Genomic DNA, 908,701 nt, shown 5'->3' with positions numbered 1-908,701 from the left:
CTTGGTGGTGAACCGGAAGTTGCCGATCAGCTCCGCGATCTTGTCCTTCTCCTCGCGGGTGCACATGTTGATGCTCATCAGCGACTGCGCCCGTTCGACCGCCTGGGCCTGGGTGAAGTGCACGATGTACACCGGCGCCTGCCGGGTCTCCAGCAGCTCGGTGATGGTCTCGGTGATCGGCGTGGTGAGGTACTCGTACGACAGCGGGACGGGCCGGGTCGCGGAGCGGACCACCGAGGTGGGACGGCCGGTGCGCCGGGTCAGGTCCTCCTCGAACCGCTTCATGTCGCCGAGGGTCGCCGACATCAGAACGAACTGTGCCTGCGGAAGCTCCAGCAGCGGGATCTGCCAGGCCCAGCCCCGGTCCGGCTCGGCGTAGAAGTGGAACTCGTCCATGACGACCTGGCCGATGTCGGCGTACTTGCCGTCGCGCAGCGCGATGGACGCCAGCACCTCGGCGGTGCAGCAGATGACCGGGGCGTCCGCGTTCACGGATGCGTCACCCGTCAGCATGCCGACGTTCTCGGTGCCGAAGAGCTTGCACAGGTCGAAGAACTTCTCCGACACGAGGGCCTTGATCGGCGCGGTGTAGAAGGTGACCTTGTCCTGGGCCAGCGCGGTGAAGTGCGCGCCGGCCGCCACCAGGCTCTTGCCGGAGCCGGTCGGGGTGGAGAGGACCACGTTCGCCCCGGAGACGACCTCGATCAGCGCCTCCTCCTGCGCCGGGTACAGGGTGATGCCCTGGCCCTCCGCCCACGAGGAGAAGGCCTCGAAGAGGGCATCGGGGTCGGCGTTCGGCGGGAGCTGATCAATGAGGGTCACACCCCCCATCTTGCCTGGCTTCGGACCGGATGAGGGAACCGGCGGGAGGAAAGAAGATCATCGACGGTACGCTGTGCCGTCCACACGGCCCGGACGAAACCGTCGACGGGCTCTGACCATCACAGAACCGGGGCGGGGAAACACCATGATGGGTCCGGCGCACTCACTGTCCGGCGCGGCGGCCTGGCTGGGGGTCGGCGCGGCGGCTGCGGCGGCCGGGTACCCGATGCCCTGGCCCGTCCTCGTCGTCGGCGCGCTCATCTGCGCCGGCGCGGCGCTCGCGCCCGACCTCGACCACAAGTCGGCGACGATCTCGCGCGCCTTCGGGCCCCTCTCCAAGGGCCTGTGCGAGGTGGTCGACAAGATCTCGTACGCCGTCTACAAGGCCACCCGGGCCCCGCGCGACGCCCGGCGCACCGGCGGCCACCGGACGCTGACCCACACCTGGCTCTGGGCGGTCCTGATCGGCGGCGGCTCGTCCGCCCTCGCCGTGACCGCCGATCGCTGGGGCGTCCTCGCGCTGCTCTTCGTCCACCTGGTGCTGGCCGTCGAGGGCCTGCTGTGGCGCGCGGCCCGGATGTCCAGCGACGTCCTCGTGTGGCTCCTGGGCGCCACCAGCGCCTGGATCCTGGCCGGCGTGCTCGACCAGCCGGGCAACGGCGCCGGCTGGCTGTTCACCGAACCCGGCCAGGAGTACCTCTGGCTCGGCCTGCCGATCCTGCTCGGGGCCCTGGTCCACGACATCGGGGACGCGCTGACCGTCTCCGGTTGCCCGATCCTGTGGCCGCTCCCGATCGCCGGCAAGCGTTGGTACCCGATCGGCCCGCCGAAGATGATGCGGTTCCGCGCCGGCAGTTGGGTGGAGCTGAAGGTGCTGATGCCCGTGTTCATGCTGCTCGGTGGAGTGGGCGGCGCGTCCGCCCTGGGCTTCATCTGACCTTCGCGTCCCCTTCGCCACCGGCCCGAACCGAGGCCCTCAGATGCCTGGAATCGGTCTGTTCAGCCCGTCCCCGTACGGACAATCATGTGAGCCGACGAGCCGTCAGGCGCGGCGGCTCACACCAGGACCGTGGGGCACATGGGCGGGGCACGGTGATCCGTCCTGTCGAAGCGGTACGAGCGGCGGAATCCGGGGGACGAGATGAAGCGCGACAGGAACGGCCACAGAAACAGGGACGGGAACGGGACGGGCACCCGGTCGGCGTTGATGGCGGGCACGGTTCTCGCCACGCTGGCGGTGACCGGCGTGGCCGTGCCGGCCCACGCCGCGACCGGGGAGCCGGCCGATGCGGCGCGGCGCTGCACGCCGGGCATCCAGGTGCTGCACTCGCTGCCGGGTCCGGGGGAGTCCTCGTCCCCCTGGTCGACCACCACCGACGTCAAGGGGCTCGGCCCCCTCGGGATGTCCGTCGGCCGCTCGCAGAACCGGCCCGTCTACTGGCTCGGCACCTCCGTCCACCGGGTGCCGCTGCCCGCCGGGTACACGTCGGGCGGCGTGGAGGCGGTCAACCGGTTCGGCGTGATGGTCGGGTGGCTTCGTGGTACGGACAAGCCCCCGGTCGCCTTCCGGTACGTACCCGGGGCGAAGGCGGTCGCCGTCCTGCCCGGCGGAGAGCGGGCGAGCGACATCAACGACAAGGGACACGTCGTCGGCGAGCGGCACACCGACCCCTGGCACGTGGTGGGGGTGGAGTGGGTGGGCACCACCGTCCGCCGCGAGCTGGCCCTGCCCCCGCAGATCACCGGGCTGGCCGAGATCACGGGCATCAACAACGCCGGCCGGATCGTGGGACGCGGCACGGGGGTGATGGACGCGGAGTACTGGTACGAGACCGGACTCGTGTGGGCGGCCGACAAGGCCGCGCCCGCGCAGGAGCTCCGGCCGTTCCACCCGGGTGACACCTACAGCACGTACCTGCCGCAGGACATAGACGAGAAGGGCCGGATCTCCGGCACCTACGAGTTCTCGCGCCTCATCACCTCCAACGGCGTCGTCTGGAAGCCGCCCTACACGGACGTGACCACGGTCGCGAACCTCGGTGAGCGCACCCAGGGCACCTTCGAGGACGTCAGCCCCACCACCGGTGTCAGCGTGGGAATCGCCTCGGACTCGACGATGGTCGGCCCCTTCCCGCCGGAGACCGCCCCGCCGTACCAGGCCACCCTGTGGAAGGGCTCCGGGCCCACCCTCGCCCTGCCCCGCCTCGCCGCGACGGGCCACAGCGGAGCCTTCACCGTCTCCGACGACGACCGGGTCGGCGGGTACGCCGTCGACGCCAGGGACGTGATGCACCCCGTCGTCTGGACCTGCGCGTCGCAGCAGGCCCACGCGCCGGCGCGGTAGCGCCCGACCCGCCGCCCTCACGGCTCGGACCGGCCGGCCCCGAGGGCGATCGACCGGCTCACACGACGTACGCCGTGGTTCCACTGCGGAGCCACGGCGTACGCACGGGTCAGCCGTGCCAGGAGCGCCACAGCGCGGCGTACGCGCCGTCGGCCGCGACCAGCTCGTCGTGCGAACCGAGTTCGCTGATCCGGCCCTCCTCGACCACCGCGATCACATCCGCGTCGTGCGCGGTGTGCAGCCGGTGGGCGATGGCGATGACCGTACGGCCGTCCAGCACCCGGGCCAGCGAACGCTCCAGATGGCGGGCGGCACGCGGGTCCAGCAGCGAGGTCGCCTCGTCCAGCACCAGGGTGTGCGGGTCCGCCAACACCAGCCGGGCCAGCGCGATCTGCTGCGCCTGCGCGGGCGTCAGCGCCGTCGCGCCGGAGCCCACCTCGGTGTCCAGTCCGCACTCCATGGCCCGGGCCCAGCCGTCGGCGTCCACCGCTCCCAGCGCCGCCCACAGTTCCGCGTCGTCCGCGCCCGTCCGTGCCAGTCGCAGATTGTCCCGCAGCGAACCCACGAACACGTGGTGTTCCTGGTTGACCAGCGCCACGTGCTCGCGCACCCGCTCGGCCGGCATCCGCGACAGCCGTGCCCCACCGAGGGTGACCTCCCCCGTCCGTGGTGCGTAGATGCCCGCGAGCAGCCGGCCCAGGGTGGACTTGCCGGCGCCCGAAGGGCCGACCAGCGCCATGCGGGTGCCCGGCGGCACGGCCATCGACACCCGGTGCAGGACGTCCACGCCCTCGCGGTAGCCGAAGTGGACCTCGTCCGCCCGGACGGCCCGGCCTTCCGGGGACACCGCCGAGTCACCCGCGTCCGGCTCGATCTCGCGCACGCCCACCAGACGGGCCAGCGACACCTGCGCCACCTGCAACTCGTCGTACCAGCGCAGGATCAGGCCGATCGGGTCGACCATCATCTGGGCCAGCAGCGCGCCCGTCGTCAGTTGCCCGACCGACATCCAGCCCCGCAGGACGCAGTAGCCGCCGATCATCAGCACGGAGCCGAGGATCGTCACGTAGGTCACGTTGATGACGGGGAAGAGGACCGTCCGCAGGAACAGCGTGTACCGCTCCCACGCCGTCCACTCCTTGATCCGGCGATCCGACATCGTGATCCGACGCTTCCCGAGACGGTGCGCCTCGATGGTCCGGCCCGCGTCCACGGTCTCGGTGAGGGCCGCCGCGACCGCCGCGTACCCGGCCGACTCCGACCGGTACGCCGAAGGTGCCCGCCGGAAGTACCAGCGGCAGCCGATCACCAGGATCGGCAGGGCCACCAACGCCGCCAACGCCAGCGGCGGAGCGGTCACGGCCAGCGCACCGAAGAGCAGCCCCGCCCACACCACGCCGATGGCCAGCTGGGGCACGGCCTCGCGCATCGCGTTGCCCAGCCGGTCGATGTCGGTGGTGATCCGCGACAGCAGGTCACCGGTACCGGCTCGCTCCAGCACGCCCGGCGGCAGACCGACGGAACGGACCAGGAAGTCCTCGCGCAGGTCGGCCAGCATCTCCTCGCCGAGCATCGCCCCGCGCAGCCGGACCTGCCGCACGAAGAGGGTCTGTACGACGAGGGCTCCCGCGAACAGCAGGGCCACGGTGCCCAGACGCAGCTCGCGGACCCCGGCCGCGAGATCGTCCACGACCCGACCGAGCAGGTACGGGCCGACCATGGACGCGATCACCGCGACCGCGTTGACCGTCACCAGGAGCACGAAGGCCCGCCGGTGGCGCCGGAACAGGCCGCGCACATAGTCCCGAACGGTCGTGGACGTGCCCACGGGCAGGGTCGCGGCCGTTTCGGGGGCTGCCGGATCGTAGTCCGGCGGCGCCACGCCGATCATGCGGATTCCTCGATCTCTGTGAGTGATTCTGCGATGCGTGCCAGTTCCAGGTCCGCCGCCCGCTGTTCCTCTTCGGTCTCGCGGGTGACGACGGCCCGGTAGCGCGGTTCGCCGTGCAGCAGTTCGCGGTGCGTGCCGGCCGGCAGGGCCGTGCCCTCGTGCACGAGCACCACCCGGTCGGCGCGGTCCAGCAGCAGGGGCGAGGAGGCCAGGACCACCGTGGTGCGTCCGGCGCGCAGGGCCGCGATGCCGTCCGCGATCCGTGCCTCGGTGTGGGAGTCGACCGCCGAGGTCGGCTCGTCCAACACCAGCACCTCCGGGTCGGTGACCAGGGAGCGGGCCAGGGCCAGGCGCTGACGCTGCCCCCCGGACAGCGAACGGCCGCGCTCGGTGATCCGCGCGTCCATGGCGTCCTCGACCCCGTCGGGCGCCGACTGGAGCAGCGCGTCCAGCACATCGGCGCACTGTGCGGCCGCCAGCGCGGCCGAGGGCGTCACCGCCCCGGACGCCGGCACGTCGAACAGCTCGCGCAGGGTTCCGGACAGCAGCACCGGGTCCTTGTCCTGTACGAGGACCAGCGTGCGGGCGGTGTCCAGCGCGAGTTCGTCCAACGCGACCCCGCCCAACAGCACCGGCGGTCCCTCGGCGGCGGCGTCCATCGGATGGCCGCCGAGCCGTTCCGCGAGCCGACCCGCGAGGTCCGGATCGCCGCACACGACGGCGGTGAACTGCCCGGGCGGGACCAACAGCCCCGTCTCCGGGTCGTACAGCTCCCCACCCGGGGCCGGGGCCTCGGGGGCGGTCCGCGCCTCGGGCTCGTCCGCGTCGGTCCGGGTCAGCTTCAGCACCCGGGCCGCCCGCTTGGCGGAGGGACGCGAGAACGAGTACGCCATGGCGATCTCCTCCACGCTCCGCAGGGGATAGAGCAGCAGGGACACCGCGCTGAAGACCGCGACGAGTTCGCCGACGTCGAGCCGACCGTCCAGGACGAGCGAGGAGCCGTACCAGACCACGGCGATCATCAGCAGGCCCGGCAGGAACACCTGGATCGACGAGATCACCGCCCACATCCGGGCACTGCGCACGGCGGCCTCCCGCACCTCCTGGGAGGCGGCGCGGTAGCGTCCGAGGAAGAGCTCCTCGCCGCCGATCCCGCGCAGGACCCGCAGGCCCGCCACGGTGTCGGAGGCCAACTCGGTCGCCTTGCCCGCCTTCTCGCGCTGGATGTCGGCGCGCCGGGTGGCCCGGGGGAGCAGCGGAAGGGAGGAAAGCGCCAGCAGCGGCATGCCCACGGCCACGACCACGCCGAGGGACGGCGCGTACCAGACGAGTCCGACGCAGACGAGCACGATCGCCACGGCCGCCGCGAGGAAGCGTGAGACCGCCTCGACGAACCAGCCGATCTTCTCGACGTCGCCGGTGGACACCGCGACGACCTCGCCGGCCGCCACCCGCCGGGTCAGGGCGGAGCCCAACTCCGCGGTCTTGCGCGCGAGGAGCTGTTGCACGCGGGCGGCAGCGGTGATCCAGTTGGTGACGGCCGTCCGGTGCAGCATGGCGTCGCCGAGCGAGATCGCGATGCCGAGCACCGCGATCAACGCCCCTACGAGCAGCAGCCGTCGGCCGTCGCGGTCCACGACCGCCTCGACGCCGAATCCCACCGCGAAGGGCAGACCGGCGATGCCGATGTGGTGCAACAGCCCCCAGCACAGGCTTTTGGCCTGTCCGCCGAGTTGGTTGCGTCCCAGCCACACGAGGAAGCGAGGGCCGGAGCGAGCGTCGGGTACCCCTGGGTCCGGATACGGAAGATCGCTGATCTGCATGACGCCCCATGACTGGTCGAGTGGTTCAAACCACACAAGGTTCGTCTTCCGGGCCGCCCCGGGGCAATCCATTTTCCGTCGCCTACGGAGCGCGGCGCCGCGCTCCGCGGACCCGGTGCGGGGAGTCCGGCCTGGTCGGGGGTGGGGATCAGGGGCGCGTGGCGCGCTCCAGTTCGAGCAGGGCCGAGTGGTAGGAGCGGCCGGTGGCCTGATCCATCCCCACCTCGCACATCCGGTTCGCCGACAGGTGGGCGTCGAAGGCGCGCGCCGTCACCTCCGCAGCCTCGCGGGCCGTGGCCGAGGCGGTCAGCTCCGGGTGCAGCATGCCCCGGTCGCCCGCGAAGGCGCAGCAGCCCGCGTCGTCCGGGACCACCACCTCCTCGGCGCACGCCTCGGCGACCGCCCTGAGCGCGCCCGTGTCACCCAGATGCTCCATGGAGCAGGTCGGATGCAACACCGCCGAGCCGATGGTGCGCCGGATCTCCAGTCGCGGCAGCAGCTCCTCGGCCGCCCAGACGACGGAGTCGACGACACGCAGCTCCGCGTGCAGGGCCCGGTTGTCGTCCGTCAGGTGGGGGACCACCTCGTGCGCGATGCCCAGGGTGCAGGAGGAGGCGTCGACCACCAGCGGCAGCCGTCCGCCCGCGGTCCAGCCCCAGGCGGACTCCACCATCCGGTTGGCCATCACCCGGTTGCCGGCGTCGAGGCCCTTGGAGTGCCAGATCGTCGCGCAGCAGGTGCCGTACACGTCGCGGGGGATCCACACCGGCAGTCCGGCCCGCTCCGAGAGGGCCACCAGGGCCTGCGGCAGGGAGGGGCCTGGCTCGCCCTCGGGGCCGCCGAAGATCCGGTTGACGCAGGCCGGGTAGTACACCGCGACGGCCCCCACCCGCCGGGTGTCGGGCAGCGCGCGGGCCGCGGCGCCGGGGATCCGCGGCAGCCACTGCGGCACCAGATCGGGGTTCACGGCCAGGCGCGCCACGCCCGTCACGGCCCGCAGGAACCGGTCGCCGCCCCGGTGCGAGACCGCGTCGGCGGCGGCCACGGCCAGCCGGGCGGCCGACTCGACCGTGCGGAAGTGCCGGGCGGCCGACTCGGCGACCCGCTCCTCGCGCGGACCGTGCCGTCGGTGGCGGAAGTCCTTCATCAGGGCGCCGGTGTCGATGCCGACGGGGCAGGCGATCTTGCAGGTGGAATCCCCCGCGCAGGTGTCGACGGCGTCGTATCCGTAGGCGTCGAGCAGCCCTTCGAGGACGGGGGAGCCGGGAGGCTGGCGCATCATCTCGCGGCGCAGCACGATCCGTTGCCGCGGCGTGGTCGTCACGTCCCCGCTGGGGCAGGTCGGTTCGCAGAAGCCGCACTCGATGCACGGGTCGGCGACCGCCTCCACCCGCGGAATGGTCTTCAGCCCGCGCAGGTGGGCCCGGGGGTCACGGTCGAGGAGGACGCGCGGGGCCAGCACCAGGTCGGGGTCGATGATCCGCTTGGTGCGCCACATCAGTTCGGTGGCCTCGGGGCCCCACTCCAGTTCCAGGAAGGGGGCCATGTTGCGGCCGGTGGAGTGCTCGGCCTTCAGCGAGCCGTCGAAGCGTTCCACGGTCAGCCGGCAGAACGCGTCCATGAAGGCCGCGTACCGTGCCACGTCCGCCGGGAGGCCCGCGTCGAACGCGAGCAGGAAGTGCAGGTTGCCGTGCGCGGCGTGGCCGGCCACGGCGGCGTCGAAGCCGTGTTCGGCCTGGAGGGCGAGGAGGACCTCGCAGGCCTCGGCGAGCCGGCCCGGCGGGACGGCGAAGTCCTCGGTGATCAGGGTGGTCCCGGGCGGGCGGGCCCCGCCGACGGCGGTGACGAAGGCCTTGCGGGCCTTCCAGTACCCGGAGATGGTGCCCGGGTCGCGGGTGAAGGTGTTCGTCACCGAGGCGACCGGGGCGACCAGCTCCAACCGTGCGAGCACGTCGGCCGCGCGCCGCTCGCAGTCGGCCCGGCCCGCCTCGTCCGGGGCGCGGAACTCCACCAGTAGCGCGGTGGTGTCCTTCGGGAGGTCGGCCCAGTCCGCGGGCACCCCCTCGACACTGACCGAGGCCCGGAGGGTGTTGCCGTCCATCACCTCGACGGCGATGGCCCCGGCCTCGCCGAAGAGCGGCACGGCGGCGGCCGCGGCCGGCAGGGAGGGGAAGAACAACAGGGCGCTGGTCGGTTCGCGGTCCAGGGGGAGGGTGTCGAAGACGACCTCCGAGATGAAGCCGAGGGTGCCCTCGGACCCCACCATCAGGCCGCGCAGGACCTCGACGGGGGTGTTGCCGTCGAGGTAGGCGTCGAGCCGGTAGCCGGTGGTGTTCTTGATCTCGTGCTTGGCGCGGATCCGGGCGGCCAGCCCCGGGTTCGCCTCGATCTCCCGCTTGATGCCCATCAGCCCGCGGCACAGGCTCGGTTCGGCGCGCGCCAGTTCCTCGTCCGCGAGCGGGTCGGCGGTGTCCACGACGGTGCCGGTGGGCAGTACCAGGGTCAGGGAGGACAGGGTGCGGTACGAGTTCCTCGTGGTTCCCGCCGTCATGCCGGACGCGTTGTTCGCCACGACCCCGCCCAGGGTGCAGGCGATGGCGCTCGCCGGGTCGGGGCCCAGGACCCTGCCGTGGCGGGCGAGTGCGGCATTGGCCCGCAGCACGGTGGTGCCGGGCCGGATCCGTGCCCGCAGACCACCGTCGAGCACCTCGACGCCGGACCAGTGGCGGCGTACGTCGACCAGGATGTCCTCACCCTGGGCCTGACCGTTGAGCGAGGTCCCGGCGGCGCGGAAGACCACCTCGCGCTGCTTGCCGTGAGCGTACGAGAGCACGGCGGAGACGTCGTCGATGTCCTCGGCGACGACCACGACCTGCGGCACGAACCGGTACGGCGACGCGTCCGAGGCGTACCGGACCAGGTCGGAGACCTTCCACAGCACCTTCTCGGCGCCGAGCAGCTCCGACAGGTCGGCGCGCAGCGCTTCCGGGGTCCCGCCCGCCCGCTGGTCCGACACCCGATCGGGCGAAGGGGCGCCGACATCGCGCGGCCGCAGGGTCCCGGGCCTCGGTTCCAGCAGCGGCATGGCGCGACCCCTCGACTCGGCGGCGATCTCAGCAGGGGGGCTCCGCCGGGGCGTCCGCCAGAGCGTTCAGCAGGCCCCCGAGCACCCTGCGCTGTTCGGCGGTCAATGGAGCAAGGATCTCCTCTGCCGCGTCGGTTCGCGCGTTGCGCAGCCGGCGCAGCGTGGCGCGGCCGGCGTCGGTCAGCTCGATCCGGATCACCCGGCGGTTCGCCGGGTCCGGCGCGCGGCGCACGCACTCGGCCGCCTCCAGCCCGTCGACCAGCGTGGTGACGGCGCGGGGCACCACTTCCAGGCGCGCTGCGAGATCCGCCATGCGGGGCGGTTCCGCTCCGTCGTAATGCGAGACCAGCCGCAGCAGCCTTGACTGGGCGGGAGTGATCCCGAGGGGTTCGAGATGGCGCTTCTGGATGCGGTGCAGCCGGCGGGTCAGGCGGAGCAGTTGCTCGGCGAGTACCCCGTCCGTGCTGTCCGTGCTGTCGGCTTCGGGAGCGGTGCTCATGCTGCGGTCCTCATAATGGCAAGAGTATAGGGACCAGATTCATTGTGAGTATAGGTAACAATGAGCTATGCTCATGCGAGTCTCGTCAGAAGGAGGCCCATGCGCCCCAAAGAGCCCGAGTGGTCCCCATCGAAAGAAGCCCTCGACCCCAACCGACCCGCCCCCGCGGACCAGCCGCGTGAGCTGCGCCGCATCGTTTCCCTCTTCCGGCCCTACCGCGGGCGGCTCGCCGTCGTCGGCGCGCTCGTCGGCGCCTCCTCCCTCGTCGGCGTCGCCTCGCCGTTCCTGCTGAGGGAGATCCTTGACGTCGCGATCCCCCAGGGGCGGACCGGACTGCTGAGCCTGCTGGCGCTCGGCATGATCCTCACCGCGGTCGTCACCAGCGTCTTCGGCGTGCTCCAGACCCTCATATCCACCACCGTCGGCCAGCGCGTCATGCACGACCTGCGCGCCGCCGTGTACGCCCAGCTCCAGCGGATGCCGTTGGCCTTCTTCACCCGCACCCGCACCGGCGAGGTGCAGTCCCGCATCGCCAACGACATCGGCGGCATGCAGGCCACCGTCACCTCCACCGCCACCTCCCTCGTCTCGAACCTCACGGCCGTGATCGCATCGGTCGTGGCCATGCTCGCGCTGGACTGGCGCCTGACGCTCGTCTCGCTCCTGCTGCTCCCCGTCTTCGTGTGGATCAGTCGGCGGGTGGGCCGCGAACGCAAGCGGATCACGATGCAGCGGCAGAAGCAGATGGCCTCCATGGCGGCGACGGTCACGGAGTCGCTCTCGGTCAGCGGCATCCTTCTCGGCCGGACCATGGGGCGCGCCGACTCGTTGACGCGTTCCTTCTCGGAGGAGTCCGAGAAGCTGGTCGGCCTCGAAGTGCGCTCCAGCATGGCCGGGCGCTGGCGGATGTCCACCATCGGCATCGTCATGGCCGCCATGCCCGCGCTCATCTACTGGGCGGCGGGCATCGCCCTGCAGACCGGCTCCCCCTCGCTGTCGGTCGGTACCCTCGTCGCCTTCGTCACCCTTCAGCAGGGCCTGTTCCGGCCCGCCGTGAGCCTGCTGTCGACCGGCGTGCAGATCCAGACCTCGCTCGCCTTGTTCGCCCGGATCTTCGAGTACCTCGACCTGCCGGTGGACATCACCGAGCGCCCGGACCCCGTACGGCTGGAGCGCGCCAAGGGCGAGGTTCGGCTGGAGGGCGTGCACTTCGCGTACGAGGCCAAGAACGGCCCCACCCTGTCGGCGATCGACATCACCGTGCCGGCGGGCGGCTCCCTCGCGGTGGTCGGCCCGACCGGTTCCGGCAAGAGCACCCTGAGCTATCTGGTGCCCCGGCTCTACGACGTGACCGGCGGGCGGGTGGTCCTCGACGGAGTGGACGTGCGTGACCTGGACTTCGACTCGCTGGCCCGGTCCATCGGCGTGGTCTCTCAGGAGACCTACCTCTTCCACGCCTCGGTCGCCGACAACCTGCGCTTCGCCAAACCTGACGCCACCGACGAGGAGATCGTCGAGGCGGCCCGCGCGGCCCAGATCCACGAACACATCGATTCGCTGCCCGACGGATACGACACCCTCGTCGGCGAACGGGGCTACCGCTTCTCGGGCGGCGAGAAGCAGCGCCTGGCCATCGCCCGCACGATCCTGCGCGACCCGCCGGTGCTGATCCTCGACGAGGCGACCAGCGCGCTCGACACCCGTACGGAGCATGCGGTGCAGCAGGCCATCGACAACCTCTCCGCGGGCCGCACCACCATCACCATCGCCCATCGCCTCTCCACCGTTCGCGACGCCGACCAGATCGTCGTGTTGGACGCCGGTCGAATAGCCGAGCGTGGAACGCATGAGGAGCTGCTGAAGGCCGACGGCCGATACGCCGCGCTCGTCCGGCGTGACCGGGATGCCGCGGTGCTGCCGGAAGGTGCCGTGAACGAGAAGGCCGTGAACGACACGGTCAAGGGTGAGACGGTCAAGGCGGCCAAGGGTGAGACGTTCGGCGACGCCGTACCGACCCCGGTAAACGTGTGATCATATGACCGCACTGTGGGTGAGATGACGGAAATGGGGCAGATCGCGGGTTAACGTGCCCGCATGCGTCATGAAGATCTGCCGCCACAGCGCCACCCCCGGCTCACCCGCCGGGGCAGGCTGGCTCTCCTCTTCGGCACGTTGCTCGGGCTCGGGACCGCAGTCCTGATTCCGCTGCTGCCGGGCGAGAAGGCGCCGGAGAAACCACGCCAGTTGCTGATTCCCGAAGGCCGGCGGGCCCCGCAGGTCTACGCCGCCGTGGACAGCGCGCTCAACCTCCCCGCAGGAACCACGAAGTCGGCTGTCGCGACGGCCGGCCTTGCCCTCCCCCCGGAGGCGAAGGGCAACCCGGAGGGCTATCTCTTCCCGGCGACGTACCCGGTGACCTCGAAGTCCACCCCGGCATCGGTGCTCGCGTACATGGTGCGGACGGCGAACGGAAAGTTGGCCACCAAGGCCGTCTCGGACGGTGCCAAGGCCCACGGAATGACCCCGTACCAGACGGCCACCCTCGCCAGCATCATCGAGGCGGAGGCCGACACCCGTGCGGACATGGGCAAGGTGGCGCGGGTGGTCCACAACCGGTTGGCGAAGTCGATGCCGCTCCAGATGGACTCCACCATCAACTACGCGCTGAACCGCAACACGGTGGACACCAGACTGAGCGAGACGAAGATCGACAGTCCCTTCAACACGTACGAACGGCAGGGCCTGCCGCCCACGCCGATCGACAGCCCCGGACTGGAGGCGATGGCGGCGGCCGTCGCCCCGACTCCCGGGAACTGGCTGTTCTTCGTCACGGTCAAGCCGGGGGACACCCGCTTCTCGGCGACGTACGAGGAACACAAGAAGCACGTCGCGGACTTCAACAGGCTGCGCGCGCAGGCGGGGGCCGCCCACGCCGAGGCGGGGCCTCCCGGCCGCCAGGAGACACGACCCCCGGGACGCGACGCCGACCCCGCGCCCTAGGAGCGTTGTCCCGACGGGGCGGGGGGTGTGGCGGGGCGTGTGGGGTCGGACGCGTTGCCGTTCGGGATTCGGGGAAGGGGCACGGGCAGGATCGAGGTCGAGACCGGGTCGGGTATCGTGCCGTTCCCCGTCCGGGTTCGCAGCGTCGGAGCCTGACGCCGGCGGGTTCCGCTCGATCCCGGATGCCGTCCGGACGGTCGTCAGCCAGGGGAAGATGCCTCCCATGACGTGTATCCGAAGGAGCCGTGCCGCGTAGACCACCGGCTTCGCTTCGGTCGCGGGAACGGGGCCGGGGAAGCTCCCGGGTGCGATATCGCGATGTCCCGGGGCTGTCCGGGGCGGCGAACGCCGCCGTTCGCGTGCTCGAACGGGATCGGTTGTCTCCGGGCATCGTGGCAGTCGCGCTGAGCGTGTGGTCCGTGCGCGTCCTCGGCCCCGGACGCCGGTGGAGGCCGTGGGAGACCGAGTTCACCTGCCCGTGCTGCGGTGAGGGCTGGGCCCGGGACAAACTGCACCAGGCCCTGTTCATGCTGCCGCCGAAGGCCGCCGCGGAACTCCGGTCGCGGGTCGAACACCTGGACGCCGTGTTGCTCGCGCGCACGCACCACGAGCCCGCGACCGACCCGGAGTTGGCGTGGTGGCACCGGAGGTGCTGAGGGGACCCCGCCCTTCGTGAGAACGCGCACCGGAACGCGGAGCTCAGGTCAGGGGGCGTTCGGCGGCCATCAGCGAGGTCACCCGTCGCAAGGCCATCGGTGACGAGGGCGCCGGTGACAGGGCCACCGTTGCCGAGCGGCGCCGATCAGGCGCGGCCCGCTTCGGCGGTTTCGCGGGTGAGGAGGCGGCGGATCTCGCGGACCGCCGCGCCGCCGGCCCGGTTCGCCCCGATGGTCGACGCCGACGGCCCGTAGCCGACGAGGTGGATCCGCTCGTCCCGGACCGCCCTGGTGCCCTCCACGCGGATCCCGCCGCCCGGCTCGCGCAGGTGCAGGGGCGCCAGGTGGTCGACGGCGGCCCGGAAGCCGGTGGCCCAGAGGATCACGTCGGCGTCCACGTGTCGCCCGTCCGCCCACGTCACCCCGGTCGGGGTGATCAGGTCGAACATGGGGCGGCGGTCCAGGACCCCGGAGTCGAGCCCCGCCCGGACGGCGTCGGTCAGCGCCAGACCCGTCACGCTGACCACGCTCTGTGGCGGCAGACCCCGCCTGACCCGGTCCTCCACCAGCGCCACCGCCGCCCGACCGGCGGACTCGCCGAAGTCGCGGTCGCGGAACACGGGTGTCCGGCGGGTCACCCATGTGGTCTGAGCCGCCACCTCGGACACCTCCAGGAGGTGTTGTACCGCCGAGGTGCCGCCGCCCACGACGACGACCCGGGCCCCCGCGAACTCCTGCGGCCCCGGGTAGTTCGCGGTGTGCAGCTGACGGCCCCGGAAGGCTTCCTGACCCGGGTAGCGGGGCCAGAACGGTCGGTCCCAGGTGCCGGTGGCGTTGATCAGGGCCCGGGGCGCCCAACTGCCCGCCCCGGATTCCACCAGCAGCCGCCCCGCGGATCCCTCGCGTACGGCGGTCACGTCCACGGGCCGGCGTACGCGTATCCCGAAGCGCTCCTCGTAGGCGGCGAAGTACTCCCCGATGACCTCGGAGGACGGCCGCAGCGGGTCCGCGTCCGTGAGCTCCATGCCGGGCAGCGCGTGCATGCCGTGCACCTTGCCGTACGTGAGGGAGGGCCAGCGGAACTGCCAGGCTCCCCCCGGCCGCGGCGCATGGTCCAGGACCACGTGGTCGATGCCCGCACGGGCCAGGTGGTAGGCGCCGGACAGGCCGGCCTGCCCGGCGCCGACGACCACCACGTCGACCGCTGCCGCTTCCCGCTCCCTGAGTTCGTTCACGCTTCCACCAACCCGTGGGGGCCCGGGGATCTTCCCGACCCGATGCGGGCGGGCCGACCGGGGCGCGGCGGCGGGTCCTCGCCCCTGACCGTACGAGCGCGGACGAGGAGGTCGGCGGTGGGGCCGAGGAAGGCGTACACGACGAGGCGGACGACGATCACGTCCGCGGAAGGACTCGCCGGCCCGTGTCATCAGGAACCCGAGGCCACCCTCAGCAGGTCTAGGTGACCGCGCGGGGCGAGCGGGACCGAACGCCGGTCGGTGGAACGGGCGACTGGATCAGGCGGATGCCTCGATCCAGGAGGCGAGTTGCTCGGGGGTGGTGTTCGGATCGGCGACCAGGGTCGCCAGTTCGTCCTCCCGGAAGGTGGCGGTGGTGATCGCCGGGCAGCGGTGGCAGGCGTCCACCCCCGTCTGCTGCCACCACTGGCACCGGGAGCGAAGGTGGCACCGCGGGACGGCGCGGGAGTCTGCCGCGGGCGGCAGCGCCAGGACCCGCTCGACCAGGGCGCAGTCCGCGCCGCGTCGGTTGACGCAGTTCGAGACGCAGTGCGAGGCGAAACGGAGGACCCGCGTCGGTTCGATTCCCTCGGGGATCGAACCGAGCACCTCCGACGCCGGAACCGGGTCCGCGAGGTAGGTCACCCGGCCTTCCGTCGCCGAGCGGACGCCCAGGACGACGGACTCGGGTGCCCGGGCCTCACCGCTCGGACACCACGTGGACGGTGTCGCCGTCGGCGCGTCCGTTTCCGGCGCGGCCCCTGTCCGGTCGGATCCCACGGTGCTCACCCGCCCCGTCAGCCGTCGATCGCGTCGTGTGATTCCAGTGCCTCGCGGCCGACGGGCCCGCCGAGAGTGCCCTGGAGCCCGAGGGCCTGCTCCTCGGCGACGGCCTGCGCGAGGCTCTCGTGCAGCCCGCTCACGGAGGTGATGCGTTCCGTCGGGGCGGGCGCCGCGTTGGCCGCGCCGACCGCCGTGATCGCGATGCCCGCGGCCAGCACGATCGCGGCGCCGCCGGCCGCCAGCTTCTTGTTCGTCTTCATGGGCCTCTCCCGGTGTGGGGCGGCGGGGATTCCACCGCTGTCCTGTACCGGCACGACCGTAGGGCGGCGCCCCGCCCCGAAGAGGCAGTTCCCGGGGGCAGTTCGCGCGGGTCCGCGAGGACGCCGGAGGACGTGGCCCCTCACCTCGCGGATCCCGCCGGCGCCGCCCCGCCGGCGCCGCCCCGCCGGCGCCGATCGTCCGGCCCCGGCGATCAGGCGGCCCGGTGTTCGCCCAGCCACTCGTAGGCGGTGTCCGCGCTGAATTCGCTCCGGCCGCCCCGAAAGAGCAGCCCGGCCGTCGTGAAGGCCGGGTCCCCGGCGGTGATCGGGACGTAGGGCACGGCCAGGCACTCCATTCCGGCGGCGTGCGCGGCCCGCACGCCCGGCGCCGCGTCCTCGACGACCACGCAGTCGGCCGGTTCCGCGCCGAGCCGGCGGGCCGCCTCCAGGAACACGTCCGGGGCGGGCTTGCCGCGCGGCACCTCCTCGGCGGACACCACCGTCGTCAGCAGCGCGTCCAGCCCGGTACCGGCCAGCACCGTGTCGATGGCCTCCAGAGAGGAGCCGGAGGCGACCGCCATCGGGACGCCCTCGCAGTGCAGCCGCTCCACGAACTTGCGCATCTCGGGGAAGACCTCGGTCCGGGTGCGGGCCAGCTCCAGATAGGCGGCGTTCTGTTCCGCGAGGAGCTGTTCCACCGGGGCCCGCAGCGCGTGGCGCTCCTTGAGGATCTCCAGCGTCTCCATCGTGCCGATGCCGATGAAGCGCGCGTGCTGTTCCCAGGTGAAGTCGGGGATCCCGTGGTGCGCCAGGGTGCGGCGTCCGGACTCGTAGTAGTTCGGCTCGCTGTCCACGAGAGTGCCGTCGAGATCGAATATGACGGAGATCATCCGCTGTGCCCGTCCTGCCGGTCGTGTACGTTTCCCGACCATATTGTCAGGGTTTGCGAGCGGCTCGTCCCACGGCCTCCACCAGCGGCAACACTCGGTGGGCGACCCTTTCACGCAGCGCGACCTCCGTCCGGGTGCGGACCACGCCGGGAAGCCGGATCAGGCGTTGGATGACGTCCTCCAGATGCGCGTTGTCCCGGGCCGCGACCCGGGTCAGCAGATCGCCGCCCCCGGTGATGGAGAAGGCCTCGATGATCTCCGGTACCGCCGACAGGGCGTCCCCGACCTCGTCCAGACGCCCCTGCGTGACCTCGATGTGCACGAAGGCCAGCACCGGATGACCCAGCGCGGCGGGCGACAGCACGGGGCCCGTCCCCGTGATCACCCCGGTGCGCTCCAGCCGGTCCAGCCGGGCCTGGAGGGTGCCGCGCGCCACGCCGAGGAGCCGGGCGTACTCCCGGACGCTGGTGCGCGGCTGCTCGATCAGCAGGCGCAGGATTCGGGTGTCGAGCTCGTCCACCGCCATGCCGTGAGGGTATCCGTCGCGGCTTCCCGCGGGCTCGGACACTCACCCCGTACGACGGGGCGGCCACGGCAGGAAACCGCTGGTCCGGGCCCGATAGGCGGCATACCCCGGACGGTCCGCCATATGGCGTTCCAGGAGGCGTTTGCCGCTGCCCGCGATCAGCAGGTACGACATGACGAGCGGGCCGATCACCGACACGGCGAACGCCGGCCAGGTCCCCCACGCGGTCAGCGACAGGCCCCACCACACACAGAAGTCGCCGAAGTAGTTCGGGTGCCGGGTCCACGACCACAGGCCCCGGTCCATGATCCGGCCCCGGTTCGCCGGATCCGCCTTGAACCGGGCCAGCTGGTGGTCGCCGACCGCCTCGAAGGTGATCCCGCACAGCCACAGCGCGGTGCCCGCCGCCATCGCGAGCGCCCCCGGGCCGTCGGTCGCGTACGGGCCCGCCTGGACCGGCAGGGAGACCAGCCACACCAGCGCCGCCTGCAGCAGGTACACCATGCGCAGCGCGTACAGCTGGGGGTTGCCGGGAGCCTTGGCCAGCATCCGCTCGTACCGCGGGTCCTCCCCGTGCCCGCGTCCCCGCCACGCGATGTGCCCGGCGAGGCGCAGGCCCCACAGGACCGTCAGGGCGGCCGTGAGCGGCTGTCGGCCGTCCGACATCCCGTACGTGGCCACCGCCACGGCGGCGAACGCCAGGCCCCAGGCCACGTCGACCACCCGGTGCATCCCGCGCCGGACGCCCACCGCGAAGGTGATCAGCAGGACGGTGAGCGCCGCGCCCGCCGAGACCGCCAGGTTGACCCCGAAGGCTCCCCAGTTCACGAGGTGCCGCCGTCCGGGGCCGTCAGCAGGATCTGGTGCACGTCCAGGTAGCCCGACGCGAAGCCCGCCTCGCAGTACGCCAGGTAGAACGTCCACATCCGGCGGAACGTCTCGTCGAAGCCCAGCGCCTCGACCCGCTCGGCCCGCTCCGCGAACCGCTCCCGCCACAGCCGCAGGGTCTGCGCGTAGTGCGCCCCGTAGTTCTCGCAGCGCTCCACCCGCAGGCGGGTGTGGCTCCGGGCCATGTCCTCCACCACCCGCACCGACGGCAGCATGCCGCCCGGGAAGATGTACTTGTGGATCCAGGTGTACGTGTCCTTCGTGGCCAGCATCCGCTCGTGCGGCATGGTGATCGCCTGGAGCGCCACCCGCCCGCCCGGGGCCGTCAGCCGGTCCAGCGCGGCGAAGTAGACCGGCCAGTACTCCGCGCCGACCGCCTCGATCATCTCCACGCTGACGATCGCGTCGTAACTGCCCGTGGCCTCGCGGTAGTCGCACAGCCGCACGTCGACGCGGTCCGTCAGCCCGGCCTCCGCGATCCGCTTCATCGCCAACTCGCGCTGCTCCCGGGAGAGGGTGAGCGTCACCACCCGGGCGCCGCGCGCCGCCGCCCGGATCGCGAGTTCGCCCCAGCCGGTGCCGATCTCCAGCAGACGGGTGTCCGGGCCGACGGCCGCCATGTCCAACAGCATGTCGATCTTGCGGTGTTGGGCGTCCGCCAACTGCCCGGGACCGGCGGGCAGGGCCCGGAACACGGCGGACGAGTAGGTCATCGTCGGGTCGAGGAACTCGGCGAACAGCTCGTTCGACAGGTCGTAGTGCCGCCGGATGTTGGTGCGGGAGCCGTCCGGGGTGTTGCGGTCGGTGTCCGGGTGCCGGGCCGCCCACAGGCCCCGCAGCCTCTGCAGCGGCGCCGGGACCAGCCTCGCCACGTGCCCCGCCATCACGGTCAGCACCGCGACCGGATCGCGGGCGTCCCACTCCCCGGCGAGGTACGACTCGCCGAAACCGATCAGGCCCTCAGCGGTGATCCGCCGCTCGAAGGCGGCCGGGTCGTACACGGCCATCGCCGGACCGCCCTTGCCGAGGAGTTCCCCCGGCCCCATCCGGACCTGGAGCGGCAGCCGGTCGAGGGCCCGCCGGATCAGCAGCCGCCCCACGGCCGCCCGCGTCCGGGGCAGCTTCGGCACCGCCGGCAGCGTCATCGTGCTCACTTCACACCCTCCTGGGGTACGTGTCGGGGGCGCGGTCGCACCGGCAGGCCGCGCAGCCACAGCCGGATGCCGTGGAAGCGGATGCCCACCGCCACCGCGGCGGTGGACCAGGGATGGCGCAGCGACGCCCGTACGGTGCCCCACGCGCCGGCGGGCCGGCGCTCCCCCCGCACGGTCGCCGTCAGCCGGGCGCCGTCGGCTCCGCCGGCCAACTGCACCATCAGCGCGAGGTGGCCGTCCGGTTCGGGCAGCCGCATCCGGTAGCCGCCGTCCACGTCGAGGAACGGGGAGACGTAGAACTCCTTCGCCGCCCGGGCCGTGCCCCGCGCGGCCTCCGGGCCGAGCAGGTAGCAGTGCCGCTCCCCGTACGTGTTGTGCACCTCGGCCACCACGTGACGCAGTTCCCCGTCGGGGCCGTGGCACCAGTACACCGAGATCGGGTTGAACACGTACCCGAACACGCGGGCGTGCGCGAGCATCGACACCCGGGAACCGGCGGGCAGCGCCGCGTCCTTCGAGACCAGGAAGCGATCGAGCCCGGCCCGGATCGTCGGCAGCCCGCCGCCGAAGTGGTCCCGCGCGTCGAAGTGGGCCAGATGCCGCAACGGGCCCGGCAGCCGGGGGAGTTCGTCGAGGTCCACCAGCCACAGGTACGAGCGGTGGCGCAGACCGTACGAGCGTTCGCCGGCCCGCACGTGTCGTATGTCGGCCTCGTACAGGCGGGGTTTCACCAGCTCACCCCCAGCGCTGCCGCCGCCTCCACGCCCGAGCGGCAGCCGTCCTCGTGGAACCCCCACCCGTGGTACGCGCCGGCGTAGGCCGTCACCGGCCCCGACAGTGCGGGCAGCAGACGCTGCGCGGCCACCGACTCCGGCGTGTAGACGGGGTGTTCGTAGTCCATCTCGGCCAGCACCAGATCCGGGCGGACCCGGTCGTCGGCGTTGAGCGTCACCACGTACGGCTCCGGCGCGTCCAGTCCCTGGAGCCGGTTCATGTCGTAGCTGACCCGTACGTGGCCGTCCTGGGGGCGGCAACCGGACAGCCGGTAGTTCCAACAGCCCCGGGCCCCGGCCGCGCGCGGCAGCACCGACGCGTCCGTGTGCAGCACGGTCCGGTTGCGGGAGTAGCCGAACGCGCCCAGCGCCTCGCGCTCCGCGTCCGAGGGGTCGGCCAGCAGGCGCAGCGCCTGATCGGCGTGGACGGCGACGACCACCGAGTCGTACCCCGTCGAGGTCCCGTCCGCGGTGGTGATCCGAACGCCCTCCGAGGTGCGCTCCACGGCCCGTACGGGAGTGCCCACCCGGACCGCCCCCGTACCGAGCCGCTCGCGCAGCAGTTCCACGTAGCGCGCCGAACCACCTTCGACCGTACGCCAGTTCGGTGAGCCGCCCACCGACAGCAGCCCGTGATGGGCGAGGAAGCGGAACAGGTAGCGGGCGGGGTAGCGCAGCGCGGTGTCCGGCGGGCAGGACCACACCGAGGCCACCAGCGGGATCGCGAAGTGCCCGGTGAAGTACGCCCCGAACCGGCCCTGCCGCAGGAACCGGGCCAGCGTGATCTCGGGACCGGCCGACGGGGTCGCCAGCAACCGCCGGGCCTGCCGGTGGAAGGCCGGCACCTGCGCCAGCATCCGCAGGTAGGCCAGGTTCGCGGCGGCCCGCGGCTGAGCGAACAGGCCCCGCGGACCACGCGCCCCCGCGTACTCCAGCCCACAGCCCTCGCAGTGCACCGACAGGCTCATCGTCGTCGGTCGGGTGGCCACCCCCAACTCGCCGAAGAGGCGCAGCAGATGGGGGTAGGTGCGGTCGTTGTGGACGATGAACCCGGAATCCACCGACCGGATCTCGCCGTCCGTCCCCTTCAGCTCATGGGTGTGGGCGTGCCCGCCCAGCCGGTCATCTGCCTCGTACAGGGTCACCTCGTGGGAGCGCGCCAGCACGTATGCCGCCGTCAGCCCCGAGACACCCCCGCCGACCACGGCCGTACGCGGTCGTGATCGTCCTCGCTCGCTCATCGTGTTGCCTCCTTGACCGGTACTTCGGAGCCGGAGGGGTGCTCGGATGTGTCTCCGGGCGAACCGGGCCACCAGGATTTCGGTCCGATGTCCCTGACCAGGGCCGGAACCAGCAGCGAACGCACGACGAGGGTGTCCAACAGGACGCCGAAGGCCACGATGAAGGCGATCTGCGCCAGGAAGGCGAGCGGGATCACCCCCAGCGCGGCGAAGGTCGCCGCGAGGACCACGCCCGCCGAGGTGATCACCCCGCCGGTGGAGGTCAGACCGCGCCGGATGCCCTCGCGGTGACCGTGCGCCACCGTCTCCTCGCGGACCCGGGACATCAGGAAGATGTTGTAGTCCACCCCGAGCGCGACCAGGAAGACGAACCCGTACAACGGAACCGAGGCGTCCGTCCCGGTGAACCCGAACACGCCCCGGAAGACGACGGCGGACACGCCGAGCGTGGCGAGGAAGTTCAGCGCCACCGTCGCCACCAGCAACAGCGGCATCACCAGCGAACGCAGCAACCCCGCCAGGATCACCAGGATGATCCCGAGCACCACCGGCACGATCAGGGCGCGGTCGTGGGCCGCCGTCCGCTGGGTGTCGTACTGCTGGGCCGTGTACCCGCCGACCAGCGCGTCCGCGCCCGGAACCGCGTGCACGGCGGTCCGCAACCGGCCCACCGTCTCCTTCGCGGCGTCACTGTCGGCCGCGTCGTCCAGGGTCGCGTCGATCCGGACCCGGCCGCCGGGCCCCGCGTCGCCCACCCGCGCCGCGTCGGCGACGCCCTCGGTGGCCCGCGCGGCCGCCACCACCTCGGAGGCCCGGCCCGCGTCGGCGATCACCACGGCGGGGTTGCCCGCGCCCCCCGGGAAATGCCGCCCCAGCGTCGCCTGCGCCGACACCGACGGGGCGTCGTTCACGAAGATCTCGTCGAGCGGCACCCCCTTGGAGACCAGCATCGGGGAGAGGGCCGCACAGGCCAGCAGCCCGGCGAGGGTCAGGGACCACACCCGGCGCGGCGCCCGGTCCACCAGCGCCGCCACCCGGGTCCAGACGGGATGCGCGGCGTCGGAGGCCTTCGGGCGGGCCGGCCAGTAGGCGGCCCGGCCCGACAGCACCAGCGCGGCGGGCAGGAACGTCAACGCGGCGAGCACCGCGCAACCGATGCCGATCGCCCCCACCGGCCCCAACGCCCGATTGTTGGTCAGGTCGCTCAGCAGGAGCGCCAGCAGGCCCAGGCCCACGGTGGCGGCGCTCGCGACGACCGGGCCCAGCGTGCGCCGCCACGCGGCCCGCATCGCCGTGAACCGGTCGGGCTCCGTCGCGAGTTCCTCCCGGAACCGGGCGGTCAGCAGCAGCGCGTAGTCCGTCGCGGCGCCGATGACCAGGATCGACAGGATGCCCTGCACCTGACCGTCCACCCGGACCAGCCCGCGATCGGCCAGCGCGTACACGATCGCGCAGGCCAGGCCGAGGGCGAGCACCGCGCCGAAGACCACGATCAGGGGCAGCAGCACACTGCGGTAGACCACGAGGAGGATCACCAGGACCGTCGCCAGCGCCACCCCCAGCAGCAGTCCGTCGATGCCCGCGAAGGCGTCCCCGAGGTCCGCCTGGGTGGCGGCCGGACCGGCGATCGACACCGTGGTGCCCGGCACCTTCCCGGCCGCACCCCGCACCCGGTCCAGTACGTCCGTCAATCCGTCGCCGAGGTCCGGCCGCAGCGGCACGACACCCCGCAGGGCCTGCCCGTCCTGCGAGGGAAACGCCGGGGAGGCCGGGCCCGCGAGCCCCCCGCCCCCGGAGAGCGAGGCCAGCGCGGCGCTCGCCGCGCCCTGGACGGCGGGGGCGAGCCGGCCGCCGTCCGAGGCGGTCCACACCACGATCGCGGGCAGCGACTCGGCCTGCCGCAGGGCCCGCTGCGCCTCCACCACCCGGGTGGACTCGGCGCTGCGTGGCAGGAAGGCGGCCTGGTCGTTGGTGGCGACCTGGCCGAGCTTGCCCGCGTACGGGCCGAGCACCCCGCCGACGGCGAGCCAGCCGAGCAACAACAGGATCGGAATCACCAGGCGGGTGATCCGCGGTGACGGGCGCATGGCACTCCCGGACAAGAGGTCAGTCTGTGCTGAGGTGGTGGACGGGCCTTCTGGATCACCTTTCGGCCGGGACACGTCATTCGGATGCGCCGCTCGGGCGAGCGACGCATCCGATCGCACCGACCGGGCCGAATCCCCAGTGAGGTCACGCCCACGAGATCTCCCGGCATCCCACGAGATCTTCCGTACGAGGTCCCCGACCGGGACCACCAGGAGCGGAGACGCGTCATGACAAGCCTGCGATGTCTGGTCACCGGTGCCACCGGCTACATCGGCGGCCGGCTGGTGCCCGAACTCCTCGACGCCGGCCATCAGGTCCGCTGCCTGGCCCGCTCCCCGGAGAAACTGCGCGACCACCCCTGGGCCGGCCGGGCCGAGGTGGTGCGCGGCGACGTCGTCGACCCGCGTTCGGTGGGGGAGGCCCTGCACGACATCGACGTGGCCTACTACCTGGTCCACTCCCTCGGCACCGGTTCCGGCTTCGAGGACCGGGACCGCGCCGCCGCCCGGATCTTCGCCGAGCAGGCCCACGCGGCGGGGGTCCGGCGGATCGTCTACCTGGGCGGGCTCACCCCCACCGGGGTCCCGATCCGGGAACTCTCCACGCACCTGCGCTCCCGCGCCGAGGTCGGGGAGATCTTCCTCGCCTCCGCCGTCCCGGCGACCGTGCTGCGCGCCGCCGTCATCATCGGCTCCGGCTCCGCCTCCTTCGAGATGCTGCGCTACCTCACCGAGCGGCTGCCCGTCATGGTCACCCCGAGCTGGGTCGGCACCCGCTGCCAGCCGATCGCCGTCCGCGACGTCCTGCGCTACCTCGTCGGCAGCGCCACGATGCCGCCCGAGGTCAGCCGGACCTTCGACATCGGCGGCCCGGACGTGGTCACGTACGAGGAGATGATGCGCCGCTACGCCTCCGTGGCGGAGCTTCCCAAACGGCTCATCCTGCGCGTGCCGATGCTCACCCCGCGACTGTCCAGCCACTGGATCGGGCTGGTCACCCCGGTGCCGCGGCGCCTCGCCCGACCGCTCGCCGAATCGCTGCGCCACGAGGTGGTGTGCGAGGAGCACGACATCGCCCGGTACGTCACGGACCCGCCCGGTACGCCGTTCGGCTTCGACCAGGCCCTCGCCCTCGCCCTCCAGCGCGTCCGCGACGCCAACGTGATCACCCGCTGGTCCTCCGCCTCCCTGCCCGGCGCCCCCAGCGACCCGCTGCCCACCGACCCCGACTGGGCCGGCGGCAGCCTGTACGAGGACAACCGGGGACTGGACGTGGACGCCTCTCCGGCCGCGCTGTGGCGGGTGGTGGAGGGCATCGGCGGGGAGAACGGCTGGTACTCCTTCCCGCTCGCCTGGGCGGTACGCGGCTGGCTCGACCGGCTCGTCGGCGGAGTCGGCATCCGGCGCGGCCGGCGCGACGCGTCCCGCCTGCGGGTGGGCGACTCGCTCGACTTCTGGCGGGTGGAGGAGATCGAGCCGGGCCGGCTGCTGCGGTTGCGCGCCGAGATGCGGCTGCCGGGGCTGGCCTGGCTGGAACTGCGCGCGGAACCCGACCCGGACACGTCCGAGGACGCCGCCGCGGCCCACACCGACACCGACCACGCTCCGGGACGGACGGCGACGGCGACCGCCACGACCGCGACGGCGGCTCGTTCCCGCTACCGTCAGCGCGCCCTGTTCCACCCCCACGGGCTGCTCGGGCACATGTACTGGTGGAGCGTCTCCCCCTTCCACGCCGTGGTCTTCGGCGGCATGGCACGCAACATCGCCCGGGCCGCCGAGCGGCAGGCCCCCACCCCGGTCGGACGACCCGAAGGCGCCGGCGCATCCGATCCGGACCGACACGCCGAAGCACCCCACGACAACCGTCCCCCACGAAGCTGACGCGGAGACGAGAACCCATGAACGTCGCGGTGGTCCTCTACACCTCGGACCTGCGCCTGCACGACCACCCACCGCTGCGCGCGGCCATGTCCTCGTCCGACCGGGTCGTGCCCCTGTTCGTCCGCGACCGGGCCATCGAGGCGGCCGGTTTCGCCGCGCCCAACCGGTCGGCTTTCCTCGCCGACTGCCTCGCCGCCCTCGACACCGGACTGCGCGAACGCGGCGGACGTCTGGTGGTGCGTTCCGGCGAGGTCGTCGACCGGGTGTGCGCCGTCGTACGCGAGGCGGACGCCGACGAGGTGCACATGGCGGCCGGGGTCAGCGCGTACGCCCACGCCCGCGAGGAACGGCTGCGCGCCGCCCTGGAGGCCGAGGGGCGGCGGCTGTACGTCCACGACGCGGTGATCACGGCGGTCGCCCCGGGGGCCGTGCGGCCCGCCGGCGGGGACCACTTCGCCGTCTTCACCCCGTACCTGCGCCGCTGGACCGAACTGCCCCCGCGCCCGACGGCACCGGCCCCCCGCACGGTCCGGGTCCCCGACGGCATCGACTCCGAGGCGCTGCCCGAGCGCACCGCCGTCACCGGGACCTCCCCGGGCCTCGTGCCCGGCGGCGAGCGCGAGGCCCGGCGGCTGCTCTCCGGCTGGCTGAACGACGGCATCGCCCACTATGAGGACACCCACGACGACCTCGCCGGCGACGCCACCTCCCGGCTCTCCCCCCACCTGCACTTCGGCACGATCTCGCCCGTCGAGGCCGTCCAACGCTCCCGCGCGGTCGGCGGGCCGGGCGCCGAGGCCTTCGTTCGGCAACTGTGCTGGCGCGACTTCCACCACCAGGTGCTGGCCGCCCGCCCCGCCGCGGCGGCCGAGGACTACCGCGCCCGCCGGGACCACTGGCGCACCGGCGCCGCCGCCGAGGAGGAGATCCAGGCCTGGAAGGAGGGGCGTACCGGCTATCCGGTGGTCGACGCGGCCATGCGCCAGCTCGCCCACGAGGGCTGGATGCACAACCGCGGCCGACTGTTGGCCGCGAGTTTCCTCGCCAAGACCCTGTACGTGGACTGGCGGGCCGGCGCCCGACACTTCCTCGACCTCCTCGTGGACGGGGACCTCGCCAACAACCAGCTCAACTGGCAGTGGGTGGCCGGCACGGGCACCGACACCCGACCCAACCGGGTCCTCAACCCGGTCCGCCAAGGCCTGCGCTACGACCCCGACGGCGCCTACGTGCACCGCTGGGTCCCCGAGCTGGCCGACCTGCCCGCCCCCCGGGTGCACGAGCCCTGGCGGTTGGCCGCCCCGGAACGCGCACGCTTCGACTACCCGGAACCGCTGGTGGAGCTCGCGGACGCGCTCGGCCGCTTCCGGAAAGGGCGCGGAATCGAATGACGGCCGACCCTCATGACCTCGTCGTATCGTGAGCGGGTGGACCCCGTGCCGCCCCACCCGCCCCAGGACCACGCCCCGGAACTGCCCGCGGCGGCGTTGAGCACCGGCGCCGTGGCCCGGCGCCTCGGGGTGTCGCCCACCACCCTGCGGTCCTGGGAGCGCCGGTACGCCATCGGCCCCGCGACCCGCGAGGACGGCCGGCACCGGCGCTGGACCGCCCAGGACATCGCCCGCCTGGAGCTGATGTGCCGGCTGACCGCCCAGGGGGTGCCGCCCTCCGAGGCCGCCCGGGCCGCCGTCGGCGCTGCCCCCGGCGGCGACGCCGCCCCGGAGCCGGCGGCCGTCCCCGAATCCGCGGCGGCGCCGGGCGGCCCCAACGCGCTCCCGCTCGGCGAGGTCCGCCCCGAGTGCAGGGGGCTCGCCCGGGCCGCCGTACGACTCGACGCCCCGGCGGTGGAACAGCTGCTGGAGGCCGCCGTCGCGGAACACGGCCTGGTCACCGCGTGGGAGGAGATCATCGCGCCGACCCTGCACGCGGTGGGCCGCAAGTGGGCCTCGGCCGGGGAACGTTACGTGGAGGTGGAACACCTGCTCTCCTGGCACGTCTCGTGCGCGCTGCGCCGGGTGCGCCCCGCCGCGGAACAACTGCGCTCCTCTCCCGTGCTGTTGGCCTGCGCACCGGGAGAGCAACACACCCTGCCCATGGAGGCGCTGGCCGCCGTGCTCGGCGAACGGGGCCTGCCGGTGAGGATGTTCGGGGCCGCCCTCCCCGCCGAGGCGCTGCACGAGGCGGTCCGGCGCACGGGTCCGCGCGCGGCCGTCCTGTGGTCCCAGTCCCGGAGCACCGCCGACCGGGCCCTGGCGCGTTCGGTCGCCGCCATCGAGTGGGGACTGCGCGGTGCACGCGGACACTCGGCGCTGCTGCTCGCAGGACCCGGCTGGGGCACGGGATCCCCGGACCCGCGCACCGAGCGGCTGTTCGGCCTGCGCTCGGGCCTCGGCGTCATCGAGAACGCCCTGCGCCCCGCGGACCACGCCGAACAGACCACGAGGACGGGCCCGGCGACCGGGACGCGGGCGTAGTCCCTTCCGGCCCTTCCGGCCCTTCCGGCCCATCCGGTCCGCCGCCGCGTCGCGGGACCGCGCGGCCGGCGCGGTCGGCGCGGACCGTCACCCGGCCGCGGCCTCCGGCGTGCGGGGCGACACGGCCGGAGCCACCGACGCGCGCAGGAGGCACAGGGCCCGCCGCATGTGGCTCTTGACCGTGCCCAGCGGCAACCCCGTGCGATCCGCGATCTGGCTCTGGGTCAGGTCTCCGTAGAAGGCGAGCCGCATGACGCGCTGCTGCGCCGCAGGCAGCCGGGCCAGCTCCCCGAGGATCAACATCCGGTCCACCACCTGCTCCGGCTCCGGTCGGTCACAGCCCGCGGGCCACCGGGCGAACTCGTGGAAGGCGCGGGTGGCCGCCGCGACCGCCCGGGCCCGCCGGGTCCTGGCCTCCAGGGCGTCGGCCACCTTGTGGCGGGTGATCCCGGTCAGCCAGGCCCCGAGCCCGCCGGGGCCCGGCCGGTAGCCGCCCCGGCCGCGCCAGGCGGCCAGGAACACCTGCTGGGTCACGTCCTCGGCCTCACGCTCGTCGCCGAGCGAGCGGCGCGCCAGGGAGTGCACCAGCGGCCGCCACCGGCGGTACGCGGCCTCCATGGCGCGCTCGTCGCCCGCCGCGAAGCCGGCCGCGATGCGCGCCTCGTCCGGCGCGTGGTCCTCGTACGCCAGGGTGCCCGGCGCGCCCGATGCGGAATGTCCCCGCGGGTGCGTCCGCCGATCTCGCCGGCACGTCTGGTCGTCCATCCGGTCGTCCATGCCCCGAGCCTCGCGAGCACGACGGCCTCCGGCCAACTCGCACCGTTTCCGCATCGATTTCCGCGCCGCCGATCGACACCCGATCGACGTCCCGCGGCGGCGCCGCCGAGCGACGTCCCGCAGGGGAGAGCGGTACGCGTCAGGTCGCCTCCGCGGCCCGGCCCTCGCCCGCCATGAACCGCCACACCAGCGCGTGCCCCAGCACCACCAGGAGGATCAGCAACAGTGCCTCCGCCTGGATCCCCTTGAGGTTGACCACGTCGGCCATCTCGGGGTGGGAGCCCACCACGGCGATCAGCACGTAGAGCACGGTCACGCCCACCCGGTGCCACAGCAGCCCCGCGCCGACGCCCTCGGCCCGGTCGCGGGCGAGCAGCCGCAGCGTGGACGCGCATCCGATGACCGCGATCACGACGAAGGAGGCTCGCCAGATCCACGGCTGCTCGGTGCCTCCGACCTGGGCGAACAGGCCCATGAGCGCCGGAAGCAGGAAGGACAGGTAGATGCCGCCGACCACCCGCCGCAGGGCGGGGGCGCGCATCCATTCGGAATGGCTCTGCACGACGTTCCACCACAGACCGACCAGGGTGAAACACGTGGCGGAGAACAAGGCGTAGAACGTGCTGACATCCATGAAGCCCGACAGTGACACGCCTGCCCGGCGACTTCGGCGACGACATGCCGGAGCGACTATCGTCCGGAGGATGAGTGACCTGATGCTGGTGAGGCATGGTGAGACGGCGTGGAGCGCCAACGGGAAGCACACCGGGCTGACGGACATCCCGCTGACCGCGCGCGGGGTCGAGGAGGCCATCTCCCTGGCCCCGTTCTTCCTGGAACGGCAGCCCGCCCTGGTGCTGACCAGCCCGCTGCGCCGCGCGGTGGCCACGGCCCAGCTCGCCGGGCTGAGTGACGGCGTCCCCGACCCGGACCTGCACGAATGGGACTACGGCGGCTACGAGGGCGTGACCACCGCCGAGATCCGCACGACCCGTCCGAACTGGTCGCTGTGGACCGACGGGGTCCCGCCCGGGGACGCCGGGCACCCCGGCGAGCAGGCCGAGCAGGTCGGAGCCCGCGCGGACCGCGCGCTGGCCCGGATCGCCGAGGTGCTGCGGGAGGACCGCGGCGACGTGGTGGTGGTCGCCCACGGCCACTTCCTGCGGGTGCTGACGGCCCGCTACCTCGGACTGCCCCCCGCCGAGGGACGACTGTTCCTGCTGCGCACCGGGACGGTCAGCCTCCTGTCGACCGAGCACGAGCTCCCGGTCATCGCCGGCTGGAACACCAGGCCCTGACCCTCCCGGACCTCCCCTCCCGCCCGCCGCGGACCGGCAGGACGACGAGTGACCGGCCATAAACCGCCGTGGGCCACTGTTCTCGCAGTCGCAGTCGCAGTCGCAGTCGCAGGCCGGCAGGGCACACCGTCCGGAGAGGAGCCGTCCATGGAGTCCACCGCGGTGCTCCAGCGGGACCCCGCCGCGCCCGGGGGACCCGCGTTGCGCATCGGGGTCCTCGGCCCGCTCGACGTGCGTCTCGACGGCGAATCCCGCACGCCCACCGCGCCACAGGTCCGACGGGTCCTGGCCGTGCTGTTGCTGCGCGCGGGGCGGCCCGTGCCGCTCGCCGCCCTCATCGAGGAACTGTGGGAGATCGACCCGCCGCGGCTCGCCCGCAAGACCGTCCAGACGTACGTGTACCAGTTGCGCCGCGCCCTGGCCCGGCGGCCGGTCACCGGGCACGGCCCCATCCCCGCACCGCACGCCTCCGATCGGCTGGAGACCCGTACGAACGGCTACCTGCTGCGGGTGCGCCCGGAGGAGGTGGACCTGTGGGACTTCGAACGCCGGATCGGACTGGCCCGCGTGGACCTGGACGCCGGCAACGCCCGCGAGGCCGCCGGGGCGTTGCGGGCGGCCCTCGCCCTGTGGCGCGGGGACGCCTTCGCCGACGTCCCCGCCGGCCCCGAACTCGCCTCCCGGATCAGCCGGATCGAGGCCACCCGGATCAGCGCCCTGGAGATGCGGGTCCAGGCGGACCTGCAACTCGGCCTCCACGGGGCACTGCTCGACGAACTGCGCCGGCTCACCGCCGAACACCCGCTCAACGAGAGGTTCGCCGCCGACCTGGTCCTCGCCGCACACCGCTCCGGCCAACGCGCCACCGCCCTGGACGCGTTCACCCGACTGCGCCGCAACCTCGTCCGGGAGCTGGGCATCGAACCCTCCGACTGGGTCCGCAAGCTCCAGCAGGAGGTGCTGAGCGCCGACCCGCGCCTCGGCGCGCCCGCGCCCGCACACCTGATCCCGCCCGGCCGGCCCGCCCGGGACCTCGCCGCGCCCGCGCCCGCGACCCTGCCCAGGTTGACGCAACTGCCTCCCGACACACCGGATTTCGTCGGCCGACGTCGCGAACTCGACCGGCTGCTCGCCCTGGCCGCCCCCGGAGAGGAAACCGAACGGCGCGCCGCACCCCGGATCGTCACCGTCCTCGGTGGCATCGGCACCGGCAAGAGCGTGCTGGCCGTCCGGGCCGCCCACCTGCTCAGCGGACGCTTCCCCGACGGTCAGTTGTACGCCCGGCTGCACAGCGACCGGGAGACGCCGATCAGCCCCACGCTGATCCTGCGCTCCTTCCTGCGCGACCTGCACCTCGACTCCGTGCCCACCTCGGACGGGGACCCCGCCGGATGGGCCGAGGACGAGCTGGCCCGACGGTTCCGCGACCACACCGCGGGCCGGGCGCTGCTCCTGCTGCTGGAGGACGCCGCATCCGCCCGGCAGATCCTGCCGCTGCTGCCCGGCGGCAGCCGCAGCACCGTCATCACCACCTCCCGGGTCCGCCTGCCGGGACTGCCGGGCGCCGCGCACCTGACGCTCGGGCCGATGAGCACCGAGGACGGCGCCGCGCTGTTCGCCGCGGCCGTCTGCCCCGCGGGCCGGCTCCCGGGTGACGGCACGGCGGCCCGGGGGATCGTCCGGCTGATGGGTCACGTCCCCCTGGGGATCAGGGCGATGGGGGAGACCCTGGCGGCCCGTCCGATGTGGTCCACGGACGATTTCGCCGAACGACTGGCCAACGAGGGGCAACGCCGGGTAGAACTGCGCTCGGGGACCTGGGACGTGCTCGCCCGGGTCGAGCAGTCCTGCGCACGGTTGCCCCGCCCGGCGGGCCGGGCGCTCACCGTACTCAGCCGTTCCGCCCCCGGAGCCTTCGTGGTCCGGGACGCCGCGCAACTCCTCGGGGTGGCCACGAGCACCGCCGAACAGCTCCTGGGCACCCTGCTGGACCACCACGCCGTGGAACTCTCCGGCCGGGTCCCCACCGGAACCCGGGAGATGTCGGTGCCGTCGTTCCGGATACCGGAACTGATCCGGCTCGCCCTCGCCGGGGACCCGGACGCGGATCCGGAACCGCGGCCCCCGACCGCCGAGGGCCGGCCGGCGGCGTACGCCACGATCCGCGCGGGCACGGAGGCGGGGCTTCCCGATCCTTTGCCCCCGCTTGGTCGCCCCGCGTGAAGCTGCGTCTCCGTGGCGGCATGTGCTCAGCACAGCCGCCGCTCGGCAGACACATGCAGGCAGCTGGCCGGGCAACGCCCGGTCGGAGGGGAGACTTCCATGAGGAGCACGATCCTGCGGAGCGGCAGCACGGACCGGAAGCAGCCGGCGGGCGATCAGCACGCCGAGTGCATCGCACGCGAGGGAACGCAACGCCCCGGTGACGAGGAATCGGTGGTCTTCGAATTGTGCTCGGGACTCTTCGCGTCCATGCCGCGGAGCGACCAGCGGATGAAGGCCATCCACTACGTGCGGGGCCTGTTGGGCGCCGAGGGCCGCAAGTCGATCCGCAACATCGCGACGCTGCTCGGAGGGGACGCAGCCGAGCAGAGCCTCCACCACTTCATCTCCAGCTCGACCTGGGACTGGACCCCCGTCCGGCGGGCCCTGGCCCAGCACATCGAACGGGTGTCGCCACCGCAGGCGTACGTGGTACACCCCATGATCATCCCGAAGGCCGGTGAAACCTCCGTGGGGGTCGAGCGGCGCTTCGTGCCGGAGCTGGGTCAGGTCATCAACGCCCAACAGGCCGTGGGCGTCTGGGCCGCCGCCCACGACTGGAGTTCCCCCCTGCACTGGCGGCTCCACCTCACCCACCGCTGGCTGGAGGACGCGAACCGGCGCAGCCAGGCCGCCATCCCCGAGACCACCGTGCAGGAAAGCCTCGCCCAGTGCTCGGTCGAGGCCTATCTGGCGATGATCAGGGACTCCGGTCTCCCGGTCCGCCCCCTGGTGATGGACGCGCGCAACGCCGACGTCCTGAGCACCGTCCACCGACTGCGGGCCGCCGGCACGCCCTGGCTGCTGCGGGTGGACCCCTCCGTACGCCTCACCGTGCTGGAGCCGACCTTCCCCCGCCGCGGTGCCAGCATGACGACCCAACAGATCATGTCCACGGCCTGGCACATGCGTCAGTTGGAACCACGCCGGGGACCCGGAGCGGAGGCACAGCTGCGCGGTGTCAGGCGCCCGGGTTCGCTCGTGGCCGTCAGCGCCACCCTGACCGCCGACACCCGACGCCCCGGCGGCCGACCCGGCGTGGCCGAGGAACTTCTGCTCCTCGGGATCTCCGACGGCGGGCAACTCCCGGCCGAACTGTGGCTCACCGACCTGACGGGGGTGCGACCCGCGGAGTTGACCCAGTTGATCCGGCTCACCCACCGGGTGGACCGGGACCTCGCCGAGGTGGCCGACCAGGTCGGCATCCGGGACTTCTCCGGCCGCTCCTTCAACGGCTGGCACCGGCACGCGACGCTCGCCTCCGCCGCGCACGCCATCGCCCTGCTCAGCGGCCGGCCGAACACCCGGCGGGCCACGGCGGAGGTGACGGACCTGACCGATCCGATGCGCCGCGAACGGCACGGTCGGGGCTACCTGACGGACCTGGGAGGGCGACCTGACCTAGCGAGCTGAGCAGTTGACGGATAGCCCGGACGGCCATTGGCCGTGGCCGCCGGGTCCCACAGGATCGGGACATTCCAACCGATCGAAGCGAGGGACCCCGGACATGACCAAGGTCGCCGTCATCTACTACTCCTCCCAGGGAAACGTCCACCAGCTCGCCGTGGCCGCCGCGGCCGCCGCCGAGAAGGCGGGCGCGGAGGTGCGGTTGCGCAGGACCGCCGAACTCACCACCGAGACGGTAGTACCCGGCAACGACACCTGGAACGCGGCGTGGGAGGAGCACCTCGCCGCCGTGGCGGACATCCCCGAGGCCACGCTCGACGACCTCGAATGGGCCGACGCGGTGCTGTGGGGGACCCCGGGCCGCTACGGCCTGCCCGCCGCCTCGCTCAAGCAGTTCATCGACCAGACCCTCCCCCTGCACTCCAAGCGCGGACTGCTGAACAAGGTGATGTCCTCGTTCACCTCCACCGCGACCCTGCACGGCGGTCAGGAGAGCACCCTCCTGGCACTCAACAACGCCTTCTACCACTGGGGCGCGATCATCGTGCCGCCCGGTGTGGCCGACCCGATCCAGCTGGCCCCGACCAACGGCAACCCGTACGGCGTCAGCAGCGTCTCGCGCAACGAGGCGGGCAACGTCACCGAGGACAACCTCGCCGCCATCGAGTACCAGGCCCGCCGCACCGTCGAGATCACCGCCGCGCTCCGCAAGGGCCTCGCCTAGGTCCTGGTCGTCGGGGCCCGCCCCGCCCGCGGCGCCCGGTCGCGCGCCCCGCCGCGCGGTCGGGGCACCCGAGTACGTCCCGTACACGGGGCGCCCCGCCGCCGCCTGCCCGCCCCTCGCAGGATCGGGGCCCCATGCCGTGCCCATGCCGCGCCCCCGGTCGGGGCCGGGCCCGTCCACCCGGCCCCGGCCCGCCCCGGCCGCGCGGCGTTCCCGGGGCGATCGGCCCTCGCGCGTCCGACCCCGTACACCCGACACCCGCGGCCCCCGCCTCCGGCGCGGTCCCGCGCGTCCCGCCCGCCCCTTCGGGCACTCCCGCACCACCCACCCCCGCATTTCGCCCGCGCGCCCCGCTCCCGCGACCCCACACCGCGCGGCAGAGCGGGCACCGCGCCCTCGCTCGTCTACTCGGAGGCACCCCGTGGAAAACGCCGATATCGGCATCCGGCTGAAACCCGCGCTGCAACAGCCGGACTGGGACGACCCCGCGCAGTTGCGTCGGGTCAGGGAGGAACTCCTGGCCCGCCCCTCACTGGTGGCCGCGGACGACGTCCGGACCCTGCGCGGGCTGTTGGCCCGGGTGGCGGCCGGTCAGGCCCACGTGGTCCAGGTCGGCGACTGCGCCGAGGACCCGGCCGAATGCACGCCCGACCACGTCGCCCGCAAGGCCGCCGTCCTGGACCTGCTCGCCGGGTCGCTGCGGCTGATCACCGGCAAGCCGGTGCTGCGCGTCGGCCGGATCGCCGGCCAGTACGCCAAGCCCCGCTCGCGCCCCACCGAGGTCGTCGACGGGGTCGACATGCCCGTCTTCCGCGGCCACATGGTCAACGGTCCCGAACCCGACGTCGACGCCAGACGCCCCGATCCGCTGCGGCTGCTCACCGGCTACATGGCCGCCGACGACGTGATGCGGGGCCTCGGCTGGCGCCCCGGCAGTCCCGGCGCCGACATCGACCCCATGGTGTGGACCAGCCACGAGGCCCTGCTCCTCGACTACGAGGTGTCGATGCTCCGCGGGGACGAGGCCGGCGGGCTGATGTTGGCCTCCACCCACTGGCCCTGGATCGGCGAACGCACCCGGCAGGTCGACGGCGCCCACGTCGAGCTGCTGTCCCGGGTGAGCAATCCGGTCGCCTGCAAGGTCGGCCCGAACATGAGCCCGGCCGAGCTCCTCGCCCTGTGCGAACGGCTCGACCCGGACCGCGAACCCGGCCGCCTCACCCTGATCGCCCGGATGGGCGCCGACGCCGTCCCCGACGCGCTGCCCCCGCTCGTGACCGCCGTCCGCGAGGCCGGACACCCGGTGATCTGGCTGACCGACCCCATGCACGGCAACACCGTCAGCACCCCCGACGGGTACAAGACCCGCTACGTCGAAACCGTCGAACGCGAGGCCGTGGCCTTCCACTTCGCCGTCACCGAGGCCGGAGGCGTCGCCGGCGGCTTCCACCTGGAGACCACCCCGGACGCCGTCACCGAATGCGTCTCCGACCCGTCCGCGATCGATCGGGTCGGCGAGTTCTACACCAGTCACTGTGACCCGCGGCTCAACCCCGGACAGGCCATATCCGTCGTATCCAGCTGGAGTTTCTGATGGACGGCACCACAGCACTCGTCACGGGAGCCGCCGGCGGGATAGGCCACGCGGTCGCCCTCACCCTCGGGGCGCGCGGCGTCCGCATCGCCGCCGTGGACCGCGATCCGGTGGCCCTGCGGCGGGCGGTCGAGGAGTGGGCCGACCAGGGCGTCAAGGCCGTCGCCTTCCCCACCGACGTCACCAGCAGCGCCGACGTCGAGCGGACCGTCGCCGCGGCGGAGAGCGAACTCGGCCCCATCGAGCACCTCGTCAACGCCGCCGGCATCCTGCGCCTGGGCCAGGCCCGCGCGTTCACCGACGAGGACTGGAACGCCACCTTCGCCGTCAACGCCACCGGCGTCTTCCACGTCTCCCGGGCCGTGGTCAACCGGATGGCGGAGCGCGCCAGGGGCTCCCTCGTCACCGTCGCCTCCAACGCCGCCGGCACCCCCCGCACGGACATGGCCGCCTACGCCGCCTCCAAGGCCGCGGCCACCATGTTCACCAAGTCCCTCGGCCTGGAAGTGGCCCGCCACGGCATCCGCTGCAACATCGTCGCCCCCGGCTCCACCGACACCCCGATGCTGCGGTCCATGTGGCACGACGAGTCGGGCCCGCGCGGCTCCATCGAGGGACACGGGGACTCGTACCGCGTCGGCATCCCGCTCGGCCGACTCGCACAGCCCCGACACATCGCCGACGCCGTGGCCTTCCTGCTCTCCGACGAGGCCGCGCACATCACCCTGCACACGCTCACGGTCGACGGCGGCGCCACCCTCGGCGTCTGACGCCGCGCCCGCGACCCACCGCCGTCCCGCACCACCCTCACCCGCACCCCTCCACCACGTCAGAGCCACGAGAGGAAGCCATGGCCGGCATCCCGACCATCGAGGCCTACCCGATGCCGACATCGGGGGACCTGCCCCTCAACACCGCCGCCTGGTCCGTCGACCCGGCCCGCGCCGTCCTGCTGGTACACGACATGCAGCACTACTTCCTGAAACCCCTGCCCGACACACTGCGTACCGAACTCGTCCGCAACGCAGCCCAGTTGCGAGACCGTTGCGTCGAACTCGGCGTCCCCGTCGCCTACACGGCCCAGCCGGGCGGCATGACCGAACGCCAGCGCGGACTGCTGCGGGACTTCTGGGGGCCCGGCATGAAGCCCTCGCGCGCCGACCGGGAGATCGCCGAAGAACTGGGGCCCGGCCCCGAGGACTGGGTGTTCACCAAGTGGCGCTACAGCGCCTTCCACCACACCGACCTGCTGGCCCGGATGCGGGAGGCGGGACGCGACCAACTCGTCGTCTGCGGGGTGTACGCCCACGTCGGCGTACTGGCCACGGCGGTCGACTCGTTCAGCCACGACCTGGAGACCTTCCTCGTCGCGGACGCCCTGGCCGACTTCACCGAGGAGGACCACCACCGGACCCTCGACTACGCCGCCCGGCGCTGCGCCGTGGTCACCACCGTGAAGGAGACCCTGGCATGACCGCCGCCCGGGAACCGGCGGACCGCGACCTTCTCGACCGGATCCTCGCCCCCGTACCCCCGCCGTTCGCCCTGCTGCACCGGCCCGGAGCCACCGGTCCGGGTCTGGTCGAGGTCCTCGTCGGCGACGTGTCCCACCCCGAGACCCTGGCGTCCGTACCCCTGCCCGAGCGGGGCGCCGCCGAGCCCGGCCGGCACGAGGCGCTGGTCCTCGTACCCTTCCGGCAGGTCCGCGAACGCGGCTTCGAGGCCGCCGACGACGGCTCCCCGCTCATCACCCTCGCCGTCACCGGTCAGGAGAAGGTCCCCCTCACGGAGGCCGTCGCCCGCATCGGCGACCGGCCCATCCGGCTCACCGGCGGCGACTTCGACATCGACGACGCCGGCTACGCGGACATCGTCCGTCGCGTCATCGCCGACGAGATCGGCACCGGCGAGGGAGCGAACTTCGTCATCAAACGCTCCTTCACCGCGGAGATCACCGACTACACCCCGCGCAGCGCCCTGACCCTCTTCCGCCGGCTCCTGGAGCAGGAATCGGGCGGCTACTGGACCTTCGTCGTCCACACCGGCGACCGCACCTTCGTCGGCGCCACCCCCGAACGCCACATCAGCGTGCACCGCGGCACCGCCGTGATGAACCCCATCAGCGGCACCTACCGCTACCCCGCCGGCGGACCCACCCTGCCCCAGGTCATGGACTTCCTCGCGGACCGCAAGGAGACCGACGAGCTGTACATGGTCGTCGACGAGGAACTCAAGATGATGGCGCGGGTCTGCGAGGGAGGCGGCCGGGTCGTCGGCCCCTACCTCAAGGAAATGGCGCGCCTCGCGCACACCGAGTACCTCATCGAAGGGCGCACCACCCGCGACCCGCGCGAGATCCTGCGCGAGACGATGTTCGCCCCCACCGTCACCGGCAGCCCGCTGGAGAGCGCCTGCCGCGTCATCAGCAGGTACGAACCCCGGGGCCGCGGCTACTACAGCGGGGTCGTCGCCCTCATCGGCACCGACGAGACGGGCGAGCGGGAACTCGACTCGTCGATCCTCATCCGCACCGCCGACATCGACGCCGCCGGCCGGGTCTCCATCGGCGTGGGAGCCACCCTGGTCCGCCACTCCGATCCCGAGTCCGAGGTCGCGGAGACCAAGGCGAAGGCCGCCGGCCTGCTCGCCGCACTGGAATCGGACGGCGCCACCCGGTTCTCCGCCCACCCCGACGTCCGGGCCGCCCTGGCCCGGCGCAACGACTCCATCGCCGGCTACTGGCTCGCCGAGGAAGGCGAACGGGCGCTGCCACAAGCCTCGTTGGTCGGACGCTCGGTCCTCGTCGTGGACGCGGAGGACACCTTCACCTCGATGATCGCCCACCAACTCCGCTCGATGGGCCTGCGGGTGACCGTGAGCCGCTTCGACGAGCCGTACTCCCTCGACGCCCACGACCTGGTCGTCATGGGACCGGGCCCCGGCGACCCGCGCGACGCCGGCCACCCGAAGATCGCCCGACTGTCCTCCGACGTCCGCGCGTTGCTCGCCAAGCGCAGACCCTTCCTCGCCGTGTGCCTCAGCCACCAGGTCCTCTCCCGGGAACTGGGGCTCGACCTGGTCCGCCGCGACCACCCCAACCAGGGCGTACAGCGACAGATCCAACTGTTCGGCGCGACCGAGCGGGTCGGCTTCTACAACACGTTCGCCGCCCGCGGCGCCGAGGACAAGGCCGAGGCCGAGGGCGTCGGCGTGTTCGAGGTCAGCCGCGACCCGGAGACCGACGAGGTGCACGCCCTGCGCGGACCGCACTTCGCCTCCATGCAGTTCCACCCCGAATCCGTGCTCACCCGGGACGGCGTCCGCATCGTCGAGTCCCTGCTCACCGGCCTGGTCTGACCGGCCCACCACCCACCCGCACCCCTCCCGCGAAGGAGTTCCGCCATGCTTCCCGTCAACGGCAGTGACAAGGGCCTGTACATGGGCCTCGTGGCCGAACGGGCCGCCCAGGCCCACGGCGACCAGCTGATCATCCTCGACCACGACCTGGACCTCTTCCCCGAGGCCGGGCGACGCCTGACGTTCGCCGAACTGGCCGGGCACATCGACGACACCGCGGCCCGCCTGTACGCGGCCGGAGTGCGCCGCAGCGACCACGTCGCCCTCCACAAGTCCAACGGCTTCGACATCAACATCCTGTCCTGCGCCGTCGCCCGCCTCGGAGCCGTCCCCGTCCAACTCTCCCCGTACCTCGACGCCGACAGCGTCCTCGCGCTGCTGCGCCGGCTCGGCTCCCCCCACCTGGTCACCGACACCGACAAGCTCGACGGACCGTTCGCGGGCACCCCCCTCGCGGAGATCGCCGGCCAGGTGATCATCGTGGCCGGGTCCCGTCCGGGCACGGTCTCCCTCGCGGACCTGGCCGGCTCCCCGCGGCAGGACCCCGTCGTCCCCCACCTCGACCTGCCCGCGCTGATGACGCACACCTCCGGCACCACCGGCCTGCCCAAGCTGGTCGTGCACTCGGCCCGCACCCTGCACGGCCGCTACCGCCCGCAGGCCAAGCTCTTCGACATGATCCGCGAGCACGAGACCGTCGCCCTGCACGTCAGCTACGTCCACTCGCGGATGCCCCTGGCCCTGGCCGTCCTGCTGCCCCGCGGCAACCCGATGGTCATCATGAGCGACGCCGAGCCCGAGCACGCGGCGCGCCTGTGGGCCGAGACCCGCCCCGGCTTCATCGAATCGCACCCCAACTCCTTCATGGAGTGGGAGGAGTTGGTCGACCACCCGCTGCGCCCGCTGTCGAACGTGAAGTACTTCAGCACCACCTTCGACGCCATCCACCCCAGCACCATGCACAAGCTGCTGCACGCCACCGACCGCAGCTCGCCGCTCTTCTACCAGATCTACGGACAGAGCGAGACGGGCCCGCTCGTCGGCCGCGGCTTCACCCGCGCCACCGCCCTCGGCGCGGACGGTCGCTGCCAGGGCCACGCCTTCCCCTCCGACACCAAGTTCCGCCTCGTCAGCCGCAACGGCAAGGAGGTCACCCGCGACAACCCCGGCTACATCGACGTACAGGCCGCCGGCCGGGCGCTGGGCTACTTCGGCGAGCGCGAGCGCTACGACACCCAGGTGCACGGCGGCTGGTGGCGCGGCATGGACCTCGGGTACCGCACCGACGAGGGCTGCCTCCACCTCCTGGACCGCGAGGTCGACGCCATCCCCGGCATCCACTCCACCCTGGAGATCGAGGACACCGTCCTCGGCCGGCTCGACGAACTGACCGAACTCGTCGTCGTCCCCGGACCCGACGGCGCGGGCGTCCCCGTGCTCTGCACCCGCGACGACCTGCCGCTGGACCCGGCCCGCTGGCGCTCCGCCGCCGCCGCGTGGCCGCAGCTCGCCGAGCCGGTGCAGATGAAGCTCTCCGAGCTGCCGCGCACGGCCACGATGAAGGTCCAGCGCCTCGAACTCACCGCACGGCTGCGGCGGTTGTCCGCCCCGCAGTCGTCCTGACCACCATCCGGCGACAGGCAGGAGAACACCCGTGAACGCCACCAGCGATGCCGACGTGCTGATCGTCGGAGCCGGTCCCACCGGCCTGCTCGCCGCCTGCGAACTGCTGCGGCGCGGAGTGGGCGTACGGATCGTCGACCGGGCCCACGAAGCCGCCCGGGTGCCCAAGGCGCTGTCGCTGTGGCCCCGGGTCCGCGACATCCTCACCGACCTCGGCGTCGGTGAGGCCGTACAGGAGGCCTCCGTACCCGTACGCGCCTTCCGCTACTTCTCCGACCGCAAGCCGGTCGCCTCGCTCACCTTCACCGAGGAACTGGCCGCCCGTCAGCTCCCCCAACCCGAGACGGAACGCATCCTCACCGAACGGCTGCACGCCCTCGGCGGGAAGATCGAGCGCGGCGTCCGGCTGTTGTGCCTCGACGACGTCGACTACTCGGGCCGGATCGAACCGGGCGGCACGGTCACCGCCGTACTGGAACACGGCGACGGCCCGGTCGAGCGGTTCACCGCCCCCTTCGTCATCGGCGCCGACGGGGCGGGCAGCGACGTCCGCCGGCAACTCGGCATCGGCTTCGAGGGATCCACCTACGAGATGGCCTTCGCCCTCCTCGACACCCGGATCGAGGGGAACCTGCCGCCCGACGAGATCTCGTACTACCAGAGCACCTCGGGCACCCTGTGCGTCGTCCCGCAGCCCGACGGGGTCTTCCGCTTCCTGTCGGTGATGCCCGAGGGCACCACCCTGACCCGTGACGACATGCAGCGCCTCATCGACACCCGGGGCCCCCACGGCGTACGGATCACCGAACCGGTCTGGGAGACCGTCTTCCGGGTCCACGCCCGGCGGGCCACCGACTTCCAGCGCGGCCGCGTCTTCCTGGCCGGGGACTCGGCACACGTGCACAGCCCCGCCGGCGGCCAGGGGATGAACAACGGCCTCCAGGACGCCCACAACCTCGCCTGGAAACTCGCCGCCGTCCTCGCCGGCGAGGCCCCGGCCACGCTCCTGGAGAGCTACGGCAGGGAACGCGTCGAGGCGACCGGCCGCATCGTCCGCGACACCGACCTGCACACCCGCGCGCTGACCGCCCGCACCCGGCGCCGGGTCGCCGCCCGCGACACCGCGTTCCGGCTGCTGGACCGCACCGGCGCCGCCGCCCGGCTCTACGCCCCCGTGATGGCGGGCCGCCGGCTCGCCTACACCCCGGACCGCGACACCCGGCAGCCGTCGACCGGCGCCTGTCGGGTACGCGACCGGCTGCCCGGCGGCATCAGGGCCGGCTCGGTCTTCCCCCGGGCCGCCGCCGTCGCACTGGGCCTGGCCGGACCGGGACGGGCCCCGGCGGGCTGGACGCTGCTGCTGCGCCCGCCCGCCCGGGACACCGCCTGGACCGCCCGGGTCGAGCACACCGTCGGCCCCTGGCCGGGGCTCCGCGTCCTGCGGGCCACCCCCGACCTGCCCGGCCGGGGCGGACTGTGCACCCGCCCCGGGTACTACCTGATCCGCCCCGACGGGCACGTGGCGGCCCACGGGCACACCGACGACCTGCACCGGCTGGAGGCCGAACTCCGGCACGCCCTGACCCCGACGCCCGGCCACTGACCCCCACGCCCCACCGAGCACCGCGTCCCGCACCACCGAGCACCCCCGCGAGCGCCGCCGTCCGGCCCAGGCCGGACGACGGCGCTCGCGCGCGTTCACGGGAGGTCGGGGGTCTACGGGGCCTCGGAGCCGCCCCGGCGGCGCGGAGGGTCCTCCCCGCGCGCCCCCACCCGCCCGTCGTCCTCCTGCGGCGGGTCGGGCAACGCCAGACACAGGGCGTCCAGGGCCGCCGCGAAAGCGTGGTCGGGCGGGGTGCCGTAGCCGAGCACCAGCCCGTCCCGCGGGGTCATGGAGCTCTCGGGGTGCAGGTAGGGCCGCAATCCGTCCAGCGCCAGACCCTGCCGGCGGGCCGCCCGCAACGCCGCCTCCTCGGTGTCCCTCGGCAGCTCCAGCACCGCGTGCAGCCCGGCCGCCACCCCGCTGACCTTGATGTGCGGGGCCTCCTGCGCCAGCCGGGCCGCCAGCTGGTCCCGGCGGCGCCGGTAGATCAGGCGCATCCGGCGCAGATGACGGTCGTAGGCGCCCGAGCCGATGAACTCCGCCAGGGTCAGCTGGTCCGTGACCCCCGACCACATCTCGCGCGGCCCCTTCACGGCGAGCACGTCGTCCACCAACCAGCCGGGCAGCACCATCCAGCCCAGCCGCAGCGCGGGCGACAGGCTCTTGCTGGCGGAGCCGATGTAGACGATCCGGTCCGGATCCAGGCCCTGGACGGCGCCGACCGGCTGGCGGTCGTAACGGAACTCGCCGTCGTAGTCGTCCTCGATCAGCACTCCACCGTTCGCCCGCGCCCAGTCCACCACCGCGGCCCGCCGCTCGGGGTGCAGGGGCCCGCCCGTCGGGAACTGGTGGGCCGGGGTGAGCAGCACCGCCCTGGCACCCGTCCCGGGGAGCTCCTCGACCCGGGCGCCCCCGCCGTCCACCGTCAGCGGCACCGTGGCCAGCCCCGACGCCACCAGGATGTCCCGGTGGAAGGACAGCCCGTACGACTCCACCGCGACCGGGCCGGCGAGCACCTTGCCGAGCAGCTCCAGCCCGTGGGCGAAGCCGGAACAGACGATGATCCGGTCCGGGGCCGTCCGTACGCCGCGCACCCGCGCGAGGTACTCGGTCAGGGTGCGGCGCAGCTCGATCCGGCCGCGCGGGTCACCGACCCCGAAGGCATCGTTCGGAGCGGCGGCCAGCGCCCGCCGTGCGGCGCCGATCCAGGCGGTACGGGGGAAGGCGGAGGCGTCGGGGGAGCTGGGCAGCAGGTCGTGCACGGTCCGGCGGTGCGTCGGACGGGCGGGGCCGCGCGGCCGGTCGGGCTGGAGCGGGGCCGCCCGTCTGGCCACGCGGGTGCCGGAGCCCTGGCGCGCCGACAGCCAGCCCTCCTCCACCAGCTCGGCGTACGCGTCGGCGACGGTGTTGCGGGCGATCCCCAGGTCCGCGGAGAGGGCCCGGTAGGGCGGCAGCCGGGTGCCGGGGGCGAGCCGGCCGGAGTCGATCGCCGTGCGTAACGCCTGCATCAGCTGGTTGCGCAGGCTGCCCTCGCCACTCAGTTCCAGGTGCAGATCGCTCCCGGTACCGGTCGGCTCGGGATCGGACGCGCCCTCGGAATTGACCCATGATCTCTGCATGGGAATGCACCCTACTGCGGGCCGATTGCGCTCCTACAGTTTTCACATGACCACTTTTCAGGTTCCTGAGCGCATGAACTTCGCCGCCGTCGCCCCCAAGATCTTCAAGTCCGTCCTGGCCCTCGACGGGGCCGCTCGACAGGGACTCGACCCGGTCCTCCTGGAGCTCGTCCAGATCCGCACCTCGCAGATCAACCGCTGTGCCTACTGCATCGATTACCACACCAGCGATGCCCGCAAGGGCGGCGAGTCGGAAGAGCGGATCTACCAGCTCACCGCCTGGCAGGAGTCGAGCCTCTTCACCGTCAAGGAGCGCGCGGCCCTCGCCCTCACCGAGGAGGTCACCCTCCTCCCCGGCGGAGTCACCGACGCCGTCTACGACGAGGCCGCCCGCCACTTCGGCGAGGAGGAGCTCGCGCACCTGATCGCGCTCATCTTCACCGCCAACGTGTGGAACCGGATGAACGTCGCCACCCGCAAGACCCCCGGAACCGAGTAGTCCGGCCGCTCCACGACCCCCTCAGACCCCATAACGACGCACCAGGGCGGTGGCCACCGCCGGACAGGCCAGGCCACCGCCCCACGCATGCCCCCACCCCCGTCTCCCGGCACCAGAGGGGGACCGCTGACGAAGGAATGACATCGTGACCACCCTCGATTCATCCGCACCGCGCACCGCGGGCAAGGAACCCTCCGCGGTCAAGGGCTGGCTGGCCGTCCTGGCCGTCACCCTCGGCATCTTCTCGCTCATGACCTCCGAGCTGCTGCCCGTCGGCCTGCTCACCCCCGTCGGGGACGCGCTGAAGGTCTCCGAGGGCACGGCGGCCCTCATGGTCACCATCCCCGGCCTGGTCGCGGCGATCTCCGCCCCGCTGGTGACCGTCGCCACCGGAAAGTTCGACCGGCGGCTCGTCCTGGTCATCCTGATCGCCATCGTCGGCCTGGCGAACCTCGCCTCCGCCTTCGCCACCAGCTTCGCCGTGGTCCTGGTCGCCCGCTTCCTCATCGGCATCAGCGTCGGCGGTTTCTGGTCCATCGCCGGCGGCATCGCCCTGCGCCTGGTGCCCGAACGACACGTCGCCCGCGCCACCGCCGTCATCTTCGGCGGCGTGGAAACGGCCTCCGTGCTCGGCGTGCCCACCGGCACCTTCCTCGGAGACCTCTCCGGCTGGCGCACCGCCTTCGCCGCGGTCGGCATCCTCGGCCTCGTCGCACTCGCCGCCATGCTCTTCCTGATGCCGAAGGTCCCCGCCGAGCGCACCATCGCCTTCGGTGACCTGCCCCGCGTGTGGAAGTCCAACGCGGGCGTCCGCATCGGCATCGCGATGACCTTCCTCGTCATCACCGGACACTTCCTCGCCTACACCTTCGTCCGTCCGCTCCTCCAGGACGACGGCGTCGGCGACAGCATGATCGGTGTCCTGTTGCTGACCTTCGGCATCGCCGGCATCACCGGCAACTTCATCGCCGGCGCCCTGATCGCCAAGCGACTGCGCCAGGTCGTCATCGGCATCGCGATCGTCCTCGCCATCGCCATGCTGCTCCTCGCCACCGTCGGCAACACCACGCTCACCGCGGCCGTCATCCTCGTCCTGTGGGGCCTGGGCTACGGCGCCGTGCCGGTGACCTTCCAGACCTGGATCCTCGACGCCGCCCCCGACGCGACCGAGGCCGCCTCCTCGCTGTACGTCTCCACCTTCAACCTGTCGATCGCCCTCGGCGCCCTCTTCGGCGGCATCGCCGTGGACAACCTGGCCACCGCCAGCGTCCTGTACATCGGCGCCGGCCTCGCGATCCTCACCCTCCTCGTCGTCGGCCGGCGCTCCGGCCGCCCGACCGACTCCGCTCCGGCCGCCGAACCGGCGACCGACCCGGCCACCGCGGCCGCCCACTGATCGTCTGCCCCGCGACCAACCGTCCCCCGCGGGCGGGACAGACAGCCGGGCGCGGCTCCCTCGACGAGCCGCGCCCGGCGCTTTCGCGTGCGCGGGCGCTTCCGGTGGGGCCCACTCCGGCGAAGCCGATCCGGGTGGGGCGGGACCTCTGCCGGGGCCGGGCTTCAGCGCTTCGGCTCCCGCGCCTCGGGTCGACGCGCCGCGCCCGGCCGCCCGCCGCCGGGCAGGACATCGGTACGAGGGCCACCTGCTCCGCCGATCGCCGATCGCCGATCGCCGATCGCCGATCGCCGATCGCCGACCGCGGCACGGCGCGGCGTGCTCTCGGCGAGTCGACCGATCCGACCGGCAAGGCGTGCGGAAGGCTCCGGCCGGCGCTCCGGAGAGGCGTCGGCGTCGCCGACCTCGATCAGGGCGCGGCTCCGGTCCCGGCACGAACACCGACACCGGTACGAACACCGAGACCGGCACGGCACCGGCACGAACACCGGCACGGACACGGACACCGGCACCGGCACCGGCACCGGCACTGACACGGACACCCCCGCGACGGCCACGTCGCCTCCCGGGCGGGCAGCGCCTTCGGCGCACGCGGGCAGTGGGTGGCCACCGCACGCGGCGAGAGTGCCCGCACCCGTCCTCGCCGGGGCCGGTACCGGCCCCGTCACGGAAGGCGCGGCGCGGCCCGGTGGGCGGGCACGGCAAAAGGGGGCGGGGCGGTGCCACGGCACCGCCCCGCCCCCTTTTGCCCTCGGCCACCGCGATCCGCGGTCCGCGTCTCAGACGAGGAGCCGCTCCGGGGGCCCGGTCAGTTCGCGGCCCAGCATCGAGCGCAGCTCCCCGTAGGCGCGCGTGTCACCGGCCAGGACGCCACCGAGGAGGGTGCGGCCGTCCGGTCCGAGCACCAACTTGGCGTAGGTGGCGGCCGTGTGGTCCTCCCGTACGAAGGACAGCGCGCCCTCGACCCGGGCGTGGACGTCGCCGAACCCGGCCACGTCCACGCCGAACACCTTCAGCTTCGCCGAGGTGTCGGCGCCCGGGAAGGGCTCCGCCGGCCGGCCGGTCAGTTGCGCGGCCACGCTCTCGGCCATCAGGTAGCCGGGGGCGACCAGGCCGTGGCAGCGGCCCAGCACGGCCGCGCACTCGCCGACCGCCCAGATCCGGGGATCCTCGGTACGGCAGAGGGCGTCCACCAGGAACCCGCCCCGCTCCCCGCGCGGCAGCCCGGCCGGCTCGGCCAGCTCGTCCCGCGGGCGCACTCCCGCCGAGAACACCACGCAACGGGCGGGCAGCTCGTCGCCGTCGGCCGGCGTGACCCCGCGGACCCACCCGTCGGGGCCCGCGTCCACGGACGTGACACCGCGGCCACAGTGGACACTCATGCCGAGCCGGCCCACCAGGCGGGCCAGCACCGCGCCGCCGCCCTCGTCGAGTTGGAGCGGCATCAGGTGCGGGGCCACCTCCACCACATGGGGTCGCATTCCCAGCGAACGCAGGGCCTGCGCCGCCTCCAGCCCCAGCAGGCCACCGCCGATCACCACGCCGGCGGCGCCCGGTTCGGCTGCCGCGCGCAGGGCGTCGAGGTCCGCGAGGGTCCGGTACGTGAAGCAGCCCGGCAGGGTGTGACCGGGGATCGGCGGCACGAACGGCTTCGACCCGGTGGCCAGCACGAGTGCGTCGTACCGCACGTCCGAGCCGTCCGCGAAGGCCACCGTACGGGTCGTCCGGTCGATCGCGACGACCGGAGCGCCGAGCCGCAGTTCGACCCGGGGGTCCTCCAGCACCTCGGGGCCGGTCAGTGTCAGGTCCCGGGCGCTTCTGCCGTCCAGGTACGAGGAGAGCGCCACCCGGTCGTAGGCGGCGCGGGGTTCCTCGGCCGCGACGACGATCCGCCACGACGCGAACCGCTCGTCCGCCCGCAGGAGTTCGAGGAGTCGGTGGCCGACCATGCCGTAGCCGGCGAGGACCAGGGTCCCGCTCACGGGCGGTTCCCCCCTTCGGTGGATCGGGCGAGTTCGGCGCACAGCCGGCCCACCGCCGGGACACAGGTCCCGCAGCCCGTGGTGGCCCGGGTCGCGGCGGCGAGCGCGGGCAGGGCGCGGGCACCGCCGTCCCAGGCCTGCCGAAGGGCCTTGCGGGTCACGTTGTTGCACTGGCAGACCACGGCCGTGTCCGGCAGCGCGCCCGAGGCCGCGTACCCCCCGGCGGAACCGATCAGCAGGGCCAGCCGGTCGCTCGGCACCGGGAGGTCCCGCGCGTACAGCCGGCCCACGGCGGCGACGGCCTGCGGGAACCCGGCGACGATCCCGGACCGGATCCGGCCGTCGCGCAGCCGCAGGCGGGCGTGGCGTCCGCCTCCCGGATCGGACAGCGACACGGTCTCCTCGCCGGGGGCCGGGTCGTCACCCGGGGCCGGTTCCCCGTCCGGGGCGGGTTCTTCGACCGGGCCGACGACCGTCAGTTCCAGTCCCCGGATCCCGGGGCGCAGCACGCGGCGCGTCGGCCGGTACGGACTGTCCGAGCCGGTCAGGATGCCCGCGAGGGCGTCCGCCTGTTCCCATGCCGACGTCAGGGAGTCCCCGGCGGCGCCCGCGTGTTCGGCGCAGTCCCCGATGGCGTGGATCCGCGGATCGCCGGTGCGCAGTCGGTCGTCCACGACGATCCCGCGCCGCACCTCCAGCCCCGCCGCCCGGGCCACCGCGGTCTCCGGGACGCTGCCCGCGCACGCCAGCACCGTGGCCGCCGCGAGCAGCCGGCCGTCGTCCAGCACGGCCTTGCCGTGTTCCGCGCCGGCCACCCGGCGGTCGAGTTCCAAGGCCACGCCGGCCTCCTCCAGGGTCCGCGCCAGTACCGCCGAGGCCGGCCCGTCGAGGTCGCGGTGGGCGAGCCGCGGCCCGGAGTGCACCAACGTCACCTCGTGCCCCGCCCGGCCGAGCGCGGCGGCGGCGCCCGCCCCGCGCAGCCCGCCCCCGACGATCACCACCGGCCCCTCCGGCGGCGGTTCGGCGTCGGCGAGGGTGCCCAGTCGGCGCACGGCGGGGGAGTCGAAGCCGGGGGAACGCGGGCGCGCTCCGGTGGCCAGCACCAGGACCTCGTACCCGTACACGGTCCCGTCGGCGGTACGGACCTCGCGTCGGGCACGGTCGACGCCGGTCACGACGGCCGCCCGGCGCACCCGTGCGTTCCCGGGCGGCGCGGCCAGCTCCAGGGCCTGCGCGGGCAGGGTCCCGTCCAGGACCGACGGCAACAGGGCCCGGTTGTAGGCGGCGTGGGGCTCGGCTCCCAGGACGGTCACCGGACTCCGGTGCCCCAGCCGGTGCAGCGAGGCGCAGAGACGGTGGGCGGCCGGGCCGTGGCCGACGACGACGATCCCGTTCACGAGGGCTCCGACCAGGGTTCGACGCGGACGGCGGCCAGCTTGAACTCCGGCATGCCGCTGACCGGGTCCAGGGCGGGCCCGGTGATCAGGTTGGCCCGGCCCGCGCCGGGAAAGTGGAACGGCACGAACACGGTGTCGGCGCGCAGGCTCTCCACCAGCCGTACCCGGGCCACCACCGCCCCGTGCGCGGAGACGACCCGGGCGTGACCGCCGTCGGTCAGTCCGAAGCGCCCCGCCGTGTCGGGGTGGACCTCGACGAACACCTCCGGTGCGACGGCCATCAGTTCGGGCACCCGGCGGGTCTGCGCCCCCGACTGGTAGTGGGCGAGGACCCGGCCCGTCGTCGCGAGGAGCGGGCGCTCGGCGTCCGGGATCTCCGCGGAGTCCCGGTCCTCCACCGGGGCGAACCGGGCCCGCCCGTCCGGGTGCGCGAAGCGGTCCAGGAACATCCGGGGCGTACCGGGATGCCGTCCGTCGCCGTCGTCCGCGGGGCACGGCCAGTACAACTCCTCGCCGGCGTCGAGCCGTTCCCAGCTGATCCCCGCGTAGTCGGCGCGGCCCCCGGCGGAGGCCCGGCGCAGTTCCTCGAAGACCGTGCGCGGCGCCGTCGGGAACCGTTCGGGAGGCTGACCCAGGCGCGTCGCGAGCCCGTGCAGCACGTCGAGGTCGGTCCGTACCCCGGGTGGCGGGGCCAGGACCGGGCGGCGGCGCACCACCCGCCCTTCCAGACTGGTCAGGGTGCCCTCTTCCTCGGCCCACTGGGTGACGGGCAGCACCACGTCGGCCAGGGCAGCCGTCTCGGACGGCACGAAGTCGGCGACGACCAGCAGGTCCAGGGCGGCCAGCCGGCGCGACACGTGCGCCGCGTTCGGGGCGGACACCGCCGGATTGGAGCCGAACACCAGCAGGGCCTTGGGCCCGGCGGGCGTGCCGAGGGAGTCGAGCAGCTGGTAGGCGCCGGTGCCCGGGCCCGGCAGGGTGTCGGGGTCCACGCCCCAGACGCCCGCCACGTGGTCGCGCGCCGCCGGGTCGGTGATCATCCGGTACCCGGGGAGCTGGTCGGCCTTCTGGCCGTGCTCGCGTCCGCCCTGCCCGTTGCCCTGGCCGGTCAGGCAGCCGTACCCGTTGCCCGGGCGGCCCGGCAGGCCCAGCGCGAGCGACAGGTTGACGAACGCGGACACCGTGTCGGTGCCCTTGCTGTGCTGTTCGGCGCCGCGCCCGGTGAGCACGTACCGGCGGTCCGCCCCGGCGAGCATCCGCACGGCCTCACGCATGTCCGCGACCGGTACGCCGGTGATCCCCTCCACCCGCTCGGGCCACCAGGCCACGGCCCGCCGCCAGGCCTCGTCGAAGCCGGTGGTGCGCTCCGCCACGTACGCCTTGTCGAGCAGGCCCTCCGTGACGGCGAGGTGGAACAACCCCAGTGCCAGCGCCAGATCGGTGCCCGGCACGGGCTGGAGGTGCAGCGCGGCCAGTTCCGCCGTACGGGTGCGACGCGGGTCGATCACGACGAGGCGCGCCCGGTTCAGGTGCCGCATCAACGGCGGCATCGTCTCGGCGGGGTTGGCGCCGGCCAGCAGGATGACCTCCGCCCGCCCCAGGTCCGCCACGGGGAACGGCAGTCCCCGGTCGAGTCCGAAGGCCGCGTTCCCGGCGGCGGCGGCTGACGACATGCAGAAGCGGCCGTTGTAGTCGATCCTGCTGGTGCCGAGCGCCACCCGGGCGAACTTGCCGAGCAGGTAGGCCTTCTCGTTGGTCAGCCCGCCGCTGCCGAACACCCCGACGGCGTCCGCGCCGTGTTCCCCGCGCAGCCGTGCGAGGCGACCGGCGACCAGGTCGAGCGCGGAGTCCCAGTCGGTGGGGGCCAGTCGTCCGTCGGGGCCGCGCACCAGCGGGGTCCGCAGCCGGTCGGGTGCGCGGAGCACCGCGGGGGCCGTCCAGCCCTTCTGGCACAGGCCGCCCCCGGCGGGGTCGGCCGGGCGGACGGCGACCGCGTCGCCCTCGTCGCGCAGCACGGTCGGGCACTGGAGGGCGCAGTACGCGCAGTGCGTGGCGGCTTCGGGCGCCGCGACCGGGTCAGCGGACACGGGCCGGCCTCGGCTCGCGCGCCGGGGCGGGTCCCTGGGCGACCCGCCGCCCGGGACGCAGGTACACCGCCCAGGTGAGCAGCACGCAGAGCGCGTAGTAGCCGAGGAAGCAGGCGAACGCGGTGGTGCCGCTGCCCTGGGGCCCCTGGTAGGAGGCGCGGAACGCCAGGTTGATGGCGACCCCGCCCAGCGCGCCGACGGCGCCCGCGATCCCGATGGCGGCGCCCGAGATCCGACGGGCCCGGGCGAAGGCCTGCCGGGCCTCGCCGCCCGAGGTGATGGTGACCTCCGCCTCGGCGGCTGCCGCGGCCGGGATCAGTTTGTACGTGGAGCCGTTGCCGAGTCCGCTGAGCACGAAGACCAGGGTGAAGGCCGCGACGAACGCCCCGAAGGACCCGGCCCGCGAGGCCAGCAGCAGCCCCGCGGTTCCCAGGGCCAGCGCGAGGAACGCCCACAGGGTGACGCGCGCCCCGCCCCAGCGGTCGGCGAGCTTCCCGCCGAGCGGCCGGGACACCGAGCCGAGCAGCGGGCCGACGAACGTGTACGACGCCGCCTCGAGCGGGGTCGAGCCGAACTCGTTCTGCAACACCAGCCCGAAGGCGAACCCGTAGCCGATGAAGGATCCGAACGTGCCGATGTACAGGAAGGAGATGAACCAGGTGTGGCGGCTCGCGGCGGCCTCGCGCAGCGCCCCGGGGCGGGCCCGGACCGCGTCGACGTTGTCCATCTTCAGGGCCGCGAGCAGCGCGGAGAGCACGATCAGCGGGAGATAGACGGCGGCCACGTACGACGGGTGGGTGTCACCGGCCGTGGCGATCACCAGCAGGCCCAGCAACTGCACCACGGCCACGCCCAGGTTGCCGCCGCCGGCGTTCACCCCCAGGGCCCAGCCCTGGCGGTTCTGCGGGAAGAAGGTGGTGATGTTGGTCATCGAGGAGGCGAAGTTGGCGCCGCCCACCCCGGCCGTGGCGCCGATGATCAGGAACACCCACAGCGGGGTCCCCGGGCGCTGCACGAAGACGAACGCGAGCAGCGCCGGCACCAGCAGCACGGCCGAGGCGAACACCGTCCAGTTGCGACCGCCGAACCGGGTCACCGCCCAGCTGTACGGCAGCCGCAACACGGCGCCCACCAGGGTCGGCACGACGACGAGCAGGAACTTCTCGCCGGGTGTGAACCCGAGGCCGATCTCCGGCGACATGAACAGCACGAGCACCGACCACATGCTCCACACCGAGAACCCGATGTGCTCGGACAGCACGGACAGCAGCAGATTGCGGCGCGCGATCCGCTTCCCGGTGCGCTCCCAGTACTCCTCGTCCTCCGGGTTCCAGCCTTCGATCCACCGCCCGGCGGCGGGTCTGGTCTTCATGTCTCTCCTCTCTGGGGGCCCGGTCCGCCTTTCGGCGCACCGGGCCCGACGGGGTGCCGCCTCAGGGCGCTCGGGGCAACTCGGGTCAGCCAGGCGCAGCTCAGGGCCGTTTGGGGGCGCGTTCCACCAGGGCGCGTTCCACCAGGGCGCGGGCCGCGCCCGTGTACCCGGCCGGATCGCACAGGCCCGCCAGCGCCGCCGGACCCAGGACGCCCGCCAGCTCGGGGGCCTCCGCGAGGACGTCCGCGAGCGGGCGCCCCTCGGCGCCGGCCGTCGCCGTGGCCTCGTCCAACAGCGTTCGGGCCGCGGCCTTCCCGAGCCGCGGGGCGAGCACGGCCACGATCCGCTCCGAGACCACCCCGCTGCCGGTGAGGTCCAGGTTGGCGCGCATCCGCTCCGACCTGACCTCCAGTCCCTCGGCCAGTTCCACGGCCGTGTGCGAGGCGCCGCCCACCAGCCGCAGGCACTCCCGCAGCAGCAACCACTCGGCGTGCCAGGCGCCCGCGGACCGCTCGTCCTCCGACACCAGACAGGCCGTCAGCGCTCCGGCCAGGGCCGGGACCTGGAGGGCCGCGCTGCGGATCAGCGTGGACAGCACCGGATTGCGCTTGTGGGGCATCGCGGAGGAGCTTCCCCGCCCGGCGCCGCCGGGCTCGGCGAGTTCGCCGACCTCGGTCCGGGCCATGCCCTGCACGTCCACGGCGATCTTCCCGAGCGCCCCCGCCGTGAAGGCGAGCGCCGCCGCCAGGTCGGCGAGCGGCGTGCGCAGGCTGTGCCACGGCAACGCCGGCCGGGCCAGGCCCGTCTCGGCGGCGTACGCGGCGACCAGCCGGTCGTGGAAGACCCCCGGGTCCAGCACGTCCTCGGAGCCCTCGGGGCCGTCGAGGCCCGCGTACTCGACGTAGCCGGCCAGGGTCCCCGCCGCGCCGCCCAGCGAGACGGGCAGCCCCTCCTCATGGACCCGCGTCAGCCGCTCCCGGGCCTCGCGCACCAGCTGGAGCCAGCCCGCAGCCTTCAACCCGAACGTCGTCGGCACGGCGTGCAGCGCCATCGTCCGACCGGCGATCAGCGTGTCCCGGTGCTCCCCGGCCAGGGCGGCCAGGGCCGTCGCGGTACGCGTCAGGTCCTCCCGTACGAGCGTCAGCGCGCGGTGCGCCACCAGCATCGCCCCGGTGTCGAAGATGTCCTGGCTGGTGGAGCCGCGGTGGACGTACTCGGCGGCCTCCGGGGAGTCCGCCGCGACCACCGCCGTCAGCGCCCGCACCAGGCCGACGACCGGGTTGGCCGTCTCCCGGGCCGCCACGGCCAGCTCGCGCAGGTCCAACCGCTCCGCCCGGGCCGCGTCGGTGATGGCGTCGGCGGCCTGCCAGGGCAGGGTGCCCAGCCGGGCCTGGGCCCGGGCCAGCGCCGCCTCGGCGTCCAACATGGCCTGGAGCCAGGCGGGGTCCCCGGTCGCCGCCTCGACGGGGGTGCCGGCGCGGACCGGTGAGAGCAGGCCCGCGTCGGGCGCCGTCGCGGGGGCCGGCCCGACCTCGACATCGGCCGCCGGCGGGGGCGCGGCCGGGTCGACCAGGCGCAGACCGCCCGGCATCAGACGATCACTCCGGTGAGGTCGGTGCCCGCGTCCACCGGGCCCAGCCCGGCCGGCACGTGCGCCACCGCGGGCAGGTCCAGTACCGCGCGGGCGATGGCGTCGGAGTCCCCGAGCGTCACCGAGTCCACGCCCGGACGGATGCCCGCGGCGGTCACCCAGTGCACCGACTCGGTGGGCACCCCGTACGCGAACCGCCGCGGATGCGCCCGGCCCCGCGCGTCGAGCATGTGGAACGGCCGCTCGGTCACCGCCAGTCCGCCCGTCTCGTACGTGGTGCCCTGCGCGGCGTCGATGCGGTAGGTGGCTGCCTGGTCGGTGTCCAGGAGGTGGCGCAGCAACGGGTCCGCCGTGCGCCGCAGATCGGGCTCCGGCAGGCGGGCCTCGATCAGCGCGGTCGCGCGGATCGCCGGCCCGGGGACCACCGAGGACTCGGCCACGTACAACTGCGCGGTCGTGTCGATGCGGACCTGCACCCCGGGGCCGAGGATGGTCAGGACCCCCGCCTCGATCAGGGCGCCCATCTCCTCGATGCGGGAGGCCGGCGGGCCGATGGACAGGAACGCGTTCAGCGGCGTGTACCAGCCCTCCAGGTCGTCGCGGTGCGAGGTGCCCTCCAGCCCGCCGTGATCGACCGCCAGCCGGATCTCGTTGCGCAGGTCGCGCAGCAGGTCCAGGGCCGCCTTCACGGGACCGCTGACGTTCCCCTGCTTCGCCGCGACCACGTCGCGGGCCAGGTACTCCAGCAGCCAGGCGGTGAAGTCGGCGCGGCCGGTGAACACCCGGTCGCCGTAGGGCCGGGAGAGGCCCTCCCAGTCCCACCGGTCGGCCTCCTCGATGCCGTGCGCCGTCAGCAGCGGCGCGGGGTCCGCGTCCGGCTCCAACGCCAGGTACTGCTCCACGAACGGCTCGCGCTCGGCGTCCCGGCCGCGCCGCGTGAGCAGGGTGGCGTAGTAGACGCTCTCCACCTCGCGGGAGATCAGCGGCCACAGGTCGGCGCTGAAACTGACCGGCCGACCGTCCCGCGCGTCCTCCTTGAGCGCCGCGATGAACTCGGCGGTCAGCAGCCGCGGATGATAACGCCCGTGCGCGCCCTTCTCGTTCTCGCCCCGCGCGTGGTACGGGATGCCGCGCCGCGAGAACGCGTACAGCCGGGGCTCCTGTCCGGACGGGCGGTACACGAGCTTCTCGCCGTCCCGCTCGAAGACCCCGCCGCGGCCCGCCGTCAGCAGCGCCATGTGGTCGAAGAAGTTCAGGCCCAGACCGCGCAGCAGCACGTTCTGGCCGGCCTCGATGCCGCTGAGGTCCAGGTCCGCCGGGTTCGAGGGCGTGAGGTAGGTGAGGTGGTGGATCCGGGCCAGGCTGGCCGTCCGGGCCTCCCGGCTGGTGAGCCGGGCCGGTACGTGCCCCTGGGCCATCACGATGGCGTCGAGCGCGTTCAGCCGGACGCCGTTCTCCAGCCGCACGCCCTGCGGTCCGCCGGGCACCCCGTGGGTGTCGGCCATGGCCACCGCCCGCGTCCGGTGCACGTGCACCGTGACGTGGCCGGGCGCGCTCTCGACGACCCGGCGGAAGCAGTCGCCCAGGTAGGTGCCGTAGAAGGCGCGCGTGGGGTACGTGTTCGGGCCCATCCGGCGGGCCTCGGCCAGCGTGGCCTCGTCGTGGCTGTCACGGTCCCCGAGCAGGGCCAGGCCCTGCGCCCACTCGTACAGGCTCGGGCCCGGCTCGATGGGCCCGTCGATGCGGACGCTGTGGTCCGTGAAGACGGTGATCTGCGAGGCGACGGTGTTCATCAGCAGGTGCCGGGACTGCGCCGCGCGCCACACCGTTCCGGCTCCGGGCGCGGAGGGGTCCACGACGTGCACCACGACGCCCTCGCGCGACGGTGCGGTCCGCTCTGCGGCGATCAGCCGCTCCAGGACGGACAGGCCGCGCGGTCCGGCGCCGATGACGGCGAGCTCTACTCGGCTCTTCTTCATTGCGGAACTCCCATTCCCACGGTGCGGGACGATCAGTTGGTGGTGCTCGTGGACTCGCCGGCGCCGAGCAGCCGGGCCAGCTCCAAGCGCTTGATCTTGGTGGTCGCGGTCTGGGGAAGGTCCTCCAGCCGCCACTGCACGGGCTCCGCCAGCGGCGGCAGCCCGACCACGGCCGACTGCCAGGCGGCCAGGTCCAGCGGCTTGTCGTCCCGGGTGCTGACCACGGGGACGGCGGTGCCGTCGGGGCCGGGGATGATGATGACCTCGACGAGCTCGGGGACGCGGGTGAACAGCTTGTCCTCGATCTCCAGGGTGCTCTTGACGCCCGGGATCTCGTCCACCTCGCGGTCCAGCAGGTGCAGACAGCCCCACTTGGTGCGGTAGCCGACGTCGCCCATGCGCCACCAGCCGTCGTTGACCTGCTTCTCCCAGCGCTGGTGCTCGCCGAGGTAGCTGATGATCCGTCCGTCGCTGCGGACCTCGATCCAGCCCGGGTTGTCCTTGTCCGGCGGGTTGCCGTCGCGGCTGACCACCCGCACGCCCGTCATCCCGGGGAACGGCACGCCCACACACCGGCCGTTGAAGTCGGCGCCGTCCTTGAGGGAGTACGTGCGAGCCGCGATCGGACCGACCTCGCTCTGGCCGTAGGCCTGCGCGAACCTGCGGTTCTTCCGCCCGGAGGCCTGGAGCAGCCGGTTCACCGTCCGGGGGTGGATCGCGTCGAAGGTGCTGGAGAAGTACTTCACGTTGGCCAGCGGCCGGCGCGGGTCCTCGGCCAACACCTCCCAGCGCAGGAAGGTGTTGGGGTGGGCCTCGATGAACCCGGGCGGCACCTGGCTGAACAGGTCTCCCACCGTCTCCGGGTCGTCGTCGCGCAACACGATCAGCGGATGGCCCTGGAGCACGGCGATGGGCATCGCGGTGAACATCCGTGAGTGGACGAACGAGACGTGCACGGCGATCGGTTCGCTGCGCCGCACGGCCGTCGACACCACGGTGGCCTGCGGCCGGTAGCGCGCCTGGAAGCTGGTGCCGGTGTGCACCGCGAGCTTCGGCGTGCCGGTCGTGCCCGAGGTGTGCGTGATCAGGGTGGGATGGTCGGCGGGCATGGCGACCGCCGGCACCCGGGGTGCCCCGGCGAGCGCGGCGAACGCGGTCGCGCCCTCGTACGTCCCGGAGGCGAGCAGCACCTCCCGGGAAAGGGCCATGACCTCGGCGGGCAGCGAGTGCTCCAGCTTCTCCTGGTCGGTGACCAGGAACGGCCGGCCCACGCGTCGCAGCAGCTCGGCGACGGTCGCCCCGTCCAACTTCGGCGACAGCAACACCGGGACGGCCCCGATGCGGGCGATGGCGCAGGCCAGCAGGGTGATGTCGAACCCGTCGCCCTTGTGCACCACCACGTGGTCACCGGGTCGGACCTGGACCGACCACAACCGGGAGGCCAGCTCGGCCACCAGTTCGGCGACCTCCGTCAGGGTGGCCCTGCGGCTCAGTTCGGGGGCGATGTCGAGATCGTGGTCGAGGATCACGAAATTGCCGGGGTGTCGGGCGGCCGCTCGATCGAACAGCGTGCCGAGCCGAATTCCCTTGTTGTTTATGCGCTGGAGGAACATGCGTCACTCTCTCGTCCGTGAATTGCCGATGCCGGTCTGAATTCAGGCCTTCTCGATGACGTCCTTGATGCGGGAGAGAGTGGCGTCGAGATCCTGCACCAGCTTCGCCGTCCAGTCGTCGACGAACTTCCGGCGCCCCGCCTCGTCCAGATCCGCGACGATCTTGTGGATTCCGGCGGTCGCCTTCCCCATCCGGAAATGGTGGGTGAGCACGGAACCCGATCCGTCGGCCGCCACGTCGAAGCCCCAGACGCTCTCCTGGTCCTCCTGGGCGTGCGTGAGCATCATCCAGCGGAACGTCCGGCCCGGCTCGGCGGCGGTGACCCGGGCCTCGGTGTACCAGGTGCCGCGGACCAGCGGAGCCCAGGCGACGACCTGCTCGCTGCGCAGGTTCTCGCCCCGGAAGATCGAACCGACCGCGGAGGGCGCTCCCGAGATCCATTCGCCGCCCATGCATTCCGGGCTCCATTCGGCACTGCGCGGCAGATCGCTGACCACCGCGTACACCTCCTCGGGCGTGGCGTTCACCGAAATGTCGGCGCGGAGTTCAAACAGCGGGGAGGTCTCGATGATGTTCGTCATGGTTGAAATCCTGTCTTTGTCGGGACGGCCGGTCAACGGCCGAAATCGCTATCCGTCAGGTCGGTGGCGGCGTGCGTCCATGAATTCGGGAATGCGTCAGGAGACGCGCAGGACGAGCTTTCCGCGGACCTTTCCCTCGTCGAGCCGACGGTGCGCCGTACCCGCCTCGCTCAGCGGCAGCACCTCGGTCGCGTGCGGCTTCAGCAGCCCGTCGGCCAGCAACCGGTTGATGTTCGCGGCGGCGTCCGCCAGTTCGTGCGTACGGGCGTGGGAGATGGCGAAGCCGAGCACCGAGCGGTCCTGGAGGTACAGGGCGCCGGCCGGCAGCACCGGACGCGTCCGCAGCCCGGCGAGGACGACGACCCGGCCCCGGGAGGCGAGCAACTCCAGCGCCGTCTCCAGGTCGTTGCGGCCCGAGGTGTCCACGTACAGGTCCACGCCGTCCGGGGCCGCCGCCCGGATCAGGGCCGTCGCGTCCTCCTCGCCGTAGTCGACGAAGTGCCGGGCGCCCAACGAGCGGACGTACGCGGCGTCGCGCCCGGCGGCCACGGCCACCACCCGGGCACCCGCCTGGGCGGCCATCACCACCGCCGCGCTCCCCACGTTCCCGGCGGCGCCGAGGACGAGGACCGTCTCGCCGGCCCGGACCCGACCGTGCGTGAACAGGGCGAGGTGCGCCGTCGCCGCCGGGTGGGCCAGCGCCACCGCGTGCACCGGATCCACGCCCGCCGGCAGGTGGTACAGCCGGTCCGCGGGCACGGCCACCTGCTCGGCCGCGGCGCCCTGCCGGCCCGCGTGACCGAGGCTGTTGCACCACACCCGGTCACCCGCCGCGAAGCCGGGCGCGCCGGGACCGGCGGAGACCACCGTCCCCACGAGGTCCCGTCCCACGACGAAGGGGAACGGCACCGGGGTTCGCCAGGCACCCGAACGCACGAAGGTGTCCACGTGGTTGACGGCGGTGACCTCGACGTCGACCAGCACGTCACCCGAACCGGGAACGGGCGGCGGCAGTTCGCCGTGACGGATGGAGTCGGGGGGACCGAGTTCTTCTATGTAGGCAGCACGCATGGCCCGGATTCTTCTGCTGTTCCGGGGCTTCCGGGCCGCCGGAGGCGATCACGGCCCGAGGTCCGTCACCTCCCCGGCCCCGGTGTGTCACCTCGGTGTCCCCGGACGGCGCATCGCACCACCGAGGTCCGTCAAGTCCCCGTCCCGCACGTCAAGTCCGGACCCGGCACGTCACGTTCCCGTCCCGCACGTCACGTCGGACGAGGTCGCCGCTCCATCGGTCGCCCGGCCGCCGGTCCTACGATGCCGGTCATGACCACGACCCCGCCGCGCACCGCGGCGCTCCACGAGGTGCCGATCGGCGATCCGCGCGTCACCACCGACATCGGCCCGCTCGTCCGGGCCCTGAGACCCGCGCTCGACGAGCGGGCGTTCGAGGCCTTCGCCACCGAAGCCCAGTCGCAGGGGCTGGTGTTCACCGCTGCCTACGACGAGACCGGCCACTGCCTCGGGGTGGCGGCCCACCGCGTCCTCGCCACCAGCCGCGGTCGCATCCTGTTCGTCGACGACCTGGTCACCGATCCGGACCGGCGCTCGGGCGGGATCGGCGCGCTGCTGCTGACCGCCCTGAAGTCCCGGGCCCGGGAAGAGGGATGTGTCCGCGTGGAACTGGACTCCGGGGTGACCAACCAGGGCGCCCACCGCTTCTACCACCGCCACGGCCTGACCATCGGCGCCCTGCACTTCGCCGGCGAGGTCTGAGACCCGCCGCCGCGCCGGACCGCGGCCTCTCGACGACGGGGCCACGCCCGCGCCTTGCCGGTTCTTGGCCACGCCCTGTCCGGCGGCCGGGACGCTGGCGACATGACCACGCACGCCCTCCCTTCGACCCGCCCCGTCCTCCCGGAGCGGGCCGCCCTCACCCGTGTCCGCACCCTGCTGGCAACCCTGAGCCGGGACCACGCGAGCGCCCGGTGGGCGCCGACCGCGCTGGAGGCCCGCGTCGGCGAACTCCTGCTCACCGCCTCGGCGGGCGACGGCGCCCTCACCGCGCCCCGCCTGCGGGCAGCCCTCGCGGAAGGATCGATGAGCTTCCTCGCGGACAACGGGGGCCGGCTCGCCCTGCTCCTCGGCGCCGTGCTGGAACTGCTGATCTCCCCGGGGCCGACCGACCCCGGAGCGGCCCGCCCCGCCGCGCCCGAGGACCCGTACGACGCGGAGCACACCCGAGAGACGGCGGCACGCGAGCGTGAGGCGGCCGGACACGCCCGCGAGGCGGCCGACGCCGTGGACGCGGTACACGCCATCCTCGACCGCATCACCCGGGACCCGGGCCTTCGGGCCGACGGCGCGAAGGGCTAGCGCGATGCCGGACATCCTCGTCGTCGGCGGCGGTTTCGCCGGGGTCTGGGCGGCCGCGTCCGCCGTCCGTGCCCTCCGGGAGGCGGGCGCCCCCCACCACTCGGTCACCCTGGTCACCCCGGGGAACGACCTGGTGCTCAGGCCCCGGCTCTACGAGGCCGACCCGCACACCATGAGGGTCCCGCTCGACCGCGTCCTGGGCCCGGTCGGGGTGGGGCGCGTCGCCGCGACCGTGACGGGAATCGACACCGTCGGACGACGTGTCACCACCGCGGACGCGACCGGCCGGGAACTCGTCCTGCCCTACCGCCGGTTGATCCTGGCGTGCGGAAGCCGTCTGGTGCGGCCCGAGCTGCCCGGCGCCGACCTGCTGTTCGACGTCGACGACATCGACTCCGCCACCGCCCTGGACACCCACCTGCGCGGGCTGCCGGGCGAGCCCGTCACCCCGGGCCGCTTCACCGCCCTCGTCGTCGGCTCGGGCTTCACCGGCCTGGAGACCGCGACCGAACTCGTCGGCAGGCTCCGCACGATCGTCGCACCCCACGGCGCCGCCGCCGAGGTGCAGGTGGTGCTGGTGGAACGGGCCCCGGAACTCGCCCCCGGCCTCGGCCCCGGCCCCCGACCGGTGATCGTCGCGGCGCTGGAGCGGCTCGGCGTCGAAACCCGCCCGGCCACCACCCTGGAACGGGTGACCCCCGCCGGCGCCACCCTCTCGGACGGCGCCGTGCTGTCCACACGCACCGTCGTGTGGACCGGCGGGGTCGTCGCGGCCCCGCTCACCGCGCTGGTGCCCGGCGCCCGCGACCCGATCGGACGCCTGGAGGTGGACGAGTTCCTCCGGGTCCCCGGCGCTCCCGGGGTGTACGCGGCGGGGGACACCGCCGCCGCCCGGGCCGACCCGGACCACCTCGTGACACCGAGCTGCCAGTACGCCATCCCGCTCGGCAAACACGCGGGGCACAACGCCGCCGCGAGCCTGACCGGCCGGGCGCCCGCACCGTTCCGCCCCGCCCCCCACGTCACCACCCTCGACCTGGGCGAGGCGGGTGCGGTGTCCACCACGGGTTGGGAGCGGACCGTACGGATGACCGGCGCGGAGGCCAAGACCCTCAAGCGGACCCTCACCGCGCAGTGGATCCGCCCCCCGCTGGACGACGCCGACGAACTGCTGCGCCAGGCGGACCCCGCCTTCCGCACCCGCCGCACCTCACCCGTCTGACCCCGCACCGCACCTCACCCGTCTGACCGCACCTCACCCACCCGACCCACACCCACCCGACCCACCACACCCACCTCACCGTGCCCACCGGGGGAGCCATCCACATGATCAGCAGACGCACACTCATGAGAGCCGGCGCCGCGACCGGCGCCGCCGGCCTCCTCGCCTCCGGCACCGCCTTCGGGACCGCGGCCCTCGCCAGCGACCGCGGCGCCCCGTTCGCCCGCCTGCGCGAACGGCTGACCGGCCGACTGGTCCTGCCCCAGGACCCCACGTACGACCTGGCCAAGCAGCTCCAGATGGCCCGCTACGACACGATCCGACCCCAGGCCGTCGCCTACTGCGCCAACAGCGCCGACGTGGCCCACTGCGTCCGCTTCGCCCGGGACCACGGGCTCCACGCCGCCGTCCGCAGCGGCGGCCACAGCCAGGCCGGCTACTCGACCACCACCGGACTCGTCATCGACGTCTCCCGGCTCAACAGCATCCGCCCCGGCCGCGACACCGTCCGCCTCGGCCCCGGCAGCCAGGGCGTCGACATCCTCAACACCCTGGCCCCCCTCGGCATCCAACTCGGCTCCGGCACCTGCCCCACCGTGGCCATCGGCGGCTGGGTGCAGGGCGGCGGCCTCGGACTGACCGCGCGCGCCTTCGGCATGGGCAGCGACCGGCTCGTCTCCGCACGCGTCGTCCTCGCCGACGGCTCGGTGGTCGACACCTCCGCCGCCGAGCACCCGGACCTGTACTGGGCCCTGCGCGGCGGCGGCGGAGGCAACTTCGGAGTCGTCACCGACCTGGAACTGCGCCCCGTCGACGCGCCCTCGATGACCGTCTACACCCTCACCTACGACGGGGCCCACGCCGCCGACGTCCTGCTCGCCTGGCAGGACTGGATCGCCGACGCACCGCGCGAACTCGCCTCCGAGCTGTTCGTCATCCTGCCCGCGGACTCACCCGAGGGCACCGCCCCCACCGTCGTCGTCTCCGGCGCCCACGTCGGCGCCCTGGCCGCCGCCAACCGACACCTCGACCGGCTGATCGCCTCGGCGGGCCGCCCGACCACGAGCCGGGAGGCCGCGCAGCTCCCGTACCGGCAGGCCATGATGAAGGTGTACGGCTGCGCCGACGCCACCGTCGAGGAATGCCACCGGATCGGCTACTCCCCGCGGGCCGCGCTGCCCCGGGAGAGCCACGCCACCTACCGCAACGTGTACTTCGACCGGCGCTGGACCCCGGCGACCGCCGAGGCCGCCCTCGCCGTCCTCCGGACCGATCCGCGGCCGGGCCAGTTCCGCTTCCTGGGCCTGTTCTCGTACGGCGGCCGGATCAACGAGGTCGCCCCCGGCGCCACCGCGTTCGTCCACCGCGACGTGCTCTTCGAGGCGGGATTCCAGGTCGGCCTCCCCGTCGGCGACCCCGCCGCGGAGGACCGCGAACGCGCCCAGGCCTGGGTCGACGGCGGCTACGCCACGCTGTACCCGCACTCCAGCCGCCGTTCGTACCAGAACTACATGGACCCGGCGCTCGTGAACTGGCGGGAGGCCTACTACGGCCGCAACTACGCCCGGCTGCGAAGCGTCAAGCGCGCCTACGACCCGCACCGCTTCTTCCGCTTCGCCCAGGCCGTCGACTGACGCCACCCCACTGCGGCCCATCCCACCCCGGCCGCCCATCCCACCCCGGCCCGACCGGCCCACCGGCACCGCCGTCCGCCTCGCGCGGCGGTGCCGGGTGCGTGAGGATGCGTACATGGCCCAGGACGGCACGGCCGGCGGACCGGCGAGCGACATCCCGGAGGCGGGGCTCAAAGCCGACGCGATCGGCTTCCTCGACGCGCTCGTCATCGGCCTCAACTCGACCTCGCCCGCCTACTCGCTGGCCGCCGTCATCGGGCCGATCGTGGCGCTGGCGGGGATCTACGCACCCGGCGTGATGCTGGCGTCCTTCGTCCCGATGCTGCTGATCGCCGCCGCCTTCTACTACCTCAACAAGGTCGACCAGGACTGCGGGACCACCTTCTCCTGGGTCACCCGGGCCATGGGCCCGTGGGCCGGCTGGCTGGGCGGCTGGGCCATCGCCATGACCGGCGTGTTGGTCATCGGCTCCCTCGCCGACGTGGCCGTCCACTTCGGTCTGCTCGCCGCCGGCCTCGACGACTGGGCGACCGACCCCGTGATCCGGCAGACCCTCACCGTCGTGGTGATCCTCGCCATGACGGCCGTCTGCGTCATCGGAACGGAGATGTCGGCGCGGCTCCAGGACGTGCTGATCATCGCCCAGGTCTTCTTCCTGCTGACCTTCGCGGTGGTCGCCCTCTACCGCGTCTACGCCGGCACCGGCACCCTCGACTCGATCAAACCGAGCATCGACTGGCTCAACCCCTTCGGCGCGGGAGGCGCCGCCCTCACCGGCGGACTGCTGCTCGGCGTCTTCATCTACTGGGGTTGGGAATCCGCGGTGAACCTCACCGAGGAGGTCGAGAACTCCGCCACCGCGCCCGGCAAGGCGGGCATCTGGTCCACCGTGGTGCTGCTGGTGACCTACCTGTCCGTCGGCTTCGCCGTCGTCGCCTACGCCGGAACCGCCTTCCTCGCCGAGAACGCGGGGGAGGAGGAGGCCGTCTTCGCGGTCCTCGCCCACGAGGTGATGGGCGGCTGGGACTGGGTGGTGCTCCTCGCCGTCTGCACCTCGGCCCTCGCCTCCACCCAGACCACGATCATCCCCGCCTCCCGCACCGCCCTGTCCATGGCCCGCCGCCACGCGCTGCCCCCGGGGCTCGCCCACATCCACCCGCGGTTCCGCACCCCGGACGTCAGCACCTGGTGGGTCGCCGGCATCGCCATCGCCTGGTACCTCGTCGTCAACCAGATCAGCGAGAACGCCCTGCTGGACTCGCTGACGGCGCTTTCCCTGCTCATCGCCTTCTACTACGCGCTCACCGGCCTGGCCTGCGTGATCTACTACCGGCGCCACCTGACGGAGAGCCTGCACAACTTCCTGCTCATCGGTCTGGGCCCGCTGGTCGGCGCCGCCCTGCTGTCCTGGCTGCTCGTGGAGTCGATCGGCGACATGGCGAACCCGGCCAACTCGGCCGGCGGCGTCTCCTGGTTCGGACTGGGACCGCCGCTGGTCATCGGGATCGGGATCGCCGTCGTCGGCGTCCTCGTCATGTGCTTCTGGCGGCTCCGGGACGGCCGGTTCTGGCAGGAGCGACGCGGCGTCGCCGATCCCGCGCTCGTCCACGCCAAGCAGCCCTGAGGCCGGAACAGCCCCGAACCCGGAACAGCCCTGACCCCAAGCAGTCCTGAGCCCGAACAGTCCTGAGCCCGAACAGCCCTGAAGCGGAAGGCCTCCCATGTCCGTGGTCCTCGGGTACGACGAATCACCCGGCGCCGAACGTGCCCTGCGGGTGGCCCTGGAGGTGGCCACCGCCTTCGGCGAACCCCTGGTGCTGGTCTACGGGGCGAACGCGCCCGGCGCCACCGGGGAGGAGTACCGGGCCCACCGCGAAGCCGTCCGCCAGGCGGGCCGCAGCGCCCTCGCGCACGCCGTGGAGGCCGCCGACGAGGCCGGTGTCCCCTCGACGGTGGAGGTGGTCGACGACAAGCCCGCCCAGGCCCTGCTCGAAGCCGCCGAGCGGCACGGGGCCCGGGTGATCATCGTCGGCACCTGGGGGGACAGCCCGATCCGCGGCGCCCTGCTCGGCTCCACACCGCACAAGCTGCTGCACCTGTCGCCGGTCCCCGTGCTGTGTGTCCCGACGGAGCAGTGACGCCTCCGAATGTCCGGCCGGCGCCGGCCGTGCGACGCTGAAACCGTGCGAGCCCTGGAGGAACTCCGGACGGGCACCGGCGCCGTGCCGGCGGCCGCGCGCCGGTCCGTCCGGGTCACCCTCGCCGCCTGCCTCGCCTTCTACGGGCTGCTGTACGGCCTGGACCGGCCCGCCGGCGCCACCTACGCCCTCTTCGCCGCCGTCGCCCTGGCGGGCCTGTCCCGGATCCCCGGCACCGGCCGGCAGCGGGCCGTCGTCATCGTGCGGGTCCTGCCCGTGACCTGCGTGCTGGTGGTGATCGGCACCTTCCTCGCCGTGCGGACCTGGACCGCTGTCGCCGGCATGCTCGTCATCGGCTTCTGCCTGGCGTTCGCCGCCGCGGGCGGGCCCCGCCCGGCCGGCGCGGCCCCCGGGCTCCAGCTGATGTACATCCTGCCGAGCTTCCCGCCGTACGCCCCGGACGACCTCGGGGAGCGGCTGGTCGGCACCCTCGTGGGACTGCTCCTGCTGGTCCTCGCCGAGTGGTACGTCCTGCCCGACCCGCGCGTGCCCGGCTACCGGGACCGGGCCGCCGACGCCGCCGACGAGGCGGCCCGCTGTGCGACCGACCTGGAACGCCCGCCCCACACCCTGCCCGCCGCCGAGGCCGGACGGTCCAAGGCCGTCGCCGAGACCCTGCGCCCCTCGCTGGTCCCGGAGGCGGAACGGCCCGCCGGCCCCGGCGTACGGGAGCGCGCGCTCGCCCACACCGGACTCGCGGCCCGCACCCTGCTGGCCCGGCTCCGCAACCTGCCCGCGCCGGTGGCGGGGGCGCCCGCCCGAATGCCCGGCCTGCGCGTCGTACGGGCCGTGCGCGAGTCGGCCGAAGGCACCGCCGTCCTGCTGCGCGAGCAGAGCCCGCCCCCGACCGACTCCGTGCCCCTGTGGAGGCTGCGGGCCGAACTCGCCGACACCCCGATCTCGGAGCCGGGCTCCGGCCCCCGGCACGCCGCGCTGCTGGAGGTCGCCGACGCCGCGCTCGTGCTGCGCACGGCGGCGGAACTCGCCGTGCACGGACGGGCGGCCGTGCGGGAAGGCGACCCGGCGGACCGCTTCTGGTACGCCCGACAGAGCACGGCCCGACTGTGGTGGCACCGGATCGCCGGGCACAGCGGTCCGAGGTCCGTGCACTTCCAGAACGCCGTCCGGCTCGCCGTGGCCCTCGCCGTCGCCCGCACCGTGGCCGGGGTCGACTCGCTCCCGCACGGCTTCTGGGCGATGCTCGCGGTGGTCAGCCTGACCCGCACCACCGCCGTGGCCACCCGCGGCACCGTACGGACCGCCCTGATCGGCACCAGCCTGGGCGCGCTCGCCGCCGGTACCGTGCTCGCACTCGCGGGCGAGGCGACCACCGTCTACGAGGTCATGCTGCCGCCGCTGATGCTGGTCACGTTCATCGTCGGTCCGGTCAAAGGCGTCGGCTGGGCGCAGGCGATGTTCACCCTGGTCGTCGCCATGGTCTTCGCCCAACTGTCGCCCGTGACCTGGCAACTGGCCGAGGTCCGCTTCCTGGACGTGCTCATCGGCAGCGTGATCGGCATCGTCTGCGGCGTGTTGGCCTGGCCGCGCGGTGCCCACGACGAACTCCAGCGCGCGGTCGCCGAGTTGTTGCGGACGGCGGCGGACGACGTCGAGGTGACCACCCGTGACACGGGGGCGCCGCCCGGTCCCGAGGACATGCGGGTGCGGCACGCACTGACCATGGCCGAGACGGCGTTCGCCCAGTACCAGACCGAACGCCAACGGCCGGCCGCGCCCCACCAGGACTGGCAGGCCGCGCTGATGGTCGGCCACCACGTGCTCTGGGGCTCCCGGCGGGTCCTCGACAGCCCCGACGGCCTGCCGCTCGGGCCGGTCGAGGCGGCCGGGGTCCGGGAGTACGGAACCTGGGTGGCGGCCGGATTGCGGGAGGCGGCCGACCGCGCCGGGGCCCCCAGGCCCGCGTCGGCGCCGCCGGAGCGGGCCCTGCGCCGTCCCGAACCGGCCACGGCGGCACCGGTGTTCTTCGCGGCCATGGCCTGGCTCGACAACCTCACCGCCGACCTCGCGCTCTTGGACACGGACCCGTCCTCGCGGATCGCCGCCGCCCGCTGACTGCCCGTGGCGCGCCGTCCCGCTCGTCCCCGGTCCCGCCGGCCCGGTTCGATCGCCGGCCCGGTTCAGTCGAGGGCCGGGTGGGCCTCCGGATGAGCGTCCCACCAGGCCCGGTGGAAGGGGTGGTTGTCGATGTTGGCGAGGTACGAGCCCGCCGCCGCGCGGTACAGGACGTCCGCCTGGAGCGCGGAGACCGAGGAGCGGTTCCAGGCCAGCCGGATGCGTCCGATGATCGGGGTGCCGACCAGCGGGCGCATGACCGTGCCGTCCACGACGGGGGCCGTGGGCTGACTCAGCGCGATGGCGCGGCCCGCGGCGATCAGGTCGTGGCGCATCTGGCGGTCGATGATCCGGTAGCGCAGTGACGGGACGAAGCCCGCCTTCGCGCAGGCCTCGATCAGCGCCTCGGGGCCGCCGTCGTCGTCCTCCACGAGCGTCATCCACTGCTCGTCGGCCAGATCGGCGAGTTCGAGCTCGTCGCGCCGGGCCAGCGGGTGCCGGGCGGACATCCGGATGCAGAAGGGCTCCCGGGGGACCAGGGTCCGGACCACGGCCCCGGCGGGCAGCGGCACCACGTGGTCGTTGACCTCGCCGTACACGATGACGTCGTAGCGGCCGGCGCCCAGCATGCGCACCAGGGCCGTGACCGAGTCCTCCAGGTCCACGGTGATCTCCCGCCCGGACAGGGCCAGATCGGTGCGCGCGAGCAGGCCGTCGAGCAGGACGAGCATGATGCAACCGAGCCGCAGCGGGTCGTCGGTCGACATGGCCCGGGCGTCCGCGCCGAGCGCGTCCATCTCGTGGAGGACCCGGCGGGCCTTGGCCAGCACGAACTCGCCCAGCGGGGTCGGTTCCACGCCGTGTCGGCCCCGGACGAAGAGTTCGCCGCCGGTGACCCGTTCGATCCTGCGCAACTGGGCCGAGAGCGCCGGCTGTGAGATCCCCAGTCGCCGCGCCGCGCCCCCCAGGCTGCCGGCCTCCGCTATCTCGCAGACGGCTTGCAGGTGCCTCAACTCCAGCTGCATCCGGGCAGCTTACGCAGGGTGACCCCACCGCACCATAACGCGGGTCTTATGCCGGCAGGGATGTCCCAATCTCGCCATGTCCACGCCCATACTCGGCGCAGCCAGACCCCCCACACACACGATCGGAGTGGACTCTTGCAGCCCACCAGATGGATGGCGTCCGTGGCCGCCATGGCGCTGACCGCGAGCCTCGCCGGCGCGCTGGCCGGCACCGCCTCGGCCACGCCCCAGCAGCAGGGACAACCCCCGAGATCCGCCGCCCGGGCCGTCGCCGCCGCCGACGCGGCGGTCCGCAGCGGACTCGACACCCTCGTCAACTCTCCCCAACAGCAGTACGACCGGCGCCTGGTCACCCCCTGGGTGCAGGACCTGTACTCCGTCGCCTACGAACGCAGCTACCGCGGCCTGCCGGTCGTCGGTGGTGACGCGGTCGTCCTCGCCGACGGCGAAGGCCGGGTCCGCGCCCTCCAGTCGGCCTCCACGACCGTGATCGACGTGGCGACCACCCCGACCGTCCCCGCCCGCGCGGCCGAGGCCACCTCCCGCGCGGAACTCGCCTCGGTGGACAAGGTCCTCGACAGCCGGCTGGTCGTCCGACTCAAGGACGACAAGCCGGTCCTGGCCTGGGAGACCGTCCTCTCCGGCCGCACGAAGACCGCCCCGAGCAAGCTGCACGTGTTCGTGGACGCCCGCACCGGCAAGATCGTCGATCGCCACGACGAGGTCGTCGCCGGCACGGGCACCAGCAAGTGGAACGGTCCCAGCCCGCTCACGATCGACACCACCGCCTCCGGCGGCACCTACTCCCTGCGCGACCCGAACCGCACCGGCCTGAGCTGCGCCGACTACAGCACCGGCACCGTCTTCTCGAAGTCGTCCGACTCCTGGGGCAGCACCAGCGCCACCTCCAAGGAGACCGGCTGTACCGACCTCATGTTCGCCGCCCAGAAGCAGTGGGACATGCTCGGCCAGTGGCTCGGCCGCAACGGTGTCAGCGGGAACGGCCGCAGCTTCCCCGGCAAGGTCGGCCTGAGCGACCTCAACGCCTACTGGGACGGCAGCTCCGTCACCATCGGCCGCAACACCGCCAACGAGTGGATCGCCGGCGTGGACGTGGTCGCCCACGAGTACGGGCACGCCATCGACTCCAACACCCCGGGCGGCACCAGCGGCCAGGAGGCCGGGCTCGGCGAGGGCACCGGTGACATCTTCGGCGCGCTCACCGAGGCGTACATCAACGAGCCGTCCCCGTACGACACGCCGGACTACACCGTCGGCGAGATGATCAACCTCCAGGGCCGCGGACCGATCCGGAACATGTACAACCCGCCGGCCGTCAACAACGACCCGGCCTGCTACAGCTCCGCGATACCCGGCACCGAGGTGCACGCGGCGGCCGGCCCGCTCAACCACTGGTTCTACCTGCTCGCCGAGGGCACCAGCCCGGGTGGCGGCAAGCCCAACAGCAGCACCTGCAACTCCAGCACCCTGACCGGCGTCGGCGTCCAGAACGCCGGCAAGATCTTCTACGGCGGCATGCTGCTCAAGACCAGCAGCATGTCGTACAAGAAGTACCGGACGGCGACCCTCAGCGCCGCCAAGTCGCTCGATCCGAACACCTGCAACCTGTTCAACAAGACCAAGGCGGCCTGGGACGCCATCAGCGTGCCCGCCCAGAGCGGCGACACGACCTGCACCCCGAGCGGACAGAACGACGACTTCTCGCTCGCCCTGAACCCGGCCGCCGGCACCGTCCAGCAGGGTGGCTCCGTGACCACCTCGGTGGCCACCAACACCACCACGGGTTCGGCCCAGCAGATCACCCTCAGCGCCACCGGCCTCCCCGCCGGCGTCACCGCAAGCTTCAACCCGGCCACCGTGCAGTCCGGCCAGTCCTCGACGCTGACCCTCTCCGCCAACTCCAGCGCGGCCCCCGGCGCCTCCACCATCGTGGTCAAGGGCCAGGGTCCGAGCCTCACGCACACCGTCGACTACACGCTCAACGTCGGCGGCACCCAGCCCGGCAACGACCCGCCGAACATCAGCGTCACCAACGTCCAGGCGCACCTGACCCAGTTCAACACCATCGCCTCGCAGAACGGCGGCAACCGCCGCGCCGGCAGCGCCGGTTACACCCAGTCCCTGGCCTATGTGAAGGGCAAGCTCCAGGCCGCCGGCTTCACCGTCACCGAACAGAACTGCACCTCCTGCACCTACCCGTCGAACAACCTGATCGCCGACTGGCCCGGCGGCCCCGCCGACCAGACCGTGATGTTCGGCTCCCACCTCGACAGCGTCTCGGCCGGCCCCGGCATCAACGACAACGGCTCCGGCTCCGCCACCCTGCTGGAGAACGCGCTGGTCCTGGCCCAGAAGAACCCCACCATGACCAAGCACGTCCGCTTCGCCTGGTGGACCGACGAGGAACAGGGCCTCAACGGCTCGGAGTTCTACGTGGGCCGGCTCAGCAGCGCGGATCGCACCGCCATCAAGGCCTACTACAACTTCGACATGGTGGGCTCCACCAACGGCGGCTACTTCATCAACAACGTCAACTCCGCCGCCGCCGCACCCCTCAAGGCCTACTGGACCTCGCTGAACCTCGCCCCCGAGGAGAACGTCGAGGGCCAGGGCCGCAGCGACGACTACTCCTTCCAGCAGGGCGGCATCGCCACCTCCGGCTACGCGGCCGGCGCCAGCGCCCGCAAGACCTCCGCCCAGGCCACCAAGTGGGGCGGCACCGCGAACTCCGCGTACGACTCCTGCTACCACAGCGCCTGTGACACCACGAACAACATCAGCGCCACGGTCCTCGACCGCAGCGCCGACGGCGTCGCCTACGCGATCTGGAAGCAGGCCGTGGGCGGCGAGACCCCCGCCCAGGACTTCTCCCTCGCCACCTCACCGGCGGCCGGCTCCGCCAACCCGGGCGGCAGCGTCACCTCCACAGTCAACACCACCACCGTCAGCGGCGCGGCCCAGACCGTCGCCCTGTCCGTGTCCGGCGCGCCCTCCGGCGTCAGCGCCACCCTCAGCCCGACCTCCGTCCAGTCCGGCCAGTCCTCGACGCTCTCCGTACAGGTCGGCGCGGGCACCGCGCAGGGCACGTACACGCTGACCGTCACCGGTACCGGCACCACCAGCCACAGCACCACCTACACCCTGACCGTCGGGGGCGGCGGCGGCACCTGCACCCCGCGCCAGGTCGTGGTCAACGGCGGCTTCGAGAACGGATCCAGCCCCTGGACCGCCTCCTCGGGCGTCATCACCAACCAGGCCGGCCAGACCCCGCACGGCGGCTCGTACAAGGCATGGCTGAACGGCTGGGGCACCAGCCGCACGGACAGCGCCTCCCAGTCGCTGAGCATCCCGGCGGGCTGCTCCGTCCACCAACTGTCCTTCTACCTCCACATCGACACCGACGAGAACGAGAACGTCGTCTACGACACCTTCAAGGTCTCGGTGGGCGGCCAGACGCTGGAGACGCTGTCCAACGTGGACGCGAACTCCGGCTACGCCCTGAAGACCTACGACGTCTCCCGGTTCGCCGGCCAGACCGTCACCCTGCAGTTCCAGGGGGTCGAGGACCAGTCCCTCCAGACCTCCTTCGTGGTGGACGACGTCACCCTCCAGGTGAGCTGACGCCCGCCCGGGCACCCGCCCCCGAGCGGCACGCCCCCCGACCCGCGGGTCGGGGGGCGTGCCGCTCCGCGGCGTCCGCGCCACAGCGCGGGAGGAACACGGGCGGTGTAAGCAGGAGACATGGACCCTCGGCCGCCGCCCCCGCGCCCCCGCCGGCACGGGGAACCGCGCCCGGCGCTCCTGGCGGTCCCGTTCGCCCTGATCGCGATCGTCACCCTGGTGGACGTCCTGGCGCCCCCCGAGGTCCATCTCGGCCCCTTCCTCGTCGCCGCCCCGGCGCTCACGGCCTCCTTCGCCGGGCCCCGGGCGACCGGCATCGTGGGCGCGGTGGCCGTGCTCGCCCAGGTGGTGGTCGCGGTCAGCCGGACCACCCTCACGGACCTCAACCACACCTTCCAGATCATCGCCCTGATCCTGATCTCGGCCTTCGTGACCTTCTTCGCCCACTTGCGGGAGGCCCACGAGGCCCAGCTCACGCAGCTGCGTTCGGTCGCCGAGGCCGCCCAGGAGGTCGTCCTGCGACCCCTGCGCGAACGGATGGGGCCGCTGCGCGTGGCGTCCGTCTACCTGGCCGCCGAGGCCGAGGCCCTGATCGGCGGCGACCTGTACGCGGCCGCCCGCACCGCCCACGGCACCCGTCTGCTCATCGGGGACGTCCGGGGCAAGGGCCTGGACGCCGTCGGGGAGGCGGCCGTCGTGCTCGGCGCGTTCCGGGCCGCCGCCCACCTGGACGCCGGGCTGCCCGATCTGGTCGCCCGACTGGACGCCGCCGTCGCCGCCGACAGGGACGAGGAGGACGGCGCGCCGGGCCGGCCGGCCGGAGAGGGGTTCACCACCGCCGCCGTGGTCCACGTCCCGGACCGGGGCACGACCGTGGAGATCGTCAGCTGCGGGCACCCGCCACCGCTGCTGCTGCGCGGCGACCGGGTCGTCGCGCTGGAGGTGGCGCACCCGGCGCCGCCGCTGGGTCTCGCGGAACTCGTGGACTCCGGATACACCGCGCAGTCCTTCGCCTTCGAACCGGGGGACGTCCTGCTGCTCTACACGGACGGCGTCATCGAGGCCCGCGACGCGTCCGGCGCCTTCTACCCGCTCCAGGACCGGGCCGCCACCGCCCGCCCCGGCGCGGCAGGCCCGGAAGCCCTGCTGCGCCGGCTGTGTGCGGACCTGCTCCGGCACTCGCCCGGGGGCCGGCTGGGCGACGACGCGGCGATGGTCGCCGTGGAACGCCTGGCCCCCGGGGTCGAGCCGGACAGGGCCTAGTTCGACTCGGCCAGCACGGCCGCGACGCCCTGCGCGAGGCAGGGCACCCGGTGCGAGGGGATGCCCGCGATGTTGATCCGGCCCGAGGTGGTCCCGTACACGGCGAATCCGCTGCGCAACCGCAGCATCTGGCGCGGGTCGAGCGGCAGCATCGAGAACATGCCCTTCTGGCGTGCCAGCACGTCGGCCTGCGGGCCCCAGCCGAGCGCCGCCAGGCGCGCGACCAGATCCCGCCGGTTGTCCGTGATCCGGCCGCGCATGGCGTTCAACTCCGCCCGCCAGGTCGCCCGCAGTCCCTCGTCCTCCAGGACCGCCGTCACGATGGCGGCCCCGTGCTCCGGCGGCATCGAGTACAGCGTGCGCGCGGCGTTCTGGAGGGCCGTCTCCACGTGCCGCAGCGAGGCGCGGGAGGAACCGATGACGACGGCGCAACCGGTGCGGTCGCTGTAGAGGCCGAAGTTCTTCGAGCAGCTGATCGCGACGAGCATCTCCGGCACCCGCTCGGCGAGCATGCGCGTCGGGGCCAGATCGGCCTCCAGGCCGTCGCCGAGCCCGTGGTACGCCAGATCGACGAACGGAACCCAGCCGGCACGCTCCGCGAGCGCGGCCAGTTCCTCCCAGTCCCGGAGGGACGGGTCCACGCCACTGGGATTGTGGCAGCAGCCCTGGATCAGCACGACGTCGTCGCGGCGCGCCCCCGCCAGGTCCGCCAGCATCCCGGCCCTGTCGTGGCGACCCTCGGCGTCCACCCAGGCGTACGTCCGCACGTTCAGCCCGGCCGCCTCCAGGATGGGCCGGTGGTTGACGTAGGCGGGATCGCTGATCCACACGGTGGTGCCCGGACGGGTCCGGCAGATCAGGTCGGCCAGCAGGCGCAGGGCCCCGCTGCCCGCGACGGTCTGCACCGCGACGGCCCGCTCGACCGGTGCCTCGGCCGCGCCCGAACCGGGCCCCAGCACCAGCGACAGCATCGCGCGGTTGAAGGCGGTGTTGCCGGACAGACCGCGGTACTCCTTGGAGGCGGAACGTTCCGCCAGGAGTATCTCGGCCTCGCGTACGGCCGCCATCACGGGCGTGCCGCCCGTCTCGTCCCGGTACACCCCGAGGACGAGGTTCAGCCGCTCGGGACGTGCGTCGGCCCAGAACGCCTCGGTCAGGTCCCAGAGCGGATCGACGGGCGGCGGGAGGAGGAGCTCAAGCATCTGCGGGGACCTCGGGCTGGGATCGGGGGCGCGAGCGCCGATTGGCGAGGACGACGCCGGCGGTGATGAGGGGGACGCCGACGAGCACGGCGAGCGTCGGCGACTCGTCGAGCAGGGGTATGGCGAGCAGGACCACCGCGACCGGGCTCAGGCTCCCGACGACGGAGCTGCGCTCCGCGCCCAGCGCCCGGATGGCGTAGGCGTACAGCAGGCCGGCGCACAACCCGACCCCGAGCCCCTGCACCACGAGGAACAGCAGGATGTCGCCGCCCGCCGCCGAGGCCATCGCGGTGGGGAGCACGCCCGTGAGGACCAGCAGACCGATCACCGTGAACGAGGGAAGGCACAGCAGACCGATCGATCCGACCGGGTCGAGGTCGACCTCCTTGAGGCCCACCGTGTACAGGGCCCACAGCCCGCTCGCCACCAGCAGCAACCCCGAGCCGGCCAGCACGTCCGTGTTGACCGGGACGACGTGGCGCCAGACGAGGGCCCCGACCCCGGCGGCGATCAGCGCCAGTCCGGCCGCCTGGGTCCCTCGGGGCATCCCGCGCCCGCCGGCGACCATCAGCCCGGACACGAACAGCGGGACCATGCCGGGGACGATCGACCCGACGAACGCCGCCGAGGTCAGCGAGCCGCCCTGCATGGCGGCGAGGAAGAACGGGACGCCCGCCCCGCAGACGATCTTCGCGGCGGCGGCCGGGTGCACGGCCGCGATCCGGGCGCGCCGCCGCCACAACGCGGGCGCCAGGACCAGGACCGGGACGCCGAACCGCAGCAGGGCCGCGTCGGCGGGCAGCAGGGACGAGGTGCTCAGGGCCCGGGCGCTGAGGGCGAAGGCGGCCCAGATCAGCACGGTCACCACCAGCGCCGCCGTGCCCCGCGCCTGTGGCGAGAGCCGGCGCGCGACGGACGGGTGCGGGGGAGCCGTCGCGGACGGGATGCTCTGCGTGGCCAAGGGGGTTCCTCCAGCATGAGGGGGCCGGAATCGACCACCAGGCAACGCTAGAGCCTGAGCCGGGGCAGCCGATTGCCAGTTCTGCCTCTCAGACATAGCTTTGAGGCAGAATCTGCCAAGGAGGGCCGATGGACGCAGTCGATCTGCTGATCATTCGCGCATTGCAGGCCGACGGCCGCCTGTCCAACCAGGACCTGGCCGACCGCGTTCGACTGTCCCCCTCGCCGTGTCTGCGCCGGGTCCGCCGACTGGAGGAGGCCGATCTCATCCGCGGCTACACGGCGATGGTCGACCAGGTCGGCTTCGGACTCCCCATCACCGTCTTCGTCCGGATCCGGCTGGAACGCCACACGAGCGAGGCCGTCAGGATCTTCGAGGGACACGTCGCGGGCATCGAGCACATCCAGGACTGCTACCTGATGGCGGGCAGCAGCGACTACCTGCTCAGGGTCGTGATCGAGAGCCTCCAGGCGTACGAGGCCCTGGTCCGCGACCGGATCCATGCCATCCCCGGCATCGCCTCCATCGAGTCGAGCTTCGCGTACGGCAGCGTGAAACAGTCCCGCATCTACCCCCGCCCCGCCTGAACCCCGCACCGGTCGCGTCGGGCCACGACTCCGAGCCGGGCCTTTGGTCCGCGCCGGCCCGTTCCACGCGCCCCGAACAGGGCCAATGGCCCAGTGTTCCGAGCCCGAGTTGAGCCAGTGGGCCCCGGGGTGGTTATCTGTGTCCTATCCATGTACTTACGGCGCCACGCAGCGCCGGACGGCGACGAGGCCGCTCCGGACCGTGGCGCCTTCGCCGTGCCCGCACACCGCCCACCACCCCCGGGCGGCGGCAGGCCCGGCGTGCGTCGTATCGAGGGGGGCGGCACACCGCCGTGAAGAGGATGTTCGTGGCTCCGGACCCGGGGCGAATGAGACTGAGGAACGCGCTCCGCGCCGTGATCGGCATCGGCCTGGCCGTCGCCTCGGCCGAACTGGCCGGACTGTCCCTGACCGCCTCCATCACCGGTGGACTGGCGGCCCTGCTGGCCCTGTTCACCGTCCTCGACGCCACCGTGCGCGCCCAGCGGGTGACCACGGCCCTGCTGCCCCTGGCGGGCTTCCCCGTACTGGCCCTCGCCACGACCCTGCACGGCATCACGCTCGCCCGCGACGCTGCGTTCCTCGTCGTCGTCCTCGCCGGGGTCTACGCCCGCCGCTGGGGTCCGCGCGGACACGCACTCGGGGTCTTCGCCTTCATGAGCTTCTTCACCACCCAGTTCCTGCACGCGGTCCCCGCGCAACTGCCCGAACTGTTCGCCGCCGTCGGCCTGGCGCTGCTCTCCGCCGCCGCCGTGCGCTTCGTCCTGTGGCCGATCGAGCGCCGGACACCGCCGCCCCCGACCCCGCCCGGCCTGCCCGGCACCGGCTTCGCGCGGACCACCACCCGACAGGCCCTCCAGGCCACCGCCGCCTGCGCCGTCGCGCTCAGCGTGGGTCAGGTACTGTCCGAGGACCGCTGGTACTGGGCCGTCGGCACCGTCTGGTGGATCTTCGTGAACACGGCCTCGCGCGGCGAGACCCTGGTGCGCGGCTTCCGCCGGGTCCTCGGCACGGTCATCGGGATCGGCGTCGGCCTGCTCGTCGCCATCCCGCTGGACGGGGCGCCCGCGCCGACCGCCGCGCTGGTCGCCGTCTGCGTCTTCGGGATCTTCTACACCGCCCCCGTCTCGTACAGCTGGATGATGTTCGCCGTGACGGTCATGGCCGGCCTGCTCTACGGCCTCCTCGGCGTCCTGGACCCGGGCCTGCTGGTGCTCCGCTTCCAGGAGACGGCCGTGGGCGCGGTCTGCGCGGCACTCGCCGTGATCCTCGTCCTGCCCGTCACCACGCACGCCACGAACGACGCCTGGATCCAGCGCGCCCTGCTCTGCGTCCGCACCTGCACGGCCGAGGCCGCCGCCCGACTGGCCGGTTCACCGGCCGCCGACCCGGCCCCGCACGCCGCCGAGCTGGAACTGCTGCTGGGCCGGGTACGGCTCTCCCTCGCCCCGCTCGTCCACCCGCTCAGCCCGTACGCGGCCCGCAAGGCACGGGCGCGCCACGTGCTGTCCCTCCTCGACGAGTGCGCCGCGGAGGTGCGGGGTCTGGTCACCGTGGCCGCCGACCCGGACGCCGGCCACGACGCCCGGCTCGCGGCGGCCTGCCGGCGCGTGGAGACCGCCGTCGAGGCGCTGACCTCGCCCGGCACACCTGCCGGCGCCGACGGCCGACCGGCCGCGGGACTGATCCCCGAGCAGCGCGCCGGCGAGCACGCGCTGGCCCACCTGCACGGCCTGGAGCGGCTCCTCACCCAGCTCGACGCCCCGTTGCGCACGCCCGCGCGCGGCCCCCTGGTCAGCGCCTGAGCGAGACCGGTCGGGCCGCCGCTCAGGCGCGCCCGGCCGGATCCTGGTCCTGCTCCGGCACGTTCTCGGACACGCCCTCCGGCGACTTCGCCGGAGAGGGCACCGCGGCCAACAGCGGCCGCGGCCGGGCCCGCCGCCCGGTCAGGTACACCGCCAACGGCTCGGTGTAGCGGGCGGTCAGCGGTCCCACGATCACCAGGATCAGCACGTACGCGGTCGCCAGCGGCCCGAGGCCCGGCTCGATGCCCGCGGTGACCGCCAGCCCGGCGATCACGATGGAGAACTCCCCGCGCGCCACCAGGGTGCCGCCCGCCCGCCAACGCCCCTTGACGCCGACCCCGGCCCGCCGCGCGGCCCAGTGGCCGGTGGCGACCTTCGTGCAGGCGGTGACGAGCGCGAGCGCGAGGGCGGGCAGGATCACCGGCGGAATGCTGGCCGGGTCCGTGTGCAGGCCGAAGAAGACGAAGAACACCGCGGCGAACAGGTCCCGCAGCGGACTCAGCAGCGTGTGCGTGCCCTCGGCGACCTCCCCGGACAGCGCGATGCCGACGAGGAACGCGCCGACGGCAGCCGAGACCTGGAGCTGCTGGGCGAGGCCCGCGACGAGCAGGGTCAGTCCGAGGACCACCAGGAGCAGCTTCTCCGGGTCGTCGCTGGAGACGAAGCGGGAGATCACCCGCCCGTACCGGACGGCGACGAACAGGACCGCCCCGGCGACACCGAGCGCGATGGCCAGGGTCAGGCTGCCCGCCGCGAGGCTCACCCCCGCCAACAGTGCCGTGACGATCGGCAGGTACACGGCCATGGCCAGGTCCTCCAGCACCAGGATGCTGAGGATGACCGGCGTCTCCCGGTTGCCGAGCCGCCCGAGATCGCCCATCACCTTGGCGATGACGCCCGAGGAGGAGATCCAGGTGACCCCGGCCAGGACGACGGCCGCGACCGGCCCCCACCCCATGAGCAGCGCCGCGACCGCGCCGGGCACCGCGTTGAGGCCGAAGTCGACCAGCCCCGCCGGGTACTGGGTCTTGAGGTTGGAGACGAGATCGCTGGCGGTGTACTCCAGGCCCAGCATCAACAGGAGCAGGATGACGCCGATCTCGGCGCCGATCGCCACGAACTCCTCGCTCGCGCCGAGGGGCAGCAGCCCGCCGTTGCCGAACGCGAGCCCCGCCAGCAGATAGAGGGGGATGGGGGAGAACTTGAGGCGCCCCGCGACCCGGCCGAGCAGGCCCAGGCCGAGGATGATCGCGCCGAATTCGATGAGGAAGACAGCGGAGTGCACGGCCTCACTCCCGTCCGAGTATCGCGGCGGCCGCCTCGACGCCCTCGCGGGTGCCGATGACGATGAGCGTGTCCCCGCCGGCCAGGCGGAAGTCCGGCGCGGGGGAGGGACGCGCCTCGGCGCGGCGCAGTACGGCGACCACCGAGACGCCGGTCTCGGTCCGCATCCGGGTCTCGCCCAGCACCCGGCCGTTCCAGTGGGAGTGCGCCGACAGCTCGATCCGTTCGGCCACCAGCCCCAGATCGGTGGTGTGCAGGACGTTGGGACTGTGGTGCGCCGGCATGAGCGCGTCGATCAGCGACGCCGTCTCCGGCCCGGTCAGGTGCAGCGACTGGGCGCACGCGTCGGGATCGTCGGCCCGGTAGACGTTCACCGTGCGGGTGCCGTCCCGGTGCGCGATCACCGACAGGTGGCGGTGTTCGCGCGTGGTGAGGTCGTACTGGACGCCGATGCCGGGCAGCGGTGTCGTACTCATCCGTGGAGCAGGCACAGCCCGTCCCCCCTTGATCCATCCGTGGTTGCCGTACGGCGCCGTAGGCGTGTTCGGGCAGGTCACGGGCCTCGGCGCGGGCCCATGCTGCCACTTTCCGAAGGCGCGTGAAATGGGTGTCGGCACGGATGGACAGGACGGCTCCGCAGCGGTGAGGGTGGGGCGGGGAAGTGGATCCCGCCACGGGTCGGGCGCCGAGACAGGGCAGGCCGGGGACGGATCCGGGTCGGCGGGCCGATGCGGGCGGTGGGGCGGGGGACGGCGATAGTGGGACGGACGTTCGACGAGAGAGGCGCGGTCCCATGTCGCTGTACTGGCGGATCTTCCTGTTGAACGCCGCCGTGCTCGTCGTGGCCGTGCTGCTGTTCTTCGGTCCGGTCACCGTCTCGACCCCGGTGCTCTTCGGGGAAGCGCTCGTCCTGCTCTGCGGACTGGCGGCCATGCTCGTCGCCAACGCCGTCCTCCTGCGGATCGGACTCGCCCCGCTGCAACGTCTCACCCGGGCCATGGCCACGGCGGACCTGCTGCGTCCCGGTCGGCGTCCCCGGGTCACCGGTCGCGGCGAGATCGCCGAGCTGACCGAGACCTTCAACAGCATGCTGGACCGGCTGGAGGCCGAACGGGCCACCAGCAGCGGCCGTGTCCTGTCGGCCCTGGAGGCGGAGCGCCACCGCATCGCGCGCGAGCTCCACGACGAGGTCGGCCAGACCCTCACCGCCGTGCTCCTCCAGCTCAAGCACGCCGCCGACCGGGTCCCCGAACCCGTGCGCGCCGACCTGCGCCAGGCCCAGGAGACCACCCGCGCCGGCCTCGACGAGATCAGGCGCATCGCCCGCCGCCTGCGCCCCGGCGTCCTGGAGGAACTGGGCCTGCACAGCGCGCTCCGGTCGCTGGTCGCCGAGTTCACCACCCCGCGCCTCGGCGTGAGCGCGCACATCACCCCGGGGCTGCCCGCCCTGGCGCCCGCCACCGAACTCGTCCTGTACCGCGTCGCCCAGGAGGGCCTGACGAACGCCGCGCGGCACGCGGGTGCCACCCGCGTCGCACTGCACCTGCGCCCGCGGCCCGGCGGTGGCGTGGTGCTGCTGGTCCACGACGACGGCCGGGGCGTCGGCGCCGCGCCGGAGGGCGCCGGCATCCAGGGCATGCGCGAGCGCGCCCTGCTGATCGGCGCCGACCTGTCGGTCGCCCCCGCGGCCACCGGCGGCACCGACGTGCGCCTGACGGTCGCCGCCGCCGACACGGCCACCGACACCGCCGCCCACACCGACACCGCCGCCCACACCGACACCGACACCGGGGAGAACGCCCGATGACCGCACCGGCCCGGATCCTGCTCGCCGACGACCACGCCCTCGTGCGGGGCGGCGTACGGCTCATCCTGGACGCCGAACCCGACCTCACCGTCGTGGCCGAGGCGGCCGACGGGGCCGAGGCCGTCGCCCTGGCCCGCACCACCGACGTGGACCTGGCCATCCTCGACATCGCCATGCCCCGACAGACGGGACTACAGGCCGCCCGGGAACTCGCCCGCCTCCGACCGGGGCTGCGGATCCTGATGCTCACCATGTACGACAACGAGCAGTACTTCTTCGAAGCCCTGCGGGCCGGCGCGGGCGGGTACGTCCTGAAGTCCGTCGCCGACCGCGACCTCGTGGAAGCCTGCCGGGCCGTCCTGCGTGACGAACCGTTCATCTATCCCGGCGCCGAGACCGCCCTCATCCGCAGCTACCTCGACCGTGCCCGTCAGGGCGATCCCCTCCCGGCCCGGCCCATCACCGAACGCGAGGAGGAGATCCTCAAGCTCGTCGCGGAGGGCCACACCTCGAAGGAGATCGGGGACCTGCTCGTCATCAGCGCCAAGACCGTGGAGCGGCACCGGGCCAACCTCCTCCAGAAGCTGGGCCTGCGCGACCGCCTCGAACTCACCCGCTACGCCATCCGCGTCGGCCTCATCGAGCCCTGACCCCTGACACCGAACCCGCACAACTCGGCGAACTGCGGCGGATGTTACTCCCCACCCGTGGCTTCTCGGCGCTCCTCCCGCGAAGACCACTCGGACGAGTGTTCCCCTGGCAAGGGTCGCCTGCCGCTGACCTGCGGCATGTACAACGGGTGATCGGTGAATGCACGTTCATCCGGCACGTACCGGGTGGATCTGGTCGAACGGGGGGTAACGGCCCGGAATGGAAATTCTTCACCAGCGCTCCGACACCGCTCAGGTGTGGGAAGCAGCCGAGGAGTTCATCCGACTCTTCCACCGGGAGAATCCGGAAGCCGGTGATCCGCGTGTTCGACTCGCCGCCGTACGGGCCGAACTCGCGGGCACCGGAACCTACCGACACACCCCGGAGGAACTGGTGCACGGCGCCCGCGTCGCCTGGCGCAACAGCAATCGCTGCATAGGCAGGCTCTACTGGAACTCGCTGCGGGTCCGCGACCGCCGCGAACTGACCGAGGCCGACGACGTCGCCGAGGAGTGCTTCGCCCACCTGCGCGAGGCCACCAACGGCGGCCGGGTCCGGCCCACCATCACCGTCTTCGCCCCGGACGCCCCGGGCCGCCCGGGCCCGCTGATCTGGAGCGAGCAACTGGTCCGGTACGCCGGGTACGGAGACCATCCCTCCGTCACCGTCGGCGACGCCCGCAACGCCCCGCTCACCGGTGCCCTGCTGGGCCTCGGGTGGCCCGGCGGGCCCGGCACCCCCTTCGACCTCCTCCCGCTCGTGGTCCAGGGCGTGGACGACAAGCCGCGCTGGTTCGAGACCCCCGCGGACGCGGTGCTGGAGGTCCCGATCCGCCACCCCGACGCCGCCGACGGCTGGGCGGACTGGGGTCTTCGCTGGCACGCGGTCCCGGCCATCTCCAACATGTGCCTGGAGGTCGGTGGCATCCACTACCCGGCGGCCCCGTTCAACGGCTGGTACATGGGCACCGAGATAGGGGCCCGCAACCTGGCCGACACCGACCGGTACAACCTCCTCCCCGCGGTCGCCCGCCGGCTGGGCCTCGACCTCTCCACCGACCGTTCCCTCTGGAAGGACCGGGCCCTGGTCGAGCTCAATCGGGCCGTACTGGACTCCTTCGACCGGGCCGGGGTGACCATCGCCGATCACCACACCGAGTCCCGGCGCTTCCTGTCCCACCTGGAACGGGAGGAGCGCAAGGGGCGTGCGGTCGGGGCGGACTGGTCCTGGATCGTGCCGCCGATCTCCGGTTCCGCGACCCCGGTGTTCCACCGCACGTACGAGGACCGGGCCAGCGCGACGGCCTACGTTCACCATCGCGGCGCGCAAGAAAGGGCCCAAGGACGGGATTTGGTCTAGACCTTCTGTTACCGTCGGCTCCGAACGGATCCGGAACGGCGGAATTGAGGTACCTGTGGACGACGCGCACAGCACGGACCAAGCGGACGGACACCGGGCCTACATCGGCTCGTTCACCTCGGGGGGCGGTCGCGGTGTCACCACCGCGGCCGTGGATCCGGCCACCGGGGCGCTGACCCCGCTCTCCGCCACCGCCGCCCTCGTGGACCCCTCGTACCTCGCCCTCGCGCGGGACACCGGGGTGCTCTACGCGGTCAGCGAGACCGAGCAGGGCGGGGTCGGCGCCTTCCGTGCCACGGCCGGGGGGCTCGAACCGCTCGGCGGCCCCGTCCGGGTCGGCGGGTCCGGTCCCACCCATCTCTGCGTCGTGGGTCGGCGCCTGTTCGCCGCCAACTACACCTCCGGCAGTGTCAGCAGCCTCCCGCTCGCCGCCGACGGGCGGATCCTCGGGCCCGCCGCCGTCCTCGCCCATCGCGGCTCCGGCCTCGACTCCGACCGGCAGGCGTCCCCGCACGCCCACCAGGTGGTGCCCGACCCCACCGGCCGCCGACTGCTCGCCGTGGACCTGGGCACCGACTCGGTGCTGGTCCACGCCCTCGACCCGGCCACCGGTGAGCCGCGGCCGCACGGCGAGACCGCGCTGCGGGCCGGGACGGGACCGCGCCACCTCGCCTTTCACCCGGACGGCGAGGTGGTCTACGTCCTGCACGAACTGGAGGCCCAGCTGACCGTCTGCCGGTGGACCGCGACCTCCGGGCGGCTGGAACCGGTCGCCGAGGTTCCGATCGCCGCGGGCGGGTCCTCAGGGCCCGTACGTGACCACCCCTCGGCCGTGGTCGTCTCACCCGACGGGCGCTTCGTCTGGGCCGCCGTGCGCGGCGCCGACACCCTCGTCACCTTCTCGCTCGCCGGCGGGCCCGAGAAGCCGCAGCTCACCGCCATCGTCTCCTGCGGTGGGCACTGGCCGCGCGACCTCGCCCTCGACCCCTCGGGCCGCCGGCTGTACGCGGCGAACGAGAGGTCCGGGGACGTCACCTGGTTCGACGTGGACCGGCTGACCGGCCGGCCGCGCCGGGCCGGTTCGGTCGCCGTGCCCGCCGCCACGTGCGTGGTCTTCGGCTGAGTCGCCCGGGCGACGGGCCCGCGCCCGCACGCACGAGGGCCCGCGCTCCGGTCGTGGAGCGCGGGCCCTCGCGTACGGGTGTCGAGCGGGTGGTTCAGTGGGCCGCGGCGCCCAGGGTGATCCCCAGTGCCGCGCTGTACTGCGTGACGGCCAGCTTGCCGAGCGCCGGGTAGGCCCCCAGCACCTCCGCGGTGGCGCAGTCGGCCTCCTTGCAGGCCGTGTCCAGCAGCCCCTCGGCGGCCTCCGGGCCGATCAGGTACGGGGCCAGCGCCAACTGCGTCGACCCCTCGGCGCGCAGTTGCTCGGCGATCGTCGCCACCGAGCCCTCCTGGTCCAGGGCGGCGGCCTTGACCGGCACCGCGAGACGGGCGGCCAGCAGCATGCCGGTGATCCCGGCGGCCCGGACGGCCTCCTCGCCACCGGTGGTCGCCAGGATGATGCCGTCGGCGGCGGTGGTCACGGTGAACAGGCGCGCCCGGTCGGCGCGGGCCAGACCGGCCTCGGAGAGCCGTACGTGCAGGCCCTCGGCGAGCAGCGGGTGCGGGCCGAGCACGTCGGCCAGCTCGGCGGCGGCCGAGGAGTCCATCAACGCCTGGCGGACGCGGCGCAGCAGGTCGCCGTCGGGGCCGGCCAGCAGGGGCACGACCACGGCGTCCGGGCCGCCGGCCGGGGGCACCTCGTGCCCGGCGGCGCGGGAGAACTCCGCGCGCGCGGCACGTTCGTGCGCGATGGCGGTCAGTACGCCGGAGAGCGACGGGAACTCGGAACCCTCGGCGTCATCGCCGTCGAGGTATCCGATCCGGCCGTCGAGGCCCGGCAGCTCGGAGCGGCCGATGCTGATGATCTCTTCCGCGAGTCCGCGCGAGGCGGCGGAGGGGGCACCGGGCACGGCGAGCACCAGCGCGGGCGCGCCCTCGGGCGCCACCGCGGGCTCGGGTCGGCGGTGCCGTCCGGCAGGGCGGGGTCGCGGCATTCGTACGGGCAGGCCATTGTCGGGCCCAGTGGGGGAGCTCATGGCGCCGCATGCTACTGGCTTATCGGAAGAGAGTGTTCGGGCAGGGCCTCTTCCGGCGGCTTCTGTCCGTATTTATCCGTTGAATGTCGTATAAGTTTCAACTGTACGGTCAACTGGCGTTCGGCAGGCGCCAGTCAACCGGCTGTGCTCCCTGTCCCACCAGCAACTCGTTCGTCCTGCTGAACGGCCTGGAACCGAAGAACCCGTTGGTCGCGGACATGGGGGAGGGGTGCACGGACTCCACGGCCGGCAAGTCGCCCAGCAGGGGCCTCAGGTTGCGTGCGTCACGCCCCCACAGCACGGACACCAGCGGCTTGCCGCGCGCGGCGAGCGCGCGGATGGCCTGCTCGGTGACGGCCTCCCAGCCCTTGCCGCGGTGACCGCCGGTCTTGCGCGGGGCGGTGGTGAGCGAGCGGTTCAGCAGGAGTACGCCCTGCCGGGTCCACGGGGTCAGATCGCCGTTGAGCGGCCGGCCCGTCCCGATGTCCGCGTGCATCTCGCGGAAGATGTTGTCCAGGCTCGGCGGCCAGGGACTCACCTCGGGCGCCACCGAGAAGGACAGGCCCATCGCGTGCCCCGGGGTGGGGTAGGGGTCCTGTCCGACGATGAGCACCTTCACCTCGTCGAAGGGTTGCTGGAACGCGCGCAGGACGTTGGCCCCCGAGGGGACGTAGGTCCTTCCCGCCGCGATCTCGCCGCGCAGGAAGTCGCCCATCGCGGCGATCTGCGCGGCCACCGGCTCCAGAGCCCGGGCCCAGCCCGGCTCGACGATCTCGTTCAACGGTCGTGCTGCCACGGTCGATCACTCTACTGGCTCAATCCGTCACGGGAGAACGGCGGCCCTCACGCAGAGCACGTCCGGCAGGTGTTCGGCCAGGAGTTGCCAGCTGTCACCGTCGTCGTGACTGCCGTACAACTCCCCGTTGCGGTTGCCGAAGTAGATCCCGGCCGGGTTTCCGTCGTCGGTGCAGAGTGCGTCCCGCAGGACGGTCCCGTAGTGGTCCCCGTCCGGCAACCCCCGCTCCAGGGGCTCCCAGCGGGCCCCCGCGTCCCGTGTGCGGAACACCCGGCAGCGGTGTTCGGCCGGGACGCGGTCGGAGTCGGCGTTGAGCGGGAAGACGTACGCGGTGTCCGGCCGGTGCGGGTGGGCGGCCACCGCGAAGCCGAAGTCGGAGGGCAGTCCGGCGCCGATGTCGGTCCAGTCCGTGCCCGCGTCGTCGCTGCGATAGACCCCCCAGTGGTTCTGCAGGTACAGCCGGTCGGCGTTCCCGGCGTCCTGGGCGATCTTGTGGACGCACTGGCCGAACTCCGGGTTCGGGTCCGGCAGGAACACCGCCGAGACCCCGTGGTTCGACGGGGTCCAGCTCGCCCCGCCGTCCCGGGTCCGGAACACGCCGGCCGTGGAGACCGCGACGGTCACGGCGTCCGGGTCGCCCGGGTACGTGATCACGGTGTGCAGGCCCTCGCCGCCACCGCCCGGTACCCAACTCCCGCGGCTCGGGTGTTCCCACAGCGGTCGGACCAGCTCGAAGGACTCGCCCCGGTCGGTCGAGCGGAACAGGGCGGCCGGTTCGGTGCCCGCGTAGACCACGTCCGGGGCCTCCGGCCCGGCGGGGTGCAACTGCCACACCCGTTCCAGCGATGCGCCCGTGTCCCGGGGGAACCGGACGGCCGCCGCGGCGGGCTCCCGCCAGGTCGCGCCCAGGTCGTCGGAGCTGAAGACGGACGGGCCCCAGTGCGCGCTGTCCCCGCCGACCAGCAGGCGGGGGGCCGGGTCCCGGGTGTCGATCGCGACCGCGGACACGGCCTGGGCGTTGAAGTGCGGCCCGTCGAACCGCCAGGGCCCGGCGTCCGTCCGGCGGCCGATGAAGAGTCCTTTGCGGGTACCCGCGAGCAGCAGAACGTCGGACATGGCCGACACCTCCGGACTTCCTTGTCCTTCACGACAGCAGCTTCGAGCCAGTCTGCACCCGGCCGCCGACAACGGCTCGCAGCGACGTTCCCGGTTCCGGGGCCGGCCCCCGCTGCTGCGCGAACGCCGGTTGTACGAGAACTCTCGTAGTACGGTGAAATTCGTAGTACGGTAGATCTCGTACTTAGCCGCCGAGCCCGGCGCGCCCGCCGACACCCGGAGAGCCCGATGAGTGCTGCCCCCGCTGCGTTTGCCGCCCTTTTCCAGCCCCGTACGATCCGTTCGGTGACCATCCCGAACCGCGTGTGGATGGCTCCCATGTGCCAGTACAGCGCCGAGGCCACCGGCCCCGCGGTCGGCGCGGCGGGCGCATGGCACTTCGCGCACTACGCCGCCCGCGCCGTCGGCGGCACCGGCCTGATCATCCAGGAGGCCACCGCGATCTCGCCGGAGGGCCGCATCTCCCCGTACGACCTCGGCATCTGGAACGACACCCAGGTCGAGGCGCTGCGCCCGATCACCGCCTTCCTCAAGTCGCAGGGAACCATTTCGGGCATCCAGCTTGCGCACGCCGGCCGAAAGGCGTCCACCGAGCGCCCCTGGAAGGGCGGCCGGTCGGTCGGGCCCGAGGGGCACGGCTGGCTGCCCGACGCCCCGAGCGCACTGCCCTTCCACGAGGGCGACCCGATCCCGAACGAACTGACGGTCGACCAGATCCACGAGATCACCGCGCAGTTCGCGGACGCCGCCCGCCGCTCCCGCGAAGCCGGCTTCGAGATCGTCGAGATCCACGGCGCGCACGGCTACCTCATCGGGCAGTTCCTGTCCCCGCGCAGCAATCACCGCACCGACGAGTACGGCGGCTCCTTCGACAACCGCACCCGCTTCGCCCTCGAAGTCGTCGACGCCGTACGGGCGGTGTGGCCCGAGGAACTCCCCGTGTTCTTCAGGATCTCCGCCACCGACTGGCTGGAAGAGGACGGCTGGACCGGCGACGAGACCGTCCGGTTGGCCGCTCTCCTGCACCGGCACGGCGTGGACTTCCTCGACGTCTCCACCGGCGGACTCGCCCCGGACGCCAAGATCCCGGTGGCTCCCGGTTTCCAGGTGCCCTTCGCGGCCCGGGTCAAGGCCGAGACCTCGCTGCCCGTCGCCGCCGTCGGCCTGATCACCGAACCGGCCCAGGCCGAGAAGATCCTCTCCAACGGGGAGGCCGACGCGGTCCTGCTCGGCCGGGAACTGCTCCGCGACCCCTACTGGGCCCGCCGTGCGGCGGCCGAGCTGGGCGCGGAGCCGCGTACGCCCTCCCCGTACCACCGGGCCTGGTGAACCGGGTCGGCCCGGGCCCCCACGCCCGGGCCGACCCATCGCCGGGAATCGACCCTGCCGCGAGACGGCCCTCCGTGCGGGCCGTCTCGTACGGGCCGTCTCGTACGGCATTCCTCGTACAATGACGGCACGAGCGATGACGGCACGCGTCACACCGAGCGAGTGGAGCAGGACATGGCGGAACGTGAGACCACCCGCGCACTCGCCCACCCCGACCGCGCCGAGATCCGCCTGGAAGGCGTGCTGCACGCGCTCTCCGACCCGCTGCGACTGTCCATCGTCCGGGACCTGGCCTCCTCGGACACCGAACTCGCCTGTTCACACTTCGCGTTGCCGGTCACCAAGTCCACGACCACGCACCACTTCCGGGTGCTGCGCGAGAGCGGCGTCGTACGGCAGGCCTACGCGGGCACCACCAAGCTGAACGGCCTGCGCGACGCCGACCTGGAGGCCCTCTTCCCCGGCCTGCTGGACAGCGTCCTGCAGGCGGCGAGCGCCCAGGAGGCCCGCCTCACGACTCCGATCACGGCGTAGGGGGCGCAGAGCCCGCCGCGCCCAGCAGGCCCGACCAGTCGGGGATCTTGACGGAGCGGCGTCCCAGCGAACGTCCCAGGTCGGCCTCCGCGACCTCGATGGCCAGCCAGCCCGGCCACTCCACCGGCCTCAGGCCCGCCGCCCGCAGGGCGTCCAGCGGGTCGCCCGGAAGCTCGCGCCGGGCCAGCCTCCCCGCGTCCTGGAGCAGCGAGGACGCCGTCTCCTTGGCGCACGGCCGGTTGGTGCCGATCACCCCGGTCGGGCCGCGCTTGATCCAGCCCGCCACGTACTCCCCGACCGAGGCCCGGCCCGCGCGCAGCACCCGACCCGCCGCGTGCGGGATCGTGCCGCGCACCGCGTCGAACGGCAGACCGGGCAGGGGCACGCCCTGGTACCCCACCGACCGCAGGATCAGCTCCGCCGGGACGTCCTCGTACACGCCCGTGCCGGTCAGCCCGCCCGCGCCGTCCTGCGCGGTCCGCTCGAACCGCATGCCGACGACCCGCCCGTCCGCCCCGCCCAGCACCATCGCCGGACGCAACCGGAACCGCAGGGCGATGGTCCGGTCCTGCTCCTCGGCCGCCTCGCCGTCCGCCTCGGCCCAGCCCCGCAGCACCTCCAGGTTCCGCCGGGCCACGGCGGGCAGCGCGGCCGCCGCGTCCGGGTCGCGGTAGGTCGGGTCCAGGGCCAGTTCGGCGGGGTCCACCCGCACCGCGACCCCCGGCAGGGTGCCCAGTTCGCGCAGTTCCTTCGTGGTGAACCGGCCCTGGGAGGGGCCGCGCCGGGCGACCATCGACACCGTCCGCAGACCACTGCCCGCCAGCACCCCCAGAGCCGGGTGCGGCATGTCGGTCGCCGTCAGCTCGGGCGCGCCCCGGGCCAGGATGCGGGTCACGTCCACCGCGACGTTGCCCGCCCCGACCACCACCGCCGAGCGCACCCCGCGCAGGTCGAAGGCCGCCGCGTCCGGGTGCCCGCTGTACCAGGCCACGAAGGCCGTCGCGGAGTGCACCCCGGCCAGTTCCTCGCCCGGGATGCCCAGCAGCCGGTCCCGGGCGGCGCCGACGCAGTACACGACCGCGTGGTACAGCTCCAACAGTCGGTCGGTGGTCAGGGTCGGACCGCCCACCTCCACGTTCCCGAGGAAGCGGATCCGCTCGTCCTCCAGCACCGCGCGCAGACTTCCGGTCAGCGACTTGATCTTCTCGTGGTCGGGGGCCACCCCGTACCGCACGAGCCCGTACGGCGCCGGCAGCCGGTCCAGCACGTCGACCCGTACACCCGGCACCTCGCGCTGTTGCGCCAGGATCTGCGCGGCGTAGACCCCGCTCGGGCCCGAACCGACGACGGCGACACGAAGCACGGCGGAACTCCTCCCGCAGGTGTCTCCAGCATGACACCGGGTCTCCCGGCCGTCAGCCCATCGCGCGCATACGGTGGATCTCGGCGCTCTGGGTGGCCACCACCTCCGTCGCCATCTCCTCGACCGCCACGTTGTTGCCGCCGGCCAGCGCCTCGCCCGCCATCTTCACGGCGCCCTCGTGGTGGGCGATCATCAGCGTGAGGAAGAGCCGGTCGAAGTCCGCGCCCTTCGCCGCGGCGAGGTCGGCGAGCTGCCGCTCCGTGGCCATGCCCGGCATGGTGCCGTGGTCGTGGGATCCGGCGTCGGTGGAGGGCGCCGGGTGCCGGGCCCGCCACTTCTCCATGGCCCCGATCTCGGGTCGCTGCGCGGCGGCTATGCGTTCCGCGACCCGCTTGACCCCGTCGGCCGAGGCCCGGGTCGGGGCGAGGGCGCTCATCGTCAGCGCCTGTCCGTGGTGCTCGATCATGTGACGCACGTACGTCTGGTCGGCGGCGTTGGGGCTGTCGTCCGGACGCTCCCTGGCCGCCTGTTCGGGGGAGAGGGTCCGTGCCCTCTCGCCCGGTCTGCCGGGGGCCACGACCACCGGCGCGCCGTCGCGGGCGTCGTCCGCCGCCCCGTCCTGCCGGCAGCCGGCGAGGGTGAACAGGAGACCGGCGGTCAGCGCCGCTCCCAGGATTCGGCCGAGTAAGACGTTTGCCATGTCCATGGAAAGGACGATACTGCCGGGGTCCAGGTTCCGTTCCCAGGAAGAGCGGAACGCACGGGCCCCCACGGGAGGCACAGTGACCTCGCACACCGTCAGAGCGCCACGCAGAAGTCCGGCGGTGGCCCTCGTGGCCGCCGGGCTGCTCTCCACGCTCCTGGCCGCCGCCGGACCGGCGGTCGCCAGCCCCGACCCGGGCGACGCGTTACCCGGCGTCGGATCCGCGCGCGACGCCGCACCCGCCCAAGGCCGCGAACTCGCCCCCGGGGAGATCCCCGGTCAGGACGAGATCGTGCACAGCCGGAACATCAAGCCCCTCGCCAACATCCCCAGCGCCAACCCCGACGGCATCAACTCGGACCTGGCCTTCCAGGGCAGATACGCCTACGCGGGCAGTTACGACGGCTTCACCATCTACGACATCGGCAACCCCAAGGCGCCCAAGACCGTCACCACGGTCCTGTGCCCCGGCGGGCAGAACGACGTGTCGGTCTCCGGCGACCTGCTGTTCCTCTCCACCGACTCCTCGCGCAGCGACGACTCCTGCAACAGCGTCTCGCAGCCCGCCACGGAGAAGTCCTCGTGGGAGGGCATCAAGATCTTCGACATCAAGGACAAGAAGAACCCCAAGTACATCAAGTCGGTGGAGACCGCGTGCGGTTCGCACACCCACACCCTGGTGCCGGGCGGCCGTGACATCTACCTCTACGTCTCCTCGTACTCGCCGAACGAGGCCTTCCCCGACTGCAAGCCGCCGCACGACGGCATCTCCGTGGTCAAGGTCCCGAAGAAGGCCCCGACGAACGCCTCGGTCGTCGCCTTCCCCGTCCTCTTCCCGGACGGCGGGAACCCGGGAGCGCCCGCCAACCCCGGCGTCTCCAAGACCACCGGCTGCCACGACATCACCGTGCTCCCCTCGAAGAACCTCGCCGCCGGCGCCTGCATGGGCGACGGCATCCTCTTCGACATCAGCAAGCCCGAGCAACCGCGGGTCATCGACCGGGTCCAGGACAACGTGAACTTCGCGTTCTGGCACTCCGCGACCTTCAACGAACGCGCGAACAAGGTCGTGTTCACCGACGAGTTGGGCGGCGGCAGCGGCGCCACCTGCAACGAGGCCACCGGCCCGGACCGGGGCGCGGACGGGATCTACGACATCACCGGTCGCGGGGACCAGCGCAAGCTCGTCTTCAAGAGCTACTTCAAGATCCCGCGGCTCCAGGCCGACACCGAGAACTGCGTGGCCCACAACGGCTCGCTGATCCCGGTCGGCGGCGGTCGCGACGTCATGGTGCAGGCCTGGTACCAGGGCGGGATCTCGGTGTGGGACTTCACCGACTCCACCCGGCCCAGGGAGATCGCGTACTTCGAGCGCGGCCCCCTGACCACCGACGCGCTCGGCCTCGGCGGTTCCTGGTCGGCGTACTACTACAACGGGCACATCTACTCGAACGACATCGTGAAGGGCCTCGACGTGCTGAGGCTCGACGACTGGCGCACCGAGAGCGCCAAGTGGGTGCGGATGGACGGCCTCAACGTGCAGACGCAACCCGAATACCACTGACCCCGCCCGACGACAGGGCGCTCACCGTGCCGAGGGGAACGATCCGCCGGGCGGCCCGCCGTCCGGCGGGTCGCCCATCTCCCAGTCCAACGCGTACCGCTGGAACAGCTCGGCCCGCAGCCGGGTCTGCGGCATCGGCGCTCCCGGCAGCAGCACCGCCACCACCGCACCCATCAGCAGGGCCCGCAGCAGCGGATAGTCGGTGTCCACGTCCGCCGACCCGTAGCGGGTGACCGTGTCCCGCAGCAACTGCGCGAGCCGTTGTTGCTCGACGCACTGGACGAACCCCTCCGCCTGGAGGATGCCCGCCATGTGGGTCCGCATCAGCCGCGGCCGGTCCCGGGCCAGTCCCAGGATCGCGTCGATCGCCCGGGCCATCCGCTCGCGGCCGTCATCCGTCGGGGGATCCCGTTCCAGGGCCGCTTCCAAGGTCAGGTGCATCAGCCGGTGCACGGCCGACTGGAGCAACTGTCGCTTGCCGGGGAAGTAGTACGAGACCAGGCCGCGGGCGGCGCCCGCCCGGTCCGCGATGTCGCCGAGGGTCGTGGCCTCGTAGCCGCGTTCGGCGACGAGATCGACCGTGGCTTGCAGCAACCGCTCCCGGGAACGTCTGCGCAATTCTTCATTGACCGATGCGCTGCGCGGGGACATGCTTACTCCTGCGTTGACTGGCTGCGAGCCAATATACTCAGCGCACGAGATCGTCTGCTCTGGGCGACGCGGGGGATCGCCCAGAGCAGGCAGGATCCAGCGGTCTGGTGAAACGATTCAGCCCGGTACCTGGCGATCAGTCGAGCCGGCCGGTTCCTCTTGTCGGCGCAGCAGCCGGGTGGTCCAACCGCCGACGACGATCAGGCCGACGCCGAGCCACCACGTGTTGTCGAAGATCAGCACCGCGATCCCCACCGGGATCAGCAGCCCGGCCAGCGGGAGCAGCAGTCTGGAGACGGGCGGCGCGGGCAGGCCGCGGGCCTTGGCGCGCGCGACGTCCGGGTACCACTCGGTGAAGCGCAGGGCCGCCACGATCGCCAGGATCTGGATGATCCAGCCCGTCCAGATGTTGTTCGGGTTGTGCAGCACCAGATCGCCGAAGGCGCCCGCCACGGCTGCCGCCAGGAAGGCGAGCCCCCAGACCCCGGTGATCGCGTAGTTCGTCCGCAGGAAGGCGGGCGTCTTCCAGAGCGAGGGGTCCACGCGCTCACGGGCGTACTGGAGGGTGAAGGGCATCCGCACGGCCATGGAGCCGAACGCGATGATCACCAGGGCGATGTTGGAGACCTCGCCCGCGTACGTTTCCAGCCACCGTAGGGTCCCCGGACTCGCCGTGAGGCCCACGATGCTGAGGACCCCGAAGAACAGCAGGTCGGACAGTTCCAGAAGCTTCCACGACGAGCCGCGGGCGACCAGTCGGCCTCCCACCACGAGGGTCAGGGAGATCACCAGGGCCAGCGCCACCGCCCACTCGAACCGCCCCGGCCCCACCAGCAGGGAGAACGCGATCCAGGGGGAGATGCCGACGAAGGGACTGTTCAGGAAGCCGGCCACCTTGCCGGTGACGGGGGAATGGGTCGCTCTTGCCATGGGCTCCGGCCTTCCTGCCGCCCGCACCCTGCCTCACGTTCCTGCCTCACGTTCCAACGTACGCCGGACCGTCGCGTTCGACGCGGGGAGCCGGAGGGGTCCGGACGCGAGCCGGCCCGATCAGGCCGACCCGGTCAAACCGGCCCGATCAGGAACGCGGCAGCAGGAAGTGCGTGCCGACTCCGGCCCCGTCCACGTGCACGACGTGCGCACCCACCCGGACCGTCTGGGTGTCGCCGACGCGCCACGACCCGTCGTCGCCCCGCGTCCCCCCGACCGCCCCGGCGCCGCCGCCATCCTCGTCGGTCCCGTCGACCAGGGGGATCCAGACCTCCAGGAAGGTGCTGCCGTCGAGGTTCACACCGGTCTCCACCAGGCCCGCGCCCTCCCGGCGCAGGGTTCCCACGTCGTAACCCGGGACGCCCACCTCGTGGTGGAAGGTGACCTGCCCGCCCTCGTGGGAGGTGGTGCCGGCGAAACCGCGACTGTCCGCGTAGAACCGGCCGCTCTGGAGCCACACGACGGTGTCGGTCTCCCGCAGCGGTCCGCCGTCACGGCTGATTCCGGCGCGCGACCAGGCGCCGCGCGAGGGTGCGTCCATGATCAGAGCCTGCCACAGGGCCGTCGGGCCCCGACCGGCGCGGCACGCCGGACGCGCGCATCCTGGGCACAGGAGCCGTCACCCGATCCGGACGAGGAGACGATCGTGGACGGAAGACTGAAGGGGACGGTGGCCCTGGTCACCGGAGCGTCGAGCGGCATCGGAGAGGCCACGGCGACGACCCTCGCCCGGGAGGGCGCGGCCGTGGCCGTCACCGCGCGCAGGGGCGACCGGTTGGCCGAGCTGTGCGACCGGATCCGCGCCGGGGGCGGCACCGCCCTGGCGCTCACCGCGGACATGACGGACGAGGCGCAGGTCCGCGAGGCGGTCGAGCGGACCGTGGCGGAACTCGGCCGGCTCGACACCCTCGTCAACAACGCGGGCCTGATGATCCTCGGCCCGGCCGCCGGAGCCACCACCCAGGAGTGGCGCCGCATGGTCGACATCAACCTCACCGGGCTCATGAACACCACGCACGTCGCGCTGCCGCACCTCGTGAGCGCCGCCGCCGACAGCCCCCGCGGGGTCGCCGACATCGTCAACGTCTCCTCCGTCGCGGGCCGGATCGCCTTCGCGGGCAGCTCCGCGTACTGCGCCACCAAGTACGGGGTCGTCGCCTTCAGCGAGGCTCTGCGCCAGGAGACGGCGGCCCACCACGTCCGGGTCTCCCTCATCGAGCCGGGCAGCGTGGACACCGAGCTGCGCGACCACAACAGCCCCGCGGTACAGGAGGCCCTCACGCGGCGGTTCGGCGGGATCGACCGGCTCCAGTCGCAGGACATCGCGGACGCGATCGGCTACGTCGTGGGCCGGCCGCGGCACGTCGCCGTGGCCGAGATGCTGGTCCGACCCACCCAACAGGTCTGACCCCGCCGAACGGGACCGCCGCCCACGAACGGGTCGCGATCCCTCAGGCGGGGCCGGGTGCTCCGGGCGACGCGGGGGGTCGCCCGGAGCGGGGCCGCCACAGTGTCACGAGCGCGACCAGGGCCACGCCCAGCAGCCAGCCGGCGAGGACGTCGGAGAACCAGTGGACGCCGAGGTAGAGCCGGGTGAGGCCGACCCCGACGACCGAGACGACGGCGAGGGTCCACGCGGCGGCCGCCTTCGACCTCGGGGTCTTCTCGGGCAGCAGCCAGAGCAGCGTTCCGCACACCACGGTCGCCGTCATCGCGTGCCCGGACGGATACGCGGCGAAGTGGGCCGAATCCACCGGGTCCGGCCACTCCGGCCGCTCCCGACCCACCAGCGCCTTCAACCCCTGCTGCACCACCGAGGCCACGAGGGCGGCGACCGCGACCCGCATCGCTCGGTTGCGATCACCCCGCCACCACAACAACAGGAGGAAGGCGGCCGCGGCCATGGCGCGCATGGTCCACGGGTCCCAGACCCAGTCGGAGAGCACCCGCGCCAGATGGGTGACCCCGGGGTGGGTGACGGCGTGCGCGTGCAGGTCCCGGGCGACCCCGTCGTCGAAGGAGATCAGCGGGTCCCACCGTCTCACCACGAGCACCGTCAGAACGGCGGCGAGCAGCGCGCAGGTGATCCCGGCGATCCGTACGAGGTCATTCCGCATACGGAGATCCTCGCACCGCGCACGACCGGGCCCTACGCCAGCGCGCTGAGGCCCGGTACGAACGCGACCAGCAGCGGCACCGCCGGCACCAGGGTCGCCAGGGCCGTCAGACGCAGCCGACGGACCGGTGACAGGCGGGGCGCCGCCGACAGCAGGCGCCGCACCCGCTGCGGTACGTGGGCCTGCGGGGTCGGGCAGGGGCCGAAGACACCGCGGTCCTCGTTGAGTCCCACCAGGGCGAGCGCGATCGTCAGCCGCCCGAAGCGCCGCGAGGCCACGTCGTCGGCGGCGAGCTCCACCAACCGGTGCATCTCGGCCTCGAACGCCGCGAACACCGGGATCTGCGGGAACCCCTGGGCGAGCGCCCGCGAGCAGTGCAACAACCAGTCGTGTCGGGCCGCCACGTGACCCTGCTCGTGCGCCAGCACCGCGTCCAGCTGGCTGCCCTTGAGCCGACCCAACGCCGCGGTGCTGACCACCAGGCGCGGGACCGCCCCCGGCTGCCACCACGCCTCGGGCCGAGGGCCCTCCAGGACGACGAGCCGCGCCGCCGCGGGGTCCTCACCGGGCAACAGCGGGGCCCGGTCGCGGAGTTCGGCCGCCCCCACGCGCCGTCGGGCCCGTGCCCGCAGCACCTCGCGCGTCAGCATCGCGCCCGTCCACAGTCCGCCGCCCGCGAGGGCCAGCGCGGTGCCGATGGCCCAGGGGCCGCCCGCCGTACCCAGCGCGTACGCGTCGGCCACCCCGTGCGGGGCGGAAGCGAAGAGCCGGCCCCGGACCGCCAGCCAGGCGGCCGCCGCGCTCAGGACCATCGACAGCGCCAGGCACAGGAGCACCGCGCCCACCACGCACTGCCACACCCACAGCGCGACGACCGGCTCACGGTCGGGCCACCGGGCCCGGGCCAGCAGACGGGGGGCGAGCACAGCGGTCAGTGCGCCGAGCAGCAGAAGGGCGGCGGGGACCATCATGGTCGCCAGCCTATGAGCGCGAGACCTCCCCCGGGTATCGCCCCGGCCCATTGGTGACGCAGGACACGTGTCGGTGCGGTCCGCCCGGGACCTCACATGACCGGCAGCATCGCCAACATGCCGATGCCCATGGCGAGTCGACAGGCCCGGGTCAGTTCGCCGGTCCCGCCGACGACGGAGGCGAGGGACTGCCCGCCCGCCGCGGACCCCAGGGGCCGCCCGCCCCCGCCGGCCATCAGCCGGGCCCCGGCGAGCAGCACGTACCCCGTGAAGTAGACGAGCAGCACCCCGGTCACCAGCGGCACCCCCCGCGCCGCGCCGTGCCCGTGTCCGGCGGTCATCGCCAGGCCCTGGTAGGCCATGTAGGCCATCGCCAGGGAGCCCACCAGATGGTGCGCGTGGTGGGCGCCGTCGCGCAGCAGCCACAGCGCGTGCACGGCGGCGGCGCAGAACGCGCCCAGCAGGATCCGCGCGCCCCAAGCCCCGGTCCCCGGCGGTACGGCCATCACGGCCATCCCGAGTCCCATCACGGCCTCGCCCGCCGCGGGCCCGCGGCCCTCCCCGCCGGATCTGCTCGCGCGCAGCAGACAGTAGGTCCCGCTCACGGCGCACAGCAGCACGAGCAGCCAGGAAGAAAAGACGGAGGAGATGGAGGACATCGCGGATCCGTGCACGGCGGAACCCCCCGGTTCGTCGGCTTCACCGGAAGAGATGCCCCTGTCCGCAGGTCCGCACGCCGACCCGGGTTAGGCTCTCCATACCGTGCCGGGCGCGGCACGTGCCCAGAGGAAGAACGGAGCCGTCGATGTCGACCGCCCACCCCACCGAACTGAGTTATCGCAGCGCCGTCGAGGCCGACGTGCCGGAACTGGTGGTGCTCGTCGAGTCGGCCTACCGCGGGGACGCCAGCCGCGGCGGCTGGACCACGGAGGCGGACCACCTCGACGGACAGCGCACCGACGAGAACGGTGTCCGCCAGGTCATCGGCGGCCCGGACAGCGTGCTCCTCGTCGTCGAACGCGCGGGTGAGATCGTCGCCTGCTGTCACCTCGCGCACCGGGGCGACCACGCCTACTTCGGGATGTTCGCCGTCCGCCCGGGCCTCCAGGGCGGCGGCCTCGGCAAGGAGATCCTGGCCGAGGCGGAGCGTCGCGCCCGCGAGCAGTGGGGCGTCAAGGAGATGCGGATGACGGTGATCAACGTACGGGAGGAGCTCATCGCCTACTACGTGCGCCGCGGCTACGCGCGCACCGGCGAGCTGAGCCCCTTCCCGTACGGCGACGAGCGCTTCGGCAAGCCGCGCCGCGAGGACCTGGCCTTCGAGCTGCTGGTCAAGTCGCTGTAGCGCGCACTGCGGGTGGCCGGGCCACGGCGCTCGGCGCGAGCGGTCAGGCGGTGAAGCGGCCCGTGCTGCGGATCTCCGGGAAGTCCGTGATCACGCCGTCCAGTTGGAGGGCGCGCGCCAGCCGCAGGTGCTCCAGGGTGTTGACGGTCCGACCGATCACCCGCAGCCCCTGCGAGTGGAGCGACTCCACGATCGCCAGGTCGAGTCGGTGGATGTCCAGGGCGACGGTCCCGGCACCCGCTGCCGGCGCCCGGTCCTCGATGACCCTGCGCCCCGCCTCGTGACGGTCGGCGTAGAGGCAGCCGCGCACGCCGGGCACCAGCCGGGTCACCTCTTCCAGCACCTCGTCACGGAACGAGGCGACCTCGACCCGCGAGGTCAGGTCGCGGCGCACGATCCACCGGGCGAGCGCCTCGGCGGTGGTCGGGTCCTGGACGCAGACCTGGAGCGGTACCTCCACCGCGTCCGCCACCTGGTCCAGGACCGGCACCCGTTCACCCTGCCCGGCGTCCAGCGCGCGCAGTTCGGCCAGGGTGAGTTCGGCGACGGGGCCGGCTCCGTCGGTGGTGCGGTCCACCTCCTCGTCGTGCAGTACGACGAGGGCGCCGTCCTTGCTCAGGCGCACGTCCAGGGCGATGACGTCCATGCCGGATCGCTGCGCGCGGGCGAACGACCGCAGCGTGTTCTCCGGTTCGACGCCCATGACCCCGCGATGACCGATGGTGAGGAAAGTCAAGGTTCTCTCGCTTCCGTCGACGGCGGCTCCCCGCGCGGTCGCGGTGTCCCGACCGGCCGCGCGCGGTGAGGCGCATGCTAGTGCGCCGGCGGTGCGTTGGGACCGCCCGTGCGGGGGGTGCGGGAGCGTGCCGGCCTTTTCCCGCCGGGCTCGTGCGGCCCGCCGGGCCCTCGTCGTGTCACCCGGGCGTGGGCGCGTCCCCATCGGCTTGACGGACGTACGCCGGCGTCCGTGACTCAGGCCCCGGCGCCGGGTCCGCCTTCGGTCCCGGCGGTGCCCGCTCCGGCGCCGGCAGAGGTCGCGGCCTCCGGGGCGGTGGCCGCCTCGACCTCGGCCAGGTCGGTCAGCAGGGCCTCGGCCAGCTCCAGCTCGGCCAGGTGCTGCCGCTCGCTCCAACGCAGCGCGAGGGTGGGGAAGGCCCACTCGCCCACCCCGCCCGCGTGTTCCACGGCCTCCCGAACGGCGGCCAGTTCGCCCCGGGTCCGCTCGAGGTGGTCCTCCACCATCGCGCGCAGCAGCGCCGGCTCGGCCAGGTGTCCGAGCCAGATCCGCAGCAGCAGCCCGTGCTTGAGGACCGGGGGCCCGGCCTCGGCGGTGTCCGCGGCCCAGCCGGCCAGGGCCGTGCGGCCCGCGTCGGTGATGGCGTAGCGCCGCTTGGTCCGCACCTCCTCGGGGCCCGAGCGGACGGAGGCCGCGTACCCCAGTTCCTCCAGGCGGCGCAGTTCTGCGTAGATCTGGCTGATCGCCGGCGACCAGTAGAAGAACCGCAGTGAGGAGTCCGCCCACTTCTTCAGCTCGTAGCCCGTGCGCTCCCCGGGGAACGACAACAGGCCGAGAACCGCCCACGCGGTCGGCGGAAGGACCTGCGGGAGGTCTTGCTTCCTCGACTTATTACTACTAGTCATATTCCGAATCGAAGCAAGGTCGGGCACGGGACGCAACTCTGGAGGCATCGTGAAATTCTCCGTGATCTTCGAAGCTCAGCTGGCCGACCCGACCGCGGAACGGGAGCACCAGGTCATCCGCGACTGCGTCGAGCAGGCCGTACTCGCCGAACGCATGGGATTCGACCGGATCTGGGCCGTCGAGCACCACTCGTTGAAGTGGTACGCGCACATGTCGGCCCCGGAGATCTTCCTCACCTGGGTCGCGGCCCGGACGGACACCATACGCATCGGGCACGGCGTCGTGTGCATGCCCTTCAACTTCAACCATCCGGTCCGGGTGGCGGAGCGCGCCGCCATGCTCGACCTGCTTTCCGGCGGCCGGCTCGACCTGGGAGCCGGGCGGGGCGGCACCACCCAGGAGACCTCCCTGTGCGGGGTGGACAAGGACCGGACCACCGCCGAGGTGGAGGAGGCGCTGCGGATCATCGGCAGGGCCTGGCAGGAGGAGGAGCTGGAGTACCACGGCGAGCTGCTGGACATCGGCCCGCACCCGATCCTGCCCCGGCCGACCCAGACCCCGCACCCGCCGCTCTTCCTGGCGTGCAGTCGCGCGGAGACCCTCGTACAGGCCGCCGAGCTGGGGATCGGGGCGCTGGTGATGGGCTTCGCGGGTCCGGAGTCGATCGCGCGGATGCGCGCCGTGTACGACGGGGCGATCGGCCGGCGGGACGGGGCGCGCTTCGTGTCGACCGAGGTCAACGACCACTTCTCGGTGCTCTGTCCGACGATCGTGCTCGACGACCCGGCCGAGGCGCGCCGGATCGGCGTCCGGGGGCAGCGCTTCTTCGCCCAGTCCATCGGCCACTGGTACGGCGGGGCGGGCGTCCCGGACGAGGCGGTGGTGGCGGGGGCCGACGAGCCGGCCGAGATGCGCAGGGCCGCCGAGCAGGTCGTGGCCCGGCTGCACGAGCAGGACATCCCGGTGCGGCCCACCGCCACGGCCACCTTCAACGCCGATCACGCCTACGGGAGCGCCGAGGACGCCATCGCCCACGTGGAGCGACTGCGGGCGGCCGGCGCGGACGAGGTGATGTGCCTGATCCAGATGGGCACGGTGCCCCAGGAGGCCTGCCTGGAGACGCTGCGCCAGTGGGGAGAGCGCGTCATCCCGCACTTCCGCGGCGCCGAGTGAGCAGGATCACGGGAGGTCGGAAGCGGGCCCGCCGACCTCGGTCCTCGACGTCCCGAGCCGGCGCGCCTTCGGTGCCCGGAGCGGTCCCGGCCGCGTTCTCGCAGGTCCGCGCGGTGCCGGGCCGGAAGACCGGAGGCTTGGCTTCCGCCGCGAAGGACGGGAAGAATTTCGGCGAAGCGGGGGGTGCGGCAGGATAATTTCCCGACTTCTCTCTTGAGTGGGAGAGCCTCACATGCATACGCTGTCTTGACGTGAGGTTCTCCTGTGGAGGAAGTGACATGACGGAAACTCTTGTGCCGGGCGTCGGCGGTGCCGTGACAACCGCGGAAACGCGGGTAGTGGACCAGCCCGCGTGGCTCGCGCTCAAGGCCGCCGTGGAGGAGATCCGCCCCTGGCAGTCGACCGACGGCTCGATCGACTTCGAGGCCGAGGGAGCCCCCGCGCGCGTCGAGGTCGAGGCCGTCGTGGAGCGCGTCGCGGACGCGGTGCTCACGCTGTCCCCGCTGCTCCCGCACGCCACCGAGTACCACGCCGCGCTCGTCGCGGACCTGCGCAAGTGGGTCGCGGACGACTTCCGCGTGCCGGACTTCCTCGACTCGCTGCTGGCCTTCCACCCCGCCTCCGGGCGCGCCGACGGCCTCCAGCACCTCGTCGTCTTCCCGATGTACACGCAGAACGGCAACCTGGACCGCAACTTCGAGGCCGTCGTGCTGAAGATGGTGTGGCCCGAGTGGCTCGCCGAACTGGAGCGCACCCGGTACGACAACCCGCTCTTCCTCGGCATCACCTTCGAGGACTTCACCCCGGGCTACGACACCCACTCCGCCGTGCTCTTCCCGGAGACCATCGCCGTGCGCGAGGCCCCCGAGCGCTTCACCTGGGGCGGCATCTTCTGCGACCGCGAGGCCGCGCGCTACCGCCGGGTCACCGAGGCGGCCGTGGACATCCTGGGCATCGAGCTGCCCGAGGACATCGCCGCCATGGTCGAGGACCAGCACCGCTGCGAGAAGGCCTTCGTGCTGTGGGACATGGTCCACGACCGCACCCACAGCCACGGCGACCTGCCGTTCGACCCCTTCATGATCAAGCAGCGCCAGCCGTTCTGGATGTACGGCCTCGAGGAGCTGCGGTGCGACCTCACCGCCTTCAAGGAGGCCGTGAAGCTGGAGTCCGAGGGCAACGAGCACGGCCGCGACGTGCAGTACGCCGTCCTCTTCGACCGGATGTTCCGCTTCCCGGTCTCCGGCGACCGCAACCGCAACTACGACGGTCTCGGCGGCCAGCTGCTCTTCGCGTACCTCCACAAGCACGACGTCGTGCGCTGGACGGACAACAAACTGAAGATCGACTGGATGCGTGCGCCGCAGGTCACCAACCAGCTCTGCGCCGAGATCGAGGACCTCTACCGGGCCGGCATCGACCGCCCGAAGCTCGTCCACTGGTTCAAGGCCTACGAACTGGTCTCCACCTACCTCGCCCCGCACCCGGGATCCAAGTGGGCGAAGGGCCCCGACGCCCTCGACCTCACCCTGCCGCCGCGCAAGCTCGTCGACGACGTGCTTCCGGACGAGTTTCCCCTGAGCATGTTCTATGAGGCCCTCGCCAAGAAGCTCAAGGGTGTGATCGCCTCCACCAAGGGCATCACCGCCCTGAACGCCGAGACGGCCGAGCAGGCCGCCGCGTGAGCACTCGCCCACAGGAGGCTGCACAGATGAACGGCTCCGGTACCACCGGCAACGGTGACGGGAAGCTGCACGGAGCGGTGATCGCGGTGGCCGGGGCCGGTGGCCCCGCCGGCCAGGCAGCCCTGCTCCGCCTCGCCGAGGCGGGCGCGGTGGTCGTCGCGGCCGACGCCGACCCGACGCGCCTCGCGGAGGCCGTGGACGCGGCCCGCTACGCCCACGGCGGTGCCACCGTCGTCGGTGACACCGTCGACCTGCTCGACCTGGAGGCCACCAAGGCCTGGGCCGAGCGGACCGAGAAGGAGTTCGGCCGGGTCGACGGACTCGTCCACCTCGTCGGCGGCTGGCGCGGCAGCAAGACCTTCACCGACGCCGACCTCGCGGACTGGACCTTCCTGGAGAAGCTCCTCGTCCGCACCGTCCAGCACACCTCGCTCGCCTTCCACGACGGCCTGCTGCGCAGCGATCGGGGGCGCTACGTCCTGATCAGCCAGTCCGGCGCGCACAAGCCGGTCGCCAACAACGCCGCGTACAACGCGGGCAAGGCGGCGGCCGAGGCCTGGACGCTCGCCATGGCGGACTCCTTCCGCAAGGCGGGGGGCGAGGACGGCCCGAACGCCGCGGCTGCGATCCTGGTCATCAAGGCACTGGTGCACGACGCGATGCGCGCCGAGCGTCCCACTGCGAAGTTCGCGGGCTTCACCGACGTCAAGGAGCTGGCCGAGGCCATCGCCGGCGTCTGGGAGCGGCCCGCACCCGATGTGAACGGACAGCGTCTGTGGCTCACTCCGCAACCGTGAGAACCGCGAGCGGGAAGACCGATGCGCACCGCCACCACGATCCGGCGGTGCGCGGATTCGCCAGCGACAACTACGCGGGGGTGCATCCGGAGATCCTGGAGGCCATCGCGTTGGCCAACGGGGGCCACCAGGTCTCCTACGGCGACGACGAGTACACCGAACACCTGCAGAAGATCTTCCGCAGCCACTTCGGCCCGTACGCGCAGGCCTACCCGGTCTTCAACGGCACCGGTGCGAACGTCACGGCCCTCCAGGCCCTGACCGACCGCTGGGGCGCCGTGGTCTGCGCAGAGTCGGCGCACATCAACGTGGACGAGGGCGGCGCGCCCGAGCGGATGGCCGGGCTCAAGCTGCTCACCGTCCCCACTCCGGACGGCAAGCTCACCCCCGAGCTGATCGACCGGCAGGCCTGGGGCTGGGAGGACGAGCACCGTGCGATGCCGCAGGTCGTCTCGATCACCCAGAACACGGAACTCGGCACCGTCTACACGGTCGACGAGATCCGGGCCATCTGCGAGCACGCGCACGGCATGGGCATGAAGGTGCACCTCGACGGCGCGCGGATAGCGAACGCCGCCGCCTCGCTCGACGTGCCGATGCGCGCCTTCACCAACGCGGTCGGCGTGGACGTCCTGTCGTACGGCGGAACCAAGAACGGGATGATGTTCGGCGAGGCGGTCGTCGTGCTGAATCCCGACGCGGTCCGGCAGATGAAGCACATCCGCAAGATGTCGATGCAACTCGCGTCCAAGATGCGCTTCGTGTCGGTGCAGTTGGAGGCCCTGCTCGCCAAGGACCTGTGGTTGCGCAACGCCCGGCACGCCAACGCGATGGCGCAGCGGCTGGCGGCCGGTGTCCGGGAGACCGACGGGGTCGAGATCCTCTACCCGGTGCAGGCCAACGCGGTGTTCGCGCGACTGCCGCACGCGGTGACGCGCCGGCTCCAGGAGCGGTTCCGCTTCTACTTCTGGGACGAGATCGCCGGTGACGTGCGCTGGATGTGCAGCTACGACACCCAGGAGGAGGACGTCGACGTCTTCCTCCAGGCGCTGAAGGAGGAGCTGGCCCGGTAGGGGCCCGCCCGTCCGGCGCCCGGTGCGGGCGCCGGCCCGACGCCGATAATTCGATAGGCATGTCAAAGTGTGCATAGGTATGCTCCTGGATCATGGAAATGATCCAGGAGCAGCCCGATCCCGCCTATCTCGCGGCCGACGACGCGGTGGACCACGGCCATCCCCTCGTCGCCGAGACCGCCGACGCGCTCTGGACCGCCACGGGCGGCGACCAGCACGCCTACGCCGCCGTGGCCTACGAGTTCGTCCGCGACACCGTCACGCACTCCGCCGACGCCGGCGACGACCGCGTGACCTGGCGCGCCTCCGACGTGCTCGCCGCGCGGACCGGCATCTGTCACGCCAAGTCCCACGCCCTCGCCGCGCTGCTGCGCGCCCGGGGCATCCCGGCCGCCCTCTGCTACCAGCGCCTGACCGAGGACGACGGCTCCGACCCGCTGGTCCACGGCCTCGTCGCCCTGCGCCTGCCCGGCAGTGACCACTGGGCCCGGGTGGACCCGCGCGGCAACAAGCCCGGTGTGGACGCCCGGTTCACCCTCGACCACGAGCGGCTCGCCTTCACCGTCCGCCCCGAACTCGGCGAAGTGGACTACCCCGAGCTGTACGCGGCCCCCCACCCCGCCCCGCTCACGGCCCTCAGGGAGTCGGCGGACCGGTCGGAGCTGTGGCGGAGGCTGCCGACGGCTCTGTGACGGCCTCCGGCGGTACGGGGCCGCGCACCAGCGCCGCGTACAGCAGCGCGGCGGCCGCCTGGAGCCCGGCGATCCCCAGCAGCAGTGTCCACGGCGGCGCATCGGCGGCGAACCCCACCAGGGCGGCGCCCGCCGACGCGGCCGTCAGCTTGAGCCCCGCCCCGAGCGTGAACACCTGGGTCCGGACCCCGTCGGGCGCGTGGTCCGAGCGGATCCGCAGCGTGGCCGTCAGCAGGGGACCGTCACACACCCCGGCCACCGCGAACGCCACCGCCGCCCAGGTGACGGACGGGGCGAACGCGGCACCCGCCAACGCCAGTCCCGTCCCCGCCAACGCCCCGCAGGCGAGCCGGCCCGGAGCCAGGGCCGTGATCCGACCCAGCGTCAGGGAGCCGCCCAGCGCCCCCACAGCGAAGGCGGTCATCAGCACCCCGCCCGCTCCCGGGTTCCCCAGATCGGCCGCGAACAGCACCGAGGTGGTGGTCAGCGAGCCGATGCCGACGAACGCCAGGGTGGTCGCCGAGGTGATGGCCCGCAGCTCCCGGACCCGCCAGAGCGCCGCCAGGCCGCCGCCCACCCCGACCCGGGGTCCGCCCGGGGGCCGGCCCGCGCCCGGGGTCCCGTACGGAAGCGTCGCGGCCAGCACCGTCGCCAGCGCGCCGGCCGCCGCCGGCAGTGCCATCGCGGAGGCCGCCGAACCCGTCGCCGCGACCAGGCTGATCACCGCCGGGGCGGTCACCCCGGCCGCGTTGTACGTGGAGGCGTCCCAGCCGTACGCGCGGTCGCGGCCCGGGCCGGGCGGCCACAACCCCGCGACCAGGCTGGACAGTCCGCCCGTCACCATCGGGCCGCAGGCGCCACCGAGCGCCGCCACCGCGAACACCGCCGGCGCCGGCGCGCGGCCCAACAGCAGGGCCAGGGCGGCCACGGCGGTCGTGAACCCCGCCAGGCAGCCCACATGGAACAGGCGGGGGCTGCGCGCCCGCGCGGCGGCGGCCCCGGCGAGCGGAGCCGCCAGCACGTGCGGGGCCAACCAGGCGGTCAGCACGAAGGCGCCGAACGCCGCGTCCCCGGTGCGCTCCAGAGCCAACAGCACCACGGCCATGCCCATGCCCTCGGAGGCGAACCGTGCGGCGAGCGCCGCAGCCAGGTACCGCCCGAACCCGCTCATGCGAAGGCCCCCTCCGGATCGCGTAACGTGATAACGCGTCAAGACGTTACCGTTCAGGGGTGCAGGACGAAAGGATGCCGACGATGGCCGACCGGACGGGCCCCGCGAGGACGGATGCCCCGAGGGCTGACCCGCCGACGGCGCGGCCGGCGAACGGCTTCTCGGCGGCCGGCCGGCTGATCGACCTCGCCGAGGCCGTCCGCGTCGACCCCGAACTGCCGCGCGCGGAACTGGCGGCGCTGCTCGCCCGGCACGGGGAACACCCCCGGGACCTCACCGAGGAGGCCTTCGACGAGGCGGCCGCCACCGAACTGCGGTCCGCCGCACGGAGAATGGCCCGGGTCCTCGCCGAGACCGACGCGGACCGGGCCGCCGAGGCCATCGACGCGCTGTTCGCCGAGCACGCCACCCGGCCCCGACTGACCCGCCACGACGGTCACCCCTGGCACCTGCACGTGGACCGGGGCGACGCGGCGGGCTGGGACGGCTGGTTCCTCGCCTCCGGCGCGCTGGCGCTCGCCCACCTGCTCACCGCGTACGGGCGCGTCGCCTGGGGGGCCTGCCCCGCCGAGGGCTGCGGCCGGCTCTTCCTCGGCACCGGCCCGGGCAGCGCCCGCCGGTACTGCTGCGCCACCTGCGCCACCCGGGCCCGGGTGGCGGCGCACCGACGCCGCAAACGAGACGAGGCGGGGCACTGAACACGCCCGTCCCGGGCCCGCCCTCAAGGGCGCCTCTCCACCGATCGCGCCGGTTCACCCGACGGTCGGGCCGCCACCGTCCGTACGCGAAGCGGGAGCGCTCGGCGGGCCGCCCGGCCGCGTACCGCGCCGAGCGTGGCCGGCGGCGGTGGGGGCGGGGAGGCGCCGATCCGGCACCCCCCGGGTCGGCCACCCCGCCCGCTCACGCCGACCATCCGTTCGGACGGACGGCTCAGCCGGCTTCCTTGACCTGTGCCGGGGTGGGTGCCGTGCCGCCCAGGTGGGCCGGCAGCCACCAGGAGTCCTCCGAGCCCTTCGGCTTGGCCGGGTAGGCGCGCTGCGCCGCGTCCAGCAGCTCCTGCACACGCTCGCGCAGCCGGCGCGTGATCGCCCCGGCGTACTGGTCCGAGGGCGCGTCCATCGGCTCGCCGACCCGCATCGTCACCGGGATGTGGCTGCGCTTGAGGTCCTTCGGGCGGCCCTTGGTCCACAGTCGCTGGGTGCCCCACAGCGCCACCGGGATCAGCGGGACCCCGGCCTCCTGCGCCATGCGCGCCGCACCCGACTTGAACGTCTTGAGGGTGAAGGACTGGGAGATCGTGGCCTCGGGGAAGACCCCGATGATCTCGCCCGCGCGCAGCGAGTCGAGCGCGTGCTGGTACGCCGCCTCGCCCTGCGCCCGGTCCACCGGGATGTGCTTCATCGCCCGCATCAGCGGACCGGACACCTTGTGCCGGAACACCGACTCCTTGGCCATGAAGCGCACCAGGCGCTTCTGGGGCCGGGCCGTCAGGCCGGCGAAGATGAAGTCCAGGTAACCGATGTGGTTGGACACCAGGACCGCCCCGCCCTTGCGTGGGATGTTCTCGGTGCCCTTCATGTCGATACGGACGTCCAGCGCGCGGAACAGCGTGTGCGCCGCGCCGATCACGGGAGGGTAGACGAGCTCAGCCATGGTGGGGAGACCCCGCCTTTCTGCCTGGGGAGGTGCTCCCGGCCGGAAGTTACGGAAGCGTAGGTACGCTGACCATGGGGATCGTGCCCCATACGAGGGCTGCTGGCCAGCCCAGACGCTTGTGCCCGGGGAGATTCTCGTCACGCCGGGAAGCGGTGGGGAATGCGGCGCACCCGCGGGGCGCTCGGATCAGCGTACGAACGGAAGCGGGCGGGTGTCGATGGGAGTCGAGGTGCGCGGACACGCGAACGGGGCGGGGCTGGGCGTCGCGGAGCTCGGCGCGGAGCCGGGGGAGCGGGCCAGCCTGGTCCAGTTCTCCAGCGCGTTCTGTCAGCCGTGCCGGGCGACGCGGCGGATCCTCGCCGAGGTGGCGGCCATGGTCGACGGGGTCGCGCACATCGAGGTCGACGCCGAGCGGAACCTGGAACTGGTGCGCGCGCTCGGCATCGACAGCACGCCCACGGTGCTGGTGCTGGACTCGGCCGGGCGGATCGTGCGGCGGGCGGCCGGAATGCCCCGCAAGGCGGACGTGATCGCGGCCCTGGGAGCCGCCGTGTGAGGCCTCGTGCGCGAGGCCGCGGGGTCACCCGGACGGCCGGGCGCGCGGCGGGGCCGAACACGAGCGCGCCGGTGCGCGCGCCCGTACGCAGAGTGACGCGCCCGACATCTGGCCGCTGCGGCTTGACTGTGTACACGGGTGATCGTCAGGCTGACGACATGCGGTACGAACTCCTGCTTTACGGACGGACACATGTGGACCTCGTCCGGTACGCGAGCGCGCGCTGTCGGGATCGCTGAGCGCCCCCGGCTGCCCGATCCCCACCGTGCCCGCGACCGCGCGGCAGAAGGAGTCCTTCCATGACAGCCCCGACGGCTGAGTTCCCCTCTTCGACCTCCGGCCGACCCGGCTCACCCGATCTGCTGCGCTCCGTCTTCCGGCAACACGCCGCGGGAGTCGCCGTGATCACCGCCGCCGACCCGGCCGGCCGGCCGGTCGGCTTCACCGCGACCTCGCTCAACTCGGTCTCCGCCGAGCCGCCACTGCTGTCCTTCACCCTCGGAACGGGATCCTCCAGCTGGCCCGTGATACGGGACTCCGAGTATCTCGGCGTGCACATACTCGGCGAGCACCAGCGGGAGTTGGCGGGACTGTTCGCGCGCGGCGGAGCCGACCGCTTCGGTCCGGACACGCAGCGGGTCAAGGGTCCGCACGGCGTCCCGGTGCTCTCGGGAGTGCTCGCGTGGCTGGTGTGCCGGGTGGTCGCGCGGGTGCCCGCCGGGGAGCACCGGGTGATCATCGCGGAGGCGGTGGCGGGGGATCCGGCCTCGGGACCGGCGGGCGAGGCGCGCCCCCTGCTGTATCACCAGGGTCGCTTCAACGCGTTGCGCGACTGAATCGTCCCTGCCGGCGCCCGTTCGTGCGGCGTTGGGCACATCACAGTTCGGTGGCCTTGCCACCAGGGAAGACCAACTGTGTACTGACGAGTAACATTCCTGTCGGGGCGCGGGCCGCCCCGATCGGGATCCGCCCGACAAGGCGCCTATGCTGCCTGCACAAGGCGGTATCAGAAATAGACGATGCGGTAGGAGAGCCGGCGTGAGCCTGAGGATCGTTGTCTGTGTGAAGTACGTACCCGACGCCACTGGCGACCGGCACTTCGCCGATGACCTGACCGTCGACCGCGACGACGTCGACGGTCTGCTGTCGGAGCTCGACGAGTACGCCGTCGAGCAGGCGCTGCAGATCGCCGACGAGGCGGACGACGCGGAGATCACCGTCCTGACCGTGGGTCCCGAGGACGCCAAGGACGCGCTGCGCAAGGCGCTCTCGATGGGTGCCGACAAGGCCATCCACGTCGAGGACGACGACCTGCACGGCACCGACGTCATGGGTACCTCGCTGGTGCTCGCCAAGGCGATCGAGAAGGCCGGCTACGACCTGGTCATCACCGGCATGGCGTCCACCGACGCGGCCATGGGTGTCCTCCCGGCGATCCTGGCCGAGCGCCTGGGCGTCCCGCAGGTCACCCTGCTCTCCGAGGTCAAGGTCGAGGACGGCACCGTCACGGGCCGCCGCGACGGCGACTCCGCGAGCGAGCAGCTGGAGGCCTCCCTCCCCGCGCTCGTCTCGGTGACGGACCAGTCCGGCGAGGCCCGCTACCCGTCCTTCAAGGGCATCATGGCCGCCAAGAAGAAGCCGGTCGAGGCCTGGGACCTGTCGGACCTGGACCTGGAGGCCGAAGAGGTCGGCCTCGAGGGCGCCTGGACCGCCGTCGACTCCGCGACCAAGCGCCCGGAGCGCACCGCCGGCACGATCGTCAAGGACGAGGGCGAGGGCGGCAAGCAGCTGGCCGAGTTCCTGGCCGGCCAGAAGTTCATCTAAGAGCTTCGGTCACCTCGACACCCCCCTGACCTCTTCGCATTCGCAGGAGCATTCCCATGGCTGAAGTTCTCGTCTACGTCGACCACGTGGACGGCGCCGTCCGCAAGCCCACCCTGGAGCTGCTGACGCTCGCCCGCCGCGTCGGCGAGCCCGTCGCCGTCGCCCTCGGCGCCGGCGCCGAGGCCACCGCCGCCGTGCTCGCCGAGCACGGCGCCGTCAAGGTCCTCACCGCCGACGCCCCCGAGTTCACCGAGTACCTCGTGGTACCGAAGGTGGACGCCCTCCAGGCCGCGTACGAGGCCGTCTCCCCGGTCGCCGTGCTCGTCCCGTCCTCCGCCGAGGGCAAGGAGATCGCGGCCCGCCTGGCCGTCCGCATCGGTTCCGGCATCATCACCGACGCCACCGACCTGGAGGCCGGCGACGAGGGTCCGGTCGCGACCCAGGCCGTGTTCGCCGCGTCGTTCACCACCAAGTCCCGCGTCTCCAAGGGCACCCCGGTCATCACCGTGAAGCCGAACTCGGCCCCGGTCGAGGCCGCCCCGGCCGCCGGCGCCGTCGAGGCGCTCGCCGTCACCTTCGGCGCCCTGGCCACCGGCACCAAGGTCACCTCGCGCACCCCGCGCGAGTCGACCGGCCGCCCCGAGCTGACCGAGGCCGCGATCGTGGTCTCCGGCGGTCGCGGCGTCAACGGCGCCGAGAACTTCCACATCATCGAGGACCTCGCTGACTCCCTCGGTGCGGCCGTCGGCGCCTCGCGCGCCGCCGTCGACGCCGGTTGGTACCCGCACTCCAACCAGGTCGGTCAGACCGGCAAGTCGGTCTCCCCGCAGCTGTACATCGCCTCCGGCATCTCGGGCGCGATCCAGCACCGGGCCGGCATGCAGACCTCGAAGACCATCGTGGCCGTCAACAAGGACGCCGAGGCCCCGATCTTCGACCTGGTCGACTACGGCGTGGTCGGCGACCTTTTCGAGGTCGTCCCGCAGCTGACCGGCGAGATCAAGGCGCGCAAGGGCTGAAACCCTCGGGTCACTCGCTGACCTGCGTACTCTCCGCCTCCGGGGCCGTGTGGTGTTTGTCACCACACGGCCCCGAGTCGTTTCCCCAGGAGGGCCGGGGGACCATTGACGGAGCGGAACCCCGTGACTAAATTCTGCAATACGGATCTAAGATTCCGTGAAGCGGAAAAGAGGAGAGTGCACGATGGGTCAGCAGGAGAAGGTGGCGACGAGCCTCGCAGGCGCGGTCAGCGAGGGCATCAGCGCCTCCCTCGCGCCGGTGGACGCGGAACTCGCGCGCCATTACCCGGGCGACCCCGGCACCCGCCAGCCCATCCACACGGTCTACGTCCCCGGTGACGTCTTCGCCGCCGACACCATCCGCTCCTGGGGCGACCAGGCCCTCGCGGCCCTCGACGAGCACGCCCCCGACGCCGCGACCTTCGCCAAGGTCCTCGGCATCCCCGACGAACTGGCCGTGCCCGTCCACGACCGGGTGCGCGCCAAGCTCGCGTCCGAACCCGTCGAGGACCTGCGCGTCGACTTCGAGGACGGCTTCGGCGTCCGCTCCGACGAGGAGGAGGACCAGGCCGCCGCCCGCGCCGCCCGCCTCGTCTCGGAAGCCTTCGCCAACGGCACCAACGCCCCCTACATGGGCATCCGCATGAAGTGCATGGAATCCAACGTCCGCGACCGCGGCATCCGCACCACGGACATCTTCCTGTCCGGGCTCCTCGCGCACGGAGGTCTGCCCGAGGGCCTCGTCCTCACCCTGCCGAAGGTCACCTACGCCGAGCAGGTCAGCGCCTTCGTCAAGCTGCTGGAGGCCTTCGAGATCACCCGCGGCCTTCGTCCGGGCCGGATCGGCTTCGAGATCCAGATCGAGACCAGCCAGTCGATCGTCGCCTCCGACGGCACCGCCACCGTGGCCCGGATGATCGAGGCCGCCAAGGGCCGCGCCACCGGCCTGCACTACGGCACCTTCGACTACAGCGCCTGCGTCGGGGTCTCCGCCGCCTACCAGTCGAGCGACCATCCCGCCGCCGACCACGCGAAGGCCATCATGCAGGTCGCCGCCGCGGGCACCGGCGTACGCGTCTCCGACGGCTCGACCAACGTCCTGCCGATCGGCACCACCGAGCATGTCCACGAGGCCTGGAAGCTCCACTACGGTCTCACCCGCCGCGCCCTGGCCCGCGCCTACTACCAGGGCTGGGACATGCACCCCGCGCACCTGCCGACCCGCTACGCGGCCGTCTTCACCTTCTACCGCGAGGGCCTGGAAACGGCCGCCGCGCGCCTCAAGGCGTACGTGGCCAAGATCGAGGGCGACGTGATGGACGAGCCCGCCACCGCCAAGGCGCTGGCCGGCTACCTGGTCCGCGGCCTCGACTGCGGAGCCGTCGGCGCCGACGAGGTCACCGCCCTGACCGGCCTGACCCGCGCCGAACTGGACGCCTTCGCGATCCCCCGCCGCTCCGCGACCCTGACGGCCACGGCCTGATCCGTTCGACCTCGGGCACACCGGCTCGTTCCGTATCCCGTGTCCCGACTACCGCGTCCGGTGCTCGGCGTCGGTCAGCCCCTCGGGGGGATCTCGCCCGATCCGCGCGGGATCAGGCGCGTGGGGAGTTCGATGCGGGCGGGTGGCAATGCGGCCCCCGACAGGCGTTGGAAGAGGCGGTCCGTGGCGACGCGGCCCAGGGCGGCCGCGTCCTGGGCGACCACCGTCACGCCGGGGCGCAGCAGGTCGGCCAGCTCGAAGTCGTCGAAGCCGACCAGCGCCACCGGGTCGCCGCCGGCGAGGATCCGGACCAGGGTGACCGTCACCCGGTTGTTGCCCGCGAAGAGCGCGGTGACCGGCTCCCGGTCGGTCAGCATCCGGTGGGCGGCCGTCGTGACCCGGTCCGGCGTCGTGGAGCCGAGTGAGACCCAGGACTCGGACACCGGCAGGCCGGCGTCCGCCATGGCCGCCCGGTAGCCCCGCAGGCGTTCCGCCGCGGTGTGGATGCGCGGATGGTCGCCGATGAAACCGATCCGGCGGTGGCCGCCGGCGATCAGGTGGGCCACCCCGTCCCGGGAACCGCCGAAACTGTCCGACAGGACCACGTCCGCGTCGATCCGGCCGGCCGGGCGGTCCACGAACACCGTGGCCACGCCCGCCCGGATCTCCGGTTCCAGGTACCGGTGGTCGTCCCCGGCCGGAATCACGATCAGCCCGTCCACCCGCCGGGCGCACAGCGCGAGGGCCAACTCCCGCTCCCGGTGCGGGTCCTCGGCGCTGGAACCGTTGATGAGGAGGGCGCCGTGGGCGCGGGCCACCTCCTCCACGGCCCGGTTCAGCGGACCGTAGAAGGGGTCGGCGAGATCCTCCAGGACCAGGCCCACGGTGGCCGTGCGCCCCTTGCGCAGCACGCGGGCGCTGTCGTTGCGGCGGAAACCCAGTGCGTCGATGGCCTCTTGGACGCGCCGCTCGGTGTCGGGAGTCACTCCCGCCTCGCCGTTGACCACCCGTGAAACCGTCTTCAGGCCCACCCCGGCGTGGGCCGCCACGTCCTTCATGGTCGGCCGGTTGCCGTAACGGGGCTCGGACGGGCGGCGGGAATGGGGCACGGGATCTCCGGCGGAGTGGTCGGACGAGCCTCGGGCAAGGCTCTGACCTTGAGGATAAGCACTCGGTCGCCGAATGGGTTTCCGTGGCAGGGTGGTGCGGGCAAGCCTCTGGGGGCTTCGAGGCGAGCCATCGGGAGAGGGGTAGACGTGATTGTCTGGATCAACGGCGCTTTCGGTGCCGGGAAGACCAGCACGGCCCGGGAACTGGCCGGACTCCTGCCGGATAGCGCTTTGTTCGACCCGGAGTCCATCGGGGACGCGTTGCGGGTGCTGCTGCCGCGCAAACGGCTCGCGGAGGTCTCCGACTACCAGGACCTGCCGAGTTGGCGGCGACTCGTCGTGGACACGGCGGCGGCGATGCTGGCGGAGCTGGGCGGGGTGCTGGTCGTGCCGATGACGTTGTTGCGGCAGGAGTACCGGGACGAGATCTTCGGTGGCCTCGCGGCACGACGGATCCCGGTGCGGCACGTGCTCCTCGCCCCTGAGGAAACGATTCTCCGGGAGCGGATCGCGACCAGGGAGGAGCCGGGGGCGCCGGAGCAGGTGGACCTGCGGGTCAGACAGTGGGCGTACGACCACATCCCCGTGTACCAGGAGGCGTTGGGCTGGCTGGCGGCCGACGCGCACGTCATCGACAACGGGCGGCTGACCGTCCGCGAGACCGCCGAACGCATCGCGGAAGCCGTGCGCACGGACGACGCGGGCCTCTGCGACATCGTGCAGACGCCCGAACCGACCCGGGAGACAGTGGCCTCCGGCGTCCTCCTCTTCGACGACCGGGACCGGGTGCTGCTCGTCGACCCGACGTACAAACCGGGGTGGGAGTTCCCCGGAGGCGTCGTCGAAGCGGGGGAGGCACCGGCCCGCGCCGGCGTGCGGGAGGTGGAGGAGGAACTGGGACTGGTCCTGGAGAGGCTGCCGACGCTGCTCGTGATGGACTGGGAGCCGCCCGCCCACCCGGCGTACGGGGGCCTGCGGCTGCTGTTCGACGGGGGGCGGCTGACGGAGGCACGGACGGCCGAACTGCGTCTGCCCGGCCCTGAGTTGAGGGCATGGAGGTTCGTGACGGAGGAGGAGGCGGGCACACTGTTGCCGGCGCAGCGTCACGAACGCCTGCGATGGGCGCTGCGCGCGCGGGAGCGGGGCCGGGCGCTGTACCTGGAGGCGGGGCGACCGGTTCCGTAGGGCAGGTCGTCGAAGTGGCACCGGCCGGCGAACCGCCGGTCCGTGTCCGTGCCCCCGACGGCCGCCGCCCCGGAGGGGGCCGGGACGGCGGCCGTTCAGCGCGGCTGGGGTGCGGTCGTGGCGGCGACGAGGATCCGGGCGGTGTCCCGGGTCAGCGGGTCGCCGTGCCCGAAGCACGCGATCGACGGGGACAGGTCCGCCAGGCGACGGAACGAGGACGCCGCCTGCTCGCCGTCCACGTTGAACACCCCCGGCATCACCTGCCCGATCCCCGCGACGCAGTCGCCCGTGAAGAGCACGCCCTGCTCGGGCAGGTGCACGCCGATGCTGCCCGGCGTGTGGCCGGGGGAGTGGATCATCACCGCGCCGCCGCCGAACGGCAGGACCTCGCCGTCCTCGACCTCCCGGTCCACGCGGGTCGGCGGGGCCTTCGGGGCCGTCAGGCCGTGTGCGTACAGCGGGAGTTCCCAGTCCGCCAACACCGGCTCGGGAACGGGTTGTTCGCCCCGGATCACCGGCGCGTCCAGCCGGTGGGCCACGATCTCGGCTCCCAGGCGGGCGGCGAGTTCCCCCGCGGCGCCCACGTGGTCGCGGTGGCAGTGCGTCAGGACGATCCGTTCCAGGAGCTCGGGCCGCAGACCGAGCGAGCGGATCGCCTCCTCGATCTCCGGGGCCGAACCGGCGTATCCGGCGTCGATCAGGGTGAGGGCCTCGTCGTCGCACCACAAGTAGGCCTGACCGATGGGGAAGCGCAACATGTGCAGCCGCCCGGGTATCACCTCGACACGCTCCATGAGAGTCATGTCGCGAACCTACGGGGAAGATCCCCGCTCCCGGCGTCCGGTTCACCGGGAGCGGAGTTCGCCCGTGGCGCAAGCCCCCGGACACATGTCCGAGGCGCACATCTCAGGCGCACATCTCAGACGCACATCTCAGACGCGCTTGGATTCCGCGTAGTTGACGAGGAAGTGGGCCTCCGCGATCGACAGCCGCTCCAACTCCTCCGGAGAGACGCTCTCGTTCACCGCGTGGATCTGCGCCTCGGGCTCGCTCAGCCCGATGAGCAGCATCTCCGCCTCCGGGTACAGCGAGGTCAGCGCGTTGCACAGCGGGATGGATCCGCCCATGCCGCTGATCTGCATCTGCTGCCCCGGGTAGGCCACTTCGAGGGCCGCCGCCATCGAGGCGTAGGCGGGGCTGTTCGTGTCCGCCTGGAAGGGCTGGCCCTGACCGACGACCTCCAGTTCGAGGCGCGCTTTCCACGGCGTGTGCGCCACCAGGTGCGCCTCCAGCAACTTGATGGCCTCCGCGGTGTCCGCGCCCGGCGGGATCCGCAGGCTGATCAGGGCGCCGGCACTGGCGTGCACGGACGGGGTGGCGCCGACCACCGACGGGCAGTCGATGCCCAGGACCGTGACGGCCGGACGCGCCCACAGCCGGTCCGCGATCGTGCCCCGGCCGATCAGCTCCACACCGTCGAGGACCTTCGCGTCGCTGCGGAAGTCCGCCTCCGGGTACTGGAGCCCCTCCCACACCGCGTCCGACGCGAGACCGTCGACCGTCGTCGTGCCGTCGGCGGCGCGCAGCGAGTCCAGCACCCTGATGAGCGCGGCCAGCGCGTCGGGCGCGACGCCTCCGAACATGCCCGAGTGCAGGTTCCCGCCCAGCGTGTCGATCTTCACCTTCAGCAGGGTCATCCCGCGCAGGGTCGCGACCACCGTGGGAAGACCCAGACGGAAGTTGCCGGCGTCGCCGATGACGATCGCGTCGGCCGCCAGCAACTCGGGGTGCGCCTCGGCGTACTGCTGGAGCCCGCCGGTGCCCTGCTCCTCCGACCCCTCGACGATCACCTTCACGCTCACCGGCACACCGCCGTTGGCCTTCAGCGCGCGCAGCGCCAGCAGGTGCATGATGAACCCGCCCTTGCAGTCCGCCGCGCCGCGCCCGTACCAGCGGCCGTCGCGCTCGGTCAGTTCGAAGGCCGGCGAGATCCAGGCGGCGTCGTCCAGGGGCGGCTGGACGTCGTAGTGCGCGTACAGCAGCACGGTCGGGGCGCCCTCGGGCCCGGGCAGGAACCCGTACACCGACTGCGTGCCGTCGGGGGTGTCGAGCAGCGCCACGTCCCGGAAGCCCTCGGCGCGCAGCGCGTCGGCCACCCAGTTCGCGGCGCCGTGGCTCTCGCTCTGGGGGAACTGTGCCCAGTCCGCCACCGACTGGAAGGCCACCAGCTCGGTCAGCTCCGTCTTGGCGCGGGGCATCAACGAGGCGATGGTCTCGGCGATCGGATTCTGGGACATGGGCACGCTCCTCTTGGGTGCGACGTTGTTCTGTTTGTACGCCACCCGCATTCGCAGGGGTGTGCGTATGCCGGGTACGGCGAAAGACATTCCAGATCCTCGCACAGCGGGCCGAGGCGATCTCTCACCGTAGGATTTCCCCGGCATCCGAGCAACAGCGCGATCAGGAGCAGCAACACATCGTGAGCAGCGACGACGACGTACACGACGCAAGCGCAGAGCGGTCCGCCGCCGAGGTGACGGAGGAGGGGAACGCCGGGGGGACCGGCGAGGTGTGGGACGTGGTCGTGATCGGCGCCGGACCGGCCGGGGCTTCGGCCGCGCACGCGGCGGCGACCGCGGGGCGGCGCGTCCTGCTGCTGGAGAAGGCCGAACTGCCCCGGTACAAGACCTGCGGCGGTGGCATCATCGGGCCCTCGCGCGACGCCCTGCCGCCGGGGTTCGTGCTGCCCTTCCAGGACCGCGTCCACGCGGTCACGTTCTCCATGAACGGGCGACTGACCCGGACCCGGCGTTCCAGGGGGATGCTGTTCGGGCTCGTCAACCGCCCGGAGTTCGACGCGGCCCTGGTCGCGGAGGCGGAGAAGGCCGGCGCGACGATCCGTACGGGCACGGCCGTGACCCGCGTCGAGCAGCACGGCGCGGCGGTCCCCGACCGGCGCACCGTGGCCGTGGTGCTCGCGGACGGCGAGACGGTGCTGGCCCGCGCCGTGGTCGGGGCGGACGGCAGTGCCAGCCGCATCGGCGCGCACGTCGGGGTCGAGATGGAGCAGGTCGACCTCGGCCTGGAGGCGGAGATCCCCGTACCGCAGACGGTGGCCGCCGACTGGAAGGGGCGGGTGCTCATCGACTGGGGTCCGCTGCCGGGCAGTTACGGCTGGGTGTTCCCCAAGGGCGACGTCCTCACCGTCGGGGTCATCTCGGCCAAGGGCGAAGGGGCCGCCACCAAGCGGTACCTCGACGACTTCATCGCCCGGCTGGGCCTCGCGGGCTTCGAGCCGTCCATCTCCTCCGGACACCTGACCCGCTGCCGCAAGCCCGATTCGCCGCTGTCGCGGGGTCGGGTGCTGGTCGCGGGCGACGCGGCGGGACTGCTGGAGCCGTGGACCCGTGAGGGCATCTCGTTCGCCCTGCGTTCGGGTCGGCTCGCGGGGGAGTGGGCCGTCAAGATCTCCGAGGCGCAGGACGCGGTGGACGCACGGCGCCAGGCACTGAACTACGCCTTCGCCATCAAGGCCGGGCTGGGTGTGGAGATGGGCGTGGGCAGGCGCATGTTGACCCTGTTCGAGTCCAAGCCGGGTCTGCTGCACGCCGTGATCACGGGTCTGCGGCCGGCGTGGCTGGCCTTCGCCCGGATCACGCGCGGCTCGACGACCCTCGCCGAACTGGTGCGTCAGTACCCGCTGGCACGGCGGGCACTGCACGCGCTGGACAGCCGACAGGCCGGCAAGGGCGGTTCCTAGTTCCCGGTTCGCCGACGCGGGCGCGGTCGAGGGACCTGGCCGGGGCGGGGCGGGGCGGAACGGGGCAGGGCGGCGCGGGCTTGGGGTGACCGGGCCGGCCTTGCGCCCGGGGCGACCGGGTCGGGGCTTCGGCTGGGCTGACCGTCTGGCCGGCTTCGGGCCCGGTCCGACGGGTCCGGCCCGGTGCGATCGGGTCGACGACGGGGGCGGGCCGGTGAACGGGTCGCCCGGGTGTCCCGTGCCCGTCTGGCCGGCCGTCCGCCCGTCTGCCCGGCGGTCTGCCCGTTCGCCCGGCCGTCGGCGCGCCTGCCCGTCCGTCGTCGGCTCTCCGTGCGACTCCGGCTCGGGCCCTTGCGGGGCCCGAGATCGGGGCCCGGAGACCGGGACCGGACCGGGGCAGCGCGGGGCGCCGGGCCGAGCGCCCCAGGCGCGGTGGGCGCCCCAGGCGCGGTGGGCGCGGCGGGGCACGGTGGGTGTGCAGGTCGGCAGGGTGGGGCCGGCACGGTCCCGACCCCGTGTACTCCCGCTCTCCGCCGGCGCGGGATGTGCGGGAGTCGCGGCCTCACTTCGTGACGGTGATCCGGAAGACGGGGTGGTCGCCGGCCGCCGCCTGGAGCTCGGCGTCGGAGGACTTCGCGGTGACCCCCTGGAAGAATCGGTTGACCTCCCAGCCCCACTTCTCCAGGTAGGCGCGCAGGATCGCCGCCTGCTGCACCGGGTCCGTGATCTCGGTGACCGTGAAGGTGCGCACCTTGCGGCCCACGCGCAGCTCCCCACCACCCGCGACCCGCATGTTGCGCACCCACTGGGAGTGGCCGCGAGCCGACACGAGGTACTGGGCGCCCTCGTAGGCATGCGGGTTGACCGGGATCCGCTGCATCTTGCCGGAGGTGCGACCCCGGACGGACAGTTCGGCGGTACCGGCGAGGCTGACGCCGAGTCGGGCGAGCTTGCCGAAGAGGGCGTTGAAGCGGACGCCGAACGGGCCGGCCTGGACGTAATAGGGAGAGGGCGCGTTCATGATGGCCTCCGGGACCACTTGGGGGAGCACTGCTCTCGCTTGAGATCAGTGTGCACACACTCCCGGAACAAAGCAAGAGCACTGCTCTCTAAATGGATCGATGCTCTGATTCTTGGGCACTGCTCCGACTGCGTGGCACACTGATCCGCATGAGCACCGTGCGTGGGGCGAGGGAACGGGCCCGCATCGAGGTCACCGCCGCCATCAAGGACGAGGCGCGCCGCATGCTCGCGGCAGAGGGCGCCGCCAAGCTCTCGCTGCGCGCCGTCGCCCGCGAGCTGGGCATGGTCTCCTCGGCCCTGTACCGCTACTTCCCCAGCCGGGACGAGCTGCTCACCGCGCTGATCGTCGACGCGTACGACAGCGTCGGCGCGGCGGCGGAGCGGGCCGAGGCCGCTGCCCGTGCCGACGGCGCCCCGCCCCGGGTGCGCTGGCTCGCGATCTGCGAGGCCTTCCGGTCCTGGGCGCTCGCGCACCCGCACGAGTACGCGCTGATCTACGGTTCCCCCGTTCCCGGCTACAGCGCCCCCCTCGACACCGTCGGGCCCGCGTCCCGGGTGGGCAACACCCTCATCGGCGTGCTCCGTACCGCGTACGAGGGGCGGGGCCTCGCCCTGCCGCCGCTGCCCGACAGCCTGCGCCCGGAGGCCGTCCGGATGACCGCCGACTTCGCCGAAGGGCTGCCCCCGGAAGTCACCGCCGCCCTGGTCGTCGCCTGGGCGCAACTCGTCGGGATGGTCTCCTTCGAGTTGTTCGGCCAGTTCAACCGGCTGGTCGAGGACCGTGCCGGACTCTTCGCGCACGCCGCCGGACAGTCGGCGCAGGGGGTCGGACTCCCCGCGGTGTGACGTCCGCCGCGCGACACGGCTCGCGTCGACATCCCCGCCGCCTCGCCCCGCCCCGTCCGGCCGCCCCCGTCCGGCCCCCCGCCCGACCCGCTACGCGCCGCCCGTCGCCCCGCGGTCGGTGTGGGCGCGCGTCACGTACCGTCGGGAGGCCACGGTGACGGCGACGGAGACCGCGGCGATCAGCGTGATCGTGGTGCCCGGTGTGAGGTGTTGGGCGATGCCTCCGGTGATCGCGGCCCCGATGCCCTGCCAGGTCATCCGGCCGGCGGACTCGACTCCCTGGACCTGGCCGCGGACCGGGTCGGGCGTCAGTCGGAGGAGCTGCTCCTGTAGGGGGAGGGTCGCGGCGAATCCGATCCCCGCGACGAACACGGCGGCCGTCATGGCCGGTACGGGCGGGTGGAACGCGAACAGCAGGTAGGGGGCGGCGAGCAGCAGCCGCAGGGCGAACGCGTACCGCCGGCGCCGCTCGGCGGTGAGCAGGCGGCCGACGGCCAGGTCGCCGAGGAGCATGCCGGCCGAACCCGCGGCCAGGAGGGCGCCGGCCAGGTCCGGGGCGTAGGAGATGAACAGCGCCTCGCAGCCGACGATCAGGCCGTTGGGGACCCACAGGTTCAGCAGCAGCGCCCGCCGGCCGGGGTGGGAGAACAGCTCGACGTTCGTGGCCCAGGTCTGACGCGGTCCCGGTCGCCGGGTCGAACGGATCGAGTGTTCCCGGACGGTGGCCGCGACCACGACGAGGGCGATGCCGGTCAAGGCCGCGGCGACGAGGAACACGCCGTGCGGAGTCAGACGCCTCAGCAGCACGGCGCCGAGGGAGTAGCCGAGGATCGCCATGCCACCGGAGGTGATGTTCATGAGGGAACGCGCCGTCGCGTAGGCGGCGACCGGCACGATCTCGGTGAGCAGCCCCATCCTGGTACCGGTTCCGAGGGACTGGAAGAACCCCAGCGTCAACAGCAGCCCGAACCGGGCCGGCAAGGGGAGCCCGGGTGTCGCCTGGGCGGCGACACCCGCCAACGAGAGGCACTGGAGCGTGAGCAGGGTGCGGCGAGGGCGGTGTCCGTCGGCGACGGACATCAGGGTCAGCGCGCCGAGTACCGCCGCGAACGTCGCTCCGTACATGCTCACGGCCGTCAGGAACGGGGAGTGGGTCCGGTCGTGGACCAGAGTGCCGAGTGCGAATCCGGACAGGGTGCTCGCCGCGACCGTGAGGGTGAAGCCGGCGTACAGGCCGGCGAACTCGCGGTTGCGGAGCAGGAATCGGTAGCCGGCCGTGGCGGGCACCGTGGGGCGGGGGGTGTGGGGAGGCATGAAAAAAGCCTCCGAACGCCCGGGTTCGGGGCGCTGAAGGCCAACGTGATCATTTTAGCACCCCGCTTGGTCTCACTCCTCGGGCTCCCCCGGGGTGGGGGCGACGGCGCCCGGTTGGTGAACGCGTGTCGGGCCGTCCCTAGTCTGTGGCCGGTGAATCCATCCCCGAAGCGCAGACGCTTCTTCAGTCTTCAGTCTTCAGTTTTCTGGCGGGAGCGGCAGTGGTCGCCTCCTCGTTCGTTTCGATTCAGCCGGCGCAGGCCGATCCGGTCCGGAGCGCTGCGGCTGCGGCTGCGGCTGCGGGGGAGTTCTCCCTCACCCGTGTGGGTTCCGACAACTCGGGCCTCATCGCCTCGTTGGAGAACGACCGGGTCGTCCGAAAGGTCGACTCCACGGAGGTCCTCGGTGACCGGACGGGCAGGCCGGGGCTGTGCCACGGGCACGGCCTGAACGGCACCCTGTCGTACGACGGTTTCTGCTGGGACAACGACGACCTCACCAAGCCGAGCCTGCCCGGCGGGGGATGGACGCCCCAGGGCTTCGCCGGATCGCACGCCGCCTATCCCGACGGCTCGTACAAGGGCCGCCGGTCCCTCTACGCGGCGACCTGGTACCACGCCACGAGCTACGAGGATCCGGGCAAGGACCTCTACGGTCGGATCAGCCTGGTCGAGGCCACGAACAGCCAGGTCAGGTACGGCCACCTGGCACTGGTCGAGCCGGTCGAGGGCGGCTTCAAGAAGCTCCAGCACAAGATCCACGCCGACGGTGTCGCCTGGTACCGGAACTGGCTCCTCGTGGCCAACGGCACCGAGCTCCAGGTCTACGACCTGCGGCACGTCTGGCGCATGACGTCGACGGGCAGCGGCACGGGGGTGGTGTCGGGGCAGAGTTCGGCCTTCGGTCACACCTGGGCCCTGCCCCTCGTCGCGCGCTACGGCACCACCGGCGCCACCATCGGCAACCCCCGCGCGTGCGGACTCGCCACCGCCGGACAGCCGTTGTGTCTGAGCACGGTGAGCGTGGACCGCAGTGAGGCCGATGTCCCCTCCCTGCTCTCGGCCGAGAACAAGGAAGGCGCAGACGCCCGTGTCGTCCGCTGGCCGCTGACCTCGTTCGGCGAGGACTCCCTGCCCGACCAGGTCGCGTCCACCTCCGGTTTCAGAACGGCGGTCTGGGCCGTCCAGGGAATCGCCAGGGACGGCAAGTACTACTATTTCTCCGGTAGTTGTCCGAGGACTTGGCCCGGTTGGACGGAGCAGAAGAACAAGGACGGCTCCGTGTCCTGGGTCAACACCATGTACTCCTGCATCCACGCGTACAACACGGCCACCCAGGTGACACAGGTGCTTTCCCAGGCCCCGTTCCTGACCCAGGGCCTCTCGTTCGATCCGCAGGCCCGGCGGTTGTGGGGGATGAACGAGGCCTACAACGGCGCGCGGGTCGTCTTCTCCCTCGCCCCGTACGCCGGGAGCATGCAGGACGGCGGGTGGGGATGGCTCGCCAACCACAACCGGCCCGGGTTCGTCTGTGCCACCCCGCAGGGGAACGCGACGGCCAACGGAACCCCCGTGACCGTGTGGCCCTGCAACGGATCGGAAATGCAGCGCTGGGCCCACAAGGACGGTCTGCTGGTCCACAAGGAGAGCGGCAAGTGCCTGACACCGCAAGGCAACGCGGCCGGTGCCAATGGGACACTGCTCACCCTGTGGACGTGTGACCCCGACAGTGACATCCAGCGATTCACCAGCTCCGCCGGTGGCTTCGTCAACAACTGGGGCAAGGCGATCACGCCGAAGGGCAATTCCTTCGAAAGCGGCGTCTGGCTCACCCTCTGGACCAGGGACGTCCCGCCGCCGGACCCGGTGGGAGAGCAGATCAGCGAGGGCGACGTGCAGGAATGGACGGTGAGGGGTTTCCTCGACGCGCTCTGAGGACCGATCCGGCAGCCGGTCGTGCGGCGGGTGCAGAGGGGGCGCGGTGGTGGACGGCCGGATCCGAATCCGACGGTAATGCACATGATGAGGTGAGGGATCGTTTTTCTGTTCCTCATGTGAAAGCGGTTGGTTCGGCTTTCACGAACCGTCCGTCCGTCTAGTGTTCGTCGGGTCCCACCCCCCCTGCCACCGGAGGAACACCCATGGCCCGCGCACGTGCCGGCAAGGCCCTGCTCGCCGTCATGGCCACCCTTCTCCTCGCGGCCCCGGCGCCGGCCGTGACCGCCTCCGCGGACAGCGCCGGCCGCGCGCCGGCGGCCCGCAAACCCGCACCGGCCCCGACGCCCACCACGCCCCCCGTCCCCCGGCCGCCCGGGGTCCGGGGACTGGAGGTCGGCGTCCCCGCGTACGTGTGGGCCGACGACCCGATGCTGAACGACCTGACCGCCACCGGCCCGGCCGCCTCGCTGGTCGTCCTGAACCCCGGCAACGGCGACTCCCCCTTCGACGCCCCGTGGCGGGACCGGGCCGACGCCCTGCGCGGCGGCACCACCTCCACCGGCGAGCGGACCAAGGTGCTCGGCTACGTCCACACCGACCACGGCAACCGGGACATCGCCGCCGTCAAGGCCTCCGTGGACAACTACCTGAAGACCCCCGACGGTCGACTGCACGTGGACGGGATCTTCTTCGACGTCGTCAGCCGCGACTGCGGTCCGGGCAACGCCACCCGCGACCACTACGCCGAACTGCGCCGCTACGTCAGGGAGACGATGGACGCCGTCGACCCGGCCGCCCCCGACCTGGTCGTCAACAACCCGGGCACCGCCATCGCCGACTGCTACCTGGAGCCCGGCCGCCGCACCGCCGACGTCTTCGTCACGTACGAGGACACGTACGCCGCCTACACCTCCGGGGGTTGGCTCGGCGGAAACGTCTTCAACGAGACGACCGGCTACCGCGCCGGCGGCGAACTCGACCCGACCGGAACCTCGTTCTGGCACCTCGTTCACGACGTTCCCGACGCCTCCGCCATGCGCACCACACTGCGTACCGCCTTCGAGCGCGGCGCCGGTTACGCCTACGCCACCAACACGGTCATGCCCAACCCGTGGAACACCGGGCCGACGTGGAAGTACCGCAGTCAGACCACCTACGCGGCCACCGTCGGCTGAACCTCCGATCGGCGGGCCCCTCGGACGACGATGCCCACACCGACGCGCCATGGGACTTTCGGGGGTGCCGGTGGGTGGGCCCGCTTCCGTAGGGTCGCCGATGTGACACCAGTGACTCGCAGGACCCCGATGACCCGCAGGACCCCGATCCCCGCGTACGTGCCGTACGCCGGGGTGCACGCCGCGGTCGTGGCCGCCGCGGCGGCCGGCGTGACCAGTGGCTGGTGGGCGGTCCCGGAGGCGGTCTGCGCGTTCCTCGCGGGCGCACTGCCCGGGCGGGCAAGGCACATGGCGGCGGCGATGGTCGCCTGGGTGGCGGTCGCTGTCATGGTGGTGACCCTGGTGCCGGAGTGGTTCGTGTGGGCGATCCGGTTCGTGGGTCTGGTGCTCGCCGCCGTCGCTCCCTGGTGCGTGGGCCGGTTCGTGCGCCGGTACCGGGCCCTCGTGCGGGCCGGCTGGCAGCATGCCGCACGACTGGAGCGGGAGCGGGGTCTCGTCGCCAAGCAGGCGCGCCTACGCGAACGGACCCGTATCGCCCAGGACATGCACGATCTGCTCGGCCACGAGCTCAGCCTGATCGCCCTGTCGGCGGGGGCGCTGAAACTCTCACCCGGTGTCCCGGCGGAACAGCGGGCCGCCGCCCGGGACATCCGGGCCCGGGCCGGCGCTGCCGTCGAACGCCTCGGCGAGGTGATCGGTGTGCTCCGCGAGGACACGCAGGCCCCTCCGGAGGAGGCCGGTCCCGCCGACGTCGAGGCACTGGTCGCGCGCGCGGCCGACGCCGGGCTCGATGTCGAGTTGCGCGTGTGGGGCGAGATGCCCGCCGGGGTACCGCCGGTCATGGACCGGGCCGCGCGCCGCGTGGTGCAGGAGGCTCTCACGAACGTCGCCAAACACGCGCCCGACAGCCCGACGCGGGTATCGATGCGGCACACGCCCGAGTGGACCGAGGTCCGCGTCGTGAACGGCCCGGCGAGCGGGGTACGAGGTACCCCGGGCCAGGGAGAACCGGCTCCCGGCCGGGACCACCGATTCGGGCTGATCGGCCTCGACGAGAGGGTCCGGCTCGCCGGCGGCACCTTCGAGGCGGGTCCGGCCGGCGCCGGTTTCACCGTCCGTGCCGTACTCCCGCACCGCCCCGCTGCCAGGGCCGCCACTCCACGGAGGGCCGGCGCCTCCGGAACCTTGGCCGACTCGGGGGAGGCCGGACAGATCGAGGTGCGGGACGAAGAGTGGGACGACAGGCCCGTCGAATCGGTGTCTCCCGAGCATCGCAGGGCCCGCCGTCTCCTCGGGCGGGCAGCGGCTGCCGCCGTGCTGGTGCCGTTGCTCACCGCGACGGCGCTGATCGGCGGGGTACGGGTCTGGGACACCCACACGGCCCGCGGATCGACGCTCGATCCGCAGGACTACGCCCGCCTGCGCCCCGGGCAGCAGTTCCGCGCCGAGGTGGCTCCGTACCTCCCGGAACGGCAGACGGCCCGCCGCCCCGCCGACCCGGCGGACCGACCCCGACCACCAGACTCCACCTGCGAGTTCTACGTACAGACCGCCGACCCCTTCGACGACCGCTCGGGCGACCTCTACCGGCTCTGCTTCCGCGCCGGTCTCCTGGTCTCCGCCGACGCCTTCACTGGAAGGGAACTGCCGTGATCAGCATCCTGATCGCCGACGACGAACCCATGATCCGCGCGGGGGTTCGCGCCGTCCTCGCCACCGACCCGGACCTTCGCGTCGTCGCCGAGGCAGCCGACGGCCGGGAGGCCGTGGAACTGGCGCGACGACACAGGCCGCAGGTCGCGGTGCTCGACATCCGGATGCCGGGCACGGGCGGAATCGAGGCCGCGGCCGAGATCCGCAGGACCGTGCCCGACACCGGCGTGGTGATGCTGACGACCTTCGGCGAGGACGACTACATTCTGCGCGCCTTGGGCGAGGGAGCGGCAGGGTTCCTCGTCAAGTCCGGTGAACCGGAGGAACTGATCGCCGGGATCCGGGCCGTGGCCGACGGCGCCGCCTACCTGTCACCGAAAGTCACCGCCCGGGTCGTCGCCCACCTCGCGGCCGGGGACGCGGGGGCCCACGCCGGTCGACGGGCCGATGCCCGGACCCGGGTGGACGCCCTGACCCGGCGCGAACGCGACGTACTGGCCTTCCTCGGCGGCGGGCACTCCAACGGTCAGATCGCCCGGCGTCTGCGGCTGGCCGAGGGCACCGTGAAGGCCCATGTCAGCTCGATCCTCGCGCGCCTCGGCGTGGACAACCGGGCGGCGGCCGCCGTGGTCGCCCACGAGGCCGGCGTCACCCCCCGACCGGCGGCCCCACAGCGCTGACACCGCACGTGTGGACACCGGCAGCAGGAGCCACGCCGGCGCCACCGCCACGGTGACACCGAGCGCGACGCCCGCGAGGACATCGTGCGGGTAGTGCACCCCCAGCACCACCCGGAGCAACGCCGCCAAGGCCGCCACCGGCAGGGCCGCCGCCGCGATCCGGGGTCGCACAAGGGTCGTACCGGCGGCGAGGGCGGCGGCGAGGGTGGCGTGGTTGCTGGGGAACGACCAGTCGCCGACCTCGGGGCACGGCGCGAGCGCCACGGCTTCGGCGAGGGCCCGACAGGGACGTTCCTCGTCCAGGAGGAGTTTCAAGGCCTCACTGAGCGCATACGCCACCACGGTCGCGGCGGCCACCAGGACCATGCCGGCCAGACCGCGCGGATCGCGGCGGCGCATTGCGCCCCAGGCCACCCACGCCCACAACGCGGCCGACAGGAGAAGCGTCCCCTCGCTCGCCGCCTCCAGGACGGTGCCCGCCCGGGTCGGCCATGACGCCACGCCCCCGGTCAACGCCTCGTGGACCGACACCGACCAACCGTCGGTGACCCGGACCGGCTCATTCGTGGGCACTCCTGCGGCGGGCGCCAACCACACCACCAGCCCCGTTCCCGCCCCGACCGTCGCACCCGCCACCGACAGTCGTCGGCCCCATCCGTACCGCGTGTTCGTTTCCATGCCGCCGACGGTAGGAACGGTCGTGCCCCGCCGGCCCGGGCCGAATGGCGCCCCGCACCCCCGCCGTTCGTCGGGGTTGACCCGGACACTCCCTCTAGCGACCGTCGTCCTCCGGGCGGCGGGCGAAGCGCCACAGGAGATGCGTGACGCGGAGCACGAACACCACGGCTGCCAGGATTCCGCCCGCGACGGCCAGGATGCGGTGCGCGGCGCCGGACAGGTCGAAGACCGGCGCGGGTCCGAACACCGCCGCGAAGACCAGACCGGCCGCGAGGCCCGCGCTGACGAAGGCGTAGCCGATCTCGATGGTGATCGCGTCGCGATCGGCCTGTGTACGTCGCTCCATACGGGCAGTGTCCAGTGCCCTTCGGGACGTCACAAGGGCTTCTTCGAGACGCCGTTCGGCGCGGGCACCCGCTGACGCGTCCCGCCGAACAGTTCTGCCCGCTGCCCCGTCCCACCCCGCACGAATGGACGCGCCCGGCCGCCGTCGGGACACCGCATGGGGCGAGGGGGACGGTCCGCCGCGACAATGGGAGGCATGCATGGGGAACTCTTCCCGCGCGAGCGGACCGAGATCGCACCCGGCGCCGTGCACGTGCCCGACTGGCTCGGCCCCGACCGGCAGCGGGAACTGCTCGCGGACTGCCGGGAATGGGCGCGCCCGCCCGCCGGGCTGCGCACCGTGCACACCCCCGGCGGCGGCACGATGACCGCCCGGCAGGTGTGCCTGGGCCTGCACTGGTACCCGTACGGATATGCCCGCACCGCCGTCGACGGCGACGGGGCGCCGGTCAAACCGATGCCCGCCCGGCTCGCCGCACTGGGGCGCGCCGCCGTGGCAGCGGCGTACGGGGAGGCCGACGCGCTCGGGCACGGCGACGGTGAGCGGCCTGCGGGGCGGTGCGGTCCGTACCCCTCGTACGGTTGGCAGGGCGACGAGGTCTACGACATCGCGCTGATCAACTTCTACGACGGGGACTCCCGCATGGGCATGCACCGGGACGCCGACGAGCGGTCCGGGGCGCCCGTCGTCTCGCTCAGCCTCGGTGTCTCCTGCCTCTTCCGCTTCGGGAACACCGCCTCGCGCGGACGGCCGTACCGGGACGTCGAGCTGCGCAGCGGGGACCTGTTCGTCTTCGGCGGCCCGAGCCGACTGGCCCACCACGGCGTGCCGAAGGTCCTGCCCGGCACCGGGCCGGAAGCCCTCGGCCTGAGCGGTCGGCTGAACATCACACTGCGGGTCGGCGGCCTCGACCCGTGAGCGGCCTCGGGCGCCTCCCGATCATGCGAGGATCGCTGTCATGAACGGCAACGGGGCCCCGCCGCGGGTGGGGGATGCGTCCACGGTGTCCGCGGCGTCCGCAGCGTCCGCGAGGACCAGGCTGGAGCGGGGGCGCGGCGCACTCGGTCCGGCGCTGGAGCTGGTGCACACCGGCCGCGCCCCTACCCGCGCTGTTCTCACCGCCGAGCTGGGTGTCACCCGCGCCACCGCCGGGGCCGTCGCCGCCGAACTGGAAGCGCTCGGACTGATCCGCGTCGACTCCCGTCCCGGCGGTGCGGGCGGCGCGCAGGGCCGGCCCTCGCACCGGCTCTCCATCGAGGAGAACGGGCCCGTGGCGCTGGCCGCGCAGGTCCACCCCGACGGGTTCCGGGCCGCGCTGGTCGGCCTCGGTGGGCGGATCGTGGCCACCGCACCGGGCAAGGTCACCGTCTCCGCCGACCCCGCGCAGGTGCTTGGCGCCGTCGTCGAGGCGGGTGCCGCGCTGCTCGCCGAGTCCGGGTTGCGGTGCGTCGGCGCGGGCCTCGCGGTCCCCTCGGCGGTCGCGGAGCCGGAGGGTACCGCGCTGAACCCGCTGCACCTGGCCTGGCCGGCCGGCTCTCCCGTACGGGCCATCTTCGCCGAACGGGTGAAGGCCGCCGGGATCGACGGACCCGCGCTGACCGGGAACGACGTCAACCTCGCCGCGCTGGCCGAGCACCGCCACGGCGCCGGCCGCAGCGCGCAGCACCTGCTGTGCGTGGCCACCGGTCACCGCGGGGTGGGCGGGGCCCTGGTCCTGGACGGCCGCCTGCACAGCGGCAGTGCCGGGCTGGCCCTTGAGGTCGGCCACCTGACGGTCAACCCCGAGGGTCGGGCCTGTCACTGCGGAAGCCGGGGGTGCCTGGACGTCGAGGCGGACCCGCTGGCCTTCCTGACGGCGGCGGGCCGCACACCCGGACCCGAGGTGTCACTCCTCCAGCAGGCGCGTGACCTGCTGCGCGCCGAGTACGCAGAACCGGCCGTACGGGCGGCGGCCGAGGAGCTCATCGACCGGCTCGGCCTGGGCCTCGCGGGGCTGGTCAACATCCTGAACCCGGACCGGATCATCCTGGGCGGCCTGCACCGGGAGCTGCTGTCGGCGGACCCGGAGCGACTGCGCGCGGTGGTGGCGGACCGGAGCCTGTGGGGGCGCAGCGGCGGCGTACCGATCCTGCCGTGCACCCTGGACCACAACAGCCTGGTCGGCGCGGCGGAACTGGCGTGGCAGCCGGTGCTCGACGACCCGCTGGGGGCGCTGGGCGCGGCGGCCTGACGGGCCGGAGCAGCCGGACGACCGACGACCGGGACGACAGGCGACCGGGACGACCGACCACCGGGACGACCGACGACGCGGACGGCCGGCGCCCGCCGGTCGAACGGCGGCGCAAGGGCGCCCACCGTGCTCGGGAGCTAACCGGACTCGGCGCCGACGGCCACCGACGCCGGCGCCGCATCGGCCATGGCCGCCTTCGTCGACGCCGGCAGCGACGTCTTCATGGACGCCGGCAGCGAAGCCGACACCGGCACGCCCGTGATCACGGCCGCGGGCTCCACGGCCACCGACACGACCGGGGCCGGCTCCCGTACGGGCTTGGTGGGGATCCGGACCGTACGGGTCGGCGCGGTCACGGCGGGGGCCGCCCGCATCGAGAACCACACCACCTTGCCCGCGGCGCCGTCCGTCCGCTCCCGCGCCCCCCAGGCCTCGCTGACCGCCTCGACGAGCGCGAGCCCGCGTCCGCAGGTCTCCAGCTCCTCCAGGTCCCCGGCCGCCCGCAGGACGGGCAGGCGCGGATCACTGTCGGCCACGGAGACGGTGAGGCGTCCGAGACGCAGCTCGATCTCCACCGTGCAGACCTTGCTCGGCTGCGCGTGGCGGTGGACGTTGCCGAGCAGCTCCGTCACGCCGAGCGCAGCCCGGTCTATGAGCGGGTCGAGTTTCCAGTGGCGCAGTTGAGCGGAAACGATGCGGCGGACCTGGCCGATCCGCGAGGGCAGGGCCTGCAGTTCCACGACGCAGTGCCTGCGGGAATGACTGATCACGGCTGCGACTCCCCGACATGAGTGTTACGGGTGCTGCACCCTCGGTAATGCTCCACCAGGGTCACCCACACCACCCCGCTGTGCAACCGAACGAGCACGACGGACGCTCCGCGGCCCCGCCGGCGGGGCCCTTAAAGCGATTCGCATGGAGACCCAAAGCAAGTGTTTGCGCAGGTGAGGGAGGTACATTGCGAAGGAGGGGACCACGGAAGGCACGAAGGAGCACGGCGCATGAGCACCATACGCACGACGCCCACGACCGATGACGTCGACCGCAGCGACGCGGACTACCGCGCCTGGCTGAAAGAAGCCGTACGGAAGGTGCAGGCGGACGCCAACCGGTCCGCCGACACCCACCTGTTGCGCTTTCCGCTCCCCGAGGAGTGGGGCATAGACCTGTACCTCAAGGACGAGTCCACGCATCCGACGGGCTCGCTCAAGCACCGCCTCGCCCGGTCCCTGTTCCTGTACGCGCTGTGCAACGGTTGGATCCGCCCCGGCCGCCCGGTCATCGAGGCCTCGTCCGGTTCCACGGCCGTGTCGGAGGCGTACTTCGCCAAGCTGATCGGCGTCCCGTTCATCGCCGTGATGCCGCGCACGACCAGTCCCGAGAAGTGTCGGCTGATCGAGTTCCACGGCGGCGAGTGCCACTTCGTGGACAACTCGATGAAGATGTACGAGGAGTCCGCGGAACTGGCGGCGCGGACCGGCGGGCACTACATGGACCAGTTCACCTACGCCGAACGGGCGACGGACTGGCGCGGCAACAACAACATCGCGGAATCGATCTACCAGCAGCTGCGGCTGGAGCGGTACCCCGAGCCCACGTGGATCGTCGCCACCGCCGGCACCGGCGGCACCTCCGCGACCATCGCGCGCTACGTGCACTACATGCAGCACGACACCCGGATCTGTGTGCCCGACCCGGAGAACTCCTGCTTCTTCGACGGCTGGACCCGCCACGACCCGCACGCGAGCAGCGACTGCGGCTCCCGCATCGAGGGCATCGGCCGTCCCCGGATGGAGCCGAGCTTCGTCCCGGGGGCCATCGACCGGATGATGAAGGTGCCGGACGCGGCGAGCGTCGCGGGCTGCCGTGCCCTGGAACGGGCCATAGGGCGCAAGGCAGGCGGCTCGACCGGCACCGGCCTGTGGAGCGCCCTGAAGATCGTGTCGGAGATGGTGGCGGAAGGTCGGAAGGGCAGTGTCGTGACGCTGCTCTGCGACCCGGGTGACCGGTACCTGGACAAGTACTACTCGAACGCCTGGCTGGCCGAACAAGGCATGGACATCACCCCGTACGAGCAGACCCTCGACACGCTGCTCACGACCGGCGTCTGGCGGGAACCGACGGGCTGACACCGGGGCCGTGCCCGCCCCGGTGGCCCGTTCCCCTGAAGGGGGCCGACCGCGCGGGGCATCCCGGTCTCGGCGTCCCGGCCGGTCACGCCGGGGCGTTGCGATCCCGCGCGCGCGGCGTACCGTCTCAGCGACCCGCGCCGCGCCGGCCCGTGAGCCGTGCGTCGAGGGCGCGTACCGCCGACCGGAACGCGTGGTCGAGCCCGGGACGGGCCGCCTTCAGGGCCAGTCGGAACGCGGCGGGCCCGTCCGCCGCGAAGGTCCACCGGATCCGCGTCCCGGAGGACGCCTCCGGTCCCGCGGCCGACAGCAGCCACTCCTCCAACAGGGCACTGAGGCCCGGCGCGTTGGTCTCGTCCGCCCGGTACGCGTACCGTCGCTCCGGCTCCGCCGCCATGATCGTCTCGCGGAACCGGACCCCGCCCGTCAGCCTGACCTCTCGACCGGCCCCGCCCTCCGTCGGCCGGGCCAGGGTGACCGCCCGGAACCAGTCGGGCCAGCCGGTGACCTCCTCCGCGAGCGCCCGGTACACGGCCTCGGGCGTCGCCGCCGCCCGCGCCGTGAAGACCAGACGGACCGGGGCGACCTCGATGAAGTCCAGCCCCACCGGGCGAAGTCGACGAGCCATGGCGGTACCTCCTGAGTACGAAGAGGGAACACGTGTGCGCGCCACCCTAGCCGGCGCGCCGTCAGAAGTCCCCGGCGGGCGATATTTCACGCGAACGGAGGCCTGGGCAGCGAGTCCGCCGGGCGGGATCCTGGTCAGGGGCCCGATACCGCCCCGCGAGCGGAGGCCGCAGTGCCGGACCACCCCCCAGTCCCACCCTCCCCGTTCCGACCCCCTGCCACCCCCTTCCCCCTCGCCCTGGAACTGCTGGTCCACGGCGTCGCCGGCGCACCCCCCGGCGAACTGCTCGGCGACCCGCGCACCGTCCGCATCACCGGGGACTCCACGGCCGCGGTGTTCCGACGCGCCGAGGACACCGACGCCGAGGCCCACCCCGAGCGGTACGTCGGTCGACCCGTGCCCGAGGCCTACTGCTGGTCGCGACTCACCTCCGGCAACGGCGCCCGCGCCCTGTGGCTGCTGCTCCTGCCGTTCATGGTGGCCAACCTGGCCCACTGGGCCCGGCCGGCCGCCCCCGCCACCGGCCGCTCGCCCCGCGCGGTGCGCGCGTACGGAGTCCTCGTACGGCTCCTCGCGCTCAGCCTCACCGTGCTGCTGATCGCCGCCGCGTGCGAGGTCGCACTCGACCTGGTGGCCTGGCAGTGCGCGGGGTCCGGCGGCTGTGCGAACCGACTTCCCTTCCCGCGCGCCGACGGCCCCTGGGGACAGCCCGGACGCCGCCTCGCCCTCGGCGCGCTGCTCCCGGCCGCATTGACCGGGCTGCTCTGGTACCTCTCCGACCGCACCTGGAGTGCCTACGAGTCCCAGCCGCCCCCCGCCGGCGCCGCCGAACCCGACAACCCCGAGGACGACACCCCCGCACTCGGCCGGCCCGGATTCTGGTACGGGCGCCGGCTCGTGGCCCGACTGCGCGCCGCCCACACCGCCGCCGGACTGCTCACCGTCGCGGTGGCCGTCGCCGTGCCCGCCGCCGCGTACGACCGTCGCGCCGGGACCCCCGTCCTCGAAGCCACCGGCTGGGCGCTCCAGGTCCTGCTCGCCGGCACGGCCCTCTGCGTGGTCTGCGTGGTCTGCCGGCGCGGCCGCACCGAGGCACGCCCCGACCACCGGCTCGACCGGGCCGCCGTGGCCCTGCTGCCGCGCGGCGCCCTCGGACTGCTCGGCGCCGTCCTGGTGTACGCGTCCTGGTCCCGATCCGGCTGGACCTCCGCGGGGCGGCTGCCCGGAGACTTCGCGTTCGGCCTGCTGATGCTCGGCCAGGGCTGTTGCGCGCTCGCCCTGGCCGTCGTCGCCCGCCGCCTCCACCGGGCGGCCCCCGACCCCGCCGCCGCCCTGCGCGGCCTCGGCGGTCCGGCCGTGGCCATGCTCGGGTGCGCACTCGGCGGGGTCATGTCCGGCGGCGTCGCCCAACGCGTCGCCGACTGGCTGGACGGCGCAGACACCCCCGGCATGGCCGGAGCCACGCTGCCCGGGCCGCCCGTACTGCTGTCCTGGCAGGCCGCCGTGCTGCCGCCCCTGCTGCTCGTCCTCGCCCTGCTCGCCGCCTGGTTCGCCGTGCGCGGTGCCCTCACGACGCGCCGGCTGGCCGTCACCGTGGCCGCCGAGTACCCCGATGAGCCCGCCGACCCGGCGCGCAGCCGCCGGATCGCCGGCGCCCGCGCGGCCGCCGCCCTCACCGACTCCGCGCCCTGGTTCGTGGCGGCCGTCTCCGGCATAACGCTCCTGCTCGGCGCGGGCGCCCTGGCCGGGGCCTGGATCAGCGAGCAGGTCCCGGGCGAGGCGGCCCGGGGCAGCCACCCCGCGGTGGAGGCCGCCGCCCGCGCCGCCCAGGACACCGGTTCCTGGTTGATCGGGTTCGGCTTCGTCCTGTTCGTCACCTGGGGCCGGCGCGCCTACCGGGACCCGGCCGCCCGCCGCACCATAGGGATCCTGTGGGACGTGGGAACCTTCTGGCCGCGCGCCGCCCACCCGTTCGCGCCGCCCTGCTACGCCGAGCGGGCCGTACCGGACCTGACCTGGCGGATGACCGCCTGGACCGGGCTCACCGGTGGCCGCCTGGTCATCTCGGGTCACTCACAGGGCAGTGTCCTCGCGGCCGCCGCCGTCTGGCAGTTGCCGCCGGACGTCCGGGGCCGGGTCGCGCTGCTGACCTACGGATCCCCGCTGGCCCGGCTCTACGGACGCTGGTTCCCCGCCTACTTCGGCCCCGGACCCCTCACCGCCCTCCACCGGGACCTGGACTGTTGGCGCAACCTGTGGCGGGCCACCGATCCCATCGGCGGCCCGGTCGGAGCCGGCCCCGACAAGGACGTGGACCGGGGCCCGCTCGTCGATCCGCTCGCCTACGGGCGCAGCGAACTCCACCCGCTTCCCGCGCCGATCCTCGGGCACTCCGACTACCAGGCCGATCCGGCGTTCGCCGCCGAACGGGACAGACTGCTCGCCCGCCTGGCCGTCCTGACGGGGGCCGACGCGGCCGACGTCCCGCAGCAGAGACCGGGAAACCGGCTCGACCGGTGAGCGGACGCCGTGAACGCACCCGACGCCGCGAACCTGCGACCGGCCGACCTGCCTCAGAGCGCCTCGGCCGGCAGTGCCGCCGTCGGCCCCGGCAGCCCCGGCAGCACCGGAAGGTCCTCCGGGAAGAGCAGGGTCAGCTCGTCGGTCCCCGGATCGGCGAGCTGCGCCACCCGCCCGGCGTGCCGCTCGACCATCGCCTCGAAGGTCTGGCGCGCGGTGCGGCCGTTGCCGAAGGCGGGCCCCTTGGGAAGGTCGGTGAAGTACGCCAACAGGGCCTTCGGGGTGTCCTCGCCCAGCCGGTACTCGTGCTCCTCCGCCTGCTGCTCCACGATCCGCAGCAGTTCCTCGGGCCCGTAGTCGCCGAAGGTGATGGTCCGGGAGAACCGCGAGGCGACACCCGGATTCACGGTCAGGAACCGGTCCATCTCCGCTGTGTAGCCGGCGACGATCACCACCACCGCGTCACGGTGGTCCTCCATCAGCTTCACCAGCGTGTCGATCGCCTCGCGCCCGAAGTCCCGCCCCGAGTCCTCCGGGGCCAGCGCGTACGCCTCGTCGATGAACAGCACTCCGCCGCGCGCCCGGTCGAACGCCTCCTGGGTGCGGATCGCCGTCGAACCGATGTGCTCGCCTACCAGGTCCACCCGGGACACCTCGACCAGGTGACCCCGCTCCAACACCCCGAGGGAGGCGAGGATCTCCCCGTAGAGGCGGGCCACGGTCGTCTTCCCCGTACCCGGGGAGCCGGTGAAGACCAGGTGCCTGCGTACCGAGGCGGCCTTGAGGCCCGCCTGTTGCCGTCGGCGACCGACCTCGATCATGTCGGTGAGGGCGCGCACCTCCCGCTTGACGCTGTCCAGGCCCACCAGCGCGTCCAGGTGGCCCAACACCTCGCCCGACCCGCGGGCGGGCGTCGCCCGCTCCGCGTCGGGCTCGCCGGTCCGGGCCGGCGGCACGTCCGCCGTCGGCGCCGCCGGGCTCCGGTCCGCCGCGAGGGTACGGATCCCCGCCTGCGCCCCGCCCGTCCCGCCGGCCGCGGCCGACTGGGCGGCGAGCCGCGGCCCGGACTCGTCGCTCGTGCAGTCCTCGGTCACCGGGCCGTCCTCCGCGAACTCGTAGCCGCCGCGCGCGCAGCGCTCGGTGTGGCACGTGGCGAGGGTGGTGCGCGAGCCGTCGATGACATGGAAACCGAAGCCGGAACTGCCGGTCACCCGGCAGGCCGTGAAAGTTCCTCGACCGCCCGCCGACACGTAGAACCCCGCCTCCGTGGGGGAACTGACCGTGCACCGCTCCAACACCGGGTCGGCGCCCTTGGTGACGATCACGCCCGTCTGCACCGAGTCGACGGTGCAGTTGGCGAGGGTGCCGCCGCTGCCGTGGTCGCGGAACCAGGCACCGGTCGCCGCCTCCCGGATCCGGCAGTCGTCCAACTGCGCCGTGGCCCCGTCGCTCACCGACACGGCGGTGTTGCGGACCTGGGAGAGATCGCTGTCGACGACGTCGACACGGGAGCCCCGGTCCAGGACGAACAGGGCGTCCGGCACGTCGTGTACCCGGCAGGAGTCCAGCGAGGCCGTGGCCCCGTCGCTGACCCACACCGCCGGATAGTCGCCGGTGCTGTCGTGGATCTCGCAGGACTCGGCGACCACCCGGGTCCCCGGATCCCACACCGACAGGCCGTTGCGACCGAAGCGCCGCACGGTGGTGCGGCTGAGCGTCAGCACCGAACGGGAGCGCAGATCGACCGCGTTCTCCGGGATGTCGTGGATGTCACAGTCGGCGAGCGTGAGCACCGCGTCCGTGTCGAGGGTGACCCCGTCGGCAGAGGTGCGGTGCACCGAGCAGTCGGTGAGCCGGGCGGTGGCCCGCGCCGCGATCTGGACACCGGCGCCCTTGATCTCGTACACCTCGCAGCCCAGCGCCTCCAGGCCGGAGCCCTCGCCGGTGACGCCGATGCCCGCGCCCGTGGCGTGGTGGATGCGGCAGCGTTCCAGGCGCGGCCGGGCGCCGCCGCGCACCGACACCCCGGTCTGGCCCGCGGCCACGACCTCGCACTCCTCGAACACCCCGCCGCCGCCGTCGAGCACGGCGATGCCGACCCCGGTGGGATTCTCCACCGTGCAACGGCGCACCAGCGGCCGGGCCCCGCTGCCGCGCACCTCGATGCCGGCCGCCGAGCGGGTGTTGACGCGCAGGTCGGTCAGCTCGGGGGAGCCCTCCTCCACGAGCAGCGCGGGCGCCGCCCGGTCCTGGCCCTCCAGGTACAGGTCCTGGATCACGGCCGAGGCGCGCACGGTCAGCGCCACTCCGTCGACCGGGGCGATCCGTACCGAACCCACCCCGCCCTCCAGGCCGCGCAGCGTGACGGCGTGTTCCAGGACCAGGTTCTCGCGGTAGGTGCCGGGGCCGATGGAGAGGACGTCCCCGTCGCCCGCGACGGCGAGCGCGGCGCTCAGTGTCGGATACTCACCGGAGCGGCGGCGCCACCGCGAAGCCCCGCCGTGTGTCACCTGGACCGTGCCCTGAGCCATGGTGCTGTCGTGCCCCCACCCTCGTATTCGCGGTACTCGCGCCGTCGGAGCGACTGACGTCACCGAGGCGGCTCAAAGAGATCGAAGTGCCTGGAGCGGCTGAGCCCCCCGGACCACCGTAGCGCGCGCGGGGCCGATGAGTTGCCAGGTCAGCTGCCCGCCCCCGCCCGGCCCCAGTCCGGGCCGGCCGCCGCCCACGCCCGGTCCAGACGCGAGTACCGCCGATGCATGAGCCTGCGTACGACCAGACGCCGGACCGTCTCCACCAGGGCGGCCAGGCCCAGGGCGGCGGCCAGACCGGCCATCGTCGCGTGGAAGGACGCCGCCGACGGGTCGAGCGGGCGGCCCACCAGCCGCCCCCCGGAGTCGGTCCACATCCGGAATCTGTCGCCGGGACGCGGTGGTTCCTCGGCGGCCGGCACCGTCCCCTGACGGCCGGTGCCGTCAGGCGCGATCCACGAGGCCACGACCTGTGTCCGTGCCGGGGTCTGCCGGTCGGCCGTCGGATCGTCGTCCGCGCCGGCGGGCAGGTCCGGAGCCGCGCGGAGCACCACCGCCGGCACCAGTTGCCGCTCCTGCCGCTGTTCGCTCGCGGCCCGCTGAAGGGTGCCGTCCACCTGGAGTCCCGTGACCCAGCCGACGGCCGGAGCCACCACCAGGACACAGACCACGGCGGCGAACGCCACCCACGCCTCGAAGAGATCGGTCGGTCGGCGCAGCGGATTGCGCCGCCAACGCCACACACCCATTGCTGTCCGCACGGTCCGGCACCCCCTTGCCTCCGTCTGTCTGCGCGTCCAAGCCTCCCGCATGCCCGGTGGACGCGCATTCCGGGACGCGCGGACACGTGGTCACCCGATCCGGTGCACGTCCCCCGTGCGCCGGCCGTTTCGGTGTCACCCGTCCCGAGTCATTCAACGGCCCCGCCGTACCTGTTGGTTCCGGGGGGCGGGTCGAGCCCCTCGAAGGTGTAGTTCCGGCGGTACCGGTCCGGACGGTCACCCCGGCCCGGTCGGTCGTGGTCGGCGCGCTCACTCCAGGACGCGGACCTCGTCGCCCACGCGCACCGTGCCCAGGGCCAGCGGCGCCACCTGCCGTCCGAAAGCGAGGGACTTCCCGATCCGTCGGTGCCGGGCGAGGGTCTTGAGGGGCTCCTTGCCCCGCGTCGCCGTCCGCTGGTCGGTGGTCGTGACGACGCACCGCCCGCATTCCCGCACTCCCCTGAACACGGCGGTGTCGCCCACCGCGATCCGCCGCCAGTCGTCCTCGGCCCAGGCCCCGGCACCCGCCACCACCAGGCTCGGTCGGAACCGGTTCATCGGCAGCGGTCCCTCCTCGGGATGGTCCCCGCGGGCGATCAACTCGTTCAGGGCCTCCAGCGAGGCCACAGTGGTGATCAGCAGCGGATAGGCGTCGGCCAGGCTCACGGTCTCGCCGGGCAGCGCGTAGTCCGGGTCCACCGGGCGTCGGACGGCCGGATCGTCGAGGTGCACCAGCCGGACGGGCATCCCGAGGAAGGCGCTGAGCCAGTCACCGGCCGCGCCCGCGGCGACCACCGTCTCGATCTTCTTGCCGAACAGCACGACCGGCTCCAGCGGCCCCGGCTCCGGAACCTCCACCGTCAGGTCCGCCATTCCGGGCGCGGACAGCACGATCCGGCCGGCCGCGAGCGGACGCGAGGAAGCCAAGGCCAGCCGGGGCTGCTGCCGTTGGGTGACGATCGAACCCTCGACGTCGACCACGGCCCAGCGGCGGTCACCGGACAGGCCCCAGGGCTCCACGGCCACCTCGTCGGGAGCGATCCCCGCCACCGACTTGACGGGATGGACATGGAGCGAGTGGACATACAGGGTCGGCATGAGGGCATTTTACCGGCCGCCCTCACGCGTCCCCAGGTCAGCGCCGTGCGGCGCCGACCCCCCGACCTCCTGGAGGACCGGTCAGTAGCCGCGCCCCTGGTACTGGCGGCCGTACGGGTCCTCGTACGAGGTGGCCTGCACGGGTGCCTGCATCGGCCGGGGCGCCGCCGGGCGCATGGCCTCGTATCCGGTGCCCGTGGCCACCGGACGGGGCTGCTGAGGCTGCTGCTGCGCGTACACCGGACGGGAGGCGACGGGCTGCTGCTGCGGGATGTACGGCGCGGGCGCCTGCTGCAACGGCACGGGCATCTGCTGCGGTGCGGACTGCTGCTGGTACGGGTACCCGTACGCCGGAGCCTGCTGCTGCTGCTGCTGCGGTGCGGGCGGCAGGGCGGGCAGGGCGGACGGGAGGGCCGGCAGGTACCCACCGCTCGAATAGCCGGCACTCGGAGAGTCGTACTGGGCCGGGACACGGATCGGCGCGATCTGCGGGGTGCCGCGTTCGGCGACGAGGGAGTCGTAGATGGGTGTGTCCGGGAAGGAGGGCGCGGAGTAGTAACCGCCGCCATAAGTGGAGCGGGGGGAGGTCATGGGACCTAAGTTAAGCCCACGACTTCACCGGGTCCATAGCGAGGTGTGACCAACACCGCCCTGACCTGCATATTCGCAGGTCAGAGCCACAGGCTTCACTTCACCTCCACGTGCACGATTCGCCACTTCCGCCCCGACTTGCTGCTACTCGTGCCGACCGGTTGTGCCGTGCACCCATTTGGCGCTGACGTTCCGTCACAACGCGATGACCTCGGATGACACGGCTTCAGATGGGGGTCGGTCGGTTCAGGCGTCGGTGGGGCGGGCATGGGTGCGGCCCTTCCAGGCGGCCCCGCGACCCCGGTGGTGCAGGACGGCGGAGTTCACGGTCATCAGCAGGTAGAGCAGCGCCGTGAAGGGAAGCAGCGGGGCCAGGGCGGCCGACTGGCGGTAGTAGCGCAGCATCGGCAGATAGGTTCCCGCCATCAACAGCCAGGCGAGACCGCCCGCCCAAGCGAGGGCGGGGCGCGCCCCGGCCAGGCCCGCGGCGAGGGCGACGGGCGGGACGAGATAGACCACCGTCAGGCCGACCACCGCGCCGGCCAGCAGCAGCGGCTGGTGCCGCAGTTGGGTGTACGCGCTGCGCGAGACCATCCGCCACAGATCGCCCAGCGACGGGTACGGGCGCACGCTGTCCACCCGCTCCGCCAGCCCCAACCAGATCCTGCCGCCGGACCGACGCACTGCGCGGGCGAGCGACACGTCGTCGATGACGGACTGTCGGATGGAGTCGGGGACACCGGCGCGGACGGCGGTCGCGGTACGGAGCAACACGCACCCGCCGGCGGCGGCGGCGGTCCGGCCGCCGGGGCGGTTGACCCACCGGAACGGGTAGAGCTGCGCGAAGAAGTACACGAAGGCGGGGACGACGAGGCGTTCCCACGGGCTCGTCACCCGCAACCGGGCCATCTGCGAGACCAGGTCGAGGTCCGTGGAGGTCGCGGCGGCGACCAGCTCGCGGAGGCTGTCGGGTTCGTGGGCGATGTCGGCGTCGGTCAGCAGGAGGAAGTCCGGCTCGGCGGTGCGGGCCGTGCGGGCCTGCCCGATGCCGCGGCGCAGGGCCCACAGCTTGCCGGTCCACCCCGGTTCCGGTTCGCCGGCGGAGAGGACCGTCAGCGGGAGCCCCGGCTGCTCGCCCGCCAGGCGTCGGGCGAGATCCGCGGTGCCATCGGTGCTGCCGTCGTCGACCAGGAAGATCTCGGCGGCACCCGGATAGTCCTGGGCGATCAGGGACGGGAGGCTGCGCGGGAGCACCGGCGCCTCGTCCCGGGCCGGGACGACGATCGCGACCGACGGCCAGTGCGCGGGGTCGGTGCGCCGGGGGAGCCGGACGTCGGTGCGCCAGAACATGCCCTGGGCGAGGGTGAGCCAGAGCCAGGCGGCGAGGGAGACGTACGCGGCGGTGAGGAGGAGGCCCATGGCCGCAGTGTGTCGAAACCCGAGGAGCGTGTCGCGCACTTCGGGGCGTGGCGCCCCGCGGACGCGTGCCCCGGGCCGCCCCGGGCCCGCGGGGAGGATGCGGCGGCCGGAGTGGAGCCCCCCGCCGGGGACGGGCACTGCGGCGGGCCCGGGTCGGGCGTCGTGGGGCGTGGAGGTCGGGTTCGCGGGGGGCGTCGATTAAGGTGACCAGGTGAAGATCGCGCTCATGGACTCGGGAATCGGCCTCCTCGCGGCGGCCGCCGCGATGCGCCGGCTGCGGCCGGACGCCGACCTGGTGCTGTCCTCCGACCCCGACGGGATGCCGTGGGGTCCGCGCACCCCCGCCGACCTCACCGGGCGGGCCCTCGACGTGGCCCGGGCCGCCGCCGCGCTCCGGCCGGACGCGCTGATCGTGGCCTGCAACACCGCGTCCGTGCACAGCCTGCCCGCCCTGCGGGCCGCGCTGGAGCCCGGGATCCCGGTCATCGGCACGGTCCCCGCGATCAAGCCGGCCGCCTCCGCCGGCGGTCGCGTGGCCATCTGGGCCACCCCCGCCACCACGGGCAGCCCCTACCAGCGCGACCTGATCCGCGCGTTCGCCGCCGGTGTCCCGGTCACCGAGGTGCCCTGCCCCGGGCTGGCCGACGCCGTGCAGTACGCCGACGAGGAAGCCGTCGTGCGCACCGTCGCCGCGGCCGCCGCGCTGACCCCGCCCGACGTCACGGACGTGGTCCTCGGCTGCACGCACTACGAGTTGGTGGAGGCGCCCATCCGGGCCGCCCTGATCGAGCGGACCGGCGGGAACGGATTCGTGTTCCACGGGTCCGCCGAGGCCGTCGCCGGTCAGGCGCTGCGCCGCATCGGCGCCCGCCCCGAGCCGGGTCTGCCCCGCACGGGCGGTCTGACCGTGCTGCTCAGCGGACGTCCTTCGGAGCTGCCCGCCGAGGTGCTCGGCTACGCCGAGGGCAGGCTGTTCGCCGGGTCCGGCGCGACCGTCCGTCAGTGACCGCGCGGGCCGCCCGGGTGGGCGGCCCGAAGGCCGGGAAGGTCAGCGGGGCCGGCCCGCGATCGTCGGCGGGACGACGTCGGGGCTCTCGGCGCCCCGGCCGGCCTCCGCCAGTCGCCTTGCGAGGTCCCGGAGCCCGGCCGCGTCGAGGGTGCGGTCCCCGTAGCCGGGCATCGGTACGTGCAGGGGCCCGGTCCAGGAGTCCGGGATCTCCCCCTGGCCGTACCGGGCTCCGGCCAGCGCTCCGGTGACCGCCGCCACGGTGTCGGTGTCCCCGCCCAGGTTCACCGCGGCGCGCACGGCCTCGGGGAACCCCGAGGTGGTCCGCAGTGCCCACACCGCCGAGCCGAGGCAGGGCCACACGGCCCCGTTGAACTCGGTGGCCAGGTCCGGGTGCCAGTCCGGGGCGAGCACGCGCCCGTAGCGTTCACGGTGGTCCGGGTGCACCGCGTCGAGCGTCGCGGGCAGTGCGGCCAGCGGATCGGCCCCGTCCAGGGCAACCCGTACCAGTTCGTGCAGGACGGCGGTGCCCTCCCAGGCGGCGCGGTCGCCGTGCGTGAGGGCCGCGATCCGCCGGGCCGCGTCCATGGTGGCCTCCCGCCCGGAGGCCGCGAAGTACACCGCCGAGGTGGCCGCGCGCATCAGCGAACCGTTGCCCGCCGCCAAAGAGTTGACCTGGAAGTGCAGGGCGGCGGCCAGGTCCCACGACTCGCCGTTCGTCAGCACGTCCTCCGTCTGGAGCCCGATGTCCTTGGGGCGCCCGGCCGCCCAGCGCCGGAACCTCGCGAACACGTCGGGGAGTTCGAGTCCGCCGTGTTCCAGCAGGGACTCGCCGACGAGCACCGCCATCTGCGTGTCATCGGTCGCCTCGCCCGGGTCCCAGCCACCGCCCCCGGCCATCTCCCTTCCGCGCGCCGCCAGTTCACCGGCGGGTCCGAACTCGAAGGGCGCGCCGAGCGCGTCCCCCGCGGCCGACCCCAGCACCGCTCCCACCGCACGATCGAGCCGACCGGTCACGAGGCCTCCTGTTCGTCGGGGCAGATGCTGTCCAGCAGGCCGCAGGTGAAACCCCCGGCTCCTGGAACCCGGCCGCGGTCCGGGAACCCCGCGCCCCCGGCCCGGCCGACGCGGGGTGCGGCGCGGGGTGCGGCGCGGGAGAGGGCGACCGGGCGGCTCCGGTACCGCTCCACGCGGTGTTCCTTCGCTCCCGATTCGCTCCTTCGCTCCCGATTCACCCGGTCGGCCCCACCACGAACGCGGGTGCCGCAGGTGGAGTACCGCGGCCGTGGTGATCGTGGGACCGCGCACCGCCGCAGGGACGGTGGCGCGCGTGCGGAACGTGAGTACGCTGCTACACATGACGGGTCACCCCCCGGGTCCGCTCTGGACGGGCCGCGCCTCGAACCGCGCCCAGTGGCTGCTCGCCGGCGCCGGTGTGGCCTGCCTCGCCCTGGGCATCGAACTCGCCGTCGACTACGCGTGGACGGCGGGCATCATCCCCCTGCTCATGGCCGTGATCGGCTGTCTCGCGGTGGGTCTGCTCGTCCTCTTCGGCACCCTCGCCTTCGTCCACGTGGCCGTCACCGTCGACTCCCGGGCGATGGAGGTGCGCTGCGGCCACATCGGGCTGCCCCGCCGCACCATCCCGCTGTCCGAGGTGATCTCCGCCGAGTTCCGGCCGCAGATCACCCCGCAGCAGTGGGGCGGCTGGGGGTACCGCTGGCGCCCCGACAAGGGCACCGCCGTCGTCGTCCGCCGGGGCGAGGGCGTGGAGCTGCGCCTGGGCGACGGGAAACTGTTCACGGTCACCGTCGACGACGCCGAGAACGCCGTCCGGGTCATCCGCACCCACCTGCGGGCCCTGGCCCACTGAGCCGGTCACCCGCTTCCCGCGCGCAGGGACGTACACTCCGCCAGATGAGCAGCAGTGTCACCCGCGCGGCCGGGAACGATCCCTCCCCCTCCACCGCGGCAGCCGCGGCCGACGCGAACCCCGGTGGTCCCGACGACGGGAAGTGGACGGCCGCCCGCCTGTCGCGGACCGCGCTCGCCGGTGCCCGCAAGGCCCCGTGGCAGACGCGCTCCCTGATCGCCGTCCTCGCCGGACTGCTGCTCTACGCGAGCTTCCCGCCCCGCCCCCTGTGGTGGCTGGCGCCGTCCGCCCTCGCCCTGCTGGCCGGCTGCCTCCACGGCCGCCGCGCCCGCGCCGGCTTCGGCCTCGGCTTCCTCTTCGGCCTCGGCTACCTCGTTCCGCTGCTGTCCTGGACCGGCGAGGAGGTCGGCCCCGTCCCGTGGCTGGCCCTCGCCACCCTCGAAGCCCTGCTGCTCGGTCTCGCCGGGCTCGGCATCGCCCTCGTCGGCAAGCTCCCCGGCCGGGCGCTGTGGGCCGCCGCCATCTGGGTCGCCGCCGAGGCCCTGCGTTCCCGGGTCCCCTTCGGCGGCTTCTCCTGGGGCAAGCTCGCCTTCGGTCAGGCCGACGGCTTCCTCCTCCCGCTCGCCGCGCTAGGCGGCACGCCACTGCTGTCCTTCGGGGTCGCCCTGTGCGGATTCGGCCTGTACGAGGTCGCGCGCGTCGCCCGCCGCGACCCCCGCCGCACCACGGTGGCCGTCGCCCTGCTCGCCGTCGTCGCGCCGATCGGTGCGGCCCTCGCGGCGCGCCCGCTCGTGTCGGACGCGGCCGAGGACGGCACCTCGGTGGCCGCCGTCGTCCAGGGCAACGTTCCCCGCGCCGGCTTCGACTTCAACTCGCAGCGCCGCGCCGTCCTGGACAACCACGCCAACCGCACGCTCCGGCTCGCCGACGACGTCAAGGCGGGCCGCGCCCAGCAGCCCGACTTCGTGGTCTGGCCGGAGAACTCCTCCGACATCGACCCCTACGCCGAGCGCGACGCCCACGACGTCATCGACAACGCCGTCAAGCGCATCGGCGTCCCCGTCGCGATCGGCTCCGTCATCGCGCCGCCGACCGGCCTCCTGCGCAACACGATGATCCTCTGGGACCCGGCCAAGGGGCCCACCCAGACCTACGACAAGCGCAAGATCCAACCCTTCGGCGAGCGCATGCCCATGCGCTCCGTCATCCGGATCTTCAGCAAGGACGTGGACCGGGTCCGCCGCGACTTCGGCCCCGGCAAGGACCCCGGCGTCTTCGACATGGCGGGCAGCCGCGTCGGCATGGTCACCTGCTACGAGGCCGCCTTCGACGACGCCGTCCGCTCCACCGTCCGCGCCGGGGCGCAGGTCATCGCCGTGCCGAGCAACAACGCCACCTTCGGTCGCTCCGAGATGACCTACCAGCAGCTCGCGATGGACCGCGTCCGCGCCGTCGAGCACAGCCGTACCGTGCTCGTCCCCGTCACCAGCGGCGTCAGCGCCGTCATCCGGCCCGACGGAACGGTCGTCCGCCAGACGAAGATGTTCACCGCCGACGCGCTCGTGGAGAAGATCCCGCTGCGCTCCACACAGACCCCGGCCACCCGCTTCGGGCCGTTGACCGAGTACGCGCTGCTCCTGCTCGCCGCGGGCGGCCTCGGGTGGGTCCTCGTGCGCCGCGTCCGGGCCCGCCGGGCGGTGTGACGGCCGGGCACCGGTCCGGGTCGCCACCATCGGATCTCGCCGGACCGGCGTCGCCCGGCACCGCGGGCCCGGCGACACGATCCGGGAGGGACGGCCCTCGCCTCGTAGGGTCGAGACATGACCACACCTGATTTCATCCGCGCGATCCGGGCCACCGCCGGGCACCAACTGCTCCTGCTGCCCGGGGTCACCGCGATCGTCTTCGACGACCGGGGCCGGGTGCTCCTGGGCCGCCGCGTCGACACCGGGCAGTGGGCCGTGATCGGCGGCATCGCCGAGCCCGGCGAGCAGCCTGCGGAGACGGCGGTACGGGAGGTCTTCGAGGAGACGGCCGTGCACTGCGTTCCCGAACGGGTCGTCCTGGTCCAGATGCTCCAGCCGATCGTGTACCCGAACGGGGACGTCTGTCAGTTCCAGGACATCACCTTCCGCTGCCGGGCCACCGGCGGCCGGGCCCGCGCCAACGACAACGAGTCCCTGGAAGTGGCCTGGTTCGCGCTGGACGCCCTGCCCCCGCTCGACGACTTCGGCCTGGACCGCATCCACCGCGCCCTCACCGACGAGCCGACCTGGTTCGAGGCCCCGTCCGAGGCGCTGACGGCCGCAGCGAGCGGGCCCGCGCACGAGGTGGGCGACGCGTGACGAGGGAGGCGGAGTGCGCGCCGCCCCGAGCGCATCCGTGCCGAACCTGACGCCGCGCCGCGCGAGGTCAGACCCGGGCCAGGCCCCGGCGGCGCGGGGGTGCCGAGCCGGGTCGAGGAGCCGTCAGCCCGCCGGGACCGCGGCCTCCCGGTACAGCTCCAGCGCCTGGTCTCCCACCACCGCGCTGTACGAGACGTCCGGCACCGTGCCGCCGCCCTCGTGGCCGCCGAGCACCCCGGCGAGCGCGCCGTTCGCCAGCCAGGGGCTGCCGCTGGTGCCGCCGCTGAGGTCCGGGCAGTCGATGCGGCGCTGGGTGTCGGAGAACAACGAGGTGTCATTGGCGCAGCGCAGCGGCGCGTCCTCGGTGCTCGGGTAGCCGACGATGGTCACCGACACGTCGTCCGGCTGCTCGGCCGCCACGCGGAATCCGCCCACCACGTCCTCGATCGCCTCGGTCCCGCCGTCCACCGGCTCGACCGAGGCGAAGGCTATGTCCTCGTCCGGGTCCTCGTCGCTCGTCCAGCCCGGAGCCACGTGCACGTCGGTGAGCTTCCATACGCCGAACGGGGCACGCCCGTCGCGGTAGCCCGGTGCGAACACGGTGGACTCCGGGTGGTCCAGGCAGTGCGCGGCGGTGGCGATCACGTCGCGGCCCGCACTGCGCACCACGGCGGCGGTGCAGAAGTGGCCGCCGTCCAGCCCGCCCGCGAACAGCGCGCCCACCCGGTCCGCCGTCCGGTCGGGGACGGCCTCGGCCGTGACACCCGCGGGCGTCACGGCCGTCGAGTCGGGCAGGTCGATGCCCAGCAGGGCGCCCATGGCGGCCAGCGCGAGCGCGATCCGGGAGGCCCGCAGGGCGCGGGCGCGGCCGGTCTGTCGGGGGAGCACGCGATGGATCATGTATCGAGCCTGCCCTTCGAGACTGTGTCCGGAGCCCGATATTCCATATGAATCCGCTGTGAATGCCGGACCCGGACGAACCACCTCGCGAAGCCCGGCCGCTCGGCGACCCGGGTCCCTCCAGGATCCGGGCTCCTCGACGATCCCGCTCGTGGGAACCGGGCACCGCGAGGAGCCCCCGTCGGCGTCGACGGGGGCTCCGCAGGCGTCCCCTCCCGGGCGGGGCGAGACTGGCAGAGGCGCCGGGGTCCCAGGAGGTGTCCCGCCATGACCGCACCGCACCGCACGCCCGTGGTGTTCATCCACGGGCTCTGGTTGCACTCCACGAGCTGGCAGGGCTGGGCCGAAGCCTTCCTCGACGCGGGATTCGAGCCGATCCTCCCCGAGTGGCCCGGGGTCCCCGCCACCGTCACCGAGGCCCGCCGGCGCCCCGGCGACCAGGCCGGGGTCGGGCTGGCCGAGATCTCCGAGGCGCACGCCCGGGTCATCCGCGCGCTGCCCACCGCGCCGGTGCTCGTCGGGCACTCGGTGGGCGGGTTCATCGCCCAGCACCTGCTCGGCCAGGGCCTCGGATCGGCGGCCGTGGCCGTGTGCCCCGGCCAGATCAAAGGGGTGAAGGCCATTGCCCCGGCGCAGGCGAAATCGACCTTCGCGTTCCTGCGCGACCCCGTGAACATCAAGCACGCCGTGTCGCTGAACACCGAGCAGTTCCGCTACGGCTTCGCCAACGCGGTCTCCGAGCGCGAGTCCGCCGAGCTGTACGACGAGTGGACGATCCCGAGCCCGGCCCGCCCCCTGTTCCAATTGGCGCTCGGCAACTTCGTCCCGCACTCCGCCGCCCGCGTGAACACCGACAACGAGACCCGCGGCCCGCTGCTCCTGCTGTCCGGCCGCCTCGACCACACCGTCCCGGACGTGCTGACCCGCTCCACCTACAAGCAGTACCGGGACTCCCGCGCGACCACCGAGTACCAGTGCTTCGAGGACCGGGGCCACTCCCTCACCGTCGACCACGGATGGCCGGACCTGGCCCGCACCTCGATCGGCTGGCTGGACTCCCACACCCACTGACCGCCGGCCGGCCGGCACGGCCGTCGCGCCTGTGGGAAGCCATGAAGGAAACCGGGACCCCGGTGGGAAGCGACGGCGCACGCACCCGGTCTATGGACGACACGGACGGTTTGCCGTACGCCTGTTGTGCACGACGGAGCGTGATCGCCGGGCCCGACCGCCCCTAGCCTCGCCGCAGGAGCACGAAACGAGGGGCGGTACCCGGTGAACTGGCTCATCCACGACTACCGCGAGAGCGATCTCGCAGCGGTGGTACACCTGATCGACACCACGGCCGAACTCGGCCAGGAGTCGGTCTTCTCGCTCGCCGAGTGCATCAGCGCCCTCACCGACCGGCAGCCCTGCGTGGTCGCCGTCCACCAGGGCGTACCCATCGGCGCGGCCCTGGCCTGCGTCACCGGCGAGCGGGCCTGGGTGATGCGGATCGCGATTGCCGCCGGCTGGCGCGGCCGAGGCCTCGCCAGCGCCCTCCTCGTCGAACTGGAGCGCCGTCTCATCGCCGCCCGCGTCGGCCGGATCGCCTACGTCCTGCCCGAGGAGGACCTGCTCGGCGAAGGCCTGCTCAACGCCGGCTACACCCGCCAGCCCGCCGTCGCCTACTTCGAGAAGACCGAACCGCTGCACGGACCGGCCGCCGGACTCCTCGACGACCTCGGCGGCCGGTTCCTGCCGAACGACCTGTGGGCCAAGGTCGCCGGCATGGAGAAGGAGAAGGACCTCATCGAGCGCCGCGTGGTCCTGCCGCTCGCCGAACCCGAACGGGCCGCCGCGCACGGGGTACGGCCTCCGCGCGCCATCGCCCTCTTCGGGCCCCCCGGCACCGGCAAGACCACCTTCGCCCGCGCCATCGCCTCCCGACTCGGCTGGCCCTTCGTGGAACTGCTGCCCTCCCGGCTGGCGGACGAGGGGAACCTGGCCGCCGCACTGCGCGACGCCTTCGCCCGCATCGGCGAACTCGAACGCGTCCTCGTCTTCATCGACGAGGTCGAGGAGATCGCGCCCGTACGCACCGAGCCCGCGCAGCCCGGCGGCATCCACGGGGTGACCAACGAACTGCTCAAGCTGATACCCGGCTTCCGGGAGGGCGACGAGCGGCTGCTGGTCTGCGCGACCAACTCCGTCCGCTCCCTCGACCCCGCCTTCCTGCGCCCCGGCCGATTCGACTACCTGATCCCCATCGGCACCCCCGACGCCGGTGCCCGCGCCGCGATGTGGTCGCGGCACACGGCCGGTCGGGCGGACGTCGACGTGGCGGCCCTGGTGGAGGCGAGCGAACTGTTCACCCCGGCCGACATCGAGCACGCGGCCCGGGCGGCCGCGCAGGCGTCCTTCGAACGGGACCTGGAGGCCGTGGGCACCCGGGGCGCGTCGGCGGCGCAACTCGGTGCGAGCACCGAGGACTACCTCGCGGCGGTCTCCCAGTGCCGCCCCTCGGTGACCCCGGCGATGACGGGGGAGTTCGCGGCGGACATCACCGCGCACGCCCGGTTCTAGGTCTTGTCGTCGAAGAGGCGTCGCCAGGTGAGACTTCGACCGCCCGGCCGCAAGGACGGCCCGGGACCGGCCCCTGGGAACGAAGGGCCCCGTGGGCTACGGTCGGGCCCATGGGTTTCGTCGTCTTCATGACCCTGCCGGGCCTGGCGCTGCTGCTCACGGCCATGGCCTTCCTCGACCTCGCGCTGGAACGCGCGGGCCGCGCCGGACTGCTGCCCTGGCGATGGAACGGCCGCCAGGGCCAGATCTCCTCGACCGGCTTCGAGCAGTTGCACGCCAGTTTCTCGCCGGGCAAGCAGAACGAACTGAAGGAACGACAGAGCGCCCTGGTCATGCGCGACGACGAGGAGGACGGCGCCCCGCCCCGCTCCCGCGTGGACCTGGACGGTGGCCGAGCCGTGATCCGCCTGCCCAGGCCCTGACGTCGACGTTTCGCCCGGCCCGGCGCCACTTCGACGACAGGGCCTACGAGCGGCAGCGGTACGTGAACTCCACCGAGGCCGTGTGCCGCGAGGGCGACACCAGCTCGATCTCGGCCCGCGCCGGGTAGGTCCCCACGCCCTGGAACGTCCACAGCAGATGCAGTGAGACCTCCCGCTGCCCGCTCGGCACCCGCTCGGTGAGCTGCTCCGAGCGCGTGCCGTCGCTGCGGAGCCAGCGGTACGCGAGCGTCCCCGGGAGCCCGTTGGTCCGTACGTGCGCCACCACGTCGGCGGCGGAATCGCAGCTCGGCCCCTTCGGGTCGGTGCCGACCGCCACGTCCCGGACCTCGACGGCCGGCCCGAAGCGCTGCCAGCCCAGGTACGCGAGCACCGCTACCAGCACCACGGCGGCCAGGGTGTACCGACGCCACTGCCCGCGGCGGCGCGGGGTGCCCACCGCGGTCCCGACGACCACGGGGAACGGGGCGGGCACGGCCGCCGTCACCCCGGGCCCGAACCGCAGGACCGATCCCTCGATCCGGTCGGGCACCGCCCCGGGAGTGGTCTGCGGGGTGTCGAGCCGTTTCGTGTCCGGTTCGTCGAGCCGCCGCGTGTCGGGGCCGGGGCCGGGCGCGCCGTCGAGCCGCCGCGTCGCCGGTTCGTCGGCGGGGTCCGCGGGCGGGCCGCTGAACCAGTGGCTGCCGAGGACGGTGGCGCTGTAGTCGTCTCCCTCGGGAACGCGGGCCTCGCTCATCGCGGCACGTCCTGACACCTGGGGATGCGGATCGAGTCGACGGCCGTCTTGCCGGACGTCGGTTGGGTGGTGACACGGGCGCTCACGTAGCAGCCGCCGACCCGCGCGAGGGCGTGGGACCGCGTCACCGGGCCCGTCCCGGCCTCGACGGCGACGGAGTCCGCGCCGTCCGGCGAGCGCAGGTCGCCCGGACCGTCGCCGCGGAACCACTCGATGGTGACCGTCGCCGGTCCACCCCGCACGTCCAGGGACACGGTCGCCCGACCGGCGCTGGGCGCGGCGGACAGGGTGACGGACACCCCCGAGACGACCACCGGGGTCGGCGTCGGTGTGGGGGTCGGCGTGGGCGTGGGAGTGGGCGTCGGGGTCGGCTCGGTGACGGTCGGTGTGGGGGTCGGCGTCGGGGTGACGCTCGCGCCGGGGCTCGCGGACATCGAGGCCGAGACGGACGGGGACACGGACGCCGAGGGACTCGCCGACGGCGACACGGACGCCGAAGGGGAACCCGACGGGCTCGGACCGGGAGCCGGCGAAGCCGCCGGCGGGCCCGGGCTGGTCGTCGCGAAGGCGCTCAGCGCCGCCGCGCCGTCCGGCTCGCCGCCGACCGCGTCGTACGTGAACATCAGCAGGGCCCCCACGACCAGCACCGCACCGGCCGCGAGCGCTCCCCGCCGACCCGGCAGCAGGCTCCTCGGGGTCGGCTTCAGAGCGGTCGTCGCCAACGCGGTGGTGCCTGCGGCCGGCGCCCCCGCCGAGGGGAACAGCAAGGGCAGCAGCGCCGCCAGCGCCGCCAATTTGCGCTGCCCGCGCTCTTCCCAGTCGGGCCCGTACGCGGCCAGCGCCACGCCCTCCAACTCCGCGACGAACGCCTCGGCGTTCTCCGGCCGCCGCTCGGGCTCCTTGGCCAGACCGCGCCGAATCAGCGGACGCACCGGCTCCGGGGCCTCCGTCTCCGGTACGGGCGCCTCGATGTGCTGGACCGCCAGCTCCGCGAAGTTGGTCCCGTCGAAGGGCTTGCGCCCCGTGAGGCACTCGAAGAACGTCGCCGTCGCCGCGTACACGTCGGCCGCGGGGGAGGCCGGCCGTCCCTGCCACTGCTCGGGAGCCATGTACGCGGGCGTGCCCGCCACGCCGGGCGTGGTGCCGCGACCCGCCGCGATCCCGAAGTCCACCAGCTTCGACGAACCGTCCGGCGAGACCAGCACGTTCTCCGGCTTGTAGTCCCGGTGGACCACCCCCGCCCGGTGCGCCGCGGCCAGGCCCAGCAGGGACCCCTTCAGCACCACCAGTGCGGCCTCGGCCTCCGCCCGACCGGACTGCTTCAGCAGCGCGCGCAGGGAGATCCCGTCGACCAGTTCCATGACGATCGCGGCGCCGTCGGGCGCCTCCACGTACTCGTACAGACCGACCACGTACGGCGAGCGCAGCCCGCCCAGCAGCCGGGCCTCCGCGCGGAACTCACGGACGAAGGCGGGGTCCTCGCGGAGCCGGTCGTCGAGGTACTTCACCGCGACCGCCGTGCCCGTCTCGCCGTGCACGGCGAGAACCACACGGCCGCTGCCGCCCGCACCGAGATCCCGTACCCGGGTGTACCCCGGTACGGTCCACACATCGTTCATCGTTCCCCCGTCCATGGCGTCGTCGCGCCCGGCTTCCGGTCGTCCCCCGACCGGCCACCACCAGGGACACGGTTTCCGCCACGGCTGGTTCCCAACCTCGCGGGGTGTCTCGAACGGGTGTCAGGCCGCCGCCCGCTCCGCGCCGATCATGGCGTGCAGTCGGTCGGCCGCGCCCCGGCCGAACGCCGGGTCGTTGATGTGGGTGTCGTAGTCGTACAGCCGGGCGGCACTGCCCCGCAACCCCTCGCGCAGAGCCGAGAACAGCGCCCCGTCCGCACGGGGGTCATGGTAGGGGCCACCCGGCGCGCCGAGCGTGGACAGTCCGCGCAAGGGGACGCACACGGCCGTGGGCCCCGTGGCCGACCGCAGCTTGACCGCGACCCGCCGGCCCAGTTCGGCGCACTCGGACGCGGTCGTACGGATCACCGTGATCGAGGGATTGTGCACGCGCACCCGCCGGTACCGGGCCCGTTCGGGGAGGCTCTCCAAGGGACCGAACTTCACCATGTCCAACGCGCCCAGGCTCACCACCTGCGGAATCCCGGCACGACCGGCCGCGCTGAGCCGGTCGGGGCCCGCCGTGAGGATGCCCCCGCACAGGTCGTCGGCCAGCTCGCTCAACGTGAGGTCCAGCACCCCCGCGAAGACCCCCTGACCCGCCAGCTTCTCCAGGGTCCGGCCGCCCGTGCCGCTGACGTGGAAGACGAGCACCTCGTAGCCCAGCTCGGTCAGTCGTTCCCGCGCCGCGTCCACGCCGATCGTCGTCACGCCGGCCATGCTCGCCGCGATCAGCGGCCGGCCACCCGCACCGAGCCGGGCGGGGCCGCGTTCCAGGGAAGCGCGGGCGTGGCCCCCGGCCATCGCGGCGACCGCCTCCACCGCGTTGGCGAGCACCGGAGCGGAGATGCTGTTGATCCCCGCTATGTCCACGACGCTGTACATCATGGTGATGTCCGAGGATCCGACGTACGGGGCGACGTCCCCGGACGCCATCGAGGAGACCATCACCTTCGGCACGCCCAGCGGGAGCGCACGCATGGCCCGGGTCGCGATGGACGTCCCGCCGCTGCCGCCGATCGCGAGCACCCCCTGCAGCCGGCCCTCGGCGTGCAGGCGCAGGAGGGTCGCTTCCGCCCCGGCGGCCATCGTGGTGACGGCCGCCCCGCGGTCGGCGGCGGCCCGCAGGTCCGCGAGTTCCGTTCCCGCGGCCCGCGCGACCACCTCGCGCGGCACGTCCGCCGGCACTCGGGGCTCGTCCATGATCCCCGTGTCGACCAGTACCACCTCGACGCCGGCGCGCAGCAGTCTCTCGCGCAACCAGCCGTACTCCACACCCTTGGTGTCCAGGGTCCCCACCAGCACGACGCTCGTCATATGTGCAATGTCCACGCAGGCGGGGTTTGTTGGCAAGTCAAGGTCGGGTCAACCCTTCAGAAGCACCAACAGCCGCTCCAGAAACGGCACTTGGCCGGGAATCAACTTGGATTGGGCCACGGCCGGAGGGAACCAGGCCACCCTGTCCAGTTCCGGGAACTCGCCGATCCGTCCCGAGTGCGGCGGCCACTCCATCGTGAAGGTCCCGGGCACCATGAGGGCGGGGTCCAGGTCCGCCCGTACCGCCCAGATCGTCACCAGCTTCCCGCTCGGCATCCGGATCTCGCCCAGGGGCAGGTACGGGCCCTCCGGGGGCGGCAGGCCGATCTCCTCGGTGAACTCCCGGCGGGCCGCGTCGCGGGGCGTCTCCTCCGGGCCGTACTCGCCCTTGGGGATCGCCCAGGTGCCGGCGTCGCCGCGCCGGTCCCACAACGGTCCGCCCATGTGCCCGAGCAGGACCTCGATGTCGGTCTCCTCTTCGCCGGCCCGACGGAAGAGGAGCAGCCCGGCGCTTCGTTTCTGTGCCATGCCGGTATCCATGCCCCGCGTACGGGCCATCGGCACCACCGGACCGTCAGTGGTCGTGCGGACCCTCGCGGTGGACCGGGCCGTGCGCGTCCGCGCAGTGCGAGTCGCCCGCCGGGACCTCGCCCGGTCGCCGTCCGACCGACAGCAGCGTGTCCTGCGCGTGGTCCACCTGGAGCGTGGTGTGCGTGATCCCGTACTCCTTCTCCAGCAGTCCTTCCAGGTCACGGCGCACGGCGTGACAGTCGCCCGCCGGTTCCACCAGGACGTGCGCGGAGAGCGCCGCCTGACCCGAGGTGATGGTCCAGATGTGCAGGTCGTGGACCTCGGTCACCGGCGGCTGCCCGACGAGCCGATCGCCCACCGCGTCCGGGTCCGTGCCGGCCGGAGCGGCTTCCAGGAAGATCCGACCCGACTCGCGGACCAGTCCGTAGCCCGCCTTGACCATCAGCGCCACCACCACCAGCGAGGCGATGGCGTCGGCCTGGACGAAACCGGTGGTGAGCACGATCAGGCCGGCCACGGCGGTGCCGATGAAGGCGAACAGGTCGTTCAGCACGTGCTGGTAGGCGCCCTCGACCGCCAGGGAGGAGCGGTTCGCCTTCGAGATGCACCAGGCCGCCGCCACGTTCACCACGATCCCCGCGAGCGCCGTCACCAGGACGAGCCCGCCCTCCACCGGCGGCGGGTCGAGCAGCCTGCGCACCGCCTCGTACGCCAACCAGACCGCCAGCAGGAGCAACGTGAGGCCGTTGGCCTGGGCGGAGAGTATCTCGGCGCGCTTGAGGCCGTACGTGAACCCACCGCGCGCCGGCCGTGCGGCGAGCCGCATCGCGATCAGCGCGAGGACGATCGAGACGGCGTCCGTCAGCATGTGCGCGGCGTCGGAGATCAGTGCCAGGGAGTGCGCCATGACGCCGATGACCACCTCGATGGCCATGAAGCCCGCGATCAGGGCGAGGGCGATGGCCAGCCAGCGGCGATCGGCGTTCGGGTCGACCCCGTGACTGTGTCCGCCGTGGGCGTGGCCGCCGTGGGCGTGGGTGTGATCCTTCGCGTGGTCGTGCCCGGTCATGGCGTCCCCCGTTTGTTCGGTTCCGACGCGTGAAGTGAAGCGCACCTTTCGAAGATGGGCAAAGGCTGCAACGGGGACCGTTGTCATTACCCTTAAGACCGCTCTGACCTGCGGTTATGCCGAGCCGGTCGGATCGTGGGAAAATCTGACCATGGTCCAGCGACCCGGTGTGCCGACCGCACCCGAACTCGTTCTGGAAACGGCCGGGGGCTCCACCGCGATGAGCCCCGTCCGGACCTACCACGTCGGTCGGGACCCCCTCTGCGAGATCTGCCTCGACGACGCCCGCGTCTCCTGGCACCACGCCGTGCTGCGCGCCGACGGCGACCACTGGACCGTCGAGGACGAGGACAGCACCAACGGCACCTGGGCCGACGGCCGCCGCGTCCACGCGTGGAACGTCGGCGCCGGCAGCGAACTGCGCTTCGGCAGTGTCGACGACGGTCCGCGCGCCCTCCTGCTCGGCCCCAAGCCGTCCGGCGGACCGGCCGAGCCGTTCGTCGAGCCGGCGGAGAGGCCCGCGCCGGCCCCGCCCGCAGCCGCGCCGTCCGCGACCCCCGCGTGGCCCTCGGCGTACCTGGCGCCCACCGGGTCGGCCGGCGGGACCTCCTCACGGCCGTCCTCCGTGTCCCACCCGGGGCTGACCAGTACCTTCGCCCGGCCGACCTCGGTCCGCCCGCTGCCCGCGCGGACCGCCGTACGCATCGGGCGGGCCCCGGACAGCGACCTCGTCGTCGACGACCTCGTCGTCTCCCGGCACCACGCCGAACTGCGGGCGCTCGCGGACGGCACGTACGAGATCGTCGACCTCGCCAGCCACAACGGCACCTACCTGAACGGCGCCCGCGTCGAGCGCGCACCGATCGCCGAGGGCGACGTCGTCGGCATCGGACACACCGCCTTCTGCCTGGTCGGCGACCAGCTCCAGGAGTACGTGGACACCGGAGAGGTCTCCCTCGACGTCCAGGACCTCGCCGTCGCGGTCGACCACGGCCGCAAGGTCCTGCTCGACCACGTCTCCTTCCCCGTCGGCGCCAAATGCCTGCTCGCCGTCGTCGGCCCCAGCGGCGCGGGCAAATCCACCCTGCTCGGCGCCCTCACCGGCCTGCGGCCCGCCGACCAGGGCACCGTCCTGTACGACGGGCGCGACCTGTACCGCGACTACGCCGAACTCCGCAGCCGCATCGGCCTCGTGCCGCAGGACGACATCCTGCACGCCCAACTCACGGTGCGCCGCGCCCTGACCTACGCCGCCGAACTGCGCTTCCCGCAGGACACCGAGAAGGCGGAACGCCAGGCGCGGGTGGACGAGGTGATCGGTGAGCTGGGCCTCGGACAGCGGGCCGACCAGCCCATCCACAGCCTCTCCGGCGGCCAGCGCAAGCGGGTGTCCGTCGCCCTGGAACTGCTGACCAAACCCTCCCTGCTCTTCCTCGACGAACCCACCTCCGGTCTCGACCCCGGCATGGACCGTTCCGTCATGCACATGCTGCGAGGCCTCGCCGACGACGGCCGCACCGTCATCGTCGTCACCCACAGCGTGCTCAGCCTCGACGTCTGCGACCGGCTGCTCGTCCTCGCCCCGGGCGGGCGCGTCGCCTACTTCGGGCCGCCCGACGAGACCCTCGGCTTCTTCGGGTACGAGCAATGGCCCGAGGCCTTCGAGGCCTTCGAGAACGAACGGGACCGCGACTGGGCCGCCGAGTACGCGGCGTCCCCCCTGCACCGCAGGTACGTGCGCGGGGCCGCTTCCCGGCCCGCGGTCGCGGACGGCAGACCCGGACCGGCCGGTTTCGTCGCCCCTCCGCCCAAGGCGCAGAGCTGGGGCTCCCAACTCTCCACCCTGATCCGCCGGTACGCGGCGGCGCTGAGCGCGGACCGGACCTTCCTCGCCATCATGATCGCGCTGCCGTTCGTGATGGGCGCCATGGCCCGCGCCCTGGCCGGCAGCCGCCTCACCCAGGAGACGGCGATCAACGCCCTGCTCATCCTGTGCGTGGGCGGCGTGCTCACCGGCGCCGCCAACGCGGTGCGCGAACTGGTCAAGGAGAGGACCATCTACCAGCGCGAACGCGCGGTGGGACTGTCACGCTCCGCCTACCTGATGTCGAAGGTCGTGGTCCTGGGCGGGATCACGGTGGCCCAGGCCGTCGTCCTGACCCTCGTCGCCCTGTTGGGCGTGAACCTCGGCGCCCCCGACGGCAAGGGCGTCCTCATGCCACCGCTGATCGAGATCACGATCGCCGTCGCCCTGCTGTCGTTCACCGCGATGATGCTCGGCCTGCTGGTCTCCGCCCTGGTCAGGAAGGAGGAGGTCACCATGCCGCTGCTGGTCCTCCTCGCCATCGTCCAGGTGGTCTTCTGCGGGGCGCTCCTGCAACTGGACGGGGTGCCGGTGATCCAGCAACTGGCCTGGCTGGTGCCCTCCCGCTGGGCACTCGGCGCGATGGCGGGCACCATCGACCTGGGCGCGATCGTGCCCGGCCCCCTCACCGACGACCCGCTGTTCGCGCACACCGTCGGCGTGTGGCTGCTGAACCTCGGGATGCTCGTCGTGCTGTCCGTGCTGTTCGGCGTACTGGTCTCCCGGCTGCTGCGGCGCCACGAACCCGCCATCATGCGGAAGTAGGCCGCGTGACGAGCCCCGAAGGCCCCGACGGCGTCGCCGACTTCCGGCCCACGCACGTCGTGCCCCGGGACGGTCTGCCCGCCTGGGAGGCACCGGACGTCTCGCGGCCCACCGCGGCCCTGGACGCCTTCCTGCCCGTGCAACTGCTGTCCCGGCGCGGCGAATGGGCGGAGATCCTCTGCGCCAACGGCTGGTCGGCCTGGGTGGACGGGCGGCTGCTGGTCGTCGTCCCGCAGCCGCCGCCCACGGCGGGACGCCCCCTGTCCCGCGCCGAGGACCCCCGACCGCTGATCGCCCGCGGCATCGAGGCCCTGGAGCGCTACCGCCGGGCCGTCGACGAACTCGCCGCCGACCGGACGGACGCCGACGCCTTCCGGCGGGCGACCCGGGGCCTGCGCGCCGGGGTGGTGCTCGACGGGTCGCAGATCTGGCTCTACGACGAGACGGCCGGGCGGTGGATGTACGGCGACGGCACCCGGGGGGCGACCTACGCGGTCGTCGCGGAACCGGGCGCCGCCCCCGGCCCCCAGCCGCCGGCCGAGGCCCCGTCCCCCCACGCGCAGGAGGCAGCCGCCCCCGGGTCCGGGCTCACGTCCGAGCCCGCGCCCGATGAGCAGGCGGCCTCGACGGGCGCCGGTCCGGGCGAGGCGCCCCCCGGACCGGCGGACGGACATGAGCCGACGCGGATCGTCGACACACCCGGGGACGGTGGCCCGTGACGTCCGCCGCGGACACCCCGGGAAGTCGACCGGCCGCGCCGGGGACACGGATCGCCGGGTACCGGTTGGAGGGCGAGATCGGACGCGGAGGCATGGCCGTCGTCTACCGGGCACGGGACCTGCGCCTCGACCGCGTCGTGGCACTGAAACTGCTGGCACCCGAGTTGGCCCGCAACGACACGTTCCGACAGCGGTTCGCGCACGAGTCGAGGGTGGCGGCGTCCCTCGACCACCCCCACATCGTGCCCGTCTTCGAGGCGGGCGAGGCGGACGGCCTGCTCTACATCGCGATGCGCCACGTGGCCGGACAGGACCTGCGGGCGATGCTGGACCGCACCGGTCCACTGCCGGTGGCGACGGCCGCGCGGATCGCGGGCCAGGTGGCCTCGGCCCTGGACGCGGCCCACGACCACGACCTGGTCCACCGGGACGTCAAACCGGGCAACATCCTCGTCGCGGAGGGCACCGACAGCGAGCACCCCGAGCACGTGTACCTGACGGACTTCGGGCTGACGAAGAAGTCCCTGTCGCTGACAGGGTTCACGAGCGTCGGGCAGTTCGTCGGAACGCTGGACTACGTGGCGCCGGAACAGATCTCCGGCAAGCCGGTGGACGGGCGGTGCGACGTCTACGGCCTGGGGTGCGTCGTCCACGAGATGCTGGCCGGCGGACCGCCTTTCCGGCGGGACGACGACATGGCCCTGCTGTGGGCCCACCAGTACGACCCGCCGCCACCGGTGAGCGCGGAGCGGCCGGACCTGCCGGCCGCGGTGGACGAGGTGCTGGCGAAGGCCCTGGCCAAGTCACCGGAGGAACGCTGGCGCACCTGCCTGGAGTTCACCGGGGCGCTGCGCCGGGCGGGGGAGGAGGAGCGGGCGGCCGGTCGGCATCCGCCCACCCGAACGGTTCCGGCGTCGGTCGTCGACGCCGGGGCGCAGGGGGAGTCGCAGCCGGCGCCCCCGCCGCCGCGCTGGGCGCTGCCCGTCTTCCGGCCGCGGGAGCGGCCCTGACGCCGTCGCGGTGAGGGAGCCCGTCGTGAAACGATTTCCCGATGAACCGATGTCCCGCTCTTCACCCGTACGGCTCATCGGTTGCCGGGTTCAGGGTCGATCCCCCGCGAGGATCAGGGTTGCTCCACCCGGCCGCGGCGGCGCAGGGGGCGGGCCGCCAAGGCGCCGAGGAAGCCGGCCACGGCGCCCCACAGCAGGGCCAGACCGACGTTGCGCCAGAGGTGCGCGCCGAGCTGGACCTTGCCCCCGAGACCGCCCGCGTCGCCGATCCCGAGCAGCGACAGACCGAACTCGGCCCGGACGGAGGCCGTCAGGCACACCGCCAACGTCGCCAGCGCCAGGGCCACCGCCAGATGCAGCGCGTGCTGCCGCGCCCGGACGTGCGCGGGGGAGCGTACGGCCGCCAGCACCCCGGTGCCCAACAGCAGGACGGCGGCCACCGGAACCAGCCACCACGCCCGGGAGTCGTGTTCCGCGAGCGAGGCGACGTCCACCGTGGACAGGTCGGGGCCGCGCAGCGTCTGGTCCAGCAATCGCGGCATCGGCAGCCCGAACGGCCCGTCCACGCGGCCCTCCCAGGACCCGCCGAAGCCCAGGGTCAGCGCGAGCCAGGCCAGGTTCGGCAGGCCCAGCAGGATCACCGCGAACGTCTGCGCGGCGTCCCCCCGGGTGGCGGCCACCACCAGACCGGCGACGACACCGATCGCCACGTACGCCAGCAGCAACACGACCGTGGCGAAGGCGGCCGGGCGCACCGCCGTGTGGAAGCGCACCAGGGCGGTGGGCAACGGCGCACGCCGGGAGACCAACAGGGTGATCGACACCAGGCCCAGGATCCAGAGCAGTCCGAAGAACAGCGTGGCCGGAACCTCGGCCCGGAAGCCCACCGTCGGCGCGGCGTCGAGGAGTTCGCCGATCTCCCCGACGGGGGAGTCGCCGGTGGAGATCCCGAAGTCCTGCCTGGCGACCAGGGCGACACCGAGGAGTGCGAGCAACCACAGCACCACCAACGGCATCACGCGCCCGAGCAGTTCGCGCGGGTGGGCCACCGCCCGGTTGTGCAGGGGGCGCAGGAAGCAGAGGCCGACCGTCAGGGCGCCGGCCAGGGTCACCGAGAGCGGGAGCACGGACAGGTTCACGTCGGCCTCGGCCAGGAACCCGGCGCCGCCCGACACCCGGATCGAGCCGCCGGCCGCCATCACGACCACGGCGGCGACCACCCGGGGGAACGCGCCCTCCGGGAGGTCGCCCGCACCCGCACAGGCCAGTCCCGCCGAGGCGATCACGATCATCACCACGAAGGCCGCCACGACGGCGACGAGGGCGTCACGCCAGGCCCGCGCGGAGCCACCGGAGGTCGTTGCTGACGTTCGGCTCACCCGACAACGGTAGGCATCCCCGGCTTGCGGCCACCACCGGGAGGCCCCACACAATGGTCCGCAGGAGTGCAAGAAATCCGGAGATTTCCGTACACCACCACGGAACGTCCGCCCCGGACCGGAACTCCTCCGTCAGGGAAGAAGAGCCCGTGACCACGCAACCCTCCGGCCAGGAACCGCCGCTGCCCCCGCGGTCGTCACCGTCACCGTCCGAGCGCCCGTCCGGTCCCCCTTCCGGCCCCCTGTCGGGCGGGCGGCGGGGAGGCCCGCCCGAGCAACCGCCCGAGCAACCGCCCGGGGGGCCCGCCGGCCCCGACGGTCCCGCGCCCACCGGGCCGTCCGGCAAAGGCCCGTGGTGGCGTTCCGGACCCCGGTTGGCCGCGGCGGTCGTCGCCCTGGCGGCCGTCGTGGCGCTGGTGGTGGTACTCACCCGGCCGAGCGGCACGCCCTCCTCCACCCGGGCGGGCGGCAAGGAGGTCTTCCTCCAGCCCGCCTCCGCGACCGGACCCGCACCGTTCACCGAGTCCACGGCGGCCGAGGAGGCCACACCTCCCGCGCAGAGTCCGCCGCCCTCCGCGAGCGACAGCGCGCCGGCGACCGGCGCGACGGTCACGCGCAGCGTCAGCGGGGCCGCGCCCGGCCTGTACGGGGGCACCCGGAACACCGCCAGTTGCGACGTCGGGAAGCAGATCACGGCGCTGACCGGGCAACCGGCCAAGAACGCCGCCTTCGCGGCCGCCCTCGGCATCCGTCCCGGTGCCGTACCCGCCTACCTGCGCTCCCTGACCCCCCTGCGGTTGCGGGCGGACACCCGGGTCACCAACCACGGCTACCGCGACGGCATGGCGACTCCCTACCAGGCGGTGCTGCAAGCCGGCACGGCGGTGCTCGTGGACGACCGCGGGGTGCCCCGGGTGCGCTGCGCGTGCGGCAATCCGCTCGGGGAGCCGGTGGCGCTCGGGGCCGACGCGAAGCGCACGGGGCAGTCGTGGCCCTCGTACCAGCCACAGCGGGTGGTGGTCATCGCCCCCTCGACGAAGGTCGTGAACACCTTCGTGATCTACGACCACCACAACGGGACCTGGTACGGACGGGACCGCGCCGACCACGACGGCAAGCGCGACGAGCCGGTGCCCCCGCCGGTGACCCCCACCCCGACGGACACCACGTCCCCGGACACCACCACGTCCCCCGGCAGCGGCTCGCCGACGGACACCGACACCCCGACACGATCGCCGGGCGACACCCCCGGCGCGACCCCGTCCGACAGCCCCCCGCAGTCCTCCGCGCAGTCCCCGGAGCAGTCCCCGGACGAGCCCGCCTCGGATTCGCCCGCCGACACCACCCCGGGCAACGGCACCCCGAGCGACGCCCCGGCGGATTCGCCGCCCGCCCGCGTCGCCCCGTCCGACACCCCGCCGCCCACCCCGTCCTCGGCGGCGCCCCCCTCGCAGGCGAGCCCCCGCAGCGGGTGACCGCGCGCCCCGGCCGGGGAACAGTGAGACCCTGACTGCATGGACCAGCGGGGAATCACGACCCCCGAGGTCGACTGGCCCGCGCGGCCCGACACGAGCCTCGCGCTCAACCGCATGGGCACCTTCGACTGGGACCTCGACAGCGGACGGATGCACCTGGATCCCACCGCCCTCGAGGTCCTCGACTTGCGTCCGGACGAGTTCACCGGGACCCCCGCCGGACTGCGCATCCGACTCGTGTCCGGCGAGGAGTCGCGGATCGACGCCCGCGTCGCCCAGGCGATGAAGGACGGCCGCAGCCACTACGGGGCGTACTTCCGCAGTCGCCGGCGGGACGGAACCCTCGGCTGGACCCACATCCAGGGCCACATCCTGCGGGACCCGCACGACGGCCGTCCGTACCGGGTCATCGGGATCCTCCGCGACGCCGCCCACGACCCCGCCGAGCCGGGCGCCGCCGGGGAACGCAACGAGGGGCGCCTGCGGATGACCGGCGTCGTGGAACGGACCACCGCCATCCTCGCCCACGCGCGCACGGTCAACGACGTGACCGACGTGCTCAAGGACCCCGAGGCCCTCGCGCACCTCGGCGCCGTCAGCGTGATGCTGGGCGTCGTCGACGGCGCCCGCGTGCACCTCGTCGCCGAAGGACGACTCGGTTCCTACGTTCCGGAGATCGAGTACACCCGCGTCGACGCGCGCTTCCCGATGAGCGAGGCCGTACGGACCCTCCAGACGGTCTACGTCGTGTCCCGCGAGGAGTTCCGGCGGCGCTACCCACTGCTGTGGCCGTACATCGAACCGCTCGACGTGCGCAGCGGGGTCTACCTGCCCCTGATCGCCCAAGGCCGTCCCGTGGGCGCGCTGGGGCTGCTCTACAGCAGGGACGGGGACTTCACCACCGAGGAACGGAACGTGCTGGTGGCCCTGGGCAGCGGCATCGCGCAGAGCCTCCAGCGGGCCATCCTCTTCGAGCAGGAGCACGACCTCGCGGAGGGTCTCCAACGGGCCATGCTGCCGCGCAGGATCCCGGAGGTGCCGGGCGCGCTGATCGCCGTACGGTACCGGGCGGCCGGGATGGGCCGGGACATCGGCGGCGACTGGTACGACGTGATCCCCCTCGGGGAGGGACGGGTCGGGGTGGTGATCGGGGACGTGGAGGGCCACGACACCGACGCGGCGGCCGTGATGGGCCAGTTGCGGATCGTCCTGCGGGCCTACATCGCCGAGGGGCACACACCCGGCACGGCGATGGCGCGCGCCTCGACCTTCCTGCGGGAACTGGCGACGGAACGGTTCGCCACCTGCACCTACGGCGAGGTGGACCTGAACACCGGCATGCTGCACCTGGTGCGGGCCGGCCACCTCGACCCGATCGTCCGCCGCGGCGACGGCAGTTGCCACCGGATCCAGGTGGCCGGCGGACTGCCGCTCGGCCTGCCCGCCCACGACCCGCCGGGGACCGGTACCGGCTACCCCGTGACGAGCGTCGAACTGCACCCCGGCGACACGCTGCTGCTCTGCACGGACGGCCTGACCGATCGCCGCGGCGACCGCGCCGATTCCGGGACGCGGGAGGTCATGGACGCGGTCCGGAACGGACCGGTCGACGTCGAACGGCTGGCCGACGTGCTGTGCGACCTCGTCGGGGACGCGGGCGGCGGCGACGACATGGCCCTGCTCCTGCTGCGCCGACGGGGCACCCCCGCCCCGCGCGGCGGCGGCCCGCTCCGCCACGAACTCGCCCCCGGCGACCCGAACGGCCCCGCCCTGGCCCGGCACCTGATCCGGGCGGCGGTGGCCGCCTGGGGCGCCCGGGAGCGGGCGGACGAGGTCGAGCTGGCCGCCGACGAACTGATGGCCAACGTCCTGGTGCACACCGACGGCGCGGGACACGTCAGCCTCCGGCTGACCGCGGAGGGACGGATCCGCATCGAGGTGGAGGACTCCAGCAGCGCCCTGCCGCACCGGCGCGAGGCCGGCGACTGGGCGGTGTCGGGGCGCGGCCTGATGCTGGTGGACCGGCTCGCGGACGCCTGGGGAGTGGAACCCCGCGGCGGCGGCAAGTGCGTGTGGTGCGAGTTCATCGTCCCGGGCCGCCCGGCGAATGGCTGAACACGCCGCTCCCGGCCCGGGTCGCGCTCCCGGGGACGGGCCCACCCGCGACATCCTTCCCCGGTGTCGATCCTCCGGCCGCCCCTCCCGGCCCTGCTCGCCCCGCTGCTCTGCGGCGCCCTGCTCGCCGGGCCACCGGCCGCGCTCGCCGCGGAGGTCGACGACGGCATCGAGACCGCCCGCACCTCCCGCCCGGTCGCCCCCGGCGTGCGGCTGGAGTCGTACGACCGACTGGAGAGCGACCGTTGGCTGCGCGTCGACGAACTCGTCGTCGACCTCGCCGCCGCCGGCGGGGTACGGGCCGAGTACCTGGGCGGACGCGGGGCCGAGACGGTCGCCGAGGCCGTCGCCCGCCACCCGGCCGGGCCGGGGCGCCGCGTCGTCGGAGCCGTCAACGGGGACTTCTTCGACATCCGGGGAACCGGCGCCCCCCTCGGCCCCGGGGTACGGGGCGGCCGGCTGCTGCACTCCGCCTCGCCCGGCCCCGGCGGCGCTGCCGTCGGCTTCGCCCCCGACGGCAGCGGGCGCGTCCTTCGCCTCGGTCTCACCGGGAGCATCACCCTGCCCGGCGGCGCGGTGCGCACCCCGGCCGGGTACAACGCCGCCCTGCCGCCGACCGAGGGCTTCGCCGCGTACACCGCCGACTGGCCCGGCTCCGTCCTCCCGGACACCGGCCCGGCGGTGGAACTGCGCGACGGCCGGGTCGCCGTCGCGGCCCCGGTACCGGTCCTGCGCCGTCCCGCGCGGCGCGACCGCCCGGCCCCCGGCACCACCCTGCTCGTCGCGGCCGGGGCGGCGGCGGCCGAACTCGCCGCCCTGCGCGTCGGGGACCGCGTGAGCGTCACCGCCGCGCCGCTGCCGGAGTCGGGGCCGGTGCCCCTGGCGGCCGTCGGCGGGCGGGAGGCCCTCGTCGTGGCCGGGGTCCCGCGGAACCACGACGGCGAACCCAACAACACCGCCGCCCCGCGCACGGCGGTCGGCCTCTCGCGGGACGGCCGGTCGCTGCGCCTGGTCACCGTGGACGGCCGCATGCGGGCCAGCGGCGGGCTCACCCTGACCGGGCTCGGCCGCATGATGCACCGACTCGGGTCCCACGAGGCGCTCAACCTGGACGGCGGCGGCTCCTCGACGCTCCTCGCGGGCCTCTCCGGGGAGACCGCCCCCACCTTGGAGAACACCCCGTCGGACGGGAAGCCCCGCCCGGTCCCCAACGGCCTCGTGCTCACCGCCCCGATGGGTTCCGGGCAGCTCATCGGCTACCGGGTCGAGGCCGCCGGCGGCGCCACCCGTCTCTTTCCCGGACTGAGCCGCACCCTGACCGCCACCGGCCACGACGCCGCGCTCGGCCCGGCCCCCGGCACACCCTCCTGGTCGGCCGAGGGCGCGGCCCGGATCGGCCCCGACGGGGTGCTGCGCGGCTTCCGGCCGGGACCCGTCACCGTAAGGGCCCGCACGGCCCGACCCGGCGACCGCCAGGTCGAACGGGGCCCGGCCGAAGGCTCGTTGGCGCTGGAGGTGCTCGGGCCGCCGACCCGGATCCGCCCGACCCGGGACCGGATCGGGCTCGCCGACCCGACGGAGAGCGCCGGCTTCGACCTGACCGGGTACGACGCCCAGGGCCGCGCGACCGCCGTCGAACCCCGGGACACCGTCTTGCGGTACGACCGCTCCCGCTGGCGGGTCGCCCCCGACGGGCGGGGCGGCTTCACGGTCCGGGCCCTGGTCGCGCCGGCCACCGGGCGGCTGCGCCTCACCGTCCCGGCCACCGGCGCCACCGCCGAACTGGCCCTCGGGGCGGGGCTGGACGCGTTGCCCCTCGCCGACCTGGAGGACGCCGGCCGCTGGAAGGGCGCGGGTGCGACCGCCGCACCCGGCGAGGGCCGGCCGGGCACCGGGATCGCCCTCACCCTCCCCGCCTCGGCCCCGACCGCCACGGCCGTCGCCCCGCGCCCGATCCCCCTGCCGGAGCAGGCCCGTTCGGTCTCCCTCTGGGTCGGCGCAGACGGGTCCGGAGCACGGCCGGCGGTGCACCTGGTCGACGGGGACGGGGCCGGGCTCACCCTGCGCGGGCCGGCGGCGGACTGGTCCGGCTGGCGCCGGATCACCCTTCCGCTGCCGGCGACCGCAGAGCCGCCGCTGCGCCTCACCGGCCTGTCCGCCTCCGAGGGGGGCGGCGGCCCGTCCCGGCTGCTGCTGGACACCCTGACCGCCGAGACCCCGCCGACCGGGGCCGCCCCGACGGTCATCCTCCCCCCGGACCCGGTCGTGTCGACGCCCGCCGGGGTGCGCGCGCGGCCCTGGCGGTTCGCGGTCTCGGCGGACGGCCGGGCACCGGGGGCCGGCGCGGACTTCGTCCTGGCCGGGGTGGACGGACGCCCGGGCTTCACCCACCGGGGCGTACGCTTCGTGCCGCTCGACGGTCGTCGCCGCACGCTCGACGCGGGCGGCGGGCTGGACCGGATGCGGGTCCTCGCCGACGCCCTCACGGCCGCCGCACGGGAGTCGGGTACGGGCGCGGTGGCCGTCGTGCAGCGGTACGCGCCGGGCACCGTCGACCGGAACGAGGCCGCCCTGCTGACCCGACGACTCGCCGAGTTCCGGCGCGCCACCGGGAAGCGCGCCGCCCTGTTCACGCTCGACGCCCCCCGCTTCACGGCCGATCGCACCGAGGGGGTGCCGGCCGTCACCGTCGGGCGCGCCGGCCGGACCCTGATCGGGGTCGACGCCTTCGCGGCCGGGGAGTGGCTCTCGGTCCTGCCCGGCTCGGCGACGGCGTCCTGACGCGGGCACCGCTCAGAGCGACACCAGCGTGATCTCGGTTGCCTTCACGCTGCACCAGACGGGGGCCCCGTCGACGATGCCCAGTTCGGCGGCCGCCTCCGGGGTGATCTCCGCGACCAGGTCGGGGACTTCGACCGAGGCGACCAGCACGCGCAGCCGGCTGCCGGTCGCGGTGATCTCCCGTACGGTGCCCGGCCAGACGTTGCGCGCGCTTCCGCTCGGGCGGTCCCGGTGCAGCGACACGGCCTCCGGGGCGATGATCGCGAGCGCCGACGTCCCCTCGGGCTGTGCCTCCGGCACCACGAGCCGGCCGCCTCCGGTGAGGGTCAGCCCGTGGGCGGTGGTGGTGCCGGGCCAGGCGTTGCGGCCGAGCATGCGGGCGACCCAGGGGCTGCGGGGGTGGCGGGTGACCTCCGCGGGCGGGGCGTCCTGGAGGGTGCGGCCGTCGGAGAGCACGAGGACCCGGTCGGCCAGCGACACGGCCTCGACGGGGTCGTGGGTGACGATGAGGCAGACGCCGCCGAAGCCGGTGAGATGGGTGCGCAGGGTGTGGCGGACGCGGGCCCGGGTGGTCTGGTCGAGGGCGGCGAGGGGCTCGTCGAGGAGCAGGAGCCGGGGTCGGGTGGCGAGGGCGCGGGCGAGGGCCACGCGTTGGGCCTGGCCGCCGGAGAGCTGGGCGGGCTTGCGGTGGGCCAGGTGTCCGACGCCGAGGCGGTCGAGCCACTGCCGTGCCTCCGTACGGGCGCGGGCGCGGGGCGTGCCCTGGGCGCGGAGTCCGTAGGCGGTGTTGGAGAGTGCGGTGAGGTGCGGGAAGAGGGCGCCGTCCTGGGGGACCCAGGCGACGTGTCGCTTGTGCGGGGGCAGGGCGGTGACGTCGGTGTCGCCGAGGGTGAGTCGGGCGTGGGCGCGGGGCGTCAGTCCGAGGAGCGCGCGCAGGAGGGTGGTCTTCCCGGCGCCGTTCTCGCCGACGACGGCGATGGTGGTGCCGGGTTCGGCGTCGAGGGTCAGCCGGTTGAAGCCGGTCACCTCGGCGTGCAACGCCCAGCGGCCGTCGTCGTGCGCGGCGGCGGCCGGCGCCTGCGGAACGCGGGCCGCGGAGGTGTCCTCGGGCGCCGCGGGGGCCTCGGCGTCCTTGCGGGCGACGGGGGTTCCCGTCCACCGCCCGCGCAGGGCGATCAGTACGCCCATGGCGATGGCCAGCAGCAGGAGCGACACGGACGTGGCCGCCTCGGGGCTGTCCTGGAGCAGCAGGTAGACCTGGAGCGGCAGGGTCTGGGTCTCGCCGGGCAGGTTCCCGGCGAAGGTGATCGTCGCGCCGAACTCGCCGAGCGCGCGGGCCCAGGTGAGCGCCGCTCCGGCGACCAGGCCGGGGGTCACCATGGGCAGGGTCACGGTGAAGAACACCCGGACCGGCGAGGCGCCGAGGGAGGACGCGGTCTCCTCGTAGCTCTGCTTCAGTCCGCCGAGCGCCCCTTCCAGACTGATGACGAGGAAGGGCATCGCGACGAAGGTGGCGGCGACGACGGCCCCGGAGGTGTGGAAGGGCAGTGTGATGCCGAACGTGCTCTCCAGCCAGGGTCCGAGGAGGCCGCGCCGGCCGAAGCCCAGCAGCAGGGCCACGCCGCCGACGGTCGGCGGCAGCACCATGGGCAGCAGGACGAGCGACCGGACGAACACCTTCCCCTTGAACTCGACCCGGGCCAACAGCCAGGCCAGCGGCACCCCGAGGACGAGTGAGAGCCCGAGGGCCCAGAAGGACACGACGAGTGAGAGTTCGAGCGCCTGGACCACGTCGGGGCTGGTCAGATGGGCGGTCAGCTCGCCCCATTGGGTACGGGTCAGGATGCCGACGAGGGGCAGCAGTAGGAACGCGACGGCGAGCAGGGCGGGGAGCGCCAGGGCCACGGGCGGCCTGACGCGGGTACGGACTCTGGTCATGTGGGGTTCCTGGCTGGGGGTTTCGCCGGGTGGGAAGCGTACGGCGGCGGGGGCCGACGGCGCGGCAGGATCGGACGACACGCGGACGGGACACGACGAGAGGGGCCGCCTGTCCCCCCGGACCAGGCAACCCCTCTCGGCATGCGGGCGCGGGGCCCGTTACGGCTTCTGGAAGCCCGCGTCCTGGAGGATCTTCTGCGCTTCCGGGGTGCTCAGCCAGGCGACGAACGCGGCGGCGGCGTCGGCGTTCTTGGAGCCCTTGAGCGAGGCGGCCGGGTAGGAGGCCACGGCGTTCTGGCCGTCCGGGATGTCGACGACGGCGACCTTGTCACCGGACTTGAGGGTGTCGGTCTTGTACACGAGACCGGCGTCGGCCTCGCCCAGCTCCACCTTGCCCAGCACGGCGCGGACGTTGGGCTCCTGGGAGACCGGCTTCACCTCGACCTTCTGGGCGTCGAGGATCTGCTTGCTGTAGCGGCCGACCGGGACCTCGGGCGCGGCGAGCACGACCTTGATCTTGGTGTCGGCGAGGTCCTTCAGCTCGTCGATCTTGAACGGGTTGCCCTTGGCGCTCGCGATGACCAGGCGGTTCTTGGCGATGACGGTCGGGCTGTTGGTCTCGGCCTTGAGGCCGTCCATCGTCTTGGTGTCCGCGGTGACCAGCGCGTCGGCCGGGGCGCCCTGCTTGACCTGGGCGGCGAGTTCCTGCGAGCCGGCGAAGGAGAACGTGACCTTCGTGCCCGGGTGCGCCTTCTCGTAGGCGGCGCCGGCGTTCTTGAAGACGTCGGTGAGGGAGGACGCGGCGAGGACGGTCAGGTTCGCGGCCTTGGGGGCGGCGGAGGAGGGGGCGGCGCTCGGGGAGGAGGCCGACTCGTCCTTCTTGTCGTCACCGCTGCCACAGGCGGCGAGTACGGGCACGAGAAGGGCGGTGGTCAGGGCTGCGGCGACGGTACGACGGCGGTTCAGCGTCGGGGACATGAGCAGGAGCTCCTCGGTCGGGTCTGCGGCCGGCCTGGTGCCGGGACCGCGTGGTGGTGACCCGCGCCGGTGACGGGCGGAGCGGGTGGGGACGTTCGGTGGTGCTGAGCGGTGGTGCGGGGACCGCTGATCGGCGGCGGGTCGGTCGGGGACTGCGTGACCCGCCACGAGGGAGGGATCAGGTGCGGTCGATGTGCACACTGGTGGACTTCACGCGGGCGGTGGCCTGCATGCCGACCTCCAGTCCGAGCTCCTCGACGGCCTCACGGGTGAGCAGGGAGACCAGACGGTGGGGACCCGCCTGGATCTCGACCTGGGCGGCCACGTCGCCGAGCTTGACGGCCGTGACGATGCCCGGGAAGGCGTTGCGCGCGGAGGTGTAGGGCTCCTCGTCCTCGGTGTGGGCCCCCTGGCCCACCTCGACGGAGAAGGCGGCCAGGGCGCGGCCGTCGATCAACCGGCGACCGCCCTCGTCGCGATGGGTCGCGACCCGGCCGGCGTCGGCCCAGCGACGCGCCGTGTCCGGGCTGACGCCCAGCAGGCGCGCGGCCTGTCCGATGGTGTAGGACTGCATGGGCGACAAGGTAGGGGCACTTGTCCCGCATTTGCAATTCCGTTGGGGCGAACTACATGGCAGATGCCATGGTGCTTGGTGTTTCCGCCAAAAGTCGTTCCGAGTTTCCCCGGGCCGCTCGATAAAGTCGGGGCATGGCTGAAGAGGGATCGGGAACAGTTCGGGTCGACGCGTGGATCTGGGCCGTGCGCCTGACGAAGACCCGCTCGACGGCGGCGACCGCCTGCCGGGCGGGCCATGTGAAGGTCAACGGGGAACGCGCCAAGCCGGCGCAGCCCGTACGGGTGGGCGACGAGGTGCGTCTCTTCCACGCGGGACGCGAGCGGATCGTCGTGGTGCGGCGGACGGTCGCGAAGCGGGTCGGTGCCCCGGTGGCCGCCGAGTGCCTCACCGACAACAGCCCGCCGCCGCCCACGCCCGTCGAGGCGGCCGTGGTCGGCATCCGCGACCGGGGCGCGGGGCGTCCGACCAAGCGGGAGCGCCGCGAGATCGAAACCCTGCGCGGTCGCTAGACCGTCACCGTCGGAGCATGCCCGGGGACTCAGACCTTCCGGTACGCGTACGCCTCCTCGGCCGCGGTCGCCACCGCGTCCAGGGGGGCTCCGGCGGAGGCGGTCACCACGGCCGCCACCGCCCCTTCCAGGAACGGCGCGTCGACCAGTCGGCTGCCCTCGGGCAGTTCCTCGTCCAGCAGCAGTGACTTGACCGAGAGCACCGAGCTGCCGAGGTCCACCAGGATCGCGACGCCGGCCCCCCGGTCCACGGTCCGGGCGGCCGTCACGATCAGATCCGGGGTGGTGCCCAGGCCGCCGTCGGGGCCGCCGCCCGCCGTGGCGACCAGGGCCGTCGCGCCGCCCGCGGCAAGGCCGGTGGCCAGTACGGCCACCGACTCCGCGACCTCCTTGCTGTGTGACACCAGGACGATCCCGACCAGCGGCTCGGCGCTCATCCGCGCGCCTCCTCGACCTCGGCCAGGGCCCCCAGCAGCAGTGCGGACGAAGTGGCCCCCGGATCCTGGTGCCCGATGCTGCGCTCGCCCAGGTAGCTGGCCCTGCCCTTGCGAGCCTGGAGCGGCACCGTCGCCAGGGCCCCGTTCTCCGCGGCCTCCCCGGCCGCGCGGTACGAGGTGGCGAGCGCCGCCACCCCCGGTACCAGCGCGTCCAGCATCGTCTTGTCGCCCGGCGCCGCCCCGCCGAGTTGCGCGACCGCGCCCACCCCGGCGTACAGGGCCTTGCGCAGGTCCTCGTCGGACACCTCGGCGGCGTCGCCCAGTTCCTTGCCGGTACGGCGCAGCAGCGTTCCGTACAGCGGTCCGGACGCCCCGCCCACCGTGGAGATCAGGGTCCGGCCGGCGAGTTGCAGCACCGCGCCGGGCGTCTCGGGGTTCTCGGCTTCGAGGGCCGTCCGTACGGCGACGAATCCCCGCAGGAGGTTGCTCCCGTGGTCGGCGTCCCCGATGGGGGAGTCGAGCTCGGTCAGTCGATCCGCCTCCCGTTCGACGACGGCCGCGACGGCGTCCATCCAGCGTCGGAAGAAGTCTGCGTCACGCACCGGAATCTCCTCGCCTCACGTCCACCGGGGCAGTCCTTCCACCACCCTACGGTCACCCCGGCCCGACGGCCCCCGGCGTGGGCACCGCGTGGCGCCCCTGTCGGTACCGGTCCACGGCGACCGGACCTCGGGCGGGGCCCCTCGGCCCCGTCCTCGCCGGTTCCCCCGGTCACCGGGTCGTGGACGTCGACGCTGCGGCTCGCGCGCGGTACGACTACGGGGCCAGGCGTTCCGCGCCCGTGTCCAGGAAGATCCAGTGATCGTCGGGCACCCCCGCCGGCGGCCCCGGAACCCGCACGGGACGCCGTTCCTCGCGCCAGGCCTCCCGCCCCACCGCCTCGTCGGCGATGCCGCGCCAGAACCGGGCGGCGCCCGCGTTGACCTCCTGGAAGGCAATCGCCCAACGCCCCGGCCGGGACCGCAGCAGCTCCAATGCCGCCCGTCGGCCCAGGCCCCTCCTGCGCAGCGCCCGTACGACGAAGAACGCGGAGATCGACGTCGCCCCGTCCTCCGTCGGCCGGGTCAGGGCGAAGCCCGCCGGGGTCGAGCCGTGAGTGATCAACTGGACCGTGCGCCCCGGTTCGCTGAAGAAGAGGGGCAGCGGACGGAAGGCGAAGCTGCCGTCGGGGCCCGGCAGGAAGTCGAGGAACTCCGACATGTCGTGCCGGTACAACTGCGCCAACCGCTCCACCACGGGACGCAGTTCCTCGGTGACGGGAAGGAGCTTCAGGGGTGCTTCGTACGAGGTCGAGTCCATCCGCGGATTCTCGCAGGACGTCAACCTGATGATCGATTGTCATCCGAGAGGAGGAACGACCAATCCACCCGCGCCCCGGCGCCGAAGACGGGGTGTGAGCGACAACGGCAGCACCATCGAGCGCGACGCCCAGGCGGCGCCGACAGTTCTGCCGTCCGGAGGTTCCGTCCGGACGGTGGCGGCCCCGCGGGGTCTCCCGTCGGCGACGGGGCGTTCCGCGCGGGCCTCGGCGGCGCCGGGTTCCCCCGACCGGCCGGGCGCGGCACCCACGGGTGCTCCCGGCTCCGACCGCAGACCCCCCACCGGCCGCGCGAGCCGCCGGCCCACGGTCGTGGTCGCCGCCTGACCCACCCGGCGGCGCTGCCGCCACCCCCCACCGCTCCTTCCGTACCACCCCCATGCCTGATTCCCCCTGAAGTACCCCCGGATGATCCCAAGGAGAACAACCGTCATGATGGCTCTTCGTTTCCGCCGTACCGCCGTCGCCGTCGCCGCCGCATCGGTCCTTCCCTTCGCGCTGGCCGCCTGCTCGGACTCCGGTGAGAAGTCGAGCTCCGGCAGCGCCGCCTCCGAGCAGGCCACCCCCGGCACGGACGCCGCCTCCACGCCCGCCATGGCGATGGACGCACCGTTCGGTCCGGCGTGTGCGGGTGTGCCGAAGGAGGGCGCGGGCAGCTTCGACGGGATGGCCAAGGACCCGGTCGCCACCGCCGCCTCCAACAACCCCGCCCTGTCCACGCTGGTCGCGGCCGTCAAGCAGGCCGGACTGGTCGACACCCTCAACAACGCGAAGGACATCACCGTCTTCGCGCCCACCAACGACGCCTTCGCGAAGATCCCGAAGGCCGACCTGGACAAGGTCCTCGCCGACAAGGCCATGCTCACCAAGATCCTCACCTACCACGTCGTGGGCCAGAAGCTCGCGCCCAAGCAGCTCGACTCGGGCTCCTTCGACACCCTGGAGAAGGGCAAGATCACCACGGCCGGCTCCGGCGAGGCCTACAAGGTCAACGGAACCTCCAACGTGGTCTGCGGCAACGTCCCCACCGCCAACGCAACCGTCTACATCGTCGACACCGTCCTGATGCCCAAGTAGCACCGACGCGCGCGAGGGTGCGCGCGAGGGACGAGCGCACGCCGTGCGGCTCCGGACTCCGGGGCCGCACGGCGGTTTTCGCCGTCCGGGTCCACCTGCGAGGCACCGACGACGGGACCGGGACCAGCACCGGCACCGGGACAGGGGCCGGGACCGGTAGGGCTCAGGACAGCGGCAGGGCGAACACCTTGTGCTCCTCCTGGGCGTAGAGCAGAGAGCCGTCCGGGTCCGCGTGGATGCTCAAGGCCATGCACGTGAACCGCCAGGCGGGACGTCCCGTGCTCAGCTCGACGGCCCGCAGTCCGATCGTGTCGATGTCGTACGCGTACGCGGAACTCACCACCGGGGCGGTCTCCCCCCGGGTGAGGGTGTCCTTCCGGGTCTTCTCCGTCCACCTCCCGGCGCCGGTGCGCGCGTCCACGCCGACGAGCCCGCGACCGCCCTCCGTGGCGTAGACGATCCCGTCGCGGACCGCGGGGATTCCGTAACGGCGCTGCCCCTGGGCGTTGTTCCCCAGGTCGCGGTCCGCGCCGAAGGACCACGCCACACCCCCGTCGGACAGCCGCAGCGCCTGGAGGGCGTCGGCGCCGAAGTAGACGTGCTCGTCGTCCGCGGTGAACCGGGAGGGCGGCGCGCCCGGGACGATCACGGTCTTGTGCCAACGCGCCTTGCCGGTGGCCGGATCGTGCATGGACAGCGTCAGGCCGTCCATGGCCTGCGCCTTGCCGCACACCAGCAGCCCGTGCTTCGTCGTGTCGGCGACGAGGTAGACCCTGTCGTTCGTCCCGGCGGGCGCCGGCGCCGGCACCCGCCACAGTTCCTTGCCGGACGCCAGGCTCGCGGCGACCAGGAACCACCCGTCGCCCGACCGGGCCTTCGCGTGGAAGAGCGCCAGGTCGCCCCGTACGCCCAGCAGTTGGTTCCTCACCTCGCCGCCGTCGAACGCGGGAAGCGTCAGGACGGGCGGCTTCTTGTTCTCGAACGGCTCCGGGACGGCGACGAGGGCGAGGGCCTTGTCGGCGGCCGTCGTCATGCGCAGGACGTAGGCCGCCTTGCCGTCGACCACGCCCCGCGTGTCGTCCTCGACCTCCGCGGACCAGTCGTACCTGCCCGTCTTCAGATTGATACCGGAGACGGCCGATTTGCCGGGGAGCACGAGAACGTCCCCCATCCGGGTCGGCGCCGCGCGGTGGCTGTCGTTCAGGCCCTCCTTCGCCCACAGCGCCGAAGGCCCCCCGGGCAACGGAGGCTCCGCGGTCTCCGACTCGCCGCCGCCCTGCGCGAGCCAGGCCCACAGCCCGCCGCCGGCGAGGGCCGCCGCGCCGGCCGCGCCACCGCCCCACACGAGCAGGCCGCGGCGGGACACGCCGTCCGGCGCCGCGGCCGGCGGCTCCGCCGCGGCGTTCGAGGCGGGTGCCGGGAGTCGGGCCGGCGGTTCCTCCCAGACCGCCGCGCCCCGCCGGGCGATGTCGGCCAGCACGGCGGGCGCGAGCCCGTCGGCGAAGACGCCGCCCTCGGGGGCGAGCCACCGGGCCAGCTCGGCCGTCGTGGGCCGCCGCGCGGGGTCCTTGTCCAGGCAGCGGGCGAGCAGCGGCAGCAGCCCCTCCGGGACGCCGTCGAGGTCCGGTTCCGCGTAGCGCACCCGGTACAGCAGGTCCGCGGCCTGACCGCCGCCGAACGGGCCGTGGCCGGCCGCCGCGAAGACCAGTACGCCCGCCAGCGCGAAACACGTCACCCGCCGGCGTGTGGTCGAGTCCGCCCGCCTGCTCCGGGGACATGAACGCGGGGGTGCCGGTCGCCGCGCCGACGCGCGTCAGCCGCTCGTCCCCGAGGGCCCGCGCGATGCCGAAGTCGATGACCTTGGGCCCCTCGGCCGTGAGCATCACGTTGGACGGCTTGAGGTCCCGGTGCACCACGTCGGAGCGGTGCAACTGGCCGAGGCCCCGGGCGAGGTCCGCGCCCAGGTTCCGGACGCTCGCCTCGGACAGCGGTCCGCCGAGCCGGACGGCCTCGTCGAGCTGCGGGCCGATGACGTACTCGGTGGCCAGCCAGGGCGTCGTCGCCAGCGCGTCGGCCGCGAAGACGCCCGCGCCGTACCTGCCGCCCATGACCCGGGCCGCGTCCGCCTCCAGTCGGAAGCGGGTACGGAAGGCCGTGTCGGCGGCGATCCGGGCGTGCACGGTCTTCAACGCGACCGTCCGGCCGCGCGGTGAACGGGCCAGGTAGACGGTGCCCATGCCGCCGCTGCCGAGCCGGGCGAGCAGCCGATGGTCGCCGAGGTGCGCAGGATCGTCGTGGGTGAGGGGCATGAGGGGGGAACGGTCGGCCGGGGCGGCGGGCATCGGGGTCAGTGCACCTTCTGGGCGGCCGGCGGGAACGGCGGGGGAGGGGTGGACTCGGTGGTGGCCGGCAGTTCGGCCGCGAGGAGCGCGGCGGACTGGGCGGCGAGCGCGGCGACGACCCGGCCCGGCAACGCGAGCGGTCCGGCGGCGGCCGGCGCCGGACCGCCGGGAGAGGCGTCGGCCGCGTGCCCGGTGAGCCGGTGCAGCACCTCGCGCGCCGACCGCGGCCGGTCGGCGGGTGCCGACGCGAGGCAACTTCCGATCAACAGCCTCAGCCCCGACGGCAGTTCGCTCTGCTCGGGCACGGTGTGGCCCGTCGAGGCGTAGGCCAGTACCGCGCCGAGCGCGAAGACGTCCCCCAGCGGCGTGGGCCGCCCGCCGGAAGCCTGCTCCAGGGCCAGACAGCCCGGGTCGAGGCCGGGCAGTCCGGAGCGGCGCGTCCCGTCGGGGGCGGCGGCCCGTACGGCGCCGAAGCACGCCAACAGCGGTCCGCCCGCCGTGAGCAGGACGGCCGCCGGAGACAGCCCGGCGTGGGCGAACCCCCGGTCGTGCAGGTCCGCCAGGCCCTCGGCGAGGTCGGCGCCCAATCGGCGCACGAGGTCCTCGGGGAGCGGCCCGCCGTACGCGGCGAGCGCGGCCGGGAGGGGCAGCACGGGCGTGTAGGGGGTGGTGGACCAGGGGAATCCGGCTGTGCCGTCGACTTCCGTGGCGGGGAGCAGGCGCGGCACGTCGAGCCGTCGTGCGCCCTCGGCCTCGATCGCCCACCGGGACGGGTCGGCGCCGACCCGCGGCAGACGCAGGAGGACGGTCCGGTGGCCGTCGGTGGTGCGGGCGAGGAACCGGCGTTCGGGCACGCCGCGTTCCGCGGACTCGGCGTCCAGCCGCGCCAGGATCACGTACGGCCCGATGCGTGAAGGGTCGTCCTGACGTAGGCGTTCCATGGGCGAGGTCCCCCGGGTTCGGCTGATGGCCCACCGAGCCTAAGCGGTGGGCGAGGGGGCGGGGGAGCCGGGTGGGGCGGGGCGTCGGGCCTGCGGGGTCATCCGACGGAGGGCATGGCCGTGATCTTCCCGTCGTTGACGAGGAAGACGCGGTTCTCGGCGCCGGACATCGCCCACGGCCCGTGCGAGTCGGTGGACCAGGTCCACAAGCGGGCGCCGTCGGTGGTCGAGTGCGCGGCGACGCCCTTCCCCTCCGCCAGGACCACCCACACGGTCCGCCCCTGGACCACGGGGCGGACGTGCGGCAGCGGACCGGGTCCGACCGCGCCGTACCCGAGGACCAGCATCCGGTCGGAGCCGAGCTTGACCAGGGTGTCGTCCTTCACGCCGAACAGGGTGTCGCCGTCGCTCACCGGCGGCCCCCAGCCGCCGGCGTCCTCGACGGGCGCCGCGGCCGCGGCGTCGGACCACGTCTCCAGGCCGCTGGTGAGTTCGCGGACCGACAGGGTGAGTCCGCCCAGGTAGACGGACTCCGTCTTGGTCGTCTGGTGCTTGTAGGTGACGACGAGTGGTTCGACGGCGGAGCCGGCCCGGCCCTTGGCTTCCCAGATGGCGCTTCCCCGGAAGCACTCGAAGGCCCACGCGTTCCCGTTGGCGCCGGTCAGGACGAGCTTGTTGCCGGTGGCCGCGGCCTTGGGGCCGGACCCGAGCAGGGCGAGGGTCGGGATCGGCACGGTCCAGCGGACGGTCTGGAGACCGGTGTTGATCGCCCGCAGCCGGTTGTCCTTGGTCACCACGTACACGGCCTCGCCGTCGAACGCGAGGAGGCGGGCGGCCTCGGCCGCGGGGAGCGACCACTCCAACGCGCTGGTGGAGGCGTTGTGGACGCGCAGCGTGCCGCCCGCGTCCACCGCGAGGAACAGGCGCTCCGTCATGGCCAGGACGCCGGCCGCCGCGGAGAGGTCGGGCAGTCGCCACTTCTCCTCGCCGGTCGTGGCGAGGTGGGCCACCAGACCGCCGTCCTTACCCGCGAACATCACCACGTCGACCAGTGGCAGCAGTGTGGTCGGCACACCGTCCACCGGCGCCGCCGCCGCGGACAGGGGGCCCCACAGCGGCTTGGGCGCGTGGCCCGGGGTCTTCGCGGGGCGGTCCAACAGAGCCGCCTGATGGGCGATTCCGTTCCGAGGCGGACCCTTCGGGGTCTCCACGCGCATCGACCACCAGATGCCGGCGCCGCCGCCCGACACGGCCAGCAGCCCGCCCGCGCCGAGGGAGGTGCGCAGGAACCGCCGCCGCGAGGGCCCGACGGTGAGCGTGGCCCCTTCCGGTGCGGCCTGGCGTTCCGCCTCCGCCCGGCGGCGGGCGATGTCGGCGGCGAGCGGCCCCTTGCGCCAGGACCGGTCCGCCCCGCGCGGCGGCGCGAAGGCCCCGGCGATCTGCTCGGGCGTGGGGCGCGGCGCCGGGTCCTTGGTGAGGCAGGGGGTGATGAGCGCGCGCAGTTCCTCGGGCACGGTGGACAGGCGGGCTTCCCCGTGGACCACCTCGTACTGCACGGCGGCCACGTGCGTCCCGTCGAAGGCGCGTTGGCCGGTGGCGGCGTACACGAGGACCGCGCCCAGCGAGAAGACGTCCGCCGCGGGGCCCACGCGCTGCCCCAGGACCTGCTCGGGGGCGCCGTATCCGGGAGTGACGGGCACCTGGCCCGTGGTGGTGAGGGTCAGTCCGTGCTCGGGTCGGGCGATGCCGAAGTCGATGACCCGCGGCCCGGTCGAGGTGAGCACGATGTTGGCGGGCTTCAGGTCGCGGTGGACCAAGCCCGCCGCGTGGATGTCGCGGAGGGTGTCGGCCAGCGAGGCCGCCAGCGCGCGCACCCCGGCGGTGTCGAACGGGCCGTACGCGCGTACCGCCTCGTCCAGGGTGGGACCGGAGAGGAACTCGGTCGCGATCCAGGGGCGGTTGCCCTCGCTCTCGGCGCCGAGGACCCGGGCGACCCCGGTGCCGGTGACCGCCCGCGCGGTGTGCGCCTCGCGCAGGAAGCGCTGGACGAGGTTCTGGTCATGCGTCAGTTCGGGCAGCAGCACCTTCACGGCGGCCATGGCACCGGTGTGGTCGCGGCCGAAGTAGACCTTGCCCATGCCACCTTCGCCGAGGACGCCGATGACGCGGTAGGGGCCGAGTCGGATCGGGTCGCCGGGGCCGAGAGGTTTCATGGATGCCGCTTCCTGTCCTGCCGGGCCCGACTCTCGGCCCCGGGGCGCGGGGCGTTCGGACCGGCGCGCCTGGGTGGGGCCATCGTTTCATTGGCCCGGTGCGCGGGTGGCGCCTGGGGCGGCAGGGGGTGCTGCGGCGCGGGCGGGAGTCGGCGGGCGGGAGTCGAGGGGGCCGACGGGGGCCGGCGGGAGGAACACGCCGCGGTGCGGGGGACGGGGTGGTGGCGGTCCACCGAGGAGGTGGTGCGGGGGAGGTCGGCTCAGGGCAGGGCGCGGTCCGGCGCCCTGCCGGCGCCCCGGGCCGCGGTCGCCGCCGCCTGCAGGGAGCGCAGGGCCAGCAAGAGCACCCCGATGTCGTCGAGGTACACGGGGTCCGGGATCAGGTCCACGGGCGAGATCGTGTAGGCCACGGCCACCCAGAACAGGGCCTTGTCGCGCAGCGGGATCCCCGCGTCGACCAGCAGCTTCCGCGCCTTGAACACCCGCACGAGCAGTACGGCGGCCAGGGCCGCCAACCCGACGGCGACGATCACGGCGATGGTGAGCCAGACTTTTCCGTCCATGCCACTCCTATACCCCGTGCGGGCGGGAACCCCCGGGCGGTCTGTTTCCGGGTGGGCCGCCTGTCGCGCGCTGCTTCTCGGACGGTCGTACCTCGGGGCTTCTCGGACGGTGGTACCTCGGGCGCCGGCGGTCTTGCCTCAGGCGCCCTGTTCCCGCAGTCGGCGGGTGACCTCGCCGAGACCTGCGGCGAGGGCGTCGAGCTGGTCGGGCGTGAGCACGTCGATGAGTGCCTCCCGGACGGCGGCCACATGACCCGGCGCCGCCGCGTCCAACCGGGCGCTGCCCGCCTCGGTGAGGACGGCGAAGACCCCGCGCACGTCGGAGGGGCAGCTGCGGCGGCGGACCAGTCCGGCCTTCTCCATCTGGGTGACCTGGTAGGTCAGCCCGCTCTTGGAGTTGATCAGCCCGTTGGCCAGCTCGGTCATGCGCAGCTCGCGATCGGGCGCCGCCGCCAGTCGCACGAGGATCTCGTACTGGGGGTGCGAGAGTCCGGAGTCGTCCTTCAGCTGCTGGTCGAGGCGCCGGTTCACCAGGGCGGAGGCGGCAAGGAAACCGTCCCAGGCCCGCATCTCGCGGTCGTCCAACCATCTCGTCTCGGCCATGGTCACAGGATACAGCGGGTTGTTCCAATTTGAATCAATGGCTAGGGTCGGGATCGCCGGTTCGAATTTGAACTACTCACTCGGGCCGGCTCGACCGGAAGGAACCCCCATGACCAGCGCCTCCGCCACCACGACGAAGGCTCCGGCCGCCGCACCGGCCGCCCCCCGCCCCCTCACCACCACCGGCCTGGACGCCGGTCTGCTGCTCCTGCGCGTCGTCCTCGGCCTCACCATGGCCGCCCACGGCGGCCAGAAACTGTTCGGCTGGTTCGGCGGGGGCGGCATCAGCGGCACCGGCCGGTTCTTCACGGCGAGCGGCTACCCGGCGGGTGACGCCATGGCCGTCGTGGCCGGGCTCACCGAGACCCTCGGAGGCCTCGGCCTCGCCGCGGGCCTGCTCACCCCGCTCGCCGGCGCGGCCCTCGTCGGCACCATGATCAACGCGCTCGCCGTGCACGGCGTCGGTTCCTTCTTCGCCCCGGAAGGCATCGAGTACGAACTGCTCCTGACCGTCGGCGCCGCCGCCCTCGCCCTGACCGGCCCCGGACGGTACGCGGCCGACCGCTTCGTCCCCGTCCTGCGCGAGAACCGCGCGGCCCACGGCGCGCTCGCCCTCGCCCTCGGCGTGGTGCTCGGCGCGGTGTTGTTGCTGGTGCGCGGCTAGCCACAGCCGCCCGCCCGCGGCGAAACCCACCGAAAACCCGCGCGCAAGAGGGTGTCCCGGGGCCTGTCTGATTGGCCCCGGGTATTCGGGGGAAGAGCGCACAAATGACACAACCCATCGAAGACTACGCACTCATCGGCGACCTGATGACCAGTGGGCTGGTCGGCCGAGACGGGTCCATCGACTGGCTGTGCCTGCCGCGCTTCGACTCGGCCGCCTGCTTCGCCGCCCTCCTCGGCGAGAAGGACAACGGCCACTGGCGCATCGCCCCGGAGGGCGCCGCCGACGGGGAGCGGTGCACGCGCCGGGCGTACATCGACGGTTCGTTGGTCCTGGAGTCCCTCTGGGAGACCGAGGACGGCACGATCAAGGTCATCGACTTCATGCCGCAGCGCGACACCGCGCCGGACGTGATGCGGATCGTCGAATGCCTGTCCGGTGAGGTCACCGTGCGCAGCACCCTGCGCCTGCGCTTCGACTACGGCCACGTCGTCCCGTGGGTCCGACGCTCCGCGGGCGACCGGGTCGCCGTCGCCGGTCCCGACTCCGTCTGGTTCCGCAGCGAACCGCCCGTGCGGACCTGGGGCGAGCAGAACACCACCCTTTCGGAGTTCACCGTCTCCGCCGGGGAGAAGGTCGCCTTCGTCCTGACCTGGCACCCGTCGCACGAGCCGCGCCCCGAGCAGGTCGACCCGTACCAGGCGCTGGAACACGCGCTCGTCGACTGGGCGCAGTGGGCCTCCCAGTGCACCTACGAGGGCCCCTACAAGGAGGCCGTGACCCGCTCGCTGATCACCCTCAAGGCCCTCACGTACGCCCCCACGGGCGGGATCGTCGCCGCCGCCACCACCTCCCTGCCCGAGGAACTCGGCGGCGTCCGCAACTGGGACTACCGCTACTGCTGGCTGCGGGACTCCACCCTCACCCTCGGCTCCCTCATCGCGACCGGTTTCAAGGAAGAGGCCCGGGAGTGGCGGAGGTGGCTGCTGCGGGCGGTCGCCGGTGACCCCGCCGACCTGCAGATCATGTACGGGATCGCGGGCGAGCGGCGGATCCCGGAGTTCGACCTGCCGTGGCTGCGCGGGTACGCGGATTCCGCCCCCGTCCGCGTCGGCAACGCGGCCGTCGACCAGCTCCAGCTCGACGTGTACGGCGAGGTCATCGACTCCCTGTACCTGGCCCGCTCCACCGGGCTGGCCAAGGAGGCGCACGCCTGGCAGATCCAACTCGCGCTGCTCGACTTCCTGGAACGCAACTGGCGCCGCCCGGACGAGGGGCTGTGGGAAGTGCGCGGTCCGCGCCGTCACTTCACGCACTCCAAGGTGATGGCCTGGGTGGCCGCCGACCGTGCCGTGCGCACGCTGGAGGCGGATCCGTCGATGCCGGGCGACCTGGAACGCTGGCGGGCCATAAGGGACGACGTGCACGCGGACGTGTGCGAGAAGGCCTTCGACCCGGAGCGCAACACCTTCACCCAGTACTACGGTTCGCGCGAACTGGACGCCGCGACGCTGCTGATCCCCCGCGTGGGATTCCTGCCTCCCGACGACCCGCGCGTGATCGGTACCGTCGACGCCGTCCGCGAGGAACTCGGCCGCAGCGGCCTGGTCCGCCGCTACAGCACCGAAGGCCCCTCCGTGGACGGCCTGCCCGGTGACGAAGGGGCCTTCCTGGCCTGCTCGTTCTGGCTGGCCGACGCCCTGCACATGACCGGCCGGGGCAAGGAGGCGCGGCAACTCTTCGAGATGCTGCTCTCCGTGCGCAACGACGTGGGTCTCCTCGCGGAGGAGTACGACCCCGTCGCCGGCCGCCAACTGGGCAACTTCCCGCAGGCGTTCAGCCACGTCGGCCTGGTGAACACCGCGCTCACACTGAGCCGGGACCCCTCGTCGGACTGACCGGGGCGTGGGGTGCGCCCGGTGCCGCGCAACGGCGGGCCGCGTTCCGTGACCGGGCTCCGGAGGCGCGGACCAGCAGCAGCGCCCCGCCGGAGCCCTCGGCGGGTTCGGCGGCCTTCCGCGGCTCGGGCGGGGAGTCCGCGATCCGGTCGGGCGGGATGTCGGTCGGGCCCGGCAGGTGACCGCGGGCGTACTCGCCCGGCGTGCGGACGTCGACGACGGTGAACTCCCCGGAGCGGGCATGGACCTGGTCGACCGAGACGGCGAGGGTCAGGGGTGTGCTCATGGCGGACGTGCTCCTCAGCAGGGAACGGCACGGAGGAACCGGAAGGAGCGCCGGGTGCCCCTGGGCGCGCGAGGGCGCGGCGGGGCGGCCGTGCGGGCAGGCGCGACGACGACAGGGGCGCGGCAGAACGCGCGGTGTGACGGCCGTGCCGCGGATCACAGGCGCCCCGGAGGCGTTCGCGCCGGCGCTCGGCGACGCTCGCAACACGACCGCGACGTGGGTACGACGAAGCCGACCCGGCGTGCTCCGGGTCGGCTTCGTCGTGAGGTGCGGGGACAGCGGGGGCGTCGCCCTCAGGCGGCGGCCTCCTCGCCGTCATCCGGGATGCTGACCAGCCAACGGCTGTCCTGGCGCGGGCGCAGGTACAGCGCCCAGTACAGGGTGGCGACGGCGGTGATCCCGCCCGTCCACAGCAGGTACTGCGTCTCCTGCTGCGTCAGGATGTACGCGAACACGGCGATCAGCACCACCGGCACGGCCGGCCACAGCGGCATCCGCCAGGCCGCCGACGCCCCGTGCGTGCCGCGGCGGCTGTACAGCGCGGCGACCGCGACCAGCAGGTACATGCCGGTGACCGAGACGCCGGTGACCCCGTAGAGGGTGTCGAGGTTGACGAAGCACATGGCCGCTCCCGGAACGCCGACCAGCAGCGTGGCCACCCACGGGGAGCCGAAGCGGCCGAGCCGCGACAGGGCGTTGTTGACCGGCTCGGGCCAGGCCTTGTCGCGGGCGGAGGCGAAGAGCACCCGGGAGTTCTGGATGACCATCACGATGCCCGCGTTGACGATCGCGAGGGCGACGCACAGGCTCACGAAGGTGCCGACGGCCGAGTTGGACCAGGCCGTGACCATCGAGCCGATGTCCCCGGAGGACAGTACGGCCAGGTCGGGGGCGCCCATGGTGATGGCGACGACCGGGACCAGGATGACGGCGGTGGAGATGGCGAGGGTGGCGAGCACGGTCCGCGGGACGTTGCGGCGGGGGTTCTCCAACTCCTCCGACAGGTAGACGGCCGTGGAGAAGCCCTGGGTGATGAAGAGGGCGATGGCCAGCCCCGAGACCACCATCATCGCGGTGACCGGGGAGGTTCCCCCGTTGTCGGTGGCGACGGCGCCGTGCACCAGCACGTCGGCGCCGCGCTCGCTGTGGGCGAAGCCGAGTACGGCCACCAGCGCGGCGGCGATCACTTCGAGGACCAGGAAGATGCCGGTGATCCAGGCGTTGGCCCGGAGGTCGAGCAGGCCGGCGAGGGTGGCGAGCAGCATCACGCCGGCGCCCGCGAGCGGAGCCGGCACGTCGATCACCGGTGCGAGGTAGTCGGCCGTGCCCATCGCGATCACGGGCGGCACGATCATCACCACGAGCAGGGACAACACGAACACGAGCCATCCGGCGAGCCGGCCCGCCAGGGTGGACACCATCGCGTACTCGCCACCGGCGCTGGGGATGAGGGTGCCCAGTTCCGAGTAGCAGAACGCCACGCCGACGCAGAGCAGCGAGCCGATGGCGATGGTCAGGGCGGCCCAGGTGCCGAGATCGGCGAACAGGTCGGGCACGACGACGAAGAGCGTCGAGGCGGGCGTCACGCACGAGAGGGTGAGCAGGGTTCCGCCGACGACGCCGATGGAACGCTTGAGCTTCTGGGGGACGGGCCCGGTGGCGGGTGCGAGGGCCTGAGGTGCGCTGATCGTGTCAGACATCGGTGCGGTGTTCCGATCGGCAGATGCGGTGAGTGAGCGCGGGAGCGGTATCGCCTCCGAGGCGGTGGTGAGCAAGGTGGTTCGGTGACTCCCGGGCCGTCATGCAATCCCTGCGAGATCCGCAGGTCAAGAGCTGTTCACCTGCGGATTCCATCGTCGCGGGCCCGCTCCGGGCCCCGGACACGGTGTTAAGGCCGCGTAAACGTTGAACGAACGAGTGGTGCGGGAACCGCAGGATGATCGTCGCGAATTTTCCTCCGCTTTGCCGATCCGGGACCAGATCGGCCCCGAGCCCCGCGTACGGGAGGCTACTGCGGGTAAGCGCGGTCCATGACGGTCAAGAAGACGAGCGTTCTCGTATTGGACTGCGCCGAGCCGGAGGGCCTGGCGCACTTCTACGCCGATCTCCTCGGCGCCGAGGTGCGGCCCGGGGCGGGCATGGACATGGTCGAGGTCGTCGGCGGTCCCGGCGTGCACCTGGCCATCCGCAGGGACCTCGGTCACGCGCCGCCGAGTTGGCCGCGCCCCGAGGACTCCCAACAGGCACACCTGCGGATCCAGGTCGCCGCCGAGGACCTGGACGAGGCCGAGCGGGAAGCGGTGTCGCTCGGAGCGCGGCCCCTGGACGTGGACGTGGAGGACGGTCCGCGCGACGCCCGGCTCTTCAGCGACCCGGCCGGGCACTCCTTCACCCTCGCGGCGACCGGCCCTCTGCGCACCTGAGCCCCGACCCCTGACGGCCTAGCGGGGCGGCTCCGTGCGGGACGCCAGCAGCAGGGCGATGTCGTCGGGCCGGTCGTCGGTGTTCCCGACCTCGTGGACCAGCCGGTCGGCCATGTCCGTCAGCGGGGACGGCCGGCCGGCGGCCAGCGCGAGCCGCAGTCGCTCCACGCCCACGTCGATGTCGATGCCGGGCCTCTCCACCAGCCCGTCGGTGTACAGGGCCAGCACCGAGCCCGCCGCGAGCCGCAGTTCCGTCACCGGATAGCCGGCGTCCGCGTCGATGCCGAGCACCACCCCGCCCGGCAGGTCCAACACCGAGGTGTGGCCGTCGGGTTCGCGCAGCAGCGGCTGCGGGTGGCCCGCCCGGACGGCGCGGGCCCGGCCCGAGGTCAGGTCCATCAGCACGTAGCAACAACTGGCGAACTGGCCCGGGTCGAGGTCGATCAGCAGCCGGTTGGTGCCCCGCATCACCTGTTCGGGGTCATTGCCGCTCAGGGCGAAGGCCCGTACGGCGCTCCGCAGTTGGCCCATGGTCGCGGCGGCGGCCACCCCGTGGCCCTGGACGTCGCCGATGACCAGGGCCAGCATGTCGGGGCCCGTCTCGACGACGTCGTACCAGTCGCCGCCGACGTCCATCCCCGCGGTGCCGGGCAGGTACCGGCCGACCGTCGCCACGTGGTCGCGCACCGGCAGCCGGTGCGGCAGCAGGGCGGCCTGGAGTCCGCGGGCCAGGGTCGTCTCGCTGTCGTAGCGCCGGGCCCGCTCCAGGGCCTGGGCGATCAACCCGGCCAGTGCCGTGAGCACCGTGCGCTCCTCCGGGCTGAAACCGCGCGGCACGTCGAAGCCGAGGATGCAGGAGCCCACCGGTCGACCGGAGGCGATGAGGGGGAGGAAGGCGCGGGCCCCCACGTCGGCGTCCAGCGGGATCCCCGGGTAGGCGGCGGCCAGGTGCTGCATGGACTCGAAGAACATCGGCCGACCCGTGGTCAGCGTCTCCACGCCCGGCAGCCGCACGTCCAGCCCGACGCCGTCGAACCGGTCCAGGAATCCCTGGGGGAAGCCGGTCTCCCACGCCAGGTGCAGATGCCGCTCGTTGAGCAGGTAGATCGCCAACTGGCGCCCGCCGAAGGCCGGCAGCAACTCCTCGGTGACCACCGCAGAGACCTGTCGGGCCGTCATCGCCTCGGTCAGCGCGATGGCCAGGGCGACCGGCCGGTACAGCGCGGACGCCCGGTCGGCGGGAGAGCCGGCCAGGCCGGCCCCGGGGTGCTGTACGGATCCGGGCGCGTAGGCGGGCGGTTCCGCGGCACCGATCGTCACGGTCACCCCGCCGGGCCCGGGATGGAGTCCGACCGCGAGCCACTCCCCGGACGGATGGGGGCCCCGCCGCGCCGGGAAGTACACGGGGTCCGAGGCCAGGAACACGGCCCGGAAGTGGTCCTCGTACGCCGGGTGCCCGAGCCAGGGCAGGGCATCCCACAGCACCTTCCCGTACGAGGCGTCGTCGATGCCGAGCAGGGTCCGCGCTGCCGGGTTGAAGGCGACGATCCGGCCCTCCCGATCCGTCGAGAGCACCGCCTGGCTGAGCCGGTCCAGGGCCTCCCGGGCGCCGCCGGTCGCCGAGGGCCCCGGCACGGACAGCGGATCGTCGTCCCACACCACCCGTGCCCCGGTCGCCGCGAGCGCGGCCAGTTCCGTCGCGAGCCGGTCCGCGCTCTGCCGCAGTCGCCTTCGATCGGCGGCGTCGACCGGCACGCCGGGGGTCGCCGGGCGCAGCACCAGCAACACCCCGAACCGCTCGCCGTCGCCGGTGGTCACCGGCTCGTACAGCGAGGCGAAGGGGTACGGCAGCCCGGCCATCAGCTGGGGGAAGCGCCGCATGGCCGACTCGGCGTCGTACAGGTGGACGGCCTGCCCGGACCGGTAGGCCTCCGCGACCGGGTACGGCCGGTTCACGTGCATCCGCCACCACGGCCGGAACAACCGCGCGGGCATCCCGCTGACCGCCGCCATGCGCAGCCTGCCCTCCGTGCCGGAGCGCAGGTAGACCCCACCCGCGTACCCACCGACGGCCTCCATGGCCTTTACGGCCGCCCGCGCGAGCACCCGGGCCGTGGCGTCGGTGGCGGGGGTGCCACTGTCCGGTCTGGCCGTCACACAGCCAGCATGCGCCCGCGCCCGCGCCCCCGCACACCCGTCGGCGGGGTCATCCGCGCGTCCGCTCCCGGTACCCGGCCACCACCGCGACCGCCGCGACCAGCAGGACCACGGACACGGTCCGCAGCGCGACGCCCATGGCCTCGGTGAAGGCGACCACCTGCGCGGGGTCGCGCGGATCGCCGTGGAAGCGGGAGGCCAACACCGTGCCCACCACCGCCACGCCCAGGGCCGCGCCGATCTCCCGGGCCGCCGTGTTCAGGCCGGACCCCAGCCCGGCCTGGTGCGCGGGCAGCTCCGCGACCACCGTCAGGGTCAGCGAGGGCGCGCACAGCCCCGTACCGACCGACAGCACCAGCAGGTGGAACGCGTACACGGCGTACGGGGTGTCCGCGTCGGCGGTGGACACCAGCAGCAGCCCCGCCCCGATCAGGCCCAACCCGACGCCGACCGGCAGCCGGGGCCCGGTGCGCTCCTGGAGTCGCGCACCCAGCCGGGGGACCAGCGCCATGCCCACGGTCAGCGGGACGATGGCCAGGCCGGTGACCGCGGGGGAGAAGCCCTTCGCGTACTGGAGGTACTGGGCGTTCACGAAGAACAGTGCGAACAGCCCGAAGAACGCCGCCCCGATCCCCAGCGTCCCCGCCCGCAGCTTGCGCGAGGCGAAGATCCGCGGGTCCAGCAGCGGGTGCGCGCCGCGCAACGCGTGCCAGGTGAAGGCCGCCAACAGCGCCGCCCCCGCGCCGAACGCCGACAGGACCCGCGCCGACGCCCACCCGTGTCCGGGCCCTTCGATGATCCCGTAGACCACCCCGAACAGGGCTCCGGCCAACAGCAGCGCCCCGACGGGGTCGACGGACGCGTCCGGCCGGGAGGGCGTGCGGGGGACCGTGCGGGCCACCGCGAGCGCGAGCAGCGCGGCGAGCGGGACCACGGCCCAGAAGAGGGCCCGCCAGGTCAGGAACTCGCCGGCCAGACCGCCGCCGACGTTGCCCGCCAGGCCCCCGAGGCCCGCGGACAGCGTCCAGGTGGCCAGCGCCCGGCCGCGCTGCTCGGGCGGGCTCAGGTGCACCAGGACGGACATGGTGGCCGGCATGATCAACGCCGCGCCCGCCCCGCACAGACCGCGCCCGGCGATCAGGACGGCCGGGTCCCCCGCGAGCGCGCTCAGCGCCCCGCCCGCGGCGAACAGGCCGAGTCCGGCGAGCAGGGCCCCCTTGCGGCCGTGGCGGTCGCCGAGGGCTCCCGCCGGGATCAGCAGCGCCGCGAACACGATGACGTACGCGTCCACGGCCCACAGCAGCTGGTCGGGGGTGGGGTGCAGGGTGGAGGCGGCGAGCTGTGGGATCAGCAGGTTCACGGCGGCGACCATGCCCTGGGCGACGAGCACACAGGCGCACAGGGCGAGCAGGGCGGGGCGGGTGAGGGCGGGGGCGGCTGCGGCCCGGGACGGTTTCTGGGCATGGCGGAGCACGGCTCCTCCTGGAGTCGGTCGGTGCGAGGTGGGTGCTGCTCGGGCGGTACGGCCGCCCTGACGGGGGCCGGATCGGCCGCCCCGCTCACCGTAGGCTGGCCCTGACCTGCTTTCCAGTGCAATGTGTGCAAGGGATCGATGCGCGTGACGCAATCCGGGATGGACCTGAACCTGCTCGTGGCCCTGGACGTCCTCCTGGAGGAGTCGAGCGTGTCCCGCGCGGCGGCCCGCCTGCACCTGTCCGAGCCGGCCATGAGCCGCACCCTCGGCCGTATCCGCAAGGCCCTCGGTGATCCGGTCCTGGTCCGCGCCGGACGGAACATGGTGCCCACCCCGCACGCCCTCGCCGTCCACGGCGAGGTGCGGGCCGTCGTGGAACGGGCCCGCGCGCTCTTCCTCTCCGGCGGTCAGGTCGATCCGGCGACCCTGACCCGCACCTTCACCATCCTCGCGAACGACGCCTTCACGGCCGTGTCGGGCGCGGCCCTCTTCTCCCGGGTGACGAGCGAGGCGCCGGGTGTGCGGCTGCGGTTCCTCTCCGAGAGCCACGTCGACGTGCCGGCGCTGCGGGAAGGCGTCGCGGACCTGGAGCTCACCGTCATCGACGGCCGCGCCCCCGAGGTCCGCGTCGAGCACCTCGCCGACGAGCGGATGGTGGCGGTCGTCCGCGCGGGCCACCCCCTGCTCCGCGGCCGGATGACCGCACGCCGCTTCGCCGCCGCCGAGCACCTGATCGTCTCGCGCCGGGGCCGGCTCCAGGGGCCCGTGGACGCCGCCCTCGCCGAACAGGGCCTCACCCGGCGGGTACGGGGCAGCATGGGCACCTACCCCGCCTCCCTGTTCGTGCTCCGCGACACCGACCTGGTCGGCCTGATCACCACCCAGGGCGCACCGCTGGCCCACGGGATGGGCCTGGAGACCTTCCCCGTGCCGCTGGAGTTGCCGACGCTGCCGTTCGGGATGGCCTGGCACCCCCGCCACGACGCGGACCCGGCGCACACCTGGTTGCGCGACCGTGCCCGCGAACTGATCACCTCGCGGGAGGCCGGTACCCGCACGCCCGCCGTCGACCCGGGCCCGACGGTCTGACGTACCCGTCGGAAGCGGGAGTTCGACGGTCCCGCCCCCTGACGGGGCGTGGCGTCGAGCCCCGTACGCCGTACGGACCGACCCGAAACCCCGTCCGAGGGACGCACCCGTGTACGGCACCCTTCCCCGGTCCGCTCCGGGAAGTCTTGCGGACATGCGACAGCAGGACGACAGCCCGACACCCCCCACCGCCTTCTCGGCGGCCGACGCCTTCACCCTGCGCACCGCCCTGGACGCCCTCGGCGGGGTCCACGGGCTCGACACCCTCGACCTCGCCTGCGGACACGGCGGCACCACCCGACTCCTCGCGAGCGGCGGGGCCCGGCGGACCGTGGGCGTGGACAACTGTCCGGAACGCATTCGACGGGCACGCGAGACCCACCACGACGGCCCGGCCGGTCCCATCGAGTACGTCGTCGCCGAAACCGCCGCGATGCCGCAGTTGGGCCCCTTCGACCTGGCCACGGCCCTCTACCTGTTCAACCACGCACCCGACCGGCACGCCCTGCACTCCATGTTCCGGTCCATCCGCGCCAACCTGCGGCCCGGTGGCCGGCTGCTGGCCATCGTCCCGAACGCCGGGGCCTTCCCGCGCGTGGACTGGTCCCCGTTCGGGCTCCGCGTCCTGGCACGCGACCCCGACGGGGACGCACCCCTGGTGCGGGCCCAGTTCCTCACCGAGCCCCCGGTGCACGTCGAGTTCCGCGAATGGGCGCACGCCGACTTCGCGGAGGCGGCCGTCGAGGCCGGGTTCACCACCGCGGGATGGCAGCCTGCGCGGACCCCGCCCCCCTGCGCCGAGCGCGACGAGGCCTTCTGGGCGTCGTACCGGGCCAGGCCGGTCAGCTCGCTGATGACCTGCGTGGCCTGAGGGCGTCCGGCGGTGCGAGACCTGCCCCGGGCGTCTCCCGCGCCCCGTACGCCCCCACCACCCGGCACATCACCGCGTGGCGACCGCCCGGGTCAGCGCCACGATCCGCTCGCGGGCGGCCCTGCCCTCCGGCACCGGTTGGAACGGGTAGCCGTGCGACTGGCCCGCCGCCTCGTGGAACTCCACCTCGACGCCGGCGTCCCGCGCCCGACGGAGCAGCTCGTGACTGTCGGTGCCCAGCAGGTCCCGGGTCCCGGTGAACACCGTCAGCGGTGCCAGCCCCGCGAGGTCGCCGCGCAGCGGGCTGACCCTCGGGTCGTCGGCGGGGAGCGTACCCGCGTACAGGCGCCCGGCCTCGACCAGCCCCGCCCGCCTCAGCAGCGGATCGCCCGGCTCGACGGCCGCCTGACCGGGATGGCTCACGCTCAGGTCCAGCCAGGGCGAGACCAGGACGATCCGGGACGGCTGAGCCCCCGTGCGCTCCCGCAGGCGCTGCGCGGCGGCCAGGGCGATCCCGGCGCCCGCGCAGTCCCCGATCAGCACCGTCCCGCCCTCGTCGCCGCTCTCGATCAGCCCGCTGAGCAGGTCGGCGGCCACCGGAACGGTCCGGTCGGCGGTCCCGCGCGGGGCCAGGATGTACGCCGGCACGACCACCCGGGCCCTCGCCCGCGTCACCAGGGTGCGGACCAACGACCAGTGGGGCCGCAGCAACTCGCCCACGTAGGCGCCCCCGTGGACGTACAACACCCGCACCGCGGGCTCGACGCCCCGCGGCGACACGTCGTACACCGGCCAGGCCCCGACGAAGGCCCGCGAGACCTCCGCGACCCGACCCAGTGAACGCGGCGGAAGATGCGACGCGGGCCTCCTGACGGACTCCGCCACCCGGGCCCGCACGGCCTCGGCACCGGCATACCGTCTTCGACGCCCCACCGCGATCAGCGCCACCGACAACGCCTTGCTGCGCAGACTCGGCACGCCCCTCACCTCCCCTTTTTCCCGCCCCCGGCGCTGCCCGCGCCGGCCCTGCCCCATCAGGTGAGGAGCATAGGCGTGAAGCTGCGCTGTCGGCCCGCTTAAGAAAGTCTCGATGGACCGATCACCACCCCGCTCGGCACATTGGTGCACGTCAGACACCACACGGGCCCGCACGCCCCGAGGTGCTCCCCTCCGCATGCCTGGAGCCACGTTCATGAAGGCACTCGTCAAGCACAAGGCCGAGCCCGGGCTGTGGCTCATGGACGTCCCCGAGCCCGAGTACGGCCCCGGCGACGTGCTCATCAAGGTGCTCCGCACCGGCATCTGCGGCACCGACCTGCACATCCGGGCCTGGGACGGCTGGGCGCAGGGCGCGGTCAAGACCCCCCTCGTGCTCGGCCACGAGTTCGTGGGCGAGGTCGCGGCGCTGGGCGCGGACGTGCAGGACATCGAGATCGGCGCGCTGGTCAGCGGCGAGGGCCACCTGGTGTGCGGGAAGTGCCGCAACTGTCTGGCCGGGCGCCGCCACCTGTGCCGCAGCACGATCGGCCTCGGCGTCGGACGCGACGGCGCGTTCGCCGAGTACGTCGTCCTGCCCGCGCAGAACGTGTGGGTGCACCGCACCGAGGTCGACCTCGACGTGGCGGCCATCTTCGACCCCTTCGGCAACGCCGTGCACACCGCGCTGTCCTTCCCGCTCGTCGGCGAGGACGTGCTCATCACCGGCGCGGGCCCCATCGGCATCATGGCGGCGGCCGTGGCCCGGCACGCCGGTGCCCGCAACGTCGTCATCACCGACGTCAGCCCCGAGCGTCTGGAGATCGCCCGCAAGGCCGGCGCCACGCTCGCGGTGGACGTCCGCGAGTCGACGATCGCGGACGCGCAGACCACGCTCGGACTGCGCGAGGGCTTCGACATCGGCCTGGAGATGTCCGGGCGCGCCGAGGCCATGCAGGACATGATCGCCAACATGACGCACGGCGGGCGGATCGCGATGCTGGGCCTGCCCGCCCAGGACTTCCCCGTCGACTGGGCGAAGGTCGTCACCTCGATGATCACCATCAAGGGCATCTACGGCCGCGAGATGTTCGAGACCTGGTACGCGATGACCGTGTTGCTGGAGGGCGGGCTCGACCTCAGCCCCGTCATCACCGGCCGGTACGCGCACACCGACTTCGAGGCCGCCTTCGACGAGGCGTCCACCGCCCGCAGCGGCAAGATCATCCTCGACTGGACGGCGTAGCCTCCCCGGACGGCCCGCGGCCGTCCCCCCGAACCATCTCCCTCCGGCCGGGCCCCGCACACCCTCCCCCCTCCGCGGGGCCCGGCCCCCTCCCTCCGCCGCACCAGGAGAAAGAGAGCACGCCCGCCATGTTCGAGACCGTCCGCCAGGACCTGCGCAACACCCTCGACGAGATCCGCTCCGCCGGCCTGCACAAGCCCGAGCGCGTCATCGGCACCCCGCAGAACGCGTCCGTCGGCGTCACCTCCGGCGGCTCCGCGGGCGAGGTCCTGAACTTCTGCGCCAACAACTACCTCGGCCTCGCCGACCACCCCGAGGTCGTCGCCGCCGCCAAGGACGCCCTGGACCGCTGGGGCTACGGCATGGCCTCCGTCCGCTTCATCTGCGGCACCCAGGAGGTCCACAAGGAGCTGGAAGCGCGCCTGTCCTCCTTCCTGGGCCAGGAGGACACGATCCTCTACTCCTCGTGCTTCGACGCCAACGGCGGCGTCTTCGAAACCCTCCTCGGCGCCGAGGACGCGGTGATCTCCGACGCCCTCAACCACGCCTCGATCATCGACGGCATCCGCCTCTCCAAGGCCCGCCGCTACCGCTACGCGAACCGCGACCTCGCGGAACTGGAGACCCGGCTCAAGGACGCGCAGGACGCCCGCCGCCGTCTGATCGTCACCGACGGCGTGTTCTCCATGGACGGCTACGTCGCCCCGCTCGCGGAGATCTGTGACCTCGCCGAGCGCTACGACGCCATGGTCATGGTCGACGACTCCCACGCCGTCGGCTTCGTCGGCCCCGGCGGCCGCGGCACCCCCGAACTGCACGGGGTCATGGACCGGGTCGACATCATCACCGGCACCCTGGGCAAGGCCCTCGGCGGCGCCTCCGGCGGCTACGTCGCGGCCCGCACCGAGATCGTGGAGCTGCTGCGCCAGCGCTCGCGCCCGTACCTCTTCTCCAACTCCCTCGCCCCGGTGATCGCGGCGGCCTCGCTCAAGGTCCTCGACCTGCTGGAGTCCGCCGGCGACCTGCGCGAGCAGCTCGCCGCCAACACCGCGCTCTTCCGCGCGAAGATGACCGACGCCGGCTTCGAGGTCCTCCCCGGCGACCACGCCATCGCCCCCGTCATGATCGGGGACGCCGCCGAGGCGGCCCGGATGGCGGAGCTGCTGCTGGAGCGCGGCGTGTACGTGATCGGCTTCTCGTACCCCGTGGTGCCCATGGGTGCGGCCCGGATCCGCGTGCAGTTGTCGGCCGCCCACTCCACGGCCGACGTGGAGCGCGCGGTGGCGGCGTTCATCGAGGCCCGTGCGGCGCTCGGGACGGCTGTGGCCTGAGACAATGGCGGGGTGATCGACCCCCGCCGGCTGCGCATCCTGCGGGCCGTGGCGGACCACCGTACGGTGACCGCCGCGGCCGCAGCCCTGTACCTCACCCCCTCCGCCGTCTCCCAGCAGCTCGCCGCGCTGGAGCAGGAGACCGGACACGCCCTGCTCACCCGCAGCGGCCGGGGCGTACGACTCACCGCGGCCGGGGAGATCCTCGTCGGGCACGCCCACGAGGTGCTGGCCCAACTGGAGCGCGCCGAAGCCGAACTCGCGGCGTACGCGGGCGGCTCGGCGGGCGAGGTCACGGTCGCCGCCTTCGCCACCGGCATCGCGGAGGTGCTCGCTCCGGCGCTCGCCCGCCTCGCGGTGGACCATCCCGGCATCCGGCTCCGCGTCCGCGATGCGGAGGGCGACCAGAGCCTGCCGCTGCTGCTGGCCGGGGAGGCGGATCTGGCGCTCGCGGTGGAGTACCGAGGCGCCCCCGGCGCGGACGACGGCCGACTGTCGATCGTCCCCCTCTACGCGGAACCCTTCGACGCGGTCCTGCCGGCCGGCCACCCCCTCGCGGACCTGCCCACCGTGTCGCTCGCCGACCTCTCCGACTCCGAATGGGTGGGCCAGTACCCCGGCAACCCGTGCCACGACGTGACCCTGCTCGCCTGTGAACTGGCGGGCTTCCAGCCGAGGTTCGCGCATTCCTCCGACGACTTCCGTGCCGTGACCGCCCTCGTCGGCGCGGGCGGCGGCGTCGCCCTGGTGCCGCGTTCGGCCCTGCGCGGCATGGACCTCAAGGAGGTCCAGGTCCGCCCGGTCGCCGGCCCCGCCGCCACCCGCCGGGTCTTCGCCGCCACCCGCCGGGGCGCCGAGTCCCACCCGCTGATCGCCCCCGTGCTGGCGGCCCTGTCGCGCGAGGCGGAACGCGTCCCGACGCACTGACCCGCCCGCCCTTGCCTCTGCTCGTGTGCTCCGCGGGGCCCCGGCCCGACCCCCGCGTCGAGGGCGACCCGGCAGATCGCCGCCGTGGATGCTTGAAGTTGCGTGAAACTCCCCGCTACCTTGCGAGAAAACTCACACTCGCCGTCGTCGCGTACCAGGGAGCCCGTATGAGTCACGTCGCGCAGGAGTTGGCCACACAACCCGAATGCTGGGAACGGGCCGCCGAACTGGCCACGACACACCGGACCGTGCTCCCGCGACGCGGGGAGCGCACCGCGATCGTCGGCTGCGGGACCTCCTTCCACATGGCCCAGGCCGCTGCCGTCCTGCGCGAGGAGTCCGGCCAGGGCGAGACGGACGCCTTTCCCGCCTCCGAGTTCCCGCGCCACCGCCGCTACGACCGCGTCGTGGCGCTGACCCGCTCCGGAACCACCACCGAGGTGCTGGACCTGCTGGCCGGGCTCCGGGACGCCGGAGTGCCGACCACCGCCGTCATCGGGGACCCGGCCACGCCCGTGACGACCCTCGCGGACGACCTCGTCGTCCTGGACTTCGCGGACGAACGATCCGTCGTACAGACCCGCTTCGCCACGACGGCACTGACCCTGCTGCGGGCCCACGTCGGCGCCCACACCCCGGCCGTCGTCACCGACGCGCGCACCGCGCTCGCCGAACCGCTGCCCGCCGCGGTGGAGACCCTCGACCAGTACACCTTCCTCGGTCGCGGCTGGAGCGTGGGACTGGCCCACGAGGCGGCCCTGAAGATGCGGGAGGCCTCCCTGTCCTGGGCCGAGTCCTACCCGGCCATGGAGTACCGGCACGGCCCCGTCAGCGTCACCGGCCCCGGCACCGTCACCTGGTCCCTGGACGTGGCCCCCGACGGCATCGCCGAACAGGTCCTCGCCGCCGGCGCCGGATGGGTGGAGGGTCGGCTCGACCCCCTCGCCGAACTGGTCCGCGTCCACCGGCTGGCCCTCGCCGTCGCCGCGCGCCGACGGCTCGACCCGGACGCGCCCCGCAACCTGACCCGCTCCGTCATCCTCACCACGGGCGAGGAGGCGGTCCGATGACCCTCGTCCCCGCCGGCCGGCTGGTGTCGGACGCGGCCAAGGCCGGCCGCGCCGTCGCCGCCTTCAACATCATCACCCTGGAACACGCCGAAGCCGTGATCGCGGGCGCCGAACAGCTGGGCCTGCCGGTGATCCTGCAACTCAGCGAGAACGCGGTGAAGTTCCGGGGCGGACGACTGCTCCCCATCGCCCGCGCCGCCGTCGCCTGCGCGGAGGAGGCCGCCGTCCCCGTCGGTCTGCACCTCGACCACGTCAAGAGCGCCGAACTGCTGCGCCGGGCCGCGGACGCCGGCTTCGGGTCGGTGATGTACGACGCCGCGCAGTTGCCGTACGCCGAGAACCTGGAGGCCACCCGCTCCGCCGCCGACTGGGCCCACGCCAACGGGCTCTGGATCGAAGCCGAACTGGGCGAGGTCGGGGGCAAGAACGGGGCCGCGCCGCTCGACCCGCACGCGCCGGGCGCCCGTACCGACCCGGACGAGGCGCGACGGTTCGTCGCCGACTCCGGGGTGGACGCGCTCGCCGTCGCCGTCGGCAGCACCCATGCCATGACCAGCCGGACCGCCGCGCTGGACCACGCGCTGCTCGCCCGCCTGACCAAGGCGGTGGACGTCCCCCTGGTGCTGCACGGTTCCTCCGGACTCCCGGACTCCGAACTCGCGGCAGCCGTCGCGGGCGGCATCCGCAAGGTCAACATCGGCACCGCCCTCAACGTGGCCATGACGGAGGCCATCCGTACCCACCTCACCCCGGCGGACCCGCGCCCCTACCTCACGGCGGCCCGAACGGCGATGGCGGCGACCGCCGCCGCCATGCTCACCGCCCTGAACTGAGGGGGCCCCGCCCCGCTGGCGCGGCGGTGCGGGAGCGACCGGCCGGGCGGGGTGCGCCGCCGGCCGTTCGCTGCGGCCGTCGCGAACCCCTCCCGGGGGCCCTTCCGGATTCTTGGAACAGGTTCTAGTGTGCCCTCCGCCAGTGACGACGGACCGCGAGACCTCCGGAGGGCCCGTGCACCTCGAATACACGCCTGAGCAGCAGCGGTTGCGCACCGAGCTGCGCGCCTACTTCGCCGAGCTGGTGCCCCGGGACGTCCACGCCCGCTACGAGGACCCCGCCGCGCAGAAGCGCTTCTACCGCGAGACCATCCGCCGGCTCGGAGCCGACGGATGGCTCGGGGTCGGCTGGCCCGAGCAGTACGGCGGACGCGGGATGTCTCCCGTGGACCAGTTCATCTTCTTCGACGAGGCCGCGCAGGCCGTCGTGCCGCTGCCGCTCATGGCGCTGAACACCGTCGGGCCGACCCTCATGCAGTTCGGCACCGACGAGCAGAAGGCGTACTTCCTCCCCAAGATCCTCGCCGGCGAGATCGACTTCGCCATCGGCTACAGCGAACCCGACGCCGGCACCGACCTCGCCGCGCTCAAGTGCAAGGCCGTCCGCGAGGGCGACGAGGACACCGGCACGTACGTGGTCAACGGCCAGAAGATCTGGACCACCAACGGCGACACCGCCGACTGGGTCTGGCTCGCCGTCCGCACCGACCCCGACGCCCCCGCGCACAAGGGCATCACCATGCTCCTCGTGCCGACCTCGGACCCCGGGTACTCGTGCACCCTCATCAACACGCTCGCCTCGCACGACACCACGGCGAGCCACTACGAGAACATCCGCGTCCCCGCGAGCCGCCGCGTCGGCCGGGAGAACAAGGGCTGGCGGCTGATCACCAACCAGCTCAACCACGAGCGCGTCACCCTCGCCGCCCACGGCACCATGGCCATCCGCGCCCTGCACGACGTCCAGCGCTGGGCCGCGGAGACCAGGCTCGCCGACGGCCGTCGCGTGATCGACCTGTCCTGGGTCCGCGGCAGGCTCGCCCGCACGCACACCCGGCTCGACGCGATGAAACTGCTCAACTGGCAGATGGTGAACGCGGTCCAGGCCGGCACCCTCACCCCGCAGGACGCCTCCGCCGTCAAGGTCTACGGCTCCGAGGCACGCCGCGACGCGTACGCCTGGCTCATGGAGGTCGTGGGCGCGGCCGGCTCCCTCAAGGACGGTTCCGCCGGGGCGGTCCTGCACGGAGAGCTGGAGCGCGGCTACCGCAGCGCGGTCATCTTCACCTTCGGCGGCGGCAACAACGAGATCCAGCGCGAGATCATCTCGTGGATCGGCCTCGGCATGCCCCGCGTCCGCCGCTGACCGCCTGCGCCCCGGGCCCCGCTCGCCCGTGGGCCGACGTGCCGCACGTGAAGGCCGACGCCGTCGAGCGCCGCGAGCCGCGAGCCGCGAGTCCCGTCTGCGGCGCATGGCGCCGCTTCGGGGCCCCGGCCCGGGGTGCGGTTCGCGGTTCGGGGGGAGACTGGCTCGTGGACGAAGCCGGCCTCGGTGTCCCTCGCGAGACGGTCCGACCCTCGACCCACGAGCGCGCGAACTCCCGCGTCCGATCGACCCCTCCGTGTCCCGGATCGAGCGCCGATCGTCGTCGGTCCGGAACACCGGTTCCGCGCGAGGTTCACGCGGAGGGTTCGGTCGGGTCCGACAGGGCCGAGCGGGCGGCCGTCGTCGCCTTCGCGCCCAGGCCGAGGCCCATTGCCACCAGGACCGCCGCCGCGAGGACGATTGCCGTGTCGACCGCGAGCACCAGACGAACCCCGTCGAAGAGCGAGGAACCCGTCGTGGCGAGGACGCCGAGCAGCGGGATCCCGATGGTGATGCCGACCTGCTGAGTGGTGGTGACCAGGCCCGTGGCCAGGCCCTGTTCCGCGTCGCGCACACCGCTCGTCACGGTCACCCCGTACGAGATGATCGCGCCGAGGTGGCACATGCTGGCCAGCGAAACCGCGACGGTCGCCAACAGCGCTCCCGACCCCGTGCCCACGGCGAGCAGTGCCGCGGTGAACACGCCCTGACCGAAGAGGGAACCGACCAGCGTGCGTCGGGCGCCGAACCGGCCGATGACCCGGGGCGCGTACGAGCCGGCGACCACCGACGCGATGCCCTGGACCCCGAAGACCAGACCCGTCAGGAACGCCGACAGGTGCAGGGTCTCCTGGAGGTACAGGGTCAGTACGAAGACGACCGTGGACATCATCGAGAAGGTCACCAGGCCACCGAGGTTGCCCCAGGCCACTGTGCGCCGCTTGAGCATCGGCAGGGAGACGAGCGGGGCGGCGGACCTGGACTCCACCACGACGAAGGCGACGAGCAGGACTGGACCGGAGATCAGCGTCACCCACACGTCGGCGCCGTGGAAACCGCGCTGGGCGGCCGTGGAGAGGGAGTAGATCAGCGCGAGCAGACCGCCGGTGACCGTGACCGCACCCGGCACGTCCAGGCGCGGCCGCTCAGGGGTGCGGGACTCGGGCAGCAGGCGCGGCGCGACGACGAGGACGACGACGGACGCGGCGGCGAGGAGCCCCATCGTGGACCGCCAGCCCAGGGTGTCGGTCATGACGCCGCCGAGAACCATGCCGATGGTGAAGCCGAGCGACAGCAGGGTGCCGGAGATGCCGAGCGCCTTGTCGCGCAGCGGGCCCTCGGGGAAGGTCGTGGTCAGCAGGGACATGCCCGTCGGCACGATGACCGCCGCGCCGAGGCCCTGGAGCACGCGGCCGGTCAGGAAGGACGCCGGGTCCCAGGCGAGGGTGGTGAGCAGCGAGGCGGCGCCGAAGAGCGCGAGCCCGGTGAGGAAGAGCCTCTTGCGCCCGTGGAGGTCGGCGATCCGGCCGAAGAGCAGCAGGAAGCCGCCGGAGGGGAGCGCGAACGCGGTGACCGCCCACTGGAGGGCCGACCGGCTCAGGCCCAGGTCCTTGCCGAGCACCGGCAGGGCGACGTTCAGCACGGAGAAGTCGAGCGCCACCATGAACTGGGCGGCGCACAGGACGAAGAGGACGAGTTTGGCCCGGCCGGTGAGCCGGTCACCCTCCTCGGCCGCCGACCGCGGCCCGGTGAGTGTGGTGTGTGTGTCGATTGCCATGACCACACCCTCGCCGCCCGGGAATGCCCGTGGAGAGTGGGAACTTATCCTGTTGGTGGCACCACCAGGGTGCCGACAGGGGGAGTTCGTGGCCACACCGTTCGACAAGCACCGCCGTTCCGAACTGCGCGAGTTCCTGATGAGCCGGCGGGCCCGGATCACCCCGGCGGTGGCCGGACTGCCGGACGGCGGGGCCCGCCGCCGCACCCCCGGACTGCGCCGGGAGGAGGTCGCCGTCCTCGCCGGGGTCGGGGTCTCCTGGTACCAGTGGCTGGAGCAGGGCCGTGACATCACGGTCTCGCCCCAGGTCCTCGACGCGGTGGCCCGGGTCCTCAGGCTGACCAGCGCCGAACGCCGGCACCTGTACGTGCTGGCCGGGCTGAATCCGCCCGTCCTCGAAGTGGCCCCGGCGGACCGGGACATGTGTCACGGGTTGAAGCGGTTGATCGACGCGTGGATGCCGTTCCCCGCGCACATCATGGACGTCTACTGGAACACCGTGATGTACAACGACGCGGCCGCCCTGGTGCTCGGCATGCGTCCGGAGATCGTGCAGAACTGCCTGATCGCCTTCTTCACCGACCCGCTCTACCGGGCCCGTTCCAAGCACTGGGAGGAAGTCGCCTGCCACGTCGTCGCCCAGTTCCGGGCGGCGTGCTCGGAGTGCCCCGACGACGAGGGGTTCCGCTCGGTCGTCGAGGAGGCCAAGGAGGCCAGCCCGGAGTTCACCGAGCTGTGGGAACGGCGGGACATCCGGCCCGGCGGACTGCTCCGCAAGGAGATCGAGCACCCCGTCGTGGGTGCCCTCTTCTTCGAGTCGACCCAACTGCGCGTTCCGGCCCGCCCCGACCTGGGGATCGTCCTGCACACCCCGCTGCCGGAGGCGGCCACGGCGGAGAAACTGGACTGGCTGACCTCGCCCGAGGGGCGGCGGGGGGTCCTGTACCCGCTCGCGGGCTGACCCCCGCCGCAGCCCGTGCCCGTGCGTGCGCCCGTGCCGCCCGTGCCTGCGCCGGTACCCGTGCCGGGACCGGGAGCGCGTCCTATGATGCGGACGGACGTTCCACGAGGAGACTCTCGCGCACGATGAGCGGCGGAGGTGTCGAGATGGCGACGAGCGGCGCACCCGACCCCGGGCTGTACGGCCCCGGGTCCGTCACCTGGCAGTGCCACGGGGACCCGATGATGTGGATCGCCGGGGTCCGCGCGCTGTACCTCCAGGCCCTGCACCCGCTCGCGGTCCGCGGGGTCATGGAGAACAGCGACTTCCGGCGGGACGCGTGGGGCCGGCTGCTGCGCACCGCGGACTTCGTCGGCACCCTCACCTACGGCACCAGTGAGGCCGCGGAACTGGCCGGCGCCCGGGTGCGCGGGATCCACCGGAAACTGTCCGCCACGGACCCCGCCACCGGCGAGCGGGTCCCCGTCGACGACCCGGGCCTGCTGCTCTGGGTGCACTGCGCGCAGATCGACAGCTTCCTGCACGTCCTGCGCCGCTCGGGCTTCCCCCTCACGGCCGCCCAGGCCGACCGGTACGTCGACGAGAACCGGGTCAACGCCCGCCTCGTCGGCCTGGACCCCGCCGAGGCCCCCGCCGACACCACCGCCCTCGCGCACTACTTCGAGCGCATCCGGCCGGAACTGGCGGCCGGTCCCGACGCGCACGCCGTGGACGACTTCCTGCGGGGCCCGCCCGTCCCTCCCCTCCTCGTGCCTGGCCGAAACCTGCTGTGGCGCCCCCTGGCCGGGCTCGCCTACGGATCGCTCCCCGGATACGCGCACCGGCTGTACGGCAGACCCGCCCCGGCCCCACGAGTCGTCACCCGTCACCTGCGTCTCACCGGACGCGTCCTGCGCGGCATTCCCGCAGGTCTGCGTTGGCAACTCCCACCAGGTCACATCTTGAAAGCGATGCGTCGCATGGGCCCCGATAGCCGCCCCTCGGCGTACACACTGCGTACATCAGCGGCCATACTGGACCGGCCGGGGAGGGCGTAGCACGACACACGGGGGCGGCTTCAAGACATGGCGGAGTCCAGACTGATCCAGGGCCGGTACCGGTCGCTCGACCTGATCGGTCGCGGCGGCATGGGCGAGGTCTGGCGGGCGCGGGACGAGTCGCTGGGGCGGCAGGTCGCGGTCAAGTGCCTCAAGCCCCCGGGGCCCGAGCAGGACGGCCACTTCACCCAGGTGCTGCGCGAGCGCTTCCGCCGCGAGGCACGGGTGGCGGCCTCCCTCCAGCACCGCGGCGTGACGGTCGTCCACGACTTCGGCGACGACAGCGCCGCCGGCGGGCCCCTCTACCTCGTCATGGAACTCCTGGAGGGGCGCAACCTCAGCCAACTGCTGGAGGACAACGAGGCGCGTCCGCTTCCCGTCGACGTGGTCCTCGACGTCGCGGAGCAGATGGCCGCGGCCCTCGGATACACCCACGACCAGGGCGTGGTGCACCGCGACCTGAAACCCGCCAACATCATGCGCCTCACCGACGGCACGGTGAAGATCTGCGACTTCGGCATCGCCCGTCTCGCCCACGACATCGGCTTCACGGCCAAGCTCACCGGCGGCGGCATGGCCATGGGAACCCCCCACTACATGTCACCCGAGCAGATCGCGGGCGGTGAGGTCGACCACCGCAGCGACCTCTACTCCCTCGGCTGCGTGCTGTACGAGATCGCCACCGGCGCCCCGCCCTTCGACCTCGGCGACTCCTGGTCCGTGCTGGTCGGACACCGTGACACCGTCCCCGTCCCGCTGCGCGAGCACCGCCCCGAGCTGCCCGAACACTTCGAGCGGCTGGTCCTCGACCTGCTCGCCAAGCGTCCCGAGGACCGGCCCGGCGACGCCCGCCACCTGCACCGCCGGCTCGTCGAGGCCCGACCGGGCCCCCGTGGGACGGTCGGCGCCCCCGCCCCGCTGCCCGCGTGGGCGGCGGGCATGACGGCCGGGCGCAAAGCCGGCCTCGACGCCCGCCCCGCCAGCGGGGAGTGGGCCGTGCTCACCGGCTCCTGGACGGCGACCCGCGCCGACGGGGCCCGGCCGATCGTGCGACCCGACGCCGCAGCGGACCCGAGGCTCACCGCCGCCTACGGGCTCCCGCGCCCCCCGTCACCCGAGCCGGGCGACCCCGACCACCCCGACGCGCTGGCCGCCGGGCACACCCGCGCGTTCACCCTCAGCCGCGCCGGCCGGCCCGAGGAGGCGTTGGCCGCGTACGCGGCCGTCGCCCGCGGCCGGGCACGGGCACTCGGCCCCGACCACCCCGACACCCTCGCCGTTCGCCAGGAGGAGGCGTACGAACTGGGCCGGCTCGGACGCCACCGCGAGGCGTACGAGGTCTACGGCGCGGTGCTCGCCGCCCGCGCCCGCACCATGGGCCCGCGCCACCCCGACACCCTGCGCTGCCGCCACAACCTGGCCTGCGCCATGGGCGCCCTCGGCCGGTACGCGGACGCCCACCGCATCGCCGCCGAGGTCGCCGCCGACCGGGCGGAGGTCCTGGGCGCCGAGCACGCCGACACGCTCCTCACCCGCTACGAGGTCGCCTACGCCCTGGGCCGCCTCGACCGCTGGGAGGACGCGCTGGCCGCGTTCCGGCAGGTCGCCGCGGTACGCGAACGCGTCCTCGGCCGCGACCACCCCGACGCCCTCGCCGCCCGCTACGAGGTCGCCATCGCACTGGGCCGCACCGGACGCCCCGCGGACGCCCTCGAGCTGCTGCGGACCCTGGTCCGCGACCGCACCCGCGCCTACGGTGCGGTCGACCCCGAGACCCTGCGCGCCCGGCACGTCCTCGGCGTCAACCTGGGCCGGCTGGAACGGTGGGACGAGGCGGTGGCGGAGGCCCGCGAGGTGGGCGCGGCGCGCGCGGAGACCCTCGGCGCCGAGCATCCGGACACCCTGGTCAGCCGGCGCGAACTCGCCGTCGGGCTGGGCCGGCTGGGTCGGTGGGACGAGGCGCTGCCCATCTACCGGGAACTCTCCGGCATCCGCGAACGGTCCCTCGGCGACGAACACCCCGACACCGCGCTCGCCCACGCCGACGAGGCACACTGTCTGGAGCGGCTCGGCCAGGTGTGCTACCAAGAACCATGACCACCTCCGCGGGCTTCCGACAGGGCGACGGACAGGGCGACGGACAGCGCATCGGGCAGGGCCCACGGCGGGCCGTGTACGACGCGGTGATCGTGGGCGGCGGGCACAACGGCCTGGTGGCCGCCGCCTACCTGGCCCGCGCGGGGAAGTCCGTACTGGTCCTGGAACGCCTCGGACACATCGGCGGTGCCGCCGTCTCCACGCGCCCCTTCGCGGGCGTGGATGCCAGGCTCTCGCGCTACTCCTACCTCGTCTCCCTGCTCCCGGCGAAGATCGTGCGCGAACTGGGGCTGCGCTTCGAGGTCCGACGCCGCACGATCTCCTCGTACACCCCGGTCGAGCGCGCCGGTCGGCCGGGCGGACTGCTCGTCGGCGGCGGCGAGGCCCGTACCCGGGAGTCCTTCGCCCGGTTGACCGGCTCGGACCGGGAGTACGACAACTGGCGCGCCTTCCACGCCACCACGGCGGAGGTCGCCCGCACGGTGTTCCCGACCCTGACCGAGCCCCTCCCGACCCGGGAGGAACTGCGCGCCCGGGTCGGTGACGACGCCGCGTGGCGGATGCTGTTCGAGGAGCCGTTGGGCGTGGCGGTCGAGCGGAACTTCGCCGACGACCTCGTACGGGGCGTGGTCCTGACCGACGGACTGATCGGTACCTTCGCGGACGCCCACGACCCCTCGCTCGCGCAGAACCGCTGCTTCCTCTACCACGTCATCGGCGGGGGTACCGGCGACTGGGACGTGCCCGTCGGTGGCATGGGCGCGCTCACCGACGCCCTCGCCGAGGCCGCGCTGGCGGCCGGCGCGGAGATCGCCACCGGCCACGAGGCCCTGCGGATCGACACCGACGGCGCCGGGCCGGCCGAGGTGAGGTACCGGACCGCGACGGCGGAGGGAGCCGTCGCCGCGGCGACCGTCCTCGTCAACGCCTCGCCGCGGGCACTGGCGGAACTGCTGGGCCGGCCCCCGGTGGAGCCGCCGGCGGAAGGCGCCCAGCTCAAGGTCAACATGCTGCTGCGCCGGCTGCCCCGGCTGCGCGACGCCTCGGTGGACCCGCGCGAGGCCTTCGGGGGAACCCTCCACATCGCCGAGGGGTACGAGCAGCTCGGCCGGGCCCACGCCGAGGCCGCCACCGGCGAACTGCCCTCCGTGCCGCCCTCGGAGATCTACTGCCACTCGCTGACCGATCCCACGATCCTGGGGCGGGACCTCGTGGAACAGGGCTACCAGACCCTCACCCTCTTCGGCCTGCACACCCCGGCCCGGCTGTTCGAGAAGGACAACCGGGGCACGCGCGAGGTGCTGCTGGCCGGCACCCTCGCGCAACTCGACGCGCACCTGGCCGAACCCCTCACCGAATGCCTGGCCCTCGACGAGGACGGCCGGCCCTGCATCGAGGCCAAGACCCCGCTCGACCTCGAACGCGAACTGCGCCTGCCCGGCGGTCACATCTTCCACCGCGACCTGTCCTGGCCGTACGCGGACGGCCGTGACGCGGGGCGGTGGGGCGTGGAGACCGAGTACGCCAACGTGCTGCTGTGCGGGGCGGGCGCCGTGCGCGGCGGCGGGGTCAGCGGGGTCCCCGGCCACAACGCGGCGATGGCCGTGCTGGGACGCTGACCCCCCGCTACGGGGCGACGGGCTCGATGACCACGATCGGGATCTCCCGGTCCGTCTTGGCCTGGTACTCGTCGTACGCGGGCCAGTGCCCGACCATCAGCGGCCAGAACCCGGCGCGTTCCTCGGACGTCGCGGTCCGTGCGAGACCCTGGACGATCTTCGGGCCGACCTGGATCCGCACCTCGGGGTGGGCGGTCAGGTTCCGGTACCAGAGCGGGTGCGCGGTGTCACCGCCGTTGGACGCGACGATGAGGTAACGCCCCGCGTCCTCGCCGTAGATGAGCGGGGTGCGCACCGGATGGCCGGAGACCCGGCCGACGGTGGTGAGCAGGAGGGTCTGGGTGCCGTTCCAGTACCGCCCCTCGGCGCCGCGGGACGCGACGTACTGCTTGACGTGGTCCAGCTGCCACCCGGGCTTGGGGTCGTTGGGGTGGTCCCAGTCGATGTCGCTCATGTGGCTGCCTGCCCTCGCTGTCGAACGGTGATCGAACCTCGACAACGACTGCCAACGGCCCGGGGCACGCTTTCATGCCGCAAACGGGGTACGCGTCGGGCCCGGCGGCTCCGGCAGGGTGAACCCGTCGAACAGGTCGTCCAGCGCCCGCCGGGTCACGAGGGCCGGAGTGGCGCGCATGGCGAGGTCGCGCACCGCCACCGCGAGCGGGTGGGTGAGCGCCGCGATCCGTCCGGCGCGACGGGCCCGGACCCGAAGGGCGTCGGTACGGGCACCGCGGGCCGCGTCGTAGGCGGCCAGGGCGGTCGCGACGTCGGGCCCGTCCAGCAGGTGGGCGAGCACCACCGCGTCCTCGATCGCCTGGCAGCCGCCCTGGCCGAGGTTGGGCGTCATGGCGTGCGCGGCGTCGCCGATGAAGACCAGGCGGCCCAGGTGGTGGCGGGGGAGCGGAACGGCCAGGTCGTACAGGTCGTGCCGGAGCACGGCCGCCGGGTCGATCCGCTCCAGCAGCGCCGGGATCGGGTCGTGCCAGGTGCGGAAGCGGCGCTGGAGTTCAGCGCGTACGTCCGCCGGCCGCCGGCCCTCGGGGACCACGGCGGTGGCGTAGACGTAGACCCGCCCGTCGGCGAGCGGGACCGTGCCGAAGCGCTCGCCGCGCCCCCAGGTCTCGGCCGCCACGGCTTGCGCGCCGGGTCGCCCGCCGTCCGGCGCCGCAGGCAACACGGTGCGCCACGCGGTCTCACCGCTGTACCGCAGCCCGGGATGGTGCGGGAAGTACCGGCGGCGCAGCGGGCTGTGGATGCCGTCGGCCGCGACGACGAGGTCGGCGGGCGGCTCCGCCCCACCGGCGGTGCGGACCACCGGGAGGCGGCGCCCGCCCCGCGCCGCGTTCCCGTCGGGCTGCTCCACGGAGGTGACGGCGGTCCCGTACCGGATGGTCCCGGCGGGGAGGGCCGCGGCCAGGGCCGCCGTGAGGGACCGGCGGTGCACGGCGAGAGGGGGTCGCCCGTACCGGGCCGCCATCTCGGCGGTGTCGGCGTGACTCAGCCAACTTCCGTCGGGCCGGCGCACGCCCATCGCCGCGGCGACGGTCCGGCCCGCGGCGCGACCCGCGTCGAATCCGATGGCGTCGAGGGCGCGCAGGGCATTGGGTGCCAGGACGATCCCGGCGCCGACGGCGGACGGTTCCGGGGCGCGCTCGCAGACCGTCACCCGCCATCCCTTGCGGTGCAGGGCCACCGCCGCGGTCAATCCGCCGATTCCGGCACCCACCACGACCGCGTGACGCCCGCTGTCCGCCATGGCACACCTCTTCCGCCCATCGAGCCCTCTACATCTGTAGAGGCGCAGCCTCACTCTACAGCTGTAGAGTGAGGCCATGTCCACCCCCGAACCCCCGGCCGACCGCAGGACCCTCATCGCCGACACCGCGATCGGCCTCGTTGCCGACGGCGGGCTGCGCGGCCTGACCCACCGCGCCGTCGACGGCGCGGCCGGGCTGCCGGCGGGCAGCACCTCCTACTACTTCCGCACCCGGACCGCGCTGATCGGCGCCTGCTACGCGCGCCTCGCCGAGCTGGACCTGGCCGACTTCGACGGCGGGGCCGCCCCCACCCTTCCCGGCCGCCCGGACCGGGACACCGCGGCGGCGGCGCTCGCCGCACTGCTGCACCGCTGGCTCACCACCGGCCGCGCCCGCCAACTCGCCCGCTTCGAACTCAGCCTGGAAGCGGCCCGCAACCCCGAGCTGGAGCGCGAGTTCCACAGCGCCGGACTCGGCGCGCGGGCCCGCGCGGCGGGCATCCTCGCCGCACTCGGGGCGCGCCGGCCCGAGGAGTCCGCGGAACTCCTCGTCGCCTGGACCGACGGGCTGCTGTACGACCGGCTGGTCGGGGCGATGGCCCGCTCCCGACCGGCCCCCGAGCCGGCCGAACTGACCGCGGTGGCACGCCGGATGATCGACGCGGTACTCGCCTGACCCGGTCGCGCCCCGCCCGCCGGGGGCCCCGCCCCGGTGGCGGACCGTCCCGACGCGCCGGTGGCACGCGCCGGCTCGACCTCGTCAGTCGGTCGATCCCGTCAGTCGGTCGAACGCGTCCACCCCGCGGCCTCGATGCGGCCGGCGTCCTCGGGGCGGTCCTCGGCGAAGAGCAGGCGGGACGGTTCGGCGACCCGGACGACGTCCACGTACACCCCCCGGCCGACGTAGCGGCCGGTCGCCTCGTGGCGCACGCGCAGCCGGACCTCGCGGCCGGCCCAAGCGGTCAACGGGGCTTCGAGGCGGTGCCAGACACGGCCCGACCACCCGCCGGCGGCGCCATGCGGCCACTGCTCGGCGGCCCCGCCCGTGGACCGCACGGTGCTGAACGCCACCGGCTCCCAGGCCTGCCCGTCGGCCGAGGCCTCCAGGTGGAAGGCGCCCTCGCCCGGGACGGTGTCCCACCACACCGCGCAGCGCAGCCGGGCGGAGGCCGTGGTCGGGGTGAGCGGGGGCAGGGTGAGGGTGCCCGAGGCGCCCGGGGTGTTCCCCGAGAACCAGGCCGCGCCGCCGTGCCGGGTACGGACGGGGACGGCGCGGGCGAACCGGTTGCCGACCGCGACCCGGGGCGCGCTGCCGGCCCGCCAGGTCCGCACCGGGTGGACGGAGTTCCCGAGCAGGATCAGGAAGGAGTCGGTGGACGGGTCCAGTACCAGGGACGTGCCGGTGAACCCGGTGTGGCCGGCGGAGTGCGGGGTGGCCATGGCCCCCATGTACCAGTGCTGGTAGAGCTCGAAGCCCAAGCCGTGGTCGTGTCCGGGGAACGCGGTGTTGTAGTCGGTGAACAGCAGTTCCACGGAGGCGGGGCGCAGGATGCGCCGACCCGCGTAGGCCCCGCCGTCGAGCAGGGTGCGGGCCAGGACGGCCAGGTCCCAGGCGGTCCCGAAGACGCCCGCGTGGCCGGCGACCCCGCCGAGGGCGTACGCGTTCTCGTCGTGGACCTCGCCCCACACCAGCCCCCGGTCCAGCCCCGACCAGGGCGGTCGCTGGATCTCGGTGGCGGCGGTGACCCGACGCCACGAGAGCGGTGGGTTGTAACGAGTGCGGTGCATCCCGAGCGGAGCGGTGATCTCGTCGTGGAGCAGGACATCCAGAGTGCGACCGGTGATCCGTTCCAGGAGCAGTTGCAGCGCGATGAGGTTCAGATCGGAGTAGCGGTACACCGTCCCGGGCGCGTCCTGCGGTCGCACCGACCACAGCAGCCGCAGCCGGCCCTCACGCGTGGACTCCTGGTAGAAGGGTGCCCAGGACCGCAGCCCCGAGGTGTGCGTCAGCAGCTGACGGACCGTGACCAGTTCCTTGCCGCCGCCGGTGAACTCCGGCAGGTACCGGTCCACCGGAGCCTCCAGCTCCAGCCGGCCGCGCTCCATCTGCTGCACGGCCAGCAGCGAGGTGAACAGCTTCGTCAGCGAGGCCAGGTCGAAGACGGTGTCCTCCGCCATCGGGATCCGCTCGGCCGCCGGGTACTCCCTGACCCGGTCCAGACGCCCGTCGTAGTCCGCGTACCGGACGGCGTCGCCCATGGCCCGGTGCAGCGCCACCGTCCGGCCGCGGCCGGCGAGGACCACCGCCCCCGCGTAGTACGGATGCTCGGGGGAGGGGCCCAGGAACCTGCGCGCCTCGTCCGCCACTCCTTCGAGGTGACTCTCCAGCAGTCCGGCCTGACGCGCGGACCCGTAGCGCAGCCGCAGTCCCTGGAGGGCGCGCCGTTCGACCGGGTTCCCGTGGGCCCCCGCGGCCCCGGGCAGCGCCGCCTGGAGGACGAGCACCCCGCCGAGGGCGAGGAGCCGGGCACCCAGGCGCCGCCGACTGGGCCCGCCGCTCCCGCCGCCGCCCGTGCCGCCGCCTGCGCTCCCGCCGCCGCTCCCGCTCGGGTCGTCCTCCGCGACGTTCGCGCCGTCACCGCCGACCGCCCCCGTGAGCTGGTTCATGACCGGTCCTCCTGTCCGCCGTCGCACCCTCACGAAGTATCTGCCCGCCCGCCGCGCACCCTCCGCACGGACCGCCCCGCAAAGAATCTGACACAGCATCAGAAAATCTCTTCCCTCGTCCGCCACGCTGCGGCATCCTCACGCCCATGGAGACGGAGCTGAGCAGGAAACTGGGAGTCGAGCACGCCATCTTCGGCTTCACGCCCTTTCCGGCGGTGGCCGCGGCCATCACCCGGGCGGGCGGCTTCGGGGTACTCGGCGCGGTCCGCTACACCGCTCCCGACGACCTCAAGCGCGACCTCGACTGGATGCAGGACCACACCGACGGGAAGCCCTACGGCCTCGACGTGGTCATGCCGGCCAGGAAGGCCGTCGACGGCATCAGCGAGGCCGACATCGAGGCGATGATCCCGGCCGGGCACCGGGCCTTCGTCCGCGACACCCTCGCCAAGCACCACGTACCCGAACTGGCCGACGGCGAGACCTCCGGCTGGCGCATCACCGGCTGGATGGAACAGGTCGCCCGCAACCAGCTCGACGTCGCGTTCGACTACCCGATCAAACTCCTCGCGAACGCGCTCGGTTCCCCGCCGGCCGACGTGATCGAGCGCGCCCACGACCACGGCGTCCTGGTCGCCGCCCTCGCCGGCAGTGCCAAGCACGCCCGCCGGCACGCCGAGGCGGGCATCGACGTCGTCGTCGCCCAGGGCCACGAGGCCGGCGGCCACACCGGCGACATCGCCACCATGGTCCTGGTCCCCGACGTCGTCGAGGCCGTCGCGCCGCTCCCCGTCCTCGCCGCCGGAGGCATCGGCAGCGGCGAACAGATCGCGGCCGGCCTCGCCCTCGGCGCGCAGGGCGCCTGGCTGGGTTCGCTCTGGCTCACCACCACCGAGGCCGACCTGCATTCCCGCGCCCTCACCGAGAAGTTGCTGGCCGCCGGGTCCGGCGACACCGTCCGCTCCCGCGCCCTCACGGGCAAGCCCGCCCGTCAACTGCGCACCGAGTGGACCGACGCCTGGGACGACCCGGACGGCCCCGGAGCACTCCCCATGCCGCTCCAGGGACTCCTCGTCGCCGAGGCCGTGTCCCGCATCCAGAAGTACGAGGTCCAGCCGCTGCTCGGCACGCCCGTCGGTCAGATCGTCGGCCGGATGAACTCGGAACGCAGTGTCCAGGCCGTCTTCGACGACCTCACCAGCGGCTTCGAACGCGCCATCGACCGCATCAACCGCATCGCCGGCCGGGCCTGAGGCGCGCGGCACCGAGAGGAGCGAGCAGCAGCATGAGCGACGGACAACCCCCCAACGGCTTCTGGGCCCAGGCGGCCGCCGACCCCGACCGCACCGTCCTGATCACCCCCGAGGGCGAGACGTGGACGGCGGCCCGCCTGCACGCCGACGTCAACCGACTCGTCCACGGCCTGCGCGCGGCCGGCCTGGAGAAGGGCGACGTCTTCGCCGTCGTCCTCCCCAACGGCGTCGAGTTCTTCACCGCCTACCTCGCGGCCTCCCAGGCCGGCTTCTACCTGGTCCCGGTCAACCACCACCTCGTCGGCCCCGAGATCGCCTGGATCGTCTCCGACTCCGGTGCCAAGGTCCTGATTGCCCACGAGCGCTTCGCCGACGCCGCCACCGCCGCGGCCGACGAGGCGGGCCTGCCCGCGAGCGGGCGCTACTCCGTCGGGACCGTCAACGGCTTCCGTCCCTACGCGCACCTCCTCGACGGGCAGCCCGGAACGCCTCCGTCGGACCGGACCCTCGGCTGGGTGATGAACTACACCTCCGGCACCACCGGTCGCCCGCGCGGCATCCGCCGGCCGCTGCCCGGAAAGCTCCCGGAGGAGACGTACCTCGGCGGCTTCCTCGGCATCTTCGGCATCCGCCCCTTCGACGACAACGTCCACCTCGTCTGTTCGCCGCTCTACCACACCGCGGTCCTGCAGTTCGCCGGAGCCTCCCTGCACATCGGGCACCCGCTCGTCCTCATGGACAAGTGGACCCCGCAGGAGATGCTGCGGCTCGTCGACGACCACGCCTGCACCCACACGCACATGGTCCCCACCCAGTTCCACCGGCTCCTCGCGCTGCCCCAGGAGGTCAAGGACGCCTACGACGTGTCCTCCATGCGGCACGCCATCCACGGCGCCGCCCCCTGCCCCGACCACGTCAAACGGGCGATGATCGACTGGTGGGGCCGGTGCGTGGAGGAGTACTACGCGGCCAGCGAGGGCGGCGGAGCCTTCGCGACGGCCGAGGACTGGCTCAAGAAGCCGGGAACGGTCGGCAGGGCCTGGCCGATCAGCGAACTCGCCGTCTTCGACGACGACGCGCGACGTCTGCCGCCCGGCGAACTCGGGACCGTCTACATCAAGATGAACACCGGCGGCTTCAGCTACCACAAGGACGAGGGCAAGACGCGCAAGAACCGCATCGGCGACTTCTTCACGGTCGGAGACCTCGGCCTGATGGACGAGGAGGGATACCTCTTCCTCCGCGACCGCAAGATCGACATGATCATCTCGGGCGGCGTCAACATCTACCCCGCCGAGATCGAGTCCGCCCTGCTCACCCATCCCGCCGTCGCGGACGCCGCCGCCTTCGGCATCCCGCACGCGGATTGGGGCGAGGAGGTCAAGGCCGTCATCGAACCCGCCGAGGGATTCGAGGCGGGTGACGCCCTCGCCGCCGAGATCCTCCGCCACTGCGAGCGGCAACTGGCCGGCTACAAGCGCCCCAAGAGCGTGGACTTCATCGAGACCATGCCGCGCGACCCCAACGGCAAGCTGTACAAGCGCCGGCTGCGCGATCCGTACTGGGAGGGCCACGCGCGCGCGATGTGACGCGAAGCGAACCGGTCCGGACGTCCGCCGGGGCCCCGGGACCCGGCGGTCCCGGCGGACCCGCCCCGAGGGGCAGAGCGCAGCCGCCCGGCGACGGTCTCACTGCTGCTCGCCACGCCCGGGGATATCGTGAGAAATGCCACGTCAAGGCCCCGGGGGACGGGGGTTGGGCCGCACTGGACGGACAGTTCTGGCAACTTGGCTGATATGAGTACGGCAACGCACAGATCGCCCCTGACCGACTGGACCGTCGTGGTCCCCGTGGTGGCCCTGATCGCCCTCGTCTTCAGTTGGGGACGCGATCTGCCCGCACTCGCGGTGGTGCTCGTCTCCCTCTGCCTCGGCGGCGCCGTGCTCGCGGCGGTCCACCACGCCGAGGTCGTGGCCCACCGGGTGGGCGAACCGTTCGGCTCCCTGGTCCTCGCCGTCGCCGTCACCGTCATCGAAGTGGCGCTGATCGTCACGCTGATGGCCGACGGCGGCCCCAAGACCGCCTCCCTGGCCCGGGACACCGTCTTCGCGGCCGTCATGATCACCTGTAACGGCATCGTCGGTCTGTCCCTCCTCGTCGGAGCACTGCGCAACCGCGTCGCCGTCTTCAACGCCGAGGGATCCGGCGCGGCCCTCGCCACCGTCGCGACCCTCGCCACCCTCAGCCTCGTGCTGCCGACCTTCACCACCTCCAAGCCCGGACCGGAGTTCTCCACCGCCCAACTGACCTTCGCGGCCTGCGCCTCACTCGCCCTCTACGGCCTGTTCGTCGCCGTCCAGACGGTCCGTCACCGCGACTACTTCCTGCCCGTGGACACCAAGCGCCGCCGGGCCGAGGCCGCCGAGGCCGCGGCGGCGGCCGCCGCGGGCGAGGAGGACGAGCACGCGGCCCCGCCCACCTCCCGCGCCGCCCTCATCAGCCTCGGTCTGCTCCTCGTCGCCCTCGTCGCCGTGGTCGGCGACGCCAAGGCCGTCTCCCCGACCATCGAGCGCGGGGTCGCCGACGCCGGACTGCCCAACGCCGTCGTCGGTGTGATCATCGCCCTGCTGGTGCTGGCCCCCGAGACCCTGGCCGCCGTCCGCGCCGCCCGCCGAGACCGCGTACAGACCAGCCTCAACCTCGCCTACGGCTCCGCCATCGCCAGCATCGGCCTGACCATCCCGGCCATCGCTCTGGCCACGATCTGGCTCTCCGGCCCGCTGCTGCTCGGCCTCGGCCCGATCCACATGGTGCTGCTCGCCCTCACCGTGGTCGTGAGCGCCCTCACCATCGTGCCCGGCCGGGCCACGCTGCTCCAGGGCGGCGTCCACATCGTGCTGCTCGCCGCGTACCTGTTCCTCGCGGTCAGTCCCTGACCCGCCCGCACGTGCCGCGGCCCCCGGGGCGGACACACCGTCCCGGGGGCCGCGCGGATCCCCGGGTGTCAGCGCCGCTCGCGCGGCCACACCACCCTCAGCCCCGGTGAGGTGAGGATGTCCCGCTCGCGATAGCACGCCTCCACCCACCGCTCCCGCGAGCACAGCGCGGTCTGGTCCGCGTGGTAGCTGGAGTTCGGGTTCGACGACTGGCTGTACGTCAGCAGCGTGCGCGCCACCGGGCAGCCACTGCGGTCCCACCGCGTATCCGCCGGCCGACGCGTTCCACGGCGCCCCGATCTTGTTCCAGACGCCCAGACGCCCAGACGCCTCGGTGCCACCGCGTACGGCCACCACCGGGCCCCGGTCCCGCTCACTCCCACACCACCTTCACCAGCTTCGCGAACCAATACATCCGCAAGCCCGTGAAACGTATCCACCCAGAACGACTCAGCCCGCAACACCCCACCCATGCAGAAGGAATGCCCCATCACGGGCGTTCTGCGGCAACCTCTGGCGCCGATCCCCCTGGTGCCAGGGCCGCGGCGTGTTTGCCACTCATGGGGGGCAAGCCCCTGGTGGGGCGGGTCTCTCGGCAGGTCGGCGACGCGCGAGATGAACTCACCACCAGGCGCTTGGTGGCCGCAGGCTGCGCCTGGTCGGAGGTGGCATGAGTACGGAGTACTCGCACAGCGGCGGCTGCAGAGCGAGGACGGTCTTGTTGCCCTCGCGGCTTTAGAGTGGGATGAGAACGGGGTTCCCACGCGCGCCTGGGAGCGGAGGGAGGGGCGGCCTTGAAGCCTCCAGGCCAAAGCCGTGCCCCGAGGACGGACATCAGCAAGGAGACCCTCTGGTGACAGTGGTTGTCAGTAGGCATTTCGCGGCGGGCGCCACCGAAGAGGAGTGGGCTGAATCCCTTGGTGAGGACCTTGCTGAGGACATTGTCGAACTGGAGCAATACCCGCACTCGCTCGGGCAGGTCTTCGGTGACGCGCTGATGCATCTCGGGGCCCGCTGTACCGTCGATTCGCGTGCGGCGAAGTTGGAGACCTGGGAAGCGGTGGTCAACGCCCTCCAGTTGGGTTCCGCGATCTTCGCGACGGCTTCCGCGAGCGAGGGATCTGTGGAGTGCATGATCAATCGTCAGGTGCGCAGGCTGCCTGCCGCGAGCGATGATGCCTCCACCGACCTCGGGACGTGGCTCACCACGTTCTGGCCGGCCGTGGTGTGCCGGGATCAGGCGCGGATCACCGAGCTGTGCCGATTCCCGCTCGACCGAATCGATACCGGTGGGTTCGACGAGTACGTCCTGCACTGGGTCGACACGCTGCAGACGTACTGGCTCCAAGGGCCTGGCCTGGTGGAGAAGTTGACCCGGGCGGTGGAGATGTCGTCATCCGAGGTCGCGGTGCAGGTTCCGAGGGAGATGTTGGAGGGGGTGTTGGCTCCGCCGATCAACCTCTTCTACCTGTTCATCACTCAGGACGCGGAGGGCTTCAACAAGGCGCTGGTACATGCGTTGGAGCTGCACAAGGCGTACTGGACCGCCGAGGAACGATCCGAGAAGCCGGCCGGTCATCTCGCCTTGGCGCTCTTGGCCATGGCGTGCTTCGCCTTCGACGGCAAGATGCCGGTCCAGGTCGAGTCGGGCTATCTGCCGCACCACCTTCTGCACCGCTCATGGCTCGGCGAATTCCCCACGTGAGCGCGGGCAACGTGACGAGTCCGGTGCCTCGCGTCGACTCGGATGAGAATGGCGCTGCCATGCGCGCATGGGAGCGGCCCGACATGAAGGAGATCGAGTGACCGTCACTGTTGAGCGACACGGAGACGCAGAACCTGGTGACGAGCGCTATGCGGAGCGGATGACGGCGTCGGCGATCAAGCAGATCGAGGGTCTGGAGAGTTCCTCTGCTCGGATGATCGACGCGCTGTGGGATTCCGTTCAGCTCGCCGTGGGTGCGCGCGCGGCCGTGGATCCGGTCGGTGGGGCCATCGATACCTGGGAAGCGGTGGTCGATGTTGCGCAGCTGGGTTCCGCGTTGTTCCGGATCACCGGAGCAACCGAGGGGACCGTCGATTGTCGCATTCACCATGAGGTCCGGCGACTTCCGGCCATGGGCCCCAAGAAGTTCGCGAGTGCGCCGAACTGGCTGGACGCCTTCTACTACGCGGTCATCTGCCGTGACCAGGAGCGCATGACCGAGTTGTGCGCGGTTCCTGTGGGCAGGCTGCGCGCGTCCGGGGCCATGCACGACGAGTACCTGTACCACTGGGTCGGGGCGCTCCAGGCGTACTGGACGCATCGGCAGGCGGAGATGGTGGAGGAGCTGGCCGCGGCCTTTCGGCGGTCCCACCCCGACGCGGTCCGGATCGCGCCTCGGGACTGGCTCCAGCAGGTCTCGTATCCTCCGATCAATCTCTTCTACCGGTTCGTCAAGCGCGACCATGACGGTTTCAACCAGGCTCTCGTCGAGGCGCTCGAAGCACACAAGACGTACTGGAACCAGGAGGACCGCGACTTCGACGTCACTGGCCTGTGGGCGATCGGCCCCCTGGCCGTGGCGTGCCTTGCCTTCGACGGCGACTTTCCCATCGACGTGGTCTCCGACTACCTCCCGACCCAGCTCCTGAACCGGAGCTGGGTCGGCGAGTTCGACACGTAGGGCGCGGCCGGCATCGGTCGGCGTCGGCCGGCCGTGGGCCGTGGGCCGTGGTGCGTGCGTCAGAGCGTCTTGAGCGAGTCGCCGGCGTTGGTGCGGTACGGGCCCACCTTCGGCTTGACGACGCTGCCCGGCTTGGCGAGCGGGAGGCTGACGCCGTCCGCGTTCGGCATGTGCGAGCCGTCGGCCAGGAGGACTCCCGCTCAACCTGCCAACGCCAGGAGGAGTTCACGACGGCCGGGGACATCCTGCTCCTCCAGGTCCTCACGATCACCAGTGACATGGGCGAGATCGCCACCGCCGTGTACGGGGCGTTGGGCACTGGTTTGGGCGGCGAGGCGGTCAAGGTGACACACACGTTGAAGGGGTGGAGGCGCGCGTCGGCCGGATCGTCCTCACAGCCACTGCCGCGCTGGACGACCTTACCGGCGATGCCTGGGACACGGTGGACGAGCGGTTGCGGTTCCTTGTGGAGCGGGTCGCGGCCCAGACCGGGCATGCTCCGGCCCCGCCACCAATCCCCCCTGGTGCCTGGGCCGTGGCGTGTCTGCCACTCGGGGGAGGTTTGCGGAAGACCGCAAGCCCCTGGTGGGGCGGGGTCTCTCGGCAGGTCGGCGACGCGCGATGATCACGCCTTGATCATGGTCTTGGAGTGCTCGGCGTACGGGGCGTCACGCAGCGTCGGCACTCATGCAGGGCGCCCGACGTTCTGTCAACGTCCCTTCGGCATCACGGTTGTTGACCTCGGCCGGGGGAGGGGGGAAGGATCACGCCATGACACCACAGGGAGCGACGACGCCCGACGGGGCCGTGACGCCGGGGGACGCGGTGACCTTCGGGGACCACGTGACGGCCGGGGGATCCGAGCCGGCGGTCAGGGTGAACACGGTCGACGGGCTGCTCCGCGACAGCGCCCTGCGGGTCCCCGACCGGGTGGCGCTGCGCTACCGCGAGCGGACCTGGACGTACGCGGAACTCGACGCGGCCGTCACCACCGGCGCCGCCGTGCTGCGCGACCGGTACGCGCCGGCCGCCGGCGACCGGGTCGCGACCTACGCCCACAACTCCGACGCCTACCTCATCGCCTTCCTCGCCTGCGCACGCGCCGGGCTCACACACGTCCCCGTCAACCAGAACCTCACCGGCGAGGACCTCGCGTACATCCTGGGGAACTGCGCGAGCACGCTCGTGCTCGCCGACCCGGACCTGGCCGAGCGGATCCCCGCCGGACACACCGTGCGCGCCCTGCGCGACGCCCCGGACTCCTTCCTCTCGGAACTGGCCGAGCCGCTGCCCTTCACCCCGGACCGGACCGCGGACGCCGTGGTGCAACTGCTCTACACCTCCGGCACCACGGCCCTGCCCAAGGGCGCGGTCATGACCCACCGCGCGCTGGCGCACGAGTACGAGAGCGCCATCGCCGCCCTGGACCTGGTCGAGACGGACCGGCCCGCGCACGCGCTGCCGCTCTACCACTCGGCGCAGACGCACGTCTTCCTGCTGCCCTACCTGACGGTGGGCGCGGAGAACACCGTGCTCGACGCGCCGGTGGCGCAGGAGATCCTCGACCTGGTGGAAACGGGCCGGGTGGACAGCCTCTTCGCCCCGCCGACGGTGTGGATCGCGCTGGCCAACCACCCCGGGTTCGACCGGCGGGAACTCGGCGCGCTGCGCAAGGCCTACTACGGGGCCTCGATCATGCCGGTGCCCGTGCTGGAACGGCTGCGGGCGCGACTGCCCGGGCTCGCGTTCTACAACTGCTTCGGGCAGAGCGAGATCGGCCCGCTGGCCACGGTGCTGGGACCGGCCGAACACGAGGGCCGGATGGACTCGTGCGGGCGACCCGTGCGCCACGTCGAGGCGAAGGTCGTCGACGAGGACGGGGCCGACGTCGCGGACGGGGTCGCGGGCGAGGTGGTCTACCGCTCGCCTCAGTTGTGCCTCGGCTACTGGAACGACCCCGACGCGACCGAGAAGGCCTTCCGGGACGGCTGGTTCCGCTCCGGGGACCTCGCCGTACGCGACGCGGAGGGCTACTTCACCGTCGTCGACCGGGTGAAGGACGTCATCAACTCGGGCGGGGTGCTGATCGCCTCCCGCCAGGTGGAGGACGTCCTGTACACCCACCCCGGGGTGGCGGAGGCGGCCGTCGTCGGCCTGCCCGACGAGCGGTGGATCGAGGCGGTCACGGCGGTGGTGGTACCGCGCGGGGAGGTCACGGAGGCGGAGTTGATGGCGTACGGACGCGAGAAGCTCGCGCACTTCAAGGCCCCCAAGCGGGTGCTCTTCGTGGACGCGCTGCCCCGCAACGCCAGCGGCAAGATCCTCAAGCGGCAACTCCGGGACCGCTTCGGCGGCCAGGGCGTCTGACGGGTGGCGCCCGGCGGTCCGAGGCGGCGGACGGGGAGCCCGGCGCCGACGCACCGCAGGCGACAGACGGGTGCCGTTCGGGCCGTTCGCCATGGTCTGGCTCGGGGTGTGGTGCGCCCGCGCGCCCGGTCCGCGGCCCCGACTGTGGTCGGTGCCGGTCCCGCTGCCCCGTCGTGACCCGGCGGTCTTCACGACCCTCCCGCCGAGTCGGTGGGAGTGGACGGTACGGGCGGACGGCGGGCAGGACCCGCCGGCGCACCGGGACGATCTCCTCGGCTGCCTGCTCGTGTACATCGGGGGCATCACCGTCCTGCCCCGGCTGCTCGGCCACGGCGTCACACGCCTGCTCCGCTTCGCGCGGGCCCGCCGGGCACGTCCCGGGCAGGGCGCGGCGCGGAGGCCGCCTACTCCGGCGGAAGGCCCGAGCGGTGGAGTCGGCGCAGGGTGAGGCGTTCGTGGAGGAGGCGGCCGACGAGGGCGCCGCCGTAGACCACGAAGCCGACCCCGACCAGCCAGGACTGGACGACCAGGAGCGTGCCGAAGGGGCCGTACGTCACCGCGTTCGAGGCGATCAGCGGGGAGAACACCAACTGCGAGAACACCCGGAGCCCGAGCAGGCCGATGCTGGTGGCCACCGCCCCGGGGAGCAGGGCGCGCCAGCGGACGCGCCCGCCCAGCAGGAGTCGCTGGGAGGACCAGAAGAACAGCACGGTGCCCAGCAGGTCGGTGATCGTGCCGACCACGTTGCCGATCACGTCGTGCGGCGGGGACGGGATCCCGACGAGCATCGCGAGGTAGCAGACCAGCAGCGCGAGCCACACCACGTGCCGCCACATGGTGTGCCAGCGGGCCGTGGGCAGGTCCCACACCTTCTCGTAGCCGGTCTGCACGGCCGAGCCGAAGGTCAGACCGAACACGGCGAGCGCGGCGAGCCCGAAGGCCGTCGTCCGTTCCAGCGCCAGATCCGCGGATCCGAACAGCACCTCCACCCGGGCCCGCGAGGAAGCCGTCACGCCGAGGGCCTGTCCCAACCAGCGGCCGAAGCCGTAACCACTGCCCGGGGCGGCGGCCGCGACGACCACCAGCAGCGGCACCAGAGTGAGGAACCCGAGGGCGGCGAAGCCCATCGCCCGGTGCATCAGCTCCATCTGACGACCCCGGCTCCAGGCCAGCCCGGCGAAGGAGGCCTGGAGGCGATCGTGCAGCAGCCGGGGCTTCAAGGTCACGCACACTGGCCTACCCGGGAGCACCCGAGGCCCTCCCGCGCGCACCCGCAAGTGGGCCCGAAGGGGTGGTTTCCGGCATCCACGCGGCTGACGGGACCGGGTGGCCGCGTGCGGAGCCGTCCCGCCGTCCACGGTCCGCGCGCGGAGCCGTCCCGGTGTCTACGGTCTGGCGCGCAGGTCCCGGACCCGCTTGATCTTGCCCACCGAGCGTTCCAGGGTCTCCGGGTCCACCACCTCCACGCGCACGGACACCCCGACGCCCTCCTTGACGGCGCGGACCACCTCGGCGGCCGCCGCCTCGCGGCGGTCGCGATCGGTGTCCCGCCGGGCCTCCACCCGCACGGTCAGGGTGTCCAGGCGGCCCTCGTTGGTCAGGCGCAGCTGGAAGTGCGGGGCCAGGCCCGGGACGCGCAGCAGGATCTCCTCCACCGCGGTGGGGTAGAGGTTCACCCCCCGCAGGATGATCATGTCGTCGCTGCGGCCGGTGATCTTCTCCATCCGGCGGAAGGCGGGCCGGGCCGTTCCGGGCAACAGTCGCGTCAGGTCCCGGGTCCGGTACCGGATGATCGGCATGGCCTCCTTGGTGAGCGAGGTGAACACCAACTCGCCCGGCTCCCCGTCCGGCAGCACCGCTCCGGTCAACGGGTCGACCACCTCCGGGTAGAAGTGGTCCTCCCAGATGTGCAGGCCGTCCTTGGTCGACGCGAACTCCTGGGCCACGCCCGGTCCCATCACCTCGGACAGGCCGTAGATGTCCACGGCGTCCATGTCCAGCCGCTCCTCGATCTCCCGCCGCATGCCCTCCGTCCACGGCTCGGCACCGAAGATCCCCGTGCGGAGCGAGGTGGAGCGGGGGTCGATGCCCTGGCGTTCCATCTCGTCGAGCAGGGTGAGCATGTAGGACGGGGTCACCATGATGACCTCCGGCCGGAAGTCCTGGATCAGGCGGACCTGGCGGTCGGTCATGCCCCCCGAGGCGGGCACGACCGTACAGCCGAGCCGCTCCGCGCCGTAGTGCGCGCCGAGGCCGCCGGTGAAGAGGCCGTAGCCGTAGGCGACGTGCACGATCTGACCGGGACGACCGCCCGCCGCCCGGATGGACCGGGCCACCACGTCGGCCCAGGTGGACAGGTCCTTCTCGGTGTAGCCGACGACCGTGGGCCGTCCGGTGGTCCCGCTGGAGGCGTGGATGCGCCGTACCTCCGAACGCGGCACGGCGAACATCCCGAAGGGGTACTGGTCGCGCAGATCGGACTTGGTGGTGAACGGGAAGTGGGTGAGGTCGGCCAGGGATCGACAGTCGTCCGGATGCAGGCCGGCCTTGTCGAACGCCTGCCGGTAATGGGGCACGTTGTCGTAGGCGCGGTGCAGGGTCGCGCGCAGCCGCCTCAGCTGCAGAGCGGCCAGCTCGTCGCCGCTCAACCGCTCGCTCTCGTCATGGATGTCCGCGTGCGCCCTCATGCCGTCACCTCATCGCCTGCAAACCGACCGATCATTCGGTAGAGTGCCAGGCCCTCGGCGGTTAAATCAATGACTCGAACGAGTGATCGCCTGATTTCCCTCCGGGTGCGGCGCCCCGCCCCGTGAGCGTCCCCCCGCGCGCCCACCTCACCGACGCGGGCCGGAGTGCCGACGGGGAGCCGCCGTGCCACGCTGAAACAGGGGTTCTCGCCGGTCCGGGCATTCCCGGCCGACGCCGCGACCTAGGAGATCGAGATGTCTGGTGACCCCGTCGGACACCGGGCGGGCCACGTGCACACGAGCCCGACGCACGCGCCCGCCTCCGGTACCACCGTCCTGGCAGCAGTCCTGATGATCGTCGGCGGGGCGATGGCGATCCTCGAGGGGATCGCCACCGTCGTCAACGACGACCTGTTCGTCGTCACCCGCCACTACGTCTACGAATTCAGCCGGACCGGCTGGGGCTGGGCCCACATCATCCTGGGCGTCGCCCTCGTCGTCGCGGGCTGCGCCGTGATCGGCGGAGCCCTGTGGGCACGCTACTTCGGCGTCGCCGTCGCCAGTCTCGGGGTGGTGGCCAACTTCCTGTGGCTGCCGTTCTACCCCTTGTGGGCCCTCGTGCTGATCGCCGTCAACCTCCTCGTCATCTGGGCCCTGTGCACCGGCATGCACCGCGAAGCGGATGCGGGTCGGGCCGCGACCGTCTGAGCGGGCGGTCGACGCGCCGCCCGGGATCCGTGCCCTCCCGCCCTCGACGCGGGCACCCGCCCGCCGGGGGCGCGGGCGGCGCACCGGCCCGCGGCGTACGCCTGTCGAACTGCCTCCGGGGCCGACCGCACGGCGCGCCGGGTGGTTGACTGGCGGCATGCCGCTCGAAGACTACGGAGTGTTGTCCGGAACCCTCCATCGCCATTTCCGCGACCAGCCCGACACCCAGGGACGTTGGTTCCACGTCAATCTGGAGGTCGACGCCCCCGAGGGTCGCCACCGGTGCGCGATCGACGTGGACAGCAAGCAATCCGCCACCGGTGTGCAATGGAAGGTCATCACCCTCGCCGCCTCGGTGGTCGACCCCGCGTCCGGACTGCCGCCCGGCTTCCACCACCTCGCCCGGACCTCGGGCTCGGGTGCCGTCGACTACCTGCGCCACCCCGCGCTGCGCCCCCGGACCGGATGCGGGATCGCCTGGCTCCGGGCGGCCCTGGACCGGCTGAGCCCGCCGCGCCCGTGGGTCGCCGGCGACCATCTGGCGGCCTCGCGGGCACTGGAGCCGATCCTCGTGCCGGGCAGGTCGATCCTGGTGTTCGGGGAGCCCTTCTCCCACGGCGGCCTCGGCGTGCACAACGTCCACCAGAACCAGGGTGACCCGTACGGCAGCCAGTGGTGGGCGGACAACGGGACCTGGCAGGACGGCGCGACGATGACCCGCCGCGAGGACGGGCAGTACGACGTGTTCCTGTCGAAGTTCTCCACCCAGGCCGACCGGACCGACGGAGAAGGCCACCCGGTCGTGTGACCGTCGGCCTCCGACCCGCCGATCCGGGCGACCCGCCGATCCGGGCGACCCGCCGGTCGGGGCGACCCGCCGATCCCGGCGACCCGCCCGCGCCGGCGGGGAATCGCCCGGCCGGCGCGTGTCAGGGGGTCGGGTCCGCGGCGTCCGCCTCGGTGGCCACCGTCTTGGCCCAGCGGTAGTCCGCCTTGCCGCTGGGCGAGCGCTGGATCGCGGGGGCGATGACCAGCCGGCGCGGGATCTTGTACCCGGCCAGCCTGGTGCGGCAGTGGGTCTGTATCTCGTCCAGGGTCGGCTCGCCCGCACCCTCGCGGATCTGGACCACCGCCGCCACGTGGCTGCCCCACCTCGGGTCCGCCACGCCGGCGACCAGGGCGTCGTACACGTCCGGGTGCGACTTCAGTGCCTGCTCGACCTCCTCCGGATACACCTTCTCCCCACCGGTGTTGATGCACTGCGAGCCGCGGCCGAGCACCGTGACGATGCCCTGCTCGTCCACGGTGGCCATGTCACCGAGCAACACCCACCGCTCCTCGCCCTTGCGGAAGAAGGTCTCCGCGGTCTTGGCGGGGTCGTTGTAGTACCCGAGCGGGACGTGTCCGCGCTGCGCCAGTCGCCCGGGCTCGCCCACCGGCACCGGCTCGTGCGTCACCGGATCCACCACCTGCGTACGGTCGTTGACCTCCAGGCGGAAGCCGTTCTCGGGGCCGGAGTCGTTCGTTGCCTTCCCGTTCGACCCGGACTCGGACGAACCGAAGTTGTTCAGCAGCATCACGTGCGGCACGAGCCGCTGGAACTCGGCCCGCACGGTCTCCGACATGATCGCGCCCGACGAGGAGACGCTGAAGAGGGACGACAGGTCGGTGCCCCGCAGCGGCCCGTTCAGGGCGTCGATGAGCGGCCTCAGCATCGCGTCACCCACCAGGGACACGCTGGAGACCTTCTCCTTCTCGATGGTCCGCAGCACCTCCTCGGGCGCGTACTTGCGGTGGATGACCACCCGCTGCCCGTAGTTGAAGGCGATGAACGAGGTCAGCGTGGACGTGCCGTGCATCAGCGGGGGAGCGGGGAAGAAGGTGAGCCCGGCGCCGCGCGCGGCCACCCGCTCGGCGAGTTCCTCCGGCCGCTTCACCGGTTCTCCGGAGGGTTCCCCGCCGAACAGCCCGGCGAAGAAGAGGTCCTCGGCCCGCCACATGACGCCCTTGGGCATCCCGGTCGTGCCGCCGGTGTAGATGATGAACAGGTCGTCGGGGGAGCGCGGCGGGAAGCCGCGTTCGCAAGAGCCGGCCGCCGCGGCGTCCTCGAACGGAACGGGTGTGAGCGAGGGTTCGGGCGCCCCCTCGGGTGCCGCGCCGACCCGGATCAGGTGCCGGAGCCTCGTCGTCTGCGGCAGCGCGGCGGCCACCCGTTCGGTGAACTCGCCCTCGAAGACGAGCGCGGCGAGGTCGGCGTCGTTGTAGAGGTAGACCAGTTCCTCCTCCACGTAACGGTAGTTGACGTTCACCGGGACGAGCCGGGCCTTGAGGCAGGCCAGTACGGTCTGGAGGTACTCGACCCCGTTGTAGAGGTGCAGCCCCAGGTGCTCGCCGGCCCTCAGCCCGCTGTCGAGCAGGTGGTGTGCGATGCGGTTGGCCGCCGCGTCCAACTCCGCGTACGTCAGGCGGTGCTCGGCGCCGGTCCCGGGGTGGTCCACGTACACCAGGGCCTCGCGGTCCGGGACGACGTCCACGACCGACTCGAACAGGTCGGCAAGGTTGTACTCCACCGTTCCTCCTGACCCGAAAGATCCCATGCGTGGGCTGCTCGGCGGTCATTAGAGCGCCGCCCATGCCAACTGGGAAGGGTGCGGAACAAGAAAACTGACTGTGTGTCAGAAAACTATTGAACTGCACCCGCCCCTCCTGCAACCTGTTCTAGGTCTTGAGACGGGAGGACGGCAATGGGTGGGACCGAACACCTGACCGTGGAACGCCACGGAGCCACGCTGGTGCTCACCATGAACAGACCGGAAGCGAAGAACGCGCTCTCGCTGCCGCTGTTGGTGGGCCTGTACGACGGCTGGCTGGAGGCGGACGCCGACGACGCGATCCGCTCCGTGGTCCTGACGGGCGCGGGCGGCGACTTCTGCGCGGGCATGGACCTGAAGGCGCTGGCCGGGAAGGGCATGGCGGGCGAGCGGTACCGGGACCGCCTCAAGGCCGACCCCGACCTGCACTGGAAGGCCATGCTCCGCCACCACCGACCGCGCAAACCCGTGATCGCGGCGGTCGAGGGGTACTGCGTGGCCGGCGGTACCGAGATCCTCCAGGGCACCGACATCCGGGTCGCCGGCGCCGGAGCCACCTTCGGGCTGTTCGAGGTCAAACGCGGCCTCTTCCCGATCGGCGGCTCGACCGTGCGCCTGCCCCGGCAGATCCCCCGCACCCACGCGCTGGAGATGCTGCTCACCGGGCGGCCGTACCCGGCCGAGGAGGCGGCGCGGATCGGGCTCATCGGGCGGGTGGTGCCGGACGGCACGGCGTTGGACGCGGCCCTGGAGATCGCCGAGCGGATCAACGCCTGCGGGCCGCTGGCCGTCGAGGCCGTCAAGGCCTCGGTCTACGAGAGCGCCGAACTCACCGAGACGGACGGACTGGCCGCCGAACTCGTCCGCGGTTGGCCCATCTTCGACACGGCCGACGCCAAGGAAGGAGCCCGGGCCTTCGCGGAGAAACGGCCTCCGGTCTACGGGCGCGGCTGACTCCGCACGCGCCGGACGCCGACTCGTCCACCGTCCCCCACCGCCCCGGAGAAACCGGAGAGCCCTCCATGACAGCAGCCGCGTCCCCGCCCGAGGTGCTGCGCGCACCCCTGGTCGTCGAGTTCCCCTTCACCCGCTCCCTCGGGCCCGTGCAGAGCGCCTTCCTCACCGGTCTGCGCGAACGGGTCGTCCTCGGCGTCACGACGTCCGACGGCAGGGTGATGGTCCCGCCCGTCGAATACGATCCCGTCACCGCCGACGAGATCCGCGACCTGGTCGAGGTGTCCGCGACCGGGACCGTCACCACCTGGGCCTGGAACGGCGAACCGCGCCCGCAACAACCCCTCGCCACCCCCTTCGCCTGGGTCCTCGTCCGCCTCGACGGCGCCGACACCGCGATCCTGCACGCCCTCGACGCACCCGACCCCGAATCGGTGGCCACCGGCATGCGGGTCCGGATCCGCTGGGCGGCGGACCGCGTCGGGGCCATCACCGACATCGCCTGCTTCGAACCCGCCGACGGCCCGGCCGACGCCGCCGACGCCCCGCACGCCTCCCCGCACGACGGGGTCTTCGCGGACGCGGTCACCGGCATCGTCGCCGAGGCCCGCCTGGACTACACGTACAGCCCCGGCCGCGCCCAGACCGCCTACATCAACGCCCTCTCCGAGCGCCGGACCGTCGGCGAGCGCTGTCCCTCCTGCCACAAGGTGTACGTGCCCCCGCGCGGCGCCTGCCCGACCTGCGGGGTGGCCACCACCGACCGGGTCGAGGTCGGCCCCGCCGGAACGGTCACCACGTACTGCATCGTCAACATCAAGGCGCGCAACCTCGACATCGAAGTCCCCTACGTCTACGCCCACATCGCCCTCGACGGCGCCGACCTGGCCCTCCACGGCCGCATCGGCGGCATCCCCTACGACCAGGTCCGCATGGGCCTGCGCGTGGAACCCGTGTGGACCGAGGGCGGGCGCCATCCCGACCACTACCGCCCCACCGGCGAACCGGACGCGGACTACGACGTGTACAAGGAGCTCATCTGATGGCCAGGACGAGCAGGCACGCGCGCGACGTGGCCGTCGTCGCCTTCGCGCAGAGCGACCACCGGCGCGACACCGACGAGCTCAGCGAAGTCGAGATGGTCATGCCGGTCCTGCACCGGGTACTGGCCCTGACCGGACTCAAGGCCGGCGAGATCGGTTTCACCTGCTCCGGCTCCAGCGACTACCTGGCGGGCAGGGCCTTCTCCTTCACCATGACCCTCGACGGGGTCGGCGCCTGGCCGCCGATCTCCGAGTCGCACGTGGAGATGGACGGCGCCTGGGCCCTCTACGAGGCCTGGGTCAAGATCCAGACGGGCGAGGCCGACACCGCGCTCGTCTACGCCTACGGGAAGTCCTCGCCGGGATCGGTGCGCGACGTCATGACGCGGCAGCTCGACCCCTACTACCTCGCCCCGCTCTGGCCCGACTCGGTGGCCCTGGCCGCCCTCCAGGCCCGGGCGCTGATCGACGCGGGCGAGACCGACGAGCACGCCCTGGCCGCCATCGGAGCCCGCAGCCGGGCCTCCGCCGAGGCCAACCCGCACGCCCAACTCAGGGGCCGCGTACCCCAGGGCGAGTACCAGGTCGCCCCACTGCGCACCGGGGACTGCCCGCCCGTCGGTGACGGCGCCGCCGCCGTCGTCCTCGCCGCCGGGGACGTGGCCCGGGGGCTGTGCGAGCGGCCCGCCTGGATCACGGGCATCGACCACCGCATCGAGGCTCACGGCCTCGGACTGCGCGACCTCACCGACTCCGTCTCCACCCGGATCGCCGCCGAGCAGGCCGGGGTCTTCGAGGGGCCCGTGGACACGGCCGAACTGCACGCGCCGTTCTCCTCCCAGGAGGTGGTGCTCCGCAAGGCGCTCGGGCTCGGCGACGAGGTGAGCGTCAACCCGTCCGGCGGGGCGCTCGCCGCCCACCCGGTCATGGCCGCCGGTCTGATCCGCATCGGCGAGGCCGCCGCCCGCATCCACCGGGGCGAGTCCGACCGGGCCGTCGCCCACGCCACCTCCGGTCCCTGCCTCCAGCAGAACCTGGTCGCCGTCCTGGAAGGGGACCGAACATGAGCAAGGAGCCCGTGGCCGTCGTCGGCATCGGCCAGACCAAGCACGTCGCCGCCCGACACGACGTGTCCATCGCCGGACTCGTCCGGGAGGCGGCGGTACGCGCCCTGGAGGACGCCGAGTTGACCTGGGCGGACATCGACGCCGTCGTCATCGGCAAGGCCCCCGACTTCTTCGAGGGCGTGATGATGCCGGAGTTGTACCTGGCGGACGCCCTCGGCGCGGTCGGCAAACCCATGCTCCGCGTCCACACGGCCGGCTCGGTGGGCGGTTCCACCGCCCTGGTCGCCATGAACCTGGTGGCGGCCCGCGTCCACCGGACCGTCCTGACCCTGGCGTTCGAGAAGCAGTCCGAGTCCAACGCCATGTGGGGGCTCTCCCTTCCCGTGCCCTTCCAACAGCCGCTGCTGGCGGGAGCCGGCGGGTTCTTCGCACCGCACGTGCGCGCGTACATGCGGCGCACCGGGGCCCCCGACACGGTGGGCTCGCTCGTCGCCTACAAGGACCGGCGCAACGCCCTGAAGAACCCGTACGCACACCTGCACGAGAGCGACATCACCCTGGAGAAGGTCCAGGCCTCGCCCATGCTGTGGGACCCGATCCGGTACTCCGAGACCTGCCCCTCCTCGGACGGGGCCTGCGCGATGGTCCTCACCGACCGCGAGGGGGCCGCGCGTTCGCCGAGGCCGCCGGCCTGGGTGCACGGCGGTGCGATGCGCAGCGAGCCGACGCTCTTCGCCGGCAAGGACTTCGTGTCCCCGCAGGCCGGCAAGGACTGCGCGGCCGACGTCTACCGGCAGGCGGGCATCTCCGATCCCCGGCGGGAGATCGACGCGGTGGAGATGTACGTGCCGTTCTCCTGGTACGAGCCGATGTGGTTGGAGAACCTGGGCTTCGCGGCCGAGGGCGAGGGCTGGAAACTCACCGAGGCCGGGGTGACCGAACTCGACGGGGACCTGCCCGTCAACCCGTCGGGCGGCGTCCTGTCCACCAACCCGATCGGCGCCTCCGGAATGATCCGCTTCGCGGAGGCGGCGCTCCAGGTCCGCGGCCAGGCCGGCGAGCACCAGGTCGCGGACGCCCGGCGGGCCATGGGGCACGCCTACGGCGGTGGGGCCCAGTTCTTCGCGATGTGGCTGGTCGGGGCCGAACAGCCCACCGGCTGAACGGAATCCGATGTCCGGGCGGGGCGCCGGGCCGGCCACCGCTGACCCGTCGCGGCCTGTGCGGCACCCGCCGGCGTGGTTAACCTTGCCCTCGGACGACGTACCGGGAGGTGCACGCACGTGGCCGAGAGCATGACTTCGCAGCCCTTCGCAGGCCGGGACAAGCCGGACCTCGATCTCAGCGGGGCGGACTGGCGGTCGAGCAGTCGGGGAGCGGGTGACGTTCAGATCGCCTTCGTGGAGGGGTTCATCGCGATGCGCAACAGCGGTCGGCCCGACAGCCCGTCACTGATCTTCGCGCCGGACGAGTGGCGCAAGTTCGTCCTGGACGCGCGGGGCGGCGAGTTCGACCTGACGTAGGCGCGGCCGTCCGGGGGCGGAGCCGCCGCCCCCCGACGGCCCTACCCGGAGACCGGTGCCGGGGACGGTCGACGCAGCCGCCACACCAGGGGCCACCACAGCGCGAGCACCAGCAGCCACACCAGATGCACGGCCCCGGCCTCCCGCGCCGTCAGGCCCACCGCCAGGACAAGGGCCAGCGGCGGACCGGTCAGCAGCAGCGCCCACGGCACGCTCCGTCCCGAGCGGGCCACCGCCGCGCCCGCGATGACGAGGTACACGGCGAGGCTCCCGCACATCAACCACCGCACCCGCTCCGGCACGGCCGCGTCGGTGTACGCGACCGAGTCGCCGAGGGCCGCCGCCAGCGCCGCCACCGACCCCGCCACGAAACAGTGCAGCGGCAGTGTGAGCCGTACCGGCACGGCGCCCGGGGCCAGCAGCGGCACCCCGTCAGAGCCGTGCCGCAGCGACAGCGACCACAGCAGGATCAGCAGCAGGAAAGCGCCGGTCCCCACCGCGTACAGCGCGGAGTCCCACTCCACCTCCGAGGCCTCGGACACGGTCTGGGCGATCCCCTCGCCCAGCACGATCAGCACGAACAGGCCGAGCCGTTCCCCGAGATGGGGCGCGTCGGTGTACGCGGCCCGCAGTTTCCGGGGCGGCCGGTGTCCCGTCCACACCGCCGCGTCCTCGTGCGCGTCCCCCTCCCGGGCCGCCGGGGACTTCGTGGACACCGCGAACATCACCAGCAGGTCGATGGCCAACCCGAGTGCCCACAGCGCGTACCGGGCCGTGCCGTCGAACCACATCGACACCACCCACGGCGTCAGCCCCAACCCCAGACGGGTGATCGGCAGGTCCGCCACGTACTCCCGGCGTCGCTCCCAGGCCTTCCCGGCCAGCGACCGCACGAGGATGTAGGCGAGCGCGAACGCGGCGGCCTGTTCCCCCTCCCGCACCCCGTGCACCGCGGCCGCCATCACGGCCAGCCCGAACATGCCGGCCAGCACCCTCCACACCCGGACCTGGTCGCGGGTGACGTTGCCGTAGACCGTGAACAGCATCCAGCCCGTCCAGAACGCCAGGAACATCACCGCGTACAGCCCCAGATCGGCCCACGCGGGACCGCCGTGGAGCAGATGCGCCAGTTGCGCCACACCGGCCACCGCCGTGAGGTCGAAGAACAACTCCAGCCATGAGGCGTGACGCTCGCTCTGCTCGTTCTCCGCCGGGGGTGCCGAATCGGTCATATGGGGATGATAGGTAGGGTGGGTCCATGAGTGGAGAGAGCGACCTGCGGAAACTGCTGGGCGGCATGCGACCTGAGCTGAACGAGGGGACCTACGTCTTCTGTACGGTCCCGGGTCCCACCGCACCCGACGGGATCACCCCCGTCGCGACCGTCCTGGAACCCGAGGGACTCACCCTCGTCCTGCGCCGCGAGGACGCCGACGCGGCCGGCCTCGCCTACGACCACATCGCCGGATGGATCACCCTGCGCGTGCACTCCGCCCTCGACGCGGTCGGCCTCACCGGCGCCTTCGCCGCCGAACTCGCCGCACACGGCCTCAGCTGCAACGTCATCGCCGGATACCACCACGACCACCTGTTCGTGCCCGCCGAGCGGGCAGCCGAGGCCGTCGCCGTACTGGAAGCGCAGGCGGTCCGTTCGGCGCACTGAACGGGCGTCTCCCGGAGGGTCGGAAAAGTTTCCGATCTTTCCCGACCATCGACCTGTCACCGCGTGTGCGCGGGCGTACTCTGATGCCCCGAACAGGCCTGGGGGGTCACAGTCATGACGGACCGCCGGACCCGTACACGGCGCACGATGTTCGAACGCGAGGCGGAACTCGCCACCGTGGACGAAGCCCTGGAGCAGCTCATCGCACCGGGCACGGACGGCCGCGGGGCGACCGGCGCCCTGCTCGCCTTCTCCGGCCCGGCCGGCCTCGGCAAGACCACCCTGCTCACCGAGGTGCGCCGCCGCGCCCACGCCCGCTCCTGCACCCTGCTGGCCGCCCGCGGCGGCGAGCAGGAGCAGAGCCAGCCCTTCCACGTCGCCCGCCAGCTCATACAGCCCCGGCTGGCCGGCCACACCGAAGCCGAACTGCGCGAGACCCTCGGCAGCTGGTACGCCATCGTCGGACCGGCCCTCGGCCTGTGCGCCCCCGAACAGGGCGCCCCGCCCGACCCCCAGGGACTGCGCGACGGCCTCGACTGGGTCCTCACCCACCTCACCGTCCAGCGCGCCCCGGTCGTCCTCGTCCTCGACGACGCCCACTGGGCCGACCCCGAGTCTCTGGGCTGGCTCGCCGCCTTCGCCCCGCGCGCCGAACACCTTCCCCTGCTCCTCGCCGTCGCCTACCGCCCCGACGAACTCCCCGCCCACGCCGAAGCCTTCCGTACGCTGCCCGGCCGAGCCGGACAGCGCCCGCTCTCCCTCGCCCCGCTCAGCGCCGCCGCCGTCTCCACCCTGATCCGCGAGACCGTCGGCGACCACGCGGACGACGCCTTCTGCCACGAGGCCTGGGCCGTCACCACCGGCAACCCCTTCGAGGCCGTCGAGCTCACCGCCAGGGTCCGGGACAAGGGCCTCGCCCCCGTCGAGGCCAGCGCCCCTCTGCTGGCCGACCTGGCCGCCGCGCAGCGCGGCAGCGGGCTCGTCGCCCGCCTTCAGAACCTGGGCCCCTCCACCGTCCGCTTCGCCTGGGCCTGCGCCGTCCTCGGCACCGCGATCCCCCAGGACATCGCCGCCCGCGTCGCCGGCCTCGGCACCGAGGAGGCCGGCGACGCCACCGGTCGACTGCGGGACGCCCGCATCCTTTCCGGCGCCGCCGATCCCGTCGGCGGCGAAGCGCCCGTCACCGGGCTGGAGTTCGTCCATCCACTGATCGCCACCGGCATCTACCGGGCGATCCCGGACGCCCTGCGGGTCGCCCTGCACGGCAAGGCCGCAGCCGCCGTCGTGGACGCCGGCCTCGGCCCCTCCGCCGCCGCCCGCCATCTCCTGGAGACCCACCCCGAAGGCGACCCCTGGGTGGTGCGCACCCTGCGCGAGGCCGCCGGCGAGAACCTCCGCGCCGGCGCCCCCGAGGCCGCGCGCCGCCAACTCGCCCGCGCCCTGCGCGAACCCCCGGACTTCGACGAGCGCGCGGCCGTCCTCTACGAACTCGGCTGCGCCTCCCTGCTCACCGAGCCCGCCAACACCGTCAACCACCTGCGGGCGGCCCTCGCCGAGCCCTTCGACGACCCGGCCCTGCGCCAGGGCATCGTCATCCGGCTCGCCCAGGTGCTCTCGCACAGCGACCGGCTCGCCGAGGCCTCGGACTCCCTCGCCCGGGAGATCCCGCACACCCACGAGGTCCGGGCCCGACTGCGCCTGCAATCCGAGCAGTTCATGTGGGACGCGTTCAACGCCGCCGAACCCGACTCGCCGGCCCGCTCCCGCCGACTGACCAAGCTCGCCGACCGGCTCACCGGCCGCGACCTCACCGAGCGGTACGTCATCGGCCTGCGCGCCTGGGACGCCTGCCTGCGCGGAGAACCCGTGGACGTGGTCCTGCACCACGCCGGCCGGGCCCTGAACACCCACTTCAGCTGGGCCCACGAGGACCGGGGCTTCGAGGTTCCCGTGCTCACCGCCATGGTCCACATGTACGCCGACCGGCCGTGGCGCGCGGAGGAGCTGTTCGAGGCCGGCACCGCCGAGTTCGAGCGCCAGGGCTGGCGCGGCGCCCACCTGTCCTTCGCGTACAGCCTGCGCGCCTACATCCGTTGCCGGCGCGGACGGCTGGTCGAGGCGGAGGAACTGGCCCGCGCCGGCCTGCGGCTCGCCGAACGCGTCGGGCGCCGCACCCCCGTGCACTGGTACGCCATCGCCATCCTCGTCACGACGCTCCTCGCCCGCGGGCAGGCAGACGAGGCCTGGAAGCTGGCAGGGGAACACGAGTACGCCGAGCCCTTCCCGGCGGCCGTCGTCTTCCCCGACTCCCAGACCGTGTACGCCGAACTCCTGCTGGCCCGAGGTGACACCGCGGCGGCCGTCGCCGAACTGGAGTCCGTCGAACGACGGTTGACCCCGCGCGGCATCCAGAACCCGTCCTGGTGCCCGTGGCAGCTCCTCCTGGCCAGGGCGGTCGCGGCCGAGGACCCGACCAGGGCGCGCACGCTCGCCTCCGACGCGGTTCGGCGGGCCCGCGCCTTCGGCGCCCCCTCCGGCATCGGCCAGGCCCTGCGGATCGCGGCCGAGGTCGCGGAGCCCGCCGACCGCACCGGGCCGCTCACCGAGGCGGTGTCCGTCCTGTCCGCCTCCCCGGCCGGATACGAGCTGGCCTGCGCCCTGGCCGCCCTGGGCACCCACACCGGGGACGTGGAGACGCTCGCGCGAGCGGTGGTCACGGCCCGGGAGTGCGGGGCCGACGGCCTGGAACGGACCGCGACGCGGACCCTGCTGGAACGGGGCGGCCCCGTGCCGAGGGAAACGGCCTGGCAGGCCGCGCCGACCGAGGGGGAGCTGGAGGCGGCGCGGGCCGTGGTCGCCGGACACCCCGCCCCGTCGCCCCGGGAGTTGTCCGGCGCGTACCGCAAACTCGGCACCGACCTCCCCGGACTGCCGGAGGCTCTGGAGGCGTACGACCGCGCCACCCGCTGAGCGCGGGCGACGGACCGGACGCGGATACCCGCGCCGGGCCCCGGCAGCGCTACGTGAGGCCGCCGCCGGCCCGACCGACGCGCGCCGGCTCCCCGTACGACACCTCGCGGGCGCGGAAGGCCGCGACGGCGGGGGAGCGGCGCAGCGCCCGGGAGACCGCCACCAGGTTGTGGACCTCGGTCGCGTCGCCCCCGGGTGTGGTCGGCGGCGCCGACCCGGCGGACCGCCCCGCACCCGCGTTCGAGAGGCTGCGGATCGCGGCGACCACCGCCACGGCATCGGCGGTCGCGGCGGCCCGCGCCGGACTCTCACTCCGGGCGACGGCCTCCTGGAAGGCGGTGCGCCGCACCTCGGGATCCAGGAACGGCTGGAGCTTGAGCAGTCCGTCGTTGATCCGGGTCCGGCGCTGGACGAGCCGCCGGCTCAACGAGGAGCGCCGGGGAAGCCTGAGGCCGCTCCCGTCGATGACGGCCAGTTCGTCCGCGAAGGCCCCCAGGGACCGGTACTGCCGGAAGTCCTGCCAGAGCCGCTGGAGCGCCTCGCCGGCATGCGGCAGGACGAAGCCCGCCGCGACGAACACCGCGCACACCGACGCGATGGGCGGCGCCACGTAGGTACTGAGCCAGTCCAGGTCGTGACCCGTCCAGCGGGCGATCACCGCCGTCAGCTTCACGGTGTCGTAGCAGACGTTCAGCAGGAACCCGACGACCAGCAGCGTCAGCCCCGCGCGCAGCCATCCCGCCACCTGCCGCAGCCAGGTCCAGGTCACCGAGGCCGTGATGACGCAGGCGACGGTGTGGGCGAGCAGGTAGAGGAGGATGTGCTCACGCATCCAGGGCGTGGTGGCGTAGTAGGTGTCCAGGTCCCGCAACCGCTCGACCGGCACGTCGGCGAGCGCGAAGGTGCCCCACAGCCCGGCGACGGCCGCGCAGTAGACGAGGCCGATGACGCACGTGGTCCGCCGGACCCGGAGCGGATCGCCGCCCCGCCAGTGGATCACCATGACCAGGCACGAGGCGCAGAACAGGGTGAGCACCGTGTAGACGACCGGGGCCGCGAGGTTGCTGATCCCCGAGACGCGGTTGATCATCGCCAGGGTTTCCGGCCGGCCGAAGTAGAACACCCCGGAACCCAGCACGAGCAGGCCGCCGACGTTGCGCACGTTGGGATCGATCCGCCAGAAGCGGATCATGACCGGGAGTCGGATCGCGAAGGCGAGGGTGAGGATCGCCGCCGGGATCAGGTACGGGATGTAGAAGGCGTCGGACGTCACCGGAACCCGATCGGTCCGCGGCCGCCGAGGGTGTTGCCGATGCGACCGGCGACGTCGTCGCGCCGGGCGGAACCGGGGGCGGTGCCCGAGGAGGCCAACCAACCCCGGCAGCGGTCCCCGAGCAGCAGCCCGAACGTCTCGGCCTCCATCTCGTCCGCGTCCTCGTAGTGGGAACGCGCCGCGACGGTGGCGTACGTCAGGTCGGGGCTGCCCGGCAGCGACCTGGCGGCCGCGGCGGGACCGATACCGGGCACACTGCCGTGCCCGGCCCGCATGTGCCACAGCTCGTGCCCCAGGATGACGAGCTGGTGGTCGGGCGTCGTGTGCTTCTCCACCACGACGATGTCGTAGTCCTCCATGTTCAGCCACAGCCCCGACGTGGTGAGCTCCGACGGGAACCGTTCGAAGCGCAGCAGGATCGGACGCCCGCCGCGCGACGCGCTCATCGCGTCGCACAGCGCTCGGAAAAGGGCGTGCGGTTCAGCGGTCGACTCCACGTCGAGTGACGTGGTCAGCGCGTTGCACAGCTTGCGCATGGACCGGGCCACGCTCATGCTTCCCCCTCCCCTGCGGACTCCTCGAACACCGCGGACGACGACGCGCCGGCGGCTCCGGGAAGCAGTGTCCCCCGGGTCGGGGCGAGGGCCTCCCCCCGGGGACGGATGGATACCGGTCCGTGACGCCGCCCCGCCGGCCGGCATCCGGTGCGGGCGAGCGTCTGAGCGGGTGTCACGGCGGGAGACGGAACGGACTCGGCCATCTGCCTGCCCTTCCTCGGACCAGCGGCCGATCGTCGATGTGCACGTCGCGGACAAGGGTAAGTCGTTGAAATCGCAAGATCCATACCGGTCAACCCTCGAAGTCGCGTCACACACGACCGGCAGATGCACGAACGACACCGCGCGCCGGTGCCGTCGATCAAGGGACCGACCGGTCCCACGCGGGCGAACCGGAAGGAGCGGGGGAGGCCGGCGGACGGGGCGACGGCTCCGGACGCCCCGGGCGGCGGGCGCGGGGCCGGGTCGGATGAGGGGGCCCGGGGCCGGAAAAGGGTCCCGGCCACGTACCATGGCGGCATGTCCTTCCTCCGCCGCCACCGCGCCGCCACACCCGCCGGCCCGGACTTCGACGTCCTCGCCATGGACCCGGGGGACTGGCCGGGCAACCTCGGGGCCGGGTTGCTCCCCGCCCCGACGGCAGCTGCCAGGGCGTCTTCCTGCGCTACGACCTGTTCGGCGGTCGCGGCCCCGCGATGATCATCGGCAATCTCCCCGAGGGCTCGCCCGCCCGGGACCTCGCCGACAAGCAGGTCCCCTTCGAGGTGGCCCAGCTCCTCGACGCCCTGGAGAACGACGAGGACGTCGAGGTCACCGGAGTCGAGGACTGCCCCGTCATGCAGGGCGACAACCTCCTCATCGTCCGCAAGGTCAAGCTGTCGGAGTCCCGCATCTCCTGCGTGCAGTTCGACCGCAGCGACAACGTGCTGGTCACCATCGCCAGCTGGGACCGTCCGATCACCGACGACCTCTACGCCCTCCTGAAGCCGCTCCCGGCCGAGCTCTTCCAGCAGGGCTGACCTCCGGCCGCGCCGCCCGACGGCCCGCCGCCCGACCGGCCCGGCCGGCGGCGGGTGGGCAGCGGCGGGCGCCGCCTCGGGCCTCAGGCGTCCGCGATGTCGTTGGCCGCCACGTACCCGAAGGTCATCGCGGGCCCGATCGTCGACCCGGCCCCCGCATAGCTGTGCCCCATCACCGCCGCGCTCGCGTTGCCCGCCGCCCACAGGCCCCGGATCACCGAACCGTCCGCCCGCAGGGCCCGCGCCCTTGCGTCGGTGACGATGCCGCCCTTCGTCCCCAGGTCGCCCGGCACGATCCTGAAGGCGTGGAACGGCGGCGCCCAGATCGGCGCGAGACACGAGTTCGGCTGGACGTTCGGGTCCGTGTAGTAGTGGTCGTACGCCGTGTCGCCCCGGTGGAAGTCGGCGTCGTTCCCGCTCCACGCCTGCGCGTTGAACCGGTTGAGGGTCGAGCGCAGCGCACCGGCAGGCACTCCGATCTGCTGGGCGAGCGCGTCCCAGGTCCACGCCTTCTTCGCCGCGCCCGACTGGTACCAGGAGTCGGGGAAGGCGAAGGTCGGCAGGACGTCCTTGAACAGGTACTTGTTCCGGTAGTTCTGATCCACGATCAGCCAGGCCGGTATGTGCGAGCCGACCGCTCCCCGATCCTTCTCGTACATCACGTGCACCACGTCGCTGTAGGGCGCCGCCTCGTTGACGAACCGCGTGCCGTTCCCGTTGACGATCAGCCCGCCCGGCAGGGTCCGTTCGGCCAGGCAGAAGTACGGCTCACCGGGCAGCGGGATCGTCGGACCCCACCAGGCGTCCTCCATCAGCCCCAGTGCCGCGCCGGCGCGCTGTCCCGCGCGGATCCCGTCGCCGGTGTTCTCCTTCGCTCCGACCGACCACCCGGTGCCGATGGGCTGTTGCTGGTACTGGGCGCGCATCTGCGCGTTGTGCTCGAAGCCGCCCGAGCCGATGATCACGCCCTTGCGTGCCCGCACGGTCCCCCGTACGCCGTCCTTCTCCACCACCACACCGGTGACGGCCCCGCCCTCCTGGACCAGGTCCACCAGGGGGCTGTTCAACCACACCGGGACCCCCGCCCGCTGGAGGCCGGCCCGCAGTCCGGCGGCGAGGGCCTGGCCCATGGTCAGCGGCTTCTCCCCGCGCAGCGCGGCCTTCGTGCCGCGCGCCAGGCACTCCGCGGACACCGCCAGGCCCCTGGCACTGACCGCCGCGAGGTTGAGCCACTTGTAGTCCTGGCTGAAGACGACCATCCCGGCCGGCACCGGCATGTACGCCGGGTTCAGGCGGGCCAGTTCGGCGCCGAGGACGTTGCCGTCGATCTGGTCGGGCTCGATGGAGCGGCCGTTCGGCAGGCCGCCGGGCAGGTGGGGGTAGTAGTCGCTGTAGCCGTCCATGAAGCGGAACCGCAGCGGGCTGTGCGCCATGACGAAGTCCAGCATCCGGGGGCCGTGGGCGAGGAAGGCCTGTTGCCGGTCCGCCGGCACCTCGGGCCCCACCACCGCCGAGAGGTACGTGGCGGCCTTCGCCGGCGTGTCGGGCACACCGGCGCCCAGGATCACCGAGTTGTTCGGCAACCAGATGCCGGCCCCCGACCTGGCGGCCGACCCGCCGAAGGTGGGGGCCTTCTCGACCACCAGCACGCTCAGACCCCGCTTGGCGGCGGTGAGCGCGGCGGTCATCCCGGAAGCACCGGAGCCGACCACGACGACGTCGTACTCGCCGAGCGGGTCGCCGTCGGCGGCCCGGGCGACGGCCCCCGGCAGCACGGTGGCGGCGAGTACGCCGGCTCCGGTCCCGGCGAGGACGGTCCGGCGGGAGGGCAGGGCGGGGCGTGCGGGATCGGGGCTCGCGGACATGGCAGGCTCCAGCGGGTCGGGGAAGCGGGCGCGTCGGCATATTTCTGACGCCAAGTCAGAAAAGGTCTTCGGGGGATCATGTGAAGTCAAGGCATCCGGCGCCGCCGCTTCCCGCACGGCCCGCTCACCCGCCCGCTCACCTGCCCGGGCACGCCCCGCCACCGCCCTCGGCGCGTCCCGCCGGCGACCCCGGACGCGCGGAGGTCCCGCGGTGGTGACCACCGCGGGACCTCCGTGCGCAACCGTCCGCGTCAGCGCGTGCCGACCGCCGCGCGCACCGCCCTGCGAGCCATCCCGCAGTCGTCGTGCAACCGGCGCAGCAGCAGCCGCTGCTCCTCGCCCGAGGACAGGGAGCCCGCCGGCGTCGACTGGGCGGGGGTGGGCGCCGACATCGAGCGCTGCACCGCCGTCTCGGACATCCTGATCTCCCGCGTCAACACCAGCATCAGGTTCACCAGGAAGGCGTCCCGCGCCGCCGGTCCCTGCTGCTGCGCCAGCCTGCTGATCTGACCGCGGGCGGCCGGGGCGTCGCCCAGCACGGTCCACAGGGTCGCCAGGTCGTAGCCCGGCAGGTACCAGCCCGCGTGTTCCCAGTCGAGGAGCACCGGGCCGGCAGGGGACAGCAGCAGGTTGGACAGCAGGGCGTCACCGTGGTTGAACTGCCACGGGGTGCCGGCGAGCTTCAGACCGTGCAGCAGCTTCTGAAGGTCCCCGAAGTCCCGGTCGGTCAGCAGCCCCAACTCGTGATCACGGGTGATCCGCCGGGCGTAGTCCATCGGGTGTCCGAACAGTTCGGGCGCCGGACGCCACTGGTTCACCCGACACACCGCCCCGAGGGCCGCCCGGACGTCGGCCCGCGGCGGGGCCTCCACCGGGTGCCGCTGGAGCGCGGCGACCCGCCCCGCCATCCGCTCCACGACCAGTACGCAGTTCTCCGGGTCGGCGGCGATCAGGCGGGGCACCCGGACCGGCGGACGGTTGCGGACGAAGGTCCGGTACGCAGCTATTTCGTGCTGGTACCGCTCACGCCATTCGGGCGAATGGTCCAGTAACACCTTCGCGACGGCCGTCATCCGCCCGGTGGTGCCCACGAGGAGGACCGAACGACCGCTGCGTCGCAGCACCTGCACGGGTGCGAACTCCGGACAGATCCGTTGCACCGAGGCGAGCGCGGTGCGCAACTGCGCTCCCTGCGGCCCCGAGAGGTCGATTCTTCCGCTCGGCGTCTGGGTTCCGGTGCCCGGCATCCGCCGGGTCCGGAGTGCGCCCTGGGGCAGGTTGGCCGGGCGGCCGGGTTCGAGGTAGGGGCCGCCGCCAGCCGGGAGCGTACGGTGCGGCCGGACCGGTGCGGACACGGAGGTCGTTGCTGCGTACATGGCGTTTACAGTTCCCTTCGTGCGCCGACGAGTTGCGTACGCCGCCCCGCCGGATCCCGTGCTTCACCCTGGGGAGTTCCGTCGGTGACCGGGTCGGGGAGGCGCATTCCTACCTGACACCCGACCGTGGGTGGCGGACCATCTTGCGTGCCCTGGCGAAGCCTGGCGAATAGTCGCTGGGCATCTGACGGGGGGCTACTGTCAACTCAGCCGAGAACCTGGGGGCTTGACGTGAGCAAAGGTCCAAACACCCGTCTGAACGACCTGTTCGGCCTGGCCGGCTGGTCGAAGGGCGAACTGGCGAGGATGGTCAATCGGCAGGCGGCGGCCATGGGTCACCACCAACTGGCCACCGACACCTCGCGGGTGCGGCGCTGGATCGACATGGGGGAGACCCCGCGCGAACCGGTGCCCACGGTACTGGCAGCACTGTTCACCGAGCGGCTCGGTCGTGTCGTGACCATTGAGGACCTCGGGTTCGTACGGCAGCGGCGCACCTCCAAACGGCAGCCCGACGGGGCGCAGGAGAACCCCGACGGAGTGCCCTGGGCGCCCGAACGCACAGCCGCGGTCCTCACCGAATTCACGGGAATGGACCTCATGCTCAACCGTCGCGGCCTGATGGGCGCGGGAGTCGCGCTCACCGCAGGCTCAGCCCTCAGCAACGCCATGCACGAATGGCTGCACACCGATCCCGCCACCGCCAAGAACGCGCAGCGTTTCGGAGACAACGCCTACCAGGCCGATCAGGCGGGATACGACCGCTACGAGGCCGCCCCCATCGGCTCCCAGGAGATCGAGGCGCTGGAGCGTTCCGTCGAGGTCTTCCGCGCCTGGGACGCCTCCAGGGGTGGCGGACTCCAGCGCAAGGCCGTCGTGGGCCAGCTCAACGAGGTGGGCGGCATGCTCGCGTACCGCCACCCCGACCACCTCCAGCGCAGGCTCTGGGGGGTGGCGGCCAACCTGGCGGTCCTGGCGGGCTGGATGTCACACGACGTCGGTCTCGAACCCACCGCGCAGAAGTACTTCGTGATCGCCGCCCACGCGGCGCGCGAGGGTGGCGACCGGCCGCGCGCCGGCGAGGCACTGTCCCGGGCCGCCCGACAGATGGTCCACCTCGGGCGGCCGAACGAGGCCCTCGACCTGATGAAGCTGGCGCAGTCCGGCTCCGGGGAGCAGACCCTGCCGCGCACGCGCGCCATGCTCCACACCATCGAGGCCTGGGCCCAGGCCTCGATGGGCAAGGGGCAGGCCATGCGGCGCACCCTGGGCGAGGCGGAGGACCTGTTCGTCTCCGACAAGGGCGACGTGCCGCCTCCGTCGTGGATGCAACACTTCGACGAGGCCGATCTGCACGGCATGCAGGCCCTGGCCTTCCGCACCCTCGCCGATCACGACCCCTCGGTCGCGCCGATCGCCCAGCGGCACGCCCACGAGGCGCTGCGGCTGCGTGCACAGGGGCACCAGCGGTCCCAGATCTTCGACTACATCTCCATGGCCTCGGCCTGCTTCATCGCCGACGACCCCGAACAGGCCGACCGTTACGCCCGGCTGGCCCTGGTGTCGATGAACGAGACCTCCTCGCACCGGACATGGGACCGACTGCGTGAGATGTACCGCCTCACCGGCCAGTACGCCGGGTACGCGCGCATCGAGGACCTGCGCCAGGAGATCGAGTCGGCCCTGCCGAACAGTCCCGTGGCGCCCAGGCCGGTGTGAGGTCCGCGCCGCCGGCGTCGGGCCCGGCGCACGAGACCTCAACCGCTTCCGCGCAGACGTGGGAAGGGCCGCGCCCGGGGCGCGGCCCTGAAGTCGACGAAGGAGGCCCTGTCCGGACGCCCCTACGCTCCGACCCGGGCGACCAGCACGCCGGCGTCGCCGTCGCGCTCGTGCTCGCCGAACTCCTCGGTGACCATCCGCAGGCACTCCTGCGCCGACCCGGCCGCGGCGAACCTTGGCGCGAGCGCCAACAGCCTCTCGGTGCCGTCCGCTTCGGTGAGCCCGAAGCCGCTCGGGGTCAACCCGTCCGTGCGCAGGACCAGCACGTCGCCGGCCTCCAGTCGCTCCTCGGCCTGCCCGTACACGGCACCGGGGGTCGCCCCCAGCAGCACGCCCTCCGGCGGGCGCAGGGAGCGTCCGCCACCACGACGGAACAGCAGGGGGGCCGGGTGTCCGGCCTGGGCCCAGGACAACAGCCGGCGGGCGGGATCGTAGCGGCAGCAGACGGCCGAGCCGAGCGCCGGTTGCACGGAGGTGTCCAGGAGCTGGTTGAGCCAGCCCATCAGGGGGCCCGGCTCGATCCCGGCCATGGCCATCCCGCGCAGGGCGCCGAGGAGCATCGCCATCCCGGAGGTGGCGGTCACCCCGTGTCCCGTGAGGTCGCCGACCGTCAACAGTGAACGGCCGTCGGGCAGTTCCAACGCGTCGTACCAGCCCCCGCCGATCGGCGCGCCCGTCGCGGAGGGCAGATGGCGTGCGGCGACGTCCAGCGCGCCGGTGCTGTCCTGCGGGAACCGCAGGGAGCCGCGCCACGGGGGGAGCACGGCTTCCTGCAGTTCGACCGCCAGCCGGTGCTCGGTCTGCGCGATGTCCCGGCGGCGTTGCAGCGAGTCGTGCGACTCACGCACCGCGCGCTGGCTTCGGCGCAGCTCACTCACGTCCCGCAACACGGCCCACATGGAGGCCGTGCAACCGTCGGAGTCGAGTACCGGCTCGCCCCTCATGTGCAACGTCCGGACGCGGCCGTCGGCCCGGACGATGCGGAACTCGCCGTCGATCGGTTTGCCGTCCACCAGGCAGTCGGTGACCATCGCGGTCAGGGCCGGCTGGTCCTCGGAGAACAGGGTCGAGCCCAGTTCGTCGAGGGGCAGCGGGCCCGCCTCGGGGGAGCGGCCGAAGATCTGGAAGAGTTCCTCGGACCAGGTCACCGCGTCGGTGAGCAGGTTCCACTCGGCGCTGCCGACCCGGGTCGGTGGTTCCTCGGGCAGGCTGTCGGGCGCCCCTCGCGGGAGCTCGACGAGTTCCTCGGGGGCGGGCGGCAGCCCTTCCTTGAGTTGGCCGAGGTGCCGGCCGAGGTCGTCGAGGTGGTGCACGGCGAGGTCGCACAGTGCCCGTTGCCAGCGGCCCTGCGCGTCGTCGTCGTCCGCGACCGCGTCGCGGCGCACGGCGTTCACCTCGCCCCGCAGCCGTCGGGTCTGTGAGATCAGGGCGTCCACCGGTCCCGGCTCGGGAGGCTGCGCGGGACGGTCCGCGTAGAGATGGGACGGCATGAGGACTCCGATACAGGCGCGGCACGGCCAGGTCTGAAAGAAGGACCGGCATCGACTGTGGCACAGCCCGCGGAGGGTCGTAAGCGGTTTGGCAACATCTGTTGGAGCCTTGCCCGAGGCATATGCTCGCGGCCTTCCGGATGCTCTGCGGCTGTGCGAACGAATCCGGTCAACCCGTCCGGCGCCCCAGGGGTGGAGCCGCACCGGAGGAGCCGTGCGCCCGTGGCGGGACCCGGCCGGAAACCGGCCCCCGGGGAGCGCCCGGTCGAGCGTGCGGCCGAAGTGTGCGAGCGAACACGGTCGTTGTGTCCCCGGCGGCCTCCGTTCGCGATGACGCGCGAGGTACCCCCGAACGAAGGACCTCACGCCGCCGGGGAGCTCGACGCCCCGCCCGTGTGAGCACGGCAGACGACACAGCCCCCAGAGCCAGCGAACCGGACAAAGAGTGGCCGATCATGCCTGAATGAGGCGTATCAATGCGAAACGCGTGCTGGTCGGTGAACCGCTCGACACCGCGCGCCTGGGCGAGACCCTGCTTCCCAAGCGGCTCGCGCTGCCCATCTTCTGCAGCGACCCGCTCTCCTCGGTGGCGTACGCGACCGAGGAGATCCTGCTGATCCTCGCCCTCGGCGGCGTGACGCTGCTCCACCTCACCTGGTACGCGGCAGCCGCCATCGTCTTCCTGATGATCGTGGTCGTCGCCTCCTACCGGCAGACCTGCCACGCCTACCCCGGCGGCGGGGGCGCCTACATCGTCAGCTCCGAGAACCTCGGCCCCACGGCCGCGCTGACCGCCGCCAGCGCGCTCCTCGTCGACTACGTGCTGACCGTCGCCGTCTCGGTGGTCTCCGGCGTCGCCGCCATCACCTCCGCCATCCCCTCGCTCAGCGACCACGAAGTCGCGCTGTCGGTCGGATTCGTGGTGCTGCTGACCCTGATGAACCTGCGTGGCGTCCGGGAATCGGGCCGGATCTTCGCCATCCCCACCTATGGCTTCGTGCTCGTCATCTACGTCATGTTCGCGGTCGCCGCCGTACGGCTCGCGACCGGCGTCACCATCCGCGCCGAGTCCGCCTCCCTGCCCATCATCGAGACCGAGACGTTCACGGGCCTGGCGCTGGTGTTGCTCGTGATGCGCGCCTTCGCCTCGGGCTGTACCGCGCTGACCGGCGTCGAGGCCATCAGCAACGGCGTCCCCGCCTTCCGCAAGCCCAAGAGCCGCAATGCCGCGAACACACTGGCGATCATGGGCGTCCTGTCCGTGACCATGTTCCTCGGGATCACCTTCCTCGCCATGGTCTACCAGGTGCACGTCGCGGCCGATCCGACGGAACTGGGCCTCGCCCCCGGGACGCCCACCTCGACCGCGCTCGCGCAGATCGGTCGGGCCACCTTCGGCAGCTGGCACTTCCTGTTCTACCTGCTCCAGGCCGTCACCGCAGGGGTGCTGATCCTCGCGGCGAACACCGCCTTCAACGGATTCCCGATGCTCGCATCGATCCTCGCCAAGGACCGTTACGCGCCGCGCCAGCTCTTCAACCGCGGCGACCGGCTCGTGTACTCCAACGGCGTCGTGCTGCTCGCGCTGGCCGCCATCGCCCTGATCGTCGCCTTCGACGCCGAGCTGACGCGCCTCATCCAGCTCTACATCATCGGCGTGTTCGTCTCCTTCACCCTGTCCCAGTCGGGCATGGTCCGGCACTGGAGGCGCGTGCTCGACTCGCCCGACACGGCGAAGGGAGAGCGGGTCCACATCCACCGCCGACTGGCCATCAACGCGGTCGGCGCGGCCATGACCGCCCTGGTGCTGGTCATCGTCCTCATCACCAAGTTCACCCACGGCGCCTGGCTGGTCGTCATCGCCATGCCGCTGCTGTTCGTCGGCATGAAGGGGGTCCGGCGCCACTACGACACCGTCGCCGACCAGGTGGCCGTCGCCCCCGGTGTCAGGCCGCGCAAACCCTCTCGTCACCACGTGGTGGTGCTGGTCTCCTCCGTGCACGCCCCGACCCTGAAGGCGCTCGGCTACGCGCAGGCCCTTCGGCCCGACAGTCTCACGGCGGTCAGCGTCGCGGCCGACGCCCAGGACGCGCACCGGCTGCGCGAGGCCTGGGCCGGGCACGACCCGGGGGTCGCGCTCAAGGTGCTGCACTCGCCCTACCGCGATGTGGTCGGGCCGGTCCTGGAGTACGTGCAGGAGCTGGCTGCCGCGGAGGGGACGGACATGCTCTCGGTGGTCATTCCCGAGTACGTGGTGGGGCACTGGTGGGAGCAGCCCCTGCACAACCAGAACGCGCTCCGACTGAAGGCCCGGTTGCTGTTCACGCCGGGTGTCGCGGTGATCGACGTCCCGTACCTGCTGGAGTCGGCGAAGCCGGCCGAGACGGCCGACCCCACCGAGGCGAGGCGTTAGCCCTTCCGCGGTCCGGCGCCGCGCAGCAGCTCCAGGTCGCCGCGGAGCGTGAGTACCCGGTCGTGTTCCAGTTCCGCCGCGTAGAACTCGTGGGCCGCCCGCAGCCGTGTCTCGCGGTCCTGGGCGGCTGCCAGTTCGGCGGCCGTCCGGGCGGCTTCGGGGGTGTGGGACGCGGGGTCGGCGGGGGTGTGCGCCATGGTCTCTCCCGGTGGTGCGTGGGGGTCGGATCACGACCGAGCCTTGTGCACGGCCGGTGGCCGCCGGGCATCCCGCACGACCGGGCCGGCTGAAAATCGACCCCCGGTTACCGACTGGTAAGTCGCTGGTGGTCAGCCAGTTGGCCCTTTCGGGCCGAAAGGGCGCTCCCGCGGCTTTGGCCGGGATACGACCTGTTCCGTCGAGGCGTGCCGGACCACCGCCGCGTGAGCCAGGGCCAGCTCCACCACATGGGCCGGATCGGAGAGCGAGCGGCCGGTCAGCTGCTCCAGACGGCGCAGCCGGTTGGAGACCGTGTTGCGGTGGCAGTACAGCCGCTGGGCCGCGTACGTGGTCGAGCCCTGGCAGGTCAACCACGTGCCCAGGGTGGTCAACAGCACCCGGCGGTCCTCCGGGGGCAGGGCCAGGACCGGGCCCAGCACCACCTGCCGCAGCCGGCCCGCGAGTTCGGGCTGCCCCGCCACCAGCGCCGCCGGGAGCCGTTCGTCCAGCAGCACGGTGGACGGACCGGCCGAGGCGGGGGAGGCGCGCAGCGCGAGGAGCGCCAGCCGGCGGGCTCGGGCCAGGTCGGCGGCCTCCTCCACGACGGGGCTGACCCCGGCCCGTACGCCAGATGGGGCGAGCAACTCCCTTATCGACTCGAGCGGGTGGTGGCCCAGTTCCACGACGCCGGTCTCCCCGTCGGCGCGGTTGCGCCACAGCACGCGCGGCGCGACGGGCTCCGGGCCGGCCTCCGGGAGACCGGGCGGTGCCAGCACGATCACCGCGAACCGGCCCCGCGCGGGCAGCCCCAACCGGGCCGCCGCCTCGGCGGCCTCCCCGGTGCCGTCGAGCAGCCCGTCCAGCAGGGACGCCCTCAGTTCCCGGTCGCGCTCGGCTCGGGGGAACTCGGCCAGGCGGTACGCGTCCGACGCGGCGTCCGTCATCTGCTCCAGTACGTCCCACAGCGCGGCCGCGCCCGGCAGCAGCCGGGGCAGCGCGGCCCGGTCGTGCGCGGCCACCGCCTCGGTGAGGGTCTGCCACAGCAGCCGGCCGCCGTGCCGTTGCGCGCGGAGCAGGGAGGCGAGCGGCAGTCCCTGTTCGGCCCGCAGGGCGCCGATGGCCCGGGCTTCGGAGAGGTCCACCGGGAGACCCCGGGACTCGCGGACCAGGCCGTCGACGGCCTGACGGAGGTGACGGTGGATCCGTTCGCGCACTTCGGTCCGCCCCAGCAGGGTGGCGTACGCGGGGTCCTCGGCCAGCGTGCGGTCGGCGAGCCGGTCCGCCGCCACGGCGATCCGGCGGTCCAGGTCCTCGCGTATCTCCTCGATGATCCGCTCCATGACCGGCAGGGTGACACGGGGGAGGGGCCGGTGGGGAGGGCCCGGAGGCCGCCGTGTCCGCTAGCGTGTCCTGAGCACTGCGCCTGAAGTACTCAGGGAGCCCGTTCCCGTACCCACCCCAGGAATCCGACCATGCGACAGAATCCGGAACGTCGCGTCGCGCTGCTCGACGCCGCCATCGAAGTCCTGGCACGCGAGGGCTCGCGCGGGTTGACCCTGCGGGCCGTGGACGCCGAGGCGGGCGTCCCCACCGGGACCGCGTCGAACTACTTCGCCAACCGGGGGCGGCTCCTGGTCCAGATCCTGCACCGCTCCCGCGAGCGACTCACCCCCGACCCGGCGGACCTGGTCGGCCCGCTCGACACCACGGTGCTGCTCGGCCGGCTCCTCGATCGGACGAGGCGCGAGCGGAGCGTGCACATCGCGGCGCTGGAGCTGCGCCTGGAGGCGACCCGGCGTCCGGAGCTCCAGGCGGAACTCGCCGCCTTCCAGGGCGCGGAACTGGAGGCGAACGTCGCCTGGCACCTGGAGTCGGGGCTTCCCGGGGACCGGCAGGGCGTGGTGCTGCTGTACTTCGCGATGCTGGGGCTGATCGTGGACGACCTGACGGTTCCGAGTCTGTTGGACCCGTACCCGGTCGGCGACCTCCTGGAGGCCATGGCGGAGCGTCTGCTCCCGGGACGGCCGACGGACTGACCGAGGCGTGCGAGCGGTGCGAGGATGGCGTCGTGCGACGTATTGACGTTCTCTTGTTCGCTTCTTGATCAGAATGCGACGCGTTCCGGCCAGGCTGTCACGAGCTATCGCGCATGTTCCAGCGGAAAATGCCAGAACCCCCTTTCGCCGTGTGGAACTTGAGTAAGTTCCCTCCTGTCGCGCCGTACGACCGTGCACCCAGCACGTCTGGCCGGGAGGGGAGCCCGCGTGCCCGGGATCGACGAATGTCTGCTCGAAGCCATGGCCCTGCCCGGTGCACGGGGGGCCTCCCTCGTGGACTGGAGCAGTGGACTGGCCCTCGGCACCGCAGGGGATTCGCCGGTCGGAGACCACGAGACCACCGCCGCCGAGACCGCCGAACTGGCCCGGGCGGCAGCCGAGTACGAATCCTTCGCCCCCGAGACCGGGAGAGCCGGCCAGGAAGACCTCGCCGGCCCGCCGGTCGAGGACCTGATCGTCACCACCCGCAGCGGCTACCACGTGCTGCGCTTCGTCGAGACGAGCTTCGACAGCAGCGTGTTCCTGCACCTCTGGCTCGACCGGGCCGACGGCAACCTCGCCCTCGCCCGACACAGACTCCGCGCACTGGCCGAGGAGCTGGTGCTCAGATGAACGCCCCGACCCTCCCCGCCAACCCCGTGGAAGTGTCCCCCCTGTTGACTCGCCTCGCCGCCGAACGCGCCACCGGCGCCCTGCTCCGCGACCGGGGCACCCTGTTCCTGGAGGACGGCCGCGTCGTGCACGCCGAGAGTCCCTCCACCCCCGGTCTCGACGTACTGCTCACCACCGGTGGCGGCCTCGCCCCCGAGCGCTGGAACGACGCCGTGAACCAGGCCGGAGCCCGCCGCCAGGTCGCCCGCTACCTCGTGGACAGCGGCGGCCTGGCGGGCGGCGAGCTGGAGATATGCCACCTCGCCGCGATCTTCGACGCCGCGTTCTTCGCACTGTCGCCGGGCAGCGGCCCGTCCCGGTTCCGCCGCGGCGCCACCCACTGGATCGGATCCGTGCGCTCGGTACCCGCAGCCGCCGTCGAGCGGGAGACGCGCCGCCGCCGGGAACTGCTGGACGCCGTCTGGCCCTATCCGCTCCTGGACACCGCCCCCGTGATACCCCGTCAGGCCGCACCCGGGCAGACGATCACCGCCCGGCAACGCCTCCTGCTCCACCAGGCGGACGGCAGACGGACCCCCGCCGACCTCGCGTGGGTGCTCGGCCGACCGGCGTTCCACACCCTGCTCGACGTACGCAGACTCGCGGCGGCCGGTCTCGTCGAGACCCCGCACGCACCGGCCCCGATACCCATGGCCGAGACACCCCTGCCCGACTGGATGACCCAGGCCCAATCCCCGGACGTGGCCCTGCTCCGCCGGTTACGCGACGCACTGGAGGCAAGCCTGTGAGGCTCCCGCTGCGACCGGTTCTGCGCACCGACCGCTCCGAGCGGAGACAGCCCGAAAGGAGGAAGGCCGACATGAGCACGGCGATGGTGAACGCCGAGGCCGAGGCCGAGATACTCGCCGAACTCCGGCGGCTGAGGGCCCGCCTCCCCCAACTCACCGGTGCCCTCGCGGCGAGCGTGGACGGTCTGGTGCTCGCCCACGACAGCGCCGCCACCGAGGCCGAGTCCGTCGCCGCCCTGACGGCGGCCGCCCTGGGCGTCGCCCGACGACTCAGCGACAGCACCGGCCAAGGCGGCTTCCGCGAACTGCTGGTGCGCGGCGAGTCCGGCTACATCGCCACCTACGCGGCGGGCGACGCGGCCGTCCTCACGCTGATCGCCGAACCACGGGTCAACGTGGGTCGGCTCCACCTGGAGGCCCGCCGCTCCAGCCTGCGGATCACCGAGCTCATCGAGCACAGTCTCGGTCGACGGGGCCCGGTGACACCGCCGATGCCCACCCAGGCCCCTTTGACCTGAGCCGCACACCCCTACCGACCACTGACACGACCAGTACGACCCCGGACAGCAGAAGCCCGGACAGTCACCGAAGAAAGAGGAACCTCTCATGGCCACTGTGGAAACCGCCCTCAAAGAAGCCACCACCGTCATCGACGGCGCGATCGGAGCAGCCCTGGTCGACTACGGAAGCGGCATGGCGCTCGGCACCATCGGCGGGGGCAAGGACCTCGACCTCGCCGTCGCCGCGGCGGGCAACACCGACGTGGTGCGCGCCAAGGTGCGCACGATGGAGATGCTCGGACTCCAGGACGAGATCGAGGACATCCTCATCACCCTCGGAGGGCAGTACCACCTGATCCGACTCATGAAGGCGAGGGGGTCCAGCGGATTCTTCCTCTACCTCGCGCTCGACCGAGGCCGGGCGAACCTCGCCATGGCCCGGCACCAACTGAAGAAGATCGAAGCCGAGCTGGAGGTCTGACGGTCCTCGGCAAGGCCGCGACGGCGCGGTGGCGGACGGTGCGATGTGCTGCCGTCCGCCCCGGCGGCGCCTGACCCGCGGGAGTGAGATCCGGAGCGGTGCGAACCCGTCCTGCGCCCACCGATGAGTTTCGGGCGCGGGGTCGGTCTGTATGTGCGGGACCGTGTCCCTCACCGCACGACTCTGGAGGTAGTCATGACCAGCAACCCGTTCACCATGTGCCTGTGGTTCGACGGCCGGGCCGAAGAGGCCGCCGACTTCTACCTGTCCGTCTTCAAGGACGGCCGGATCGGCCGGATCGGCCGCTACACCGAGGCCGGTCCCGGGCCGGTCGGCGAGGTGATGGTGGTCGAGTTCGAGATCAACGGTCAGAGGTTCATCGGCCTCAACGGAGGCCCCCAGTTCCCCTTCACCGAGGCCGTCTCCTTCCAGATCCCCTGCGCCGACGAAGCGGAGGCGGACTACTACTACGAGGCCCTGACCAGGGACGGCGGCCAGGAGTCGGCCTGCGGGTGGGTCAAGGACAAGTTCGGCCTGTCCTGGCAGGTCACCCCCACCGAGGCCATCGACCTGATCAGCGACCCGGACCCGGGCCGAGCCGCCCGGGCCGCCGCCGCCATGCTCCGTATGAAGAAGCTCGACGTCGCGGAGATGCGGCGGGCGGCCGACGCCGGGTAGGGCGGTGAGCGGCGCGAGGTCCGGACACGGCGCGACAGGAGACGGCCCCGGCCGGACTACGTGGCGATCCGCGCCAAGAGTTCCGGGAGGGCGGTCCCGATCGGTTCGCGGATCACCTCGTCGGCGACGGAGTCGTACGGCGTCTCCTGCGCGTTCACGATGATCAGGCGGGCCCCCGCCTCCGCGGCCATCCCGGCCAGTGAGGCGGCGGGCTGTACCTGGAGCGTCGAGCCGACCGCGATGAACACGTCGCACCCCTTCGCCACGGCCATCGCCTGACCCAGCACCTCGGGGTCCAGCCGCTGGCCGAACATCACCGTGGCGGGCTTCAGGATCCCGCCGCAGATCGGACAGGCGGGATCCGGTTCCCCTCCGGCAACCCTGGCCAGCGCGTCCTCCATGGTGGAACGGGCCCGGCAGTCGGTGCAGAGCACCGATCGGGCCGTTCCGTGCAGTTCGAACACCTTGCGCTCCGGCAGCCCGGCGAGCTGGTGCAGTCCGTCCACGTTCTGGGTGACGACCCGCACCGGCGTACCGCCGCGCTCCAGAGCGGCCACGGCCAGGTGCGCGGCGTTGGGACGCGGGTCGAGCGCCGCGATTTCGGCGCGCATCAGCCAGGAGCGACGTCGGACCTCCGGATCGGCCATGTAGTGCGAGTAGGTCACGAGCTTCTCGGCGTCGGGTTCCCGCCGCCACAGGCCCTGCGGTCCCCGGTAGTCCGGAATCCCGGAGTCGGTGGACATTCCTGCCCCGCTGAACACGGCGACGAGTGATTTCCCCATGCCGCGACCCTACGTACGGTCCACTGCCCGACGCGACCGGATTCCGTGCGGTCGCCCGCCACGCCGTGACCGGGAGGCGGTACGCCCTGCGGCCGAAAGGGGCGGTTCTCGGCCGAATCCGGCCCCCACTGGGGTGAGGCCCGGCCGCGTCCCTCCGCATGGGCGCGGGCGGGCGGTTACAAACCGGACATGACGCTCACCCCCCGCCTCACCGGCGCCCTCCTGCTCTCCCTCCTCGCGCTGCCGGCCCCGGCCCTCGCCGCCCCCGCCCCCGCGCCGGCCCCCGCCGTCGCCGCCGGGCCGCACCGGCACTCGGCGGCAGAGATCAGCCGCTTCCTCACCGTCTTCTACGGCAAGCACGGTCCCTCCCGGTACGGCCGGGAGCATCGCGTCTCGCAGGTGCTGAAGGACAAGCAGCGGGACAACCCCCAGAGCGACGTGCTGCTCTGCGCACAGGGGCAGCCCCGCACCATCGGCGTCGGGGCGGTCACGGTCGCCGCGTCCGCGGGCGTCGGCTGGGCGACCGTCACCACCGGCTGGGACTCCGAGCACACCGACACCTTCACCGCGTACGTACGGCTCGACTCCCAGCCGATCCGGCTCGATGACGTGATCTGCGCGGGCTGACCCCCGCGCGCGTCTGGTACAACACCGGGCATGACGGGATTCGAGATCGGCGGCGCGAGCGCCGCCGACATGGACATGATCCGAGCCTGGGCCGACGAGGAGGGCTGGAATCCGGGTGACACCGACCGCTTCGCCTTCGCGGTCGCCGATCCCGACGGCTTCCTCGTCGGCCGGCTCGACGGTGAGCCCGTGGCCTGCGTCTCCGCCGTGCGTTACGGCACGGGCTTCGGATTCATCGGCTTGTACATCGCCCGCCCACGGGTCCGCGGCCAGGGTTACGGCATCCGACTGTGGAAGGCCGGCATGAGTCGCCTCGACGGCCGCCTCGTGGGGCTCGACGGAGTGGTCGAGCAGCAGGACAACTACCGCAGGTCCGGGTTCCGTCCGGCCTGGAACAACGTCCGCCACGAGGGCGTGCCGCAGGCCGGGGGCGACGGCGGGGTGCACGTCGTGGACGCCGCCACCCTCCCTTTCTCCCGACTCGCCGCCTACGACCGGAAGTTCTTCCCCGAACCGCGCGACGCCTTCCTGTCCGCGTGGACGGGGCTGCCGGGCCGCACGGCCCTCGCCGCCGTCCGGGACGGTCGGGTCGAGGGACTCGGCGTGGTCCGGCCGTGCAGCGGGGCGTCCCGCGTCGGACCCCTGTACGCGGCCACGCCTGAGGTGGCCGCCGCCCTGCTGAGGCGGCTCGCCGAGCACGCCCCCGGCGGGGAGATCGCCGTGGACGTGCCCGATGCGAACCCGACGGCCACCGCCCTGCTGGCCGGGCTGGGACTGGTCCCGACCTTCGAGGCCGCACGGATGTACACGGGGCCGGCGCCCACGGTCGACCTGCCGGGACTGTACGGGGTCGCCAGTCTCGAACTGGGCTGACAGCGAAGGGGAGTTCGCCTAGTCTGCGCGGGTCCGCAGAGCTCGGTCCGAGGGAGACGCCGTGTCGTTCCCGCTCCTGCTCGTCGCCGCCGTGCTGAGCATCCTCGGATGGATCAACGACAACGATGGCCTGAGCAGAGCGGGTTGGATGGTCTGGGCGATCGGCATCCTCCTGCTCGTCCTGCGATGGCGGCGCAACCGCCGGAAGTTCCCGTCCGTGGAACACGCGCGGGCCGCCGCCGAGGCGGGAGACCCCCGGGCGATGCGGGCCCTCGCCTCGATCCACAAGCTGGGCGAGGACTACACCGAGGCGGAGCGGCTGCTCCGCGCGGCGATCACGCTGGGAGACGTGGAGGCCATGTGGGACATGGGGCGGCTCGTCGACCTCCGGGACGGACTCCCGGAGGCCGAACCGTGGTTCAGGATGGCCGCCGAGCACGGCCACTTCTTCGCGAAGCGGATGTTCCGTCCCGGACACGCCTTCAACATGGACGGTCGGAGCCCCCTGTGAACCGGGCGACGGTCGCACGACGCCGCCCGGACCGGGCATCGGGCTCAGATGCCGAACAGGACGCCCGTGCTGTTGCGCAGGCCGCACGGGTTGCCGAAGGTGTACGTGTAGCTCAGCCGGCGCCCCTCCCAGACCCCGTCGGCGGTGACCGTCATCGGGTTCCACTCCCTGGTACACGCGGCGTCCGCGCGCGGTTCGGCGAGAGCGTCCAGCGCCCGCCCGTTCGCCCGTAACTCGGCGCAGGCGGCGACCGGGTCCGGGTGCGTGCCGCTCGGCCGCGGTGCGCACACCAGCGTCACCGCGCGCAGCGCCGTACCCGCGTCCGCGTCCGCGCCGGCCGTGACGCTGATCACGAGCGCGGAGGGCGCGTACATGCTCTCCGTGCCGGCGGGTGCGGCGTCGGCGGCTCCTGAACCGACCAGCGCGGTGAGGGCGGTGAGCGCCATGGCGCCGGTGGCCAGTCCCAGATTCCTGGTGATGGACCGCATTTCGAACACTCCTCGGGTGGTTGCTTCGGATAGCGGACGTGAGTCTTGCCCATGGGGGGCGGGAACGCCCGTTCGTACCGCTGTTTCACGTCACTGATCGTGACCGCATGAGTGCAGTCCGCAGCGATGTCGGGGTGTTGACCTGTGGGGGAGCGAACCGTCGAATCGGCCGAAGACACCCCTGAAACAACCCTGAAACACGCGAAGCGAGGCCTCCGGGAGGGCCGGCGTCACCCTCGGAACCGCCCCTGCCCCGCCGTGTCGGGCGTCGGCGTCGACGCCCGTGCCCGAAGGGGGTCGACGCACCGGATGCCGGGTTGTGCGGGCGCCGGGCCGCGGGGATCCCGGCCCGCGCGAGTGCCCCGACTCCTCAGCGCGTGGCGCCCGTGCGCGGGGCGTACAGGTCGATGAGCCGGGTGCGGGTCTGTTGCAACCGGATGGCGAGGACCCGCCCGACCCAGTGCCCGACCGCGGACCCGAACGCGGGATCGGCGTCCATCAGCATGCGGATGGTCGTCCCGTCGAACTCGTACGCCCGTACCGGGGTCATCGCCTCGGCGCTGAGCTGCCAGGTGTACGGGGGGAACAGCCAGGACCAACCGACCAACTCACCGGGACCGAGGCTCTGGACGGGTGTGGGCCTGCGGCCGGGTACGGGGATCTCCAGCGTCACCGTGCCGGAGCGCACGATCCAGAAGGAGTCCGCCCGGGTGCCCTCGTCGAAGATCGGCGCGTTCTCGGGGAAATTGACCTCGCGGGCGTGCGACATCAGCCGTCCACGATGCTCGGTGGACAGGACGGCGGCGATCCGGATGGGGGAAGGTGTGCTCACGACGGCCTCCGATCACGACCCCCCACTGCGCTCTGCTCCCCCCAGTGTCGCCGACTTCCGCCGATCCAGGGTGTGACCGTCGCGCGCGGCGGATCCGGGGCCCGGGGAGCCCGCCGAGGGGCCGCCGGGGCGAACCGTCGCACGACGATCACCGAGGGTGACCGCGCTTTCCTCTCGTCGTGCGGCGCCCGGATCGGCGTGCTGTGGGGAGCCTCGGCCGATCCGTGGCGGAAGAAACCATTCCGGTGGCTCCGATCCCCCTGCCCGCCGCGCGACTCACTCCTCGGCACCGGCCTCCAGACAGGCCAGCTCCATCGCGTCCAGCACCGCCTCGTTGCTGCGCTCGCTCAGCTCCGCGACGTTCTCGATCTGCGCCGTGGCCCAGGCGGCGAGGGTCATCACCAGCACCCGTAAGCCGTCCGTGCCGTGCTCGGCGAGGATCGCGTCCGCGACGAGCATGGCGTCCTCCGGAACCTGCTCCGGTGGCTCCAGCCCGGCGAGCCCGCGCAGCATCGCGAGGGTGCGGCGGGAGATCTCCGGGGTCATCCTCGCCAACCGCATGTCTTCTTCGTCGTCCATCCGCGCCACCCTCCGGTGTCGTGCCCGAACCCTCAGGGCACGGTAGAGGTGCGAGGCCCCGCGCGGGGCGGTTTCCCGGGGGCGGGGGTGCGTGAACGAGTGGCGCCGGGCGCCGTCTGTTGACAGGAACCGGACATGACCGAACGAAACGAACCGGCGACCGTGCGTACCGGGTGGGCCCGGGCTCACCGGAAACCCCCACTCCGTCCGCGAGGCCCGACCACTCACGCCGAACGGCTTCCCCCCGGAGCGACCCGCGGGTAACTTGACCGCGTCAACCGCCCGGCCCCGGGCGGCCGATCCGGCGGGAGCGACATGAACAGCCTTTCACGGGTGGCCCGTCACCTGCTCCCCGGCCTCCTCCTGCTCGCGGTCGCCGCTCCGCCGGCGCACGCCGCCCGGCCCGCACCGGTACCGGGGGCCACCGCGGCGGCGGAGGCGGGTGCGTGGACCGCACCGCTCTCCACCCGGGGCCGGTACATCGTCGACGCCGAAGGCAACCGCTTCCGCCTGCGCTCCGGGAACTGGGACGGCGCCCAGGGCTCCTGGACCGGCTCCGGGGACCGCGGCGATCCCGCCACCCACCACAGCGGGCAGGACTCCCACGGCATACCGCTGGGGCTCGACCGGGTGCCCCTGACCACCCTCACCGCCGACTTCCGGGCCCTCGGCCTCAACAGCATCCGGCTCCCCTTCTCCAACGAGATGCTGCGCGAGAGCGCCCCCGTGCCGGACACCGCCGTCGCCGCCAATCCGGCCCTGCGCGGTCGCACCCCGCTCCAGGTGTACGACGCCGTGGTGGCCGCGCTCACCGACGCGGGCCTCGCCGTCATCCTCAACAACCACACCGGCTCCACGCGCTGGTGCTGCGGTCTCGACGGCAACGAGCGCTGGAACAGCGGTCGTTCCACCGCCCGGTGGGCGGACGACTGGGTGTTCATCGCCCGCCGCTACCGCGACAACCCGCGCGTGGTGGGCGCCGACCTCTACAACGAGGTGCGTCGCGACGTCTTCGACGACCCCAACTGGGGCCTGGGGGACGGCCACGACTGGCACGCCGCCGCCCAGGAGGCCGCCGACCGCATCCTCACCGAGGCGAACCCGAACCTGCTCATCGTCATCGAGGGCATCAACTGGACCGGCATCCCCCTCGACGGCCTCGCCCACGGACGCCCGACCCTCACCCCCGTCCGCACGCTCTCGCACACCCTCGCCGTGTCCGGGAAGCTGGTCTATTCCGCCCACTTCTACGGATACACCGGCCCGCACCACAGCGGCGCCACCGGAACGGGGGAGACCCACGACGCCCGCTACCAGGACATGACCCGCGCCGAACTGGAACAGACCCTGTACGAGCAGGCGTTCTTCGTCTCCGCCGAAACGGGGAAGCACTTCACCGCCCCCGTCTGGATCAGCGAGTTCGGCATCGGGGCCGACGAGAGCGGCGCCGCCCCGCGCACCTGGTTCGAGAACCTCACCTCCCACCTGACCACCACCGACGCGGACTTCGCGTACTGGCCGCTGGTCGGCTGGAGCACCACGGCCCAAGGCGCCCCGGGCGGCGACAGCTGGGCGCTGCTCCGCTACGACCACACGGGCCGACGCGGCGGAGTGCTCGACGCGGGCGACTGGCGCACCGGCCCCTGGTCGGCACTCCTCGGCGCCCCGGGGCGCACGGGGCCGGTTCCCGCCACCCCCGCCTGGTACCAACTCACCACCGACCACGGGGACCACAACGCCTCGCTGCTCACCAGGGCCGCCGGCGACTGGGACGTCGGGGCCCGCAAGGCCGTGTGCCCCGACGGCTCCCGGCTCGCCGGCCTGAGCCACACCGGGGGCCGGGGACTGTGCGCCACCTCCGACCTGCGCGCCGCGACGGGCGGCCACACCGTCGTCCGGGACGAACGACACGTCCCGCCCGGCGGTGACTGGGCCTCCGGGTACACGAAGTTCCAGTGCCCGGGCGGGCAGTTCCTCATCGGCTACGCGCTGCGCGGGGCCCGGGTCTCGGCCGGCCTGTGCGCGCCCGCCCGTACGGCCCTCCCGGCCGGTGCCGGCCGTACGGTCTGGTTCGACCGCGGCGACGCCCGGCCCCCGGGCGACCCGGGTGGCGACTACGCCCACGGTCACCTCAAGGGTCAGTGCCTGTCGACCGAGTACGCGGCGGGCATCGCCTTCACCACCCGCGCCGCAGCCCGCCAGGGCCCGGCGGCCCTGCTCTGCCGCCCCCTGGCCGGCTAGGCCCTGTCGTCGAAGTCTCGCCTGGCCCGCGGCGCTCCGGCGAGGGGCCGCCCGTGTCGATCAGGTGCCGTCCACCGCCGTCGACAACGCCTCCCGCAGCAGACGGGCGACGTCCTCGTGTTCCTCGCGCACCGCCCACTCCAGTGGGGAGAGCCCCTCTCCGTCGTCCTCGCGCAGCCCCGGACGGGCGCCGCCGGCGAGCAGTGCGCGCACCGTCTCCACATGCCCCCAGCACGCCGCCGCGCACAGGGGAGTGCCGTCCGTGGGGCCACCGCTGTGCGCGTTCGGGTCGGCGCCGTGATCGAGCAGCGCCCGGACGCTGCCCGGGTTCCCCTGGACCGAGGCGACGTACAGGGCGGTGGTGCCGTCCGCGTCCCTGCCGTCAGGGTCGGCCCCCGCGCCGATCAGCGCCTCCACCCGAGCCGTCGAGCCGTATCCGGCGGCCTCGACCAACTGCCGGGAAAGGCGCTTGCCCGTACGTCTGTTCATGCGCCCATGGTGCCGTACGGCCTCGGCTCCGAGTCGGCGGACGGCTCCGTCCGAGGTGTGGCGGGGAGGAGCGGTGAGCCCGCCGAACCCACCCCCGCGACCTGCGGGGACGGTCGCAGGGCGGGCCTACGGCCCGCACCCGGACTCCGTGGGGTCGTCGAATCCGGCCGGCCGCGATCCGCGGTCTCCTCGGGCCAATGTGGCATCAAATAAGTCAAGTGTGATGACCGGCCCGGTGAATCGCCCTAGGGTGCGCCCATACGCCCGGCCGAGGATGGCTCGACAGCTGTTTTCGGCCACACCGCACACCGAACTGGGGGGTTCATGCGTAGATCCAGAGGTACGGCGATTGCTCTCGCCCTGTCCCTGGCCGGCACCGGCACCGCCATCGGCCTCGGCCTCGTCCCACAGGCAGCGGCCGTCACCCCGCCCGTGGCCTTCACCGCCGACGCGCTGTCGACCTGGCAGCCCAACGGCGTCGTCTGGGCCCTCGCCGAGACCGGCGGTCAGGTCTTCGTCGGCGGCACCTTCTCGACCGTACGTCCCCCCTCGGGCGGCGGCGGCAGCGAGCAGTCGGCGGTGAACTTCGTGGCGCTCGACGCCGCGACCGGCGCCCCGACCTCCTGTGAGCTGGACTTCACCGTCGGCGGCGGCACCGCGACCGTCCGCGCGCTCACCCTCTCCCCGGACAAGAAGACCCTCTACGCGGGCGGCTACTTCGGAGCCGTCAACGGCACACCGGTCTCCAGCGTCGCCGCCATCGACGTGGCCACCTGCACGGTCAAGACCTCCTTCCGTCCGGCCTTCGCCGCCACCGTGCGCGCCCTCGCCGTCACCGGCGACACCGTCTACGCGGGCGGCGACTTCCTCACCGTCGCGGGACAGCCGCGCCAACGGTTCGCCGCCGTGGCCACGGCCGACGGCGCACTGCGCCCCTTCACCGCGAACGCGGACGATCCGGGACGCGCCGTCGAGGTGACCCCCGACGGGGAGAGCGTGCTCCTCGGCGGGGACTTCTTCACCGTCAACGGCACGAACAGCCACGCCCTCGCCGTCGTCGACGCCACGACCGGCGCGCTCACCAGGTCCTACCCGGGCTTCATCGAGAACAACTCGGTCGTCAAGGACATCGCCACCGACGCCACCGGCTTCTACACCGCCAACGAGGGCACGGGCGGCGGCGTCTTCGACGGCCGCATCGCCCTCGACCTGAGCGACCTGAACCAGCGGTGGCGCGACACCTGCCTCGGCGCCACCCAGGCCGTACTGCCCTACCAGAGCGTCCTGTACAGCGCCTCGCACGCGCACGACTGCTCCAGCGTCGGAGAGTTCCCCGACGGCCAGCGCCACCACCTCCTCGCCCAGCCGACCGCGAGCGTGGGCAAGTTGGGCTGGGCCCCCGACACCAACGACGGCATCGGCGAGGGCATCGGCCCGCGGGTGATGACCATCGGCTCGAAGGGCGGTTCCCAGTACCTGTGGGTCGGCGGTGAGTTCACCACCGTCAACGGGTCCGCGCAGCAGAGCCTGACGCGGTTCTCCTCCACCGGGGACACCGGGGCGCCCACCGTCCCCGTCGCGAGCGCCGTCAGTTTCAAGCCGGGCGAGGTCCAGGTGCGCTGGCGCACCAGCCTCGACCTCGACGACAGCGCCCTGACCTACAAGATCTACCGAAACGGCGCCGCCACTCCGATCGGCACGGTCACCGCGGACTCGCTGTTCTTCCGGCGCCCGCAGGCCTCCTGGACGGACACCACGGCCTCGCCCGGCCAGTCGTACACCTATCGGGTGACGGCGACGGACGCCGCGGGCAACACCAGCGCCCTGTCCGGGACCTCGACCGTGACGGTGCCGACGTCCGTCGACGCGTACCCGAACGCCGTCCGTACCGACGGCGCCCAGCAGTACTGGCGCTACGACGAATCGGCCGCGCCGTTCGTCGCGGACTCCTCCGACGGCGGGAACCAGAGCGGCATCCACCTGAACGGCCCCGCCCTGCGCCAGACGCCCGGCGCGGTCACCGGCGCGAGCACGGCCATCGGATTCAACGGGACCAACCAACAGGTCTACGGCGACAAGCGGCAGAGCATCGGCGGCAGCTACTCGATCGAGACCTGGTTCAAGACGAACACCACCCGCGGCGGCAAGCTCCTCGGCTTCGGGAACAACCAGGACCGCAACAGCAGTCAGTACGACAAGCACATCTACATGACCAATGACGGCCGGCTCGTGTACGGCGTCTACACCGGGGCCACCCGCACCATCACGACCCCGGGCAGCTACAACGACAACCAGTGGCACCACGTCGTCGCCACCCAGGGCCCCGGCGGCATGACCCTGTACGTGGACGGCGTCCAGAAGGGGACCCTCAACGTCACCACCCACGAGAACTACACCGGCTTCTGGCACGTCGGCGCGGACAACCTCAACGGCTGGCCGGACCGCCCCACGAGCGACTTCTGGGCCGGTCAACTCGACGAGAGCGCCGTCTACCCGACCGTGCTCGGCGCGGCGCAGGTACAGAACCACCACACCCTCGCCTCCGCGCCCGCCGACTCCGTCGTCGAGGTCACGGCGACCGAGGACACCTACGCCAACGCGGGCGCCCCGGGGACCAACTACGGCACCTCGGGCTCCCTCGCCGTGCGCGGCACCGCCCTGTACGCGAGCTACCTGCGCTTCAACCTGCCCGCCGCCCCCGCCGGCACGGTGCTGAAGTCGGCCACGCTCGGAGTCAAGACCAGCACGATGAGCGGAGCCGGCACCACCGACACCGTCTCGGTGGTCCCGATCACCGGCGCCTGGACCGAGGGCGGGACCACGTACACCAACCGCCCCGCCCTCGGCACCCCGGCGCTCGGCAGCTTCGCGGGCATCCCGGACGGCTCGGCGGTGCACAGCACCGGACTGGACCCGGACACCGTCGCGGGAGCCCTGGGCGGCTCCTACGGCCTGGCCCTGACGAGCGCGGGCACGGACGCGCTGTGGCTGTGGTCCTCGGAGGCCGCCGCCAACGAGGGGACACCGCGTCTGACGCTGACCTTCGGCGCCCCGTGACCCGGTAGCGGACCCGAGGAGGGGCGCGGACCGAACGGTCCGCGCCCCTTCGCGCGGCGGCCCCGGGCCGACAGGGCCTAGCCCAGGTCGTACGTGAACGCGTACGCGACGGAGGGCTCGCCGTGGCGGGCGGTGAAGGAACCCGACCCCGAGAGGCCCGCCAACTCCCCCGTGGCGCTGCCCGGGACCACCGAGAACGCGCAGCGCGTGGTGCCGTCGGCGTCGAAGGTGCCACGCTCCTCCAGCACGAACGTGCCCGCGCGCCCGTCCACCCGGCCCGCCACCAGCTCCATGCCGGCGAAGCCCCCCGTGGTCGGCGACGCGTACGCCACCGTGTAGTCGCAGGTCGTCGCCGCGGCCTCGACCCCACCCGAGAAGGCGTTGGTGACGGTGGCGTGGGCCAGGCGCGGCGTCGCGTCGGCCGGGCCGATCGGGAGTTCCTTCCAGTCGGAGAAGGTGAAGGTGCCGGTCGTGGACGTGGGCATGCGGTGCTCCCTGCTGGCTGCGGTCGGGCAGGACCTCCGCCCGACGTGTGAGCAGCATCGACGTCATACCTGACACCCTCTGTCAGGTATGACGCGACAATGGGGCCATGCGCGCCGATCGCCTGCTGTCACTGTTGCTCCTGCTCCAGAACCGCGGCCGGATGACCGCGCCCGAACTCGCCGCGGAACTGGAGGTCTCGGTCCGCACCGTCTACCGGGACGTCGAGGCCCTCGGCGCCTGCGGAGTGCCCGTGCACGCCGACCGGGGGCCCACCGGGGGATACCGGCTGATGGACGGCTACCGCACCCGGCTGACCGGACTCACCGACGCCCAGGCCGGCTCGCTCTTCCTGGCCGGCGCCCCGGGCCCCGCCGAGGAGCTGGGCCTCGGCGCCGACCTGGCCGCCGCGCAGCTCAAACTGCGAGCCGCACTGCCCGCCGAACTCGCCGCCCGCGCCGAGCGGATCAGGGCCCGCTTCCACCTCGACGCCCCGGCCTGGTTCCGCGACGCGGACCCCGTCCCGCACCTCGGCCGCATCGCCGGTGCGGTGTGGGACCAGAACGTCGTGCACGCCCACTACCGCCGACCTGCCGGCCCGGTGCGGCGCGAACTGCATCCGCTCGGCCTCGTCCTCAAGGGAGGCATCTGGTACCTCGTCGCACGGTCCGGTGAAGCCCTGCGGACCTACCGCGTGGGTCGCTTCCTCGCCGTGGACGTCCTCGCCGACACCTTCGAGCGGCCCGACGACTTCGTGCTCGCCGCGCACTGGGCCGAGTCCTCCGGCCGCCTCCAGGCCGCGCTGAACCCGCGGACCGCCCGGCTGTGCGTCTCGCCGCGGGGCCGGACACTGTTGCCCATGCGGTTCGGGGCGGCGGGGACGAGGGCCCTCGCCGCCGCCGAGGCGGCGGGAGCCGAGGCCGACGCGGACGGCTGGATCCGGGTGGACCTGACCGTCGAGACCACCTCCGTCGCGGTCGGCGACCTGCTGGGCCTCGGGGCCGAGGTCGAGGTCCTCGGCCCGCCCGAACTGCGCCGGTCCCTCGCCGAGACGGCCGCCACGCTGGCGGACATGTACGGGTGACCCCGCGCCGGCGTACCGACCGGCGGCCCGCCGCTGCGCCCCGTCCCGCTGCGCCCCGTCCCGCTGCGCCCCGTCCCGCCCCGTCCCGCTCCGCTCCGGTCCGAACCGACCGGGACCGCTCCGGCCCGAACCGACCGGTACCGAACCACTCCGTCAGGTCCGGCGCGGTGGTTCCACCTCCAGGAAGCGGCGCCGGCGAGGCCCCCGGTACAGCAGGCACACCCACCCGAGCGCCTCCAGCACCGCCGCGCACGCCGTCAGCCGCTCCTGCTCCTCCTCCGCCGCCCCGCCCCCGGCCGGGCCCGGCCAGGTGACCTCCACCCGCCCCGGCTCGGCGCCGGCCGCCACCCGGTAGCCCGTGCGGATCCGCCGCCCCCGCTCGTCCACCGCCGACGCCGCGATGCCCGCCGCCTCCAGGGCCAGGGCCACCGCGCGCGGCATGCTGCGCACCTCCCACGGCGCGGGAACCGACGCGTCGCCCGAACCGTTCACCAACCGGCGGATCTGCAGCATCCCCTCGTACGCCGTGCGCAACTCGCCGCCCCGGTCGACGCATGCCGACTCCCCGGGGCCGCCGGCCGCCGACTCCGCCCGGGTCTCGTCGCCGGTTGCGGGCTCGAAGCCCTGCCCGCCCGGTCCTTCCGTCACCACACACCACCCCGTCTGAGTACCTCGTGCCCGACGGCCTGAGTATCCGCCCCGATTCCCCGGCGCGCTCCCGCTGGTCGAATGGGGACATGACTTCACAGGCCGCGCAGAGCGCGCCCCACCCGCGCATGCGGCACGTGACCACCGCCGGCTCGGCACTGGCCGTGGCGCTCGTACCGCTCGTGGTCGGGGTGCTGTTCGCCAAGGCGATGGCAGCCGACCCGCACATCCCGGTCAACGCCCTGATCGCGGGCGGCGGCCGGCGCGCGGGTCTGCCCCGCGCCGAGTGGAGCCGCCGCGGGCACGGCGCGATGAGCCGATTGCGGTCAGCCCGCCACGGCACGGCCCACACGGCCCGGCGTTGCGCGCGGGCCTGTGGACGACGGCTTCCCGACCGAGGCTGATCGATCGCCACCGAGACGCGCTAGTCGGCCCGTCGCGTCCGGAGCCAGGCGTCGGCGTCCGCGGGCGTGCGCAGGTGGACCACGCGCAGCGGGGCGAAGCGGGGGTCGGCGGCCCGGCCGCCGATCTCGGCCCGCCGGTCGGCGTACCGGGACCAGGCCCACCACACGGGATGGTCGGCGCGCAACCACTCCCGCCAGGCCTCCCGATTCCCGTTGAACAGCCGTTCCCGCGAAAGACTGCGGCGCAACGACCGCGTCAGCACCCTCCGCATCACCACGGACCGCCGGTGGTCCAGCCAGACCACCGTGTCGGCGCGCGCCCAGAGCAGGTCCCGGACCGCGGCCGGACCGGAGGAGTCGAGCACCCACAGCCCGGTCGCGGCGATCCGCTCCATGTCGGCCGTGTACGTCTCGCTGACCGCCCACCCCGGTCCGCCGAAATGGAGCGCGTCCACTTCGTGGTACGGCAGCCCGAGGCGCCGACCCAACGCCCGGGCCAGGGTGGACTTGCCGGCTCCGCTGATGCCGACGACGAGTACGCGCTGCACCGGCGGAGCGTACGCCGCCGGGGCGCGGTGGGCCAGGGAAAGGCCGATCGGAGGTCACCCGGCCGGCGGGGAACCGGCCAAGGGTCAGTCGGCCAGGGGCTCCTGGAGTTCGGTGACCCACTGCTCGCGGTCCTCGGGGCAGTCCAGGTTCAGTTCGCGCGCGTACCCCGCCGAGCGGTGGCCGTGCGCGTCGATCCAGTGCGCCAACGCCTGCGCGGCCGGCAACACGTCGTCCATGGCGCCCCGGTGCACGACGGTCGCCGCGCGTTCCACACCGGGCAGTTCGACGATCCGTACGGCGCCCCCGAGGTCCTCGGCGCGCACGGAAGCCGGGACGGGGAGCCCCGCGTGCACCAGGACCGATCCGGTCCCGCCGTCGGGAGCGGCCTCGTAGTAGGCGAGACCGGGACCGGTCGGGACCACCCCGGCCGTCTCGATCCGGTGGCACAGGTCGTCGTACAGAGGCCCGATGACCGGACCGATGTCCTGCGGGGCGTAGCTCGCCGCGCAGCCGGACAGTTCGGCGAGCCGGACGGGCGGAAGACTCTTCACGACGATCTCTTCGGTGGGCATGGTTCCCTCGCTCTCGATGGTCCGGAGCCTCGTCTCGACCTGGTGCAGCCGGGCCGCCGCGGCGGCCATGGCGCTCTCCAGTTCGGCCTGCCGCAACCGCAGCATGCCGCGCAGCTCGTCCGCGCCCAACCGCTCGTTCAGGATCGCCCCGACCTGTTCCAGGCTGAAGCCGAGATCCTTGAGGGCGATGACACGGTTGAGGCGGGCGAGTTGCTCCGCCTCGTAGAAGCGGTAGCCGGTCGTGGGGTCGACACGTGCGGGGCGCAGCAGCCCGAGCGCGTCGTAGTGACGCAACATGCGGACCGACACCCGGCCGTGTTTGGCGAAGTCTCCGATGGTGAACATGACGCCTCCCAGTGCAGGCCCTGACACGGGGGGAGAGTCAAGCACGGCCGCGTGCGGCCGACTCGGTCGGGCGCGGAAAGCGGGGATCCGGGCCGTTCAGCCGCCGTACTGGCGTACGCAGAGGTCCACGATGGAGGGCGGTACGGCACCCTCCGCCGCCGCGCACAGCTCGTCCCCGCGCGGAGCCCGGGGCACGGACCGGCGCGGGACGTGCGGCGAGGCGGCCTTGGGCGGCCCCGCGCGCCGGGGGGCGGCGGGTCGCGCGGACGGCGCCGCGGGTGGGTGGGCCGTGCGGGCCGGCTCATGGCCCGGGTCCGCGTCCGGGGCGGTGTCCGCGTCCCGGACCGGTTCGTCGGTCCGGTCCGGCAGCGGGCCCAGGGGCAGGGCGTGCGAGAGCGGCGGAGCCGGCGGGGTGTCGGACGCGTCCCGGTCGGCCGCGGCGTCCGGGACGTCGGCGGGTACGGGGCCCCGCCCCGGGTTCGGAAGAGGGGACTCCGGGCCGACGGATACACAGCCGGCGGTCGCGAGGAGCGCGAGAACGGAGAGGGGCAGGGCGGCCCGGCGTAACTGCATGCGTCCACCATGCCGTACCCGGGGGAGGCCGGGTCACGCCGCTCACGCGCCCGGGTGACGGGGCGGCGGCGGCCTGGCCGCTCCGGCAGGCGACGCTCGCCTTGCAGAATCGATTCGCCGAATCGATTCGTCATGGGGAAGCGGCCCGCAACGCCAGACCCGGTCACGGAGGGGCCCGCGGCACGGACGACGGGGGAGACGAGACCTCCACGGGCCTGGTCCTCGTCCCGAAACCCCGGGTCGGGACCAACGGCCCCTCCTGGACGGACAGATCGGAGCGGATCGGACATCAGGCTTGACCTGGGGCATCCCGGGGGGAAGAGTGCGCCCGATCAAGATCCACGGTCTGAGCCGCGGCGACGCTGGGCCGGACCGACCGGGAGGGGCCGGCGACGCACCACCGTGCCGACCTCCGCACCTGCCGGGAGACGACCGTGTCCCACCACACCGATGAGAGCGGGACCGTGCCCGACGACCACCTGCTCGTACGCCCGTACGTCGCCCCGTCGGGGCGCGCGTCCCGTTCGGCGGGTCACGCCCGACCGCGCACCGAACCCGCCACCGACCCCCGTCCCCACTCCGGCGACGAGGCGGCTTCTGGCCACACACCCGCGTGGTACGGAGAGGACCCCGCTCCGAGCGTTCCGCGCGCCCCGGCGCCGCCGCCCGTCGTCGAGCCCGCGCCCCTGCCCGTCGCGCGGGAGAGGGCGGGTTGGTTGCCGGTGGCGGCTCTGGCCCTGCTCGGGCTCGCCGTGGCGGGAGGCCTGGTGTACCTGACGGCCGGGCCCGAGCCCGAGTCCCCGCGGGTCGCACCGCCCTCCGGGCTGTCCGTACCGGTGCTCCCGGCCCGCAGCCCGGACGCCGGGCCCGACGCGGGCGGCGCCGAGCCGTCCGCGAGCCCCGCCGTTCCGTCGTCCTCCGCCTCGGCGTCGAGTGCGGCCGGGCGGGGAGCCGAGAGGCCCTCCACCTCGCCCGGCCGGGGGGCGACTCCCACCGCCGCTCCGTCGTCGAGCCGGCCGCCGGCCGAGGCGCCCGGAGACGGAGCCTCCGCGACCCTGCGGCCGGGAGATCGCGGGCCCGAGGTCCGCGCCCTGCAGGAGCGGCTCCACGGGCAGGGGTTCACGTACGTGTCCACGACCGGGATGTACGACGAACAGACCCGGCGCGGTGTCGCCCAACTCCAGGGTGACCGGAGCATCACGGGCGACCCCCGGGGCGTCTACGGCCCCGCGACCCGGGCGGCCTTCGACTGAGCGGTCGGGGGCGGGCCCGACGAACCGATGGCCGATCCGGGCGGGCCCGACGAACCGACAGCCCCGTCGGCCCCCGGTTCGACATCCGACGCGTGCGACATCCCTTGCGTGCGACGGCCCACGGGTACGACGGCCGGCGGGTTGGCCTGCCGCGGGGTCAGCGCCCGCCGGACACCCGCAGGACGGCCCCCGTCGTGTACGAGGCCTCGGGGGACAGCAGCCAGGCGATGGCCCCGGCCACCTCCTCGGGCAGCCCGGCCCGGCCCAGGGGGATCGTGGCCGCGGCCCGGGTCGGCCGGTCGGGGTCGCCCATCGTCGCGTGCATGTCCGTCTCGATGACGCCGGGCGCCACGGCGTTGACCCGGATCCCGTCCGGCCCCAGCTCCTTGGCCAGGCCCAGGGTGAGGGCGTCGGTGGCGGCCTTCGTCGCCGCGTAGTGGACGTATTCCCCGGGACTGCCGAGGGTGGCCGCCGCCGAGGACACGTTCACGATCGCCCCTCCGGTCTCCGCCATGTCCCGGGCCGCCCTGCGGCAACAGAGCAGATGGCCGAGGAGGTTCACCTCGACGACGCGCCGCAGGTCCTCCGTCCGGGCGTCGGCGAGCCGGCCCAACGGTCCCGTCACCCCCGCGTTGTTGACGAGCCCGGTGACGACGCCCAGTTCGGCCCCGGCGATGTCGAAGAGCCGCTCCACGGCGCACTCGGTCGAGGTGTCGCCGCGTACGGTCACGCACCGCGCCCCGGTCGCCCGCACGAGGGCCGCGGTGGCATCGGCGGCAGCGTCGTCCCGGACATAGCCGAGAGCGATGTCGTGGCCGTCGGCGGCGAGCCGTACACAGGTGGCCGCGCCGATGCCCCTGCCGCCTCCCGTCACGACGGTGACCGGACGAAGTGACATGCGCGCCTCCTGTGTGGCGTGGTGCGCGGGCCGTGCCCTCGGCCCGCGGACGATCGGTGCCGACGGATCCTCGCCGGCGCGGCAGGCTAACACCGCGATAACCGCTGGACCAGCGTGAATGTCGCAGCGGAGAGTGGTCGTGGATGTCGCCGGGCCGATGCAGTCTCACTCGGCGAGATCCTCGACCACCGACCCGCATCCCGAGGAGGCAGCCATGTCCACCCTGCGCGTGACCGCCGAGCAACTGACCGTCCACGAGCACCCGAACGCCGACGCACTGGAGTTGGCCCAGGTCGGCCTCTACCGGGCCGTCGTCGCGAAGGGTGCCTACCGCACCGGGGACTTCGCCGTGTACATCCCCGAACAGGCCGTCCTGCCCGACGCGTTGATCGCGGAGCTGGGTCTCACCGGACGACTGGCCGGCGGCGCGGCGAACCGGGTCAAGGCCGTGCGGCTGCGGGGTGAACTGTCTCAGGGCCTGGTGTGCCGGCCCGCCACGCTCGCCGGGCTCGATCTGGAGGTGGCTGCGAAGGAGGGCGCCGACTTCGCCGAGGCCCTCGGGATCACCAAGTGGGCCCCTCCCATCCCGACGACGATGAGCGGCGACGTGGAGTCCGCCCCCGACCTGCTGCCCTGGGTGGACGTCGAGAACCTCCAGCGCTACCCGCAGATCTTCGAGTCCGGCGAACCCGTCGTCCTGACGGAGAAACTCCACGGCACGGCCTGCCTGATGACGTACGTCGCGGGAGAGGGGCGTGTCCTGGTCTCCTCCAAGGGCTTCGGCGCGAAGGGACTCGCACTGAAGGAGGACGAGCGCAACCTGTACTGGCGGGCCGTCCGCGGCCACCGGGTCCCGCAGGCCGCGGCGCGGCTGGCCGAGCGGCTCGGCGCGACCCGGATCGGCGTCTTCGGCGAGGTGTACGGCTCGGGGGTACAGGACCTGGCCTACGGGACGGACGCGCGCACGGCCGACGCCCCGCCCGGGTACGCGGTCTTCGACCTGTCCGCCGAGATCGACGGACAGGTGCGCTGGCTGGATCCGGCGGACCTCCTGACGGACGAACTCCCGCTGGTTCCACGGCTGTACGAGGGCCCGTACGACCTCGACACCGTCCTTGAGGTGGCCACCGGCCGGGAGAGCGTGTCCGGCCGGGCCGTCCATCTGCGCGAGGGCGTCGTCATCCGTCCGGCGGTGGAGCGGTACAGCCCGGTCGTCGGAGGGCGGGCCATCGCGAAGGCGGTCAGCCCGGCGTACCTGACCCGCAAGGGAGGCACCGAGTACGAGTGACCCCGGGCTTCCGGACCGGCGCGGTGCGCAGAGCCGTTGACAGCCGGTCAGGGCGCCCGGATCATCTGGGAGAGCGCTCTCCGAGAGCCTCGTTCGGCAGCCGGAACGAAGGGGACGCCATGGGCGACGAAGACGGCGACGACGTGGGACGGCTCGTCGACACGCTCGACCGGCACCGGCGGGTACGCCTGCTGACGGGTGCCGACACATGGCGGACACCCGCCGAACCGGTCATCGGACTGGGTGAGTTGGTGTTCTCCGACGGGCCCGCCGGAGTGCGCGGTCCCGGTTGGGACGAGCGTTCCACCGCGGCCCTGTTGCCTTGCGCCGGCGCCCTCGGCGCGCTCTGGGACGAGGACCGGGTCCGGCTGCTCGGGGAACTGCTCGGGGAGGAGGCGCGCCGCAAGGGGGTCCACGTCCTCCTCGCGCCCAACCTCAACCTGCACCGCAGCCCGCTCGCCGGACGCCACTTCGAGTGCTTCGCCGAGGACCCCTCGTTGGCCGGTCGCACGGGGGCGGCCCTCGTGCGGGGCATCCAGTCCCGGGGTGTCGCCGCCACCGCGAAGCACTACGTGGCCAACGACTCCGAGACACAGCGGCTGACCGTCGACGTCCGCGTCGACGAGCGGGTGCTGCGCGAGCTGTACCTGGCGCCCTTCGAGGCGGCCGTGCGTGCCGGGGTCTGGCTGGTGATGTCGGCCTACAACAGCGTCAACGGAACCACCATGAGCGAAAGCCCACTGCTCACGGAGCCGCTCAAGGGGGAGTGGGGGTTCGACGGCGTGGTCGTCTCGGACTGGGGCGCCGTCCGCGCGAACGTCGCCGCGGCGCGGGCCGCGCAGGACCTGGTGATGCCGGGCCCCGGCGGGCCCTGGGGTGGGGCACTGGTCGAGGCGATGGCCGAGGGCCGGGTCCCGTCGGAGGCGGTGGAGGACAAGGTGCGTCGCCTGGTCCGCCTCGCGTCCCGGGTCGGAGCCCTCGGCCCACCGGGCCCGTCGGACCACCCCGAGCCGTCGGATCGGCTCGAACCGGAGGGCCTGCCGAATCCGTCGGACCACCCCGACCCGTCGGATCGGCCCGAACCCGCGGACCGGGTGCGGGCGGTGGTGCGGGAGGCCGCCGCCGCCGGGTTCGTGCTGCTGGAGAACCGGGGGGTACTGCCCCTGGACGTCGCGGCGTTGGGGAGCGTCGCCGTGATCGGGGCGCACGCCGACGAACCCCGGGTCCAGGGCGGCGGCAGCTCCGAGGTGTTCCCGGACCGGGTGGTCACCCCGCTGGACGGGTTGCGGGCGGCCCTGCCCGAACGGGTCCGGGTGCTGTACGCGCCCGGCCCCACACTCGCCGCCGACGCCGGGCCCGCCCCGCTGGGGCCCCGGCACGCCCGGGACCCGGAGAGCGGGGCCCCCGGGGTGCGGCTGCGCGTGCTCGACGCGGACGGAGCCGTACTGCACCACGCGCTCCAGCCCTCCGGCAGGGTCCTGGAACCGGAGCTGCCTCCCGGCGCGCACACCGTCGAGCTGGCCGCGGACCTGTACCCCGACGCGACCGGGCCGTGGACCCTGGGGCTCGGCGGCTTCGGGCACCTCGGCGTCACGGCCGACGGAACCCCCTTGCTCGACGCGGAGTTCCCGCCCGAGACCGACGACCCGGCCGTCGTCCACGTGCGACCGCCCCAGCACACCGCCCGCGTCCACCTCACGGCCGGCCGACCCGCCCGGATCGTGGCCCGCCGCACCCTGGCCCCCGGCACCGGCCGGGCCACCGTGCTGACCGCCGCCGGACCCGAGCCCGACCCCCGGCGCGCCCGCGCCGACGCCGTGGCGGCGGCCCGGGCCGCCGATGTCGCCGTCGTGGTCGTCGGTACCGCGGAGGGCGACGAGTGCGAGGGGACGGACCGCACCACCCTGCGGCTGAACCCCGCCCACGAGGAGTTCGTACACGAGATCGTCCGCGCCAACGCCCGTACGATCGTCGTGGTGAACTGCGGCGCGCCCGTCGAGCTTCCCTGGCGGCGGGACCCCGGCGCCGTGCTCCTCACCTGGTTCCCCGGCCAGGAAGGCGGGCACGCCCTGGCCGACGTGCTGCTCGGTCGGGTCGAGCCGGGCGGGCGACTCCCCACCACCTGGCCCGCCACGCTGGCCGAGGCCCCGGTCCGCGAGACGCGCCCCGTCGAGGGTGTCCTCCCGTACGAGGAGGGCCTGCACATCGGTCACCGGGCCTGGTTGCGATCGGGCACCGAACCCGCGTACTGGTTCGGCCACGGACTGGGATACACCACCTGGGCGTACGAGTACCTGGGCCGCCCCGAGCCCGCCCCCGGCGGCCACGAGATCCCCGTCGTCCTGCGCAACACCGGCACCCGGCGCGGCCGTGAAGTGGTCCAACTGTACGTGTCCAGGGCCGAGTCGGCGGTGGAGCGGCCGGTGCGCTGGCTCGCCGGATGGGCGGCCGTGGAGGCGGAACCGGGGGAGCGGGTGACGGCGTACGTGCGGGTGCCCGAGCGCGCCCTCCAGTACTGGTCACCGGACCCTCGCGGGTGGGTGACCGAGCCGGGCCGGTTCACGCTGCTCGCCGGTCGCAGCGCCGGGGACCTGCCCCTGCGGGCGGCCCTCGACGTCTGACGGGGGGCCGCTACAGTGCGGCCATGAACAGTGGGGGGAGCAGCGGAACGGGCACGGGCACGGCCCCGACCCTGGAGGACGTGGCCCGTGCGGCCGGAGTGTCACGGGCGACGGTGTCCCGGGTGGTGAACGGCGTCCGGAACGTCGACCCGGCCATCGCCGAGGCGGTCCGGCGGGCCGTCGCCGCGACCGGGTACCTGCCGAACCGGGCCGCGAGGTCGCTGGTGACGCGGCGCTCCGGCGCGGTGGCGCTGGTGGTCTCGGGCGCCGGGGCGGAAACCTCGCAGGTGTTCCAGGACCCCTTCTTCGGGCGGGTGGTCGGCGGGGTCGTCCGGGCGCTGCGTCCGCGCGGCGTGCACCCCGTGCTGCTGTTCGCCGACTCGGCGCAGGACCGGGCCGAGGTGCTCACCCACCTGATTCGGGGCGGCGCGGACGGCGCGCTGCTCGTCTCGACCCACGGCGACGACCCGCTGCCCGCGATGCTCGCCGAAGCGGGCGTGCCGGCGGTGCTCTTCGCGCGTCCCGCGACGGCCGGCCTGCCGCTGGACAGCGTGGACCTGCGTCACGGCGAGGGCGGTGCGCTGGCCGCCCGGCACCTGCGGGCGCGGGGCCGCGGCCGGCTCGCCGCGATCGGCGGACCCGCGGACGTGGCGGCGAGCCGGGAACGGGTGGCGGGGTTCCGTGAGGCGTCGGGCGGCGGAGCGGTCGGTGGGGTCACCGGCGGTGTCCGGGTCGTGGAGGCCGACTTCACCGTGGAGGGCGGCGAGCGCGCCATGCGCACGCTGCTGGCCGAACAGCCGGACCTGGACGGGGTGTTCGCGGCCAACGACCTGATGGCGCTGGGTGCCTGCCTGGTGCTGCGCGAGCACGGGCGGCGGATCCCGCAGGACGTGGCGGTGATCGGCTTCGACGACTCCAGCGCGGCGAACGCGTCCCGGCCGACACTCACGACGGTGCGGCAGCCGGTGGAGGACATGGCCGCCGAGATGGTCCGTCTGCTGCTGGACCGGGCCCCGGACCGCGCGGAGCCGGAAGTCGTCCTGTTCGACGGGGAACTGGTGATCCGCGACTCGGCCTGACGCCGCCCGCGCCGCCCGCGCCGCCCGCTCCCGTTCGTCCCTGTCACCGGCCGATCGCGGGGTCAGCCTTGTGCCGGCCGGCCCCGCGATCGGGCACCGCTCACCCCCGGCGGCCCGCCGGTCCGCCCCGGACTTCCAGGGCCGTCTGCCAGCCCGGCTGTTCGGTCGGCGGTTCCGGGAGCCTGCGCCGGCCGCCCGCCGTGAAGAACGCGGACAGCGGCAGCGTCGCCGCGCCCACCGTCACCGCGTCCGGGCCGAGGGACCCCAGGTCGATGGTGACGCGGTCCGCGGGGTGTCGCAGGGAGTACCGCGTCGCGTGCTCCCGTACCGACGGGAGGATGTGCGGGCCCAGCAGCAGGCCCGCCCAGCCACCGATCAGGATGCGTTCGGGACGGAAGAGGTTGACGAGGTCCGAGAGGCCCGCGCCCAGGTACTCGGCCGTCTCCTCCAGGACGTCCACGGCCACCGCGTCCCCGGCGAGAGCAGCCGCCAACAGGGCGGACAGGGCCTCCTCCTCGTCCACCGCGTCCATCGCCTCCCCGGCGCCGCCGTCCCGCTCCGCCCACCTGGCCAGCACCGACTCGGCGCCCGTGTAGGCCTCCAGGCAGCCCCGGGCCCCGCACCGGCAGCGCCGCCCGCGCACCGAGACCGTCAGGTGGCCCCACTCCAGTGCGGTGCCCGCGCCGTCGGTGATCAGGCTCGCGCCGACGCCGGAGCCGAAGAGGACGACCACGGCCTCGCGCGCTCCGCGTCCGGCTCCGAACCACATCTCGGCCTGGCCGAGGGTCCGGGCGCCGTTGTCGATGATGTACGGGACCTCCTCGGGCAGGGCCTTGGTCGCGCGCAGCAGCGCCTCCAGCGGCACGGCGTCCCAACCGATGGTCTGACCGTGCACCACCGTTCCGCCCGGGGCGTCCCGGTCCACTATCCCGGGCACGCCCACCCCGACGCCCAGCAGCCGGTCCGTCCCGACCCCGGCCTCGGCGAGCACGGTGGCGATCCCGGTGCGTACGTGGTCCACGATCGGGCCGACGTCGTAGCAGCTGCGCGGCTGCAACGGGAGTTCCGTGCGCGCGAGTTCCGTGAGCGTGAGGTCGAACAGCTCGACACGGACGCGGGTTTCGCCGACGTCGACGCCGATCATGTGGGCGCTGCCCGGCGCGACCCTGAGGAGGGTGCGGGGGCGGCCACCGTCCGAGTCGACGATCCCGGCCTCCTCCAGCAGGCCGTCGGTCACCAGTTCGCCGACGACGTTGCTGACGGATCCGGAGCTCAGCCCCGTGGCCGGGCCCAGTTCCTGACGGCTCATCGGGCCGCCGAAGTACAGCTGCCGGAGTACCACGCTGCGGTTGCCGCGCCGCAGGTCCCGCACTGTTCGTCCGCTACGCCCCGTGGTCATCCGGCCCCTTCCGCAGTGACATCCAGCGCAACATACCCCTGCGCGACCCCTTGACGCGACCCTTTCGCGAGGCTTAACTCACGTCCTAAATTAAGGCCTGGACGGAGCGGGTGCCCACAAGGCGCCGTGCGCACCACCACGAGGCCCCGCACGGCACGGACGACGCCGCACGGTGCCTCACCCCCGCACCACCCGTCATACGCCGTTCACCACTCGCAGGCCTCCTCCCGACCCTCCCGAAAGGGCCAGATCCGCCATGCGCAGAACCAGAGCCGCCGCAGCCGTCGCCGTCACCGCCTCCCTCCTCGCCGCCGCCACCGCCTGCGGCGGCGGCTCCGCGGACGGCGGGGCCGCCGGCAACACCGCCCCCAAGGAGCTCACCTACTGGGCCTCCAACCAGGGCCCCGACATCGCGGCGGACCAGGCGACCCTCGGCCCGGAGCTGAAGAAGTTCGAGCAGCAGACCGGCATCAAGGTCAAGCTGGAGGTGGTCCCCTGGTCCGACCTCCTCAACCGGATCCTCGCGGCCACCGCCTCCGGCCAGGGACCGGACGTGCTCAACATAGGCAACACCTGGTCCTCCTCCCTCCAGGCCACCGGCGCCCTGCTGCCCTGGGACACCAAGAACTTCGACGCCATCGGCGGCAGGGACCGCTTCGTCGACTCGGCCATCGGCTCGGCCGGCGCGACCGGCAAGGACCCGGCGGCCGTCCCCCTGTACTCGATGTCGTACGCGCTCTACTACAACAAGAAGATGTTCAAGGACGCCGGCGTCGAGAAGCCCCCGGCCACCTGGGACGAGATGGTCACGATCGGCCAGAAGCTGTCCAAGGACGGCAAGTGGGCGCTCGGTGCCGAGGGTTCCAACCTGTCGAACAACATCCACCAGGCCTTCGTGTTCTCCAAGCAGCACGGCGCGGAGTTCTTCGACGGCGCGGGCAAGCCCACCTTCGACAGCCCCGGCAACGTCGACGCCGTCAAGCAGTACGTCGACCTGATGGCCAAAGACAAGATCATCGCGCCCGGCAACGCCGAGTACGACAAGAACCAGTCCCTCCAGGACTTCGCCAACGGCAGGACGGCCATGGTGCTGTGGCAGAGCGCCGCCACCAGCTTCAAGGCCAACGGGATGAAGGAGGGGGACTGGGGCGTGGCCCCGGTCCCCGTCCCGGCGGGCGGCGTCCCCGGTGGCGGCAGGAACATCAACTCCATGGTCGCCGGCATCAACATGGCCGTCTTCAAGAACACCGACAACATCGACGGGGCGCTGAAGTTCGTGAAGTTCATGACCGGCGACGAGGAGCAGAAGATCCTCAACAAGACCTACGGGTCCATCCCGCCGGTCAAGGCCTCCCAGACCGACGGCGCGTTCGCCACCGACGACCTGACCGTGCTGCGCAACACCCTGGGCACGAGCGCCGCCCCGCTGCCCCAGGTACCGGAGGAGTCCCAGTTCGAGACCGCCGTCGGCACCGCCGTCAAGGAACTGTTCGCCGAGGCCGCCTCGGGGAACCCGGTGACCACCGAGACGGTCAAGGCGAAACTGACCAAGGCCCAGCAGCAGATGTCGAAGTGAGCACCGCCCGATGACCTCCGTGACCACGGAAGGCGCCGGAAGGCTGCGGCGCACCGCGACCCGGGTGCGCGGCACCGGTCGCGTGCGCCGCGCCGCCCTGCCCTACCTCCTGCTCCTGCCCGCCCTCCTCCTCGAACTGCTCATCCACCTCGTCCCGATGGTGATGGGCATCCTGATGAGCTTCCGGGAACTGACCCAGTTCTTCATCCGGGACTGGTCCCGGGCTCCCTGGACGGGCTTCGACAACTACGACCTCGCCGTCGACGTCAACCGACCGGTCGGAGAGGCCCTGTTGGGCTCCTTCCTCACCACCTGCCTGTTCACCCTGCTCTCCGTGGCCCTGTGCTGGTTCCTCGGCACCGCCGCCGCCGTCTTCATGCAGGAGAACTTCCGCGGCCGAGGGTTCCTGCGCGCCCTGTTCCTGGTGCCGTACGCCCTGCCCGTCTACGCGGCGGTCATCACCTGGGCGTTCATGTTCCAGCGGGACAACGGCCTGGTGAACCACGTCATCCACGACCAACTCGGGCTCGGCGGGGCCGAGCACACCTTCTGGCTGCTCGGTGACAACAGCTTCTGGGCCCTGCTGATCGTCTCCGTGTGGAAGGGCTGGCCGTTCGCTTTCCTGATCGTCATGGCGGCCCTACAGAACGTCCCGAAGGAGCTGTACGAGGCCGCCGCCCTCGACGGCGCCGGCATCTGGCAGCAGATCCGCCGGATCACGCTGCCTTCGGTCGGCGCGGTCAACCAGGTACTGGTCCTCGTGCTGTTCCTGTGGACCTTCAACGACTTCAACACGCCGTTCGTGCTGTTCGGGAAGTCCGCCCCAGAGGCCGCCGACCTGATCTCCATCCACATCTACCAGTCCAGTTTCGTCACCTGGAACTTCGGCACCGGCTCCGCCATGTCCGTCCTGCTGTTGCTCTTCCTGCTGCTGGTCACCGCCGGGTACCTGTTCCTGACCACCCGAGGCCGGAGGGATGCCGATGCCTGACCACCGCCCCCGGGCGCGCACCCGCTCCGCGCTCGACCCGCCCCGGTCCTTCAAGGTGATCCGGGCCGTCTTCCTCACCCTGCTCACCGGCTTCGTGGCACTGCCCGTCTACGTGATGATCACCAGCTCCCTCAAGCCGCCGGCCGACGTCGCGGGCGCCTTCCGGTGGATCCCCGGCGGGCTCACCGTCCGCCCGTACATCGACATCTGGCACACCGTCCCGCTCGCCAAGTACTTCCTGAACTCGCTGATCGTGGCCGGCGCCGCCACCGTCTGCTCCGTCGTCATCGCCGTCTTCGCCGCGTACGCCGTCAGCCGCTACCGCTTCCGCGGCAAGCGCCTGTTCACCGTCACCGTGCTGTCGACCCAGATGTTCCCCGGCATCCTCTTCCTGCTCCCGCTGTTCCTGATCTTCGTGAACATCGGCAACACCACCGGAGTCGCCCTCTACGGCTCCCGCGGCGGGCTGATCCTCACCTACCTGACCTTCTCCCTCCCCTTCTCCATCTGGATGCTCATCGGGTACTTCGACTCGGTGCCCCGCGACCTCGACGAGGCCGCCACCGTCGACGGCTGCGGCCCCCTCGGGGCGCTCTTCCGGGTCGTGGTCCCCGCGGCCGTCCCCGGCATCGTCGCCGTCGCCGTGTACGCCTTCATGACCGCCTGGGGAGAGGTCCTCTTCGCCTCGGTCATGACGAACGACACCACCCGCACCCTGGCCGTCGGACTGCAGGGCTACTCCACGCAGAACGACGTGTACTGGAACCAGATCATGGCCGCCTCGCTCGTCGTCAGCATCCCCGTCGTCGCCGGATTCCTGCTGCTCCAGCGGTACTTGGTGGCCGGACTCACGGCAGGAGCCGTCAAATGACCCTTTCCGAAACCCGCCTCGACACCGTGCACGCCACCGTCCACGGCGCCGTCGACCTCGGCGCGCTGCCCCGCGACTTCGCCTGGGGCACCGCCACCTCCGCCTACCAGATCGAGGGCGCGGTGGCCGACGACGGCCGCTCCCCGTCCATCTGGGACACGTTCTCCCACACCCCCGGGACCATCGACGGCGGCCACCACGGCGACACCGCCTGCGACCACTACCACCGCTGGCGCGACGACATCGCCCTGATGAAGGAACTCGGCACCAACGCCTACCGCTTCTCGGTGGCCTGGCCCCGCGTCGTGCCCGGGGGCGACGGGCCGGTCAACGCCAAGGGCCTGGACTTCTACGACCAACTGGTCGACGGTCTGCTCGCCGCCGGCATCACCCCGTCCGTCACCCTCTACCACTGGGACCTGCCCCAGACCCTCCAGGACCGCGGCGGCTGGCCCGAGCGCTCCACCGCCGAGGCCTTCGCCTCGTACGCGCACGTCGTCGCGGAGCGCCTCGGCGATCGGGTCACCCAGTGGACCACCCTCAACGAGCCGCTCTGCTCGGCGTGGATCGGCCACCTGGAGGGCAAGATGGCCCCCGGTCTCACCGACCTCACCGCCGCCGTCCGGGCCTCCTACCACCTCCTCCTGGGACACGGCCTCGCCACCCGGGCCATCCGCGCCGCCGCCCCCGGCGCGCGGATCGGCATCGTCAACAACCTCTCCACCGTCGAGGCGGCCACCGACAGTGACGCCGACCGGGCCGCCGCCGTACGGATGGACGGACACGTCAACCGCTGGTGGCTCGACCCCGTCCACGGCCGCGGCTTCCCCGCCGACATGCGGGAGGTGTACGGCGTGGACCTCCCCGAACGCCCCGGCGACCTCGACGCCATCGCGGCCCCCCTCGACTGGATCGGCCTGAACTACTACTTCCCGCAGACCGTCGTCGCCGACCCGACCGGACCCGCCCCCCACGCCCGCCAGATCGACCTGCCCGGCGTCCCGCGCACCGGCATGGACTGGGAGGTCGACGCGAGCGGCATCGAGACGCTGCTCATGCGACTGACCGAGGAGTACGGCGCCCGACGCATCCACGTCACCGAGAACGGCTCCTCCTACCCGGACACCGTCGCCCCGGACGGCAGCGTCCACGACCCCGAACGCGCCGCGTACCTGACCGCCCACCTCGCCGCCTGCGCCCGCGCCGCCCGCCGCGGCGCGCCCCTGGCCGGCTACTACGCCTGGTCCCTGCTCGACAACTTCGAATGGGCGTACGGCTACGACAAGCGGTTCGGCCTGGTCCGCGTGGACTACGACACCCAGGAACGCACCGTCAAGACCAGCGGAGCCCACTACGCCGACCTGATCGCCGCCCACCGGGCGCTCTGAGCCCCGGCGGTTTCCCGCGCCGTGCCCGCCCCGCTTCCCGGGGCGGGCACGGCTTTTCGTGATGAGATGCGGAACAGATGATTCCAGCCGCGCGCGGAAAGGTGGGACGCATGTCGTTGAACGTCGAGGCCGAGGGCACCATGCGGGCGATGGTGTACGAGACGTACGGCGGGACGGAGGTGCTCACCGAGACCCGGCTGCCGGTCCCCAAGGTCGGGCCCGGCGAGGTCCTCGTCCGAGTCAGGTGCGCCTCGGTCAACCCGGTCGACTGGAAGATCATGGCGGGCGGCCTCGACGGCCTCATGGACGTGGTGTACCCCGTGATCCCCGGCTGGGACGTGGCCGGGACGGTCGAGTACGTCGGCATCGACACCCCCGAGTTCACCGCGGGCGACGAGGTCATCGCCTACGCCCGCAAGGACTACGTGCACGGCGGCACCTTCGCCGAGTTCGTCACCGTGCCGGTACGGGCCCTCGCGCCGAAGCCCGTCTCGCTCAGCTGGCAGGAGGCGGCCGGACTGCCGCTGGCCGGCCTCACCGCCTACCAACTGCTCACCCGCCTCGACACCGGTGAGGACGACACCGTCCTCATCCACGGCGCGGCCGGCGGCGTCGGCTCCCTCGGCGTCCAGATCGCCCGCGCCCTCGGCGCCCGCGTCATCGGCACGGCCTCCCCGCGCAACCACGACCGGCTCCGCGAGCTGGGCTGCGAACCCGTCGCCTACGGGGACGGCCTCACCGAACGGGTCCGCGAACTGGCCCCGGACGGTGTGAGCGTCGTCGCCGACTTCGTGGGCGGCGTCCTCGACGTCACCAAGGCCGTCCTCGCCCCCGGCGGCCGGCACGCCTCCATCGCCGACCCCGACGTGCTCGGCGCGGACGGCCAGTGGATGTGGGTGCGCCCCGTCGGCGACGACCTCGCCGCCCTGGGCGGGCTCGCCGACACCGGACGGCTCGGCGTCACCGTCGCCAAGACCTTCCCGCTCTCCGAGCTGGCCGCCGCCTTCGAACTCAGCCAGGACGGACACACCGCCGGGAAGATCATCCTGGAGGTCTGACGGCCCCCGATCCGCCCCCCGCGGGCATGACCGCGCGCCGCCCGGTGGTCGACCGGACGGCGCGCGGCACCTGCGGCGCGGTCAGGTCCGCCGATCAGGCATGGACGCCGAAGCGGAAGAGGGAGTAGCCGTACCCCGTGCCGCGCCGGGTCAGCTCCAGCCGCACGTGGCGGCCCGACGCGGCGATGTCGAAGTCGTCGATCCCGCCGTCACCGGACGAAGTGGCGTACGCCGTCCGCCAGGTCTGGCCGTCGTCCGACACCTTCACGGTGTATGCCGTCCCGTACGCGCTCTCCCACACCAACTGCACGTGCTTCAGCTGCCTCACCGACCCCAGATCCACCTGGAGCCACTGCTGATCGGCCCAGGTCGTCGCCCACCGGGTGTCGTCGCGCCCGTCCGTCGCCAACCGGGGTGTGCACGGGCAGCCGCCGTACCCGTCGTTCTGGTAGGTGGAGGCGGTGGTCGGCCGCCCCCGCGCCACGTCCGTGCCGGCCACCGGCGGTGGCACCACGCGGACCGAGCGCTGTTCGACGCCCACGTTGCCCCGCCCGTCCTTCACCTTGACGTACAGCTTCCACACGCCGGTCCCGGCGGGCGCCGTGACCTTCAGGGTGCCGTCGCCCAGGTGAGTGGACGGTGCCGAGACCAGCCCTCCACCGCCGTCCACGTACTTGCCGCCCCACAGCACCTCGTACACGAGCGGATCACCCTCCGGGTCGGTCGCCGGGGCCTGGACCGTCACCTCCTTGCCCGCGGGGACCGCCCCCGGGTCCGCCACCGACGGCACGGCCACGGTGGGCGGCAGGTTGTCGCCCGCCGTGTTGCCGCCGTAGGCCCGCTTGACGGCGTAGTACATGTGCCGGCGCTCCCCGGCGGGGGTCAGGTTGAACCAGTGCCCGCCGAAGTCGTACTCGGTGCCGTAGTGGAAGACCGTCGCGCCCAGCGCCACCCCCCGGTGGCCCGTGACGCAGTTCCACGCACCGGTGTAACCGTCCGCCTTGGCCTTGTCGCCCGGCTCCAGCGGTACGCCGTTCGCGTCGTTCGGCACCTCCCACTCACCGGCGGGACCGGTCTCGGTGATCAGGTACGGCTTGGTGTACCCACCCTGCTCCCACGCCTGCCGGACCCCGCAGACCTCCTTGTAGGAGTTGACCGAGTACAGGTCCAGGTCGGGGGAGTTGCGCTTGTAGTACGTCCAGGCGCCCACCCACGCGTCCGTGGAGGTGACGGGATGGTTGGCGTCGATGCGGTGAATGGCCCTCGCGACGTCGTTGACGAAGGTGGTGTACGCGTTGCGCTGGTTCTCCAACTCGGTTCCGGAGTAGCAGTTCTGCAGACCGAGCACGGACTCGTTCCCGACGTTCCACATCAGCACGGCCGGGTGGTCGCGGTAGGTCTCCACCCAGCGCGAGAACTCGGCGAGCATGGTGTTCTTGTAGCCGGTGTCCGTGACGTAGTTCGTGCAGCCGCCGCTGCCCGGGCCGCCGCCCGGTTGGAGCCAGAACCCGGCGACCACCTTGACGCCGTTGTTCGCGGCCGCGTCGAACAGCGGGCGGCTGCTCGCGTCCGTGCCCCAGGTACGGACGGTGTTGGCGCCCAGCGATCTCACGTCGGGCAGGAGCCGGGCGGCGTCGGCCGGGGACGGGCCCCAGGTGACGCCTTTGACGAGGTACGGCGAACCGTTCACGCTGAGCTGCCAGTTGCCCTGGGTGCCGGTCACCTTGACCACGCTGCCGGCTGCCTGCGCCGGGGCCGCGGGGAGTACGGTGACGGCGCCCGCGAGCAGGGCGGCCGCGGTGAGGGCGCGCATGCGGGAGTGCATGCCTGAGCCTCCTTGGGGGTGGGGGGAGCGGGGGAGGGGACGCGAGGACGCGCCCCTACGGGAGCCGGTAGTCGGGTCCGAGGACGGCGCCCGCCTCGGGGTGCGTCTCGTCGTAGCCGCGCGCGTTGCACTGGAGGCCGCCCTTGACGCAGTGCTCGACGAGGGCGTTCAGGGTCCGGTCGTCCCACGCGTTGAAGAAGTCGTAGTGGAACGTGTGGCCGGCCCCGCTGGAGAGCCTGACCTGCGACATGTTCCCGCTGACGGGGAAGGCCATCTTGAACTCGACCATGGGCAGCGCCACCGGGTGGTCGGCCGGGCAGACGTTGTTGTTGGTACCGGCCTTCACCGTCGGATACGCCATGTGAGCCTTGTGGTCGGGCGTGTCGAGGTACCTGCCGTCCCAGCAACTCGGCGCCTGGAAACGGATGTTGAGCTGGGTGCCGGCCGGGCAGTTCGCGGGGAACTCGACGTTCTTGAAGCTGTCGCCGCACTCCCAGCCCTCGACCCAGCCCTTGTGCGCGCGGAACTCGGCCGCGGTCTGGGTCGGACTGCCGACGAGGAAGCGCAGGCCCTTGGGGAAGGGGCGCACGCTCGTGTGGTCGGTGACCCCCGCCTTGTAGTAGATCACCTGGGGTCCGGTGGGCAGCAGGGCCCGGTCGCCGTTGTACAGCGTCGGCATCCAGTAGCCCGACAGGTCGCCGACCGCGTTGCAGGCCGTGCCGCCCGCGCTCAGCGAGGAGGTGGTGCTGAACGCGTTCGTGGTCGTGTTGCCCATGAAGGTGTGGTCGTGGGAGGCGCCCGGCCGGCCCGCGTAGACGATCGGGTCGTCCGGGGCGGTCCGGGTGACCGCGCAGTTGGCCTGGAACTCGTGGAAGTAGCGCGGGGCCGGCTCCCGGTCGGACGGGGTGACGCCGGTGACCTGCGGAACGGCCGGGATGTAGCCGTCACCGTCGGGGTCGTCGCCGGTGGCGAGGGGGGCGACCGCGGCGTGGTTCATGCCCGCGTGCGCGCCGGCGCCGGAGTCCGGGGTCGCCCGGGCGGTCGGCGCGGAGGCGCCGAGACCGGCTGCGGCGGTCACGGCGAACGCCGCCGAGACCAGGAGTGCGGACAGGGTCCGCGAGCGGATTCTCATCGTGCGGCTCCTTCGGAGTGGATGGGAGAGCGCTCTCTCGAATGGCCCGGAAAACGCGGGGCGGCCGCCGGGCCGCCCCGCGTCCTGCGGGGGTCACGGGTGGATCAGGGGTGGATCAGGGGAACGAGACCACGGTGGAGGGGGTGGTCGACGTACCCGAGGTGGGGGCGCCGGTGTTGTTGATGACGTGCTCGTACTGGCCGTTGCCGCCCAGCGAGACGACGAGCAGGTCGTGGAACCGGACACCGGCCTTCACCGGCGCCTGGAAACCGTGATCCTGACGGATCGTCGGATCCACGTTGTAGTAGCAGTAGCTGCCCAGGCCCCAGCCCTCGTGGGTGTTGACCGAGTCGGCCACCTTGTAGGCGGCGTAGCCCTTGATCGAACCGTTCTGGATCGCGGCCTGGTTCGGGGCGTCGTACGCCTTCTCGTTCTGGAAGAAGATCGTCCGGCCGCGCTCGCCGTTCCACTCCACGTCGTACTTGTTGAAGTGCTCGACGAACAGCCCGGTGGCCAGGACGTCGTCACCGTTCACGCGGAACCCGTAGTCGGAGCGGTTGGTCTCCCAGCCCACCCCGTCGCCGTGGTCGGCCCGCCAGATCCACGTGTGGTCGACGACGGTGTCGTGGTTGTTGATCACCATGCCGGCGGTGGCCCTGCCCGCCCCGGCGCCGCCGACGCGGATGAACACGTCCTGCACGGTCGTCGGGTTGGCGGCGTGGTCCGTGTTCGCGCCGGCCGGGCCGACCTCCAGCAGGGTGGGGGAGTTGACCTGACCCGCGTCGATCAGGAAGCCCGCGAGCCTGACGCCGTCCACGTCGGCGACCTTCATGGCGGTCACCCCGTTGTCCGGGATGATCGTGGCGAGGCCCAGGCCCAGGACGACCGTGTCGGGGCGGTTCACCTGGATGGTCTGGTTCACGTGGTAGACGCCCGGCGTGAAGAGCAGGTGCAGGCCCTGGGCCAGCGCCTGGTTGATCGTGGCGGCGCTCGCGCCCGGCTTGACCACGTAGAACCGGCTCAGCGGGATCGAGGTGCCCTGCGGGGTCCCGTTGCCCCAGGAGGTGCCGCGGGCGTTCACCCGCTTCGCCGGGGCGAACACCTTGTACTCGTTCCCGTCGAGGTACAGGAAGGGCTTCTCCCGCGAGACGGGGGTGGTGTCCAGCGTGGTGTAGCGCGGTTCCGGGAAGCTCTGCGCCGGCGCGCCCTGGGTGCCGGAGAACACCTGGTTCCAGACGGAGTTGGACCAGCCGCCGATGGAGCTGTCGCGGGTGTACCACTGCTGCTGCGAGTAGTTTCCGACCTGGCCGTCGATCCGCGAGTCGGCGATGTAGCCGCCGGAGGCCCAACCGTAGCCGTTGGGGGCCAGGTTGAGTCCGCCCTTGACGTGCATCCGGCGGAACGGCGCGGCCTGGGACACGGCCCAGCGGTCGGTGCCGTTGACCGGGTTCAGCGCCAGGTTCTCCGCCGAACGCCAGAAGTTCTGGGTGGCGTTGCCGCCGAACCAGCCGGCGTCGACGGTGACGTCCCCGTTGATGGTGGTGTCGTCGGGGCTCAGGCCGAGACCCGAGATCGAGGTGTAGAACCCGATCTGGGCGTTGAGGCCGTTGTACGTGCCCGGCTTGAACAGGAACTGGTAGCGGCCGGAGCCGAACTGGGCCGACTCCTGCTGGGCGAAGACCTGGTCCAGCCGGGCCTGGATGTTCGGTGTGGACGGGTCGAAGACGATCACGTTGGGGCCGAGGTCGCCCCCGCCCGGGAGCGTCGGACCGGTACCGCCCGTGCCGTACACCTGGAACTCCCAGAGCGAGTAGCCGTATCCGGTGGCGCGCTGGGTGCCGTACACCCGGACGTAGCGGGCGGTGCCGGTGACGTCGTGGGTCTGGACCCCGCCGGCGGAGGCGGCGGTGGAGTAGGCGGTGGACCAGTTGGTCCCGTCGGTGGACAGTTCGACCCGGTAGGCCTTGGCGTACGCGGCCTCCCAGCGCAGCACGACCTGGCTGATCTGCGCCGGGGCGCCCAGGTCGACCTGTATCCACTGCGGGTCGGCGAACTGGCTGGACCAACGGGTGTCGGTGTTGCCGTCCACGGCCGCGGAGGCCGGGGTGCCGCCGCCCTCCACCGTGGAGGCGGCGGTGGGCCTGCCCTGGGAGAGCAGTGTGGGCGCCGCGCTCGCGGTGGCACCGGGGAGCAGCACGAGGAGGGCCGCGACCAGGGCCGCGGCGAGGGTCGCGACGGTGAGTCTCGGCGGGCGATCGTGGAGCAGGGGCATGCGGGGCACTCCTGACGTCGAGGATCCGGGGGGATCGAAGCGTGAGTGAACTGCCCGGCGGGGGGGCCGTCAAGGGGTTGAGCGTTCATGAAATGAAGATCGAACGGAGTGTCAATTGCGCTTCAGGCCTGTGAACTTGGGGTTTCTTCAATCCTTGTGAAAAGTATTGACGAAAAAAGCCGGCCGCACTCTACTGAGGCTCCTGACCGCTCCGTTCCGCACTGCCCGTCGAGCCCGCCGCGCGGGGAGGGCGGGGCGGGGTGGTCGACCGACCGCGTTCGGACAGTGGGGCCGGCAGGAGGGTGTTCATGCTCGTGCGTTCGTTGGTTGTCGTCGCCGGGAGCCGCCCCGAGCGTCGCGTCGGGGCTCAGGTCAGGGTCGGGACAGCTCCGCCGTCCACCCGCTCGACCGTGACTCCCGGCAGGCCCGCCGTCCAGCGCGCGACGAGCGGGGACAGGTCGGCCGCGGCCGGCGGGTTCGACCCGAGCCCGATCGCGTAGCGGGCCAGGGTGTCACCCGACGCGAACGGGTGGGGCCAGGCGTGGGCGTCCCCGACACCCGCCTCCTCCAGCGCGCCGAGCAACGCACGGAACCGGCCGCGCACGCGGCCCAGTCGATCCTCGAACTCCCCCGCGTCGCCCCGTACGGTGACCACCATCCAGGCGGCGTGCCGTCGGTGCGCCGGCGGTCCGGCCGCGGCGAGCGGGCCGTCCGCGCCGGCCTCCGACGCCTCCCAGGCCGCGTACAGCTCCCGGACCAGCAGGTCGCGCATGCCCGGCCCCACCTGCGTCGTACAGCTGCGGACCGGATCGGACGGGGTGAGCACCGTGACGGGGTCGCGGTCGCTCCCGCCCGGGCCGTGCGCGGACGGGAGCGACCGCGACCCCGCCCCGGACTCCCGCCCCGCCGCCGCGGATCCCGTCGTCCCCAGGGACACCGGCTCGCGCCAGTCCCAGGCCGCCCAGGTCCCGAAGAACTCACGGGACAGCGCGTCGGGAGCCAGGTCGGACGCCGCGCGCACCGTCCGTGCGGCCAGCACCGACCAGGCCAGGCCGGGCAGTCCGCCGAACGGCGCCGAGTCCAGGCCCCGCGCCCGCGCCCAGGTCTTCACCTCGCGGGCCAGCCCCGCGAAGGCCGCCTGCTCCGGGCCCACGAAGTCCCGTACCGCGTCGGCGTCACCGACCGCGCTCAGCGCGATCCGCGCCGCCTCGCCCAGCTCCATCCGTCGGGCCACGGCCCGTGCCGGCTCCATGGCGCCGGTGCAGACCACCACCAGGTCCACGTCCAGTCCGGCCACCCGGAAGCGCAGCCCCGGCACCCGCGCCCCCGGTACCGACCGCAGCCGCTCGGCCTCGGGCAGCGCCGCCGCCACCCGGTCCCGCACCTCCTCGACACGGACCTCGCCGGCCAGGGCCGCCACCAGGTCCAGATCCGCGTCCGGCAACGCGCAGCCCATCCGCCGGGACCCCGCCACGTGCACCACGCCCTCGCCCAACGCCGCCGTGATCCGGGCGAGGACCGCCCCGGGACCGACACCGCCCCGGTCGGCCGACGGGCCGCCCGACGAGTGCGCCGACGGCCCGGCCTCCGGTACCCACGCGACCTCGCCCGTGCCCAGCTCCACCGTCGCCCGGACCTCCATCGGTCCGTCCCCGCGCCGCGACAGCACGGCGAGCGAGTCGACCCGTGCCCGGCGCGTCCCACCGCCGAGGCGGGCGCCGAACTCCGCGACCGCCCGCCGCGGATCGCCGCTGCGCCCCAGTGTCAGGTGCGGGGTGTGGTCCCCGGCGCGGCCCCGGCAGCCGGGGAACCGTGCGGTCAGTGCCCGCCGAAGCTCCTGCCAGGGCGCGGCGCCGTCGGCGGCCGGGTCCAGCCACAGCGTGGCGTCCTCCCGGTGCCCGAAGTCGTGTACGCCCTCCAGGCGGGCCGTGAACGGGGAAGCCTGCGCCGCGACGTGCGCCAGCAGCGGCAGCGCCGCCTCGAACGCCGACTCCGGAACGAAGCCGAAGAGCAGGTTCACGTGCGCCGGCCACCGGTCGACCGCGGGATCGTGGGCGCGCCGAAGGGCGTCCACGGCCGGGTCGGCCGGCGGGAGCCAGGCCACGGCCGTGCGCGCCGTCGCCGCCACGTCCAGGCGCGCCGGCCCCTCGTCCGGCGCCCCGAACCCCAGCGTCGCCTCCACCCCGAAATGGTCCGAGACGAACAGCCCGTCCGGGCCGGGGACGTCGCCCCGCAGCGCCGCCGAGCGCACCACGCCCGGCGACCGCAGCAGGATCCGGTCCAGTCGCGCGGACCGTCCCGAGAGCGAGCCCACCGCCGCCAGGGGGTTCACCGTCGGATCGAAGGTCGGGGTGTCGTCCGCCGCCCCGTGCACCTCGGTCCAGGCGTCCCGGAGTCCGAGCACGGCCGCCGGGCCCTCGGCCCCGGTCCGGCCGTCGTTGAAGTCGCCGACGAGGGCGATCGGGGCGTCGACGGAGCCCAGGCCGTGCGCCAGGAGGGCCAGTTCTTCCGTCCGCCGGTCCGCACCGTGTTCGCTGTGGTCGCTCGTCAGGTGGGTGTTGGCCACGACCAGGGGGCCTGCCGCGGTGTCCACCGTCACGGCGATCACGGCCTTGTGCGGGCGCAGCTCGCGCAGACCCGCCTCCCGAATCGGCAACCGGCTCAGGATCGACAGCCCGCACTCGGCGACGTCCCGGCCGCGCGGGTCGGCGCCCACCGTGTACCGCTCCCGCACCCACGGCTGCGCGAGCAGCATCGTCAGCAGGGCCGGCTCGACCTCCTGGAGCGCGATCACGTCGGCGTCGGCCCGGGCCAGGTCGGCCAGGAGCATCGGCCTGCGCAGCGCGGTGGAAATGCGGGGCGCGTCGTACCGGTCCCACAGCGTGTTCCACGTGACCAGCCGAACGGCGTCCACGCGCGGGGCGTCGGGGTCCGGTTCGGCCGGCCGCCAGGCGCCCTCGCCCGCCGGGTCCCACGCGTGCGGGATCCGCACGGTGAAGAACGGCGCGTCCAGCAGCCGCGGTTCCTCGATCCGACCGGCCCGCGTGCCGTCGATGACGTCCAGGCCGGTGGCCCGGTCCCACACCAACTCGCCGTCCGCCTCGACGAACAGCACCCGGTGCCAGGGGATGTCGCCGCCCGGCACGAACGACGGCAGGGGCACCCGCTTCGGGGCGGCCCCGCGTTGGAGCAGCCCGAGCGTGAACCGCGCCGGATCGAACCGCGGGTCCCAGCGCACCTGGTGGTAGAGCTCCTCGCTGGTGCGCATCAGAGGTCCCCGTCCCGTTCCGCGACGGTACCGGCCGTGTCCTCGACCGTGCCCCCCGCGCCGATGTACCAGGTCCGGTGCGCCCGGCCCGGATACGGCGGGGCGAACCGCCTCAGCTGTGACTCCAGCACCGCCGCCGGCACGGGATGCGGTCGGACCGTGTTGCGCCGCACCAGCTCCGCCTCCTCGACCCACACCACCGCGTGGGTGACCAGAGCGTCCCGGCGGCGCGCGACCGCGTCCGCCAGAGCGCGCTGTCGGTCGTTGAGGGAGGTCGCGTCCCACACCACCGTGCCGCCGGTGCGCGTGGCGGCGGCCAGGGCCAGGCCCAACCGGTCGAGGCCCTCGCGGAGCACGTCCGCGTTGTCCGTCTGGTCGCCGCGCGCACCCCGGCCGGCCCGCAGGTCGTCCAGGCTCACGAACGCGCTCACGCCGGGCAGCGAACCGGCGAAGGTGCTCTTGCCGCTGCCCGAGGGACCGCACAGTTGGACCAGTCGGGGGAACGCCCCGTCGCGCCACCGCCAGGTCGCGGCCACCGCCTCCTCGGCGGTGTGCGCCCTGCCCAGCGCGAACGCCTCCCGCGCCTCGGCCCAGCAGCGGTCCGCCGCGTCCGGGTCCACGCCCGCCACGCCGTCCCGCAGCCCCGACCGCAGCGCCCCCAACGGGTCCGGCCCTAGCAGCCCTGCCTCCTCGGCGCACAGCGCGGACCACTCCACGCACTCCCGGGCGGCCCCGTCCGCCGCGGCCCCGGCCAGCGCGTGCAGCACCCCCAGGTCGGCCGCGGCGGCCAGCCGCACGAGGCCGGCCCGCCGCTCCTCGTCCGGGAACGGCCGTTGCAGCGCCGGGTACAGCCCGACCAGGTCCGCGACCCGCCGGGCCGTCGCCATCCCGAGCGGCCCGGCCGCGAGCCGCGCCCCGAGGGCCGCCCGCCGCTCATCGCGCAGCGCGGCGGCCAGCACCCCGGCCAGCCGCGCCTCGCCGGTGCGCCCGGCCCCGTCCAGGTGGGCGGTCACCTCCGCGACGACCTCCGCCGCCGACGCGCGCGACGTCCCCGAGGGTTCGGCGGGAGGCTCGGCGGGCGCCGTCGACCCGGCCCCGACCGCGTTCCGCAGCGCCTCGATGTCCGGCTCGGAGCCGGACCGGACCGCCCACAACGGGGCCCGCGGCCCGAGTCCGTTCGGTACGACCTGCGCGTGCATCCAGTGCGTGTCGGTCCGCACGTGCCCCACACGGACCCACTTCGCGACGTACCTGCCGAAGTCGGCGCGTGTGAACCCGTCCACCGTGCGGACGACGTAGCCCTCCCGGCGGTTCGTGTCGAGCCGCAGTCGGCGCAGCGCCCGCTCGTCGAAGATCCCGCGCCACAGGACCCTCGGGGTCGGCACGCCGATCCCGTGCAGGAACCGCACGGTGCGGTCCCAGCCCAGGCAGGAATCGCCGTCCCACACGGAGAAGCCGTAGAACCAACTGTCCAGGTCCTCGTAGGCGAGGGAGTGACGTGCGTACAGGTTCTCGCCGCACACCCGCCAACCCGCCGGGATCCCGGCCCCGATCCGGCCCTGCAACGCCTTCACCCACGCCCGCGACGGATGGTGTCCCGAGTCGAGCGAGCGGGCGTGCGACCCGTCGGCGTACAGGGTGGTGTTCTCCCCGTCGAGCTTCTCCGTGACCACCACCTCGCGTCCGGCCAGGGCCGAGAGCCCGCGAGCGCGGACATCGTCCGCGCTCGCCCCGGGGGACCAGGGAAGATGCGCCGTACGGGGGTAGTGCGTGCGCATGGTCCGCTCCTGCTCGACGACGTGGTGCCCGGTCACTCTAGAGAGACGGAGGCGGCCGGATCCACCCGATTTCCCCAGGTGAACGCGGCCCCGTCCGCGTGTGCGGGGCGCCGGCCGCCCGCGCGCCGCGGCCCGTCTCCGGTGCGCCGGAGCCGCCCGTTCAGGGGCGGCGGCCCGCCCAGGCCACGAGCCGGTCGATGGCGGGAGCGTCGGCGTCCACGTCCGTGACGGGACCGAAGGGGATCGGCCCGCCGCGCGCCTCGGCCGGCAGGACCCGTCGCACGAGCGTGAGCGCGCGTTCCACCAGGGACTCGTCCCACACCGGTCGCTGCCCGGTCGCGCGCGCCAGGTCCCAGGTGTGGACGGTGAGTTCGTGGCTGTAGACGAGCGCGCCGGCCGCTCCCGGCAACCTGCCGACAGGAAGCCGGAGTTCGCGCCCGAGGATCCCCGGGTCCGCCCATACGTCGACGGCTTCACGAGCGGCGGCGTCCCAGGCGCCGGCCCACGCCCCGTCGGCCAGTTCGTCGGCGAAGGACGGCACGCTGAAGGGGTCCTCGCCGCGCCCGATCACCGCGATCCGGCGCACGACGGCGACGAGGTGGCTCGACAGCCGCCGGACGTCGAAGTCCTCGCAGGGGGTCGGGGCGTCGTACTGGTCGGCTCGCACGGCGGCGAGGGTGCGTCCGGCGAGGGCGATGGCCGTGGAGAGGTCTTCGCGCGGGTCGGGGGCGTCGGTGGCCGTGTCGGCCGCGGCGACGTCGGTGGAAGGGGTCTGCTCGAACGACGTGGTGTCTGTGGTCATGCACGCCATCCTGGTCACCAAAGTGGCCATCTTGTGGCCTGTTTTTCGAGCACAATGGATCCATGAAGGCTGACCGTCTGGTGGCGATCCTGCTGTTCCTCCAAGAGCGCGGTCGCGTCACCGTCTCCGAAGTGGCAGCGGAGTTGGAGACCTCCGAGCGCACCGCCCGTCGTGACCTCGAGGCGCTGGCCGCGTCCGGCGTGCCCGTCTACTCCCAGCGCGGTCGCGGCGGCGGCTGGTCGCTGGTGGGAGGGGCCCGCACCAACCTCACCGGACTCACCGCCGACGAGACCCGGGCACTCTTCCTCGCCACCGGCCCCCTCGCCGTCACACCGGAACTCCGCACCATGCTGCGCAAGTTGGTCCGGGCCCTGCCCGCCACGCTGCGCGCGGACGCCGAGGCCGCCTCGCGCGCCGGCGTCACGGACACCACCGACTGGTCCCGCAACCCCGCCATGACGGACACCACGCACCGCACGGCGCTCCAGGCCGCCGTCGTGGACGGGATCAGGGTCCGCCTCGGATACGAGGGAGTCGGCAAACCGGCGGGGGTCCGCGAGGTCGAGCCGCTCGGGCTCGTCTCCAAGGCGGGCGCGGAGTACCTGGTGGCCGGCACGGAGCGGGGCCTGCGCACCTTCCGGCTGAGCCGGGTCGTCTCCGTCGAGCCGACGGGCGAGCCGGTCGTCCGGCCGCCCGACTTCGACCTGGCCACGGCGTGGCGCGCGCTCGCCGAGACGATCGAGGGCGGGATGTACGCGGCCACGGCCCGAGCCCGCGTCGAACCGTCCGTCCTGCCCCTCCTCGGCCGGCTGCTCGGCGGCCGACTGCGGGTCGGCGAGCCGCTGCCCGACGGCTGGACCGAGGTGTGGGTCGACGGTCCGGCGCCCCGGGCCATCGCCGCGAGCCTCGCCGGCCTCGGCGGACGCGTGGAGGTGCTCGAACCGCCCGAGGTCCGGCGGACGCTCGCCCGCACCGGCGCCGAACTCACCGCGCTCTACGCCGACGACGCACGGCCCCCGCGAGCCGACGGCGCCGGTGCCGACCCCGAGGACGACAGGCCCCCCGGGCGCCGCGTCGACTGACCGGGCCGCGCAGCGCCGCCCGCGTCCGGCAGCCGCGCGCGCACCCGCCCGAGGAACGTCGAGGACCGCCCGCGCTCAGTACCCGACCGTGAACCTGCGTCCCGCGTGCGCGTCCCGCTCGACCTCGTCCACGAGGGCGACGGCGTAGTCCTCCGTGGAGATCCGGCTCAGGCCCTCGGCGTCCACGATCAGGTCGTCGAGTCCCAACCGGTAGGTCCCCGTGCGTTCGCCCGGCGCGATCAGCGCGGCCGGGCTGAGGCTGGTCCAGTGGACCTCCTCCACCGGCACGGTGAGCAGGAAGTCGAGGGCTTCGCCATGGGCGCGCATGACCGCGAGGACCGGCTCCGGGACGTCCTCCCGGTCCCAGACCTGCCGACCGCCGGCGGTGCGCAGCGACCCCGCCCCGCCGACCGTGACCAGCCGGGGCCTGGACGTCTCGTCCGTGCCCAGCGTCTGCACACCGCCGATCAGGGACCTCGCGGCGGTCACGAGGGCGCCCGCGTCCCCCGCGTCCGGGCCGAAGGCGCTCACCACCACGTCGTGGCCCTCGACGGCCTCGGCCACCGACGACGGGTCGAGGACGTCGCCGCGCGTCACCGCCGCGCCGTCCGGGTCGGGGAGCCGCTCCGGGTCCCGTACGACCGCGGTGACCTGGTGACCGCGGCCGAGTGCCTCGTGCAGCACCCGACCGCCGATGGTGCCGGTCGCGCCGAACAGGGCGATCCTGGCCATGCCCGCTCCCTGGGTTCAGGGGCCCCGTGCGGGCCCGTCCCGCCCATGAAACCGAACCCGTCCGGCCCGGCCCGGAAGCCGGGCCGGGGCCAGTCGGATGACGCGCCGCCGGCGGGGCGACGCGACGGCCCCGCCGACCCCCGGCCCCGCCGACCCCCGGCCCGGCCGAACGGCGCCGGGTCAGTCGGATGCCGCCTGGACCGGTACCGCCGCGGCCAGCCGTCCGCCCGCCGGGAAGTGCAGCCGCTCCAGCCTCGCCGAGTACGGCCACTCGCGGGCCCGGTGGAAGCACAGGTCGCTCGGCAGCGGAACCTCGCGCAGGTCGGCGGCGTACGCCCCGTCGGGCAGCTCCGCCACCGCCGCCGCGAGCAGCGGATCCGCCGAGCCCGCCCACTGCGAGACCGGGGTCGGGCGCGGCCACGGTTCGCCGGTGTTGGGGAACAGCCACTGCGTCTGAGCGCCGATCCGCGAGGCGAAGTCCGTCCCGGTGGCGGCCCGGCGCACCCGTCGGACGAGGTCCAGCAGCAGGTCGGCGGGGGACGCCGCGAGGAGTTTCACCTCGGGGTACCGCCGGAGCGCGGCCGGATCGGCGGGCACGGAGACCGCGTACCCCCACTGCCCGGCCCCGGGGTCGATCCGGATCTGGACGAGTGCGCCGCCCCGCCCGTGGCGCACGTCGGCCAGCGGCCAGTACGTCCCGTCGCCGCCCAGCATCCGGTGGAGTTCGGGATCCACCCCGAAGGCGTCGCCGCCCGGCCGCAGCCACAGCGTGGGCAGGCCGGTGACGGCCACCGAGCCGATCTCGCGGAGCACCACCCGGACGTCCTCGGGAACGGGTACCGGCCAGCCGTCCATGACGGAGTCCGCGCTGCCCGTCTCGAGTGAGACGTACGAGGGGAACTCCTCGGCCAGGGCGCGCAGTTCCGCGACCGCGCGGTGCGGGGCGTCCTCGGGCGACGCGTGCCGCCGCACCGGACGGCCCAGGAAGTCCCCGCTCACCACACTGCACAGGAGCAGCGCCCTGCCGTCGCCCACCAGCCGGATCCGCACCTCGCTGCCGCTGGTGTCGGCGGTGCCGTGGAGGGTGGAGAAGTACGGTTCCCAGCCCACCCCGCAGGGGTACTCGGGCAGGGTCCGCAGGTCGACCAGGTCGGTGAGCGGCTCCCCGCGCCCCACGAGGGCGGCGAGTTCGGTGTCCGGGCCCTCCGCCACCGCGACGCTGGGGACGGCCCTCACGAACGCCTCGGGCGCGGGTCGCTCGGCGTCCTGCGCGAGCCGCTCGGCGAAGCCGGCCAGCCACCGCACGAACTCCGGTGCCTCGACGGTGATCTCCGGGTCGTCGGCCCGGTACGGGAACGCCGCCGGCACCGGACCCCAGTCGCCGGTGCCGGCCCCCACGATCAGCGAACCCTCCCCGTAGTCCAGGTCCCCCAGGGTCCAATGGCCGTCGGTGAACACCTGGCGGCCACGCGGCCCGAAGACGAACTCGCTCTCCCCGGTCCGCACCCCGCCGATCTCCCGCAGCACGATCCGCAGCGCCTCGGGCACCTCGACCGGCCAGGCGTCCATCGCGGAGTCGGTGAACCCGTCGAGGACCTCCACCTCGCCCGTCCGCTCCCGCGCCAGTTCCCGCAACGCGCCGACCACCGTCGCCGAGTCGGTCATGCCCCACACTCCCCGTGTCGTCCACCCGTCGGCCCGGTGCCCGACGACGTGGTCACGAGGCCATGCGCCCGCACTGTCATCAGCGGCACAGGGCCACGATGGACGGCGACACCGTCCCCTTGGCCGCCGCGCACAGCGGCGCCATGTCGTACGAGCGCCCCGGCGCGGGCCGGGCCCCGGGCCGTACGGCCTCCCGTCCGCGGGGTTTGGCGGCGGGTGCGCGGTGCACCGGGCGGGCCGGCGCGGCGTTCCGCGGCACCCGCACCGTGCGTCGCGCCGGGGCGGCCGGCCCGGGGGCCGTCCGCGGGGGCGCGGCCCGCCCGGGGTCGGCCGGCGGCGGCGAAGGGGCCGCGACCGGCGTCGAGCCGGCGGGCGCGGCCGGCTCGGGGGCGGTGGGAGCGGCCCGCAACGGCCAGGCCTCCACGGCCGGTTGCGGGGGAGCGGGGGCCGCGGCGGACACCGGCGGGGGAGCCGTCCCGGTGGTTCCCGTCGGCCGCACCGTCACGCACCCGGCGGTCAACGCGAGCGCGAGCACGACGAGGGCCAGGGGCAGGGGCGGAATCCGGCACGGCTGCATCCGCCCACCCTGCCGTACCCGAGCCCCGTCCATCGCCCGCCGTCACACGGACGGGTGAGCGGGCCGCGCGGACCGGCGGGGGCCGCTCAAGCCCCGCAGGTGACGGCGTCGCGCGGCGTGTAGCGGGTCTTCATCGTCTCGCGCCCGACCTCCTGGCCGCCCTTCACGAAGATCCGGTCGACGGCCACGTCGAAGCCCTCCAGCGGGGACTGGGTCTCGCACTTGGGGCCGCTGCCGGTGCGGGAGGCCGGCGCCTTGATGTTGGTGCGCGGACCCTTGACCGCCTTGACCTCGTCGTACTTCCCGGTGCCGAGGAAGGTGACGGTGACCGAGGTGTCGGTGGCCGTCGCCTGGATGTACAGGGCCCGACCCGTGTCATTGGCGAAGCGCAGGTCCAGGCTGCCCCAGGCGACGGTGGCCTCGCGGCCCTCGGGGTAGCGCTCGATGTAGAAGGAGTGCGCCCCGTATTCGAGGGGTTTGACGCCTGCGAAGAACATCGCGTTGAAGACGGTGGTGGCCACGGCCGAGACCCCGCCGCCCGCGGCCTTCTCGTACACGCCATTGTTGATCATGAGGCCGTCGACGAAGCCGTTCTCCTTCGTCCGTTCGCCGACCCGCCGGTTGAAGCTCCACGTCTCGTCGGGCAGCACCACCGAACCGTTGATCAGCTCGGCGGCCCGGCCTATGTTCGTGGTCCGGTACGGGGCCCGCTCGAACGGGACGGTGAAGGTGGACACCTGCTCCGTGATGCCGAGTTCGCGCACCGACTCCCGCGTGAGCCGCGGCCGGACCGGCTCGGTGGCGACCTCGCCGGTGCGGGCGGCGGCCCCGGCTCCGGTCAGCAGCGGCAACACGGCCCTGCCCAGCGTCTCCTCGGTGACCTGACGGCCCGGTTTGCCGTCCTCGACGACGGTGATCCGACCGCCGTCCACCCGGAGCTTCGCCTCGACGGGGCCCCGGGTGGCCTGCCGCAGCGGACCGCCGAGGGCCGGAGCGGCGAGCAGTGCCTTCGCGTCCAGGCGGGGGGTCAGTCGGCCCCGGCCGTCGTCCTTCAGCGTCAGGTGCCTGCCGAGAAGGGTCGGGGACACCGAAATGCGCCGGCCCTCGACGGCGAGGGTGACCGGCGCCGACATGGCCGGTCGGGCGAACTCCTTCAGCGCGCGGTCCGTTTCCTGTCGGCCGACGCGCGGTTCGGTCGTGCGGACCGGCAGTTCCACGGGCTTGCCGGCGGACGTGGGGTACGCGGCGCGCAGCGCCTCCAGGGACCGGTCGGTGTCCACGGCGATGCCCGTGACCGGGGCGACCGGCTCGGCCCTGCCCTTCTCGAAGGTGACGGAGCCCTCGCGGGCCGCGCGCCCGCTCTTCTCGCCGACCCGGTCGAGGGCGGCGCGAGCCGTCTTCTCGTCGAGGTCGACCACCGCCCGCACGTCGGGGTCGCCCGAGGCGAAGAGGCGTCCGATCGCGGTCAACGGGTCCGAGCCGGAGCGCGCCGCGCGCTCGACGGTCGCGGCGGTGTCCAGGGAGAGGCCGAGGGCGCCCGGGGCGAGGCGTTCGGAGCGGTCCCCGACGCGCAGGACGACCGGTGCCCCGGCGTCCGGGCCGAGTTCACGGTCCAGGGCCCGCCGGGCCTCGGCCCGGCTCATTCCGCCCAGCTCGACGCCGCGCACCTTCGTGCCCGCGGCGATGTCGCTCCCGGTCAGGAGGAGTCCGGCGGCGTACAGGCCGCCGAAGCCGAGTACCGCGACGCCACCCGCGACACCCGCGACGACCGGTGCGGTCCACCGCTTCCCGTCGGCCGTTCCGGTGTCGGTACGGGAAGCGCGTCGCATGTCGGTCGGTTCTCCTCGATCCGGTGAAGTGGTCGGACCGGCGGCTTTCACACGGCCGGTCCGCACGACGGAAGCTATCAAGATCGACATAATCAGGTAATAAGAAGGTATTGATCAGGCAAAGCGGAATCAGGCCATCCGGCAGGCCGGGGCACGTCGTAACCCGGGAGCCGCGCCCGCTGTTGCACAACCGGCGGGTCCACCCACGGTGAACGGAGTTCCAATGCCGCAGCTGACCGATGACGCCGAGCGCGCGGGTACCTGGATGACACCCGCGGAGTACGGGGCCTCGCGCGCCACGCTCTGGACCGCGGCCGTCGTGCTCGTCACCGACCCCGACGGCCGGATCCTCCTCCAGACCGTCGACTACCGCCCCGACCGGCTGCTGCCCGGCGGCGCGGTCGACGCCGGGGAATCGCCGGCCGCCGCGGCCGCCCGCGAGATGCGCGAGGAACTCGGGGTCGAGGGCCGCTATCCACAGGGGCTCGCCGTGGACTGGATCCCCGCCGACACCCCCGGCTTCCCCGCCGAGATGCGCTTCCCCGGCGAGATCCTCCACGTGTACGACGGCGGGACCTGGAGCACCGACCGCATCGGGTCCGTCCGCCTGCCGGCCCAGGAGATCACCGGCATCGAGTTCGCCGAACCGGCCGACCTGCCCGCCCTGATGGACGCGGGTGACGCCCGCCGCGCCCTGTCAGCCCTGCGGGCCCGCGTCAGTGGCGGCGGCCCCGCGCTGCTGGAGGCGGGCCGCCCCACCAACCCCACGGCGCTGGACCGGCTCGGCGTGCTGCGCAGCCGCCGGATCCCCCAGCACGGAACCTGGCACCGCGGTCCGGTCCCCGCCGGCCTGCCGGTGCGCGGCCGGGCCGGTTGGCTGTTCGCGCCCGACGGCCGGGTTTTGCTGCTGATCGCCCGCGCCACCGGCGCGGCCCACCTGCCGACCCCGGAGGCCGAACCCGCCGCGGCGCAGGTGCCGATCGGGTACCGGTACGACGGCCAGGGCGCCCACGCCCGCGGCGCGGCCCGCCTCACGGCCGTGCTCCCGAGCCGGGACCCGGCGTACGCCCGCCTCCTGGCCACGCCCGAACAGGTCCGCGAGCTCAGCGACTGGGGCCCCGCCGGCCACGAGGAACTCGCCGCCGTGCACGCCGCCCGCACCCACCTGTGCCTTCCCGTCCCACCGCGCACCCCGCCGACGGAACTCCCCCCGGAGGGCGCCCGTTGGTGACCGCCCGGCCGCGGGCCCGGGAAATCCGCCCCCAACGGTGCGCGGTCCCCCAGCATGGGGACATGAGCGACAGCGCGATCACCTACACCCTCTACATCCAGGCCGACCCCGACCGGGTCTGGCAGGCCCTCACCGAGCCCGCCCTGACCCGCCGCTACTGGGGCCTCAGTTTCGAGACCGACTGGGCGGTGGGCTCGACGATGGACTGGATCGAGCGAGGTGCCCGCACCAGCGATCCGGCCCAGGTCGTCCTCGACTGCGTGCCGAACCGCCGGCTCTCCTACACCTGGCACACCTTCACCCCGCAGTGGGCCGCCTCGGTGGGCGTCGGGGAGGAACTGCGGGCCGAGTTGGCCGGCGAGCCGCGCACGGAGGTCGCGTACGAGATCGAGCCGGTCGGGGACACCCTCGCGCGACTGACCATCCACCACGAGGGCTTCGTACCGGGCGGCACCCTCATCGGCATGTGCGGCCGGGCCTGGCCGATGCTCGCCTCCAGCCTCAAGACCCTGCTGGAGACGGGAGCGCCGCTGCCCGAGCCGGGACACGAGGGCGGACAGGGAGCCGGGGGGCACGAGGCCCACGAACGCTGACCGGGCGCCGGGTGCCGGGTGCCGGGTGCCGGGACCAGGACCGGGAACGGGAACGCGGACGGGTCGGGGCCGGGCGCCCCGACCCGCCCTGCTTGTGGTGCCCCTGACATGATCTCCGTCAAGTCGTTCCACCGACAACAGGTCTGACGGGCCGGAGAGCGAGTACGACCATGGGTCCGAGCCTGACGGAGATACTCGACGCGGCGGCCGTCGGGCACTTCCCACCGCCCGACGGCGCCACGACCGTCGTCCCGCAGGAGAGTGGACGCGACGCGGGCGTCATCGCCATACGGGTCCGGTCCGCCGGCGGGGTACTCGTCCTCGGTCGCGGGATCGCCGCCCGTCGGGAGGCGGCGATCGAGGTGGACCAGGACGTGCGCCACAAGGGCCTCGGCCGGTCCCCGGCGCTCGCCGCCCGCCACCTGGTCCCGGACGGGGCGCCCGTCAGGTCCCGACAGACCGCCGGGAACGCCCGCAGCATCCGCGCCTTCCAGGCCGCCGGATACCGCCCGATCGGCGCGGAAGCGCTGCTCCCGGCCCCTGAAGCCGCCCGTGCGGCCCGCTGACACCCCACCCCCGCTCCAGACAGCCGGCGCCACCCTGGGCGCCGGGAGCCCGCGGGTGTCGTGTGGAATGGACGTCATGGGGAGAGCCGAGAACCAGACGCACGGGGCGCCGGGAGCCGCCCCGGCACCTCGGGCCGAGGAGTCGACCGCGCCCGAGTACTGGTCCTACACCCGGCATCTGGTCTCCCTGGCCGCCGCGGCCGGGCACTCGGAGGCCGGGGCGGTGGCCGCCGTACTGCGCGACGCGGACCGCGTCATGGCGGAGAGCGCGGTGGTCACCCACCTCGACCGCAGGGCCGCGCACCTGCTGGACGACGACGGCTTCCCCGCCTGGGCGCGGGCCATGGAGGACGTGTTGAGCGGCCGGGACTTCCCGGCGCGCAGGCTCCACGAGTGGAACCTGCTGAGGTCTATCACCGTCGACGAGTTCTGGTCGGCGCAGGAGCTCACCGGTGCCTCCGACTGGTGCCAGCGGACCGCCGTCGCGCTGCTCACCTCACGAGCGGCCCTCGGCCTGCTCGCCTCCGCCGCCCGTACCCGCCGGGTGCGCAACGCCGCCGTCCAGCGCCTGCGCAAGCTGCCGGAGGCCTGACCCGCGTCACCCCGGCCGACGGCTCGGTCGCCGGGGTGACGTGTCGGTGTCGCGAACCGGGGCCGGTCGGGTCAGAGACCCTTGCGGACCCTGGCCGCGCGGCGGGCCTCGGCCTGCTGCCTGGCCTCGATGGTCTTGCGGGACTCCTTGCCCTTCCCGGGGCGTCCGGGGCGGGTGCCGATGCCCCGGAAGCCGAGGTCCGTCCCGCTGGGCCGCCCCTTCGCGTCGGTCGCCGCCGCGCCGGCGAGCGGCACCCCGGACGGTGCCTTCGCGCCGGTGATCCGGCTGAGCGCCGCCTCGCCGGAGCGGACCTGGGTGATGGTCGGGCGGATCTTCGCGTCGGCCATCAGACGCACGATGTCCCGCCGCTGGTTCGGCGTGACCAGGGTGACGACCTTGCCGGACTCGCCCGCGCGGGCCGTCCGGCCGCCGCGGTGCAGGTAGTCCTTGCTGTCGGCCGGCGGGTCCACGTTGACCACCAGGTCGAGGTCGTCGATGTGGATGCCGCGGGCGGCGACGTTGGTGGCGACCAGCACGCCGATCAGCCCGTCCTTGAACTGCCCGAGGGTGCGGGTGCGCTGCGGTTGGGACTTCCCGCTGTGCAGCCCCTCGGCCCGTACGCCCATGGCGCGCAGGTGCTTCACGAACTGGTCGACGCCGTGCTTGGTGTCGAGGAACATCAGCACCCGGCCGTCCCGCGCGGCGATCTCGGTCGCGGCCGCGACCTTGTCGGCCGCGTGGATGTGCAGCACGTGGTGGTCCATGGTGCCGACCGAGGCCGACTGCGGGTCCACCGAGTGCGAGACCGGGTCCTTCAGGTAGCGGCGCACCAACTGGTCCACGTTGCGGTCCAGGGTGGCCGAGAACAGCATCCGCTGACCGGCGTGGTGCACCTGGTCGAGCAGCTCGGTGACCTGCGGCATGAAGCCGAGGTCACACATCTGGTCGGCCTCGTCGAGGACGGTGATCCGCACCCGCTCCAGGTGCACGTCCTTGCGCCCGATCAGGTCGCTCAGGCGTCCGGGGGTCGCCACGACCACCTCCGCGCCGGTGCGCAGGGTGCCGGTCTGCCGGCCGATGGACAGGCCGCCCACGACGGTGGCCATCCGCAGCGCGAGGGCCTCGGCGTACGGGGCGAGGGCCTCGGTCACCTGCTGGGCCAGCTCGCGCGTCGGCACGAGGATCAGCGCGAGCGGTCGCTTCGGGTCGGCGCGCTGTCCGGCCGTGCGCGCCAGCAACGCCAGACCGAAGGCGAGGGTCTTGCCGGACCCGGTCCGGCCGCGCCCGAGGATGTCCCGTCCGGCGAGGGAGTTGGGGAGGGTGGCGGCCTGGATCGGGAACGGCTCGCGCACGTCCAGGTCGGCCATCGTCTTCACCAGCTCGGCAGGCAGGTCGAGCTCCGCGAACGACGTCACCGGCGGGAGGGCCGGGCTGACGGTCCTGGGCATCGAGAACTCACCCTGCGGACCGAGGGTCCGAGGGGTCTTGCCGGAGCCCTTGGCCCCGGACTTGCTGCCTGTCCTGGCGCCGGGCTTGATGCCGAAACGCCCATGAGCCGACGGGTTCTTCATGCAGAACCTTCCGTGAAGAGAACACAACGCGAGCGGGGAACGTGAGGGCGGACGACAACGAGCCGGGGCCCGTACCCCTCGGTACGGGCCCCGGCTCGTCGTGCACGTCCGCACCGGGCGAAGGGCCCGCGCTTCACGTTTCCCGCCCATTTTACCAGTCGGTCCTATGGGGTGAGCGGGCCCAGTTCCCCGGACCTGACCTGGGCCAGATGGGCGCGGGTCTCCACCGCCGCCCGCCCGAACCAGTCCGCGATCACCGCGATCTCGTCGGGGGTGTACTCGGCGAAGACCGATCCGAGGCGGTCGTAGAAGGGCTGGTACACGGCGAAGATCCGGGCGGCCGCCGAAGGATCGGCCACCACCCGGACGCGGCGCCGGTCGCCCGGGTCGGGTCGCCGGTGCGCGTAGCCGGCCCGTTCCAGGCGGTTGAGCACGCCGGTGACGGCGCCGGTGGTGAGGTTGGTCAGTTCGGCCAGTTCGCCGGCGGACAGGGGGGTCTCCCCGGCGCCCAGGACGTGGCCCAGGCAGGTCAGGTCGGTCACGTTGATCCCGAGGAGCTGCGCCACCTCCTGCTGACCGATCACGCCGAGGGCGACGTACTGGTCCATGCGCGAGATCGCCTCCCCGGCCGTGGCCGCGGGGCGGGGCTTGCCCTGCACGCAATTTCTCCTTAGCATCTAAGTAACTTAGCTCGTGAGATGCTTACTTTGTGAGGTAAGTCATCCTGTTCCGAGCCTACTGCCGCCCCTTCCACCGGGAGAATCATGAGCGCCCACGGCCACGTAGACATGGGCCACACCGTGGCCGGCTGGACCGGCACGACCCTCGCCCTGCTGGGCACCACCGGCGCGGGCGCCGCCCTCTGCGCCGCCTGGGCCCCCGGCATCTGGCTGGGGCTCGCCCTGGTCGCGGTGGCGGGACTCGTCACCTGGCTCCTGCACCTCGCGGGCTGGGGCAAGCCGAGCGGGCCGCGCCCCGAGTCCGAGTGGGACTGGCGCGTCCGCGACACCACCGCGCGCACCGGACACGCGAACTGCCTGGGCTGCCGGGCCGCCGGACCCCGGCGGGCCGCCGCGGGCGCCCTCGGGGCCCGACCGGTCGTGTCCTTGTCCGCCGGCGACGGCGGCTCCTGACCGCACGGTCCGGCGCCGCTCACTCCCGCCGCGGACGACTCGGGCAGAAGTTCGAGCCGACCCGGTTGGCCGCGCCTGGAGTGTGTCGACGGTGACGGGTGGGCACTATCGAGACGGCCGCACGTGCGGCCCGAGTGGAACGTCGTGAAGGATCAGTACTGATGGCAACTGGCATCGTGAAGTGGTTCAACTCCGAGAAGGGGTTCGGGTTCATCCAGCAGGACGACGGCGGCCCTGACGTGTTCGTGCACTTCTCCGCCATCCAGACGACCGGCTTCAAGGAGCTGGCCGAGGGTGCGAAGGTCGAGTACGACGTCACCCAGGGCCCCAAGGGTCCGCAGGCGGAGCAGGTGACCACCCTCTAGTACCGCCTACCGCCGGTACCGCTTCACGCGGCCGATCGCCCGTGGACGTGAGCCCCGCCGTTTCCTCCGGCGGGGCTCACGCGTACCCGGCGGCGGCCCCGTTCCTCCTATCCGGCCCGGTGCAGTGCCATGAGGAGCGGCCACAGCCGGTTCGCGAGTTCCACCGGGTCGGAGCCCGGGACGTCCCCGTGCAGCCAGTCCGCGAGGACGCCGGTGAAGGTTGCGGCCACCGCGGAGGCGACGAGGTCGGGGCGCGGGGCGCCCACGGCCTCGCGCTCGGCCCGGGCCCGGGCGCGCAGCTCCCGGTGCAGGCGGTCGCCCAGCGGTCCGCCGCCCCCCGGGAGGAGCAGGGCCCGGTAGAGCGGACCGCGGGCCGCCGCGTCCGAGAGGAACTCGGCCAGGGCCGCCGGGGGCCTGGCCGGCGGGAGCGTGCCCGGGACGCCCTGCCAGGCGTGGAGGGCGTCGACCGCCGCGTGCACCACATCGGCGCACGCGTCCACCGCCAGCGCCGTGAGGTCCTCGTAGTGCAGGTAGAACGTCGCGCGCCCGACACCCGCCCGGCGGACCACCATCGAGACGCCGACCTCGGCCAGCGGGCGGTCCGCGCACGCCGCGAACAGGCTCTCGCGCAGCCGGGCCTTGGTGCGCGCGGTCCGCGGGTCCTGCGCGCGCGCTTCCCTGCCCCCGGCCGGTCGGAGCCGGTGGCCGGCGCGGAGTCCCGTGTGCTCACGGGGCGTTCACCCGGCCGACAGCGCCGCGCCGAGGGCGAGGGCGCCGGGCAGGGCCTGGGCGATCAGGATCCGACGGTTGGCGGTCGCGGCTCCGTAGACGCCCGCGACGATCACGCAGACGAGGAAGAAGATCTGCGTGGCGAGCGAGTCGATGACCAGCGACCAGATCAGCCCTGCGGCCAGGAAGCCGTTGTAGAGCCCCTGGTTGGCGGCGAGCGGAGCGGTGAGGCGGGCGGTGTCCGCGTCGAACCCCGACAGGGCCCGGCCGGGCGGTCGCTGCCACAGGAACATCTCCAGGACCAGGAAATAGACGTGCAGTGCGGCGACCGCGCCGATGAGGACCTGAGCGACCGTGTGCACGGGCTGTCTCCCTTGGTTGATTTCCTGGACAACTGTACAGGAAGTGGTGGGTCGGGAGCCGGTGATCGCGCGGCTAGGCTGGCCGCATGACTGTGCTCGTGTACGAAGACTTCGGCACCGGACGCCACCGCGAGGCCTCCCTGATCCGCCACGCCCTGGGCAGCGCCCACGACGAGGAACTGGTCGCGGGCCTGGCCGGCGGGATCGGCTTCATGTACTTCGTCTTCGAGTACGCCGGACGGCCGCCGATCGCGACGATCGTCGCCCAGTCCCACCCCGAGCCCTGGGTGCAGGTCGCCCTCGGCCGCCTGGGCGTCCCGTACGACGCCACCCGCGCGATGAAGCCCCGCTGGGGCCGGGTCCGCGCCGCGCTCGACGAGGGGCAGCCCGCCTTCTGCGTCGTCGACCGCTCCTCGCTGCCCTGGCACGAGCCCGACCCCGAGGCCGAGATGACCGGCGCCGACCCGTACACCGTCGTCATCGCCGGGTACGACGGTGACGACCTGCTGATCGAGGACGGGGCCAAGACCCCGCACCGGATCGACCGCGAGGAGTTCGGGGCGGCCTGGACAGCCCACCGCAAGGGCCGCCACCAGCTGATCGTGCCCACCGGCCCGCCGGAGGGGGAGCCGGACGTCGACGGGGCCATCGCCGCCACCGTCACCCACCTCACGGGCCCGGTGCTGGGGAACCAGTTCGACGTCAACTTCGGCTTCACCGGCATGGAGAAGTTCGCCGCGCAGTTGCGCGACACGACCACGAAGACGGGCTGGGAACGTCGTTTCGGCGCGTCCCCCGAGGCGCTCGCGGCGGGCACCGGTCGGCTCCACGCCTGCCTGGAGGAGGAATGGACCGCGCCGGGCGCCACCCGGCCGCTCTACGCGGACTTCCTCGCCCTCGTCGGGCGGCCGGAGGCGGCGGAACTCTTCCGGGAGTCCGCCGGGCACTGGTCCGCCCTGGCCGACCTCGCGCGGACCTGCGATCCGCATGCCGACGCCGACGGGCGACGGGCCCTGTTCGACGCCTGCGCGGAGCACGTGGACGCCTGCCTGGAACTGGAGGGCCGGGCGGTCGAGGCGCTCCGCGCGTAGCGACCGTCAGCGCCCGACCCCCCGGCCGTTCGGGATCCTCAGGCGTCCTCCAGGGAGATGGCCGCCACCGGGCAGGCCCGCGCGGCCTCCCGGACGAGGGGGCTGCCGGCGCCGTCCTCCCGTCCGGCCAGCAGCTCGCTCAATCCGTCGTCGTCCTGCGTGAACACCGTCGGCGCGGTCAGCGCACACTGGCCCGCACCGATGCAGACATCGTGGTCGATGGAGATCCGCACGCCGCTCACCAGGCCACGGGCAGTTCGATCATGCCCTGGATGGTGTCCCCGGGTTTGAAGGGGATCCGGTCGGGATCGGCCGCCAGTCGCAGTCCGGGCAGCCGCCGGAACAGCGTGCCCAGGGCGATCTCCATCTCGGCGCGGGCCAGGTTCTGCCCGAGGCACTGGTGGATGCCGAAACCGAACGCCAGGTGGTGGCGGGCCGGCCGATGCCAGTCCAGGTCGTCCGGCTGATCGAACACCGACTCGTCGCGGTTGATGACCGAGGTGGAGAAGATCACCCCGTCGCCGGGGCCGATCGTGACCCCGCCGACCTCGATGTCCTCGGTGACCACCCGCAGCATGCCGTCGGCGATCGACAGGAAGCGCATCAGCTCCTCCACCGCCTCCGAGATCAGCGACGGATCCGCGCGCAGCTCCGCCAGTTGCCCGGGGTGCCGCAGCAGGGTGAACGTGCCGAGGGAGATCATGTTCGCGGTGGTCTCGTGACCCGCGACGAGCAGGATCACGGCCAGCGCCACCAACTCCTCGACGTCCGTCTCGCCGGTCTCCAGCCTCCGGGCGATGAGTTCGTCCAACAAGCCGTCTCCGGGGGCGGCGCGCTTACGGGCGATCAGGTCCGTGAGATAGCCGTCGAGTTGCCGGCGCGCCTCCTCGACGTCGGCGACGTCGGGGCCCCGCAGCAGCCGCCGGGACTGCCCCTCGAAGAACTCGTGGTCCTCGTAGGGGACTCCGAGCAGGGCGCAGATCACCATGGACGGCACCGGGAGCGCGAAGGCGCCGACCAGCTCCGCGTGTGGACCGGCCGCCGTCATCTCGTCGATCAGCCGGTCCACGGTCTGCTGGATCGCGGGCCGAAGGGCGGCGGTCCGTTTCAGGGTGAAGCTCGGGATCAGCATCCGGCGCTGAGTGTTGTGCTCCGGATCGTCCACCCCGAGCAGGGCGGTACGACGCCCCGTCAGGCCCTTGAACCGCTCGGTCGGGGCGGGGAAGTCCGAGTTCAGCCGGTCGGAGGAGAGCCGGGGATCGGCGAGCAGGGCGCGCGCCTCGGCGTGGCCGGTGACCACCCACACGGAGCGGCCGTCGAAGAGGGTGACCCGGGAGAGCGGCCGGGCCGCCCGCAGCGGCTCGTAGGCGGTCGGCGGGTGGTAGGGACAGGTTCGGTCCTGGGGGAAGGCAACGGTCTCTGACATGCAGCACCTCGCGAGCGATGGTTCCGTCTTGCCGGACTCCATTACATGCCTGAGGCACCTATCTCCCCCATACCACTTTCGGCCAGACCGCCCGAGGTCACCCGAACGGGCCCGCCGGCGCCCGTCGCCCCTCAGACGTGGGCGTCCAGGAAGGCCTTGAGTTCCTCGCGCGCCATCGGCCCGGAGTGGCTCGCCACCGCCAGACCCTCCCGGACGACCACGACGGTGGGCGCCCCGGTCACCTCGTGGCGCCTCGTGGCCTCGGGGCAGCGGGTCATGTCGGTCCGTACGACGGTCAGTCGCGTCCCGTACTCCTGCGCCACCTCGCCGACCAGTGCGTCCATGGCCCGGCAGGCCTCGACGGCCTTGGGCCAGGTGCCGACGAAGTAGCCGAGGACCGCTCCGGGGGCCATGTCCAGGATGAAGTCGAACTCCTGGTCCTCGCGTGGCTGATGTACCAGACGTGCCATGTGCTGCGCTCCTGCGTCGCGATGGGCGGGCGACCCGACGGGCCGGCGGAAACCCTACGGGACTCGGTGGTTCCGCCAAGGTCCGGGCCCTGTTCGCGAAGCTTCGGGCCGCCTTTCCGGTGAATGCTCCAGAGGGGAAAAGGAGCGCTGTGGCAACTGCGCCTGGGCCGAAATCGATCCCGCCTTCGCCAAGAGTCGGGTGCTGCTCGCGGTCTCGGAGGACGGAGTCCCCTTCGACGACGCGGCGGGACCCCGACTCGTCGCCCCGCAGGACACCAAGGGCGGTCGGTACGTGTCCGAGCTGAACCAGCTGTGGGTCGGTGTCGTCGACCCGGTGGTCGACGGTGTGAAGTCACCGACCGGCCCGCCGTGCCCCCGCTGCGACGGCGGACCCTGCTCGGCGCCGGGGGGCCGGCCGCGCTCGCCGTGGGGGCGCCGTGCTCACCACGGCCGCCCCCGGGGAGGGTGCGAGGGACGCCGGGGACCGTGAGCCCGGGGCTCGGATACCCTTCCACGGCCCCACCCGGGCCGGCATCCTGACCCGGCGCCGGCTCGTCGCCGTCCACGCGCTGCGCTCGACCTGCTGCCCGGCGTCGACCGCCCGCTCGCCGCCGGTCTGCTGCGGGCCTGGAGCGCCGCCGCCGAGTCGATGAGCCGCGCGGCAACGCCGGCGCGACGATGCTGCGGCGCGGCTGGTCGTACCACGACGGCATGCGCGCCGACCGCACGGTGGACGCCGGAATGCTGTTCGTGGCCTGGCAGACCGACCCGCGCACGGGCTTCGTCCCCGTCCAGCACCGGCTCGCCCGGGGGGACGCACTCTCCCGGTAGCTCGTCCACGAGGCCTCGGCGCTGTTCGTGGTGCCCGCCGGCGCGGCGCCGGGGGAGTACGTGGGACAGGCCCTCCTGGAAGGCTGACCCGGCCCGTTGTCAGTGGGGCCTGCCAACCTGGGCGGATGGACGACAGGATGCTGCGGCGCCGGGTCTACGGCGCCGATCACGACGACCCCGACCCGGGCCCGCGCCCGGGGCACGTCTACGGCGAGCTCGTGGGCGGCCCCCTCGACGGGCTGCTGCTCGACATCACCGGCTGGAACGGTCCCCGACTGGCCGAAGAGGCCCGCCTCCCCACCGAGATAGGCCGCTACGGGGCCGGCGGGCGCGCCCACTACCGCCGCCGGCCGGCCGACCCGGACCACTGGGACTGGTCGGGCGACAGCCCCTGACCGGGCGAGCCCCCGATCCGCCGACGTTGACCGGGGGCTCTGTGGACCACTTCCGGCGCCGGGCCCCGTTCGGATGCGGCGCGTTTCGGTGCGGCGGGGCTCGGGTGCCGGTCGCCTCGGGGTGTCGGGCCGTCAGGGCCGTCCGGTGTGGGGGCTGTCCGGGTGTCCGGGCTGTCCGGGTGTCAGCGGGCCGCGGCTCCGCGACCCACCTGGCGGGCCCACAGCACCAGCGGCACCTGAAGCGGCAGCCGCGCCAGGGCGACGGCCCGGATGGCGGGGGACTGGCTCCGGGCGTCGACGGCCATCTTGACGTTCGCGGGGAAGACGCCGACGAAGAACGCCGCCGTTGCCATCGCCGCCACGCGCCGGGTGCGCGGGTGCGCGACGCCGGCTGCCAGTGCCAGCTCGACGACGCCCGACGCGTACGTCCACTGGCGGGGGCTGCCGGGCAGGGAGCGCGGTACCGTCGCGTCGAACCGCTTCGGCGCGACCGTGTGCGCCACTGCCGCGCCCGCCAGCAGACCGGCGAGCAGCAGGGGCGAGGAGGGGGTGCGCGGCATTGGGGTTCCTCTCGGAGGGGACGGGGCCCGCGATCCTACTCGTGGGTAGCCGCTCTGCGTCCAGGCCCGCGGCCCGCGCGACTCGGACGGGAGCGGCCCCGCCTGCCGACCCCGACCCCACGCGGTGGTGAGAATGCGGGCCGGGGGCGATCCCCGAACTTCCCGAAGAAAGTTTCCCGGAACTGTCGATTCGGGTGTCTCCCGTTCGACGCAGGGGTGAGAGGCAGGGGAAGCCCCCGCCCTCCCGACCGAGGAGTCACCATGCCGCGCTTCCTTTCGCTGATCCGCATCGACGAGCAGAACCTGCCCACCGAAGGGTTCACCCCCGAGTTCGAGCAGCGGATGGGCGCCCTCCTGGAGGAGATCACCAAGGCCGGGGTCATGCTCGACACCGCGGGCCTGCTCCCCACCGCCGAGGGCACCCGGGTCACCTGGTCCGGCGGCAAGCTCAGCTACACCGACGGCCCCTTCACCGAGACCAAGGAGGTCATCGGCGGCTACGCCCTCATGCAGTGCAAGGACAAGGCCGAGGCCCTGGAATGGACCAAGCGGTTCCTGGAGCTCCACCCCGCCACCTGGACGGTGGGCTCCGAACTCCGCGAGATCGTCGAAGGCTGATCCGGCCGCGTTCGCGGCGTCCTGTTTGCCCTGCCTCGTCACGGCTGCTCTGATGGGTGGCCGTGACGGCAGTGAGTACGACCCGAGCGGTCGAAACGGTGTTCAGGATCGAGTCCGCGCGGATCATCGCCGGTGTGACGCGCATCGTGCGCGACATCGGCATCGCGGAGGAGATCGCCCAGGACGCCCTGGTCGCCGCGCTGGAGCAGTGGCCCGTGGAGGGCGTACCGGACCGGCCGGGGGCCTGGTTGACGGCCACCGCCAAGAACCGCGCGATCGATCTCGTCCGCCGCAAGGAGGCCTACGCCCGCAAACTCGCCGAGGTGGGTCGCACCCTGGAGGACGTACCGCCACCCGAGGAGCCTGCCGAACCGGAGGACATCGGCGACGACCTGTTGCGGCTGATCTTCACCGCCTGTCATCCGGTGCTGAGGACGGAGGGCCGCGTCGCGCTCACCCTGCGTCTCGTGGGCGGGCTGACCACGCAGGAGATCGCCCGCGCCTTCCTCACCTCCGAGTCGACCGTCGCCCAGCGCATCGTCCGGGCGAAGCGGTCGCTGGCCACGGCCGGCGTGCCGTTCGAGGTTCCGTACGGCGCCGACCGCGAGCAGCGGCTCGCCTCCGTGCTGGAGGTGATCTACCTCGTCTTCAACGAGGGCTACTCGGCGACCGCCGGGGACGACCTGGTCCGACCGGCACTGTGCGAGGACGCGCTCCGGCTGGCCCGGTTGCTGGCCGGACTGATGCCCGACGAGACCGAGACGCACGGGCTGGTGGCACTCCTGGAGTTCCAGGCCTCCCGGATCGCCACCCGCACCGGGCCCGACGGCGAGCCGGTGCTGCTCGCCGACCAGAACCGGACCCGGTGGAACCGCATGCTCATCGGGCGCGGTGTCGCGGCGCTGCGCCGCGCGGGCACCGGCCCGTACTCCGTGCAGGCCGCGATTGCCGGGTGTCACGCGGCGGCCGTCCGGTACGAGGACACCGACTGGGCGACGATCGTCGCGCTGTACGGGCGACTCCTCGTGCTGGTCCCGTCCCCCGTGGTGGAACTGAACCGGGCCGTCGCCGTCTCCATGGCCGAGGGCCCCGGGGCCGCCCTGCCGCTGGTCGAGGCCCTGGCGGGCGAACCGGCCCTCGCCTCCTACCACTTGCTGCCGAGCGTGCGGGGCGATCTGCTGGAGCGTCTCGGTCGCGGGGAGGAGGCCCGGGTCGAGTTCGAGCGGGCCGCCTCCCTGACCCGCAATGCCCGAGAGCGCTCCTTGCTGCTGCGTCGGGCGCGTGCCGCGGTCGAGCGCCGCTGACGTCCGCCGGGCCGGGGGTTCAGGCCTGGACGCGGGGCCGCACCGGCAGACGGGGCGGGGTGAGTGCGATCGGGCGACGGAACCCGCCGGTCAGGGCGATGTCCCGCACCGTCTGGCGCAGCGACGCCTGGAAGTCGCTCATGGTGCCGCGCGCAGCCGCGGTGTCCACGTAGATGGAGTTCATGTGCAGTCCGTCCGCGTCCCGTTGGAACCAGGAGCACGCGCCGTTCGCCCGCGCCGACCACACGTGGGAGGTGGGCCGCCACTCGTCGTGCCGCTCGGAGCCCCGACACTTGCGCATGTCGATGTACGAGAAGAAGTTCACCGGGTACGGCCACGAGCGCGCGGCGAACTCCTCGGGGGCCAACAACTCCCAGGCCCTGACGAACGGCACGTCGATGTGGCGGATCATCTCCCCGAAACCGGCCCGAACCTGCGTCATGACCTGGGTGAAGTCCCGCCCCGGAGAGGCATCGAACTCGATCGGCATGGTGTTCACGAACCAGCCCACCGAGTCGGTCCAGGCGTCCCGACCGCGCTCGCTGACCGGCATGAACCCGCGGTACACGCCGGGCCCGCCGGCCTCCCGCAGGCAGACGGCGACCGACGCGAGCACCCCCATGAACGGCTTGCCGCCCACCGCCAGACAGGACTTCTCGAACACCTCCGCCTCGGTGGCGTCCAGGAGCAGCGACGCCTCGTTCACGATCGGGTACATCCGGTCCGGCCGCACGCCCAGATCGAGCGGGAACCGCGGGAAGAACTCGCCGTTGCGCTCGATGAACGACTTCCAGTAGCCCAGGCGTTCGTCGTCCGCGCCGATGGAGAGGTACCGCCGCCGCTGCTCCTCGGCGAAGTCCAGATAGCTGGGCGCGGTGGCCGGCAGCCCGGAGCTCTCGCCCCGGCACAGCGCCTCGTACTCCGTCTCCACCTCGTGCACCACGATCGGCATCGACATGCCGTCGCACACGATGTGGTCGAAGGCCAGGTACACCGTGGCGGAGTCCTCGCGCAGCACGGCGCCCATGGTGAACAGCGGCCAGGACAGGGTGTCGATGCTGCGCTTGAACCGTTCGACGAGGAAACCGCGCAGCAGCTCGGACGTCTCGAAGACGCCCACCTGGGCCGTTTCCAGAGCGAGTTCGTCGGCAGCCAGCGGCGCACAGGCCAGCTCGCCGGCCAGCCGACGGAATTCGCAGCGCAGCACCTCGTGCCGGCCCACGAACGCCAACAGCGCCCGGCTGAGGGCCGTTTCGTCGAGCGGACCCTCGACCTCGAAGGTCACCGCGATCCAGGACGCGACCGGATCGTCGGCCGCACGGCTCTCCTCGGCGACGGTGAAGTGCTTGTCCTGGTTGAAGGACGCCCTCCTGCCCGACGGGTCGCCACGATCGGCGTCCCGCGCCGCCGCCGTGGACCGCAAACGCCACTCGACCACCCTTCCGGGCGCCAAGGTGTGCATCTCCAGAGGAAACTGCCGCATTCCGTCATCCCTTCGACCCCCGAGTCAACCCCGAGCGCCTAACGACACCCGGCCCACGGAAGTGACGCACGCACCCGCGACGGCGTTCGGAGACGGGCGCGTCAGTCCGTGTCCGGGGCGTCCTGCGCCTCGTCGCGACGGACCTCGATGTGATCGGCGGCGAGGTCGACCGCCACCCGGTGCTCCATGCCCAGCGCCTCCAGGAACTTGTACGGGAGTTGCACCCGCCCGGTACGGTCCAGCATCACGTACTCGCGTTCGCTCACGGACTCCGCGCCGTGCTCGTCGGTGACGGTGCGGCGCAGCACCTCGCTGCTGGTGCGACCGTCGCGGATGGCCACCGTGCGGCGGACCTCGCCCGCGACCATCGGGTCGTGCGTCACGATCACCACGGTCGCCCCGAGCTCCCGGTTCACGGTACGGAAGGCCTCGAAGATCGCGGCGCCGGTCTCGGAGTCCAGCTCGCCGGTCGGTTCGTCCGCCAGCAGGACCGCCGGGTCGTTGGCCATGGCCACGGCGATGGCCACGCGCTGCTGCTGCCCGCCGGACAGTGTGTTCGGGCGCCGCCCGGCCAGGTCGCCGATCTCCAGGGCGGCCAACAGCTCGGCGACGCGCGTGGTCTGCCGCTTGCGGGCCGCGCGCCCGTTCCCGTCCTTCAGCTGCATCGGCAGCGCCACGTTCTGGGCGGCCGTGAGGAACGGCAGCAGGTTGCGGGCGGTCTGCTGCCAGACGAACCCCACGGCCTCGCGCCGGTAGCGCAGCCGCTCCCGGGCCGACATCTCCAGCAGGTCGTGGCCGCCGACGGTGGCCCTGCCCGCCGTCGGCACGTCCAGGCCCGCCAGGATGTTCAACAGCGTCGACTTCCCGCTGCCGGACGCACCGACCAGCGCGATCAGGTCCCCCCGCGTCACGGTCAGCTCCAACCCCTGCAGGGCCTGCACCTCGACCCCGTCGGAACTGAAGATGCGCACCAGCCGGTCACAGACGATGGCGTGGGCCGGATCGTGACCGCGGGGTTCGGCGGCGGCCAGTGCCTTGCGGCGCAGCTCCTCGAAGGTGGGGGCTTCGGTGTTCAACGTCGGTCTCCCGCTCTCAACTCGGTGGTGATCTGGCGCCGGCCGGACACCGCCGCCTCGGCGAGCACGGTCAGGGCCACCAGTGCGGCCAGGCCCAGTGACTGCGCCAGCACGGGCCGGACCAGGACGCCCAGCCCGGTCGGGACCGAGGAGCCGACCAGCGTCGTCAGGTCCACCGCCGGACCCAGCAGGGCGACCGCGGCGACCGCGATCAGACCGCCGCCGAGCGCGGCGGTGACCGCTTGCGGCAACGATTCGACGAGGATCAGCGCCACGCCCTGCCGGGGCCGCAGCCCCATGGTGCGCAGTCGGGCCAGCAGTGCGGCGCGTTCGGGCGTGGCCCGGGCCAGGGTGAGCAGGACGGCCAGCGCCGCGAAGCCCGCCGCGCCGGCCAAGGACGCCCAGAACACACGGCTCGCGGAGTGCTGGAGGGGGTCGTCGGCGAGCTTGGCGACGGTGGCCGCGCTCGTGCGGACGAGGTAGCGGTCGGCCGCGGGACCGGCGTGGGTGCGGACCACCTCGCGCAGGGCCCCGTCGTCGATGCTTCCCACCGCGAGCCAGTGGGTGGGCGGGGCACCCTTGGGGATCCTGGCGGTGGCCGTGCCCGCAGGCAGCACGATGACGCCCTTGCCGGAGCCCTGGAGGAGGGGTGTGCCGTCGATCCGGGCGACGGGCTTCGCGAGCAGTTCCTCGTCGTTGGCGAAGCGCACGCGATGGGTTCCGTCGGTGATCTTCCCGACCAGGTCCTCGCTGAACAGCGCGGGGATGGCGGCGGGGGATCCGCCGGCGAGCAGGGCGGGATCGAACCGTCCGCGTCCGACGGTCCGCGAGATCTCCGCGTAGGCCACCGGGTCGGCGACGATCACCGTGACCTTGACGGAGCCCCGGTCGGTGTCGAAGACGTACGCGTCGGCGTCCGCCCACAGGGTGAGCGAGGCGCGTACGCCGGGCAGTTCGCCGGCCGCCTTCGCGAGGGCCTTCGGGACGGGTACTCCCGCGGGTGGGGCGACCTGGGCGTCGCCGCCCACGTCGAGTCGGGCCACCCGCTCCCGGGCGGACTCCACGCCCGCCAGCACGGTGGCCCCGAAGCCGCCGGTGGTGACGGCGAGCAGCAGCGCGATCAGCGGCAGCACCGGGGGGCGCGCGCGGTCCCCGGAGCCGCGGGCCGCGCGGGCCGCCCCGAGGAAGCCCACCACACCGCGACGGCGACCCACCGCCCGCGCCAGCGCCGTGACGAGCGGCGGCTGGATCCGGGCCAGGAGCAGCCCTCCGGCGAGCGCCAGCAGCAGCGGCGCGGCGACGAGCAGCGGGTCGACTCCCTGTCCCGCCGGGGCGACGCCGCGTTCGCGGACCTCGAACACCGCCGCGCCGGTCGCGGCGAGCACCAGCAGCTCCGCGACCAGTCGGCGGCGGGGGGCGGGCGGTCGCGGCGGCGACAGCAGCACGAACGCCCGTACGGGAAAGGCCGTCAGCAGTACGAGCGTGACGGCCGCCGCGGCGAGGAGGGCGGGCAGCAGACGGGGAGTGGGCAGCAGCAGCACGGCGGCGGCCGTCGCGAGCGCCGCCGCCGGGAGCACCGGGACGGCGCCTTCCGCCAGCACGCGGCGGACGATGGAGGAGCGCGAGCCGCCCCGCGCGAGCAGCAACCGCAATTCGGCGAGCCGCCGGTCCCCGCTCAGTCCGGCGGCGAGGAAGAACACGACGAGGGCGACGCCGGCGACCCCGGCGGGCCCGATCGCGGCGAGCGGCGCGGCGGCCTGTCGGCGGGCCTCGGCCCGGGCGAGCAACTCGGGCAGTCGCGAGGTGATCCGCAGGTCGGGCCGGCGGGATTCGAGGGTCAGTTCGGTGGCGGTGGGACCGGCCACGTAGGAGGCGACGGCCTCCTTGAGGGCGGGCAGCCGGTCGGCGCGCAGGACGTCGGTGTCCACCGGCAACCGCCAGAAGTGCTCGGCGCGTTCGCCCCAGGACGCCAACCGGTCGGCGCCGTCGGCCCCGACCACACCGGACGTCTGCCAGTACTGCTTGCGGGTGCCGTTGAAGCAGGCGCGGGTCGCGCACAGCAGGTCGGTCCAGAACGGGTCGGCCTGGTCGTTCACCCCGTACACGCCGACGATCTCGGCGCTGAGCGGCCCCGAAATGCTCGGAGTCGGCTCCAGGACCGTGCCGACCTTCACCCCGAGGGTGTCGGCGACCCCCTGGGACACGGCGATCGGGATCGGCCCGTCCGGCGTGCCGCCGTCGGGCCAGCGACCGTCGACGAGTCGGGTGTGCGCGGAGAGGTCCCGCAGGTACAGCAGGTCCATCTTCGGAGCCACTTCGTAGGGGCTCGGCAGTCCCGGGTTCGTCAGGGTGCGCGGTTTGACCGCGCGGGTACCCGACACGGGGCCGTCGGGCCCCACCGCGAAATCCTTCCCGGTGCGGGACAGGAGGAGGGACCGTACGGAGTCGAGCCCCTCGGGTGTGCGGGCACCGGGCTCGGCCCGGGCGGTGGCGAGCAGGCTCGTGAAGCCGGGCCCCTGATCCCGCAGGAAGGACCGCAGGGCCTGGTCGGAGCCGCGGTCCAGGGCGCGCGGCAGACCGGCGGCGAGCAACACCGCGACGAACGCCAGGACTGCGCCCAGCAGGGTGGTCAGCGGCGCGGCCCGCAACCGGGTCCGCACCCATGGCGCGGGGCGGGTGTGCGGGGGCGGCGGCGCGGGGGCCGGGCTGCTCACATGTCCTCCACGTGCCGCAGCCGGGCGGCTGCGCTCAGGGCGTTGCGGTTGCGCCGGCCGCCGAGCACGGTCGACAGCAACGGCACGGCGGCGATGCCCGCGACCAGAAGCAGCGTCGTGGTGACGGGCAGATCCACCAGAACCTCCGGGACCGGCCGGCGTGCCCCCGGCGTCAGCACCACCAACGGCACCGTCAGGTGCACGATGGCGGCCCCCAGCACGAGACCCACCCCCGCTCCGAGGCCGACCAGGACACCGCTCTCGGCGGCGGCCGTCCGGGCCGGCGCCCGACGCGGCGCACCCAGCGCCAGCAGCACGGCGAACTCCCCCGACCGCTCCTGCGCGTTCGCCGCGGCGGAGGCCGCGAAGCCGATCGCCGCCAGGACCGCGCAGGCCAACGCGAGCGCGGCGAGCGCGGCCTGCGGTCCGGCGCTCAGCGGGTCGTCGAGCAGTCCGGCGACGACCTCCCCGCGCAGCCGCACCTCCTGGACCCCCGCGCCCGCCCGCAGCGCCGCGGCGGCCCGGGCGGGCGCGGGATCGTCGGCGGAGGCGGCCGGCAGCCACCACTCGGCGGTCGGGGGGACCTGCTTGCCGCCCTGCGCGGCGAACAGCCGGCCGAGGGCCGTCAGGTCCACGGCGACGGCCGTGTCGCCGACCACGGGCAGGGTGTCCGCCGCGGCGGTGATCCGGACCGGCAGCGAGTCGCCGCCCAGGGGGACGGTGACCAGGTCGCCGACGTCGGCGCCGATGGCGCGGAGGTACGCGTGCGTGGCGAGGCCGGGGACCTCGGCGGCGGGCGGGCCGCCCGCGGTCGCGGAGATCTGGACCGGGGCGGTCGTATCGCGCGGGTCCCGGTAGCGGACGCGAACCAACGCCCCAGCGCCGTCGCGGAGTTCACCGGTCGGGGTCGCGTTCTTCGTGGGCGGGGCCGTCAGGTGCCAGGCCGGAGCGACCGCCTCCACCCGGACGGCCGGGCCGCCCCGGGTGGCCGCGACGGCGACGCCGCGCACCGTCACCTCCCCGCCGACCTGCCGGGGCGGCCCGTACGACCGGGTGCCGGGGGAGAACGTGACGACGAAGCCGACGATGCTCAGCGGGCCGGCGGCCGATCCGACCGGGGCGTCGGCCAGGGCGTCGACGTCGACCGAGACGACCGTGGGTCCGTTCGAGGGGAGTTGACGCATGGGCGCCCGGTAGGTCAGCCCGAACCGGTCGCGCAGCAGCACGCCGATCCCGGGGCTGCCGGCATCGTCCGCGGAGTCCAGGGACACGTCGACGTCGATCCGTCGCGGCTGCCCGGGCAGGGCGATCCCGTTCGCGGCGGGGGCGGTCGGGGAGAGCGGTCCGAACAGTTCGCGCATGCCGCGCCCGTCCCGCAGGTCCTCCCGGAGCGGGACCCGTTCGGCGGCGGCGGGAGCGTCCAGGGCGATCAGGGTGCCGGCCCGCCCGTCGGGCAGGGAGTGCTCGCCGCGGATCACCGGGATCATCCTGTCGCCGCCGGGCAGCGTGGAGTACCGGCCGGCCCGCCCCATCGCGGACAGGTCGCTGCCGGAGATCCGCAGCCCTCCCGCGGTGACGAAATCGGCCTGGTCGTGCTGGGAGTCGGTCCACGCGGTGTGCTGCCCCAGCGCGAGGACCCCGCTGGAGACGGCGAGGACCAGCAACAGCACGGGTCCCGTGGCCCGCTTGGGGCGGCGGGCCAACTGCCAGCCGACGAGCGCGGGGCCGAGACCGCGGCCCTGCGCGGCGACCCGGCCGCCCAGCCGGGCGGCGAACGGCAGCAACCGCAGCACGAGCACGGTGCCCGCGCACAGCGCGAGCGTCGGCGCGGCGACCAACACGGGGTCGACGCCCAAGTCGCCGCCTCCCGCCGCGAGGCTCTCGTCGCCGCCGTACCGCGCGAGTTGGACGTAGGCGAGGACGGCGAGGACCACCAGCGCGAGGTCACCGCCGGCGCGGGCGACGCCTGTCACGACGGTCTGGCGGGAACCACTGCGGCGCAGTACGGACGCGGCCGCCCCGCGGAGTACGACGGGCAGGGTGGTCAGCAGCGCGCAGGACAGCGCGCAACCGAGCGCCACCGGCCACGGCAACCAGGTGCCGACGGAGTCGAGGGACAACCGGGACAGCGGCCCGAACCGGCCGGCCAGGCGCAGGAGCGGCGGGGTGAGGAGCGGCGCGAGGACGGCGGCGGGCAGGGCGAGCAGCAGTGACTCGGCGCCGGTGAGCAGCCCGAGCCGGCGGCGTGACGCCCCCCGGGCGGTCAGCAGGATCCGCTCGGCTTCCTTGCGGTCCGTCATCAGGTGGGCCACCAGCAGCAGGGCCGCGCCGGCGAGCACCGTGAGCTGGAGGGCGCCGACCAGCAGGGTGGAGCGGGCGACTCGCTGCGCCGACGTCAACTCAGCCAGCAGGGCGGGCAGTTCGGTCTTGGCCTTGAGACCGGTGGCGGTGAGTGCGGCGCCGAGCGGGGAGCGGGTGTCGATGCGGGTCGCGGCGGCTCGGACCCTCTCGATGTCCGAGGCGCCGGCGGCGGCGAAGTCCGCCGTCAGCAGGGCGGCGCGACTGTCCTGCGGGATCCCGCCGGCGGTGAAGGCGGAGTCGTCGGTGACCAGGGGGCCGAAGGTGGTGAACGCGCCGACCTGGACTTCCCGGCCGCCGAGCGGGTCGAGGCGCCAGTACGGGGCGTCCGGTTCGGCCGCCCGGTAGACGCCGGTCACACGGACGGTGAGCGGGGCACCGCCGTAGCGGTCGTCGAGTCCGACCTCGGCGGGCAGCGCGTCCCCGGTCAACCCGAGCCGGTTCAGCGCCGCCTGGGGCACGGCGACCTCGACCCGGGAGGACGCGTTCGCGAGCGGCCGGGGCCAGGTGCCGGACAGGAGTCGTACGCGATCCCGGTCGAGGGTCGCGAGCAGGGTCAGGTCCGCTTCCTTCCCGGGGGTCCTGGGGCCGGGAAGCCCGTACGCGCGGCTGCGCGCCACGCTCCGGACGTCGACCGGCAGCCCGCCGAACAGTCCGGTGGCGAAGGCGCGTACGGCGTCGTCGTCCTTGGCGCGGCTGCTCGTCGGATGCTCGCCGGTGACCGTCACCGTGGTGCGGGCCCGCCCCGGACCGTGGATCGCCTGTCGCAGCCCGGCCTCGTCCACCCCTCGGGAGAAGGCGAGCAGCGCGCTGAGCGCGGTCGTGGCGATGAGTACCGTCAGCAGTACGGCGGCGGCGAGCGGTATTCGCCCGCGCAGCCGGCGCACGACGAAGCCGATCATGTGCCTGTTCCTCCCCCGTCCGGACTTCTGGTCCCGGATAGCGGACGATGTTGTCAGATTCGATCCCGTATCGGAAGGTACTTGCGTGAGGGATGTGACGGATGAGCACATTCGGAAGGTAGTGGAAGCGCGGCTGCCGGAAGCAGCCGCGAGAGGCTGAACGACCGTGCGACGGGCGGCGCCCGCAGGCGAGCCCGGCCGGTCGAACCGAGGGGGACTCCACCATGACGCAGCACCAGCTCGACACCGCGGCACCCATGGTGGTGGTGAGGGACCTCCGGCGGAGCTTCGGAACCGGTCAGCAGGCCGTACACGCCCTGCGCGGCGTCTCGTTCGACATTCGCGGGGGCGAACTGGTCGCACTCAAAGGCCGATCCGGGTCCGGCAAGACGACCCTGCTGAACCTGGTCGGCGGACTGGACGTCCCCAGCGGCGGCAGCGTCGTCCTCGACGGAACCGACCTGGCCACTCTGGGCGAATCCGGGCGACTCGCAGTGCGCCGCGACCGGATCGGTTTCGTCTTCCAGTCCTTCGGGTTGATCCCGGTCCTGACCGCCGCCGAGAACATCGGCATCCCGATGCGCATGCGAAAGGTCCCGGCCGGGCAGCGCGAGGAACGCGTCCGCACCCTGCTGGCCCTGGTCGGTCTCTCCGACCACGCGGCGCAGCGCCCCGGAGAACTCTCCGGCGGTCAGCAACAGCGCGTGGCCGTGGCCCGGGCCCTGGCCAACGAGCCCGCCCTGATCATCGCGGACGAGCCCACCGGCCAGCTGGATTCCGAGACGGGCCGCTCGATCATGGAACTGCTGCGCGCGGTGGTGCGCGACGAGGGCGTCACCGCCCTTGTCGCCACCCACGACCCGAACCTGGTGGAACTCGCGGACCGGGTGGTGGAACTGCACGACGGCCGCGTCGCCGAGCCCGCGACCGCGCTCGCGCCGAAGGCGTAGGGGACGGGCGGGCGGCCGTGGTCAGCCCGGGACCCAGGTGGATCGGCGGACGGATCAGCGGCGGTCCGGAGCCGGCCGGGCGCCGATCAGTCGAGCCTCCGACACGCGCGGATCAGACCTCCGACACGTGCGGATTCAGAGCACCTCGGCGGGCGTCCCGCGAAAGGAGGAGCGGTAGGCCTGCGGGGTGATCCCGGCGACCCGCTTGAACCGCTCCCGGAACGCGGTCGGGGAGCCGAACCCGGACTGCGCGGCGATGCGCTCCACGCCGTACTCGGTGGTCTCCAGCAGGAACTGGGCCCGACGGACCCGGGCGCGCAGCAGCCACTGCAAGGGAGTGGTCCCGGTCTGCTCCCGGAACCGGCGGCTGAAGGTGCGCTCGCTCATGCCGGTCCGGGCGGCCATGGCGGCCAGGGTGAGGTCCCGCCCCAGGTTGTCCTCGATCCAGGCGAGCGCCGGCTCCAACAACGACCCGCGCGCCACGGGGGGTTGGGCGTGGACGATGAACTGGGCCTGACCGCCCTCCCGTTCCAGCGGCATCACCGACAGTCGCGCGGCGTCCGCCGCGACCGCCGAACCGAAGTCCCGCCGGATCATGTGCAGACACAGGTCCAGCCCGGCCGCCGCCCCCGCCGAGGTGAGCAACTGCCCGTTGTCGACGTAGAGCACGTCGGGGCGTACGTCGACCAGTGGGAACTCCTCGGCCAGTCGCGCGGCCGCGATCCAGTGGGTCGTCGCCCCCAGTCCGTCCAGCAGACCGGTCGCGGCGAGGACGAACGCGCCCGCGCAGATCGAGGCGATCCGGGTCCCGGCCGCCGCGGCGGAGCGCAGGGCCTCCAGTACCGCCGGGTCGGGCGGCGGGGCGTCCTCCGCGCGGCCGGGCACGACGATGGTGTCGGCGTCGGCCAGGGCGTCCAGTCCGTACGGGGCGCGGATCGTGAACGCGTTGCTCGCGGTCACCTCGCCCCCGGTTCCGCACACCCGGACCCGGTAGGGCAGCCGTCCGTCGGCCAGCCGGGCCCGCCCGAACGCCTCGACGGGGGTGGCGATGTCGAAGGCCACCACATGGTCCAGCGCGAGAACCGCCACGGTATGCATGAGACCCAGGGTAGTTCGGTTCCCGCCATGCTCCAACGGGCAGGTCACGGTGCTGTGGGGGCGAAGGAATCCGGTGGCGCGGGTTGGCGGGAACCCGTTGCCCTTTGTCGTTCCTGCCCCTGTGAGGAGTCGGGCGAGCCTCCTAGCGTGGGTCGCGCACACCACCCCGAAGCGAAAGAGGCAAGCGGACATGCACGTTCGGTTCGTCCTGTTCGATGGATTCGACCCCCTTGACGACATCGCCCCCCACGAGGTCTCGCACGCGGCGGGCACGCTCAGCGCCACTGTCGCCCCGTGACCGCGTTCCTGCTCGCCGTGCACGTGGTGGCGGCCATCCTCGCCGTGGGGCCGGTGGCCGTCGCGGCGAGCATGTTCCCCGCCGCCACCCGGCGCGTGCGACCCGGTGAGTCCGGCGCACCACCCGCCGGGGTCGGCGCGTCCGCGGCGTCCGCCGCGTCCGGCGTGGGAGCGGTACGGCTGTTGCACCGCGTCTGTCGGGTCTACGCCGCGGTGGGCGTGGCGGTGCCGGTGTTCGGCCTCGCGACGGCGTCCTCCCTCGGGGTGCTGACCGATGCCTGGCTGATCGCCTCCATGGCCCTCACGGCCGTAGCCGCCGCGATCCTCGCCTTGCGGATCCTGCCGGGCCAGGAGGCCCTGGTGGCCCGACTGGAAGAGGGTACGGCGCCGGTGGAGAGGGCCGAGACGGCCCGACTGGCCATGCTCACCGGCGCGTTCAACCTGCTGTGGGTCACGGTGACCATCCTCATGATCATCCGCCCCGGCTCGACGACGGGAGCCTGAGGTGAACGCGACCCACTCCGGACGGCTGCTGCCGACGGCCGCCGGCATCGAACTCGGCTCGCTCGTCGTCCTGTTGGTGAACCTCGCCACCGTGCACCTGGCGTCGATCTCCACGCTCGCGGGCCCCGTGCACGGCTGCGCCTACCTGTTCACCCTGGTCGCGGTGGCTCGCGACCCGAGACGTACCCCGCTGACCACGGGACTCGCCCTGCTCCCCGGGATCGGCGGTGTCCTGGCCCTGCGCGGGCTCACCCGATCCGATGCCGGAGCCCCTGTCGGCTGAGGCTCAGGGGACCAGTCCCTCCATGACCTCGGGCGGCAGCGAGGGATTGCGGGCCGCCGCCTCTGCCATGCCCTCGTCGGGTCCGGTGAGCAGGGAGGCGAGAAGAGAGGGGGACAGCGCCGGATGCGCGGCGGCGAGCGCCACGGCCTGGTCGTGGCGGAGGTCTCCGCGCTCGGCGAGTGCGGAGGCGAGTTCCTCGTCCGCGAGCGCGATCAGCCGGTCCAGCAGGGCGCCGGGCAGCGCCGGATTGGCGGCGAGGCCGTGCGCGACACGGTTCATCGGGACTCCTTCGCCGCGTCCCGCAGGGCGCCGGTCAGGGTGTCGAGGTACGGCCGCGCGTCCCGCCGGCGCGCGGTGGCCAGCCCGAGGTGCCGGGTGGGGCGGGGCGGCTCGACCCGCACGGCGACGGGCGCCCCGGACGGGGCCGCGGGGCCCGGCCGGGGCGCGTCGGGCGGGGTGGCCAGGGCGACCTGGGGAACGAGCGAGACACCGACGCCCGCCGCCACCAGGGTCTGGGCGAAGAAGTAGTCGGTGGTGGAGGCCGAGATCCGGATCTCGAAGCCGGACCGCTGCGCGTACCGCCGCAGGTAGGCCTCGGTCCTGAGGCAGCCGAGCACCCAGCGGGCGCCGGTCAGTTCGGCCAGGGCGATCGAGTCGCGCCCCGCGTGCGGGTGGTCGGGCGGGAGCACCACCCACAGGGGGTCGTCCATCAGCGGCGACCAGTCCACCCCGGGCAGCGCGGGCAGGGGCTCGTCGAAGTGGTAGCCGACGGCGAGGTCCGCCGCACCGTCGCGCACCATCGGCAGCGCGCTCTCCGGTTCGGCCTCCCGCACCGTCAGCTCGACCTCGGGGTGCGCCGCCACGAACCGGGACAGCGCCGTCGGCAACAGATGCCGGCCCCCGCTGGTGAACGTGGCGACCGTCAGGCGGGGGCGGGGCGCGCTCAGACGCTCGATCGCGTGCCGTACCCGGTCCAGTTCGGCGAAGATCGACTCTGCGGCCTCCGTCAGCAGCCGGCCCGGCTCGGTGAGGGTGATCCCGCGGCTGCCGCGCACGACCACCGGCCGGCCGACCCCGCGCTCCAGCGTCGCAATGTGTTGGGAGACGGCGGAAGGGGTCAGGCGCAGGGCGCCGGCCGCCTTGTTGAAGCTGCCGTGTTCGACCACGGCGCGCAGCACGCGCAGCCGTTGCACATCGATCAACAGTTTTCCTTACGGCGAGTTCAGCAAGACATCAGTACCGCCGGGGACCCTACAGCGGCAGAGTCGAACACATGCGAAATTTCCTGGTCATCGGCGGGAGCCGGTACTTCGGCAGGCATCTGGTCACCTCGCTCCGCGACGCCGGCCACCGGGTCACCGTCCTCAACCGGGGATCCGCCGCCCCGCCACCGGGCGTCGTCCACCTCCTCGCCGACCGCGACGACGAGGCGCGGCTGCGCACGGCCCTGGGGCGGCGGAGCTTCGACGTCGTCCTCGACCAGGTCTGCTACACACCGGAGCAGGCCACCCTCGCCCGCCGTGTCTTCACGGGCACCACGGGGCGTTACGTGATGACCTCCACCATGGAGGTACACGACCCGGCGCCCCCCACCCGCGAAGCGGCCGGCTACGTGCGGGGCAAGCGGGAGGCCGAGGCGGTGCTGGCCGCGGCGGAGTTCCCCTTCGTCGCCGTACGCAGCGCCCACGTCCTCGGCGGCGGGGCCGCCGAGTTCACCGGGAGGCTCGCGCACTACGTCGGGCGGATCGGCTCCGGCGCCCCGGTGGACGTCCACGAGGCCCCGCGCCCCACGTCCTTCATCCACCACCACGAGATCGCGGACTTCCTGCGCTGGACGGCGGAGCAGAGCTTCACCGGCCCCGTCGACGCGGCCTCCGACGGGGCCCTGACCGTCACCGAACTCTGCGAGCTGATCGGCGAAGGACTGGGACGGCGGCCCCGCTACCGGACGGTCGGGGCGGGCGGGCCCGCGTCGCCGTTCTCCTTCGACCGGGACTACGCGCTGGACAACTCCCGTGCCACCGCACTCGGTTTCCGCTTCACCCGCACCGCGGACTGGCTGCCGGGGGAGATCGCGGAAGCCGCGCGCCCGGCCCTCCGCGATCATGTCTGACGATCGCCCGGGTGCCTTCCCAAGGGTGTCGCCACCGCGGAGTTGCTCACACTGAAGGTGACGCTGCCCGCCCGGTAACGATCATCGGACCACTCGATCGGCCGGCCGGTACGGGTGGCGGAGACATGACGCTGGCGCAGCAGCGCCCCGCCGCGCCTGATCCCCAGGAGCCGGGCGTCCTCGCTCCCGGCCGGCAGCGCGTCGATCAGGTGCTCGCCGTACTGGGCGACGATCCCCGAGTCGCGCGCGAGGCCGTCCATCACGGAGCGGCAGTCCTCGGGCAGCGCCTCGACCGCCGCCGCGACCCAGTCGGCGTACGCCGTGCGCTCCACCATGGTCGGCTCACCGTCCAGCAGGCGCAGCCGCAGCACGGCCAGGATCTCCGTACCCGGCGGCACCGCGAGCCGTCGCGCCTCCTCGGCGCCGGCGGGGCGTCGGGTACGCGAGAGGAACCGGCCGGCGGCCTCGTGTCCCACGCCCTCGGCCCACTGGGCGAAGCTGTTCAACTCGCCGAAACTGTGGTTGCGCTCGTGACGCAGGACGATCCTGCGCGCGCCCTGCCGAGAGCCCACGAGCCCCTCGGCCGCGAGGGTGGCCACCGCCTGGCGGACCGTGCCGCGCGACGCCGACCACCGGGCGGCCAGGTCGCTCTCCGAGGGCAGCCGCGCACCCACCCGGTACTCGCCGGACAGGATCGCCTGCCGCAGCGCCTCGGCGATCTCCAGATACCTGACCGTGCCCATGCCGTGTGCCCCTCGTCGAACCGACCGACCTCTTGCCCGTTACTCATGATCATCGAACCGCCCCTGTCACGGCTTCTTTCGGTCAATCTCCGCTCTTCCGCAAGCCGTGCTCCACGGTCCAGCCTCCGTTCACCGTCCGTACAGCGGGCACGGGCGAACTGGAGCCAACTTGTTCAGACAAGTGGTCGGACAAGTGGTCGGACAAGAAACCCCCTTCGTCTCCAGGAGAGACCGTGCTCAGTTCCTCCGCCCGTCGTGGTGCGGCCGTACTGCTCGGCGTCGCCGTCCTCACCACGCTCAGCGCGTGTGGTGCCGCCCCCGACCAGCAGAACGCCGGTTCGACCGGTGACGCCAAGAAGGGCGTACAGCCGGGTGCCGCTGCCTCCCTGGCCGACTTCGGCGACCTGAAGGCCCTCGTCGCCGCGGCCGAGAAGGAGGGCCGGCTCAACGTGATCGCGCTGCCCGCCGACTGGGCGAACTACGGCGAGATCCTCAAGGCCTTCCAGGCGAAGTACCCCAAGATCCAGATCAACAGCGAGAACCCGGACGCCGCCAGCGCCGACGAGATCGCTGCCGTCAAGTCCCGCAAGGGCCAGAAGCGCGCCCCCGACGTCCTCGACCTCGGCATCGCCTTCGCGCGCAGCGGAGCCGGCGAGAACCTCTTCGCGCCCTACAAGGTCACCGCCTGGGACAAGATCCCCGCCGGTCAGAAGGACGCCGACGGCCGCTGGTACAACGACTACGGCGGCTACATCTCCATCGGCTGCGACGCCGCCCGCGTCCCGAACTGCCCGAAGACCTTCGCGGACCTCCTGAAGCCCGAGTACAAGGGCAAGGTCGCCCTCAACGGAAACCCGACGAAGTCCGGTTCCGCCTTCGGCGGCGTCTACGCGGCGGCCCTCGCCAACAAGGGTTCCTTCGGTGACATCCAGCCCGGCATCGACTTCTTCGGGCAGCTGAAGAAGAGCGGAAACTTCATCCCCGTCGAGTCCACCCCGGCCACCGTGGAGAAGGGCGAGACGCCCATCTCCATCGACTGGGACTACCTGAACGCCGGCTACGCCGACCAGTTCAAGGGCAAGGGCGTCGACTGGAAGGTCGCCGTCCCCACCGACGGCGTCTACGCCCAGTACTACTCGCAGGCCATCAACAAGGACGCCCCCAACCCGGCCGCCGCCCGCCTGTGGATGGAGTTCCTTTACAGCGCCGAGGGCCAGAACCTCTGGCTCAAGGGCTACGCCCGGCCCGTCCTGCTCCCCGGCATGACGCAGGACGGCAGCGCCGACAAGACCGCCGTCGAGAAGCTGCCCAAGGTCCAGGGCACCCCGTCCTTCCCGGCCTCCGCCGAACTCGACAAGGCCAAGGCCACCCTCGCCGAGAAGTGGGACAAGGCCCTCTCCTGATGTCAGCCTCCTCCACCACCCCCCACCAGGGGACCGCCGGCGGCGCCCGCCGCCGGCGGCGCGGCCCGCGCACCTGGCTCGCCACCCTGCCCCTCCTCGTCTTCACCGGGCTGTGCTTCGGCATCCCGCTCGGCGCCATCGCCTTCGGAGCCGTCACCACCACCGACCCGGCCCGCGGTACCACCACCCTGACCGGAGAGCACCTCGCTCGCTCGCTCCAGGGCCCCTACCTCGACTCCCTCGTCGGCAGCGTCCGGCTCTCCGCCCTGACCGCGCTGCTCGGCGGCGTGCTCGGCGTGCTGATCGCCCAGGCCGTGGTCACCTCACGGTCGACGGCCCTGCGCAGCGCCACCCTCACCGCCTCGGGTGTACTGGCCAACTTCGGCGGCGTCCCGCTGGCGTTCGCGTTCATCGCCACCGCCGGCATCTCCGGAGTCGTCACCCGACTCGCGGACCTCGGCGGCCTCGGCTGGAACCTGTACTCCTTCACCGGCCTGTCCGTGGTGTACCTCTACTTCCTCACCCCGCTGATGGTCCTGGTCATCGCGCCCGCACTCGACGGACTGCGCCCCCAATGGCGCGAGGCCGCGGAGAACAGCGGGGCCACCGGCCGCCAGTTCTGGCGCCACGTCGGACTGCCGGTCCTCGCGCCCTCGCTGCTCGGCGGGTTCGTGCTGCTCTTCGGCACGGCCTTCGCCGCGCACGCCACGGCCGCCGCACTCGTCGGCGGCTCCGTGCCCCTGGTCACGCTGAAGATCGCGGACGCGCTGGCCGGGAACGTCCTCACCGGCCAGGAGAACGTGGCGCTCGCCCTCGGCCTCGACATGATCCTGATCGCCGGCCTGGTCATGGCGGTCTACCTGCCCCTCCAGCGACGGAGCGCCCGATGGCTGCGATGACCCCGACGCCCACCCGCACCACCGTCGAGGCCCTGGAGGCCGCCGCCGCGGGGGCGCCGGTCGACGCGCCGGCCCGGAGCCCGCGCAGGTCCCGACCACGCCCCCGGGTCTGGCGCGGCGCCGTACTCCTCCTGGCGGGCGCCTACTTCCTCGTACCGCTCGTCGCGTCCTTCGTGTTCACCGTGCACGTGCCGGGCCAAGGCGTCACCTTCGCCGCCTACACCGAACTCCTCGCCGCCGACGGCTTCACCGAGAGCCTGCTGCTCTCCCTGGGTCTCGCCGCCGCCACCATCGTGCTGTCGCTGCTCCTCGCGGTGCCCGCGCTGATCGGCGTCCGCATCGGCTCGCCCGGGCTGCGCCCCGTCGTCGAGGTCATGTGCATGCTGCCCCTGGTGGTGCCGCCCATCGCGCTCGTCACCGGCATCACCACCGTGCTGCGGTGGGGACCCGAACACCTCTCGCGCACCCCGCTCTACCAGACCTTCCTCGCGGTCCAGGACGAGCGGTTCCCCGTCGTCCTGGTCCTCGCCTACACCGTGCTGGCGCTGCCGTTCGTCTACCGCTCCCTCGACGCCGGCCTGCGCGCCGTGGACGTGCCCACCCTGGTCGAGGCGGCCCGCAGCTGCGGCGCGAGCTGGCCGTACGTCGTCCTGCGCGTCCTGCTGCCCAACCTGCGGGCCTCGCTCGCCGGAGCCGCCTTCCTGACCCTGGCCCTGGTGCTCGGCGAGTTCACCATCGCCTCCCTCCTCGGGTTCCGGCCCTTCGCGGTGTGGATCGTGTCCATTTCCGGCGCCCAGGCCCGGATGTCGGTGGCCGTCTCCATCCTGAGCCTCCTGATCACCTGGCTGCTGCTGCTCGCCCTCTCGCGGGCCGGGACCACCCCGACCGCCGCGACAGGCGTCGCCCCCACCTCCCGCAAGGAGTCCTGACCCCCATGTCCACCACCCTTCCCGTGACCCGGAAGCCGGCGGATCCCGACACCCCCTCGGGGGCGCGCGTCGAATTCCGCGGCCTGCGCAGGACGTTCGGCTCCACCGTGGCCCTGGACGGTCTCGACCTGACCATCGAACCGGGCGAACTCGTCGCCCTGCTCGGACCGTCGGGCTGCGGAAAGACCACCGCGCTGCGCGTCGTCGCCGGCTTCGAACAGCCCGACGCGGGTGAAGTCCTCGTCGACGGACAGGACATCACCCGCGTCCCGGCCAACCGCCGCGACGCCGGGATGGTCTTCCAGTCGTACAGCCTCTTCCCGAACCTCAACGCCCGCGACAACGTGGCCTTCGGCCTGCGCGTGCGCAAGGTGGACGCGACACGGCGCCGCGAGCGCGCCGCCGAACTCCTCGACCTCGTCGGCCTGCCCGACCACGGCGACCGCTACCCGCACCAGATGTCCGGCGGCCAGCAGCAACGCGTCGCGCTGGCCCGCGCCCTCGCCCTGCGCCCCCGCGTCCTGCTCCTCGACGAGCCGCTCTCCGCGCTCGACGCCAAGGTGCGGTCGAACCTGCGCGACGAGATCCGCCGACTCCAACTGTCCCTCGGCATCACCACCGTGTTCGTCACGCACGACCAGGAGGAGGCCCTGTCGATGGCCGACCGCGTCGCCGTGCTGAACGCCGGGCGGCTGGAGCAGTGCGCCGCCCCCGCCGAACTGTACGAGCGGCCGGCGACTCCCTTCGTCGCCGAGTTCGTCGGCACCATGAACCGGCTCCCGGGCCGGCTCGCCGACTCCGGGCTGGTGGAGGTGGCGGGCGCGCGACTGCCCGTGGACGGCCCGGTCCCGACCGGCAGGGACGTGGAGGTGCTGGTCCGCCCGGAGAACGTCACCGCGACCGCCGATGCCGCAGGCACCGCCACCGTGGTCTCCGCCGCCTTCTTCGGGTCCGTCACCCGACTCCACCTCGAACTGCCCGGCGGGGCGAGCGTCAAGGCCGACCTGCCGTCGCGGGACGCCGGGGAACTGCCGCCCGGCGCGCGGGCGACCGTGGGCCTGGCCGAACGGCCCGTGCTCGTCGTGGCGAGGGCCGAGTGAGCGGGCTCGGGGCGGTCCTGTTCGACATGGACGGCACCCTCGTCGACACCGAGGTGCTGTGGTGGCGGACCACCGAGGAGACCGCCGCCGCGCTGGGCCACGCCCTGACCGACGCGGACGCGCCCGAGGTCGTCGGCCGGGCGGTGGAGGACACCGCCGCCCACCTCGTACGGGTCACGGGCGGGGGAGACCCCGCCCGGGTGGGCGCCGCGCTCACCGAGGACTTCCTGCGGCGGGTGCGGGCCGGCGCGCCGATGCGCCCCGGCGCCCAGCGGCTGCTGACCGCCCTCACCGCCGAGGGAGTGCCCTTCGCCCTGGTCAGTGCCTCGCCGCGGGTGGTGGTCGACTCGGTGCTCGCGGGCGCGCTCGCCCACGTCCCCTTCGCGCTCACGCTGTCCGCCGACGACACCGCGCGGACGAAGCCCCACCCGGACCCCTACCGGGCCGCCGCCCGGCGACTGGGCCTCGTACCGCAGGCGTGCGTGGCGGTGGAGGACTCCCCGGACGGCGCGGCCTCGGCGGAGGCGGCCGGCTGCGGGGTCCTGGTGGTGCCGTCCCTGCTGCCGGTGCCCGCCTCGGCGGCGCGCCGCTTCGCCCGGACGCTGGAGGAGGTCACCCCGGACGCCTTGCGCGCGTGCCTGGCCTCGCACCTCCCGTCCTGACGTCTCGGGCCCCGGCGCCTCCCATCCCGTGGAACCCGCCGCGGGGACCGGGCCGGGCCCCGCACGGCCGGCCCGGCGCGGAGGGCGCCCACGCGGACCCTCACGCGGCCGGCTCCGATGTGCGCCTCGGTCGCGAGCCCTCGGTGGCCGGCGGCCGGGCCCGCAGCACCCCGGCCGCGCCCGCCGCGACGAGGCAGAGTGCGACGGGCAGCAGCAGCGCCAGGTTGAGCGGCACCAGGTGGGTGAGCGGGCCGATCACGGCCGGGCCGGCCAGCATGCCGAGGTATCCCAGGCCGGCGACGCGGGACACGTTGGTGCCGGAGCCGCCCCGGTCCTCGTGTCCGGCGGCGCTGAAGAACTGCGGGACGCAGCCGGACAGTCCGAGACCGAAGGCCGTCCAGCCGGCCAGCGCCACCGGCACGGAGCCGCCGAGCGCGGCGGCCGTCAGCCCCAGGGCCGCCAACACGGCCCCGTAGCGCACGACGGACACCGGACCGGTCCGGGCCACCACCCGGTCCGTGACCAGGCGTCCGGCGGTCATCGCGGTGGAGTAGGCGCCGTAGGCCAGGGCGGCGGTCGCCGCGGGCGCGTCGAGGACGTCCCGCAGGTGCAGCGCGCTCCAGTCGTTGGCCACGCCCTCACAGAGCATCAGCGCGAAGGCGAGTGCGGCCAGGGCCCAGATCCGCGCGGGCGTACGCCGCTTCACCCCCGGCGCGGCCTCGGCGCGGTCCTTCGCCTGCTCGGCGGGCGGCGGCAGCAGGGCCGCCGAGGCCGGCACGGTGAGGACGAGCCCGAGCACGGCCACCGTCGTCAGCGTCAGGGTCGTGCTCCAGCCGAGCCCGAGCGTCAGTGCCCCGGTGAGCGCGGCGAGCACCCCGCCCAGCGAGAACACCGCGTGGAAGGCGGACATGACCGGCCGCCCGTAGGCCCGTTCCACCTGTACGGCATGGGTGTTCATGGCGACGTCGAGACAGCCGTTGCCGAAGCCCAGCACGAACAGGGCCACGCCCAGGGTCAGGACGTCACCGGCGAACGCGGGCAACACCAGGGCGGCACTGCAGACGGCCGCCCCGACCGGAACCGTGCGGCGGCTGCCGAGCCGGTCCGTGAGCGGCCCGGCGATCTGCATGCCCAGGAACGCCCCGCCGCCCAACAGCAGCAGCAGCGAGCCCAGGACGGCGTGGCTGATGCCGGTGCGGTGTTCCACGGCGGGAATGTGCACGATCCACATGCCCATGAGGAAGCCGTTGATCGCGAAGAAGGCGAAGGTGGCGAGGCGCGCGGCCCGCAGGGATCTGCTCATGAAAAGCACCATAGAGAACAGATTCCATGTTCACCAGCTTGAGTTTCGAACATCCGGAATGTTCAATGAGGGTATGGCGAGCACAGCGAGTACCGATCGACTGAGACGGATCACCGAGGCCGTACGCGAGCGCGAGCAACTGACCGTGACGGAACTCGCCGAACTCACCGGCGCCTCGGAGATGACCATCCGCCGCGACCTGGAGGCACTGGCCGACCAGGGAGTGCTGGAACGCTTCCGAGGAGGCGCCCGCAGCCTGCTGCTCCGCGGCGAAGAACCCCCGTTCGCCCTGCGCGCCCGGGAGGGCGAGGACGTCAAACGCAGGATCGCCGCCGAAGTGGCATCCCTGATCGCGGACGGCGAATCGGTGGTCGTCGACAGTGGCACCACCTGCCTGGAAGTGGCCCGCGCCCTGAGGGAGCGACGGATCACCGTCATGCCACTGTCCCTGCACGCGGCCAACGCGCTGACCGGGGCGCCGCACCTGACGCTTCTGCTGCCCGGTGGACTGCCGCGCCCGGGAGAGCTGGCCCTGACCGGACCCCTCACCGAGACCTCGCTGGCCGCGCTGCGCTTCGACACCGCCGTCATCGGCTGCTGCGGTCTGGTCCCGACGGACGGCCTGACCGCCTACGACCTGGCCGACGCCGCGGTCAAGCGCGCCGCCATCGCCTCGTCGCGGCGGGTCATCGCGGTCGCCGAGGCGGCGAAGCTGACGCGCACGGCGCTCGCCTTCGTCGCACCCGCCGCGACCCTGCACGCCGTGATCACCGACACCTCCGCCCCGGAGGCCGCCATCGAGGCGCTGACCCGGGAGGGCGTCACGGTAAGGGCGGTGTGACGGGACCGGGCGCCACTCGGCCCGTCACGGCAAGGCTGCCGTGACGGGCCGAGGGCGCCCGGGCACCGGCTCGGACCTCTCCAGGTCGTCAGGCGCGGGCCCGCCACGCCACCCTCACGCGCAGAGGGTCAGGATCTCCACGACGCCCTCCGCGTACGCGGCCGTCACCGAGTCAGGGCCGCCGGCCGCCTCCCGGCGCAGCTCGGGCAGGGACCGGCGGACGAAAGCCGCGCACTGCCCGTACAGCCCGGCCTCGTGCGAGGAGCCGTCGTCCTCCGTGCCCAGCAGGGCCAGCAGTGTGCGCAACAGCGCCTCCCGGGTCGCCTGGCGCGGCGGCCCCGCCGCCCAGATGGCCATCAGCACCGCGCAGGCCGCCGGAGCCGGCGCCTGGAGCCTCGACCACGTGAAGACATGCCCGGCCAAGGCGTGGAACGCGGCCGGGTGTCCCTCGGCGGCGTCCCAGAGCGTGGGTACGAGATGTCCTGCGGAATGCCCGCATCCGCATTCGATGGCCTCCCAGTCGTGCCGTTCGATCTCCGCCTCCACGGCATCCGGCACCAGGGGGCTGCGCCGGGGATTGTCCGTCCGTTTCATGGAGCCAGTATGGGAGCCGCGGACCACCCCCGACCAGGGCCCATCCGGCTGGCGGTACGAAACGTTGACCGACCGTGTCCCGGCGGCCTCCGCGACGGTCGATCCGCCCCACGGAACGGGGTCGACAGGACACTTTCGGTCACGCAGCCGATGAGGTTCGGCAGGCGCCGAGTGGCGGCGGCCGGTGACGACCGAGGGCGACAGGGCGGCGGCCGGTGACGACCGAGGGCGACGGGGCGGCGGCCGCGCGTCCGGAACCGGATCCCGTGACCGCTCGTCCCAGACCGCGTGTGGAACGCAACGAAGAGACGAAGAGCACTGGCCGTCCTGTTCGCCCTGCTCGCGACGCAACTCGGCAGCCTCGTCGCCCCCGCCTACGCCTGCGGCTGCGGGGCGATGGTCCCCGACGGCTTCTCCCGGATCGGGGTGGCCCGCGAGACCTCGGTCGTGCGGTGGGACGGCCACAAGGAACAGATCGTGATGCGGTTCACGGTCGGCGGCGACGCCAAACGCGCCGCCTGGATCATGCCTGTGCCCTCGCGGGCCGGCGTCGAACTCGGCGACCCGGACCTGATCCCCGAACTCGGTCGACTGACCCGCCCCGAGCACAAGACCCGTACGTACTTCTGGCCCCGCGACCGCGACTGGCCCTTCTCCTCCGGCCGCCTCGACGGAGCCGGCGCCGCACGGCCCGGCGCCGGCGCCCCGTCCGTCGGCGTCGTCGGCCGCGAACGGCTCGGCGACTTCGACGTCGCCCGACTGACCGCCACCGACCCGGACGCCCTGGGCGACTGGCTGGAGAGCAACGACTTCAAACTGCCCGACCGACTCGCCGCGGAGCTGAAGCCGTACGTCGACCGGAAGTGGGAGTACGTCGCCGTCCGCCTCGCCCCCCGCGAACAGGGCGCGACGCTGGGCGGCGAACTCGACCCGCTGCGCATCAGCTTCGCCAGTGACCGACTCGTCTACCCGATGCGACTGTCCCGACTCGCCAAGTCCGCCCAGGCGCTGGGCCTGTACGTACTCGCCGACCACCGGATGGAACCCGCCTCCCCGATCGGCGGGGCCGCCCCGGAGGTGACCTTCGCCGGGACGGTCACCCCGGAGGGCTCCCTGGCCGAGTTCACCGGCGGAACCGCGCCGGTGTTCCTGACCGCGATCGACCAACGGTTCCCCGACCCCGGCCGCATCGACGGGGACCACGAACTGCGCGCCACCGCGAAGGACACCCCGTTCCGGCAGGTCGTGTACCGGGACGAACTCCTCACGGCGGGCGGCGTGCCCGTCTGGCTGTCGACGGTGGCGGGAGCCCTGCTGGTCCTCGTGGGTGCGGCGGTGACCCTGCTGTCCATACGCCGTACCCGACGCCGCCGTCGCGCGTCGGCCGCGACGGCGCCGGCGCCGGGCTGACCGGGCGAGGGGCGCGCCCGGTCAGGGTGCGTTCCCCGGCAGACGCCCACCGCCCGACGGGTCCTACGGGCGCAGCCCGGCGATCAGGGCGGCGGTGCGGGCGAAGTCCACGGGGCCGGTGTTCCAGTCGGCGCCCATCGGGCTGACGGCGATCCTGCCCGCGCCGACGGCCTCCACGTCGCCGCCCCGGGCAGCGGGTCTCAGGTCCACCTTCACGCTCATCTTCCAGGTACCGTCGCCGGCGTCGGTGAAGTCGGGCCTCAGCAGGGTCTGCGGGTCCTGGAAGGTCGAGGCCACCCCGACCGCGGTGCCCTTGCCGTCGGCGCCGACGACCGGATGGTTGACGTTCAGCCCGACCCCCGCGGGCAGGAGCGGCCCGGACCGGGGCGCCCGGACGCGCAGCCGGTCGATCAACTTGACCGCGAAGTCCACGGTCGGCCCCATCGCGTTGACCGTGGTCACCGGATCGGGCGTCGTCACACCGCCCGTGCTCAGGGCGATGGCCGGCACACCGGACTCCAGCGCGGCGACCGCACCGCCCACCGTGCCGGAGTGGGTGGCCAGGCCGGCCACGTTGGGGCCGAAGTTGGTGCCCGACACCACCAGATCGGGGGCGCGACCCGCGAACACCTCGGACAGACCGAAGGCCACCGAGTCACCGGGAGTGCCGTCCACCGCCCACACGTTCGCAGCGGGGTGTCGCACCGCGATCGACGGTGCGCTCGCCATCTTGGTGCCCGTGCCGCTCTGGTTGGTGAGCGGCGCCACGATGGTCACGTCGTGTCCGGCGGCGGTCAGTCGCTCGAACGCCTTGCGGATGCCGGGAGCGTCGAAGCCGTCGTCGTTGGTGAGCAGGATCCGCAACGGGGCGGCGGGCGTGGGGGCGGGTGCCGGTCGGGCCTGTGATGCGGCGGCCGCCGGCGCCGTGCCGGCCAGGGTCGGCGCGCACAGCAGCAGGGCGGCCAGGGGCATGACGTGATGGCGTCGCACGGAACGCTCCTTCGAGGAAGGGGAGTGGGCAGGGATATCGAGCGCCGAGATCGGTGAACGGCAGGTTACTTACACGTGTCACCTGAAGTGCTGGGACACTGTGTAGCACCCATCCAGCGCTGCCGCCAGAGGTGGGGACGAGCCCTCGCGCGGATCGTGCCCCAACCGGAAGCCTGTGGACGGGCACGAACAACACCCGGGTGGATCAACGCCCTTGACTGTCACGGCCGGCGGCCGGCCCGTGCCCCGACCCTCCCTCGACATGGCGCGTGCAACCTTCGGAAGGCCCGGCGGCGGCGGGGCGGGGTTCGATCCGGCCGCACGCATCGCGATCGGGCCGCACTCCTCGAGGGCGCGGTCCACGAGCTGATCCGGACGGGGTGCGACGGCGCCGGTGCCCGAGGTCGAGCCGATCCTGATCCACCGCGAGACCTCCGGACGCCCCGCCCCGTCCGGGGGTGACCGGGCGATGCGGTGATGACCGTCCCCTGCCGCCCGCACCGTTGGCGCACGGGCGACCGCACACGTCGATGCGCCGTCGATCGACGGCGCGTGGCGTACGCCCCGGCCCTCAGGCTTCCGTTCGGGGCGTTCCGGGCGCTCGGGGCGTTCGCGGCGCGGGTCGCCAAGCCGACGGCCAGGCGACCTCGTCGGTCGCGGAACCGGGCACGCCGATACTGCTTCGGGCGCTTTCCCACGTACCGCCGCCGGGCCTCCCGGAACTCCTGGTACGCCTGATCCCAGTTCTGCTCGACCTCGGCCGTCACTCCCCGCGCGAGGTGTTCCAGGCGCCACAGGCAGTGGTTGAGCGACTTCGACGCGGTGTTGGTCCTGGTGTCACCCACAAGTCCGCACGTCGCGGACAGGGCGGACCGACGGGCTTCCCACTCGGCGAGTTCTTCGAGCACTTCGCCCGTGAGGTCCAGTGGTGCGGGACCGGTGACCAACCCGTGTGCTGCGGCGATGCGTTGGTAGCGGGCGGCGAGTTCCTTCACGCTGTGGAGGTACTCGGCGTAGGCGGTCATCCGGCGCTCGTCCCATCGGATCGACTGCTGCCTGCGCCATTTGGTGCGCTCGTTCAGGCTCACCGCCAGGAACGACGTGACGGCGCCGAGCGCGACGCCGACAAGCGGGAGCAACTGCCCTGCCACACTCATCAATGCCCCGATCCATGAGCGGACCCGTCGCACGATCATTCGCATGCGAAACCTTCATGATCGCGACGCTATCGTTTCCGTTCGCGCTTGAACACCCTCGGTCATCGGCGCGGTGGAACTCGCCTCCCGGCGACGGGAACGGGTCGCCGGCCCCGGTGATGCCCGGTCAGGCTGACCTCCCGTCCGGGGCACGCCGCCGAGCGGAACACCGCGCCGCCGCTGCCCGCCTCCCCGGCCACGGCCACGGCGCGCGGTCTCCCGTCCTCGACGAGCTTCCCGTGGCCGGCCGTTCGGCCGTCCGGCCTGCCCAGGTCGGGACCCACTCGACGAGCGCGTCCTCGGCGGCCTCGAAGTCGCCGCACCGAAGGACGCGAGGGCGCCGATCCCGGAGCTGCCGGTCACCCGGTTCGCCGAGACGTCGTCGGCTGCCACGAAGAACCCGACGGCGCCGCTCACGAGGGCAGCACGCCCGAGCGTGTTTCGAGGGTCCGGGAAGCGCCGGGGCAGCGTGGTCCGGCCCTCAGCCCGACGCCGCCACGGGGCGAGACCGGTACCGGACCAGCACGCGCCGGGGCCGCCCCCCGGCGACCCCGACCCGTGTGCTGGCCCGTGTGTCGACCCGTGTACCGACCCGCGTCGCGATCCGCGTGTGAACCCGCGTACCGACTCGCGTGCGGACCCGCGTTCCGACCGGTGCACCGACCTGCGTGCGGGCCCGCGTACGGCCGCCCGGGTCGGCAGGCTCGCTCCGCGCCCAGGGCTGACCCGCTCCGCCCACGGCGGCCCCGCGCCCCGGCCGCCCTGGCGGGGGAGCGGGGCCGAGGTCCGGTGTTGGGGCGCGAGGTGCTTGTCAGCTTTCGGCGCGGAGGTGGTGGGACAGGAACGCGACGCTCTCCGCGACGATGCGCGGGACGTCGGGGGAGCCGAGGAAGATGTGGTCGGCGCCCTCCACCGGCCGCAGGACGACCTCGCCGCCCGCGCTCTCCAGTGCGGCGGCGAGCAACTCGCTCTGGCTGTACGGGACCAGCCCGTCCAGCCGGCCGTGTACGAGGAGGAACGGCGGCGGGTTCGAGGACACCGCCGCGTACGTCACCGGGCTGGCGGCCTTCGCCAGTTCCGGGCGTGCGGCCACGCCCGCACCCAGGAGGGCCTCGTACGGGTCGGGGAACTCGACACCGGGGGGCATCGGCGGCATCGGGTGCTCCGAGAGGGAGATCAGGTCGGAGACCCCGTACCAGTCGACCACGGCCCGCACGGTGGTGTCCCCGGAACCCACGCCGTGCGCGCCCTCCAGCGCCGCTCCGTCCGCGCTGTCGGGGCGGACGAGGCCCGCGAGCGCGGCCAGGTGCCCACCCGCCGACTCGCCCCAGACGCCGATCCGGTCGGCGTCGAGGCCGAGGACCCCGGCGTACGCGCGGACGTAGCGGATCGCGGCCTTCACGTCGTGCAACTGCGCGGGGAAGGGGGCTTCGAGGCTGTGCCGGTAGTCGATGGAGACGAGGGCGAGCCCGGCCCCCAGGACCGCACCGTGCAGCAGCGCGGCCGGCACGGTCGGCGGAGGGTAGCGCCGGTCGCCGTCCAGCCATCCGCCGCCGTGGATCCAGACCACCACCGGGAAGGGACCCTCGCCCGCCGGCACCCGAACGTCCAGCAGTCGGGGCCGGTAGCCGGGCGTGGTGGCGTAGGTGATCCCGTCGTGGTGGCGGACCCCGTGCTCGTCCGTCACCGGGGGCTCGGGGGCCCGGTAGGGAGGCGGCGGCCAGGTCGTGTCGGCCGGATCGAAGGCGACGGGCGCGGATGTGGCGGGAGGAGATTGCGTCATTGCGGCCCTTCCTGTGCGGCGCGGCCCGTAGGGCCGGCGGGGTCGGTGCGAGGCCAGGCGTGGTGATGCATGTCCGGAATGCTCGGGCGGTCACCGGTGCGAGCAGCCGGGTTACACGTGTAATCGCGACTCTAACGACGCGTTTCCGCCGAGCACAAGCCCCACCGTGGTCCTGGTTCCGCGAGGCCCGATTCGCCCGTTCGGACGCTTTCCCCGGCGATCGGGCGGGGCCGAAAACACCGGTCCCACATGATCGACTTGCCAGTGTGATCACGTGTCTGACGCGACGCACGTGAACGAGAAGGACGACGAACGAGAAGGACGACGCTGCTGCCCGATCCTCGACGAGGCCCGTCTTCGTGCTGGTGCACGGGGCGGGCGGCAACTCCTACGGGTGGGCCCCCGTCCTGGCCGAGCTCGCCCTGCGCGGGCACCTCGCGGTGGCGGTCGATCTGCCCGGCCACGGGCCCGGAGCCTAATTCCCGTGCTCCTACCAGACACCACAGGACCCCGAGGGGCTGCGCACCGAACCCTCGACGACGGCCAAGGCCACATCGGCCCACTTCACCGACCACGTGGCCGATGTGGTGCGGCGGGCGCACCGGCTCGGCCCGGTGGTGCTGGTCGGTCAGAGCATGGGCGGACTCACGCTGAACACCGTGGCCAACCGGGTCCCCGAACTGATCTCGCACCTCGTCTACGTCTCGGCCTTCTGTCCCTCCGTGCGGGCCACCATGCAGCAGCTGATGACCGCCCCCGAGGCCGCCGGCAGCGCCATCTTCCGCCTGCCCGTCGTGCCCACGCCCGCGGAACGGGGGATCAACCGGGTCAACTGGCGCTCCGGCGCTCCCGAGTTCCTGCGGATCTTCCGTGAGGGAATGGCCGCCGACCGCACGGACGACGAGGTCCGCAACCTGCTCAACATCCTGGAGCCCGACGAGTCGGCGGAGATCGGCGCCGCCGACACCCGGGGCCTGCCCGAGTCGTGGGGTCGGATCCCGCGCACCCACCTGCGGTTCACCGACGACCGGCCCCTTCCGGGTCCGGTCCCTGGCCGCTCCGCACATCGGTCCCCGCGATCCGGGAGAACTCGCGGCGGAACTGGAACTGGTGGCGGATCTCTGCCGCTGACGCCCCGACCGCACGCCCCACAGGTCCACAGGCCCGCAGATTCCCGAACCGCCGGGCCGGATCCGCAGGCCCGATCCGGGGTGACCGAGCGGCAGCTGCCGCGCTGCCCGACGCTCACAACCCCAGGACGACCTCCACGAACCGTTCCACGCCGCCCGGGGCCATCGTCAGGAACAGGTTCGGCTCGATCAGTTCCAGCTCCATCAGGACGGGAGTGCCGTCCCCGGCCGGTGCCAGGTCCACCCGCGCGTAGGCCAACGGGCCGGCCGTGCGGGGGGCCGTCGCGGCGAGCACCGCGCCGGCCAGGGCGAGTTCGGCCGCCGAGGGCGTGTGTGCGGTCAGGTCGGGGTGCGGGACACGGGTGTTGTCTATGTGGCCGGTGTCCGTGAGCACGGGGCCCTTGCGGACCGCGTGACTGAACTCGCCGCCCAGGAAAACCAGCGCCCGTTCCCCGTCGACGATCCGCTCCATGTACGGCTGGACCATCGCCGTCGCCCCGGCCGCGTGCAACATCCGGACGTGAGCCGAGGCCGCCTCCCGTTGGGCCGGCGTGTACCGGGCCGTGTCGCGGGAGCCGGCCGACACCGACGGCTTGACGACGATCTCACCGTTCGGCGGCAGCGTCACCGGGTCGCCGGGCGCGATGAACCGGGTCGGGACCGTCGGGATTCCCCGGGCCGCGAGCTCCGCGAGGTACACCTTGTCGCTGTTCCAGCGCACCAGCCCGGCCGGGCTGTGCAGCGCGGTCACCGCGTCCACTCCGTCGACCCAGGCGAGGAATTCGGGCAGCCGCTGCGAGTAGTCCCAGGTCGAGCGGATGACGACGACGTCCGGCGCGGCCCAGTCGTGGTCCTCCTCGGCCCAGTCGACCGCGACCGCGTCGACGCCTCGCTCGCGCAGCGCGGCCACGAGGACGGGCAGTTCCGCGTCCTCGGCGCAGCCGAAGCCGTCGGTCGCCAACACGACCCGTCGAGTCGCCGACCCGCCCCCATCCACACCCGCACGCGTCACGCGGCACCGCTCCCCAGACCTCGACCGCACCCGGGCATGTCCCGGAGCTGCCGCGAATCTACGCCACCGACGTGTCCATCAGGGTCCCGTGACCGCGACACCGATCTGCCGTGAGGCGTTCAGCGTCGGTGGGACGCCGCCCCGTCCTCACGAAGCCTCCGGCGACGCCTTCGACGCCTTTTCGGCGGGCCTCAGGTGACCGCCACGACCGTGGCGACCGTCGCCGCGGCCATCGCGGACTGCATGTCGCGGATGGCCTTGCGGACGTGCTCGGCGGCCCACTGTCCGTCGCCTATCTCCCCCAGACGCGCGGCGGTCTCCTTGCGCGGAGCGTCGGGGAAGACCAGCCGCCCCAGCTTCGCGGAGTGGATCAGCGCGATCAGGCCCGCCGTCCGCTCGTCCGGGTCCGCACCGCCCAGGACGACCGCGTGGAGCCTGTCCCGCAGCTCCCGCTCCACCGAACCGTCGGCCTCGGGATGGCGACGGGTCGGGAACACGCCCAGCACCTTGTGGTGGGTCTCCAGGACCACACCCCGATCGCGCAGGCTCTCCAGGGCGGCCCCGACCGCCTTCGTGTGGTCCTTGGTCAGCCAGTCCGTCACCCGACGCCTGCTCTTGCCGCGCATCCACGTTTCGAGCAGGTGGAGGCGGGTGTCGAGCAGCGGCTGTCCGGTGGGGGTCGCGTCGGTCAGCTCCAGGTGCTTGCCCGTCACCGACACCCGCCCCGCCATGACCAGTTCGAGCAGGATTCCGCCCGCGACCGCCCACCCCGCGGCCTCTCGCTGCTTCGCCGCCCCGGACTCGTCGTCCAGGGAGAGCAGCATGATCTCCTCGGCCAGTGTGATCGTCATGTCCCGTCCCCCCGGTGGTCTGTCGTCAGATGGTCAGACGTCCGGCGAACACGGAGAGTTCCCGGCCGTGTGACGACCGAACCGGCGAGACCCCGCGGCCGGCGGGCACCCGCGGTCAGCACACCCACAGCCGACCCGCGCCCACAGCCGGCCCGCGCCCACACTCAGCGCACCCGGGGTCCGGAGACCGCCGCGGGCCGGATGACGGTGATCCCGTTTCCCTGCGCCGTGCCCATCGCGGCGAGCGCGTCCGGCGCCCCGTCCAGCGTGATCGTCGCCGTCACCAGCAGGTCCGGGCGCAGGGCGCCGGAGCGGACGAGTTCCATCATCGGAGGGTAGGCGTGGGCGGCCATGCCGTGACTGCCGAGGATCTCCAACTCCCAGCCGATCACCCGTTCCATCGGCAGGACCGTCCGTCCGGCCCCCGACGGCAGCAGCCCGACCTGCACGTGCCGTCCGCGCCTGCGCAGCCCGGCGACCGAAGCGGCCGCCGTCGCGGGGGACCCCAGGGCGTCGAGCGAGAGGTGGGCCCCGCCGCCGGTCAGTTCACGGACGGCCTCCGCCGTGTCGAGCGAACCGGCGTCCACACCGTGGGCGGCCCCGAACCGCCGCGCCAGGTCCAGTGCTCCCGGAGCGGTGTCCACGGCGACGACCCGGGCCCCGGCCGCCACCGCGATCATCACCGCGGACAGCCCGACCCCGCCGCACCCGTGTACGGCGACCCACTCGCCCGGCGCCACCCTGCCCTGCGCGACCACTGCCCGGAACGCCGTCGCGAACCGGCAGCCCAGCCCGGCGGCGGTGTCGTACGACAGCTCGTCCGGCAGCGGCACCAGGTTCACATCGGCATGGTCCAGGGCCACGTACTCGGCGAACGACCCCCAGTGCGTGAAACCCGGCTGCGTCTGTCGGGCGCACACCTGGTGGTCGCCGGCCGCGCAGTCGGCGCAGTTGCCGCAGGCGCAGACGAACGGCACCGTGACCCGGTCACCGACACCGCGGCAGGTGACCCCCGCCCCCACCGCCTCGACGACGCCGGCGAGTTCGTGCCCGGGAACGTGGGGCAGCACGATGTCCGGGTCGTGCCCCATCCAGCCGTGCCAGTCGCTGCGGCACAGGCCGGTGGCTTCCACCCGGACCACGACGCCGCCCGCCGCCGGGGTCGGATCCGGCACCTCGCGTACCTCGGCCGGCCGGCCGAACCGCTCGAACACCACCGCGCGCATGGAATCCGCCCTCCGCCCTCGCTCGACTGTCCCGCACGCTACCGGCCGGGCGCACCCGGCGCCCCGTTCCGCGCCCGTCCTGCCCGCGTTCGTCGTCACCGGTTTCATCGTCCCCGCGTTCGGCGTGAGCGCCCGGGTCCACGGGGCTCAGACCGCCCCGCCACCCGGCCCGTCCCCGCCACCCGGCCCGTCCCCGCCGCCGGGCCCGTCCCCACTGCCGGCGCCGGCCGCCTCATCGACCCCGAGCCCCTCCTCGTCCTCGCCCGACCGGGCCAGTGCCAGGATGCCGACCGCGATCAGTGCGATGCCCGCGAGTTGGGGAAGGAGCCACCAGCCGGACCGCAGGTGTTCCTCGTACACCAGGACGCCCAGCGCCACGCTGATGCCGGCGTCGCCCAAGGTCAGCGCGGGCTGCGAGGCGATCAGGGGGCCGCCCTGCATGGCGTGTTCGAGGAGCAGGAGGGCGCAGATGCCGGTGGCGCCGAAGGCGTACGTCTGCCACGACGTGAGGAACGCACCGATGCCGCCTTCGGTGAGGATGTGCATGGAGGACTTCATCAGGCCGGCCGTGAGCGCGTAGCAGACGGCGGTGGCCGCCCCGAGGCATCCGGCCCGGGCCCGTCCCGGCGGCCGGCGCAGTCCGGCGGCGGCCAGGGCGGCCACGGCGACGACGCACGCGAGAAGAACGGGGAGCCAGCGGTCGAGCGCCACGTGGGTGCGGTTCCCGGCCGGTGCGGCGCCGGCGAGGGCCAGCCCCAGCCCGGCGACCACCGCCACCACGGCGATCCAGAGCGGTGAGGGGAGCCGTCGCCGCGTCAGCAGGGTGGCGATGAGCAGCGCGAGCGGCAGTTCCAGCACGAAGAGCGGTTGTACGAGGGCCAGCGGGCCCGTCGCCAGCGCGGCGGCCTGCCCCGCCCCGGCCAGGATCACCGCCAGGATCCCGGCGAGCCACAGGGGGCGTCTCAGCAGGTCGAGGACCAGCCCGGGGCGGAATCCGGAGCTCTGCGGCACGGTGAGCGCGGCCCGGCGTTGGAGCACGGTGGCGAGGGCGTTGCTGAGCGCCGCGAAGAGCGCGAGGAGGACCGGCAGGACGAAGCCCATCCCGCGATCCTCACCGCGAGGCCCGACCGCGTTCGGCCGGGACACGGCGCCTTCCCCCGTCCGGCCCCGCGCACGGACGTTCCGCGCGGTGCGTCAGCCGTTCCCGCGGGCCCTGCGCACGGCCAGGGCGGCCAGCGCCTCGGGGGCTCCTGCCTGGCCGCGGATGCCGGGGAAGGCGTTGACGTCCACGATCAGGGGGGCGCCCTCGCCGGTGTCGATGACGTCCACCCCGTACACGTCGAGGCCGAAGACCTCGCCGACCCGCAGGGTCAGCTCCGCCCACTCCGGACGGGGTTCGTCCGGGGCGTGCTCCGCGGAGCTTTCCCCGTCGGCGAGTTCGGAGCGGCGCAGTGCCGTGAAGACCCGGTTGCCGATCGCCCACAGTTTGTGGTCCCAGCCGTTGTTGGGGGCGAATCCCTGGACCACGACGGGTTCCTGGCCCCAGCCGCCGGCCAGCTTCCGCAGCCGTGCCGCGTCGTCGACGCGTGCCACCAGGTCGTCCTTGCGGCTTCGTCGGCTCTTGACCACGACCGGCCAGGGCATTCCGGGCAGCCCCGGTCCGGTGGAGTGCAGAGCCAACTGACCCAGCGAGCCGAAGGTCCGCGTGGTGGCGAAGGGCAGTCCGGCGCGTCGGGCCAACTCCGCCATCTCGGTGCGGTCCTGGCAGCGTTCCGTGGCCTCGGCCGAGTTCACCACCCGGGCGCCCTGTCGCTCCAGTTCACGCGCCAGTTCCAGCGCCCTCGGGGTGCGCGCCTTCAAGAGGTACACGTCGGCCCGGTCGGCGGCGGCGACCGCCGCCGCCCCGGGATCCGCCGGGTCCAGTACGCGGACCTCGTGGTCGACCCCCAGCATCTCCGCGGCCGTCGCCAGCAGCGGGTGCCCCGGGTCCGGTGTGATCAGACCGATCCTCATACGCCTTCTCCCGCTCGCGCCGAGACGTGTGCCCCGATGGTCGTCGTCAGCGGCGCCGGGGCCGCGTGCGTTCGCTGTTGCGGCCAGGAGGGCCCGGGGCCGGCGGGATCCTCCGCCCGGACACCGCCCACCCGTGCCAGGTCGAGTACCGCCCGTGCCACCCGGGCCGCCGCTTCCGGGACCTGACGGAAACTGGGGAAGTCGTTCACGTCGACCACCACCGGCCCCTCGGGGCCCAGCAGCACGTCCAGCCCGTACAGATCCAGTCCGTAGACCGCGCCGACCTGGGCCGCGATGGCCGCCACCTCGGCCGAGAGCGGCACCTGGCGTTCGTGTACCGCGCGGTCGGGGTGAAGCGGTGAGCAGCGTTCGGTGGCGAACAGTTCCCCGCCGACGCAGTACACCTTGATGTCCGTGCCCGAGTTGGGCACGTACGGCTGGGCGATGAGCATGCCCTCGCCCGCCAGTTCGGGGAGGAGGGCCGCGAGCCGGTCCGGGGTGGACAACAGGTGCACCGACCGTCCGGAACTCCCGTCGGCGGGTTTGACGACCAGCGGGTACTCCGAGGTCGGGATCTCCGCCAACAGCTCGGGTCGTGCCACGGCGTAGGTCGGGGGCAACGGAAGTCCTCGCACCCGCCCGATGGCGGCGGCGAGCGCCTTGTCCCGCACGCCCCGGATGGACCGGGCGTCGTTGACCGTCGTCATTCCCGCGGCCGCGGCGGCTTCGAGCAGGGTCAGCCCGGGGCCGCCCGACACGGTCTTGAGCACCCAGGCGTCATGGGCACCCGCATCCACCAGGTCCGTCATGCGCAGCAGCGAGCCGCCCGGCCGCAGGACGTCCACATGGTGCCCCCAAGCCGTCAGTTGCCGGATCACCTCGTTCGGCATGCCGTCGTGGCGGTAGTGCTCCTCCACCAGGAAGCAGAGCCTCATGGACCTTCCCCATATTCCCCGGACGTCCGCCGCCGATCCCGTCCGGCGAGTTGTGACGTCACAGGATGCCATGGCCGCAATGTGATGATCGTCCCGCAGGGTGCCATTCTTCGCGTCTTCCTCGGATCGGATTCGGGGACGAACCGTCACGGTGCGCAGGCGCACGGTGCACTGACGGTACGGGAGTCCCCGGTGGCGGGGGGCGGGTGAGGCGGGACGGACCGCGTTCCGCCGTGACGGCGTGAGGTCCCGGCGCAGGGGGGAGTCGTAGCCCGGGGAAACGAATTGTGACCGAGCTCAAACAGGTCCAAATAACTACACAATGGGATCTATCGGCCACTACGCAGGGTGATAGTGGTCAAGAGCTATCCAAAGTGATCAACGGTTCTCCTATAGTTACGCCTCGTTGCCACAGGAACCCTCTCTTCCATTTTCGCCCCGGTTTGAGGCTTTGATTGATGACGGCGTCGCCTTCCCCCCTTCGCCCCTCCCTGCTCGCCCTGCTCGTCACCGCGGCGGCATCGGGAACGCTCTGCACGGCGGCGGTGGCCGCGGCCCCCACCGCCGTCCAGGTCCCACTCGGCTGGTTCTCCGTCACCGGCGTGCTGCTGTTGTCGGTTTCGGCCTTCTCCGTGACCTGGTACAGCAGCACCGCCCGACTCCTGCGCTCCAGGCTCTCCGGCCTCAACGCCGACGTCCTCGCCCGTGACGGCCACATCGCCCGGCTGACCGCCGACGCGAACCGCGACGCGGCCGCCCACACCGCCGAACGTGGCCGTGTCACCCAGGCGCACGCCGAGGAGTTGGAACGGCTGACGACCGCGCACTCCACCGAACTCGACAACGTCGCCGCCGCGCAACTCGTCTCCCGCGAGAAGCTCGGAGCCGACCTGCGGCGCGCCGAGTCCGGCCGGGCGGCGGCCATGGCCGCCGCCGCCAACGCGGCCGGCCGCATGCAGGCGCTCGCCACGGGAATGCTGGCCGACCTGCGGGACATGGAGCACCGGCACGCCGACGAGGACGTCCTCGGCGACCTCCTCCACCTCGACCACCGCACCGCACAGGCCGGCCGCCTCGCCGACTCGATCGCCGTCCTCACCGGAGCCCGCTCCGGGCGCCGTTGGGCGAAGCCGATCGTCATGGAGTCGATCCTGCGCGGCGCCATGGGCCGGATCGCCGGCTACCAGCGCGTCCGTCCGCACTCCACCAGCGACGCGGCCATCGCCGGACACGCCGCCGAAGGCGTCATGCACGCCCTCGCCGAACTCCTCGACAACGCCGCGAGCTTCTCGCCGCCCACCGCCGAGGTCCACGTGTACGTGGAAGAGGTACCCGCCGGGATCATCATCACCGTCGAGGACAGCGGCCTCGTCATGAGCGAGGTGCAACTGCGCCGCGCCGAACAGGCCGTGACCGCCGAGTCGCTGGACCTGGCCGGGCTCTCCGGGACCCGTCTCGGGCTCGCCGTCGTCGGCCGCCTCGCCCGCAAGCACGGACTGACGGTGTCCTTCAGGCCCTCCGCGCGCGGGGGCACCGGCGCCCTGATGATGATCCCCCAGGACCTGATCAGCAGTACCCGGAACGAGAGCGCACCCGCAGCCGCACCCGCCGCGACCACACCCGCCGCGGCCGTCACCGAGCCCGACGCGCACGAGCGGCCCCCGGCCGACGTCGACGCCGGCGGACCGGCGGACCCAGGGCGCGCGAAGGACCGTACGGATCACGAGACCGGCACCCCGGCCACCGTGCGCACCGCCGCCCCGGAAGACCCCGCGTCCACCGGGCAGGACCCGAGCACCGGCGTCAACGCACTGCCCCGACGGCGACGCGGCAAGACGCTCGCCGCGGCCCACCCCGAAGGACCCGACGAGGGCCGCCCGGCCCCCGGCAAGGCCGCGCCCACCGGTGCCTCCCGGTCGGCCGCCCGCTTCGGCAGCTTCCGACAGGCCGTGCGCGGCGCGTCGGCCGCGCCGTCGAACGCAGAGAACCCCCCGCACCCGGAAGGCAACACGGAATGACCGGCTCCACCACCGACGAGACGCTCAACTGGCTCCTGGAAGGGCTCCTGGAACGCACTCCCGGCGCCCGACACGCGCTCGTGCTCTCCCGCGACGGCCTCAAGCTGTGCCGCACCCCCGAGCTGTCCGTCGACCAGGCCGACCAGCTCGCCGCGATCTCCGCCGGCATCCAGAGCCTCTCGCACGGCGCGTCCATCGAGTTCGGCGACGGCACCGGCGGCGTCCGGTCCGCCATGACCGAGTTCTACGGCGGCATCCTCTTCATCGTCGAGGCCGGCGAGGGTGCCCACCTCGCGCTCGTCGCCGCCGAGGACGCGGACGCCGGACTCGTCGGCCACAACATGTCCGAGCTGGTGGAGCAGTTGAGCGAGCATCTGATCGCCAGGCCCCGGGGATGAGCCGCGGCAGGCCGGGCCGGGACGACTCCCCGGACCGGCTCTACACCCTCACCGGTGGCCGCAGCCGCTCCGGTTCGGACGCGTTCGACCTGGTGACCCTGATCGTCGCCGAATGCGATCCGGTGCCCGGCATGCAGTCGGAGCACGCGGCCATCCTGAGGATGTGCCCGTACCCGACGGCCGTCGTGGAGATCGCCGCCGAGCTGGGCCTCCCGGTGTCCATCGTGAGGATCCTGCTCGCCGACCTGCTGGGCACCGGGCGGATCAGCGCCCGGCATCCCCGTTCGACGTACCGCCTTCCCGACCTCGACATCCTGGAGCAGGTGCTCGTTGGACTCCGCAATCTCTGACGCGTCCCCCGAACCGCGTCAGCCTCGCCAGACCCTCGACAGCACCGCCGACAACGGCCTGAAGATCGTCATCGTCGGCGGGTTCGGCGTCGGCAAGACCACGATGGTCCGCTCGGTCAGCGAGATCCGTCCGCTGAACACCGAGGAGACGATGACCAAGGCCGGTGAGGCCGTCGACGACACCGCCGGCGTCGCCGCCAAGACGGCCACCACCGTCGCCTTCGACTTCGGCCGGATCACCCTCGACGCGCGCAACGTGCTGTACCTCTTCGGCGCCCCCGGCCAGGAGCGGTTCTGGTTCCTGTGGGACCGGCTCTTCGCCGGCACCCTCGGCGCCGTCGTCCTCGTCGACACCCGACGGCTCGCGGACTCCTGGTACGCCATCGACCGACTCGAACACCACGGCACGCCCTTCGTGGTGGCCTGCAACGACTTCGGTGGACCCGCCCACACCCCCGAGGACATCAGGGAGGCCCTCGACCTGCCGGACGAGGTGCCGCTCGTGTTCTGCGACGCCCGCTCCCGCGAGTCCGGCAAGCACGTCCTGATCTCCCTCGTACAGCACCTTCAGAAGGCCGTCCTGGCCAAGACCCCGGAGCCCACCCCGTGACCACCCCCGACGCCCGCGAGCCGCAGCCCGTCTACCTCGGCGGGCCCCGGTTCCAGACCGACCCCGTCGAGCTGTACCGCGAGATGCGGCGCGACCACGGCTCCGTCGCACCGGTCGTGCTCGACGGCGACGTGCCGGCCTGGCTGGTCCTCGGCTACCGCGAACTGCACCAGGTCACCAGCGACCCGCAGCTCTTCTCCCGCGACTCCGACCTGTGGAACCAGTGGGACCGCATCCCCGCCGACTGGCCGCTGCTCCCGATGATCGGCCGCAAGCAGCCCTCCATCCTGTACACGGTGGGCGAGCGCCACCGCGAGCGCGCGGCCGTCATCTCCGACGCGTTGGAGTCCGTCGACCCCTTCGAACTCAAGGGCCACGCCGAACGGTTCGCCGACGAGCTGATCGACCAGCTCTGCGGCAAGGGTGCGTGCGACATCGTCGGCGAGTACGCCATGCTGCTGCCCCTGCGCGTCCTCGCCCGCATCTACGGATTCTCCGACGCTCAGGGCCCCGGCCTCGTCACCGCCATGAACGACATGATCAACGGGCGGGAGGGCGCCCTGGAGGGACAGCGCCACCTGGGCGAGTCCATGTACGCGCTGCTCGCCGCGAAGTCCGCCGCGCCCGGCCCCGACGTGGCCTCCCGGATGCTCGCCAACCAGGCCGGCTTCACCGTCGACGAGATCGCCCAGGACCTCATGGTGATGATGGCCGCCGGCCACCAGCCCACCGCCGACTGGATCGGCAACACCCTGCGCCTCATGCTCACCGACGACCGGTTCGCCGCCTCCCTCGCGGGCGGCCGGCACAGCGTCGGCGAAGCCATGAACGAGGTCCTCTGGGAGGACACCCCCACCCAGAACGTGGCCGGCCGCTGGGCCTCCAGGGACACCCACCTCGGAGGCCGGCGCATCGCGGAGGGCGACATGCTCCTGCTGGGCCTCGCCGCCGCCAACTCCGACCCGCACGTGCGCACCGACGCGGGCGCCCTCACCGGCGGCAACAACGCCTTCTTCTCCTTCGGCCACGGGGAACACCGCTGTCCCTTCCCGGCCCAGGAGGTCGCCGAGGCCATCGCGAGGACCGGCATCGAGGTGCTCCTCGACCGGCTCCCCGACGTGGACCTCGCCGTGCCCGCGAACGATCTCGCCCGGCGCCCGTCGCCCTGGCTGCGCGGACTGTCCGCACTCCCCGTGACCTACACACCGACCCCCGCCCTTGGAGCCCTCCGATGACGTGCCCGATCGACCACGCCGGCCCCGCCGCCATCACGCTCGACCCCTTCGTCACCGACCTCGCCGCCGAGAGCGCCGCGCTGCGCGCCGCCGGCCCGCTCGTGCGCGTCGTCCTGCCCGGCGGTGTCGGCGTATACGCCGTCACGCACCACGCCGAGGCCCGAAAACTCCTCACCGACACCAGAGTGGTCAAGGACATCGACGCGTGGGGGGCCTGGCAGCGCGGCGAGATCCCCCCGGACTGGCCGCTGATCGGCCTCGCCAACCCCGGCCGTTCCATGCTCACCGTCGACGGCGACGAGCACCGGCGGCTGCGCACGCTGGTCGCCCAGGCCCTCACGGTCCGCCGGGTGGAGAAGCTCCGCGCCGGCATAGAGGCCCTCACCGCGGGCATGCTCGACCGGCTGGCGGAACTGCCCGCGGGGGAGACCGTCGACCTGAAGGCGGAGTTCGCCTACCCGCTCCCGATGAACGTCATCAGCGAGCTGATGGGCGTCGAGGCCGCCGAACACCCGCGCCTGAAGGCCCTGTTCGAGAAGTTCTTCTCCACCCAGACGCTGCCCGAGGAAGTCCCCCGGATGATGGCGGACCTCGGCGCGCTCTTCTCCCGCATCGTCGAGTCCAAGCGCGCCACCCCCGGCGACGACCTCACCAGCGCCCTGATCGCGGCCTCGGAGGACGGCGACCACCTCGGCACCGAGGAGATCACCAACACCCTCCAGTTGATGGTCGCCGCCGGCCACGAGACCACGATCAGCCTGATCGTCAACGCGGTCGTCGCCCTGGAGACCCACCCCGAGCAGCGCGCCCTCGTCCTGAAGGGCGAGGTCCCGTGGGAGAACGTCATCGAGGAGACCCTGCGCTGGTCCACCCCCACCTCGCACGTCCTGATCCGCTTCGCGAGCGAGGACGTCGAGGTCGGCGACCGGATCCTGCCCAAGGGCGAGGGCCTGATCGTCTCCTTCGGCGCCCTCGGTCGTGACGAGGAACAACACGGCCCGACGGCAGGCGAGTTCGACATCACCCGCACCCCCAACCGGCACATCTCCTTCGGGCACGGACCGCACGTCTGCCCCGGCGCGGCGCTCTCCCGACTGGAGGCCCTGGTGGCCCTCCCGGCCCTGTACGCGCGCTTCCCCGGCCTGAGCCTCGCCGTCGCGGCCGAGGAACTCCGGAACAAGCCGATCCTCACCCAGAACGACCTCTTCGACCTCCCGGTCCGCCTGGCCTGACCCACGCCCCGCGCCGATGCCCCGCCCTGGGCCCAGACCGCCCGGGGGCGGGGAAACGCGCGTGCGCCCACGACGAGGCCGCTGCTAGGTTGACCACGTGCCGAAGCTGAATCAGATAATCGCCGTGGAAAAGGGCGTCAAGTCCAAGTCGCTCCAGGAACTGACGCAAGCCCACCAGGACGTCCAGAAGCCCGCCTTGATGGCCGGCATCTCGCGGACGTACCAGCCCAAGGACGAAGAGGGCGAGCAACTGCCCCCGGAATCCACGCGGGTCCAGCTCAAGGCCGAGGACGTGCTGCGCGCGACCGCCGGCACCCTCACGCGACTGTTCGACGTGACGGCGACCAAGGACTGGGCGAACCGCACCGCGGCGGCGGACGTCGTCGTCGACGGCCAGGTCCTGCTGCCCCAGGTCCCCGTCCCGTACCTGCTGTTCCTGGAGAAGCAACTCACGGACCTGCACACCTTCGTGCGCAAGCTCCCCGTGCTGGACGCGTCGGAGGCCTGGAACCTGGACCCCTCGACGGACTCCTGGAAGACGGACCCGGTGCGCACCATCCGTACGAAGAAGGTCCCGCGCAACCACGTGAAGGCCGAGGCCACGGAGAAGCACCCGGCGCAGGTCGAGGTGTACTACGAGGACGTGCCGGTCGGTTACTGGACCACCGTGAAGTTCTCCGGAGCCCTGCCCGCGCGGCGCGTGAACGAACTCCTCGACCGGGTCGAGAAGATCCAGCAGGCGGTCAAGTTCGCCCGCGAGGAGGCCAACAGCGCCGACGTCACCGACCAGCGGGTCGGCGACGCGGTGTTCGGCTACCTCTTCAGGTAGCCTCCACAACGCCCCCCGTGCGAGCGAGGGGGTGCGCTGAAGAGCGCAAGCTGAAACTGAATGTCGAAGCTGAACACGGGGTGTCAGATGGGGGTTCGAATCCCTCTCCCCGCACCACGTGCGGGGGTGGCCCAAGCCGGTAGAGGCGGCCCCATGAATCTCAGATTCTCGCTCCAGTCTCAGTATTCGCCGCCGAACACCGGATCGACCGGGCGCGGGCGATCATCGACGGATGGGGGTTCAAGTCCCCTCGGCGCCTCTGCCGCGGCGCTGTAGTTCAAAGGCAGAACACGTCGATCTCAAAATGATCCGCGGCCCTTAAAAGCCGCCGGTGTGCGCAAATGGGTGGCAAGCAGGAGCCCGGGAGCTGGATATGCTCCCGGGCTCCGTCACGCGTTCACGTGTTCACGCATGCCCGGCTACGCCTTCGCCGGCACGGGCACCGACACGTAGGCCTTGCCCGACTCGTTCTCGACCAGGATCTCCTTCACGTCCGCCGGATCGACGGCCGCCGAACCGTCCAACGCGGCCCCCTTGCCCTCGCCGTGCTCCGCCGAGCCCACGACCCAACCGCCCGCGATGGTCCGCTTGCCGTTCCGGGAGACCACGATCAACCGGCACCGTTCACCCGCCGGGATGTCCGCCACGGCCGCGTGCACCCGCACCCACTGGGGGGCCGGCGTCACCCGTACGGTCATCCGCGCACCCGTGAGTCGATCAGTCGCCGAAGCCACCTGGGTCCCGGGCGGCGGCGGTGAAGGCGTCGCCGACACGGTCGGGGTCGGTGACGGGGGCGCCGCCTCCACCTGGCCCGGGCCCGACTGGGTCCCGGCCCAGAACACGGCGGCCAGTGAGGCGGCCGCGGCCAGACCCGCCAGTCCCACACGGCGCCGGGACGCCGAGGCCCGCTCGCCCCGCACCTGCCGCAGCGTGCGCTGCAGCAACAGATCGCCGCCCTGGGGCGGTCCCTCCAGGAACGCCTCCTCGGGCACCTCGCCGAGCGCGGCTTCCATCTCGCGCAACGCGGTCACCTCCTCCCGGCACTGCACGCAGTCGCCGATGTGCTCCTCGACGCGTCGCACGTCCTGTTCGTCCAGGACTCCGAGAACATAGGGGCCGAGCAGTTCCTCCTCGTGCCGCTGCCGGTTCATGCCACCACCTCCCGCAATCCGCCGGGCTGCTGGGGCGGCCTGCCCGATCGTCTGTGCCTGTTGCCGTCCCTGGTGCCGTCCATGAAGGCTTCGCGCAACGCCTTGAGGGCGTAGTGCGCGCGTGATTTGACCGTTCCCGCCGGAATCCCGAGGCGATCGGCCGCCTCGGCGACGCTGAGCTGTCGGTAGTACAACTCCGTCAGCACGTCCCGGTGTTCCGGGGTCAGCTGGTCGAGGGCTCCCAGTACGGTCATGGCGTTCACGACCGAGTCGGCGTGATCCGCCTCCACCGGGGGAGCGGCCGCCGAGCCGGAGACCTCCGGAGGCCGCGCCGCCTTGGCCCGGAACCGGTCGGTGACGATGTTGCGCGCCACCGTGAGCAGCCAGCCGCGTACCGATCCCTTCCCGTTGATCAGGACCTCGGAGTGACGCCAGGCCCGTATCAGGGTCTCCTGGACCACGTCCTCGGCGGCCGCCCGGTCTCCGGTCAGCCGGGTGGCGTACGCGAGCAGGGCGTGGCCGTGCTCCTCGTACACCGACTTGATCAGTGCCTCATCGGTCGAGCCCCGCCGAGTGCGGGGCCACAGTGGTCCGGCCATCTCACCCTCTCCGTCTTTCGTGCTTCGCGTGGTGCGGTCGGAACACGCCGCCCGGCGCGTCCGGGTTCATGTGACCTGCATCACCAACGCCGCCCCGCAGGTCACATCCGGCACGTGCGCCCCGTGTTCAGGCAGTCGGCGACCGCCCGCATCCGGCCCTCGGTCATCACGTTCACGAACATCGCGTGGTCCGTCTTCGGGCTGTGCCGCTGTTCCGGGAAGGAGTCCAACGCGATCGGCGCGCCGGCCGGCACCTCGTAGGCCAGCGAGACGCGCAACTGCGGCACCGCGAAGGCGCCCTGCGGGCAGACCCCGTTGGAGGCCGGGAACACCAGATGCGAACGGTGTCCGGGGCTCTCGGTGTCCAGGCCGTTCCAGCAACTCGGGAAGACCAGCGTCCGGGTCAGCCGCTCGCCCGTCGGGCAGCGCGGATAGCGGGTGGTGGAGCGGTCGGGCGAACCGGAACAACCCCACCGGGCCCGGACGTCGGCGTCGTCGGCGGCCGTGTACGCGACGGCGTTGCCGGTCACGCCGCGCAGGAACCGGGGCATCGGCACGACCTCGCTCACCGGGTTGCCGCGGAACTCCACGCCCACCGTCGTCTCCGGGATGATCTCACCGGTGTTCCCGTGCCCCGCGGAGCTCTCGTGGCCGTCCGTGCCCGCACGGTCCGTGCGGCGCAGCACGGGCCAGTAGTACGTCGACCGGTCGCCGCCCGTACAACTCGTGGGGGCCGCGTCCAGCGAGGCGTCGGTCGACATGGCGTCCGTGGACAGGTTTCCCACGTACGCGTGCGTGTGGTGCGCGCCCGCGCGCAAGCCGGGCGAGACGACCAGGTTGTCCTCGTTGTAGTGGTGTTCCCGGTTGCGCCCGCAGTCGACCACCACCGATCCGGTGGAGCCCCCGGGGCCCGCCGCCGGCGGCGCCGGCGTGGGCGCCACGTCGCGCATGTCGACGAAGTCCTCCGCGGCGACGCCCGCGCCCCGCGGCCCGGCGGCCCGTGAGGCCCCGAGCGCGGCAGCGGTCAGCCCGCCGCCCAACACCAGGCAGACCAGCAGCACGAGCAGGCGGTTTTCGTTCTCCATGGCGGTCACCGTTGCCGCTGTCCACCACCCCCGTCAACCTGGCATCCCCGCCGCGGTCCCCCCGGGCGTCCTCGGGGCGCGGCCGGATCGAACCCGGGGTCCTTGCCGGGGCGGACCGGGACCGCGCAGAGTACCCCTCATGACTCCCACGGAACTCCTCCGGGCCTTCGCCCGCACCCGCGCCTCACTCGACGGCGAGGAGGTCACCTTCTGGTGGACCGGCGACGTCCACGCGTGGGCGCCCGGGGAGCCGTACCGGCGACTCCTCGGCTTCGAGGGCGTCAACGTCGCCCGCCTCGTCGAGGAGGAGGGGGAGGAGGGCTACCGACTCCTGAGCCGGGAGGCCGCCTTCTACCTCGACCCGCGGAGCCGCGAGATCCTGGACACCTGGCAGGGCAAACCGGTCGTCCACGTGTGGAACGATCCGGCCCATCAGAAGTGGCGTCCCTTCCCGGTCCCCATGACCGAGCTCGGCGACCAGGTCTGCTTCAGCCTGGAGATCCCGCTGGCCTACCCCTCGCCGCTGCCCGTCGAGCAGTACCCCGCCCAGTCGGCCGACGACACCTACCGGGCGCTGGAACTGTTCCAGTTCTTCGCCCCCGCGTCCGTCCTCACCACCGACGCGCCCGACGTCCCCGCCACCATGTCGTGGACCCGCATGTCCCCGTGGCTGCCCTGGATGGAACAGGGGCAGCGCCCCGGCGGCCTCACCTTCCACTGCCGCGGCCGCAAGCTCTCCTCCTACGCAGAGGTCCCCGAACGCACCCGCGCCCACATCGCCGCCCACCACCCGGAATACGCCCACGCCCCGGAGAAGTGGACCGAGCCGAACGAGACGAGCTGGACCTACTTCCGCCGGCTCAACCCGCCCGCGTAGCCCGTCCCCCCGGGATCCCGCGCAGGGCCCTCGGCCCCCCCGCAGGGGCCCGACAAGGGTTTTCCCCGTATCGCGTTCATCCCCGCGTTGCCTACTGTCTGCCCACCGGCGATCTTCCCCACCTCGAACAGCCCCCGCACCCACCCCACATGGTGCGAAGCCGTTCGCAGGCCGGGCGGATCGTCGGCGCACCGCCGTCGCCCTGCCCCGCCGTCGCGGCCGGGCGACGCGGCGCTGCGGTGTCCGGGACGGGTCTGACCAGCCCGTCCCCGATCCGCGGCCGCCGGTTCACCTCCCACACAGTTCAGACCGGCCGCTCCGGCCTGCCCGGAAACGGCCCGCGAAAGGGAACACCGTGCACGCAAACAGACGTCGGCTCATATCCGTGGTGGCCATGTCCGTCACCCTCCTGGCGGGCTCCGCCACCGCCTCGGTGGCCCTGACCGGCACCTCGGACCCCGCCACCCTCCCGGCCGCCGCGGCCCCCGCCGGGGCCCCCGGCGCGGCGCCGGTGGAGAACCTCATCGTCGGGTACAAGTCGACTGCCAGCGAAGCCAGTTCGAACTCCGCCGCCGCCGACGACGCCGCCGCCAAGGGGAAGAAGGCCGGCAAGAAGGCGACCTTCGACCGCCGCCTCGGCACCGGTGCCGCCCTCGTCAACCTCGGCGGCGCCACCGCGCCCACCGCGGCCGCCGACGTGATCGCCCAGTTCCGCGCCGACCCCGACGTCGCCTACGTCGAGCCGGACTCCCGCGCCTACGCGCTGGCCACCCCGAACGACACCGAGTACGCGAAGCAGTGGGACCTCTTCGAGCCCACCGCCGGCATGAACGTGCCCGCCGCCTGGGACAAGACCACCGGCTCCGGCGTCACCGTCGCCGTGATCGACACCGGCTACGTGACCCACTCCGACGTGGCCTCCAACATCGTCGCCGGCTACGACTTCATCAGCGACTCCACCGCCGCCCGCGACGGCAACGGCCGTGACGGCAACCCCGCCGACCAGGGCGACTGGAGCGCGGCCGACGAGTGCGGCACCGGTTCCAAGGCCAGTGACTCCTCCTGGCACGGCACCCACGTCGCGGGCACCATCGCCGCGGCCACCAACAACTCCAAGGGCGTCGCGGGCATCGCCTACAACGCCAAGATCCAGCCCGTCCGCGTGCTCGGCAAGTGCGGCGGTGCCACCTCGGACATCGTCGACGCCATCACCTGGGCATCGGGCGGCTCCGTCCCCGGCATCCCGGCCAACGCCACCCCGGCCAAGGTCATCAACATGAGCCTCGGCGGATCGGGCACCTGCGGCACCAGCTACCAGAACGCCATCAACGCGGCCGTCAACCGCGGCACCACCGTCGTGGTCGCCGCCGGCAACAGCAACGCGAACGCGGCCGGCTTCACACCCGCCAGCTGCAACAACGTGATCAACGTGGCCGCCAGCAACCGCGCCGGCGACCGCTCGTTCTACTCCAACTTCGGCACGATCATCGACATCGCCGCCCCGGGCGGTGAGACCCGCCGCGCCACCGACACGCCCGGCACCGTCACCACCCCCGAGAACGGCATCCTCTCCTCGCTCAACGGCGGCACCACCACCCCGGGCGCCGAGATCTACAAGCCGTACCAGGGCACCAGCATGGCCGCTCCGCACGTCGCCGGCCTCGCCGCGCTGCTGGCCGCCGCCAAGCCCTCGCTGACCCCGGCGCAGATCGAGTCGGCCATCAAGACCAACGCCCGCCCGCTCGCCGGCACCTGCACCGGTGGCTGCGGCGCCGGTCTCGCCGACGCGGCCGCGACCGTGAACGCCGTCACCTCCACGCCCACCACCCCGACCTTCGAGAACACCACCGACGTCGCGATCCCGGACAACGGCGGCGCCGTCTCGTCCTCGATCGCCGTCACCGGCCGCACCGGCAACGCCCCGGCCGCGCTCAAGGTCTCGGTCGACATCCAGCACACCTACCGCGGTGACCTCGTCATCGACCTGGTCGCCCCGAACGGCACCGTCAAGCGGCTGAAGAACTCCTCGAACGACAGCACCGCCAACCTGGTCACCACCTACACCGTCGACGCCTCCGCCCTGCCCGCCAACGGCACCTGGAAGCTGAAGGTCCAGGACGTGGCCGCCTCCGACACCGGCTACATCAACTCCTGGAGCCTCGGCTTCTGAACCCACCCGGCACCCGGCCCCCACGCCGGAAGCCACCCGGTCCCCGCACCGGCCGACGCAGCGGTCGGGAGCCCCCCAACTCCCGACTGTCGGGCCGATGGTACGGACCAACCGCACCCGACGGACCTGCCGATACCACTCGTACCGGCAGGTCCGCCGGGCATTCCTGTCCACCCACTGATTTCTGCGTCACAAACGGGGTCCGCCAGGCGGCTGACCTCGTATTGTCGCGTCTCACAGGAAAGGCACAGAAGCAGGGGCGCGAAAGGCTGGTGGCTGTGCGTGGCGGCGACGGGGAACGCTGACACGACCGTCGGACACGGTGAGCTCATCGAGGCGGTGGACCGCGCGCTGACCACGCACGGCCGCGCCATCCTCACCGGACCGGCGGGCGCGGGCAAGACGGAAGTGGTCAGGGCCGTCGTGGCCGCGGCGGAGGGCCGGCGGGAGAGCGTGCTCCACCTCGCCCCGGACGCCGCCGACCAGTGGATACCCGAGGCCTCGGCCGCCGCCCTGCTCGCCTCCGTCCCCCACGCCGTACTGGACCGGCTCGCCGGACCCCAGCGGGCCGCCATCGCCCTGCTCCGGCGCGAGACCGACGAGCCCGGCGCCGGCCGCGACCACGTCGCGCTGCGCCTCGCCGTCGTCGAGGTCCTGCGGACCTTGGCCGCCCCGGGACCCGTCCTGCTCGTCCTCGACAACGCGCAGTGGCTCGACGACGAGAGCACCGACCTCCTCCGCTTCGCCCTGCGCCTCACCCCACCCGGAGTCCGGGTCCTCGTGGCCGAATGCGTACAGGGCGGGGCCCCCGTCGCCGTGCCCCTCTGCGGCCCCGACACCCCCGCCATCCGCGTTCCCCCGCTCGGGGCCGAGCAGGTCGCCGAACTCCTCTGCCGACACGGCCTGCCCGCCCGGCTGGCCGGCCGCATCCACCAGGCCAGCGGCGGCAACCCCCGCCTCGCCCTGGCCCTCGGCCACTCCCTCGCCGAAGCCGCCGGATCCCGCGACGGAGGCGCCCACCACGCCGACACGCTGCCCGTCTCCGGGCAGGCCCGCGAGGTCGCCCGCCGGCTGCTCGCCGAAGCCCCCGCCCGAGCCCGCCGCACCCTGCTGCTCGCCGCCCTCGCGACCCGCCCCACCACCGCCCTGCTCCGCCGGGCCGGCCGCCCCGACGCCGACGCGGAACTCGCCGAGGCCGAACGCGCCGCGCTGGTCACCGTCGGCGAGGGCGGCGCGGTGCGGTTCACCGCGGGCGCCCTCCCGACCGCGCTCGCCGCCGACGCGGGCTGGCCCGAGCGGGCCGCCGGGCACGCCGCGCTCGCCACCGCCGTGGACGACCCCGTCCAGGCCGTACGGCACCGCGCCCTGGCCGTGGACACCCCCGACGCCCGCCTCGCCGCCGAGATCACCGAGGCCGCCGCGTCCTGCCGGCGCCGGGGTCAACGCGCCCTCGCCGCCGAACTCGGCCTGCTCGCCGCCGAACGCACCCCCGCCGACCTGCCCCGGGACGAACTGGCCCGACTGGTCTGCGCCGCCGAGGACGCCGGATGGGCCGGCCGCGCCGACCTCGCCCGCCGCGCCACCCGCGCCGTGCTCGCCCGCGACGCCTCGCCCGCCGACCGGGTACGGGCCCGGCTCGCCGTGATCGACGCCGCCGGGCAGGCCCTCGCCGACCTCGACGAGACCTTCGCGTACGCCGTGGACGACGCCGCCGGCGACCCCTCGCTGCGCGCCGCCGTCCAACTCCGCATCGCCTGGAAGCACAACCTCAGCGACGGGGACCCCGTCCGCTCCCGCGACGCCGCCGCCGAGGCGGGCACCCTCGCCGCCCTCGGTGGCGACCAGGTCGCCGAGGCCATGGCCCTGACCGTGCGGGCCCGCATGGGCCGCATCCTCGGTGACCACGACGCCGAGGACATCCTGGCCGAGGCGCTGGCCCTGCCCGCCCCCGAGATGCCGCTCGGCATGCGCAACGCGCCGCAGTACCTGGCCGTCCGGCACGCCCTCTTCGACGACCGGCTCGACGACGCCCGCGGCCGGCTCCTCGTCCTGCTGCCCGCCGTCCGACGCACCGGCTCCGCCGAAGACGTCTTCGAGGTGCTGCGCAGCCTCTCCGAGGTCGAGCTGCGCCGCGGGAACTGCGCCGTGGGCACCACGCACGCCCGCCACGCCCTGGAACTCACCATCGAGGCCGGTCTGTCACCGGGCCCCGCCTGGTACGTCGCCGCGATGGCCGAGGCCACGGCCGGCAGCTTCGCCCGCGCCGCCGGCTACGCCCGCCGGGGTGTCCAGGCCTCCGAGGAGGAACAGGACCAGGTCTTCCTGTCCCGGGGCCTGTACGCCCTCGGGCTGGTCGAACTGGCCACCGGGGAAGCCGCGAAGGCGGTGGCCACCCTGAGCAGGGTGGCGGAGCTGGAGGAGGCCCAGCAGGTGGTGGACCCCTCCGTCCTGCGCTGGCACGGGGAACTCGCGGAGGCCCTGGTGGCCGCCGACGCCCTCGAGGAGGCCGCCGCCCTGCTGGAGTCGACCCGTACGGTCGCCGACGCCCTCGGCCGTACCGGCGTGCTCGCTTCCCTGGACCGGGCCCGGGGCCTGTTCCTGTCCGCGCGGGGCGACGCGGAGCCCGCCGTGGTTCTGCTGGAGGCCACGGCCCGGCGGTTCGGCGCCCTCGGACTCCCGCTGGAACGGGCCAGGACCCTGCTCGCGCTGGCCCGCGTCGAACGGCGCCGGCGCCGGCGCGCTCCCGCCCGCGCCGCCCTCGGGGAGGCGGCCGACGTGTTCGACCGGGCCGGTGCGAAACCCTGGCTGGAGCTGTCCAGGGAGGCCGCACCCGACCCGGCCGCCGGCGGGCAGCCGGGACAGGCGGCCCTGACCGAGGCCGAGACCAGACTGGCCCTGCTCGTCGGTCAGGGCGCCAGCAACCAGGAGGCGGCCGCGAAGCTGTTCCTCAGCGTCAAGACCGTGGAGGCCCGGCTGACCCGGATCTACCAGAAGCTCGACGTGCGCTCCCGCGCGCAGCTGGCCACCGCCCTGAGGACGGGACGCCTCAGCAGCTGAGGTTGTTCCCCGGCGTCACACCCAGCAGTTGGGTGAAGCTCTGGTACTTGCTCACCCGGCTCTGGACCTGCCCGGGGTTGCCGCCGTTGCACTCCAGGGCTCCGTTGATGGAGCGGATCGTCTCGCCGAAGCCCGCGCCGTTGACCATGGCGGCGTGCGCGGTCATCGTGCCCGGACCGTTCTGCGTGTTCCAGTACCAGAGGGCCGTCTTCATGGCCACCGCCGGATCCTGCTCCACGAGGTAGGGGTTGGCGAGGAGGTTGATGCCCAGGGCGTCACCGGCCGCCTTGTAGTTGAAGTTCCAGCTGAGCTGGATGGGGCCGCGCCCGTAGTACGCGGCCTGGCCCGCCGGACATCCGTAGGGCTGCGTGGCGTCGCAGTAGTGCGGGTAGTTGGCCGTGTTCTGCTCGACGATGTAGAAGAGCCCGCCCGTCTCGTGCGAGACGTTCGCGAGGAAGGCGGCCGCCTCGCGCCGCTTGACCGTGTCGTCGCCGGTGTTGGCGAAGGCGGGGTACGCGGAGAGCGCCGCGACCAGCCCGTTGTAGGTGTAGAAGGGGTTCCGGTTCGGGAACATCTGGTTGAACTGGGCCTCGCTGACGACGAACCGCCCGTTGCCGGGGTCGGGGTCCTGGCCCCCGCCGCCACCGCAGGCGCCCTGGTCGGACCAGACGCCCCACTGGCCGGTGGTGCCGGGCGTCTCGCCCTGCGTCCACCACTTGGCCTGCCAGTTGTGTCCGTTGTACGAGGCGTTCATGCCGCCCGTGTAGACCGCCGATGCGGCCCAGGAACCGGCGCAGGCGGGAGCCGCCGCGGCGGGGGAGGCGGGCAGGGCCACGGCGAGACCGAGGGTCACGGCGGCTGCCGCGGCCAGCGAGAGGGCACGACGACGAAGCGTGCGTATCACGTGACTGCTCCTAGAGTGGGGGGAGTTGCCGGGTGGGGACGACAACTGCCGCCACTGAACCGAAGGTGGTCTGGACCTGTCAAGGTCTAGACCAAACTTTTCGGTGGAACGCGGAACGGCCACGGGTGGAAACGGTCGCGCGGAAACGCCGAACCGGCGTGACGAGCGAGTCGTCACGCCGGTTCGGGTCGACCGGGTCAGCTGCCGGCGGAGAGGTTCCCGGAGAGCACCGGGATGTTGTCCACGATGTGCGACAGGGACTCGTCACCCTTCGCCTGGGTGGAGTTCTCCGCGCACTGCTGGTTCTGCGGGTTCGACAGGACGTTGATGTCCTGGACACCGACGTTGAGCGCGGCGAGGACCGACTGGGCGTTGACCTTCGCGGGCAGGCCGACACAGAGCTTGTTCAGCGAACCCTGGATGGCGCTGAGCTGCGGGCTCATGGCGCCCTCGGTCTCCTGGTTGCCGTAGATCTGCGAGGCGTTGTTGCCGTTGACCGTGTTCACGCCGTTGTCGTTGCCGATCGCCATCGCCGGGGTGGCCGCAACGGCGCCCGCGCCGATGACGGAGGCGGTGACTGCGGCGGTGGCCATGAACTTCTTGAGCATTGAGGATCCTTCTGTCGCATGAGCTGTCCCCGGCGGGACGCCCTGATCAACTGTCCTCACGGCATGTGGTTATCGCCCGTCACCCATGCGGCCCAACGATCCGTTCCGGTGGCCCCGCGACGACCCGCCCGCGCGGTCGCCGCCCACGCCGCCGGGTGGAGTCTCCCGGCGGGGCAGCGGTCGGTCCGTGGTCAGCCGGTCTTGCGACGGACCTTCTTGTTCTTGCCGCCGGGGCCGCTGCTGGAACCCTGCACCTTCGCCCGGCTCTGGTGTGACTGCTGGGACTGGGCATTCGCGGCGTTGCGCTCCAGTGCCTCCCGGAACTTGCGCTTGGCCTCGTCGGCCGGGGACTCGTTCTGCGGGGTGTCTGTTTCGTCTGCCATCTTGTCCTCCTGGGGTGATCGAGCCGTTTCAGTCTGTCAGGTGGCCGTCCCCCTGACCAGCGAGTTCGCTCTGAGAGGCATCCCGGGAGGCGGGGTGGGTCGACCGGGACCCCCGGGGCGGCGTCGTCGGACGCCCCGGGGCCGTCGGATGCGCCGCGACCTCGGGATCCCCGCCCAGGTCACCGCCCCGTGACCCGTCCCGAGGCCCTCGGGACGGCGCGACGGACGACCGGGGGACTCAGTGGGAGGGGACCTCGGCCCCGCCGCCGGCGCGGACGGCCGCGAGGGCCGCGCGGTGGAGGGCGTGCGGGTCTCCGTGCGGGAGGGGGCTGCCCGTGAGCGTGTACCACTCGTCGGCGTCCAGGTACTGGATCTCGAAGCGGATCTTGCCATCGGTTCCCGCGACCGTGCGGAGGGTCAGCTCACCGGTGATCACGCCGACCTCGTCGGTCATGGCGCCGCCGGGGCCGGCCACGACCGTGTCCGTCCACTCCTGCGCCGCGTCGTGCCCGTCCGCCCCGGTCATGAGCCCGCGCAGGTGTCGATCATGGTGGTGAGCATGGCTTTCTCCGGTTCGGTGACGGTCAGCTGGTAGTGGGACTTCACGGTGGTCCAGGCGCGTCCGTACTGGCACCAGCTCGCCTTGTCCGGGGGCTGCCACAGGTCCGGGCTCTGGTCGCCCTTGGAACGGTTCGACGCGGCCGAGACCGCCAGCAGCTGGGGGCGGGTCAGGTCGTTCGCGAAGGCCTTGCGCCGGGCCGCGTCCCAGTCGGCGGCGCCGGAGCGCCAGCCCTCGGCGAGCGGGACCATGTGGTCGATGTCCAGCTTCGACGCCTCGCTGAACTCCAGCCCGTCGTACAGGCTCTTCCACGCACCGGACGAGGCGCGGCACTCGGAGTCCTGGGCGACGTCCTTGCCGTCGCGCTTGAGGACGGCCTCGCGGGTGTCGCACTTGTTGCCCTGCTCGGCCCAGTGCGTGAACTTGGCGCGGCTGTAGCCGGCCATCGTGCCGGGCTTGCCGATCTTCAGCGCGGCCAGCTGCGTCCGGGCGACGGCCGCGCTGACCATGCCCGGCAGTACGTCGCCCCGGGTCGGCTTCGCGTCGCCCCCGGACGGCGCGGAGGGCGAGGCGGAGGTGCCGGGTACCCGCGTGCCGCCCTTCCCGTCGGCGGGCCCGCCGGCGCCGGTCTGGCTGCATCCGGTCACCCCGAGCAGCAGCGCGACGGCCACCGCGAGGCCGCGCGCCCCTGTCTGACGTTCCATGAATCCACCCCGGTTCGAACTCCCGCACGCTGTCCCGGGGGAGCCTACCCATACCCGGACATCCGATCCGTGCGCGTCACGCCGAGTGTCACGGGCCGTCAGGGAGGCGCCCCGGGGCGGTCCGTCGGGCCGGCCGCGGGCGACCGCGGCAACGACGGCCCTGCGGGGTGCGGTTGCCCCGGTGTCAGGGCCTTCCCCACCCTTCGTAACGCTCCGTCCTTCGGCGTCGGGTGTGTCCGATCTCGCACGACCGGTGGGCTCCGGCTCTCCCGCGCCGCCGGAGCCCGCGCGGGAGACGACCGGCTCAGGACCAGGAAGCAGCCACCAACGAGCGTTCCGCCGCACCCAGGTGGGTGGCCGAGGCGAGCCAGGCCCAGGCGTAGCGGTCGGCCGAGGCCTCGGTGAGGCGGCCGAAGGCGTCCCGGGGGCGCCGGTCCGCCTCGACGGCCAGGGCGGTGGCCAGATCCGCCGCCGCCCCGAAGCCCGAACGGCGCAGCGGGCCACGCAGGCCGAGCGGCTCCGGCCCCCTGGCGGCCTCCGCCACGGCCCGGCGGCCGCCCGCCACCCCGGTCTCCAGGAGCCTGCGTACCCGCCACAGCGGGGACTCGGCCAGCGGGTCCGCGTCGCCCCCGACCGAACCGGCCAGGGAGCCGTGCTCACCCTCCGGGAGTTCGGGCGTCCCGTCCGGAAGGTGGGAACCCTGGAGGCGGTCGTAGCCCAGGTCGGCCCGGCCGAGCCACTCCTCGGGCAACCGCAACGTGTACCGCGCCCCCGGCACCGGACCGACGGCCAGCGCACCCAGGGTGGCCGCCCGGTCCGGATCCGGACGGCCCAGCACCCGGATGGCCAGGCCCGGACACCCCGCCAGCCGGCGCAGGTTGGCCGTGTGCGGCAACTCGGGATGCGGATGTGCCGGGCGCAGTCGGAGCACGGGCGCGTCCGCGCGCACGGTCCCGTCCGCCGACAGCTCCCGTACCAGCAGGTGCTCACCGGCCCCGCCGACGACCCGGACGTCGCAGCCCAGCAGCTCGGGCTCGCCCTCGGGGTCGGCGAGCAGGCCTGCCACCGCCTCCGCCGCCGGACGGGCGAACAGCGCGGCGGCGGGCTCGTCGGTCCACGCGATCCCGGGCAGTGGGGTCGCCTTGACCCCGCGTCCCGCACCCAGCCGCCCGTCCGCGGAGACCGTCGCGCCGACGACGCGCAGACCCCCGCGCGCCAGCCCGGCGTGGTCGAGGACGGCCCCGCCCAGGGCCACGGACGCGGAGCCGGCGCCCCGGGCCCGGGCGAGCCCGCCGGGGCGGACGTCCGACACGGAGTGGCGGGAGCCGTCCGCGCCCACCAGATGGGTGACCACACCGCCGTAGCCGGTGGCGGACAGCACGGGCTCGCGGCACAGCCCGTGCACCCGCAGGCTGCCGCCCGCCTCGTAGGCGCGGCGGCCCGAGCCCGTCAACGCGGGCCCGCCGGCTCCGGCGGCCGTCAGCCCCGCGACGTGCAACAGTTCGCGGAAGGCCTCGGTGAGGGCGCCGAGCCGCTGGGCGGCACTGCGCTCCCGCGCCGCCCGCAACCCCCGTACGACGCGCAGGGCGGCGGCCTCGCCGCGCGGCAGCCCGGCCAGGCGCGCACTGTGCGCGGCCCGCAGCAGCTCGGCCTGGACCACCGCACCGCCGGCCGCGACCCCGGCGGCCAGTGCGACGGCCCCCGCCTCCCACAGCGCGGCCGAGGCGCGCAGTTGTGCGGCGGTCGGCGGCTCGGGTGCGGTCGGCGGCGGTGCCCCGGCGGAGGTTCGGGGTGTCGTGACCCCGGGTGTCGTGGGCCCGTGCACCGCGGGCGCCTGCGGACCGGCCCCCACCGCCACACCGCTCGCGGGCCGCGCACCCGCGTGCGCCGGATCCGGTTCGGCGTCGGCCGTCGGCCCCGCGGGGGCGAGCTGCTCGGGATCGGCGAGCGGGGCAGCCCCCAGCACGGCGGCCCGATGCAGGCAGCGCGGTGCCAGCAGGCAACCGCAGACGGCCTCGTCGGCCGCCGTGACCACCCCCGAAGGGCCCGGACGCAGGGTCACCACGGCATCCTCGCCGAAGCGGACGGTCACGCTCCCGTCCGGTCCGGCCACCGCCTCCGAGGCGCACGCCTCGATGGCCGCGTCCAACTTCTTGCGCAGCCGCGCGGTGAGGTTCTCCACCGCCTCCGCGAGGACCTCGGGGGCGACGGGCGGCAACAGATCGGTACTCAACGGACATCTCCACGGAGGCGTTCGCCCACCCAGCGGGCGAGAGCGAGGGGACTGAGTGCGGCCACCGGCATGCCGGCCGCGACGAGTTGCCGTGCGATGGCCGCCGAATACCGGGGCGCGCCGGCGTCGTCGAGCGCGGCGCAACCCAACAGGTGCGCGCCGGAAGCGACCAGCGCGCGCACCTCGCCGAGCAGCCCGCCGAGCGGCGCCCCCTCCTCGAAGTCGCTGACCACGACGACCAGGGTGCGGCTCGGAACGGTGATCAGCGACCGGGCGTGCGCGAGCCCGGCGGCGATGTGCGTACCGCCGCCGACCCGTACCTCCAGCAACAGCGACAGCGGATCGTCGACACGGTCCGTGAGGTCGACGACCTGGGTCGAGAACGCCAGGAAGTGGGTGGACAGGGTGGGAACGCCGCCCAGCACGGCCGCCGTCAAAGCCGACCAGACCACCGAGGCCTCCATCGAACCGGAGACGTCGACCACCAGGATCAGCCGCCAGTCGGCCTCCCGGCTCGCCCGCGTACTGAACACGGGCCGCTCCGGGACGACCACCACCCGCCCGTCCGCCGATCGCCGGGTGTGCGCCAGATTGGCCCGCAGCGTCCTGGCCAGGTCCAGCTTCCCGCCGGGACGTCGGGTCGGACGCGGGGTCGCCAGCCCCGACAGGGTCGGGCGCAGCCGGGTGGCCAGCTCCCGGGCCAGCTCGTCCACCAGACGCCGCACCAGGGGCCGCAGCCGCGCCAACTGTTGTTCGGGCATCCCGCCGGCCAGTGAGAGCACCGAGGTCAACAGCTCCATCGAGGGACGCACCGAGGTGGGGTCCAACTGGGCCAGCACGTCGACCCGGCCCGCGTCCGCGGCGTCGGCCAACACCTCCTCGCGCACGTCGGCGCCGAACAGGGACTCCAACTCCTCGGACCACTCCCGGGCCGTGGGGAACGAGGCTTCCGTCCCCCCGCGCGAGCCGCGGCCGTCGTCCAGATCGGCGGAGCCCTCGCCGCGCCCGGCGCCGTACAGCTCGTCGAGCGCCCGCGCGTAGCCCCGCGCACCGGACGGCAGCCGGTCGCGCTGCCGCCCGAGGAGCAGCCGCCACCGGTCGGCGGGGGACAGGCGCCGCGACCCGGGATCGACGGGCCGCAGGGCGGCCGTGCCCTCCGGGACGTCGGGCGCTTCGGTGGCCGCGGCGGGCAGCGGCAGGTCCTTGAGCGCGGCGAGGCCCGCGGCGTCCGCCGCCGCCCAGAGGGCGAGCAGCCCGGGCGGTGCGTCCAGCGAGAGGTCCAGGCGGTCCCCGAGCCGTTCGGTGACGGTGTCCAGCAACCGGTCGCGGGCGGCGGGGGAGAGCGCGTCGAAGCCGCCGCGCAGCGCCGGCAGCCGGTCCAGGAACCGATCGTCCGCGAGGCCGTCCACCCGGTCCAGCAGGGGGGCGAGGGCGGTAGGGGAGGAGCCGAGCAGCGGGCCGGCGGCCGTGAGCAGACCCGTCAGCCTGCGGGTCAGGACACGCCGGGCGTCCGGCGTGCCGGCACCGTCGACCCAACCCGCCGCGCGGTCGCCGAGCCCGTGCGCCGCATCCAGGTCCAGCAGGACCCGCACGGCCAGGGCCGCGCCCTGCACCAACGGGGAGGCGGAGGAGGCCAGTTCCGCCAGGGCGGAGTCCAGTCGCAATCCCAGGTGTCGGCCGGCGGCCCGGTCGGCGAGGGCCACCAGGGCGCCGGCGTCGGCGGGGTCCTCGCTGCCGGCGAGCCCGGGCAGGGACCGTACGGAGGCCTCCACCAACTCCTCCGAGATCGCCTCGGCGCGCACCCGCACCCCCTGCGTCGCGCCGGGGAAGTGGCCCCGACCCAGACCCTCCAACAGGTCCAGCGACTCGAGGAGTTCCGGCAGTCCGGCAGTCTCCGGGAGGATCGCGGCGGCCTCCTCCAACCGTACGTCGACCAGCGCCGGCAGGTCACACCGCGCGGCGGCGCGCAACCCGGCCAGGACCTGCGCCGGCGTCGGGCCCCCCTCCTCGGCCGCGCGGCGCGCGACGTCACGCAGCGTCCCGGCGGCCGCCTGGGCGGCGGTCACGCCGCGGATGCCGGCCAGGTCCAGCCGGGCGGGCACGGAGGGGGTCCAGGACAGCCGCCACTTGCTGCCGAGCGCGGTGCCGTCGCCGGTGGCGGCCACGGCGACGGGCTCCCCGTACCCGGCGCCGCACACCAGCAGCCGTTGCAGCATGACCTCGCGGCGGCCGTCCAGCTCGGAACGCAACGGATCCAGCCGGATCTCACGGGCGGCCGGATCACTCGGCGACGGCAGCCGCAGCGCCGCCAACTCCTCCTCGACGGCGGGACCGAGCCCCGAACGGGGGGCGTGCGGGGTGATCCTGCCGCGCCCCGCCCCGATCAGCACGGCCTCCAGGGCGCGGGCCAACGCCCGCCCCCGACCCAGCGGTTCACCCTGTCCGAGGACGGTCATGACCGCCTCCAGCAGTTCCCCCCGCCCGGGCGCGGGCAGCCCGCGCAGCATCGCCAGGTCGCAGGCGAGCCGCAGCGTCTCCGCCGCCTCCCCGGTCCCCGCGGTGTGCCCGGCCCGGCGCAGCTCCCGACAGACCCCGGTGACGGCGACCGAGGCCGCGTCCCGGACCCGCACCGGGTCCCCGCCGGCCTCGAACACGGCCTGCTGCCACAGCGGGTCCCGGATGCCGGCCGGATAACCGGAGCGGGAGTCGAGCAGATCGAAGGAGTACGGCACGAACGAGGCCACCACGGCGTCGTCGGCGGGGCGCGAGCCGGAGTCCGCCCCGGACCCGCCGGAGTCCTTCACCGCCGCGCCGGAGTCCTCGCCGGCGGCCACCGCGACATCGCCCACCGCGGCGTCGGCCGGGAGGAGGGCCGGCGCGTGGAAGGCGCCGATCAGCGCGGCCACCCGGCGCCCCCCGGCGGAGGCGGCGGCGATCACGGCCCGCATGTGCGCCTCGCGGGCCAGGTCCCGCGCGGGCACGTCGGCGTCCGCGCGCAGCGCCCAGCCCACGCCGAGCGCCGCCCTGCGCACGGCCTCGGGGGAGCAGCCCGGGGCCTGTACCTCGACCGCGCGGTCCCAGAGGTCGTCGCCCTCGCGCCCGGTGCCGGACGCGGAGAGCGCCTCGGCGAAGGAACGTCGGCCCGAGGCCGGCCCGTCGCCCGACGGGACCACGGCGTCCGGGGCAGGCCCGTCGGGCGTGCCCGACTCCGGTACCGGCCGGTCGGGGCCCACCGGCCGGACGCCCGCCGGGGCGTCCGGAAGGAACCATCCGCCATCGGCCAACGGCAGGTCACAGCAGACCACTTCCACACCGCGCTCCCGTGCCCAGCGGATCGCCGCCAGCTCCGGGGAGAAGTCGGCGAACGGGTAGAACGCCAGGCGCCCGTCCCGCCCCTGGCCGGCCAGCGCGACCGGGGCCACCGTCTCGGGATCCGCGACGTACTCCCACCACGACTGGAACTCGGCGGGAAGCTCCACGCAGAGCACCTCCGCGCCCGCCGCGTCCAGCAGCGCCGGCACCATCGCCGCGAGGGCCGGGCTGTGATGCCGGACCCCCAGCAGGTAAGGCTCCCGGCACGCGGCGAGCGCCTCCACGGCGTCCCTCGGATCGACCATCGTCACCGCAGGCTCCCGCGCAGGTCCCACAGACGGCGCCACATCGCCGAACCGTCCTCGGCACGCCGACGGACCGGGCCGTCCCAGTACCCCAACAACCGGCCGTGGTCGGCGGGGTCGTCCTTGCGGACGACACCCAGCAGGTGCCCCGGCAGCAGATCGAGGACGTCACCGCCCGGCAGGTAGGCTGCGGCGACCCCCAGCGAGGCCGCCACCTGTACGGCCTCGGCGGTGGACATGACCGTGCCGGGCCGCTCGACGTCCCAGCCCTCGGCGCTGCGCCCCGAGCGCAGGTCCCGGAAGACGGTGACGAGGGCGTCCAGCACCGCGTCGTCCACGCCGAACGCGGCTCCGGCACGCTGTACCGCGGCGACGGCCTGGCGCCGGATCAACGTGGCCTCGGCGTCGGCGTCCGCGATCGGCGCGACCGTCTCGAAGTTGAACCGCCGCTTCAGCGCGGCCGACATCTCCGAGACGCCGCGGTCGCGGAGGTTGGCGGTGGCGATGACGGTGAAGCCGGGGGCGGCGGACACCACCGCGTCCTCGGTCGAGGTCAGTTCGGGCACGCTCACCCGGCGGTCGGACAGGATCGACACCAGGGCGTCCTGTACCTCCGGGAGGCAGCGGGTGATCTCCTCGACCCGCACCACCCGGCCCGTGCGCATCGCGGCGAGCACGGGGGAGTCGACCAGGGCCTGCGAGGTGGGGCCCTGGGCCAGCAGCAGGGCGTAGTTCCAGCCGTACCGGAAGGCGTCCTCGGTGGTGCCCGCCGTGCCCTGCACGGTGAGGGCACTGGTGCCGGACACGGCGGCGGCGAGCAGCTCGGACAGCATGGACTTGGCGGTGCCCGGCTCGCCGGTGAGCAGCAGGCCCCGCTCGCCGGCGAGGGTGACCACACACCGTTCGACCAGGGCGCGTTCGCCGACGAACTTCGACGCGATCACCAGCTTGCTCGGCAGTCCGGCGCGCCGTTTGGGCAGGGTCAGTTCGGCGCCCTCGCTGCCGCAGACGAACGTGACGACGGCGCGCGGGGTGAGGGCCCAGCCGGGCGGGCGCGGCCCGGTGTCGTGCGCGGCCAGGAAGGCGAGTTCGGCGGCGTGGCGTTCCTCCGCGGGCATGACCTGCCGGGCGGGGGCGGACGGTTCGGTGACGGTCATCGGGGTCCTTAGGGCGATGCGGGAAGGAAGTGGGGGCGCGGGGTGCCTCACGGCACGGCGCGCGGGTCGGGACGGGAACGGGTGGGCTGCTCCCCGGGGCGGTCGAGCCGGGACGCGGCAGCGGTGGGCCGGTCCGGGCCGGGGCGAAGGGCCCCGGCCCGGACCGTTCAGGAGGGCGTCACTTCCGGCGTCGCGTCGTGCGCTTCACCTTCAGTTCCTCGAAGCGCGGCGTGTCGCCCTCGCGGACCCGTTCCCACGCGCGCCGGTACAGCTCCGCTACCGGTTCGGTGGGCACGAGCACTCCCAGGACCGGGTTGCGTCCCGCGGCCGTCCCGTACATGGGCAGCTTCCACAGCTCCACCGGCAGCGTCGGGGAGGCCACGTCCGCCCACCCGCCCGGCAGGAACAGGGAGCGTCCGGCGCGGCTGCGGCTCGCCGTCACCACCAGGTCGGTGGCGCCCAGTTCCGCGCGGGCCGCCGCCAACCGGGCCGGCTTCCAGCCCGTCCAGCGCGCCGTGTTGCGGTCGGTGGGATCCGGCATGGCGAGCAGCGCGAGGTAGAGGACGGCGGCGTCCGCACCCAGGCCGTGCGTGTCGCTCACCTCCGCCACCAGGTCCGGCACCGAACGGCCCGCGTCCTGCGGCCACCAGGTCCCGTCCTTGTCCACCGATCCCGCGGCCGGCGCCCCCGGATCGGCGAGGAGCCGCGCGAAGCCCGGGTCCCGCACGAGCCGCAGCGCCGCCTCCACGGCGAACGGCTGCTGCTCGGGGCCGCGCAGCGCCGGCAGGTACGGGTCGGAACCGGTGGAGTCCAGCAGCGCGGGCCGCAGCGCCGGATACGACCAGTGCGCGGCCGTGCCGGGCAGCACCACCGCGCCGTAGCGCTCGTAGCCCTCGCCCGTCTCGGTCGGCGTGCCCGCCGCCTTGCGGAACTCCGCGGGGTTGTGGTGGAAGTCGACGCTGATCAGCAACTCGGGCGCGGACAGCCGTCGGCGCAACGCCGTGAGCGCGGACGGCAGCACGGCCCGGACCGGATCGCCCGCCGGCAGCCGGTGCGCCAGCCACCCGGAGAGGGCGATGGCCCGGGTCAGCACCGCGGAGGTGAACGGGGCCGCAGCCGGCTCGCGGGGCCAGATCTGGCTCTCCCGCACCTCCCACGCCACATCGGTGTTCAGCTCCGGAGCCACCGTCGGGTCGAGGAGCGCGGGCAGTGCCCTGTGCACCGACCACCGGTGGCCGTGGCCCGACCCGCCGCCGACGGCGCGGGTCGCCTCCACGAGCAGCCAGTCGGGTACGGGCGTGCGTCGACCCACCCGCCGGTTCCACACCTCGGCGGCGGCCGTCACGTCCGGACCCTCGCTCCATAGCAGCGCCGGCTCGGCGGGCAGCAGCGCCGCCACGAGCTCCCGCCGGACCTCGATGTCGAGGGTGCGCAGGTCGTCGCGGGCGTACGCCGAGTCCGCGGCCTTGACCCCGATGGCCGCACGCAGTTCGGCCGGCAGGAAGTTCCGGTCCCAGGTGTCGATGTCCGGAAGGCCGGCGAGCACCAGCCGGGCCGCGGGCCCGGAGACCCCGGTCAGGCGGGCGAACTCCTCGGCGGCCTCCGTGAACCACGGCGCCGCGCCGTGCTCGGCCGCCGCGCCGAGGAACGCGGCGAGCCAACCGGGTCCGCGCCCCCGATCCCCGAGCGGGGCGTGACTGCGCGAGGTGTACGGCTGCGGCACCGCGAGCCGACCGCTGGGGTCGTGCAGCAGGGCCGTGAACTCGCGGCCCTCGTCGGTGGAGTCACCGTGCTCGCCGGTGATGGCGAGCAGGGCCCCGCCACCCAACGGCAACACCGTCGAATGCCACTTCCCGCGCTCGCGACCGTCGGGCTGCGTCGTGTGATTGCGGCCCAGGTGGACCAGGACGCGAAGCCACCGGCCGGCGGACGCCTCGGTGGAGTCCAGGCCCAGCGCGACCACCTCTTCGAGCATCGCGCACAGCCCCGCGCGCCGGGCGTCCGTGGCACCGGTGACCACCGCGCGGTAGGCGACGGCGGCGGCCCCGTCGAGGAACAGTTCCGTCCAGGGCAGCGCCGTACGCGTCAGCCCCGGCACGTCGAAGTGCAGCCGGCCGGGCACCTCCCGCGCGTCCGAGTCGGCGGAGGCGGAGGTCAGCTCCCGCAGGAACCGGAACGCGGCGTCGGAGTCCCCGCCGAACCGGTGGTGCCCGCCGGCCACGAGCCCCTCCAGCGCCTCGGCCACCAGCTTGTCGGACGGGCCCCGCACGACCTGGGGCGCGGGCTCGCGCTCCGGGGTCGGGTTCAGGGCGGCGGCCACCTTGTCGAGCGACGCCCGCTGCCGCAGGGCGTCCCGCAGCTTGTCGACCACGCCCCCGATCAGCTCGGGCGAGGTGATCCGGGGCAGGGCCGCGCCGACGAGCGCGGGCAGCTCGCTCTGGTCGGCGGCCTCGCCGGCCGCCTTCAGCAGCGCGCCGCAGGTCTCCGCGTCGGCGGTCCGCAGCGCGGCCGAGCCCTCGGCGTCGCGGGCCCGCAGGCAGTACCAGTAGGGGAGGGGCGGGAGGTCCACGGCGGCGGTGGAGTAGGCCGGGTTGTCGTGGTCGGAGCTGATCTGGGAGGTGACGACCCCGTCGTGGTCGGCGAGCGTCAGCGTGCGCCAGTCGCTGGACAGCACGCGCAGCCGGTCGTCACCGGGCAGGCTCAGCGCCCCCTGGGGCATGCGGCCGCCGACCGCGGTCACCGAGCGACCGCCGGTGTCCGAGCCGTGCCAGCCCCGGTCGGGAACGTGCACGACACGCCAGCCGAGCAGGCCGTCCACGGGGGCGCCGAACACCGAACCCTCCACGGCGGGCGTCGGCCGGAGCCAGTTGGCGCCCGCCTGCTGCGGCAGGCTGCTGCCCTCCGGGTGCCCGCGCAGGGCGTCGGCGAGGAAGGCGGGCTGCGAACGCCGACCCAGGGCGCCGCTCGCGGGGTCGTACTCGTGCCATCCCGCCGCATCGGGTTCGCTCCCCGAGTCCCACACCCAGAACGAGGTCCCGTCGGACAGGACCGGGCGCTCGGAAGGGAGCTCGGTGTCGCCCGCGTGCAGGACGCCGTGACCGGTGAACCTGCCGCCGCCGGGCAGCGGCAGGGTGACCTGCTCGTTGCGGATCGACCAGTAGGAGCCCGGGTGGTCGAGGGTGAGGACGTCGTTCGGGGCGCTCAGCCAGTAGCCCTCCACGGCGCCGCCGTACGAGACCCAGAACACCAGCAGGTCGCCGTCCACGTGGTGGAAGCCGAGGCGGTAGTGGTCGCCGCGCGGGACCCGCAGGTCGTGGGTGAGCACCGTCGAATCGGCGTCGACGACGCGGACCTGCGTGGAGTTGGCCACGATCAGGTGGGGCCAGGCGTCCATGACGGTGAGCCCGCTGCCGCGCCGGCCCTGGCGCCCCTTGAGATTCGGCCGTAGTTCGGCCACCGCCGTCTCCCAGGCCGGCCAGGTCAGTTCCTCGAACAGTCCGCCGCGCAGCGTCCGCGCGAGGATCCCGCCCACGTCGAGCGCCGCCGCCTTCGCGACGTCCTCGGGGGCCAGGGCCAGCGCCTCGGCCGGCAGCCAGGTCAGCCAGCGGATCGCCGCGGGCAGCGCCGGCAGTGCGGACGCCGTGGAGGAGGCGGCCACCTCGCGGACCCAGTCGGCGAGCAGCGCGCTGCTCCCGGGGGACAGGGCGAGTGCGCGCACGGCTCCGCGTCCGGTCGCCCGGCTCCCCAGCTCGTTCAGGGAACGGAACATCACCGGGCGGAAACGCTCGTCGGCGCACAGCGCGCGCAGGTCCCGCCGGGTGGTGTGCTCGCCCCAGGCCTGGAGCCCCAGCGTCCGGTTGTCCTTGGGGTCCGGGTCGGTGAGCGGCAGGTCCAGGGAGAGCACCAGATCGAGGAGGTCCACGTCCGCGAAGCCGAGGCGCAGCCCCGTCTCGCGCTCCGGCGCGGCGAGTTCCGCGCGCAGTCGCTCCGCGGACCGCTCGACGAGTTCGAGCAGGTTCGGCAGTGCGGGCGGGGTGCCCCAACCGCTGTACCGGGCGGTCTGGAAGCGCTCCAGCCAGCCGGCCGTGCCGTCGGAGCAGCGCTCCTCGGCCGGCGCGTCGGCGGCGGACAGCCCGACGGTGGCGCCGGAGTCGACCAGCAGCTCCAGCCACATCGCGGCCATGGCGCCCGCGTCGCCGCCACTGGGCGGGGTCAGTCCGAGCAGGGTGCCCCGTGCGGAGGGCACGCGCCGGGCGAGCGCGAGCAACGCCGGGCGGTGGGCCTTCCACCAGCCGGCGGCGGCCCGCAGGGTGGCGGGCAGCGCCAACAGCTCGGCGAGGTAGTCCTGCTCGGGTTCGGTGCCGGTGAGACCGGCGGCGCGGGCCAGTCGGCGCAGTTCGACGGCGGCCTGTGCGGACGGGGGCAGCCCGCCCGCGGTGCGGCGCACGCACAGCCTGCGGAACCGGTCGAAGGCCTCGGCGGGGGTGACCCGCAGCGCCAGCGCCTTGCCGTAGCCGGTCAGCACCTTCACCGGCAGTGCGCCGGCCAGGGCGAATTCGAGGAAGACGGCGTCCAACCGGTCCTCGTCCACGGGCAGGCCGAACTCGGCCTCGCTCGCGCGGGCCTTGCCGAACAACTGCGCGGCGTACGTGGTGTTCTCGACGGCCAGGAAGAGCCGTGCGGCCTGCTCGTGGAAGACCGGCAGGAAGTGCGGCACGGACACGGCGAGCCGGCCCGCCAGTTCCAGACAGGCGTCGAGGGCGGCCTTCGGCTTGGTCTTCGCCTGACGGGCGGCCCGGTCCAACTCCGGTACGACGGCCAGCGCGTGGTGCCCGTCCTCGGGGTGGTGCACGAGCACCCACTCGGGGAAGCCGAGGGCCTGTCGCCGGCCGAGACCCACCACGGCCGGCTCGCCGTCGGCTTCGAGGCCCAGGAACCCGGCGGCGAGGTCCTCCGCGGCGCCCAGTTCGGCGGCGGCGAGCCGGATCACGACCCGGTCGTCCCCGAGGGCCGGGTGTCGGTAGGCCCGCGCGGTCAGTTCGACGGCGGAGTCGCCCGCCCCGGTGGTGTCGGCGGGCAGCACGGCGCCCGCGTCGAGCATCGCCCGGGCCCCGTCGGTGTCGGTGGTCCTGGTGTTCACGCGTTCCCGCCCTCCTCGATCTTGCGCCCGGCGTACAGTGCCGCGGCCATCCGCATCCCCTCGGACCAGGCCACCGGTCCGACCTCGGCGAGCGGCACGGCCCGACCCTCCGCGTCGTGCCAGTTCAGTCCGCCGGTGCTCGACTCGTCCTCCCAGTACGGCTCGCCGATCCACACGGCCGCCTCCACGGCGCCGCCGGCGTCGCGCACCTTGCAGGTGGCGTAGCCGCCGGAGACCCTGTAGCCGAGACCGGTGGCCCGTGCCGCGAGGCTGAACCGGGAGGGGAACACCCCGCCCGCGTAGTCCCGTACCTCGGTCGCGTTCGCGGCGAGCCCGGTCGGCTTCTGCCAGGTCGCGCGGTGGATCTGCTCGACCTGCTGGGTGATGCCGAGTTCGGCGGCGAAGTCCCGTACGTCGTCCAGGTCCGGTAGCAGCACCGGGTGCGGCAGGGTCACGGTGCGCGGGGAGAGCCGTATGGTCTCGCCGTCGAGGTTGACCACCTTCAACTCGCCCGACTCCGTGGCGTCGCGCAGGAAGCCCACCTCGTCGGGGTCGTCGTCGGCGACGATCGCCAGGTCGCGCAGGGCTCCCTGCCAGGCCTCGTCGGGCCAGACCCGGGCCAGCAGCGTGGTCGGCACCGGCAGCGAGGACACCATCCAGGCGTCCACCTGGGCGACACACGCGACCACGTGCCGATCGAGCCATTCGGAGAGCCGGCGCAGCCGGTCCACCTCGGGGTGGTCGCGCAGCGCCTTCGGCAGTGTCTTCAGCTGCCGTTTCGTCGATCCCCGGGCCACGACCCGCCCCTCCACGAGGGCGATCTCGTAGCCCTCACCCGCCGTCAGCCAAGCCATCAGCCGTGCCTGCCCCTCTGCCTGTCCCGTCAGATTCCGCGCAGCCCGAAGGAAGGCGCCAACGCCCTGTGAGCTGCGGTATGTCGGGAGACTAGCGAGGCCCACTGACAACGCGGCGGTCAGGACCGGTGGGTGAGCGGGCCCTTCCGCATATTCGAGACAGTTGGCCTGAATTCGACGTTGTGGTGAGCCGGATGCCGGTCCGGGAAGCGGTCGCGCCGCACGGGAACACGAAGAACCGCCCCCGGTCGCGAAGGACCGGAGGCGGTTGGGGTGGGGCGGGTGAGGGGTCAGACGGCGTCGGCCGTCTCCACCGCCTTCAGGAGCGGAGCCCCGCTCGACGCGACGGGCTCCTCCACCCGGGGGCCGTGGCCGGAGCGCAGGCCGAGCCAACTGATCAGCGCGACCAGGGCGAAGGCGACGGCCCCGATCCCGAAGGTGAGGGTGAAACCGGACTCGGCGGGCAGTGCGGGAACGCCGGCCGGAAGGTGCTCGATGGTCTTCGAGGCCAGGATGGTGGTGACGATGGCACTGCCGATCGCACTGCCGGTGGAGCGCGAGATCGAGTTGATGCCGTTGGCGATGCCGCTCTGGTGGTGCGGGACGCTCGACATGATCACGGCCGGCATGGCCGCGTACCCGAAGCTGACCGCCGCGCCGACGACGAGACCGGCGCCGATCACCGAGAAGGTGTGCGCGTGGTCCAGTGCCAACCAGCCGAAGCCGACGGCGCCGAGCACGGCGGCCAGACCCAGGGCGACACGGGGCCCGCGGTGGCGCACCAGCTGTCCGCCGACGGGGGAGGCCAGCAGCGAGACGATCGCACCGGGAAGCAGGAACTGGACGGAGGCCCGCAGGATGGACGCGTCGAAGCCGTACCCGGTCAGGGCCTTCGGCATCTGCACCAGGTAGGAGACGCCCAGGAAGTTCGCGAACATGCCGAAGCCCACGAGGATGCCCGCCAGGTTGGCCATCAGGACGGGGCGGTGGACGAACATCCGCATGTCCACCAGGGGTTCGCGCACCTTGCGCTCCACCAGGACCCACACGGCCGTCATGACGGCGGCGCCGGCGAAGCTGCCGAGCGTCCGAGCGGAGGCCCAACCCCACTCGTGGCCCTGCGATATGGGCAGCAGGAGCAGCAGGAGGGCGATGCCCAGGGTCAGCGCGCCGAGGAAGTCCGTACGGCCGCCGGTCTTGTGGCGGGTGGCCGGGACCAGGAAGACGACGGCCAGCAGGGCCAGGGTCGCGAAGCCGGTCGCCATCCAGAAGGCGTTGCGGTAGTCGGCGTCGGACCCGGAGGTGAGCAGGCCGGTGGCGACCAGCGCGAGACCACTGCCGAACGCGAGCGTGCCGCTGACCAGCGCCATGGCGCCCGGCAGCTTCTGGGGCCGGACCTCTTCGCGCAGGACGGACAGGGCCAGCGGGAAGATCGCGGTGGCCGCGCCCTGGAGGACCCGGCCGAGGATCAGCAGCGGAAGCGACGTCGCGAGCGCGGCGATGACGGATCCCGCGACCATGACGCCGAGTACGGCCACCAGCGTGGGCTTCTTGCCGTGCTGGTCGCCGAAGCGGCCGAGCAGTGGGGTGAAGACGGCGGCGGACAGCAGGGTCGCCGTGGTGACCCAGCTGACGTTGGCGGTCGAGGTGCCGAGGTCGGTGCGGATCAGACCCAGGATCGGAACGGGCAGGGTCTGCATCATCGACACGACCATGGCGGCGAGGCTGAGGGCGAAGACGATGACCGTCTCGTTCCGGGGCCTGGCGACGGCGGGGGCGGATGCGGCGGTGCTCATGGTTGGCGGGACCTTCTCAATGCTTCAGATCGCAGATGTTTGATGTCCTCAAGTACTTGGATGAAGGTAGACGGCAATAGTTAAGGTGGTCAAGTAAAAGGTTGATAATATGAAGCTTGTGGGCGTACGCTCGCTCCATGAGCGCCACCGCCGCGGCCACCTCGCAGGGCCCCACCAAACTGCAACTGCTGGAACTGTTGGCTGCCATCGGCACCGCCCAGTGGCGCGACTTCGCCACCGCCGCCGCCCGACACGGGCTCACGTCCACGCAGGCCAAGGTCCTGGCCCAGCTGGAGGGTCCGGTGCCGATGCGCGGGCTTGCCGCCCTGCTCGCCTGCGACGCGTCGAACGTCACGGGCATCGTGGATCGGCTGGAGGCTCGGGAGCTGGTGCGGCGCGAGCCGTCCCCGGCGGACCGCCGGGTGAAGAACGTGGTGGCCACCGACGCGGGGCGCGAGACCATTCGCCGTGTGCGCGAGGAGATGCAGGCCACGCACGGCGCGTTGGACGTGCTGGACGAGGCGGAGAGGGCGACGCTCCACACCCTGCTGGAGCGCCTGCGCCCCACGCTGGAGAAGGACGCCTGATCGAAGGATCCCGGCCTGACGGCCGGGGTCGATCCGAGGCCCCGGGTGCTCAGGCCCCCGGGGCGTCCGTGTTTCCGGCGGTACCGGCGTTCGCCGTGTCCGCGCCGTCCGCGGTGCGCTTCACCCCGCCGGCGATCGTGTCGCTCGCGGTCGCCGTGTCGAGTGCCTCGGTCAGTCGGCTCAGGCGTGCCTGGAGGTCACGTATCTCGCCGAGCTCGAACCCGGTGGCGGCGGCGATCCGGCGGGGTACCGCCACCGCCCGGGCGCGCAGTGCGGCGCCCTCGTCGGTGAGTATCGCGTGCACGGAGCGCTCGTCCTCGGTGCTCCGCTCCCGTCGGATCAGGCCGGCCGCCTCCAGTCGCTTGAGCAGCGGCGACAGGGTGCCGGAGTCGAGTCGCAGGTGCTCCCCGAGCTGCTTGACGGGCGTCGTGCCGTGTTCCCAGAGGACGAGCATCACGAGGTACTGCGGGTAGGTCAGGCCCAGGTCCTTCAGGACGACCCGGTACAGACCGCCGAACGCGCGGCTCGCGGCGTTGAGCGCGAAGCAGATCTGCCCGTCCAGGCGGAGGAAGTCCGGCTCGCCGGGGGTGTCTGGCTGCTGCTCGGTCATGTCGGCCAGTGTACCCGGAAACCCTTGCCGGCGATTCAGTTGTGCACAACCAATTTGCGCGCAACTCAAGTGTGTGCTTTATTGATGGAGCGGTCGGACGACGGCCGCACCGATCCACCCCTCCGAGAGGACCCCCCGATGGACGCGCTGTACACCGCTGTCGCCACCGCCAACGGCCGCGAGGGCCGCGCCGTCAGCTCCGACGGTCAGATCGACCTCGCGCTGGCCATGCCCCCGGCGCTCGGTGGCAACGGCCAGGGCACCAACCCCGAGCAGCTCTTCGCCGCCGGCTACGCCGCCTGCTTCGCCAGCGCCCTCGGTCTCGTCGGCCGCCAGGCCAAGGTCGACACCAGCGAGGTGTCCGTGACCGCGGAGACCTCCATCGGCAAGGACACCGACGGCGGCTTCGCCCTCGCCGTCACCCTGCGCGTGGAACTCCCCGAGTCCCTCGCCGGTGCGACCGGCGCCGCGCTGGTCGAGCAGGCCCACCAGGTCTGCCCCTACTCCAAGGCCACCCGCGGCAACATCCCCGTCGAGCTCGTCGTCGAGTAGCCCGACCGGCGCCGCCGCCCGCGCCACCCGACCGCCTGCGGCGCCCCTCCCGAGGGGCGCCGCAGACGTGTGCACCCACGCCCCTCACCCACGTCCCTCGCCCACGTCCCCGCTCACGCCGGCCGACGAACCGCAACGACCGCGCAGACCGCGGCCAGCGGCAGTTCCGCCACCGCGGCGAGCGCCAGTGCCACCCCCTGGCCGCTCGTGCCGGCCGAGGTGGTGACGTCGAACCATGCGTCCATCACCAGCAGGGCGGCCGTCGCCCCCGCCACCGCCGACACCCGGGGATCGCCCCTGCGCAGCAGCGCACCCGTACCGGCCAGACCGGCCACCAGCATCGCGTCCAGTCCGATCCACGCGGTGGACCAGTACGACACCTCGGTCGTGTGCGGCACCGTCTTCGCCAACACCACCATCCACGGGACCAGTACCAGCCCGGCGCCCGAGAGCACCGTCGAAAGGCGCGGGACGCGGACGTCGGCCCGGCGGACCCGTCCTGCCGCCGCCCGTCCGGTCGGGGGACGGGGTGCGACGCGCTGCGGGGAGACGAGGGCCATGGGTGCGGAACTCCTTCCGACCCGACGGTCCGTCCGCCGGGCACTCCACGACTCTCGTGCCCGGAGCGCGGAAGATCAGTAGCTCCACCGTCCGAACCGGGGGTGGTGCCAGGTACACCCCGGGGCGGGCACCAGGGTGGTCGAACACCCCCTGACATGCGATTAACGTACGACCCATGGCATTTCGCGGCGCGTTGAGGCGTACGTACACCTGCATCGCCGCGCACACACCGTGGTCGGCGTGGGCCCGCCGCAACACCGCCTTCTGCGCGGCCGCGATCCCACCCGCCCTGCCCGTCCTGCTCGGCGTGGTCTTCCTGTGGGCGTGGCCACGCAGCGCCGTCCCGCTCCTCCTCGCCCTCGCCTGCGGTCCCCTCCTCACTCGGCTCCAACGCAGCCGCTTCCGTACGTTGGCGGACCGGGACGTGCCGGAGGTCGCCCGCGCACACCCCCGGCACACCGCGCGCGGCCTCGCCGAACGGCTGACGTCCGGGTCGACCTGGCGCCAGTACGGCTACCACCTGCTGGCCGGCCCGGCCGCGGCCCTCGGGGGAGCCGTGCTGGTCCTCCTCTGGATCGGCGGCTTCGCCTGCGCCTCCGTGTACGCCTGGTCCTGGATGCTGCCCACCGACGACCCGGAGTTCGGGCAGGGCGTGTCGAGTTCGTACGACACCCTCACGGTCGCCGGGGCCCTGCTGTTGCTCGCCGCACCGTGGTGGGCGGCGCTCCTCGCCCGACTGGACCTGCTCGCGGGCGCCGCACTGCTCGGGCCCAGCCGCTCGGGGGAGTTGCTGCGCAGGGTCGAGGACCTGGCCGAGAGCCGGGCGGGCGTCCTGGACGCCGCCGACCTCGAACGTCGGCGCATCGAAAGGGACCTGCACGACGGAGCCCAACAGCGCCTGGTGTCCCTCGCCATGAACCTCGGCATCGCCCGCGCCACCCTGACCGATCTGCCGCCCGAGGCCAGGGCCGTCATCGACGAGGCGCACCGCGAGGCGAAGGAGGCCATCGAGGAACTCAACAGCCTGGTACGGGGCCTGCACCCGGCCGTGCTGGAGGACCGCGGGCTCGACGCCGCGCTCTCCGGGATCGCGGCCCGCGCCCCGCTCCCCGTCGAGCTGGCGGTGGACGTCGCCGTGCGCCCCGGGTCGACCATCGAGGCCGTCGCCTACTTCGTGGTGTCCGAGTCGCTCGCCAACGTCGCCAAGCACGCCCGTGCCACCCACTGTTCCGTGCGGATCCGCCGGGTTCCGGGGCGTCGGGAAGACCTGCTGCGCGTCGTCGTCACCGACGACGGGGTGGGTGGAGCCGACCCGGCGGGCGGGACCGGCCTGACCGGACTGCGCAAACGCATAGGGTCCGTCGAGGGAACCATCATGATCGAAAGCCCTCCCGGGGGCCCGACCGTCGTCACCGTGGAGCTGCCGTGCGTGCTGTGATCGCCGAGGACTCCGTCCTTCTTCGCATAGGACTCGTCAAACTCCTCGACATGGCCGGATTCGAGGTCGCGGCCGAGGTCGACGACGGCGAGGCCCTGCTCGCGGCCGTCGAGGAACACAAGCCGGACCTCGCCCTGGTCGACGTGCGGATGCCGCCCGACTTCACCGACGAAGGCGTCCGTGCCGCGCTCGTGATCCGCCGCCGACACCCCGACACCGCCGTGTTGCTCCTCTCCCAGTACGTCGAGGAACGCTACGCGGCCGAACTGCTGACCACCCAGGGCGGCACGGGCCTCGGCTACCTCCTCAAGCAACGCGTCGCCGACGTCGAGGAGTTCGTCTCCGCGCTGCGCCGGGTCGCGGCCGGTGGCACGGCACTCGACCCACAGGTCGTCGCCCAACTCCTCCTCCGCCGCGGCGGGGGCACGGACCCACTGGAGCGGCTCACCCCCCGCGAACGGGACGTCCTGGCCCTGATGGCCGAGGGGAAGTCCAACGCCGGGATCGCCGCCGAACTCGTGGTGAGCGAGAGCGCGGTGGCCAAGCACATCAACAACATCTTCGCCAAGCTCGACCTGCCGCCGGCCGACGGCGCCCACCGCCGGGTCCTCGCCGTCCTGCGCTTCCTGGACGGCACGTCGTGACCGACACCGCCGCGACCGGCACCGTGGGGACCGGGACGGCCGCGCCGCGGGCGGGCCGGCGCACGGCATGGCTCGCCGCCGCGTGGCTCGGCGCCGTGCTCGTGGTGATTCCCGCCGCCTGGCAGGCGTGGACGTACGCGAACACGCGGCAGGGGAGCACGTCCGGGAGCAGCGCCGGTCGACCGGTGACCGCGCTGGAGATCGTGGCGGGCGGTTACGACGTCACCGTCACCCCGCGCGCGGACCGGCAGGTCTCCTACCGGGCGGACCTCGGCTGGTCGTTCCGACGACCCACCATCGAGGAGAGCCTGCTCGGGGACACCCTGCGGCTCACCCCGCACTGTCCCGGCGGCACCGGCGACTCGGGCCTTCCCGGCCTGGGCTGCTCCGTGCGGCTGTTCGTGACCGTGCCCGCCGACATCCCGATCAAGGTGACCGCGGGCTCCGGCCGGGTGGACATCGGCGGCCTGGGCGGCGCCGTCGACGCGGACGTCGACTCCGGCGCCCTCCACCTCACCGGGCTGCGCGGCCCGGTACGCGCCCGCGTCGGATCCGGGCAACTGGACGCCACCGCCCTCACCTCCCCCCGAGCCGAACTCCGGGTGGGCTCCGGCCGTGCCACGGCCGCCTTCCTGACCCCGCCGGAGCAGGTGACCGCCCGCGCGGGCTCCGGCCGGGTGGACCTCATCTTCCCGACCGCCACCCGCTTCCGGGTCGACTGCGAGGCGGGCGTCGGCCGTTGCGAAGTGGACGGGGCCCTGCGCGATCCGGCCGCCTCGGGCACCCTGACGCTGTCCGCCGCATCGGGCCGGGCCCATGCCGGGTACGCCGGCGCCCCGGACCCCTCGGCACCGGAGGAGCCCTCGACTCCGGACCGGTGACCAAGTCCGCGCCTCGGAGGCATCGTTGCCGGCCCTCCGAGGAATCAGGCCGAGGCGCGGCGCACGAGGACGGTCGGGGTGATCACCGGGCGCGGGGTTTCGGGAGCCGCCCCGGCGCGGTTCAGGGTGTCCAGCAGGAGACGGGCCATCAGCCGGCCCATTCCCTCCACGTCCTGGCGCACCGTGGTGAGCGGCGGATCGGCCGCCTCCGCCACCAACTCGGTGTCGTCGAAGCCCACGAGCGCCACGTCCCCGGGCACCGACCGGCCGCTTTCGCGCAGCACGGCGAGTGCCCCCGTGGCCATCAGGTCGTTCGCCGCGAACACCGCGTCGAGCGCCGGACGGCGGTCCAACAACTGCCGCATCGCACGGGCTCCGCCCGCCGAGGTGAAGTCCCCCTCGGCGGTCAGCGCGGGGTCGGCGTCGCGCAGTACGTCCCGATAGCCGTAGAGCCGGTCGGCCGCCGACGTCTGGTCGAGGGGGCCCGCGATGTGCGCGATGTGGCGCCGCCCGAGGGAGAGCAGATGGCGTACGGCCTCCCGCGCGCCCCCGCGGTTGTCGGCGTCGACGTACACGACGCCGAGGTCCCCGGATCGGGCCGTCCAGCCCGGACGCCCGCCGTAGACCGTGGGCATGCCGATACGCCGGGTGATGTCGGGGAGCGGGTCGTCGGTGTGCAGGGAGAAGGCCAGGGCGCCGTCGACGTGCCCGCCGGCCAGGTACCGCTCGATCCGGTCGTAGTCCCCGCGATCCTCCACGAGGAGCAGGACCAACTGCTTGTCCTGTTCCGTGAGTTCCTTGCTGATCCCGCGCACCTGGCGGGAGAAGAAGGGGTCGGAGAAGATCCGGACCTCCGGTTCGGCGATGATCACGGCCACCGCACCGGTCCGGCGGGTGACCAACGTGCGCGCCGCCGGATTGGGGACGTAGCCCAGTTCCAGGACGGCCTTGCGGACCCGGTCCACCAGGTGCGAGCGGACCCCGTCCCCGCCGTTGACGACGCGCGACGCGGTGGCTCTGGACACCCCCGCCCGCGCGGCCACGACCTCCAGCGTCGGTCGGTTGACGGGAACGCGTTGCTGTTCGGGCACGTACGCTCCCTCATGCGTGACCGCGGGCGGTTGCCTCGCCGGGCAGCAGGCTAACCCGTACCGCCGGGAGCGCGAGGGCGCTCCCGGCGAATTCAGGTCGTACGGGGCGGTGCCGAGGAGGCGTCGCAGGAGGGATTGAGGGACGGGCGTCCGGCCGTCGGGACCGCGGCCCCGGGATCGCCGGGCAGGGTGCGGGGGGCGCTGAAGCCGCTGTGCCCCGGACTCACTGCGTGCGGCTTGCCGCCGCTACTTGCAGAACTTCGAATTCAGCGCGGCCGTCACGCCCGCGTTGAAGCCCTTCTCGAAGTTCGGGTCGACAGCCTGGAGGTTCTGGTTCGCGTTCGGCTTCTTGCACAGGTCCTTCGTGGCGCTGAAGCCCTGGGTGAAGCCCTTCTTGAACTGGTCCTCGGTGTCCTTCTGTTCGGCCTGCTTGACGGTGCCGCACTGGGTCCTGCCCTTGTTCCCTTCCTTCACGGAGAACGAGCTGCCGGCCTTCTGGGCGATCAGCTTGAACGTGCCGTCCGCGCTGGTCCGGATCTGCTTGTTGCCGTTCCTGGACAACACGAGTACGTCGACGGCCGGTTTGAAGCCGTTTCCCTTGACGTCCACCCGGTTGCTGGCGACGGTGTTGGCCGTCACGGTACACGTGGCGGAAGGCACCGCCGCTTGCGCCGGGGCGGCCACGAGCGCCGCCGACCCCAACGCCAGCATGGACACTCCCACAGGGGCGACCACGGCCATTCGCATACGCCGATTCATCGTTTCTCCTCTCGTCGAGGAGATCACGGGCAGCCCGGCAGCCGAATGTCGCCGAGCCCCGAGAGGCGGGTCCGCCGAGCGGACCTCTTCGAGCGGGATCCTGGCCCCGACCCGCACCCTCGCACGGCCTGCACCTCACCGGCGCCGACCCGGGTGATCTCACGAGATGCCTCCATCGTCCCGCCGTCGGCCCGTCGTGTCGACCGGGGCGAGCGCCGGCTGGAGGAACCGGCCGGGCACCGCCCCCCGGGCCCCGATGCGCCCGCCGCATCCGTTCAGGCGCGGTAGAGCGCCCGCGCCCGGTCCAGGTCGACCGAGCCGTCCTCGGGCAGCGCGAGGAAGTGCTCCAGCTGCCAGGCCCGGGTGCGTTCGGCCTGTCGACTGGTCGGCACCGCCCACGGCGGATAGACGCGAATTCCCCGCTTCCCGCCGACGCCGTCCCGGGACACGACGTCCCGCGCGCGGAGCACGGACCACGGGAAGACGAACTGCCCGTGGTTCGCCCCGTCCCGGCTGTCGATGACGATCAGGTCGACCCCGTCGCCCGTGTCGAAGGGCCGGATCGGTCCCTCCTCGGACCGTTGCCACACCGTGACGAACTGACCCACCTTGGTCGGTGTCGTCCTGGCGGCCCGGAACCTGACCGAGCGGCCGTCCACGGAGAGCGCGTACGCCTCGTAGTCCGCGCTCTCCTCCTCGGCGACGGGCAACGGGCAGTCGAACCCGCACGGGTCGTAGACCAGGGACTTCGCCGCGACGAGTCCCTCCGGTACGGGGGCGGTGGTCGGGTCGTGCCAGGGGTGAGCGGGTGTTTCGCGGTGAGCGGTCATGCCCCGATCCTGCCACCCGCCGGTGACACCGGCCCGGGGGCCCGACCCCGCACGTCGGGCGCTACCGCGCGGCCACGCCCCGGGAGAACTTCTCCCACTGCGCGGTGACGATCTCCCCGGGCACCCCGCCGAAGTCGTCCACGCCGAGCATCTCGGAACGGAAGGACAGGGTGACCGCGTCGGACCGAACCAGCGTCAGATACGTGTACAGGGACGCGTTCTTGTCCTTCACGTCCTGCACGACGATCCGATAGGCCTGCGCCTCGTCCCCCAGCTTCGGCGCCGGCACCGGCTCCACTCGAAGCACCTTCGCGTCGACGACGGTGCGCTCCTCGGTGTAGCCGGCGGCGCACCGCCTGCCCGCTTCGGCCAGTGACTTCATGACCGAACCGGCCGCGCCCGCGTCCTTGTACGAGCGCAACTGCACGTCGGTGTCCACGCCCAAGACCTCGTCCGGCACGCTGACCGGCACGTAGGCCTGCGCCGTGTGACCCGCCCGGCCGAGGCCCGTGAGGGGTTGGCAGACCGCCGGAGAGGCGTCGTAGATCTCGTCGAACGGCTCGTCGAGCAGTGCCAGGTCGGCCTCGTACGGACCGGCCTTCTCTCCCAACGCCAACACCAGGCCCTTGAGCCGTTCCGCGTCCGGTCCGGCGGTACCGGCCGGGCTCGGGGTTCCGTCCGGCGCGGACGCGGTGGCGGTGCCTCCGGCGGGCGTCGCGCCGCCGGTCGCCCGCGGGCCGGCGCCCGACGCGGCGGCCTTCGCCTTCCCGCCCGACCCGTCCCCGTCCGTCTCGCCGGATCCGCCGCACGCGGCGCTCCCGAACAGCAGGGCCGTGCCCATGACGACGGCCGCCGCGCGTCCGACCCCGTTGTTCTTCCCCACCCCACGCATGTGCTGTCGCCCCCCGAAGGCTCGTACCGGAAACCTGATTGTGCAGTACGCCGGGCGGCCCTCCCACACGGGCCCACCCTCAGCTCCCGAGGATCCCCTGAAGGTGGCTGACCAGCGCCTTCCCGGCCGGCAGGGTGAGGCGGGCCCCCAGGTGGCCGTCCGGTCGCACCACGAACAGCGTCGACTCACGGGCCCCGTAGAGCCGGGCGAACTCACCCCGTTCGTCGCGGTACGCCGGCAGGGGGAGGTCGTCGGCCGGGACGCCGTCCGCGAGGACGGCGCAGACGGTCGGCCGACCTGCCGGGAAGTCCGCGGCGAGGGTGGCGAGTTCGGTCATGGCGCCGGTGTTCGGGCCCGTGAGGTACAGCACGCACACGTGATCCCGGCCCCTCAGCACGTCGTACAGACGCAGCGGGTAGGCGGCGACGGCCGTGGCGAGGCCGCCGCAGTCCGGTGCCCGATCGCCCGGTTGCGGGCCGGCCGTCCCGTCGCGCTCGGCTCGTCCCACGATGGGGCTGCCGCGGTAGTCGACGAGCAGTTGGGCCTGGCGCATCATCACCGTCGCCGGGTCGCCCGGATCGGCCTGCACCCCCTCGGCGGCGTGCCGTACGGTGCGGCCGACGACCTCCGTGCCCACCGGCCGCCGCTCCGCGTCGTAGCTGTCCAACAGCGGCGGACGGGTGGCGCCTGCGACGGCCGCGGCGAGCTTCCACGCCAGGTTCCAGGCGTCCTGGATCCCGGTGTTCATGCCCTGCGCGCCGGTCGGCGGATGGATGTGCGCGGCGTCGCCGGCGACGAAGACCCGCCCGTCGGAGTATCGGTCGACGATTCGGTGGCTGATGCGGAACACCGAGGACCAGCGCATGGTCGACGCCACGGTCGGCTGCGGCGACATGCGGTCCAACACCGCCTGAATGTGTGCGAGTTCCGGAGCACGGCCGCCTTCCAGCCCGTGTGCGATCCCGTCGCCGGTCTGCGCGGCCGCGGACGAGAGCTCGGCCGGCACCGACATCGACACGCGGTAGCGGCGGACGCCGGGAAGCGGGATGCACACCAGTACGTCGTCCACGGCGCCCCCGTCGTCACGGTGCATGGCCCGCACCCCGTAGCCGTGGGGAAGGCTCCAGTCGACCTCGACGTCGGCCAACATGTACTCCTCGGGGAACGCGCCCCCCGCGAAGCCGAGCCCGAGCCCCTTGCGGACGACGCTGTGCGCCCCGTCGCAGCCCACCAGGAACCGGGAGCGGACCTCCTCCTCGGCGCCGGTCACGACGTCCAGCAGCCGGCTGGTGACCCCGTCGGCGTCCTGGGTGAACGACACCAGCTCCCTGTTCCGCTCGATGGCGGTCCCGAACCGGTTCAGGAACTCCTCCAGGATCCGCTCGGTCTCGTTCTGGGGGAGCGCGGCGAACCCGTACGGCACCTCGGGCGGCAGTTTCAGGTCGAGGCGGGGCTGCTCGACGCCGTTGACGTACGTGAGCTGCCCGCGCATCGGGACGGCCGCCTCCAGCACGGCGCGGACGAGGCCCGCCCGATCCCAGAGTTCCAGGGTGCGGGGCTGGATGCCGACCGCCTTCGCGTACGGCAGCCTCGCCGGGAGCCGGTCCACGAGACGACACCTCACCCCGCGCCGCCGCAGCTCCGCGGCCGCGGTCAGACCCACCGGGCCCGCGCCCACGACCAGTACGTCCGTGTGTCCGTCGGTGTGCGCCACTGGTGACTCCCCGGCCGAGTCCCCCTCGAGGAAGCAGGTCCCCTCCATGGTGGCCCGACGGCGGGAGCCCGGCCACCGCTCCCCGCCCCGTACCGTCGGCGAACCCGCCCGGGGCGGGCTCCCGCCCGTCAGTCGGTGTCCGTGCCGGCGGCCGCCTGACGCTGGCGCTTGCTCAAGGGGGCCAGGGTCATGTCCTCGGCGCGGGTCCTGAAGTGCTTGAAGGCGTAGCCGCGCTCGGACAGCCAGGCCTCGGCGGCCAGCTCGGCGCGTGCGGTGGCGTCGTGGATGTCCTCTTCGGCCTCGCCCGAATCCAGGAAGCGGAACGTATAGGAGTCCCGCGCCGTGATCTCGTACGTGAGGTGTCCCTCGGGGGTGAAGCCCGCGCGCAGCAGGTCGTGCTCCGGGGCGGCGGCCAGCAGTGCCGCGCGCTGCTCGTCGGTGAGCCGGACGAAGGAGCCTCGGACGGTGATGCGGAAGGTTCGGGTGGTCATCGCGTCAGCCTAGGTGGGGGACGTGGCGGGCGCACCGGGGTTTCGGATCCCGGGGTGGCCTTTCGGGAGCGGGGCGCTCCGGGTTCCCGGGGTGCGGGGGCCGCGTGGAGGGTCCGCCGCACCGGTCGGGTGACCGATGTCTCACGGTTCGACGATCGTGCGGGCCGCCGGGCTGCCGGGGCTCCGCCCTGCCGGCGCGTTCCGCGCCGTCCCGTCGCGGCGAACGGGACAATCGGCGCATCGGCATCCGTTCGTCCCGGCGGAAGCCGATTCGGCCGGCCCCACTCTCCCCACAACGCCCTCGCGGATCGATCGCGGGCCGTCCTGCGACGTCGGCGTGCGATCGGCCGACACGAACGAGCCGGCCGCGCGGTGCCGAGGGACCGTCGCCGGGTGCCCGGATCTTGCCGGCGGCACCTTCGTGCCCTCGACCACCCCACATGACGCCTTGTTGAGTCATGTCGCGCTTCAGGGCGATTCGCGTACTGAACGCGCTCTCAATGTGATGGAGGAGAATCCATGCGCATGATCCGAACGGCTCTCGCTCTCGGTGCCACCGCACTCGTGGTGACGGCCGCCGGCGTGAACCCGGCCGTCGCCGCGGAGCGGTCGCCGGCCCCGAAGGCTCCCACGTACTGCACCCTCGTCGTCGACACGGGCGAGGGCGGCTGTTTCGCGACCAGGGCCGAGGCCGCAGAACTGGGCGGCCAGGCCGAGTACAAGGACCTCGGCAGGATATGGAGCGACGCCAACTCGGGCGGCAGCGAGTTCACCTTCCGCGGCAGTGTCGGTTGCAACTGGCGCTACCCGGAGTTCAACGACCTCGGCAAGTGGGGTTGGAACGACACCGTCAGCTCGGCCCAGGGCATCACCTGCCCGATCACCCTGTGGGAGCACCGGGATTTCCGGGGCGCCAGTCAGACCTATCACGGCTACAACGCGTACGTCGGTGACGGCATGAACGACAAGGCCACGTCGGTCAGTTTCGACCTGCGCTGATCCGTCTGTACTGATCCGATTGTCCTGATCCGACGGGGCCCGGCGACCCGCACCGCCGCCGGGCCCCGTTCGCGCGGGGGTTCCGTCCATACGGCGTCCCGCCCGTGCAGTGCCGTTTCAGCAGTGAACTCCGCCACTCGAACAGGTGAGTTCGGGTGTGGCGCCGTGTCGTGCGGGGGGTTCCGGGGACTAGACCCATGGGTGATCACCTTTCCAGCGGGCACCCGGGGCGACGTCCTCGTGTTCCCGTGCTTTCCCTTGTCGCCGACCATGAGAAGGCCCCCTCGTGCACACCACCCCGCGCCGCATCGCCGCCACCATCGCCGTGACCGCCGCCCTCGCGTTCCTGACCGCCGCACCCTCCGACGCAGCCGCCGCCCGACGGGTCGATTCGCACTGCGGCACCTACATCTGCGTCCACACCGCGCACCACAACCGATTCGTGCAGGACATCACCGTGCAGACGAAGGACGGCCTGTCCGGCACCCTGCGCGCCTACTGGGGCAACTACCACAGCTCCCGGGTGAACGCCGCCTCCCGCCGTTGGGAGGTCGGCTACGAGCAGGCGGGTGCGAGCCTCGTGTGCGGCGGCCTCGAACGCGACGGCCGCAGCATCGAGGACGGCATCTGCGTGACCATCTGAGCGACGCGCGACCGACCGGCTCCGGGAACGATCCCGCCGTATCGTCCTGGCGGCGGGACCGCACCCGGAACCGGCCCGCCGTCACGCCGGCGCCGCGGCGTCCTCCCGGTAGCGACCCGGAGTCGTGCCGAACTCCCGGTTGAAGGCGTGCGAGAAGGCGTACGGAGTTCCGTACCCCACCCGGCGGGCGATGGCAGCCAACGAGTCCGGGGTGTCGCGGAGCAGGGCGGCGGCGGAGGTCAGCCGCCACCAGGTCAGGTAGGCCATCGGCGGCCGTCCCACCAGGGCGGTGAACCTGCGGGCCAGCGTGGGGCGCGACACCCCGGCCTCGGCGGCCAGACTCTCGTTGGTCCACGGGGCGGCCGGGTCCGCGTGCAGGGCCCGCAGCGCGATGGCCGTCACCGGGTCGCCGAGCGCCGCCGACCACACCCCCGCACCGTCCTCGACCATCCACGAGCGGATCATGTAGACGAGCAGCAGGTCGAGCAGACTGGGCACGGCGATCCCCGCGCCCGGCCGTCGGCCACTCAACTCTCCCCCCAACAGATCGATGGCGGACCGGAGTTCGGGATGACTGCCCACCCGGTTCGGCAGGTGCACCACGGTCGGCAGCTCCCGCATGAGGGGGTGGACCCGGCTGCGGTCCAACCGGTACTTGCCGCACAACAACTCCACCGCCCCGGCCTCGGACGACGGGTGGGGTGCCGGGACGCCATCCGTCCGCCAGTCCTCGAAGGGCACCGCCCGCTCCAGGCTCGCCGCGTCGGCCCCGACGTCGGCGATGAGGTGCCCCGTGCCGTGCGGGAGCAGTACCGCGTCGCCCGTTCCCAACCGCACCGCTTCCCCGCCCTCCGGGAGCAGGAGGCACGCCCCCTCCAGGACGACGTGGAATCCGGCGCCCTCGTAGGGAGCCAGACGGGTCGCCCAACCACCGCTCACCCGCACCCGGTTGGAGGAGGGCCGCCCCGTCCGGACGGTCGAGATCGCGTCGCTCACCACATCCATGACGCCAGCGTAGTCCGCGCGTCAGTGGTGAGAGCCCCGCGTATCCACATGAGCGCGAGGAGCATTGAGCGCCTCAACGAGCCCTCCTAGGATCGTGATCATGAAGAGCGAGAGCGAGCAGGGCATCGTACTGGGCGACGTCGAGGTCCTCCGGGTCGTCGAATGGCAAGGGGCCTTCGCGTCCGCCCTCGACGTCGTCCCGGATTCCGGGACCGAGGTGTGGAAGGAGAACGCGCACTGGCTGTCCCCGGACCACTGGGACCCGCGGACCGACCGGGTCACGGTCGCGCTCCAGACCTGGGTCCTGCGCAGCGCCGGTCGGACCATCCTGGTCGACACCGGCGTGGGAAGCATGCGCGAGCGACCCGGCGCGCCCGCGTTCCACCACAGGCAGGACGACCTCCTCGGCGCACTGGCCCGGGCCGGTGTCCGGCCGCAGGACGTGGACCTCGTCGTCAACACCCACGTGCACGCCGACCACGTGGGTGGCAACACCGTCGACGCCTCGGGGGAGTGGGCCCCGGCCTTCCCCAACGCGCGATACCTCGTCCCCGCGGCCGACGACTTCCACTTCGGCCCCGACAACGGGTACGCCCGGGGCCTGCGGGCGGATGACCGGCTGATCTACGAGGACAGCATCGCGCCCCTCCACCGGTCGGGCCAGGCCGTCCTCTGGGAAGGCTCCCACCGCATCGACGAGAACCTCGTGCTGGAGCCCGCCCCCGGTCACACCCCCGGCTCCTCCGTGCTGCGGCTGGCCTCGGGGCGGGACAGGGCGGTCTTCGTCGGGGACCTCCTGCACAGCCCCGTGCAGATACTGGAACCCTCCTGGAACAGCTGCTTCTGCATGGACGCCGGGCAGGCCGCGGCCAGCCGTCGCCGGATCCTCGAACGGGCCGCGGACCGGAACGAGTTGGTCGTTCCCGCCCACTTCGGCGGTGGTGGCGCGGTGGAGGTGCGACGGCAGGGCGCCGGTTTCACCCTGGGCGCCTGGGCGGATTTCGAGTGAGGCCGCCGGCGGGTGCCCGCCGGTGATGTCAGTCCCCGGACCTAGCGTTTCGCCCATGACCCACCCGATGAACGACGTCCTCGACGCGGTGCGCGCAGGTCGCACCGAGCGCCTCCCCCGACTGCTGGGGCCCCTCACCCCGGCCGAACGGCGTACCGTCCTCGGCGAACTCACCGCGTTGCGCCGGGAGGTCCGGGGGTGGGGCTGGGACCGCGGCTCCGAACGCGACCGGATTCGCGGCGGACTGCTCGTCGCGGGGGCCGGCTGCCACACCGGGGCCGCCGCCGCGGCTGCCTGGATCGGCTCCCGGGAACTGCGCGACTGGCGGGAGCCCCCCGCCGCGCTGATCCTCGAACTGCTCGCCGACCGGGACCCGGGGTGGCTGGGCGACGTCGCCCACCGCCTCGCGGCCCGGGCCGCGACGGCCGAGGCCGACTTCCCCCTGATCCGGGAACTGGTCCGGCTCGCCGGCTGCCCCGTCCCCACCACCGACGCGTTCGTCTCCGGCTGGGTCCGGTCCCTGGGTCCGCACGGACCGGGCGGCACCCGCCTCCCGCTGTCGGCGTCCCTGCGCCGCGATCCGTTCGTGCGCGACCTCGTGCCCCGCCTCTTCGAGACGGCCGAGCCCCCCAACGCCCTGCTCTGGTACGCCCACCCGCGATCCTCGAACCACTGGCCTGCCGAGCTGGCCGCCCTGGCGCAGGAGGGGATCATCGGGCGCGAGGAGCTGATCGACGGATGTGTCTCGCGGCTCCTGCGCGGCGGCCGACCGAACCAACTGCGCTTCTACCTGATCCTCCTGGAACGACTCGCCCTCACCCCGGACGAGGAGCGCACCCGGACCGCCGACTGGATCGCCATGGCCGCCGACGGGCCGTCCGCCCTCGCCGGACACGCGCAGCAGGTGCTCGCGCGCCTGACCGTGGCCGGTGAACTGCCGGCCGAGAGGCTCGCGGAGATGTCGGCCGCGGTGCTCTTCCGCCCGGAGAAGAAGCTGGCCCGTGCCCAACTCATCCTGTTGGGGAAGGCGCTGCGCCGCGCGCCCGACGACCGCCACCGGCTGCTGCCGGCCGTCGCCCACGCCTTCGGGCACGAGGACACCGCGCTCCAGGAGCGGGCGCTCGGGCTCGTCGCCGCGCACCTGCGGCCGCACGACGGCCAACTCCGCGCCGAACTCGCCCTGCGGAGCGATCTGCTGAGCCCCGGCAACCGGCTCGTCGCCGCAGGGCACCTCGGGGTCGCCGCGGCGGCCGAGGAGGAGCCGTACGAGGAGATCCTGCCCCCGCCGCCCCTCCGTCGCCGCGCTGCGGCCACCCCGCGGACCGTCGCCGAGACCGTCGAGCTGGTCGCCGCGCTGATCGGATCCCGAAGTCCGGACGCCGCCGAGTTCGAGACGGCGTTGGACGGTCTCGTCCGCCACGCCCACCGAGACCGGGCGGCCCTGGTCGAGGCTCTCGCACCGGTCCTGGCCGGCCGCGGCGCGCCGCCGAACCCGGCGGTCGAGAACGGCGGGCCGCACGGGGTGGAGCTGGTGGCCGCGGCGGTCCTGGGGCGGTTCACCCCGGATGAACTGCTGCCGGGCACGCGTCCGCACTCCCGCGGCTTCCACGACCCCTGCGTGCACGTCGCCCTGCGGGCGGTGATCGCCGCCCGGCTGAGGGAGGTCGCCCACCGCATGGTGACCACCCCGCTGCCGTTCCTGCTCGCCACGCCCACCTGGGAGACCGGAACGATCGAACCGGACGAACTGGTGGAGCGGCTCGGCGCGTACCGCCGGCTCGGCTTGGAGCCCGCGGAGGCGGACTTCGCCCAGGCGCTGCTCCGGGTCCGCCGCGACCCCGCCGTCGCGGCGGCCGCGACCGCCCTCGCAACCCGTCCCGGCGAGCGCCTCGCCGCATGGCTCACCACGGCCGGCGAGCCCCCGAGGCTGCTGCGCCGCACCCAGGGACCCGACCCGAAGGCCGCCCACCCGTGGTGGGGGCGGACGTGCGGGGCGGTGCGAAGGATCGTCATCGACACCCGCGAACGACTCGTTCTGCAGAAGGAGTTCCCGCCCGCGTTCCGCAGGCTCGGCCGCCCGGTCGACGACCACGGACGCCGCTGTTGGCACTGGCACGGCGACACACAGGCGGAGCGCATGGTGCTGCCGGAGGACCGCGAGACCCAGGCCGCCTGGCTGCTCCCCGACCTCACGGCCGGCGCCACCGGCGAGGAACGCGGCCCCGGCGCGCTGCTCCCGGGCCTCGCCGAGCTGGGCGGCCCGGCCGGCCCCGTACTGCACCTCGCCGTGGCCACCGGTCTCGGCTCCCGCCATGCCGAGGACCGGCTCGGCGCCGTCGACGCCCTGCTCGTCCTCGCGGCGCGGGGCGAGTCGGACCTGCCGCTGATCGGGCGGGACCTGGCCGAACTCGTCGGCCTGGGGACCGTGAAGGCGAACCGGCTCGCCGACTCCGCGCGCACGGCCGCCGCGACCGGTGCGTACGCCACCACCTGGACCCTGCTCGCGGGGGCGATCCCCGCCCTCCTGGCGCAGGATCCGGCCCCGCCCGGCACCGGCGAACTGCTGGCCGTCGCCGCCGACTGCGTGGAGCGCTGCAAGGTGGCCTCCCCGGACCCCGAGGGCCTGGCCGCGCAGGCGTCCCGCCCCGGTTCCTCCCGGCTGGTCGCGCAGGCCCGTCGCCTGCGCACGGCCCTGGCCGTGGCCGCCGCGTAGCCGGCCTGCGCCCGGGAGCCCGGGGGCACCCTCGACTGATGGACCATATGAAGCTACTTTCATTGGCACCATGTTGCTGAGGCTGAACATCTCCGACCGTCGCCCCCTGCACGAACAGGTGGCGGGCGCGATCCGGCGGGCCGTAGCCGAGGGCGAGTGCGCCCCGGGCGATCGGCTCCCGCCGGCGCGTGAACTCGCGCAAGCCCTCGGGGTCAACGCGAACACCGTCCTGCGCGGCCTGCGCTCCCTGCGAGACGAAGGGGTGCTGGAGTTCCGGCGAGGCCGCGGGGTGACCGTGGCCGCCGGCGCGGACCAACGTTCCGCGTTGGTGGAGCGGGTCCGTGAACTCGTGCTGGAGGCAGCGCGGTTGGGGTACGGCAAGGCCGAACTCACCCGGATGATCAGGGAGGTCTCGTGAAAGACCACAAGGACCACACGGACCGCGAAGGCCACGAGGACCGCGCGGCAGGCACCACCCGCCCCGGCCGCGGCACGGCCATCTCCTGGGGCGTCGCCGCCTGGGCCTCGGGCGTCGGGCTCCTGCTGGTGGTGATGCCGCAGGCCGCCCGGGGGCGACTGCCGGACCGGCTCGCCACGCACTGGGGCGCCGGCGGGTCGCCCGACGGTTCCCTTCCGCTGTGGGCGGCGACCGCGTTACCGGCGGTGGCCTGGGCCTTGCTCGTGTCGGCCGTGGCGCTCGCCGCCCGCCGGGGAGCGGGGGTACGGGGATGGGCCGGAGCGGCACTGCTCTCGGTGGGGGTGGGCCTGATCGGGGGCCAGGCGGTGATCGTGCGGGCCAACCTGGACCGGTCGGACTGGCATCAGGCGCGGGCCGCGACGCTCTGGTTCGGCGTCGTGATCGCAGGAGTCGTGACGGCGGCCCTCGTCGGGGTGCTGCTCGACCGTCGCGCGACGGCCACGGCGCCGCCCGTGCCGGTGACACCCGGGGGCCCCGCTCTGGAGATCCCCGAGGGGGAACGTTTCGTCTGGCTCTCGCGGGTGACGAACCCCTGGTTCCAACTCCTCGCCGCCGCCGGTGGCCTGGTGGCCGTCGCGGGTGCGCTGGCCGGTGCGGCGGGACTGGTGGGCGCCCCGTGGCCGCTGATCGCGCCGTTCGCCCTCGTGTCCATGGTGATGACGGCCTTCTCCACCGTGCGGGCCCGGGTCACCGAAAGGGGCCTGGAGGTCGGCTTCGGTCCGCTGGGGTGGCCGACGAGACGCTGGGCCGCCGGCGACGTCGAATCGGCCCGCGTCGAACGACGCACCCCCGCCCAGGTGGGCGGATGGGGGTACCGGCTCAGTGGGCTGGGCACGACGGTGATGCTGCGGGGCGGCGAGTGCCTCGTCATCCGGGCCCGCGGCAAGGACTTCGCGGTCAGCGTCGACGACGCCGGCCGGGGCGCCGCCCTCCTGAACTCGTCCCGCGTACCCACCTGACCGGCTCGACCGTCCGGCGCCCTACCGGGCATCGGTGGCAGGGCGCCCTTCGGGGTGCGGCGCCCGCTCCCAGGTGTCCGTCAGCGCGTGGGAGGCGAGCCGACACACGGCCCGTTGTTCGTCGGGGGTCACCCCGAGACGGTTGAACAGCAGATGCAGGTGCGAGGCCCAGAGCGAGGCGCGAACGGCGGTCCGCACCGAGACGCGGCCCGCCGCCCACACGGCCGAACCGTCCGCGCCGTCGTCCGCCGCCGCACGCCCGGCCGCCTCCTCCAGGCGGGCGTCTGCCTTCCTCAGCCCCGCCGCCCAACGGGCCACCGGCCCGACCCCGACGCCGTTCGCCACCCCGTGCCGGACGGCGTCGGCGCGCCGCATCAGCTCCTCGCGACCGGGTCCGCCGCCCGGGTCGACGCGCGGGGAGGGCACGGGGGCCGGGGCGTGCAGGACGTCCTCGGACCAACGCCACCCGGTCGTCTGCCACCGCAGCCACCGTGCAGCCTCGTAGCGGTCCATCCCGAGTGCCGCCGCCGTGGCCTGCGCGAGGTCACCCGCCAGGGCGAGGCGCTCGCCGCCGCGTCCGGTGCGCGCGAGCCCGTCCAGGGCCACCCGGGTGGACAGTGCGAAGACGTCCTCCGTCACGGGCAGGGCGGTCGGACCGCCGAAGCGCTCGGTGTCGGGGACGTACGGCGCCTCGTGGATCTCCGCTCCCTCGCCGAGCCGTTCCTTCACGAGGAGCGCCGTCTCGGCGTGCAGCGCCGCCGTCCCGGCCGGGGTGAGGTCGCGCACCCGGACGCGCAGGTGGGGGCCGTCCGCGTCGACGTGGCGGAGGTAGAACCACGAGGTCGCCCTGCGGTCGGAGATCAGCCCGTCCAGGAGCGGGGCGAGATCCTCGACGAGGAAGGCGTCGGTGTCCTCACCGGTCGTGCGGGCGAAGCGGGGGAAGAGGTGCAGGCTGAACCAGCGTCCGCCGGTCGCGTCGATTGCCTCGGTCACTTCGGCTCCTCTGGGGAAGAAGGGGCGGGGGCGGGGCAGGAGTTCGTCAGGGGGGAGGCGCACGGGTGGGGGCTCGGGTGGAGGTCGATCCGGTGGGGTCGATCCGGTGGGGGACGGATCGCGCCGTCGGGTGCGTCGAACGGCGTGATCACCACCGTAACCGCATGCCGGGGCACGGCCGAGAGGGCGGTGTCCGGAAGTCAGTCACACTCCGGCGCGGATCCAGGGAGCCGGTGGGGCCGATGCGGCCGAAGGGCCCCGCGCCCGCGAAGCGGCCCCGCGCCCGCACGGACTCACGGGGAGGGGGCGGCGTGAGCGGGCGGGTGCGCGCGCCGTGGGGCGGGCCGATGCCGACGGGGGACGTCGGCGCCGGTGCCGAGGGCGTCGGCCGCGCCCCACGGCGGCGGCCGGGACGGCCCGTGCGACCCGACCGGCACACGTGGAGGTGCCCTTCACCGGCGCGTGCGCGCCGGGCCCGTCGGCGTCGGTCACGACGGGGTCCGTCAGGCGCGCGGCCGGCCTGGGCGGACGCACGATTGGCGCGGTCCCGGTTCGTCCACCACGGCCGTGATCACGTGGCGATCCCGGCCGTGGTGCGGTCCACCGCGGGACACCCGGCCCTCGGGACGGCTCGCTCGCGTTCGGGCGCGGCCGGCGGGCTCGCCCGCACGGGGCGCCAGGCCGGCCCTCAGGCGGATCCGGGGGGTTCCGGAGCCGCTCGGAGCCGCCGGAACGCGCGCCTGTCGACGGCTATCGCCTGCGCGATCCCGCGCCGCCGCTCACGACGAGGGCGTCGGTGATGAGGCGGACACTGCGGGCGAGGCGGCCCAACTGTTCGAGCTCGACGGCGTACATCCGGATCGTGTTCTCGATGACGGACTCCGCCACGCCCATCGCGGGCAGTTCGGCGCGACTCGTCTCGAGCGCCACGCGCACCGCGCGCATCTCGTGCTGGAGCTGGAGCTGGGCGTGCCGGGTGAGGAGCACCGGATGCCGTGTCAGCGTCGAGTAGCCCGCGTACCGGGCCGGGAGCAGGTCGCGCAGCCAGCGCGTCGCGGTGCGTTCCCAGTCGTGGCTCCCGGGGGCCTTGACCTGACAGGGCCAGTCCGGGCTGAGGGCGGTGGAGGCCAGTTGAGGCATTCTCGTCGCTTCCGAGTGGTGTCGAACTCTGATCGAGAGGTTGCTGGGCGGCCTCGACCCAGGGGTTGATCGAGGCCGCCATGGCGGTCTTCGGGATCCGAAAGCCCGGATCGAACACTCGGAAGCGGACTGAGGAGGCAGCGCGCGCGGCTGAGTGTTCGTTCTGGGACGGCGTGGGGACGCCCTCCTTGGCATCTGGTGGATCCCGGCCGCGCCTCAGTAAACATATATACCGTTGAGTAAGCAAGCGTATGAAAAATTACATGCGCCCCGAGGGTATGCGGGCGCCCCGGGGGCAATGGTTCCGGAGTGCGACTAGAGAAAGAATCCGTGCAGGTCGGCGACCTGCTCGTACCCTTCGAGACGGGCCTGTGTCCGCTCGGGGTCGGCGTCCGCCATGGCCTGCAACAGCGCTGCGGACAGGACGTTCGGCGCCGCGTACGAGTCGAAAACGAGCCGTGAGCCGGTGGCGGCGGTCAGCGCCACGTCGGCCTCGTCCACCAGGGGCCCCAGCGTCGGATCGGTGATCAGCGCGATGCGCAGTCCGGCACTGCGGGCCGCTCGCATCGCGGCGAGGGTCTCCTTGGCGTGCCGGGGCATCGCGAAGGCCAGCACCCACGTCCCGCCGGCGGCCCGGGACTGGAGCAGCGCGTCGTAGGCGACGCTGCCGCCGCCGGTCACCAGCCGGACGTCGGGGTGGATCCGCCGGGCCGCGTACGCGAAGTACTCCGCCAGCGAAACCGAGATCCGCAGGCCGAGGACCGTCAGCGGGACCGAGAGGGCCAGATCGCGGCCGATGGTCAGCACCTGATCGGTGTCGGCGAGCAGGCGTCGCACGTTCTCCAGGTTCTCGATCTCCGCGTCCACGGCGGCCTGCAGCTCGTTGTGCCTTATCTGCTCGCGGCTCTCGGGGAAGCCGGCGACCGCGCTCAGCGCGATCGGCTGGAGGATGTCCCGCAGTGCCGGATAGCCGCTGTACCCCAGGGAGGTCGCGAAACGGGTCACGGACGGTTGACTGACGCCGACGCGTTCCGCCAGTTCGGTGATCGACAGGAACGCGGCCTCGGTCAGGTGGTCGATCAGGTACTGGGCGATCCGTCGCTGGCCGGGGGAGAGCCGGCGCCCGTCGAAGAGCGCGCGCACCCGCTCACCGGGGACGCGCTCGTGGTCCGAGGGCTGTCCGCTCGGCGTGATCGCGGCCGCCTGTGCGCGTGCCTGCTGCCCCGATGACACCGGCGGGCCTCCTTCTCATGTCACTCTTGATCAAACATAGCTCACTCATGGTGGTGGACCGGTCGGTGGTCCGCCGACGGATGGGCCCCGCGGTTCCATGGTGGCGCGCCGTCGCCCTGACGTGGACCGTACCCGGCGGTCACTTCCGCGCGGTCACTGCTCCAGGGGGTGCGCGGGGGCCAGGGCGGTCGCGATCCGCTCGGCGACGGTCAGGGCGGTGTTCCCCTCGGGCGCGTTCGGGCCGATGGTCGTGGCGACCGCGATGGACAGCCGTTCCGCCGGGAGGTAGGCCCGGATCGCCGTGTACCCGGCGAACGAGGGGGTCTGCGTCACCCAGCCGTTCTGCACGATCACCCCGAGCCCGAAATGCCGGTCCGGCTTCTGGGCGAAGCACACCGAGGCGGGGCAGGAACCCGTCGCCGTGCCGAGCCCCACCGCCCCGGGTTTCAGCTGGGTCCGCAGACCGCTCGGGGAGATCAGCTCTCCCGCCCCGATCGCGCGTGCGGAGCGTGCCAGGTCGCACAAGGTGGTCTCCTCGGAGTGCGGGAGGTCCGGCAGCCGGGGCGAGACCGGGTCGTCGAGGCCGACCTTCCCCTCGTCGACTCGTCGACGAGTTGGAGCAGCACGGTCCCGAGGTGATCAGGACGGCGTCGCACGGCAGGACGGTACGGGCGCAGGTTCGCGGGCTCCCGCCCGTCCGTGTGCCACGCCGACCGGGGTCGTCCGCGTCGGCCGGCTACGTCGATGCGTGCGGGGCTCACCCCTCGATGGAACCTCCCGTCCGGCGAACCGGCCATTCGGTGACGTGCCACGGCGTTCCGGGGCGCGTCGGGGGGTGGCCTTCGGTCGGACCGGCGGGGATCATGAAGGGGCGCCGGGCCGCCGGGTCCGCGCCCGCCTCGACTCCAGGGGGAATGTGTGTCCGTCGTGCCGAGCCACGCGTCCGGGTCCACCGAAGTGCCCTTGCTGGACGACACGATCAGGGAGAACCTGGACCGCGCCGTGCGGTCCTTCCCCGAACGTGACGCCCTCGTCGACATGGCCGCCGGCCGCAGATGGACGTACGCCGAACTGGCCGCCGATGTCGACGCCCTCGCGCTGGGCCTCCTCGACCAGGGCATCGTCAAGGGCGACCGGGTCGGGATCTGGGCCCCGAACCGGGCCGAGTGGACCCTGGTGCAGTACGCCACGGCCACGATCGGAGCCGTCCTCGTCACCGTCAACCCGGCCTACCGCGCACACGAGTTGGAGTACGTGCTCGGACAGTCCGGGATCCGCATGCTGGTCGCGGCCGAACGCTTCAAGGCCTCCGACTACGCCGGGATGATCGAGGAAGTCCGGCCGCGCTGCCCCGACCTGGAGTTCGTGGTCCTGTTGGACGGCCCGCGGTGGACCTCCCTGCTGGAGCGCGGACGTCAGGCCGACCCCGCCGAACTCGTGCGCGCACAGGCCGAGTTGAGCCCTGACGATGCGGTCAACATCCAGTACACCTCGGGGACCACCGGTTTCCCCAAGGGGGCGACGCTCTCGCACCGCAACATCCTGAACAACGGCTTCTTCGTGGGCGAGACCTGCCACTACACCGAGCTGGACCGGGTCTGCATCCCGGTGCCGTTCTACCACTGTTTCGGGATGGTGATGGGGGCCCTGGCCTGCACCAGCCACGGAGCCGCGATGATCATCCCCGCGCCGTCCTTCGACCCCGGCGCGACCCTCGCCGCGGTCGAGGCGGAGTCGTGCACCTCCCTGTACGGCGTCCCCACCATGTTCATCGCCGAACTGACCCACCCCGACTTCGACTCCTACGACCTCTCCAGTCTGCGGACCGGGATCATGGCGGGTTCGCCCTGCCCGGCCGAGGTCATGAAGGAGGTCATCGACCGGATGGGCATGGCAGAGGTGTCGATCTGCTACGGGATGACCGAGACCTCCCCGGTCTCCACCCAGACCCGCGTGGACGACTCCGTCGAGCACCGGGTGTCCACCGTGGGCCGGGTCGGCCCGCACCTGGAGGTCAAGGTGGTCGACCCCGACGGCGGCCGGACCGTGCCGCGCGGGGAGCAGGGGGAGCTGTGCACCCGCGGCTACTCGGTGATGCTCGGCTACTGGGCACAGCCGGACCGGACCGCCGAGGTCGTCGACGGGGCGGGCTGGATGCACACGGGCGACCTCGCCGTTATGGACGACGACGGCTACCTGGCCATCACGGGCCGGATCAAGGACATGGTGATCCGGGGCGGCGAGAACCTCTACCCCCGGGAGATCGAGGAGTTCCTCCACGCCCACCCGGACATCCTGGACGTCCAGGTCATCGGGGTGCCCGACCCGAAGTACGGCGAGGAGCTGATGGCCTGGGTGCGGATGCGCGAGGGCGCCGAGCCGCTCACCGCCGACGCCGTCCGCGCGTACTGTGACGGCCGGCTGGCCCGGTTCAAGATCCCGCGCTACGTCCACGTGGTGGAGGAGTTCCCCATGACGGTCACCGGGAAGATCCGGAAGATCGAGATGAGGGAGATGGCCGTGCACCTGCTGGCCCCGCCGCCGGACGCCCGGGCGTAGCGATCCGGTCGACGGGCGGGCCCGCGGGCCCGTCCCCGCGGGGCGTCAGCGGTGTTCCGGCGCCCGACCGTCCGCGAGGCCGTCCGCACCCCTGTCCGCGCGACCGCCCGCGAGCCCGTTCGCCCGGTCGGCGAACACGGGCGTGAGTTCCGGGCGTTTCGCGGTGCGGCCGTCGCCCGACGAGCGGCCGCGCAGCCGGCGGGCGGTCCAGGGGCCGAGGAAGGACGCGGCCCAGCGCAGCTCACCGGTCGCCTGCCGCCAACCGACCGGCCCGGCCGGCCGGGGGTCGGGCAAGGGGTGCGTCCAGGAGTCGTCCGCTCCCGGCGAGGCGAGCGCGTGGGCGACGGCCGCGGCGATCCGGGCGTGTCCCAGCGGGCTGGCGTGCAGCCGGTCCGCGCTCCACATCCGCGGGTCGCCGACCACGGGGTGTGCGGCGGTCTCCGCGACGACCACCCCGTGCCGCCGCGCCGCCGACCGGATCCGGTCGTTGAGGGCGGTGACTCGTGCGCCCACGGGGCGGGCGATCGGGATCAGCGTGGCCACGTCCGGGAAGGTGACCGTGGCGACGCGGGCTCCCTGTGCGGTGAGCGCGGCGAACATCGACTCCACCCGGTCGGCGACCTCGTCTGCGTCGAAGCGCGGGCGCAGCAGGTCGTTGACCCCGGCGACGACGGTGGCCAGATCGGGCCGCAGCGCGAGGGCGGGAGCCAGTTGCTCGTCGCGGACCTGCCCGGCGAGGCGGCCCCGGACGGCCAGATTCGCGTACAGCAGGCCCGGGTGGTGCGGGGCCAGGGTCTCGGCGAGCCGGTCGGCCCACCCGCGCAGTCCGGTGAGGTCGTCGCCGTCGCCCACACCCTCCGTCTGACTGTCGCCCAGCGCCACGTACCGCAGGTACTCATCGTTCGGCACGGTCGGCCCGCCTCTCTCGCACGACGGTGATCGTCCGCTGGTACCAGTCCAGGTTGGCCCGTTCGAAGGCCAGGCCGCGCAGGCAGGTCAGGTAGGGGCCGATCCGCGCGCCGCGGCGAAGGAACTCCTCCTCGTCCCAGGCGCCCCGCATCTTGGCCAACAGCGCCTCGAACAGCTCGATCCTGGTCCGTGCCCAGGTCGAACGCTCGGAGAGCCGCTCGATCAGCACCTCGGCGTCGAGGTGATCGGCGGCCTGCACCTTGACGAGCAGGTCGTCCCGGATGAAGGACGGTTTGCCGGGAGTCCGGGCGAACCGCTCCAGCTCGGCCGCCCCCGCGTCGGTGACCCGAAAGAGCCGCTTGTTCGGACGGGTGTCCTGGAGCACCTCCCGGCCCTCGACGAGGCCCGCCTCCTCCAACCTGGTCAGCTCGGCGTAGAGCTGCTGGGGCAGCGCGTGCCAGAAGTTCGCCACTCCCATGTCGAACGCCTTGGCCAACTGGTACCCGCTCAACTCCTCGTCGAGCAGTGCCGCCAGTACGGCGTGCCGCAGAGCCACCCGATCACCCTCCTCGCCCGGCCACCCCTGTTCAGCGACCCGACATCCATGATAGTCAAGAATATGAGTAATCGCATTCATGAGTAGCAAGGGGGAGACATGAGCACTGCGGACCGATTCCGCGCCGCCGTCGACAACCGTGACCTCGGCGCGATCGACGACCTGCTCACCGAGGACGTCCGGCTCTACAGCCCGGTGAAGTTCGGCCCGTTCGAGGGCAAGGCGATGGTGATGGGCCTCTTCGGCGTCCTGCTGCGCACGTTCGAGGACATCCGCTACATCGGGCGGCTCGACGGTGCGGCGGAGACCGGCGTGGACGGCGAGCCGGCCCCGGCGGTGATGCTTCCCTTCCGGGCCACCGTCAACGGGAGGCAGATCCACGGCATGGACCTGCTGCACCTGGACGGGGAGGAGCGGATCAGGGAGATCACGGTGATGGTGCGCCCGCAGACCGCGGTGCAGGCGTTGGGCGAGGCGGTGTTGGTGGGACTGGTCGCCGACGGCCTCGTCGACGGCTGAGCGCCTCGACGGCCGGGCACGTCACCGGCAGCGGGCGTCGGCGGTGCGGGCCGCGCGGGCCCGGGCCCGGCGTCCACGGGCGGGGGCGAGGCGTGGGCCCGACGCCGCCCGCCCCGCGCCGGGCCCCGGGCACTGTCGTCGGGGCTACTCGAAACGGGCCGTGTCGCCCGCCCCGTGGCGCACGATCTCGGCCTCGCCGCCCGAGAAGTCGATGACGGTGGTCGGCCTGGTCCCGCAGTCACCGGAGTCGACCACGATGTCCAGCACGTGGTCGAGGCGCTCCTTGATCTCCCAGCCCTGGGTCATCGGCTCGGGCTCGTCCGGCAGGAGCAGGGTGCTGGACAGCAGCGGCTCGCCCAGGTCGGCGAGCAGGGCCTGGGTGACCGCGTGGTCGGGGATGCGGACGCCGACGGTCTTCTTCTTGGGGTGGAGCAACTGGCGCGGCACCTCCTTCGTCGCCGGCAGGATGAAGGTGTAGCTGCCGGGGGTGGAGGCCTTGATCGCGCGGAAGACGTCGTTGTCGATGTGGACGAACTGCCCCAGCTGCGCGAAGTTCTGGCAGACGAGGGTGAAGTGATGCCGGTCGTCCAGTCGGCGGATCGACCGGATCCGGTCGAGGCCGTCGCGATTGCCCAACTGACATCCCAGCGCGTAGCAGGAGTCGGTCGGATACGCGATGAGGGAGCCGGAGCGGATCATGTCGGCGATGTTGCCGATGGAGCGTTGCTGCGGATTCTCGGGGTGCACGTCGAAGTACTTCGCCATTCACCGAGACTACGCGACCCGGACGCTCCCCTCCGGTTCGGGACCCGCGTCCGCACGGGCCGAGGTCGCCCGGTTCGCCCTGCGCGTCCGTCCGGGCCGGGCGTCAGGCGACCGGGTCACCCGCCCCGACCCGGCAGTGGCGGTACGTGGGCCTGGTCGGCCGGACGCCTGACCCTGCCGGTATCCCGGGCCACGAGCGCCGCCTCCACCGGGTACGTAGGCCCGGACAGCCCGGCATCCCGGACAGCACCGGCCGGCGCGAGCAGGTACGCGTTCGCCGGCGTGCCCGGGTCGAACAGGCCGAGTGCGCAGAACGCGTTGGCGAGGAACACGGCCGCCCCGGGCCGCCGGCGGCTCACCGCCGACGCGATGGCCGGCGCCCCCGCGGACAACAGCGGCACGGGCACCGGAGGCCAGACGCCCGCGTCGCCCCGGTACCGCGGGACGGCGGCGCCCGTGAGCACCGCCCCCAGCAGCCGGACGTCGAGGGCCCTCGCGCTCGTCCGTCGCCGGCCCTCGCGCCGACGGCCGCAGCGGTCTTCCCGCGCTCGATCACGAGCCGGGGCCATCGGCCGGCCCCACGCCCGGCCCCGGCACCGAGGGCCGTTCGAGACCGGTCAGGCGCGCGGGTCCACGGTCGTCTCGATGTGGTCCGCCACCGCGACGAGCAGGACGCGGGTGCCCTCCTCCAGCGCCCGCCAGCGGTGCGGCACACCGCCCGTGAGGTAGAGGGTGTCGCCCCGGCCCAGGTGGTGGGTGCGTCCCTCGGCCTCGACCTCGACGGTTCCGTCGGCGACGTACATCAACTCGTCGTTGCGGTGCCGGAACGCGCGGTCCGCGTCGTGGTCCCCGGTGAACTCCAATGCGTGCATCTGCTGTTGGCCGCGGACCAACGGACGCACCCGCGCCGTCGGATCGAGTCCGGCGTCGGCGTCGGCGCGCACGACGTCCACGCGCCGAGGGGCCTCGGCCGCCGTCAGCAGTTGGACGGCCGTGGTCCCCAGCGCGTCGGCGATGAGTTGCAGCGAACGCATGCTGGGGCGGGCCCGGTCGTTCTCGATCTGACTGAGGAACGGTGAGGACAGCCCGCTGCGACGCGCCACTTCCGCGAGGGTGAGGTCCAGCGCCCTGCGCCGTCTGCGGATGCCCGCCCCGATCAGGGGGGCGGGCGGTTCGTCCGTCACGTGGTTCCTCGCTTCCTCCGCTGTGTGGATCATCCTCCCGCAATCGGTCGCGGGCTTCGCACTGCCTTCACAGTGCCGCAACACTCCACCGCTAGCTTCTAAGTCGATTGATCTGATCAAAGAAAGTTTCACAGGAGGATCGCATGTCCCCGATCGACCAGAACCTGCGCCGCCGCCGCGGCACCGGCCTGATCGCCCTCGACCCCTCCGCCTCTGAAGGGGGTTACACGCTCTTCGCCCCACTCACCGGGACGGGCGAGGTGTACCTGATCGACCCGCACGGCGAGGTCGCCCACGAGTGGAAGCTCCCCTACCGGCCCGGTCGCCACGCCCGCGTCCTCGCCAACGGGAACCTGGCCTACAGCGGAGTGCTGCCCGACCAGAGCGCACTCTTTCCCATGTGGCACAAGTACCGGGGCGGCGTGATGCTCGAAGCAGCCCCCGACGGCTCGATCCTGCGCGAGCACCGCGACCCGCTCCAGCACCACGACGCCCACCACCTCGGCGAGGGCCGCGTCCTCTACACGGCCCTCGAACCCCTGCGGGGCGCCGACGCCACCGCCGTGCGCGGCGGCGTACCGGGCTCCGAGCCGGACGGCACGGTCTGGGCCGACACGATCAAGGAGGTCGACGCGGACGGCTCCGTCCGCTGGTCCTGGAGCGCGGCCGAACACCTCGACCGCGAGGAGTACGCGCTGCACCCCGACTACTCGCGCGAACACTGGCCCCTGATCAACAGCGTGGTCCCGCTCGCCGACGGAAACGTCCTGGCGAGCCTGCGCAGCGTCTCGGCCGTCGTCGTCATCAGCCGGGAGACCGGCGCGATCCTCTGGCGCACCGAACCCGGAACGGTCTCGCAGCAGCACGCCCCCACCGAACTCGACAACGGCAACATCCTCGTCTTCGACAACGGCGTCTTCCGACCCGGATCGGACGTCCCCCACTCCCGCGTCATCGAGATCGACCGCTCCTCCGGAAAGATCGTCTGGGAGTACCACGATCCCGCCCGCGAGTCGTTCTTCGCCCCGTTCATGGGCAGCGCCCAGCGCCTCGCCGGGGGCAACACCCTCGTCACGGACTCGCCCGCCGGCCGGCTCTTCGAGGTGACCCCCGAGGGCTACCTGTGCTGGGAGTACGTCAACCCGTACTTCGGCGGCTACCGGGAATCCGAGGTGCGCGGTCTCTTCCCGGCCGAACACAACGCGGTCTTCCGCGCGTACCGGTACACCGCGCGGGAACTGCCCTGGCTGAAGGCGGAGGCCGGCTCGTGACCACCGCCGACGCCACGTCCGGCCCGGTGCGGCCGGTCGACGAGCGGCTGCCCCTGGCCCGGCTCGCCCCACTCTCCGCGCAGCACGTACTGGCCATGGTCGCCGCACCCGTGTCCACGACGTTCCTCACCGGGCAGGCCCTCGGGCTCGACGCCGACAGCACCGCGTCCCTGCTCAGCGCCACCCTCGTGCTGTGCGGCGTCGGCGCGCTGCTCCAGTCGCTCGGCGTGCGGGGCATCGGCGCCCGGCTGCCGTTCGTCATGCTGCCCGGCGGCGCGGCCACCGCGCTCTTCATCCAGATCGCCAAGGACCACGGCCCCGCCACGGCGACCGGATCCGTCCTCCTCGCGGCGGCCCTGCTGTTCGCGGTCCTGCCGTTCTACGCCAGGATCGTGCGCTTCTTCCCGCCCCTGGTCATGGGTACGGCCGTGCTGCTGATCGGCATCGCCATGATCCGGGTCGCCGCCCAGCTGATCACGGGTCCGCGCACAGCCGCCGGGTACGCGGCTCCGTCGGCGGTCCTGACGGCCGCCGTCACCATCTGCGTGACGGTGCTGCTGCTGTTCCTGCTGCGCGGTGTGTGGAGGCAGACGGCGGTCCTGCTCGGCATGGGCGCCGGCACCCTGATCGCCGCCACGACCGGGCTGGGCGCCTTCGCGCCCGCAGCCGGCACCGGACTGGCGCTCCCGCACCTTCTCCCTTACGGAGCACCGCAGTTCAACGTGCTCGCCGCGCTGCCACTGTTGATCTTCAGTCTCACCACGCTCGCCGAGATCACCGGACAGACCGTCCTGAACAGCGAGACCGTGGGCAACGAGTCCGATCCCGGACGCGATGTGCCGCGCGTGGCCAGGGCCGACGCGCTGGTCTCCGTACTCGGCGGGCTCTTCGGCACCTCGCTGATGGTGACCAGCGCCGAGAACATCGGGATCGGCCGGATCACCGGGGTGCGCAGCCGCCACGTCACGGCCGGGGCCGGCGTGCTGCTCGTGGTCGTGGGACTGCTCGCTCCCCTCACCCGACTACTGGCCGGCATACCGGCCCCGGTCGTCGGAGGGTCCGCGCTCGTCATCTACGGGATCATCGCCGTGATGGGGGTCGACATGCTGACGCGCGCGAACCCGGGGGAGAAGACCCACTCCACGGTGATCGCGCTCGCCCTCACCGTCGGACTGCTCCCGGTCGTCGCCCCCGACGTCTACCAGGGCTTCCCCGGCTGGGCCCGCACGATCCTCGGCAGCGCGGTGGTGGCGGGCACCCTCACCGCCGTACTGCTCCACGCGCTGTTCCGGCGCCGCGTCCGCGAGTCGGACACGATGCCGGAACAGTCGACCGAGGTCCGGTCCGACTAGAAGGTGTCGGCCCAGTTCGACGCGTCCATCAGCGACATGGCGGACGCGGCGCCGACGGCGGCCGGCGGGGCGGTGCCGTCGTTGGAGCCGACGGTGTTGTCGCGGCCCGCGTTGAAGTTGTCGTCCTGCGCGTACTGCACGTTGGTGCTGCCGATGATGTAGACGTTGTGGACGTCGCCGTCGCCGGTCGCGGCCAGGGCCGGGGAGGCCACGGCGGACAGCGCGCCTGCGGCGGCCAGCACGGTCAGAGCGGCGAGGGCACGGCTGCGCATCGTTTGCTTCACAACATCGCCTTTCACAAGGGGGACTGGGATCAGGTCGAACGTAAACCCAGTCGAATCCGGGCAATTGGCGACACACGGGACTCCTCGGTCGATGGCACCGTTCGGCGGCGGATGAGGAGTCCGCGGTCGCAAGAGCGGTTCAGGTGATCGTCATACCGGGTGATCGGTCGGGGAGGTCGGGGAGGGCGCCGACGCGGGGCGACGGGCACGGCAGAAGAAGTGCTCCTCCGGCTCGACGCGCACATCGGCGACGCCGTGGGAATCGGCGGCCCCGGCATCCGGTGTGAACACCGCCGTGTGGTGGCCGAGCACCTCCAGCCCGGCGCCCTCCACCCGGCTCAGGTACTCGGTCGCGGACAGGCTGCTGACCGTGACCTCGTGCCCCATCCAGACGATGTCGAGATCGCGGATGTCCCCCGGCACGGTCGCCATGACGAAGTACCCGCCGGGCGCCACCCACGACAGCATCCGCTCCAACGACGCCACCACCTCCCGCCGGTCCATCACCAGCAGCGGGAAGAACGCGCACACCGCGTCGAAGCCGCCCTCGGGCGCCGTGTACGTCCGCACGTCCGCCTGCTCGAACCGGGCCGACGGCACCCGGGCCCGCGCCAGCCCGACCATTTCCGCCGACACGTCGATGCCGGTCACCGTGCAGCCCGCTCGCTCCAGGGTCTCGGCGGTGGGGCGGCCGGTACCGCTGCCCACGTCCAACACCCGTGCGCCCGGGGACAGCCGGGAGGCGAGCCACTCCAGCGCCGCGAGCTGGCCGGGCACCCGCCCGAACACCTCCTCGTAGCGCGCTCCCACCTCGTCGAATACCTCCGCCGCGGTCTTGCGATCACTCATCGAAGCCCCTCATTCCCTGGTCGACCGGATCCGTGTGGTGTGGGCGCCCCCGGTCGGCCCGGGACGCCGTGGGGTTCGTGCCCCGGGCCGGGACGGGAAAACCGCTGGTTGACATCGGGGGAGCCCCGCTTCAAAGTCATGATCGACAACAGCTCGGAGGGAGCACGTGATGGACACGCAGAGTCGCGGCGTACTGGTCACCGGCGCCTCCCGAGGCATCGGCCGCGCCATCGCCATCGCGTTCGCCGAGCGCGGCGACCGCGTCGCCGTGCACTGCTCCACCAGGGAGTCCGAGGCGCGTGAGGTCCTCGGGGCACTGCCCGGAGACGGCCACGTACTGGTGTCCGGCGACCTCACCGATCCCGTGCGCGTCGAGGAACTCGTCTCGGAGGCCGCCGAGGCGCTCGGCGCGGTGGACGTCCTGGTGAACAACGCCGCCGTGATGATCCCCCACCCCCTGGCCACCACCCCGTACGCGCAATGGCAGGAGGCCTGGCGGCGGACGACCGCCGTCAACCTGTTCGGCGCCGCCGACGTCAGCTACTGCGTCGCCCGCCGGATGATCGACGAGGGTCGCGGGGGCCGCATCGTGAACGTCGGCTCGCGCGGCGCCTTCCGGGGCGAACCCGAGCACCCCGCCTACGCGGCGACCAAGGCGGCCTTGCACGCCCTCGGCCAGTCCCTGGCCGTCTCCCTCGCACCCCACGGCATCGCCGTCGCCTCCGTGGCGCCCGGTTTCGTCGCCACGGAACGGGTCGCCGACCGGCTGAACTCCCCTGAAGGCGAACGGATCGCCGCGCAGAGCCCGTTCGGGCGCGTCGCCGAACCGCGCGAGATCGCCTCGGCCGTCCTCTACCTCGCCTCACCCGAGGCGACCTGGTCCTCCGGCACGATCCTGGACGTCAACGGGGCCTCGTACCTCCGTACGTGACGCGCGACGCGCGACGCGTGACGCGCGACGCACGGCGTCCGTCCCGCCCGCGGGTCGGGGACGGGTCCCCGGTGGGGCATGATCGGGGGATGTCTGATCGCATCATTGCCGCCTGCGACGGGGCGGCCAAGGGGAATCCCGGGCCCGCCGCATGGGCCTGGGTCATCGCCGACGCCGAGGGGCGCCCCGAGCGCTGGGAGTCCGGTCCACTGGGTCGGGCCACGAACAACGTGGGCGAACTCACCGCCCTGCAACGCCTGTTGGAGGCCGTGACCCCCGGCGCGGTCGTCGAGGTGCGCATGGACTCGCAGTACGCGATGAAGGCCGTCACCCAATGGCTCCCCGCGTGGAAGCGCAACGGTTGGAAGACCGCGGCGGGCAAGCCCGTGGCCAACAGGGAACTCGTCGAGAGCATCGACGCGCTGCTGGCGGACCGCGACGTGGAGTTCCGCTACGTGCCCGCCCACCGTGAAGACGGCGACCACCTGAACGCCATCGCCGACCAGGCGGCCAGTGACGCGGCCGTCAGCCAGCAGGCCGCCGGCACCGCCCTGGGCGACGCGTCCATGCCGGTTCCCGCGCCCGTGCGCAGCGCGCCGGCCCGTGGCTCGGCCGCGCGCTCCTCCGCGAGCCGGACCACCGCGCCCCGGGGTGCGGCCGGCGGCAAGGCGGCGCCCGCCCGCGGCGGCCGGTCCATCAAGGCCAAGTTCCCCGGCACCTGCCCCTGTGGCAAGCCGTACGCGGCAGGCGAGATGATCGCGAAGCTCGGGACGCGCTGGGGGCACCCGGACTGCGCGAGCCCGGTGCCGGAGCCCGCCGCCACCGCGTGATCGTTCGGCCGTGTGCGCGAGGCCGTGTGCATGAGTACGCGTACTCATGCACACGCCGACGCGCGTGGCGAGAGTGGGGGCATGACGACATCGACGGAACCCGCCCCCGACCGCACGGACGTGGGGCGGCCGGGGTCCGGGTGTGCGGCCTTCGGCCTCGTCCTCCTGGAACTCCTGGCCATGTGCGGGGTGGCGCTCGTCTGGCTCGGGGAGTCCTTCCGGCTGGACACGTCGCGGGACGAGCCGGACGTACGGCTCGACGGATACCTCGGCGGGCTCGCCGTGGTGTTCCTCGTCGCCCTGGTCGTCGCGCTCGTGGCGGGATGGCGCGGGGCGCGGGCGGTGGTGTGGAGCCAACTCGTCATGATGGCCCTGTTGCTCGCCGTGATCGTCGCGGGAGGCGCGGCCCAGCGGCACGAGGACGAGCGCGATCACCCGGCCCCGGGGTTCACCGGCATGGTCGGCTGCCGCAGCGGCGGGGACGACAGTGAGTGCGCGCACACCGGCCGATGACGCATGCGGAGTCGAACTCGCCGAGTCGAACTCGCCGAGTCGAACTCGCCGAGTCGAACTCGCCGAGTCGAACTCGCGAAGTCGAACTCGCGAAGCCGAAGGAGACCGCCTACGCGGCCCCGGCGGCGGTGAGCACGGCCGGCGTCGGCCCGTCCGGGCGGACCGTGACGCTGTACGCGGCCCTCGTCGGAGCGGAGCGGAAGCTCACGGTGTGGCCGGGCAGCAGGTGTTCGAGCAGGACCGTGGACTCCAGGAGGGCGAACTGCAGCCCCAGGCAGGCCCGCGGCCCCAGACCGAACGGCAGGTAGGAGCCCGGATGGGTGGGCCGCCCGCCCGGCTCCGTGAACCGGCGCGGGTCGAAACGCTCGGGGTCCGGCCACAGGGCGGCGTCGCGGTGCGCGAGGTAGGGGCAGACCAGCACGTCGGTCCCCGCTTCGATGGAGTACCCGCCCGGCGTGTCGTGCGCGGTGCTGCGGCGGGGCAGGATCCAGGCGGACGGGTAGAGCCGGAGGGTCTCGCTGACCAGCGCCCTGATGGCCTCGCGTCGCTCGGGGGACCCTTCCCCGCCGGCGGCCAGGACCTGTTCGCGGGCCTCGGGGTGGCGGTCGAGGAGCAGGTGCAGCCAGGTCAGCGTGGTCGCGGTGGTCTCGTGTCCGGCCACCAGCAGCGTCACCAGTTCGTCGTGGACCAGCCGGTCGGTGTGCCCGGAGCGTTCGGCGGACGCCTTGGACGCGTCGAACAGGACGTGGAGCAGCCCGGGGCCCGTCGGGCCGGCGACGCGGCCCCGGGCCGCCTCGACGGCGTGCCGGACGACGAGGTCGATCCTGGCGAGGTCGGCCGCGACCGCCTCCCGCGCGTCGAGTGCCTCGGCGGGCCGGGTCGCCAGGGCGGTCACGACCGCTTCGACGCGGGTCAGTTCGCGCTCGGTGTCCTCGTCGAGGGGGTGGCCGGTGAGGGAACGCCAGATGCTGTCCAGCGAGAACCGGCGCATCTCCTCGCCGACGTCGAGCGTGTGCCCGCTGTGACCGTACTCGGCCCAGCGGCGGGCGGCCGTCCGGGCGGCCTCGACGATCCGCTGTTCGTGGCGGAGCATCCCCGCACCGGTGAACCGGGACTGGAGCACGCGCCGTTGACGCTTCCACGCCTCACCGGTGGCCGAGAGCGCGCCGTCCCCGATCAACAGCCGGGCGCGGTGTGAACACTTGACGTACCGGTCCGCGTGCTGGACGAGCACATGCTGCACCGCACGCGCCTCCGTGACCAGGACCGTGGGCCTCGATCCGAGGCGGACGGCCACCACGCCGCCGAGCAGCTCGCGCGCCACGGCCAGCAGCTCGATCGGCTCGCCCCCCTCGCGGCGCCACCGGTCCACATGGGCGGGGTCCAACTCGGGAGGCGGTCGGCGGGTCCGGGGAACACGCGGAGGGCGGTCGGCGGGGTGGGTTCCGGTGGCCACTGGTCTTCTCCTGTTCGACCGCTGGAATCGGTCCTCTAGGAAGCGCGGGCGTCACGGACCGTACGCGTGTCCGCGAGTGCGGTGACATGGGCCCGGTGCGTCCGGGGCCGAGGCCCCGCGCGACGCTCCGGCAAACCTGCCGGTCGACTCCTCATCGTGATCGCCCGAGTGCGTTCCGTGGGATTCCGGCGTCACCGTCCGGATTCCGCGATGGGACGAAATGTACCCCTCTTCGATCGCGGGCAGAATTGGAGGAACGGCCCGTGATCGATGCGCGGGCGCCGGACAGCAACCCGTGAGGGGATCTGCCGATGCCGACGGACCCGCCGGGGGGAGAGGGGGGCGAGCAGGGTCCCGAGCAGCTCCGATCCGAGCCGGGATCGCTCCTGGAGCACGTGTCGGTCGCGGTCTTCGGCATCGACGACGAGGGCCTGATCCGGTACTGGGGCCCCGGCGCCCGGAACCTGTTCGGCCACGAGGCCGCGGAGGTGCTCACCGAGCCCGCGGCCGTCCTCTTCCCGGACTCGGAGCCGGGCGCGGCCGCGCGCCTCGTCGAGCGGGCCCGGACCCTCGGATACTGGCGCGTACGGCTGCCCGTCCGCCACCGGGACGGCACCGTCTTCGACTGTGGTTTCCGGGTCTTCCCCGTGACCGGCGCCGAGGGCGATTCCGTGATCATGGGCCTCGCGAGCGGGAGCGACGAACTCGACCGGGTGAAGACCAACCTGTCCTTCCTCGACGCGCTCTTCGAGACCTGCCCGATCGGCCTGGTCATGCTCGACGAGGAGCTGCGCTACGTCCACCTCAACCAGGCGCTGGCCGACATGGACGGCATCCCCGTCGCCGAGCACCTGGGGCGGCACATGGCCGACGTCATGATCACCTCGGACGGCGGCGAGTACCGGCGGATGCTGCGCGGGGTCGCCCGGGACGGCCGCCCGGTGGTCGGCACGCTGGTGGGCCTGCGCACCAGCGGACACCCCGACCGCGACCAGGTGCGTTCGGTGAGCTTCTTCCCGCTGAGCGGCGCCGGGGACACCCGGCGCGGGGTGGGAGGCCTGCTCATCGACGTCACGGACCGGGAGCGGGCCATCCTGGAGGCGACCTCGGCCCGCCGCCGGCTGGCGCTGTTGGACCGGGCGGCGGGACACATCGGCACCACCCTGGACGTCGAGGTCACCGCGCGGGAGCTGGTCGAGGTCGTGGTGCCGGACTTCTGTGACGGATCCGTCGTGGAACTCGTGGAGTGGATGGACGAGAACGAGGAGTTCGACCCGGCGCTTCCGCTGTTCACCCGAAGGATCGCCTCCGGCACCACACTGGACGCGCCCGCCGTCCAATTGGTGGGCGGTCTGCGGGAGTTGACCTACCCGCCGGGTTCCGGCATCCACCAGATGCTGGCCTCGGGCCGGCCGATCTGCGTCCGGGTGGACGAGGACTTCGTCGCGCGGACCGTCGTGCACCGACAGCGCGCCCGACTGCTCATGGACAGCGGCCTGGTCCGCATCCTCATCGCCCCGCTCATCGCACGCGGCACGGTGCAGGGCCTCGCCATGTTCGGGCGTTCCGCCGCCCGCCCCGACTTCGCCGAACAGGACCTCGGGCTCGCCGGGGAGCTGGCCTCGCGCGCCGCCCTCTGCCTGGACAACGCCCGCCTCTACAGCAGGGTCCAGGACATCGCCCTCACCCTCCAACGCTCCCTGCTGCCCACCGCCCCGGCCGCCGGCCCCCACGTCGACATCGCGCACCGCTACCTGCCCGGCGGTCGGGGCACCGAGGTCGGCGGCGACTGGTACGACGCCGGCACCCTGCCCGAGGACCGGGTGGCCCTCGTCGTCGGCGACGTGATGGGCCACGGGGTGCCCGCCGCGGCGGCCATGGGCCGGCTGCGGATCACCGCGAAGGCGCTCTCCCGGCACACCCGCGACCCCCGGGCACTGCTGGAGGAACTCGACGCCTGCGCCCAGGACGTCGGCATCGAATGGGCGACCTGCGCGTACCTCCTGTACGACGCCCGCACGGGGCGCGCCGTGATCGCGAACGCGGGCCACCCGCCGCCCCTGGTACGGCACCCCGACGGGACGATCGAGACCCTCGCGGAGGGTCTGGGGGTGCCGCTCGGGGTGGGTGGCGTACCGTTCGCGTCCATCGAGGTCGAACTCCCCGAGGGTGCCACGGTGGCCCTCTACACCGACGGGCTGATCGAGGCCCGCGGCCGGGACATCGACACGGGCCTCGACGCGCTCCGCCGGGAACTGCGCGGCCCCATGGGGTCGCTGGAGGAGGCGGCCGACCGGATCCTGTCGAACCTGCTGCCCGACACCGCGACCGACGACACGGTCCTCGTCCTGGCCCGGGTGCGTCGCGCCCGGTGACGTTGACCAGCCGTCGGCAGTGCTCCCCGGGTCGGCAGCGCGTGGCCTCCGCTTGTGGTTCCGCTTCCGGCCACCCTTCCCGCCGGTCAGTCCTTCGCCGGCAGGGCTCGGGCGGTCAGTCCGTGTGCGGGCCCCGCGCCGACAGTCCGGTGATCAGCAGGTCCAGGCCGAACTCGAAGCGGGCGGTGAAGTCGGCACTGGTGACCACCGGCAGCGCGCGGACCAGGTGCGGGTAGGCCTCGCCCGTCGCGGCCTCGCGCAGGCGCCCCGGATCGGCCGGACCGTCAGGGGTGAGCGCCGCCTGCTCCTCCAGCGTGTGGCCCAGGGTGAAGTCGGCCACGGCCAACAGGGCCCGCGCCGCGTCCTCCTCGCCGAAACCGGCCCCGATCAGCACCGAGACCACCGACTCCGCGAACCCGAGCGTGTTCGGGCCGGTCGGATGCGTGCCGGCGTAGACCCGCGCCCCGTCCCGTCGCGCGAGCAGCGCCGCGCGCAGTGCCCGCGCCCGACCGGCCAGCGCCGTCCGCCACGTGTCGTCCGCGGGTGTGGTCTCGGCCGTCGTCGCGGCCAGCATCCGTTCGGCCATCTCCGTGATCAGGTCGTCCTTCGTGGCGAAGTGCCGGTACAGGGCGCCGGCCCGGGCGCCGACGGCGTCGGCGAGTCGCCGCATGGTCAGCGCCTCCAGGCCGTGCTCGTCCAGCAGGTCCAGTGCCGTCTCGACGGTGCGTGTCCGGTCGAGGCGGGCGGGGCGACCTCGCCCGGGGGCGGAGGTTGACGGGGAGCTCATGTGCCTCACTATAGTGAACACCGTTCACGTGAACGCTGTTCACTTATTAGGGAGTACCACTCATGGACACCGATGTGATCATCGTGGGCGCAGGTCCCACCGGGCTGATGCTGGCCTGCGAACTCGCCCTGGCCGGTGCCCGGACCCGGATCATCGAGCGCCGCACCGCCCCCCACCCGCACTCCCGCGCCCTGACCCTCCACCCGCGCAGCGTCGAGATCCTCGACCTGCGCGGCCTCGCCCCCCGCTTCCTCGCCCACGGCCGACCCGTCCCCGGCTGGCACTACGCGGCCCTGCCCACCCCGCTCGACTTCGCCGCCCTCGACACCCGACACGGATACACCCTGGCCATCCCGCAGACCCGCACCGAAGCCCTCCTGGAGGAGCGCGCCCGGGAACTCGGTGTCCGGATCAGCCGCGGCCTGCGACTCACCGCGCTGACCCAGGACGCCGACGGGGTCACCTGCACCGTCCGGACCGACGACGGGGGGCGCGGTGACGGGAGTCGCGGCGACCACGGCGACGGCGAGGGGGACCGCGCGCCGCTGCGGGCCCGGTACGTCGTGGGCTGCGACGGTGGCCGCAGCTCCGTCCGCGAGGCGGCGGGCATCGCCTTCCCCGGCAGCGACGAGACCCTGACCGGCGTACTCGGCGACTTCGCCGGCCTCGACGCCGACCCGGATGCGCTGCGCCGGCTCCGGACCGCCGGAGGCCTGGCCGTCCCGCTGGAGGGGGGACTCACCCGCATCGTCCTGATCGACCCCGAACGCATGCGCACGCCCTCGGCGGAGCCCGTGACGACGGAGGAGTTCCGCGCCGCCCTGAACCGGCTCTGCGGATCCGACCTCGGCATCGGCGAGCCGTACTGGTCCTCCCGCTTCGGCAACGCGACCCGACTCGCCGAGCGGTACCGCGCCGGCCGGGTCCTGATCGCGGGCGACGCCGCGCACGTCCACTTCCCGGCCGGCGGTCAAGGCCTCAACACCGGCCTCCAGGACGCGTTCAACCTCGGCTGGAAGCTCGCCGCCGACATCCGGGGCTGGGCCCCGCCCGGTCTCCTCGACAGCTACGACGCCGAGCGCCGCGCCGTCGGCCGCGCCGTCACCGACAACACCGCCGTGCAGACCCTGCTGGCCGAACTCACCCTGGTGCCGCCGTACGCCGGCCCGGCCGTCGCCCTGCGCGCGCTCCTCGACGAACTCCTCGGCCTGCCGGAGGTGAACCGCCTGCTCGCCGGCCGGGTCTCGGCCCTCGCCACCCGCTACCCCCTCGAAGGAGGCGCACCCGCGGGACGGCGGCTGCCCGACATCGCCCTCACCGTCGCCGGCTCCTCTGTGCGGCGGGCCCACGAGCTGTTCCACGAGGGCCACTTCGTCCTGCTCGACCTCACCGGCCGCCCGTCGGGAGGCGGCCCCGACGAGACGGCCCACCCCCGCCTCACCCACGCGACCGTCACCGCCCACGACCCGCACGAGGATCTCGACGGCGTGAGCGAACTCCTCGTCCGGCCCGACGGACACATCGCCTGGGCCACGCGTACCCAGGACCCGCGCCCGCGCGCCGCCGAACGGGCCGCCGCCCTCGCGGCGGCGATCGACACCGGCCGCGGGTGAGCCGCGGGCCGCGCGTGATCCGAAGGCCGATGTCGACGTCGTGTGTTCGGCCGGTTACCGCCTTATTCCGCGGGGAGCGCGGTCTCTAGCATCCAGAGCGTTCCGGTACTCGTTCCGCGACGCGGCCGGACGGTCGAGGTTTCCACACGCTGCGGCCCCACCCGACGATTCCCGCTGTCCGGGTCGACGGGACGGGGCCGCGCGCTCGGCCGGACCCCCCACCTCAGGCAAGGCCACCGACAACCGATCGGAGCATCATGCCCGGTGCCTTACTCGCCGGCGGCGCGACCGCCGTGTTCCTCGCCGGCACGTTCCTCGCCCCGCAGGCCCCGGCCGGCATCACCGTGCCGCCCGACAAGATCGTCATCGAGCTCGCGACCGTCAACGGGTCCGGTTGTCCGCTGGGCACGGCGGCCGTCGCCGTCTCGGCGGACAACACGGCCTTCACCGTCACCTACAGCCAGTACCTGGCGCAGGTCGGCCTCGGCTCCCAGCCCACGGACTTCCGCAAGAACTGCCAGCTCAACCTGATCGTGCACGTCCCGCAAGGCTTCACCTACGCCGTCGCGAGCGCCGACTACCGCGGTTACGCCCACCTGGAGAGCGGGGCCAACGCGACCCAGAAGGCCTCGTACTACTTCCAGGGCTCGCCCGAGACGGCCACCGGGATCCACCGCTTCAACGGCCCGCTCGACAACAACTGGCAGGCCACCGACACCACCGACTGGGCCCAGCTGGTCTGGGCGCCCTGCGGCGCGCAGCGCAACTTCAACATCAACACCGAGCTGCGCGTCAACGCGGGCACCTCCGACCCGAAGAAGACGAACAGCTTCATCACCATGGACTCCACCGACGGTGCCATCCAGACCGTCTACCACCTCGCCTGGAAGACCTGCCCCGGACGCTGACCCCCGACGCCGACCCGTTCCCCGGGTGCGGGCGCGGCCCCTTCGCCGTGCCCGCACCACCGGCCCGACAGGCCCGTCGCCGTCCGGCGGGGGCGGCCCGTCGGACGCCGGTGCGGTGACGGCGCCGGCCGACCGGCGGACAGGCGGCGCCGGACGTCTGCACAATCGGGGGGTGACCGAAGAAGACCCGTACATGTGGCTGGAAGACGTGAGCGGCCCCCGCGCCCTCGCCTGGGCGGCCGAGCGGACCGCGGAGACGGCGGACCTGCTGGCCCGCGGCCCCGAGTTCGCGGCCCTGGCGGCCGAACTGCGCGAGGTCCTGGACGACGAACGGCGGATTCCCTACGTCCGCCGCCGCGGCCGGTACCTGTACAACTTCTGGCAGGACGCCGCACACGTCCGGGGCGTCTGGCGACGCACCACGCCGGAGGAGTACGCCAAGGACCACCCGGACTGGGAAACGGTGCTGGACGTCGACGCCCTCGCCGCCGAGGAGGCCGAGGACTGGACGTGGTCGGGCGCCGAGGTGCTCCACCCCGGGCACCGGCACGCGCTCGTGCTGCTCTCCCGGGCGGGCACCGACGCCGTGGTGGTGCGCGAGTTCGACCTGGAAACCCTGTCGTTCGTCACCGGCGGGTTCGAGGTGCCCGAGGGCAAGACCAGGATCGACTGGATCACCGTGGACGAGGTCTACGTCGGCGCCGACCTCGGGCCGGGCTCCCTCACCGCGTCCGGCTATCCCGCCACCGTGCGCAGGTGGCGCCGCGGTACACCCCTGGAGCAGGCCCCCCTCGTCTTCGAGGTGGCGAACGACGATCTGGCCGCGGCCGGCTGGTTCGATCCGACCGAGGGCTTCGAGCGCCACTTCCTGTCCCGGCAGAAGGACTTCTGGAACCAGAGCCTGTTCCTCCTCGACGAGAACGGCCTGCGGGTCGAGATCGACGTACCGGGCGACGCGACCGCGTACGCCCACCGATCCTGGCTGGTGGTCGCCCCGAAGTCCCCCTGGCTCGGCCGGCCGGCGGGCTCCCTGCTGGCCTTCGACTTCGACGCGTTCCTCGCCGGGAACCGCGAGGCGACCGTGCTGTTCGAACCGGACGAGCGCACCGCCCTCGCCGGACACTCCTGGACCCGCAACCACCTGATCCTGCAGACGCTGAGCGACGTCTCCACCCGCATGGAGGTGCTGACGCCCACACCCGACGGCTGGCGCCGGGAACCGCTCGCGGCCGTACCGCCGCTCGCCGCGGCCTCGATCACGGGAACCGACCCGCACGAGAGCGACGAGTACTTCCTCCACGTCGCGGGACACCTGCGCCCCGCCACCCTCCATCGAGGCGACATCGGCGGCGACAGCACGGTCGTCAAACGGGCGCCCGCCCTCTTCGACACCACCGGGCTGACGGTCCGGCAGTACTTCGCGACGTCCGAGGACGGCACCCGTGTGCCCTACTTCGTCGTCGGACCCGATGCCGGTCCCGGGCCGACCCTGCTCTACGGCTATGGCGGGTTCGAGGTGTCCCTGACCCCGGGGTACGACGCCGTCACCGGGCGGGCCTGGCTCGCCCGCGGCGGCACCTACGTCATCGCGGGCATCCGGGGCGGCGGCGAGTACGGGCCCCGGTGGCACCGGGCCGCACTCAAGGCCGAGCGGCCGAGGGCGTTCGAGGACTTCGCCGCCGTCGCCGGGGACCTCGTCGCCCGCGGGATCACCACCCCCGACCGGCTGGGCATCGAAGGGCGCAGCAACGGAGGCCTGCTGATGGGCGCCATGACGGTCCGCTACCCCGAGCTCTTCGGCGCCGTCGTCATCGGCTTCCCGATCCTCGACCTGCTGCGCTTCCACCGGCTCCTCGCGGGCGCGTCCTGGACCGCCGAGTACGGAGACCCCGACCTGGCCGAGGACCGCCCCCACCTGGAGGCCCTCTCCCCGTACCACGCCTTCCGATCGGACCGGCCCTACCCGCCGATCCTGCTCCTCACCGCCACCAGCGACGACCGGGTCCACCCCGGGCACGCGCGCAAGGCGGCCGCCCGGCTGCGGGAGCTGGGCCACGTCGTCCACTTCCACGAGACGGCCGGCGGCGGCCACGCGGGCGCCACCGACAACGCCCAGGCCGCCGTGAACGAGGCGCTCACCCACACCTTCCTCTGGAACCGCCTGGGGTGAGGGCGCCGAGCGTGCTCCCGGAGCCTTCGCGCCCGGGTCCCGCTCACCTCCGCAGGCGTACGGGAAGGGTCCGGTGGCCGTTGCTGATCAGGGAGGCGACGGGGCGCAACCCGGCTGCGGGGGTCGCGAGTTCCATGGCGGGGAAGCGGTCGAAGAGCCGCCGCAGGGCGACCTCCACCTCCAGCCGCGCCAGCGGCGCACCGAGGCAGAAGTGGACGCCGTGCCCGAAGGCGAGGTGGTCCTTGGTGAGCCGGGTGACGTCGAAGGTGTCGGCGTCCGTGCCGTGCCAGTCGGGGTGGCGATTGGCGGCGGCGTAGGAGGCGAGGATCGGTTCGCCCTTGGCGATGACCTGCCCGTCGGGCAGCGGGATGTCGACGACGGCGAAGCGCATCGGCAGGTGCTTGACGGCCGGTTCGTGACGCAGGGTCTCCTCGACGACGTCGCCCCACCCCGCCCGCCCGGCACGCAGGTGCTCCAACTGGTCAGGTCGGGTGAGCAGGGCGGTGACGGCCTGGTCGATGACGTTGACCGTCGTCTCGTAGCCCGCGCTGATCATCAGGAGGAGGGTGTCGCGCAGTTCGACGTCGGACAGCGCCGAGCCGTCGCCCTCCTCGTCGCGGGCGGAGATCAACAGGGAGGTCATGTCGTCTCCGGGCGCAGCCCGCCTGGTGGCGATCAGCCGGTCCAGGACCTCGTAGACGCGCATCGTGTTGATCGATGCCTCCTCCGGGGTGAGCGTGGTGTCGAAGACACCGTCGACGACCGCACGGAAGCCCGCGCGTTGGTCGACGGGCACCCCCATGAGGTGGCCGATCACCGCGATGGGCAGCGGGTACGCGAGCCGTTCGCGCAGGTCGGTGATCTCGCCGGGCGGGACGGCCGCGAGCGGGTCGAGGAGATCGGCGACGATGACCTCGACCGTCTCCCGGAGCGCGGCCACACGGCGGGCACTGAACGCGGGGGCCACCATCCGCCGAAGCCGCCGGTGGTCGGCTCCGTAGGCGGTGAACATGTTGCTCGCCGCCACCCAGAGCGCGAGGGGCCAGGTCTCCACGGCCAGGTCGAAACCCGGCCAGTGCGCCCGGGCGTCCTTGGACACGTCGGGGCCGGTGAGTAACCGCTTGAGCAGCGCGGGTTCGGTGACGGCCCACGCGGTGACGCCGAGGATGTCGACGCGGGCCGCCGCTCCGCGGGCGCGCAACAGCCGGTGTTCGGCGTGCCGGTCCGATCCGGAGGGATCGAGGACGATCGGGGCATCGGGGTGGGGGACGGGGCTGGGCGCGGGCCGGTTCACGAGCGACTCCCTGGGACGGCGGTCGGATCGACGTCGATCGGGACGAATCCGTCGCGCCCGCCGAGCCGCCGGCCACCAGGGGTACGGTGCCCGCGCCGGCTCGTGGCACGATCTTCCCGGGTTTCGCCCCCCACTGCCTTCCCCGGCCCCCTGCGGGCCAATCCCGTCGTGCCCCGCCGGCGCGCGGGACCCGCGATCAGCGTGCGGGCGGCATGTCGTAGGTGACCCACATGGTCCGGGTCGCCACCTGGTCGTACTTGGAGCGTGCCCGGTGGTTGTCGTCGGCGGTGATCCAGCGGACCACGCTCCAGCCGCGCTCGGCGGCGATCTCGGACAGGCGGGCCAGCAGCAGGTCGGCGGCGCCTGCGCCCCGGTGTTCGGGGGCGACGAACAGGTCGTCGAGGAAACAACCGACCGTCGCCGAGAGGGGACGCGCGTACGGGCGGTAGTGCGCGAGGCCGACGAGCCGGCCCTCGCCGTCCTCGGCCACCAGGGCCTCCACCTCGTGCGCGGGATCGTGCACCCACGACCACACCAGCGCGGCGGCCTCCTCGGTCTGCTCCACCCGGTAGAAGTCCGCGTAGCCGCGGTAGAGGACACGCCACCGCGCGAAGTCCGCCGGCCGTGCGGCACGGACGTGAACGGTGCTCGAACCGCGGTTCGCGTCGGTTGCCATGGGGGTGTCTCCTCTGCTCGAACAGGCACTGCGGTGGGGTGCGGCGGCTGTCGCGGCGCCGCCGCCCTCGCCCTCGCCCACCGATCATCGTCGACTCCGGGGCCCGGCGAACGCGCCGGGGTGTCCAACAACGGCCCCGCGGTGCGCCGCCACGGCCGGGTGACGGGACGGCGCGCGCCGGGCCGGGCGTGGCCGCATGGAGGAAGCGGGTTCGGGTAACCGCGTGTTCGGAGCGGCCGACCCGGCGCACCGACGCCCGGATGATCGGGCGCTCCGGCACCGACCTGTATGGAAGGGGTACTCATGGCGCACGTCGAGGAGTACGTGGAGGTCAACGTCCCTGTTCGGACGGCCTACAACCAGTGGACACAGTTCGAGAGCTTCCCCGCCTTCATGGAGGGCGTGGACCGGGTGGAGCAGCGCGGCGACACCCTCACCCACTGGGTCACGAAGGTCAACGGCGTGGAGCGCGAGTTCGACGCACGCATCACGGAACAGGTTCCGGACCGCCGCGTGGCCTGGACGACCGTGGACGGCGACACCCGCCAGGCCGGACTGGTCACCTTCGAGGCGGTCGACGCGACCACCACCCAGGTGTCCCTGCACATGAACTGGATTCCCGATGGCCTCGCCGAGAACGCCGCCGACAAGCTCGGCCTCGTCAAGCGCCGGGTGAGCGGCGATCTGAAGCGGTTCAAGGTGTTCATCGAGTCTCGCGGTGCCGAGACCGGCGCCTGGCGCGGTGAGGTGTGAGTACCGCCAGAGCGGGCGTGGTGGGCGAGGGCGTCCGTTCCGCCTCGCGCGGTGGCACGGCCCGGTCCGTCACGGCCCGGTGCGGGTTGGCGGCTCGCGGCGCGCTCTACATCCTCATAGGACTGATCGCCATCCGCGTCGGCTTCGGCAAGGGGGGCGGTGAGGCGGACCGGCAGGGGGCGCTCCAGGAACTGGCCGGCAAGCCGTTCGGGAGCGTTCTCGTCTGGGCCGTCGGCATAGGCCTGATCGGAATGGTGCTGTGGCGCCTGTCCGAGGCGGCCTTCGGCGCGGCCGGCCCGAAGGGCGACAAGGTCACGAAGCGCCTCACGGCGGCGGGACGCGCCGTCTTCTACGCCACGGCCGCCTTCTCGGTGCTGTCCTTCGCGACGGGCTCCGGAGGCGGCGGGTCCGGCGGCGACGAACAGTCGCGTGACCTGACGGCGTCCGCGATGGAACTCCCCGCCGGACGGTGGCTGGTGGGTGCCGTCGGGCTCGGGATCGCCGTCGCGGGCGTGATCATCGCGGTACGCGCGGCCCGCCGCACCTTCCGCAAACACCTGGACATGGCCGGGGTCGCCGAGCACTGGCGCAAGGCCGTGGACGTCCTCGGGGTCACCGGTGGAGTTGCCCGCGGCGCGGTCTTCGCGGCGGCGGGCGGATTCGTCCTGTACGCCGCGTGGCGCTACGACCCGAGCCAGGCGAAGGGCATGGACGACACGCTGAAGACCTTCACCCAGACCCCGGCCGGCCCCTGGCTGCTCATCGCCGTGGCCATCGGGCTGGTGCTGTTCGGCGTGTTCTCGTGGGCCATGGCACGGTGGCGCAAGGTCTGAGCGCGACGGCCCGGGCTCGCCCGGGTGGCGGCGACACGGGCCGGGCGACCGGTGCGATCGAGGCCACTGACCCCCGACGGGGGTCAGTGGCCTCGGGCGTCAGGCCGGGCCGCCCGAACCCTTCTTGACCATCTCCGTCACGTCCGCCGTGTCGCCGGCCGCCGGGGCGGTGATCGCCCGCGCGACACCGAAGGACAGGAAGTCCATGCTGACGGTGGTCGTCCCGAAGGTCTGCTTCATCCGGGCGGGCATGCCCTTCTCGTCGACCCAGACGTCCGCCACGAGTTCACCGCCCGTGCCCAGCGCGTTGTACACGGCCGCCGCGTCGCCGAGCTTGTCCGCCGGAACCGAGGCGTGGTAGTGGACCGCCTTCTTGCCGTTGACGTCCTCCGTTCCGACCTTCGTGACGCCCCGTGCGAACTTGAGCGACTTCAGACCGGCGGTCGGGTCGGCCTCCCCCCGGCTCATGCCGGCCGCGCCCGCCTCGCCCAGAACGGCGGACGCCTCGAGCTTCAACCAGGTCTTGCCCTTGAGGGGGCCCGTCTCCGCCGGGTCGACGCCGTAGTAGTACGCCCCGCCCACGAGGCGCATCGTGATGGTGCCGTCCGCGACCAGTTCCTCCATCTGGAGGTCCTTGGCCGGCATCTCGGTCTCCATCGCGAGGCCGTCGCCCCAGGAGTAGACACCCTTCATGGACACCGGCTTGCCGCCCGTGTCCGGTGACGTCACGGTCATGTCTATGTTCGCCGAACCGGCCTTCGACGCCTCGTCGGAAGCCTGCGACAGCGCCGCGACCAGGACCTCCGCCGAGTCCGCGGCCTGCTTGGCGACCGGGCTCGCCGTACAGCCCACCGCACCCACCGTCACGAACAGCGCCGCGATGACACCCGCGGCAGCCTTGCCTGTCTTCATCCCCACCCCTATGGCCGACGTGCCGACCATCCGTCGTTCGTCTTTACGAGGAGCCTACATTCGCGCGGCGGTCCCTCCACGCCGCTCACGGTTTCCCCGTCGCCGCCGAGCGAGCCGGGCCGCGCGTCACGACACGGTCGGACGGGCGGCGGGCGCCACCGGCTTGCGGGCCACGACGTACGCCTGTGGCACCTTCTCCACGCCCTCCTCGGGTTCCCGCAGCAGCCGCGCGCGGACCGCGAACCCGGCCCGGTCGAGGGCCTCGGCGATCCACTGCGGCCGCTGCCGCCGGAAGTCGAGCGCCACCTCGTGGCCGAACGGCCGTTCCACGCGCAACGGAGCGTCGCCCACCTGGAAGGACAGCATCAGGTGACCGCCGGGAGCGAGTACGCGATGGAACTCGGCGAACACCCCCGGCAGCCGCTCCCGAGGGACGTGGATGATCGAGTACGAGGCGAGGACGCCACCGAGGGAACCGTCCGCCAGGTCCAGGGCGGTCATGGAACCCTCCTCGAACCGCAGGCGCGGATACGTGCTCCGGGCCAACGCGACCATGGCCGACGACAGGTCGAGCCCGAACGCGGACAGTCCCAGCCCGTCCAGGTACGCCGTCAGGTGTCCGTGGCCGCAGCCGACGTCGGCGACCGGTCCGCCGGCGCCCGCCCGCACGAGTTCGGCGAACCCGGCCACCATCGCCCGGTCGAGCGGCCTGTCGACCAGCCAGTCGCCGAAGTGCTCGGTGTAGTCGAGGGCCACGGTGTCGTAGAACACCCGGGCGGCGTCGAGGAAGTCTGATCCGGTCATGGCCGCACACCCTATCCGCCGGCCCCGAGGACGTCCCCGGCATTCCCTCGGCGGAGACCGCCCGCGCGGACGACCCGAGGGGGAGGCCTGACGCGGGCACGCCCGACGGGGGAAGGACCGACGCGCAAGGCCCCCGACCACCGGGGCGGTCGGGGGCCACACGTCAGTCGGACGCGCCCCGGGCGTACACCGTCGCGGGCACGGGGGCATAGCCCACGGGCCGGGAGGTGAACGTGCCCCGGCCCTGGCTGCGACTGCGCAACCGGGAGGCGTACCCGAACAGTTCGGCCAACGGAACGGCCGCCGTGATGGAGGTGCTTCCGGTCCGCGTGGTCGATCCCGCGACCCGTCCGCGCCGCGCCGCGAGGTCACCGAGCACGCCGCCGACGGCCTCGTCGGGGACGGTCACCACGACCTCGACCACCGGCTCCAGCAGCTCCATGGTCGCGGCGCGCAACGCCTCGCGCAGCGCGAACCGCCCCGCCGCCCGGAACGCCATCTCCGAGGAGTCCTTGGAGTGGGTGGCGCCGTCGGTCAGCGTGACCCGCAGCCCCGTCACCGGATGACCGCCGAGGGGCCCCTCGGCGAGCGCGTCCCGGCACCCCGCCTCCACCGCGCGGACGAACTCCTGCGGCACCCGGCCGCCGACGACCACGGACCGGAACACGAAGCCGCCGGAACCACCGGTACCGGTGTCGGTACCGGAGCCGACACGGGTGACGGAGGCGTCGCCGTCGTCGCCGTCGTCGCCGTCCAAGGGGGCGACGTCGATGACCACGTGGGCGAACTGGCCCGCGCCACCGTCCTGCTTCACGTGCCGGTAGACCAGACCGGACACTCCGCGAGCCACCGTCTCCCGGTAGGCCACCCGGGGGCGACCCACCTCGACGCGCAGCCCGTGGCTGAGCCTGATCTTCTCCACCGCGACCTCCAGATGCAGTTCGCCCATGCCCGACAGCACCGTCTGCCCCGTCTCGGGATCCGTCCGCACGGTCAGGGAGGGGTCCTCCTCGACCAACCGGGCCAACGCCGACGACAGCCGACCGATGTCGGCCCGGGTGCCCGCCTCGACCGCCACGGACACCACCGGCGTGGCCACCGTGGGCGGTTCGAGGACCAGCGGCGCGTCCGGAGCGCACAGCGTCGTTCCGGCTCGGGTGGACTTGAGCCCGACCACGGCGACGATGTCCCCGGCCACGGCCTGCTCCACCTCGGCATGGCGGTCGGCCTGAACGCGCAGGATGCGGCCGATGCGCTCGGTCCGGCCCGCCGTCGCGTCCAGTACCGTTTCCCCCTTTCGCATCGTTCCCGAGTAGATCCGCAGACACGTCAGCCGCCCGGTCGCCGTCGCGTTCACCTTGAAGGCCAACGCGGCGAACGGGGCCGTCGGATCGGCGACACGCTCTTCCACCCCCTCCGCGCGGACCCCGTGGAGCGCGGTTCCGCGCACCGGCGGCATGTCCGCCGGCGAGGGGAGGTAGTCCACGACGGCGTCGAGCAGCGGTTCCACCGCACGGTTGCGGTAGGCGGAGCCGCACAGCACCACCACGCCCTCACCCCTGCGGGTCAGCTCGCGCAGCGCGCCGACCAGGGTGGAGGTCGAGAGCGTCGACGTGGCGCAGTACTCCTCCAGGGCGGCGGGGTGCAGCTCCGCCACTCGTTCGTCGAGCAGCCGGCGGCGCCGCAGCGCCTCCTCGCGCAGGGAGTCGGGCACGGTGCGCACCTCGAACGTGCCGGCGCCGCTCCCGACGGCCGCCGCGCTCCAGACCAGGGCCCGCATGCGGACGAGGTCCACGACTCCGGTGAAGCCGTCCTCCCGCCCGATGGGCAGCTGGACCACCAGGGGGACGACGTGGAGCCGGTCGCGCAGCGACGCGACGGCGGCGTCGAGATCCGCGCCGACCCGGTCCATCTTGTTGACGAACGCGATGCGGGGCACCCCGTGCCGGTCGGCTTGGCGCCACACCGACTCGCTCTGTGGTTCGACGCCCGCGACGGCGTCGAAAACGGCGACGGCGCCGTCCAGGACGCGCAGCGACCGCTCCACCTCGTCGGCGAAGTCGACGTGCCCCGGGGTGTCGATCAGGTTGATCCGATGCTCGTTCCAGGTACAACTCGCCGCCGCCGCGAAGATGGTGATGCCGCGGTCGCGTTCCTGGGGGTCGTAGTCGGTGACGGTCGTCCCGTCGTGGACCTCACCGCGTTTGTGGGTGGTTCCGGTCGCGTAGAGGACCCGTTCGGTGAGGGTGGTCTTGCCGGCGTCCACGTGGGCGAGGATGCCGAGGTTGCGGACGGTGGTCAGAGATGTTGCGCGCATGGCCCGAGGCCTTTCCGAGGGCATGGGAGTGAGGGCGGCGCGATGGGTGGAGGGAGCGACGGAAGGCAGCCCGGATCCGCTGGCCCGGCGTACCGGCGTACTCGTACCGGCCGCATGCCGGTTTCCGGGTGCGTGGAGGCGCCGCGAAGGGCGGATCGCGCACACCGCGCGACCGGCTCGTTCGCCGGGGGAGTCGGGTCTTCCTCGTCACTTCGTCTCGGACATCCGGTGACGGCCGCGCAGCCGTTACCGGGAAACCGGAGACACCAGGATCACGTCGTACCGGGACCGGGGAGCGTGGACGGCGATGCGGTGACACATGGCCGGGCTCCCCTCGTGGACTGGTTCGACGAAACACGCGCCGCGCTCTTCGTGGCACACACCGGTGAGTCTATGGACGCGCGGCGGACGGTGCATCACCTTTTCCGCCCCGGCATGGCAGGCCCCGGCGGCGGGCATCAGGTCCAGGTGAAGTCCGGGAAGTACAGGGGTGGTCGATACGGGGACTCGCTCCGGCCCTGGTCGCGGGTGCTGCTCGTCCTCGGTGCGGTTCTCGCCGTCCTCTTCTCCGTGCGAGCGCTCGACCGGGGCCACGACGCGACCGTCGCGTACGAACGCGCCTTCGTGTGCGGCGGCGAGGAGTGCCTCCACGAGGAGACGGGCGAGGTCCGTGACCGCAGGACGGGACAGACGTGTACGTCGAACGGCACGAGCGGCGGCACGACGACGGGCGGGGCACCGGCCACCATCGGCGGCGTTGCCGCCGGCGCGGGCGGGATGGGCGGCGCACCGGTGACCATCGGGGGCGGGGGAGGCAACGCCGGTACCAGCTGCACCAGGTACCACGACGTCAAGCTGGTCTGGAGCGGCGGCTCCGACTGGTTGGCGGTCGCCGCGAAGACCTACGAGGAGGTTCGGGCGGGCGACCGCGCACGGTTGCGGACCTGGCAGGGGCAGGTGGTCCGGCTGGAGATCGGGGGGCTCGTCCGTACCTATCCGCCGGCGTCGGAAACCGGCTTGTGGTCGCGGGTGTTGCTGCTGTGGCTCGGTCTCGGGGTCGCCGCGTGGGCGCTGGTGAGTGGTCGGCGGTCGGACCTCTACGGCCTGGCCGTTCCCTGGTGCATGGTGGCTTTCCCGACCACGCTGTTCGGGCCTGCTCTGCTGATGTGGTCGCCCCCGGCCTTCTGCGGCGCACTGGCCCTGTTGACGGTCGGCCTGGCGTTCGGGGCGCGGGCGGGTCACCGGTTCTGAGTCGTCCCGCCGATCGCTTCCCTGATCAGCCGTGCCGCGTCGGCGGGTCGATCGGCGGTGAAGTGGATCCGTCGGGCCGGGACGATCCCGCCGTCCCGCAGCCTCACCGGCAAGGATTCGGCCGTCTCCAGGATCAACGTGGTGGCGCTGGACACGGAGCAGGCCACCGCCTCCTCGTCCGCCGCGTGGCGGCGCAATCCGTGGCCGACGGTCGCATCGTGCGCGGCGCGTACGGACACGATCACGTCGAGCGGCACGGACAGCTCCCGGAACGGCCCCGTGCGCAGCAGCAGGAACCGTCCGTCGAGCAGGTGCGGGGCCCGGGCGGTCATGGCGCAGAATCCGACGGCGGCCATGGTGGCGAGGAACACCCAGCCGAGGTGGACGGGCCGCCACGCCGGGGGCAGCATGAGAGCGATGATCGCCTCGACGACCAGATCGGACGCGACCACGAGCAGGATCGTCGTCCGGGCGTCGGTGGAGTGCGGTAATGCCCTTGTTCCCGGAGGCAGTTCGAGTGCCTTGCGACCCAGGTGGCGGACGAGGTCACGGATCAGGTCCGCGCTCCACGCCGGGCCGGATCGACGGGCGTGGTCCGGCGGGGTGGGGAGGGGGTGACGGGTGGGTTCGTTCGACATGTCGGGCCCTTCGGCGGGGGGAACGCTGATCGGCCGTGTGATCGCGTGCCATCCAGTGTTCCGACGTGCCGCCCATGCCGGCGGTGCCGTTCGTCACCACCCTGCCGTGAGTTCCTCCCGGGTGCGGCATGACATGTGTCAATGCCGCACGCGCGAGGCCCCGTTGGCCCTGAGCGCCACCAGGGGCGCCGAGGTGGTCGTCAGGTCCCGGGTTTGTTCCCGTAGACGTAGACGTCGTCGCCGTTCTTCAGCAGGTTCCAGTACGTCTTCGCGTCCGCGATCCGCATGTTGACGCACCCGCCGGACCCGGGCGGGTTCCACATGCTCTTGTCCACGGAGTGGAAGGCGATCCCGCCGTCGAAGAACTGGGAGTAGGGCATGGCGACGTTGTAGATCGTCGACCAGTGGTTGATGTTGCGGTAGTAGATCTTCTTCAGGCCGGTCCGGGTCTCGGTGCCGTCCTTGCCGGTGCGCACCGGCACCGGACCGTGGACCAGCTTCGCGCCGTCCTGGACCCAACTGAGTTGTCGGGTCAGGTCGACACAGGCGATTCGCCCCAGATTGGTCGGACACTTGCCCGCCTTGTTGGGGTTGGTGCCCGCGGCCCGCTGGTCCAACATCGTGCTCATCGTGCGCCAGGTGAGGGGTCCCGCGTAGCCCGCGGTCGGCGTGATGCCGTGGGTCGCCTGGAACGACCTGATGGCGGTGCAGTCGGCGGACGACTGCACCCCGTCGACCGGCCGTCCCAGGAACTGCTCGACCTGTCGCTGGTACGGCCCGGTGGTCACGTTGCAGGTGGCGGCTTGCGCCACCCCGCCACCGGCCACCACCAGCGGCGCGGCCAGCGCCACCGCCCCGCCGACCACCGCCGCGGTCCTTCGTCTCGTACGTATGCGCATGGATTTCACATCGGCCTCCCCATGGGGTTGTTCCCACCTGTGGGGCGGAACGTACAGGCGATCGTCGCCGGTTGGGATCCCGGTGCCGTAAATCGCCTCGTACGCATGCCGTAGAGGTGTGGACATGACCGGAAGGATCCGTTCCGTCCCCCGATGTGATCGGCTCGGGGTGGCCCTCGGGAGGCGGGCACCGGGGTCGGTCACCCCGCCCGGCCTCGGTCCTCGGACGACGAGCCCGAGGCCCCGGACCTCGGGTGTCAGGCCTCGGGCGTCGGTGCCGCCGTGGCCCGGCGCACGGACTCGACCACCGCCGCGCGATGTCGTGAGAGGCGCTCGGCCGGCCAGTCGACGCCCTGGCCACCGGCCGCCGGGCCACCCACCGCGCCGAACCAGGACTGGGACAGTCCCATGACGAGCGTCAACACATCGGCGGGGTCCATGGACGGATCGACGCGGCCGGCGCGCTGTGCCCGCTCCACTTCCGCGATCTTGTCTCGGTAGGACTGCGCCTCGACGTCCGTGCTGCCGGGGCGTTCCAGTTGCTTCCACAGCACGAGCCGCATCAGCGACGGCCGCTCGACGAGGTGGTCGAAGACGGAGCCGGCGTAGCCCGCCAAGTCGTCGGCGTCGAACGGGACGGACTCCGCGCCCGACTCCAGCGCCCGCAGCAGTACCGCGTCGAAGAGGTCCTCCTTGTTGCCGAAGTACACGTAGATGAGTCGCTTGTTCGCCTGCGCGGCCTCGGCGATGCGGTCCACCCGCGCCCCGGCGATGCCGTACGTGGCGAACTCGGCGAAGGCCGCGTCGAGCAGGCGTGCCTTGGTTGCGCTGGAATCCCGTGCCATGCGTGCAGCCTAGCAAGTAACTATCTGGTTATTGACATTCTCCGGGAGTCGGATGCATGGTTGACCTATCCAGTTAGTTACTTGGTTTCGGTGGAGAGAAGGGCATGTCATGGAGATCCGCGCACTGGGCGGTCAGGGACTCGAGGTCGCAGTGGAGGGCCTCGGGCTGATGGGAATGAGCGCCCACTACGGCGCCACCGACGAGACCGAATCGCTGGCCACCATCGATCGGGCGCTGGAGCTGGGGGTGACCCTGCTGGACACGGCCGAGGGGTACGGCCCCTTCGTCAACGAGCAGCTCCTCGGCAAGGCCCTCGCCGGCCGCCGCGAGGCGGCCGTGATCGCCACCAAGACGGGTGTCGAGTTCACGGACGAAGGGGCCTTCCGGGGCCACAACGGCACCCCGGAGTACATCCGCCGGGCGGCCGAGCGGTCCCTGCGCCACCTCGGCACCGACCACATCGACCTCTACTACCTGCACCGCGTCGACCCGAACGTGCCCGTCGAGGAGAGCGTCGGCGCGATGGCCGAGCTCGTCACGGCCGGCAAGGTCCGCCACATCGGCCTGTGCGAGGTCGCGCCCACCACCATCCGACGGGCCCACGCCGTCCACCCGCTCGCCGCCGTGCAGACGGAGTACAGCCTCTTCGAGCGGGGCATCGAGCACGACGGCGTGCTGGACGTCCTGCGCGAGCTCGGCATCGGACTCGTCGCCTACTCACCGCTCGGCCGAGGTTTCCTGTCCGGCGCCGTCACCAGCCCGGACGACTTCGCGGCGGACGACTTCCGGCGCACGGATCCCCGCTTCCAGGGCGCGAACTTCGACCGCAACCTCGCCGTCGTCGACCAGGTCCGCCGCCTCGCCGCCGAGAAGGGGGTCACCCCTTCCCAGCTCGCCTTGGCCTGGACGCTGCGCCGGGGCGCGGTGCCCATCCCGGGCACCAAGCGTCGCCGCTACCTGGAGGAGAACGTCGCCGCGACCGCCGTGACGATCACGGACGCCGATCTGGCCGCCATCGACGCCGTGGCCCCGTACGGAGTGGTCTCGGGCGACCGGTACGCCCCGGAGCTGATGACCGCACTCAACGGCTGACCGGCCGCCGGTCGGGCCGCGTCCGGCCCGCGGGACACGGGCGCGGCGGTCCGGGGTTACTGCTTGTTCTTGGTCAGGTCCTCCTGGAAGGCCTTCGCGCAGGTGGGGCCGTTGTCCACGGCAATGAAGGAGATGATCAGGAGGCTGCCGGCCTTGCCCTGGTGGCTCGCCTTCACCGTCCAGCCGCTCTTGTCCAGCGACTTGATGACGGACATCGGCCGGTCGGAGGTCCGCGTCTCCTTCCAGCCTCCCTTCACCAGGGCGGCGACGGTGCCGTCGAAGGACTGCTTCGAATCGGCGGCCTTCTTGCCGTCCGGGCTCCAGGAGACCATGCAGGACCGGAGGGTCGCCGGGACGTCGTCACCCGACTTCTCCGTGAAGCCGGCGGCCGTGGCGGCGTCCGCGATCTCCTTCTTCACCGCGGCGGCGTCCAGAGTGCCCGCACCCTGCACCGCCGGGGCCGCCGTCCCGGACACGGGTGCCCCGCCGCCCTTGCCCTTGTCGGCGCCGCCCTCGCTCCCACAACCCGCGACCAGCAACACCACGCCGGCGGCCGCGGCCACCCACTTCACCTTGCGCACAACTCTCCCGATACCGCCCGTACGAAGGCCCCTTGGCCTCGTGATCAAGGACGGAGTCCGTCAGGGCACGAAGACGGCCGACGGGAGCGGCAGGGCCGCGTGCGACGTGAGACCGGTCACTCGGAGAACCGTACGGCCGCCCTCGCCGCAACCTCGTACACCTGTCCGCAGGGGCACCATCCGCACCCGCTCTGACGTCGGAGTATGACCGAATGGTCACAGGACGGGGGAGGGGGAACGCCCCGGGCCCGTCGCGCATCTAGACGTCCGGCGGGTTCCGTGGGACCCGCCGGTGAACGGTATCGGCGAGAGCCGGCGGACCACCGTCATCGCGTGGGCGATGGAGCGGCCGCCGGAGGCGAATGTCAAGGCGGGGCTGGGATGAAGGCGGTAACGGTGGCGGACGGTTCCTCGGACCCTGCGGAGACTCCGAAGACTTCGGGCACTACGGAGACCGCGGCGCACCCGGGGACCTCGGAAACGGACGCGGGGCGGGCGACCACCGCCCGGCCCGCGCGGGTGGACGGCGGCGACAAGGCCGAAACGAGAGGGGCCGGGCCCGCGGCGGCCGGCTCGACCGAAGAGAACCCCGAGGAGGCCGAGGGTGCCGACGCGCCCGAGACTGCCCGACGGGGCACGGCGACGGACGACGGCCGGCAGGAACCCGAGGTGACGGCCGAGCCCGAGGTGACGGCCGGGCCTGAAGCGTCGGAGGCGTCGAAGGAGGCGGCGGAGCCCGACCAGGCGGCCGGCGCCGCGGACGCGGTCGTTCCCGAGCAGGCGGCCGGCTCCGAGGCTACGGACGGCTCCGAGGAGGCGGTCGTTCCCGACCGGGCCCCGGAAGCCGCGGAGACGCCGGAGCCCGAGCGGACCACCGACTCCGGGAAGGCGACCCCCGGCCCGGGAGAGCCCCCCGGCCCGGGAGAGCCCGCCGGGCCGGAGCGGGAGCCGAAGGCCGCTCCGGCCGCTCCGCGGACCGAGCCGACCCCGCGAGCCCCGAAGGCCGGCCCAGGCCCTTCCGGGGACGGGACCGCCGGGGGAGCCGCACCGGGCCCGGACGCGGGACCGAAGGCGGGGCCCGAGAAGGGAACGAGGGGCGGATCGGTCGCACCCGCGCCGGTACGCGTGCCGTCGTGGGCGCGGGAGAACGCGGCCGACAGCGAGCAGACCAGCGAGTTCGTCGCCCTGAAGGCGCTGGAGGCCCCGCCCCGGACCCCGACCCCCACCCGGACCCCGACCCCCACCCGGAGGCCGGACCCGACGTCGACCCCGGCCCGCGTGCCCGCTGCCGCCCCCACGGCCGCCGCGCCCACGGCTCCCGCCCCGGCCGCCCTCGCCCCGGAGCGCACCCGGGAGGTCCCGCAGCCTCCGCGGCCCCCGCTCGACATGTTGGCCCAGCTCACGAACACCCCGCCGCCGGCGGAGACCCCCCGCCGGACCGCGTTGCGCCGCGTCAAGATCTGGACGCCGATCGTGCTGGCCCTCGCCGGTTGCTTCGCCGGGGCCCAGCTCGTGCGCCCCCTGCCCGAACCGAAGCTCGTCGCCGCGGATTCCTTCCACACCGTCGACGGACAGCTCGCCCTTCCCTGGCCCGCCGAGGGCCAGGGCGCCATCCGGGTCCCCGGTTCCGGTGACATCGCCGTGTTCGGTGAGCAGCGGCCGGTCCCGACCGCGAGCGTCGCCAAAGTCATGACGGCCTACGTGATCCTCAAGGACCACCCGTTGGCCAAGCCCACCGACAAGGGCCCCGACATCACGGTCGACGAGGCGGCGGTGGCGGACGGGACCTCCGAGGACGAGTCCCGCATCGAGGGACTCAAGGCGGGGGCCACGTACAGCCAGCAGGACATGCTCAAGATGCTGATGATCCCCTCGGGCAACAACGTCGCCCGTCTGCTGGCGCGTTGGGACTCCGGCACGGACTCGCAGGACGCCTTCGTCGCGAAGATGAACGCCGCCGCCGCCGAACTCGGCATGAAGGACACCGTCTACACCGATCCCAGCGGCCTGGACAAGGCCACGGTCAGCACCGCCGTCGACCAACTGAAGCTGGCCGAGGCGGTGATGAAGAACGACTCCTTCCGCGCGATCGTCAAGCTGCCCAACGCCACCATCCCGGGGCTGCCGAAGCCGATCTACAACAACAACGACAGCCTGCTCACGGCGGCGGACCTCAGCGTCAAGGGCATCAAGACCGGATCGAGTTCGGCCGCCGGCGGCACGCTGCTGTGGGCCTCGTTCAAGTCGGTGGGCGAGGAGACGCCCCTGATCCTCGGCACGATGATGGACCAGCACGCGGACGGCCCCGACGAGAACGGCGGCGAGAGCCTGAAGCTGGTGAAGGAGAACAGCAGGAAGGTGATCGACGCCGTCCGCAAGGCGCTCGCCTCGACTCCGGTCATCCACAAGGGACAGGTGGTCGGTCACGTCGACGACGGGCTGGGCGGTCGTACGCCGCTCGTGGCCACGAAGGACGTGAACGCGATCGGAGTTCCGGGGCAGCGGTTGCGCCTCACGCTCGGCGGCGGTGCCTCCGCGCTGCCCCACACCGCGAAGGCCGGCGCCGAGGTCGGGGTGCTGACGGTCGGTGACGGCGACGGCGCGAAGACCGTACCGGTGGCGGTGGGCGTCGCCCTGGCCGAGCCCTCGTTCGGGAACAGGCTGACCCGCCTCGGCTGACGGGCCCGCGCGTCCCCGCCGGGCTGCCCGGCGGGGACTCCGTGTGCCGGGCCGGCGCGTCAGGCCTGGGGCTTCGCGCGTACGTGCATGCGTTCTCCCTGCCGTCCGAAGAGGCTGAGGACTTCGACGGGCCGTCCGTCCGCGCTGCTGAACCAGTGGGGGACGCGGGTGTCGAACTCCGCCACCTCGCCGGAGCCGAGGACCAGGTCGTGTTCGCCGAGGACCAGTCGCAACCGGCCGTTCAGCACGTACAGCCACTCGTAACCCTCGTGGGTGCGCGGGGAGGGCTCGGCACCCCGATCGGTGATGATCATCTTGTAGGCCTGGATGGGGCCCGGGGTGCGCGACAGCGGCACGTACACCCCACCGTTCGGCAGGGCGTGGGACGTCAACCGCACCCGGGGATCGCCCACTTCGGGCGCTCCCACCAGGTCGTCCAGGGGTACGTGGTACGTGCCGGCGAGCGGCAGCAGCAGTTCCAGGCTGGGGCGGCGCTGCCCGGACTCCAGCCGGGACAGGGTGCTCTTGGAGATGCCGGTCGCCTCGGAGACAGCCGCGAGGGTGAGTCCGCGCGCGGCGCGCACCCGCCTGAGTCGGGGGCCGACCTCGTCGAGGACCGCTCGGTAGGGCTGTGGTCTGTCCATGGACGCATTCCATACGGTTGTCCCGGAACCGGCAACAAAGATTGTCGACTCACGAGGGCCGGTGCACTCTCCCCGGCAGCGCACCGAGGCCGAGCACCGGCCCGGGCCGCCGGCCACGCCGCCTTCCCGCCCCACCCGCCGTCACCCGGCGGCCGGGCCGCAGGAGGCCGTGAGAGAACGGAGTTCGTGTTGAGACCGATCGACGAGGGACGCGGGAAGATCGGCGCCGGTGGCGCCGGGAACGCCGGGGGGACCACCTCGCCGGGAGGAGCGCTCGCCGCGCTCTCACTGGCCATGGTGCTCTCCTCGCTCGGCGCCGGCAGCGCCAATGTCGCCCTGCCCACGCTGGCGCACGTGTTCACGGCCTCCTTCCAGCAGGTCCAGTGGGTGGTCCTCGCCTACCTCCTGGCCGTCACCGCCCTGATCGTCGGCGCCGGACGGCTCGGCGACCTCGTGGGCCGCCGTCGGCTGCTGCTCGCGGGGATCGCGGTGTTCACGGCGGCCTCGCTCCTGTGCGCCGGCGCGCCCCACCTCTGGCTGCTGATCGCCGCCCGGGCGGTACAGGGTCTCGGGGCGGCCGTCATGATGGCCCTCACCATGGCGTTCGTTGCCGAGACGGTTCCCAGCGCGCGGATCGGCAGGGCCATGGGAATGCTCGGGACCCTGTCCGCGATCGGTACCGCCCTGGGTCCCTCGCTCGGCGGCGTGCTGATCTCCGGTCTCGGGTGGCGGTCGCTGTTCCTCGTGAACGCGCCGTTGGGCATCCTGACCCTGCTCCTCGCCCGCCGTCACCTCCCGGTCGACCGGCAGACGAGCGAGCCCGCCGGCGCGCGGCCCCGCTTCGATCGCGCGGGCATGGCGCTGCTGGCCCTGACGCTCGGGGCCTACGCCCTCGCCATGACCCTGGGACACGGCGGCTTCGGTGCGACGAACGGGGTCCTGTTGGCGGTCGCCGTGCTCGGGGTCGTCCTCTTCGTGCGGGTCGAGCGGCGCGTCGCGTCCCCGCTGGTCGGGTTGGCCGCGTTTCGTGACCCGGTCCTGAGCGCGGGCCTCGCCGCCGGCACGCTCGTCTCCACCGTGATCATGGCGACGCTCGTGGTCGGGCCGTTCCACCTCTCGCGCGGGCTCGGGCTCGACGACGCCCTCGTCGGACTGGTCCTGGCCGTCGGGCCGGTGGTCGCCGCGCTGACCGGTGTACCGGCCGGTCGGCTGGTGGACCGCTTCGGAGCGCGCCGCACGACCTGCGCGGGACTCCTCGCGATGGCCGCCGGCGCCGTCGCCCTGTCGATGACACGGGTGACGTCGGGGGTCGTGGGCTACGTCGTCCCGCTCGTGGTCGTCACCGCCGGATACGCGGTGTTCCAGACGGCCAACAACACCGCCGTCATGGCGGAGACCGCCCCGGAGCGTCGGGGCGTCACCTCCGCCCTGGTGAACCTCTCGCGCAATCTCGGACTCGTCACCGGTGCGTCGGTGATGGGAGCGGTGTTCACGTTCGCCTCCGCCTCGGACGACGTCACGACGGCGAGCCCGCAGGCCGTGGCGACGGGTGTGCGGTTCACCTTCGCGGTCGGGGCCGCCCTGATCCTCTGCGCACTCGCCCTGGTGGTGGGCGGTGGTCTCCTCGCGCGGGTGTACGCGTCGCGGGCCACCGGCGGTACGGACCCCGTCTCCGGCGGTACGGACACCACGCCCGTCGCGGCGGGGACGCCGCCGGCCGGCACGGCCACCGACCCCGGCAGGAGCGGGCGCTGACCGCATGCCCGTCGGTACGTCTTCGGCCCGATCCGGCAACCGCCGCCCACGAGCGGGCGCGGGCGGCGGTGCGGGAACGCGGCAGGCGTCGGGCCGGGAAGCGGGCGCGGCGCCGCCGTCAGGCCGTGGCCAACTGCGGGATCAGCCGGAGCGCGTTGTCGTGGTGGATCCCCCGGACCTGTTCGGGCGTGAGGGCCGGGTCCGCGTCGAGCGCGGGCAGCGCCAGGTCCAGCACCGTGTCGGGGGGCGCGGCGGGCCAGTCGGTGCCGAACAGGATGTGGTCGGCGGGCGCATGGGCGAGGAGGGTCGTGGCCGGCGCCATGGGGCCCGCCGTGTCGTAGTAGAAGCGTCGGAGGTGGTCGCGGACCGCGGCGGGTTCGATGGGCGGGTCGCAGAACCGTCCGAGAGCCTCCAGGCGCGGTGCGATGTACGGGAGGAAGCCACCGGCGTGCGGCAGGATCACCGAGAGGTCCGGGAACCGGTCCAGCGTCCGCCTGCTGATCATGTTCACGGCGGCCCGTGTGGTGTCCAACAGGAAGTCGCAGAGGAAGTTCGGGATGCCGGGGACCGTCGGCGCGCCGGGGGGACCACCGGGGAGGTGGTGCGGGTGGGTGTCCACCACGGCGGAGGCCTCGTTCAGCTCGGCGAACACCCGGTCGTAGGAGGGGTCTCCGAGGTAGACACCGCCGTGGTTCGCCGTCACGTTCACACCCACGGCGCCGAGCTGCCCGAGTCCGCGGCGGATGGCCCAGGACGACGAGTCGAGGTCGTCCAGGAAGAGCGGCACGTAGTGCAGGAAGCGGCCCGGATGGGAGGCGCTCACCTCGACCATCGAGCGCAGCGTGATGGTGATCGCCTCACGGAGCTGCGCCGACGACCGGTAGCGGGCCGGCAGCATCGGCTTGAGCACCGCCGTCGTGATGCCCGCGTCGTCCATGAAACGGACGGCCGCCTCAATGCCGAGCCCCGCCCAACGCGGCAACTGCCTCGGATCGATCAGCTCGTGGCGCTCGGCCCACTCGCGCCATTCCGGGGCGCAGTAGTGATGGTGCATGTCGATCTTCGGCCGGGTTCCGTGCCCCGAGCCGCGTACCGGCGAGGAATCGTCCGCGGCGACCCGGGAGAGGTCACCGACGAGGTCACCCGTGACCGCCGGCGGGAGCAGGAGCCCCTCGACGGGCGTGCGCACCAGGCGCAGGCCGGAGGTGGTGTTCGTGGGGTTCTGCATGCCAAATCACCGTCCCTCGGATCGGGTCACCTGTGGGCGGAAACAGAGGTCGTGGCCGACGGGCGCGTCGGCGCGAGCGTCTCGACCGGGCGCGAGGGCTCCAGGACGAGCCGCAGTCGCTCCAGCCCGCGGAACGCCGCCATCGGCCCCTTGAGCCACGCCCCCGAGGGCTCCTCGTCCGGTGCGATCTCCATCTCGGGGAACTCCCGCAGCAGGCAGGAGAGCGCGATCTCGAGTTCGAGTCGTGCCAGTGGCGCGCCCAGGCAGTAGTGCGTTCCGTGTCCGAAGCCGAGGTGCGTGCCCTGGAGTCCCTCGCGCGTGACGTCGAGGTCGTCGGGGCGGTCGAACTTCTCCGGGTCCCGGTTCGCCGACGAGATGGCGATCTGGACGAGGGACCCCTTGGGGATCACCGTGCCCCTGATCTCCGCGTCCTCCGTCGCGTAGCGGAACGTGGACGTCTCCACCGAACCCTCGAAGCGCACGATCTCCTCGACCGCCCGGGGGATCAGGGTGGGGTCGGTGCGCAGCGTCGCCAGCTGATCGGGGTGGAGCAGGAGATCGAGTACGGAGTTCCCGATCTGGTAGGCGGTGGTCTTGTGCCCGGCGAAGAACAGGACCCACAGCGACGACACCAGCTCCGCGTCGTCCAGGGCCTCCTCCGCCCTGATGATGTCCCCGAGGAAGCAGTCCGACGGGTTCGCCCGCTGGTGCGCGATCAGCCGCCGCAGTCGATCCTGCAACCACACCTCGGCGGCCTTCAACTCGGCCTTGGCCGCGGGGTTGAACCGGGAGCGCGTGACCACCGCGAACTGCTCCAGGATCTCGGGGCGATCGGCCTCCGGAATCGTCATGAGCTCGCACAGGACCGAGATCGGGAGGGGGAACGCGAACGTCGACATCAGATCGACCGTGTTGCTCTTGCGGCACTCGGTGAGGAGCCGCTCGGCGATCTCGGTGATCCCGGCCCGCATCTCCTCCACCCGCCGGGGGGTGAAGGCGCTCCGCAGGACACGGCGCAGCCTGGTGTGCCGGGGCGGGTCCGAGAACAGCACGTTGTCGTCCAAGGCGTCGAAGAAGTCACCGAACACGGCGTGGTAGATGTCCATGGCCCCGCGCATGTTCTTGCTGAAACGCGGGTCGGACAGCGCGTCCCGGGCGTCGTCGTAGCGGGTGATGAGGTAGGTCGCGACGCCGTGCGGAGGGGTCAGCCGGGCCACCGGATCCCGCTCGCGCAGGCCGGCGTAGACGGGGTGGGGACACGAGCGGTACTCCGGCGCGCCCTTGGACACGGCCGCCACGAGGTCGTGCACGGCGGATCCGCCGTCCGTTGTCGCGTTCTCCTGCGTCATGCTCCGCACCCTCCGTGACACTCGCCTGTGTGGAATCAGCGGTTCCCCGACAGGACCGCTCGCAAAACGGGGCTTGGTTCGTTCGAGTCAGGCGGCCCGCACCGGACGTGTGGAACGGGTCGGCCGTCGCCTCCCGGCCGCTGCGCCGTTCGGCGGTCAGTCGTCCGGTCGCCGTGCGGTCGGGTCGCGTGGCGGGTCCGGCGGGCCGGGACATCATGCTGCTCGTCGAGCAACCAGCCCGCCACCGAGGAGTCCGCGCATGGCTCGCAGCACATCCCTGGTCCTCATCACGACCGCGACACTCGCCCTGACGGCGGTCGCCGGTCCCACCGTCGCGTCCGCGGCATCCGGCGCGGACACCGGCCGGGCCGCCGCCGACCGAGCCGCCACCTATCGGGCGACCGCCCCCTTCCTGCGGCACGCCGGCGGCGTGAAGGCGGGCTACGTCCCCGACAAGTACTGCGTGGCCGACCCGGCCGGCGCGGGCGCCCTCGGCTACCCGCACTTCAACCACGCGTACGACAACTCCGTCGATCCCGCCAAGCCCGCCGCGCTGTACTACGAGGACGACGGCCGCGGCGGCAAGCGCCTCATCGGGGTCCAGTGGCTGGTCTACGACAAGGACCAGGACCTCACGACCGACGGCGACCGCCCGAAGCTCTTCGGCCGGTCCTTCACGGGCCCGCTGCGCGGACACTTCCCCGGCCAGCCCGTCCACTACGCCCTGCACATGTGGCTGTGGAAGGAGAACCCCAAGGGCACCTACGAGACCTACAACCCCGCGGTCACCTGCCTCCCCGGCACCACCCGCCCGAAGCCCCGGACCTGACCCCGCCCCCGGGGCCCGGTCGGCTCGAACCGCTCGGCAGCCGGCCGCCGAGCGGTTCTCCGCGCTACCGCTGATCGTCTTGGAACAGGGTGGTCAATTCCTTCTCCACCGTGCGGACTTCCTCCTGACGGTCCATGTGGATCAGCTGCTCCCTGTACAACGTCAGCGAATGGACGAGGAGTTCCACGCGCTCGGGCTCCAGTGCGCACATGTGGCGCGCGGCGGCGACCGATTCCGCGTGGAGGGCCGCCGCGATGTCGGGACGATCGGCGAATTCCCGCCGGGCGTACTTGCCCAAGGCGACGGCCAGCAGAGGGAGATACGCCAGGGGGCTCACCTGGGCGAGCACACGGTAGGCGGCGACCCGTTGGGCGAGGGGCGGCTTCCCGGAACCGAGGAGAGCCACTCGTGCTCGAAGGACCGCGTGGTGATTGATGTGCGCCGAGGGATTCATGAGGGAGATTCTCAAATCCGAACAGGCCCCCGAACAAGGGGGATCGGCTGTGTCGTCAGTCCTACGAAAAAGCCGTCTGACCTGTCATGATGGAGTCACCTTCACCCCTGTGACCCCCTCGACCGCCGGCCGATCGGACCGCTGAGGGGGCGAAACCCAGCGGTTGGGGCGACTCGATTCCGCCCGGTGGCGAAGCCCCGCCGTCAACGCCTCGTGTTCAACGCCTCGCTGTCAAGGCGTCCCGCTCGCCGCCGCGCAGTCCAGGGGATGGCCGGCCGAGCAGCACGGCGGGCGACCGGCGCCCCTGCCGGGAGGTGATTTCGGCCGGCGCCCGCGCGTCGGACCGTGCGGGCGCGCCCGTGGGCCCACCCGGAATGCGGGATGGGCCCACGTGACCTACGGCGTGCTCCTGCGGCGCTACCAGCGGTACCAGCGTCCGCTGCTCCCCTTCGGCCGGGCGACGAAGCCGATCAGCCAGAGGATCAGGACGATGATCGCGATCCACCAGAGGATCTTGAGCGCGAAACCCGCACCGAAAAGAATCAGTACGAGCAGAAGCACGAGAAGAAGGGGAACCATGGTTTATCGACCTCCGAATGTCCGTCTGCCCGACCGCGTGTTCGGTGTTCTTTCTTCTTACTCGATTCTTATGCCTGACGGGCGGTCCGTACACCCGCCTGGTCGAGACGGGAATGGAACCGGTGAAAGCGAAGCCGGGGCGTTTGAAGTCCGATTTTCTGGTCAGGTGCCGCGGGGTAAGCGTTTTCAACCGCATGGGAGTGATGACCGTGTCCGGTGAGCAGAAGGCAAAGGCCAAGACCGAGCAGGCCAAGGGCAAGATGAAGGAAATCGCCGGCCGTGCGGTGGGGAACGAGCGTCTTACCGCCGAGGGCCGGACCGAGCAGGTCAAGGGCGATGCCCGCGAGGCGAAGGAGAAGCTGAAGGACACCTTCAAGCACTGACCGAAGGCGTCGGCCGAACACGCGCCGGCCGAAAGCGCCGGGGCCGAAACGTCGACCGACGCCGCGCTCACCACAGGGGTCGGACCTCCCTACGAGGGGTCCGGCCCCTGTCGCGGTCCCGAGCCCCGTCGTGAGCCCACCCGCAGGTGACCCGGCTCCCGGGTGCTCCGGCGGCGCCGCGATCGGCCCACGTGTGAGAACGGGGGCCCTGGGCAGGCGGTGATCGAAGGCGTCCGCCGCCCCCGCCGCACGGTGGTCGGGCCGGGCGGACGCGTCGATCCGGAGATGAGGGAGCAGCCCGTGAACGTGAACGTGTGGGGATACCGCGAGACTTCGGGCCGGCTGGAGGCCATCGACCTGACCGGTTTCAAGGTCGAGGCGGCCGACGGGGACATCGGCAAGGTCAGCAAGCACTCCGACGACGCGGGGTCCTCCTACATCGTGGTGGACACCGGCCCGTGGATCTTCGGCCGGCAGGTCCTGCTGCCCGCCGGCACCGTCATCCACGTCGACGTGGCGCAGGAGAAGATCTACGTCGACCGCACGAAGGAGCAGATCAAGGACGCTCCGGAGTTCGTGAGCGAGAAGCACATCGGCGACACCGACTACTACAGCCGGATCGGCGGCTACTACGGCGGCTTCATCGGCTGACACCCGGGCCGCCCCCTCGGCCGCGCCCGTAGGCTGTGGCCCATGGTGATCAAGGCGCAAGAGGCGGACCGGGACCGGCTGCTGTACGGATGCATGGCGCTCGGCGGCGGATGGGACACGGAGCCGTACGGGCCCGGCGACATCGACGCGGCCGAGGCCGCGATCGAGGCGGCCCTCGACAGCGGCATCACGGGATTCGACCACGCCGACATCTACCGGCACGGCAAGGCCGAAGCGGTGTTCGGCGAGGTCCTCTCCCGCACCCCCGGTCTGCGCGAACGCATCACGCTCCAGACCAAGTGCGGGATCCGCCTCGCCGAGGGCGAACGCCCCGGCATCTACGACCTGCGCGGCTCCACCATCGTGCGGCGGGTCGAGGAGAGCCTCTCCCGGCTCCGCACGGACGTCATCGACGTCCTCCTCCTGCACCGGCCCGATCCGCTGGCGGACCCGGCAGAGGTCGCCGAGGCGCTCACCTCGCTGCGCCGACAGGGGTTGGTCCGGGAGTTCGGCGTGTCCAACATGGGCGGCGCCCAGATCGCGCTGCTCCAGTCCCACCTCGCATTCCCGCTGGTCGCGAACCAGTTGGAGATGAGTCTGGACCGTCGGGACTGGCTGGAGGACGGCGTGCTCGTGAACACGCCCGGCGCGGCGGAGAGCGGGTTCCCCACGGGGGCGATCGAGTACTGCCTGACCCGGGGCGTTGGCCTGCAGGCCTGGGGGGCCTTGGCGCAGGGCCGGTTCACCGGCCGTCAGGAGACCGAGCGCGAGCATGCGACGGCGCGCCTGGTCGCCAAGCTCGCCGGTGAGAAGGGCACCACCCCGGAAACGATTCTGCTGTGGTGGCTGCGCCGGCATCCGGCCGGGATCGTCCCGGTGGTGGGCAGTGGGCGCCCGGAGCGCATCAGGGCCTGTGAGGACGCCGCGCGACGAGACCCGGAGCTCGGCCACGAGGAGTGGTACGAACTGTGGCTCACGGCGCGCGGCGTTCCCCTGCCCTGACCGGGCCGGGTTCCTCGCGGACGGGTGTCGTTCCGGGTGCGGATTCCGGCCGTCCGCTCGGCGCCGGCCTCAGCCGACGCTCCACGACCAGGTGCCGTCCACGCTGATCAGGCACGCCAGGATCGCGAGGTCGGCGACGCCGAGCACGAGGCCGAGCCGGGCGCGCCCCGGGCGGCTCGTGCCGCGGTGCAGGGCGAGGGCGGCGAGGGTGATCGCGATCGGTCCGAGCACGAGGTTCATCGCGAGCAGACCCACCAGGCCGGAGAGGAACGAGACGACGGCCATGCCGTCGGCCTCGCGGGTGGTCCCGGCGCTGCCCGTTCCGGCCCCGCGGTCGGCGGAGTCGGGCCGGCCGGCCGTGTCGTGGGTGGAGGCTGGTGCCGTGTCACGGGCGGCGGTGCCACCGGTGGCCGTGGCCGCCTCGTGGGGTCGGGTGTCGTCGAGGTCCGTGTGGTCGTGGGCGGTGCGGTCCAGGGTCGTGCGGTGGGATGTCATGAGGAACCCTCCTGACGGCTCGCGGATCGATGGTGGCGCGTGGTCCGTTCACGTACGGCGAAGATCAGCAGCCAGGCGGCGATCACGGCCGTTCCGACCAGGGTGACCGGCGCCGGGACGTGGGCCACGGTTCCCAGCAGGACCCCGAACACCATGAGGGCCGCAACGAGGAAGAGCATCGTGCTTCCTCCCAGAAATAGGTGACAGTTGTTCACTGACTACCCAGTCTAAATGATGGCATGCGGTTGCCGGGGGATCGGGGTTTACTTTCCGACATGAGTCAGACCGTCGGGGCCCGTCAGGCCCAACGCCACCGCACCCGCCGGGCCTTGCTGGACGCCGCCCTGTCGCTCCTGGAGGAACAGAGCCTGGGCAGCCTGGGCCTGCGGGAGGTGGCCCGTACCGCCGGCGTGGCACCGACCGCCTTCTACCGACACTTCGCGGACATCGAGGAACTGGGGATCGCCCTGGTGGACGAGGCCTTGGAGAACCTCCACGGCGCCGTACGCTCCCTCCTGGGCACCTCGGGGGACGCCGACCGTCGCCTCGACGAGGCCGTCGACCTCATGGCGGAGCTGGTGCGCACGTACCCCGGACACCTGCGATTCATCGTCCGGGAACGGCACGGCGGGGTACGCGGGGTGCGGGAGACGATCGCCGGTCGGCTCGACGCCTTCGCGCGGGAAGTGGCCGAAAGACTCGCCTCCGATCCGCTCGGCGAGGGCTGGAGTCCGGAGGACCTCCTGATGCTGGCCCGTCTGTACGTCGACCACATGGTGATGACGGCCTCGGCCTACCTGGCCGCGGCGTTGGAGGACAACGAATGGGCCGAGGTGACGGACACCGCGCGCCGTCAGTTGCGACTCATCCACCGGGGGCGATTGAACTGGGTCGACGGGACCCGCGCCTGAGCACGCGGAGCGGGGCCGACCGGGTGACGGGCAGGCGTGTCAAGCACCCGTAAGGCCGACCCCGTGGTGATAGTCGGTTCGGCGGTGCCTGGCGTGGCCGCCCATGGCTGGACAGGCGACGGGAGTGGTGAGCGATGGTGAAGAAGACGGCGACGGCGTGCGTGCTCGCGGCGGGCCTGCTGATCGGGCCCCTGGGGGCCTCGGGTTGGGCGGCCGGTGCGGGTGCCGGAGCGGGCGCGGCCCACCGGACGGGGGTGGAGGCGGCGCCCAAGCCCGTCTACACCTACGGCGTCGTGGTGTCGCGGTGGGGCGTCAACGTGCGGAGCAAGCCCACCATCTACTCGAAGGTCGTGAAGACGCTCGCTCCCCACCAGCGCATCGGCCTGGTGTGCGAGAAGCGCGGCAAGTGGGTCGAGGGCAACCCGATCTGGTACCGCGTCCACGGCGTCAACGGCTGGGTCGCGGCCCGCTACGTGCACAACCTCCAGCCGATCAAGCCCTGCTGACCGGACCACCCTTCGGTCGCGCCGGTCGCGCGATGTCGCCCGACCGGCGCGACCGATGACGGCCGCCGCGCCGGCCACCGGGAGGAACCGGGGCCGGCGCGCACGTCACGGTCGGACGGCGGCATGCTCGAGGACGGCCCGGACCTCGGAGGAGATCGCGCTCTCGTTGTGTTCGAACTCGGGGCCGGTCAGGACCCGGGGGTCGGCCGGCAGCCCGGTCAGCACCGGGGTGTGCAGGTGTCCGCCCGGCATCCCCGGTGCGAGTTCGGTCCGCAACCGGTTGGAACGGTAGGCCACTTCGTTGGAGAGGTAGCCGCCACCACCGCCCTCCACGGCGCGCGACCCGGCGGTCGGGCCGTCGCTGCGGTCCACCGGCGCCGTGCCACCGGCGGGAATCTCGGTGACGGCGCGGTTCAGCAGTACCGGATAGGGCGTCTGCACGGCGGCCGTGACCGCGTCGGCCGGCAGGGTGGTCCGGATGAACTCCGCGCCCCGACCCATGCCGGGAGCGGTGACCGGATGCTCGCGGGTGCCTCCGGAGAGGGCGCGGGCGTTGTCCGGGTACGGGTCGGCCGAGCGGGAGCGTCCCGCCCAGTCCTCCAGGGTGAAGATGCCGGGGTAGCCCTGGCTGACGGTGGTGATGACGTCCGCCCGCTGGGCTCCGGAGACCAGGTGCGGCGCGAAGGCCCGTTCCACCATGCCGGCGTCGAAGTCGGCGTACCGCACGGGGAGCACAACGGCCCGGATCTCGGCGCGGCTGCCGTCGGCGAGGGTGACGCGGAGGCCGTTCAGGCGCAGGGCCGCCGATCCGGACGGGTTGGCGCGGCGGATCTCGGCGTCCAGCCCGAACGGGTCGAAGCCGCTGATGAACACGCGCCGTACGCCGGGCGCCGCCCGGAACCCGTTGTCGGTGAGCCCCCGGGAGGCGTCCTCGAAGCGGGCCCGCAGCGCACGCCGGTCGACGGCGAAGCCGGGCTCCCAGCGGGCGAGCGCGGCGGTCATGGCCAGCCGGGCCCAGTACAACGGCCGGTCGTCGCCGGTCGCGAGATCACCGCCGGGCCGCTGCCCCTGGGCCCTGCTCACGGCCGACTGCCACAGGGCCTCGCCCCAGCCGTCGAGGAGCCGTTCGGCCTCGGCGGGGCCGTGCGTCGCGCACAGCGCGGCGGGGAACCGGCGTGTGAAGTCGCCCAGCCCGCCACGCTCGACGAGGGCGGTGCTCCGCGGGTCGGACAGTCGCGCCTGCTCGGCGTCGAGTGGCGCGGAGGCCGAGGTGCCGCAGGGGGAGCGCTCGTCCGCCGTGGCGGCCGTGGCGACGGTCAACGGGATCAGGGTGGCGAGAAGGGCCGCGGCCGACGCGGTACGCCGTAAGAACATCATGCGATGTGACATTACATAGGCTCCCCGGCGCCCGACAGGCACCTTCGCGCCGGAACCGATCGGAACCGACCCGCCGCGCGACACGGGACGGTCCGGCGGTCACGGCCCCTGCGAAGCGACAGACTGTGGCGGACCGCCCGCCCACACCGGGAGATGCCGTGTCAGACCGCGCCGAAGTCGAGATCGTGACCGGCGACCTCGTGAGGCGGTTCGCGAGGAGGCTCGGCCTCGTCGGGGCGCTGACGGCCCTGCTCCTGACGGCCGGCCCGGCCCGGGGCTCCGAAGCCCCGCCCCGCACCGGCTTCGAGACGTCGGCCGGCGCGCGCTGGACCACCGAGGCCGAGGAGCGGGACTTCCTCGACGCCGTCGACCGGGGCACCGACCGGGCCGCCCCGCTGCGGATCGGCACCACCCGGCGAGGCCGTCCGCTGCGCATGGTCGGCATCGGAGACGGCAGGGCGCCGCTCACCGTGTTTGCTGGTGTGCGGCCAACACGGCGACGAACCGGCGGGACGCGAGGCCTGCCTGACCACGGTGCGCGATCTCGCGTACGCGCGGGACCCGGCGACCCGGCGCCTCCTCGCGACCGCCACGGTCCTGGTCGTCCCGAACGCGAACCCCGACGGTCGGGCCGCCGGCACCCGGACCAACACCGACGGCGTCGACGTCAACCGCGACCACGTCGCCCTGGCCTCACCCGAGGCGCGGGCCGTCGCGGGCGTGCTGCGCGACCGGCACCCGGACGTCGTGTTCGACCTGCACGAGTACCGGTCGACCCCCGGCACGTACGACAAGGACCTCCTCGACCTCTGGCCGCGCAACCTCAACACCGACCCCGCCGTGTACGCCCAGTCCCGCCTGCTGTCCGAGGCCCACGTGCGCGACGCGGCCCGCGCCGCCGGGTATTCGACCGGCACCTACGGCATCCGGACCGACCCCGTCACCGGCGCCCCGATCGGGCAGACGGCGGGCGACGGACAGGAACACATCCTGCGCAACGCCGCCGGCCTCAAACACGCCGTCACCCTGCTCGTCGAGAGCCGCCTGGAGCCGGCGGGCGCCGCGGAGAAGGCCGACCCCACCCGCAACCACCGCCGCCGCGTCCACTCCCAACTCAGTGCACTGCAAGGCTTGTTCCGTTACACGGTCCGGGAGGCCCGGCCGCTCGCCGCCGCCACGGGGAAGGCGCGCGTCGCCGGATACCGGGACGAGGGGACGATCCGCTGGGCCGGCGCGGACAACCTGCCCGCGTCCCCGGCCGAGACGCTGACCGAACCGCCGTGCGGATATCGCCTCACCGCCACCCGGTACGCGCGGGTGCGTGATCGGCTGGCCCTGCACGGCGTACGGGCGACCACCTTCGGCAAGGGCGCGTTCGTTCCCCTGCGCCAGCCCCTGCGCGCCCTCGTCCCCCTGTTGCTCGATGGCCGGGCCGCACACCACCTCACGGCGGGGGAACCGGTGTTCGGATGCTGACGTCGCCTCCGGCGCGCCCCTCCGCCGAGGGTCGGACCGGTCCCGCCGCGGGCACCCTCTAAGATGCCCGGGTTCGGCAGGGCGGCACATCGGGGGAGCGCGGCATGAGCGGTTACGGCAGTGGCGGTTACGGCAGCGGTGGGTACGGGGATCCGTCGGGTGGCGGCGCCGCGCACCCGCCGCCGGGACCCCCCTACGCGCCACCGGTTCCCCCGCAGGGGTACCCGTACGGCCGGTCCGGCCCGCCGCCGGGGCATCCGTACGCACAGCCCGGACCGCCGCCCGGATATCCGTACGGTCCGCCCCTTCCGTCGGGGCCGCCGCCGCGCGTCGAACCGTCTCGGGCCCGGAAGATCCTGCGCGGGCTCTACAACCCCGTGTACGCCGCCCGGCGGACCTTCCGTCCCTCACGCCCCGGGATCGTCGACGACCGGGAGGTCCGCAAGCTCCAGTTGTGGCGGACCGGGCTGGGACTCGTCGCCTGGGTGGGCCTGATGGTCACCTACAACGCCGTCGCGAGCGCCGCCGACATCCACGGCGTCGCGAGCGAACGCCTCGACCAGAGCTGGACCAGCGTCCTCGTGCTGGTGTGCACCTTCCCCGTGGTGGTCGGCGCCTTCGTGTCAGCCGCGCGCGACGGGCTGCGCCGCGTGTACCTGCGACGGGCCCTGCGTCCGCTCGGCTCGGTCCTGGCCATCATGGCGTCCATGGGCACCGCCGCCCTCGCCATGGCCCCGGAACTGGCCGGTGTGCGGGACGCCCTGGGGCTGCCGGGGAAGATCGCCATGCTGGTGTTGTGCCTGTGGTCGATCGGCTTCGCCCTCTACGGCATCGGACTGTCGCTGGTGCACGTCTTCCGTACCGCCGACATCCACGAGGTGCTGCCGCCGATCCTCGCCGGCGTCCTGGTCTGGGAGATGGCCCTCGTGGACGTGATCACCGGGGCCTACGCCCAGGTACCCGCAGGTGCCAGGGTGGCCTTCATCCTCGGCGCCCCGCTCACGGTGACCGCGTTGTCCTGGTGGGAGCTGCGCCGGCTGCGGCGCCACCACGGGCTGACGCTCCGTACCGCCCTGCGCCGCTGACGCCTCCCGCCGAGGGGCAGCGCGGCGACTGCCGTTCCCCTGGGTCCTGTCGTCGAAGTCCCGCCTGGCCCGAACGGGACGCGGCGGCCAGGTGGCGGGCCAGGGCCAGGGCGGCGAGGAGGGCCACGAGCACGCACACGCCTCCCCAGCCGGCCCGTTCGTGGATCCGCACCCCGAGCCACGACCCCGCGCTGCCCCCCAGGTAGGCGCAGGTCATGTAGGCGGTGTTGAGCCTGCTGCGCGCGTCGGGGCGCACCGCGAAGACCCGGGACTGGTTGGCGACCATGCCGGACTGCATCGCGACGTCGAGCAACACCGTGCCCAGCGTCAGGGCAGCGAGCCCCGCCACCCCGCCCGCGGTACCCGCGGCGAGGATCGCGGCCGACAGGAGGACGCCGATCAGGGAGACCAGGTTCACCCGATCCGGGCCCTCACGGTCCACCAGCCGTCCGGCAAGCGGGGTACAGAGCATCGTCACCCCACCGACGAGCGCCAACATGCCCACGGCCTGGGCGCCCAGGCCGTAGCGGGGGCCGGTCAGGAGCAGCGCCACACAGGTCCAGACGGCCGAGAACCCGGCGAACACGGTCGCCTGGTAGAAGCACGAGCGACGCAGTTCGGGCTCGGTGCGCAGCAGACGGAGCGACGCGGTGAGCAGCGCCGGGTACGAGCCGTGCGAGGAGGGGGTGGTGACGGGCAGCGTGCGGGCCAGGACCCACGCCAGCAACAGGACGACGGCCGAGGCCGCCAGGTAGGGGGCCCGCCAGCCCAGCCATTCGCCCAGCGTTCCACTGAACGTGCGGGCCAGCAGCATGCCGCCGATCGATCCGCTCAAGAGGGTGCCCATCACCGCGCCGCGGCTGTCGTCGGCCACCAGTCCCGCGGCCAGCGGGGCGATGACCTGGGCGGCCACGGACGAGACCCCGACGGCGAGGGAGGCGGCGACGAGGAACGGCAAGGTGGGCGCGCAGCCTGCGGCGAGCAGGCCCAGTCCGGTGAGGACGAGCAGCGTGACGAGGAACCGACGGTGCGGGAGCCGGTCGCCGAGCGGGACGAGCAGGAACAGCCCCAGGGTGTAACCGACCTGAGTGGCCGTCACCACGTACGAGGCCTCGTAGGGCGGCACGTGGAGGCCGGCGGCGATCAGCGGGCCGACGGCCTGCGGGAAATAGATGTTGCCCACGGCGACACCGCAGGTCACGGCCATGAGCAGGAGCAGTCGGCGGCTCACGAGAAGTCCACCGCGCCGCCCGCGGGGCGCCGGCGGCGCCCGGGGTCGTGTGTCGTGCCGGGGTCGAGCTTCGTGCGCTGCGCGGCAGCGGTGGGTGTCATGCGCCGAGTTCACGGCATCTTCGGGCGGCCTCCAATGGATGTAGCGTATGGCTTGATGATCAGCTTCGTGTTGGGTGTCGAGGACCTCGCGGACACGCGCTTCGCGCTCTCGCCGCTGGGTGAGACGGTCTTCAGCCTGCGGGTGCTGCGCGATCCGGGGCTGTCCGCCCTGCACCTGCCCTGGCGCAGATCCGTGCTCGGCCGGATCGGGGCGCTCGACACCGGCCTGCTGATGTCACTGGTCGCGCGCAGGCTCACTCTTCCCGACTTCCTGACGCCGCGACCGCCGGGCTTCGCCCCGACCTTCGAGGAGGAGTTGGCCCTCGTCCGGGCGACGCCCCCCGACCGGGTGCGTCGCGATCTGTCCGCCGCCCACGCGCCGGACCCGCTCCCCGTGGCCCTGCGCGCCGCGGCGGGCGCCGACGACGCGACGGTCGACGGGCTCCGCGACGCGATCTGCGACCTCCTGCGGCGCTACTGGGAACTCGCCGTCGAGCCCGCGTGGCCGCGGATGAGGCTCCTCCTGGAGGCCGACATGACCTACCGCGCACGGCAGTTGGCCATGGGCGGCGCCCGCAGGTTGTTCGCGGGCATGCACCCGAACCTGCGGTGGGAGAACGGCGTGCTGCACATCGACCGGATGATCGACAGTCACCGTGCCGAGGCTCGCGGTCGAGGGCTCCTGCTGGTGCCGTCCGTCTTCGCCCACAAACCCGCGCCCCCGGTCGACCCCGGGGAGGCGCCGCTGCTGGTCTATCCCAGTCGTGGAGTGGCCACGCTCTGGACCGAACCGGCGACGGCCGGATCGGCGGCCCTGGTGTCGCTGCTCGGTGCGACCAGGGCCCGACTGCTCGACCTCCTGGACGAGCCACTGCCCACGATCGAGATCGCCCGTCGCTTCAGGGTCACCCCGAGCGCCGTGTCCCAACACCTGCGCGTACTGCACGCCACGGGCCTGCTGACCCGTGCGCGCGACGGACGGCAGGTCCTGTACCGCCGCAGTCCTCTCGGTGACCGGTTGGCCGGCGGGTGCTGACCGGCGCGGCGAAAGGTGACCCGGGTGTGCGAGGCCACCGCCCCGCTCCCTCGCGGGGCGGCGCGCGTCACGCGTAGTCGACCGTCACTTCCGTGAATCCCAGGGAGCGCAGAAGTCCCTCCAGCATGGCGCTGGTGTTCTTCTCGGTGCGCTCCACGAGTCCGCTGTCGCGCGCCGCCTCGGTGATGTGTTGGGCGGCGAGGCGCTGTACGCCCTGCGCTCCGGCCGGGTTGTCGGAGAACAGGTCCCCGAGTCGGTCCAGGAGCCCCCGTTGCTGGGACACGGCGTACGAGCGGTCCAGGTCCAGGGCAGCCGGACCCAGGACGGCATGGGGCAGGTGGAGCGTGGCCTTCGTGCGGTCCTCGTTCACCGTGACGCTCCGCTCGTCGAGCCGACCGAGGTCCACGTAGCCGCTGACGGTGCCCGCTCCGACGTACAGGGTGCGGGTGCCGCGGATCGAGTCGGGGAGGAACTTCGCGTCCTTCTCCAGGTCCACCACGACCTGGAAGTTGCCCGCGGCGCCCTCGTAACGGTGCATGTCCCGGATCGACTTGAGGAGCACGGGGCCGGTCCGGTCCCGCGTCTTCTCGCCGAAGAGATCACCGAAGCCGGGTATCAGGTCGAACCGGCTGACGAGTACGAACAGCAGGGCGAACGCTGCCAGTGCGCCGACGATCCGTCCCCAACGGGCCGGACGGTGCGGGCGTCTTGGGCGGTCCTGCCGCTCCGAGTCGAGCGATGAGTTGTCCATGCCCTGCGGATGCCCCGGAAACGACCGTCTCACCGGGTGTCGTGCGCACGGCGACTTGGCTCAACCAGAGCCTCGGGCGCGGAAGTTCAGCGCTGCTTGGTCAGGGTTCGCAGCAGGACGAACAGGGCGAAGGCCATCACGAGGAGGTGCAGCCAGGCGGGCCCGGGGGCGGGGGAGGGGGTGAACGCGAGCAGCTGATTCGATGTCATCTCCCGCGTCTGCCCGCCCCGGAGGGATCGACGCGCCCGGATGTGCGCCAGGTCACCCGCGGGGTGTCGTGCGAGTCGATCGGAGCGACCCGCACGCCCCGGCGAATGTCACTCGCCGTGTTTGATGATCGCGCTTCAGGTAACACTAGGTAGTGGCAAGTTGTCAGCGCCCGACGAAAGGAACGAGCATGTCGATGTCCATCGTGGTGATTCTCGTCGCGGTCGGAGCCCTGATCGCTCTTCTCGTGGCAGCCCCCGCAGCTCCCGTCCGGTCGAACGCGCCCCGACGCGGCGTCCAGGCACGCCGGCTTCGGACGATTCCTCCGCAGCGCGGCGGCCACCGCCGCAGCGCCCACTGACACCGGGCGGAGCGCCCTCCGGCGAGGGTGCTCCGCCCGGCTCGGCCGGGTCGACGATCAGTGGGCCGCGCGCTCGCCCCCGGGGAGGGCGCGGAAGCGCTCCAACGCCTCGATCACGAGTGCGTGGTCGTCGAGTTGCGGCAGCCCCGACACCGTTACCGCGCCGATGACTCCCGCGCCCTCGACGGCGATCGGGAACGAACCCCCGTGCGCGGCGTACAGGTCCGGGTCCAGGCGTCCGTCCGTGTCGAAGTCCTTGCCGCGGGCCCGGAAGCGGGTTCCGATCAACAGCGAGGAGGCGCCGTAGCGTTCGACGACACGACGCTTGCGCTCGATCCAGGCGTCGTTGTCCGCGCTCGACCCGGGGAGCGCGCAGTGGAAGAGCTGCTGGGCGCCGCGTCGGATGTCGATGGCGACGGGAGCCGACCGCTCGCGGGCGAGGGTGACGAGCAGCGAGCCCAGTTCCCAGGCGTCCTCGTGGGTGAAGCGGGTCAGGGTGAGCCGCGCCTCCTGAGCCTCCAGCTCGGCCACGTCGGGGGCGGGGGCGCTCACGGCGTCACCTCCGTCCGTACGGCGGCAGGGTCGGCGGTCTGGCCGAGGGGGCTGGATCCAGCGGTCGAGGCAATCATGCCGCCACTTTGGCAACACTGTTGCCGAAGTGCAAACGGGCAGGTCGGTGCGGGGTCCGTGGCTGTCCGGCTCACGTACCGCGGTGCGTCGCCAGCCACTCCAGGGCGCTCTCGCCCGCACTCAACACCGAGAGGTGACCGTCGTCCGGGCTCATCCGCAGTTCCGCTCCGGGGATCCGGTCGGCGAGCCACCGACCGTGCGCGCTCGGTACGACCCGGTCCCGGGCGCCGTGCAGGAGAAGTGTGGGCGCCGTGATCAGTTCGGGACGAAAGCCCCAGGGCGTGACGTAGGCGAGGTCGTCGTCGATCAGACCACCGGGACCGGATTCCACGGCCGGCCCGACGACATCGGCGAACCAGGACCAGGGGCCGGCCAGCGCCGCATGATCGGCCGGTGTGAACATCTCCGGATCGAACACGGCACCGGCCTGGTGGTGCTCCTTCGCCCCGCGCCCCCGCGCGGCGGCACGCAAGGACGCCGCGCCGGAGGGGTTCATGCCGGCGAACCAGTCGAGGCCCTCGGCGTCGAAGGGCGCCAATCCCGCCACGCTCACCACGGCGAGGACCCGGTCCGCGAGCAGCGCAGTGCAGGCCAGTGCGTGCGGCCCGCCCCCCGAATGGCCCATGACCGCGAACCGGTCGATGTCCAACGCGTCCGCGACGGCGCGCACGTCCGCCGCCGCGGACGCCACGGTCCGCCCCGGGCACGGGGACGAGCCGCCGTACCCGGGGCGGTCGTGCGACACCCACCGGATGCCCAGTCGGGCGGCGGCGGGGAAGAGCGGCGCGGGGGGCGCCCCGATGTTCGGCGTGCCGTGGTGCCAGAACACGACGGGACCGTCGGCGCGACGTCCCGGTCCGGTGTCGTGGACGTGCAGGACGCGCCCGCCGGCCAACCGCAGGTCGCTCTCGTTCATCAGGGGTCCCTCCGAGGTGCGGGCGGGTCGGGTCGTGGCCGTACCGGTGGGCGTCAACGTACCGGCCCCGCGACCGCAGCGGGCCCCGCCCCGCGCGCGGGAACGCCGCGCGGGAACGCCGCGCGGGAACGCCGCGTGGGAACGCCGCGTGGGAACAGCCGATGCGACAACCGGTCGTCGCGGACGCGGGCCGACGCGCCACGCGATGTGCGGACGCGGGGACCGGCGCAGCGTCAACACGCCCGCCGGGGGGACCGGCGCCTTGTAGCATCGGTGCTCATGTCGAAGCCTGACGTCTTGCTCGTCGCCATCGCCGCCGCGGTGGAATCGGAGCAGACCAACCAGATGTCACTGACCGTCCTGGTTCACGGCGCCGTGGTCACGGGCCGCCTCGCTCCCGAGAGCGTGTGGCGCCGGCGCGTGGCCGAGGTCCTGATCGATTCCGACCGGCTCAGTCCGTTCGCGCCACTGTTCGCGGACGCCGAGACGGCCGACGGCTCCTCGCCCCGGGAGTCGCCCTCCTACCTGCACTTCCACGTGGCCAGGATCCTCCAGGGCACCATGGGCATCCCCGAGACCGGAGGGATGTACCGGATCGCGATCAAGGACGTCAGCGCGTGGACGATGGGGGACTTCAGCTACTCCGAGACCTGATCGCGGTCCCGGGCGCGGCCCCGGCCCGACCCGAGGGAGCGCAGTCGGCGCGTCAGACGGTGCCATCGCGGATGCCGTTCGAGGCGCAGCCGGGAGTGCTGGTCGAGTTCCTCCATCAGGCGCTGGGAGCGCTTGTCCACGCCGAGTTCGTCGAGTACGCGGTCCGCTTCGGCCAGCAGCGCCCCGTACAACTGCCACATCCCGGGCTCGGCGCGGACCCGCTCCAGCAACAGCACGGCGAGCCGGTCGCGGCTCATCCGGGCGATCTCCAGCTCCCGGGTCAGCCGGCCCTCGGCCTCCTCGGCGTTCGCGCTGACCTGAGCGGTGATCAGCTCGGCGAAGCTCTCCATCGCGATGGCCAGATGGCCGTACAACTCCTGGAGGGCCTGGGTGACGAGCGGCGGGAAGAGGGTGTCCGCCGGCCGGGTCTTGGCGAGATCGGTCAAGGTCCGGCAGGACACCCGCAGCACCACCGCGCAGATCTCCAGGGTGTCGAGCCCCGTGCGCAGCACCAGCCGGAAGAGGAGCCCCTCGCGCACCCTCGGATTCAGCCGCAGGCTGTCCTCGGCCTGTCGGAGCGCGGCATCGACCAGCGCGATGTCGTTGTCGAGGCGCCGTGCCTCGTGCAGCCGGGCGGCGGCCTTCTCCACCGTCGTGGGTCCGCCGAGTTCCGCGCAGATGTGCGTCAGCAGGGTGCTCATGCCCGCCGCGAGACCGGTGATCGCCTCCGAGGCGGGACGGATCCACACGGGCGGCACGAACAGCACGTTGAAGAGGAGGCCGACCGCCGCGCCGATCAGCGTCTCCAGGACACGGTCCCAGGCGGTGTCGGCGACCCTCGTGACACCGAGGACCAGCATCGCGCTGATCGCGACCTCCGGGACGAACTCGCCGGCCCGCACCACGCGGCCGATGACGAGCGAGGCCAGGATGATCAGGCCGAGACTCCACCAGGTCAGTCCGACCAGGGCGCTGAAGCCGATGGCGATCAGCACGCCGGCGACGACGGAGTTCACCCTCCGGATGCCGGTGGTGAGCGTGGTGTAGAGCGTGACCTGAACGACGAGCAGCGCGGTGAGCGGCGCGGTCAGGGGCGCCGGCTCGTCGCTCACCGCCAGGGCGACGACGTACGAGACGACGGCAGCCGCGGTCGAACGGATCGCCTGGACGACCGCGGGTTCCCGGTAGCGGTGGGCGAGCCGACGCAGAGGTGTGATTGCCAGTGTCATAAGCCCGCCCCTGCCCACTCCTCGACGTGATCAACAAGCGCACCGATCACCCGGCCCTCGCGGGGCACACGCGAACGGGGCGGAACGGCGCGCGTCGAGGTCCGGCGCGCTTCCGGCCCGCCGCCCACGCGCGATTGCATCATCGGAGACCGGTGCACAGACCGGTGCGCCGAGGAAGAGGAGAGCCCCACGTGGCCATTGCGACGATCAACCCCGTGAACGGCGAGACGCTCCGCACGTTCGACGAACTGACGGAAGACGAGGTCGAACGAAGGCTGGCGCTCGCCGCCGAGACGTTCCGGACGTTTCGGATCACGGAGTTCGCCGAGCGCGCCCGGCTCCTCGACCGCGCGGCGGACCTCCTGGACGAGGACCAGGACGACATCGCCCGCACGATGACGACCGAGATGGGCAAACCGATCGCGGCGGCCCGCGCCGAAGCGGCGAAGTGCGCCAAGGCCATGCGGTGGTACGCCCGCAACGCCGAGGGCCTGTTGGCCGACGAGTTCCCGGCCGAGGAGGAGGTCGCGGACTCCGGGGCCGCCCGCGCCCGGGTCCACTACCGGCCGCTGGGAGTCGTCCTGGCCGTGATGCCGTGGAACTTCCCCCTCTGGCAGGTCGTCCGCTTCGCGGCACCCGCGCTCATGGCCGGCAACGTGGGTCTGCTCAAGCACGCGTCGAACGTGCCCCAGACCGCGCTGTACCTGGGCGACCTCTTCCGGCGCGCCGGATTCCCCGCCGGAGCCTTCCAGACGCTGCTCGTCTCCTCCGGCGCGGTCGAGAGGATCCTGCGCGATCCCCGGGTGGCCGCGGCGACCCTGACGGGGAGCGAGCCGGCGGGCCGCGCGGTCGCCGCCATCGCCGGCGACGAGGTCAAGAAGACCGTCCTGGAGCTCGGCGGCAGCGACCCCTTCGTGGTGATGCCGTCGGCCGACGTCGAACGCGCCGCGCGGATCGCGGTGACGGCCCGGGTGCAGAACAACGGCCAGTCCTGCATCGCGGCCAAGCGATTCATCGTGCACACCGACGTCCACGACGAGTTCACCCGGCTCTTCACCGCCCGCATGGCCGAACTGACCGTCGGCGACCCGATGGCGGAATCCACCGACGTCGGCCCGCTCGCCACCGAGCAGGGCCGCGACGACGTCGAAGGACTCGTGGACGACGCGGTGCGCCGAGGAGCCCGCGCCCTGTGCGGCGGGAGCAGGCCGGAGGCGTTCCCGAAGGGCTGGTTCTACGAGCCGACGGTCCTCACCGGGATCACCCCCGAGATGCGCATCCACCACGAGGAGGCCTTCGGGCCGGTGGCGACCGTGTACCGGGTCCGCGACCTGGACGAGGCGGTGCACCTGGCCAACGACACGCCCTTCGGCCTGAGCTCGAACGTGTGGACCCGGGACGAGGCCGAACAGCGACGCTTCGTCCGGGACGTCGAGGCCGGCGGTGTCTTCTTCAACGGCATGACCGCCTCCCACCCCGCACTGCCGTTCGGCGGAGTGAAGCGCAGCGGTTACGGCCGGGAACTCTCGGGCCACGGGATCCGCGAGTTCTGCAACACGACGACCGTGTGGCACGCGGCCGAACCGGACGCCAAGCCCGCGTAGCCGCTCAACCGGACGCGCCCTGCGGCGTGACGATCGTGAACAGGGCGCCGTCCGGGTCCCCGATCGCGACCCGGCGGCTGTCGCCCGTCGTCCGGACCGGGGAGGCGGTCCGGCCACCGAGCCGGACGGCGGTGTCCACGGCCGCCTCCAGGTCGGGCACGTCGAAGTGGATGTGCCAGCGCGGGCGGATCTGCGGGTCCGGTGCCTCCTCCACGGCCCCGCCGCTGATCCGGGCGACGGTGTCGTGACCGCGCCGGATCACCACGTGATCGTGCTCGTACGAGACGTCACAGCACCCCGGGCGCTCGCACGCCCAGTCCAGGACGTCCCCGTAGAACACGGCGGCGGCGAACGCGTCACGCGTGCGCAGTTCGAGCGACGCGGCGGCGTGGTGGCGGTGCGCCGTCCAGTCCGGGATGACCTCGCCCTGCCAGAAACCGAAGACCGCCCCCTCCGGATCGGCGGCGAGCGCGGCGCGCCCCGTGCCGAAGGTCAGCGGGCCCACCGCCATGGTGGCGCCCCGTTCGCGGATCCGCGCCGAGGTGACGTCGGCGTCGTCGACGGCGAAGTACGGCGTCCATGCGACCGGGACGCCCAGCCGGCCGGCGAGTGCCCCGATGCCCGCGATCGGCACCCCGTCACGCATCGCCACCGAGAAACCCTCGCCGAGCCGGGTCGGGCGGAAGGTCCACCCGAGCACGGCCCCGTAGAACGCCTGCGCGTTCTCCAGATCGCGGGTCATCAGGCTCACCCAACACGGCGCACCGAACACCTCATGGCTTGACGTCGACACCGGCACCGACCTCTCTGACGCTCACCCGGCGCCCACCGTAGCCCCGGCTTCGACGCCAGACCGCGAGACACGGCCGCGCGGGACGGTGGACGACGCCCGGTCGGAATCCGGCACCGAGGGGAGTTCCGCCGGCGGAGAGGAGGCGGCCGGGCGGCCGGTGCCGCCATTGGGGTGGGATCGCGGGCACCGACCCGTCCGCGCGGGCCCGACCGTCGAAACAGACTCGACCCGCCCGACACCGCGGGCGGAACCCCCAGATTCTCCGAACCCCGATCCTGGAGAGCATCATGCGTACTCGCAAGATCGTCATCGCCGCGTCCGTCGTCCTGGCCGCCGCCGTGTCGGCGCCCGTTCTGGCCTCCGCCGACGGCGGCGACCACGCCGTGGACCGAGCGGGACGCCGGGCACTGACCGCCATCGGCCTGACCTCCGACCAGCGACTGGTGGAGTTCACCGTGGACTCGCCCGCCAAGCCCACCGGCATCGGCAGGGTGTCCGGGCTGCGGGGCGACACCAGGCTGGTGGGCATCGACTTCCGGGTCCAGAACGAGAAGCTCTACGGCGTCGGCGACAAGGGCGGCATCTACACCCTGAACACCGGCAACGCCAGGGCGACGAAGGTCTCCCAGCTCACCGTGGGCCTGTCGGGCACGCGGTTCGGGGTGGACTTCAACCCCGCCGCGAACCGTCTGCGCGTGATCGGCAACACCGGTCAGAACCTGCGCCACAACCTCGACGACGCCGCCGCCCCGCTGGGCACCACGGTCGACGGGACCCTCACCAACCCCACCACCCCGCCGTCCACCGCCATGGGCGTCACCGGCGCCGCCTACACCAACAACGACCTGAACGCCGCCACGGCGACCACCCTCTTCGACCTCGACACCACGGCCGACCGGGTCTCCCTCCAGTCACCCGCCAACGCCGGCACCCTCGCACCCACCGGGAACCTCGGCGTGAACGCCGGACCCGACGCCGGATTCGACATCCACTTCTCGCCCAAGCAGGGCATCAACCAGGGATTCGCGACCCTCGATACCGGTCGCGGCTCCCGCCTCTACCAGATCGACGTGCTGACCGGAGCGGCCCGCGACCTCGGCGCCTTCCCCGCCAAGCAGCAGGTCACCGACCTGGCCCTGCCGCTCGGCCAGAACTGATCCACCGCGCGCGGCGGGCCGTTCGGGCGGGGGACCGGCCCACCGAACGGCCGCCGCGCCGGCCAGTGCCTGCCGGGAGAGGGCCCCGCCACGTGCGCGTCCTACTCCTCGATGGCGCCGCCGGTGCGCCGCAGGTGCTGCCGGAAGGAGTACGAGGGATCCGCGTCCCGCAGGACCAGGTAGTCCTCGAAAGCCGTCTGCCGGCGCAACGTCTCGCCCGATCGGATCCGGCGCGCCTGCTCCCGCTCCGTCCCGGCGATCCGCCCGGCCGTCGTCAGCACCCTCTCGACGTGCTCCGCGGCGACGAACAGCACACCGTCGACGTCACCGAAGACGAAGTCCCGGCCGTCCACGAGGTGCGCCCCGAACCGTGCGGTGACCAGGGCGTCGGCCTCCCGTTCGTCCAGCCGTACGGGTCCGGGCGGGAAGGCGCCGTAGCTGAACACGGGCAGACCGATCTCGGCCAGCTCCGCCGTGTCGCGGTGCAGTCCCCACACCACCAGACCCGTCACCCCGGCCGCCGCGGCCTCCAGTACCGCCAGATCACCCACGCACGCCTCGTCCGAACGGCCGCCGTTGTCGATCACCAGGACGTCGCCCTCCTCGGCCCGGCCGAAGGCCTCCAGGAACACGTCCACGCTCCCGAAGTGACGCACCGGCAGCACGGGCCCCGCCACCCGGTGCCCCGGCACGACCGCGCCGATGCCGGGCGGTGCGACGCGCAGCGGCGTGTTCGTACGGACACAGGCGTCGGCCAGGAGCGGGGTGGACAGGTCGGCGAAGGCTTGCAGCATGCCCTCTCTCCTTCTCGAAAAGAACGGGTTCGATCGCGTACCGCCCTCATCGTGCCCTGCCACCTCCTCCGGCCCGTCCCGCCGTGTCCGCGCGTCCCGGTCAGGCGCCGACGTACGCCGCCAGGTGCTCGCCGGTGAGCGTGGGGCGGCCGGCGATCAGATCGGCGGGCGTGCCCTCGAAGACGATCCGGCCGCCGTCGTGGCCGGCGCCCGGACCCAGGTCCACGATCCAGTCGGCGTGCGCCATGACCGCCTGGTGGTGCTCGACCACGATCACCGACTTGCCGGAGTCGACGAGCCGGTCGAGGAGTCCGAGCAACTGCTCGACGTCCGCCAGGTGCAGGCCGGCGGTCGGTTCGTCCAGCACGTAGACCCCACCCTTGTCGGCCATGTGGGTCGCCAGCTTCAGCCGCTGCCGCTCACCGCCCGACAGCGTGGTCAGCGGCTGACCGAGACTGAGGTACCCCAGTCCCACGTCGGCGAGCCGATTCAGGATCCGGTGCGCGGCCGGCGTGTGCGCCTCCCCGGCCCCGAAGAACTCCTCCGCCTCGGTCACCGACATCGCCAGCACCTCGCTGATGTCGCGGCCGCCGAGGTGATGCTCCAGGACCGCCGCCTGGAACCGCTTCCCCTCGCACTCGTCACAGACGATGGCGACGCCCGCCATCATCGCCAGGTCGGTGTAGACGACCCCGGCGCCGTTGCAGTTCGGGCAGGCACCCTCCGAGTTGGCGCTGAACAGCGCCGGCTTCACGCCGTTGGCCTTCGCGAACGCCTTGCGGATCGGGTCGAGCAGACCGGTGTACGTGGCCGGGTTGCTCCGGCGCGAACCGCGGATCGCGCCCTGGTCGATCGACACCACACCCTCGCCGGCGGGGATCGACCCGTGCACGAGCGAACTCTTCCCGGAGCCGGCGACACCGGTGACGACCGTGAGCACCCCGAGCGGGATGTCGACGTCGACGTCGCGCAGGTTGTGCGTCGTCGCGCCGCGGATCTCCAGCGTGCCGGTGGGCGTCCGTACCGTGTCCTTGACGGCGGCCCGGTCGTCGAAGTGGCGGCCGGTGACGGTGCCCGCGGTCCGCAGCCCCTCGACGCTGCCCTCGAAGCAGACCGTGCCGCCCGCCGCGCCGGCGCCGGGACCGAGGTCCACGACGTGGTCGGCGATCACGATCGTCTCCGGCTTGTGCTCGACGACCAGCACCGTGTTGCCCTTGTTCCGCAGCCGCAGCAGCAGATCGTTCATGCGCTGGATGTCATGGGGGTGCAGGCCCGTCGTGGGCTCGTCGAAGACGTAGGTGACGTCGGTGAGCGAGGAACCGAGATGGCGGACCATCTTCACGCGCTGGGCCTCGCCGCCCGACAGCGTGCCCGACGGGCGGTCGAGCGAGAGGTAGCCGAGCCCGATCTCCACGAACGAGTCCAGGGTCCCGCGCAGTGTCGACAGCAGCGGCGCCACCGACGGCTCGTGGAGGCCGCTCACCCACTCCGCGAGGTCGCTGATCTGCATCGCGCAGGCCTCGGCGATGTTGAGCTTGGCGATGCGCGAGGAGCGGGCCTCCGCGCTGAGCCGGGTACCGTCGCATTCGGGACAGGTGGTGAAGGTGACCGCCCGCTCCACGAACGCCCGGATGTGCGGCTGCATCGCCTCCTTGTCCTTGGACAGGAACGACTTCTGGATCTTGGGGATGAGGCCCTCGTAGGTGAGGTTCACGCCCTCGACCTTCACCTTGGTCGGCTCCCGGTGGAGGAAGTCCTGCATCTCCTTCTTGGTGTACTTGCGGATCGGCTTGTCCGGGTCGAGGAAGCCCGACTCGGCGTAGAGCCGTACGGTCCACCAGCTGTCCGACTTCCAGCCGGGGATGGTGAACGCCCCCTCGGAGATCGACTTGGAGTCGTCGTACAGCTGGGCGAGGTCGATGTCGGAGACGCTGCCCCGGCCCTCGCAGCGCACGCACATGCCGCCCGTGCGGCTGAAGGTCGCCTTCACCGTCCTGGTGGCGGCGCCGCGCTCGACCGTGATCCCCCCGCTCGCCCGGACCGAGGGGACGTTGAAGGCGAAGGCGCCGGGCCCGCCGACATACGGCTTCCCGAGGCGACTGAAGAGGATGCGCAGCATCGCGTTGGCGTCGGTGACGGTTCCGACCGTGGAGCGGGGGTCGGCCCCCAACCGCTGCTGGTCCACGATGATCGCGGTCGTCAGGCCGTCCAGTACGTCGACCTCGGGCCGCGCCGGCGTCGGCATGAAGCCCTGGACGAAGGCGCTGTACGTCTCGTTGATCAGCCGCTGCGACTCCGCCGCGATCGTGCCGAACACCAGCGAGCTCTTGCCCGAGCCGGAGACGCCCGTGAACACCGTCAGCCGCCGCTTGGGGATCTGGACGCTGACGTCCTTGAGGTTGTTCACGCGCGCGCCGTGCACGCTGATCAGGTCGTGGCTGTCGGCGTCGTGCGGCGCGGACGACCGCGTCCCCGTCCTCTTGGCCATGCTTATCGCGTCTCCATCCGTCGATCGGGGCCGGGCGCCCCGTTCCCTGCCGGCAGGGCTCGATGCCCGTGGACTTCACGCTACGGCGGGCGGGGCGGGTTTCGCTTCTCCGATCCTGATCGGTCGCGGGTCCGGGTCGCGGGTCCTGATCGCTCGCGCGGGCACGCGGGCGGTCGTCTTCGTCGTCCGCCCGTCTTCGTGCGGTGCGTATCCGGCCTCCCGAGCCCGATGTGTACGGAAGTCGGCCACTACCCGTCGGTACCCGATCGGATCGTGTGTGGGTTTGATAGATGTGGGTGCTTCGGATGTGCGCTGGTTCGGCGGGAGGAAACGGTCATGGTGGAGCTGCCGGTTCCGAGAACACTCGTGTGCGGATACTGCGGGGCCGGCCCGGTCGACGGTGTGGCGCGGACGATCGCGGCGGGCCCGGGCTTCCTGACGGTGACCTGGCACGCGGACCGGTGCCCGCACTACGCGGCGGATCGCATCCTCGCGGAGGAGTCGTCCTGACCGTCGCCGTCGCCGTCGCCGCCGGTCCGCCGCCGGTCCGCCACCGGGCCCGCGAGGGCCGGGGGGCCGCGCCGGTCGGAGGCTGCCTCCGGGCCGCACATGCGAGTGAATCGCACCTGGTCACCGGGCGTATGACGGCTGTAGCCGCAATGCGTGCGATGTGCCACCGTGGGGGCATGGAGGGGAATCGGCACGTACACGATCACCGTCAGGACCATCAACCTCACCACCCTCACGTGGGCTCGGGCCGCGGCCGGCGCCTGGCGCACCTGATCCGCCCGCACGGCCACGAGGCGGCCGACAGGATCGATCCGGCCATGGAGACCTCGCGCGCCGGTATGCGCACGCTGTGGCTGTCCCTGCTCGTCCTGGCGGCGACCACCGTCGTCCAGGCCGTGATCGTCGCCCTGTCGGGATCGGTGGCCCTGCTCGGCGACACCGTCCACAACGCCACCGACGCCTTGACCGCCGTCCCGCTCGGCATCGCGTTCCTGTTCGGCAGGCGCGCCGCGAACCGGCGCTACACGTACGGCTACGGCCGGGCCGAGGACCTGGCCGGGATGCTCATCGTGGCGACCATCGCCGCCTCCGCGGCACTGGCCGCCTGGGCGGCCGTCGACCGGTTGCTGCACCCCCGCGACGTCACCCACCTGTGGGCGGTGGCCGCCGCCGCGCTCGTCGGGTTCGCCGGCAACGAATGGGTGGCCCGCCAACGCATTCGCACCGGCCGCAGGATCGGCTCCGCCGCCCTGGTCGCCGACGGCCTGCACGCCCGAACCGACGGATTCACCTCCCTCGCCGTCCTCCTCGGCGCGGCCGGCTCCGCCGCCGGGTGGAAGGCCGCCGACCCCGTGATCGGGCTGCTGATCACCGTCGCGATCCTGTACGTGCTGCTCGGCGCCGCCCGGGAGGTGTTCCGGCGGCTCATGGACAGCGTCGACCCGGCACTGGTGGAGAGCGCGGAGAACGCCCTGCGCGCGGTCGGCGGTGTGCGGGGCGTGGGGCAGGTCCGGATGCGCTGGATCGGCCACGCCCTGCGCGCCGAGGCCGACATCGTCGTCGACGCGCACCTGACGGTGGTGCAGGCCCACGAGCTGGCCGAAGCCGCCGAGCACGCCCTGGTACACGCCGTTCCGCGACTGATCGCCGCGACCGTTCACACCGACCACACGCCGGTCGGGGCGCGGCCGAGGGTTGCCTGAAGCGGCCTCCCGTCGTTGGGTACGTCGTGAACGACACGAGAAGAACCGTTCCGGCACCCTGGCCGGGCCTCAGCCCCCGAACCGGCGAGCACGCCCGCCCCTCGGGGACCCCCATCTACGACGCCGTCGTGCGCCAGTGGCGCGAACAGGGCCGGGAGATCCCGCGCCCACCCGCACCACTGCGCCGCTGGGCACGGGTGGAGAGCGCCGACCTCTTCCTGCGCGACCAGGTACCGGCCCTGTGACGGGTACCGGCGTCTCCGCGGAACGGGTCCCGCCCGGACCCGTGGGCGGCCGGGGGCGGGGTCCGGTCCTCCGAGCGGCAGTGCGTGTCGACACCCGGACCGGAGAGCTGCCGGGAGACGCGCGGGTGGCAGGCCCCCCGATCAGGCTGATCCGGGGATCAGCTCTGCCGGGTCAGCACCCACAGGCGGTGGTCCCAGCCGATGTCCGTGAGATCGCGGACCGCCAGCCCGGCGCGCGCGACGAGTTCCGCGAACGCGGCCTCCGAGCGCACTCCCGAGCCGAACGCCGACGCCAGCCGCAACTGGTTCAGCGCCGCCTCCACGTCATCGGCGTCCGGCCCCTCGACCTGTTCCACCAGCAGCAGCGCGCCCCCGTCGGGAAGCGCGGCCGCCGTCTCCGTCAGGGTGAGCACGGCGTCCTCGTCGGGCAGCAGCTCCAGCAGCCGACACAGGAGTACGGTGCCGTCACCGGGGGGCACCGGTCCGGAGCGGGCGAGCAGGTCCACCCGGGGCAGCACGTCGGCATCCAGCACCTGCTCCCGCACCACCCGCAGCGCCGACGGCTGCGCGGCGATCCGGGCCCGCAGTTCGGGGAACACCTTGAGCAGCGTGTTGACCACGGCGCCGGCGCCGTGCCCGGCTGCGGTCACCGATCCCACCGAGGACCAGTCGTACCCGCCGGCGACACCGGGCGCGATCCACAGCGCCTCGTCCTCGACCGCCTCGCGCGCCGAACCGCCGAGGCGCTCGTCGTTGACCATCGCCTCGGCCAGCGGCAGGCCGGACAGGGTGCGGTAGCCGGCCTTGCCGCTCCACAGGGTCTCGGCGAGACCCGACAGCGACAGGTCGAGGGCGGCCTGCGCGCCGCGCAGGTCGTACTCGGCCAACGAGTGGTCGTCCTCGACGAGTTCCTCGCCGATCGGCGTCAGCCGGTACCCCTCGGAGTCGAGGGCGAACACGTCCAGCGAGACCAGGTAGGTCAGCAGGGCGGCCAGCGTGCGCGGCTGCGCCGACGTGCGCGCGGCCAGGGCGTCCGGCGTCCGGACCCCCTGGTAGACCAGATCCACCAGGCCGAGCGTGACCGCCGCCCGGATGGCGAGGCCCGGTGCCAGGTCGGTCAGTTCGTGCAGGCGGTCGTGCGCGTCGTCCTCGTCCTGCGCCTGCGGCCCCGTGACGACGGCCGGTTCGGTGCGCCTCCAGTACCCGGTGATGTGGGTCCGCTCCCGCGGCACCTGTCGGTCCACCGCGAGGTGGCGGCGGATGCCCTTCAGGGTCACGGCCTCGCCGGCCGCCCACACGAACGGGGTGCCCGGCAGCCACTCCATGCCCCGTACCGCCTGCTCCAGCAGGTCGGTGCTCCCTGCGGGCGCGCCCCCGCGCACGAGCCAGGTGATCTCGGCGTCGGCGCGGGTCGGCAGTTCCTGACGGTGGCTGTCCTCGCCGACCTCGACGAACACCCGGGCGCGGGTGCCCTCCGGCATCTCCTCCAGCCACCGGGCGATGGCGGGCAGGGCCGTCTCGTCACCGATCGCCAACAGCCAGTCGACGCCCTCCGGATGACCGTGCGACATCTTCGGGCCGGCGATCCAGGTGACGTCGCCGGGCTTCGCCGCCTGCGCCCACGACGAGGCGACGCCGCCCGCGTGGTTCACGAAGTCGAAGTCGATCTCCCCGGCCTCGGAGTCGAAACGCACCGGGGTGTAGTCCTTGGTGAGCGGCCTCGCGTCGGCGGGCCAGTCCAGGCTGGAGACGTTCTGGCCAGGCAGCACCGGGTCCCCGCCCGCCTCGTCGGCGAAGAAGAACTTCACGTGGTCGTCGAAGCCCTCGGTGCGCAGCGCCGGCAGCTCCAGGCCGTTCTTCCGGAAGGCGGCCAACTGGGGCCCGCCCAGCGTCACCCGACGCATGCCAGGGGTCACGTCCGCGACACGCAGCACGGTCAGCTCCCTGAGCACGATGGGGAAGGTGACGACCGGGCGGGGGTTGCGGCTGGACATGGGGAGAACTCCTCAGATGTGTGGTCGGGGTCGGGCCGGTCGGCCCGCCGCCCGGGGAAGGCGGCGGGCCGACCTGTTCGGGTGTCGCCTACCGGCCGGCGACGGCCTTGGCGAGGAGCGGCGTCAACTGCTCGACCGCCCACGGCGCGTTCAGCGCGTCCGGGTAGGCGATGGACGAGGCCAGGTTGTTGTCCGACGGGATGACCGCGAAGTGCTTGCCCTTCACGGAGTTCAGCGACTGGAAGAGCTTGTTGCCCTCCAGCTCCTTGGGGCTGATCACGCCGCGGTCACCGAAGGGGTAGGTGACGAGGAGGACGTCGGCGTCGAGCTGGTCGAGGTTCTCCAGGCTGACGGCGTTCTTGTCGGGGCCGTAGTTCTTCGCCTTGTCGGTCTTGGCGAAGCCGAGCTTCTCGAAGACGCCCGGGTCCTGGGCCTGGTACGACATGAAGCTGATCTGCTCGGGGTGGACGACGGTGTACGTGTACGTCTTGCCCTTGAACTCCGGGTGCGCGGCCGCCGCGTCGGCGGTGGCCTTCTCGTTGGCCGCGATGACCTCGTCGGCCTTGGCCTCCAGGCCCAGCGCCTTGGCGGCGGTCTTCAGACGCTCCTGCCAGGTCAGGGTGTCGGCCTGCGCCTTGTCGGTGTAGGTGACGACGGGGGCGATGGGGGACAGCTTCGCGTAGTCCTTGTCCATCTCCCACGTGTTCACGCCGAGGATGACGTCGGGGGCCTCGGCGGCGATGGCCTCGTAGGCGGTGCCGTCCGTGTCGTCGTACGTCTTGAGCTTGCCGGCGCCGAGCTTGTCGATGGCCCGCTGCTTGTACTCGGGGACCTTCCCGCCGTCCTCCACGTCCGGGGTGATCACCGGGACGATGCCGAGGGCCAGCGCGATGTCGGTGTCGCCGTCGGAGACGGTGGCGACCTTGAGCGGCTTCTTCTTCACCTCGGTGTTGCCCCAGGCGTTCTTGAGGGAGACCGGGAAGGCGCCCTTCGCGGCGTCGGCTGAGGCGGCGGCCGGCTTGTCCGCCTTGTCGGAGGAGCCGCCACCACAGGCGGTGAGCAGGCCGAGGCCGGCGGCGGTGGCCGTCAGGGCGGCCAGGGTGCGGTGTCTGTCGAGGAAGGACACGGGGACTGGTACTCCTATGAGGTGGTGTGGCGGCCCAGGGGGAAGATCTGGGGCCGGCCGGAACGGGGATGGGGAACGACCAGACAGTCGAGGCCGAAGACCTCGGCGACCGTCTGCTCGGTGAGGACCTCTTCGGGCGCGCCCTGGCACACGATCCGGCCGTCGCGCATGGCGACGATCGTCGAGGCGTACAGGGCGGCCTGGTTGAGGTCGTGGGACACCAGGACGATGGTCTTGTCGCTCTGCTCGTTGAGATCCGCGAGCAGGTCCATGACCTCGATCTGGTGCGCGATGTCGAGATAGGTGGTGGGCTCGTCCAGCAGCAGCGTGGGGGTTTCCTGGGCCAACGCCAGCGCGATCCAGACGCGTTGGCGCTGACCACCCGAGAGCTGGTCCACCGGCCGGGAGATCAGCTCGGCCGTGCCGGTGGCCGTCAACGACCGGGCGATGACCTCGTCGTCGGCGGCCGTGCGGCGCTGCCCGAACCGGTGGTGCGGGTGGCGGCCGCGCCAGACCAGGTCCCCCACGGTGATGCTCTCGGGGGCGATCGGGGACTGCGGCAGGATGCCGAGCCGGCGGGCCACCTCGCGGGTCGGCAGGGCGTGGATGTCGTTGCCGTCGAGCAGGACCGAGCCGGCGGCGACCGGCAACAGGCGGGCCATGGACTTGAGCAGGGTGGACTTGCCGCAGGCGTTGGGACCGACCAGCACGGTGATCCTGCCGGGCTCGATGTCCAGGCTGAGGTCCTCGATGACCGGTGTGCGGTCGTACCCGGTGGTGATGGAACGGGCGGCCAGGCCGGGGGGCGCCGTGGAACTCATGAACTTGCTCCTTGCCTGCGGCGGAGGATCAGCCAGACGAAGTAGGGGGCGCCGATCAGGGCGGTGAGGACACCGGTGGGCACCGGGCTGATCAGCGGACCGTGCTGGGCCAGCACATCGGACCCGAGGACGATCACCGCACCGATGGGGGCGGCGAGCAACAGCGCCCGGTCCGCGCCGACCAGGCGCGCGGCGATGGGGCCGCTCACCAGCGAGACGAAACCGATGGGCCCGGTCACGCTGGTGGCCAGGGCGGCGGCGGCCGCACCGAGCAGCAGGGCCGCCGTCCTGGCAGCCGACACCCGGGTGCCGAGCCCGGCCGCCAACTGGTCGCCCAACGACATGGCACCCAGCGCCCGGCCGAGCGGCGCGGCGCACAGGGCGCACACGGCGAAGGCGACCGCGAGGGTGGTGACGCCGTCCCAGGTGACTCCGCTGACGCTGCCGACGAGCCAGCGCGTCACCTGGGCGATGCTGTGCTGACCCGCCATGGAGAACAGGTAGTTGACGTATGCGGTGCACACCGCCGCCATGCCGATGCCGATCAGCACCAGCCGGAAGGTGTCCACCCGGCCGCCGCGCCGGCTGAGCAACAGCACGGCGCCGACGAGGAGGAAGGACCCGGCGAGCGCCGCGCCCTCCACCCCGTAGGGGATCGCCGGCGCGAGGATCAGGACCGTGACGGCTCCGGCCCCCGCACCGGCGGAGATGCCGACGATGTCCGGGGTGGCGAGCGGGTTGCGGATGAGTCGCTGGTAGAGCGCGCCGGAGAGCCCGAACAGGGCGCCGGCCAGCAGGGCCGCCAGCGCGCGGGGCATCCGGATGCGGTGGATCACGTAGTCGGCGAGGCCGGTGCGTTGACCGAACGCGGCGGGCAGCACGTCGGACGCCGGGATGTTGCGCAACCCGCCGAGCAGGACGGAGGCCAGCAGCAGCCCGATCAGGACTGCGACGAGCACGGCGACCAGGAGGGCGGTGCGTCGGCGGGCGGACCGGTGGGCCCGGCGCAACAGCGCGGCGGTGGCGGCGACCGACGACGTACCGGGGGCTTCGTGCGGTCGGCCGGCCGGAATCGCGGGCCGCGCGCCGGCGGCTTTGGATTCCGAGGCTTCGGCGTCGGTGGCCTTGGGTTCGGTGGCCTTGGGTTCGGGTGCCGACGCGGGCACCGCGGCCCGGGTCGGGGCGGCTTGTCGGGGCACGGGCACGTCCTTCACATCCGGACCAGGTCGCGTCGGCGGGCCAGCCACACGAAGAACGGGGTGCCGACCACGGCCGTCATCACCGACACCTGGATCTCACCGTGATCGAGGACCAGGCGGCCCACGGTGTCGGCGCCGACCAGCAGCACGGCCCCGCAGAGCATCGACAGCGGCAGCGACCAACGGTGGTCCGCGCCGACCAGCATCCGCGCGACGTGCGCGGCGACCAGTCCCACGAAGGCCACGGGTCCGACGGCCGCCGTCGCCGAGGCACAGAGCAGGACGGCCACCGCCGCGCCGGCCAACTGGGCACGCTGGACGCGCACACCGAGGCCCCGGGCCGTCTCCTCGCCGAGGCTGAGGGCGTTGAGGGTGCGGCCGAGCGGCAGCGCGAGCAGCAGGCCGATGACGGCGAACGGCGCGATCTCGCCCAGGACCTGGGAGCGACCGCTGAGTTGACCGACCGACCAGAAGCGCAGGGAGGAGTACACGGCCTCGTCGCGGACGACGAGGAGGGTGACGACGGAGGCCAGCACGGCGGCGATGGCGACACCGGCCAGCACCAGCCCGAGGGTGGTGCTGCCCGCGTTGGTGCGCGTACCGATCAGGTAGACGAGGGCCGCGGCAATCGCCGAGCCGACGAGCGCCAGCCAGAAGAAGCCGCTCGCGTCGTTGACGTCGAGGAAGAGAATGCCGAGGACCACGAACATCGCGGCGCCCTGCTCCACGCCCAGGATGCCCGGATCGGAGAGCGGGTTCATCGTGAGTGCCTGCATCACGAGCCCGGAGGCGCCGAGCGAGGCGCCGACGGCCAGACCGAGCAGGGTGCGGGGGATGCGTTCCGTCCACAGGACGTCGTGGTTGTATCCGCCGCCCCCGGGGTGGAGCAGGATCTTGACGGTCTCCAGCGCCGAGATGTCGCGTGCGCCGTAGCCGACACTCGCGATCACCACCGTCGCGAGAAGCAGGCCGGCGACCAGGGTCACCACCGTGCCGCGCGAGAAGCGGGTTCTCGCGGGCGCCGGCGGCGGCACTGTCACCGGCGGGGCCGATTGACTCATGGGTGTTCCGGTACTCCTCGTCCGTGCAACTACTACTTAGGTTAGGCTTACCAAACTGCGCCTGGTCCAATCGTGAGACCAAACCGCTCACAATCAGGGGTCGGGATTCGCTCCTGGCGGGACGCGGGGTGCCCTTGTTGCCGAAAAAGCCTTGTGCGGCGCCGGCTTGGGTGGCACGGCCGACGCCCCGCACGACGAACGGGCCCACCCCGTGCAGGGGTGGGCCCGTTCGTCGTGCGCACCCCGCCGACGGGTGGGACCGTCGGCGGGGTGCGGGTGGGGTCAGGCGGTGGCGGGACTGGCGTGCCGGTCCTCGCCGCCCGTGGTGTCGGGGGCGGGCGGTGCGCCGGCGGTCGCCCGGGAGGGGAGCAGCCGGTCCACAGCGAGGGCGCCCGGGCCGGTGAAGACCAGCAGGAGGAAGGCCCAGCAGAACATCGCGGAGGACTCGCCGTTGTTCTGGATCGGCCAGAGGGCGTTCGGCTGGTGCGAGGTGAAGTAGGCGTAGGCCATCGAGCCCGAGGCGATGAAGGCGGCGCTGCGCGTGCCGACCCCGAACAGCACCAGCGTGCCGGCCACCAGTTGGATCACCGCCGCGTACCAGCCCGGCCAGGTGCCGACGGGCACCGTGCCGCCGCCGTGGGCGCCGCCGAGCACGCCGAAGAGGGAGGCGGCGCCGTGGCAGGCGAACAGCAGGCCGGTGACGATCCGGAACAGGCCCAGCGCGTATGGCCGGGCGGTGGAGAGGTGGTCGTTCACGGTGACTCCTTCGGTGGGGGACGGGTCCCGAAGTGGGGCGGTGTGGGGGGTGTGCTGCGGTGCGGGGGGGTGTGCTGCGGTGCAGCGAGGGTCAACGTAAGTAAGGCTTGCCTAAGTTGGCAAGTTCATGCCCGGTCCGTGAGACGGATTCTCAGCCGAGGTGCAACGCCAGGGCGGCAGCGTGGCCGGGGGGCGCCGGAAGATCGACCACATGATGCCCGTCCGGCTGGGCCGGGACCAGGCCGGAACCCACATACGGCTGGGAGGCACCCTGCACGAGTCCCGTGCCGGTGGATTTCAACGCCGCCTCCTTGCGCGCCCAGCACCGGGCGAAGGCCGCGCCGCGGGCCCGAGCGGGCAGGCCGAGGAGCTCGGTCCGCTCCGCGTCGTGCAGCGCGTCGACGGTGTCCTCGATCAGCGAGGCGTCGCGCACCGGTTCCACGTCCACCCCGACCGGCACCGGTGCCAGGGCGACGAGTACCAGGTCACCGGCGTGCGAAAGCGAGAAGTGCACCGGCCGGCCCGGCAGGTACGGGCGCCCGTGCGGCCCGCCGCAACCGGCGCAGGGTTCCCGCTCGATCAGCAACCGGCCCGGGGCCGCCCCGAGCCGCTCGCCGAGGAGGGCGCGCAGACACACGTGCGCGACCAGGAACCGGTCGACGTCGTCGTCCTGACGGAGCCGGGCCGCCCTGGCTTGTTCCGTACGGTCCAGTTCGTGGCGGCGGGCCTCGGCGGCGCAGACGTTCTCGCTCACCGAGGCCACCCAGACGCGGGCCTGGCCGGGCAGGGTCACCGGCAGCGGGACCGGCCGGACCGGCGGGACGCGCGATGTCGGGGCCGGCCGGACCGCGACGCCGTACCGCCGTGCCGCCGGGGCGTGTGGCAGCGGGCGCGGGCGGACCGGCCCCGTTCTCACCAGGCCTCGCAGACCCGGTCCGTCGTGGTGACGTACGCGCAGCGCCCGGCGGCCCATTCGAGTGCCATCCGGTGCTCCTCGGCCGAGAAGTCCGCCACCGCGTCGGCGACCACGAAGGCCTGCACGTCCTGCATCCAGGCGTCGCACGCCGTCATCAACACACCGATGTGGGCGTACACGCCGGTGATGACCAGTTGGTCGCGACCGAGCGCCCGCAGCCGCTCCAGCAGGTCCGTGCGGACGAACGCGCTGTACTTCCACTTGGTCAGGACCGTGTCGTCGGGTCCGGGGGACACGGCCGAGGCGATGGCCTCCGCCTCCGGGTCGAGGGGCAGGCCGGGTCCCCAGAAGTCCTGCTGGAGGCCGCGCTCCTCGGCGCTCTGGCCGCCCTGCTGGGCCGTGTAGAAGATCGGTACGTCGGCCCGGATCGCCTCCTCGCGCAGCCGGGACACCTGCCGGAGCAGTCCGGTGACGGGCTCGCTCGCGGTGTCGAACGAGGACAGGAAGTAGTTCTGCAGGTCGTGGACGAGCAGGACCGCGCGGTCCGGGTCGATCGACCAGTCCACCCGGTTGGCGGGCAGGTCGGCGGCGGTGGGCAGCGCGTAGGGGGCGATGGCGGGCAGGGCCATGGTGTTCCGTTCGGTGCGGGGTTCGGGGTGGGGTCGGGGCGCGGGGGTCAGGAGACGCCGGGGTCGGCCGCCGCGCGCAGGTCCTTCTTGGAGACCTTGCCGACCCCGGTGGTGGGGAAGGCGGTCACGAACTCGACCCGATCGGGCACCTTGTAGGCCGCGAGACCGCGGGTGCGGACGAACTTCTTCACGGCCGGCGCCGTCACGGGTTCGGCGTCCGCCCGCAGGATCACGTAGGCGAGCGTTCGCTCACCCAGGTACGGGTCGGGCTCCGCGACCACGTTTGCGTCGTGCACGGCCGGGTGGGCGAGCAGGTGGTTCTCCACCTCCTCGGCCGCGATCTTCTCGCCGCCGCGATTGATCTGGTCCTTGGCGCGCCCCTCCACGACCAGGTGGCCGGTCGGGGTGATCCGGACGATGTCGCCGGTGCGGTAGAAGCCGTCGGCCGTGAACGAACGGGCATTGTGCGTCGGCGCGTTCCAGTACCCGCGGATCGTGTACGGGCCCCGGGTCAGCAGGTGACCGGTGGCGCCGGCGGGCACCTCGCGGTCCTCGTCGTCGACGACCAGGATCTCGTCGTCCGGGGAGATCGGACGTCCCTGGGTGGTGACGATCGTCTCCAACGGATCGTCCAGTCGGGTGTAGTTGACGAGCCCCTCCGCCATCCCGAACACCTGCTGGAGGGTGCAGCCGAGCGCCGGCCCGACCCGACGGGCCGCCTCCTCGCTGAACTTGGCACCTCCCACCAACAGCACGTCCAGGCTGCTCAGGTCGTACGGGGAGCGCGGCGCGGCATCGGTCCACAGCAGGGCCAGCGGCGGCACCAGTCCGGTGATCGTCACCCCTTCCGACTCGATCAGCGGGAAGGCGACGTCCGGGACGGGCTGCGGGCTGAGCACCACCCGGGCTCCCGCGTACAGCGCGCCGATCGAACCGGGCGAGGACAGCGGGAAGTTGTGGGCCGCGGGCAGGGCGACCAGGTACACGGAGTCCGCGGTCACCCCGCACAGCTCGTTGGATCCGCGCACCGAGTACAGGTAGTCGTCGTGGGTCCGCGGGATCAGCTTGGGCACGCCCGTGCTGCCGCCCGACAGTTGGAGGAAAGCCAGGTCCCGGGGTGCGGGCCGGGCGTGGACCGGCGGCCCGGGCTCCGGGTCGAGGGGCACCTCGGACAGGGCGGTGAAGGGACCCGGGTCGCCGCCCGTCACGAACACGTGTCGCAGCTCCGGGGCGTCCTCGCCCACCCGCGCCGCGAGTTCGCGATAGTCGAAGCCGCCGTGCGTGGCCGGGATCACGTACGCCGCCGCGCCGGTGAAGGAGCAGAAGTAGCCGATCTCGGTCCGCCGGTGCGCGGGCAGCGCGAACACCGGGAGCGCCCCGATCCGGAAGAGCGCGAAGACGACCTCGAAGAACTCGGCCACGTTGGGGAGCTGTACGACGACCTTGTCCCCGGCGCCGATGCCCCGGGCGGTCAGCCCGGCCGCCATCCGGTCGGCCCGCAGATCGAGTTCGCCGTACGTCCAGGTGCGACGGCCGCCGTCGGGGCCGCCGGTCGGGTCCACGATCGCGATCCGGTCGGGGTGCGCGGCGGCGCGCTCGCGCAGCATGCCGCCGAAGGTCTCCCCGCGCCACCAGCCCGCGGCGCGGTAGCGCTCGGCGAACCCGGCGGGCCAGGTGGGTGCCGCGGCGGTCACAGCGCCGCCCCCACGGCCTGGAGGAAGGTGCGGAACTTGGCCGCTGTCTCCGCGGCCTCCGAGGCGGGGTCCGAGGCCTCGACGACCCCGGCGCCCGCGAACAGCCGAAGGCGCCGCCCCTCGGCCTCGGCGCAGCGGATGGTGACGACCCATTCGCCGTCCCCGCTCGCGTCCTGCCAGCCGACCATGCCCGTGAAGAACCCCCGGTCGAAAGGTTCCGTCTCGCGTATGACCTCGCGTGCGATCCCGGTGGGCGTGCCGCAGACGGCGGGCGTGGGGTGGAGGTCCGAGGCGATCTCGAGCGCGGTCACATCGGGGCGGTTCGGCCGCCCGGACACGGTGGTCGACAGGTGCCACATGGTGGCGGTACGGATCAGGGTGGGCCGCGCAGGGACGTCGAGTTCCGCGCAGTGCGGGGCCATCGCCCGGGCGACGGCATCGACGACGACACCGTGCTCGTGCAGGTCCTTCGCCGACCGCAGGAGCGTCGCGGCCCGAAGGACGTCCTCGGCGAGGTCGTCGCTGCGCGGGGTGGACCCGGCCAGTGGATTGGCGACGACGCGGTCCCCCCGGCGCGACACCAGCAGTTCCGGGCTGGCGCCCAGCAGGGTGCGTCCGGGGCCGGTCGGCAGCGCGAAGGTGTAGCCGCCGGGGTCGCGGCGGGCGAGGCGACCGAGCATCGCCGGGAGGTCCAGGTCGTCGCCGGCGACCAGTTCGAGGGAGCGGGCGAGGACGACCTTGTCGAACTCGCCGCGCCCCATCCGCTCCACCGCCCGGGCCACGCCCTCGGCGTACACCTCGGCCGCGGGGACCTCGGACACCGACCAGTCCGCGGCGGCCGGGGCGGTCCCCTCCAGGGCCACCAGGGGGTCCGTGCGCAGCGCGGGGCCGCTGCGCACCCGCTCCGGGACGACCAGCGCGGCCGGTGCCTGCGGGTCGAAGGGGACCGCGCCCATCACCACGGCCCCGGAGTCCCCGGCCCGCGCCGCGTCGAGCAGCGCGGCGCGCACGTCGCCCGACAGCCGGGAGGCGGCGGAGCGCAGTTCCGTCCTGACGCCGGAGGCGAGCAGGGTGCGGGTCGGTGTCGCGAGGAACCGGTCGCCGGCGCGGTAGGCGTCGAGCAGGCCGGTGGCGGCGCCCACGGCGGGGTGGGCGGGGGCGCCCGGTGCGGGGGGCGCGGCAAGTGGGTGGACCGTGGGCACGGGGACTCCTGGGAGGAGGGCGGGCAGGCGGACGCGCGCCCGGGGCGGGCGGCTCGGGGGGCTGCGGGTGGTGGAGGGGCGGGAGGGGCCGGTGCGCGTCAGCGCAGGGTGGCCCCGCCGTCCACGTACAGGGCCTGCATGGTGATGTGGCGGGCCTGTTCGGAGCAGAGGAAGACCACGGCGTCGGCGACGTCCTGCGGGTCCGCGATCCGGGCCAGCGGGATGCCGGTGCGGTACGTCGCGAGGTCGCCTTCGAGGACCCGTCGGGGTGCCTCGTCGTCGGTCCACAGGGAACGCTGCATGGGCGTGTCGGTGGAACCCGGTGCCACCACGTTGCAGCGGACCCCGTGGCGGGCGTACTCCAGTCCGACGCACTTGGTGAACATGACGGCGGCCGCCTTGGAGGCGGCGTAGGCGGCCATGCCGGTGCGGGGGATGCCCGCCGCGTTGGAGGCGACGGTGACGATGCTGCCCGCCCCGCGCTCGGCCATGCCCGGGGCCACGGCGCGCGAGGTGTGGAAGACGCCGGTGGTGTTCACGGCGAAGGTCAGCGACCAGTCCTCGTCGGTGAGTTCGGCGGCCGGCGCGGTGCGCAGCACGCCCGCGACGTTGACCAGGATGTCGAGGGGACCCAGGTCCCGTTCGATCCGGGCGACGCGCTCGTCGACGGCGTGCCGGTCGGTCACGTCGAGCTGGTAGGCGCGGGCGACGCCGCGCTCCGTACCGGTTCCGGGAGCCGCGGCCCCGGTGTCCCGTTGGAGTTCGTCGACCCAGGCGGTGACGGTCGGGCCCCGCAGATCGGTGGCGGCCACGGTGGCTCCCAGCGCGTGCAGCGAGCGGGCCACCGCCTCGCCTATGCCCTGGCCCGCGCCGGTCACCAGGGCCACTCGTCCGGCGAGTCGGGGTCTGCCGGGCACTCTGTCGGACATGTCATTCCCCCTTTGAATAAGGTAAGCCTAACCTAAGTGAATCGGTTCGCCTAGTCCGCCCCCGGCACGCGCCGGGCGGCGGCCGGGCAGGCCCCGGGGGAGTGAACCTCCCCTCGGGGCGACGCGGTTGGCCGCACCGTCGACACGCGGGCGCGCGACCGCGCGACCGCGTGACCCGGGGCGGGCGGGGGCGGACCGGGTCCCGCCCCCCACCCGCCCCGCTCGTCACCCCCGGACGGGCAGCGCTGCCAACGCCCGCGCCAGCACCGGCCCGACCTGCGCCGACACGGCAGGGGACATCAGCTCGTCGTGCGAGCAGTCCAGGACGTGCTCCACCAGGCGGCCGTCGAGGTACGGCGGCCAGACCCGGGCGGGAGCCTCGTCCGCAGGCGTCGTGCGGGCCGCCGTGAAGAACAACACGTCCCCCCGGAACCGGCGGGTCCGGCTGCGCGAGAGCAGCCGTACACAGTGCACGTTGGTGGAGACGATCGACTCCAACAGGTCCTCGTCGAAGCCGGCCAACAGGCCCTGGCTGTCACGGATCGCCGCCACCGCCTCCGAACGGTCCGCCGGCTCACCGTCCGCGGCCCCCTCCAGACCGGCCACCGACAGCAGGAATCCGCTCTCCTCCCGCTCCAGACGCTCCCGCCAGTCCGGGTCGTCCACGTACGACCAGTCCTCGACCTCCGGCGGGTACGCGTCCAACAGACCGAGGAACGCCACCTCCTCGCCGCGCTCCTGGAGCAGCGCACCGAGCGTCTGCGCGACGGTGCCACCGAAGGAGTAGCCCAGGAAGTGGTACGGCCCCTCGGGCTGCACCGTCCTGATCTCCGCCAGGTACAGCTCGGCGAGTTCCGCGACGTCCGCGACGTCCGGCTGCGGGCCGGACAGCCCCGGCGACTGGAGGCCGTACACCGGCCGGTCCGCGTCCAGGTACCGCAGCAGGCCCGAGTACTGCCAACTGAACCCGGACGCCGGGTGGAAGCAGAACAGCGGCGCGGCCGTGCCCCGCTCCCGGAGCGGCATCAACACCCGCAGCGCACCCTGACGGGCGTCCGAACTGATCCGGGCCGCGATGTCCGCCACCGTGGGCGCGGCCATCACCGAGGCCACCTGCACCGGCAGCCCGAGCGCGTCCCGGATCCTGCCGACCAGGCGCATCGCGAGCAGTGAATGCCCTCCCAGCTCGAAGAAGTTGTCCTCCACCCCGACCCGCTCCAGGCCGAGCACCTCCGCGAAGATCTGCGCCAGGAGTTCCTCACGCGCGTCCTTCGGCGGCCGGCCCGCGCCCGCCTGCCCGAAGTCCGGTGCGGGCAGCGCCGCCCGGTCCACCTTGCCGTTCACCGTGAGCGGCATCGCGGCCAGCTCCACGAACGCCGACGGCACCATGTACTCCGGAAGGCTCCGCGACAGGTGCGCCCGCAGCGCCGCCGCGTCACCGGCCGCCCCGGCCGACATCACCGTGTAGGCCACCAGCCGACGGACCCCGCCCGCCCCCGTGTGCAGGGTCACGGCGGCGGCGGTCACGTCCGGCGCCGCAGCGACCGCCGACTCGATCTCCCCCAGCTCGATCCGGAAACCACGGATCTTGATCTGGTCGTCAGCCCGACCCAGGTAGTCGATCGAGTCGTCGGCCCGCCACCGCACCAGGTCACCGGTGCGGTACATCAGCGTGCCCGGCTCACCGAACGGATCGGCCACGAACCGTTCCGCGGTCAGAGCCGGCCGCCCGAAGTAGCCGCGCGCCAGACCGGCACCCGCCAGGTACAGCTCGCCCGGCACCCCCGCCGGAACCGGCCGCAGGGCGCTGTCGAGCACGTACGCCCGGGTGTTGAAGATCGGCCGGCCCACGCACGACGTGGCACTGTCCGCCACGTCCGCGCCCAGCGCGTTGATCGTGTACTCGGTCGGGCCGTACAGGTTGTAGCCCATCGTGCCCTCGGTGCGCTCCAACAGGCCCCACAGGGAGTCCGGCACGGCCTCGCCGCCCAGCAGGAACAGCGTCGGCCGGTGCCGGTCGGGGCTCAGCAACCCCGCCTCGACGAGCTGCTGCCCGTACGAGGGGGTGACGTTGACGACGTCGATGCCCACCCGGTCGTAGTGCGCGGTCAACGCCGCCGGGTCCAGACGCAGCTCCTCGCCGATCACGTGCACCTCGTGCCCGTCGACCAGCCAGAAGAACTCCTCCCACGACATGTCGAACGCGAAGGACACGGTGTGCGCCACCCGCATCCGGCGCCCGCCGGCCAGCGCCACCGCCGGAGCGAAGATCCGCTCCCGGTGGTTGAGCAGCATGTTCGTCAGACCCGCGTACGGCACGACGACACCCTTGGGGCGCCCCGTGGAACCGGACGTGTAGATGACGTACGCCGGGTGCCGGCCGTCGCGCACCCCGGTCAGCTCCGACTCCGCGAGCGGCGAGCCCGCCAGATCGGCCAGCTCCTCCCGCGTCCCCGGCGCGTCCAGCGTCAGCGGGGGAACGCCGTCGACCACCGGCACCCGGTCCGCGACCGGCGCCGTCGTCACCAGGCACAGCGGGGCCGCGTCGGACACCATCGTGGCCAGCCGGTCCACCGGGTGGTCCAGGTCCAGCGGCAGGTACGCGGCGCCCGTCTTGAGCACCGCGAACAGCGCCACCACGAAGTCGGCCGAACGCGGCAGACCGAGCGCGACCACCGTCTCCGGCCCCGCGCCCCGCGCGACCAACAACCGGGCCAGCCGATTCGCGCGGGCGTCCAGTTCCGCGTAGGTCAGCCGCTCGTCCTCGAACACCAGGGCGGTGTCGTCCGGGGTACGGGCGGCCTGCTCGGCGAACAGGTCGATCACCGTGGTGTCCGGGACCTCGTGTCCCGTGTCGTCGCCCTTGGCGAGCAGCAGCGCCCGCTCCCCGGCCCCCAGAGTGGCCAGCCGGCCGACGGGGTGCGCGCCGCCGTCCGCGAGCTGACCCACCAGCAGGGCCAGCCGGTCGGCGAGCAACCGGGCGGCGGCCTCGTCGTACAGGTCCGGCCGGTAGGCCAGGGTCAGCTCCAGGGCCCGCCCCGGGGTCACCGCCAGGGTCAACGGGTAGTGCGTGCCGTCGACGCTGTGCGTCCAACCGATCTGGTGACGGGCCACCGCCTCCTCGCGGGCCGCGTCGTCCAGCGGGGTGTTGCGGAACACGTACAGGGTGTCGAAGAGCTGCCCGATGCCGCTGAGCCGCTGCACGGGGCCCAGCCCCACGTAGTGGTACGGCAGCAGCGCCGCGTGCTCGGACTGTACGCGCACCAGCAGGTCCCGCAGCGGCTCCTCGGCCCGCAACGACACCCGGAACGGCAGTGTGTTCATGAACATGCCGATCATCTGATCGACCCCGGCGATGTCCGCCGGCCGGCCCGAGACCGTCGCCCCGAACACCACGTCGTCGCGGCCCGTCATCTGCGCCAACGACAGCGCCCACGCCGTGCTCAGCACCGTGTTCAAGGTGATGCCGCACCCCCGCGCGAACGCCCGCAACCGGTCACTGGTCTCCGCGTCCAGCGACAGGTCCACCACCTCCGCGGTCACCGGCTGACGGGCCGGATCCGCGGGCGCGACCAGCGTGCCCTGGTCCAGCCCCGCCAGATGGGACCGCCAGGCCCCGGCCGCCTCCTCGGTGTCGACGGCGGCCAGCCAGCGCAGGTAGTCCCGGTACGGGGTGACCGGCGCCAGTGCCTCCTCCGCGCCGCCGTTGCCGTACAGGGCGAACAGCTCCTCGAAGAACAGCGACTCCGACCAGCCGTCGGTCAGGATGTGGTGCTGGGTCACGCACAGCACCCACCGCGTCGCGGAGAAGCGGATCAGCGTCACCCGAAGCAACGGAGGCGCCGCCAGGTCGAATCGGGTCGCCGCGTCGGCGAGCGAGAACTCCCGCAACGCCGCCTCCTGCGCGTCCGCGTCGAGGCCGCCGAGGTCCAGCTCACGCCAGGGCAGCTCCCAGGCGGACGGCACCACCTGCACCGGGCCCTCCAGGCCCTCGTGCCAGAACCCGGACCGCAGGTTCGGGTGACGCCGCAGCATCGTCTCGAAGGCACCCCGCAGCGCGGTCGCGTCCACCGCGTGCAGCAGCTCCACGAAGTTCTGCATCAGATACACGTCGAGGGCGCGGTCGTCGTACACCGCGTGGAAGTACAGGCCCTCCTGGAGCGGTGCCAACGGCAGGATCTCCTCGGCCGAGGGGAACGCCGCGGCCACCAGCCGCCGCTGCTCCTCGCCGAGCTCCACCAGCGGGCCGTCGGCGGCCAGGTAGCCGCCCCGCCCGTCGCCCGCCGCGCCGGCGGCGGCCGCCATCCGGGCCACCGTGCGGTGCTCGAACACATCGCGCGGGGTCAGGACGAGGCCCTCCTTGCGGGCCCGGGTGACCAACTGGATGGAGACGATGCTGTCGCCGCCCAGCGCGAAGAAGTCGTCGTCGATCCCCGCCGAACTCAACCCCAGGACGTCGACGAACACCGCGCACAGCGCACGTTCGCGCTCGTCGCGCGGAGCCCGGGAGTCCTCGGCGCCGCCCAGTGTGGGCGACGGGAGCGCGGAGCGGTCCAGCTTCCCGCTGACGTTCACCGGCAGGACGTCCAACACCACGATCGCCGCCGGTACCAGGTAGTCCGGCAGCCGCGCCGCGAGGAGTTCACGGGCGCGAGCCGGATCCACCCGCCCGGTCACGTAGCCGACCAGGCGCTTGACCCCGGGAGTGTCCTCCCGCACCACGGCGGCGGCGGTCGCCACCCCCTCCAGGGCGCTGAGCGCCGCCTCCACCTCACCCGGCTCGATGCGATAGCCGCGGATCTTGACCTGGTCGTCGGCCCGGCCCAGGAACTCCAGCTCACCGTCCGGCCGCAACCGCACCAGGTCACCCGTCCGGTACATGCGGGAGCCGGCGGGCCCGTACGGATCGGCGACGAAGCGCCCGGCCGTCAGGCCCGGCCGCCCGAGGTAGCCGCGCGCGGTGCCGTGCCCCGCGAGGTACAGCTCGCCGGGGGTGCCCGCCGGAGCGGGCCGCAGTGCCGAGTCCAGCACGTACGCGGCGGTGTTGCCGATGGGACGGCCGACGATCGGGGTCGCGGACACGGACAGGTCGGCGGCCAGCGCGTCCACCGTGTACTCGGTGGGACCGTACAGGTTCACCGACATCACCCCGGAAGCCTTGCGGACCTCCGTCCACAGGGCCTCCGGCACGGCCTCGCCGCCCAGCAACAGCAGACCCGGCCGGTGCCGCCCGTCATCGAGCAGACCCCACTCCAACAGGGCCTGCGCGTAGGTCGGCGTCACGTCCATCGCGTCGATCCGCTGCTCGCGCACGTAGCCGACCGTGAACTCCGCGTCCCGCCGGCCCGTCTCGTCGAGGACGTGCAGCTCATGGCCCGCGATCAGCCAGAACAACTGCTCCCAGGACGTGTCGAAACCGAACGACGCGGTGTGCAGGGCACGCAACCGTCTCCCGCCGCCGGCGCCCACGGCCGGACCGAACACCTCCGTCACGTGGTTGGTGTACAGGTTCGCCAGCCCGCCGACGGTCAACACCACCCCCTTGGGCACGCCCGTGGAGCCCGAGGTGTAGATGACGTACGCGGGATGCGCGGAGTCCACCGCCGGACCGGTGAACCCGGGCTCCCGGGAGGCGAGTTCCGCACGGATCTCCGGTGCGTCCAGCACGATCCGCTCCGGACCGCCCGGCACGGCCGCGGGCAGCAACGCCGTCGCGGTACCGCCGGTCACCACACACGCCGGCCCGGCGTCCCCGAGCATCAACGCGAGTCGATCGGCCGGGTGGTCCAGGTCCATCGGCAGATACGCCGCACCCGCCTTGAGCACCGCCAGGATCGCCACGACGGACTCCGCCGACCGGGGCAGCGCCAACGCCACCACCGACTCCGGCCCGACCCCGCGCGCCGCCAGCAGCGCCGCCAACCGGCAGGCCCGGTCGTCCAACTCCGCGAACGTCAACCGCTCCGCGCCCGAGACCACCGCGCACGCGTCGGGCGTCGCCGCCACCTGCTCGGCGAACCGATCGGCGACCGTCCCCGCCGGCACGTCACGGACCCGGCCGCGCCAACCCTCCCGCAACCGGACCCGCTCACCCGGGGTGACCGGGTCCAGGGTGCCCACGGGAGCCTGCGGCGCCGTGGTGAGCTGCTCCAACAGAGCCGCCAGCCGCTCCGCGATCACCGACGCGGACCGCGCGTCGAACAGGTCGGGCCGGTACTCCAGGGCCAGTTCGGCCCGCTCCTCCAGCGATACCGCGAGCGTCAGCGGATAGTGCGTGGCGTCCCGCGCCGACACGTCCGCGACCCGCACCCCGTCGGACAGGGCCGGCTTCGCCGACGGGTCCACCGGATAGTTCTCGATGACCACCAGCGTGTCGAACAGCTCGCCGCCGCCCGCCTGCTTCTGGATCCGGCGCAGCCCGAGGTGGTGGTGGGCCAGCAGCCCGTTCTGCTCGTCCCGGAACCGGCGCAGCAGATCCGCGCCGCTCTCCCAAGGACGCGCATCGAGACGGACGGGGACGGTGGTGATGAACAGACCCACCATCGACTCGACGCCCGGTATCTCCTCGGGCCGCCCCGCGACCGTCAGCCCGAACACCACGTCCCGGCGCCCCGTCAACGAACCCAGCAGCAGCCCCCAGGCCGCCTGGATGACGGTGCTCGGAGTGGTCCCCATGCGCCGCGCGGCCGCCGTCAGCCCCGCCGTGGCACGCTCCGACAACTCCAGCCGGTGCACGCCCGGCCGTACCGCCGTCCGCGACGGGTCGGCCGGCGCCACCAACGTGGCCTCCTCCAGCCCCGCGAGCGCGGTCCGCCAGGCCCCCTCGGCCGCCGGCGCGTCCTGCTGCCGGAGCCACCGCAGGTACTCCTTGTACGGGCGCACCGGGGGCAGCGCGGCCAGGTCGCCGCCGTTGTCGTACAGGGCGAGCAGATCACCGACGAGCAGGGGCATCGACCAGCCGTCGACCAGGATGTGGTGCACCGTGACGATGAGCAGGTGGTCGTTCGGGCCCCGCCGGGCCAGCGTCAGGCGCAGCAACGGCGGTCGGTGCAGGGCGAAGCGGTGGTTGAGCTCGGACCGCTCCACCCGGCGCACCGCCGACGCGGAGGGGTCGTCGCTCAGGTCCACCCGGTTCAGGGCGAACGTCACCTCGGCCGGTACGAACTGCACCGGCTGCGGCACGCCCTCGTGCCAGAACCCGGCCCGCAGATTGGGGTGGCGGCGCAGCAGCGCGGACCCGGCCCGCTCCAGCCGGTCCGCGTCCACCGGTCCTGCGAGGGTGACGGTGACCTGCACGGTGTAGACGTCGGGCGCGCTCTGGTCGTACACGGAATGGAACAGCATGCCCTGCTGCAAGGGGGACAGCGGAAGCATGTCCTCGATTCGCGCCTGCGTCACTGCTGGGCCCTCCACATTTCTTCGAGCATGGTGATCTGGTCCTGGTCGAGGTCGACCAGGTCGAGGTCCGAGGGGGTGTACCCCCCGGTGGTGGTGCCGTCGGCCCAGGAGGCGAGGGCGTTCACGGCGGACAGCCAGCCGTCCGCGAGGTCCTGGACGGTCCCGGCGGAAAGGGCCTCGCCGGCCCGGATGAACGTGGCCGTCAGCTCCGGCCCGTCCGCCCCTTCGGTGATCTCCGCCGTGATCTCCAGTACGTGGGAGAGCGGCATGTCCGGGTCGGGGCGGGCCGACAGGGCGTCGGCCTCGTCGGCACGGCCCCAATCGCCGGCGGCCTGCCCGGTCTGGCGACCCAGGTAGTTCCACAGGATCTCGGCGCGCGCCGACGGATCGAACAGCCGGGCCGCGGCCGGGTTGGCGTACCGCAACAACCCGGCGCCGATCCCGCCGTCGGGCACGGCGCGCAGCAACTCCTTCACTTCCTTCAGCGCGGCCCCGGCGTCCTCCCGGCCGGCCAGCACGGCGGCCGGATCGTACGATCCGCCGGTCAGCCGCAGCGGGTGGATGGTGGTGAGCCAGCCGACCGTACGGGTCAGGTCGGCGCCCGGCATCAGCTCCTGCTCCCGCCCGTGGCCCTCCAGGTCCACCGTGAAGCCGGCGCCGGCGCGCCCGGACCGGGCCGCCCGGTCGCCGACGACGAGCGCCAGCGCGGTCAACAGGGTGTCGCCGACCGTGCCGTGGAAGGCGGCGGGCACCGCCTGGAGCAGCGGCGCGGTGCGCTCGGCGGACAGCCGCACGCTCAGGCTCCGCGCGGTCGCGGCGGTGTCCGTCCCCGGATCGAGCGGCCGGTCGGCGAGCAGCGGGGCGCCCGGCTGGGCGGCCAACCAGCGGTCCAACTCGGCGGTGCGGCGCGGGTGCTGCGCCTCCGCGAGCAGGTGGGTGGTCCAGCCGCGCAGTGAGGTGCCCACCGGGTCCAGGGCCGGGGCCCGGCCCGTGGCCACCGCCTCGTACGCCGCCCGCAGGTCGGGAAGGAGGATCTGCCAGGACACCTCGTCCACCGCCAGGTGGTGTGCGGCGATCAGCAGTCGGCCGTCCTCGTCGGGACCGCGGTCGAAATGCACCGCCCGTACGAGGACGCCCGCCTCGGGGGCGAACGCCGCCGAGACGCGTCCCGACTCGACCCCGATCAACGCCCGCAGCGCGGCGTCGTCCAGGCCGGCGGCCTCGGCGCGATCGAGGACCGCGTCGGCCCGCACCGCACCGACCTCGCGGATCTCCGCGCTCCACACGCCGGGGCGCGGGACGGTCAGGCTCATCCGCAGCGCGTCGTGGTGGTCGAGGACCGCTTGGAGCGCGGACACCAGCCGCGGGTGTCGGACGCCGGCGGGCAGCCGGATCAACCTGGCCTGCGCGAAGGAGGCGAACGGGCCGCCGCGCTCGGCGAGCCACTGCGCGACCGGCGGCAGCGGCAGCGGTCCCGGGCCGCCGTCCGACGGGCGGACCGGGGCGGCCGGGGCGCCGTCGCGGGGCGCGGTCAGCGCGGCGAGGGCGGCCGGGGTCGGGTTCTGGAAGATCTGCCGGGCGGAGACCGTCAGTCCTGCCTTGCGCGCCAGGCTCACCAGGCGGATGGAGATGATGCTGTCGCCGCCCAGCTCGAAGAAGTTCTCGTCCGGGGCGACCGCGGACAGCCCCAGGACCTCGGCCATCAGGGCGCACAGCACCTGCTCCGGTGTACCCGAGGGGACGGCCGGGACGGCCGCCGGCGAAGCCGGGGTCGGACGAGCCGCGATGACGGGTGTGGGGAGTGCGTTGCGGTCGAGTTTTCCGTTGGGGGTGAGGGGGAGGTGGGTGAGGGGGATGTAGTGGGTGGGGTGCATGTAGTCGGGGAGTCGGGTGGTGAGGTGTGTTTTGAGGGTGGGTGTGTCGGGGGTTGTGGTGTGGGGGTGGGGATGAGGTAGGCGGTGAGTTGGGGGTGTCCGGGGGTGTCTTCGCGGAGGATGACGGTGGCGTGGGTGATGTGGGGGTGGGTGGTGAGGGCGGTTTCGATGTCGCCGAGTTCGATGCGGAGGCCGCGGAGTTTGATTTGGTTGTCGGTGCGGCCGAGGTAGTCGAGGGTGCCGTTGGGGAGCCAGCGGACGATGTCGCCGGTGCGGTACATGCGGGTGCCGGGTGTGCTGTGGGGGTTGGCGATGAAGCGTTCGGCGGTGAGTGAGGGTTGGTTGGTGTAGCCGCGGGCGAGTTGGGTTCCGGCGAGGTGGAGTTCGCCGGGGGTGCCGGGGGGTACGGGTTGCAGGTGGTGGTCGAGTACGTACACCTGCGTGTTCCACACCGGGCTGCCGATCGAGGCGGAGGCACGGCCCTCGGTGGCGGCTTCCGCCGTGCAGGAACCGGCTGTCACGTCCACGGCCGCCTCGGTGGGGCCGTAGAGGTTCTCCAGGGCGACCTCGGAGGTTCCGGCCGAGGTGTGGAAGCGGGTGGTGAGGTCGGTGGGGAGGGCTTCGCCGCTGCAGACGACGAGTCGCAGGGTGGGGCAGGTGGAGATGTCGGTGTCGGTGAGGAATGCGGCGAGCATGGAGGGGACGAAGTGGAGGACGGTGACGTGTTGTTCGCGGATGAGGGTGGCGAGGTAGTCGGGGTCCTTGTGGCCTTCGGGTCGGGCGATGACGAGGGGGGTGGCTTCGGCGAGGGGCCAGAAGAACTCCCAGACGGATACGTCGAATCCGGCGGGGGTCTTCTGCAACACGCGGTCACCCGGTGAGAGTCGGTAGGCGTCCTGCATCCATTGGAGGCGGTTGACGATGGCCTGGTGTTCGACCATGACGCCCTTGGGGCGGCCGGTGGATCCCGAGGTGAAGATGACGTAGGCGGGGTGGCGGGGCAGCAGCGCCGCCGAGCGGTCCGCATCGGTGACGACCGCCGCCGACTCCCGTGCGAGAAGCGTACGGACCTCGGGCCCGTCGAGCGACAGTGCGGAGATACCCGGCACCTGCGGAAGTGAAGTTACCGACAGAGTGTCGGTAACCATCAGGACCGGGGCGGCGGTTTGGATCATGTGGTTGAGGCGGTCGGTGGGCAGGGTGGTGTCGAGGGGGAGGTAGGCGCCGCCGGCGCGGACGACGGCGTGCAGGGCGATGACGAGGTCGAAGGAGCGGGGGAGGGCGACGCCGACGACCTTTTCCGGGCCGACGCCGTGGGCGATGAGGAGTCGGGCGAGGCGGTTGACGCGGTCCTCGAAGTCGGCGCGGGTGAGCCGGGCGCCCTCGAAGACGAGGGCCGTGCCGTCAAGGTCCCGGGCGCCGGCGGCGACCAGGTCGTCCAGCGTGAGGGTGGGGACGGGCCGGGCGGTGTCGTTCCAGCGGGTGAGTACGCGGTCCCGTTCGGCCGGGTCCATCACCTCGATGGTCGAGACGGGCGCCGTCGGGTCCGCGACCACGGCCGTGAGGACCCGTACGAGTCGATCGGCCAGGGTCCGGACGGTCCCCTCGTCGAAGAGATCGGTGGCGAAGCGGATGCCACCCTCGATCCCGACGCCCTCGGGCCCGGCTCCGTCGCGGGCGGAGCCGAAGGCGACCTCCAGGTCGAACTTCGCGCCACCCGTCTCCACGACGAGTTCCTCGGCCGGCAGGCCGAACAGCTCCGGCACGGCGCCGTCCACGGAGTGGAAGGTCACCATCGTCTGGAACAGCGGGTTGCGGGAACGCGAGCGCTCCGGGTCCACCGCCTCGACCACGGCCTCCAACGGCAGATCGGCGTGTGCGAACGCGGCCAGGCCGGTGTCTCGCACCCGGGCGACGAGTTCGGTGAAGGTCGGATCCCCGGACACGTCCGCCCGCAGGACCAGCGTGTTGAGGAAGAACCCGACCAGCCCCTCCGACTCCGCGCCCTCGCGGGCCGACACGGGACTGCCCAGCGGGATGTCGTCGCCCGCTCCGAGCCGGTGCAACAGCGTCGCCACCGCGGCGTGCGCCACCATGAACAACGTGGCCCCGCGCTCCCGGGCGATCCGGGCCAGGCCGGCCGTCGTCTCCCGCGGAACCTCGAAGGTCACCACGCCGCCCTCGTACGAGGGCTCCGCCGGCCGCGCGCGGTCCGCGGGCAACGCCAGCTCCGTCGGGATGTCGGCCAGGGCGTCGCGCCAGTACCCGGCCTGGGCCGCCGCCACCGAATCCGCGTCGGAGGCCGCGCCCAGCAGTTCCCGCTGCCACTGCGCGTAGTCCGCGTACTGCACCGGCAGCGGAGCGAACTCCGGTTCCCGGCCCGCCAGGCGGGCCGTGTAGGCCAGGTCCAGATCCGCCAACAGCGGGGCGGTCGAGCCCTCGTCGGTGGCGATGTGATGCAGCAACACCACCAGGACGTGCCGGTCGGGTGCGGTCCGCAGCAGGCTCACCCTGATCGGGACCTCGGAGGCCAGGTCGAAGACGTGGCTGCCCGCGAGGACCATCTCCTCCGCCAGCCGGTCCGACGAGACCTCCCGCACCGACACCGCCACCGACACCTCGGGCGGGGCGAGGACCCGCTGGTACGGCTCACCGTCGTACTCGCCGATCACGGTGCGCAGCACCTCGTGCCGGGCCACCACGTCGGCGACCGCCGCACGCAGCGCCACCGGGTCGACCGGACCGTCGAGGCGCACGGCCACCGGCACGTTGTACGTCGTGGACGGTCCCCGCACGCTGTCCAGCAGCCACAACCGGTGCTGGGCGAAGGAGAGCACGGGGCGCTCGCCCCGCTCGGACGCCGCCGGCGCGGGCCTGGCGGGCCCGAACGTCCGCTCGGCCAGCCGGTCCGCGAGGGCCTCGACGGTCCGCAGCTCGAACACGTCCCGGATCCCGCAGTCCACGGCGAACGCTTCCCGGATCCGACCGGCCACCCGCGCCGCAAGCAGCGAATGCCCGCCGAGCGCGAAGAAGTCGTCCGAGACGCCCACCGCGGAGCGCCCCAGCACATCGGCCAGGATCCCGACGAGTATCTCCTCGCGGGCATCGCGCGGCGCCCGGGACACCTCACCCTCGGCTTCGACGGGTGTGGGGAGTGCGTTGCGGTCGAGTTTTCCGTTGGGGGTGAGGGGGAGGTGGGTGAGGGGGATGTAGTGGGTGGGGTGCATGTAGTCGGGGAGTCGGGTGGTGAGGTGTGTTTTGAGGGTGGGTGTGTCGGGGGTTGTGGTGTGGGGGTGGGGATGAGGTAGGCGGTGAGTTGGGGGTGTCCGGGGGTGTCTTCGCGGAGGATGACGGTGGCGTGGGTGATGTGGGGGTGGGTGGTGAGGGCGGTTTCGATGTCGCCGAGTTCGATGCGGAGGCCGCGGAGTTTGATTTGGTTGTCGGTGCGGCCGAGGTAGTCGAGGGTGCCGTTGGGGAGCCAGCGGACGATGTCGCCGGTGCGGTACATGCGGGTGCCGGGTGTGCTGTGGGGGTTGGCGATGAAGCGTTCGGCGGTGAGTGAGGGTTGGTTGGTGTAGCCGCGGGCGAGTTGGGTTCCGGCGAGGTGGAGTTCGCCGGGGGTGCCGGGGGGTACGGGTCGCAGGTGGTGGTCGAGTACGTACACCTGCGTGTTCCACACCGGAGCACCGATGGAAGCCGAAGCCGAACCAGAAGCCGAACTCGAAGCCGGAGCCGAACTCGAAGCCGCTGCCGACCCCGCGCCCGGACCGGCCACGGCGGCGGGGCAGTCCGCCGCCGTGACGTCGACGGCCGCCTCGGTGGGCCCGTACAGGTTGGCCAGTACCGCACCGGTCGAACCGGCCGAGGTGTGGAAGCGGGTGGTGAGGTCGGTGGGGAGGGCTTCGCCGCTGCAGACGACGAGTCGCAGGGTGGGGCAGGTGGAGATGTCGGTGTCGGTGAGGAATGCGGCGAGCATGGAGGGGACGAAGTGGAGGACGGTGACGTGTTGTTCGCGGATGAGGGTGGCGAGGTAGTCGGGGTCTTTGTGGCCTTCGGGTCGGGCGATGACGAGGGGGGTGGCTTCGGCGAGGGGCCAGAAGAACTCCCAGACGGATACGTCGAATCCGGCGGGGGTCTTCTGCAACACGCGGTCACCCGGTGCGAGTTGGTAGGCGTCCTGCATCCATTGGAGGCGGTTGACGATCGCTTCGTGTTCGACCATGACGCCCTTGGGGCGGCCGGTGGATCCCGAGGTGAAGATGACGTAGGCGGGGTGGCGGGGCAGCAGCGCCGCCGAGCGGTCCGCATCGGTCACCGAGTCACCGCGCAGCGAGGCCAGGTCCGCCGTCACCTCGGGCGCCCCGATCACGACCACCTCCGCGTCGGCGGGCACCGGGACCGCGTCCAGCGAGGGCAGGTCGGTCACCAGACACACCGGGGCGGCGGTTTGGATCATGTGGGTGAGGCGGTCGGTGGGCAGGGTGGTGTCGAGGGGGAGGTAGGCGCCGCCGGCGCGGACGACGGCGTGCAGGGCGATGACGAGGTCGAAGGAGCGGGGGAGGGCGACGCCGACGACCTTTTCCGGGCCGACGCCGTGGGCGATGAGGAGTCGGGCGAGGCGGTTGACGCGGTCCTCGAAGTCGGCGCGGGTGAGCCGGGCGCCCTCGAAGACGAGGGCCGTGCCGTCAAGGTCCCGGGCGCCGGCGGCGGCCAGGTCGTCCAGCGTGAGGGTGGGGACGGGCCGGGCGGTGTCGTTCCAGCGGGTCAACACCCGTTCCCGTTCGGCCGGGTCCATCACCTCGATGGTCGAGACGGGCGCCGTCGGGTCGGCGGCCACGGCCGTGAGGACCCGTACGAGTCGATCGGCCAGGGTCCGGACGGTCCCCTCGTCGAACAGATCGGTGGCGTAGCGCACCCCGCAGGTCATGCCCGCGCCCAGCGCGTCGCGGTCGGGCGTCCGCCGGAAGAGGATCTCCAGGTCGAACTTGGCGGCCCCCGCGGCCACCGGTACCTCCTCGGCGGCCAGCCCGGCGAGCGGACGCGCCACCTCGGCGCCGCCCTCGTAGGCCACCATCGTCTGGAACAGGGGGTGCCGGGCCAGCGACCGCTGCGGGTTGACGGCCTCCACGACCGCGTCGAAGGGCAGGTCGGCGTGGTCGAGCGCGGCCGTGCCGACCGCCGCGGTGCGCCGCAGCACCTCCGTGAAGTCGGGCTCGCCCGAGAGGTCGGCGCGCATCACCACGGTGTTGACGAAGAAGCCGACCAGCGGATCGAGTGCCTCCTCGCCGCGCCCGGCGACCGGGCTGCCCAGCGGGATGTCCTCTCCCGCGCCGAGCCGGTGCAGCAGCGCCGCCACCGCGGCCGTGACCACGGTGAACACGGTCGTGCCGGCCGACCTGGCCAGCCCGTCCAGGCCCGTCACCAGCTCGGTGGGCAGGACCGTTTCGAGGGTGGCGCCCCGGTGTGAGGGGACGGCCGGCCGCGGCCGGTCGACCGGAAGGGACAGCTCCTGCGGCAGCCCCTCCAGCGCCGTGCGCCAGAAGTCCGCCTGGCGGTGCGCCGGGGAACCCTCCCGGGCCGGGTCGCCGAGCAGCTCCCGCTGCCACAGCGCGTAGTCCGCGTACTGCACCGGCAGGGGCGCGAACTGCGGTGCCCGGCCGTCGAGACGGGCCGTGTACGCGCGATCCAGGTCGGCCAGCAGGGGGCCGGCCGACCACTCGTCCCCGGCGATGTGGTGCACCAACAGGAGTAGCGTCCAGTCCTCGGGGCCCGCCTCCAACAGCGTCACCCGCAGCGGGATTTCGAACTCCGGATCAAAGGCGTGGGCCGCCGCCTCCTCGGTCCGCGCGGCCGGCTCACCGGCCGACACCCTGGCCGTCGAGAACGGCACCACGGCCTCGTCGGGGGTCAGGATCCGCTGGTACGGGCCCTCGGCGTCCTCCGCGAACACGGTGCGCAGGGCCTCGTGCCGGGCCACCACGTCGGCGACCGCCGCACGCAGCGCCGCCGGGTCGAGCGCCCCGCGCAGACGCAGCACGAGCGGGATGTTGTAGGTGGCGTTGGGGCCGTCCATCCGGTGCAGGAACCACAACCGGGCCTGGGCGTACGACAGCGGCAACCGGTCCGGGCGCCCGCCCGCGACCAGCGTCGGGCGCGCGGCCCGTCCCCGGCCCTCCAGCCGTGCGGCGAGCGCGGCGACGGTGCGGGCCTCGAACACGTCCCGGATCGAGCACTCGGTGCCCGTCGCCCGGATCCGGGCCACCACCCGGGTGGCCAGCAGGGAGTGCCCGCCGAGCCGGAAGAAGTCGGCGTCGGCGCCGACGGCGGACAGCCCCAGCGCCTCCGCGAACACCTCGGCGACCCGTACCTCGGCGGCGCCCCGCGGCGCCCGGCCGGTCGGCTCGCCCGACGAAACCGGTGCCGGCAGGGCGCCCCGGTCGAGCTTTCCGCTGATCGTGGTCGGCAGTTCCGCCAGCGTCACCACGAGGGCCGGGACCATGTGGTCGGGCAGTACGCGCGCCAGTTCCCCGCGCAGCGCCGCCGGATCGGCCGGGCCCGTGACGTAGCCGACGAGCCGGGGGATGCCGGGGATGTCCTCGCGGACCACGACGGCCGCCGCGCTCACGCCGTCGAGCGCGGCGAGCGCGCTCTCCACCTCGCCGATCTCGACGCGGAACCCGCGGATCTTCACCTGGTCGTCGGCCCGGCCCAGGAACTCGATCAGGCCGTCGGCCCGCCACCGGGCCAGGTCGCCGGTCCGGTACATCCGGCTGCCCGGCTCGCCGAACGGGTCGCAGACGAACCGCTCCGACGTCAGCGCCGGACGTCCCAGGTATCCGCGGGCGTTCTGCTCGCCCGCCAGGTACAGCTCACCGGGCACGCCGACGGGCACCGGTCGCAGTCGGGCGTCGAGCACGTGGGCCCGGGCGTTGTCCAACGGCCGTCCCACGACCGGGGTGGCGCAGTCGCCGACCCGGGCCACCAGTGCGTCGACCGTGAACTCGGTGGGCCCGTAGTAGTTGACGACCTCCACGTCGGCGACCTCGCGCATTTCGGACCAGAGCCCGGCTGGCACGGCCTCGCCGCCCAGCAGGAACAGCGGCGGGCGCCACGATCCGGTCAGCAGTCCGGCGTCCACGAGCCGTCGGCCGTACGAAGGCGTCACGTCGAGGGCGTCGATGCGCTCCTGGCGCACGTACGCCACGACCGCGTCCGCGTCGCGTCGACCGTACTCGTCGAGGACGTGCAGCTCGTGGCCGGCGATCAGCCACAGCAGCTGCTCCCACGAGGAGTCGAAGGAGAAGGAGGCGGTGTGCAGCGCGCGTACCCGCCGTCCGAGGCGGGCGGCGATCGGCAGGTACAGGTCCCGCTCGTGGTCGCGGAACAACCGGGTCAGGCCGGCGTGCCGGAGCACGACGCCCTTCGGGCGACCAGTGGAGCCCGAGGTGTAGATGACGTACGCCGCGTGCTCGGGGTCCACGTCCGCGTCCGGGCCCGGTACCGCCGAGGCGAAACGTTCCACCATCGAGGGCGCGTCCAGGACCACGGCGGGCACGCCCGCGACACGGTCGGCGACCGCGAGGGTGGTCACCACGCAGACCGGGGCGGCGTCCTCCAACATGAACGCCAACCGTTCGGCGGGCAGGTCGAGGTCGAGCGGCAGGTACGCGCCGCCGGCCTTCAGCACGGCCAGGACCGCCACCACGGCGTCGGCCGAGCGCGGCACGGCGAGGGCAACCACCGCCTCGGGCCCGACGCCCTCCTCGACCAGCACCGAGGCCAGGCGGTCCGCACGGTCGCGGAGCTCGGCGAACGTCAGCCGCTGCGCACCCGCGACCAGCGCGAGCGCGTCCGGATCCAGGGCGGCCCGCTCCGCGAACACCCGCGCCACGCCCTGCGGTGGCACCGGGCGGGCGGTCGCGTTCCAGCGGTCCATGTGGGCCCGCTCGGTCTCCGCGCGCAGCTCCCACGCCGACACGGGGCGGGTCGGATCGGCGACCGCCTCGGCCAGCACCCGCAGCAGCCGGTCGGTGAACGTCTCCACCGTCGTGCGGTCGAACAGCCCGGTGGAGTAGAAGACCTCCAGCTCCAGGTCCTCGCTGTGCGCCGCGTCCGAGAAGGTGATGTCGAGGTCGAACTTGGTGGCCCCGGGGTCCACCCGGTCCACCCGCGCCGGCAACCCGAACAGGACCCGCACGTCCTGGGTCACGGTGCTGTGGGACACCATCGTCTGGAACAACGGGTGCCGCGCCAGCGAGCGTTCGGGGTTGACGGCCTCCACCACCTGGTCGAAGGGCAGATCGGAGTGGTCCAGCGCCGTGAGGTCCGCGGTCCGCACCCGCTCCAGCACCTCGCCGAAGGCCGGGTCGCCCGACAGGTCGGTGCGCAGCACCAGCGTGTTGACGAAGAAGCCGACCAGTTCGTCGAGGGCGCTGTCGGCCCGTCCGGCGACGGGGCTGCCCAGCACGATGTCCTCGCCGGCGCCGAGCCGGTGCAGGAGCGCCGCCACCGCCGCGTGCACGACCATGAAGACGCTGGTGCCGCTCTCCCGGGCCAAAGTCCTTATGCCGCAAGCGAGTTCGGAGGGCAGCGGGCGGTACACCAGCGCCCCCGCGTGATCGGCGACGGCCGGTCGCGGTCGATCGGCGGGCAGTCCCGCCTCCTCGGGCAGGGCGCCGAGGACCCGCCGCCAGTACCCGGCCTGCTCCGCGGCCACCGAACCCGGCTCGTCCACCGCTCCCAGCAGGCGGCGCTGCCACAGCGCGAAGTCGCCGTACTGGAGCTCCAGGGGGGTGAACCGGGGCGCCTCGCCGGCGCACCGGGCGGCGTAGGCGTGCTCCAGGTCGCGCAGGAACGGCCCCATGGACCACTCGTCGCTCGCGATGTGGTGCAACAGCACCACCAGCGCATCCGCGCCGGACCGGGCGTCGCGCACCAGCGTCACCCGCAGGGGCGCCTGCGCCGACAGGTCGAAGAGGTGGGTCAGTGCGAGGTCCACGGCGGCGTCGAGGCCGCCCTCCGGCACGTCGCGCAGGTGCAGCCGGACGTCCGCCTCGGCCGGGCCCAGCACCCGCTGGTACGGAACGCCCTCGTGCTCCCCGTACACCGTCCGCAGCGCCTCGTGCCGGGTGACGACGTCGCCCAGCGCGGCGCCCAGGGCCTCGGCGTCCAACGCGCTGTCGAAGCGCACCGCGAACGGGATGTTGTACGTGGCGCCGGGGCCCTCCACCTGGTGCAGGAACCACAGGCGCTGCTGCGCGTACGACAACGGCAGCGGATCGGGGCGGACCCCGGCGGTCGGCATCGGACGGGCCGCGGCGGTGCGGTCGGCGAGCCGCGCCGCCAGCGCCGCGACCGTACGGGCCTCGAAGACGTCGCGGATCCCGCACTCGCGGTCCAGCGAGGTCCGTACCCGGGCGATCACCCGGGCGGCCAACAGCGAATGCCCGCCGAGGGTGAAGAAGTCGTCGTCCGGCCCCACGGCCGGCAGGGCCAGCACCTCCGCGAAGATGCCGGCGAGGATCTCCTCACGGGCACCGCGCGGCGCCCGACCGGAACCGGCCAGGCCGGACAGGTCGGGGGCCGGGAGCGAACGCCGGTCGACCTTCCCGTTCGAGGTCAGTGGGAACGCGTCCAGCACCACCACCGCCGACGGGACCATGTACTCGGGCAGCCGCTCCGCCGCCGCCCGGCGCAACGCGCCCGCCTCGGGGGCCGGGCCGTCGCCGGCCGGGGTGACGTACCCGACCAGTGCCGGGAAGCCCGGCAGGTCCTCGCGGACCAGGACCACGGCACGCCCCACGCCCTCGGCTGCCGTCAGCGCCGCCTCGATCTCGCCGAGTTCGATCCGGAAGCCGCGCAGCTTGATCTGGTCGTCTGCCCGGCCGACGAACTCGATCCGCCCGTCCGCGGTCCGCCGGGCCAGGTCGCCCGTGCGGTACATCCGCTCGCCCGGCCCGCCGAACGGGTCGGCGGTGAACCGCTCGGACGTCAACGCGGGCCGCCCGAGGTAGCCCCGGGCGAGCTGGGAGCCGCTCAGGTACAACTCGCCCTGACGGCCCGGGGCGACCGGACGCAGGGCGCCGTCCAGGACGTACGCCCGCGTGTTCCAGAACGGCACGCCGATGTCCGGGACACCGGTGTGGTCGGGCGCCAGGTCTGCGGAGGTGGCCCAGACGGTGGCCTCCGTCGGTCCGTAGACGTTGGTGACGGACAGCGCGGTACGGGCCAGCCGCTCGGCCAGCACGGCGGGCAGGGCCTCACCGCCGACGAGGACCCGGGTGCCGTCCAGGGTGGTCGGCCGACCGTCCTCCAGGAGCGCGTGCCACAGGGAGGGGGTGGCCTGCATGACGGCGGGGCGGTGCTCGTCGACGAGGGCGGCCAGCGCCGCCGGGTCGCGCACGGTGTCCCGGCCGGCGAGGACCACCGTCGCCCCGCAGATCAGCGGGGTGTGGATCTCCAACGCGGCGATGTCGAAGGAGATGGTGGTGACGGCCACCAGCCGGTCGTTCGGCGTCAGTTCGAGGACCTCGGCCTGCATGTGCAGGAAGTTGGCCAGGGCGCCGTGCGAGATCACCACGCCCTTGGGGCGGCCGGTGGAGCCCGAGGTGTGGATGACGTACGCCGGGTGTTCCGCTGCGGCGCCGGCAAGCTCGGCGGCCTGCTCCCCGGGTCTGACGTCGGCGAGCGCGGCGAGTGTGTCCGGGGCGTCCAGGACCACCGTCTCCACCCCCTCGACCAGCGGGGCGAGGGCGGCACTGTCCAGGGTGGTCAGCACGCACACGGGGCGGGCGTCCTCGACCATGAACGTGAGCCGGTCGGCGGGATAGTCCAGGTCCAGCGGCAGGTAGGCGCCGCCGGCCCGCCAGACGGCGAGCAGGGCGACGACCAGGTCGGCGGTGCGGGGCAGGGCGAGCCCCACGAAGCTCTCGGGTCCGACGCCCCGGTCGACCAGCACCCGGGCGAGCCGGCGCGCACGCTCGTCGAGCGTGGCGTAGTCGAGGGTGACCGGACCGCAGATCACGGCGGGCAGCAGCGGGTGCCGGCGGGCCTGCTCGGCGAAGGCCTCGATCGCGGTACCGGGAGGCAACGCCCGCGCGGTGTCGTTGCCGGCGCGCAGGACGCTCTCCAGCGCCTCCGGGGAGAGCAGGTCGGGTCGACCCACGGGAACCAGCGGGCCGGCCGCCGCGGCCGCGCGCAGGAAGCGGGCGAACTCCCGGCAGCGCTCGGCCAGCGAGGCCGCGTCGTACGCCTGGGGATTGCCGTCGAACTCGAAGCGGATCCGGCCCTCGGCGGCGTCGTGGTACACGCCGAGGGTCAGGTCGTCGACGGGCCCGGCGGCGACGTTGTGCACGGTGGCGGGGGCGCCCGCGAAGTCCAGGGAGTTGTCGAACGCCTTCACGTTGACCATGGGACCCAGCAGGCCGCGGGCGCGACCGGACAGGCCCAACTCGCGGCGGATGTCCTCCGCGCGGTAGCGCTGGTGGCGGCGCAGGTCGCGGATCCCGGCGGCGACCTCGGCGACCAGGTCGCCCAGCGCGACGCCGGGCCGCACGGCGATCCGCAACGGCAGCACGTTGACGACCATGGCGGGGACCTTGAGCGCGGCCGAGCCCAGGCGCGCCATGGCGGGCATCGACAGCAGCACGTCGTGGCCGCCGGTCGCCCGGTGCAGGAAGGCCGCGAACGCGGCGGTCACCACGTCGGCCCAACTCGCCCGGGCGGAACGCGCGATGTCCAGGAGACCGGCGGTCTCCTCGGCGGACAGGGTGGCGCCGTCGCGCAGGAAGGCGTGGGCGGCGGGCAGCGCCGTGCCGCTCAGCGGCTCGGGTTCGGGGCAGTCTGCCAGCCGTTCCAGCCAGTAGGAGCGGTCGGTCTCGAAGCGCGGCGACTCGCGGTACTCCCGCTCCTCGTCGGTGACGACCTTCAGGGATCCGAACGGGTTCGCGGGCGGCTCCTCCTCGCGGACGAGCGCGGTGTACACCTCGGCGGTGCGCCGCGAGATGAGCGAGAAGCCGAAGGCGTCGAGCGCGATGTGGTGGGCGCGCTGGTACCAGAGCGTGCGGCCCGGACCGATCCGGTGGAGCGTGAACGCGTACAGCGGGTCCGTCACGGGATCCACCGGCGTGGCCATGTCCCGGCGCATCAGGGCGAGCGCCGTGCCGAGCGGGTCGTCCTGGCCCGTGTGGTCGAGCATCGCGACGATCGGCCCGGCGGCCGGCCCGGGCCAGGTCAGCTGGTACGGATCGCCGGCCTCGTCCTCGCCGAACCGGGCCGTGAGCGCCTCGCTCTCGGCGACGGTGCGCCGCAGGGCGGTCACGAACAGGCCCGGGTCCAGGTCGCCTTCGATCTCGACGTACTGGCCCACGTTGTAGACCGGGGACTCGGGATCGAGCCGCTGTCCGTACCAGACCCCGGTCTGGGCCCCGGTGAGGGGGAGGCGCTGGGAAGGGCGGTCGCTCATGGGGATCGTGCTCCAGGGTTCGGCGGCGGGGCGAGGAGGCGGTCGGGCGACGGGTGGTGCCCGCAGATGGCGGAAGGTCAGCGTCCGGACGGGGCGGGGGAGGCCGCCAGGAGGCTGACGAGGCCGGCGGCGGCACGGCGCAGGCGGGCGCGCAGGCGGGCCGTGGTGGTGAGGGCGTGAGTCATGGCGGTTGCCTTTCCGGGCCGCAGGCGGTGGCGGCCGAGACGAGACGGGTGGTACGGGGCCGGACCGGCCGGTCGATGGCGGGGAGCCGGGAGGTCGTCGACGGCGCAGTGGTGGAGGGGCGCCGGGGTCAGGCGTCGGAGGGGTGCGCGGCCTCGGTGACGGGCCGCTGCCCGGCGTCCTTGGCGAGGGGGTCCGGGACCTCGGGGGCGTCGTCGTCCTCGCGGGGCAGGGTGGCCCGGCGCAGGCCCGGTACGGCGATGGCCACGCCGACGGCGGCGACGGCGCAGACGGCGCCGTTGAGGATCGCCGCGCCGGCCGGGCTGAACCAGCGGGCGATGGAGGCGACCTCGGCGTCACCGAGGACGCCGCCGGTGGTGCCCTGGGCGGTGATGACGCTGACGATCCGGCCGCGCAGACGGTCCGGGGTGCTGTGCTGGACCAGCGCGTATTCGAGGATCTCGTAGACCGTGCCGGCCGCGCCGCCCACGGCGAGCATCAGGAAGGCGACGGCCACGTGGCCGCTGAGGCCGAAGCCGACGGTGGCGAGCCCGCCGGTGAAGGCCGCGGCGAGCAACAGGCCGCCGGGGCGCGCGGCACGGCCGATCCAACCGCTCGTCGCCGACGCGAGGACGGCGCCGACCGCGGGGGCCGTGTACAGCAGGCCGAGCATGATCTCGTCGCCGTGGAACTGGCGGTCGACCATCTCGGGGAAGAGCACGACGGGGACGTTGAACACGGCCACCACGCCCCCGAGCAGCACCAGTCCACCGACGACCCGGTTGCGCAGGGCGTACCGGAAGGCGACCATCGGGGAGCCGGAGTCCTGCTCGGCGCCCTCCTCGTCCTCCTCGTCGGTGACCGGCGGCAGTGGGCGGATGCGCGAGATCAGGAAGGTGGTCACCGCGGTGGTGACGGCGGCGAAGGCGAAGACGGGCCCCGCGCCCCAGGCGGCCAACAGGACGCCGCCGAGCAGCGGCGCGCTGATGGAGCCGATCTCTCCGGTGAGGGAGATCAGGGCGCCGGCCGCCGGGAGTTGGTCGGGGCGGACCAGTGTGGGGGCCACCGCCATGAGCGCGGTGACGCTGACGCCGGTCGCGAGGCCGTCCCACGCGACGCAGACGTGGATCGCCCACAGGGAGGGGTCGGGGAGCATCGCGTTCACCGCGAGCCCCGCGAAGGCGAGGGCGGCCGCCCCGCGCGCCCATACGATCAGACGCCTGCGGTCGGTGCGGTCGGCCATGACGCCGCCCCAGAGCGAGCCCAGCAGCACGGTGATGCTCATGATCATGCTGACCACGGCGACGTCGAAGGTCGAGCGGGTCAACCCGTACACCTGGGCTGCCAGGGCGACGGTCGCCATGCCCAGGCCGAAGAGCGAGACCACCCGGGCGATGAAGATGGCCCGGAAGTCGCGGCTGGTGCGCAGCGGTTCGATGTCGATGACGAGGTCGCGCAGGGACACAGGGGGCTCCGTTGACGGCGGGGACGGCGGGTGGGGCGGATCAGGCGGCGGTGGACAGGAGAGCGGCCCATTCGCGCAGGGTGGGGCGCTCGGCGAGGTCCACGAAGCTGATCCGGGCGCCCTCGGCGCGCCATCTCTCGACCAGGGTCATCAGGCGTATGGAGTCCAGGCCCTGGTCGATCAGGTCCTCGTCGGGCGAGATGTCGGCCGGCTCGACGTAGAGGACCTCGGCGACGTCCTGGATCAGGCGATCGAGGCCGAGGGGCTCGGTGGTGAAGGATTCGGACATGTCACGGCTCTCTGTTCTGTGAGGAGGAGCCCGCCCATCGATGAGGCAAGGCTTACCTAACTAAGGATGAGGTGGATGCGTCAAGTCGGAGGGGGAACCCTTTCGACCTGCGGACGGTCAACTTGCCCGGACTGAAGGGCGGGTGAGGCTGGAGTGGCGAATTGCAGGTCAACTTAGGCAAGGCTAACCTAAACCTGTGTCGATCATTGTCGCAGCCTCCGTCGAGGCAGACCTCCCCGCGCATCCGGACCTCCCCGCCGCCCCGGAGAGCCTTCCGACTCCGGAGCACCTCCCGACGCCGGAACCCCCCGTCCCCCACGTCCGGTCGGCCCGTCTGCGCGACGCGCCCGACCTGTACGCGCTCTCCCGGGCGTTCGTCCCCTCCGGCGCGCTCAGGGCCCGCTCGATCGGCCACTACCTCGCCCACGCGGGGGAGTTCCTGGTCGCCGAGGGCGCCGGCGGCGACCGCGTACGAGGCTGCCTCGCCCTGCGGGACGAAGCGCCCGCGACGGCGGTGGTCTACAACTTCTGCGTGGCGCCGGGCTGCCAGGGGCAGGGCGTGGGATCGGAACTGCTCCGAGCCGCCGTCGAGCGGGCCCGGCGGAGCGAGGTGCGGACGCTCTTCACCGCCACCACCGGCTCCGCCCGGCTCTTCCTGCGCCACGGCTTCGTCCCGGTCGAGCCCGGCGAGGCCCCGGCCGACTGGGCCGCCGCACTCGATCCCGCCCGGGGCTCGCGCGTACTGCGCCTGACGGTGTGAGAAGGGCTCGCGGAAGCCGGGCCGGAGCGAACGCTCCGGCCCGGCTTCCGTGTGTGCGCCCCGGGGCGGGGCGATGTGTCAGCCGCGGGCCACGAGACTCGCGGGACGCATGTCCGTCCAGTGCTCGTCGGTGTAGGCGGCGCAACCCTGTCGGGTGTCCTCGCCGTGGGCGACCGTCCAGCCGGCGGGGACCTCGGCGAAGGCGGGCCACAGCGAGTGCTGGTTCTCGGCGTTCACCAGCACGAAGTAGCGGGCGTCGTCGTCCTCGAACGGGTTGGTGGTGGCCATGGGGACTCTCCTTGGATGGGTGGGTGGTGCGGTGGTGGGTGGAAACGGTGGACGGGTCGACCAGGGGACGTGGCGGTGACGGGCCCTCAGGGCCTCCCGGCGGCGTCCCCCGGAAGCAGGGCGAGGGCGCGAGCGGTGGCGGTGGCCTCCTCGGCGAGGGCGAGCGCCTCGTCGGCGGTGAACAGCCGGTCCGACCAGCGCCAGGCCACGGCGACGGCCCTCGGGCCGTCGCCCGGCGGGCTCGTGTGGACCGTCAGCTCCAGGGGTCCCGTCAGCGGCAGCGCGGTGCCGGGAACCTCCGGAGGCCGCCACTCGTCGGCCGGGGCCGGGCCCCACGCGGAGGTCTCGTCCGCCGCCCGCAGCACGGTCCGGCGGTGGTAGCGGACCCCGCCCCGCGGCAGGTCCGCGAGCCGGGCCGCGGTCTGCGGATTGAGGTGGCGCAACTGTTCCAGCCCCCGGCCTCGGTCCGGGACCGAGGCCAGGGCGTCCACCACCCGACGATGGGTCTGCGCGGCCTCGGCCGCGCCGCCCGGGCCCAGCGGAAGGCGCAGCAGGAACGCGGAGGTGAGGCGGCCCGCCGTGCGCGGCGCCGCGTCGGACCGGGGGAGTTCCAGGTCGACCAGCAGTGCGGTGCCGTCGTGCAGGCGCGGCCGGTTCGACGCGATCCGGGCCAGAGCGGCGAGCAACAGGGCGTCGACGGGGTCGGCGCCGTCCGGAGCCGGCTCCCGGCGCGGGACGGGGAGCTCCAGCCGCGTCACCACCCGGTGGCCACCCTCGGTGGCCGCCCAGGCCCGCCCGGTGGTACCGGAGGCGAGCGCCTCCCAGTGGGCCAGCTCCACGACCCGGGCGGTCGACTGGGCCTCGGCGGCCAGGGTGGACGCCCAGCCGGTGAGCCCGCCGGCCGGCGGCAACGCGTCGTCCGCGGAACGCTCCCCGAAGGCGTACTCCTCGTACAGCGGGGCGATCTCGTCGGCCAGCGACTGCCAGGTGACGTCGTCCACGGACAGATGGTGTCCGACGAGCAGCAGTCGCCCCGGCTCCCGGGGACCCGCGTCGAACCAGACCGCCCGCACCACGGCCGCGGTGCGCGGGTCGAGGGCGGCGGCGGCCGTCCGGGCTGCCTCGGCGACCAGCCGTTCCCGTTCGGACTCCGGGCGGCCCGCGACGCCGATCCGGCGCAGCGTGGCCGGGTCGGTCACGGCGGGCGCCGAGGCGGCGGGCCGGATCTCCTGGCTCCAGATGCCGTCCGTGCGGTGCAGGGCCAGCCGCAGCGCCGGATGACGTCGCGCGAGGGCCGACAGGGCCTGGCGCAGCGGGGCCGCCCGGAGTCCGGCCGGGACCCGCAGCAGGACGGACTCGTGCAGGTGCTCCACGGCGCCCTGCGCGCCGCGCAGCCGGTGGGCGGACGGCAGCAGGGCCACCGTCCCGCTCTCGTCGTCGGGTTCGGGTCCGCCGTGCCGGGCGCGCGGGGGAGCCGGGTCGGCCCCGGGCGGGACCGTGCGCGGGCCCGGCGCGGTGGCCGCGAGTTCCGCGACGAGGGGGAGCGCGGCACGGCCGGGTTCCCGGGCGAGGGCCACCAGGGCGGCGGCGCACACCTCGGCCTGCCGGCGCAGCGAGGTCTCGTCGTACAGGGCGGGGTTGGCGTCGAAGTCCAGGCGCAGCCGCCCGTCCGGGTAGCCGGACGCGGAGACCGACAGGTCGTCCACCGGTCCCGACGCCAGGCTGACCACGTGACCGCGGGTGCCCGCGAAGTCGAGCTCGGTCTCGAAGGGCCGCAGGTTGACCAGCGGCCCCGGCACCCGGCTTCCCGGCAGCTCGGGCCACAGGGCCCGGGCCAGTACCTCGCCCCGGACGCGCTGGTGGCGCCGGAGGAAGGCGAGTTCGTCGGCGGCGCGGCCCAGCAGGGCGCGGAACGTGTCGGACGGCGACACCGGTACGCGCACGGGGAGGATGTTGACCGCCATGCCCGGTACCCGCAGCGTGCCCGGGGCGGTGCGCGCCGTGGTGAACAGCGCCAGGGTGGCCTCCGCCGCGCCGGTCCGGGCTGCGAGGTCGACGGCGGTGGCCGCGACGACGGCCTCGCCCCAGGTGACCCCGGCCGAGCGGGCGGCGTCGGCCACGGCGGCGCTGTCGGCCCGGTCGAGGACCACGGTGTGGCGCAGGGCGGTGTCACCCGCCGGGGCGGGGCGACCGGCCGGCCAGGCCGGGGCCGGGGGTTCGGCGTAGCGCCTCGTCCACGCGGCCAGCTCGGTGTCGTACGCCGCGGAGGCGGTGTAGACCCGGTCGGCGTCGGCGAGCACGGAGACGGGCGCGAACGGGGACGGCGTGGGCGTCGTGCTCCGGACCAGGGACGTGTAGTGCTCGGCGATCCGCCGGCTGAGCAGGGCCACCCCGTACCCGTCGACGACGAGCTGGTGGAAGTACTGGACGAGCAGGTGGTGCCGGGGACCGGTGGTCACGAGGACGGCGCCCGCGAGATCGGGCACCAGGTCCGGCAACGGAGGGTCGATCAGCAGCTCCAGCCGGGGCGGGCAGGCGAGTTGACCGCGTACCAGTTCCACGGCCGCGGCCACCGGGTCGGCGGCGCCGGACGTGTCCAGACGGGCCAGACTCCGCGCCGGCGGGCGGACCGGTACGGGCGCCTGGCGGAACCGACCGCCTTCGCTGGTGACGCTGAAGCGGAGCCAGGGAGCCTCGTCGAGGGTGCGCCCGACGGCGTCGTCCAGGGCCTCGGTGTCCAGTGGGCCGACGAGCTCGATGTACTGCCCGACGTTGTAGCCGGCGTAGGACGGCGCCGCGGTCTGCGCCGCGAGCACATGGGCCTGGGCCGCCGTGAGGTCCACGGCGGGCGGCGCGGTGGGGGCCGTGGGGGCGGTGATGGTGGGCACGGGCCGTCAGCCCCGGTTCGCGGGGGCGGTGGGCACCGGGGCGCCGGCCCGCAGGTCCCGCTCGGCGGCGTTCAACAACAGGGAGTCGCAGATCTCGCCGGAGCGCACGGCCAGGGTCGACAGCAGGGAGGAGGTGATGCCGTGGCTGTGCTCGGTGGAGGCGCCCTGGAGGTAGATGCCGGCACGCAGCCGGGACGTGGTCTCCACCCGGTGGTCGCGGCCGATGCGCAGGCGTCCCTGACCGTCGGTCAGGCACTCGTCGGCCAGATCGCCGAGCAGGTCGAGCGGGTCGCCGGCGCGGTAGCCGGTCGCCAGGACCAGCGCGTCGCAGTCCAGGGCGAGGGTCTCGCCGCCGGTCAGGGAGCGGACGGTGACCCGGACGCCGTCCGAGGTCGGGGTCGCCGCGGCGAACTCGCTCGCGCCCATGATCCGCAGCCGTTCCGTCCCGGCCACCTTCTCCTGGTACACCGTCCGGTACAGCTGCTCGATCAGATCCCCGTCCACCACCGAGTAGTTGGTGTTGGCGTGGTAGCCGAGCAGTTGCTGCTTCACGTCCTGCGGGGCGCGGTAGAACTCGTCGACCGCGGCCGGGTCGAAGATGCGGTTCGCGAACGGGCTGTCGTCGGCGGGGCTGTAGCCGTAGCGCCTGAAGACCGCGCACACCTCGGCGTCGGGGAAGGTCCGGTGCAGGTGGTCGGCCGTCTCCGCGGCCGACTGACCGGCTCCGACGACCACGAACCGGCGGTGAGTCCGCTCGGTCAACAGCGGTGCGCGGTGCAGCAGGTCGCGGTTGTGCCAGATCCGTTCGCCGGTCTCCACGCCCTCCGGCAGCCGCGGGACCAGGCCCGTGCCGATCGCGATGTTGCGCGCGCGCGCAGGCCGGCGGAGCCGACCGCCTCGGGGGCGCCGGCCGGGCGGGTGAGGACGTCGAGTTCGTCCACCGCGCCCGCCGCGGCCGAGCCCGGTGCGGGGGCGACGCCGGTGACGGTGGTCGCGTAGCGGACCTGTTCCCGGAACCGGGCCGCGCACCAGCGGAAGTAGTCGTGGAATTCGATCCGGGTCGGGAAGAACGTCTTGTGGTTGACGAAGTCGACCAGCCGCCCGCGGTCCTGGAGGTAGTGCACGAAGCTGAAGGCGCTTCCGGGGTTGCGCAGCGTCACGAGGTCCTTGAGGAAGGACACCTGCATGGTGGCGCCTTCGAGGAGCATGCCCCGGTGCCAGTCGAAGTCGTCCTGCCGCTCGACGAAGGACGCCCGGATCGCGTCACCCGGTGTGCGCTGGTCGTTGTGCTCCTTGACGGCTATCGCCAGGGCCAGGTTGGCGGGGCCGAAGCCGATGCCCACCAGGTCCCGGGTGTCCGGGAGTCGCTCCCCTGGAGTGGTGTTCGCGTGTGGTGCGGACATTCCCATCCTTCCTCTGTCTCACCCAGATACTTAGGTAAGGCTGGCCTAACATCACCGATTGTGGGGGTCGTGTCAAGTTGGCGGAAAGTGCCCGGATGTCGAACCGCCGGATCGCCAACTGCCCTGGTGTGCAATCGATGTGCGGACACGCCGCCGACCCCGGCGGCCGAAGCCTGCCGGGGTCGCGTCGTCGAGAAGGGCCGAAAATCAGCCGGCGGGGGAGGCGTCCAGGGGGTCCGCGCCGGCCGGACGGTCGCTCACCGGGCAGGCGTCCGCCGGGTCGTCGGGCACCACGGCGGTTCCCGTGTGCTCGTCCGCGAACACCTCCAGGAGCAGCGCGTGGGGGACACGGCCATCCAGGACGTGCGCCATCCGCACCCCGGAGCGCACCGCGCGCAGACAGCCCTCCATCTTGGGCACCATGCCACCCGCCAGGGTCGGCAGCAGCCGTTCCAGTTCCCCGACGGTGAGGCGGTCGACGACCTCGTCGCTGTGGGGCCAGTCCGCATACAATCCGGCCACGTCCGTCAGCATGATCAACTTCTCCGCGTCCAGCGCCTCGGCGAGGGCCGCCGCCGCCAGATCGGCGTTGATGTTGTAGATCGCGTCGTCCCGCTCGCCCCGGGCGATCGGGGACACCACGGGGATCCGTCCGCGTTCCAACAGGCCGCGCAGGGTGTCTGGTTCGACGCGGACGATGTCGCCGACCAGGCCGATGTCCACCTCGCGGCCGTCCACCACGGCGGGCCGCCGCACCGCGGTCAGCGTGCGCGCGTCCTCGCCCGTCATGCCGACCGCGAACGGGCCGTGCGCGTTGATCAGGTGGACCAGATCGCGCTGCACCTGACCGGCCAGGACCATCCGTACCACCTCCATCACCTCGGGAGTGGTGACGCGCAGCCCGGCCGTGAACTCCACCTTCAGGTCCAACTGCCGCAGGAGCGCGCTGATCTGGGGCCCTCCGCCGTGCACCACCACCGGACGCAGCCCGGCGTAGTGCAGCGACACGACGTCCTCGGCGAAGGCCCGTTTCAGTTCCTCGTCCACCATGGCGTGCCCGCCGAACTTCACCACCACCGTGCGGCCCTGGTATCGCTCCAGCCACGGCAGGGCCTCGATGACCGTCCGCGCCCTGACCGGCGCCCGCCCCGTGACGCTCACGGCGCCACTCCGTCGAACGGCAGCCCCGACGTCTCCGGCAGGCCCAGTGCGATGTTCATGCTCTGCACCGCTCCACCGGCCGTCCCCTTGGTGAGGTTGTCGATGGCGCACACCGCGACGAGGCGCCCCGCCGCCGGATCCACGGCGATCTGCACCAGCGCGGTGTTGGAGCCCGCCACGGCACCCGTCGTGGGCCACTGTCCCGGTGGCAGCAGGCGTACGAACGGCTCCTCGGCGAAGGCCGACACGTAGGCGGCGCGCAGTTCCGCCTCCGTCGCGCCGGGCAGCAGACGGGCCGAGCAGGTGGCGAGGATCCCGCGGGCCATGGGGGCCAACGTCGGGGTGAAGGAGACGCCGACCGGCGCGCCCGCCACCAGGGAGAGGTTCTGCTCCAGCTCGGGAGTGTGCCGGTGGCCGCCCCCGACGCCGTAGGGGCTCATCGACCCCATCACCTCGGAACCCAGCAGGTGGGGGCGGATCGCCCGCCCGGCGCCCGAGGTGCCACTGGCCGCGACGACCACCGCCTCCGCCTCCAGCGACCCGGCGCCGTAACCCGGCCACAGGGCCAGGGTGACGGCCGTCGGGTAACAGCCCGGTACCGCGATGCGGGTGGCGCGGGCGAGGGCCTCCCGCGCGCCGGGCAGCTCCGGCAGACCGTACGGCCAACTCCCCGCGTGCTCACCGCCGTAGAACCGCTTCCAGGCGTCCGGGTCCCGCAGTCGGAAGTCGGCCCCGAGGTCGATCACCAGCGTCGTCTCGGGCAGGCGGGCCGCGAGTGCGGCCGACTCCCCGTGCGGCAGGGCCAGGAAGACGACGTCGTGTTCCGCGAGCCGGTCGGGGGAGGTCTCCTCCAGCACCCGGTCGGCGAACCGGTGCAGGTGGGGCTGGACGGTACCGAGCGTGCGCCCCGCACTGGTGTGCGCCGTGAGTGCGCCCACCTCGATCCCGGGGTGGGCGCCGAGCAACCGCAACAGCTCGCCCCCGGCGTATCCGCTCGCTCCCGCGACGGCTGCCCGCACGTTCATATCCGTCTGCCTTCGACCGTGTTCGGTGCAGTGGTCATCAGAGTTCCAGTTCGTCGATCAAGGTGGTGGTGGTGCGTACGACGGCTCCGCGCGCGGCCGACCAGCGCAGCGCGAGGGCGTGTTCCTCGGCGGACACGTCGGCCACCGCGTCGGCGACGACGAACGGCTGGATGTCGTTCATGTACGCGTCGGCGGCGGTGAGCAGGATCCCGGAGTGCGCGAAGAGGCCGCAGACGATCAGTTGGTCACGCCCGGAGGTCCGCAGGATCCGTTCGAGATGGCTCCGCAGGAACGCGTTGTCGCGGGTGTTCGTGATCACGTGTTCACCCAGGGAGGGGGCCGGCGAGGCGGCGATGCGCCCGTCCCGAGGTGTCGCGGCGCCGCCCCCGTCCACGTGGGGGCCGGCCGGTCGGTGGGCGGGCCCCCGCCGGTCGGGGGAGATCGGGGGTTCCGCGCTGAACACGACCGGGAGGCCGAGCCGGTGGGCGGCGTCCCGCAGCCGGGCGACGTTGGCGACCAGGTCGACCAGGGGCGGGACCCCGGGCGGGAAGACCTGGAGCAGATGGTGCTGCATGTCGTGGATCAGCAGTGCGGCCCGTCCCGGATCGACCTTCCAGGGTGCGACGGACCGTGGAAGCGTGTCCTCGTCGGGCATGGCATAGCGCTCGGCAGTCGGAAGTCCCACGGCCGCATTCCCCCTAGGTCCTGTCGTCGGCCGGTGCTCGCCCCTTCAAGGGGACTTAGCTTAGCCTAACCTAAGTGGGTTCGATCTTGGCGGTGTCGGGTCACCGGGTCTCCGGTGACCCGACACCGCTTGTGGGCGCCGCTTGGGGGCCGTCGAGCCGGCTCAGCCGGACAGGGCCGCCGAGACCACGCTCCGGGCCTCCTCCTGGACCGTCGCCAGGTGGTCGGGGCCGAGGAACGACTCGGCATAGATCTTGTAGACGTCCTCGGTGCCCGACGGGCGCGCGGCGAACCAGGCGTTCTCCGTGGTCACCTTGATGCCGCCGATCGCCGCCCCGTTGCCCGGCGCCTGCGTCAGCACCCCCGTCACCGGATCGCCCGCGAGCGTGTCCGCGGTGATCTGGTCCGGGGACAACCGGCCGAGCACCGCCTTCTCCTCGCGGGTCGCGGGGGCGTCGATGCGCGCGTACGCCGGTTCCCCGAACCGCGCGGTGAGTTCCGCGTACCGCTCACTGGGCGTCTGCCCCGTCACCGCCAGGATCTCGGACGCGAGCAGGGCCAACAGGATCCCGTCCTTGTCGGTGGTCCACGGTGAACCGTCGTGCCGCAGGAACGAGGCTCCCGCCGATTCCTCCCCACCGAACCCGAGGGCGCCCGAGGCCAGTCCGTCCACGAACCACTTGAAGCCCACGGGCACCTCGACCAGTTGGCGCCCCAGGTCGTCCGCGACCCGGTCGATCATCGCCGACGACACCAGCGTCTTGCCGATGCCCGCGGCCGCCGGCCAGTCCGGGCGGTGCGCGAACAGGTAGGCGATGGCGGTGGCGAGGTAGTGGTTGGGATTCATCAGCCCGGCGTCGGCGGTCACGATGCCGTGCCGATCCGCGTCCGCGTCGTTGCCCGTGGCGATCTGGTACCGGCCCGCGCTCTCGATCAACGAGGCCATGGCGTAGGGCGAGGAACAGTCCATCCGGATCTTGCCGTCCCAGTCCAGCGTCATGAACCGCCAGGTGGGATCGGTGTACGGGTTCACCACCGTCAGATCGAGACGGTGCTCCTCGGCGATCCGCCCCCAGTACGCCACGGACGCACCGCCGAGCGGGTCGGCCCCGATCCGCACGCCCGCCGCGCGCACCGCGTCCAGGTCGAGCACGGACGGCAGGTCCGCCACGTACGCGCCGAGGAAGTCGTGGCGCCCCGTCGTCCGCGCGGCCAGGGCCCTCGCGTACGGGATCCGCCGCACCTCCTTGAGCCCGCCCGCGATGATCTCGTTGGCACGCGTCTCGATCCAACCGGTGGCCGCCGAACCCGCCGGGCCGCCGTGGGGCGGATTGTACTTGAAGCCGCCGTCCGCCGGCGGATTGTGCGAGGGGGTGACCACCACGCCGTCGGCCAGGCCGGAGGAGCGCCCGCGGTTGTACGTCAGGATCGCGTGGGAGACCGCGGGCGTCGGCGTGTACCCGTCGGCCGAGTCGATCAGCACCGTCACGTCGTTGGCGGCGAACACCTCCAGGGCCGTCACCCGGGCCGGCTCCGACAGCGCGTGCGTGTCGGCTCCCAGGAACAGCGGCCCGTCGGTGCCCTCCCGCGACCGGTACTCGCTGATCGCCTGGCTCGTCGCCGCGATGTGGTCCTCGTTGAAGGACGTCGTCAGCGAGGATCCGCGGTGCCCGGACGTGCCGAAAGCGACCCGCTGGACGGGATCCGAAGGGTCGGGGCGCAAGGCGTGGTACGCGGTCACGAGCCGGGCGACATCGATCAGATCGCCCTGCTCCGCCGGTCGGCCCGCTCGCTCGTTCGGCATCCGCCGGTTCCTCCACACTCGTCGGGGTGATCGACCCGGTTCGGGCCGCGCGGAACACCGGACCCGCCCGGGCCTCCGCCCGCGCCGCCCGCCGCGTCATCGTCCGCCCAGCCTTCCCCGTACACCCGCCCGTCACGCCTTCGGCCGCGGCCCGACCCGGCCGGTGAGACGGCACGGGGCGGCGCGATCGGGGGCGGCCGGGGGTGACGAGCGGATCCGGCCGGCCGCGGATTCGACCGTCCGCCGGACACCCACCTGGCCCACCGGGGGTTCCGGACGCCGACCGACGGACCCGCGGACCGCGGGACCGCGCTCAGTCGCGCGCGGCGCCCAGCGCGGCCACCGCCGCCACCATCCGATCCCAGAAGAGGTCCGTTCGCAGGCCCACGGCCACCCGGGCGTTCGCCGGCAGACCCAGGCGCCCGTGCAGGTCCACCACGGTCGCCCCGCGCGTGTGCCGGCCGTGCAGTTCGACGGCCACGTGCGCGTCGACGCAGGAGACGATCGCGGGATCGATGACACGGGCCACCGCCACCGGATCGTGCACCGGGGGAGCGGAGAACCCGAACAGGCGGCGATACCTTTCGGCGAAGTACCGCAACAACTCCACACAGATCCAACCGAGTTCGGAATCCAGTGCCTCGAACCGGGCCAGTACCCCGGGGGTGGCGAGAGCCTGATGGGTGACGTTCAACCCGCACATGGTCACCGGGACACCACTGCGGAAGACGATGTCCGCGGCCTCCGGGTCCACATGGATGTTGAACTCGGCGGCCGGGGTCCGGTTCCCCCGCTCCGTCGACCCGCCCATCAGCACGATCTCCTTGATCCGCCCGGCCACTTCGGGGTACCGGGTCAACAGGAGCGCGATGTTCGTCAGCGGAGCCGTCGGTACGAGCGTCACCGGCTCGGGGTGTCCGATCAGGACCCGCCGCAGCAACTCCACCGCGTGTTCGGGGACCGTCGCCACGGTCGGTACGGGGAACCGCGGACCGTCGATCCCCGACACCCCGTGCACGTCCTCGGCCACCTCCAGCGGCTCCACCAGCGGTTGCGCGCACCCCGCCGCGACCGGCACGCCGGTGATGCCCGCGACCGTGCACACCCGGAGCGCGTTGAGCGTGGTCTTGTCCAGGGTCTGATTGCCCGCCACCGTGGTCACGGCCAGCAGGTCGATCCCCGGATCCCCCGCCGCCAGCATGATGGCCAGGGCGTCGTCGTGCCCGGGATCGCAGTCGATGACGATCGGAACGGCCAACGTCGGCCACCTCTCCTCGGCCCGCCGACGAGGGCGGGTCTCGTCCTGGTCCCAGTGTGACCCCGGTTCCCGTGCGCGGGCCCACTCGAACCGGCCGTCCGCGCGCCCCGTCACCCGCCGCTCCTCGGCCGGATGGAGCAGGCCGCAAGCGGCGGGCGGGCCGCGACCCGATGCTGGGCCGAGACATCGCCCGGGCCCGCCGGGGCCCGAAACCGAGGAGGTACCCGCGTGCGTCCGCTGCACACCCCGAGCCGATCCGCCGCCCGCCCCCGTCCACGCGGCCTGCGGCGCGCGGCCGTCGCCGCCCTCGCCGCGAGCGCTCTCGCCGGCAGCCTCACCCCGGCGGCCGCGGGGACCGGCCCGGGGGAGCCGCCCCGGGACCGGTCCCTCCAGCGACAGCTCCAGGAACTCGTCGAGTCTCCCGGCGGCCCGCCCGGAGCCATCGCCGTGCTCCGGCGCGAGGGCCGCCAGGAGGTCTATCGGGCGGGCGTGGCCGAGATCGGCCGCCGTGAGGCACCCGGCCTCGACGACCACATGCGGATCGCCAGCGTCGCGAAGGCGTTCAGCGGCGCGGTCGCCCTGAGCCTCGTCGACGACCACCGGCTCGGCCTCGACGACACGATCGGCCGCCGCCTGCCCCGCCTGCCCCGGGACTGGCACGCGGTGACGCTCCGCCAACTCCTGAACCACACCAGCGGTCTCCCCGACTACACCGAGGACCCCGAGTTCCTGGAGATCCTCACCGCCGCCCCCCGACACCGCTTCGACTCCCGCCGACTCCTCGACTTCGTCGCCGACGAGGACCTCCGCTTCGAGCCCGGATCGCGCTACCGGTACTCCAACTCGGACAACATCGCCGTCGCGCTGATGGCCGAACAGGCCACCGGCCGCCGCTACGAGGAACTGCTGAAGGAGCGGGTGTACCGACCGCTCGGCCTGCGGAACACCAGCCTCCCGCAGGGCTACCGGCTGCCCGAGCCCTACATGCACGGCTACGAGGTCGATCCGCCGGCCCCACCGGAGGACGTCAGCGAAGTGCTCGGGGCCTCGGGCGTCTGGGCGTCGGGCGGAATCGTCTCCACCCCGCGCGACCTCTCCGCGTTCATCCGCGGCTACGCGGGCCCCGAACTGCTGTCCCCGCCGACCCGCCGCCAACAGCAACGCTTCGTGCGGGGCGGTGCCTCGGAGCCCGCCGGCCCGGGCGCGAACGCCGCCGGGCTGGGCATCTTCCGCTACACCACGCGCTGCGGGGCCGTCCTCGGCCACACCGGCAACTTCCCCGGCTACACCCAGTTCGCCGCGGCCACCCCGGACGGCAAACGGTCGGTGACCGTGTCCGTCACGAGCCAGGTGCCGCTCGACCCGCAGCTCCTCGACCGGCTCCGCACCACCGAGGAGAACTTCGTCTGCCGCCTCCTCGGAGATCGCTGACGGCGGTCCGCGCACCAGGGCCCGGCAAGATCCGAAAGAGACGACCCGGGCCCGGCTCCCGGCGACCGACGGGGCGTCACCCGACGCCCCGTCACCCCATCGGTGCGTCCGCCTCGCGCGTCTCCCCTCCATCGCACAGGGTGATGATCATCGGCTGCCCGGCGCGCCCCTCCCCGGCGTCGCCCGGCCGCGCCCCCTTCCCTGCCCGGAGGACACGTTGCAGACCCCGCCCTCCCCGCACCACCCCACCCGCCGCACCGTCGTACGGGCGGGCGCCTGCGCCGCCGCCCTCGCCGTCGGGATCCCCGGCACCGCGGCCGGCGCCGCGCCCCGGGTCGGCGCCCCCGGCACACCCGTCGCACCCCCGGCGTCCCGGGCCGCGGCGCAGGCCCTGCCCCTGCGCACCGACACCACCACCCAGGGCGACATCCTCGCGGGCTTCCGCAAGGACCACGTCCGTCTGCTCCTCGTCCACTTCCACGACGCGGGCAAGGCCCGGCGATGGCTCGGCGCCCTGCTGCCCGACCTCTCCACGACCGATCAGGTCACCCGGTTCAACGCCGAGTTCAGCAGGGCGCGCACCCTGCGGGGCGGCGTGGACCCGGCCGGCATGGCCACCCTGTGGACCGGCCTGAGCCTCACCCACCCCGGTCTGAGCCTGCTCGCCGGCAAGGACCCCTTCCCCGCGGTCCCCGCCGGCGGCACCGCCGAGGCTTTCCGCGACGGCGCCGCCGCCCGCGCCGAGGCACTGGGCGACACGGGACCCAGCGCCCCCGACTCCTGGCTGTTCGGCGCGTCCGAGGACGACGTGCACGCCGTCCTCACCCTGGCCGCCGACGACTCCGGGCGACTCGCCGAAGCCGTCGACCGCCACCGCCGCTCGCTCGACGCAGCCGCCGCCACGGTCCTCTTCGGCCAGGACGGCGCCACGCTCCCCGGCGCACTGCGCGGCCACGAGCACTTCGGTTTCCTCGACGCCATCAGCCAACCCGGCGTACGCGGCTTCGACGCGTCCGACGCCGCGAACCCCGCGACCGTCCACGGCAGGCCCGGCACCCGGCTGGTGCCCGCCGGCGAGTTCCTGATCGGGCACGAACGCGTCGGGGCGCGTCCCGCCGGGCTCCCCGCGTGGGCCACCGGCGGCTCCTTCCACGTCGTACGACGGCTCGCGCAGGACGTGCCCGGGTGGTGGAACCAGGCCGCCGAGTGCCTCGCCGAACTGAAACGCTCCGGTGCCGCGCCCTCCGACGCCGACCCCAAGTGGCTCGCCGCCCGCATGATCGGCCGCTGGCCCGGTGGCGCACCGGTCGCCACCTGCCCCGTCGCCGAACGCGTCCCCCTGCCCGGCGAGGACGTCGACGGCGCGCTCGACTTCCACGACGACCCGCAGGGCTGGACCACACCGCTGTTCTCGCACATCCGCAAGAGCAACCCGCGCGGGGGCCTCACCCCGGCCCCGGGACGTCCGCCCCTGCCCATCGCCCAACTCGACTCCCGCCGCATCATCCGGCGCGGCATCCCCTTCGGACCGCCGCACCGCCCGGAGACCGGATCCCGCGCGGAGGGCGGCGACGACACCGCGCGCGGCCTCCTCTTCGTCAGCCATCAGGCCGACCTCGTCGAGCAGTTCGAGTTCATCGCCAAACGCTGGGTCAACGACGTGGACTTCCCGCCGGCCCGCCACCCCGTCCCGGGCGCCGACCCGGTCATCGGTCCCGGCTCCCAGGCCGCGTTCGAATGCCCCTCCGAGAGCGGCAGCCGCGCCACCACGCTCTCCTTCCAGCGGTTCATCCGCACCGAGGGCGCCGTCTACGCCTTCACCCCCTCCCTCCCCACCCTGCACGCCCTGGCCGCCGGCAGACTCGACGACTCCATCGAGGTGCACGCCGGTACCGTGCTGCGCTCCGGCGACACCCTGGACGCCGGCGCCGTCCGCCTGAGCATGGAGAGCAGCGGCGACCTGGTCCTGTACGACGGTGACGGCCGTTCCGTGTGGAGCGCGGGCACCTCGGGCACCGGAGCCGAGGCACGGTTCACCACCGACGGTGAACTCGCCGTCCTCACGGCCGCCGGCCGGCCCCTGTGGTCCTCCAAGACCACCGGCCACCGGGGCGCACGCCTGCTCATCCGCCCCTCCGGCGACGTGGTCATCGTCCAGGGGGACAAGACCCTGTGGCGCGCCGGGTGAGAACGGCTGCTGCGGGGGCGCGTTCGGAGGAGTCACCCCGTGTCCGAGGCGGCGCCGCGGGGCGCCCCGACCACGGCTGGTCGGGGGCGCCTCCCGGGTGGGTGTCGGACCGTACGGATGTACAGCCCGGCGCCGGCGAACCGGCGGCCGGCCGAAGTTCGTCGGGACGGGTGTGAACGACATTGATGAGCGGTACGTCGCGGAACCCGGCCTCGTCGTCTTCGACGTGACGGGCGGCGACGAGGACACGGTCCGCGCGGCGGTGGTCGCGCTGGGCCGACTGTGCGCGACATCGGGAATGGGCCGCGTCACCTGCGAACCCGGCCGACCGGGCGTGACGGCACGCGTGTACGCGGACCTGCTGCGCCCCGGCGGTGCGCAATAGCCGCGGCGCGCCCCGCCCGGCGGGGCGCGCCATGCCGGGAACCCTCGACCCCGCGGAAAGTCGGGGCCGAAGGTTCCCGGCGAGGAGATCGTCCGGTCGCTAGCCTGGGCGGCATGACCGCCTCCGCCGGGAACGATCCCGCATCCCCTCCCCGTCGCTACACCGTCGTGCTGCGCCCGGGACCCCGCCCGGAGGGCGGGACCGGGCGCGAGGGCGTCCTGCGCACGGCCCTCGTGGACTTCACCGGCGAATCGGGCACGTCCGGGTACCCGCGCTACGCGGGCGAGGGCGTACAGGCCGACATCGACCCCGAGACCCGCACCGTCGAGGCCGTCACCCTCGACGGCTCGGAGCTCCCCTACGGGTGGGTGGCCCAGATCGCCGAGAACTGAGCCCGGCGCGGGGAAGAGGACCTACGCGACCCCGTCGCCCGGTTCGGCCATGCCCGCCTCGAACGTGACCACCGGACGCCAGCCCAGGTCCCGGCGCAGCCGCGCCGAGTCGGCGGTGATGTGCCGGACGTCGCCCAGCCGGTACTCGCCGGTGACGACGGGATCGGGGCCCGCGCACGCCGCCGACAGCGCCTTGGCCATGTCGCCGACGGTACGGGGATCGCCGCTGCCCACGTTGTAGGCGACGAAGCCGGGGGTGTCCCGCACCGCCTCCAAGGCCACCGCGTTGGCCGCCGCGACGTCCCGTACGTGCACGAAGTCCCGACGCTGCCCGCCGTCCTCGAAGACGCGCGGGGCCTCCCCCCGCGCGAGTGCGGAACGGAAGAGCGCGGCGACTCCCGCGTACGGGGTGTCGCGCGGCATTCCGGGCCCGTAGACGTTGTGGTAGCGCAGCGAGACCACCCGCCCGCCGGTGGCCCGCGCCCAGGACGCCGCGAGGTGCTCCTGGGCCAGTTTGGTGGTGGCGTAGACGTTGCGGGGATCCATCGGGGCGTCCTCCGCCACCAGCCCGGGCGCCAGATCGGCGCCGCAGGTGGGGCAGCGCGGCTCGAACCTGCCCGCCCGCAGGTCGGCCTCGGCGCGCGGACCCGGGCGGACGACCCCGTGGGCCGGGCACTCGTACCGCCCCTCGCCGTACACGACCATCGACCCGGCGAGCAGCAGCCGCCGCACCCGGCTCTCCGCCATCCGGGCCAACAGGACGGCGGTACCGAGGTCGTTGGCCGACACGTAGTCCGGGGCGTCGCCGAAGTCCTTGCCCAGCCCCACCTTGGCGGCCTGGTGGCACACCGCGTCCACCCCGGCGAGGGCCCGGCGCACCTGCGCGGAGTCCCGTACGTCCCGCCCGTTCTCCTCCGTCAGGTCGAAGACCACCGGGTCGTGCCCCCGTTCGGCCAGTGCGGAAACGACGTGCGAGCCGATGAAGCCCGCTCCTCCAGTCACAAGTACGCGCATGCCCCGACGCTATGCGCCGTGCGCTCCAGCGGGGCGCCCACAGGGCCGCACGTCACGGATCCGTAAGAACCGCGACCTGTCGCTCCGCGTGCGGAGCGGTCCACCCGGCGGTATGAATGGATTCGTCCCATACGTGATCGGAGTGACTCGTGGACGACTACCCACTGCTCAATCTGTTCTGGACCATGCTCTGGATCTTCATCTGGGTCATGTGGTTCTTCCTGCTCTTCAAGGTGATCACGGACATCTTCCGCGATCACGAACTGCACGGATGGGGCAAGGCGGGCTGGCTCGTCCTGGTCCTCCTGCTGCCGTACATCGGCGTCTTCATCTACCTCATCGTCCGAGGCCGGGGCATGGGCAAGCGGGACGTGAAGCAGGCCGAGGAGCAGGAGCAGGCCTTCCGGCAGTACGTCCAGAAGGCGGCCGGCACGACCGGCTCCCCGGGCGGCGCGGTCGACGAGCTCCACAAGCTCTCGACGCTCAAGGACAAGGGCGACATCACCCAGGAGGAGTTCGAGCGGGCGAAGGCCAAACTCCTGGCGTGACCCGATCCGGAACCCGAACCGCCCCGGAACGGGACGGAGCCGATCGCGCACGGCAGGATGCCACCTCGCGACCGAACCGCGAGGTGGCATCCTGCCGTGCGCGAGCCCCCGTCACCGGTCCGGGGCCGGGGCGGCGTCAGCCCGCTCCACGGGGAACGTCGACAGCGTCCGGCCGGGGCCAGGACATCGGGACCGGCCCGGTGAAGAGGCCCTCGGGGAGTTCGCGGGACCCGAGGAACCCCAGCGCGGCGGCGACGGTGGCCTCGTGCCAGCGCGCGGACTGACGGAGCATCGCGTGCCCGCCCTCGGGCATGACGACCCCCGCGGCCCGCGCCCCGGCGGCGCGGGCCCGCCGGACGTGGTCCCAGCTCGCCCGGGCATCGGTGACCCGGTCCGCCTCGTCGTGCAGGAGCACCACCGACTTGCCCGCGAGCCGGGTCACCGGCTCACCGGGCGGGCACCACGGGGCGAGCCCGATCACCGCCCGTACCGAGGGGTCGATCGCCGCGCGCAACGCGGCCCGACCACCCATGGAGTGCCCCACGAGGACCACGGGGACGGATCCGGCCATGCGGCGCAGCTCGTCCAGGGCCCGCGCGGTGTCCCGCACCGGATCCTCCCGGGCGCCGTTCCAGCCCCGGTGGCGGTACCGCACCTCCGCGACGACCACCCGGTCCGGCCCGGTGGCCCGCACGAGCGCGCGGGTGAACGCCCGCATGCGCAGGAGGGGCAGGTTGAGGGCGGGCGGCGCGGTCAGTCCGTCGGCGCGGCCCCCGTGCAGCACGAGGACCGCCGCCGTCGGACGCGCCGGATTCCTCCGCAGGGACAGCGCCGACGGCAGCTCCCGGCCGGGCGCGGCGGGAACGTGGAGCGACCCGGGGCTCATCGGGGACCGCCTCCCGCCGCTCACGCCCGTGCTTGCGACTCGTACCAGCTCACCGGTGTGGCCGGCATGTCGCTGCGCCCCTCCCGGGACGGCCTGACGGCGAGGATCTGGTCGACGCCCATGCGGCGCTCGGTGAACGCGAGCGAACTGCCCGCGAGGTACAGACGCCACACTCGGGCCGTGGCCTGGCCGACCAGCGCCTCGAAGTCCACCCACCGTTCCTCCAGGGTGCGGCGCCAGGCGTCGATGGTCCAGGCGTAGTGCTCGCGCAGGGCCTCGACGGAACGCACCTCGAACCCCGCGTCCTCGATGAGGTCGACCGTGCGACCGACGGGCCGCATGTGCATGTCGGGCGCGATGTAGTTCTCGATGAAGGCGCCGCCGCCGGGAGCGTTCATGCCGCGGGACATCTGCTGGATCAGGAGTCGTCCACCGGGGCGCAGCGCTCCGTGGAGCAGGGACGTGAACTCCGGGTACTCGACGTCCCCCACGTGCTCGCCCATCTCGACGGCGCTGACCGCGTCGTAGCCCCCGCCGTCGATGTGACGCCAGTGCCGCAACTGCACCTCGACCAGATCGGTCAGGCCCTCCCGCGCGACCCGGTCGGTCACGAAGTCCCGCTGTGCCCGGGACAGGGTCACGGCGGTGACCTGGGCCTTGTGGGCGCGTGCGGCGTGCACGGCGAGCGAACCCCAGCCGCAACCGACGTCGAGGAGGCGGGAGCCGGCCCGCAGGCCGACCTTGCGGCAGATCAGTTCCAACTTGTCGTACTGGGCGTCGGCCGGTGTGTAGTCGGGGTCGTCGGGGCGGGACCAGTAGCCGCAGGAGTAGGCCATGGACGGGTCCAACAGCAGGGCGTAGAACTCGTTGGACAGGTCGTAGTGGTGGCTGATGGCGGCCCGGTCCCGGGTGGAACTGTGCAGCCTGCCGCCGAGGCGGGCCTTGGGGGCGTCCGGGGCGTGCGGCGGTATGCCTGCCACGCCCAGTCCCACGGCGAGCGCCGCGGCCCGGGCCCATCCCGTCGGACCCGGCGTCGCGGTGCCGTGCTCGCGCACGGACTGCCAGGCGCGGCCGAGGCCGTCGGCCAGGTCCCCCTCGATGTCCAGGTCGCCGGCGATGTAGGCCTCGGCGAGGCCGAGCTCGCCGGGCTGCCACAACAGGCGGCGTAGTGCGTCGGGGGAGCGGAGCACGACCAGGGGAGCGTCCTCGGGGCCGGACTCGCTGCCGTCCCAGGCGCGCAGGCGCACCGGTGGAGGTCCGGCGAGGAAGTGCCCGAGGAGTTCGGCCAGTCGGTCTGCCACGGGCCTCATCGAGGCTCCTTCCGCCAGGGGGACCCTCGTGCACGGTTCGGGCACGAGGACACGGCCGCGCCGCCGGAGCGGGCGTACACAGGCACTTCGCAGCCGAGGCCGGGTCGGATTGGTCGCGGCTGGGGCGCCGTCGCGCCGTCGCGTTCCCGTCGTGCCCGTGCGTGCGCGCCGCACTCCGGGGCATTCACCCGAATGGCCCCGCCCGGGTGGTGGCGGGGATCGACGCGGCGGATCGTCGGCCTCACGTCGCAATCGTCGGCGTGTCCAACTGCTCGGGGTGTTCGGCCAAGGAGGCTGTCATGGCCCAGACCGCGACCCCGTCCGGGGCGCCGACACCGGAACCTTCCCGCTGGAGTGAGCGGGGCGGCGCCGGCTACACGGGCTCGGGCGTCATGTTCGCCGGTGTCCTGCTCTTCGTCGACGGGGTGCTCGCCGTTCTGAACGGCATCGGGGCCCTCGCCAACGACGAGGTCTTCGCACGGGTGGGCAGCTACATCTACCGCTTCGACCTCACGGCGTGGGGCTGGATCCACCTGATCCTCGGTGTGATCCTGCTCGTCGCCGGTGTGGGCATTCTCAAGGGCGCGGCATGGGCGCGCGCCCTCGGTGTGGGGCTCGCGGCCCTCAGCATCGTGGTGAACTTCCTGTGGCTGCCGTACCAGCCCCTGTGGGCGATCATCATCATCGCCATCGACATCTTCATCATCTGGGCCCTGCTGAGGGAGCCGACCACGCACGCCCCGGCGTGACCGACCGACCGCACCGGCGGGTCCGACCCGCGAGGTGAATGCCGCCCCCGGCCTCCGCGCCGGGGGCGGCATCCCCGCGTCCGGAGTCGACGCGATCGGCGTCGACGGGGGTGACGGGGGTCACGTCAGGGCGAGGGAACGCGGCCGACTGGTTGAGCGTTCATATAGATGTGGCCGCAGAGGGGCCTGCCTCCCGGCCACCACCCCCGAGCCGCCCCGGCCGGTCACCCCCCAGACCGGCCGGGGCCTCCCCCTCGCCCTTCGGCCCCGAATCCCCGCGCGAACGCCGAACCGCCCCCTCCGTGGGGAGGGGGCGGCGGGAATGTCGCGGTCGCCGGTACGGACGCGCCGGGTGAGCGGGCGTCACCGGCGGGAGCGGGGTCAGTGCTTGACCGGCTCCAGGCAGAGGACGAACTTCTCCTGCTCCCACTGCTGTGCTAGGGCGGCCTCGCCCACGGTGCAGGCGCCGGTGTCGAAGGTGTTCTCCACGACCTTCAGCACCTTGTAGTTGGCGTCCTTGTCGCCGCAGCCCTTCGTCTCCACCTCGGGGCTGTTCTCGCTGCCCGTCACCTTGACGCAGTCGCCCGCCTCGGCGCGCACCGGCGAGTTGAAGAAGTACGAGATGCCGAACTTCACCACGACGGCGACGACGATGAGGGCGACGAACCTCAGGACCTTCTTGGCTTTGGAACCCTTGGGCTTCGCGGCCTCGGGAGCGGGCGTGCCAGGGGCCGGGGGAGCGGTGTGCTCGCCCTGAGGCGACGGCGGAGTCGACATGGTGGGTCCTTCCAAGGGAACTTCTTCGAACGCGTGAACGTTACAGGCCGCGAAAACGGCAATTCAGGCGTCGAGGCAACCTCGGAGATCGGATGCCGAGTTGTGATGCGGCCATGGCGAAAACGTGACTGCCGGAGGCCGCTCCGGGGCCGCCGCACACGCCCGAGCGGCCTCCCCCGGACGCAGTGCTCCACCCACCCGCCCGCCGCGGACCGGGCGGAGCCCCGGCCACGGGACCCGGGCCGTCTAGGTGTCCTCGGGGTCCGGCAACGCCTGTTCGGACCAGAGGACCTTGCCCTCGGGCGTGTACCGGGCTCCCCAACGCCGGCTGATCTGGGCCACGAGGAAGAGTCCGCGGCCACCCTCGTCCGTGGTGGTGGCGTAGTGCAGACGGGGTGAACTGCTGCTGCCGTCGAAGACCTCGCAGGTCAGCATCCGGTCGAACAGCAGACGGACGCGCACCGGCGCGGAACCGTGGCGGATCGCGTTCGTGATGAGTTCACTCAGGACCAGCTCGGTGCCGAACGAGAGCTCGGACAGGCCCCATTCGTCCAGCTTCCGCATGGCATGAGCCCTCATGACGCCCACCGAACTCGGTTCGAAGGGCACCTCCCACTCGGCGATCCGGTCCGTCGGCAGCGCCGACGTCCGCGCGACCAACAGCGCCACGTCGTCGCGGGAGCGCACCGGCAGGAGTTGCGAGAGAACGGCCCGGCAGGTGTCCTCGGGCTTGCGGTCCGCGTGGGCGAGCGCCGCCCGCAGCAGATCGAGGCCCTCGTCGATGTCGCGGGCGCGGTCCTCGATCAGCCCGTCGGTGTACAGCACCAGCTGGGAGCCTTCGGGCAGCTCCAACTCCGTCGACTCGAACGGGAAGCCGCCCAGGCCCAGGGGCGCGCCGGCGGGGAGTTCGGGGATCTCCACTCCGCCGTCGGGCCGCACGATCGCCGGGGGCACGTGCCCGGCGCGTGCCACCGTGCAGCGCTGCGTCACCGCGTCGTAGACGGCGTAGAGGCAGGTGGCCCCGAGCAGGCCGCCGTCGGATCCGCCGTCCCCGCCCTGGTCGATGTACTGGACGAGGTCGTCGAGCCGGCTGAGGAGTTCGTCGGGAGGCAGGTCCAGCGAGGAGAAGTTGAGCACGGCCGTACGCAGTCGTCCCATGGCCGCCGCCGCGTGCAACCCGTGGCCGACGACGTCGCCGACGACGAGCGCGACCCTGCTGCCGGGCAGCGGGATCACGTCGAACCAGTCGCCGCCCACCCCGGACTGCGCCGGCAGGTAGAAATGGGCCACCTCGACGCCGCTCTGCTCGGGCAGGTCGCGCGGCAGCAGACTGCGCTGGAGGGTCACGGCCAAGGCGTGTTCGCGGGTGTAGCGGCGGGCGTTGTCGATGGTGACACCGGCCCGGGCCACGAGTTCCTCGGCGAGCGACAGGTCCTCCTCGTCGAAGGGCTCGTCCTTCCGCGACCGCCAGAAGTTGACCAGGCCCAGCACCGCGCCCCGCGCCTTGAGGGGGGCCGTGATCAGGGAGTGCACGCCGTAGTCGAGGATGGCCTGCGCCCGCTCCGGGTCCTGTGCGTACCATCCCGGCGCGTCGGCGAGATCGGGGATCAGCTCGGCCCGGCCGGTGGTGAGGCCGCGGGCCTGGGGGGTGGACGGTCGGAAGTCGATCAGCCTGCCGCGCGGGTAGAGCGGCACGTCGTCGGCGATGCCGCTGAAACCGGTGCGGAGCAGGTCGGGCGCCGTGCTGTTCGGCTCGTCCCCGTGCAGGACGGCTTCCGCCAGCTCGACGGTCGCGAAGTCCGCGAACCGCGGAACGGCCACGTCGGCCAGTTCCTGGGCCGTCCGCCCCACGTCGAGGGTGGTGCCGACGCCGACCCCGGCGTCGTACAGCAGCCTCAGCCGGCGCCGGGCCGCGTCGGCGCGGGTGCTGAGGACCCGCATCTCAGTGGAGTCCCGGATGGTGACCGCGGCCCCCTCGGGCCCGCCGCCGGGCCGTGTCGGCCGTTGGTTGATCACCAGGAGTCGTTCCCCGGCCTCGTGCACCTCGTCGGTGGCGACCCGGCCGGACAGCAGCAGGTCGCACACGGTCCGGTCGAGTCCGGTGAGGTTCCCGATGTACTGGCCCTCGGCGTCGGCCGGCAGTTTCAGCAGGCGTTTCGCCTCGTCGTTCGCGAGGAGCAGCCGTCCGCCGCCGTCGGTGATGAGCACGCCCTCGCGCACCGAGTGGAGCACCGCGTCGTGGTGCTCGTACATGCGGGTCATTTCCTCGGGGCCGAGCCCGTGCGTCTGGCGGCGCAGTCGCCTGCTGATGAGCCACGCGCCCACGGTGGCCAGGGCGAGTCCGGCCGCGCTGGCACCGAGGATGACGGGGAGCTGGCGGTCGACGACGCCGGACACGTTCTTCACGGTGAGTCCGGCCGACACCAGTCCGGTGACCTTGCCGTCGCAGTAGACCGGCACGATGGCCTGGATCTCCTTGCCGAGCGGGCCCCGCACGCTCTCCGTGTGGACCTGGCCGGCGAGGGAGGGCTCGATGGTGCCCACGAACCGTTTGCCGATGCGGTCCGGCAGCGGATGGCTGTAGCGGATCCCCTCGGTGTCCATCACGACGATGAAGTCCACCCCGGCGTCCTTGCGCGTGGACTCGGCGAGCGGCTGGAGGGTCTTCGCGGGATCGGACGACCGCAGGGCCTCGCACATCCCGGCCGAGTGGGCGACCGTCTGCGCGACCGACACCGAGCGGGTGCGGGCCTCCCGGTCGACGTCGTGACGGGACTGGAGCACCAGCGCCAGGACCGCCCCGGCCGCGAGCAGCACCACGATCGCCACCTGAAGGACGAATACCTGTCGGGCGACGCTTCGCGGGCGATTCCGGCTCAGTGACCGCACCGACGTCCCCGGCACGGGTTGCAAGGATGGGTCACAGACTATTTGTAGCACCGCATGGCCGTCGGGGTCGTGATTCGCGCTGTTCTCTCGGCCGACGGGGCGGTTCGCGGGGTCGGGGCGGCGCCGGTCGAGCGGGGGGCGGGGCCCGTCGGGCAGGGGCCGGAGGCGGTCGCCCGGCGTTCCGTCGGGCCATCACGCGACACCCCGTTCCGGTGCGGTCGCACTGAGTCACCGCGACCATCTCGCGCGGTCGGGAACCCGCGCCCGGGTCGATCGGCCGAACCGGGCGCACCCGGGGCCCGGACGGCCGACGGCGCCGCCCGGCACCGGCTCCCGGCCTCCACCGCGCGACCGACCCGACCCCGTCAGGCTCCGGAGGCGAGGGCGGCAAGCTCCCCGTCGAGTGTGTCGCCCTCCGCTCCGGCGCCCTTGTAGCGGACCTCGCCGTCCTCGTCGAGCAGCACGTAGGTGTTGATGCCCTCGGCGTGGAAGCGGTCCCGCAGGGCGTGGCCGACGTCGGAGAGGTGCGGGAGCCGGCCGGCCCCGGCCGGGGCGGCGAAGCCCTGAAGGCCGTTGCCCGTGCCCGGTTCCGCGACGGCCACCACGTGGACGCGCCCGACGTACCGGTCGGCCTTGGCCGCGGTCTCGAAGGCCTGGGCCGGGCACTCGGCGCACGCGGCCCCGTAGAACCAGAACAGCACCGGCCTGCCCGCGAGCGCCGCGCCGTCGAACACCGTGCCGTCCAGGGTCTTGGCGGTGAAGCGCAGGTGGGCGGGGGCTGTCTGACGGCCGGCGGCCGGTGCGCCGGCGGCCCCTCGGGTGGCGGGGTCCGTCCCGGACGAGCAGCCCGTCAGCGGCACGCCCAGGGCGAGGAGCAGGGCGGCGACGACGACACGAGAACGCATGGCACTCTCCCGGGCGGGACCGGACCGTACGCCGACGGTCGCAGCGAAGGAGACCGGTCTGACGGCCGGTGCTCCGCGGACTCAAGGAATCTACGGTTGGTCGGATCATCGGAGGGGAGGCGGCGCGGTGCGTGCGGTGGCTTCACCCCGACGGCCCACCCCGACGGCCCGCGCGACGGCCCGCGCGACGGCCCGTCCCGGCCCGTCCCGGCCGTGCCCCGACCGACCCGTTCCGACCGTGCTCGTCCCGGTTCCGACCACCCCTCGCGGGCCGCCAAGTGACTCGTGCGTACTGCACACCCGGTCGGTGACAGCGGTGACTGTCGGGGCCGACGCCCCCCGTGACACCTTCGTTCCTGTCACCGACCGAGGGAGCAGGAGTGAACAAGGGGTACGCCGCGTTCTGCGACGCCGACCGTTGGTTCTACGACGCCCCGTACCGACGGGCCGACGAGAACTACGGCGCGGCCCTCGCTCCCGTACCGACCGGGTGGCGCTCGCACCGCACCGGCGACTGGTACGCGCTGCGCCCCGTCGGCGTCGAACTCCCCGCCCAGGGCTGGAAGATCCACGTCTCCGCCTGCCTGGACAACGCCGAGTCGATCCTCGACCGCGTCCAGGACTACTGCGTGCCCCGGCGCATCGCCTTCAAGTTCGTGCCGAGCCGCCACCTGCTGCACCTACGCAACGCCAAGTACGCGGACCGCGCGGCCGGCGGCAAGTTCATCACGGTGTACCCGGCCGACCAGGAGCAGTGCCGGCGCATCGCCGAGGACCTCGACGCCCTGCTGGCCGGCGAGCCCGGACCGTACATCCTGAGCGATCTGCGCTGGGGCGCCGGACCGGTCCACCTGCGCTACGGGAGCTTCACCCTGCGGCACTGCTACGACGCGCGGGGCGAACTCGTGCCGGCGATCGAGGCCCCCGACGGCACGCTCGTCCCGGACCCCCGCGGGCCGGTGTTCCAACCGCCCGAGTGGGTCGACCTCCCGGCCTTCCTGAAGCCGCACCTCGACGCCCGCTCGGCCGTGACGCTCACCGACGTGCCCTACACGATCGAGCGCGCCCTCCACTTCTCCAACGGAGGCGGCGTCTACGCCGGCACGGACAGCCGCACCGGCGAACCGGTGGTGCTGAAGGAGGCCCGCCCCCATGCGGGGCTCGCCGCCGACGGAGCCGACGCCGTGGCCCGGCTGCACCGCGAGCGGACCGCCCTGGAACGACTGGAGGGCCTGGACTGCGTCCCGTCCGTCCGCGGCACCTTCACCGTCGGCGACCACCACTTCCTCGTCCTGCAGTTCCTGGAGGGCAAGCCGCTCAACACGTACTTCGCCCGCCGACACCCCCTGATCGAGGCGGAACCCGACCCGGAGGAACTCGCCTCCTACACCCGGTGGGCACTGACGATCCACCGACGGGTGACGGAGGCCGTGGACGCCGTGCACGCACGCGGGGTCGTCTTCAACGACCTGCACCTGTTCAACATCATGGTGACGGAGGACGAGAACGGCGAACCCTCCGTGGCGCTCCTGGACTTCGAGGCCGCCGCCCACGTCGACGAAGGGCTGCGGCAGACCGTCGCCAACCCGGCGTTCGTCGCCCCCGCCGGGCGACGCGGCTTCTCCGTCGACCGCTACGCCCTCGCCTGCCTCAGACTCGCCCTGTTCCTGCCACTGACCAGCCTGTTCGTACTGGACCGGGCGAAGGCCACACATCTGGCCGACATCGCCGCCGAACAGTTCCCCGTACCGAGGGCCTTCCTCGACGAGGCCGTGGAGGAGATCCTCTACGACCCGCCGCCCGGCGAGCCCGGCCATCGCCCGACCGTGCCCACCGGCCCGTACCTGCCCGTCGAACCGGGGGACTGGCCCCGCGCCCGCGCGTCCATGACGGCCGCCCTGCGCGCCTCGGCCACCCTGGACCGCGACGACAGGCTCTTCCCCGGCGACATCGCCCAGTTCGCCACGGCCGGAGGCGGGACCGGCTTCGGACACGGGGCCGCGGGCGTCCTCTACGCCCTGGCCGAGACCGGCGCCGAACCCTGGCCCGAGGCCGAGAAGTGGCTGCTCAAACGAACCGAGGAGCCGGCCTCCGGCACACCCCTCGGCTTCTACGACGGCCTCGCCGGCACCGCCTGGACCCTCGACCGGCTCGGGCATCGTGAACGCGCCCTCGCCCTCGCCGAGCGACTGCTGCGCCAACCGTGGCAGACCGTCGGCCCCGACCTGCACAGCGGCCTCGCCGGAGTCGGCCTCGCACTGGACGCCCTGGGCACCACGACCGGGGAGAGCGCCCTGCACGACGCCGCCCTTCGCTGCGCCGAACTCGTCGCCCGCTCCGCACCCGACCTCACCCGGGCGGGACTCCTGTACGGCAACGCCGGCCCCGCCCTGCTCTTCCTGCGCCTGTACGAACGCACCGGCGACGCGGAACTCCTGGCACGAGCCGGACAAGCCCTGCACCGCGACCTCGACCACTGCGTGACCAGCGCGTTCGGCACCCTCCAGGTCAACGAGGGCTGGCGGACCATGCCCTACCTGGGCGAGGGCAGCGCCGGTATCGGCATGGTGCTCGACGACTGGCTGGAGCACGGCGCCGACCCACGCTTCGAGGAAGCCCGGCGCGGCATCGTCGCAGCCGCCCAGGCCACCTTCTACGCCCAGCCCGGACTGTTCCGCGGCGCGGCCGGCATGATCCTGCACCTCGCCCGGACCACGACCCCCGGACCCGGGACGCGGCCCGACGACATCGCGCGGCAGATCGACGCCCTCGCCCGGCACGCCGTCCCCTACCAAGGCCAATTGGCCTTCCCCGGCGAGCAGATGATGCGCCTGTCCATGGACCTCTCCACGGGCACGGCCGGCGCTCTCCTCGCCCTCGGCAGCGCCGCGCCCGGCGGGCGCGCGCACCTGCCGTTCCTCCCGCCGCTGCGCGACGCCGCAGCGGCCCCCAAGCCGGTCCCGCAAGGGGCCGTGACCCATCGGTACATCCCCGGAGAAGAAGAGGAACTGACATGACGCTTCTTGACCTGCAGTCGATGGAAACCCCCAAGGAAGAGATCACCGAGGCCGCGATGACGGGCGGCGGAAGCCGCGCGAGCCTGCTGCTCTGCGGAGACAGCAGCCTGAGCATCACGACCTGTAACTAACCAGGTCGTCAGGCCTGTACGGGGCCCGGACGGTTCGCCGTCCGGGCCCCGACCCACCTCTCAGGAGCCGCCGCGGATGACCCCGCACGACGACCCGCCGGAACCGGCCGTCCTCGCCCACGAACGCTCCCGGGGTACCGCAACCCCCACGGGCCCCGAGGGCCCCCGCTCCGCCGATCGCGCGCTCCGCGAAGCCGCCCGGCACAGCACCGGACGCGCCGCCGCCGTGCTCGGATGCGCGACCGCCGCCTCCGTCGCCGCCCTCGCCGAACCCGCGCTGCTCGGCCTCACCCTCGACCGGCTCCTCCGCCACGATCCGACCGCCCCGTACTGGACCCTGCTGTGCGCCGCCGTCATCGTCGCCGAGGTGCTCCTGGACGCCGCCACGACCCGGCTCACCGGCGCGGTGGACGCCCGCTCCACGGCCTGGCTGCGCCGGCTGGGGCTCTCCAGACTGCTGCGCACCGCGCCCCACCACGCGGCCCGACTCGCCCCCGGCGAGATCGCGGCCCGACTGACCGCGCACGCCGGCGAGGCCGGGACCGTGCCGGCCACCCTCGCGACCGGGATCGCCGCGCTGCTGCCCCCGATCGGGGGACTCGTCGCGCTGTTCGTCATCGACCCCTGGACCGCACTGGCCTTCGTCGCCGGCCTGCCCCCGCTCGTCCTCCTGCTGAGGGCCTTCGCCCGCGACTCCTCCGCCATCGTCTCCCGCTACCAGCGGGCGCAACTCGCGACCGCGGGCCGACTCGTCGAGGCCCTGGCCGGGGCGCGCACCATCGCCGCCGCCGGCACCGCCGCCAGGGAACGCGCCAGGATCCTCGCCCGACTGCCCGACCTCGACACCGAGGGTCGCCGGATGTGGCGGGTGTACGGAGCGACGATGGCCCGCACCACCGCCCTCATGCCGCTCCTGCTGTACGTCGTCCTCGGCGTGGGCGGCATCCGCCTGTCCTCCGGCGCGCTCGACGTCGGGGAACTCCTCGCCGCCGTGCGCTACGCCGGCCTCGCCGCCGGCATCGGAGCCGTCACCGGCAAGCTCAGCGCCGCCGTGCGCGGCCGGGCCGCCGCCCGGCGCACCGCCGAACTGTTCGACCTGCCCGCCCTGGAACACGGCGACCGGCAGCTGCCCGACGGCGGCCCCGGCACCCTGGAACTGCGCGGCGTACGCGTGACCCGCGACGGATCCGCGGTGCTGCGCGACATCGACCTGCTCATTCCCGGCGGGAGCACGGCGGCCGTCGTGGGCGGCTCGGGCTCCGGCAAGACGCTGCTCGCCGCCGTCGCCGGACGACTCGCGGACCCCGACAGCGGGCAGGTACTGCTGGACGGTGTCCCGTTGCGGGAACTGACCGCCGAAGCCCTGCGCCGCGACGTCGGCCACGCCTTCCACCGGCCCGCCCTGCTCGGCGACAGCGTGGGCGACGCCATCGCGTTCGGCTCGGGCCCGCCGCCGGACCCCGAAGCGGTGCGCGGGGCCGCCCGGGCTGCCGGCGCGGACCTGTTCGTACGCCGCCTGCCCCGGGGGTACGACACCCCGGTGGCCGACGCCCCCCTGTCCGGTGGGGAAGTCCAACGCCTCGGCCTGGCGCGGGCGTTCTGCCGCGCCGGCCGACTGCTGATCCTCGACGACGCCACCTCCAGCCTCGATACGGTCACCGCCCGCGAGGTCGAGCGGGCCGTCGCGGAACAGGTCCGGGCCGGCACCCGGATCGTCGTCGCGCACCGGATCTCCTCGGCCGCCCGGGCCGACCTCGTCGTGTGGCTGGAAGGGGGACGAGTTCGGGCCACCGGCACCCACGTCGAGTTGTGGCGCGATCCGCACTACCGGGCCGTGTTCGCCGCAGGGGCGCGACCGGAGCCCGCGCCCGGTCCGGGACCCGCGCCGGCGCCCGAAGCCGATCCGGGGCCGGCCCGCACGGCCGACCCGATCGGCCCGAGCGGTCAGGGGGCGGCCCGGTGAACGAGCACGACACCTGGCGGCGCGTGAGCCCCGACGCGCGCCGGTTCCTGCGGGGCCGCGCCCCCGCCCTGGCGCGACTCGGGGGCTGGTCGCTCCTGGAGTCCGCCCACACCTTCCTCACCGGCTTCGGCGTGGCCCGCGCCCTCGACGACGGCTTCCTCGCCGGGCGCACCGCGGTCGGCCTGGGCTGGCTCGTGGTCGCCGCACTGGGCGCCCTGCTCGGCGCCCTCGCGCTGCGCGGGGTCTTCGCCGCCCTCGCCGACCTGGTGGAACCGCTGCGCGACGGCCTCGTGCGCAGGGCCGTGCGGCACGCCCTCGACCGGGCCGTCGCCGACCCGTCCCGCGCCGCGGACGCCGGCGCCGTCTCCCGGCTCACCCAACAGACGGAGATGGCCCGGGACTCCTTCGCGGGCATCGTCCTCACGGCCCGGTCGTTCGTGTTCACGGCCGCGGGCGCGCTGGCCGGCATGGCGGCCCTCGCCCCCGTCCTGCTCCTCGTCGTACTGCCCCCGCTGCTGCTGGGCCTCGGCCTCTTCCTCGCCACGCTGCGCCCGATGGCCGGCGTGCAACGCGACTCCCTCGACACCGACGAGGCGCTGTCGCGCCGGGTGGGCGCGGTCGGTGAGGGACTGCGCGACATCGTGGCCTGCGGCGGCGGCGCGAGCGCGACCTCCGAGGTGGAGACCCTGATCGGGGCGCAGGAGCGGCTGACCCGCCGTCTCGCCCGGTGGGCGGCCGTGCGTACCGTCGCCCTCGGGGCGGCCGGCCGGCTGCCGGTGATCGCGCTGCTGGTGGCGACCCCGTGGCTGCTGGACCGGGGGGTCACCGCCGGGACCCTGGTGGGCGCGCTCACCTACCTCGTACAGGCGCTGCTGCCCGCCCTGCACTCCCTGATGACGGCCCTCGGATCCGCCGGCACCCGGCTGCTGGTGGTGCTGGAGCGCTTCCGCGAGCCCGAGCCCGCCCCGAACCCCTCGCAGGATCCGCCGCCCGCGTCGCCCGTACCGGTGTCGCCCGTCCCGCCGTCCGCCGCGGAGTTGCGCGGCGTGACCTTCGCGTACGGCCCCCGGGCTGCCCCCGTACTGGAGGACCTCGACCTGGTCGTCCGCCCGGGCGAGCACCTCGCCGTCGTCGGCCCGAGCGGCATCGGCAAGTCGACGCTCACCGCGCTGCTCGCCGGGCTGCTCAGCCCCGACCGGGGCACGGTCCTGGTGGCAGGAGCGGCCGCACGTCCCGAGCGGGACGCCTCGGAGCCGGATCCGCGACGCACCCTGCTGCCCCAGCAGGCCTACGTCTTCACCGGCAGCGTCCGGGAGAACCTGACCCACCTGTGCGCCGGACCGCGTCCACCCGACGACGCCCGGGTGCGCGAGGCGGTCGCCGCCCTGGGCGTGGGCGCCCTCGTCGAGCGGCTCGGCGGCCTCGACGGGGCCGTCGTGCCGCAGCGGCTGTCCCAGGGCGAGTGCCAGCAGCTCGCCCTGGCCGCGGCCCACCTCTCACCCGCCCCGCTGCTGCTGCTCGACGAGGCCACCTGTCACCTGGACCCGCGTGCCGAGGCGCGCGCCGAGCAGGCCCTCGCCGCCCGTCCGGGGACGCTGGTCGTGGTGGCCCACCGGATCTCGTCGGCGGCCCGGGCCGATCGGGTCCTCGTACTGGACGGGACCCGGGCGGTGTGCGGCACGCACGAGGAACTGCCCGCCCGATCGCCCTTGTACCGGGACCTGGTGGGGCTCTGGAACGCCGACGGGGAGGACTGAGACGGGCCCCGCCTCCGGGCGGGGCGCTCTCGGCCCCGGCCCCGGTTCGTCGACGGCCCGCGGTCTCAGACCCAGCCTTCCCTGCGCGATATGCGGATGGCGTCGATGCGATTGCGCGCGCCGGCCTTGCGCGTGGCGGCGGCCATGTAATTGCGGACGGTGCCGCTGGCCAGGTGCAGGGCGCTGGCTATCTCGGCTATCGAATCGCCCTCCGCCGCGCGGGCCAACACACTGAGTTCGCGCGGACTCAGCGGTACCGGGTCCGCCTCCATGCAGGCGGACGCGAGCGAGGCGTCGACGAAGCGTTCACCCGCCGCGACCCGTCGAACGGCCCGCACCAGGCGGCCCGGCGAGCCGTCCTTGTCCACACACCCCAGCACCGGTGCCCGGAACGCCCTCCGCAGCGATCCGGGCGTACCCGCCGAGGCCAGGACCAGTATCGGCGAGGAGGCGGGGGAGGAGGCGTGCCGATCCCTGCGGCCCACCCCCGCCAGGAGCGGAGCGGCGCCCGGACAGTCGAGGTCGACGACCGTGACGTCCGGGCGTAAGGACTCCGTCTCGCGCACCGCGGCCCGCCAGCCCACGGCGGTGACTTCGAAGGGTCCCTCGGATCTCAACAGTGCTGCGAGGGCGGATCGGACCAGGCGAACGCTGTGCACGACGAGGACCTTCGTCATAGCGGAACTGCTCCTTCGGTAATCGGCAACGGCATGAAGCGGCTGCCCCCGCACCGGACTGCTGGAACGTCACTGCGGGGGCGCTCTGGGGTGTTCGAAAACGTTGGCCGAGATCCCTCGGGCATTGCCTGCCGCCTTTGGCGGGGAAGGTACTTGAGTGTGGCGCCGCACCACGTCCGCCCCCTCGCGGACTCGTACACACGTCCGTCTGATGCGAACGGGTTCGATCGGGTCGGCGTGCCGCCGGCCACGCACCGGCGCATGTTGGCGGTTGGCGGGGGCTGCGGACAGGACGTGTGGATGGGCGTGGACGAGGTGGCCACCGGATCGCGCGGGCGCCGGCTGTTCTCCGGCCGGGACCGCGCCGTCATCGCGGCGGCGTCGCTGTCGATGCTCCTGGTCCAGATGGACTGGTTCGCCCTCAACCTGATGCTGCCGACGATCGCCCGGGACTTCTCCACGCCGACCACCGACCTCCAGTGGCTGGTCAGCGGCTACATGCCGACCCTGGGAGCCTTGATGATCACCGGAGGCCGGGCCGCCGACGTGCACGGCCGCCGGACCGTCATCGTGTGGGGGCTGACCGGCTTCGCCCTGGTGTCCATGGTGTGCGCCGCCGCTCAGAACGAGCTCTGGCTGGTCGTCGGACGAGTGGTGCAGGGGGCCGCGGCGGCACTGGTCCCACCCGTCGCCGTCGCGGTCGTCACCGCCCACTTCCGCGACGACCGACAAGGCCGCGCCGTGGGTACCGTCCTGGCCTTCAGCGCGATCGGCACCGCGCTCGGACCGTTCGTGGGCGGAGCCTTCGCCGAGCACGTCAGCCGGCGGGCGGTGCTCCTGCTGAACGTGCCCTTCTGCGCCGTCGCGGCCTTCCTCATGCTGCGCTTCGTCACCGACACCCGGGACCAGGAGGCCGGACAGGGACTGGACCTGCCCGGCGCGGTCACCGTGGCCGCCGGTCTCACCGCGATCATGATCGCCGTCGACCAGGGCGGTCGCTGGGGATGGGCCTCGCCGGCCACCCTCGGCTGCCGGTCTTCGCGGTCGTGGGTGTCGGACTCGGGTGCGGCTGGGCCCTGAGGAACGTGGCCACCCAGTCCTACGTCCCCGAGAACCGGCCGGCCGCCGCCTCCCGGCTGGTCCTCACCTCACTGGTCCTGCTCGGCGCCGTGGCCGTGGCCGTCGCGGCGACCGTCCTGGAGGTCCTCAGCGGATCGGGCCGCCTCCGACGGGCCGGCCATCGAGGAGGTGCTGCGGGTCGCGGCGCTCCTGTCGCTCGTGGGCGCCGCGGCGCTCCTCCCGCCGATCCGGGCGGGACGCCGGTCGCTCCCGAGGACGACCGGAGCCCTTACGACGCCGTGACGCACCCGCCGGTGCGTGGGGGTGGTGCGGGCGGCGCGTGTCGACCGCGCCACCCGCACGGAACAGCCCGGCCGGCGGCTCTCACGGGGAGTGAGAACACCCTCGACGCCGGGTCGCGGCGGATCGTCCGCGCCCTGCCGCCCCGTCAGAGGCGGTGGGGCGGGAACCCGGTCCCCGTCGAGCGATCAGGCGTTGACGCAGGTGTTGCCGAACGCCGGGTTGAGCAGACCGATGACGCTGACGGAGTTGCCGCAGACGTTGATCGGGATGTGGATGGGCACCTGGACGACGTTGCCGGACAGGACACCGGGGGAACCGATCGCCGCACCCTGCGCACCGGCGTCGGCGGAGGCCATGGAGGCTCCACCGATCACGACGGCTCCGGTGGCGAGGGCGAGAGCGGCGGTCTTCAGAACACGCGACATGGGGTCTCCTTCAAAGGTGGTGACGGACCCGCCCCGTGAAGGGGCGTGCCCCGGGGCCCCGTCGGGACCCACGCAAGTCTTTCGTTCCGCACCTCCGGTCCGGCTTGGCCATGCCCCGGGCATTCCCTCGCACGAGTGACTCCCTGGGCCAAGTGCGCACCGCCTCGGGGCGATCCCCGGACGGACGACCGTCCCGCCAGTCCCCGAGAAGCGCTTCGAGGGCCGTGCGCACCGCCCGCTCCGACGCCCGGGAAGCGATGCCGACGCCCCGGATCGGACCCGCTCGACGGCCGGGCCCGCTCAGCGCACCTGGACCCCGACGAGGCAGGTGTCGTCGTCCGTGTCGGACCGGCTGTGGGTCAGCAGCCGGTCGAGCCGGTTCTCCAGCGACGGGGACTCCCGTTGCGCGAGGCCGAGGAGCTGCGTCAGGGAATCCATCATGGAGGTGTCCCGGCGCTCCACGAGCCCGTCGGTGTACATCAGCACGGTGTCCTCCGGTTCGAGCTGCACCTCCTCCTCCGTGTACTCGGCGTTCGGCACCGCACCGAGCAGCAGGCCCTTCGCCAACGGGAAGGCCGTGGCCCGCGCGCCCCGCACGAGGATGGGCGGCAGGTGTCCCGCGCGCGCCCAACGCAACACCCGCCGGTCCGGATCGAAGATCCCGCACACGGCGGTCGCGGTCAGGTCGCTGGTCAGGTGGTGGGCGACCGCGTTCAGCCAGGTGAGCAACTGCGCGGGGCCCGCCCCGGTCACCGCGAGGCCGCGCAGGGCGTTGCGCAGGACCACCATGCCGGTGGCCGCCTCGATGCCGTGACCGGCGACGTCCCCCACGCACAGCAGCACCTGACCGTTCGGCAGGACCACCGAGTCGTACCAGTCCCCGCCGATCAGCGCCTGCGACTCGGCGGGCCGGTACCGCACCCCGATGCGGATCCCCGGCGCGTCGAGCGGCGCGGGCGCGGGCGGCATGATCGCGTGCTGCAACTGCAACGCGAGACGGCTGCGCTCCGCCGACTCCGCCTCGGTGTAGGCCAGTTGGTCCCGGGTGGCGGCCAGAGCCACCTCGGTCCAATGCTGCGCGGAGATGTCCTGGTAGGCGCCCCGCACGGCGAACAGGGACCCGTCCGCGTCCTGGACGGGCTCCGCGACGATGCGGATGTGCCGGGTGACGCCGTCCGGACGCTGGAGGCGGAAGGCCACGGAGGCCTCGCGCCGGTAGTGCATCAGCGTGCGCAGGAATCGACTGATCGACGTGATGTCATCGGGGTGGGCATGGGCGGGGAGCGCCTCCAGCGGCACCGGTGAGGCCCCCGCCGGCAGCCCGTACAGGGAGAAGAGCTGCCCGTTCCAGGTGATCTCACCCGTGGTGAAGTTCTCCTCGAAGCCGCCGATCCGGCCGAGCCGCTGCGCGTGTTGCAGCAGACTGGCCAGCCGCGCGGTCTCGTCCTCGATCCGCCAGATCAACAGGAGCGCCGTGCCGTGCCGCGTGATGCTGGCGTCGGCCACGGCGGTGAGCGGGACGTCGTCGATGAAGGCGGTCAGCGTCATCCGCCGGGTCTGGAAGGACTCCCCGGTGGCGTAGACGCGCTCCAGCTTCTCGAACAGCCCGTTGTCCTCGGCCGCCAGGGGGTAGGCCTCCAGGAACGTGGAGCCGCCCACGGCGCTGCGGGGGCGACCGGCGGGGTCGGTGAAATGGTCGTTGGCGTGGTGGACCCGGAAGTCCGTCAGGCCGCCGGCGGGACCGAGGATCGGAGTGAGGACGAGCGCCGGATCGTGCAAGTGGTCCGCGAGAGACGTCAGTTCGGCCACGGCGGCGTGCGGGGCCCGGCCCGGCACCGAAGGCGCCCCCGCGCCCGTCGGGTCCTCCAGGGTGTGGGCGCACAGCTCCGCCAAGGCCTCGATCTGGCGGATGATCCGCGGCGGCTGCGGGGCCAGCGGCTGCGGCCAGCACACCTCCAGCACACCGTGGACGCGACCGCCCGTCCCGGCCGGAACCGCTATGCGTCCACCGTGCGGGTGCCGGCGGCGCCCGATGGAGGGCATGCCGGAGTCGGAGAGCCGGGAGACGAACGCGGGCCCCCGCTCCACGAGCGCGAGACGCGCGCAGGTGGCCACCTCGGGCGGGACGTACCGCCAGCGCAGCGCCTCGTCCTGGGTGAACCCGGCCTGGCCGGCGAGCGTCAGCGAGGAGTCGGCCCCCGCGAGCCAGATGGCCACGCCGTGCGCCCCGAGCGGGGCCAACGCGTTCTCCAACAGCGCGGTCGCCACGGCCTGGGCGTCCGAGGCGGACAACAGACCGCTCTCGGCCGCGCGGAGCCGCACCGCGGCCGAGCCGTCGGTGTCGTCGCCGTCGGCCGCGGCGCGATCCAGGAACTCGGCCGCGAGGTCACTGACCCGGTCGCGGGACGCCTCGTTGATGATCTCCACCGAGAGTCCGAGCACCGTCGTGCCCGACTGCTCGGCCAGGATCGCCAGCTGCCGCGCCGCCTCGGCGGGACCGCAGCCGAGTTTGCCGACGAGGACACCCTTGGCCATCTCGATCAGGGCCCGTCCGTCCGAGGCCGACTGCGCCTCGCGCACCTCCCGGCGCAGGCGTTCCACGGTGGCGGCCAGCGGGCCCACGTCGCCGCCGGGATCCGGCCGCTCGGCCCGACCGGGCCCGCCCGGCCGGGAGCCGCGGGCGGCGGGAACGGCGACGTCGTCCGCCGTCGGGGCCGACAGTTCACCCCGCGGTCCGTCTTGGTGTCGAGGGCTGTTCACGGTGAGTCCGGGCTCCTGGGCGAGGGCGTGGGGGACGGCGGGGCGTCAGACACGTGCGGCCCCCGAGAGGTCCCGCGGCAGCAGCCAGTGCCGGACGCGGGCCATGAGGTCGTCCGCGTCCACCGGCTTGGTGACGTAGTCGCTGGCTCCCGACGCGAGGCTCTTCTCCCGGTCCCCGGGCATCGCCTTCGCGGTGACCGCGATGATCGGCAGGTCGGCGTACGCCGGCATGCGACGGATCTCGGTGGTCGCCGCGTATCCGTCCATCTCGGGCATCATCACGTCCATCAGGATGAGATGGATCCCGGGGTGACCGATCAGGGCGTCGATGGCGGTACGGCCGTTCTCCGCGTGCACGACCTGGATGCCGTGCAGTTCGAGGATGCCGCTGATCGCGTACAGGTTCCGCGCGTCGTCGTCGACCACCAGCACGGAACGGCCCACAAGACCGTCGTCGAGGAACGCGGGAACGGCGGCGGTGGAGTCCTGTGAACGGACCAGGGACGGCACGTCGCCGGGCTCCTGGGCGGAGAGGTGCAGCGAGATCCGCTCCCGCAACTCGTCCAGGCTGGACAGCACCTCCAACGGTTGCGACGCCGTGTGCTCGTGCAGCTCCCGCTGCTGCGCCGCGTCGAGACGACGGTTGTCGTGGGCGAGCACGGGCAGGGAGGCCAGCGCCGAGTCCCCGGCCAGGGCCCGCAGGAAGCGCAGCGCCTCCCCGTCCTGACCGAGTTCGAGGACCACGCAGTGGAACGGCGCGGTGGCGAGCACCTCCGCCGCCTCCTGGGCGCTCACGGCGGTCACCACCTCGACGGGATCGTCCGCCGCGAACGGCGAGCGTCCCATCGCGAGATCGTGCGTGGCGCTCTCGGCGACGAGCGTCAGCAACCCGTTGCTGCGCTCCTCGATCACCAGGAGCCGGCGCGGGCGCCGCTCGGGACCGGGCCCCGGGATCCGGCCCCGCTGCTCGCCGACGGTGCTTCCGGTCGGCTCGGTACGGGGACCCACCAGGGCGCGGTCGGCGAACTCCGTCCGCGCCACGGGCAGGTAGAGGGTGAAGACGGAGCCCTCGCCCGGGTCGCTGAGAGCGGTCACGGCGCCCCCGAGGAGCTGGGCGATCTCCCGGGTGATGGAGAGGCCGAGTCCGGTGCCCCCGTACTTGCGGCTGGTCGTGCCGTCGGCCTGCTGGAACGCGGCGAAGATCGACTCGAGTTGGTGCTCCGCGATGCCGATTCCCGTGTCCTTCACCCGGAAGGCGACCATCGGCCCGCCATGGCTCAGCCCGGCCGGCACGTCGGCGGCGGCCACGGGCTCGATCCGCAGCTCCACCCTGCCGTGCTCGGTGAACTTCACCGCGTTGGAGAGCAGGTTGCGCAGGATCTGGCGCAGTCGTGAGTCGTCCGTGAGCAGGTCCACCGGTACCCCGGTGGCGGTCGTGATCTCGAACTCCAGGCTCTTCTGGCTGGTCAAGGGCCGGAAGGTGGCATCGACGTAGTCGAGGAGCCGCCTGAGCGGCACCCGCTCGGGGTTGATGTCCATCTTCCCCGCCTCGACCTTCGACAGGTCGAGGATGTCGTCGATCAGCTGGAGGAGGTCGGAACCGGCCGAGTGGATGATGCCCGCGTACTCGACCTGCTTGGGGGAGAGGTTGCGGCTCGGGTTCTGCGCGAGCAGTTGGGCCAGGATCAGCAGGCTGTTGAGCGGGGTGCGCAGCTCGTGGCTCATGTTGGCCAGGAACTCCGACTTGTACTTCGAGGCCAGCGAGAGCTGCTGGGCGCGGTCCTCCAGCTCCTGACGGGCCTGCTCGATCTCCAGGTTCTTGGTCTCGATGTCGCGGTTCTGGCTGGCGAGGAGAGCCGCCTTCTCCTCCAGTTCGGCATTGGAACGCTGGAGCTCGTCCTGCTGTACCTGGAGTTCCTCGGAGCGGGCCTGGAGTTCGCCGGTCAGCCGCTGGGACTCGCCGAGGAGCTCGTCGGTGCGCGCGTTGGCCACGATCGTGCTGACGTTGACGCCCACGGTCTCCATCAGGCGGCCCAGGAAGTCGCGGTGGACGGCGGTGAACTCCTTGAACGAGGCGAGCTCGATCACGCCGAGCACCTGGTCCTCCACCACGATGGGCAGCACGATCAGGCAGGCGGGCGCGGACCGGCCGAGGCCGGAGGAGATCAGGTATCCGGCGGGCACGTCCTCGGCGACGATGATGCGGCGGCTTCGGGCGGCCTGGCCGACCAGCGTCTCGCCCGGGGTGAGACGGTCGTTCTCGGACCGGCCCGAGGGACGCCCGTACGAGCCGATGAGGGTGAGCCAGGACTGCCCGTCGGTCTCGTCGGCCAGGTAGAAGGCCCCGTAGCTGGCGGCCACCAGCGGGGTCAGTTCGTCCATGACCAGCTCCGCGACGACCGAGAGGTCGCGGTGGCCCTGCATCAGGCCGGAGATCCGTGCCAGGTTGGACTTGAGCCAGTCCTGTTCCAGATTGGCGCGGGTCGTCTCGCGCAGCGAGCCGACCATCGAGTTGATGTTGTCCTTGAGTTCGGCCACCTCCCCGGAGGCGTCGACCGTGATCGATCGGGTCAGGTCGCCCTCCGCCACGGCGCTGGCGACCTCCGCGATGGCACGCACCTGCCGGGTCAGGTTGCCCGCCAGCTCGTTGACGTTCTCCGTCAGCCGCTTCCAGGTGCCCGACACACCCTCCACCTCGGCCTGGCCGCCGAGTCGGCCCTCGCTGCCGACCTCGCGGGCGACACGGGTGACCTCGGCCGCGAAGGAGGACAGCTGGTCCACCATCGTGTTGATGGTGGTCTTGAGTTCGAGGATCTCGCCCCGGGCGTCCACGTCGATCTTCTTCGACAGGTCGCCGTTGGCCACGGCGGTGGTGACGAGGGCGATGTTGCGGACCTGGCCGGTGAGGTTGTTGGCCATCGAGTTGACGTTGTCGGTGAGGTCCTTCCAGGTGCCCGCCACGTTGGGGACGCGGGCCTGGCCGCCGAGCCGGCCCTCGGTGCCGACCTCGCGGGCCACGCGGGTGACCTCGTCGGCGAAGGCCGACAGCGTGTCCACCATCGTGTTGATCACTCCGGCGAGCGCCGCCACCTCGCCCTTGGCCTCGACGGTGATCTTCTGCGAGAGGTCGCCGCGGGCGACCGCGGTGGCCACCTGGGCGATGGAGCGGACCTGACCGGTGAGGTTGGACGCCATGACGTTGACGTTGTCGGTGAGGTCCTTCCAGGTGCCCGAGACGCCCCGGACCGTGGCCTGACCGCCCAGGTTGCCCTCGGTGCCGACCTCGCGGGCGACGCGGGTGACCTCGTCGGCGAAGGCGGAGAGCTGGTCGACCATCGTGTTGATGGTCTCCTTCAGCTCCAGGATCTCGCCGCGCGCGTCGACCCGGATCTTCTGCGTCATGTCACCCCGGGCCACCGCCGTGGTGACCTCGGCGATCGACCTGACCTGCGCGGTGAGGTTGTCGGCCATGAAGTTGACCGAGTCGGTGAGGTCGCGCCAGGTACCGGAGACGCCCTTGACGTCCGCCTGTCCGCCGAGCCTGCCCTCGGTGCCGACCTCGCGGGCGACGCGGGTGACCTCGTCGGCGAAGGCCGAGAGCTGGTCGACCATCGTGTTGATCGTCGTCTTCAGTTCCAGGATCTCGCCGCGCGCGTCCACCCGGATCTTCTGCGACAGGTCGCCCTTGGCGACGGCCGTCGCGACCTGGGCGATGGAGCGCACCTGGGCCGTCAGATTGCCGGCCATGAAGTTGACCGAGTCGGTGAGGTCGCGCCAGGTACCGGAGACGCCCTTGACGTCCGCCTGTCCGCCGAGGATGCCCTCGGTGCCCACCTCGCGGGCCATTCTGGTGACCTCGTCGGCGAAGGCGGAGAGTTGGTCGACCATCGTGTTGATGGTGTTCTTGAGTTCCAGGATCTCGCCGCGGGCGTCGACGGCGATCTTCTGGGACAGGTCGCCCTTGGCGACGGCCGTCGTGACCTGGGCGATGTTGCGCACCTGATCGGTGAGGTTGCCGGCCATGAAGTTGACCGAGTCGGTGAGGTCCCGCCACACGCCCGCGACACCCGGGACCTCCGCCTGCCCGCCGAGCCTGCCCTCGCTGCCGACCTCGCGGGCGACGCGGGTGACCTCGTCGGCGAAGGAGGAGAGCTGGTCGACCATCGTGTTGACGGTGTCCTTGAGCTCCAGGATCTCGCCGCGCGCCGCCACGTCGATCTTCTGGGACAGGTCTCCGCGGGCCACGGCCGTGGCGACCTGGGCGATGTCGCGCACCTGGGTGGTGAGGTTGCCGGCCATCGCGTTGACGGAGTCGGTCAGGTCCGCCCAGGTTCCCGACACGCCGGGCACCTCGGCCTGGCCGCCCAGAGTTCCCTCGGTGCCGACCTCGCGCGCGACGCGGGTCACCTCCGAGGTGAAGAGCGAGAGCTGGTCGACCATGCCGTTGAACACGGTCGCGATCTCACCGAGGAGACCGTCGGCCTCGTCGGGGAGCCGGGTGCCGAAGTCGCCGTCACGGACGGCCGTCAGGCCGGCCAGGAGCTGACGCAGCTCCGGTTCCCCGACCACTCCCGGCGCGGTCCCCTCGACATTCGAGCGCACGCCTGCCTGCCTGGCCATCTGTCCCCCGCTCAGTTCCCGGATTCCCGCGGTGCCGTTGACGGGCGGTGCGGCACTGCATCGTCCGGCCGTCGAAGCCCCGCGGGTTCCGGTCGGTCGGCGAACAAGGTGAAGACTATCCGGCGGGGCCCCGGGTCCCGCTTCGGTCTCCGGAGGTCGGCGCGAAGCCCGCGACCGCGACATCGCGGGGTCCCGCTCCGACATGCGGACACCGGCCGGACTCGAACCCATCAGATCGAGCCAAGAGTGACCGAAATTAATCGGTGATTGACCGTGTAGCGCCCGAAAGCGGGGGCAAGAGCGGCAACGAAGCCATCCGCACCAGGGAGGGAACGTCGCCATGCCTCGCTCTGTCGCAGTCGTCAGCCCCGTACGTGAGACAGCCGCCGAGGTCGTTCCCCCGACCGCATTCCCGGCGGGGGAGTCCTTCACGGAACTGCCCCCCGTGGGGAACGCCCGCGAGGTCGCACCCGGCGACGCGCGAGCACTGTCGCGCCTGTTCCTGACCCGCCTGCGGTCCCTGGAGGAGGGGACGCGCGAGTACCAGTACGCGCGCAACACCCTCATCGAGATGAACATCTCCCTCGTCCACTTCGCCGCCCGACGCTTCCGCGGCCGGGCGAGCGGCGGCGGTGTGGAGATGGAGGACATCGTCCAGGTGGGCACGATCGGCCTCATCAAGGCGATCGACCGCTTCGACCCGGAGCGGGAGGTCGAGTTCTCCACCCTCGCGCTCCCCTACATCACCGGCGAGATCAAGCGCTACTTCCGTGACACGACGTGGGCCGTGCACGTCCCCCGCCGGCTCCAGGAACTGCGGACCGAACTCGCGAAGAGCCAGGAAGAGCTGACGGACGTCCTCGGCCGGGCGCCGACGGTCAAGGAGATCGCCGAACACCTGGAACTCGGCGAGGAGGAGGTCATCGAGGGCCTCGTGGCCGCCAACGGCTACACCAGCGGCTCCCTCGACGCCTCGGCCGACTCCGACGAGCAGGCGACGAGCGGGCGCAGGACCCGACCGCTGGCCGAGAGCATGGGCGAGGCGGACCCGGCCGTGGAGCTCTTCGAGGAGATGCACACGTTGGCACCGCTCCTCGGCCGGCTCCAGGAGCGCGACCGTCTGATCCTGCGGATGCGCTTCGGCCAGGAGAAGACCCAGGCCGAGATCGGCGCCGAACTCGGCATCTCCCAGATGCAGGTCTCCCGTCTCCTGTCGCGCATCCTCACCCAACTGCGGAGCGGCATGCTCGCCGCCTGAACCGCCTTGTGGGCGGCACCACCGGACCCTTCCGGCGGTGCCGCCCTTCCGCGTGTCCGGCCGGTCCGGCCGTGTTCGACGGACCCATGTCGAGGAGTCCGCGGCGCCGGTAGAATCCTTGCGTCAGTCGATGTCGATTTCGTCCCGCCTACGAGGGAAGAGCGTGCCTTCACCCCACCCGCGCCGGCCCCGCTCACCCGGCGCCACCGGCGAGCACGCGCTCCTCACCCAAGAGGACGACGCGGCGTGGGCCGAGGCCGTGGTGCGCCGGGTGGACCAAGGCCCGCACGGCGGCGAGCGCGTGCTCCGTCACGCGGACCGGCCGGGCATACGGCTCGCCGACGGCGCAGACCTGGTCACCCGTGGCGTCCCCCACACGGCCCCGGCCGCCGCGACCCGCGTACCGGAGCCCGTCGCCCCTCCCGAACTCACCGATGTGGCCCCCCTCGACGCCGGGGCGGTCGCCACGCCCGCGGAGACCCGGCCCGCGCCCACCGGACAGGGGCGGCAGTCGCCGCTCCACGGCCCGCCCGCCTCGCCGCGGGGCGTGGCGCGGGTGTTCCCGGACCGGTGCGCCGCACCGGAGGTCACCTCGTGATCGACACGACCTCCCCGACGACCGCCCCCGGAGCGTTCCTCCACCCGGCCCTCTTCTACCGGGGCCCCGAGGAATACACGGCCGGCGTGGGCGACTTCGTCCGCACGGCCCTCGCCGCCGACGAGCCGGTCCTCGTCGCCGTCCCGGGCCCGAGCCTGGACGCGCTGCGCCGGTACCTGGGCTCCGACGCCGACCACATCGACGGCGTGGACATGAGGGAGCTGGGCCGCAACCCCGGACGCATCCTCGCAGCCCTGCAGGGGTTCGCCGACCGACACCCGGGTCGCACCGCGCGGATCGTGGGCGAGCCGATATGGCAGGGCCGCTCCCGGGCCGAGGTCCTGGAGGCCACCCGCCACGAGGCGCTCATCAACACCGCCTTCGCGCACCGGTCCGCGACCATCCTGTGCCCGTACGACACGAGCGCGCTGGCCCCCGAGGTGGTCGCCGACGCCCGACGCACCCACCCCACCGTGATCGCATCCGGCCGGGAATCCGTCAGCCCCGACTACACCGACGCCGCCGTCGTCTGCGCCGACTGCGACCTCCCGCTGCCCGAACCCCCCGCGGAGGCCGTCCTCGTCGACTACGCGGCGGGCCGGCTCGCCGAGGTACGCGAACGCGCGGAGACCTGGGCCCGACGGACCGCGCTCGACGCGGGGCGGCGCGACGACCTGATCCTGGCCATCAGCGAGGCGGCCGCCAACTCGGTCGCCCACGGTGGTGGGAAGGGGCGGTTGCGGCTGTGGACCACACCCGCGGGCGACGCGGTCGCCGAGGTCGGCGACGAGGGCCGGCTCCGCGACCCGCTCGCCGGTCGCTCCCGCCCCGCCCTGTCCTCCGGCAACGGGGGGCGCGGCCTGTGGATGATCCACCAATTGTGCGACCTCGTCGAGGTCAGAGCCCTCTCCACGGGACTCGTCCTGCGCCTCCACATGACGATCAACTGACGTCATGAGCACGACCAAGAGTGACGAACCGGCTGTAGAGTGCAGACGCGAACACGCGCAACGGAAAAGACAGTGCATCGGAAGGCTGACGTGGGAACTCGCGACCTAGGGGACAGTGACGTGCCGCCCCGCGCCGACAACGAGACGGTCGAGCCGCGGCGGGCCGAACTCCGGCACAGCGAGCCGGACGCCGTGGTGTGCGCGCTCTCCGGAGACCTCGACCTCGACAGCCTGGGATCCGTCCAGCCCGTCCTGGACGAGGCGATCGGGTCGGGCCCGTCCCGGCTGGTGATCGACCTCTCGGGGGTCGGCTTCTGCGACTCCTCGGGCCTCAACCTGCTGCTGAGCCTGCGGCTGGACACCGAGCGGGAGGGCATCGCACTGCGACTGGCGGCGCCCACCGACCAGTTGTCGAGACTGCTCCAGCTCACCGGCGCGGACGGCGTCTTCACCATCAGCCGCACCGTGCCGGAAGCCCTCGCCGCGGGATGAACCCCGTCACCGCCCCGCACCTGCCGTGACTCCTCCCAGGAGGGGGACCGGCACCCGCACCGAGGTGTTCAAGAGGACAGGGCGGGTATGCGCGGGGTCTGGGACACCGAAACGGTCGATCCGGACTTTTACCGGGCCAGGACGGCAGGAGTACGACATCAACGACAAGACGAGTGCCCCAGGGGGTGAGACCACAGTGACGCCCATCGGACCGGAGACCGGCGATCCGCTGCGCGCGGACACCAAGGCCGTGACCCAGCGCCGGCGCCTCGCGCTGAGCGGGACCCGCGGCCAGGTCGCCAAGGGACGAGATTTCGCCCGGGAAGCCCTGAGTGACTGGGGATGGGACGGTCACGAGACCGCCGAGGACGTCCTGCTCATCGTGTCCGAGCTGCTGACCAACGCCGTCATGCACGCCGGCGGGTGCCAGGAGTTCGTGATCGCGGCCGCGGGCGACGTCCTGCGCATCGAGGTCTTCGACGGGGAAACCGAACTGCCGCGCCCTCGTCCCAGGCAACAGGGGGCGACACCGGGAGGCCACGGTCTGTACATAGTCCGGCGCCTCTCGGACCGTTGGGACGCCCAGGCCCACGCCCACGGCAAGGTGGTCTGGGCCGAGGTCGACGTCGTGCGCCTGACGACCGGCCTGCCCGCCCCCGCTCCGGCGCCGACCACGCTGCCGGCCACGTCGGCCCCCGCCGCGCCCCTCCTCGATGGCGTCCCCCTCCAGGCGGACACGCACGGCTGAAACACGTATCGCGCACCGGACACGGTGGCCTGACGGGTCACGTGTCCCGGTCGCGGGGCGTGTGGCGGGACCAGGGGTGGCGCAGCCGGATCCAGATGTCCCGGGCCTGCCTGCCGGCAGCCGTGCGGCTGCGGGCCACCAGCGCGTCCGCCTCGTCGGGCGTCTCGACCATGGGACCGGAGCCGCGCAGCGGCTTTCCCGCCGTCTCGTGGAGGAACAGCGTCGACACGAAACCGATGACGCCCGCCACCATCAGGTAGTACGCCGGGACCATGTCGTTGCCGGTGGCCTCCACGAGCGCCGAGGTGAACAGCGGCGTCGTGCCGCCGAACAGTGACACCGAGATGTTGAAGGCGATGGACAGCGCCGCGTAGCGCAGGCGGGTGGGGAACAGCGCCGGCAGCGTGGACGCGGCCGTCCCCGCGAAGCAGACGAGCAGCAAGCCGAGGATCGCGCAGCCCACGGCCGGCAACAGGATCCCGCCCTCGCGGATCAGCAGGAACGCCGGAATGGCCAGGGCCACGAGGGCGACGCTGCCCGCGAGGAACACCGGTCGGCGGCCCCAGCGGTCCGAGGTGTGGCCGACGGTCGTGATCGTCAGGACCACGAGCAGCATCGTCCCGAGGACCAGCAGCTGGGCCGTGGTGTCGTTCTCGCCCAGGGTGACGGTCATGTACGTGGGCAGGTACGACGTCACCATGTAGTTCGTGACGTTGTAGAGCAGGACCAGCCCCATGCAGATCAGCACCGCGTGCCAGTGACGCGTGAAGATCTCCTTGAGGTTTCCCCTGCCGGTCGCGGGTGCCTCGGCGCCCGACTCCCCTTCGGCTGCCGCGTAGGCCGCCTCCTTCTTGAAGGCCGGGGTCTCCTCCAGCTTCAGACGCATGTACAGGCCGATCAGACCGAGGGGGCCCGCGATGAAGAAGGGGATGCGCCAGCCCCAGTCCTCCAGGCCGTCCGAGCCCATGACGAGGGTGAGGATCGTGACCAGGCCGGAGCCCATGGCATATCCGACGAACGTGCCGAAGTCGAGCCAGCTGCCCAGGAATCCCCGGCGTCTGTCCGGCGCGTACTCGGCGATGTAGGTGGTCGCGCCGGCGTACTCGCCACCCGTGGAGAAGCCCTGGACCAGCCGGCAGACCAGGAGCAGCAGGGGGGCGACGAAACCGACGGAGGCGTAGGTCGGGAGGAATCCGACGGCGAACGTGCTGGCCGCCATCATGATCATCGTCGCCGCGAGCACCTTCTGCCGGCCGATCCGGTCGCCGAGCGGGCCGAACACCAGGCCGCCGAGGGGCCGGACCAGGAAGGCGGCGGCGAAGGTCGCGAACGTCGAGACGACCTGCGCGCCCGGGGAACTCGACGGGAAGAAGACCTTGCCCATGGTTCCGGCCAGGTAGGCGTAGACGCCGAAGTCGAACCACTCCATGGTGTTGCCCAGGGCGGCCGCGGTGACGGCCCGACGCACCTGCGGCTGGTCGGCGACCGATACGTCCTCGCTGGTCAAGGCCTTCTTGCGGCGCCGGAGCAGGGTACGGAGCAGCCGATCGGTCGACGTGTGACCGCTGCGTGAAGGCGGTGGGCGGCGGGACGGTCCTGCCATCGTGTCGTCCTCTCTGCCCGGGTGCGCCGTGCCGAACCACAGCGGCCTCTGATTCTTCGGGCAGGCGCGGCACTCGGCATGTCGGCAGGTCCGACCGTGTGACGGGAAGGCCGGGAAGGCCGTATGACGGGACAAGCGCGGGACGGGACGAGCAAAGGGACGGGACGGGCAGAGGGGCGGTACGCCGACGGGGCGGCTGTCGGGACCGCCCGTGTGGTCGGTCCCGACAGCCGCCCCGCGGGGGTCGGGCGGGTCAGTCTCGGGGCAGGGGGTCGGCCCCGGCGTCCTGGTACCGGTCCTCGTCGCGCAACACCGGAGTGATCTTCACGGCGTGCAGCGTCAGCAGCTGGATGCGCGTCTCGTGGTTCGACGCCGTGCCGCTCGAGTCGTGGGTCCCGGTCGGGGCCGCTTCCGTCAGCTCCCAGGCGGTCACCACGTCCACGCCGTTCGCCGTCGTGGCGTCGATCCGGACGGAGCGCCGCCCGTCCGGATCCCGGCCGAGCGCCCAGGCGAGGGCCTTCGGGGTGTCGGTGAGGACGCAGCCGGTGAGCGTCACGGTCAGCTCCTGCCCCGGCAGGCCGCCGTCCCCCTGGGGGCCCAGCCCCCGGGCGTCCTCGCAGGTGAAGCGTTCACCGTCGACGGTGACGCGGAACTCGGTGGTGTGCCGTGTGGAATCGTCCATGGGGCCGCGCCTGCCCGACGCCCCGCCCGGTATGCGGGCGCCGGTCATCAGTCCTCACCGTGGGCGTGCAGGACGGCCCGTACGTTCTCGATGCTGCCGCAGTCGGCCGCCAGGTGCTTCTCCCGCTCGCGCAGGAAGGCGACACCCAGCTCGGCTCGGCGTTCGTCCGGGACGTTCTCCCTGGCACCGTTGAGGATCGTCCGTTCCTCCTCGTCGATGTGGTGCGACACCGCCTTCGACAGGTCTTCGAGGCGCTCGTCCCACTCCTCGGATCCGACCTCGGCGACCTCCAGGAGGGCCAGCAACGCCTCGTTGCCCTCGGTGTGCTCCTCGGCCCCGTGTTCCACTTCCTCGTCGTCCACGTTCTTGAACCGCTTCAGCGCGCCGTACACCTCGGATTCCTCGGCCTCGGCGTGCGCGATGAGCAGCGCGGAGAACTTCTGCAACGCCTCCGCGCGGTCGGCCTCCACGCTCCGCATGCGGCGAAACAGTTCCTCCATGGTGCGGTGGTCCTTGAGAATCACCGCGACTACATCGTGATTCGCCGTCATGGCGTGCTCCTGCCTGTTCTGTCGTGCCCGGCGTGGTTCTCGCGGCCCCCGGGGCCGCAGGTCAGCGTCGTCGGCTGCCGCCCGTGACGAGGCGGTAGACGAGCAGCAGGATCATCGAGCCGACGACGGCCGCGATCCAGGTCGAGAGGTCGAAGAAGCCGTCGATCGAGTCGACCCCGAACAGCACCTTCCCCAGCCAGCCGCCGAGCAGACCACCGGCGATGCCGATCAGGATGGTGACGAAGAAGCCGCCGGGATCCCTGCCGGGCATGAGCGCCTTCGCGATCATTCCCGCAAGCAGTCCGATGATGATCCAGGCGATGATTCCCATGGTGTTGCCTCTCCGGGCTCCGTTGAATTTCCTACGTTCGCCGAATGCTCCCTTCGGAGGAATTCAAACCCGGTCGAAATGCCCGGCGAAAGGCGAGGGCCCGGAGCCCGCCCGGGACGCGTGCTCACCGGGGAAGACGCGTGCTCACCGGGGAAGTGGGCAGACGTCGGACGAGGAACCGGCGAAAGGGCCCGTATGCGCAGTGTCGGCGTCGAGGAAGAACTGCTGCTCGTCGATCCGCGGACCGGTGAACCCGCCGCATCCGCCGGCGCGGTGCTGGCCTCCGCGATCCGGACGGGAGGCCGCGCGGCGGGAGCCGACGGCGAGATCCCGCTGGAGAAGGAACTCCACAGGCAGCAGGTCGAATTCGCCACCAAACCGGTGACCATGATGGGTGAGCTGGCGCAGGAGATCCTGCGGTGGCGAGCCGAGGCCGCCCGGCACGCGGAGGCCGCGGGTGTCGTCGTCGCCGCCCTCGCCACCTGCCCCACACGGGTGGAGCCCTCACTGAGTCTGGGGGAGCGGTACCAGTGGATCGGCCGGCAGTTCGGACTGACGGCGCAGGAGCAGCTGACCTGCGGCTGCCACGTGCACGTCTCGGTGGAATCCGACGAGGAGGGCGTGGCGGTCCTCGACCGGATCCGCCCCTGGCTGTCCGTCCTGACCGCGCTGAGCGCGAACTCGCCCTTCTGGCAGGGAGAGGACAGCGGCTACGGGAGCTATCGCAGCAGGGTCTGGAACCGGTGGCCCTCCGCGGGACCGGTGAGCGTCTTCGGCTCGGCCGACCGCTATCACGAGCGGGTCCGGGCCATGCTCGCGACCGGAGCCCTCCGTGACGAGGGCATGATCTACTTCGACGCCCGGCTGGCCGCCTCCTACCCCACGGTGGAGATCCGGGTGGCGGACGTCTGCCTGGACGCGGGCACGCCCGTACTGCTGGCCGCGCTGACCCGCGGGCTGGTGGACACGGCCTCCCGGGCCTGGCAGGCCGGAGAGCCCCCCGCCCTCGTCGACACCGCCCTGCTCCGGCTGGCCGCGTGGCGGGCCGCCCGATCCGGGCTCGACGGCCCCCTGATCCACCCGACCACACTGTCGCAGACCCCTCCCGAGGACGTCGTGTGGGCGTTGTACGAGCACGTACGGGACGCCCTGGAGGAGAACGGTGACGCCGAACGCGTCCGGGCCGGCCTGGTCGAACTCCAGGAGCGGGGGACCGGGGCCCGGGTGCAGCGCGCCCTCCTGCGCGACGAGGGGGACCTCGCCGCCGTGGTCACCCGGTGCGCGCGCCTCACTCTCGGCGGTTGACGCGCCGCCGGCCCCGGGGGGTGGCGCGCCGCCGACGCAGCGCCGCGTCGAGGGACAGGGTCGGCGCGCCCGCGAGGACCAGCGGGGTCCAGGCCATCAGATAGGCCAGGTCGTTGCCGTAGTAGTACGGGGTGGCCTGCCAACTGACGGTCAGCCAGAGGGAGAGCGAGATCAGGGCGCCCCCGAGGGCGGCGATCCGGGTCAGCAGGCCGGCCAGGACCCCCACCCCGACGGCCGTCTCGCCGAGGGCCATCGCGAGGCCGAAGCCACCCGGGTCGTTCAGGGCGACCGCCACCAGTGCCGGAATCGCGGCCGACCCCTTCACCCCTTCCAACTGTTGGCCGATCGAACCGTCGCCGGTGGCGGAGAGGAACGCCGGGTCGAGGAGTTTGTCGACGCCGGCGTACACGAACGTGATGCCGAGGAAGAGGCGCAGGGGCAGCAGGGCGTGCCGTGTGGCGGCGGATCGCGGCCCGGAGGATGTCGTGTTCACACGCAGCACACGTCGCGCTCGGGCCCGTGGTTCGGACCGCCTTCGCGACGCGGGTCCGGACCGGCCCCGGTGGAGACGTCACCGGGACCGGCTCCGACCTGGGCCCTGTCGTCAACGTGGCGCCGCGGGCCCCGTGCTCGTGCTGTCGGGGCCCGTCCCTCGGTCGGGATGCCGCGGGCGGTGCGCGAGCGGGCCACCGCCTCGCACGCGTACCGGGCCGGCCGTTCGGCGCACGGACGTCACGTCGTGCCGGCCGACGCGGATCGCTTGGTGTCGGTGGCCGCCCCGGGCGCCCTGGCCGAGGAGACCCGCCGCCTCCTGGCCGAACTCCCGGGAGCGGAAGGGGGACCGGGATCCCCACGCGCGTGACCATCGGGCCGCACCGCGCGACCCGCCGCTCCGCGCGCCGCAGGTCTGCCGAGCCGCCGGTCGGCGGTCGGTGGGTCGGTTCGTCAGGTCGTCAGGGAGAAGTGGTTTCGCCGACGTGCGCGTCCTCGGCCGTCGTGACTACCAGCCCGACGGACTCGGCGGCCACGGCGATGGCGAAGTCGAAGTAGGCGGACTCGTCCCGGACACTGTCGTGGGTCCGGCTGAAGACCTGGAACACCAGGAGCCCGATCAGGTTGCTCCACAGCACGATGCCGCGCTCGATCAGGTCCGAGAACGGGGCCTCGGGCGCGCCTCCGAACAGTGCCACGGCCTCCGGGCGCAGCAGCGGCGGCCCGGGCACCACCCGCCGCGGCGGGGTGAGTTCACCGGCCTCCAACGCGGACCGCACGATGCCGGCCAGTACCGCGGGGGTGCGGGAGGCGTGCGGGACGGTCTCCTGCGGAGCGTGGTAGCCCGGCACGGGGGAGCCGTAGATCAGCGTGAACTCGGCGGAGTTGTCGAAGGACCAGCCCCGCAGCGCCCGCGTCACGGCGAGGAGTCGTGCCCCCGCCGACGCCCCGGCCGACCGGGCGACCCGGTCGGCCTCCTCCATGGCCGCGGCGGACTCGTCGTACGCGTCGATGATCAGCGCGGTCAACAGGTCGTCCCGGTGTGGGAAGAGGGCCTCGACGTCGGGGGCGGACGGAGCGCCGGCGCGGGCGACGACCTCCGGGGAGAGCCCTCCGGCTCCCAGCTTCACCAGGAGTTCGCGCGCGGTGGCCTTGACGGCCGCCCGCCGGCCGGTGTCCTCGTCGCTGCCTCGGGTTCCGGAAGTTTCCATGGCCGAACCGTACCTTCGGGTGACCGCGTCCCAGGGGTGGTTTTCGGTCGGTCCCGCCACCGGCCCTACGCCGGCGCGGTTGGTCGGGTGGGGAGTCGGGCGAGCCGGTCGGTGGTGGTGTCCAGGGCGCCGGCGCCGAACAGGGACGGCCGTGTGACGGGGGCACCGTCCAAGTCCGCGAGGTCCTCCCGGTCCCGCTCGCTCCATGGCGCGGCGGCGATTCAGCGTTCCGGTGAGGCCACCGGGCTCGAACTCGGTCGCTTGGTCGTCCAGTTCGACCCGCCGAGTCGGTGACGCCAGGAGTACCAGGGCTCCGGAGAGCCGTGGACCAGGAGCACGGCGGGCCGGTGCCCAGCTCGACCAGGTGCGGCCGGCCGGGCAGCACAGAGTCCCGGGGTTTGGGCCCCGGGACTCGGTGTGGTCCACTTCGCTGACCGTTCTTCTCAACGACCGTCCGGCTGCGGGGACACCGCTTTCCGAGGCCGCATTCCCGGAGCCGGCCGACCACACGCCATCGACGTGCTCCACAAACCGGTATGCACCGGCCTGAACCATTCCATTCATCGCACTACGCAGCGTGTTCGCCGAGACGCCGGGTCTCGCGGGCCGGTCCGCGCGCGACGGTCACTCGGCCGCGGCCCCGCCGGCGTCAGGACAACTTGCCGCCGTAGTCGGGCAGCTTGACGGTGCGTTCGGCGTGGCCGCCGACGAGGTCACTCGTGTTGTTCCCGATGTTGGCGATGATCGTGTAGCCGCGGGCCTCGATCTCGGCGCGCTTGCCCGTCTTGTACGCGCTGACCTCGTGGAACAGGTCGGGCAGGTCCCGGACGTACAGCCCCGAGACCGGGTAGCCGACGGCCTTCAGGTTGCGTTCGGTGAGGGAGTACACGATCCCCGGGCGCGCGGTCACGAAGAAGACGGCGACCCCGCGCTCGTTGGCGTACCGGGTGAGGTCACGGACCTTTCCGATCGCGGGGGTGGGGAAGGTCCAGAACCAGTGGAAGTCCGTCTCCAGCGCGCTGTTGTCGATGTCGAGGACGAGCGCGGGCTTCTCCCCCGCGGGCGAGGCGGCGATGCGCTGCTCGATGGCCGGGCGGGCCGCGTCGATGACGTCGGCGACGTCCCGCTGCCAGGTGGCGTAGTCGATGCCGAGAATCGCGGCATTGCCGCCTGGCGCGGAAGCGGCGGGGGCCGAGGCCGCGGGTGCGGACGCGGGCGCGGATCGGTCGGCCGCGTCCGCGGCGGTGGCCGGGAGCAGGGTGAGGACGGTGGCCGCGGCGGCCACCGCGGCGGCGGTGGCGGTGCGGGTGGTGCGGGGGCGGGTGCTGCGCATGGGGGACGCTCCTCGTCACACGTTGGCATGTACGCGCCCATGCTTGGGGAGCGCCGTCGGTATGTCTACTGGCCGGTAAGAAACATTTCGTGGCCGACGGATGAATGCCTGGTCGCCGGGACCGGGCCGAACGGAGCAGGTGTCACCGCGCGGTGCGCGGGCCGCAGGAGCGCCGGATACGCGGCGCGGTTCCGGGCCGGGTGGCGAGGGCGCGTGCGCGGGCGGACCGCGTCTTCGCGCCCGACCCGGCCGCCTCGGCCGTCGGCGGGCCAAACCCTTCCCGCGGCGGCTCCGAATGATGGACGAGGCCGGGCCGGCTTCCCGCCCGTGGGTGACCGACCGAGAGAGCGGACGCGGCAGCCGCCCGGCCCTCGCGACGCCCCCTTCGCGTCGCTCACGCGGCGCGGCCCGACCACGCGCTCGCGCCACCGTGTACGTCACGGCTCGCGATGCGCCCGATCACGGGCTGGAGGGCGGGACGGAAGCCTCCTCCGTGAGCAGGAACGCCGACACCGTCTCCACGAACGCCTCCGGCGCGGCGTGGTGGATCAGGTGCCCCACCGGGATGGTGACCACGCGCGCGTCAGGGATGCGGAGGGCGAGTGGCCCCCACACCTGATGGGTGAGCCGGATTCCTGCCGTGTCGATCGAGCGCTGGTCTGCCATCTGCGGAGGGGAGGTGACAAGGGCCCTTGCGGGGACCGGCGTTCACGAGCGGCCGAACCGCCGTCCGCGCCGCGCGGCCTGTGGCACCGCCGCGAAGCGGATGTCGATGCCGATGCCGATGCCGACCACTGTCGACCCGAACGAGTACGCGTACCGGCTTTGCGCGCGAACGCTCGACCGCAGGGCCCGCCAGGGGGCAGACTCGGGACAGCAGTCGATCGAGGGAGCGTCCCATGAGCGCGCAGCCGGTCCACCCGCACGGACCGCGTCGGATCCCGAGGCACGCCGAGGGCATCGCGGCGGCGCTGTCGGGGGAGTATCGGCGGGAGTTCCACGCCGAACTCCTGGTCGCCGCGCCCGACGAGGCGAAGGGCGTACTGCTGCGCTGGTGGGGCCGGGCGACGCTCGCTGCCGACGCCGACCGGGGCCCGCGGGTCGCGGGCGCGCTGGCCGGGCACACACCGACGGTTTCGGTCGGGGAGATGATCGAGCGCCGGCGGGCGGCCGGCCTGCCGGTGTGACCCGCCGGGGGTTCCGTTCGAGGGGCGTGTTCGCCCGCGACCGGGCCGGCGTGCGGCCGGTGGTCGGCGGCAGCGGTGTCGGCGCTCCGTCGTAGGGTGCCCGTGAGCCGACCGCCCTGTTCCGGAGAACCCTGTGCCCTGCTTCGCGCGCCTCCTGACCGCCATCGCCCCCGTGTCGTCCCCGGCCGAGGCGGACGCACCCCACGTGGAGTACTGGTCCCCTTCGAGCCGGCTTCTGGTCCAACGGGGCGACGCCGAGCTGTTCGTTCAGGTGCTGGAGGTCCCCGTCGCAGACCGCCGCCCCGCGCGGCCCGTCCGCATCCCGGCGCCCTGGCCCCGCAGGTTCGGGCGGTACGCGGTGGCGCCGTCGGCGGACGTGGCCGTGTTCTCCGGGGCGCACGCCCTGGCCGCCGTGGACCGCACGGGAGCCGTGCGCTGGGAGGTTCGGCACGGCTGCTGGGCGGGGTGCGCGTCCCACGACTCGTACGAGGAGTACGCGCACGACCGTGATCACCGGTACGCGAGCAGTGGTTCGGCCGCCTTCTCGGCGGACGGGGCCCTCGTGTGGGCCCACGTACGGGGACCGTTGGGGCAGGACGGACACGAGGGCGCCGCGGGGGTGGAGGAGTGGCTGGTCCTCGACGCGGTGGACGGAAGGGTTCTCGCCCGGGCCGCGACGGGGTCGGCGGCGGCCGGGTCGGTCCACGTCCCGTCCGCCGACCCGGGGCGGATGGGCCTGTCGATCGGCGAGGGACAGGACGGTGCCCCCCTGAGATGGGGGCGATGGGACGGTGCGACGCTCGCCGTCGACTCCTTCGCCGACGAGGACCTCGTGCTGTCGGCGGTGAGTCCGTCCGGCACGCGCCTGCTGACCGTCACGCACGGACAGGAGGCACTCGCCGTCCACCGGCTCGTGGACGGATCCGCGGCATCCGGACCGGAAACGGAACTGCATGCCGCCACGGTGATCCCCCGACACCCGGAGGCGGATCCGGACGATCGGGACGTCGAGGTCTTCTGGGATTACGAGGCGGGCTTCCTCGACGAGGACACCGTCATCGCCGGCACGGTCGAGAGCGACGAGGAGTCCGGTGCGGGCCGGCACTGGATCGTCGACCTGGCCCGGACGGGGGCGGTCGATCCGCTCCTCCATCCGTACCCCGTCACCGGACCGGCTCGCGCCCTCGGCGACGGCACCTGGTACACGGTCTCCCCGGCGGACCACGTCGTGCGGATCTGGGGCCTGGACTGACGTGGGGCCGGGACCGGGGGCGGGTGCACGGTCGCGGGTCCGTCCCCCGCCGTCGGCGAAGGCGGCCCGCGCCCCGGCGCCCGAGCACACCACGAGGTCCCGGATGCGGGGGCTCCGGGACCTCGTGGGTTCATTTCGCCGAGCGTCGGGTTCAACGACCGATCGACGAACCGGTCACCGGTGTGGACGGGAAGTCACCGGGGGCGAAGGGTGGCGTCCGCTCCCCGGCCGGTCAGGGCGCAGTGGCCTCCCCGGCCGGCCCCGTCCGGGCGGCGAGGCCCGAGGCCTCGTCGGTGGGTGCGGTGTCGGCCTGCCGGGGCAGCCACCGGGTGCTCCAGTCGTCCTCGCCCGCCAGATCGGCGGGGGAGGACACCAGCGCCGCCTCGACGCGGCCCCAGGTGCCGTCACCGACCCAGATCCGATACCGCTCGGCCATGCTGTGCCAGGGCCCGTACCGGGCGGGTAGATCCCGCCAGGCGGCACCCGTCGACAATTTCCACACGATGGCCTCGACGGCCGTGCGCTCCACACGGGCCGCGGGCCTGCCGAGCCGCGTCTCGATCGCGGTCCAGGCCTCGTCACTCAACTGAAATCGGCGCTCCACGGGAGCATCAACGACCGGCCGCACCCCACCGGCACGCCCGGAGAGCCACCGGTTCCCGCTCGCTGCCTTTCCGGGGGTTTCCGGGCAATGAACACCATTCGGTATGGAGAGCGGATTAACGGGCAGGAGCGTGGTTGAAGGCTGCCCCGTGCGCCCCTCCGGCGCACGAATTCGCCGGGAGTCGCCATGCTGATCATCCTCGGGCTGGTCGTTCTGATCGTCGCGGTCGTCGTCGCCGTCGCCGGAGTCCTCGGCAACGCCGGGGTCGGCCACGGGATCGGACAGGGATTCGACGTCTTCGGCTACCACGTCACCGGTTCGACCGGGACGCTGTTCCTGTACGGCATCGTGGTCGGCGCGGTCGTGCTGTTCGGTCTCCTCCTGTTGCTGGCGGGTTCCCGCCGTGCCTTCAGGCAGGGGCGGACCGCGCGTGCCGAACTCGGCGAATCACGCAAACAGGAGGCGGCCGCCAAAGCGGAACGCGATCAGCTGATCAGCGCCCGCGAGGCAGCGGCCGCGGACACCGGGGCCGCACCGGCCCGGGACCCCGAGACCGGGGTCGCGCCCACCCGGGCCCCGACCGATCCGGCCCCCACCACAACCCCCACCAACGAAGCCCCGCCCACCGACGAGTCCCGCCCCGCGGGAGGAGTCCCTCGAAGGCGGCACCTGTTCGGACACTGAACCGTCCCCCACCCCGGAGCCGTGTGGCCCCCGGGTCCACAGTGAAGAATCATCACGCGAAGATCGGAGGGCACCGTGATCATCCTCGGAGTAATCCTGCTCATCGTCGCGATCGTGGCCCACATCAGCATCCTGTACACCATCGGGATCATCCTCATCGTCGTAGGCCTGATCCTGTGGATCCTGGGCGCCATGGGACACGCGCTGGGCGGACGCAAGCACTACTACTAGGCGGCGCCGGCAGGCGGTGTCCTTCACGGCCGTCCCACACCGGCCCGGTACGTGGCAACCACACGCACCGGGCCGGTCGTTCGTCCCACGCGCGACGAGGGGTGGACACCGATCACGGTGTCCACCCCGCCCGCCTGCGCGGCCGTCCCGACGGCCCCCGCAGGCGGGCGCCGCGCGGGATCCGACCGGGTGTGAGACGTGTTGGCCCGGGCATGCGTTCGATGATTTCGGGAGGTCGACTCCCCACCGCGCCCCGCGGACCCACGCCGCGCGGCCGGAAGGCCGCCAGAAGGGACATCATCATGGCGGACCACGCACAGGCCGCGTCCGACGACGGGGACAAGACCCCCGTGGCCGACCAGGGACATGCGCACGACGAGGGACATGCGCACGACCAGGGACATGCGCACGACGGCAGAGGCGAGAGCCCGGAGGAGCGTGCCGACCGCCAATGGCAGGAGCTCGTACAAGAGATACGCGTGGCTCAGACCGGCGTGCAGATCCTCTTCGGATTCCTCCTGACCGTGGTCTTCACCCCGCTCTTCCACGGCCTCCCGTCGATCGACAAGACGATCTACATCGTCACCGTCGTCCTGGGATCGCTCGCCACGGGCGCCCTGATCGCCCCGGTCGCCTTCCACCGGATCGTCTCGGGCCGCCGCATCAAGCCACAGGCCGTGGCCTGGGCTTCCCGTCTCACCTTCGTGGGACTCGTCCTGTTGCTGGCCACCCTCGTGACCGCGCTGCTGCTCGTCCTGCGGGTCGCCACGCACAACATGCTCGCGCCCTGGATCGTGGCCGGCGTGTTCCTCTGGTTCCTCGTCTGCTGGTTCCTCCTGCCCCTGTGGGCCCGCTTCCGCTACACCTCCGAGGACTGAGAACCGGCCAGGCATGAGGGGGCGTTCCGAGGGCAGGCGGATGAATCCACCGCCCGCGTTCCGGAGGCCCATGTGAAGACCTGTGTGTCGGACACGATTTCGATGCGTCTGGAAGAGGAAGCGGGACTCCCGCTCGTCGTCGAGGCCCGGATGACTTACGAAGGCAGCGACCCGCACGCGGTCCGGGCACGGTTCGTGTACGGCGAGACCTTCCTCGCCCAGTGGTACCTGGACCGCCAGATGCTGGCCGACGGCCTGCGCCGGCCCGTGGGCGAGGGAGACATCACCCTGCGTCCGCAGCGGGACGGCGCGGACGCCGCCGTCCGCTTCGAGCTGCGGGGTGACCCCTCGTCGGGTCAGGGGCGAGCGGTGCTGCTCGCGGATGCCGCCGCGGTGTCACGATTCCTGGAACAGACCTACGCCATGGTGGCCGCGGGTGAGGAGAACCAGGACGTGGACGGTTTCCTCGCCGAGGTGTTCTCCGCCGAATGAGGTGCCCGGCGCCGGCCGGCCGGGTGCGTGCCCGACACGGCGGCGGGTACGCGGGCGACCACCACAGGAGAGCCGGGCGCACGCGAGCCGGCCACACGAGCGACGGGCACACGAGCGACGGGCACACCAGCCCGTACGGTGCGGAAACAGGCGGGAGGCGGAGCCAGTGGTCATGAAAGCGGTCGGATGGGCGCGCTCGTTCCCCATCGCCCAAGGAGTCCGCGCGGCGCGCCGCTGGACGGACGAACACCTCGACACCCTCCCCTGGGCACGGGAAGCGCCGGACACCGTGCACTCCGTCCTGCTCACCGTGTCCGAGTTGGTCACCAACGCGCACCTGCACACCGATGGCGCCGCACACCTGGTGCTGACCTGGGACGGCAGCTGCCTGCACGTCAGCGTGGCCGACGACGATCCCCACCTGCCCGAACCGCGCGAGGCCGGCGACGAAGCGACCTCCGGACGCGGTCTGGGCATCGTGGCGACGCTCGCCGACACCTGGGACGTGCACGCCTGTCACGGCGGCAAGGCCATCACCGCCTGTTTCCACCCCGCCGGCCCGCCCCACCCGCACGTGAACTGAAGCGCCACGCGCGACCCGCCGAGGGGTGGACACGCCGCTCCCGAGGACGACGCGCGCACCGGTGGCCCCCGCCACCCCACCCACCGACACCCACTCATCTCGACTCCACCCCGACGGGTTTGTGCCGGGGGGTTGCGGGCAGCCGCCTCAGCAACCGAAGAGACGAGGCCGCGGCCTGGAGGCCATCATGACACCAAGCACACTCATCGCGATCCTCATTCCCACCGCACTGGTCCTCGTCGCCCTCGCCGCGGGGCTGTGGTTGTTCACTCGCCGCAGGAACCTCCAGCGGCAGTTCGGCCCCGAGTACGACCGGACGGCCGAGGCGGCCGGCAGCCGCATGGCGGCCGACCGCGAGCTGCGGGCGCGCCAACAGCGCCACCACACGTTCCAGATCAAGGACCTGCCCGACGAACGCCGGACGGAGTACGCCGATGAGTGGCGCGGCGTACAGGAAGCCTTCGTGGACCGCCCGGAAGGGTCGGTCGCCCGGGCCGACGAACTCGTGTCCCGGCTGATGCGGGAGCGCGGCTACCCGGCGGACGGGTTCGACGGACAACTGCGCGACCTGTCCGTCGAACACGGGCGCACCCTCGAGCACTACCGCGCGGCCCACGAGGTCAACGTGCGCAGCGGCGAGGGCGAGACGACGACCGAGGAACTCCGCGGGGCGATGGTGCACTACCGCGCCCTGTTCGACGACCTGCTGACGAACACGAACCAAGGGAGCCGATGACATGCGGGAGAACGAAGACACGACCGGCCGAACCGGCGAGGGCCGCCTGACCACCGAGAGCCTCGCCCACCCGGGTACCGATCGCGGCTCCGCGGTGTATCCCGGTGGGGCCGACACCACCGCCGGCACCGAGGGCGACGTCATACGCGAGGACCCGCGCGAGGACCCCCGCGGGTTCGGCCGGGACGGCCTGCCTGCCGACCCCCTGGACGGCGTACGGGACGACCCGCGTGAGGTCTCGGCGGACGATCCGACGGCGTTCGGACGCGACGGACTGCGGGACGAACCGGCGCGCACCGGAGTGCACACCGACGAGGTCGGCGCCGACGCGTCGGACGAGCCCCTGCTCGGAGGAGCCGACGCGGACGGCCTGCGCAAGCAGTGGAGCGAGATCCAGGGGCGCTTCGTGGACGACCCGCAGGAAGCGGTGCGGTCCGCCGACACCCTGGTGGCCGAGGTGATGCAGGAACTCGCCCGGACGTTCTCCGCGCACAAGCAGGACCTGGAGGGCCAGTGGGACCGCGGCGAACAGGTCGCCACCGAGGACCTGCGCCTCGCACTGCAGCGCTACCGCTCCTTCTTCAACCGACTCCTCAACACCTGAGGCGCGCACCGGGTCAGGCCCTCGCACCGGGGCCCTGACCGCCACGCGTCCGCCGGTCGCCGCGACACGAGCGGATGCCGGAGCGGGCCGGATGGACCACGCTGGACCTCCCGGGGCGAGTCGCCCCTCACCGGACAGCGGAGGGAAACCGTCGTGGACCGCGCAATCGAACCACCCGGGGCCCGGCGTCGTACACACGACGCCGGGCCCCGCGCCGTGTGATCACCGACTCCTGAACCGACTTCCGAACCGACCGGGCCGGACCCGGCTGGCGGAGCGGATCGAGGGCAGAAGGGCAACGACACGGAGGGAGGTTCCGAATGCCCGGAATCCACAGATGGCTCGACCGCGTGAAAGACGGCGCGACCGCGCTCGGCGAGCGCCGCGCCCAGGCCCAGGCGCGACGCGACGCGGAGTACGGGGAGAGCGCGGAGGAAGAGCGCGCGGCAGAGGCCCGACGGGCCCGCCCCCGTACGCCCGACCCGGCGGTGGCGGTGCCCTGGAGCATTCGGGTGGCGGCCGAGGCGGGCTGGCGGTTCCTGGTGCTCGCGGCCACGCTGTGGGTGCTGATGCGGGTCATCGGCGCCGTCCGACTGGTCGTCCTCGCCTTCGTCGTCGCCCTCCTCGTCACCGCGCTGCTCCAGCCGACGGTCGCCCGCCTGCACCGCAGCGGTCTGTCCCAGGGACTGGCCACCGCCGTGACCGCGATCTGCGGGTTCCTCGTGCTGGGCCTGGTCGGCTGGTTCGTGGTCTGGCAGGTGCTCGACAATCTCGACACCCTGTCGGGGCGCCTCCAGGAGGGCATCGAGGAACTGAAACAGTGGCTCCTCGACAGCCCGTTCCATGTGACCGAGCAGCAGATCAACGACGTCGCGAACAACCTCAGCGACGCGATCGGCACCAGCACCAGCGAGATCACCTCCAAGGGCCTCCAGGGCGTGACCGTGCTCGTGGAGATCCTCACCGGCATGCTGCTCGCGATGTTCTCCACGCTCTTCCTGCTGTACGACGGCAAGCGCATCTGGCAGTGGACGCTCAAGCTGGTCCCGGCCGTGGCCCGGCCGGGCGTGGCCGGCGCCGGTCCGCGGGCCTGGCGCACGCTCACCGCGTACGTGCGCGGGACGATGATCGTCGCCCTGATCGACGCGCTCTTCATCGGCATCGGCATCTACCTCCTGGGTGTCCCGCTCGCCGTGCCCATCGGAGTGGTGATCTTCCTGGCGTCGTTCGTGCCGCTGGTCGGCGCGGTGGTGTCCGGGGCCCTCGCGGTGGTCGTCGCACTCGTCACCCAGGGCGTGTTCACCGCGCTCATGGCCCTGCTGGTGGTGCTCGCGGTCCAGCAGATCGAAGGGCACATCCTCCAGCCCTTCATCCTGGGACGGGCCGTTCGGGTCCATCCCCTGGCCGTGGTCCTGGCCGTCGCGACCGGCGGACTGGTCGCCGGGATCGGCGGCGCCGTCGTCGCCGTGCCGCTGGTCGCCGTCGCCAACACGGTGATCGGCCACCTGCGCGCCTACGCGGGGGACGAGGGCGACGAGCCCCCGGCCGAGGACGGCACGCGGACCGGGGCCCAGCCGGGGCCGGAGGCCGGCCCGCCGTCCGCGGCCGACCCGGGGCCGACCGCCGCCGACGGCCCCGCCTGAGCCGTCCGCCGGGCCGGGACCGACGCGCGCGTCTCAGTAGCGCAGGGCGGTCCCGGTCTCGGCCTTCACCTCGCCCGAGAGGGTCCGGGTGCTACGCGCCGTGCCCTTGCCGGTCGCGCCGGCCGCCACGTCCGCGAGGGTCACCACGACCGTGTCGAGCAGGTTGCCTCCGCTGTCGCGGAAGTTGACCTGGACGGCGAAGGACTTCTTGCCCTCGGCCGTGTTGGACACCGTCACGGGCACGGTGGTTCGCCCGTCGCCGTCCTGGGCGACGGCGCCGAGGGTCACGTCCTTCTTCGCGTTCACCCCGTCCTTCACACCGTCGAGCTTCTTCTTGGCCTCGGCGGCCGCGGAGTCCAGGCCCGCCCCGACCGACTGCACGGCGGACGCCGCCTTCGAGGCGACATCCGACGGGGTGCTTCCGTCGGAACACCCGGTCGCACCGGCGGCGAGACCCGCGAGAACGACCAGCGAGAGGGTGCGCATCCACACACGGTTCATTCGGCTCTCCAGTGAGCTCGGGCCGGCCGCCGCGGGTGCGTGGGCGGGACGGCGGACGATCCATCGATGGTGGTACGGCAACGCCATGATGGATCCCGAAGCCGGGAGCGGACGGCCCCGCGTGCGGGTGTCGCGGTGAACCCCACCGATGGCGCCTATGGGGCGCCTCGGTTCGGGTCGTGGGCAACCGCCGGTCAGGAGCGGGGCAGTCCCAGCACCACGGCGAGCCCGAGGAGCACGCCGACGTGCGCGCTCACCAGGGGGAACCACTGCCCGGCGCGCATCCGGAAGCGGGCTTTGACCAGCAGCGTCCACTCGAAGGACACGGCGAGCAGCGCGAGGGCGAGCAGGGGGAGCCACAGAGCCGTCCACCAGCCGTCCGTGCCCCCGAGCCGCACCGACGCGAGGAAGCCGCCGCCGAGCAGCAATGCCCCATCCCAACCCGGCTTCTCCGCAGGTGGTTTGACGTCGTTCCCCGGCTCTTCGGCAGTCGTGTCCATGAAGGCCAAAGGTACACGGAGCGTCGTGAGGGAGCCGAGGGCGTCACCACCTCACCCCGGGCCGGGGCGCGGGGTGAGGTGTCGCGGCACGCGTGCGGGGAGGGAGCCGGCGCGGTGGCCGGTTCCCTCCCCGCAACGTCGGTGGGGTCAGCTCAGCGGCTTGTCCAGGACCGCCTTGAGGTGGCTGAACGTGGCCAGGGACCAGTGACCGTGGTAGTTGCCCATGCCGCTCTCGCCCACTCCGCCGAACGGGAGGTCGGAGACGGTCAGATGGGCCACGGGAAGGCCGAACGTGAGACCACCCGAGGAGGTCTCCTCGGTGAGGCGTTCCCGCGTGGTCTCCGACTCGGTGAAGGCGTAGAGGGCCAACGGCTTGTCCCTGCCGCCGATGAACGCGATGGCCTCGTCCAGCCCGGCCACCTCGACCACCGGCAGGATCGGACCGAAGATCTCCTCGGCCATCACGGGGGAGTCCGGGGACACGTCCGCCAGGACCGTGGGCGCGATGTAGCGGGCCGCCCGGTCGTGGTCGCCGCCGACCACCGTGCGGCCCGACGCCAGCAGGCCCGTGAGGCGGTCGAAGTGACGGTCGTTGACGATCCGGCCGTACGCGGGGGAGGAGGCCGGATCGTCCCCGTACAGCGTGTGCACGGCGTCGGCGAGGGCCTTCTCCAGCTCCCGGGCCGTCTCGGGGTCGGTGAGCACGTAGTCGGGGGCGACGCACGTCTGCCCCGCGTTCATGAACTTGGTCGACGCCAGCCGGGCGGCCACGACGGCCAGATCCGTGCCACGATCGACGAACGCGGGGGATTTGCCACCGAGTTCGAGTGTCACCGGGGTGAGGTTCTCGGCCGCGGCACGCATCACGACCCGGCCGACCGTCCCGTTGCCGGTGTAGAAGATGTGGTCGAAGCGCTGCGCCAACAGCTCCGTCGTCTCGGGGACGCCGCCTTCCACCACGGCGACCGCGTCGGTGTCCACGTACAGCGGCAGCAGCTCGGCCACCGCACTCGACGTGGCCGGGGCCAGCTCGCTGGGCTTGGCGACGACGCAGTTGCCCGCCGCGAGCGCGCCGACGACCGGGGCCAGCAGCAGCTGCAACGGGTAGTTCCACGGGGCGATGACCAGGACCACGCCCAACGGGTCCAGCACGGTGTGGGCGGTGGCCGGGCTCAACCGCTCGGGAACCGCCACCGGCTGGGGGCGGAGCCACTGGGCGAGGTGGTCCAGCGTGTGGTCGATCTCCCGAACGACGAAATCGATCTCGGTGCGGTAGGCCTCCTCGCGCCCCTTGCCGAGGTCCGTGTGGAGCGCGGTGGCCAGCTCGTCCCCGCGTTCCTTCAGCAGGGCGCGCACCGCCCGAAGCTGCGCCGTACGCCAGGAGAGCGGCTTCGTGCGACCGGAGGCGAAGCCGGCGCGGAGCCGCTCGACGGTGTCTGCGGGCTGCTCCGGGAGGTGGTTCGACATGCGGGACTCCTGAGGGGAAAGGCCAGGCCGGGCGTTGCCGTCGCCGGACGGGAGGATCTGCGGCGATCGTCGAGCGGGCGCGCCCCGCCCGGGGGAAGGGTGGTGCACCGCTTCGATCGATGTATATAGCAACTAGTGTGGCCGGATTATTCCGTCCCAAACGCGGATTCCCCGAGGGCGTCGGATCCGGGTGCGGTCGCGGGGGCGAGGCGCGTCGAGGCCGCCGCTCCGTCGTCCCTCACGGCGTTCGGGCGTCGGATTCCAGGGCGGCCTTGAGGTTGCGCAGGGTGACGCGGATGTTCCGACGCTGGAAATCGGCGAAGGTGTGCCCGCCCGTCGCGATCTTGTCGAAGGTGTTCGCGACGAGATCCGGCCACGAGCGGCGGTCGTCGGTCCACGTCTCCGTCACCCTCGTCCCCCGGGGACCGCCTCGAACCGGTACTCCCAGGTGGCGATGGGGCCGCGCAGGCGCGGTCGCTTCAGTCCGATGGAGTGGACCCGGAAGCGGAACAGCTCGTCCTGGTCCGCCGCCATGACGGTGCAGCGCGTGGTCCAGCGGAAGGCGCCACGCTTGTTGTGTCCGTCGAAGACCGTCCCGACCGGTACGGGACCCGGCTCGCGGGTGAGGGTCGCCCCCAGGTTCTCGGGGCTCCAGCGGCCCATGAGCGAGGGGTCGCACACGTGCCGGTACACCGTGGACGGGGCGGCCTCGACGATGACGCTGTCGGAAACGCTGAGCAGGCGGGTCATGGAACTCCAATCCTCGGAGGCCGACGTTACCGCCTGGTAGCCGGGGTGGGCGAGTGACCCCGGACCGGAGTCTCAGCCGGCGGTGCGGACCGGGAAGGTGAACGCGTACCCGTGCTCCACGAACCACGGCAGGAGCGTGCGCAGGGCCTCCACCGTCTCGCCCCGGTCGCCGCCCCCGTCATGGAACAGCACGGTCGGTTCGGCGGGCAGCCCGCTCTCCACCGCGGCCACGATCGCGGGCGTGCCGGGGCGGCTCCAGTCCTCGGTGTCCACGCTCCACCCCAGGGGCCGCATCCCGTGCTCCGCCGCGATCCGCCGGCTGTCCGGGGAGAAGGCGCCGCCCGGTGCGCGGTAGTAGTCGACGGTCGCTCCGGGAGCCGCCTTCTCGATCGTGTTCTTGGCGTCGAGGATCTGCCGCTCCTGGTAGGCGACGGGCTGTTTGTCCATCGTCATGTCATGGCTGACGGAGTGGTCGCACAACCGGTGTCCGTCCGCCACCACCCTCCTGACGAGGTCGGAGTACTTCCCGGCGTTCGTTCCGATCATGCAGAACGTGGCCTTGACCCCGTACCCCTTCAGCACCTCCAGGACCTTCGGCGTCCAGACCGGGTCGGGTCCGTCGTCGATCGTGATCGCGACGTCGCGTGCGCCGCCTTCCGCCGCACGCGTGATGGAGAGCGGCACCGTCGCAGCGGCGGGCGCCGTCCGGGCCTCCGGTGTCGAGGGCCGCGTGGTGGCGGAGGCCGCCGCGGGGGAGCACAGCGAGGCGAGGGTGAGCGCCGTCGCCGTGAGGGCGAACCCGGCCGTGCGGCGGGTGGCCGACAAACTGCTGATTCTCATGAAACCGCTCTTCACTGGTGACGGGACGGCGCCCCGGGGGACCACGGGGCACCGTCCCAGGCTAGGAACCCCGAGCAGTGTCCGGCCTCATTCCTTCGGCCATTCCCGGTATCCGCCCCGCCGCCGCACCCGCCCGACCCTCGCCGGCCTGAACTCGCCCTCCATCAGCCCTGTTTACGTGCTCACAGCGGGATTCGCCCGGCCTTAACCTGTCGCCCATGCCCTTGTTCCGCAGAGCGAAGAAGGCCGCGGTCCCCGTCGACACCGGGCTGCCCGTCCCGCCGTGGTGTCCCTGGTTCGGGCCCGCGGAATGGCAGTCCTTCCTGGCCCTCCTCAACGGCCTCTTCCTCGACGGGGAAGGCTCCGACCAGCCCATGCGGTTCGGTGCCGAGCAGCACCTGCAGCTCGGCATCGGCAGCGGGATCCCGCTGGACCTGGCGGAGCTGGCCCTCCTGCTCCGGCCGCTGCCCCGGGCACAGTGGCGCGAAGCCGCCGCGGGGCACCTCAACGGGCTGCTGGAGCTCGGCGACCGTCGCAGGGCCCTGCACGAGGCGGGCTACGAGGAGGTCCGTCCGCTGCTGCTGCCGCGGGTCGTGCCCCTGAGTACCGTCGCCGAGGACTTCGCCCTGGTCAGACCCCTGACCGAGGACCTCGCCGCAGTCCTGGTGGTCCGCGTGGACGGCGACCGCTCGTCCCCCGTGCCGGCGTCGCAGTTCCGCGCGTGGAACGTCGACGGGGACGAGGTGTGGGCGCTGGCCGAACGGAACCTAGCCGCCGAACCCGTCGTACGCGACGAGAGCGGCGCGGCCAACCCCATGGTCTCCGTGACCTGCGAGACCGGCTTCACCTGTACCCACGTGCTGCGGGCCGGCGACCTCCTGGGCCGTCCCGCACCCCTGGGCATCCTCGCGATGGTGCCGCACGAGGGGTTCCTGTACTTCCAGGCCGTGGACGGACCCGACCTGCACTCCCAGCTCGTCGGCTACTCCGCGGTCACCCTCGACAACTGGGAGAAGGCCCCGCCGGAACAACGGCTGACGTCGAAGGTGCTGTGGATCCACGAAGGCGGCATCGAGGCCGTGGGCGTGGAGCCCGCCCCGGCCGGCGGCGGACGCCCCGGGGTGATCACCGGGTCCGCGTCCTTCATCGCCATGCTGTCGTCGTTCCGCCCGCCGGACCCCGAACGCTGACCGCTCCCGGCCCGGCGACGGGCTGGGACACTGGGCCCGTGCCGTTCTCCCGTGAACCGATCCGCAGCGAGCCGCCCTTCTCCCTGCCCCGTGCCCTGCTGACGCAGTCCTGGCTCGACCTGGCCTTCCTGCACTGGCCGGTCGACCCGGCGGACGTGGCCCCGCTCCTGCCGCCCGGAACCGTCCCCGACACCCTCGACGGGGTCACGTACGTCGGTCTCATCGCCTTCCGGATGGATCGCGTCGGCTGGCTGGGGCTGCCGGGCGTCCCGTACCTCGGATCCTTCCCCGAGACGAACGTGCGCCTGTACTCGGTGGACGCCCAAGGACGACGCGGGGTCGTCTTCCGTTCCCTGGACGCCTCGCGCCTGGTGTCGGTGGCGGTCGCCCGGACCGTGTTCCGGCTGCCCTACCAGTGGTCGCGGATGTCCCTCGACCGCACCGGTGACGTCGTCACGTACACGGGTGTGCGCAGATGGCCCGGCCCTCGGGGCGCGCACTCGCGGATCGCCGTCCGCGTAGCGGATCCCATCGACGAGCCCACGGAGTTGGAACACTTCCTCACGGCCCGCTGGTGTCTGCACAACGACTTCCCCGGTGGTCCGCTGCACCTGCCGAACACCCACCCCCGCTGGCCCCTGTACCGAGCGGAACTGCTCGAATGCCGGGAGGACCTGATCGCCGCGGCCGGTCTGCCCGCCCCGGCCGGGGACCCGGTCAGTGTCCTGTACTCGCCCGGGGTGCCGGTCCGCTTCGGTCGCCCCAGCCGCTTCACGGCGACCCCGCCCCCTCCCCGGTGACCGACCGGAGCGGCACCCCACCCGCGTCGTGACCGATCGGTGGAACGCCCGCTCCGCGCCGGGGCCCGGCTCAGGACGCGGACGGCGAGGGCGCCGTCGGCGGGTGCCGCAGGAGGTACAGGCCCGTCGCGGCGGCCAGCACCGTCGCACACACGGTGAACGTCAACCCGGCACCCACCAGTCCGAGCCACAGCGTCAACGCACCCACGCCCACCACCGGGAGCGAGATGCCCGTGTACGCCACCACGAAGAACGAGGAGATCGTGCCGCCCCGGTGCGCGGGCGGCGCCGCGTCGCTCACGGCCGTGAGCCCCGCGCGGAAGGCCATCCCCTGCCCCAGCCCGCCGCACACCGCTCCCGCCAACAGCAGCGGCATCGACTCGGTCCACAGCGAGGCGCCGACCAGCAGCAGACCGACCACCAGGACGAGGCAGCCCAGGGGCAGCGCCCGCCCTACGGGCATGCGCCCCACCAGGACCTGACCGATCGTCGAGCCGAGGAACACGGTGAAGACCACCAGGCCGGCCGTGGCGTGGTTGGTCACGCCCAGGGTCTCGGACACGAAGCTCGGCGCGATCGAGGTGAACAGTCCGAGCAGCGCGAACCCGGCGAACGCCGCGAGCGCGCACGGTACGAAGACGCCGCGGATGTCCGGTGGAACGGACAGCCCCTGCGGCTTCAGGGGAGGCAGGCGTCGGGGGTGCTCGACCGTCTCGGGCAGCAACAGCACGATGGCGCACGCGAAGGACAGGAGGACGAGGTGGGCCAGGAACGGCAGGATCAGCGGCAGCGGCGCGTACTCGGCCAGCATCCCGGCCAGCAACGGACCACAGCCCAGGCCGCCCATGTTGGCGGCGGTCGCGGCCAGTCCGGCGCGCCTCTTGCGCTCGGGGGGCGCCAGTTCCAGGACGGTGACCGTACCCACGCCGCTGAGCAGTCCGGCCGAGAACCCGGACAGCACGCGGCCCGCGAACAGCAGGGGCAGACCGCCCTCCAACAGGAAGCAGCCCGCGCTCAGCGCCGACAGCCCCAACGCGTACAGCAGTACGGGCCGGCGGCCCGCCTCGTCGGAGTAGTTGCCGGCGACCAGGAGCGTGACGATGACCCCGACGGCGTAGGCGGCGAAGACCAGCGTCACCATCAGCTCGGAGAAACCGAGTTCCTCCCTGTACAGCCCGTACAGGGGAGTGGGGAGCGTCGTGCCGGCCATGCCGATGGCGAACACCGCCGCCGCGCTCAGGTATCCGAGCCGTCGCCGGTCGTGCCCACGGTCCCGGCTGATCTTCGCTGCCATGGAGCACACAGTAGAGCGCGGTGTCCGAAAGCCCGGAAGGCTTCCCGTCGGCGCATGTCGGCGGGCGGCGGGGGCAAGCGGTGGAACACGACCTTGTCGGAGCCGCATGGCGGAGGTGTTGAGGGTGACGGGTGCGAGGGTTCTCGAATTTTTCCCCGCCGGTGGTCCGCGCGGAAGCTGGCCCGCCGAGGAATCCGCGGCCAGGCGCCGCGCCCGCGGCGAGGCGGTGCGCGTCGTGATGGACCTGGACCAGGACGCCTTCCTCGTGGTGGCCCAGGACCATGACGCGGGCGCCCTGACGGGCTGACTCCCCGGGCGGGGCGGGCACTTCGCGTGGACGCCGGGCACGGAAGCGGGAAATCGACCGCGGTGTGAACGCACCACCGCCCACCGGCGGGGCGGCTACCGGTCACGCCACACCGTCCACCTCGGACGGGGCGCGGCTGCGCCTCCCGGGCAACGTGTGCCCCGGCAGGGCGTCCGCGTTCGGGGCCCCCGGCTCCGGTGCCAACACGATCACCGAGTCCTCCGCACCCCACCGCACCCGCTCCCGTTTGTCCGGGTTGATCCGGACGCCGTACGAGCGGCCCCGCGCGCCGCCCTCGTGGAGCCGGAAACCGATGACACAGTGCCCCTGCCTGAGGCCGGACTCCACCACCGTGGCGAAGGTGACCGAACGGTCGGGCAGCACGTAGTCCGTCGCCGGCTTCAGCTGGAGGGTGTCACCGCCGACCGTGAACAGGTGGTCGAAGACGTCGGCGAGGGCCGGGTTCTCCGCGATCTGCGTCATCAACAGGCTGATGAGCCGGCCGCCGACGATGAAGTCGGCTCCCTCCCGGGCGGGAGCGAGCAACCGGTTGCGGTCGTCGGTCATCTCGGTCACGACGGCCAGTTCACGCCCGGAGGCCTCTTCCAGCGCGCGCAGGTGAAGCAGGGTCACCAAGGTCCTGTCGTCACCGCCGAGGGCCCCGGGCGCCGCGGACACGTCGTCGTACCCGAGGACGATGACCCTGTCGAACGAGAGCACGTCCAGCTCGTCGAGGAGCCGCGGGTCGGTGACATCGCCGCTGTGCACGGTCACACGCATGCGGCGTCCCGGTGACCGCGCGCAACGGCCGGCGTCCGCCGGCGGCCCCTCGCCCTCCGCCACGACCACGAGGACCGAACCGTCGGGGACACACCGGTCGAGTTGCTCGACGACGAGCGGGGCACGGTGGTTCCACCCGAGCAGCAGGAGCCGCTCCGGGGGCGCCGTCGTCGTGCGCGGCACCACGATCGCCTCCTCGTCCACGGTGGGCGGTCGCTCCGCCCGGGTCGCGGTGTCGTCGTCCTCGGTGATCAGCACGATCCGGTCGCCCGCCCCGAGGACGCTGTCGGCGGCCGGATTGAGTTCGACGCCGCCCGAGCCGCGCAGGATGCCGACGACGCTGGACGTGTCGTACGCGAGCAGCAGGTCGCCGAAGGCGTGCCCGGCCAGGGCGGGTTCCTCGACCATGTAGATCTCGTCGCCGTCGAAGTCCAGCAGCTCCTGGTAGACGAGGGAGAGCCCCGGCCGGCGCGAGGCCTGCGCGATGAGCCGGGCGGTGATGTCCTCGATGTTCAGGACCCGGCCGTGAGCCCCTGCGGCCAGGTCCGCCGCCCGATGGTGGCGCCCGTCCCGCACCGCGGCGACGACGGAGGGGCGGCCCCGCCCCCGCACCGCCGCCTCCAGCGCCAGCAGCGTCTTCACCACGTGGGCGTCTCCGTCCTCGCCCTCATGGGTCAGGACCAGGACGGCGCGTGCCGTCTCGGGACTGACCAGGGAGACGACCGCGGGATCGGTGGTCACCCCGTTGCGGCAGATCAGCCGGGTGTGACCGAGGCGGCCGAGCGCGGTGTCGATCTCGTCCTCCATCTCCGCCTTGTCCTTCGGCCCCAGGACGGCGATGACGGCCCGTCGCTGATTGGAGTTGGCGACGGTCAGTTCGGAGACGATCGGGAAGACCTGGTCCGACCAGCCGAGCAGTACGGTGTGCCCCGACTCCAGGACGGTGGACCTGCCGCGTCGCAGGGCCAGCACCTTGTCGTTGAGGCCGGTGGTGATGAGGCTGACGAGGGTGGAGACGAACAACAACGCCACCAGGGCCAGCAGGACCGAGATGACGACGTACAGGGGGCTGCCGACGGCGCCCCCGATCTTCAGGGTCTGACCGACGCTCACCCAGACGGCGACGAGTTGCCCGGACCAGGTGGTGGGCGCCTTCTGGTCGGCCCAGACCAGCGCGACGCTGGCCGGGATCACGATGGCCAGACACAACAGAGTGAGCCAGCCGATGAGCAGCGCGGTCCCGCGCGCCACGATGGTGTCGAACCAATAGCGGGTACGCGGCCAGGTGGGTTCGGCGCGTTGTTCCGTCGTCCTGCGACCTGTCAACCGGGCTTCCTCGGTCAGCTGTCGGTGCCGCGTGCACGTCGCGTCCACGACTGCCCGGCATCGGTGGTTTTGTACGGGATGCAGGCTAGTGCGCCCATCCGACGCGAACGGAGCGCCGGCACGGATTCCGCCCATCGCGTGACGTGTCGATCTCGAGTTCGTGCACGGTGCGCGGCCGGGTCCGGGGGCGCGTAGGAACGGCCACGAGGGGCATGAGCGCCCCGTGGCAACGAACACTTCCCCCACCGCTCCCCGCACCACCCCCGCGATCCGGGGGAACAGCGCCGTCGCGCTCGCCGTGCGCACCCGCTCCGCCCTGCGCGACACCGCGGTGCGCGTGTGGGAAGACAACGTCGCCGACTACGCCGCCGCCCTCACCTACTACGCGGTGCTGGCCCTCGTGCCCGCACTGCTGGTCTCGGTCTCCCTGGTGGGGCTGGCCGGTCCCGGCACCCGCGAGCGCCTCATCCTCGACCTCACCTCCTACGCCCCGCCCCAGTCCGCGGCCACGCTCCGTGAGGTGCTCGACTCCCTGACCGCCAACCCGTCCTCCATGTGGCTGCTGCTCGCCAGTGGCATCGTCAGCGCCCTGTGGTCGGCTTCCAGTTACCTCGCGGTCTTCCGCCGCGCGCTGCACGCGATGTACCGACTCCCCGACACGCGACCGCCCCTGCGCGCCGCCCACGTCCTCGTCCTCACCGCCGCGCTGCTGCTGGGCCTGCTGGTGACCGGCGCGGCCAGTCTGGTCGCGTCGGGCCCCTTCGCCCGCCGCGTCGCGGCCGCCGCCGGCTACGAGGGCGTGGGCACCATGGCCGTACTGCGCTGGCCGACCCTGCTCGTCATCGCCGTCTCGCTGATCCTGATCCTCTTCCGCACCGGCCCGGCGCGCGCCCGGGGAACCCGCCGCGGCCTCCCGGGCGGCGCGCTGGCGGCCGTCCTCTGGCTCGCCGCCTCGGCGCTCTTCACGCTCTACACCGAGTTCGGCACCTACAGCCGGCTCTACGGTTCGCTCGCCGGGATCGTGGTCTTCCTCATCTGGCTCTGGTTCACCAACCTGGCGCTGCTCACCGGCGCCCAGTTCAACGCGGTCCTGGCCCGGGACGGGCAGCAGCCGGATCCCGACGCGTCCTGACCGTCCGAGGCGCGCCGCGCCCGGCGGAGTCGTGTCCGCGCGGGTGGAGCGTCGTTTGGGTGGACATGGCTCCGAAGCACTCCACGACCACCGGCACGGCTCGGCACCGCGGCGCGGACGACGGCGTCCTGGCCACCGTCGTCCCCCGACAGACGAGCCGTGCCGGCGCCGAGGAGGCGCCCCTGTTCGAGGAACTCGCCCACGAGTGGACCGCGCGCGGCGCCACCGTGCCGGGTGAACCCGATCCCCTCTGGCAGCGGCTCGTCTCCTGGGACCACCACCAGCGCGAGATCGCCGCCACGATCCGGGACCTCCATCTCCGTGGAGCCGATCCCGCACCCCTGCCCCCCGGTGGCGGGGCGCGGCGACGCCTGGGCTGAAGGCCCCCGCGGGGACCGCCGCAGGCAGCCATGAGGCAGGTGTCAGGGGTCCTCCGTACGAGAGCCTCCCGCACGGTCCGGCCCGGTTCCTCGTCGTGGCGCTGCCGCCGGTGTCCGCGACCAGGGCGGGGGCAGGTGGGCACAGGCCGTCGGCGACACGCCGACCGACGCGTCCGGTGCGGTCTTCACGAGTGTCGGGGTGCGGCCCCCGTCGCGACCCTGATGGCCAAGGCCGCACCCCGTACCAACGAACGTACCCCGAATCGGCCGGTTCGTGTGTTCAGGGTGCGTTCACCCACGTCAGAGCGTGACAGGCCGCTCCGCGCCCGGCGGACCGGAACCCGTGCGCGGGCGCTTTCGCTAGCGTGTCGGCCGGAACCCTCTGGAGGACGCATGAGCGCACGGCCCGAGTACGCGCCCGCCCTGCCGCCGGCACCCGCCCCCGCCGCGGCGGCCGAGCTGCTCGGCCGCATCCGGGCCGACCGCAACGCGGAGCGCTGGGCGCCCGCCTTCGAACGCGACTGGGCCCAGGCCCTGGAGTACGCCCGCCACAGCTACAGCCTCGCCCCGCTGCACGACGTGGTCCACGCCTGGCATGTCCGCCTCACCGCCGCCCCGGCCGTCGACGCCTTCCTGGCCTCGGACCGGGACGACACCGACGGGACCGCCCTCGAGGACCTCTTCGGACCCCGCCGGTGAGCGGTTGGCCGGTACGACTCTCCCCCCACGCGGCGAAGGCGCTCGCGGGACTTCCCGAGTACGCGGTGGAGATCGTCCGTGACGTCCTCGACATCGCCTCCCGCGACCCCTGGTCGTTCCCGGCCTTCGACGGCCGGGACCCCGAAGGGGAGGACGTCCGCTCCGCGACGATCGGGCAGCTCGCCGCCGTGTACTTCGTCAACCGGTCCGCCGGACGTCTCTACGTCATCGACGTCGTCTGGCTCGGGTGACCGAGGCGACCTCCTGCGGACGGCGCCGTCCCGATGCCCTGCGCGGCGTCCTGCCCGAGGTCCGTTCCGTCCGCCGTCTTGCCCAGCCCTCCTGGGTCGAAACGGTCGCAGGTTTGCGGGATTGTAACGATCACTTGGGCGACTCGCAGGCGAAAAGCAGAAGTTACATTCTCGTTATAAATGGCTTCGCTGGGATGAAATGTCGTGATTCAGCACGATATGAAGATCATTAACGAGGGGCATCCGAGGGTCTCTTCGCGCCCGCATCAATAACATGGCAGACCTCCATCCGGAAGCTTGTGGACCCATGCATTTTTTTCCCGTGCTGGGTAACTTGCGTCGGCATGACCACTGCACATGCAGACCTGGACCGCAGCCGAAGCGGCTACCTGGAGCTTCCCGGGGAGTTGCGCCTCGACAGCCCAGACGTGGAAGACGGAGCTTCCCTCTGGCGTATCGCTCGTGACTCGAAGACCTTGGACCTGAACTCCTCGTACAGCTACCTCCTGTGGTGCCGTGACTTCGCCGGCTCCTCGGTGGTCGCCCGTGACGAGAGCGGACGGCCCGTCGGGTTCGTCAGCGGATACCGCCGGCCCGAGGCCCCCGACACCCTGTTCGTGTGGCAGGTCGCCGTGGACGAGTCCCTGCGGGGACAGGGCGTGGCCGGGGCGCTGCTCGACGGCCTGTCCGTCCGCGAGGCGAGGAAGCAGCCCCTGCGCTGCGTCGAGACGACCATCACGCCCGACAACGCCGCCTCGGAGCGACTGTTCGCCGCGTACGCCGCGCGCCACGGCGCGCCGCTGACCCGCGAGGTCCTCTTCGCGCCCGGCGACTTCCCCGAGGCCGACACGCACGCTCCCGAGGTCCTGCACCGCATCGGGCCGCTGGCCTTCTGACCCGTCTCGGGCCCGGTTCTTCCCCCGTCCCACGACACCCCCACGTGGCCGGCCGCGTCGCCGATCCATGGCCGCGTCGCGCCACGTCGCACCTCCGCACGCCGCACGTCGCACATTCACAAGGAGATTTCGTTGACCATCACCGAGCCGCTTCTGAGTGTTTTCGAGACCGTCGAGTCCGAGGTCCGCAGCTACTGCCGTGCCTGGCCGACCGTCTTCGAGAAGGCGAGCGGCAGCCGGCTGTACGACGAGCGGGGGCGCGAGTACCTCGACTTCTTCGCCGGAGCCGGATCGCTCAACTACGGACACAACCATCCCGTGCTCAAGCGCGCCCTGCTGGACTACATCGAGCGGGACGGCATCACACACGCGCTGGACATGTCGACCACCGCGAAACGCGAGTTCCTGGAGACCTTCCAGTCGACGATCCTGGCGCCGCGCTCCCTCCCGTACAAGGTCATGTTTCCCGGGCCGACGGGGACCAACGCCGTCGAGGCCGCGCTGAAGCTCGCCCGGAAGGCCAAGGGACGCGAGGCGGTCGTCTCCTTCACCAACGCCTTCCACGGGATGTCCCTCGGCTCGCTCGCCGTGACCGGCAACGCCTTCAAGCGCGCCGGCGCCGGCGTGCCCCTGGTCCACACCACGCCCATGCCCTTCGACAACTACCTGGGTGGCCAGACGCCGGACTTCATCTGGTTCGAACGGCTGCTGGAGGACCAGGGGTCCGGACTGAACCAGCCCGCCGCCGTGATCGTGGAGACCATCCAGGGCGAGGGCGGCGTGAACGTCGCGCGCCCCGAGTGGCTGCGACAGCTGGCGGACCTGTGCCGGCGCCGCGACATGCTGCTCATCGTCGACGACGTCCAGATGGGCTGCGGCCGCACCGGCGAGTTCTTCTCCTTCGAGGAGGCGGGCATCACCCCGGACATCGTGACGCTGTCCAAGTCCATCAGCGGCTACGGGCTGCCCATGTCGCTCTGCCTGTTCAAGCCGGAGCTGGACATCTGGGAGCCCGGCGAGCACAACGGCACCTTCCGCGGCAACAACCCCGCGTTCGTCACGGCCACCGCCGCCCTGGACACGTTCTGGCGTGACGGAGGCCTGCGGGACCGCACCCTCCTGCAGGGCGCGCGGATCGAGCAGACGCTGAGCGAGATCTGCGCCGAGGACGGGGGTCCGGGAACGACCCACCGGGGCAGGGGCATGGTGTGGGGCCTGGAGTTCGAGGACAGCACCCGGGCGACCGCCGTCTGCCGGCAGGCCTACGAGCACGGCCTCCTCGTCGAGACCTCCGGTCCCGAGAGCGAGGTGGTCAAGCTCCTGCCGCCGCTCACGCTGACCCCCGCCGAACTGGAAGAGGGCCTGGAAATCCTGACGCGCTCCGTCCGCGAGACGGCCTGACCACCCTGCGCGTCGCATGTGAAGAGAGGTGAACGAAGAATGATCGTCCGTTCTTTCAAGGACATCGAGGGGACCGACCGGCACGTGAAGGCCGCGTCCGGGACCTGGGAGAGCAAGCGCATCGTGCTCGCACGCGAGCGCGTCGGCTTCTCCCTGCACGAGACCGTGCTCTACGCCGGCACCGAGACGTCGATGTGGTATGCGAACCACGTCGAGGCCGTCGTGTGCACCGAGGGCGAGGCCGAACTCACCGACGAGGAGACGGGCGAGAAGTACCTCATCACGCCCGGAACCATGTACCTGCTGGACGGCCACGAACGGCACACCCTGCGGGTCGCACGGGACTTCCGCTGTCTGTGCGTCTTCAACCCGCCCGTCACCGGGCGCGAGGACCACGACGAGAACGGCGTCTACCCGCTGCTCACCGAGCCGCACAGCGCCTGAGAAGACGTAGAGAGGAGAGGCGGGCAACATCATGATCACCACGACCGCGCGCACCACGGATACGTATCCGACCCGAGGATCCGAGGAGGTGCTGATCGGCCGTCAGGACCCCGTCGTCTGGTCGGCGCCCGGGACGCCGGGGCCGCTGTGGGGGCATGAGCTGGAAAGCTTCGAGCGACAGGGCTTCCACCCGGTGGACCAGCTGATCACCCCCGAGGAAGTCGACGTCTACCGCACCGAACTGGACCGCCTGGTCGCCGACCCGGCGATCCGGGCGGACGAGCGGTCGATCATCGAGCCCACCTCGGACGAGGTCCGCTCGGTGTTCGAGGTACACCGCATCAGCAAGGCCTTCGCGCAACTCGCCGCGGATCCACGGGTGGTGGGCGTGGCCCGACAGATCCTCGGGTCGGACGTGTACGTGCACCAGTCCCGGATCAACGTGAAGCCAGGCTTCGGTGCGCGCGGCTTCTACTGGCACTCCGACTTCGAGACCTGGCACGCGGAGGACGGGCTCCCGCGCATGCGAACCGTCTCGGTGTCGATCGCGCTGACGCCGAACTACCCGACCAACGGCGGCCTCATGATCATGCCGGGCTCCCACCGGACCTTCCTCGGCTGCGCCGGCGAGACGCCCAAGGACAACTACAAGAGGTCCCTGCAGATGCAGGACGCGGGCATCCCCTCGCAGGAAGCGCTCTCGAAGTTCTCGGAGGCCTGCGGCATCAGGCTGTTCACCGGCCAGGCCGGCTCGGCCACCTGGTTCGACTGCAACGCGATGCACGGTTCCGGGGACAACATCACCCCCTACCCGCGCAGCAACGTCTTCTTCGTGTTCAACAGCGTGGACAACGCGCCGGAGGAGCCCTTCGCGGCGCCCGTCCGCCGCCCCGAGTTCATCGCCGCGCAGGACGTCGTCCCGGTGCGCTGACCCCTGGGCCCTGTCGTCGAAGTGGCGCCGGTAAGGCCCGCCCGCACGTGTGACCTCACGGGGAACACCGTCGCCCTTCGGCGCGGTGTTCCCCGCACTCGTGCGTGCCCTCGCGCTTCCCGCCCTCTTGCGCGACCGCCGGCGAGCGGCTTTGGTGGCACGGGTTGCCACGGAAGGCCGACGGGAAGGCTGGGTCCCATGGCGGACAGCACGCGCATCGAAACCCGGCACGGCGAGGATCGTCCGCCACGCAGGGCGAGTTGGCGCCACATCGGCCCCGGCATCGTCGTCGCGGCGACGGGTGTCGGCGCCGGTGATCTCGTCGCGACGCTCATCGCGGGCGGCAAGTTCGGCTACACCCTGCTGTGGGCGGCCGTCATCGGCTGCCTGGTCAAGGTCTCCCTCGCCGAGGCGGTGGGGCGCTGGCACCTGGCCACCGGACGGACCCTCTTCGACGGCTGGCGCAGCCTCGGACCCTGGACCACCGTCTACTTCGTCGGCTACGTGGTCGTCTGGGGGTTCGTCTACGGCGCCGCCGCGATGTCGTCCAGCGCCCTCCCGCTGGCCGCGCTGTTCCCCGAGGTCATGGACCTGAAGGGCTGGGCCGTGCTGTGCGGCCTGGTGGGACTGGTCTTCGTCTGGTTCAACCGCTACGCCGTCTTCGAGAAGGTCATGACCGTCCTGGTCGGCGTGATGTTCCTGATCACGGTCTACCTCGCGATCCGGGTCACCCCGCACCTCGACGAGGCCCTCGCCGGCCTCGTGCCCGTCCTCCCGGACGGTTCGCTGATCTACACGCTCGGCCTGATCGGAGGCGTCGGCGGCACCATCACGCTCGCCGCGTACGGCTACTGGGTCAATGCCAAGGGGTGGACCGACACGGGCTGGATGAAGGTGATGCGGCTCGACAATCGCGTCGCCTACGTCACCACCGGGATCTTCGTGGTGGCCATGCTCTTCGTGGGCGCCGAACTCCTGCACTCCTCCGGCGCCGCGCTCGCCAAGGGCGACAAGGGGCTGCTGGACCTCGGCGGCATCCTGGAACAGCGCTACGGGGGCGTCACCGCCAAGCTCTTCCTGGTGGGGTTCTTCGCCACCTCGTTCACCTCGCTGATCGGGGTGTGGCACGGAGTCAGCCTGATGTTCGCCGATTTCACGACCAAAGTCCGACCCTCCCTCGTCCCGGCCGGAACGGATCGCGAGAAGTCCCTGCCCTTCCGGGCGTACCTGCTCTGGCTGACCTTCCCGCCCATCGGCCTGCTGTTCCTCGACCAGCCCTTCGGGCTCGTCATCGTGTACGGGGTGATCGGCGCGTTCTTCATGCCGTTCCTGGCCCTCACCCTGCTGTGGTTGCTCAACTCCACGCGCACGCCCACCGAGTGGCGAAACGGCGCGCTGAGCAACGCGATGCTCGCGGGCGCCGGCCTGCTGTTCGTGGTGCTGTGCGTGCAGCAGGTGCGCGAGCTGCCCTGGTAGTCACGCCGCCCCTCCCGAGGAAGGGGCGCCCGGATGTCGAAGAGCGCGAGGAACCGCCCGTCACGGTCCCGACGCCTCCGACGGACTACGCCTCGCCCGTGGGCGCCGCCCACAGGTGGCGCAGCGTGGTGAGGACGAGAGCGCACACCTCGTCCGGGTCGGCGCCCGCCAGCGGCTCGCGGGCCACGACGGTCCGCATCAGGCCGATGCCGAGGAGCCAGGCCATCGCCAGATCGGCGCGCAGGGCGCCGTCCGGCGCGTCGGAGAGCGAGGCCAACGCCCGCTGGTACTCCTCGCCGAGTTCACGCAGGGTCCCGGCGGCGTCCTCGCCGCGCCCCACCGACCGCAGGTACACCTCCAGGGAACGGTCGCCCGTGCCGGCGGCGCTGCTCGTGAGCATGGAGCGCAGCGCGGTCTCGAACAGCTCCTCGGGCGGGGTGGCCCGTACCTGCTCCAGACCTCCCCGCGCGAGCACCTCGGCGAGCAGTCCCTGTTTGGAGCCGAAGTAGCGGAACAGCAGCGCCTGGTTCGAGCCGGACAGTTCCGCGATGTCGCGGACGGTGGCCCGCTCGTATCCCCGCTCGGCGAACAGGTCGCGCGCCGCGTCGAGTATCCGGCGGCGGGTGGCCGAGGCGTCGCGGCGGCGCTCGCCCGCGCGCGGGCCCCTGGCTTCGTCCATCGTCGCTGTCCTCGTTCCGCCTTCTCGTCTTGGCTCCGCGTCGTGCGCCGGCGCGTTCCGCGTGCGCCGGTCGTTCTTGGGCGGCCTGTCAGGATAACGACGTCGAGGCCCCGTTGACCGTCCGAAGGGACCGTTCTACGTTTGTAAGCAGTCGCTTACATATGGAGGCCGCGATGCCCGCACCGGACACCGACACCACCGCGCCCCTGGCCTATCCCTTCAACTCCGCCGAGGGGCTCCGACTCGCCGACGCCTACGAGGAGGTTCGGGAGAGCCCCGGACTCTTACGCGTTCAACTGCCCTACGGCGAGAGCGCCTGGCTGGTCACCCGCTACGCCGACGCCCGTCTCGTCCTCGGAGACCGGCGCTTCAGCCGTGCCGAGGGCGCCCGCCACGACGAACCCCGCCAGTCCGAGGGGCGCTCCGACAGCGGCATCCTCGCCATGGACCCGCCCGACCACACCCGACTGCGGTCCCTGGTGGCCCGCGCGTTCACCGTCCACCAGGTGGAGAAGCTACGGCCCCGGGTGCGCGAACTCACCTCGGGACTCCTCGACGACCTGGAGGCGGCCGGCCCGCCCGCCGACCTCGTGGACCGGTTCGCGCTCCCCCTGCCCGTCGCCGTGATCTGCCGGATGCTCGGGGTCCCCGAGGAGGACCGACCCCGCTTCCGCGTCTGGAGCGACGCCGCCCTGTCGACCAGCTCCCTCAGCGCCGCCGAGTTCGAGGCCAACCGCGAGGAACTGCGCGACTACATGCGCACCCTGATCCACCACCACCGAGCCCGACCGCAGGACGACCTGATGACGGCCCTCATCGAGGCCCGCGACGGATCCGACCGGCTCTCCGAGCTGGAACTGGTCGACCTGTGCGTGGGCATCCTGGTCGCGGGCCACGAGACCACCGCCTCACAGATTCCCAACTTCACCCTCACCCTGCTGGAACACCCCGACCAGCTCGCCCTGCTGCGATCACGCCCCGAACTCATGTCCAACGCCGTCGAGGAACTGCTGCGCTTCGTCCCGCTGGGCAGTGGCGCCAGTCAGCCGCGCTACGCCACCGAGGACGTGGAGGTCGGCGGCACCCTGGTGCGGGCCGGCACCCCGGTGCTGGTCGCCACCGGCGCCGCCAACCGCGACGCGCTGCGGTTCAGTGCCCCGGGCGTCCTGGACATCACCCGCGACGGCGTCCCACACCTCGGCTTCGGCCACGGAGTCCACCACTGCCTGGGTGCCCCGTTGGCCCGCCTCGAACTCCAGGAGGCGTTGGCCGCCCTCGTCACCCGATTCCCCGGCCTGCGCCTGGCGGGTGACGTGACGTGGAAGTCGCAGATGCTGGTCAGGGGCCCGCGCGTGATGCCGGTCGGGTGGTGAGCGCCATGCCCGGGAAGTGGACCGTGCGCGCGGACCGGCGGATGTGCATGGGCTCGGGGATGTGCGCCGCCGTCGCCCCCGAGGTGTTCGTTCTGGAGGACGAGCACGCCTCGGTGCGGACGCCGGAGACGGACGAGGACGCCCGGGTGCTGGACGCGGCGGACATCTGCCCGGCGGGGGCCATCACGGTGCACGAGGCGGGAACGGTGATCGCCCCGCGCCCGTAGGGCGTGCCGCCACCGCACGGTGGCCGGCCCGTCTCGGGGCGGGCGGTTCAGTGGCCGGCGGCGACCTTGACCAGGGCGACCGCGGTTCCGATGACCGCGTCCACCACCCCGGCCAGTAGGGCGAAGACGGTGCCGGACCCCATGCGGATGCCCCCGTAGCACCCCCAGGTGAACAGGCCGGCGACGTTCACCCCGGCCGAGATCAACAGGCCGGTGTGCACGTCGATCGCGGTCAGTGCCGCCACCGCGAGCAGGGTGAGGGGGCCCGCCGCGGACAGCAGCAGGGGGCTGCTGACGGACAGCATGTGGCGCAGCTCGCGGCCGGTGGCGAAGCGGCCGTGGACGACGCGGTGGGCCTGTTGGTCCGCGACCAGGGAGGCCAGCCACAGGCCGACGGCGGTCGTGAGGATCGTGGCCGCGGCCTCGCCGGTGGTGGTCTGGCTGAAGCCGGCGAGCCCGACCACCACCGAGATCATGGTGATCGTCGCGTACAAGCGCTCCTTGAGGCGCGCGGCGGCGAACAGAGGGTCGTCGTCGAGGGCCTTGTCGGGTGCGGGACCGTGAGCGGGGTACCCGGCCGCCGGGGTCTCGTCGTGGGTCATGGTGCACACCGTAGGGGCGGTGAGGCGTCGCGACCGGCAGGTGGTGGCGGGACCGGTGCCGTGTCCGGAACGTTCGGCGTGCGCGCGGCCCGGTCGGGCCTCGATGCGCCTCGATGCCGAATTTCTGTGCCGGCGGACACAGAAAGAGGAGAAAGGTGCGGGCAGGGTTTCTCGCCTCTCGGGAGGGTCCGGATTTTGGGCCGATTTCACCGAGTCCGGGCGTGCTACTGTGATTTCAGTTGCAGTTGTGGTTCCCAAACTTCGAGTGTGCTCACCGGTCGTTCCGGCCGGTGAGGGTGCTTTTGTGTTTCCGGCATTTTCCGGACGGGAAGATCATGCGGCGACTCGAAATCTGCATGGTGTGGATTTCTGGGCTGTGCCCCGAAGGAGATTGACATGGCGAATGGCACCGTGAAGTGGTTCAACGCGGAAAAGGGCTTCGGCTTCATCGAGCAGGAGGGTGGCGGGCCGGACGTGTTCGCCCACTACTCGAACATCGCCTCCCAGGGCTTCCGTGAGCTGCAGGAAGGCCAGAAGGTGAGCTTCGACATCGCGCAGGGCCAGAAGGGCCCGACGGCCGAGAACATCGTCACGGCCTGACGTTCGCGACACCGCGTGGCCGGGGCCCGCACCTTCGGGTGCGGGCCCCGGCTCGTTGCGTTCTCACGCGCCCTTGGTGCGCTCCGCGCAGCCAGGGCAAACGCCTGTGGGCGGCCCCGACCGAGTCGGGGCCGCCCACAGGCGTTCTCGGATTCCGAGGAGGTCAGTGCTTGAAGGTGTCCTTGACCTTCTCCTTGGCCTCGCGGGCATCGCCCTTGGCCTGGTCGGCGCGGCCTTCGACGGTGAGGCGCTCGTTGCCGACCGTGCGGCCCGCGGCTTCCTTGACCTTGCCCTTGGCCTGCTCGGTCTTGGCCTGGGTCTTCTCTTCAGCCGACACAACCATCACTCCCAAACATTGAGAAAGTCTCTTGCCTCGCTTCGTATGACCCGTTCTCGGGCCCGCAAACAGGGTGGGTGTGAACGGTGGTCGAGCGAGCCGGTCGGCGGGGCGACATCGACTTCCCGCCTGGGACGATAAAAAACGCATAAGTTTTGTGCGCATGCGTGGGCCGGGCGCGGGCAGTCGGCGTTTCGGAGGTTGATGACAATGGTTCCCCTGCTTCTCGTTCTTCTGCTCGCTCTGATTCTCTTCGGTGCCGGTTTCGCGGTGAAGATCCTCTGGTGGGTCGCCATCGCGGTTCTGGTGCTCTGGCTGGTGGGCTTCGTGGCCCGCCCGAAGGGTGGGAGTGGCCGCTGGTACCGCTGGTAGTCTCGCCCGACACGGCACGGTTCTCGGGGCTCGTTCCTTTCCAAGGAGCGGGCCCCGCCGTCGTGTTCGACCGACACCGCGACGGGCCGCATCGCGTCTGACGGCCCGACGCGTTCCGGCGCCGGGGCGGCGTCCACCCGCCGGTCGCCGCCCCGGCCGCGCGTTCTCCCGGCTCCGCCCGTCCGGGCGGGTGGGCGGACACCGTGAGCCGGAAGCGGCGGGCGCCGGCGGATGGTGTTGAATTCTCTCGGGGCCCCGGTGCCACATGGCAGCGGGGCCTTGACGCGTTCCCGTCCGATGAGGTGGAAGTGACAGAAGAGAACCCGATCGATCGTCTCGACGACGACGACTACCCCGCCTACACCATGGGCAGGGCCGCCGAGATGCTCGGAACCACGGCCGGTTTCCTCCGCGCGATCGGTGAGGCCCGCCTGATCACCCCGTTGCGCTCGGAGGGCGGCCACCGCCGATACTCCCGCTATCAGCTGCGGATCGCCGCCCGCGCCCGGGAACTCGTCGACGGCGGAATGGCCATCGACGCCGCCTGCCGCATCGTCATCCTCGAAGACCAGCTCGAAGAGGCCCAGCGCCTCAACGCCGAGTACAGAAAGGCCGCGGCGCAGTCGCCCGCCGACCCCGACTCCGGCCGCGACCACGAGCCCGATCGGGGACGCTGAGCCGCCCCGCGCGTGCGAGACCCGATCCGACCCCCTCCGCGAGGTGACGCTGCCGGGCCCCGACGTCCCCGCTCGGCCGAGGGGCCCGTGGCACCATCGGCCCATGCGCTACCGATACGCCACCGAGGCCGACGCGCCCGCCATGGCCGCGCTTTTCTCCGCCAACCATCACGACGCCCTGACCGCGGAGCAACGCCGCGCCCAGGGCTTCGTACAGGGTGCCTTCGACGAGGCGGCGCTGCGCACCATGGCCGGGGACGGGGAGCTGCTGGTCGCGGACGAGGAGGGGCGGCTCGCCGGTCTCCTCGCACTCTCCGTCGCGGCGGACCTGCCCACGCCACCGCCACCGGTCCTGGGGCTGCTCGCCGCCCAGGACGCACTGGAGTGGCGAGGACGCCCCCTGGGCGACGTGCGCTGGTTGCTCTACGGGCCCGTCGTGGTCGATGCCGCGTTCCGCGGCCGAGGGGTGGCACGCGCGCTGTTCGCGAACGCCGTCGCCGAGGCCTCCGGACGAGCCGAGGCGGTGGTCGCCTTCATCGAGGAGGGGAACGCGACGTCCTGGCGGGTGCACGTCGACGGCTTCGGGATGACCCCGCTCGGCACCTACGAGGCCGGTGGACGCACCTACCACGCCATCGCCGCCCCGGCGGACGGACCCTCCTGACCGCCGCGGCAGCCGTGCCCGTCTCCTCCCGGACGCCACGCCGAGGGAACGCGGCGGATCGATTCGCCTCGCCGGGCACTCCTAGGGTCGGTTACCGAATCCCCCACGGAAGGTACTGATCCGCCCATGAAGCTCCGTCACAACGCCGCCGCAGCCCTCGCCTCCCTGGCCCTCGTCCTGACGATGCCCGGTTCGGCGTCGGCCGCCGTGGGCGAGTTTCACTACAAGTTCGTCGACGAGTTCGGACAGGAACAGTCCGTCGCCCTGCAGAACCCGCACAGCGGCAAGTGCGTCAACCTGTACGCGGTGGGCGAGGACGACGAACTGCCCGGCTACGGACCTCAGAACTCGACCGACTCCACCGTCACCGTCTACCTCGGCGCAGGCTGCACCGGAGCGCAATGGCGGCTGCGGCCCCACGGCAAGCCCGCGACCGACGAACTCGAAGTGCGCTCGGTGCGGTTCGACGTCAAGGCCTAGCCTCCGTGGGGCGTTCCCGCGCCGACGCCCCCGTCGCCCGCAGCGGGAACGCCCCACACGTCGGTGGTGGAGGCCTTCCGATCAGCGGGTGGTCATCACCACCCGGCTCGAACCGTCGGGGAGGCCCGCGATGGCGACCTGGTCCCCCGCGAAGGCGCCGGCGCGGCCCGGCCAGGGCGCGGTCCGGAAGGGGGTCCACTCGCCGGAGCGCTCGCGCGTGCTGTGGTGGACGTTCCCGTCGAGTCCGACGGTGAGGACCTGGCTGTTCCCGTTGGACATGCCGGTGATCGCGACGGACTCGGCGCCCATCATCGCGGTGGACACCCCGGGCGGGCCGTTCCAGCCCCACCAACTCCCGTTGGCCCGACGGATGGTGTGCCAGGTGTTGCCGTCGTCGCCGATGGCCACGATCTGACTGTCACCGCCGGGCAGCGTGGCGATGGCGAGGGCGCGACCTCGGAAGTCGGGAGCGTTGACGCCCGCCACGACCGACCAACCGGTCCAGGAGCCATCGGCCCGACCGGCGTCGCTGCGGAGACGCCGGGGGCCGTGCCCAGTCCCAGTCCCAGTCCCAGTCCCAGTCCCAGTCCCACGATCGTGGATCCGGTGGCCAACCGGAGACGAAAGCCCATGTGAGTTCCCTTTCGGTTCGATGGTGCCGGTGTTCGGGGCACGGCCCCGGTGTTCCGTACGCACGCACGCACGCGCCGGTGACCGGTGACCGGTGACCGGTGACCGACGCGCGACCTCGTGACGGACCGAGCGGGGTCACATCTCCCGGGCCGGCTCCGCCAGGTGGGAGCGGACCAGGGCCAGGTAGTCCGCCGCCAGGCGGTGGCAGTCGCCGGGCCAGCGGGCGGAGAGGTAGTTCCCGTCGCGGACCGTGAAGCCGCGCCCGGGCTTCGCGGCGGTGTCACGGACGGGGAGCGGCGGTCCGGCCAGGAAGTGGCTCGGGTCGGCGAGGGCCGCGGTCACCTCGGCCTGGACGGTGGTCGGATAGGTGCGGTAGTACCGCCCCAGCCACAGCCGGGTGAGGTTCCAGGCGGTGAGTTCCAGCAGCGAGGTCAGTGCCGTCGTCCGCCGTCCGTACAGGACCGACCGCCCCGTCGAGGGGTCTTCGGCGCGCGCTCCCAACAGCACGCCGTGACACACGGCGCCCACCGGCAGCCCGACGGTGAGGACCCGGGCGAACAACCGCTGGGCGGTGGTGTTCTCCAGCAGGGTACGCATTCCCGCGGCGTGCCCACCGGGGACGAAGAGCCCCGTCAGCGCCGCCGGATCGACCCGCGCGTAGGACAGGGGCGCCCGGAACGACGGGTCGTCGATGAGCCGCCGGTACGCGTCGAGTTCGGCGCGGCGGGTCATCAGCCACGGGGAGAGCCAGGAGAAGCCGACATCGGTGAGCCTGTGGTCGGCCAGGGCGACCTTCCCGTCGGGTGTCGCGAACCGTACGTCGAGACCGGCATCGCGCAACGCGGCCCACGGCACCGCCGCCTCGGTCGGGTCGTAGCCGGAGGCGGGCAACAGGAAGACGATCACGGAGTACTCCTCGGGCCGGCGCTGTGCCGGCGGGTGCGGGCCAACTCGGCGGCGCCGCGCGGTCCCTTGTCTCGCAGGGTCCGCAGGGCGCGCCGGCCGGCGGTGATGACACTGATGCGTCGACCCCGACGCCGCAGCGCGCGAAGGTCGACGGTGAACCCCGGACCGGGGCGGGTCGGCAGGGACAGGGCGCTGCGGCCGGTCGGCGGGACAGGGAGCCGCGGTCGTGGCCGAAGGGGCCGGTCAGAACGGCGTCCCGCAGCCGCGGCGGCCACGACGGAACGGCGTCGGAAGCGCTGCCGCGACGTGGTACGGCTCGATGCGTGACAGGACGGGCACGATGATCCTCTCGGTGTGTGCGGCCCGACCCTAGGAGCGCCCGGGGGGCGCGGTCATTCACCCCGGCGGCCACCTCGTTGACTTCCCGGACCGCCGGCGGTCGGAGCCGGGCCCGCCGCGGCCGGTTGACGGGAGGCCCGCCCCCGCATTGACTGACCGCCATGTCCGGCATACAGCCCTCCACCGTCGCCGCGTGCTACGCCCGCGCGGTGCTGAGCGCCACCACGGAGGGCGCCGACGAGCCCGGTGTCTGGAACTCGCCCATGGAACGGTTGGGATTCACCGAGATGCGCGAGTTGTGGGAGACGGTGATCGGTACCGAGGGCGCCGATCCCCACACCGGCCTGCTCGTCGGGGACCGGATCCGGCCGGGGAGCCTGCACGTACTCGGCCACGTGGTCCTGACCTGCGCGAGCCTCGCCGACGCCGCCGACGCCGCGGCGCGCTACCACCCGCTGGTCAGCCAGGCCGGTACGGTCACCCTGCACCGCGGCGAGGACCGGACCCGCATCCGCTACCGGCCGACCGTGGATCCCGCGACCATGCATCCCCAGCAGGTGGAGGCGATCCTCACCGGCATGGTGAGAGCGGCACGCTGGGTCGCCGGAGACGACTGGGCGCCCGGATCCGTGTCGTTCACCCACCCGCGCGCCGGCTCCGCGGAGCCCTACACGCGTGTCCTCGGCTGCCCGGTCACCTTCGACGCGCCCGAGAACGCGATCACGGTGGGCAACGAGGACCTCGACCGGCGCCGCGCCCCCTGCGACCCTGAACTGGGCGCCCTGCACCGGGCCTACGCCGACCGGCTGCTGCACGAACTGTCGAAGGCGGTGACCACCGGGGAGCGGGTGCGCCAGTGGTTGGAACACGCCCCGCTCGACGGCACGGGCCCCGCCGAACCGGGCAGGGAACTGAACCTCAGCGCCCGGACGCTGCGCCGGGCCCTGCAGGAGGAGGGCACCTCGTGGCGGGCACTCCTCGACGCCGCCCGCCACACCCGGGCCCGGCGCCTGCTGGAGACCACGGACCTGCCGTTGGACCGGGTCGCCCCCCTGGTCGGCCTGAGCGGTGCGACGGCCCTGGTCCGGGCCTTCACCCGCTGGGAGGGCATCACCCCCGGCACCTACCGGGGCCGGCACGCGGGAGCGACCCGCTGAAACGCGGACGTGTCCGGCCGCCCGCCGTGCGTCGGCGGACGCGGCGGGCAGCCGGACACGGGGGAGGGGCCACGCGTTCGCGCCTTGCCCTCGGACCGGGCCCGTCGTCGTGGCTTCGCCTTGCCGGTGCCACGTCGACGGCAGATGCTAGCGGAGCGCGCCGAACGCCTTCGTGAAGGCCAGCGGCTGCTGGAGGATGGAACTGCACGTCGGATCGGCGTGGTTCAGGGCGCCCTGCGCACACTGGCGGTCGCGCGTCGCGGACCACATCGCCAACCGGCCGATGCCCTTCGACTTCGCGAAGTCCACGAGCCGCGTCGCGTCCGCGACGGTGAAGACCTCGTTGGCGACGTCGTTGACGCCGATCATGGGCGTGACGGCGACCGCCTTCCAGGCGGCCGCGTCGGTGAGCCCGAGCACTCCCTTGATCTGGGCCTGGGTGGCCGTCGCGGCCTGGACGGCGTACTGACCCATGTCACCGCCGTACGCGGGCCCGTAGTCCATGGCCATGATGTTGACGCCGTCGATCCGTACACCGGCCCGCTTCGCGTCGGCCAGCAGGGCGACGCCGGGCTGGGTGAGCCCCTCCGGCATCACCGGCAGGGTGAAGGCCACGTCCAACCCCGGGTGCGACTTCTGGAGCGCGGCTATGGCCTGCGCGCGGCGTGCGTTGGCCGCGGTGTCGGGCAGCGCGGCGCCCTCGATGTCGAAGTCCACCTTGGTCAGGCGGTACTGGTCAATGACCTTGCCGTAAGCGGCGGCCAACGCGTCGGCCGTCGCGCAGTTCAGGGCCAACTCGTGCCCGGCGGCGCCACCGAAGGAAACCCGGACGTCACCGCCCTTGCCCCGCAGCGCCCCGATCTGCGCGGCCACCTTGTCGCTCGCGAGGTCCGTGACACCGCCCCACAGCGGTGCGCAGCCGCCACCGGAGGTGATGAAGGCGAGGTGGAACTCGTTCACGCCGGTCCTGGTGGCGGTGTCGACCAGGTCGTAGGCCGGGTACAGCGAGGTGTCCACGTAGGGCGCGAAGCGCGCCCCTGCGGTCGGGGCGCCGGTGACCGGCGGGGGAGTGGGGGTGGTGGGTGTCGCGGTCGGTGACGCGGTCCGCGTGGGTCGGGTGGAGGGCGCCGGGGTGACGGGGGCCGTCGCACTCGCGCTCGCCGACGGGGTGGGTGTCGGACGGCCCCCGGGCGGGGGCGTCGCACCCTGCTCCACGGAGCACTTCACGCCGTTGATCAGGCAGGCCGTCGGGTTGCCCGGGGTGCCGGTTCCGCTCGTCACGAAACCCACCGTGACGGAGGCGCCGGCCGCGAGCCGTTTGTTCCAGTTCGCGGGCTTGACGGTGACGTGCCGGCCGTCGACCGTGTGGGTGCCGTTCCACAGGGAGTCGATCCTCGTGCCGGCGGGCAGGTCGAACCGGAGGGTCCAATCGGCCTGTTCCTGTGCGGTGTTGTTGGTGATCACATACTGACCGGTGTAACCACCCGTCCAGGAACTGGACTTGGTGTAGACGGCTCCGACCGCGGCGGCCTGCGCGGTACCGGTGAACGCGAACGCGGCGCCACCGATCACCGCCGCGGCCGCGATCACGCCTGTTGCCTTCGCCGTCTTGCTCGTCCTGCGCCGGTGCCCGGTCGTGCTGCCCATCGCGTGCCTGCCTCTGAGTTGCTGGAGATCCGAGTTGCCGGAAATCGGGGGTGCGGCAGCACGCTAGCCGCCCCGAAACGGACATCGGTTCGATTCGAGGCGGCGGGTGTGACTCTTAGGTTCCGCTTAAGGCGGGGGTAAGCGGGGGCTGAGGAACGGGACCGGCGGGGGCGGCCGACCCGTCCCGGGCGGGGGCGTCCGACACGTCCCGGGCGGGACGCGGGTCGGGTCAGAGGTCGAGGTCGAGGAGGGCGTTCTCGACGACCTCGGTGAGAGCCGGGTGGATCCAGTACGGCTCCTTGGCGAGCGAGAGCGCGTCGATCCCCCGCGTCATGGCCAACACGAGGGGCTGGATCAGAATGGCGGCCTGGGGCCCCATGATGTGCGCGCCGAGCAGGCGTCCGGTGCCGGGCTCGGCGAGCACCTTGCAGAAGCCGGTCGCGTCCTCCATGGCCCAGCCGTACGCCACGTCCCCGTAGGAAGCCGTACCGACGAGGAAATCGTCCCCGCTGTCGCGGCATTCCGCCTCGGTCGCGCCGATCGAGGCGATCTCGGGGCGGGTGAAGACGGCGGACGGCACGAGGTCGTGGTCGGCGCCGATGAGCTCGTCCGGATGGCGGAGGTTGTGCGAGACGACCTCGGCCTCGCGGTTGGCCACGTGCTTCAGCGGTACCGGCGTACAGACATCACCGAGCGCGAACACCCCTTCCGCAGTGGTGCGTTGATGTCCGTCCACCACGATGCGTCCGTCGTCGTGGGTGCGGATACCGGCCGCCCCGAGTGCCAGCCGGTCGCCGTTGGGGATCCGTCCGGCCGCAACCAGCAACATGTCCGCCTCGACCGTCGACCCGTCGTCGAGAGTCAGGGTCAACGCGCCCGCCTCCCCCCTCACGGCCGTCAGTTCGCGCCCGAGCCGCAGGTCGTGGCGGGTGCGGGCCAGCTCTGTGAAATGCTCGGCGACCGTCTCGTCCTGCGGGCCCAGCAGGTACGGCTCGGTCTCCACGACGGTGATCCCGGTTCCCGTCGCGTGGAAGACCTCGGCCAGCTCGGCGGCGATGTACCCGCCGCCCAGCACGGCCAGTCGGCGAGGCGGTGCGTCGATCCGCATGACGGTGTCCGAAGTCTCGTACGGCACCCCGGACTCGACCACCACGGGCGGTACCGCGGGACGGCTGCCGGCCGCGACGACGATCTGCCCGGCGGAGACGTCCACGGCGCCGCCGTCCATGTCGACGCGCAGTCGGCGGGGACCGGTGAAGCGCGCCGTACCCTCGTACACCGTGACGTTGGCCGCGTCGAGGCGGCCCTGCCGGCCCCGCGCGCGTTGCGCGTCCAGTCGCCCGAACACCCGGTCGCGGACCTCGCGCCAGTGCACGGCGCGCAGTCGCGCGTCCACGTCGTAGGTGTCGGCGCCGAGCACGGTACGTGCCACATGGGCGGTGTAGGCCAGCATCTTGCTCGGAATGCACCCGGCGTTCAGGCAGGTCCCGCCGAACCACTTCTCCTCGACGATGGCCACGTCGAGATCGGCGAACGACTCGTCGATGACCGCGTTGCCGGATCCCGCACCGATGACGATCAGATCGTGATGACGCATCGCCCCAGCGTACGAGGGGCAGGCGACGTGTGGAGGGCGCCCCGCTCCGCGGGGTGCGGCCGGATCCTCGGACGCGCCGCCCTCTCGTGCGCACCGTGGGGGAGGGGTCCATTCGGTCCCCCGAAGTGGACCGTTTTGATGCGTGTGGGTGGGGTAGGCGGCATTTCATCCGGTAATCAAACTCATCGGTGGAAGAATCCCCGGATGTCACCCGAGGCGTCAGCCGAGGCGACCCGGGACGACCACCGACCGCGTTGCGAATGGAGAACCCCGTGTCCGTCGTGAAGAGTGCCCTCCCGGCTGCCGACCTGAAGATCGTCGGCGAAGCCCTGCAAGGCGCGCTGGTGGATCTGGTCGACCTGGCCCTGGTCGCCAAGCAGGTGCACTGGAACGTGGTGGGCCCCCGCTTCCGCTCCGTTCACCTGCAGCTCGACGACGTGGTCGTCTCGGCCCGCACGCACTCCGACGTGGTGGCCGAGCGTGCCTCCGCCCTCGGCGTGACCCCGGACGGGCGGGCGTCGACCGTGTCGTCGTCCAGCGGCATCGCCGAGGTGAAGGCCGGTTGGATCAAGGACGTCGACGCGGTGAAGACCCTCGTGGACGGACTGGCCGCGGTGGTCACCCGGATGCGCGAGCGCATCCAGGCCACGGGCGACGCCGATCCGATCACCCAGGACATCCTCATCGGCCTGACCGGCGACCTGGAGAAGCACCACTGGATGTTCCAGGCCGAAAGCGCCTGACGCGGTCACGACCGCGTGGTGCCGCCGACCTGGGCTTGATGCGGTTCACGGCGTTTCGTGAGAGGTCGGAGCGTTCCGCGAACGTATGGAATCCCGCCGGAATCCCGCCGGATTTCGAGATCCGAGCGGAAGGATTCCGGAACGCCGCGACTCTGCGCCAGGTGCCGCGTGAGGAGATGTTCCAGTCACGCCCCGGCTGAAGTTCAGGCAGCCGGGGCGCTGCTGCGCCGGATCGCTTCCATCTCAGGCCTACCCGAACGGGGCAGCGTCCGTGACTCCCGCTCCACTCGGGGCCAGGTCGGCGCGAGACCGGACGGCGGCCCGGGGCGACGGTGTCTACCCACGGTGCTCACGCCCCTCTCGTACGTACGTGATCGGGACCACGGTCTCGGGGGTGTCCAGCCAGGGCGAGTGTGCACCGTCCGCTGTGACGGGCATCCGGTAGCGCTCGATCTCCGGGTGGCCGGCCGCGGTCCACCAGGCGTGCGCCTGCTCCATTTCGTCCCACAAGTCGCGGGCGCCGAACTGTCGCGTGCTGAACGCGTCGGACCGTTCGCCGTCCCAGTCCACGCAGGCCCAACTCGGGCCGTCCGTATCGGCGAGCCACAGCCGGACGGGGGCTTCGTCACCGGAGGTGTCCCAGGAGTGCCAGGCGCCCGGGACGGACCGCCCGATGTGGAACTGTGCGGCAAGGTCGTCCCCGGCGACCGCCCACGGCCGCGGCGCTGGACGCGGTGGACGAGCACCAGCCATAGCCAGGGGCTCGTCTCGCGTCAGGGGACGGCGGCGTTCAGCGGGACGACACCGGGCCGGTCACGCCGACACGGCCGAGACGCGGCCCGCGGCGATTGCTTCCGTGAGGCGGACGTGGTCGCGCTCGTTGAGGTCGGCGTAGCCCTCCGCGAAGCGCAGTACCGCACGGTCGAAGACATCGCGCCGGCCCAGGTACGCGGCGATGGCGATCCGGTCGCCGGAGCGGGCGTGCGCCCGCGCGAGGGTGGCGCCGCACAGCTCGGCGAAGACCCTCATGCCGCGCGGCACCATCTGCGCCGGGTCCACGATCCCCTTCCAGTCCAGCAACTGGCGTACGTAGAAGTCCCGGCGCCGGCCGTCGTTCCCGCGGACCTGCTGCCAGCCCAGGAAGATGTCACCGGCGGCCTGCATCAGCCGCTGCCCGGCGACGACGCGTTCCCCCTGCGTGGCGAACTCGCTGCCACCGGCGTGCGCGGCGAGCACCGATTCGCCCGCCTCCTTGGCCTGGAGGATGAGCGGGTCCTCGTCGTCCCGGCCCAACAGGAGCACGACCCAACACCTCATGCCGACACTGCCGACACCGACCACCTTGCGCGCCATGTCCACGACGCGGAACTGCTCCAGGAGGTGCCGCCGGTCGGGGGTGAGGCTGTCGCCGTAGTCCTTGACCATGCCGCGGATCTCGCCTTCGAGCGCGGCGCGTTCCTTGTCCTGGATCAGCTCGGAGACCGGTGTGATCAGGCGTGGAGCGGCGGCGAACCGGCGCTCGCCCCCGACGACCTCGGTGAGCTTCTCGAAGGCCCGCATGCTGTCGCGTCCCCGTGCCTTCGTCAGTTCCGCGGAGACGCGCTTGCGACCGCGCGCGGCCAGCGCGCCGGCCGCCACCGCCTCAAGCTGCGCCTCGTCGACCCGCGCGTACCAGACGTCGAGGGTGCGCATGGCGGCGAAGCGGCGCATCTGCTCGCGGTAGGACCGCACCCCGGCCCGCACGATCGAGGCGCACTCGTCGTCGGCGAAGGAGTTCTCCCGCGCGGCGATGACCAGGCTGACGGCCAACCGCTTGACGTCCCACTCCCACGGACCGGGCAGCGTCTCGTCGAAGTCGTTGATGTCGAAGAGCAGGTTCCGCTCCGGGGAGCCCAGCAGACGGAAGTTCAACAGATGAGCGTCCCCGCAGAGTTGAACGCGGAGTCCGGAATCGGGTGTGTGGCCCAGGTCGCCCGCCATGATGGCTGCCGCACCGCGGTAGAACCGGAACGGCGACTGCGACATCCGTCCGTAGCGCAGCGGTACGAGTTCCTGTACCCGGGTGGCGGACTGCCGCTCGATCACGTCGATCGGGTCCGTCCGGTCCGCGGACGCGTCGAACTCGCCGTGTGCGGAACGGGGCGTCCGCCGTCGTGCGGCCCGTCCGAGGGCGGCGCGCTCCTCGGCGGAGAGCGGCGGCGGTCCGGCGCCGGCCGTCCTCGAGGTCGCCTTGCGCTTCGTCATCGCTGTGAACCTCCAGGCCGCCTCTGGGCCGGCGTCTCCCGGTACGGGCGCGTCGCTCCGACCTCGGCTCCGCGCCCGTGTGTCTCCGGTTCTCCGGTGTCTGCGAAGAGGTCCGTCGGTTCCGCGCCCGTGCGGCCTTCGCCGCCGTGCTCACGCCCGGACCGGCTCAGTAGAAGAGCTTGTACGTGACGTCCTTGGGGATGGGGGAGGGCACGGTGTCGGTGTAGAGGAGCCGGACCGTGGTGAACCGCTGCACCTCGGGGTGCGCGGGCCACGGCTTCGGATTGCTGAAGGTCACGGTCACCGGGTGGGGGTGGAACCGACCGGCCGCACAGTAGGGGCGGCAGTCGTTCACCATGTTGGTTCCGGTGGCCGTGGCGGTCTTCGGGCCCCAGGTGTCCCAGTCGAGGCGCACGAGGCGGCTGTTGCCGTCGCCGCACGCCAGCAGGTAGTCCTCGGGCCGCACCTGGGCCTCGTTGGAGCAGTCGAGCACCACGAGGGGTTCCGGTGCGGCGCGCGTCTGCGCGGAAGCGGGCACGGCGCCCGCCACGAGGGCGGCGGCCGCGCACAGCAGGGTGGCCGTCCTTACCCCGACCCGGGGCGTCGCGGGAGTGAGCCCGCCGTCTCCTGAAGTGACCACAAGACCCTCCTTGACCGGGCCGTCCCGACATCGGTACTGCCGTAGCCCTGATCAGCTTCCCCCATCCGGGCGTACCGCGCACCCGCTGCGCGGCCGAACGCGGGCCCGCCGGGCGAGGCGCTCGCGGACGGCGGGCGTCGCGCGCTACGCCCCGGGCAGCGACTCGCCCTGTACCGCCTGGATGTCCAGCTCCACCTTCAGCGTCGTCCCGATGGCGGCGATGCCCGCCCGCACCACCTGGTTGTAGTTCATCGCGAAGTCCTCGCGGTGGAGATCCGCGGTGGCGCGGAACGCGGCGCGCGTGCCGCCCCACGGGTCGGCGCCGGTGCCCAGGTAGGCGAGGTCCAGGTCCACGGGCCGTACGACGCCGCGCATGGTCAGCTCGCCGTGCACGGTCCAACGGTCGGACCCGGCGGGCGTCAGACCCGTCGATCGGTACGAGAGCGCCGGGTACGTCTCCACGTCCAGGAAGTCGGGCGACTTCAGGTGCCCGTCGCGCAGCTCGTTGCCCGTGTCGATGGACGCGGCGCCGATCCTCGCCTCCACACGGGACGCGGACACCGCGTCCGGGGAGATCTCGATCCGGCCGGTGAACTCGGTGAACCGCCCGTGCACGCTGGAGATGCCCAGGTGCTGTGCGACGGCGCCCACGGAGGAGTGCGCCGGGTCGATCGTCCACGGTCCGGGCGGCGGCAGCTCCGTACCACCCTGACGGGCGAGGACGACCTTGCCGACCTCGGCGCGTCCGCCGGCCGTGACGATCGCGCTCGACGCGCTGGGCGCGTAGCCGACCGCGGTGACTATGACGGTGTACGCCCCCGGCGCCAGCGCGGTCGTGTCGCGTACGGCTCCGTCGGCGTCGGCCTCGGCGCGGACCACCTGCGCGCCCGTCATGTCGGTCACCGTGACGACCGCGTGCGACACGGCCCATCCGTCGCGCGTGAGGATCCGTGCGGTCAGTCCCATCCCGTTTTCTCCCTGCCAAGCATGTCGAGATCGTCTGAAAGTGGCCGGCCCGCGGGGCGCGCCTCCGATCGGGGCGCGCCCCGCGGGCCGGGTCCGGCTACTCGCCGGGGTGGGCCAGCTCGATGTCGTGGTCGTCGACACCGCGCACGCCCACGCTCAGGGCCGTGGCCACCGGCGGGTAGCTCGTCGCGATGACGGTGTACTCACCGCTGTCCAGGTCGGTGAAGGCGTACGCGCCGTCCGCGCCGGTCCTTGCCGTGTCGACGACGTTGCCCGCCGTGTCGATCAGCGTGACCCGCGCGTCGCCGAGCGGGCCGTGCGGCGCCCGTACGACACCCTGGACCCGTGCGCCGGGGCTCAGCTCGACCTCGACCCGGGTGACGCCGGCGCCGCCGACCTCGACGTTCAGGGCTGCGGGACGGTGCCCGAGGGCGTTGACCGCGATGGTCACCGAGCCCGGCACCATCTCGGCGAAGGAGAACTCTCCCTGCTCGCCGGTGGTCGCGGACGCCAACACGTCACCGCGGACGTCGGTCACGATGACCATGGCGTCCTTGACCGGGTCACCGCTCCCGGCGGCCCGGACGAGACCGCTCAGCCCGCTCGTACCGCTCAGCAGGATGTCGTACGCGACCGGCTCGCCGTTGACCACGATCGTGGACGCCTGCGGCTGGAAGCCGTCGGCCGAGGCGATCAGGACGTACGAGCCCGAGCCCGGCGCGTCGACGGCGTACGAGCCGTCGGCACGCGAGACCGACCGGCCCAGCTGCCGTCCCGCGAGGGAGATCAGCGTCACGGCCGCCTGGGGTACGGGCGCGCTCTCGGAGCCGCGCACGTAACCGCCCACCGGAGTACCACCGTTCACGGGACCGGTCCCTTCGTTCGCCACCGCGGTGACGACGGTCGACTGCTGCGTTGCCCCGGGCCCGGCGTCGTCGTCCGTGCCGGGTCCGGCTTCGGTCGCGGTCTCGGACCGCGCCGTGCGCTCCGCGCCGGAGGTCTCGGCGGACCGTGACGCCGAGGTCGTCACGGACGCGGGGACCGCGACGTCGTCGCTCCGTCCCGGGCCGGCCTCGACGGGCGAGGCGGCCTGCTCCAGACCGCCCGACGTCCGCAGCGGGACCTCCTTGATGAAGATCGTGACGAGGAAGGCGACCAGTGCGAGCGGCGCGGCGATCAGGAAGACGTCCGCGATGCCGTGGCCGTACGCGCTCTCCATGACGGTGCGCAGCGGGCCCGGCAGTTTGTCCATGTCCGGGATGCTGCTGCCGGAGCTGGAGCCGGCGGCGGCCGCCGCGTACTTCGGGTCGAGGGTGGCGAGCCCGTCCTGGGCGTAGTGGGTGATCCGGTTGGCCATCACCGCGCCGAGCGCGGAGACGCCGATCGCGCCACCGAGGGACCGGAAGAAGGTCACCGTGGAGCTGGCCGAACCGAGGTCGGACGGCGCCACCTGGTTCTGGGTGCACAGCACCAGGTTCTGCATCATCATGCCGATGCCGAGGCCCAGCAGCGCCATGAAGATCGCGATGTGCCAGTACTCGGTGTCGTAGCGGATCGTGCCGAGCAGGCCCAGACCCGCGGTCACCAGCACGCCACCGCAGAGCAGCCACGCCTTCCACTTGCCGGTCTTGGTGATCACCTGGCCGGAGACGGTGGAGGAGACGAACAGACCGGCGATCATCGGGATCGTCATCACGCCCGACATGGTCGGGGACTTGTCGCGGGCCAGTTGGAAGTACTGGCTGAAGAACACCGTGCCGGTGAACATCGCGACACCGACGAACAGCGAGGCGATCGACGACAGCGCGATGGTGCGGTTGCGGAACAGTCGCAGCGGGATGATCGGTTCGGCGGCCTTGGACTCGACGAGCACGAACAGCAGCCCCAGGGCGATCGATCCGCCGACCATGGCGAACGTCTGCCACGAGATCCAGTCGTACTTGTCACCGGCGAACGTGACCCACACCAGCAGCAGCGACACCGCGGCCGAGATGAAGAACGCGCCGCCCCAGTCGACCTTGACCTCGCGCTTGACGACGGGCAGGTGCAGGGTCTTCTGGAGCACGATCAGCGCGATGATCGCGAAGGGCACGCCGACGTAGAAGCACCAGCGCCAGCCGAGCCAGTCGGTGTCGGTGATGACGCCGCCGAGGAGCGGTCCGCCGACGGTGGCGACGGCGAAGGTCGCGCCGAGGTAGCCGCTGTAGCGGCCGCGCTCGCGCGGGGAGATCATCGCGGCCATCACGATCTGTGCGAGGGCGGACAGGCCGCCGACGCCGATGCCCTGGACCACGCGGCACGCGATGAGCGTCCCCGCGTTCTGGGACAGGCCGGCGGCGGCCGATCCCAGCACGTAGATGACCAGGGCTATCTGGACGAGTGCCTTCTTGCTGTACAGGTCGGAGAGCTTGCCCCACAGGGGGGTGGCCGCCGTCATGGAGAGCAGTGCGGCGGTCACGACCCAGGTGTAGGCGGACTGGCCGCCGCCCAGGTCGCCGATGATCTCGGGCAGGGCGTTGGAGACGATCGTCGACGACAGGATCGCGACGAACATGCCGAGCAACAGCCCGGAGATCGCCTCCATGATCTGCCGATGCGTCATCGGTGCGCCGTCGTGGCCGCCTCCGTGCTTGGCGTGAGAGCCCCGCACACCGGCTGGTGTGGTCGTTGCCATGGGCTTCCTAACGTTCTTCGTGCGGGTGTACGGGTGATCAGTTCATTCGTGTGCGGTGCACGCCGCCGGAGCGGCAGTCACCGAAGCTCTCGCGCAGCCGGGACATGAGCCGGACGAGCCGGCCCACCTCCTCGTCGGACCAGTCGCTCAACCGGTCGGCGAGCAGCTGCGAGGAGCGTCGGGACAGCTCGTCGAGCTGTTCTCCTCCGGCGGCGGTGAGGTGCAGGATGCGTGAGCGTTTGTCGGCCGGATCGGGGCGTCGTTCGATCCAGCCCCGGTCCGCGACGTGCGCGACATGACGGCTGGTGACGGACATGTCCACGGAGAGCAGCTCGGCGAGCCTGCTCATGCGCATGTCCCCGTGCCGGCCGAGGAGGTGCAGCACGGCGGCGGATCCGGCCGGGCAGTCCTGGGGCAGGATCCGCCCCAGGTCCCTCTTGACGGCGCCGATGGCACTGAGCTCGCGGGCCAATTCCTCGTACTGCGCCCGTTCGGCCATCGCACCTCCTGCATCGTTGCTTCAGGCAACCGTAAAAGTGGTTGGTTGCTCCAGGCAAACCAGGAAGGGCGTATGGAGCTAAAAAGTTGACAAAGGCAAGCATTGGCGAACGTAAACCCGCAGGTGAGCGGCCTGGCGGCCGGGGGCGGTGCGGGAAGGGCCCACTCACCAGGTAATCCTGGGATCACGCTGCGCGGTCGCGAGGTTCCCGTGCCGGATCGGTGCGACGTCGACGGTCACGGTGTTGCCCCCGCAAAGAGGGCGACGCTCGACCGAGGCGCGTCCGGGGCCTCGGTCGAGCGTCGCCCTCTTTGGCGGGGCGGGGGCGGGGGCGGGGCTGGCAGGTGGGGCGGGGTCGGCAGGTGGGGGTCGCCGTCGGTCAGCGGCCCTGGATCGCCTTGACGTTGTTGCCGAAGGTCCAGTTCCTGGCGCCGTCCCAGTTCACGGACCAGGTCATCAGGCCCTTCAGGCCGTTCCCGTACTTGTTCCAGGCCTGCGCCACCAGTGTCGGGCTCATGTGACCGCCGCCCGCGCCCGGCTGGGCCGGGAGCCCGGGGACCTGCTTGTCGTAGGGGACCTTGATGGTGGTGCCCTGGACGACGAGGCCCTTGTTGAGGCAGTCGGTCTGCGCCGTGAAGCCCTGCACGGTGCCGGCGGAGTAGGAATCGCCCGAGCAGCCGTACATGCTGCCGTTGTAGTACTGCATGTTCAGCCACCACAGGCGGCCGTTGTCGGCGTACTTCTTCACGATGGGGAGGTAGGCGCCCCAGATCGAGCCGTACGCCACGCTGCCACCCGTGACGTAGGCCGTCTCGGGTGCCATCGTGAGGCCGAAGTTCGAGGGCATCCGGGCGAGCACGCCGTCGATGATGCGGATGAGGTTGGCCTGCGAGGCCGACAGTGTGGTGATGCTTCCGCTGCCGACGAGGCCGGTCTCGATGTCGATGTCGATGCCGTCGAAGTTGTACTTCTGCAGGATCGGCACGACCGTCGCGACGAACCGGTCGGCGACGGCGCCGGAGCTGAGGTCGATGCCCGCGGCGGCGCCGCCGATGGACATCAGGATGGTCTGGCCGGAGGCCTTGGCCTGGCACATCTCGGCAGGTGTGGCCACCTTCACCGTGGAGTCCATCCCGTCCTCCCACAGGACGGTGCCGTCCGAGCGGATGACCGGGAAGGCGGCGTTGATCACGTTGTAGCCGTGGCTCTGGATGCGGCTGTCGGTGATCGGGATCCAACCGAGAGGCGGGTGAACGCCGTTGGCGGCCCCGTCCCAGTTCTCCCAGTAGCCCTGGAGGACCTTGCCCGCGGGCCTCGACTTCACGGCGCAGGTGTCGGCCCGCGGGGCCGGGTCCTGGGCGGAGGCCGGGGTGGCCGCGATCAGGCCCGGCAGGGCGAGGGTGACGGTCAGGGCGGTGGCCAGGCCGACCGGTATCAGGCGTGTACCGCGAGGGAGCATGGTGAGGTGCCTCCTGGACTGTGGGGAACCCGGGGAGGTGCGTGGGGTGATGGACCAGACGGTAGGGAGGTCTCGACCGACGGTCAATAGGTCTGGACCAAGTCCCCTGGGGGTATGGGGTGTTCACGAAGGGCGGGAACAGGACATTGCGATTGCCGTGCCCGCAACTTCGCTCAAAACCGGTTAAGTTGACCTCCCGTCCCGAGCGTCGACGACGCGCGACGCACCGTGCGCACGCACGCCCGACGGGAGCGACCGCGTCCCGGGGAGGGCGAGTCGCGAGCGGAGACCCGAGAGACAGAAACAGGCATGTACGCGAAGAACGAGCACGGGCAGGTACGGCCGGCGGCCGGCGGGGGCGGGGAGCCGGCACGAGGAGGAGAGTCCGCGCGGGGCGCGGGCGGCGACCGCGACGTTCCCGAGGCGGCGCGCTGGTTCGAGGCCCTCGCCGCGTACGCCCCGGCACCCGCCTTCATCCGCGACGGACAAGGCCGGTACCTGTGGGTGAACGCGGCCTACGCCCACCTCTACCGCATGGAGTCGCACGCCGTGGTCGGCCGGACCGTGGAGGAGATCGACGCCCCCGAAGACGCCGCCATGTTCAGGGCCCTGGACCGTGAGGTGCTGGCGTCCCGCCGGCCGGTCCGCCACACCCTCGTCTTCCGGCACCCCGACGGGACACCCCGCCAGGTCACCGGGCACCGCTTCGTCCTGGACCACGGCCGGGGCCCGCGCGTGGGCGGGATCTACACCGACGTCACCGACCAGGCCAGGGCCCTGGAGGACAAGGCCGTCGCCGCCGAGGAACTCCACGCCCTGTGGGAGCGCTCGGGGCTGGCCATCGTGACCCTGGACCTGCGCGGCCGGGTACAGCGGGTCAGCGGGGGAGTCGCCGAACTGCTCGGGGGCGACCGCGCCTCCCTGGAGGGCACCCACGCCATCGGACACCTGCGCGGTGACGCCCGGACGGTACGGCGCGCGTGGGTGGACCTGGTCGCCGGAAAGGCGTCCCGGCGCACGTGCTCCGTGGTCTGCGGCACGGCCTCGGGCGAGAGCAAGGTCCTGCGGGCCGATCTCGCGGTGGTCAGACGTCAGGGTGCTCCCGACCGGGTCTCGGCCGTACTGACCTCGCTGAGCGTCGAGTTCGACGCCCCCGCCCAGGTGAGCCCCGTGCAACTGCGGGTCCTCGCCCTGATGGCGGCCGGCCGGTCCAACGGAGCCATCGCCACCGACCTGGGTCTCTCCCGCCAGGCGCTGGACTACCACCTGCGCCGACTGCGCGGAGCACTCGACGCGGAATCACGCCCGGCCCTGGTGGCCCGCGCCTACACCCTCGGCATCCTCGACACGGGGGTGTGGCCCCCGCGCGCCGCCGTCCCGCCCTGTCAGGGCTGACCGACGGCCTGCCGCACCCCGTCACGACGCAGCCGCCGCAGCACGACGCCCACGACGAGCAGCAACAGGCAGGTGCCCACCGCCGCGTGCACGAGGAGCGCGTCCAGGCGGTCCGCCGCCAGATAGGCGCCGACGGCCAGCGCCACCAGCGCGCACACGCCGCGATCGATGATGGACTCCACCGACAGCAGGGTCGCCCGGTACGGGGTCGGCGGGATCGCCGCGTTGATCAGGTTGCGTTGCACCGGGTACGCGAGGCCCGCCGCGGCGGCGAACACGCACAGCCACGCGATCGTGCCCAGGGCCCCCGACAGTGTCGTGGCCGCGAGGGTGAGTGCCATGACCACGCTCAGCACCGTCACCACGGTGGTGTCGGAGAGCCTGCCGCGCAACCAGCCGGTCCTGGCCGATCCGACGGCCTCCGCGACCGTCATCGCCGACAGCACCGCACCGTGATCGGCGACCGGGAGGTCCTTCTCCAGCAGCAGCGGTTGGAAGAGATTGACCTGACAGATCCGCGCGAGCGTGAAGATGGCCACGCCCTGCACCATCAGCGGCCCGAGCGACCGCGAGGTCCCGAGCACCTTCAGGGCCTGGCGGGCCGAATCGAGGAGCCCGACGCGTTCCGCCGGCGGCCGCGGTCCACCGTGTCGTTCCGCGATGGCGGGGAGGGCCGCGGCGCAGGCCAGCGAGCCGAGCGTGGAGAACGCGGTCAGCACGTACGGGCCCTCGTGCCAGACGTGCATCAGAACACCGACCAGCGGCCAGCAGGCGATCTTCGCCCACAGGCCGAGCGCCCGCGCCGTCCCCTCGGCCTGGACGTAGTGCTCGCCCGCACCGTGCTCGTGCAGGTACTCGTACAGGTACGCGCTGGACGCCCCGGAGACCAGCGAGCGGGCGGCGGCGATGGCCAGGAAGTGCGCCATGAAGCCCACGAAGGAGGGCCAGGCGACCGGGACGAGGTTCGCCGCCGTCATCACGGCCGCCCCGAGCTGCATGCAACGGCGCTGTCCGATGCGGTCGGCGATGAAACCGGTGGGTATCTCCAGCAGGCAGAACGCCACGTAGTAGACGCTCTGGATACCGAAGATCTGGCTGTCCGAAAGACCCGCCTGCTTCTGGTACTGGTAGAAGACCGGCATCCACCACAGCAGGTTGAACAGGAGCTGGAAGCCGTTGTTCAGGCGGATCACGCGGAGCACCGCGGCGGGCGGGCGGACGCGGCGTTTCACGCGCGCACGCAGGGAGAGGGGCATGGGAGAGACCTTCGGAGGGGGCGGAACGCGGGGGAGTGCGGGCGGGGTCAGGCGCTGTACGGCCTGAGTTGGAGGATGTGGAGCGCGCCTCCAGGCCCGAGCAGCCATTCGACGTCGAGCGGTCCGGCGAAGGTGTAGTCCGCGGCGAAATGGGACTGGAGCAGCCGGCCCGCCAGCGCCAGCCGGCCCAGATGGGCCTGGGTCTCCAGGTCGAGATCCTGCTCGGCCGCACCGAGCGAGAGCGTGCGACCACCGCCCTCGACGGTGTTGTACAGGTACTGCAGGGGCATCGTCCGGCCGTCGACCACGTCGGCCGTGGAACCGTGCGCACAGTTGAGGTACACGTTCCGGAAGTCGGCCCGGTTGGTCGGATTGCAGGTCACCATGACGCCTCCGAGCGGTGACGGCTCGTAGCGCTGGACGATCACGCCCATGTAGGTGTCGTCCAGCGAGATGCCGGCCTGATGGCGCAGCCGCACGCTGCGCGGGGACAGCAGGGAGGCCCACACCTGACGGATCGCGTCCAACAGCCCCGGCAGGTCGGTGACCTTGGTGTGGGATTCGTAGATGCCGGCCGCGGAGAAGCCCGGCAGGTCCTCGGCGTTCGACGAGGACCGCACGGCGAAGCGACTCGTGCCCGCCAGGTGCTCGACCAGCTGGGTGTCCAGGGCGCGCACCAGGTCCTCGGGCACGGGGAGGGTGCGCACCAGGTGCTGCAACTGGACGCACACCGTGTCCACGGCGTCCATCGCGTTCAGTTCCAGGGCCATCTTCAGCTTGCCGATGCTCTGCTGTACGGCGGGCGAGGAGTCCAGGAAGCGCTGTTGGACGGAGAACGGCACGGCGATTCCCGCCGGCGCCTGGACGTGCCGGGCCAGGAACTCCCCGGCGTACTGCGCGAGATCGCCGTCGGCGGGCATCCGCAGCCGGGCACCCAGGTGACCGAGCAGGTCGGCCCGGGGCGGGCGCGGCACGGAGTAGTAGCCGGTCAGTCGGCCGGAGCCGTGGCGCAGTACGTGGTGCAGCTCGCCGAGGTTGGCCGCCTTCGTGCCGTAGCGGTTCCGGTCGCGGGCACGCAACGCGGACAGAGGCACGAGCGGTACGTCCGTCACGTGCGGGGCGTCGAGACGGATCCGCTGCGTGTGCCAGGTCGGTTCCGCGAGGTCCGCAGGCTCCTCGGCGCGTTCGACGACGAAGTTCTCGGCGGTGACCTCGTAGCGGACCCAGGCGCCGTCCAGCTTCTCGTCGGCGATCGTGTCGAGGATGCCGCGGACGATGGCGTTGGGGATGCCCCAGCCGGCCGCCAGCATGTTGGTGTGCGACAGCGGGGTGGTGGGCAGGGCGTTGAGCAGCCCCGCGAGGCGCGGGATGTCGTCGGGGACGACCGGCATGGCAACGATGTCGTACCAGGTCAGGTCCGCGCGCGCGGCCCGGTACTCCTCGCCGGAGGCGAAGGCGCGGAGCCGGCCGGTGGCCGAGGCGAGCGTCAACGGCACGAAGGGCGCGGTCGCGGACAACGCGTGACCACGGGCACGGGGGACCACGGTCTCGGGCACCGCCGCGAGGGCGTTCTCCTGGCCGTGGTTGGCCGGTTTGACCAGTAGTTCCAGCGCGGGGTCGAGGTGGGCCCGAACGAAGGCGTGGAACTCGACCAGCAGGTCCGCGCCCATCGTGTCGGCCTCGGTGGTCTCCAGGACCATGAACGGCTCGTCCTGCTCCGGGCCTCCCCGGGAGTGCAGCGACAACACGCCGAGCAGGAAACGTCGCTCGGGATCCTGGTAGACGTCGTGGTTGAACCGGTCGAGCCGGGCATCGAGCTGTTCCAGGGTCAGTCCCACGACCTCGGTGGCGATGTAGTTGACGTGGAAGGAGTGCACGGCGCTGTCCAGGACGTGCCACAGGCCCTGCTCCCGGTCGACGACGACCTTCACGTACGGGTGCCCGCCCAACACCCCGGCCAGCTGCTCGAACAGGGGCAGCGTGAGCAGGGTGTCCACGGCCGCGCCCCGGGGGGACGGTACGGGGATGGTGCCGGCGTTCGTCATGCGGTGCTCCCGGGCGTCGGGCGGTCGGCGGACGGGGCGCCGAGGGCGTGCGGCAGGGCCGCCAGGATCCGGCCGCAGTCGGCCAGCAGCTCCGGCCCGGACTCGGCGGTGAGGAAGCACAGCGCCGCCATGGAGTTGGCGCCTCCCGCCTCCTCGTACACCGGCACCCGGCTGCCCGGCGGGAGGCTGTGCTCCCGCACCAACTCGACGCGGGAACCGGGCGCGAGCAGGGCGGGCCAGTCGACCGCCTCGAAGTCCCAGGTCGCGAGCTCGCTCCAGGGCCGGCCCTCGGGGTCCACGGCGAGGACGACGAGCGACCCGGCCGCACCGGCGCCCTCCGTCAGCATCCGCCGCGGGTAGTCGACGTCCCGGCCGAGCAACTCGCACACCAGCATCCCGATCATGTCGAGGCCGAAGACGGTCTCCACCTGCCGTGTGGTCATCACCCCACCGAACCGGGCCGCCGTCTCGATCAACCACATGGCCCCGTCCGCACCGAGTTTGATCTCGGTGTGGGTGGCACAGGTGTCGAGCCCGAGCGCATCGACGGCGGCGCGGGACACCTCCTCGATCCGTCGCTGAAGGGCGGGCGGGAGAGCGGCCGGAGCCAGGCTCGCGCGCTCGGTGAAGGGTGCGATGGTGGGCATCCGGCCGGTGATGCACAGCGGGTGGTAGCGGCCGTCGGCGACGATGCCCTCCACGCTCGCGTAGTCGCCCCAACCGGCCTCGTCGAACCACTCGGAGGCCTCGCCGGTCACGATCTCCTCCAGCAGGAAATCGCTGACGCCCTCGTCCGCGGCGTGCAGTTCGGCGTATCCCTGTGCGGACGAGGCCTCCATGACGGAACGTCCGGTCTTCCACGCCTCCTCGGCCTGTTGCTCGTTCCACACGGTGAGGTGGGCCGTGGACCCCGCGCTCCAGGCGGCCTTCAGCAGCAGCGGCGGCGTCAGTTCCTCGAAGGCGGTCGCGATGTCCTCCGGGGTGTGGACCTCCGTGAACCCCGGTACGGGCACCCCCGCGTCACGCCAGATCCGGCGCATCAGGCGCTTGTCCCGGGCCCCCGCGACCCGCTCGCCGGCGCCACGCAGCCCGAGCCGCAGACTGGCGTGCGCCACGGCCACCACCGCGTACTCCGACAGCGTCAGCACCGCGGCGGCGCCGACGCGGCGGGCGTGGGAACAGATCAGATCGACCAGGTCCACCCCCTCGCGGGGCCGCACCGAGGTGATCGACGCGCATTCGGGCAGCCATACGGCCTCGGTGGTTCGAGGCAGCGGTGCGAGCGCCAGGACGTGAACGTCGGCGTGAGCCGCGATTCTCGGTAGCGCGTACTCCAGCGGAGGGCCGCCCTTGGCATAGACGAAGAGGATCGGGGACATGGTGCTCCCGGGGTCGAGGGGGACGCCGCGTGGCGCTGCGGCGGCGTCGGGGGACGATCCGTACGGGGTGACACGGTGTACGGACCAGGGGCAACTAGAGCACGACGGGGAACGGTGGACGCACGTCTGTACCCCTACTCGGTTAGGCGTTCGCCAAACAACCGCACGCGCCAAGTGGGCTTGCAACGAGGGAGTTTCAGCCACCGGTACGCAGCCCGAGACGATCACGGGCCCTCGATGTCGACCGGGTGGTCCCGGGCCCGGGAGCGGGGTCCGCCGCGAGTGGGCCGGCGCCGGTTGGGCCGACAAAAGGAGGCCGGTAAGTGGGGGTGGGGAAGTGGGGGAGCGGGAGGGCCGCGCTCCGTCATCCCCGCAGCAGCCGCGCCCCTTGACGTACCGGTCGACACCGAACCGAGGCGCGGTCCGGTTGCTTTCGAGGAGTCAGTTCGACAGTGGGAGCAACCGGCCGCTCCTACGCGGATCGTCGACCTCTCCGGGACGCGTCAGCCGGATGCCGAAGGCGTCCTCGACAAGCGACAGGACGCCATGATGCGGGGGCCACGCATCCGGGACGAGCCCCAACGGACGCATGTACTCGGCGAGCCGTGTGCACTCGTCATGCGGCGGATGCCGGCACACCCGGCTGACGGTGAACCGACCACCGCCGCTTGGTACATCGACTCCATCGGATGCCTTGACCTCGACCAAAGTCGAGGTTCTACGGTCCTGTTCATGACCACTCACGAGGCATTCGAGACCGTTGCTCCCGAGCGCTACCGCACCGCGGTGGTGCCCCACATCATGGTGGCCGACGCGGCCGCGGCCCTCTCCTTCTACCGGCGGGCGTTCGGCGCGAAGGAGGAGTTCCGGCTCGCCCATCCGGACGGCGGGATCATGCACGCCGAGGTGCGCGTCGCCGGGGCGGTGCTGATGCTCGGCGACGTCTCCGAGGGGCCGTTCGTCGCGCCGCCGGAACTGGGCGGTACTTCCGTCGCACTGCACGTCTTCGTACCGGACGTGGACGCGCTGGTCGAGACGGCCGTGACGGCGGGCGCCGAGCTGGTGCGGGAGCCCGCGGACCAGTTCCACGGTGATCGCACCGCCATCCTCAGGGACCCCTTCGGGCACCTGTGGGTGTTCCTGACCCACCTGGAGGACATGTCAGGCGAGGAACTGGAACGCAGGCTCGCCGAGGCGTGAGGCGTGAGGCGTGAGGCGTGAGGCGTGAGGCGTGAGGCGTGAGGCGTGTGGTGCGAGGCGAGGCGAGGCGTGTCGCGTCGTGTCGTGTCGTGTGAGGGAGGTGGAGGGTGCGCGGGCGGGTGCGTCGTCGGGTCCCGGGCGGTCGCCGCGCGCACCCGGGAGCGTTCAGTCGCGATGGCGCAGGACGTGTTCCGCGTAGGGCAGTTCGTGGACGTCGGTGGCGGATCCGGTCAGCGGGAACATGGGGGTGTAGGTGCACCGGCCGGGATAGGCGTGGTCGACTTCCCACTGCGCCGCCGTCGTTCCCTCGCCGGACTCCCGCGTGCAGACCGTGTACAAGGGGTGCGAGCAGCCCTGGCAGGCGGGCGGGCCGTTCACGCTCGGGTCCGAGGGGCGTCGCCGCGGCCTCGCGCGGGCGGGTGAGGTCGCAAGGGGCGGGACGGCGGGGCGCCGGGGGCGGAGGTCGCCTGGTGGGGCGTGGTGATCATGACGGAAGAACGATTCTGCGAGGGCGGGGGACACGCCTCGTCACTGCGGAATCTGACCGTCCGGGGTGCGCGGGCGGCCCGTTGTCCCGCGTGGGGCCTGTCGCGCGGGTTCGTGTTCCCTCCCCTCCCTCCCCCGGTGTCACCTCGGAGATGTCCGCGAGCGTCCGTGACTCGTCGGCGGTCCGGACCTGGAGGCCGCGGGCGTAGGCTCTGTGGGATGCGGATAGGCGAGCTGTCCAAGCGCACGGGCGCGAGCCCGCGCTCACTGAGGTATTACGAAGAGCAGGGCCTGCTGACCAGCTCACGCTCCGGCGCGGGGCAGCGTCACTATGCCGATGCTGCGGTCCAGCGCGTGTTGCTCATCCAGCAGTTGTTCGACGCGGGGATGTCCAGCCGGGTGATCACGACCGTGCTGCCGTGTGTGGACATCCCGGGTGACCTGGGCGTCGCCGAGGAGACGTTCACGGCGATGATGCGCGAGCGCGACCGGATCGACGCCGACATCGCGCACCTGACCGAGACCCGGGATGCACTCGACGTGCTGATCAGAGCCAACAGCCGGCACCGGGCGGAGCTGTCCACGGCTCCGGATCCGGCGGCGCAGTCTGCCTGATGCTGTGATCTGCCTCTCAGTCGGTTGCCCCTGACATCAATGTCAGAGGTGAGGATGGCGAAAGCGGCCCGGATCACCGGGTCGGTCATACGAGAGGCGGCACAAGATGGGGCAGGCGTGGGGTTTCGGCAGGTATGGCGGGCCCGAGGTGCAGGAGTTGTTCGATCGTCCCGATCCCGTCCCCGGTCGAGGTGAGGTGCTGATCCGGGTCGAGGTCGCCGGCGTGAACCCCCTCGACCACTTTCTGCGTTCAGGTCTGGTCGACGGGCTCGACGGCGGGCGTCCGTTTCCCCGTGTGCTGGGCATGGAGGCAGCCGGAACCGTTCTCGCCTCGGGCGAGGACGTCAACGGGCTCGAGGTGGGCGACGCGGTCTTCGGCTTCGCACTCACCGGCGGCGGCACCTACGCCGAGACGACGGTGCTGTCCGCGCCGAACACCGCGCGCATTCCGGCGGGTCTGTCCGCGACCGTGGCGGCAACGCTGCCAGTGGCCGGGACGACCGCGGTGGACGTGCTCGACCAACTCGGCCTCCCGGCCGGTGCCACGATCCTGGTCAACGGGGTCGGCGGCGGGGTCGGCCTCGCCGTCGCCCGGCTGGCCATCGGGCGCCGACTGCGTGTGATCGGCACCGGGAGTACCTCCAAACGCGAGCACGCCGAGGGCATCGGGGTGCGGTTCATCGACTACACCGACCAGGACGCCGCCGCCGCGGCACGCGAGCTGGTTCCGGGCGGCTTCGACGGGATCGTCGACCTGGTCGGAGGCGCCTCGCTGCGGACGGTCTCTGCGCTGGCCCGGGATCCCCGCAACGTCATCGCCGTGGGTGATGCGTCCGTGTCCGATCTCGGTGGGCGTTTCGTCGAGCGTCGCGTCGACCGCGAGAACCTGGAGCGGTCGGCCCGGCTGGCCCTCGACGGACTCCTCGCACCCGTGATCACCGCGGTCCATCCCGCTTTCCGAAGCCCCGGCAGCCCTCGCCGCCGTCGAGAACGGTCACACCTCGGGCAAGGTTGTCATCAAGATGGCATGAGAAGTCCCCGGCCGCCCAACGCCGTCGACCGTCCCCTGCGGACGGACGAGAACCCGTGGTCAGCGCATCACCACCCGGGCACGTTCACCTGTCCGGGGTTGAGCACGTTCAGGCGTACGCCGGCACGTGCTAGCTTCCGTTCATGGAACAGCGTGTCAGTCTCATCACCTTGGGCGTCGCGGACCTCGGGCGCGCCCGGGCGTTCTACGAGAGCCTGGGGTGGCGGGGGCAAGAGGTCGAGGAGACCGTCTTCTTCCAGGCCGGCGGCCTCGGATTCGTGCTCTGGGGTCGCGAGGAACTCGCGCGTGACAGTGGTCTCGCCGACGGTCGCGGAACCGGATTCGGCGGTATCACCCTGGCCCACAACGTGCGTTCCCGGCAGGAGGTCGACGCCCTGATCTCGGCGGCGAGCGGGGCGGGCGCCACTGTCACCAAACCGGCCGCGGCGACCTTCTACGGGGGTTACGCGGGATACTTCACGGACCCCGACGGGCATCCGTGGGAGATCGCCCACAATCCGGGCTTCCCGTTGGCCGAGGACGGCTCGCTGACCATCCCCGACTTCGGCTCCTCGTAGCGACGGCCGCCGTGGCGCCGGTTCCCGTGGCGCCGGTCGGACCGGCCCGCCCCTCGGCGTCCCACCGGTCGGGTTCGAGCCCTCAGTCGGTGGTGACGGTGAGGACGGCAGCGATGACCGTGAGCGTGGAGAGGGCGAGCATGCCGTGACGCACCAGCCCCGTCGCCCTGTTGTCGAGGGCGGACCGGCCCGTGGCCGGGGCCGGGGGCGTGGGCTCCGCGGGTTGGGGTTGGGGTTGGTGCCGGCACGCGCAGGTGTCCTGGTGGGTCAACGCGTCGCGCCAGAGTTCGCCGTCGAGGGGTGCCCGCGAGAACGCGGCCGGTTCGGACTTCATACGCGATTCAACCGTCAGGCGTTCGGGGTGGTCACGTGCGTCGGGCAATCCGCCACTGGGCGCCACCTTCCGCCAGGGGCGGGGGCGCGATGCGTTGCCGCGCGCCGGGGTGTGGAGGGTGAGGGTGTGTCTGGTGTGGCCGAACAGGAGGGTGGGGCAGGTATGGCTCCGGTACGGATGCGGGCTCCGTGGATGTCCCCTGACGGGATGTCTCCTGAGGGAGGAATCGCCTGACCCGGCGCGAGCCACTGAGTGGCGGGAGGTGAAGTGGAGCGGATGGCAGGGATCGCACACTGCGTTTTCCCCCTGGAAGGGGGACGTTCTACTACTGAACTACATCCGCACGCATGAGGAGGTTCGGTCCGTGGCCGTTTCCCTTCAAGGTGATCACCATCCTAGACGACAATCAGGGTGGGTTGGCAACTCGGCGCGCGGTGCGGCGCGGTCGGTGACCTGTGCGGCCTCCGGGCGGGCCCGCAGGGTTTCTGGTGGGTCGTCGGGGCATCCCGGACGAGGCGTCGGGGCACCGTCTCCGGCGTCCGAAGGTCACGGCCGGGCCGGCGGGAACGCCACGCGGCGGGTCCCTTGTTCGAAGGGTGACGCTACACATCGTGGCGTTGCACGGTCTCGCAGCGGATGAGGAAACACGTTGGCCGGTCCGCTGCCGAGCTGCGACGATGCTCCTGCTTCTTTACGGAGGATGTTTGTTCGTTTTTGTGTGCGGCGGCTGTGGGGCCAGGCTGACTGTCCCGCTGTCCCAGGTCGCGCTGCCGGCCCACGCTCATCAGAAGTACGGGAATGGAATCCAGCTCCCGGTGCTCATGGAATCGGGCACGTTCGCCGTGGACCCGGAGCCCGGGGGGCCACCGTGGCGGAGGTGGGAGGAGATCCGTCCGGACGAAGCAGCCGCCCGCGGTGTGTATGCGCCGGTGTACGCCCTCTCCGACGGCGCGCCCGGCGCGATCGTCATCGCGCCGGGCGACGCCGGCGGCACGGTGCTGATCCCGGAGAGTCGCGGAGGCAGCTTCTGCTGCGGCCTCGACGGTGGCGGCGGCCCCAATGCGGCCTGCGCGGAGTGTTCCCTGCCCGTGGCGAGCAGGATCGACGATTGCTCGCTCTGGCAGGCGATGTGGCTCGCCCCGAACGCCGTACGCCGCCTTTCCGTCGCCGGCGACGGCGCCGCGCCGCTTCCCTGGTCCGAGCTGATGGCGGAAGACAAGGGCACGCCCCCGTTCGAGCCGATCACCACCTGGGGATTTCGGATGGGGGCGGGCCACTGGCAGAACTACTGGTGGTCGTGGAGCCCGCAGTGGGAGGCGGCGGCCGGCCGGGCGCTCGCCCACCTCCTGGCAGCTTCGGAGGGCCAGCCGGTGACCGTCCAGGGCGGCTTGGCCGCGCAGGTCTTCCAACGCGCGCTCGACGCCCTGTTGCCCGCAGGTCCCCATGCGCGGTGCGCCGCACTGGCCGGACCGGGACTACCGGCTCCCGGCGGAGACCTCTCCATCCTCCTCGTCCCGTCCCATCCTCAGACGGGAGAAACCTGGGCCCCGGCCGACCCAGCGCCGTACCTGGTGCCACTGCCGTTGGGGGTGTGGCGGTGGCTGGCCTTCCCCGGGCCGGTCCTGCCTGTCCCGACGTCGGGCGTATTGCCTGCCGACGTCCTCCGCGACGACTTCGACCCGCCCGCGCCGCGCCCCCGTCGCCGGTTCCGGGCCGACCCGGAAGTGTTCCGGCACACCCTGGTCCGGCTGCCGGCCGTCCGCAGCCCGTGGTTGCGCGAGATCCTCGAGAATCTCACGCACCACGTACGCGCCGGCCTCTTCTAGCCGACCGGCAGGAGGCTGCACGTCACTCTCCGGAACCGCCGCAATCGAACAGCACCAGACACTGGTGCCTCCCGAAGTGGTGAACATTCGCTGCCCGTTCTCGGTTCTGGCACAGATCTTGGGGAGTCGTCGCGGAGTGTTACCTCGATGTTCGATTGCGAGGAGCCGGTTCGCGTGAGACCGCGTACGCCTTATCGTCCGACGATCAAAAATGACGCTCCCTCAGGTGACAGACGGCCGCTGCTGCGATCGACTGTGGACGGTGATGGTGCTGGTCATGCAGACCAATGCACCGTTCTGGGACTCGCTGATATTCGACGGAATCGACGATGTGGAGGTCGAGGCAGTCACGGCCGCGTTCGGCACGGTCGAGGTGGTCGCGAGAGGCCGCGCGGACGCCCTTGCCTGTCCGGACTGCGGTCGTCTCTCGGACCGAGTCCACGACCGATATCAGCGCAGGCTGAAGGACCTTCCGCTCGCTGAAAAGGGCTTCACGATCCGGCTGACGGTCCGGCGCTTCATCTGCGGATCGGCGGACTGCCCGCGCCGGACGTTCGCCGAGCCGTTCTCCCGGCTGGCCGCCCCGCACGCACGATTCACCATGCGGCTCAACCACGCCCTGGAGCGAGTGGGGCTCGCGCTCGCCGGGCGGGCCGGCGCCCGCCTGGCTGCCCAACCGGGCTTCGGCGCGGGACGTATGACCTTGTTGCGCAGGGTCATGGCATTGCCCGATCCGCAGTTCAGCACGCCGCGTGTGCTGGGCGTGGACGACTTCGCCATCCGCCGCGGCCAGACCTACTCCACCGTCCTGACCAGCGTCGAAGACCACCGCGTGGTCGATGTACTCCCCACCCGTGAAGCCGGGCCGCTGGCCGCCTGGCTGATCCGCCACCCCGGCGTGGAGATCATCTGCCGGGCCCGGGCCGGCGCCTACGCCGAAGGTGCCCGGCGCAGTGCCCCCGACGCTCTGCAAGTCGCCGACCGGTTCCACCTGTGGCAGGGCCTCGGCCGAGCCGTGGAAACCTGCGTCGCGGCCCATCGCGGCTGCCTGCGCAATTCTTCGCCCAGCGGCATGTTGCTGGAGGGCACCCGAGTGGCTTCCGCCCAACCACAGGACGACTCGGAGCCGGTCGGTCGGCGGGTCGAGCGGAAGAAGGCAGCACACGCACTGGTCCACGAACTCCTTGTCCAAGGCCACTCACGCCGGGCGATCGCGCGGCACCTGGGCTGGGGTCTCAACACCGTGCTCCGATACGCGAACGCCGTACGCTGGCAGGACACCATCCGCGAGAACCCGCCCCGGTCCAGCAGGCTGGACCCCTACAAGCCCTACCTGGAGCGGCGATTCACCGAAGGATGCACCAGCGTCACCCGACTGCACAGTGAGCTCGTTGCCGAGCACGCTCCTGTCACCTACGGCATGGTCCGCGCGCACATCGCCACTTTCCGCGGGGCGCCGTCCGAGGCGCCGCCCCGGCCGCCAACGGTGCGGCAGGTGACCGGCCGGCTCACCCGGCACCCCATGACCCTGACCGCGGAAGACCGCGCCGGCCTGAAAGACGTTCTGACCCGCTGCCCTGAACTGGACACGGCCGCCGGACACATCCGCCACTTCGGCGAGATACTCGCCGACCGCCGCGGCGCCACACTGCCCACCTGGATCGACGCAGTCGACGCCAGCCAGCTACCCGGCCTCACCGGCTTTGCGCTCCATCTTCTCCGAGACCTCGACGCCGTGACAGCCGGGCTCACTCTCGACTGGAGCTCCGGCAGCATCGAGGGCGCCGTCAACCGCATCAAGAAGATCAAGCGGCAGCTCTACGGCCGAGCCGGATTCGAACTACTCCGCAAGATGATCCTGCTCCAGTAGCCCCGCAACTTGCTGATACGGGCTGGGCAGCCTTATCCGACCACCGTCGAAGTCTGCCGCGCATAGACGTTCCGGCCGCACGGCCGCGGGCAACTGCAGGCTCCGACTGCCACGAGCTCCGCCCGCAGGGCCTCCGAGGCGTTGGGGTGATGAACGATGCGTTCGCGAAGAATGAACCATCTCGTGCCACCCTCCTTCGCCTCCAAATCCGCGAGCTGGCGCAGTGCAGTCTCCGGCAGGTTTGGGTTGATCAACGCATTCCACTGAACCGACGAATCTACGTCCCGTGCGAGCCGGTCCAACGCATCAGGCGGTGCCAGGGGACTGCGCGCCGTCCACAGCCGCACCGGTCGAATCTCATCGACCGCGAGCGAGCGCAGACGCTCAGCGGTCACAATGCGGAACATCCCCTTGCGCTACATCCAGGAGTTGGAAGGACAGCGGCTCGTCCACCCCAGAGCCGTATCCACGTGACCGGACACGGCTCTGCGCGGCCTCCGTGCGCTCTCCGGATACTACCTAGGCCCAGCACTCGTCGAGCGGGTCAGCTCCTGATGGATGTATTCGTGCCGCACGGGAGCCGTCTGACCATTCGCGGCACGCCGCACGCTGAATCAGTTCGAACCCCCGGAAGAGCGATAACGCGATTTGACGTCCTCGACGAACCCGCCCTCCTCCCCAAGATCTGCAGTCGCGCCACCGCCCCGCTCTCTCCTGTGCGGTGCAAGCCACCGCTTTCTCCCGGCCGTGCCGGCGCCCTCCTCAGTGATCGGTCGGTGCTGCGCGGGGTCCACCTACCGCAGGCCGCCGTGCGCAGGGCCCACCGGGCGAACGCGTCCGCGGGCGATGTCGAGAATTCCCCGCGCGGCGAGGGGGCTTGCCCGCGCGTGGGAACCGCCTGCCAGCTTCGGTGGTGCCGCGGGCGGCCGAGGCGAGGAACCGAATGTAACGAGCTAGTCCTGGGTGTGTGTACGTGCCTCGGCAGTGTGCGCCAGCGCAGAGGTTACAGCCGCACAAAGTACAGCCGTGATCCGTGCTCTGCTCCCGGCGGGCTGCCGGGCTTCGGCGCGCTCCGGGAGATACGGGGAACAGGCGACCTCACCCAGGTCAGCGCGCACCCGGGAGGGTGAAACGGCGTCTGCGCTCCCGCAGCTTCGTCTCCAGCGCCCACGGTGATGCCTTCGAGGCCCGTGCCGGTGTCTGCGGTGGCAGCGCGATGCCGTTCTAGACCCAACCCAGCGTTCGCTAGGGCGTCGACTCTCGGAGCACTCGATGTGCCAATGCAGTGGTGGCCGGGTGCTCGGGCGGTTTCCCACTGTTCCTCCGACCTTGAGCGTACTCGTGCGCCGCGTGATGCCGAAGGGACGGGCGTCCGCCTTCGGGTCGAAGAGGAGCACCGCTTCGTGTGCGACGCTCCGGGCTCCTTCGCACTGCGAAGGATCCGGGTACCAGGTTTTCTCTCATGGCGGTACGTGCGCGTCGTTGCGAGCTTGTGTTCGTGCGCTTGTTTCCGTACGGCTTACCACCGCCAACAAGGGCTGGGATCCACATGACGGCCCGTACCGTGCGTGTACGACGCCAGCCGTCGCCGTTGGCGCCCCACCTGCGCTCGTGGACAGAACGTCCCTCTGCCCGTTGCCGGAGGTCTCTCGCACCAGGAGCGGAAGCTACCAGAGGGCCCCACTGAAGGACGCCCGCTCTCGAGGACCCGCACGAACCCGCACGCTCCCGGTCCTGTGTGCATGCGTGGACCGTATGTCGCGACCGCGAACATGTCCAGCCACTGAACGCCTCGGTTGATCGGGCCGCCGGCCCGGCACGAGGGCCACCCGTTTCGCCGCAGACGAGTTGTCTCGAGGAGCGCGTTGCTCGCCGTCTCGCGGACGCCAGGAGCACACGCGAGGGTACACCGCTCCCAGCTCGCATGCACGGCCCGCGACGTCGGGAACCGAACGACTGGCGCCGAGCGGCGGATGTGAGGGACGATGGTGGTCTCTGCCGGCGACGGTGAGGGCCGCGATGTCCGGGTGGATCCTGTGCAGCCGGGGTCGTGCCACCCAGCCGCGCTCGAGCGGGCCGCACGGGTGCGGGCGGGCCGCGCTCGCCCCGTCCCCTCGACGCTTGCCTGAGTCGGAATCCAGCTCAGCGGCAGTCGGCAGGGAGGTTGAGTCGCGGGCCCGTGTGCAGAACGCGCCCTTTCCCCCCTCGGACCGCGATCGATCTCTGGTACGCCGCTCTCGCGGTCCGCTTGGTCGCCGGCCGGGAGGGCCCGTCGAAGGCTGTCGTGCGTTGCGAGCGGTCTCCGACTCCGTCTACGCGGGCAAGGCAGGGTCCGGATCTCGGGCAGGGAGACGTGAGCGGAGATGCGCGCGCGCCGTGCGCGCGGACGACCCGACTCTCGCATGGTGCGCGGGGGCGAGTGCTTCCATTCGAGGTCGTTCCCGGCACCCGGGTTGGGCCGGTCCCAGGCCAGGGGATCCTCGGTGGGGCCGACGGACACGCTCGGAAGCTCGGGGCTGTGAGTGCTATGGGATCTGGCGCGAGGCGCCGCCGGTCCAGGCCCAGGGCGAGTGGGACCCACCTTCTCACTCCGCGAGGATCGCGGTCACGTGGCGGTGCGGCACGAACGGCGCAGCTATGCGCGCCCGCACCGCCGGTGAGCGGGCCACGCGCCCCCAGACATTCCACACGCCGCAGTGCCGGGCACGTGAGCAGTCCGCCGCTCGGCCACGGCCTCGAGGAGGCGGCTTCGGTCTGACAGGAGCATAGGCATACCGCGGACTGTCGTGACGGGGTGTGCACGCTGGGGGCTTGCGAGCACCGCTTCTGCGACTACCGAGTGACACGCCGTCGGGATCCTCGGGGCGCGGAAACGCGGTGGCCGCAGTACCGCTCGGAGCATCAGGCTCGCCGCACGTCATCTCGCTCTGTGGTTCGCGGCGGCGAGAATCGAAGTCGTCGTGATGTGGTGGGACTGGCGCGTACGGAGTGGGGGCGTCGCGAGACCGCCGCCGTGCTGGCTAGGCTCTGTTTCTCATGTGGCGCGACTTCCTCGAAGTGGGCAGCGTAGAGCCGTGCGCGGGGCCTGCCCTGCGCGTAACGGCCAGTTCAACTGCCGCCGTGCCGAGTGCCTCGCCACGGTCCCAGGGTGCGCCGCTTCAGCACGGGTGCGGTGGTCGTTCCGTGGCTGGCCGAGACGAGCGGCCGGCGATGCACGCGATCTCAGCGCGGCCTGCCTGGCGACGCGCTGCATAGGTTCAGGAGCCGCGACCGCGCGCCGCGGGGGCCGTCGGTGGTGCGACGGGAAGGGGCAGACGGCTACTTTGGTGTCGCAGATCGAGGCGCTGCTCAGGCTACGGCGGAGTCGGATTCCACCTTAGTCGAGCTTCGGCTCCGCGGGGTCTCGACCGGGGCACGCGGCGCGCGCGCGGGTCGCGCGACGGGTCCCGCGCGTTCGAGGGGCCGTCGGTAGGGCGCGGACGGGGTTGCCCGGGCGCCTCGCTCCGCGTTCTGGAGGCTTGGTATGCGCACTGCGTGCGTTACTGCGCGCGGTCGGAGATGCTCGTCGCCGGTGTCGCGGGTTCGTGCCATGTTGCGGGGCCAGGCGCCCGGACGCGCGATGGCTTGATTTTGTGGCGAGCGCTCGGTCAGCACCCGCCGCCCGGCCCGCGCGGTGTCACGCTGCTGCGTCCGGTGGCACCGGCGTCGGACGGCCGCTGACTCCGCGCGCTGTGCACGCACTTGATGGGCGCCGGCGACCGTCGGAAACCTCGCCGCGCACGAACAGACGACGTGTGCCAGTCTCCACGCCGCGGGCGAGGCGGCCCGGAGATGGGTGGGACCACGCGCAGGCGTGACCGGCTCCATCCCCGTGCGACAGTACAGCCGCGCAGGGGGTGAGTGGTGCTGGCGTACGTCGCTACACGGGATTCCGTCGCCGGCGTTCCACCAGCGCGTACGCCCGAAAACCGGCGCCCGCGCGAGCCGCGTCATCGCATTCACCGGTCATTGGACGGCTCCGGCCGCGACGGAGCAGACGGCTCGGCGGGGCCTAGTCCGATACGCCTCGATGGGGGCATCGGACGGCCGGCGCTCCCGCTGCGGCCCACGTGCGCCGGCGCCGCGTTGCCCCTGACGCCCTGCGAGAGCGGCGTACGAAGCGCTACACCGGCGTGCTAGCTCGCTCGAGTCCGCGCGGGCGTCGGGAGTGAGCCGACATCCTCCGCGCCGTCGGCGCGCCGTTCGTCTCCCCGCGGGGCTCTCCCGCCGGGCGCGCTCCTGGGCCGACGCATGCGTCCTCGGACTCGCTCGCCTTGATCGGAGCGCGCGTGCTCTCTGGTCGTCCGACGCTCCTCTTGCCCGCGGCCTGTCACTCGGGTGAGGTGCCACACGGCCTGGCTCGGGGACCGACCGGCTCGCGTACCGACGTCGGAGCGCTCCCGAACCGCGCTCGCGGTTCCAGAGCCGCGCCCTCCGGATGCGCATTCCCGGATGCTGCGACCGACCCCGGGCGTTCGTACTCGGGGTAGGCCGGGAAGGAACGTTCACGAGCTAGAGTTGGTTAGGGGATCGGCTTCAGTTCACCGTCGCGAGCGCTGGGACCCGAGTAGAATCCTGCGGCCATGCTGCGACCCGCAGCGCCGGCGGAGCTGCCCCTCGTGTCTGCGGTCAGTGGGACGAGGCTTGTAGAGCTCAAACGGAGGGCAGGCACCGGTGGGGCCGAGGCGGAGACCGGCGCCAGTGCGTTCGCGGCAGGCCGTAGCGGCCACCTCTCCGGTTCGGCAGCAGCGTCGCGCAGGTTCTGAGTTACGGCGGACTAGGCGACGACTCCTTGTGTGCTCGATTGCCCCAGTGGTCTTTTCCGTCCTCACGGCCCCCTCGACACGACTCGGATACTGACAGAGGCGTCAACCAAGCGCGGCGGGGTCCCGTCGTGGCCTAACCCGGCCGCTCCCCACACTGACGTCCGCTCAAGGCCTTATCTCCTCGGCGAAGTCGACGAGCGACTCTCGCCGTCGCGCCGGGTGAGACTCGCGCAGCGCCGTCCTCCGTGGCATGTCGCTCCTCCGAGTTCGCCGTGTTTGAGCCCACGAGCCGGGCTGAATGCTGGGTCTCGGTTCTCTGTCCAGTCACTTGAAAAGTGCCGGGTTCTTCGCCCGTCGCGCATCTCTCTTGACCGGGTTCTCGCGATGTACAACTCGCAGAGCCACCTCGCATTGACCTTGCGGACAGGCAGCCTCCGCTCGGCTCAGGCGCCGCACCGAGGACGCGACGGAGAGGGCGATCCCATGTTGCGCAGTCCATCTCTTTGGGGATCCGAAGGTACCCTTCCTCGAAGGATCGTCACGCCTGTGTCTACCCTCGCACAGCGTTCTCCTCGATGCCGACCCGCGAGTTCCGGAGTTGCCCGCTTTGGGTGCTGCTCGCGTCGGAGGTCTCTCGCTGGGTACGGCACTCGACGTGCCCACCGGATGCGCCGTGCGACAGGCCGCGCAGGGGACCTGTGCGGCAGGGGAACGGGGCAGGTCGCATGCGAAGCACGGGGTGCAGTTTCTCGGCGCTCAACCCTGGCCCCGACGCGCGACTGGCCGAACGTCCGGCGGCCCGCGCTGGTCCTCTATTCGCGGCGAACGGTCACGATGTGGTAAGCGCGCGAAGCTCTCGAGAGTCCAACGTCTCGCGCGCTGGACGCCCGACAATGGCGTGCCCTCGTTCCTGCCTGAGGGCGTGTTGCGCCGGGCGAGGTCGGAGCAGGCCATACTTGGGTCGTGCGCTCCCGGTGCCACTGGAGCGATCTGCTCTGGTGGGCGGTCCGTTCGGGGATCGCTCGGCGCGCACTAGGTTTTGCCGGCTCGATTCTCCAAACCCCCTCTCGAGGGTGTGTCGGAAGGCCATCCGCGCCCGTTCCGCTCGAGCTGACGCGTAGCATCGCCCGGAGACGTGCGCTCCGTGCAGCGGCCGACGACGTCATCCCGGTAGGGGCGGTTGGCGGCGCGCTCGCGCGCCTCGGCCGCGGCTCGGCGCTTGGCCGCTTCGGGTGTGCAGCCCGGTGTGGCGCCTTCGATCTGGCTGGCGGCATGGAGGGGCGTCGGGCGCCAGGCGCAGGGCGTCGGGCCGGGGTAGAGGCGCCGGGCTCACCGCGGGGTAGAGCGCGCGTCCGGCTCGCGTCTGCGCTGCACCAGGGCCCGCTCGGCGCCGGTCGCCTCCTGGCGCCGGTGGCGGCGTCTGTGGCCGACACCGCATCCATGGGCACCCGGGTCCCATCAGTCCTCTCGGCCTTCCTCCCGTCGACGATCGCTGCACCCCAGAGCGAGCCCCGCGTGTGAGCACTGGGTGCTGCGGACGCCGCCTGCTCGGTCGTGCAGCACTCGGATTAGCCTCGAAAGCAGCCGGGTTCACGCCGTCGCCTCTGATGGTCGGGAGCTGTCCCCGTCATACACGCGACGTACGACGCGCAGCATGGACGGCCCCTGTGCGCCCGAGATGTCCGGTGCTCTCCGGCGCGACTGCTGCTCTCGATCTCGCGAGTCGGGTTGTCGGCTGCGGCCGGCGAACCACGCTGTCGGAGAGCCGCGTCCACGCGAGGCCGCGATCGGCCGGGTCCGCGGGCGAGACGTCACACGCCTCTCGCGGACGTCGCCCGTGCCGCCGGGGCCCGCGTCGGCGCTTCGGCGCAGATGGCCCCGCGGTGGTCCGTGCGGGCGGACCGCTTCCACGACCACCGTGTTTCCCTCGTGCACGGCGGTGACGGGGCCGCCCGGCTGTGTGCAGGGTTCTGGAGAGGGCAACGGCGCAGTCTCGCCACCTGGCTCGAGTGGCCGCGTGCTTCGCCCGGTGCAACGGGGGTCGGTGTCTGCGGGTGCAGGCGTTCACATGCAGCACCCTCACCTTCTGCGGGTCCACCACGAGGACCGCAATCGTGGAGCCCCCACGCGGCCACACCACCGCAGATCCCGCGCGGCCGGAGCTCCGACGAGCCGCGGCGCCCTGCGTCGGGGCGTCGGAGTGTATCTCCTACGCGCTAGACGCTCGACCGCCAGCGGGAGGTACTCTCCAGGAGCTACTCGTGGCGGGTCATCGCGTCGAGAGCCGCTGATCGGAGACAGTACGGCCTCAGGTGTGTCGATGGTACGGCGCGGCGCTCTCGCTTTGGTCCAGTCTTCCGGCGCGCGCGCACTCTCGGGGCTCCGCGACGGCGGGTGGGCTATCCGCAGACGCGCGCGGCGGCGCCTTACCTATCACCCACGAGGGGCTCGACCAGACCGTGTCCGGCGTCTCCATCACGTGGCACGCAGGGCGGCTTCCCCACGGCTGAACGCGCCGCCGGGCGCTTAGATGACCTCGCCGCCGGCGGAGCCGGACGCGGGGGCCCTGTGCCAACGCCCTCATCGAGGCCGCACACCAGGTTCTGCGCATCGCGGAGTTGAGCCGGCCCGACCTCGGAACCACGGTCACCCCGACGGTCGCTGCGGCGGGCACCCTGGACAACGTGGTCCCCGCCGAGGCGACCGTCGTCGTCGACGTCCGGGTCGAGTCGACCGCCGAGAAGGAGCGCGTCGAGTCCGCGTTCGCGGCGCTCGCCCCGCACCTGGACGAGGCGGAGATCAGGGTCGAGGGAGCGGTCGGCCGACCCCCGATGCCCGTGTCGGCCTCAGCCGAACTCTTCGCGGTGGCGCAGCGGTTGCTCCCCGGTATCGAAGGCAGGTCGGTCGGCGGCGGAAGCGACGGCAACTTCACCGCCGCGCTGGGGGTGCCCACGCTCGACGGCCTCGGAGCGGTCGGCGGTGGTGCCCACGCGGACCACGAGTACCTGGTGATCGGGGCCATGGCCGAACGCGCGAACCTTGTGGCCGCACTGGTGCACGCGATTCGCAACCCGGCGGACGACGGCAGGGGTTCGTCGGACGACGGCGGGGATTCGGCGGCCGATGCCGCGTGATCCGCGCCGATGGCCGCCTCGCGCCGGTGGCCGTGGTCCGTCGTACGCCGCACAGGCCTCCGGGCGAGGAACGGCCCCCGCACGGTCGTCGCGCCCACCCGGTCGTCATGTTCCGGGTGCGGCCCTTAGGGTGAGTCGCCCCATCCCTGACGAGAAGGCACCCGTCTCACAGTGACCGGCACACGCGCCCACACCCTGTTCTCCTTCGGCACGCTGATGGACGAGCGGGTCCAGACCGCCCTCTTCGGCCGAGGCGTGCCCACCACCCCGGCGTCCCTGGCAGGCCACACGACCCGACCCCTGCCGATCACCGACCGGGCCGTGATCGCCGCGAGCGGCCTGGACGTACACCTCACCCTGGAGCGCAGGTTCGGTGCCTCGGTCGAGGGCTCCGTACTGCGCCTCACCGACGGGGAATTGGCCGCGGCCGACGCCTACGAGGTCGACGACTACATCCGCCGACGCGTCCGGCTCACCTCCGGGGAAACCGTCTGGGCCTACCTGGACGCGAAGCCGTTGCGTGCCGCGGCGCGCATCGTGATCGTGGGCGACAGCATCGCCTACGGTCGCTGTGACCCTCGGGGAGGGTGGGCGGCCCGCCTGGCGGCCACCCACATCGCACGGAACGAGGCCGACCACCGGGTCTTCAACCTGGCCATTCCCGGCAGCACCCTGACCGACATCGCCGAACAGACCCCCGGTCTCCTCGACGCACGCCTGCCCGACACACTCCTCGTCGCGGCCGGGATCAACGACTCGGCCCGGCCGCTCGCCCCCTCACGGACCGGCCACGACGCCGCACCCCACCTCACGGACAGGCTCGACGCACTGGCCGCCGCCGCCCTCGATCGCAACGCGCGACTCGTCGTCGCGGGACCGGCGTGGATCGACGAGGAACGCACCCGCGACCACGAAGGTCTGTGCTTCACCCGAGAACGAGCCCTGGGCCTGCGCGAGTCGCTGCGCGCATGGGCCGAGGACAACCACGTCGACTTCCTCGACATGTGGGAGCCGCTGCGGGACAGTCCTGAACTCCTCGCCGACGGGCTCCACCCCACGCCCGAGGGCCACGCGGCCCTCCACCGTCACCTCGAAGGGCTCGGTCACTGACCCGACACGGGAGCCGGGTGCACCGGAATCCGCCGCGGCATCGCCGGGGCACGGAATGCGCGGCGGGCACGCCGTCCGCTCCCTCGCGTCACTCGTGCGCGGCGGGGGAGCCCTTCGAGCGAACGCCGAGGCGCTCGGCCCGCAACATGAACGCGGCCCCCGCCATGACGCAGACGACACCCGCCGCCGTGCAGGCCAGGACGAGGTCCTGCGGGGCGTCGAGGATCCGCGGCAGCGCGTTCACGGGCGCCACCGCGTAGAAGCACAGGACACCCCACGCGTACGGCCGCGGGGCCAGGGCGCGGCGACGCACCCACGGCACCCGACGGCCTCGCAGGACGGCCACTACCAGCGGCAGGCACACCAGGGTCGCGATGCCGAGAGCGACCGCGTGGTAGGTGGGATTTCCGTTCATGGGTCCCCTTCCGGAACGGAACTCACGATAGAAGGGGAACCGATGGAGCGTCCATGCCGGAACCCGGCAACAAACTGGCCTCGTCGGCGCACGCACGGGTCGTGCTCCGGGTACCTGTTGATCCGGTCCCGGGCCGTACGGACCGGTCCCCGGTTTCGGCGGAAGGGTCCGAGGGCTCGCTGTCCGCCGGCGAGGGGAGGGTCAGCGACCGGGGGCTCCCGTGTCGCCCGTGACGGTCTTGCCGGTGACGGTGTTGCCGGTGATCGTGCCGTCCGCGCCGGACAGGGTGACGGCGTGCCGGACGCCGTCCGGTCCGACGACGACGGCCAGCCACGCGCTGCCGCCGCCCTGCTGGCCGACGACGCGCAGGCTCTCCACCGAGCCGCCGCTCACCGCGCCGGCCGCCTTCTCCACCGCGTCCTTCGCGGCCAGCGACGGCAGCGGCGCCGGCGCCGCCCTCGGGGCGGTCACCCGCCCGCCGGACTCCTCGTCCCCGCCGGGCCGGCCCGGGACACCGCGTTCCCTGCCCGGCTGCCGGTCGCCGGCCCGCCGCTCCCCGGGGCCCGCGAAGGCGTGCTCGTCGCCGTCCCCGTCGTGGACCCACGGCCCGAGGATGCCCATGGGGCGCCGGTCCTGGTGGTGCTCGGACACGGCGACGGCCGTGACGGCCGCCGCGCCGCCGACCAGCACCACGGCCGCGCCGAGCACGGCCCAGCGGGCGCCCCTGCCGCGCGGTACGACCCGGGCGAGCCCCTTGCGGTCCCGGGGAGCGGTCTCCGCGGCGTTCCCGGGGATCTGCGACCGGTCGGTCTGAACGGTGGGTGCCGCCTGGGCGGCCGTGTCGGGCCGGGCGGTCGGGTCGGGCTGGGGCGAGGGTGGGACGGACTGGGACATGCCTGCGACTCCTCAAGACGAACGGCCACCGCGGCCGGTGCGTCCAGAGCTTGCGCGACCTCACCTGAAGCCCACCTGAAGCCGCCTGAAGACCCCTTCAGCAAGCCGACGGCCGGGCCTGAGACCCTGTTCGACATGCGCGTACTGGTGGTGGAGGACGAACGAAGGCTGGCCGTGGCCCTGCAACGGGGGCTCCAGTCGGAGGGCTTCTCCGTCGACGTGGCCTTCGACGGACCGCAGGGCCTGTGGATGGCCACCGAGCACGACTACGACCTGATCGTGCTCGACATCATGCTGCCCGGCCTGAACGGCTACCGGGTCTGCTCCCGCCTGCGGGCCGCCGGCAACGAGGCCGGGATCCTGATGCTCACCGCGAAGGACGGCGAGTACGACGAGGCGGAGGCGCTGGACACGGGCGCGGACGACTTCCTCTCCAAGCCGTTCTCCTACCTCGTGCTCGTCGCCCGCCTCCGTGCGCTGGGCCGACGTGCCGGCCGACGCACCCCCCAGGCCCTCGAATTCGGCGACCTCCTCGTCGATCCGGCGCGACACGTGTGCTCCCGCGCCGGTACGGAGATCCGTTTGACGGCGCGGGAGTTCGCGGTCCTGGAGTGTCTCGCCCGGCGCCCGGGCGAGGTGGTGCCCAAACGGGAGATCCTGGAGCAGGTCTGGGACAGCGCCTTCGAGGGCGACCCCAACGTGGTGGAGGTCCACGTGAGCGCGGTCCGGCGCAAGATCGACGCGCCGTTCGGTCGAGCCGCCCTGGAGACCGTGCGGGGCGCGGGCTACCGCCTGGCGGTGGACGGTGGCTGAACCGGAGCCCGCCCCCGGCCCACTCCCGAGGCCGCCCTTCCCGCCGAAGCCGCTCCACCTCCCGAGGTCCCCCCGGACCCCGCGGGCGCGACGGTTTCCGGCGGTGCGCCGCCCCGTGCGGTGGACGGCGCGCCGGGTCGTGTCGCGACGCTGGTGGCCGACCACTGTACGGGCCCGGGCCACCGTCGCCGCGAGCCTGGTGGTCGCCGCCGCCCTGACCGCGGCCTCGTTCGCCCTGATCGGCCTGCTGGAGAACAACCTGCTGCGCAACGCGGAGAACGACGCCCGGCAACAGGCCGAGTCGGTGGCCGCGCTCGCCGCCACCGGCAACCTGGGAAGCGTCCGACCGCTCGCCCCCGGCGTCGAGTTCCTCCAAGTGGTCGCCGCGGACGGCACCGTACTGTTCTCCAGCCCCCGACCACTCGCCGCGCCCGGCCCCTTCCGCGCCGGACCCGACCCCGTCGCCCCCGTACCCGACCCCGTCACCCCGTCACCCCAGCGCCCGGGGCTGCGCCTGCACACCTGGAAGGACCGGCCGTTCGGTCGCGAACAGCGCGTGCGGGTGGCCCAGGTCGTCGTCGACAGCCCCGACGGGATCGTCACCGTCTACGCGGGAGCCTCGCTGCGCGCCGCCGACGCCGCCGACGACACCACCACCGCCGCCCTCGCGATCGGCATGCCCCTCCTCCTCGCGACCGTCGCCCTCGTCACCTGGCGCGTCACCGGTCGGGCACTGCGCCCCGTGGAGGAGATCCGCGCCGAGGTCGCGGAGATCTCCGACCGGGACCTGCACCGCCGGGTCCCCGTGCCTCCCACGCGTGACGAGGTCGCCCGCCTGGCGCAGACGATGAACACCACCCTGGACCGGCTGGAGGCGTCCGGGATCCGACAGCGGCGGTTCATCGCCGACGCGTCGCACGAGCTGCGCAGCCCCATCACCGTGCTGCGAACCCAGTTGGAGGTGGCCATGGCGGTCCGTGACCCGGACCTGTGGCCCGAACTGATCGGAGGCGCGCTGGAGGACGTCGAGCGACTCCAGCAACTCGCGGCCGATCTGCTGCTCCTCGCCCGGATCGACGCCGCACAGCCCGTGCCGACCGTGCCCCTGGACCTCACCGAGCTGGTCCGGGACGTGGTCGAGGCCCGCGCCGGCGACCGGGTCCCGGTCGGCACGGCCCTCACCGCCGGGGTCCGGGTCACCGGCAACGAGCTGTGGCTGACCCGGATCGTCACCAACCTCCTCGACAACGCCCAGCGCTTCGCGGACGAGCGGGTGGACGTGGTGCTGCGCACCGCGCCGGGCGCGGACGGCGCACCGGTCGCCGTACTGGAGATCGTGGACGACGGGCCCGGCATCCCGACCGCGGAACGGGAGCGGGTCTTCGAACGGTTCACCCGCCTCGACGACGCCCGCAGCCGGGACCAGGGCGGGGCCGGGCTGGGGCTGGCCATCGCCCGGGACCTGGCGGCCCATCACGGCGGATCCGTGGCCGCGGAGCCGAGTCCTCGCGGCGCCCGCCTCGTGGTCCGCCTCCCGGTACCACCGGCGCCGGCGCCGCAGACCGGGCGCGGGGGAGGCCGGGTCGGCACGTCGGGTACGGACACCCCGCTCCGGTAGGGCGGTGCGGCGTCGGTCCGACGTCAACGCCCGACCGGGGCGCCGGTCGACTCGACGACACCCCGCCAGGTTCTGCGGTAGCCCTCGCGAAGCGGCCCGCCGACGAGGTCGAGGATCCGAGAGGCGGCGTCGACGAGCAGCGTGGGATCCGCCGATCGACACAGCCGCAGGTGCCCTTCGAGCAGGGCGGATCCGCGTGCGCCGGCCGCCTCCAGGAGGCGTCGCGGCAGCCACTTGCCGCCGCCCGCCCACGCGCGGTGGTGGTCCAGGAGGAGGTCCGCCGCCGCGTTCAGCACGTATCCGGCCATGGCCAGGCGTTCGAAGGGATCCCCCGAGTCGCCGAGGTCGTCCAGGGCGTCCGTGAGCAGGTACCGCCGGGTCTCGACCGCGTCGGGGCTCAACGGCGGCGGCCCTGTCGACACGGAGGGTCTCGCGGAAGGTCTCGCCGCCGTCCCGGACGAGCACCGCGATGTCGAGGTCGCTGCTCGGGGTCGCCCGCCCCGAGGCCGTGGATCCGGCCAGTACCACGGCCATCGCTTCGGGGAACCGGTCGCGCGCGAGACGTCGCGCGAGGTCGATGGGATCGGCGTCCATGCGGGACAGGCCTTCATCGACCTTCGACCCTCGTCGACAGGGTTACGGCCCGTCAGCGGTCGGGTCGCCCGGGGCGGGCCGCGGGGTCGGTCGTGGGGTTGTTCGTGGGCCGCGCGGTCCGCGACCAGAGGTTGGCCAGGTGGGCGTGCAGGACGTCCCGCGCCGCTCGCGGTGTGAGGTGGCCGATGAGCACGTGCGTGGTGAGGCCGTCCGTGAGGGCGAGGAGGGTGCGAGCCTCATGTGACGCGTCGACGGGCGCACCGAGGGGGCCGTCGATCGGTGCTGCGGGGCCGTCGACGCTTTCGACGGCTTCCGCGACGAGATGCGTGAACGCCTTCTGTAGGGCCGCGTAGTTGGCCTTCAGGGTGGCCGCGAGGGTCTCGTTGACGGCCGCCTGGGCGACGAACGCGAGCCATACCCGGGCCTCGGCCCGGTGCTCCTCCCGGAGCAGTGCGACCTCGGTGGCCGCGTGACCCAGGGCGGTGCTTGCCGACTGTGCGGGGCTCGCCACCAGTCGAGCGCGGATGCGCTCGCCGATCCGGTCGCCCACCTGCCCGAGAGTGAACGAGAGCATCTCCTCCTTGGTGCGGAAGCAGCGCTGGACGGCGCCCATCGACACCTGCGCGCGGGCGGCGACGTCGCGCAGGGTGACGCCTTCCAGCCCGTGTTCGTCGGCGAGTCGGCAGACGGCTTCGGCGATGAGGTGACGCCGGTCCGCGTAGTCCACCTGCTTGGGCATGCCCGTCCCCTCCCCGACTCCCGGTGTCTCCGGTTCTCCGGGTCCCGGCACACTTTATGCGATGCGCTCGTATCGATTCCAGGGGTACTGTTTCGATGCACTTGCATCGGAACGTGTTTCGGGAAGGGGTACAGACGTGAGGGACGCCCTGTGGAGGATGACGGCCGTCGAGCAGGCGGCCGCGGTACGCGGTGGGGACGTCTCCGCCCTCGAACTGGTCGACAGCCATCTGGAGCGGATCGCCGAGGTCAACCCCCGGGTGAACGCCGTCACGCTGATCCTGGCCGAGCAGGCCCGCGCCGCAGCCGCCCGAACGGACCGCGGCCGGGCCGCGGGTGAGGTGTCGGGCCCGCTCGCGGGCGTACCGTTCACCGTCAAGGAGAGCACCGCCGTGAAAGGCGTGCCGACCACGTTCGGTGTGGAACGCTTCCGCGACCTGGTGGCGCCGGCGGACGCGCCCCCAGTGGCACGACTGCGCGCGGCGGGCGCCATCCCCGTCGGGCACGCCAACATCCCGACGCTGATCCTCGCCGGAATGCACACGCGGAGCGAACTGTTCGGGGACACCGTCAACCCCTGGGACCCCGACCGGACCCCGGGCGGCTCCAGCGGTGGCGACGGGGTGGCGGTCGCCACCGGCATGGCGGCCCTCGGCCTCGGCAACGACTCGGGCGGATCGATCCGGATCCCCGCCCAGTTCAACGGCGTGGCCGGGTTGAAGCCGACCAGCGGGCGCTTCCCCGCGGACCACCGGGTGCTGGGCCCCGAAGATCCGGGCCCGGCCTCACAGTTCCTGGTCACCGACGGCCCGCTGGCGCGCTCCGTGGGTGACCTGAGACTCGCCTACGAGGTACTCGCCGGAACCGATCCGCGAGACCCGCGAGCCGTGCCGGTGCCCGCCTACGGCGCACCGATCCCGGGCCCCCTCAAGGTCGCGGTCGTGACGGACCCCGGAGGCCACGGGGTCCACCCCACGGTGCGCCGAGCCGTCGAGGACGCGGCCGAGGCGCTGCGGGACGCCGGGTACGACGTACGGGAAGTACCCGACGTACCGAGGCTCGACGAGGCGCTCGACGCGTACGGCCGGATCGTCGTGACCGAGTTCGCCCCCACCTGGCCCGTGGTGCGCGGGCTCCTCGGGGAGGGCGGGGACCGGTACATCGGCATGACCATGGAACGGACCCCGCCGGCGAGCGCCGACGCGTTCATGAAACTGATGGGCACCTGGCTGAACATCCGCCGCTCGTGGGCCGAGTTCCTCGACGCGTACCCGCTGCTGCTCGGGCCGGTGTTCACCGAACCGCCCGTCGAGCCGGGACTGGAGTCGCGCGACAGGGCGGGACGGGACCGGGTCGCCTCGGCCATGCGGCTGTGTACCGCGACCAGCTTCGCCGGCGTCCCCGCCGTGGCCGTGCCGACCGGGGTGGCCGACGGCCTGCCGACCGGCGTGCAGATCGTCGGACGGGCGTTCCGGGAGGACCTGTGCCTGGCGGCGGCCCAGGCGATCGAGGACCGGCTGGGGGTCCTCACCCCGATCGACCCGCGCGGGAGCGGGCGGGGCTGAATCGTCGGCGACGAGGGCCGCGGCGTGTGCGCCGTGCCGTGCGGGGCGCCGGGCGGCTCAGGTGCCCGTGCCGGCAGTGCCGGGCAAGGCGGGTGTGGCAGGCGAGGCGGGTGTGGCGGCCGTACCGGGTGCCACGGGGGTGTTCGTCGCGGCGCGCGCGTAGCGGTGCGACAGGTGCGCGAAGGCCTCCCTCAACTCGGGCGGCCCCACGACCTCGATGTCGGCGTCGAACCTGCCGAGGGTGGCGGCCAGTCCGGGCCAGGACCACGAGCCCAACACGAGCCGGCAGCGGTGCGGTTCGAGTTCCTCGACGAATCCGTCATGGGCGTACCGGGAGACGTCGGCGGCCGGCAGGTCGAGGATCACCTCGCCGCGGCAGGGCCAGTCCCCGGAGGCGCCGGAGCCGTGGAACCTGCCGGCCACATAGGCGGCCACATCGCCCCCGGGCACCTCGCGCGGAACGAAGCGGGGCCCCGTGGGGACGCGCGGGCTGATCCGGTCCGCGCGGAAGGTGCGCCAGTCCTCGCGGTCGAGGTCCCAGGCGACGAGGTACCAGCGGCCGCCCCAGGTGACGAGGTGATGGGGCTGTGCCCGCCGGGGAGGGGACACCGTGCCGTCGGCGTCCCGCCGGCCCTCGTCGGCTCCCGGCGCAGTCGCGCCCCGGTAGTCGAAGCGAAGTACCTCGCGGGCGTGGACGGCGGCGCCGAGAGCCATGAGCACGTCACTGTCGACCCGTGTCGCCGGACGGCCGGAAGGCCGTTCCACGGCGGTGACCTGGAGGACGTCGATCCGATGGCGCAGCCGAGCGGGCATGACCTGCCGGACGGTGTTCAGCGCCCGCGCCGCGGCCTCCTCGATGCCGGCTCCGCTGGTGGTGGCGATCCGCAGCGCCACGGCGAGGGCGACGGCCTGCTCGTCGTCGAACAGCAGGGGAGGAAGCTCCGCGCCGGCGTCGAGCCGGTACCCGCCGTCGGGACCCTTGAACGCCGCGATGGGGTAGCCGAGCTCGCGCAGACGGTCGACGTCGCGGCGCACGGTCCGGCCGCTGACATCCAGTCGTTCGGCCAGGAGCGCTCCCGGCCAGTCCCTGCGGGCCTGGAGGAGCGAGAGCAACGAGAGCAAGCGCGCCGAGGTCTTCTGCATGTCCCCAGGATGCCCCGAGTGACGGACATTCCCTGTCCTCTACCTCGGTGATGGTTGTCCCGTACCGCGAACGCGAACACGAAACGCCGACCGGAAGGACCACCCACCATGACCACCAGGACCACGCCCGTCTCGCACGAGCCCGCCCCGGCCACACCGACCCCGGCCGTCGACGCGGAACGCGCCGACCTGCTCGCCGCGCTCGGGACCGCCCGAACCGCCCTGCTCGCCACGGTGCGCGGACTCGACGACGATCGGCTCGGCGACCGCCCGACGGCCGGTGAGCTGTGCCTGGGCGGGCTGATCAAGCACGTCGCGTCCATGGAGGAGGGATGGCTGCGCTTCGTCGTCGAGGGCCCCTCGGCGATGCGCTTCGACCTGCCCGAAGGCGTCACCTGGGCCGAGGTCGCGGCCGGCACGGCACGCGAGTTCCCGCAGTGGGCCATCGACCACCGGAACGACTTCCAGGTGCGGCCGGGGGAGACATCGGCCGGGATCCTCGCCCGCTACGAACAGGTCGCGGCTCGCACCGAGGAGATCGTCCGCGCCGTACCCGACCTGTCGGCGACGCACCCCGTTCCCGACGCGCCGTGGAACGAGTCCGCAGGGGTGCTCAGCGTCCGCGGAACCCTCCTGCACGTCATCGCCGAGACCGCCCAGCACGCCGGCCACGCCGACATCGTGCGCGAGGCGCTCGACGGGCAGAAGTCGACCTGACGGGGCGAACGCCGGACGGTGCCGCCCGGCGGACGTCCGGCCGGGTGCGCCGGGCCACTGCACCGCCGTGCGCCCGGACACCGGAACGCCCGACATCGAACGCCGGGCCCCCGGTCCCCGCCCTGACCCGACGAGTACCCCGATCCGCGGCGCACCCCGGGGTGCCGGCCGCCGAGCAGCCAAGGAGACGAGCGTGTTCCATGCCCCGCGCGAGGAGAACCGGACTGGCACTCCGCCGGTGGGGGGATCCCGATGACCGTCCTCGGCGCCCGCGCCCTGGGCCGTGCCACACTCGCCCGTCAGTTCCTGCTCGACCGGGCCCGGGTGCCTGCCCTCGACGCCGTCGCGCACCTCTGCGGGCTCCAGGCCCAGGAACCGCAGGAACCCTTCGTCGGGCTCTGGTCGCGGCTGCACGCGTTCGCCCCCGCGGAGCTGTCCGACCTGCTGACCGGACGGGCCGTGGTGCGTACCCACCTCATGCGCCGCACCGTTCACCTCGTCACTGCCGACGACGCCCTGGCCTGGCGCGCCCGCCACGACACCATGCTGCGCCAAAGGGTGCTGGGTACCTACCGCGCCGACTTCGCCGGGGCGGACCTCGACGAACTCGCCGAGGCGGGCCGCGCGGTGATGGCCGACGGAGAGCCCCGCTCGATGACCGAACTCGCCCGGGCACTCGGCCGGTCGACGCCGCCGCCGCGGCCCCTGGGGGAGATGCTCGTCGCCGCCCTGCTCCCGATGACGCAGATGCCGCCGCGCGGACTCTGGCGGACGAAGGCGGGCGTACGCAACGTTCTGCTCTCCTCCTGGCTGGGCCGTGAGGTCGACCCCCCGTCCGGGGACGCCTCCGATCCGGTGGGGCAGGCGCTCGTGCGGCGCTACCTCGCCGCGTACGGTCCCGCGGCCTCGGCCGACGTGCGCGCCTGGTGCGGACTCGCCGGCCTGCCGGCGGCGATCTCCGCGATGCGCGAGGAGCTGGTCACCTTCCGGGACGAGCGGGGGCGGGAACTCCTGGACCTCCCGGACGCGCCCCGGCCCGATCCCGACACACCCGCCCCGGTGCGGTTCCTGCCGGCGTTCGACAACGCGATCCTCGGCCATCACGACCGCGGCCGGATCATCGACGACGCCCACCGGGGCCTGTCGGTCGCCGGTGAACGCGTCGTGCTGTTGGACGGCAGGGTCTCCGCCACGTGGACCGTCCGGGACGGTACCGTCACGGTCACCCCGCTGCGCCGCTTCTCCCCGGCGGACCGCACCGCCGTGGCCGAGCAGGGCCAGGAGTTGGCGGCGTTCCTCTCCGACCACGAACACCACCACGTACGGATCGCCGCGGCCCCGCGCTGAAGGCCTCGCCCGGGGTCCGGCGGGATCCGGGGGAAACGTCCGCGCTGATCCCGGACGGCGAACGGGGCGGGTTCCTCAGCATGAGGACCATCACCAGGACGCACGCCGGCACCGCCGCCACTCACGAGCATGAGGAGGCCCATCAGAAGCGTCGACACGGCGCTCCTTCCTCCTGACGCGGTCGCGGACACGCGGCCCGGATCGTCCGTGACCTCACCACCCGGACGGCCGCTCGGGACGCCTCCGGACGGCCCCCACGACAGAGAACCTAGGAGGAACGGACGAGCCGCGCGTACGCCGCGGCCAGTTCCGACGTCACCTTGCCCACCCGGTACGTCCGCTCGTCGACACCGCTGACCGGCTGGACCTCGTACGCCGTTCCGGTGAGGAAGACCTCCTCGGCGCGGTCGAGTTCACCGGGCTCGATGCGGCGCACGACCACCTCGATGCCGAGGTCGGCGGCGAGGGCGATGACCGTCTGTCGGGTGATGCCGTCGAGGAAGGAGTCCGGCGTCGGCGTGTGCAGGGCCCCGTCGATCACCAGGAAGAGGTTGGCCCCGGTGGCCTCCGCGAGCCCGCCGCGCAGGTCGAGGAGCAGGGCGTCGTCGTAGCCCGCCGCCTCGGCCTCGTCGCGGGCCAGCGTACAGATGTTGTACAAGGACGCGGCCTTGGCCCGGACCGGTGCGGTCGCCGGGTCGGGGCGGCGCCACTTCGAGGTGCGCAGCCGGATGCCGGCACGCGCCGCCTCGGCGGAGAAGACGTGCGGCCATTCCCAGGCGGCGATGGCCACGTGCGGGGTGCTGCCGGCCCCGGAGACGCTGATCTGCTCGCTGCCCCGCCAGGCCACGGGCCGGACGTACCCGTCGACGATGCCCTCGCGGCGGACGATCTCCCGTGCCGCGGCGTCGAGTTCGGCCGCGGAGTGGGGGAGCGAGTAGTTCAGCTCCCGGGCGGAGGAGAGCAGTCGCTCGGCGTGCTCCGACGACTTGAACATCCGGCCGCCGTAGACGCGCACGCCCTCGAAGACGGCTCCGCCGTAGTGCAGGCCGTGGCTGAGGACGTGCAGCCGGGCCTCGCGCCAGGGCACGAACCGGCCGTCCAGCCAGATCGTGCCGTCGCGGTCGTCGAAGGGGAGGGCGGTCACGAAGGGTTCTCCTCGGAGGTCGCGGGGGCGTAGTCGATGCGGATGGCCTGCTCGAGGTGGCCGTGGAACTCCTCCGCCTCGGTGAGGTCGGCGTGCCGGGACAGGATGAACGCCGGGTAGCCGGTGAAGTCCGGGTAGGGGCGGACCACGTCGCCCGGGGCGAGCATCCGCACGAGGTGGTCGACCCTCGGGTCGGCCTCCGCCTCGTCGAGGCCGTGCAGGGCGACGATCGTGCCGTGTCCGCCGCACGGCACGATGTAGTTCGCGGACGCGGCGACGGGCTCGGTGAAGCCCTGTTCGACGGCGCGCAGGGGCGGCAGGCCGGCCGCGATGCGCAACGTCTCGGCGGCGAGGTCGACGCCGGTGACGTTCTCCGCGATGTAGTGGGACACCCCGGAACCACCGATCCGTGCCCCCATCTCCAGGAGGTACGGGATGGAGCCGCCGCGCAGGCGCAGTTCGGTGTGGGTGGGGCCGAGGGCGATGCCGAGAGCCGCGTGGGCGGCGATCACCTCGCGCACGACGTCGGCCCGGACGGCCTCGGGCAGCGCGGCGGGCGCCCGGTAGACGCTCTCCTCGAAGTACGGTCCCTGCGGGTCGCCCTTGTAGCCGATGGACAGGACCTGCACCCGGCCCTCGTGGACCAGCGACTCGACGGCGAACTCGGGTCCGTCGAGGTACTCCTCGACGATCAGCCCGGCGCCTCCGTCGGCGGTGCCCGCGGACACCCGGCGCACGTCCGTCACGACCGTGCCGAGCGCGTCGCCGGAGTCGACCCGGGTCACGCCGAGGCTGGACATGCCGAGGGCGGGCTTGACCACGACGGGGAAGGTCAGGCCCGCCTCACGGACGGTCGCGGCGGGATCGTCGGCGGGATCGAGGCGCGTGAAGCGCGGCACGTTCAGGCCGGCAGCCGCGAGCCGCTCGCGCATGATCCGCTTGTCCTGGGCGTTGCGCGCGACCGTCGGTCCGATGCCGGGCAGTCCGAGGAGTTCCGCCGCGTCCGCGACGAACGGCACGAACGGGTCGTAGAGGGTGACGATGCCGTCGAAGGGCGTGCTCTCGTGCCGTTCGCGCAGGGTCTTCAGTGCCCCGGCCGGGTCACCGGCCACATCGAGCGGCAGCAACTCCACGACCGCCGGCGGCAGCCGGTCCGGGTCCACCCGTTCGTCGGATCGCGGTACGAGGATCAGGTCGATGCCGGCGCGCACGGCGGCCTCGAAGAGCCAGGGCAGGCCGACGCGTTGGTGGAGCAGGACGAGGGTCGGGCGGGAGGCGGTCACGATGGGCTCCTTGGCGGGAGGGCCTCGGCCGTGGCGGAGGCACGGTGAACGGGTCTGTCGTTCTCGGACTCGGTCTCCGACTCGGTGCCGGTCCCGGAGTCGCTCTCGGTGCGGGGGCGGGCGGGTACGGCGGCCCCCGCGCGCCGGCGACCGCCCACGGTGAGCCACACACCGGCCGCGGACCCGGCGATGAGCAGGATCGGGAGCGCGCCCGGCGCGGCGGCCGTGCCCAGACCCCATTCGCCGAGCCGCACCAGGAAGGGCACGGCCAGTCCCAGCGCGGAGGTGAACAACGGCCCCTTGCGCAGGATCAGTTCGTGCGAGATGAGGAAGACGGGGGCGGTGAGGACCGCGCCGAGCACGGCGACGCCACCCCAGTCGGCTGCGGAGACCCCGCCGAGTGGCACGAACAGCAGCGCGGTGACGCCGAGCATGAGCGTGCCGGCCCCGGTGATGGCCGGGAGGGCCGCGAGGGCCGGTACGTCGGACATGCGCTGCCGGTAGACGTACCCGTACAGGGCGTAGGTGAGGGTGCCGCCGAAGGCGAGAGAGCCCCCCGCGAGGAGGGTGGCGGCGTCGCCGTCCGAGCCGGACCCGGCGCTCGCGGCGCCGTCGGCCAGCAGGAAGCCGATCGCGCCCGCGCCGGCGAGGACCGTCCCGAGGACCTTGCGGCGCGAGGACGGCTCGCGGAACGCGAGGATGCCGATGACGAAGGTGACGCAGGGCAGGAGCGAGACGATCAGCCCGACCCGGGAGGCTCCCACGTACCGGGTGCCGAGGAGGGTTCCCGAGTAGTAGGCGAAGAAGCCGAGGAACGCGAGGGCCAGGACGGCGCGGGGCCGGGCGGCGGCCGTCCGGGCCCCGGTACGACCGCGCGGGGTCAGCAGCGCGATCATCATGATCACGACGAAGGCCGTGGCGGTCCGCCCCGCGGCCACCGCGAGCGGCGGCACGCCGGCCACCAAGTGGCCGGAGAGCAGCCAGCCGGCGGCGAGCAGGAGGACCATGCACGCCGCGAGGGCGGGCACGACCAGGCGCCCGCCCCCGCGACCGGCCCCGGCGGAAGTCACCACCCCGCCCGCGCGAATTCGAGCGGTGGCAGGCGGTCGAGGTCGCTCTTGGCCCGCCGCAGTACGAGCTGGTCCGCGGTGAACGAGAACCGCTGCCGGGGCTCGCCCTCGGGGAGGTACCGGCGCACGAACTCCTTGGCGGCGGCGCGGTACTCGTCGTCGTCGCTCACGTCGGCCTCCAGCTTCTCCACGCTCGTCACGAACGCGCGCAGCGCCTCCAGGGCCTTGGCGCGGTCGAACCGCAACAGCCCGCCGTCGGCAGGCGATCCGGCGAGCGCCTCGTGCTCGCGGAACCAGGAGTAGAGGAACACACCGGTGCCGGAGTCGAAGTTGCGGGTGGCGTCGTCGGCCTGCGGATAGCGGAACACCCGCTCCAGCAGGATCATGTCGATCTGTTGCTCGGCGAAGGGGACGAGGCCGCTGTCGGCGCAGGCCAGGACGGTCTTCGCGTCGACCTTGATCTCCTCCAGGAGTCCGACGAACCAGTTCATCTTCAGGGAGATGTTCTCGTCGAACGGCCACAGGCCCTGGTAGTGCATCGAGTCGTGGAGGTAGCCCCAGATGGCGCGGGCCTCGAAGCACACGTCGGCGGCGAGGCCGCTGGAGGCGCCCGGCAGCGAGTCCGGGGTCAGCACGGCCGCGGCGGCGGGCAGCGCGTACGTCTCGTGGATCTTCCGCATCTTGTTGTAGAAGAACATGGCGTACGGCTGGTCGGTCACCTTGTCGTGCGCCGCGACGTTCTCCGGGAAGAAGACGATGCAGGAGCCCTGGGCGAAGCCGGCGCTGCCGGCGACGAGGACGAGCGACTGGCAGTTGTTCTTCGGGTGCGGGAAGTCCGCGGCCATGCCCGCCAAGGCGTCGGGCTCCTTGCGCAGGGCGAGGAAGCAGTCGAGGCGCTTGCCGACGGGCGGGGCGCTGTTGGTGCTCTGCAAGGGGGCGAGGAAGAAGACCGGCTCGCCGTCGGCGGGGACCCGCAGGGCGTCCCGGGAGCGCGCGAAGTGGGGGCGGGAGTCGAGACCGGCCGCCAGCCAGCCGTCCACGTCCTCCACCAGCGCGTCGGCCTGTCCGTCGAGTCCGTGACGGCGGTACCAGGATGTCGCCTCGTCGCGTATCCGGCACAGCAGTTCGGCGTCGTCGGGGGTGGGATCGGCGACGGTGCCGTCGTCCCGCTGACGGTCGCGGAAACGATTCACCATCGGAATGAGCGCATCCGTCAACAGGTCGGCCTCGGCCAGGAGGTCCGCCGGTACGGGTGCGGTCGCGGAGGTGAAGCGTCCGGTGCTCATCGGGCGGCCCCCACGGCGAGGGGACGCCCGCCCTCGGCGCGGACGGCCAGGACCTGGTGGACGGTGAAGACCATCGGCACCGGACCGAAGTCCCGCAGGACCCGCAGTCCGTGCCGCTCGGCGGCCACGATGGTGGTGATGCAGCCGTCGACGAGACCCTCGGCGCAGTCGATGGCCGCCTGCGAGTTGCTCAGCACCTCGCGGATCCGCGCGGGCTCGGGGACGAGGCCCTTCGGGGCGGGGTGGGAGGCGACGGTCGCCGGGTCCTGCGTACCGCTGCTGGCGAGCACCATGTTGTGGGTCGGCATCACGAAGCTGTCGATCATGTGGAGCCGGTGCAGGTTGGAGAAGACCAGGGTGTGCAGGGCCGGGTAGACGGCGCAGGCGGTCAGCGCGTGCCGTCCGTCGTCGGGCACGGCCTCCAACGCGGACTCGATCGAGGCGTGGAGTTCGACGGTCCCCTCGACACCTCGTCTGCGGAACCATTCGTGGGAGGCGGCTTCCAGATTGGTGCCGTGGGGACCGAGCGTGTGCAGGTGACGGACCTCGTCGGGGCGCGCATACATCGTCTGCCCTGGACCTTCCTGTGGTGGTGCGGAATTACTGCTTCCGGACAGTGCCGGCTGAGGACGGCGATCTCGGAAGCAAGAGCCAAGATCCTTTTCTATCACCGCATCACGGATGTCGTGATATCCGGGAGGTGGGGGCGGGTGATCACACGGCACGCCTCGGCGGTGGCAATGAGTTCGACCCGATGGGAATCAGCCGGCGTTGCCTGAATTCGCCCTCGATTCGGAATGGGACCCTCCGAATTGATGTGGGCGTGGCCCGCCGACCGAGACCTGCCCCGCCGATCGAGACCTGCCTGACGCCGTGCGCCGCGGGTCAAGAGGGCGTGCACGCAGTGGAAACGCGGAAGGCGAGGGAACTCGTACGTTCTTCCTTCCCGGGCGATCGTCATTCGCGTGCTCGGGAAACCGTCATCCGTCCTCGATCCCGCATTTCCGTGCCGGGAGAGAAGGGAAACATGCTCAAGAGATTGTGCTCCGCGTTCCTGTCGCTTGCCATGGCCATGGGGCTGGTCACCGCACTGAGCGGTACGGCGTCCGCGACGAACTTTTCGGTCATCGACTGGAACGTCTCCAAGATCACCGAGGGTGGACCGGAACACGCCACCCGCTATTACCGATTGATCGACGAGATCCATCGGCGTTCCTACGGTGAACCCACGGAGGAGGAGAACGTCACGCAGACGACCACCGAGGCCGGCCGCCTCATCCAGGTCAGGGTGCTCGACACGAACAACGAGCACGTCGCCTCGGTCTACATCTGGGCCGACAACCTCTACGTCGCCGGCTTCTACTCGCCCCGGAGCAACATGCACTGGGCCTTCCACGACCGCGAGCAGCAGTTCCAGGAGGCCCTGGGGGTGTCGGCCCGGTTCATGCCGAACACCGGCAACTACAACAGCCTCCCCGGCGGCAACGACCGGCAGAACCTCGTGTTCACCCCCAACAGCATGTACAACGCCATGCGGCAGCTGAACAACGTCACCGCGTACAACGACAACGTCGGCCGCGCCCTGCTCGTCGCCGCCCAGATCTTCTCGGAGTCCGCGCGCTTCGCGCCGATCCTCAATCGCGTCTACGGCAACATCATCAGTCACGAGACGAACGCGCTGGGCGACGGCTACGCGGGGCTGGAGAACCAGTGGGGAGCCATCTCCCAGTTCGCCTACAACCTGCGGCACGGCCGCCCGGGTTCGATCAACATCCTCGGCCGGGTCATAACGAGCTTCGCCGCCCTGAGGCAGCTGTTGGGCTTCGTGGAACTCAACGGCTCCCAGGCCCGCCTCTGACACCCCGTCCGTGAACCGCCGTCTGCCGCGACCGGGACCCGAGGCCCGAGGCCCGAGGCCCGAGGCCCGAGGCCCGAGGCCCGAGGCCCGAGGCGGCAGCGGCGGCGCCCTCGCACCCTGCTGTCGGAACCGTCTCCCGTAGGGTCGGCGCATGATGGTGTGGATCAACGGTCCCTTCGGCGGCGGCAAGACGCAGGGCGCGTACGAGATCCGACGGCGCCTTCCGGGCAGTGTCGTCTGCGACCCGGAACACGTGGGGTTCGGCCTGCACCGGATGCTGCCTCCCGCGCTGCGCGCGGACTTCCAGGACCTTCCCGCCTGGCGGCGGAGCGTGTACGAGATGCTGGACCTCGCCCTGACCGGGTACGAGGGCACGGTGATCGTGCCGATGACCGTGGTCGAGCCCGCCTACCACCGGGAGATCGTCGGCCGGCTGCGTGAACGGGGCCACGACGTAAGGCACTTCGCCCTCATGGCCGACCGCGAGACTGTGTTGCGACGCCTGCGGGAGCGGGGCTTCGGGCGCGGCGTGCGGCTCCTCGCGGGGAAGGACGCCCCCTTGAGGCGCGAGAGCTTCGCGGTGTCGAAGCTCGACCACTGTCTGGAACGCCTGCGCGGGGAGGAGTTCGCGGAGCAGGTGTGGACCGACCGGCTCACCGTCCCACAGGTCGCCGACCACATCGCCGGATCGGCCGGCCTGACCCTCACCCCCGACACCGACAACGCGCTGCGGGGGAGGCTGCGCCGGACCGTGATCGGGGTCAAGCACATCCGGTTCGACTGACACCGACGGATGGCGCCGCGCCGCGGACGGCCACCACCGCGATCCGTCCCCGCCGCGATCCGTCCTGGATCGCGAGGGCCTCGCCGGGCGCGACGGGCTCGTACCCGCGGAGCGCCCGCGGGCCGTGCGGTGGGTTCCGGCGCCGGCCACCTCACGGCCTCGGGCACCGGCGGACAGGTCGCGGCCCTCGCCCTTGCCCCGCCTGGCACGGACATCGCCCCTCGGGAGATCGGGGTCGTGCGCGCCCACGCGATGTCCACCGTCCGGTGACCCGGCGGAGAATGCGGAGATCGGCCGGCCCGTCGGTACCCATGCCGCCGTGACCGCGACGAGGTCGACGACCGGTCACATGACGGGCGCCTCCGGCGCGGTCGGCGTCCCGGCGGCCCGTGCGACCGGTCGGGGTTCAGCGGGCCGGGTACCGAGGCCGGGCGAACGTCGACGGGCAGGGCGCCACGATGTCACGAAACGCCCGGCGTCGCCGTTCGATCCGCGGCCTCCGCCACCGGGACTCCGAGGTCCGGGCCGTCGCAGGCGAGGGCCGCGCCGACGGCGAAGAGGCGGGCGCAGCGCCGGGCCATGGCCTCGGGCGACTGGTCGGGGTGCTTGATCCACCAGCGGACGAGGGTCGCGACCAGGCCCTGCCAGACGTGGTTGAGGGCGTCGGCGTCGAGCGGGTCGGTGGATCCGGCGGCGCGCAACAGGTCGGCGGTGCCGCCCGCGGCGAGCCGGTCGACGGACGCACGGTACGCCGCCGCCCGCCGGGCACTCTCGCCGTCCGGGGGCAGCGAGGTGTCGTAGAGGACGAACCAGGACTCGCGCCGCCCTTCGAGGGCGTTGAAGATCGCGCGCAGCACCCGCAGTGGCGTTCCCGGGGCGGTGGCCCCGTCCTCGGCGACGGCCTCGCGCATGGCGGCCACGAGCCGGTCGCCGACGGGGGTCAGGCAGGCGAGGTGGAGATCCTGCTTGGCGCCGAAGTACTGGTGCAACAACGTCTTCGTCACGCCGACGCGCGCGGCGACGGCGGCCAGGGAGGCGCCGGCGTAGCCGCGGGCGCCGAACTCCTCGGTGGCCGCCGCGAGGATCTGCTCCTCCCGGAGCGCTCGCGGGACGCCCTTGGTTCCCGCTTTCGAACGTGGGGTTGCCATGAGTGGATATTATCAGTAGGTAATTTACCTCAAGGTAAGTTCCTTCGATCCTTTGGAGCCCCCATGGCCGGCGCCACCCGGACGACGACGCACCACACCGCCCGCACCCGATCCTGGTGGGGTTGGGGCTGGGCGGACGCCCACCCCGACGACGCCGAGTGCACCGCCATGGGCGCCCTGTTGCCCGGCACCCTCGCCCGGCCGCTCCCCGTGCCCCGGATATCCGACCTGACCATCGACCGCCCCGCCGTGCAGGCCCCCCGGAGCCTGTCGGGCACGGTCACCGCCGACCCCGCGGCGCGGGCCGCGCACGCGATGGGCAAGGCCTACCGAGACGTGGCCCGCGCCCTGCACGGCCGCCCCGGCCGCATTCCCGACCTCGTCGCCCACCCCGAGAACGACCGTGAGGTCGCCGACCTGCTGGAGTGGGCCGGCGAACACGGCGTCGCGGTGGTCCCGTTCGGCGGCGGCTCGTCCGTGTCGGGCGGTGTGGAGTACCGGGGCGACCGGCACCGGGCCGTGCTGTCCATGGACCTGACCGCCATGAACCGGGTCCTGGAGGTCGACGTGGTCGGGCGGGCCGCCCGGATCCAGGCCGGGGTCCTCGGCCCGTCCCTGGAGGACCAACTGCGCCCCCACGGACTGACGCTGCGACACTTCCCGCAGAGCTTCGAGTTCTCCACGCTGGGCGGCTGGCTGGCGACCAGGGCCGGCGGTCACTACGCCACGCTCCACACCCACATCGACGACTTCGCCCAGTCGCTGAGGGTGGTCACCCCGGCCGGCGCCGGCACCTCCTGGCGGCTGCCCGGCTCCGGCGCCGGGCCCTCCCCCGACCGGCTCTTCCTCGGCTCCGAGGGCGCTCTCGGCGTCATCACCGAGGCCTGGATGCGCCTACGGGAACGGCCCGTCCACAAGGCGTCCGCCGCACTCGCCTTCGAGTCCTTCGCCGCCGCACTGGAGGCGGTGCGCGTGATCGCCGGATCCGACCTCGCCCCCGCGAACTGCCGCCTCCTGGACTCCGGGGAGGCCGCGCTCTCGGGCGCCTCCCAGGACGGTTCGTCGGTCCTGGTCCTCGGGTTCGAGTCGGCCGACTTCCCCGTGGACACCCGCCTGGAGCAGGCCGTCGGACTCGCCCGCGCCCACGGCGGCCGGACGGGTGAGTCCCGCGACGGCGGCCGGGACGCGGTCGGCGCCTGGCGTTCGGCGTTCCTGCGCATGCCGTACCTGCGCGACGGCCTGGCCAGGATGGGCGCCATCGCGGAAACCTTCGAGACGGCGGCCACCTGGGACCGCGTCCCGGGCCTGATCGACGCCGTACGCACCGAGGTCGGCGCGGCCGCCCTCAAGGCCACGGGCCATCCCGCCCTCGTCAACTGCCGCCTCACCCACGTCTACCCGGACGGCGCGGCCCCGTACTTCACGGTCCTCGCGGCGGGTCGCCCGGACGATCAGGTCGCGGTGTGGGACCACCTGAAGGAGGTCGCGGGAGAGGTGCTGCACCGCCATCGCGCCACCATCACCCACCACCACGCCGTGGGCCGCGACCACCGCCCCGGCTACGACCTCCAGCGCCCCGAACCCTTCGCCCTCGCCCTGCGCGCGGCCAAGGGCGCCCTGGACCCCCACGGCATCCTCAATCCGGGCGTCCTCGTGGACTGACGCGAGTCACTCGCACGGGCGGGGCCCGGCGGACCGGTCCCCGCCGGAGCGCCCGCCCCGCCCGCCTGTGACGGCCGCTCCGACGGCCGCTCCGACGGCCCTGCGGCCCGGTGTGAGCGGGCCGTGGTGCCGCCCGTCCTACCCTGCCGTGAGACGGCGGTCGACCTCTTCCGTCACGCGGCGGTGGAGTTCCGCCAACTGCTGCGGGGTGAGTTTCGAGAGGTCCTCGCCGGCGGGTGGGGACGAGGTCTCGCGTTTGCGCTTCTCCTCCTCCCGGCGTTCGAGTTCCTTCTCCTCCGGCGAGCCGGGCGCCGCGTACGCACAGCGGATGAGGGTGCCGTCGGCACTCTTGAGGCAGGTCGCCTCGCGGCCCCCGATCTGGCCCCTGCCCTCCACCCGGTAGCGGATGTTCTGCTCGCTGCCGACCGTGGCCGTCCACGTGCTGCCACCGGTCGGGACGATCTCGAAGACCCTGTCGTCGTTGTAGCAGCAGACGTCCCGGTACTCGGCCTTGACGAGGGCGACGATCGTCTGCGGCGAGGACCAGGTCGGTTCGAGCCGGTGCACCGTCAGAGGGGCGAGCCCGCCGCCCTGGTGACGGGTCGGGACGGTCGAGACGGCCACGACCGAACTCGCCTCTCCCTGCGGGGTGAGGGGGGTGACGTAGGCGCTGAGACCGCTCTGATCGCGGTAGCGGAGGGTGAACTCCGATTCGTTGCCCTCGTTGGCGCCGTCCTCGGACTCGTCCCAACCGCTCCTCTCGAAGAGCCAGTCGGAGAAGCTGCCGACCGCCGCCGTGGCCTCGCGCTGCCGGCCCGCCAGACTCAGCGGGTAGGAGGGGCCGGCGACGGTCGTGGAATCCTCGACGAGGGTCAGCTCGCCGGTGCGTCCGTTGTACAGGGCCACCCCGGCGGGTCGCTCCGTGACCACGAAGAAGCCGGTCTGTCGCTTCAGCGGGACCACGACCGTGGGCGTGTCGCCCGAGCAGGTCACGTAGGCGTCCGAGGCCTCGAAGCGGACCCACCGCTTCTTCGCGGAGATCTTCCGCCCCAGGTTGTGCGTGAACCAGCCGCTGATCCGCGCGTCGGCCACGTCCGTGTCGAAGGCGCAGCGTTGTTGGCTGCGACCGGTGCCGCCGAGGGGTACGTCCTGGACCAGGCCGACCTCGTAGCCCGCGAGCCAGCCGCGCCGTTCCACGAGGGTGGAGAACCGATCCGCGTCGGGCAGGTAGGTGACGTCCGCGATCTCACCCGTCACGTCGCCCAGGTTCGGGGCGGCCTGCGCCTTGCCGACCACGTACGGGGCGCGGGCGGTGAGTTCGGGGACGGGCTCGGTGACGATCCGCGTGCTCTCCATGTAGGCGCGGTCCTGCTGGTACGAGCCGTGGACCAGCCAGCCGATCGCGACGCCCAGGGCGAGCACGAGCCCGACACAGCCGACGGCCCGCGCGGCGGATCCGGCCTCCTCCCGCCCGCCGGAACGTACCCGGCGCACCAACCACGGCAGCGCGCCGAGCCCCGCGACCAGGACGGGAGGAGCCAGCCACGAGAGGATCTTGCGCCCCTCCCACACCATGATCGTGGTGTAGTACGAGGCGTACCACAGCACGAACCCCGCGAACAGAACGGCCAGTAGTACCCGCCAAACCCGCCCCATCGGCGCGCCTCCCCCTGTTGCCCCGACCTCCATTCTGCTTCGGGGCAGGGGGAACCGGCAGGTCTGCGACCAAATCGACGGCGATGGGATTCCGGCCCCGCCGGCGTTCGGTCGGGGTGGTCGGGTCAGCCGACCGGATCCTGACCGACCACATGCCTGAACCGCCCCTGCACGGGTCCCGGCGGATGGCCCCGCAGCCCGGGTCCGTCGGGCGCCGTCAGCCCTGCGCCGCCGCCCGGTACGGACGGAAGAAGGCGCGCAGTTCCTCGGCGTACAGCTCGGGCTCCTCGAACGGCGCGAAGTGCCCGCCCCGGGCGGGCTCGGTCACGCGGACGACGTTCGTCGTGCGTTCCAGCCAGGCCCGGGGCGGGCGGACGACGTCACCCCGGAAGAGCGAGAAACCGGAGGGCACCTCGACCCGGCGGGCGAGCTGCGCGGGCGGGATCGCGGCGTTCGCACGGTACATGCGCATCGACGAGCCGATGGTCCCGGTGAGCCAGTACAGCATGACGTTCGTGAGGATCTCGTCCTTCGTGAAGCTCCGTTCGACGTCGCCGTCGCAATCGCTCCATCCCCGGAGCTTCTCCACGATCCACGCGGCGAGCCCGGCCGGCGAGTCGGTCAGCCCGAACGCGGCGGTTTGCGGCTTCGTCCGGTGCACGGCGGCGTAGGCGCCCTCGGCGGCGCCCCAGGCCGCGGCGTCCTCCAGCCAGGCGCGTTCCTCGGGCGCGAGGTCCGCCGGATCGCCGGTGTACAGCGGCAGCCCCGCGTCGGTGCGGTGGACGGCGACGACCCGGTCGGGGTGGTCGAGCCCGAGGTAGCGGCTCACGTGGCTGCCCATGTCCCCGCCCGCCGCGCCGAACCGGTCGTAACCGAGTACGCCCATCAGCTCGGCCCACAGTCCGGCGACGGCGATGGTGTCGAGGGGTGGTCCGGCGGGGCGGTCCGAGTAGCCGAACCCCGGCATGTCGGGCACGACCACGTCGAAGGCGTCCGCGGGGTCGGCGCCGTGCGCGCCGGGGTCGATGAGGAGCGGGATGACCTTCGTATAGCGCCAGAACGAGTCCGGCCAGCCGTGGCAGAGGACCAGGGGCAGGGCCGGCCGGTCGGGCCCCTCCGGCATCACGGCCCTGACGTGCACGAAGTGGATTCCCTGGCCGCCGAGCCCGACACGGAAGTGGGGGAGCCGGGCGAGGGCCGCCTCCCGTGCGGGCCAGTCGAAGCCGTCCGCCCAGTGGGCCACCAGCTCGCGCAGGTAGTCGACGTCGGTACCGAGCGACCACCCGGCGTCCTCGGGTTCGTCCGGCCAACGCGTCGCCCGCAGCCGCGCGCCGAGGTCTCGGAGTGCCGCCGGGGCGGTCCGGAGGGTGAACGGCTCGGGGCGGGGAGAGGCGTCCGACATGGGACACATCGTACGAGCCACACCCTGCCCCGGGCCGGGCTCCACGCCCGGAGCCGCGCCGATGATCCGATGCGGGCGACGTCGTATAAGCGGCGCTGCCGGACGTGAGAACGTCCGGCTCTTGGACTTCGGACGCCGGGACCGGGAGGCTGGGGGTCATGCGCGTACACATAGTCCAGGGCGTCGCCCTGCTGTCCACGGGTCTGTTGGCCGGAGCGTTCGGCTACGGCGCGGTCAACCTCGTTCCCACCTTCAACGCCGTACCGCTCGACATGCGGCTGGACTTCCATGCCGAGCTGATGAAGATGAACGGCATCACCATGCAGGCGGCGATGGGGCTGTCGATCGTGAGCGCCGCGACACTCGCCGTGCTCACGCGAGGTCGTGCCCGGTTGACCGCCGGGGCCGCGAGCCTGCTGACCCTGGTGTCCCTCCTGGTCACCCGGTTCGGCAACGTTCCGATCAACGGCCGCATCAAGCAGTGGGCCGCGGGTTCGGCTCCGGCCGACCATGCGGAGATCCTGGGGCGCTGGGAGGCGTTCAACATCACGCGCACGCTCACCGCGGTCCTCGCCTTCGCCCTGCTGACGGCCCTCGCGTCACGCCGGTCGCACTCGGACGCCGCCGCCCGATCGACGTCGCGGGAACGGCGCGCCGTTCTCCGGGGCTGACCCGACGGCACACCGACGAGGCGCGGGGTCGGGCTCGTGGAGAACGCGCCCGACGGGCAGCGGCGCCCCGCACGCCGTGGCGAGGGCCGCCCGCCCGGGCGGGCGGCCCTCGCCACGGCGTGCGGGGCGGCCGAGGGGCCGCGCACCGGCTGTCAGCGGCGGTGGAACACGACCTCCGGGTCGGCCGCCGTCGGTCCGTCCAGGCGCGGCGCCGGGATCCCGCGCAGGTGAAGGTCGAAGAAGTCGCCGACGTACGCCCGCGTGATCTGCTCGGAGCGGGTGCCCGAGAGCGGGGTCTCCGGATGGGAGTAGCCCACCTGATCACCGAGAACGGGCCAGTCGGTGAAGCCCGGGTGACCCGCGCCCGTGACGGTCAACCACCGCTTCCAGCCGTCCAGGTGCGGCCAGTTGTCCTCCCACGAGGTGTCGGGGAAGTCGGGCGGCAGCATGGCCGGGTCACCGGCCAGCATCAGGAACGGGCGGGCGCCGAGGCCGCCTTGCGGTATCGGGGTGAAGAACGTGCCGTCCATGTTCGCTCCGGCGTCCACGCGCGGGTCCGCGGCCATGGTGGCCGACGCCGCCGCGCCGCCGATGGAGTGCCCGGCCATGCCGATGTGGCGGGCGTCGATCAGCCGGGAGTACCGCCACGCGGAGCGCGGCCCGGTGAGGCGGTCCAGGACGAACGGAACGTCGAGGGCCCGACCGTCGGAGACCCGGTGCAGTGACCCGTCGGGGAAGACCTGCTCGCAGGCCTTGCACGTGAGCAGGCGCCCGCCGGGGAAGACGGTGCCGTCCGACTCGTACGCGTGGTCCACCGCGGCCACGACGTACCCGCGACTGGCGAGGTCCTCCGCCAGGGTGGTCAGCGACGCGCGCGGCATCGTGAACCCGGGGGACAGCACGATCAGCGGATAGCGCTGCGCGGAGGGGCGGGGCAGCGCCCCGGAGCGGGAGTGCGTGCGGGTGGCGGCGAGTCGTTCGGGTGTGACGTGTTCGCCGAGTTGCCCCCGGTCGGTCAGCAGCGCCTTGGCCTCGGGAACGGCCATGTAGGGGGCGGGAGTTCCGGTGTGTGCGAGCGCCGGGTAGTACAGCGACAGCAGCAGTTCCCGGTCGGCCGTGGGCACCCAGGGGTCCTTGCGTTCGCGGTCCACCAGGTGCAGGGTGTCGCGGCCCACGGCGAACGCGCCGGTGGGGCGGGGGAGTTCGATGCCGGACGAGCCGCCGGTCGGGGCGGCCGTGGCCGCGGCGGGGCTCGCGAAAGCGAGGGGTGCGGCCAGGGCCAGCCCGGCCGCCACGGCCGTCAGCGCACGAATGATCTTCTTCATGCGCGCATCCTAGACGTTAAGGCAAGGCTTACCTAAGTTCGAAGTGCCTTGAGGTGCGGCCGAGTTCGGCCTCCCTGTTGCCCGACCGGGTCGCTCGGGTAGGTTTCTGGAAACATTTCCAATTCGATGGGGCTGACGTGTCGGAGCTGAGGGGGAGTGGGGCCGGGCCGCTGGAGGCGGGGGATCCGCGGCGGATCGGGTCCATTGCGTTGACGGGACGACTCGGCGCCGGCGGCATGGGACGGGTGTACCTCGGGGTCCATGACGGCCGGTACGTCGCCGTCAAGCAGTTACTGGCCTCCGTCGTCGGCGAGGACGAGGACTTCCTGCGCCGCTTCGGACACGAGTTGGACAACCTCTCCCGGCTGCCCGCCGAGGCCACCGCACCGTTGCTGGCCAGTGACCGGACCGCCCGACCGCCGTGGTTCGCGACCGCCTACATCCCCGGGATCACACTGGGCAAGGCCGTCGAGTCGTACGGCGGTGGTCTCCCCGCGGACGCGCTGTGGCTGTTGCTGCGCGAAGCGGCAGCCGGGCTGAAGTCGGTACACGGCCTCGGGATGGTGCACCGGGACCTGAAACCGTCCAACGTGATGCTGACCTTGGACGGTCTCACCCTCATCGACTTCGGCATCGCCCGGGCCGCCGAGCAGAGTCAACTGACCAGAACGGGCATGGTGGTGGGCACGCCCGCCTACATGGCACCGGAGCAGGCCTCCGGAAAGCGCGAGGTCAGCGGCGCCACCGACGTGTTCGCCCTGGGCTCCGTCCTCGCGTTCGCGGCATCCGGCACGCCGCCGTTCGGCGAGGAGTCGGGGCACGGCGTGCTGTACCGCGTCGTCCACGAGGAACCGGAACTGGACTGCCTGCGGGAACTGGATCCCGACCTCGCCGACCTCGTCGCCGCCTGCCTCGACAAGGACCCCGAGGGCCGCCCCACCGCCGGTGAGCTCCACGAGCGCGCCGTGCGTCGGGGCCCGTTCGCCGAGCCGCCGTGGCCGGCGGCCGTCACGGCGACTCTGCGGGAGCGGGCCGCCTTCGCCGCGGGCGTGCCGGAGGCCGACGTACCCACGCTGCCGCTGGGCGGCCGGGAGCCGGAGCCGTCGACGGACCCGGCCCCGAAGACCGGCCCCGCCCCGGAACCGGACCCGGAACCCGCGCCCGACGTCGTGCCCGCGCCCGAGGCCGTGTCCGTCGCCGAGCCCGCGAAGGGGCAGCGCCGCCCCGAGCGACCGCGGCGCCGTACCCGGATCCTCCTCGCCGTCATCCCCGTCGTCGTGGTCGCGGGGGGCACGACGTTGGTCGTCCGGAACCTGCCGTACACGTCCGCGCCGCAGGCCGGCGCGCGGGGCGAGCGGTCCGCCCCCGCCGCGGTGCCCCCGGGCGGGAAGCCGCCGGCGTCGAGCGGGGCGCCGTCCGGTCAGGCGCCCCCCGTACCGTCCCCGGCCCGGGAGGGATCCGGTGCGGACGCCAAGGACGGTGGGCAGGCGGGAGCGGGCGGGCTCGTACCCGTGGCCACGGGCGGCGCGGGGGCCGGCCCGGGCGCCGGCACGGGCACGGATGCGGGCACGGGACCCGGCCCGGTGACGGGCCCGGTGCCCGGGGGCGGCACACAGAACGGCGCGGGCGGTTCCGCGAACGGCGGCAACCCCGGCGGCGCCGGCAGCCCACGTCCTCCCGGCGGCGGACCGTCCACCGCACCCGTACCCCCCAAGGCCCCCGACTCCGGTACCTACCGCTACCGGAACGGCGACAAGGGAAAGTGCATCACCCAGGTCTTCGGGGCGTCGGACTTCGGCGACTGCTCCGCCTCCTCCGCGCGATGGACCGTGCGCAGCGGGTCGAACGGCAGCTTCAAGCTCGTCAACCGGGAGAGCGGCCAGTGCCTGTACGCCAATGGCCTCGGCCAGGCCGTCTTCGTGGGCGACTGCGCCCAGGACATCGGCCGGCTGTGGCGTACGGGTGCGGGCGGCACCCTCCGCAGCGACTTCAGCGGAGGCTGCCTCGACCTCGGCATGAGCAGCGGCCTGGTCACGAACACCTGTGGTGGGGACGCCTCACAACGTTGGACGAGGCAGACCTGAGTCCCCTGCTTCCGGACGGCGTCGCCTCAGGCCAGGAACGAGAGCCTTACCGTGCGCCGGGGGTTGTCCCGGTTGGTGTCCACCAGGACCACCGACTGCCATGTACCCAGGGCCAGTTCACCCCCCACCACGGGAAGCGTGGCGTGCGGCGGGACGAGGGCCGGCAGCACGTGATCACGGCCGTGCCCCGGGGAGCCGTGCCGGTGACGCCAGCGGTCGTCGGCGGGCAGCAGTGAGCGCAGGGCCTCCAAGAGGTCGTCGTCGCTCCCGGCGCCCGTCTCGATGACGGCCAGCCCGGCCGTCGCGTGCGGGGTGAACACGTTGAGCAGCCCGTCCCGACCGCGGGCGGTCTCCCGCAGGAAGTCCGCGCAGGCCGAGGTCAGGTCGAGCACGGTCTCCGCGGAGCCCGTGGTCACGTCGATCGTCCGGGTGGTGAAGGTGTCTGTCACGGACCCATCCTCGCCCGGCGCGACGAACCGGCGCCGCCGCCCCACCGCGTCCCTCCCGGACCACCCCGTCTCCCGCCGGCCACGGCCGCCGGTGGGAGCGCGGGCCACGGCCCGCCGCCCGGGGTGACGGCGCCGCTGATTGAGGCCGTGTATCGCGGACATCCGCTCGGTATGGCAGCGCTATGGGAACGCAAGCACCGCGAGCAGGACCGGACGGACGGCCGGCCGCCACACCGGCCCGCGGCGGACACCGACCGGGAACCGCCCCGCACGGCCCCGCCCGGTGACCGCGACGCGACGTCGAGCGGGCCCCGCGTGGACGAGGCGGAGCGCGATCGGGTCGGACCGGATCCCGACGTGGAGCGCGACGGGCCCGACCGGCCCACGGAGATGCCCAGGCGTGCCTGGGGCAAGGTGCTGAAGGGCACCCTGAAGGAGTTCGGCGACGACGAACTCGGCGACCGGGCCGCCGCGCTGACCTACTACGGCATCCTCGCGCTCTTCCCGGCCCTGCTCGTCCTCACCTCCCTGCTCGGGCTGGCCGGCCCGTCCACGGCGCAGCGGGCCCTGGACCAGTTGGAACAGCTCGCACCCGCCTCCGCCCGCGACGTGGTCGCCGACGCGGTGCAGCAGTTGCAGGGCCGCAGCGGCATCGGGTCCGCGGTCGCCGTCGTCGGTCTGGTGGTGGCCGTCTGGTCCGCCTCCGGGTATGTCGGCGCCTTCATCCGCGCCGCCAACGCCGTCTACGACATGCCCGAGGGACGGCCCGTCTGGATCGTGCTGCCGGTGCGACTCGGCGTCACGGTCGTGCTGATGGTGATGGCCGTCGCCAGTGCCCTGATCGTCGTCTTCACCGGCGGGGTCGCCCGCCGGGCAGGCGACGTGCTGGGCCTCGGCGACACCGCGCTCACCGTCTGGTCCATCGCCAAGTGGCCCGTGCTGGTCCTGCTGGTCACGAGCATGATCGCCCTGTTGTACTGGGCGACGCCGAACGCCAAGGGCCGCGGCTTCAAATGGATCACCCCGGGCAGTCTGCTCGCCCTGCTGATCTGGCTCGCGGCCTCGGTCGGATTCGCCGTGTACGTGGCGAACTTCGCCTCGTACAACAAGACGTACGGCACCCTGGCGGGCGTCGTCGTCTTCCTGGTCTGGCTGTGGATCACCAACCTGGCCATCCTCCTCGGCCTGGAGTTCGACGCGGAGATGTCCCGCCGGCGCGCCATCATGGGCGGACATCCGGTCGACGAGGAGCCGTACGTCCGTCCCCGCGACACCCGCGCGTGGAGCCGGGAGGAACGGGAACGCGCGGAGCACCACCCGGAGTCGGGCGACGAGCCCGACGGGCACGCGGGAGCCCCCCGGGTCTGAGTGTTCATCGGCGCGTGCGTGCCCCGAGACGGGGAAGACGCCACCGGTACGAGACGAGCCGCCGCCAACCGCAATCGAGGCCACACGACGTACCGGGCGAGGCCACCGGCCCGCCCGCGCAAGGGAAGGCAGATCCCCGACGATGTACTCCTCAGTCGATCCCTCACCCCACGACCAGGCCGACGTCACCGCCTCGGCCTCGACGAGCGCCCTCGTGAAACAGGCTTCGGAACAACTGACCCTGCTGGTCCGCCAGGAACTGAACCTGGCCACCGCCGAGATGCGCGAGAAGGGCAAGGGCCTGGGCCTCGGCGCCGGGCTCCTCGGCGGAGCCGGGCTCTTCGCCGTCCTGGCCCTCCAGGGCCTCGCCGCGACCGGCATCGTCGCCCTGGCCCTCGTCCTGCCGCTGTGGGCCGCCGCCCTCGCCGTCACCGGCGTCCTCGCCGCGACCGCGGCCGTCCTGGCGGCGGCCGGCAGGAAGCAGGCGGCCCGAGCCACCCCGCCCGCCCCCGAGCGGACCATCGACAGCGTGACGGCCGACGTGGCCGAAATCAAGGAAAGGGCACATCGATGAGTGACGACCACACCCACGCGGACAAGGACCCGGCCACCCCGGACGAGTTGCGCGAGCAGATCGAGGCGACCCGCGACGAGCTGGGCCGGACCGTGGAGGCACTGGCCGCCAAGGCGGACGTCAAGGCCCGTGCCCAGGAGAAGACCGCCGAGGTCACGGCCCGCGCGCAGGACAAGACCGCCGAGGTCAAGGCGGAGGCCCGGGAGAAGGCGGCCGAGGTGAAGGCGAACGCGCAGGACAAGGCCGCCGAGTTCAAGGCACGCGCCCACGACAAGGCCGTCGAGGTGAAGGCGGGCGCCCGGGAGAAGGCCTCGGCCGTGGTCCACGCGGCGCAGGACAGGATCCCGGAGCCCGTGGCCCAGAAGGCGGCTTCGTTGACCGGTGCCGTGGAAGCCGGGATCCGGGACGTCACCCCCGACCGGGGGCGTGCGGAGGCGAGCCGGGCGGCCGAGGTCGCGCGCCGCCATCCCGCGCTCGTGGCGGCCGGGTGCGCCGTCCTCGCGTACGGCCTGGTGCGCCGCTACCGGGGACGCCAGGGGCGGTGACCGGCCGGGCTCGGGTCCGGTTCCGGGCCCGAGCCCGGCCGGCGCGGAGCGCCACCAGGCAGGTGGCGCCGTCGCTCTCACCGGTCGGGTATGCGGCCATGGACGCGGATCGAGGGCCTGGTCGGCTCGCGGCCGTCGCGGCCGTCCCCGCAACCGTGCCCGCGGCCGTCGCCCCGCCGCACGGGCCGGGGGAGCAATCGGATGATTGCGACACCACGAGCCGGGCAGGCGCGGGGTGCACGGTGAGCCCACCGGCCCGGACCCAGGCCCCCGCACGAACGGGCGGGGGCGCCGGAGCCCCGAACCGAAGGAAGTGAACGCGGTGCGCATCGCATTCCTGACCGCGCCCGAGGGCGTCGAGGAAGTCGAACTGACCGAGCCGTGGAAGGCCGCCCTGGAAGCGGGCTGGAACCCCCAACTGGTCTCGACGGAACCGGGACAGGTGCAGGCCTTCGACCACCTCGACAAGGCCGGCAGGTTCACCGTCGACCACGTGCTCGCGGGGGACACCTCGGACGCCTTCGACGCGCTCGTACTGCCCGGCGGCGTCGCCAACCCGGACGCGCTGCGGATGAACGAGCGCGCCGTCGGGTTCATCAGGAGCTTCTTCGACGCCGGCAAGCCCGTCGCCGCGATCTGCCACGCCCCCTGGACGCTGGTGGAGGCCGAAGTCGTCCGCGGTCGCACCCTGACCTCGTGGCCGAGTCTCGCCACCGACATCCGCAACGCGGGCGGCACCTGGGTGGACGAGGAGGTCCACGTCTGCCACGCGGCCCCCGGCACGCTGGTGACCAGCCGCAAGCCCGACGACCTGGAAGCCTTCTGCGCCGCCTTCGTCAAGGAGTTCGCCGCCTGATTCCCGCGCGCGACCCCTCCCGGGTCCTCGGCCGAACGGACGCGGAACCGGCTCCGAACAGGTGCCCCACGGGCACCGCGCACGCGCGGGCCGCATACGGGTTCGGGCCCCGGGCAGGCGAAGGGCATGGACTACTCCACCACGCATCCCCCGAGGTTCCGCGTCACCGTCGAGGGAGAACGCTTCACCTGTGAGGAAGCCCAGGGACTGGGTTCGCGGGGAGAGGGCGGCGCCCCCGGCCCGGACCTCACGGTGACCCTGACCGGATGCGTCCTCGCCGACGCCCCCGACGCCCTCTCCTGGGCCCTCGCGGAGGAAGCCGACGGACCGCGACCCGTCCGCGTCACCATCGACGAGACGGACGCCACCGGACGCGAGGTACGCACCACCTGGCAGCTGACCGACGCGGCCCCGGCTCAGCTCCAGGGCGCCGAGACGAGGGCGGCGGACCAGGAGGGTCGCATTCGGCGGCTCACCCTGAACGCCGCCCGGATCACCGAGCTTCCGCGTACCGCGGGAACCCCTGGCACCGCCGCCCTCCCGGGGACCTCGGCGCCCGCGGACACGCGATGACACGGTCCGCCGGGACGGCGACCGAACGCGACGGCGAAACCCGCATCACGGTATGGGTGGCCCTCGGCGCGAACCTGGTCATCTGCGTGGCCAAGGGCATCGGCGGCGTCATCGCCGGTTCCCCGGCCCTGCTGTCCGAGGCGGCGCACTCCGTGGCCGACAGCCTCAACGAGGTCTTCCTGCTCGCGTCGGTCAAACGCAGCAGGCGGCCGGCGGACAAGCGCCACCCGTTCGGCTACGGCAAGGAACGATTCTTCTGGTCCCTGCTCGCAGCCGTGGGCATCTTCGTCACCGGCGGCTGCTTCTCGGTCTTCCAGGGCATCGAGGCCTTCCGGTCCGGCGGCTCCGAATCGCACAAGGGCTACGTCATCGGCCTGATCGTGCTCTTCGCGGCGCTGCTCGCCGAAGGCGCCTCGCTCGTCCGCGCCGTCCGCCAGGTGCGCGGCGAAGCCCGCGAGGCCGGGCGCAGCACGACCGAGGAGATCCGCCGGGTACGGGATCCGGCCCTGCGCACCGTCCTGGCCGAGGACAGCACGGCCTGCGCCGGTGTCGTCCTCGCCATGATCGGCATGGCACTCCACATGGTGACCGGTGAGGTGGCGTACGAGGCGTGGGCCTCCATCCTGATCGGTGTGCTGCTCGTCTACGTGGCCTACACCCTGGGCAAGGGGGCCCGCGCCCAACTGATCGGCGAGGCCGCCGACCCCGCCATGCAGAGCGAGGTACGGGCCCTGCTGCGGCGGCAGCCCGAGATCGACTCCGTCACGGCCCTGCTCACCATGCAGCTCGGGCCGGACTCGGTGCTGCTGGCCGCCGGGATCGACCTGACGGCCGGATACGACAGCGAGACCGTCGAGGACGCGATGGTCCGCATCCGGGACGAGCTGAAGGCACGGTGGCCCGAGTTGGGCCAGGTGTTCCTCGACGTCACCGACGCCGCGGCGGCCCGCCGCGCGGCGGAGCGCGAGGAGGCGGAACACCCGGCCGGCGCGTGAGCCCCCGACCTCGCGGACGGAGAGGCCAAGGAGCCACGCGCACGCGGAGCCGGACGCCGGAGGGTGCGGCGCGCGCCGACGGCGAAACCCGCCCGCGTGTGGTGCACTGGATCCACCGGCGCGGGAGATGAGTCTGTGGCGATCGACGGCAGCCTGACCATGCTGACCGGCCTCTTGGCGGCCGGCCACCTCATGCCCATGGACCTCCTGCCGGCCAAGGTCGCCGAACACGCGGCCCCGGCAGGGTTCCGCGACGTACGGATCTACGTGGCGGACATGCAGGAGCGCGTGCTCCGCATGCTGCCCCACCCGCCCCGGGTCGTGCCGGAAGCGGCGACGGCTCGCGCGGACGACCGCGAGATCAGGATCGAGGGCACGCTCGCCGGGCGGGCCTACCAGCACGGCGAGATCGTGCACACGGCGGCGGACCCGCTCCACGCGCAATGGTGGGTGCCGATGCTGAACGGCAGCGAGCGTCTCGGCCTGCTGCGCCTCACCCCGGACGAGAACGATGCGCGGGCCCGCCGGGACGCCGAGGCCCTGGCCTCCCTGGTCGCCCTGCTGATCGTCACCAAGAGCGACCAGAGCGACGCGTACGCGCGGCTCGTGCGGACGGCTCCGATGAACGTGGCGGCCGAGATGCAGTGGCACCTGATCCCGCCGCAGACGTACGCGGACGGTCGGGTCGTCGTCGCCGCCACGATGGAACCCGCGTACGAGATCAGCGGGGACGCCTTCGACTACGCGATGGCGGGCCCGATCGTCCACCTGTCGGTGTTCGACGCGATGGGTCACGACACGGCGGCCGGACTGGCCGCGAACCTCGCCGTCGGAGCCTGCCGCAACGCCCGCAGGCAGGGGGCGGACCTCGTGGGCGTGAGCGAGCGGGTGGAGGAAGTGCTGATCGAGCAGTTCCGGCGCGGCATCTACGTGACGGGCGTCCTCGCCGAGCTGGACACGCGTACCGGGGTCCTCACCTGGGTCAACCGAGGTCATCTCCCGCCGCTCGTCATCAGGGGCGGCCGCTGGGCCGGCCAACTGGCCTGCCCGCCCGCCCACCCCATGGGCACCGACCTGGGGCTGCCCGTCCGGGCGTGCAGGGAGCAACTGGAGCCGGGGGACTGCCTGGTCCTGTACACCGACGGCATCACGGAGGCGCGACGTCCCGGCTCCACCGAGTTCGGCCTCGCGAACTTCACCGACTTCCTGATCCGCCACCACGCCGATGGTCTGCCCCTCCCGGAGACGTTGCGGCGCCTCGTCCAGGCGGTCATGGGCCACCACGACGGACGGCTCCAGGACGATGCGACCGTGCTGTTGTGCGAGTGGTTCGGCCCCGACGCCGAACCCACACGGACGGCGGCGGCGCGCACGGGCGTGGTCCGACCCTGAATGCCCCGTGTGCGTCGGAGGTTTCAGGGCAGGCGACCCTGTGGCGGTTCCGCGCCTCTCCGGATCATCGAGGACGCCGTGGAGAAGAGGACCGTCACATCGATCGAGTGAAGGGGTTGTTCACATGACCGGCAATGTGTGGGGTTACCACGAGACGTCCGGCCGCCTGGCCGACGTCGATCTGACGGGTTTCAAGGTCGAGGCCACGGACGGCTCCATCGGCAAGGTCGACAAGCATTCCGACGAGGTCGACTCCTCGTACATCGTGGTGGACACCGGCCCGTGGATCTTCGGCAAGGAAGTGCTCCTTCCCGCCGGCACGGTCAGTCGGATCGAGGTGGACGAGCGGCGGATCCACGTCGACCGGACGAAGGAGCAGATCAAGCACGCTCCCGAGTTCATCCAGGACAAGCACCTCCAGGACGCGGACTATCACCGCCAGATCGGCCGCTACTACGACGAGCCGCGCACCTTCTGACGGGACGCCTCCCGGCGGGACGGCGCCTGCGACGGGGCCGGGCGAACACCACGTGGTGTTCGCCCCGGCCCCGTCGGCGCGTCGATCGGGTCGGTCGATCGGGTCGGGAGGCGCGGTCAGGTCTTGAGGAGGCGGTTGAAGAAGGAACGGTAGCGCTGCAGCGCGAGCCGCAGATCCTCCGTGGCGACCTGCTCGCCGCGGCCCCACTGGCCCTCGAGTTCCTGCTTGTGAGCGGAGAAGGTCCGGGCGAGTTCCTGCATCACCTCGGCCACCAGCGTGTCCGCGGACGTCACGGCCTCCTTCGGGTCGTCGACGAAGCGTCCCTGGATCTCGGCCCACCGTTCCCGGAAGCCCTCCGTCTCCGCGCCGGCCAGCAGGGGTTCGTCACGCTCGTCCCGTTCCCCGCGTCCCTCGGCGTGATCCGGCCCGTCCCGGAGATCGGCGGGCGCCTCCTCGGCCGCTGCCCCGTCCTGTGCCTCGGTGGTCTCGCCCTCCAGGGCCGTCGCCTCGCCGGGGTACACGGCCTGGGCGCCGGTCGCACCCGGATGGGCGAGGTTCTCCGTGGTCAGCCGGTCCTCGTCGCCCCGGCCCGCCGTGTCACCGTGTTCCCGCATGTCATCGGCCTCCTTCGCTGCTCAGCAGTTCCTCGAACAGGGCGCGGTAGTGGACCATGGCGCCGCGGAGTTCCTCCGTGGTCGCCTCGGCACCGCCGCCGCGCAGGTTGATCTCGTGGGCCGCGCGGTAGTGCTCCAGGGTGCGGCCGTGCTCCACCGACAGGTCCCGGACCTGCCCTTGGTAGCCGTCGGCCGGGTAGCCGCGTTCGCGCATCAGGCGCGTCACCAGTTCGTCCGCCTGGGCGACCGATGCCTCGGGGCGGTCCACGAATCGTTCCTGGACGTCGCGCCACTCATCGGTGTACTGGGCACGCCGCTCGGCGGGCAGTTCCTTGATGTCGAGCGTGTCATGGCGTTGCTCGCGGGCCCGCAGCTCGCGGTCGGCCGCCATCCGGCCGCCTTCGGCCTCGACCGTCCGGTCGTATTCGGGGCCGAACTGCTGCCGCAGGTGACGGCGGCGCGAGAAGGCCCACAACGCGGCGATCAGGGCGATCACTACCACCGCGGCGATGATGACGATGAGCGTGGTTGTCGACATGGCCGCCTCCAGCACGGGGCCTCGTCCTTCCGGCTGTAGGCGACTGCCCACGAGCACTCCGCGCAAACCATTGGCCAGGGGTGGGCGGTGGTCGTCCGCCCCCGGCCTACGGTCCTACCCGGCGGTGGTTCCGGTGTCGGCCGCGATGCGGCCCAGCACCTCCGCGTAGCGCGCCCGCCTGTCGGGGCGGGCGTGGGCGGCGGCGCGCCTGAGCGCGGGGACCGCCGGGGCGCCCAGCCGCGCGAGACCGTCGGCCGCGGTCCGGCGGACCACGGGACGCGCGTGTACGAGCAAGCCGACCAGGGCGGGGATCGCCGGTTCCCAGGCCGCTCGGGACAGGCTCCGGATCGCCATGCGGACCACGTCCGGCTGCGGGTCGTGCAGCAGGACGAGCGTGTGTCGAAGGTGGCTGGGGCGGTCCAGCACCGCCCGGGAGGTCCGGTGCGCGTGCAGGCGGACCCCCGGCGTGGCGTGGTGCAGCAACCCACCGATCAGCTCCCGCACCGCGAGGTCCGGATCCGGGCCCCGGTGCTCCTCGGCAAGGCGGGTCAGGGCCCGGCGGATCCGCTCGGGAGTCCCGGTACGAGCCGCGTCCGACAGCTCCAGCCGGGCCGGACGGTGCACGGCCCGCGGGGTCGGCGTCCCGGCGCGGTCGCGGAGCGAGGCGAGCGCGGTCGCGTCTCGACTCACGGCCGCGGGGCCGCGCAGCGGGCCGTCGACCAGCAGGATCCGGTCCGCGAGTTCGTCGTGTCCCTCGGCGCGGAGCCGCCGGCACGCCCGCGTCAGGGCCGCAGTGCGCAGCATCGCCCGGCCCGCGATCAGGTCCACCGGCCCCCGGGCGCCGGCGTCGAGACGTGTGCCGAGACCGTGGGCGAGCGCGTCGACGGGCGCCCTGCGCAACTCGACCGCGGCGGCTCGGTGGACGGCGGGCGTCCCCTGCTCCCACCAGTGCGACAGCAGCGGAAGCAGCGGTACGAGGTCGGGCGGCGCGAGCAGCGAGGCCACGCGGATCACGTTCTCGGGTGGAACCTCGGCGGCCCGGAGTTCCGCCGGGGCGAGCGTGATCATGGTACGAGCCAGGTCGGCGCCGACGTCGACCGTCGTCCGCCCGCGCAGGGCCGCCCGGAGCACGGCGAGCCGGATCCCGGGCTCGGGCCAGGTCAGGAGGGCGCGGGCGGCGGTGTTGCGGCGGTCCGGGTCAGGGGAGTCCAGCATCGTCAGCAGGCGGTCTCGCAGAGCCGCCGAGCGCGGCTGGTCGAGGTCGTCGGTGTGCACGCGGCGCGGTACGCCCGCACGCCCCGGCGCCGGTCGCGGTCCGGAGGCGGTCTCGCCGATCGTCCAGGGCGGTGCGTCCAGGGGCTGGAGGGCCGTCATCCAGTCGAGCAGCGGGTCACGGACCTCGGGATCGGCGGTGGCGTATACGTCGATCAGCGCGGACAACCGCTCCCGGGAATCGGGCGCTTCCTCGTCACGCGTGCGGCCGAGGTCACGCATGCCGGGGATGTCACCCTTGCGGCCGATGTCGTGCGCGCGGCGGTGGACGGGGAGGTCGCGGAGGCGGAAGTCGGCAAGCGCGGCCGGGGTGCGCACCGAGGCCTCCAAGGCGGTCCGCCAGCCTCCGGCAGGCAGGTGCGGCACGGCGAACGCCTCCCGCAGCACCTCCGTTCGGGCCCGCCAGGGGTCGGCGCCGAACCCGGCCACCGCGAGCGCGCGGTCGAGGTCCGCGCGGACCAGCACCGCCCCGCACCGGCGCAACAGCGTCAGGGTGGACCGGTCGGGCGTGTGCGCGGAGGCGGGAGGCAGGGCGCGTACGGAGTCGACGACCGCCGCCGCCGACGCCGGGGTGAGCAAGGGCGCGACCGCTTCGAGGACCGCGACGAGGTCCGGGCGGTCCCCGCCCGACCCGTCGGCCAGGGCGTCGAGGAGCAGCCGGGTGGACCGGGCCCACGAGGCGACCTCCCCGTCCGTCCAGGGCGCGGGGCACAGCCGCAGTGTGAACCGCAGCACCGCACCCCGGGTCGCCCGCGGCGCGGATTCGGCCAGGCGGAGCCAGTCCGCCAGCAGGGGTCGCAGCTCGCGCAGCCGGTCGGAGTGCGGAGGCTCGGGACGCACGGCGACTCGCAGCGCGACGGTGGGATTCCAGCGGCCCGCCGCCATCGAGGTCACGTCGAAGTCCGTTGCGTCGTTCGGCGGCGACGCCGGCCCGGCGGGAAGGACGATGCCGTGCCGGTCCAGCGCCGGCGCCAACTCCTCCCGTGTGCCGGACGCCAGGCGGACCCGGCCGTCCGCCACCAGCGCGAGCAGCGCCGGCGCGACCGGTGAGGCCTGATCGGCCAACGCGAGGACCGATCGCGCCGGCAGGACACCGTCGAGAGCCTCCGACAGCAGCGCACGCGCGCGCTCCGTCTCGCCGTGCTCCGCAGCGGTCAGGACGGTGGCCGCGTACGCGTCGCCGAGGATCGCGCGAAGCGCCTCGACGATCGTGCCGCGGAGCCCCGGGTTGTCATGCCGTCCCAGCAGACGGAGCAGTTCCGGAACCGCCGGGGGCGCGCCCGCGCGCGCCAGGGCCTGGGCGGCCGTCTTCTTGACGTTCATGTTCGGATGGGAGAGACACGCGGCGATTGCCGTGCAGGCCCAACGGGCCCGCGCGTGGCCGAGGGCCAGCAGCGCCCTCCGGACGGTCTGCACGTCCCCGGCGCGGGTCAGCGCGATCAACGTGGCCGACAGTGCCTGCGCGTCGTCACCCGTGACATCGCGCGCGAGCAACGCGATCGTGTGCTTGCGTACGTGCCGGTCACGGTGACGCAACAGGTGATGCACCCGGGCGCGAACGCGCGGGCCGGGGGCTCGGGACAACAGTTCGAGGAGGATCGTCTTCTCCCTGTCCGACAGCCCGGGCCGGTCCAACAGATCCAACACCAGGGTCGCGAGCAGCGCCCTGCCCGCCGCCTGCGCGTCCGCCGCGTCGAGCAGGCACGCGGGCCGGATCCGGCGCCGCTCGTACAGGCGGGAGCCCAGGGCGGTCAGCGCGTGCTCGGCTTCCCGCGGAACGACGGGTTCGGCGTTCGGCGTCTCGCCCTCGAACCGCGTGACGTCGCCCCCCGGCTCCCGCAACGCCGCCAACTCGCCCACGACGCGCAGCAGCAGGTCCGCGAGGGCGGGCAGGGTGCCCGCCCCGCCGTGGGCGGCGAGCCGGCACAGCGCCGTCAACGGTTCGTCCGGGTCCAGATGGGATCCGAGGAGCGCCAGCTCCTCCTCGTCGGGGCCCCCGAGATCGGCCGCGATGCGCGCCGGCAGATCGGTGGGGTCGAGGCGGACGAGGAGGCCACGCCGCTGGTCCCGGTCGTCGGTCAGATGCCACAGCAGTTCCAGTGCCCGGTCGCGCACCGCGCGCAGGTGGGGCGCGATGACACCGATCCCCTCACCGTCCTGTGCGGCGTCCTCGGAGGCAGGCAGCCCGAGCCCTTCCCGCAGCGCCCGCACCGTGCGGTGTCCGCCGATGGCCTCCAACGCGTCCAGGGCCGGCCCGGGGGCCTGGGGGAGGAGAGCGATGACGACCTCCTCGGCCTCCGTGTACCGCAGTTCACGGATCGCGGCGAGGAACGGTTCCGGTGGTCCGGCCGTCGCGAACACCCGTGTGATCTCCTCCCCGACGGGTAGCTCCCGCGCCCCCTGCCCGGCCAGCGCGACGAGCAGCGCAAGCCGCCTCGGCCGGCTCGTATCGTCGTCGGCGTCGATCAGCGTCCGCAGCGCCGCACGTCGGCAGGTGAAGAGGATCGCGGCGACCTCCCGGGGCGCGATCGAATGGTCGGCCAGTGCCAGGCCGATGACGGCCGGTACGTCCTCGTCGGTCGGGAAGTGACCACGCCGGTGGAGCCCGCGCAGGCAGGCCACCGCGGGCGCGCCGAGCAGCAGCGGATCCCGGGCGGCGATGGCGGTCAGTTCCCGGATGTCATTGCGCCCGGCCAGGTCACCGAGGAGTTCGAGCGCGCGCCGGCGGAGCGCGGGCAGCCGACCGGGATCGGCGGCGACGCGCCGCACCACGTCCCGGTGGCCGTGGCGCGAGGCAGCCGTGAGCGCGGCATCGGCGACCTCGACCGGGGTGGCTTCCGGATCGGAGGTGAGGAAGACGGACAGTCGCCCTTCCGGCAGCGGCTCCAGGGCCGCCCACGGCTCGGCGAGCTCGCGCAGCGCGGCGGCCACGACGGCGGCGGCGGCGCGCGAACCGCCCGCCGTGTCGTCCGCCGCGCCGACGTCCGTGCCGACGTCGGCGCCGCCCGCCGAGCCGGAGCCGTGCGCGCCGATGTCCCGTACACCGACGCCTCGCACCCCGGTGTCCAGCAGGGCGAGGACGTGCTCGCGTACGCGCGCGGGGGCCAACAGCCCCGCGTGCAGGCCCTCGCGGGCGAGCCGCAGGGCCTCGGCGCGCAACACCTGATCCCCGCTGTCCGCAAGCTCGGCCACCAGCCGCCCCGGCCGGTGCGCGGCGGTCACACTCGTCTCCCGGACCGCTTGGTGGAGGAGTTCACCCCGGGCCTCGTGTCGGAGCACCGTCGGGTCGTCGAGGAGTTCGGCGCGCAGCCAGGCGATCCGTACCCGTACCGGCAGGTCGGCCGTACGCCACGAAGGCGGGCGCCGGTCCCGGAGATACGGTCCCAGGTGTGCGTGGAGGTTCGCCTGGAGCAACGCCGCCTCGGGCGGATCCACCACGAAGTCGGGCAGCAGCGAGGCCAGTTCGACCGTCTCCCGCTCGTCCGCCGCCGGCGGGGTCGCCGTGACCCGTCCGGTGAGCAGCAGCAGGCCCAGATGGCGCAGGCGCGGGTTCGCGTGCCGAACGAGGCGTCCCAGGACGGCCGGTCGGCAGGACCGGGCGTCGAGGTGGTCGGACAGCCACTCCAGGTCGCACCGGTGCAGTGCGTCGTCGATGAGGTGGTCCGTCGAGGTCGTCATCGTCGGATGGTAGGTCGGCCGCCGGCCACACCACCAGCGGGTTCGGCCGCGCTACCGGGACCGGCCCGGCATCCCGCGCCGGTCGAGTGTGCCCGGCGGGAACCTGAGGTGCCTACAGCCAGCCGTTGCGGCGGAAGGCCCGGTACAGGGCCCCCGATGCCAGTGCCATCAACCCCACGGCGAGGGGATAGCCGTAGGTCCAACCGAGTTCCGGCATGTGCTCGAAGTTCATCCCGTAGACGCCCGCGACCATGGTGGGAATGGCGAAGATCGCCGCCCACGCCGAGATGCGCCGCATGTCGTCGTTCTGCCAGGTGCCCACCCGGGCCTGTTGGGCGTCGAGCACCGAGTTCAGCAGTTCGTCGAGGGTGCGCACCTCGGTGTCGGTGCGGTGCAGGTGGTCGGCCACGTCCCGGAAGTAGGGCTCGGCCTTCGGCGCCCGCCGCTCCTCGCCCGGCCCGCCGAGGAGACCGTTCAGGACCGGCACCAGCGGCTGTACGGCGTCACGGAACTCGCGCACTTCCCGCTTGAGCGAGTAGATGCCCTCGGTGTGGTCGACGCGAGCGGAGGAGAACACCTGGTCCTCCAACCGGTTGAGCGTGCTGCGCACCTTGACGGCGGCGTCGCTGTAGGCGTCGACGACGACGTCCAACACCGCGTGCAGGACCGACAGCGGTCCGAAGCGGAGCATCGTCGCGTCGGCGTCGAGTCGGCGGGCCGCCTCGGCCGTCGGATCGACCGCGCCGTGGCGGACGGTGAGGACGTAGTGGGGGCCCACGAACATCATCATCTCGCCGGTCTCCACCGCGGTCTCGTCCTCGACGTACCACAGCGTCTTGATCGCCACCGCCAGCACGTCGTCGAACCGCTCGCGCTTCGGACGCTGGTGCGCCTGCACCGCGTCCTCGACGGCGAGCGGGTGCAGACCCAGCTCCTCGGCCAACTGCACCAGCTCGGACTCGTCGGGATCGACGAGCCGGATCCACCCGAACTCGCCGTCGTCCAAGCCGTGCAGCCGCTTCAGGGCGATGCGGCACGCCTCGTCCTCAAGACCGCACTCGACCGTCTGCGACCTGCCCGACCGCTCCTCGTACACCACGCATTCCATCCTCCGCGCATGCTTCGGACAGCCGATTTCATGCGCCGTCGCCGAACAGCCGACTCCGTCGGCCCTCACGGCGTACGCGGAGACGGCGATCCGAGATCGGCCACGAGCCGGAGCGCGTACGCGTTGTCGGGGGCGAGGTCCCGGACCGCGCGACCGGCCTCGGGGGCTCGATCCGTCTCGCACAGCAGGTGAACGAGGTTGTAGAGGGCTCCGCGGTCGCCCTCTTCGGCGCGCCGGCGCAGAGCGGTGTCCATGCCCCGTTCGCGCAGCGCCCGGTTGAGTCGGCGGCGGGCGTGGACGTCCGTGTGGGCGAGTTCCGCCAGCTCCGTGAACCGTTCGGCGCAGGCCAGGAGGTCCATGTGCCACAGGTGGTTGCCGTGCGCGTCGGAATCGCCGTGGCACTCGGCGCGGGCACTCACCAACGCGATGGCCGCGTCCCGGTCACCGAGTCGTTCCGCCGCCTCCGCGCGCTCGAACCATGTCACGGGACGAGTATCGCCGCCCACTCAGTAACCCAGTTGGAAGGCGAGGTGGGTGAGCTGCGTCCGGTTCACCGCGCCGGTCTTGCTGCGCAGACGCCGCAGGTAGGTGTCGACGGTGTGCGGGCTCAGCCCCATCCGCCGGGCGATCATCCGGTACGTGTCACCCTGCGCGAGGTGGGCGAGTACCTCCCGCTCCCGGGGGGTCAGGCTGGGCAGGTCCCGTGCGGGGGCGGCGAGCGCGGTGTCGGGCATGAGGGGCTCCGGATCGATGTCGGTGGAGGTGCGTGGAGGGTGTGAGGGCAGGAGGGAGGAGAAGGAGCGTGCGCGGGGGCGTGTCCGCACCGATCCGTCGGCGCGAGGAGGCCATGACCGCAATCGCGCCAATCGGCGGCCGGGGGTCCTGAAAGCGTCGATCCCCCGCCGCTGTTCGTCCTGTACAGACTTTCGCCTTGCTTATCCTGACGCCAGGGGGTGGGCACCTCACCAAAGTGCCTGGCAGTAAAGCGACCGGGGGCGAAAAGGGCGAAGTGGGCCAATGCTGACTACTGATGTGGTGTCTGATTCGAACGATGTCGATCTCGACGTCTACGGCTGGGTGCTCGAACACCGCACGGCGGACGTGGACGCGCTCGCCGCCGGAACCGGCCTCGACGTGGACGAGGTCCGGCGCAGTGTCGCGCGGTTGCGCGCCTCGCACCTGCTGCACGTGAGCCCCGAGGAGCCGTCGGTGGCGTTCGCGGTGGCCCCCGACACCGCCGCCGAACAGCTCGTCGCGCCGCTGGAGGCGCAGATCCGGGAGCAGGAACGGACGATCAGCGGGATCCGGGAGGACCTCGGGCGCTTCCTGCCGCACTACCTGCGACGCCGGTCCGCCGGGGACGCCCTGGAGGTGTTGGCGAACCTGGAGGAGGTGCGGGGCGCCATCCACCGGGCCTCCCTCGCCTGTACGACCGAGATGCTCAGCTCCCAGCCCGGCGGCGGGAGCCGGATACCCGAGGCGATGCAGGAGGCGCTGGGGCGGGACGAGGCCATGCTCAAGCGGGGCATCGCGATCCGCACCCTGTACCACCACACGGCGCGGTTCAACGGGCCCAGCCAGGCGTACGTCGCCGCGGCCTCCGTGCTGGGGGCGCGGTACAGGACCGCGCACGAACTGTTCGGACGGCTGATCGCCTTCGACCGCGAGATCGCGTTCATCCCGCTCAACGACGGCAGTCACGGGGCCGTGGTGATCCGCGAACCATCCACGGTGGCCTACCTCTGCGACATCTTCGAGCAGACCTGGGACCTGGCCTCGCCGTTCTCGGCCGCCGTCGGTCAGGGCCTCGAAGAAGTCGCCCGGGAGATCCACGAGACGATCATCCGGCTCCTCGCCGCCGGCCTGAAGGACGAGGCGATTGCCCGCCGACTGGGCATGTCGTTGCGCACGGCCCGGCGTCACATCGCGGACATCATGCAGGAGTTGGGCGCGGGCAGTCGCTTCCAGGCGGGGGTCGCCGCCGCGGCGCGCGGACTGCTGGAACCGGATCCGTCCGTACCGTCCGCAGTCCGCATGCCGCCCGCCGTCGAAGCCCCGTCCGCCGCCGAAGTCGTACGCGTCGAAGCCGTGGCCGTCGAGGCCCTGCCCGTCGCCGGAGTCCCGGCCGCGGGCTGAATCGGAGTCGCCCCGGTGTCCCGCCCCTGTCCCCTCCCGGCCGCACGGGCGGGTGGCGGGGGCGTCCGCGGGTGCGGCCCTGTCACGCGTTCTCGTGTCTGTCGCGGGCGCGGGGGTCGGCGGCATGCTCCTCGGACGGGATCTGTGGAGAGGGGCACCGAATGAACCTGCCGGACGATGGCGACGAACGGTCCACCGCGCACCTGCGGGAGCTGGAGCTGTTCCTGTCCGTCCATCTGGGCCGGGCGCCGGGCGTGCTGTGGCCCGAGTACGACAATCCGGCTTTCGGTGACTCAGACGCCTTCGGTGACGGAGACGGCCTCGGTGACGGAGACGGAGGGAAGGGCCCGACGAACGACGGAGCCCGGGCCGCGCGGCTGGAGGCCTTCACCGGACGGCTGGGGGCGCTCACCGGCCTGGGCGTCCGGGCGGAACTGGTCGTCGCCGGGGCGCACACGCGCCCGGACCCGGGGGCCGCGGACACCGCCTCCGCCGACCACCTGCTGATCCACCAGATCGACGGCGCCGTGACCTGGCGGCTGACCGGACCCGGTGAGGACGGGGAGCCGGCGTCCTTCCAATGCAGGCTGCTGCCCGGAGAGGTGCTGTACGTGCCGGCCCGGTGGGGCCGTCGGGCCGAGTGCGCCGAGGGAACCAGGTACGCCGTCGTCTCCCTGCACCGCGCGGGGGAATGAGGGCGTACGTGTGCCAGGTGTGCCACGTGTGAAGGGGGGCCACTCGCATACCGCGAGTGGCCCCCCTTCACACGTAACCCCCGCGCCGGGGTGGTCAGCTGCCCCAGGAACTGTCCTTCGGGTCACTCAGCCGCGTACCGCCGGTGGTCGTGCCGGGGGTGATGTGAACGGGGTGTGCCGGGGTGGTCGCCGCCTCGCTCTCGCCGGTGGCGGAGACCGTGGTGTCCGCCGGCTGCGAACCGCCGGTGATCGGCAGCAGCAGGGCGGCGGCCGCGACGGACAGGGCGACGATGAAACGCTTCAGCATGGGTTCCCCCGGGTTGAGGTCTTCTGGTCTGCTCGCGACCGCTTCGGGGATTGCCCTCGCCGGTCGTGCTCGCAGGACCAACCCTGCCGTGCTCCGGCCGCCCGATGATCGATCCGGGCGTTCATCAAACTGCCTGGCGTTAAGGTGAGGGGCGGCACATCGGGAGGAATCACACTGATTCGGGCGCCAGGGCAGGGGTCGGGGCGGCGGGTGAACCGATCCGGGGATCGTCGGTCGCCTCCCGCGGTTCCGCCGACGCCCGCCCGTCCAAGTCCCGCCACACCGGGAAGACCAACGGCGCCAACGTGACGCCGAGATAGACCGCGCCCGTGCCCAGCAGCGCCGCCACCAGACCCCAGGCGTCGAGAACCAGCCCCGCACCGAGCATCCCCACCGGGGTCGCCGCCAAGGCGCACGCCACCAGCAGGCCGAACACCCGGCCCCGCACCTCCTCGGGCACCCGCTGGAAGGCCACCGACATCATCAGCGGCCCCACGACACCCGACCCGACACCCGAGACGGCCAACACCGCCAACAACACCGGCACTCGTGGCTCGGCAGCGAGTGCGGCACACCGCACCGCTCCCACCAGGACGAACGCGCCCACGAAAACGGCGCGACGCGGCATCCGGTGCCCGGCCCAGCCGTACAGGGCGGCGCCCAGCAGCGCGCCCGCGCCCATCGCGGTCACCATCGCGCCGAACAGCGCGCTGCTGTGCAGCACCTCGGTCCCGTAGGCCGGATACAGCACGCCGTTCAGTGCTCCGTCCAACGCGTTGGTCAGCAACAACACGCCGGTCATGGCGCCCAGGAGTCGGTCGCCGCGCAACTGCCTGAGCCCGGTGCGCAGTTCCTCACCGTACGAGCCACTCGTCTTTGCGTTCACCGGCCGGACGCCCGGACCCGCCGGCACCAGAACGGCCACCAGGAGCGCGCACAGCAGCATGGCCGTCATGTCGGCGCACAGGGTGCGCACCGGGCCGACCGTCGCGATGAGGAGACCCGCCAGCGGCGCCCCCGCCATCAGTCCGATGCGCCGGGCTCCCTCGACGGAGCCCGTGGCCCGTTCCGTCGTGACGCGGGCCTGCCGCATGGCGTCCGTCAGCAGCAGCTGCTTCGAGGTGTCGGCCGGCCCGCGGGCGGCTCCCACCAGGAAGACCAGGACGATCAACACCGGTAGCGGCAGGGCGTTCCAGGCGTGCAGCAGGGGAATCAGACTGATCGCGACCGCCGTCAGCAGGTCGCCGCCCACACTGGCGGCGCGTACGGGCAGCCGGTCGACGATCGGGCCCGCCAGTACGGCGGAACAGAGCAGCCCCAGCACCTCGGCGGCGGCCACGAGCCCCGTCCGGGTCCCGCTGCCGGTGCTCTGCAGGACGAACCAGGGCACGGCGACCAGGGTCATGGCCATGCCGAGGGAGGAGATCGCGGAGACCGCCACCAGGGCGGCCAGCGGGGTGAGGCGACGCGGGGCTGCGGGCGCCCCGCTGCGTGAGGTGGTCATGGTGGTTTCCTTCCGGCACCGTGGACGCCGCCCGGCAGCCCGCGGGTGCGGGCTGCCGGGCGGCGTGGGCGCGCACGGATCGTCGGGTCAGCCGGCCATGCTCACGCGGAGGCTGAGCGGGCGCATGTCGGTCCACACCCGCTCGATGTGCGCGAGGCACTCCTCCTTGTCGCCGCGCACGCCCTGGTCGTGCCAGCCGAGCGGGACCGGCCGGCCGGCCTCCCACAGGGAGTACTGCTCCTCTTCGTTGGCCACGACGAGGAACTGCTGCGGGGACGAGGGGTTCATGGGTTTCTCCTTGATGTGTTCGGAACGGTGGAAGGAACGGGCCGTGTGGACGAGCCCGGTCGTGTGGACGAGCCGGGTCGTGTGGAAGGGGCGGGGCGTCAGGAGGGCAGGGCCGCGGCGAGTGCCCGGGCCAGCGCGGTGCTGTGCGGCGGTTCCACCAGGTCGTGGTGGTTGCCCGGGATCACGGCCCGCACGACGGTGCCCGTCGTGCGCGGGCCCCACGGCGCAGGGTCCACGAGCGGGGTCGCGAGTTCGGGATGCCGTTCGGAGACCGTGAACAGGTGCAGGTCCACGTCCAGCACGGAGTCCGTGCGGTACGCGGCGGACGCCGCCCCGTTCGCCTCGGCGACCCGCAGCAGCCGGCGCAGCGCCAGCGTGGGGGACCGCCGGGGCAGGGTTCCGTCCTCGCGGCCCCGGCGCACGAGGACGTCGAGCAACTCGTCCTCGTCCAGTTCGCGGGCCGCATCGGGGTCGAGGCCCGCCGCGATGCCGTACCGGAGCAGATCGGGGTCGCCGGGTTCGGCGTCCGATCCGGGAGCGGCACCCGGTGCGGCCGAGTCGATCAGGCCGAGGAAGGCGACCTCTTCGCCGGCCGCCTCCAGCCGGGCGGCCATCTCGTAGGCGACGGTTCCGCCGAAGGACCAGCCCGCCAACAGGTACGGGCCGTGCGGCTGCTCCTCGCGGAGCGCGGCCAGGTAGCGTTCCGCCATCTCGGGCACCCGTTCCAGCGGGGTCTCGTCCGTGTTGTACCCCACCGACTCCAGGCCGAGGACGGGCCGGTCGCCGCCGGAAGCGGCGCCGAGGTCCCGCACCAGGTCCCGGTAGCAGACGACGTCGCCGCCGCGCGGATGGACGAGGACCAGCGGCGCCTTGGAACGGTCGCCGTCGGCGAGCGGAACCAGCAGCCTGGCGGCCGCCGCCCCCGCGTCCGGCAGCGCCTCGCACAGCAGCTCCACCGTGCGTCGACGGAACACCATGTTCAGCGGCAGCTCCACCCCGAACTCCCGGCGTACGGCGGCCATCAACGCGAACGCCTTCAACGAGTGTCCGCCGAGCGCGAAGAAGTCGTCGCGGACCCCGATCGGGGCCGTCCCGAGCGTCTGTTCCCACAGTCGCGCCATGCGCAGCTCCGTGGCGTCGCGCGGAGCCACCCGGGGCGCCCCGTCACCCCGCGCGGCCTCCGCCGAGGGCGCGGGGAGCGCCTTGCGGTCGAGCTTGCCGTTGGGGGTGAGCGGCAGCCGGTCCAGCGCCGTGAGGACCGCCGGAACCATGTACTCGGGCAGGTCCCGGCGCAGGAAGTCGCCGAGCGCCCGCAGGTCTCCCTCCTCGTGCCGCCACGTCACGTAGCCCGCCAGGACGGCGTCCACGCCCGTGCCGTGCACGGCCACGGCCGCCGCGAGGACCTGTGGGTGACGGGCCAACGCGGCCTCGATCTCCCCGAGTTCCATGCGGTGGCCGCGCACCTTGACCTGACCGTCCGCGCGCCCCCGGTACTCCAGGGTCCCGTCCGCGAGCCGCCGCACGAGGTCTCCGGTGCGGTACAGCCGTCCGCCCGCCGTGTAGGGGTCGGGCACGAACCGGTCGGCGGTCAGGCCCGGCCGGCCGTGGTAGCCGCGGGCCAGTCCGTCACCCCCGATGAACAGCTCGCCGAACACGCCGACCGGCACCGGCCGCAGGTGCGTGTCCAGGACGTGCAGGCGGGTGTTGGCGAGCGCCGAGCCGATCGGCACCGGCCCGACGCCGACGGGCCCGGACAGGCGGTACGCGGTCGACCAGACGGTCGTCTCGGTGGGCCCGTACACGTTCCAGACGGTGCCCAGCGCCGTACGCATCCGCTCGGCCAGGGCGGAGGGCAGCGCCTCGCCGCCGCACAGGGCCCGCACGTGGGGCGCCTGCCAGCCGCTCTCCATCAACTGGTGCCAGGTGGCGGGCGTGGCCTGTACGACCGTGACCGCCGCCGAGTCCAGTTCCTTCGCGAGGAGGGTGCCGTCCCGCGCGGTCTCCCGGTCGACGACCCGTACCGCTGCCCCGCACACGAGCGGGACCAGCAGTTCCAGCACGGCGATGTCGAACGAGGCCGTGGTGACGGCGGCGACCGTGTCGCCGGCCGTCAGCCCCAGCCTGCGCACCATGTCCCGGGTGAAGTTGGACAGGGCCCGGTGCGGCACGGTGACCCCCTTGGGGCGTCCCGTCGAACCCGACGTGTACAGGGTGTACGCCACATGCTCCGGAGCCGGCGGCACGGGCCCGAGGCCCGCCTCCCCGCACGCGTCGTCGCGGTACCCGTCCGCGACCAGGGTGTCCAGGTCCACGACCGAGACCCCCTCGGGCGCCTCCGGGGAGCCGCAGCCGCCCGACACCACCAGGACCCGGGCGCCGCTGTCCGCGAGCATGTAGGCGATCCGGTCCGCCGGGTACTCGGGGTCGACGGGCACGTACAGGCCCCCCGAGCGCAGCACGCCCAGCAGCGCCGCGGGCAGGGACACCGAGCGGTCCACACAGACCGCCACCGCCGTGTCCGGGCCCACCCCCAGGTGGGCCAGTCTCCGCGCCAGCCGGCCCGAGAGGTCCCACAACCCGGCGTACGTCAGGCGTCGTGTCCCGTCGTCGACCGCGAGGGCCCGCGGCGTACGGGCCGCCTGTTCGGCGACCAGCGCGTGCAGCGGCCGGTCCGCGGCAGGCTCGCGGACCCCGTTCCCGGCGAGCAGCAGCCGGCGCTCGCGCGCCGCGTCCATCAGCGGCAGCGAGTCCAACGGTGTCCCGGGATCGGCGACCGCCGCGCCGAGCAGCTCCACCAGCGCCGATGTCATCCCTTCGACGGTGTCCCGGTCGAAGAGGTCGGTGGCGAACACGGCCTCGCCGTGCAGGGCGCCCTCCTCCTCGACGAAGTACAGCGACAGGTCGAACTTCGAGGCGCCGCTGCTCACCGTGAGCGGTTCGACGTCGAGTCCGGGAAGCGGCGTGGGCGCGGCGGCCTCCTCGTCCAGGACCAGCATGACCTGGAAGAGCGGGTTGCGGCTCGGATCGCGCTCCGGTTGGACCTCCTCCACCAGGCGCTCGAAGGGCACGTCCTGGTGGGCGTACGCCCCCAGGGCCGTCTCCCGGGCCCTCCCCAGCAGTTCGCCGAAACCGGGGTTCCCGGACAGATCGGTGCGCAGGACGAGGCTGTTGACGAAGAAGCCGATGAGCGGCTCCAGTTCGGCGCGGTCCCGGCCCGCGATGGGGGAGCCCACCGCGATGTCCTCGCCGCCCGACCAGCGGGCGAGGAGCGCTTGGAAGCCCGCCAGCAGCACCATGAACAGCGTGGAGTCGTGCGCGCGTCCAAGATCGCGAAGTCCGCGCAGCAGCGGTTCGGGCAGGACGAAGGAGAGCTGTTCCCCGCGCCCGGACGGGGTGGCCGGTCGCGGCCGGTCGGTGGGCAGGTCCAGGGGCGCGAGGCCGCCGAGCCGGTCCCGCCAGTAGCCGAGCGTCCCGGCGAGCGCGTCACCACCGAGGCGTTCGCGTTGCCAGGCCGCGAACTCGCGGTAGGAGACGGGCAGTTCCGGCAGGGGGCGGGCGTCGGCCCGGGTGCGGACGCGGTAGGCGGCGAAGAACTCGCGCCAGAACACCCCCACCGACCAGCCGTCGAACGCGATGTGGTGGGCCACGATCACCAGCAGGTGCTCATGCGGCGCGATCCGCACGAGTCGGGCCCGCAACGGCCCGACCGCCGCCAGGTCGAAGGGCACGGCGGCGTCCTCCTCCGCCAGCTCCCGTGCCCGGTCCCCGGCCGCGGAACCGAGCGCCGACAGGTCGGTGAACACGGGCGTGAACATCCCGACCGGTCCCGGCACGACACGGGCGGCATCGCCCTGTTCACCGGTCTCCTCGATCCGCGAACGCAGCACCTCGTGCCGGGCGACGACGTCCTCCAGGGCGGCCAGGGCCGCCGCGGCGTCGAGGTCCCCGACCAGCCGCACGGCGCCCGGCATGTTGTAGTCCGGCCGGCCCGGCTGGAGCCGGTCCAGCAGCCACAGCCGCTGCTGGCCGAAGGACAGCGGACCGGGACCCGCCGGCAGCGAGGGGATCTCGTTCCCCGCGGACGCGCCCAGCGAGGCCAGGGCCCGGGCGAGGTCCTCGGCGACCGGATGACGGAACAACAACTGCGTGGGCACGTCCAGCCCCAGCAGCGTCCGCAGCCGGGAGACGACCCGGGTGGCGCGCAGGGAGTGCCCGCCGCGCTCGAAGAAGTGGTCCCGGGCCCCGATCGGGCCCTCGCCGAGGACCTCCTCCCAGACCTCGGCGACCGTGCGTTCCAGCGGGGTGCGCGGTGCGACGTGGGCGCGATGCCCGGCGGTGGCGCCGGGACCCGGGGCGGGCAGCGCCCGACGGTCGGTCTTCCCGTTGGGGGTCAGCGGAAGCGCGTCCAGGACCACCAGCGCGGACGGAACCATCGCGGCCGGCAGGGCCTCCCGCACGAAGTCCAGGACGGCGGCCGGATCGCCCGCCCCGTCCCGCCAGACCACGTACGCGGCGAGCACGCGGTCGGCGCCGTCCCCGTGAGCGGCGGCCACGGCCCGCCCGACGGCGGGGTGGCGCAGCAGCGCGGCCTCGACCTCGCCCAGTTCGATGCGGTGGCCCCGGACCTTGACCTGGTTGTCGCGGCGGCCGTGGAACTCCAGCACCCCGTCGGACCGCAGCCGCGCCAGGTCCCCGGTGCGGTACATGCGCGCACCGGGCGGACCGTACGGGTCCGGCGGGTAGGCCTCGGCGGTGCGCGAGGGATCCCCGAGGTAGCCCCGGGCCACCCCGCGGCCGGCGATGAACAGCTCGCCGATCGCGCCGCGCGGCAGCGGTTCGAGGTGCTCGCCCAGCACGAGCACCCGGGCTCCGGGCAGCGGTCGCCCGATCGGGATGCGGCCGGAGTCGATGTCCGCGTCCGTCACCACGTGGTACGTGGTCGTGTTGGTGCACTCCGTCGGACCGTACTGGTTGACCAGCCGCAGCCGTCCCGGCGTGCCCAGGGCGTACGCGGATCGGGCGAGTCCGGGGGTGAGCGCCTCACCGGTGGTCATCACCAGCCGCAGCCGCGGGGCGGGTCCGGTGACCGACTCCACCAGCGGCCCCAGCATCGAGGGAACGATCGACAGCAGCGCCGTCACCTCCCCGTCCCGCAGCAGCCGTGCCAGCGCGTCGGGGTCCCCGGCCTCGTCCTGCGTGGCGAGCACGATCCGCCCGCCGGTGGTGAGCGGCGCGAACAGGTCGCGCACCGACGGGTCGAAGGTCAACGCCGTCCGGGCGAGCACGACGTCGTCGCGCCCCAGCTCGAAGGTGGAGGTCAGCGCGGCGAGGTAGCCCGTGACGGCGGCGTGCGACACGGCCACGCCCTTGGGGCGGCCGGTGGACCCGGAGGTGTACAGCAGGTAGGCGAGGTGTCCGGGGGCCGTGAGGTCCGCCGGCGCCGTGGCGGGCAGGGCGTCGACCGCGTCCCGCTCGGCGTCCAGGTCCAGGACCGGTACGGAGCCGGTCAGACCGGCCGGCAGACCCTCGGGAAGACCGGCCGTGAGCACCAGCCGCGCCCCGCTGTCCGCCAGGACCGTACGGACCCGTTCCGCCGGATGGCCGGCGTCGACCGGCACGTAGGCGCCGCCGGCCTTCAGCACGGCGAGCACGCACACGACCGTGCGCACGTCCCGGCCCGCCATGACGGCGACCCTCGTCTCCGGTGCCGTCCCCAGCTCCCGCAGCCGGTGGGCCAGCCGGTTCGCGGCCGCGTCGAGTTCCGCGTAGGTGGTGGTGCGATCCCCACAGATCACCGCGGGGGCGTCCGGTCGCAGCCGGGCCTGCTCCTCCACCAGCGCGTGCAGCGTCCGGGCCGCACCCGGGGTCTGGTCGCCGCCCTCCCCGAGGAGCGCGGCGTGCTCCTGCGGCGACAGGACGTCCAGTCGGGACAAGGGCGCGTCGGGGGTCTCGGCCGCACCGGCCAGCAGTCGCAGATAGTGCGCGCCGAACCGCTCGATCGTGGAGCGGTCGAACAGGTCGGTGGCGTACCGCACCGTGCCCGTCAGCCCCCCGGGGTGCTCCGTCATCGCCAGGCTGAGGTCGAACTTGGCCGTCGCGTTCGACGTGTCGAGGCTCTCCACCTCCACACCGTCCAGGGGCAGGGCCCCGAGTTGCTCGGGGTGGAGCTGGAACAGCACGTCGAACAGCGGATTGCGGCCGAGGTCGCGCTCCGGCCGGAGTTCCTCCACGAGCCGGTCGAAGGGGACGTCCTGGTGTTCGTACGCCGTGAGCGCCGTGCTCCGCACCCGCCCGAGCAGCTCCCCGAAGGCGGGGTCACCGGACAGATCGGTGCGCAGCACCAACGTGTTGACGAAGAAGCCGATGAGGGGTTCCAGTTCGGTGCGGTCGCGGCCCGCGATGGGCGAGCCCACCGCGATGTCGCTCTGCCCCGTGTACCGGGCCAACAACGCCTGGAATCCGGCCAGCAGGACCATGAACAGCGTCGCACCGCGCTCGCGGGCCAGCACGCCGAGCCGCTCCGCGAGTCCCGCGGGCACCTCGAACGCGAAGGCGTCGCCCGCCCCGCCGCGGACCTGCGGTCGGGGCCGGTCCGTGGGCAGTTCCAGCGCCGGGAGTCCCGCCAGGTGCTCCCGCCAGTGCGCGATGCCCGCGTCGGCCTCGCCCGCCGTCAGACGGCGCTGCTGCCAGTACGCGAAGTCCCCGTACTGGAGGGGCAGGTCGGGAAGTACGGGCCGTTCGCCGCGGCGCAGCGCCCCGTAGGCACCGGACAGCTCCCGCCACAACACCGGCATCGACCAGCCGTCGCCCACGGTGTGGTGCAGCACCAACACCAGCAGGTGCTCCTCGTCCGCGATCCGCACCACCCGGGCCCGCAGCAGCGGAGCGGCGCCCAGGTCGAACGGCGCGGCGGCGTCCGCGTGCGCCAGTCCCAGGGCCCGCGAGCGGGCCTCCTCGATCGACAGGCCGCCCAGGTCGCTGCGGACGACGTCGAAGACCTCCGGTGCCTCCACGCTCTGCACGGGCCCCGACGGGCCGTCCTTGATCCGCGAGCGCAGCACCTCGTGCCGGGACACCACCACGCCCAGCGCGGCCGCCAGCGCGTCGGCGTCGAGCGGGCCCCGCAACCGGGCGGCGACCGGGATGTTGTAGTCGGGCCGGCCCGGCTGGAGCTGGTCCAGGAACCACAGCCGCTGCTGAGCGAACGACAGCGGCGCGACCTCCCCGGCCGGCCGGGCACCGATCGCCGCGACCTCGGCACCCGGTGCGGAGCCTATCGGGCCGGCCCCGCACAGCGCGTCCAACGCGACGGCGAACCGCTCCAGCGTCGGGTGCTCGAACAGCAGCCGCAGCGGCACCCCGGTTCCCAGACGTGCGCCGAGCCGTGACACGGCTCGGGTGGCCCGCAGCGAGTGGCCGCCGAGCGCGAAGAAGTCGTCGTGCCGGCCGATCCGCCCGGTGCCGAGCACCTCGCCCCAGACGGCCGCCGCGAGTACTTCCGTGGCCGTCGCCGGAGCGGCGAACTCCGCGCGGCGCACGCCCTCCTCGGGCGGCGCGGGCAACGCCCGCCGGTCGAGCTTGCCGTTGGCCGTCACCGGCAGCGCCGGCAGCAAGACGATCGCCGAGGGCAGCATGTACGACGGCAGCCGCACGGCGAGGGCCCGGTGGAGCTCGTCGGGCTCCACGGCGAGACCCTCCGCCGCCACCACGTACGCCACCAGCCGTTGCTCGCCGGGAGTGTCCTCGCGAACCACCACGGCCGCGTGCCCGACCTGGGCAGAGCGCGCCAACTCGGCCTCGATCTCACCCGGTTCGATGCGATGCCCACGAATCTTGACCTGCTGGTCGGCGCGGCCGAGGTAGTCCACCGTGCCGTCGGGGCGCCGCCGGGCCAGGTCGCCCGTACGGTACATCCGCGCGCCCGGCGCGCCGTACGGGTCCGCGGTGAACTGCTGCGCGGTCAGTCCCGGCCGGCCCAGGTAGCCGCGGGCCAGGCCGGTCCCGCCGATGCACAGCTCGCCGACGGCGCCCTCCGGCACCGGGCGCCCGCGCTCGTCCAGCACGTACAGCCGGGTGTCGTCCAAAGGCGTGCCGATCGGGACGCGGCCGTCGACCCGGGCGCCCGCGCGGGCGTCGAGGCGCTGCCGCAGGGCGAAGGTGGTCGCCTCGGTCGGACCGTACACGTTGACCAGCAGGGTGTCCGGTGCCTGTTCCAGCGCGCGTCCGAAGGCGTGCGGGGAGGCCGCCTCACCGCCCGTCCACACCTCCCGCACCCGGGTCAGGAGTTCCACGCACTCCTCGACGACCAGGTTGAACAGGGCCGCCGTCAGGAACAGCGAGGTGACGTCGTGCTCGTGCACCAGCCGGGTCAGCGCGGCCGTGTCCACCCGCCCGGGCGGCGCCATGACCACCTGACCGCCGGACAGGAGCGGCACCCACAGCTCGTACGTCGAGGCGTCGAAGGATAGCGGGGAGTGCGCCAGCACCCTCCGGTGCGCGTCGAAGGCGCGGTCGCGGGCGAGCGCCGCGACATTGGCGTGGGTGACGCCGATGCCCTTCGGCTCACCGGTGGAGCCGGAGGTGTACATCACGTACGCCAACTGGTCGGGCGCGCAGTGCCCGACCGGGTCCGGAACACCACCGTCCGCCGGATCCACCGGGGCGGACGCGTCCAGCACCGGGACCGGCGAGGCCACGACCGCCTCGTGGCCCGCCGTCGCCGGGTCGGTGAGCAGCAGGCGTGCCTCGGTCCGCTCCAGCATCCAGTGCAGCCGGGCGACGGGGAAGCCCTCGCCGAGGGGGACGTAGACGCCCCCCGCCTTGAGCACCGCGAGGATCGCCACCGGGAGGTGGACCGACCGTTCCATCAGCAGCGCCACCGCGGACTCCCGGACCACCCCGGCGGCCGTCAGCCGCGCCGCCAACAGCGCGGACCGGACGTCGAGTTCCGCGAAGCTGAGGCGCTCGTCGCCGCACACCACGGCGTCGGCGTCGGGGGAGCGGCGGACCTGCTCGGCGAACAGGTCCACCAGGGTGGCCGGCGCGAGGTCGGGGCGGGACGGGCCGTGCCCCTCGCCGGTCAGCCGGGCCGCGGTGGCCGCCGAGGGCAGCAGTTCGGCCAGCGGCCGGTCGGGCTCCGCGGCGGCGGACGCCAGCAGCTCCAGGTAGTGGGCCAGGATCCGTTCGGCCGTCGCCCGGTCGAACAGGTCGGTGTCGTAGACGAGACTGCCGGAGCAGTCCTCGGCGCCCTCGGAGACGAAGACGCTCAGGTCGAAGAGCGAACCGCCGAAGTCGCTCCGGACGACCTCCACGTCCAGGCCCGGCAGCCGCAGCCCGGCCGTCTCGTCGGGGGCCGACGCGAACATCACCTGCACCAGGGGGTTGCGGTCCCCGACCCGCTCGGGACGCAGGTGCTCGACCAGCCGGTCGAAGGGGACCTCCTGGTGGTCGTACGCGTCCACGGTGGTCCGACGGACCCGGCCGAGGAGTTCACGGAAGCTCACCTCGCCCGAAAGGTCGCAGCGCAGCACGAGGGTGTTGACGAAGAAGCCGATCAGGGGCTCCAGCTCCACCCGATCCCGCCCGGCCACCGGGGTCCCGACCGCCACGTCGGTACTGCCGCCGTAGCGGGCCAGCACGGCCTGGAAGCCGGCCAGGAGCGTCATGAAGAGGGTGGCGCCGCGCCCCTCGGCGATCCGGCGCAGCCGGGCGGTGAGGCCCGGGTCGAGGGTGAACTCCAGGCTCGCGCCGTCGCCGCTCCGGCGGGTGGGCCGCGGCCGGTCGGCGGGCAGGGCGAGCGGCTCCAACCCGCCAAGGCAGCTTTCCCACCAGCGCAGTCGCCCGTCCATGGCGCCGGAGGCGAACCGGTCCCGCTGGGTGCGGGCGTACGCCTGGTAGTCGAACGGGAGGGCCGCCGACGGGAGGGGGCGGCCCTGCGCCAGAGCCGCGTACCCCTCGGACAGCTCCCGCCACAACAGGCCCATCGACCAGCCGTCGGTGGCGATGTGGTGGACCACCAGCACCAGCAGGTGGTCCTCGGCGTCGAGCCGGATCAGCAGGGACCGCAGCAGCGGGCCGGTCGTCAGGTCGAAGGGTCGGCGGACCTCCTCACGGGCCAGGGCGTGGGCCCGCTCCTCCCTTTCCCCCGGCGGGGTGACACCGAGGTCGAGCAACGGCAGCGGCACCGACCTCGGCGCCGGCAGGACGACCGGGTGGGGGGCACCGTCACGCTCCTCGAAGACGGTCCGCAGCGGGGCGTGCCGCTCCACGACGGCGGTCAGGCTCCTCCGCAGCGACTCCGGCCGAAGGGGGCCGCGCAGTCGCACGATCTCCGGGATCGCGTAACCGGGGGTTCCCTCCGCCATGCGGTCGACCAGCCACATCCGCTCCTGGGCGAACGAGGCGACGGGCTCCGCGTCCGACGCGGCGTCACTCCCGTTACCGGGAACCGGTTCGGCGGGCGTCACGGCCGTCCCGGCCGCGGAGTCGGCCAGCGCGGCGCGCACTCTGCGGCGCAGCAGCTCACGGGCATCGGCCAGGCGGCTGTCGACGCCGGCGGGCAGGCTCTCCTGCGTGGTCACGAGGTCTCTCCCTGAAGTGCGAGTGAAGGAACGGCGTCGGTGGACACGGGCGACGAGGCGAACCCGGCCGCTTCGGCGAACCCGCCCGAACCGGACTCCAGTTCGGCGAGCAGCACCGCTTCGACGGCGCCGGCGAGCGCGGCGACGGTCCGCTGCTCGAAAAGGGTGTGCAGGGGCAGGTCCAGGCCGAGGGACTGCCGGAGCCGGGCCGCCACCCGGGTGGCGCTCAGCGAATGGCCGCCCAGGGCGAAGAAGTCGTCGTGCCGGCCGATCCTCGGCACGTCCAACACCGACGCCCACACCAGGGCCACCAGCTCCTCGGTCTCCCCCTCGGGCGGCTCGTGGCCGCCGGCCGGGGCGGCCGCGGGAGCGGGCAGCGCCCGCCGGTCGAGCTTGCCGTTCGCCGTGACGGGCAGCTGGTCGACGAGCATCGGGAACGGCACCATGTACTCCGGGAGCGAGCGGCCCAGTTCGGCGCGCAGGGCCTCCGGATCGGGGGTGGCCCCCGCCTCCGGGACGACGTAGCCGACGATCCTTCGCTCGCCCGGGACGTCCTCGCGGACCACGACCGCCGCCCGGCCCACCCCGGGAAGCCGACCCAGCGCCGTCTCGATCTCACCCAACTCGATCCGGAACCCGTGGATCTTGACCTGGTCGTCGGTGCGACCGAGGTACTCCACCGAGCCGTCGCCGCGGAAGCGGGCCAGGTCCCCGGTCCGGTACATGCGCGCACCGTCCACCCCGAACGGGTCGAGCGGGAAGCGCTCGGCCGTCAGTTCCGGCCGGCGCAGGTACCCGCGGGCCAGACCGGCGCCCGCGAGGAACAACTCGCCCGCCACACCCACCGGTACGGGCCGCCCCCGCGGGTCGAGCACGTACAGCGAGGTGTTCCAGATCGGGCGGCCGATCGGCACGGGCCCCTCGTCCTCGTGCCGGCAGTCCCAGTGGGTGACGTCGACGGCCGCCTCCGTGGGCCCGTACAGATTGTGCAAGGGCACGTCGAGCACATCGAGGAACCGGTTCTTCAGCTCCTCCGGCAACGCCTCGCCACTGCACACCACCCGGCGCAGCGACCGACAGCGGCCGGCGTCCGGATCCTCCACGAACGCCGCCAGCATGGACGGGACGAAGTGCACCGTGGTGATCGCCTCCCGCTCGATGACCCGGGCGAGGTAGGCGGGGTCCTTGTGCCCACCCGGCTCGGCGACCACCAGCACGGCACCCGCCAGCAGCGGCCAGAAGAACTCCCAGACCGAGACGTCGAACCCGAACGGCGTCTTCTGCAACACCCGGTCGTCGGGCCCCAACCCGTACCGGTCCTGCATCCACAGCAACCGGTTCACGATGGCCGCGTGCTCCACGACGACCGCCTTGGGCCGCCCCGTCGAACCGGACGTGTAGATCACGTACGCGGGGTGCGAGGGCAGCGGTACGTCCGGCCGGGCGACCGCGTCACCCGACGCCCCGTCCCCGTCCGGCGCCGCCGCCGGATCCAGCCGGGGCACCCCCGCCGAGGCCGGCAGCGCGTCCGCGACGTCGTCACCGGCGAGCAGCAGCACGGGATCGGCATCGGAGAGCATGTACGCGATCCGCTCGGCCGGCAGCGAGGGGTCCACGGGAAGGTAGGCGGCGCCCGACTTCAGCACGGCCAGCAACGCGACGACCATCTCGGTGGAGCGGTGCAGGGCGACCGCCACGATCCGTTCCGGACCCGCACCGCGCAGCCGCAGCGCCCGCGCCAACCGCGCGGCCCGCCGATCCAGTTCCGCGTAGGACAGGGTCTCGTCACGGAAGACGGTCGCCGGGGCATCCGGGGTCCGTGCGGCCTGAGCCTCGAACAGCTCCACGAGGGTCGTTCCGGGGACCGGCACCGCCGTGTCGTTCCACTCCCGCATCAGGCGGTACTGCTCTGCCGAGAGCAGGTCCAGTTCGCCCACGGCGGTGTCCGGGGCGTCGGCGACGGCCGTCAGCAGCAGCTCCAACGCCTCGCCCAGGCTGAGCGCCGTCCGTGCGTCGAGCGCGTCGGCGCGGTGGTCGAGGTGCAGCCGCAGCCGCTCCCCGGGCAGCACGATCAGGTTGACGGTGTAGTGGGTGGCGTCCGCCCCTTCCACACCGGTCAGCCGCGGCCCGCCGGCCACGTCCCGCATCGACTCCAGGTCGAGCGGATAGTTCTCCACGACCACGGTCGTGTCGAACAGGGTGCCCAGACCGGTCGCCCGCTGGATGCCGGCCAGTCCGACGTGCTGGTGGTCCATCAGGTCCGCCTGCTCGTCCTGGAACCGGGCGAGAGCGGCCGACAACGGCTCGCCCTCACGGATCCGGAAGCGCACCGGCAGGGTGTTGATCAGCAACCCCACCATGTCCTCGATGCCCGCGACGTCCGACGTCCGCCCGGAGACGGTCCCGCCGAACACCACGTCCTCGCGGCCGGTCACCCGACCCAGCAGGATCGCCCAGACTCCCTGGACGACACTGTTGAGGGTGACGCCGGCCGTACGGGCCCGTGCGGTCAGCCGCGCCGTCAGCTCCGCCGACAGCTCGACCGAGATCCGCTCGGGCAGCGCGTCGATCCGGTTCGGGTCGGCGCCGCCGAGCAGGGTCGGCTCCTCCAGGCCGGCGAGCGCACCGCTCCAGGCCGCCTCGGCGGCGGCCTGGTCCTGCCGGGCCAGCCAGTCGAGGTGGGACCGGTACGGGACGCCCTCCACGACCGGGCCGGGCCGCCCGGGGCCGCTCGCCTCGGCGTAGCCGGCGAGCAGTTCGCGCAACAGCACCGCCGAGGACCAGCCGTCCCACAGGATGTGGTGATTGGTCATGACCAGTCGGTGCAGACCCCCGTCGAACCGGACCAGCGTGAAGCGCATCAGCGGCGGCCGTTCCAGGTCGAAGCGGCGCGCCCGGTCGGCCGCCAGCAGCCGCTCCCACTCCCGCTGCCTGCCCTCGGCTCCGAGACCGCTGAGGTCGACCAGCTCCCACGGCGCGTCGACGGTCTCGACCACGACCTGAACCGGCCGGTCCAGACCCCGGTCGGTGAAGGCGGACCGCAGGGCGCCGTGACGTGCCGGCAGCCTCTCGCACGCCGCCCGCAAGGTGTCCGCGTCCAGGTGTCCGTCCAGCGTCAGGACGATCTGCCCGGTGTAGGCGTCCATCGCGCCGGTGTCGAAGGCGGAATGGAAGAACAGCCCCTCCTGGAGCGGAGACAGCGGAAGCACGTCGGCGAGCCCGGGGTACAGCTCGGCCAACCCGTCCACCCGGGACTGCGTCAACCGGACCAACGGCAGGTCGCGGGGCGTGAGCCGACGCGGCCGCGCGGCGCCGTCCCAGCCGGCCAGCAGCCGCAGCGCGTCACCCCACGCCTCGACCAGCGCCTCCGCCTCGGCGGCGCCCACCAGAGCCCGCGGCCAGGTGACGACGGCGCTGAGGGAAGGGCCGTCCGCACCGTCCACGGCCAGGGCGTCGATCTGCAGGGCGTGCTCGACGGGCATCCCCGGATCCACCTCGGCCCGCAGGCCGCCGGCCTCGGGAGCCGGGCCCCAGGGTGCCCCGTCCGGACCGGCGAACCGACCCAGGTAGTTGAACAGGATCCGGGGGCGGGCCAGTTCGGACAGCTCGGCTGACGTGTCCGGGTTGAGCCGGCTCAGCAGACCGAAACCGGTGCCGTGGTCCGGGACCGAGGCCATGCTCGTGTGGATCCGCCCGACCAGCTCCGCGAGGGCGTCACCGCCCAGGGCCGCCGCATCCAGGTCGAGGCCCTCCCAGTCGAAGCGGACCGGGTACTGGGTGGTGAACCAGCCCACGGTGCGCGCCAGATCGTGACGGCCGGTGCGATCGGCGCGCCCGTGCCCTTCCAGGTCCACCAGCAGGGGGCCGGCGAGGGCGCCGGGGGAGTGGATCCGGTGCGCCGCGAGGGCCAGACCCGCGAGGAGCACCTCGGTCGGTCCGGTGCGCAGCGCTGCCGGCACCCGGGCCAGCAACGGGCCGGCGACCTCGGCGGGCAGGTCGAGCGTCAGCGTGCGCGTGCCGCCGGCGGTGTCCCGGACCGGATCGGGCACCCGGTTCCACGGGGCGTGCGGGCCCGCGCCACCGTCGTCGACGGGGCGCAGGGTCTCGCGCCAGAAGGGGAGTTCGTCGATCACCTCGGGTGCGCGCGCCTGGAGTTCGAGGTGCCGCGCCCACGCGCGGAACGACACGCCGGCGTCGCCGTCCGGCGCCGCAGCACCCGCTGCCACGGCCTTCCAGGCCGCCGCCAGGTCGGCCATCAGGATCCGCCACGACACCCCGTCCACGGACAGGTGGTGCACGCACAGCAGCAACCGGCCCGGTGCCTCGCCGTGATCGAAGCGCACCGCCCGCAGCATCACCCCGGCGGCCGGGTCCAGCAGGCCCGCGGCCTCCCGCGCCGCGCGCTCCACGGCCGCCGCGCGCTCCGTCCCGTCCAGCCCGGACACGTCCACGCGCCGGTACAGGCCGGCCACGTCCACCGCACCCGGCTCGCCGACCGTGCACAGCGGGCCCTCGGCGCCGGAGTCCACGCGCAGGCGGAGCGCGGCGTGCCGGTCGACGACCGACCGCAGGACCCGGACCAACGCGTCGTCGTCCGCGCCCCGGGGCAGGGTGAGAACCATGGACTGGCTGAACCGTCCGACGGGCCCGGGCCCGTCCAGGAGCCAGCGCATCACCGGGGTCGCCGGGAACGGCCCGAACTCCTCGACGGCGGGCGCCGAGTCCTCGGGCGCGGCGGCCCCGGGTTCGCCGACGGCCGCGGCGAGGGCCGCCGCCGTCTTGTGCGCGAAGACGTCGCGCAGCGTGAAGGAGAAGCCCCGGGCACGGGCCCTGCCGGCGAGCGTGAGGGCGGTGATGCTGTCGCCGCCCAGCTCGAAGAAGTTGTCGTCCGGCGTCGCCGCGAGACCGAGCGCCTCGGAGAACAGCGCGGCGAGGGTCACCTCCAGGGCGGTGTACGGGCGCTCGACGCGCGCCGCCGGGGCCGCGGGCGCCGGCACGGACAGCCGCGCGCGGTCCACCTTGCCGCCCGCGGTGAGCGGGAGCCGGTCCAGGGTGACGAACGCGTGGGGAACCATGTACCGGGGCAGCACGAGCGACAACTCATCCGCCAGTGCGCCGGAATCGGGCTCGACCTCGCCGGCGGGCGGAGCGACGAAGGCCACGAGCCGCCGGGGCCCGCCCGGGGAGGCGTGCACCACGACCGCGGCCTGTCCCACCGACGGCTGCCGGCCGAGGACCGCCTCGATCTCGCCCAGCTCGATCCGGTGACCGTTGATCTTGACCTGTCGGTCGACGCGCCCGACGAACTCCAACTCGCCCCGCGCTGACCAGCGCACGAGGTCACCCGTCCGGTACATCCGCGCTCCGGGAATCCCGGAGAAGGGGTCCGGCACGAACCGGTCGGCCGTCATGGCCGCCCGTCCGGCATACCCCCGCGCCAGGCCGTCACCGGCCACGCACAGCTCGCCGGTCGCCCCCGGCGGCAGCAGCCGCAGCGCCGGATCCACCACGTAGGCGCGGTGGTTGGCCATCGGCCGTCCGATCGGCGGGATCCGCCCGTGCGACGGGGGAGTGACCCGGTGCATGGTCACGGACACGGCGGCCTCGGTCGGCCCGTACGCGTTCCACACCTCGCGGTGCTCCGCCGTCCAGCGGTCGACGGCGTCGCCGGAGGGCGCCTCGCCGCCCGTGGAGAGGAACCGCAGCTCCGGCAGGGCGGCCGGATCGAGCAGAGGCAGCAACGCCGGGGGCAGATCGGCGATCGTCACCGCGTGGGCGGCGAGCAGGGCCTGGAGCCGGTCGACGTCGACCCGCTCCGCGTCGGTGGCCAGGACCAGCGTGGACCCGCTCGACAGCGCGCCGAAGAGGTCCAGCACCGACACGTCGAAGGAGAGCGACGCGAACCCGAGGAACCGCTCGCCGGGGGCGGTCGCCGTCCGCGTCGCCCCGTCGACACCGCACAGGGCGAGGTGGGCGCGCACGAAGTCCACGGCCGCCGCGTGCGGGACGACCACGCCCTTCGGCTCGCCCGTACTGCCCGAGGTGTAGAGCAGGTACGCGGCCGACGACGCCGGCACCCGGACACCTCCCGCACCTGCCACGCCGTCGGTCACCTCGCCCTCGCCCGCATGGACCACGGACGCCAGGTCCTCGGGCAGACACTCCCGCGTACCCGGCTGGGCGACGACCGTGCGCAGTCCCGCGTCGCGCACCACGTAGGCGATCCGCTCGCGCGGCAGACCGGGGTCCAGCGGCACGTGACAGCCGCCCGCCTTCAGGACGCCGAGAACGGCCGCGACCATCGCGGGCGAACGCTCCACGCACACGCCCACCGGGGTCCCGGGTTCCACGTCAGGCCGCAGGCGGTCCGCGATGTCCCGCGCCCAGGCGTCCAGTTGACCGTACGAGACCTCCCGACCGTCGCACACCACGGCGACCGCGTCCGGGGTGCGCGCCGCCGCCTCCTCGAACAGGTCGTGCAGGAGCCCGTCGCGGGGCGCGGGGTCCGCGCCTCCGTCACCGAGGGCCGCGAGGAGCTCCTCGTCCTCGACGGTCAGGAACGGCAGCGAGTCGACGCGGGTGGCGCCGTCGGCGCCGGCGAGCGCGACGAGGAAGCGGGTGAAACGCATCCGCAGCGCCTCGAACTCCGCCGGGCCCCCGTCCGCCGCGTCACCCTCCACCTGCACGGTCAGCGGGCTGTCCCCGCCCCGGTCGTAGACGTTGAGGCAGACGTGCTCCACCGGGCCGACCGCGAGGTTGTGTGCGGACGCGGGCGCCCCGGCGAAGGACAGCTCGTAGTCGAAGGACATGAGGTTGACCGCCGCGTCCCACCACCGGGGCCCGGAGCCGCCGGCCGCGCCGTCGGCGCCCGTCGCGCCGCGCACCTCCTCGATCCGGTACCGCTGGTGCCGCAGGGCCTCCTTGATGCCCGCGGAGGTGTCGCGCACCAGCTCGCCGACCGTGGTCGCCCCGGTCACGGCCAGCCGCAGCGGCAGGACCTTGGAGAACATGCCGGGCGTCCGCCGGGCGTCCGGGGTGGTACGGCCGGTGACCGGCAGCCCCAGGACCACGTCCTCCGTCCCACCCGCACGGTGCAGGTAGGCGGCGGAGGCGGCCATCACCAGCGCCGACCAGCGCGTCCCCAGCCGGCGCGCGGCATCGCGCAGCACCCGGGCGTCGGAGGCGTCGAGATCACCGCTCACCCGCACCGTCGTTCCCGACACGGGCCCGGGGGTGCTTCCCGTGAAGGAGACGGGCTCGGGTGCGCCCTCCAGTCTCGCCCGCCAGAACTCCCGGTCCGCGACCCTCCGCGCGGAACGGGCGTACTCCTCCTCGTCGGCCACGATCCGCGCCCACGGCGCGGCATCCGAGGCCGGTACGGGCTCGCCCGCCACCAGCGCCGAGTAGACCTCCGCGGTCCGCCGCGCGAGCATCGAGCCGGTGATCCCGTCGGCGACGACGTGGTGGTAGGCCTGCATCCAGCGGTACGAGCGCGGTCCGGTCCGCACCAGGAGGTAACGACCCACGTCACCCGTCGTCAGGTCCGTCGGCCGGGCCAGCTCGGCGCGCATCAGCCGCTCCGACTCGGCGTCGACGTCCGGGTGCCCGCTGAGGTCGACCGTCTCCATGCGCAGGGGCGGTCCGGCCGGTATCTGGCGCACCACCCCGTCCGCCTCGGCGAAGCGGACGCAGAGCGACTCGGTGCCGGCCACCGTCAGGCGCACCGCCTCGGCGAACAGCTCGGGGTCCACCGCCCCGCGGATCTCCAGGTACTCGCCGATGGTGTAGTCGAGGCGTGTGGGGTCCAGCTGCTGCGCGAACCAGACGCCGTTCTGCGGCGGGGTCAGGGGCAGCGGCCCGCGGTCGTGAGTGGCCATGCGGTGGTCAGTCTCCTCAGTCGGATCAGTCGATCAACGACGACGTGACGCCACTGTCCGTGACCGCGAGGCGGCCTCGAAAGTCCCACGAATACGCCTCTTGACGGGCCTCGCCGCACGCCCGGAAAACCCGGTACCGCGTTCACGTGACATGCCGCCCGGAACCCGCCCGGCCGGTCGCGCCTCCCACTGCGGCGCACCACCCCCGACCCCGGGGCGCGGCCCCGGCGAAGGCCGGCGCGGGGCGACCGCGGAGTCCCTGTTAGGCTCTGTGTCAGCGAAGGGGAGTAGTCCTGAAAACCGCTGGTCGACATACTGGACGTCTACGGACGCCCCGGCCATCGGACCGCCGCACATCGTGCGGGGTGGACGAGACCTTCGGCCAAGGCATGACGCGGCCCGCACCCTGTGCGCGGGTCGCCCCGTCGTGCCGGGCCGAGTGGTTCTTCCCGTCGCCCTCTGGGTGCCGTACGAGCTGACGGCCCGGCCCCAGCAGAAAGCAAGGGAATGACCTTCGACCCCCTGGCGATCATCACCGCCTTCGGGCTGATCTTCCTCGCGGAACTCCCCGACAAGACCATGTTCGCCTCGCTGGCCATGGGCACTCGGATGCGGCCGTTGTACGTGTGGTTCGGCACCTCCACCGCCTTCATCGTGCACGTGGCCATCGCCGTCGGTGCCGGAAGCCTGCTCGGTCTGCTGCCGGACATCGCCGTCAAGCTCGTCTGCGCCGCCCTGTTCGCGTTCGGCGCCTTCGTCCTGCTGCGCAGCGGCGACGATGACGACGAGAACGGAGCCGCCAAGACCGTCACGGGATTCTGGCCCGTCTACACCACCGCGTTCATGGCCGTCTTCATCAGCGAATGGGGCGACCTCACCCAGATCACCACGGCCAACCTGGCCGCCACCAACGGTTGGCTGTCCACCGCCATCGGCTCCGCCCTCGCGCTGATGTCGGTCTCCGCCCTCGCCCTGCTGGTGGGTCGCTTCATCGCCCAGCGCGTTCCCCTCAAGACGGTCCAGCGCATCGGCGCCGGGTGCATGGGCGCGCTCGCCGTCTGGACCCTCATCGAGGCCTTCACCGGCTGACGTCCGCGTGAAGCCGCGCCGGGCGCCGCGGTGCCGGGGCACGGGGGCCGGGTCGCGCCCTGGACCCGCCCCCGGTCGCGGTCGCCGTTCCTGCGAGGACGGCTTCGGCGATCGGGCAGTGGCCCGGAGGTCGCCCGAGGCGCCGGGAGCCGAGAGGGATCAGGTCGCCACGCTCCGGCTCGTCCGGGCCGCGGGCGCCGTCGGGGAACCGTCAGGCTCCGCCCGCCCTCTGACAGGGCGTATCCCGAAGGAGGCTGTGATGACGACCGGTACGACAGGTTCGGGCTCCATGCACCCGAGTCCGATCGAGGCCGCGTGGAGACTCACCGTGGCGGCTGTCGCCGCGGAGGTGCTCGTCTGGTTCCTCGGAGCGTTCGTGGCGCCGCCCACCAGCCTGGACGAGTTGACCGAGTACGTCGGCCGCGACACCGCGATCGTCCGGATCGCCGTGGGGGCGGTCGTGCTCGCCGTTCTCCTCGTCGCCTGGCTGGTCGTGGCGGGACGGATGCGCGCCGGCCGGGGTTGGGCCCGGGCGGTGCTGACGGTCGTCGGAGTGGGGTTCCTGATGTTCCGTGTCGGTGGGCTCGGCACGGTGGAGGGCCCCGTGTGGTGGTCCGCCCTCAACGCCCTGCCCGACCTGCTTGCCGCGGCCGCGGTGGTGCCCATGTACCTTCCCGAGGCCCGCTCCCACTTCCTCGCCCGGCCGAGCCCCACCGGCTGACCCCGGCACCGGCTGACCCCCGCACCGGCCGACCCCGGCGCTCGGGAGACCGGGCAAGCGACGAAGGGCGGCCACGAGGATCCTCCCGCGTGCTGCGGGAGGCGCGGGAGCCTCGGGATCCGGGCGGAACCGCCCGACGGCGGCGACCGGCGTGTCCGCCCTGACCGGCGTGCCGGTCAGGGCTTGCGGGGCGCGGTGGGAGGACCGTCGCTCGGCGAGGTGCGAACGAGACGGTAGGCGTAGGGCTTCGAGCGGCGCGGGGCGGGTTTGCGGGCGATGCTCTGCGCGGCGCTCACGAGGGCGGCGACCTGAGGGCGGGCGCGCAAGTTCTGCAGACGATGGCGGGGGATCCCGAGCTGCTGCGCGGCGGCGAGGATGCCCGTCCCGCCCTGCACGGCCCTCAGCAGGAGTCGAAGGGCGAACGGGCTGGTCGGAGCGGTCGGGTCGGTCAGCCCGTGAGCGTGGGCGAGAGCGTGTGCGCCGGCCATGGCGGCGTTGAAGTGCGGGTCGGTGTCCTGCCAGACGGTGAGCATGCGCTCGGAGATCCCGGCGGCGAGGGCGCAGGCACCCGGCGGGAGGCCCATGGCCGCGGCGCGGACCGCCTCCGCGCGACGGTGGGCGTTCTCCGCACGGAGGTCTCCGGTGGTGTCGAGTGCCTCGCCGAGTGATCCGTGTGCCTCGTGGCCCGCATTGAGGTCGTGGACGGCGCGCTTGGCCCACGCCAGGCGGTGGCTCGTGTCATCTCCGTGCTGGGTGTTCACTCGTGTGACTTTCGATTGGAGGCTGCGCGGTGGTCGGGCGAGGGATCGTATGCGCTGATGGTGCCCGGAACAGTTGAATCCGGCAACAGTCGATGTGCCTGTAGTCGGGGCGTCCGGCGCCGGATCGCGGACACTGCCGGGGCCTGTCGAGAGCGCTCCCGAGGCCGCGCGCCCACCACGATCGCGGTCCGTGACGACCGCATGACAATCGGTGGCGCCCGGCCATGCCGTCAGGGGGTATGACACTCGTCGACCCGCGCATCGCGTCGTACTACACGGAGTACGACGAAGCCTCCCGACTCCACTCGACGGCCGTGGGGCGCCTGGAGTTCGAGCGGACCCGCGAGCTGCTGCGCCGGTCCCTGCCCCCACCTCCCGCGCGTGTGCTGGACGTGGGCGGCGGCCCGGGAACCCACGCGCGTTGGCTCGTCGAGGACGGGTGCGAGGTGCTGCTGGTGGACCCCGTGCCCAAACACGTGGAACAGGCGCGGGAGTACGCGCCCGTGGGCCGAGGCGTCGACGAGCACGCCGTGCTCGTCCGCCAGGCCGTGTTCGGCGCGGCGTGACGCGCCGGTCCCGGCCCGAGTGACGGCTGGTTCCCGCCGGGGTTGCTGCCGAGGTCATCGGAACGGAGGGAAGCGGAGCAGTACCCTCCATTCCGCTCGGGGGGAGACCCGGGGAGGAGGAACGTTTCTGTTCCGGACTGCTTAGTATGTGTTTCCGGCCGCGCCCCCCACCACGTGGCGCCGCGGCGCGACCCCTCCCGGCCGCCTCGCGGCCGACGCGAGAGCCAAGGGCGAACAGCACATGCGCGTACTTCTGGTCGAGGACGAACCGGACCTCAGGGACCTCGTGATGGCGGGTCTCAAGGCCGCCGGGTACGCCGTGGACGCCGCCGGCGACTGGCCGGATGCCGATGTCCTGCTCGACCTCGCCGACTACGACTGTGTCGTCCTCGACCGCATGCTGCCCTCCGGGGACTCCCTGCACCGCCTGGAGCGGCGCCGCCGCACGGGGTGGTCCGCGCCCGTGCTGTGTCTCACCGCGCTCAACGCCCTTCCCGACCGGGTGGACGGCTTCCGATCCGGCGCCGACGACTACCTCTCGAAGCCCTTCGCCATGGAGGAACTCGTGGTGCGGGTCGGAAGCCTCGCCCGCCGGGCGGCCCATCGACTCCCCGTCCACCTGGCCCACGCGGACATCGAGATGGACGCCGCCCGCCGCGAGGTCCGCCGCGACGGCGTCCTGCTCACCCTCACCCACAAGGAATACGCCGTCCTGCGCCACCTGCTGGTCCACCGTGAAACCGTGGTCACCCGCACCGCACTGGTCGCGCACTGCTGGGACGAGATGGCCGACCCGGTCTCCAACGTCGTCGACGCCGTCATGGCGGGGCTGCGCCGCAAACTCGGGCCGCCGTCGCCGATCCGGACCGTACGCGGCCACGGGTTCATCCTGGGATCCGCGGATCCGGACCTGCCGTGACGGCCGCCGATCCGAACCGGCCCACGCGCAACCGGCGCGCCCCCAAACGGGGTCGCGAGGGCGGTCGCAACGGATTCGGCAAGGCGACCGGCGCGATGCACGACACGGCCACCATCGAAGTCGGGGCCACCGCCGGGAGCGCGGGCGGGAGCGCCCGCCGGTCACCCGCCCGACTCCGGCTGCGGCGCCTCCAGTTCAGGCTGACCCTCGCCTACACCCTCGTCACCCTGGCCGGCGTGAGCGTGCTGTCCTGGATGGTGATCCGTACGGACGAGCGTTCCTGGCGCGCCGCGGAGTACGACGAGATGGGTCGGCGGGCCGCGGTCAGCACCTCGCTGATCTACTACACGGACGCCGGGATCCAGTTGGACGGCCTCTACGACGACGAGGCCACGGAGGGGCGCCCCCAGGTGACGGTGTTGCGCCGAGCGCCGGGCGGCGCGCTGAAACGTATCTTCACCTCGCGGGGTCAGGCCGAGCCCGTCGCCGAGGCCCGGCTGACCGCACTCGCCCGATCGGCCATGGAGCGGGACGACACGGTGCGGGCGGAGGTGTCCGACGCGCACGGCGATCCCGCGTACCTGCTCGGCCGACCCTTCCACCACGACGAATCGGGAGCCGTGGAGGGCGCGGTCGTGGTCGTCGGCGACCCGGCCCACCGCGTGGCCGAGCACAGCCGGCTGACCGTCTCCGTCCTGACCGGGGCCGGGCTGCTCACCGGCCTGGCCGCCGTCACCGGACACCTGCTCTCCGGCAGGAGCCTGCGCCCGGCCTGGCAGGCGCTGGAGGCACAGGAGCGGATGCTCGCGGACACGGCACACGAACTCCGCACCCCCGTCGCCGTCATGCGCAGCTCCGTGGACGTGGCGGGGATGGACCCGCGCGGCCTGGACCCGCACCTGCCGCGCATACGGCGCGCCACCGAACGGCTCACCGACGTCGTCGACAACGTCCTCACCCGGGGGCGCCTCCAGGGTGCGGCCGACACCCTGCGACCCGTCCCGCTGCGCCTGGACCAGCTGGTCGAGCAGGTCTGCGAGGAACTGACGGCCGGCCCGCACACCCTGACCGCCTCGCTTGAACCCTCGGTGGTCACCGCCGACCCGGCCCTCGTGCGGATCGCCGTACGCAACCTGCTCGACAACGCCCTGCGGCACGGCCGCACCCCGGGTGACCCCGTGGGGCGCGCGCAGGTACACGTCACCGTCCGCGGCCTCGTCGTGGCCGTCTCCGATCGGGGTCCCGGCGTCGTGGCAGCGGACCTGCGGGCCCTGACGTCACGGTTCCGTTCCCCGGGCGGTGGCTCGGGGATCGGGCTGTCGTTGGTGGCCGAGGTGGCCGCCGCGCACGGCGGCGGCCTCACCGCGGACACCCGGCCGGGCGGCGGGGCGGTGTTCCGGCTCCTCCTCGGACCGCGCGAGGCGCGGCGCGCCCGAGGACGGAGCACGGTGCCCGGGAACGGCCCCGGCTCATGAAATCCTCATGACCCCTCGCACAGGATACGAACACCAGACCGCACCTCGTACTGGAGAACGTGTGCCGAAACACTCCGCAACCCCCTTCCTGCGCCGCAAGCGCACCCTCGCCGCCGGCGCGGTCGGCGTCACGGCCGCCCTCGGCGCGGGCCTGATGCTCTTCCAGGCGTCCGCGGGCCAGGCGTCCGCGGGCCAGACGGCCGCCCCCCGGCTCCCCACGGCGAACATGGCCTTCGACTACCAGATCGGACAGGCGTACACGCCGCCCAAGGGCGTGAAGGCGGTCTCCCGCGACCGCTCCGCGAAGCCCGCCGCGGGCCTCTACAACGTCTGCTACGTCAACGCCTTCCAGACCCAGCCCGACGCCTTCGACTGGTGGCAGAAGAACCACCCGGACCTGGTGCTGCGCGATGGCAACAAGAAGCCCGTGATAGACGAGAACTGGGGCGAGGCGCTCCTGGACACCTCGACGGCCGACAAGCGCACCCGCCTCGCGAAGATCGTCGGAGACTGGATCGGCGGCTGCGCCCGCAATGGCTACCAGGCCGTCGAACCGGACAACCTCGACTCCTTCAGCCGCTCCGAGGGCCGCCTGACGAAGGCGCACAACGTCGCCTTCGCCAAGCTCCTGGCCGACCGCGCGCACGCCGACGGTCTCGCCGTCGGCCAGAAGAACACCGCCGAGATGCTCCCCGACCGCGCGAAGGTCGGCTTCGACTTCGCCGTGGCCGAGGAGTGCGGCCAGTACGACGAATGCGGTGACTTCGCGAAGGCGTACGCGAACCGTGTGTTCGTCATCGAGTACGAGTCTTCCGGCTTCAACCGGGCCTGCTCCACCTGGGGTGCGAAGCTCTCCATCGTCCAGCGTGACCTGGACGTCTCCGCACCGGGATCGGGCGACTACCGCTACCGGTCCTGCTGACCGACGGGCCCCGCCACCCCTCACGTGCGGGGCCCGTCACCCGCGCACCGCGGGGCCTCTCCGGGGCTGTCCGTTCACCGGGGCGCAGGTGTCGAGCGGGAGTAGCGGCCCGCGAGCCGCCGCAGGTGGGCGACCAGTTCCGCGGGCCCGGTGACGTCGAAATCGAAGTCGAGCATGCCCAGATGGACGGCGAGGGTCTGTACCGTGTCGGCGCCGGTGACCAGGGTGCAGCTGTCGGCGTCGATCGCCTCCACCGTGCCCACCGCGGGGTTGATCCGCTCGATCACCACCGCCGCCGGCGCGTGGACGGTCACGCGCGCGTGGTGGCGCCAGGCCGCGCCCGACACGCGTCCGGAGACGTACGCCGCGAAGTCACCACCGGGTACCTCGCGCGGGGCGAAACGCGGTCCGGTCGGGGTGCGGGGGCGGATCCGGTCGACCCTGAACGTCCGCCAGTCCTCCCGCTCCACGTCCCACGCCACGAGGTACCAGCGCCGCCCCCAGTTCACCGCCCGGTGCGGCTCCACGACGCGCCGGGTCGGCGACCCGGCGTGGTCCATATAGTCGAAGCGCAGTCGTTCCCGGTCGCGACAGGCGGACACCAGGGTGGTCAGCACGTCCGCGGAGACCGTCGGGGCCGGTCGGTCGGCAGGCACGGCCACGGTGTAGGCCTGGAGCGTCCGCACCCGTCGGCGCAGCCGCGACGGCAGCACCTGTTCGAGCTTGGCCAGTGCCCGGAGCGAGGTCTCCTCGGTGCCTGGGACGGAGCCCCGCGCGGCGGTGCGCAGTGCGATCGTCACCGCGACCGCCTCCTCGTCGTCGAGCAGCAACGGGGGCATCGCCGCTCCGGCAACCAGCCGGTACCCGCCGGCGGCCCCGCGCGTGGCGTCCACGGGGTAGCCGAGTTCTCGCAGGCGGTCGATGTCGTTGCGGACGGTACGCCCGCTCACCCCCAGGCGCTCGGCCAGTTCGGATCCAGGCCAGGCGCGGGGGGTTTGCAGCAGGGAGAGCAGACGCAGCAGACGCGCGGAAGTGTCGAGCATGAAACCCAAGCCTGAGGTCTGAATGGGAACGGAACGTGCCTATATCGAGAATACTGTCCTACCCATGGAGACCAGCAGCAACACCGACGCCCGGATCCGTTCCTTCCGTATCGACATCGCGCAGGAGGAACTCGACGACCTGCGCACCCGGTTGGCGCGTACGCGCTGGGCCGGCGACATCCCCGGCACCGGCTGGAGCCGGGGCGTGCCGACCGCGTACCTCAAGGAACTGGCCGCCTACTGGGCCGACGGCTTCGACTGGCGGAAGGCGGAGGCGGAACTCAACGGGTTCCCGCAGTTCACCACCGAGATCGACGGCCAGAACATCCACTTCCTGCACGTCCGTTCGCAGAATCCGACGGCCGTTCCGCTGCTCCTGGTACACGACTGGCCTTGCTCGTTCGTGCAGTTCGTCGACGTCATCGCGCCGCTGACCCGGGACTTCCACGTTGTCGTCACCTCCACGCCCGGCACCGGTTTCTCCGGCCCGCTCGGCGAGGCCGGCTGGAACACCGGCCGCATCGCGGGTGCGTTCGTCGAGCTGATGGCGCGGCTCGGCTACGACACCTATGGCGCCCAGGGGACGGGCGGCGGGGCCTGGATCGCCCTGGAGATGGGGCGTCGGGCGCCCGACGCGGTCATCGGCGTCCACGTCAATGGCCTGATCACCTTCCCCTCGGGGGCCCCGGGCGAATGTGACGGGCTGACCGGGCCCGAGCGGGAGCGACTGGCACGACTGGAGGACTTCCAGCAGGACAAGATGGGCTTCAACGCCATCCAGTCCACCCGCCCACAGACCCTCGCCCACGGACTGCACGACTCGCCGGTCGGCCAACTCGCCTGGATCGCAGAGAAGTTCAAGGAGTGGACGGACCCGAAGGTCGAGCTTCCCGAGGATGCCGTGGGCCGCGATCGACTCCTGACCAACATCAGCGTGTACTGGTTCACCGGTACGGCGGGCTCCTCCGCGAACCTGTACTACGAGTCGGCCCACGACCCGAGCGCCTGGGCCCCGAAGCCGCGCGGCACCGTCCCGACCGGTGTGGCCGTCGTCCTGGACACCGACATCGCCATCCGGCGCTTCGCCGAGCGGGACCACAACGTCACCCACTGGACCGAGCTGAAGCAGGGAGGCAACTTCCTCGCCCTGGAGCAGCCGGAGGCCTTCGTGACGGATGTCCGCGCCTTCTTCGGCACACTCGACGCCTGGGTCTGAGGCCCCAGGGCTGACGCGGGTTGGCGGGCGCTGTGGGCGGTGCTCCGTCCGCCGCCGAGCCGCTCGACCGTGATCGGCGGTTCAGTGGCGGTCGCAGGTCGCAGGTCGCAGGTCGCAGGTCGTTGGGCATCGGCTGTTGGCCGTTCAGCGTGTGTCGTTGGACCCGGCGGGAGGCAGCGGGCGCTTGTAGTAGCGCCACGGGAACCAGCCCTCGCCGACCGCGATCCATCCGTCGGCCTCCAGTCGCCGGTGGCGTCCGCCGGACACCACCGGCACCCGGCAGTGCTCCCAGGCGTGGTCGGAGGCCTCGACCTCGTGGAAGAAGGCGCCGTAGCCGACCAGGTGCCACCCGTCGCGCCCGGCGTCGGCGAGTGCGTTCATCTCGTTGAACGCCGTCAGAGGGGTGAGGATCCGTCGCTCGGGAGCGTCGGGGTTGTCCGACGCTCCCGACGGGGCGGCGTCCTTGTCCTTGTTCGCGAACCGCTGTTGCGCGGCCTGGCGGCTCACCCCCAGGACACGGCCCACGGTGTCCCAGCTGTGGCCCGCCGCCCTGGCGCCCTGGACGGCCTCGCGCAGCAGCCGGCCGGCCTCCTCGGCGCCGACGCGCGAGGCGTCGACCAGCCGCAGGTAGCCCGCGGCATCGTGTTCGAGGGAATCGGCGAGGTCGTCGGATACGCCCAGCACGGCCGCGGCGATGCCCTCGCGGATCCTGGCGGCCTCTTGCGGACCGAGCAACTGCTCGGCGCTCAAAGCCGCTTCCCGGGGCGGTGGTCGAGCGCGTCCGGCACGTCCTCGTCGCGGCGTGCGCGCTCGGTCGCGTCTCGTCGACCCGCCGCCGAGCGGGCGAAGCATCCGGCCGTGACGGCGACCAGGGCGAGGTCGAACGCGATCAGGACCACGTTGGCCGGGGTGCCGAGGCGATCGGCGAACATCGCCGTGAGCGCGGGTACGACCGCGACCAGGGGCAGGAGGACGGTCAGTGCCGAAGTGGCGCCGTCGGGTGCGGTGTTCGTCAACGTGTTCGGCATGTGTCAAGGAAACCTTGACATGATCACCGTGTCAAGGATTCATTGACGTCATCGTTGTTCGGTGGGTCCGGTGAAGGGGCCCTCGTCGACGAACCGGCGCAGGTTGACGGCGAACGAGCGGGCCTCCTCGGGTGGCCAGGAGCTCAGGGACGCCTCGATGCGCGAGGCCAGGCGCTGCCGCATGATCTCCACCGTGCGTTCGCCCCGGGTGGTGAGTGTCAGCAGGAGGGCCCGCCGGTCGGTCGGGTCCTGTTCGCGGCGCACGAGGCCCGCGGCCTCCAGTCGTGAGGCTCGCCGGCTCACGCCGGATCGGTCCAGGCCCACGTCGGCGGCCAGGTCGGCGGCACTGCGGGGGCCCGTTCTGGCCAGCCCGCTGAGTACCGGGTAGGTGACCTCGTCGACGGCCTCTCCCAGATCCTCGGTGAGGGTCCGGTGCAGGTCGGCCCGGAGGGTGCGCTTGAGCAGGTCGCCCAGGGCGTCGGCGACCTCGTGTCCCGTCTCGTTGTTCACGGTCCAAGAATAGCGTGCGTCGCGCACGCAGTCCGTGTATCCTCAGAAGCGTGCGCAGCGCACGCATTCCCAGGTCGAAGTCGCCCCGTCACGGAGGACAACCATGAGCCACACCAACATCGCCGCCGCCCTCGACGACCTTCTGTTCACCCCGGAGCTCGACCTCCGGGAAGCCGTCGAGCGGCACTTCACCCCCGACTACCGCCAGCGCACGAACGGCACGTGGGACGAACTCGACGGGTTCATCGCCCACATCGCCCACCTGCGCACGGTGGTCGCGACGGGCAGTGTCGAGGTGCACGAGGAACTGACCGACGGAAGGCTGTACGCCGATCGTCACACCGTCGATGTCGTCAAGAAGGACGGTTCCGGCGTCCGCACCGAGGTCTACCTCTTCGGCGAGTTCGCCGCCGACGGCCGATTCCGCCGCATAGAGGAAACCACGCTCATGCTGGCCGGCGGTGAGGAGGACCGGAACCTCGGAAGCGCACGCTGAGCACGGTCGGACGCCGGACGCCGGACGCCGGTTGCCGGTCGCGGGTCGGCAGCCGCCACAGCGCCGGCCGTCAGCCGGACAACCGGCCGCACAACCAGTTGCCCGGTTCCGCCGGATCGTCGCTGATCCAGAACTGGCGCCACAGCAGTGCGAACTCCTCACGGCTGAGGTGGCCGTCTCCGTTCAGGTCGAGCAGTTCGAAGACACCCGTCACGTCCACGGGCCGTCCGTTCCACGTCTCGACGAGCGTGCGGTGTTCCTCGGGGGAGATGCGGCCGTCACCGTTGGCGTCCACCGCGTCGAAGACGGTGTCGGCGGTCGCGGTGACGTCCGCGACCATGGCGGGCAGCCTGTCGACGAGGGCGAGCAGCTCGCCCATGTCGATCGCGCCGTCGCCGTTGGCGTCCCCGACCTCCAGCAGCGCCGCCCACCACCCCATGAGCAGGGATTCCACCCGCGCGCGGACCTCCGTGCCGGGCCCCACTCCCGGCAGCCGGCTCCATCGGGCGACGAGCGAGGCGAAGTCCTCCTCGCGCAGGAAGCCGTCGCCGTCCGCGTCGAACGCGGCGAACATCCCCTTGAGCTTGCGCTCCTGAAACGCGCTGGCCATGAGCGGTCTCCCTCGACGCCGAACCGAACCACGGACGCGGCCGACCCGTCGAGAGCCGGCAGACAGCGCGTAACTCTAGGCCGGGGCACGGCCCCGGTCCCACGAGCACATGTGCGCGAGCGGTCACCCGCCGGCGGGTGACCGCTCGCGCACGGGACGGGGAGCCCCCACCCCCGCGGGGCCCTGACCGGTGGCCGGTCCCGGGTGGGCGTGCTCACCCGGGACCGTGATCGAGCGCAGACCGAACTGGGTACGGGTACTCACGACAGACCCCCGGTCCCTCCCGAAACATGGGGAGGGAAAGAGCAACCACTTCCGAGGGGGCACACCGTGAACGCCCGAACCTTCATGCGCCTGACCGTCGCCAACCGCGCGTCGGCGATCTACCTCGGTCTGATCGCCTGCCTCGCCGCGATGGCCACGGCCGTGACCCTGTTCGCCGACGACCCCGGATTCGTCTGGGTGTGGCCCGTCTTCCTCGCCCTGCCCACGTTCTTCCTCGTGGGCTCGCTCGGAGCAGCCGTGTGGGGCGGGACGTCGATGCCCGACTGGTTCTTCTTCGGAGGCATCCTCCTCTCCGTCCTGATCCAGTCGTTCGCACTGGGAGTGCTCCTGGAGGGCCTGCGCCGCCGCCGTACCCGCACCGACCCGGGCCGCGCCTGACGTCCGGAGCCGGCGCCTTCGCGACCGTACGCACGAGGAGTTCAACGCGGCGGCCGGGGAATCACAGGACAACCCACTCGCTGCGGTCCGGCCACCAGCCGTACCTCGGTCGGCCCTCCAGCGCGCTCGTGCGGAACGGCCGACCGCCGTCGTCCACGCGCACCGTGCCGCGCCGGTCACCACTGCTCCAACCGACCTCCAGGTACCAGCTCGCCAGATGTCCCTCGGTGTGGACCTCGAGGTTGAACACCTGCGGGTCGTGCGACGAGACCTTGAACGGGAAGCCCTTGGCGGGCACGGTGGATCCGCCGTCCTGACCATCCTTCGCCCTGGTCACGGGCCGGGCGTCGTCCAGGTCGATGTCGAAGGTCTGAGGGGTGATGCCGCTGCCGCAGCCGTCGCCCATGGAGAAGGCCCGCCACGGGAGCGGCGCGGCGCGCTCGACCACGCGCACGTCGATCCCGGTGATGACCACCGCCTCGTCCGCACGGCCCTTCGCGGTCAACTGGAGCCGCATCGCCCCGGCGTCAACGGCCCCGAGCGCCCTGGCCCACCCCCGGGTGTCCTGCGGGGCGCTGGGCGGCGGTACCTGCCCCTCCGGCTGGTCGAGCAGGTAGTTCACCCCGCAGGGCGCGTCCCAGTTGTACGAGCTCACGCCGACGCTCGGTGGCTGCACGGCCGCACCGTCGCCGGAGGGCGGTGTCCCCCCGGGTGTGCCCGACCCTTCCCGGCGGCCGGGCGCGGGCGAACTCGCCCCGGTGTCGGGGGAGGCGCCGGCGCCCGCGGCGGGGGAGCCGCTCGCCGTGGGGGAGGTCGAGGCGGAGACGCTCGTACGGGGCCCGGGGACGTACGGCGCGGTCCGGCTCGACGAGGGGTTCACGGGAGCCGAAGGCCCCGAAGGAGTCGGCTCGTCCGCGACGTAGCGGGTCACGGCGTACGCCGCCGGCACGGCGAGCACGGCGATGGTTCCGGCCGCCAGGGCGATCCGTACGCCTCGGCGCCGCGCGGGGAATCCCGTGGTGGCGGATCGCGAGGAGTCGCGACCGAGGCGGGGTCGGCGCGTGGTGGGCGTGACGGCGCCGGCCGCCGGTGCCGCCCCGGCCTCCGGATCCGGGCCCCCATCGGATTCCGTTTCCGTTTCAGGCATCGGTCTTGGCGTCGGCTGCGGTGACTCGGCGTCCTTCGGCGCGTTCTCGGCCGAGGACGCCGGGGAGTGCGGACCGCCCGCGTCGGCCGCTTCACCCGGCGTCGCATCCGCGGTGCCCGCCGCCTTCGCGAGGTTCACCGAACCGGTCCCCCCGGCCGCCGCTTCCGCCGTGGCGGTCGTCGTCACCGGCCGCGGACGCCGCCGCGCGTCGTCGGCGATGATCCAGCGGCGGTGTGCCTCCACCAACTCGTCGCGGGTCGCCCCGCACTGCTTGGCGAACCGTTCGACCGTCCCGAACTCGGTCGGAACGGCGTCTCCGTTGCAGTACCGGTGCACCGTCGACGTGCTCACGTGCAGCCGCCCGGCGAGCGCTCCGTAGCTCAGCCCCGAACGCTTCTTGAGCCCGCTCAGCAGTCCGGCCAGGCCATCCGATCCCGTGGTCACTCGGGTCCCCCGCTCCATGCGTCTTTCCAGCCAGGCGTTCCAGGGACAGGTCATCCGACCAGCTCACAGGCCGTTCCACGTCCCAACGTCCCCCATTGTCGCGTGGATCTGGCACATGATCGGCACAGCCCCGCAACCTTGGGACAGCGCCACCGAGACCGGAGTCGCCATGCCAAGACGTTTCGGCGCGACCGACGTGGTCGCCGTCGCCGTACTGATCGCCTGTATCTCGGTCCTGACCACACTCCTGGGCCGTCACTGAACCCGTGTCACATCCCACCAGAAGGACGACCGCATCATGCGCACCATCCGTACCCGTCGCACCGCCCTGACCGCCTGCACGGCCGCGCTGCTCGCGGCCACCACCCTGACCGCGTGTCAAGGCAACGACCCGCTGACCAAGGAGCCGTCGCCCGCCGGCGCGGCCTCCGTCGTGCAGCCCTCGGGTGGCACCACCGACAGCGGCAACGCGCAGCCCGTCGGCCACACCGCCAACGGGGGGCCCGCGTCGACCGCCAAGGGCGGCGCCGGGGACGGCAACAGCAAGGCGAGCGGGGGCAAGGGCGGCGCGGAGGCCGGTTTCGTGGCCTGCGCGGCCGGTTCCACGAGGATCGTGGCCACCAAGGTGGAGCGCCCCATCAACCACATGCTTCTCACCGTCACCAACACCGGCAAGCGCGCCTGCGACGTCTACCTGGCGCCCGCGCTGCGCTTCGACGACGAACAGGCCGCGACGCAGATCGTGGAGGACAGCAAGCCGCAGGCCGTCGCGACCCTCGCCCCGGGCGAGTCCGCGTACGCGGGGGTGACCCTCAGCAGTGCGACCGGTGAGGCGGCCCACGGCTACAAGCCCAAGAACCTCCGCCTCTACTTCGCTGCCCGCAACGGTTCCGGTTCGGTCGGCGCCCCGGTCAAGGTGGCCCTCCCGGCGGGCACGTACAAGGACGACAGCGCGGCCGTCACGTACTGGCTCACCTCGATGCAGGACGCTCTGCGGTACTGAGCGCCCGTCCCGTCACGCCGCGTCGTCCCGATCGACCGCGCCCCACTCGCGCTCGCCCCGTTCCGAAGCCGCAACACCGCCCCGAGGCGGGGCCCGGGGCGGTGCGCGGGGTGGGTCGGGGTGCGGTGAGGGGGCTCAGATGCCGATGTTGGCCAGGTTGACGCCGATGTTGCGCAGGGTCGCGGCCAGGGAGGGGTGCTTCACCTCGAACCGTTCGGCCGCGAGGTGCAAGGAGTCGGACATGCCCGGATCCTCGGCCGCCTCGTCCGCCTCCAGCCGGTCGAGCAACGCCTCCAGGTGCTCGCGCTCGTGTGCCGGCAGGCCGGCTCCCGTCGTCCGGAGCTCCGCACGCAGTGCCTCCAGGTGTTCCCTCGTCGCATGGTTCGGCACCGTGTCTCCTCCGTCGCTCGCCGCCTCGCCCGGGGTCCGTCCCCCGGCAGCGGATACCGACCATCTGCCCGCCCCCGCGTCCCGCACGCCTCCGGGAGCCGGCGAGGCGCGTGGGTGCCGCTCCGGAACTACCATGGAACCGTACGGTCGACACGACCCGATCGGCCCGAGTCCCTTCTCGCGGTCGCGTGCACCCGCGCACGCGAACCCGAGGGGTGAGCGATACCGATGACGATGAAGCGAACCGCTCGACGGCGGAAGCGAACCGCTCTACGGCGCGTCGGCGACAGGGTCCCCGACCTCGCCGCCGCTGCCGCCGTCGCGTGCCTGCTGCCCGGAGGTGTGGCCGTCGCCGGCGAGGCCGACACGGCGGGGCCTGCCTCGGCCGACACGGTGGTCGCCGCGGACGAGACCTGCGCGACCTCACTGCCGGACAGTTTCTGGCGGGCCCCCGTGGACCAGCTCCCCGTGCATCCGAACTCCGCCCGGTACGTCTCCTCGATCGGCTCCTCGGTGCCCCTGCACCCGGACTTCGGGTCGGGCCACAGCGACGGCGAACCCTTCGGCATCCCCATCACCGTCTCGGACGAGAAGCTGCCGGAAACGAAGGTCACCCTGGACTACGCCGACGAGAGCGACAAGACCGGGTACCGCATCCCGCAGGACGCCAGGATCGAGAACGGTCCGGCGAGCGAGGGGGACCGGCACGTCGTCGTATGGGACCGCGACCTGTGCAAGTCCTACGAGCTCTGGAACGCGAAGCAGGAGGGCGACAACGCCTGGCACGCCGGAGGCGGCGCCGTATTCGACCTGAGGACCAACGATCTCCGGCCCGACGGGTGGACGTCCGCCGATGCCGCCGGCCTCGCCATCCTCCCGGGGCTGGCGCGCCACGAGGAGGCGGCGTCCGGGCACATCGACCACGCGATCCGGGTCACCGTGCCGCGCTCGGACCGGAGTCACGTCTGGCCCGCCAGGCACCAGGCGGGCACCGCCTCGGACCCGTCACTGCCTCCCATGGGGTTGCGACTGCGGCTGAAGGACTCGGTGGACACCTCGACGATGGGCCCGCAGGCCAAGGCGGTCGCCGAAGCGCTCAAGAAGTACGGCGCCATCGTCGCCGACAACGGCTCGGCCTGGTTCATCACCGGCGAGGAGAACCCCGGTTGGGACAATGCCCAGCTCGACGCGCTCAAGACCATCAAGGGATCGGACTTCGAGGCGGTCGACACATCGGGACTCCGGCAGTCGCCGGACTCGGGAGCCGTGGAGCCCGAGTGAGCCACCGGCCGAGGGCGCGCGGCACGCCGGTCTCGCGGGTGCGTTCCGCGACCGACACGGCCCGCGGGCGCACCCACCCGGCGCCGGATGCGAACCCGCCCGCCACCGCTCCCGAGTGAACGAGCGGCCACCGCTCCCGCACAGGCGAACGGCTCACCCCCTCCGGAGTCAGCGGGCCCGGAGCAATCCGCGCAGCCTGTGACCCAGCAGCCGGGCGTAGGCACGCTGCAGGACCGGTACCGCCGGGCCCGCGAGACGGGTGTACCAGCAGCCGGGCCGGCTGAAGGCGGCCACCGTGAACCACACACCGCCGTCGACGTCCATGTCCACGACGAAGGACTCCTCGCCGCATTCCGGGTGGCCCTTCAGCGTCCCGTACGCGAAACCGACGCGGTCGGGCTCGTACGCCGTCCAGATCACCTGGCACGGAGCGGTGACGCGCAGCGGCCCGATGCCGATGCCGACCTCCACCCGCCCGCCGGGAAGCAGGGGGCCCTCCCGGTCCGTGGCCACGCGCATTCCCGAGGCGCGGTGCGCCCGGAGGGTGGTGACCGCGGCGCCGGCCGCTTCCAGGTCGGGCCGGCCCTGCCCGATCCGGACGCGGTACTCCAGGTGGTTGTATCCGGCCGGCAGCGGCCGAAGGGCGGTGGCGCCCGCCTCGGGGTAGTTGACGGTGTCTCGGTCGGGGCTGAAGAGTCGGGTCATGGGGTCTTCTCCGTCAGGTCGGGGCCCAGCCGGTGCCAGGCGAGCATCGAGCAGAGGGCGAATCCGAGGGCGTTGCCGAGGCCGTGGGTGGCTGCCATCCAGGTCAGGGTGGGATGGGTGAGGCCGGTGGCCTCGCCGAGGGCCCACCACAGGGCGAGCAGCATGGTGGCCACCAGGACCGCGGCCGAGGTCGACAGCAGCGCGCCCGTGACCCGTCCGCGGGACCGCGGACGGATCTCCCGCCAGGTCAGCAGGGCCACCGCCCACATCCCGCCGGTCAGGACCACGGCGCCCACCAGCTCGGCCCAGTCGCCGACGAAGTAGCCGAGGAGCACGAGGAGCGTGCCGGCCGGGACGCTGTACGCCGCCGCGCGCGAGAGGCCGCCGGCCGAGGACGGGGCGGCCCGGCACACCAGCCCGGCGACCAGGGCGGCGGCGAAACCGGCGAAGTGGAAGTGCGGGACGGTCAGCGCCAGGATGTCGAGATCGAAGCCGAACAGACGGTGTCCGCCGCGTTCGGCGACCAGGGCCGTCGCGGCCACCGAGGGCGTGACGAGCGCGGTCAGCACGGCGATCTCGGCCGGGGCGAGCGAGCGCGTCCGCAGCAGCCGGGCCGCGGCCGTTGCCGCGAGGACCAGAGTGGCGGCGGCGTAGAGACCGGCGAGCACGGTGGCGAGGGATCCGCGCGGGAACCACAGGCACAGCGCCCCGGGAACGGCGAGGAGCGGCCACAGCCGGGCGAGCCGGTGTGGCCCGACCGGATCGATCAGACGCAGGCCCGCGGGAACGATTCCCAGCATGCCCAGGGTGACGATCAGATTCACCAGTACCGTCATCGCGGACCCCCTCCGGCTGCGCCGCACGCGCGGAGCACTGAACGCTTGAACGCGTTCAACTCATACCCGTGACCCTACGGGGTTCGTTGAACATGTTCAAGACGGACGGTGGTCAGGCCGGGGCGTGGGCTGGGATCCGGCTCGGGACGCGGGTCGAGATGGGGCCGGGACGTGGGCCGCCCGAACGGAGCGCGGGCCCTTGGGTGCAGGCCCCCGGGTCTCACGCGCGGGACCCGAGGACCTCCCGGATGACGTGCCGGGCATTGGCCGAGATGATCGGGTTGGTCCCCCGGTAGTACGGCAGCTGGATGACCGCCATGGACAGGGCCCAGGTCGCGTCGTCCACCTCCACCACGTCGCGGTACACCCGTCGGGCCGAGGCGGGCAGCAGATTCCAGGCGGGGACGAGGTCGGTCGCCGGCTCTCCCAGGCCCACGGTGCCGAAGTCGATGACGGCCGAGACGCGGTCACCGTCCAGCAGGAGATTGCTCGGCATGAGGTCGGAGTGCGTCCAGCGGGCCGGCCCCGTCCACAGCGGTGCCGCGAGGGCCTCCTCCCAGGCCGCGGTGATCTCCTCGACGTCGAAGGGTTCGTCGGTACGGCGCAGCTCCTCGACGGCCTCCCGCACCTCCCGGTCCTCGCTGATCAAGGGTGCGCCGCGGTGCGCGGGCGGGCCGCCGGGGAGTTCGATCCCGCGGAACGCGACCGCGAACCGGGCGAGGTCCCGGGCCACGGACTCGGGCTCCGCCAAGGCGCCCTCGACAGGGCTGCGGCCCTCGAGCCACCGGTGCACCGCCCAGCTCAAGGGGTAGCCCTCCCCCGGGGCGCCGGTCGCGACCACCTCCGGGATCGGCAGCGGCAGCAGCGGCGCCAGCCGGGGGAGCAGCCGTGCCTCCGTCGCGATGGCCTCGGCGCCGCCGGGGCGCAGCGGCAGCCGGACGGTCAGGTCGTCACCGAGCCGGTAGATCGCGTTGACCGTGCCCCCCGACGCGAGCCGGGTGATCGGCAGATCCCCCCACCGGGGGAACTGGGCGCGCAGCAGGCCCCGGACCAGATCGGCGTCGATCTCCGCCTCGTCCGCGTGCATCCTGCCCATGTCCCCACCCGGCTCTCTCGATTCCCGCCCGGATCCTCGCACGGCCCCGGCCGGCCGGCCTTCGACCGGGCCCGGAGCGCACCCCTCCGCCGCAGCGCCCCGTCAGAAGATGCGTTGGCCGGGCGTGAGGATCCCGTCGGGGTCGTAGCGGTGCCGCGCCGCCTTGAACTCGTCCCAGAACGGGCCGAAGTGACGTACCCAGTCGTCCGTGGTGAGCGGCACCGACCCGATCGGATACCAACGGCCCCCCACGGCGAGCGTGGCGTCGTACTGCCTGCGGTTCGCGGCGACCATCTCCTCGGCGGAATCCGCACCGGGGGAAGCGGTCTTGAGGAGGGAGAAGAGGTAGGCCAGCTCCTCGTCCGGCATGACCGGGAGCGGCGTCGCGCACTTGGCGGTGAGAACGGGGTACAGCAGGACCACCGCGCTCGCGCCGACCGAGCCGCCCTTGAGGGTCGCGAGCGTCTCCGAGACGACGGAGTCCACGGCCGACGCGGGGAGCAGGCTGTCGAACCAGGGGTGGGGGCGCCTCCACTCGCCCATGGACTCGAACACCTCCACCATCGGGGCGATCCGGTTCAGGAAGTCGAAGTACGGCAGGTCCCGGACCTCGACCGCGGTGTGGTCCAGGTCCCCGATGAGCCGGGCGTCGTCGGCGGCCGTCCCGTCGTAGGCCGCCGCCTCGATCATGTAGCTCCAGCCCTCCGGGGAGGGCGTGTGAGCCTGTCCGACGAGGTAGTCGAAGCGCCCTTCCCCGATCAGTGCGGCCTGCTGCGCGGTGAGTGCGGCGAGGCTGGGGGCGGCGAGCGTGTAGAGCCGTACGGAGCGGGGCGCGGGGACCAGCGCGAGAGTGGCTCGCGTGATGATCGCGCACTGACCGAGGCCGCCGAGGACGGCATGGAACAGGTCGGGACGCACGGTCGGCGAACAGGTCGTCAACTCGCCCTCACCGGTGACGACCTGGAGTTCGAGCACGTTGTCGACCTGCGTGCCGTGGTGACCGATCTGTCCGCCCAGGCCGCCGGCGGAGAGCGTGCCGCCTATGGAGAGTTCCAGGTAGTCGGTGAAGGCCGGCGGGGTGAGCCCCCGGGCCAGGGAAGCCCGGACCAGAGTGCTCCAGCGGACTCCGCTCTGGACCACGGCGGTGCCGTCGTCGCGGATCTCGACGGAGTCCAGGGTGCCGAGGTCGACGACGAGCCCGGAGGCCACCTGGGCCTGCCCGTTGGTGGAGTGCCCCTGGCCCCGCCCGGCCACCTTCAGTCCGCGCGCGCGACAGTGGCGAACCATCGCGGCGACGTCCTCGGCGGAACCCGGCCTGAGGACCGCGGCGGGCGGCTGACGGACGAGGCCGCCGAAATCGGTGGACGCCGCGTCGAGGGAGCCGGCGTCGAAGCACAGCTCCCCGTCCAGCGCGGGGACCGGGCCGAAGACACCGGCGAAGTCACCGGCGAAGTCACCGGCGGGTGCCGGATCCGGCGTCGGGGCAGGGAGGTGGGGAGGCGTCACGCTTGCTCCAGATCGACTCGGGTACGAGGAACGCCCCCGGCCCTCAGGGGAGTCGGCGGCGGTGGTCGGCGGCGTGCCCGGCCCACAGCACGCACCATATCCACGGACCCGGACCCGGTTCCCGTACATTTCGGCCGGCACCGTGCCGGAAGGCACCCCGCACCGGCCCGACAGACCTTCGGGCAACCCGCGCATTTCCCGGCGGGAGAGCACTTCGCGCCGCTAACGTGGCGGAACTCACTGCCGTCGGGGGGCGGGCGGTCGATCGCGATCGTCAGGGCGTGTTCTCTCCCGGCCGAGCTCTGTCTCGCGGCGGTGTCCGCAGGATGGCGGGCGATGCCGCCCGTCGCCTCGATGCACAGAGGAGCAGTGTGCAACGGCCGCTTCCGCAGGGGATCGAGTACCTGATCGAGCAGTTCGACACGTTCGCGGCCGACCGGGGGGAAAGCCGCAGGTTACCCGTGGTGCTGTTGAAACGTGACCCCGGCGCTCCCGGCTCCGTGCAGGAATCCACGGCGCGCACGGTGATCATGGGATATCGGGACCGACTGTACGAACGGGACCTCGACCGCACCGTCGACCTCGTCCCCCACGCGCTCCTCGAGGACGCCGACGCCACCGCCCCCGAGACGCCGCCCGGCGAGATCCCCGGCGCCGAGATCGACCCACACGTCGCCCTGCTGGACGCCTTCGTGGACCAGTTGGAGAACTCCATGCCCCACGACGCGGGGGAACTGCGGCTCCCGCGCTTCCACACCTGCCGTGCCGTCCTGGAGGTCTCCGTCGGCGCCGGTTCGGCGGCCGGCAAACGACGCCGGCTGCGCGACGAGCTCTACACCGAACTCCTGGCCCGCAGACCGCTCCTGGGGACCCTGGCCAGGGTCGCCGGCGCCACCGGCGGCAGCTTCCTGGTGAACATCTGGCTCTCCCTGTTCCAACTCCTCGTCGTCGGACTGCCCCGCCGCCTCTACGGTCTGTGGCTCAGCAGACGTCGATCACTGCGCTGGGTGGGCTCCCGCAGACCCAAGGGCGCGAACTTCCTGCGCATGGCGTTGACCATCACCCGGGCCGGCACCTCACGGCACAACCACGCACTGATCCAGCGCATGCTGCTCATGGCCCTGCTCAACGACCTCTCCCGGGCCGCCAAGCCCTCCCGACTCTGGATCTACCGCGGCCGCCGACGCTGGCCCTTCGTCCTGCTCCTCCCGGAGGTCGGGGAGGAAGGCACTCCCGTACGCGAACTCCTCGACACCTACGCGGACATCGTCCGCACCGAACCGCCCGCGCCGCTCATGGTGCTGGGCGCCCTGACCGGCGGAGCGCCCTCGTACGCGCAATCCGTACCCGCCGACCCCCGCAGCGTCACCGGTCTCGCCGACCGCGTCCACGCCCTGTACACCCGGCGCTCCGCGTCGGCGGTCCACCTGGTCCCGCTGTCCGCGAGGGACGACGACGGACCGGCCGACCGCTGGCTGGAGACCAACCCGATAGTGGAGGTACGGGCGAACGGTCGGGGCGACTACGTACGCGCCGTGGCCGCCCCCGTCCTGGTGCTCGCCCTCGTGGCCGCTGGACTGGTCGTCTTCACGAACCGGGCCGAGCCCAAACCTTCCTGCCACCAGGTGAGTTCGGGGGAGATCGTCGGTGTCACCGACGGAAGCGAGTGCCACCTGGGCATCGCCGGGCGCGACGACGAACTCCTGTCCCTGGAGGCCGTCGCCGCCCGGCAGAACGAGGACGCGAAGCACAGCGGACGCCCGTACCGCACGGTGGTGTTCTTCGCGCCGCTCACGGCGGAACCCGGGGACTCCACCCCGGTGAGCATCCAGAGCCTCCGCGGCGCCCTCACCGCCCAGAACCAGGTGAACAGCCGCGAGGGCGACGTGGTCCAGATCCGCCTGCTCATCGCGAACTCCGGAAAGTACTTCGCCTACGGATCACAGAACACCCAGGGTCCGGACATCGCGCAGGAGATCGTCCAGAGGAAGGACCGGGACAAGATCGCGGCCGTGGTCGGCATCACACAGAGCCGGCCCGCCTCGTTCGCGGCGGTCGCGGAACTCTCCGCCGCCAGCATCCCCGTCATCGGCAACTCGGTCACCGGCAGCAAGATGGTGGACGAGCGGGCCTCCGCCTACTACTTCCAGGTGTCGCCCTCGGACGACCGCATCGCCGAGGTGATGGCCGAGTTCGCGTCGTACTCCGAGCAGATCGGCGAGCTGACGACGACCAAGGACGGCAGCCGGACGGCCGTGGTGGTCTACGACCCGGAGGACGAGTTCTTCAGCTCCGACCTCCAGACGAGGTTCACCCGGTACTACACCGGCGGCAAGGTGGTGACCGTCCCCTACTACGAGCACCGCAACGGGCAGATCGTCTCGGAGGTGGCGCGCGACATCTGCGCGGAGGTCCGGGCCACGGGCGGATTCATCGTCTACGCGGGCCGCTCGGGCGAGATGCCGGGACTCTTCGACGCCATCCAGGGCACCGCCGACTGTCGGAAGGCGGACGGCAAGCAGGTCGCCGTCCTCTCCGAGAGCACGGCCGCCAAGTACCTCCAGGACCCTGAGGACATGCTCAGGAAGCACTCGGTCCTGAGGCCCTACTACGTGATGTTCAACAACTCCAACGGCAAGGAGAGCGCCGACAGCCCCTACTCCGAGTTCACCTCCCGCTTCCGGAACGTCTTCAAGGACGGATCGGTACCGGAGGGAAACGCGGCCGGTGCCTACGACGCCCTCCGCGTCGCCTCGGAGGTCGTCAACTCGGTCTACGCCCAGTACAAGACGGCAGAGAACAGCAACGCGCCGTTCCAACCGACGGACGTGTACGCCCGCCTCTCCAACCCGGGGGTGCAGAACTTCTCCGGCGCCTCCGGTCTCCTCTCCCTGGACAGCCGCCACAAGTACCCGCCGAACAAGGCCGTCTACGTACTCGAATCGCACCTCGACAAGAGCGTGACCACCTGGATGGCGTGCGGCCTGCTGCCCGACCAGCCGCCGGGACTGAACAACCCGGCGACCTGGGGGAGGCCAGGGAAGACCCGCCCCTGCCCGTGACCCGCCCGGCGCCCGCCGGACATCCGGAGGACCCCCAGGTCAGAAGGACGGTCCGGGCTGCGGGATAGTGATCGCCGGGGCGAGCCCTCCCGCTCGCCCCGCACCAGCGACACGACATCCCAGGACGACCGAGATGGAGCCCCCGATGGACGTACGTTACTTCGAGCGGATCACCGCTTTCATCGAGGCGCGGCTCACCCCGCTCTTCGCCGAGGAGACGGGCAGCGAGAACGGCTTCGCCATGGACGACACCTCCCGTGCCCTGCGCGCGCTGCGCAACGCGGCGCTGGAGGCGTCCGTGGCCAAGACGCTCATCGGACAGCGGGACGCGGCGGACCCGGCGGTCCGCCGGGTCATCGACCAGGCGGTCGAGCACCACTGGGACGTGCTGCGCGGCATCGCGCGCCAGTGGGAGGACCACGCCGACTTCGCGCGCGAGTTCAAGCGCCACGCCTGGGAACTGGACGAGGCCCCCGCGGTAGCCGCCGCCCCGTAGCCGTCCACCGACCGCCGGCGGCCCGGTCGCGGTCCTCACGGGCACTCGTCCCGGCCGGGACCGCGACCGCGGCGCGCGCTCATCATCGCCCCAGGCTTCCTCGCGCCCGAGCAGGCCCAGGGGCTCGACGTCACCGGCGCCGCCGACGTGTTCGCACTCCAACAAGGCGAGACCAAAACTTCGATTGAGGTGCGGCGCGAGCGCGGGCCGCACACGGGCGCGCGGGAGGCGTCAGAGCGCGAGGACCGGACGGATGGAGAACTCCTCGCAGAGGCCCTCGCCATCCGACCCGTGCACGAACTCGGCCATGAAGGGGTTCCGGTTCGCCGTGGCCAGGGGAAGCCAGGCCAGCATGTGTCCGTAGCCACCGCACACCGACTCGCCCCCGTCGCCGCCGTGGACCGACGTGACGTCGCTGGTCAGCTCCGTGCGGTAGGTGTCGTACGCGATGCGCAGCCCGAAGGCGTTCCGTCGGTTCTGCGGGCCGCTGTCGTCCCCGTAGGGGATGCGGTCGAGTGGTGCCTCGTTCCCCCATCGGAAGAGGGTGTCGGCCCCCGCGCCACAGGCGTGTTCCCACTCATCGGGGCTCGGGACGCGCAGGCCGCGACCCGCGAGCACGGCCGCCATGTCGGCCGGCGGCTCCGTGAGTTCCTCGTCCTCCACGGCCATGAGCGACGTGGCCACCCGCACCGTCCGGCGAGGGCTGAGCACCCGCGCGAGGTGGCTCCGCAGATCGGCGCCGTGGCCGAAGCCCTGCCGCAGACTCTCGGCGTAGTCGGCCTCTTGAGCCGGTGTCGGCCGCCAGTTGGCGAGGTCGAAGCCCAGGGACACCGATCCGCCGGGTATCAGGGCGAACTCCTGCCCGTTCCACTCGATCCGGACCCGATGGTGCGGGGCGCCGAGGTGTTCCGTGGTCTCGACGAGCGTCACCCGGCCGTTCACCAGGCCGGCGGCCTCCCGGGCCACGCGGCGAGCGGTGGGCAGGTCGAAGGACCGCCATTCGAGGTGGGTGAGATCAGCGAGCGACATGGCCGCAGTGTGGCACGCGGGGCTGACAACACGACGAAGGCGATCGTCGCCGTGAGTGGAACGCGGCGGATGTCCTCAGACGAGGCGCAACAAGGCGGTGATCGTCTTGCCGTGTGCGTGGGTGTGGACGTCGACATGGTCGGACAGGCGTTGGACGAGTGGCCATCCGTACCCGCCCGCCCGACCCGGCTCTCCGGTCCGGATCCGGGTGGCGGGCGGGTGGGGACTCGTGTCGCCGACGGCGAGCCGCAGTCCGTGATCGACGAGTTCGGTGCGGAAGGCGGTGAGGCCGCCGCCGTGGCGGATGGCGTTGGTGACGAGTTCGGAGGCCACCAGGATCGCGTCCGCGGCCGTGACACTGTCCAGGCTGATTCCCGCGTACGTCAACAGGTCCCGGACGACGGCGCGGGCCGCCGCGGCGTTGCCGGGGACCGGGGGCGCGGTGCCGGACGCGGAATCGGGGGGCGCGAGGCCGGTGGTGGCCACGTGACCGTCTTCCCCGCAGGGCGTGGAGCCGGGGGGTCCTTCGGCTGTCGTGGGCGGGTTCATACCGTCATCCTCTGCCCATCGGCTCGCGTCTCATGTCTCGATACGCGTGTTCGGACAATCGGCGCGGACGTGGTGTTCACCACGTGATCGCCGCCTCCGGGCTGTCGGCCTTGCGGAAAGCCGGTCCCGTTCCCGTGACTTCGAACAGCCGGCGGACCGGCACGTGCGGAGGGCCGGCCAGGACGAGTACCGCTCCGACCCCCTCGTGGGCCGCACGCGCGGCTCCCGGCAGGCATTCGAAAAGGCGCCCCCAACCGACCTCTGGGCCCTGGCCCCCTGTCCCGTCATCGTGGCCGACGAGGCCGGTACCGTCGTGGAGGCCAACCCGGCGGCGACCCTCCTGTTGGAGGGCGCGCTGCCCGGAGCACGCATGCCGGACGTGGTCCCCGCCTGGCCGGCCAGGGGCCACGCGGAGGCGACCGGGCACACCCGACTGCCGACCCGAGGCTCCCCGGACGCCTCCCCGCACAAAGAGATCCTCCCTTCCGTGTGGGGGCGGATCTCGGCGCAGACCTACGAAGCCCACGCGACCCGGGGCCACGACGAACTCGTCGTGTGGTGGCTCGTCGACGACACGGACCGGCGACTGGCCGAGGAGGCGCTCGCCACGGAGCGGGAACGCACCAGGTTCCTCGCGGAGGCGTCCGACATCCTGCTGGCCTCGCTCGACTCCGACAGGTGCATGGACGCCACGGCCCGGTTGGCCGCCGATTACCTCGCGGACGTGGCGATCGTGGTCACCCCGACGTCCGGCCGCAGACTGCCCGTGGCCCACGCCATCTCCGGTCAGGACGTCACCCGCACCCTGGTCGCGGCAGATCCCACGCAGGTCCCGGGGCTCAGCGAGGCCCTGCAGGGGTTCCCGCCGGCGCCCTCGCGCTGGATCGACCCCGCGACCCTGCCCGGCTGGATCCTCCCGTCCGGGTTCACCGGCCCGATCCGGTCGGTCGTCGTCGCCCCCCTGCCCGGCCACGGTGTGCCCGCCGGAGCCATGGTCCTGCTCCGCGGCACGGACCGCGCCGAGTTCAGCGAGAACGAAGAGGTGTTCGCCCGGCTGTTCGCCGCCCGGGCCGGCGCGGCCCTGTCCGCCTCCCGGCTCTACAGCGAGCAGAGCGCCATGACCCGGACCCTGATGCGCGACCTGCTGCCTCCCCGGCTGCGGCACCTCCACGGGGTGGAGTTCGCCGGAGGCTACCGGCCCGCCGGCGCCAGTGAGCGCGTGGGAGGCGACTTCTACGACATCCACCCGGGCAGCACCGAGGCCGAAGCCTCCCTGGTGGTCCTCGGCGACGTGTGCGGCAAAGGCCTCGACGCGGCCATCCTGACGGGCAAGATCCGCAACACGCTACAGGCGCTGACACCGATGGCCGCGGACCACGAGCGGATGCTCCAACTCCTCAACGCCGCCCTCCTCACGTCCCACCACACCCGCTTCGCGACCATGGTGATGGCCTCGGTCCAGAGGACCGGGAGCCGGGTGCGACTGCGCCTCACCTCCGCCGGCCACCCCAGCCCCCTCGTGGTCCGTACGGACGGCGCCGTCGAGGAGGTTCCCACCCACGGCATGCTGATCGGAGCCCTCGACACCATCGAGGCACACACCGTCGAGGTGATCCTGGACCCGGGAGAGACCTGCCTCCTCTACACCGACGGATTCACCGAGGCCCGCGGTGGGCCACTCGGCGACGAACTGTTCGGTGAAGAGCGGCTGAAGCGAGCCCTGTCGCAATGCGCCGACATGCCCGCCCAAGCCGTCGTCGAACACGTCCAGTCGCTCGCCTCCCAGTGGCTGCGCGACGGCGCCCACGACGACATGGCGGTCGTCTCGATCACCGCACCCCGGACCACCCGGCGAGGAACTGGTGCGGTGCGCCGATGAGTGCCTTGACGCCCATCCACGCCTGCGCGTCCTGCACATCACCGGCATCCGTCACCTCTTCCCCCGCACCGGGGTAGGCCGTACGGACGTCACCCGCACGGTGGAGTCCCGCACGGGCCGGCGGAGCGTACGGGTGGCTCTTCGAGTGAGGCGGGCGGCGTCGAGGCCGGGGGTGGGGCAGGGTGGAGCCGTCCACGAGCCTGCCCGGGGGTGTCCCATGGCCGATTCCGATCCCTTCTCGACGAGCCGTCGCGCGGTCCTGCTGGCCGCCGGTTCGGCCGGTGTCGCGGCCCTCGCCTCGGGCTGCGCGGGCAGCACGTCGAAGGCCGGGTCGTCCGACCGGGTCGCGGCCGTACCGGTGACCTCCGCGGCGGGCACGGCGACCGCGTCCACGACCGTCCCCGCCTGCGTCCTGTCGCCGGAGTCCGGTGAAGGCCCCTACTACGTGCCCGATGCGCAGGTCCGCTCGGACATCGTGGAGGACCGCGGCGGCGTGCCCTTGCACCTGGACCTGACCGTGGTGCGGACCGCGCGGGGATGCAGACCCCTGGCCGGCATCGCCGTGGACGTCTGGCAGGCGGACGCCCTCGGGAAGTACTCGGCCGACGGTGCCACGTTCCTGCGCGGCACCCAACGCACCGACGGCTCCGGCAAGGTGTCCTTCCGGACGATCGTGCCCGGCTGGTACGCGCACATCGCCCCGCACGTCCACGTCAAGGTGCACCCCGACGCGCGCACGGAGGCAGCCACCCAACTCTTCCTGCCCGAGGACCTGTTGCGGCAGGTCTACCGCCGTGACCCGTACTCCCGCCGGAAGGCCCCGGCCCACCCCAACACCCGTGACGACCGCTTCGCGGCCAAGGGCGAGCTGCTGACGCTCGGCCCGATCGCCGACGGGGCCGGCTACCGCGCCTCGTTCACCATCGGTCTGCGCTGAACCCCGGACCGGGGCGAAGGGGGAAATCGCGCCAAACGCTCCGTTCCGCCCCCGTCGCCGCGAACGATCACTAGCGTGGTGAGCGCAAACGGCCCGGTGCCGCGGTGGGCGACCACGCGGGTGCCGGGCGTCGACGCATCGGCGAAGAGCAGTGAGGGAGTGGGCGACGATGGCGAATGTGGAAGTCTCCTTGAAGGAGACGATGACCTCGATCGAGGGGGCGCTGGGTGTCGCGCTGGTCGACTACACCAGCGGTATGGCCCTGGGAACCCTGGGCGGTGGCAAGGACCTTGACCTGTTGGTCGCCGCCGCCGGCAACACGGACGTCATCCGTGCCAAGAACCGCACCATGGAGATGCTGGGTTTACAGGACGACATCGAGGACCTGCTGATCACCCTCGGCAGCCAGTACCACCTGATCCGGCTGCTGAAGGGCCGCGGGACCAACGGTCTGTTCCTGTACGTGGTCCTCGACAAGCGCAACTCCAACCTGGCCATGGCCCGCCACCAGCTCAAGCGCATCGAGGAAGCGCTGGAGCTCTAACCGGCGGTGTTCAAGGGCTCACGCATGCCCATGAGTTGAAGAGATCTTCAACTCGGCACATCCGAAACCGTTCATACGTGGCGCGCGTGGGCCCGCCGGGCGGAAGGCTGGAGACCGGCGGGGCCGTTCCGCCGGCCGCCCCCATGTCCCCTCGACAGCAGGAGCATTCGTGGGAATCCAGGTCCCTCTGTACCAGGCGAAGGCCGAGTTCTTCCGGATGCTCGGGCACCCCGTCCGTATCCGCGTTCTCGAACTCCTGCAGAGCGGACCGATGCCCGTACGCGAACTCCTGGCCGAGATCGACATAGAGGCATCCAACCTCTCCCAACAACTGGGCGTCCTGCGCCGCTCGGGCATCGTCGTCTCGATCCGCGACGGCTCGACCGTCAGCTACGCCCTGGCCGGCGGTGACGTCGCCGATCTCCTCCGCGCGGCTCGCCGCATCCTGACCGAGCTGCTGGTGGGGCAGAGCGAACTCCTCGCCGAACTCCAGCAGTCGGCCCCGGAGCCCAGCCGGGCCGGCGCGGTCGCGGACCCCGGTCGCCCCTGATCGGCTCGGCGGTGTGGTGGATCGGTGTGGTGGAGGGGCCCCGCCCGTGCTCCGTCCGCCCTGCGTGGCGGATCGGAACACGGGCGGCGTCAGGCTGCCGCTCCGCGGACCCGGGGGCGACACCTCACGATGTCAGCGGTCCAGGGAGAGTGCGTACAACTCGTGGAACCTGCCCCCGTCCAGGTTCGCGAGCTCGTCGAAGGAACCCTGTTCCACGATCCGGCCCCCGTCCAGGACGACGATGCGGTCGGCCAGACGGCAGTTCTCCAATCGGTGCGTGACGATCACCGTGATCCGGTCCTGCTTCATATCCCGCAGGCCCGAGAACACCATGTGCTCCCCCCGCGGATCCATCGCGCTCGTCGGCTCGTCCATGACCAGCAAACCCGGCTTCCGGTGGAACGCGCGCCCACACGCGAGCCGTTGCCACTGACCGCCGGAGGGCTCGTGCCCGCCCCAGAACGAGCGGGCCAGGAGGGTGTCCAGGCCGTTCGGGAACTCCTCGACGGCCGTCCGCATGCCCACGGCGTCCAGGGCCTCCCACACGGCCTGTTCGCCGCGCGGATCGGGCCGGCCGAGCGTGATGTTCTCCCGCGCGGAGAACGGCCAGTACCCGTACGACTGGGTGACGAGGCCGACGTGTCGCCAGGCGCTGCGCTGGTCGGCATCCGAGGTCGGGACGCCGTCCCAGGCCACGGTGCCGGAGGTCGGTGCCGTCAGTGAGGTCAGCAGACGGATCAGGGTGGACTTGCCCGCGCCGTTCTCCCCGATCACGGCGACGACCTCGCCCCGCGAGAGGGTGAGGGAGATCGGCCCGAGCGCCGGGCTGTCCTTGCCGGGGTAGGTGTAACCGGCCTCCTCCAACCGGATCTTCTCCGGAGCGGCCTCCATCACCTGGGGCCGCGCGGGCCGGACTTCTCGGCGGCCTCCTCCACGAAGGCGGTGTAGTCACCGAGGTAGAGCGCGTGCTGGAACATGGCCGCCCCGTAGACGACGAGCTGGGAGAGGGCCGCGGTGGACGTCCGCATCGCGACGATCGCCGTGCCTGCCGCCGCGAGGGCCATGTACCCGCCGACGACGAGCCCGGCCAGCGCACCGTAGGTCGCCACGACGAAGACACCGGAGGCGGCGGCGGCGATCAGGTGAACCACGAGGTACCGGGGCGCGGAGGCGACCATCCTGGAGTCGATCCGCTCACAGACGGCCGCGTACCAGTGGTGGGCGTACGGCCGCATGCTGTTGCCGCGCAGCTCGTCGGCGAGCTTCGGCGTGGTCAGGTGCCAGCGCATCATGTGCTTGATGTTGCGCGAGGCGATCGTCTGGTTGTGGAGGCGGTAGTCGAGCCGTGCGGCGTACACCGATCCGAGCCCGCGGGGCACCACCGACAGCAGGAGCAGCGGCAACAGGACGGGGTGGACCACGGCGAGCACGGACGCCACGGCGATCATGTCGATCAGGCCACCGGTGAACCCGAGGGCATCCTGGAGGAGCATGGCGGAGCGGGCGGAGCCGGTCTCGGCGGCCTCCGACCGCTCGGTGAAGTCGGGAGCGTCGTAAGCGGCGAGTTCGACGTCCATGTGCGCGTCGACCATGGCGAGGTCGGCGAGGGTCGCCATGCCGGGATTGAGGCGCCGCGCCGCGCTGCCGGAGGCGAGGGAGGCCAGCGCGCCGAGCGCGGTCATCGCAGCGGCGATGACCAGCGGCCAGAGCGCGTCCGAGATCCGTTCCCGGACACCGTCCCCGGCCAGGAGCGGCACCATCGCGCGGGAGACCGCCGCGAGGGCCGCCGCCGTGCAGATCCCGCCGAGGACCTGGGCGGCGATCAGCACGTGGAAGGCGGTGCGGTTCACGGCGAGGGCGAGCCGTGCGGTCTGCCGGAGGGCGGAGGGAACGCGGCGGGCCATCTGCCCGAGCGACAGCGCCTCCATGGTCTCGTTGTGCCGGCCCCAGGTGTACGTGAACTCCGGAGGGGGCGGTGGCGCGGCGGCTTTCTCTGTCTCGACCTGCTGCTCGGACATCTAGATTCCCCTTCGACCAGGTTTCCTTGGAGGCCGGTTCGCCCGTGTCCGCGCAGGGAAAGTCGACCCGCCCGCGCCGTGTGCGGCGGGGCGGTCGCGTGGTCGCGGGGAACCGGAGGGAGTGAGTAGAGCGCAGGCCGGCGGCGGGAGCAGCGGGATCTGGCCGACCTCGTGGTGACGGTCCCCTTGGCGTGGCAGCTGATCGTGTTCGGGTGCCGTCGGGCTCCCGGGCGTCGCCGCGGGAGAGGTTGGCCGGAATCGGCGGGTACGGGGGTCGCGTCGTCGGAAAGGGCTTGCGGCCCCGAAGAGCCCGCGTGGTACGGAACGATCCGGCGGCCGAAGCGCACGTATTCACGCAGGTCGGGGGCGGTGGCCGGGCAGGGCGGTGGACCACCGCGGGCAAGGGACGATCGACCCGGTCAGTTCTTCGGTGCGATCTCGAACTCGGGCGGTTCGGCGTCGGCGACGCATCCGGTCTTCGGCGCGGTCGGGGCGTCGAAGAACGAGAGGGTGATCTCCTGTGCGCACGGGGACGCCGCGAAGGCCACGTGGGCGACGTAGGGGATGGTGACGACGGTGGCCCGGCTCAGTGTGCGGGCGACGTACGGGCCGTTGTCCGCCCCGGTCTGGGCGTCGAACCCGGCCGACATCGCGAGGGTCGGGACATCGCTCCGCGTCACGTCCCGGATCGAGCGAGGCGCGGCGGGAACGTTCCAGGCGGCGCAGTCCGCATGGATGAAGGGGAGTTGAGGTCCCTGGGCCAGGACCGAGCGGGGGAACGAGGGGAAGGCCTCCCGCCCCGCGCGCAGTACGTCGGCCTCGCTCTCGAAGGGCACCCACTCGCGACAGAAGACGCCGTAGGCGAGCCCCTGGGAGATCCTTCCGATGGCCTTGGGGCTGACCTTGCCGCCCGCCCACTGCTCGGCGATCCGCTGCGGCTTGCCATGGGCGAGTTCGTCGAGGGAACGGGGCACGCCGGCCGCGAGGTGGGTGGCGGACGTCAGCCAGTTCACCAGTGCCCCGCCGTCCAGTACGACCTTCACCGGCTCCGCGCGGCCGGGCACCGTGACCGTGGTGGTGATCGGACGGGCTTCGAGCCGGCGGACGAGCCCCTCGAAGGTGTCCGACAGGTTCGGGTAGCGGCGGTTGCACGCGGGCTCGCGCGCGCACGCCCGGAACAGTCCGTCGAAGCCTTCGCGGGCGCTCGCCCAGGTGAGCGCGGGTCCGGCCGTGGACGGCGGCAGGATGCCGTCGAGGCCGACGGACCGGATTCCCTCCGGGTGCTCCCGCAGGTAGACGAGGGCCAGGTCGGTGCCGTAGGAGATGCCGAACACGTTCCACTGCGCCAGGCCCAGCGCGACGCGCAGATCCGCGTAGTCGGCGGCGCTCTCGGTGCTGTCGTAGGCGGCGAGGTCAGCGCCTCGGCCCGCCAACTGATCGCGGCAGGTCCGCGTCGCGTCGACGTGCATGCGCCCGGTGGAGGGAGCGTTGTAGACGAGGCCCACCGAGCGTGCGGTGAACTCGTCGACGACGGGGCAGGGCAGTGCCGGGTCGGCCGAGTAGGTTCCCCGCTGCGACATGAAGATCACGTCCCGGTCGCGGTTCAGCCCGCCGTCGATCGCCATCTGCGCCTCTCCGACGGCGTCGTCGCCGGGCCCTCCGGCGAACCAGACGATCGGGTCGGCTTTCGGAGTGCTCGCGGCCGCCGCCACGATCGCGACACCGAGGCCGATCTTTCGCCCGTCCGGCTTGCCGCGGTTCTCGGGGACCGTGAGCGTTCCGCACCGCGCCCCCTTGAGCGCGGGGATCGGATCGGGAGTCTTCGGGCAGGGGCCCGGCTCGTACCGTGCGTCGCCCGCCGCGCGGGCGGCCGTACCGATCGCCGCTCCCGCCGCGAAGCCGGTGGCGAGGTCACTGCCGGCCGCCTGGGCGGCGGGCGCCACCACCAGGCCGGCGACGAGGACGCCGGCCGCCAACCCGGCCGCCACGGCCGGGTGTCGCGGGGCGGTGCGGCTGCGGCGGAGCGCGTCGTTCGGTGTCATCGGGCCTCCCGGTCACCTCGGGACGATCGTGAACGGCTTCGGCTTGAGGTTCGCCACACAGCTCGTGTCGGGCGCGGTGGGACGGGCGAGGAAGGAGGCCAGCACCTCCTGCGCGCACGGCGACTGCGGGACGACGAAGTGCCCGATGCCGGGGATCCGCACGACGGTCGAGCGGGACAGGGTCTTCGCCGTACGAGCACCCCAACTCGCCCCGGTCTTCGCGTCGTACGTCCCCGAGACCACGAGCGTGGGAATCGAGCTGACCGGAGCCACCCGCTGGGACGCGGTGCGATCGGGCACCTTCCAGACACCGCACACCTCGTGTTGGAAGGGAAGTTGCGGCGCTTGGGCGAGGACCGTGTCCGGCCAACCGGGGAAGGCCCGGCGCCCCGCCCTCAACACGTCGGACTCCGAGTGCCCAGGCACCCATTCGCCGCACGCCACCGACTCCGTCAGACCGTGCGCCGTCTCGCCGACGGCGGGATGCGCACCGGCCGCGCGTGCCCGGGCGAACCGTTCAGGGCGGCCGCGGGCGAGCTCGTCGAGCGCCGCCGGGACGTCGGCGGCGGGCACGGAGTTGGAGACCAGCAGGTTCAGCAGCGCACCCCCGTCGAGGACCACCTTCACGGGCTTCCCGCCGCCGGGTGGCGAGGCGTCGAGCGTCATCGGTCGCGCCTCCAGCCTGCTCACCTGCTGAGCGAGCGTACGAGGGAGGTTCGGGTAGCGGCTCTTGCACTTCGGTTCCGCCTCGCACGCGCGGAAGATGGCGCCTATGCCCTCCTGGGCGCTGCTCCACGTCCACGGCAGGTTCACGGTCTGCGGTGGTGTGACGGAGTCGAGCGTCACCGATCTGATCCCCCCGGGATGGTCGCGCATGTAGGTGAGGGCCAGGTCGGTGCCGTAGGAGTACGCGTAGACGTTCCATTGACGGATGCCCAGGGCCGTGCGCAGATCGGCGAAGTCGGTCGCGTTCTCCAGGGTGTTGTAGGCAGCCAGGTCGGCGCCGTCGGCCGCGAGACGGTCCCTGCACTCCTTCGTCGCGCGCAGTTGGAGGCGACGCGTGGACGGCGAGTCGTAACCGAGACCCACCGCCTGGCCGGAGAACCGGTCGATCTCGGGGCAGGCCAGGTTCGGTTGCGAGTGGAGGTTCCCGCGCTGGGCCATCACGATCAGCTCGCGGTCGCGATTGAGACCCGCCTCGACCAGGAAGGGGATGTCGTCGAACGCATCGCCCCCGGGACCGCCCGCCATGTACACCACCGGGTCGGCGGCGGGTTTCGCCGATGCGGCGGGAATGACGGCGACGGCCAGTCGGATGGTGCGACCGCCGGGGCGCGCACGGTTCTCGGGGACCTCCAGGAAACCGCACCGGGCGTGGTCGAGCGCGGCGACCGGCTCGGTCGTCTCCGGACACGGACCGGGCACGAACCGCGGCGGGGCAGAGGGGGTGGACGCGGTGGCCGAAGGGTTGCGCGCCGGGCCTCCGGGGAGGCCGTACGCGTCGGTGCGGCTCGGCGCCGCGGCCGCTCCGACCCCTGCCAGTACGACCAGGGCGAGAGCCGCCGCGGTGGCGGCGCCGCTCGCTCCGGTGAACGTGCCGGCGGGGCGCGTGCGGGGGGCGCACCGTCGCGGGGCGGAGGACCGGCGGCTCTCCGGGTCACCGTCCAGGGGACCCGTGCCGCGCGGGCTGTGGGTGTGATGGGCCATGTGATCGCGTTCCTCTGCCGCCATCCACGCGGGACCGGCCGGACATCGCCCATGATGCGGGCGGATCGCACATATCTGGACCATACCGGGTGCCTCGAACGCTCGCACACGGGCGGCCGGGGATCGGTTGTGGGTTCCGACAGTCGGCGGGGTGCCGTGGCCGGCGTTGCGCGCGCCCGGGGATTGCGGGAGAGCCCTCAGCGTGCGCCCCATTCCGCGGGGCCGCCCCCCTGCCACTCGATGAGGCCCGCCCCGTAGGGGGCGACCTCGTCGGGGTCCAGCCCGGCCCGGCGCAGCAATTCGAGCACATCGGCGGGCCCGAGAGCGGTGCCGAGGACCTTCCCGTCGATGAGGACCCGACGTCCGCCGTGCTCGTCGGGCGGGTCCACGATCACACGCAGTCCGTCTGTAGCCATGTCTCCAGGGTGCGGGGGAGTGTTCACCGCGGCACCCTGGGCTCGACCGGACCGCTGCCGACGGGGCCTTTGCCCGCCTGCCGGCCCCGGTGGCAACGGTGCACGCTGCCCGGGAAACCGCCCGTGCGCGACAGTGACCGGGCCGTCACCCATGGTGTGTGCGTCGCGGTGCCCGTGGGACCCGGTGTCCCGGTCGACCTGTGACGGCCGGGCCCGCGGACGCGGTTCCGCGTGGGATTCGGATGCCGCGCGAGACCGTCACGTCGGGGGCCCCGCCGTCGGCGGGGCCCCCGGAGTTCTTGCGGGTCAGTGACCGAAGCCGGTGAAGTGGCCGAACTCGGCGTGCTCGCGCTCGGCCTCGACCGCACACGCCTGGGTGAAGACCGGTCCCACACGCGCCGGGATCGCCGCGGCCGAAGAGCAGTCGGACTGGAACCGCGACGCGCCTCCGGAGAAGTACTCACCCTCGATGCCCCCGCCGTTCGCCAGGGCGGCCCCGGCACCACCCAGCAGAATGCCGGCGGCGAGAACGGTCGCGGTCAGAGCGGAACGCATGCGCATGATGACTCCCATGGATATCGGAACGACGCGTCACGAACGGTGCCGCGTCCGACCCGAGAACGCTCCAAGAGCCCCACAGGCAATGCCAGATCACCCCAATGGCCCGACACCCGACCTGAAGTATCGGTCCTCCTCTACTCCGGACGGGCACATCCGCCGCGCGGTCGGATCGGGTGTCCGCCGGTTGGTGGGCCTCGCTTCGTGGCTCCCTCGCCCGGTCAGGCTCAGGCCCCTTGCTCGGCCATCCGCTGGAACTCGCCCAAGTCGTAGTTGGCCAGGGTCGAGTCGAGGTTGGTGAGCGCGCCCAGCCGCTCCACGAAACCCTTCGGGTCGTACTCGATCTGAAGGGTCACCCGGCTCTCCGTGTCGCTGAGCCGGTGGAAGGTGACCACACCGGCGTGGTGGACCCCCTCCGTCGTACGCCAGGCGATGCGCTCCTGCGGTATCACCTCGGTGAGTTCCGCCACGAAGGTCTTGTCCGCTCCCGGCAGCGACACCTGCCAGGCGAACGTGCACGAGTCGATGCGCTCGACGTGCTTGACGTGACTGAGGAAGGAAGGCCAGCGCTCGACGTCCTTCCAGAGCGCCCAACTCACCGCGACCGGTGCCTTGATGTCGACAGCTTCGAGCAATGAAGACGCCATGGTTCTCTTCTCCTCCGTGCGTTGCGGCTGGTCTCCCCTTCCGTTACCCGGAAGGCCGGGTTTCACCGCGGAGGGCGCGCCCGGCACGGAGCGGGGCGCCCGAGTGCGACGGCGGTCAGGTCCCGGCCAGCTCGGCCGCCCCGAAGGAGACGTCGAAGCGGTCGCACCAGATGGTGACGCTGCTGTAGTCGGAGAGGTTCAGCCCCGCGGGGATCACGTAGTTCTGGTCACCCTTGTTGCCCTTGAGCTTGCCCAGGCTGACGTACTTGCCGTCATCGAACACGCGCCAGCCGCCCACCCCCTCCTTGACCGGGGCGTCGGTCAGCCAGACCCGAAGGTCGGGACCGTTGCTGGTGTCGAGGTTCTCCAGGCGGAGCGTGCGGGAGCCGTCGGGGAGGCCGATGAGCTTCGCCGTGCCCGTCGTGGTGTGCTCGTGGCTGATCAGCGAGCCCTGGGCGAGGGTTCGCGGACCGGTGCCGCCTCCGCCGCCGGTGGCGGGGGAGCTCGTGGGGGCCGCCGTCGGGAGCGCCTCGCTGACGGTCTCGTTCTGCCAGAGCTTCCACGGCTGGAGCCAGTACAGCCCGATCCCCAGCACCGCGCCGGCCACGATCAGTGCCCCGGCGATCAGCCGTCCGCGCCGCTTCCTGTCTCCCACTGCCGCTCCCTCGTCATGATCACTGTTCATCCGTCTCACCGCATTCAACGCGATCAACGGCCCGCACGGCGTGTCCGCGGTGATGACGAATCCCTTACGTGCGGACCGCCGCAGACCGTCCTCCGGCCGGTCGATCGGCTGTGGGGCCGTCCGGCAGGCACGTCCGGCGTGTCCGTCGAAGCGCGGCGGGGCGGCCCGGTCGCGCTGCCTACCGTGGCCCCATGAACGTACGTACAGTGCTGCCGGCCGCCGGGTACGGGATCCGGTGCGCGCGCCCCACCGAATCGGGCGCGGTCGCCGCGCTCCTGGCCCGGTCCTTCGCCGACGACCCGGTCATGGTCTGGATGTTCCCCGAACCGTCCCATCGGGCGCGCAGGACCGCCCGCTTCTTCAAGCTGATCTCGCGGCAGCAGCGCCCGCGCGTCGGCGCCGTCCGAGTGGCCGCGACGCGCGGGGGAGAACTGCTGGCGGCGGCGCTGTGGTCGGGTCCGGGCCGCTGGCAGCCCTCCTCGGCGCGGGAACTCGCGGCCCTTCCCGGCTACGCGCGCACGTTCGGCGTCCGAGGGTTGCGGCGAGCGGCCGAGGTGGAGAACACCCTGCACGAAAGCCACCCGGAAGGGCCCCACTGGTACCTGCCCACCCTGGGAACCGACCCGGCGTTCCAGGGCACGGGAGTGGGTTCGGCCCTCGTGCGCGAGCAGTTGGCCCACTGCGACCGGCTCGGCGAACCCGCCTACCTGGAGTCCAGCAAGGCCTCGAACGTCCCCTTCTACGAGACGTTCGGTTTCCGCGTCACCGGCGAGATCCGGCTGCCTGGCGGAGGCCCGACCCTCTGGCCGATGTGGCGCGTTCCCCGCTCCGGACCCGATCGCGGGCCCGCCCAGGCCGCGGCCGTCCCGACCGACTGTCGAGGGTGACGACCGACCACCACCCGTGTGGACCGGATCTTTGCGGGCAGGCGCCCTTTCGACGGATCCGCGCCGCTCCGGTTCCCGTGGTTCGCGGGCTCCGAGCCCCCGACGCCTCGGGGGTTCCGGGAGGAGGCGGCCGTCGCCACCGACGAGTGTGAAGGAGTTGTTCTCATGTCCGACAACGTGTGGGGTTACCGCGAGACGTCCGGCCGAACGGCCGGTACCGATCTGACGGGGTACAAGGTCGAGGCCGCGGACGGTTCCATCGGCAAGGTGGACAAGCACTCCGACGAGGTCGGTTCCTCGTACCTCGTGGTCGACACGGGCCCCTGGATCTTCGGCAAGGAGGTCCTCCTGCCGGCCGGGACGATCAGCCGGATCGACGTGGAGGAACGGAAGATCCACGTCGACCAGACCAAGGAGCAGATCAAGAACGCCCCCGAGTTCCACCGGGACAAGCACCTCGGCGACGCGGGCTACAACGAGGAACTGGGCACGTACTACGGCACCGGGGCCCCGTTCGGCGGCCGTCCCGCCTGAACCGGCCCGGCCCGCGAAGCAGTCGGGGGGTGCCCATCCCGTGGCGGGTGGGCACCCCCCGACTGCGTCGGTGGACCGTCTCAGTCCCGTCGATCGAGTGCCGCCAGGACGCGGTCCGGCGTCAGGGGGAGTTCGCGCAGGCGCCGGCCCGTGGCATGACTCACGGCGTTCCCGATGGCGGCCGCGGTCCCCACGATCCCGATCTCGCCGATCCCCTTGCTGCCCATCGGATTCAGATGCTTGTCGTGTTCGTCGATCCAATGCGCCTCCAGGACGGGCACGTCGGCGTGCGTCGGCACGTGGTAGCCGGCCAGGTCGTTCTCGGTGAAGTCGCCGAACGCCGGGTCCACGGTGCTGTGTTCGGTCAGCGCCATGCCGATCCCCATGACCATGCCGCCCTTGAACTGGGAACGCGCGGTGCGGGGATTGAGGATGTGCCCCGCGGCGAAGACACCCAGCAGGCGGCTCACCCGGACCTCCCCGGTGACCGAGTCCACCCGCACCTCGGCGAAGTGCGCGCCGAACGCGTGCCGGGCGTAGGGGGACTTCTGCTTGGCCGATTGCGTGGTGTCCGCCGACGCGGACAACCCCTCGTCCGGCAGGGGGCCCCGATGGCGTTCCAGACGCGCGGTCAGGGCGGCGCAGGCGTCGTGCACGGCCCATCCCCAGGAGCCGGTGCCCGAGGAACCGCCGGCGAGCGGGGCCGCGGGCAGGCCGGTGTGTCCGATGGCGATCGACACGGAGTCGAGCGGTACCCGCAGGGCGTCGGCGGCCACCTGCGCCAGTACCGTGCGGGCGCCCGTTCCGATGTCGGTGGCGTTGACCTCGACGAGGTATCGGCCGTCCGGGCGGGCGTGCGCGCGGGCGGTCGAGGGGGCGATGAGCACGGGATACGTGGCCGCGGCCATGCCCGTCCCGACGAGGAACGGCCCGTCCCGGTACGGATCGCCGCGGCCTGCCCAGCCGAACCGCTCGACGCCCTCGCGCAGGCATTCCACCAGGTGACGGCTGCTGAAGGGCCGACCGCTGTCGGGCTCGGTCGGGGGCTCGTTGCGCAGGCGCAGCTCCACCGGGTCGATGCCGAGCGCGTCGGCCAGTTCGTCCATGGCCGACTCCAGGGCGTACATGCCCGGCGCCTCCCCGGGGGCCCGCATCCAGGACGGGGTGGGCACGTCCAGGGCGACGGCGCGGTGAGTGGTCCGGACATCCGGTACCGCATACATGACACGGGCCGGCACGGCCGCCTGCTCCACGAACTCGCGGACGCGGGAGGTGTGGGTGGTGACCTCGTGCGTCAGCGCGGTGAGCGTTCCGTCCGCGCGGGCGCCCAGCCGGATCCGGTGCAGGGTGGGCGCCCGGTGACCGACCGTCGCGGGCAGGTGCCCGCGCGGAAGGGACAGTTTGACGGGCCGGTCGCAGTGGCGCGCGGCCATGGCGGCCAGCACCACGTGCGGGCGCGGCGTGCCCTTGGAGCCGAACCCGCCGCCCACGTGCTCGCAGACGACGGTGACGTCCTCCTCGGGCAACGCGAACAAGCCTGCCAGGGCCGTTCGCACCGCACCGCCGCCCTGACAGGAGTCGTGGACGGTCAGGTGCCCGCGCCCGGCGTCCCAGTCGGCGGTCGCCGCGTGCGGCTCCATGGGGTGGTTGTGCAGCGGCGCCACGGCGTAGGCGCAATCGACCTGCACGGGCGCCGCCGACAGCGCCGCGTCCGGATCGCCCTGCTCCCGGTGGGCGGGGTGGCCGCCGTTGGCCTCCTCGGGGGTGTAGGCGTCCGGGTGGTCGGCGGTGAGGGTGACGTCGTGCGGGTCGCTCTCGTAGGTGATGCGGAGAGCGGACGCGGCCGCCCGCGCGCCCTCCGGTGTCTCGGCGACGGCGACGGCCACGTACCAGCCGCGGTGGGGGACCCGGACGTCCTGGAGCAGTTGCAGGGTCGGGTCGTCCGACGGGCCCAGACGGGGCGCGTTGTACGGGGACAGCACACCGATCACGCCCGGCAGGGACATGGCGGCCGTGTCGTCGACGGCCGTGACGCGACCGCGCACGATCGTGGCGGGCACCGGCCAGGCGTAGGCGCAGCGGGGCGGTGTGTGCTCGGCCGCGTAGCGGGCGGCTCCCGTGACCTTCTCGCGTCCCTCCCGCCGGGGGGCGGGGCTGCCGAGGGCGGTGGTGGGGCGCATGGCGACTCCCTCTCCTGATCGGTGCGGGCGGGTCAAGGCGTTCGGGGGAGGGGAGGCCGGCCATCGGCCGAACGGATCAGGGTGCCGAGTGCGTCGCACGCGAGACGCCGGGCCAGAGCCACCTTGAACGCGTTGTCGCGCAGCGGCCGGGCCCGGGCCAGCTCGGCCTCGACGGCCTCCCGCACGACGGCGTCCGAGGGCTCGGCGCCGATCAGTCGCTCCTCGGCGATCGTGGCACGCCAGGGCCGGTGGGCCAGACCGCCGAAGGCGAGCGCGACGTGCCGGACACGTCCGTCGTCGAGTTCGAGCACGGCGGCGACCGAGGCCAGTGCGAAGGCGTACGAGGCCCGGTCGCGGGCCTTGCGGTACAGGGAGACCGCTCCGGCGGGCACGGGAGGCAGCACCACGGCGGTGATGATCTCACCCGGGTGGATGACGGTGTCCCGCTCGGGCTCCTCGCCGGGCAGCCGGTGGAACTCCGTCGCCGCCACCCTCCGGGTCCCCTCCTCGCCCCCGTACAGCTCGATCTCGGCGTCCAGCGCGGCGAGGGCCACCGCCATGTCGGAGGGGTGCGTGGCGATGCACTGCTCCGAATGACCCAGCACGGCGTGATCGCGGTGCACGCCCTCGCGGGCACCGCAGCCGGTGCCGGGCTCGCGCTTGTTGCAGGGTTTCGACACGTCCTGGAAGTACGGGCACCGGGTGCGCTGGAGCAGGTTCCCGCCGGTGGTGGCGACATTGCGCAACTGTCCGGACGCGCCGGCCAGCAGGGCCTGGGAGAGCGCGGGGTAGCGGGATCGGACGAGGGCATGCGCGGCCAGGTCGCTGTTGGGGACGAGGGCTCCGACGCGGACCGCTCCCGAGGGCTGCTCCTCGACCTCGTGGAGGGGCAGCCGGGTGAGGTCGATGAGGGTGCCCGGCGTCTCGACGCCGTGCTTCATCAGGTCGACGAGGTTGGTGCCGCCGCCGAGGTAGCGGGAGCCGGGGCGCCGCGCGTAGGCGGCCGCGGCTTCCCGGAGACTGCCGGCCCGGACGTAGGCGAAGGGCTTCACACGATCACCTCCGGGCTCGGGGCGGCGCTCGGGGCGGCGCTCGCGGTGGCGCTGTTCGGCGGGGCGGGCCGTGCGCAGACGTCCGCCACGGCGTCGACGATCCCGTTGTAGGCCCCGCAGCGGCAGAGGTTGCCGCTGAGCCGTTCCCTGACCTCTTCGGCGGTGAGCACGACCGGGCCGGTCGACGACGCCGCCGTTGCCGGCTCGGTCACGTGCGAGGGATGACCGGCGGCGGCTTCCCGCAGCACCCCGAGCGCGGAGCAGAGCTGGCCCGGGGTGCAGTAGCCGCACTGGAACGCGTCGTGCTCCAGGAAGGCCTCCTGGAGCGGGTGCAGCGAGCCGTCGTCATGAACGAGTCCCTCGACGGTGGTGATCTCCGCCCCGTCCTGCGCCACCGCGAGCAGCAGACAGCCGTTGGCGCGCCGACCGTCCACGAGGACGGTGCAGGCACCGCACTGGCCGTGGTCGCAGCCCTTCTTGGACCCGGTGAGGTCGAGCCGCTCCCGCAGGGCGTCGAGGAGGGTGACGCGATGGTCCACGTCGAGGACGTGATCAGAGCCGTTGACGCGGAGCGTGACGCGCGAGTGATGGGCATCGGCCGGATGGGTGTCGGTCGGCGCGATGTCGGGAGCGACCTGGTGCGGTGGGTTGGTTCCGTGCGCAGCCACGACTGCCCTCCATGTCTGGTTACGGCGGGTACGTCCCGTCGGCTTCCCAGCCTCGGTCATCCCGCGCACCCCGGCATCCGCGACGGTCACGACCACCGCGGCGGCCCGCGGCGGCCTCCGATCGCGGGAACGACGCCGCTCATTCGGTCCCCGGCTCCTTCGGCCCCGAGGTGTGGGCCGGATGGCCCGTCGTGCGGCGACGCGCCTTCAGCTCGGCTTCGAAGAGGTGGTCCCGGCCCTGTGCGAGGTCGCGCACGATCTGCTGTTCCAGCTCGACGAAGGGGCGGTGGTACGTCGCGTCGTACGCCTCGATGATCTGGAAGGTCCAGTGGCCGGGGATGACGTTGCGCCCGAGAATCTCCCGCCGGACCGCCTCCGCCTCGCGGTGATGGCCCGCGAGGTGCAGAAGACGGACGGCGTCGTCGAGTTCGAAGTCGGCCGTTCCGGTGAGCTGGTGGAAGCCGTAGAGGTGGCCTCGGGCCCGTTCCGTCGTCTCCAACGCCTTGGACAGGGCCCCCAGCGCCTCCACCGTCTCGTCGCTCACACCGTTCGGGCGATCGTGGCCCCGGTCGGGGGCGGTGCGGTCGTCCTCGTGTTCGCTCATCCCAGGCGGCCCTTCGCGTCGGCGGTGGTGCGCGCGGAGACGTACACCTCCGCCTCTCTCCTTCCTGCCGACAGTAGGCACACACGACGCTCCTCGCCGTTCACGACATGCGAGGCCACCGACGCCGACCGTCGACAGGTCTGCCGGCCACCAGGGGCGGCCCGGGCTCATCCGTCCGGGTGGTCGCCCCTGCGGCCACCCGGACGGGACAGCGGCGTCGGGGAGAGGTCGGTGTCCTCCTCACCCGGCTCCAGCAGGGTCCACGCCGCCCCCACGATCAGCGGGTCGGGCTCGCCGATCGCGTCCGGGTCGCGGCTGTCGTAGTCGAACCGCGAGAGCAGACTTCGCATGGCCTCAAGCCTGCCGCGCCGCTTGTCGTTGCTCTTCACCACCGTCCACGGCGCGTGGACGGTGTCGGTGGCCCGGAACATGTCGACCTTCGCGGTCGTGTAGTCGTGCCACCGGTCCAGTGACTGGAGGTCGACGGGGGAGAGCTTCCACTGACGCACCGGATCGACCTGGCGTATCGCGAAACGCGTGCGCTGCTCGGCCCGGGAGACCGAGAACCAGAACTTGACCAACAACACCCCGTCCTCCACGAGCATCCGCTCGAAGTCGGGGCACTGGCGGAGGAACAGCCGGTACTGCTCCTTCTCGCAGAACCCCATGACCCTCTCGACGCCGGCCCGGTTGTACCAGGACCGGTCGAAGAAGACGATCTCCCCGGCCGCGGGAAGGTGCGCGACATAGCGTTGGAAGTACCACTGGCCCGATTCGGTCTCGGTGGGCGTGCCGAGAGCGACCACCCGGGCCCCCCGGGGGTTGAGCCGCTCGGTGAACCGCTTGATCGTGCCGCCCTTGCCCGCCGCGTCCCTGCCCTCGCAGACCACCACCAGCCGTCGGCCGCTCTCGCGGACCCAACGCTGCAACTTCAGCATCTCGATCTGCAGAACCCGCTTGCGCCGCTCGTACTCCGCCCGGCCGATCCTGTGGTCGTACGGGTAGTTCTCGCGCCACGTCTCGATCGGGTTGCCGGCGCCGTCGAGCAGCACGGGCTGCTCCGGCCTGGTCGCGTCCACGGTCAGCCCCCGCAGCAGCCGCGGCGTCCCCTCGGTCCCGCTCTCCGTATCGTCCACACCCAGCCCGTGCCCACTTCTCGCCCGTCCACCCGTTCGCGGCACCGGATCCCGCACGGCCGGCGCAGGTCACGGCCGCCCAGGGCTCACCGATGCGCCGGCGCGCTCCGGGGCGGCGGGGGCGCGGTCGTGCGACGCCGGTGGTAGGCGAGTGCGGACACCGTCAGCAGGGGCGCCCAGGCCAGGAGCGGGGCGTAGCAGGCGATGAGAAGAGCGTCCTGGACACCCGATTCGGTGAGCTCGTGCGCCGCGAGGTGGGCGATCTGTACCCAACCGACCAGACCGCTCAGCGTGAACAGCGCTGCCGCGCCCAGGAGGGCCGGGACCACCGCCGCGAGCGGGTGCACGGCACGGCCGCCGATCAGCGGAATCCACGGCGGGACGACTTCGCCCCACGGCTGCACCAGGCCCAGCGTCAGCAGCGCGAACGCCTCGGAGACGAGCGTGAGGGCGACGACGTACAGCGCGCCCCAGCCGGTCCGTACGGGATCGACGGTCACCGGCACGCCGACGACCAGGGCGATGCGCCACAGCCCCGACGGCAGGGTGACCAGCGGCACGGCACAGGCGGTCAGAACGGCCCGACGCGGCACACCGGGGGCTGTGTTCACTCTCTTCATGTGAGCCAGTCTCGTGAGCCGAGCGGCCCCTCACCTCGGCCCCAGGGGTCGGTCTCCTCCCCCGAGAGGGGGAGGAGACCGACCCCTGGGGCGGATCGGAGACCGACCCCGGCGCGCCGCGCGGATCAAAGCGGCGTCACCGCGTCGGCCTCAGACGCGGTCGGCCGCGATCAGGAGGTACTGGAACGAGCCGTCCTTGTAGGAGTTGATGAACGCCTCCTCGATGCCGGTGACCAGGGAGGAGGTGGCCCGAGCCTCCCAGTACGGCAGGGTCGCGGCCGTCAGGTCGACGACGGCCTGCGGTACGAGCCGGTTGTCGGCCATGGCGCGCATGTACTCCCGACGGGAGTGGATGTTGCACTCGAAGTGCGCGTTGATCTGGGAGACCCACTTCGAGGGCTGGCCGTAGCGGGGGTTCCAGCACCCGGTGATCGTCACGTACCGGCCACCGACGGAGAGAACGCGGGAGTGCTCGGCGAAGAGGTCCTGGAGGTCGACGTACATGCTCGACTCGTTGTTCCACGAGGCCGCGGCGCGGCCCGTCTCGAAGGGCATGTCGAGCATGTTGCAGACGCGGGCCTGGACGGACTGCTCGATGCCCAGCTCGCCGGCCCGCCGGTTCGCGAACTCGGCCTGCTTCGCCGACAGGGTGACGCCTTCGACGTCGCATCCGAACCGCTGGTGGGCCATGACCATCGAGCCGCCGCGACCACAGCCGGCGTCCACGAGCGTGTCCGTGTTCCCGATGGGGCCGAGGTGGTCGAGGAGCACGTTGGTCTGCGCGGACTCCAGGCGGTGGAGTTCGGCGATCAGCCTCTTCTCGTACTCGCCGTCGTCGGTGTCGCCGAGGGCCGCGTGGTCGACGTCCCCGATGCCGTAGTGGTGGTGGTAGAGCCCGTCCACATCGCCGAGGCGCAGGTTCACCGGCCGGGCCTCGTGGTCCCAGTAGCGGGCGATGTCCCCCTGATAGGGCGTCGCCGGGGCCGGAACGAACGCGGAAGCGGGGGCGGTGCCGAGATCAATGCTGGTCACAGAAGAATCCGTCCTTACCAGAAGTCGGGCAGGCTGTAGCGGTAGGTGTTGGTCTGGTGCCAGTGGTGGTTGCCGTCGACCCATGCGGCCACGCCCCGCAGGAAGCGCAACAGGCCGGGGTCGGGCAGTTGGGCGGCCAGACCGGCTGCTGCTTCCTCGAAGGAGCGCATGAGGTCGTTGTGGACCTCGACCGCCTTCAGGTAGGCGTCGCGGGCCGAGAGGCCCTCGCGTCGGGCGATCACCACGGGCAGGTTCAGGTGGAGTCCCGGAGCGTCGAGCTCCTTGGTGTACGAGTACAGGTCGTTGACGATGGTGGTGGCGTTGCCGGCGAGCGCGATGACCCGTTGCACGGCCGGCTGCGCGTGCAGGTCCGCCGGCAGTTCGTAGCCGCCGACCGTGTCCGTGATGGTCGGACAGGGGCGGAAGTTGTTGAACTGCCGCATCGCCAGGTACTCCCACACCTCCGGCACGTAATCGGTCTGCGCCCAGGCGGCCTCCGCGAGGTACCCCAGGTGCAGCCGGGCCATGTCGTGCCGGTACCGGTCCGCCTGGGAGGGGCTCGCCTCCCGTACGAAGTACTCCATGGCCGAGCGGTAGCCGCGCCGCGGGGCGTCCGAATGGAGCGACTCCGCCCACGCCGGCTGGTACTCGGTCGTCGTGTGGAGGGGGTCGAGGGCGGTGTGCGCCAGCAGGAGGCGTCCGCCGAGGCCGACGGGCGAACCCCCGTGGTCCTCGCAGTAGCAGTCGTCGAGGGCGTTCTCGGCGGCCATCAGCCGGGTCGCGATCATCACGTGGTCGACGGTCGGCGCGTCCGGATGACAGGCCACCATGTACCGGCCGAGGGAGAAGCCGTCGAACTGGTCCTCCCAGTCCGGCGGGAACAGTTGGACCTCGTCCACCGCCCATGCCTTGATCCGTCGCCCGACCTCCTCGACCCGCACGGGGTCGGGCTCCGGCACCGGGTGGTGGAGCAGACCGGGGATCGGATTGCCCGCGGCGGCCGGTGTGGACGGCGCGGGCGCCTCCTCGCGGCGGGTCGGATACAGCCCCGCCGTACCCAGACCACCGGGGCCGCCCAGGATCCGCCGCAGGGCGGGAGCGGGCGCTGCGGGTACGACTGCCTCGGCGGGTGCGGAGACCGCGGGCAGGGCGGGGGCCGAGAACAGTGCAGGGCCCGAGAACAGTGCAGGGCCCGAGAACAGGGCGGGTGCCTGGGGCAGCGGTCGGGCCGGAGGCGGTGCGGGCGCCGCAGGGAGGGCGGGCCGGCCGCCACCGAAGGCCTCGATGCCCCGGCCGTGACCGTGGGTCCCGAAGTGGACCGCGGCTGCGGGCAGGCTCGACTGCCGGGGGGAAGGCCCGGGATCGGACATCCGAGGCTCCTTGGTTCCTGGGTGAGGGGGCGGACTGTTCCGGTTCTCTCGCACGGTCGAGGCCTAGCCGTGCCGGCGGGCGATCTGCACGTTCTCCAGGACACCGAGCGCGTCGGGCACCAGGATGGCGGCGGAGTAGTAGGTGCTGACCAGATACGAGATGATCGACCGCTCGTCGATTCCCATGAACCGCACCGACAGGCCCGGCTCGTACTCCTCCGGCAGACCGGTCTGGTGCAGACCGATGACGCCCTGCTTGTCCTCACCGGTTCGCATCACGAGGATCGAGGTGGTGTTCTCCTTGCTGATGGGGATCTTGCTGCACGGCAGGATGGGGACCCCACGCCAGGCCGGCACCTGCTGGCCACCGAGGTCGACGTGATCCGGATACAGCCCGCGCGCGTTGAACTCGCGCCCGATCGCCGCGATGGCCTTGGGATGGGCGAGGAAGAACTTCGAGCCGCGGCGACGGCAGAGCAACTCGTCGAGGTCGTCCGGGGTGGCGGGACCGGAATGGGTCTGGATCCGCTGCTTGAACGCGGCGTTGTGGAGCAGACCGAACTCCCGATTGTTGATCAACTCGTGTTCCTGGCGCTCCCGCAGCGCCTCGATGACGAGCCTGAGCTGCTCCTCGGTCTGGTTCATCGGCTCGTTGTAGAGGTCGGCGACCCTCGTGTGGACCCGCAGTACGGTCTGGGCGAGGGAGAGTTCGTACTCGCGCGGGTTCAGTTCGTAGTCGACGAAGGCGCCGGGCAGTTCGGCCTCACCGGTGTGGCCGGCCGACATCGCGATCTCGGCCTCGCCGTGCCTGTTCTGCCGTTGCAGCGGAAGGGACGCGAACCGCCGGACGTGGGCCTGGAGTTGCGGTGCCGTGGCGAGCACCGCGTCGAAGTCCGCGCGCGACAGGGTGAGGAGGGTGCCGGCCGTCTCGGCCGTGGCGGTGTGGTCCCACCTCGCGTCGGCGTCCAGCAGGGCGTGCTCGCCGAACCGGTCGCCGTCGGCCAGCACGGAGAGTTCGACCTCGTCGCCGTACTTGCCCGCAGTCGTCTGGCCGACCCGACCGTGGGCGATCAGGTGGATCTGCCCCGCCGGAGTGCCGCGCTCGACCAACACCTCTCCGGCGCGGAAGTCGCGCTGGACACAGCGGCCGGCGAGCGCGGTCAGTACGTCCACGTCGTCGAAGTCGCGCAGCAGGGCGAGTTCGCCGAGCTCGCGGGGGATCACCCGGACGTGGGCCCCGTCCTGGACGAACTCGATGCGCCCGTCGCCGACCGTGTAACTCAGCCGACGGTTCACCCGATACGTGCCGCCCTTGGTCTCCACCCAGGGGAGCATCCGCAGCAGCCACCGGGAGGTGATCTCCTGCATCTGAGGGGCGGACTTGGTCGTGGTGGCAAGGTTGCGGGCAGCCGCCGTGCCCAGGCTGCTCTGCCGGGGTTGCGACTGCGCCTCGGGGCTCGTGTCCACGGTCATCGGGCAGGCTCTCCTTCGGAAGGGCGGTGCGTCGGCGCGCGTCCACGTCACCGGTGAAACAAGAAGAATCGAGGGACGAATATGCGGGCAATCCGCCCGGATCCATGAGCACGCTAACGGTCGGTGCACCCGATCGGCCCGCGAATACCAGGGGTGTTACCTCGATGCGGTGATCTGTGCCGCAGGGGCGTTTACGGCCCCCACCAGTGGGTTTTCGGACTCGGCCGCCCGAGGCGCGACCGCGTGGCACGGCCTGCGCGCCGGTTCGCGCAGTCGCCGCCCTGCCGGCCGAGGCGAGGTCAGCCGGTGAAACGTCCGCCGTCGACGGCAGCCGCACGGGCGGGGGCGATGTGGCCGGCGGCCCGGGGGCGGGCCGGATTTTCGGCCAGGCCGAGCGCCTGACGGCGCCTGACGGCGTCCGACGCGCGCCTGACGGGCCCCGGCCCGCCCGGCCGCGTTTTGACCGTGCGCGACCTGATGCGCACCGGGAGTGCACGGTCCGCTGTGTCCCGGAGCGACCCCGGACGATCGAACATACGATGGGCGAGAACCGGCGCGGGCAGCTTGCCGTGCTCCTGGGACTCGGGGTGGGAGAGGACGTATGGCAGAGGTGGCCGACACAGCGCGGACCGTCATCCTGACCGTGGACGACGACCCGGGGGTGTCCCGTGCCATCGCCCGCGACCTGAGGCGACGCTACGGCGCCTCCTACCGGATCGTGCGCGCGGAATCCGGGGAGTCCGCGTTGGAGGCGCTGCGCGAGCTGAAACTGCGCGGCGACCTGGTGGCCGTGATCCTGGCCGACTACCGGATGCCGCAGATGAACGGCATCGAGTTCCTCGAACAGGCCCTGAACGTGTACCCGGGTGCGCGGCGCGTGCTGCTGACCGCGTACGCAGACACCAACGCGGCCATCGACGCGATCAACGTCGTGGACCTCGACCACTACCTGCTCAAGCCGTGGGACCCGCCGGAGGAGAAGCTCTACCCGGTCATCGACGACCTGCTGCTGGCCTGGCGCTCCAGCGACCACAAGCCGGTGCCCGCCACCAAGGTGATCGGGCACCGTTGGTCGGCGCGCTCCTCCGACGTGCGGGAGTTCCTGGCCCGCAACCAGGTGCCGTACCGCTGGTACTCCTCGGACGAGCCCGAGGGGCGGCGGCTGCTGGAGGCGGCCGGGGCCGACGGGCAGCGACTCCCGCTGGTGGTCACTCCGGACGGCGGCGCGCTGATCGAGCCGGAGGCGGCCGAGCTGGCCGCCCGGGTGGGGCTCGCGACGACACCGGCCGCCGACTTCTACGACCTCGTCGTGATCGGCGGCGGGCCGGCCGGGCTGGGCTCGGCCGTCTACGGGGCCTCCGAGGGGCTGCGGACGGTACTCGTCGAGCGTTCCGCCACCGGCGGGCAGGCCGGGCAGAGCTCCCGCATCGAGAACTACCTCGGCTTCCCGGACGGCGTGTCGGGCGCGCAGCTCACGGAGCGCGCGCGCCGCCAGGCCGGCCGGTTCGGGGCCGAGATCCTCACCGCACGCGAGGTGACGGGGCTGGAGGTCAACGGTTCGGCGCGCGTCGTGCGCTTCTCCGACGGTTCGACGGTCGCCGCACACAGTGTCATCCTGGCGACCGGGGTGTCGTACCGGCAGCTCAGGGCACCGGGCTGCGACGACCTGACCGGCTGCGGGGTGTACTACGGTTCCTCGCTCACCGAGGCCGCCTCCTGCCTGGAGCAGGACGTGTACATCGTCGGTGGCGCCAACTCCGCCGGGCAGGCGGCGATGTACCTCGCACGGGGTGCGAAGTCGGTGACCCTGCTGGTGCGCGGCGATTCCCTGACCGCGTCGATGTCGTACTACCTGATCCAGCAGATCGAAGAGGCGCCGAACATCACGGTGCGCACCCGGACCGTCGTCGATGCCGCGCACGGCGACGGACACCTGGAACAGCTGACGCTCCGGGACGTGGACAGCGGAGTGACCGAACTGGTCGACGCGCAGTGGATGTTCGTCTTCATCGGCGCCGCTCCGTTGACCGACTGGCTGGACGGCACGGTGCTGCGCGACGAGCACGGCTTCATCCTGGCCGGACCGGACCTGACGCCCGACGGGCGACCGCCGGCCGAGTGGGAACTGGACCGGCCGCCCTACCACCTGGAAACCAACGTTCCCGGCGTCTTCGTGGCGGGCGACGCACGGGCCCAGTCCGCGAAGCGCGTCGCGTCCGCCGTCGGAGAGGGAGCCATGGCCGTCATGCTCGTCCACCGGTATCTGGAGCAGTCATGAGCGGGCAGACCATGCCCTGCAGTCCGCAGGAGATCGCATCGCTGTTCCTGTTCGAGAAGCTCTCCCCGGAGCAGCTCGGGAGGCTGTGCGGCGAGGGGCGGGTGGAGCGGTTCGAGCCCGGCCCGGTGTACACCGAGGGTGACCCGGCCACCTGCTTCTACGTGATGATCGAGGGCACCGTCGTACTGTCCCGCCGGGTCGGCGGCGACGACGTCGAGGTGGGCCGTACCTCCCAGCGGGGCGTGTACTCGGGAGCCATGCAGGCATACCTGGGCGACCGGGTGCCGCAGACGTACAACAACTCGATGCGGGTGACGGAGCCGACCCGGTTCTTCGTGCTGCCCGCGCAGTCGTTCGCGGACGTCATGCAGGAGTGGTTCCCGATGGCCGCCCACCTGCTGGAGGGGCTCTTCTTCGGTTCGAAGAACACCCAGCGGGCCATCGGGCAGCGCGAACGGCTCCTGGCGCTCGGGTCGTTGTCCGCCGGACTCACGCACGAGCTGAACAACCCGGCCGCGGCCGCAGTCCGGGCCACCGCGACGCTGCGCGAACGGGTGGGCAAGATGCGGCACAAGCTGGCGGTCATCGCGCAGGGCCCCTACTCCCGCGAAGCCCTGGCCGATCTCATCGAGATCCAGGACCGCACCGCCGAACGCGTCGCCAAGGCCCCGGTGTTGAGCCCCCTGGAGGCATCCGACCGCGAGGACGAACTCGCCGACTGGCTCGACGACCACGGGATCCCGGAGGGCTGGCGCATCGCACCCACCTTCGTGCAGGCCGGGCTCGACATCGACTGGCTGGAGCAGGTCGCCGCGACCGTCGCCGAGGACGTCCTGCCCGGCGCGATCGGCTGGCTCAACTACACGGTCGAGACCGAGCTGTTGATGGACGAGATCGACGACTCCACCACCCGCATTTCCCACCTGGTGGACGCCGCCAAGCAGTACTCCCAACTCGACCGGGCCCCGCACCGGGTCGTCGACGTACACGAACTCCTGGACAGCACCCTGCTGATGCTGTCCGGCAAGATCGGCCCCCGGGTCCGCGTCGTCAAGGAGTACGACCGCTCCGTGCCGGACGTGCCCGCCTACCCGGCGGAACTCAACCAGGTGTGGACCAACCTCATCGACAACGCCGTCTTCGCGATCGGCAGCACCGGCCGCGACGGCACCCTGACGGTCCGCACGGCACGGGAGGGGGACCGGCTGCTCGTGGAGTTCCGCGACACCGGCCCCGGGATCCCCGCGGACATCCGCAGCCGCATCTTCGACCCCTTCTTCACCACCAAACCGGTCGGTGAAGGCACCGGGCTCGGCCTGGACATCTCCTGGCGCATCGTCGTGAGCAAGCACCACGGAAGCCTCCACGTCGAGTCCGAACCGGGTGACACCCGCTTCCAGGTGCTGCTGCCCCTGACCGCCTCGGAAGCCGATGCCGATGCCGAATCGGACGGCGGAACCGAAACCGCGACCGAAACCGCGACCGAAACCGATACCACCGAGGAGCCCGCATGACAGGAACAGGCGGAATCGACGGAATCGACCCGAGTGCCGCGCCTTCCGGCGCCGGCTGTGTCGACTGCGACGCGGCGGGCGGCTGGTGGGTCCATCTGCGGCGCTGCGCCCAGTGCGGCCACATCGGCTGCTGCGACTCCTCGCCGGCCCAGCACGCCACCGCCCACTGGAAGTCCACCGGTCACCCCGTGGTGCAGAGCTTCGAGCCGGGCGAGGAGTGGCTCTGGGACTACGCCAAGAACGCGCTGTACGAGTCCGGGCCCGAGCTGGCACCACCCGGCGAGCACCCGGCCGATCAGCCGGCGCCGGGCCCGGCCGGGCGGGTCCCGCAGAACTGGCAGCAGCAACTGCACGACTGACCGGCTCCGTCCGTCCTCCCGGGCCGCCCCCCGAAGACGGCGAGCGGCCCCGCACACCCTCGTGTGCGGGGCCGGACAGACCGCTTCGTACGGGGAGTGGCGGAGCCCTACTTGGGGGCCACCCGGCAGGCGGAGACCGCGGTCCCGTTGGTCACGCCGCCCGCGGTCAGGCCGGAGACGCACTGTGCGTGGTCGCCGGTCAAGCCGACGTAACACGCCATCCGGATCGAGTCCGGGGCTTCGCCGCCCTGGAGTTCCCGCTCGACCTGGTTGATGCAGGCCGTGACGTCCGCGTGGGCGGCGGGGGCGATGAGGCCCGCTCCGCCGAGCGCGAGGGTCAGGCCGGCGAGGACACCTGCGAATCGGGTCGACGCGCGCATGGGACGCACCTGCTCTCCGGGATGATCGCGCGGCCCGGGGCATGGATGCCCCGGATCCGCTCGGGAACGGTGCCGAGCACTTGTGGCCGACGCGCGGCCACCGGGCCCGGGCTCCCGCACCGGACCGGCCCGGCAGGGCCTTCCCTCCCCTTTCGACGCTAGAGCAGCGCCCTGGGACGCGCATCCGCTGGGGTTCGGCAACCCGGCCGACGCGCGTCGGTCACAGGGTCTCCGGAGGTCGTCGAGCGGGGCCGGCACCTGCCCGGGACCCAGGGCTTCCACGAGGAGGCGGCCGTATCGGATCTTGCGCCCCTTCTTCGTGCCGAGGAAGCGCCGCAACTGTCGGTGCCGGGGTCGATCGTGCTGGGCGGGCTGGCGCAGGAAGGTCTGCCAGGCACGGAGGTCGTCGTCTTCGGCCCGTACGACCTCCTCGACCCTGGCCGCGCCCAGGGCGCGGATGAGTTCCTCCTCGAGGTCCGCCACGCACACGAAGATGTCCCGGTGCGGCGTCCCCGCGCGTTCCAAGCCACGCTCGTAGAAGGGCTGTTCGCGCTCGTCGCACAATCCCGTCAGGCGCAGGCCGAGGCCGGGTGGTCCCAGGAGGCCCGCATAGCGGCCCACGCTCATCGCCCCGCCCATCGACACGACGCACACCCCCTCGGCGGCAAGGTCACGGCCGCGTCGCAGGGTCAGTGCCTCCACGGCCGCGAGGTCGCTCGGGCCTTCCAGGAGTACTGCGGTGCGTAGCCCCAGGAGCGTCGCCAGTTCGCCCGCCGGCCCGCCCGAGCCGCCGCTCGCCCAGTCGTCGACCGCGTTCCGGAATGCCTGTATGTCCGCCATGGAGCGAGTCTGCTCCCTCGACGACGGCACGGCACGCGATATTCCGGGGCCCCGCTCGCGTCAGTCAGTCAGTCAGTCAATCAGTCGGTCAGTCGGTCGCCGCCCGCGCGGTGAAGGTGGCCTCGGCGAACTCGGTGACCTCGGTGAAGCCGAGCCTGCGGTAGAGCCCGACAGCCGTGGCGTTGTCCGCACGGACGTTGAGCCCGATGTGGTCCACGTCCCGCCCCAGCCGCCGGCACAGCGCGGCGACGCACGCCCCGCCCGCGCCCTGCCCGCGCACCTCGGGATGCGTGGTGACGTTCCCGATCGCCGCGACCCGGTAGGTGGCCGAGTGGACGTGTACGCCCGCGACCGCCACCAGCCGGCCGTCCTGCCGGGCACCCAGGTACTGACCGGTGTCGAGCATCCGGTGGTCGAACCAGTTGCCCGGGTAGGCCCGCTCGAACAGCGCGAGCAGCTCCGGCAGGTCGCTCCGGTCCAGCGGCGCGGGCCGCCACGGACCGGCCGGGTGTCGAGCGGCACGGTCGGGGTCCGTCAGCGCCATGCGCAGCAGCGTGCCGTGGGGCCGGACCTCGTACGCCGCTTCCAGCACCTTGCCCGCGGCTCCCGTGAGGTGTCCGAAGAAGCGCCGGGGGAGGACCGGCGACAGCGCCCCGGCGAGTTCCTCCAGTCGGGCGTCCTCGTCGGGGCGGGCGAAGGCGAGCACGGTCGGGATGGAGCCGACCGAGTACACCAAGGCGACCGGGCCGTCCCGCGACACCGTGTACCAACTGGTGTGCGGCCACAACAGGTCGTCCAGGTCGCCGAGTTCCATCAGGTGCATCGCCGGGTCGCGCCGGAAGCGGTCGGCCAGGGCGGCTCGGTCGTGAAGGCTGCGCAAGGTCACCCGCCCAGCCTACGGCGACGCTGCGACCCGGCCGCCGCGAGGGCCGTACCGCGTGTCCGGGTCCGGGGTGGTCGGAGCAGCCGCGAACTGCTCCATGACGGTGAACGTCGTGAGCGGCGGACGGGACATCCGGGTGGGTGTCCGTCCCGCGCCGCGCGCCGGCGAGACAACACCGGGTCGCGGTGCTTTCGTGTCCGGGACCAGGGGTCGGCTCGGACGCCCCTGCTCGGCCGGTTCCCGGCCCTCTTCCCCTGCGGGCCCGGCGGGCTCCGCGGCACCGTTCGGGGCGGCCCGCATGGCCGGGGGCGGTCTGGGGAAGACGGGGCGCATCTGATCGGCGATGTGATGGGTGAAGGCATGCGAAGTGTGGGCGTGGAAGAGGAACTGCTCCTGGTGGACGCCACCAGCGGTGTTCCGCTGGCCCTGTCGGGTCACGTCCTGGAGGCGGCGGACCGGTCCGTCGGGCAGCGTCCGAAGGACGACTGGGAGCAGGGCCACACCTTCGAGAGGGAGCTCGCCAAGGAGCAGGTCGAGTTCGCCACCAAGCCGGTCACGGACATGGGCGACCTGGCGCGCGAGATCGGTCGGTGGCGCAGGGAGGCGGCGCGGCACGCGGAAGGCGTCGGCGCGGTCGTGGCCGCCCTGGGCACCTCGCCGCTGCCGGTGGAGCCCTCGTTGAACACCGGCCGCCGCTACCAGTGGGTGGCCGAGCAGTTCGGGCTGACGGCGCAGGAGCAGCTGACCTGCGGCTGCCACATCCACGTGTCGGTGGAGTCGGACGAAGAGGGCGTCGCGGTGCTCGACCGGATGCGGCCCTGGCTCGCCGTCCTGACCGCGCTCAGTGCGAACTCGCCCTTCTGGCAGGGCCAGGACACCGGGTACGGGAGCTATCGGAGCCGGGTGTGGAACCGGCTGCCGTCCGCCGGTCCCGTGGACCTCTTCGGGTCAGCCGACGGCTACCGGCGCCAGGTCCGGGCCATGGTCGACAGCGGTGTGCTCCACGACGAGGGGATGATCTGGTTCGACGCCCGACTGTCGGCGGCCTATCCCACCGTCGAGGTGAGGGCCGCGGACGTCTGCCTCGACGGGTCGACCCCGATCCTGCTGGCCGCTCTCGTACGAGGCCTGGTCGAGACGGCCTCCCGGTCCTGGCGCGCCGGGGAACCGCCCGCCCCCGTCAGTACGAGCCTGCTGCGGCTGGCGGCCTGGCAGGCGGGGCGCTCGGGCCTGGAAGGCTTCCTGCTGCATCCCGAGACGATGCGGCAGACCTCGCCCGAGGAGGCGGTCGACGCCCTCCACCGGCACGTGCGCGAGGCGCTCCGCGACCACGGGGACGACGCGCTGGTCGGCGAGGGCCTGGAAGTCCTGCTCCGGGAGGGCAACGGCGCCCGTGTGCAGCGCGAGCTCCTGCGCTCCGGAGGGGATCTCGCCGGGGTCGTCACCCGCTGTGCCGAGATCACCGTCGAGACCGCCGCCATGTCCTGATCGGTCCCGTACCCGCGAAAGCACCGGCGTGCGCCACACGGGTGCGTGCGTGAGGTCGCGCCGGGTGTTCGTGAGATCAGCGTGCTAGAGATATGGAGGAATCAGCAGAAAACAGGAGGTATGTGATGATGCGTGCACGTCTTCTTCGCATGGCGGCTGTCGCGGGTACCGCTGCGGTCCTGACCCTCGGCGGAGCCGCCGTGGCCGCCGCCGACGGAGGTGTCGGCAACGCGGGCATCGGAAACTCGGGTGTGGGCAACGCCGGTATCGGCAACTGGGGCATCGGCAACGCCGGCATCTTCAACTCGGGCATCGGCAACGCCGGTATCGACAACTCGGGCATCGGCAGCGCGGGCATCGGCAACTCGGGCATCGGCAGCGCCGGCATCGGCAACTAGGCTCTGTCGTCGAAGTCGCGCCTGGCCCGCGGCGAATGCCGGGTCGGCCGCCGCAGGCTCCCGCACCGGCTCATTCGACGGGCCGGTGCGGGAACCTTGTGCGCTGGGGCTGATCGACCAGGCCGACCGATGCCGGAGAGGATGCCTCCGCGAACCGGCGGACCGGGTCTGTCATGCCTGTTCAGCAGTCGTCGCCGTAACCTCCGCCCCAGCCACCCCAGTCGTCATCGTCGTCGTACCAGCCGTGGTTGTACCCGTGGTCGTCGTCGTCATCCCAGCCGCCGCCGTGGCTGACGGAGGTGACGGAGTGGGTGGGGGCTGCCGCCGAGGCCGTGCCGGCTGCCCCGAGGGCGGCGCCGCCGGCCATCAGAACGCCGGCCGCCGAAATGGCGAAGAGCCGCTTCACTCTCAGTCCTTGCATGGTCGTTCCCCTTCTCTTGCTCTTGTGTGCCACTCACGGCGACACGGGAGCCGATGCCGTCGCGCGCGGGGGATGCGCGCGGCTCTCGCAGATGGCCACATCGATGCGATGGCGTCCCCAACTGTCAACGCGTCCTCGTCGGGTCGCGGATCTTTGGACCGGGGCGCACTTGATCAAGCCTCGCGCTGTGGCGCATCACTGCGGGTCGGGAATGCTCCCCGCAGTTGCGGCTCTCCTCAACAAAGGCTAATCACACACCGACGACTTGGCATCTTGTCGGCGACCGCGGCCACATCTCCGCAGCTCGAAGGCATGTCGGCGCCCGTGGGCAAGCCCGGCGCACCGATCCCGGCCCGCCCTCCAGGGCCTAGGTCGTGTCTTCAAAAAGATCTTGAGTGGTGGATCATGGTTGGGTGATACGTCGCCATGAACTGTCTGATGAGGAGTGGGAGTTCGTCCGGCCGCTGCTGCCTGAGTCCTTGCTCGGGCGGAAGCGGTTGGACGACCGGACCGTGCTGAACGGGATCGTGTGGAAGTTCCGGACGGGCACGGCCTGGCGGGATGTGCCTGAGCGGTATGGCCCGTGGGCCACGCTGCATACCCGGTTTCGCCGGTGGGCTCTGGACGGCACCTTCGAGCGGATGCTCCGGGCCGCGCAGGCCCGGGCGGATGCGGCCGGCGACATCGACTGGCTGGTGTCGGTCGACTCGACCGTCGTGCGAGCCCACCAGCATGCCGCCGGGGCCCGAAAAGGGGGCTCCGCAGTCCCGGCCTCGGACGCTCCCGAGGTGGTCTGACCAGCAAGATTCACCTGGCCTGCGATGCCTACGGTCGTCCGCTCGCCTCCGTGGTCACGGGCGGCAACATCAACGACTGCACCCAGTTCACCACCGTGATGGAGGCGATCCGGGTGCCCCGCATCGGCCCGGGCCGCCCCCGAGTGCGGCCCGTCCACGTGCTGGGCGACAAGGGCTACAGCTCCCGGGCCATCCGCACCTGGCTGCGGCGCCGCGGCATCGGCCACACGATTCCCGAGCGAGCCGACCAGGTCCGCAACCGGCTCCGGCGCGGCAGCCGGGGCGGGCGCCCGCCGACGTTCGACAAACAGCTCTACAAGCGGCGCAACGTCGTAGAACGGTGCTTCAACCGCCTCAAGCAGTGGCGCGGCATCGCGACCCGCTACGACAAGACCGCCGAGTCCTACCAGGCAGCCGTCACCCTCGCCTCGCTCCTGATGTGGGCGTGACATTTGAAGACAACTCCTAGGAGACGAAGCCCACGATCCCGGAGCCGGGGCGTGCCTGCGCAGGGCGCAGCCGGGCCGTCCGTGCCCCGCGCAGCCAGCCGACGACTTCCTCCACGGCACCGAGGACGGAAGGTTCCAGGGGCGGGGCATGACCCTCCCGCCGACTCTCCTCGAACTGCTCCAAGGCCTCCAGGCACTGGTCGTGCGTCCATTCGCCGCAGCGCGGAAGGTCGTACGACGGGACAGTGGCGGGAAACCCGCCGTACCGCCCGAACTCCGCGAGCGATATCGCGGTGACCCGCAGAGCCCGGAGCCCCTCGTCGACGACCTCCAGCCAGTCGCCCCGGAACGGGCAGAACCAGGAGTTGTCGAGGCGCGAGCCGGTGAGGGTACACAGACGCTGGTAGGCGTAGCCGTACTGGAAGGCGTGTTGTGGGTTCTCGCCGAACGGCCCTCCGTGCACCAGCGCGTGCAGCGCCTCGGCGGAGGTCGGGGCGCCGTTCGCGATGGCGGACGAGAACCAGTCGTCATCCCGGGCCATCTCGTCGCGAAATTCGGCGTGGATGGCCTGCATCAACTCGTCGTCCCGGGAGCCGGCGAAGCCGCGGGTGAACTGGGGGTCGAACAGGAACACAGTCAGTGAGGAACTCATGAGGTCACGCTAGCGACCGGTGCCGACAGCGGCCCGTGGCCGGGTACTTGCCGCGCCCCCGGTGGGCCGGGGGCGCGCAGCGGCACTGTGCGCGGACGGATCCGTCAGTAGACCAGGCCCACATGTGCGAGTGCCTGCTTCAGCAACACCTCGTGTCCGCCCGGCATTTCGCTCTGCACGGCCTGGGAAGCAGCCTCCTGCGGGCTGAACCAGACCAGGTCCAGCGCGTCCTGTCGGGGCCGGCAGTCGCCGGCCACCGGCACGATGTAGGCGAGGGAGACCGCGTGCTGGCGCGGGTCGTGGTAGGAGGTGACACCGGCCGTGGGGAAGTACTCGGCGACGGTGAAGGGCTGGGGCGAGGCGGGAACGCGAGGCAGGGCCACGGGGCCGAGGTCCTTCTCCAGATGGCGCAGCAACGCGTCACGGACCCGCTCGTGGTGCAGGACGCGGCCGGACACCAGGGTCCGGCTGACCGTTCCGTCCGGACCGATGCGCAGCAGCAGTCCGATGCTGGTGACTTCGCCGCTGTCGTCCACGCGCACGGGCACCGCGTCCACGTAGAGGATCGGCATGCGCGCGCGAGCCGTCTCCAGTTCGTCCGCGGTCAGCCAGCCGGGCGTGGTCTCGGTCGTGTCAGACATTGCTCGATCATACTTTGCGGGTGGGGCGCGCAGGGCAAGTGGCCGGCGCCGGTATTTCGAGCCCGGTCGCGCGGACGACGGCCGCGGTCCACCGGTGAGCAGGACGTGGCCGGGTCGTGAGCGACGGCGAGCAGTCGGCCCGTCCCGGGCGTGGCGTCGGCCGCCCTTGTCGGCCGGCCTTGTCCGGCCGGGCCTGCCGGCGGAAGGACGTTCGCGCAGCTCGGGGCGCGGCGCGGGGTGTGCGGCGGCGCGCGGGGGACCCGCTGCCGGGCCGCGTGCGCCGCCTCCGGCGAGACGGGATCACACGATGAGTTTTTGGCATCAGAGGCCAAGTATTGGCACCGCTGTTGCTCTGACGACTACAAAGGACCGGACCGAACCAGGCCCGGCGACGCGGATGATTCCACCCGTCGAAGATCGGGATTACATCGAAGGCGGTGGATGTGTCGTGCGTGAGTGCAGCAGGATCGAACCGATTGCGGTCGACTTCCCTCTGGGCAGTCAGAGTTCCGGATCCGCAACCTGATGTGTGCCGCCATGATGAAGCCCGTCTCGTTCTCCGTGGAGAGTGCTTCGGTGGACGCGTACCGCCTCCTCGCTTTGACCATAAGATCGAGAGCCGCGAAGGCGCAGGGCTTTACCAGACGGGTCGGCCACGGTGAAGGGAAGATGCGATACCTCCCCGTACGCATTCAGCTGAGGGGATTGTTCATCGAGCTCTACATCGAACTCAGGGCGCAGAATGCCGGCCTCCGCATCGTTGGATTCCGCAATACCTACGAGAACGGACAGGCTCCGCCCGAGGGCTATTTCCGGCATGTGCGGGACTCGGTCGCGCCACCGGGAATCCGCCGAGCGGAAGCCCTGCCGTTCGGCGGAGGGTGCTCCGCCCTGGAGAGAGCGGCGGACGTGAGGCGGACGGGCCTCACCCTGGGGCGACGCCCCATGAACAACGCGGTCGTCTGGCTGCACCGGAACAGGGAGCCGAGGCGCACTGCGCACGGGATCCTCGTGCTCTCGGAAATGCTCTGCGAGGCCGCCGGCTCCCCGGTCGTGGCGGACGAGATGTCACGCATCTGGATGACCGGTGGCCCGCTCTCGGCCACGACGAGGACGGCCGCGTAACGGCGGACGACGCCCTTCCCGCCGTGGGTGACGAGAGCCGGACGAGGGCCGACGGCACGTCGAGCGAAGGCGCGAGGCGCCTCAAGACGGCGCCCGGAATTCCCACACACAGGGGTAGAGGCAGCCGCCCGGCGATTTCCGTACCCATTCATGCGCATTGCCGTGACATCTCCCTGGGCGCCTGCTCGCCCTGGCGGTCGGCCGCGTGACACCGGGGCGACGGAGTGTCGTCGCACCCGCTTTCCCGGGAACGTTCCCACTGGTCGGAACCCGGATCGCCGAACTTTCGAAAAATTCTTCAACCAAGCACCAATCCAAGGGCGTTGGGGCCCCGAAGTACCAACGAGACCCTTTCCCGGGGATCATCTCATCCCCGTACCATCTGCGATTCCCTTCCCGGGAATACACGGAGCAGGAGCGAATGTGATAGTCAAGCGAACTGGTCGCCTCGTGGTGCTCGCCAGCGTGCCCGCCGCCGTCTTCCTGACCCTGGGGCTTTCCGGCCCAGCCCTCGCGCAGGCCGGGAAGGCGTACCAGATCGACCTGGCACAGCTGAACGACTCCGGTTCCCGAGGTACCGTCATGCTCAGCCTCAAGGGCAACCAACTCACCGTGCAGATAGAGTCCGAGGGCATGGTGCCCGGACAACCGTCGGCCCAGCACCTGCACGGATCGACCAAGGGGCACAACTTCCACTGCCCGGACGCGAGCGACGACACCGACGGCGACGGAATCCTCAGCAACACCGAGGCCACGGTCGACTACGGCGACATCAACATCTCCCTCACCACGTCCGGGGACACCAAGGCGACCAGTGGTCTCGCCGTGGAACGCATGCCCGTCGCCGACAACACCGGCAAGCTCTCCTACAATCGGACGATCACCGTCGGGCAGGACGTCGTCGACCACATCAAGGACCTGCACATCGTGCAGCACGGCATCGACCGCAACAACGACGACAAGTACGACTTCGACGGGGCCGGCAAGAGCGAACTCGACCCGAAGCTGCCCCAGGAGGCCACGGCTCCGACCAACTGCGGCGAGGTCAAGGGAGCGTCCGTGGGATCCATTCCGGTCGGTGGCGTCGAGACGGGCGGCGGTTCTCCGCGGCAGGCGTCGGTGTCGGCGACGACGACGATGACCGGGGCGGCGCTCGCGGCAGCCGCCGCGATGGCCGGTGCGGTGGCCATCAGGCGCAGGCGCGCCGCCCTGGTACCCGTCCGTACGGAGAACACCGGGAAGGCCGCGTGAAGCCCGCCGAGGGCCGCGTGCCCACCGCGTCCACCCCCCGGCCGCGCCGCCGCAGGACCGCGGTCCCCCTGGCCGCCGCGGCCCTCGCCACCCTGTTCCTCGCGGGGTGCGGCGGCGCGGACACGGCGGCGCCCCCCGCCCCCGCCGGTCAGGCCCAGCAGGGTCAGGCCCCGCAGGGCGGGGCCCCGGCAGGCGCCGCCCCCGCGGGCACGCCGTCCGGCAAGCCCTCCACCGGCGGCCACCAGACGGGGTCCGCCGGCGGGTCGCACGGCGGTACGGACACGGCCGGGGCCAAGCCCGCGCTCGCCCGCTCGGAGCCGCAGAAGATCACGATCCCGTCCCTCGGCCTGTCCAGTTCCCTGGAGACGCTCCGTCAGAAGACGGACGGAACCATGGAGACCCCCAAGAACCCCGACCTCGCCGGCTGGTACGAACCGGGTCCGACCCCCGGTTCCCAGGGCCCCGCCGTGATTGCCGGCCACGTCACGTGGAACGGTGCGTCGGCCGTGTTCGAGAAGCTGAAGACCATGAAGGCCGGTGACACCATCAAGGTGGCCCGCCGGGACAACAAGACGGTCACCTTCAAGGTGGACCGGGTGGCCGAGTACCCGAAGGCCAAGTTCCCCACGGTCGAGGTCTACAAGAACCTCGACCACGCGGGCCTTCGTCTGGTCACCTGCGGTGGCGACTTCGACCCGAAGAAGCACTACTACGACAGCAACGTGGTCGTGTTCGCCAGCATGGCGGGCACCGCGTAGCCGGGAACGGCCGGGCGACGGGGGGCGAGGTGTCCGCCGGCCGCGGACCACACCGCGGCCGGCGGACATCGCGAAGCGCCGGGACTCCGGCACGAGCCGAGGCGCCCACGGCTCCTCAGGGGACCTTCACGCACAGCGCGCTCTCCCCCAGGGGATGGGTGCGCCAGCGGGCGGGATCGGCCAGGTGGCGGGTCACCGCCGGCGCGGGGCCGAGGATCAGGTTGCCGGCGAGCAGCGTTCCGCCAGGGCGCAGCAGCCGGTACAGGTCCTCCACGACCGCCGGCGTCGGGGTGAACCCGTCGAAGAAGGCGAGATCGTAGCCACCGCCGTCGAGTCCGGGGAGGACCTCCTCGGCGGCGCCGGGCAGGACGGAGATCCGTTCGGCGAAACCGCGCCGGGCGATCTCCGCCCGCGCCAGCCGCACGTGCTCCGGATCCATCTCCACGGTCTCGACGCGCGCCCCCGGCGCCGCGTGCGCCATGGCCAGGGAGGTGTACCCCAAGGCCGTGCCCACCTCGACGATCCGACGGGCCCCCACGGCCGCCGCCATCACGGCGGGGAACGACCCCTCGCCGTAGGCGTAGGCACCGCAACGGTGCGCGCGCCGGTGTCGGCGCGTCGCCTCCTGGACGTCGGCGAAGGGGTCCGCCACGTCGACGGGGTGCCGTACGGCCGCGATCACCGCCACACCGGCGGTACGAAACCTGTTCCAACGTGTCGTCGCAGGCTTCGCCTTGGGCGTGTCGCTCGTGGTCATCGTCTTCTCCCGCGCGTCCAGGGGCGTGCGCCCGCCGTGCCGATCCCCCGGTACCGTGACACTTGAACCGGACTTCAAGTCAAGGCGGGCGGTGCGGGCATGGACAGCGACGGAGAACTCCTCGACATCGCGGAAGTGGCGGCGCGGACGGGTGTGGCCCCCTCCGCCCTGCGCTACTACGAGCGGCTCGGCCTGGTGGAGTCGGCCGGCCGCAACGGCCTGCGCCGCACCTATCGCCCCGAGGCGGTCGACCGGATGGCGCTGATCCTCAACGCGCAGGCCACCGGCTTCTCGCTCGGTGAGCTGAAGGAACTCCTGCTGGCGGGGCCCGGGGAGGTGCGCCCGTACCTCACGGGGCGGATCGACGTGCTCGACCGGCGCATCGCCGCGATGCGGGAGGCCCGCGAGCGCATCAGTCACGCCCTCACCTGTCGGCATCCGTCCCTCCTGGACTGCCCGACCTTCCGGGCCGGGCTGCGGGACCTGCTGCCGGGGGAGTGAGCACGGACCCGGGTGGCCCCTCCGGCCGCGTGGCGTCCGGGCCGGGGCGCTCGCACCGGTGGTGCGTGGGGAACCTCGACCGGGTGTTGCCAAGGCGGCAACAGGAGTCGCGGCGATCTTCCCGGCCGTCGCATGATCGCTGTGCGCCCCCGACCCGGGGTCCACCCGGTACCGGGCAGTGGCGCACTCGACCCCAGCGGATCGACCGACAGCCCGGAGGAATCCATGTCGCAGCCCGACCCCGTCACGCGCGCCACACATCGCGTGGTCGCCTCTCCCGCCGGCAGGACCCACCTGGTGGAGCAGGGCGCCGGGCCGCTGGTGCTGATGGTGCACGGGTTCCCGGAGTCCTGGTACTCCTGGCGACACCAACTGCCCGTGCTGGCAGCGGCCGGATACCGGGCGGTGGCGATGGACGTTCGCGGCTACGGGCGTTCCTCCCGGCCCGAGGACGTCGCCGCGTACGGAATGCTCGACCTGGTCGACGACACCGTCGCCGTCGTGCGGGCGCTCGGCGAGGAGGGCGCAGTGATCATCGGGCACGACTGGGGTTCGACCATCGCCGCGCACTCGGCCCTCATCAGGCCGGACGTCTTCCGCGCGGTCGGCCTGCTGAGCGTTCCCTACGCGCCGCCGGGCGGTCCGCGGCCCAGCGACATCTTCGCGGGCATGGGCGGGGACGAGGAGATCTACGTCTCCTACTTCCAGGAGCCCGGTCGGGTCGAATCGGAGATCGAGCCCGACGTCCGCGGGTGGCTCGCGGGCTTCTACGCCGCCTTCTCCGCCGAGACCATGCCCGGACCCGGCGCCCCGGACCCGCACTTCGTCAGCCGAGGCGGGACACTGCGCGAACGGTTCCCGGCCGACCGCTCGCCCGCGTGGCTGGGCGAGAAGGAACTCGACTTCTACGCCGCGGAGTTCGAGCGAACCGGGCTCGGCGGAGCACTCAACCGCTACCGGAACATGGACCGGGACTGGGAGGACCTCGCCGACTACCGGGGCAGGCCCGTCACCCGACCGTCCCTGTTCCTCGGCGGCGCGCTGGACGCCTCGACCACCTGGATGGCCGAAGCGATCCGCGCCTACCCCACGACCCTGCCCGGTCTGATCTCCTCGCACATCCTCGACGGCTGTGGCCACTGGATCCAGCAGGAGCGCCACGAGGAGGTCAACGCCATCCTGACCACCTGGCTCGCCTCCCTGCCCGCGTGAGCCCCGCTCCGCGCGATGCCTCCATGCGTCGAGGCGGCGCGGCGACCGGTGTCGCACGGTCGGACACCGAGGCTCGTCATCGGCTGTCCGACTGATCGGACCACCCGTGCTCCAGCAGGTCGAAGGCTCGGGCGAGGGCCCGGCGGACATCGTCTTGGCCGTGGGCGGCGCGGGGGGCTTCGAGGGCGAAGTGGGCCAGCGCGGCGCAACCGGGGTCGTCGGCGGGAAGGCCGCTCTCGTCCGCGATGGTCCGCGCGAGGGCGGCCGAGTGGCGCAGCCACATGTTCTGGAGGTGGTCGCGCAGGGCCGGGGTGCTGTTCACCAGCTCGAAGAATTCGGTGAAGCGGGCGTCGCCGGCGGTGGCTGCCAGGCGGTGGCGCAGGGCGTGCTCGCGCAGGGCGGCAGGGATCGAAAGGCCCCGGGGCCGTTCGCGTACGGCGGCGAGCAGTCGGGCTTCCTGGTCGGCGTCCTCGTCGAAGACGAGGGCCTCCTTGACCGGGAAGTGTTTGAACAGCGTGGTGGTGGACACGTCGGCGGCGTCCGCGATCTCGCGGATGCCGACCGCGTCGTATCCCCGCTCCAGGAACAGGCGCAGCGCGGCGTCGGCGATGGCTTGTCGGGTGGCTGCCTTCTTGCGCTCCCGGCGACCCGGCGGCGCCGAGGGGAGGCTCGGATCGGTGTCGTTCACAAGGCGACTCTACCCCTTGGTGGGACGAGTTTAAAAGTGAAACCGTTGCACTTATTGAGTCGGTGTGTTTTTCTGGAGCGGCGGCCGTGAAGCACCGTCCGGCCCCGCTCACTCACCCGACACACCCCGGCCCACGGCGGCGAGCCGCAGGGCCGGCACGAACGGAGCACGTCATGAAAACCACCCACGCCACACCCCGTATCGCGATCATCGGGGCCGGCCCCGGCGGCCTGATCTGCGCCCGCATCCTGCAGCGGAACGGCATCACCGCGACGGTCCACGAAGGGGACGTCTCCCGCACCGCCCGCGACCAGGGCGGCAGCCTCGACATGCACCCCGGATCCGGCCGGCACGCTCTGCAGCAGGCCGGACTGCTGGACGACTTCCTCGCCCGGGCCCGCCCCGAAGGCCAACAGATGCGCCTGATCGGCCGGGACGGACGCGTCCTGTTCGACGCGATCCCGCCCGAGGCCGACACGGTCGAGGGCAACCCCGAGATCGACCGCGGTCAATTGCGCGACCTCCTCCTCGACTCGCTCGATCCCACCACCGTGCGCTGGGGACGCACACTCACCCGCGTCGAACCCCGCGGCGACGGCACCCACCGCCTGCACTTCGCCGACTCCCTCACGGCCGACCCCGACGACACCACCGACGTCGACCTCGTCATCGGCGCCGACGGCGCCTGGTCCCGGGTCCGCCGCGCCCTGTCCGATGCGACGCCCCGCTACACGGGCGTCACCTTCGTCGAAACAGGCCTCGACGAGGCGGACACCCGCCACCCCGCCCTCGCCGAACTCACCGGCAACGGGACCATGATGGCCCTGGACGACAATCAGGGATTCGTCGCCCAGCGCAACAGCGGCGGCCACATCCGCATCTACGTCGGCATGCGCATCGACGAGGAGTGGCAGCGGCACGCCGGCCTCGACCCGACCGACACCACAGCCGTACGCGCGGCCCTGCTCGACCGGTTCACCGGATGGAGCCCCGATCTCCTGGGTTTCATCACCGACACCGACACCGGCTACACCAACCGCCCGCTGTACGCCCTGCCGGTGCCGCACACCTGGGAGCCCACCCCCGGCCTCACCCTCCTCGGCGACGCCGCCCATCTCATGTCCCCCTTCTCCGGGATGGGCGCCAACCTCGCGATGCTCGACGGAGCCGACCTCGCCCAGGCCCTCGTCGATCACCCCACCGTCGATCAGGCCGTCACCGCGTACGAGAAGATCCTCCTGCCGCGCTCCATCGAGGCCGCCGAAGGAGCGGCCGAGGGAATCGACGGCGCCTTCGCCCCCGACGGCGCCGAACAGGCCCTCGCCCACATGACCGGGCGCCATTGATCAAGCCCGGACGAGGGCCCGGAGTCGACTGAGCCGAGGGGTGGGCGGTGGTGAGGTTTCTCGGGCCCCCGCGCCGGGGGTCGGGTGTCGGGTGTCGGGTGGGAGACGCTAGCCTCCTACCCGGCCCCGCCCCGTCCGATCCGAGAGGCTCGTCGTCATGAACCGTGCCTGGAGCTTGTCGATGGTGTTCATGCTCTGCGGTTCGGTGCTTGCGGCCGGGGTGCTGTTCCGGGGTGCCCCCGGCACTGCCGCAGTGCTTCTGCTGCTGTTCGGCCTTCTCGCGGGCGTGCACTCGCCTCTGCTCTTCCCGAAGTCGATCAGCGCCGTGGAGGCGCGCCGCCGCAGCGCGGTCGACGGCCGGCCGATCGTCTTCTGGCGGTCGGGCTGCAAGTACTGCATCCGACTGCGCATCCGGCTGGGCCGTGGCGCCGACCGGTTGCACTGGGTCGATATCTGGCGTGACCCTGACGCCGCGGCAGTGGTCAGGTCGGCCAACGACGGGAACGAGACCGTGCCGACGGTCGTCGTCGCGGGCCGGCCGCACGTCAATCCCGATCCGCGGTGGGTGCGCGAACAGTCCGCCCGTTCGCTGTGAACGGCGAGCGGGTTGCCGGCCGCCGTACGCAACCGGCCGGGTCGGCTCGGCGGCGTCAGGGCTCAGGGCAACCGGTCGAACTCCCCGCGCAGAACGCAGAACTCGTTGCCTTCGGGATCGGCAAGGACCGCCCAACCTGAACCATCCGGATTCCGTTGGTCGGCGACGAGGGTCGCCCCGAGGCTCAGCAGCCGGTCCACCTCCTGCTCGCGAGAGGTCTCGGGGCGCAGGCACAGGTGGATCCGATTCTTGACCGTCTTGGCCTCGGGTACCTGATTGAAGTACAGCGCGGGTCCCTCGGCGAGCAGTACCTGAGTCTCCCGGTCACCCGGTCTGACGTCCGGATGCATCGGACGACCCGTCACATCACTCCAGAATCGAGCCAGTTCGTAGGCGTTCGCGCAGTCGATCGCCACGTTCTGCACTACCGAAACCATGTGCCACAGCCTTCCTGATCACGACACGTCCCTCCACCGGATGCGAGCTCAAAGCACGTCGAGGCGGGCCTTGAGCAGGCAGAACTCATTGCCTTCGGGGTCGGTCAGGACATGCCACCGCTCTTCGCCCGTCTGGCCGATGTCGGCGGGACGAGCGCCGAGTCGGAGGAGGCGTTCGAGTTCGGCGTCCTGATCGCGGTCGGTGGGGTTGACGTCGATGTGCAGCCGGGACTTGCCCTTCTCCGGCTCGTCCCTGCGACTGAGGATGATCGTCGGCTGTAGACCCCCGAACCCTTCGCGCGGCCCGATCTCCATCGAACCGTCGTCCTCGCGGCCGAGCACGACGAAGTCCAGGACCTCGCACCAGAACCTCGCGAGCACCTCGGGTTCGCGGCAACCGAGAACGAGCTCACCGATACGACACGCCATGAAAGAACCTGCTCTCGGTCTGCCGGCTGCCGGGGAGACCACACGCGAACCGCAGGGGCTCCCAGCAGCGAAAACGACTCCGCGACCGTACGGGACGAGACGATCGCGGTCGACCCGATTTCAGTGTCGACCTCGACCACCCGGGGTCGTCGCCGCGGATGTGCCGTCGGATCAGATCTGTGCGTCACCGGTCCACGCGCGGAGCTTCTCCGGGTTGCGGACCGCCCAGATGCGGCTGACGCGGTCGCCGGTGAAGTCGAACGCGGCCACGGTCACGGGGACTCCGGTGTGCTGGGCGACCAGGCCGGGCCGTCCGTTGACCGTTCGCTCCAGGAGCGTCAGGCCCGGGGCCTTGGCGGCGATGTGGATCAGGTACTGGGCGATGCTCCCGCCGCCTTCGACCGGACGCAGGACGGTGCCGACGAGGCCGCCGCCATCTGCGGTCATCGTGGCGTCGGGGTCGAGGAGACCGACGAGGGTCTCGATGTCCCTGGCCTCCCAAGCCTCCTTGAACCGGCGAACCAGACCGGCCTGCCCGGCGGGCGCCGGCGCCGCCGGGTTCCGCGCGGCTCGGACGCGCCGACGGCCCGAGGTCGCCAACTGTCGGCAGGCCGCAGGCGTCCGGCCGACGATCGTGGCGATCTCGGCGAACGGGTAGCGGAAGACGTCGTGCAGGATGAACGCCACGCGTTCCGCCGGCGTCATCGACTCCAGTACGACGAGGAAGGCCATGTCCACCGACTCGTCCAGGACGATCTGGTCGGCGGGGTCGGCCGGCTCGGTCCCGCGGCCCGCGCGCCCACCGATCCACTCCGTACGGTCGGGCAGCGGCTCGGGGATCCACGGCCCGACGTAGCGCTCGCGTCGGGCCCGCGCCGAACCGAGCACGTCCAGGCAGATCCGGCCGGCCACCGTCGTCAGCCAGGCACCGGGCGACGCGATGGCCTCCTGCTGCTGCCGGGACATTGCGAACCAGCGGGTGTAGGCCTCCTGGACCGCGTCCTCGGCCTCGGCCGACGAACCGAGCAGCCTGTAGGCGAGATTGATCAGCCGGTGCCGCTCGCCGACGATCACGGTCAGGTGCGGCTCGGACCGGCTGTGACCCGGCTCGGATGCGGCGTTCATGCTCCGGATCACTCTCAGCTTCCCCTCGTTCGCCTCGTCTCGTTCACTCCGGCTCTCTCCACGCCGGTGAAACACCCCACCGGACAACCGGGTTCGGCGCCTCGCCTCACATTTCGCGGGCCTGCGTCGTCGGGTGAGTGAAGAGCGAATGCAGACACTACCGATCCACCGCCGCGAGGCAGAAGAGGGGCCCACATCATGGCGACGAGGACGACCCGGACGACCATCCGCACGACGGCGATACCGGGCAGGGCCGGACTGACGTTCCCGCAGGTCGCGATCGGCCTGCAGACCCTGGCCATCTTCTTCCAGGCGGCCACCGCCGGACTGTTGCTGTCGTCGTCCCACGGCGAGGTGTTGCACGGCGTCGGGGCGCGCGTGATGTACGGGGCGTCGATGCTGTACGTGCTCGCCGCGATCCTGGCGTGGCGACCGGGCGGCGGGGAGGCCCGCCCCATCCTGTACGCGTCCGGCTTCCTCGTACTCGCCTCCGTCCAGGTCGTCCTGGGCATCGCGCACGAGCCGTCGCTGCACGTGCCCCTGGGCGTGTTGATGTTCGGCCTCAGCGTGTGGGCGCTGTGCCAGGACCTGTACAAGGCCCGGGCCGTTGTGTCACCGCGACCCACCCCGTGACGCCCCCGTGCATCGGGGGCGGCATCACGGGTAGGTGGGACGGACATCAACCATCCGTGCCGACGCCCGCGCCGGCCGAACGATCGAGGTGAGTCATGGCGACCTCCGCACGAACAGCGATTCCCGCCCTCCTGGCCGTGGCCGTGGGAGCCACCCTGGTGTCCGTCGGTCCGGCGGCCGCCGCCGAGATGCCGGTACGGGCGAGCACCTGCGCGTCGGGAAACCTGAGCGTGTCCGCCGGGCCGCCGGACGTCGGGGCCGGGCAACTGTACGTACCGCTGCGCTTCACCAACACCGGCGACCGTCCGTGCACCCTGCTCGGGTACCCGGGCGTCAGCGTTCTGAGCAAGGAACAGAAGCAGATCGGGAAGCCGGCGGACCGGGACGGTCAGGTGCCCGCCGCCGTCTCCCTCGCCCCCGGGCGCACTGCCACGGCCGTCCTCCACACGACGAACGGACCGATCGGCGGCCCGTGCCTGCCCAAGGGGGCGTTCCTGAAGGTCTACGCGCCTGCCTCCAAGGACGCGGTCCTGCTCAAGACGCCCTTCCAGGTCTGCTCGAACCGCTTCACGGTCAGCCCGGTCACGCCGTAACCGTCGCGAGTCGTGGCCGGTCGTCGCCACCGCCCGCGGCCGGCCCCGCGCGGCGAGCGGGGGCGGGGGGCTGCTACCGCCCGGCGATGAGGGCGGGGAGCGTGCGCATGTCGTGGAAGACGGTGGTACCGGGGCCTTCGAGGCGTTCGGCCGGGGTCAGACCGCCCGCGTATCCGAAGGCGCGCATGCCGGCCGCGCGGGCGGCCTGAACGCCGGGCCGGCTGTCCTCGACCACCACGCAGGCGGCGGGATCGACCCCCATGTGTCGGGCCGCGTGCAGGAACAGATCGGGGGCGGGCTTGCCCCGGGCGACCTCGCCGGCGCTGTAAATGCGGCCGGCGAAGCGCTCGTACAGGCCGGTCCGGCCCAGGGTGTGCCGCATCTTGTCGTGCGAGCCGCTGGAGGCCACGCACGTCGGCAGGGTGAGGGCGTCGAGAGCCTCGGGCAGCCCCTCGACGGGGGCGAGATCGGCGTCCACGGCCTCACGGTGCAGCTGCTCGAACCGCTCCGACCAGATCGCCGCCGTCTCCTCGCCGAGCCTGGCGGCCACCTGCTCGCGAATGGAGGCGTGCGAGCGCCCGATGAAACGGTCGACGACCTCCTCGCCGGTGAGGGGCCAGCCCAACTCGGCGCCCAGGGCGACCTGGACACGGGCCGCCATGCGTTCGCTGTCGACCAGCACACCGTCGCAGTCGAATATGACGAGTTCAATCGGCTTGATCATCCCGGCAGCATAAGTGCCCGCCGCACCGACGGGTCGTACGACGGAGCCCGCGGCGGAAGCAGGCCGTCCCGGTGCGCACTCCGGATCCGGTCAGCCCGCGAGTCCGGCGGGCCCGTTGTCGGGGACCCAGGAGCCGTGGAGTCCGGCACTCACCCGGTGGGGCAGGTGGACGGTGGCGATCCGGTCGAGCCCCGACGCGTCGAGGACCACCAGTTGCGAGGCGTCCTGCTTGAGGTCGGAGACGACGGTGAGCAGATAGCCGTCGTCCTCGCGCGTGGCTCCGGTGGCGGGAACGAAGACGGCTTCGCCGGGCATGCGGGCGTCGCCGATCTGGTGGATGCGGCGGGCGCCGGTGGTGCGGTCGTACTTGACCACGCCGTAGCCGCCGAACCCCTTCTCGTCGGGGAAGGAGATGGCGTAGTGGTAGCGGTTCTCGGCGCCCAGGTACTCCTCGTTGAGGGTCGGGAACTCCACCGGCAGATCGTCGATGATCTGCTCGTCCACGGTGCCGGCCACCATGTCGACCACCCAACGGCGGGTGTAGGAGCGGGCGACGGGCTCACTGCCGCGCCCGGGCGCGCCGATCCACCAGTTCCAGGAGAGCCGGAAGCCCTCACGGTCCACGGTCGGACCCTCCAGGACGATGCGGCCCCGGCCGTCCTCGTAGGCATTGGCGACGTGCAGCATGTTGCCCGGTTCGATGGAGAACCAGCGGACCTTCCGGGCACCGTCCTCCCCGCGGGGCATGACACCGATGCGGGCGGGCTGCAGGTCGCTCCAGCCGTAGGGAATGCCGGAGCGGTCCGTGGGGTCGAAGGTGACGTTGCCCTCGACGAAGACCACGTGGTGGCGGGTGATGGCGAAGTCGTGCTTGAGCGAGGCGGTCGCGCCCGGGACCTCGGCACTGTGGGTGATCTCGCCCTTGGCGTCGGCGACGTGGTGCACGAGGAAGGGCGGGAAGGGAGAGGACCCGAAGAAGTGGAGCTCGCCCGTCACGGGGTCCTCCTTGGGGTGCGCGGTCATCGCCGTCCGCAGTTTGCCGTCGAAGTCGTACGCCCCGACCGTCTCCAGATCCTCGGTGAGTTCGAAGGGGAGGTTCGCCTCGCACAGCGCGAGCAGCCGTCCGCCGTGCTCGATGACGTGGGTCCCGGCGGCACTGGCCGTCAGGTCGGGCCCCCGCTCCGTCATGTACGGGGCGCCCTCCAGCGCGGGAGTGCGCACCCACCGGTTTCGGTACCACTCGGCGCGGCCGGCGCGCAGCCTGATGCCGTGGACCATGCCGCTGCCCTTGAACCAGTGGGTGGGCGTCACACCGGGCTTGGGGTTGTGGCCGTTGCGGAACAACCGTCCGTTCAGTTCCGTGGGCAGGGTTCCCTCGACGGTGAGGTCGGTTGCCGTGACCTCGTTGACGACGGGGGTGAAGTGGCCTGTCAGGTAGGGCTTGTCGACGGTCATGGCAGGGGATTTCCTTCGGTGGATGTGATGAAGCGTCAGGCGGCGTCATCGAGGTGAGGCCGGGCCCGCCGGTTCAGCGTCGGGGCCGCCGCCGCCCGGCCGTCGGTCGGGAGAGGCGCCCCGCCCGTGTGGGGCGGAGGAGGTTCATGACGCACAGCCTCCTGCGAGGGCCTGTCCACTATCCAGACCCGCCAGGCGCGAGGACTGTCCACTCCTGTCCGCGCCTGTCCACCACCCGGCGCCACCGAAGGCGGACGCCCGCCCCACCCCACCGTGGCCTACCGCGATCGGGGGCCGTCGAGTTCCTGTTGCCACAAGGCCTCGCAGAGCAGGTCCAGGCCCTGACGCAGGTGACGCCGGTAGGTGCCGTACGGAAGGCCGAGGCGGCGGGCGGCGGCTTCCTGGGTGGGTGCGCCGGAGAAGTACCCGGCCGCCAGGGCCTCGCGGGCGCGCACCCCGCGCGGGTCCTGCGCGAGATCGTCGACGGCTCGGCGCAACAGGGTGCGCAACTCTGCGACGGGGTCACCGAGGTCCGCCGCGAGACGGCTGCGCAGCAGGGCGCAGGCCGCGAAGGCCCCGGCGTCACGCCAGTGCGCCAACGCCTCCCGTACCGCCTGGTCGAACAGGGAACGCGAGATGGGCGAGGGCCCGGGCGAGACCGGTTCCTCGGCGGTGGACATGAAGTTCCGGAGCCACGCCTCCACGGGTGTCCGGCGCCAGTCGACGCTGAACAGGCCGTACGTGTACGCACCGACCCGCGGGCGGGCGCCGGTGTCGGCGAGGGTGCCCTTGACGCGTTCGGCCCAGGTCTCGGCATCCCGGTACACGGCGAAGCCGTAGGCCCGACCACGGGCACGGGCCGACTCCGCCTGGGCACGGGAACTGCTCAGGTCGATGACGCGCGAGGGGACCTGGTACCGCTCGGGGTAGACCGAGAAGCGGCTGATGCCGATGTGCTGGCCGGGGCTCACCGGCGCGGTGGCCTCGGTGTGCTGCCACGCGGCGGCGACGACGGGATCGGCGGCCAGGTCCTCGGGGTCGGCAGGGGCCGCCAGGGCCAGCCGGGCCGTGAACGCCACGATCCGGCCCGTGTTGACGAGGCGGTAGACGCTGAAGGCCTGTGGCTGGCGCCGAGCCCAGTAACGGACCAGTTCCGCGGAGGCGGGCCCTTCGGTGTCCTCGGCCATGCGCAGCACCGCATCGAGGTCGTCCGGGTGCAGAGGACGGTCGTGCACCTCGTCCTCGCGGGACCAGGTGCGCAGCCGGGCCAGGGTCTTGCCTTCCCGGAACAGGTGGAACAGCTCGTCGGTGACGGTCCACACCTGCTCCTCGGGTGCCTCGCGCAGGAGGCGCAGGTACTCGTCGGCCAGGCGCCGGCGCATGGCCTCGAAGGCGTTCGGTGCTCGCCAGCGCAGGTCGGCGGCCAGCGTCTCGCGTGCGGCGTCGTGCGGGTGGAGCCCCCGGTGCGTGGATTCCATGAAGGGGAGGTCCCTCAGCCAGGAGAAGAGCCGATGGGCGTCCTCCTCCGGCAGGACCGCGGTGAGCAGTTCCTCGGACGTCGAGCGGGCTTGCGCCGCCACCTCCAGGGCGCGACGGTGGGCCGCCGTGGGCACCTCGCCGATCAACCCGGCCAACAGGGTGCGCAGGACGTCCGCCGAGGGTGCCCAGATGTTCTCCTGGGCGCGGCCGGCCGATCCCGACGCGGCCGCGAGGGACAGGGCCAGCGGATTGCCCCCGGCGAAGCGGAGTACGGGGTCACGGAGTTCGGGCCTGATCCGGGCGGCCACCAGCAGGCTGAGGGCCTGGTCCTCGGAGAACGGCTCCAGTTCGGTCACGTGCAGGAGCGGTGACCAGGCGGGGTCTGCGGTCCACTGCGGCTGTGGGGCGTGCCGGCCGGCGAGGACCACCAGCGCGTCGTCGGCGGCACGGGGAAGGAACCGGTGCCACAGCCGGCTCTCCAGCCACTGGCAGTGCTCGAAGGAGTCCACGAGCAGGACGGTGCCCGGGACCTTCACGAAGGCGTCGGCGGCGCGCTCGAAATCGACGGGGTCCCGCTCGACGAAACGACCGTCGAGTTCGACGAGCGGCCGGCCCGCCGCACGAGCACGGTCCGCCATGCGCCGCAGCAGCGTCGACTTGCCTATACCGCCCGGTCCACACACGTAGAACGCGAACGGCGCCTGTGGATCGCCTGCCAAAGCCGCCTCGAACGTGTCGAGTTGTTCCTCCCGTCCGATGAACGCCCGCTCCCGCGTCCTGATCAGTCTCTCTCCTACGGACACCACATCGGCTCCCCTCACCGCGGACCGGCCCCGGGCGGGACTGCCCGGGGATCCTCTTCGGGCCCGCCGGTCAAGCGAGGCGCGAAGGGTGGCACGCCGACGCTCCTCGCCGGTCCCGGACGCGGCACAGAGCGTCCACTTCACGCCACTTGACGGCTGATTGAAGCAGAAGGTGCCCGGATATCGGAATGACGGCCGTGAAAAGCGAAGGAGGCGGGACGGCGCCGCGGCTCCGGCCGGCCCCGCCGACCGGGTCGGAGGGCGCCGCGCACCGGCTGCGCTCGTGGTCGCCCGCCTCGCGCCACGCGCGGATCCCGCCGGCCGCTGGGGGCGTACGTACGTGTACAGCGAGGTCGGGCGCGCACGGGTCGGACCTGCGGGGCCCGGTACGCGGGGCCGGGGGAGGGGTGTGCGGGGCGGGTGGCGTCGGGTGCGGGATCGACACCTCCGGCCCGGCGGGGGAGGATGGGACGGACGGATCGATTCCGCCCCGCTGCCTCGTCGCCGTTCGCCGTTCGCCGACGGCAGATCGAGGAGCGCGGGCCCCGCGAGAGGGCCGCGCCGTGCTGCGCCGGACGCAGGCGGGCGTGCCCCCGTCGTCACGCTCCCCTCACGCCTTCACGTCCCCTTCGGGAGGATCCATGTCGCACCGACGCATACGCCGCTCACTGCTCGTCCCCGCCATGGCCGGCTCGCTTCTCGTCGCTCCGGCCGTCCTCGCATGGGGCCAGGCCGCCGCCGCCCCCACCGCCACCTGCTCCATCTCCGGTGTCTTCCCCAACGGGAAGGTGCACCTGTCGGGCGGCGGCTTCACGCCGGGTTCCGCGTTCCTGTCCTCGCCGACCGCCGCGGGTGGCTCGTTCACCATCGGCGGTGACGGCGGGTTCCAGATGATGAACGTGGAGAACGCCAAGTACACCGTGTCGCAGGGCAATGACCGCACGGAGTGCAGCGGCTTCAAGGAGTCGACCGAGAAGCAGGACGACTCGACGCAGAACGACCAGAACCAGAACGACCAGCAGAACCAGAACCAGAACGAGCAGCAGAACCAGAACGACCAGAACCGGAACCAGCAGAACCAGGAATGACGGAGGTGCGGACCAGTAGTGGGCGGGGGCCTCAGGATCGAGGTTTCAGCAGGTCTTGCAGCTCCGCCGCGAAGAGCAGCGCCGGGTCGAGGTCCATGCGCGCGAAATGACCGGCGAGTTCCAGTGACAGGACGCCGTGCAGCCGGGTCCAGAACGTCAGGAACCGGTGGAGGGCCTCGGGCGGGGCGGGATGGTCGGCGGCCCGGTTCCGGTGATCCTCCAGATGGGTGCCGAAGGGCGTCACGGTGTCGCCCGGGGGAAGCGCCGTGCACGCGTCGAGCAGGATCGTCATGATCTCGGAGGAGATGGTGAGGGTGTCCGTGGGGGCTTGGTGGCCGGGGATCGGGGTGCCGTAGACGAGGAAGTACCGCTGAGGGTCCGCCAAGGCCCAGCCGCGCAGGGCGTGAGCCGGCCCGGCAAGGTCTGCACCGGTGGAGGAAGCCTCGCCGAGGACGTCGGCGAGGCTTCGGTATGCCCCCCGGACGAGTTCGGTGATCAGGTCGTCCCGACTGGCGAAGTGGCGGTAGAGGGCCGGCGTCGCTTCGTCCGCCACCGGAGCGAGATCGTCATCAACGCCCCGCTGGACACGGTCTGGAAGCTGCAGACCGACGTGGAGCGCCGGCCGCACTGGCAGACCCCCGTCGAGACGTCGCAACGCCTGGATCGCGGCCCGTTCCGCAGGGGTTCGGCATTCCGTTGGACGGTTCCGGTCCCGCCCAACCCGTCGACTCCCGCCACGCGCCTGGAGATCACCTCCACCGTCCGGCAGATCGAGCGCGGCGCCTGCCTCCGCTGGACCGGCCCCGCGATCGGCGAAGGCCTGCGCATCGACGGCATCCACGTGTGGAACTTCACCAGGGTCAAGGGTGGCGTGCGCGTGAGTACGGAGGAGACGCACACCGGCGCCCAGGTCGAGGCCGACGTCCCCACCGCCACCGCGATCCTCCGCGAGGGCCTCGAAGCATGGCTGCGTGACCTGAAGTCCGCCGCCGAATCGCGCGCCGGCCACCGGCCGCGGTGACGAACGAACCGGACCCGCCCTCCCCGCACACCGGGGTTCAGGCCCCGGGCCCGACACCGGACGGTTCGAACTCGGCCTCCTCGTACGGCTCGACGAGAACGCCGCCCGCTTCCTGAAGCTCGGCGACCTCCCCGACACCGCCCGTACCGACGGACGGACGTGCTTCGCCGACGCCCCTCCCTGTTCGCCGCGAGTCGTTCCATCCCCCACTTCCCTGTGGACATCTGACGGCCGGACGCCCTTGCCACCGTGAGGCGACCGCCCGTTCGACGTCTACGGAGATGGTGATGACGCGTTTCAGGGCACGGGTACTCGGCGTTGTCTCGGCTGCCTTGTCGGTCGGCCTCGTGGCACTCCCGGCAACAGCCGCCGATCGTTCGGCGCCGCAGGCGAAGGCGCCGGAGAAGTTCAGCATCGTGGTTCTCCCCGACACGCAGTACTCGGCGGAGAGCTTCCCGCAGGCCTTCAACGCCCAGGGAAAGTGGATCAAGGAGAACACGGTCGCGCGGAACATCAAGTACGCGATCCACGAGGGTGACATCGTCGACGACTCCGACCAGTCGTCACAGTGGGCCAACGCGACCGGCGCGTTGGGGCAGTTGAACGGCGCGACCCCGTACATCCTCGCGGTGGGCAACCACGACATGGACGCGATGCCCAAGGGGCAGAACCCGATCGTGGTACGTGACGCGGTGGCGTTCAACCGCGACTTCCCACGGAGTGCCTTCGCGAACTTACCTTCGTTCGGCGGCACCTACCCGGCCGCGCAGAACGACAACAGCTTCCATGTGTTCTCGGCCGGAGGTACGAACTGGCTCATCCTCGCACTGAAGTACGCGCCCACCGACGACGAGATCGCCTGGGGCAACAAAGTGATCTCCGAGCACCCCGACCGCCAGGTCATGATCGTGACCCACGCCTACCAGAACGGCACGACGAAGGACAGCGTCGGCCAGAAGCTCTGGACCAGGATGGTCAGCCGGCACCCCAACGTGACGATGGTGTTCTCGGGCCACTACGTCAACCAGGGGGTGATCGTGGAGAAGGGGGTGAACGGAAACACCGTCCACCAGATCCAGGCCGACTACCAGAACCCCGGCACACTCGGCCCGAACAGCTACTTCCGGATCCTCGAATTCAACCCGACGGCGAAGACGGTCAGCGTCCAGACCTACTCGCCGTACCTCGACAAGAGCCTGACCGACACGAAGAACCGGTTCACGCTCCAGAACGTGAGCTTCCCACCCGCCCACCGCTGAACCGTCGACCCCGTGGCCGGCGCCGTCCCCCTCGGTGCCGGCTGCGGTCCGCTCGCGCGCCGCGCCCGCCGGGTTCCTGCGGCGTCACGACCCGGCGGATCGGGACCCCTCCGTGAGCCCGGCGGGGCCGGATGGGCGCGTGGACGTCCATCCGCGCTGATGGAGCCTCTCCAGCCCGTCCAGGAGGAGGTCCAGCGCGAACTCGAACTCGAACTGGTCGTCGCGGCGCCGGCCGCCGACGACCGACGTCCCGTCACGGGCGGCCCCCGCCGCGAGCTCGGCGATGCGCGGGTAACGTGCCGCCATCGCGGGTGGGGTCGAGCAAGAAGCCTGCGTGAGGATGGCCACGTCCGCGCGGCCCGCGTCGCGAGGGGCCGCAGGCGCGTCGAGGGGCCGGTGACCGCCGACTCCCGAGCCCTGTCGACCGGGGCTGCGACTGCCGTTCCTGTGGGAAACCTGTACGGTCCCCGTTGACCAGTTCCACAGGATTGCAGGGGAGGCGGCCGTAAACATGGCCGGGATACGAACAGTCGGCCAGGCGCCGGTAAGGCTCTACGCGCTCGACGCGCTACGAATAACTGCGGCACTCGTAGTCGTTCTGTACCACTATGTGGCGCTTGGCACCGCCTGGGGACTCAGCGGTACGCAGCACCTCTTCCCCACACTCCGCCCCTTCGCCCTCTACGGCTGGCTGGGCGTCGAGATCTTCTTCATCGTCAGCGGTTTTGTGATCTGCATGAGCGCCTGGGGGCGGACGGTCGGCGATTTCGCCACATCGCGCATATCGCGACTCTTCCCCGCGTACTGGGCAGGGATCGCGTTCACGGCCTTCGTGTTGTGGATGCTGCCCGAGCTGTGGCGCATCGACGAGTGGGCCGACGTTCTGGTCAATCTGACGATGTTCCAGGGCGGAATAGGGGTTCCGCATCTCGATCACGCGTACTGGACCCTCTTCGAAGAGCTCAAGTTCTACGCGCTCTTCGCCCTCGTCATCCGCCTCGGGGTCACGTACCGCAACTGCATCGTGTTCATCGGGCTGTGGACGGTCGCCGGCATCGTGGCGCCCTCCACCGACTTCAGGCTGCTGCACTTCTTCGCGATCCCTCAGTACTCCCCGTACTTCATCGCGGGCGTGGCCTTCTATCTGATGCGGCGATTCCGCCCCTCCGGCCTGCTCTGGGGAATCGTCGGCTGCCAGTTCCTCCTCGCCCAGCACTACGTTCGCGGCCGCATGGCCACGAACCTCGGCAGGCATCTCGCGGAACAGCTGCCGGCCTGGCCGGCCCGGATCGTGATCGCCGTCGGCTTCCTGGCCATGGCCGCCATCGCGCTCGGCCTGTTCGACCGCATTCAGTGGAGCTGGCTGTCCACCGTCGGCGCCATCACCTACCCGCTCTACATCATCCACATGACGGCGGGCATTACCCTGATCCACCACTTCCGGGGCACGATGCCGGCCCATGCGCTGGTCGGTACGGTCACCGCCGCGATGATGGTCGTCGCCTGGCTCATCCACCGGTTCGTGGAACGGCCCCTTTCGCGCAGGCTCCGTTCCGCGATGCGTTCCGGCATAGAAGACATCCGACGGAGCACCCCGGTGCAGGCTTCTCCGCCGCGATCGACTCCGCCGTCGTCACCGCCGTCGCCGTTGCCGTCGCAGCGCCGGGACCGTGTCGTCGAACCCGACCTGACCCGCCGCTGACGGAGATTCCGCCGTCAGGGGGCTTCGGCGGTGCCGTGCGGTGACTCCTCGGGGGTGCGTGCCGTGGGGGTGTCCGCCGGGTGCGGGGGGAATCTCGGCGTGGAACCGGGGAAGGGGGCGAGCCGTGTGCTCGCCCCCTTCGTGCGTCCCGGGCCCGCAGTCCGGTCGATGCGGGACACGGCGGCGGACCCTGCTTGATACGCAAGTGAATGGTTGCCTAGGGTGGAATCGCGGCCGACGACCTCTTCAAAGCGTTGGCCGACCCCACCCGTCGCATCATCCTCGACGAACTGGCGGACACATCCGGACAGACGCTATTCGAGATCTGCTCGCGACTGAGCATGAAGCATCGGCTCGGCATGTCCCGGCAGGCGGTCTCCCAGTACCTCGTGATGTTGGAGGCCGCCGGGCTCGTCGAGACGAGGCGGCAAGGCCGCTGCACGTTCCACGATCTGAACACTGCGCCACTGCGACGGATCACCGAGCGATGGCCCGTGCCCGTGACATCCGGACCGGAGGAGAACACCCCGTGAAGATTCATCTGACCAGCGTCTTCGTCGACGACCAGGCCAAAGCCCTGGCCTTCTACACCGAGATCCTCGGCTTCGTGAAGAAGCACGACGTGCCCGTGGGCGAGGAGTACCGGTGGCTGACCGTCGTCTCGCCCGATGAGCTCGGCGGCACCGAACTCCTCCTGGAGCCTGCCGGCCACCCCGCCGTCAAGCCGTACCGCGACGCACTCGTGGGTGACGGCATCCCGCTCGCCCAGTTCGCCGTCGACGACGTGACGGCCGAGTACGAGCGCCTGCGCGGCCTCGGCGTCCGCTTCACCCAGGAGCCCGTGGAGATGGGCCCCGTGACCACCGCCGTCTTCGACGACACCTGCGGCAACCTGATCCAGATCGCGACGCAGCCCCGGTAGGAACTCGCCGAACCGCGCGCCGACCGACGTCACAAGCACCGCCGCGTGAGAAATCGCCGGCCGGGGGTAGGTTGCCCGCCTACCTGACGGACGACGGACAAGAGGCGACACATGGCGGCGCAGCAGGACGGCAAGGGTGGTGCGGGTCTGCCGTCGGCGGTGGTGGACTGCGCCCTCTACGAGGACGGGCACCGCATCCCCGGACAGGTGAACCTGGCCAAGGTCCTGGACCGCATAGACCCGAAGGCGGGGCGGTTCGCGTGGATCGGCCTGTACGAGCCCACGGCGGAGCAGCTGCAGGAGGTCGCCGTGGCCTTCGGCCTGCACCCCCTCGCGGTCGAGGACGCCGTCCACGCCCACCAGCGGCCCAAGCTGGAACGCTACGAGGACATGCTGTTCCTGGTACTGAAGACGATCGTGTACGTGGACCACGACAAGGTCACCGCGACCAGCGAGATCGTCGACACCGGCGAGATCATGGTGTTCGCCGGCCCCGGGTACGCGATCACCGTCCGCCACGGCAGCGCCCCGCCGCTGGAAGGCGTACGGCAACAGCTCCAGGACGACCCGCGGCAGTTGGGCTGTGGTCCCGCCGCCGTCCTGCACGCGGTCGCGGACATGGTCGTCGACCGCTATCTGGAGGTGGCCGACTCGTTCGCGGGCGACGTCGACACACTGGAGAGCGAGGTCTTCTCCCCGGACCGGCCGGTCGACGCCGGACGCATCTACCAGCTCAAGCGAGAACTCCTCGAATTCAAGCGCGCCGTCATGCCCTTGGCCCCCGCGCTGCGAGTCCTCAGTGAGGACAGCCCCCGGATCCCGAGCGAGGTGGCCACCTACTTCCGGGACGTCGCCGACCACCACCAGCGGGTGAGCGAACAGATCCTGTCCTTCGACGAACTCATCACCGGCATGCTCAGCGCCGGCATCGCCCAGCTCGGCGTTCAGCAGAACGCGGACATGCGCCGCATCAGCGCCTGGGCCGCCCTCATCGCCGTCCCCACCATGATCGTCGGGGTGTACGGCATGAACTTCGAGCACATGCCCGAACTCACCTCGCCCTACGGCTACCCCGCGGTCTGGGCGCTCATCATCGTCGTCTGTTCCGTCGTGTACCGGGCCCTGCGGCGCAACAAGTGGCTGTAGGGCCCGCGCCCGCACCTCACCCCCCCCACCTCACCCCCCCACCTCACCCCCCCCACCGCACCCCACCCACCCATGCGGGTGGCCGGAAGTGCTCCGCCGGTGTGGTGGCGGGCTCGGAGGCGGCCGGCTGGTGTGTCCTGACGGGGTCCCGGCCGTCCCGAGACGGACGGTCGAGACCCACCGCCCCCTGCCCCGGGCTGCACCACGCAGCGGCCCCGGGGCAGGGAGAGCGACCACCACCCCGCGCGGGCCGCCCCGTCCGCGCGACCCGGTCCGAACCTGGCCGGAGTCCGCCGCGCGCCTGCTGTCAGGTACCGGAGGTCCAGACCTCGGGGCCGCCGCCTTCCCAGCGGATCGGGCCCTCCTCCGAGAGGTCCACGCCCTCCAGCCCGGCACGCCGGAGGAACTCGGAGACATCGCTCGTGGAGTGCGCGCGGCCCAGGTCCGCGTCCACGCCCAGCGCGTGCACCGTGACTTTCCGCCCGCCCTTCGGCGATACGGGATGGATGACGATCTCCGTCTGGTCGGCCATCCACCCAGCCTGCGTCAGGTCGAACGCGGGAGCACCCCGAGCGATCCGGTCGGGCGGCGCGGCGCCCGACCGGCGCCCGCCGTCGACCCGCGCGTACGTGCCTGCCGCACGCGGTTCGGCGGCCCCGCGGTGGTCGTGCCCGCCGCACGGAACCGGTGCGCCCTGTACACCCGCGCGCAACGGCCGCATGAGGTGGGGCCGACGGGGTATCCGCGCGGGAGCAGCGTGGTGCTGGGTGTTGTCCGGGGGTGGGTGTGGAGAGGGAACGGTTGACGGTGCGGGAGTCGGCTGCCTGGGACCAGCTGGTCGCGGGCCTGCGGGACGAGTCACACGGCGGGAGCCGTGCCCGGCCGGATCGCCGGGCGCGGCGTCGGCTGCCGGTCGGCCTCATGGTGGTGATGGCCACTCTGCTGTGTGCGGCGCTGGCCCTGGTGGCGGCGGCCGGAATGAACGGAGAAGGGCGCCTGGTCTGGGCCGGGGTGGCTGTGTGGATCGCCGCGATCGTGTCGGTCTCCTACGTGCTCGGCCACGGCCCCCACGTGCCCCTGCGGCGCTGAGACCCGAACTCCCTTCGGCGGCGGGCGGCGGCGGTTCAGGCGGTGGAGACGGCGGTGGAGGCGGCGCGAGAGGCGGCGCACGCGTCCGGCGCGACGGCTCAGCGCAGGGCGGGGATCATGTCGCGCGTCTCGTCGACCGCGATCCTCTCGGTGCGCAGGGTCGGCGATTCCGGAGGCGTCTCGTCCGCGCAGACGGTGCCCCGCGCGGGCAGCGTCAGGGTGGCCAGGTACTCGTTGACCAGCGCACTCACGCATGCGCTCCGGTTGTACGCGGTGTGTCCTTCGGCGTTGAAGGTCAGCAGCCGCCCGTTGTCCAGCGTCCGGGCGAGGGCCCGGGCGTCCTGGTACGGGGTGTCCGGGTCCCCGGTCGTGCCGAGGATCAGGATCGGGGCGGAACCGGCCGCCCGGTAGGAGCCCTCGAAGCGGCTCGGGCGCTCCGCCGGCCACTGGGCGCAGGTGGGTGCGTGGTTGTGGTCGTAGGTGGGCGGCCCGAGGCCGATGGGCGGTCCCAGCAGCCGCGCGGAGGCGACGTGTGCGCTGACGAGCGCGCCCAGCAGCAGGGGGTTCGTCGGATAGGCGCGGTCCGCGCATTCGACGGCCATGTTGGCATTGAGGAAGTCGAAGGAAGCGGGGGAGGGCGGGGACAGCAGGAACGAGCCCTGGCGTGCCTGGGCAGCCCGCAGGGCCTCTCCGAGATAGGGCCAGACCTCCTTGCCCGAGTTGATGTTGAACATCAGTCGGTAGGCGAGGGTGTAACCCGTGGCAGGGCGTCCGCTCGCGGTGATGACGGGGTCGGCGTCCAAGTCCCGCTTGAGCTGTTCGAAGGCCTGCCGCGGGCGCCCTTCGCCGAATCCGCAGGTGGCGGCGTTCTGCGCGCACCAGTCGAGGAACCGGCCCATCGCGGTGTCCAGGGCGACGAACTGCCTGGAGTCGTAGGCGTACGGCACGTTGGCGTAGTGCTCCGGATCGTAGGCCCCGTCCAGGACCATGGCGCGGACCCGCCGGGGGAACTGCGCGGCGTAGACGGTGCCGACGTAACTCCCGAAGGAACGACCGTAGAAGGAGAGCGTCTCCTCGCCGAGGGCCTGGCGGAGCAGGTCCATGTCCTTGGCGTTCGAGGCGGTGCCGATGAACGGCACGAGGTCGCCCGACCGTTGCCGGCAGGCGGTGGCGAAGTCGAGTCCCTGCCGAATGGCCCCGCGCAGGGCCCCCGGGCCGGGCACGCCGCGCGCGGCGTCGACGGCGGCGGAGTACTCCTTGTCGTCCCAGCACTCCACCTGCCCGCTGCGCGCCACACCGCGCATGTCGTACCCGACGACGTCGAACGTGTCGCGGAGAGGGGCGGGGAGCGCGTCGTAACTGTCGCGGGCGAAGTTCACGCCGGAGTTGCCGGGACCGCCCGGGTGCAGGACCAGGACACCGGTGCGACGGGCCCGGTCGGCCGCGAGGTGCCGGGTCACCGCGAGCGGGACGGTGGGCCCAGTGGGTCTCCGGTAGTCGAGCGGTACCCGGGCGGTCGCACACTCGAAACCGTCGCCCGGGTCGGCGCAGGGGCCCCAGGTCAGGACGGGAACGGGCGGCGCGGTGGAGGCCGTCGCCGCGGCGGCCACGGGTGCGGCCCCGAGGAGTGCGGTGACCGCGATCAGGACGAGCGACATTCCCCCGGCCACCCGTCGGCGCGGGATGCGGGCAAAACGGTTCTGCATGCGGTGGTCCTCCGTCACGGGTGGCTCACGAGTGGCTGGGGAACATGCGACAACGTAGCCGCCGACCCCGCCGGTCACCAGGAGTTGACGGCCCGTTCCCGGTTTCCGTCGGCATCCGGCCGTCGCGCGGACGCCACGGCGCGGCATGCGGGACCCGTACGCCCGCCCTCTCGGCCGCCTCGTGGACGATCGGGTTCTCGAATCCGTGATCGGGTTCTCGAATCCGTGCCGGATTCATTGACAGAAGGTGAACGCAACCTGATTCTGAGAGCGCTCTCAGTGTTCAAGGCATCTCTCCCCGCCTGCCCGCCCCGCCCCGTCGCCCCCAGGGTGCGAGGGGCGCCGCACCCGCACCGGCAGGCTCCCCCCACCTGGAGGAAGAGCATGTTCCGCTTATCGAAAGTGCTGGGTTCCGGCGCCTCGGCGCTGGTTGTCGCCGCCGGCCTGATGGTCTTCGGCCCCTCGACATCCGCGGAGGCCGTACCGACGACCATCCCGCTCACGATCAAGAACAACTCGGGACGCGGCGAGCCGGTCTACGTCTACAACCTCGGCACCCTGCTCACCACCGGGCAGCAGGGCTGGGCCGACGCCAACGGCACGTTCCACCCCTGGCCGGCGGGCGGCAATCCCCCCACCCCCGCGCCCGACGCGTCGATCGCGGGTCCGGCCAACGGGCAGACGCGGACGATCCGGATGCCCAAGTTCTCCGGACGCGTCTACTTCTCCGTCGGACAGAAGATCGTCTTCAAACTCACCACCGGCGGCCTGGTGCAGCCCGCCGTGCAGAACCCCTCCGACCCCAACCGCAACATCCTGTTCAACTGGTCCGAGTACACGCTCAACGACGCCGGCCTGTGGATCAACAGCACCCAGGTCGACATGTTCTCGGCCCCCTACGCGGTGGGCGTCAAGGCGGCCAACGGCACGGTCAGCACGGTCGGCCGGCTCAAGCCGGGCGGATACAACGCCGCCTTCGACCAACTGCGTTCGGCCGGCTGGGGCGGACTGATCCAAAGCCGCACCGACGGCACACCGCTGCGAGCACTCTCGCCCGGGCACGGCATCGAGGCAGGAGGAATCCCGGCCGGCGCCATGAACGACTACGTCAACCGGGTCTGGAGCAAGTACGGCTCTTCCACGCTCACCGTGACACCGTTCGCGAACGAACCGAACACCAGGTACTTCGGCCGGGTCTCGGGCAACGTCATGAACTTCACCAACGCCTCGGGAGCGGTGGTCACCAGCTTCCAGAAGCCGGACTCCGACAGCATCTTCGGCTGCTACAAGCTCCTGGACGCACCCAACGACCTCGTCCGCGGCCCGATCTCCCGCACCCTCTGCGCGGGCTTCAACCGATCGACGCTCCTGACGAACCCCAACCAACCCGACGCGAACGGCGGCAACTTCTACCGTGACGCCGTCACCAACCACTATTCCCGCGTCATCCACGGCCAGATGGCCGACGGCAAGGCGTACGGCTTCGCCTTCGACGACGTGGGCGCCCACGAGTCGTTGGTGCACGACGGCAATCCGCAGGAGGCCTTCATGACCCTGGAGCCGTACAACTAGGGGTCTATCGTCGAGGTTTCGCCTGGCCCGCGGCGCCACTTCGGCGACAGAGCCCAGGCGTGCCGTACCGCCGGTCCACCCGACGACGAACGTGCCGCGCCGGCTTCGCCTTCAGGGCCCGGGGGTGATGTCGCCCCCGGGCCCCGACGCTGGACCCGATGCGGACCCGGACCCGGACGTGGGCTCGGACGTGGGCTCGGAGGCCAACGCCCGGCGGTCGAAGAGCAGCATGCCGAGGAAGAACAGGGCTCCGACGACGAGCAGGCCCGCGACGATGACGACGGAGGTGAGCGCCTCGTCCGGTGCCACGAGCACGAAGAGTGCGAAGAGGGTCCAGACCAGGGCGCAGACCGCCACGGGCAGTTCGCCGCGCCCCAGGTCGAACGCGCCCTTCTGGCGGGCGAGTCGTCTGCGTACGGCGAGGTAGAGGACGATCGTGGACCCGTAGATGAGGGCGGGAAGGATGGTCGAGGCGGTGATCAGCTCCAGCAGGGCCGAGCCGGGGAGCGCGACCATCAGGACGGCTCCGAGCGCGAGGATCAGGACGGTCGCGGGGATGGGGGTGTGCGTGCGGGGGCTGACCCGCCGCATCACCCGGTGGGCGGGGAAGCGGGAATCGCGTGACATGGCGTAGACGAGGCGCGAGCAGGAAACCATCACGACGATGCCGGCGCCGAAGAACGCGAAGGTGATGGCGACCAGCAGCACACGTTCGGCGACGGAGCCGAGACGGTCGTGCATGATCGCGGCCACGGGCGAGGCCTCGTTGCTGATCCGGGGGATGTCCTCGATCGCGACGGTGAGGGTGATCAGGAACAACATGCCGAGCACGCCTGCCGCCACCACCGATGCGACGATCGCGCGCGGCACGCTGCGGCGGGGATCCTTGGCCTCCTCCGCGAGGTTGGCCGCGGAGTCGAAACCGACGAGGGTGGCCAAGCCCATGATCATCGCGAGCATCAGGCCGCCGCCGACGGCGAAGTAGCCGGGGGTGCCCTCGGTGACCCCACGGGAGGTCAGATTGGCCGCCGATCCGTTGCCCGTGACCAGGACGGCGATGACGAGGGAGATCGCCACCACCACGACCAGCGCGAGTTCGAGTCCGACCGCGGCCGAGTTGATCCAGCCGACCAGCCGGGTCGAGGCGATGGCGAGCAGGGCCTGGACGACCAGCACCACCAGGGTGATCACGCGCGCGGCGTCCTCGTCCGGGCCCATGCCGACCAGCGGCATGAAGGCCTGGCTCGCCAGGGCGTTGTCGATGGCGATCACGGCGATGGCCAGGTAGCAGAACGTCAGCCAGCCGAACCACCAGCCGACCCTCGGGTTGCCGAGCCGGGAGGCCCATTGGTAGGAGGAACCGCTCAACGGGATGCGGGCGGCGAACTGCGCGACCACCAGCGCCACGAGGGTCTGCCCGACCGCGGCGACGAGCCAGAGCCAGATCCCGACCGGTCCCGCCGTCACCAGCACCTGGTCGAAGGTGGCGAAGATTCCGACCGCCACCGAGATGAACGCGAACGAGATCGCGAACACCTGGAAGGAACCGAGCGACCGCTTCAGTTTCCTGCCGATAGCCGGCGCCCCCGGGGGAACCCCCGTCATCGGGCCCGTCCTTCGCGGCCTCCGCCACTTCAGCCACCTCGCCTCTCCTGATCCGGCACAGTGTCCCCGCCCGGTCCGCCTCCACGGCGCCGGTCACGACCGACGCACGGGACCGGCCCCCCGGACGGACGACTCCCCTCCCGGCCGATAGCCTCCCCTCCGGGCCCGGGAGGCCCGTTCAACAAGGCGGATCGACGGGGGAGTACAAGTGCATCGACGCGGCGTGATACTGGCGGCGGGCGGATTCGTGGGCGCGCTGGGAGCCGGCCAGATGGTGGCCGCCGGCCCCGCCGCCGCAGAGGCCGGCGACCGGCGCAGCGTCCACGACGTACTGGCCTACGGCGCGAAGGGCGACGGGACCACCGACGACACCGCCGCGTTCCAGGCCGCCCTGACGGCCGCACGCGCCGTGCCCGAGGGTGCGACCCTGCTGATCCCGCCCGGCCGGTACCCGCTCACGAAGGGGCTCGTCCTCGGCCCCCGGATGACCGTGTCCGCGTACGGAGCCCACGTCCTGCGCACCAGGGACTGCGGGGCCCTGGTCAAGAACTTCGACTCGGTCACCTCGGTCTCCGCCTACCAGGGCGCCGGCGACATCGCCCTGCTCGGCGGTACCTGGGACATGCGCGGCAGCGCGTACCAGCAGCAGAGCGACGCCATCGGCTTCGCCCACGCCGACGGCATCCTCGTCCAGGACTGCACGGTGCTCGACACGCCGTCCGCGCACGCCGTCGAACTCAACGCGGTTCGGCGCGCCCGCATCGTCAACTGCCTCTTCGACGGGCTGCACGTCACCGGCCAGGGTACGGACACCGCCACCAACCGGGAGGCCGTACAGATCACCGGCGCCCTCTCGGCGGTCAGCCTCCCCGCCCCGGCGTACGACAACACGCCCTGCCAGGACATCCTGATCAGCGGCTGCACCCTGCGCGCCGCCGACGGAACCCGCCCGTTCGGCGCCCTGGTCGGCGACCACGGCGGCGCCAAGGGCGTGGTCCACCGCGACATCCGGGTCATCGGCAACCACATCGAACGCAGCGCCGCCTACGGCATCCGCACCACCGACTGGCAGCAGGCCGTCATCGCCGGCAACACCATCGAATCCGTCGGCGTCACCGCCATCCAGGTCGGCTCCCCGGCCGGCAACGCCCTCAACGACATCGTCATCAACGGCAACATCATCCGGAACACCGGCACCGACACGTCCACCGGCGGCGCCATCGTGGTGTCCAGCGGAGGCGACCGGCACAACGGAGTCACCATCACCGACAACACGATCCGTACGGTCAAGGGCGAGGCCGGCATCTACGTCGCCCAGTGCGACGGCGTCACGATCTCGGGCAACACCGTCACGGGGACCGCCCGCCCCGGAGGCAACTCCCAGGGCATCCACGTCCGGTACGCCCAACACGCCGTCATCAGCGGCAACACCGTCACCGACGCCCAGGGCGACGGCATCGGCGTGGACACGGACGCGCAGGGCGCCCTGATCGCCCACAACACCATCCTGAACCCCGCCGGGCACGGCATCGCGGCCGGCGCCGACGACATCTCCCTGCGCGACAACCAGGTCACCGGCGCCAACCGGGCCGGGGCGACGGCCACGTACGGCATCCGGTTCGGCGGCAACGCGGCGAACGCGTCCTGTCAGGGCAACGTCGTCCGCAAGGGGGACGGCCCGGTTCCCGCCGAAGCGGCCGTCGTCGCGCTCCCCGGCTGCTCCGGCACCTGGATCACCGGCAACGACCTGCGCGGCTGGGGCGGCGGCGCCGCCGCGGTCCTCGACAAGGCCGTGGGCACACTGGCTTCCGCGAACGCCATGTGACCCGGCGCGGCACACCGGCCGGCCGTGCGCCGGCGCCGTCGTACCGTATGCGCCGCGGCCGCGGTCGGCTGCGCCGACGGGGGAGACATGCGTACAGGGGCGCACTTGGCCCACCCGCGACGGGGGGGAGCCTCCACCACGCGGTGTCCGGCGCCGTGGTGGAGGAGCCGCGGGGGCGGGGCGTGGCGTCGCCGAAGGCGAACCCGCCGGCCGGTTGAAGGCGACCAGGGCTCTCGTGCCCAACACCTTCGACACGCCCGCCGATCGGGAGGAGCGCGCGTTCGGTGATCCTGTGCACACCGTCCGGGCGGCCTGTGTCCTCCCGTACGTCGCAAATCCGTGAGGTGCGACGGATCGTCTTTCGGACCGTCACCGACTCGTCCGGCGAAGAACGCGCCGCGTGGCTGGAGCAGGCTCCCCGGCACGCGGCGTCACCGCTCGACCAGGAGGACCTCGATCGGTGAGGTCCGAGGTCCCGAATCGTCAGGACGTCGGGCCCGAACCGAAGGTGCGATGCCACAACGGCCATTCTCCTGGCGGATGAGACGGGCTCCGCACGACCGCGGATTCATGCGGCTAGCGTGACGGACGGGGCGGCCGGCAGGCCGCGTCTTCCACCGATCCAGAGTGAGGCGTTACCTTCATGAGCCTGAGCATCCGCAACCAGATCCCCGGCACCATCACCTCCGTCACGGCCGGCGAGGCCATGTCCACGGTGAAGGTCCGTCTGGCGGGCGGTCAGGACATCACCGCCGCGATCACCACCGACGCCGTCAAGGAACTCGGCTTCGCCGAGGGCACGTCCGTCAAGGCGCTCGTGAAGTCCACCGAGGTCTCCCTCGCGACCGGCCCGGTCGAGGGCATCTCGATCCGCAACCAGCTCGCCGGCACCGTCACCGACGTCGTGACCGGTGGCGCCATGGGTTCCGTCAAGGTCTCCGTCGAGGGCGGCGAGCTGACCGCGGCCATCACCAAGGACGCCGTCGAAGCCCTCGACCTGACCGCCGGGTCCTCCGTGGTCGCGCTCATCAAGTCGACCGAGATCTCCCTCTCGGTCTGACCCTCCGAGGCTTCCACGCCGTGACGAGGGCCCCGTACCCGCCGGTGCGGGGCCCTTCGCCGACACCGTCCGAACCCGCGGACCGCCACGGCGTCGGCGACCCACCTCGGCCGTACCGGGATCGCCACCGAACAGGTCCACCCGCACGTCGTTGTCGACCGGCCGGCGCTGCGCGAGACCATCCACCGACATCACGGTCGCGCCATCGACACCACGGTCGCCCTCGACGTCCCGCCCCGGTGCTGTACACCGATGTCCACGCAGGCGAGGCGGGCGGCGTACGGGCGGCCTACGGTCAGGCCGCGGGCTTGCCGGGCTGGTCGTGGGTGGAGCAGTGGATGCCGCCGCCGCCAGAGGCGATCGTGTCGATCGCGATCGGGACCACGTCCCGCTTGGGGAAGTGCTCGCGCAGGATGGCGCGGGCCCGGTCGTCGGCCTTGCCGTCCCCGAACCTGGGCATGAAGACGGCGTCGTTGGCGATGTAGAAGTTGGCGTAGGTCGACACGAAGTCGTCGCCCTCGCCCGTGATCCTTTTCAGGTCGGGCTGCGGCAGGTCGATGATCTCGAAGCGCCTGCCACGGGCGTCCGTGGCCTTGGAGAGCACGGACTTGGCCTGGTCGGCGGAGCGCGACCAGGAGTCCGCCGGCGTGCTGGGGTGCGCGCGGTCCAGCAGGACCACACCGGGCGCGGTGAAGCGCACGAGGCTGTCCACGTGGGCATCCGTGATGTCCTCCCCGCGGACGCCGGCCAACCAGATCACCTTCTCGACGCCGAGGGTCTCCTTGAGTTCCTTCTCGATGGTGTCCCGGTTCTTCCCGCGGTTGCGGTTGTCGTTGACGATCGAACTCTCGGTGATCATCAGGGTGCCCTCACCGTCGGGCTCGAAGGAGCCGCCTTCCGCGACGAGGGGGGCCTGGACCCGGGGATCCCGTACTTCTTGAGCACGGTGCGCCCGACCGCGGCGTCGTTCTGGTGCTGCTTCTGCTTGTTGCCCCAGCCGTTGAAGTTGAAGTCGACGCCGACGACCTTTCCGCCCTCCTCGACGAAGACGGGGACGGTGTCGCGGGCCCAGAGGTCGTCGACGGCCAGCGGGATCACCTCGACCTGGGAGCCACAGGCCCGCTGGGCCGCGTCGACCTGGTCGGGGCGGGCCATCATGACTACCGCCTCGTACTCCCCGACGGCGCGCGCGATCCTCGCGATGTCCTCGCGTACGTAGCGCAGGTCCTCGTGCCAAACCGAGGTCAGCGCCGGCCACGACATGAAGGTGCGGGTGTGACTCTCCCACTCGGCGCCCAGGCGGCGCTTGGCACCCGCGGTGGAGGGCTGGGAGGAACCGGCGGTGGCGTCGACCGTGACTCCGGACGCGGGGGAGCACGCCGAGGCGCCCGCGACGGCGGCGCCGATTCCGGCGAGGGTGCGAAGGACGGTCCGTCGGGTGGGGGGCAGGAAGGACACGGGAGAACTCCGATCGTGGGCCGGTGGAAGGGGTGCGTCCGGCCAGGGCGAGCGAGAGGAGGCGGCTCGGCTGCACGCGGCGGGTGCGGCAAACCGGTCCCTACGGACAAGAGTGCGCGCTCCGCGCCGCAACGGCCGCCCCGCACGGTCAGTGCTGCGGCTTCGGGGACCACTCTGGCACTGACTGAAATTTCAGTCAACTCGCGAGGTGTTCCCATCCGGCCGCCACCATCGCCCCGGATCGCCTCAGGGGCCGGTCAGGCGGGCGGTGAGCAGGGCGATGTCGTCGTCGGCCGAGGCGGGCACCAGGTGGGTGACGAGACTGTCGCAGAGGGCGTCGAGGGACGGCGCCGGCTCGGCCAGAAGATGGGTGAGCTCGCTCAGACGGTCGTCGATGTCGGTGCCGCGCGCCTCGATGAGACCGTCGGTGTAGAGAACGATCACGCTTCCCGGCACGAGCGTGATGTGAGTGGTGGTGAAGCGGGTGGGGCCGACGCCCAGGGGGAGCCCCGGCGGTACGTCGAGAAGGCGGGCGACGCCGTCGGGGGTGACGAGCGCGGGCGGAGGATGGCCGGCGCAGGTGATGCGGCAGGCCCCGGTCGCCGTGTCGAGATCGACGTAGAGGAAGGTGGCGAGCATCGGGTCGGCCAGGTCGTCCAAGGCGGCCTGGAGCTGGTGGAACATGTCGTCGTGGTCGAGATCGAGCCTGGCCAGGGCGCGGACGCTGGCGGAGAGCCGGCCCATGACGGCTCCGGCCTGGATGCCGTGCCCCATGACGTCGCCGATCACCAGCGCCACGGAGTCGCCGGTCAGGGGGATGACGTCGTACCAGTCGCCGCCCACCTCGTTGACGTCGCTGGCGGGCAGGTAGCGATGGGCGACCTCGATGCCGGGGGGTGGGGTGATGTGCTGGGGCAGCATGCTGCGCTGCAGGATGAGTGCGGTGTCGTGCTCGCGGTGGTAGAGGCGGGCGTTGTCCACGCACACGGCGGCCCGCGCGGCCAGTTCGGTCGCGAGGGCGGTGTCCTCGTCGCCGAAGGGCTCAGGTGTGGCGCAGCGGTAGAACGTGGCCAGGCCCAGCACCGTCCCCCGGGCGAGCAACGGCACCATCATGAACGAGTGCACGCCGTGCTTCAGCAGCTCGGCCGGCGCCGCGGAGTGGCGGGCCGCGGGCGCGATGGACTTCTCGTCGAGGCGGGGGATGACGAAGGCGTGGCGGTCGGCGAGCGCCTGGGTGTAGGGCGCGGCCGACGGGAAGACCAGGGTCCGTCCGAGGGGGGCGAGGATCTCGGCCAGGGGCGAGTCGGAGGGGGCTTTGCCCAGGCGGCGCAGGCGGGCCCCGGCCACCAGGCCGGAACCGATCTCCCCGCCCGCGGCCAAGGACTCCAGGACGTCGACCGTGACCAGATCGGCGAGCTCCGGGACGGTGACGTCGGCCAGTTCCTGCGCGGTGCGCTCAAGGTCCAGGCTGGTGCCGATGCGGTACGTGGCCGCGTTGATCAGCGCGAGGCGGCGCCGGCCGGCCTCGGCCTCCAGCTGGGTCTGCTCCTGGAGCGTGATGTCGATCAGGGACGCGGCCAGCCCGAGGGGGTGCCCGTCCGTGTCCTCCAGCCTGGTGTAGGAGCACGACCACACCCTGTCCTGGTCCGGGGCGGCCGGGGTGCGGCCGATACGACGGGAGTCGAGGACGGGCCGACCATCCGTGAGCACCTGCCGCATCAGGACCTCCATGGCGGCCGCGTTCACCCCGGGCAGCACCTCGGCCAGACGCCGGCCGACGTGAGCCGCCTCCGGCAGGCCGTTCATCGCCTCCAAGGCGGGGTTGACCCGCAGGAAGCGCAACCGGGTGTCGAAGAGGGCGATGCCGACCGGGGAGCGGGCGAACAGTCCGTCCCACACCGCGGACGAACCGCGGATCCGTTGGGCGGCGGCGGCATCGGCGGCGAAGACCAGCACGGTCGTCCCGCCGCGCGGACGGGCAGGGACGGGCGCCGCCCAGATCTCCACCTCCACCGGGTGGCCGTCCCGGTGCCAGGCGGTCACGGTGCCCATCACGCCGCGGGCGGTGACGGCCTTCTCCCACAACGACCTGCCGAGACTCCGGTCCACACCCGGATGCAGCAGATCGGCGATGTGGCGGCCGATGACCTCGCGCGGGGCGTATCCCAACAACTCGTGGGCGGCCATGTCCCACCGCACGATCCGGCCGTCGCTGCCGGTGGCGAGCACCGCCACGGGCAGCCCCCCGAGCCAGCCGCCCGCGGCCCGGGCGGCAGAGCCGGTGACCTCGTCGAAGGGCTCGGGATCCATGCGCACCGCCTCTCGCCCGTCGAGAGATCCGTCTCCCGCAGCCTGAGGAGTTGCCCCACATTGCCCCACATGCCTACGTTACCGCCGCCGGGACCAGGCGGTGTCTCGTCGTCGCACAGCCCGGTCGCGCCGTGAACGGTCGCGGCGCGCCTGGCCGCGCACGTTTCCCCACAGTGCTGAGGCAGACCTGCGAACCCGCGTGCGAGAGCGAGGCGAAACAAGCCCGGGAATGGTCGGATAGGGGCTCTCACCTGCGGCTTTAAGTGGTCGCTTAGAGGCTTGTCGCTGCGCGGACACCTCTGCCAGTCTGTGCTGCGGCAAAGGGGTGAAGGCCCCCACTGAAACGAAGAGGAGTGTGGCAGGAATGCAGCGCTTACGGGTCAACGGCATGCGGCGATGGATGGCGGTCGCCGTTCTCGGCTCCGCTGCGGTGATGAGCACGATCACCCCCGCCAGCGCGGGCGGCGCGGGCAACACGGGCGGCGCGGGGGGAGCGGGAACCCGTGCCGCCTCACCGTGCGGGTACTACGCGGGCAGGGAGATCGCGTTCTACAACCACTGCGGCCCCACCACGATCAAGATCAAGCTCGATGTCGTCCGGGGCTTCGACCGGACCATCTGCGTCGGACCCGGTGATACGCGGCTCGGCCTCAAGAGCCAGATCAGGGACGCGAACTACGTCGGTGGAGCCGGCTGCCGCATCACGTAACCCTCTACGGCGTGGCGTGGCGTGGACGTGCCCGCTGTGACTCCGCGCCCGGCCGTGGGGCACCCGAGCCTGTTTCGCCTCGATCCGAGAGGCGATCGGAAGGCGTGTGGTGACCCTGGCCGGGGAATGCTGCGGGGGCGCGGGCACGCTCCAGCACCGGCAGGGGGCCGATCGGTGTTACGCATTCACTTCACGGCGGAGGATCTCGCGCGGACACGCGTCGCCGCGACGATCGGGGTCGCGGCGGAGACCTACTACAGCCTCGAACTGCTGCGGGGGAGCGGGGACAGCCCTCACTTCCGCTCGTGGCGGTCAGCCGTCGCGGGTCGCATGGGGGCCGACACCCGCCCGTTGACGTCCCTGCTGCCGGTGCGTGGCCCCGGGCTCGACCTGCTCGCCCTGATGGGTGACGGGCCCTGCCTGGAACACGCCGTGGACAACCTGCTCCACGCACCGGCGGCCCGCCTGCGACGAGAGTTCGAGGGCATCGACTTCCCCCTGGAACACCTGCCCTGGGCGAGGCGGGTGTCCGAAGGGGACCGTGAGGCACGGCGGGAACTCGCCGAGGCATTGCGCGCCTGCCATCGGCTGGCCGTGGAGCCCTACTGGCACAAAGGGCGGTCCGAACTGGCCGCGCTGTCCTCCCGCTACATGAACGTGCTGCTCGAGGGAGGGGTCGATCTGCTGCTGCGCTCGCTCTGCGCACCCCTGGTCCGCTGGCGGCCGCCGGTCCTGGAGGCTCCCTACCCGCGCGGGATCGAGGTCCACCTCAGAGGAAGGGGACTCATCGTCACCCCCACCGTCTTCTCGCCGCGCGCGGTGAGCCTGCTGTGGGACCCGCTCGACACCACGCAGCCACCCCGGCTGACGGTACCGGCCCTCCGCGAGCCGCTGGCCGGCGCCGGACCGACCGGTGCGTCCGGCTCCTCGGGCCGAAACCTGGAGTCCCTGCTCGGCCGCACGCGAGCCGCCGCACTGCGGGTGACGGCCGAAGGCAGCACGACGACCGAGCTGGCCCGCCGCCTCAACGTCTCGGTGGCAGCCGCCAGCCAGCACGCGACGGTGCTCCGGAACGCGGAACTGATCACCACCAGCCGCCGAGGTGGATCCGTACTGCATCGCATCACCCCCTTGGGGCTCGCCCTGCTGAGTCCCGTGGCCACCACGGAGCCGTGAAGCCGTGAGCCGGCGCGAACACGGCACGGGGGGTGGGGCTTCGGCGAGGCAGTGCCTCATCGGCCGTTCAGGTCGGTAGATTGCGCACGCCTGTCGGGGGCCCGCCACCGTCCGGAGCTTCGGGACACGGGCCCTGTCCGCTCGGCGCCCGACGTGCCCGCTCGGCGCCGACGCGCACGACAAGCGGCGTACCCGGCCGGGGTCGTACCCCGGGCGGGGGGACGCGCCGCGAGGAGGTTGGCCCGTGGGAGAACTGCTCGGCGAGGTGGTGCCGCTCGCACTGGGCATCGCGCTGTCGCCGGTTCCCGTCGTTCCCGCGGTCTTCCTGCTCTTCACGCCCCGCCCCCGGGTGACCGCCGGGTCCTTCCTGGCCGGCTGGACGGCCGGCGTTCTCGCGGTGACGGTCGCCCTCGCACTGCTCGCCGCCGTCATCGAGGTCCACGAGGAGACCCCCACCTGGGCGTCCTGGACCAAAGCGGTCCTCGGCGTGCTCCTCCTCCTGCTTGCCGTGCGACAGTGGCGCTCACGAGCCGAGAAGGACACCCCGGCCTGGATGCGGACCCTCACCGACGCCACCCCGGCGAAAGCCCTGCGGCTGGGGCTGCTGCTGTCCGCGGCCAACCCGAAGGTCGCCCTGCTCTCGGCGGCGGCCGGCCTGACCGTCGGTTCCGCCGAAGCGGGGCCGACCCTCGCGGTGACGGCCGTGGTGGTGTTCACCGCCGTCGCGTCGTCCACCGTCGCGATCCCGTTGCTGCTCCACATCGTCATGGGGGAGCGGGTCCTGGGCCCTCTGGGCCGGGCGAGGACCTGGCTGGAGATCCACAACAGGGCCGTCACCGCCGTGGTCCTGTCGGTGATCGGCGTGCTGCTGCTCGTCGAGGGCGCCGCCGGCCTGTGACCGGGACGACGACCTCCCCGGGCCCGCACACCTTCGGACCCGATCGGACCCGATCGGCAGCCCTCAGTCGCCCATGGGGATGTCCAAGCGGTCGGCCAGGGCGCTGAGGGTCGTTCCCAGGGGGAGTTCGACCCGGGTGACGGCGTGCCTGTCGCCGCGGGTCGGATCCCGATTGACGATCAGTACGGGCTTGCCGGCCTGGGCCGCCTGACGGACGAAGCGCAGTCCGGACATGACCGTCAGCGAGGAGCCCAGGACCAGGAGGGAGGCCGCCGCACCCACCAGTTCGCGGCAGTGTGCGACTCGCCCGGGCGGAACGGTTTCGCCGAAGAACACCACGTCCGGCTTGAGGATGCCGCCGCAGTGCGCGCAGGGCACCACGGCGAAGTCCCCGACCTGTTCGTCGGTGAGGTCGGCGTCGCCGTCGGGGTTGAGTCCCGCGGCCACTGGTGCGAAGCCCGCATTGGCCTCTTCCAACCGCAGGGCGAGTTCCCGGCGCGAGCCGGAGGCGTCGCAGGAGAGGCAGACGACCCGGCCCAGGCTTCCGTGGAGCTCCACCACGTCCTCGCTGCCGGCGGCCTGGTGCAGTCCGTCGACGTTCTGGGTGATCACGCCCGACAGCAGTCCGCGGCGCCCGAAGGCCGCCACCGCCCGGTGCCCGGCGTTGGGCCTGGCGCGGCCGAACGTGCGCCAGCCGAGGTGGCTGCGCGCCCAGTAGCGGCGTCGGGCCGCTGCGCTGGTGGTGAAGTCCTGGTAGGTCATCGGGGTGTGCCGGCTCAGGCTTCCGCCCTCACCCCGATAGTCGGGGATGCCGGACTCCGTGGACATGCCCGCCCCGCTCAGCACCAGCACCCCACCGGCCTCCAGGGCATCGGCGACGGGCCCCGGATCGGTGGTGCCGGGCCGCAGGTCCTCGGTGGGGGTCCAGGTCAGAGTGGGACGCATGCGCATGACGCCAGCGTACGCAGCACTCGGCGTCCGGCGTAGGCGATCAGCCTCCGTCGCCGCCGCGGGCCCCTCCCTCGCCTCCGAGCCCCGACGTGCCCCTCTCGTCGGGGCCGGGCCGCAGGTCCAGCATGTTCAGCAGTGAGGCCAGGTCGTCGGGGCCGGTGGTACGGGACGCGACCGCCTCGTGAGCCCGGTCGCGACGGGCGGCGCCACCCGCGGAGGCGTCCGGGCCGCCGGGTGGCGTCTTCGCGTCGCACCGCGACCCGTACATGGCGGCCGGGTCGGTACCGACCCGCGGGCCGGGGCACATCCGGTGCTCGCCGGCGGAGGCACAGACCGCGGCGGACACGGCGGCCGTGCGCCGCCGGCCGCCCCGGACCGCCACGGTCACCGTCCGAGCCAAAAGACGCGGGTGGAGCGCGGCGGGCCGGAACAGGGAGCCGACGGACAGCCGCCGAACGGTCCGGCGAACTTCTGTCATGGGATTCTCCTCACTGCGAGCGGTCATTTCCGGCGACGATCACGATCTCGGGCGCCTGGTGCGTCCGTGACGCCGCCGCCGGCCGACGGGGACCGGCGGGCCCTGTCAGCGAGGGTCGGCGAGGGCGGCGGCCGCCTTGACCCGGGCGGCCGTGGTCGCCGCGGCCGCTTCCACGGGACGGCGGACGGCCTGCACCGGATGCCTGTGGTCGAGTGCGTGCCGGGAACGGTAGGCGAGGGAGGGCTTTCCGTGGGTGTCCGCAGCGGCGATGAGCAGACCTCCCACCGCGGCGAGGTCCGTGAGGAACCGGGCACGTTGCCGGGCACGCTCCTCGGGATCCTTCACCGTCCAGAACGCGTGGGCGGTGAGCGCGGTCGGCACCACCGTGGCGGCGAGCGTGAGCGCGGCCAGCCGCGGGGCACGTCCCGTTGCGATCATCAGGCCCGCTCCGACCTGGATCGCGCCGTGGACGCGTACCAGCTTCAGCGGGTCGCCGTCCGACGCCGGAACGCGCTTGCCGACGGCCTCGGCGAAGGGCTGGAATACTTCCGCCGCGGTCTCGGGCCGGCGCAGGGTGCGCAGGCCCTCCACGATGTGCGGGGCGGCGAGCAGGGGGCGGGCGAGCTTTCGAAGGACAGCCATGTCCCGCTGCTGCCCAGCCTCGGCCCGTCCATCCGTGGTTCCCGTTCGGGCTCCACGCGCGGAGCCACGCAGGCCTCCGCGTCAGGACGGACGGGGAGATCGGGGGAAGAACAGCACCGAACGGCCGGTTGTCACGGCCTTACACGTCCGTGTACGTGCAGGAGTGACACGGGAGGGGCCGACATGTCGTATCCGTCGTATCCGAAGGCACGCCACGAGGGAGACAAGGGTGAGGTCAGCGCGGTGTTCAGGCCCGTTGACACGCCGGCGGAGCTGTCGTCCCCGAACGGCGACGCGACGCACTACCTGGCGACGAAGGCCTCCACGAACGGGGAGTTCGGCCTCTACCGGGTGGAGATGAGCGCCGGTGCGGGAGGTCCGAAGACCCACTTCCACAAGACGATCTCGGAGTCGTTCTTCATCCTCGACGGGACCGTCAGGCTCTTCGACGGCGCGGACTGGATCGACGCGAAGAGGGGCGACTTCCTCTTCGTGCCGCAGGGCGGCCTGCACGCCTTCCGCAATGACTCGGACGCCCCGGCGGAGATGCTGATGGTGTTCGCGCCGGGGGCGCCGCGTGAAGAGTACTTCGAGGGGCTGTCGCAGCTCGCGAACGCGACCGACGAGGAACGCACCGAGTTCTTCATCCGGCACGACTCGTACTTCGTCGAGTAGGTCACGCAGCCGGGCCCCACCGCGAGGCCGTGCGCGAAACCGTCCCGAAGACGGTTTCGCGCACCCGGTCGTGGTACCGAGGGTCCGGTGTCAGGCCGTCAGAGCGTGATCCCGGTCAGGCCGCGGCGATCGGGCCCTGCGCGGCCTTGACCCGCTGGAGCGCGGTCAGTTTGCGCACGAAGACGACGGCGAGCACGGCGGCGACGATGGCGACGACGTCGGTGACGGCGCCGAACGCGGAGACATCGCGCAACTCCTCGATCGTGTCGGCCCTGAGGTACCGCCTGGAGTAGGCGCGGTCGAGGAACAGGGTGGCCACGAACACGGTCCACCAGGCGGTCACCGGGGCGGTCGGGACGTGGCGGTACGAACCGTCGGGCGCGAGCTGAGTGCTGGCCCTCCAGGTCTCCCGCGCCGTCCGGTAAGGGAAGAAGAGGTTGGCGATCGGGACGAACCACCCGCCGATGGCCCAGCCGGCGGACTGGCTGAATCCGTCGGGACGGAAGACCTGGCCGTTGCAGCGGACCCGGTGGAACCAGACGAGGAAGACCACGATCGTGGCCAGGCGCAGGACGGCCTGCGCGACGTCGGTCCCGCCGTCGAGGAGGTCGGCAAGGGCTATGTTGTCGTCCTCGACGGTCTCGGGGGCGTCGATGAGATCTTTCATCAGCCTCCAGACGTACAGGTTGACCCCGCTCGAGAAGAGATCGATCGCGGCCCCCGCGGCCAACAACACGGTCAGGGCCGTAGCCAGACCCTCCGGCGAGCTCAGCACACCGCCGGCCTGCGGCAGCGGGGCGGGATGAGGCGCCGGCGGTGGCGGTGGTGGCGGCGTCGGTCCGGCCTCGGGCTGCGGAGCCGGCGACGGGCCGGGATGGTTGAAGGACATGACGGAGTACCCCCCACGGGAACGTGCACGTGCGACATGACAACGGGCCGCCTGACGGGCGGCCCGAGCCGACTGACGATATGCCATGTCCACGCCCGGCGTCCAAAGGTTTCGGCGGCGGAGGCAAGCAGCCGAACCCGCAGGTCGGACGAAGAATGGTGAGATGAAGTGAGGGGTGCCCCCGGTACACGAACCGCCCCGCGTCGCCCGGGGCCTGCCGCATGGCGACTCCCGGGAAACACGACGTCATCCGCTGTCCGGAGTCACGAGGCCCGCTCCTGAGCTGGTTCCTCCGCGGTCCGTGACCCGAGGGGACTGCCTCGGCGCCGCGGAACGGCCGGGGGAGAGAGGGGCGATGGCGGACCGACCACGCGGTCACCGGTGGGGATGATCCGGTGGCGCTTCGCGAACGTCATGACGTGGTGTCGCGCCGTCGGGTCTTCCGCGCTCGCTCCGTCAAGCCCGCAAACCCGCCCGTCTGAGAGCGACTTTGGAGAGTTCGGAGATGACCTCTTGGTTCCCGTGGCGCCAGGCGTCGGCGAGGCCGGCCGGCGGGACGGGGACCGCCGTGAGGTCGCTCGGCGGCCCGGTGAGGGCGCGCAGGGCCAGCAGGTCGGCGCCACCGGGGGCTTCCAGGAGGCGCCGGGTGGTGGCGACGCGCCGGATCCACAACAGGCGCGGGGGGAGCCACAGCATGAGTACGAAGGCGACCGGGAAGGCGATCAGGGCGAGCGTGGTCAGTGTGGCCACGTTCTCCACGGTGTGCTGGAGCGACTGTCCGGCGTCCGACAGCCCGGTGCCGGCCTCGGCCGCGGACTGGAGCGGCTTCTTCAGAAGACCGCCGACGAGCGGCACTTTGGACGCGGCGTCGCCGGCGTTGTCGAGGCCGGTGGCCAGGTTGTCACCGGCGCTCTCCACCTTCCGTCCCGGCTCGGCCAGCAGCATGATCGCGTCGCGGACGGCCAGGGCGAACCACACCGAGGCCGCGATCACGGCCACGGCGATCAGATCCGCGAGCACCTGCCGGCTTCGCCTCGCCGGGGTCTGGGCGTAAAGGCGCATGGCGCGCTCCTGTTCCGGTGGTGGCATCGAAGACGGCCGGATCCAGCCAGTTGAGGTGCGGCGTTCATGTCGGCGGGGCGTGGCCGTCTCTTGACCGTACGGGGGCACGAGTATTCCATCCGTCTCCGCAAGGAGAAGGGCTCGACGCGTCACCGCGTGGGCGCAGCCGTCAGAGGGCGCCCCGTGGAGCGGGACGTCGAGCCACACCCGTCCGCCCCCCGGGGATCGAGGTGATCACGGCTCAACTTCTCGTGGGAGCGGGGGAATTCGAGGGAACGCCTGCGCCCGAGGCGGCACCCGCAACCCGGCCCGCACCCGACGGGAGGACCTGGCCGACGCAACCTCCGGGCTGCGGCACCGACGTGCGTGGCCCCTTGCCGGACGCGGCCGGGCCGGGCTTCGCGCTCCGGGCTTCCGCGGTACCCGCGGCGGGGGACGGGGCCCTCTCCGCGATCCCGGGCGGGTTGTCGGTGGAGGGGCGCCGACCCGCCTCCCGCACCCCGGCCCCCGGCATCCACCGGGTCAGGGCAGATCGGCAGGCGGCGGCCCCGCCTCGGACTCGTACACGTGCGGGCCGTCGACCTGCCACTCGATCAGCGGTGAGTCCCCCAGCACCAGCTCGTCGGGGTCGGGGACCTCGATCCTCCCGAGCATCTCGATCACATCGGCGTCCTCGTGCGCGACGCCGAGAATCGTGTCCACTCCGGCCACGCGAATACCGACCCGGCGCCCGCCCGACGGGCTGACGCGGTGCACGACGATCGGCGCTCGCTCCATTCCTCCACCCTGCGGGACGCCGGCCGACCCGGCACGCCGGGCGTGGCCTGCGGCCGGCAGTGCGCGGACGACACCCCTTCCGCATGGTCGGCCGGTCGGATCCCTCGCAGGGCCGCGCCGCGCCGCGCCGCGTCGGGAGCGAGCCGCGGGCCCTGGCCGTATCGCGGTCCTCAGCGTGGGAGCCCAGAATGGGACTGCCCGCGCAGTGGGCGACCGCGGAGGTGCGGGCCGGCCCGCTGCGAAGGGGTTCAATGCCGGGCGTGAGCGGCGAAGTGATGCCGTGAGCAGCGGCGATGCGATGTGATGCGGTGCTTGCGCGGCTCGCGGTGCCGCAGGGATCCAGGTGATGACGCATGTGCCGGTGGCTCGCCTACTCGGGAACTCCCATGCTGCTCGACACGATCCTGTACAAGCCGGCCCATTCCCTGATCGACCAGAGCCTGCACTCCAAACTCGGAGTGGAGACCACGAACGGCGACGGATTCGGCGTCGGCTGGTACTCGCAGGACAACAGCACTCCCGCGCTTCTCAGGGATGTCGGTCCCGCCTGGAACAACCGGAACCTGAGGGAGATGGCCGACCACGTCCGCTCGCCGCTGTTCTTCGCCCACATCCGGGCGTCGACCGGGTCGGCGGTGCAGCAGTCGAACTGCCACCCCTTCCGACACGGCCGCTGGATGTTCATGCACAACGGCGCCATCGCCGGTTTCCACCTGATGCGTCGGGACCTCACCCTTCTCGTCGACCCCGCGCTCTACGCCGACATGGAGGGGACCACCGACTCCGAGGTGATGTTCTTCCTGGCCCTCACCTTCGGCCTCGACCGGGACCCGCCGACCGCCGTCGCCAGGATGGCTGGAGTCGTGGAGCGCGTCGGCCGTGACCACGGGGTGGAGTCACCACTCCAGATGACGCTCGCCATCAGCGACGGCGTGCGCGTGTGGGCCTTCCGCTACTCCAGCGGCCACGACTCCCGGTCGCTGTTCTACAGCAGCCGGGTGGACGCGCTGCGCAGGCTGCACCCGGACATCGCGTTCCTGCGGGACATCTCCGAGGAGACCCGCCTCATCGTGTCCGAACCCCTCGGTGACCTGCCCGGCGCCTGGAACGAGGTGCCGGAGAGCAGCTACGGCGTCGTACAACCGGGCGCCGACGAGTTGTACCCGTTCGCCCCGGTGCCCGCGTGACGCCAACGCGCCGACCCGTGAAGCGGACGTACCCAGGGCCGTCGTCCGGCCCCGACCCACAGGAGACCGGGCCATGCAGAACTCACTGATCAACCTGGCGGAGGACTACGACTACCCGCTGCTGAACCTCTTCTGGACCATGATGTTGTGCTTCCTCTGGGTGTTCTGGTTCGTACTGCTCATGCGCATCATCGGTGACGTCTTCCGCGACGACGACCTGAGCGGCTGGGCCAAGGCCGGGTGGACCGTCTTCGTCATCCTGCTGCCCTACGTGGGTGTCTTCATCTACCTGATCGTCCGTGGGCGCGGGATGGGTGAACGTGGACTCAGGCGCGCCCAAAGGCAGGAGGAGGCGTTCCGGACCTACGCGCGCGAGAGCGACGCGATCACCGGCCAGGCCGAGGAACTGTCGCGGCTCGCCGAACTCAAGAACCGCGGCGCCATCACGGCACCCGAGTACGAGCGGGCCAAGGCCAAGGTCCTCGGTCCCTGAGGCCGGGCGCGAACGCGGGAGCAAGTCGGCGAAGGCGCGCGCCGTTTGCCCGTGCCGGTGTCAGTGGACCCGGGCCCTTCGACGAGGGGGGGGGCCGGGCGGTCCGGCCGTTCGGCCTCCCGGGCGGGCCCCTTGTCCTCAGCCGGCGAACTTCTTGAGGGCGGCCGGGGTGACGGGGGTGAAGAAGTTGATCAGGTTGCCGTCCGGGTCACGGAACAGGAGCGCACGGTTCCCCCAGGGCATCGTGGTGGGCTTGTTGACGAAGTCCTCCACGAAGCCGCTCAGATTCCGGTGGACGCTGTCCACGTCGTCGACGAGGAATTCGAGGATGACGCTGTGGTTGTCGGCGGGGCGGGCGGATCCGGGTGCGAACAGGGGGACGGTGCGGGTACTGCCGATCGCCAGGACGGCCGACGCGGTCCTGAGTTCGGCGAAGTCCTCGTTGGCCCAGGTTGCCGACAGGCCGGTGGCGCGCTCGTAGAACGCGACGAGGCGGGCGACGTCGCCCGTGATGATGCGGACGGAGACGAAGTTCATGGGGTTGCTCCTTTGGTGCGTCGGTGCTCGTGACCGCACGCTACGACCAATACCGGGCGGAACCCGCCCGGTATGTACGGGAGACTTTCCCCATGACCCGTCCCATCGCCCGCGTCCTCACCCTGCTGGAGCTCCTGCAGTCGGGCGGCATCCGGCCCGTGTCCGAACTCGCCGATCGGTTGGACGTCGACGAACGCACCGTGCGGCGTTACGTACAACGGCTCGTCGACATCGACGTGCCCGTCGAATCGGTGCGCGGCCGCTACGGCGGCTATCGGCTCGCCCCCGGATACCGGCTGCCGCCGCTCATGCTGAGCGACGACGAGGCGCTCGCCGTTCTGCTGGGCCTGGTCGCCGGTCGGCGATCCGGCCTGACGGCGGCCACGGACACGGCGAGCGAGACGGCGTCGGCCAAGATCAGGCGTGTGCTGCCCGAACGGTTGCGCCGCCGACTCGACGCGGTGCTCGGCTCACTCGCCATCACGGACCCGCCCGGCAAGGGGGCCGGGCCGGACCCGGGGGTCCTGCTCCCGATCGCCGAGGCGGTGCACCACCATCGACCGATCTCGATCCGGTACACCGTCGGCGACGGCCGACGCAGCGAGCGCACCCTGCACCCGTACGGAGTCGTCGCCCATGCGGGCAGGTGGTACATGACGGCGGTGGATCCCTCGGTGGATCCCTCTGCGGATCCTTCGGCGGAGCCCTCTGCGGGCGGGGGCCGGACCTTCAGGCTGGACCGCGTCACCGATGTGCGGATCCTGCCCGGCTCCTTCGAGCCACCGGCGGCGGTCGATCCGGTCAAGCGCGTCCTGACAGGGCTCGCGACGGCCCCGTACCGACATCAGGTGACCCTGCGAGTCCAGGGGACGGTCCAGGACATCGACCCCCGACTGCCCCGGGCCTCGCGGTCCTGTCGGAACTCCCCTTCCCGGACAGCACACATCCGGATGCCGCCCCCTGGTGTCGAGTCGAACTGCGAGTGGACCGGCTCGACTGGCTGCCCGCCGTACTCGCCTCGTTGGATCGCCCCTTCGTCATCGACCGCCCGGTTGAACTCCGCGGCCTCGTCGAGGCCTTCGCCGAACGGCTCGCGGAGTCGGCCCGCCGAAGCCCCCGCGCGACCGAGTGACGGGCCGGGCCGGCCCGCCAAGACGGACGCATGGTTACCGCGACACCGCGACACCGCAGCGCGGCGACACCACGACCGCTCGGCCGACCGACCGTGCCGGCGACCACGACGTCCCCGGCCCCGATGGCGACCTGCTCACCGTGGTGGCGGTGCTGGTCCGAGCCGGTGGGGCTCACGCCACCGGGCACCGGGCACCCGGCCCGAGGGCCCGCGACCTCGGCCCCCGCAGGCTCGCCGCCCGGATCGGCGAGCCGGGTCACACGGGACTAAAGTTGACATAAGGGTAGGCGAGGCACATCCGACGGCTTCGAGATGTCCCGCGGCCCGTTCGGCTGTCCCAGGAGGCGAGATGACCCCCAACGCGGCACCGTATGACACGAACAACGACCCCGAAGACGTCCTCAAGCAACTCGGAAGCTCTTGGCACTGGGCCCTCGGCTTCGCCCTGGCGACACTGATCCCGGGCATCCTGGTGCTCGTCTGGCCCGACGAGACGTTGCACATCCTGGCCGTGATCATCGGCTTGCAACTGCTGGTGGCGGGCGGCTTCCGTTTCGTCACGGCCTTCTCGCACAGCAGCGACCGGGGTGGCAGCAGACTGGCGGCCGTCCTCGTCGCCATGCTGGCTTTCCTCGCCGGCGTTCTGGTGTTGCGGCATCCCATGCAGACGATCGGCGCACTGTCCCTGATCGTCGGAGTCTTCTGGTTGCTCACCGGAGTGCTCACGGCCTACGTCTCGATCGCCGACCGTGCCCTCGTACACCGAGGTCTGATGTTCGGCCTGGGCGTCCTCGGTACGGTCGCGGGAATCGTCGTGCTCTGCTTCCCGGTGGACTCCGCGGTCGCCCTGACGCGGCTGCTGGGACTGTGGCTCGTCCTGCTCGGCGTGTTCGAAGTGGTGATGGCTTTCGCGCTCCGCTCCGCAACCCGCCGGATCACACCCCCGCTCCCGGAGTGAACACGTCGTCGACGGCGGCTCCGCGCGACCCGGCCGAGTGGACGGATGTGGGCGCGCGGCGGCGGGTGCCGGCCGGCCCGCGGCGGGCTCATCCGAGGAGCGCGTAGAGCCCCGAGGCGAGGTTGAACAGGAAACCCAGAGCGAAGACACCGCTCGCTCCGATCCAGATCCAGCCCTGGATCCGTCGGGAACGGCGAGGGGGAGCGGGCGCGACGAGGGCGTCGCCGATACGCAGGGTCCGGCTCGGGGCGGTTACACCGCGGCCGGTGCGGACCTGGGCCCAACCGACCCGGAAGCAGAGAAGGCCGCCGGCCAGGGTGACGAGCACGTTCTGGAAGAAGAGGCCGGGCGACTTCTCCTCGGCGAGCACCGTGACGAAGGCGTGCAAAGGCTGATCCCCCATGTGTTGTCGACGTTCGACGGATGATTTCCGCACGTTCGCGCAGGTCATGTCAACGGATTTCCTGTCCACTCCCGCACGATCCTCCGTTCGCGCGGGCTCGTGCGTCCCATCGGTCCACGGGGACGGCTGACACGCCTGGTGGCCGTGTACCAGGGCTGTGCGGGCACGGGAGTTCCGTTCACCGCCGTGCGTATGATCGCCGTCTGCCAACGGCAAGGCGCGGTGTGTCGGAGGAACCTGGTCCGGGCGGGCGGCGATCGAGCAGCGGACCGGGCGGCCCACTCACCGCGCGGGCCGCCCCCGGCGCGACGCCGTACCGGCGGACTCCCAGGACCACGCGCCCATGACCCGCGCGAACACGAGGGGGTGGTGATGGGCGGCTTCAACGGCACCCCCAAGGAGGGTGCCGACCTGGTGGCTGAGTGCGAGATGCCGGCGTGGGGTGACCCTCCGGCCCCGGATGCGCCTTGACGTCTCGGCGCATGAGGTGCGCGTCCTCGAAGGGCGGTGGGGACCCACGCCCGACGCGAAGGCCTCCGGGGGACGGGCGCCCGCCACGAGGGGCCGCCAACCGCCCGCGACCGGCCCGAAATTCAGTGGGACCGCGCTCCGTGTGCCGCTACCGTTCTCGCGCCCACTGTTTCCCCCGTCAAGGACGTCCCGTTGTACACCAAGTGAGACCCCCCAAGCGCTGAACCGTCGCGCGTCGCACCTGTGCGCCGTGCTCCTTTTCGCTGCGGTCTTCTCACTGGAACCGGTGTACTTCCTTGTCCGAAACCTGGGTGGTCGTTCCCACCTGCCTGCCGACAATCCTCCGCCGTTGCCACAGATGCGCCTCCGGGCGCTTCCGTGCGAACGGCAAATTCCGTGTCAACGCGAACCACAAGCTCCTCGACGCCTGGCTTCTCGCCCTGTGCGAGGCCTGCGGGGACACCGCCAAGCTCACTGTCATGGAGCGGATGAACGTGCGTTCCGTGCAACCCGAGTTGTTGAACCTGCTGCACGCCAACGACCCAGGCCTGGCAGCCGAGTTGCTCCAAGACCCGGTGGTACGGCGGCGCAATCGCATCGCCCTCGACTGGGGCAACGCCTGGCGCCTCGAAGGCGGCACGTCGGATCGGCCGGACCGGCCGCATCCGCCGGAGGGCGGCTCGATCGAGGTCTCGGTCCGCTTCGGGGCGCGGATACCGGTGCGGCCGGTTCGACTGATCGCCGAGGGCTTCGGCCTTTCGCGAGCCGAGGTCGAGAGACTGCTCGCCGAGGGGAACCTCGTGTCGACGGTCCGCCTGGCCGGCCGGCTCACGGGTGACTTCACCTTCACGCTCAAGCGCTGAGCCTTCCGGCCCGGGGCCTGTCCGGCGGTATCGCCTCCGCCGGACAGGCCTCAGCTTGCCATGTGAGGTCTGACGTCGAACGGTGCTTGCCGCCGAACGAGAGCGTGCCCTCCACGAAGCCGTCGAGGAATTCCGCCTCGCGGCCCGCAGCACCATCGGCAAACGTCAAACGTCAAACGTCGAACGGCGAACGTCAAGCTTGGTTCTGCCGTCTCCTGAGCAGGGGAGGGGCCGGGTTGGGCAGGGGACTGGCCGCGGCGGGGGTCAGGCCGTCCAGGACGAGGGTCACGTAGCGCCGCCAGCCCCCCTCGGCCGGGTCCATGGTCCACAGCACGCTGACGAGCATGCCCATGATCCGCTTCAGGTCGTCCGGTACGAGGTCCTCCCGGATCACCCCGGCCTGCTGCCCCCGTGCCACCAGCGGGTCGAGCGCGTCGAAGAAGCGGGCGCTCGTCTCCGCGGTGAAGATGCCGGCATTGCGCGCCGCGGTCAGCACGTGGTGCTCGTCGGCCGCCGAGGTCAGGGCTGCCTCGATGACGACGCCCAGGCCCCGGCGTGGGTCCTCGTCGCCGAGCCCGCGCTCGACGGCGGGGAGGACGTCCTGGGTGAACTGCTGTTCCAGCACCGCACGCAGGAGGGCCGCCTTGTCCGGGAACCGGCGGAAGAGCGTCGCGATGCCGACGCCGGCCCGCCGGGCGATCTCATCGAGCCCCGCGTCGGGTCCCTGCTCCGCGTAGACGTCGCGTGCCGCCCTGACGATCTTCTCGATGTTCCGCACCGCGTCTGCGCGCAGGGGCTTGGGGGTTTCGGTCGGCACGCCAGAAGGATAGCAACCGATAGTCGACGATCAGTTCGAGTTGACACCCTGTGCGCCCTGAAGTGATAGTTGACTACTGATTACGAGGCGCGCACCCGCCGGCGCGCCCGTCCACCACCCGCCACCCGATCCCCCCCCCACCCGATTCCGCGCCCCGCGCCCCGCAGCCACCCGCCCCCGGCCGCCGAGCGCCGGTCGGCCGCGTCACGCATACGCCCCACCCGCGGCACACGTCGCCCCGCCCCCGGTCGGACATCCGCCCTACGTTCCCGAGGAACCCTCCATGCCACAGCCGTCCACGGCTCCCCGCACCGGCAAAGTGATCGCGACACTCGCACTCGCGGGGGTCACCGCTGCCGTCATGCAGACCCTGGTGACCCCCCTGCTGGCCGACATGTCGACGATCCTCCACACCTCCTCCTCCAATGCGGCCTGGGTCGTCACCGCCACCCTCCTCGTCGCGGGTGTCTGCGTCCCCATCAGCGGACGCCTGGGCGACATGATCGGCAAGCGCCGCATGCTCCTGGCGTGCTCGATACCGCTGATCGCCGGATCCGTGGTGTGCGCGCTGTCGAGCAGCGTCGTCCCGATGATCGTGGGCCGCGGACTGCAAGGCGTCGGCATGGGCATGATCCCCCTGGGCATCGCCCTGCTGCGCGACGTCGTTCCCGCCGAGAAGCTCAGCTCCTCCATAGCGCTGGTGAGCGCCTCCATGGGAATCGGCGGCGGCATCGGGCTCCCTGTCTCCGCGGCCGTCGCGCAGTACGCCGACTGGCGCTTCCTGTTCTGGGGAGCCGCCGCGCTCGCCGCCGCCGTCTCCGTGATGATCGTGGCCTTCGTGCCGGACGTCCCGGCCGGCGCCAAGGGCCAGCGCTTCGACTTCGTCGGCGCGGCGGGCCTGGCCGTGGGCCTCGTGTGCCTGCTGCTCGCCGTCTCCAAGGGCGCCGACTGGGGCTGGGGCTCGCCCACCACCCTCGGCCTGATCGTCACCGCCACCCTGGTCCTGGCCGCCTGGGGCTGGTTCGAATGGCGGACCACCGACCCGCTGGTCGACCTGCGCACCACCATCCGCCCGCGTGTCCTGCTGACGAACCTCGCGTCGGTCTTCATCGGCTTCGGCATGTACGCGAGCATGCTCGTCGTCCCGCAGTTGCTCCAGTTCCCCGAGGCCACCGGCTACGGCCTGGGCCAGTCCATGCTGGCGGCCGGCCTGTGGATGCTGCCCGGCGGCCTGATGATGATGGTCGTCTCACCCCTCGGGGGCAGACTGACCAACGCCCGCGGTCCGAAGGTCACCCTCGTCTGCGGGGCGCTCGTCCTGGCCGCGGGTTACGGTGCCGCGCTGCTGCTGTCCGGCACGGCCCCCGGCCTGATGTGCGCCGCGATGATCATGAACAGTGGTGTCGCCCTCGCCTACGGCGCCATGCCCGCCCTGATCATGGGCGCGGTGCCCCTCGCGGAGACCGGCGCCGCCAACGGCTTCAACACGCTCATGCGTTCCCTGGGCACCTCGGTCGGCGCCGCCGTCGTCGGTGTCGTCCTGGCGCAGATGACCACCACGGTCGGCGGTCACACGTTCACCTCCGAGGGCGGGTTCCGTACCGGCCTGCTGCTGGGCGGCGGCCTCGCCCTGGTCTCTGCGGCCGTCGCCGCCCTGATTCCCGCCGCACGCACGGAACGACCGCCGCAGCGGGACGGGGCGGGACCCGCGACGGAGGTTGCCCACGCACCCGCGGCCACGTAACCGCCACGGCCTATGTCCTGTCGTCGGTGGTACCTGCCTGCCCGCCCGGTCGCGTCCTGGCAGGATGGCCGCATGGAACGTGTGCTTGGAATCGGTGGATATTTCCTGCGGGCCGCGGACCCTGCGGCCCTGACCTCGTGGTACCGCGATTGCCTGGGCCTGGATGCCGACGCGAACGGCGTCTGGCAACAGGCAGTCGGGCCGACGGTGTTCGCGACGTTCGAGTCCGGGACCGAGTACTTCGGATCCCGCACGCAGCAGAGCATGCTCAACTTCCGGGTCCGCGACCTGGACGCGATGCTCGCGCAGTTGCGCGCCAAGGGAGCGGACGTGGCTGCTGAGTCGCAGGACATGGAAGGGGTCGGTCGATTCGGCTGGGTCACCGACCCCGAGGGCAATCGGATCGAGTTGTGGCAGCCCGTCTGATCGTGCCTTCACGCAGGCGGTGGCGTGCCGGTGGACCGGCCGCCCGTTCTCCGGTGGCCGGCGTTCTCCCATACCGGAAGGGCGCGCGCACCACGCCTCTTTCGTCGGCGTCGACTCGTCGTTTCGGCTCGCGTTCCGCCGGGTGGAAAGAGGGATCTCCCCATGCGCTCCCTCCGGTCCGGTCGCCCTCGGGGAGTTTCGGAAGATCGCCATGGCGGGGTGAACGCGGCCGGAGCCCCTCGCGCGTCCGGTCGGCCGCGCCTCGGGTCTACGGGGCGCCGGCCACGGCGACGGCGGTACCGCTCACCACGCTCGGCCGCAACCGGCCGGTGCCCGTCGGTTGATCAAGTCTTCTTCAAGAGCGGTCCGGTCCTCGTGCCGTGCCCGCACGCAGGCGGCGGTGCTCCTACCGTTCTCCGATATGGCTGGAATCGAGGAGTCGAACGGAAGTCCGGACCGGCGCGAGATCGTCCGCGCGGCGTTGACGGGAGCGGTGGCCGTGGCGGCCGGTACCGTCGGGGCCGTCCCCGATTCCACCACGGCCTCGACTCCCGCCCAGGCCGGCGCGGCGCGTATGCGGCCCGCGACCCCGCGGTCGGCGTTGCGAGAACTCATGGCGGGCAATGACCGCTGGCGCACCCTCCACGAGAGCCACCCCGACCGGACGCGGGCCGTGCGGCAGACGCTGGTGACCGGACAACATCCCTTCGCCGTGGTCCTGGGCTGCGTCGACTCGCGGGTTCCGCCGGAGCTGGTCTTCGACCAGGGCCTCGGCGACCTGCTGACCGTCCGTTCGGCCGGCTCCGTCCTCGACGAGGCGGTGCTGGCCAGCATCACCTACGGGGTCCTGGAGCTGGCCATTCCGCTCGTCGTCGTGCTGGGGCACCAGTCGTGCGGGGCCGTCACCGCCGCCCTTCACGCGGCCGAGTCCGGCGAGAACCTCGCCGGCCACATGCAGTACCTGGTCGACCAGATCCGTCCGGCGATCGACCTCGGCCTGCGGGGAGCGGCGCGCGTGGACGCGACCATCACGGCGAACGTGCGACTGGTCCGCTCCCGCGTCGCCGCCGAGCCCACCCTCGCGGCGAAGGTCGCCTCGGGCCAACTCGCCGTGATCGGAGCCCGCTACGAACTCAACAGCCAGACCGTCCACCAGATCCACTGACACCCGCCCACCGCGGGCTTCCCCCGGCGACGAGCCTCCGGCACCCGTTCGCCCGCCTCCCCTATCCGCTCCCCGCATGGCGAGCCCACCCGGGAGGCCGCAGCGCCGGCGAGGGGGATCGCACTGGGACACTGGACAGGTGATCCAAACCGATTCCGCGATTCGCTTCCGCTTCGGACTGACTCCGTTGGAGGAGGTCAAGCCGTGGGGAGTCGAACCCAAACTGCACTGGTTCGGACTGACCGCCGGCTGGTACTGCGTCGACATCGACGGCCATGAGGTGCTGCGTTACTCCGAACGCACCGTCCGCGAACTCCGAAACGACCAGGACGGCGACCGCCGAGCGCACCCGTACGTGGACTACTTCGTCGTCCGCCTGTGGGAGGACGTGATCGCGCTCGTGTCGGAGGCGATGGAACCGGTGCCCCACGATCTGGTGGACGTCGCGGCCGACATCTCGCCGGACTGGACGTGGATCGACACGCCGGAAGCCGACGCCGCACTGACCTGGCACGGTGCCGGCCACCTGTACACCGACTACCTGCGCGTCGCCCCGAACATCCGCCTCTGGCGCACCGTCGTCGGTGAGGAGGACACCGTGACAGTCGGCTGGGAGCACCGGGCGGACCCGGAGGGCGTCATCGAGTTCGCCGGCCCGCAGACGGGTCGGGTGACCCTGCCGACGAGCGAGTTCCTCGGCGCGGTGGCCGAACTGGACCGGGCACTACTGGCCGCGATGGACGAACGCATCGGCGAACTGGAGAGGTCCGGACCACCGCCCGGTGTGCGAGGCGACGTGGACCAGTTGCGTCGCGAGCATCGGGACCGGGCGACCTGGCTGCGGCGCGCGAGGGATCGCGAGCCGGGTACCGACTGGGACGCCGTGCGGATCGGCACGCGCACGCTCCTCGCCACCGGCGCGACGTAGGCCGAGGGGTGTCGTTGACGGCGACGCCCATCGGGCGGGGGGTGGAGCGCTGTCGTGCGGGCGGCAGTAAGCACCGGCACCGCTACCGATCACCGCCGTCCTCGTCCCGGGAGTTCCTCGCATTGGCGCGGCGCGCTCTCTCGGGGTCGGCCGGCGGCGAGGACGATCCCGTTCCCGTCCTCGAAGGTGAACCCGGCTCGCGTCCGTGATCGTCCACGGTGCCGCCGTGGTTCTGCAGCCGCGGCGCCCGCCGCCCGCTGTCGCCGGATCCGTGCTCGATGTCAGCCATGAGGTTTCTCCGACCCTGTCGATCCGGGGGAAAGTCGTCGCCCCGGGAGACCCCTCCGGTACGTCCAGCGCGAGCTTGTCGCTGTCCGGCTCATCCGGTGACCAGCCGCGCTGCGCGGTTCCACGCCGCTCGGTTCCACGCGCCCTGGTCATGCCATTCTCCCACCCCTGCGGATCCCACCGGATCCCACCGGATCCCACCGGATCCCACCGGATCCCATGGAAGGCGTCTTCCGGAGTCAGGCGGTGGGGGAGCTGATGCGGTCCGGTCGGATCACGTAGATGACGCGGACCTGGTCGGCGCCGCCGTACCAGGGATAGGGGCCGCCGAGGTACTTCTGAGCGAGGGCCTCGATGTGCGCGACCGCCCCCTCGGTGGTCACGCGCACCACTCGACCGCGGATCTGGACGTAGGAGGCGGGTTGCGCGGGATCGGCGACCGCGACGGCGACCCGCGGGTCACGTGCGATGTTACGGGTCTTCTGATGTGACTCGACGCTGTTGATCAGAACGTGCTCGCCATCGGTGTCGACCCACGTCTGTGTGAGCTGGGGCGAGCCGTCGGGCATCGTCGTCGCGATGTAGCAAGTGCTGGGGCGGCGCAGCAGCGCCACCACGTCCTCGCCGAGGGGTACGGGCATGGAGGATCTCCAGGGGCATGGTTGCCACGGTCGGTGGAGCCACCGTAGCCAGGCCGGCTCCCCGGCCGTGGTTCCCGTTCCCCGGGTAGGGAGACGTCATCCGGTTGGCTGCGTCGGCAGGCCCCCCGTACCCCGGGGCTGTCGCCCGAGGCAGCGGCTGTCGCTCAGGTCGAGCGGGAGCGCCGTGTGCGATCCGGAGCACTGTGTATGAGTCGGACCACTGTGTGTGACCGTGGGTGGAGTCCGCTTCGGCGACATCGGCCTCTCGGGTACCCGCACGTGCCCGACGGGCGGGACAGCGCGTCAGAGGTGGCTCCGGGGGTAGGCGGACGGCATGAAGCAACGTAACGGCCAGGACCCCGAACTGCCTGCTCCCGTACCGGAACACGGGAAGGAGAGCCTGACTCCCAACCTGCCTCCGACCGGGCCCCAGGCTCCTGATCTGGAGGGAGCCGTCGGCACGCGGCACGAGAAGAAGGGCGGAGAATCGGGAGCCGAGCCTGCTGCCGATGCTCCCGAGAGCGGCGGCCCCACGGAGGGTGCCGCAGTGGAGCCCCCGGACTAGTTTCGGCCCCTCAGGCCAGGCCCCGCCCCTCAGACCTGCCCCAGACCTGCCTGGGGCCTGACGGTGAGTTCGCTCGGCATGGTCGTACCCAGGCCGGGGCCGGTGGGTGATTTCGCCCGGCAGGTGTCGGTCGGCCATGGCCCTTGGCGCGGTGTCGGGTCGACAGGGATCGCTTCCCGCGTGATGGTGCGGTCGCACCAGCCGCACACCACCGTCACGTGGGCGCGGCCACCGCAGGCTGTTCGGCAAGCGGACCATCATGATCACCCGCCCCGCGCATGCGCAACCGACGCCCTCGCGCAGGCGTCACACCTCACATGCAACCCGAATGGCTCTTCTCGCTCATCCCCCTGACGATCGGCGTGACCTTCCTCTGCTTCGGCGTGTACGGACTGCGCCGCGCCCGTGCGCTCCGCCGCACAGGCGTCACCGCGCGGGGGCGGATCGTCCGCCACGACGTTCAGCGAAGCGACGAAGGCGTCAGGCTCCACTACCCGGTCGCTGCTTGGACCACCGAGGACGGCCGGGCGTACGAGCACGCATCCAGGTTCGGCCGCGGTTCCATCGCGAGGCCCTACGGCGTGGGTGCCCATGTCGCGGTTCGCTACGATCCGCACGATCCTCGCCGGTTCGAGATCCAGGGCTGGGACGTGACGACGGTCGACCTGCTGTTCACCGTCGTGGGATCGCTCTTCACCGTCGGCACGTTGGTGGCGTTGCTCATCGGTCTGCTCACTTCCTGACGGCCGTGCCCTCCTCCGACGGGCGCGTCCGCAGCCGTACGACACCGACCCCGCCTCACCCCGCCGTGACCGGGGTGAGGCGGGGTGAGGCGGGGACGTGGCGGGGACGGGGTGGGTCAGCAGGCTCGTACGGAGATCTGGTTGCGGACCTGGGAGGCGCGGACGTACTTCCAACTGCCCGTGTCGTAGATCTGGCCCCAGAACCAGCGCTGACCCTGATTGTCCAGCCAGCAGTTCATGGCGAACTTGGTGCCGCTCTTCGACCAGTGGTGCGGGGTGGTGTCGGTGTGGGGCGCACTGTAGATGGCCACCCAGCCGTTGGCGTCGTTCTGCCAGACGTACGAGATTCCGGCCGCCGAGGCCGGCGCCTGCATCGCGCCCGCGCCGGCCAACAAGACGCCCGCCACGGCAAGCCTGCCCAGTCGGCGCCTGAGTCGGTTCTCCACGCTGTACCTCCTCTGTGTGGGCTTGCGAGCATGCCCCGGGGGCGGCCAGGGCCGCAGCCGTTCCGGAGAGGCGGGACGTCCGCGTCCGAAGTATCGATTCCGCGGAGCCGTCGGTCTCGAATTCCGGCCGGTCCGAGGTCGGTCGAGTGCCGGGTGCCTGTGTGCACCGGTGGGAGGCGGCCGGGTGGAAGGTGGCCGCGTGCCCCCTCAGACAGCCATCCACGGCACACGGCAGGCGTGGGGGGCCGTCCCCTGCGGACACAAGCCGTTGAGCACCGTCTTGCGGATCGCCCGCCACGTTCTGAGGGAACACGCCAAGTGGACCCGCAGCTCAACCGGTTGACGGGAGCCGCTGTCCTGATCGGGATGTTCCACGGCCCACTGCTCCGCCAGGTGGTCGTACACGTCGGCGGTCGACAGCCCGCTCCCGGGAAACGAATCGGCGACAGTCAGAACCATGATCCGGGCGCTCCGGGAACCCGCCGCGTCCTCGACGAGCCCGATGACCCATGCCGGCCCCGGCTCGTCCGCGTACAGGCCGAGAGCGAGATCGCGCGTCTTCATCGCGTCAGCCCTTCGTGACGGCGACGTCGCCCTCGGCGAAGGCGGTGGTGAACCAGGAGTGGACGGGAGCGAGCGTCGGTGATGCGGGCCACCCGTTGATCGTCGCCAGGAGCTGCCAGTAGCGCTCGGCGCATGGGTTGGCGGTTGTCCACAGGCGGGCGAGGAGCCATCGGCGCAGATCGCTTCCGCCGGCACGCTCGAATGCGTGCGCGTAGAGGCTGCCCAGTGAATCGGCAAGAGCCTCACCTTTGGCGGAGGCCGGCAGGAGGCCGGCGGACACGGCCTCGTCGATCCGTTCACCCATCACCCGGTTGAGAGTGGCGTGCAGAGCGCCGATGTCCTGCTGGGACGGCTCTTGCGCCTGGTCCTCGGCCATCCGGCGCAGCGTGTCACGGAAGTCTGCGTTCTGGCAGAGTCCGACGAGTTCCACCCAGGCCTCGACCTGTTCGGGTGTGGGATCGTCGGGCAGCTCGGGAACGGCGGACCGCATCAGTGACACGAACTCCGGATTGGTGTCGCGGCCTTCGAAGGCGTCGTCGATGAAGTCGGAGACGAGTCGGCGTTGTTCGGCCTGGGAGAGCGTGGCGAGTTGACGCAAGAGGTCCATCTCCAGGGTGGTGGGGGTGTGTCGGGCGACCGCACGGAGCACTGCCCGGCGCAGGCGCAGAGTGCGGATCCGCACGTCCAAGGCGGTGGCGTGTGCTTCCGTGACCTCCGCTATGGAGGCTTCGCGGTCCAGTACCTTGCGCACGGTCGCCAGGTCGAGCCCGAGATCGCGCAGCGTGCGGGCCAGGTCCAGGCGCGCGAGTGCGTCGAGGCCGAAGAGGCGGTAACCCGCCGGGCTTCGGCCGGTCGGCGGGACGATGCCCTTGTCGGAGTAGAACCGGATGGTCTTCACCGTCAGACCGGTCCTGCGGGATAGCTCTCCGATGGAATAGAGCGTGTCGCTGTCCATGCCCCCAGCCTGCTGTCTCCCCCCACGGGAGAGTCAACCGGGGCCACGGCAACTTTCGGGACCACAGGACCACAGGACCACAGGACCAAGGGACCAAGGGACCACAGGAGTATGGGACCCCGGACGGCGGGGCTCGGTGGCGCGGATCCGCGCCCCGTCCGGCGGCTTGCACCGGCCCACCCGCGAACCACCAGGCGCGGACGTGGAACGGCCGCCGGAAGTGCTGCGTCCCTTCTCTACATCGGCGATGTGTCGAACCGGGGCCCTGACCCTGGCGGTCGGCGGAAGGGCGGGGTCGTGCGGGACGGCAGGAGGAGGGGAGTGCTGCTGGTGGCACTCGCGGCGGGGCTGCCACTGCTCGTGGCCGGGATCGTCATGGCGGTGGTGTTCACGGGGACCGGTGTCGTGGGGTCGAGCCCGGTGCACCGGGCGGTGGACGAGTACCTCGACGCGGTGGGGAACGGGGATCCCGCACCGGCCGCGGGTCCGGAAGGCCTCTGTCCGGACGGCGCGGGCGATCCTGCGGCCGTCCTGCATTCCCTCGCGAAGACGTTCGAGCATCACATCGTGTCCTCCACCGCGAGTGGCGACGAGGCCTCGGTCAACGTGGACCTCACCCCGGGCGACGGCGACCCCGTCGCGGTGGTGCTGGACCTGCGTCGTACCGGGGACCGTTGGAACGTGTGCGCGGCCTCCACCGGCCAAGTGTCGATCGATCCCTTCTGATTGCCGCCCGGCCCGGGTGGGAACCACCGGCACTCCGTTGCCCCCGCCACACCCGCAACGCTCCCGCCCGCACGGGCCGGCCGCATCAGATGACCCACGGGCGGGCAGGGTTGAGCCATGTCGAACTCCCACACATCACTCGGTGAGACCACGATCGACCAGACCACCGCGGCTCGGACAGGAAGCGGCCTGCCACATGAGGCAAGCCCCGCGATCCGTCCCACGGCAGGCACGCGCACGTCGATGCCCGGTGGCCGGGACGGTGGTCGGGGCGTGCGTGCGCCGGCTTCCGAGCTGCTCACGCTCCTCGACAGGCAGCACCAGCCCGAGCCGGACACCGTCCCGGGGCAGGAGGCCCTGTTCTGATCCGTACCGTCCCTCGGCGACAGGCCGCAGCCGACAGGCACAGCGGACGGAACGGCCGCATCCTTCCTCGGTGCGGAGGGAATCAAGACCGCGTCGGCGACCGACACCGGCCACGACCGACACCGGCCACGACCGCTACCGGGGAGTGGACTCGGTGGGGCCTCGGGACGGGGCGGAGCGCGGGCGCCACATGGGTCGGTCATCGACACGTGTCGGTGCGCGAGCCAGTGGGATCCTTGTGAACGATCAACCCTGCGCGAGCCGACCCTCCTCGGTACGGGGCGCTCCGCTGGGCGGTGACGGCGCCTTCGCGGTGGTTCCTCCCGTGTGACGCCCCGTCCGGCAGGGGTACGGCGAAGGCCGGCGCATCGTCGGCAAGGCTGCCAACGACCCGTTCGAGCCGCCGCCGCGCCCCGGATGCCCACACGCCGGGGAAGGCCCGTGAGTCCTCGCGGCACCTGAACGGGCTGGACGTCAGCGGGCGCCGGCCTTCGCCTGGACGGCGGCGACGTGGCGGACCGTGAACAGCATGGGGAGGACGAACCCGGCGGCCTGGACGAGTGTGGCGGCCGCCGAGTGACCGTGGCCTGCGTGGGCGAGGGCCGCGAGCGCGACGGCGGTGACGGCGAAGGCGACGGTCCACGCGCCGGTGATGACGATGTTCGCCCGGATGAACGGCCTCAGCCCCCATGCCTCGCGGGGGGTGCTGCGCTTGGCGATGCCCGAAGTGAAGGGCTTGCCCACCAGCAGCGAGACGCCGGCGATGAGGGCGAGCGTGGCCGAGGAGAGGGCTGCCGAGTAGCCGTGCACGGGGGAGTGCGGGTCGGCGAAGGCGATGCCCGTCAGCACCGCGAAGAACACCGCCGAGCCGATCTCGATGAGCAGCGCGTCGAAACCGGCACCGGCCCGTCGCTGCTGAAGGGTCACGGCGATGGCCACCACGAGTCCGGCGAGCGCGCCCCACTGCCACTGGGCGGACGGGAGCACCGCGAAGACGATCCACGGCAGAAAGGTGCGTACGTACGACATCGAAGCCCCCGGGCTCATCGTTATTCCTGTTCTGACATGTCAAAACTAGAACGTCCGCTCTCGACATGTCAAGCCTGGAAGGTAAGCTCGGGGCATGAGCCTTCGACACGCCCTTCTCGGACTCCTGTCAGAGCGCCCGGCCAGCGGGTACGACCTGCTCAAGCGCTTCGAGACCTCGCTGGCCAACGTCTGGCCCGCCACCCAGAGCCAGATGTACACGGAGCTGACCAAGCTCGCCGAAGCCGGGCTGATCACCGTGTCGGCGGCGGGGGCGCGAGGCCGCAAGGAATACACCCTCACCGACGAGGGCCTCGTCGAGCTGCGCCACTGGCTGACCCGGACCGCGCCGCAGCGCAACACCCGCAGCGACATCCTGCTGCGGGTGTTCTTCCTCGACGTGATCACTCCCGACCAGGCGCGGGACTACCTCACCGGCCTGATGGAGATGTCGGAACAGGAGCACGAGGCCCTGCGCCGGCTGTCCGACTCCATCGAGTGGGGTGACGACCCGCTGTCGGTGAACGGCAGGATCGCCCTGGAGTACGGCCTGCGTTTCAACGCCATGCGCCGTGAATGGGCCCGGTGGGCCGCCGACCAGATCCGCTGAAGCCGGCGGGTGGTGTGGCTGCTGGTGTGGTGCGTACGGTCGCCCCGGCGCGTGCGAGTTGTCGCAACCGTCTCGTCGCCTGCGCGTCCAGCCGCTGCCCGACACCCGTTGGGCGCGCTCGATCGGAACCACCATCGACGAACGCGGGGCGGTCGTTCACGATCGTGACCTCGAAGCCGCCCGGTGCGCCGCCGCCCGCACCGCTCTTCTCGTACGGGCGATCGACCTGGAGTCGATCTCGCCCGAACTGCCGCTCACACTCGACGAGTTGACCCTTCCGGTCGAGGGTCGCCCGGCCCTCGCGGTGCGGGTGGCCAAGGAGCTGGAAGACGTACATCGATACGTCGCACCCCTGACCTCGTCGCGCGGCCCTTCTTGACAGCCGGGATCTCTCCGTCCACCCTTTCACTACTTCGCTAGTGAAAGGGTGGTGGCTCACGTGATCGACTACCGCATCGACCGGCGTAGTGGTGTCGCCACCTATCTCCAGATCGTGCATCAGACCAAACAGGCCCTCCGCCTGGGCCTGTTGGAGCCCGGAGATCGACTGCCCACCGCCCGCCAGGTGGTCGAAAGCCCTCGCCATCAACCCCAACACCGTGCTCAAGGCGTACCGGGAACTCGAACGTGAGGGCCTGGTGGAGGGGCGCCGGGGGCTGGGAACTTTCGTACGTCGGACACTGGGCGACGGCGGGGCCGCGGACGGCGCGCTGCGCACCGAGCTCACCCAGTGGCTGGAACGGGCCCGGCGGGCGGGGCTGGAGCAGGACGACATCACCGCGCTGTTCACGTCCGTACTCGGCGGCGCCGACAGCGAACCGGACCACGGCGAACCGGACCACGGCGAACCGGGCCACAGCCACAACCACAACCACAACGAATCGAACCAAGGGGACGAGAAATGACGGCAGCCATCGAAGCGCACGGTCTCGGGCGGAGGTTCAGCCGGGGCGGCTGGGCCCTGCGGGACTGCTCCTTACGACTCCCCACCGGCCGCATATGCGCCCTGGTCGGCCCCAACGGGGCCGGCAAGTCCACCCTGCTGTCCCTGGCCGCGGGTGTACTGAGGCCCACCGAGGGCACCGTTCGGACCCCGGCCCGCGAGGAGATCGCGTACGTCGCACAGGGCAAGCCCCTCTACCCCCAGCTGACGATCGCCGAGACCCTGCGCATGGGCGCGGACCTCAATCCCGGCCGCTGGGACGCGGTCGCCGCGGGCGCGGTGGTGGAGGCCGGCGGCCTGGACCCGTCCCGGCGTGTCCGCGCGCTGTCCGGGGGCCAGCGTTCCCGGGTCGCCCTGGCCCTGGCCCTCGGCAAGCGCCCCGCTCTGCTGCTCCTGGACGAGCCCCTGTCCGATGTGGACCCGCTCGCCCGCCGCGAACTGATGGGCACCCTGCTGGCAACCGCCGGCGAGCACGGCACCACCGTGGTGATGTCCTCGCACATCCTCTCCGAGCTGGAGGACGCCTGTGACCACCTGTTCCTGATCGACGGCGGACGCATCCGGCTCGGCGGCCCGGTCGACGAACTCCTGGAAGCCCACGCCCTGGTGAGCGGCCCGGTCGGCGACCTGAGCCCGCACACCGTGGTCACCACGCGAACCGTCGGGCGCCAACTCACCGCCTTGATACGGCCACAGGGGCCGGTCGGCACCGGAACCGACGGGTGGCAGGCCATCGCGCCGACCCTGGAGGAACTGCTGCTCGCCCATCTGCGCGCCCCGGAGGCACCGCCCCTGCTCACCCCGGCCGTGGAGGTGGCGGCGTGACCCTCTTCGATCTGCGAGGCTCCGTCAGGGTCACCGCCGGCCTGCACCGCCGTGTGTTGTGGGGCGCCCTGGCACTGGTGCTGCTCGCCGCCATCGCGTTGCCCGCGGGCCGCTGGTACGTTCACTCACTGGCCGGGGACCTTGCCGCGAGCGGCTGCGAGGTGGAGAACACGGTGCGCGGCTGCGGCATCCCAGTCCGGGGTTTCCTCGCTCGCAGTCTGTACGTCAACAAGATGTTCTTCTTCATCGCGCTGGCCGTGAACGCGCTGCCCCTGCTCCTCGGCGCGTTCGTGGCGGGCCCGCTCATCGGGCGCGAATTCGAATCCGGAACCTTCCGATTCCAGTGGACCCAGTCGGTCAACCCCGTGCACTGGCTCGCCGCCAGGCTGGCGGTTCCGGTCGCGGCCGTGGTCCTGGTCCTGCCGGCGTTCGTATCGCTCAAGGCCTCCGTCTGGCGAGACACATTGGACACGTCGTACCCGATCCCGTGGTACGACCACCCCACCTACGGGGCGATCGGCCCGGTGGCGGTGGGCTACGCGCTCCTCGGCATCGCCGTCGGCGCCTTGGCCGGGTTGCTGATCGGCGCGAACGATGCCCGCCATGGCCGCGGCCCTGGCCGTCATCGGGGCCGTCATGGCGACCCTCTTCGTCCTGCGCCCATGGCTCGTACCCGCCGTCGACGGGCCCGCGCGCGACGGACACAACTGGGTGATCTCCGATTCGTTCGAGAGCCCTCGGCTCCGATTCCACCCCGAGTCGCACTTCTGGCCGCTGCAACTGGTCGAGACGGGAATCCTGTTGACCCTCGCAGCCATTGCGACGCTCGCCGCCTTCGTGTTCCTGCGCCGCCGGCACGGCTGACGGACCCCCGGCTCACCCTTGGCGACGAGAACGGCGAAGGTCGTTCCCTCGCAAGGGAGTTCGAGCGATGGCGGGTGGTCGTGTCAGCCGTCCTGGACTCCTGCCGAGTTGGTTGGATGCCGCCATGAGTCCAGTGCACTGGTTGTTCGGCGACCAGCTCGGCCCACACTTCACCGCCACCGCCGCCGGCGGGACACCGAGGAACACCCGGTGGCTGCTGATCGAGTCCCGGGCGGTCCTTCCGCCGGCGCCGGTTCCACCGGGCCAAGGCCCATCTGGTCCTCAGCGCCATGCGCCACCGGGCCGCAGACCTCGGTGGGAGCGCACAGTACATCGAGGCGGAGACCTATCGAGAAGGCCTGGAGCGGGCCGTGGGCGACGCACCCGTATCCGTGCACCACCCCACCTCCCGCGCCGCCCTCGCCCTGGTGGACTCGCTACCGCAGGTCACGGTCCACCCCGCCCGCGGGTTCCTCGTCGGGCACCGCGAGTTCGGCGAGTGGGCCGCACGGCAGAAGGGGCGGCTGCTCCAGGAGAACCTCTACGAACACACCCGGCGCACCCACGACATCCTCATGGACGGCGACCGACCGGCGGGCGGACGATGGAACCTGGACCACGAGAACCGCGAGCCTCCGCCTCGCGGCGAGACCACCCTGGGCGCACCGGCACCGTACCGTCCCCGCGAGGACGAGATCGACGAAGGAGTCCGGCGAGACCTGGACCGCTGGGAACGGGAGGAAGGCGTCACCTTCGTGGGCCGCGACGGCCCGCGGCTCTTCCCCGCGAGCCGCCGCGAGGCACTGGCCGCGCTCGATCACTTCGTCACGCACCGCCTCGCCGGCTTCGGCGCGCACGAGGACGCCATGCTGGCCGCCGACCCCGTGATGAGCCACAGCCTGCTGTCCTCCTCCCTCAACCTGGGGCTCCTCGATCCGTGGGAGTGCGTGAGCCGGGCCGAGGACGCGTGGCGGGCCGGACGCGTCCCGCTCAACAGTGCGGAGGGGTTCGTCCGGCAGGTCTGCGGCTGGCGCGAGTACGTGTGGAACCTGTACTGGCACCTCGGCGAGGACTACCGAAACCGGAACGAGCTGCGCCACACCGCGCCGCTGCCCACCTGGTTCACGGAGCTGGACGCGGACGCGCTCGGGGCCCGCTGCCTGTCCACCGTGCTGGCGCAGGTCCGGGACACGGGGTGGACGCATCACATCCCCCGGCTGATGATCCTCGGCAGCCACGCCCTGCAGCAGGGCTGGGACCCGGCCGAGGTGACGGACTGGTTCCACCGGTGCTTCGTCGACGGCCACGACTGGGTGATGCTGCCCAACGTGGTGGGCATGTCGCAGTACGCGGACGGCGGCCTGATGACCACCAAGCCCTACACCTCGGGCGGCGCCTACATCCACCGCATGAGCGACCTGTGCGGGGGCTGCCGGTACCGACCCGCGGACCGTACCGGAGACCGGGCCTGCCCCTACACCGTCGGCTACTGGTCCTTCCTGAACCGGCACCGCACACGGTTGGCCGGCAACCCTCGTACGGCGCAGGCCGTGCGCGGGCTGGACCGGCTGGGCGACGTGGCGCAGGTCATCCGGGCGCACCGCGACACGGGGGACGCCCCGCCCTGAGGAAGCCCCCGGGTGCGTCCCCCCGGCGCGCCGGGCCGCCTACAGTGGAATGTCAGGAACATCAGGAAGGTCGCCCCGCGCACGTCGCCCGGTCACCCTCCTCCCCACAGGCCTCGAAGGGCCGACCGCGAAGATCCCGCAGGAGACGCACATGGGCGCCCGACCGCACGCGGGCCGACCGGACGAGTACCCGGACGACGCGGACGCCCTGTTCGCCCTGGAGGACATCGACACGGGCCGGGAGAGACACCGTGCGACGGACTCCGGCCCGCTGTTCCGCGACTCCACGGCCGCGCGCCGACTGCTGTCCGTACGGGCCATCCACGCCGAGCCCGCTGCCGCCGCCTCCCCGCGCGGCAGGCAGATCCTCGCCCGCTTCCCCGATGCCGAGGTCGTTCCCGTCACCTCGCACTGGGGGATCCCGGAGCTCCACGGCAACGAGGGGAACGTCGACCGCTGGGTCCGGATCAAGAGCGAGACCCTGGTCCTGGGGGAGAAGAAGACGCTCACCACCCGGCCCAACGGCCGCTCCGCGGACTGGATCGCCCCCGGCCCGGCCAACGGCTGCGCCATGGCCTGCGCCTACTGCTACGTCCCGCGCCGCAAGGGCTACGCCAACCCGATCACCGTCTTCACCAACATCGAGCGCATCATCGCCCACCTCTCCCGGCACATGGCGCGCCTCGGCCCCAAAACCGAGGCCAACCAGTGCGACCCGACCGCCTGGGTCTACGACATCGGCGAGAACAGCGACTGCTCCGTCGACGCGCTGATCAGCGACAACGTCGCCGACCTGATCCGAACCTTCGCGAGCCGGCCCACCGCCAAGGCATCCTTCGCCACCAAGTTCGTCAACCCGGACCTGCTCCTGTTGGACCCGCGCGGCCGTACCAGGGTGCGGTTCTCCGTCATGCCACAGCAGGACTCCAAACTGCTCGACATCCGCACCAGCCCGGTGGGGGACCGGATCGCCGCGGCCGGGGACTTCCTCGAAGCGGGGTACGAGGTCCACTTCAACCTCTCGCCCATCGTCCTGCGCCCGGACTGGGAGCGGGACTGGTCCCTCCTGCTGCGGCACATGGACGACGTGCTGCCCCGTGCGGTGAAGGACCAGGCGGCCGCCGAGGTGATCATGCTGACGCACAACAAGGACCTGCACGACCTCAACCTCGGCTGGCACCCGCGCGCCGAGGACGCCCTGTGGCGGCCGGACCTCCAGCAGCCCAAGCGCTCCCAGAACGGCAGCCTGAACGTCCGCTACCGGGGCGGCGTCAAGGCCGAGGCCGTCGAGACCATGCGCACGCTCGTCGCCGCCCACGCCCCGTGGCTGAGGATCCGGTACGCGTTCTGACCGGCGGCCCGCACGCCGCCGGGCGCCGACCGGAGAGGCCGGCAACTCGGATCAGCTCTCCACGTCCTCCCGGACGGCCGGGACGCCGGTCTCTCCGCGGAGTGCCGCTTCGACGGCGTCGGCAAGTCGGGTCACGCGGTCGTGCGTGTGCAGACCGCGCGTGACGTAGGCGAGCGAGTAGCAGTGAGCCGGGGAGTACCAGGCGCAGCTGCCGCCGATGCCACCCATGCCCGGTTCGCCGTTGTCGTCGATCCTGAAGCCCAGGGACCAGCGGACGGTGTCGCGCAGGAAGCCGTCGGTGCCGGTGGCGGCGGTCTTGAACAGTTGGGACCAGAGTGCGCCGCCCAGGGCCCGTGCGATGTGGCCGTCGGGTCGGCTGACGTCGTCGTAGAGGCTCGCGAGCGAGGTGGCGTCGGTGATGAGACCGATCGCGCCGAAGGAGGTCCGGTGCCAGGACGGGCTGCGCAGGGTATCGGGATCGAGGAGACCGGCGGGGCGCAGCAGGGCGGCGCGGCCCGGCTCGTGCGCGAGGTACGGGTCGGTCCACGCGGTTCCCAGGGGCTCGGGTTCGGCGACCAAGGGGAGTTCGTGGGGGTGGACGCCGAATCTGAGGCGTACGCCGAGGGCGCGGGACAGGGCTTCCGTGTACGCGCGGATCGAAGGGGCGCCGACCGCGGCGAGAAGTCCGTCGACGAGGTGGCCGTAGGTGGAGGCGTGTTCTGCGATGGCCTGACCCGGCACGGTCAACGGCCTCATGGCTGCCAGGTCGTGCACGAGCGCGGCGTGGTCACGGGGGTCGATCCCGGTGGCGGCGGGCGAGAACGTGTGCTTGCCGGACCGGTGACTGAGGATCATGCGCAGCGTCGTGGGATGTCCGCGCGTGTCCTGGTAGGCGGGCCAGTGCGCGGTGACGGGGTCGTCGAGGTCGAGCCTGCCGTCGGCGACGGCTTGCAGGGCGGCGAGCGCGACCAGCGGCTTTCCGGTGGAGAAGACCTGGACGAGGGTGTCCGCGCTCCAGGGAACCCCTCGTGCGATGTCGGCGCTGCCGCCGTGCACGACGAGGGCGGGAGCCCCGTTGCGCCAGATCGCCAGCGAGCCGCCGGGCTCGCGTCGCGTGTCGACGAGCTCTTGGAAGCACGAGACGACCGACTCCCACTCCCCGCTGGACTGTTGGACACGAACGGCTGCGGGCATCGCTTGCCTTTCCTCTGACAAGGGGGCGCGGCTCAGGGCGGATTCGCTTGGGAAGTGCGCGGTGTGGCCGCCTCGGGCCCGGGTGGGTTCGGGGTGGTCAGGTGTCCGTGAGGGGGAACAGGTTCTCGGTACCGGTGAGTTCCAGCAGCTGAAGGATCTGCGGGGAAGGGGCGCGCAGGCTGATGCGCCGGCCGTTCTCCTGGGCGGTGCGCCGCGATTGGATGAGGGCGTTGAGGCCGGACGAGTCGCAGAAGGTGAGTTCGCTCAGGTCCACCACGATCTCGGCCGGACAGTCGGGCCGGGTGACCACCGAGTGAAGGGCGTCCTGCAACATGGGCGCCCGATCCAGGTCCATCTCACCCCCGACCCTGATCACGACGTGCTGCTCTTCACTCTCCCACCCCACGGGCGGGAGGGAGTCCTGTGGATCGTCCATGCTGCCACCCTAGCCGGCCCTCGGGGCGGCCGACAGTCTGCCCTGAGCGGGCCGCTCCCCGCGGGCTGATCGTCGGCCGGTCCGTCGGCTCGCCGTCTCGGGCCCGGTGACCGGCGGGCGCGGCCGATGCGCTCGATCGCGCCCCCTGGCCGAGGTGCTGCCCGTGGCCAAGCCCATGCTGGTCGAGCGGGTCGCGGGGAAGGCGTCCGGGGAGAAGTCGCGGTCTGCGTCACCGTGCTGCGCGCAGTTGAAGCAGGTACGCCGCAGTCAGCGCCACGGCACGGTCCTCGTCATCCGACAGTTCCACAAGGGCACGTGACGCCCTGCTCCCGGGGATGTCCGCCAACGCCTGCGTCAACCGCCCGCGAGCGGGCCCTTGCACGGTGTCGACGGCGAGGCGCTCGACGAGCCCGGTCGCGATCCGATCCGCCGTCGCCGTGTCGCCCGCCAACACGCCCAGCGCGTCAGCCGCATCGGTGTCGTTCCTTCCCTCCACGACCATGTCGATGAGTGTCGGGGCCGCGTCGACCACGCCACGTGCCCCGAGGGCCAGAGCCGCATGCCCGCGGACCACGAGGTCGTCGTGAAGGAGGGCCTGCCGCAGTTGCGCGGTGGCCTCACCGCCGGGAAACGCGGCCAGGGATTGGACGGCGCGTTCCCGCACCGCCGCCACCGGTGAACCGAGGCCCTCCGCCAACAACGCCGGCCCGGCCTCGCCCGATCGCGCCAGCGCCCAACGAAGGGCCCCGGCGACGTGCGGATCCGCCTCGCGCAACGCCGCCTCGACCAAGGCCTCCACGGGAGGCGCAGCCTCGCCGGCCGAGGTCAGGGCCGCGCGTTGGCGCGCGCCGGCGCTCTTCGAACCCAGTGCCCGCAGGAGCGCGACGACCTGGAGGACGTCCTCCCAGCCGGTGGGATCCGCGGCGTCGATCCGGCGCAACCGCGTGAGCAGCTCGGTCTCGGCCGCGATCCTTTTCGCGCGACTGGGCGATGAGGTCGCCGACGAGCACCGAGGGCGTGAAGCCGGGATCGTCGAGAGCCCGCCCGATCTCACGCAGCGACATCCCGAGCGACCGCAGGCTCTCGATGTGGAAGACCCGCCGGACGTCCTCCCCGGAGTACTCCCTGTACCCGGACGCCGTACGCCCCGAGGGACGCACCAGACCGAGCGACTCGTAATGCCGGGAGCATGCGGGCACTGACCCCGGACCGCCGCGCCACCTCACCGATCAACACGCCCTATCGTCCCTCCTGACCGGATCCGCCGAGGGCCACGACGCGCTTCGCCTCCTCGATCGCGTACTCGAACCCGGCGTCCGGATCCTGCCACAACCGTCGTGTGGCGAGCGCGTGCACGCGCACGCGCGGGTCGGGGGCCGTCATCGCGGCACGCAGGGCCGGCACGACGGCTTCACCCAGCGCGACCAGTGCCCGGCTGAGGCTCAACTGCGTCTCCCGCTCACCGCGGCCGAGCTGCGTCGCCAGCACCTCGGCCAAGCCCGCCTCCTCCCCTTCGGGAACGAGGACGACCGCGGTCCGCCAGGCGCTCCGTGCCACTTCGTCGTCGGCATCGGACAGAAGTGTCCGCGTGATCGCCGGCCACGCCCGCCGATCCCCGATCTTGGACAGCGTGTGCAGCGCCTGGCTCCGTGCCTGCGCCCGCCCCGAGCGAACCTCGCGCACCAGCCCGGGGAGCGTCACGGCCACGGGATGGCGGGTGAGCGCCCAGGTCAACATGTCGCGGACGAAGAAGTCGGGCTCGATCGCGCAGCGCTCGACGAGCCTGTCCACGAAGTGCGGGTCGGGCGCCGTTCCGACCGCCAGCGCAGCCCGCAATCGTACGGACGAACGTTCGTCCTCCAGCTCCTGAAGCGCGCGGTGCCCCTCCGCGTCCTGACTCGTGATCGTCATCAAGACCACCTCCTTGGCCGACAGTGAAGGCCTTGTCACCGTGTCAAGGTCAAGCAGGGCCCGCGCGGGGACGGGAGCGCGTGCGCCGGCCGCGAGGAGGCCCGCGCCGAAAGGGCGTCCGAGGCACGGCGCTCCCGACAGGGGACGACCTCGACGCTCGCCCCGGCCCTCCTGCGGGGAGAACGCTCCCGGCCCCTCCGCCTCGTGCTCTGCTGAGCGGGCGAGGCCGTTCGTCCGGCCGCGTGTCCCCGAGGGCTCGTGTGACACCACTCACAAGACTGCTCGACGTCCGGTGTAGACCGGATGCGGTGCGGCGGGCGTATTCCCGGTGGGAGGGATACGTGGACGCGGGAGTGATTGCGGGAGTGATTCTTGACGGTCGAGGAGTTCGAAGAGTTCTACGCGCAGGCGGCGGGACGGCTGACAGGACAGCTGTACGTGATGCTCGGCGACCACCACGAGGCGCAGGACGTGGTGCAGGAAGCGTTCGTGAAGGGGTGGGGCCGGCGCAGGCAACTGGACAGTGAGGGGCGGCCCGAAGCCTGGATCCGTACCGTCGCGTGGCGGCTCGCGGTGAGCCGTTGGCGCGGCCGGAGGCGTACCGCCGACGCCTGGGAGCGCACCGCTCCCGCCGGCCACGTGGACGGTCCGGGACCCGAGGCGGTGGCCCTGGTGGAGGCGCTGCGACACCTGCCGCCGAAACAGCGCCGGACCATGGTCCTGCACTACGTGTGCGACCTGACGGTCGAGCAGATCGCCGCCGAGACCTCCCTGTCCCCAAGCACGGTCAAGACCCACTTGTCCCGGGGCCGCGCCACCCTCTCCCGCCATCTGCAGGACCCCCGCATTGAGGAGGCTCCCGATGCCTGATTCCAACGATCCGCTGCGGTCGCTGTTCCAGGAAGCGGCTTCCGCCGGGCAAGAGGGGACGGCCCTGGCCCCCGTCTCGGTCATCGCCCGGCGCGGGGAGCGGGCCCGGCTGCGCCGGATCGCCGGACTCGCCGTCGCGGCCTGCCTCGTCCTCGCCGGTTCGGGCGCCGCGGTGGCCGGGTTGCTGCCCGACGGGGGGAACGGGAACCGGCCGGCGACCACCCCGTCACCCCTGCTGTCCCCGTCCCCCTCGTCGGCGCCACCGCCCCCGTCCTCGACACCGACCTCCCCACCGCGCTCGTCGGCCACCTCCTCCCGGCAGCCGAGCCCCCCACCCACCGCCCGCACCACCGAGCCCGTGCCCCCTCCGACCGGGGGATCGACGGTGGAGCCCTCCTCGACGGTGGAGCCCTCCTCGACCGCCCCGCGATGACCCGGACCCGACCCACTCCGTTCAGCCCACCCCGGTAGCCGGGGGACACCGGCACCCCACCGGCCGCGCAGCCTCGGCCGGCGGTCCGGCGCGCCCTCAGCCGACTCAGGAGCACCCGTATGGCCGTTTCCACCCCGTCGCGACGGGTCACCCTCCACGCACCCACCGCCCGGGCCGAACCGCGGCCCAAGCCCCGCCGACCGCGGCTCGGCCCCGCCGACCGCGAGGTGCTGTCGCTCTACGTCCTCACCCGCATCGGGATCTGGACCACCGCCGGAGCCGTGAGTTGGCTGTTCCCCGCCGACGGCAAGTCCCGGCGGGCTCCCTCGCTGCTTTCCCCCTGGCAGCAGTGGGACTGGTGGCACTACCTCCACATAGCCCAGGACGGCTACTTCCCGGACGGCGCCGGCCCGTGGACGGTCGGTTGGGACAACCGCGAGGCCTTCTTCCCCGGGTTCCCCCTGACCCTGCGCGCCGTCCACGTGGTCGTCCCCCACTGGGCCGCCGCCGGGGCACTGATCTCCTTCGTCGCGGGAGGCGTCGCCGTCCTCGCGCTCGCACGGATCGCCCGCCGCCGACTGCGCGACCTGGAAGGCGGCCGACGTGCGGCGGTGTTCTTCCTCCTCTCGCCCTGCGCGGTGTTCCTCGCGGCCGGTTACACGGAGTCCCTGTTCCTGGCCCTGGCCCTGCCCGCGTGGCTCGCGGCGCAGCGCGGGAACTGGCCGGCCGCCGCGGCCCTGACCTGTCTGGCCTGCTCGGTGCGGGTCACCGGCCTGTTCCTGGCCGCCGCGCTCGTGCTCCACTTCGTGCTGACCGCACGGGACCGGACCGCCTGGCGCTCGGCTCCCTGGCTGGCGCTGCCCGCCCTCACCCCCGTGCTCCACGGCTGGTTCCTGTCGACCCGTACCGGGGACTGGATGGCGTGGAAGCACGCTCAGGAACGCGGCTGGTACCGGGACTTCCACGCACCCTGGGACGCCTGGTCGAACACCTGGGAAGCCGCCTTCCAGCACACGCAACCCACCGGGTACGCGCTGATGTGGCAGGCGGAACTGCTGGCGATCCTGGTCGGCGTCGTCCTGCTGGTCCTGCTGGTCCGCCGACGCCGACTGCCCGAGGCGCTCTACATCGCCCTCACCCTGTGGGCGCTGGGCACCTCGTACTGGTACACCTCGATCCCGCGCTCCACGCTGCTGTGGTGGCCGCTGTGGATCGCCCTGGCCGGGTGGAGCCTTCGACGGCCGCGCGTGCAGGCGGTGTACATGTATGCCGTGGCCCCGCTCGGCGTGGTGGTGGCCATCACCTTCCTGACCGGTCGCTGGGCCGGATGACCCCGGCCCTCGGATCACGGATCCGCTGCCCGCCCCCGCCCCCGCCCCCGCCCCCGCCCCCGCCCCCGCCCCCGCTGCCGGCGCCGCGCCGCGCGGCGCCCTTCGCCGTGGATCGGCTACGGAAGGATCGAGTCCACGTAGCCGCCGTCCACGCGCAGCGCCCCGCCGGTGGTCGCGGAGGCGAAGGGGGAACTGAGGTAGACCACCATGTTCGCGATCTCCTCGGGTTCGATCAGGCGCTGGAGCAGCGACTGGGGGCGGTGCGTGCGCATGAACTCCCGCTGTGCCTCTTCCCAGGGCAGATCGCGGTCCACCAACTCGTAGACGAACTCCTCCACCCCACCCGTGTGCGTCGGGCCCGCCATGACGGAGTTGACGGTCACACCCGTCCCGGCGGCCTCCTTGGCGAAACCGCGCGAGACGGCGAGGAGGGCGGTCTTTGACATGCCGTAATGGATCATCTCGGCGGGAGTCACCACCGCCGAGTCGCTGGCGATGTTCTGGATCCGGCCCCACGAGCGCTCCGTCATCCCCGGCAGGTAGTGCCTGATCATCCGAATCGCCGTCAGGACATTGATGTCGAAGTAGCGGCGCCACTCGTCGTCCGGGATGTCCAGGGCCGGCATCGAGCCGAAGATCCCGAGGTTGTTCACGAGGACGTCGACCTGCGGGACCGCGTCGAACACCGCCCGCGCGCCCTCGTCCGTCGAGATGTCACCAGGCGCCGCGATCAGCGTCCCGCGTCCCGCACTCATGCGCCGCACCGCCTCGTCGACGGACTTCTCGGTGCGGCCGTTGACGGCCACCCGTGCCCCCGCCTGGGCGAGACCGGACGCGATGGCCGCGCCGATGCCCTGGGTAGATCCGGTGACCAGTGCGGTCTTCCCGGAGAGATCGATGAGCACGGGGGATACCTGCCTTCTGCCGCTCGGCGGCTGTGTCGGTCTGCCCGCTGCCCGCTGCCCGCCTGCCGGTATCCGGCCGCCGGTCCGACGTGGTTCGGGGTGGTCCTCAAGCAGTCGGGCCTGATCTGCGGTGCTGGTGGAGGCGTCCCTTGAATGCGGTTATCGGACGTCATTCCACAGGGGGTCATTATCGGTGGGAGGCTAAACCGTGGCAGGCAACTTGCCCATCGACTGAAGGGGTGAGCATCAAATGTTCCGCCATCTGGTCCTCCTTTCACATTGAGGCGCGGTTGCCGTCCCGGGACGCACTGACATCACGCCCTGCCCCTGAAGGCCGTCCCGTTCGTTTCCGTGCCGACGCCACGACGCCACGACGCCACGACGCCACGACGCCACCGCTCCCGACCGCACCCGCACAAGACGAGCGTTCTCGGCCGGACCCGGAAAACTGCTCCACAATTGACAGTTGCGGCCTGATCGAGGCCACCGCGGCAGATGATGGGCCCGACATGATCGGAGCTCGTACAGGGATGCGTTCCAGTCCACCGCCCGTGTGGCGGAGCGGACGGTGCCTGCGGGCTGCCGTGTTCACCCTGCTCAGCTCGGCTCTGGCCGTCGTGGCCCATCAACTGGCCTCGGAGGGGTGGGTGTCCTGGCAGCGGGCGACGGTCGGGGTGTCCGTCGTCTTCGCACTCTCCTGGCTCGTGGTCCGGCGGCCCCGGCCTTGGTGGCAGGTGATGGTGGCCACCGACGCCGCTCAACTGCTCCTGCATCAGGGACTTTCGGTACGCCAGACGGTACCCCGCGCTCACCCCGAGGCGCACGACGGCCTGACGGAGACGGTGCACGCGGCACACCACGGCGCGTGGGGGATGGCGGCGGCCCATTGCGTGGCCGCGTGGGTGATGGCCTTGCTCATGTACCACGCGGATCAGGCGCTCAGCCACCTGCCGGAGACGGTGAACCGATGGGCCCACTCCGCTGTTGCGGCTGCCGCCGCGGCCTTCGGTCTCCGCCGTCGACCACGGGTACGGCCCTGCCTGCGGACGGTACCCGCACCGCTGGGCGGCCTCGCCCTCCAGCCGACGGTGACGGCGATGCTCTGTCATGCGCTGGTACGTCGAGGACCTCCTGCCGGGTGTGCGGGAAACGTTCCCCCCATCCTGGCGGGCCGCGCACCTGCACGGTGACGCCCGCTTCGTGCACCGAGAGGGCTCCTCCATCGTGAACACATCACACACCCGCGCTCAGCTCCGCAGACTGGGTACCGTGGCCGTCGGCGCGTTGATCGTCGTGGGCGTGGCCGCCGGGCCGGCCGCCGCGCACGCCGAGGTCACGGCCTCCGACCCGCGCGCCCTCGCCGAGAACGTCACGTTGTCCTTCACCTCCGAGGCGGAGTCGGACACCGCGGGTATCGCGGAGTTGCGGGTCGTCCTCCCGAAGGGCATCAGCCCGGACGCGGTGACGCTGAAGAAGGCTCCCGACGGGTGGAAGCTGACGGCCACTCCCGACGGATACGCGATCGGCGGTGCGGCCCTGGCCACCGGCACGGATGCCGAATACAGCATCGCGGTGCGCCAGTTGCCCGACGAGAAGTCCCTCGCGTTCAAAACGCTCGAGACCTACGGGGACGGAAAGATCGCCCGTTGGATCGAGGTGCCCACCAACGGTGAGAAGGTCGACAATCCGGCCCCCCTGCTGGAGCTGAAGGCGGCGGCCCCCGGGGCCAAGCCGATCGCCCCCGCCCCGTCGGCCTCGCCGACTCCCAGCGCCGCCCCGTCGCTCAAGCCGTCACCGGCGGCTCCCTCCGCTCCCGCGGCGTCCGCGAGCGCGGAGGCGACGACTGAGGAGGCGACGACCGAGGAGGACACGGGCAGCGGCGCCGGAGTCATCGTGGGCGTGATCGCAGCCGTCGTACTGCTTGCCGGTGCCGGCACCTTCTGGTGGCTGCGCCGCAGCCGAGCCTGACGCGGGCCACAGGGGCGGCGCACGGCCTGTGCCGTGCGCCGCCCCTGCCGCGCCGGGAGTCGGCACCACGTGGATACGGAGCCGGTCGTGCAGTCCCTCGCGAGTTGCTCCACCTCCCGGCAACCCGACCTCGCCGCAACCCGGAATCCCCGTCCGCCGGGGCCGCGCTACGGGGACTTCGTGATGTCCACGGTCTCGTGCACGGTGACCTGGTCGATGTCGGTGGTGCGCACCGTGAGGTTCAGGGTCCACCTGCCGGGGACGGGCAGCCGCAGGTCGTAGGCGGCCCAGTACCCCTTCTGATTCTTGAGCTTCGCGTCGAGCGGCCCGATGTCCAGGTCGTCCTGGTTGAGGGTGAGGCGGAGTTCGGGAACGGTCGCCAAGCCGCCGTCCGCGGTGTACACCACGGCCTCCACCGTGTTCTCGCCCACCCGGCCCGGAGCCAGCGTGACCTGCACCGTGCCGCGGTGGCCTGCCGTCCCCATGTCGAACGGCATCATGAGCACCTTGGCCTGAGGTTCCTGCACGGTGACCGCGGATGCCTTCTCGTCGGCGGCGCGGCTGGGTTGCGTGCCGGTGAGCATCGTCGTGATCACCAGGACCACGACACCCAGTGCGGCCTCGGCGGCGACCGTACGCCGCAGGCCGCGCCGGAACCCGTCGGCCTCGGAACCGGACGGCTCACCACCGACAGGGGCAACGGGCTCGTCACCGGGACCCGCCGTCTCCGGGCCTGCCGGTGCGCCGACCGTCTGCGCGACCATCACCCTCTCCGGCTCCGGCACCGCCTCGGCCGCCGAGGGCGCCTCCTGAACAAGGCGAGCCGTCCATCGGCGCGAGAACGACGCCGCCCACAGCACGAGGATCACGGCGGCGATCTTGACGACGAGGGTCCTGCCGTACGAAGTGGTGGACAGCGCCTCCCAGGAGCCGACCTGCCGCCAGGACTGGTACACGCCCGTCCCGACCAGCGTGGACACCGCGACGAAAGCGAGTGTCGAGAAACGGCCGATCGCGGAAGCCGGAACATCGAGGGCGTCGGGCGCTCGACGCCGGAGCACGACCAGCAGCGTGATCAGGCCGCCGAGCCAGACTCCCATGGCCAGCAGGTGCAGCACCGCGACGGGAATGGCCAGCGGCACCTGGATGCCGGCGGAGGCATGCTCGGCGGCGGCCCAGGTAAGGGCCAGAGCCAAGGCGAACGCGGCCCCCACCACGCGCACACCGGTTCCGAGGTCCTGCGGCTGCCGCGCGTCCTCATCCTGCCGGTCCAGTTGCCCGGTGAACCGCTTCAGCAGCAGGACGCCCACCGCAAGGAGCGCCAGCCGCGCGATCAGCGCGATCCCGGGCTTCCCGGTGACGGTTCCGCGCAGCCGGGAGGGGTCGAACACCGACGTGAGCGAGCCGGCCGCCTCGTACGGGCCGCGCAGCAGCAACAGGGCAACGCCGGACACCACCAGAGCCGCCCACCCCGTCACCAACAGTCTGCGCACCGGGCGAACCGCGCCCGCGCCGGGCAGGCACACGAGGATGAACGCCACGGCTCCCACGAGGAGAGCCAGGCCGCTGTAGGCGACGTAGCGGAAGAATCCGTACAGGCGGCCGGCGGCCGTGTCGTCCGGTGAACCGGTCACCACCACGGCAGCCGTCTCGGACGGCTTGCCGATGGAGAAGACGAACGCGCCCGAGATCGGGTGGCCGTCGGCCGAGACGACCCGCCACGCCACCGTGTACGTACCCTCGATCAGCTTGCCGGGCAGCTCCACCCGGGCGGTGTTCCCCTTGCCGTCCACCTGCCGCGGCGGACGCGGGTTCGCCCGCTCGTTCTCCGGCGACAACACTCTCACCGCGTCGTCGGAGAGGCTGACCGACTCGGTGAAGGTGAGCGTGACCTGCTTCGGCGCTGACTTGAGGACGGCTCCGTCCGCAGGATCGGTGCCACTGAGGCCGGCGTGCGCGGAGGCGGGGCCCGCCCCGCCCAGGATCAGTGCGAGTACGGCGGCGACCAGCGCCAGGACGGTCAATGACGCTCTCGTGGGAGGCGATCCAGTGTGCATGAAGAAGCGGTCTCCGGTGTGGCGGTCGTCATCGGCGCACCGCCGTGCGAACCCGGTCGTGCAGGGCGGCTCCGGAACATGGAGCCACCCTCGTGCGACACGACTGGCTCTGGCAGGGCTGGGACTCATGGCGCGATGTGGACCCTAGTGCCGCCGGCCGCGGAAGTGAGCTGGTTGAGCAACTTCGGCTAAAGCGCGGTACGGAAGGCTTGCCTTGTGCGTCTTCCCTGTATCTTGCATCCGCTCTTCGAGGCCACGGGGTGGCCTGCCGCGCGACCGCACCGCGGGCCGTTCGGTTCCGGGGGCCGGCTGCCGGCCGGCAGCTGTGGCAGGGGCTGCGTCAGTCGTCGGGAGGGTGGGGAAGACGACGGAGTTCGAGCAGGGCCACCGCGATCTTCACGCCGGTGGAGATCGTCAGGGCCTGCAGAAACGGCATGCCCATGAGCCACAGCGCCACCGTCATGGCGGTGAGGACCAGAAAGGCCGGCAGAAGGTTGGTCCGCCTGATCACGGCGCGCAGGTGTCCGGCCCTGCTCCGATGCTGATCCACCGTTCCGATCGGGCGCGCGGTGACGCCTTCCTCCTCGGCTCGCGGCATGGGCTGCTGCCCTTCACTCGGGTTCACCCCCGACAACGAGTGTCGGGCGCGACTCGGCGGACGGCCACCGCTGCCACTCGCCCCGCCGCCATCCGAGTACGGGGTGACCACAAACGGCGCCGACACGGCGTGCGCGCGCCTGGTGGGGTTCGTGTTGTCCGGGAGTCGGCGCAGGCCCTTCCGGGACGTACGCCCTCCAGCCGACGGCGAGGAACAACGCCTGATGCCCATCTCCGGCGGGAGTCCGTCCTGCCCGCTGCGGCAGCCGGGGCGACAGTGATCGCGGAGGTCGGGGGCCGGCGGCCCGGCGCGCGCCTTCACCGGCTCGGCCCTAGCCTTGGGATTGCCGTTCCGGCTCCCCCGGACGACAGGAGGCTGTGCGGTGAACCCAACCCTCATACGGCTCCGCCGGGCCTGCGTGGCCGGCGCGGCGGCCACCCTCCTCATCGCTCCGTTGGGCGCGACCACCACTGCCCGGGGTGCGGTGACCCCCTCACCGTCCGCGGACGACGCCTTCGTCGCGTTGACCCCGGCCGTCAAGGCGAAACTCGACGCGGCCATCGCGAAGACCCTGCGCGAGACCAAGGTGCCGGGCGCGGTCGTGGGCCTGTGGGCCCCCGGCAAGGGCAGCTACGTGAAGGCCTTCGGCGTGGCCGACAAGGCGACCGGCGCCCCCATGAAGACCGACCTGAACTTCCGCATCGGCAGCGAGACGAAGACCTTCACGGTCACCGCCCTGCTCCAGCTCGTCGACCAGGGGAAGATCGGCCTGGACGACCCCATCGGCAAGTACATCGACGGCGTCCCGAACGGCGACAAGATCACGCTCCGCGAGCTGGCGGGAATGCGCAGCGGCCTCTTCAACTACAGCGAGGACCCGGATTTCGACAAGGCGTTCCTGACCAACCCCAACCGCCCCTTCACCCCCAAGGAGTTGCTCGCCTACTCCTTCAAGCATCCGGTGAACTTCGCGCCGAACGCCACGTTCGAGTACTCCAACACCAACCTGATCCTGCTCGGCCAGGTCATCGAGAAGATCACCGGTCGCCTGCTGCGCGAGGTCATCAACCAGGACGTGCTCGTACCGGCGAACCTGGGCGGCACCCTCTTCCCGACCGGCAGCCAGTACCCCGACCCACACCCGCAGGGCTACACGAACCAGACCCTCTCCGGGAAGATCGTGAACTCCACCGACTGGGACCCGTCCTGGGCCTGGGCCGCCGGGGCGATGATCTCCAACCTCCATGACCTGCGCAGTTGGGCGAAGACCGTTGCCACGGGCACCCTGCTGAAGCCCGCGACCCAGGCCGAACGCCTCAAGACCCAGCCCATCGGGATCATCCCGGGGGCCTCCTACGGCCTCGGCATCTTCAACGTCCAGGGCTGGATCGGCCACAACGGTTCGCTCCCCGGATACGAGACGCTGACCGTCTACCTCCCCGAGGCCGACGCCACGATGGTCATCGAGCTGAACACCGACGTCACGGTCGGCGGCCAGGAACCGAGCACCCTCTTCGGCGAGGCGGTCACCTCCATCGTGGCCCCGGACCACGTCTACCCGGGCCACAAACCGACCGACCCCAAGGGCTGAGGACCAGCCGAGCACGCGACGGATGTCCCACCCGGGTGACCGACGCAGCCTGAGTCGCTCCGCCTCACCCGGCCTGGAGATGCTCCGACGAGACCCTCGTCCGGAACGAGCCGACCGCCGGACGGTCGCCGCGCCGCCCGCGGTTCGCGGCCCCACCAATCACAGGGTGTCTGCGGCGCAGACAATCGGGCTGTTCCGCGGCTGCCGACCGGAACCTGCGCGCCACCCCGTGGGGCGCAGTCACTCCCGCGGGGCCAGAACGGTGAAGAGCGCGCCCTCCGGGTCGCGGAGGGTGACCCATCGGGCGGCGGCGGAGGTTTCCACGGGGGAGGCTGTGCTTCCTCCCGCGGAGGTGGCGGCTTCCACGGCAGCTTCCAGGTCGGTCACCCGGAAGTGGATGTGCCACCGCGGCCGCACGTTCGGGTCGGGGTCCTCGTCCACGGCTCCGCCGCTGATCCGCGCGACGGTGTCGCTGCCGTGCCTCAGGACGACGCGGTCGTGTTCGTAGGCCACCACACAGGACCCGGGAGGTTCTCCGGCCCAATCCAGCACCTCCCCGTAGAAGATGGCGGACGCGAAGGCGTCGCGCGTACGGAGTTCAAGCCAGGCGGGGGCGGTGCCGCGACCCACCCTCCAGTTCTTGAGCACCCGGCCTTGCCAGAGTCCGAAGACCGCGCCGGCGGGGTCGGCGGCAAGGACGGCGCGGCCCGTGCCGAAGGACAGCGGGCCCACGGCGACGGTGGCGCCGCGCTCGCGGACGCGGGAGGCGCTCACGTCGGCGTCGTCGACGGCGAAGTACGGTGTCCAGACGGCGGGCAGTGACAGATCCTCGGCGAGGGCCCCGAGACCGGCGACCGGAGCGCCGTCGCGGAACGCCAGCAGGAGCCGCTCCCCGAGCCGGGTGCCGCGGAACGTCCAACCCAGCACGGCGCCGTAGAACCGCCGCGCGGATTCGAGATCCCGGGTCATCAGGCTCACCCAGCAGGGCGCGCCGAGGACCTCATGGCTTGACGTGGACACAGTTCCCAGCCGCCTCATTCCGCCGCACACCGCTCAAGGGACCCTTCCACCGTAGCCCGGCCGGTGGATGAAATCGGTGAGGTGGAGCGCTCCTCCGGCCAAACGGTCGGCTCCGTGCCCCGACCATCGGTCGTGCCGGCATCGGGCATGCCTTCTGTCGACCGGTCGGGGCTCCTCCCTCGTGCGACGCCCGAGGTGCCGGTGCGTCCACGAGGTGCTGGACGTCCAAGCCCGGACCTCCGGGGGTCGACGTCCGAGGATCGACGTTCGAGCGCTGACGATCGCGGCGGGCCGGCCGTGATCCTCTTCGTCACTTCTCCGTCCGCAGGTGAAAGGGCGTCCACGACTCTTCGCGCCGTTTCGCCCACGCCGTGGCTTCGACGGAACCCCTTCACCACGGGTGACCGATCAGGCACAGCTGTCGGCTTCCCTCCGCCGGTGTTGTAGGGCATCGGCGCCTGCGGTGATGACTTCGGCGAGCCGGTTGGCGAAGGCCGCGTTGCATCCTCCGAGCCGGACGAAGCCGTGGCCTGCCACCGGGCCGTCGTTGCTGAGGGAAGGAAGGGTCATGTCCGCGAGCGCGAGCGCCGTCCGGAGGTTGGTGACGGCGTCTTCGCCGGCCTGGTAGGCGGCGTCCTGGCGCCGCTGGTACTGGAGTCGTTCGGCGCGGGTCATTTCGTACGCCATGGTGCTGGGGCCTCTCGTGGTACGCGTGGGTGGTGACGCGCCGGAGCGCGTTGTGTCATCGGTTCGTCGGCGGGGCGGGGCACTCTCACCCGGGGGTCCGGTGCACGTCCAGGTCCGGTTCGCGACGGGACGGGACAACGGGGCTGGTCCGTCGGGCTGAGTCTGGGAAAGGCCCGTGACTATCGGTTTCGATCTTCGTTTCAAGGGTGCAGGCGAGCACCCCTCCGACGTGTGGGAAGGACCGGGTTGGCCAGGAAGGTACCGGCTGCTGCCGCCTCTGCTCCTCCCGATGGCCGCCCGTACGAGGCTCGCTCCTCATGTGTCGTCGCTCAAGGGGGCTGTTCACGCCGTGGCGTCCGCCCCGGCCCCCCGGATACGCGCCTGACACTTCCGGTCGACCAGACTCCACTGACGGTACGGATTCACACCCAGCCCTCTTGCACGGGGCCTCTTCCGCTCGACGGACGGGCAGTCGAGGATTCCGGTGCCTCCCACGCCGCGGCCGCGACGGTGATCGCAGCTCCCGTGGCCTACACCGCCACCTGTGGCGACAACCTGCGGGCGTGGGCCGAGCCAACACGCGTCGCGCGGACCAGCGCAAGCGGCATTGCCGCACGTCAACTGCCGTCATGCGGCTTACCCGAACCTGTGACTGGGTGGAGGCAGGTGGACGGCCCTGTTGTCCGCCGTGTGGTAGTCGGGCGTCACCCTGTCCGAGCTGCGGCCGGCGGTCGTGGTCGTCTGCTTGGGTTGGGCGGGTACGGAGGCGGAGGGGTTTCGGTGTCGTGGGGTGGCCTGGCGGGGTGGTCGTGTGAGGGTGATCTGACGGACCAGTTGTTGGAAGCAGGCCAGCGCGGCGACGGCGGGGAGGGCGGATGCCGCTCCGGCGGCGATGGTTCTGGGTGCCTGGGCGACGCACAGGAGTGTGGCCAGGGTGGAGAAACAGCAGGACGATGGACCAGGAGTGGAGTGCGCGGCGCTGGTGGAGTGCGGATCTGAGGATGGACAGGGAGGCGACCATCCAGGGGCCGTAGATCAACAGGGGCCACCAGTGGACGACTTCGCGGGCTGTCTGGGGTGCGGCGCTGTGGCGCAGGGCGTCACAGATGGCCAGTCCGCTGAGGATGCTCACCACGGTGGCGATGGCGGCGACCAGCACGGCGGTGAACAGACTCCCCGTCTGCAACAGGGTGACCAGCGGGGGCTTCGAGTGGTTCCGGCGGTGCCCGCCGGCGGGGGGTGTGGAGGGACGCTCGGCTGAGGTGTGCTGCGGCCCTGCGACGAACCCGATGGTTGCGCCCGCGTCTCCGGCCGTCCCGAAGCCGACTCGGGTGAACAACTCCGGCTGTCCGAGAGCGGGGTTCTCTTGGAGAAGGCCGGCGAACTCCGTTGCCGGGTCCCACAGTGCTTGCGCCTCGCCCACCCGGCCGAGAGGTTGCCCGGGGGAGGGGTGTTGTGCGTGCTCTGGTCGGCCCGGGAACGCTGAGGTCTCCGGCGGGTGTTGGAGACCTTGGACGCCAGGGTATCCGTACGGCTCATACACGGGAGCTGCCACCCGAGCGCTCGCCGATGGCCGTGGCGGGTGCTGCCGTCCTTGCTGATTCAAGGCCTTCGACTCCCGGCGCCCCGTTCAGGGTCCCGCCGCGGTCGGTTGAGGGCGGAGTGAACATCCGCTTCCCCATCCGGGTGGCTCCGGAGTGAAAGCTGTCCCTCTGTCCTTCTTCTTCCGCCGCGCCGCGAAGGGAGAAGGGGAGCTTTGCTGTTGTCATATTCCCTAAACGCCCATGATCTTGGTCTGGGTGTGTGCCATCCGGGTGATGGTGGTTGACGAATAGGCGTTGACGCCGTCTTATCGGTTCTGCAAATCCACCTGGATCGCGATCCTTCGCGTCGTCCCGTCGCGGCCGGGAGCTGATGTGTCGCGACTCGACGCCGGGCAGCCCGACGGATTCATCACTCCTGAGCCTTCCGAAACCCCGGGCCCGTGACGGCGACGCACGTACTCCCGGGGTGTGTTCCAGAGCAAGGCGACGGCCCTGCCGTGTGCCGCGCTCTGTGTGGTGGCCTGCGGACACGGCGGATTGTCCACACGCGCCGTGGGCTCGCCGTGCGTGCCGTCACCCCGGCCTGACCTCGATGGCGAGACCCCATCGCCGGCTCCGCCGACTCCGCTTCCCACAGCCGCGCGGAGGCGCCGCCGCGCGTGTCGAACCTTGTCGTGCGGCCCGTCGGGTCGTCGGTTGGCCTCCCTCCGGCCGTCGCGGCCGGAGGCCGATCATCGGCAAATAGGCCGGATGTCGGTGTCGAGAAGTTGCCGCGCATGACTGCAATCGGAGGAGGGGGCGCAACTCTGCATATGCCTCTGCGTTATGTCGGAGGAACGTCTGGGCCCGGTTCTTGTGCGGCCCTCTGTATCTCAACCTTCGGAAGGACTGGTTGTGGGAGACATCCTCCTGTGGATCATGCTCATTCTCGTCGCACTAGCCACAGGTTTCACAGCACTCACGTCATCGGGTACTGGTCGCCTCTGGTCTGTGGACACCCTGGAGCTGAGGCGCCAACAACGCTTCACGCACGTCCTGTCCCTTCATGTGCACGCGGTCTCGCTCTCTCGATCGGCAGCTGCGGCACTGGTGCAACCAGGCGAGCAACCCGTCCGCGTCTTCACCCACTTGAGCGCGGAGCCGCTCCAGCTCATTCAGGAGCCGCGCCAGTCAACCGGCACGCCGGAGCGTCACGACTGGGCTGCTGAGTGGCAGTCAACGCCCGCTCCCCGAACAGCCGCGGCTCTGACCGCCCCTGCCTCGCATTCGCTTCCGGGGTGATGGCGTCGGGTTGGCTGGGTTGCGTCTTCAGGGCTCCACCGGAAGGTGTGTGACGCCTGCGTCCCCACTCGTGCGGGCTCCCGGGTCTCGTCGAGTCCGAGAGGCGTACTCGACGAGAGGGACTTGAAGAGAGGAACTTGAAGAGAGTTCACCAAAGGCCCGTCCTGCCCGGCATCCCGGCCCGGCGTGTCACGTCGAAAGAGATGGCTGATATCGCCGAAAAACCCCGGCAATTCGTACATGATCGTGCATGTCAAAACCCCGGTGATCCGGACATTGGTGGAGGCGCGCAAAAGCCCCGACAGTCCGCGTACTACTCGCCTTCGGGGCGACGAATGGGCATGCTGAAGCCGCGGTGACTTGTCCCATCCATGCTCGGCGAACCCTGTGCCGGGCGTTGAGGAGGTGCGGAGACATTCCTCAACCGAAAGGAGTATCACCATCCATTCCCGTGGAGACCCGTTACGACCCTGGCCGAGGAACCGCCTCCCTTCCGGCGAGTGCCCCGGCAGCAGGTTCCCACCCCCACGACGCGCGGATGAGGGGGAACCCGGCTCATCGCCCATCCGGCAGAAGAGCCTCCCCGCAGCCGGGTCATGGTCCACGAGAAGGGGAGGTGTGAGGATGGCCGCGGGCAGTGAGCCGGCCGCTCGCAGCCCATGGGCGGCGATAGCACGAGCCCTGCGCACTACACGAGTGGCTCTGATGCAGGTCACACGCCGTCTGGCCGAAGCGGGCACTGCCGGCGGAACCGGGCCGCCCCGCACGAACTCGACGTCGACGCCAATGCTTCGGGACGAATACCGGGCGGGGTTCGCCCCGCGCCGGCCTCCCGGGGAGAGCGACGTGACCAACCACGGGGAATGTCAGTGGTGCCGACTCCTCGGCGATCCCGAGCCTCGCGACCGGCCTGGGCCCAGTGGCTCATGTTCGTGAGGGGCGCCGGGTCCTGACGGATCCGGTCGGCCCGTCTCTGTCCTCCGGGCCTGTTCGTGCGGGCTCCGGTCCGGACCTCGCACGGTGACTCCGAAGTCAGGCCGCGTGATCAGGGGCATACAGTCGTCGCCCCACCGCGGCATGCCGAAGTGGCCCGGTACGGCACGTGCCACGGAGAGCCTCGGCAAGTCGAGGCCGCTCACGTCCGATGGCAGCGGTACCCCACCCTGCGGACCGCCCACAGTGGTCATGGTTCGCCCCGCCCGTGTCTCGCCGGCGCGCGGTGCGTCCTTCGTGCGGCGGCGAGACCCACCGCTCATTTCGGTGGCGAGTCGAGGTGATCGTGCCCGTTGACGTGCGCGGTCTGAGGGGGACAGGGGCCGGGGCCCGGCGTGACCGTGCCCGCTGAACCGAGTTCGCCGCGCGCGGTCACCACCGGGGTGCCGTGTGCATCGCACCGCGGGACTACCAGGGGAGTCGGGCGAGTACGGTCTTGCCGCCGTCGGGCCTGGGCGTGACGACGGTGTCGCGGGCGAGGTCGTTGACCATGTGCCAGCCGAACCCTCCCGTGCCGCCCACGAGGTCGGGGGTACGCAGGCGCGGCATCTTCGGGCTGGAGTCGTCGACGGCGACCTCGATGGTGCCGGGGCGGGCCGTCAGACGCAGGCGATAGGTTCCGCCGCCGTGTCGCAGGGCGTTGGTGACCAGCTCGGAGACGACCAGGACCACGGTGTCGGCGTGCTCCATGTCGACGGCGGGCTGCCCGAGGGTTTCCAGGAAGGCCCGGGTGACCCGTCGCGCCTCGGCGACGGCGGACAGGGGACGAAGAGCTGTGCGCTCGGTGCTCGTCGTGGTCATCTCGCGCTCCGGTCCTTGCTGTTGTCGATGCCCTGCCTTGCCTGCCCAGCCGTTTGTGCCCCGGACTGCGCCCCATCAACCCCTGACATGGCTCGAAAATCTCCCCCATCGAGCATGAGGAAATCTATCGCAACTGACATAGATATTGAGTGTCGGTGTCGCCGACACCTGCGGCTCTGACCCAGATGCGCAGGAAGGCCTGACCTCGTTCGAGACGGGCCGGACCCAGGGGACGAGAACCTCGTGAGGTCAACGTCGTTGAGTACCGGGACGATCGGCCGGGGCACTGCCCCATGTCAGTCCGTGGCGGTGCAGACGCGTGGATGTCCGGCGCGGGGAATCGATTCGTCACCTCGGTCATGATGTTTCGGGGACCGGATGACGGTCCGAACGGGAGGTAGAGCACCAGTGGCTGCCAAGCAGAGCCCCACCATCAGGAGAATCAGGTTGGGCGCCGAGTTGCGCCGGCTCCGCATGGCCTGCGGGCTCACAGGTGTACAGGTCGCAGATCAGTTGCTGATCTCCCAGCCCAAGATCAGCCTCATGGAGACGGGTCGTCGCGCCGCCAGTCCGCGCGATGTGCGCGATCTGTGCCGCCTTTACGGAGTCGTGGACGACCAGGTCGTCGATGCGTTGATGCGGATGGCCGGGGAATCGGGGCGCCGGGGTTGGTGGGTTGCCTACGGCGAGGTCCCCTACGCCGTCTACATCGGGTTGGAGACGGAAGCCTCTTCGATCCGCTCCTACGAGCCCCTGCTGATCCCCGGTCTCTTCCAGACCCCCGCCTATGCGGCGGCGGTCGTATCGGAAACGATTCCTCGGCCCACGTCCGAGCAGGCGAGCGCACGTCTCGAGGTGCGGATGCGCCGTCAGTACCGGGCCCACCATCCCGCCCGCAGGCTGCGCCTGTGGGTCGTACTGGACGAATCGGTACTGCACCGTGTGGTCGGCGGTTCCGACACCATGCGCGAGCAACTCGAGCATCTGAACCACCTCGGCGCGCAGTCGCACATCACCGTGCAGGTCCTCCCGTACGACGCCGGAGCCCACCCGGGAGTGTCGGGGCAGTTCTCCCTCCTGTGTTTCACCGGTGAGCCGGGTGCGGGGACGGTGTACCTCGAACGGCTCACCAGCGACCTCTACCTGGAGAAGCGAGCCGACGTGCAGCGCTACGGCGTGATGTACGACCACCTGCAGGCCCAGGCCCTCAGTCCGGAGGACAGCGCGCACCTCATCACCCACACCATCAAGGTCCACGCCGGGAGCTCCGACGCACACGCGCCCGCGTGAGGAACCCCTCCCGGCCCGTGACCCGGGCTTGAGCACGGCCGACTCCTCGACCGCAGGCGGGCGTGGCCTCGACGCCGGCGATGGCGTCGTCGGCCTTGGAAGAAACCTCCTGGTCAAACATCCGCCGGTCGCGCACGGCCGAGGCAGCGGAGCGGTGGGGTGGGGGACCGGTTTGGACGGGTCCGGGTGCCGGATCGGCCGGAGGCGCGCAAAGTGGGGCTTGAGGACGCACGGCCGCCGCCACGACGGCGGACGCGGTACAGGCCCGGGCCGTGCCGGTGCAGCGCCCAGGCGCGGACGAGTGAGGATGCCCGATGGTCCAGCCGGCCCAGTCTCCCGAGCCCCCTGAAGACCACGTCATCGTATTGTTCGGCGCCACGGGCGACCTGGCCCGGCGCAAACTGTTGCCCGGACTGTTCCACCTCGCGCGAGCCGGGCTGATGCCGCGCCGCTACCGCATCGTCGGCACCGCTCCGGCGGCGGAAGCCCTCACCGATCAGGAGTTCCGGACCCATGCGCAACAGGCCGTGGCGGAATTCGGACGTTCGCGGCCCGAGGGGCCGGATTGGGAGACGTTCGCGGCCACCCTGTCCTTCGGCGCGGCCGACACGGGAGCAGCGGACCCGCTGATGGCCGCGGTGCGCGAGGCCGAAGCGGCTCTCGGGGGCAAGCCGCGCCGGCTCTTCCACCTCGCCGTGCCTCCCATCGCGTTCACCTCGATGATCGACCTGCTCGGCACCACGGGGCTCGCCGAGGGCGGCCGGGTCATCGTGGAGAAGCCGTTCGGAACCGACCTCGCGTCCGCCCGCGCGCTCAACGCCGCCATCCACCGTGTCTTCGACGAATCACGGGTGTTCCGGATCGACCACTTCCTCGGGAAGGAGGCCGTCGACAACGTCCTCGCGCTCCGCTTCGCCAACGGTCTCTTCGAGCCGCTGTGGAACCGTGAGCACATCAGCCACGTACAGATCGACGTGCCCGAGCACATCGACATTCAGGGCCGCGCCCGCTTCTTCGAGGGCACCGGAACGTTCCGCGACATGGTCGTCACCCACCTGTTCCAGCTGCTCGGGTTCGTCGCCATGGAACCGCCGGTGGCCCTGGAGGCGGACGCGCTCCGCGACGAGCAGGTCAAGGTCTTCCAGAGCATGCGCGCCATGGACCCCGCACATGTCGTTCGCGGCCAGTACACCGGCTACCGCGACGAGCAGGGAGTGGACCCGGCATCGGACACGGAGACGTTCGTGGCGCTACGGGTCGAGATCGACAACTGGCGCTGGGCGGGGGTGCCCTTCCACCTGCGCACGGGGAAGGCCCTGGCCGAGGGCCGTCACATGGTGACGCTCGGCCTGCGCGAGCCGGTCCTGCGCATGTTCCCGCTGGACGCGCGGGCCGCTGCCGACGGCCGGAGCAACGAACTCGTCATCGACTTCGACGATCCGGGCTCCGTCACTGCCCGCCTCCTGATGAAGGAGCCGGGACCGTCGATGCAGCTGGCCGAGGCCGACATGGTGTTCAACTACGGCACCTCGTTCGCCGCGCAGAACTCGCTGGAGGGGTACGAGCACCTCCTCTTGGAGGCCATGCGGGGCAACCAGTCCCTGTTCACGCGGTCCGACGGCGTCGAACGGCTCTGGGAGGTGGCCGCCCCGCTGCTCGACGCGCCACCACCCGTGGAACCGTACGCACCCGGCAGTTGGGGGCCGGACAGCATCCAGGGCCTCGTCGCCCCGTACCGCTGGCACCTGCCCGACCGGCGGGCCGCGTCCTCGTAGCCCCGGATCACACTTCGCACCCGGCTCCACCCGACCGGGCCCGCCCGGGCAGGCCCGCGTCATCGCCCGTCGCGCCCGGAGGTGTCAGCCGTACCGTCCGGTGTTCGTTCAGGATCCGTATCGGCGGAGCCGCCTGCGTGCGGCCTGGGGGCTGATGCCGAGCCCGTCCGCGATGTCCGCGACCGGCGTCCCGTCCTGCTCCAGCCGGTGGGCCGCGGTCCTGGCGATTCGTTCGACGGTCCGCTCCAGTGCGGCGGCCGCTCGCAGCGCGGCCAACGGTGCCTGATCGGCGAGGTCCTCCAGTTCGCTGTCGATGAGTTCCAGCAGCCCCTGCACGTGCGAGGGCAGGGGAACGGCCCGGGCCCGGATGGTCGCGATGTGGAGTTGCCAGTCGCCGAGCGGTCCGTCCGGATCCAACAGGAAGGGGGTCGGCAGCCCGTCACTGACCTTGGTCCAGTCGATCGGGTACAGGTAGGAGCCGCGCCAGCCGCACGAGCAGCCCGCCTTGACGCTCTCGGCCGTCGGCGCACCGAGGGTGCCGTCGTAGTCCCACCAATCGGTGCTCGTGTGGACCTCGGACCCACTGCCGACATCGAAGACCAGCGGCGCCGGCTCATTCCCGTCCGGCAGGACGGCCGTGGGCCGGCCCTCGTGTTCATCTGCGAACTCGCTGATCTGCCACATCGGTGAGCCTCCGAAACGCCGTCGCATTCGCCGTCGACAACGACCATGGCGTACACGGGTCGACTTGCGCGGCCGGATCACGAAACCGGTCCCTGTCGGATCGGTCGGGGGTCCTGACCTTCGAGGGGCGCGAATCGTTCCCGCCGTGAATGCCGTCGGCTGTGTGGGTGAACACGGACCCGGTCCGGCGCCTGACCTCGCGTATGCCGGACGGGGGTTCGCGGCCTGTGGAGGGTCGTGCCGGTCGAGTACGGCAGGTCCGCGGCGGGCGGTCGGTGGTCGATGGCGTGGATGCCGTTCTCGTTTCGGCGGCGGTGCCCCGGCGTCGTCCGGGGCTCCCGGGACCACTGCGGTCGCGTCGGCCGAGGCGCCTGATCGTCTTGCCCGCGGGGAGTGGTTCAGCGTCGGGTGCGCCAGGTGCCGTAGAGAGCGGCGACGGCGCTGATGACTCCGGCGAAGCCGGTGTCTCCGACGACGAGGTAGATGCCCGCGCAGGTGGCCAGGAGGGCGATCAGCACGACGCTGTCACGGTTGTCGTACCGGTTCGCCTCGCGGGGTGCGGACGGCTCCTGTCGTACAGGTGCCGGGGCCGCTTCGGGGTCGGGGTCGGGTTCGGGGTCGGGTTCGGGTGACCGGGGTGTTGTCTCGGAGTGCGTCATGTCTCAAGGAGAGCGGCACTCGAGGGGGTTTCCCAGTGATCCGTACGGGCCCGCATGGACCCGGACAACACCGGTATCGGCCCACGGGTTTCCGCTCCGACCCCGGACGCTGCCGAGCGTTCGGCATCGTTCGGCGGATTCCGCGTACGTACGGCGCCGGGCCCTCTAGCGTTGGATTCAGGACAAGGGGGGTGATCCGGTGACACCTGAAGATGCCGGGGTCGAGCCGCACGACACGGCTGCCATCACTGCGTTCGAGGACGCGCTGCACGAGTTCACGGAAGAACTGAACCGGCTCCACATCGTCCACGGCGCGCCGACCTACGCGACCGTGGCCGGCGCCTCGGTGAGGCCGAGGCTGACCAAGGCCGGCCTCAACGAACTGCTCGCCGGCAAACGGTTCACCTCCCTGGAGGCGCTCCTCGAATTCGTCCGCGTGGTCACCACCCCACGGGACATGGAACCGGCCGCCGCTGCCGGATTCCGGACCGACCCGGCAACCGCGGACGGCTGGCGACGCCGCTGGCAGGACGTCAAGCTCCTCCAGCGCCAGGCCCAGCCCGCGAGCAAGCGCCTGCGCGCCACCGTGCGGCAGACCCTGGACGACGCCTCGCAGGAAGCCGAAACCCTGCGCGGGGATGCCCGCGCCGAAGCCGACCGCATTCGCGCGAGCGCGGAAACCGAAGCCGAACAACTACGGGCGCAGGCCCGGCACGACGCCGACGAACTTCTGGACCGGGCCCGGCAGGAAGCCACCCGATCTCACGGAGCACCACACGCGAGCGAGGAAGGCCCGACCGACCGGGCGGCCGGCGCCGGCTCCAACGGGCGGTCATGGGGCGCGCGCAGAGATCGCGTCCTGCGCCCGGCGTTGCGTCCGGTGGCCGCGGCGACCGCAGTGGCCGCCCTGACCCTCGCCGCGATCCTGGCGGGGGACTCCTTCACCGGGCTCGAAGGCGACTGCAAGACGGGACGGACCCAAGCCGCCGAGCAGCCCATCCACCGAGTCGCACAGGCCGGTGGCACCATGGCCGCACAGGGCGGCACCATGCAACTCGCGGCATTCGCCCACAAGCCGGAAGCCTTCATCCCCGGCCCGATCGCACCCCGCCGGGGCTTCCCCGGACCCTCCGCCAGTACCTCCCCGGATGCCTCACCGGTCCCGAGCATCTCACCGACTCCGAGCCCCGACCCCACACCATCCCCCTCACCAACACCAACAGCCCCCGACAAGCCCGACTCATGCGCTCCGCAGGCACATGCCCGATAGCCGCGGCGAACGGCATCCGCGACCCCAACTCCCCTCTGGGGATGGGCATCGCGGGTTGCCAAGTCGCCGGCCTGGTGTACGCCGGCCGCTGGTACCGAGCACCCGGCGGGCGGAGACGTGTCCGGTCGTCGTCAGCCTCCGACCGACCCCGCACCGGGAGTTCCCGGCCGCAGTGCCACCCTGTACCGGTGGAGGGCGACCACCGGCTCATCACACTCGCCGGCACCAGAAGCGCCGAATCCGACACCGACCCGGCCGCCTTCGAAGAGTTCGCCCTCAAGGGCGCCCATCCCGTCGTCGCCGCCTGATCGCGAGAGCGGGCCCCTCTCGCAGGCCGGATCACACACCGCTGCATGGACCGCCTCAGCCGCGCCGCGATGAGCCGTCCCATGGTCACCAAGGCACTGTGCGACGTGATGTCGCCGGCCGAGCCCCCGACCCGCCTCTTCCGCCTGGCCACCCTGTGGGGAACACAGGAGCCCGGGACCGCTCCCGTCAACTCCTCAGTACGACGTGCCGCGCCTGGCGGCATCGGCCTGCCGCCATTCCTCGGCCGCCTGGATCATGGCCCGGCCCACATGCTCGAAGAAGTGGCCGAGGTCCTGCATCCGGGTGCCGGCGGGTGTCGCGGCGCCGAGGACCTCGGCGCCGTGAAGGGCGAAGTCGGCGAGCGTGGTGTTCTGCCGGGCGCTGGCCATCCAGCCGCGGAACCAGGCGTCGGCGTCGATGACGTACAAGTCGCGTCGGCGGCCGGTGTCGCGTTTCGCGCCTGATGAGTTCCTGCTGTTCGAGTTCGCCCACGGCCTTGGAGACGGAGGCGGGGCTGACCCGGAGGCGCTGAGCGAGTTCGGTGGCGGTCAGGCTGCCACCATCGGTGACGTACAGACAGGTCAGTACGCGGGCGGTCATCCGGGGGAGCCCCGTACCGACCATCATCGCCGTGAACTGTGCCTCCAGTTCGAGGACGGCCTCCGGGTCGCGTCCGTGTACGCCGCTCTCGGCCTGTGAGGGGGGTGGCGTCGGGGTCTGGTGGCGCCGACGGGCCCGCCCTGCGGTCGCGCGATGCGCCGCGTCGGCCCGGTAGGCGGCAGGGCCGCCGTTGCGGGCCACCTCTCGGGTGACGGTGGAGATGGGCCTGTCCAGGCGGCCGGCGATGTCGGTGTAGGTGAGTCCTTCCCTGAGCCCCTCCGCGATCCCCCGTCGCTCTGCGTGGGTCAGTCTGCCTCCGGGCATCGGCGTCGCCTCCGTGTCTGGTCCGAATGTGTCCGGTCCGAGCGTGTCGGGCCCGAGTGTGCGGCCAGTATTGCGTTCGCGGTCAGGTCATTGCAAACCCTTCGAGATTGCATTTGCCTTCGACTCCATAGTCATTGCAAGAGTTTCGCTCAACCACCTGCCTGTTTAACGAACTTGCTCGCTTTTTGATTGACCAAATGGTGAAAGCAATTTAGCTTTTAGTGATCCGCGAACGAGCGGTGCATACCGGGTAGCCGCGTAGGCGGGCTGCTCGTCGCCCTGATCGGAGCTTTCATGGCCACCTTCCTCACCCCCGTTCGTACCTGGGACCGTGCGCTGGTGGTCTGTGCCGCCCTCATGCTCGGCCTGGTGCTCGTCTCGGGCGTCGGCACCGTCGTCGACGGACGGATGCTGCTGGATGAGTCGGTGTGGGTGAAGCCGCTCAAGTTCGCCTTTGCCTTCGGCCTGTACGCCGCCACACTGGCCTGGCTGTTGACCAAGCTGACCAGGGGCAGACGACTGGGACATTGGCTGGGTACCGTCTTCGCGGTCGCCGCCACGGTCGAAGTGGGCGCCATCACCGTCCAGGCGGCGCGCGGAACCTTCAGCCACTTCAACGCGGATCAGACCGACCCGGTCACCCTGGCCCTGGTCCCCCTCCTCACCTTCGGCGTGATGGTCATCGTCATCGCCCAGTTGATCCTTGCGATCGTCGTCCTGACCCAGCGCACCGGGGGAGCGGCGCTGAACCGCGCCATCCGCTCCGGCCTCGCACTCGCCACCTTCGGCATGGTCGTGCCGGTCTTCTGGATGGTCACCGAGATCCACTCCCGGGCGGTGACCGACGCCAACGGCCACTCCGTGCGGATGTACCAGGGCCACGGCATCGGAGACCCGGACGGTCACGGCATGCCCCTCACGAACTGGAGTGTGACCGGCGGCGACTTCCGGGTACCGCACTTCTTCGCCCTGCACGGCATCCAGGTGCTCCTCCTGATCACCGTGGTACTGGCCGCACTCGCCGCCGAGCACGTCTGGCTGCGCGACGAGAAGGTGCGGGCCCGCCTGGTCGGCAGTGCCGCGCTCGGCTACACGGGCCTGGTCGCGGTGGTGACCTGGCAGGCGTGGCGCGGACAGTCCCTGGTCCACCCGGATGCCGCCACCCTCCTCACCCTTGCCGCGGTGCTGGTTCTCGCGGTGGCGACCACCGCAAGGGTGATCGCCACCGCGAAGCGCGCCACGCCGGAGCGTGCCACTGCCAAGCGCGCCACGCCGGAGCGCGCCACGGCCGGGCCTTTCACCGTCGAACCGGCCGACGATCCCGAGCCTTCCCGACCGGCGTGCTGACGCCGCCGCCCCACCCCGACGACCGGAACTCCGGAACTCCCGAACTCCCGAACTCCCGAACTCCCGAAAGGAAACCGACATGACCACGCCCTTCTCCAACGAGTCGACCACGACCGCGCAGGGTGCACCAACGGCCCCCGCGACAACCGCGGACCGCTCCGCGATGCAGTGCGCCCTGAGCGACGCCGTGACCCGGGGCGGCGCTCCCGGCATGGTCGTCGAGGTCCGTGACGACCGCGGCAGGTGGTTCGGTTCGGCGGGCGTCTCCGACACCGGGACCGGGCGCGAACGCCGGCCTTCCGAGCGGTTCCGGATCGGGAGTACGACGAAGACGTTCACCGCCGCGCTGGTCCTGCGACTGGCGGCCGAAGGCAAGCTGGGCCTTGACGACACGATGGAGCGGTGGCTGCCCGGGCTGGTGGCGGACAACGGCCATGACGGCCGTGCGATCACCATCCGGCAGCTGCTCAACCACACCAGCGGCATCTTCAACTACGGCAACGACCCGGAGTTCTTCAAAAGGGGCATCGGCGCGGCCTGGTTCCGGCACCGCTACGACACCTACGCCCCCGAGCAGCTGATCAGGATCGGCCTGGCCACCCCACCGGCCTTCGCCCCGGGAGACGCCTTCCTCTACTCCAACACCAACTACTTCCTGGCCGCCCTGATCGTCGAGAAGGCCACAGGCATAACGTTCGCGCAAGCGCTCACCCGGTGGCTCGTCCAGCCCTTGAAGCTGACCGGCACTTACCTGCCCGGCGCGGAACCGACGATCCGAGGGCCGCACCCGCGGCACTACTCCACACTCTTCTCCTCCGACGCCCGGCCCGAAGTCCATGACGCGACTGAGATGAACCAGTCCTTCGCGTGGGCGGCAGGCGGCATCATCTCGACCACCGGCGACCTCCAGCGCTTCTTCGGCGCTCTCCTCAAAGGCCACCTGCTGCCCGCCGAGCAGCAGCAGGAGATGTTCACCACCGTCGACACCACAGGCCCCGTCCCGTGGATCCCGAGTACCCGGTACGGACTGGGCGTGTTCGCCCAGAAACTGCCGACCGGGGTCACGGTCTGGGGCAACGCCGGTGCGACGTACGGCTCGTGGACCTACGCCGTGGGCACCCGTGACGGCGGGCGCCTGCTGACGAGCCAGGTCAACGGTGATTGGAGCGGCCTCGCCGTCTTCGACGACATCCTCACCACCGAGTTCGGCACGGCTGCCGAAGGAGCGAGTTCTCCAAGGACGTAGCGGGCAGGCGGAGACACACGGCCGACGGGTCGGTGACCGCCGCGAGTACATCGGATGGCACCGGCATCCTTCCGGCGACAAGACTGCGCCGGTGAGCACCCAGCCACCACCGACGGACCCACTGCTCCAGCCGGTACGGGACCCCCGGGCCGCCTTGGAGGAACACGTCCTCGCCGAGCGTCGTGCCACCCTCGGCCCGGCCGGGTCCATCGACATGGTGCGGGCGGCCTTCGATGCCGTCAACCCGCTCCTTCGCCCACCGTCCGCGGCAGAGGCGCCGGCCGCCGGCGTCGGCGGGGCGCAGCCCGAAGGCGGACTCGCCCGGCTGTGGGAGAACAGCCTGCGCGCACCGTTCCCTGACGGCTTCCGCGGTGTGGACTTCGAGGCGTGGACCTGCAGTTGCCCGGCTGCTGCCCGTGGCTCGCCCACCATTGCGCGACGAAGGCCGGTGCCCGCAGGTTCCGAGTCCCCGACCGCGCGCTCCGGGACCGGGATCATGCTCCGCGCAGCGCTTCGTCGGTCAGGCGGCCGTCTGGCGCCGGGGCTCCTTCCGCGTCTTCACCCCGCCGACGATGAGCGCCAACCCCAGGGCGACGATGCCGAGGTAGGCGGCGGACGGAAGGTCGACGATCTTGTGCAACCAGCCCCACTCCGTGCCGAAGAAGGTCTGCGAGGCAAAGCTGACAAGCCCCTGGGCTCCTACGACGTAGCCGATGCTTTCGATGGTGTATCCGATGGTTGTTCGCACGGACCAACCTTCTCGCGACGGTTCCGCGAGATCGTCATCCGCAGGGCCGAACTCCCGGTAGGCCAAACGATGCAGCGCGTGCGGAAGAGGTGCAAGCCCGCCGCGCGCAGTGGGTGGTCGGCGTGCTCCGAGGCCCCGGTTCGGCGCGCCCTCACTTGCTCTGGAAGATGCCTCCGGGTTCGCCTGCCTTGCGGCCACGCTCGTCGGGGGGTGCCGCGGGGGCATCTCCGTAGGTGTATGCGGAGCGGATGTGTCCGTCGCGGGCGTGGACGACGACCTGTGCGGGCTGGTGCTCCTTGGCGTGGCGGCGTGCGGCCTCGACCGCATCCTTCTGCGTACGGTGTGGCTCGTGCAGGAGTCGACGTCCTTCTCTGCCTTCCACCTGCCATTTCACGCCCGCAGCCGCCGCGCGCTCGCTGGACGGTGAGACGTGGTAGACGGTCCGTTTCGCTGCCATGGTCCTTCTCCTTGCCCGTCAAGCGGACTTCGTGGCCGGCCTGTCGTGCCTCGTCGAAGTCGCCCTTCGGTTTCGTGCCCGACGGCCCGGCCCGCGCCGTTGGCCCCACCACGTGATGCTTGCGGAGGTCGGAGCACACACAGGGAGGCTCTGTGCGCAGCGAGCACGGAATCCGTGCCACTCTGCGGCCACCATGAGTGGTTGGGTGGTGGCACGCAGTCCTCGGCAGACCGGGTCGGCCTTCAGGGAGTATTCCCGCCCACCCCGTCCCGGACACCAGATCGGGTCGGCGGCTGCCGTCAGGGCAAGACCATCTCGCCGGGGCGTCCTGGGCTGTCGGCCCACGGCCGTCGTGGGGTCGTGGGGTGGCGTGCGGGCCCGTATCGGAGTTCTCTGCGCGATCTCCGTACAGATGAGCAAGATCGCGGGGCCGGCCGCCGGAGGGCGGGACGATCTGCCCCCTGAGCCGGCTATGGAGCCGAATCCTCGACCGCCATCGGCCCCCGGTGGGGTGACGGCGCGAGGTACTGCCGGGGCTCGATGAACCTCTGTGCCCCGTAAGCCCAGCGGTGCCCGCTCTGGTCGGAATGGCGTCTTCGTGGGGTCCGCGGCGTCTGAATCATGGCGGGGGTCCCACCTCCTTGGGGACACGGCAGCATCGCCTCAGGGGTGGCGGCACCCCTCCGCCTCCCGCGAACGGCTCGGCAGCCGACTCGCCACGTGCCCGCCCTCGCTCGGCGCCGAACCCGCCCCTGCCGAGCGTCCGGCCGAGGCCGCCGGTCCGGGTGCGGCCATGTCGGTCATCGCCCCGAGGGTGGCGTTCGGCTGCTGTCTGCGCTCGTCAGAATCGCGCTCGCGACGACCTCGAAGAGGCGGTCGGAGCGCGGCGCGAGTGAGGGTTGATCGCCGAGCCAAGCGAGCATGGCCACCAGCGCGAACAAGTCGGCGCCATCGACATCGCTCCGCGCCGTGCCCGCGGCCTGGGCGCGGGTGAGGAGTCGCGCACCGGCTGCGCGCAGGGTGACGCACGAAGCGTGGAGTGCGGATTCGGGGTCCTCGATGGCGGCTGCCATCAGATCGGTGACGCCCCGAAACTCGGTTGTCCATGCGACGCAGTCGCGTAGCCACGCGACGAGAGCGTCTTCAGGCGAGCTCGACGTCTCGAGCTCGCCCGCCTGCGCCGTCAGTTTGTCGAAGCTCGTGCGGAGCAGGGCATCGAGCAGTGCCTCGCGCGTCGGGAAGTGCCGCAGCAGCGTCGCCAGCCCGACGTCGGCCCTGCGGGCGATGTCGCGCAGCGACATGTCGACGCCGTGCTCGGTGATGGCGGTGCCCGCTACTGCGAGCAGGTGGTCGCGGTTCTTCCTGGCGTCGGCGCGCATCTGCCCCTCTTGACTATCCGGATCAGTGGTCCATATATTCGGATCAGTGGTCCACTTATATGGACCACTGATCCGAATAATCGTATCCCGTAGTACGACAGGAGAAGACGATGTCGACCCGAACGATGAGGGCCATCCGGATCCACGAGCACGGCGGTCCGGAAGTTCTGCGATACGACGAGGTGCCGATTCCTGGTCCGGGGCCGGGCGAGGTGCTCGTCCGCGTTCACGCGGCCGGCGTCAATCCGCCTGACTGGTACCTGCGCAACGGGCTGACCAGGATGCCCGGGAAGACGGGGTCGGCGGTCAGTCTGCCGGTGATTCCGGGGACGGACGTGTCGGGCGTCGTCGAGGCCATCGCCGCGGACGTGGACGACCTCGCCGTAGGTGACGAAGTCTTCGGCCTGCTGCGCTTTCCCGGCTTCGACGGCAGCACGTACGCCGAGTATGTGGCCGCGCCCGCGTTGGACCTCGCACGCAAGCCCGCCGGCATCGATCACGTCCACGCGGCCGGGGCGCCCATGGCCGGGCTCACCGCATGGCAGTTCCTGATCGAGCTCGGACATGATCATCCCTCGCCCTTCCAGGAATCACGGCATCGGCCGACGGTGATCGATGCCGACACGACGGTACTCGTCAACGGTGCCGCGGGCGGAGTGGGGCACTTCGCACTCCAGCTGGCGAAGTGGAGGGGCGCACATGTCATCGCGGTGGCATCGGGCGCGCACGAATCGTTCCTGAACAAGCTCGGCGCCGACCGGTTCATCGACTACACCAAGAGTCGTCCCGAGGAACTCGTGCACGACATCGATCTCGTGCTCGACACCGTCGGCGGCCCGGACAGCAAACGCTTCCTGCGCACCCTCAAGCGCGGCGGCGCCCAGTTCCCCGTGCTCCCCGGGGACTTCGACCAAGAGGAGACCGCCAGGTTGGGTGTCACCGTCTCCAGTGCCCAGGTCCGCTCGAACGCCGCGCAACTCGCCGAACTGGGCCGCCTGATCGACGCGGGCACGCTCCACGTAGCGATCGACAGCACGTTCGCCCTCGCGGATGCCCGGGCGGCGCACGAGCGCGCCGCCCGAGGACACATCCAAGGAAAGATCGTACTCACGGTTGCCTGAGGACGGGCGCCGCGCGTTGCCGGTACGGCCGGTTTGTCGCCACGAGCCGTGGACCTGTTGCGATATCAACCTGCTGGTGCGTCGAGCACGCGCGGCCGGAACCGGATGATGGCCGAGGCGACGGCCTCAAGGTGGCTCTCCAAGAGGAAGTGACCCCCGTCGAGCAGGTGGATCTCCGCGCTCGGAGCGTCGCGGCGGAACGCCTCCGCGCCGGCCGGCGCGAAGATCTCGTCGTTGCGGCCCCAGATCGCGAGGACGGGGACACGGCTCGACCGCAGCCAGTCGTGCACCGCCGGATAGAGGGCGCGGTTGCTGGAGTAGTCGCCGAACAGGGCGAGTTGGGCGCGGTCGACGCCAGGTCGGGCAAGCAGGGTCAGGTCGTGCTCCCAGGCGTCGGGATCGATCAGGCTGGGGTCGGGTACACCGTGGGTGTACTGCCACTCGACGGCTTCCCGGCCCAGGGCGGGCCTCAGGCGCGCTTCGTTCTCCGGGCCGCGGTGCGCGCCGTAGGCCCAGACGGGTTCCCAGAAGGCCGGCACGAACCCTTCCTCATAGGCGTTGCCGTTCTGGGAGACGACGGCGAGGACCGCTTCCGGGTCCGCCAGTGCGAGTCGCCATCCGACGGGTGCGCCGTAGTCCTGTACGTAGATCGCGTAGCGGTGCACGCCGAGGCCGGCCAGGAAGCCGCGGGTCACTTCGGCGAGGGCGTCGAAGGTGTAGGGGAAGTCGGTCACGCTGGGGTGCCGATGAGCGACCGAAGCCGATGTGGTCGGGGGCGATCACCCGATAGTGACCGGCCAGTGCCGGGATCAGGTGCCGGAACATGTGGGAACTCGTCGGATAGCCATGCAGCAGCAGGAGGACAGGAGCGTCCGAAGGGCCTGCCTCCCGGTAGAAGACGGTCAAGCCGTCGACGTCCACGGTCCGGTGATGAACAGCAACCACAGTAACCCCTTAAAGTGAGTTAAACGGTTAGGCTATGCTGATCATGCCAGAAGGGCAGGGCATGTCAAGGAGAGTGAGTCGTGGTCGAGGATGAGGAACTGCTCCTCACCGTTCTCAACAGCGCGCCGGTGGTCGACGGGCTGCCCACGGACGCCCTGAATGAGCCGGGGGCGGAGGGCTGGCTGCGAGCGCTCGGGGGTAGCGGCGCGAAAGAAGAACGCGACCGCCTGCGCCATGTGCGTGACGCGCTGCACCTGCTGATTCGGGGGACGTCCTCCGATGTCAGCAGCCTTGCCTCCGCGCTCGACCGGGCGCGGCTCCGTCCTGCCGTCTCGCCCGCGGGCGTGTCCTGGCAACTGGAGACGGCGCCTGATGAGGAGGTTGTGGTCCGTGTGGTCCTTGCGTGGTCGCGCGTCGCCACGGAACTGCCGGGACGGCTGCGGGCCTGCGCGAACGAGGAATGCAACCTGTTTCTCGTCGATCACAGCCGACCCGGGACCGCCCGGTGGTGTTCCATGGCGGTCTGTGGCAACCGAATGAAGGCGCGAACCCACGCGCGCAAGGGGCGCTTCGCGGAGTGATCGCCCGAGCGGACCGAACTACGGCCATCACCGGCGTGACACGGCCACTCGGTACGGCCCTTCCGTACCGTACCGAGTGGGCTGTGGACACCGGGGTCCGGCGGCCTAACGCGGATCCGCGCAGCGGTCGCCGTGAGGAGTCACGGCGACCGCGTGGTTGTGCCGGTGGGGCGGCCGGACAACTCCTATGAGGTTCCGCAGTCGGCCAGTGCGGCCCGCGCCAACCCGCGCAGCCAGGCGTGCGCGTGGTCGGTGTCATAGCGCTGATGCCATGACAGGTATATCGGTGCCGAGGGAAGTTCGAGCGGGAGCGGGAGCACGGCCAGGCCGAGATCGGCGACCGCGGACCGCGTCGTGGCCTCGGGGACGCTGACCAGGAGATCGGAACCGCGAGCGAACTCCAACGCCGCCGGCCTCCGTCGGCGCGGTCGCCACCACGCGGCGGGTGAGGTTGAGCCGGGCGAGAGCGTCGTCCAGGGCGTTGCCGAAGTTTCCACGACGCGAGACGGTGACGTGCTCGGCGGCGGCGTACTGCTTCGTGGTGACGGTCCTGACGCGGGTGAGGGGGTGACCCTGCCTCACGACGACGACGAGGTGGGTCTCGCCCACCTTCTCGGCGCGGATGTCCGGTGCGCTCGGGCGGTTGGCATTGGCCTCCAGATCGACTTCCCCGCGCCGCAACTCGGGTGTGTCGATGCTCGATTCCGCCACGAAACGCAATCGGACGCCCGGTGCCTGTCCGCGTACGGCCGCGAGCAGTGCGGGGCCGCCCAGGGCGACCAGGGAATCGTGCCAACGGAGGGTGAAGGCGCGCTCCAACGTTGCCAGATCGAGTTCACGGCTCGGTGCGAGCACCCCCTGGACCTGGTGCAGCAGCTCGTGCACCTGTTCCCGGACGGCGATGGCATACGGAGTCGGGGTCATCGTGCGCCCGGTGCGCACGAGGATCTGATCCCCGGTCGTGCGCCGGATTCGGCCCAGGCTTCGACTCATCGCCGGGGCGGTGACATGCAGGCGGGCGGCCGCCCCGGCCACGCTGCCCTCCTCCAGCAACGCGTCGAGCGCGGCGAGCAGATTCAAGTCCAATTGCATGCGAGTAATCCTAGCCGTGCTTTACATGCAGTTGAAGTTAATCGAGGGGCTCTATACCTTCGAAACCAGGAGCGCAGGACGGAACGCCCGCCGGCCTCATCACCCCTTCTCACAACGGGAGTACCACCATGTCCGAAACGCTTCAGACCACTGACGTCGCCGAGGTCGCCACTGCCGTCGCCTCCGATGCCTACCTGCTCGATGAGACCGTGAGCGCCGTGCGCGTGGCCGGTTCGGCGTTGCTCGAACGCTTCGGCGGGGTGGTCAGCCACCAGAGCCGCGAGGAGTTGATGCGTGGGCTCGCCGCGAATGACGACACGGCCCTCGACATCCTGCGGCCCCGTCTCACGAGCCTTCGCCCGGAGGCCGGTTGGGTGGAGGACGAGCTGGACGGCGGGGCGTTGCCGCCCGGTGAGTGGTGGGTCGTGGACCCGGCCGAGGGCAATGTCAACCACCTGCACGGCCTGCCGGACTGGGCGGTGACCGCCACCCTCGTGCGTGAGAACCAGCCGGTGCTCACCGTGGTCCATCTGCCGTTGACCGGCGAGACCTACACCGCGCTCGCCGGCGCCGGCGCGCACCTCGACGGCCGGCCGCTGCGCGTCTCCCCGGCCGCGGACCTCGGCCTGGGCATCGTGGCCACCAGCCAGGCCCGGCCCGACGAGGACGAGGCGGTCGTACGACGCGTCGGATCCTCGATCACCGCGATGCTCCTCGACGCGCTCGTCGTCCGCACCTCCGTACCCGCGACCCTGCACCTGGTGAACGTGGCCGCCGGCCGGATCGACGCCTTCTGGCAGTTCGCCGGCGCCCGCGCGGACCTGCTCCCCGGGGCCCTGCTCGTCACCGAGGCGGGCGGACGGATCACCGACATCGAGGGCCGCCCCTGGACCCCGCAGAGCGAGACCTTCCTCGCCGCCACACCCGGCATCCACACCCAGGCCGCCGCCACCCTCTCCCGCTGACCACACCCCACACCCCACACCCCCGCACCCCGCACCCCACACCCCGCAAGGAAGCAGAACATCATGGCCACGATCGCAGTACTCGGAAACGGCCGCGTCGGCGGCAACCTCGCCACCGCCCTCACCCGGGCCGGGCACGAGGTGACCGCCGCGGACCGCACCCCGGGCGCCGCCGCCTCCGCCGCCCGGACAGCCCGGATCGTCATCAACGCCACCCCGGGCGCCGGCTCCCTGGAACGCCTCACCGCCCTGCGCGCGCGGAACTGCGGGACAAGATCCTCATCGACGTCTCCAACGCCACCGTCGACGGACCGGACGGACTGCCCACCGACCTGATCCACCCCGGCTCAAGCCTCGCCGAACAACTCCAGGAAGCACTCCCCGAAACGCACGTCGTCAAGACACTCAACACCATGCTCTTCCCCGTCATGACCACGCCGACCATGCTCACCCAGACACCAACCGCCTTCCTCTCCGGCGAGGACCCGCAGGCCAAACATGCCGTCCGCGAACTCCTCACCGACCTCGGCTGGCACAAGGAATGGATCACCGACCTCGGCGGCATCCACACAGCCCGCGCCACCGAGGCAGCGATCCTCTTCGTCCCGCACGTCATCCGATCCAACGGATTCACGCCCTTCGCCATCTCCATCGCCCGCTGAGACGCACACGGCACACCACGGTCGGCGGGCCCGCATCCGGAGCGAACACCGCAGCGCGGCCCGAGCCGGAGATTCAGTGCCGGACGGCGACTACCGGCCCGTTGCCTGGGAGCCGTCAGCCTCGCACCGAGCGGGACGGCGACGTGGCTGGAGCGGGCCGGCAGCACCGGCCGCGACAGGATGTCCCGCCAGGGCAAGCGGCACACACGCGGGCCCCGCCCGGTTCCGGGCACGGCCGTAGGCCCGTGACGCCGGGGCACCCAGGACGCGAACACGGAGAGAAGGACGCCCGTTGGATCCCTTCGCGTCAGGACGGGACGCACCCGGACCCTCCCCGCCGACCTGACGGTCGACGGGGCCGCGCCCCTAGACCCGGCGCCTCCGCAACACCTCGGGGGCCCTTTCGACCGCGGTCAGCACACCCGTCAGGACTTCCTCGTCGAAAAGGTCGTCGTAGAGTTCACCGGTGAGCATCGTGGTGTTGATGGTGACGGAGGGCGTGCCCGGTCCGAGCGGATCCTCCCCGGTCTGCTGGAACGCCGTCAGTGAAGCGGTCACGAAGTCGCTGTACTTCATCGTCGACACCGCGGTGTCGAAGGCCTGGCTCCGCAAACCCGGCACCTCGTCCGCAAGGCGCAGCAGACGCTGCGTGGTGTAGCCGTCGGACGCCTCCGCCTCTTCCTGGTCTTCCATCAGCACGGCGTGGAACTCGGTGAACTTCTGCGCATCGAGAGCCGCCCGCAGGGCGTTGACCGCGCGCTTGGATCCGTCACCACCGAGGCGGTCGTCCTTGAACGAAGCAAATACGTACTCCGTCCTTGTCCGCCTCTGGATGGTGTGCGTACGGATCGCTTTGGCGCCACTCGACTCGAAGTCCGCGACAACCGGGCAACGCGGGTCCTCGTAGAGCCGGACAACCATCTTGGCGTTCGGGTCCCCCACCATGATCGTCGTGCCGTCCGCCGACAGTGCCTCCGGCAGTTCCGTGGCGTCCACGTACGCCTTTGGCGCGGGCTCGGCGGCGGGGCTCAAGCCCGCCAACGCGTCCGCACCGTAAGTGACCGCAGCGACCGCGAGCACCCCCCACACGGCCGCATAGGCCAGCGTTCTGACATGTTTGACCTGCATTCGACTTCCTCCCCCTGGTGAATGCGCACACTCTAGTGGGGTTGATCCGGCCAGATCTGGTGCGGGTACGCCGCGACGACATGGCAGAAACCCATCCATGCCGTTTGTGCCGCATCAGGCATCGTTTGCCCGCCCTGCCGGAGACAAATGGCGGGCTGAGGTGCGCGGTCTCCGCGTAACCTGCCTCGCTGTGGACATGAGACGTGCTGATCGACAACTCCGCCTGACCACCGAAACCACGCAGGTGGCCGCAGCTCTTCGCATCGCAGTGTGACTTCGCGGAGGATGGGCCATGGACTTCCTCCTCGGCGAGGTCACACGAGACCATGAGGGCATCGACTGGTTCGCCTGGACACACGATGCCGAGGTCCTGACGGAAGGTCTGCTGACACAGTCTCGACGGACCAAGGATGCCGAGGACATCACCCGGCTGGAGGCGGCCCTCGACGCAGTGGGCAACGCATCGCGCGCCGGCTGCCGGCGGTCAGGCTGACACCACGAAACCCTGCCTCACGTGTCCACCGGCGGTTCGGTGCCACCAACTCTCGACGGGAGCGTCTTGTCGAGCTTGGTGACAGACACGACATCAGCAACGCAGGGAAAGGGTGTTGGCCGAGCCTGACGCGCTGGTCGCAGCCGAATCCCGGGCTCTGGCGCACAACCGGTTCGACCACGACCACCCCTCGTGGCGATCAGGCCCGAGCGGGTGATCCACGGCGTGGCCATGGAGCTGAACCGTCCCGTTCTTGTTCGTGATGGGCAGGGGCCCTCCGCGATCCTGCCGCCAGGGGACCCCACCCGGCCCGGGCGGCGCCCCCTGACTGCCCGGGACATCGCGCACCGTTCACACCCGCTGCCCGCCCGCGCGGCATCTGGTGGCCCTCGCGCAGGTCGACAGAGTCCAGGCCCGAGACCTCGACGTCCTCGTGCGCAGGGCGGCCCGTTAGGGTCGAAGGCATGACAACAACGCCCCACGCCAGTAGCGCCTTTGACATGCTCCGTCTCGATGCGGTGGCCGACGAGGAGGCGCTGCGCCGGGTCTACGACCCACCCAGCGGCGCGTCCGTGCGCAAGCAGATGACGGAAACTCACCGAGCAGACGCGACGGTTGGTCGCCTGTTCATCGCTGGTTCTGATCGCCAGTGCGGACGTCGAGGGCAACTGTGATGTCTCCCCGCGCGGCGGCCCCGCGGGGTTCGTCGCGGTCTTGGACGCACGGACGCTGGCGATACCGGACGCGACCGGCAACAAGCGGCTGGACACCCTGCACAACGTCATCGCCACCGGGCGGGCCGGGCTGCTGTTCGTCATCCCCGGGCGCACCACGACGCTCAGGGTGAACGGCCGGGCTTGCGTCTCCACCCGCCCGGAGCTGCTGTCGCAGCTGACCGCCGTGGGCAAACCACCGGCCAGCGCACTGGTGGTGGGGATCGAGGAGGTCTACCCGCACTGCCCCAAGTCGCTGCTGCGCAGCGCGGCCTGGAAGCCGCAGGAGTGGCTGCCGGCGGACGCCCAACCGGCTTCGGCCGAGGTGACACTGGCCCAACTGCGCATGCCGGAGTTGACGATCGCCGACATCGAGCAGGCGGAGGCGGACTCGCTGAAGTACCGGTACGAGTAACCGGAGACGGAGAGCCGACCACCACCCGCAGTATCTGAGGCCGCGAGCGCGTAACGAGGCCCTTCACCCCCATCGGGCTGGACCGTCCCACTGCGATCAGTCGACGGATCCAGGTGCACCCGCGCGGCCCGGCGGCGAGGTGCTGCCGCCCATTTGATGCCGCGGTGAGCCCACTTCCGAGCGATGGGCGAAAGGCGCAGGAAACGCGGAGCCCCCTCGCTGGAACGGTGAGGGCGTCTCGTGCCGTATTGGGCGCACGTCCCCGGCCGCCTGTTCGAGCCGGGGACGTCGTCACCTCCGGGGGAGAAGCCGTACCCGGGTCATGCGTCCAAACCGGGCAGGCAGAATCCGTCAGGCCCGTCAGGCCCGTCACAGTCGAAGACCGACCAGCAGATCTCGTTCCGCAACCGCTGGTCATCCAGGACGAGTTCACGAATCGCATCCGGGAGCTGTGCTCGCTGCCAACGGCACTCGATCCGGCCGACGTTCTCGCCCTCCGGTCGAGGAACCGTCGCACGCACGGCCTTGATCGCGTAGGCCGCGGCGCCGAGTTCGTGTGCGGCGACATGCGCCACCACTGCCGCCTGGCCGGCCGCGTATGCGGCGTGACGACCCGCTCCGCTCAACTCCCTGGCCGCAGCCATGGCATGGCCACCTGCCGCTCGGGACTGGGACATGTTGATCTCGCCGCCCGCCCACGCCCGAATCTGCTCGATCGCCGTGCGGGGACGCGGGTCCGAAGGCCGCTCCGACTCGAAGAGGTGCAGAACGTGCTCCGCGCACGCGGCGGCCCACAGGGCCAGGAGCCGGTGGTCGGAGTCCGTGAGCGTCCCCCCACGGCGGATGGTGATGAAGCGGGGATCGCGGTCTTTGGGGAGGATCATGGGATTCCAAAGGGTCGACGGTGTGCGTCGGGAGAGCGCATCCCCCGTCGCCATGTGACAACAGAGTGTGTGACAGCAGAGCCGGCCGCCCGCGCGACCGTACGTCCGAACCGCGGCGGGAGCTCGCCGTCGGTGGGCAACAACAGCGCCGGGCGGGGGCTCGCAGCCGTGCCCCGGGTCGATCAGGGGGCTGGGGCACGGGTGACGGCGTCGCCACCCAAGCCGGCCGCGATGAACAGCAGCCCGTAAAGCTCCTGTTCGTCGATGGCGCGTCGCCACAATCGTTCCGAAGAGCGCTCTTCGTGCCCCTGTGCGAAGAATTCCGCAGAACGACCGTTACGGAATTTGTTGCTCCGGTTGGGTTGCGAAGGGATGAGTGCGCCCGGTGGTGCGCCGGGGTGCATTGATCGACCGGACCATGCGGGCCTTGGGTGGGTGTAACGGTCAGTGAATGTCAGGGGCACGATCATGTGGAGTGTGTGTAGGGCGCAGGCGAGGGTGACGGGAATGTCCGTGGTCGGTAACCGGCCACGTCGGGGGCTGCGGTGGGTCGAGTGGCGGGTCGAGAGTGTGGGTCATCGGCCCATCGACGGGCCGGGCACCCGAATCCGGTACGTGATTCGTATCGGCGGGTGAAGGCCTGTTCTTGAGGGGACATCACTTCATGTCTGCTTCGTCGAACGTTCGTCGTGTCGCCGCGACCGTCCTCGCCGCCGGTGCCATCGTCTCCGCCGCCGCGCTTCCCGCGACGGCAGCGGACCGGGGCCACCAGCAACCGCGGGTGGAGATCAGCCGGGTCCAGGCCGACAGCCCCGGACGCGACGACCACTCCAACCGCTCCCTGAACAACGAGTGGGTCGAGATCCGCAACACCACCCGCCAGCCCGTCAACCTCCGCGGCTGGACCCTGCGCGACGCCGACGGCAACCGCTACCGCTTCCACGACATCCGCATCGCCGGCCGCGGCACCATCCGCGTCCACACCGGGACCGGCCGCGACTCCCGCACCGACGTCTTCCAGGGCAAGCGCGAATACATCTGGGGCAACCGCGCCGACACCGCCACCCTGCGCGACGACCGCGGCCGCACCGTCGACACCGAGTCCTGGGGCCGCCGCCGCTAACCAGGTCCACGGCTGCCGCCCGTGAAGGGGCGGCAGCCGAAGCCGCAATGACCGTGTGCCGGGCAGCCCGCCAGCCGCCCGGCACACACGTGTGGTTGCGCAGGGGAGGCAGGCGGTCTCGCGACAGCGGTTGTTCGCCGCGCAGGAATCGGTGGCCTGAACCCGCATTCCGTGTTTGGTGTTTGGCCTGTCGGTGGCTGCTGCGAGCATGGGGAGATGACTGACCGTACTGCGTTGATCACTGCCTACTGGGATGCCGCTGCGGCGACCTTTGACGAGGAGCCCGATCACGGGATGAGCGACGGCAACACCCGAGCGGCGTGGGCCCGACTTCTGGGCTCCGTGATGCCTGACAGCCCGGCCGACGTGCTCGACATCGGCTGTGGCACCGGGTCGGTGTCGTTGCTGTTGTCGCAGGCCGGGCACCGGCTGACCGGGGTGGATCTGGCGCCCCGCATGGTGGAACAGGCGCGCGCGAAGTTGCAGACTGCCGGACTGGACGGCCGGTTCTTGGTCGGTGACGCCTTGAGGCTCCCCACGGGGGAGCAGCGGTTCGACGTCGTGTTGTCGCGGCATCTGGTGTGGACCCTGCCGGACCCGGAGGCCGCATTGCGTGAATGGGTGACACGGTTGCGGCCGGGAGGCCGGCTGGTGTTGGTCGAGGGGCGTTGGCGTGAGGCCGGCCAGAGCGACGTTCCGTATGTGGCGGGCGCTGAATCGCTGCCGTGGAACGGCGGAATCGGAGCCGAAGACCTTGCCTCGGCCGTGCGCCCCCTCGTCGCACGCGTGCGAATCGAACCGCTCAGCAACGAGCCGGAGTTGTGGGGTGGTTCGGTGGACGACGAACGGTATGCCCTGATCGCCGACCTGTGAATGGCTGAGGAAGACGGTCCTGCGTAAGCAGCTGTTTCCGTAGGTGGGAGGCGCCGGCCGCCGGACTGGTCGGGGGAGGTTGCTCGGCTGCCGACTGTCACGGTCGCGCCGGGCGGACGGTGCCTCCCGTGCGCCCCGCCCCCGCTCCGTCGGCCGTCCGTTCAAGGGCAGGGCATGCTCATGTAGAGCGCCTGCTCGCCCTCCGACCCGGTGCCTTGGTAGAGGCTGGTGTCCAGGCCGCAGAACGCGAAACCCAGGCGCCGGTAGGCATGGATGGCCGGGGCGTTGACATTGGTCACCTCCAACCAGATCTGCTCGGCGCCCCGTTGCCGGGCGAAGTGCACGGCATGTCCCATCAGTGCCCGGGCGATGCCCCGGCCCCGGTGGCCGGGGGCGACCTCGATGTCCTCGATGGTCAGCCGCCGGTTCCACGGGGAGTAGGAGACGGCGGCGAAGCCGGCGACCCCGCCGTCGGCGGCCACGGCCACGAAAGCACCTCGGTCTTCGTCCTCCTCCTCCGCCCCGTGGCCGTCGTCGTCCTCGGGGAACACCTTGACCAGCGGCGGGTCCACTGCCACCTCACGCAGGGTGAATCCGTCGGCGGCCACGGCCACTTCGAAGACGGTGCTGGTGGTGAAGGAGCCGTCGATGGCAGCGATGGCCTCGGCGTCCTCGGGGCGGGCGGCGCGGAACGCGTACGTCGTGTCGTGGGTCGCGGTCATCACCCGAGGCTATGTCCGGCCTACCCGGATGAGTGCGGGTTTCGGTCTGACTTCGTTGCTCCCGAGCCGGTCAGGCAGAACCGGTCCGTCTTCCCCCGAGCCGGACCCGGCCGGGAGAGGACGGGTCGGCGGGCGGCCCGCCCTGTGCGAACGCGCGCCATGGCCGAGCTGCGGCCCGGCGAGATGCCCGACTCGCTCCACGACCGGAACCTCAGGCCGTGCCCGACCGGGCCGGCAGGTCGTGGGGGGAGTCGAAGACGCTCCCGACCGGCCGCCTGTTCAGCCGGTCTATCCTGGCCTACTGCCGTGCCGGCGGTGCTTCGCACCGGCGTGCACGGTCGTCGTGTGCATCCAGCTCACCCAGGAAAAAGGAACGTCCGTGCACTCTGGTACTCGCCGCCGAGCCGGCGTCCCGTTCGTTGACGGGCGCGAGGTGCCCGGGCGGCCCGTCATACGCGCGGGATGCAAGGGATGACCCACGTCGACATGGGAACGATCACGGTTGAACGTCCCGCGCCCTCCCGGATCGCGGAGGCCCGGCGGCGGCGGATCGCGGGTCTGGGCGTCATGGTCGCGGTCCTCGTGGTCGCAACAGTGGCCTCTCTCGCGGTCGGCGCGCGTGCGCTCGGTCCCGGGGAAGCGTGGCACGGGTTGTTCGCGGGGCCGGACCTCGACCAGAAGGCCTCGGAAGCCCGACTCATCATGCAGACCGTCCGCGTGCCGCGGACGGTGCTCGCGATCGTGGCGGGCATCGCGCTGGGCGTCGGCGGTGCGCTGATCCAGGGATACACGCGCAATCCCATCGCGGACACGGGCCTGCTGGGCGTGAACACCGGAGCCTCGTTCGCCGTCGTGTCGGCGATCTCCCTGTTCGGGCTCACCGATCCGTTCCAGTACGTCTGGTTCGCCTTCGTGGGCGCCGGGCTCGCCGGCGTCGTCGTGTTCGGGCTGTCGAGCATCGGCCGGGGCGCCGGCAATCCGCTGACGCTCGCTCTGGCCGGTCAGGGAGTCACGGTGTTCCTCATGGCGATGACGACGGCGGTCGCGCTGTCGGACAAGGCGGCACTGAACGCGCTGCGGTTCTGGAACGCCGGTTCGGTGGCCGGCGTCGGGTTCGGCGTCATCTGGCCGGTGACCGCGTTCATCGTGGTCGGGCTGGTTCTGGCGCTGGCCACCCTGCCCTCCGTCAACCTGCTCAACCTCGGCGACGACGTGGCCCGCGGACTGGGTGTGAACATCGCCCTGATCCGCACCGTCGGCATCGTCGCCATCACCCTGCTGGCGGGCGCGGCCACGGCGGCGTGCGGCCCCATCGCGTTCCTCGGACTGATGGTGGCGCACGTGGCCCGGTACCTCGCCGGACCCGATTACCGTTGGCTGGTGCCGTACGCGGGTCTGCTCGGCGCTGCCGTCCTTCTGATCTGCGACATCGTGGGGCGCGTCGTGGTGCGGCCGGGTGAGCTGGACGCGGGAGTCCTCGTCGCTCTCCTCGGCGCCCCGTTCTTCGCGATCCTGGTGTGGCGGGGAAAGTTCAAGAGCGCATGAACGTGACAGTGGTGAAGCGGACGGTGGCGCCGGGCGTGCGGCTCGGCCGGGTCTCTTTCGTATGGCGGCCCCGGATCGTGCTGGTCACACTGGCGCTGATGGCGGCGACCTTCCTGGTGTTCTGCCTGTCCATCGCCCTGGGGGACTTCCCCCTCGGACTGCCGCAGGTGGTTGCCACGCTCTTCGGCGGGGGCGAGCAGGTCGACCAGTTCGTGATCATGGACTTGCGCATGCCGCGGGCCCTGGCCGGACTCGTCGTGGGCGTCGCGCTGGGGATGTCCGGGGCGATCACGCAGTCCATCGCGCGCAATCCGCTGGCCAGTCCGGACATCCTGGGAATCACCGGAGGCGCCGGTACGGTCGCGGTCCTGCTGGTGACGGTGTCGGGCGGAGCCGGCGCGGCGGTCGTCAGCTCCGTGGGTCTGTCGGGAGCGGCGCTCGCGGGCGGCCTCTCCACGGGCCTGCTGGTGTACTTCCTGGCGTGGCGGCGCGGGGTCGACGGCTTCCGGCTCATCCTCATCGGCCTCTGTGTGAGCGCCGTGATGGAGGCGATCACGACCTGGCTGCTGGTCACCGCGGACATCCGGGACGTGGCGAGGGCCCAGGCGTGGCTGGTCGGCTCCTTGGACAACCGGTCATGGGACGAGGTGTGGGTCGCTCTCTGGGGCACGATGATCCTCGCCGTCGTCGTGACGTGCGTCGCCTTCCAGTTCAAGCCGCTGCACTTCGGCGACGACGTGGCGGCCGGCCTCGGCGTCCGTTACTCGCTGGTGCGGGCCGTCCTGCTGCTCTGTGCGGTGCTCCTGGCCGGCTTCGCGGTGAGCGCGGCGGGGCCGGTTCCGTTCGTCGCCATGGTGGCGCCGCAGGTGGCGATCCGTCTGACGAAGTGCCCCACACCGCCGCTGGTGGCGTCCGCCGTGGTGGGGGCCCTGCTGCTGATCGGATCGGACCTGGTCGCCCGCACGGTACTGCCCGTCACCCTGCCCGTCGGCGTGATCACCGCCGCGATCGGCGGACCCTTCCTCATCCACCTCCTGGTGCGGGCGAACCGCCGCTAGGTGATAGAAAGGTTAGGCAAGCCTAAATAAGGGGGGGGTCATGGTTGTTCAGTACGTCGCCGGGGTCGAGTCCGGGGTCGAAGGCGTTCCGCGCCTGGCGGCCAAGGGCGTCACGGTCGGGTACGGCGATCGGACCGTCATCGACGCGCTGGACGTGACGATCCCGCAGGGTGTGGTGACCACCATTATCGGCCCCAACGGCTGTGGCAAATCAACCCTGTTGAGGACCCTTTCGCGACTGCTCAAGCCGACCAGCGGATCGGTGGTGCTGGACGGTGAGGACATCGCCCGGCTCCGGACCAGGGACGTGGCGAAGAAGCTCGGCCTGCTGCCGCAGGCGCCGGTGGCCCCGGAGGGGCTCACGGTGGCCGACCTCGTGGCCAGGGGCCGCCATCCGCACCAGAGTTGGCTGCGGCAGTGGTCCTCGGACGACGCCGACGTCGTGGAGCGCGCGCTGGCCATGACCGGGGTGGCCGACCTGGCCGACCGCCCCGTCGACGCGCTGTCCGGGGGGCAGCGGCAACGGGTCTGGATCTCGATGACCCTCGCTCAGGGCACCGACCTGCTGCTGCTCGACGAGCCCACGACCTACCTCGACCTGGCGCACGCCGTCGACGTGCTCGACCTGGTCGACGACCTGCACGAGTCGGGATGCACGGTGGTCATGGTGCTGCACGACCTCAACCTGGCCGCGCGCTACAGCGACAACCTGATCGTGATGAAGGCGGGTTCGGTCCTGGCGCAGGGCCACCCGCGCGACGTGCTGAGCGCCGAACTGCTGCTGGAGGCGTTCGGTCTGCGTGCCATGGTGATCGAGGATCCGGTGGGCGACCGGCCGCTCGTCGTGCCCATCGGCCGGACCCATGTCCACGGGGCGGGCAACCCAAACCGGAACGCGGCGACTTAGGCTAGGCTCACCTCACTTCCCCGGGGCGCGGTCCGCCTGCCCGTACACGGGGCCGCAGCGGACAGCACGAAAGCAAGGGACTACAGGATGCTCCTCGACCGAACGACACGTACCAAGCCCTGGCAGCGGCTGGCGGCAGGCGTGTCCGCCGCGGCTCTCGGCGTAGGCCTCCTTGCCGGATGCGGTTCCGACTCGGCGGACAAGGACAAGAAGGACGACGGCGCCAACGCCCCCGCCGCCGGTGCGTTCCCGGTCACCGTGGAGCACGCGTTCGGATCCACCGAGGTCAAGAAGGCCCCTCAGCGGGTCGTGTCCGTCGGCTACACCGACGACCAGAACATCCTCGCGTTCGGCATCAAGCCGGTCGGCATGGTCGACCAGTACCCGAACCCGGCCGGCCAGAGCCCCGACATCAACACCCAGTGGCCCTGGGTGAAGGACAAGTGGGGCGACACCAAGCCCGAGGTCATCATGAACAACGGTGACAACGGCCCCAACTTCGAGAAGATCGCCGCCCTGCGCCCCGACCTGATCATCGCGGTCTACTCCGAGATCGACAAGGCCGCCTACGACAAAGCTCTCGAAGATAGCCCCGACGGTCGGCCGCACGAAGACCGAGAAGGAGCCGTTCAGCGCACCGTGGCAGGACAACGCCCTCCACATCGCCAAGGCGCTCGGCAAGGCCGATGAGGGCAAGGCCATGGTCCGGGGCATCCAGGACAAGCTCGCCTCGGTCAAGAAGGCGCACCCGGAGTTCGCCGGCCAGACCGCCGTCTCGCTGTCCTGGTACAAGAACGCGGTCAATCCCTTCACCACCACCGACGTGCGCGGTCAGCTCCTGACCGGCATGGGCTTCAAGGGCCAGACCGAGATCGACAAGATCGCGGGCACCGGCTTCTCCACCGCGCTCTCCCCGGAGCGCATGGACCTCGTCGACGTCGACCGCGTCTTCGTCATCAACGACAAGGCCGACACGGACGCGCTGAAGAAGTTCGACCTCTTCGCCAACCTGAAGGTCACCAAGGCCAACAAGGTGTCCTACCTGCTCGACAGCGAGGGCCCGGCGGCCGGTGCGGCCATGTCGCAGGCCACCCTGCCCTCCCTTCCCTTCGCGATCGACGAGCTTGTCAAGTCGGTCGGCCAGGTGTGAGCACCACGCGGACTCGGATCGCCCCGGCCACCCTGCGTACGACGACCGGACGTGAAGCAGCACGATGGGTGGCGGCCAACTGCCGCACCATGCCCTGGCTGACGTCCGCCGCCGTACTCGGCACGGTGGCCGGGGCGGCTCTCCAGATGCTTCCCGTGCTGCTGCTCGGCCGGGTGGTCGACGCCGTGGTCGGGGGCGAACCGCGTTCGGTCCTGGTCACCATCGGGGTGTGGATGGTGGCCGCCGCGCTGCTTGGCGCGGCGGCCACCGCGGTCTCGGCCTACCTGATCGGGCGGCTCGGCGCCGACCTGCTCGCGCAACTGCGCGAAGGCGCCGTCCGGGCCGTACTGGGCATGCCCAGCGCCCGGGTCGAGCAGGTGGGCCGCGGCGACGTCCTCTCCCGGGTCGGCGACGATGTCGCCGTCCTGTCCAAGGGGATCCGTTCCGCCATCCCCACCGTGTTCTCCGCGGGAGTGCTCGTGGCCATCGCCACGGTCGGCATGTTCGGGCTCGACTGGAGGCTCGGTCTGGCGGGTGCCTGTGCGCTGCCGACCTACGCGCTGGCCCTGCGCTGGTACCTCCCCCGCTCCGCCCCGCTCTACCGCAAGCAGCGAATCGCCCAGGCCGACCGGGCACAAGCCCTGATCAGCGGCCTGAACGGCATCGAGACGGTACGGGCGCACCGCCTGGAAGGGGCCTTCCGCGAGAAGGTCTCCGACGACTCGCGGCGGGTACGGGACCTCGGAGTCGAGGTGTTCCACCTCTTCGGCCGGTTCGTCGGCCGGGAGAACCGCGCGGAGTTCATCGGCCTGACCCTGATCCTCGTGGTGGGCTACGCCCTGCTGGAGACCGGATCCGCCACGCTCGGCGAGGTGTCGGCCGCTCCGCTGGTGTTCCACCGCCTGTTCACACCGCTGGGCGCGATCATGTTCACGTTCGACGAGGCCCAGAAGTCCGGCGCGAGCCTGACGCGCCTCGTCGGAGTGCTGGCGGAGTCCTCGGAGGAACGTCGGTTGGTGGGCGACTCCACCGCCGTGCGCGGGGACGACGCGTCGCACCCGGTCACGGTGCGGGGGCTGACCTTCGGTTACCCCGACGCCGAGGAACCGGTTCTGCGGGACGTCAGCCTGACGATCCCGGCGGGCGGCTCGCTGGCCCTGGTCGGCGCGACGGGCGCGGGCAAGACCACTCTGGCCGCGCTCATCGCCGGTATCGGCACCCCGCAAGCCGGGTCGGTGCGGGTCGGTTCGACCGATCTCGCCGATCTGGACGAGGCCGGCGCGAGGGCGCTGGTGAGCATCCTGACCCAGGAGACCCACGTGTTCTCCGGGCCGCTCGCCGACGACCTGCGGCTGGCCGCACCGAAGGCCACCGATCACGAACTGCTCACCGCGCTGCGTACCGTGGGCGCGGACGAGTGGGTCGAAGCGCTGCCCGAGGGGCTTTACACCGACGTCGGCGAGGGCGGCGCGAGGTTGGACGGGACCCAGGTCGCCCAGATCGCGCTGGCGCGGCTGGTGTTGGGCCGGACCCCCGTGGTGGTGCTCGACGAGTCGACGGCGGAGGCGGGCAGCGAGGGCGCCGCCGAGCTGGAAAGGGCCGTACTCGCCGCCTGCTCCGGCCGGACCACGCTGTTGGTGGCGCACCGGCTGACCCAGGCGGTGGCGGCCGACCGGATCGCCGTGCTGGACGCCGGACGCGTCGTGGAGCAGGGAACGCACGAGGAGCTGGTGGCCCTGGGCGGTCGCTACGCCCGGCTCTGGCGGGCCTGGCGAGACGGCGGTTAGATACACCCGATCCCGGGCCGTCCGACCTTCGGCCCCGCGTTCACCATCCATGATCTGCTCGCCCGCGAACCCTCGAAGCGATGACCCGCACCTTGATGACACCTGCTGACGTCCGGAAGTCCCGCCGCGCGGGATACGACATCCTCCGCACCGCCGTACGCCGCAACGTCGGCGCCATGGTCTGGGGCACCGTCCTCATGAGCCTGTACCAGGCCGGCGAGACCGCCTTCCCCATCGCGCTCGGCCTGATCATCGAGCACGCCATGGACGGGGAGCGGAGCCCTGGCGCGCTCGCCTTGTCGATCGTGGCCCTCGCCGTGATCATCACGATCGTCTCGCTGTCGTGGCGGTTCGGCATGCGCATCCTGCAGAAGGCCAACACGACCGAGGCCCACCGCTGGAGGGTGCGGGTCTCGGCCTGTGGCCTCCAGCCGGTGGCCCGGGACGTCGACCTCAAGTCCGGTGAGCTGCTCACCATCGCCACCGAGGACGCCGACCAGACCGCCGACATCGTCGAGGTCGTGCCGATGCTGATCAGCTCCATGGTCTCGGTGCTGATCGCCGCGGTCGCGCTGGGCATGGCCGACCTGCGACTCGGCCTGTTGGTCATGATCGGAGCGGTCGCCATCCTGTCGACCCTCAGCGTGCTGTCCAAACGGATCGGCAGCAGCACCAAGGAACAGCAGGCCCGGGTGGCGCGGGCGGGCGCGAAGGTCGCCGACCTGATCACCGGCCTGCGCCCGCTGCACGGCTTCGGCGGCAACCAGGCGGCCTTCCGTTCCTACCGGAAGGTCAGCACGGAGGCGAAGCAGCAGGCGATCACCGTCGCCCGCGTGAACGGCGTCTACGCGGGCACGGCCCTGGGCCTGAACGCGACCCTCGCGACCGCGGTGACCCTGACGGCGGGTTGGCTGGCCCTCGACGGGCAGATCGGCATCGGTGCGCTGGTCATGGCGGTGGGCCTGGCGCAGTTCATCATGGAGCCGCTGCGGCTGTTCTCGGACATGCCCAAGTACGTGATGATGGCGCGCGCTTCGGCGGAGCGGATGGCCCTGGTCCTGTCCGCCCCGCAGGTCGCGGTCTCCGGGACGGCGCGTCCGGCCCCCGGCGGGGACCTGGAGGTCGACTGCGTCCGGTACCAGTCCCTCCAGGGGCTGAAGTTCCGGGTTCCGGCGGGCGAGTTCACGGCGATCACGGCCTACCAGCCACGGGCGGCGGCCGAACTCGCTTCGATCCTGGCCGTGAACGTGGCGCCGTCCGAGTACGAGGGAGCGGTGCGGCTCGGCGGACAGGACCTCGCGGATCTGTCGGTCGAGGCGGTCCGCGAGCACATCCTGGTGAACCCGTACGACGGGGAGATCTTCGCGGGAACCCTCCGCACGAACATCGACCCCTCCGGCACCAGCCGGACGGTGTCCGAAGCCGTCGAGGCGTCCATGCTGACCGACGTCGTCGCCCAGCACCGGGAGGGACTCGACCACGAGGTCCGTGACCGCGGTGCGAACCTCTCGGGAGGGCAGCGCCAGCGGCTGTCGCTGGCCCGTGCCCTGGCCGCCGACTCCGACGTGCTCGTCCTGCGGGACCCGACGACGGCCGTGGACGCGGTCACCGAGCAGCTCGTCGCACGCAACGTCGCGGAGCTGCGCCGGGGCCGAACCACCGTCGTCATCACCAGCAGCCCGGCCCTGCTGGACGTGGCCGACAGGGTGCTCGTCCTGGACGACGGGGTCGTCACGGCCGAGGGCACCCACCGCGACCTGCTCGCCACCGACGCGACGTACTCCCTGGCGGTGACCCGGTGACCCGGTGACCCGGTGACCCGGCGAACCCGGTGATCCGTTGATGCCCGCTTTTTCGTCCCCTTGACGATATGCGTCCGCCTCGTTATCGTCTCACTGACGAAATGAAGGGGGTTAGCCATGGCCGACATCACCCGGCGCTTCGGCTGGCGTCATCTGCGCTCCGCGCCCACCACCCACATCCGCCACCACAAGCGCGGCCGACTCGCGCACGACGGGCGGGGGCTCAGTTTCTGGTACCGGTCGCTGTCGGCGGCGCTTTCCGAAGTGCCGGTCGACGACCGGGAACTGGCCATGGCGTTCCACGCCCGTACCTCCGACTTCCAGGACGTCGCGGTGCAGGCCACCGTCACCTACCGGATCAGCGACCCGGCCGAGGCCGCGGACCGACTCGACTTCTCCGTCGACCCGGACACCGGGAGCTGGCGCGGAGCGCCCCTGGAGCAGATCGCCACTCTCCTCACCGAGACCGCCCAGCAGCACGCGCTGGACGTACTGGCCCGCACCCCGCTGGCCGTCGCCTTGGTGGACGGCGTCGCCTCCGTCCGGGAACGGGTCGCCACCGGTCTCGCCGACGAGCCCAGGCTCCCGGCCACCGGTATCGACGTGGTGGCCGTGCGGGTCGTGGCGATCCGCCCCGAGGCCGACGTGGAGCGCGCCCTGCGCACCCCGGCCCGCGAGCAGATACAGCAGGAGGCTGACCGGGCCACCTACGAACGGCGTGCCGTCGCCGTCGAGCGTGAACGCGCCATCGCCGAGAACGAGCTGGCAAGCCAGATCGAACTGGCACGACGCGAGGAGCAACTGATCGACCAGCGCGGCACCAACACCCGTCGCGAGGCCGAGGAGAAGGCGGCGGCGGACGGCATCCAAACCGAGACCGAGGCGGCCCGGAAGGTCACGCTGGCCCGCGCGGACGCCGAGGCGGCCCGCGAGACGGGAGCCGCGCGCGCCGAGGTCCAGGCAGCCTGGCTGCGCGTGCACGGCGAAGCCGGCACGGGCACGCTGCACGCCCTGGCGGCGACCCGGCTGGCGGAGAACCTGCCGCGGATCGAGAGCATCACGCTCTCTCCCGACGTCCTCACCGGCCTCCTCACCAGGCTCGGACGTCCGGAAGGCGGCGCGGGCGCGTGAGCCTGGCCCCGCGGGCGGTGCTCGTGCACCGCAGGACCGAGTACGAGGAGTTGCTCGCCCGGCACGGGACGCACGGGCAGGCCGCGTTCTTCCTCTCCAGCCGGGGCCGGTCGATCGACGAGGTGGTCCGCCGCCACGACCGCACGCGGCTGGCGCTGCGGGAGGTGGCGGCCGCGGTACCGCTCACCTGGCGCAGCTCCCGGGTGGAGCGGGCTGACCTGGACCGCTTCCTGTTCGCACCGGAGGACGTGGTGGTCGTGGTCGGCCAGGACGGCCTGGTCGCCAACACCGCGAAATATCTGCGCGGGCAGCCGGTGGTGGGCATCGACACCGACCCGGGGCGCAACCCGGGGGTCCTGGTCCGTCACCGCTGCGCCGACGCGGCCGCCCTGCTGCGGGCGGCGACCGCAGCAGGGGGCGGGGCAGAGGAGCTGACCATGGTCGAGGCCGTCGCCGACGACACCCAGCGCCTTCTCGCCCTGAACGAGATCTACCTGGGCCCGCCAGGTCACCAGACGGCCCGCTACCGCCTGGGCGCCGACGGCGAGACGGGTCCGGGCGAGGCCCAGGCGTCCTCCGGGGTGCTGGTGGGCACCGGCACGGGCGCCACCGGCTGGCTGCGATCCCTGTGGCTGGAGCGCGGCAGCCGCGCGGGGCTGCCCGCACCGTGCGACCCGCGGCTCCTGTGGTTCGTCCGCGAGGCCTGGCCCTCTCCCACGACCGGAACGACGAAGGTCGCCGGTGAGTTGGGGCGGGGGCAGGAGCTGCGGCTGACCGTGGAATCGGACCGGATGGTGGTCTTCGGCGACGGGATGGAGAGCGACACCCTGGAACTGACCTGGGGCCAGAGCGTACGACTGGGCATCGCGGGAACGTCACTGCGCCTGGTGACGTGAGCGCACTGCCCGACGGCCTGCCGCCACCGCGCGGCCCCACGGGCGCCACCGCGGACCCACGGGAGGACAACGCGCCACGGGTTCTGTGGCAGGGTTCTCCGGCAACCGTGACCGGTCGGATCCGTCCGGTCTCCGGGGCCGGATGCGCCGGTCCCCGGGGTCGTGATCACGAACCCGATACGGCGCACGCGAGAGCCGATTCATGGCGCCGCCGAGCCGCTTCCGGGTGCTCTGCGACGAGGTGCGCCCGCTCGGCGCGTTCCTCGACTTTCCGGGGACGGGCCTCGGGTGCGGCATTGACCCTGTCGGATGCCGCCTTGCCACTCCACCGCGCGGTTACCTTCAGCTGGTCCGTGAGGTGATCCGAAAGCGCGGTCTAGCGCGGCTCGTGGGCCGCCTCGCGGCATGCGCCGTTCGCGGCGCCGCCCGGGACACCGGCGGAGGCGAGACCGTTCACGCACCCTTGTACGTCTCCCGACACACCACGAGTGCAGGCGGTCGTGACGGCGTCCGTGACCTGGACGCCCGTTCTCTCGGCAGTCTTCGTACAGGCCGGGATGTCCGCGGGTGCGGCGTGGGCGGCCACGGCCCCGCCGCCGAGTGTGAGGGCCAGACCGGCGAGGACGCCTGCGGTACGGATCGACGCGCGCATGCGACGCACCTGCTCTCCGGGGCTCGGGGTACCGGCCCGGCGGGGCCGGCCCATTCCTCCCCCTTCGACGCTAGACCAGCCCCACGCCCCCCGCACCCGAGGGCACGGGGATCCGACCGCCCCGGGCGGCCCGGGCGGAAGTCCGGCCCCGTGGTGGAGGGCGTTCGAAGCCGCAGAGGAGAGGGGCGAGGGCGTACTCGGACGCGGACTGATCGTCCGCGATGCGCGGGTGGCGCCGGTAACGCGGGTAACGCGGGTAACGCGGGACCAGCGGGTACGGCTTCTGCGGACGACGCGGGTTCTTGAAGTCCGGCCCCGGGAGCCTTGGATGCGAACCAGCCTCGCGGGACGACGGTCCTCCGGATACGCGGTGAGGTGGCAACGCACGCTCGAACGACACCCGGTCAGCAGGCAACGCCCGTGCTACAAGCCCCGCCAAGGTCGGCTCATGTCCTCCTCGACACGGGCGTATCGAGTGTCGAGGCCACCGCACGGAAGACGTATGCCGTCATCGGGGCGGCAACCGGTCCTGCGCCCAGACGGGCCGTCATCTCCGCGACGACCGTGGCCAGGACGGCCGGCTCGTCTCCGCGCTCCTCTACGGCCGCGCGCACCGGCGTCCCGGTGAGGAACCCGGTGGCAAGGTCCACGGCCGACGCGGCCCGGCCCTCCAACGTCAGTTCCTGCTCCTCCTCCACGGCGAACCCGGCCGCCGCAAGGTCAGCGGCCACGACGGCGGGGTCGCAGTAGCCGTGCGGGACCGTGGGGAGGAACCGTGGCGGGTCGGCCGGGAAGGCCCGCTCCAGTCCGGCCTGGACCGCGGAGCCGAAGGCGTGTGTGCTGAGCGGGCCCCAGGTGTTGAACAGGAACCGGCCGCCCGGGGCCAGCACCCGACGAGCCTCGGTGAAGGCCCCGACCCTGTCGGGGAAGAACATCACGCCGAACTGGCAGACCACCAGGTCGAAGCATCCGTCCGGGAACGGCAGCCGCTGCGCGTCGGCCTGTTGCCACACCGCGCCCGGGGCGCGGACCGACCCGAGGGCGATCATGGCCCCGTTCAGGTCGGTGGCCGTCACCTCGACCGACGGCGCCGTCGCGAGCAGGTGCGACGTCAAAGCACCCGTACCCGCAGCCAGTTCCAGGATCCGCCGGGGGTGGAGTGCCGCCGCTCGCGCGGCCAGATCCGTGGCGAAGGGCTGGAAGAGCACCGGTACCAGGTACTGCTCGTAGGCCGCCGGCATGGATTCGGACCACCGTCGGTCGGCATCGCTTCCCGTCATGGTCGCCACGGTAACGCCGTCTCTGGTGACCCCCGCCCCGCCGCGCCGTGGGGCCTCCTCAGCGCATACGGCGGCGGTCGAAGAGCATGGCCCCTGCTCGCCGAGGCCTGGGACGGTGGAGCGAGTTGGTTGACGGCCACCTGGCTGGAGCCCGTCGAAGCCGCGCCGAGGAGGGTGCTGTGAGCTGCCTCGTCACTCGAATCGTGACAGTGCAGCTCGGCGAACGACGGGTTCCCCACCGGCGGCGCGAGGTGCCCCTGCCACCGCCCTCGGCATCAGGCCTGATCCGCGGCGCGCAGCGCCCGCGTGTCGATGATCCGCTTGCGCTCGGCGGCGGAAAGCCGCGCCAACCGGTCCATCAGCGCTGTCTCCTCGGCGGTCGAACCCCGCTTCGCAACGGTGGACAGGACGGCCCGGCGGTGGAGGCGTCAGCGCATGCCGCCGGAAGCGAGGATGACGTCCCCGGTGATCCAGCGCGCGTCGTCGGAAGCCAGGAAGGCCACGAGCGGACCGTAGTCGTCCGGGGTGCCTGTGCGGCCCAGGGGGGTAGTGGCAATCGCCTGTGCCTCCTGATCCGACCCGACGTATCCCAGGGCCCTGGTGCCCTCGGTGTCCGACGGCCCGGGCATGATCGCGTTGACTCGGATGCCGCGCGGGCCCAGTTCCTTGGACGCAACGATGGTGAAGGCGTTGACGGCACTCTTGGACGCAACGTAAAGCGAGGCGTATGGAGGGTGGGTGACCGTGCCGGCCGTCGAGACGTTGATGATCGACGCGGCGTCGATGTCGTCCTGAGCGGCCAGGGCCTGCGTGGTCAGGATGGTGCCCAGCAGGTTCGTGTTCATCTCGCGGTGGAACTCGTCCTCGGTGATGCCCGACACCGGCGCGAACGTGACGACGGCCGCGTTGTTCACGAGCACGTCGACCGGACCGTACACCTCGCGTGCCCGGTCGAAGAGGCGACGCACGTCGTCGCTGCCGGCTACGTCCGCCTGGACCGCGATGGCCCGGCCGCCCTTGGCGGTGATGTCCGCGACGACCTGCTCGGCGCCCTTCGCATCCTCCCGGTAGTTCACCACGACGGCTGCGCCGGTCTCGGCCAGCGCCTTGGCGATTCCCGCGCCCAGTCCCTTCGACGCGCCGGTGACGATCGCCGTACGTGCTTTGTTGCTGCTCACAGTGGCTCCCTGAGACGTTGGTGCTTGCAGTAGTCACCGTAGGAAACTCAATTACCGCTGGGAAGTACGTACTTATTTGTAAGCTCCTTTCATGATGGAAACAGAGCAGGTCGCGGCAGCCGCCAGGCTCCTGGCCTACGACACCTTCGACAACAAGTGCCCACTCAGGCCGATCATGGATCAGACGACGAGCCGCTGGGCAACGCTGATCATGTCGGCCCTCATCGCAGGCCCGCACCGGTTCGCCCAACTGCATGCACGAGTCGGTGGCATCAGCCAGAAGATGCTCTCGCAGAACCTCAAGGCACTGGCCCGGGCCGGGCTTGTCGCCCGCCATGTCGCGCCCACCACCCCGCCCCAGGTCACCTACAGTCTGACGGAACTCGGTGTCAGCCTGGCGGGACCGCTGACCGATCTCATCCGATGGTTCGGCGAACACGGAGACGAGCTCCTCGCCGCTCAGAAGCACTACGACAGCCAGTAGGCGTCACCGCTCAGCGGTGGGTCGAAGGCGTGTCACTGCTCTTCCGCCGAGCGAGCACGGGCTTGCTCGGCGTGGGCGCGACCATCCGGAGCGCGGACGTTGGCCTTGACGGCGTCCTGGATCGGCGTGGAGCCGGTGTTGAGTTCGAGGATCTGTCGACTGATGTGTGGCTCGTGCAGGAGCTGGGCGAGGGTGGACACGACGTCGGCGCGGGGGATCCGGCCGTGGAACTCGGCCGGGCCGAGGGAGACGGTGCCCATGCCGGGGTCGTCGGTGAGCAGGGACGGGCGGAGGATCAGCCAGTCCAGGTCGCTGCGGCTGAGGGCGATGTCGGCTTGCTTCTTCACGGTGAAGTAGTACTCGACCTCGTCGTCGAGGTCGCGCTCGCGCCAGGACTCGGGGAGCACGGAGACCAGGGCGAGGCGCCGGATGCCCGCGTGGCGGGTCGCCTCGATCGCCTGGGTGACGCCGTCGCCGTCGATCGCCTTCGTGATCCGTGCACTGCCGCCGTTTGATCCGGCGGTGAAGACGACGGCGTCGGCATGGCCGAAGGCGTCCGCCAGTTCCGTCACCGACAGATCGGTGAGGTCCCCGACCACGGCGCGGATGCCCTGTGTGGCGAGGTCTGTCCGCTGTTCGTCGCGGCGCACGAGGCCGTGGACGGTGTCGCCCCTGGCGAGAAGCTCCTGCGCGAGCAGGCGGCCGATCTTGCCCGTGATGCCGATGATGAAGACGTCCACTGCGAGGACTCCCTTGGTCTCCGGGGCGGTGATCGGCCTTTTGCCCCGGATGGGCCGGGTTAACAGCCGTCCACCTTCGCGGGTCGCCCGGCAGGCGTGGCTTCGCGCTCGGCGTGTACGCGGCGCTCGCGCCCTGGGAGCTGTCGGCTCCGTACGCCATGGGGTCCGGCGGGTTCGCGGCGTTCGTCGTCCGTCTTTCGACCCGCCTCGGTCGCGTCCGTCCTCCGCCTCGACGATCAGCGTGCGTCCGTGTGCCGCCGCACGGCCGGCAACCGTTCCCCGTGCCGTCACCTGGACCCCGCATCGTCGCCGGACAGACCGATTGACAGACCGTTCCACTTCGCTCCCGGGGATGTCCATTCCATGACCGCACCGCTTGCGCAGCCCGAAGAACCCCCGAACCTGCCCGCACCCGCGCGCTTGGACGAGGTGAAGGGATGGTTCTGGCCGGCCGACCAGATCCTCTTCGACTGGTTCCTGAGCCGCCAGAACGCCGACCCGGCGGGTGGCGGGGACCTCCTGGAACTCGGCGCCTACCTGGGCAAGAGCGCCATCTTCCTCGGCGAATACCTCAAGGAGGGTGAGGAGTTCACGGTCTGCGACCTCTTCGACTCCCCGGCCGAGGACGACAACAACGACGACGAGATGCGACGCTCGTACGCCACGCTGACGCGCCGGGCATTCGAGGCCAACTACCGAGCGTTCCACGATGAGTTGCCTACGGTGGTGCAGGCGGTGACTGCGGTCCTCCCCGACCGTGTCCGGCCCGCCTCCTGCCGCTTCGTTCACGTGGACGCCTCCCACCTGTACGCGCACGTGCGCACGGACGTGGACACCTCACGACTGCTCGCCGCCCCCGGAGCGGTCGTCGTCTTCGACGACTTCAGGGCGGAGCACTGCCCGGGCGTCGCGGCGGCCGTCTGGGGGCCGTCGACGCGCGGCGGTTGCACGTCCTGTGCATCACCCGGCACAAGATGTACGCGACGTGGGACGACCCCGAACCGCTGCGCACGGAACTGGCCGCGTTCCTGGCCGGCCGCGATGACCTGTGGCACGGGGTGGAGGAGGTCGCCGGCGCGCCCCTGATGAGGATCACGGGCCAGAAGGCGGTTCCCCCGCCGCACCCCCGCTCCCGCCACGAGACGGCCGCCCCCGGCCCGGCCGAGGAGCCGGTTCCCGCCCCCGTGGCAGTACCGTCGCGCCGCACCCCGCCCCGGCGGAGTCCGCTGGCCCGCCGCCTGGCCAGGGACATCCTTCCCCCGGCGCTGACCCGCACGGTGCGCCGCTGGCTCTAGGGTCTGTCGTCGAAGTCTCGCCTGGCCCGCGGTGGGGGCCCGCGGCGGGCCATACCGGCGTCACTTCGACGACAGGGCCCAGGCACCGTGGGCGTGTACCTGCGGAGTGACCGGCGGGCTCGCCCCGACCGGGGCCGACTCCTTCCGGCATCACGGCGCATTGGTGAAGGCGCGGCGGTAGGCGCGGGGCGGTACTCCCCGGCGGCGCACGAACTGTTCGCGCAGGACGGCCGCGCTTCCGTACCCGACGCGACGGGCGATCTCCTCGACCGGCAGGCTCGTGGTCTCCAGGAGTTCCTCGGCGGTGCTCAGGCGCAGGTTCCGCAGCCAGGCGTGGGGGGTGGTGCCGGTCGCGGCGGTGAAGCGGCGGGCGAAGGAGCGTTTGCTCATCAGGGCACGCCCGGACAGTTCGGTGACGGGAAGCGGCTGGTGGAGGTTCTCGCGGGCCCACGCGAGTACGTCGGCGAGTCGTTCGTCTCCGGATCCTTCGGGGGCGGGGGCGGCCAGGTACTGTGCCTGCCCTCCGTCGCGGTGGGAGGGCAACACGATGTCGCGGGCGACGGCGTTGGCCGTAGCGGCTCCGTGTTCCCGCCTGAGCAGGTGCAGGCAGAGGTCGAAACCGGCGGCGGCTCCCGCGCCCGTGATGACGCGGCCTTCGTCGATGTACAGGGCGTCGGGTTCGACGGTGACTTCGGGGTGACGGTCGGCGAGCAGTTGCGCGAACCTCCAGTGCGTGGTGGCCCGTCGGCCGTCGAGCAGACCGGCGGCGGCGAGCGCGAAGGCGCCGACACAGTGGGCCGCGACCAGTGAGCCGCGCTCGTGCGCGGCCGACAGCGCATCGAGTACCGCAGGAGCGGGCGGGGTGCGAAAGTCGGCCCACGGCAGGGCGATCACCAGATCGGCCGAGGCGAGCCGGTCCAGGCCGTGCGTGAGGGTGAGTGGCACACCGAGGTCGGTGGGGACCGGCCCGGGACGGTCGGTGCACAGGGCGAAGTCGAAGCCGGGCAGTGTGTCGCCGTGCGGGCCGAAGACCTCGGTGACGATGCCGACCGCGAGCATGCCGACTCCGGGCGGTGTGTACGCGGCGACACTTGTGAAGGGGGGCATCCACCCAGTCTGGCACCAATCCTGCGATCGGTGGCAGATGTGCCACTCGTGAGCAGCCCTCCCGCCCGGAAATATTGAGGCCATGACAGACGCACCGCTCGGCCGCAGCGCCAAGTACACGATCCTGACCACCGGTTACACCCTGTCCACCGGCCCGGGAGTAGCCGCCACGGTCTCCTACGTCACCGACGGCGAGCACCACGTGATCGTCGACCCCGGCATGGTGGCCGGCCGTGATCGGATCCTTGGCCCCCTGGCCGATCTGGGCCTCGCCCCGGACGACATCACCGATGTGATCCTCAGTCACCACCACCCGGACAACACCATGAACGTCGGCCTGTTCGGTCAGGCCCGCGTGCACGACCACAAGGCCGTCTACCGTGACGACCAGTGGACCGACCGCGACGCGGAAGGCCACGAACTCACCCCCTCGCTCAAGCTGATCCGCACCCCGGGGCACAGCGCCGAGGACATCACCCTGCTGGTCGGCACGGAGTCCGGTGTCACCGCGTTCGTGGGCGACCTGTGGTGGCGCCCCAACGGGCCGGTGGACGACCCGGTGGCCCCCGACCACGACGTGCTGCTGGCGTCACGACTGCGGGTCCTGGCCGCCGCCGACACCATCGTTCCGGGCCACGGGCCGGCCTTCCCTGCCGACGACACCGCCCCGCGTTAGGCCCTGTCGTCAAGGTGGGCGGGGCCGCCGAGGCTCGTGTCCCGGTATCGGTCCCGACCGGGACCGTAGCCGTACGGTCTTCTCCGTCAACGGCACGGTCTCACCGGCGATCCGAGGTCGGATAGGGATGGTTCAGCCCCGGTCCAGGTCGGTGAACAGCACGTGGTGGTCGGAGTACGGGCTGGGGCGGACGCGGTGCGTGCGCGCGGTGATGCCGCGCAGGAACACGTAGTCGAACTTGCTGTTCCAATCGGTGGTCGCCGTGCAGGTGCCGCCGGTGGCGGTCGAGGGACGGCAGCCGGGGTCCGTGTCCGTGGCCAGGGCCCACATCGGGCCGAGTTCGGGCGCGTGCGACACGGCGTTGAAGTCGCCGAGGACGATCGCGTGGTCGTGACGGGCGACTTCCGCGGCGAGCACCTTCACCTGGCCCGCCCGCACAGGTGCCTGCCGGCGCTCGGCGAGGTGGGTGTTGAAGACGCGGACCGGCCGGCCGCCGACCAGCGTGGTGACGGACAGGTATCCGCGAGCCTCGGAGCCGCCGTCGGGGTACTCGACGCTTACCCGGTCCGTCATCGGCGCCGCCGAGAGGATGGCCTGGCCGAAGCCGCCCGGCCGCCACGGCAGCCCCCCGCAGCGGTTCCAGTTCCGCAGGACCGAGCCGTACGCGACCCGGTAGACCAGCCCGTAGACCTCCTCCAGGTACCTGCGGATCTGCTCGACGTCACGTACGCACGCCTCCTGCAGGCCGATGACCTGCGGCGCGTACGTGGCGATCTCCGTCGCCCGGCCGAAGTTGTGCCCGCCCCCGCACGGATTGCAGATGTTCCACGTGCCGACCCGGCCCGGTACGACTTCCTCGGCGGCGTCGAACGGCAACGGCCTGGCGAGGGGGAGCCCACCGCTCGGTGCGCTGGGGCCGAGCAGCAGCACCATGCAGACCGCGGCCATCACGCCCGCGGCCCACCGCGCGCCCTTTCTCAGCACCATCGCCTCCCCGGAGTGGACGCACATCATCACACGGCGCCCTCGACACACAATCGACGTGCTTCCCGGCCGGTCGATCCGGCATCATCTCGGCATGATCGGCAATCGGATCACCCATCGCACGGCGGACGGCGTCCGCGTACCCGGCACCTGGCGGCACGCGTTCATATGCAACGGCGGCTCCTACTTCCTCACCGACCTCTTCATCTACGCCGACGGCCTCGTCGACTGCTGGGAGCTGGTCACCCTCGACGAGTTCGAGCAGAAGCTCCGCTGCGGGTGGGTGGCCACCAGCCTTCCGGACGGCGGACGCGCCTCCGCGCACGACCTGGCCTCGTGGACGTTCGGTGAACCGTGCGCCTGGCTGACTCCGGAGCTGCTGGTCGCCGAAGTCCGCGACACCATCGACCAGCTCAACGGCCGCCCCGACTCGACCGCCCGCTGCCTCACCGCGGTGGACGTCTTCATGGCGGACCGCACCGAGGACAACCGGGCCGCCGCCCGCGCCGCCTACCTGGCCGTCCCCGAGACCGTGCGGCACTACGCGCTCGGCGACATGGACCGCAAGGACCACCCCCTTCGGGTGCTGGTGGCCGGGCCCGGCGGCCGGACGCCGGACGAGCGCGGGGAGACGGTCACGCAGAAGGCGTACGACGAGGCCGTCGCATACTTCGAGGACCGCGAGCAATGGCTCGCGAAGGGGCTTTCACGGGTGCCGGCCGACGGGCCGGCCGAGTCCTTCGCCCCCGCGGTCAAGATCTACCACTCGTATCCGCAGCGCGCGCTCGAAGACCCGGGCAAGCAGGCCCTGCGCAACGACTACCCCGCCCCGATCACCGTGGGGCACGTCACCTACCCGTCGGTGGCCCACGCCTACTGGGCCCGGTCCGTCGCCGAACCGGAGGACCGAACCGCGGTCGTGGCGGCGGAGTCGGGCGCGAAGGCCCGTACGGTCGCTGCCGCGGCGCCGCGGCGCGAAGGCTGGGAGCAGGCCCGGACGGCGGTCATGGCCGGTCTACTGCGCGCCAAGTACGAGCAGCACCCCGACCTCGCGGCGATCCTGCTCGCCACCGGTGACGCGACCGTGCTCTACGACGACGCCGACTCGGGCTTCTGGGGCGAGAACGGGGGCAGGGGCCGCAACTGGACGGGCCGCCTCCTGGAACTCGTCCGTTCCCAACTGCTCGCCCGACAGACCCTCATCGACTGACGTGGTGCTCACCCGGCGGACCCCCGAACCGGCGGCTCACGGGATCGCACCGGCGAGCGTCTCGGTGGCGGGGGCCTGTTCGTGTGGGAGAGCAGCGACGAGTCCGTACGGAGAGCCTGCGGGGACACCGTCGGGCACGGATGCCGAAACGGCGATCGGCGCACACGGCATCGCCGTTCCCGATCGAGCCCGCACGCCGGGGGAGAGCCGGGGACGCCGACCACTGGCGGCGGGACATCGCGAAGGCGCCGCCGAAGCCGGCGGTGACGAGACCGTCACCCCGCGGGCCTCCAAGTGGGGGAGGACCTCCCACTTGGAGGCACGCGAGGCCCGGAAGTGACCCTCCGCCCCACGCCCTTGACCGGCCGCGACGCCGAGCGGATCCGTGAACGCAGAGTTCACCGGCCGCCCAGGCGAAGCCACCGAATGGCCGCCGGTGGAGCTTCGGGCGCCCTTGGGGAAGGGCGCCCCTCGCTCCCTCAACCCCTCAGGGCGCCCACGGACCGAGCACGTCCTTCATCGCATCCGTCATCGCGAGCTGCAGCAGCGGGCCGTATGTGATCCGGCCGACGCCGAGGCGGCGGAAGCGCTCGAGATCGTGCTTGACGGGATGGGCGGTGGAGTTCACGGGAACGGCGACGGCGCCGATCACCGCTGCGAGGAGGTCATCGTTGTCCTGGATGGCCACCGGGTAGACGCTGTCGGCGCCGGCCTGCTCCATGGCCCGCAGTCGCTCGATCGCCTCGTCGAGGACGCCGGAGGCATCCTCCGTGTGCAGGAACAGGTCTGTGCGCCCGTTGATCCAGACCGGGATCCCCGCGTCGTCAGCCGCCGCGCGCAGGCCGGCGATGTAGTTCGCGTGTTCCTGTGTGCTGCGTACGCGTCCGCCGTCCGAGTGGACGGTGTCCTCGATGTTGAGGCCGACGCCGCCGACCTCGGTGAGTCCGGCGATGAGATCCGCGGGCTTCTGTCCGTACCCGGCTTCCAGGTCCACGGACACGGGGACGTCGACCGCCGCGATGATCGGCCTGACGGCGGCGAGCACCTCCTCGAAGGTCTGCCCCTCGTTGTCCTCGGCCCCCCGGGAGTTGGCGAGCGGATGACTGCCGACCGTCAGCGCGGGGAACCCGGCGTCGGCTGCCGTGCGCGCGGACCAGACGTCCCAGACGGTGGGCAGCACAAGGGGCCTGTACTCGGCGTGCAATTGCTTGAGGCGTTGAGCACGCTCAACAGCGGTGCGAAAGTCCATGTCGAGGACGCTACCCCCGGATCGCCCCAAACAACGTGCCGGCGGGGCGCGGTCCGGTGACGGAAAGGTGCACCCCCGGTTCCCCGCCGAGCCGGGGGGCGTACGGCGACCGGCGGCGTGGGGCGGCGATCCGCGATCCCGCCGTCGGGGCACCGCCGGCCGCAAGGCTTGACCGCCGTCATGGGCGAAACGCCCGCGGCGTGATCCGCCGCAAGTCCTCGACCGCACGGCCGAACGGGCCCGTTGAGGAGACGGACTCAGGCGAAGCGTGCGCTGTGTACCGGACCAGGGGAGTTGATCCGATGGCGCGGGCCCGTCGCCCACCGGGCGGTCGCCCGGACGGCGAACGCGGTGAAGGCCTCGTCGGAGTCGGGCGGGGATTGTCCGTCGCCCTCCTGCGGGGTCGGGTCGGCCGCCAGGATCGCCTCGGCCAGGTCATCGGCCGAGCGCTCGTCGGCCTCCGTCTGTTCCACCTCGCCGTTCTCCACGACCGACAGGCGCGACTCCCAGGGAGCCACCACGTGCTGCACCAGCAGGGTGGAGACATCAGCGGTGGCGAAGGGCGGGTCGGTCCAACAGGTGGCGTGTTCGAAGAGCAGTTCGCCTTCCGCCCGATCGCGCAGCGCGACGACCGACTCGGGTTCGCAGGCGTTCAGGTCGTACGCCACCACCAGCACGTTCGGGGTGCCGGGCCGGTAAGGGGCGGCCGGGATGCCGAGCAGCCGGGCCGCCGCGAGGCCCAGCGCCCTGCTGCCCCGGTCCGCGAGCAGTCCGATGGAGGCGGGCTTGCGGCCCGCCGCTCCCAGGACGCTCCGCAGCCGCTCCAGCCCGTACCTGCAGGACTCGAACTCGTCCTGGAGGTACGCCCAGCGGCCGTGCATGCCCTCGTGGAAGCCGTGGGGCGACAAGGTGGTGAGCAGTCCGCCGGTCAGTACGTAGTGCCAGCCGCGCAAGTCCGTGTCGCCCGAGGGCGGCAGGTCCGCGGCGCGGTCGAGCATCCGGCCGACCCGTTGCCCGGGATCCACCCAGATTCCGTCGGGCGCAGAGAGCGCGGCGTACACGGGCCGGGCGATGTCGATCCGACCGCTCATCAGGGCGTTGTAGACCGTCAGGTAGCGACCGGGCCAGTCTTCCAACAGGTCGTCGTGGGCGCGCAGGACGTCCGTCGCCTCGGCATTCCGGTCGGCGGCCTCCAGGGCCGCCACCAACTCCAGCAGTACCCGGCCGGGCGTGAGCTTCGGGTCGGTCCGCTGCGTGGGCTTGCGGCGGAACAGACCGGTGCGCTTCGGCTCGGGCGGCGTCAGGACCAACCCCAGGGCCTCCCGCAGGGCGGGGACGGCCAACGCGGCGAGGCCGCGTTCGACGCAGGCGTAACCGAACACGTAGAGGCTCTCGACCTCCCGAGGCCGGGCGGCCAGCCCGGTCGAAGCCTCGGCCAGGTCCGCGAATCCGGCGCCGTCGGCCAACTTGGCCACCAGCGGGGCGATTTCGGCGGACGCGAGTTCCTCGGCGGCGAACCGCAGGGTCCGCATCGACCCCTGCGGGTCGTCGGACTCGAAGAGCTTCCAGGCCTTGGCGAGTTCGGTGGTCATGTGGCTCCGGTGTTCGTCGGGCATCGGGTCCCGAGGATGATCGCCGGTGCCCCGGGGCGCGGACAAACGAATTTACGGGCTGCCCCGGCCGGGCCGGCCGCAGAGGCCGTGGACCCTTCAGCCCACTCGGTACCGAGCACCATCCGAGGCGGCCGGTTTGTAGATGTTTCGGGTCATTGTCACGGGGAGTGTCGGTCAGGGGATCCCGGTGCCCCGTGGTTCGGTGGGGACCATCCGTGAACCGAACCGCGAGTCAGGGAGACCCCACATGCCCACCAGCCGCAACACCGCACCCGTCATCGCCGCCGCCACCGTCGTCGCCGTCACCTGGGCGGCCCTCACGAGCGCGGGCACCGCGCAGGCCGTGCCATCGGGCGAGGTTCTCGCCCCGTCGGCCTGTCGACCGGCCAACCACCTCGCGAAGATCACGCGGGACCGGCCCGACTCCGGGCACGTGCACTTCCGTGTCACGCTCACCGCGCCGAAGGGCTACGCGACGTGCCGCCTCGCCGGCTCCCCGACCGACGTGGCCTTCGCACAACACGGCACACCCCTCGGCATCACCGCCGGGCGGTACGGCGACCAGACGACCTCGGTGACCTTCGGGCCGGGACACCCCGTCCACTTCGACATCCGCGTCCCCGCCGACGGCCGCGGCACCCCGGCCGACGAGGCCTCGTTCACGCTCAGGGCCCCCGGCGGCGAGATCCCCGGTACCTCCGTCGCCGAAGGCCCCTTCGAGGTGACCGCCGGCACCGTCGTCGGACCGATCCGAGAGGGAGCCTGACACTCCGCCGGGGAAGGCGATCCTGCTGCGGTCGTGTACGCGAATCGAGGGCCGGCAACCGTCGGATCCGGGGACCTTGCCTGCGCCATCCAGGCTGCGACGGAGGAGTTCCGCCTGCTGGACGCGGGCTGCGCGAAGGCCGGGAGCGGGGTCGAGACGGTTGCGCGTGGGGGATCCGTGATGGGTTCTGTCTCAATCACCTGCGGCCTGCGGCCTGCGGCCTGCGGCCTGCGAACGGGTTTGCCGAGCCGTGGCCCGGGGGCCCCACGGGGCGGTTGCGACGGTCGCGGGGGAGGTGAGGCCCAATGCCTTGTTGTCCTTGCCGTCCCGCATGTGGTCCAGCCAGCGTTCGTACCAGTGATGGAAGCCCCTCGGGGTACCGTCCGGGGGCTGTCGGTCCATGGTGAACAGCCTGCACTCCTCCAGCGGAAGCAGACCGTAGAAGGGGCCGGCACCGCTTCCCCCGAGTTCGACGAGGAACGTCCGGTAGGCCGGCGGCAGTTCGATACGGTGTTCGCTCTCAAACGCGTCCGCCTGCGCCGAGCCGAGGCGCGAACCAACGCGGAACTGGTGGCGCCAGGCGCCCGCGGAGTGGCTGCGCTGCGGCTGGTAGGGGACCTTCGCAAGCTTGGAGCGTATGCGGGATATGCGGGATATGCGGGAGTCCACGGAGGATCTCTTCATTCGACTGCCGCCACTCTACTGGGCCGCCCGAATGAGACATCTCCCAGTGTGCGGACAACCGTCGAACTGGCTGCCAACCTCCTCGGCCGCCAGCCGGTGGCCAGAAACGGGTCTGCCCGATGCTCAAAGAGGCGGTCTCGATGAGCTGCTCGGCAAGCGAGGCCGCCCTTCCCGCCAATGCCCTGGCCTCGTACTCGACGACCGTGGCTACGGCCATGGCAAGTACCGGCGTCCCGCCCGAGCCCTGGGCGCCATACATTCGCAGATTCCTTCGACACCCCGGACACCCCGGTACTTCACCGCCCCTGTCACCTCATTGGTGAATCCGGTCCTGCGCCGCTCTTCACTGCGGCATGGTCGTCTACGGCGGCGCCCGGCCGGGCCCGCCGACCGGCGGATTCTGGGAAGTGGTGTCGTGGGCGAGCGGGAGACCTGGACGACGGAGGAGTTCGGCACCAGCCACGAGGGCGCGGTCGGAGTGCTCCTCGGCGACGGGAGCGTGCCGCCTCCGGTGTACTTCGACAGCGCGTCCGGAACCAGCGGGCAGAGCGTGTCGCAGTGGAGCGTCTACGACGGCCGGCACCGGCAAGGACCGCGCGCGGGTACGCTGCGCGCCGTGTGCTCCTGCGGCTGGGCCGGCCCCGAACACCCGTTGAACTGGGAGGAGATCGGCGAGACGGAACTGGAAGAGGCCGGCGACGAACAGGCCGACGCGTGCCTGAGGGACTGGGACGGGCACACCGCCCAGGTCGAGGCCACGACCGTTCCCCTGCCCGCGACCATCACCGACCTGTTGCGACGGTTGGAGGAAGAGATCGACAAGCTGACCAAAGACTCCCCGATCGCGGCAGTCCGCGCGACCCGCAGGATGGAGATCACCGCCGAACGGGTCGGCTACTGGGCCGCCCGTAGCACTCGCCACGATCTGAACGCCGCCCGAGCCGCCGCCGCGCTCGGACTCGATGAGAACACCGCACGCAAGACCCTGGCACGCCTCGGCCGCTGGAGCCCGTACAACTGACCATGGGGCCAAGAAGCCGGCTCGCATCGATCAAGCAGTCCGGCGACGGACCCGGACAGTGCCCAGGACCGCCCCGTACGTGGCCGCGGTGGCCACCGTCAGGGGCCCGGTAGGCGCCACGCGACGCCGTGCGACAGGGGGAGCCCCCAGCCGCATCGGGCGTTGCCGGTCACCGTGTTCCGGCCGCCGCACTGCCGGGCAGCCCGGCAGCCCGGCCGGCGGGGGAGCGGCGACACCTCTGGCGGCCGGACGCCTCGGCCACACGACGGGTTCGTCGGCGACGAGGTGGTGGGGCAGTCGTCAGCGAGTCCGACGAGCAGCGCCTGCCGCTCGATCTCGTCGACGGCCGGGTCCCAACGAAGCCTGGTACCGACCCAGACGGCGACACAGGAGCGGTGGAAGAAGCCTTCCGACGGAAGGCGCTCCCCTGACCTCCCTGAACCTCCCCGGACCTGCACCACGGCACGCTCCGGCCTTGTGGCTGCTTCGATCCGCTGTGGTTGACTGCTGCGATGTTGTACGAGTCGGTATTCCGAACCTCGGAACTTCCCATGGAGGACCGCTTCGAGGCGTGGGTGCAGCGGATGGGCCGGACGCACGCTCCCCTGGACCTGTTCAGTGATCGTGCGGTGGGCTACCGCGCGCACCAACGTTCGATCGAGCTCGGTGATGTGGTGGTGTGGCCCGCGACCTTCGACCCTCTGGTATTCCGTCGTACGCCTGGGCTCATCCGCCGGTCCGATCCCGAGGTCTACCATCTCTCCCTGCTCTTACGAGGGGAGGCGGGCGCCACGTGGGACAGGCAGGAGGCCAACTACCGAAGCCACGACATCCACATCAACACGTCGTCGCGACCCTACGAGATATGTACCGGGTCCGACCCGGTCACCATCGTCGGGCTTGAGATACCCAGGACCCTGGTGGCCCTGCCGCAGAGCCGGGCGGACCGGGCCGTCGGGCTCCCGGTATCGGGGCAGGCGGGGATCGGCGCGCTGTTGTCGCAGTTCATCACTCGGGTCGTCTCGGACACCGACGCGTACCACCCGCAGGACGCGGCGCGGCTCGGGACCGTCGCCTGTGACCTGGTGACCGCAGTCTTCGCGCACGCTCTGGACGCCGATTTCCTGGTCCTCCCGGAGACCCGCAGCCGGAACCTGGTCCTGTGCATCAAGGCGTTCATCCGTCGGCATCTGGAAGACCCGGAACTGACACCCGAGCGGATCGCCGCAGCACACCACATCTCGCGCAGCCATCTGTACCGCCTCTTCCAGTCCGAGGATCGCAGTGTCGGCGCGTACATCCGCGACCAGCGACTCGAGTACGCCCGGCACGACCTGGCCGACCCCGCCCTGCGCGCCGTGCCGATCCACGCCATCGCCGCCCGTTGGGGTTTCCCCCGACCGGCCGACTTCACGCGAGCGTTTCGTGCCCTCTACGGCATCGCGCCGAGCGAGACGCGCGGGACGTGAGCCGCCGAGCGAGACGCGCGGGATGTGAGCCGTCGACGATACGGGTGGGGCTGCTGGGACGCTGCGCTAAAGATGCGGGGACCGTCCGCGAACGACAAGGCACGCCGGCGCGCCGCACTCTTGTGACCGCTACAGCGTTGTAAGGGACCTGCCATAAGGGTGGCCCGACACGCTGGCTTCGACTCACGGGAGTAATGCTCGATGAGAACTGCTCTGCGCGACACGGCCTACAGGACAGCCAGGCTCGCCGTTACGGGATCCGCCATGCTCGGCCTCGTGTTCGCGGCCTCCGCCACGGCATCGGCCTCCGCCACGGCCTGGCCCACGGGATGCCACTACAACGTCCAGAGCCTGAAGATGACCGTGGCCAAGTGCAGCAACTCGCACGGTGGCCACTACCGCGCCGTCGCGGACTGCAAGAACCCGGACACCGGGGCGATAGAGACGTTCGTGGGCGACTGGCGGAACAACGGCTCCTGGTCCAGGGCTTACTGCCAGGGCCCGAGCAGGACCGTGTACTCCGGGATCGACACCAAGGCGTACTGATGCACGGAGACGTCCCCGCTCGCGCAGCAACTGCTGCCGAACCCTCCCCACCCAAGGATCCGTACCAGTGAAGAAGCTTCCGGTTCTCGTCATGGGCGGCGCGCTCGCCGCATTCACCCTCGGCTTCCAGGGAGTCGCCTCGGCGGCGCCCGCGGGGGCGACCGCGCACCCGTCGGGCTGCACCTACCAGACCAATTTCGACAACGGTGCGATGGCCCGCTGCAAGCACAGCAACGGGGGCCACTACAGGGCCACCGCCAACTGTTTCCGCTGGGACGGAGGCGGCATCGTTGTCATCGACGCGGTGGCCTGGCGCAGCAGCGGCTGGTCGAATGTCTACTGTCCGGCGATGACCACGTTCAAGTCGGCCGGCATCGTCAGCAAGCCTTCCTAGCGCCGAAGCGCTGACCTCGTCATTCGTGGGTCGGCGCCGGACACGGTTCGAACTTGGTCGGCGCTTTTGCCGTTTCAGTGGACGCGGCGGCGGCCTTCGTCTGATCCTGTGCTCCGTCACAGAGAGGATCAGCGCGAAGGCCGCGGTCGCGAGGTTGGTGCATCAAGGCTCTCTGCGGATGCATGCGCGGAAGACGCTGCTGCGAGGGCGGCACGGCGGCACGGCGGCACGGCGACGGCGGCACGGCGAGGGCGAACGCGCGCGGGTCGGTGGCGAAGTCGTCGGCGATCCGTCGGTGTCGGCCGTCTCCAGCAGGCCTCGTCTCACTGAACAGCGCCGCTGCCGGCTTCCGCGAGACCCCAGACGCCCAGCTCGAACAACAGGTGTTCGGGTACGAACGTCAGCGACCTGCGGTGTTGCTCGCCCACAGCGGTGCCCCGTTGCGGTAGATCACCACGTTCGCGTCGTTCTGCATCTGCAGATACGCTCCCGAACCCGACGTGCCCGAGGCCCAGATCGGTCGGTTGCCCGGCGCCACCAGCACGAGGTTGCCGTCGTTCTGCATCCACAACACGGTGCCTGCGATGTTGGTGCCGGAGGCCCACGCCGGGTGCCCCGGCACGTAGGCGACCAGGTTTCCGTCCGTCTGCATGATCAGGGTGTTCCTGCCGCTCGGCGAGGTCAGGTACTCCCCGACCCCCAACACGCGGCCGGCACCGAGTCGGCCGGGGAAGTACCAGGGCGTGCAGACCGTGCTGGACACGCGACCCGAAACGACCGAATTGCCGCAGGCCCGCACGGAGTCGTAGCCGTTGACGTTCCACGTACCCGTGTAGGTACTGGTCTGGTTCCATGCCGTACGGACAGTCCCCAGCGGTCCGGCCCAACCGGACCCGCTGTTCGACGAGCGGTCGATCCAGACGTCCCCGACGCCGATGTAGCGGGGTTCGGCGTTCAGTAATCCCCAGGCGCAGTTGTACCTGGGAGCGTAACGGAGTGTGATGCGTACCCCGTCCGAGGTGGTGGCGGTGTGGGGTTCCTTGAATGCCCCACTGGAGGCTATGGACGCGGCAAGACCGCGGTCCCCGTCATCGCAGCCGAGACTGGACGCGGATGCCGTTTCGGTGGGCCCCCCGAGCGCGAAGAGGGTGCTCGCGGTGATCACGAGCACCGCCATCCTGGCGACCCAATTCTTGACGAAGCTCACGCCAATCCCCCTTGCCCACTCTTCCCGCCCGGCGACCAGGCGTACCAGGCTGCTCGCCTCCATGTACGGCTTCAAGGGCGCTCGCCGGTGCGCTCGCGGCAAACAGGGGGAGCTTCTTGTCGGCTCGCGCGCCTCTGGTCGTGCGCCGCGGCGCCGTGCCGGAGAGAGGTTCGGTGTTCCCGGCCCCGGCCCCGGCCCCGGCCCCGGCCCCGGCCCCGGCCCCGGCCCCGGCCCCGGCCCCGGCCCCGGCCCCGGCAGCGTGCGGGTGCAATCGGACGATCGTGGAGTTCACCGTGCATGCCCGTCGTGAGGCTCGGCCCGGCCTTTCAAGTTGTGCGCGAGGCCGAGGTCCCGCGCCCAAGGCTGGTCACCAGCGCCATCCTGAGCTCTGCCATGCAGGCTGCCCGCAGTGTCCTCGTGCTTCGGTCCATGAACCCGTCCACTGCTTCCTTGCGCTCAAGAGTGGGGCATGACCATTCGTGCAACTGCGCTCCTGTGTCAGGGGAGCCGATGCACGCAGACGAGTCCTTCGGAGTCCTGCGAGAGAGGCTGCCTCCCCTGCGCCAGTCAAGGCGAGTCGATCTGAACGGCGTCACGCGTGGCCGGCGGTGGCGGATGGGCGGCGGTCACCAGTCACGGACGGATTCCACGCCTTCGATCAGTGCCGCGCGAGCGGTGGTCAGGTCGCGGCCGGCCTCCTCCTGGCACGAACAGCTCGGGTACCGGCCGGTGGGACGTACCTTCCCCCGGGGGAGGGAGCGCCGCTCTTCCAGACCTTGGCCAAGCCGCTGAAGGCCCAGAGCCGTTCAGCGGCCGGCATCACATCCGTCCTCCCGACCGTCACGCTGCCGTCGTGGCGGTCCTCGGCGGCCGGGGCGCTGCGTCCAGGATGGCCCACATCCTCCGGCCGTCGGGCGCGCTGTCCGTGCCGACCGAGTCGACCGTGGCCAACGCCGCGACCTGGCCGAGCACAGAGTCGTTCGGCGCCCCGGGCACATGGCTCAGAACGGCGACGAGGATCTTCTGCTCCTGATCGCCGAGGTGAACGCTGACCCGCTTGCCGCCGTCGGCGACGGCGGCCGTGACAAGCTGCTGCACGACCGTTGCCAGGTCGCTCTCGTCCAAGGCCGGGTAGTCCCAGCCGCGGACGGTCTCAACGGCCTGACCGGCAGCCTTCTTCGCCGCCCATTCGTCGGCCCGGAACGTGAGCGCGGCCGTACGCCGGTTCCGTACGACCATCCGCGGACGCCGTACCGCGACCTCCGTCTTCGGGCTCGTCGCCGGTTGCGGCCGCGGGGGTTCGACCGGCTTCTTCTGCGGCGGTGGCGTCTTGGGCGGGTAGGCCGGCGGCACCTTGGGCCCCTTGCTCTCAGGACTGGCCAACTTGTCCTCCTTGCAGCAGGTTTCGGCAGCTCCGACCATCCTGACAGGCCCGTACCACCTGCGGACGCGAACCGAATCATTCGGCTGCCGCGGGACTTTCCTACGGGTCCCCGCTCAGCGGGGCCGGCCAGTGGCCGGATTCGCTACCGGACCCTCGAAGACAAGCTGCGCGCCCTCAGGCAGCCGGAGCGTCAGCGCCCGTCGGCTGACCGGCGGCGGCGGCGAGCGCGGGCGCGTCGCGCCGCCTCCGTCGCACCCTCATACCGTCTCGCACCCTCATACCGTCTCGCACCCTCTACCGTCTCGCGGCGTCGAGGGCGTCCGCGAGCGCATCGACGAGTGGATCGTTCACACCTGCCGGCCGGGCGGTGACGACACGGCTCGGCGGATGACCGTCGACGGGTACGAAAGCGATGCCATTCCGCGTGTGTCGTTGCGCGGCTCCGGCCGGCAGGAGGCCGACCGCGCCCTCCCACAGGACAGCGTGCAGGCACTCCTCGACCGACGCCACGACCGGGCCCGGTGCGTCCTCCTCGGCGGCGAGCCAGTAGGCCCGCCATCGGGCATCGGTTCCTTGGGGCAGTCGGAAACGCGGGCGGTCGGCCAGTTCCGTGACGTGCAGGCGCGGGCGGCCCGCCAGCGGATCGTCCGCGGGGACGACCGCGACCAGCGGTTCCTCACCGAGCAGCCGAACCGTCAGGCCTGCGGTGTCGAAGGGCAGACGGGTCAGCGCGAGGTCCACCCTGCCCTCGCGCAGGCCGGCCGTCGGATCGGTGACCGCCGCCTCACGCAGCCGCACCCGCACGCCGGGGCGCATGCGCCGCAAGGCGGCCAGCGCGGCCGGGCCGATCTCCAGGCCCGCGCCGGCGACCGTGCCCAGTACGAGTACCCGGTCGGTCACCGTGCCGCGGACCCGCTCGCGGGCGCGTTCGGCACGTTCCAGAAGATCCCGCGCCTCCGCCAGCAGCACCTCGCCCGCGGGGGTGAGCCGCGCCCCGGTGGGGAGCCGCTCGAACAGCCGGCACCCGAGGTCGGCCTCCAGCTCCCGGATCCGTCGGCTCAGCGGCGGCTGAGCCAGACGCAGGCGTACGGCGGCGCGTCCGAAGTGGCCCTCTTCGGCCACGGCGACGAAACAGTGCAATGCCCGCAAGTCCATGACCAGCCACGATACCGAGAACGTGCCCACCCTCCCGAAACCGGTCTTGGACAGCACCGCAGTACCCGCGGTGAGGTGGTGCCAGACGCCGGGCAAGAGGCCCGCCGCACCCACCCCCACCCACCGCTTCAGGAGCCCGCACATGTACGCACGCCCCGACGACCTTCACCGCGCCCGCTCCGTCGGCGGCAAGGCCCCTGCGGAGTTCGCCGCGTGGGTCGCCTTCCAGCAGGCCGTGGACCGGGAGGACGGGGCGGTGCCGCGCCGATACCGTGAGCTGATCTCCGTGGCGGTCGCGCTCGTCACCCAGTGCTCCTACTGTCTGGACGTACACACGGCGGCCGCCCGCCGTCACGGCGTAACCTCCGAGGAACTGGCCGAGGCAGCCTTCGTGACCGCCTCCGTCCGCGCAGGCGGCACACTCGCGCACGCACTGCTCGCCGACCGCCTCTACGAACAGCACACCCACCCCGAGGTGCCCACCCACGGCTAATACCCCAGCCCGGACCTCTCCCTTACCGGCGTGCCATGGCCTGGCTGTGAGGAGCGCAGCGGGCCGGTCATGGTGCGGGACGGTCCTCGCCGACCTACGGCTCCGAGCCGGGTGCCTGAGTGACCACCCATGATTGGAGCAGCTCAACGCCGGCCGCGACGAGGTCGGCAGACCGCGCAGAGGCTTGTCCTTGGATGGGCCCAGAGCGGTGAGCAAGTCCGCCCTGGGGTTGTTCTGAGGGCCTTCAGACCTGCTGTGCGATTCGCGTAGGTCATACGCGGAGCACATCGCGAGGTGCGCCCTCGGAGTGCTCGGTCACTCACACGGGTCTGACCGGCCGCACTCGTGCCCGTGTCATGCCGGGGGCTTCTGCAGCCAGTCCGCTTCGGTGGTCCAGAACATCTGGCGCGCACCGAGGTGGTCGCGAGCGAAGTCCGTGAACCGTTCGCGGGTGTACGGCTCGCCGGTCTTGGGGTCCTTGGCGTTGATGTCGGCTTCCTGGACGGCCATCGCGACGAGGGGAAGAGAATCCTTGTACGCGTGCAGGAACTTGTAGGAGTTCTCCATCTGGTACTTCCGGTCCGGCAGGGTGTCCGGTCCTCCGATTCCGATCTTCTTGTCCCTGGCGAGGTCGAACATCTCCGTCATGCGCTTGTGGTCGTCGTCATCCGGCAGGAAGTTGATGTACTGGATGAACTGCGTCTTGGCGAAGACCTTCTTGCCGTAGCGCATGTTGTCGATCTCGGCATCGATGTAGGACTTCGAGGTGTACTTGGTCTGATCCTTCTCGGTGTCCACCTCGACCGCGGTCTCCGGAAGGTTCACCCCGGCGAGCTTGCCGTCGAACTTCTGCGCCATCGCCTTCAGCATGGCTTGGAAGTCTGCTCGCACCTCCTTGTTCCACTGCGCGACCATGGCCCCTCGGGTGGTGGGGTTGTCGGGGTTCTCATCGACCGTCGGCGCGAGCCCGCCCTCGTCCTTCACGTACTGGGGAACATTGGCGTCCTTCATACTTACATCGAAGAACCGATCCTGGACCTGGACGAACAGTTTCTTGTGGCGTTGCTGGAGATACTTCAGGGCATCGTCCAGCCGCGACCACTTGTACTCACCCTTCTTCCCCTCAAGGGCCTTCCAGGGCACCACCACCTGTACGCCGCCGATGTCCGTACGGTCGATCATGGCCTTGCCCTTGGGGTCCACGCCGGACGTGGCATCCTCGAATGCGCCGAGCGACATGTACAGATTGTCCGTCACCCTGCCGTGGGCCACCGGGGCGGCCTCACCCGGGGCGGACACCGCGACGGCCACTCCGACGGTGGCCGTCAAGGCCACGCCCGTGAGGACAACAAATCCGACTGCACCGCGTTGCATCATCATGAACGTGACGCTAGGGGAACGTTCTAAGTGAAAGATAAGAGCGTCCGTCGCCGCCCTCGGTGCCGGTGCTCACTGGCGGCGAGACCGGTAGTCCGAGGCATCGAGGAAGCCGGTCCAGGGCGTTGACGGCGAACAAACAACAGGTCGGCCAGGTCGGACTTCGCGAGCACCTTCTCGCCCCTCAGGCAGTCAAGCCGGGGGCTTCGGCTCGGCGAGCGCCCCTGGCCTGTCGACGTTCAGCTCACCTTCCCTCGTGTTCTGTACTTCGGTAGAGGCCTTGGCCGCCGCTGGCCTTGGTTCTTCCAGTCGTTCGGCGAGTTGCTTCCATCAGGCGTCCAGGCTTTGCGCCGGCTGCGCCAAATGCTCCTCGACGCCCTTGTCCAGGCCCAGCCCGGCCGGCACAACCTCTTCGACCGTGCTCCAGTCGGGCGAGTGCGTCAGGCGGGCGCGCGCGTCGGACGAGCGATGCGAGGGCGAGATGAAGGCGCTGCGGTTGTTCAGGGATCGGAGCAATTGCGGAGGTCGCCTCCCGCACGGGTGCCCGAGAGGGGCTCGGGCTCGGTCCGCAACACGATGTGCTCCGGGATGCGATCAGCAGCGAACTGGACCGCCTGATCCATGGCCTACGGCCCAGGCCCAAGGCCCACGGCCCACTGATGGTTTCAGAATGAGACTGTCGCCACCGAGGCGGGCGGTGTGGAGCGGGCGACGCGGAAGCCCACGTCGTCGATCCGGAAGGTCGGATGGCTGCGCCGCCGCACCGATGCCCGGCAGCTCCAGTGCTCGTCAGCCCATCCACCACCGCGGAGGACCCGGTAGGTGCCGTACACCTCGGCGTCGTAGACGTCCCAGCACCAATCCCAGGTATTGCCCAGCATGTCGTACAGGCCCCAGGCGTTGGGCTGCTTGCCGCCCACGGGGCGGATCTCCCCGGCCGAGTTGCCCTGGTACCAGGCGACCTCATCGAGCGGTCCGTACCGCGGGCCGGCGGTACCCGCACGACAGGCGTGCTCCCATTCGGCCTCGGTCGGCAGCCGGTACCCGTCTGCGGAGGTGTCCCAGTCGGCCGTCTCTGCGTCAGCACGTGGGCGATACGCGGGTGTCAGCCCGTCGCGCCGGGACAGCGCGTTGCAGAATCGGATCGCGTCCCACCATGAGACGCCCTCAACGGGCAGCCGGTCGCCTTGGGCGCTGCTCGGACGCTGACCGGTGACCTCTGCATACCAGAACTGGGTGACCGGGTACGCCGCCATCCGGAACGGCTCGACCTCGGCCACCCAACTGCGCCGCGTCCGCCGGTCCGACAGCGTCACCCGTCCCGGCGGAACGCCAACCATCTCGATCCCTGCCCCCGTGTCCACAGCGATCACCCTACCGGCGCCTTGCCATCGTCCAACCGATCCTTCGGAGGCGGAGGCGGAGGCGGAGGCGACGGCGGCGGAGGCAGGCACCGGGAGTTCGTTCGCGCCGAGTTCGGGGGCGGGCCCGCACAGTGGCGATCCGGCGGAGTCGTGAGTAGTGAGTCGTACTGACGGTCGAGGGCGAGACGCTGGTCTGTGGTCTGTGGTCTGTGGTCTGTGGTCGGCGGTCGGCGGTCGGCGGTCGGCGGACGCGGTGGCGGGCGCGGTCTTTCGTCGCGGTGCGCTGGTTGAGCGCCCGGTGGCGCGCAACGCGCGTGCCCGTAGGGCTGTGAATCGGACGTGGCACCGAGACGTGACGTCTGCATCGCGCCCGCGTCCTCCCGCTGACGCCCGGGAAGTCCAAGCAGGCCCACCGGGAACAACCGGTCCGGCCCGCGCTGTTGCATCGACCGAAGGACCCGCGCCGCGCGGGTTGGGGGACATGGCCGCCGGAAGGTCGTCCGCCCCCGGATCCGGCCCTCGGGGCCGGTGAACATCCGCCGCGCACCAGACCAAGACGTGTTTCTGCAGGAGGACTCCTCATGACTGATCGGCCCCTGACGCTCATGGCAGTGCATGCGCACCCCGACGACGAGGCCACCGGAACCGGAGGGGTCCTCGCCCGGTACGCGGCGGAGGGCATCCGCACGGTCCTTGTGACGTGTACCGACGGTGGTTGCGGTGACGGACCGGGGGGCGCCAAGCCGGGCGATCCCGCGCACGATTCCGCAGCCATCGCCTTGATGCGCCGTCAGGAACTCGAAGCGAGTTGTGAGGTCCTGAAGGTCAGCGATCTGGAGACGCTGGACTACGCCGACTCCGGAATGATGGGCTGGTCGACCAACGACGCCCCCGGCTCCTTCTGGCAGACCCCCCTGGAGGAAGGCGCCGCCCGACTCGCTGAACTCATGCGCCACTACCGGCCCGATGTGGTCGTCACCTATGACGAGAACGGCTTCTACGGTCACCCCGACCACATCCAGGCCCACCGCATCACGATGGCGGCGCTGAAGATGACCGAGCTGACACCGAAGGTGTACTGGACGACGATGCCCCGCTCGGGCATGCGGCGGTTCGGCGAGATCATGCGTGAGTTCCATGAGGACATGCCGGAACCGGATCCGGCCGAGGCCGCCGCGATGGCCGAGATCGGCCTCCCCGACGATGAGATCAGCACGTGGGTGGACACCACCGCGTACAGCGGTCAGAAGTACGACGCGCTGGCCGCGCACGCCAGTCAGGGCGAGAACATCTTCTTCCTCAAGATGGGCAAGGAGCGGTTCGGCGAGTTGATGGGCATGGAGACCTTCGTCCGTGTCCAGGACGCCACCGGCGCGGCCGTACCCGAGAACGACCTCTTCGCCGGACTGCGCTGAACCGACTGTCCGACCTGGGCCCGGGAAACTCCGGTCAGGACGGACCGCCGGGGAGACGACATGAAGACGACCCACCGCCGACCCCGTGCGCCGGCCGGGTGACCTGTCCCGCCTGACCTCTCGGCCGGCCTACAGGAACCGGCACGGTGACACTGAGCCGGGCCGGACCGCCAGGTCCGCGTTTCCGCGGTGGACGCGGATCTGCTGCCCGGCAGCCGGGCCCTCGGCGCCTCGGTGCCCGCCGGCGGTGCGATCGTCGCGCGCCGTCGGCATGGTCCGCGTGTCCGTGGCTTCGGGTACGTGGAATCGCAAGGCCATACGGGCCGGGCCTCGGGCGATCGGCACCTCACTCGCCGACCTGCCGTGCCGCGTTCGAACGCGGCACCCCTTCGAGTGATCGTTTCCGTGGCGGTTCGGCGTCGCTTCAACCATCGGCGCAGGTGGGGGCGTGCGAAGGGCGCACATGAGGGCGTACGGAAGAGCCGCCGGAGTTGATCAAGGGGGTGTGCAGGCCGTACAACTCCCCTTGCAGAAACGCATCTGCGAGGCGCGCTCGCGACCTCGCCCACTCCCGTGCCGTCCAGAGCGGCGACCAGCCCGGAGGCCTTGCCATGCCCTCTTCGCACAGCGACATCGGCAGCGAACTTCCCCTGATGAACAGCGTGGTGGCCTGGGAGGACCGCGTGCGCCACTGGGGGCGGCACCTCTTCCGCGACCGGCCCGCCCCCCGCCCGGGTGATGTGATCCTCTTCAGCAACGACTACCTCGCCCTCTCCCGTCACCCCCGAGTGGTGGGCGCACAGCAGCAGGCTCTCGCGGAGCACGGCACCGGCATGATGATGTCCGGGGTCTTCGTCCTCGACGGTGACCCGCAGCGCCGCTTCGAGGCGGACATGGCCGACTTCCTCCAGGCGCCCGCCGTCATGGCCTGTCAATCCGGTTGGGACGCCAACGTCGGCCTGCTCCAGGCCCTGCTCGGCCCGCAGCCCGACGGACACCCCGTCTACGTCGACCTGCTCGCCCACGCCTCGCTCTGGGCCGGGACCAACGGCACCGGCTCCGCTCTGCACCCCTTCGTCCACAACGACACGGCCCACCTGGAACGGCTGATGGCCCAGCACGGCCCCGGCACCGTCTGTATCGACACGCTCTACAGCACCACCGGCGACGTCGCCCCCCTCGCCGAGATCGTCGCACTCTGTCGCCGCCACGGCTGCACCCTGGTCGCCGACGAGTCCCATGCCCTCGGCGTGCACGGTCC

Annotated in this window: 782 protein-coding genes, 1 tRNA gene and 34 pseudogenes (2 of these 817 cut by a window edge); 400 read left to right on the top strand and 417 right to left on the bottom strand. The window is 72.4% G+C overall.

Annotated features, from left to right (window positions below; translation table 11 throughout):
* Positions 1-822: the beginning of a DEAD/DEAH box helicase gene (locus ACQEVM_RS22340; protein ID WP_433081751.1), read on the bottom strand. It extends 1,698 nt beyond the left edge of the window; only the first 822 of its 2,520 coding nucleotides appear in the window; it begins with the start codon at positions 820-822; its stop codon lies off the left edge, out of view.
* Between the two features lie 145 nt (positions 823-967).
* Here ACQEVM_RS22340 and ACQEVM_RS22335 point away from each other — a divergent pair, with 145 nt between their 5' ends.
* Together ACQEVM_RS22335 and ACQEVM_RS22330 are read left to right on the top strand one after the other, a co-directional pair.
* Positions 968-1,759: a metal-dependent hydrolase gene (locus ACQEVM_RS22335; protein ID WP_433081749.1), complete on the top strand. Its 792-nt coding sequence runs from the start codon at positions 968-970 to the stop codon at positions 1,757-1,759.
* 204 nt (positions 1,760-1,963) lie between these two features.
* The gene (locus tag ACQEVM_RS22330) at positions 1,964-3,166 is read left to right on the top strand and encodes a hypothetical protein (protein ID WP_433081747.1); all 1,203 of its coding nucleotides are present in this window, start codon (positions 1,964-1,966) and stop codon (positions 3,164-3,166) included.
* A 109-nt stretch (positions 3,167-3,275) separates the two neighbouring features.
* Here the strand turns inward: ACQEVM_RS22330 and ACQEVM_RS22325 are convergent, their stop codons facing one another.
* The 4 genes from ACQEVM_RS22325 to ACQEVM_RS22310 all read right to left on the bottom strand — a co-directional run bounded on the left by ACQEVM_RS22325 (position 3,276) and on the right by ACQEVM_RS22310 (position 10,464).
* A complete protein-coding gene (locus ACQEVM_RS22325) occupies positions 3,276-5,057 on the bottom strand; it encodes an ABC transporter ATP-binding protein (RefSeq protein WP_433081745.1) in 1,782 nt (593 codons plus the stop codon).
* Positions 5,054-6,880: an ABC transporter transmembrane domain-containing protein gene (locus tag ACQEVM_RS22320; protein ID WP_433081743.1), complete on the bottom strand. Its 1,827-nt coding sequence runs from the start codon at positions 6,878-6,880 to the stop codon at positions 5,054-5,056. Before ACQEVM_RS22320 ends, ACQEVM_RS22325 begins: the two co-directional genes overlap by 4 nt.
* Before the next feature lie 148 nt (positions 6,881-7,028).
* The gene (locus tag ACQEVM_RS22315; protein WP_433081741.1) at positions 7,029-9,965 is read right to left on the bottom strand and encodes an FAD-binding and (Fe-S)-binding domain-containing protein; all 2,937 of its coding nucleotides are present in this window, start codon (positions 9,963-9,965) and stop codon (positions 7,029-7,031) included.
* 28 nt (positions 9,966-9,993) lie between these two features.
* Positions 9,994-10,464 carry a MarR family winged helix-turn-helix transcriptional regulator gene (locus ACQEVM_RS22310; protein WP_351754343.1) on the bottom strand — a complete coding sequence of 157 codons (471 nt, stop codon included), beginning with the start codon at positions 10,462-10,464 and terminating at the stop codon, positions 9,994-9,996.
* A 99-nt stretch (positions 10,465-10,563) separates the two neighbouring features.
* Here ACQEVM_RS22310 and ACQEVM_RS22305 point away from each other — a divergent pair, with 99 nt between their 5' ends.
* The 3 genes from ACQEVM_RS22305 (at position 10,564) to ACQEVM_RS22295 (ending at position 14,120) form a co-directional block, all read left to right on the top strand.
* On the top strand, positions 10,564-12,495 hold the full coding sequence (locus tag ACQEVM_RS22305; RefSeq protein ID WP_433081738.1) for an ABC transporter ATP-binding protein: 1,932 nt from the start codon (positions 10,564-10,566) through the stop codon (positions 12,493-12,495).
* 63 nt (positions 12,496-12,558) lie between these two features.
* Positions 12,559-13,464: an endolytic transglycosylase MltG gene (gene mltG / locus ACQEVM_RS22300; RefSeq protein WP_433081736.1), complete on the top strand. Its 906-nt coding sequence runs from the start codon at positions 12,559-12,561 to the stop codon at positions 13,462-13,464.
* A gap of 305 nt (positions 13,465-13,769) precedes the next feature.
* On the top strand, positions 13,770-14,120 hold the full coding sequence (locus ACQEVM_RS22295) for a hypothetical protein (RefSeq protein ID WP_433081734.1): 351 nt from the start codon (positions 13,770-13,772) through the stop codon (positions 14,118-14,120).
* A gap of 146 nt (positions 14,121-14,266) precedes the next feature.
* Here ACQEVM_RS22295 and ACQEVM_RS22290 read toward each other — a convergent pair whose 3' ends face one another.
* The 10 genes from ACQEVM_RS22290 to ACQEVM_RS22245 form a co-directional block, all read right to left on the bottom strand.
* Positions 14,267-15,355, bottom strand: a complete 1,089-nt coding sequence (locus ACQEVM_RS22290) for an FAD-dependent oxidoreductase (RefSeq protein ID WP_433081732.1) — start codon at positions 15,353-15,355, stop codon at positions 14,267-14,269.
* Positions 15,356-15,634: 279 nt separating this feature from the next.
* Positions 15,635-16,000: a hypothetical protein gene (locus tag ACQEVM_RS22285; RefSeq protein ID WP_433081730.1), complete on the bottom strand. Its 366-nt coding sequence runs from the start codon at positions 15,998-16,000 to the stop codon at positions 15,635-15,637.
* 152 nt (positions 16,001-16,152) lie between these two features.
* The gene (locus ACQEVM_RS22280) at positions 16,153-16,398 is read right to left on the bottom strand and encodes a hypothetical protein (protein ID WP_351754326.1); all 246 of its coding nucleotides are present in this window, start codon (positions 16,396-16,398) and stop codon (positions 16,153-16,155) included.
* A 212-nt stretch (positions 16,399-16,610) separates the two neighbouring features.
* The gene (locus ACQEVM_RS22275; RefSeq protein ID WP_433081727.1) at positions 16,611-17,288 is read right to left on the bottom strand and encodes an HAD family hydrolase; all 678 of its coding nucleotides are present in this window, start codon (positions 17,286-17,288) and stop codon (positions 16,611-16,613) included.
* Between the two features lie 46 nt (positions 17,289-17,334).
* A complete protein-coding gene (locus ACQEVM_RS22270) occupies positions 17,335-17,814 on the bottom strand; it encodes an Lrp/AsnC family transcriptional regulator (RefSeq protein WP_433081725.1) in 480 nt (159 codons plus the stop codon).
* Positions 17,815-17,856: 42 nt separating this feature from the next.
* On the bottom strand, positions 17,857-18,642 hold the full coding sequence (locus ACQEVM_RS22265) for a DUF1295 domain-containing protein (protein ID WP_433081723.1): 786 nt from the start codon (positions 18,640-18,642) through the stop codon (positions 17,857-17,859).
* Complete coding sequence (locus tag ACQEVM_RS22260; RefSeq protein WP_433085310.1) at positions 18,639-19,847, bottom strand: class I SAM-dependent methyltransferase; 1,209 nt, start codon at positions 19,845-19,847, stop codon at positions 18,639-18,641. The genes ACQEVM_RS22265 and ACQEVM_RS22260 overlap by 4 nt, the downstream gene beginning before the upstream one ends.
* A 5-nt stretch (positions 19,848-19,852) precedes the next feature.
* Positions 19,853-20,587, bottom strand: coding sequence for a DUF1365 domain-containing protein (locus tag ACQEVM_RS22255; RefSeq protein ID WP_433081721.1), 735 nt, complete (start codon positions 20,585-20,587; stop codon positions 19,853-19,855).
* Positions 20,584-21,870: an NAD(P)/FAD-dependent oxidoreductase gene (locus ACQEVM_RS22250; protein ID WP_433081719.1), complete on the bottom strand. Its 1,287-nt coding sequence runs from the start codon at positions 21,868-21,870 to the stop codon at positions 20,584-20,586. The genes ACQEVM_RS22255 and ACQEVM_RS22250 overlap by 4 nt, the downstream gene beginning before the upstream one ends.
* Positions 21,867-23,957 (bottom strand): MMPL family transporter, encoded by a 2,091-nt coding sequence (locus ACQEVM_RS22245; RefSeq protein WP_433081717.1) that lies wholly within the window; start codon positions 23,955-23,957, stop codon positions 21,867-21,869. The genes ACQEVM_RS22250 and ACQEVM_RS22245 overlap by 4 nt, the downstream gene beginning before the upstream one ends.
* Before the next feature lie 228 nt (positions 23,958-24,185).
* Here ACQEVM_RS22245 and ACQEVM_RS22240 point away from each other — a divergent pair, with 228 nt between their 5' ends.
* Genes ACQEVM_RS22240 through ACQEVM_RS22230 form a run of 3 tightly spaced genes read left to right on the top strand, consistent with a single transcriptional unit; the run spans position 24,186 to position 28,315 of the window.
* Positions 24,186-25,841, top strand: coding sequence for an SDR family oxidoreductase (locus ACQEVM_RS22240; RefSeq protein ID WP_433081715.1), 1,656 nt, complete (start codon positions 24,186-24,188; stop codon positions 25,839-25,841).
* A gap of 17 nt (positions 25,842-25,858) precedes the next feature.
* Positions 25,859-27,232, top strand: a complete 1,374-nt coding sequence (locus tag ACQEVM_RS22235; RefSeq protein WP_433081713.1) for a cryptochrome/photolyase family protein — start codon at positions 25,859-25,861, stop codon at positions 27,230-27,232.
* A gap of 36 nt (positions 27,233-27,268) precedes the next feature.
* Complete coding sequence (locus ACQEVM_RS22230) at positions 27,269-28,315, top strand: MerR family transcriptional regulator (protein WP_433081711.1); 1,047 nt, start codon at positions 27,269-27,271, stop codon at positions 28,313-28,315.
* 87 nt (positions 28,316-28,402) lie between these two features.
* Here ACQEVM_RS22230 and ACQEVM_RS22225 read toward each other — a convergent pair whose 3' ends face one another.
* Together ACQEVM_RS22225 and ACQEVM_RS22220 are read right to left on the bottom strand one after the other, a co-directional pair.
* Positions 28,403-29,092 (bottom strand): RNA polymerase sigma factor, encoded by a 690-nt coding sequence (locus ACQEVM_RS22225; RefSeq protein WP_433081709.1) that lies wholly within the window; start codon positions 29,090-29,092, stop codon positions 28,403-28,405.
* A gap of 139 nt (positions 29,093-29,231) precedes the next feature.
* On the bottom strand, positions 29,232-29,726 hold the full coding sequence (locus ACQEVM_RS22220) for a hypothetical protein (RefSeq protein ID WP_433081707.1): 495 nt from the start codon (positions 29,724-29,726) through the stop codon (positions 29,232-29,234).
* Positions 29,727-29,796: 70 nt separating this feature from the next.
* Between ACQEVM_RS22220 and ACQEVM_RS22215 the strand changes: the two genes are divergently transcribed.
* The 10 genes and pseudogenes from ACQEVM_RS22215 to ACQEVM_RS22170 all read left to right on the top strand — a co-directional run bounded on the left by ACQEVM_RS22215 (position 29,797) and on the right by ACQEVM_RS22170 (position 42,960).
* Entirely contained in the window at positions 29,797-30,390 is a 594-nt protein-coding gene (locus ACQEVM_RS22215; protein WP_433081705.1) for a histidine phosphatase family protein, read from the top strand.
* Between the two features lie 147 nt (positions 30,391-30,537).
* The gene (locus tag ACQEVM_RS22210; RefSeq protein ID WP_433081703.1) at positions 30,538-32,613 is read left to right on the top strand and encodes a BTAD domain-containing putative transcriptional regulator; all 2,076 of its coding nucleotides are present in this window, start codon (positions 30,538-30,540) and stop codon (positions 32,611-32,613) included.
* A gap of 99 nt (positions 32,614-32,712) precedes the next feature.
* Positions 32,713-33,954: pseudogene (locus ACQEVM_RS22205) on the top strand (IS701 family transposase); the annotation flags it as partial.
* A 205-nt stretch (positions 33,955-34,159) separates the two neighbouring features.
* Entirely contained in the window at positions 34,160-34,783 is a 624-nt protein-coding gene (locus ACQEVM_RS22200; protein ID WP_267801067.1) for an NAD(P)H-dependent oxidoreductase, read from the top strand.
* 421 nt (positions 34,784-35,204) lie between these two features.
* Entirely contained in the window at positions 35,205-36,377 is a 1,173-nt protein-coding gene (locus ACQEVM_RS22195) for a 3-deoxy-7-phosphoheptulonate synthase (RefSeq protein ID WP_433081701.1), read from the top strand.
* Positions 36,377-37,147, top strand: a complete 771-nt coding sequence (locus ACQEVM_RS22190) for a 2,3-dihydro-2,3-dihydroxybenzoate dehydrogenase (protein WP_433081699.1) — start codon at positions 36,377-36,379, stop codon at positions 37,145-37,147. The genes ACQEVM_RS22195 and ACQEVM_RS22190 overlap by 1 nt, the downstream gene beginning before the upstream one ends.
* A gap of 80 nt (positions 37,148-37,227) precedes the next feature.
* Positions 37,228-37,851 (top strand): isochorismatase family protein, encoded by a 624-nt coding sequence (locus tag ACQEVM_RS22185; RefSeq protein WP_433081697.1) that lies wholly within the window; start codon positions 37,228-37,230, stop codon positions 37,849-37,851.
* On the top strand, positions 37,848-39,734 hold the full coding sequence (locus ACQEVM_RS22180; protein ID WP_433081695.1) for an anthranilate synthase family protein: 1,887 nt from the start codon (positions 37,848-37,850) through the stop codon (positions 39,732-39,734). The genes ACQEVM_RS22185 and ACQEVM_RS22180 overlap by 4 nt, the downstream gene beginning before the upstream one ends.
* Positions 39,735-39,779: 45 nt before the next feature.
* A complete protein-coding gene (locus tag ACQEVM_RS22175) occupies positions 39,780-41,357 on the top strand; it encodes an AMP-binding protein (RefSeq protein ID WP_433081693.1) in 1,578 nt (525 codons plus the stop codon).
* 31 nt (positions 41,358-41,388) lie between these two features.
* Positions 41,389-42,960 (top strand): FAD-dependent monooxygenase, encoded by a 1,572-nt coding sequence (locus tag ACQEVM_RS22170; RefSeq protein WP_433081691.1) that lies wholly within the window; start codon positions 41,389-41,391, stop codon positions 42,958-42,960.
* A 113-nt stretch (positions 42,961-43,073) separates the two neighbouring features.
* Here ACQEVM_RS22170 and ACQEVM_RS22165 read toward each other — a convergent pair whose 3' ends face one another.
* Positions 43,074-44,579 (bottom strand): PLP-dependent aminotransferase family protein, encoded by a 1,506-nt coding sequence (locus ACQEVM_RS22165; protein WP_433081689.1) that lies wholly within the window; start codon positions 44,577-44,579, stop codon positions 43,074-43,076.
* Between the two features lie 46 nt (positions 44,580-44,625).
* Here ACQEVM_RS22165 and ACQEVM_RS22160 point away from each other — a divergent pair, with 46 nt between their 5' ends.
* Positions 44,626-45,078: a carboxymuconolactone decarboxylase family protein gene (locus ACQEVM_RS22160; protein WP_267797052.1), complete on the top strand. Its 453-nt coding sequence runs from the start codon at positions 44,626-44,628 to the stop codon at positions 45,076-45,078.
* A gap of 145 nt (positions 45,079-45,223) precedes the next feature.
* Positions 45,224-46,474 carry an MFS transporter gene (locus ACQEVM_RS22155; RefSeq protein ID WP_433081686.1) on the top strand — a complete coding sequence of 417 codons (1,251 nt, stop codon included), beginning with the start codon at positions 45,224-45,226 and terminating at the stop codon, positions 46,472-46,474.
* Positions 46,475-47,253: 779 nt separating this feature from the next.
* Here ACQEVM_RS22155 and ACQEVM_RS22150 read toward each other — a convergent pair.
* The 9 genes from ACQEVM_RS22150 to ACQEVM_RS22110 all read right to left on the bottom strand — a co-directional run bounded on the left by ACQEVM_RS22150 (position 47,254) and on the right by ACQEVM_RS22110 (position 60,148).
* Positions 47,254-48,456, bottom strand: a complete 1,203-nt coding sequence (locus tag ACQEVM_RS22150; RefSeq protein ID WP_433081684.1) for an FAD-dependent oxidoreductase — start codon at positions 48,454-48,456, stop codon at positions 47,254-47,256.
* A complete protein-coding gene (locus tag ACQEVM_RS22145; protein WP_433081682.1) occupies positions 48,453-49,853 on the bottom strand; it encodes an FAD-dependent oxidoreductase in 1,401 nt (466 codons plus the stop codon). Before ACQEVM_RS22145 ends, ACQEVM_RS22150 begins: the two co-directional genes overlap by 4 nt.
* Positions 49,850-51,940, bottom strand: a complete 2,091-nt coding sequence (locus ACQEVM_RS22140) for a molybdopterin oxidoreductase family protein (protein WP_433081680.1) — start codon at positions 51,938-51,940, stop codon at positions 49,850-49,852. The genes ACQEVM_RS22145 and ACQEVM_RS22140 overlap by 4 nt, the downstream gene beginning before the upstream one ends.
* Positions 51,930-53,312, bottom strand: a complete 1,383-nt coding sequence (locus tag ACQEVM_RS22135) for a nitrate/nitrite transporter (protein ID WP_433081678.1) — start codon at positions 53,310-53,312, stop codon at positions 51,930-51,932. Before ACQEVM_RS22135 ends, ACQEVM_RS22140 begins: the two co-directional genes overlap by 11 nt.
* 100 nt (positions 53,313-53,412) lie before the next feature.
* Complete coding sequence (gene pcaB, locus ACQEVM_RS22130) at positions 53,413-54,903, bottom strand: 3-carboxy-cis,cis-muconate cycloisomerase (RefSeq protein WP_433081676.1); 1,491 nt, start codon at positions 54,901-54,903, stop codon at positions 53,413-53,415.
* Positions 54,903-56,882: an FAD/NAD(P)-binding protein gene (locus ACQEVM_RS22125; protein WP_433081674.1), complete on the bottom strand. Its 1,980-nt coding sequence runs from the start codon at positions 56,880-56,882 to the stop codon at positions 54,903-54,905. The genes pcaB and ACQEVM_RS22125 overlap by 1 nt, the downstream gene beginning before the upstream one ends.
* A gap of 32 nt (positions 56,883-56,914) precedes the next feature.
* Entirely contained in the window at positions 56,915-58,495 is a 1,581-nt protein-coding gene (locus ACQEVM_RS22120) for a class I adenylate-forming enzyme family protein (protein ID WP_433081672.1), read from the bottom strand.
* Between the two features lie 42 nt (positions 58,496-58,537).
* Positions 58,538-59,077: an SRPBCC family protein gene (locus ACQEVM_RS22115; RefSeq protein ID WP_433081670.1), complete on the bottom strand. Its 540-nt coding sequence runs from the start codon at positions 59,075-59,077 to the stop codon at positions 58,538-58,540.
* A 96-nt stretch (positions 59,078-59,173) separates the two neighbouring features.
* Positions 59,174-60,148, bottom strand: a complete 975-nt coding sequence (locus ACQEVM_RS22110; protein ID WP_433081668.1) for an NADPH:quinone reductase — start codon at positions 60,146-60,148, stop codon at positions 59,174-59,176.
* Positions 60,149-60,400: 252 nt separating this feature from the next.
* Here ACQEVM_RS22110 and ACQEVM_RS22105 point away from each other — a divergent pair, with 252 nt between their 5' ends.
* From ACQEVM_RS22105 to ACQEVM_RS22075, 7 genes are all read left to right on the top strand, one after another.
* On the top strand, positions 60,401-60,850 hold the full coding sequence (locus ACQEVM_RS22105) for a GNAT family N-acetyltransferase (protein ID WP_433081666.1): 450 nt from the start codon (positions 60,401-60,403) through the stop codon (positions 60,848-60,850).
* 102 nt (positions 60,851-60,952) lie between these two features.
* Complete coding sequence (locus ACQEVM_RS22100; protein ID WP_433081664.1) at positions 60,953-61,450, top strand: hypothetical protein; 498 nt, start codon at positions 60,953-60,955, stop codon at positions 61,448-61,450.
* Positions 61,451-61,454: 4 nt separating this feature from the next.
* A complete protein-coding gene (locus ACQEVM_RS22095) occupies positions 61,455-62,672 on the top strand; it encodes an NAD(P)/FAD-dependent oxidoreductase (RefSeq protein WP_433081662.1) in 1,218 nt (405 codons plus the stop codon).
* A gap of 104 nt (positions 62,673-62,776) precedes the next feature.
* Positions 62,777-64,306 (top strand): FAD-binding oxidoreductase, encoded by a 1,530-nt coding sequence (locus tag ACQEVM_RS22090; protein ID WP_433081660.1) that lies wholly within the window; start codon positions 62,777-62,779, stop codon positions 64,304-64,306.
* A 115-nt stretch (positions 64,307-64,421) separates the two neighbouring features.
* On the top strand, positions 64,422-65,930 hold the full coding sequence (locus ACQEVM_RS22085; protein WP_433081658.1) for an APC family permease: 1,509 nt from the start codon (positions 64,422-64,424) through the stop codon (positions 65,928-65,930).
* Between the two features lie 97 nt (positions 65,931-66,027).
* Positions 66,028-66,444 carry a universal stress protein gene (locus ACQEVM_RS22080; protein ID WP_433081656.1) on the top strand — a complete coding sequence of 139 codons (417 nt, stop codon included), beginning with the start codon at positions 66,028-66,030 and terminating at the stop codon, positions 66,442-66,444.
* A gap of 45 nt (positions 66,445-66,489) precedes the next feature.
* Positions 66,490-68,577 carry an FUSC family protein gene (locus ACQEVM_RS22075; protein ID WP_433081654.1) on the top strand — a complete coding sequence of 696 codons (2,088 nt, stop codon included), beginning with the start codon at positions 66,490-66,492 and terminating at the stop codon, positions 68,575-68,577.
* Between the two features lie 65 nt (positions 68,578-68,642).
* Here ACQEVM_RS22075 and ACQEVM_RS22070 read toward each other — a convergent pair whose 3' ends face one another.
* On the bottom strand, positions 68,643-69,602 hold the full coding sequence (locus ACQEVM_RS22070; RefSeq protein WP_433081652.1) for a LysR family transcriptional regulator: 960 nt from the start codon (positions 69,600-69,602) through the stop codon (positions 68,643-68,645).
* A gap of 153 nt (positions 69,603-69,755) precedes the next feature.
* Here ACQEVM_RS22070 and ACQEVM_RS22065 point away from each other — a divergent pair, with 153 nt between their 5' ends.
* Together ACQEVM_RS22065 and ACQEVM_RS22060 are read left to right on the top strand one after the other, a co-directional pair.
* Positions 69,756-73,244 (top strand): M28 family peptidase, encoded by a 3,489-nt coding sequence (locus ACQEVM_RS22065; RefSeq protein ID WP_433085308.1) that lies wholly within the window; start codon positions 69,756-69,758, stop codon positions 73,242-73,244.
* A gap of 120 nt (positions 73,245-73,364) precedes the next feature.
* The gene (locus ACQEVM_RS22060) at positions 73,365-74,507 is read left to right on the top strand and encodes a PP2C family protein-serine/threonine phosphatase (RefSeq protein ID WP_433081650.1); all 1,143 of its coding nucleotides are present in this window, start codon (positions 73,365-73,367) and stop codon (positions 74,505-74,507) included.
* Here the strand turns inward: ACQEVM_RS22060 and ACQEVM_RS22055 are convergent.
* On the bottom strand, positions 74,504-75,709 hold the full coding sequence (locus ACQEVM_RS22055) for an aromatic amino acid transaminase (RefSeq protein ID WP_433081648.1): 1,206 nt from the start codon (positions 75,707-75,709) through the stop codon (positions 74,504-74,506). The genes ACQEVM_RS22060 and ACQEVM_RS22055 overlap by 4 nt on opposite strands.
* Complete coding sequence (locus ACQEVM_RS22050) at positions 75,702-76,670, bottom strand: DMT family transporter (RefSeq protein ID WP_433081646.1); 969 nt, start codon at positions 76,668-76,670, stop codon at positions 75,702-75,704. Before ACQEVM_RS22050 ends, ACQEVM_RS22055 begins: the two co-directional genes overlap by 8 nt.
* A 128-nt stretch (positions 76,671-76,798) precedes the next feature.
* Here ACQEVM_RS22050 and ACQEVM_RS22045 point away from each other — a divergent pair, with 128 nt between their 5' ends.
* Both ACQEVM_RS22045 and ACQEVM_RS22040 read left to right on the top strand, forming a co-directional pair.
* Entirely contained in the window at positions 76,799-77,257 is a 459-nt protein-coding gene (locus tag ACQEVM_RS22045; RefSeq protein WP_433081644.1) for an Lrp/AsnC family transcriptional regulator, read from the top strand.
* Positions 77,258-77,559: 302 nt separating this feature from the next.
* The gene (locus ACQEVM_RS22040; RefSeq protein ID WP_433081642.1) at positions 77,560-79,062 is read left to right on the top strand and encodes an FUSC family protein; all 1,503 of its coding nucleotides are present in this window, start codon (positions 77,560-77,562) and stop codon (positions 79,060-79,062) included.
* A gap of 22 nt (positions 79,063-79,084) precedes the next feature.
* Here ACQEVM_RS22040 and ACQEVM_RS22035 read toward each other — a convergent pair whose 3' ends face one another.
* Entirely contained in the window at positions 79,085-80,347 is a 1,263-nt protein-coding gene (locus ACQEVM_RS22035) for a cation:proton antiporter (RefSeq protein WP_433081640.1), read from the bottom strand.
* 4 nt (positions 80,348-80,351) lie between these two features.
* On the bottom strand, positions 80,352-80,822 hold the full coding sequence (locus tag ACQEVM_RS22030) for a cation:proton antiporter regulatory subunit (protein ID WP_053678243.1): 471 nt from the start codon (positions 80,820-80,822) through the stop codon (positions 80,352-80,354).
* A gap of 317 nt (positions 80,823-81,139) precedes the next feature.
* On the opposite strand from ACQEVM_RS22030, the gene ACQEVM_RS22025 reads away from it, so the two are divergent.
* The 4 genes from ACQEVM_RS22025 (at position 81,140) to ACQEVM_RS22010 (ending at position 85,286) form a co-directional block, all read left to right on the top strand.
* Positions 81,140-82,153, top strand: coding sequence for a HAMP domain-containing sensor histidine kinase (locus ACQEVM_RS22025; protein ID WP_433081637.1), 1,014 nt, complete (start codon positions 81,140-81,142; stop codon positions 82,151-82,153).
* Positions 82,150-82,803 carry a response regulator gene (locus tag ACQEVM_RS22020; protein WP_433081635.1) on the top strand — a complete coding sequence of 218 codons (654 nt, stop codon included), beginning with the start codon at positions 82,150-82,152 and terminating at the stop codon, positions 82,801-82,803. The genes ACQEVM_RS22025 and ACQEVM_RS22020 overlap by 4 nt, the downstream gene beginning before the upstream one ends.
* A gap of 220 nt (positions 82,804-83,023) precedes the next feature.
* Positions 83,024-84,163, top strand: a complete 1,140-nt coding sequence (locus ACQEVM_RS22015) for a nitric oxide synthase oxygenase (protein ID WP_433081633.1) — start codon at positions 83,024-83,026, stop codon at positions 84,161-84,163.
* A 55-nt stretch (positions 84,164-84,218) separates the two neighbouring features.
* Complete coding sequence (locus ACQEVM_RS22010) at positions 84,219-85,286, top strand: lactonase family protein (RefSeq protein WP_433081631.1); 1,068 nt, start codon at positions 84,219-84,221, stop codon at positions 85,284-85,286.
* A gap of 94 nt (positions 85,287-85,380) precedes the next feature.
* Here the strand turns inward: ACQEVM_RS22010 and ACQEVM_RS22005 are convergent, their stop codons facing one another.
* The 3 genes from ACQEVM_RS22005 to ACQEVM_RS21995 all read right to left on the bottom strand — a co-directional run bounded on the left by ACQEVM_RS22005 (position 85,381) and on the right by ACQEVM_RS21995 (position 88,213).
* The gene (locus tag ACQEVM_RS22005; RefSeq protein ID WP_433081629.1) at positions 85,381-86,301 is read right to left on the bottom strand and encodes a sirohydrochlorin chelatase; all 921 of its coding nucleotides are present in this window, start codon (positions 86,299-86,301) and stop codon (positions 85,381-85,383) included.
* 109 nt (positions 86,302-86,410) lie between these two features.
* Positions 86,411-87,097, bottom strand: a complete 687-nt coding sequence (locus ACQEVM_RS22000) for a uracil-DNA glycosylase (RefSeq protein ID WP_433081627.1) — start codon at positions 87,095-87,097, stop codon at positions 86,411-86,413.
* Between the two features lie 27 nt (positions 87,098-87,124).
* The gene (locus ACQEVM_RS21995) at positions 87,125-88,213 is read right to left on the bottom strand and encodes a WD40/YVTN/BNR-like repeat-containing protein (protein ID WP_433081625.1); all 1,089 of its coding nucleotides are present in this window, start codon (positions 88,211-88,213) and stop codon (positions 87,125-87,127) included.
* Positions 88,214-88,441: 228 nt separating this feature from the next.
* On the opposite strand from ACQEVM_RS21995, the gene ACQEVM_RS21990 reads away from it, so the two are divergent.
* Positions 88,442-89,542, top strand: coding sequence for an NADH:flavin oxidoreductase/NADH oxidase (locus ACQEVM_RS21990; RefSeq protein WP_433081623.1), 1,101 nt, complete (start codon positions 88,442-88,444; stop codon positions 89,540-89,542).
* A 174-nt stretch (positions 89,543-89,716) separates the two neighbouring features.
* Positions 89,717-90,076, top strand: a complete 360-nt coding sequence (locus ACQEVM_RS21985) for an ArsR/SmtB family transcription factor (protein ID WP_433081621.1) — start codon at positions 89,717-89,719, stop codon at positions 90,074-90,076.
* On the opposite strand, the gene ACQEVM_RS21980 is transcribed toward ACQEVM_RS21985, so the two are convergent.
* Together ACQEVM_RS21980 and ACQEVM_RS21975 are read right to left on the bottom strand one after the other, a co-directional pair.
* Positions 90,066-91,439: an FAD-dependent oxidoreductase gene (locus tag ACQEVM_RS21980; RefSeq protein ID WP_433081619.1), complete on the bottom strand. Its 1,374-nt coding sequence runs from the start codon at positions 91,437-91,439 to the stop codon at positions 90,066-90,068. The genes ACQEVM_RS21985 and ACQEVM_RS21980 overlap by 11 nt on opposite strands.
* A gap of 52 nt (positions 91,440-91,491) precedes the next feature.
* On the bottom strand, positions 91,492-92,145 hold the full coding sequence (locus tag ACQEVM_RS21975) for a DUF305 domain-containing protein (RefSeq protein ID WP_433081617.1): 654 nt from the start codon (positions 92,143-92,145) through the stop codon (positions 91,492-91,494).
* Between the two features lie 76 nt (positions 92,146-92,221).
* Here ACQEVM_RS21975 and ACQEVM_RS21970 point away from each other — a divergent pair, with 76 nt between their 5' ends.
* The gene (locus ACQEVM_RS21970) at positions 92,222-93,706 is read left to right on the top strand and encodes an LVIVD repeat-containing protein (protein ID WP_433081615.1); all 1,485 of its coding nucleotides are present in this window, start codon (positions 92,222-92,224) and stop codon (positions 93,704-93,706) included.
* Between the two features lie 21 nt (positions 93,707-93,727).
* Here the strand turns inward: ACQEVM_RS21970 and ACQEVM_RS21965 are convergent, their stop codons facing one another.
* The 3 genes from ACQEVM_RS21965 to ACQEVM_RS21955 form a co-directional block, all read right to left on the bottom strand.
* Complete coding sequence (locus tag ACQEVM_RS21965; protein WP_433081613.1) at positions 93,728-94,357, bottom strand: TetR/AcrR family transcriptional regulator; 630 nt, start codon at positions 94,355-94,357, stop codon at positions 93,728-93,730.
* A gap of 117 nt (positions 94,358-94,474) precedes the next feature.
* Positions 94,475-95,287 carry a hypothetical protein gene (locus ACQEVM_RS21960; RefSeq protein ID WP_433081611.1) on the bottom strand — a complete coding sequence of 271 codons (813 nt, stop codon included), beginning with the start codon at positions 95,285-95,287 and terminating at the stop codon, positions 94,475-94,477.
* Positions 95,288-95,435: 148 nt separating this feature from the next.
* The gene (locus ACQEVM_RS21955; protein ID WP_433081609.1) at positions 95,436-95,888 is read right to left on the bottom strand and encodes a hypothetical protein; all 453 of its coding nucleotides are present in this window, start codon (positions 95,886-95,888) and stop codon (positions 95,436-95,438) included.
* Positions 95,889-95,993: 105 nt separating this feature from the next.
* On the opposite strand from ACQEVM_RS21955, the gene ACQEVM_RS21950 reads away from it, so the two are divergent.
* The gene (locus tag ACQEVM_RS21950) at positions 95,994-96,755 is read left to right on the top strand and encodes an SDR family NAD(P)-dependent oxidoreductase (RefSeq protein ID WP_433081607.1); all 762 of its coding nucleotides are present in this window, start codon (positions 95,994-95,996) and stop codon (positions 96,753-96,755) included.
* Between the two features lie 43 nt (positions 96,756-96,798).
* Here the strand turns inward: ACQEVM_RS21950 and ACQEVM_RS21945 are convergent, their stop codons facing one another.
* The 3 genes from ACQEVM_RS21945 to ACQEVM_RS21935 all read right to left on the bottom strand — a co-directional run bounded on the left by ACQEVM_RS21945 (position 96,799) and on the right by ACQEVM_RS21935 (position 99,094).
* A complete protein-coding gene (locus ACQEVM_RS21945) occupies positions 96,799-97,464 on the bottom strand; it encodes a phosphatase PAP2 family protein (protein WP_433081605.1) in 666 nt (221 codons plus the stop codon).
* 32 nt (positions 97,465-97,496) lie between these two features.
* Positions 97,497-98,435, bottom strand: a complete 939-nt coding sequence (locus ACQEVM_RS21940) for a M56 family metallopeptidase (protein WP_433081603.1) — start codon at positions 98,433-98,435, stop codon at positions 97,497-97,499.
* A 92-nt stretch (positions 98,436-98,527) separates the two neighbouring features.
* Positions 98,528-99,094: a DUF5134 domain-containing protein gene (locus ACQEVM_RS21935; protein ID WP_433081601.1), complete on the bottom strand. Its 567-nt coding sequence runs from the start codon at positions 99,092-99,094 to the stop codon at positions 98,528-98,530.
* 146 nt (positions 99,095-99,240) lie between these two features.
* Here ACQEVM_RS21935 and ACQEVM_RS21930 point away from each other — a divergent pair, with 146 nt between their 5' ends.
* Positions 99,241-99,780: a GNAT family N-acetyltransferase gene (locus ACQEVM_RS21930; protein WP_433081599.1), complete on the top strand. Its 540-nt coding sequence runs from the start codon at positions 99,241-99,243 to the stop codon at positions 99,778-99,780.
* Between the two features lie 43 nt (positions 99,781-99,823).
* On the opposite strand, the gene ACQEVM_RS21925 is transcribed toward ACQEVM_RS21930, so the two are convergent.
* Together ACQEVM_RS21925 and ACQEVM_RS21920 are read right to left on the bottom strand one after the other, a co-directional pair.
* Complete coding sequence (locus ACQEVM_RS21925) at positions 99,824-100,516, bottom strand: glycerophosphodiester phosphodiesterase (RefSeq protein ID WP_433081597.1); 693 nt, start codon at positions 100,514-100,516, stop codon at positions 99,824-99,826.
* Positions 100,517-100,752: 236 nt separating this feature from the next.
* Positions 100,753-101,421, bottom strand: a complete 669-nt coding sequence (locus ACQEVM_RS21920; RefSeq protein WP_433081595.1) for a PadR family transcriptional regulator — start codon at positions 101,419-101,421, stop codon at positions 100,753-100,755.
* Between the two features lie 49 nt (positions 101,422-101,470).
* On the opposite strand from ACQEVM_RS21920, the gene ACQEVM_RS21915 reads away from it, so the two are divergent.
* The 5 genes from ACQEVM_RS21915 (at position 101,471) to ACQEVM_RS21895 (ending at position 106,842) form a co-directional block, all read left to right on the top strand.
* On the top strand, positions 101,471-102,595 hold the full coding sequence (locus ACQEVM_RS21915) for an LLM class flavin-dependent oxidoreductase (protein WP_433081593.1): 1,125 nt from the start codon (positions 101,471-101,473) through the stop codon (positions 102,593-102,595).
* 278 nt (positions 102,596-102,873) lie between these two features.
* Entirely contained in the window at positions 102,874-104,280 is a 1,407-nt protein-coding gene (locus tag ACQEVM_RS21910; RefSeq protein ID WP_433081591.1) for a DUF6421 family protein, read from the top strand.
* Positions 104,281-104,306: 26 nt separating this feature from the next.
* On the top strand, positions 104,307-105,077 hold the full coding sequence (locus ACQEVM_RS21905) for an SDR family NAD(P)-dependent oxidoreductase (protein WP_267797006.1): 771 nt from the start codon (positions 104,307-104,309) through the stop codon (positions 105,075-105,077).
* On the top strand, positions 105,056-106,150 hold the full coding sequence (locus ACQEVM_RS21900) for a threonine aldolase family protein (RefSeq protein WP_389386463.1): 1,095 nt from the start codon (positions 105,056-105,058) through the stop codon (positions 106,148-106,150). Before ACQEVM_RS21905 ends, ACQEVM_RS21900 begins: the two co-directional genes overlap by 22 nt.
* A 92-nt stretch (positions 106,151-106,242) precedes the next feature.
* Positions 106,243-106,842: a transglutaminase-like domain-containing protein gene (locus tag ACQEVM_RS21895; protein ID WP_433081589.1), complete on the top strand. Its 600-nt coding sequence runs from the start codon at positions 106,243-106,245 to the stop codon at positions 106,840-106,842.
* Here ACQEVM_RS21895 and ACQEVM_RS21890 read toward each other — a convergent pair.
* Entirely contained in the window at positions 106,787-108,013 is a 1,227-nt protein-coding gene (locus tag ACQEVM_RS21890) for an MFS transporter (RefSeq protein ID WP_433081587.1), read from the bottom strand. The two genes, ACQEVM_RS21895 and ACQEVM_RS21890, sit on opposite strands and share 56 nt — an antisense overlap.
* 83 nt (positions 108,014-108,096) lie before the next feature.
* Between ACQEVM_RS21890 and ACQEVM_RS21885 the strand changes: the two genes are divergently transcribed.
* The gene (locus ACQEVM_RS21885; protein ID WP_433081585.1) at positions 108,097-108,711 is read left to right on the top strand and encodes a CGNR zinc finger domain-containing protein; all 615 of its coding nucleotides are present in this window, start codon (positions 108,097-108,099) and stop codon (positions 108,709-108,711) included.
* A 232-nt stretch (positions 108,712-108,943) separates the two neighbouring features.
* Here ACQEVM_RS21885 and ACQEVM_RS21880 read toward each other — a convergent pair whose 3' ends face one another.
* Positions 108,944-109,666, bottom strand: coding sequence for a lysophospholipid acyltransferase family protein (locus ACQEVM_RS21880; protein ID WP_433081583.1), 723 nt, complete (start codon positions 109,664-109,666; stop codon positions 108,944-108,946).
* Between the two features lie 220 nt (positions 109,667-109,886).
* Between ACQEVM_RS21880 and ACQEVM_RS21875 the strand changes: the two genes are divergently transcribed.
* The 5 genes from ACQEVM_RS21875 (at position 109,887) to ACQEVM_RS21855 (ending at position 114,551) form a co-directional block, all read left to right on the top strand.
* Positions 109,887-110,225, top strand: coding sequence for a thioredoxin family protein (locus ACQEVM_RS21875; RefSeq protein WP_433085306.1), 339 nt, complete (start codon positions 109,887-109,889; stop codon positions 110,223-110,225).
* Positions 110,226-110,524: 299 nt separating this feature from the next.
* Positions 110,525-111,061, top strand: a complete 537-nt coding sequence (locus ACQEVM_RS21870) for a flavin reductase family protein (RefSeq protein ID WP_433081581.1) — start codon at positions 110,525-110,527, stop codon at positions 111,059-111,061.
* Between the two features lie 202 nt (positions 111,062-111,263).
* Positions 111,264-112,049, top strand: a complete 786-nt coding sequence (locus tag ACQEVM_RS21865) for an electron transfer flavoprotein subunit beta/FixA family protein (RefSeq protein ID WP_053678301.1) — start codon at positions 111,264-111,266, stop codon at positions 112,047-112,049.
* A gap of 56 nt (positions 112,050-112,105) precedes the next feature.
* Positions 112,106-113,068 (top strand): electron transfer flavoprotein subunit alpha/FixB family protein, encoded by a 963-nt coding sequence (locus ACQEVM_RS21860; protein ID WP_361776585.1) that lies wholly within the window; start codon positions 112,106-112,108, stop codon positions 113,066-113,068.
* A gap of 184 nt (positions 113,069-113,252) precedes the next feature.
* A complete protein-coding gene (locus tag ACQEVM_RS21855; RefSeq protein WP_433081578.1) occupies positions 113,253-114,551 on the top strand; it encodes a DUF6986 family protein in 1,299 nt (432 codons plus the stop codon).
* 74 nt (positions 114,552-114,625) lie between these two features.
* On the opposite strand, the gene ACQEVM_RS21850 is transcribed toward ACQEVM_RS21855, so the two are convergent.
* Positions 114,626-115,609 carry a LacI family DNA-binding transcriptional regulator gene (locus ACQEVM_RS21850; RefSeq protein WP_433085304.1) on the bottom strand — a complete coding sequence of 328 codons (984 nt, stop codon included), beginning with the start codon at positions 115,607-115,609 and terminating at the stop codon, positions 114,626-114,628.
* A 198-nt stretch (positions 115,610-115,807) separates the two neighbouring features.
* Here ACQEVM_RS21850 and ACQEVM_RS21845 point away from each other — a divergent pair, with 198 nt between their 5' ends.
* The gene (locus ACQEVM_RS21845; protein WP_433081576.1) at positions 115,808-116,845 is read left to right on the top strand and encodes an NUDIX domain-containing protein; all 1,038 of its coding nucleotides are present in this window, start codon (positions 115,808-115,810) and stop codon (positions 116,843-116,845) included.
* Positions 116,846-116,940: 95 nt separating this feature from the next.
* Here ACQEVM_RS21845 and ACQEVM_RS21840 read toward each other — a convergent pair whose 3' ends face one another.
* Entirely contained in the window at positions 116,941-117,639 is a 699-nt protein-coding gene (locus ACQEVM_RS21840) for an MBL fold metallo-hydrolase (protein ID WP_433085302.1), read from the bottom strand.
* Between the two features lie 138 nt (positions 117,640-117,777).
* Positions 117,778-119,142 (bottom strand): dipeptidase, encoded by a 1,365-nt coding sequence (locus tag ACQEVM_RS21835; protein ID WP_433081574.1) that lies wholly within the window; start codon positions 119,140-119,142, stop codon positions 117,778-117,780.
* A gap of 236 nt (positions 119,143-119,378) precedes the next feature.
* On the opposite strand from ACQEVM_RS21835, the gene ACQEVM_RS21830 reads away from it, so the two are divergent.
* Positions 119,379-120,605, top strand: coding sequence for a geranylgeranyl reductase family protein (locus ACQEVM_RS21830; protein ID WP_433085300.1), 1,227 nt, complete (start codon positions 119,379-119,381; stop codon positions 120,603-120,605).
* A 562-nt stretch (positions 120,606-121,167) separates the two neighbouring features.
* On the opposite strand, the gene ACQEVM_RS21825 is transcribed toward ACQEVM_RS21830, so the two are convergent.
* Positions 121,168-121,626 carry a nitroreductase/quinone reductase family protein gene (locus ACQEVM_RS21825; RefSeq protein WP_433081572.1) on the bottom strand — a complete coding sequence of 153 codons (459 nt, stop codon included), beginning with the start codon at positions 121,624-121,626 and terminating at the stop codon, positions 121,168-121,170.
* Positions 121,627-121,775: 149 nt separating this feature from the next.
* On the opposite strand from ACQEVM_RS21825, the gene ACQEVM_RS21820 reads away from it, so the two are divergent.
* Complete coding sequence (locus ACQEVM_RS21820; protein WP_433081570.1) at positions 121,776-122,474, top strand: TetR/AcrR family transcriptional regulator; 699 nt, start codon at positions 121,776-121,778, stop codon at positions 122,472-122,474.
* Between the two features lie 90 nt (positions 122,475-122,564).
* Here ACQEVM_RS21820 and ACQEVM_RS21815 read toward each other — a convergent pair whose 3' ends face one another.
* Positions 122,565-123,788, bottom strand: a complete 1,224-nt coding sequence (locus tag ACQEVM_RS21815; protein ID WP_433081568.1) for an MFS transporter — start codon at positions 123,786-123,788, stop codon at positions 122,565-122,567.
* A 323-nt stretch (positions 123,789-124,111) separates the two neighbouring features.
* Here ACQEVM_RS21815 and ACQEVM_RS21810 point away from each other — a divergent pair, with 323 nt between their 5' ends.
* The 4 genes from ACQEVM_RS21810 to ACQEVM_RS21795 all read left to right on the top strand — a co-directional run bounded on the left by ACQEVM_RS21810 (position 124,112) and on the right by ACQEVM_RS21795 (position 129,233).
* The gene (locus ACQEVM_RS21810; protein ID WP_433081566.1) at positions 124,112-125,722 is read left to right on the top strand and encodes an RICIN domain-containing protein; all 1,611 of its coding nucleotides are present in this window, start codon (positions 124,112-124,114) and stop codon (positions 125,720-125,722) included.
* A gap of 206 nt (positions 125,723-125,928) precedes the next feature.
* Complete coding sequence (locus tag ACQEVM_RS21805; protein ID WP_433081564.1) at positions 125,929-126,900, top strand: spherulation-specific family 4 protein; 972 nt, start codon at positions 125,929-125,931, stop codon at positions 126,898-126,900.
* A gap of 129 nt (positions 126,901-127,029) precedes the next feature.
* On the top strand, positions 127,030-128,553 hold the full coding sequence (locus tag ACQEVM_RS21800; protein WP_433081562.1) for a sensor histidine kinase: 1,524 nt from the start codon (positions 127,030-127,032) through the stop codon (positions 128,551-128,553).
* Entirely contained in the window at positions 128,550-129,233 is a 684-nt protein-coding gene (locus tag ACQEVM_RS21795) for a response regulator (protein WP_433081560.1), read from the top strand. Before ACQEVM_RS21800 ends, ACQEVM_RS21795 begins: the two co-directional genes overlap by 4 nt.
* Positions 129,234-129,284: 51 nt before the next feature.
* Here ACQEVM_RS21795 and ACQEVM_RS21790 read toward each other — a convergent pair.
* A pseudogene (locus ACQEVM_RS21790) lies at positions 129,285-129,599 on the bottom strand (phosphatase PAP2 family protein); the annotation flags it as partial.
* Between the two features lie 406 nt (positions 129,600-130,005).
* On the bottom strand, positions 130,006-130,257 hold the full coding sequence (locus tag ACQEVM_RS21785) for a DUF6332 family protein (protein WP_433081558.1): 252 nt from the start codon (positions 130,255-130,257) through the stop codon (positions 130,006-130,008).
* A gap of 195 nt (positions 130,258-130,452) precedes the next feature.
* On the opposite strand from ACQEVM_RS21785, the gene ACQEVM_RS21780 reads away from it, so the two are divergent.
* Both ACQEVM_RS21780 and ACQEVM_RS21775 read left to right on the top strand, forming a co-directional pair.
* Positions 130,453-131,175, top strand: a complete 723-nt coding sequence (locus ACQEVM_RS21780) for an alpha-ketoglutarate-dependent dioxygenase AlkB family protein (protein ID WP_433081556.1) — start codon at positions 130,453-130,455, stop codon at positions 131,173-131,175.
* 40 nt (positions 131,176-131,215) lie between these two features.
* The gene (locus tag ACQEVM_RS21775) at positions 131,216-132,487 is read left to right on the top strand and encodes an ROK family protein (protein ID WP_433081554.1); all 1,272 of its coding nucleotides are present in this window, start codon (positions 131,216-131,218) and stop codon (positions 132,485-132,487) included.
* A 137-nt stretch (positions 132,488-132,624) separates the two neighbouring features.
* On the opposite strand, the gene ACQEVM_RS21770 is transcribed toward ACQEVM_RS21775, so the two are convergent.
* Positions 132,625-133,257 carry an ATP-binding protein gene (locus ACQEVM_RS21770; protein WP_433081552.1) on the bottom strand — a complete coding sequence of 211 codons (633 nt, stop codon included), beginning with the start codon at positions 133,255-133,257 and terminating at the stop codon, positions 132,625-132,627.
* Between the two features lie 231 nt (positions 133,258-133,488).
* Here ACQEVM_RS21770 and ACQEVM_RS21765 point away from each other — a divergent pair, with 231 nt between their 5' ends.
* Positions 133,489-134,616: a PLP-dependent cysteine synthase family protein gene (locus tag ACQEVM_RS21765; protein WP_433081550.1), complete on the top strand. Its 1,128-nt coding sequence runs from the start codon at positions 133,489-133,491 to the stop codon at positions 134,614-134,616.
* A gap of 127 nt (positions 134,617-134,743) precedes the next feature.
* Here ACQEVM_RS21765 and ACQEVM_RS21760 read toward each other — a convergent pair whose 3' ends face one another.
* Positions 134,744-135,244, bottom strand: a complete 501-nt coding sequence (locus ACQEVM_RS21760; protein WP_433081548.1) for an SRPBCC family protein — start codon at positions 135,242-135,244, stop codon at positions 134,744-134,746.
* A gap of 171 nt (positions 135,245-135,415) precedes the next feature.
* Between ACQEVM_RS21760 and ACQEVM_RS21755 the strand changes: the two genes are divergently transcribed.
* Complete coding sequence (locus tag ACQEVM_RS21755) at positions 135,416-137,764, top strand: hypothetical protein (RefSeq protein ID WP_433081546.1); 2,349 nt, start codon at positions 135,416-135,418, stop codon at positions 137,762-137,764.
* Between the two features lie 53 nt (positions 137,765-137,817).
* Here the strand turns inward: ACQEVM_RS21755 and ACQEVM_RS21750 are convergent, their stop codons facing one another.
* The 5 genes from ACQEVM_RS21750 to ACQEVM_RS21730 form a co-directional block, all read right to left on the bottom strand.
* Positions 137,818-140,295 carry a right-handed parallel beta-helix repeat-containing protein gene (locus ACQEVM_RS21750; RefSeq protein ID WP_433081542.1) on the bottom strand — a complete coding sequence of 826 codons (2,478 nt, stop codon included), beginning with the start codon at positions 140,293-140,295 and terminating at the stop codon, positions 137,818-137,820.
* A 149-nt stretch (positions 140,296-140,444) separates the two neighbouring features.
* A complete protein-coding gene (locus tag ACQEVM_RS21745; RefSeq protein WP_433081540.1) occupies positions 140,445-141,056 on the bottom strand; it encodes an Rv1733c family protein in 612 nt (203 codons plus the stop codon).
* 270 nt (positions 141,057-141,326) lie between these two features.
* A complete protein-coding gene (locus ACQEVM_RS21740) occupies positions 141,327-142,154 on the bottom strand; it encodes an MOSC domain-containing protein (protein WP_433081538.1) in 828 nt (275 codons plus the stop codon).
* An 81-nt stretch (positions 142,155-142,235) separates the two neighbouring features.
* Complete coding sequence (locus ACQEVM_RS21735) at positions 142,236-142,745, bottom strand: DUF6643 family protein (RefSeq protein WP_433081536.1); 510 nt, start codon at positions 142,743-142,745, stop codon at positions 142,236-142,238.
* A 246-nt stretch (positions 142,746-142,991) separates the two neighbouring features.
* Positions 142,992-144,164: a glycosyltransferase gene (locus ACQEVM_RS21730; protein WP_433081534.1), complete on the bottom strand. Its 1,173-nt coding sequence runs from the start codon at positions 144,162-144,164 to the stop codon at positions 142,992-142,994.
* A 211-nt stretch (positions 144,165-144,375) separates the two neighbouring features.
* Between ACQEVM_RS21730 and ACQEVM_RS21725 the strand changes: the two genes are divergently transcribed.
* Positions 144,376-145,170 (top strand): glutamate racemase, encoded by a 795-nt coding sequence (locus tag ACQEVM_RS21725; protein WP_433081532.1) that lies wholly within the window; start codon positions 144,376-144,378, stop codon positions 145,168-145,170.
* 42 nt (positions 145,171-145,212) lie between these two features.
* Here ACQEVM_RS21725 and ACQEVM_RS21720 read toward each other — a convergent pair whose 3' ends face one another.
* A complete protein-coding gene (locus ACQEVM_RS21720; protein ID WP_433081530.1) occupies positions 145,213-146,187 on the bottom strand; it encodes an ADP-ribosylglycohydrolase family protein in 975 nt (324 codons plus the stop codon).
* The gene (locus tag ACQEVM_RS21715) at positions 146,184-146,360 is read right to left on the bottom strand and encodes a hypothetical protein (RefSeq protein WP_433081528.1); all 177 of its coding nucleotides are present in this window, start codon (positions 146,358-146,360) and stop codon (positions 146,184-146,186) included. Before ACQEVM_RS21715 ends, ACQEVM_RS21720 begins: the two co-directional genes overlap by 4 nt.
* Before the next feature lie 167 nt (positions 146,361-146,527).
* Here ACQEVM_RS21715 and ACQEVM_RS21710 point away from each other — a divergent pair, with 167 nt between their 5' ends.
* The 3 genes from ACQEVM_RS21710 to ACQEVM_RS21700 all read left to right on the top strand — a co-directional run bounded on the left by ACQEVM_RS21710 (position 146,528) and on the right by ACQEVM_RS21700 (position 149,388).
* Complete coding sequence (locus tag ACQEVM_RS21710; protein ID WP_433081526.1) at positions 146,528-147,043, top strand: hypothetical protein; 516 nt, start codon at positions 146,528-146,530, stop codon at positions 147,041-147,043.
* A 44-nt stretch (positions 147,044-147,087) separates the two neighbouring features.
* A complete protein-coding gene (gene lnt / locus ACQEVM_RS21705) occupies positions 147,088-148,746 on the top strand; it encodes an apolipoprotein N-acyltransferase (RefSeq protein ID WP_433081524.1) in 1,659 nt (552 codons plus the stop codon).
* A 117-nt stretch (positions 148,747-148,863) separates the two neighbouring features.
* Positions 148,864-149,388: an NUDIX hydrolase gene (locus ACQEVM_RS21700; RefSeq protein WP_433081522.1), complete on the top strand. Its 525-nt coding sequence runs from the start codon at positions 148,864-148,866 to the stop codon at positions 149,386-149,388.
* Positions 149,389-149,511: 123 nt separating this feature from the next.
* Here the strand turns inward: ACQEVM_RS21700 and ACQEVM_RS21695 are convergent, their stop codons facing one another.
* Complete coding sequence (locus tag ACQEVM_RS21695; protein ID WP_433081520.1) at positions 149,512-150,288, bottom strand: trypsin-like serine peptidase; 777 nt, start codon at positions 150,286-150,288, stop codon at positions 149,512-149,514.
* A 267-nt stretch (positions 150,289-150,555) separates the two neighbouring features.
* Between ACQEVM_RS21695 and ACQEVM_RS21690 the strand changes: the two genes are divergently transcribed.
* From ACQEVM_RS21690 to ACQEVM_RS21680, 3 genes are all read left to right on the top strand, one after another.
* The gene (locus ACQEVM_RS21690) at positions 150,556-151,359 is read left to right on the top strand and encodes an alpha/beta hydrolase (RefSeq protein ID WP_433081518.1); all 804 of its coding nucleotides are present in this window, start codon (positions 150,556-150,558) and stop codon (positions 151,357-151,359) included.
* Between the two features lie 204 nt (positions 151,360-151,563).
* Positions 151,564-152,853, top strand: a complete 1,290-nt coding sequence (locus tag ACQEVM_RS21685) for an ATP-binding protein (RefSeq protein ID WP_433081516.1) — start codon at positions 151,564-151,566, stop codon at positions 152,851-152,853.
* A gap of 110 nt (positions 152,854-152,963) precedes the next feature.
* Positions 152,964-153,275 carry a DUF6191 domain-containing protein gene (locus ACQEVM_RS21680; RefSeq protein WP_433081514.1) on the top strand — a complete coding sequence of 104 codons (312 nt, stop codon included), beginning with the start codon at positions 152,964-152,966 and terminating at the stop codon, positions 153,273-153,275.
* Positions 153,276-153,318: 43 nt separating this feature from the next.
* Here the strand turns inward: ACQEVM_RS21680 and ACQEVM_RS21675 are convergent, their stop codons facing one another.
* From ACQEVM_RS21675 to ACQEVM_RS21655, 5 genes are all read right to left on the bottom strand, one after another.
* Positions 153,319-154,029, bottom strand: a complete 711-nt coding sequence (locus ACQEVM_RS21675) for a hypothetical protein (RefSeq protein ID WP_433081512.1) — start codon at positions 154,027-154,029, stop codon at positions 153,319-153,321.
* Complete coding sequence (locus ACQEVM_RS21670) at positions 154,026-155,648, bottom strand: serine/threonine-protein kinase (protein WP_433081510.1); 1,623 nt, start codon at positions 155,646-155,648, stop codon at positions 154,026-154,028. The genes ACQEVM_RS21675 and ACQEVM_RS21670 overlap by 4 nt, the downstream gene beginning before the upstream one ends.
* Positions 155,649-155,768: 120 nt before the next feature.
* Complete coding sequence (locus ACQEVM_RS21665) at positions 155,769-157,022, bottom strand: Tm-1-like ATP-binding domain-containing protein (protein WP_433081508.1); 1,254 nt, start codon at positions 157,020-157,022, stop codon at positions 155,769-155,771.
* 48 nt (positions 157,023-157,070) lie between these two features.
* Positions 157,071-157,550, bottom strand: a complete 480-nt coding sequence (locus tag ACQEVM_RS21660) for an NUDIX domain-containing protein (protein ID WP_433081506.1) — start codon at positions 157,548-157,550, stop codon at positions 157,071-157,073.
* A gap of 46 nt (positions 157,551-157,596) precedes the next feature.
* On the bottom strand, positions 157,597-158,622 hold the full coding sequence (locus ACQEVM_RS21655; RefSeq protein ID WP_433081504.1) for a cation diffusion facilitator family transporter: 1,026 nt from the start codon (positions 158,620-158,622) through the stop codon (positions 157,597-157,599).
* Between the two features lie 151 nt (positions 158,623-158,773).
* Between ACQEVM_RS21655 and ACQEVM_RS21650 the strand changes: the two genes are divergently transcribed.
* The 3 genes from ACQEVM_RS21650 to ACQEVM_RS21640 are packed head-to-tail and all read left to right on the top strand — an operon-like array spanning position 158,774 to position 162,980.
* On the top strand, positions 158,774-161,251 hold the full coding sequence (locus ACQEVM_RS21650) for an FHA domain-containing protein (RefSeq protein ID WP_433081502.1): 2,478 nt from the start codon (positions 158,774-158,776) through the stop codon (positions 161,249-161,251).
* Positions 161,252-161,256: 5 nt separating this feature from the next.
* The gene (locus ACQEVM_RS21645) at positions 161,257-161,970 is read left to right on the top strand and encodes a hypothetical protein (RefSeq protein WP_433081500.1); all 714 of its coding nucleotides are present in this window, start codon (positions 161,257-161,259) and stop codon (positions 161,968-161,970) included.
* A complete protein-coding gene (locus tag ACQEVM_RS21640; RefSeq protein WP_433081498.1) occupies positions 161,967-162,980 on the top strand; it encodes a serine/threonine-protein kinase in 1,014 nt (337 codons plus the stop codon). Before ACQEVM_RS21645 ends, ACQEVM_RS21640 begins: the two co-directional genes overlap by 4 nt.
* A gap of 113 nt (positions 162,981-163,093) precedes the next feature.
* Here ACQEVM_RS21640 and ACQEVM_RS21635 read toward each other — a convergent pair whose 3' ends face one another.
* Positions 163,094-164,359 (bottom strand): streptophobe family protein, encoded by a 1,266-nt coding sequence (locus tag ACQEVM_RS21635; RefSeq protein WP_433081496.1) that lies wholly within the window; start codon positions 164,357-164,359, stop codon positions 163,094-163,096.
* Positions 164,360-164,541: 182 nt separating this feature from the next.
* On the opposite strand from ACQEVM_RS21635, the gene ACQEVM_RS21630 reads away from it, so the two are divergent.
* The 3 genes from ACQEVM_RS21630 to ACQEVM_RS21620 all read left to right on the top strand — a co-directional run bounded on the left by ACQEVM_RS21630 (position 164,542) and on the right by ACQEVM_RS21620 (position 170,730).
* Positions 164,542-165,834 carry a DUF6777 domain-containing protein gene (locus ACQEVM_RS21630; protein ID WP_433085298.1) on the top strand — a complete coding sequence of 431 codons (1,293 nt, stop codon included), beginning with the start codon at positions 164,542-164,544 and terminating at the stop codon, positions 165,832-165,834.
* Positions 165,835-165,873: 39 nt separating this feature from the next.
* On the top strand, positions 165,874-167,949 hold the full coding sequence (locus ACQEVM_RS21625) for a SpoIIE family protein phosphatase (RefSeq protein WP_433081494.1): 2,076 nt from the start codon (positions 165,874-165,876) through the stop codon (positions 167,947-167,949).
* 63 nt (positions 167,950-168,012) lie between these two features.
* Complete coding sequence (locus tag ACQEVM_RS21620) at positions 168,013-170,730, top strand: phosphodiester glycosidase family protein (RefSeq protein WP_433081492.1); 2,718 nt, start codon at positions 168,013-168,015, stop codon at positions 170,728-170,730.
* A gap of 12 nt (positions 170,731-170,742) precedes the next feature.
* On the opposite strand, the gene ACQEVM_RS21615 is transcribed toward ACQEVM_RS21620, so the two are convergent.
* The 3 genes from ACQEVM_RS21615 to ACQEVM_RS21605 all read right to left on the bottom strand — a co-directional run bounded on the left by ACQEVM_RS21615 (position 170,743) and on the right by ACQEVM_RS21605 (position 174,220).
* Positions 170,743-172,668: an ABC transporter permease gene (locus ACQEVM_RS21615; RefSeq protein ID WP_433081490.1), complete on the bottom strand. Its 1,926-nt coding sequence runs from the start codon at positions 172,666-172,668 to the stop codon at positions 170,743-170,745.
* 159 nt (positions 172,669-172,827) lie between these two features.
* Complete coding sequence (gene modA, locus ACQEVM_RS21610; RefSeq protein ID WP_433081488.1) at positions 172,828-173,646, bottom strand: molybdate ABC transporter substrate-binding protein; 819 nt, start codon at positions 173,644-173,646, stop codon at positions 172,828-172,830.
* A gap of 178 nt (positions 173,647-173,824) precedes the next feature.
* A complete protein-coding gene (locus ACQEVM_RS21605) occupies positions 173,825-174,220 on the bottom strand; it encodes a TOBE domain-containing protein (protein ID WP_267796956.1) in 396 nt (131 codons plus the stop codon).
* 134 nt (positions 174,221-174,354) lie between these two features.
* Between ACQEVM_RS21605 and ACQEVM_RS21600 the strand changes: the two genes are divergently transcribed.
* The gene (locus ACQEVM_RS21600) at positions 174,355-174,732 is read left to right on the top strand and encodes an RNA-binding S4 domain-containing protein (protein WP_053681862.1); all 378 of its coding nucleotides are present in this window, start codon (positions 174,355-174,357) and stop codon (positions 174,730-174,732) included.
* 29 nt (positions 174,733-174,761) lie between these two features.
* Here ACQEVM_RS21600 and ACQEVM_RS21595 read toward each other — a convergent pair whose 3' ends face one another.
* From ACQEVM_RS21595 to ACQEVM_RS21585, 3 genes are all read right to left on the bottom strand, one after another.
* On the bottom strand, positions 174,762-175,169 hold the full coding sequence (locus ACQEVM_RS21595; RefSeq protein ID WP_433081485.1) for a PTS-dependent dihydroxyacetone kinase phosphotransferase subunit DhaM: 408 nt from the start codon (positions 175,167-175,169) through the stop codon (positions 174,762-174,764).
* Positions 175,166-175,741 carry a dihydroxyacetone kinase subunit DhaL gene (gene dhaL / locus ACQEVM_RS21590; RefSeq protein ID WP_433085296.1) on the bottom strand — a complete coding sequence of 192 codons (576 nt, stop codon included), beginning with the start codon at positions 175,739-175,741 and terminating at the stop codon, positions 175,166-175,168. Before dhaL ends, ACQEVM_RS21595 begins: the two co-directional genes overlap by 4 nt.
* A 244-nt stretch (positions 175,742-175,985) precedes the next feature.
* Positions 175,986-176,528: a GNAT family N-acetyltransferase gene (locus ACQEVM_RS21585; RefSeq protein WP_433081483.1), complete on the bottom strand. Its 543-nt coding sequence runs from the start codon at positions 176,526-176,528 to the stop codon at positions 175,986-175,988.
* A gap of 451 nt (positions 176,529-176,979) precedes the next feature.
* Between ACQEVM_RS21585 and ACQEVM_RS21580 the strand changes: the two genes are divergently transcribed.
* Positions 176,980-177,624: a fasciclin domain-containing protein gene (locus tag ACQEVM_RS21580; RefSeq protein WP_433081481.1), complete on the top strand. Its 645-nt coding sequence runs from the start codon at positions 176,980-176,982 to the stop codon at positions 177,622-177,624.
* Between the two features lie 163 nt (positions 177,625-177,787).
* On the opposite strand, the gene ACQEVM_RS21575 is transcribed toward ACQEVM_RS21580, so the two are convergent.
* The 6 genes and pseudogenes from ACQEVM_RS21575 to ACQEVM_RS21550 all read right to left on the bottom strand — a co-directional run bounded on the left by ACQEVM_RS21575 (position 177,788) and on the right by ACQEVM_RS21550 (position 184,286).
* On the bottom strand, positions 177,788-179,359 hold the full coding sequence (locus tag ACQEVM_RS21575; protein ID WP_433081479.1) for a PQQ-binding-like beta-propeller repeat protein: 1,572 nt from the start codon (positions 179,357-179,359) through the stop codon (positions 177,788-177,790).
* Positions 179,360-179,399: 40 nt separating this feature from the next.
* A pseudogene (locus ACQEVM_RS21570) lies at positions 179,400-179,861 on the bottom strand (serine/threonine-protein kinase); the annotation flags it as partial.
* Positions 179,862-179,971: 110 nt separating this feature from the next.
* Positions 179,972-180,907, bottom strand: coding sequence for a serine/threonine protein kinase (locus tag ACQEVM_RS21565; protein ID WP_433081477.1), 936 nt, complete (start codon positions 180,905-180,907; stop codon positions 179,972-179,974).
* 98 nt (positions 180,908-181,005) lie between these two features.
* Complete coding sequence (locus ACQEVM_RS21560) at positions 181,006-183,120, bottom strand: protein kinase domain-containing protein (RefSeq protein ID WP_433081475.1); 2,115 nt, start codon at positions 183,118-183,120, stop codon at positions 181,006-181,008.
* 260 nt (positions 183,121-183,380) lie between these two features.
* Positions 183,381-183,683: a YkvA family protein gene (locus ACQEVM_RS21555; protein WP_433081473.1), complete on the bottom strand. Its 303-nt coding sequence runs from the start codon at positions 183,681-183,683 to the stop codon at positions 183,381-183,383.
* A 138-nt stretch (positions 183,684-183,821) separates the two neighbouring features.
* Positions 183,822-184,286 (bottom strand): MarR family winged helix-turn-helix transcriptional regulator, encoded by a 465-nt coding sequence (locus ACQEVM_RS21550; protein WP_433081471.1) that lies wholly within the window; start codon positions 184,284-184,286, stop codon positions 183,822-183,824.
* 109 nt (positions 184,287-184,395) lie between these two features.
* On the opposite strand from ACQEVM_RS21550, the gene ACQEVM_RS21545 reads away from it, so the two are divergent.
* Together ACQEVM_RS21545 and ACQEVM_RS21540 are read left to right on the top strand one after the other, a co-directional pair.
* Positions 184,396-184,950, top strand: coding sequence for a DoxX family protein (locus ACQEVM_RS21545; protein ID WP_433081469.1), 555 nt, complete (start codon positions 184,396-184,398; stop codon positions 184,948-184,950).
* A 104-nt stretch (positions 184,951-185,054) separates the two neighbouring features.
* A complete protein-coding gene (locus tag ACQEVM_RS21540) occupies positions 185,055-186,848 on the top strand; it encodes a glycoside hydrolase family 15 protein (protein ID WP_433081467.1) in 1,794 nt (597 codons plus the stop codon).
* Here the strand turns inward: ACQEVM_RS21540 and ACQEVM_RS21535 are convergent.
* Both ACQEVM_RS21535 and ACQEVM_RS21530 read right to left on the bottom strand, forming a co-directional pair.
* Positions 186,817-187,134 (bottom strand): rhodanese-like domain-containing protein, encoded by a 318-nt coding sequence (locus ACQEVM_RS21535; protein WP_433081465.1) that lies wholly within the window; start codon positions 187,132-187,134, stop codon positions 186,817-186,819. The genes ACQEVM_RS21540 and ACQEVM_RS21535 overlap by 32 nt on opposite strands.
* Before the next feature lie 293 nt (positions 187,135-187,427).
* Positions 187,428-188,834 (bottom strand): APC family permease, encoded by a 1,407-nt coding sequence (locus ACQEVM_RS21530; RefSeq protein ID WP_433081463.1) that lies wholly within the window; start codon positions 188,832-188,834, stop codon positions 187,428-187,430.
* Positions 188,835-189,164: 330 nt separating this feature from the next.
* Here ACQEVM_RS21530 and ACQEVM_RS21525 point away from each other — a divergent pair, with 330 nt between their 5' ends.
* The gene (locus tag ACQEVM_RS21525) at positions 189,165-189,557 is read left to right on the top strand and encodes a VOC family protein (RefSeq protein ID WP_433081461.1); all 393 of its coding nucleotides are present in this window, start codon (positions 189,165-189,167) and stop codon (positions 189,555-189,557) included.
* Between the two features lie 18 nt (positions 189,558-189,575).
* Here the strand turns inward: ACQEVM_RS21525 and ACQEVM_RS21520 are convergent, their stop codons facing one another.
* Both ACQEVM_RS21520 and ACQEVM_RS21515 read right to left on the bottom strand, forming a co-directional pair.
* Positions 189,576-191,714 (bottom strand): SpoIIE family protein phosphatase, encoded by a 2,139-nt coding sequence (locus tag ACQEVM_RS21520; RefSeq protein WP_433081459.1) that lies wholly within the window; start codon positions 191,712-191,714, stop codon positions 189,576-189,578.
* A 49-nt stretch (positions 191,715-191,763) separates the two neighbouring features.
* Positions 191,764-193,188, bottom strand: coding sequence for an MFS transporter (locus tag ACQEVM_RS21515; RefSeq protein WP_433081457.1), 1,425 nt, complete (start codon positions 193,186-193,188; stop codon positions 191,764-191,766).
* Positions 193,189-193,326: 138 nt separating this feature from the next.
* On the opposite strand from ACQEVM_RS21515, the gene ACQEVM_RS21510 reads away from it, so the two are divergent.
* Together ACQEVM_RS21510 and ACQEVM_RS21505 are read left to right on the top strand one after the other, a co-directional pair.
* On the top strand, positions 193,327-194,277 hold the full coding sequence (locus tag ACQEVM_RS21510; RefSeq protein ID WP_433081455.1) for a LysR family transcriptional regulator: 951 nt from the start codon (positions 193,327-193,329) through the stop codon (positions 194,275-194,277).
* Positions 194,278-194,431: 154 nt separating this feature from the next.
* A complete protein-coding gene (locus ACQEVM_RS21505; RefSeq protein WP_433081453.1) occupies positions 194,432-195,148 on the top strand; it encodes a class I SAM-dependent methyltransferase in 717 nt (238 codons plus the stop codon).
* Positions 195,149-195,217: 69 nt separating this feature from the next.
* On the opposite strand, the gene ACQEVM_RS21500 is transcribed toward ACQEVM_RS21505, so the two are convergent.
* Positions 195,218-196,126 carry an alpha/beta hydrolase fold domain-containing protein gene (locus ACQEVM_RS21500; protein ID WP_433081451.1) on the bottom strand — a complete coding sequence of 303 codons (909 nt, stop codon included), beginning with the start codon at positions 196,124-196,126 and terminating at the stop codon, positions 195,218-195,220.
* A 214-nt stretch (positions 196,127-196,340) separates the two neighbouring features.
* Between ACQEVM_RS21500 and tdh the strand changes: the two genes are divergently transcribed.
* The 6 genes from tdh to ACQEVM_RS21470 all read left to right on the top strand — a co-directional run bounded on the left by tdh (position 196,341) and on the right by ACQEVM_RS21470 (position 202,896).
* Positions 196,341-197,369 (top strand): L-threonine 3-dehydrogenase, encoded by a 1,029-nt coding sequence (gene tdh / locus ACQEVM_RS21495; RefSeq protein WP_433085294.1) that lies wholly within the window; start codon positions 196,341-196,343, stop codon positions 197,367-197,369.
* Between the two features lie 128 nt (positions 197,370-197,497).
* Positions 197,498-198,700 carry a glycine C-acetyltransferase gene (locus ACQEVM_RS21490; protein ID WP_433081449.1) on the top strand — a complete coding sequence of 401 codons (1,203 nt, stop codon included), beginning with the start codon at positions 197,498-197,500 and terminating at the stop codon, positions 198,698-198,700.
* A gap of 12 nt (positions 198,701-198,712) precedes the next feature.
* Positions 198,713-199,627, top strand: a complete 915-nt coding sequence (locus tag ACQEVM_RS21485; protein ID WP_433081447.1) for a LysR substrate-binding domain-containing protein — start codon at positions 198,713-198,715, stop codon at positions 199,625-199,627.
* Positions 199,628-199,794: 167 nt separating this feature from the next.
* Positions 199,795-200,697 (top strand): SIS domain-containing protein, encoded by a 903-nt coding sequence (locus ACQEVM_RS21480; protein ID WP_433081445.1) that lies wholly within the window; start codon positions 199,795-199,797, stop codon positions 200,695-200,697.
* Positions 200,694-201,530 (top strand): class II fructose-bisphosphate aldolase, encoded by an 837-nt coding sequence (locus ACQEVM_RS21475; protein ID WP_433081443.1) that lies wholly within the window; start codon positions 200,694-200,696, stop codon positions 201,528-201,530. The genes ACQEVM_RS21480 and ACQEVM_RS21475 overlap by 4 nt, the downstream gene beginning before the upstream one ends.
* Positions 201,531-201,705: 175 nt before the next feature.
* Positions 201,706-202,896: an acyl-CoA dehydrogenase family protein gene (locus ACQEVM_RS21470; RefSeq protein ID WP_433085292.1), complete on the top strand. Its 1,191-nt coding sequence runs from the start codon at positions 201,706-201,708 to the stop codon at positions 202,894-202,896.
* Positions 202,897-203,209: 313 nt separating this feature from the next.
* Here the strand turns inward: ACQEVM_RS21470 and ACQEVM_RS21465 are convergent, their stop codons facing one another.
* Positions 203,210-204,673 (bottom strand): MFS transporter, encoded by a 1,464-nt coding sequence (locus tag ACQEVM_RS21465; protein ID WP_433081441.1) that lies wholly within the window; start codon positions 204,671-204,673, stop codon positions 203,210-203,212.
* 139 nt (positions 204,674-204,812) lie between these two features.
* On the opposite strand from ACQEVM_RS21465, the gene ACQEVM_RS21460 reads away from it, so the two are divergent.
* The 4 genes from ACQEVM_RS21460 (at position 204,813) to ACQEVM_RS21445 (ending at position 210,387) form a co-directional block, all read left to right on the top strand.
* Positions 204,813-205,634, top strand: coding sequence for a helix-turn-helix transcriptional regulator (locus tag ACQEVM_RS21460; RefSeq protein WP_433085290.1), 822 nt, complete (start codon positions 204,813-204,815; stop codon positions 205,632-205,634).
* 125 nt (positions 205,635-205,759) lie between these two features.
* On the top strand, positions 205,760-206,671 hold the full coding sequence (locus ACQEVM_RS21455; protein WP_433081439.1) for an oxygenase MpaB family protein: 912 nt from the start codon (positions 205,760-205,762) through the stop codon (positions 206,669-206,671).
* A 27-nt stretch (positions 206,672-206,698) separates the two neighbouring features.
* Positions 206,699-208,768, top strand: a complete 2,070-nt coding sequence (locus ACQEVM_RS21450) for a protein kinase domain-containing protein (protein ID WP_433081437.1) — start codon at positions 206,699-206,701, stop codon at positions 208,766-208,768.
* Positions 208,765-210,387, top strand: coding sequence for a phytoene desaturase family protein (locus tag ACQEVM_RS21445; RefSeq protein WP_433081435.1), 1,623 nt, complete (start codon positions 208,765-208,767; stop codon positions 210,385-210,387). The genes ACQEVM_RS21450 and ACQEVM_RS21445 overlap by 4 nt, the downstream gene beginning before the upstream one ends.
* A gap of 7 nt (positions 210,388-210,394) precedes the next feature.
* Here ACQEVM_RS21445 and ACQEVM_RS21440 read toward each other — a convergent pair whose 3' ends face one another.
* Entirely contained in the window at positions 210,395-210,841 is a 447-nt protein-coding gene (locus ACQEVM_RS21440) for a nitroreductase family deazaflavin-dependent oxidoreductase (RefSeq protein WP_433081433.1), read from the bottom strand.
* 72 nt (positions 210,842-210,913) lie between these two features.
* Positions 210,914-212,143 carry an FAD-dependent monooxygenase gene (locus ACQEVM_RS21435; RefSeq protein ID WP_433081431.1) on the bottom strand — a complete coding sequence of 410 codons (1,230 nt, stop codon included), beginning with the start codon at positions 212,141-212,143 and terminating at the stop codon, positions 210,914-210,916.
* A 76-nt stretch (positions 212,144-212,219) separates the two neighbouring features.
* On the opposite strand from ACQEVM_RS21435, the gene ACQEVM_RS21430 reads away from it, so the two are divergent.
* Entirely contained in the window at positions 212,220-212,819 is a 600-nt protein-coding gene (locus tag ACQEVM_RS21430) for a TetR/AcrR family transcriptional regulator (protein ID WP_433081429.1), read from the top strand.
* 101 nt (positions 212,820-212,920) lie between these two features.
* Here the strand turns inward: ACQEVM_RS21430 and ACQEVM_RS21425 are convergent, their stop codons facing one another.
* Positions 212,921-214,810 (bottom strand): serine hydrolase, encoded by a 1,890-nt coding sequence (locus tag ACQEVM_RS21425; RefSeq protein WP_433081427.1) that lies wholly within the window; start codon positions 214,808-214,810, stop codon positions 212,921-212,923.
* 146 nt (positions 214,811-214,956) lie between these two features.
* Here ACQEVM_RS21425 and ACQEVM_RS21420 point away from each other — a divergent pair, with 146 nt between their 5' ends.
* From ACQEVM_RS21420 to ACQEVM_RS21410, 3 genes are all read left to right on the top strand, one after another.
* The gene (locus tag ACQEVM_RS21420; protein ID WP_433081425.1) at positions 214,957-216,063 is read left to right on the top strand and encodes an NAD(P)H-dependent flavin oxidoreductase; all 1,107 of its coding nucleotides are present in this window, start codon (positions 214,957-214,959) and stop codon (positions 216,061-216,063) included.
* A gap of 32 nt (positions 216,064-216,095) precedes the next feature.
* Positions 216,096-217,652: an acyl-CoA synthetase gene (locus tag ACQEVM_RS21415; RefSeq protein WP_433081423.1), complete on the top strand. Its 1,557-nt coding sequence runs from the start codon at positions 216,096-216,098 to the stop codon at positions 217,650-217,652.
* Positions 217,653-217,859: 207 nt separating this feature from the next.
* Positions 217,860-218,999 carry a calcium:proton antiporter gene (locus ACQEVM_RS21410; protein ID WP_351754730.1) on the top strand — a complete coding sequence of 380 codons (1,140 nt, stop codon included), beginning with the start codon at positions 217,860-217,862 and terminating at the stop codon, positions 218,997-218,999.
* Positions 219,000-219,067: 68 nt separating this feature from the next.
* Here the strand turns inward: ACQEVM_RS21410 and ACQEVM_RS21405 are convergent.
* Positions 219,068-219,362: pseudogene (locus tag ACQEVM_RS21405) on the bottom strand (penicillin acylase family protein); the annotation flags it as partial.
* 490 nt (positions 219,363-219,852) lie between these two features.
* On the opposite strand from ACQEVM_RS21405, the gene ACQEVM_RS21400 reads away from it, so the two are divergent.
* The 4 genes from ACQEVM_RS21400 to ACQEVM_RS21385 all read left to right on the top strand — a co-directional run bounded on the left by ACQEVM_RS21400 (position 219,853) and on the right by ACQEVM_RS21385 (position 224,480).
* Positions 219,853-220,704, top strand: a complete 852-nt coding sequence (locus ACQEVM_RS21400; protein WP_433081420.1) for an immunity 49 family protein — start codon at positions 219,853-219,855, stop codon at positions 220,702-220,704.
* A gap of 97 nt (positions 220,705-220,801) precedes the next feature.
* Positions 220,802-221,665, top strand: coding sequence for an immunity 49 family protein (locus ACQEVM_RS21395; RefSeq protein ID WP_433081418.1), 864 nt, complete (start codon positions 220,802-220,804; stop codon positions 221,663-221,665).
* A gap of 771 nt (positions 221,666-222,436) precedes the next feature.
* Positions 222,437-224,032 (top strand): fatty acyl-CoA synthetase, encoded by a 1,596-nt coding sequence (locus ACQEVM_RS21390; RefSeq protein ID WP_433081416.1) that lies wholly within the window; start codon positions 222,437-222,439, stop codon positions 224,030-224,032.
* Positions 224,033-224,102: 70 nt separating this feature from the next.
* Positions 224,103-224,480, top strand: coding sequence for a hypothetical protein (locus ACQEVM_RS21385; protein WP_433081414.1), 378 nt, complete (start codon positions 224,103-224,105; stop codon positions 224,478-224,480).
* Here the strand turns inward: ACQEVM_RS21385 and ACQEVM_RS21380 are convergent.
* Positions 224,437-225,258, bottom strand: coding sequence for a YhjD/YihY/BrkB family envelope integrity protein (locus tag ACQEVM_RS21380; protein ID WP_433081412.1), 822 nt, complete (start codon positions 225,256-225,258; stop codon positions 224,437-224,439). The genes ACQEVM_RS21385 and ACQEVM_RS21380 overlap by 44 nt on opposite strands.
* A 159-nt stretch (positions 225,259-225,417) precedes the next feature.
* A complete protein-coding gene (gene paaK / locus ACQEVM_RS21375; protein WP_433081410.1) occupies positions 225,418-226,719 on the bottom strand; it encodes a phenylacetate--CoA ligase PaaK in 1,302 nt (433 codons plus the stop codon).
* Between the two features lie 255 nt (positions 226,720-226,974).
* Here paaK and ACQEVM_RS21370 point away from each other — a divergent pair, with 255 nt between their 5' ends.
* Together ACQEVM_RS21370 and ACQEVM_RS21365 are read left to right on the top strand one after the other, a co-directional pair.
* Positions 226,975-227,427: a DUF7144 family membrane protein gene (locus tag ACQEVM_RS21370; protein ID WP_433081408.1), complete on the top strand. Its 453-nt coding sequence runs from the start codon at positions 226,975-226,977 to the stop codon at positions 227,425-227,427.
* Positions 227,428-227,584: 157 nt separating this feature from the next.
* A complete protein-coding gene (locus ACQEVM_RS21365) occupies positions 227,585-228,235 on the top strand; it encodes a DUF2278 family protein (protein WP_433081406.1) in 651 nt (216 codons plus the stop codon).
* 121 nt (positions 228,236-228,356) lie between these two features.
* Here the strand turns inward: ACQEVM_RS21365 and ACQEVM_RS21360 are convergent, their stop codons facing one another.
* Positions 228,357-229,997, bottom strand: a complete 1,641-nt coding sequence (locus ACQEVM_RS21360) for an acyl-CoA synthetase (RefSeq protein ID WP_433081404.1) — start codon at positions 229,995-229,997, stop codon at positions 228,357-228,359.
* A gap of 174 nt (positions 229,998-230,171) precedes the next feature.
* On the opposite strand from ACQEVM_RS21360, the gene ACQEVM_RS21355 reads away from it, so the two are divergent.
* The 5 genes from ACQEVM_RS21355 (at position 230,172) to ACQEVM_RS21335 (ending at position 234,605) form a co-directional block, all read left to right on the top strand.
* Positions 230,172-230,972 carry a crotonase/enoyl-CoA hydratase family protein gene (locus tag ACQEVM_RS21355; protein WP_433081402.1) on the top strand — a complete coding sequence of 267 codons (801 nt, stop codon included), beginning with the start codon at positions 230,172-230,174 and terminating at the stop codon, positions 230,970-230,972.
* Positions 230,973-231,040: 68 nt separating this feature from the next.
* Positions 231,041-232,015, top strand: a complete 975-nt coding sequence (locus ACQEVM_RS21350) for a Zn-ribbon domain-containing OB-fold protein (protein ID WP_433081400.1) — start codon at positions 231,041-231,043, stop codon at positions 232,013-232,015.
* Entirely contained in the window at positions 232,015-233,082 is a 1,068-nt protein-coding gene (locus ACQEVM_RS21345; RefSeq protein WP_433081398.1) for a thiolase domain-containing protein, read from the top strand. Before ACQEVM_RS21350 ends, ACQEVM_RS21345 begins: the two co-directional genes overlap by 1 nt.
* Entirely contained in the window at positions 233,079-234,245 is a 1,167-nt protein-coding gene (locus ACQEVM_RS21340; protein WP_433081396.1) for a thiolase domain-containing protein, read from the top strand. The genes ACQEVM_RS21345 and ACQEVM_RS21340 overlap by 4 nt, the downstream gene beginning before the upstream one ends.
* 120 nt (positions 234,246-234,365) lie before the next feature.
* Positions 234,366-234,605, top strand: a complete 240-nt coding sequence (locus ACQEVM_RS21335) for a DUF397 domain-containing protein (RefSeq protein WP_433081394.1) — start codon at positions 234,366-234,368, stop codon at positions 234,603-234,605.
* 41 nt (positions 234,606-234,646) lie between these two features.
* Here the strand turns inward: ACQEVM_RS21335 and ACQEVM_RS21330 are convergent, their stop codons facing one another.
* Positions 234,647-235,837: a low temperature requirement protein A gene (locus ACQEVM_RS21330; RefSeq protein WP_433081392.1), complete on the bottom strand. Its 1,191-nt coding sequence runs from the start codon at positions 235,835-235,837 to the stop codon at positions 234,647-234,649.
* Between the two features lie 26 nt (positions 235,838-235,863).
* Between ACQEVM_RS21330 and ACQEVM_RS21325 the strand changes: the two genes are divergently transcribed.
* Both ACQEVM_RS21325 and ACQEVM_RS21320 read left to right on the top strand, forming a co-directional pair.
* Complete coding sequence (locus ACQEVM_RS21325) at positions 235,864-236,268, top strand: ACT domain-containing protein (RefSeq protein ID WP_433081390.1); 405 nt, start codon at positions 235,864-235,866, stop codon at positions 236,266-236,268.
* A gap of 147 nt (positions 236,269-236,415) precedes the next feature.
* Complete coding sequence (locus ACQEVM_RS21320; protein WP_433081388.1) at positions 236,416-239,238, top strand: ATP-binding protein; 2,823 nt, start codon at positions 236,416-236,418, stop codon at positions 239,236-239,238.
* Positions 239,239-239,287: 49 nt separating this feature from the next.
* On the opposite strand, the gene ACQEVM_RS21315 is transcribed toward ACQEVM_RS21320, so the two are convergent.
* Positions 239,288-240,511, bottom strand: coding sequence for a DUF6545 domain-containing protein (locus ACQEVM_RS21315; protein WP_433081386.1), 1,224 nt, complete (start codon positions 240,509-240,511; stop codon positions 239,288-239,290).
* Positions 240,508-241,065, bottom strand: coding sequence for a toxin-antitoxin system, toxin component (locus tag ACQEVM_RS21310; RefSeq protein ID WP_433081384.1), 558 nt, complete (start codon positions 241,063-241,065; stop codon positions 240,508-240,510). Before ACQEVM_RS21310 ends, ACQEVM_RS21315 begins: the two co-directional genes overlap by 4 nt.
* 522 nt (positions 241,066-241,587) lie before the next feature.
* On the opposite strand from ACQEVM_RS21310, the pseudogene ACQEVM_RS21305 reads away from it, so the two are divergent.
* Positions 241,588-242,087, top strand: a pseudogene (locus ACQEVM_RS21305) (hypothetical protein).
* Positions 242,088-242,170: 83 nt separating this feature from the next.
* Here ACQEVM_RS21305 and kstD read toward each other — a convergent pair.
* Positions 242,171-243,952: a 3-oxosteroid 1-dehydrogenase gene (gene kstD / locus ACQEVM_RS21300; RefSeq protein WP_433081382.1), complete on the bottom strand. Its 1,782-nt coding sequence runs from the start codon at positions 243,950-243,952 to the stop codon at positions 242,171-242,173.
* Positions 243,953-244,203: 251 nt separating this feature from the next.
* Positions 244,204-245,328, bottom strand: coding sequence for an aminoglycoside phosphotransferase family protein (locus ACQEVM_RS21295; protein WP_433081380.1), 1,125 nt, complete (start codon positions 245,326-245,328; stop codon positions 244,204-244,206).
* Positions 245,329-245,559: 231 nt separating this feature from the next.
* Between ACQEVM_RS21295 and ACQEVM_RS21290 the strand changes: the two genes are divergently transcribed.
* Entirely contained in the window at positions 245,560-247,047 is a 1,488-nt protein-coding gene (locus ACQEVM_RS21290; protein ID WP_433081378.1) for a DNA-binding protein NsdB, read from the top strand.
* A gap of 122 nt (positions 247,048-247,169) precedes the next feature.
* On the opposite strand, the gene ACQEVM_RS21285 is transcribed toward ACQEVM_RS21290, so the two are convergent.
* On the bottom strand, positions 247,170-248,597 hold the full coding sequence (locus ACQEVM_RS21285; RefSeq protein ID WP_433081376.1) for a PP2C family protein-serine/threonine phosphatase: 1,428 nt from the start codon (positions 248,595-248,597) through the stop codon (positions 247,170-247,172).
* Positions 248,598-249,060: 463 nt separating this feature from the next.
* Here ACQEVM_RS21285 and ACQEVM_RS21280 point away from each other — a divergent pair, with 463 nt between their 5' ends.
* Positions 249,061-251,010, top strand: coding sequence for an APC family permease (locus ACQEVM_RS21280; RefSeq protein WP_433081374.1), 1,950 nt, complete (start codon positions 249,061-249,063; stop codon positions 251,008-251,010).
* Here ACQEVM_RS21280 and ACQEVM_RS21275 read toward each other — a convergent pair.
* Entirely contained in the window at positions 251,007-251,207 is a 201-nt protein-coding gene (locus ACQEVM_RS21275; RefSeq protein ID WP_433081372.1) for a hypothetical protein, read from the bottom strand. The genes ACQEVM_RS21280 and ACQEVM_RS21275 overlap by 4 nt on opposite strands.
* A 132-nt stretch (positions 251,208-251,339) precedes the next feature.
* Positions 251,340-252,548: a helix-turn-helix domain-containing protein gene (locus ACQEVM_RS21270; protein WP_433081370.1), complete on the bottom strand. Its 1,209-nt coding sequence runs from the start codon at positions 252,546-252,548 to the stop codon at positions 251,340-251,342.
* Positions 252,549-252,680: 132 nt separating this feature from the next.
* On the opposite strand from ACQEVM_RS21270, the gene ACQEVM_RS21265 reads away from it, so the two are divergent.
* The 6 genes from ACQEVM_RS21265 to ACQEVM_RS21240 all read left to right on the top strand — a co-directional run bounded on the left by ACQEVM_RS21265 (position 252,681) and on the right by ACQEVM_RS21240 (position 256,324).
* Positions 252,681-253,244: a TetR/AcrR family transcriptional regulator gene (locus ACQEVM_RS21265; RefSeq protein ID WP_433081368.1), complete on the top strand. Its 564-nt coding sequence runs from the start codon at positions 252,681-252,683 to the stop codon at positions 253,242-253,244.
* Positions 253,245-253,472: 228 nt separating this feature from the next.
* Positions 253,473-253,877, top strand: coding sequence for a hypothetical protein (locus ACQEVM_RS21260; protein WP_433081366.1), 405 nt, complete (start codon positions 253,473-253,475; stop codon positions 253,875-253,877).
* A complete protein-coding gene (locus ACQEVM_RS21255) occupies positions 253,874-254,665 on the top strand; it encodes a transcriptional regulator (RefSeq protein WP_351373379.1) in 792 nt (263 codons plus the stop codon). Before ACQEVM_RS21260 ends, ACQEVM_RS21255 begins: the two co-directional genes overlap by 4 nt.
* Positions 254,666-254,736: 71 nt before the next feature.
* A complete protein-coding gene (locus ACQEVM_RS21250) occupies positions 254,737-255,183 on the top strand; it encodes a roadblock/LC7 domain-containing protein (RefSeq protein WP_433081364.1) in 447 nt (148 codons plus the stop codon).
* A gap of 88 nt (positions 255,184-255,271) precedes the next feature.
* Positions 255,272-255,646: a hypothetical protein gene (locus tag ACQEVM_RS21245; protein WP_433081362.1), complete on the top strand. Its 375-nt coding sequence runs from the start codon at positions 255,272-255,274 to the stop codon at positions 255,644-255,646.
* Positions 255,647-255,841: 195 nt separating this feature from the next.
* Positions 255,842-256,324, top strand: coding sequence for a VOC family protein (locus tag ACQEVM_RS21240; RefSeq protein ID WP_433081360.1), 483 nt, complete (start codon positions 255,842-255,844; stop codon positions 256,322-256,324).
* A gap of 56 nt (positions 256,325-256,380) precedes the next feature.
* Here the strand turns inward: ACQEVM_RS21240 and ACQEVM_RS21235 are convergent, their stop codons facing one another.
* A complete protein-coding gene (locus tag ACQEVM_RS21235; protein ID WP_433081358.1) occupies positions 256,381-257,106 on the bottom strand; it encodes an SIR2 family NAD-dependent protein deacylase in 726 nt (241 codons plus the stop codon).
* A 189-nt stretch (positions 257,107-257,295) separates the two neighbouring features.
* Between ACQEVM_RS21235 and ACQEVM_RS21230 the strand changes: the two genes are divergently transcribed.
* The 3 genes from ACQEVM_RS21230 (at position 257,296) to ACQEVM_RS21220 (ending at position 259,117) form a co-directional block, all read left to right on the top strand.
* Positions 257,296-257,733 carry a hypothetical protein gene (locus ACQEVM_RS21230; protein ID WP_433081356.1) on the top strand — a complete coding sequence of 146 codons (438 nt, stop codon included), beginning with the start codon at positions 257,296-257,298 and terminating at the stop codon, positions 257,731-257,733.
* 30 nt (positions 257,734-257,763) lie between these two features.
* Complete coding sequence (locus ACQEVM_RS21225; RefSeq protein WP_433081354.1) at positions 257,764-258,606, top strand: GNAT family N-acetyltransferase; 843 nt, start codon at positions 257,764-257,766, stop codon at positions 258,604-258,606.
* Positions 258,607-258,667: 61 nt separating this feature from the next.
* Positions 258,668-259,117, top strand: a complete 450-nt coding sequence (locus ACQEVM_RS21220) for a tetratricopeptide repeat protein (RefSeq protein ID WP_433081352.1) — start codon at positions 258,668-258,670, stop codon at positions 259,115-259,117.
* Between the two features lie 44 nt (positions 259,118-259,161).
* On the opposite strand, the gene ACQEVM_RS21215 is transcribed toward ACQEVM_RS21220, so the two are convergent.
* From ACQEVM_RS21215 to ACQEVM_RS21205, 3 genes are all read right to left on the bottom strand, one after another.
* Positions 259,162-259,605, bottom strand: a complete 444-nt coding sequence (locus tag ACQEVM_RS21215; RefSeq protein ID WP_433081350.1) for an SSI family serine proteinase inhibitor — start codon at positions 259,603-259,605, stop codon at positions 259,162-259,164.
* Positions 259,606-259,975: 370 nt separating this feature from the next.
* Positions 259,976-260,437, bottom strand: a complete 462-nt coding sequence (locus tag ACQEVM_RS21210) for a Crp/Fnr family transcriptional regulator (RefSeq protein WP_433081348.1) — start codon at positions 260,435-260,437, stop codon at positions 259,976-259,978.
* Positions 260,438-260,713: 276 nt separating this feature from the next.
* Positions 260,714-261,016 (bottom strand): hypothetical protein, encoded by a 303-nt coding sequence (locus tag ACQEVM_RS21205; RefSeq protein WP_433081346.1) that lies wholly within the window; start codon positions 261,014-261,016, stop codon positions 260,714-260,716.
* Positions 261,017-261,331: 315 nt separating this feature from the next.
* On the opposite strand from ACQEVM_RS21205, the gene ACQEVM_RS21200 reads away from it, so the two are divergent.
* Positions 261,332-263,257 (top strand): glycoside hydrolase family 5 protein, encoded by a 1,926-nt coding sequence (locus ACQEVM_RS21200; protein ID WP_433081344.1) that lies wholly within the window; start codon positions 261,332-261,334, stop codon positions 263,255-263,257.
* A gap of 60 nt (positions 263,258-263,317) precedes the next feature.
* On the opposite strand, the gene ACQEVM_RS21195 is transcribed toward ACQEVM_RS21200, so the two are convergent.
* A complete protein-coding gene (locus tag ACQEVM_RS21195; protein ID WP_433081342.1) occupies positions 263,318-263,746 on the bottom strand; it encodes an ankyrin repeat domain-containing protein in 429 nt (142 codons plus the stop codon).
* A 324-nt stretch (positions 263,747-264,070) separates the two neighbouring features.
* Here ACQEVM_RS21195 and ACQEVM_RS21190 point away from each other — a divergent pair, with 324 nt between their 5' ends.
* The gene (locus ACQEVM_RS21190) at positions 264,071-266,803 is read left to right on the top strand and encodes a DNRLRE domain-containing protein (protein WP_433081340.1); all 2,733 of its coding nucleotides are present in this window, start codon (positions 264,071-264,073) and stop codon (positions 266,801-266,803) included.
* A 77-nt stretch (positions 266,804-266,880) separates the two neighbouring features.
* Here ACQEVM_RS21190 and ACQEVM_RS21185 read toward each other — a convergent pair whose 3' ends face one another.
* Positions 266,881-267,288: a DUF3224 domain-containing protein gene (locus tag ACQEVM_RS21185; RefSeq protein ID WP_433081338.1), complete on the bottom strand. Its 408-nt coding sequence runs from the start codon at positions 267,286-267,288 to the stop codon at positions 266,881-266,883.
* Positions 267,289-267,395: 107 nt separating this feature from the next.
* On the opposite strand from ACQEVM_RS21185, the gene ACQEVM_RS21180 reads away from it, so the two are divergent.
* Positions 267,396-268,370, top strand: coding sequence for a helix-turn-helix transcriptional regulator (locus ACQEVM_RS21180; protein WP_433081336.1), 975 nt, complete (start codon positions 267,396-267,398; stop codon positions 268,368-268,370).
* 153 nt (positions 268,371-268,523) lie between these two features.
* On the opposite strand, the gene ACQEVM_RS21175 is transcribed toward ACQEVM_RS21180, so the two are convergent.
* On the bottom strand, positions 268,524-269,018 hold the full coding sequence (locus ACQEVM_RS21175) for a hypothetical protein (protein WP_433081334.1): 495 nt from the start codon (positions 269,016-269,018) through the stop codon (positions 268,524-268,526).
* Positions 269,019-269,107: 89 nt separating this feature from the next.
* On the opposite strand from ACQEVM_RS21175, the gene ACQEVM_RS21170 reads away from it, so the two are divergent.
* Positions 269,108-269,422 (top strand): hypothetical protein, encoded by a 315-nt coding sequence (locus ACQEVM_RS21170; protein WP_433081332.1) that lies wholly within the window; start codon positions 269,108-269,110, stop codon positions 269,420-269,422.
* Positions 269,423-269,442: 20 nt separating this feature from the next.
* On the opposite strand, the gene ACQEVM_RS21165 is transcribed toward ACQEVM_RS21170, so the two are convergent.
* From ACQEVM_RS21165 to ACQEVM_RS21155, 3 genes are all read right to left on the bottom strand, one after another.
* Positions 269,443-269,970 (bottom strand): AAA family ATPase, encoded by a 528-nt coding sequence (locus ACQEVM_RS21165; protein WP_433081330.1) that lies wholly within the window; start codon positions 269,968-269,970, stop codon positions 269,443-269,445.
* An 84-nt stretch (positions 269,971-270,054) separates the two neighbouring features.
* The gene (locus ACQEVM_RS21160) at positions 270,055-270,888 is read right to left on the bottom strand and encodes a MerR family transcriptional regulator (protein WP_433081328.1); all 834 of its coding nucleotides are present in this window, start codon (positions 270,886-270,888) and stop codon (positions 270,055-270,057) included.
* Positions 270,889-270,984: 96 nt separating this feature from the next.
* Entirely contained in the window at positions 270,985-271,461 is a 477-nt protein-coding gene (locus ACQEVM_RS21155) for a hypothetical protein (protein ID WP_433081326.1), read from the bottom strand.
* Positions 271,462-271,895: 434 nt separating this feature from the next.
* Between ACQEVM_RS21155 and ACQEVM_RS21150 the strand changes: the two genes are divergently transcribed.
* Complete coding sequence (locus ACQEVM_RS21150) at positions 271,896-272,714, top strand: peptidoglycan-binding domain-containing protein (RefSeq protein WP_433081324.1); 819 nt, start codon at positions 271,896-271,898, stop codon at positions 272,712-272,714.
* A gap of 157 nt (positions 272,715-272,871) precedes the next feature.
* On the opposite strand, the gene ACQEVM_RS21145 is transcribed toward ACQEVM_RS21150, so the two are convergent.
* Positions 272,872-273,612: an SDR family oxidoreductase gene (locus tag ACQEVM_RS21145; protein WP_433081322.1), complete on the bottom strand. Its 741-nt coding sequence runs from the start codon at positions 273,610-273,612 to the stop codon at positions 272,872-272,874.
* A 214-nt stretch (positions 273,613-273,826) separates the two neighbouring features.
* On the opposite strand from ACQEVM_RS21145, the gene ACQEVM_RS21140 reads away from it, so the two are divergent.
* The 3 genes from ACQEVM_RS21140 (at position 273,827) to ACQEVM_RS21130 (ending at position 278,600) form a co-directional block, all read left to right on the top strand.
* On the top strand, positions 273,827-274,900 hold the full coding sequence (locus ACQEVM_RS21140) for an RNA ligase (ATP) (protein WP_433081320.1): 1,074 nt from the start codon (positions 273,827-273,829) through the stop codon (positions 274,898-274,900).
* 119 nt (positions 274,901-275,019) lie between these two features.
* Positions 275,020-277,521: a glycoside hydrolase family 3 C-terminal domain-containing protein gene (locus ACQEVM_RS21135; protein WP_433081318.1), complete on the top strand. Its 2,502-nt coding sequence runs from the start codon at positions 275,020-275,022 to the stop codon at positions 277,519-277,521.
* A 23-nt stretch (positions 277,522-277,544) separates the two neighbouring features.
* Positions 277,545-278,600, top strand: coding sequence for a LacI family DNA-binding transcriptional regulator (locus tag ACQEVM_RS21130; RefSeq protein WP_433081316.1), 1,056 nt, complete (start codon positions 277,545-277,547; stop codon positions 278,598-278,600).
* A 100-nt stretch (positions 278,601-278,700) separates the two neighbouring features.
* On the opposite strand, the gene ACQEVM_RS21125 is transcribed toward ACQEVM_RS21130, so the two are convergent.
* On the bottom strand, positions 278,701-279,999 hold the full coding sequence (locus tag ACQEVM_RS21125) for an ROK family transcriptional regulator (RefSeq protein ID WP_433081314.1): 1,299 nt from the start codon (positions 279,997-279,999) through the stop codon (positions 278,701-278,703).
* A gap of 256 nt (positions 280,000-280,255) precedes the next feature.
* Between ACQEVM_RS21125 and ACQEVM_RS21120 the strand changes: the two genes are divergently transcribed.
* From ACQEVM_RS21120 to ACQEVM_RS21100, 5 genes are all read left to right on the top strand, one after another.
* Positions 280,256-281,575: an ABC transporter substrate-binding protein gene (locus ACQEVM_RS21120; protein ID WP_433081312.1), complete on the top strand. Its 1,320-nt coding sequence runs from the start codon at positions 280,256-280,258 to the stop codon at positions 281,573-281,575.
* A 10-nt stretch (positions 281,576-281,585) separates the two neighbouring features.
* Positions 281,586-282,566, top strand: a complete 981-nt coding sequence (locus ACQEVM_RS21115; RefSeq protein WP_433081310.1) for a carbohydrate ABC transporter permease — start codon at positions 281,586-281,588, stop codon at positions 282,564-282,566.
* Positions 282,553-283,437 (top strand): carbohydrate ABC transporter permease, encoded by an 885-nt coding sequence (locus tag ACQEVM_RS21110; protein WP_433081308.1) that lies wholly within the window; start codon positions 282,553-282,555, stop codon positions 283,435-283,437. The genes ACQEVM_RS21115 and ACQEVM_RS21110 overlap by 14 nt, the downstream gene beginning before the upstream one ends.
* Complete coding sequence (locus ACQEVM_RS21105) at positions 283,434-284,825, top strand: GH1 family beta-glucosidase (RefSeq protein WP_433081306.1); 1,392 nt, start codon at positions 283,434-283,436, stop codon at positions 284,823-284,825. Before ACQEVM_RS21110 ends, ACQEVM_RS21105 begins: the two co-directional genes overlap by 4 nt.
* Positions 284,826-284,965: 140 nt before the next feature.
* A complete protein-coding gene (locus ACQEVM_RS21100) occupies positions 284,966-285,883 on the top strand; it encodes an NADP-dependent oxidoreductase (RefSeq protein WP_433085288.1) in 918 nt (305 codons plus the stop codon).
* A gap of 94 nt (positions 285,884-285,977) precedes the next feature.
* Here the strand turns inward: ACQEVM_RS21100 and ACQEVM_RS21095 are convergent, their stop codons facing one another.
* The 6 genes from ACQEVM_RS21095 to ACQEVM_RS21070 form a co-directional block, all read right to left on the bottom strand.
* Positions 285,978-287,708, bottom strand: a complete 1,731-nt coding sequence (locus tag ACQEVM_RS21095) for a discoidin domain-containing protein (protein ID WP_433081304.1) — start codon at positions 287,706-287,708, stop codon at positions 285,978-285,980.
* Positions 287,709-287,763: 55 nt separating this feature from the next.
* Entirely contained in the window at positions 287,764-288,840 is a 1,077-nt protein-coding gene (locus ACQEVM_RS21090) for a DUF1996 domain-containing protein (RefSeq protein ID WP_433081302.1), read from the bottom strand.
* Positions 288,841-288,955: 115 nt separating this feature from the next.
* On the bottom strand, positions 288,956-291,112 hold the full coding sequence (locus ACQEVM_RS21085) for a discoidin domain-containing protein (RefSeq protein ID WP_433081300.1): 2,157 nt from the start codon (positions 291,110-291,112) through the stop codon (positions 288,956-288,958).
* 367 nt (positions 291,113-291,479) lie between these two features.
* A complete protein-coding gene (locus ACQEVM_RS21080; protein ID WP_433081298.1) occupies positions 291,480-294,380 on the bottom strand; it encodes a poly(A) polymerase in 2,901 nt (966 codons plus the stop codon).
* Positions 294,380-296,158 (bottom strand): RNA ligase family protein, encoded by a 1,779-nt coding sequence (locus ACQEVM_RS21075; protein WP_433081296.1) that lies wholly within the window; start codon positions 296,156-296,158, stop codon positions 294,380-294,382. Before ACQEVM_RS21075 ends, ACQEVM_RS21080 begins: the two co-directional genes overlap by 1 nt.
* Positions 296,159-296,318: 160 nt before the next feature.
* Entirely contained in the window at positions 296,319-296,960 is a 642-nt protein-coding gene (locus ACQEVM_RS21070; protein WP_433081294.1) for a TIGR03086 family metal-binding protein, read from the bottom strand.
* Between the two features lie 62 nt (positions 296,961-297,022).
* Here ACQEVM_RS21070 and ACQEVM_RS21065 point away from each other — a divergent pair, with 62 nt between their 5' ends.
* Entirely contained in the window at positions 297,023-298,042 is a 1,020-nt protein-coding gene (locus tag ACQEVM_RS21065) for a helix-turn-helix transcriptional regulator (RefSeq protein WP_433081292.1), read from the top strand.
* A gap of 75 nt (positions 298,043-298,117) precedes the next feature.
* On the opposite strand, the gene ACQEVM_RS21060 is transcribed toward ACQEVM_RS21065, so the two are convergent.
* The 4 genes from ACQEVM_RS21060 to ACQEVM_RS21045 all read right to left on the bottom strand — a co-directional run bounded on the left by ACQEVM_RS21060 (position 298,118) and on the right by ACQEVM_RS21045 (position 302,845).
* Complete coding sequence (locus ACQEVM_RS21060) at positions 298,118-298,774, bottom strand: NAD(P)-dependent oxidoreductase (protein WP_433081290.1); 657 nt, start codon at positions 298,772-298,774, stop codon at positions 298,118-298,120.
* Positions 298,775-298,954: 180 nt separating this feature from the next.
* A complete protein-coding gene (locus ACQEVM_RS21055; protein WP_433081288.1) occupies positions 298,955-300,439 on the bottom strand; it encodes a hypothetical protein in 1,485 nt (494 codons plus the stop codon).
* A 79-nt stretch (positions 300,440-300,518) separates the two neighbouring features.
* Entirely contained in the window at positions 300,519-301,016 is a 498-nt protein-coding gene (locus ACQEVM_RS21050; RefSeq protein ID WP_433081286.1) for a hypothetical protein, read from the bottom strand.
* Between the two features lie 86 nt (positions 301,017-301,102).
* Positions 301,103-302,845 (bottom strand): VanW family protein, encoded by a 1,743-nt coding sequence (locus ACQEVM_RS21045; RefSeq protein ID WP_433081284.1) that lies wholly within the window; start codon positions 302,843-302,845, stop codon positions 301,103-301,105.
* A 223-nt stretch (positions 302,846-303,068) separates the two neighbouring features.
* Here ACQEVM_RS21045 and ACQEVM_RS21040 point away from each other — a divergent pair, with 223 nt between their 5' ends.
* The 4 genes from ACQEVM_RS21040 (at position 303,069) to ACQEVM_RS21025 (ending at position 305,827) form a co-directional block, all read left to right on the top strand.
* Positions 303,069-304,076, top strand: a complete 1,008-nt coding sequence (locus ACQEVM_RS21040; protein ID WP_433081282.1) for an NUDIX domain-containing protein — start codon at positions 303,069-303,071, stop codon at positions 304,074-304,076.
* 62 nt (positions 304,077-304,138) lie between these two features.
* On the top strand, positions 304,139-304,669 hold the full coding sequence (locus tag ACQEVM_RS21035; protein WP_433081280.1) for an SRPBCC domain-containing protein: 531 nt from the start codon (positions 304,139-304,141) through the stop codon (positions 304,667-304,669).
* Between the two features lie 170 nt (positions 304,670-304,839).
* A complete protein-coding gene (locus ACQEVM_RS21030; protein ID WP_433081278.1) occupies positions 304,840-305,235 on the top strand; it encodes a hypothetical protein in 396 nt (131 codons plus the stop codon).
* Between the two features lie 76 nt (positions 305,236-305,311).
* Entirely contained in the window at positions 305,312-305,827 is a 516-nt protein-coding gene (locus ACQEVM_RS21025) for a hypothetical protein (protein WP_053682138.1), read from the top strand.
* 71 nt (positions 305,828-305,898) lie between these two features.
* On the opposite strand, the gene ACQEVM_RS21020 is transcribed toward ACQEVM_RS21025, so the two are convergent.
* Both ACQEVM_RS21020 and ACQEVM_RS21015 read right to left on the bottom strand, forming a co-directional pair.
* Positions 305,899-307,398, bottom strand: a complete 1,500-nt coding sequence (locus ACQEVM_RS21020; RefSeq protein WP_433081276.1) for a DEAD/DEAH box helicase — start codon at positions 307,396-307,398, stop codon at positions 305,899-305,901.
* Positions 307,399-307,562: 164 nt separating this feature from the next.
* Positions 307,563-308,057, bottom strand: a complete 495-nt coding sequence (locus ACQEVM_RS21015) for a MarR family transcriptional regulator (RefSeq protein ID WP_433081274.1) — start codon at positions 308,055-308,057, stop codon at positions 307,563-307,565.
* 105 nt (positions 308,058-308,162) lie between these two features.
* Here ACQEVM_RS21015 and ACQEVM_RS21010 point away from each other — a divergent pair, with 105 nt between their 5' ends.
* Together ACQEVM_RS21010 and ACQEVM_RS21005 are read left to right on the top strand one after the other, a co-directional pair.
* A complete protein-coding gene (locus ACQEVM_RS21010) occupies positions 308,163-308,531 on the top strand; it encodes an HGxxPAAW family protein (protein ID WP_433081272.1) in 369 nt (122 codons plus the stop codon).
* Between the two features lie 161 nt (positions 308,532-308,692).
* Positions 308,693-308,896, top strand: a complete 204-nt coding sequence (locus tag ACQEVM_RS21005) for a cold-shock protein (protein WP_053682110.1) — start codon at positions 308,693-308,695, stop codon at positions 308,894-308,896.
* A 107-nt stretch (positions 308,897-309,003) separates the two neighbouring features.
* On the opposite strand, the gene ACQEVM_RS21000 is transcribed toward ACQEVM_RS21005, so the two are convergent.
* Together ACQEVM_RS21000 and ACQEVM_RS20995 are read right to left on the bottom strand one after the other, a co-directional pair.
* Positions 309,004-309,468: a TetR/AcrR family transcriptional regulator gene (locus ACQEVM_RS21000; RefSeq protein ID WP_433081269.1), complete on the bottom strand. Its 465-nt coding sequence runs from the start codon at positions 309,466-309,468 to the stop codon at positions 309,004-309,006.
* A 165-nt stretch (positions 309,469-309,633) separates the two neighbouring features.
* Positions 309,634-309,987, bottom strand: a complete 354-nt coding sequence (locus ACQEVM_RS20995; RefSeq protein WP_433081267.1) for a DUF1304 domain-containing protein — start codon at positions 309,985-309,987, stop codon at positions 309,634-309,636.
* A gap of 86 nt (positions 309,988-310,073) precedes the next feature.
* Here ACQEVM_RS20995 and ACQEVM_RS20990 point away from each other — a divergent pair, with 86 nt between their 5' ends.
* Positions 310,074-311,078: a BtrH N-terminal domain-containing protein gene (locus ACQEVM_RS20990; protein WP_433081265.1), complete on the top strand. Its 1,005-nt coding sequence runs from the start codon at positions 310,074-310,076 to the stop codon at positions 311,076-311,078.
* 38 nt (positions 311,079-311,116) lie between these two features.
* Here ACQEVM_RS20990 and ACQEVM_RS20985 read toward each other — a convergent pair whose 3' ends face one another.
* The 3 genes from ACQEVM_RS20985 to ACQEVM_RS20975 form a co-directional block, all read right to left on the bottom strand.
* Positions 311,117-311,311, bottom strand: a complete 195-nt coding sequence (locus ACQEVM_RS20985) for a ferredoxin (protein ID WP_053682140.1) — start codon at positions 311,309-311,311, stop codon at positions 311,117-311,119.
* Between the two features lie 5 nt (positions 311,312-311,316).
* Positions 311,317-312,504, bottom strand: a complete 1,188-nt coding sequence (locus tag ACQEVM_RS20980; RefSeq protein ID WP_433081263.1) for a cytochrome P450 — start codon at positions 312,502-312,504, stop codon at positions 311,317-311,319.
* A 131-nt stretch (positions 312,505-312,635) separates the two neighbouring features.
* Positions 312,636-312,974, bottom strand: coding sequence for a thioredoxin family protein (locus tag ACQEVM_RS20975; RefSeq protein WP_433081261.1), 339 nt, complete (start codon positions 312,972-312,974; stop codon positions 312,636-312,638).
* Positions 312,975-313,628: 654 nt separating this feature from the next.
* Here ACQEVM_RS20975 and ACQEVM_RS20970 point away from each other — a divergent pair.
* Positions 313,629-313,892, top strand: a pseudogene (locus ACQEVM_RS20970) (iron uptake transporter deferrochelatase/peroxidase subunit); the annotation flags it as partial.
* A 38-nt stretch (positions 313,893-313,930) separates the two neighbouring features.
* Positions 313,931-314,200: a hypothetical protein gene (locus ACQEVM_RS20965; protein WP_433081259.1), complete on the top strand. Its 270-nt coding sequence runs from the start codon at positions 313,931-313,933 to the stop codon at positions 314,198-314,200.
* A 182-nt stretch (positions 314,201-314,382) separates the two neighbouring features.
* On the opposite strand, the gene ACQEVM_RS20960 is transcribed toward ACQEVM_RS20965, so the two are convergent.
* The gene (locus ACQEVM_RS20960) at positions 314,383-314,760 is read right to left on the bottom strand and encodes a DoxX family protein (protein ID WP_433081257.1); all 378 of its coding nucleotides are present in this window, start codon (positions 314,758-314,760) and stop codon (positions 314,383-314,385) included.
* A gap of 261 nt (positions 314,761-315,021) precedes the next feature.
* On the opposite strand from ACQEVM_RS20960, the gene ACQEVM_RS20955 reads away from it, so the two are divergent.
* Together ACQEVM_RS20955 and ACQEVM_RS20950 are read left to right on the top strand one after the other, a co-directional pair.
* On the top strand, positions 315,022-315,378 hold the full coding sequence (locus ACQEVM_RS20955; RefSeq protein ID WP_433081255.1) for a YciI family protein: 357 nt from the start codon (positions 315,022-315,024) through the stop codon (positions 315,376-315,378).
* Positions 315,379-315,449: 71 nt separating this feature from the next.
* Positions 315,450-316,682 carry an RNA polymerase sigma factor gene (locus ACQEVM_RS20950; RefSeq protein ID WP_433081253.1) on the top strand — a complete coding sequence of 411 codons (1,233 nt, stop codon included), beginning with the start codon at positions 315,450-315,452 and terminating at the stop codon, positions 316,680-316,682.
* Positions 316,683-316,701: 19 nt separating this feature from the next.
* Here the strand turns inward: ACQEVM_RS20950 and ACQEVM_RS20945 are convergent, their stop codons facing one another.
* The 4 genes from ACQEVM_RS20945 to ACQEVM_RS20930 all read right to left on the bottom strand — a co-directional run bounded on the left by ACQEVM_RS20945 (position 316,702) and on the right by ACQEVM_RS20930 (position 325,215).
* On the bottom strand, positions 316,702-318,165 hold the full coding sequence (locus ACQEVM_RS20945) for a condensation domain-containing protein (protein ID WP_433081251.1): 1,464 nt from the start codon (positions 318,163-318,165) through the stop codon (positions 316,702-316,704).
* A 101-nt stretch (positions 318,166-318,266) separates the two neighbouring features.
* Positions 318,267-319,241, bottom strand: a complete 975-nt coding sequence (locus tag ACQEVM_RS20940) for an ABC transporter ATP-binding protein (RefSeq protein ID WP_433081249.1) — start codon at positions 319,239-319,241, stop codon at positions 318,267-318,269.
* Positions 319,238-321,955 (bottom strand): hypothetical protein, encoded by a 2,718-nt coding sequence (locus ACQEVM_RS20935; RefSeq protein ID WP_433081247.1) that lies wholly within the window; start codon positions 321,953-321,955, stop codon positions 319,238-319,240. The genes ACQEVM_RS20940 and ACQEVM_RS20935 overlap by 4 nt, the downstream gene beginning before the upstream one ends.
* Positions 321,952-325,215, bottom strand: coding sequence for an FtsX-like permease family protein (locus tag ACQEVM_RS20930; RefSeq protein WP_433081245.1), 3,264 nt, complete (start codon positions 325,213-325,215; stop codon positions 321,952-321,954). Before ACQEVM_RS20930 ends, ACQEVM_RS20935 begins: the two co-directional genes overlap by 4 nt.
* 224 nt (positions 325,216-325,439) lie before the next feature.
* On the opposite strand from ACQEVM_RS20930, the gene ACQEVM_RS20925 reads away from it, so the two are divergent.
* The gene (locus ACQEVM_RS20925; RefSeq protein WP_433081243.1) at positions 325,440-326,165 is read left to right on the top strand and encodes an ABC transporter ATP-binding protein; all 726 of its coding nucleotides are present in this window, start codon (positions 325,440-325,442) and stop codon (positions 326,163-326,165) included.
* Between the two features lie 135 nt (positions 326,166-326,300).
* On the opposite strand, the gene ACQEVM_RS20920 is transcribed toward ACQEVM_RS20925, so the two are convergent.
* On the bottom strand, positions 326,301-327,263 hold the full coding sequence (locus ACQEVM_RS20920; RefSeq protein ID WP_433081241.1) for a GlxA family transcriptional regulator: 963 nt from the start codon (positions 327,261-327,263) through the stop codon (positions 326,301-326,303).
* A 190-nt stretch (positions 327,264-327,453) separates the two neighbouring features.
* On the opposite strand from ACQEVM_RS20920, the pseudogene ACQEVM_RS20915 reads away from it, so the two are divergent.
* From ACQEVM_RS20915 to ACQEVM_RS20905, 3 genes and pseudogenes are all read left to right on the top strand, one after another.
* A pseudogene (locus ACQEVM_RS20915) lies at positions 327,454-327,543 on the top strand (DJ-1/PfpI family protein); the annotation flags it as partial.
* 14 nt (positions 327,544-327,557) lie between these two features.
* Positions 327,558-328,064, top strand: a complete 507-nt coding sequence (locus tag ACQEVM_RS20910; protein ID WP_433081239.1) for a hypothetical protein — start codon at positions 327,558-327,560, stop codon at positions 328,062-328,064.
* A gap of 1 nt (position 328,065) precedes the next feature.
* On the top strand, positions 328,066-328,347 hold the full coding sequence (locus ACQEVM_RS20905) for a DUF3817 domain-containing protein (protein WP_433081237.1): 282 nt from the start codon (positions 328,066-328,068) through the stop codon (positions 328,345-328,347).
* Between the two features lie 3 nt (positions 328,348-328,350).
* Here the strand turns inward: ACQEVM_RS20905 and ACQEVM_RS20900 are convergent, their stop codons facing one another.
* Positions 328,351-328,626: a hypothetical protein gene (locus ACQEVM_RS20900; protein WP_433081235.1), complete on the bottom strand. Its 276-nt coding sequence runs from the start codon at positions 328,624-328,626 to the stop codon at positions 328,351-328,353.
* Positions 328,623-329,549, bottom strand: a complete 927-nt coding sequence (locus tag ACQEVM_RS20895) for a LysR family transcriptional regulator (protein ID WP_433081233.1) — start codon at positions 329,547-329,549, stop codon at positions 328,623-328,625. The genes ACQEVM_RS20900 and ACQEVM_RS20895 overlap by 4 nt, the downstream gene beginning before the upstream one ends.
* A 71-nt stretch (positions 329,550-329,620) precedes the next feature.
* Between ACQEVM_RS20895 and ACQEVM_RS20890 the strand changes: the two genes are divergently transcribed.
* Complete coding sequence (locus ACQEVM_RS20890) at positions 329,621-330,460, top strand: NAD-dependent epimerase/dehydratase family protein (RefSeq protein WP_433081231.1); 840 nt, start codon at positions 329,621-329,623, stop codon at positions 330,458-330,460.
* Here ACQEVM_RS20890 and ACQEVM_RS20885 read toward each other — a convergent pair.
* Entirely contained in the window at positions 330,451-331,203 is a 753-nt protein-coding gene (locus ACQEVM_RS20885; RefSeq protein ID WP_433081229.1) for a GntR family transcriptional regulator, read from the bottom strand. The genes ACQEVM_RS20890 and ACQEVM_RS20885 overlap by 10 nt on opposite strands.
* Positions 331,204-331,436: 233 nt before the next feature.
* On the opposite strand from ACQEVM_RS20885, the gene ACQEVM_RS20880 reads away from it, so the two are divergent.
* From ACQEVM_RS20880 to ACQEVM_RS20860, 5 genes are read left to right on the top strand one after another with little or no spacing between them, the layout of a single operon-like run.
* Positions 331,437-332,606: an ABC transporter substrate-binding protein gene (locus ACQEVM_RS20880; RefSeq protein ID WP_433081227.1), complete on the top strand. Its 1,170-nt coding sequence runs from the start codon at positions 331,437-331,439 to the stop codon at positions 332,604-332,606.
* Positions 332,606-333,505, top strand: a complete 900-nt coding sequence (locus ACQEVM_RS20875) for an ABC transporter permease (protein ID WP_433081225.1) — start codon at positions 332,606-332,608, stop codon at positions 333,503-333,505. Before ACQEVM_RS20880 ends, ACQEVM_RS20875 begins: the two co-directional genes overlap by 1 nt.
* On the top strand, positions 333,493-334,434 hold the full coding sequence (locus tag ACQEVM_RS20870; RefSeq protein ID WP_433081223.1) for an ABC transporter permease: 942 nt from the start codon (positions 333,493-333,495) through the stop codon (positions 334,432-334,434). The genes ACQEVM_RS20875 and ACQEVM_RS20870 overlap by 13 nt, the downstream gene beginning before the upstream one ends.
* Before the next feature lie 5 nt (positions 334,435-334,439).
* Complete coding sequence (locus ACQEVM_RS20865) at positions 334,440-335,534, top strand: ABC transporter ATP-binding protein (protein WP_433081221.1); 1,095 nt, start codon at positions 334,440-334,442, stop codon at positions 335,532-335,534.
* Between the two features lie 26 nt (positions 335,535-335,560).
* Positions 335,561-336,196: an HAD family hydrolase gene (locus tag ACQEVM_RS20860; protein WP_433085286.1), complete on the top strand. Its 636-nt coding sequence runs from the start codon at positions 335,561-335,563 to the stop codon at positions 336,194-336,196.
* A gap of 100 nt (positions 336,197-336,296) precedes the next feature.
* Here the strand turns inward: ACQEVM_RS20860 and ACQEVM_RS20855 are convergent, their stop codons facing one another.
* Positions 336,297-337,499, bottom strand: a complete 1,203-nt coding sequence (locus ACQEVM_RS20855) for an MFS transporter (RefSeq protein WP_433081219.1) — start codon at positions 337,497-337,499, stop codon at positions 336,297-336,299.
* Positions 337,500-337,572: 73 nt separating this feature from the next.
* Here ACQEVM_RS20855 and ACQEVM_RS20850 point away from each other — a divergent pair, with 73 nt between their 5' ends.
* On the top strand, positions 337,573-338,340 hold the full coding sequence (locus tag ACQEVM_RS20850) for a DeoR/GlpR family DNA-binding transcription regulator (RefSeq protein ID WP_433081217.1): 768 nt from the start codon (positions 337,573-337,575) through the stop codon (positions 338,338-338,340).
* A gap of 114 nt (positions 338,341-338,454) precedes the next feature.
* Here the strand turns inward: ACQEVM_RS20850 and ACQEVM_RS20845 are convergent, their stop codons facing one another.
* Positions 338,455-338,934: a hypothetical protein gene (locus ACQEVM_RS20845; protein WP_433081215.1), complete on the bottom strand. Its 480-nt coding sequence runs from the start codon at positions 338,932-338,934 to the stop codon at positions 338,455-338,457.
* A gap of 288 nt (positions 338,935-339,222) precedes the next feature.
* Between ACQEVM_RS20845 and ACQEVM_RS20840 the strand changes: the two genes are divergently transcribed.
* Positions 339,223-340,344 carry a DUF2330 domain-containing protein gene (locus tag ACQEVM_RS20840; RefSeq protein WP_433081213.1) on the top strand — a complete coding sequence of 374 codons (1,122 nt, stop codon included), beginning with the start codon at positions 339,223-339,225 and terminating at the stop codon, positions 340,342-340,344.
* A 63-nt stretch (positions 340,345-340,407) separates the two neighbouring features.
* Here ACQEVM_RS20840 and surE read toward each other — a convergent pair whose 3' ends face one another.
* Together surE and ACQEVM_RS20830 are read right to left on the bottom strand one after the other, a co-directional pair.
* The gene (gene surE / locus ACQEVM_RS20835) at positions 340,408-341,334 is read right to left on the bottom strand and encodes a 5'/3'-nucleotidase SurE (protein WP_433081211.1); all 927 of its coding nucleotides are present in this window, start codon (positions 341,332-341,334) and stop codon (positions 340,408-340,410) included.
* A 2,007-nt stretch (positions 341,335-343,341) separates the two neighbouring features.
* Positions 343,342-344,313 (bottom strand): alpha/beta hydrolase fold domain-containing protein, encoded by a 972-nt coding sequence (locus ACQEVM_RS20830; protein ID WP_433081209.1) that lies wholly within the window; start codon positions 344,311-344,313, stop codon positions 343,342-343,344.
* A gap of 359 nt (positions 344,314-344,672) precedes the next feature.
* On the opposite strand from ACQEVM_RS20830, the pseudogene ACQEVM_RS20825 reads away from it, so the two are divergent.
* Positions 344,673-345,320, top strand: a pseudogene (locus tag ACQEVM_RS20825) (alpha/beta fold hydrolase); the annotation flags it as partial.
* Between the two features lie 238 nt (positions 345,321-345,558).
* On the opposite strand, the gene ACQEVM_RS20820 reads toward ACQEVM_RS20825, so the two are convergent.
* The 6 genes from ACQEVM_RS20820 to ACQEVM_RS20795 form a co-directional block, all read right to left on the bottom strand.
* Entirely contained in the window at positions 345,559-346,407 is an 849-nt protein-coding gene (locus ACQEVM_RS20820) for an ATP-grasp domain-containing protein (RefSeq protein WP_433081207.1), read from the bottom strand.
* A gap of 239 nt (positions 346,408-346,646) precedes the next feature.
* Positions 346,647-347,306 (bottom strand): GOLPH3/VPS74 family protein, encoded by a 660-nt coding sequence (locus tag ACQEVM_RS20815; protein ID WP_433081205.1) that lies wholly within the window; start codon positions 347,304-347,306, stop codon positions 346,647-346,649.
* 164 nt (positions 347,307-347,470) lie between these two features.
* Positions 347,471-348,532: a zinc-dependent alcohol dehydrogenase family protein gene (locus tag ACQEVM_RS20810; RefSeq protein ID WP_433081203.1), complete on the bottom strand. Its 1,062-nt coding sequence runs from the start codon at positions 348,530-348,532 to the stop codon at positions 347,471-347,473.
* 147 nt (positions 348,533-348,679) lie between these two features.
* Positions 348,680-349,633 (bottom strand): DMT family transporter, encoded by a 954-nt coding sequence (locus tag ACQEVM_RS20805; RefSeq protein ID WP_433081201.1) that lies wholly within the window; start codon positions 349,631-349,633, stop codon positions 348,680-348,682.
* Between the two features lie 93 nt (positions 349,634-349,726).
* Entirely contained in the window at positions 349,727-350,545 is an 819-nt protein-coding gene (locus ACQEVM_RS20800) for an ATP-grasp domain-containing protein (RefSeq protein WP_433081199.1), read from the bottom strand.
* The gene (locus ACQEVM_RS20795) at positions 350,542-351,480 is read right to left on the bottom strand and encodes an ATP-grasp domain-containing protein (protein WP_433081197.1); all 939 of its coding nucleotides are present in this window, start codon (positions 351,478-351,480) and stop codon (positions 350,542-350,544) included. Before ACQEVM_RS20795 ends, ACQEVM_RS20800 begins: the two co-directional genes overlap by 4 nt.
* 458 nt (positions 351,481-351,938) lie before the next feature.
* Here ACQEVM_RS20795 and ACQEVM_RS20790 point away from each other — a divergent pair, with 458 nt between their 5' ends.
* From ACQEVM_RS20790 to ACQEVM_RS20760, 7 genes are all read left to right on the top strand, one after another.
* Complete coding sequence (locus ACQEVM_RS20790) at positions 351,939-353,498, top strand: sensor histidine kinase (protein WP_433081195.1); 1,560 nt, start codon at positions 351,939-351,941, stop codon at positions 353,496-353,498.
* Entirely contained in the window at positions 353,495-353,896 is a 402-nt protein-coding gene (locus tag ACQEVM_RS20785; protein WP_053680690.1) for a roadblock/LC7 domain-containing protein, read from the top strand. The genes ACQEVM_RS20790 and ACQEVM_RS20785 overlap by 4 nt, the downstream gene beginning before the upstream one ends.
* Complete coding sequence (locus ACQEVM_RS20780) at positions 353,893-354,246, top strand: DUF742 domain-containing protein (protein WP_053680688.1); 354 nt, start codon at positions 353,893-353,895, stop codon at positions 354,244-354,246. Before ACQEVM_RS20785 ends, ACQEVM_RS20780 begins: the two co-directional genes overlap by 4 nt.
* Positions 354,227-354,856, top strand: coding sequence for a GTP-binding protein (locus tag ACQEVM_RS20775; RefSeq protein ID WP_433081193.1), 630 nt, complete (start codon positions 354,227-354,229; stop codon positions 354,854-354,856). The genes ACQEVM_RS20780 and ACQEVM_RS20775 overlap by 20 nt, the downstream gene beginning before the upstream one ends.
* Positions 354,853-356,091 carry a cytochrome P450 gene (locus ACQEVM_RS20770; protein ID WP_053680684.1) on the top strand — a complete coding sequence of 413 codons (1,239 nt, stop codon included), beginning with the start codon at positions 354,853-354,855 and terminating at the stop codon, positions 356,089-356,091. Before ACQEVM_RS20775 ends, ACQEVM_RS20770 begins: the two co-directional genes overlap by 4 nt.
* Positions 356,088-357,323, top strand: coding sequence for a cytochrome P450 family protein (locus ACQEVM_RS20765; RefSeq protein ID WP_433081190.1), 1,236 nt, complete (start codon positions 356,088-356,090; stop codon positions 357,321-357,323). Before ACQEVM_RS20770 ends, ACQEVM_RS20765 begins: the two co-directional genes overlap by 4 nt.
* Before the next feature lie 97 nt (positions 357,324-357,420).
* Positions 357,421-358,152, top strand: a complete 732-nt coding sequence (locus ACQEVM_RS20760; protein ID WP_053680679.1) for a hypothetical protein — start codon at positions 357,421-357,423, stop codon at positions 358,150-358,152.
* A gap of 419 nt (positions 358,153-358,571) precedes the next feature.
* Here the strand turns inward: ACQEVM_RS20760 and ACQEVM_RS20755 are convergent, their stop codons facing one another.
* The 3 genes from ACQEVM_RS20755 to ACQEVM_RS20745 all read right to left on the bottom strand — a co-directional run bounded on the left by ACQEVM_RS20755 (position 358,572) and on the right by ACQEVM_RS20745 (position 360,987).
* The gene (locus ACQEVM_RS20755) at positions 358,572-359,303 is read right to left on the bottom strand and encodes an anti-sigma factor family protein (RefSeq protein ID WP_433081188.1); all 732 of its coding nucleotides are present in this window, start codon (positions 359,301-359,303) and stop codon (positions 358,572-358,574) included.
* On the bottom strand, positions 359,300-359,902 hold the full coding sequence (locus ACQEVM_RS20750; RefSeq protein ID WP_433081186.1) for a sigma-70 family RNA polymerase sigma factor: 603 nt from the start codon (positions 359,900-359,902) through the stop codon (positions 359,300-359,302). The genes ACQEVM_RS20755 and ACQEVM_RS20750 overlap by 4 nt, the downstream gene beginning before the upstream one ends.
* A 101-nt stretch (positions 359,903-360,003) precedes the next feature.
* Complete coding sequence (locus ACQEVM_RS20745) at positions 360,004-360,987, bottom strand: DUF1996 domain-containing protein (protein WP_433081184.1); 984 nt, start codon at positions 360,985-360,987, stop codon at positions 360,004-360,006.
* 139 nt (positions 360,988-361,126) lie between these two features.
* Between ACQEVM_RS20745 and ACQEVM_RS20740 the strand changes: the two genes are divergently transcribed.
* The 3 genes from ACQEVM_RS20740 (at position 361,127) to ACQEVM_RS20730 (ending at position 367,091) form a co-directional block, all read left to right on the top strand.
* Positions 361,127-361,864 carry a DUF1838 family protein gene (locus tag ACQEVM_RS20740; RefSeq protein WP_433081182.1) on the top strand — a complete coding sequence of 246 codons (738 nt, stop codon included), beginning with the start codon at positions 361,127-361,129 and terminating at the stop codon, positions 361,862-361,864.
* Between the two features lie 394 nt (positions 361,865-362,258).
* Positions 362,259-364,034: a S8 family peptidase gene (locus tag ACQEVM_RS20735; protein WP_433085284.1), complete on the top strand. Its 1,776-nt coding sequence runs from the start codon at positions 362,259-362,261 to the stop codon at positions 364,032-364,034.
* Between the two features lie 282 nt (positions 364,035-364,316).
* On the top strand, positions 364,317-367,091 hold the full coding sequence (locus ACQEVM_RS20730) for an AAA family ATPase (protein WP_433081180.1): 2,775 nt from the start codon (positions 364,317-364,319) through the stop codon (positions 367,089-367,091).
* Here the strand turns inward: ACQEVM_RS20730 and ACQEVM_RS20725 are convergent.
* The 11 genes from ACQEVM_RS20725 to ACQEVM_RS20675 all read right to left on the bottom strand — a co-directional run bounded on the left by ACQEVM_RS20725 (position 367,081) and on the right by ACQEVM_RS20675 (position 385,046).
* Entirely contained in the window at positions 367,081-367,995 is a 915-nt protein-coding gene (locus tag ACQEVM_RS20725; protein ID WP_433081178.1) for a glycoside hydrolase family 19 protein, read from the bottom strand. The genes ACQEVM_RS20730 and ACQEVM_RS20725 overlap by 11 nt on opposite strands.
* Before the next feature lie 197 nt (positions 367,996-368,192).
* Complete coding sequence (locus ACQEVM_RS20720) at positions 368,193-368,603, bottom strand: rodlin (RefSeq protein WP_433081176.1); 411 nt, start codon at positions 368,601-368,603, stop codon at positions 368,193-368,195.
* Between the two features lie 191 nt (positions 368,604-368,794).
* Positions 368,795-368,986, bottom strand: a complete 192-nt coding sequence (locus tag ACQEVM_RS20715) for a DUF5302 domain-containing protein (protein ID WP_053680668.1) — start codon at positions 368,984-368,986, stop codon at positions 368,795-368,797.
* 238 nt (positions 368,987-369,224) lie between these two features.
* Complete coding sequence (locus tag ACQEVM_RS20710) at positions 369,225-369,512, bottom strand: hypothetical protein (RefSeq protein WP_433081173.1); 288 nt, start codon at positions 369,510-369,512, stop codon at positions 369,225-369,227.
* Entirely contained in the window at positions 369,509-370,249 is a 741-nt protein-coding gene (locus tag ACQEVM_RS20705) for a GmrSD restriction endonuclease domain-containing protein (RefSeq protein WP_433081171.1), read from the bottom strand. Before ACQEVM_RS20705 ends, ACQEVM_RS20710 begins: the two co-directional genes overlap by 4 nt.
* 304 nt (positions 370,250-370,553) lie before the next feature.
* Positions 370,554-372,482, bottom strand: a complete 1,929-nt coding sequence (locus ACQEVM_RS20700) for a hypothetical protein (protein WP_433081169.1) — start codon at positions 372,480-372,482, stop codon at positions 370,554-370,556.
* The gene (locus ACQEVM_RS20695) at positions 372,479-376,099 is read right to left on the bottom strand and encodes a vWA domain-containing protein (RefSeq protein ID WP_433085282.1); all 3,621 of its coding nucleotides are present in this window, start codon (positions 376,097-376,099) and stop codon (positions 372,479-372,481) included. Before ACQEVM_RS20695 ends, ACQEVM_RS20700 begins: the two co-directional genes overlap by 4 nt.
* Before the next feature lie 2 nt (positions 376,100-376,101).
* Positions 376,102-377,256, bottom strand: a complete 1,155-nt coding sequence (locus ACQEVM_RS20690; RefSeq protein WP_433081167.1) for an ATP-binding protein — start codon at positions 377,254-377,256, stop codon at positions 376,102-376,104.
* 178 nt (positions 377,257-377,434) lie between these two features.
* Positions 377,435-382,396: a DNA-binding protein gene (locus ACQEVM_RS20685; RefSeq protein ID WP_433081165.1), complete on the bottom strand. Its 4,962-nt coding sequence runs from the start codon at positions 382,394-382,396 to the stop codon at positions 377,435-377,437.
* Complete coding sequence (locus ACQEVM_RS20680; RefSeq protein WP_433081163.1) at positions 382,393-383,250, bottom strand: DUF4132 domain-containing protein; 858 nt, start codon at positions 383,248-383,250, stop codon at positions 382,393-382,395. The genes ACQEVM_RS20685 and ACQEVM_RS20680 overlap by 4 nt, the downstream gene beginning before the upstream one ends.
* Before the next feature lie 290 nt (positions 383,251-383,540).
* Positions 383,541-385,046: an MFS transporter gene (locus tag ACQEVM_RS20675; RefSeq protein WP_433081161.1), complete on the bottom strand. Its 1,506-nt coding sequence runs from the start codon at positions 385,044-385,046 to the stop codon at positions 383,541-383,543.
* A 137-nt stretch (positions 385,047-385,183) separates the two neighbouring features.
* Here ACQEVM_RS20675 and ACQEVM_RS20670 point away from each other — a divergent pair, with 137 nt between their 5' ends.
* Complete coding sequence (locus ACQEVM_RS20670) at positions 385,184-385,633, top strand: MarR family winged helix-turn-helix transcriptional regulator (protein WP_433081159.1); 450 nt, start codon at positions 385,184-385,186, stop codon at positions 385,631-385,633.
* A 49-nt stretch (positions 385,634-385,682) separates the two neighbouring features.
* On the opposite strand, the gene ACQEVM_RS20665 is transcribed toward ACQEVM_RS20670, so the two are convergent.
* Positions 385,683-386,243 carry a MarR family winged helix-turn-helix transcriptional regulator gene (locus ACQEVM_RS20665; RefSeq protein WP_433081157.1) on the bottom strand — a complete coding sequence of 187 codons (561 nt, stop codon included), beginning with the start codon at positions 386,241-386,243 and terminating at the stop codon, positions 385,683-385,685.
* Between the two features lie 138 nt (positions 386,244-386,381).
* Between ACQEVM_RS20665 and ACQEVM_RS20660 the strand changes: the two genes are divergently transcribed.
* Positions 386,382-386,795, top strand: a complete 414-nt coding sequence (locus ACQEVM_RS20660) for an organic hydroperoxide resistance protein (protein WP_053680651.1) — start codon at positions 386,382-386,384, stop codon at positions 386,793-386,795.
* 113 nt (positions 386,796-386,908) lie between these two features.
* Here ACQEVM_RS20660 and ACQEVM_RS20655 read toward each other — a convergent pair whose 3' ends face one another.
* A complete protein-coding gene (locus ACQEVM_RS20655; RefSeq protein WP_433081154.1) occupies positions 386,909-387,355 on the bottom strand; it encodes a hypothetical protein in 447 nt (148 codons plus the stop codon).
* Positions 387,356-387,531: 176 nt separating this feature from the next.
* Between ACQEVM_RS20655 and ACQEVM_RS20650 the strand changes: the two genes are divergently transcribed.
* From ACQEVM_RS20650 to ACQEVM_RS20640, 3 genes are read left to right on the top strand one after another with little or no spacing between them, the layout of a single operon-like run.
* The gene (locus ACQEVM_RS20650; protein ID WP_433081152.1) at positions 387,532-388,794 is read left to right on the top strand and encodes a histidine kinase; all 1,263 of its coding nucleotides are present in this window, start codon (positions 387,532-387,534) and stop codon (positions 388,792-388,794) included.
* Complete coding sequence (locus tag ACQEVM_RS20645; protein WP_433081150.1) at positions 388,782-389,438, top strand: response regulator; 657 nt, start codon at positions 388,782-388,784, stop codon at positions 389,436-389,438. The genes ACQEVM_RS20650 and ACQEVM_RS20645 overlap by 13 nt, the downstream gene beginning before the upstream one ends.
* Positions 389,435-390,319 (top strand): hypothetical protein, encoded by an 885-nt coding sequence (locus tag ACQEVM_RS20640; RefSeq protein ID WP_433081148.1) that lies wholly within the window; start codon positions 389,435-389,437, stop codon positions 390,317-390,319. The genes ACQEVM_RS20645 and ACQEVM_RS20640 overlap by 4 nt, the downstream gene beginning before the upstream one ends.
* 44 nt (positions 390,320-390,363) lie before the next feature.
* Here ACQEVM_RS20640 and ACQEVM_RS20635 read toward each other — a convergent pair whose 3' ends face one another.
* The 6 genes from ACQEVM_RS20635 to ACQEVM_RS20610 all read right to left on the bottom strand — a co-directional run bounded on the left by ACQEVM_RS20635 (position 390,364) and on the right by ACQEVM_RS20610 (position 396,096).
* Complete coding sequence (locus ACQEVM_RS20635) at positions 390,364-391,410, bottom strand: LacI family DNA-binding transcriptional regulator (protein ID WP_433081146.1); 1,047 nt, start codon at positions 391,408-391,410, stop codon at positions 390,364-390,366.
* A 246-nt stretch (positions 391,411-391,656) separates the two neighbouring features.
* On the bottom strand, positions 391,657-392,169 hold the full coding sequence (locus ACQEVM_RS20630; RefSeq protein WP_433081144.1) for a hypothetical protein: 513 nt from the start codon (positions 392,167-392,169) through the stop codon (positions 391,657-391,659).
* Positions 392,170-392,444: 275 nt separating this feature from the next.
* Entirely contained in the window at positions 392,445-392,999 is a 555-nt protein-coding gene (locus tag ACQEVM_RS20625) for a MepB family protein (protein WP_433081142.1), read from the bottom strand.
* Positions 393,000-393,060: 61 nt separating this feature from the next.
* Positions 393,061-393,891: a hypothetical protein gene (locus ACQEVM_RS20620; RefSeq protein ID WP_433081140.1), complete on the bottom strand. Its 831-nt coding sequence runs from the start codon at positions 393,889-393,891 to the stop codon at positions 393,061-393,063.
* A gap of 79 nt (positions 393,892-393,970) precedes the next feature.
* Positions 393,971-395,653, bottom strand: coding sequence for an FAD-dependent monooxygenase (locus tag ACQEVM_RS20615; protein WP_433081138.1), 1,683 nt, complete (start codon positions 395,651-395,653; stop codon positions 393,971-393,973).
* An 80-nt stretch (positions 395,654-395,733) separates the two neighbouring features.
* Positions 395,734-396,096 (bottom strand): DUF6204 family protein, encoded by a 363-nt coding sequence (locus ACQEVM_RS20610; protein WP_433081136.1) that lies wholly within the window; start codon positions 396,094-396,096, stop codon positions 395,734-395,736.
* A gap of 519 nt (positions 396,097-396,615) precedes the next feature.
* Between ACQEVM_RS20610 and ACQEVM_RS20605 the strand changes: the two genes are divergently transcribed.
* The gene (locus ACQEVM_RS20605) at positions 396,616-397,095 is read left to right on the top strand and encodes a hypothetical protein (RefSeq protein WP_433081134.1); all 480 of its coding nucleotides are present in this window, start codon (positions 396,616-396,618) and stop codon (positions 397,093-397,095) included.
* Between the two features lie 286 nt (positions 397,096-397,381).
* Complete coding sequence (locus tag ACQEVM_RS20600) at positions 397,382-397,738, top strand: hypothetical protein (RefSeq protein WP_433081132.1); 357 nt, start codon at positions 397,382-397,384, stop codon at positions 397,736-397,738.
* Positions 397,739-397,819: 81 nt separating this feature from the next.
* On the opposite strand, the gene ACQEVM_RS20595 is transcribed toward ACQEVM_RS20600, so the two are convergent.
* Positions 397,820-398,743 (bottom strand): AraC family transcriptional regulator, encoded by a 924-nt coding sequence (locus ACQEVM_RS20595; RefSeq protein ID WP_433081130.1) that lies wholly within the window; start codon positions 398,741-398,743, stop codon positions 397,820-397,822.
* 100 nt (positions 398,744-398,843) lie between these two features.
* Here ACQEVM_RS20595 and ACQEVM_RS20590 point away from each other — a divergent pair, with 100 nt between their 5' ends.
* The 4 genes from ACQEVM_RS20590 (at position 398,844) to ACQEVM_RS20575 (ending at position 403,902) form a co-directional block, all read left to right on the top strand.
* Complete coding sequence (locus ACQEVM_RS20590) at positions 398,844-399,752, top strand: MBL fold metallo-hydrolase (protein ID WP_433081128.1); 909 nt, start codon at positions 398,844-398,846, stop codon at positions 399,750-399,752.
* A 55-nt stretch (positions 399,753-399,807) separates the two neighbouring features.
* Positions 399,808-402,465 (top strand): DUF6493 family protein, encoded by a 2,658-nt coding sequence (locus tag ACQEVM_RS20585; protein ID WP_433081126.1) that lies wholly within the window; start codon positions 399,808-399,810, stop codon positions 402,463-402,465.
* A 70-nt stretch (positions 402,466-402,535) separates the two neighbouring features.
* Positions 402,536-402,883, top strand: coding sequence for a GntR family transcriptional regulator (locus ACQEVM_RS20580; RefSeq protein WP_433081124.1), 348 nt, complete (start codon positions 402,536-402,538; stop codon positions 402,881-402,883).
* Positions 402,880-403,902 (top strand): DUF1648 domain-containing protein, encoded by a 1,023-nt coding sequence (locus ACQEVM_RS20575; RefSeq protein WP_433081122.1) that lies wholly within the window; start codon positions 402,880-402,882, stop codon positions 403,900-403,902. Before ACQEVM_RS20580 ends, ACQEVM_RS20575 begins: the two co-directional genes overlap by 4 nt.
* A gap of 21 nt (positions 403,903-403,923) precedes the next feature.
* Here the strand turns inward: ACQEVM_RS20575 and ACQEVM_RS20570 are convergent, their stop codons facing one another.
* The 4 genes from ACQEVM_RS20570 to ACQEVM_RS20555 all read right to left on the bottom strand — a co-directional run bounded on the left by ACQEVM_RS20570 (position 403,924) and on the right by ACQEVM_RS20555 (position 407,793).
* Positions 403,924-404,895, bottom strand: coding sequence for a thiopeptide-type bacteriocin biosynthesis protein (locus tag ACQEVM_RS20570; RefSeq protein ID WP_433081120.1), 972 nt, complete (start codon positions 404,893-404,895; stop codon positions 403,924-403,926).
* Positions 404,896-405,645: 750 nt separating this feature from the next.
* Positions 405,646-406,035, bottom strand: a complete 390-nt coding sequence (locus tag ACQEVM_RS20565; RefSeq protein WP_433081118.1) for a hypothetical protein — start codon at positions 406,033-406,035, stop codon at positions 405,646-405,648.
* Between the two features lie 315 nt (positions 406,036-406,350).
* Entirely contained in the window at positions 406,351-407,268 is a 918-nt protein-coding gene (locus ACQEVM_RS20560) for a MurR/RpiR family transcriptional regulator (protein WP_433081116.1), read from the bottom strand.
* Between the two features lie 153 nt (positions 407,269-407,421).
* Positions 407,422-407,793, bottom strand: a complete 372-nt coding sequence (locus ACQEVM_RS20555) for a hypothetical protein (RefSeq protein WP_433081114.1) — start codon at positions 407,791-407,793, stop codon at positions 407,422-407,424.
* Positions 407,794-408,186: 393 nt separating this feature from the next.
* On the opposite strand from ACQEVM_RS20555, the gene ACQEVM_RS20550 reads away from it, so the two are divergent.
* Positions 408,187-409,827, top strand: coding sequence for an AMP-binding protein (locus ACQEVM_RS20550; protein WP_433081112.1), 1,641 nt, complete (start codon positions 408,187-408,189; stop codon positions 409,825-409,827).
* A 45-nt stretch (positions 409,828-409,872) separates the two neighbouring features.
* Here the strand turns inward: ACQEVM_RS20550 and ACQEVM_RS20545 are convergent, their stop codons facing one another.
* The gene (locus ACQEVM_RS20545) at positions 409,873-410,736 is read right to left on the bottom strand and encodes an SGNH/GDSL hydrolase family protein (protein ID WP_433081110.1); all 864 of its coding nucleotides are present in this window, start codon (positions 410,734-410,736) and stop codon (positions 409,873-409,875) included.
* On the bottom strand, positions 410,723-411,292 hold the full coding sequence (locus ACQEVM_RS20540; protein ID WP_433081108.1) for a PadR family transcriptional regulator: 570 nt from the start codon (positions 411,290-411,292) through the stop codon (positions 410,723-410,725). Before ACQEVM_RS20540 ends, ACQEVM_RS20545 begins: the two co-directional genes overlap by 14 nt.
* A gap of 99 nt (positions 411,293-411,391) precedes the next feature.
* On the opposite strand from ACQEVM_RS20540, the gene ACQEVM_RS20535 reads away from it, so the two are divergent.
* A complete protein-coding gene (locus ACQEVM_RS20535) occupies positions 411,392-411,811 on the top strand; it encodes a nuclear transport factor 2 family protein (RefSeq protein ID WP_053682473.1) in 420 nt (139 codons plus the stop codon).
* A gap of 144 nt (positions 411,812-411,955) precedes the next feature.
* Here the strand turns inward: ACQEVM_RS20535 and ACQEVM_RS20530 are convergent, their stop codons facing one another.
* The 3 genes from ACQEVM_RS20530 to ACQEVM_RS20520 all read right to left on the bottom strand — a co-directional run bounded on the left by ACQEVM_RS20530 (position 411,956) and on the right by ACQEVM_RS20520 (position 413,760).
* A complete protein-coding gene (locus ACQEVM_RS20530; protein ID WP_053682472.1) occupies positions 411,956-412,576 on the bottom strand; it encodes an L-threonylcarbamoyladenylate synthase in 621 nt (206 codons plus the stop codon).
* Between the two features lie 116 nt (positions 412,577-412,692).
* Entirely contained in the window at positions 412,693-413,145 is a 453-nt protein-coding gene (locus tag ACQEVM_RS20525; protein ID WP_433081105.1) for a hypothetical protein, read from the bottom strand.
* A 48-nt stretch (positions 413,146-413,193) separates the two neighbouring features.
* A complete protein-coding gene (locus tag ACQEVM_RS20520; RefSeq protein WP_433081104.1) occupies positions 413,194-413,760 on the bottom strand; it encodes a helix-turn-helix domain-containing protein in 567 nt (188 codons plus the stop codon).
* 143 nt (positions 413,761-413,903) lie between these two features.
* Between ACQEVM_RS20520 and ACQEVM_RS20515 the strand changes: the two genes are divergently transcribed.
* The gene (locus ACQEVM_RS20515; protein WP_433081103.1) at positions 413,904-415,031 is read left to right on the top strand and encodes an arylsulfotransferase family protein; all 1,128 of its coding nucleotides are present in this window, start codon (positions 413,904-413,906) and stop codon (positions 415,029-415,031) included.
* Positions 415,028-416,383 (top strand): uracil-xanthine permease family protein, encoded by a 1,356-nt coding sequence (locus ACQEVM_RS20510; RefSeq protein ID WP_433081101.1) that lies wholly within the window; start codon positions 415,028-415,030, stop codon positions 416,381-416,383. The genes ACQEVM_RS20515 and ACQEVM_RS20510 overlap by 4 nt, the downstream gene beginning before the upstream one ends.
* Here ACQEVM_RS20510 and ACQEVM_RS20505 read toward each other — a convergent pair.
* A complete protein-coding gene (locus ACQEVM_RS20505) occupies positions 416,380-416,655 on the bottom strand; it encodes a hypothetical protein (RefSeq protein ID WP_433081099.1) in 276 nt (91 codons plus the stop codon). The genes ACQEVM_RS20510 and ACQEVM_RS20505 overlap by 4 nt on opposite strands.
* Before the next feature lie 162 nt (positions 416,656-416,817).
* A complete protein-coding gene (locus ACQEVM_RS20500) occupies positions 416,818-417,516 on the bottom strand; it encodes a class I SAM-dependent methyltransferase (protein WP_433081097.1) in 699 nt (232 codons plus the stop codon).
* A 169-nt stretch (positions 417,517-417,685) separates the two neighbouring features.
* On the opposite strand from ACQEVM_RS20500, the gene ACQEVM_RS20495 reads away from it, so the two are divergent.
* From ACQEVM_RS20495 to ACQEVM_RS20485, 3 genes are all read left to right on the top strand, one after another.
* Complete coding sequence (locus tag ACQEVM_RS20495) at positions 417,686-418,447, top strand: SDR family NAD(P)-dependent oxidoreductase (RefSeq protein ID WP_433081095.1); 762 nt, start codon at positions 417,686-417,688, stop codon at positions 418,445-418,447.
* An 89-nt stretch (positions 418,448-418,536) separates the two neighbouring features.
* Positions 418,537-419,277, top strand: a complete 741-nt coding sequence (locus tag ACQEVM_RS20490) for a ribonuclease H family protein (RefSeq protein WP_433081093.1) — start codon at positions 418,537-418,539, stop codon at positions 419,275-419,277.
* Between the two features lie 81 nt (positions 419,278-419,358).
* A complete protein-coding gene (locus ACQEVM_RS20485; RefSeq protein ID WP_433081091.1) occupies positions 419,359-419,790 on the top strand; it encodes a DUF6234 family protein in 432 nt (143 codons plus the stop codon).
* A gap of 109 nt (positions 419,791-419,899) precedes the next feature.
* Here ACQEVM_RS20485 and ACQEVM_RS20480 read toward each other — a convergent pair whose 3' ends face one another.
* Complete coding sequence (locus ACQEVM_RS20480) at positions 419,900-421,246, bottom strand: cytochrome P450 (RefSeq protein WP_433081089.1); 1,347 nt, start codon at positions 421,244-421,246, stop codon at positions 419,900-419,902.
* A 311-nt stretch (positions 421,247-421,557) separates the two neighbouring features.
* On the opposite strand from ACQEVM_RS20480, the gene ACQEVM_RS20475 reads away from it, so the two are divergent.
* Positions 421,558-423,621: a SpoIIE family protein phosphatase gene (locus ACQEVM_RS20475; protein WP_433081087.1), complete on the top strand. Its 2,064-nt coding sequence runs from the start codon at positions 421,558-421,560 to the stop codon at positions 423,619-423,621.
* 115 nt (positions 423,622-423,736) lie between these two features.
* On the opposite strand, the gene ACQEVM_RS20470 is transcribed toward ACQEVM_RS20475, so the two are convergent.
* Positions 423,737-424,408 (bottom strand): TetR/AcrR family transcriptional regulator C-terminal domain-containing protein, encoded by a 672-nt coding sequence (locus ACQEVM_RS20470; protein WP_433081085.1) that lies wholly within the window; start codon positions 424,406-424,408, stop codon positions 423,737-423,739.
* 62 nt (positions 424,409-424,470) lie between these two features.
* Between ACQEVM_RS20470 and ACQEVM_RS20465 the strand changes: the two genes are divergently transcribed.
* From ACQEVM_RS20465 to ACQEVM_RS20455, 3 genes are all read left to right on the top strand, one after another.
* Positions 424,471-426,021 (top strand): FAD-dependent monooxygenase, encoded by a 1,551-nt coding sequence (locus tag ACQEVM_RS20465; RefSeq protein WP_433081083.1) that lies wholly within the window; start codon positions 424,471-424,473, stop codon positions 426,019-426,021.
* 257 nt (positions 426,022-426,278) lie between these two features.
* Positions 426,279-426,929, top strand: a complete 651-nt coding sequence (locus ACQEVM_RS20460) for a DUF4360 domain-containing protein (RefSeq protein WP_433081081.1) — start codon at positions 426,279-426,281, stop codon at positions 426,927-426,929.
* Between the two features lie 172 nt (positions 426,930-427,101).
* Positions 427,102-429,099, top strand: a complete 1,998-nt coding sequence (locus ACQEVM_RS20455) for a prolyl oligopeptidase family serine peptidase (protein WP_433081079.1) — start codon at positions 427,102-427,104, stop codon at positions 429,097-429,099.
* A 43-nt stretch (positions 429,100-429,142) separates the two neighbouring features.
* Here the strand turns inward: ACQEVM_RS20455 and ACQEVM_RS20450 are convergent, their stop codons facing one another.
* Complete coding sequence (locus ACQEVM_RS20450) at positions 429,143-430,393, bottom strand: cytochrome P450 family protein (RefSeq protein WP_433081077.1); 1,251 nt, start codon at positions 430,391-430,393, stop codon at positions 429,143-429,145.
* A 196-nt stretch (positions 430,394-430,589) separates the two neighbouring features.
* Positions 430,590-431,069 (bottom strand): N-acetyltransferase family protein, encoded by a 480-nt coding sequence (locus ACQEVM_RS20445; RefSeq protein WP_433081075.1) that lies wholly within the window; start codon positions 431,067-431,069, stop codon positions 430,590-430,592.
* 303 nt (positions 431,070-431,372) lie between these two features.
* On the opposite strand from ACQEVM_RS20445, the gene ACQEVM_RS20440 reads away from it, so the two are divergent.
* Together ACQEVM_RS20440 and ACQEVM_RS20435 are read left to right on the top strand one after the other, a co-directional pair.
* On the top strand, positions 431,373-431,822 hold the full coding sequence (locus tag ACQEVM_RS20440) for an SRPBCC family protein (RefSeq protein ID WP_433081073.1): 450 nt from the start codon (positions 431,373-431,375) through the stop codon (positions 431,820-431,822).
* Between the two features lie 17 nt (positions 431,823-431,839).
* Positions 431,840-432,655 carry a DUF1206 domain-containing protein gene (locus ACQEVM_RS20435; RefSeq protein ID WP_433085280.1) on the top strand — a complete coding sequence of 272 codons (816 nt, stop codon included), beginning with the start codon at positions 431,840-431,842 and terminating at the stop codon, positions 432,653-432,655.
* Between the two features lie 99 nt (positions 432,656-432,754).
* Here the strand turns inward: ACQEVM_RS20435 and ACQEVM_RS20430 are convergent, their stop codons facing one another.
* The 3 genes from ACQEVM_RS20430 to fusA form a co-directional block, all read right to left on the bottom strand.
* On the bottom strand, positions 432,755-433,567 hold the full coding sequence (locus tag ACQEVM_RS20430) for a hypothetical protein (protein ID WP_433081071.1): 813 nt from the start codon (positions 433,565-433,567) through the stop codon (positions 432,755-432,757).
* Positions 433,568-433,693: 126 nt separating this feature from the next.
* The gene (locus ACQEVM_RS20425) at positions 433,694-434,371 is read right to left on the bottom strand and encodes a class I SAM-dependent methyltransferase (RefSeq protein WP_433081069.1); all 678 of its coding nucleotides are present in this window, start codon (positions 434,369-434,371) and stop codon (positions 433,694-433,696) included.
* A 163-nt stretch (positions 434,372-434,534) separates the two neighbouring features.
* On the bottom strand, positions 434,535-436,688 hold the full coding sequence (gene fusA / locus ACQEVM_RS20420; protein ID WP_433081067.1) for an elongation factor G: 2,154 nt from the start codon (positions 436,686-436,688) through the stop codon (positions 434,535-434,537).
* Between the two features lie 435 nt (positions 436,689-437,123).
* On the opposite strand from fusA, the gene ACQEVM_RS20415 reads away from it, so the two are divergent.
* Positions 437,124-437,939 carry a hypothetical protein gene (locus ACQEVM_RS20415; protein ID WP_433081065.1) on the top strand — a complete coding sequence of 272 codons (816 nt, stop codon included), beginning with the start codon at positions 437,124-437,126 and terminating at the stop codon, positions 437,937-437,939.
* Here the strand turns inward: ACQEVM_RS20415 and ACQEVM_RS20410 are convergent.
* From ACQEVM_RS20410 to ACQEVM_RS20400, 3 genes are all read right to left on the bottom strand, one after another.
* A complete protein-coding gene (locus tag ACQEVM_RS20410) occupies positions 437,927-438,577 on the bottom strand; it encodes a hypothetical protein (protein WP_433081063.1) in 651 nt (216 codons plus the stop codon). The genes ACQEVM_RS20415 and ACQEVM_RS20410 overlap by 13 nt on opposite strands.
* Positions 438,578-438,777: 200 nt before the next feature.
* The gene (locus tag ACQEVM_RS20405) at positions 438,778-439,476 is read right to left on the bottom strand and encodes a L,D-transpeptidase family protein (RefSeq protein WP_433081061.1); all 699 of its coding nucleotides are present in this window, start codon (positions 439,474-439,476) and stop codon (positions 438,778-438,780) included.
* Positions 439,477-439,733: 257 nt separating this feature from the next.
* Positions 439,734-440,321 (bottom strand): TetR family transcriptional regulator, encoded by a 588-nt coding sequence (locus ACQEVM_RS20400; protein WP_433081059.1) that lies wholly within the window; start codon positions 440,319-440,321, stop codon positions 439,734-439,736.
* Between the two features lie 109 nt (positions 440,322-440,430).
* On the opposite strand from ACQEVM_RS20400, the gene ACQEVM_RS20395 reads away from it, so the two are divergent.
* On the top strand, positions 440,431-441,414 hold the full coding sequence (locus ACQEVM_RS20395; protein WP_433081057.1) for an aldo/keto reductase: 984 nt from the start codon (positions 440,431-440,433) through the stop codon (positions 441,412-441,414).
* A 56-nt stretch (positions 441,415-441,470) separates the two neighbouring features.
* On the opposite strand, the gene ACQEVM_RS20390 is transcribed toward ACQEVM_RS20395, so the two are convergent.
* On the bottom strand, positions 441,471-441,995 hold the full coding sequence (locus ACQEVM_RS20390; RefSeq protein WP_433081055.1) for a hypothetical protein: 525 nt from the start codon (positions 441,993-441,995) through the stop codon (positions 441,471-441,473).
* Positions 441,996-442,376: 381 nt separating this feature from the next.
* On the opposite strand from ACQEVM_RS20390, the gene ACQEVM_RS20385 reads away from it, so the two are divergent.
* The gene (locus ACQEVM_RS20385) at positions 442,377-444,674 is read left to right on the top strand and encodes a serine hydrolase (RefSeq protein ID WP_433081053.1); all 2,298 of its coding nucleotides are present in this window, start codon (positions 442,377-442,379) and stop codon (positions 444,672-444,674) included.
* A 59-nt stretch (positions 444,675-444,733) separates the two neighbouring features.
* Here the strand turns inward: ACQEVM_RS20385 and ACQEVM_RS20380 are convergent, their stop codons facing one another.
* Positions 444,734-445,318, bottom strand: coding sequence for a helix-turn-helix domain-containing protein (locus tag ACQEVM_RS20380; protein ID WP_433081051.1), 585 nt, complete (start codon positions 445,316-445,318; stop codon positions 444,734-444,736).
* Between the two features lie 189 nt (positions 445,319-445,507).
* Between ACQEVM_RS20380 and ACQEVM_RS20375 the strand changes: the two genes are divergently transcribed.
* Positions 445,508-447,073, top strand: a complete 1,566-nt coding sequence (locus ACQEVM_RS20375) for an MFS transporter (RefSeq protein ID WP_433081049.1) — start codon at positions 445,508-445,510, stop codon at positions 447,071-447,073.
* Between the two features lie 118 nt (positions 447,074-447,191).
* On the opposite strand, the gene ACQEVM_RS20370 is transcribed toward ACQEVM_RS20375, so the two are convergent.
* Together ACQEVM_RS20370 and ACQEVM_RS20365 are read right to left on the bottom strand one after the other, a co-directional pair.
* Positions 447,192-448,301 carry an amidohydrolase family protein gene (locus ACQEVM_RS20370; protein WP_433081047.1) on the bottom strand — a complete coding sequence of 370 codons (1,110 nt, stop codon included), beginning with the start codon at positions 448,299-448,301 and terminating at the stop codon, positions 447,192-447,194.
* A gap of 26 nt (positions 448,302-448,327) precedes the next feature.
* Positions 448,328-449,650 (bottom strand): cytochrome P450 family protein, encoded by a 1,323-nt coding sequence (locus tag ACQEVM_RS20365; protein WP_433081045.1) that lies wholly within the window; start codon positions 449,648-449,650, stop codon positions 448,328-448,330.
* 259 nt (positions 449,651-449,909) lie between these two features.
* On the opposite strand from ACQEVM_RS20365, the gene ACQEVM_RS20360 reads away from it, so the two are divergent.
* Positions 449,910-450,479 carry a hypothetical protein gene (locus ACQEVM_RS20360; RefSeq protein WP_433081043.1) on the top strand — a complete coding sequence of 190 codons (570 nt, stop codon included), beginning with the start codon at positions 449,910-449,912 and terminating at the stop codon, positions 450,477-450,479.
* 64 nt (positions 450,480-450,543) lie between these two features.
* On the opposite strand, the gene ACQEVM_RS20355 is transcribed toward ACQEVM_RS20360, so the two are convergent.
* Positions 450,544-450,933 carry a hypothetical protein gene (locus tag ACQEVM_RS20355; RefSeq protein WP_433081041.1) on the bottom strand — a complete coding sequence of 130 codons (390 nt, stop codon included), beginning with the start codon at positions 450,931-450,933 and terminating at the stop codon, positions 450,544-450,546.
* A 417-nt stretch (positions 450,934-451,350) separates the two neighbouring features.
* Positions 451,351-451,512, bottom strand: a complete 162-nt coding sequence (locus ACQEVM_RS20350; RefSeq protein WP_433081039.1) for a hydrophobic protein — start codon at positions 451,510-451,512, stop codon at positions 451,351-451,353.
* 203 nt (positions 451,513-451,715) lie between these two features.
* On the opposite strand from ACQEVM_RS20350, the gene ACQEVM_RS20345 reads away from it, so the two are divergent.
* From ACQEVM_RS20345 to ACQEVM_RS20335, 3 genes are all read left to right on the top strand, one after another.
* Positions 451,716-451,895 carry a CsbD family protein gene (locus tag ACQEVM_RS20345; protein ID WP_053682364.1) on the top strand — a complete coding sequence of 60 codons (180 nt, stop codon included), beginning with the start codon at positions 451,716-451,718 and terminating at the stop codon, positions 451,893-451,895.
* Positions 451,896-452,195: 300 nt separating this feature from the next.
* Positions 452,196-452,546 (top strand): PRC-barrel domain-containing protein, encoded by a 351-nt coding sequence (locus ACQEVM_RS20340; RefSeq protein ID WP_433081037.1) that lies wholly within the window; start codon positions 452,196-452,198, stop codon positions 452,544-452,546.
* Positions 452,547-452,588: 42 nt separating this feature from the next.
* Positions 452,589-453,548, top strand: a complete 960-nt coding sequence (locus tag ACQEVM_RS20335) for an aldo/keto reductase (RefSeq protein WP_433081035.1) — start codon at positions 452,589-452,591, stop codon at positions 453,546-453,548.
* A 69-nt stretch (positions 453,549-453,617) separates the two neighbouring features.
* On the opposite strand, the gene ACQEVM_RS20330 is transcribed toward ACQEVM_RS20335, so the two are convergent.
* Together ACQEVM_RS20330 and ACQEVM_RS20325 are read right to left on the bottom strand one after the other, a co-directional pair.
* Positions 453,618-454,043 carry a hypothetical protein gene (locus tag ACQEVM_RS20330; protein ID WP_433081033.1) on the bottom strand — a complete coding sequence of 142 codons (426 nt, stop codon included), beginning with the start codon at positions 454,041-454,043 and terminating at the stop codon, positions 453,618-453,620.
* A complete protein-coding gene (locus ACQEVM_RS20325; RefSeq protein ID WP_433081031.1) occupies positions 454,040-454,222 on the bottom strand; it encodes a hypothetical protein in 183 nt (60 codons plus the stop codon). Before ACQEVM_RS20325 ends, ACQEVM_RS20330 begins: the two co-directional genes overlap by 4 nt.
* A gap of 96 nt (positions 454,223-454,318) precedes the next feature.
* On the opposite strand from ACQEVM_RS20325, the gene ACQEVM_RS20320 reads away from it, so the two are divergent.
* Positions 454,319-454,954 carry a TetR family transcriptional regulator gene (locus tag ACQEVM_RS20320; protein WP_433081029.1) on the top strand — a complete coding sequence of 212 codons (636 nt, stop codon included), beginning with the start codon at positions 454,319-454,321 and terminating at the stop codon, positions 454,952-454,954.
* Positions 454,955-455,088: 134 nt separating this feature from the next.
* A complete protein-coding gene (locus ACQEVM_RS20315; RefSeq protein WP_433081028.1) occupies positions 455,089-455,460 on the top strand; it encodes an SH3 domain-containing protein in 372 nt (123 codons plus the stop codon).
* A gap of 105 nt (positions 455,461-455,565) precedes the next feature.
* Here ACQEVM_RS20315 and ACQEVM_RS20310 read toward each other — a convergent pair whose 3' ends face one another.
* Positions 455,566-456,849 (bottom strand): pyroglutamyl peptidase, encoded by a 1,284-nt coding sequence (locus ACQEVM_RS20310; RefSeq protein WP_433081026.1) that lies wholly within the window; start codon positions 456,847-456,849, stop codon positions 455,566-455,568.
* Positions 456,850-457,037: 188 nt separating this feature from the next.
* Here ACQEVM_RS20310 and ACQEVM_RS20305 point away from each other — a divergent pair.
* Both ACQEVM_RS20305 and ACQEVM_RS20300 read left to right on the top strand, forming a co-directional pair.
* Positions 457,038-458,313, top strand: a pseudogene (locus ACQEVM_RS20305) (M14 family metallopeptidase).
* 104 nt (positions 458,314-458,417) lie between these two features.
* Entirely contained in the window at positions 458,418-459,398 is a 981-nt protein-coding gene (locus ACQEVM_RS20300; RefSeq protein ID WP_433081024.1) for a hypothetical protein, read from the top strand.
* Here the strand turns inward: ACQEVM_RS20300 and ACQEVM_RS20295 are convergent.
* On the bottom strand, positions 459,313-460,629 hold the full coding sequence (locus ACQEVM_RS20295; protein ID WP_433081022.1) for an MFS transporter: 1,317 nt from the start codon (positions 460,627-460,629) through the stop codon (positions 459,313-459,315). The genes ACQEVM_RS20300 and ACQEVM_RS20295 overlap by 86 nt on opposite strands.
* Positions 460,630-460,785: 156 nt before the next feature.
* On the opposite strand from ACQEVM_RS20295, the gene ACQEVM_RS20290 reads away from it, so the two are divergent.
* A complete protein-coding gene (locus tag ACQEVM_RS20290; RefSeq protein ID WP_433081020.1) occupies positions 460,786-461,766 on the top strand; it encodes a helix-turn-helix domain-containing protein in 981 nt (326 codons plus the stop codon).
* 67 nt (positions 461,767-461,833) lie between these two features.
* Here the strand turns inward: ACQEVM_RS20290 and ACQEVM_RS20285 are convergent, their stop codons facing one another.
* Both ACQEVM_RS20285 and ACQEVM_RS20280 read right to left on the bottom strand, forming a co-directional pair.
* Positions 461,834-462,517 (bottom strand): DUF4230 domain-containing protein, encoded by a 684-nt coding sequence (locus ACQEVM_RS20285; protein ID WP_433081018.1) that lies wholly within the window; start codon positions 462,515-462,517, stop codon positions 461,834-461,836.
* An 86-nt stretch (positions 462,518-462,603) separates the two neighbouring features.
* Entirely contained in the window at positions 462,604-462,726 is a 123-nt protein-coding gene (locus tag ACQEVM_RS20280; protein WP_433081016.1) for a hypothetical protein, read from the bottom strand.
* Between the two features lie 188 nt (positions 462,727-462,914).
* Between ACQEVM_RS20280 and ACQEVM_RS20275 the strand changes: the two genes are divergently transcribed.
* Entirely contained in the window at positions 462,915-463,085 is a 171-nt protein-coding gene (locus tag ACQEVM_RS20275) for a hypothetical protein (RefSeq protein ID WP_266973237.1), read from the top strand.
* A 57-nt stretch (positions 463,086-463,142) separates the two neighbouring features.
* On the opposite strand, the gene ACQEVM_RS20270 is transcribed toward ACQEVM_RS20275, so the two are convergent.
* Together ACQEVM_RS20270 and ACQEVM_RS20265 are read right to left on the bottom strand one after the other, a co-directional pair.
* On the bottom strand, positions 463,143-463,637 hold the full coding sequence (locus tag ACQEVM_RS20270; RefSeq protein ID WP_433081014.1) for a heme-degrading domain-containing protein: 495 nt from the start codon (positions 463,635-463,637) through the stop codon (positions 463,143-463,145).
* Positions 463,638-463,785: 148 nt separating this feature from the next.
* Positions 463,786-464,631 carry an alpha/beta fold hydrolase gene (locus ACQEVM_RS20265; protein WP_433081012.1) on the bottom strand — a complete coding sequence of 282 codons (846 nt, stop codon included), beginning with the start codon at positions 464,629-464,631 and terminating at the stop codon, positions 463,786-463,788.
* 279 nt (positions 464,632-464,910) lie between these two features.
* Between ACQEVM_RS20265 and ACQEVM_RS20260 the strand changes: the two genes are divergently transcribed.
* Positions 464,911-465,285, top strand: coding sequence for a hypothetical protein (locus tag ACQEVM_RS20260; RefSeq protein ID WP_433081010.1), 375 nt, complete (start codon positions 464,911-464,913; stop codon positions 465,283-465,285).
* Here the strand turns inward: ACQEVM_RS20260 and ACQEVM_RS20255 are convergent.
* Positions 465,270-466,514 (bottom strand): FUSC family protein, encoded by a 1,245-nt coding sequence (locus ACQEVM_RS20255; protein ID WP_433081008.1) that lies wholly within the window; start codon positions 466,512-466,514, stop codon positions 465,270-465,272. The two genes, ACQEVM_RS20260 and ACQEVM_RS20255, sit on opposite strands and share 16 nt — an antisense overlap.
* Positions 466,515-466,705: 191 nt before the next feature.
* On the opposite strand from ACQEVM_RS20255, the gene ACQEVM_RS20250 reads away from it, so the two are divergent.
* Positions 466,706-468,118, top strand: a complete 1,413-nt coding sequence (locus ACQEVM_RS20250; RefSeq protein WP_433081006.1) for an NADP-dependent succinic semialdehyde dehydrogenase — start codon at positions 466,706-466,708, stop codon at positions 468,116-468,118.
* Between the two features lie 4 nt (positions 468,119-468,122).
* Here the strand turns inward: ACQEVM_RS20250 and ACQEVM_RS20245 are convergent, their stop codons facing one another.
* The gene (locus ACQEVM_RS20245; RefSeq protein ID WP_433081004.1) at positions 468,123-468,860 is read right to left on the bottom strand and encodes a VOC family protein; all 738 of its coding nucleotides are present in this window, start codon (positions 468,858-468,860) and stop codon (positions 468,123-468,125) included.
* A gap of 338 nt (positions 468,861-469,198) precedes the next feature.
* Between ACQEVM_RS20245 and ACQEVM_RS20240 the strand changes: the two genes are divergently transcribed.
* Positions 469,199-470,068: a DUF4394 domain-containing protein gene (locus tag ACQEVM_RS20240; RefSeq protein WP_433081002.1), complete on the top strand. Its 870-nt coding sequence runs from the start codon at positions 469,199-469,201 to the stop codon at positions 470,066-470,068.
* Positions 470,069-470,169: 101 nt separating this feature from the next.
* Here the strand turns inward: ACQEVM_RS20240 and ACQEVM_RS20235 are convergent, their stop codons facing one another.
* Both ACQEVM_RS20235 and ACQEVM_RS20230 read right to left on the bottom strand, forming a co-directional pair.
* Complete coding sequence (locus ACQEVM_RS20235) at positions 470,170-470,862, bottom strand: RraA family protein (RefSeq protein WP_433081000.1); 693 nt, start codon at positions 470,860-470,862, stop codon at positions 470,170-470,172.
* A gap of 100 nt (positions 470,863-470,962) precedes the next feature.
* Entirely contained in the window at positions 470,963-473,356 is a 2,394-nt protein-coding gene (locus tag ACQEVM_RS20230) for an ATP-binding cassette domain-containing protein (protein ID WP_433085277.1), read from the bottom strand.
* Between the two features lie 330 nt (positions 473,357-473,686).
* Between ACQEVM_RS20230 and ACQEVM_RS20225 the strand changes: the two genes are divergently transcribed.
* The 3 genes from ACQEVM_RS20225 to ACQEVM_RS20215 all read left to right on the top strand — a co-directional run bounded on the left by ACQEVM_RS20225 (position 473,687) and on the right by ACQEVM_RS20215 (position 475,307).
* Entirely contained in the window at positions 473,687-473,860 is a 174-nt protein-coding gene (locus ACQEVM_RS20225) for a hypothetical protein (protein ID WP_433080998.1), read from the top strand.
* Between the two features lie 176 nt (positions 473,861-474,036).
* Positions 474,037-475,062 carry a cation diffusion facilitator family transporter gene (locus ACQEVM_RS20220; protein ID WP_433080996.1) on the top strand — a complete coding sequence of 342 codons (1,026 nt, stop codon included), beginning with the start codon at positions 474,037-474,039 and terminating at the stop codon, positions 475,060-475,062.
* Positions 475,063-475,088: 26 nt separating this feature from the next.
* Positions 475,089-475,307 carry a hypothetical protein gene (locus ACQEVM_RS20215; protein WP_433080994.1) on the top strand — a complete coding sequence of 73 codons (219 nt, stop codon included), beginning with the start codon at positions 475,089-475,091 and terminating at the stop codon, positions 475,305-475,307.
* Between the two features lie 158 nt (positions 475,308-475,465).
* Here the strand turns inward: ACQEVM_RS20215 and ACQEVM_RS20210 are convergent, their stop codons facing one another.
* The 19 genes and pseudogenes from ACQEVM_RS20210 to ACQEVM_RS20120 form a co-directional block, all read right to left on the bottom strand.
* A complete protein-coding gene (locus ACQEVM_RS20210) occupies positions 475,466-477,301 on the bottom strand; it encodes an SIP domain-containing protein (RefSeq protein ID WP_433080992.1) in 1,836 nt (611 codons plus the stop codon).
* An 88-nt stretch (positions 477,302-477,389) separates the two neighbouring features.
* Positions 477,390-478,427, bottom strand: coding sequence for an ABC transporter substrate-binding protein (locus ACQEVM_RS20205; RefSeq protein ID WP_433080990.1), 1,038 nt, complete (start codon positions 478,425-478,427; stop codon positions 477,390-477,392).
* 14 nt (positions 478,428-478,441) lie between these two features.
* Positions 478,442-479,248 (bottom strand): ABC transporter ATP-binding protein, encoded by an 807-nt coding sequence (locus ACQEVM_RS20200; RefSeq protein ID WP_433080988.1) that lies wholly within the window; start codon positions 479,246-479,248, stop codon positions 478,442-478,444.
* Positions 479,245-480,447, bottom strand: a complete 1,203-nt coding sequence (locus ACQEVM_RS20195) for a FecCD family ABC transporter permease (protein WP_433080986.1) — start codon at positions 480,445-480,447, stop codon at positions 479,245-479,247. The genes ACQEVM_RS20200 and ACQEVM_RS20195 overlap by 4 nt, the downstream gene beginning before the upstream one ends.
* A gap of 11 nt (positions 480,448-480,458) precedes the next feature.
* Positions 480,459-481,508, bottom strand: a complete 1,050-nt coding sequence (locus ACQEVM_RS20190) for a FecCD family ABC transporter permease (RefSeq protein ID WP_433080984.1) — start codon at positions 481,506-481,508, stop codon at positions 480,459-480,461.
* A 282-nt stretch (positions 481,509-481,790) separates the two neighbouring features.
* Positions 481,791-482,264: a DoxX family protein gene (locus ACQEVM_RS20185; protein ID WP_433080982.1), complete on the bottom strand. Its 474-nt coding sequence runs from the start codon at positions 482,262-482,264 to the stop codon at positions 481,791-481,793.
* A gap of 151 nt (positions 482,265-482,415) precedes the next feature.
* Entirely contained in the window at positions 482,416-483,057 is a 642-nt protein-coding gene (locus ACQEVM_RS20180; RefSeq protein WP_433080980.1) for a 4'-phosphopantetheinyl transferase family protein, read from the bottom strand.
* A gap of 119 nt (positions 483,058-483,176) precedes the next feature.
* Positions 483,177-483,809, bottom strand: coding sequence for an isochorismatase family protein (locus ACQEVM_RS20175; protein ID WP_433080978.1), 633 nt, complete (start codon positions 483,807-483,809; stop codon positions 483,177-483,179).
* Positions 483,810-483,856: 47 nt separating this feature from the next.
* Positions 483,857-485,503, bottom strand: a complete 1,647-nt coding sequence (locus ACQEVM_RS20170; RefSeq protein WP_433080976.1) for a (2,3-dihydroxybenzoyl)adenylate synthase — start codon at positions 485,501-485,503, stop codon at positions 483,857-483,859.
* The gene (locus ACQEVM_RS20165; protein ID WP_433080974.1) at positions 485,500-486,705 is read right to left on the bottom strand and encodes an isochorismate synthase; all 1,206 of its coding nucleotides are present in this window, start codon (positions 486,703-486,705) and stop codon (positions 485,500-485,502) included. The genes ACQEVM_RS20170 and ACQEVM_RS20165 overlap by 4 nt, the downstream gene beginning before the upstream one ends.
* Positions 486,706-486,803: 98 nt before the next feature.
* Positions 486,804-487,634, bottom strand: coding sequence for a 2,3-dihydro-2,3-dihydroxybenzoate dehydrogenase (locus ACQEVM_RS20160; RefSeq protein ID WP_433080972.1), 831 nt, complete (start codon positions 487,632-487,634; stop codon positions 486,804-486,806).
* Positions 487,635-487,859: 225 nt separating this feature from the next.
* On the bottom strand, positions 487,860-495,008 hold the full coding sequence (locus ACQEVM_RS20155) for an amino acid adenylation domain-containing protein (protein WP_433085275.1): 7,149 nt from the start codon (positions 495,006-495,008) through the stop codon (positions 487,860-487,862).
* Between the two features lie 20 nt (positions 495,009-495,028).
* A complete protein-coding gene (locus ACQEVM_RS20150; RefSeq protein ID WP_433085273.1) occupies positions 495,029-496,429 on the bottom strand; it encodes a condensation domain-containing protein in 1,401 nt (466 codons plus the stop codon).
* Between the two features lie 138 nt (positions 496,430-496,567).
* Positions 496,568-498,396: pseudogene (locus ACQEVM_RS20145) on the bottom strand (amino acid adenylation domain-containing protein); the annotation flags it as partial.
* A 63-nt stretch (positions 498,397-498,459) separates the two neighbouring features.
* Positions 498,460-500,133, bottom strand: a pseudogene (locus ACQEVM_RS20140) (condensation domain-containing protein); the annotation flags it as partial.
* A 125-nt stretch (positions 500,134-500,258) separates the two neighbouring features.
* A pseudogene (locus ACQEVM_RS20135) lies at positions 500,259-506,417 on the bottom strand (amino acid adenylation domain-containing protein); the annotation flags it as partial.
* A gap of 87 nt (positions 506,418-506,504) precedes the next feature.
* A pseudogene (locus ACQEVM_RS20130) lies at positions 506,505-509,369 on the bottom strand (amino acid adenylation domain-containing protein); the annotation flags it as partial.
* Positions 509,370-509,682: 313 nt separating this feature from the next.
* A complete protein-coding gene (gene entS, locus ACQEVM_RS20125; protein ID WP_433080970.1) occupies positions 509,683-511,017 on the bottom strand; it encodes an enterobactin transporter EntS in 1,335 nt (444 codons plus the stop codon).
* A 40-nt stretch (positions 511,018-511,057) separates the two neighbouring features.
* Complete coding sequence (locus tag ACQEVM_RS20120) at positions 511,058-511,306, bottom strand: phosphopantetheine-binding protein (protein WP_433080968.1); 249 nt, start codon at positions 511,304-511,306, stop codon at positions 511,058-511,060.
* Between the two features lie 196 nt (positions 511,307-511,502).
* On the opposite strand from ACQEVM_RS20120, the gene ACQEVM_RS20115 reads away from it, so the two are divergent.
* Complete coding sequence (locus tag ACQEVM_RS20115) at positions 511,503-512,066, top strand: GNAT family N-acetyltransferase (protein ID WP_433080966.1); 564 nt, start codon at positions 511,503-511,505, stop codon at positions 512,064-512,066.
* Between the two features lie 78 nt (positions 512,067-512,144).
* Here ACQEVM_RS20115 and ACQEVM_RS20110 read toward each other — a convergent pair whose 3' ends face one another.
* From ACQEVM_RS20110 to ACQEVM_RS20075, 8 genes and pseudogenes are all read right to left on the bottom strand, one after another.
* Positions 512,145-512,354 carry an MbtH family protein gene (locus tag ACQEVM_RS20110; RefSeq protein ID WP_053675469.1) on the bottom strand — a complete coding sequence of 70 codons (210 nt, stop codon included), beginning with the start codon at positions 512,352-512,354 and terminating at the stop codon, positions 512,145-512,147.
* 86 nt (positions 512,355-512,440) lie between these two features.
* Positions 512,441-515,242 (bottom strand): condensation domain-containing protein, encoded by a 2,802-nt coding sequence (locus ACQEVM_RS20105; protein WP_433080963.1) that lies wholly within the window; start codon positions 515,240-515,242, stop codon positions 512,441-512,443.
* A 6-nt stretch (positions 515,243-515,248) separates the two neighbouring features.
* Positions 515,249-516,645: pseudogene (locus ACQEVM_RS20100) on the bottom strand (lysine N(6)-hydroxylase/L-ornithine N(5)-oxygenase family protein).
* A 207-nt stretch (positions 516,646-516,852) separates the two neighbouring features.
* Positions 516,853-517,806: an acetylglutamate kinase gene (argB, locus tag ACQEVM_RS20095; protein WP_433080961.1), complete on the bottom strand. Its 954-nt coding sequence runs from the start codon at positions 517,804-517,806 to the stop codon at positions 516,853-516,855.
* A complete protein-coding gene (gene argC / locus ACQEVM_RS20090) occupies positions 517,803-518,831 on the bottom strand; it encodes an N-acetyl-gamma-glutamyl-phosphate reductase (protein ID WP_433080959.1) in 1,029 nt (342 codons plus the stop codon). Before argC ends, argB begins: the two co-directional genes overlap by 4 nt.
* Positions 518,832-518,868: 37 nt before the next feature.
* Complete coding sequence (locus tag ACQEVM_RS20085; protein ID WP_433080957.1) at positions 518,869-519,516, bottom strand: isochorismatase family protein; 648 nt, start codon at positions 519,514-519,516, stop codon at positions 518,869-518,871.
* 162 nt (positions 519,517-519,678) lie between these two features.
* Positions 519,679-521,319: a phosphoglucomutase (alpha-D-glucose-1,6-bisphosphate-dependent) gene (gene pgm / locus ACQEVM_RS20080; RefSeq protein WP_433080955.1), complete on the bottom strand. Its 1,641-nt coding sequence runs from the start codon at positions 521,317-521,319 to the stop codon at positions 519,679-519,681.
* Between the two features lie 313 nt (positions 521,320-521,632).
* Positions 521,633-522,577 (bottom strand): nucleoside hydrolase, encoded by a 945-nt coding sequence (locus ACQEVM_RS20075; protein WP_433080953.1) that lies wholly within the window; start codon positions 522,575-522,577, stop codon positions 521,633-521,635.
* A 228-nt stretch (positions 522,578-522,805) separates the two neighbouring features.
* Here ACQEVM_RS20075 and ACQEVM_RS20070 point away from each other — a divergent pair, with 228 nt between their 5' ends.
* From ACQEVM_RS20070 to ACQEVM_RS20055, 4 genes are all read left to right on the top strand, one after another.
* Positions 522,806-524,008 (top strand): serine hydrolase domain-containing protein, encoded by a 1,203-nt coding sequence (locus ACQEVM_RS20070; RefSeq protein WP_433080951.1) that lies wholly within the window; start codon positions 522,806-522,808, stop codon positions 524,006-524,008.
* Between the two features lie 217 nt (positions 524,009-524,225).
* A complete protein-coding gene (locus ACQEVM_RS20065) occupies positions 524,226-526,196 on the top strand; it encodes a Dyp-type peroxidase (RefSeq protein ID WP_433080949.1) in 1,971 nt (656 codons plus the stop codon).
* A gap of 172 nt (positions 526,197-526,368) precedes the next feature.
* Entirely contained in the window at positions 526,369-526,581 is a 213-nt protein-coding gene (locus ACQEVM_RS20060) for a DUF6207 family protein (RefSeq protein ID WP_351386335.1), read from the top strand.
* Between the two features lie 113 nt (positions 526,582-526,694).
* Positions 526,695-526,973, top strand: a complete 279-nt coding sequence (locus tag ACQEVM_RS20055) for a hypothetical protein (protein WP_433080947.1) — start codon at positions 526,695-526,697, stop codon at positions 526,971-526,973.
* Between the two features lie 21 nt (positions 526,974-526,994).
* On the opposite strand, the gene ACQEVM_RS20050 is transcribed toward ACQEVM_RS20055, so the two are convergent.
* The gene (locus ACQEVM_RS20050; protein ID WP_433080945.1) at positions 526,995-527,987 is read right to left on the bottom strand and encodes an NAD-dependent epimerase/dehydratase family protein; all 993 of its coding nucleotides are present in this window, start codon (positions 527,985-527,987) and stop codon (positions 526,995-526,997) included.
* A gap of 149 nt (positions 527,988-528,136) precedes the next feature.
* On the opposite strand from ACQEVM_RS20050, the gene ACQEVM_RS20045 reads away from it, so the two are divergent.
* Positions 528,137-528,535, top strand: a complete 399-nt coding sequence (locus ACQEVM_RS20045) for an SHOCT domain-containing protein (RefSeq protein WP_433080943.1) — start codon at positions 528,137-528,139, stop codon at positions 528,533-528,535.
* A 136-nt stretch (positions 528,536-528,671) separates the two neighbouring features.
* Here ACQEVM_RS20045 and ACQEVM_RS20040 read toward each other — a convergent pair whose 3' ends face one another.
* The gene (locus tag ACQEVM_RS20040) at positions 528,672-529,421 is read right to left on the bottom strand and encodes an alpha/beta hydrolase (RefSeq protein ID WP_433080941.1); all 750 of its coding nucleotides are present in this window, start codon (positions 529,419-529,421) and stop codon (positions 528,672-528,674) included.
* Between the two features lie 20 nt (positions 529,422-529,441).
* On the bottom strand, positions 529,442-530,731 hold the full coding sequence (locus ACQEVM_RS20035) for a class I SAM-dependent methyltransferase (RefSeq protein WP_433080939.1): 1,290 nt from the start codon (positions 530,729-530,731) through the stop codon (positions 529,442-529,444).
* A 299-nt stretch (positions 530,732-531,030) separates the two neighbouring features.
* Here ACQEVM_RS20035 and ACQEVM_RS20030 point away from each other — a divergent pair, with 299 nt between their 5' ends.
* Positions 531,031-531,480 carry a DUF7144 family membrane protein gene (locus ACQEVM_RS20030; protein ID WP_433080937.1) on the top strand — a complete coding sequence of 150 codons (450 nt, stop codon included), beginning with the start codon at positions 531,031-531,033 and terminating at the stop codon, positions 531,478-531,480.
* Between the two features lie 381 nt (positions 531,481-531,861).
* Here the strand turns inward: ACQEVM_RS20030 and ACQEVM_RS20025 are convergent, their stop codons facing one another.
* The 3 genes from ACQEVM_RS20025 to ACQEVM_RS20015 form a co-directional block, all read right to left on the bottom strand.
* Complete coding sequence (locus ACQEVM_RS20025) at positions 531,862-532,257, bottom strand: LppU/SCO3897 family protein (RefSeq protein ID WP_433080935.1); 396 nt, start codon at positions 532,255-532,257, stop codon at positions 531,862-531,864.
* Positions 532,258-532,503: 246 nt separating this feature from the next.
* Positions 532,504-535,146, bottom strand: a complete 2,643-nt coding sequence (locus tag ACQEVM_RS20020; RefSeq protein WP_433085271.1) for a SpoIIE family protein phosphatase — start codon at positions 535,144-535,146, stop codon at positions 532,504-532,506.
* Positions 535,147-535,511: 365 nt separating this feature from the next.
* Positions 535,512-536,051, bottom strand: coding sequence for a TlpA family protein disulfide reductase (locus tag ACQEVM_RS20015; RefSeq protein ID WP_433080933.1), 540 nt, complete (start codon positions 536,049-536,051; stop codon positions 535,512-535,514).
* Between the two features lie 380 nt (positions 536,052-536,431).
* Between ACQEVM_RS20015 and lanKC the strand changes: the two genes are divergently transcribed.
* The 4 genes from lanKC to ACQEVM_RS19995 all read left to right on the top strand — a co-directional run bounded on the left by lanKC (position 536,432) and on the right by ACQEVM_RS19995 (position 542,919).
* Entirely contained in the window at positions 536,432-539,068 is a 2,637-nt protein-coding gene (gene lanKC / locus ACQEVM_RS20010) for a class III lanthionine synthetase LanKC (protein ID WP_433080931.1), read from the top strand.
* Complete coding sequence (locus ACQEVM_RS20005) at positions 539,065-539,199, top strand: SapB/AmfS family lanthipeptide (protein WP_053678097.1); 135 nt, start codon at positions 539,065-539,067, stop codon at positions 539,197-539,199. The genes lanKC and ACQEVM_RS20005 overlap by 4 nt, the downstream gene beginning before the upstream one ends.
* Positions 539,200-539,275: 76 nt before the next feature.
* Positions 539,276-541,162, top strand: a complete 1,887-nt coding sequence (locus ACQEVM_RS20000; protein WP_433080928.1) for an ABC transporter ATP-binding protein — start codon at positions 539,276-539,278, stop codon at positions 541,160-541,162.
* Positions 541,159-542,919 carry an ATP-binding cassette domain-containing protein gene (locus tag ACQEVM_RS19995; RefSeq protein WP_433080926.1) on the top strand — a complete coding sequence of 587 codons (1,761 nt, stop codon included), beginning with the start codon at positions 541,159-541,161 and terminating at the stop codon, positions 542,917-542,919. Before ACQEVM_RS20000 ends, ACQEVM_RS19995 begins: the two co-directional genes overlap by 4 nt.
* Before the next feature lie 65 nt (positions 542,920-542,984).
* Here the strand turns inward: ACQEVM_RS19995 and ACQEVM_RS19990 are convergent, their stop codons facing one another.
* Positions 542,985-543,596, bottom strand: coding sequence for a response regulator transcription factor (locus ACQEVM_RS19990; protein ID WP_433080924.1), 612 nt, complete (start codon positions 543,594-543,596; stop codon positions 542,985-542,987).
* 300 nt (positions 543,597-543,896) lie between these two features.
* On the opposite strand from ACQEVM_RS19990, the gene ACQEVM_RS19985 reads away from it, so the two are divergent.
* Positions 543,897-544,676 (top strand): MFS transporter, encoded by a 780-nt coding sequence (locus tag ACQEVM_RS19985; RefSeq protein WP_433080922.1) that lies wholly within the window; start codon positions 543,897-543,899, stop codon positions 544,674-544,676.
* Between the two features lie 68 nt (positions 544,677-544,744).
* Here the strand turns inward: ACQEVM_RS19985 and ACQEVM_RS19980 are convergent, their stop codons facing one another.
* The 4 genes from ACQEVM_RS19980 to ACQEVM_RS19965 form a co-directional block, all read right to left on the bottom strand.
* Positions 544,745-544,963 (bottom strand): hypothetical protein, encoded by a 219-nt coding sequence (locus tag ACQEVM_RS19980; protein ID WP_433080920.1) that lies wholly within the window; start codon positions 544,961-544,963, stop codon positions 544,745-544,747.
* Between the two features lie 180 nt (positions 544,964-545,143).
* On the bottom strand, positions 545,144-545,383 hold the full coding sequence (locus ACQEVM_RS19975; RefSeq protein ID WP_351374934.1) for a chaplin: 240 nt from the start codon (positions 545,381-545,383) through the stop codon (positions 545,144-545,146).
* A gap of 300 nt (positions 545,384-545,683) precedes the next feature.
* Complete coding sequence (locus ACQEVM_RS19970) at positions 545,684-548,143, bottom strand: SpoIIE family protein phosphatase (RefSeq protein WP_433080917.1); 2,460 nt, start codon at positions 548,141-548,143, stop codon at positions 545,684-545,686.
* Between the two features lie 45 nt (positions 548,144-548,188).
* Positions 548,189-552,745 (bottom strand): HAMP domain-containing protein, encoded by a 4,557-nt coding sequence (locus ACQEVM_RS19965; RefSeq protein WP_433080915.1) that lies wholly within the window; start codon positions 552,743-552,745, stop codon positions 548,189-548,191.
* A gap of 358 nt (positions 552,746-553,103) precedes the next feature.
* On the opposite strand from ACQEVM_RS19965, the gene ACQEVM_RS19960 reads away from it, so the two are divergent.
* The 5 genes from ACQEVM_RS19960 (at position 553,104) to ACQEVM_RS19940 (ending at position 556,809) form a co-directional block, all read left to right on the top strand.
* Positions 553,104-554,021 (top strand): SigB/SigF/SigG family RNA polymerase sigma factor, encoded by a 918-nt coding sequence (locus tag ACQEVM_RS19960; RefSeq protein ID WP_433080913.1) that lies wholly within the window; start codon positions 553,104-553,106, stop codon positions 554,019-554,021.
* 163 nt (positions 554,022-554,184) lie between these two features.
* The gene (locus tag ACQEVM_RS19955; protein ID WP_433080911.1) at positions 554,185-554,619 is read left to right on the top strand and encodes a hypothetical protein; all 435 of its coding nucleotides are present in this window, start codon (positions 554,185-554,187) and stop codon (positions 554,617-554,619) included.
* On the top strand, positions 554,616-555,569 hold the full coding sequence (locus ACQEVM_RS19950) for an anti-sigma factor RsbA family regulatory protein (RefSeq protein ID WP_433080909.1): 954 nt from the start codon (positions 554,616-554,618) through the stop codon (positions 555,567-555,569). Before ACQEVM_RS19955 ends, ACQEVM_RS19950 begins: the two co-directional genes overlap by 4 nt.
* A 90-nt stretch (positions 555,570-555,659) precedes the next feature.
* Positions 555,660-556,061, top strand: coding sequence for an STAS domain-containing protein (locus tag ACQEVM_RS19945; protein WP_433080907.1), 402 nt, complete (start codon positions 555,660-555,662; stop codon positions 556,059-556,061).
* A 196-nt stretch (positions 556,062-556,257) separates the two neighbouring features.
* A complete protein-coding gene (locus ACQEVM_RS19940; protein ID WP_433080905.1) occupies positions 556,258-556,809 on the top strand; it encodes an ATP-binding protein in 552 nt (183 codons plus the stop codon).
* A 37-nt stretch (positions 556,810-556,846) separates the two neighbouring features.
* Here the strand turns inward: ACQEVM_RS19940 and proP are convergent, their stop codons facing one another.
* The 4 genes from proP to ACQEVM_RS19920 all read right to left on the bottom strand — a co-directional run bounded on the left by proP (position 556,847) and on the right by ACQEVM_RS19920 (position 559,976).
* Positions 556,847-558,352 (bottom strand): glycine betaine/L-proline transporter ProP, encoded by a 1,506-nt coding sequence (gene proP, locus ACQEVM_RS19935; RefSeq protein ID WP_433085269.1) that lies wholly within the window; start codon positions 558,350-558,352, stop codon positions 556,847-556,849.
* A 313-nt stretch (positions 558,353-558,665) separates the two neighbouring features.
* Positions 558,666-559,094 carry a hypothetical protein gene (locus tag ACQEVM_RS19930; protein WP_433080903.1) on the bottom strand — a complete coding sequence of 143 codons (429 nt, stop codon included), beginning with the start codon at positions 559,092-559,094 and terminating at the stop codon, positions 558,666-558,668.
* Positions 559,095-559,141: 47 nt separating this feature from the next.
* Complete coding sequence (locus tag ACQEVM_RS19925) at positions 559,142-559,645, bottom strand: hemerythrin domain-containing protein (protein ID WP_433080901.1); 504 nt, start codon at positions 559,643-559,645, stop codon at positions 559,142-559,144.
* 61 nt (positions 559,646-559,706) lie between these two features.
* Positions 559,707-559,976 (bottom strand): GlsB/YeaQ/YmgE family stress response membrane protein, encoded by a 270-nt coding sequence (locus tag ACQEVM_RS19920; protein WP_351374910.1) that lies wholly within the window; start codon positions 559,974-559,976, stop codon positions 559,707-559,709.
* A 195-nt stretch (positions 559,977-560,171) separates the two neighbouring features.
* Between ACQEVM_RS19920 and ACQEVM_RS19915 the strand changes: the two genes are divergently transcribed.
* Positions 560,172-561,281 carry a glutamate--cysteine ligase gene (locus ACQEVM_RS19915; protein ID WP_433080899.1) on the top strand — a complete coding sequence of 370 codons (1,110 nt, stop codon included), beginning with the start codon at positions 560,172-560,174 and terminating at the stop codon, positions 561,279-561,281.
* Here ACQEVM_RS19915 and ACQEVM_RS19910 read toward each other — a convergent pair.
* From ACQEVM_RS19910 to ACQEVM_RS19895, 4 genes are all read right to left on the bottom strand, one after another.
* Positions 561,265-561,774, bottom strand: coding sequence for a DoxX family protein (locus tag ACQEVM_RS19910; protein ID WP_433080897.1), 510 nt, complete (start codon positions 561,772-561,774; stop codon positions 561,265-561,267). The two genes, ACQEVM_RS19915 and ACQEVM_RS19910, sit on opposite strands and share 17 nt — an antisense overlap.
* A gap of 460 nt (positions 561,775-562,234) precedes the next feature.
* The gene (locus ACQEVM_RS19905) at positions 562,235-562,984 is read right to left on the bottom strand and encodes a TetR-like C-terminal domain-containing protein (protein WP_433080895.1); all 750 of its coding nucleotides are present in this window, start codon (positions 562,982-562,984) and stop codon (positions 562,235-562,237) included.
* 649 nt (positions 562,985-563,633) lie between these two features.
* Positions 563,634-564,317 (bottom strand): HAD family acid phosphatase, encoded by a 684-nt coding sequence (locus ACQEVM_RS19900; protein WP_433080893.1) that lies wholly within the window; start codon positions 564,315-564,317, stop codon positions 563,634-563,636.
* A 459-nt stretch (positions 564,318-564,776) separates the two neighbouring features.
* Positions 564,777-564,983, bottom strand: a complete 207-nt coding sequence (locus ACQEVM_RS19895; RefSeq protein ID WP_433080891.1) for an alpha/beta fold hydrolase — start codon at positions 564,981-564,983, stop codon at positions 564,777-564,779.
* A gap of 233 nt (positions 564,984-565,216) precedes the next feature.
* Between ACQEVM_RS19895 and ACQEVM_RS19890 the strand changes: the two genes are divergently transcribed.
* Both ACQEVM_RS19890 and ACQEVM_RS19885 read left to right on the top strand, forming a co-directional pair.
* On the top strand, positions 565,217-565,504 hold the full coding sequence (locus ACQEVM_RS19890; RefSeq protein WP_433080889.1) for a hypothetical protein: 288 nt from the start codon (positions 565,217-565,219) through the stop codon (positions 565,502-565,504).
* Positions 565,505-565,637: 133 nt separating this feature from the next.
* Positions 565,638-566,756, top strand: a complete 1,119-nt coding sequence (locus ACQEVM_RS19885; protein ID WP_433080887.1) for a hypothetical protein — start codon at positions 565,638-565,640, stop codon at positions 566,754-566,756.
* Between the two features lie 232 nt (positions 566,757-566,988).
* On the opposite strand, the gene ACQEVM_RS19880 is transcribed toward ACQEVM_RS19885, so the two are convergent.
* Positions 566,989-567,360, bottom strand: coding sequence for a transposase (locus ACQEVM_RS19880; protein WP_433080885.1), 372 nt, complete (start codon positions 567,358-567,360; stop codon positions 566,989-566,991).
* 186 nt (positions 567,361-567,546) lie between these two features.
* Between ACQEVM_RS19880 and ACQEVM_RS19875 the strand changes: the two genes are divergently transcribed.
* The 8 genes from ACQEVM_RS19875 to ACQEVM_RS19840 all read left to right on the top strand — a co-directional run bounded on the left by ACQEVM_RS19875 (position 567,547) and on the right by ACQEVM_RS19840 (position 573,211).
* Entirely contained in the window at positions 567,547-568,044 is a 498-nt protein-coding gene (locus ACQEVM_RS19875; RefSeq protein WP_433080883.1) for a hypothetical protein, read from the top strand.
* Between the two features lie 75 nt (positions 568,045-568,119).
* A complete protein-coding gene (locus ACQEVM_RS19870) occupies positions 568,120-568,275 on the top strand; it encodes a DUF6131 family protein (RefSeq protein WP_199826501.1) in 156 nt (51 codons plus the stop codon).
* A 302-nt stretch (positions 568,276-568,577) separates the two neighbouring features.
* Positions 568,578-569,153 carry a DUF6328 family protein gene (locus tag ACQEVM_RS19865; RefSeq protein WP_433080881.1) on the top strand — a complete coding sequence of 192 codons (576 nt, stop codon included), beginning with the start codon at positions 568,578-568,580 and terminating at the stop codon, positions 569,151-569,153.
* A 102-nt stretch (positions 569,154-569,255) separates the two neighbouring features.
* Entirely contained in the window at positions 569,256-569,645 is a 390-nt protein-coding gene (locus tag ACQEVM_RS19860) for an SsgA family sporulation/cell division regulator (protein WP_433080879.1), read from the top strand.
* A gap of 172 nt (positions 569,646-569,817) precedes the next feature.
* The gene (locus ACQEVM_RS19855) at positions 569,818-570,228 is read left to right on the top strand and encodes an ATP-binding protein (RefSeq protein ID WP_433080877.1); all 411 of its coding nucleotides are present in this window, start codon (positions 569,818-569,820) and stop codon (positions 570,226-570,228) included.
* A 187-nt stretch (positions 570,229-570,415) separates the two neighbouring features.
* Positions 570,416-570,964, top strand: a complete 549-nt coding sequence (locus tag ACQEVM_RS19850) for a hypothetical protein (protein ID WP_433080875.1) — start codon at positions 570,416-570,418, stop codon at positions 570,962-570,964.
* Position 570,965: 1 nt separating this feature from the next.
* Positions 570,966-571,568 carry a hypothetical protein gene (locus ACQEVM_RS19845; RefSeq protein ID WP_433080873.1) on the top strand — a complete coding sequence of 201 codons (603 nt, stop codon included), beginning with the start codon at positions 570,966-570,968 and terminating at the stop codon, positions 571,566-571,568.
* A 320-nt stretch (positions 571,569-571,888) separates the two neighbouring features.
* Positions 571,889-573,211 carry an AI-2E family transporter gene (locus ACQEVM_RS19840; RefSeq protein ID WP_433080871.1) on the top strand — a complete coding sequence of 441 codons (1,323 nt, stop codon included), beginning with the start codon at positions 571,889-571,891 and terminating at the stop codon, positions 573,209-573,211.
* 33 nt (positions 573,212-573,244) lie between these two features.
* Here ACQEVM_RS19840 and ACQEVM_RS19835 read toward each other — a convergent pair whose 3' ends face one another.
* The 5 genes and pseudogenes from ACQEVM_RS19835 to ACQEVM_RS19815 form a co-directional block, all read right to left on the bottom strand.
* The gene (locus tag ACQEVM_RS19835; protein ID WP_433080869.1) at positions 573,245-573,712 is read right to left on the bottom strand and encodes a hypothetical protein; all 468 of its coding nucleotides are present in this window, start codon (positions 573,710-573,712) and stop codon (positions 573,245-573,247) included.
* A 194-nt stretch (positions 573,713-573,906) separates the two neighbouring features.
* Positions 573,907-574,212, bottom strand: coding sequence for a hypothetical protein (locus tag ACQEVM_RS19830; protein WP_433080867.1), 306 nt, complete (start codon positions 574,210-574,212; stop codon positions 573,907-573,909).
* A 147-nt stretch (positions 574,213-574,359) separates the two neighbouring features.
* Positions 574,360-575,679 (bottom strand): aldehyde dehydrogenase family protein, encoded by a 1,320-nt coding sequence (locus ACQEVM_RS19825; protein ID WP_433080865.1) that lies wholly within the window; start codon positions 575,677-575,679, stop codon positions 574,360-574,362.
* Between the two features lie 238 nt (positions 575,680-575,917).
* Positions 575,918-576,429 (bottom strand): annotated as a pseudogene (locus ACQEVM_RS19820) (SRPBCC family protein).
* Positions 576,430-576,501: 72 nt separating this feature from the next.
* Positions 576,502-577,269: a polysaccharide deacetylase family protein gene (locus ACQEVM_RS19815; RefSeq protein ID WP_433080863.1), complete on the bottom strand. Its 768-nt coding sequence runs from the start codon at positions 577,267-577,269 to the stop codon at positions 576,502-576,504.
* 218 nt (positions 577,270-577,487) lie between these two features.
* On the opposite strand from ACQEVM_RS19815, the gene ACQEVM_RS19810 reads away from it, so the two are divergent.
* The gene (locus ACQEVM_RS19810; protein WP_433080861.1) at positions 577,488-578,459 is read left to right on the top strand and encodes a hypothetical protein; all 972 of its coding nucleotides are present in this window, start codon (positions 577,488-577,490) and stop codon (positions 578,457-578,459) included.
* Between the two features lie 38 nt (positions 578,460-578,497).
* Positions 578,498-579,259 carry a YqjF family protein gene (locus tag ACQEVM_RS19805; RefSeq protein WP_433080859.1) on the top strand — a complete coding sequence of 254 codons (762 nt, stop codon included), beginning with the start codon at positions 578,498-578,500 and terminating at the stop codon, positions 579,257-579,259.
* Positions 579,260-579,329: 70 nt separating this feature from the next.
* Here the strand turns inward: ACQEVM_RS19805 and ACQEVM_RS19800 are convergent, their stop codons facing one another.
* Positions 579,330-580,553: an MFS transporter gene (locus ACQEVM_RS19800; RefSeq protein WP_433080857.1), complete on the bottom strand. Its 1,224-nt coding sequence runs from the start codon at positions 580,551-580,553 to the stop codon at positions 579,330-579,332.
* Positions 580,554-580,677: 124 nt separating this feature from the next.
* Here ACQEVM_RS19800 and ACQEVM_RS19795 point away from each other — a divergent pair, with 124 nt between their 5' ends.
* Positions 580,678-580,860: a hypothetical protein gene (locus ACQEVM_RS19795; RefSeq protein ID WP_384620538.1), complete on the top strand. Its 183-nt coding sequence runs from the start codon at positions 580,678-580,680 to the stop codon at positions 580,858-580,860.
* A gap of 102 nt (positions 580,861-580,962) precedes the next feature.
* Here ACQEVM_RS19795 and ACQEVM_RS19790 read toward each other — a convergent pair whose 3' ends face one another.
* Positions 580,963-582,966, bottom strand: coding sequence for a CASTOR/POLLUX-related putative ion channel (locus ACQEVM_RS19790; protein ID WP_433080855.1), 2,004 nt, complete (start codon positions 582,964-582,966; stop codon positions 580,963-580,965).
* Positions 582,967-583,189: 223 nt separating this feature from the next.
* Between ACQEVM_RS19790 and ACQEVM_RS19785 the strand changes: the two genes are divergently transcribed.
* The 9 genes from ACQEVM_RS19785 to ACQEVM_RS19745 all read left to right on the top strand — a co-directional run bounded on the left by ACQEVM_RS19785 (position 583,190) and on the right by ACQEVM_RS19745 (position 590,576).
* Complete coding sequence (locus ACQEVM_RS19785; RefSeq protein WP_433080853.1) at positions 583,190-584,098, top strand: YihY/virulence factor BrkB family protein; 909 nt, start codon at positions 583,190-583,192, stop codon at positions 584,096-584,098.
* 59 nt (positions 584,099-584,157) lie between these two features.
* Positions 584,158-584,478: a hypothetical protein gene (locus tag ACQEVM_RS19780; protein ID WP_433080851.1), complete on the top strand. Its 321-nt coding sequence runs from the start codon at positions 584,158-584,160 to the stop codon at positions 584,476-584,478.
* Between the two features lie 393 nt (positions 584,479-584,871).
* Positions 584,872-585,177 carry a DUF6247 family protein gene (locus ACQEVM_RS19775; protein ID WP_433080849.1) on the top strand — a complete coding sequence of 102 codons (306 nt, stop codon included), beginning with the start codon at positions 584,872-584,874 and terminating at the stop codon, positions 585,175-585,177.
* Positions 585,174-585,428: a type II toxin-antitoxin system RelE family toxin gene (locus ACQEVM_RS19770; protein ID WP_433080847.1), complete on the top strand. Its 255-nt coding sequence runs from the start codon at positions 585,174-585,176 to the stop codon at positions 585,426-585,428. Before ACQEVM_RS19775 ends, ACQEVM_RS19770 begins: the two co-directional genes overlap by 4 nt.
* 344 nt (positions 585,429-585,772) lie before the next feature.
* Positions 585,773-586,324, top strand: coding sequence for a diaminobutyrate acetyltransferase (gene ectA, locus ACQEVM_RS19765; RefSeq protein ID WP_433080845.1), 552 nt, complete (start codon positions 585,773-585,775; stop codon positions 586,322-586,324).
* Between the two features lie 132 nt (positions 586,325-586,456).
* Positions 586,457-587,725: a diaminobutyrate--2-oxoglutarate transaminase gene (gene ectB / locus ACQEVM_RS19760; protein WP_433080843.1), complete on the top strand. Its 1,269-nt coding sequence runs from the start codon at positions 586,457-586,459 to the stop codon at positions 587,723-587,725.
* A gap of 39 nt (positions 587,726-587,764) precedes the next feature.
* The gene (locus tag ACQEVM_RS19755; protein ID WP_267799288.1) at positions 587,765-588,169 is read left to right on the top strand and encodes an ectoine synthase; all 405 of its coding nucleotides are present in this window, start codon (positions 587,765-587,767) and stop codon (positions 588,167-588,169) included.
* Between the two features lie 31 nt (positions 588,170-588,200).
* Positions 588,201-589,100: an ectoine hydroxylase gene (gene thpD, locus ACQEVM_RS19750; RefSeq protein ID WP_433080841.1), complete on the top strand. Its 900-nt coding sequence runs from the start codon at positions 588,201-588,203 to the stop codon at positions 589,098-589,100.
* A gap of 198 nt (positions 589,101-589,298) precedes the next feature.
* Positions 589,299-590,576 (top strand): Nramp family divalent metal transporter, encoded by a 1,278-nt coding sequence (locus ACQEVM_RS19745; protein ID WP_433080839.1) that lies wholly within the window; start codon positions 589,299-589,301, stop codon positions 590,574-590,576.
* 85 nt (positions 590,577-590,661) lie between these two features.
* Here ACQEVM_RS19745 and ACQEVM_RS19740 read toward each other — a convergent pair whose 3' ends face one another.
* Positions 590,662-591,255, bottom strand: a complete 594-nt coding sequence (locus ACQEVM_RS19740; RefSeq protein WP_433080837.1) for a TetR/AcrR family transcriptional regulator — start codon at positions 591,253-591,255, stop codon at positions 590,662-590,664.
* A gap of 173 nt (positions 591,256-591,428) precedes the next feature.
* Here ACQEVM_RS19740 and ACQEVM_RS19735 point away from each other — a divergent pair, with 173 nt between their 5' ends.
* Together ACQEVM_RS19735 and ACQEVM_RS19730 are read left to right on the top strand one after the other, a co-directional pair.
* On the top strand, positions 591,429-592,628 hold the full coding sequence (locus tag ACQEVM_RS19735) for a cytochrome P450 (RefSeq protein ID WP_433080835.1): 1,200 nt from the start codon (positions 591,429-591,431) through the stop codon (positions 592,626-592,628).
* 5 nt (positions 592,629-592,633) lie between these two features.
* Positions 592,634-592,855 (top strand): ferredoxin, encoded by a 222-nt coding sequence (locus ACQEVM_RS19730; RefSeq protein WP_433080833.1) that lies wholly within the window; start codon positions 592,634-592,636, stop codon positions 592,853-592,855.
* Positions 592,856-592,902: 47 nt separating this feature from the next.
* Here ACQEVM_RS19730 and ACQEVM_RS19725 read toward each other — a convergent pair whose 3' ends face one another.
* Positions 592,903-593,457: a hypothetical protein gene (locus ACQEVM_RS19725; RefSeq protein WP_433080831.1), complete on the bottom strand. Its 555-nt coding sequence runs from the start codon at positions 593,455-593,457 to the stop codon at positions 592,903-592,905.
* A gap of 396 nt (positions 593,458-593,853) precedes the next feature.
* Here ACQEVM_RS19725 and ACQEVM_RS19720 point away from each other — a divergent pair, with 396 nt between their 5' ends.
* A complete protein-coding gene (locus tag ACQEVM_RS19720) occupies positions 593,854-594,057 on the top strand; it encodes a cold-shock protein (protein WP_053678014.1) in 204 nt (67 codons plus the stop codon).
* Between the two features lie 163 nt (positions 594,058-594,220).
* On the opposite strand, the gene ACQEVM_RS19715 is transcribed toward ACQEVM_RS19720, so the two are convergent.
* Positions 594,221-594,394 carry a CsbD family protein gene (locus ACQEVM_RS19715; RefSeq protein ID WP_433080829.1) on the bottom strand — a complete coding sequence of 58 codons (174 nt, stop codon included), beginning with the start codon at positions 594,392-594,394 and terminating at the stop codon, positions 594,221-594,223.
* A 210-nt stretch (positions 594,395-594,604) separates the two neighbouring features.
* Here ACQEVM_RS19715 and ACQEVM_RS19710 point away from each other — a divergent pair, with 210 nt between their 5' ends.
* The 4 genes from ACQEVM_RS19710 (at position 594,605) to ACQEVM_RS19695 (ending at position 596,587) form a co-directional block, all read left to right on the top strand.
* Positions 594,605-594,766 carry a hypothetical protein gene (locus ACQEVM_RS19710; RefSeq protein WP_053676175.1) on the top strand — a complete coding sequence of 54 codons (162 nt, stop codon included), beginning with the start codon at positions 594,605-594,607 and terminating at the stop codon, positions 594,764-594,766.
* Positions 594,767-595,074: 308 nt separating this feature from the next.
* Positions 595,075-595,443, top strand: coding sequence for a MerR family transcriptional regulator (locus ACQEVM_RS19705; RefSeq protein ID WP_433080827.1), 369 nt, complete (start codon positions 595,075-595,077; stop codon positions 595,441-595,443).
* 103 nt (positions 595,444-595,546) lie between these two features.
* Entirely contained in the window at positions 595,547-596,107 is a 561-nt protein-coding gene (locus tag ACQEVM_RS19700) for an N-acetyltransferase family protein (RefSeq protein WP_433080825.1), read from the top strand.
* A 126-nt stretch (positions 596,108-596,233) separates the two neighbouring features.
* Positions 596,234-596,587, top strand: coding sequence for a hypothetical protein (locus ACQEVM_RS19695; RefSeq protein ID WP_433080823.1), 354 nt, complete (start codon positions 596,234-596,236; stop codon positions 596,585-596,587).
* 81 nt (positions 596,588-596,668) lie between these two features.
* Here ACQEVM_RS19695 and ACQEVM_RS19690 read toward each other — a convergent pair whose 3' ends face one another.
* Complete coding sequence (locus ACQEVM_RS19690; protein WP_433080821.1) at positions 596,669-597,073, bottom strand: hypothetical protein; 405 nt, start codon at positions 597,071-597,073, stop codon at positions 596,669-596,671.
* A 282-nt stretch (positions 597,074-597,355) separates the two neighbouring features.
* The gene (locus ACQEVM_RS19685) at positions 597,356-598,126 is read right to left on the bottom strand and encodes a type 1 glutamine amidotransferase domain-containing protein (protein ID WP_433080819.1); all 771 of its coding nucleotides are present in this window, start codon (positions 598,124-598,126) and stop codon (positions 597,356-597,358) included.
* Between the two features lie 500 nt (positions 598,127-598,626).
* Between ACQEVM_RS19685 and ACQEVM_RS19680 the strand changes: the two genes are divergently transcribed.
* Complete coding sequence (locus ACQEVM_RS19680) at positions 598,627-599,622, top strand: AraC family transcriptional regulator (protein ID WP_433080817.1); 996 nt, start codon at positions 598,627-598,629, stop codon at positions 599,620-599,622.
* Between the two features lie 147 nt (positions 599,623-599,769).
* Here the strand turns inward: ACQEVM_RS19680 and ACQEVM_RS19675 are convergent, their stop codons facing one another.
* Entirely contained in the window at positions 599,770-601,269 is a 1,500-nt protein-coding gene (locus ACQEVM_RS19675) for a glycoside hydrolase family 18 protein (protein WP_433080815.1), read from the bottom strand.
* Between the two features lie 229 nt (positions 601,270-601,498).
* Positions 601,499-602,866: a mycothione reductase gene (locus ACQEVM_RS19670; protein ID WP_433080813.1), complete on the bottom strand. Its 1,368-nt coding sequence runs from the start codon at positions 602,864-602,866 to the stop codon at positions 601,499-601,501.
* 272 nt (positions 602,867-603,138) lie between these two features.
* On the opposite strand from ACQEVM_RS19670, the gene ACQEVM_RS19665 reads away from it, so the two are divergent.
* On the top strand, positions 603,139-603,609 hold the full coding sequence (locus tag ACQEVM_RS19665) for a Dps family protein (protein WP_433080811.1): 471 nt from the start codon (positions 603,139-603,141) through the stop codon (positions 603,607-603,609).
* A 336-nt stretch (positions 603,610-603,945) separates the two neighbouring features.
* Here ACQEVM_RS19665 and ACQEVM_RS19660 read toward each other — a convergent pair whose 3' ends face one another.
* The 7 genes from ACQEVM_RS19660 to ACQEVM_RS19630 form a co-directional block, all read right to left on the bottom strand.
* A complete protein-coding gene (locus ACQEVM_RS19660) occupies positions 603,946-604,362 on the bottom strand; it encodes a hypothetical protein (RefSeq protein ID WP_433080809.1) in 417 nt (138 codons plus the stop codon).
* A gap of 60 nt (positions 604,363-604,422) precedes the next feature.
* Positions 604,423-605,853 (bottom strand): DUF2252 domain-containing protein, encoded by a 1,431-nt coding sequence (locus ACQEVM_RS19655; RefSeq protein WP_433080807.1) that lies wholly within the window; start codon positions 605,851-605,853, stop codon positions 604,423-604,425.
* Positions 605,854-606,019: 166 nt separating this feature from the next.
* Complete coding sequence (locus ACQEVM_RS19650) at positions 606,020-606,493, bottom strand: hypothetical protein (RefSeq protein WP_433080806.1); 474 nt, start codon at positions 606,491-606,493, stop codon at positions 606,020-606,022.
* A gap of 144 nt (positions 606,494-606,637) precedes the next feature.
* Positions 606,638-607,459, bottom strand: a complete 822-nt coding sequence (locus ACQEVM_RS19645) for a YceI family protein (RefSeq protein WP_433080804.1) — start codon at positions 607,457-607,459, stop codon at positions 606,638-606,640.
* Between the two features lie 97 nt (positions 607,460-607,556).
* Positions 607,557-610,133 (bottom strand): MFS transporter, encoded by a 2,577-nt coding sequence (locus tag ACQEVM_RS19640; protein ID WP_433080802.1) that lies wholly within the window; start codon positions 610,131-610,133, stop codon positions 607,557-607,559.
* 37 nt (positions 610,134-610,170) lie between these two features.
* A complete protein-coding gene (locus ACQEVM_RS19635) occupies positions 610,171-610,632 on the bottom strand; it encodes a MarR family winged helix-turn-helix transcriptional regulator (protein ID WP_433080800.1) in 462 nt (153 codons plus the stop codon).
* A 379-nt stretch (positions 610,633-611,011) separates the two neighbouring features.
* Complete coding sequence (locus tag ACQEVM_RS19630) at positions 611,012-612,091, bottom strand: chitinase (RefSeq protein WP_433080798.1); 1,080 nt, start codon at positions 612,089-612,091, stop codon at positions 611,012-611,014.
* A 309-nt stretch (positions 612,092-612,400) separates the two neighbouring features.
* On the opposite strand from ACQEVM_RS19630, the gene ACQEVM_RS19625 reads away from it, so the two are divergent.
* Entirely contained in the window at positions 612,401-613,486 is a 1,086-nt protein-coding gene (locus tag ACQEVM_RS19625) for a helix-turn-helix transcriptional regulator (protein ID WP_433080796.1), read from the top strand.
* On the opposite strand, the gene ACQEVM_RS19620 is transcribed toward ACQEVM_RS19625, so the two are convergent.
* Genes ACQEVM_RS19620 through ACQEVM_RS19610 form a run of 3 tightly spaced genes read right to left on the bottom strand, consistent with a single transcriptional unit; the run spans position 613,477 to position 618,166 of the window.
* Positions 613,477-614,742 (bottom strand): MFS transporter, encoded by a 1,266-nt coding sequence (locus tag ACQEVM_RS19620; RefSeq protein ID WP_433080795.1) that lies wholly within the window; start codon positions 614,740-614,742, stop codon positions 613,477-613,479. The genes ACQEVM_RS19625 and ACQEVM_RS19620 overlap by 10 nt on opposite strands.
* Positions 614,743-614,789: 47 nt before the next feature.
* Positions 614,790-616,787 (bottom strand): PEP/pyruvate-binding domain-containing protein, encoded by a 1,998-nt coding sequence (locus ACQEVM_RS19615; protein ID WP_433080793.1) that lies wholly within the window; start codon positions 616,785-616,787, stop codon positions 614,790-614,792.
* Entirely contained in the window at positions 616,784-618,166 is a 1,383-nt protein-coding gene (locus tag ACQEVM_RS19610) for an ATP-grasp domain-containing protein (RefSeq protein ID WP_433080791.1), read from the bottom strand. The genes ACQEVM_RS19615 and ACQEVM_RS19610 overlap by 4 nt, the downstream gene beginning before the upstream one ends.
* Positions 618,167-618,898: 732 nt before the next feature.
* Between ACQEVM_RS19610 and ACQEVM_RS19605 the strand changes: the two genes are divergently transcribed.
* On the top strand, positions 618,899-619,366 hold the full coding sequence (locus ACQEVM_RS19605; protein ID WP_433080789.1) for a VOC family protein: 468 nt from the start codon (positions 618,899-618,901) through the stop codon (positions 619,364-619,366).
* Between the two features lie 165 nt (positions 619,367-619,531).
* Here the strand turns inward: ACQEVM_RS19605 and ACQEVM_RS19600 are convergent, their stop codons facing one another.
* Entirely contained in the window at positions 619,532-619,744 is a 213-nt protein-coding gene (locus ACQEVM_RS19600; protein ID WP_433080787.1) for a hypothetical protein, read from the bottom strand.
* Between the two features lie 327 nt (positions 619,745-620,071).
* Between ACQEVM_RS19600 and ACQEVM_RS19595 the strand changes: the two genes are divergently transcribed.
* The 3 genes and pseudogenes from ACQEVM_RS19595 (at position 620,072) to ACQEVM_RS19585 (ending at position 622,075) form a co-directional block, all read left to right on the top strand.
* Positions 620,072-620,467, top strand: coding sequence for a MerR family transcriptional regulator (locus ACQEVM_RS19595; RefSeq protein ID WP_433080785.1), 396 nt, complete (start codon positions 620,072-620,074; stop codon positions 620,465-620,467).
* Between the two features lie 106 nt (positions 620,468-620,573).
* Positions 620,574-620,858 (top strand): annotated as a pseudogene (locus ACQEVM_RS19590) (alcohol dehydrogenase catalytic domain-containing protein); the annotation flags it as partial.
* 782 nt (positions 620,859-621,640) lie between these two features.
* On the top strand, positions 621,641-622,075 hold the full coding sequence (locus ACQEVM_RS19585) for a VOC family protein (protein WP_433080783.1): 435 nt from the start codon (positions 621,641-621,643) through the stop codon (positions 622,073-622,075).
* Between the two features lie 82 nt (positions 622,076-622,157).
* Here ACQEVM_RS19585 and ACQEVM_RS19580 read toward each other — a convergent pair whose 3' ends face one another.
* Together ACQEVM_RS19580 and ACQEVM_RS19575 are read right to left on the bottom strand one after the other, a co-directional pair.
* Entirely contained in the window at positions 622,158-622,409 is a 252-nt protein-coding gene (locus ACQEVM_RS19580; protein ID WP_433080781.1) for a hypothetical protein, read from the bottom strand.
* 268 nt (positions 622,410-622,677) lie between these two features.
* Positions 622,678-622,752 (bottom strand) — tRNA-Gly (locus ACQEVM_RS19575).
* A gap of 361 nt (positions 622,753-623,113) precedes the next feature.
* Here ACQEVM_RS19575 and ACQEVM_RS19570 point away from each other — a divergent pair.
* The 4 genes and pseudogenes from ACQEVM_RS19570 (at position 623,114) to ACQEVM_RS19555 (ending at position 635,154) form a co-directional block, all read left to right on the top strand.
* Positions 623,114-624,235 carry a hypothetical protein gene (locus ACQEVM_RS19570; RefSeq protein ID WP_433080779.1) on the top strand — a complete coding sequence of 374 codons (1,122 nt, stop codon included), beginning with the start codon at positions 623,114-623,116 and terminating at the stop codon, positions 624,233-624,235.
* Between the two features lie 211 nt (positions 624,236-624,446).
* Positions 624,447-626,105, top strand: coding sequence for an ISL3 family transposase (locus ACQEVM_RS19565; protein ID WP_433080777.1), 1,659 nt, complete (start codon positions 624,447-624,449; stop codon positions 626,103-626,105).
* Between the two features lie 7,375 nt (positions 626,106-633,480).
* Positions 633,481-634,044 (top strand): annotated as a pseudogene (locus ACQEVM_RS19560) (M20/M25/M40 family metallo-hydrolase); the annotation flags it as partial.
* Positions 634,045-634,215: 171 nt separating this feature from the next.
* Positions 634,216-635,154, top strand: a complete 939-nt coding sequence (locus ACQEVM_RS19555) for a GDSL-type esterase/lipase family protein (RefSeq protein WP_433080775.1) — start codon at positions 634,216-634,218, stop codon at positions 635,152-635,154.
* A gap of 88 nt (positions 635,155-635,242) precedes the next feature.
* On the opposite strand, the gene ACQEVM_RS19550 is transcribed toward ACQEVM_RS19555, so the two are convergent.
* Both ACQEVM_RS19550 and ACQEVM_RS19545 read right to left on the bottom strand, forming a co-directional pair.
* Positions 635,243-635,569, bottom strand: a complete 327-nt coding sequence (locus tag ACQEVM_RS19550) for a hypothetical protein (RefSeq protein WP_433080773.1) — start codon at positions 635,567-635,569, stop codon at positions 635,243-635,245.
* Positions 635,570-635,770: 201 nt separating this feature from the next.
* Entirely contained in the window at positions 635,771-636,463 is a 693-nt protein-coding gene (locus ACQEVM_RS19545; protein ID WP_433080771.1) for a hypothetical protein, read from the bottom strand.
* Between the two features lie 135 nt (positions 636,464-636,598).
* Between ACQEVM_RS19545 and ACQEVM_RS19540 the strand changes: the two genes are divergently transcribed.
* The gene (locus tag ACQEVM_RS19540) at positions 636,599-637,276 is read left to right on the top strand and encodes a response regulator transcription factor (protein ID WP_433080769.1); all 678 of its coding nucleotides are present in this window, start codon (positions 636,599-636,601) and stop codon (positions 637,274-637,276) included.
* Positions 637,277-637,379: 103 nt separating this feature from the next.
* On the top strand, positions 637,380-638,894 hold the full coding sequence (locus tag ACQEVM_RS19535; protein ID WP_433080767.1) for a sensor histidine kinase: 1,515 nt from the start codon (positions 637,380-637,382) through the stop codon (positions 638,892-638,894).
* A 23-nt stretch (positions 638,895-638,917) separates the two neighbouring features.
* Here ACQEVM_RS19535 and ACQEVM_RS19530 read toward each other — a convergent pair whose 3' ends face one another.
* Positions 638,918-639,295, bottom strand: coding sequence for a hypothetical protein (locus tag ACQEVM_RS19530; RefSeq protein ID WP_433080765.1), 378 nt, complete (start codon positions 639,293-639,295; stop codon positions 638,918-638,920).
* A 245-nt stretch (positions 639,296-639,540) separates the two neighbouring features.
* Positions 639,541-640,227 carry a TetR/AcrR family transcriptional regulator gene (locus tag ACQEVM_RS19525; protein ID WP_433080763.1) on the bottom strand — a complete coding sequence of 229 codons (687 nt, stop codon included), beginning with the start codon at positions 640,225-640,227 and terminating at the stop codon, positions 639,541-639,543.
* Positions 640,228-640,363: 136 nt separating this feature from the next.
* On the opposite strand from ACQEVM_RS19525, the gene ACQEVM_RS19520 reads away from it, so the two are divergent.
* The gene (locus ACQEVM_RS19520; RefSeq protein WP_433080761.1) at positions 640,364-641,791 is read left to right on the top strand and encodes an amidase; all 1,428 of its coding nucleotides are present in this window, start codon (positions 640,364-640,366) and stop codon (positions 641,789-641,791) included.
* A gap of 57 nt (positions 641,792-641,848) precedes the next feature.
* On the opposite strand, the gene ACQEVM_RS19515 is transcribed toward ACQEVM_RS19520, so the two are convergent.
* Positions 641,849-642,934 carry a helix-turn-helix transcriptional regulator gene (locus ACQEVM_RS19515; protein ID WP_433080759.1) on the bottom strand — a complete coding sequence of 362 codons (1,086 nt, stop codon included), beginning with the start codon at positions 642,932-642,934 and terminating at the stop codon, positions 641,849-641,851.
* A 108-nt stretch (positions 642,935-643,042) separates the two neighbouring features.
* Here ACQEVM_RS19515 and ACQEVM_RS19510 point away from each other — a divergent pair, with 108 nt between their 5' ends.
* Both ACQEVM_RS19510 and ACQEVM_RS19505 read left to right on the top strand, forming a co-directional pair.
* Entirely contained in the window at positions 643,043-643,651 is a 609-nt protein-coding gene (locus ACQEVM_RS19510) for a DinB family protein (RefSeq protein ID WP_433080757.1), read from the top strand.
* A gap of 252 nt (positions 643,652-643,903) precedes the next feature.
* On the top strand, positions 643,904-644,998 hold the full coding sequence (locus tag ACQEVM_RS19505) for a winged helix DNA-binding domain-containing protein (RefSeq protein ID WP_433080755.1): 1,095 nt from the start codon (positions 643,904-643,906) through the stop codon (positions 644,996-644,998).
* 268 nt (positions 644,999-645,266) lie between these two features.
* Here ACQEVM_RS19505 and ACQEVM_RS19500 read toward each other — a convergent pair whose 3' ends face one another.
* The 5 genes from ACQEVM_RS19500 to ACQEVM_RS19480 are packed head-to-tail and all read right to left on the bottom strand — an operon-like array spanning position 645,267 to position 650,347.
* A complete protein-coding gene (locus tag ACQEVM_RS19500; protein ID WP_433080753.1) occupies positions 645,267-646,142 on the bottom strand; it encodes a branched-chain amino acid aminotransferase in 876 nt (291 codons plus the stop codon).
* On the bottom strand, positions 646,139-647,425 hold the full coding sequence (locus ACQEVM_RS19495) for an ATP-grasp domain-containing protein (RefSeq protein ID WP_433080751.1): 1,287 nt from the start codon (positions 647,423-647,425) through the stop codon (positions 646,139-646,141). Before ACQEVM_RS19495 ends, ACQEVM_RS19500 begins: the two co-directional genes overlap by 4 nt.
* A complete protein-coding gene (locus ACQEVM_RS19490; RefSeq protein ID WP_433080749.1) occupies positions 647,422-648,495 on the bottom strand; it encodes a DMT family transporter in 1,074 nt (357 codons plus the stop codon). Before ACQEVM_RS19490 ends, ACQEVM_RS19495 begins: the two co-directional genes overlap by 4 nt.
* Positions 648,492-649,781, bottom strand: a complete 1,290-nt coding sequence (locus ACQEVM_RS19485) for a DUF6421 family protein (RefSeq protein WP_433080747.1) — start codon at positions 649,779-649,781, stop codon at positions 648,492-648,494. The genes ACQEVM_RS19490 and ACQEVM_RS19485 overlap by 4 nt, the downstream gene beginning before the upstream one ends.
* Positions 649,778-650,347 (bottom strand): bacilysin biosynthesis protein BacA, encoded by a 570-nt coding sequence (locus tag ACQEVM_RS19480; protein ID WP_433080745.1) that lies wholly within the window; start codon positions 650,345-650,347, stop codon positions 649,778-649,780. Before ACQEVM_RS19480 ends, ACQEVM_RS19485 begins: the two co-directional genes overlap by 4 nt.
* Before the next feature lie 461 nt (positions 650,348-650,808).
* Here ACQEVM_RS19480 and ACQEVM_RS19475 point away from each other — a divergent pair, with 461 nt between their 5' ends.
* From ACQEVM_RS19475 to ACQEVM_RS19465, 3 genes and pseudogenes are all read left to right on the top strand, one after another.
* Entirely contained in the window at positions 650,809-651,639 is an 831-nt protein-coding gene (locus ACQEVM_RS19475) for a ribosome-inactivating family protein (RefSeq protein WP_433080743.1), read from the top strand.
* 151 nt (positions 651,640-651,790) lie between these two features.
* Positions 651,791-652,423 (top strand): AAA family ATPase, encoded by a 633-nt coding sequence (locus ACQEVM_RS19470; protein WP_433080741.1) that lies wholly within the window; start codon positions 651,791-651,793, stop codon positions 652,421-652,423.
* A gap of 124 nt (positions 652,424-652,547) precedes the next feature.
* Positions 652,548-652,790 (top strand): annotated as a pseudogene (locus ACQEVM_RS19465) (hypothetical protein); the annotation flags it as partial.
* 94 nt (positions 652,791-652,884) lie between these two features.
* Here ACQEVM_RS19465 and ACQEVM_RS19460 read toward each other — a convergent pair.
* Entirely contained in the window at positions 652,885-653,571 is a 687-nt protein-coding gene (locus tag ACQEVM_RS19460) for a TetR/AcrR family transcriptional regulator (RefSeq protein ID WP_433080739.1), read from the bottom strand.
* Between the two features lie 63 nt (positions 653,572-653,634).
* Between ACQEVM_RS19460 and ACQEVM_RS19455 the strand changes: the two genes are divergently transcribed.
* Entirely contained in the window at positions 653,635-655,233 is a 1,599-nt protein-coding gene (locus ACQEVM_RS19455) for an FAD-binding oxidoreductase (RefSeq protein WP_433080737.1), read from the top strand.
* A gap of 138 nt (positions 655,234-655,371) precedes the next feature.
* Here ACQEVM_RS19455 and ACQEVM_RS19450 read toward each other — a convergent pair whose 3' ends face one another.
* Both ACQEVM_RS19450 and ACQEVM_RS19445 read right to left on the bottom strand, forming a co-directional pair.
* A complete protein-coding gene (locus tag ACQEVM_RS19450) occupies positions 655,372-656,889 on the bottom strand; it encodes a hypothetical protein (RefSeq protein ID WP_433080735.1) in 1,518 nt (505 codons plus the stop codon).
* 217 nt (positions 656,890-657,106) lie between these two features.
* The gene (locus ACQEVM_RS19445) at positions 657,107-658,291 is read right to left on the bottom strand and encodes an epoxide hydrolase family protein (RefSeq protein WP_433080733.1); all 1,185 of its coding nucleotides are present in this window, start codon (positions 658,289-658,291) and stop codon (positions 657,107-657,109) included.
* Positions 658,292-658,449: 158 nt separating this feature from the next.
* Between ACQEVM_RS19445 and ACQEVM_RS19440 the strand changes: the two genes are divergently transcribed.
* The gene (locus tag ACQEVM_RS19440) at positions 658,450-658,962 is read left to right on the top strand and encodes an anthrone oxygenase family protein (RefSeq protein WP_433080731.1); all 513 of its coding nucleotides are present in this window, start codon (positions 658,450-658,452) and stop codon (positions 658,960-658,962) included.
* 152 nt (positions 658,963-659,114) lie between these two features.
* Here the strand turns inward: ACQEVM_RS19440 and ACQEVM_RS19435 are convergent, their stop codons facing one another.
* On the bottom strand, positions 659,115-660,287 hold the full coding sequence (locus tag ACQEVM_RS19435; RefSeq protein WP_433080729.1) for an alpha/beta hydrolase family protein: 1,173 nt from the start codon (positions 660,285-660,287) through the stop codon (positions 659,115-659,117).
* A gap of 137 nt (positions 660,288-660,424) precedes the next feature.
* Between ACQEVM_RS19435 and ACQEVM_RS19430 the strand changes: the two genes are divergently transcribed.
* Positions 660,425-662,371 (top strand): protein kinase domain-containing protein, encoded by a 1,947-nt coding sequence (locus tag ACQEVM_RS19430; RefSeq protein WP_433080727.1) that lies wholly within the window; start codon positions 660,425-660,427, stop codon positions 662,369-662,371.
* 26 nt (positions 662,372-662,397) lie between these two features.
* Here the strand turns inward: ACQEVM_RS19430 and ACQEVM_RS19425 are convergent, their stop codons facing one another.
* Positions 662,398-662,820 carry a YjbQ family protein gene (locus tag ACQEVM_RS19425; RefSeq protein WP_433080725.1) on the bottom strand — a complete coding sequence of 141 codons (423 nt, stop codon included), beginning with the start codon at positions 662,818-662,820 and terminating at the stop codon, positions 662,398-662,400.
* 171 nt (positions 662,821-662,991) lie between these two features.
* Between ACQEVM_RS19425 and ACQEVM_RS19420 the strand changes: the two genes are divergently transcribed.
* From ACQEVM_RS19420 to ACQEVM_RS19385, 8 genes are all read left to right on the top strand, one after another.
* Positions 662,992-664,188 (top strand): YihY/virulence factor BrkB family protein, encoded by a 1,197-nt coding sequence (locus tag ACQEVM_RS19420; RefSeq protein ID WP_433080723.1) that lies wholly within the window; start codon positions 662,992-662,994, stop codon positions 664,186-664,188.
* A gap of 142 nt (positions 664,189-664,330) precedes the next feature.
* On the top strand, positions 664,331-664,762 hold the full coding sequence (locus ACQEVM_RS19415) for a phage holin family protein (protein WP_433080721.1): 432 nt from the start codon (positions 664,331-664,333) through the stop codon (positions 664,760-664,762).
* On the top strand, positions 664,759-665,307 hold the full coding sequence (locus tag ACQEVM_RS19410) for a DUF3618 domain-containing protein (RefSeq protein ID WP_433080719.1): 549 nt from the start codon (positions 664,759-664,761) through the stop codon (positions 665,305-665,307). Before ACQEVM_RS19415 ends, ACQEVM_RS19410 begins: the two co-directional genes overlap by 4 nt.
* Before the next feature lie 322 nt (positions 665,308-665,629).
* Positions 665,630-666,163 carry a type 1 glutamine amidotransferase domain-containing protein gene (locus ACQEVM_RS19405; protein ID WP_433080717.1) on the top strand — a complete coding sequence of 178 codons (534 nt, stop codon included), beginning with the start codon at positions 665,630-665,632 and terminating at the stop codon, positions 666,161-666,163.
* A 126-nt stretch (positions 666,164-666,289) separates the two neighbouring features.
* Positions 666,290-666,736: a hypothetical protein gene (locus ACQEVM_RS19400; protein WP_433080715.1), complete on the top strand. Its 447-nt coding sequence runs from the start codon at positions 666,290-666,292 to the stop codon at positions 666,734-666,736.
* Positions 666,733-667,731, top strand: coding sequence for a cation diffusion facilitator family transporter (locus ACQEVM_RS19395; RefSeq protein WP_433080713.1), 999 nt, complete (start codon positions 666,733-666,735; stop codon positions 667,729-667,731). The genes ACQEVM_RS19400 and ACQEVM_RS19395 overlap by 4 nt, the downstream gene beginning before the upstream one ends.
* 159 nt (positions 667,732-667,890) lie before the next feature.
* On the top strand, positions 667,891-669,123 hold the full coding sequence (locus tag ACQEVM_RS19390; protein ID WP_433085267.1) for a PP2C family protein-serine/threonine phosphatase: 1,233 nt from the start codon (positions 667,891-667,893) through the stop codon (positions 669,121-669,123).
* A 124-nt stretch (positions 669,124-669,247) separates the two neighbouring features.
* The gene (locus ACQEVM_RS19385) at positions 669,248-669,601 is read left to right on the top strand and encodes a PRC-barrel domain-containing protein (protein ID WP_433080711.1); all 354 of its coding nucleotides are present in this window, start codon (positions 669,248-669,250) and stop codon (positions 669,599-669,601) included.
* Positions 669,602-669,717: 116 nt separating this feature from the next.
* On the opposite strand, the gene ACQEVM_RS19380 is transcribed toward ACQEVM_RS19385, so the two are convergent.
* The 6 genes from ACQEVM_RS19380 to ACQEVM_RS19355 form a co-directional block, all read right to left on the bottom strand.
* A complete protein-coding gene (locus ACQEVM_RS19380) occupies positions 669,718-670,215 on the bottom strand; it encodes a hypothetical protein (protein WP_433080709.1) in 498 nt (165 codons plus the stop codon).
* Between the two features lies 1 nt (position 670,216).
* On the bottom strand, positions 670,217-670,753 hold the full coding sequence (locus ACQEVM_RS19375) for a hypothetical protein (protein WP_433080707.1): 537 nt from the start codon (positions 670,751-670,753) through the stop codon (positions 670,217-670,219).
* Between the two features lie 114 nt (positions 670,754-670,867).
* Positions 670,868-675,703 (bottom strand): HEAT repeat domain-containing protein, encoded by a 4,836-nt coding sequence (locus ACQEVM_RS19370; protein ID WP_433080705.1) that lies wholly within the window; start codon positions 675,701-675,703, stop codon positions 670,868-670,870.
* Positions 675,704-675,815: 112 nt separating this feature from the next.
* Positions 675,816-676,811 carry a magnesium and cobalt transport protein CorA gene (locus ACQEVM_RS19365; protein ID WP_433080703.1) on the bottom strand — a complete coding sequence of 332 codons (996 nt, stop codon included), beginning with the start codon at positions 676,809-676,811 and terminating at the stop codon, positions 675,816-675,818.
* A gap of 65 nt (positions 676,812-676,876) precedes the next feature.
* The gene (locus tag ACQEVM_RS19360; RefSeq protein ID WP_433080701.1) at positions 676,877-677,296 is read right to left on the bottom strand and encodes a hypothetical protein; all 420 of its coding nucleotides are present in this window, start codon (positions 677,294-677,296) and stop codon (positions 676,877-676,879) included.
* A 21-nt stretch (positions 677,297-677,317) separates the two neighbouring features.
* Positions 677,318-677,545 carry a response regulator transcription factor gene (locus ACQEVM_RS19355; protein ID WP_433080699.1) on the bottom strand — a complete coding sequence of 76 codons (228 nt, stop codon included), beginning with the start codon at positions 677,543-677,545 and terminating at the stop codon, positions 677,318-677,320.
* 301 nt (positions 677,546-677,846) lie between these two features.
* Here ACQEVM_RS19355 and ACQEVM_RS19350 point away from each other — a divergent pair, with 301 nt between their 5' ends.
* Together ACQEVM_RS19350 and ACQEVM_RS19345 are read left to right on the top strand one after the other, a co-directional pair.
* Positions 677,847-678,947 (top strand): LuxR C-terminal-related transcriptional regulator, encoded by a 1,101-nt coding sequence (locus ACQEVM_RS19350; RefSeq protein WP_433080697.1) that lies wholly within the window; start codon positions 677,847-677,849, stop codon positions 678,945-678,947.
* 161 nt (positions 678,948-679,108) lie between these two features.
* The gene (locus ACQEVM_RS19345) at positions 679,109-679,642 is read left to right on the top strand and encodes a hypothetical protein (protein ID WP_433080695.1); all 534 of its coding nucleotides are present in this window, start codon (positions 679,109-679,111) and stop codon (positions 679,640-679,642) included.
* 94 nt (positions 679,643-679,736) lie between these two features.
* Here ACQEVM_RS19345 and ACQEVM_RS19340 read toward each other — a convergent pair whose 3' ends face one another.
* The 5 genes from ACQEVM_RS19340 to ACQEVM_RS19320 all read right to left on the bottom strand — a co-directional run bounded on the left by ACQEVM_RS19340 (position 679,737) and on the right by ACQEVM_RS19320 (position 700,198).
* Positions 679,737-679,949, bottom strand: coding sequence for a hypothetical protein (locus ACQEVM_RS19340; protein WP_433080693.1), 213 nt, complete (start codon positions 679,947-679,949; stop codon positions 679,737-679,739).
* Positions 679,950-680,118: 169 nt separating this feature from the next.
* Positions 680,119-681,453, bottom strand: a complete 1,335-nt coding sequence (locus ACQEVM_RS19335) for an MFS transporter (RefSeq protein WP_433080691.1) — start codon at positions 681,451-681,453, stop codon at positions 680,119-680,121.
* An 87-nt stretch (positions 681,454-681,540) separates the two neighbouring features.
* On the bottom strand, positions 681,541-681,741 hold the full coding sequence (locus ACQEVM_RS19330; RefSeq protein ID WP_433080689.1) for an MbtH family protein: 201 nt from the start codon (positions 681,739-681,741) through the stop codon (positions 681,541-681,543).
* Positions 681,742-681,839: 98 nt separating this feature from the next.
* A complete protein-coding gene (locus tag ACQEVM_RS19325; protein ID WP_433080687.1) occupies positions 681,840-692,321 on the bottom strand; it encodes an amino acid adenylation domain-containing protein in 10,482 nt (3,493 codons plus the stop codon).
* Positions 692,318-700,198 (bottom strand): amino acid adenylation domain-containing protein, encoded by a 7,881-nt coding sequence (locus tag ACQEVM_RS19320; protein WP_433080685.1) that lies wholly within the window; start codon positions 700,196-700,198, stop codon positions 692,318-692,320. The genes ACQEVM_RS19325 and ACQEVM_RS19320 overlap by 4 nt, the downstream gene beginning before the upstream one ends.
* Before the next feature lie 507 nt (positions 700,199-700,705).
* On the opposite strand from ACQEVM_RS19320, the gene ACQEVM_RS19315 reads away from it, so the two are divergent.
* Both ACQEVM_RS19315 and ACQEVM_RS19310 read left to right on the top strand, forming a co-directional pair.
* Entirely contained in the window at positions 700,706-701,287 is a 582-nt protein-coding gene (locus tag ACQEVM_RS19315; RefSeq protein ID WP_433080683.1) for a TMEM165/GDT1 family protein, read from the top strand.
* A 259-nt stretch (positions 701,288-701,546) separates the two neighbouring features.
* Entirely contained in the window at positions 701,547-702,008 is a 462-nt protein-coding gene (locus ACQEVM_RS19310; RefSeq protein ID WP_433080681.1) for a hypothetical protein, read from the top strand.
* A 176-nt stretch (positions 702,009-702,184) separates the two neighbouring features.
* Here the strand turns inward: ACQEVM_RS19310 and ACQEVM_RS19305 are convergent, their stop codons facing one another.
* Entirely contained in the window at positions 702,185-702,769 is a 585-nt protein-coding gene (locus tag ACQEVM_RS19305) for a hypothetical protein (protein ID WP_433080679.1), read from the bottom strand.
* Between the two features lie 239 nt (positions 702,770-703,008).
* Here ACQEVM_RS19305 and ACQEVM_RS19300 point away from each other — a divergent pair, with 239 nt between their 5' ends.
* The 4 genes from ACQEVM_RS19300 (at position 703,009) to ACQEVM_RS19285 (ending at position 706,651) form a co-directional block, all read left to right on the top strand.
* Positions 703,009-703,335 (top strand): class I SAM-dependent methyltransferase, encoded by a 327-nt coding sequence (locus ACQEVM_RS19300; RefSeq protein WP_433080677.1) that lies wholly within the window; start codon positions 703,009-703,011, stop codon positions 703,333-703,335.
* 241 nt (positions 703,336-703,576) lie between these two features.
* Positions 703,577-704,254, top strand: a complete 678-nt coding sequence (locus ACQEVM_RS19295) for a response regulator transcription factor (RefSeq protein WP_433080675.1) — start codon at positions 703,577-703,579, stop codon at positions 704,252-704,254.
* Positions 704,251-705,729 carry a sensor histidine kinase gene (locus ACQEVM_RS19290; RefSeq protein WP_433080673.1) on the top strand — a complete coding sequence of 493 codons (1,479 nt, stop codon included), beginning with the start codon at positions 704,251-704,253 and terminating at the stop codon, positions 705,727-705,729. Before ACQEVM_RS19295 ends, ACQEVM_RS19290 begins: the two co-directional genes overlap by 4 nt.
* Before the next feature lie 61 nt (positions 705,730-705,790).
* On the top strand, positions 705,791-706,651 hold the full coding sequence (locus ACQEVM_RS19285; RefSeq protein ID WP_433080671.1) for an endo alpha-1,4 polygalactosaminidase: 861 nt from the start codon (positions 705,791-705,793) through the stop codon (positions 706,649-706,651).
* 74 nt (positions 706,652-706,725) lie between these two features.
* Here ACQEVM_RS19285 and ACQEVM_RS19280 read toward each other — a convergent pair whose 3' ends face one another.
* Entirely contained in the window at positions 706,726-707,694 is a 969-nt protein-coding gene (locus ACQEVM_RS19280; protein WP_433080669.1) for a helix-turn-helix transcriptional regulator, read from the bottom strand.
* Between the two features lie 64 nt (positions 707,695-707,758).
* Here ACQEVM_RS19280 and ACQEVM_RS19275 point away from each other — a divergent pair, with 64 nt between their 5' ends.
* Positions 707,759-708,910: an epoxide hydrolase family protein gene (locus tag ACQEVM_RS19275; RefSeq protein ID WP_433080667.1), complete on the top strand. Its 1,152-nt coding sequence runs from the start codon at positions 707,759-707,761 to the stop codon at positions 708,908-708,910.
* 144 nt (positions 708,911-709,054) lie between these two features.
* On the opposite strand, the gene ACQEVM_RS19270 is transcribed toward ACQEVM_RS19275, so the two are convergent.
* The 3 genes from ACQEVM_RS19270 to ACQEVM_RS19260 are packed head-to-tail and all read right to left on the bottom strand — an operon-like array spanning position 709,055 to position 710,448.
* Entirely contained in the window at positions 709,055-709,660 is a 606-nt protein-coding gene (locus tag ACQEVM_RS19270) for a hypothetical protein (RefSeq protein ID WP_433080665.1), read from the bottom strand.
* On the bottom strand, positions 709,657-709,938 hold the full coding sequence (locus ACQEVM_RS19265) for a hypothetical protein (RefSeq protein ID WP_433080663.1): 282 nt from the start codon (positions 709,936-709,938) through the stop codon (positions 709,657-709,659). Before ACQEVM_RS19265 ends, ACQEVM_RS19270 begins: the two co-directional genes overlap by 4 nt.
* Before the next feature lie 48 nt (positions 709,939-709,986).
* Complete coding sequence (locus tag ACQEVM_RS19260; RefSeq protein ID WP_433080661.1) at positions 709,987-710,448, bottom strand: MarR family winged helix-turn-helix transcriptional regulator; 462 nt, start codon at positions 710,446-710,448, stop codon at positions 709,987-709,989.
* A 103-nt stretch (positions 710,449-710,551) separates the two neighbouring features.
* On the opposite strand from ACQEVM_RS19260, the gene ACQEVM_RS19255 reads away from it, so the two are divergent.
* Positions 710,552-710,944 carry a nuclear transport factor 2 family protein gene (locus ACQEVM_RS19255; RefSeq protein WP_433080659.1) on the top strand — a complete coding sequence of 131 codons (393 nt, stop codon included), beginning with the start codon at positions 710,552-710,554 and terminating at the stop codon, positions 710,942-710,944.
* A 70-nt stretch (positions 710,945-711,014) separates the two neighbouring features.
* Here ACQEVM_RS19255 and ACQEVM_RS19250 read toward each other — a convergent pair whose 3' ends face one another.
* Positions 711,015-711,554, bottom strand: a complete 540-nt coding sequence (locus ACQEVM_RS19250) for an EF-hand domain-containing protein (RefSeq protein ID WP_433080657.1) — start codon at positions 711,552-711,554, stop codon at positions 711,015-711,017.
* Positions 711,555-711,884: 330 nt separating this feature from the next.
* Here ACQEVM_RS19250 and ACQEVM_RS19245 point away from each other — a divergent pair, with 330 nt between their 5' ends.
* Complete coding sequence (locus ACQEVM_RS19245) at positions 711,885-712,217, top strand: SCO4225 family membrane protein (protein ID WP_433080655.1); 333 nt, start codon at positions 711,885-711,887, stop codon at positions 712,215-712,217.
* A 61-nt stretch (positions 712,218-712,278) separates the two neighbouring features.
* On the opposite strand, the gene ACQEVM_RS19240 is transcribed toward ACQEVM_RS19245, so the two are convergent.
* Entirely contained in the window at positions 712,279-713,808 is a 1,530-nt protein-coding gene (locus tag ACQEVM_RS19240; protein WP_433080653.1) for a helix-turn-helix domain-containing protein, read from the bottom strand.
* A 115-nt stretch (positions 713,809-713,923) separates the two neighbouring features.
* Here ACQEVM_RS19240 and ACQEVM_RS19235 point away from each other — a divergent pair, with 115 nt between their 5' ends.
* On the top strand, positions 713,924-714,070 hold the full coding sequence (locus tag ACQEVM_RS19235) for a hypothetical protein (protein ID WP_433080651.1): 147 nt from the start codon (positions 713,924-713,926) through the stop codon (positions 714,068-714,070).
* A 36-nt stretch (positions 714,071-714,106) separates the two neighbouring features.
* Positions 714,107-714,811, top strand: a complete 705-nt coding sequence (locus tag ACQEVM_RS19230; protein ID WP_433080649.1) for a DUF4232 domain-containing protein — start codon at positions 714,107-714,109, stop codon at positions 714,809-714,811.
* A 135-nt stretch (positions 714,812-714,946) separates the two neighbouring features.
* Here the strand turns inward: ACQEVM_RS19230 and ACQEVM_RS19225 are convergent, their stop codons facing one another.
* A complete protein-coding gene (locus tag ACQEVM_RS19225) occupies positions 714,947-715,201 on the bottom strand; it encodes a DUF4404 family protein (protein ID WP_433080647.1) in 255 nt (84 codons plus the stop codon).
* A 234-nt stretch (positions 715,202-715,435) separates the two neighbouring features.
* Here ACQEVM_RS19225 and ACQEVM_RS19220 point away from each other — a divergent pair, with 234 nt between their 5' ends.
* Complete coding sequence (locus ACQEVM_RS19220) at positions 715,436-716,482, top strand: hypothetical protein (protein ID WP_433080645.1); 1,047 nt, start codon at positions 715,436-715,438, stop codon at positions 716,480-716,482.
* A gap of 168 nt (positions 716,483-716,650) precedes the next feature.
* Here ACQEVM_RS19220 and ACQEVM_RS19215 read toward each other — a convergent pair whose 3' ends face one another.
* From ACQEVM_RS19215 to ACQEVM_RS19200, 4 genes are all read right to left on the bottom strand, one after another.
* Positions 716,651-717,187 carry a DUF1990 family protein gene (locus ACQEVM_RS19215; RefSeq protein WP_433080643.1) on the bottom strand — a complete coding sequence of 179 codons (537 nt, stop codon included), beginning with the start codon at positions 717,185-717,187 and terminating at the stop codon, positions 716,651-716,653.
* Positions 717,184-718,023, bottom strand: coding sequence for a YndJ family protein (locus tag ACQEVM_RS19210; protein ID WP_433080641.1), 840 nt, complete (start codon positions 718,021-718,023; stop codon positions 717,184-717,186). Before ACQEVM_RS19210 ends, ACQEVM_RS19215 begins: the two co-directional genes overlap by 4 nt.
* A gap of 220 nt (positions 718,024-718,243) precedes the next feature.
* On the bottom strand, positions 718,244-719,110 hold the full coding sequence (locus ACQEVM_RS19205) for an aminoglycoside phosphotransferase family protein (RefSeq protein WP_433085265.1): 867 nt from the start codon (positions 719,108-719,110) through the stop codon (positions 718,244-718,246).
* Between the two features lie 111 nt (positions 719,111-719,221).
* Positions 719,222-720,625: an FAD-binding protein gene (locus ACQEVM_RS19200; RefSeq protein ID WP_433080639.1), complete on the bottom strand. Its 1,404-nt coding sequence runs from the start codon at positions 720,623-720,625 to the stop codon at positions 719,222-719,224.
* Between the two features lie 371 nt (positions 720,626-720,996).
* Here ACQEVM_RS19200 and ACQEVM_RS19195 point away from each other — a divergent pair, with 371 nt between their 5' ends.
* Both ACQEVM_RS19195 and ACQEVM_RS19190 read left to right on the top strand, forming a co-directional pair.
* Entirely contained in the window at positions 720,997-723,687 is a 2,691-nt protein-coding gene (locus ACQEVM_RS19195; RefSeq protein WP_433080637.1) for a hypothetical protein, read from the top strand.
* Between the two features lie 145 nt (positions 723,688-723,832).
* Positions 723,833-724,183, top strand: a complete 351-nt coding sequence (locus ACQEVM_RS19190) for a hypothetical protein (protein ID WP_433080635.1) — start codon at positions 723,833-723,835, stop codon at positions 724,181-724,183.
* Between the two features lie 231 nt (positions 724,184-724,414).
* Here ACQEVM_RS19190 and ACQEVM_RS19185 read toward each other — a convergent pair whose 3' ends face one another.
* The gene (locus tag ACQEVM_RS19185; RefSeq protein ID WP_433080633.1) at positions 724,415-725,212 is read right to left on the bottom strand and encodes a hypothetical protein; all 798 of its coding nucleotides are present in this window, start codon (positions 725,210-725,212) and stop codon (positions 724,415-724,417) included.
* A gap of 75 nt (positions 725,213-725,287) precedes the next feature.
* Positions 725,288-725,698 carry an ATP-binding protein gene (locus ACQEVM_RS19180; RefSeq protein ID WP_433080631.1) on the bottom strand — a complete coding sequence of 137 codons (411 nt, stop codon included), beginning with the start codon at positions 725,696-725,698 and terminating at the stop codon, positions 725,288-725,290.
* Between the two features lie 331 nt (positions 725,699-726,029).
* On the opposite strand from ACQEVM_RS19180, the gene ACQEVM_RS19175 reads away from it, so the two are divergent.
* The 4 genes from ACQEVM_RS19175 to ACQEVM_RS19160 all read left to right on the top strand — a co-directional run bounded on the left by ACQEVM_RS19175 (position 726,030) and on the right by ACQEVM_RS19160 (position 729,671).
* Positions 726,030-727,640, top strand: a complete 1,611-nt coding sequence (locus ACQEVM_RS19175) for a PP2C family protein-serine/threonine phosphatase (protein WP_433085263.1) — start codon at positions 726,030-726,032, stop codon at positions 727,638-727,640.
* 217 nt (positions 727,641-727,857) lie between these two features.
* Positions 727,858-728,577: an intradiol ring-cleavage dioxygenase gene (locus ACQEVM_RS19170; protein WP_433080629.1), complete on the top strand. Its 720-nt coding sequence runs from the start codon at positions 727,858-727,860 to the stop codon at positions 728,575-728,577.
* Positions 728,578-728,746: 169 nt separating this feature from the next.
* Positions 728,747-729,121 carry a hypothetical protein gene (locus ACQEVM_RS19165; RefSeq protein WP_053683000.1) on the top strand — a complete coding sequence of 125 codons (375 nt, stop codon included), beginning with the start codon at positions 728,747-728,749 and terminating at the stop codon, positions 729,119-729,121.
* A gap of 175 nt (positions 729,122-729,296) precedes the next feature.
* Entirely contained in the window at positions 729,297-729,671 is a 375-nt protein-coding gene (locus tag ACQEVM_RS19160; protein WP_433085261.1) for an ArsR/SmtB family transcription factor, read from the top strand.
* Positions 729,672-729,803: 132 nt separating this feature from the next.
* Here ACQEVM_RS19160 and ACQEVM_RS19155 read toward each other — a convergent pair whose 3' ends face one another.
* The 8 genes from ACQEVM_RS19155 to ACQEVM_RS19120 all read right to left on the bottom strand — a co-directional run bounded on the left by ACQEVM_RS19155 (position 729,804) and on the right by ACQEVM_RS19120 (position 737,744).
* Positions 729,804-730,562 carry an ATP-binding cassette domain-containing protein gene (locus tag ACQEVM_RS19155; RefSeq protein WP_433080627.1) on the bottom strand — a complete coding sequence of 253 codons (759 nt, stop codon included), beginning with the start codon at positions 730,560-730,562 and terminating at the stop codon, positions 729,804-729,806.
* On the bottom strand, positions 730,562-731,689 hold the full coding sequence (locus ACQEVM_RS19150) for a hypothetical protein (RefSeq protein ID WP_433080625.1): 1,128 nt from the start codon (positions 731,687-731,689) through the stop codon (positions 730,562-730,564). Before ACQEVM_RS19150 ends, ACQEVM_RS19155 begins: the two co-directional genes overlap by 1 nt.
* 419 nt (positions 731,690-732,108) lie before the next feature.
* Positions 732,109-733,731 carry an alpha/beta fold hydrolase gene (locus tag ACQEVM_RS19145; protein ID WP_433080623.1) on the bottom strand — a complete coding sequence of 541 codons (1,623 nt, stop codon included), beginning with the start codon at positions 733,729-733,731 and terminating at the stop codon, positions 732,109-732,111.
* Positions 733,732-733,743: 12 nt separating this feature from the next.
* Positions 733,744-735,438: an alpha/beta fold hydrolase gene (locus ACQEVM_RS19140; protein ID WP_433080621.1), complete on the bottom strand. Its 1,695-nt coding sequence runs from the start codon at positions 735,436-735,438 to the stop codon at positions 733,744-733,746.
* Between the two features lie 197 nt (positions 735,439-735,635).
* Positions 735,636-735,854, bottom strand: a complete 219-nt coding sequence (locus ACQEVM_RS19135; RefSeq protein WP_433080619.1) for a hypothetical protein — start codon at positions 735,852-735,854, stop codon at positions 735,636-735,638.
* 306 nt (positions 735,855-736,160) lie between these two features.
* Positions 736,161-736,409, bottom strand: coding sequence for a hypothetical protein (locus ACQEVM_RS19130; RefSeq protein WP_433080617.1), 249 nt, complete (start codon positions 736,407-736,409; stop codon positions 736,161-736,163).
* A gap of 230 nt (positions 736,410-736,639) precedes the next feature.
* The gene (locus ACQEVM_RS19125) at positions 736,640-737,059 is read right to left on the bottom strand and encodes an SRPBCC family protein (RefSeq protein WP_433080615.1); all 420 of its coding nucleotides are present in this window, start codon (positions 737,057-737,059) and stop codon (positions 736,640-736,642) included.
* 115 nt (positions 737,060-737,174) lie between these two features.
* Complete coding sequence (locus ACQEVM_RS19120) at positions 737,175-737,744, bottom strand: DM13 domain-containing protein (RefSeq protein ID WP_433080613.1); 570 nt, start codon at positions 737,742-737,744, stop codon at positions 737,175-737,177.
* Between the two features lie 191 nt (positions 737,745-737,935).
* Between ACQEVM_RS19120 and ACQEVM_RS19115 the strand changes: the two genes are divergently transcribed.
* Complete coding sequence (locus ACQEVM_RS19115; RefSeq protein ID WP_433080611.1) at positions 737,936-738,631, top strand: GNAT family N-acetyltransferase; 696 nt, start codon at positions 737,936-737,938, stop codon at positions 738,629-738,631.
* A 165-nt stretch (positions 738,632-738,796) separates the two neighbouring features.
* A complete protein-coding gene (locus ACQEVM_RS19110; RefSeq protein ID WP_433080609.1) occupies positions 738,797-739,165 on the top strand; it encodes a PRC-barrel domain-containing protein in 369 nt (122 codons plus the stop codon).
* Positions 739,166-739,245: 80 nt separating this feature from the next.
* Here the strand turns inward: ACQEVM_RS19110 and ACQEVM_RS19105 are convergent, their stop codons facing one another.
* From ACQEVM_RS19105 to ACQEVM_RS19065, 9 genes are all read right to left on the bottom strand, one after another.
* Positions 739,246-741,345 (bottom strand): xanthine dehydrogenase family protein molybdopterin-binding subunit, encoded by a 2,100-nt coding sequence (locus ACQEVM_RS19105; protein ID WP_433080607.1) that lies wholly within the window; start codon positions 741,343-741,345, stop codon positions 739,246-739,248.
* Between the two features lie 32 nt (positions 741,346-741,377).
* Positions 741,378-742,397, bottom strand: coding sequence for an FAD binding domain-containing protein (locus ACQEVM_RS19100; RefSeq protein WP_433080605.1), 1,020 nt, complete (start codon positions 742,395-742,397; stop codon positions 741,378-741,380).
* A complete protein-coding gene (locus ACQEVM_RS19095; RefSeq protein WP_433085259.1) occupies positions 742,394-743,020 on the bottom strand; it encodes a 2Fe-2S iron-sulfur cluster-binding protein in 627 nt (208 codons plus the stop codon). The genes ACQEVM_RS19100 and ACQEVM_RS19095 overlap by 4 nt, the downstream gene beginning before the upstream one ends.
* Before the next feature lie 184 nt (positions 743,021-743,204).
* A complete protein-coding gene (locus ACQEVM_RS19090) occupies positions 743,205-743,669 on the bottom strand; it encodes a hypothetical protein (RefSeq protein ID WP_433080603.1) in 465 nt (154 codons plus the stop codon).
* A 167-nt stretch (positions 743,670-743,836) separates the two neighbouring features.
* Positions 743,837-744,805 carry a polyphosphate kinase 2 gene (gene ppk2 / locus ACQEVM_RS19085; protein WP_433080601.1) on the bottom strand — a complete coding sequence of 323 codons (969 nt, stop codon included), beginning with the start codon at positions 744,803-744,805 and terminating at the stop codon, positions 743,837-743,839.
* Positions 744,806-744,891: 86 nt separating this feature from the next.
* Positions 744,892-745,425 carry a hypothetical protein gene (locus ACQEVM_RS19080; RefSeq protein ID WP_433080599.1) on the bottom strand — a complete coding sequence of 178 codons (534 nt, stop codon included), beginning with the start codon at positions 745,423-745,425 and terminating at the stop codon, positions 744,892-744,894.
* 150 nt (positions 745,426-745,575) lie between these two features.
* On the bottom strand, positions 745,576-746,457 hold the full coding sequence (locus ACQEVM_RS19075) for a geranyl diphosphate 2-C-methyltransferase (protein WP_433080597.1): 882 nt from the start codon (positions 746,455-746,457) through the stop codon (positions 745,576-745,578).
* A gap of 14 nt (positions 746,458-746,471) precedes the next feature.
* On the bottom strand, positions 746,472-747,827 hold the full coding sequence (locus tag ACQEVM_RS19070; protein WP_433080595.1) for a family 2 encapsulin nanocompartment cargo protein terpene cyclase: 1,356 nt from the start codon (positions 747,825-747,827) through the stop codon (positions 746,472-746,474).
* Positions 747,828-747,890: 63 nt separating this feature from the next.
* Positions 747,891-749,300: a family 2B encapsulin nanocompartment shell protein gene (locus ACQEVM_RS19065; protein WP_433080593.1), complete on the bottom strand. Its 1,410-nt coding sequence runs from the start codon at positions 749,298-749,300 to the stop codon at positions 747,891-747,893.
* A 601-nt stretch (positions 749,301-749,901) separates the two neighbouring features.
* Here ACQEVM_RS19065 and ACQEVM_RS19060 point away from each other — a divergent pair.
* From ACQEVM_RS19060 to ACQEVM_RS19050, 3 genes are read left to right on the top strand one after another with little or no spacing between them, the layout of a single operon-like run.
* Positions 749,902-751,578, top strand: coding sequence for an FAD-dependent oxidoreductase (locus tag ACQEVM_RS19060; protein ID WP_433080591.1), 1,677 nt, complete (start codon positions 749,902-749,904; stop codon positions 751,576-751,578).
* Positions 751,575-753,092: an ATP-binding protein gene (locus ACQEVM_RS19055; protein ID WP_433080589.1), complete on the top strand. Its 1,518-nt coding sequence runs from the start codon at positions 751,575-751,577 to the stop codon at positions 753,090-753,092. Before ACQEVM_RS19060 ends, ACQEVM_RS19055 begins: the two co-directional genes overlap by 4 nt.
* Entirely contained in the window at positions 753,089-753,451 is a 363-nt protein-coding gene (locus ACQEVM_RS19050) for a UBP-type zinc finger domain-containing protein (protein ID WP_433080587.1), read from the top strand. The genes ACQEVM_RS19055 and ACQEVM_RS19050 overlap by 4 nt, the downstream gene beginning before the upstream one ends.
* A gap of 614 nt (positions 753,452-754,065) precedes the next feature.
* On the opposite strand, the pseudogene ACQEVM_RS19045 reads toward ACQEVM_RS19050, so the two are convergent.
* Both ACQEVM_RS19045 and ACQEVM_RS19040 read right to left on the bottom strand, forming a co-directional pair.
* Positions 754,066-754,671 (bottom strand): annotated as a pseudogene (locus ACQEVM_RS19045) (TOPRIM nucleotidyl transferase/hydrolase domain-containing protein); the annotation flags it as partial.
* An 88-nt stretch (positions 754,672-754,759) separates the two neighbouring features.
* On the bottom strand, positions 754,760-755,557 hold the full coding sequence (locus ACQEVM_RS19040) for a GNAT family N-acetyltransferase (protein WP_433080585.1): 798 nt from the start codon (positions 755,555-755,557) through the stop codon (positions 754,760-754,762).
* A 357-nt stretch (positions 755,558-755,914) separates the two neighbouring features.
* Here ACQEVM_RS19040 and ACQEVM_RS19035 point away from each other — a divergent pair, with 357 nt between their 5' ends.
* Positions 755,915-757,042 (top strand): glutamate--cysteine ligase, encoded by a 1,128-nt coding sequence (locus ACQEVM_RS19035; RefSeq protein WP_433080583.1) that lies wholly within the window; start codon positions 755,915-755,917, stop codon positions 757,040-757,042.
* 125 nt (positions 757,043-757,167) lie between these two features.
* Positions 757,168-757,440 (top strand): pentapeptide repeat-containing protein, encoded by a 273-nt coding sequence (locus ACQEVM_RS19030; protein WP_433080581.1) that lies wholly within the window; start codon positions 757,168-757,170, stop codon positions 757,438-757,440.
* Positions 757,441-757,621: 181 nt separating this feature from the next.
* Here the strand turns inward: ACQEVM_RS19030 and ACQEVM_RS19025 are convergent, their stop codons facing one another.
* Entirely contained in the window at positions 757,622-757,846 is a 225-nt protein-coding gene (locus tag ACQEVM_RS19025; RefSeq protein WP_267797729.1) for a hypothetical protein, read from the bottom strand.
* 431 nt (positions 757,847-758,277) lie between these two features.
* Between ACQEVM_RS19025 and ACQEVM_RS19020 the strand changes: the two are divergent.
* Positions 758,278-759,107: pseudogene (locus tag ACQEVM_RS19020) on the top strand (IS5 family transposase).
* 16 nt (positions 759,108-759,123) lie between these two features.
* Here the strand turns inward: ACQEVM_RS19020 and ACQEVM_RS19015 are convergent.
* The gene (locus ACQEVM_RS19015; RefSeq protein WP_433080579.1) at positions 759,124-759,759 is read right to left on the bottom strand and encodes a DUF7691 family protein; all 636 of its coding nucleotides are present in this window, start codon (positions 759,757-759,759) and stop codon (positions 759,124-759,126) included.
* Positions 759,760-759,863: 104 nt separating this feature from the next.
* The gene (locus ACQEVM_RS19010; protein ID WP_053683494.1) at positions 759,864-760,400 is read right to left on the bottom strand and encodes an NUDIX hydrolase family protein; all 537 of its coding nucleotides are present in this window, start codon (positions 760,398-760,400) and stop codon (positions 759,864-759,866) included.
* A gap of 537 nt (positions 760,401-760,937) precedes the next feature.
* Between ACQEVM_RS19010 and ACQEVM_RS19005 the strand changes: the two genes are divergently transcribed.
* The 3 genes from ACQEVM_RS19005 (at position 760,938) to ACQEVM_RS18995 (ending at position 763,534) form a co-directional block, all read left to right on the top strand.
* Positions 760,938-761,525 carry a ribosome-inactivating family protein gene (locus ACQEVM_RS19005; RefSeq protein ID WP_433080577.1) on the top strand — a complete coding sequence of 196 codons (588 nt, stop codon included), beginning with the start codon at positions 760,938-760,940 and terminating at the stop codon, positions 761,523-761,525.
* A 423-nt stretch (positions 761,526-761,948) separates the two neighbouring features.
* Complete coding sequence (locus ACQEVM_RS19000) at positions 761,949-762,776, top strand: hypothetical protein (protein ID WP_433080575.1); 828 nt, start codon at positions 761,949-761,951, stop codon at positions 762,774-762,776.
* Positions 762,773-763,534, top strand: a complete 762-nt coding sequence (locus ACQEVM_RS18995; protein ID WP_433080573.1) for a class F sortase — start codon at positions 762,773-762,775, stop codon at positions 763,532-763,534. The genes ACQEVM_RS19000 and ACQEVM_RS18995 overlap by 4 nt, the downstream gene beginning before the upstream one ends.
* Positions 763,535-763,649: 115 nt before the next feature.
* Here ACQEVM_RS18995 and ACQEVM_RS18990 read toward each other — a convergent pair whose 3' ends face one another.
* Positions 763,650-764,291, bottom strand: coding sequence for an O-methyltransferase (locus ACQEVM_RS18990; protein WP_433080571.1), 642 nt, complete (start codon positions 764,289-764,291; stop codon positions 763,650-763,652).
* Between the two features lie 99 nt (positions 764,292-764,390).
* Here ACQEVM_RS18990 and ACQEVM_RS18985 point away from each other — a divergent pair, with 99 nt between their 5' ends.
* Together ACQEVM_RS18985 and ACQEVM_RS18980 are read left to right on the top strand one after the other, a co-directional pair.
* Positions 764,391-764,792 carry a MerR family transcriptional regulator gene (locus tag ACQEVM_RS18985; protein WP_433080569.1) on the top strand — a complete coding sequence of 134 codons (402 nt, stop codon included), beginning with the start codon at positions 764,391-764,393 and terminating at the stop codon, positions 764,790-764,792.
* A gap of 225 nt (positions 764,793-765,017) precedes the next feature.
* A complete protein-coding gene (locus ACQEVM_RS18980) occupies positions 765,018-766,004 on the top strand; it encodes an alpha/beta fold hydrolase (RefSeq protein WP_433080567.1) in 987 nt (328 codons plus the stop codon).
* A gap of 76 nt (positions 766,005-766,080) precedes the next feature.
* On the opposite strand, the gene ACQEVM_RS18975 is transcribed toward ACQEVM_RS18980, so the two are convergent.
* Positions 766,081-766,692 (bottom strand): TetR/AcrR family transcriptional regulator, encoded by a 612-nt coding sequence (locus tag ACQEVM_RS18975; RefSeq protein WP_433080565.1) that lies wholly within the window; start codon positions 766,690-766,692, stop codon positions 766,081-766,083.
* A 173-nt stretch (positions 766,693-766,865) separates the two neighbouring features.
* Between ACQEVM_RS18975 and ACQEVM_RS18970 the strand changes: the two genes are divergently transcribed.
* Together ACQEVM_RS18970 and ACQEVM_RS18965 are read left to right on the top strand one after the other, a co-directional pair.
* Complete coding sequence (locus ACQEVM_RS18970; protein ID WP_433080563.1) at positions 766,866-768,038, top strand: FAD-dependent oxidoreductase; 1,173 nt, start codon at positions 766,866-766,868, stop codon at positions 768,036-768,038.
* Positions 768,039-768,195: 157 nt separating this feature from the next.
* On the top strand, positions 768,196-768,633 hold the full coding sequence (locus ACQEVM_RS18965) for a glutaredoxin domain-containing protein (protein ID WP_433080561.1): 438 nt from the start codon (positions 768,196-768,198) through the stop codon (positions 768,631-768,633).
* Between the two features lie 62 nt (positions 768,634-768,695).
* Here the strand turns inward: ACQEVM_RS18965 and ACQEVM_RS18960 are convergent, their stop codons facing one another.
* The 3 genes from ACQEVM_RS18960 to sigJ all read right to left on the bottom strand — a co-directional run bounded on the left by ACQEVM_RS18960 (position 768,696) and on the right by sigJ (position 770,624).
* Positions 768,696-769,070 (bottom strand): VOC family protein, encoded by a 375-nt coding sequence (locus tag ACQEVM_RS18960; protein WP_433080559.1) that lies wholly within the window; start codon positions 769,068-769,070, stop codon positions 768,696-768,698.
* A gap of 48 nt (positions 769,071-769,118) precedes the next feature.
* Positions 769,119-769,499 (bottom strand): VOC family protein, encoded by a 381-nt coding sequence (locus ACQEVM_RS18955; RefSeq protein ID WP_433080557.1) that lies wholly within the window; start codon positions 769,497-769,499, stop codon positions 769,119-769,121.
* Positions 769,500-769,670: 171 nt separating this feature from the next.
* Positions 769,671-770,624: an RNA polymerase sigma factor SigJ gene (gene sigJ, locus ACQEVM_RS18950; protein ID WP_433080555.1), complete on the bottom strand. Its 954-nt coding sequence runs from the start codon at positions 770,622-770,624 to the stop codon at positions 769,671-769,673.
* Between the two features lie 198 nt (positions 770,625-770,822).
* On the opposite strand from sigJ, the gene ACQEVM_RS18945 reads away from it, so the two are divergent.
* The gene (locus ACQEVM_RS18945) at positions 770,823-771,257 is read left to right on the top strand and encodes a hypothetical protein (protein WP_433080553.1); all 435 of its coding nucleotides are present in this window, start codon (positions 770,823-770,825) and stop codon (positions 771,255-771,257) included.
* A gap of 95 nt (positions 771,258-771,352) precedes the next feature.
* Positions 771,353-771,850: a DUF4232 domain-containing protein gene (locus ACQEVM_RS18940; protein WP_433080551.1), complete on the top strand. Its 498-nt coding sequence runs from the start codon at positions 771,353-771,355 to the stop codon at positions 771,848-771,850.
* Between the two features lie 73 nt (positions 771,851-771,923).
* Here ACQEVM_RS18940 and ACQEVM_RS18935 read toward each other — a convergent pair whose 3' ends face one another.
* From ACQEVM_RS18935 to ACQEVM_RS18925, 3 genes are all read right to left on the bottom strand, one after another.
* Positions 771,924-772,574, bottom strand: coding sequence for an HAD family hydrolase (locus tag ACQEVM_RS18935; protein WP_433080549.1), 651 nt, complete (start codon positions 772,572-772,574; stop codon positions 771,924-771,926).
* A 90-nt stretch (positions 772,575-772,664) separates the two neighbouring features.
* Complete coding sequence (locus tag ACQEVM_RS18930; RefSeq protein WP_433080547.1) at positions 772,665-774,029, bottom strand: carotenoid oxygenase family protein; 1,365 nt, start codon at positions 774,027-774,029, stop codon at positions 772,665-772,667.
* A gap of 278 nt (positions 774,030-774,307) precedes the next feature.
* Positions 774,308-776,311: an AAA family ATPase gene (locus ACQEVM_RS18925; protein WP_433080545.1), complete on the bottom strand. Its 2,004-nt coding sequence runs from the start codon at positions 776,309-776,311 to the stop codon at positions 774,308-774,310.
* Positions 776,312-776,952: 641 nt separating this feature from the next.
* Between ACQEVM_RS18925 and ACQEVM_RS18920 the strand changes: the two genes are divergently transcribed.
* The gene (locus ACQEVM_RS18920; RefSeq protein ID WP_433080543.1) at positions 776,953-777,399 is read left to right on the top strand and encodes a hypothetical protein; all 447 of its coding nucleotides are present in this window, start codon (positions 776,953-776,955) and stop codon (positions 777,397-777,399) included.
* Positions 777,400-777,430: 31 nt separating this feature from the next.
* On the opposite strand, the gene ACQEVM_RS18915 is transcribed toward ACQEVM_RS18920, so the two are convergent.
* A complete protein-coding gene (locus ACQEVM_RS18915; RefSeq protein WP_433080541.1) occupies positions 777,431-777,952 on the bottom strand; it encodes a TetR-like C-terminal domain-containing protein in 522 nt (173 codons plus the stop codon).
* Between ACQEVM_RS18915 and ACQEVM_RS18910 the strand changes: the two genes are divergently transcribed.
* Positions 777,917-778,420 carry an SRPBCC family protein gene (locus ACQEVM_RS18910; RefSeq protein WP_433080539.1) on the top strand — a complete coding sequence of 168 codons (504 nt, stop codon included), beginning with the start codon at positions 777,917-777,919 and terminating at the stop codon, positions 778,418-778,420. The two genes, ACQEVM_RS18915 and ACQEVM_RS18910, sit on opposite strands and share 36 nt — an antisense overlap.
* A 287-nt stretch (positions 778,421-778,707) precedes the next feature.
* Complete coding sequence (locus tag ACQEVM_RS18905) at positions 778,708-779,679, top strand: metallophosphoesterase (protein WP_433080537.1); 972 nt, start codon at positions 778,708-778,710, stop codon at positions 779,677-779,679.
* Positions 779,680-779,763: 84 nt separating this feature from the next.
* Here the strand turns inward: ACQEVM_RS18905 and ACQEVM_RS18900 are convergent, their stop codons facing one another.
* Complete coding sequence (locus tag ACQEVM_RS18900; RefSeq protein ID WP_433080535.1) at positions 779,764-779,985, bottom strand: hypothetical protein; 222 nt, start codon at positions 779,983-779,985, stop codon at positions 779,764-779,766.
* 205 nt (positions 779,986-780,190) lie between these two features.
* On the opposite strand from ACQEVM_RS18900, the gene ACQEVM_RS18895 reads away from it, so the two are divergent.
* The 4 genes from ACQEVM_RS18895 to ACQEVM_RS18880 all read left to right on the top strand — a co-directional run bounded on the left by ACQEVM_RS18895 (position 780,191) and on the right by ACQEVM_RS18880 (position 783,449).
* Positions 780,191-781,381 (top strand): acyltransferase family protein, encoded by a 1,191-nt coding sequence (locus tag ACQEVM_RS18895; RefSeq protein ID WP_433080533.1) that lies wholly within the window; start codon positions 780,191-780,193, stop codon positions 781,379-781,381.
* 227 nt (positions 781,382-781,608) lie between these two features.
* Positions 781,609-781,914, top strand: a complete 306-nt coding sequence (locus ACQEVM_RS18890; protein ID WP_433085257.1) for an ArsR/SmtB family transcription factor — start codon at positions 781,609-781,611, stop codon at positions 781,912-781,914.
* Positions 781,911-782,303, top strand: coding sequence for a VOC family protein (locus ACQEVM_RS18885; RefSeq protein WP_433080531.1), 393 nt, complete (start codon positions 781,911-781,913; stop codon positions 782,301-782,303). Before ACQEVM_RS18890 ends, ACQEVM_RS18885 begins: the two co-directional genes overlap by 4 nt.
* A 111-nt stretch (positions 782,304-782,414) precedes the next feature.
* Entirely contained in the window at positions 782,415-783,449 is a 1,035-nt protein-coding gene (locus tag ACQEVM_RS18880; protein ID WP_433080529.1) for a magnesium and cobalt transport protein CorA, read from the top strand.
* Between the two features lie 307 nt (positions 783,450-783,756).
* Here ACQEVM_RS18880 and ACQEVM_RS18875 read toward each other — a convergent pair whose 3' ends face one another.
* Positions 783,757-783,981: a hypothetical protein gene (locus ACQEVM_RS18875; RefSeq protein ID WP_063839684.1), complete on the bottom strand. Its 225-nt coding sequence runs from the start codon at positions 783,979-783,981 to the stop codon at positions 783,757-783,759.
* 248 nt (positions 783,982-784,229) lie between these two features.
* On the opposite strand from ACQEVM_RS18875, the gene ACQEVM_RS18870 reads away from it, so the two are divergent.
* Positions 784,230-784,538, top strand: coding sequence for a hypothetical protein (locus ACQEVM_RS18870; protein WP_433080527.1), 309 nt, complete (start codon positions 784,230-784,232; stop codon positions 784,536-784,538).
* Between the two features lie 98 nt (positions 784,539-784,636).
* Here ACQEVM_RS18870 and ACQEVM_RS18865 read toward each other — a convergent pair whose 3' ends face one another.
* Positions 784,637-786,244, bottom strand: coding sequence for an alpha/beta hydrolase (locus tag ACQEVM_RS18865; RefSeq protein WP_433080525.1), 1,608 nt, complete (start codon positions 786,242-786,244; stop codon positions 784,637-784,639).
* A 384-nt stretch (positions 786,245-786,628) separates the two neighbouring features.
* On the opposite strand from ACQEVM_RS18865, the gene ACQEVM_RS18860 reads away from it, so the two are divergent.
* The gene (locus tag ACQEVM_RS18860) at positions 786,629-787,816 is read left to right on the top strand and encodes a glycoside hydrolase family 64 protein (RefSeq protein WP_433080523.1); all 1,188 of its coding nucleotides are present in this window, start codon (positions 786,629-786,631) and stop codon (positions 787,814-787,816) included.
* A gap of 111 nt (positions 787,817-787,927) precedes the next feature.
* On the opposite strand, the gene ACQEVM_RS18855 is transcribed toward ACQEVM_RS18860, so the two are convergent.
* Complete coding sequence (locus ACQEVM_RS18855; protein ID WP_433080521.1) at positions 787,928-789,421, bottom strand: APC family permease; 1,494 nt, start codon at positions 789,419-789,421, stop codon at positions 787,928-787,930.
* 223 nt (positions 789,422-789,644) lie between these two features.
* On the opposite strand from ACQEVM_RS18855, the gene ACQEVM_RS18850 reads away from it, so the two are divergent.
* Together ACQEVM_RS18850 and ACQEVM_RS18845 are read left to right on the top strand one after the other, a co-directional pair.
* Positions 789,645-791,246, top strand: a complete 1,602-nt coding sequence (locus tag ACQEVM_RS18850; protein ID WP_433080519.1) for a right-handed parallel beta-helix repeat-containing protein — start codon at positions 789,645-789,647, stop codon at positions 791,244-791,246.
* Positions 791,247-791,889: 643 nt separating this feature from the next.
* Complete coding sequence (locus tag ACQEVM_RS18845) at positions 791,890-792,306, top strand: TOBE domain-containing protein (RefSeq protein WP_433080517.1); 417 nt, start codon at positions 791,890-791,892, stop codon at positions 792,304-792,306.
* A gap of 295 nt (positions 792,307-792,601) precedes the next feature.
* Here the strand turns inward: ACQEVM_RS18845 and ACQEVM_RS18840 are convergent.
* A pseudogene (locus ACQEVM_RS18840) lies at positions 792,602-793,569 on the bottom strand (agmatine deiminase family protein).
* A gap of 441 nt (positions 793,570-794,010) precedes the next feature.
* Positions 794,011-796,074 (bottom strand): SpoIIE family protein phosphatase, encoded by a 2,064-nt coding sequence (locus ACQEVM_RS18835; protein ID WP_433080515.1) that lies wholly within the window; start codon positions 796,072-796,074, stop codon positions 794,011-794,013.
* A gap of 364 nt (positions 796,075-796,438) precedes the next feature.
* On the opposite strand from ACQEVM_RS18835, the gene ACQEVM_RS18830 reads away from it, so the two are divergent.
* From ACQEVM_RS18830 to ACQEVM_RS18820, 3 genes are all read left to right on the top strand, one after another.
* Entirely contained in the window at positions 796,439-796,783 is a 345-nt protein-coding gene (locus ACQEVM_RS18830) for a DUF6355 family natural product biosynthesis protein (protein WP_433080513.1), read from the top strand.
* A 174-nt stretch (positions 796,784-796,957) separates the two neighbouring features.
* A complete protein-coding gene (locus tag ACQEVM_RS18825; RefSeq protein ID WP_433080511.1) occupies positions 796,958-797,959 on the top strand; it encodes an ArsR/SmtB family transcription factor in 1,002 nt (333 codons plus the stop codon).
* 244 nt (positions 797,960-798,203) lie between these two features.
* The gene (locus ACQEVM_RS18820; RefSeq protein WP_433080509.1) at positions 798,204-798,857 is read left to right on the top strand and encodes a GAP family protein; all 654 of its coding nucleotides are present in this window, start codon (positions 798,204-798,206) and stop codon (positions 798,855-798,857) included.
* A gap of 63 nt (positions 798,858-798,920) precedes the next feature.
* On the opposite strand, the gene ACQEVM_RS18815 is transcribed toward ACQEVM_RS18820, so the two are convergent.
* From ACQEVM_RS18815 to ACQEVM_RS18805, 3 genes are all read right to left on the bottom strand, one after another.
* Entirely contained in the window at positions 798,921-799,808 is an 888-nt protein-coding gene (locus tag ACQEVM_RS18815) for an NAD-dependent protein deacetylase (RefSeq protein WP_433080507.1), read from the bottom strand.
* Positions 799,809-799,848: 40 nt separating this feature from the next.
* On the bottom strand, positions 799,849-800,286 hold the full coding sequence (locus tag ACQEVM_RS18810) for a hypothetical protein (protein ID WP_433080505.1): 438 nt from the start codon (positions 800,284-800,286) through the stop codon (positions 799,849-799,851).
* A gap of 105 nt (positions 800,287-800,391) precedes the next feature.
* Positions 800,392-800,928, bottom strand: a complete 537-nt coding sequence (locus ACQEVM_RS18805) for a DoxX family protein (protein WP_433080503.1) — start codon at positions 800,926-800,928, stop codon at positions 800,392-800,394.
* Between the two features lie 183 nt (positions 800,929-801,111).
* Here ACQEVM_RS18805 and ACQEVM_RS18800 point away from each other — a divergent pair, with 183 nt between their 5' ends.
* Complete coding sequence (locus tag ACQEVM_RS18800; RefSeq protein WP_433080501.1) at positions 801,112-801,603, top strand: cupin domain-containing protein; 492 nt, start codon at positions 801,112-801,114, stop codon at positions 801,601-801,603.
* Positions 801,604-801,718: 115 nt separating this feature from the next.
* Here the strand turns inward: ACQEVM_RS18800 and ACQEVM_RS18795 are convergent, their stop codons facing one another.
* The 3 genes from ACQEVM_RS18795 to ACQEVM_RS18785 form a co-directional block, all read right to left on the bottom strand.
* Complete coding sequence (locus tag ACQEVM_RS18795; RefSeq protein ID WP_433080499.1) at positions 801,719-802,492, bottom strand: DUF4328 domain-containing protein; 774 nt, start codon at positions 802,490-802,492, stop codon at positions 801,719-801,721.
* Positions 802,493-802,948: 456 nt separating this feature from the next.
* Positions 802,949-803,554: a hypothetical protein gene (locus tag ACQEVM_RS18790; RefSeq protein ID WP_433080497.1), complete on the bottom strand. Its 606-nt coding sequence runs from the start codon at positions 803,552-803,554 to the stop codon at positions 802,949-802,951.
* Positions 803,555-804,076: 522 nt separating this feature from the next.
* Entirely contained in the window at positions 804,077-804,331 is a 255-nt protein-coding gene (locus ACQEVM_RS18785; protein WP_433080495.1) for a hypothetical protein, read from the bottom strand.
* Positions 804,332-804,684: 353 nt separating this feature from the next.
* On the opposite strand from ACQEVM_RS18785, the gene ACQEVM_RS18780 reads away from it, so the two are divergent.
* Complete coding sequence (locus tag ACQEVM_RS18780) at positions 804,685-805,518, top strand: class II glutamine amidotransferase (RefSeq protein ID WP_433080493.1); 834 nt, start codon at positions 804,685-804,687, stop codon at positions 805,516-805,518.
* Positions 805,519-805,591: 73 nt separating this feature from the next.
* Positions 805,592-806,011 carry an SHOCT domain-containing protein gene (locus tag ACQEVM_RS18775; protein WP_433080491.1) on the top strand — a complete coding sequence of 140 codons (420 nt, stop codon included), beginning with the start codon at positions 805,592-805,594 and terminating at the stop codon, positions 806,009-806,011.
* 138 nt (positions 806,012-806,149) lie between these two features.
* On the opposite strand, the gene ACQEVM_RS18770 is transcribed toward ACQEVM_RS18775, so the two are convergent.
* Complete coding sequence (locus ACQEVM_RS18770; RefSeq protein ID WP_433080489.1) at positions 806,150-806,548, bottom strand: VOC family protein; 399 nt, start codon at positions 806,546-806,548, stop codon at positions 806,150-806,152.
* Positions 806,549-806,640: 92 nt separating this feature from the next.
* Here ACQEVM_RS18770 and ACQEVM_RS18765 point away from each other — a divergent pair.
* The 3 genes and pseudogenes from ACQEVM_RS18765 to ACQEVM_RS18755 all read left to right on the top strand — a co-directional run.
* Positions 806,641-807,474: pseudogene (locus ACQEVM_RS18765) on the top strand (helix-turn-helix transcriptional regulator); the annotation flags it as partial.
* Positions 807,475-807,530: 56 nt separating this feature from the next.
* Positions 807,531-807,680, top strand: a complete 150-nt coding sequence (locus ACQEVM_RS18760) for a hypothetical protein (protein ID WP_433085533.1) — start codon at positions 807,531-807,533, stop codon at positions 807,678-807,680.
* Positions 807,681-808,029: 349 nt separating this feature from the next.
* Positions 808,030-808,638: an HdeD family acid-resistance protein gene (locus ACQEVM_RS18755; protein WP_433085255.1), complete on the top strand. Its 609-nt coding sequence runs from the start codon at positions 808,030-808,032 to the stop codon at positions 808,636-808,638.
* A gap of 88 nt (positions 808,639-808,726) precedes the next feature.
* On the opposite strand, the gene ACQEVM_RS18750 is transcribed toward ACQEVM_RS18755, so the two are convergent.
* A complete protein-coding gene (locus ACQEVM_RS18750) occupies positions 808,727-809,041 on the bottom strand; it encodes a hypothetical protein (RefSeq protein WP_433080487.1) in 315 nt (104 codons plus the stop codon).
* Between the two features lie 767 nt (positions 809,042-809,808).
* Between ACQEVM_RS18750 and ACQEVM_RS18745 the strand changes: the two genes are divergently transcribed.
* A complete protein-coding gene (locus ACQEVM_RS18745) occupies positions 809,809-810,375 on the top strand; it encodes a DUF1062 domain-containing protein (protein WP_433080485.1) in 567 nt (188 codons plus the stop codon).
* Between the two features lie 193 nt (positions 810,376-810,568).
* Here the strand turns inward: ACQEVM_RS18745 and ACQEVM_RS18740 are convergent, their stop codons facing one another.
* Positions 810,569-811,192 (bottom strand): TetR/AcrR family transcriptional regulator, encoded by a 624-nt coding sequence (locus ACQEVM_RS18740; RefSeq protein WP_433080483.1) that lies wholly within the window; start codon positions 811,190-811,192, stop codon positions 810,569-810,571.
* Positions 811,193-811,475: 283 nt separating this feature from the next.
* Between ACQEVM_RS18740 and ACQEVM_RS18735 the strand changes: the two genes are divergently transcribed.
* From ACQEVM_RS18735 to ACQEVM_RS18720, 4 genes are all read left to right on the top strand, one after another.
* On the top strand, positions 811,476-812,936 hold the full coding sequence (locus ACQEVM_RS18735; RefSeq protein WP_433080481.1) for an MFS transporter: 1,461 nt from the start codon (positions 811,476-811,478) through the stop codon (positions 812,934-812,936).
* 72 nt (positions 812,937-813,008) lie between these two features.
* A complete protein-coding gene (locus ACQEVM_RS18730; protein WP_433080479.1) occupies positions 813,009-813,362 on the top strand; it encodes a VOC family protein in 354 nt (117 codons plus the stop codon).
* A gap of 421 nt (positions 813,363-813,783) precedes the next feature.
* A complete protein-coding gene (locus tag ACQEVM_RS18725; RefSeq protein WP_433080477.1) occupies positions 813,784-814,527 on the top strand; it encodes a carbonic anhydrase in 744 nt (247 codons plus the stop codon).
* A gap of 139 nt (positions 814,528-814,666) precedes the next feature.
* Positions 814,667-815,455, top strand: coding sequence for a DUF5984 family protein (locus ACQEVM_RS18720; RefSeq protein WP_433080475.1), 789 nt, complete (start codon positions 814,667-814,669; stop codon positions 815,453-815,455).
* Between the two features lie 527 nt (positions 815,456-815,982).
* Here ACQEVM_RS18720 and ACQEVM_RS18715 read toward each other — a convergent pair.
* A complete protein-coding gene (locus tag ACQEVM_RS18715) occupies positions 815,983-816,384 on the bottom strand; it encodes a PPOX class F420-dependent oxidoreductase (protein WP_433080473.1) in 402 nt (133 codons plus the stop codon).
* 334 nt (positions 816,385-816,718) lie between these two features.
* Here ACQEVM_RS18715 and ACQEVM_RS18710 point away from each other — a divergent pair, with 334 nt between their 5' ends.
* Positions 816,719-816,949: a hypothetical protein gene (locus tag ACQEVM_RS18710; protein ID WP_433080471.1), complete on the top strand. Its 231-nt coding sequence runs from the start codon at positions 816,719-816,721 to the stop codon at positions 816,947-816,949.
* Positions 816,950-817,266: 317 nt separating this feature from the next.
* Positions 817,267-817,692, top strand: coding sequence for a DUF3592 domain-containing protein (locus ACQEVM_RS18705; protein ID WP_433080469.1), 426 nt, complete (start codon positions 817,267-817,269; stop codon positions 817,690-817,692).
* Between the two features lie 116 nt (positions 817,693-817,808).
* Here ACQEVM_RS18705 and ACQEVM_RS18700 read toward each other — a convergent pair whose 3' ends face one another.
* The 3 genes from ACQEVM_RS18700 to ACQEVM_RS18690 all read right to left on the bottom strand — a co-directional run bounded on the left by ACQEVM_RS18700 (position 817,809) and on the right by ACQEVM_RS18690 (position 819,657).
* Positions 817,809-818,138 carry a hypothetical protein gene (locus ACQEVM_RS18700; protein ID WP_433080467.1) on the bottom strand — a complete coding sequence of 110 codons (330 nt, stop codon included), beginning with the start codon at positions 818,136-818,138 and terminating at the stop codon, positions 817,809-817,811.
* Positions 818,139-818,345: 207 nt separating this feature from the next.
* Entirely contained in the window at positions 818,346-818,702 is a 357-nt protein-coding gene (locus ACQEVM_RS18695) for a hypothetical protein (RefSeq protein WP_433080465.1), read from the bottom strand.
* Between the two features lie 4 nt (positions 818,703-818,706).
* Positions 818,707-819,657: a MerR family transcriptional regulator gene (locus tag ACQEVM_RS18690; RefSeq protein WP_433080463.1), complete on the bottom strand. Its 951-nt coding sequence runs from the start codon at positions 819,655-819,657 to the stop codon at positions 818,707-818,709.
* 321 nt (positions 819,658-819,978) lie between these two features.
* Between ACQEVM_RS18690 and ACQEVM_RS18685 the strand changes: the two genes are divergently transcribed.
* Positions 819,979-820,383 (top strand): hypothetical protein, encoded by a 405-nt coding sequence (locus ACQEVM_RS18685; RefSeq protein ID WP_433080461.1) that lies wholly within the window; start codon positions 819,979-819,981, stop codon positions 820,381-820,383.
* Between the two features lie 840 nt (positions 820,384-821,223).
* Here the strand turns inward: ACQEVM_RS18685 and ACQEVM_RS18680 are convergent.
* Entirely contained in the window at positions 821,224-821,796 is a 573-nt protein-coding gene (locus tag ACQEVM_RS18680) for a hypothetical protein (protein ID WP_433080459.1), read from the bottom strand.
* A gap of 76 nt (positions 821,797-821,872) precedes the next feature.
* Here ACQEVM_RS18680 and ACQEVM_RS18675 point away from each other — a divergent pair, with 76 nt between their 5' ends.
* The 7 genes and pseudogenes from ACQEVM_RS18675 to ACQEVM_RS18645 all read left to right on the top strand — a co-directional run bounded on the left by ACQEVM_RS18675 (position 821,873) and on the right by ACQEVM_RS18645 (position 827,996).
* Entirely contained in the window at positions 821,873-822,385 is a 513-nt protein-coding gene (locus tag ACQEVM_RS18675) for a PadR family transcriptional regulator (protein WP_433080457.1), read from the top strand.
* Positions 822,386-822,443: 58 nt separating this feature from the next.
* On the top strand, positions 822,444-822,764 hold the full coding sequence (locus tag ACQEVM_RS18670) for a hypothetical protein (RefSeq protein ID WP_433080455.1): 321 nt from the start codon (positions 822,444-822,446) through the stop codon (positions 822,762-822,764).
* 60 nt (positions 822,765-822,824) lie between these two features.
* A pseudogene (locus tag ACQEVM_RS18665) lies at positions 822,825-823,290 on the top strand (GntR family transcriptional regulator).
* On the top strand, positions 823,287-824,153 hold the full coding sequence (locus tag ACQEVM_RS18660; RefSeq protein WP_433080453.1) for an ABC transporter ATP-binding protein: 867 nt from the start codon (positions 823,287-823,289) through the stop codon (positions 824,151-824,153). Before ACQEVM_RS18665 ends, ACQEVM_RS18660 begins: the two are co-directional and overlap by 4 nt.
* Complete coding sequence (locus ACQEVM_RS18655) at positions 824,150-825,145, top strand: hypothetical protein (protein ID WP_433080451.1); 996 nt, start codon at positions 824,150-824,152, stop codon at positions 825,143-825,145. Before ACQEVM_RS18660 ends, ACQEVM_RS18655 begins: the two co-directional genes overlap by 4 nt.
* A pseudogene (locus ACQEVM_RS18650) lies at positions 825,142-826,645 on the top strand (cryptochrome/photolyase family protein). Before ACQEVM_RS18655 ends, ACQEVM_RS18650 begins: the two are co-directional and overlap by 4 nt.
* Positions 826,646-826,796: 151 nt before the next feature.
* Complete coding sequence (locus tag ACQEVM_RS18645; protein ID WP_433080449.1) at positions 826,797-827,996, top strand: spore photoproduct lyase family protein; 1,200 nt, start codon at positions 826,797-826,799, stop codon at positions 827,994-827,996.
* A 51-nt stretch (positions 827,997-828,047) separates the two neighbouring features.
* On the opposite strand, the gene ACQEVM_RS18640 is transcribed toward ACQEVM_RS18645, so the two are convergent.
* The 4 genes and pseudogenes from ACQEVM_RS18640 to ACQEVM_RS18625 all read right to left on the bottom strand — a co-directional run bounded on the left by ACQEVM_RS18640 (position 828,048) and on the right by ACQEVM_RS18625 (position 831,537).
* Complete coding sequence (locus ACQEVM_RS18640; RefSeq protein ID WP_433080447.1) at positions 828,048-829,190, bottom strand: serine hydrolase domain-containing protein; 1,143 nt, start codon at positions 829,188-829,190, stop codon at positions 828,048-828,050.
* Positions 829,191-829,287: 97 nt separating this feature from the next.
* Positions 829,288-829,626: an STAS domain-containing protein gene (locus ACQEVM_RS18635; RefSeq protein ID WP_433080445.1), complete on the bottom strand. Its 339-nt coding sequence runs from the start codon at positions 829,624-829,626 to the stop codon at positions 829,288-829,290.
* A gap of 229 nt (positions 829,627-829,855) precedes the next feature.
* A pseudogene (locus tag ACQEVM_RS18630) lies at positions 829,856-830,862 on the bottom strand (MerR family transcriptional regulator).
* Positions 830,863-830,865: 3 nt separating this feature from the next.
* On the bottom strand, positions 830,866-831,537 hold the full coding sequence (locus tag ACQEVM_RS18625; protein WP_433080443.1) for a HEAT repeat domain-containing protein: 672 nt from the start codon (positions 831,535-831,537) through the stop codon (positions 830,866-830,868).
* Between the two features lie 372 nt (positions 831,538-831,909).
* Between ACQEVM_RS18625 and ACQEVM_RS18620 the strand changes: the two genes are divergently transcribed.
* From ACQEVM_RS18620 to ACQEVM_RS18610, 3 genes are all read left to right on the top strand, one after another.
* Positions 831,910-832,407, top strand: coding sequence for a SigE family RNA polymerase sigma factor (locus tag ACQEVM_RS18620; RefSeq protein WP_433080441.1), 498 nt, complete (start codon positions 831,910-831,912; stop codon positions 832,405-832,407).
* Positions 832,400-832,840 (top strand): hypothetical protein, encoded by a 441-nt coding sequence (locus ACQEVM_RS18615; RefSeq protein WP_433080439.1) that lies wholly within the window; start codon positions 832,400-832,402, stop codon positions 832,838-832,840. Before ACQEVM_RS18620 ends, ACQEVM_RS18615 begins: the two co-directional genes overlap by 8 nt.
* A 119-nt stretch (positions 832,841-832,959) precedes the next feature.
* Complete coding sequence (locus ACQEVM_RS18610; protein WP_433080437.1) at positions 832,960-834,171, top strand: mannosyltransferase family protein; 1,212 nt, start codon at positions 832,960-832,962, stop codon at positions 834,169-834,171.
* Positions 834,172-834,287: 116 nt separating this feature from the next.
* On the opposite strand, the gene ACQEVM_RS18605 is transcribed toward ACQEVM_RS18610, so the two are convergent.
* Together ACQEVM_RS18605 and ACQEVM_RS18600 are read right to left on the bottom strand one after the other, a co-directional pair.
* Complete coding sequence (locus ACQEVM_RS18605; RefSeq protein ID WP_433080435.1) at positions 834,288-835,076, bottom strand: SDR family NAD(P)-dependent oxidoreductase; 789 nt, start codon at positions 835,074-835,076, stop codon at positions 834,288-834,290.
* A gap of 625 nt (positions 835,077-835,701) precedes the next feature.
* Positions 835,702-835,824 (bottom strand): hypothetical protein, encoded by a 123-nt coding sequence (locus tag ACQEVM_RS18600; RefSeq protein ID WP_433080433.1) that lies wholly within the window; start codon positions 835,822-835,824, stop codon positions 835,702-835,704.
* 359 nt (positions 835,825-836,183) lie between these two features.
* On the opposite strand from ACQEVM_RS18600, the gene ACQEVM_RS18595 reads away from it, so the two are divergent.
* Entirely contained in the window at positions 836,184-837,044 is an 861-nt protein-coding gene (locus ACQEVM_RS18595; protein ID WP_433080431.1) for a DUF1775 domain-containing protein, read from the top strand.
* Positions 837,045-837,211: 167 nt separating this feature from the next.
* Here the strand turns inward: ACQEVM_RS18595 and ACQEVM_RS18590 are convergent, their stop codons facing one another.
* Both ACQEVM_RS18590 and ACQEVM_RS18585 read right to left on the bottom strand, forming a co-directional pair.
* A complete protein-coding gene (locus ACQEVM_RS18590; protein WP_433080429.1) occupies positions 837,212-839,068 on the bottom strand; it encodes a copper resistance CopC/CopD family protein in 1,857 nt (618 codons plus the stop codon).
* Positions 839,069-839,441: 373 nt separating this feature from the next.
* Positions 839,442-839,699, bottom strand: a complete 258-nt coding sequence (locus tag ACQEVM_RS18585; RefSeq protein WP_433080427.1) for a hypothetical protein — start codon at positions 839,697-839,699, stop codon at positions 839,442-839,444.
* A gap of 382 nt (positions 839,700-840,081) precedes the next feature.
* Between ACQEVM_RS18585 and ACQEVM_RS18580 the strand changes: the two genes are divergently transcribed.
* Positions 840,082-841,290, top strand: coding sequence for a serine hydrolase domain-containing protein (locus tag ACQEVM_RS18580; protein ID WP_433080425.1), 1,209 nt, complete (start codon positions 840,082-840,084; stop codon positions 841,288-841,290).
* 240 nt (positions 841,291-841,530) lie between these two features.
* Here ACQEVM_RS18580 and ACQEVM_RS18575 read toward each other — a convergent pair whose 3' ends face one another.
* The 3 genes from ACQEVM_RS18575 to ACQEVM_RS18565 form a co-directional block, all read right to left on the bottom strand.
* Positions 841,531-842,259, bottom strand: coding sequence for a VOC family protein (locus tag ACQEVM_RS18575; protein WP_433080423.1), 729 nt, complete (start codon positions 842,257-842,259; stop codon positions 841,531-841,533).
* A 459-nt stretch (positions 842,260-842,718) separates the two neighbouring features.
* Complete coding sequence (locus ACQEVM_RS18570; protein WP_433080421.1) at positions 842,719-842,997, bottom strand: hypothetical protein; 279 nt, start codon at positions 842,995-842,997, stop codon at positions 842,719-842,721.
* A 4,226-nt stretch (positions 842,998-847,223) separates the two neighbouring features.
* On the bottom strand, positions 847,224-847,616 hold the full coding sequence (locus tag ACQEVM_RS18565) for an ATP-binding protein (protein ID WP_433080419.1): 393 nt from the start codon (positions 847,614-847,616) through the stop codon (positions 847,224-847,226).
* Between the two features lie 408 nt (positions 847,617-848,024).
* Between ACQEVM_RS18565 and ACQEVM_RS18560 the strand changes: the two genes are divergently transcribed.
* Positions 848,025-848,906 carry a helix-turn-helix domain-containing protein gene (locus ACQEVM_RS18560; protein WP_433080417.1) on the top strand — a complete coding sequence of 294 codons (882 nt, stop codon included), beginning with the start codon at positions 848,025-848,027 and terminating at the stop codon, positions 848,904-848,906.
* 314 nt (positions 848,907-849,220) lie between these two features.
* Positions 849,221-850,681 carry a glucose-6-phosphate dehydrogenase gene (zwf, locus tag ACQEVM_RS18555; protein ID WP_433080415.1) on the top strand — a complete coding sequence of 487 codons (1,461 nt, stop codon included), beginning with the start codon at positions 849,221-849,223 and terminating at the stop codon, positions 850,679-850,681.
* A 108-nt stretch (positions 850,682-850,789) separates the two neighbouring features.
* Here zwf and ACQEVM_RS18550 read toward each other — a convergent pair whose 3' ends face one another.
* Positions 850,790-851,365: an AsnC family protein gene (locus tag ACQEVM_RS18550; protein ID WP_433080413.1), complete on the bottom strand. Its 576-nt coding sequence runs from the start codon at positions 851,363-851,365 to the stop codon at positions 850,790-850,792.
* Positions 851,366-851,763: 398 nt separating this feature from the next.
* A complete protein-coding gene (locus tag ACQEVM_RS18545) occupies positions 851,764-852,024 on the bottom strand; it encodes a hypothetical protein (protein WP_433080411.1) in 261 nt (86 codons plus the stop codon).
* Positions 852,025-852,223: 199 nt separating this feature from the next.
* Here ACQEVM_RS18545 and ACQEVM_RS18540 point away from each other — a divergent pair, with 199 nt between their 5' ends.
* Positions 852,224-853,294, top strand: coding sequence for a hypothetical protein (locus tag ACQEVM_RS18540; RefSeq protein WP_433080409.1), 1,071 nt, complete (start codon positions 852,224-852,226; stop codon positions 853,292-853,294).
* A 503-nt stretch (positions 853,295-853,797) separates the two neighbouring features.
* Here ACQEVM_RS18540 and ACQEVM_RS18535 read toward each other — a convergent pair.
* Positions 853,798-854,527 (bottom strand): annotated as a pseudogene (locus ACQEVM_RS18535) (MarR family transcriptional regulator).
* Positions 854,528-854,821: 294 nt separating this feature from the next.
* On the opposite strand from ACQEVM_RS18535, the gene ACQEVM_RS18530 reads away from it, so the two are divergent.
* Both ACQEVM_RS18530 and ACQEVM_RS18525 read left to right on the top strand, forming a co-directional pair.
* Positions 854,822-855,874, top strand: a complete 1,053-nt coding sequence (locus ACQEVM_RS18530; protein ID WP_433080407.1) for a hypothetical protein — start codon at positions 854,822-854,824, stop codon at positions 855,872-855,874.
* 79 nt (positions 855,875-855,953) lie between these two features.
* Positions 855,954-857,120 carry a serine hydrolase domain-containing protein gene (locus ACQEVM_RS18525; RefSeq protein WP_433080405.1) on the top strand — a complete coding sequence of 389 codons (1,167 nt, stop codon included), beginning with the start codon at positions 855,954-855,956 and terminating at the stop codon, positions 857,118-857,120.
* Between the two features lie 520 nt (positions 857,121-857,640).
* On the opposite strand, the gene ACQEVM_RS18520 is transcribed toward ACQEVM_RS18525, so the two are convergent.
* From ACQEVM_RS18520 to ACQEVM_RS18510, 3 genes are all read right to left on the bottom strand, one after another.
* Complete coding sequence (locus ACQEVM_RS18520; RefSeq protein WP_433080403.1) at positions 857,641-857,868, bottom strand: hypothetical protein; 228 nt, start codon at positions 857,866-857,868, stop codon at positions 857,641-857,643.
* A 151-nt stretch (positions 857,869-858,019) separates the two neighbouring features.
* Positions 858,020-858,325, bottom strand: a complete 306-nt coding sequence (locus ACQEVM_RS18515; RefSeq protein WP_433080401.1) for a DUF2188 domain-containing protein — start codon at positions 858,323-858,325, stop codon at positions 858,020-858,022.
* An 800-nt stretch (positions 858,326-859,125) separates the two neighbouring features.
* Complete coding sequence (locus tag ACQEVM_RS18510) at positions 859,126-859,704, bottom strand: TetR/AcrR family transcriptional regulator (RefSeq protein WP_433080399.1); 579 nt, start codon at positions 859,702-859,704, stop codon at positions 859,126-859,128.
* 110 nt (positions 859,705-859,814) lie between these two features.
* On the opposite strand from ACQEVM_RS18510, the gene ACQEVM_RS18505 reads away from it, so the two are divergent.
* Positions 859,815-860,825: an NADP-dependent oxidoreductase gene (locus ACQEVM_RS18505; protein WP_433080397.1), complete on the top strand. Its 1,011-nt coding sequence runs from the start codon at positions 859,815-859,817 to the stop codon at positions 860,823-860,825.
* Between the two features lie 65 nt (positions 860,826-860,890).
* On the opposite strand, the pseudogene ACQEVM_RS18500 reads toward ACQEVM_RS18505, so the two are convergent.
* Positions 860,891-861,770, bottom strand: a pseudogene (locus ACQEVM_RS18500) (alpha/beta fold hydrolase).
* Positions 861,771-861,850: 80 nt separating this feature from the next.
* Between ACQEVM_RS18500 and ACQEVM_RS18495 the strand changes: the two are divergent.
* Positions 861,851-862,351, top strand: a complete 501-nt coding sequence (locus ACQEVM_RS18495; RefSeq protein ID WP_433080395.1) for a CGNR zinc finger domain-containing protein — start codon at positions 861,851-861,853, stop codon at positions 862,349-862,351.
* A 185-nt stretch (positions 862,352-862,536) separates the two neighbouring features.
* Here the strand turns inward: ACQEVM_RS18495 and ACQEVM_RS18490 are convergent.
* Positions 862,537-863,443 (bottom strand): annotated as a pseudogene (locus ACQEVM_RS18490) (LysR family transcriptional regulator).
* Positions 863,444-863,571: 128 nt separating this feature from the next.
* On the opposite strand from ACQEVM_RS18490, the gene ACQEVM_RS18485 reads away from it, so the two are divergent.
* Together ACQEVM_RS18485 and ACQEVM_RS18480 are read left to right on the top strand one after the other, a co-directional pair.
* A complete protein-coding gene (locus tag ACQEVM_RS18485) occupies positions 863,572-864,408 on the top strand; it encodes an inositol monophosphatase family protein (RefSeq protein ID WP_433080393.1) in 837 nt (278 codons plus the stop codon).
* Between the two features lie 63 nt (positions 864,409-864,471).
* A pseudogene (locus ACQEVM_RS18480) lies at positions 864,472-865,070 on the top strand (NADPH-dependent F420 reductase).
* Between the two features lie 366 nt (positions 865,071-865,436).
* Here ACQEVM_RS18480 and ACQEVM_RS18475 read toward each other — a convergent pair.
* A complete protein-coding gene (locus ACQEVM_RS18475; protein WP_433080391.1) occupies positions 865,437-866,198 on the bottom strand; it encodes a thioredoxin domain-containing protein in 762 nt (253 codons plus the stop codon).
* 286 nt (positions 866,199-866,484) lie between these two features.
* Here ACQEVM_RS18475 and ACQEVM_RS18470 point away from each other — a divergent pair.
* Both ACQEVM_RS18470 and ACQEVM_RS18465 read left to right on the top strand, forming a co-directional pair.
* A pseudogene (locus ACQEVM_RS18470) lies at positions 866,485-866,691 on the top strand (hypothetical protein); the annotation flags it as partial.
* A gap of 464 nt (positions 866,692-867,155) precedes the next feature.
* Positions 867,156-867,819 (top strand): annotated as a pseudogene (locus ACQEVM_RS18465) (MSMEG_1061 family FMN-dependent PPOX-type flavoprotein).
* Positions 867,820-868,139: 320 nt separating this feature from the next.
* On the opposite strand, the gene ACQEVM_RS18460 reads toward ACQEVM_RS18465, so the two are convergent.
* Complete coding sequence (locus ACQEVM_RS18460) at positions 868,140-868,703, bottom strand: putative immunity protein (protein ID WP_433080389.1); 564 nt, start codon at positions 868,701-868,703, stop codon at positions 868,140-868,142.
* Positions 868,704-868,885: 182 nt separating this feature from the next.
* Complete coding sequence (locus tag ACQEVM_RS18455) at positions 868,886-869,173, bottom strand: hypothetical protein (RefSeq protein WP_433080387.1); 288 nt, start codon at positions 869,171-869,173, stop codon at positions 868,886-868,888.
* Between the two features lie 194 nt (positions 869,174-869,367).
* Here ACQEVM_RS18455 and ACQEVM_RS18450 point away from each other — a divergent pair, with 194 nt between their 5' ends.
* Together ACQEVM_RS18450 and ACQEVM_RS18445 are read left to right on the top strand one after the other, a co-directional pair.
* Entirely contained in the window at positions 869,368-869,826 is a 459-nt protein-coding gene (locus tag ACQEVM_RS18450) for a lamin tail domain-containing protein (RefSeq protein ID WP_433080385.1), read from the top strand.
* Positions 869,827-870,042: 216 nt separating this feature from the next.
* Positions 870,043-870,699, top strand: a complete 657-nt coding sequence (locus tag ACQEVM_RS18445; RefSeq protein ID WP_433080383.1) for a class I SAM-dependent methyltransferase — start codon at positions 870,043-870,045, stop codon at positions 870,697-870,699.
* Positions 870,700-870,860: 161 nt separating this feature from the next.
* Here ACQEVM_RS18445 and ACQEVM_RS18440 read toward each other — a convergent pair whose 3' ends face one another.
* Positions 870,861-871,421, bottom strand: coding sequence for an N-acetyltransferase family protein (locus ACQEVM_RS18440; protein ID WP_433080381.1), 561 nt, complete (start codon positions 871,419-871,421; stop codon positions 870,861-870,863).
* A gap of 471 nt (positions 871,422-871,892) precedes the next feature.
* On the opposite strand from ACQEVM_RS18440, the gene ACQEVM_RS18435 reads away from it, so the two are divergent.
* The 8 genes and pseudogenes from ACQEVM_RS18435 to ACQEVM_RS18400 all read left to right on the top strand — a co-directional run bounded on the left by ACQEVM_RS18435 (position 871,893) and on the right by ACQEVM_RS18400 (position 881,697).
* Positions 871,893-872,966, top strand: a complete 1,074-nt coding sequence (locus ACQEVM_RS18435; protein ID WP_433080379.1) for a FecCD family ABC transporter permease — start codon at positions 871,893-871,895, stop codon at positions 872,964-872,966.
* Positions 872,963-874,024, top strand: a complete 1,062-nt coding sequence (locus ACQEVM_RS18430) for a FecCD family ABC transporter permease (RefSeq protein WP_433080377.1) — start codon at positions 872,963-872,965, stop codon at positions 874,022-874,024. Before ACQEVM_RS18435 ends, ACQEVM_RS18430 begins: the two co-directional genes overlap by 4 nt.
* Positions 874,025-874,064: 40 nt before the next feature.
* Entirely contained in the window at positions 874,065-874,931 is an 867-nt protein-coding gene (locus ACQEVM_RS18425) for an ABC transporter ATP-binding protein (protein WP_433080375.1), read from the top strand.
* Between the two features lie 87 nt (positions 874,932-875,018).
* Positions 875,019-876,081, top strand: a pseudogene (locus ACQEVM_RS18420) (iron-siderophore ABC transporter substrate-binding protein).
* Entirely contained in the window at positions 876,078-877,868 is a 1,791-nt protein-coding gene (locus ACQEVM_RS18415; protein WP_433080373.1) for an ABC transporter ATP-binding protein, read from the top strand. Before ACQEVM_RS18420 ends, ACQEVM_RS18415 begins: the two are co-directional and overlap by 4 nt.
* 80 nt (positions 877,869-877,948) lie before the next feature.
* A complete protein-coding gene (locus ACQEVM_RS18410) occupies positions 877,949-879,670 on the top strand; it encodes an ABC transporter ATP-binding protein (RefSeq protein WP_433080371.1) in 1,722 nt (573 codons plus the stop codon).
* A 117-nt stretch (positions 879,671-879,787) separates the two neighbouring features.
* Entirely contained in the window at positions 879,788-880,801 is a 1,014-nt protein-coding gene (locus tag ACQEVM_RS18405; RefSeq protein WP_433080369.1) for an SPFH domain-containing protein, read from the top strand.
* Positions 880,798-881,697 (top strand): hypothetical protein, encoded by a 900-nt coding sequence (locus tag ACQEVM_RS18400; RefSeq protein WP_433080367.1) that lies wholly within the window; start codon positions 880,798-880,800, stop codon positions 881,695-881,697. The genes ACQEVM_RS18405 and ACQEVM_RS18400 overlap by 4 nt, the downstream gene beginning before the upstream one ends.
* Positions 881,698-882,073: 376 nt before the next feature.
* On the opposite strand, the gene ACQEVM_RS18395 is transcribed toward ACQEVM_RS18400, so the two are convergent.
* The 4 genes and pseudogenes from ACQEVM_RS18395 to ACQEVM_RS18380 form a co-directional block, all read right to left on the bottom strand.
* Positions 882,074-882,349, bottom strand: a complete 276-nt coding sequence (locus tag ACQEVM_RS18395) for a hypothetical protein (RefSeq protein WP_433080365.1) — start codon at positions 882,347-882,349, stop codon at positions 882,074-882,076.
* Between the two features lie 446 nt (positions 882,350-882,795).
* Positions 882,796-883,629, bottom strand: a complete 834-nt coding sequence (locus ACQEVM_RS18390; protein WP_433080363.1) for a class I SAM-dependent methyltransferase — start codon at positions 883,627-883,629, stop codon at positions 882,796-882,798.
* 308 nt (positions 883,630-883,937) lie between these two features.
* Positions 883,938-884,045, bottom strand: a pseudogene (locus tag ACQEVM_RS18385) (MerR family transcriptional regulator); the annotation flags it as partial.
* 12 nt (positions 884,046-884,057) lie between these two features.
* Positions 884,058-884,807, bottom strand: coding sequence for an SDR family NAD(P)-dependent oxidoreductase (locus ACQEVM_RS18380; RefSeq protein WP_433080361.1), 750 nt, complete (start codon positions 884,805-884,807; stop codon positions 884,058-884,060).
* Positions 884,808-884,898: 91 nt separating this feature from the next.
* Between ACQEVM_RS18380 and ACQEVM_RS18375 the strand changes: the two genes are divergently transcribed.
* Positions 884,899-885,291 (top strand): winged helix-turn-helix transcriptional regulator, encoded by a 393-nt coding sequence (locus ACQEVM_RS18375; protein WP_433080359.1) that lies wholly within the window; start codon positions 884,899-884,901, stop codon positions 885,289-885,291.
* Positions 885,292-885,323: 32 nt separating this feature from the next.
* Here ACQEVM_RS18375 and ACQEVM_RS18370 read toward each other — a convergent pair whose 3' ends face one another.
* The gene (locus ACQEVM_RS18370) at positions 885,324-886,031 is read right to left on the bottom strand and encodes an SDR family oxidoreductase (RefSeq protein ID WP_433080357.1); all 708 of its coding nucleotides are present in this window, start codon (positions 886,029-886,031) and stop codon (positions 885,324-885,326) included.
* 363 nt (positions 886,032-886,394) lie between these two features.
* Between ACQEVM_RS18370 and ACQEVM_RS18365 the strand changes: the two are divergent.
* A pseudogene (locus ACQEVM_RS18365) lies at positions 886,395-887,326 on the top strand (class I SAM-dependent methyltransferase).
* Positions 887,327-887,476: 150 nt separating this feature from the next.
* Here the strand turns inward: ACQEVM_RS18365 and ACQEVM_RS18360 are convergent.
* Positions 887,477-888,433 carry a GlxA family transcriptional regulator gene (locus ACQEVM_RS18360; RefSeq protein WP_433080355.1) on the bottom strand — a complete coding sequence of 319 codons (957 nt, stop codon included), beginning with the start codon at positions 888,431-888,433 and terminating at the stop codon, positions 887,477-887,479.
* An 82-nt stretch (positions 888,434-888,515) separates the two neighbouring features.
* Between ACQEVM_RS18360 and ACQEVM_RS18355 the strand changes: the two genes are divergently transcribed.
* A complete protein-coding gene (locus ACQEVM_RS18355; RefSeq protein ID WP_433080353.1) occupies positions 888,516-889,109 on the top strand; it encodes an MBL fold metallo-hydrolase in 594 nt (197 codons plus the stop codon).
* Positions 889,110-889,241: 132 nt separating this feature from the next.
* Here ACQEVM_RS18355 and ACQEVM_RS18350 read toward each other — a convergent pair whose 3' ends face one another.
* Positions 889,242-890,096: an endonuclease/exonuclease/phosphatase family protein gene (locus ACQEVM_RS18350; RefSeq protein ID WP_433080351.1), complete on the bottom strand. Its 855-nt coding sequence runs from the start codon at positions 890,094-890,096 to the stop codon at positions 889,242-889,244.
* 91 nt (positions 890,097-890,187) lie between these two features.
* Here ACQEVM_RS18350 and ACQEVM_RS18345 point away from each other — a divergent pair, with 91 nt between their 5' ends.
* The gene (locus tag ACQEVM_RS18345) at positions 890,188-891,303 is read left to right on the top strand and encodes an NADAR family protein (protein ID WP_433080349.1); all 1,116 of its coding nucleotides are present in this window, start codon (positions 890,188-890,190) and stop codon (positions 891,301-891,303) included.
* A gap of 487 nt (positions 891,304-891,790) precedes the next feature.
* On the opposite strand, the gene ACQEVM_RS18340 is transcribed toward ACQEVM_RS18345, so the two are convergent.
* A complete protein-coding gene (locus ACQEVM_RS18340) occupies positions 891,791-892,552 on the bottom strand; it encodes an isocitrate lyase/PEP mutase family protein (RefSeq protein WP_433080347.1) in 762 nt (253 codons plus the stop codon).
* A 257-nt stretch (positions 892,553-892,809) separates the two neighbouring features.
* Positions 892,810-894,168 (bottom strand): hypothetical protein, encoded by a 1,359-nt coding sequence (locus ACQEVM_RS18335; RefSeq protein WP_433080345.1) that lies wholly within the window; start codon positions 894,166-894,168, stop codon positions 892,810-892,812.
* Positions 894,169-894,412: 244 nt separating this feature from the next.
* Here ACQEVM_RS18335 and ACQEVM_RS18330 point away from each other — a divergent pair, with 244 nt between their 5' ends.
* Complete coding sequence (locus tag ACQEVM_RS18330; RefSeq protein WP_433080343.1) at positions 894,413-894,931, top strand: DUF4232 domain-containing protein; 519 nt, start codon at positions 894,413-894,415, stop codon at positions 894,929-894,931.
* A gap of 192 nt (positions 894,932-895,123) precedes the next feature.
* Here ACQEVM_RS18330 and ACQEVM_RS18325 read toward each other — a convergent pair whose 3' ends face one another.
* The gene (locus ACQEVM_RS18325; protein WP_433080341.1) at positions 895,124-895,615 is read right to left on the bottom strand and encodes an SMI1/KNR4 family protein; all 492 of its coding nucleotides are present in this window, start codon (positions 895,613-895,615) and stop codon (positions 895,124-895,126) included.
* 415 nt (positions 895,616-896,030) lie between these two features.
* On the opposite strand from ACQEVM_RS18325, the gene ACQEVM_RS18320 reads away from it, so the two are divergent.
* From ACQEVM_RS18320 to ACQEVM_RS18305, 4 genes are all read left to right on the top strand, one after another.
* Positions 896,031-896,636: a hypothetical protein gene (locus tag ACQEVM_RS18320; RefSeq protein ID WP_433080339.1), complete on the top strand. Its 606-nt coding sequence runs from the start codon at positions 896,031-896,033 to the stop codon at positions 896,634-896,636.
* 512 nt (positions 896,637-897,148) lie between these two features.
* Positions 897,149-898,105 carry a helix-turn-helix domain-containing protein gene (locus tag ACQEVM_RS18315; protein WP_433080337.1) on the top strand — a complete coding sequence of 319 codons (957 nt, stop codon included), beginning with the start codon at positions 897,149-897,151 and terminating at the stop codon, positions 898,103-898,105.
* Between the two features lie 201 nt (positions 898,106-898,306).
* Positions 898,307-898,651, top strand: a complete 345-nt coding sequence (locus ACQEVM_RS18310) for a hypothetical protein (protein WP_433080335.1) — start codon at positions 898,307-898,309, stop codon at positions 898,649-898,651.
* A gap of 67 nt (positions 898,652-898,718) precedes the next feature.
* The gene (locus ACQEVM_RS18305; RefSeq protein ID WP_433080333.1) at positions 898,719-899,045 is read left to right on the top strand and encodes a hypothetical protein; all 327 of its coding nucleotides are present in this window, start codon (positions 898,719-898,721) and stop codon (positions 899,043-899,045) included.
* Positions 899,046-899,445: 400 nt separating this feature from the next.
* On the opposite strand, the gene ACQEVM_RS18300 is transcribed toward ACQEVM_RS18305, so the two are convergent.
* The 3 genes from ACQEVM_RS18300 to ACQEVM_RS18290 all read right to left on the bottom strand — a co-directional run bounded on the left by ACQEVM_RS18300 (position 899,446) and on the right by ACQEVM_RS18290 (position 902,791).
* The gene (locus ACQEVM_RS18300) at positions 899,446-900,252 is read right to left on the bottom strand and encodes a hypothetical protein (RefSeq protein WP_433080331.1); all 807 of its coding nucleotides are present in this window, start codon (positions 900,250-900,252) and stop codon (positions 899,446-899,448) included.
* Positions 900,253-901,092: 840 nt separating this feature from the next.
* A complete protein-coding gene (locus ACQEVM_RS18295) occupies positions 901,093-901,635 on the bottom strand; it encodes a hypothetical protein (protein ID WP_433080329.1) in 543 nt (180 codons plus the stop codon).
* A 295-nt stretch (positions 901,636-901,930) separates the two neighbouring features.
* Positions 901,931-902,791 (bottom strand): LysR family transcriptional regulator, encoded by an 861-nt coding sequence (locus tag ACQEVM_RS18290; RefSeq protein WP_433080327.1) that lies wholly within the window; start codon positions 902,789-902,791, stop codon positions 901,931-901,933.
* 142 nt (positions 902,792-902,933) lie between these two features.
* Between ACQEVM_RS18290 and ACQEVM_RS18285 the strand changes: the two genes are divergently transcribed.
* Complete coding sequence (locus ACQEVM_RS18285) at positions 902,934-903,284, top strand: carboxymuconolactone decarboxylase family protein (protein ID WP_433080325.1); 351 nt, start codon at positions 902,934-902,936, stop codon at positions 903,282-903,284.
* Positions 903,285-903,638: 354 nt separating this feature from the next.
* Here the strand turns inward: ACQEVM_RS18285 and ACQEVM_RS18280 are convergent, their stop codons facing one another.
* The 3 genes from ACQEVM_RS18280 to ACQEVM_RS18270 all read right to left on the bottom strand — a co-directional run bounded on the left by ACQEVM_RS18280 (position 903,639) and on the right by ACQEVM_RS18270 (position 906,001).
* On the bottom strand, positions 903,639-904,664 hold the full coding sequence (locus ACQEVM_RS18280) for a hypothetical protein (protein ID WP_433080323.1): 1,026 nt from the start codon (positions 904,662-904,664) through the stop codon (positions 903,639-903,641).
* A 327-nt stretch (positions 904,665-904,991) separates the two neighbouring features.
* On the bottom strand, positions 904,992-905,177 hold the full coding sequence (locus ACQEVM_RS18275) for a hypothetical protein (protein ID WP_433080321.1): 186 nt from the start codon (positions 905,175-905,177) through the stop codon (positions 904,992-904,994).
* Between the two features lie 149 nt (positions 905,178-905,326).
* Positions 905,327-906,001 (bottom strand): formylglycine-generating enzyme family protein, encoded by a 675-nt coding sequence (locus ACQEVM_RS18270; protein ID WP_433080319.1) that lies wholly within the window; start codon positions 905,999-906,001, stop codon positions 905,327-905,329.
* Between the two features lie 605 nt (positions 906,002-906,606).
* On the opposite strand from ACQEVM_RS18270, the gene ACQEVM_RS18265 reads away from it, so the two are divergent.
* Both ACQEVM_RS18265 and cqsA read left to right on the top strand, forming a co-directional pair.
* Positions 906,607-907,440: a PIG-L family deacetylase gene (locus ACQEVM_RS18265; RefSeq protein ID WP_433080317.1), complete on the top strand. Its 834-nt coding sequence runs from the start codon at positions 906,607-906,609 to the stop codon at positions 907,438-907,440.
* Between the two features lie 611 nt (positions 907,441-908,051).
* Positions 908,052-908,701, top strand: partial view of an alpha-hydroxyketone-type quorum-sensing autoinducer synthase gene (gene cqsA / locus ACQEVM_RS18260; protein ID WP_433080315.1) — the 5' portion only. The gene runs 562 nt beyond the window's last position; the window shows 650 of its 1,212 coding nt (coding positions 1-650); it begins with the start codon at positions 908,052-908,054; the stop codon falls past the right edge of the window.

Source organism: Streptomyces sp. CA-243310 (assembly GCF_050936775.1).
In the GTDB taxonomy this organism is placed as follows: Bacteria; Actinomycetota; Actinomycetes; order Streptomycetales; family Streptomycetaceae; genus Streptomyces.
The sequence above is the reverse complement of the archived record's forward strand: the minus strand, read 5'-3'. Positions and strand labels throughout refer to the sequence as shown.

Bases quoted from the DNA above. Each gene is read 5' to 3' on its own strand.
- fusA (WP_433081067.1), bottom strand. From the start codon at position 436,688: ATGCGCGCAACATCTCTGACCACCGTCCGCAACCTCGGCATCCTCGCC.
- ACQEVM_RS21510 (WP_433081455.1), top strand. From the start codon at position 193,327: ATGCGCGTGACGCAATCCGGGATGGACCTGAACCTGCTCGTGGCCCTG.
- ACQEVM_RS21155 (WP_433081326.1), bottom strand. From the start codon at position 271,461: ATGCAGTTACGCCGGGCCGCCCTGCCCCTCTCCGTTCTCGCGCTCCTC.
- ACQEVM_RS21665 (WP_433081508.1), bottom strand. From the start codon at position 157,022: ATGACGAGCGTCGTGCTGGTGGGGACCCTGGACACCAAGGGTGTGGAG.
- ACQEVM_RS21325 (WP_433081390.1), top strand. From the start codon at position 235,864: ATGAGTGGAGAGAGCGACCTGCGGAAACTGCTGGGCGGCATGCGACCT.
- ACQEVM_RS22275 (WP_433081727.1), bottom strand. From the start codon at position 17,288: ATGATCTCCGTCATATTCGATCTCGACGGCACTCTCGTGGACAGCGAG.
- ACQEVM_RS21505 (WP_433081453.1), top strand. From the start codon at position 194,432: ATGCGACAGCAGGACGACAGCCCGACACCCCCCACCGCCTTCTCGGCG.
- ACQEVM_RS19510 (WP_433080757.1), top strand. From the start codon at position 643,043: ATGACCACCAGGACCACGCCCGTCTCGCACGAGCCCGCCCCGGCCACA.
- ACQEVM_RS21250 (WP_433081364.1), top strand. From the start codon at position 254,737: ATGAGCACGGCGATGGTGAACGCCGAGGCCGAGGCCGAGATACTCGCC.
- ACQEVM_RS19695 (WP_433080823.1), top strand. From the start codon at position 596,234: ATGAAGCTCCGTCACAACGCCGCCGCAGCCCTCGCCTCCCTGGCCCTC.
- ACQEVM_RS19905 (WP_433080895.1), bottom strand. From the start codon at position 562,984: ATGGAAACTTCCGGAACCCGAGGCAGCGACGAGGACACCGGCCGGCGG.
- ACQEVM_RS20050 (WP_433080945.1), bottom strand. From the start codon at position 527,987: ATGCGCGTACTTGTGACTGGAGGAGCGGGCTTCATCGGCTCGCACGTC.
- ACQEVM_RS21615 (WP_433081490.1), bottom strand. From the start codon at position 172,668: ATGACCAGAGTCCGTACCCGCGTCAGGCCGCCCGTGGCCCTGGCGCTC.
- ACQEVM_RS21120 (WP_433081312.1), top strand. From the start codon at position 280,256: ATGCGCAGAACCAGAGCCGCCGCAGCCGTCGCCGTCACCGCCTCCCTC.
- thpD (WP_433080841.1), top strand. From the start codon at position 588,201: ATGATCACCACGACCGCGCGCACCACGGATACGTATCCGACCCGAGGA.
- ACQEVM_RS21990 (WP_433081623.1), top strand. From the start codon at position 88,442: ATGAGTGCTGCCCCCGCTGCGTTTGCCGCCCTTTTCCAGCCCCGTACG.
- ACQEVM_RS18440 (WP_433080381.1), bottom strand. From the start codon at position 871,421: ATGACCGCGACCCACGACACGACGTACGCGTTCCGCGCCGCCCGCCCC.
- ACQEVM_RS18835 (WP_433080515.1), bottom strand. From the start codon at position 796,074: ATGGATCCCGAGCCCTTCGACGAGGTCACCGGCTCTGCCGCCCGGGCC.
- ACQEVM_RS19740 (WP_433080837.1), bottom strand. From the start codon at position 591,255: ATGGACGAAGCCAGGGGCCCGCGCGCGGGCGAGCGCCGCCGCGACGCC.
- ACQEVM_RS20120 (WP_433080968.1), bottom strand. From the start codon at position 511,306: ATGTCCGAATCCTTCACCACCGAGCCCCTCGGCCTCGATCGCCTGATC.
- ACQEVM_RS18980 (WP_433080567.1), top strand. From the start codon at position 765,018: ATGTCGCAGCCCGACCCCGTCACGCGCGCCACACATCGCGTGGTCGCC.
- ACQEVM_RS22005 (WP_433081629.1), bottom strand. From the start codon at position 86,301: ATGAGCTCCCCCACTGGGCCCGACAATGGCCTGCCCGTACGAATGCCG.
- ACQEVM_RS21550 (WP_433081471.1), bottom strand. From the start codon at position 184,286: ATGGCCGAGACGAGATGGTTGGACGACCGCGAGATGCGGGCCTGGGAC.
- ACQEVM_RS19450 (WP_433080735.1), bottom strand. From the start codon at position 656,889: ATGGGGCGGGTTTGGCGGGTACTACTGGCCGTTCTGTTCGCGGGGTTC.
- ACQEVM_RS21435 (WP_433081431.1), bottom strand. From the start codon at position 212,143: ATGGCGGACAGCGGGCGTCACGCGGTCGTGGTGGGTGCCGGAATCGGC.
- ACQEVM_RS19915 (WP_433080899.1), top strand. From the start codon at position 560,172: ATGCGCAGTGTCGGCGTCGAGGAAGAACTGCTGCTCGTCGATCCGCGG.
- ACQEVM_RS20030 (WP_433080937.1), top strand. From the start codon at position 531,031: ATGGCCCAGACCGCGACCCCGTCCGGGGCGCCGACACCGGAACCTTCC.
- ACQEVM_RS21655 (WP_433081504.1), bottom strand. From the start codon at position 158,622: ATGACCGGGCACGACCACGCGAAGGATCACACCCACGCCCACGGCGGC.
- ACQEVM_RS19310 (WP_433080681.1), top strand. From the start codon at position 701,547: ATGACGACCGGTACGACAGGTTCGGGCTCCATGCACCCGAGTCCGATC.
- ACQEVM_RS20405 (WP_433081061.1), bottom strand. From the start codon at position 439,476: ATGCGCATACGTACGAGACGAAGGACCGCGGCGGTGGTCGGCGGGGCG.
- ACQEVM_RS22095 (WP_433081662.1), top strand. From the start codon at position 61,455: ATGCCGGACATCCTCGTCGTCGGCGGCGGTTTCGCCGGGGTCTGGGCG.
- ACQEVM_RS18710 (WP_433080471.1), top strand. From the start codon at position 816,719: ATGAAGCAACGTAACGGCCAGGACCCCGAACTGCCTGCTCCCGTACCG.
- ACQEVM_RS19635 (WP_433080800.1), bottom strand. From the start codon at position 610,632: ATGGCCGAACGGGCGCAGTACGAGGAATTGGCCCGCGAGCTCAGTGCC.
- ACQEVM_RS19605 (WP_433080789.1), top strand. From the start codon at position 618,899: ATGACCACTCACGAGGCATTCGAGACCGTTGCTCCCGAGCGCTACCGC.
- ACQEVM_RS19015 (WP_433080579.1), bottom strand. From the start codon at position 759,759: ATGAGTTCCTCACTGACTGTGTTCCTGTTCGACCCCCAGTTCACCCGC.
- ACQEVM_RS19890 (WP_433080889.1), top strand. From the start codon at position 565,217: ATGAGCGCGCAGCCGGTCCACCCGCACGGACCGCGTCGGATCCCGAGG.
- ACQEVM_RS20350 (WP_433081039.1), bottom strand. From the start codon at position 451,512: ATGGTTCCCCTTCTTCTCGTGCTTCTGCTCGTACTGATTCTTTTCGGT.
- ACQEVM_RS22180 (WP_433081695.1), top strand. From the start codon at position 37,848: ATGACCGCCGCCCGGGAACCGGCGGACCGCGACCTTCTCGACCGGATC.
- ACQEVM_RS20945 (WP_433081251.1), bottom strand. From the start codon at position 318,165: ATGCGGCAGTTTCCTCTGGAGATGCACACCTTGGCGCCCGGAAGGGTG.
- ACQEVM_RS19755 (WP_267799288.1), top strand. From the start codon at position 587,765: ATGATCGTCCGTTCTTTCAAGGACATCGAGGGGACCGACCGGCACGTG.
- ACQEVM_RS18270 (WP_433080319.1), bottom strand. From the start codon at position 906,001: ATGGTTGGCGTTCCGCCGGGACGGGTGACGCTGTCGGACCGGCGGACG.
- ACQEVM_RS21295 (WP_433081380.1), bottom strand. From the start codon at position 245,328: ATGTACGCAGCAACGACCTCCGTGTCCGCACCGGTCCGGCCGCACCGT.
- ACQEVM_RS18795 (WP_433080499.1), bottom strand. From the start codon at position 802,492: ATGTCCTTCAACCATCCCGGCCCGTCGCCGGCTCCGCAGCCCGAGGCC.
- ACQEVM_RS18615 (WP_433080439.1), top strand. From the start codon at position 832,400: ATGCCTGATTCCAACGATCCGCTGCGGTCGCTGTTCCAGGAAGCGGCT.
- ACQEVM_RS18290 (WP_433080327.1), bottom strand. From the start codon at position 902,791: ATGGACTTGCGGGCATTGCACTGTTTCGTCGCCGTGGCCGAAGAGGGC.
- ACQEVM_RS20795 (WP_433081197.1), bottom strand. From the start codon at position 351,480: ATGAGGCTCTGCTTCCTGGTGGAGGAGCACTACCGCCACGACGGCATG.
- ACQEVM_RS20400 (WP_433081059.1), bottom strand. From the start codon at position 440,321: ATGGCACGGGATTCCAGCGCAACCAAGGCACGCCTGCTCGACGCGGCC.
- ACQEVM_RS22325 (WP_433081745.1), bottom strand. From the start codon at position 5,057: ATGATCGGCGTGGCGCCGCCGGACTACGATCCGGCAGCCCCCGAAACG.
- ACQEVM_RS19460 (WP_433080739.1), bottom strand. From the start codon at position 653,571: ATGGCAACCCCACGTTCGAAAGCGGGAACCAAGGGCGTCCCGCGAGCG.
- ACQEVM_RS19390 (WP_433085267.1), top strand. From the start codon at position 667,891: ATGCTGACCGGCCTCTTGGCGGCCGGCCACCTCATGCCCATGGACCTC.
- ACQEVM_RS18350 (WP_433080351.1), bottom strand. From the start codon at position 890,096: ATGGTGCTGAGAAAGGGCGCGCGGTGGGCCGCGGGCGTGATGGCCGCG.
- ACQEVM_RS21195 (WP_433081342.1), bottom strand. From the start codon at position 263,746: ATGAACAGACGTACGGGCAAGCGCCTTTCCCGGCAGTTGGTCGAGGCC.
- ACQEVM_RS22045 (WP_433081644.1), top strand. From the start codon at position 76,799: ATGGACGCAGTCGATCTGCTGATCATTCGCGCATTGCAGGCCGACGGC.
- ACQEVM_RS21280 (WP_433081374.1), top strand. From the start codon at position 249,061: ATGAGGCGTATCAATGCGAAACGCGTGCTGGTCGGTGAACCGCTCGAC.
- ACQEVM_RS19070 (WP_433080595.1), bottom strand. From the start codon at position 747,827: ATGTCCGATCCCGGGCCTTCCCCCCGGCAGTCGAGCCTGCCCGCAGCC.
- ACQEVM_RS19655 (WP_433080807.1), bottom strand. From the start codon at position 605,853: ATGACGAAGCGCAAGGCGACCTCGAGGACGGCCGGCGCCGGACCGCCG.
- ACQEVM_RS19565 (WP_433080777.1), top strand. From the start codon at position 624,447: ATGACGCTCCCTCAGGTGACAGACGGCCGCTGCTGCGATCGACTGTGG.
- ACQEVM_RS18280 (WP_433080323.1), bottom strand. From the start codon at position 904,664: ATGATGATGCAACGCGGTGCAGTCGGATTTGTTGTCCTCACGGGCGTG.
- ACQEVM_RS18335 (WP_433080345.1), bottom strand. From the start codon at position 894,168: ATGCCCGACGAACACCGGAGCCACATGACCACCGAACTCGCCAAGGCC.
- ACQEVM_RS21875 (WP_433085306.1), top strand. From the start codon at position 109,887: ATGGGAGTCGAGGTGCGCGGACACGCGAACGGGGCGGGGCTGGGCGTC.
- ACQEVM_RS20780 (WP_053680688.1), top strand. From the start codon at position 353,893: ATGAGCCGCGGCAGGCCGGGCCGGGACGACTCCCCGGACCGGCTCTAC.
- ACQEVM_RS20715 (WP_053680668.1), bottom strand. From the start codon at position 368,986: ATGGCAGACGAAACAGACACCCCGCAGAACGAGTCCCCGGCCGACGAG.
- ACQEVM_RS20785 (WP_053680690.1), top strand. From the start codon at position 353,495: ATGACCGGCTCCACCACCGACGAGACGCTCAACTGGCTCCTGGAAGGG.
- ACQEVM_RS19550 (WP_433080773.1), bottom strand. From the start codon at position 635,569: ATGAACGGAAATCCCACCTACCACGCGGTCGCTCTCGGCATCGCGACC.
- ACQEVM_RS22115 (WP_433081670.1), bottom strand. From the start codon at position 59,077: ATGACGAACATCATCGAGACCTCCCCGCTGTTTGAACTCCGCGCCGAC.
- ACQEVM_RS19050 (WP_433080587.1), top strand. From the start codon at position 753,089: ATGACAGGAACAGGCGGAATCGACGGAATCGACCCGAGTGCCGCGCCT.
- ACQEVM_RS18645 (WP_433080449.1), top strand. From the start codon at position 826,797: ATGGGCGCCCGACCGCACGCGGGCCGACCGGACGAGTACCCGGACGAC.
- ACQEVM_RS18460 (WP_433080389.1), bottom strand. From the start codon at position 868,703: ATGATCCTCCCCAAAGACCGCGATCCCCGCTTCATCACCATCCGCCGT.
- ACQEVM_RS21820 (WP_433081570.1), top strand. From the start codon at position 121,776: ATGAGCACCGTGCGTGGGGCGAGGGAACGGGCCCGCATCGAGGTCACC.
- ACQEVM_RS20930 (WP_433081245.1), bottom strand. From the start codon at position 325,215: ATGATCGGCTTCGTCGTGCGCCGGCTGCGCGGGCGAATACCGCTCGCC.
- ACQEVM_RS22060 (WP_433081650.1), top strand. From the start codon at position 73,365: ATGGACCCTCGGCCGCCGCCCCCGCGCCCCCGCCGGCACGGGGAACCG.
- ACQEVM_RS20670 (WP_433081159.1), top strand. From the start codon at position 385,184: ATGAGCGCCACCGCCGCGGCCACCTCGCAGGGCCCCACCAAACTGCAA.
- ACQEVM_RS22320 (WP_433081743.1), bottom strand. From the start codon at position 6,880: ATGCAGATCAGCGATCTTCCGTATCCGGACCCAGGGGTACCCGACGCT.
- ACQEVM_RS19680 (WP_433080817.1), top strand. From the start codon at position 598,627: ATGTCCGGCATACAGCCCTCCACCGTCGCCGCGTGCTACGCCCGCGCG.
- ACQEVM_RS20525 (WP_433081105.1), bottom strand. From the start codon at position 413,145: ATGGCCCCGGCTCGTGATCGAGCGCGGGAAGACCGCTGCGGCCGTCGG.
- ACQEVM_RS19920 (WP_351374910.1), bottom strand. From the start codon at position 559,976: ATGGGAATCATCGCCTGGATCATCATCGGACTGCTTGCGGGAATGATC.
- ACQEVM_RS21765 (WP_433081550.1), top strand. From the start codon at position 133,489: ATGAGCACCATACGCACGACGCCCACGACCGATGACGTCGACCGCAGC.
- ACQEVM_RS18315 (WP_433080337.1), top strand. From the start codon at position 897,149: ATGTTGTACGAGTCGGTATTCCGAACCTCGGAACTTCCCATGGAGGAC.
- ACQEVM_RS22220 (WP_433081707.1), bottom strand. From the start codon at position 29,726: ATGGATGTCAGCACGTTCTACGCCTTGTTCTCCGCCACGTGTTTCACC.
- ACQEVM_RS21920 (WP_433081595.1), bottom strand. From the start codon at position 101,421: ATGACTAGTAGTAATAAGTCGAGGAAGCAAGACCTCCCGCAGGTCCTT.
- ACQEVM_RS21935 (WP_433081601.1), bottom strand. From the start codon at position 99,094: ATGTCCTCCATCTCCTCCGTCTTTTCTTCCTGGCTGCTCGTGCTGCTG.
- ACQEVM_RS21040 (WP_433081282.1), top strand. From the start codon at position 303,069: ATGCCGCAGCTGACCGATGACGCCGAGCGCGCGGGTACCTGGATGACA.
- ACQEVM_RS20300 (WP_433081024.1), top strand. From the start codon at position 458,418: ATGAGCGGTTACGGCAGTGGCGGTTACGGCAGCGGTGGGTACGGGGAT.
- ACQEVM_RS21005 (WP_053682110.1), top strand. From the start codon at position 308,693: ATGGCAACTGGCATCGTGAAGTGGTTCAACTCCGAGAAGGGGTTCGGG.
- ACQEVM_RS21535 (WP_433081465.1), bottom strand. From the start codon at position 187,134: ATGAGCACACCCCTGACCCTCGCCGTCTCGGTCGACCAGGTCCATGCC.
- zwf (WP_433080415.1), top strand. From the start codon at position 849,221: ATGGTCCAGCCGGCCCAGTCTCCCGAGCCCCCTGAAGACCACGTCATC.
- tdh (WP_433085294.1), top strand. From the start codon at position 196,341: ATGAAGGCACTCGTCAAGCACAAGGCCGAGCCCGGGCTGTGGCTCATG.
- ACQEVM_RS20490 (WP_433081093.1), top strand. From the start codon at position 418,537: ATGTCTGATCGCATCATTGCCGCCTGCGACGGGGCGGCCAAGGGGAAT.
- ACQEVM_RS19800 (WP_433080857.1), bottom strand. From the start codon at position 580,553: ATGGCAGCGAAGATCAGCCGGGACCGTGGGCACGACCGGCGACGGCTC.
- ACQEVM_RS19455 (WP_433080737.1), top strand. From the start codon at position 653,635: ATGGCCGGCGCCACCCGGACGACGACGCACCACACCGCCCGCACCCGA.
- ACQEVM_RS20290 (WP_433081020.1), top strand. From the start codon at position 460,786: ATGATCAGCTTCGTGTTGGGTGTCGAGGACCTCGCGGACACGCGCTTC.
- ACQEVM_RS20565 (WP_433081118.1), bottom strand. From the start codon at position 406,035: ATGCCTCAACTGGCCTCCACCGCCCTCAGCCCGGACTGGCCCTGTCAG.
- ACQEVM_RS22305 (WP_433081738.1), top strand. From the start codon at position 10,564: ATGCGCCCCAAAGAGCCCGAGTGGTCCCCATCGAAAGAAGCCCTCGAC.
- ACQEVM_RS21055 (WP_433081288.1), bottom strand. From the start codon at position 300,439: ATGACCGACTCGGCGACGGTGGTCGGCGCGTTGCGGGAACTGGCGCGG.
- ACQEVM_RS18815 (WP_433080507.1), bottom strand. From the start codon at position 799,808: ATGCGCATGCGTCCCACTCTGACCTGGACCCCCACCGAGGACCTGCGG.
- ACQEVM_RS21255 (WP_351373379.1), top strand. From the start codon at position 253,874: ATGAACGCCCCGACCCTCCCCGCCAACCCCGTGGAAGTGTCCCCCCTG.
- ACQEVM_RS19410 (WP_433080719.1), top strand. From the start codon at position 664,759: ATGAGTGACGACCACACCCACGCGGACAAGGACCCGGCCACCCCGGAC.
- ACQEVM_RS20210 (WP_433080992.1), bottom strand. From the start codon at position 477,301: ATGTCCAGCCGCAACCCCCGCCCGGTCGTCACCTTCCCCATCGTGCTC.
- ACQEVM_RS18510 (WP_433080399.1), bottom strand. From the start codon at position 859,704: ATGCGCGCCGACGCCAGGAAGAACCGCGACCACCTGCTCGCAGTAGCG.
- ACQEVM_RS20630 (WP_433081144.1), bottom strand. From the start codon at position 392,169: ATGAATCGGCGTATGCGAATGGCCGTGGTCGCCCCTGTGGGAGTGTCC.
- ACQEVM_RS21240 (WP_433081360.1), top strand. From the start codon at position 255,842: ATGACCAGCAACCCGTTCACCATGTGCCTGTGGTTCGACGGCCGGGCC.
- ACQEVM_RS21585 (WP_433081483.1), bottom strand. From the start codon at position 176,528: ATGGACTCGACCTCGTACGAAGCACCCCTGAAGCTCCTTCCCGTCACC.
- ACQEVM_RS18810 (WP_433080505.1), bottom strand. From the start codon at position 800,286: ATGACAGAAGTTCGCCGGACCGTTCGGCGGCTGTCCGTCGGCTCCCTG.
- ACQEVM_RS19140 (WP_433080621.1), bottom strand. From the start codon at position 735,438: ATGGCCCATCACACCCACAGCCCGCGCGGCACGGGTCCCCTGGACGGT.
- ACQEVM_RS18485 (WP_433080393.1), top strand. From the start codon at position 863,572: ATGTCCGAAACGCTTCAGACCACTGACGTCGCCGAGGTCGCCACTGCC.
- ACQEVM_RS21650 (WP_433081502.1), top strand. From the start codon at position 158,774: ATGGTCCAGCGACCCGGTGTGCCGACCGCACCCGAACTCGTTCTGGAA.
- ACQEVM_RS21330 (WP_433081392.1), bottom strand. From the start codon at position 235,837: ATGACCGATTCGGCACCCCCGGCGGAGAACGAGCAGAGCGAGCGTCAC.
- ACQEVM_RS18545 (WP_433080411.1), bottom strand. From the start codon at position 852,024: ATGACGCACTCCGAGACAACACCCCGGTCACCCGAACCCGACCCCGAA.
- mltG (WP_433081736.1), top strand. From the start codon at position 12,559: ATGCGTCATGAAGATCTGCCGCCACAGCGCCACCCCCGGCTCACCCGC.
- ACQEVM_RS18660 (WP_433080453.1), top strand. From the start codon at position 823,287: ATGACGGCAGCCATCGAAGCGCACGGTCTCGGGCGGAGGTTCAGCCGG.
- ACQEVM_RS20395 (WP_433081057.1), top strand. From the start codon at position 440,431: ATGGAGATCCGCGCACTGGGCGGTCAGGGACTCGAGGTCGCAGTGGAG.
- ACQEVM_RS20655 (WP_433081154.1), bottom strand. From the start codon at position 387,355: ATGGCCCTCGTCTCCCCGCAGCGCGTCGCACCCCGTCCCCCGACCGGA.
- ACQEVM_RS21775 (WP_433081554.1), top strand. From the start codon at position 131,216: ATGAACGGCAACGGGGCCCCGCCGCGGGTGGGGGATGCGTCCACGGTG.
- ACQEVM_RS21420 (WP_433081425.1), top strand. From the start codon at position 214,957: ATGGAGACGGAGCTGAGCAGGAAACTGGGAGTCGAGCACGCCATCTTC.
- ACQEVM_RS18475 (WP_433080391.1), bottom strand. From the start codon at position 866,198: ATGCAGGTCAAACATGTCAGAACGCTGGCCTATGCGGCCGTGTGGGGG.
- ACQEVM_RS21985 (WP_433081621.1), top strand. From the start codon at position 89,717: ATGGCGGAACGTGAGACCACCCGCGCACTCGCCCACCCCGACCGCGCC.
- ACQEVM_RS19630 (WP_433080798.1), bottom strand. From the start codon at position 612,091: ATGCTCCCTCGCGGTACACGCCTGATACCGGTCGGCCTGGCCACCGCC.
- ACQEVM_RS21530 (WP_433081463.1), bottom strand. From the start codon at position 188,834: ATGTCTGACACGATCAGCGCACCTCAGGCCCTCGCACCCGCCACCGGG.
- ACQEVM_RS21095 (WP_433081304.1), bottom strand. From the start codon at position 287,708: ATGCACTCCCGCATGCGCGCCCTCACCGCGGCCGCCCTGCTCGCGGGC.
- ACQEVM_RS18755 (WP_433085255.1), top strand. From the start codon at position 808,030: ATGACCCCCAACGCGGCACCGTATGACACGAACAACGACCCCGAAGAC.
- ACQEVM_RS19835 (WP_433080869.1), bottom strand. From the start codon at position 573,712: ATGAACCGTGTGTGGATGCGCACCCTCTCGCTGGTCGTTCTCGCGGGT.
- ACQEVM_RS20660 (WP_053680651.1), top strand. From the start codon at position 386,382: ATGGACGCGCTGTACACCGCTGTCGCCACCGCCAACGGCCGCGAGGGC.
- ACQEVM_RS21555 (WP_433081473.1), bottom strand. From the start codon at position 183,683: ATGGACGGAAAAGTCTGGCTCACCATCGCCGTGATCGTCGCCGTCGGG.
- ACQEVM_RS19725 (WP_433080831.1), bottom strand. From the start codon at position 593,457: ATGACCCACGACGAGACCCCGGCGGCCGGGTACCCCGCTCACGGTCCC.
- ACQEVM_RS20025 (WP_433080935.1), bottom strand. From the start codon at position 532,257: ATGTCGACTCCGCCGTCGCCTCAGGGCGAGCACACCGCTCCCCCGGCC.
- ACQEVM_RS19005 (WP_433080577.1), top strand. From the start codon at position 760,938: ATGATGAAGCCCGTCTCGTTCTCCGTGGAGAGTGCTTCGGTGGACGCG.
- ACQEVM_RS21115 (WP_433081310.1), top strand. From the start codon at position 281,586: ATGACCTCCGTGACCACGGAAGGCGCCGGAAGGCTGCGGCGCACCGCG.
- ACQEVM_RS19060 (WP_433080591.1), top strand. From the start codon at position 749,902: ATGGCAGAGGTGGCCGACACAGCGCGGACCGTCATCCTGACCGTGGAC.
- ACQEVM_RS18900 (WP_433080535.1), bottom strand. From the start codon at position 779,985: ATGGCGGCACGTTACCCGCGCATCGCCGAGCTCGCGGCGGGGGCCGCC.
- ACQEVM_RS21780 (WP_433081556.1), top strand. From the start codon at position 130,453: ATGCATGGGGAACTCTTCCCGCGCGAGCGGACCGAGATCGCACCCGGC.
- ACQEVM_RS22260 (WP_433085310.1), bottom strand. From the start codon at position 19,847: ATGACGCTGCCGGCGGTGCCGAAGCTGCCCCGGACGCGGGCGGCCGTG.
- ACQEVM_RS20690 (WP_433081167.1), bottom strand. From the start codon at position 377,256: ATGACCGTCACCGAACCGTCCGCCCCCGCCCGGCAGGTCATGCCCGCG.
- ACQEVM_RS19380 (WP_433080709.1), bottom strand. From the start codon at position 670,215: ATGCGGGAACACGGTGACACGGCGGGCCGGGGCGACGAGGACCGGCTG.
- ACQEVM_RS21735 (WP_433081536.1), bottom strand. From the start codon at position 142,745: ATGACCTCCCCCCGCTCCACTTATGGCGGCGGTTACTACTCCGCGCCC.
- ACQEVM_RS19720 (WP_053678014.1), top strand. From the start codon at position 593,854: ATGGCGAATGGCACCGTGAAGTGGTTCAACGCGGAAAAGGGCTTCGGC.
- ACQEVM_RS21710 (WP_433081526.1), top strand. From the start codon at position 146,528: ATGACGGGTCACCCCCCGGGTCCGCTCTGGACGGGCCGCGCCTCGAAC.
- ACQEVM_RS18585 (WP_433080427.1), bottom strand. From the start codon at position 839,699: ATGCCGCGAGCCGAGGAGGAAGGCGTCACCGCGCGCCCGATCGGAACG.
- ACQEVM_RS19480 (WP_433080745.1), bottom strand. From the start codon at position 650,347: ATGTATGCGCGCCCCGACGAGGTCCGTCACCTGCACACGCTCGGTCCC.
- ACQEVM_RS18770 (WP_433080489.1), bottom strand. From the start codon at position 806,548: ATGAACTTCGTCTCCGTCCGCATCATCACGGGCGACGTCGCCCGCCTC.
- ACQEVM_RS19130 (WP_433080617.1), bottom strand. From the start codon at position 736,409: ATGCGTTCCGCTCTGACCGCGACCGTTCTCGCCGCCGGCATTCTGCTG.
- ACQEVM_RS20365 (WP_433081045.1), bottom strand. From the start codon at position 449,650: ATGACGCAGGAGAACGCGACAACGGACGGCGGATCCGCCGTGCACGAC.
- ACQEVM_RS21890 (WP_433081587.1), bottom strand. From the start codon at position 108,013: ATGAGCGGGTTCGGGCGGTACCTGGCTGCGGCGCTCGCCGCACGGTTC.
- ACQEVM_RS19670 (WP_433080813.1), bottom strand. From the start codon at position 602,866: ATGCGTCATCACGATCTGATCGTCATCGGTGCGGGATCCGGCAACGCG.
- ACQEVM_RS22105 (WP_433081666.1), top strand. From the start codon at position 60,401: ATGACCACGACCCCGCCGCGCACCGCGGCGCTCCACGAGGTGCCGATC.
- ACQEVM_RS20175 (WP_433080978.1), bottom strand. From the start codon at position 483,809: ATGGCCCTGCCCGCCATCGCCCCCTACGCGCTGCCCACCGCCGCCGAC.
- ACQEVM_RS20805 (WP_433081201.1), bottom strand. From the start codon at position 349,633: ATGGGCTTCGTCCTGCCGGTCCTCCTCGCGCTCTTCGCGGCGCTCAGC.
- ACQEVM_RS21455 (WP_433081439.1), top strand. From the start codon at position 205,760: ATGAGCGGCGGAGGTGTCGAGATGGCGACGAGCGGCGCACCCGACCCC.
- ACQEVM_RS18375 (WP_433080359.1), top strand. From the start codon at position 884,899: ATGATGGAAACAGAGCAGGTCGCGGCAGCCGCCAGGCTCCTGGCCTAC.
- ACQEVM_RS18515 (WP_433080401.1), bottom strand. From the start codon at position 858,325: ATGGCAGCGAAACGGACCGTCTACCACGTCTCACCGTCCAGCGAGCGC.
- ACQEVM_RS20505 (WP_433081099.1), bottom strand. From the start codon at position 416,655: ATGCGCAGCCGTGCCCTCGCCGCTCTGACCGTGCTGGCCGCCGCAGGC.
- ACQEVM_RS19385 (WP_433080711.1), top strand. From the start codon at position 669,248: ATGACCGGCAATGTGTGGGGTTACCACGAGACGTCCGGCCGCCTGGCC.
- ACQEVM_RS18410 (WP_433080371.1), top strand. From the start codon at position 877,949: ATGACCCGCACCTTGATGACACCTGCTGACGTCCGGAAGTCCCGCCGC.
- ACQEVM_RS19960 (WP_433080913.1), top strand. From the start codon at position 553,104: ATGCCTCGCTCTGTCGCAGTCGTCAGCCCCGTACGTGAGACAGCCGCC.
- ACQEVM_RS20755 (WP_433081188.1), bottom strand. From the start codon at position 359,303: ATGAACCGGCAGCGGCACGAGGAGGAACTGCTCGGCCCCTATGTTCTC.
- ACQEVM_RS21945 (WP_433081605.1), bottom strand. From the start codon at position 97,464: ATGCGGAATGACCTCGTACGGATCGCCGGGATCACCTGCGCGCTGCTC.
- ACQEVM_RS18695 (WP_433080465.1), bottom strand. From the start codon at position 818,702: ATGAAGACGCGCGATCTCGCTCTCGGCCTGTACGCGGACGAGCCGGGG.
- ACQEVM_RS19815 (WP_433080863.1), bottom strand. From the start codon at position 577,269: ATGAGAATCAGCAGTTTGTCGGCCACCCGCCGCACGGCCGGGTTCGCC.
- ACQEVM_RS21105 (WP_433081306.1), top strand. From the start codon at position 283,434: ATGACCCTTTCCGAAACCCGCCTCGACACCGTGCACGCCACCGTCCAC.
- ACQEVM_RS20275 (WP_266973237.1), top strand. From the start codon at position 462,915: ATGTCGATGTCCATCGTGGTGATTCTCGTCGCGGTCGGAGCCCTGATC.
- ACQEVM_RS20220 (WP_433080996.1), top strand. From the start codon at position 474,037: ATGGAGGGGAATCGGCACGTACACGATCACCGTCAGGACCATCAACCT.
- ACQEVM_RS18790 (WP_433080497.1), bottom strand. From the start codon at position 803,554: ATGCGCCTTTACGCCCAGACCCCGGCGAGGCGAAGCCGGCAGGTGCTC.
- ACQEVM_RS19375 (WP_433080707.1), bottom strand. From the start codon at position 670,753: ATGTCGACAACCACGCTCATCGTCATCATCGCCGCGGTGGTAGTGATC.
- ACQEVM_RS19065 (WP_433080593.1), bottom strand. From the start codon at position 749,300: ATGACCGTGGACACGAGCCCCGAGGCGCAGTCGCAACCCCGGCAGAGC.
- ACQEVM_RS20665 (WP_433081157.1), bottom strand. From the start codon at position 386,243: ATGACCGAGCAGCAGCCAGACACCCCCGGCGAGCCGGACTTCCTCCGC.
- ACQEVM_RS21870 (WP_433081581.1), top strand. From the start codon at position 110,525: ATGACAGCCCCGACGGCTGAGTTCCCCTCTTCGACCTCCGGCCGACCC.
- ACQEVM_RS19345 (WP_433080695.1), top strand. From the start codon at position 679,109: ATGAACCTGCCGGACGATGGCGACGAACGGTCCACCGCGCACCTGCGG.
- ACQEVM_RS19925 (WP_433080901.1), bottom strand. From the start codon at position 559,645: ATGACGGCGAATCACGATGTAGTCGCGGTGATTCTCAAGGACCACCGC.
- ACQEVM_RS18430 (WP_433080377.1), top strand. From the start codon at position 872,963: ATGAACGTGACAGTGGTGAAGCGGACGGTGGCGCCGGGCGTGCGGCTC.
- ACQEVM_RS18715 (WP_433080473.1), bottom strand. From the start codon at position 816,384: ATGCCCGTACCCCTCGGCGAGGACGTGGTGGCGCTGCTGCGCCGCCCC.
- ACQEVM_RS18595 (WP_433080431.1), top strand. From the start codon at position 836,184: ATGCGCTGGTACGTCGAGGACCTCCTGCCGGGTGTGCGGGAAACGTTC.
- ACQEVM_RS21340 (WP_433081396.1), top strand. From the start codon at position 233,079: ATGAGCAAGGAGCCCGTGGCCGTCGTCGGCATCGGCCAGACCAAGCAC.
- ACQEVM_RS22040 (WP_433081642.1), top strand. From the start codon at position 77,560: ATGTTCGTGGCTCCGGACCCGGGGCGAATGAGACTGAGGAACGCGCTC.
- ACQEVM_RS18845 (WP_433080517.1), top strand. From the start codon at position 791,890: ATGAGCCTGAGCATCCGCAACCAGATCCCCGGCACCATCACCTCCGTC.
- ACQEVM_RS20380 (WP_433081051.1), bottom strand. From the start codon at position 445,318: ATGGACAGACCACAGCCCTACCGAGCGGTCCTCGACGAGGTCGGCCCC.
- ACQEVM_RS19660 (WP_433080809.1), bottom strand. From the start codon at position 604,362: ATGGCTGGTGCTCGTCCACCGCGTCCAGCGCCGCGGCCGTGGGCGGTC.
- ACQEVM_RS20055 (WP_433080947.1), top strand. From the start codon at position 526,695: ATGACCGCCTCCGCCGGGAACGATCCCGCATCCCCTCCCCGTCGCTAC.
- ACQEVM_RS22055 (WP_433081648.1), bottom strand. From the start codon at position 75,709: ATGCTTGAGCTCCTCCTCCCGCCGCCCGTCGATCCGCTCTGGGACCTG.
- ACQEVM_RS21185 (WP_433081338.1), bottom strand. From the start codon at position 267,288: ATGCCCACGTCCACGACCGGCACCTTCACCTTCTCCGACTGGAAGGAA.
- ACQEVM_RS21200 (WP_433081344.1), top strand. From the start codon at position 261,332: ATGAACAGCCTTTCACGGGTGGCCCGTCACCTGCTCCCCGGCCTCCTC.
- ACQEVM_RS19700 (WP_433080825.1), top strand. From the start codon at position 595,547: ATGCGCTACCGATACGCCACCGAGGCCGACGCGCCCGCCATGGCCGCG.
- ACQEVM_RS21135 (WP_433081318.1), top strand. From the start codon at position 275,020: ATGGGCGACGAAGACGGCGACGACGTGGGACGGCTCGTCGACACGCTC.
- ACQEVM_RS20605 (WP_433081134.1), top strand. From the start codon at position 396,616: ATGCGCATGATCCGAACGGCTCTCGCTCTCGGTGCCACCGCACTCGTG.
- ACQEVM_RS18680 (WP_433080459.1), bottom strand. From the start codon at position 821,796: ATGAGCCCGGGGGCTTCGATGTCGTACGTACGCACCTTTCTGCCGTGG.
- ACQEVM_RS20800 (WP_433081199.1), bottom strand. From the start codon at position 350,545: ATGAGGATCGGTCTGATCACACCGGACCCGGGGCACCCGCTGCTGGCG.
- ACQEVM_RS21475 (WP_433081443.1), top strand. From the start codon at position 200,694: ATGACCCTCGTCCCCGCCGGCCGGCTGGTGTCGGACGCGGCCAAGGCC.
- ACQEVM_RS19115 (WP_433080611.1), top strand. From the start codon at position 737,936: ATGAACGTACGTACAGTGCTGCCGGCCGCCGGGTACGGGATCCGGTGC.
- ACQEVM_RS19985 (WP_433080922.1), top strand. From the start codon at position 543,897: ATGGGCGTGGACGAGGTGGCCACCGGATCGCGCGGGCGCCGGCTGTTC.
- ACQEVM_RS18895 (WP_433080533.1), top strand. From the start codon at position 780,191: ATGGCCGGGATACGAACAGTCGGCCAGGCGCCGGTAAGGCTCTACGCG.
- ACQEVM_RS18330 (WP_433080343.1), top strand. From the start codon at position 894,413: ATGCCCACCAGCCGCAACACCGCACCCGTCATCGCCGCCGCCACCGTC.
- ACQEVM_RS20235 (WP_433081000.1), bottom strand. From the start codon at position 470,862: ATGCTGCAAGCCTTCGCCGACCTGTCCACCCCGCTCCTGGCCGACGCC.
- ACQEVM_RS18875 (WP_063839684.1), bottom strand. From the start codon at position 783,981: ATGGCCGACCAGACGGAGATCGTCATCCATCCCGTATCGCCGAAGGGC.
- ACQEVM_RS21060 (WP_433081290.1), bottom strand. From the start codon at position 298,774: ATGGCCAGGATCGCCCTGTTCGGCGCGACCGGCACCATCGGCGGTCGG.
- ACQEVM_RS19615 (WP_433080793.1), bottom strand. From the start codon at position 616,787: ATGACGAACGCCGGCACCATCCCCGTACCGTCCCCCCGGGGCGCGGCC.
- ACQEVM_RS18505 (WP_433080397.1), top strand. From the start codon at position 859,815: ATGTCGACCCGAACGATGAGGGCCATCCGGATCCACGAGCACGGCGGT.
- ACQEVM_RS18785 (WP_433080495.1), bottom strand. From the start codon at position 804,331: ATGGAGCGAGCGCCGATCGTCGTGCACCGCGTCAGCCCGTCGGGCGGG.
- ACQEVM_RS22215 (WP_433081705.1), top strand. From the start codon at position 29,797: ATGAGTGACCTGATGCTGGTGAGGCATGGTGAGACGGCGTGGAGCGCC.
- ACQEVM_RS19105 (WP_433080607.1), bottom strand. From the start codon at position 741,345: ATGCGCCCCACCACCGCCCTCGGCAGCCCCGCCCCCCGGCGGGAGGGA.
- ACQEVM_RS21100 (WP_433085288.1), top strand. From the start codon at position 284,966: ATGCGGGCGATGGTGTACGAGACGTACGGCGGGACGGAGGTGCTCACC.
- ACQEVM_RS21850 (WP_433085304.1), bottom strand. From the start codon at position 115,609: ATGAAGGACGTGGCGGCCCACGCCGGGGTGGGCCTGAAGACGGTTTCA.
- ACQEVM_RS19445 (WP_433080733.1), bottom strand. From the start codon at position 658,291: ATGTCGGACGCCTCTCCCCGCCCCGAGCCGTTCACCCTCCGGACCGCC.
- ACQEVM_RS22250 (WP_433081719.1), bottom strand. From the start codon at position 21,870: ATGAGCGAGCGAGGACGATCACGACCGCGTACGGCCGTGGTCGGCGGG.
- ACQEVM_RS20410 (WP_433081063.1), bottom strand. From the start codon at position 438,577: ATGTCGAACGAACCCACCCGTCACCCCCTCCCCACCCCGCCGGACCAC.
- ACQEVM_RS20500 (WP_433081097.1), bottom strand. From the start codon at position 417,516: ATGAGTGATCGCAAGACCGCGGCGGAGGTATTCGACGAGGTGGGAGCG.
- ACQEVM_RS21180 (WP_433081336.1), top strand. From the start codon at position 267,396: ATGCGCGCCGATCGCCTGCTGTCACTGTTGCTCCTGCTCCAGAACCGC.
- ACQEVM_RS22135 (WP_433081678.1), bottom strand. From the start codon at position 53,312: ATGAAGACCAGACCCGCCGCCGGGCGGTGGATCGAAGGCTGGAACCCG.
- ACQEVM_RS20325 (WP_433081031.1), bottom strand. From the start codon at position 454,222: ATGCTCTTCCTCGTTGCGGCCCTCATGGTGTTCGGGGTCCTGCTGGGA.
- ACQEVM_RS20475 (WP_433081087.1), top strand. From the start codon at position 421,558: ATGCCGACGGACCCGCCGGGGGGAGAGGGGGGCGAGCAGGGTCCCGAG.
- ACQEVM_RS21440 (WP_433081433.1), bottom strand. From the start codon at position 210,841: ATGAGCGACATCGACTGGGACCACCCCAACGACCCCAAGCCCGGGTGG.
- ACQEVM_RS20285 (WP_433081018.1), bottom strand. From the start codon at position 462,517: ATGGACAACTCATCGCTCGACTCGGAGCGGCAGGACCGCCCAAGACGC.
- ACQEVM_RS20345 (WP_053682364.1), top strand. From the start codon at position 451,716: ATGACCGTGTCCGGTGAGCAGAAGGCAAAGGCCAAGACCGAGCAGGCC.
- ACQEVM_RS19255 (WP_433080659.1), top strand. From the start codon at position 710,552: ATGAGCCACACCAACATCGCCGCCGCCCTCGACGACCTTCTGTTCACC.
- ACQEVM_RS21065 (WP_433081292.1), top strand. From the start codon at position 297,023: ATGAAGGCTGACCGTCTGGTGGCGATCCTGCTGTTCCTCCAAGAGCGC.
- ACQEVM_RS19525 (WP_433080763.1), bottom strand. From the start codon at position 640,227: ATGCCCAAGCAGGTGGACTACGCGGACCGGCGTCACCTCATCGCCGAA.
- ACQEVM_RS20720 (WP_433081176.1), bottom strand. From the start codon at position 368,603: ATGCTCAAGAAGTTCATGGCCACCGCCGCAGTCACCGCCTCCGTCATC.
- ACQEVM_RS20675 (WP_433081161.1), bottom strand. From the start codon at position 385,046: ATGAGCACCGCCGCATCCGCCCCCGCCGTCGCCAGGCCCCGGAACGAG.
- ACQEVM_RS19150 (WP_433080625.1), bottom strand. From the start codon at position 731,689: ATGTCCGAGCAGCAGGTCGAGACAGAGAAAGCCGCCGCGCCACCGCCC.
- ACQEVM_RS19215 (WP_433080643.1), bottom strand. From the start codon at position 717,187: ATGACCCGACTCTTCAGCCCCGACCGAGACACCGTCAACTACCCCGAG.
- ACQEVM_RS20470 (WP_433081085.1), bottom strand. From the start codon at position 424,408: ATGAGCTCCCCGTCAACCTCCGCCCCCGGGCGAGGTCGCCCCGCCCGC.
- ACQEVM_RS22025 (WP_433081637.1), top strand. From the start codon at position 81,140: ATGTCGCTGTACTGGCGGATCTTCCTGTTGAACGCCGCCGTGCTCGTC.
- ACQEVM_RS21560 (WP_433081475.1), bottom strand. From the start codon at position 183,120: ATGAAACCTCTCGGCCCCGGCGACCCGATCCGACTCGGCCCCTACCGC.
- ACQEVM_RS21465 (WP_433081441.1), bottom strand. From the start codon at position 204,673: ATGGCAATCGACACACACACCACACTCACCGGGCCGCGGTCGGCGGCC.
- ACQEVM_RS18730 (WP_433080479.1), top strand. From the start codon at position 813,009: ATGGAACGTGTGCTTGGAATCGGTGGATATTTCCTGCGGGCCGCGGAC.
- ACQEVM_RS20315 (WP_433081028.1), top strand. From the start codon at position 455,089: ATGGTGAAGAAGACGGCGACGGCGTGCGTGCTCGCGGCGGGCCTGCTG.
- ACQEVM_RS21480 (WP_433081445.1), top strand. From the start codon at position 199,795: ATGAGTCACGTCGCGCAGGAGTTGGCCACACAACCCGAATGCTGGGAA.
- ACQEVM_RS21365 (WP_433081406.1), top strand. From the start codon at position 227,585: ATGCCGCTCGAAGACTACGGAGTGTTGTCCGGAACCCTCCATCGCCAT.
- ACQEVM_RS20695 (WP_433085282.1), bottom strand. From the start codon at position 376,099: ATGGTCGATCCGAGGGACGCCGTGGAGGCGCTCGCCGCGTGCCGGGAG.
- ACQEVM_RS19315 (WP_433080683.1), top strand. From the start codon at position 700,706: ATGACCTTCGACCCCCTGGCGATCATCACCGCCTTCGGGCTGATCTTC.
- ACQEVM_RS20650 (WP_433081152.1), top strand. From the start codon at position 387,532: ATGGCATTTCGCGGCGCGTTGAGGCGTACGTACACCTGCATCGCCGCG.
- ACQEVM_RS22335 (WP_433081749.1), top strand. From the start codon at position 968: ATGATGGGTCCGGCGCACTCACTGTCCGGCGCGGCGGCCTGGCTGGGG.
- ACQEVM_RS22090 (WP_433081660.1), top strand. From the start codon at position 62,777: ATGATCAGCAGACGCACACTCATGAGAGCCGGCGCCGCGACCGGCGCC.
- ACQEVM_RS21030 (WP_433081278.1), top strand. From the start codon at position 304,840: ATGGGTCCGAGCCTGACGGAGATACTCGACGCGGCGGCCGTCGGGCAC.
- ACQEVM_RS21145 (WP_433081322.1), bottom strand. From the start codon at position 273,612: ATGTCACTTCGTCCGGTCACCGTCGTGACGGGAGGCGGCAGGGGCATC.
- ACQEVM_RS18985 (WP_433080569.1), top strand. From the start codon at position 764,391: ATGGACAGCGACGGAGAACTCCTCGACATCGCGGAAGTGGCGGCGCGG.
- ACQEVM_RS21835 (WP_433081574.1), bottom strand. From the start codon at position 119,142: ATGTCCCAGAATCCGATCGCCGAGACCATCGCCTCGTTGATGCCCCGC.
- dhaL (WP_433085296.1), bottom strand. From the start codon at position 175,741: ATGGACGCCGTCGCGGCCGTCGTCGAACGGGAGGCGGATCGACTGACC.
- ACQEVM_RS21805 (WP_433081564.1), top strand. From the start codon at position 125,929: ATGGCCCGCGCACGTGCCGGCAAGGCCCTGCTCGCCGTCATGGCCACC.
- ACQEVM_RS19735 (WP_433080835.1), top strand. From the start codon at position 591,429: ATGCCCGCACCGGACACCGACACCACCGCGCCCCTGGCCTATCCCTTC.
- ACQEVM_RS18355 (WP_433080353.1), top strand. From the start codon at position 888,516: ATGACAGACGCACCGCTCGGCCGCAGCGCCAAGTACACGATCCTGACC.
- ACQEVM_RS20160 (WP_433080972.1), bottom strand. From the start codon at position 487,634: ATGTCCGACAGAGTGCCCGGCAGACCCCGACTCGCCGGACGAGTGGCC.
- ACQEVM_RS21675 (WP_433081512.1), bottom strand. From the start codon at position 154,029: ATGAGCGAGGCCCGCGTTCCCGAGGGAGACGACTACAGCGCCACCGTC.
- ACQEVM_RS18945 (WP_433080553.1), top strand. From the start codon at position 770,823: ATGGCGACGAGGACGACCCGGACGACCATCCGCACGACGGCGATACCG.
- ACQEVM_RS19730 (WP_433080833.1), top strand. From the start codon at position 592,634: ATGCCCGGGAAGTGGACCGTGCGCGCGGACCGGCGGATGTGCATGGGC.
- ACQEVM_RS21080 (WP_433081298.1), bottom strand. From the start codon at position 294,380: ATGCGCACCAGCGAGGAGCTCTACCACCAGGTGCGCTGGGACCCGCGG.
- ACQEVM_RS21190 (WP_433081340.1), top strand. From the start codon at position 264,071: ATGCGTAGATCCAGAGGTACGGCGATTGCTCTCGCCCTGTCCCTGGCC.
- ACQEVM_RS20110 (WP_053675469.1), bottom strand. From the start codon at position 512,354: ATGGCCACCACCAACCCGTTCGAGGACGACGACGCCCGCTACTTCGTG.
- paaK (WP_433081410.1), bottom strand. From the start codon at position 226,719: ATGAGGGCGCACGCGGACATCCATGACGAGAGCGAGCGGTTGAGCGGC.
- ACQEVM_RS20920 (WP_433081241.1), bottom strand. From the start codon at position 327,263: ATGCATACCGTGGCGGTTCTCGCGCTGGACCATGTGGTGGCCTTCGAC.
- ACQEVM_RS19030 (WP_433080581.1), top strand. From the start codon at position 757,168: ATGATGCGTGCACGTCTTCTTCGCATGGCGGCTGTCGCGGGTACCGCT.
- ACQEVM_RS21410 (WP_351754730.1), top strand. From the start codon at position 217,860: ATGAGTACGGCAACGCACAGATCGCCCCTGACCGACTGGACCGTCGTG.
- ACQEVM_RS18965 (WP_433080561.1), top strand. From the start codon at position 768,196: ATGAACCGTGCCTGGAGCTTGTCGATGGTGTTCATGCTCTGCGGTTCG.
- ACQEVM_RS21085 (WP_433081300.1), bottom strand. From the start codon at position 291,112: ATGCCCCTGCTCCACGATCGCCCGCCGAGACTCACCGTCGCGACCCTC.
- ACQEVM_RS19850 (WP_433080875.1), top strand. From the start codon at position 570,416: ATGACACCAAGCACACTCATCGCGATCCTCATTCCCACCGCACTGGTC.
- ACQEVM_RS22225 (WP_433081709.1), bottom strand. From the start codon at position 29,092: ATGGACGACCGGATGGACGACCAGACGTGCCGGCGAGATCGGCGGACG.
- ACQEVM_RS21855 (WP_433081578.1), top strand. From the start codon at position 113,253: ATGGGTCAGCAGGAGAAGGTGGCGACGAGCCTCGCAGGCGCGGTCAGC.
- ACQEVM_RS22315 (WP_433081741.1), bottom strand. From the start codon at position 9,965: ATGCCGCTGCTGGAACCGAGGCCCGGGACCCTGCGGCCGCGCGATGTC.
- ACQEVM_RS22020 (WP_433081635.1), top strand. From the start codon at position 82,150: ATGACCGCACCGGCCCGGATCCTGCTCGCCGACGACCACGCCCTCGTG.
- ACQEVM_RS21320 (WP_433081388.1), top strand. From the start codon at position 236,416: ATGTTCGAACGCGAGGCGGAACTCGCCACCGTGGACGAAGCCCTGGAG.
- ACQEVM_RS21225 (WP_433081354.1), top strand. From the start codon at position 257,764: ATGACGGGATTCGAGATCGGCGGCGCGAGCGCCGCCGACATGGACATG.
- ACQEVM_RS21230 (WP_433081356.1), top strand. From the start codon at position 257,296: ATGACGCTCACCCCCCGCCTCACCGGCGCCCTCCTGCTCTCCCTCCTC.
- ACQEVM_RS21215 (WP_433081350.1), bottom strand. From the start codon at position 259,605: ATGCGGTCCATCACCAGGAATCTGGGACTGGCCACCGGCGCCATGGCG.
- ACQEVM_RS19155 (WP_433080627.1), bottom strand. From the start codon at position 730,562: ATGGAGGCCGCTCCGGAGAAGATCCGGTTGGAGGAGGCCGGTTACACC.
- ACQEVM_RS21700 (WP_433081522.1), top strand. From the start codon at position 148,864: ATGACCACACCTGATTTCATCCGCGCGATCCGGGCCACCGCCGGGCAC.
- ACQEVM_RS21815 (WP_433081568.1), bottom strand. From the start codon at position 123,788: ATGCCTCCCCACACCCCCCGCCCCACGGTGCCCGCCACGGCCGGCTAC.
- ACQEVM_RS21140 (WP_433081320.1), top strand. From the start codon at position 273,827: ATGTCCACCCTGCGCGTGACCGCCGAGCAACTGACCGTCCACGAGCAC.
- ACQEVM_RS19645 (WP_433080804.1), bottom strand. From the start codon at position 607,459: ATGGGACTGACCGCACGGATCCTCACGCGCGACGGATGGGCCGTGTCG.
- ACQEVM_RS21270 (WP_433081370.1), bottom strand. From the start codon at position 252,548: ATGGAGCGGATCATCGAGGAGATACGCGAGGACCTGGACCGCCGGATC.
- pcaB (WP_433081676.1), bottom strand. From the start codon at position 54,903: ATGCCGGGCGGTCTGCGCCTGGTCGACCCGGCCGCGCCCCCGCCGGCG.
- ACQEVM_RS20240 (WP_433081002.1), top strand. From the start codon at position 469,199: ATGCGTACTCGCAAGATCGTCATCGCCGCGTCCGTCGTCCTGGCCGCC.
- ACQEVM_RS22160 (WP_267797052.1), top strand. From the start codon at position 44,626: ATGACCACTTTTCAGGTTCCTGAGCGCATGAACTTCGCCGCCGTCGCC.
- ACQEVM_RS20580 (WP_433081124.1), top strand. From the start codon at position 402,536: ATGTTGCTGAGGCTGAACATCTCCGACCGTCGCCCCCTGCACGAACAG.
- ACQEVM_RS19170 (WP_433080629.1), top strand. From the start codon at position 727,858: ATGGCCGATTCCGATCCCTTCTCGACGAGCCGTCGCGCGGTCCTGCTG.
- ACQEVM_RS18310 (WP_433080335.1), top strand. From the start codon at position 898,307: ATGAGAACTGCTCTGCGCGACACGGCCTACAGGACAGCCAGGCTCGCC.
- ACQEVM_RS19415 (WP_433080721.1), top strand. From the start codon at position 664,331: ATGTACTCCTCAGTCGATCCCTCACCCCACGACCAGGCCGACGTCACC.
- ACQEVM_RS22110 (WP_433081668.1), bottom strand. From the start codon at position 60,148: ATGCGTGCTGCCTACATAGAAGAACTCGGTCCCCCCGACTCCATCCGT.
- ACQEVM_RS18360 (WP_433080355.1), bottom strand. From the start codon at position 888,433: ATGCCCCCCTTCACAAGTGTCGCCGCGTACACACCGCCCGGAGTCGGC.
- ACQEVM_RS21345 (WP_433081398.1), top strand. From the start codon at position 232,015: ATGGCCAGGACGAGCAGGCACGCGCGCGACGTGGCCGTCGTCGCCTTC.
- ACQEVM_RS22015 (WP_433081633.1), top strand. From the start codon at position 83,024: ATGGAAATTCTTCACCAGCGCTCCGACACCGCTCAGGTGTGGGAAGCA.
- lnt (WP_433081524.1), top strand. From the start codon at position 147,088: ATGAGCAGCAGTGTCACCCGCGCGGCCGGGAACGATCCCTCCCCCTCC.
- ACQEVM_RS21760 (WP_433081548.1), bottom strand. From the start codon at position 135,244: ATGGCTCGTCGACTTCGCCCGGTGGGGCTGGACTTCATCGAGGTCGCC.
- ACQEVM_RS22210 (WP_433081703.1), top strand. From the start codon at position 30,538: ATGGAGTCCACCGCGGTGCTCCAGCGGGACCCCGCCGCGCCCGGGGGA.
- ACQEVM_RS22330 (WP_433081747.1), top strand. From the start codon at position 1,964: ATGAAGCGCGACAGGAACGGCCACAGAAACAGGGACGGGAACGGGACG.
- ACQEVM_RS20980 (WP_433081263.1), bottom strand. From the start codon at position 312,504: ATGTCAGAGACCGTTGCCTTCCCCCAGGACCGAACCTGTCCCTACCAC.
- ACQEVM_RS20830 (WP_433081209.1), bottom strand. From the start codon at position 344,313: ATGACGCAATCTCCTCCCGCCACATCCGCGCCCGTCGCCTTCGATCCG.
- ACQEVM_RS22235 (WP_433081713.1), top strand. From the start codon at position 25,859: ATGAACGTCGCGGTGGTCCTCTACACCTCGGACCTGCGCCTGCACGAC.
- ACQEVM_RS20705 (WP_433081171.1), bottom strand. From the start codon at position 370,249: ATGGAACGTCAGACAGGGGCGCGCGGCCTCGCGGTGGCCGTCGCGCTG.
- ACQEVM_RS20320 (WP_433081029.1), top strand. From the start codon at position 454,319: ATGAGTCAGACCGTCGGGGCCCGTCAGGCCCAACGCCACCGCACCCGC.
- ACQEVM_RS18990 (WP_433080571.1), bottom strand. From the start codon at position 764,291: ATGACCACGAGCGACACGCCCAAGGCGAAGCCTGCGACGACACGTTGG.
- ACQEVM_RS19585 (WP_433080783.1), top strand. From the start codon at position 621,641: ATGGAACAGCGTGTCAGTCTCATCACCTTGGGCGTCGCGGACCTCGGG.
- ACQEVM_RS19485 (WP_433080747.1), bottom strand. From the start codon at position 649,781: ATGAGCACCGGACGCTTCACCTCCGCGACCGCACCCGTACCGGCGGAC.
- ACQEVM_RS18880 (WP_433080529.1), top strand. From the start codon at position 782,415: ATGGCGGCGCAGCAGGACGGCAAGGGTGGTGCGGGTCTGCCGTCGGCG.
- ACQEVM_RS21000 (WP_433081269.1), bottom strand. From the start codon at position 309,468: ATGGTGGTCCGCCGGGCGGGTGTCGGGCGCGCGACGTTCTACCTGCAC.
- ACQEVM_RS22190 (WP_433081699.1), top strand. From the start codon at position 36,377: ATGGACGGCACCACAGCACTCGTCACGGGAGCCGCCGGCGGGATAGGC.
- ACQEVM_RS21430 (WP_433081429.1), top strand. From the start codon at position 212,220: ATGTCCACCCCCGAACCCCCGGCCGACCGCAGGACCCTCATCGCCGAC.
- ACQEVM_RS20370 (WP_433081047.1), bottom strand. From the start codon at position 448,301: ATGCAGAACCCCACGAACACCACCTCCGGCCTGCGCCTGGTGCGCACG.
- ACQEVM_RS19440 (WP_433080731.1), top strand. From the start codon at position 658,450: ATGCGCGTACACATAGTCCAGGGCGTCGCCCTGCTGTCCACGGGTCTG.
- ACQEVM_RS20190 (WP_433080984.1), bottom strand. From the start codon at position 481,508: ATGAGTCAATCGGCCCCGCCGGTGACAGTGCCGCCGCCGGCGCCCGCG.
- ACQEVM_RS19420 (WP_433080723.1), top strand. From the start codon at position 662,992: ATGGCAGCGCTATGGGAACGCAAGCACCGCGAGCAGGACCGGACGGAC.
- ACQEVM_RS19370 (WP_433080705.1), bottom strand. From the start codon at position 675,703: ATGACGACCTCGACGGACCACCTCATCGACGACGCACTGCACCGGTGC.
- ACQEVM_RS21565 (WP_433081477.1), bottom strand. From the start codon at position 180,907: ATGGAACGCCTACGTCAGGACGACCCTTCACGCATCGGGCCGTACGTG.
- ACQEVM_RS19210 (WP_433080641.1), bottom strand. From the start codon at position 718,023: ATGACGGTACTGGTGAATCTGATCGTCACCCTGGGCATGCTGGGAATC.
- ACQEVM_RS19990 (WP_433080924.1), bottom strand. From the start codon at position 543,596: ATGACGAAGGTCCTCGTCGTGCACAGCGTTCGCCTGGTCCGATCCGCC.
- ACQEVM_RS18425 (WP_433080375.1), top strand. From the start codon at position 874,065: ATGGTTGTTCAGTACGTCGCCGGGGTCGAGTCCGGGGTCGAAGGCGTT.
- ACQEVM_RS21545 (WP_433081469.1), top strand. From the start codon at position 184,396: ATGACCAGCGCCTCCGCCACCACGACGAAGGCTCCGGCCGCCGCACCG.
- ACQEVM_RS20735 (WP_433085284.1), top strand. From the start codon at position 362,259: ATGTCCGTCACCCTCCTGGCGGGCTCCGCCACCGCCTCGGTGGCCCTG.
- ACQEVM_RS21605 (WP_267796956.1), bottom strand. From the start codon at position 174,220: ATGCAGTCCTACACCATCGGACAGGCCGCGCGCCTGCTGGGCGTCAGC.
- ACQEVM_RS21670 (WP_433081510.1), bottom strand. From the start codon at position 155,648: ATGAACGATGTGTGGACCGTACCGGGGTACACCCGGGTACGGGATCTC.
- ACQEVM_RS20015 (WP_433080933.1), bottom strand. From the start codon at position 536,051: ATGCGTTCTCGTGTCGTCGTCGCCGCCCTGCTCCTCGCCCTGGGCGTG.
- ACQEVM_RS21580 (WP_433081481.1), top strand. From the start codon at position 176,980: ATGATGGCTCTTCGTTTCCGCCGTACCGCCGTCGCCGTCGCCGCCGCA.
- ACQEVM_RS20035 (WP_433080939.1), bottom strand. From the start codon at position 530,731: ATGAGGCCCGTGGCAGACCGACTGGCCGAACTCCTCGGGCACTTCCTC.
- ACQEVM_RS20860 (WP_433085286.1), top strand. From the start codon at position 335,561: ATGGACGGCACCCTCGTCGACACCGAGGTGCTGTGGTGGCGGACCACC.
- ACQEVM_RS19745 (WP_433080839.1), top strand. From the start codon at position 589,299: ATGGCGGACAGCACGCGCATCGAAACCCGGCACGGCGAGGATCGTCCG.
- ACQEVM_RS20810 (WP_433081203.1), bottom strand. From the start codon at position 348,532: ATGCGCGCGGTGGTGTTCGAGCGGTTCGGCCGGCCGGCCGAGGTACGC.
- ACQEVM_RS19330 (WP_433080689.1), bottom strand. From the start codon at position 681,741: ATGAACCCCTCGTCCCCGCAGCAGTTCCTCGTCGTGGCCAACGAAGAG.
- ACQEVM_RS21205 (WP_433081346.1), bottom strand. From the start codon at position 261,016: ATGGACGACGAAGAAGACATGCGGTTGGCGAGGATGACCCCGGAGATC.
- ACQEVM_RS21660 (WP_433081506.1), bottom strand. From the start codon at position 157,550: ATGGCACAGAAACGAAGCGCCGGGCTGCTCCTCTTCCGTCGGGCCGGC.
- ACQEVM_RS21425 (WP_433081427.1), bottom strand. From the start codon at position 214,810: ATGAACCAGCTCACGGGGGCGGTCGGCGGTGACGGCGCGAACGTCGCG.
- ACQEVM_RS20415 (WP_433081065.1), top strand. From the start codon at position 437,124: ATGGCAGGCCCCGGCGGCGGGCATCAGGTCCAGGTGAAGTCCGGGAAG.
- ACQEVM_RS22185 (WP_433081697.1), top strand. From the start codon at position 37,228: ATGGCCGGCATCCCGACCATCGAGGCCTACCCGATGCCGACATCGGGG.
- ACQEVM_RS19860 (WP_433080879.1), top strand. From the start codon at position 569,256: ATGCGTCTGGAAGAGGAAGCGGGACTCCCGCTCGTCGTCGAGGCCCGG.
- ACQEVM_RS18750 (WP_433080487.1), bottom strand. From the start codon at position 809,041: ATGGGGGATCAGCCTTTGCACGCCTTCGTCACGGTGCTCGCCGAGGAG.
- ACQEVM_RS19875 (WP_433080883.1), top strand. From the start codon at position 567,547: ATGCTGATCATCCTCGGGCTGGTCGTTCTGATCGTCGCGGTCGTCGTC.
- ACQEVM_RS20850 (WP_433081217.1), top strand. From the start codon at position 337,573: ATGGCGAGCACAGCGAGTACCGATCGACTGAGACGGATCACCGAGGCC.
- ACQEVM_RS21490 (WP_433081449.1), top strand. From the start codon at position 197,498: ATGTTCGAGACCGTCCGCCAGGACCTGCGCAACACCCTCGACGAGATC.
- ACQEVM_RS20245 (WP_433081004.1), bottom strand. From the start codon at position 468,860: ATGACCCGCGATCTGGAGAACGCGCAGGCGTTCTACGGGGCCGTGCTC.
- ACQEVM_RS20445 (WP_433081075.1), bottom strand. From the start codon at position 431,069: ATGGCAACCGACGCGAACCGCGGTTCGAGCACCGTTCACGTCCGTGCC.
- ACQEVM_RS22030 (WP_053678243.1), bottom strand. From the start codon at position 80,822: ATGAGTACGACACCGCTGCCCGGCATCGGCGTCCAGTACGACCTCACC.
- ACQEVM_RS19320 (WP_433080685.1), bottom strand. From the start codon at position 700,198: ATGGCCACTCACGACCGCGGGCCGCTGCCCCTGACCCCGCCGCAGAAC.
- ACQEVM_RS19275 (WP_433080667.1), top strand. From the start codon at position 707,759: ATGGAGACCAGCAGCAACACCGACGCCCGGATCCGTTCCTTCCGTATC.
- ACQEVM_RS21050 (WP_433081286.1), bottom strand. From the start codon at position 301,016: ATGCAGCCGTGCCGGATTCCGCCCCTGCCCCTGGCCCTCGTCGTGCTC.
- ACQEVM_RS18285 (WP_433080325.1), top strand. From the start codon at position 902,934: ATGTACGCACGCCCCGACGACCTTCACCGCGCCCGCTCCGTCGGCGGC.
- ACQEVM_RS20465 (WP_433081083.1), top strand. From the start codon at position 424,471: ATGGACACCGATGTGATCATCGTGGGCGCAGGTCCCACCGGGCTGATG.
- ACQEVM_RS22200 (WP_267801067.1), top strand. From the start codon at position 34,160: ATGACCAAGGTCGCCGTCATCTACTACTCCTCCCAGGGAAACGTCCAC.
- ACQEVM_RS19675 (WP_433080815.1), bottom strand. From the start codon at position 601,269: ATGGGCAGCACGACCGGGCACCGGCGCAGGACGAGCAAGACGGCGAAG.
- ACQEVM_RS21995 (WP_433081625.1), bottom strand. From the start codon at position 88,213: ATGTCCGACGTTCTGCTGCTCGCGGGTACCCGCAAAGGACTCTTCATC.
- ACQEVM_RS21275 (WP_433081372.1), bottom strand. From the start codon at position 251,207: ATGGCGCACACCCCCGCCGACCCCGCGTCCCACACCCCCGAAGCCGCC.
- ACQEVM_RS21625 (WP_433081494.1), top strand. From the start codon at position 165,874: ATGGACCAGCGGGGAATCACGACCCCCGAGGTCGACTGGCCCGCGCGG.
- ACQEVM_RS21450 (WP_433081437.1), top strand. From the start codon at position 206,699: ATGGCGGAGTCCAGACTGATCCAGGGCCGGTACCGGTCGCTCGACCTG.
- ACQEVM_RS20845 (WP_433081215.1), bottom strand. From the start codon at position 338,934: ATGAAACGGACGGACAATCCCCGGCGCAGCCCCCTGGTGCCGGATGCC.
- ACQEVM_RS19110 (WP_433080609.1), top strand. From the start codon at position 738,797: ATGTCCGACAACGTGTGGGGTTACCGCGAGACGTCCGGCCGAACGGCC.
- ACQEVM_RS19475 (WP_433080743.1), top strand. From the start codon at position 650,809: ATGCTCAAGAGATTGTGCTCCGCGTTCCTGTCGCTTGCCATGGCCATG.
- ACQEVM_RS21695 (WP_433081520.1), bottom strand. From the start codon at position 150,288: ATGATCCATCGCGTGCTCCCCCGACAGACCGGCCGCGCCCGCGCCCTG.
- ACQEVM_RS19365 (WP_433080703.1), bottom strand. From the start codon at position 676,811: ATGGAATGCGTGGTGTACGAGGAGCGGTCGGGCAGGTCGCAGACGGTC.
- ACQEVM_RS21045 (WP_433081284.1), bottom strand. From the start codon at position 302,845: ATGCGACGCGCTTCCCGTACCGACACCGGAACGGCCGACGGGAAGCGG.
- ACQEVM_RS21800 (WP_433081562.1), top strand. From the start codon at position 127,030: ATGACCCGCAGGACCCCGATCCCCGCGTACGTGCCGTACGCCGGGGTG.
- ACQEVM_RS20280 (WP_433081016.1), bottom strand. From the start codon at position 462,726: ATGACATCGAATCAGCTGCTCGCGTTCACCCCCTCCCCCGCCCCCGGG.
- ACQEVM_RS21690 (WP_433081518.1), top strand. From the start codon at position 150,556: ATGACCGCACCGCACCGCACGCCCGTGGTGTTCATCCACGGGCTCTGG.
- ACQEVM_RS21035 (WP_433081280.1), top strand. From the start codon at position 304,139: ATGAGCGACAGCGCGATCACCTACACCCTCTACATCCAGGCCGACCCC.
- ectA (WP_433080845.1), top strand. From the start codon at position 585,773: ATGACCACTGCACATGCAGACCTGGACCGCAGCCGAAGCGGCTACCTG.
- ACQEVM_RS20960 (WP_433081257.1), bottom strand. From the start codon at position 314,760: ATGCCGCGCACCCCCTCCTCGCCCCTGCTGCTCGCCGGTCTGCTGGCG.
- ACQEVM_RS19355 (WP_433080699.1), bottom strand. From the start codon at position 677,545: ATGCCCGACACCGCGCTCGCCGCCCCCGCACGGGACCTGCCCAGCCTG.
- ACQEVM_RS21730 (WP_433081534.1), bottom strand. From the start codon at position 144,164: ATGGGCCTCCTCCTCACCGCCGCGTACGTCTCCCTCGCCGCCTGGCTC.
- ACQEVM_RS18435 (WP_433080379.1), top strand. From the start codon at position 871,893: ATGACCCACGTCGACATGGGAACGATCACGGTTGAACGTCCCGCGCCC.
- ACQEVM_RS20590 (WP_433081128.1), top strand. From the start codon at position 398,844: ATGAAGAGCGAGAGCGAGCAGGGCATCGTACTGGGCGACGTCGAGGTC.
- ACQEVM_RS21905 (WP_267797006.1), top strand. From the start codon at position 104,307: ATGAACGGCTCCGGTACCACCGGCAACGGTGACGGGAAGCTGCACGGA.
- ACQEVM_RS18405 (WP_433080369.1), top strand. From the start codon at position 879,788: ATGGCCGACATCACCCGGCGCTTCGGCTGGCGTCATCTGCGCTCCGCG.
- ACQEVM_RS20200 (WP_433080988.1), bottom strand. From the start codon at position 479,248: ATGAGTTCCACGGCGCCCCCCGGCCTGGCCGCCCGTTCCATCACCACC.
- ACQEVM_RS22100 (WP_433081664.1), top strand. From the start codon at position 60,953: ATGACCACGCACGCCCTCCCTTCGACCCGCCCCGTCCTCCCGGAGCGG.
- ACQEVM_RS20965 (WP_433081259.1), top strand. From the start codon at position 313,931: ATGGACGACAGGATGCTGCGGCGCCGGGTCTACGGCGCCGATCACGAC.
- ACQEVM_RS19400 (WP_433080715.1), top strand. From the start codon at position 666,290: ATGGACTACTCCACCACGCATCCCCCGAGGTTCCGCGTCACCGTCGAG.
- ACQEVM_RS20865 (WP_433081221.1), top strand. From the start codon at position 334,440: ATGTCCACCACCCTTCCCGTGACCCGGAAGCCGGCGGATCCCGACACC.
- ACQEVM_RS21350 (WP_433081400.1), top strand. From the start codon at position 231,041: ATGACAGCAGCCGCGTCCCCGCCCGAGGTGCTGCGCGCACCCCTGGTC.
- ACQEVM_RS22175 (WP_433081693.1), top strand. From the start codon at position 39,780: ATGCTTCCCGTCAACGGCAGTGACAAGGGCCTGTACATGGGCCTCGTG.
- ACQEVM_RS20900 (WP_433081235.1), bottom strand. From the start codon at position 328,626: ATGAACCGTGTCGCGCACGGCCTCGCCGCCAATCCGGCGCTGCCCGGC.
- ACQEVM_RS19865 (WP_433080881.1), top strand. From the start codon at position 568,578: ATGGCGGACCACGCACAGGCCGCGTCCGACGACGGGGACAAGACCCCC.
- ACQEVM_RS20745 (WP_433081184.1), bottom strand. From the start codon at position 360,987: ATGGAGAACGAAAACCGCCTGCTCGTGCTGCTGGTCTGCCTGGTGTTG.
- ACQEVM_RS19545 (WP_433080771.1), bottom strand. From the start codon at position 636,463: ATGTCCCAGTCCGTCCCACCCTCGCCCCAGCCCGACCCGACCGCCCGG.
- ACQEVM_RS18640 (WP_433080447.1), bottom strand. From the start codon at position 829,190: ATGCCCGCAGCCGTTCGTGTCCAACAGTCCAGCGGGGAGTGGGAGTCG.
- ACQEVM_RS20155 (WP_433085275.1), bottom strand. From the start codon at position 495,008: ATGCTTCCGCTGTCCCCCTTGCAGCAGGGCATGCTGTTCCATTCCGTG.
- ACQEVM_RS18570 (WP_433080421.1), bottom strand. From the start codon at position 842,997: ATGGCGTACGAAATGACCCGCGCCGAACGACTCCAGTACCAGCGGCGC.
- ACQEVM_RS19505 (WP_433080755.1), top strand. From the start codon at position 643,904: ATGACCGTCCTCGGCGCCCGCGCCCTGGGCCGTGCCACACTCGCCCGT.
- ACQEVM_RS21680 (WP_433081514.1), top strand. From the start codon at position 152,964: ATGGGTTTCGTCGTCTTCATGACCCTGCCGGGCCTGGCGCTGCTGCTC.
- ACQEVM_RS21075 (WP_433081296.1), bottom strand. From the start codon at position 296,158: ATGCGCACGCACTACCCCCGTACGGCGCATCTTCCCTGGTCCCCCGGG.
- ACQEVM_RS19135 (WP_433080619.1), bottom strand. From the start codon at position 735,854: ATGGCTACAGACGGACTGCGTGTGATCGTGGACCCGCCCGACGAGCAC.
- ACQEVM_RS21525 (WP_433081461.1), top strand. From the start codon at position 189,165: ATGACGGTCAAGAAGACGAGCGTTCTCGTATTGGACTGCGCCGAGCCG.
- ACQEVM_RS21595 (WP_433081485.1), bottom strand. From the start codon at position 175,169: ATGAGCGCCGAGCCGCTGGTCGGGATCGTCCTGGTGTCACACAGCAAG.
- ACQEVM_RS19205 (WP_433085265.1), bottom strand. From the start codon at position 719,110: ATGCACGCGGACGAGGCGGAGATCGACGCCGATCTGGTCCGGGGCCTG.
- ACQEVM_RS21160 (WP_433081328.1), bottom strand. From the start codon at position 270,888: ATGTTCACCATCGGAGACTTCGCCAAACACGGCCGGGTGTCGGTCCGC.
- ACQEVM_RS21170 (WP_433081332.1), top strand. From the start codon at position 269,108: ATGACTTCACAGGCCGCGCAGAGCGCGCCCCACCCGCGCATGCGGCAC.
- ACQEVM_RS21895 (WP_433081589.1), top strand. From the start codon at position 106,243: ATGGAAATGATCCAGGAGCAGCCCGATCCCGCCTATCTCGCGGCCGAC.
- ACQEVM_RS20740 (WP_433081182.1), top strand. From the start codon at position 361,127: ATGACTCCCACGGAACTCCTCCGGGCCTTCGCCCGCACCCGCGCCTCA.
- ACQEVM_RS19810 (WP_433080861.1), top strand. From the start codon at position 577,488: ATGCCCTTGTTCCGCAGAGCGAAGAAGGCCGCGGTCCCCGTCGACACC.
- ACQEVM_RS19265 (WP_433080663.1), bottom strand. From the start codon at position 709,938: ATGCCGAACACGTTGACGAACACCGCACCCGACGGCGCCACTTCGGCA.
- ACQEVM_RS21975 (WP_433081617.1), bottom strand. From the start codon at position 92,145: ATGGACATGGCAAACGTCTTACTCGGCCGAATCCTGGGAGCGGCGCTG.
- ACQEVM_RS21245 (WP_433081362.1), top strand. From the start codon at position 255,272: ATGGCCACTGTGGAAACCGCCCTCAAAGAAGCCACCACCGTCATCGAC.
- ACQEVM_RS20885 (WP_433081229.1), bottom strand. From the start codon at position 331,203: ATGGGCACGGTCAGGTATCTGGAGATCGCCGAGGCGCTGCGGCAGGCG.
- ACQEVM_RS21940 (WP_433081603.1), bottom strand. From the start codon at position 98,435: ATGATGGTCCCCGCCGCCCTTCTGCTGCTCGGCGCACTGACCGCTGTG.
- ACQEVM_RS20750 (WP_433081186.1), bottom strand. From the start codon at position 359,902: ATGGCCGGACCACTGTGGCCCCGCACTCGGCGGGGCTCGACCGATGAG.
- ACQEVM_RS21125 (WP_433081314.1), bottom strand. From the start codon at position 279,999: ATGACCACGGGGCGTAGCGGACGAACAGTGCGGGACCTGCGGCGCGGC.
- ACQEVM_RS18525 (WP_433080405.1), top strand. From the start codon at position 855,954: ATGACCACGCCCTTCTCCAACGAGTCGACCACGACCGCGCAGGGTGCA.
- ACQEVM_RS20265 (WP_433081012.1), bottom strand. From the start codon at position 464,631: ATGAACGAGAGCGACCTGCGGTTGGCCGGCGGGCGCGTCCTGCACGTC.
- ACQEVM_RS21130 (WP_433081316.1), top strand. From the start codon at position 277,545: ATGAACAGTGGGGGGAGCAGCGGAACGGGCACGGGCACGGCCCCGACC.
- ACQEVM_RS18345 (WP_433080349.1), top strand. From the start codon at position 890,188: ATGATCGGCAATCGGATCACCCATCGCACGGCGGACGGCGTCCGCGTA.
- ACQEVM_RS18940 (WP_433080551.1), top strand. From the start codon at position 771,353: ATGGCGACCTCCGCACGAACAGCGATTCCCGCCCTCCTGGCCGTGGCC.
- ACQEVM_RS21840 (WP_433085302.1), bottom strand. From the start codon at position 117,639: ATGGAGCGTGTCGAGGTGATACCCGGGCGGCTGCACATGTTGCGCTTC.
- ACQEVM_RS18775 (WP_433080491.1), top strand. From the start codon at position 805,592: ATGCAGAACTCACTGATCAACCTGGCGGAGGACTACGACTACCCGCTG.
- ACQEVM_RS19840 (WP_433080871.1), top strand. From the start codon at position 571,889: ATGCCCGGAATCCACAGATGGCTCGACCGCGTGAAAGACGGCGCGACC.
- ACQEVM_RS19190 (WP_433080635.1), top strand. From the start codon at position 723,833: ATGGACGTACGTTACTTCGAGCGGATCACCGCTTTCATCGAGGCGCGG.
- ACQEVM_RS19280 (WP_433080669.1), bottom strand. From the start codon at position 707,694: ATGCTCGACACTTCCGCGCGTCTGCTGCGTCTGCTCTCCCTGCTGCAA.
- ACQEVM_RS20975 (WP_433081261.1), bottom strand. From the start codon at position 312,974: ATGGCACGTCTGGTACATCAGCCACGCGAGGACCAGGAGTTCGACTTC.
- ACQEVM_RS18390 (WP_433080363.1), bottom strand. From the start codon at position 883,629: ATGACGGGAAGCGATGCCGACCGACGGTGGTCCGAATCCATGCCGGCG.
- ACQEVM_RS20990 (WP_433081265.1), top strand. From the start codon at position 310,074: ATGACTGTGCTCGTGTACGAAGACTTCGGCACCGGACGCCACCGCGAG.
- ACQEVM_RS20765 (WP_433081190.1), top strand. From the start codon at position 356,088: ATGACGTGCCCGATCGACCACGCCGGCCCCGCCGCCATCACGCTCGAC.
- ACQEVM_RS19855 (WP_433080877.1), top strand. From the start codon at position 569,818: ATGAAAGCGGTCGGATGGGCGCGCTCGTTCCCCATCGCCCAAGGAGTC.
- ACQEVM_RS19900 (WP_433080893.1), bottom strand. From the start codon at position 564,317: ATGCGCAGCACCCGCCCCCGCACCACCCGCACCGCCACCGCCGCCGCG.
- ACQEVM_RS19165 (WP_053683000.1), top strand. From the start codon at position 728,747: ATGGCGAATGTGGAAGTCTCCTTGAAGGAGACGATGACCTCGATCGAG.
- ACQEVM_RS22120 (WP_433081672.1), bottom strand. From the start codon at position 58,495: ATGTTCCTCCAGCGCATAAACAACAAGGGAATTCGGCTCGGCACGCTG.
- ACQEVM_RS19120 (WP_433080613.1), bottom strand. From the start codon at position 737,744: ATGAACAGTGATCATGACGAGGGAGCGGCAGTGGGAGACAGGAAGCGG.
- ACQEVM_RS20255 (WP_433081008.1), bottom strand. From the start codon at position 466,514: ATGACACTGGCAATCACACCTCTGCGTCGGCTCGCCCACCGCTACCGG.
- ACQEVM_RS19515 (WP_433080759.1), bottom strand. From the start codon at position 642,934: ATGCAGAAGACCTCGGCGCGCTTGCTCTCGTTGCTCTCGCTCCTCCAG.
- ACQEVM_RS18625 (WP_433080443.1), bottom strand. From the start codon at position 831,537: ATGACGATCACGAGTCAGGACGCGGAGGGGCACCGCGCGCTTCAGGAG.
- ACQEVM_RS20335 (WP_433081035.1), top strand. From the start codon at position 452,589: ATGGTGATCAAGGCGCAAGAGGCGGACCGGGACCGGCTGCTGTACGGA.
- ACQEVM_RS19335 (WP_433080691.1), bottom strand. From the start codon at position 681,453: ATGACCACCTCACGCAGCGGGGCGCCCGCAGCCCCGCGTCGCCTCACC.
- ACQEVM_RS19540 (WP_433080769.1), top strand. From the start codon at position 636,599: ATGCGCGTACTGGTGGTGGAGGACGAACGAAGGCTGGCCGTGGCCCTG.
- ACQEVM_RS18860 (WP_433080523.1), top strand. From the start codon at position 786,629: ATGTTCCGCTTATCGAAAGTGCTGGGTTCCGGCGCCTCGGCGCTGGTT.
- ACQEVM_RS19340 (WP_433080693.1), bottom strand. From the start codon at position 679,949: ATGCTGAAGCGTTTCATCGTCGCCCTGTCCGTCGCGGCCGCCGCCCTG.
- ACQEVM_RS19395 (WP_433080713.1), top strand. From the start codon at position 666,733: ATGACACGGTCCGCCGGGACGGCGACCGAACGCGACGGCGAAACCCGC.
- ACQEVM_RS20460 (WP_433081081.1), top strand. From the start codon at position 426,279: ATGCCCGGTGCCTTACTCGCCGGCGGCGCGACCGCCGTGTTCCTCGCC.
- ACQEVM_RS20225 (WP_433080998.1), top strand. From the start codon at position 473,687: ATGGTGGAGCTGCCGGTTCCGAGAACACTCGTGTGCGGATACTGCGGG.
- ACQEVM_RS20595 (WP_433081130.1), bottom strand. From the start codon at position 398,743: ATGGATGTGGTGAGCGACGCGATCTCGACCGTCCGGACGGGGCGGCCC.
- ACQEVM_RS20485 (WP_433081091.1), top strand. From the start codon at position 419,359: ATGACGACATCGACGGAACCCGCCCCCGACCGCACGGACGTGGGGCGG.
- ACQEVM_RS18920 (WP_433080543.1), top strand. From the start codon at position 776,953: ATGTCGCACCGACGCATACGCCGCTCACTGCTCGTCCCCGCCATGGCC.
- ACQEVM_RS19710 (WP_053676175.1), top strand. From the start codon at position 594,605: ATGGTTCCCCTGCTTCTCGTTCTTCTGCTCGCTCTGATTCTCTTCGGT.
- ACQEVM_RS21880 (WP_433081583.1), bottom strand. From the start codon at position 109,666: ATGGCTGAGCTCGTCTACCCTCCCGTGATCGGCGCGGCGCACACGCTG.
- ACQEVM_RS20495 (WP_433081095.1), top strand. From the start codon at position 417,686: ATGGACACGCAGAGTCGCGGCGTACTGGTCACCGGCGCCTCCCGAGGC.
- ACQEVM_RS18705 (WP_433080469.1), top strand. From the start codon at position 817,267: ATGCAACCCGAATGGCTCTTCTCGCTCATCCCCCTGACGATCGGCGTG.
- ACQEVM_RS19620 (WP_433080795.1), bottom strand. From the start codon at position 614,742: ATGCCCCTCTCCCTGCGTGCGCGCGTGAAACGCCGCGTCCGCCCGCCC.
- ACQEVM_RS22080 (WP_433081656.1), top strand. From the start codon at position 66,028: ATGTCCGTGGTCCTCGGGTACGACGAATCACCCGGCGCCGAACGTGCC.
- ACQEVM_RS19250 (WP_433080657.1), bottom strand. From the start codon at position 711,554: ATGGCCAGCGCGTTTCAGGAGCGCAAGCTCAAGGGGATGTTCGCCGCG.
- ACQEVM_RS19010 (WP_053683494.1), bottom strand. From the start codon at position 760,400: ATGTCTGACACGACCGAGACCACGCCCGGCTGGCTGACCGCGGACGAA.
- ACQEVM_RS21020 (WP_433081276.1), bottom strand. From the start codon at position 307,398: ATGAAGAACCCGTCGGCTCATGGGCGTTTCGGCATCAAGCCCGGCGCC.
- argC (WP_433080959.1), bottom strand. From the start codon at position 518,831: ATGAACGTGCGGGCAGCCGTCGCGGGAGCGAGCGGATACGCCGGGGGC.
- ACQEVM_RS18960 (WP_433080559.1), bottom strand. From the start codon at position 769,070: ATGGTTTCGGTAGTGCAGAACGTGGCGATCGACTGCGCGAACGCCTAC.
- ACQEVM_RS22270 (WP_433081725.1), bottom strand. From the start codon at position 17,814: ATGGCGGTGGACGAGCTCGACACCCGAATCCTGCGCCTGCTGATCGAG.
- ACQEVM_RS18725 (WP_433080477.1), top strand. From the start codon at position 813,784: ATGGCTGGAATCGAGGAGTCGAACGGAAGTCCGGACCGGCGCGAGATC.
- ACQEVM_RS18530 (WP_433080407.1), top strand. From the start codon at position 854,822: ATGGCCACCTTCCTCACCCCCGTTCGTACCTGGGACCGTGCGCTGGTG.
- ACQEVM_RS20710 (WP_433081173.1), bottom strand. From the start codon at position 369,512: ATGACCGGGGCGGACGGGCACGACGCGGCGCAGGAGTGGACGGACACG.
- ACQEVM_RS19230 (WP_433080649.1), top strand. From the start codon at position 714,107: ATGCGCACCATCCGTACCCGTCGCACCGCCCTGACCGCCTGCACGGCC.
- ACQEVM_RS22310 (WP_351754343.1), bottom strand. From the start codon at position 10,464: ATGAGCACCGCTCCCGAAGCCGACAGCACGGACAGCACGGACGGGGTA.
- ACQEVM_RS19610 (WP_433080791.1), bottom strand. From the start codon at position 618,166: ATGTCCCCGATCCTCTTCGTCTATGCCAAGGGCGGCCCTCCGCTGGAG.
- ACQEVM_RS18675 (WP_433080457.1), top strand. From the start codon at position 821,873: ATGAGCCTTCGACACGCCCTTCTCGGACTCCTGTCAGAGCGCCCGGCC.
- ACQEVM_RS20515 (WP_433081103.1), top strand. From the start codon at position 413,904: ATGTCCCCGATCGACCAGAACCTGCGCCGCCGCCGCGGCACCGGCCTG.
- ACQEVM_RS19775 (WP_433080849.1), top strand. From the start codon at position 584,872: ATGAGCGCACGGCCCGAGTACGCGCCCGCCCTGCCGCCGGCACCCGCC.
- ACQEVM_RS20815 (WP_433081205.1), bottom strand. From the start codon at position 347,306: ATGACGATCACACTGGCCGAGGAGATCATGCTGCTCTCCCTGGACGAC.
- ACQEVM_RS21415 (WP_433081423.1), top strand. From the start codon at position 216,096: ATGAGCGACGGACAACCCCCCAACGGCTTCTGGGCCCAGGCGGCCGCC.
- ACQEVM_RS18800 (WP_433080501.1), top strand. From the start codon at position 801,112: ATGTCGTATCCGTCGTATCCGAAGGCACGCCACGAGGGAGACAAGGGT.
- ACQEVM_RS20355 (WP_433081041.1), bottom strand. From the start codon at position 450,933: ATGAATCCCTCGGCGCACATCAATCACCACGCGGTCCTTCGAGCACGA.
- ACQEVM_RS22165 (WP_433081689.1), bottom strand. From the start codon at position 44,579: ATGCAGAGATCATGGGTCAATTCCGAGGGCGCGTCCGATCCCGAGCCG.
- ACQEVM_RS19435 (WP_433080729.1), bottom strand. From the start codon at position 660,287: ATGAAGAAGATCATTCGTGCGCTGACGGCCGTGGCGGCCGGGCTGGCC.
- ACQEVM_RS21600 (WP_053681862.1), top strand. From the start codon at position 174,355: ATGGCTGAAGAGGGATCGGGAACAGTTCGGGTCGACGCGTGGATCTGG.
- ACQEVM_RS18550 (WP_433080413.1), bottom strand. From the start codon at position 851,365: ATGTGGCAGATCAGCGAGTTCGCAGATGAACACGAGGGCCGGCCCACG.
- ACQEVM_RS19580 (WP_433080781.1), bottom strand. From the start codon at position 622,409: ATGAAGTCCGAACCGGCCGCGTTCTCGCGGGCACCCCTCGACGGCGAA.
- ACQEVM_RS20870 (WP_433081223.1), top strand. From the start codon at position 333,493: ATGGCTGCGATGACCCCGACGCCCACCCGCACCACCGTCGAGGCCCTG.
- ACQEVM_RS18905 (WP_433080537.1), top strand. From the start codon at position 778,708: ATGACGCGTTTCAGGGCACGGGTACTCGGCGTTGTCTCGGCTGCCTTG.
- ACQEVM_RS21960 (WP_433081611.1), bottom strand. From the start codon at position 95,287: ATGGCAAGAGCGACCCATTCCCCCGTCACCGGCAAGGTGGCCGGCTTC.
- ACQEVM_RS21025 (WP_053682138.1), top strand. From the start codon at position 305,312: ATGGGGAGAGCCGAGAACCAGACGCACGGGGCGCCGGGAGCCGCCCCG.
- ACQEVM_RS20625 (WP_433081142.1), bottom strand. From the start codon at position 392,999: ATGACCGCTCACCGCGAAACACCCGCTCACCCCTGGCACGACCCGACC.
- ACQEVM_RS18325 (WP_433080341.1), bottom strand. From the start codon at position 895,615: ATGAAGAGATCCTCCGTGGACTCCCGCATATCCCGCATATCCCGCATA.
- ACQEVM_RS19930 (WP_433080903.1), bottom strand. From the start codon at position 559,094: ATGGACGATTCCACACGGCACACCACCGAGTTCCGCGTCACCGTCGAC.
- ACQEVM_RS19185 (WP_433080633.1), bottom strand. From the start codon at position 725,212: ATGTCGCTCGCTGATCTCACCCACCTCGAATGGCGGTCCTTCGACCTG.
- ACQEVM_RS19220 (WP_433080645.1), top strand. From the start codon at position 715,436: ATGAAGCGAACCGCTCGACGGCGGAAGCGAACCGCTCTACGGCGCGTC.
- ACQEVM_RS18955 (WP_433080557.1), bottom strand. From the start codon at position 769,499: ATGGCGTGTCGTATCGGTGAGCTCGTTCTCGGTTGCCGCGAACCCGAG.
- ACQEVM_RS18780 (WP_433080493.1), top strand. From the start codon at position 804,685: ATGTGCCGGTGGCTCGCCTACTCGGGAACTCCCATGCTGCTCGACACG.
- ACQEVM_RS18565 (WP_433080419.1), bottom strand. From the start codon at position 847,616: ATGACCACGACGAGCACCGAGCGCACAGCTCTTCGTCCCCTGTCCGCC.
- ACQEVM_RS19640 (WP_433080802.1), bottom strand. From the start codon at position 610,133: ATGGCAACGACCACACCAGCCGGTGTGCGGGGCTCTCACGCCAAGCAC.
- ACQEVM_RS22085 (WP_433081658.1), top strand. From the start codon at position 64,422: ATGGCCCAGGACGGCACGGCCGGCGGACCGGCGAGCGACATCCCGGAG.
- ACQEVM_RS21445 (WP_433081435.1), top strand. From the start codon at position 208,765: ATGACCACCTCCGCGGGCTTCCGACAGGGCGACGGACAGGGCGACGGA.
- ACQEVM_RS21885 (WP_433081585.1), top strand. From the start codon at position 108,097: ATGGCCGACCGGACGGGCCCCGCGAGGACGGATGCCCCGAGGGCTGAC.
- ACQEVM_RS19080 (WP_433080599.1), bottom strand. From the start codon at position 745,425: ATGAAGAGAGTGAACACAGCCCCCGGTGTGCCGCGTCGGGCCGTTCTG.
- ACQEVM_RS18395 (WP_433080365.1), bottom strand. From the start codon at position 882,349: ATGCGCGCGTCGATCCGTACCGCAGGCGTCCTCGCCGGTCTGGCCCTC.
- ACQEVM_RS18855 (WP_433080521.1), bottom strand. From the start codon at position 789,421: ATGACGGGGGTTCCCCCGGGGGCGCCGGCTATCGGCAGGAAACTGAAG.
- ACQEVM_RS21010 (WP_433081272.1), top strand. From the start codon at position 308,163: ATGAGCGCCCACGGCCACGTAGACATGGGCCACACCGTGGCCGGCTGG.
- pgm (WP_433080955.1), bottom strand. From the start codon at position 521,319: ATGCCGAACGAGCGAGCGGGCCGACCGGCGGAGCAGGGCGATCTGATC.
- ACQEVM_RS19055 (WP_433080589.1), top strand. From the start codon at position 751,575: ATGAGCGGGCAGACCATGCCCTGCAGTCCGCAGGAGATCGCATCGCTG.
- ACQEVM_RS20955 (WP_433081255.1), top strand. From the start codon at position 315,022: ATGCCGCGCTTCCTTTCGCTGATCCGCATCGACGAGCAGAACCTGCCC.
- ACQEVM_RS18865 (WP_433080525.1), bottom strand. From the start codon at position 786,244: ATGCAGAACCGTTTTGCCCGCATCCCGCGCCGACGGGTGGCCGGGGGA.
- ACQEVM_RS18450 (WP_433080385.1), top strand. From the start codon at position 869,368: ATGTCTGCTTCGTCGAACGTTCGTCGTGTCGCCGCGACCGTCCTCGCC.
- ACQEVM_RS21965 (WP_433081613.1), bottom strand. From the start codon at position 94,357: ATGTCCCCGCGCAGCGCATCGGTCAATGAAGAATTGCGCAGACGTTCC.
- ACQEVM_RS20440 (WP_433081073.1), top strand. From the start codon at position 431,373: ATGGCGCACGTCGAGGAGTACGTGGAGGTCAACGTCCCTGTTCGGACG.
- modA (WP_433081488.1), bottom strand. From the start codon at position 173,646: ATGTCCCCGACGCTGAACCGCCGTCGTACCGTCGCCGCAGCCCTGACC.
- ACQEVM_RS21740 (WP_433081538.1), bottom strand. From the start codon at position 142,154: ATGCCGACCCTGTATGTCCACTCGCTCCATGTCCATCCCGTCAAGTCG.
- ACQEVM_RS18575 (WP_433080423.1), bottom strand. From the start codon at position 842,259: ATGACCCGGGATCTCGAATCCGCGCGGCGGTTCTACGGCGCCGTGCTG.
- ACQEVM_RS20875 (WP_433081225.1), top strand. From the start codon at position 332,606: ATGTCAGCCTCCTCCACCACCCCCCACCAGGGGACCGCCGGCGGCGCC.
- ACQEVM_RS19830 (WP_433080867.1), bottom strand. From the start codon at position 574,212: ATGGACACGACTGCCGAAGAGCCGGGGAACGACGTCAAACCACCTGCG.
- ACQEVM_RS20260 (WP_433081010.1), top strand. From the start codon at position 464,911: ATGTCGAAGCCTGACGTCTTGCTCGTCGCCATCGCCGCCGCGGTGGAA.
- ACQEVM_RS20855 (WP_433081219.1), bottom strand. From the start codon at position 337,499: ATGAGCAGATCCCTGCGGGCCGCGCGCCTCGCCACCTTCGCCTTCTTC.
- ACQEVM_RS21955 (WP_433081609.1), bottom strand. From the start codon at position 95,888: ATGGACGCACCCTCGCGCGGCGCCTGGTCGCGCGCCGGAATCAGCCGT.
- ACQEVM_RS20890 (WP_433081231.1), top strand. From the start codon at position 329,621: ATGCGAAATTTCCTGGTCATCGGCGGGAGCCGGTACTTCGGCAGGCAT.
- ACQEVM_RS20620 (WP_433081140.1), bottom strand. From the start codon at position 393,891: ATGCGTGGGGTGGGGAAGAACAACGGGGTCGGACGCGCGGCGGCCGTC.
- ACQEVM_RS22070 (WP_433081652.1), bottom strand. From the start codon at position 69,602: ATGCAGCTGGAGTTGAGGCACCTGCAAGCCGTCTGCGAGATAGCGGAG.
- ACQEVM_RS18735 (WP_433080481.1), top strand. From the start codon at position 811,476: ATGCCACAGCCGTCCACGGCTCCCCGCACCGGCAAAGTGATCGCGACA.
- ACQEVM_RS20425 (WP_433081069.1), bottom strand. From the start codon at position 434,371: ATGACCGGATCAGACTTCCTCGACGCCGCCCGGGTGTTCTACGACACC.
- ACQEVM_RS20430 (WP_433081071.1), bottom strand. From the start codon at position 433,567: ATGAAGACAGGCAAGGCTGCCGCGGGTGTCATCGCGGCGCTGTTCGTG.
- ACQEVM_RS20610 (WP_433081136.1), bottom strand. From the start codon at position 396,096: ATGACCACCCGAACCTTCCGCATCACCGTCCGAGGCTCCTTCGTCCGG.
- ACQEVM_RS22065 (WP_433085308.1), top strand. From the start codon at position 69,756: ATGGCGTCCGTGGCCGCCATGGCGCTGACCGCGAGCCTCGCCGGCGCG.
- ACQEVM_RS19300 (WP_433080677.1), top strand. From the start codon at position 703,009: ATGACACTCGTCGACCCGCGCATCGCGTCGTACTACACGGAGTACGAC.
- ACQEVM_RS19845 (WP_433080873.1), top strand. From the start codon at position 570,966: ATGCGGGAGAACGAAGACACGACCGGCCGAACCGGCGAGGGCCGCCTG.
- ACQEVM_RS19625 (WP_433080796.1), top strand. From the start codon at position 612,401: ATGTACGCGAAGAACGAGCACGGGCAGGTACGGCCGGCGGCCGGCGGG.
- ACQEVM_RS19145 (WP_433080623.1), bottom strand. From the start codon at position 733,731: ATGACACCGAACGACGCGCTCCGCCGCAGCCGCACCGCCCCGCGACAC.
- ACQEVM_RS20585 (WP_433081126.1), top strand. From the start codon at position 399,808: ATGACCCACCCGATGAACGACGTCCTCGACGCGGTGCGCGCAGGTCGC.
- ACQEVM_RS21860 (WP_361776585.1), top strand. From the start codon at position 112,106: ATGGCTGAAGTTCTCGTCTACGTCGACCACGTGGACGGCGCCGTCCGC.
- ACQEVM_RS20790 (WP_433081195.1), top strand. From the start codon at position 351,939: ATGACGGCGTCGCCTTCCCCCCTTCGCCCCTCCCTGCTCGCCCTGCTC.
- ACQEVM_RS20360 (WP_433081043.1), top strand. From the start codon at position 449,910: ATGGCTCGCAGCACATCCCTGGTCCTCATCACGACCGCGACACTCGCC.
- ACQEVM_RS20005 (WP_053678097.1), top strand. From the start codon at position 539,065: ATGACGCTTCTTGACCTGCAGTCGATGGAAACCCCCAAGGAAGAGATC.
- ACQEVM_RS18445 (WP_433080383.1), top strand. From the start codon at position 870,043: ATGACTGACCGTACTGCGTTGATCACTGCCTACTGGGATGCCGCTGCG.
- ACQEVM_RS20615 (WP_433081138.1), bottom strand. From the start codon at position 395,653: ATGGAGGGGACCTGCTTCCTCGAGGGGGACTCGGCCGGGGAGTCACCA.
- ACQEVM_RS21910 (WP_433081591.1), top strand. From the start codon at position 102,874: ATGACGGAAACTCTTGTGCCGGGCGTCGGCGGTGCCGTGACAACCGCG.
- ACQEVM_RS22245 (WP_433081717.1), bottom strand. From the start codon at position 23,957: ATGCGCCCGTCACCGCGGATCACCCGCCTGGTGATTCCGATCCTGTTG.
- ACQEVM_RS21750 (WP_433081542.1), bottom strand. From the start codon at position 140,295: ATGGCTCAGGGCACGGTCCAGGTGACACACGGCGGGGCTTCGCGGTGG.
- ACQEVM_RS21460 (WP_433085290.1), top strand. From the start codon at position 204,813: ATGAGCCGGCGGGCCCGGATCACCCCGGCGGTGGCCGGACTGCCGGAC.
- ACQEVM_RS21785 (WP_433081558.1), bottom strand. From the start codon at position 130,257: ATGGAGCGACGTACACAGGCCGATCGCGACGCGATCACCATCGAGATC.
- ACQEVM_RS22125 (WP_433081674.1), bottom strand. From the start codon at position 56,882: ATGAAGAAGAGCCGAGTAGAGCTCGCCGTCATCGGCGCCGGACCGCGC.
- ACQEVM_RS21285 (WP_433081376.1), bottom strand. From the start codon at position 248,597: ATGCCGTCCCATCTCTACGCGGACCGTCCCGCGCAGCCTCCCGAGCCG.
- ACQEVM_RS18635 (WP_433080445.1), bottom strand. From the start codon at position 829,626: ATGGACGATCCACAGGACTCCCTCCCGCCCGTGGGGTGGGAGAGTGAA.
- ACQEVM_RS18805 (WP_433080503.1), bottom strand. From the start codon at position 800,928: ATGGCTGTCCTTCGAAAGCTCGCCCGCCCCCTGCTCGCCGCCCCGCAC.
- ACQEVM_RS21310 (WP_433081384.1), bottom strand. From the start codon at position 241,065: ATGAGCGTGGCCCGGTCCATGCGCAAGCTGTGCAACGCGCTGACCACG.
- ACQEVM_RS20310 (WP_433081026.1), bottom strand. From the start codon at position 456,849: ATGTCACATCGCATGATGTTCTTACGGCGTACCGCGTCGGCCGCGGCC.
- ACQEVM_RS20925 (WP_433081243.1), top strand. From the start codon at position 325,440: ATGACGCAGCACCAGCTCGACACCGCGGCACCCATGGTGGTGGTGAGG.
- ACQEVM_RS21265 (WP_433081368.1), top strand. From the start codon at position 252,681: ATGCGACAGAATCCGGAACGTCGCGTCGCGCTGCTCGACGCCGCCATC.
- ACQEVM_RS21370 (WP_433081408.1), top strand. From the start codon at position 226,975: ATGTCTGGTGACCCCGTCGGACACCGGGCGGGCCACGTGCACACGAGC.
- ACQEVM_RS21355 (WP_433081402.1), top strand. From the start codon at position 230,172: ATGGGTGGGACCGAACACCTGACCGTGGAACGCCACGGAGCCACGCTG.
- ACQEVM_RS21110 (WP_433081308.1), top strand. From the start codon at position 282,553: ATGCCGATGCCTGACCACCGCCCCCGGGCGCGCACCCGCTCCGCGCTC.
- sigJ (WP_433080555.1), bottom strand. From the start codon at position 770,624: ATGAACGCCGCATCCGAGCCGGGTCACAGCCGGTCCGAGCCGCACCTG.
- ACQEVM_RS18830 (WP_433080513.1), top strand. From the start codon at position 796,439: ATGCAGCGCTTACGGGTCAACGGCATGCGGCGATGGATGGCGGTCGCC.
- ACQEVM_RS22240 (WP_433081715.1), top strand. From the start codon at position 24,186: ATGACAAGCCTGCGATGTCTGGTCACCGGTGCCACCGGCTACATCGGC.
- ACQEVM_RS21540 (WP_433081467.1), top strand. From the start codon at position 185,055: ATGACACAACCCATCGAAGACTACGCACTCATCGGCGACCTGATGACC.
- ACQEVM_RS20330 (WP_433081033.1), bottom strand. From the start codon at position 454,043: ATGACATCCCACCGCACGACCCTGGACCGCACCGCCCACGACCACACG.
- ACQEVM_RS19235 (WP_433080651.1), top strand. From the start codon at position 713,924: ATGATCGGCACAGCCCCGCAACCTTGGGACAGCGCCACCGAGACCGGA.
- ACQEVM_RS19825 (WP_433080865.1), bottom strand. From the start codon at position 575,679: ATGTCGAACCACCTCCCGGAGCAGCCCGCAGACACCGTCGAGCGGCTC.
- ACQEVM_RS19090 (WP_433080603.1), bottom strand. From the start codon at position 743,669: ATGAGCGAACACGAGGACGACCGCACCGCCCCCGACCGGGGCCACGAT.
- ACQEVM_RS18970 (WP_433080563.1), top strand. From the start codon at position 766,866: ATGAAAACCACCCACGCCACACCCCGTATCGCGATCATCGGGGCCGGC.
- ACQEVM_RS19470 (WP_433080741.1), top strand. From the start codon at position 651,791: ATGATGGTGTGGATCAACGGTCCCTTCGGCGGCGGCAAGACGCAGGGC.
- ACQEVM_RS18935 (WP_433080549.1), bottom strand. From the start codon at position 772,574: ATGATCAAGCCGATTGAACTCGTCATATTCGACTGCGACGGTGTGCTG.
- ACQEVM_RS20040 (WP_433080941.1), bottom strand. From the start codon at position 529,421: ATGAGCCCCGGGTCGCTCCACGTTCCCGCCGCGCCCGGCCGGGAGCTG.
- ACQEVM_RS21390 (WP_433081416.1), top strand. From the start codon at position 222,437: ATGACACCACAGGGAGCGACGACGCCCGACGGGGCCGTGACGCCGGGG.
- ACQEVM_RS20385 (WP_433081053.1), top strand. From the start codon at position 442,377: ATGAAGGCGGTAACGGTGGCGGACGGTTCCTCGGACCCTGCGGAGACT.
- ACQEVM_RS20680 (WP_433081163.1), bottom strand. From the start codon at position 383,250: ATGGCTTGGCTGACGGCGGGTGAGGGCTACGAGATCGCCCTCGTGGAG.
- ACQEVM_RS19595 (WP_433080785.1), top strand. From the start codon at position 620,072: ATGCGGATAGGCGAGCTGTCCAAGCGCACGGGCGCGAGCCCGCGCTCA.
- ACQEVM_RS18265 (WP_433080317.1), top strand. From the start codon at position 906,607: ATGACTGATCGGCCCCTGACGCTCATGGCAGTGCATGCGCACCCCGAC.
- ACQEVM_RS21825 (WP_433081572.1), bottom strand. From the start codon at position 121,626: ATGAACGCGCCCTCTCCCTATTACGTCCAGGCCGGCCCGTTCGGCGTC.
- ACQEVM_RS18930 (WP_433080547.1), bottom strand. From the start codon at position 774,029: ATGACCGTCGACAAGCCCTACCTGACAGGCCACTTCACCCCCGTCGTC.
- ACQEVM_RS19125 (WP_433080615.1), bottom strand. From the start codon at position 737,059: ATGGCGTCTTCATTGCTCGAAGCTGTCGACATCAAGGCACCGGTCGCG.
- ACQEVM_RS18455 (WP_433080387.1), bottom strand. From the start codon at position 869,173: ATGATCGTGCCCCTGACATTCACTGACCGTTACACCCACCCAAGGCCC.
- ACQEVM_RS19295 (WP_433080675.1), top strand. From the start codon at position 703,577: ATGCGCGTACTTCTGGTCGAGGACGAACCGGACCTCAGGGACCTCGTG.
- ACQEVM_RS20535 (WP_053682473.1), top strand. From the start codon at position 411,392: ATGAGCACTGCGGACCGATTCCGCGCCGCCGTCGACAACCGTGACCTC.
- ACQEVM_RS21070 (WP_433081294.1), bottom strand. From the start codon at position 296,960: ATGACCACAGACACCACGTCGTTCGAGCAGACCCCTTCCACCGACGTC.
- ACQEVM_RS19035 (WP_433080583.1), top strand. From the start codon at position 755,915: ATGCGAAGTGTGGGCGTGGAAGAGGAACTGCTCCTGGTGGACGCCACC.
- ACQEVM_RS19975 (WP_351374934.1), bottom strand. From the start codon at position 545,383: ATGTCGCGTGTTCTGAAGACCGCCGCTCTCGCCCTCGCCACCGGAGCC.
- ACQEVM_RS21930 (WP_433081599.1), top strand. From the start codon at position 99,241: ATGTCGACCGCCCACCCCACCGAACTGAGTTATCGCAGCGCCGTCGAG.
- ACQEVM_RS20000 (WP_433080928.1), top strand. From the start codon at position 539,276: ATGACCCCGCACGACGACCCGCCGGAACCGGCCGTCCTCGCCCACGAA.
- ACQEVM_RS20530 (WP_053682472.1), bottom strand. From the start codon at position 412,576: ATGGCGAAGTACTTCGACGTGCACCCCGAGAATCCGCAGCAACGCTCC.
- ACQEVM_RS18340 (WP_433080347.1), bottom strand. From the start codon at position 892,552: ATGGACTTTCGCACCGCTGTTGAGCGTGCTCAACGCCTCAAGCAATTG.
- ACQEVM_RS21235 (WP_433081358.1), bottom strand. From the start codon at position 257,106: ATGGGGAAATCACTCGTCGCCGTGTTCAGCGGGGCAGGAATGTCCACC.
- ACQEVM_RS21090 (WP_433081302.1), bottom strand. From the start codon at position 288,840: ATGAGAATCCGCTCGCGGACCCTGTCCGCACTCCTGGTCTCGGCGGCG.
- ACQEVM_RS18610 (WP_433080437.1), top strand. From the start codon at position 832,960: ATGGCCGTTTCCACCCCGTCGCGACGGGTCACCCTCCACGCACCCACC.
- ACQEVM_RS18690 (WP_433080463.1), bottom strand. From the start codon at position 819,657: ATGGACAGCGACACGCTCTATTCCATCGGAGAGCTATCCCGCAGGACC.
- kstD (WP_433081382.1), bottom strand. From the start codon at position 243,952: ATGTCCGCGAGCCCCGATCCCGCACGCCCCGCCCTGCCCTCCCGCCGG.
- ACQEVM_RS19895 (WP_433080891.1), bottom strand. From the start codon at position 564,983: ATGGCAGACCAGCGCTCGATCGACACGGCAGGAATCCGGCTCACCCAT.
- ACQEVM_RS22280 (WP_351754326.1), bottom strand. From the start codon at position 16,398: ATGAAGACGAACAAGAAGCTGGCGGCCGGCGGCGCCGCGATCGTGCTG.